782 protein-coding genes, 1 tRNA gene, 2 other RNA genes, 25 pseudogenes and 5 riboswitches (2 of these 815 cut by a window edge) are annotated in these 922,746 nt (G+C 45.8%); of the genes and pseudogenes, 345 read left to right on the top strand and 465 right to left on the bottom strand.

The annotated features are described in order from the left end of the window. A protein-coding gene (gene ribE, locus U2H13_RS11340) for a 6,7-dimethyl-8-ribityllumazine synthase (protein ID WP_003153372.1) crosses the window boundary here: on the top strand, positions 1-414 show its 3' portion. It extends 51 nt beyond the left edge of the window; 414 of the gene's 465 nt are visible here — the last part of the coding sequence; its start codon lies off the left edge, out of view; its stop codon occupies positions 412-414. A 115-nt stretch (positions 415-529) separates the two neighbouring features. Continuing rightward, entirely contained in the window at positions 530-904 is a 375-nt protein-coding gene (gene ribT / locus U2H13_RS11335; RefSeq protein WP_003153373.1) for a GNAT family N-acetyltransferase RibT, read from the top strand. Positions 905-969: 65 nt separating this feature from the next. Here the strand turns inward: ribT and U2H13_RS11330 are convergent, their stop codons facing one another. Beyond that, positions 970-1,491 (bottom strand): DUF309 domain-containing protein, encoded by a 522-nt coding sequence (locus U2H13_RS11330; RefSeq protein WP_003153375.1) that lies wholly within the window; start codon positions 1,489-1,491, stop codon positions 970-972. 86 nt (positions 1,492-1,577) lie between these two features. Then, positions 1,578-1,667, bottom strand: a complete 90-nt coding sequence (locus U2H13_RS11325) for a YjcZ family sporulation protein (protein ID WP_003153376.1) — start codon at positions 1,665-1,667, stop codon at positions 1,578-1,580. A gap of 207 nt (positions 1,668-1,874) precedes the next feature. On the opposite strand from U2H13_RS11325, the gene U2H13_RS11320 reads away from it, so the two are divergent. The 14 genes from U2H13_RS11320 to U2H13_RS11255 all read left to right on the top strand — a co-directional run bounded on the left by U2H13_RS11320 (position 1,875) and on the right by U2H13_RS11255 (position 14,838). Then, on the top strand, positions 1,875-2,630 hold the full coding sequence (locus U2H13_RS11320) for a segregation/condensation protein A (protein ID WP_061862345.1): 756 nt from the start codon (positions 1,875-1,877) through the stop codon (positions 2,628-2,630). Beyond that, positions 2,620-3,213 (top strand): SMC-Scp complex subunit ScpB, encoded by a 594-nt coding sequence (gene scpB, locus U2H13_RS11315; RefSeq protein WP_007409428.1) that lies wholly within the window; start codon positions 2,620-2,622, stop codon positions 3,211-3,213. Before U2H13_RS11320 ends, scpB begins: the two co-directional genes overlap by 11 nt. A gap of 89 nt (positions 3,214-3,302) precedes the next feature. Next, on the top strand, positions 3,303-3,788 hold the full coding sequence (locus U2H13_RS11310; RefSeq protein ID WP_121984467.1) for a DUF3907 family protein: 486 nt from the start codon (positions 3,303-3,305) through the stop codon (positions 3,786-3,788). 112 nt (positions 3,789-3,900) lie between these two features. Beyond that, entirely contained in the window at positions 3,901-5,052 is a 1,152-nt protein-coding gene (locus tag U2H13_RS11305) for a D-alanyl-D-alanine carboxypeptidase family protein (RefSeq protein WP_021494253.1), read from the top strand. Continuing rightward, on the top strand, positions 5,040-5,630 hold the full coding sequence (locus U2H13_RS11300; RefSeq protein WP_061862344.1) for a nucleoside recognition domain-containing protein: 591 nt from the start codon (positions 5,040-5,042) through the stop codon (positions 5,628-5,630). Before U2H13_RS11305 ends, U2H13_RS11300 begins: the two co-directional genes overlap by 13 nt. Positions 5,631-5,634: 4 nt before the next feature. Continuing rightward, positions 5,635-6,171, top strand: coding sequence for a spore maturation protein SpmB (spmB, locus tag U2H13_RS11295; protein ID WP_061862343.1), 537 nt, complete (start codon positions 5,635-5,637; stop codon positions 6,169-6,171). A 93-nt stretch (positions 6,172-6,264) separates the two neighbouring features. Beyond that, entirely contained in the window at positions 6,265-6,999 is a 735-nt protein-coding gene (rluB, locus tag U2H13_RS11290; RefSeq protein WP_007612296.1) for a 23S rRNA pseudouridine(2605) synthase RluB, read from the top strand. An 84-nt stretch (positions 7,000-7,083) separates the two neighbouring features. After that, entirely contained in the window at positions 7,084-7,623 is a 540-nt protein-coding gene (resA, locus tag U2H13_RS11285) for a thiol-disulfide oxidoreductase ResA (protein WP_017418058.1), read from the top strand. Further along, positions 7,620-9,248 carry a cytochrome c biogenesis protein ResB gene (locus tag U2H13_RS11280; RefSeq protein WP_065180561.1) on the top strand — a complete coding sequence of 543 codons (1,629 nt, stop codon included), beginning with the start codon at positions 7,620-7,622 and terminating at the stop codon, positions 9,246-9,248. The genes resA and U2H13_RS11280 overlap by 4 nt, the downstream gene beginning before the upstream one ends. An 18-nt stretch (positions 9,249-9,266) precedes the next feature. Beyond that, positions 9,267-10,442: a c-type cytochrome biogenesis protein CcsB gene (gene ccsB, locus U2H13_RS11275; protein ID WP_003153395.1), complete on the top strand. Its 1,176-nt coding sequence runs from the start codon at positions 9,267-9,269 to the stop codon at positions 10,440-10,442. An 81-nt stretch (positions 10,443-10,523) separates the two neighbouring features. After that, entirely contained in the window at positions 10,524-11,246 is a 723-nt protein-coding gene (resD, locus tag U2H13_RS11270) for a DNA-binding response regulator ResD (RefSeq protein WP_003153397.1), read from the top strand. Further along, complete coding sequence (locus U2H13_RS11265) at positions 11,243-13,024, top strand: ATP-binding protein (protein WP_007409435.1); 1,782 nt, start codon at positions 11,243-11,245, stop codon at positions 13,022-13,024. The genes resD and U2H13_RS11265 overlap by 4 nt, the downstream gene beginning before the upstream one ends. Positions 13,025-13,214: 190 nt before the next feature. After that, entirely contained in the window at positions 13,215-13,799 is a 585-nt protein-coding gene (gene sigX, locus U2H13_RS11260; RefSeq protein WP_014418276.1) for an RNA polymerase sigma factor SigX, read from the top strand. After that, a complete protein-coding gene (locus tag U2H13_RS11255; RefSeq protein ID WP_017418055.1) occupies positions 13,774-14,838 on the top strand; it encodes a hypothetical protein in 1,065 nt (354 codons plus the stop codon). The genes sigX and U2H13_RS11255 overlap by 26 nt, the downstream gene beginning before the upstream one ends. A 46-nt stretch (positions 14,839-14,884) precedes the next feature. On the opposite strand, the gene serA is transcribed toward U2H13_RS11255, so the two are convergent. Further along, a complete protein-coding gene (serA, locus tag U2H13_RS11250) occupies positions 14,885-16,462 on the bottom strand; it encodes a phosphoglycerate dehydrogenase (RefSeq protein WP_003153401.1) in 1,578 nt (525 codons plus the stop codon). A 207-nt stretch (positions 16,463-16,669) separates the two neighbouring features. Continuing rightward, positions 16,670-16,804: riboswitch (FMN riboswitch) on the top strand. Between the two features lie 147 nt (positions 16,805-16,951). On the opposite strand from serA, the gene U2H13_RS11245 reads away from it, so the two are divergent. After that, entirely contained in the window at positions 16,952-17,524 is a 573-nt protein-coding gene (locus U2H13_RS11245; protein ID WP_003153402.1) for an ECF transporter S component, read from the top strand. Positions 17,525-17,659: 135 nt separating this feature from the next. Here the strand turns inward: U2H13_RS11245 and U2H13_RS11240 are convergent, their stop codons facing one another. Beyond that, positions 17,660-17,908 (bottom strand): ferredoxin, encoded by a 249-nt coding sequence (locus tag U2H13_RS11240; protein WP_003153403.1) that lies wholly within the window; start codon positions 17,906-17,908, stop codon positions 17,660-17,662. 268 nt (positions 17,909-18,176) lie between these two features. On the opposite strand from U2H13_RS11240, the gene U2H13_RS11235 reads away from it, so the two are divergent. The 17 genes from U2H13_RS11235 (at position 18,177) to fni (ending at position 34,017) form a co-directional block, all read left to right on the top strand. Beyond that, the gene (locus tag U2H13_RS11235; protein ID WP_017418053.1) at positions 18,177-19,235 is read left to right on the top strand and encodes a helix-turn-helix domain-containing protein; all 1,059 of its coding nucleotides are present in this window, start codon (positions 18,177-18,179) and stop codon (positions 19,233-19,235) included. Continuing rightward, complete coding sequence (locus U2H13_RS11230; RefSeq protein WP_376700460.1) at positions 19,228-20,718, top strand: RecQ family ATP-dependent DNA helicase; 1,491 nt, start codon at positions 19,228-19,230, stop codon at positions 20,716-20,718. Before U2H13_RS11235 ends, U2H13_RS11230 begins: the two co-directional genes overlap by 8 nt. Before the next feature lie 14 nt (positions 20,719-20,732). Then, entirely contained in the window at positions 20,733-21,320 is a 588-nt protein-coding gene (locus tag U2H13_RS11225; RefSeq protein WP_007409441.1) for a CPBP family intramembrane glutamic endopeptidase, read from the top strand. Beyond that, complete coding sequence (locus U2H13_RS11220) at positions 21,298-22,068, top strand: LysM peptidoglycan-binding domain-containing protein (RefSeq protein WP_029973638.1); 771 nt, start codon at positions 21,298-21,300, stop codon at positions 22,066-22,068. The genes U2H13_RS11225 and U2H13_RS11220 overlap by 23 nt, the downstream gene beginning before the upstream one ends. A 68-nt stretch (positions 22,069-22,136) precedes the next feature. Further along, positions 22,137-22,595, top strand: a complete 459-nt coding sequence (locus U2H13_RS11215) for a YpbF family protein (RefSeq protein WP_007409443.1) — start codon at positions 22,137-22,139, stop codon at positions 22,593-22,595. Positions 22,596-22,681: 86 nt separating this feature from the next. Next, positions 22,682-23,470 carry a metallophosphoesterase gene (locus tag U2H13_RS11210; RefSeq protein WP_029973639.1) on the top strand — a complete coding sequence of 263 codons (789 nt, stop codon included), beginning with the start codon at positions 22,682-22,684 and terminating at the stop codon, positions 23,468-23,470. A gap of 151 nt (positions 23,471-23,621) precedes the next feature. Next, the gene (locus U2H13_RS11205; protein ID WP_003153412.1) at positions 23,622-24,206 is read left to right on the top strand and encodes a genetic competence negative regulator; all 585 of its coding nucleotides are present in this window, start codon (positions 23,622-23,624) and stop codon (positions 24,204-24,206) included. A 160-nt stretch (positions 24,207-24,366) separates the two neighbouring features. Continuing rightward, complete coding sequence (gene gudB, locus U2H13_RS11200; RefSeq protein WP_003153413.1) at positions 24,367-25,641, top strand: NAD-specific glutamate dehydrogenase; 1,275 nt, start codon at positions 24,367-24,369, stop codon at positions 25,639-25,641. 105 nt (positions 25,642-25,746) lie between these two features. Continuing rightward, entirely contained in the window at positions 25,747-26,730 is a 984-nt protein-coding gene (locus tag U2H13_RS11195) for a YpdA family putative bacillithiol disulfide reductase (protein ID WP_376700459.1), read from the top strand. Between the two features lie 96 nt (positions 26,731-26,826). Continuing rightward, positions 26,827-27,483 (top strand): glutamic-type intramembrane protease PrsW, encoded by a 657-nt coding sequence (gene prsW, locus U2H13_RS11190; protein WP_003153415.1) that lies wholly within the window; start codon positions 26,827-26,829, stop codon positions 27,481-27,483. Positions 27,484-27,613: 130 nt separating this feature from the next. Further along, a complete protein-coding gene (sleB, locus tag U2H13_RS11185) occupies positions 27,614-28,483 on the top strand; it encodes a spore cortex-lytic enzyme (protein WP_007409447.1) in 870 nt (289 codons plus the stop codon). A gap of 24 nt (positions 28,484-28,507) precedes the next feature. Then, on the top strand, positions 28,508-29,857 hold the full coding sequence (ypeB, locus tag U2H13_RS11180) for a germination protein YpeB (protein WP_376700458.1): 1,350 nt from the start codon (positions 28,508-28,510) through the stop codon (positions 29,855-29,857). Between the two features lie 87 nt (positions 29,858-29,944). Next, positions 29,945-30,601 carry a flagellar brake protein gene (locus tag U2H13_RS11175; RefSeq protein WP_022553026.1) on the top strand — a complete coding sequence of 219 codons (657 nt, stop codon included), beginning with the start codon at positions 29,945-29,947 and terminating at the stop codon, positions 30,599-30,601. Between the two features lie 46 nt (positions 30,602-30,647). Next, positions 30,648-30,824, top strand: coding sequence for a YpfB family protein (locus U2H13_RS11170; protein WP_003153420.1), 177 nt, complete (start codon positions 30,648-30,650; stop codon positions 30,822-30,824). A 78-nt stretch (positions 30,825-30,902) separates the two neighbouring features. After that, positions 30,903-31,577 carry a (d)CMP kinase gene (gene cmk / locus U2H13_RS11165; RefSeq protein ID WP_014418267.1) on the top strand — a complete coding sequence of 225 codons (675 nt, stop codon included), beginning with the start codon at positions 30,903-30,905 and terminating at the stop codon, positions 31,575-31,577. Positions 31,578-31,804: 227 nt separating this feature from the next. Next, on the top strand, positions 31,805-32,953 hold the full coding sequence (gene rpsA, locus U2H13_RS11160) for a 30S ribosomal protein S1 (RefSeq protein ID WP_376700457.1): 1,149 nt from the start codon (positions 31,805-31,807) through the stop codon (positions 32,951-32,953). Positions 32,954-32,967: 14 nt separating this feature from the next. After that, positions 32,968-34,017: a type 2 isopentenyl-diphosphate Delta-isomerase gene (fni, locus tag U2H13_RS11155; protein WP_053284899.1), complete on the top strand. Its 1,050-nt coding sequence runs from the start codon at positions 32,968-32,970 to the stop codon at positions 34,015-34,017. Between the two features lie 34 nt (positions 34,018-34,051). On the opposite strand, the gene U2H13_RS11150 is transcribed toward fni, so the two are convergent. After that, entirely contained in the window at positions 34,052-34,183 is a 132-nt protein-coding gene (locus U2H13_RS11150; protein WP_003153429.1) for a YpzI family protein, read from the bottom strand. A 76-nt stretch (positions 34,184-34,259) separates the two neighbouring features. Between U2H13_RS11150 and U2H13_RS11145 the strand changes: the two genes are divergently transcribed. The 35 genes from U2H13_RS11145 (at position 34,260) to U2H13_RS10975 (ending at position 66,137) form a co-directional block, all read left to right on the top strand. Continuing rightward, the gene (locus U2H13_RS11145; protein ID WP_012117870.1) at positions 34,260-34,862 is read left to right on the top strand and encodes a hypothetical protein; all 603 of its coding nucleotides are present in this window, start codon (positions 34,260-34,262) and stop codon (positions 34,860-34,862) included. A 192-nt stretch (positions 34,863-35,054) separates the two neighbouring features. Beyond that, on the top strand, positions 35,055-36,365 hold the full coding sequence (engA, locus tag U2H13_RS11140; RefSeq protein ID WP_003153433.1) for a ribosome-associated GTPase EngA: 1,311 nt from the start codon (positions 35,055-35,057) through the stop codon (positions 36,363-36,365). Positions 36,366-36,382: 17 nt separating this feature from the next. Continuing rightward, positions 36,383-37,420, top strand: a complete 1,038-nt coding sequence (locus tag U2H13_RS11135) for an NAD(P)H-dependent glycerol-3-phosphate dehydrogenase (protein WP_029973642.1) — start codon at positions 36,383-36,385, stop codon at positions 37,418-37,420. A 318-nt stretch (positions 37,421-37,738) separates the two neighbouring features. Then, positions 37,739-37,942, top strand: a complete 204-nt coding sequence (locus U2H13_RS11130; protein ID WP_003153435.1) for a DUF2768 domain-containing protein — start codon at positions 37,739-37,741, stop codon at positions 37,940-37,942. Between the two features lie 19 nt (positions 37,943-37,961). Next, positions 37,962-38,696, top strand: coding sequence for a hypothetical protein (locus U2H13_RS11125; RefSeq protein ID WP_376700456.1), 735 nt, complete (start codon positions 37,962-37,964; stop codon positions 38,694-38,696). 185 nt (positions 38,697-38,881) lie between these two features. Beyond that, positions 38,882-40,360, top strand: a complete 1,479-nt coding sequence (gene spoIVA / locus U2H13_RS11120; RefSeq protein ID WP_003153438.1) for a stage IV sporulation protein A — start codon at positions 38,882-38,884, stop codon at positions 40,358-40,360. A gap of 374 nt (positions 40,361-40,734) precedes the next feature. Beyond that, entirely contained in the window at positions 40,735-41,013 is a 279-nt protein-coding gene (hbs, locus tag U2H13_RS11115) for a non-specific DNA-binding protein Hbs (protein ID WP_003153447.1), read from the top strand. Between the two features lie 186 nt (positions 41,014-41,199). Then, positions 41,200-41,772 carry a GTP cyclohydrolase I FolE gene (gene folE / locus U2H13_RS11110; protein ID WP_003153448.1) on the top strand — a complete coding sequence of 191 codons (573 nt, stop codon included), beginning with the start codon at positions 41,200-41,202 and terminating at the stop codon, positions 41,770-41,772. A 20-nt stretch (positions 41,773-41,792) separates the two neighbouring features. After that, a complete protein-coding gene (mtrB, locus tag U2H13_RS11105; protein ID WP_003153449.1) occupies positions 41,793-42,020 on the top strand; it encodes a trp RNA-binding attenuation protein MtrB in 228 nt (75 codons plus the stop codon). 156 nt (positions 42,021-42,176) lie between these two features. Continuing rightward, positions 42,177-42,932 carry a heptaprenyl diphosphate synthase component 1 gene (hepS, locus tag U2H13_RS11100; protein ID WP_065180556.1) on the top strand — a complete coding sequence of 252 codons (756 nt, stop codon included), beginning with the start codon at positions 42,177-42,179 and terminating at the stop codon, positions 42,930-42,932. A gap of 5 nt (positions 42,933-42,937) precedes the next feature. Then, positions 42,938-43,639: a demethylmenaquinone methyltransferase gene (gene menG, locus U2H13_RS11095; protein ID WP_003153453.1), complete on the top strand. Its 702-nt coding sequence runs from the start codon at positions 42,938-42,940 to the stop codon at positions 43,637-43,639. A 28-nt stretch (positions 43,640-43,667) separates the two neighbouring features. After that, positions 43,668-44,630, top strand: a complete 963-nt coding sequence (hepT, locus tag U2H13_RS11090) for a heptaprenyl diphosphate synthase component II (RefSeq protein WP_003153454.1) — start codon at positions 43,668-43,670, stop codon at positions 44,628-44,630. Positions 44,631-44,750: 120 nt separating this feature from the next. After that, positions 44,751-45,197 carry a nucleoside-diphosphate kinase gene (ndk, locus tag U2H13_RS11085; protein ID WP_007409456.1) on the top strand — a complete coding sequence of 149 codons (447 nt, stop codon included), beginning with the start codon at positions 44,751-44,753 and terminating at the stop codon, positions 45,195-45,197. A 189-nt stretch (positions 45,198-45,386) separates the two neighbouring features. Continuing rightward, positions 45,387-46,157, top strand: coding sequence for a protein-glutamate O-methyltransferase (locus tag U2H13_RS11080; protein WP_021494243.1), 771 nt, complete (start codon positions 45,387-45,389; stop codon positions 46,155-46,157). A gap of 71 nt (positions 46,158-46,228) precedes the next feature. Continuing rightward, positions 46,229-47,401, top strand: coding sequence for a chorismate synthase (gene aroC / locus U2H13_RS11075; protein ID WP_151140296.1), 1,173 nt, complete (start codon positions 46,229-46,231; stop codon positions 47,399-47,401). After that, positions 47,401-48,489: a 3-dehydroquinate synthase gene (gene aroB / locus U2H13_RS11070; protein WP_065180555.1), complete on the top strand. Its 1,089-nt coding sequence runs from the start codon at positions 47,401-47,403 to the stop codon at positions 48,487-48,489. Before aroC ends, aroB begins: the two co-directional genes overlap by 1 nt. Beyond that, positions 48,486-48,869, top strand: a complete 384-nt coding sequence (gene aroH, locus U2H13_RS11065) for a chorismate mutase (protein ID WP_003153463.1) — start codon at positions 48,486-48,488, stop codon at positions 48,867-48,869. The genes aroB and aroH overlap by 4 nt, the downstream gene beginning before the upstream one ends. Positions 48,870-49,092: 223 nt before the next feature. Next, complete coding sequence (gene trpE, locus U2H13_RS11060) at positions 49,093-50,640, top strand: anthranilate synthase component I (RefSeq protein ID WP_014418259.1); 1,548 nt, start codon at positions 49,093-49,095, stop codon at positions 50,638-50,640. Then, positions 50,612-51,628: an anthranilate phosphoribosyltransferase gene (gene trpD / locus U2H13_RS11055; RefSeq protein ID WP_014418258.1), complete on the top strand. Its 1,017-nt coding sequence runs from the start codon at positions 50,612-50,614 to the stop codon at positions 51,626-51,628. The genes trpE and trpD overlap by 29 nt, the downstream gene beginning before the upstream one ends. Further along, a complete protein-coding gene (trpC, locus tag U2H13_RS11050) occupies positions 51,621-52,373 on the top strand; it encodes an indole-3-glycerol phosphate synthase TrpC (RefSeq protein WP_014418257.1) in 753 nt (250 codons plus the stop codon). Before trpD ends, trpC begins: the two co-directional genes overlap by 8 nt. A gap of 4 nt (positions 52,374-52,377) precedes the next feature. Then, positions 52,378-53,031, top strand: coding sequence for a phosphoribosylanthranilate isomerase (locus U2H13_RS11045; RefSeq protein WP_014418256.1), 654 nt, complete (start codon positions 52,378-52,380; stop codon positions 53,029-53,031). Then, the gene (trpB, locus tag U2H13_RS11040; RefSeq protein ID WP_014418255.1) at positions 53,012-54,214 is read left to right on the top strand and encodes a tryptophan synthase subunit beta; all 1,203 of its coding nucleotides are present in this window, start codon (positions 53,012-53,014) and stop codon (positions 54,212-54,214) included. The genes U2H13_RS11045 and trpB overlap by 20 nt, the downstream gene beginning before the upstream one ends. Then, positions 54,207-55,004: a tryptophan synthase subunit alpha gene (gene trpA / locus U2H13_RS11035; protein WP_014418254.1), complete on the top strand. Its 798-nt coding sequence runs from the start codon at positions 54,207-54,209 to the stop codon at positions 55,002-55,004. The genes trpB and trpA overlap by 8 nt, the downstream gene beginning before the upstream one ends. Positions 55,005-55,015: 11 nt before the next feature. Next, complete coding sequence (gene hisC, locus U2H13_RS11030) at positions 55,016-56,098, top strand: histidinol-phosphate transaminase (RefSeq protein ID WP_014418253.1); 1,083 nt, start codon at positions 55,016-55,018, stop codon at positions 56,096-56,098. Positions 56,099-56,149: 51 nt separating this feature from the next. Next, a complete protein-coding gene (locus U2H13_RS11025; protein WP_025649795.1) occupies positions 56,150-57,265 on the top strand; it encodes a prephenate dehydrogenase in 1,116 nt (371 codons plus the stop codon). An 11-nt stretch (positions 57,266-57,276) separates the two neighbouring features. Continuing rightward, positions 57,277-58,563, top strand: a complete 1,287-nt coding sequence (gene aroA / locus U2H13_RS11020) for a 3-phosphoshikimate 1-carboxyvinyltransferase (protein WP_032863584.1) — start codon at positions 57,277-57,279, stop codon at positions 58,561-58,563. Between the two features lie 317 nt (positions 58,564-58,880). Then, entirely contained in the window at positions 58,881-60,152 is a 1,272-nt protein-coding gene (locus tag U2H13_RS11015; protein WP_014418250.1) for a tetratricopeptide repeat protein, read from the top strand. A gap of 73 nt (positions 60,153-60,225) precedes the next feature. Beyond that, the gene (locus tag U2H13_RS11010) at positions 60,226-60,765 is read left to right on the top strand and encodes a ReoY family proteolytic degradation factor (protein ID WP_003153482.1); all 540 of its coding nucleotides are present in this window, start codon (positions 60,226-60,228) and stop codon (positions 60,763-60,765) included. 54 nt (positions 60,766-60,819) lie between these two features. Continuing rightward, the gene (locus tag U2H13_RS11005) at positions 60,820-61,266 is read left to right on the top strand and encodes a YpiF family protein (protein ID WP_003153483.1); all 447 of its coding nucleotides are present in this window, start codon (positions 60,820-60,822) and stop codon (positions 61,264-61,266) included. A 137-nt stretch (positions 61,267-61,403) separates the two neighbouring features. Then, positions 61,404-61,907, top strand: coding sequence for a ubiquinol-cytochrome c reductase iron-sulfur subunit (locus U2H13_RS11000; RefSeq protein ID WP_003153484.1), 504 nt, complete (start codon positions 61,404-61,406; stop codon positions 61,905-61,907). Between the two features lies 1 nt (position 61,908). After that, the gene (gene qcrB, locus U2H13_RS10995) at positions 61,909-62,583 is read left to right on the top strand and encodes a menaquinol-cytochrome c reductase cytochrome b subunit (RefSeq protein WP_003153485.1); all 675 of its coding nucleotides are present in this window, start codon (positions 61,909-61,911) and stop codon (positions 62,581-62,583) included. A gap of 31 nt (positions 62,584-62,614) precedes the next feature. Next, on the top strand, positions 62,615-63,382 hold the full coding sequence (locus tag U2H13_RS10990; protein WP_007409471.1) for a menaquinol-cytochrome c reductase cytochrome b/c subunit: 768 nt from the start codon (positions 62,615-62,617) through the stop codon (positions 63,380-63,382). A 106-nt stretch (positions 63,383-63,488) separates the two neighbouring features. After that, positions 63,489-64,082 carry a DUF1405 domain-containing protein gene (locus U2H13_RS10985; RefSeq protein WP_167860242.1) on the top strand — a complete coding sequence of 198 codons (594 nt, stop codon included), beginning with the start codon at positions 63,489-63,491 and terminating at the stop codon, positions 64,080-64,082. Positions 64,083-64,149: 67 nt separating this feature from the next. Beyond that, positions 64,150-64,932, top strand: coding sequence for a sporulation protein YpjB (gene ypjB / locus U2H13_RS10980; protein ID WP_021494234.1), 783 nt, complete (start codon positions 64,150-64,152; stop codon positions 64,930-64,932). 29 nt (positions 64,933-64,961) lie between these two features. Next, on the top strand, positions 64,962-66,137 hold the full coding sequence (locus tag U2H13_RS10975) for an oxalate decarboxylase family bicupin (RefSeq protein ID WP_022553036.1): 1,176 nt from the start codon (positions 64,962-64,964) through the stop codon (positions 66,135-66,137). Positions 66,138-66,160: 23 nt separating this feature from the next. Here U2H13_RS10975 and U2H13_RS10970 read toward each other — a convergent pair whose 3' ends face one another. Further along, the gene (locus U2H13_RS10970; RefSeq protein WP_003153493.1) at positions 66,161-67,033 is read right to left on the bottom strand and encodes a YitT family protein; all 873 of its coding nucleotides are present in this window, start codon (positions 67,031-67,033) and stop codon (positions 66,161-66,163) included. A 142-nt stretch (positions 67,034-67,175) separates the two neighbouring features. Here U2H13_RS10970 and U2H13_RS10965 point away from each other — a divergent pair, with 142 nt between their 5' ends. The 18 genes from U2H13_RS10965 (at position 67,176) to U2H13_RS10880 (ending at position 83,391) form a co-directional block, all read left to right on the top strand. Continuing rightward, positions 67,176-67,511: a nucleotide pyrophosphohydrolase gene (locus U2H13_RS10965; RefSeq protein ID WP_003153495.1), complete on the top strand. Its 336-nt coding sequence runs from the start codon at positions 67,176-67,178 to the stop codon at positions 67,509-67,511. Between the two features lie 8 nt (positions 67,512-67,519). Then, positions 67,520-68,323, top strand: a complete 804-nt coding sequence (gene dapB, locus U2H13_RS10960; RefSeq protein ID WP_003153497.1) for a 4-hydroxy-tetrahydrodipicolinate reductase — start codon at positions 67,520-67,522, stop codon at positions 68,321-68,323. Positions 68,324-68,346: 23 nt separating this feature from the next. Continuing rightward, positions 68,347-68,760, top strand: coding sequence for a methylglyoxal synthase (mgsA, locus tag U2H13_RS10955; protein WP_003153499.1), 414 nt, complete (start codon positions 68,347-68,349; stop codon positions 68,758-68,760). Beyond that, entirely contained in the window at positions 68,753-69,466 is a 714-nt protein-coding gene (gene bshB1 / locus U2H13_RS10950) for a bacillithiol biosynthesis deacetylase BshB1 (RefSeq protein ID WP_014418244.1), read from the top strand. The genes mgsA and bshB1 overlap by 8 nt, the downstream gene beginning before the upstream one ends. Beyond that, positions 69,463-70,596, top strand: coding sequence for an N-acetyl-alpha-D-glucosaminyl L-malate synthase BshA (gene bshA, locus U2H13_RS10945; protein ID WP_015240093.1), 1,134 nt, complete (start codon positions 69,463-69,465; stop codon positions 70,594-70,596). The genes bshB1 and bshA overlap by 4 nt, the downstream gene beginning before the upstream one ends. A gap of 4 nt (positions 70,597-70,600) precedes the next feature. After that, a complete protein-coding gene (locus U2H13_RS10940) occupies positions 70,601-71,791 on the top strand; it encodes a CCA tRNA nucleotidyltransferase (protein ID WP_053284891.1) in 1,191 nt (396 codons plus the stop codon). Next, positions 71,776-72,753, top strand: a complete 978-nt coding sequence (locus U2H13_RS10935; RefSeq protein WP_376700455.1) for a biotin--[acetyl-CoA-carboxylase] ligase — start codon at positions 71,776-71,778, stop codon at positions 72,751-72,753. Before U2H13_RS10940 ends, U2H13_RS10935 begins: the two co-directional genes overlap by 16 nt. A gap of 244 nt (positions 72,754-72,997) precedes the next feature. Then, on the top strand, positions 72,998-73,831 hold the full coding sequence (panB, locus tag U2H13_RS10930; RefSeq protein ID WP_007409480.1) for a 3-methyl-2-oxobutanoate hydroxymethyltransferase: 834 nt from the start codon (positions 72,998-73,000) through the stop codon (positions 73,829-73,831). Between the two features lie 3 nt (positions 73,832-73,834). After that, positions 73,835-74,695 carry a pantoate--beta-alanine ligase gene (gene panC, locus U2H13_RS10925; protein ID WP_029973653.1) on the top strand — a complete coding sequence of 287 codons (861 nt, stop codon included), beginning with the start codon at positions 73,835-73,837 and terminating at the stop codon, positions 74,693-74,695. A 1-nt stretch (position 74,696) separates the two neighbouring features. Next, positions 74,697-75,080, top strand: a complete 384-nt coding sequence (gene panD / locus U2H13_RS10920; protein WP_003153510.1) for an aspartate 1-decarboxylase — start codon at positions 74,697-74,699, stop codon at positions 75,078-75,080. Positions 75,081-75,201: 121 nt separating this feature from the next. Further along, positions 75,202-77,988, top strand: a complete 2,787-nt coding sequence (gene dinG / locus U2H13_RS10915; RefSeq protein ID WP_053284889.1) for an ATP-dependent DNA helicase DinG — start codon at positions 75,202-75,204, stop codon at positions 77,986-77,988. A 147-nt stretch (positions 77,989-78,135) separates the two neighbouring features. After that, the gene (locus tag U2H13_RS10910; protein ID WP_003153512.1) at positions 78,136-78,306 is read left to right on the top strand and encodes a YpmA family protein; all 171 of its coding nucleotides are present in this window, start codon (positions 78,136-78,138) and stop codon (positions 78,304-78,306) included. A 9-nt stretch (positions 78,307-78,315) separates the two neighbouring features. Then, positions 78,316-78,801 carry a cell wall elongation/penicillin-binding protein regulator TseB gene (gene tseB / locus U2H13_RS10905; protein WP_022553042.1) on the top strand — a complete coding sequence of 162 codons (486 nt, stop codon included), beginning with the start codon at positions 78,316-78,318 and terminating at the stop codon, positions 78,799-78,801. A 22-nt stretch (positions 78,802-78,823) separates the two neighbouring features. Further along, complete coding sequence (locus U2H13_RS10900; RefSeq protein WP_007612190.1) at positions 78,824-80,005, top strand: pyridoxal phosphate-dependent aminotransferase; 1,182 nt, start codon at positions 78,824-78,826, stop codon at positions 80,003-80,005. A gap of 134 nt (positions 80,006-80,139) precedes the next feature. Then, complete coding sequence (gene asnS / locus U2H13_RS10895) at positions 80,140-81,432, top strand: asparagine--tRNA ligase (RefSeq protein ID WP_003153515.1); 1,293 nt, start codon at positions 80,140-80,142, stop codon at positions 81,430-81,432. A gap of 94 nt (positions 81,433-81,526) precedes the next feature. Continuing rightward, positions 81,527-82,225 (top strand): DNA replication protein DnaD, encoded by a 699-nt coding sequence (gene dnaD, locus U2H13_RS10890; RefSeq protein ID WP_003153516.1) that lies wholly within the window; start codon positions 81,527-81,529, stop codon positions 82,223-82,225. An 18-nt stretch (positions 82,226-82,243) separates the two neighbouring features. Continuing rightward, positions 82,244-82,903 carry an endonuclease III gene (gene nth / locus U2H13_RS10885; protein ID WP_007612187.1) on the top strand — a complete coding sequence of 220 codons (660 nt, stop codon included), beginning with the start codon at positions 82,244-82,246 and terminating at the stop codon, positions 82,901-82,903. Beyond that, positions 82,900-83,391, top strand: a complete 492-nt coding sequence (locus tag U2H13_RS10880; RefSeq protein WP_022553044.1) for a YpoC family protein — start codon at positions 82,900-82,902, stop codon at positions 83,389-83,391. Before nth ends, U2H13_RS10880 begins: the two co-directional genes overlap by 4 nt. Before the next feature lie 77 nt (positions 83,392-83,468). On the opposite strand, the gene U2H13_RS10875 is transcribed toward U2H13_RS10880, so the two are convergent. Both U2H13_RS10875 and recU read right to left on the bottom strand, forming a co-directional pair. Then, positions 83,469-86,252, bottom strand: coding sequence for a PBP1A family penicillin-binding protein (locus U2H13_RS10875; protein ID WP_022553045.1), 2,784 nt, complete (start codon positions 86,250-86,252; stop codon positions 83,469-83,471). A 38-nt stretch (positions 86,253-86,290) separates the two neighbouring features. Beyond that, entirely contained in the window at positions 86,291-86,899 is a 609-nt protein-coding gene (gene recU, locus U2H13_RS10870; RefSeq protein WP_014418235.1) for a Holliday junction resolvase RecU, read from the bottom strand. A gap of 41 nt (positions 86,900-86,940) precedes the next feature. On the opposite strand from recU, the gene U2H13_RS10865 reads away from it, so the two are divergent. Continuing rightward, entirely contained in the window at positions 86,941-87,903 is a 963-nt protein-coding gene (locus U2H13_RS10865) for a DUF2515 domain-containing protein (protein ID WP_022553046.1), read from the top strand. Between the two features lie 43 nt (positions 87,904-87,946). Here U2H13_RS10865 and sspM read toward each other — a convergent pair whose 3' ends face one another. Continuing rightward, entirely contained in the window at positions 87,947-88,051 is a 105-nt protein-coding gene (gene sspM / locus U2H13_RS10860) for an acid-soluble spore protein SspM (protein ID WP_003153525.1), read from the bottom strand. A 205-nt stretch (positions 88,052-88,256) separates the two neighbouring features. Between sspM and U2H13_RS10855 the strand changes: the two genes are divergently transcribed. Beyond that, positions 88,257-88,502, top strand: coding sequence for a DUF5446 family protein (locus tag U2H13_RS10855; RefSeq protein WP_014418233.1), 246 nt, complete (start codon positions 88,257-88,259; stop codon positions 88,500-88,502). 45 nt (positions 88,503-88,547) lie between these two features. Beyond that, positions 88,548-88,916 (top strand): YppE family protein, encoded by a 369-nt coding sequence (locus U2H13_RS10850; protein ID WP_017418019.1) that lies wholly within the window; start codon positions 88,548-88,550, stop codon positions 88,914-88,916. 38 nt (positions 88,917-88,954) lie between these two features. Here the strand turns inward: U2H13_RS10850 and U2H13_RS10845 are convergent, their stop codons facing one another. Next, entirely contained in the window at positions 88,955-89,137 is a 183-nt protein-coding gene (locus U2H13_RS10845; protein WP_003153532.1) for a YppF family protein, read from the bottom strand. 186 nt (positions 89,138-89,323) lie between these two features. Between U2H13_RS10845 and U2H13_RS10840 the strand changes: the two genes are divergently transcribed. Next, a complete protein-coding gene (locus U2H13_RS10840) occupies positions 89,324-89,758 on the top strand; it encodes a YppG family protein (RefSeq protein ID WP_021494224.1) in 435 nt (144 codons plus the stop codon). A 29-nt stretch (positions 89,759-89,787) separates the two neighbouring features. Here U2H13_RS10840 and U2H13_RS10835 read toward each other — a convergent pair whose 3' ends face one another. Then, entirely contained in the window at positions 89,788-90,201 is a 414-nt protein-coding gene (locus U2H13_RS10835; RefSeq protein WP_017418017.1) for an Hsp20/alpha crystallin family protein, read from the bottom strand. Between the two features lie 138 nt (positions 90,202-90,339). On the opposite strand from U2H13_RS10835, the gene U2H13_RS10830 reads away from it, so the two are divergent. The 9 genes and pseudogenes from U2H13_RS10830 (at position 90,340) to U2H13_RS10790 (ending at position 97,714) form a co-directional block, all read left to right on the top strand. Continuing rightward, positions 90,340-90,846, top strand: a complete 507-nt coding sequence (locus tag U2H13_RS10830; RefSeq protein ID WP_012117833.1) for a PTS glucose transporter subunit IIA — start codon at positions 90,340-90,342, stop codon at positions 90,844-90,846. A 98-nt stretch (positions 90,847-90,944) separates the two neighbouring features. Then, positions 90,945-93,191, top strand: coding sequence for a DEAD/DEAH box helicase (locus U2H13_RS10825; RefSeq protein WP_025649788.1), 2,247 nt, complete (start codon positions 90,945-90,947; stop codon positions 93,189-93,191). A 19-nt stretch (positions 93,192-93,210) separates the two neighbouring features. Beyond that, a complete protein-coding gene (locus U2H13_RS10820; protein ID WP_025649787.1) occupies positions 93,211-94,449 on the top strand; it encodes a ribonuclease H-like domain-containing protein in 1,239 nt (412 codons plus the stop codon). Positions 94,450-94,570: 121 nt separating this feature from the next. Next, positions 94,571-94,678, top strand: a pseudogene (locus U2H13_RS10815) (hypothetical protein); the annotation flags it as partial. Between the two features lie 83 nt (positions 94,679-94,761). Next, entirely contained in the window at positions 94,762-94,998 is a 237-nt protein-coding gene (gene cotD / locus U2H13_RS10810) for a spore coat protein CotD (protein WP_003153539.1), read from the top strand. Between the two features lie 88 nt (positions 94,999-95,086). Further along, entirely contained in the window at positions 95,087-95,635 is a 549-nt protein-coding gene (locus U2H13_RS10805) for a DUF1273 domain-containing protein (protein ID WP_007409499.1), read from the top strand. A gap of 79 nt (positions 95,636-95,714) precedes the next feature. Further along, positions 95,715-96,014 carry a cell division regulator GpsB gene (gene gpsB / locus U2H13_RS10800; RefSeq protein WP_003153541.1) on the top strand — a complete coding sequence of 100 codons (300 nt, stop codon included), beginning with the start codon at positions 95,715-95,717 and terminating at the stop codon, positions 96,012-96,014. Positions 96,015-96,069: 55 nt separating this feature from the next. Continuing rightward, positions 96,070-96,451, top strand: an RNA gene (gene rnpB, locus U2H13_RS10795) — RNase P RNA component class B. A 96-nt stretch (positions 96,452-96,547) separates the two neighbouring features. Beyond that, positions 96,548-97,714 (top strand): class I SAM-dependent RNA methyltransferase, encoded by a 1,167-nt coding sequence (locus tag U2H13_RS10790; protein ID WP_022553050.1) that lies wholly within the window; start codon positions 96,548-96,550, stop codon positions 97,712-97,714. Between the two features lie 40 nt (positions 97,715-97,754). On the opposite strand, the gene U2H13_RS10785 is transcribed toward U2H13_RS10790, so the two are convergent. Further along, positions 97,755-97,907, bottom strand: coding sequence for a YpzG family protein (locus U2H13_RS10785; protein ID WP_003153548.1), 153 nt, complete (start codon positions 97,905-97,907; stop codon positions 97,755-97,757). A 166-nt stretch (positions 97,908-98,073) separates the two neighbouring features. Between U2H13_RS10785 and U2H13_RS10780 the strand changes: the two genes are divergently transcribed. The 6 genes from U2H13_RS10780 to U2H13_RS10755 all read left to right on the top strand — a co-directional run bounded on the left by U2H13_RS10780 (position 98,074) and on the right by U2H13_RS10755 (position 105,224). Next, a complete protein-coding gene (locus U2H13_RS10780; protein WP_003153550.1) occupies positions 98,074-98,265 on the top strand; it encodes a hypothetical protein in 192 nt (63 codons plus the stop codon). Positions 98,266-98,368: 103 nt separating this feature from the next. Continuing rightward, positions 98,369-100,288: an ATP-dependent DNA helicase gene (locus tag U2H13_RS10775; RefSeq protein ID WP_017418013.1), complete on the top strand. Its 1,920-nt coding sequence runs from the start codon at positions 98,369-98,371 to the stop codon at positions 100,286-100,288. 111 nt (positions 100,289-100,399) lie between these two features. Continuing rightward, the gene (locus U2H13_RS10770; RefSeq protein WP_029973661.1) at positions 100,400-101,902 is read left to right on the top strand and encodes a carboxypeptidase M32; all 1,503 of its coding nucleotides are present in this window, start codon (positions 100,400-100,402) and stop codon (positions 101,900-101,902) included. 133 nt (positions 101,903-102,035) lie between these two features. Further along, positions 102,036-102,135, top strand: a riboswitch (purine riboswitch). A gap of 98 nt (positions 102,136-102,233) precedes the next feature. After that, positions 102,234-102,818, top strand: coding sequence for a xanthine phosphoribosyltransferase (xpt, locus tag U2H13_RS10765; protein WP_021494223.1), 585 nt, complete (start codon positions 102,234-102,236; stop codon positions 102,816-102,818). Further along, positions 102,815-104,119, top strand: coding sequence for a xanthine permease PbuX (gene pbuX, locus U2H13_RS10760; RefSeq protein ID WP_038461512.1), 1,305 nt, complete (start codon positions 102,815-102,817; stop codon positions 104,117-104,119). Before xpt ends, pbuX begins: the two co-directional genes overlap by 4 nt. Positions 104,120-104,660: 541 nt before the next feature. Continuing rightward, positions 104,661-105,224, top strand: coding sequence for a cysteine hydrolase family protein (locus U2H13_RS10755; RefSeq protein ID WP_017418010.1), 564 nt, complete (start codon positions 104,661-104,663; stop codon positions 105,222-105,224). Positions 105,225-105,952: 728 nt separating this feature from the next. Here the strand turns inward: U2H13_RS10755 and U2H13_RS10750 are convergent. Continuing rightward, positions 105,953-106,216, bottom strand: coding sequence for a hypothetical protein (locus tag U2H13_RS10750; protein ID WP_017418009.1), 264 nt, complete (start codon positions 106,214-106,216; stop codon positions 105,953-105,955). 240 nt (positions 106,217-106,456) lie between these two features. Between U2H13_RS10750 and U2H13_RS10745 the strand changes: the two are divergent. Further along, positions 106,457-106,522: pseudogene (locus U2H13_RS10745) on the top strand (DNA methyltransferase); the annotation flags it as partial. Positions 106,523-106,550: 28 nt separating this feature from the next. Here the strand turns inward: U2H13_RS10745 and U2H13_RS10740 are convergent. Then, entirely contained in the window at positions 106,551-107,159 is a 609-nt protein-coding gene (locus tag U2H13_RS10740) for a GNAT family N-acetyltransferase (protein WP_110124216.1), read from the bottom strand. Between the two features lie 165 nt (positions 107,160-107,324). On the opposite strand from U2H13_RS10740, the gene U2H13_RS10735 reads away from it, so the two are divergent. The 7 genes from U2H13_RS10735 (at position 107,325) to U2H13_RS10705 (ending at position 114,390) form a co-directional block, all read left to right on the top strand. After that, positions 107,325-108,425 (top strand): type III polyketide synthase, encoded by a 1,101-nt coding sequence (locus U2H13_RS10735; RefSeq protein ID WP_110124215.1) that lies wholly within the window; start codon positions 107,325-107,327, stop codon positions 108,423-108,425. Further along, positions 108,425-108,931: an isoprenylcysteine carboxyl methyltransferase family protein gene (locus U2H13_RS10730; protein ID WP_003153565.1), complete on the top strand. Its 507-nt coding sequence runs from the start codon at positions 108,425-108,427 to the stop codon at positions 108,929-108,931. Before U2H13_RS10735 ends, U2H13_RS10730 begins: the two co-directional genes overlap by 1 nt. Positions 108,932-109,003: 72 nt before the next feature. After that, positions 109,004-109,099, top strand: a complete 96-nt coding sequence (fbpC, locus tag U2H13_RS10725) for a Fur-regulated basic protein FbpC (RefSeq protein WP_025284905.1) — start codon at positions 109,004-109,006, stop codon at positions 109,097-109,099. 182 nt (positions 109,100-109,281) lie between these two features. Beyond that, positions 109,282-112,863, top strand: coding sequence for a dynamin family protein (locus U2H13_RS10720; RefSeq protein WP_376700454.1), 3,582 nt, complete (start codon positions 109,282-109,284; stop codon positions 112,861-112,863). A 68-nt stretch (positions 112,864-112,931) separates the two neighbouring features. Beyond that, on the top strand, positions 112,932-113,189 hold the full coding sequence (locus U2H13_RS10715; protein ID WP_012117818.1) for a YpbS family protein: 258 nt from the start codon (positions 112,932-112,934) through the stop codon (positions 113,187-113,189). Between the two features lie 76 nt (positions 113,190-113,265). After that, a complete protein-coding gene (locus U2H13_RS10710; RefSeq protein ID WP_014418168.1) occupies positions 113,266-113,409 on the top strand; it encodes a hypothetical protein in 144 nt (47 codons plus the stop codon). 93 nt (positions 113,410-113,502) lie between these two features. Further along, positions 113,503-114,390 (top strand): 5'-3' exonuclease, encoded by an 888-nt coding sequence (locus tag U2H13_RS10705; protein WP_014418167.1) that lies wholly within the window; start codon positions 113,503-113,505, stop codon positions 114,388-114,390. A gap of 5 nt (positions 114,391-114,395) precedes the next feature. Here the strand turns inward: U2H13_RS10705 and sspL are convergent, their stop codons facing one another. The 3 genes from sspL to U2H13_RS10690 are packed head-to-tail and all read right to left on the bottom strand — an operon-like array spanning position 114,396 to position 115,655. Then, on the bottom strand, positions 114,396-114,524 hold the full coding sequence (gene sspL / locus U2H13_RS10700) for a small, acid-soluble spore protein L (protein ID WP_003153575.1): 129 nt from the start codon (positions 114,522-114,524) through the stop codon (positions 114,396-114,398). 51 nt (positions 114,525-114,575) lie between these two features. Further along, positions 114,576-114,968, bottom strand: a complete 393-nt coding sequence (locus tag U2H13_RS10695; RefSeq protein WP_103527232.1) for a reverse transcriptase-like protein — start codon at positions 114,966-114,968, stop codon at positions 114,576-114,578. Between the two features lie 6 nt (positions 114,969-114,974). After that, positions 114,975-115,655 (bottom strand): queuosine precursor transporter, encoded by a 681-nt coding sequence (locus tag U2H13_RS10690; RefSeq protein ID WP_012117815.1) that lies wholly within the window; start codon positions 115,653-115,655, stop codon positions 114,975-114,977. A gap of 81 nt (positions 115,656-115,736) precedes the next feature. On the opposite strand from U2H13_RS10690, the gene U2H13_RS10685 reads away from it, so the two are divergent. Both U2H13_RS10685 and U2H13_RS10680 read left to right on the top strand, forming a co-directional pair. Next, on the top strand, positions 115,737-116,408 hold the full coding sequence (locus U2H13_RS10685; RefSeq protein ID WP_014418166.1) for a ribonuclease H family protein: 672 nt from the start codon (positions 115,737-115,739) through the stop codon (positions 116,406-116,408). Positions 116,409-116,410: 2 nt separating this feature from the next. Further along, the gene (locus U2H13_RS10680; RefSeq protein ID WP_003153581.1) at positions 116,411-116,593 is read left to right on the top strand and encodes a zinc-finger domain-containing protein; all 183 of its coding nucleotides are present in this window, start codon (positions 116,411-116,413) and stop codon (positions 116,591-116,593) included. A gap of 26 nt (positions 116,594-116,619) precedes the next feature. Here the strand turns inward: U2H13_RS10680 and U2H13_RS10675 are convergent, their stop codons facing one another. Then, positions 116,620-116,877: a DUF2564 family protein gene (locus U2H13_RS10675; protein WP_014418165.1), complete on the bottom strand. Its 258-nt coding sequence runs from the start codon at positions 116,875-116,877 to the stop codon at positions 116,620-116,622. 161 nt (positions 116,878-117,038) lie between these two features. Here U2H13_RS10675 and U2H13_RS10670 point away from each other — a divergent pair, with 161 nt between their 5' ends. Then, a complete protein-coding gene (locus U2H13_RS10670) occupies positions 117,039-117,221 on the top strand; it encodes a hypothetical protein (protein WP_012117812.1) in 183 nt (60 codons plus the stop codon). A gap of 51 nt (positions 117,222-117,272) precedes the next feature. Here the strand turns inward: U2H13_RS10670 and cspD are convergent, their stop codons facing one another. From cspD to metA, 4 genes and pseudogenes are all read right to left on the bottom strand, one after another. Further along, positions 117,273-117,473, bottom strand: coding sequence for a cold-shock protein CspD (gene cspD / locus U2H13_RS10665; RefSeq protein ID WP_003153604.1), 201 nt, complete (start codon positions 117,471-117,473; stop codon positions 117,273-117,275). A 15-nt stretch (positions 117,474-117,488) separates the two neighbouring features. Beyond that, a pseudogene (locus tag U2H13_RS10660) lies at positions 117,489-117,600 on the bottom strand (hypothetical protein); the annotation flags it as partial. Positions 117,601-117,693: 93 nt separating this feature from the next. After that, on the bottom strand, positions 117,694-118,836 hold the full coding sequence (locus U2H13_RS10655; protein ID WP_022553174.1) for a diglucosyl diacylglycerol synthase: 1,143 nt from the start codon (positions 118,834-118,836) through the stop codon (positions 117,694-117,696). Positions 118,837-119,060: 224 nt separating this feature from the next. Further along, the gene (metA, locus tag U2H13_RS10650) at positions 119,061-119,966 is read right to left on the bottom strand and encodes a homoserine O-succinyltransferase (protein WP_014418164.1); all 906 of its coding nucleotides are present in this window, start codon (positions 119,964-119,966) and stop codon (positions 119,061-119,063) included. Positions 119,967-120,249: 283 nt separating this feature from the next. On the opposite strand from metA, the gene U2H13_RS10645 reads away from it, so the two are divergent. From U2H13_RS10645 to U2H13_RS10600, 10 genes and pseudogenes are all read left to right on the top strand, one after another. Continuing rightward, positions 120,250-120,732 (top strand): glutathione peroxidase, encoded by a 483-nt coding sequence (locus U2H13_RS10645; protein ID WP_061582158.1) that lies wholly within the window; start codon positions 120,250-120,252, stop codon positions 120,730-120,732. An 11-nt stretch (positions 120,733-120,743) separates the two neighbouring features. After that, positions 120,744-121,351 (top strand): annotated as a pseudogene (locus tag U2H13_RS10640) (HD domain-containing protein). A gap of 68 nt (positions 121,352-121,419) precedes the next feature. Next, positions 121,420-122,553, top strand: coding sequence for a conserved virulence factor C family protein (locus tag U2H13_RS10635; RefSeq protein WP_046559705.1), 1,134 nt, complete (start codon positions 121,420-121,422; stop codon positions 122,551-122,553). 258 nt (positions 122,554-122,811) lie between these two features. After that, positions 122,812-124,488: a dihydroxy-acid dehydratase gene (gene ilvD / locus U2H13_RS10630; protein WP_007409524.1), complete on the top strand. Its 1,677-nt coding sequence runs from the start codon at positions 122,812-122,814 to the stop codon at positions 124,486-124,488. An 81-nt stretch (positions 124,489-124,569) separates the two neighbouring features. Beyond that, entirely contained in the window at positions 124,570-125,004 is a 435-nt protein-coding gene (locus U2H13_RS10625) for a BrxA/BrxB family bacilliredoxin (RefSeq protein WP_376700453.1), read from the top strand. Positions 125,005-125,043: 39 nt separating this feature from the next. Beyond that, on the top strand, positions 125,044-125,814 hold the full coding sequence (locus U2H13_RS10620) for a class I SAM-dependent methyltransferase (protein ID WP_007409525.1): 771 nt from the start codon (positions 125,044-125,046) through the stop codon (positions 125,812-125,814). A 262-nt stretch (positions 125,815-126,076) separates the two neighbouring features. Next, entirely contained in the window at positions 126,077-126,685 is a 609-nt protein-coding gene (locus tag U2H13_RS10615; protein WP_031378998.1) for a YpjP family protein, read from the top strand. 99 nt (positions 126,686-126,784) lie between these two features. Further along, the gene (locus U2H13_RS10610) at positions 126,785-127,579 is read left to right on the top strand and encodes a thymidylate synthase (protein ID WP_003153622.1); all 795 of its coding nucleotides are present in this window, start codon (positions 126,785-126,787) and stop codon (positions 127,577-127,579) included. Further along, on the top strand, positions 127,576-128,061 hold the full coding sequence (locus tag U2H13_RS10605) for a dihydrofolate reductase (RefSeq protein ID WP_095060730.1): 486 nt from the start codon (positions 127,576-127,578) through the stop codon (positions 128,059-128,061). Before U2H13_RS10610 ends, U2H13_RS10605 begins: the two co-directional genes overlap by 4 nt. A gap of 21 nt (positions 128,062-128,082) precedes the next feature. After that, entirely contained in the window at positions 128,083-128,706 is a 624-nt protein-coding gene (locus U2H13_RS10600; protein WP_017418002.1) for a lysophospholipid acyltransferase family protein, read from the top strand. Between the two features lie 41 nt (positions 128,707-128,747). On the opposite strand, the gene U2H13_RS10595 is transcribed toward U2H13_RS10600, so the two are convergent. Further along, on the bottom strand, positions 128,748-129,386 hold the full coding sequence (locus U2H13_RS10595; protein ID WP_003153625.1) for a hemolysin III family protein: 639 nt from the start codon (positions 129,384-129,386) through the stop codon (positions 128,748-128,750). Between the two features lie 16 nt (positions 129,387-129,402). Continuing rightward, the gene (locus U2H13_RS10590; RefSeq protein WP_061862300.1) at positions 129,403-130,395 is read right to left on the bottom strand and encodes a sigma-54 dependent transcriptional regulator; all 993 of its coding nucleotides are present in this window, start codon (positions 130,393-130,395) and stop codon (positions 129,403-129,405) included. Positions 130,396-130,579: 184 nt separating this feature from the next. Between U2H13_RS10590 and ilvA the strand changes: the two genes are divergently transcribed. The 5 genes from ilvA (at position 130,580) to U2H13_RS10565 (ending at position 134,279) form a co-directional block, all read left to right on the top strand. Continuing rightward, a complete protein-coding gene (gene ilvA, locus U2H13_RS10585; protein ID WP_376700452.1) occupies positions 130,580-131,848 on the top strand; it encodes a threonine ammonia-lyase IlvA in 1,269 nt (422 codons plus the stop codon). Between the two features lie 92 nt (positions 131,849-131,940). Further along, the gene (locus tag U2H13_RS10580) at positions 131,941-132,192 is read left to right on the top strand and encodes a DUF2535 family protein (RefSeq protein WP_094247854.1); all 252 of its coding nucleotides are present in this window, start codon (positions 131,941-131,943) and stop codon (positions 132,190-132,192) included. A 98-nt stretch (positions 132,193-132,290) separates the two neighbouring features. Continuing rightward, positions 132,291-132,872 (top strand): SCO family protein, encoded by a 582-nt coding sequence (locus U2H13_RS10575; RefSeq protein WP_025649778.1) that lies wholly within the window; start codon positions 132,291-132,293, stop codon positions 132,870-132,872. Positions 132,873-132,950: 78 nt separating this feature from the next. Continuing rightward, positions 132,951-133,706 (top strand): SGNH/GDSL hydrolase family protein, encoded by a 756-nt coding sequence (locus U2H13_RS10570; RefSeq protein WP_007409534.1) that lies wholly within the window; start codon positions 132,951-132,953, stop codon positions 133,704-133,706. Between the two features lie 9 nt (positions 133,707-133,715). Continuing rightward, positions 133,716-134,279 (top strand): YpmS family protein, encoded by a 564-nt coding sequence (locus U2H13_RS10565; RefSeq protein ID WP_017417998.1) that lies wholly within the window; start codon positions 133,716-133,718, stop codon positions 134,277-134,279. A gap of 50 nt (positions 134,280-134,329) precedes the next feature. Here U2H13_RS10565 and U2H13_RS10560 read toward each other — a convergent pair whose 3' ends face one another. Then, the gene (locus U2H13_RS10560) at positions 134,330-134,755 is read right to left on the bottom strand and encodes a MarR family transcriptional regulator (protein WP_003153639.1); all 426 of its coding nucleotides are present in this window, start codon (positions 134,753-134,755) and stop codon (positions 134,330-134,332) included. Positions 134,756-134,883: 128 nt separating this feature from the next. Between U2H13_RS10560 and msrA the strand changes: the two genes are divergently transcribed. Both msrA and msrB read left to right on the top strand, forming a co-directional pair. Beyond that, positions 134,884-135,417 (top strand): peptide-methionine (S)-S-oxide reductase MsrA, encoded by a 534-nt coding sequence (gene msrA, locus U2H13_RS10555; RefSeq protein ID WP_003153641.1) that lies wholly within the window; start codon positions 134,884-134,886, stop codon positions 135,415-135,417. Position 135,418: 1 nt separating this feature from the next. Further along, entirely contained in the window at positions 135,419-135,853 is a 435-nt protein-coding gene (gene msrB, locus U2H13_RS10550) for a peptide-methionine (R)-S-oxide reductase MsrB (protein ID WP_007409536.1), read from the top strand. A gap of 40 nt (positions 135,854-135,893) precedes the next feature. Here msrB and U2H13_RS10545 read toward each other — a convergent pair. After that, positions 135,894-136,514, bottom strand: a pseudogene (locus tag U2H13_RS10545) (polysaccharide biosynthesis protein); the annotation flags it as partial. Then, positions 136,490-138,174 (bottom strand): annotated as a pseudogene (locus U2H13_RS10540) (recombinase family protein). The pseudogenes U2H13_RS10540 and U2H13_RS10545, both read right to left, overlap by 25 nt. Before the next feature lie 729 nt (positions 138,175-138,903). Between U2H13_RS10540 and U2H13_RS10535 the strand changes: the two are divergent. Then, a complete protein-coding gene (locus tag U2H13_RS10535) occupies positions 138,904-139,536 on the top strand; it encodes a hypothetical protein (protein WP_050569603.1) in 633 nt (210 codons plus the stop codon). Positions 139,537-139,559: 23 nt separating this feature from the next. Further along, positions 139,560-139,880, top strand: coding sequence for a hypothetical protein (locus tag U2H13_RS10530; RefSeq protein WP_021493967.1), 321 nt, complete (start codon positions 139,560-139,562; stop codon positions 139,878-139,880). Positions 139,881-140,014: 134 nt separating this feature from the next. Here U2H13_RS10530 and U2H13_RS10525 read toward each other — a convergent pair whose 3' ends face one another. Next, positions 140,015-140,980, bottom strand: a complete 966-nt coding sequence (locus U2H13_RS10525) for a thermonuclease family protein (RefSeq protein ID WP_109567024.1) — start codon at positions 140,978-140,980, stop codon at positions 140,015-140,017. A 260-nt stretch (positions 140,981-141,240) separates the two neighbouring features. On the opposite strand from U2H13_RS10525, the gene U2H13_RS10520 reads away from it, so the two are divergent. The 5 genes from U2H13_RS10520 (at position 141,241) to U2H13_RS10500 (ending at position 145,154) form a co-directional block, all read left to right on the top strand. Then, a complete protein-coding gene (locus U2H13_RS10520) occupies positions 141,241-141,675 on the top strand; it encodes an SMI1/KNR4 family protein (RefSeq protein ID WP_110124793.1) in 435 nt (144 codons plus the stop codon). 36 nt (positions 141,676-141,711) lie between these two features. Next, positions 141,712-143,475, top strand: a complete 1,764-nt coding sequence (locus tag U2H13_RS10515) for a T7SS effector LXG polymorphic toxin (protein ID WP_110124209.1) — start codon at positions 141,712-141,714, stop codon at positions 143,473-143,475. 15 nt (positions 143,476-143,490) lie between these two features. Next, complete coding sequence (locus U2H13_RS10510; protein ID WP_021493964.1) at positions 143,491-143,952, top strand: SMI1/KNR4 family protein; 462 nt, start codon at positions 143,491-143,493, stop codon at positions 143,950-143,952. A gap of 91 nt (positions 143,953-144,043) precedes the next feature. After that, on the top strand, positions 144,044-144,502 hold the full coding sequence (locus U2H13_RS10505; protein WP_109567022.1) for a YrhA family protein: 459 nt from the start codon (positions 144,044-144,046) through the stop codon (positions 144,500-144,502). Positions 144,503-144,557: 55 nt separating this feature from the next. Continuing rightward, entirely contained in the window at positions 144,558-145,154 is a 597-nt protein-coding gene (locus U2H13_RS10500) for an SMI1/KNR4 family protein (RefSeq protein ID WP_103526828.1), read from the top strand. A 77-nt stretch (positions 145,155-145,231) separates the two neighbouring features. Here the strand turns inward: U2H13_RS10500 and U2H13_RS10495 are convergent, their stop codons facing one another. Together U2H13_RS10495 and U2H13_RS10490 are read right to left on the bottom strand one after the other, a co-directional pair. After that, positions 145,232-145,477 carry a hypothetical protein gene (locus U2H13_RS10495; RefSeq protein WP_021493961.1) on the bottom strand — a complete coding sequence of 82 codons (246 nt, stop codon included), beginning with the start codon at positions 145,475-145,477 and terminating at the stop codon, positions 145,232-145,234. A 91-nt stretch (positions 145,478-145,568) separates the two neighbouring features. Further along, positions 145,569-146,408, bottom strand: a complete 840-nt coding sequence (locus tag U2H13_RS10490; RefSeq protein ID WP_021493960.1) for an SMI1/KNR4 family protein — start codon at positions 146,406-146,408, stop codon at positions 145,569-145,571. Positions 146,409-146,562: 154 nt separating this feature from the next. Between U2H13_RS10490 and U2H13_RS10485 the strand changes: the two genes are divergently transcribed. From U2H13_RS10485 to U2H13_RS10470, 4 genes are all read left to right on the top strand, one after another. Further along, a complete protein-coding gene (locus tag U2H13_RS10485) occupies positions 146,563-147,000 on the top strand; it encodes a hypothetical protein (RefSeq protein WP_021493959.1) in 438 nt (145 codons plus the stop codon). A 93-nt stretch (positions 147,001-147,093) separates the two neighbouring features. Then, the gene (locus U2H13_RS10480; RefSeq protein ID WP_021493958.1) at positions 147,094-147,297 is read left to right on the top strand and encodes a helix-turn-helix transcriptional regulator; all 204 of its coding nucleotides are present in this window, start codon (positions 147,094-147,096) and stop codon (positions 147,295-147,297) included. 115 nt (positions 147,298-147,412) lie between these two features. Continuing rightward, positions 147,413-147,706: a hypothetical protein gene (locus U2H13_RS10475; protein WP_223204381.1), complete on the top strand. Its 294-nt coding sequence runs from the start codon at positions 147,413-147,415 to the stop codon at positions 147,704-147,706. Positions 147,707-148,411: 705 nt separating this feature from the next. Further along, positions 148,412-148,636, top strand: coding sequence for a hypothetical protein (locus U2H13_RS10470; RefSeq protein WP_021493955.1), 225 nt, complete (start codon positions 148,412-148,414; stop codon positions 148,634-148,636). Positions 148,637-148,646: 10 nt separating this feature from the next. On the opposite strand, the pseudogene U2H13_RS10465 reads toward U2H13_RS10470, so the two are convergent. Further along, a pseudogene (locus tag U2H13_RS10465) lies at positions 148,647-148,828 on the bottom strand (hypothetical protein). Positions 148,829-148,897: 69 nt separating this feature from the next. Between U2H13_RS10465 and U2H13_RS10460 the strand changes: the two are divergent. The 7 genes and pseudogenes from U2H13_RS10460 (at position 148,898) to U2H13_RS10430 (ending at position 155,734) form a co-directional block, all read left to right on the top strand. Continuing rightward, a complete protein-coding gene (locus tag U2H13_RS10460) occupies positions 148,898-149,149 on the top strand; it encodes a hypothetical protein (RefSeq protein WP_021493954.1) in 252 nt (83 codons plus the stop codon). 394 nt (positions 149,150-149,543) lie between these two features. After that, positions 149,544-150,323, top strand: a complete 780-nt coding sequence (locus tag U2H13_RS10455; RefSeq protein ID WP_080130238.1) for a DUF4236 domain-containing protein — start codon at positions 149,544-149,546, stop codon at positions 150,321-150,323. A 49-nt stretch (positions 150,324-150,372) separates the two neighbouring features. Beyond that, positions 150,373-151,185, top strand: a complete 813-nt coding sequence (locus U2H13_RS10450; RefSeq protein WP_109567020.1) for a helix-turn-helix domain-containing protein — start codon at positions 150,373-150,375, stop codon at positions 151,183-151,185. 158 nt (positions 151,186-151,343) lie between these two features. Then, a pseudogene (locus tag U2H13_RS10445) lies at positions 151,344-151,545 on the top strand (DUF1093 domain-containing protein); the annotation flags it as partial. 1,161 nt (positions 151,546-152,706) lie between these two features. After that, positions 152,707-154,533: pseudogene (locus U2H13_RS10440) on the top strand (T7SS effector LXG polymorphic toxin). A gap of 2 nt (positions 154,534-154,535) precedes the next feature. Continuing rightward, positions 154,536-154,994, top strand: a complete 459-nt coding sequence (locus U2H13_RS10435; protein ID WP_094295962.1) for an SMI1/KNR4 family protein — start codon at positions 154,536-154,538, stop codon at positions 154,992-154,994. 380 nt (positions 154,995-155,374) lie between these two features. Then, positions 155,375-155,734 carry a hypothetical protein gene (locus U2H13_RS10430; RefSeq protein ID WP_021493945.1) on the top strand — a complete coding sequence of 120 codons (360 nt, stop codon included), beginning with the start codon at positions 155,375-155,377 and terminating at the stop codon, positions 155,732-155,734. Between the two features lie 58 nt (positions 155,735-155,792). On the opposite strand, the pseudogene U2H13_RS10425 reads toward U2H13_RS10430, so the two are convergent. Beyond that, positions 155,793-156,796: pseudogene (locus tag U2H13_RS10425) on the bottom strand (hypothetical protein). Positions 156,797-157,176: 380 nt separating this feature from the next. Between U2H13_RS10425 and U2H13_RS10420 the strand changes: the two are divergent. Continuing rightward, positions 157,177-157,270: pseudogene (locus U2H13_RS10420) on the top strand (DNA polymerase); the annotation flags it as partial. Positions 157,271-157,312: 42 nt separating this feature from the next. Here U2H13_RS10420 and U2H13_RS10415 read toward each other — a convergent pair. Next, a complete protein-coding gene (locus tag U2H13_RS10415) occupies positions 157,313-157,435 on the bottom strand; it encodes a PhrK family phosphatase-inhibitory pheromone (RefSeq protein WP_109567019.1) in 123 nt (40 codons plus the stop codon). Continuing rightward, positions 157,432-158,547: a Rap family tetratricopeptide repeat protein gene (locus U2H13_RS10410; protein WP_121984487.1), complete on the bottom strand. Its 1,116-nt coding sequence runs from the start codon at positions 158,545-158,547 to the stop codon at positions 157,432-157,434. The genes U2H13_RS10415 and U2H13_RS10410 overlap by 4 nt, the downstream gene beginning before the upstream one ends. Before the next feature lie 367 nt (positions 158,548-158,914). On the opposite strand from U2H13_RS10410, the gene U2H13_RS10405 reads away from it, so the two are divergent. Continuing rightward, entirely contained in the window at positions 158,915-159,367 is a 453-nt protein-coding gene (locus U2H13_RS10405) for a hypothetical protein (RefSeq protein WP_021493940.1), read from the top strand. 246 nt (positions 159,368-159,613) lie between these two features. Here U2H13_RS10405 and U2H13_RS10400 read toward each other — a convergent pair whose 3' ends face one another. Together U2H13_RS10400 and U2H13_RS10395 are read right to left on the bottom strand one after the other, a co-directional pair. Then, positions 159,614-159,988 carry a YoqO family protein gene (locus tag U2H13_RS10400; RefSeq protein ID WP_021493939.1) on the bottom strand — a complete coding sequence of 125 codons (375 nt, stop codon included), beginning with the start codon at positions 159,986-159,988 and terminating at the stop codon, positions 159,614-159,616. 89 nt (positions 159,989-160,077) lie between these two features. Next, the gene (locus U2H13_RS10395) at positions 160,078-160,281 is read right to left on the bottom strand and encodes a hypothetical protein (RefSeq protein WP_076983201.1); all 204 of its coding nucleotides are present in this window, start codon (positions 160,279-160,281) and stop codon (positions 160,078-160,080) included. Between the two features lie 516 nt (positions 160,282-160,797). Between U2H13_RS10395 and U2H13_RS10390 the strand changes: the two genes are divergently transcribed. The 3 genes and pseudogenes from U2H13_RS10390 to sprB all read left to right on the top strand — a co-directional run bounded on the left by U2H13_RS10390 (position 160,798) and on the right by sprB (position 161,671). Further along, a complete protein-coding gene (locus U2H13_RS10390; RefSeq protein WP_228842244.1) occupies positions 160,798-161,133 on the top strand; it encodes a DUF3221 domain-containing protein in 336 nt (111 codons plus the stop codon). Positions 161,134-161,319: 186 nt separating this feature from the next. Further along, a pseudogene (locus U2H13_RS10385) lies at positions 161,320-161,492 on the top strand (hypothetical protein); the annotation flags it as partial. 2 nt (positions 161,493-161,494) lie between these two features. Then, complete coding sequence (gene sprB, locus U2H13_RS10380) at positions 161,495-161,671, top strand: recombination directionality factor SprB (RefSeq protein ID WP_022553207.1); 177 nt, start codon at positions 161,495-161,497, stop codon at positions 161,669-161,671. 33 nt (positions 161,672-161,704) lie between these two features. On the opposite strand, the gene U2H13_RS10375 is transcribed toward sprB, so the two are convergent. Then, a complete protein-coding gene (locus tag U2H13_RS10375) occupies positions 161,705-162,130 on the bottom strand; it encodes an SDR family NAD(P)-dependent oxidoreductase (RefSeq protein WP_003153663.1) in 426 nt (141 codons plus the stop codon). 315 nt (positions 162,131-162,445) lie between these two features. On the opposite strand from U2H13_RS10375, the gene phyC reads away from it, so the two are divergent. Further along, complete coding sequence (gene phyC / locus U2H13_RS10370) at positions 162,446-163,597, top strand: 3-phytase (protein ID WP_014418150.1); 1,152 nt, start codon at positions 162,446-162,448, stop codon at positions 163,595-163,597. 51 nt (positions 163,598-163,648) lie between these two features. Here phyC and U2H13_RS10365 read toward each other — a convergent pair whose 3' ends face one another. Together U2H13_RS10365 and U2H13_RS10360 are read right to left on the bottom strand one after the other, a co-directional pair. After that, a complete protein-coding gene (locus U2H13_RS10365; RefSeq protein WP_179156066.1) occupies positions 163,649-164,605 on the bottom strand; it encodes a DUF3880 domain-containing protein in 957 nt (318 codons plus the stop codon). A 6-nt stretch (positions 164,606-164,611) separates the two neighbouring features. Beyond that, positions 164,612-165,043 (bottom strand): hypothetical protein, encoded by a 432-nt coding sequence (locus U2H13_RS10360; protein ID WP_014418148.1) that lies wholly within the window; start codon positions 165,041-165,043, stop codon positions 164,612-164,614. 210 nt (positions 165,044-165,253) lie between these two features. Here U2H13_RS10360 and cgeC point away from each other — a divergent pair, with 210 nt between their 5' ends. The 14 genes from cgeC (at position 165,254) to U2H13_RS10290 (ending at position 176,970) form a co-directional block, all read left to right on the top strand. Then, on the top strand, positions 165,254-165,553 hold the full coding sequence (cgeC, locus tag U2H13_RS10355) for a spore maturation protein CgeC (protein WP_007407929.1): 300 nt from the start codon (positions 165,254-165,256) through the stop codon (positions 165,551-165,553). A 64-nt stretch (positions 165,554-165,617) separates the two neighbouring features. Then, positions 165,618-166,889 (top strand): glycosyltransferase family 2 protein, encoded by a 1,272-nt coding sequence (locus U2H13_RS10350; RefSeq protein ID WP_376700451.1) that lies wholly within the window; start codon positions 165,618-165,620, stop codon positions 166,887-166,889. A 38-nt stretch (positions 166,890-166,927) separates the two neighbouring features. Continuing rightward, positions 166,928-167,707, top strand: coding sequence for a GNAT family N-acetyltransferase (locus tag U2H13_RS10345; protein ID WP_017417993.1), 780 nt, complete (start codon positions 166,928-166,930; stop codon positions 167,705-167,707). 78 nt (positions 167,708-167,785) lie between these two features. Continuing rightward, positions 167,786-167,932 carry a YjcZ family sporulation protein gene (locus U2H13_RS10340; protein ID WP_014418145.1) on the top strand — a complete coding sequence of 49 codons (147 nt, stop codon included), beginning with the start codon at positions 167,786-167,788 and terminating at the stop codon, positions 167,930-167,932. Between the two features lie 137 nt (positions 167,933-168,069). Continuing rightward, positions 168,070-168,516: a GyrI-like domain-containing protein gene (locus U2H13_RS10335; protein ID WP_029974271.1), complete on the top strand. Its 447-nt coding sequence runs from the start codon at positions 168,070-168,072 to the stop codon at positions 168,514-168,516. 246 nt (positions 168,517-168,762) lie between these two features. Next, on the top strand, positions 168,763-170,094 hold the full coding sequence (locus tag U2H13_RS10330) for an aspartate aminotransferase family protein (RefSeq protein WP_376700450.1): 1,332 nt from the start codon (positions 168,763-168,765) through the stop codon (positions 170,092-170,094). A gap of 6 nt (positions 170,095-170,100) precedes the next feature. Then, positions 170,101-170,790, top strand: a complete 690-nt coding sequence (locus U2H13_RS10325; RefSeq protein WP_017417988.1) for a CoA transferase subunit A — start codon at positions 170,101-170,103, stop codon at positions 170,788-170,790. Further along, positions 170,775-171,470, top strand: coding sequence for a 3-oxoacid CoA-transferase subunit B (locus U2H13_RS10320; protein ID WP_021493925.1), 696 nt, complete (start codon positions 170,775-170,777; stop codon positions 171,468-171,470). The genes U2H13_RS10325 and U2H13_RS10320 overlap by 16 nt, the downstream gene beginning before the upstream one ends. After that, entirely contained in the window at positions 171,436-172,743 is a 1,308-nt protein-coding gene (locus tag U2H13_RS10315; protein ID WP_376700809.1) for a peptidase, read from the top strand. The genes U2H13_RS10320 and U2H13_RS10315 overlap by 35 nt, the downstream gene beginning before the upstream one ends. Next, positions 172,706-173,578, top strand: coding sequence for a putative beta-lysine N-acetyltransferase (gene ablB / locus U2H13_RS10310; RefSeq protein WP_014418140.1), 873 nt, complete (start codon positions 172,706-172,708; stop codon positions 173,576-173,578). Before U2H13_RS10315 ends, ablB begins: the two co-directional genes overlap by 38 nt. Beyond that, positions 173,575-174,996: a lysine 2,3-aminomutase gene (ablA, locus tag U2H13_RS10305; protein WP_376700449.1), complete on the top strand. Its 1,422-nt coding sequence runs from the start codon at positions 173,575-173,577 to the stop codon at positions 174,994-174,996. Before ablB ends, ablA begins: the two co-directional genes overlap by 4 nt. Beyond that, positions 174,993-175,271, top strand: a complete 279-nt coding sequence (locus tag U2H13_RS10300) for a YokU family protein (RefSeq protein WP_376700448.1) — start codon at positions 174,993-174,995, stop codon at positions 175,269-175,271. The genes ablA and U2H13_RS10300 overlap by 4 nt, the downstream gene beginning before the upstream one ends. Before the next feature lie 74 nt (positions 175,272-175,345). After that, on the top strand, positions 175,346-175,570 hold the full coding sequence (locus U2H13_RS10295; RefSeq protein ID WP_003153684.1) for a YozE family protein: 225 nt from the start codon (positions 175,346-175,348) through the stop codon (positions 175,568-175,570). Positions 175,571-176,289: 719 nt separating this feature from the next. Next, on the top strand, positions 176,290-176,970 hold the full coding sequence (locus U2H13_RS10290; protein ID WP_014418138.1) for a hypothetical protein: 681 nt from the start codon (positions 176,290-176,292) through the stop codon (positions 176,968-176,970). On the opposite strand, the gene U2H13_RS10285 is transcribed toward U2H13_RS10290, so the two are convergent. Continuing rightward, complete coding sequence (locus tag U2H13_RS10285; protein WP_014418137.1) at positions 176,967-177,110, bottom strand: hypothetical protein; 144 nt, start codon at positions 177,108-177,110, stop codon at positions 176,967-176,969. The two genes, U2H13_RS10290 and U2H13_RS10285, sit on opposite strands and share 4 nt — an antisense overlap. A gap of 117 nt (positions 177,111-177,227) precedes the next feature. Here U2H13_RS10285 and U2H13_RS10280 point away from each other — a divergent pair, with 117 nt between their 5' ends. From U2H13_RS10280 to U2H13_RS10270, 3 genes are all read left to right on the top strand, one after another. Beyond that, the gene (locus U2H13_RS10280; protein WP_003153696.1) at positions 177,228-177,401 is read left to right on the top strand and encodes a YozD family protein; all 174 of its coding nucleotides are present in this window, start codon (positions 177,228-177,230) and stop codon (positions 177,399-177,401) included. Between the two features lie 73 nt (positions 177,402-177,474). Next, positions 177,475-178,086 (top strand): phosphatase PAP2 family protein, encoded by a 612-nt coding sequence (locus tag U2H13_RS10275; RefSeq protein ID WP_014418136.1) that lies wholly within the window; start codon positions 177,475-177,477, stop codon positions 178,084-178,086. 59 nt (positions 178,087-178,145) lie between these two features. Beyond that, the gene (locus U2H13_RS10270; protein WP_003153700.1) at positions 178,146-178,466 is read left to right on the top strand and encodes a YodL domain-containing protein; all 321 of its coding nucleotides are present in this window, start codon (positions 178,146-178,148) and stop codon (positions 178,464-178,466) included. Between the two features lie 54 nt (positions 178,467-178,520). On the opposite strand, the gene U2H13_RS10265 is transcribed toward U2H13_RS10270, so the two are convergent. Next, positions 178,521-178,646, bottom strand: a complete 126-nt coding sequence (locus U2H13_RS10265; RefSeq protein ID WP_003153701.1) for a hypothetical protein — start codon at positions 178,644-178,646, stop codon at positions 178,521-178,523. 136 nt (positions 178,647-178,782) lie between these two features. On the opposite strand from U2H13_RS10265, the gene deoD reads away from it, so the two are divergent. Together deoD and U2H13_RS10255 are read left to right on the top strand one after the other, a co-directional pair. Continuing rightward, positions 178,783-179,481: a purine-nucleoside phosphorylase gene (gene deoD, locus U2H13_RS10260; protein ID WP_003153702.1), complete on the top strand. Its 699-nt coding sequence runs from the start codon at positions 178,783-178,785 to the stop codon at positions 179,479-179,481. Between the two features lie 83 nt (positions 179,482-179,564). After that, complete coding sequence (locus U2H13_RS10255; protein WP_003153703.1) at positions 179,565-180,383, top strand: D-alanyl-D-alanine carboxypeptidase family protein; 819 nt, start codon at positions 179,565-179,567, stop codon at positions 180,381-180,383. A 43-nt stretch (positions 180,384-180,426) separates the two neighbouring features. On the opposite strand, the gene U2H13_RS10250 is transcribed toward U2H13_RS10255, so the two are convergent. Next, a complete protein-coding gene (locus U2H13_RS10250) occupies positions 180,427-180,678 on the bottom strand; it encodes a hypothetical protein (RefSeq protein WP_007612011.1) in 252 nt (83 codons plus the stop codon). Between the two features lie 92 nt (positions 180,679-180,770). After that, positions 180,771-181,472: a class I SAM-dependent methyltransferase gene (locus tag U2H13_RS10245; protein WP_017417982.1), complete on the bottom strand. Its 702-nt coding sequence runs from the start codon at positions 181,470-181,472 to the stop codon at positions 180,771-180,773. Positions 181,473-181,618: 146 nt separating this feature from the next. On the opposite strand from U2H13_RS10245, the gene U2H13_RS10240 reads away from it, so the two are divergent. Beyond that, positions 181,619-183,022, top strand: a complete 1,404-nt coding sequence (locus U2H13_RS10240) for a S41 family peptidase (protein ID WP_017417981.1) — start codon at positions 181,619-181,621, stop codon at positions 183,020-183,022. Positions 183,023-183,082: 60 nt separating this feature from the next. On the opposite strand, the gene U2H13_RS10235 is transcribed toward U2H13_RS10240, so the two are convergent. Beyond that, on the bottom strand, positions 183,083-183,808 hold the full coding sequence (locus U2H13_RS10235; RefSeq protein WP_060562844.1) for a GntR family transcriptional regulator: 726 nt from the start codon (positions 183,806-183,808) through the stop codon (positions 183,083-183,085). Positions 183,809-184,057: 249 nt separating this feature from the next. Here U2H13_RS10235 and bglA point away from each other — a divergent pair, with 249 nt between their 5' ends. Then, a complete protein-coding gene (gene bglA, locus U2H13_RS10230) occupies positions 184,058-185,500 on the top strand; it encodes a 6-phospho-beta-glucosidase BglA (RefSeq protein ID WP_014418132.1) in 1,443 nt (480 codons plus the stop codon). A 147-nt stretch (positions 185,501-185,647) separates the two neighbouring features. Then, positions 185,648-187,126, top strand: coding sequence for a glycoside hydrolase family 30 beta sandwich domain-containing protein (locus U2H13_RS10225; RefSeq protein WP_109567012.1), 1,479 nt, complete (start codon positions 185,648-185,650; stop codon positions 187,124-187,126). Between the two features lie 33 nt (positions 187,127-187,159). Here U2H13_RS10225 and U2H13_RS10220 read toward each other — a convergent pair whose 3' ends face one another. Together U2H13_RS10220 and U2H13_RS10215 are read right to left on the bottom strand one after the other, a co-directional pair. After that, positions 187,160-188,650: a sodium:solute symporter gene (locus U2H13_RS10220; RefSeq protein WP_012117763.1), complete on the bottom strand. Its 1,491-nt coding sequence runs from the start codon at positions 188,648-188,650 to the stop codon at positions 187,160-187,162. Continuing rightward, the gene (locus U2H13_RS10215; RefSeq protein ID WP_021493919.1) at positions 188,650-188,850 is read right to left on the bottom strand and encodes a DUF3311 domain-containing protein; all 201 of its coding nucleotides are present in this window, start codon (positions 188,848-188,850) and stop codon (positions 188,650-188,652) included. Before U2H13_RS10215 ends, U2H13_RS10220 begins: the two co-directional genes overlap by 1 nt. A gap of 185 nt (positions 188,851-189,035) precedes the next feature. Here U2H13_RS10215 and U2H13_RS10210 point away from each other — a divergent pair, with 185 nt between their 5' ends. Further along, positions 189,036-189,959, top strand: a complete 924-nt coding sequence (locus U2H13_RS10210; RefSeq protein WP_021493918.1) for a ring-cleaving dioxygenase — start codon at positions 189,036-189,038, stop codon at positions 189,957-189,959. Between the two features lie 2 nt (positions 189,960-189,961). Beyond that, positions 189,962-190,564 carry an alpha/beta hydrolase gene (locus U2H13_RS10205; RefSeq protein WP_021493917.1) on the top strand — a complete coding sequence of 201 codons (603 nt, stop codon included), beginning with the start codon at positions 189,962-189,964 and terminating at the stop codon, positions 190,562-190,564. Between the two features lie 43 nt (positions 190,565-190,607). On the opposite strand, the gene U2H13_RS10200 is transcribed toward U2H13_RS10205, so the two are convergent. Then, positions 190,608-191,216, bottom strand: coding sequence for a nitroreductase family protein (locus U2H13_RS10200; RefSeq protein ID WP_003153727.1), 609 nt, complete (start codon positions 191,214-191,216; stop codon positions 190,608-190,610). A 129-nt stretch (positions 191,217-191,345) separates the two neighbouring features. Between U2H13_RS10200 and U2H13_RS10195 the strand changes: the two genes are divergently transcribed. Beyond that, entirely contained in the window at positions 191,346-191,687 is a 342-nt protein-coding gene (locus tag U2H13_RS10195) for a winged helix-turn-helix transcriptional regulator (protein ID WP_003153729.1), read from the top strand. A gap of 39 nt (positions 191,688-191,726) precedes the next feature. Here U2H13_RS10195 and U2H13_RS10190 read toward each other — a convergent pair whose 3' ends face one another. Both U2H13_RS10190 and U2H13_RS10185 read right to left on the bottom strand, forming a co-directional pair. Then, complete coding sequence (locus tag U2H13_RS10190) at positions 191,727-192,095, bottom strand: hypothetical protein (protein WP_012117758.1); 369 nt, start codon at positions 192,093-192,095, stop codon at positions 191,727-191,729. A 52-nt stretch (positions 192,096-192,147) separates the two neighbouring features. Beyond that, positions 192,148-192,537, bottom strand: a complete 390-nt coding sequence (locus U2H13_RS10185) for a tautomerase family protein (protein ID WP_003153733.1) — start codon at positions 192,535-192,537, stop codon at positions 192,148-192,150. 202 nt (positions 192,538-192,739) lie between these two features. Here U2H13_RS10185 and U2H13_RS10180 point away from each other — a divergent pair, with 202 nt between their 5' ends. After that, complete coding sequence (locus U2H13_RS10180) at positions 192,740-192,979, top strand: hypothetical protein (RefSeq protein ID WP_003153736.1); 240 nt, start codon at positions 192,740-192,742, stop codon at positions 192,977-192,979. Positions 192,980-193,014: 35 nt separating this feature from the next. On the opposite strand, the gene U2H13_RS10175 is transcribed toward U2H13_RS10180, so the two are convergent. Continuing rightward, on the bottom strand, positions 193,015-193,479 hold the full coding sequence (locus U2H13_RS10175) for a hypothetical protein (protein ID WP_014418128.1): 465 nt from the start codon (positions 193,477-193,479) through the stop codon (positions 193,015-193,017). A gap of 97 nt (positions 193,480-193,576) precedes the next feature. On the opposite strand from U2H13_RS10175, the gene rarD reads away from it, so the two are divergent. From rarD to bshB2, 4 genes are all read left to right on the top strand, one after another. After that, on the top strand, positions 193,577-194,473 hold the full coding sequence (rarD, locus tag U2H13_RS10170; protein WP_021493915.1) for an EamA family transporter RarD: 897 nt from the start codon (positions 193,577-193,579) through the stop codon (positions 194,471-194,473). 67 nt (positions 194,474-194,540) lie between these two features. After that, positions 194,541-194,819, top strand: a complete 279-nt coding sequence (locus U2H13_RS10165; protein ID WP_017417975.1) for a hypothetical protein — start codon at positions 194,541-194,543, stop codon at positions 194,817-194,819. After that, a complete protein-coding gene (locus tag U2H13_RS10160; protein ID WP_007611980.1) occupies positions 194,816-195,166 on the top strand; it encodes a YojF family protein in 351 nt (116 codons plus the stop codon). The genes U2H13_RS10165 and U2H13_RS10160 overlap by 4 nt, the downstream gene beginning before the upstream one ends. A 17-nt stretch (positions 195,167-195,183) precedes the next feature. Further along, entirely contained in the window at positions 195,184-195,849 is a 666-nt protein-coding gene (gene bshB2, locus U2H13_RS10155; RefSeq protein WP_007407961.1) for a bacillithiol biosynthesis deacetylase BshB2, read from the top strand. A 26-nt stretch (positions 195,850-195,875) separates the two neighbouring features. Here bshB2 and U2H13_RS10150 read toward each other — a convergent pair. Further along, a pseudogene (locus tag U2H13_RS10150) lies at positions 195,876-196,724 on the bottom strand (STAS domain-containing protein). A gap of 13 nt (positions 196,725-196,737) precedes the next feature. Beyond that, entirely contained in the window at positions 196,738-198,099 is a 1,362-nt protein-coding gene (locus U2H13_RS10145) for an MATE family efflux transporter (RefSeq protein ID WP_021493914.1), read from the bottom strand. Positions 198,100-198,376: 277 nt separating this feature from the next. Here U2H13_RS10145 and cdaS point away from each other — a divergent pair, with 277 nt between their 5' ends. From cdaS to odhB, 8 genes are all read left to right on the top strand, one after another. Then, complete coding sequence (cdaS, locus tag U2H13_RS10140) at positions 198,377-199,003, top strand: sporulation-specific diadenylate cyclase CdaS (RefSeq protein WP_014418125.1); 627 nt, start codon at positions 198,377-198,379, stop codon at positions 199,001-199,003. A gap of 118 nt (positions 199,004-199,121) precedes the next feature. After that, entirely contained in the window at positions 199,122-200,333 is a 1,212-nt protein-coding gene (locus U2H13_RS10135; RefSeq protein WP_014418124.1) for a macrolide family glycosyltransferase, read from the top strand. 322 nt (positions 200,334-200,655) lie between these two features. Further along, entirely contained in the window at positions 200,656-201,897 is a 1,242-nt protein-coding gene (locus U2H13_RS10130) for a LysM peptidoglycan-binding domain-containing protein (RefSeq protein ID WP_021493913.1), read from the top strand. Between the two features lie 83 nt (positions 201,898-201,980). Continuing rightward, complete coding sequence (locus U2H13_RS10125; RefSeq protein ID WP_029974251.1) at positions 201,981-202,571, top strand: superoxide dismutase family protein; 591 nt, start codon at positions 201,981-201,983, stop codon at positions 202,569-202,571. Between the two features lie 77 nt (positions 202,572-202,648). Further along, a complete protein-coding gene (locus U2H13_RS10120; RefSeq protein WP_003153758.1) occupies positions 202,649-203,539 on the top strand; it encodes a MoxR family ATPase in 891 nt (296 codons plus the stop codon). Positions 203,540-203,549: 10 nt separating this feature from the next. Then, positions 203,550-205,466, top strand: a complete 1,917-nt coding sequence (locus U2H13_RS10115) for a nitric oxide reductase activation protein NorD (protein ID WP_017417967.1) — start codon at positions 203,550-203,552, stop codon at positions 205,464-205,466. 227 nt (positions 205,467-205,693) lie between these two features. After that, complete coding sequence (gene sucA, locus U2H13_RS10110; RefSeq protein WP_276350887.1) at positions 205,694-208,528, top strand: 2-oxoglutarate dehydrogenase E1 component; 2,835 nt, start codon at positions 205,694-205,696, stop codon at positions 208,526-208,528. A gap of 15 nt (positions 208,529-208,543) precedes the next feature. Next, entirely contained in the window at positions 208,544-209,791 is a 1,248-nt protein-coding gene (gene odhB / locus U2H13_RS10105) for a 2-oxoglutarate dehydrogenase complex dihydrolipoyllysine-residue succinyltransferase (protein ID WP_014418119.1), read from the top strand. Positions 209,792-209,862: 71 nt separating this feature from the next. Here the strand turns inward: odhB and U2H13_RS10100 are convergent. Further along, positions 209,863-211,013, bottom strand: a protein-coding gene (locus U2H13_RS10100; RefSeq protein WP_099721935.1) for an IS3 family transposase whose coding sequence is annotated in 2 segments (ribosomal slippage) — positions 209,863-210,740 and positions 210,740-211,013 — 1,152 coding nt in all. Because the reading frame shifts where the segments join, the coding sequence is not laid out codon by codon here. A 141-nt stretch (positions 211,014-211,154) separates the two neighbouring features. On the opposite strand from U2H13_RS10100, the gene U2H13_RS10095 reads away from it, so the two are divergent. Continuing rightward, positions 211,155-211,901: an MBL fold metallo-hydrolase gene (locus U2H13_RS10095; protein ID WP_154817729.1), complete on the top strand. Its 747-nt coding sequence runs from the start codon at positions 211,155-211,157 to the stop codon at positions 211,899-211,901. A gap of 30 nt (positions 211,902-211,931) precedes the next feature. On the opposite strand, the gene U2H13_RS10090 is transcribed toward U2H13_RS10095, so the two are convergent. Then, positions 211,932-212,903 carry a bile acid:sodium symporter family transporter gene (locus tag U2H13_RS10090; RefSeq protein ID WP_376700447.1) on the bottom strand — a complete coding sequence of 324 codons (972 nt, stop codon included), beginning with the start codon at positions 212,901-212,903 and terminating at the stop codon, positions 211,932-211,934. A 203-nt stretch (positions 212,904-213,106) separates the two neighbouring features. Here U2H13_RS10090 and U2H13_RS10085 point away from each other — a divergent pair, with 203 nt between their 5' ends. Further along, positions 213,107-214,444 carry a sodium-dependent transporter gene (locus U2H13_RS10085; protein ID WP_376700446.1) on the top strand — a complete coding sequence of 446 codons (1,338 nt, stop codon included), beginning with the start codon at positions 213,107-213,109 and terminating at the stop codon, positions 214,442-214,444. 40 nt (positions 214,445-214,484) lie between these two features. Here U2H13_RS10085 and U2H13_RS10080 read toward each other — a convergent pair whose 3' ends face one another. The 3 genes from U2H13_RS10080 to U2H13_RS10070 all read right to left on the bottom strand — a co-directional run bounded on the left by U2H13_RS10080 (position 214,485) and on the right by U2H13_RS10070 (position 218,793). Next, positions 214,485-215,330 carry a superoxide dismutase gene (locus U2H13_RS10080; RefSeq protein WP_182068906.1) on the bottom strand — a complete coding sequence of 282 codons (846 nt, stop codon included), beginning with the start codon at positions 215,328-215,330 and terminating at the stop codon, positions 214,485-214,487. Beyond that, positions 215,327-217,210, bottom strand: coding sequence for a prenyltransferase/squalene oxidase repeat-containing protein (locus U2H13_RS10075; RefSeq protein ID WP_376700445.1), 1,884 nt, complete (start codon positions 217,208-217,210; stop codon positions 215,327-215,329). The genes U2H13_RS10080 and U2H13_RS10075 overlap by 4 nt, the downstream gene beginning before the upstream one ends. Before the next feature lie 95 nt (positions 217,211-217,305). After that, positions 217,306-218,793, bottom strand: coding sequence for an aldehyde dehydrogenase family protein (locus tag U2H13_RS10070; protein ID WP_021493907.1), 1,488 nt, complete (start codon positions 218,791-218,793; stop codon positions 217,306-217,308). Between the two features lie 183 nt (positions 218,794-218,976). Here U2H13_RS10070 and U2H13_RS10065 point away from each other — a divergent pair, with 183 nt between their 5' ends. The 3 genes from U2H13_RS10065 to U2H13_RS10055 all read left to right on the top strand — a co-directional run bounded on the left by U2H13_RS10065 (position 218,977) and on the right by U2H13_RS10055 (position 220,024). Beyond that, a complete protein-coding gene (locus U2H13_RS10065; protein WP_029974235.1) occupies positions 218,977-219,180 on the top strand; it encodes a DUF6501 family protein in 204 nt (67 codons plus the stop codon). Positions 219,181-219,245: 65 nt separating this feature from the next. After that, on the top strand, positions 219,246-219,386 hold the full coding sequence (locus U2H13_RS10060; protein WP_003153781.1) for a DUF4025 domain-containing protein: 141 nt from the start codon (positions 219,246-219,248) through the stop codon (positions 219,384-219,386). Between the two features lie 293 nt (positions 219,387-219,679). Continuing rightward, entirely contained in the window at positions 219,680-220,024 is a 345-nt protein-coding gene (locus U2H13_RS10055) for a PH domain-containing protein (protein ID WP_003153783.1), read from the top strand. A gap of 44 nt (positions 220,025-220,068) precedes the next feature. On the opposite strand, the gene U2H13_RS10050 is transcribed toward U2H13_RS10055, so the two are convergent. Together U2H13_RS10050 and U2H13_RS10045 are read right to left on the bottom strand one after the other, a co-directional pair. Further along, entirely contained in the window at positions 220,069-220,302 is a 234-nt protein-coding gene (locus U2H13_RS10050; protein WP_003153785.1) for a hypothetical protein, read from the bottom strand. Continuing rightward, on the bottom strand, positions 220,299-220,571 hold the full coding sequence (locus U2H13_RS10045) for a hypothetical protein (protein WP_014418114.1): 273 nt from the start codon (positions 220,569-220,571) through the stop codon (positions 220,299-220,301). The genes U2H13_RS10050 and U2H13_RS10045 overlap by 4 nt, the downstream gene beginning before the upstream one ends. A gap of 70 nt (positions 220,572-220,641) precedes the next feature. Here U2H13_RS10045 and U2H13_RS10040 point away from each other — a divergent pair, with 70 nt between their 5' ends. Then, a complete protein-coding gene (locus U2H13_RS10040) occupies positions 220,642-221,124 on the top strand; it encodes an Hsp20/alpha crystallin family protein (protein WP_209387340.1) in 483 nt (160 codons plus the stop codon). On the opposite strand, the gene U2H13_RS10035 is transcribed toward U2H13_RS10040, so the two are convergent. Continuing rightward, the gene (locus tag U2H13_RS10035) at positions 221,111-221,344 is read right to left on the bottom strand and encodes a hypothetical protein (protein WP_103526824.1); all 234 of its coding nucleotides are present in this window, start codon (positions 221,342-221,344) and stop codon (positions 221,111-221,113) included. The two genes, U2H13_RS10040 and U2H13_RS10035, sit on opposite strands and share 14 nt — an antisense overlap. Before the next feature lie 92 nt (positions 221,345-221,436). Here U2H13_RS10035 and gerPC point away from each other — a divergent pair, with 92 nt between their 5' ends. From gerPC to U2H13_RS10000, 7 genes are all read left to right on the top strand, one after another. Next, positions 221,437-221,817: a spore germination protein GerPC gene (gene gerPC / locus U2H13_RS10030; protein ID WP_103526825.1), complete on the top strand. Its 381-nt coding sequence runs from the start codon at positions 221,437-221,439 to the stop codon at positions 221,815-221,817. A gap of 82 nt (positions 221,818-221,899) precedes the next feature. Continuing rightward, on the top strand, positions 221,900-222,391 hold the full coding sequence (locus U2H13_RS10025; RefSeq protein ID WP_017417961.1) for a TraR/DksA C4-type zinc finger protein: 492 nt from the start codon (positions 221,900-221,902) through the stop codon (positions 222,389-222,391). 144 nt (positions 222,392-222,535) lie between these two features. Then, positions 222,536-223,162: an FMN-dependent NADH-azoreductase gene (locus U2H13_RS10020; RefSeq protein ID WP_003153791.1), complete on the top strand. Its 627-nt coding sequence runs from the start codon at positions 222,536-222,538 to the stop codon at positions 223,160-223,162. Between the two features lie 215 nt (positions 223,163-223,377). Further along, positions 223,378-223,563, top strand: a non-coding RNA gene (ssrS, locus tag U2H13_RS10015) — 6S RNA. A gap of 107 nt (positions 223,564-223,670) precedes the next feature. After that, positions 223,671-225,449 (top strand): DNA helicase RecQ, encoded by a 1,779-nt coding sequence (recQ, locus tag U2H13_RS10010; RefSeq protein WP_179156061.1) that lies wholly within the window; start codon positions 223,671-223,673, stop codon positions 225,447-225,449. 235 nt (positions 225,450-225,684) lie between these two features. After that, positions 225,685-226,554, top strand: a complete 870-nt coding sequence (locus tag U2H13_RS10005) for a 3D domain-containing protein (protein ID WP_007407985.1) — start codon at positions 225,685-225,687, stop codon at positions 226,552-226,554. A gap of 166 nt (positions 226,555-226,720) precedes the next feature. Beyond that, positions 226,721-227,113, top strand: coding sequence for a hypothetical protein (locus U2H13_RS10000; protein ID WP_017417958.1), 393 nt, complete (start codon positions 226,721-226,723; stop codon positions 227,111-227,113). Positions 227,114-227,144: 31 nt separating this feature from the next. Here U2H13_RS10000 and U2H13_RS09995 read toward each other — a convergent pair whose 3' ends face one another. Both U2H13_RS09995 and U2H13_RS09990 read right to left on the bottom strand, forming a co-directional pair. Further along, positions 227,145-228,122, bottom strand: coding sequence for a S66 peptidase family protein (locus U2H13_RS09995; RefSeq protein WP_376700444.1), 978 nt, complete (start codon positions 228,120-228,122; stop codon positions 227,145-227,147). 64 nt (positions 228,123-228,186) lie between these two features. After that, positions 228,187-228,690, bottom strand: a complete 504-nt coding sequence (locus tag U2H13_RS09990) for a hypothetical protein (RefSeq protein WP_370530963.1) — start codon at positions 228,688-228,690, stop codon at positions 228,187-228,189. Positions 228,691-228,878: 188 nt separating this feature from the next. On the opposite strand from U2H13_RS09990, the gene U2H13_RS09985 reads away from it, so the two are divergent. Beyond that, a complete protein-coding gene (locus tag U2H13_RS09985; protein ID WP_289357375.1) occupies positions 228,879-229,661 on the top strand; it encodes a VLRF1 family aeRF1-type release factor in 783 nt (260 codons plus the stop codon). 144 nt (positions 229,662-229,805) lie between these two features. Next, positions 229,806-230,342 (top strand): DUF420 domain-containing protein, encoded by a 537-nt coding sequence (locus tag U2H13_RS09980; protein WP_007611945.1) that lies wholly within the window; start codon positions 229,806-229,808, stop codon positions 230,340-230,342. A 64-nt stretch (positions 230,343-230,406) separates the two neighbouring features. Here the strand turns inward: U2H13_RS09980 and U2H13_RS09975 are convergent, their stop codons facing one another. Further along, positions 230,407-231,072, bottom strand: coding sequence for a lysozyme family protein (locus U2H13_RS09975; RefSeq protein ID WP_376700443.1), 666 nt, complete (start codon positions 231,070-231,072; stop codon positions 230,407-230,409). A gap of 191 nt (positions 231,073-231,263) precedes the next feature. On the opposite strand from U2H13_RS09975, the gene czrA reads away from it, so the two are divergent. After that, on the top strand, positions 231,264-231,596 hold the full coding sequence (czrA, locus tag U2H13_RS09970; protein WP_007407993.1) for a Zn(II)-responsive metalloregulatory transcriptional repressor CzrA: 333 nt from the start codon (positions 231,264-231,266) through the stop codon (positions 231,594-231,596). A gap of 29 nt (positions 231,597-231,625) precedes the next feature. Here czrA and U2H13_RS09965 read toward each other — a convergent pair whose 3' ends face one another. Beyond that, positions 231,626-232,147: a hypothetical protein gene (locus U2H13_RS09965; RefSeq protein ID WP_061046689.1), complete on the bottom strand. Its 522-nt coding sequence runs from the start codon at positions 232,145-232,147 to the stop codon at positions 231,626-231,628. A gap of 224 nt (positions 232,148-232,371) precedes the next feature. Between U2H13_RS09965 and U2H13_RS09960 the strand changes: the two genes are divergently transcribed. The 6 genes from U2H13_RS09960 to U2H13_RS09935 all read left to right on the top strand — a co-directional run bounded on the left by U2H13_RS09960 (position 232,372) and on the right by U2H13_RS09935 (position 237,425). Then, positions 232,372-233,091, top strand: a complete 720-nt coding sequence (locus tag U2H13_RS09960) for an MBL fold metallo-hydrolase (RefSeq protein ID WP_014418104.1) — start codon at positions 232,372-232,374, stop codon at positions 233,089-233,091. Next, positions 233,091-233,669, top strand: coding sequence for a TetR/AcrR family transcriptional regulator (locus U2H13_RS09955; RefSeq protein WP_154817727.1), 579 nt, complete (start codon positions 233,091-233,093; stop codon positions 233,667-233,669). Before U2H13_RS09960 ends, U2H13_RS09955 begins: the two co-directional genes overlap by 1 nt. Positions 233,670-233,707: 38 nt before the next feature. Next, a complete protein-coding gene (locus tag U2H13_RS09950) occupies positions 233,708-234,418 on the top strand; it encodes a helix-turn-helix domain-containing protein (protein ID WP_025852279.1) in 711 nt (236 codons plus the stop codon). Positions 234,419-234,486: 68 nt separating this feature from the next. Further along, positions 234,487-234,819 carry a chaperone CsaA gene (gene csaA / locus U2H13_RS09945; protein ID WP_007611940.1) on the top strand — a complete coding sequence of 111 codons (333 nt, stop codon included), beginning with the start codon at positions 234,487-234,489 and terminating at the stop codon, positions 234,817-234,819. Positions 234,820-235,149: 330 nt separating this feature from the next. Next, positions 235,150-236,952, top strand: a complete 1,803-nt coding sequence (locus U2H13_RS09940; protein WP_088056478.1) for a T7SS effector LXG polymorphic toxin — start codon at positions 235,150-235,152, stop codon at positions 236,950-236,952. Positions 236,953-236,966: 14 nt separating this feature from the next. Further along, entirely contained in the window at positions 236,967-237,425 is a 459-nt protein-coding gene (locus U2H13_RS09935; RefSeq protein ID WP_014418100.1) for an SMI1/KNR4 family protein, read from the top strand. Positions 237,426-237,464: 39 nt separating this feature from the next. On the opposite strand, the gene U2H13_RS09930 is transcribed toward U2H13_RS09935, so the two are convergent. Both U2H13_RS09930 and U2H13_RS09925 read right to left on the bottom strand, forming a co-directional pair. Next, a complete protein-coding gene (locus U2H13_RS09930) occupies positions 237,465-237,746 on the bottom strand; it encodes a hypothetical protein (protein ID WP_017417952.1) in 282 nt (93 codons plus the stop codon). After that, positions 237,739-238,317, bottom strand: a complete 579-nt coding sequence (locus tag U2H13_RS09925; protein ID WP_017417951.1) for a MarR family winged helix-turn-helix transcriptional regulator — start codon at positions 238,315-238,317, stop codon at positions 237,739-237,741. The genes U2H13_RS09930 and U2H13_RS09925 overlap by 8 nt, the downstream gene beginning before the upstream one ends. A gap of 195 nt (positions 238,318-238,512) precedes the next feature. Here U2H13_RS09925 and U2H13_RS09920 point away from each other — a divergent pair, with 195 nt between their 5' ends. Further along, positions 238,513-238,737: a hypothetical protein gene (locus tag U2H13_RS09920; RefSeq protein WP_026092256.1), complete on the top strand. Its 225-nt coding sequence runs from the start codon at positions 238,513-238,515 to the stop codon at positions 238,735-238,737. A gap of 43 nt (positions 238,738-238,780) precedes the next feature. On the opposite strand, the gene U2H13_RS09915 is transcribed toward U2H13_RS09920, so the two are convergent. Both U2H13_RS09915 and U2H13_RS09910 read right to left on the bottom strand, forming a co-directional pair. Then, positions 238,781-239,065 carry a hypothetical protein gene (locus tag U2H13_RS09915; RefSeq protein WP_014418096.1) on the bottom strand — a complete coding sequence of 95 codons (285 nt, stop codon included), beginning with the start codon at positions 239,063-239,065 and terminating at the stop codon, positions 238,781-238,783. An 85-nt stretch (positions 239,066-239,150) separates the two neighbouring features. After that, positions 239,151-241,214: a molybdopterin oxidoreductase family protein gene (locus U2H13_RS09910; protein ID WP_121984712.1), complete on the bottom strand. Its 2,064-nt coding sequence runs from the start codon at positions 241,212-241,214 to the stop codon at positions 239,151-239,153. 146 nt (positions 241,215-241,360) lie between these two features. Beyond that, positions 241,361-241,453: riboswitch (SAM riboswitch) on the top strand. A 121-nt stretch (positions 241,454-241,574) separates the two neighbouring features. Between U2H13_RS09910 and U2H13_RS09905 the strand changes: the two genes are divergently transcribed. Genes U2H13_RS09905 through U2H13_RS09895 form a run of 3 tightly spaced genes read left to right on the top strand, consistent with a single transcriptional unit; the run spans position 241,575 to position 245,345 of the window. Continuing rightward, complete coding sequence (locus U2H13_RS09905) at positions 241,575-242,591, top strand: 2-hydroxyacid dehydrogenase (RefSeq protein WP_121984711.1); 1,017 nt, start codon at positions 241,575-241,577, stop codon at positions 242,589-242,591. Further along, positions 242,584-244,050: an FGGY-family carbohydrate kinase gene (locus U2H13_RS09900; protein WP_103526829.1), complete on the top strand. Its 1,467-nt coding sequence runs from the start codon at positions 242,584-242,586 to the stop codon at positions 244,048-244,050. The genes U2H13_RS09905 and U2H13_RS09900 overlap by 8 nt, the downstream gene beginning before the upstream one ends. Positions 244,051-244,097: 47 nt before the next feature. After that, the gene (locus U2H13_RS09895) at positions 244,098-245,345 is read left to right on the top strand and encodes an RbtT/DalT/CsbX family MFS transporter (protein ID WP_025650370.1); all 1,248 of its coding nucleotides are present in this window, start codon (positions 244,098-244,100) and stop codon (positions 245,343-245,345) included. Positions 245,346-245,375: 30 nt separating this feature from the next. On the opposite strand, the gene U2H13_RS09890 is transcribed toward U2H13_RS09895, so the two are convergent. Both U2H13_RS09890 and U2H13_RS09885 read right to left on the bottom strand, forming a co-directional pair. Continuing rightward, positions 245,376-246,137, bottom strand: coding sequence for a hypothetical protein (locus tag U2H13_RS09890; RefSeq protein WP_014418091.1), 762 nt, complete (start codon positions 246,135-246,137; stop codon positions 245,376-245,378). A gap of 65 nt (positions 246,138-246,202) precedes the next feature. Further along, complete coding sequence (locus U2H13_RS09885; RefSeq protein WP_014418090.1) at positions 246,203-246,508, bottom strand: hypothetical protein; 306 nt, start codon at positions 246,506-246,508, stop codon at positions 246,203-246,205. Positions 246,509-246,637: 129 nt separating this feature from the next. On the opposite strand from U2H13_RS09885, the gene U2H13_RS09880 reads away from it, so the two are divergent. The 4 genes from U2H13_RS09880 (at position 246,638) to proB (ending at position 250,185) form a co-directional block, all read left to right on the top strand. Beyond that, a complete protein-coding gene (locus U2H13_RS09880; RefSeq protein WP_007407344.1) occupies positions 246,638-247,354 on the top strand; it encodes a 3-ketoacyl-ACP reductase in 717 nt (238 codons plus the stop codon). Positions 247,355-247,639: 285 nt separating this feature from the next. Next, positions 247,640-248,008: a replication termination protein gene (gene rtp, locus U2H13_RS09875; RefSeq protein ID WP_003153833.1), complete on the top strand. Its 369-nt coding sequence runs from the start codon at positions 247,640-247,642 to the stop codon at positions 248,006-248,008. 185 nt (positions 248,009-248,193) lie between these two features. Continuing rightward, the gene (gene proC, locus U2H13_RS09870) at positions 248,194-249,042 is read left to right on the top strand and encodes a pyrroline-5-carboxylate reductase (protein ID WP_076983621.1); all 849 of its coding nucleotides are present in this window, start codon (positions 248,194-248,196) and stop codon (positions 249,040-249,042) included. Between the two features lie 24 nt (positions 249,043-249,066). Beyond that, positions 249,067-250,185, top strand: coding sequence for a glutamate 5-kinase (proB, locus tag U2H13_RS09865; protein ID WP_121984709.1), 1,119 nt, complete (start codon positions 249,067-249,069; stop codon positions 250,183-250,185). A 60-nt stretch (positions 250,186-250,245) separates the two neighbouring features. Here proB and U2H13_RS09860 read toward each other — a convergent pair whose 3' ends face one another. Then, entirely contained in the window at positions 250,246-251,148 is a 903-nt protein-coding gene (locus U2H13_RS09860; RefSeq protein WP_014418086.1) for a LysR family transcriptional regulator, read from the bottom strand. Positions 251,149-251,293: 145 nt separating this feature from the next. Here U2H13_RS09860 and gltB point away from each other — a divergent pair, with 145 nt between their 5' ends. The 3 genes from gltB (at position 251,294) to U2H13_RS09845 (ending at position 258,180) form a co-directional block, all read left to right on the top strand. Continuing rightward, on the top strand, positions 251,294-255,853 hold the full coding sequence (gene gltB / locus U2H13_RS09855; RefSeq protein ID WP_179156056.1) for a glutamate synthase large subunit: 4,560 nt from the start codon (positions 251,294-251,296) through the stop codon (positions 255,851-255,853). Between the two features lie 16 nt (positions 255,854-255,869). Continuing rightward, the gene (gene gltD, locus U2H13_RS09850; RefSeq protein WP_003153838.1) at positions 255,870-257,351 is read left to right on the top strand and encodes a glutamate synthase small subunit; all 1,482 of its coding nucleotides are present in this window, start codon (positions 255,870-255,872) and stop codon (positions 257,349-257,351) included. Between the two features lie 118 nt (positions 257,352-257,469). After that, a complete protein-coding gene (locus U2H13_RS09845; RefSeq protein ID WP_376700442.1) occupies positions 257,470-258,180 on the top strand; it encodes a hypothetical protein in 711 nt (236 codons plus the stop codon). Positions 258,181-258,207: 27 nt separating this feature from the next. Here U2H13_RS09845 and U2H13_RS09840 read toward each other — a convergent pair whose 3' ends face one another. Then, positions 258,208-259,188: a zinc-binding dehydrogenase gene (locus U2H13_RS09840; protein ID WP_110124189.1), complete on the bottom strand. Its 981-nt coding sequence runs from the start codon at positions 259,186-259,188 to the stop codon at positions 258,208-258,210. Positions 259,189-259,306: 118 nt separating this feature from the next. Between U2H13_RS09840 and U2H13_RS09835 the strand changes: the two genes are divergently transcribed. The 4 genes and pseudogenes from U2H13_RS09835 (at position 259,307) to U2H13_RS09820 (ending at position 262,123) form a co-directional block, all read left to right on the top strand. After that, a complete protein-coding gene (locus tag U2H13_RS09835; protein ID WP_376700441.1) occupies positions 259,307-260,173 on the top strand; it encodes a LysR family transcriptional regulator in 867 nt (288 codons plus the stop codon). Between the two features lie 51 nt (positions 260,174-260,224). Further along, positions 260,225-260,470 (top strand): annotated as a pseudogene (locus U2H13_RS09830) (His/Gly/Thr/Pro-type tRNA ligase C-terminal domain-containing protein); the annotation flags it as partial. Positions 260,471-260,501: 31 nt separating this feature from the next. After that, the gene (locus tag U2H13_RS09825; protein WP_007407355.1) at positions 260,502-260,804 is read left to right on the top strand and encodes a helix-turn-helix transcriptional regulator; all 303 of its coding nucleotides are present in this window, start codon (positions 260,502-260,504) and stop codon (positions 260,802-260,804) included. 143 nt (positions 260,805-260,947) lie between these two features. Beyond that, positions 260,948-262,123, top strand: coding sequence for an MFS transporter (locus U2H13_RS09820; protein ID WP_007407356.1), 1,176 nt, complete (start codon positions 260,948-260,950; stop codon positions 262,121-262,123). A 46-nt stretch (positions 262,124-262,169) separates the two neighbouring features. On the opposite strand, the gene ggt is transcribed toward U2H13_RS09820, so the two are convergent. Then, a complete protein-coding gene (ggt, locus tag U2H13_RS09815) occupies positions 262,170-263,945 on the bottom strand; it encodes a gamma-glutamyltransferase (RefSeq protein ID WP_280145150.1) in 1,776 nt (591 codons plus the stop codon). A gap of 242 nt (positions 263,946-264,187) precedes the next feature. Here ggt and U2H13_RS09810 point away from each other — a divergent pair, with 242 nt between their 5' ends. The 3 genes from U2H13_RS09810 to U2H13_RS09800 all read left to right on the top strand — a co-directional run bounded on the left by U2H13_RS09810 (position 264,188) and on the right by U2H13_RS09800 (position 265,393). Continuing rightward, complete coding sequence (locus tag U2H13_RS09810) at positions 264,188-264,418, top strand: excisionase family DNA-binding protein (protein ID WP_003153848.1); 231 nt, start codon at positions 264,188-264,190, stop codon at positions 264,416-264,418. Positions 264,419-264,732: 314 nt separating this feature from the next. Next, complete coding sequence (locus U2H13_RS09805; RefSeq protein ID WP_003153850.1) at positions 264,733-265,278, top strand: site-specific integrase; 546 nt, start codon at positions 264,733-264,735, stop codon at positions 265,276-265,278. Positions 265,279-265,320: 42 nt separating this feature from the next. Further along, positions 265,321-265,393 (top strand) — tRNA-Arg (locus U2H13_RS09800). A gap of 146 nt (positions 265,394-265,539) precedes the next feature. Here U2H13_RS09800 and U2H13_RS09795 read toward each other — a convergent pair. Continuing rightward, a complete protein-coding gene (locus tag U2H13_RS09795) occupies positions 265,540-266,082 on the bottom strand; it encodes an IseA DL-endopeptidase inhibitor family protein (RefSeq protein ID WP_014418077.1) in 543 nt (180 codons plus the stop codon). Between the two features lie 228 nt (positions 266,083-266,310). On the opposite strand from U2H13_RS09795, the gene U2H13_RS09790 reads away from it, so the two are divergent. The 17 genes from U2H13_RS09790 (at position 266,311) to U2H13_RS09710 (ending at position 318,336) form a co-directional block, all read left to right on the top strand. Continuing rightward, positions 266,311-267,699 carry an MATE family efflux transporter gene (locus U2H13_RS09790; RefSeq protein WP_014418076.1) on the top strand — a complete coding sequence of 463 codons (1,389 nt, stop codon included), beginning with the start codon at positions 266,311-266,313 and terminating at the stop codon, positions 267,697-267,699. A gap of 114 nt (positions 267,700-267,813) precedes the next feature. After that, positions 267,814-268,782: an aldose 1-epimerase gene (locus U2H13_RS09785; protein WP_167409315.1), complete on the top strand. Its 969-nt coding sequence runs from the start codon at positions 267,814-267,816 to the stop codon at positions 268,780-268,782. 18 nt (positions 268,783-268,800) lie between these two features. Continuing rightward, positions 268,801-270,276 (top strand): D-alanyl-D-alanine carboxypeptidase/D-alanyl-D-alanine-endopeptidase, encoded by a 1,476-nt coding sequence (gene dacB, locus U2H13_RS09780; protein WP_167409316.1) that lies wholly within the window; start codon positions 268,801-268,803, stop codon positions 270,274-270,276. A gap of 479 nt (positions 270,277-270,755) precedes the next feature. Next, complete coding sequence (locus U2H13_RS09775) at positions 270,756-278,414, top strand: amino acid adenylation domain-containing protein (protein WP_376700799.1); 7,659 nt, start codon at positions 270,756-270,758, stop codon at positions 278,412-278,414. 25 nt (positions 278,415-278,439) lie between these two features. Continuing rightward, entirely contained in the window at positions 278,440-286,131 is a 7,692-nt protein-coding gene (locus U2H13_RS09770) for an amino acid adenylation domain-containing protein (RefSeq protein ID WP_376700797.1), read from the top strand. Positions 286,132-286,146: 15 nt separating this feature from the next. Further along, entirely contained in the window at positions 286,147-293,796 is a 7,650-nt protein-coding gene (locus tag U2H13_RS09765) for an amino acid adenylation domain-containing protein (protein ID WP_376700796.1), read from the top strand. Positions 293,797-293,821: 25 nt separating this feature from the next. Beyond that, positions 293,822-304,597, top strand: coding sequence for an amino acid adenylation domain-containing protein (locus U2H13_RS09760; protein WP_376700795.1), 10,776 nt, complete (start codon positions 293,822-293,824; stop codon positions 304,595-304,597). Positions 304,598-304,615: 18 nt separating this feature from the next. Next, complete coding sequence (locus U2H13_RS09755; protein WP_095060171.1) at positions 304,616-308,419, top strand: non-ribosomal peptide synthetase; 3,804 nt, start codon at positions 304,616-304,618, stop codon at positions 308,417-308,419. A gap of 74 nt (positions 308,420-308,493) precedes the next feature. Beyond that, on the top strand, positions 308,494-308,874 hold the full coding sequence (locus U2H13_RS09750; protein WP_014418069.1) for a DUF1360 domain-containing protein: 381 nt from the start codon (positions 308,494-308,496) through the stop codon (positions 308,872-308,874). A 120-nt stretch (positions 308,875-308,994) separates the two neighbouring features. Beyond that, the gene (locus U2H13_RS09745) at positions 308,995-310,533 is read left to right on the top strand and encodes a glycoside hydrolase family 10 protein (RefSeq protein WP_376700794.1); all 1,539 of its coding nucleotides are present in this window, start codon (positions 308,995-308,997) and stop codon (positions 310,531-310,533) included. Positions 310,534-310,673: 140 nt separating this feature from the next. Further along, complete coding sequence (locus tag U2H13_RS09740) at positions 310,674-311,816, top strand: acyl-CoA dehydrogenase family protein (RefSeq protein ID WP_017417916.1); 1,143 nt, start codon at positions 310,674-310,676, stop codon at positions 311,814-311,816. A gap of 44 nt (positions 311,817-311,860) precedes the next feature. Next, the gene (locus U2H13_RS09735) at positions 311,861-313,501 is read left to right on the top strand and encodes an AMP-binding protein (RefSeq protein ID WP_095060167.1); all 1,641 of its coding nucleotides are present in this window, start codon (positions 311,861-311,863) and stop codon (positions 313,499-313,501) included. Between the two features lie 21 nt (positions 313,502-313,522). Next, positions 313,523-314,872 (top strand): acetyl-CoA carboxylase biotin carboxylase subunit, encoded by a 1,350-nt coding sequence (locus U2H13_RS09730; RefSeq protein WP_095060165.1) that lies wholly within the window; start codon positions 313,523-313,525, stop codon positions 314,870-314,872. Continuing rightward, a complete protein-coding gene (locus U2H13_RS09725; RefSeq protein ID WP_007410121.1) occupies positions 314,869-315,081 on the top strand; it encodes an acetyl-CoA carboxylase biotin carboxyl carrier protein subunit in 213 nt (70 codons plus the stop codon). The genes U2H13_RS09730 and U2H13_RS09725 overlap by 4 nt, the downstream gene beginning before the upstream one ends. Before the next feature lie 15 nt (positions 315,082-315,096). Further along, positions 315,097-315,996, top strand: a complete 900-nt coding sequence (locus tag U2H13_RS09720) for a hydroxymethylglutaryl-CoA lyase (protein WP_061862265.1) — start codon at positions 315,097-315,099, stop codon at positions 315,994-315,996. A 13-nt stretch (positions 315,997-316,009) separates the two neighbouring features. After that, complete coding sequence (locus tag U2H13_RS09715) at positions 316,010-316,789, top strand: enoyl-CoA hydratase (protein WP_121984455.1); 780 nt, start codon at positions 316,010-316,012, stop codon at positions 316,787-316,789. Positions 316,790-316,806: 17 nt separating this feature from the next. Then, positions 316,807-318,336, top strand: coding sequence for an acyl-CoA carboxylase subunit beta (locus U2H13_RS09710; protein ID WP_021493384.1), 1,530 nt, complete (start codon positions 316,807-316,809; stop codon positions 318,334-318,336). Between the two features lie 54 nt (positions 318,337-318,390). On the opposite strand, the gene U2H13_RS09705 is transcribed toward U2H13_RS09710, so the two are convergent. The 3 genes from U2H13_RS09705 to U2H13_RS09695 form a co-directional block, all read right to left on the bottom strand. Continuing rightward, a complete protein-coding gene (locus tag U2H13_RS09705; protein ID WP_007410125.1) occupies positions 318,391-318,981 on the bottom strand; it encodes a DedA family protein in 591 nt (196 codons plus the stop codon). A 74-nt stretch (positions 318,982-319,055) separates the two neighbouring features. Continuing rightward, entirely contained in the window at positions 319,056-319,949 is an 894-nt protein-coding gene (gene galU, locus U2H13_RS09700; protein WP_053285118.1) for a UTP--glucose-1-phosphate uridylyltransferase GalU, read from the bottom strand. Positions 319,950-319,954: 5 nt separating this feature from the next. Then, entirely contained in the window at positions 319,955-320,362 is a 408-nt protein-coding gene (locus U2H13_RS09695; protein WP_017417912.1) for a GtrA family protein, read from the bottom strand. A gap of 277 nt (positions 320,363-320,639) precedes the next feature. On the opposite strand from U2H13_RS09695, the gene U2H13_RS09690 reads away from it, so the two are divergent. From U2H13_RS09690 to U2H13_RS09605, 18 genes are all read left to right on the top strand, one after another. After that, positions 320,640-321,407: a 6-carboxyhexanoate--CoA ligase gene (locus U2H13_RS09690; RefSeq protein ID WP_014418059.1), complete on the top strand. Its 768-nt coding sequence runs from the start codon at positions 320,640-320,642 to the stop codon at positions 321,405-321,407. After that, positions 321,407-322,753 carry an adenosylmethionine--8-amino-7-oxononanoate transaminase gene (gene bioA / locus U2H13_RS09685; RefSeq protein ID WP_021493385.1) on the top strand — a complete coding sequence of 449 codons (1,347 nt, stop codon included), beginning with the start codon at positions 321,407-321,409 and terminating at the stop codon, positions 322,751-322,753. Before U2H13_RS09690 ends, bioA begins: the two co-directional genes overlap by 1 nt. Further along, complete coding sequence (gene bioF / locus U2H13_RS09680; protein WP_061890646.1) at positions 322,743-323,903, top strand: 8-amino-7-oxononanoate synthase; 1,161 nt, start codon at positions 322,743-322,745, stop codon at positions 323,901-323,903. Before bioA ends, bioF begins: the two co-directional genes overlap by 11 nt. Beyond that, the gene (gene bioD, locus U2H13_RS09675) at positions 323,900-324,601 is read left to right on the top strand and encodes a dethiobiotin synthase (protein ID WP_103526839.1); all 702 of its coding nucleotides are present in this window, start codon (positions 323,900-323,902) and stop codon (positions 324,599-324,601) included. The genes bioF and bioD overlap by 4 nt, the downstream gene beginning before the upstream one ends. A gap of 2 nt (positions 324,602-324,603) precedes the next feature. Further along, complete coding sequence (gene bioB / locus U2H13_RS09670; RefSeq protein WP_007410132.1) at positions 324,604-325,623, top strand: biotin synthase BioB; 1,020 nt, start codon at positions 324,604-324,606, stop codon at positions 325,621-325,623. A gap of 1 nt (position 325,624) precedes the next feature. After that, positions 325,625-326,821: a cytochrome P450 gene (locus U2H13_RS09665; protein WP_094295894.1), complete on the top strand. Its 1,197-nt coding sequence runs from the start codon at positions 325,625-325,627 to the stop codon at positions 326,819-326,821. Positions 326,822-327,123: 302 nt separating this feature from the next. Beyond that, entirely contained in the window at positions 327,124-328,569 is a 1,446-nt protein-coding gene (locus U2H13_RS09660; RefSeq protein WP_021493389.1) for a GntP family permease, read from the top strand. A 24-nt stretch (positions 328,570-328,593) separates the two neighbouring features. Further along, positions 328,594-329,295 carry a CoA transferase subunit A gene (locus U2H13_RS09655; RefSeq protein WP_061890643.1) on the top strand — a complete coding sequence of 234 codons (702 nt, stop codon included), beginning with the start codon at positions 328,594-328,596 and terminating at the stop codon, positions 329,293-329,295. A 17-nt stretch (positions 329,296-329,312) separates the two neighbouring features. Further along, positions 329,313-329,975: a CoA transferase subunit B gene (locus U2H13_RS09650; protein WP_061890642.1), complete on the top strand. Its 663-nt coding sequence runs from the start codon at positions 329,313-329,315 to the stop codon at positions 329,973-329,975. Between the two features lie 12 nt (positions 329,976-329,987). Further along, positions 329,988-330,773 (top strand): 3-hydroxybutyrate dehydrogenase, encoded by a 786-nt coding sequence (locus tag U2H13_RS09645; protein WP_121984454.1) that lies wholly within the window; start codon positions 329,988-329,990, stop codon positions 330,771-330,773. Between the two features lie 557 nt (positions 330,774-331,330). Then, entirely contained in the window at positions 331,331-332,533 is a 1,203-nt protein-coding gene (bamD, locus tag U2H13_RS09640) for a bacillomycin D biosynthesis malonyl-CoA transacylase BamD (RefSeq protein WP_015417573.1), read from the top strand. A gap of 19 nt (positions 332,534-332,552) precedes the next feature. Beyond that, a complete protein-coding gene (bamA, locus tag U2H13_RS09635; RefSeq protein ID WP_376700793.1) occupies positions 332,553-344,501 on the top strand; it encodes a bacillomycin D hybrid PKS/NRPS BamA in 11,949 nt (3,982 codons plus the stop codon). 44 nt (positions 344,502-344,545) lie between these two features. Next, entirely contained in the window at positions 344,546-360,670 is a 16,125-nt protein-coding gene (locus U2H13_RS09630) for a non-ribosomal peptide synthase/polyketide synthase (protein WP_376700792.1), read from the top strand. Between the two features lie 83 nt (positions 360,671-360,753). Continuing rightward, positions 360,754-368,613 carry a bacillomycin D non-ribosomal peptide synthetase BamC gene (gene bamC / locus U2H13_RS09625; RefSeq protein ID WP_376700791.1) on the top strand — a complete coding sequence of 2,620 codons (7,860 nt, stop codon included), beginning with the start codon at positions 360,754-360,756 and terminating at the stop codon, positions 368,611-368,613. A gap of 170 nt (positions 368,614-368,783) precedes the next feature. Next, on the top strand, positions 368,784-370,322 hold the full coding sequence (locus tag U2H13_RS09620; protein ID WP_233662561.1) for a glycoside hydrolase family 43 protein: 1,539 nt from the start codon (positions 368,784-368,786) through the stop codon (positions 370,320-370,322). Between the two features lie 61 nt (positions 370,323-370,383). After that, positions 370,384-371,655 carry a glycoside hydrolase family 30 beta sandwich domain-containing protein gene (locus U2H13_RS09615; RefSeq protein WP_121984449.1) on the top strand — a complete coding sequence of 424 codons (1,272 nt, stop codon included), beginning with the start codon at positions 370,384-370,386 and terminating at the stop codon, positions 371,653-371,655. Between the two features lie 143 nt (positions 371,656-371,798). Then, complete coding sequence (locus U2H13_RS09610) at positions 371,799-372,545, top strand: response regulator transcription factor (RefSeq protein WP_376700790.1); 747 nt, start codon at positions 371,799-371,801, stop codon at positions 372,543-372,545. A gap of 2 nt (positions 372,546-372,547) precedes the next feature. Next, a complete protein-coding gene (locus U2H13_RS09605) occupies positions 372,548-373,948 on the top strand; it encodes a sensor histidine kinase KdpD (protein ID WP_021493397.1) in 1,401 nt (466 codons plus the stop codon). Positions 373,949-373,998: 50 nt separating this feature from the next. Here U2H13_RS09605 and U2H13_RS09600 read toward each other — a convergent pair whose 3' ends face one another. Then, the gene (locus tag U2H13_RS09600; RefSeq protein WP_017417895.1) at positions 373,999-374,310 is read right to left on the bottom strand and encodes a DUF4870 domain-containing protein; all 312 of its coding nucleotides are present in this window, start codon (positions 374,308-374,310) and stop codon (positions 373,999-374,001) included. Positions 374,311-374,753: 443 nt separating this feature from the next. On the opposite strand from U2H13_RS09600, the gene U2H13_RS09595 reads away from it, so the two are divergent. The 3 genes from U2H13_RS09595 to thsB all read left to right on the top strand — a co-directional run bounded on the left by U2H13_RS09595 (position 374,754) and on the right by thsB (position 378,005). Continuing rightward, a complete protein-coding gene (locus U2H13_RS09595; RefSeq protein ID WP_376700789.1) occupies positions 374,754-376,253 on the top strand; it encodes a cellulase family glycosylhydrolase in 1,500 nt (499 codons plus the stop codon). Between the two features lie 296 nt (positions 376,254-376,549). Beyond that, positions 376,550-377,443 carry a Thoeris anti-phage system NAD(+) hydrolase ThsA gene (gene thsA / locus U2H13_RS09590; RefSeq protein ID WP_014418039.1) on the top strand — a complete coding sequence of 298 codons (894 nt, stop codon included), beginning with the start codon at positions 376,550-376,552 and terminating at the stop codon, positions 377,441-377,443. Then, positions 377,433-378,005 carry a Thoeris anti-phage system ThsA activator ThsB gene (thsB, locus tag U2H13_RS09585; protein ID WP_014418038.1) on the top strand — a complete coding sequence of 191 codons (573 nt, stop codon included), beginning with the start codon at positions 377,433-377,435 and terminating at the stop codon, positions 378,003-378,005. Before thsA ends, thsB begins: the two co-directional genes overlap by 11 nt. A 296-nt stretch (positions 378,006-378,301) precedes the next feature. Here thsB and U2H13_RS09580 read toward each other — a convergent pair whose 3' ends face one another. The 13 genes from U2H13_RS09580 to U2H13_RS09520 form a co-directional block, all read right to left on the bottom strand. Beyond that, a complete protein-coding gene (locus tag U2H13_RS09580) occupies positions 378,302-378,571 on the bottom strand; it encodes a hypothetical protein (RefSeq protein ID WP_154817697.1) in 270 nt (89 codons plus the stop codon). Positions 378,572-378,715: 144 nt separating this feature from the next. Then, the gene (locus U2H13_RS09575) at positions 378,716-379,261 is read right to left on the bottom strand and encodes a hypothetical protein (protein WP_233662551.1); all 546 of its coding nucleotides are present in this window, start codon (positions 379,259-379,261) and stop codon (positions 378,716-378,718) included. 252 nt (positions 379,262-379,513) lie between these two features. Beyond that, complete coding sequence (locus U2H13_RS09570; protein WP_014418035.1) at positions 379,514-381,142, bottom strand: YndJ family protein; 1,629 nt, start codon at positions 381,140-381,142, stop codon at positions 379,514-379,516. Continuing rightward, positions 381,136-381,744 carry a DUF4166 domain-containing protein gene (locus tag U2H13_RS09565; protein WP_014418034.1) on the bottom strand — a complete coding sequence of 203 codons (609 nt, stop codon included), beginning with the start codon at positions 381,742-381,744 and terminating at the stop codon, positions 381,136-381,138. The genes U2H13_RS09570 and U2H13_RS09565 overlap by 7 nt, the downstream gene beginning before the upstream one ends. After that, a complete protein-coding gene (locus U2H13_RS09560; RefSeq protein WP_121984447.1) occupies positions 381,741-382,556 on the bottom strand; it encodes a hypothetical protein in 816 nt (271 codons plus the stop codon). The genes U2H13_RS09565 and U2H13_RS09560 overlap by 4 nt, the downstream gene beginning before the upstream one ends. Positions 382,557-382,674: 118 nt before the next feature. After that, positions 382,675-383,946, bottom strand: a complete 1,272-nt coding sequence (locus tag U2H13_RS09555) for an MFS transporter (RefSeq protein ID WP_376700788.1) — start codon at positions 383,944-383,946, stop codon at positions 382,675-382,677. Positions 383,947-384,022: 76 nt separating this feature from the next. Continuing rightward, positions 384,023-385,024, bottom strand: a complete 1,002-nt coding sequence (locus U2H13_RS09550) for a substrate-binding domain-containing protein (RefSeq protein ID WP_014418031.1) — start codon at positions 385,022-385,024, stop codon at positions 384,023-384,025. A gap of 83 nt (positions 385,025-385,107) precedes the next feature. After that, positions 385,108-385,944, bottom strand: coding sequence for an SDR family oxidoreductase (locus tag U2H13_RS09545; RefSeq protein ID WP_103526849.1), 837 nt, complete (start codon positions 385,942-385,944; stop codon positions 385,108-385,110). After that, the gene (gene uxuA / locus U2H13_RS09540; protein WP_376700787.1) at positions 385,941-387,017 is read right to left on the bottom strand and encodes a mannonate dehydratase; all 1,077 of its coding nucleotides are present in this window, start codon (positions 387,015-387,017) and stop codon (positions 385,941-385,943) included. The genes U2H13_RS09545 and uxuA overlap by 4 nt, the downstream gene beginning before the upstream one ends. A 1-nt stretch (position 387,018) precedes the next feature. Next, positions 387,019-387,654, bottom strand: a complete 636-nt coding sequence (locus U2H13_RS09535; protein WP_014418028.1) for a bifunctional 2-keto-4-hydroxyglutarate aldolase/2-keto-3-deoxy-6-phosphogluconate aldolase — start codon at positions 387,652-387,654, stop codon at positions 387,019-387,021. 13 nt (positions 387,655-387,667) lie between these two features. Further along, positions 387,668-388,687: a zinc-binding alcohol dehydrogenase family protein gene (locus tag U2H13_RS09530; protein WP_014418027.1), complete on the bottom strand. Its 1,020-nt coding sequence runs from the start codon at positions 388,685-388,687 to the stop codon at positions 387,668-387,670. A 29-nt stretch (positions 388,688-388,716) separates the two neighbouring features. After that, positions 388,717-389,673 (bottom strand): sugar kinase, encoded by a 957-nt coding sequence (locus U2H13_RS09525; protein ID WP_014418026.1) that lies wholly within the window; start codon positions 389,671-389,673, stop codon positions 388,717-388,719. 203 nt (positions 389,674-389,876) lie between these two features. Next, positions 389,877-391,295: a sodium:alanine symporter family protein gene (locus U2H13_RS09520; protein ID WP_021493412.1), complete on the bottom strand. Its 1,419-nt coding sequence runs from the start codon at positions 391,293-391,295 to the stop codon at positions 389,877-389,879. Positions 391,296-391,672: 377 nt separating this feature from the next. Between U2H13_RS09520 and U2H13_RS09515 the strand changes: the two genes are divergently transcribed. Together U2H13_RS09515 and U2H13_RS09510 are read left to right on the top strand one after the other, a co-directional pair. Next, a complete protein-coding gene (locus U2H13_RS09515; RefSeq protein ID WP_003153956.1) occupies positions 391,673-392,026 on the top strand; it encodes a hypothetical protein in 354 nt (117 codons plus the stop codon). A 24-nt stretch (positions 392,027-392,050) separates the two neighbouring features. Next, positions 392,051-392,176 (top strand): hypothetical protein, encoded by a 126-nt coding sequence (locus U2H13_RS09510; RefSeq protein WP_003153957.1) that lies wholly within the window; start codon positions 392,051-392,053, stop codon positions 392,174-392,176. Positions 392,177-392,236: 60 nt separating this feature from the next. On the opposite strand, the gene parC is transcribed toward U2H13_RS09510, so the two are convergent. From parC to U2H13_RS09495, 3 genes are all read right to left on the bottom strand, one after another. Next, positions 392,237-394,660: a DNA topoisomerase IV subunit A gene (gene parC / locus U2H13_RS09505; protein ID WP_376700786.1), complete on the bottom strand. Its 2,424-nt coding sequence runs from the start codon at positions 394,658-394,660 to the stop codon at positions 392,237-392,239. 2 nt (positions 394,661-394,662) lie between these two features. Beyond that, positions 394,663-396,630 carry a DNA topoisomerase IV subunit B gene (gene parE, locus U2H13_RS09500; RefSeq protein WP_014305073.1) on the bottom strand — a complete coding sequence of 656 codons (1,968 nt, stop codon included), beginning with the start codon at positions 396,628-396,630 and terminating at the stop codon, positions 394,663-394,665. A 423-nt stretch (positions 396,631-397,053) separates the two neighbouring features. Next, positions 397,054-397,461: a CoA-binding protein gene (locus U2H13_RS09495; RefSeq protein WP_007410316.1), complete on the bottom strand. Its 408-nt coding sequence runs from the start codon at positions 397,459-397,461 to the stop codon at positions 397,054-397,056. A gap of 151 nt (positions 397,462-397,612) precedes the next feature. Here U2H13_RS09495 and plsY point away from each other — a divergent pair, with 151 nt between their 5' ends. Both plsY and U2H13_RS09485 read left to right on the top strand, forming a co-directional pair. Further along, positions 397,613-398,194 carry a glycerol-3-phosphate 1-O-acyltransferase PlsY gene (gene plsY / locus U2H13_RS09490; RefSeq protein WP_014418024.1) on the top strand — a complete coding sequence of 194 codons (582 nt, stop codon included), beginning with the start codon at positions 397,613-397,615 and terminating at the stop codon, positions 398,192-398,194. 88 nt (positions 398,195-398,282) lie between these two features. Beyond that, positions 398,283-398,570, top strand: coding sequence for a HesB/YadR/YfhF family protein (locus tag U2H13_RS09485; protein WP_007410318.1), 288 nt, complete (start codon positions 398,283-398,285; stop codon positions 398,568-398,570). A gap of 33 nt (positions 398,571-398,603) precedes the next feature. Here the strand turns inward: U2H13_RS09485 and U2H13_RS09480 are convergent, their stop codons facing one another. The 7 genes from U2H13_RS09480 to acnA form a co-directional block, all read right to left on the bottom strand. Beyond that, positions 398,604-398,903, bottom strand: a complete 300-nt coding sequence (locus U2H13_RS09480; protein WP_007410319.1) for a hypothetical protein — start codon at positions 398,901-398,903, stop codon at positions 398,604-398,606. A gap of 15 nt (positions 398,904-398,918) precedes the next feature. Beyond that, the gene (locus tag U2H13_RS09475) at positions 398,919-399,335 is read right to left on the bottom strand and encodes a YbgC/FadM family acyl-CoA thioesterase (RefSeq protein ID WP_003153973.1); all 417 of its coding nucleotides are present in this window, start codon (positions 399,333-399,335) and stop codon (positions 398,919-398,921) included. 86 nt (positions 399,336-399,421) lie between these two features. Continuing rightward, positions 399,422-399,664 (bottom strand): small acid-soluble spore protein Tlp, encoded by a 243-nt coding sequence (gene tlp, locus U2H13_RS09470; RefSeq protein ID WP_021493415.1) that lies wholly within the window; start codon positions 399,662-399,664, stop codon positions 399,422-399,424. Between the two features lie 24 nt (positions 399,665-399,688). After that, on the bottom strand, positions 399,689-399,835 hold the full coding sequence (locus tag U2H13_RS09465; RefSeq protein WP_003153977.1) for an acid-soluble spore protein N: 147 nt from the start codon (positions 399,833-399,835) through the stop codon (positions 399,689-399,691). Positions 399,836-399,898: 63 nt separating this feature from the next. Further along, entirely contained in the window at positions 399,899-400,024 is a 126-nt protein-coding gene (locus U2H13_RS09460) for an FbpB family small basic protein (protein ID WP_012117651.1), read from the bottom strand. A 78-nt stretch (positions 400,025-400,102) separates the two neighbouring features. Further along, positions 400,103-400,612, bottom strand: a complete 510-nt coding sequence (locus U2H13_RS09455) for a redoxin domain-containing protein (RefSeq protein ID WP_014418022.1) — start codon at positions 400,610-400,612, stop codon at positions 400,103-400,105. A 61-nt stretch (positions 400,613-400,673) separates the two neighbouring features. Beyond that, on the bottom strand, positions 400,674-403,400 hold the full coding sequence (acnA, locus tag U2H13_RS09450) for an aconitate hydratase AcnA (protein ID WP_017417878.1): 2,727 nt from the start codon (positions 403,398-403,400) through the stop codon (positions 400,674-400,676). 231 nt (positions 403,401-403,631) lie between these two features. Between acnA and sspO the strand changes: the two genes are divergently transcribed. The 4 genes from sspO (at position 403,632) to U2H13_RS09430 (ending at position 405,082) form a co-directional block, all read left to right on the top strand. After that, positions 403,632-403,778, top strand: a complete 147-nt coding sequence (gene sspO, locus U2H13_RS09445; RefSeq protein ID WP_003153982.1) for an acid-soluble spore protein SspO — start codon at positions 403,632-403,634, stop codon at positions 403,776-403,778. Positions 403,779-403,807: 29 nt separating this feature from the next. Then, positions 403,808-403,954: a small acid-soluble spore protein P gene (locus U2H13_RS09440; RefSeq protein ID WP_003153984.1), complete on the top strand. Its 147-nt coding sequence runs from the start codon at positions 403,808-403,810 to the stop codon at positions 403,952-403,954. 94 nt (positions 403,955-404,048) lie between these two features. Then, entirely contained in the window at positions 404,049-404,420 is a 372-nt protein-coding gene (locus U2H13_RS09435) for an Hsp20/alpha crystallin family protein (protein ID WP_007410324.1), read from the top strand. 233 nt (positions 404,421-404,653) lie between these two features. Next, positions 404,654-405,082: a DUF2621 domain-containing protein gene (locus tag U2H13_RS09430; protein WP_007410325.1), complete on the top strand. Its 429-nt coding sequence runs from the start codon at positions 404,654-404,656 to the stop codon at positions 405,080-405,082. Between the two features lie 27 nt (positions 405,083-405,109). Here U2H13_RS09430 and U2H13_RS09425 read toward each other — a convergent pair whose 3' ends face one another. From U2H13_RS09425 to U2H13_RS09415, 3 genes are all read right to left on the bottom strand, one after another. Then, positions 405,110-405,601, bottom strand: coding sequence for a CcdC family protein (locus tag U2H13_RS09425; protein WP_007611735.1), 492 nt, complete (start codon positions 405,599-405,601; stop codon positions 405,110-405,112). Between the two features lie 79 nt (positions 405,602-405,680). After that, a complete protein-coding gene (locus tag U2H13_RS09420) occupies positions 405,681-406,043 on the bottom strand; it encodes a response regulator (RefSeq protein WP_007410327.1) in 363 nt (120 codons plus the stop codon). A 77-nt stretch (positions 406,044-406,120) separates the two neighbouring features. Then, positions 406,121-406,828 carry a cytochrome c biogenesis protein CcdA gene (locus U2H13_RS09415; protein ID WP_088056486.1) on the bottom strand — a complete coding sequence of 236 codons (708 nt, stop codon included), beginning with the start codon at positions 406,826-406,828 and terminating at the stop codon, positions 406,121-406,123. Between the two features lie 201 nt (positions 406,829-407,029). Between U2H13_RS09415 and U2H13_RS09410 the strand changes: the two genes are divergently transcribed. Beyond that, positions 407,030-407,203 (top strand): aspartyl-phosphate phosphatase Spo0E family protein, encoded by a 174-nt coding sequence (locus U2H13_RS09410; RefSeq protein ID WP_012117647.1) that lies wholly within the window; start codon positions 407,030-407,032, stop codon positions 407,201-407,203. A gap of 73 nt (positions 407,204-407,276) precedes the next feature. Here U2H13_RS09410 and U2H13_RS09405 read toward each other — a convergent pair whose 3' ends face one another. The 6 genes from U2H13_RS09405 to yneA all read right to left on the bottom strand — a co-directional run bounded on the left by U2H13_RS09405 (position 407,277) and on the right by yneA (position 411,628). Further along, positions 407,277-407,495 (bottom strand): YneF family protein, encoded by a 219-nt coding sequence (locus tag U2H13_RS09405; protein ID WP_003153994.1) that lies wholly within the window; start codon positions 407,493-407,495, stop codon positions 407,277-407,279. An 85-nt stretch (positions 407,496-407,580) separates the two neighbouring features. Further along, positions 407,581-408,027 carry a sporulation inhibitor of replication protein SirA gene (gene sirA, locus U2H13_RS09400; protein WP_014418019.1) on the bottom strand — a complete coding sequence of 149 codons (447 nt, stop codon included), beginning with the start codon at positions 408,025-408,027 and terminating at the stop codon, positions 407,581-407,583. A gap of 151 nt (positions 408,028-408,178) precedes the next feature. Further along, positions 408,179-410,182: a transketolase gene (tkt, locus tag U2H13_RS09395; protein ID WP_014418018.1), complete on the bottom strand. Its 2,004-nt coding sequence runs from the start codon at positions 410,180-410,182 to the stop codon at positions 408,179-408,181. A gap of 166 nt (positions 410,183-410,348) precedes the next feature. Further along, positions 410,349-410,582, bottom strand: a complete 234-nt coding sequence (locus tag U2H13_RS09390) for a DUF896 domain-containing protein (protein ID WP_003153997.1) — start codon at positions 410,580-410,582, stop codon at positions 410,349-410,351. Positions 410,583-410,650: 68 nt separating this feature from the next. Continuing rightward, positions 410,651-411,301 carry a recombinase family protein gene (locus U2H13_RS09385; RefSeq protein WP_021493418.1) on the bottom strand — a complete coding sequence of 217 codons (651 nt, stop codon included), beginning with the start codon at positions 411,299-411,301 and terminating at the stop codon, positions 410,651-410,653. A gap of 15 nt (positions 411,302-411,316) precedes the next feature. Further along, positions 411,317-411,628 carry a cell division suppressor protein YneA gene (gene yneA, locus U2H13_RS09380; RefSeq protein ID WP_003154001.1) on the bottom strand — a complete coding sequence of 104 codons (312 nt, stop codon included), beginning with the start codon at positions 411,626-411,628 and terminating at the stop codon, positions 411,317-411,319. Positions 411,629-411,784: 156 nt separating this feature from the next. On the opposite strand from yneA, the gene lexA reads away from it, so the two are divergent. Next, positions 411,785-412,405: a transcriptional repressor LexA gene (gene lexA / locus U2H13_RS09375; protein ID WP_007611720.1), complete on the top strand. Its 621-nt coding sequence runs from the start codon at positions 411,785-411,787 to the stop codon at positions 412,403-412,405. Between the two features lie 338 nt (positions 412,406-412,743). On the opposite strand, the gene U2H13_RS09370 is transcribed toward lexA, so the two are convergent. Then, entirely contained in the window at positions 412,744-413,172 is a 429-nt protein-coding gene (locus tag U2H13_RS09370; protein WP_014418016.1) for a hypothetical protein, read from the bottom strand. Positions 413,173-413,325: 153 nt separating this feature from the next. Between U2H13_RS09370 and U2H13_RS09365 the strand changes: the two genes are divergently transcribed. Further along, positions 413,326-413,775 carry a YndM family protein gene (locus U2H13_RS09365; protein ID WP_017417873.1) on the top strand — a complete coding sequence of 150 codons (450 nt, stop codon included), beginning with the start codon at positions 413,326-413,328 and terminating at the stop codon, positions 413,773-413,775. A 27-nt stretch (positions 413,776-413,802) separates the two neighbouring features. Here the strand turns inward: U2H13_RS09365 and U2H13_RS09360 are convergent, their stop codons facing one another. The 4 genes from U2H13_RS09360 to U2H13_RS09345 all read right to left on the bottom strand — a co-directional run bounded on the left by U2H13_RS09360 (position 413,803) and on the right by U2H13_RS09345 (position 416,442). Next, on the bottom strand, positions 413,803-414,633 hold the full coding sequence (locus tag U2H13_RS09360; protein ID WP_014418014.1) for a prohibitin family protein: 831 nt from the start codon (positions 414,631-414,633) through the stop codon (positions 413,803-413,805). Continuing rightward, a complete protein-coding gene (locus tag U2H13_RS09355) occupies positions 414,620-414,769 on the bottom strand; it encodes a hypothetical protein (protein WP_014418013.1) in 150 nt (49 codons plus the stop codon). The genes U2H13_RS09360 and U2H13_RS09355 overlap by 14 nt, the downstream gene beginning before the upstream one ends. A 105-nt stretch (positions 414,770-414,874) precedes the next feature. Beyond that, entirely contained in the window at positions 414,875-415,699 is an 825-nt protein-coding gene (locus U2H13_RS09350) for a poly-gamma-glutamate hydrolase family protein (protein ID WP_022553288.1), read from the bottom strand. A 308-nt stretch (positions 415,700-416,007) separates the two neighbouring features. Then, complete coding sequence (locus U2H13_RS09345) at positions 416,008-416,442, bottom strand: dUTP diphosphatase (protein ID WP_154817687.1); 435 nt, start codon at positions 416,440-416,442, stop codon at positions 416,008-416,010. Positions 416,443-416,820: 378 nt separating this feature from the next. On the opposite strand from U2H13_RS09345, the gene U2H13_RS09340 reads away from it, so the two are divergent. The 3 genes from U2H13_RS09340 to U2H13_RS09330 all read left to right on the top strand — a co-directional run bounded on the left by U2H13_RS09340 (position 416,821) and on the right by U2H13_RS09330 (position 420,381). Then, on the top strand, positions 416,821-419,238 hold the full coding sequence (locus tag U2H13_RS09340; RefSeq protein ID WP_154817685.1) for a peptidase G2 autoproteolytic cleavage domain-containing protein: 2,418 nt from the start codon (positions 416,821-416,823) through the stop codon (positions 419,236-419,238). A 168-nt stretch (positions 419,239-419,406) separates the two neighbouring features. Beyond that, positions 419,407-419,544, top strand: coding sequence for a hypothetical protein (locus tag U2H13_RS09335; RefSeq protein ID WP_376700782.1), 138 nt, complete (start codon positions 419,407-419,409; stop codon positions 419,542-419,544). A gap of 300 nt (positions 419,545-419,844) precedes the next feature. After that, positions 419,845-420,381, top strand: a complete 537-nt coding sequence (locus U2H13_RS09330; protein WP_007611706.1) for a hypothetical protein — start codon at positions 419,845-419,847, stop codon at positions 420,379-420,381. Positions 420,382-420,737: 356 nt separating this feature from the next. On the opposite strand, the gene U2H13_RS09325 is transcribed toward U2H13_RS09330, so the two are convergent. Next, on the bottom strand, positions 420,738-421,277 hold the full coding sequence (locus U2H13_RS09325; RefSeq protein WP_014418009.1) for a GNAT family N-acetyltransferase: 540 nt from the start codon (positions 421,275-421,277) through the stop codon (positions 420,738-420,740). A 140-nt stretch (positions 421,278-421,417) separates the two neighbouring features. On the opposite strand from U2H13_RS09325, the gene U2H13_RS09320 reads away from it, so the two are divergent. After that, positions 421,418-421,516: a YjcZ family sporulation protein gene (locus tag U2H13_RS09320; protein ID WP_003154022.1), complete on the top strand. Its 99-nt coding sequence runs from the start codon at positions 421,418-421,420 to the stop codon at positions 421,514-421,516. A 164-nt stretch (positions 421,517-421,680) separates the two neighbouring features. On the opposite strand, the gene U2H13_RS09315 is transcribed toward U2H13_RS09320, so the two are convergent. The 3 genes from U2H13_RS09315 to U2H13_RS09305 form a co-directional block, all read right to left on the bottom strand. Next, positions 421,681-422,301: a lytic polysaccharide monooxygenase gene (locus tag U2H13_RS09315; RefSeq protein WP_003154023.1), complete on the bottom strand. Its 621-nt coding sequence runs from the start codon at positions 422,299-422,301 to the stop codon at positions 421,681-421,683. Between the two features lie 213 nt (positions 422,302-422,514). Beyond that, positions 422,515-423,588 (bottom strand): LLM class flavin-dependent oxidoreductase, encoded by a 1,074-nt coding sequence (locus U2H13_RS09310; protein ID WP_276351239.1) that lies wholly within the window; start codon positions 423,586-423,588, stop codon positions 422,515-422,517. A 225-nt stretch (positions 423,589-423,813) separates the two neighbouring features. Beyond that, positions 423,814-424,434 carry a DUF3885 domain-containing protein gene (locus U2H13_RS09305; RefSeq protein WP_017417864.1) on the bottom strand — a complete coding sequence of 207 codons (621 nt, stop codon included), beginning with the start codon at positions 424,432-424,434 and terminating at the stop codon, positions 423,814-423,816. A 284-nt stretch (positions 424,435-424,718) separates the two neighbouring features. Between U2H13_RS09305 and U2H13_RS09300 the strand changes: the two genes are divergently transcribed. Next, positions 424,719-424,946, top strand: coding sequence for a hypothetical protein (locus U2H13_RS09300; RefSeq protein ID WP_021493425.1), 228 nt, complete (start codon positions 424,719-424,721; stop codon positions 424,944-424,946). Between the two features lie 49 nt (positions 424,947-424,995). On the opposite strand, the gene U2H13_RS09295 is transcribed toward U2H13_RS09300, so the two are convergent. From U2H13_RS09295 to U2H13_RS09250, 10 genes and pseudogenes are all read right to left on the bottom strand, one after another. Further along, on the bottom strand, positions 424,996-425,472 hold the full coding sequence (locus U2H13_RS09295) for a DUF4944 domain-containing protein (RefSeq protein ID WP_276351238.1): 477 nt from the start codon (positions 425,470-425,472) through the stop codon (positions 424,996-424,998). 128 nt (positions 425,473-425,600) lie between these two features. Next, positions 425,601-425,936 carry a DUF3902 family protein gene (locus U2H13_RS09290; protein WP_021493426.1) on the bottom strand — a complete coding sequence of 112 codons (336 nt, stop codon included), beginning with the start codon at positions 425,934-425,936 and terminating at the stop codon, positions 425,601-425,603. 229 nt (positions 425,937-426,165) lie between these two features. Then, a complete protein-coding gene (locus tag U2H13_RS09285; protein WP_223204376.1) occupies positions 426,166-426,315 on the bottom strand; it encodes a hypothetical protein in 150 nt (49 codons plus the stop codon). Between the two features lie 302 nt (positions 426,316-426,617). Next, positions 426,618-426,941, bottom strand: a pseudogene (locus tag U2H13_RS09280) (SMI1/KNR4 family protein); the annotation flags it as partial. A 55-nt stretch (positions 426,942-426,996) separates the two neighbouring features. Next, a complete protein-coding gene (locus U2H13_RS09275) occupies positions 426,997-427,455 on the bottom strand; it encodes an SMI1/KNR4 family protein (RefSeq protein WP_021493429.1) in 459 nt (152 codons plus the stop codon). Between the two features lie 14 nt (positions 427,456-427,469). Next, a pseudogene (locus tag U2H13_RS09270) lies at positions 427,470-429,267 on the bottom strand (T7SS effector LXG polymorphic toxin). Between the two features lie 328 nt (positions 429,268-429,595). Continuing rightward, positions 429,596-430,351, bottom strand: a complete 756-nt coding sequence (locus tag U2H13_RS09265; RefSeq protein WP_121984442.1) for an N-acetyltransferase — start codon at positions 430,349-430,351, stop codon at positions 429,596-429,598. A 121-nt stretch (positions 430,352-430,472) separates the two neighbouring features. Further along, positions 430,473-430,871 (bottom strand): UPF0715 family protein, encoded by a 399-nt coding sequence (locus U2H13_RS09260; RefSeq protein ID WP_121984457.1) that lies wholly within the window; start codon positions 430,869-430,871, stop codon positions 430,473-430,475. A gap of 375 nt (positions 430,872-431,246) precedes the next feature. Beyond that, positions 431,247-431,450 (bottom strand): hypothetical protein, encoded by a 204-nt coding sequence (locus tag U2H13_RS09255; RefSeq protein WP_017417852.1) that lies wholly within the window; start codon positions 431,448-431,450, stop codon positions 431,247-431,249. Between the two features lie 436 nt (positions 431,451-431,886). Further along, positions 431,887-432,021 (bottom strand): annotated as a pseudogene (locus U2H13_RS09250) (hypothetical protein); the annotation flags it as partial. A gap of 653 nt (positions 432,022-432,674) precedes the next feature. Between U2H13_RS09250 and adhP the strand changes: the two are divergent. Then, positions 432,675-433,691 (top strand): alcohol dehydrogenase AdhP, encoded by a 1,017-nt coding sequence (gene adhP / locus U2H13_RS09245; RefSeq protein ID WP_326233354.1) that lies wholly within the window; start codon positions 432,675-432,677, stop codon positions 433,689-433,691. A gap of 148 nt (positions 433,692-433,839) precedes the next feature. On the opposite strand, the gene U2H13_RS09240 is transcribed toward adhP, so the two are convergent. The 3 genes from U2H13_RS09240 to U2H13_RS09230 all read right to left on the bottom strand — a co-directional run bounded on the left by U2H13_RS09240 (position 433,840) and on the right by U2H13_RS09230 (position 436,100). Beyond that, a complete protein-coding gene (locus U2H13_RS09240; RefSeq protein ID WP_109566966.1) occupies positions 433,840-434,340 on the bottom strand; it encodes a DinB family protein in 501 nt (166 codons plus the stop codon). A gap of 63 nt (positions 434,341-434,403) precedes the next feature. After that, positions 434,404-435,318: a YafY family protein gene (locus U2H13_RS09235; protein ID WP_109566965.1), complete on the bottom strand. Its 915-nt coding sequence runs from the start codon at positions 435,316-435,318 to the stop codon at positions 434,404-434,406. A gap of 596 nt (positions 435,319-435,914) precedes the next feature. After that, positions 435,915-436,100, bottom strand: coding sequence for a hypothetical protein (locus U2H13_RS09230; RefSeq protein ID WP_003154035.1), 186 nt, complete (start codon positions 436,098-436,100; stop codon positions 435,915-435,917). 498 nt (positions 436,101-436,598) lie between these two features. On the opposite strand from U2H13_RS09230, the gene U2H13_RS09225 reads away from it, so the two are divergent. Next, complete coding sequence (locus U2H13_RS09225; protein ID WP_003154037.1) at positions 436,599-436,697, top strand: YjcZ family sporulation protein; 99 nt, start codon at positions 436,599-436,601, stop codon at positions 436,695-436,697. A gap of 337 nt (positions 436,698-437,034) precedes the next feature. On the opposite strand, the gene U2H13_RS09220 is transcribed toward U2H13_RS09225, so the two are convergent. The 4 genes from U2H13_RS09220 to xylA all read right to left on the bottom strand — a co-directional run bounded on the left by U2H13_RS09220 (position 437,035) and on the right by xylA (position 443,273). Next, entirely contained in the window at positions 437,035-437,301 is a 267-nt protein-coding gene (locus U2H13_RS09220; RefSeq protein ID WP_109566964.1) for a hypothetical protein, read from the bottom strand. Positions 437,302-437,532: 231 nt separating this feature from the next. Then, complete coding sequence (gene ppsA, locus U2H13_RS09215) at positions 437,533-440,130, bottom strand: phosphoenolpyruvate synthase (RefSeq protein ID WP_376700781.1); 2,598 nt, start codon at positions 440,128-440,130, stop codon at positions 437,533-437,535. A gap of 174 nt (positions 440,131-440,304) precedes the next feature. Further along, on the bottom strand, positions 440,305-441,804 hold the full coding sequence (gene xylB / locus U2H13_RS09210; protein ID WP_232489686.1) for a xylulokinase: 1,500 nt from the start codon (positions 441,802-441,804) through the stop codon (positions 440,305-440,307). Between the two features lie 131 nt (positions 441,805-441,935). Next, positions 441,936-443,273 carry a xylose isomerase gene (xylA, locus tag U2H13_RS09205; protein WP_017417840.1) on the bottom strand — a complete coding sequence of 446 codons (1,338 nt, stop codon included), beginning with the start codon at positions 443,271-443,273 and terminating at the stop codon, positions 441,936-441,938. A gap of 262 nt (positions 443,274-443,535) precedes the next feature. Between xylA and U2H13_RS09200 the strand changes: the two genes are divergently transcribed. Further along, entirely contained in the window at positions 443,536-444,690 is a 1,155-nt protein-coding gene (locus U2H13_RS09200) for an ROK family protein (RefSeq protein ID WP_376700780.1), read from the top strand. A gap of 144 nt (positions 444,691-444,834) precedes the next feature. On the opposite strand, the gene xynB is transcribed toward U2H13_RS09200, so the two are convergent. Both xynB and U2H13_RS09190 read right to left on the bottom strand, forming a co-directional pair. Beyond that, the gene (gene xynB / locus U2H13_RS09195; RefSeq protein WP_154817677.1) at positions 444,835-446,436 is read right to left on the bottom strand and encodes a xylan 1,4-beta-xylosidase; all 1,602 of its coding nucleotides are present in this window, start codon (positions 446,434-446,436) and stop codon (positions 444,835-444,837) included. A gap of 42 nt (positions 446,437-446,478) precedes the next feature. Then, positions 446,479-447,870 carry an MFS transporter gene (locus U2H13_RS09190; RefSeq protein WP_021493442.1) on the bottom strand — a complete coding sequence of 464 codons (1,392 nt, stop codon included), beginning with the start codon at positions 447,868-447,870 and terminating at the stop codon, positions 446,479-446,481. Between the two features lie 472 nt (positions 447,871-448,342). Between U2H13_RS09190 and U2H13_RS09185 the strand changes: the two are divergent. From U2H13_RS09185 to U2H13_RS09160, 6 genes and pseudogenes are all read left to right on the top strand, one after another. Next, positions 448,343-448,800 (top strand): annotated as a pseudogene (locus U2H13_RS09185) (site-specific integrase); the annotation flags it as partial. Positions 448,801-448,844: 44 nt separating this feature from the next. After that, on the top strand, positions 448,845-449,060 hold the full coding sequence (locus U2H13_RS09180) for a hypothetical protein (RefSeq protein WP_109567370.1): 216 nt from the start codon (positions 448,845-448,847) through the stop codon (positions 449,058-449,060). A 146-nt stretch (positions 449,061-449,206) separates the two neighbouring features. Then, the gene (locus U2H13_RS09175; protein WP_109566959.1) at positions 449,207-449,665 is read left to right on the top strand and encodes a hypothetical protein; all 459 of its coding nucleotides are present in this window, start codon (positions 449,207-449,209) and stop codon (positions 449,663-449,665) included. A gap of 126 nt (positions 449,666-449,791) precedes the next feature. Beyond that, positions 449,792-450,418, top strand: a complete 627-nt coding sequence (locus U2H13_RS09170) for a hypothetical protein (protein WP_109566958.1) — start codon at positions 449,792-449,794, stop codon at positions 450,416-450,418. Positions 450,419-450,481: 63 nt separating this feature from the next. Next, positions 450,482-450,732, top strand: a pseudogene (locus tag U2H13_RS09165) (hypothetical protein); the annotation flags it as partial. 102 nt (positions 450,733-450,834) lie between these two features. After that, positions 450,835-451,383 (top strand): hypothetical protein, encoded by a 549-nt coding sequence (locus tag U2H13_RS09160; RefSeq protein ID WP_109566957.1) that lies wholly within the window; start codon positions 450,835-450,837, stop codon positions 451,381-451,383. A 148-nt stretch (positions 451,384-451,531) separates the two neighbouring features. Here the strand turns inward: U2H13_RS09160 and U2H13_RS09155 are convergent. The 3 genes and pseudogenes from U2H13_RS09155 to U2H13_RS09145 form a co-directional block, all read right to left on the bottom strand. Continuing rightward, positions 451,532-451,638: pseudogene (locus U2H13_RS09155) on the bottom strand (DNA polymerase); the annotation flags it as partial. Further along, complete coding sequence (locus U2H13_RS09150) at positions 451,616-451,828, bottom strand: EamA family transporter (protein WP_376700779.1); 213 nt, start codon at positions 451,826-451,828, stop codon at positions 451,616-451,618. The pseudogene U2H13_RS09155 and the gene U2H13_RS09150, both read right to left, overlap by 23 nt. A 219-nt stretch (positions 451,829-452,047) precedes the next feature. Then, positions 452,048-453,007, bottom strand: coding sequence for a proline dehydrogenase family protein (locus U2H13_RS09145; RefSeq protein ID WP_109567369.1), 960 nt, complete (start codon positions 453,005-453,007; stop codon positions 452,048-452,050). A gap of 117 nt (positions 453,008-453,124) precedes the next feature. Between U2H13_RS09145 and U2H13_RS09140 the strand changes: the two are divergent. Beyond that, positions 453,125-454,529: pseudogene (locus U2H13_RS09140) on the top strand (PLP-dependent aminotransferase family protein). Positions 454,530-454,933: 404 nt separating this feature from the next. Here U2H13_RS09140 and glnA read toward each other — a convergent pair. The 5 genes from glnA to spoVK all read right to left on the bottom strand — a co-directional run bounded on the left by glnA (position 454,934) and on the right by spoVK (position 460,482). Beyond that, positions 454,934-456,268 carry a type I glutamate--ammonia ligase gene (gene glnA, locus U2H13_RS09135; RefSeq protein ID WP_007410365.1) on the bottom strand — a complete coding sequence of 445 codons (1,335 nt, stop codon included), beginning with the start codon at positions 456,266-456,268 and terminating at the stop codon, positions 454,934-454,936. A gap of 57 nt (positions 456,269-456,325) precedes the next feature. After that, positions 456,326-456,730, bottom strand: coding sequence for a transcriptional repressor GlnR (gene glnR, locus U2H13_RS09130; RefSeq protein WP_007611631.1), 405 nt, complete (start codon positions 456,728-456,730; stop codon positions 456,326-456,328). A gap of 109 nt (positions 456,731-456,839) precedes the next feature. Beyond that, positions 456,840-458,105 (bottom strand): aminotransferase class I/II-fold pyridoxal phosphate-dependent enzyme, encoded by a 1,266-nt coding sequence (locus U2H13_RS09125; RefSeq protein ID WP_014417839.1) that lies wholly within the window; start codon positions 458,103-458,105, stop codon positions 456,840-456,842. A gap of 16 nt (positions 458,106-458,121) precedes the next feature. Beyond that, positions 458,122-459,384, bottom strand: coding sequence for a GTPase HflX (gene hflX / locus U2H13_RS09120; protein ID WP_160216864.1), 1,263 nt, complete (start codon positions 459,382-459,384; stop codon positions 458,122-458,124). Positions 459,385-459,513: 129 nt separating this feature from the next. Further along, positions 459,514-460,482, bottom strand: a complete 969-nt coding sequence (spoVK, locus tag U2H13_RS09115) for a stage V sporulation protein K (RefSeq protein ID WP_015417523.1) — start codon at positions 460,480-460,482, stop codon at positions 459,514-459,516. Between the two features lie 306 nt (positions 460,483-460,788). Here spoVK and U2H13_RS09110 point away from each other — a divergent pair, with 306 nt between their 5' ends. Continuing rightward, positions 460,789-461,547, top strand: a complete 759-nt coding sequence (locus tag U2H13_RS09110) for an N-acetylmuramoyl-L-alanine amidase (RefSeq protein ID WP_022553310.1) — start codon at positions 460,789-460,791, stop codon at positions 461,545-461,547. Between the two features lie 49 nt (positions 461,548-461,596). Here the strand turns inward: U2H13_RS09110 and U2H13_RS09105 are convergent, their stop codons facing one another. The 9 genes from U2H13_RS09105 to U2H13_RS09065 form a co-directional block, all read right to left on the bottom strand. Then, positions 461,597-462,217 carry a hypothetical protein gene (locus U2H13_RS09105; protein WP_014417835.1) on the bottom strand — a complete coding sequence of 207 codons (621 nt, stop codon included), beginning with the start codon at positions 462,215-462,217 and terminating at the stop codon, positions 461,597-461,599. Between the two features lie 48 nt (positions 462,218-462,265). Then, positions 462,266-463,255 (bottom strand): class 1b ribonucleoside-diphosphate reductase subunit beta, encoded by a 990-nt coding sequence (gene nrdF, locus U2H13_RS09100; RefSeq protein WP_012117608.1) that lies wholly within the window; start codon positions 463,253-463,255, stop codon positions 462,266-462,268. Between the two features lie 17 nt (positions 463,256-463,272). Beyond that, on the bottom strand, positions 463,273-465,375 hold the full coding sequence (gene nrdE / locus U2H13_RS09095; RefSeq protein ID WP_007611605.1) for a class 1b ribonucleoside-diphosphate reductase subunit alpha: 2,103 nt from the start codon (positions 465,373-465,375) through the stop codon (positions 463,273-463,275). Continuing rightward, complete coding sequence (gene nrdI, locus U2H13_RS09090) at positions 465,335-465,727, bottom strand: class Ib ribonucleoside-diphosphate reductase assembly flavoprotein NrdI (protein ID WP_071181774.1); 393 nt, start codon at positions 465,725-465,727, stop codon at positions 465,335-465,337. The genes nrdE and nrdI overlap by 41 nt, the downstream gene beginning before the upstream one ends. 259 nt (positions 465,728-465,986) lie before the next feature. Further along, a complete protein-coding gene (locus U2H13_RS09085; protein WP_003154062.1) occupies positions 465,987-466,202 on the bottom strand; it encodes a hypothetical protein in 216 nt (71 codons plus the stop codon). Positions 466,203-466,284: 82 nt separating this feature from the next. Continuing rightward, positions 466,285-466,560, bottom strand: a complete 276-nt coding sequence (locus U2H13_RS09080) for a YmzC family protein (protein WP_017417823.1) — start codon at positions 466,558-466,560, stop codon at positions 466,285-466,287. A gap of 96 nt (positions 466,561-466,656) precedes the next feature. Beyond that, positions 466,657-466,878 (bottom strand): RNA chaperone Hfq, encoded by a 222-nt coding sequence (gene hfq, locus U2H13_RS09075; RefSeq protein ID WP_003154064.1) that lies wholly within the window; start codon positions 466,876-466,878, stop codon positions 466,657-466,659. A gap of 39 nt (positions 466,879-466,917) precedes the next feature. Further along, positions 466,918-467,862, bottom strand: coding sequence for a tRNA (adenosine(37)-N6)-dimethylallyltransferase MiaA (miaA, locus tag U2H13_RS09070; RefSeq protein WP_021493647.1), 945 nt, complete (start codon positions 467,860-467,862; stop codon positions 466,918-466,920). Between the two features lie 98 nt (positions 467,863-467,960). After that, positions 467,961-468,365: a YmaF family protein gene (locus U2H13_RS09065; RefSeq protein ID WP_376700778.1), complete on the bottom strand. Its 405-nt coding sequence runs from the start codon at positions 468,363-468,365 to the stop codon at positions 467,961-467,963. A gap of 101 nt (positions 468,366-468,466) precedes the next feature. Here U2H13_RS09065 and U2H13_RS09060 point away from each other — a divergent pair, with 101 nt between their 5' ends. From U2H13_RS09060 to U2H13_RS09050, 3 genes are all read left to right on the top strand, one after another. Then, positions 468,467-468,736, top strand: a complete 270-nt coding sequence (locus tag U2H13_RS09060; protein WP_232489691.1) for a hypothetical protein — start codon at positions 468,467-468,469, stop codon at positions 468,734-468,736. Positions 468,737-468,873: 137 nt separating this feature from the next. Then, positions 468,874-469,188, top strand: coding sequence for a multidrug efflux SMR transporter (locus tag U2H13_RS09055; RefSeq protein WP_007410378.1), 315 nt, complete (start codon positions 468,874-468,876; stop codon positions 469,186-469,188). A 17-nt stretch (positions 469,189-469,205) separates the two neighbouring features. Next, positions 469,206-469,559, top strand: coding sequence for a multidrug efflux SMR transporter (locus tag U2H13_RS09050; protein WP_007410379.1), 354 nt, complete (start codon positions 469,206-469,208; stop codon positions 469,557-469,559). 13 nt (positions 469,560-469,572) lie between these two features. On the opposite strand, the gene U2H13_RS09045 is transcribed toward U2H13_RS09050, so the two are convergent. From U2H13_RS09045 to U2H13_RS09035, 3 genes are all read right to left on the bottom strand, one after another. After that, a complete protein-coding gene (locus U2H13_RS09045; protein WP_014305039.1) occupies positions 469,573-470,025 on the bottom strand; it encodes an OsmC family protein in 453 nt (150 codons plus the stop codon). Between the two features lie 59 nt (positions 470,026-470,084). Continuing rightward, positions 470,085-470,792 (bottom strand): poly-gamma-glutamate hydrolase family protein, encoded by a 708-nt coding sequence (locus tag U2H13_RS09040; protein ID WP_014417828.1) that lies wholly within the window; start codon positions 470,790-470,792, stop codon positions 470,085-470,087. 255 nt (positions 470,793-471,047) lie between these two features. After that, positions 471,048-471,281 (bottom strand): hypothetical protein, encoded by a 234-nt coding sequence (locus U2H13_RS09035; RefSeq protein ID WP_038461471.1) that lies wholly within the window; start codon positions 471,279-471,281, stop codon positions 471,048-471,050. A gap of 178 nt (positions 471,282-471,459) precedes the next feature. Between U2H13_RS09035 and U2H13_RS09030 the strand changes: the two genes are divergently transcribed. Both U2H13_RS09030 and U2H13_RS09025 read left to right on the top strand, forming a co-directional pair. Then, positions 471,460-472,788: a S8 family peptidase gene (locus tag U2H13_RS09030; protein ID WP_257988732.1), complete on the top strand. Its 1,329-nt coding sequence runs from the start codon at positions 471,460-471,462 to the stop codon at positions 472,786-472,788. 191 nt (positions 472,789-472,979) lie between these two features. Then, positions 472,980-473,342, top strand: a complete 363-nt coding sequence (locus tag U2H13_RS09025) for a hypothetical protein (RefSeq protein WP_007410383.1) — start codon at positions 472,980-472,982, stop codon at positions 473,340-473,342. A 33-nt stretch (positions 473,343-473,375) separates the two neighbouring features. On the opposite strand, the gene U2H13_RS09020 is transcribed toward U2H13_RS09025, so the two are convergent. Beyond that, the gene (locus tag U2H13_RS09020; protein WP_095060096.1) at positions 473,376-474,131 is read right to left on the bottom strand and encodes a YoaK family protein; all 756 of its coding nucleotides are present in this window, start codon (positions 474,129-474,131) and stop codon (positions 473,376-473,378) included. Between the two features lie 59 nt (positions 474,132-474,190). After that, positions 474,191-474,625, bottom strand: a complete 435-nt coding sequence (locus tag U2H13_RS09015) for a NucA/NucB deoxyribonuclease domain-containing protein (RefSeq protein ID WP_021493650.1) — start codon at positions 474,623-474,625, stop codon at positions 474,191-474,193. Between the two features lie 288 nt (positions 474,626-474,913). On the opposite strand from U2H13_RS09015, the gene U2H13_RS09010 reads away from it, so the two are divergent. Further along, complete coding sequence (locus tag U2H13_RS09010) at positions 474,914-476,125, top strand: cytochrome P450 (protein WP_025649439.1); 1,212 nt, start codon at positions 474,914-474,916, stop codon at positions 476,123-476,125. Positions 476,126-476,260: 135 nt separating this feature from the next. Here the strand turns inward: U2H13_RS09010 and U2H13_RS09005 are convergent, their stop codons facing one another. The 13 genes from U2H13_RS09005 to U2H13_RS08945 form a co-directional block, all read right to left on the bottom strand. After that, on the bottom strand, positions 476,261-483,718 hold the full coding sequence (locus U2H13_RS09005; RefSeq protein WP_376700776.1) for a beta-ketoacyl synthase N-terminal-like domain-containing protein: 7,458 nt from the start codon (positions 483,716-483,718) through the stop codon (positions 476,261-476,263). A 13-nt stretch (positions 483,719-483,731) separates the two neighbouring features. Next, positions 483,732-500,036 (bottom strand): amino acid adenylation domain-containing protein, encoded by a 16,305-nt coding sequence (locus U2H13_RS09000; RefSeq protein ID WP_376700775.1) that lies wholly within the window; start codon positions 500,034-500,036, stop codon positions 483,732-483,734. Then, positions 500,026-510,561: an SDR family NAD(P)-dependent oxidoreductase gene (locus tag U2H13_RS08995; RefSeq protein WP_121984435.1), complete on the bottom strand. Its 10,536-nt coding sequence runs from the start codon at positions 510,559-510,561 to the stop codon at positions 500,026-500,028. The genes U2H13_RS09000 and U2H13_RS08995 overlap by 11 nt, the downstream gene beginning before the upstream one ends. 17 nt (positions 510,562-510,578) lie before the next feature. Further along, positions 510,579-523,988 carry an SDR family NAD(P)-dependent oxidoreductase gene (locus U2H13_RS08990; RefSeq protein WP_376700774.1) on the bottom strand — a complete coding sequence of 4,470 codons (13,410 nt, stop codon included), beginning with the start codon at positions 523,986-523,988 and terminating at the stop codon, positions 510,579-510,581. Position 523,989: 1 nt separating this feature from the next. After that, entirely contained in the window at positions 523,990-538,941 is a 14,952-nt protein-coding gene (locus U2H13_RS08985; protein WP_376700773.1) for an amino acid adenylation domain-containing protein, read from the bottom strand. Positions 538,942-538,980: 39 nt separating this feature from the next. Beyond that, positions 538,981-539,730 (bottom strand): polyketide synthase, encoded by a 750-nt coding sequence (locus tag U2H13_RS08980; RefSeq protein ID WP_003154094.1) that lies wholly within the window; start codon positions 539,728-539,730, stop codon positions 538,981-538,983. Positions 539,731-539,739: 9 nt separating this feature from the next. Beyond that, entirely contained in the window at positions 539,740-540,513 is a 774-nt protein-coding gene (locus tag U2H13_RS08975) for an enoyl-CoA hydratase/isomerase (protein WP_014417819.1), read from the bottom strand. Then, positions 540,510-541,772, bottom strand: coding sequence for a hydroxymethylglutaryl-CoA synthase family protein (locus U2H13_RS08970; RefSeq protein WP_014417818.1), 1,263 nt, complete (start codon positions 541,770-541,772; stop codon positions 540,510-540,512). The genes U2H13_RS08975 and U2H13_RS08970 overlap by 4 nt, the downstream gene beginning before the upstream one ends. Before the next feature lie 51 nt (positions 541,773-541,823). Next, positions 541,824-542,072, bottom strand: a complete 249-nt coding sequence (locus tag U2H13_RS08965) for an acyl carrier protein (RefSeq protein WP_014417817.1) — start codon at positions 542,070-542,072, stop codon at positions 541,824-541,826. A gap of 65 nt (positions 542,073-542,137) precedes the next feature. Further along, complete coding sequence (gene fabD, locus U2H13_RS08960; RefSeq protein WP_233662276.1) at positions 542,138-544,378, bottom strand: ACP S-malonyltransferase; 2,241 nt, start codon at positions 544,376-544,378, stop codon at positions 542,138-542,140. 1 nt (position 544,379) lies between these two features. Next, positions 544,380-545,354, bottom strand: a complete 975-nt coding sequence (locus U2H13_RS08955; RefSeq protein WP_233662275.1) for an acyltransferase domain-containing protein — start codon at positions 545,352-545,354, stop codon at positions 544,380-544,382. 136 nt (positions 545,355-545,490) lie between these two features. Then, entirely contained in the window at positions 545,491-546,360 is an 870-nt protein-coding gene (fabD, locus tag U2H13_RS08950; RefSeq protein ID WP_103526894.1) for an ACP S-malonyltransferase, read from the bottom strand. Positions 546,361-546,674: 314 nt separating this feature from the next. Next, entirely contained in the window at positions 546,675-547,352 is a 678-nt protein-coding gene (locus tag U2H13_RS08945) for an MBL fold metallo-hydrolase (protein WP_103526895.1), read from the bottom strand. Between the two features lie 717 nt (positions 547,353-548,069). Between U2H13_RS08945 and U2H13_RS08940 the strand changes: the two genes are divergently transcribed. Together U2H13_RS08940 and U2H13_RS08935 are read left to right on the top strand one after the other, a co-directional pair. Next, positions 548,070-548,279, top strand: coding sequence for a hypothetical protein (locus U2H13_RS08940; protein WP_103526897.1), 210 nt, complete (start codon positions 548,070-548,072; stop codon positions 548,277-548,279). Positions 548,280-549,085: 806 nt separating this feature from the next. Next, positions 549,086-549,370 carry a hypothetical protein gene (locus tag U2H13_RS08935; RefSeq protein ID WP_029973448.1) on the top strand — a complete coding sequence of 95 codons (285 nt, stop codon included), beginning with the start codon at positions 549,086-549,088 and terminating at the stop codon, positions 549,368-549,370. A 187-nt stretch (positions 549,371-549,557) separates the two neighbouring features. Here U2H13_RS08935 and U2H13_RS08930 read toward each other — a convergent pair whose 3' ends face one another. The 126 genes and pseudogenes from U2H13_RS08930 to U2H13_RS08305 form a co-directional block, all read right to left on the bottom strand. Further along, positions 549,558-550,277: a hypothetical protein gene (locus U2H13_RS08930; RefSeq protein ID WP_021493664.1), complete on the bottom strand. Its 720-nt coding sequence runs from the start codon at positions 550,275-550,277 to the stop codon at positions 549,558-549,560. A gap of 205 nt (positions 550,278-550,482) precedes the next feature. Then, a pseudogene (locus tag U2H13_RS08925) lies at positions 550,483-550,755 on the bottom strand (tyrosine-type recombinase/integrase); the annotation flags it as partial. Positions 550,756-550,843: 88 nt separating this feature from the next. Further along, a complete protein-coding gene (gene mutL, locus U2H13_RS08920) occupies positions 550,844-552,718 on the bottom strand; it encodes a DNA mismatch repair endonuclease MutL (RefSeq protein ID WP_103526898.1) in 1,875 nt (624 codons plus the stop codon). Between the two features lie 15 nt (positions 552,719-552,733). Beyond that, positions 552,734-555,319 carry a DNA mismatch repair protein MutS gene (gene mutS / locus U2H13_RS08915; protein WP_031303980.1) on the bottom strand — a complete coding sequence of 862 codons (2,586 nt, stop codon included), beginning with the start codon at positions 555,317-555,319 and terminating at the stop codon, positions 552,734-552,736. Positions 555,320-555,437: 118 nt separating this feature from the next. Further along, positions 555,438-555,983, bottom strand: coding sequence for an outer spore coat protein CotE (gene cotE, locus U2H13_RS08910; protein WP_003154111.1), 546 nt, complete (start codon positions 555,981-555,983; stop codon positions 555,438-555,440). A gap of 252 nt (positions 555,984-556,235) precedes the next feature. After that, the gene (locus U2H13_RS08905; RefSeq protein WP_003154113.1) at positions 556,236-556,667 is read right to left on the bottom strand and encodes a RicAFT regulatory complex protein RicA family protein; all 432 of its coding nucleotides are present in this window, start codon (positions 556,665-556,667) and stop codon (positions 556,236-556,238) included. Between the two features lie 2 nt (positions 556,668-556,669). Continuing rightward, a complete protein-coding gene (gene miaB / locus U2H13_RS08900; protein WP_003154116.1) occupies positions 556,670-558,199 on the bottom strand; it encodes a tRNA (N6-isopentenyl adenosine(37)-C2)-methylthiotransferase MiaB in 1,530 nt (509 codons plus the stop codon). Between the two features lie 142 nt (positions 558,200-558,341). Beyond that, positions 558,342-559,520 carry a glycine C-acetyltransferase gene (locus tag U2H13_RS08895; RefSeq protein ID WP_106067964.1) on the bottom strand — a complete coding sequence of 393 codons (1,179 nt, stop codon included), beginning with the start codon at positions 559,518-559,520 and terminating at the stop codon, positions 558,342-558,344. 12 nt (positions 559,521-559,532) lie between these two features. Next, positions 559,533-560,579 carry an L-threonine 3-dehydrogenase gene (gene tdh / locus U2H13_RS08890; protein ID WP_154817662.1) on the bottom strand — a complete coding sequence of 349 codons (1,047 nt, stop codon included), beginning with the start codon at positions 560,577-560,579 and terminating at the stop codon, positions 559,533-559,535. A 257-nt stretch (positions 560,580-560,836) separates the two neighbouring features. Beyond that, the gene (gene spoVS, locus U2H13_RS08885) at positions 560,837-561,097 is read right to left on the bottom strand and encodes a stage V sporulation protein SpoVS (protein WP_003154135.1); all 261 of its coding nucleotides are present in this window, start codon (positions 561,095-561,097) and stop codon (positions 560,837-560,839) included. A 199-nt stretch (positions 561,098-561,296) separates the two neighbouring features. Then, positions 561,297-562,091, bottom strand: coding sequence for a TIGR00282 family metallophosphoesterase (locus U2H13_RS08880; protein ID WP_003154137.1), 795 nt, complete (start codon positions 562,089-562,091; stop codon positions 561,297-561,299). A 60-nt stretch (positions 562,092-562,151) separates the two neighbouring features. After that, on the bottom strand, positions 562,152-563,711 hold the full coding sequence (rny, locus tag U2H13_RS08875; RefSeq protein WP_003154140.1) for a ribonuclease Y: 1,560 nt from the start codon (positions 563,709-563,711) through the stop codon (positions 562,152-562,154). 292 nt (positions 563,712-564,003) lie between these two features. Further along, positions 564,004-565,185 carry a serine hydrolase gene (locus tag U2H13_RS08870; RefSeq protein ID WP_017417799.1) on the bottom strand — a complete coding sequence of 394 codons (1,182 nt, stop codon included), beginning with the start codon at positions 565,183-565,185 and terminating at the stop codon, positions 564,004-564,006. A 166-nt stretch (positions 565,186-565,351) separates the two neighbouring features. After that, the gene (recA, locus tag U2H13_RS08865; RefSeq protein ID WP_003154145.1) at positions 565,352-566,395 is read right to left on the bottom strand and encodes a recombinase RecA; all 1,044 of its coding nucleotides are present in this window, start codon (positions 566,393-566,395) and stop codon (positions 565,352-565,354) included. 170 nt (positions 566,396-566,565) lie between these two features. Then, entirely contained in the window at positions 566,566-567,816 is a 1,251-nt protein-coding gene (locus U2H13_RS08860) for a competence/damage-inducible protein A (RefSeq protein WP_121984428.1), read from the bottom strand. Positions 567,817-567,833: 17 nt separating this feature from the next. Continuing rightward, positions 567,834-568,415 (bottom strand): CDP-diacylglycerol--glycerol-3-phosphate 3-phosphatidyltransferase, encoded by a 582-nt coding sequence (gene pgsA / locus U2H13_RS08855; protein ID WP_007409821.1) that lies wholly within the window; start codon positions 568,413-568,415, stop codon positions 567,834-567,836. A 73-nt stretch (positions 568,416-568,488) separates the two neighbouring features. Continuing rightward, positions 568,489-569,388 carry a RodZ domain-containing protein gene (locus U2H13_RS08850; RefSeq protein ID WP_014417801.1) on the bottom strand — a complete coding sequence of 300 codons (900 nt, stop codon included), beginning with the start codon at positions 569,386-569,388 and terminating at the stop codon, positions 568,489-568,491. Positions 569,389-569,406: 18 nt separating this feature from the next. Then, entirely contained in the window at positions 569,407-570,198 is a 792-nt protein-coding gene (locus U2H13_RS08845) for a YmfK family protein (RefSeq protein ID WP_003154149.1), read from the bottom strand. 128 nt (positions 570,199-570,326) lie between these two features. After that, the gene (locus tag U2H13_RS08840) at positions 570,327-570,584 is read right to left on the bottom strand and encodes a DUF3243 domain-containing protein (RefSeq protein WP_003154150.1); all 258 of its coding nucleotides are present in this window, start codon (positions 570,582-570,584) and stop codon (positions 570,327-570,329) included. Positions 570,585-570,659: 75 nt separating this feature from the next. Next, entirely contained in the window at positions 570,660-571,388 is a 729-nt protein-coding gene (gene ymfI, locus U2H13_RS08835; protein ID WP_014417800.1) for an elongation factor P 5-aminopentanone reductase, read from the bottom strand. 59 nt (positions 571,389-571,447) lie between these two features. Further along, complete coding sequence (yfmH, locus tag U2H13_RS08830; protein ID WP_072177013.1) at positions 571,448-572,734, bottom strand: EF-P 5-aminopentanol modification-associated protein YfmH; 1,287 nt, start codon at positions 572,732-572,734, stop codon at positions 571,448-571,450. Further along, a complete protein-coding gene (gene yfmF / locus U2H13_RS08825) occupies positions 572,731-574,011 on the bottom strand; it encodes an EF-P 5-aminopentanol modification-associated protein YfmF (protein WP_012117578.1) in 1,281 nt (426 codons plus the stop codon). The genes yfmH and yfmF overlap by 4 nt, the downstream gene beginning before the upstream one ends. Positions 574,012-574,162: 151 nt before the next feature. Next, positions 574,163-577,282 (bottom strand): MMPL family transporter, encoded by a 3,120-nt coding sequence (locus U2H13_RS08820; RefSeq protein ID WP_014417798.1) that lies wholly within the window; start codon positions 577,280-577,282, stop codon positions 574,163-574,165. After that, entirely contained in the window at positions 577,282-577,737 is a 456-nt protein-coding gene (locus U2H13_RS08815; RefSeq protein ID WP_003154157.1) for a MarR family winged helix-turn-helix transcriptional regulator, read from the bottom strand. Before U2H13_RS08815 ends, U2H13_RS08820 begins: the two co-directional genes overlap by 1 nt. Before the next feature lie 106 nt (positions 577,738-577,843). Continuing rightward, entirely contained in the window at positions 577,844-579,073 is a 1,230-nt protein-coding gene (locus U2H13_RS08810; protein WP_017417794.1) for an MFS transporter, read from the bottom strand. Between the two features lie 111 nt (positions 579,074-579,184). Beyond that, entirely contained in the window at positions 579,185-579,910 is a 726-nt protein-coding gene (locus U2H13_RS08805; protein ID WP_007409813.1) for a GntR family transcriptional regulator, read from the bottom strand. Positions 579,911-580,034: 124 nt separating this feature from the next. After that, positions 580,035-582,395, bottom strand: a complete 2,361-nt coding sequence (locus U2H13_RS08800; RefSeq protein WP_376700771.1) for a DNA translocase FtsK — start codon at positions 582,393-582,395, stop codon at positions 580,035-580,037. A gap of 134 nt (positions 582,396-582,529) precedes the next feature. Continuing rightward, positions 582,530-582,739, bottom strand: coding sequence for a YlzJ-like family protein (locus U2H13_RS08795; RefSeq protein ID WP_003154161.1), 210 nt, complete (start codon positions 582,737-582,739; stop codon positions 582,530-582,532). Next, on the bottom strand, positions 582,736-583,473 hold the full coding sequence (locus tag U2H13_RS08790; RefSeq protein WP_003154162.1) for a ClpP family protease: 738 nt from the start codon (positions 583,471-583,473) through the stop codon (positions 582,736-582,738). Before U2H13_RS08790 ends, U2H13_RS08795 begins: the two co-directional genes overlap by 4 nt. A gap of 115 nt (positions 583,474-583,588) precedes the next feature. Further along, entirely contained in the window at positions 583,589-585,256 is a 1,668-nt protein-coding gene (gene rnjB / locus U2H13_RS08785) for a ribonuclease J2 (protein ID WP_021493672.1), read from the bottom strand. Between the two features lie 178 nt (positions 585,257-585,434). Beyond that, positions 585,435-586,304: a 4-hydroxy-tetrahydrodipicolinate synthase gene (gene dapA / locus U2H13_RS08780; protein ID WP_017417791.1), complete on the bottom strand. Its 870-nt coding sequence runs from the start codon at positions 586,302-586,304 to the stop codon at positions 585,435-585,437. Positions 586,305-586,334: 30 nt separating this feature from the next. Next, positions 586,335-587,549 (bottom strand): aspartate kinase, encoded by a 1,215-nt coding sequence (gene dapG, locus U2H13_RS08775; RefSeq protein WP_003154168.1) that lies wholly within the window; start codon positions 587,547-587,549, stop codon positions 586,335-586,337. A gap of 88 nt (positions 587,550-587,637) precedes the next feature. Further along, positions 587,638-588,678: an aspartate-semialdehyde dehydrogenase gene (gene asd, locus U2H13_RS08770; RefSeq protein WP_021493673.1), complete on the bottom strand. Its 1,041-nt coding sequence runs from the start codon at positions 588,676-588,678 to the stop codon at positions 587,638-587,640. A gap of 124 nt (positions 588,679-588,802) precedes the next feature. Beyond that, positions 588,803-589,393 carry a dipicolinate synthase subunit B gene (gene dpaB / locus U2H13_RS08765; RefSeq protein ID WP_003154171.1) on the bottom strand — a complete coding sequence of 197 codons (591 nt, stop codon included), beginning with the start codon at positions 589,391-589,393 and terminating at the stop codon, positions 588,803-588,805. A 2-nt stretch (positions 589,394-589,395) separates the two neighbouring features. Beyond that, complete coding sequence (gene dpaA, locus U2H13_RS08760; RefSeq protein WP_015417487.1) at positions 589,396-590,286, bottom strand: dipicolinic acid synthetase subunit A; 891 nt, start codon at positions 590,284-590,286, stop codon at positions 589,396-589,398. A gap of 156 nt (positions 590,287-590,442) precedes the next feature. Further along, positions 590,443-590,700, bottom strand: a complete 258-nt coding sequence (locus U2H13_RS08755) for a YlmC/YmxH family sporulation protein (protein ID WP_003154176.1) — start codon at positions 590,698-590,700, stop codon at positions 590,443-590,445. 78 nt (positions 590,701-590,778) lie between these two features. Beyond that, a complete protein-coding gene (locus U2H13_RS08750; RefSeq protein ID WP_014417791.1) occupies positions 590,779-592,014 on the bottom strand; it encodes a pitrilysin family protein in 1,236 nt (411 codons plus the stop codon). 40 nt (positions 592,015-592,054) lie between these two features. Then, on the bottom strand, positions 592,055-593,014 hold the full coding sequence (locus U2H13_RS08745; RefSeq protein ID WP_015417486.1) for a polysaccharide deacetylase family protein: 960 nt from the start codon (positions 593,012-593,014) through the stop codon (positions 592,055-592,057). Between the two features lie 113 nt (positions 593,015-593,127). Beyond that, entirely contained in the window at positions 593,128-595,251 is a 2,124-nt protein-coding gene (pnp, locus tag U2H13_RS08740) for a polyribonucleotide nucleotidyltransferase (protein ID WP_007611468.1), read from the bottom strand. Between the two features lie 174 nt (positions 595,252-595,425). Further along, complete coding sequence (gene rpsO, locus U2H13_RS08735) at positions 595,426-595,695, bottom strand: 30S ribosomal protein S15 (RefSeq protein ID WP_003154182.1); 270 nt, start codon at positions 595,693-595,695, stop codon at positions 595,426-595,428. Positions 595,696-595,860: 165 nt separating this feature from the next. Continuing rightward, the gene (ribF, locus tag U2H13_RS08730; RefSeq protein WP_022553333.1) at positions 595,861-596,802 is read right to left on the bottom strand and encodes a bifunctional riboflavin kinase/FAD synthetase; all 942 of its coding nucleotides are present in this window, start codon (positions 596,800-596,802) and stop codon (positions 595,861-595,863) included. A 19-nt stretch (positions 596,803-596,821) separates the two neighbouring features. Then, a complete protein-coding gene (gene truB / locus U2H13_RS08725; RefSeq protein ID WP_022553334.1) occupies positions 596,822-597,751 on the bottom strand; it encodes a tRNA pseudouridine(55) synthase TruB in 930 nt (309 codons plus the stop codon). A gap of 84 nt (positions 597,752-597,835) precedes the next feature. Next, positions 597,836-598,189, bottom strand: a complete 354-nt coding sequence (gene rbfA, locus U2H13_RS08720; protein WP_003154185.1) for a 30S ribosome-binding factor RbfA — start codon at positions 598,187-598,189, stop codon at positions 597,836-597,838. 16 nt (positions 598,190-598,205) lie between these two features. Continuing rightward, positions 598,206-598,484, bottom strand: coding sequence for a DUF503 domain-containing protein (locus U2H13_RS08715; protein WP_003154188.1), 279 nt, complete (start codon positions 598,482-598,484; stop codon positions 598,206-598,208). Beyond that, positions 598,481-600,631, bottom strand: a complete 2,151-nt coding sequence (gene infB, locus U2H13_RS08710) for a translation initiation factor IF-2 (RefSeq protein WP_015417484.1) — start codon at positions 600,629-600,631, stop codon at positions 598,481-598,483. The genes U2H13_RS08715 and infB overlap by 4 nt, the downstream gene beginning before the upstream one ends. A gap of 19 nt (positions 600,632-600,650) precedes the next feature. Next, complete coding sequence (locus U2H13_RS08705; protein WP_003154192.1) at positions 600,651-600,953, bottom strand: YlxQ family RNA-binding protein; 303 nt, start codon at positions 600,951-600,953, stop codon at positions 600,651-600,653. Position 600,954: 1 nt separating this feature from the next. Next, positions 600,955-601,230 (bottom strand): glucose-induced regulator RulR, encoded by a 276-nt coding sequence (rulR, locus tag U2H13_RS08700; RefSeq protein WP_003154193.1) that lies wholly within the window; start codon positions 601,228-601,230, stop codon positions 600,955-600,957. 13 nt (positions 601,231-601,243) lie between these two features. Then, positions 601,244-602,365 carry a transcription termination factor NusA gene (gene nusA / locus U2H13_RS08695; protein ID WP_003154195.1) on the bottom strand — a complete coding sequence of 374 codons (1,122 nt, stop codon included), beginning with the start codon at positions 602,363-602,365 and terminating at the stop codon, positions 601,244-601,246. Positions 602,366-602,404: 39 nt separating this feature from the next. Beyond that, the gene (gene rimP / locus U2H13_RS08690) at positions 602,405-602,875 is read right to left on the bottom strand and encodes a ribosome maturation factor RimP (protein ID WP_014417787.1); all 471 of its coding nucleotides are present in this window, start codon (positions 602,873-602,875) and stop codon (positions 602,405-602,407) included. A 239-nt stretch (positions 602,876-603,114) separates the two neighbouring features. Continuing rightward, positions 603,115-607,428: a PolC-type DNA polymerase III gene (locus tag U2H13_RS08685; protein WP_182077772.1), complete on the bottom strand. Its 4,314-nt coding sequence runs from the start codon at positions 607,426-607,428 to the stop codon at positions 603,115-603,117. Positions 607,429-607,539: 111 nt separating this feature from the next. Next, on the bottom strand, positions 607,540-609,234 hold the full coding sequence (locus U2H13_RS08680) for a proline--tRNA ligase (RefSeq protein ID WP_376700769.1): 1,695 nt from the start codon (positions 609,232-609,234) through the stop codon (positions 607,540-607,542). Positions 609,235-609,265: 31 nt separating this feature from the next. Next, positions 609,266-610,534, bottom strand: coding sequence for an RIP metalloprotease RseP (gene rseP / locus U2H13_RS08675; RefSeq protein WP_095060061.1), 1,269 nt, complete (start codon positions 610,532-610,534; stop codon positions 609,266-609,268). A 6-nt stretch (positions 610,535-610,540) separates the two neighbouring features. Next, positions 610,541-611,692, bottom strand: coding sequence for a 1-deoxy-D-xylulose-5-phosphate reductoisomerase (gene dxr, locus U2H13_RS08670; RefSeq protein WP_182072708.1), 1,152 nt, complete (start codon positions 611,690-611,692; stop codon positions 610,541-610,543). A 55-nt stretch (positions 611,693-611,747) separates the two neighbouring features. Beyond that, positions 611,748-612,545, bottom strand: coding sequence for a phosphatidate cytidylyltransferase (locus U2H13_RS08665; RefSeq protein WP_007409796.1), 798 nt, complete (start codon positions 612,543-612,545; stop codon positions 611,748-611,750). A gap of 3 nt (positions 612,546-612,548) precedes the next feature. Next, positions 612,549-613,331 (bottom strand): isoprenyl transferase, encoded by a 783-nt coding sequence (locus tag U2H13_RS08660; protein ID WP_014417783.1) that lies wholly within the window; start codon positions 613,329-613,331, stop codon positions 612,549-612,551. Between the two features lie 125 nt (positions 613,332-613,456). Beyond that, on the bottom strand, positions 613,457-614,014 hold the full coding sequence (frr, locus tag U2H13_RS08655; protein WP_003154212.1) for a ribosome recycling factor: 558 nt from the start codon (positions 614,012-614,014) through the stop codon (positions 613,457-613,459). 2 nt (positions 614,015-614,016) lie between these two features. Beyond that, positions 614,017-614,739, bottom strand: a complete 723-nt coding sequence (gene pyrH, locus U2H13_RS08650) for a UMP kinase (RefSeq protein ID WP_003154213.1) — start codon at positions 614,737-614,739, stop codon at positions 614,017-614,019. A 145-nt stretch (positions 614,740-614,884) separates the two neighbouring features. Continuing rightward, positions 614,885-615,766: a translation elongation factor Ts gene (tsf, locus tag U2H13_RS08645; RefSeq protein ID WP_007409794.1), complete on the bottom strand. Its 882-nt coding sequence runs from the start codon at positions 615,764-615,766 to the stop codon at positions 614,885-614,887. A gap of 99 nt (positions 615,767-615,865) precedes the next feature. Then, entirely contained in the window at positions 615,866-616,606 is a 741-nt protein-coding gene (gene rpsB / locus U2H13_RS08640; RefSeq protein ID WP_003154215.1) for a 30S ribosomal protein S2, read from the bottom strand. A 143-nt stretch (positions 616,607-616,749) separates the two neighbouring features. After that, complete coding sequence (locus U2H13_RS08635) at positions 616,750-617,217, bottom strand: DUF6115 domain-containing protein (RefSeq protein ID WP_014417782.1); 468 nt, start codon at positions 617,215-617,217, stop codon at positions 616,750-616,752. A gap of 27 nt (positions 617,218-617,244) precedes the next feature. Continuing rightward, complete coding sequence (gene sigD, locus U2H13_RS08630; protein WP_003154217.1) at positions 617,245-618,009, bottom strand: RNA polymerase sigma-28 factor SigD; 765 nt, start codon at positions 618,007-618,009, stop codon at positions 617,245-617,247. A 26-nt stretch (positions 618,010-618,035) separates the two neighbouring features. Continuing rightward, positions 618,036-618,536: a chemoreceptor glutamine deamidase CheD gene (gene cheD, locus U2H13_RS08625; RefSeq protein ID WP_003154219.1), complete on the bottom strand. Its 501-nt coding sequence runs from the start codon at positions 618,534-618,536 to the stop codon at positions 618,036-618,038. Next, positions 618,533-619,162, bottom strand: coding sequence for a CheY-P phosphatase CheC (gene cheC, locus U2H13_RS08620; protein WP_014417781.1), 630 nt, complete (start codon positions 619,160-619,162; stop codon positions 618,533-618,535). The genes cheD and cheC overlap by 4 nt, the downstream gene beginning before the upstream one ends. A gap of 15 nt (positions 619,163-619,177) precedes the next feature. After that, positions 619,178-619,651 carry a chemotaxis protein CheW gene (gene cheW, locus U2H13_RS08615; protein ID WP_003154225.1) on the bottom strand — a complete coding sequence of 158 codons (474 nt, stop codon included), beginning with the start codon at positions 619,649-619,651 and terminating at the stop codon, positions 619,178-619,180. Between the two features lie 21 nt (positions 619,652-619,672). Next, positions 619,673-621,691: a chemotaxis protein CheA gene (cheA, locus tag U2H13_RS08610; RefSeq protein WP_121984423.1), complete on the bottom strand. Its 2,019-nt coding sequence runs from the start codon at positions 621,689-621,691 to the stop codon at positions 619,673-619,675. A 5-nt stretch (positions 621,692-621,696) separates the two neighbouring features. Further along, positions 621,697-622,764 (bottom strand): chemotaxis response regulator protein-glutamate methylesterase, encoded by a 1,068-nt coding sequence (locus U2H13_RS08605; RefSeq protein ID WP_007409791.1) that lies wholly within the window; start codon positions 622,762-622,764, stop codon positions 621,697-621,699. Further along, the gene (locus U2H13_RS08600) at positions 622,761-623,654 is read right to left on the bottom strand and encodes a MinD/ParA family protein (protein WP_072177008.1); all 894 of its coding nucleotides are present in this window, start codon (positions 623,652-623,654) and stop codon (positions 622,761-622,763) included. Before U2H13_RS08600 ends, U2H13_RS08605 begins: the two co-directional genes overlap by 4 nt. Further along, positions 623,651-624,742 carry a flagellar biosynthesis protein FlhF gene (flhF, locus tag U2H13_RS08595; RefSeq protein WP_021493683.1) on the bottom strand — a complete coding sequence of 364 codons (1,092 nt, stop codon included), beginning with the start codon at positions 624,740-624,742 and terminating at the stop codon, positions 623,651-623,653. Before flhF ends, U2H13_RS08600 begins: the two co-directional genes overlap by 4 nt. Further along, positions 624,742-626,775, bottom strand: a complete 2,034-nt coding sequence (gene flhA / locus U2H13_RS08590) for a flagellar biosynthesis protein FlhA (RefSeq protein ID WP_014417777.1) — start codon at positions 626,773-626,775, stop codon at positions 624,742-624,744. Before flhA ends, flhF begins: the two co-directional genes overlap by 1 nt. 33 nt (positions 626,776-626,808) lie before the next feature. Continuing rightward, a complete protein-coding gene (gene flhB / locus U2H13_RS08585; protein ID WP_014417776.1) occupies positions 626,809-627,888 on the bottom strand; it encodes a flagellar biosynthesis protein FlhB in 1,080 nt (359 codons plus the stop codon). Beyond that, positions 627,888-628,667, bottom strand: coding sequence for a flagellar biosynthetic protein FliR (gene fliR / locus U2H13_RS08580; protein ID WP_376700768.1), 780 nt, complete (start codon positions 628,665-628,667; stop codon positions 627,888-627,890). The genes flhB and fliR overlap by 1 nt, the downstream gene beginning before the upstream one ends. 6 nt (positions 628,668-628,673) lie before the next feature. Continuing rightward, entirely contained in the window at positions 628,674-628,943 is a 270-nt protein-coding gene (fliQ, locus tag U2H13_RS08575) for a flagellar biosynthesis protein FliQ (RefSeq protein ID WP_003154234.1), read from the bottom strand. Positions 628,944-628,957: 14 nt separating this feature from the next. Next, positions 628,958-629,623, bottom strand: a complete 666-nt coding sequence (fliP, locus tag U2H13_RS08570; RefSeq protein ID WP_007409786.1) for a flagellar type III secretion system pore protein FliP — start codon at positions 629,621-629,623, stop codon at positions 628,958-628,960. Then, positions 629,616-630,269: a flagella biosynthesis regulatory protein FliZ gene (gene fliZ / locus U2H13_RS08565; RefSeq protein ID WP_022553343.1), complete on the bottom strand. Its 654-nt coding sequence runs from the start codon at positions 630,267-630,269 to the stop codon at positions 629,616-629,618. The genes fliP and fliZ overlap by 8 nt, the downstream gene beginning before the upstream one ends. Positions 630,270-630,283: 14 nt before the next feature. Further along, a complete protein-coding gene (gene cheY / locus U2H13_RS08560) occupies positions 630,284-630,646 on the bottom strand; it encodes a chemotaxis protein CheY (protein ID WP_003154238.1) in 363 nt (120 codons plus the stop codon). Positions 630,647-630,672: 26 nt separating this feature from the next. Further along, positions 630,673-631,809 carry a flagellar motor switch phosphatase FliY gene (gene fliY, locus U2H13_RS08555; protein ID WP_167409059.1) on the bottom strand — a complete coding sequence of 379 codons (1,137 nt, stop codon included), beginning with the start codon at positions 631,807-631,809 and terminating at the stop codon, positions 630,673-630,675. Continuing rightward, complete coding sequence (gene fliM, locus U2H13_RS08550) at positions 631,799-632,797, bottom strand: flagellar motor switch protein FliM (protein WP_003154240.1); 999 nt, start codon at positions 632,795-632,797, stop codon at positions 631,799-631,801. Before fliM ends, fliY begins: the two co-directional genes overlap by 11 nt. Positions 632,798-632,830: 33 nt before the next feature. Continuing rightward, positions 632,831-633,250, bottom strand: a complete 420-nt coding sequence (fliL, locus tag U2H13_RS08545; RefSeq protein ID WP_014417773.1) for a flagellar basal body-associated protein FliL — start codon at positions 633,248-633,250, stop codon at positions 632,831-632,833. Further along, a complete protein-coding gene (locus U2H13_RS08540; protein WP_003154243.1) occupies positions 633,247-633,462 on the bottom strand; it encodes a flagellar FlbD family protein in 216 nt (71 codons plus the stop codon). Before U2H13_RS08540 ends, fliL begins: the two co-directional genes overlap by 4 nt. 39 nt (positions 633,463-633,501) lie before the next feature. Continuing rightward, positions 633,502-634,278 (bottom strand): flagellar basal body rod protein FlgG, encoded by a 777-nt coding sequence (flgG, locus tag U2H13_RS08535; protein WP_007409783.1) that lies wholly within the window; start codon positions 634,276-634,278, stop codon positions 633,502-633,504. A 24-nt stretch (positions 634,279-634,302) separates the two neighbouring features. After that, positions 634,303-634,743, bottom strand: coding sequence for a flagellar hook assembly protein FlgD (flgD, locus tag U2H13_RS08530; RefSeq protein WP_007409782.1), 441 nt, complete (start codon positions 634,741-634,743; stop codon positions 634,303-634,305). Then, the gene (locus U2H13_RS08525) at positions 634,744-636,084 is read right to left on the bottom strand and encodes a flagellar hook-length control protein FliK (protein WP_095060054.1); all 1,341 of its coding nucleotides are present in this window, start codon (positions 636,082-636,084) and stop codon (positions 634,744-634,746) included. A gap of 6 nt (positions 636,085-636,090) precedes the next feature. Then, the gene (locus U2H13_RS08520; protein ID WP_015388236.1) at positions 636,091-636,705 is read right to left on the bottom strand and encodes a MotE family protein; all 615 of its coding nucleotides are present in this window, start codon (positions 636,703-636,705) and stop codon (positions 636,091-636,093) included. An 11-nt stretch (positions 636,706-636,716) separates the two neighbouring features. Continuing rightward, complete coding sequence (gene fliJ / locus U2H13_RS08515; protein ID WP_003154253.1) at positions 636,717-637,160, bottom strand: flagellar export protein FliJ; 444 nt, start codon at positions 637,158-637,160, stop codon at positions 636,717-636,719. A gap of 5 nt (positions 637,161-637,165) precedes the next feature. Then, positions 637,166-638,482 carry a flagellar protein export ATPase FliI gene (gene fliI, locus U2H13_RS08510; RefSeq protein WP_007611430.1) on the bottom strand — a complete coding sequence of 439 codons (1,317 nt, stop codon included), beginning with the start codon at positions 638,480-638,482 and terminating at the stop codon, positions 637,166-637,168. Continuing rightward, positions 638,479-639,234, bottom strand: a complete 756-nt coding sequence (gene fliH / locus U2H13_RS08505) for a flagellar assembly protein FliH (protein WP_017417778.1) — start codon at positions 639,232-639,234, stop codon at positions 638,479-638,481. Before fliH ends, fliI begins: the two co-directional genes overlap by 4 nt. Then, on the bottom strand, positions 639,227-640,243 hold the full coding sequence (gene fliG / locus U2H13_RS08500; protein ID WP_003154256.1) for a flagellar motor switch protein FliG: 1,017 nt from the start codon (positions 640,241-640,243) through the stop codon (positions 639,227-639,229). Before fliG ends, fliH begins: the two co-directional genes overlap by 8 nt. 12 nt (positions 640,244-640,255) lie before the next feature. Next, a complete protein-coding gene (fliF, locus tag U2H13_RS08495) occupies positions 640,256-641,866 on the bottom strand; it encodes a flagellar basal-body MS-ring/collar protein FliF (RefSeq protein WP_376700766.1) in 1,611 nt (536 codons plus the stop codon). Between the two features lie 42 nt (positions 641,867-641,908). Next, complete coding sequence (fliE, locus tag U2H13_RS08490) at positions 641,909-642,229, bottom strand: flagellar hook-basal body complex protein FliE (protein ID WP_121984421.1); 321 nt, start codon at positions 642,227-642,229, stop codon at positions 641,909-641,911. 10 nt (positions 642,230-642,239) lie between these two features. Next, a complete protein-coding gene (flgC, locus tag U2H13_RS08485; protein ID WP_003154259.1) occupies positions 642,240-642,692 on the bottom strand; it encodes a flagellar basal body rod protein FlgC in 453 nt (150 codons plus the stop codon). After that, positions 642,692-643,081 (bottom strand): flagellar basal body rod protein FlgB, encoded by a 390-nt coding sequence (gene flgB, locus U2H13_RS08480; protein ID WP_003154260.1) that lies wholly within the window; start codon positions 643,079-643,081, stop codon positions 642,692-642,694. The genes flgC and flgB overlap by 1 nt, the downstream gene beginning before the upstream one ends. Before the next feature lie 353 nt (positions 643,082-643,434). Further along, a complete protein-coding gene (gene codY / locus U2H13_RS08475) occupies positions 643,435-644,214 on the bottom strand; it encodes a GTP-sensing pleiotropic transcriptional regulator CodY (protein WP_003154263.1) in 780 nt (259 codons plus the stop codon). A gap of 37 nt (positions 644,215-644,251) precedes the next feature. Further along, complete coding sequence (gene hslU, locus U2H13_RS08470) at positions 644,252-645,655, bottom strand: HslU--HslV peptidase ATPase subunit (RefSeq protein WP_061862191.1); 1,404 nt, start codon at positions 645,653-645,655, stop codon at positions 644,252-644,254. Positions 645,656-645,671: 16 nt separating this feature from the next. Further along, positions 645,672-646,217 (bottom strand): ATP-dependent protease subunit HslV, encoded by a 546-nt coding sequence (gene hslV, locus U2H13_RS08465; RefSeq protein ID WP_014417767.1) that lies wholly within the window; start codon positions 646,215-646,217, stop codon positions 645,672-645,674. A gap of 15 nt (positions 646,218-646,232) precedes the next feature. Beyond that, positions 646,233-647,150: a tyrosine recombinase XerC gene (gene xerC / locus U2H13_RS08460; RefSeq protein WP_007409774.1), complete on the bottom strand. Its 918-nt coding sequence runs from the start codon at positions 647,148-647,150 to the stop codon at positions 646,233-646,235. 69 nt (positions 647,151-647,219) lie between these two features. After that, positions 647,220-648,527 carry an FADH(2)-oxidizing methylenetetrahydrofolate--tRNA-(uracil(54)-C(5))-methyltransferase TrmFO gene (gene trmFO, locus U2H13_RS08455; protein ID WP_012117550.1) on the bottom strand — a complete coding sequence of 436 codons (1,308 nt, stop codon included), beginning with the start codon at positions 648,525-648,527 and terminating at the stop codon, positions 647,220-647,222. A 64-nt stretch (positions 648,528-648,591) separates the two neighbouring features. Further along, positions 648,592-650,667: a type I DNA topoisomerase gene (gene topA, locus U2H13_RS08450; RefSeq protein ID WP_014417765.1), complete on the bottom strand. Its 2,076-nt coding sequence runs from the start codon at positions 650,665-650,667 to the stop codon at positions 648,592-648,594. Positions 650,668-650,848: 181 nt separating this feature from the next. Continuing rightward, positions 650,849-651,748: a DNA-processing protein DprA gene (dprA, locus tag U2H13_RS08445; RefSeq protein WP_014417764.1), complete on the bottom strand. Its 900-nt coding sequence runs from the start codon at positions 651,746-651,748 to the stop codon at positions 650,849-650,851. Between the two features lie 64 nt (positions 651,749-651,812). Next, the gene (gene sucD, locus U2H13_RS08440) at positions 651,813-652,715 is read right to left on the bottom strand and encodes a succinate--CoA ligase subunit alpha (RefSeq protein WP_014417763.1); all 903 of its coding nucleotides are present in this window, start codon (positions 652,713-652,715) and stop codon (positions 651,813-651,815) included. Positions 652,716-652,743: 28 nt separating this feature from the next. Continuing rightward, entirely contained in the window at positions 652,744-653,901 is a 1,158-nt protein-coding gene (gene sucC / locus U2H13_RS08435) for an ADP-forming succinate--CoA ligase subunit beta (protein ID WP_003154283.1), read from the bottom strand. A gap of 174 nt (positions 653,902-654,075) precedes the next feature. Beyond that, positions 654,076-654,357, bottom strand: coding sequence for a FlhB-like flagellar biosynthesis protein (locus U2H13_RS08430; protein ID WP_014417762.1), 282 nt, complete (start codon positions 654,355-654,357; stop codon positions 654,076-654,078). Further along, on the bottom strand, positions 654,354-656,057 hold the full coding sequence (locus tag U2H13_RS08425) for a hypothetical protein (RefSeq protein WP_022553351.1): 1,704 nt from the start codon (positions 656,055-656,057) through the stop codon (positions 654,354-654,356). Before U2H13_RS08425 ends, U2H13_RS08430 begins: the two co-directional genes overlap by 4 nt. A gap of 16 nt (positions 656,058-656,073) precedes the next feature. After that, positions 656,074-656,841, bottom strand: coding sequence for a ribonuclease HII (locus U2H13_RS08420; RefSeq protein WP_103526908.1), 768 nt, complete (start codon positions 656,839-656,841; stop codon positions 656,074-656,076). Positions 656,842-656,913: 72 nt separating this feature from the next. Then, positions 656,914-657,762, bottom strand: coding sequence for a ribosome biogenesis GTPase YlqF (gene ylqF, locus U2H13_RS08415; protein ID WP_007611396.1), 849 nt, complete (start codon positions 657,760-657,762; stop codon positions 656,914-656,916). 142 nt (positions 657,763-657,904) lie between these two features. Then, positions 657,905-658,252, bottom strand: a complete 348-nt coding sequence (rplS, locus tag U2H13_RS08410; RefSeq protein ID WP_003154288.1) for a 50S ribosomal protein L19 — start codon at positions 658,250-658,252, stop codon at positions 657,905-657,907. 140 nt (positions 658,253-658,392) lie between these two features. Further along, a complete protein-coding gene (trmD, locus tag U2H13_RS08405; RefSeq protein ID WP_022553353.1) occupies positions 658,393-659,124 on the bottom strand; it encodes a tRNA (guanosine(37)-N1)-methyltransferase TrmD in 732 nt (243 codons plus the stop codon). Further along, a complete protein-coding gene (gene rimM, locus U2H13_RS08400) occupies positions 659,121-659,645 on the bottom strand; it encodes a ribosome maturation factor RimM (protein ID WP_017417769.1) in 525 nt (174 codons plus the stop codon). The genes trmD and rimM overlap by 4 nt, the downstream gene beginning before the upstream one ends. A gap of 4 nt (positions 659,646-659,649) precedes the next feature. Continuing rightward, positions 659,650-660,036, bottom strand: coding sequence for a YlqD family protein (locus U2H13_RS08395; RefSeq protein WP_003154291.1), 387 nt, complete (start codon positions 660,034-660,036; stop codon positions 659,650-659,652). A 90-nt stretch (positions 660,037-660,126) separates the two neighbouring features. Then, positions 660,127-660,372: a KH domain-containing protein gene (locus tag U2H13_RS08390; protein WP_007611392.1), complete on the bottom strand. Its 246-nt coding sequence runs from the start codon at positions 660,370-660,372 to the stop codon at positions 660,127-660,129. Then, positions 660,372-660,644, bottom strand: a complete 273-nt coding sequence (rpsP, locus tag U2H13_RS08385; RefSeq protein ID WP_003154296.1) for a 30S ribosomal protein S16 — start codon at positions 660,642-660,644, stop codon at positions 660,372-660,374. Before rpsP ends, U2H13_RS08390 begins: the two co-directional genes overlap by 1 nt. A 105-nt stretch (positions 660,645-660,749) precedes the next feature. Continuing rightward, positions 660,750-662,090, bottom strand: coding sequence for a signal recognition particle protein (gene ffh / locus U2H13_RS08380; RefSeq protein WP_007409763.1), 1,341 nt, complete (start codon positions 662,088-662,090; stop codon positions 660,750-660,752). Between the two features lie 13 nt (positions 662,091-662,103). After that, on the bottom strand, positions 662,104-662,436 hold the full coding sequence (locus tag U2H13_RS08375) for a putative DNA-binding protein (RefSeq protein ID WP_003154299.1): 333 nt from the start codon (positions 662,434-662,436) through the stop codon (positions 662,104-662,106). 121 nt (positions 662,437-662,557) lie between these two features. Further along, a complete protein-coding gene (locus U2H13_RS08370; protein WP_021493695.1) occupies positions 662,558-663,328 on the bottom strand; it encodes a phosphotransferase family protein in 771 nt (256 codons plus the stop codon). An 84-nt stretch (positions 663,329-663,412) separates the two neighbouring features. Beyond that, positions 663,413-664,402 carry a signal recognition particle-docking protein FtsY gene (gene ftsY, locus U2H13_RS08365; RefSeq protein ID WP_003154301.1) on the bottom strand — a complete coding sequence of 330 codons (990 nt, stop codon included), beginning with the start codon at positions 664,400-664,402 and terminating at the stop codon, positions 663,413-663,415. Positions 664,403-664,421: 19 nt separating this feature from the next. Next, positions 664,422-667,982, bottom strand: coding sequence for a chromosome segregation protein SMC (gene smc, locus U2H13_RS08360; protein WP_376700765.1), 3,561 nt, complete (start codon positions 667,980-667,982; stop codon positions 664,422-664,424). A gap of 101 nt (positions 667,983-668,083) precedes the next feature. Further along, a complete protein-coding gene (gene rncS / locus U2H13_RS08355) occupies positions 668,084-668,833 on the bottom strand; it encodes a ribonuclease III (protein ID WP_012117543.1) in 750 nt (249 codons plus the stop codon). A gap of 138 nt (positions 668,834-668,971) precedes the next feature. Beyond that, positions 668,972-669,205, bottom strand: coding sequence for an acyl carrier protein (gene acpP / locus U2H13_RS08350; protein ID WP_003154310.1), 234 nt, complete (start codon positions 669,203-669,205; stop codon positions 668,972-668,974). Between the two features lie 84 nt (positions 669,206-669,289). Beyond that, on the bottom strand, positions 669,290-670,030 hold the full coding sequence (fabG, locus tag U2H13_RS08345) for a 3-oxoacyl-[acyl-carrier-protein] reductase (RefSeq protein WP_003154312.1): 741 nt from the start codon (positions 670,028-670,030) through the stop codon (positions 669,290-669,292). Next, positions 670,023-670,976 (bottom strand): ACP S-malonyltransferase, encoded by a 954-nt coding sequence (fabD, locus tag U2H13_RS08340; RefSeq protein WP_007409759.1) that lies wholly within the window; start codon positions 670,974-670,976, stop codon positions 670,023-670,025. Before fabD (U2H13_RS08340) ends, fabG begins: the two co-directional genes overlap by 8 nt. Before the next feature lie 18 nt (positions 670,977-670,994). Continuing rightward, positions 670,995-671,993 carry a phosphate acyltransferase PlsX gene (plsX, locus tag U2H13_RS08335; protein WP_007409758.1) on the bottom strand — a complete coding sequence of 333 codons (999 nt, stop codon included), beginning with the start codon at positions 671,991-671,993 and terminating at the stop codon, positions 670,995-670,997. Between the two features lie 13 nt (positions 671,994-672,006). Continuing rightward, complete coding sequence (gene fapR / locus U2H13_RS08330; protein ID WP_003154320.1) at positions 672,007-672,573, bottom strand: transcription factor FapR; 567 nt, start codon at positions 672,571-672,573, stop codon at positions 672,007-672,009. 106 nt (positions 672,574-672,679) lie between these two features. Next, on the bottom strand, positions 672,680-674,728 hold the full coding sequence (gene recG / locus U2H13_RS08325; RefSeq protein WP_014417753.1) for an ATP-dependent DNA helicase RecG: 2,049 nt from the start codon (positions 674,726-674,728) through the stop codon (positions 672,680-672,682). Beyond that, complete coding sequence (gene sdaAA / locus U2H13_RS08320; RefSeq protein ID WP_003154324.1) at positions 674,706-675,608, bottom strand: L-serine ammonia-lyase, iron-sulfur-dependent, subunit alpha; 903 nt, start codon at positions 675,606-675,608, stop codon at positions 674,706-674,708. Before sdaAA ends, recG begins: the two co-directional genes overlap by 23 nt. Before the next feature lie 20 nt (positions 675,609-675,628). Further along, positions 675,629-676,291, bottom strand: coding sequence for an L-serine ammonia-lyase, iron-sulfur-dependent subunit beta (gene sdaAB / locus U2H13_RS08315; protein ID WP_017417764.1), 663 nt, complete (start codon positions 676,289-676,291; stop codon positions 675,629-675,631). 142 nt (positions 676,292-676,433) lie between these two features. Then, positions 676,434-678,101, bottom strand: a complete 1,668-nt coding sequence (locus U2H13_RS08310) for a DAK2 domain-containing protein (RefSeq protein WP_022553356.1) — start codon at positions 678,099-678,101, stop codon at positions 676,434-676,436. Between the two features lie 15 nt (positions 678,102-678,116). Beyond that, positions 678,117-678,479 (bottom strand): Asp23/Gls24 family envelope stress response protein, encoded by a 363-nt coding sequence (locus U2H13_RS08305; protein ID WP_003154327.1) that lies wholly within the window; start codon positions 678,477-678,479, stop codon positions 678,117-678,119. A 258-nt stretch (positions 678,480-678,737) separates the two neighbouring features. Between U2H13_RS08305 and rpmB the strand changes: the two genes are divergently transcribed. Continuing rightward, a complete protein-coding gene (gene rpmB / locus U2H13_RS08300) occupies positions 678,738-678,926 on the top strand; it encodes a 50S ribosomal protein L28 (protein ID WP_003154328.1) in 189 nt (62 codons plus the stop codon). A gap of 77 nt (positions 678,927-679,003) precedes the next feature. On the opposite strand, the gene spoVM is transcribed toward rpmB, so the two are convergent. The 17 genes from spoVM to U2H13_RS08215 form a co-directional block, all read right to left on the bottom strand. Further along, a complete protein-coding gene (spoVM, locus tag U2H13_RS08295) occupies positions 679,004-679,084 on the bottom strand; it encodes a stage V sporulation protein SpoVM (protein WP_003154329.1) in 81 nt (26 codons plus the stop codon). 85 nt (positions 679,085-679,169) lie between these two features. Continuing rightward, entirely contained in the window at positions 679,170-679,814 is a 645-nt protein-coding gene (locus tag U2H13_RS08290) for a thiamine diphosphokinase (RefSeq protein WP_025649469.1), read from the bottom strand. A gap of 68 nt (positions 679,815-679,882) precedes the next feature. Further along, positions 679,883-680,533, bottom strand: a complete 651-nt coding sequence (gene rpe / locus U2H13_RS08285; protein WP_014417749.1) for a ribulose-phosphate 3-epimerase — start codon at positions 680,531-680,533, stop codon at positions 679,883-679,885. A 1-nt stretch (position 680,534) separates the two neighbouring features. Then, complete coding sequence (gene rsgA / locus U2H13_RS08280) at positions 680,535-681,425, bottom strand: ribosome small subunit-dependent GTPase A (protein ID WP_014417748.1); 891 nt, start codon at positions 681,423-681,425, stop codon at positions 680,535-680,537. A gap of 14 nt (positions 681,426-681,439) precedes the next feature. Further along, entirely contained in the window at positions 681,440-683,383 is a 1,944-nt protein-coding gene (gene pknB, locus U2H13_RS08275) for a Stk1 family PASTA domain-containing Ser/Thr kinase (protein WP_021493698.1), read from the bottom strand. After that, on the bottom strand, positions 683,377-684,138 hold the full coding sequence (locus tag U2H13_RS08270) for a Stp1/IreP family PP2C-type Ser/Thr phosphatase (protein WP_017417762.1): 762 nt from the start codon (positions 684,136-684,138) through the stop codon (positions 683,377-683,379). Before U2H13_RS08270 ends, pknB begins: the two co-directional genes overlap by 7 nt. A 5-nt stretch (positions 684,139-684,143) precedes the next feature. Further along, positions 684,144-685,235 carry a 23S rRNA (adenine(2503)-C(2))-methyltransferase RlmN gene (gene rlmN, locus U2H13_RS08265; protein ID WP_014417746.1) on the bottom strand — a complete coding sequence of 364 codons (1,092 nt, stop codon included), beginning with the start codon at positions 685,233-685,235 and terminating at the stop codon, positions 684,144-684,146. 3 nt (positions 685,236-685,238) lie between these two features. After that, a complete protein-coding gene (gene rsmB / locus U2H13_RS08260) occupies positions 685,239-686,582 on the bottom strand; it encodes a 16S rRNA (cytosine(967)-C(5))-methyltransferase RsmB (protein WP_014417745.1) in 1,344 nt (447 codons plus the stop codon). Further along, entirely contained in the window at positions 686,569-687,522 is a 954-nt protein-coding gene (gene fmt, locus U2H13_RS08255; RefSeq protein ID WP_061861448.1) for a methionyl-tRNA formyltransferase, read from the bottom strand. The genes rsmB and fmt overlap by 14 nt, the downstream gene beginning before the upstream one ends. 4 nt (positions 687,523-687,526) lie before the next feature. Next, on the bottom strand, positions 687,527-688,009 hold the full coding sequence (gene def / locus U2H13_RS08250; RefSeq protein WP_014417743.1) for a peptide deformylase: 483 nt from the start codon (positions 688,007-688,009) through the stop codon (positions 687,527-687,529). Between the two features lie 24 nt (positions 688,010-688,033). Further along, a complete protein-coding gene (gene priA, locus U2H13_RS08245) occupies positions 688,034-690,445 on the bottom strand; it encodes a primosomal protein N' (RefSeq protein ID WP_063636632.1) in 2,412 nt (803 codons plus the stop codon). Continuing rightward, on the bottom strand, positions 690,442-691,662 hold the full coding sequence (gene coaBC, locus U2H13_RS08240; RefSeq protein ID WP_021493703.1) for a bifunctional phosphopantothenoylcysteine decarboxylase/phosphopantothenate--cysteine ligase CoaBC: 1,221 nt from the start codon (positions 691,660-691,662) through the stop codon (positions 690,442-690,444). The genes priA and coaBC overlap by 4 nt, the downstream gene beginning before the upstream one ends. A gap of 90 nt (positions 691,663-691,752) precedes the next feature. Then, positions 691,753-691,956, bottom strand: a complete 204-nt coding sequence (rpoZ, locus tag U2H13_RS08235) for a DNA-directed RNA polymerase subunit omega (protein WP_003154346.1) — start codon at positions 691,954-691,956, stop codon at positions 691,753-691,755. Positions 691,957-691,959: 3 nt separating this feature from the next. Beyond that, on the bottom strand, positions 691,960-692,574 hold the full coding sequence (gmk, locus tag U2H13_RS08230) for a guanylate kinase (RefSeq protein WP_003154347.1): 615 nt from the start codon (positions 692,572-692,574) through the stop codon (positions 691,960-691,962). A gap of 7 nt (positions 692,575-692,581) precedes the next feature. After that, positions 692,582-692,851 (bottom strand): extracellular matrix/biofilm regulator RemA, encoded by a 270-nt coding sequence (gene remA, locus U2H13_RS08225; RefSeq protein WP_003154355.1) that lies wholly within the window; start codon positions 692,849-692,851, stop codon positions 692,582-692,584. Positions 692,852-692,927: 76 nt separating this feature from the next. Continuing rightward, positions 692,928-693,803, bottom strand: a complete 876-nt coding sequence (locus U2H13_RS08220; RefSeq protein ID WP_014417740.1) for a YicC/YloC family endoribonuclease — start codon at positions 693,801-693,803, stop codon at positions 692,928-692,930. Positions 693,804-693,884: 81 nt separating this feature from the next. After that, positions 693,885-696,557, bottom strand: a complete 2,673-nt coding sequence (locus U2H13_RS08215; protein ID WP_029973484.1) for a calcium-translocating P-type ATPase, SERCA-type — start codon at positions 696,555-696,557, stop codon at positions 693,885-693,887. Between the two features lie 119 nt (positions 696,558-696,676). Between U2H13_RS08215 and U2H13_RS08210 the strand changes: the two genes are divergently transcribed. Then, on the top strand, positions 696,677-698,383 hold the full coding sequence (locus tag U2H13_RS08210; protein WP_014417738.1) for an NFACT RNA binding domain-containing protein: 1,707 nt from the start codon (positions 696,677-696,679) through the stop codon (positions 698,381-698,383). A 425-nt stretch (positions 698,384-698,808) separates the two neighbouring features. Here U2H13_RS08210 and U2H13_RS08205 read toward each other — a convergent pair whose 3' ends face one another. The 50 genes from U2H13_RS08205 to U2H13_RS07960 all read right to left on the bottom strand — a co-directional run bounded on the left by U2H13_RS08205 (position 698,809) and on the right by U2H13_RS07960 (position 755,886). Further along, a complete protein-coding gene (locus U2H13_RS08205) occupies positions 698,809-699,297 on the bottom strand; it encodes a bifunctional precorrin-2 dehydrogenase/sirohydrochlorin ferrochelatase (protein ID WP_021493707.1) in 489 nt (162 codons plus the stop codon). Further along, entirely contained in the window at positions 699,278-700,063 is a 786-nt protein-coding gene (locus U2H13_RS08200; protein WP_103526911.1) for a sirohydrochlorin chelatase, read from the bottom strand. Before U2H13_RS08200 ends, U2H13_RS08205 begins: the two co-directional genes overlap by 20 nt. Further along, entirely contained in the window at positions 700,064-700,837 is a 774-nt protein-coding gene (cobA, locus tag U2H13_RS08195; RefSeq protein WP_007409740.1) for a uroporphyrinogen-III C-methyltransferase, read from the bottom strand. A gap of 123 nt (positions 700,838-700,960) precedes the next feature. Continuing rightward, on the bottom strand, positions 700,961-701,554 hold the full coding sequence (cysC, locus tag U2H13_RS08190; RefSeq protein WP_007611313.1) for an adenylyl-sulfate kinase: 594 nt from the start codon (positions 701,552-701,554) through the stop codon (positions 700,961-700,963). A gap of 13 nt (positions 701,555-701,567) precedes the next feature. Beyond that, positions 701,568-702,716 carry a sulfate adenylyltransferase gene (gene sat / locus U2H13_RS08185; protein WP_014417734.1) on the bottom strand — a complete coding sequence of 383 codons (1,149 nt, stop codon included), beginning with the start codon at positions 702,714-702,716 and terminating at the stop codon, positions 701,568-701,570. Between the two features lie 48 nt (positions 702,717-702,764). Beyond that, complete coding sequence (locus tag U2H13_RS08180) at positions 702,765-703,829, bottom strand: inorganic phosphate transporter (RefSeq protein ID WP_012117522.1); 1,065 nt, start codon at positions 703,827-703,829, stop codon at positions 702,765-702,767. A 12-nt stretch (positions 703,830-703,841) separates the two neighbouring features. Continuing rightward, complete coding sequence (locus tag U2H13_RS08175; RefSeq protein ID WP_003154369.1) at positions 703,842-704,543, bottom strand: phosphoadenylyl-sulfate reductase; 702 nt, start codon at positions 704,541-704,543, stop codon at positions 703,842-703,844. A gap of 127 nt (positions 704,544-704,670) precedes the next feature. Beyond that, positions 704,671-704,775: riboswitch (SAM riboswitch) on the bottom strand. Between the two features lie 101 nt (positions 704,776-704,876). Then, positions 704,877-705,509 carry an orotate phosphoribosyltransferase gene (pyrE, locus tag U2H13_RS08170; protein WP_072176988.1) on the bottom strand — a complete coding sequence of 211 codons (633 nt, stop codon included), beginning with the start codon at positions 705,507-705,509 and terminating at the stop codon, positions 704,877-704,879. Next, complete coding sequence (gene pyrF / locus U2H13_RS08165) at positions 705,506-706,225, bottom strand: orotidine-5'-phosphate decarboxylase (RefSeq protein ID WP_109566932.1); 720 nt, start codon at positions 706,223-706,225, stop codon at positions 705,506-705,508. The genes pyrE and pyrF overlap by 4 nt, the downstream gene beginning before the upstream one ends. Next, positions 706,194-707,129: a dihydroorotate dehydrogenase gene (locus U2H13_RS08160; RefSeq protein WP_121984415.1), complete on the bottom strand. Its 936-nt coding sequence runs from the start codon at positions 707,127-707,129 to the stop codon at positions 706,194-706,196. The genes pyrF and U2H13_RS08160 overlap by 32 nt, the downstream gene beginning before the upstream one ends. Further along, the gene (locus U2H13_RS08155; RefSeq protein ID WP_121984414.1) at positions 707,129-707,899 is read right to left on the bottom strand and encodes a dihydroorotate dehydrogenase electron transfer subunit; all 771 of its coding nucleotides are present in this window, start codon (positions 707,897-707,899) and stop codon (positions 707,129-707,131) included. Before U2H13_RS08155 ends, U2H13_RS08160 begins: the two co-directional genes overlap by 1 nt. After that, on the bottom strand, positions 707,896-711,111 hold the full coding sequence (gene carB, locus U2H13_RS08150; protein WP_154817649.1) for a carbamoyl-phosphate synthase (glutamine-hydrolyzing) large subunit: 3,216 nt from the start codon (positions 711,109-711,111) through the stop codon (positions 707,896-707,898). The genes U2H13_RS08155 and carB overlap by 4 nt, the downstream gene beginning before the upstream one ends. Beyond that, the gene (locus U2H13_RS08145) at positions 711,096-712,190 is read right to left on the bottom strand and encodes a carbamoyl phosphate synthase small subunit (protein WP_007409730.1); all 1,095 of its coding nucleotides are present in this window, start codon (positions 712,188-712,190) and stop codon (positions 711,096-711,098) included. The genes carB and U2H13_RS08145 overlap by 16 nt, the downstream gene beginning before the upstream one ends. After that, positions 712,187-713,473: a dihydroorotase gene (locus U2H13_RS08140; RefSeq protein WP_029973495.1), complete on the bottom strand. Its 1,287-nt coding sequence runs from the start codon at positions 713,471-713,473 to the stop codon at positions 712,187-712,189. The genes U2H13_RS08145 and U2H13_RS08140 overlap by 4 nt, the downstream gene beginning before the upstream one ends. Then, on the bottom strand, positions 713,457-714,371 hold the full coding sequence (locus tag U2H13_RS08135; protein WP_014417729.1) for an aspartate carbamoyltransferase catalytic subunit: 915 nt from the start codon (positions 714,369-714,371) through the stop codon (positions 713,457-713,459). Before U2H13_RS08135 ends, U2H13_RS08140 begins: the two co-directional genes overlap by 17 nt. A 153-nt stretch (positions 714,372-714,524) precedes the next feature. Beyond that, positions 714,525-715,823, bottom strand: a complete 1,299-nt coding sequence (pyrP, locus tag U2H13_RS08130) for a uracil permease PyrP (RefSeq protein ID WP_103527238.1) — start codon at positions 715,821-715,823, stop codon at positions 714,525-714,527. Positions 715,824-715,977: 154 nt separating this feature from the next. Continuing rightward, the gene (gene pyrR / locus U2H13_RS08125) at positions 715,978-716,523 is read right to left on the bottom strand and encodes a bifunctional pyrimidine operon transcriptional regulator/uracil phosphoribosyltransferase (RefSeq protein ID WP_003154392.1); all 546 of its coding nucleotides are present in this window, start codon (positions 716,521-716,523) and stop codon (positions 715,978-715,980) included. A gap of 188 nt (positions 716,524-716,711) precedes the next feature. After that, positions 716,712-717,626, bottom strand: a complete 915-nt coding sequence (locus tag U2H13_RS08120) for an RluA family pseudouridine synthase (protein WP_029973497.1) — start codon at positions 717,624-717,626, stop codon at positions 716,712-716,714. A gap of 1 nt (position 717,627) precedes the next feature. Then, positions 717,628-718,089 (bottom strand): signal peptidase II, encoded by a 462-nt coding sequence (gene lspA, locus U2H13_RS08115; RefSeq protein WP_014417726.1) that lies wholly within the window; start codon positions 718,087-718,089, stop codon positions 717,628-717,630. Positions 718,090-718,190: 101 nt separating this feature from the next. After that, a complete protein-coding gene (locus tag U2H13_RS08110) occupies positions 718,191-718,562 on the bottom strand; it encodes a TraR/DksA family transcriptional regulator (protein WP_003154399.1) in 372 nt (123 codons plus the stop codon). 149 nt (positions 718,563-718,711) lie between these two features. Beyond that, on the bottom strand, positions 718,712-721,477 hold the full coding sequence (ileS, locus tag U2H13_RS08105; protein ID WP_376700764.1) for an isoleucine--tRNA ligase: 2,766 nt from the start codon (positions 721,475-721,477) through the stop codon (positions 718,712-718,714). A gap of 341 nt (positions 721,478-721,818) precedes the next feature. Beyond that, positions 721,819-722,313, bottom strand: coding sequence for a septum site-determining protein DivIVA (gene divIVA, locus U2H13_RS08100; RefSeq protein WP_003154406.1), 495 nt, complete (start codon positions 722,311-722,313; stop codon positions 721,819-721,821). A gap of 94 nt (positions 722,314-722,407) precedes the next feature. Continuing rightward, complete coding sequence (locus tag U2H13_RS08095) at positions 722,408-723,178, bottom strand: RNA-binding protein (protein WP_015388260.1); 771 nt, start codon at positions 723,176-723,178, stop codon at positions 722,408-722,410. Positions 723,179-723,239: 61 nt separating this feature from the next. Further along, positions 723,240-723,518: a YggT family protein gene (locus tag U2H13_RS08090; protein WP_003154408.1), complete on the bottom strand. Its 279-nt coding sequence runs from the start codon at positions 723,516-723,518 to the stop codon at positions 723,240-723,242. Between the two features lie 6 nt (positions 723,519-723,524). Continuing rightward, positions 723,525-723,983: a cell division protein SepF gene (gene sepF, locus U2H13_RS08085; RefSeq protein WP_007409719.1), complete on the bottom strand. Its 459-nt coding sequence runs from the start codon at positions 723,981-723,983 to the stop codon at positions 723,525-723,527. Beyond that, entirely contained in the window at positions 723,980-724,672 is a 693-nt protein-coding gene (locus tag U2H13_RS08080) for a YggS family pyridoxal phosphate-dependent enzyme (protein ID WP_021493712.1), read from the bottom strand. Before U2H13_RS08080 ends, sepF begins: the two co-directional genes overlap by 4 nt. A 4-nt stretch (positions 724,673-724,676) precedes the next feature. Continuing rightward, complete coding sequence (pgeF, locus tag U2H13_RS08075; RefSeq protein ID WP_014304972.1) at positions 724,677-725,513, bottom strand: peptidoglycan editing factor PgeF; 837 nt, start codon at positions 725,511-725,513, stop codon at positions 724,677-724,679. Between the two features lie 154 nt (positions 725,514-725,667). After that, positions 725,668-725,919 carry a YlmC/YmxH family sporulation protein gene (locus U2H13_RS08070; protein WP_003154415.1) on the bottom strand — a complete coding sequence of 84 codons (252 nt, stop codon included), beginning with the start codon at positions 725,917-725,919 and terminating at the stop codon, positions 725,668-725,670. 60 nt (positions 725,920-725,979) lie between these two features. Beyond that, the gene (locus U2H13_RS08065; protein ID WP_021493713.1) at positions 725,980-727,260 is read right to left on the bottom strand and encodes an acetylornithine deacetylase; all 1,281 of its coding nucleotides are present in this window, start codon (positions 727,258-727,260) and stop codon (positions 725,980-725,982) included. 75 nt (positions 727,261-727,335) lie between these two features. After that, positions 727,336-727,440: riboswitch (TPP riboswitch) on the bottom strand. A 4-nt stretch (positions 727,441-727,444) separates the two neighbouring features. After that, the gene (locus tag U2H13_RS08060; RefSeq protein ID WP_021493715.1) at positions 727,445-728,242 is read right to left on the bottom strand and encodes an ABC transporter ATP-binding protein; all 798 of its coding nucleotides are present in this window, start codon (positions 728,240-728,242) and stop codon (positions 727,445-727,447) included. 127 nt (positions 728,243-728,369) lie between these two features. Further along, entirely contained in the window at positions 728,370-729,152 is a 783-nt protein-coding gene (sigG, locus tag U2H13_RS08055) for an RNA polymerase sporulation sigma factor SigG (RefSeq protein ID WP_003154420.1), read from the bottom strand. Positions 729,153-729,292: 140 nt separating this feature from the next. Next, positions 729,293-730,012, bottom strand: a complete 720-nt coding sequence (sigE, locus tag U2H13_RS08050; RefSeq protein WP_007409714.1) for an RNA polymerase sporulation sigma factor SigE — start codon at positions 730,010-730,012, stop codon at positions 729,293-729,295. 57 nt (positions 730,013-730,069) lie between these two features. Then, complete coding sequence (spoIIGA, locus tag U2H13_RS08045) at positions 730,070-730,999, bottom strand: sigma-E processing peptidase SpoIIGA (protein WP_014417723.1); 930 nt, start codon at positions 730,997-730,999, stop codon at positions 730,070-730,072. A gap of 216 nt (positions 731,000-731,215) precedes the next feature. Then, positions 731,216-735,511, bottom strand: a complete 4,296-nt coding sequence (locus U2H13_RS08040) for a S8 family serine peptidase (protein ID WP_376700762.1) — start codon at positions 735,509-735,511, stop codon at positions 731,216-731,218. A 273-nt stretch (positions 735,512-735,784) separates the two neighbouring features. Then, entirely contained in the window at positions 735,785-736,933 is a 1,149-nt protein-coding gene (ftsZ, locus tag U2H13_RS08035) for a cell division protein FtsZ (protein WP_014417721.1), read from the bottom strand. 35 nt (positions 736,934-736,968) lie between these two features. Beyond that, the gene (ftsA, locus tag U2H13_RS08030; protein WP_003154425.1) at positions 736,969-738,282 is read right to left on the bottom strand and encodes a cell division protein FtsA; all 1,314 of its coding nucleotides are present in this window, start codon (positions 738,280-738,282) and stop codon (positions 736,969-736,971) included. Between the two features lie 549 nt (positions 738,283-738,831). Continuing rightward, positions 738,832-739,620 carry a cell division protein FtsQ/DivIB gene (locus tag U2H13_RS08025; RefSeq protein ID WP_007409710.1) on the bottom strand — a complete coding sequence of 263 codons (789 nt, stop codon included), beginning with the start codon at positions 739,618-739,620 and terminating at the stop codon, positions 738,832-738,834. 128 nt (positions 739,621-739,748) lie between these two features. Further along, entirely contained in the window at positions 739,749-740,660 is a 912-nt protein-coding gene (murB, locus tag U2H13_RS08020; protein ID WP_015388267.1) for a UDP-N-acetylmuramate dehydrogenase, read from the bottom strand. Between the two features lie 25 nt (positions 740,661-740,685). Next, positions 740,686-741,777 carry an undecaprenyldiphospho-muramoylpentapeptide beta-N-acetylglucosaminyltransferase gene (gene murG, locus U2H13_RS08015; RefSeq protein WP_174532570.1) on the bottom strand — a complete coding sequence of 364 codons (1,092 nt, stop codon included), beginning with the start codon at positions 741,775-741,777 and terminating at the stop codon, positions 740,686-740,688. A 117-nt stretch (positions 741,778-741,894) separates the two neighbouring features. Beyond that, entirely contained in the window at positions 741,895-742,995 is a 1,101-nt protein-coding gene (gene spoVE / locus U2H13_RS08010) for a stage V sporulation protein E (protein WP_003154430.1), read from the bottom strand. A 58-nt stretch (positions 742,996-743,053) separates the two neighbouring features. Beyond that, entirely contained in the window at positions 743,054-744,409 is a 1,356-nt protein-coding gene (gene murD, locus U2H13_RS08005) for a UDP-N-acetylmuramoyl-L-alanine--D-glutamate ligase (RefSeq protein ID WP_025649484.1), read from the bottom strand. Beyond that, complete coding sequence (gene mraY, locus U2H13_RS08000) at positions 744,410-745,384, bottom strand: phospho-N-acetylmuramoyl-pentapeptide-transferase (RefSeq protein ID WP_021493718.1); 975 nt, start codon at positions 745,382-745,384, stop codon at positions 744,410-744,412. Positions 745,385-745,491: 107 nt separating this feature from the next. Continuing rightward, positions 745,492-746,964 (bottom strand): UDP-N-acetylmuramoyl-L-alanyl-D-glutamate--2,6-diaminopimelate ligase, encoded by a 1,473-nt coding sequence (locus U2H13_RS07995; protein WP_017417733.1) that lies wholly within the window; start codon positions 746,962-746,964, stop codon positions 745,492-745,494. A 195-nt stretch (positions 746,965-747,159) separates the two neighbouring features. Beyond that, positions 747,160-749,079, bottom strand: coding sequence for a stage V sporulation protein D (locus U2H13_RS07990; protein ID WP_003154438.1), 1,920 nt, complete (start codon positions 749,077-749,079; stop codon positions 747,160-747,162). A 113-nt stretch (positions 749,080-749,192) separates the two neighbouring features. Beyond that, on the bottom strand, positions 749,193-751,337 hold the full coding sequence (pbpB, locus tag U2H13_RS07985; RefSeq protein WP_103526915.1) for a penicillin-binding protein 2B: 2,145 nt from the start codon (positions 751,335-751,337) through the stop codon (positions 749,193-749,195). A 6-nt stretch (positions 751,338-751,343) separates the two neighbouring features. Beyond that, the gene (gene ftsL / locus U2H13_RS07980; protein ID WP_003154442.1) at positions 751,344-751,697 is read right to left on the bottom strand and encodes a cell division protein FtsL; all 354 of its coding nucleotides are present in this window, start codon (positions 751,695-751,697) and stop codon (positions 751,344-751,346) included. Positions 751,698-751,736: 39 nt separating this feature from the next. After that, positions 751,737-752,672 (bottom strand): 16S rRNA (cytosine(1402)-N(4))-methyltransferase RsmH, encoded by a 936-nt coding sequence (gene rsmH / locus U2H13_RS07975; RefSeq protein WP_007409704.1) that lies wholly within the window; start codon positions 752,670-752,672, stop codon positions 751,737-751,739. 69 nt (positions 752,673-752,741) lie between these two features. Further along, positions 752,742-753,173, bottom strand: a complete 432-nt coding sequence (gene mraZ / locus U2H13_RS07970) for a division/cell wall cluster transcriptional repressor MraZ (protein WP_007409703.1) — start codon at positions 753,171-753,173, stop codon at positions 752,742-752,744. 125 nt (positions 753,174-753,298) lie between these two features. Then, positions 753,299-754,918, bottom strand: coding sequence for a bacillithiol biosynthesis cysteine-adding enzyme BshC (gene bshC / locus U2H13_RS07965; protein WP_029973503.1), 1,620 nt, complete (start codon positions 754,916-754,918; stop codon positions 753,299-753,301). Positions 754,919-755,004: 86 nt separating this feature from the next. Continuing rightward, entirely contained in the window at positions 755,005-755,886 is an 882-nt protein-coding gene (locus tag U2H13_RS07960; RefSeq protein ID WP_022553382.1) for a 2-dehydropantoate 2-reductase, read from the bottom strand. A 162-nt stretch (positions 755,887-756,048) separates the two neighbouring features. Here U2H13_RS07960 and U2H13_RS07955 point away from each other — a divergent pair, with 162 nt between their 5' ends. After that, entirely contained in the window at positions 756,049-756,531 is a 483-nt protein-coding gene (locus U2H13_RS07955) for an N-acetyltransferase (protein ID WP_007611262.1), read from the top strand. Positions 756,532-756,571: 40 nt separating this feature from the next. Here the strand turns inward: U2H13_RS07955 and gerR are convergent, their stop codons facing one another. The 3 genes from gerR to U2H13_RS07940 form a co-directional block, all read right to left on the bottom strand. Beyond that, complete coding sequence (gene gerR, locus U2H13_RS07950) at positions 756,572-757,147, bottom strand: sporulation-specific transcriptional regulator GerR (RefSeq protein WP_014417712.1); 576 nt, start codon at positions 757,145-757,147, stop codon at positions 756,572-756,574. A gap of 158 nt (positions 757,148-757,305) precedes the next feature. Next, positions 757,306-757,485 (bottom strand): 50S ribosomal protein L32, encoded by a 180-nt coding sequence (gene rpmF, locus U2H13_RS07945; RefSeq protein WP_003154457.1) that lies wholly within the window; start codon positions 757,483-757,485, stop codon positions 757,306-757,308. A 21-nt stretch (positions 757,486-757,506) separates the two neighbouring features. Continuing rightward, entirely contained in the window at positions 757,507-758,025 is a 519-nt protein-coding gene (locus U2H13_RS07940; protein ID WP_007611260.1) for a DUF177 domain-containing protein, read from the bottom strand. A 208-nt stretch (positions 758,026-758,233) separates the two neighbouring features. Between U2H13_RS07940 and U2H13_RS07935 the strand changes: the two genes are divergently transcribed. Continuing rightward, positions 758,234-759,481 (top strand): nucleotidyltransferase, encoded by a 1,248-nt coding sequence (locus tag U2H13_RS07935; protein ID WP_021493721.1) that lies wholly within the window; start codon positions 758,234-758,236, stop codon positions 759,479-759,481. 18 nt (positions 759,482-759,499) lie between these two features. Here U2H13_RS07935 and U2H13_RS07930 read toward each other — a convergent pair whose 3' ends face one another. Both U2H13_RS07930 and U2H13_RS07925 read right to left on the bottom strand, forming a co-directional pair. Next, positions 759,500-760,522, bottom strand: a complete 1,023-nt coding sequence (locus U2H13_RS07930; protein WP_082997972.1) for a SepM family pheromone-processing serine protease — start codon at positions 760,520-760,522, stop codon at positions 759,500-759,502. 5 nt (positions 760,523-760,527) lie between these two features. Beyond that, complete coding sequence (locus U2H13_RS07925) at positions 760,528-761,307, bottom strand: patatin family protein (protein ID WP_014304961.1); 780 nt, start codon at positions 761,305-761,307, stop codon at positions 760,528-760,530. A 179-nt stretch (positions 761,308-761,486) separates the two neighbouring features. Here U2H13_RS07925 and ylbJ point away from each other — a divergent pair, with 179 nt between their 5' ends. Continuing rightward, complete coding sequence (gene ylbJ, locus U2H13_RS07920) at positions 761,487-762,713, top strand: sporulation integral membrane protein YlbJ (protein ID WP_022553383.1); 1,227 nt, start codon at positions 761,487-761,489, stop codon at positions 762,711-762,713. An 18-nt stretch (positions 762,714-762,731) separates the two neighbouring features. On the opposite strand, the gene coaD is transcribed toward ylbJ, so the two are convergent. The 8 genes from coaD to U2H13_RS07880 all read right to left on the bottom strand — a co-directional run bounded on the left by coaD (position 762,732) and on the right by U2H13_RS07880 (position 767,321). Continuing rightward, on the bottom strand, positions 762,732-763,214 hold the full coding sequence (gene coaD, locus U2H13_RS07915; protein ID WP_014417707.1) for a pantetheine-phosphate adenylyltransferase: 483 nt from the start codon (positions 763,212-763,214) through the stop codon (positions 762,732-762,734). A gap of 4 nt (positions 763,215-763,218) precedes the next feature. Further along, a complete protein-coding gene (gene rsmD, locus U2H13_RS07910; protein ID WP_014417706.1) occupies positions 763,219-763,773 on the bottom strand; it encodes a 16S rRNA (guanine(966)-N(2))-methyltransferase RsmD in 555 nt (184 codons plus the stop codon). Positions 763,774-764,071: 298 nt separating this feature from the next. Next, complete coding sequence (locus U2H13_RS07905) at positions 764,072-764,344, bottom strand: YlbG family protein (protein ID WP_014417705.1); 273 nt, start codon at positions 764,342-764,344, stop codon at positions 764,072-764,074. 58 nt (positions 764,345-764,402) lie between these two features. Then, positions 764,403-764,852, bottom strand: coding sequence for a YlbF family regulator (locus U2H13_RS07900; RefSeq protein ID WP_003154472.1), 450 nt, complete (start codon positions 764,850-764,852; stop codon positions 764,403-764,405). 70 nt (positions 764,853-764,922) lie between these two features. After that, positions 764,923-765,162, bottom strand: coding sequence for a YlbE-like family protein (locus U2H13_RS07895; protein ID WP_003154475.1), 240 nt, complete (start codon positions 765,160-765,162; stop codon positions 764,923-764,925). A 15-nt stretch (positions 765,163-765,177) separates the two neighbouring features. After that, positions 765,178-765,588 (bottom strand): YlbD family protein, encoded by a 411-nt coding sequence (locus U2H13_RS07890; RefSeq protein WP_007409691.1) that lies wholly within the window; start codon positions 765,586-765,588, stop codon positions 765,178-765,180. Between the two features lie 164 nt (positions 765,589-765,752). Further along, positions 765,753-766,793, bottom strand: coding sequence for a CAP domain-containing protein (locus tag U2H13_RS07885; RefSeq protein ID WP_014417703.1), 1,041 nt, complete (start codon positions 766,791-766,793; stop codon positions 765,753-765,755). An 84-nt stretch (positions 766,794-766,877) separates the two neighbouring features. Next, on the bottom strand, positions 766,878-767,321 hold the full coding sequence (locus tag U2H13_RS07880; RefSeq protein WP_014417702.1) for a CBS domain-containing protein: 444 nt from the start codon (positions 767,319-767,321) through the stop codon (positions 766,878-766,880). Between the two features lie 139 nt (positions 767,322-767,460). Between U2H13_RS07880 and U2H13_RS07875 the strand changes: the two genes are divergently transcribed. Then, the gene (locus tag U2H13_RS07875) at positions 767,461-767,820 is read left to right on the top strand and encodes a YugN family protein (RefSeq protein ID WP_007409688.1); all 360 of its coding nucleotides are present in this window, start codon (positions 767,461-767,463) and stop codon (positions 767,818-767,820) included. Positions 767,821-767,853: 33 nt separating this feature from the next. Here the strand turns inward: U2H13_RS07875 and ctaG are convergent, their stop codons facing one another. The 6 genes from ctaG to cyoE all read right to left on the bottom strand — a co-directional run bounded on the left by ctaG (position 767,854) and on the right by cyoE (position 773,826). Then, a complete protein-coding gene (ctaG, locus tag U2H13_RS07870) occupies positions 767,854-768,738 on the bottom strand; it encodes a cytochrome c oxidase assembly factor CtaG (protein WP_376700761.1) in 885 nt (294 codons plus the stop codon). Positions 768,739-768,762: 24 nt separating this feature from the next. Beyond that, complete coding sequence (gene ctaF / locus U2H13_RS07865; RefSeq protein WP_007409686.1) at positions 768,763-769,095, bottom strand: cytochrome c oxidase subunit IVB; 333 nt, start codon at positions 769,093-769,095, stop codon at positions 768,763-768,765. Positions 769,096-769,097: 2 nt separating this feature from the next. Further along, entirely contained in the window at positions 769,098-769,721 is a 624-nt protein-coding gene (gene ctaE / locus U2H13_RS07860; RefSeq protein ID WP_003154482.1) for a cytochrome c oxidase subunit III, read from the bottom strand. Further along, positions 769,721-771,589, bottom strand: a complete 1,869-nt coding sequence (ctaD, locus tag U2H13_RS07855) for a cytochrome c oxidase subunit I (protein WP_014417700.1) — start codon at positions 771,587-771,589, stop codon at positions 769,721-769,723. Before ctaD ends, ctaE begins: the two co-directional genes overlap by 1 nt. 31 nt (positions 771,590-771,620) lie before the next feature. Next, positions 771,621-772,691, bottom strand: coding sequence for a cytochrome c oxidase subunit II (gene coxB, locus U2H13_RS07850; RefSeq protein ID WP_014417699.1), 1,071 nt, complete (start codon positions 772,689-772,691; stop codon positions 771,621-771,623). Between the two features lie 217 nt (positions 772,692-772,908). After that, entirely contained in the window at positions 772,909-773,826 is a 918-nt protein-coding gene (cyoE, locus tag U2H13_RS07845) for a heme o synthase (protein WP_003154486.1), read from the bottom strand. 343 nt (positions 773,827-774,169) lie between these two features. Between cyoE and ctaA the strand changes: the two genes are divergently transcribed. After that, positions 774,170-775,096, top strand: a complete 927-nt coding sequence (gene ctaA, locus U2H13_RS07840) for a heme A synthase CtaA (RefSeq protein WP_017417720.1) — start codon at positions 774,170-774,172, stop codon at positions 775,094-775,096. A 97-nt stretch (positions 775,097-775,193) separates the two neighbouring features. On the opposite strand, the gene pyc is transcribed toward ctaA, so the two are convergent. From pyc to glsA, 4 genes are all read right to left on the bottom strand, one after another. Then, positions 775,194-778,640, bottom strand: coding sequence for a pyruvate carboxylase (gene pyc / locus U2H13_RS07835; RefSeq protein WP_021493726.1), 3,447 nt, complete (start codon positions 778,638-778,640; stop codon positions 775,194-775,196). Between the two features lie 75 nt (positions 778,641-778,715). Further along, on the bottom strand, positions 778,716-779,927 hold the full coding sequence (locus tag U2H13_RS07830) for an FtsW/RodA/SpoVE family cell cycle protein (RefSeq protein ID WP_017417718.1): 1,212 nt from the start codon (positions 779,925-779,927) through the stop codon (positions 778,716-778,718). Positions 779,928-780,131: 204 nt separating this feature from the next. Next, positions 780,132-780,413, bottom strand: coding sequence for a YlaN family protein (locus U2H13_RS07825; RefSeq protein WP_003154494.1), 282 nt, complete (start codon positions 780,411-780,413; stop codon positions 780,132-780,134). Between the two features lie 107 nt (positions 780,414-780,520). Then, entirely contained in the window at positions 780,521-781,450 is a 930-nt protein-coding gene (gene glsA / locus U2H13_RS07820) for a glutaminase A (RefSeq protein ID WP_029973703.1), read from the bottom strand. A gap of 103 nt (positions 781,451-781,553) precedes the next feature. Here glsA and U2H13_RS07815 point away from each other — a divergent pair, with 103 nt between their 5' ends. Beyond that, positions 781,554-782,030, top strand: coding sequence for a hypothetical protein (locus U2H13_RS07815; protein WP_007409680.1), 477 nt, complete (start codon positions 781,554-781,556; stop codon positions 782,028-782,030). Here U2H13_RS07815 and U2H13_RS07810 read toward each other — a convergent pair. Beyond that, positions 782,025-783,353 carry a PhoH family protein gene (locus U2H13_RS07810; RefSeq protein ID WP_014417660.1) on the bottom strand — a complete coding sequence of 443 codons (1,329 nt, stop codon included), beginning with the start codon at positions 783,351-783,353 and terminating at the stop codon, positions 782,025-782,027. The two genes, U2H13_RS07815 and U2H13_RS07810, sit on opposite strands and share 6 nt — an antisense overlap. Positions 783,354-783,507: 154 nt before the next feature. On the opposite strand from U2H13_RS07810, the gene U2H13_RS07805 reads away from it, so the two are divergent. Next, a complete protein-coding gene (locus U2H13_RS07805; RefSeq protein ID WP_121984763.1) occupies positions 783,508-784,131 on the top strand; it encodes a YhcN/YlaJ family sporulation lipoprotein in 624 nt (207 codons plus the stop codon). Positions 784,132-784,233: 102 nt separating this feature from the next. Beyond that, positions 784,234-784,443 carry a YlaI family protein gene (locus tag U2H13_RS07800; RefSeq protein WP_007409677.1) on the top strand — a complete coding sequence of 70 codons (210 nt, stop codon included), beginning with the start codon at positions 784,234-784,236 and terminating at the stop codon, positions 784,441-784,443. Positions 784,444-784,484: 41 nt separating this feature from the next. Here U2H13_RS07800 and U2H13_RS07795 read toward each other — a convergent pair whose 3' ends face one another. Next, positions 784,485-784,805 carry a YlaH-like family protein gene (locus U2H13_RS07795; protein WP_007611192.1) on the bottom strand — a complete coding sequence of 107 codons (321 nt, stop codon included), beginning with the start codon at positions 784,803-784,805 and terminating at the stop codon, positions 784,485-784,487. 56 nt (positions 784,806-784,861) lie between these two features. Further along, positions 784,862-786,700 carry a translational GTPase TypA gene (gene typA, locus U2H13_RS07790; protein WP_014417657.1) on the bottom strand — a complete coding sequence of 613 codons (1,839 nt, stop codon included), beginning with the start codon at positions 786,698-786,700 and terminating at the stop codon, positions 784,862-784,864. A gap of 111 nt (positions 786,701-786,811) precedes the next feature. Between typA and U2H13_RS07785 the strand changes: the two genes are divergently transcribed. The 3 genes and pseudogenes from U2H13_RS07785 to U2H13_RS07775 all read left to right on the top strand — a co-directional run. Continuing rightward, positions 786,812-787,000, top strand: a complete 189-nt coding sequence (locus tag U2H13_RS07785) for a YlaF family protein (protein ID WP_003154504.1) — start codon at positions 786,812-786,814, stop codon at positions 786,998-787,000. A 311-nt stretch (positions 787,001-787,311) separates the two neighbouring features. Then, positions 787,312-787,929, top strand: coding sequence for a hypothetical protein (locus U2H13_RS07780; RefSeq protein ID WP_014417656.1), 618 nt, complete (start codon positions 787,312-787,314; stop codon positions 787,927-787,929). 118 nt (positions 787,930-788,047) lie between these two features. Further along, a pseudogene (locus U2H13_RS07775) lies at positions 788,048-789,159 on the top strand (IS3 family transposase); the annotation flags it as partial. A gap of 30 nt (positions 789,160-789,189) precedes the next feature. Here U2H13_RS07775 and U2H13_RS07770 read toward each other — a convergent pair. From U2H13_RS07770 to U2H13_RS07755, 4 genes are read right to left on the bottom strand one after another with little or no spacing between them, the layout of a single operon-like run. Then, on the bottom strand, positions 789,190-789,483 hold the full coding sequence (locus U2H13_RS07770; RefSeq protein WP_007409673.1) for an anti-sigma factor: 294 nt from the start codon (positions 789,481-789,483) through the stop codon (positions 789,190-789,192). Continuing rightward, positions 789,480-790,001: a sigma-70 family RNA polymerase sigma factor gene (locus U2H13_RS07765; RefSeq protein WP_017417714.1), complete on the bottom strand. Its 522-nt coding sequence runs from the start codon at positions 789,999-790,001 to the stop codon at positions 789,480-789,482. Before U2H13_RS07765 ends, U2H13_RS07770 begins: the two co-directional genes overlap by 4 nt. Continuing rightward, positions 790,002-790,271, bottom strand: a complete 270-nt coding sequence (locus tag U2H13_RS07760) for a hypothetical protein (protein WP_017417713.1) — start codon at positions 790,269-790,271, stop codon at positions 790,002-790,004. Beyond that, positions 790,261-792,198, bottom strand: a complete 1,938-nt coding sequence (locus U2H13_RS07755; RefSeq protein WP_179156023.1) for a hypothetical protein — start codon at positions 792,196-792,198, stop codon at positions 790,261-790,263. Before U2H13_RS07755 ends, U2H13_RS07760 begins: the two co-directional genes overlap by 11 nt. 322 nt (positions 792,199-792,520) lie before the next feature. On the opposite strand from U2H13_RS07755, the gene U2H13_RS07750 reads away from it, so the two are divergent. Further along, complete coding sequence (locus U2H13_RS07750) at positions 792,521-794,086, top strand: M4 family metallopeptidase (RefSeq protein ID WP_025649493.1); 1,566 nt, start codon at positions 792,521-792,523, stop codon at positions 794,084-794,086. Between the two features lie 51 nt (positions 794,087-794,137). On the opposite strand, the gene U2H13_RS07745 is transcribed toward U2H13_RS07750, so the two are convergent. The 3 genes from U2H13_RS07745 to U2H13_RS07735 all read right to left on the bottom strand — a co-directional run bounded on the left by U2H13_RS07745 (position 794,138) and on the right by U2H13_RS07735 (position 795,696). Beyond that, the gene (locus U2H13_RS07745; protein WP_106067843.1) at positions 794,138-794,590 is read right to left on the bottom strand and encodes a GNAT family N-acetyltransferase; all 453 of its coding nucleotides are present in this window, start codon (positions 794,588-794,590) and stop codon (positions 794,138-794,140) included. Then, entirely contained in the window at positions 794,577-795,374 is a 798-nt protein-coding gene (gene suhB, locus U2H13_RS07740) for an inositol-1-monophosphatase (RefSeq protein WP_017417710.1), read from the bottom strand. The genes U2H13_RS07745 and suhB overlap by 14 nt, the downstream gene beginning before the upstream one ends. A 133-nt stretch (positions 795,375-795,507) precedes the next feature. Beyond that, positions 795,508-795,696, bottom strand: coding sequence for a hypothetical protein (locus tag U2H13_RS07735; RefSeq protein WP_003154513.1), 189 nt, complete (start codon positions 795,694-795,696; stop codon positions 795,508-795,510). A gap of 235 nt (positions 795,697-795,931) precedes the next feature. On the opposite strand from U2H13_RS07735, the gene U2H13_RS07730 reads away from it, so the two are divergent. After that, positions 795,932-796,564 (top strand): DUF1054 domain-containing protein, encoded by a 633-nt coding sequence (locus U2H13_RS07730; RefSeq protein WP_007409668.1) that lies wholly within the window; start codon positions 795,932-795,934, stop codon positions 796,562-796,564. Between the two features lie 34 nt (positions 796,565-796,598). Here the strand turns inward: U2H13_RS07730 and U2H13_RS07725 are convergent, their stop codons facing one another. Beyond that, on the bottom strand, positions 796,599-796,865 hold the full coding sequence (locus tag U2H13_RS07725; RefSeq protein ID WP_007409667.1) for a UPF0223 family protein: 267 nt from the start codon (positions 796,863-796,865) through the stop codon (positions 796,599-796,601). 179 nt (positions 796,866-797,044) lie between these two features. On the opposite strand from U2H13_RS07725, the gene U2H13_RS07720 reads away from it, so the two are divergent. Further along, the gene (locus tag U2H13_RS07720; RefSeq protein WP_017417709.1) at positions 797,045-798,517 is read left to right on the top strand and encodes an aminotransferase class I/II-fold pyridoxal phosphate-dependent enzyme; all 1,473 of its coding nucleotides are present in this window, start codon (positions 797,045-797,047) and stop codon (positions 798,515-798,517) included. A 47-nt stretch (positions 798,518-798,564) separates the two neighbouring features. Here the strand turns inward: U2H13_RS07720 and U2H13_RS07715 are convergent, their stop codons facing one another. Then, complete coding sequence (locus U2H13_RS07715) at positions 798,565-798,684, bottom strand: GapA-binding peptide SR1P (RefSeq protein ID WP_003154518.1); 120 nt, start codon at positions 798,682-798,684, stop codon at positions 798,565-798,567. Positions 798,685-798,797: 113 nt separating this feature from the next. Next, complete coding sequence (locus U2H13_RS07710; RefSeq protein ID WP_014417651.1) at positions 798,798-799,598, bottom strand: polysaccharide deacetylase family protein; 801 nt, start codon at positions 799,596-799,598, stop codon at positions 798,798-798,800. 248 nt (positions 799,599-799,846) lie between these two features. Between U2H13_RS07710 and U2H13_RS07705 the strand changes: the two genes are divergently transcribed. Further along, positions 799,847-800,221, top strand: coding sequence for a hypothetical protein (locus U2H13_RS07705; protein WP_017417707.1), 375 nt, complete (start codon positions 799,847-799,849; stop codon positions 800,219-800,221). Between the two features lie 47 nt (positions 800,222-800,268). Here the strand turns inward: U2H13_RS07705 and lpdA are convergent, their stop codons facing one another. The 14 genes from lpdA to U2H13_RS07635 form a co-directional block, all read right to left on the bottom strand. Then, positions 800,269-801,681 (bottom strand): dihydrolipoyl dehydrogenase, encoded by a 1,413-nt coding sequence (lpdA, locus tag U2H13_RS07700; RefSeq protein ID WP_007409663.1) that lies wholly within the window; start codon positions 801,679-801,681, stop codon positions 800,269-800,271. A 4-nt stretch (positions 801,682-801,685) separates the two neighbouring features. Beyond that, positions 801,686-803,014, bottom strand: a complete 1,329-nt coding sequence (gene pdhC / locus U2H13_RS07695; RefSeq protein WP_014417649.1) for a pyruvate dehydrogenase complex dihydrolipoyllysine-residue acetyltransferase — start codon at positions 803,012-803,014, stop codon at positions 801,686-801,688. 122 nt (positions 803,015-803,136) lie between these two features. Next, positions 803,137-804,114, bottom strand: coding sequence for a pyruvate dehydrogenase complex E1 component subunit beta (pdhB, locus tag U2H13_RS07690; protein ID WP_003154528.1), 978 nt, complete (start codon positions 804,112-804,114; stop codon positions 803,137-803,139). A 3-nt stretch (positions 804,115-804,117) separates the two neighbouring features. After that, positions 804,118-805,233: a pyruvate dehydrogenase (acetyl-transferring) E1 component subunit alpha gene (gene pdhA, locus U2H13_RS07685; protein ID WP_007611171.1), complete on the bottom strand. Its 1,116-nt coding sequence runs from the start codon at positions 805,231-805,233 to the stop codon at positions 804,118-804,120. A gap of 470 nt (positions 805,234-805,703) precedes the next feature. Then, positions 805,704-806,795, bottom strand: coding sequence for a serine hydrolase (locus U2H13_RS07680; protein WP_029973694.1), 1,092 nt, complete (start codon positions 806,793-806,795; stop codon positions 805,704-805,706). Positions 806,796-806,827: 32 nt separating this feature from the next. Then, complete coding sequence (locus U2H13_RS07675) at positions 806,828-810,679, bottom strand: alpha/beta fold hydrolase (protein ID WP_233662260.1); 3,852 nt, start codon at positions 810,677-810,679, stop codon at positions 806,828-806,830. Positions 810,680-810,729: 50 nt separating this feature from the next. Next, positions 810,730-818,112, bottom strand: coding sequence for an SDR family NAD(P)-dependent oxidoreductase (locus U2H13_RS07670; RefSeq protein WP_376700808.1), 7,383 nt, complete (start codon positions 818,110-818,112; stop codon positions 810,730-810,732). After that, on the bottom strand, positions 818,112-823,826 hold the full coding sequence (locus U2H13_RS07665) for an SDR family NAD(P)-dependent oxidoreductase (protein ID WP_376700760.1): 5,715 nt from the start codon (positions 823,824-823,826) through the stop codon (positions 818,112-818,114). Before U2H13_RS07665 ends, U2H13_RS07670 begins: the two co-directional genes overlap by 1 nt. A 23-nt stretch (positions 823,827-823,849) precedes the next feature. Then, positions 823,850-830,854, bottom strand: a complete 7,005-nt coding sequence (locus U2H13_RS07660; protein WP_376700759.1) for an SDR family NAD(P)-dependent oxidoreductase — start codon at positions 830,852-830,854, stop codon at positions 823,850-823,852. Beyond that, positions 830,847-839,558, bottom strand: coding sequence for an SDR family NAD(P)-dependent oxidoreductase (locus tag U2H13_RS07655; protein WP_376700758.1), 8,712 nt, complete (start codon positions 839,556-839,558; stop codon positions 830,847-830,849). The genes U2H13_RS07660 and U2H13_RS07655 overlap by 8 nt, the downstream gene beginning before the upstream one ends. A 47-nt stretch (positions 839,559-839,605) precedes the next feature. Then, positions 839,606-844,378, bottom strand: coding sequence for an SDR family NAD(P)-dependent oxidoreductase (locus U2H13_RS07650; RefSeq protein WP_376700757.1), 4,773 nt, complete (start codon positions 844,376-844,378; stop codon positions 839,606-839,608). Then, positions 844,378-856,635: an SDR family NAD(P)-dependent oxidoreductase gene (locus U2H13_RS07645; protein ID WP_121984224.1), complete on the bottom strand. Its 12,258-nt coding sequence runs from the start codon at positions 856,633-856,635 to the stop codon at positions 844,378-844,380. The genes U2H13_RS07650 and U2H13_RS07645 overlap by 1 nt, the downstream gene beginning before the upstream one ends. Before the next feature lie 21 nt (positions 856,636-856,656). Continuing rightward, the gene (gene fabD, locus U2H13_RS07640) at positions 856,657-858,963 is read right to left on the bottom strand and encodes an ACP S-malonyltransferase (RefSeq protein WP_121984223.1); all 2,307 of its coding nucleotides are present in this window, start codon (positions 858,961-858,963) and stop codon (positions 856,657-856,659) included. Between the two features lie 458 nt (positions 858,964-859,421). Then, on the bottom strand, positions 859,422-860,060 hold the full coding sequence (locus U2H13_RS07635) for a YkyA family protein (RefSeq protein ID WP_031304004.1): 639 nt from the start codon (positions 860,058-860,060) through the stop codon (positions 859,422-859,424). Between the two features lie 246 nt (positions 860,061-860,306). Here U2H13_RS07635 and U2H13_RS07630 point away from each other — a divergent pair, with 246 nt between their 5' ends. Next, on the top strand, positions 860,307-860,486 hold the full coding sequence (locus tag U2H13_RS07630) for a YjcZ family sporulation protein (protein ID WP_007409651.1): 180 nt from the start codon (positions 860,307-860,309) through the stop codon (positions 860,484-860,486). Between the two features lie 112 nt (positions 860,487-860,598). Next, positions 860,599-861,153, top strand: a complete 555-nt coding sequence (gene def, locus U2H13_RS07625) for a peptide deformylase (protein WP_003154544.1) — start codon at positions 860,599-860,601, stop codon at positions 861,151-861,153. Between the two features lie 34 nt (positions 861,154-861,187). Here def (U2H13_RS07625) and U2H13_RS07620 read toward each other — a convergent pair whose 3' ends face one another. Further along, a complete protein-coding gene (locus U2H13_RS07620; RefSeq protein WP_015239775.1) occupies positions 861,188-861,961 on the bottom strand; it encodes a Cof-type HAD-IIB family hydrolase in 774 nt (257 codons plus the stop codon). A 354-nt stretch (positions 861,962-862,315) separates the two neighbouring features. Here U2H13_RS07620 and U2H13_RS07615 point away from each other — a divergent pair, with 354 nt between their 5' ends. Then, positions 862,316-862,525 (top strand): DNA-dependent RNA polymerase subunit epsilon, encoded by a 210-nt coding sequence (locus U2H13_RS07615; RefSeq protein WP_003154548.1) that lies wholly within the window; start codon positions 862,316-862,318, stop codon positions 862,523-862,525. Positions 862,526-862,530: 5 nt separating this feature from the next. Then, complete coding sequence (gene rnjA / locus U2H13_RS07610; protein WP_003154550.1) at positions 862,531-864,198, top strand: ribonuclease J1; 1,668 nt, start codon at positions 862,531-862,533, stop codon at positions 864,196-864,198. Positions 864,199-864,230: 32 nt separating this feature from the next. Here the strand turns inward: rnjA and ade are convergent, their stop codons facing one another. The 5 genes from ade to U2H13_RS07585 form a co-directional block, all read right to left on the bottom strand. Further along, positions 864,231-865,964 (bottom strand): adenine deaminase, encoded by a 1,734-nt coding sequence (gene ade, locus U2H13_RS07605; protein WP_053285007.1) that lies wholly within the window; start codon positions 865,962-865,964, stop codon positions 864,231-864,233. 148 nt (positions 865,965-866,112) lie between these two features. Further along, complete coding sequence (gene ktrC / locus U2H13_RS07600; RefSeq protein ID WP_003154554.1) at positions 866,113-866,778, bottom strand: Ktr system potassium transporter KtrC; 666 nt, start codon at positions 866,776-866,778, stop codon at positions 866,113-866,115. Positions 866,779-866,818: 40 nt separating this feature from the next. Continuing rightward, positions 866,819-867,646 (bottom strand): gamma-glutamylcyclotransferase, encoded by an 828-nt coding sequence (locus U2H13_RS07595; RefSeq protein WP_014417635.1) that lies wholly within the window; start codon positions 867,644-867,646, stop codon positions 866,819-866,821. Position 867,647: 1 nt separating this feature from the next. Beyond that, positions 867,648-868,952, bottom strand: coding sequence for an ATP-binding protein (locus U2H13_RS07590; RefSeq protein WP_014417634.1), 1,305 nt, complete (start codon positions 868,950-868,952; stop codon positions 867,648-867,650). A gap of 172 nt (positions 868,953-869,124) precedes the next feature. Then, positions 869,125-869,409, bottom strand: a complete 285-nt coding sequence (locus U2H13_RS07585) for an AbrB/MazE/SpoVT family DNA-binding domain-containing protein (protein WP_024085249.1) — start codon at positions 869,407-869,409, stop codon at positions 869,125-869,127. Between the two features lie 270 nt (positions 869,410-869,679). Here U2H13_RS07585 and mreBH point away from each other — a divergent pair, with 270 nt between their 5' ends. The 3 genes from mreBH to U2H13_RS07570 all read left to right on the top strand — a co-directional run bounded on the left by mreBH (position 869,680) and on the right by U2H13_RS07570 (position 872,226). Next, positions 869,680-870,687 (top strand): cell shape-determining protein MreBH, encoded by a 1,008-nt coding sequence (mreBH, locus tag U2H13_RS07580; protein ID WP_014417632.1) that lies wholly within the window; start codon positions 869,680-869,682, stop codon positions 870,685-870,687. Between the two features lie 71 nt (positions 870,688-870,758). Next, positions 870,759-870,893: a protein YkpC gene (locus U2H13_RS07575; RefSeq protein ID WP_003154559.1), complete on the top strand. Its 135-nt coding sequence runs from the start codon at positions 870,759-870,761 to the stop codon at positions 870,891-870,893. 100 nt (positions 870,894-870,993) lie between these two features. Further along, positions 870,994-872,226, top strand: a complete 1,233-nt coding sequence (locus U2H13_RS07570) for an aminopeptidase (protein ID WP_007409644.1) — start codon at positions 870,994-870,996, stop codon at positions 872,224-872,226. A gap of 30 nt (positions 872,227-872,256) precedes the next feature. Here U2H13_RS07570 and U2H13_RS07565 read toward each other — a convergent pair whose 3' ends face one another. Both U2H13_RS07565 and U2H13_RS07560 read right to left on the bottom strand, forming a co-directional pair. Further along, a complete protein-coding gene (locus tag U2H13_RS07565) occupies positions 872,257-873,165 on the bottom strand; it encodes a ketopantoate reductase family protein (RefSeq protein WP_376700756.1) in 909 nt (302 codons plus the stop codon). A gap of 112 nt (positions 873,166-873,277) precedes the next feature. Further along, positions 873,278-874,897, bottom strand: coding sequence for an ABC-F family ATP-binding cassette domain-containing protein (locus U2H13_RS07560; protein WP_003154562.1), 1,620 nt, complete (start codon positions 874,895-874,897; stop codon positions 873,278-873,280). A 162-nt stretch (positions 874,898-875,059) separates the two neighbouring features. Between U2H13_RS07560 and U2H13_RS07555 the strand changes: the two genes are divergently transcribed. Beyond that, positions 875,060-875,329 carry a hypothetical protein gene (locus tag U2H13_RS07555; protein WP_021493749.1) on the top strand — a complete coding sequence of 90 codons (270 nt, stop codon included), beginning with the start codon at positions 875,060-875,062 and terminating at the stop codon, positions 875,327-875,329. A 37-nt stretch (positions 875,330-875,366) separates the two neighbouring features. On the opposite strand, the gene sipT is transcribed toward U2H13_RS07555, so the two are convergent. The 14 genes from sipT to U2H13_RS07485 all read right to left on the bottom strand — a co-directional run bounded on the left by sipT (position 875,367) and on the right by U2H13_RS07485 (position 888,152). Then, on the bottom strand, positions 875,367-875,984 hold the full coding sequence (gene sipT, locus U2H13_RS07550; protein WP_369719103.1) for a signal peptidase I sipT: 618 nt from the start codon (positions 875,982-875,984) through the stop codon (positions 875,367-875,369). Between the two features lie 94 nt (positions 875,985-876,078). Further along, positions 876,079-877,983: a fructose-specific PTS transporter subunit EIIC gene (locus U2H13_RS07545; protein WP_376700755.1), complete on the bottom strand. Its 1,905-nt coding sequence runs from the start codon at positions 877,981-877,983 to the stop codon at positions 876,079-876,081. A 14-nt stretch (positions 877,984-877,997) separates the two neighbouring features. Next, positions 877,998-878,909: a 1-phosphofructokinase gene (gene pfkB, locus U2H13_RS07540; RefSeq protein WP_003154572.1), complete on the bottom strand. Its 912-nt coding sequence runs from the start codon at positions 878,907-878,909 to the stop codon at positions 877,998-878,000. Next, positions 878,906-879,661, bottom strand: coding sequence for a DeoR/GlpR family DNA-binding transcription regulator (locus U2H13_RS07535; protein ID WP_014417627.1), 756 nt, complete (start codon positions 879,659-879,661; stop codon positions 878,906-878,908). Before U2H13_RS07535 ends, pfkB begins: the two co-directional genes overlap by 4 nt. A gap of 281 nt (positions 879,662-879,942) precedes the next feature. Continuing rightward, the gene (locus U2H13_RS07530; protein ID WP_014417626.1) at positions 879,943-881,136 is read right to left on the bottom strand and encodes an ABC transporter permease; all 1,194 of its coding nucleotides are present in this window, start codon (positions 881,134-881,136) and stop codon (positions 879,943-879,945) included. Continuing rightward, positions 881,133-881,825: an ABC transporter ATP-binding protein gene (locus tag U2H13_RS07525; RefSeq protein ID WP_007409637.1), complete on the bottom strand. Its 693-nt coding sequence runs from the start codon at positions 881,823-881,825 to the stop codon at positions 881,133-881,135. The genes U2H13_RS07530 and U2H13_RS07525 overlap by 4 nt, the downstream gene beginning before the upstream one ends. Continuing rightward, entirely contained in the window at positions 881,826-882,962 is a 1,137-nt protein-coding gene (locus U2H13_RS07520) for an efflux RND transporter periplasmic adaptor subunit (RefSeq protein ID WP_012117453.1), read from the bottom strand. Position 882,963: 1 nt separating this feature from the next. Next, a complete protein-coding gene (locus U2H13_RS07515) occupies positions 882,964-883,662 on the bottom strand; it encodes a Yip1 family protein (RefSeq protein WP_043021215.1) in 699 nt (232 codons plus the stop codon). A 323-nt stretch (positions 883,663-883,985) separates the two neighbouring features. Continuing rightward, positions 883,986-884,219, bottom strand: a complete 234-nt coding sequence (gene moaD / locus U2H13_RS07510; RefSeq protein ID WP_007409633.1) for a molybdopterin converting factor subunit 1 — start codon at positions 884,217-884,219, stop codon at positions 883,986-883,988. Next, positions 884,216-884,686 (bottom strand): molybdenum cofactor biosynthesis protein MoaE, encoded by a 471-nt coding sequence (locus U2H13_RS07505; RefSeq protein WP_021493751.1) that lies wholly within the window; start codon positions 884,684-884,686, stop codon positions 884,216-884,218. The genes moaD and U2H13_RS07505 overlap by 4 nt, the downstream gene beginning before the upstream one ends. After that, positions 884,687-885,208, bottom strand: coding sequence for a molybdopterin-guanine dinucleotide biosynthesis protein B (mobB, locus tag U2H13_RS07500; RefSeq protein ID WP_029973679.1), 522 nt, complete (start codon positions 885,206-885,208; stop codon positions 884,687-884,689). After that, positions 885,169-886,461, bottom strand: coding sequence for a gephyrin-like molybdotransferase Glp (gene glp / locus U2H13_RS07495; RefSeq protein WP_022553413.1), 1,293 nt, complete (start codon positions 886,459-886,461; stop codon positions 885,169-885,171). Before glp ends, mobB begins: the two co-directional genes overlap by 40 nt. Before the next feature lie 17 nt (positions 886,462-886,478). Then, positions 886,479-887,498 carry a molybdopterin-synthase adenylyltransferase MoeB gene (locus U2H13_RS07490; RefSeq protein WP_376700753.1) on the bottom strand — a complete coding sequence of 340 codons (1,020 nt, stop codon included), beginning with the start codon at positions 887,496-887,498 and terminating at the stop codon, positions 886,479-886,481. A gap of 51 nt (positions 887,499-887,549) precedes the next feature. Continuing rightward, positions 887,550-888,152 carry a molybdenum cofactor guanylyltransferase gene (locus tag U2H13_RS07485; RefSeq protein ID WP_014417620.1) on the bottom strand — a complete coding sequence of 201 codons (603 nt, stop codon included), beginning with the start codon at positions 888,150-888,152 and terminating at the stop codon, positions 887,550-887,552. A gap of 145 nt (positions 888,153-888,297) precedes the next feature. Between U2H13_RS07485 and U2H13_RS07480 the strand changes: the two genes are divergently transcribed. Next, positions 888,298-889,290 (top strand): hypothetical protein, encoded by a 993-nt coding sequence (locus tag U2H13_RS07480; protein ID WP_017417683.1) that lies wholly within the window; start codon positions 888,298-888,300, stop codon positions 889,288-889,290. Positions 889,291-889,310: 20 nt separating this feature from the next. Here U2H13_RS07480 and rok read toward each other — a convergent pair whose 3' ends face one another. Further along, a complete protein-coding gene (gene rok / locus U2H13_RS07475; protein ID WP_003154591.1) occupies positions 889,311-889,907 on the bottom strand; it encodes a transcriptional regulator Rok in 597 nt (198 codons plus the stop codon). 451 nt (positions 889,908-890,358) lie between these two features. Continuing rightward, entirely contained in the window at positions 890,359-890,817 is a 459-nt protein-coding gene (locus U2H13_RS07470; protein ID WP_017417682.1) for a TlpA disulfide reductase family protein, read from the bottom strand. A gap of 287 nt (positions 890,818-891,104) precedes the next feature. Between U2H13_RS07470 and U2H13_RS07465 the strand changes: the two genes are divergently transcribed. Then, positions 891,105-891,911, top strand: a complete 807-nt coding sequence (locus U2H13_RS07465; protein ID WP_021493755.1) for a mechanosensitive ion channel family protein — start codon at positions 891,105-891,107, stop codon at positions 891,909-891,911. Positions 891,912-891,944: 33 nt separating this feature from the next. On the opposite strand, the gene U2H13_RS07460 is transcribed toward U2H13_RS07465, so the two are convergent. From U2H13_RS07460 to fadH, 14 genes are all read right to left on the bottom strand, one after another. Further along, positions 891,945-892,190: a YkuS family protein gene (locus U2H13_RS07460; protein WP_003154596.1), complete on the bottom strand. Its 246-nt coding sequence runs from the start codon at positions 892,188-892,190 to the stop codon at positions 891,945-891,947. A 60-nt stretch (positions 892,191-892,250) separates the two neighbouring features. Then, on the bottom strand, positions 892,251-893,375 hold the full coding sequence (locus U2H13_RS07455) for an N-acetyldiaminopimelate deacetylase (RefSeq protein ID WP_109566909.1): 1,125 nt from the start codon (positions 893,373-893,375) through the stop codon (positions 892,251-892,253). A gap of 70 nt (positions 893,376-893,445) precedes the next feature. Beyond that, on the bottom strand, positions 893,446-894,156 hold the full coding sequence (gene dapD / locus U2H13_RS07450) for a 2,3,4,5-tetrahydropyridine-2,6-dicarboxylate N-acetyltransferase (protein ID WP_007409623.1): 711 nt from the start codon (positions 894,154-894,156) through the stop codon (positions 893,446-893,448). A gap of 81 nt (positions 894,157-894,237) precedes the next feature. Further along, positions 894,238-894,693 carry a flavodoxin gene (locus U2H13_RS07445; RefSeq protein WP_007409622.1) on the bottom strand — a complete coding sequence of 152 codons (456 nt, stop codon included), beginning with the start codon at positions 894,691-894,693 and terminating at the stop codon, positions 894,238-894,240. Between the two features lie 25 nt (positions 894,694-894,718). After that, positions 894,719-895,612: a sialidase family protein gene (locus U2H13_RS07440; protein ID WP_029973678.1), complete on the bottom strand. Its 894-nt coding sequence runs from the start codon at positions 895,610-895,612 to the stop codon at positions 894,719-894,721. Beyond that, on the bottom strand, positions 895,602-896,075 hold the full coding sequence (locus U2H13_RS07435) for a flavodoxin (RefSeq protein WP_109566908.1): 474 nt from the start codon (positions 896,073-896,075) through the stop codon (positions 895,602-895,604). The genes U2H13_RS07440 and U2H13_RS07435 overlap by 11 nt, the downstream gene beginning before the upstream one ends. A 112-nt stretch (positions 896,076-896,187) precedes the next feature. Further along, positions 896,188-897,069, bottom strand: a complete 882-nt coding sequence (ccpC, locus tag U2H13_RS07430) for a transcriptional regulator CcpC (RefSeq protein ID WP_007611101.1) — start codon at positions 897,067-897,069, stop codon at positions 896,188-896,190. Positions 897,070-897,209: 140 nt separating this feature from the next. Further along, positions 897,210-897,653, bottom strand: a complete 444-nt coding sequence (cbpB, locus tag U2H13_RS07425; protein WP_003154608.1) for a cyclic-di-AMP-binding protein CbpB — start codon at positions 897,651-897,653, stop codon at positions 897,210-897,212. A gap of 143 nt (positions 897,654-897,796) precedes the next feature. Further along, the gene (gene abbA, locus U2H13_RS07420) at positions 897,797-897,988 is read right to left on the bottom strand and encodes an antirepressor AbbA (protein ID WP_003154609.1); all 192 of its coding nucleotides are present in this window, start codon (positions 897,986-897,988) and stop codon (positions 897,797-897,799) included. Between the two features lie 140 nt (positions 897,989-898,128). After that, positions 898,129-898,647 carry a ribonuclease H-like YkuK family protein gene (locus U2H13_RS07415; protein WP_012117439.1) on the bottom strand — a complete coding sequence of 173 codons (519 nt, stop codon included), beginning with the start codon at positions 898,645-898,647 and terminating at the stop codon, positions 898,129-898,131. A gap of 122 nt (positions 898,648-898,769) precedes the next feature. Then, entirely contained in the window at positions 898,770-899,009 is a 240-nt protein-coding gene (locus U2H13_RS07410) for a YkuJ family protein (protein ID WP_003154613.1), read from the bottom strand. 441 nt (positions 899,010-899,450) lie between these two features. Next, the gene (locus tag U2H13_RS07405) at positions 899,451-900,671 is read right to left on the bottom strand and encodes an EAL-associated domain-containing protein (protein WP_121984220.1); all 1,221 of its coding nucleotides are present in this window, start codon (positions 900,669-900,671) and stop codon (positions 899,451-899,453) included. A gap of 141 nt (positions 900,672-900,812) precedes the next feature. Then, positions 900,813-901,361, bottom strand: coding sequence for a hypothetical protein (locus U2H13_RS07400; protein WP_021493756.1), 549 nt, complete (start codon positions 901,359-901,361; stop codon positions 900,813-900,815). A 113-nt stretch (positions 901,362-901,474) separates the two neighbouring features. Further along, positions 901,475-902,239, bottom strand: a complete 765-nt coding sequence (gene fadH, locus U2H13_RS07395; RefSeq protein WP_003154618.1) for a 2,4-dienoyl-CoA reductase — start codon at positions 902,237-902,239, stop codon at positions 901,475-901,477. Between the two features lie 143 nt (positions 902,240-902,382). Between fadH and U2H13_RS07390 the strand changes: the two genes are divergently transcribed. The 4 genes from U2H13_RS07390 (at position 902,383) to U2H13_RS07375 (ending at position 905,770) form a co-directional block, all read left to right on the top strand. Continuing rightward, positions 902,383-903,246, top strand: a complete 864-nt coding sequence (locus tag U2H13_RS07390) for a metallophosphoesterase (protein ID WP_121984218.1) — start codon at positions 902,383-902,385, stop codon at positions 903,244-903,246. 74 nt (positions 903,247-903,320) lie between these two features. Beyond that, a complete protein-coding gene (locus U2H13_RS07385) occupies positions 903,321-903,815 on the top strand; it encodes a L,D-transpeptidase family protein (protein ID WP_089072484.1) in 495 nt (164 codons plus the stop codon). A 75-nt stretch (positions 903,816-903,890) separates the two neighbouring features. Next, entirely contained in the window at positions 903,891-905,183 is a 1,293-nt protein-coding gene (locus U2H13_RS07380; protein WP_014417606.1) for an MFS transporter, read from the top strand. A gap of 122 nt (positions 905,184-905,305) precedes the next feature. Beyond that, positions 905,306-905,770, top strand: coding sequence for a YkyB family protein (locus U2H13_RS07375; protein ID WP_003154622.1), 465 nt, complete (start codon positions 905,306-905,308; stop codon positions 905,768-905,770). Between the two features lie 42 nt (positions 905,771-905,812). Here the strand turns inward: U2H13_RS07375 and cheV are convergent, their stop codons facing one another. Next, the gene (gene cheV / locus U2H13_RS07370) at positions 905,813-906,724 is read right to left on the bottom strand and encodes a chemotaxis protein CheV (protein ID WP_014417604.1); all 912 of its coding nucleotides are present in this window, start codon (positions 906,722-906,724) and stop codon (positions 905,813-905,815) included. A gap of 188 nt (positions 906,725-906,912) precedes the next feature. Here cheV and U2H13_RS07365 point away from each other — a divergent pair, with 188 nt between their 5' ends. Together U2H13_RS07365 and U2H13_RS07360 are read left to right on the top strand one after the other, a co-directional pair. Next, positions 906,913-907,074, top strand: coding sequence for a hypothetical protein (locus U2H13_RS07365; protein ID WP_007409608.1), 162 nt, complete (start codon positions 906,913-906,915; stop codon positions 907,072-907,074). 200 nt (positions 907,075-907,274) lie between these two features. Next, positions 907,275-908,488, top strand: a pseudogene (locus U2H13_RS07360) (aminotransferase A). Here the strand turns inward: U2H13_RS07360 and U2H13_RS07355 are convergent. After that, positions 908,469-910,289 carry a PAS domain-containing protein gene (locus U2H13_RS07355; protein WP_021493759.1) on the bottom strand — a complete coding sequence of 607 codons (1,821 nt, stop codon included), beginning with the start codon at positions 910,287-910,289 and terminating at the stop codon, positions 908,469-908,471. The pseudogene U2H13_RS07360 and the gene U2H13_RS07355 overlap by 20 nt on opposite strands. A 177-nt stretch (positions 910,290-910,466) precedes the next feature. Then, the gene (locus tag U2H13_RS07350; protein WP_021493760.1) at positions 910,467-912,599 is read right to left on the bottom strand and encodes a penicillin-binding protein 2; all 2,133 of its coding nucleotides are present in this window, start codon (positions 912,597-912,599) and stop codon (positions 910,467-910,469) included. A gap of 340 nt (positions 912,600-912,939) precedes the next feature. On the opposite strand from U2H13_RS07350, the gene U2H13_RS07345 reads away from it, so the two are divergent. The 3 genes and pseudogenes from U2H13_RS07345 to U2H13_RS07335 all read left to right on the top strand — a co-directional run bounded on the left by U2H13_RS07345 (position 912,940) and on the right by U2H13_RS07335 (position 914,491). Beyond that, positions 912,940-913,716 carry a CAP domain-containing protein gene (locus U2H13_RS07345; RefSeq protein WP_021493761.1) on the top strand — a complete coding sequence of 259 codons (777 nt, stop codon included), beginning with the start codon at positions 912,940-912,942 and terminating at the stop codon, positions 913,714-913,716. Positions 913,717-913,752: 36 nt separating this feature from the next. After that, positions 913,753-913,884 (top strand): annotated as a pseudogene (locus U2H13_RS07340) (P-II family nitrogen regulator); the annotation flags it as partial. A 214-nt stretch (positions 913,885-914,098) separates the two neighbouring features. Beyond that, complete coding sequence (locus U2H13_RS07335) at positions 914,099-914,491, top strand: hypothetical protein (RefSeq protein WP_021493763.1); 393 nt, start codon at positions 914,099-914,101, stop codon at positions 914,489-914,491. Positions 914,492-914,973: 482 nt separating this feature from the next. On the opposite strand, the gene U2H13_RS07330 is transcribed toward U2H13_RS07335, so the two are convergent. From U2H13_RS07330 to ptsG, 8 genes are all read right to left on the bottom strand, one after another. After that, positions 914,974-915,045, bottom strand: coding sequence for an ATP-dependent Clp protease proteolytic subunit (locus U2H13_RS07330; RefSeq protein WP_366935390.1), 72 nt, complete (start codon positions 915,043-915,045; stop codon positions 914,974-914,976). Positions 915,046-915,051: 6 nt separating this feature from the next. Then, on the bottom strand, positions 915,052-915,918 hold the full coding sequence (locus U2H13_RS07325) for an NAD(P)-dependent oxidoreductase (RefSeq protein WP_003154640.1): 867 nt from the start codon (positions 915,916-915,918) through the stop codon (positions 915,052-915,054). 81 nt (positions 915,919-915,999) lie between these two features. Further along, positions 916,000-917,967 carry a methyl-accepting chemotaxis protein gene (locus tag U2H13_RS07320; protein ID WP_031304009.1) on the bottom strand — a complete coding sequence of 656 codons (1,968 nt, stop codon included), beginning with the start codon at positions 917,965-917,967 and terminating at the stop codon, positions 916,000-916,002. Between the two features lie 126 nt (positions 917,968-918,093). Continuing rightward, positions 918,094-919,122 carry a spore photoproduct lyase gene (gene splB / locus U2H13_RS07315; protein ID WP_003154644.1) on the bottom strand — a complete coding sequence of 343 codons (1,029 nt, stop codon included), beginning with the start codon at positions 919,120-919,122 and terminating at the stop codon, positions 918,094-918,096. An 84-nt stretch (positions 919,123-919,206) separates the two neighbouring features. After that, a complete protein-coding gene (locus U2H13_RS07310) occupies positions 919,207-919,446 on the bottom strand; it encodes a transcriptional regulator SplA domain-containing protein (protein ID WP_128496604.1) in 240 nt (79 codons plus the stop codon). A gap of 87 nt (positions 919,447-919,533) precedes the next feature. Further along, positions 919,534-921,249 (bottom strand): phosphoenolpyruvate--protein phosphotransferase, encoded by a 1,716-nt coding sequence (gene ptsP, locus U2H13_RS07305; RefSeq protein ID WP_022553423.1) that lies wholly within the window; start codon positions 921,247-921,249, stop codon positions 919,534-919,536. Continuing rightward, entirely contained in the window at positions 921,249-921,515 is a 267-nt protein-coding gene (locus tag U2H13_RS07300; protein ID WP_003154654.1) for a phosphocarrier protein HPr, read from the bottom strand. The genes ptsP and U2H13_RS07300 overlap by 1 nt, the downstream gene beginning before the upstream one ends. Before the next feature lie 96 nt (positions 921,516-921,611). Continuing rightward, positions 921,612-922,746 carry the 3' portion of a glucose-specific PTS transporter subunit IIBC gene (gene ptsG / locus U2H13_RS07295; protein WP_007409599.1) on the bottom strand. It continues 962 nt past the right edge of the window, so the window shows 1,135 of its 2,097 coding nt (coding positions 963-2,097); the start codon falls outside the window, past its right edge; its stop codon occupies positions 921,612-921,614.

The raw sequence follows: 922,746 nt of genomic DNA, 5'->3' as shown, positions 1-922,746 counted from the left end.
GTCGTCGGCAGATTTAATGAATTTATAACGAGCAAGCTGTTAAGCGGAGCGGAAGACACGCTGCTTCGCCACGGTGTAGAATCAAACGACATTGACGTCGCTTGGGTGCCGGGAGCGTTTGAAATCCCGTTTGCGGCAAAGAAAATGGCGGAAACGAAAAAATACGATGCCGTCATTACGCTCGGCACGGTTATCAGAGGAGCGACAACGCATTATGACTATGTCTGCAATGAAGCGGCAAAAGGCATCGCCCAGGCGGGAACGGCGACGGGCGTCCCGGTTATCTTCGGCATCGTGACGACTGAAACCATTGAGCAGGCCATCGAACGAGCCGGAACAAAAGCCGGAAATAAGGGAGCGGATTGCGCAGTATCTGCCATTGAAATGGCAAATTTAAACCGCTCATTTGAATAATTTGTTGAAAAGCGTTTAAAACCGCGGCGAAAATGATATAATGTGAGAAAACGGATCGCCTTATGTATCCGTTTGATAGGACATGAATGGACATTTTGGATATAGAGGGGTTTTTATGTTAATTCGTTATAAAAAATCGTTTGAAAAGATTGCGATGGGTCTTCTGTCATTTATGCCGAATGAAAAAGATCTCAAGCAGCTTCAGCAGACAATAAAGGACTATGAAACGGATACTGGCCGCCAGCTCTTTCTATGGAAAGAGGATGAAGATATCGTCGGAGCGATCGGAGTCGAAAAAAAGGACTCAGAGGTTGAAATCCGGCATATCAGCGTGAATCCTTCTCACCGCCATCAAGGAATCGGAAAGCAAATGATGGACGCCTTAAAACGTCTGTTCAAAACGGAGGCACTCGTTCCGAATGAATTAACGCAAAGCTTTTTTGAACGCTGTCAACATCAAAAAGATCAGGATATCTCTTATAATAACTGACAAATGCTCCCGGAATCTTCACGGTTTCGGGAGCTGTTTTGATATAGAAAAAGCAGGGCTGACCGTCAGCCTCTGCTTTTTTTTCTTCTCTCAATTTCCCGTTCGCGTTCCTTAATGACATCCGTCCTGTCCCGCAGGCGGTGTTTATGGATAAGAAAGGTATCTGATACGCCGTCTTGCCCCCATGTATAGCCCTTTCGGCGGCATTCGGCAAGACATGCTTCTTTCAGGGCTTCATCTGTAATCGGAAGCATAACACTTCTGTAAGGCAGGCCCGCTTCTATATCGTCTGACAGCGTTTCTATCAGCTCAATCAGCTTCGGATGGCTGAGCCCGAGAGAACAGACCGCCTGCTTTTCAGACCGGAGAATACGTAAGCTGTTGGCAATCAGCCGTTTCGCCCCGGCTTCATTTCCCCTGCGCTGGTGATACAGAGCGACGGCAAGCTGAATCAGGCCGACCCAATGAATGCTCCGCTTTTCAGCCGGGCTTTCTTTCCAATATTCCTCTAACAGTTCATGACACTCAAAATAATCTCTTGATGCGTGAAATTCGGCCAAAAAGCCGATATAAGCTTTAGGATACAAGCCGCTTCCTCCTTTTATGCTAAAACCAGTGTACCACAGCGCTATGAAAAGGAAAAAGAGCGGCTTGGTGTCTGAAGCCTGAGGAACTAGCAGATGTAAGATGCTCCTACGACAACGAGCAAAATAAACAGAACGACAATTAATGCAAAACCTCCGCCGAAACAAGCTCCGCTCATGTGAAATCAGCCTCCCTTTGTTTCAAGTTTACACGGCTATCATATGTGCATCCGCCTTTAAAGGTATAGGCGTATATCTTCTTTTTCAGTATTTTCTAAATAACGGAGGACGTGTATAAAAGTATTGGACGAGAGCATTTCGGTGGATTATACTAAAGGGTAGCCAGTTTTTCCGGCAATGAGAGTGATACTGAAAATGGTGAGATAATGGTAGAATATCAAGTGAAAATTGATACGTTTGAAGGCCCATTGGACCTGCTGCTTCATCTGATTAACCGTCTTGAAATCGACATATACGACATACCCGTGGCAACCATTACTGAACAATATTTATTATATGTACATACAATGCAAGAGCTTGAACTTGATGTCGCCAGTGAATATCTGGTCATGGCGGCGACGCTTCTCAGCATTAAAAGCAGAATGCTGCTTCCGAAACAAGAAGAAGAGCTGTTTGAAGACGAAATGCTTGAAGAAGAAGACCCTCGGGACGAGCTGATTGAAAAACTGATTGAGTATAGAAAGTATAAAACCGCTGCGAAGGATTTAAAAGAGCGGGAAGAAGAAAGACAAAAGTCATTTACAAAGCCGCCGAGTGATTTAAGTGAGTATGCAAAAGAAATCAAACAGACCGAGCATAAACTGTCGGTGACCGTTTATGACATGATCGGCGCGTTTCAAAAGGTGCTTCAGCGTAAAAAAATCACGCGGCCGAAAGAAACGACCATTACAAGACAGGAAATACCGATTGAAGACAGAATGAACGAAATCGTAAAAAGCTTAAAAACGGCGGGGAGAAGAATAAACTTCACGGAGCTTTTTCCTTCTCGGCAAAAGGACCATCTCGTCGTGACGTTTTTAGCAGTCCTGGAACTGATGAAAAATCAGCAGATTATCATTGAACAGGAAGAAAACTTTTCAGATATATACATTACGGGGAGTGAATCCATTCATGGCGCTTGATATCGTGAATTGGAAAGCGATTGTGGAAGCCCTGCTGTATGCGGCGGGTGATGAAGGGCTGACCAAAAAGCAATTGGTGACGGTGCTTGAAATAGAAGAAGCGGAACTGGCCGGAATCATGGAAGAAGTGGCCGCTCAGTACAAGGAAGATGACAGGGGCATCGAGCTAACCGAATATGCGGATACGTATATGCTTGGAACGAAAAAAGAATTCGTGCCTTATTTGAAAAAACTAATTGAAGTGCCGTCAAAAGGGCTGTCACAGGCTTCTTTGGAAGTGCTGGCGATCGTTTCGTACAAGCAGCCGATCACACGGGCGGAAATTGAAGATATCCGGGGCGTGAAGTCTGAGCGGATTCTGCACAGCCTCGTGTCAAAAGCGCTGCTGTGTGAGGTGGGCCGCGCCGACGGTCCCGGCCGGGCGATTTTATACGGCACGACACCGGTATTTCTTGAACAATTCGGCTTAAAAACATTGGAGGAGCTCCCGCCGCTTCCTGAAAATGCGGAGGAAGACGTTCTCCAGGAGGAAGCCGATTTATTCTTTGAAAACTTCAACCAAACTTTTGAGGATATTAAATAATAATCGTTTTTCATCATACGATAGTAGGGAAAGGCCATTGATGAATGACGCAAATGACGAAGTAAAAGAGAGGAAGGAAACGGACGGAAATGGGAAATTCGATTGTGAGGGCCCATACTGAAGAAACTGGTGAATTTTTAGCCGAGGTTGTCACGATGGTCAGCAAATATTTAAATCATACAACATTGCCGGAGATGCGGGCTCAAGGAGAGGCGGATGAGGCATACTGCCGCGACGTGCTCAGTGTGCTGAGGAGGATGACCGTCTTTTGCGAAGGCGCCCAGGAAGCCTGCCGCCGGCTCTTAATGCAGGAGCCGTTTCATGAGGTGAGAGCGGAAAAAACGCTGTATAAAGTGTATCATCAGTGCGTGGAAGAATTTTTCATGCCGAAAAAGGATACATGGTACGAAAACAGCCGCGCCGCTTATACAGGCCAAAGCGCGATTGAATTCTACCAGCAAGTGCCGGATTCGCTGCGGAGCCTTCTGCTTTCGCTCAGCAGTGAATTTCTGCGCATGCGGGAAGAATTGGCGCAATATGAAGCATCAGGCTCAAATATGGCATCAGTCAGATAAAAACTCTTCCTTTTGGAAGAGTTTTTTTATGTGAAAGTGATGCAATTGGTATTCATAAGTCATGGACATGCGCATAAACTTGTACAAACCCACAACAAGGACGTGAGCATTCATGCGCTTTCTCAAAAAAGCTGCCGTATTTCTTTTGACTTTTGTTATTCTTTTTTCCATTACAGACGGCAATACGGCACATGCCCAAATACATGTCAGCGCAAAAAGCGCGATTATAATCGACGGAGCATCTGGCCGGGTGTTATTCGCCAAGGATGAACATCATAAGCGGCGGATTGCAAGCATTACGAAAATCATGACGGCGGTGCTGGCGATTGAATCAGGGAAGATGGAAGAGACCGTGACGGTTTCTCCGAATGCCGTAAAAACGGAAGGCTCAGCCATTTATCTTCAGCCGGGACAAAAAGTAAAGCTGAAAGATCTCGTATACGGGCTTATGCTGAGATCAGGAAATGACGCCGCTGCGGCAATAGCGGAATATGTCGGCGGTAGCCTTGACGGTTTTGTATTTATGATGAACAAAAAAGCCGAGCAAATCGGGATGGAAAATACAAAATTTCAAAATCCGCACGGGCTGGACGACCATGAAAATTTATATTCAACGGCGTATGACATGGCGCTTTTGACTAAATACGCGATGAAAATCAAGGAATACCGGACCGTTTCAGGCACAAAAGTGTATAAGGCGGAAACGATGGACCGGGTATGGAAAAATAAAAACAAGCTTCTGACTGGGCTCTACCGTTACAGCACAGGCGGAAAAACGGGTTACACAAAAATCGCGAAACGGACGCTCGTCTCGACGGCCTCAAAAGACGGTACGGATCTCATCGCGGTCACCATAAATGATCCGGATGACTGGGATGACCATATGAATATGTTTAATTATGTCTTTGATCACTATAAAACCTATGTCGTCGCTAAAAAAGGCGGCATTCCGAAGCTGAAAAAGACGTTTTACGGAAAGCGCGCTTTTATTGCCCGGGATGTCAAATATTTGTTAAAAGAGGATGAAATCGACGATGTAAAAATCAGCACAACCTTAATAAAACCGAAAAAAGCCTGGAAAAAGGACGCCTCTCTCATTCCTGATGTCGTCGGCCGGATGACTGTTATGCATGATGGGAAAGTGATCGCCAAGATCCCCGTCTATTATGAAAATGAGCGCCATAAAAAACCGAAAAAGCATTTCATTGAGACGTTTACGAGCCTGTTTATGAGCGCGGCGGGCGGTTCGTCATGGTCAATTTAATCTGGGTATGTCTGACGGTAATCGGACTTGTCTTTGCGATGTTTAACGGTACCTTGCAGGATGTGAATGAAGCCGTTTTTAAAGGAGCGAAAGAAGCGGTTACGATCTCGTTCGGATTAATGAGCGTTCTCGTGTTCTGGCTCGGCCTGATGAAAATAGCCGAGCAGTCCGGCCTTTTGGATATATTCAGCAGAATGTGCCGCCCGTTTATTTCTAAGATGTTTCCCGATATTCCCCCTGATCATCCGGCGATGGGATACATCTTATCAAATCTCATGGCAAACTTTTTCGGACTGGGAAATGCGGCGACACCGCTCGGCATTAAAGCCATGGAGCAGATGAAAAAGCTGAATGGAGGTAAGTCTGAGGCCAGCCGTTCCATGATTACCTTTTTGGCGGTAAATACTTCGAGTATTACATTGATACCGACAACCGTCATTGCCGTGCGCATGGCTTACTCGGCGAAATCACCGACCGATATCGTCGGGCCGACCATCTTAGCGACTTTAATTTCGGGAATCGGCGCGATTTTCATTGACCGCTACTTCTGGTACCGCCGCAAAAGAAAAGGGAGGTAAGCGAATGGAAATGGTGAATTGGCTGTCTTTAGCCATGATTCCGATTATTATCGCCGGTATATTGATATACGGCACGGTCAAAAAAGTGCCGACGTATGAATCATTCGTTGAAGGCGGAAAAGAAGGAATTGAGATTGCGTTTTCCATCATTCCGTATTTGGTCGGGATGCTGGTGGCGATTACCGTATTCCGGGCCTCGGGCGCGCTGGATTTTGTCATGGGGCTGTGCAAGCCTTTCTTTACAGCGATCGGCATTCCCGCAGAAGTCGTGCCGCTTGCTCTGATCCGCCCGATTTCGGGGACGGCGGCGCTCGGCATGACGACAGATCTGATCGCCGTGTACGGGCCTGATTCATTTATCGGCAGGCTGGCCTCGGTCATGCAGGGATCGACTGACACGACGCTGTATGTCCTGACGGTGTATTTCGGGGCGGTCGGCATCAAAAAAATGGGGGATGCTTTAAAGGTTGGTCTTCTTGCTGATTTGATCGGGGTGGTTGCATCAATCATCATAGTTACGTTATTATTTGGAAGCGCCTGAAATCAGGCGCTTTTTATATATCAGAATAACTCTCCCTGAAAAAGCTTGTTTGTTCAAGGGGAAAAAAGTAAGATTATACTTGAGGTGAACGACATGGAAAGACTGCAAAAAGTTATTGCTCATGCCGGCGTGGCATCACGCAGAAAGGCGGAAGAGCTGATAAAAGAAGGAAAAGTAAAGGTGAATGGAAAAGTAATAACAGAGCTCGGCGTAAAAGTGACCGGTTCTGATCAGATTGAAGTAAACGGATTAAAGGTGGAGCGGGAAGAACCCGTGTACTTTCTGCTTTATAAACCGAGAGGAGTGATCTCAGCAGCTGATGACGACAAAGGGCGGAAAGTGGTGACCGACTTTTTCAAAGAAGTGCCGCAGCGCATTTATCCGATCGGCAGGCTTGATTATGATACGAGCGGACTTTTATTGCTGACAAATGACGGCGAGTTTGCCAACAAACTCATGCATCCGAAATACGAAATTGATAAGACATACGTCGCCAAAGTGAAGGGGATTCCTTCCAAGGAACTTCTGAGAAAGCTTGAGCGCGGCATTCAGCTTGAAGAAGGCAAGACGGCGCCGGCCAGAGCGAAAATGCTTTCCCTGGACAAAAGAAAGCAGACGAGCATCATTCAGCTGACGATTCATGAAGGCCGGAACAGACAGGTCCGCCGCATGTTCGAGGCGATCGGTCATGACGTGCTGAAACTAAAACGTGAAGAATACGCATTTTTAGATTTAAGAGGCCTGCGCACAGGAGACGCAAGAGAATTGTCGCCGCATGAGGTGAAAAGGCTGCGGGCTTTAGCTGAACACGGTAAAAACGCTTTCTAATTTTCACATAACCTTCAAAAATTACAAAACGTGTTGATGATATAATTGAATGGATTTGCAGGCAGGGGAGGGGAGCAGTGTACAATGAACAAAAAACGGCGGCGTTTATTCATTCGGACCGGCATCCTTCTCATCTTACTCTGCGCGCTCGGATATACCATCTATAATGCCGTATACACAAACGGTGAGCGTATATCTGAGGGGTCCAAAGCCCCGAATTTCGCGCTGAAAGATACAGAGGGCAGACTCATAGAACTGAGTCAGTTAAAAGGAAAAGGTGTTTTTCTGAATTTCTGGGGAACGTGGTGCGAGCCGTGCAAGAAGGAATTTCCCTACATGGAGAATCAATACAAGCATTTTAAAGACCTCGGTGTCGAGGTGGTTGCGGTAAATGTCGGCGAATCAAAAATTGCAGTACATAATTTTATGAAAACATACGGCGTCAATTTCCCGGTTGCGCTCGATACTGACCGGCAAGTGCTGGACGCGTACGGCGTATCACCTATTCCGACGACATTTTTGATCAATCCCGACGGAAACGTTGTGAAAGTGGTGACCGGCACGATGACAGAACGCATGGTTCATGACTATATGAATTTAATTAAGCCGGAGGCGTCTTCATGAAAAAGGTCAAATGTGAATGCGGGCACGTGAATCCAGCAGGGACGGTTTTGTGCGAGTCGTGCGGGAAGCCGCTTGATGATCAAAAATCGCCGCTTGCGGATATGCGGTACGACGGCAGCGCAAGGCGTTCGCAAACATATAACAAAACAATCGTAGATAAGGTATGGAACTTCTTTTCTTCCGTAAAAGTCGGAATATGGCTGATCGTCATTACTCTGGCGGCGTCTGCTTTCGGCACGGTTTTTCCGCAGGAAGCTTATCTGCCGCCGGGCGCCCAGCCGGATACATATTATGAACAGCAGTACGGCATAATCGGTCAACTGTATTATCTGCTGGGATTTCATCAGCTGTACGGCTCATGGTGGTATATGCTCCTGATCGCATCCATTGGCATATCACTGGTCATCTGCAGCCTGGATCGGGTGATTCCTTTGTACAGGGCACTGAAAAATCAAGGAGTTCGGCGGAATCCGGTCTTTTTGAAGAGGCAGCGTCTATACAGCCGGACAGAAACCGAGCTGAGCGGGGATGCGGCTGATAGCCTCAGAACACGATTGAAAAAAAAGCATTATAGAGTGCGAGAACAAGAGGGAAGCATTCTGGCGGAAAAAGGCCGTTTTTCAAGGTGGGGGCCCTACGTCAATCATATCGGCCTGATCATTTTTCTGATCGGAGCCATGCTGAGATTTGTACCCGGTATGTATGTCGATGAAACGCTCTGGGTCCGTGAAGGCGAAACCGCCCAGATCCCCGGCACTGACGGCAAGTATTACTTAAAAAACAATCGGTTCACGATGCAGACATATAACAAAGACACTGAGAAAAAAGTATTCGCCGACGCCATTGACAGAGCCGGAAACGGCAAAGTCGCCAAATCCTTCACAACGGACGCGGTTTTGTACAAGAGGGAAGGCGACATTGTATTCGGTGAAAAGCCGAAGCTTAAAAGAGTCAAAGAAAACAATATCCGCGTCAATGAACCGCTGCGCTTTGACTCCTATTCTGTGTATCAGGTGGACTATAAAGAAAACCAGCTCGATCAGATGGTATTTCAGCTGATCGACCAAAAAACAAAACAGTCATTCGGCAAACTGAAGATCAATCTTCTTGATCCCGACACGGACTATGATCTTGGTAACGGTTACAAAGTGCAGATCGCCAGTTATCTTCCTGATTTTTATTTTAACAAGGACGGAGAACCGAGCACGAAAACGAAGGTTCCTAACAATCCGGCTTTTGTCTTTAAAATCACGGCTCCTGACAAGCCGAAAGGGGAGAAAAGTTTTGTTGCGATTCAGCAGACTGTTGAAGGTTCCGAAAGTAACAAGTACAAATTAAAATTCGACCATGTGGAAACGAAAAACATTACAGGACTCACCGTCAGAAAAGACTTAACCTTATGGGTGCTTGCCGTCGGCGGCGCGATCTTTATGATCGGCGTCATTCAAGGAATGTACTGGCAGCACAGAAGGATCTGGATCAAAACAGGTGATCATGAAGTGCTTGTGGCGGGACATACGAACAAAAACTGGTTCGGTCTGAAAAAAGATATCGAATTTGTTCTTAGCGGGACCGGGATTCAAGAGCCGGCCGATCAAAAAGAATTGGCCAAAAATCAGGCCTAGTGAAAAAGGAGTGGTGTCATGGCGGAGCTGAGCGCAAATTTTCTTTATGCTGCCTTTTTGATTTATTTAATTGCCGTCCCGGTTTTCGGCGGCGCCATCCGGGGAACAAAAGGTGCTAAGGACGGTAAGGGCCGCTGGTCGGCTATCGGAATCACGTTAACCATTTTCGGATTTCTTTGTCATCTAGGCTACTTCATTGCGAGATGGTCAGCAAGCGGACATGCGCCTGTCAGCAATATGTTTGAATTTACGACGTCATTCGGCATGATGCTTGTTCTCGCTTTTATTATTATTTACTTTATTTACAGACTGCCTTCATTAGGCATGTTCACATTGTCTATCGCGCTTTTGCTTATCGCATATGCAAGCATGTTTCCGACAGACATCACGCCGCTTATTCCGTCACTGCAGAGCAATTGGCTGTACATTCACGTCACAACGGCGGCGCTCGGGCAGGCGATTCTTGCGATCAGTTTTGTAGCCGGCGTCATATTCCTGTTAAAGCATGTCGACCAATCCAGACCGGGCAAAAAAACGTTCTGGCTTGAAGTCATCATGTTTATACTCGTGACGACCGTGGCATTTATCGCCGTCACGTCGGCATTCCGGCTGGCTGACTACAAAGCTGAATTTAATTGGGTGGATAAAAAAGAGGCCAAAAGCGTCATGATATATGATATGCCTGCGCTTGTCGGCCCGCATGACGGAGAACTGCTTACGGAAGGCGCAATGAAGCCGCTTATTGAGCTTCCGGCCATTTTTTCAGGCAGAAAGGTCAATACGGTGATCTGGTCGTTTGGCGCAGGTCTCGTTTTATACGGTGCGCTCAGGCTGATATTCAGAAAGAGAATCAGCGCTCTTATCAGCCCGCTCGTCAAAAATGTGAATCTGGACTTGGTCGATGAAGTCGGCTACCGCGCTGTTTCTATCGGTTTTCCGGTATTCACACTCGGCGCGCTTGTGTTTGCGATGATTTGGGCGCAGCTTGCATGGACGCGTTTTTGGGGCTGGGACCCGAAAGAAGTATGGGCGCTGATCACCTTTTTATTTTACGCAGCGTATTTGCACTTGCGGCTGTCAAGAGGCTGGCATGGCGAAAAGTCCGCGTGGCTTGCCGTCATCGGCTTCGCCATTATTATGTTTAACTTAATTTTTGTGAATCTCGTGCTTGCCGGACTTCATTCGTACGCATAGATGCAAAAAGCCGATACAGTTCTCAAGCTGCCGCACAGTTTGTTAAAATGAAAGTAACAGAAGGAAAGCAGGGGGAAAACGATGGATCAAACAAATGAAACTAAAATATTAGTAGTAGATGATGAAGCCAGAATTCGACGCCTTTTAAGAATGTACCTTGAACGGGAAAACTATGTGATTGAAGAAGCGGAAAACGGCGACGAGGCCATTAAAATGGGGCTGGCATCAGATTATGATCTGGTGCTCTTGGATTTAATGATGCCGGGAACGGACGGAATAGAAGTATGCCGGCAGCTCAGAGAAAAAAAAGCGACGCCGATTATCATGCTGACGGCAAAAGGGGAAGAAGCCAACCGCGTCCAGGGGTTTGAAGCGGGTACGGACGATTATATCGTCAAGCCTTTCAGCCCGAGAGAAGTGGTGCTTCGGGTAAAGGCGCTTTTAAGAAGGGCTTCCCAAACATCTTATCTGACAGCCAATACCCCGACAAAAAATGTGCTCGTCTTTTCGCATCTATCCATTGATCACGATGCTCACAGGGTGACTGCGGACGGCACAGAGGTGAGCCTGACGCCGAAGGAATATGAACTGCTGTACTTTCTGGCGAAAACACCGGACAAAGTGTACGACAGGGAAAAGCTTTTAAAAGAAGTGTGGCAGTATGAATTTTTCGGAGACCTCAGAACGGTGGACACCCATGTCAAACGGCTCCGTGAAAAATTAAATAAAGTGTCCCCGGGAGCGGCGAAAAAAATCGTCACTGTATGGGGAGTCGGATACAAATTTGAGGTAGGCGCTGAATGAAGTTTTGGAAAAGCGTAGTAGGTAAGCTTTGGTTTACCATTCTTTCACTCGTGTTAATTGTTTTATTTATTTTAACGGTGCTGCTTCTGGAATTTATAGAAAATTACCACGTTGAAGAAGCGGAAAAAGATTTAACGCAGCTTGCCGATAAAATTGCGGTCATAATAGAAAATCATGAAGACCAGCCGCTTGCCAGATCCATCACGTGGGAACTGGCGGACAATTTAACGAGCATCGCGATCATTCAGGATGATAAGCATGTCTGGTATTCGCCCAATGACGATAATCATTTATCCTCTATTACATTAGAGCAGATCAAACATGACCGGGATCTGCACAAGGCGCTGACAGACCGCAAAAAAGTAAGCAAACGTGCGGTGCCCAACAATGCCGGTTCGGATAACGAACGGCTGATCGTCGGAGTGCCGTATGAAAAAGACGGCAAAAAAGGCATGGTCTTTTTATCCCAATCGCTGCTTGCCGTCAAAGATACGACGAAACATACAACCCGCTATATTTTTCTTGCGGCGGGCATTGCCATCGTCTTGACAACGTTTTTCGCGTTCTTTTTATCCAGCAGGGTGACATATCCCCTTCGGAAAATGCGGGAAGGCGCCCAAGACTTGGCGAAAGGAAAGTTTGATACAAAAATTCCGATTCTGACCCAAGATGAAATCGGGGAACTGGCCATTGCCTTTAATCAGATGGGACGGCAGCTCAATTTCCATATTAACGCGCTGAATCAGGAAAAAGAACAGCTTTCCAATATTTTAAGCAGTATGGCAGACGGGGTCATTACCATTAATATCGACGGCACCATTTTGGTGACCAACCCGCCGGCCGAACGTTTTCTGCAGGCATGGTATTATGAGCAGAACATGAACATTAAAGAAGGAGACAACCTTCCCCCTGAAGCAAAAGAGCTATTTCAAAATGCAGTGAACACGGAAAAAGAGCAAATGATTGAAATGACGCTTCAAGGAAGGTCATGGGTTTTATTGATGTCACCTCTTTATGCGGAATCACACGTCCGCGGCGCCGTGGCCGTGCTCCGTGATATGACCGAAGAGCGCAGGCTCGATAAATTGCGTGAAGACTTCATTGCCAATGTCAGTCATGAGCTCAGAACCCCGATTTCTATGCTGCAGGGATACAGCGAAGCAATAGTGGACGACATTGCAAGCACTGAAGAGGAGAAAAAAGAAATCGCGCAGATCATTTATGATGAATCTCTTCGCATGGGCCGGCTCGTCAATGATTTGCTGGATTTGGCCAGAATGGAATCCGGACATACGGGCCTGCACTATGAAACGGTAAACCTGCATGAATTTCTGGAGAAGATCTCCCGCAAATTTTCCGGGGTAGCGAAGGAAAAAGGCGTTTCGCTCACAGAAGACATCTCGGTGTCTCAGCCGGAGTGTGTCTTTGACGAAGATAAAATGGAACAGGTGTTTACCAACCTTATAGATAATGCGCTGCGCCACACGGAGTCAGGCGGAAGCGTTCATATCGCGGCTCAGACCGTAAAAGACGGACTGAAAATCGATATCAAAGATTCCGGCTCGGGAATACCGGAAGAGGACCTGCCTTTTATTTTTGAACGTTTTTATAAAGCGGACAAAGCAAGAACAAGAGGCAGGGCGGGAACCGGACTCGGACTCGCCATCGTAAAAAATATCGTGGAAGCCCACGGCGGTTCAATTGCGGTTCACAGCAGCATCGATAAAGGGACGACGTTTACATTTTATATTCCGACAAAAGTGCAGGATGACGTCTGAAATTGACGAACAATCTTGTTCCATACGAAACACCCGCATGTTCTGCGGGTGTTTTTTATTTGTTTCTCCTTTAAAAATTTAAGAATATGTTAATATAAATTCCCTTCCAAATTCCAGTTTCTCGTAATATAGTTGTAATGTAACTTTTCAACGCATTTTTACGACAAAAAAGTGAACGGAGGGGTTTCCCATGGAAGAAACCTTTCAGATATTATATGATGCATACCATCAAGATTTATATCAATTTTTATTTTATATGGTAAAAGATAAGTCGCAGGCTGAAGATTTGGCGCAGGAAGTGTATATCCGCGTCTTGAATTCCTATCATACATTTGAAGGAAGAAGCAGTGAAAAAACATGGCTGTTGTCCATCGCACGCCATGTGGCGATTGACTGGTTCCGCAAGCAGCAGACGATCAGACAGCGTATTATGGGTACGTTTGATTGGGATACACAAGATGTCAGAGATCAGCATTTGCTTCCGGACGAACTCGCCGTACAGCATGAAAACGTCCGGGAAATTTATACCGCGCTTGATCATTGCACCATTGATCAAAGAGCTGTTATTATCTTGAGATTTATTCAGGGATATTCCATTCAGGAAACAGCCGCCGCTCTCCGCTTCTCGGAAAGCAAAGTCAAAACGACCCAACACAGAGGGCTCAAAATACTTCGGAAACAGATGGAGCTTTTGAGGGAGGAGCTAATGGATGATGAAGTCATATTGGAACGAAGAAAGAGTAGAGGAGTTGTTAAGACAACTTCCGGCGGTTAGAGATCATCGTTCACCCGAGGCCATTTACCGGAATATTGAAACGGGTAAACCGTACAGGAAAAAGCCGGCCCGAAGCTGGATCGGCCCCGCCGCAGCCGGCGTCTGCGCATTGTGCATCGCTCTGATTATATCTCCTCACCTGATGACAAACAAATCTTCCGGTGATCTGACCGCTGACAGCCGCCAGACTGAAAAAGCCAGTCAGTCAGCTTCTGTCAAGCCGCCGGATCAGAAGACGTTCGTCGTCTCAAACCAAAACAAAAACAATTACATTACTTTGGCATTTGCCGATTCAGAAACATCCGCCGTCATTCCGGTCAGTTTTGAAAAAAAGAAGCCGGATGAATCGGTATCAGAGGCTTTATCCGAAGCGGAAAACCTAGAAGTGCCCGAATCCTTCCTTTCTGTGCCGAACCTTTTGGACGGTGTGCAGGTAACGGCGGATAAGAAGGATTTGCTTGTGCAGGTAAACGGACGGCTTTCTATCGAATCAGTTGCCGATGCTGACTTATTGAAAAAGATGCTGAAAGAGACTTTGACATGGAGTCCTTACGAGCGGATTAAATTGAAAAAGGTTCAAAACGGAGCCGGACAGGATTTTTATAAATCTTACGGCATTTCCGCTGAGATGTCCGTACATAAACAGACAAACCGGGCGTATTTTTCTTACAGCGACAGTCTGGGACAAGAGTATCTCATCCCGTCTGAACAAACCTATTATTCAGTATATCAGGCTATTGACGGGATGAAGACAACAGACGGAGGCTCACAGACCGCGAGCATTATAGAAGCAGGTGCGATTGCATCGGTATCGGAAAGGGAAGACGGCGAGCAGCTGCGGATTCAATTGTCCGAAAAACATAAGGTTGAAGATTCGCTGGAAGGGATTTTAATGATCGAAGGGCTTCTGTTAACCGCGAAGGAATTCGGTTATTCTGAGGTGCTGTTCACACATGCGCATACAAAGAAAATCGGTAATTATGATGTGACAAAACCTATCGCTGTGCCTGCCGCGCCTAATCCGCTTCCAAGCCATTAAACGTAAAAAAACCCAAAACATATGAATGTTTTGGGTTTTTTGTTGGTTACGGAAGGTCAATCAGTTTAACGGAAACAATATCCTGAACTGAAGTCAGCTCATTGACGACTTTATCATCTAAATGTTTATCAAAAGAAAGCATCATAATGGCTTCTCCGCCTTTTTCTTTACGGCCTACCTGCATGGTAGCGATATTGATATCGTTATCGCCGAGGATGCGTCCGACGCGTCCGATTACACCAGTCGTATCCTGGTGCTGGATATAAACGAGGTGGCCGGCAGGATTTAAGTCAATATTAAAGCCGTTCAGTTCAACGATTCGTTCACCGAAGTGAGGGATATACGTAGCCGTTAACGTAAATGTGCTCCGGTCTCCGGTTACTTTTACGCTGATGCAGTTATCATATCCTGATTCATTGGAGGAAATCTTCTCGCTGAAGCTGATTCCGCGTTCTTTTGCTACACCGCCGGCGTTCACTTCATTGACCGTTGAGTCTACACGCGGTTTTAAGAAACCGGACAGCAGGCTTTTTGTAATAAATGATGTTTCAAGTTTGGCGATGGTGCCTTCATATTGAATCGCAACATCTTTGACGGGTTCCTTCATACATTGTGACACGAGACTTCCGATTTTATCGGCAATTTGGTGATAAGGCTGGATTTTTTTGAATTCATCTTTCGTCATCGCAGGCAGATTGATCGCTGACATGACAGGCAGACCTTTTGCAAACTGCAGCACTTCTTCAGAAACCTGTGCCGCGACATTCAGCTGTGCTTCTTTCGTTGAAGCGCCTAAGTGAGGTGTGGCGATCACCAGCGGATGGTCGGGAAGCTTTGATTCAACTGGCGGTTCCACTTCAAACACGTCAAGGGCAGCGCCTGCGACATGGCCGCTTTCCAGCGCTTCCAAAAGCGCAGCTTCATCAATAATTCCGCCTCTTGCGCAGTTGATAAGGCGGACGCCTTTTTTCGTTTTGGCAATGGTTTCTCTGTTAAGCAGTCCTTTTGTTTCCTTTGTTAAAGGCGTGTGGACGGTAATGATATCCGCGCTTTCAAGCACTTCTTCGAATGTCCGGCTGTTTACGCCGATTTTGCCGGCTCTCTCTTCGGTTAAGAAAGGATCGAATACATGAACCGTCATACCGAACGCTCTGGCGCGCTGGGCAATCTCGCTTCCGATCCGGCCCAGACCGACAATGCCTAAAGTCTTTCCGTAGAGCTCCGCCCCGACAAAAGCCGTCCGGTTCCATTCTCTTGATTTTACTGAGATATTGGCTTGCGGAATGTGTCTCATTAATGAAGAAATCATCGCGAATGTATGCTCTGCCGTTGAAATGGTGTTTCCATTCGGCGCGTTTATCACGATAACTCCATGTTTTGTGGCCTCATCGATGTCGATGTTGTCTACCCCGACACCGGCTCTGCCGACGATTTTTAAAGAGGTCATTTTTTTAAACAATTCTTCGGTTACTTTCGTGGCACTGCGGACTAACAGGGCATCAAAGGTATGTAATTCATCTTCTGCATCCGCGACGTTTTTTTGAACAATTTCTATAAAGTCTGATTCCATCAGCGGCTTTAAGCCGTCATTGCTCATCTTATCTGAGACCAAAACTCGAAACATTGTTAGATTTCCTCCTAGTTTAGCTGACTAAATATCTGATAATTTATCATATTCTCAATAGAGTGTCAATGTGTATTGACGCAGTAAAGGAGAAAAGGAAACCGCGGAATCAGCTGAAAATGGGGCTTCCCCAATATTTTATTTAAATTTGAGCAGTTCTCTATACAATTGCAATTTGATCATATATAATGTGAATAAATTCATAAGATCAATCTTCGGGGCAGGGTGAAATTCCCTACCGGCGGTGATGAGCATCATGCTCTAAGCCCGCGAGCTGCTTCGGCGGCAGGATCCGGTGAGATTCCGGAGCCGACAGTATAGTCTGGATGGGAGAAGATGGAGGTTCAGCAGACGTTTTGATGCTTATATCAAACGTTTCTTTGCCAAGCCTTAGTAAGCTCCCGCTTTTTAACAAAAGCGGTTTTTTTATTGGGGCGCAAAAGAACCTTTCCTCTTTTCGAGAGATTTGATCGAAAAGGAGAGAGCATTGTGAAAGTAAAAAAATTAGTTGTCATCAGTATGCTTAGCAGTATTGCTTTTGTGCTTATGCTGTTAAATTTCCCGTTTCCGGGTCTGCCGGATTACTTGAAAATTGATTTCAGTGACGTTCCTGCAATTATCGCCATTTTGGTTTACGGGCCTGCGGCGGGGATTGCGGTTGAAGCGATTAAAAATATTCTGCAGTATATCATTCAAGGAAGCATGGCCGGCGTGCCTGTCGGGCAGGCAGCCAATTTTATCGCGGGAACGCTGTTTATTCTGCCGACAGCGTTTATGTTTAAAAAGCTCAATTCTGCAAAAGGTCTTGCGGTGAGCCTTCTGGCCGGAACCGCGGCGATGACCGTGCTGATGAGTATTTTGAACTATATTCTTATCCTGCCCGCGTATACTTGGTTTTTACATTCACCGGCACTGTCAAACAGCCAGTTAAAAACGGCGGTTGTCGCAGGAATTCTGCCGTTTAACATTGTAAAAGGCATTATCATCACCATCGTCTTTACGTTCATCTTTACGAAGCTGAAACCTTGGATTGAACAAAAACGCAGCATCCAAACACAATAAAGACTGAAAGCGTCCGCTCTGTGAAAACAGCCGGACGCTTTTTTGTTTATGCTGATCGCAAAAAATAAGACTCCGGCCGATAACAGCCGGAGTCTTATTCAGGACGAAAAAGCTCCTCTCACGGGGAGGGCTTTTTTATTCGTATTTCAGCGGGTCGCCTTCGAACGGTTCATCCGCAACTTTGATTGAATCAGTAGGGCATCCTTCAAATGCGTCAATCATATCTTCTTCCAGAACTTCCGGAACTTCGACGACGCCTTTATTTTCGTCAAGCGTAACGAACGCAATGCCTTCATCATCATAATCATAAATGTCTGGTGCCGCAGCTCCGCAGGCGCCGCATGCAATACACGTATCTTTATCTACAATTGTGTACTTTGCCATGAATAAAACCTCCCAGATTGTTCGTGTTGGAACAAATGGTTTACCTTATATATTTTTAAATATAACACCTATTCCTCTTACTTATTGTAATGATGTTAGTGTCAAATTTCAACAGAAAAATGATTGAGAATGCTTATCACATAAGGGATTCTCTTTAGCACTTCCCCCTAAAAGATGACTTTAAACGTCAAATTTATATGAAAATCTGTTAAAATAAAAAGAACCAAAAAACGAAACTTGTCACAGAAGAAATGTAGGTGTGTTTAGATTGGCGATAAACTACTTTGATACCGTGGTTCTCGACTGTCTGGACAAAATAGACGGCGAACGGACTCCGAGTGCTGTGTTTCATTTATTAAAAGGAAAAAAGTCGTCTCAAACCATTCAGGATGCCGGCTTATTTCAGATCGCTAAATATTTCGGCATGGCTTCACAGTGTGAACGCGGCGATATTACGGCTTCTTTGCATAAACTCACCGAGAACTCATACATTACAGCCGGAAAAGAAGAGGGAACGTGGAAAGTGACTGCGCGCGGCGTTCAAAGGCTTGAACGGGCGTTTGCCGAGCGGCCTTGGCCGAAGGACTGCCACGGCGCGAATTATCAAACGCCTGCTGGCACCCTGTGGAGGCGGCTTTCCCTGCTCATTCAAGTCCTGTCAAACAAAGAGCATCAATGTAGTCAATATATCCCGGTTACCAACGATGTGCAGACGCTGAGATGGATCAAACGGTTCATGCGGAAAAACAGAGATGCTAAAGAGCTTTCCGTCCAAATGCATGACGCGCTGTTTCAGCTTCTGCAAGGCGTAAGTGAACGGCAGGCGCTTATTTTTGTCTATTCTTTAACTTCATTCAACAGAATCGGCAAAACGAATAAGCAGCTCGCTCTCCAGCTGAACGAAGATGAATGGTATGTGTCCGTCCAGTTTTGGGGAGCGGTACATTATGTTATTCAATCGCTTCCGCAATGTGCATATCCCGCTCTGCGCGAGCTGCTGTCCGATCTGCAGGCGGAAAGCGCGCTGACACAGTCTGCCAGAAAAACCTTTGAGCTGTTGGAAAAAGGGTTTCCGATTGAACGGATCGCCGCGGTCAGAAATTTAAAAACCGCCACAATCGAAGATCATATCGTAGAAATATCATTGCACCAACCTGCATTTTTTATAGAACAGTATCTTTCTGAAGAGGAACAGCGTATGATAACGGCATTTGCAAAACAGCATCAAACGAATAAAATTAAACGGATTCGCGAAGGAATGCAGATGCGCTTCAGCTATTTTCAGATCAGGCTGGCGCTGGCAAAGACGGTGAATCAGCATGACTGAGCTGCATAAAGCTTTATCCAGGTATTTTGGTTTGCATTCCTTTAAAAAAGGGCAGGAAGAGATTATGACTAGCGTGCTCCAAAAAAAAGATACGATCGCCATGCTTCCGACCGGCGGGGGAAAATCATTATGCTATCAGCTCCCGGGTTACATGATGGACGGGCTGGTGCTGATTATTTCACCGCTTCTTTCATTAATGGAAGATCAGGTGCAGCAGCTGAAAGCGAAAGGAGAAAAGCGGGTTGTGGCATTAAACAGCATGCTGAATTCCGCAGAGCGGCATTTTATCCTCAGCAACATCAGCCGGTATAAATTTCTCTATATGTCTCCCGAAGCCCTTTCTTCACCTTATGTGCTGAACCGTTTGAAAAATGTCCCGGTCAGTTTATTTGTTATTGATGAGGCTCATTGCATATCAGAATGGGGACATGATTTCAGGCCTGATTATTCGAAGCTCGGGCCTTTCAGGCAGGCACTCGGAAAGCCGCCTGTATTGGCGCTGACCGCAACAGCGACAAAAGAAACGCTCAGAGACGTGACGGATGTACTCGGACTTGAGCATGCGGTGCGTCATCTTTATTCAGTCAACCGGCCGAATATTCTCCTGGCGGCAGAACATTTGGCGGATAATGCCGAGAAAATAAGCAGGCTCACGGAGCTTGCCGAAAAGCTTGAAGGCCCGGGTATCATATATTGTCCGACCAGAAAATGGGCGGAAGAGCTTGCGGCTGAGCTGAATGAAAAAACGGGAAAGCGGACGGATTATTATCACGGCGGAATGGATACAGGGGACAGAATCTTGATCCAGCAGCAATTTATCCATAACCAGCTTGATTGCATCTGCTGTACCAATGCGTTCGGCATGGGTGTGGATAAGTCAGACATCCGCTTTGTCATTCACTTTTATCCTCCCCAAACGGCCGAGGCCTTTATGCAGGAAATCGGCAGAGCGGGACGCGACGGCAGCCCGAGTGTCAGTATTTTGCTGAGGGCGCCCGGCGATACCGAGCTTCAGCAGCAGATTATTCAGACGGAAAGCCTGTCTGATTATGACCTGGGAGCCATTCTGGCCGTCATACGGGATGCCGGTACGGGTGATGAGCGAAAGCTTCGGGACGTTCTGATCAATAAGGGCGTCCAGGAAACACAGGCGCGAACGGCCGTCCATCTGTATCTGCAAGGAAAAACCACAAAAGAGCAGCTGCAGGAAGAACTGACATACCGCGTGGAAAAGAAGCTGCGTAAAATGAATCGTTTTTCGGCGTTATTAGAGCGGAAAGAATGTATAAGAGAAGCGCTACTGTCTTATTTTGATGAACCGTATGAGCCTGAAGGTCAAACCGGACAATGCTGCAGCAGCTGCGGACTTGATCTGGCTCCGTACGAGCAAAAAGGAGAACGTAAAAACATGGAACGGTTTGAAGATTGGAAGCTGGAATTAAGCCGGATTTTCGGTTCAGAGTCTGCGGGTGAGTTCAGCTGAGACGGCAAAGCGAATTGATCCGGCAGCTCTCAGACCGGGAGATTGTGATGCAGCTGTATGCCACCCAATTGCTCATATTGGCGGTTTCAGCTGTTATTGGCTTTTTCTTTTTCACCGACATTCACGATTTTTTAAAGCTGTGGCATATACGTGACGATAATATCATATGGTACGGTGTAACTCTTGCCGTCCTTGTCATTTTTGCCGATCTTGCGGTGATGAAATGGTGTCCTTCGCATTTATATGATGACGGCGGCATTAATGTATTGCTTTTTAAGAACAGGCCGGTTTTGCACATTTTGTTTTTGACGCTTCTCATTTCGTTCAGCGAAGAGATTTTGTTCAGAGGCGTTCTGCAGACACATATCGGCTTATGGGCCGCCAGCTTCATTTTTACCGTGCTTCATTTCAGATACTTGGCGAAGTGGCTTCTGTTTATGATGGTTGCGGGCATCAGTCTTTTGCTGGGGCTTATCTACGAATGGACCGGTAATTTATTCGTTCCGGTTACAGCGCATTTTATTATTGATGCGGTATTTGCCTGTCAGATCCGTTTTCAATATGTTAGGAGGGGTTTGCATGACGGAAATGTCAAGAGTTGAAAGAAGAAAAGCTCAGCTGCGTGCCGAGCAGCAGGTTGCCGCGGCCGCGGATGAACAAATTGAATATCTTGAAGACAGCCTCCCGACAAGACAATCTGTAAAAGAGGAGCGTAAAAAAAAGGAAGAGCAGGTGAAGGAAAAAACCAAAACAAAAACGCCGCTGTTCACTTTTCTGACCGTCCTGTTCATTATCGTAACAATCGGTGTCTTTTTCGGTCTTCTTTATATGACGAACAGCAGCAGATTTGACCCGAAGGACTATGAAGATGTCTTCATAGACCACAGTGAAAGCGCGCCTGCCGTTATTCCGAAAGGCGCTCAGAAAGAAACGTCAGAAACCGCTCTTTTAGAACAACCGAAAAAAAAGTCTGACGACAAAGATAAGAAAGAAGCGGCTGCACCTGAAAAAACAAAAGAAAAACCAAGTGAAAAACCAAGTGAAAAAACGGAAACGCCCTCAGAAAAACAAGTAAAGTCGACAGACACCGATTACGCGGAGACAAAACAGCAGTCTCCGCCGGCTGTCCGTGAAAAAGCGGCTCCGGCTGCCGCGAGTGATCAAGCCGGGACTGTCCCCAAAAAAGTGCGGACCGTACAGCATACTGTACAGCCGAAAGAAACGCTTTACCGCATTTCAATGAAATATTATAAAAGCCGGGCGGGCGAAGAAAAAATCCGCAGCTACAACGGATTAAACGGAAACGACGTGTACACCGGCCAGGTTCTGAACATTCCGCTGTCTGACTAAAATAAATGCATGTTTTCACCGTGTTTTTCATATAGTGTACCAATGAAAACGGACAAGGTGTGAAGCGCATGGATTCTTTATGGAAGCAATTAGACCGATTTGCTGACGGACCGACGAAACAAATGCTTCAGGCGCTGGTGAAACGGAAATTAAAATACGAAAATTATGCCGCACAATGCCGAAGATGGCAGTGGGCGTCCCTCGTTTGTTTTTCCCTGATGTGCATACTGCTGATGTTTAAAAGCTTTAATGCCCCCCAAGCCTCTCCGCAGCTGATTCTGCAGGAAATATTAGGCCATACGGTTTACTTGTGCTGGATTATGGCTTCCGCTTTTGCGTATTGCACTTCTTATTATTTTAAAAAAAAGGAAGAAAAAGCTGAGGGTGAATTTCATAAACTGAGATGTGAAATTATCCAAAAAAGCACGGATTTATGGCCCCAGCCTGAAAAATGGAGGGCGAGAGAATCTGTTTTTCACTTGATGAAACATCGGTATGATATCAATCTTTATTTTGAAAGCAAATAAAATGAGGCGTTTTCCGGAAAGGATAGAAACGTCTTTTTTTGTTTGTCCGTCTAATGTAAGACAATGACAGAATGGAGAGTGCGTTTATGAAGCTTACAGCGGGAATTCTCGGCTCATTGGCGGGAGCGGCTGCGGTTATGGCGGCCGTTATGTACAAAACGGCAAACGGCAGCCATCTGAAAACACATACATTTACGCTTGATAAAATGAAGGGGATGAAGCCGCTCACCATCTTTTTTATATCTGACGTGCACCGCCGTTTAATTGATGAAAAGCTTCTCCGCGAAGCGGCAGGTTATAAGCCGGATGCCGTTTTGCTCGGCGGTGATTTGGCAGAGGGCGGAGTTCCTTACGCCAGAATTGAAGAAAACATCAAACGTCTGACGGCTCTCGCGCCTGTCATGTATGTGTGGGGGAATAACGATTACGAGGTCAGCCAGCAAAAGCTGCTCTCTCTTTTACGGGCATACAAAGTGATCCCGCTGAGAAATGAATCGGTTCAGTTTGCTTATAAAGGGGAAACCGTTACAATATGCGGGGTGGATGATATCAGGATGATGATGGATGATTACGAATCTGCAATCAGATATACGGATGCTGACAAAGTAAACCTCCTGCTTTGCCATAACCCGGACATCCATGAGCAGATGAGGGAGTCAGACGGGATTGACGCTGTGTTCAGCGGCCATACACATGGCGGCCAAATCCGTTTCGGCCGGTTCGGGCCATACGAATTGGGCGGGACGGGAACGGTAAAAAAAGCGCATTACCTGATCAGCAACGGCTACGGGACGACAAAAGTTCCGCTGAGGCTCGGGGCGAAGCCGGAGACGCATATGATTACGCTGTGCGGACCGGATGAGCCGTTTTCATGAAACTAATCCGGCCGCGGTGATAAAAAACGGCGTTCTGCTTGTCTTCCCGCTGTACACGGTGTAAACTGATAACAAATTAAGAACCTATGACTCATTTATTCATATACTGTGTTATATGATTTGTGTGCAAGAAGAGGCAGGAGGGAACATTATGCGGCTTGAGCGTCTGAACTATAATAAGATTAAAATCTTTTTAACCCTCGACGATCTGACTGATCGGGGACTGACAAAAGAAGACCTCTGGAAGGACTCGTTTAAAGTCCACCAGTTATTTAAAGATATGATGAATGAAGCAAATACAGAGCTCGGCTTTGAAGCGAATGGTCCGATCGCGGTGGAAGTATATTCTCTTCAGGCACAAGGCATGGTTGTGATTGTAACGAAAAATCATGACGCGGACGCAGAAGATGACGAATATGACGATGATTATATCGAGATGCAGGTCAAACTTGACGAAAGCCCGGATATTATTTATCAGTTCCATTCGTTTGAAGATATCATTCAGCTTGCCGGAAGCCTTCACCGAATCGGGATTACCGGCGGCACTGTCTACCACTATGAGAACCAATACTATGTAAGCCTTGAAGACCTCGGCTCCCGTTCCGCCGAAGGCGTCATCGCGGTGCTGGCTGAATACGGACACCCGGCGACGATTACGATTTACAGGCTCCATGAGTACGGAAAACTCATCATGGACGGCAATGCTGTGGAGACCATCCAGAAACATTTTTCATAAAAAAGATTTGAAACGGCAGCTGTTTTCAGCGGCCGTCTTTTTTTAAGCGAAATAATGGAAAAATCATTGTCTTTCTTCTATGCACGGAGATATTGAAGGTGTATACTAGTCACTGAAAGGGAGCATGAGAGAAACAGAAGATTTTAGGAGGTTAACTCAAATGGCAGCCGATCGATTCACCGGTCATAATGAAGAAGACAAACATGATGTATTAAAATCAACCCAAACCGTAATACATAAAGCTCTGGAAAAATTGGGGTATCCAGAAGAAGTGTATGAACTGCTGAAAGAGCCGCTCAGATTATTAACGGTTAAAATTCCTGTTCGGATGGATGACGGGTCTGTGAAAATATTTACAGGCTATCGTGCGCAGCACAATGATTCCGTAGGTCCGACAAAAGGCGGCATTCGTTTTCACCCGAATGTAACTGAAAAAGAGGTGAAAGCACTTTCCATCTGGATGAGTTTAAAATGCGGAATTATTGATCTTCCTTATGGCGGTGGTAAAGGCGGAATTGTTTGTGATCCGAGAAATATGTCATTCAGAGAGCTTGAAAGGCTGAGCAGGGGATATGTCAGAGCAATCAGTCAGATTGTCGGACCGACTAAAGACGTCCCGGCACCTGACGTATTTACAAACTCGCAGATTATGGCTTGGATGATGGATGAATATTCAAGAATTGATGAATTTAACTCACCCGGCTTTATTACGGGAAAACCGCTTGTACTCGGCGGGTCCCACGGCAGGGAATCAGCTACGGCAAAAGGCGTCACCATCTGTATAAAAGAAGCGGCCAAGAAAAAAGGTCTCGATATTCAGAACGCGCGCGTCGTCGTACAAGGTTTCGGAAATGCGGGCAGCTATCTGGCCAAGTTTATGCATGACGCCGGCGCGAAAGTTGTCGGAATTTCTGACGCGTACGGAGGCCTTTACGATCCGGACGGTCTTGATATTGATTATCTGCTTGACCGCAGAGACAGCTTCGGAACGGTGACGAAGCTTTTCAATGACACCATTACGAATCAGGAGCTGCTTGAGCTGGACTGTGATATACTTGTCCCGGCGGCGATCGAAAACCAAATTACAGAAGAAAACGCTGACCGCATCAAAGCGAAAATCGTTGTAGAAGCGGCAAACGGACCGACGACACTGGAAGGAACGAAAATCCTGACAGACAAAGGAACGCTGCTGGTTCCCGATGTTCTGGCGAGCGCCGGCGGTGTAACGGTTTCTTATTTCGAATGGGTTCAAAACAACCAAGGCTTCTACTGGAGTGAAGAAGAAGTCGAGGAAAAACTGGAAAATATGATGATAAAATCGTTTAATAATATTTATGAAATGTCCCAAAACCGCCGGATTGACATGAGGCTTGCGGCTTACATGGTCGGCGTGCGGAAAATGGCTGAGGCTTCGCGTTTCAGAGGCTGGATATAAACCAATCGTTTGCATAAACAAAAAAAATCTCCTATGATAATATAGGAGATTTTTTATATGAGTGGAAACTTATGATGGAAATGCCAATCGCAGGAGTTGAAGGACATGACAGAAGAAAAAGCAATTATAATAGGCGGAGGTCCTTGCGGATTATCGGCGGCTATACATCTGAAGCAAATTGGCGTGAACGCGCTTGTGATCGAAAAAGGGAATGTCGTAAACAGCATTTATAACTATCCGACCCACCAAACTTTTTTCAGTTCAAGTGAAAAATTGGAGATCGGCGATGTTGCCTTTATTACGGAAAACAGAAAACCGGTCCGAATACAGGCTCTCTCTTACTACAGAGAGGTCGTCAGAAGAAAAGAGCTGCGCGTAAACGCCTTTGAAACAGTGGAGCGCGTAACGAAACAGGAAGACGGCCGTTTTCTTGTAGAAACATCAAAAGACCGCTACCTCACTCCGTTTTGTATCATTGCGACAGGATATTATGATCATCCGAATTATATGAACATCCCGGGTGAAGGGCTTCCTAAGGTATTTCATTACTTTAAAGAAGGCCATCCTTATTTTGATAAAGATGTTGCTGTGATCGGCGGGAAAAACTCAAGTGTTGACGCGGCTTTGGAACTGGTGAAGTCCGGTGCGCGCGTCACTGTGCTCTACAGAGGACATGAGTACTCCCCGGGCATCAAGCCGTGGATTCTGCCTGAGTTTGAGGCCCTTGTCAGAAACGGCACAATCCGGATGGAATTCGGCGCTTGTCTTGAAGAAGTGACGGAAGATGAAATCATTTTCCGCTCCGGCCGAAATGAGACGGTCCGGCTGAAAAACGATTTCGTATTTGCCATGACGGGATACCATCCCGATCACGGTTTCCTCGAAAAAATCGGTGTGCGGATTGATGCTGAATCAGGCCGGCCGTTTTTCCGGGAAGAAACGATGGAAACAAATGTTGACGGTGTTTTTATCGCCGGAGTCATTGCGGCTGGAAATAACGCCAATGAAATTTTTATCGAGAACGGCCGTTTTCACGGCGGCTTGATCGCAAACGAAATATCAAAACGGCTGGGTAGAGAGAGCATATGATCATTCATATGCTCTTTTTTAAAAAAATTGAAAGATGTAAAAATATGAACAACATGGTACCATAGATATAGGAATATAAAGGAAAGAGGTTGCCTGATGTTTGCAATCATCTCTGCAGGAATTGCTCCCGGCATTGCGCTGTTAAGCTATTTTTATTTAAAAGATCAGTATGACAATGAACCCGTACATATGGTGCTGAGGTCTTTTTTTCTCGGGGTTGTCCTTGTGTTTCCGACCATGTTTATCCAATATGTTCTTGAAAAAGAGCATGTGGGGGGAGGAAGCTTTTTCGTTTCGTTTTTGTCTTCGGGATTTCTGGAAGAATCGGTGAAATGGTTCGTTCTGATGATCAGTGTGTATCCGCATGCTCATTTTGATGAGCATTATGACGGAATCGTTTACGGGGCCAGTGTGTCTTTAGGATTTGCCACGCTTGAAAATATTCTGTATCTATTCGGCCACGGCGTTGAGCATGCTTTCATCAGGGCGCTTCTGCCGGTCTCCTGCCATGCGCTGATCGGAGTGATTATGGGATTTTATCTCGGAAAAGCCCGCTTTTCGCAGAAAAAAGCCCGTGTCAAATGGCTTGTGATTTCGCTGGCCGTGCCTTCATGTCTGCACGGTTCTTACGATTTTATTCTTACCGCCCTCAATCATTGGGTATATTATATGCTGCCGTTTATGCTGTTTTTATGGTGGTTCGGGCTGCGAAAGGCAAAAAAAGCACGCTCCGTCAATATGATCCAAGTGTGAAGAAACCGCGCGTCGCGTGCGGTTTCTTTTTTATGCCTTGACAGGGGATAAGAAGGAAACGTGCATAAAAATAACCTCGTGACAGACAATACGGGTACACTTTAAATTTTGCAGTAGGAGGCTTGAAGAGATGAAGTGCAAAGGAGCCTTTATGGCATGTCTCATTCTATTTTCTTTCGCCGCCGCTTTCTTCGATCATCATGAAACGGTTCATGCGTTTTCAAATCAAGTGATTCAAAGAGGCGCGACGGGTGATGATGTTATAGAATTGCAGGCCCGTCTTCAATATAACGGATTTTATAACGGGAAAATCGATGGTGTTTACGGCTGGACCACATACTGGGCCGTGAGAAATTTTCAGGAGAAATTCGGCATGAAGCCGGTTGACGGCCTCGTCGGCGCGAAAACCAAACAGGTGCTGATTTCAAAATCAAAATATTACCGTGAATATGTAATGGAGCAGATCCAAAAAGGGAATACGTTCACTCATTATGGCAACGTCCCATTGGAAAACCAAACAAAACCGAGAGCCGGAACGCAGAAGCCGGCGGGAACGAATAAGCCTGCTCAAAAGCCGCAAAACAATACAGGCGGTCAGTCAAATCAAAAGCAAAATACGACAGCGGCCAATATGCCTGGCGGTTTCTCAAACAACGACATCAATCTTCTGGCACAGGCTGTGTACGGGGAAGCGCGCGGTGAGCCGTTTGAAGGGCAGGTTGCCATCGCCGCGGTTATTTTAAACCGTATTAAAAGCCCGTTATTTCCGAATACGGTGGCCGGCGTCATTTTCGAACCGCTCGCGTTTACCGCTGTTGCCGACGGCCAAATATATATGCAGCCGAATGAAAGAGCAAAAGAAGCGGTTCTTGATGCGATCAACGGCTGGGACCCTTCTGAAAACGCGATTTATTATTTTAATCCTGATACGGCGACAAGCAAATGGATTTGGGGACGTCCGCAGATAAAAAGAATCGGAAAACACATTTTCTGTGAGTAAAAGTACGCAAAATGAGGTGTTAACATGATTAGAGGAATCATTATCGCTGTTCTCGGTGTCGCGATCGCCGCAACCGGATATTGGGGATATAAAGAGCATCAGGAAAAAGATGCGGTCCTTCTGCATGCGGAAAATAATTATCAGAGGGCTTTTCATGAATTGACGTACCATGTAGATCAGCTTCACGACAAAATCGGGACGACGCTTGCGATGAACAGTAAAAAATCTCTGTCTCCGGCGCTCATTGATGTATGGAGAATAACATCTGAAGCTCATAACAATGTGAGCCAGCTGCCGCTGACTCTCATGCCTTTTAATAAGACGGAGGAGTTTTTATCCAACATAGGAGATTTCAGCTATAAAACATCCGTCCGGGATTTAGACCAAAAACCGCTTGATAAGAAAGAATATACAACGCTGAACAGCCTGTACAAACAGGCGGAGAACATTCAAAACCAGCTCCGCAGCGTTCAGCATCTCGTCATGAGCAAAAATTTACGGTGGATGGATGTTGAGATGGCGCTCGCTTCTGACAAAAAACAAAGCGATAATACGATCGTCGACAGCTTTAAAACAGTCGAAAAAAATGTAGGCGCTTTTTCTGAAGACAGCATCAGCCCCACATTTACGGGAGCAAATACAGAACGAAAAGGTTTTACGCATCTGAAAGGAAAACAAATTACGGAAAAAGAAGCGGTCAAAATCGCACAACGGTTTGCGCCTGATCATAATTATTCAATTAAAGTGGTCAAAAGCGGCAGGAAGACGAATCGGGACGTATACAGCATCCGCATGAAAGACGCCGACAACAAGTCTTTTATCTATATGGATATTACCCAAAAAGGCGGACATCCGGTCTATTTGATTCAAAAACGGGCCGTGAAGAAACAAAAGATCAGCCTCAATGAAGCATCTAACCGGGCCGTCGCGTTTTTAAAGAAAAATGGATATGAAACAAAAGGCCTCGAAATTGATGAAAGCGCGCAATATAATAACATCGGCGTCTTTTCTTTTATCGCCGTGGAGAAAAATGTCCGCATTTATCCGGAAGCCATCCGAATGAAAGTGGCGCTGGATGATGGTGAAGTCGTCGGTTTTTCCGCGCGTGATTACCTGGCGGCGCACCGCACGAGAACGATTCCGGCTCCCGCTTTGTCAGCTGATGAAGCGAAAGCGAAGCTGAATAAAAATGTTGAAGTGCGGGAGACCCGGCAGGCGCTGATCACAAATGAACTCGGTCAGGAAGTGCTTTGCTACGAAATGCTCGGGACGATCGGAAAAGACACGTATCAAATGTTCATCAATGCGGACGATGGAAAAGAGGAAAAAATAGAAAAGTTAAAAAGTGCAGAACCTATATATAAAGACCTATAAAAATAAAGGAGGAAAGGACTAAAAGTCTTTTCCTTTTTTTCGTTACATGCTTTAATAAAAGCATAAATAATGAAAGAGTGAAGGCCCATGATAGCTGTCGGAGATTATATTTGGATTGAATACATAGAGAACAATGAGCCCAAAAAAGCGAGGAGCAAAGCAGTAAGCGTTGAAAACGGCGAACTGCACATCTCATATCCCGTCGATCTGGATTCGGGACGGACGGTCTTTTTGCATAAAGGATTGGAAATAACAGCGGAATTTATGGGGAATGGCCAAGTGCCGTATCAATTTAAAAGCATAATCAAAGGAAAGAAAAAAGACCCCATCCCGATGATCGGATTGGACATCCCCCCTCAGGAGGAAATGAAGCGGATTCAAAGACGCCGATACGTCCGTGCAGACGCAGTATTGGATGTATCCGTCAAAATGGAAGCGAAAAAAACCGCTTTCCAAACGGTTTCCTCTAATATCAGCGCCGGCGGAATCGCTGTTGTGATGCCTGAGCATATTTCCGCGGAACCAGGTGAAAAGCTGTATGTCTCATTTTCTCTTCCCGGCAAGGGAAATACGGCGGATATTACGGCCGAGGCTGTTATCCAGCGGATTTTTTATGATGAAAAGGCGGATAAACAAAAAATGACGCTTGAATTTGCAGAAATCGCTCCCGCTTCACAGCAGCTTTTACTCCAATATTGTATGCGCGCACAGCTGCAGCAGAGAAGAAACAGTCTGTCGGAATAAACAGCAGCGCACTTTTCCATACTAATCCTAATGGAGGTGCGCGTGTATGAAAACGTTTGAACGTCTGCTGGTCAAATTGGTCTGCATTCAGCTTATCATTTTGGGCGCGGTGCAGTTTTTGCTTCATTATCAGCCTATTGAACCTTATATTTCGAAAGCTGTGAAATATGAGGGAGTTGATAAAATGGAGAAAAAAGAATGGATTGAAACGGTAAAGCGGTAAATCAGCTCAATTTTTTCGCCCCTTTTCCGGCAGTTCATGATACAATCCATAGAGGAGTAAAGAGCAAGGAGAGAGATTATGGACAAGAAATTATCAATTGCGATCGACGGGCCGGCCGCTGCCGGAAAAAGCACCGTTGCTAAAATAGTGGCTGAGAAAAAATCATATGTGTACATTGATACAGGAGCGATGTATCGTGCCATTACATATACGGCGCTCAAGCAGAATGCCGATTTAACCGATGAAGCCGCGCTTACAGAGCTGCTGAAGCATACGGAAATTGAGCTTGTATCCGCTCCGGAAGGACAAATCGTTCTGGTAAACGGAGAAGATGTGACAGAAGAAATCCGAAAAGACGAAGTCAGCAACCAAGTATCAATCGCCGCCAAGCATAAAGGCGTCAGAGAAGAAATGGTCAAAAGACAGCAGCAGCTCGGAGAAAAAGGCGGTGTCGTCATGGACGGCCGTGATATCGGTACTCACGTGTTGCCTGATGCCGAAGTGAAAATTTTTCTGCTCGCGTCCGTAGAGGAAAGAGCGAAGCGCCGATATGAAGAGAATAAGAAAAAAGGCTATGACGTGAATTACGAGACGCTCATTGAAGAAATTGCCAGACGCGACAAACTCGATTCAGAGAGGGAAGTTTCCCCGCTGCGCAAAGCGGAAGACGCGATTGAAATCGATACGACGTCACTAAGCATTGCCGAAGTCGCAGGAAAAATTCTGGAGATCGTCGATCAGAAATCACGTTAAGCCCGGGCGGAGCGCTTTATAATTTTTTTCGAAAGACAAGATGTTATTGCTTGACAAACCAGTCCATTTATTAGAAGTTAATACTAATAAAACTTTTTATTGATCATTCAAAATCTTTTTTGGATGATTCTTTAATACATATTCGGCTGAAAAGCGGACATTCACATGTTCAGCTTTCAAACCGTATTAATTAAGCTGTGTAGGTTTGGACCAAGGAGGTTATTCAAATGACAGAGGAAATGAATCAAATTGATGTTCAAGTGCCAGAGGTTGGAGATGTAGTAAAAGGGATTGTGACAAAGGTAGAGGACAAGCATGTAGTTGTCGAAATTGTCAATGTCAAACAGTCCGGAATCATTCCAATCAGTGAATTATCAAGTCTTCATGTAGAGAAAGCATCGGATGTCGTAAAAGTTGACGATGAGCTTGACCTGAAAGTAACAAAAGTGGAAGACGATGCTTTGATTTTATCTAAACGTGCCGTTGATGCTGACCGCGCTTGGGAAGACCTTGAAAAAAAATTCGACACAAAAGAAGTGTTTGAAGCTGAAGTGAAAGATGTGGTGAAAGGCGGTCTCGTCGTTGATATCGGCGTTCGCGGCTTCATTCCCGCATCACTTGTCGAAGCTCATTTCGTCGAGGATTTCACTGACTATAAAGGGAAAACCCTCTCTCTTATCGTCGTTGAACTCGACCGTGATAAAAACCGGGTGATTCTGTCACACCGGGCTGTAGTGGAAAAAGAACAGACAGCCAAAAAGCATGATTTTCTCCAAACGCTTGAGGTTGGAAGCGTGCTTGAAGGAAAAGTGCAGCGTCTGACTGATTTCGGCGCATTTGTCGACATCGGCGGAATTGACGGGCTTGTTCATATTTCGCAGCTGTCTCATTCACACGTCGAAAAACCGTCTGACGTGGTGGAAGAAGGTCAGGACGTAAAAGTGAAAGTACTGTCCGTAGACCGCGATAACGAGCGTATTTCTTTATCTATTAAAGAAACGCTGCCGGGACCTTGGAGCCAGATCGGCGAAAAGGTAAAACAGGGAGATGTGCTTGAAGGAAAAGTGCAGCGCCTTGTAAGCTTCGGCGCCTTCGTTGAAATTCTTCCGGGCGTGGAAGGACTTGTGCACATTTCGCAAATTTCCAATAAACATATCGGAACGCCGCATGAAGTGCTTGAAGAAGGACAGACTGTTAAAGTGAAAGTGCTTGACGTGAACGAAAGCGAAGAGCGCATTTCCTTAAGCATGCGTGAGCTTGAAGAAGCGCCGAAAGCCGATCAGGAGGACTTCCGCCAATACCAGGCGAAAGAAGAGCCGAGCACCGGCTTCCAGCTTGGCGATTTAATCGGAGACAAGCTTAATAAATTAAAATAAATTGGTGATAAAACGTGACACGAGCAGAACGAAAAAGAGAACATATAAATCATGCGCTGTCTACCGGCCAAAACCGGGAAACAGGGCTTGATGATATTGCGTTTGTTCATGTCAGCCTACCGAACCTAGCATTGGAAAAAGTGGATATCTCAACGAAAATCGGCGGACTCACAAGCAGTTCGCCGATTTTTATCAATGCGATGACAGGCGGCGGCGGACAGCTTACATACGAAATTAACAGATCGCTGGCAAGAGCCGCGCGCAAAGCCGGCATGCCGCTGGCTGTCGGTTCGCAAATGTCAGCTTTAAAAGATCCCTCCGAACGGTATTCTTACGAGATCGTCAGAAAAGAGAATCCGGACGGGCTGATATTTGCCAATTTAGGCAGCGAGGCGGATGCCGAGCAGGCGAAAAGGGCAGTTGATATGATTCAAGCAGATGCCCTGCAGATTCATTTAAATGTGATTCAGGAGATCGTCATGCCAGAGGGTGACAGAAGCTTTACTGGCGCTCTCGGCCGTATTGAGCGGATTGCGGCGGAAGCGGGAGTGCCCGTTTTTGTCAAAGAAGTCGGCTTCGGAATGAGCAGGGAATCGGCACGGCAGTTATTTGATGCCGGCGCAGCAGCAGTTGATGCCGGCGGATACGGCGGTACAAATTTCTCTAAGATCGAAAATATGCGCAGAGAGAAGGCGCTTCAATTTTTTAATACGTGGGGAATTTCCACTGCCGCAAGCTTAGCGGAAATCCACTCGCTCTCCGCTGATCAATCAATTATCGCATCCGGCGGGCTGCAAAGCGCCCTGGATGTCGCCAAATCGATTGCCCTCGGCGCTTCCAGCGCGGGAATGGCGGGCACTTTCCTGAAAGCTCTCACTTCTAAAGGAGAAGAGGGCCTGTTTGACGAGATGACGGCGCTTTTGCAAGAGCTGAAAATGATTATGACCGCCCTCGGATGCCAATCGGTTGCCCAATTGCAAAAGGCGCCTTTGGTCATAAAAGGTGACACACATCACTGGCTTTCTGAACGGGGAATTGACACATCCCGTTTCAGCAGACGTTAAAAGGCATGCGGACCCGCATGCCTTTTTCTGTTTTTTACGATTTTCTTTTTCGGAATTCCCCGTTTTGCTCAAGGCTTGTCGCTCCTTTATGGTGAATCGAATCATCGCGATCAGATTCCACTCGTCGGGAGGCTTTCAGTTTTTTCTCCTGTCTGTCTTTTCCCATCCTTATCCGCTCCTTTCAGGCATAATTGGTTTAAAAAATGCGTTCCCGCTCCATACTGATCAGAGGAGGAGCGATTATGGAACCGTTTTATTATTACTGGTCAATGTGGTTTTTATGGATACTTGCGACTTTTATTTTTGCCAAAACGAAAAGCCGTTTTTACGTATCAGTCTTTATTTTGACTAATATGATGGCAAGCATACATCAGATTACGGCTTATTTTACGCTGAATGCGGCATATGTCATGTTTTTTGCTGCGGCATTTGTTTATGCGGGAAGCCTCGGCATGCATAAACGGCTCCGTAATATTGTGATTCATCTGACGGCGGCTGCGGCGTACGGCTTTATTTTTCTTTTTGCATTATATGATCCTGTTTGGTTTATCATAAAACCTGAATGGGCGGCGGTTATACTGCTTACCGTTATTACGCTTTCCGTTGAGGGGCGGTTCCCTGAGAGGCTTTGTCTTTTTGTTCTCGGCATGTGCCAGGGGGAGCTATTGTATGCTGCGGTCATCCGCAATATTGCGGGTGCGGCAGCCGTCGGTGATTATAAATGGCTTTCAGGCTGTTCGGCGGGAGTGATTCTGCTCGTCGGGCTGACTACATATGAACAGCTTGCGGCGCGCATCAGCCAAAAAAGCAAAAAGCAGGGCAAAGGAGCGACAAAAATGTCTTGAAAACAGACGAAGACTGTTACATGAATGCGAAACATTTTGAAGAATACATTGTGATCTCAGTGAAAACTGATATAATAAATGAGTTAAGCCCTTCTGTTTGAAGGGTTCTTTTCATAGCGAAGATGATTTTTAATAACCGGTTGAACAATTTTTTGTGAAAATGTAAGCGGCTGGATTGAAAGGAAGGGTACTATGGGTAAACCTGTCGTAGCCATTGTCGGAAGACCGAATGTGGGAAAATCCACAATCTTTAACCGGATTGCGGGTGAAAGAATTTCAATAGTAGAAGATACCCCCGGAGTGACGCGGGACCGGATATACAGTTCGGCGGAATGGCTGAATTATGATTTTAACCTGATTGATACGGGCGGAATTGATATCGGAGACGAACCGTTTCTGACACAGATCCGCCAGCAGGCTGAAATCGCCATGGACGAGGCTGATGTGATCATCTTTATGGTGAACGGCCGCGAAGGTGTGACGTCTGCTGATGAAGAAGTGGCAAAAATACTGTACCGGACAAAAAAACCGGTCGTATTAGCCGTTAATAAATTAGATAATACCGAAATGAGAGCGAACATCTATGACTTTTATGCGCTCGGCTTTGGAGAACCGTATCCGATTTCGGGCACACACGGTTTAGGATTGGGAGATTTGCTCGATGCTTGTGCCGAGCATTTTAAAAACATTCCGGAGACGAAGTACAGTGATGATGTCGTTCAATTCTGCCTGATCGGCCGCCCGAATGTCGGAAAATCATCCCTTGTCAATGCGATGCTCGGCGAAGAGCGGGTTATCGTGAGCAACGTAGCCGGAACGACTAGAGACGCTGTGGATACGGCGTTCACCTACAATCAGCAGGAATTTGTAATCGTTGACACGGCGGGAATGAGAAAAAAGGGTAAAGTATATGAAACAACAGAAAAATACAGTGTGCTTCGGGCGTTAAAAGCCATTGACCGCTCAGACGTCGTCGGGGTTGTGCTGAATGCAGAAGAAGGCATCCTTGAGCAGGACAAGCGGATCGCCGGATACGCCCATGAAGCCGGGAAAGCCGTCGTCATTATCGTAAACAAATGGGATGCCGTTGATAAAGACGAGCGCACGATGAAAGAATTTGAACAGAATATTCGGGAACATTTCCAATTTCTTGATTATGCGCCGGTGCTGTTTATGTCGGCACTGACGACAAAGCGGATTCATACACTCATGCCTGCGATTATTAAAGCGAGTGAAAACCACTCTCTCCGCGTGCAGACAAATGTCTTAAATGATGTCATCATGGATGCGGTCGCCATGAATCCGACTCCGACGCACAACGGCTCCCGTCTGAAAATTTATTATGCGACTCAAGTCGCTGTTAAGCCGCCGAGCTTCGTTGTTTTTGTCAACGATCCGGAACTGATGCATTTTTCTTATGAACGCTTTTTAGAAAACCGAATCCGGGACGCTTTCGGATTTGAAGGTACGCCAATTAAAATATTTGCAAGAGCAAGAAAATAAAAAGGTGTGATACAGAGATGAAAAAAGTGGCAATGCTTGGAGCGGGAAGCTGGGGCACTGCACTTTCTTTAGTGCTGGCTGATAACGGACATCAAGTTATGATGTGGGGACACCGTGCCGAATTGATCGATCAAATCAACGACCTGCATGAAAACAAAGATTACCTGCCGGGGGTGGAGCTATCAAGTTCTATCATCGGTACAGCTGATTTAAACGAGGCTTTAAAAGGAGCGGACTTCATCATTGTGGCAGTTCCGACAAAAGCCATTCGGGAAGTGCTGAAAAAGGCTCTGCCGTACATCCCGAAACAATCGATTTTTGTTCATGTCAGCAAGGGAATTGAGCCGGATTCGCTTCTCCGTATTTCAGAATTAATGGAAGAGGAGCTGCCTGAGGAGTACAGAAAAGACATCGTCGTGCTTTCAGGGCCGAGCCACGCTGAGGAAGTCGGATTAAGACACCCGACGACTGTTACATCATCTTCAAAAAATATCAAGGCTGCAGAAGCGGTTCAGGATTTATTCATGAACCAGCATTTCCGCGTCTATACCAATCCGGATATGATCGGTGTTGAAATAGGGGGAGCGTTAAAGAATATCATCGCTCTTGCAGCGGGGATTACAGACGGATTGGGATACGGAGATAATGCAAAAGCGGCCTTAATCACCCGAGGTCTTGCTGAAATCGCCAGACTCGGCACAAAGATGGGCGGAAATCCGCTCACCTTTTCCGGCCTGACCGGCGTAGGCGATTTGATCGTGACGTGTACAAGCGTTCATTCCCGAAACTGGCGCGCCGGCAACCTGCTCGGCAAAGGATATAAGCTGGAAGCTGTCCTGGATAAGATGGGGATGGTTGTTGAAGGCGTGCGGACGACGAAAGCTGCGTATCAGCTGTCTCAAAAATACCAAGTGAAAATGCCGATCACAGAGGCGCTTCACCAAGTATTATTTAACGGGCAGAAGGTAGAAACGGCCGTAGAATCCTTAATGGCCAGAGTGAAAACCCATGAGATGGAAGACTTGGTCAACACATTCGAAAACCGGGTGAAGTGACAATAACATGCCGTCAGCATATTCTGAAGTGACGAAAGTCCAAAACGCAGAACTCTCCGGCTGAAATCGCTTAAAACATTTGCTGATTTAGGCAGAAGAGGATGCAGACGTACGCATCTACGCATACTATAGCATCGAAGTCCAAGAGAGTGTATCTCAGACGTACAGGTGAATATAGTCAACTTGACTGAAGCAAAGTCCCCCTCTTTGCTTCAGTTTTTTTGTTTTTTCAATAGATGGAAAACCTGTTGATCTTTTCAACATTTGTATATTAAAATGAAATATAACGCTTACAATGATGGGACGGGGGGCACGAACGTGAGTGTGGCATTGATGAAAATGTGGTTTGCGCTTGGTGCTATGGGATTAATGTTTGTTGCGGTGGCCTCTATTTATGTCAGCAGGTACAAAGTGAAAAACAAACTGATAAAAGCAGCGGTTTCTTCACTCGCTTATGCCTGCATGGTCATCTCGGGATTGATCGTGTTAATGGTCGTTTTCAGCGGGCCTGTCAATGAATAAAGCAAAAAGGGGGCGCGGAATGCATAAGTTTAAAATGGCCGTCATAACGGCAATGGCGGTGCTTCTGCTGTCCGGCTGTCTGTACCCTGAAGCGGAAAAAACTGAAAATAAAGTATCTTACAAACATCAGCTTCAGCAGGTGCAAGCGGCAGTGGATGAATTTAAAAAGGCGAACGGCGGACTTCTGCCGATTCAGACAAAAGATATGAAAACACCGCTCTATCAAAAATATCCGATAGATTTTAAGCGGCTCGCGCCCAGATACATAGAGGAGCCGCCGGCCTCAGCTTATGAAAGCGGAGGAATGTACCAATACGTGCTTGTCGACGTGGAAAATAAGCCGACCGTCAAGCTGGTCGATCTCCAAATGGCGGAAGCAATCCGCGACATGAAGCTGCGTGTCAAAATGTATCAGGAAAAGCATACATATCCTCCCTATGAGGACGCCGTTTCAAAAGGGCTGTTCACTTTAAATAAAAAAAAGCTCGGCATGAAAGACTCTCCTTCAGTCAAAAGTCCGGTTTCAGGCACGTCTCTGCCGCTTTTAATCGGCGCTGACGGAGAAATCTATGCCGACTATCGCGTCGATCTAGCCCGCTGCCTGAAGGAAACCAAAAAGAAAATCAAACCGGGCGCGGAAATTCAGGATATTTTATGGAAAGAGACTCCTTTCGTCCCGGCCTTTTCAGTCACATACACCGTAAATGAAAAACAGGAACCCGTTTTTTTAGAAAGTCAAACGAAACAGGAATGAACCTTTTTCCCGCGCATACAAATAGGGAGAAAGGTTTTTTTGATTTTGATAGAAAAGACTGCCTGAAAATTTTCTAAAGATGTCATATTGAAATAGGACAACGTCATACACATATAGTGTCCTGTATTTGATTGGAGAATGGTGAATGAAAAATGATAAGGATAGGAAGTCCGGGAGGGGATCACTTGGAAAAGGTCGATATTTTCAAGGATATCGCTGAACGAACAGGGGGCGATATATACTTAGGAGTCGTTGGCGCTGTCCGTACAGGGAAATCTACATTCATTAAAAAATTTATGGAGCTCGTGGTGCTCCCGAATATCAGCAATGAGGCCGATCGAGCGCGGGCGCAGGATGAGCTTCCGCAAAGCGCAGCAGGAAAAACGATAATGACCACAGAACCAAAATTTGTCCCGAATCAAGCCATGTCCGTTCATGTCGCGGAAGGACTTGATGTCAACATCCGGCTTGTGGATTGTGTGGGATATACGGTTCCCGGGGCGAAGGGATATGAGGATGAAAACGGCCCGAGAATGATCAATACACCTTGGTACGAAGAACCGATTCCCTTTCATGAGGCAGCGGAAATCGGTACGAGAAAAGTCATCCAGGAACACTCCACAATCGGGGTCGTCATTACGACAGACGGCTCAATCGGCGATATTGCGCGGGGCGATTACGTGGAAGCGGAAGAAAGAGTCATCGACGAGCTGAAGGAAGTCGGCAAACCGTTTATTATGGTCATCAACTCGGTAAAACCGTACCACCCGGAAACAGAAGCGCTCAGAGCTGAATTAAGCGCGAAATATGATATTCCCGTCCTCGCCATGAGTGTTGAAAGCATGCGGGAAACAGATGTGTTAAGCGTCCTCAGAGAAGCGCTTTACGAGTTCCCTGTGCTGGAAGTCAATGTCAACCTTCCGAGCTGGGTCATGGTGCTGAAGGAAAATCACTGGCTCAGAGAGAGCTACCAGGAATCAGTGAAAGAAACCGTAAAAGATATTAAACGCCTGCGTGATGTCGACCGGGTTGTCGGCCACTTCAGTGAATTTGAGTTTATTGAAAGCGCCGGTCTGGCCGGAATCGAACTTGGCCAGGGTGTCGCAGAAATTGATTTGTATGCGCCGGATCATTTATATGACCAGATTTTAAAAGAAGTGGTCGGTGTTGAAATCCGGGGGAAAGACCACCTGCTTGAATTAATGCAGGACTTCGCCCACGCGAAAAAAGAATATGATCAGGTATCAGATGCGCTGAAAATGGTGAAACAGACCGGCTACGGCATTGCCGCCCCGGCCTTAACCGATATGAGCCTTGATGAACCGGAAATCATCAGACAGGGATCAAGGTTCGGAGTAAGGCTCAAAGCGGTCGCTCCGTCCATTCATATGATCAAAGTGGATGTGGAAAGTGAATTCGCGCCGATCATCGGGACGGAAAAACAAAGTGAAGAGCTTGTCCGCTACTTAATGCAGGACTTTGAAGATGATCCGCTTTCTATCTGGAACTCCGATATTTTCGGCAGATCATTGAGCTCTATCGTAAGAGAAGGAATCTCCGCAAAACTGTCACTCATGCCGGAAAATGCGAGATATAAACTGAAAGAAACGCTGGAGAGAATTATTAACGAAGGCTCAGGCGGCCTGATCGCCATTATTTTGTAAGCTGAAGGACCTCTTCCTGAAACGGGGGGTCTTTTTTTATTCTTTTTAGATACTGGAAATCAATCAAGGATTAGGAGGAAAAAAGCAAAAAAAGGAATATTTGTTCGGTAAAACACGTGAAAACCTTGACGAGCAAGGGATTGAGGCTTTAAAATGCTTGATATGGCTTTTTATATGTGTTACTCTACATACAGAAAATCTTCACTTTGTTGGACAAACATTCCTCAAAGTGTCTGTTTTCTTATGAAAAGCCGTTTACTTGTCTGTTCTTCCCTGCTTTGATTTTTTATCAGACAGGTTTAGAATCAGGCTGAACTGTGAAGAAATGATAATAAACTGCTGATTTGATACCCTTTTGGGAGGAGGTGAAAGGCATGAACAAGACAGAACTAATCAATGCGGTTGCTGAAGCAAGCGAATTGTCTAAAAAAGACGCTACAAAAGCAGTTGATTCTGTTTTTGATACGATTTTAGATGCACTTAAAAACGGTGATAAAATCCAACTGATCGGTTTCGGTAACTTTGAGGTGCGCGAGCGCTCTGCACGTAAAGGACGTAACCCGCAAACAGGTGAAGAAATCGAAATCCCTGCAAGCAAGGTACCTGCTTTCAAACCAGGTAAAGCTCTTAAAGACGCTGTTGCAGGAAAATAATTGTGAATATAGATCGTGTATGCATCTGATACATACACTTTGTTTCTTCACAGAAAAGCCCCTTGATAAAGGGGCTTTTCATATTTAAGCAGCCTCGGTCACCGGGCAGGACTTTCGTTTTGCTTTTGGCGCGGCAAATGTGCTAGAATCGAAATTAAATGTATTCAATGGTGGAGGACACAGACAATGAAAGAAGTTAATAAAGAACAGATTGAACAGGCGGTTCGCCAGATTTTAGAGGCGATTGGAGAAGACCCGGACCGGGAAGGGCTTTTAGATACGCCGAAACGCGTGGCAAAAATGTACGCGGAAGTATTCTCGGGATTAAATGAAGACCCGAAAGAACACTTTAAAACCGTTTTCGGAGAAGACCATGAGGAGCTTGTTCTTGTAAAAGATATCGCGTTTCATTCCATGTGTGAACATCACCTTGTTCCTTTTTACGGAAAAGCGCATATTGCCTACATTCCGCGCGGCGGCAAAGTGACGGGCCTGAGTAAATTGGCGCGGGCGGTGGAAGCCGTCTCAAAACGCCCGCAGCTGCAGGAGCGCATCACTTCAACGATTGCCGAAAGCATCGTAGAGACCTTAGATCCCCACGGCGTCATGGTTGTCGTCGAAGCTGAGCATATGTGCATGACGATGAGGGGCGTAAGAAAGCCGGGTGCAAAAACAGTGACTTCCGCTGTAAGAGGTATTTTTAAAGATGATGCAGCGGCGCGTTCCGAAGTGTTAGAACATATTAAACGTGCGGATTAATAATGATAGAGGGTGCAGATATGAATTCAAAGCATTCAAGTGATTTTGTCGTCATTAAAGCGGTCGAGGACGGCGTGAACGTCATCGGTTTAACGAGAGGAACGGATACGAAATTTCACCATTCCGAAAAACTGGACAAAGGCGAAGTAATTATCGCTCAGTTTACTGAGCATACCTCTGCCATCAAAGTGAGAGGCAACGCCCTCATCCAGACCGCTTACGGAGAAATGAACAGCGAAAAAAAATAAGCCGGCTGTTTCCCGCTTTTGCCAAATGCCCGCAAACGGCGGGAGAATACAGCCAATTTCTTTTTTTTATGCTATAATGATACCTGCGTATAATAATGACGAGTAAATCTCATACATATTAGAATAAATGTGAATTTGGGGACAAGGGTGATATTTTTGCAAGACATCTACGGAACTTTAGCGAATCTAAATACGAAATTAAAACAAAAGCTGTCTCATCCTTATTTAGCGAAACATATTTCTGCGCCTAAAATCGATGAGGATAAGCTTCTTCTTTTTCACGCTTTGTTTGAAGAGGCGGACATTAAGAACAACGACAGAGAAAATTACATAGTAACTGCGATGCTTGTCCAAAGCGCCCTTGATACCCACGATGAAGTGACAACAGCCAGAGCGTTAAAGCGAGACGAAAATAAAAACCGGCAGCTCACCGTGCTTGCCGGCGACTATTTCAGCGGACTGTATTATTCGCTTTTATCTGAAATGAAGGATATCTATATGATTCGGACGCTCGCTACGGCAATTAAAGAAATCAATGAGCATAAAATCCGTCTGTACGATCGGTCTGTCAATGACTTGAATCAATTGATCGAAAGCATGGCGATTGTGGAAGCGGCCTTGTTTCACAGAGTGTCAGACCACTTTAATCTTCCGCGCTGGAAAGAGCTGGCGAGTGATTTTTTTGTATATAAGCGGCTGATGAACGGCAATGCTATATTTCTCGATGTCATCGGCAATATTGTAAAGTCAGGGAAATCAAAGGCTGACATAATGGAAGATAGCTTCCGAAAGGCAAAGCAAAGCATTGAAACGCTGCTGCCGCTTAATTCACCAATCCAAAACCTAATGCTGAACCGGCTTAAGGCGATCAGCCGGGACAAAACATATCATCAGAAAGTGGAAGAAGGGTAATCAACATGCAGGAGTCAAAAGAACAGCGCGTACACGGCGTGTTTGAAAAAATCTATAAAAATTATGACCAAATGAACTCTGTTATCAGTTTTCAGCAGCATAAAAAATGGCGCGATAAAACGATGCAGATCATGAATGTTAAAGAAGGCGCAAAAGCGCTTGATGTCTGCTGCGGAACGGCTGACTGGACGATTGCCCTCGCAGAAGCGGCCGGAAAAAGCGGCGAAATCAAAGGACTGGATTTCAGCAAAAATATGCTGAGCATCGGTGAGAAAAAAGTGAAAGAGGGCGGTTACAGCCAAATTGAGCTTTTGCACGGAAATGCGATGGAGCTTCCTTTCGCTGATGATTCTTTTGATTTTGTCACCATCGGCTTCGGGCTGCGAAACGTTCCCGACTATCTGACCGTGCTGAAAGAAATGCGGCGGGTCGTCAAACCGGGCGGGCAGGTCGTATGTCTGGAAACATCCCAGCCGGAAATGTTCGGATTCAGACAGGCATATTTTCTTTATTTTAAATACATCATGCCTTTCTTCGGAAAAATGTTTGCGAAGAGCTATAAAGAATATTCTTGGCTTCAAGAATCGGCAAGAGAATTTCCCGGTATGAAAGAACTTGCGCGTCTGTTTGAAGAAGCGGGCCTGACGAATGTTAAATACCATTCGTTTACCGGCGGAGTGGCCGCTACGCATATCGGTTGGAAATGATGAATATACAGATGTTTGGGTGAATGATATGAAATTTAAAATGGCCTATTCTTTTTTAAATGACGATATTGATGTGATCGAAAGGGAGCTTGAGCAAACGGTGCGGTCAGACTATCCCTTGCTGAGTGAAGCCGGGCTTCATCTGCTCCAGGCGGGAGGCAAGCGGATCCGCCCTGTTTTCGTATTGCTTTCCGGCATGTTCGGCGACTATGACATTAATAAAATAAAATATGTTGCGGTGACGCTGGAAATGATTCATATGGCGTCCCTCGTGCATGACGACGTCATTGATGACGCCGAGCTGCGGAGGGGAAAACCGACCATCAAAGCCAAGTGGGACAACCGCATCGCCATGTATACCGGTGATTATATGCTTGCGGGCTCACTTGAGATGATGACGAGATTGGATGAGCCGAAAGCCCACCGGATCCTGTCCAAAACCATCGTAGAAGTATGCCTCGGAGAAATTGAACAGATCAGAGATAAATACAATATGGAGCAAAACCTCAGAACCTATTTGCGCCGCATCAAACGGAAAACGGCTCTTCTCATTGCCGTCAGCTGCCAGCTCGGCGCCATCGCTTCGGGAGCTGATGAGAAGATTCATAAAGCATTATATTGGTTCGGTTATTACGTGGGCATGTCCTATCAGATTATTGACGACATTCTTGATTTCACTTCAACGGAAGAGGAACTGGGAAAACCGGTCGGAGGGGATCTGCTGCAAGGAAATGTCACTCTGCCCGTTTTGTACGCGCTCCGTCAGCCTGAATTGAAAAATCAGCTGAAATTAATTAACAGTGAAACAACACAGGAGCAGCTCGCCCCCATTATTGAAAATATTAAACGCACAGACGCGATTGAAAAATCAATGGCCGTCAGTGACAGGTACTTAAAAAAAGCGTTTGAAAAACTGAATACACTGCCGAGAGGACGTGCGCGCTCATCATTGGCCGCCATCGCCAAATATATCGGCAAACGGAAATTTTAAATTCCTTTTACGAACAAGATGTGAACATTCTCCGCCCTGGATTGATTAATTGTCAGAAAGATGTTACGATTTCGGTGTGCAACTTGAAAGCCTATACATAATGATGGGGTGGAGAATCTTATGGAAAAAACTTTTATCATGGTAAAACCGGACGGCGTACAGCGCCAGCTGATCGGAGAGATTTTATCCAGATTTGAGCGTAAGGGCTTACAATTGGCAGGAGCCAAGCTAATGCAAGTTTCAGAACAGATGGCTGAAAACCATTATGCTGAACATAAAGGGAAGCCGTTTTTCGGCGAGCTTGTGGAATTCATTACATCAGGACCCGTATTTGCAATGGTATGGGAAGGGGAAAATGTAGTAGAGATCACAAGACAGCTGATCGGAAAAACGAACCCGAAAGATGCACTGCCGGGCACGATCCGCGGTGACTACGGCATGTTTGTCGGCAAAAATATCATTCACGGTTCAGACTCCTTAGAAAGCGCTGAGCGGGAAATTCACATTTTCTTTAAACAGGAAGAGCTTGTACCGTATCAAAAATTAATGGCCGACTGGGTGTACTAAACCGTCAGCCTTTCTTTTTCTCGTATTATGAAAAGGTTTACATCATTTATGAAAGACAGAGGCTGTGTTGCCCTGTCTTTTCGTTTCTCACAAATCAGCCCGCGGGCTGATTTTTTTATTGAAATCGTACAATTTCGACAGAAAACAGGCTATACTAGGACAAAAGACAGCGAGATTGGGAGAGAAGCAATGGAGCCTTACGACATTTTTATCACCAAGTGGAAACAAATAACCGGTGTTGATTTATCTCTATACAAAGAAGCACAGATGAAAAGGCGGCTGACGTCCCTTTATGAAAAGAAGGGGTTCAGAGATTTTCAGGAATTTGCCGCCGCTTTGGAAAAGGACAAGCTTTTATTAAACGAAACATTGGACAGAATGACGATCAATGTTTCTGAATTTTACCGAAATTATAAACGGTGGGAAGTTCTTGAAACCTCAATTCTTCCGTTAATAAAGCATAACAAACCGTTAAAAATATGGAGTGCGGCCTGTTCAACGGGAGAGGAACCCTATACTTTGGCTATGATTCTCAATCAGCAGACGGGACTGGCCGGATTTGATATATTGGCGACAGATATTGATGAAAAGGCGCTAAGCAAAGCCAAGCGGGGCATCTATCAGGAACGCTCGCTGCAAGAGGTGCCGGCTTCCGTGAAAAGCCGTTATTTCACCAAGCAGGCTGACAGCAGCTATCAAGTAAAACAAGAGATTCAGAAAAACATCCGGTTTAAGCGGCACAACCTGCTTGCCGACAGCTATGAACAGGATTTTGACCTGATCGTCTGCCGCAACGTCTTTATTTATTTTACTGAAAAAGCAAAAGAAGAGCTGTATGTGAAAATGGCGGGCAGTCTGAAAAAGAACGGAATTCTGTTTGTCGGCAGTACAGAACAAATTTTCAGCCCGGAAAAATTCGGCCTTGAGAGCACTGATACATTTTTTTATCAAAAAAGATAGAAGACATTTAATGAAAACTTGTGTTATAGTTTTACTTAAAAGCGTTAATGCGATGAAGGGAGAAAAAAGAAATGAGATACTTAACAGCCGGAGAATCACACGGTCCGCAGCTGACGACAATTATAGAAGGTGTGCCTGCGGGGCTTTATATAACTGAAGAAGACATTAATTTTGAGCTTGCCAGACGTCAAAAAGGGCACGGCCGCGGACGCCGCATGCAGATTGAAACGGACAGAGCGAAGATCACAAGCGGCGTGCGGCATGCCCGGACACTCGGTTCACCCATCGCGCTCGTTGTAGAAAATAAAGATTGGACCCACTGGACAAAAATCATGGGCGCCGCACCGATTACAGAAGAAGAAGAAAGTGAAATGAAACGCCAGATTTCAAGACCGAGACCGGGACACGCAGATTTGAACGGTGCTATTAAGTATAATCACCGCGATATGAGAAATGTGTTAGAACGATCTTCCGCGCGTGAGACAACGGTTCGCGTGGCTGCCGGAGCCGTCGCTAAAAAGATTTTAGCGGAGCTTGGCATTAAAGTCGCCGGGCATGTCCTGCAAATCGGCAGCGTAAAAGCAGAGAAAACCGATTACACATCCATTGAGGATCTCAAACGGGTAACGGAAGAATCACCGGTCAGATGCTACGATGAAGAAGCTGGCCGTCAAATGATGGCAGCCATTGATGAAGCGAAGGCAAACGGCGACTCGATCGGCGGAATCGTTGAAGTGATCGTCGAAGGTATGCCGGTCGGTGTCGGAAGCTATGTCCACTATGACCGTAAGCTGGACAGCAAGCTCGCTGCTGCCGTTCTGTCGATTAACGCGTTTAAAGGCGTAGAGTTCGGCATCGGTTTTGAAGCGGCCGGTAAAAACGGCAGTGAAGTTCATGATGAAATCGTATGGGATGAAGAGAAAGGCTATACACGCGCCACAAACAGGCTCGGAGGATTAGAAGGCGGTATGACGACGGGAATGCCGATTGTCGTCCGCGGCGTTATGAAACCGATCCCTACTTTGTACAAGCCGCTGAAAAGCGTCGACATTGAAACGAAAGAACCGTTTACAGCGAGCATTGAACGTTCAGACAGCTGCGCGGTTCCGGCAGCAAGTGTAGTGGCTGAAGCAGTAGTGGCCTGGGAAATCGCAAATGCCGTCGTAGAACAATTCGGGCTTGACCAGATCGACCGCATTAAAGAAAATGTTGAAAACATGAAAAAACTATCGAGGGAATTCTGATGAAAGAGCTTGAGGTTCGGACAGCTTCCTCCGCATATCCCGTGTATATCGGTGAAGGCATAAGGAAACAGGCCGCTGCCCTTTTGTCTTCACTGAACAGGCCGCTGACAAAGATCCTTCTCGTCATCGATGCGGAAGTTGACCGGCTATACGGTGATGAGATGTTCCGGCTTTTAAACGAAACATGGCCCGTGAAAAAAGTGATCGTTCCAAGCGGAGAAGAAGCGAAGTCTCTGAAAGAGTATGAACGGATTCAAACGGAAGCGATCGCTTTCCATATGGACCGCTCCTCATGTATGATCGCCTTCGGAGGCGGCGTGACGGGTGATTTGGCCGGCTTTTGCGCAGCAACTTTTATGCGCGGAATTGATTTCATTCAAATGCCGACGACACTGCTTGCCCATGACAGCGCGGTCGGCGGCAAGGTGGCCGTCAACCATAAACTCGGAAAGAACTTAATCGGCGCGTTTTATCAGCCGAAAGCGGTGATTTACGATACGGAGCTTCTGAAAACCCTGCCGGAACAAGAGCTGAGATCGGGCATGGCTGAAGTGATCAAACACGCGTTTATCGCCGATCATGCTTTTTTAGAAAAACTTCTCACGTTTGACACGTTGCAAGGACTGACAAGCGCTGAGCTGAATGAAATGATTTATAAAGGAATTTCAATCAAATCGGCCGTCGTGCGTGAGGACGAAAAGGAAGAGGGGATAAGAGCTTTTCTGAATTTCGGCCATACGCTCGGCCATGCCGTTGAGGCGGAATACGGCTACGGCCGGATTACACATGGAGATGCGGTCGCCCTCGGCATGCAGTTTGCCCTTTACGTGAGTGAACAGGTTGCGGGATGCAAGATGAACAGAAAAGAACTCACGCAATGGCTGATTGGGCTCGGCTACCCGGGAAGCATCAGACAAGATATTGAAACGCCGGTTCTCTCCGCCCGGATGATGAATGATAAAAAAACGCGCGGAGGCATGACACAGTTCATCGTGTTAAAGGAATTAGGCGAAGCGCAGGACTGCATGCTTTCAAAAGATGAGCTTGAAAATTTGCTGAACAAATGGCGAATGGAGGAAACAGCATGATGATACGCGGCATTCGCGGAGCAACAACGGTGGAACAAGACACTGAACAAGAAATTTTAGAAAAAACACAGCAGCTGCTTGAAAAAATCATTGAACAAAATGGATGCAAGCCGGAAGACGTTGTGCAGATCCTGTTATCCGCCACGCCTGATATCCATTCCGTATTTCCGGCAAAAGCGGTCCGCCGCCTTTCCGGGTGGCAGTACGTCCCGGTGACGTGCATGCAGGAAATGGATGTCACCGGCGCTCTGCAAAAGTGTATCCGTGTCCTGATGACGGTTCAGACGGATACGCCTCAGGATGAAATCAAGCATGTCTATTTAGAAAAAGCCGTTGTGTTAAGGCCGGATTTATCATTGACAAAAAATACTGACATGTAATACGATAAACAAAGCTTAGAAATACACAAGAGTGTGTATAGAGCTGGTAAGTAAGATATTGAACAGTTGAGTTTAGAATAGGGTAGCAGAGAATGAGTTTAGCTGAGCTGAGATAAACACGTTTTTATTCTGCCCAAAAGAAGCCTTTCTTTTGGGTTTATTTCTTATACGCAAGACTCCTCTCACTCTTCATCTCATTCTCCTTACCGTAAGGAGGAGAATCATGAATTTACAATCGGATGTTTCTTTATTTTTAAAGGACAGTCTGACACACCGCACCATTCCAATCGCAGAGACTTTTACGGTCGACACGATCACACCCATTCAGATGGTTGAAAAACTGGACAGAAACATTACGTATCTTTTAGAAAGCAAGGATGAGTCGTCAAGCTGGTCGAGATACTCTTTTATCGGCCTCGATCCTTTTATCACCATTAAAGAGAGTCATAACACATTCACTGCCGCTGATCCAAATGGGCATACGCTGTTTGAAGCGGGAGAATTAAAAGCCGTGCTTGACTGGATGAATGAGAGCTTCCGCATTAAAACACCCGAGCTTGATATCCCATTTTCGGGAGGGGCTGTCGGTTATCTGAGCTATGACATGATTCCTTTGATTGAGCCTTCCGTGCCAAGCCACGCGAAAGAAACAGATTTCGAAAAATGCATGCTGTTTGTCTGCCGGAAAATCATCGCGTACGACCACGAAACGAAACAAGTGCATTTCATTCAATATGCGGAGCTTAACGGTCGGGAGACGGAGGAAGAAAAGCGGGCCGTTTTTAAAGAAAATTGCGCGGAGCTTCGTAAGCTTATCGGTATTTTGACAGAATCGAAAGATATGAAAGAGCCGTTTTTTTCTAAAGAAACGTTTGACACGCCAAGTTTTGCCGATGTGACATCCAATTATACGAAAGAAGAGTTTATGGCCGGTGTTAATAAACTGAAAGAATATATAAAAGCGGGAGACATTTTTCAAGGGGTGCTTTCGCAAAAGTTTGACATTCCGGTATCCAGACATTCATTTGAGCTGTACAGGGTGCTCCGCATCATCAATCCTTCACCCTATATGTACTATATCAAACTGCCTGACAGAGACATTGTCGGGAGTTCGCCTGAACGTCTGATCCGCGTGCATGACAGGCACCTGGAAATTCATCCGATTGCCGGAACGAGAAGAAGGGGCGCCGGAAAAGAAGAGGACGAACGCCTGAAAAAAGAGCTGATGAATGACGAAAAAGAAAAAGCTGAACATTACATGCTCGTCGATCTGGCGCGCAATGACATCGGCAGAGTTGCGGAGTACGGTTCCGTAGCCGTTCCGGAATTCACAAAGGTCGTTTCTTTTTCACATGTGATGCACATCATCTCTGTTGTAACCGGCCGTTTAAAACAGGGCGTCCATCCCGTTGACGCGCTGATGTCAGCATTCCCGGCAGGAACACTCACGGGCGCTCCGAAAATCCGCGCGATGCAGCTTTTAAATGAATTAGAACCGACTTCCAGAGAAACCTACGGCGGATGTATCGCTTATATCGGATTTGACGGGTCAATTGATTCGTGTATTACCATCCGCACCATGAGTGTCAAAAACGGTACGGCATCGGTGCAGGCGGGCGCGGGAATAGTCGCCGATTCCGTCCCGGAAGCCGAATATGAAGAAAGCTGTAACAAAGCGGGGGCGCTTTTAAAAACGATTCAAATCGCAGAAGACATCTTTTCTGGCGGGGAGGAGAAGACGGATGAACAAATTTCTGCAATCGTGCGTTAATGGCCGTACGCTGAAAACCGGAGAAGCTGAAAAGCTGATGGAAATGATGATGAACGGGGACATGTCGCAGTCTGAGATCGGCGGGATTTTATCGGTGTTAGCCCACCGAGGTGAAACGGCGGAGGAGCTTGCCGGATTTGTAAAAGTGATGCGGGCGCGGGCACAGACATCAGGTGGCTTGGCGGATGTCGTTGATACGTGCGGAACAGGCGGAGACGGGATTTCTACGTTTAACATATCCACGGCAGCGGCAATTACAGCTTCTGCCGCCGGAGCTAAAGTTGCCAAGCACGGAAATCGCTCCGTTTCGTCTAAAAGCGGCAGCGCGGATGTGCTGGAAAAGCTGGGGGTTTCCATTCAAGCCACTCCAGACAGCGTCAAACGCAGCATTGAAATGAAACAAATGGGGTTTTTGTTTGCGCCGCTGTTTCATTCGTCAATGAAGCACGTCGCCGCCGCAAGAAAAGAGCTTGGCTTCCGAACCGTATTTAATCTGCTGGGCCCGCTCAGCAACCCGCTGCAGGTGAAGCGGCAGGTGATCGGCGTCTATTCATTTGATAAAGCGCGCCTGATGGCAAGCGCTTTGGAACAATTTGATGTCAGACACGTCATGCTTGTCTCTGCCCGTGACGGATTAGATGAATTGTCCATCTCAGCACCGACCGATATCATTGAACTGAAAAACGGTGAACGTCTGGAATATTCCGTTTCACCTGAACAATTCGGTTTTACAGAAGGTTCACTAAAGGATATTCAAGTGAGTTCATCGGAAGAAAGCGCGCTCCTCATTCAGAATATTTTTGCAAATAAAGCTCCGTCATCCGCTCTGCATATTACCGCCTTAAATGCGGGCGCGGCCATTTATACGGCAGGTCTTGCAAACGATCTGGAAGAAGGAACGAAAACCGCCTTAGAAGCGATTCAAAACGGAGATGCTAAAAGGCAGCTCGAACGTCTGAAACAGAAAGAGGAAGAAATGTATGCTTGATCAAATCATTCAGCAGAAAAAAGAAGAAATAAAATCCATCGTGCTGCCGGAAACCTGTCAAATTGAACGGAGATCCTTTAAAAAAGCGCTCCTGAACCCGAACCGTTTTATCGGGCTGATTGCCGAAGTGAAAAAAGCTTCGCCGTCTAAAGGATTGATTAAAGAGCATTTTGTTCCGGAAACGATTGCGGCGGATTATGAAGCGGCTAAAGCCGACGCCCTTTCAGTTCTCACGGATACCCGTTTTTTTCAGGGGAGAAATCAATTTCTGACAGATGTTAAACAAACCGTGTCTCTTCCCGTGCTGAGAAAAGATTTTATTATTGATTCCCTTCAGGTGGAGGAATCGTTCAGGATCGGCGCCGATGCCATTTTGCTGATCGGGGAAGCGCTGGAACCTTCAGAGCTTCATGAGCTTTATCTAGAGGCCCGCGAGAAGGGCATGGACGTTCTCGTTGAAATCCATGATGAAACTGTGCTTGAACGGATTTTACAAGTGTTTCAGCCGGACATTCTCGGCATAAACAACCGGGACTTAAAAACGTTCCGTACTTCTGTTTCGCAAACGGAAAAAATAGCGCAGCTTGTACCGGACGGCTGCCTGCTGGTCAGCGAAAGCGGCATCGGTTCTTTGGCTGACCTGCAATTTGTCAACAAGCACGGGGCGCAGGCTGTATTGGTCGGAGAATCCTTAATGAGAGAGGATTCGCAGCAAAAGGCGATCCGCGGACTGTTCGGGGAGTGACGATATGAAAAAGCCTGAGTTAAAGTACTGCGGAATACGATCGAAGCGTGATTATGAACTTGCGGCAGCTTCAGAAGCGGATTATCTGGGATTTATTTTTGCCGCAAGCAAACGGAGAGTAACGCCGGATGAGATCCGGAAATGGAAAGAGCAGGTCCGGACAGACAAGAAACATGTCGGAGTATTTGTAAATGAAACGATAGAAAACATCGCGCAAATCGCCTCTGATCTGGCACTTGACGTCATCCAGCTTCACGGTGATGAATCGCCTGAGGATGCCCTCCGCCTCCGCCCGCTAGTGCGCTCGGAGATATGGAAAGCGCTCCATCACGGGGAAGGGACGCTCCGTCAGATGGCTCAATTCGCACCTGCTGTCGACGGTTATGTCATTGATTCTTCAGTGAAAGGAATGAGAGGCGGCACGGGAATCGCGTTTTCATGGGTCCGTGTCCCCTTGTACCGAAAGCAGGCTCAAAATGCGAGCAAGCGCTGTTTTATCGCGGGCGGCGTTAATCCTGAAACGATTACCGGCTTACTGAGATCGCGTCCGTGCGGTATAGATCTTGCCAGCGGAATTGAAAAAAACGGACACAAGGATCAAACACTGATCCGGCTTTTAGAAGAAAGGATGAACCACTATGTATCCATATCCAAATGAAATCGGAAGATACGGCGAATTCGGCGGCAAATTTGTTCCTGAAACATTGATGCGGCCCCTTGAGGAAATCGAAACGGCTTTCACAGAATTAAAGAATGATCCCGTTTTTCATGCCGAATATAAAAAACTATTGTTTGATTACTCCGGAAGACCGACCGCATTAACGTTCGCAGACAGGGTGTCGGAGTATTTGGGAGGGGCGAAAATCTATCTGAAAAGAGAAGATTTAAACCATACCGGCTCTCATAAAATTAACAACGCGCTAGGCCAGATTCTGCTTGCCAAAAAGATGGGCAAAACGAAAATCATCGCCGAAACCGGTGCGGGACAGCACGGTGTGGCTGCCGCGACAGCCGCCGCAAAATTCGGCTTTAAGTGTACGGTTTTTATGGGTGAAGAAGACGTTGCGCGCCAGTCGCTGAACGTATTCCGGATGAAACTGCTCGGCGCGGAAGTGGTGCCGGTCACAAGCGGCAACGGCACGCTGAAAGATGCGACGAATGAGGCAATCAGGTATTGGGTCCAGCATTGTGAAGATCATTTCTACCTTATCGGTTCTGTAGTGGGGCCGCACCCGTATCCGTATATCGTTCGCGAATTTCAGAAAATCATCGGCGAGGAAGCGAAAGAACAGCTCCGCCGGGTTGAAGGAACGCTCCCGGATAAGGTTGTTGCATGTGTCGGCGGCGGAAGCAATGCGATGGGCATTTTTCAGGCCTTTTTAGACGAAGATACTGAGCTGATCGGCGCCGAGGCGGCCGGAAAAGGAATTGATACGCCGCTGCATGCGGCAACGATCGCAAAAGGGACGCTCGGGGTGATTCACGGTTCAATGACCTATTTAATACAAGATGAATACGGGCAGATTATCGAACCGTACTCCATTTCAGCAGGCCTTGATTACCCGGGGATCGGCCCTGAGCACGCCTATCTGCATAAAAGCGGCCGTGTAACGTACGAAAGCGTGACAGACGATGAAGCGATTGCCGCGTTACGTCTGCTTTCTGAAACAGAAGGTATTCTTCCGGCTATTGAATCTGCCCACGCCCTGGCAAAAGCGTTTGAAATGGCAAAAGACATGGATAAAGATAAAATCATTCTCGTCAGTTTGTCGGGAAGAGGAGATAAAGATGTTCATACGCTGATGAATGTTTTGGAAAACGGGGTGGAGACACATGTTTAATCTGCGAGATTCTGAAAAATTATTTATCCCTTTTATTACAGCTGGCGATCCGCTTCCTGACATTTCTGTTGAGCTGGCAATATCATTGCAGAATGCAGGCGCTTCTGCCCTTGAGATCGGCGTTCCTTACACAGATCCGCTCGCGGACGGACCCGTCATACAACGGGCTTCAAAACGGGCTCTGGAAAACGGAATGAATATCGTAAAAGCAATTGAACTTGGCGGCAAAATGAAAAAAAACGGCGTTCATATTCCAATTATCCTCTTTACGTATTATAATCCTGTGTTACAATTAGAAAAAGAATACTTTTTCGCTTTACTGCGGGAAAACGACATAGACGGTCTGCTTGTACCCGACCTTCCATTAGAGGAAAGCGCCCTTTTGCAAATGACATGCAAAAAGGAGAACATCGCTTATATCTCACTGGTTGCGCCGACAAGTGAAGACCGTTTGAAAATAATTACTGAACAGGCCAGCGGCTTTGTGTATTGTGTATCCTCTTTAGGAGTGACGGGCGTACGCAGCGAATTCGATCCGTCTGTATACTCTTTCATTCGTAAGGTGAAAGAATTCAGCTCTGTTCCGGTGGCGGTCGGTTTTGGCATTTCAAACCGCAAACAGGTTGACGGGATGAATGAAATATCTGACGGTGTCGTTGTCGGCAGCGCGCTTGTCAAAAAAGTTGAAGAGCTTAAAACAAAGCTTGTGAATCCCGGAACAAGAGCTGATGCGCTTCTTGAATTTGAAGAATACGCAAAGACGTTCGGACGACTGTACAGTGTAAAATGAGGTGACTGGATTTGCAGATTAAAGAACAGCTGCGGCAGCTGAAACCGTATCAGCCGGGCAAACCAATAGAAGAAGTGAAAATGGAATACGGGCTTGAGAAAGTAGTAAAACTCGCTTCTAACGAAAATCCGTTCGGCTGTTCACAGGCCGCTAAAGATGCGCTGCATCAGGAGATTGAGCAGCTTGCGCTGTATCCCGACGGTTACAGTGCCGCTTTGAGAACGCGGCTCAGTGAGCATCTGCAGGTCAGTGAATCTTCTATTATTTTCGGCAACGGCTCTGATGAGCTTGTGCAGATTATCTGCCGTTCTTTATTAAATGATCAGGCAAACACGATTACCGCCGCCCCGACTTTCCCGCAATACAGACACAATGCGGTGATTGAAGGCGCTGAGGTGCGCGAGGTGCCGCTCCGCAGCGACGGCGCTCATGATTTGGACCGGATGCTGGAAGCAATTGACGGCAAGACGAAAGTCATATGGGTATGCAACCCCAATAATCCGACGGGGACATATACTTCTGAGCAAGAGCTAATCGCCTTTTTAAACAGAGTTCCCGAGCATATACTCGTTGTACTTGATGAAGCGTACTACGAGTATGTTACGGCGGAAGATTACCCAGAAAGCATTCCGCTTTTAAAGCAATATGCGAATGTCATGATCCTCCGCACCTTCTCTAAAGCGTACGGACTTGCCGCGCTGCGCGTCGGATACGGCATTGCGGACGAAGCGCTGATCCGCCAGATTGAACCGGCGAGAGAGCCGTTCAATACGAGCAGAATCGGTCAGGCTTCGGCACTGGCAGCGCTTGATGACCAGACATTTATTCAGGAATGCGTCGAGAAAAATAAAGCAGGCCTTAAGCAGTATTATGATTTTGCAGAAACTCACGGATTAACTTGTTATCCTTCACAAACCAACTTTGTGCTCATTGATTTTAACCGCCCGGCGGATGAACTGTTCCAAGCCCTGTTGGAAAAAGGATATATCGTCCGCTCAGGACAGGCGCTCGGATTTCCGACAGCGTTAAGGATTACGGTCGGTACGAAAGAGCAGAATGAGGAAATTCTCACAATTTTAGCTGCAATATTATAAGAGGTGATCAGGCATCACCTCTTTGCTCTATTAAAATAGTTGAAAAAGGAAATGAGTGAAATGAAGGATACTATATTGCTTGCGGGGATCGGGCTGATCGGCGGATCGATCGCATTGGCCATCAAAAAGGAGCATCCGCATAAACGGATTATCGGTGTGGATATTTCGGAAGAACAGCTCACTGCCGCGCTGAAGCTCGGAATTATTGACGAGCGGGCCGGCTCATTTACGGAAGGGGCGCAGCAAGCGTCTGTTGTCATTATCGCCACGCCTGTCGCCCAAACGCTGAAAATGCTCGATGTGCTGGCCGAATCAGACATCACCCATGAACTCCTGATTACGGATGTCGGCAGCACGAAACAGAAAGTCGTCAGCTACGCCGACAAAGTGCTTCCGGCTCACTATCAATTTGTCGGCGGCCATCCGATGGCGGGATCTCATAAATCCGGGGCCGCTGCCGCGAAAGAATTTTTATTCGAAAATGCGTTTTACATTTTAACACCCGGAAAATCAACTTCTAAAGAGTCAGTAACGCATCTGAAGGAACTCTTGAAAGCGGCAAACGCCCACTTTGTGGAGATGACTCCCGAGGAGCATGACGGCGTAACGAGCGTCATCAGCCATTTCCCTCATATCGTTGCTGCAAGCCTCGTACATCAGGCTCATCATGCTGAAGAAGATTATCCGTTTTTGAAACGTTTCGCAGCCGGCGGTTTTCGGGACATCACCAGGATCGCCTCAAGCAGTCCGGCGATGTGGAGGGACATACTTCTTCATAACAAAGATAAACTGCTTGACCGCTTCAAAGAATGGAAACGGGAGATTGACACGATCGAATCTTATGTAGAAAATGAAGATGCGGACAGCCTGTTCGGATATTTTAAAAAAGCGAAAGATTATCGCGACGGTCTGCCGCTCCGTCAAAAAGGAGCGATCCCGTCCTTTTATGACCTTTATGTCGATGTTCCCGATCATCCGGGGGTCATTTCGGAAATTACGGCGATATTGGCAGAAGAAAAAATCAGTATCACCAACATCCGCATTATCGAAACAAGAGAAGATATTAACGGAATTCTCAGAATCAGTTTCCAGACTGATGATGACAGGAAGCGGGCGGAAACCTGCATTCAATCCCGCGCTAAATATGACACATTTTACGCTGACTGAGGTGGAAAACATTGAAAAGAGAAAAAGTGATGTCTTTAAACGGTGAAATTCATATTCCGGGGGATAAATCCATCTCCCACCGTTCTGTTATGTTCGGAGCGCTTGCGGAAGGAACGACAACGGTAAAAAACTTTTTGCCCGGAGCCGATTGTCTGAGCACCATTGCCTGCTTCAGAAAAATGGGTGTCTCCATTGAACAAAACGGAAGTGATGTAACGATATACGGGAAGGGCATTGACGCACTTTGTGAGCCTGACAGCCTTCTTGATGTCGGAAATTCCGGCACGACCATCCGCCTGATGCTCGGCATTTTAGCCGGACGCCCATTTCACAGTACGGTAGCGGGCGACGAAAGTATTGCAAAGCGCCCGATGAAGAGGGTGACGGAGCCTTTAAAACAGATGGGAGCCGCGATTGACGGAAGAGCGGACGGAGGATTTACGCCTTTATCCGTAAGAGGCGGACAATTGAAAGGCATTGATTACGTCTCCCCTGTTGCAAGCGCGCAGATCAAATCCGCCGTGCTGCTTGCCGGATTGCAGGCTGAAGGGACGACGACCGTCACTGAGCCTCATAAATCAAGAGACCATACGGAACGGATGCTGAACGCTTTTGGCGCCGAGCTTGCGGAAACGGAGACGAGCGCTTCCGTAACGGGCGGTCAGAAGCTTCGGGGAGCTGATATTTTCGTGCCCGGCGATATTTCTTCAGCGGCCTTTTTCCTCGCCGCAGGCGCTGTCGTTCCCGGAAGCCGGATTGTGCTGAAAAATGTCGGCCTGAATCCGACACGCACGGGAATGATTGATGTCTTAAAGCAAATGGGGGCTTCACTTGAAGTGATTCGTTCAGAAGCGGACAGCGCGGAGCCTTACGGAGACCTGGTTATTGAGTCTTCAGATCTGAAAGCGGCAGAAATCGGCGGAGAAATCATTCCCCGTTTAATTGACGAGATCCCGATTATCGCCCTTTTGGCAACGCAGGCTGAAGGCACAACTGTCATTAAAGACGCTGCGGAGCTGAAGGTGAAGGAAACGAACCGGATCGACACCGTCGTATCAGAGCTCCGGAAAATCGGCGCAGACATTGAACCGACTGAAGACGGCATGAAAATACACGGCAAAAAAATGCTTGCGGGCGGAGCCGATGTGTCAAGCCACGGCGACCACCGCATCGGCATGATGCTCGGTATCGCTTCATGCCTGACAGAAGAGCCGATTGACATCCGTGATACTGAGGCGATCCATGTCTCATATCCGTCATTTTTTGAGCATTTAGATCAATTAGCCAAAAAAGCCTGAAGACGATTCTTCGGGCTTTTTTCTTCATGAGTCATAAAATCTTGGGCTTTGACATAGCTTGTCTTAAACAGAAAAATAAAAGAAAGGGGGAATGCGTTTTCGTTACAGAAACAGCCGGAACAAATTGCGCTGTTTGCGTATAAAGATGCCGTCCCCTTTTTTGCCGTTTTCCTCTTAACCATTTTCTGATAAACTATAATGCCGGGTGAAGCATCTTATTTGCGGGCAGGCCCTGTCTGAATTATGATAAGAATAACCCGAATAAAAACCCTTTTCATTGGTTGATGAGGTATAGGAAAAGAAAGGACCGGTCTGATTTGAATACATTGATTCAAGAAGCCATAAAATTAGTTGAAGCAGGTGAAACCGAAAAGGGACTCAAAGCGCTTTCAAAAGCTGAAACGCAGCTTCATGACGAAGACAAAGCCATTGCAGCCCAGCTCTACTATGAATGGGGAAACGCCGAAAAAGCGTTAGCGCTGATCAGTGATCTGCATGACCTTTATCCGGATGAGTCTGAGCTGACGAATTTTTACGCCGAATTGTTAATAGATATTGATGAAGAAGAAAAAGCTCTTGAGGTGCTGGAGACGATTTCTCCGGAAGACCCGTCTTACGCGGAAAGCCTTCTTTTAATGGCTGATCTGTATCAGATGCAGGGCTTATTTGAAGTAAGTGAGCAAAAGCTGTTACAGGCGAAAGCGATGTTACAAGATGAACCTGTTATTGATTTCGCTCTGGGGGAATTATACTTCACTCAGGGGTCATACGCAAAAGCCGTTCCGTACTATGAAGAGACGGCAAAAGAACGGCACGAAATCGGCGGCGTAAATGTTCATCAGAGGCTGGCTGAGTCATTGAGCGCGGCGGGCGAATTTGAGGAAGCGATTTCATGGTATGAAAAAGCGGCGGCAGAACATACAGAACCGAATACGATTTTCGGATACGGGTTCACAGCCTATCAGGCGGGAATGGTCAAAACAGCCATCAAGCAGCTGTCTGATTTAAAAGGGCTTGACCCTTCCTATTCATCGCTTTATATGCCGCTTGCAAAAAGCTATGAGGCAGAAGGCATGTATGAAGATGCATTAAAAACCGCTAAAGAAGGTATTACTTACGATGAATACAATAAAGAGCTTTTTCTCTATGCGGCGAAAATGGCGTTAAAGCTCGGCAACGAAGAGGAAGGCAAAAAGCTTCTTCAGGAAGCGCTGGCGCTCGATCCGGGTTACGTGGAAGCGCTCCATACGCTTTTAGCCGTCTATCATAAAGAAGAAAGCTTTGAAGAGATTATTGATCTGATTCAGGAAGTCCGCGGCTACGGAGAAGAAGATCCGAAATACAATTGGTATTTGGCGGGTGCCTATACAGGCCTTGAGCAATACGCTGAAGCGAAAAAAAGCTTCGAAGCTGCGTATCTCCATTATCAGGATGATCGGGATTTCTTATATGAATACGCTCACTTCTTATTGGAAGAGGGCCTCCAGAAAGAAGCGCTGCCGCTTTTAAAACAAGTGCTTTCAATGGATGGAACAAACGAAGAGCTTGAAGAAACAATCTTACGGATAGAGGATGAATTTTTAAGATAAGCAGGATTTTGGACCATGCTTGCTGAATGTATAAGTGATGTCAGATTATACGATCGATAGAGGAGGGAATTACATGCAGACCCCTGTTTCTGTCAATGAAAAAAAGGATTTTATCCGTTGGTTTTTAAATCATTATCAGCTTAAACGCCGGGAGTGCGTCTGGATTTTAAATTATTTAATGAGTCATGATTCATTAATGGAAAAAGTCCATTTTGTAGAACAAGCCGAATTTTGCCCGCGAGGCATTATCATGTCTACTCATTGCGTTGATGAGGTGCCGTTTAGGTTTTACAAAGAAAATGTCATGACTACGGACGCGGAAAAATCTTTTCACGACATCCGGTTAAATAAACAGCAGGATTTATTTATCCAGCTGAATTTCCGTTCGGCCTACAGCTCACCGGAATATGCCGCTGTTCTTGAATCAAATCCGCATCTGCCGAAAGACCTGTTTGAAAATAAACAGGATCAGGGGATGGCTGAAAAAATATTAGAACATGCCATTTCCACTTTCCAGCGGGAAAAGCTGCTTAAAGATATCGACGAGGCGCTGGACCGCCACGACAAAGAAACATTTGAAAAGCTTTCCCGCCAATTGAATCAGCTCACATAAATGACAGCCTTGCAGAGTATGCAAGGCTTGTTGCGTAAAGAGGAGGAACGAGACATGAGATGGAGGGCCGCTGATGCCGATGCCTATTTACAATCTGCGGATTACATTGATACCGCTGTCATTCCGTTAATTTCCATAACATCTTCAGGAGGCTTAAAAGAGGCCGTTGAACAGGGGGAAAGCACCCAATTGCTTTCTGAAGAGCTTGAGCGCCAATTGAAGGGACGGGTATATTTATTCCCCTCTTATACATATGTTGATATAGACCAATCACAAATCGCCCTGCTTCAAAAACTTAAAGAAGAGGTGATGACCAACTTCCGGCACGCCTTGTTCCTGACGGCAGACGAAAAATGGAAGGATTCTGAAATAGGGTCTGATGTCATATACATACCTGCCGTTCCGTTTGAACATATGAAAGACTCTTTAAAGAGAAAAATAGCGGATGACAAGTGCGGAGAAATTTTGAACGTTTTGTTACAGAAGTGGAACAATTCTTAAAAACTCCATACATCCCGCAAAACACCCGTTTTGCCTCTGTTGACCTTGCTGAAAGATTCATATATTATGAGGGTGTCAAATCTCTGAATTATTTTCTATTTTAGTTAATTTTTGGTCAATCTTTAGGGGGGGAAGAGATGGGCGGAAAACAAGATATATCAAGAAGACAATTTTTAAACTATGCGCTCACCGGCGTGGGGGGATTTATGGCCGCCAGTGCGCTTATGCCCATGGTCCGTTTTGCGCTGGACCCGGTATTAAAACCGACGGGAGATCAAAAAATGGTGCAGGTTGTCAGTGTGGATGAGCTGACGAAGGAGCCAAAGCGGTTTGACTTTAAAATTCATCAAGTCGACGCCTGGTACGAATCGGAAGAATCCAGGTCAGCCTGGGTTTACAAGCACGGGGATGAAATTATAGCGCTTTCTCCGATCTGTAAGCATTTGGGCTGCACCGTAAACTGGAACAATGATCCTAAAAATCCGAACAAGTTCTTTTGTCCCTGCCATTACGGGCTGTATGAAAAAGACGGCACGAACGTTCCGGGCACGCCGCCGCTCGCGCCTCTTGACCGTTATGAGCAAAAAGTAAAGGACGGCTTTTTGTATCTTGGAAAAGCAAAGCCTAGGGGGGAAGGGTGACATGCTGAATAAAATTTATGACTGGGTGGATGAACGTCTCGATATTACGCCGATGTGGCGGGATATCGCCGACCATGAAGTGCCGGAACATGTAAATCCCGCTCACCATTTCTCGGCTTTTGTCTATTGTTTCGGCGGTTTGACGTTTTTTGTAACCGTTATCCAAGTGCTGTCCGGGATGTTTTTAACGATGTATTATGTGCCGGATATAAAAAACGCGTGGGAATCCGTGTATTATTTGCAGAATGAAGTCGCTTTCGGGCAGATTGTAAGGGGTATGCACCATTGGGGCGCAAGTTTAGTCATTGTGATGATGTTTTTACATACGCTGCGGGTTTTCTTTCAGGGAGCTTATAAAAAGCCTCGGGAATTGAACTGGATCGTCGGTGTTCTGATCTTTTTTGTGATGCTCGGTCTCGGTTTTACAGGGTATCTGCTTCCGTGGGATATGAAGGCGCTGTTTGCGACAAAGGTAGGTCTTCAGATTGCGGAGGCGACGCCATTGATCGGAGCGCAGGTGAAAACTCTTCTTGCCGGCCACCACGATATTGTCGGCGCCCAAACGCTGACGAGATTTTTTGCGATTCACGTATTTTTTCTCCCTGCCGCTTTGTTTGCGCTCATGGGCGCCCACTTTGTCATGATCCGCAAGCAGGGAATTTCAGGACCGCTTTAATACAAATCTGATATAAAAGGGAGGGGATGACATGCACCGGGGGAAAGGAATGAAGTTTGTAGGAGATTCAAGGATACCGGCTGAAAAAAAACCGAATATACCGAAAGACTATTCAGAGTATCCTGGAAAGACAGAGGCGTTTTGGCCGAACTTCCTGCTGAAAGAATGGATGGTCGGGGCCGTTTTCCTCGTCGGATTTCTCGTTTTAACGATTGTGCACGAGCCGCCTTTAGAACGGGTGGCGGACCCGACGGATACAGGGTATATTCCGCTGCCGGATTGGTATTTTCTATTTTTATACCAGCTATTAAAATATGAATATGCCGCAGGGAGCTACACCGTTATCGGCGCGATGATTATACCGGGTCTTGCCTTCGGGTCGCTGCTTTTGGCTCCGTTTCTCGACAGGGGGTCTGAAAGAAGGCCGTGGAAGCGTCCGGTTGCGGTCGGGATGATGCTTTTGGCGCTTTGTGCTACGGTCTTTTTAACGTGGCAGTCAGTCGCGACGCATGACTGGGCGAAGGCGGAGGAGCAAGGGAAAATCAAAAAAGAAGCCGCCATTGATACTGAATCAGACGGTTATAAGGTATTTAAAGAACAAGGCTGTATTTCCTGTCACGGGGATAATCTTCAAGGCGGAAGCGCCGGTCCGTCCCTGGTCGATAACGGGCTGAGCCCGGAAGAAATTAAAAAAATCGCCGTCAAAGGGAAAGGACAGATGCCAGCCGGTATTTTTAAAGGGAATGACAAACAGCTTGATCAGCTGGCGAAGTTCATTTCTGAAACGACAGCGAAATAACGTATTGTGAAGCAGACAATAGCAGGATATACTTTTATGAAAAGAGCTGACCGGATGTCAGCTTTTTTTGCATGATACATACTTTTACGGACTGAGAGTTGATGGTATGAGGTGGATTTCTTATCTTTTAGGGTTGCGCGGCATGCTTCTGCTTGTTCTTGCCGTTAATTTTATCGGTACGGTGTACGGCTATTATTGGTATGTGCCTCAGCTTGCGGACACGCCGTTCCGATTTCTGATATTTGTGCCTGACAGCCCGACGGCGACGTTTTTCTTCCTGTTCGTGCTTCTGGCATTTCTCATGGGAAGAAACGCGCCGCTGTTTGAAGCGCTGGCTCTTGTAACCCTTGTAAAATACGGGCTGTGGGCGGTCGGAATGAATGTCTTTGTGTTGGTCAAAATGGGGCAGATGCCTTGGGAAGGGTACATGCTGATTGCTTCACATTTTGCCATGGCCGTTCAAGGCGTTTTATACAGCCCGTATTTTCGGTTCCGGTTATGGCATCTTGCCGCTGCCGCTGTTTGGACGCTTCATAATGATGTCATTGATTATCTTTTCGGCATGATGCCCCGCTACTCAATGCTCAATGACTATATGCAAGAGATCGGCTATGCTACATTCTGGCTGAGCATATTTTCACTCGGCCTTGCATACTATTTGGTGATTTCCAAAAGACGGATAAAGCTTGACTTACACTGATAGAATCTTGGTCTAACCTTGTCCCGCTCCTCATATTCTGTAAAGAGAAGGAGTGGGAGGGACCTCTATGAAACGAAAGCTGACGATCTGTCTTTTACTTGCTCTTATGTGTTTCATCACAACTGCCAAAGCTGAAGATGAGGGCGGTCTCAAGGAACTGAACGACCTTTCGGATACCGTTTTCCAAATGACGCGGCATTCGCAGTATGATGAGGCTCTGCAAGTGCTTGGCTACTTTAAGAAAAAAATGACACACGTAAACTCACTGAGCGGCGCCGAAGTCAGGCAGGTGACTCTGGGTTTCAATGATTTAGTGCGCGTTCTGAAACAGGCAGACGCCTCAGATAACGAAAAAATCCGGGCAGCCGCCCAGTTCAGGTTGGTAATGGATGCGATGGAAGACCACTCCGATCCGCTGTGGGGTTCGCTTGAAAGACCGATTATGGCGACATTCAGCGCCTTAAAAGAAGATGTCAGCGGAAACGGAAGTGAAAATTTCAATGAAAAGTGGAATGAATTTATATCATTATATGATTTAATTTATCCCAGCCTGACAATGGATGTGTCTGCCGGCCAGCTTGATACGGTGGCGAAACATATCGAGGTGATTGAGCAGGAAGGGTTTCAGCAGATGACAAAAGGAACAAAGCTTGAGCGTCTGACGCTCCTGCAGCAGGATTTAAAGCGGGTTTTTGACAAGGTGGAGCGGGATGACGCTGATCCTTCGCTGCTCTGGGTCATTCTGACAACAGGCGGTATCATTATTACTGCGCTGACATATGTCGGCTACCGAAAATACAGAGCGGAAAAAAAGAAAGAGAAAAAGCGTGAGTATCCTAAGTCTAAATAAACACAAATTGCTGTAAAGGAGCTAAGCCAGTGAAAAAACTCATCCAGCAATTGGCTTCAAAACACCTCCCGCAGCCGATCAGAGGCAGAAAAGGGGCGACTGACGAAGGACCGCGAAACCTCGCGCGTGACTTCCAGAATCCTGACATGCTCGTTCCGCCTTCAACGGATGCAGGAACGGTTCAAAATTTGAAATTCTCATTTTCTGATACGCATATGAGGCTTGAAGACGGAGGATGGTCCAGAGAGGTGACGGTCAGGGAACTGCCGGTATCCAAAAACATCGCGGCGGTGAACATGAGACTGAAGCCGGGAGCTGTGCGGGAGCTTCATTGGCATAAAGAAGCCGAATGGGGATATGTGATTAACGGAGGAGTCCGTTTAACTGCGGTCGATCAAAATGGGCGGAATTTTATTGATAATGTCAGTGAAGGGGATCTGTGGTATTTTCCTTCCGGCATTCCTCATTCCATTCAAGGATTAGAGCAGGGAAGTGAGTTTTTGCTCGTCTTTGATGACGGCTCTTTTTCAGAAAACAGCACCTTTTCAGTAACGGACTGGTTTGCCCATACCCCGCGCAGCGTGCTGGAGGCGAACTTCGGTGTTCCCGGATATGAGTTGGCTTATATTCACAAGAAAGAGCGTTACATGTTCCAGTTGGAACCTCCTCCACCTATCGAGCAGGCAGCAGTTTCTTCCCCGGAAGGCACCGTTTTGGAGCCGTTCAGCTACAAGCTTTCCCGGCAGGAGCCCCTTGTTACCAGCGGGGGAAGAGTAAAGATTGTCGATTCAAAAACGTTTAAGGTGTCAAAAACGATTGCCGCAGCTCTTGTGGAGGTCGAACCCGGGGGCATGAGAGAATTGCATTGGCATCCGAATACGGACGAGTGGCAGTATTATCTTTCAGGAGAAGCGAAAATGACGGTGTTTGCGGCGGAAGGAAGAGCGCGGACATTTAACTATCAAGCGGGTGACGTAGGATATGTTCCTTTTGCAATGGGACATTATGTTCAGAATACCGGTGACACCGTGCTTCGCTTTCTGGAAATCTTCAAAAGCGACCGTTTCGAAGACGTCTCTTTAAACCAATGGCTGGCACTGACGCCGCAGCGCTTCGTCGAGCAGACGCTCAATGTCAGTCCGGCATTCGCCCGCCGATTGAAAAAGAAAAAATCACCGGTTGTCAAATGGAAACACGAACAGTAAAGGCGGCAAAAGCCGCCTTTTTATTATCGTCTGATCGGATTTTTATTTTCATCAAGCGTAAATCCTTCGCCGAGCACATCATGGACGTCGCTTACTGCAACAAAGGCGTGCGGGTCAACGGAAGTGATGACGCTTTTCAAAAGCACAATTTCGTTTTTCGGAACGACGCAGTAAAGAACGTCCCTGTCTTCTTTTGTATATGATCCCTGTCCTTTCAAAACGGTGACGCCGCGCTCCATCTCTTCAATGATTTTTTGCTGGATCAAATCGTTTTTCGAAGAAATAATCGTTGCCCCTTTTGCGGCATAGCCGCCTTCCTGTATAAAATCAATCAATCTCGCAGCGACAAAAACGGCTACAAGCGTGTACATCGCTTCCTTGTAAGAAAGATACGTAAACAAAGAAAGAAGAATGACACAGGCGTCAAAGGCAAACATCGTCCGGCCCATCGGGATTCCGAAAAATTTGTTGATCAGCCTGGCGATGATATCGACCCCGCCCGTCGTGCCGCCGTATTTAAAAATAATGCCGAGACCCGCGCCGATAAATACACCGGCGAACAAGGCGGCCAGCGCTAAATCATGGGACAGCGGCATATGAATTTCGTAGCGCTGAAAAACACTCAGAAAAACAGAAAGAGAGACGGTGCCGATCAGGGTATAGACAAACATCGTCCGGCCGAGCATACGCCAGCCGATGAAAAAGATAGGAATGTTCAATACCAGGTTGGAAATAGAAGGGCTGATGTGGAATAACGCATATAAAAGCAGCGTAATGCCGGTAAATCCGCCTTCCGCCAAATTGTTCTGCATATTAAAGTGAACCAGTCCGAATGAAAAAACAGCGGCGCCGATTAAAATAAAGCAAATGTTTTTGATTCTGATTTCTCCAAGCATTGCATCAAACCCCTTTTCCTTCCATAAGATTGCGTAAATATTATAGTGGATACAAAAGAAAACAGCAAACTGCCGTTTTTAACATTTGTCAAATGTACTTGAATTAGCTAACATGGAAGAGATGACAGGAGGTATTCGCACAGTGAGTGACAAAACGATGAAAGACTTACAAGCTGAGGTCGATGAATATATCGGCCAATTCAAAGAAGGCTATTTCAGCCCGCTTGCCATGATGGCCCGTCTCACGGAAGAACTGGGCGAACTTGCAAGAGAAGTCAACCATTATTATGGTGAAAAGCCGAAGAAAACGACGGAAAATGAGAAAAGCATGGAAGAGGAAATGGGTGATGTGCTGTTCGTCCTGATCTGCCTCGCCAACTCCCTTGATATTTCATTGGAGGAAGCTCATAACCGCGTCATGCATAAATTTAATACACGTGATAAAGACCGCTGGACTAGAAAAGAAGAAGGAAAGTAGGAGAAACCATGTCAAATGAAACCATTAAAGTCGTCATTGCCGGACCGAGAGGCAGAATGGGCCAGGAGGCCGTAAAACTTGCCGTCCGCACGCCTCATTTTGAGCTTGTCGGCGCCATTGACCATACATACGATCAGCAAACATTGCGGGAAGTGATGTCAGCTGATTCAGACGCTCTTATTTATACGGATATCCGCGCATGTTTCCAAGAAACAAAACCGGATGTGCTGATCGATTTGACAACGCCTGAAATCGGCAAAAAACATACGAAAGCCGCTCTTGAACACGGCGTCCGCCCCGTTGTGGGAACGACCGGATTTTCTGAAGCGGATTTAGAGGAGCTTCAAGCCTTGACTGAAGAAAAAGGAATCGGCGCCATCATCGCTCCGAACTTTGCATTAGGCGCGGTGCTGATGATGAAGTTCTCACAAATGGCCGCCAACTATTTTGAAGATGTAGAAATCATTGAGCTTCATCATGATCAAAAGCTGGATGCCCCGAGCGGAACGGCGCTGAAAACAGCGGAAATGATCTCAAGCGTCCGTACAGAAAAGCAGCAGGGCCATCCTGATGAAAAAGAAATTCTGCCGGGCGCCCGCGGTGCTGAATTAAACGGCATCCGCCTTCACAGCGTGCGTCTGCCGGGCCTTATCGCCCACCAGGAAGTCATGTTCGGCATGGACGGCCAGACGCTGAAACTGCGCCATGACTCCTATAACCGGGCTTCCTTTATGTCAGGAGTGAAGCTGTCAGTGGAGCAAGTGATGAAAATCGACCAGCTTGTATACGGACTCGAAAATATTATCGACTGAATCGGCAAGGGGGAGAACATCAAATGAAAATTGCTTTGATTGCTCACGATAAAAAAAAGCAGGATATGGTTCAGTTTACGACCGCATATAAAGATATACTGAGCCATCATGAGTTATACGCGACAGGTACGACGGGCCTGAAAATCCAGGAAGCGACCGGATTGTCTGTTGAACGTTTTCAATCCGGCCCGCTCGGCGGAGATCAGCAAATCGGCGCATTGATTGCAGCAAATGCCCTGGATCTCGTCATTTTTCTGCGCGATCCGTTAACTGCGCAGCCTCACGAACCGGATGTCTCGGCGCTGATCCGGTTGTGTGACGTATACGCGATCCCGCTCGCCACAAATATGGGAACAGCGGAAATCCTCGTCCGGACGCTGGATGGCGGGGCATTTGATTTCCGCAATCTTGTGCGCGGAGGAGAACCGAATGTCTGAACACGTTGATATTCTGGCGTTCGGCGCCCATAGTGATGATGTCGAGATCGGTATGGGCGGCACGATCGCAAAATTTACGGCTCAAGGAAAAACCGCGGTGATATGCGATTTGACCGAGGCCGAACTATCATCTAACGGAACGGTAGGGATAAGAAAAGAAGAAGCGGCAAAGGCGGCCCGAATTCTCGGCGTAAAAGAGAGAATCCAGCTTACGCTTCCCGACCGCGGGCTTTTGAAAAGTGAGGACGGCATCCGCCGGATTGTCAGTGTCATCAGAGCCTGCCGGCCGAAAACCGTTTTCATGCCTTATCCGAAAGACCGCCATCCTGACCACGGCAATGCGGCGGCTTTGGTCGAAGAAGCGGTGTTCTCGGCGGGAATTCATAAATACAGAGATCACCAGGAACTGCCGGCTCATAAGGCTCAGCGCGTATACTATTATATGATCAACGGGTTTCACCGTCCGGACTTTGTAATCGACATAACGGAAACCATCGATCTGAAAAAAGAAAGCCTGCACGCCTATCAAAGCCAGTTTATTCCTACGGCGCAGTCAGTGAACACACCGCTGACCAACGGTTATATCGAAATGGTGGAAGCGAGGGAAAGACTGTATGGCAAAGAAGCCGGGACGGGGTATGCCGAAGGCTTCTTTTCAAAACAGCTTCCCGTTTTGAATGATGATGTTTTTGGGGGCGGACAATGAGACCATTAAAAATAGGGATTACATGCTACCCGAGTGTCGGAGGCTCGGGTATTATTGCGACGGAACTCGGCAAGCTGCTTGCGGAAAAAGGGCACCAGGTTCATTTCATCACATCAAGCATCCCGTTCAGATTAAATACATATCATCCGAATATTCATTTTCATGAGGTGGAAGTCAACCAATACGCGGTATTTAAATATCCGCCTTATGACCTTACGCTGGCGAGCAAAATCGCCGAGGTTGCCGCGAGGGAAAATCTTGATATCATTCACGCGCATTATGCGCTGCCGCATGCGGTATGCGCTTATCTCGCCAAGCAGATGCTCAAGCGCGACATCGGCATCGTGACGACGCTTCACGGTACGGACATCACCGTTTTAGGATATGATCCGTCATTAAAGGATTTAATCCGTTTTGCCATCGAAGCGTCCGACAGAGTGACGGCGGTATCAACCGCGCTTGCCGGAGAAACATATGACTTAATCAAGCCGGATAAAAAAATTGAGACCATCTACAACTTTATTGATGAACGTGTTTATCTTAAGAAAAATACAGAGAGTATAAAAGAGAAACATGGCATTTTGCCGGATGAAAAGGTCGTCATCCATGTTTCGAACTTCAGAAAAGTAAAACGTGTTAAAGACGTCATCCGCGTTTTCCGTAATATCGCAGCCAAAACAAAGGCGAAGCTCCTGCTTGTCGGCGACGGGCCGGAAAAGTGCGTCGCTTGGCAGCTTGTCGAAAAATACGGACTGCAGGATCAAGTGCTGCTCCTCGGAAATCAGGACAGAGTGGAAGAGCTGTATTCCATCAGCGATCTTAAGCTTCTTCTGTCTGAAAAAGAAAGTTTCGGACTCGTCCTCCTTGAAGCGATGGCCTGCGGCGTGCCGTGCATCGGAACAAATATCGGCGGAATCCCGGAAGTGATTAAAGATCAAGTAAGCGGTTTTCTGGTGGAAGTCGGAGATATTCAGGCGGCATCTGAAAAAGCGCTTGCCGTTTTAGAAGATAAACAGCTCAGCAAACGATTGACTGATCATGCGCTGAAAATGGTGGAGACCGCCTTTTCTTCGCAAAGAATCGTCAGTCAGTATGAACGGATTTATGACGAATTGGCAGGACCGGAGTGATCTTATGGAACAGGAATTTGTCAAAGCCCTCCCCATCCTTCATCATCTGATGAAGGCGGGCCATCAGGCGTACTTTGTCGGGGGAGCCGTCAGAGACAGCTATATGAAACGGAAAATAGGTGATGTGGATATCGCAACCAGCGCTTCGCCGAATGAGGTGGAGCGCCTCTTTAAGCGGACTGTCGATGTAGGAAAAGAGCACGGCACCGTAATCGTCTTGTGGGAAGATGAAACCTATGAAGTCACCACTTTTCGCGCCGAATCAGAATATAAGGACTACCGGCGCCCTGAAGCTGTGCGGTTCATTACTTCTTTATCAGAAGACTTAAAGCGGAGAGACTTAACGATAAATGCGATGGCGATGTCTGCCGAGGGAGAGCTGCTTGATTATTTCGGAGGCGCGCATGATATCGGTCAAAAGCTGATCCGTACGGTGGGTAATCCTGAAGACCGTTTTCGGGAAGACGCTCTGCGGATGATGAGAGCCGTCCGCTTTATGAGTCAGCTCGGCTTTCTGTTAGAAAAAGAAACAAGAGAGGCCGTCATAAAAGACAGGGAGCTTTTGGCACATGTATCAGTAGAACGAAAGACCGTCGAATTTGAAAAGCTGATGCAGGGCGCTTCCTCACAAGAAGCGATCCAAACGATGGTGCAAACAGGTCTGATACAAGAGCTGCCCGGCCTTTCCGGTTATGAGCAGCAAATGCTTGAAGCGAGCGGATTTCCGTTTTCTTCTTTAGATGCACGCGAAGAACGCTGGGCAGCGCTGTTATTGTTTCTCGGTCTTTGTCCGAAAAGCGCCGAGGCGTTTTTAAAACAATGGAAACTGCCGGGAAAAGTCATAAAAAAAGCGGTGCAGATCATAAGCGTTTATCCGGCGCAGCTGGAAGCGGAAGCGATGTACCGGGCGGGAGAGGCGCTGTTTTCAGCCGTTAAAATCGGGATGCTGAAAAAGCATAAGACGATTGATGAACAAAAGCTGAAAGAGGTTCAGAGCCTGTATGATCAGCTGCCGATCAAAAGCCTTCGAGACCTCGACATTTCAGGCGCTGATCTGATGAAGCTCAGAAACCGCCGCGCGGGTAAATGGGTGGCCGAGGAACTTCGCCGGATCGAAGAAGCGGTATTGGCAGGGAAGCTCCCTAACCGAAAACATGACATAAAGGAGTGGCTCGCATCATGGGATCAACATTAAGAATCCGATTAATTGATTTATTTTCTGAGGCGGGTGACGGCTTTATCTCCGGGCAGAAAATAAGTGACGCGCTCGGCTGCTCGAGAACCGCCGTTTGGAAACATATAGAGGAGCTCCGCAAAGAGGGCTATGAGGTTGAGGCGGTCAGACGAAAAGGGTACAGGCTCATTAAAAAACCGGGGAAACTCAGTGAATCCGAAATCCGTTTCGGGCTGAAAACAGAGGTTTTGGGCAAACAGCTTCATTACCGGGACGTCCTGCCGTCCACCCAAAAAACCGCTCATGAACTTGCCAATGACGGTGCGCCGGAAGGGACGCTCGTAGTCGCCGATAAACAAACGGCAGGCAGAGGAAGAATGGCCAGAGTGTGGCATTCACAGGAGGGAAACGGGATTTGGATGAGCCTCATTCTGAGACCCGACGTTCCTTTGCAAAAAACGCCTCAGCTCACCCTGTTATCCGCCGTTGCGGTCGTACAGGCCATCGAGGCTTTTACAGGTGTACAGCCCGCCATTAAATGGCCGAATGATTTAATGATTCACGGCAAAAAAGCCGTCGGGATTTTAACTGAGCTGCAGGCAGAAGAAGACCGTGTCCGTTCGGTTATTCTTGGGATCGGCATCAACGTGAACCAGCAGGAAACCGATTTTCCCGGCGAGCTTCAGGACATTGCGACAAGCCTCAGCATGGAAGCCGGCGAAAAAATTGACAGAGCGGGTCTGATACAAGAGATTTTGCTGACTTTTGAAAAACGCTATCAGGATTATTTGAAGCACGGCTTTACACCGATCAAGCTGTTATGGGAAAGCTATGCGGTCGGACTGGGGAACGAGCTCAGAGCGAGAACGCTGCAAGGAACGTTTTACGGGAAATCGCTCGGCATTGATGATGAGGGAGTTCTTCTCCTGGAAACGAGAGCCGGTATAAAGAAGATCTATTCTGCCGATATTGAGCTCAATTAATCTTAGTTGGTACAAGCCTCGTGAATTTGGTATACTTCCTATGGGCAGTATCATAATGAACTGCACCTGATCAGCAGAACAGAGATTACGAAAAGTCTGCCTTGATCCAAAAAAGGACTGGGACAGAGGGATGACATTCGCCGAACGTTAAACAAGTGGGAATCCTTCTTATTTTACAGAAGGCTTTTTTGCTTGCGAAGAATTGGCGGCTCATCTCCTCACCGTTTAGAGGAGGAGAAACAGAATGAAAACAAAACTGGATTTCATGAAAATGAAGGAAAACGGAGAGCCGATCGTGATGCTGACCGCTTACGATTATCCGCAGGCAAAGCTTGCGGAACAGGCGGGAGTCGACATGATTTTAGTCGGGGATTCGCTCGGAATGGTCGTGCTCGGACTCGATTCAACAGTCGGCGTAACGGTCAGTGACATGATTCACCATACAAAAGCGGTAAAACGCGGTGCGAAAAATACGTTTATCGTAACTGACATGCCGTTTATGTCTTACCACCTTTCAAAAGAAGATACATTGAAAAACGCCGCGGCCATTATTCAGGAAAGCGGCGCGGACGCGTTAAAGCTGGAAGGCGGAGACGGCGTTTTCGAATCCATCCGTGCGCTGACTCTCGGCGGAATTCCCGTCGTCAGCCATTTAGGCCTCACACCGCAGTCTGTCGGCGTATTAGGCGGATATAAAGTGCAGGGAAAAGATGAGCAAAGCGCGAAAAAGCTCATTGAAGACAGCATCAAATGCGAGCAGGCAGGAGCGATGATGCTCGTGCTTGAATGCGTGCCTGCTGAACTGACTGCTAAAATAAAAGAAGAAGTATCCATTCCCGTCATCGGAATCGGAGCCGGTTCAAAAGCGGACGGCCAAGTCCTTGTTTATCATGACGTCGTCGGCCACGGCGTGGACAGAACACCCAAGTTCGTGAAGCAATACGCCAAAATCGACGGCACGATTGAGTCGGCCCTCAGTGATTATGTCCGTGATGTGAAAGAACGGGTTTTCCCGGAAGAAAAGCATTCCTTTCAGATAAACCAAACTGTGCTGCAAGGCTTGTACGGAGGAAAGTAAGCGATGAAACAACTGACAGAAACTCAACAGCTGAAAGAATTAATTGCACAATACCGCTCAGAAGGCCGGACGATCGGATTCGTCCCGACAATGGGTTTTCTTCATGAAGGACATCTGACGCTGGTTGAAAAAGCAAGCAAAGAAAACGATATTGTCGTGATGAGCATCTTTGTCAATCCGACTCAATTCGGACCGGGCGAGGATTACGAAGCATATCCGCGGGATTTAAAGCGCGATGCCCGGCTTGCAGAACAGGCGGGGGCAGATGTTTTGTTTACGCCGTCTCCAAGTGACATGTATAAAGGCGAGCAAAATGTTGCCGTGCAAGTGAAAAGGAGAACTGACGTGTTGTGCGGCGCCTCCCGCGTCGGCCATTTTGACGGAGTGGCCACTGTGCTGACGAAGTTTTTCAATCTCGTTAAACCGACCCGCGCCTACTTCGGCCTGAAAGATGCCCAGCAGGCAGCGGTTGTGGACGGATTGATTGAGGATTTCTTTATGGATATCGAATTGGTTGCAGTGGACACGGTCAGAGAAGAAGACGGACTTGCCAAAAGCTCTCGCAACGTCTATCTGACTGAGCAGGAACGCAAAGAAGCGCCGATGATCTATAAAGCATTGCAGCAAGGTGCCGAACTGATCAAAGACGGTGAAAGAAATCCGGAAACCGTCATAAAAACCGTCACCGATATCATCGAAAACACAAGCGGCGTCATTGATTATGCCGAACTGTACGCTTATCCGGAGCTGACTCCGCTTAAAACATTAAACGGCAAGGTCATTCTGGCCTGCGCCGTCCAATTTTCTAAAGCCAGACTGATTGATAATATCATTATTGATATTGATGAATGGGAGAGATCATAATATGTACCGCACTATGATGGCCGGAAAACTGCACCGCGCTACCGTGACGGAAGCCAATTTAAACTATGTCGGCAGTATTACGATTGATGAAGATCTTTTAGATGCCGTCGGAATGCTCGCTAATGAAAAAGTTCAGATTGTGAATAATAACAACGGAGCGAGACTTGAAACGTATATTATTCCCGGTAAGCGGGGGAGCGGCGTCATCTGTTTAAACGGAGCTGCCGCCCGTCTCGTCCAAGAAGGAGATAAAGTCATTATTATTTCTTATCAAATGATGTCTGATCAGGAAGCAAAAAGCCATCAGCCGAAGGTGGCCGTACTGGATGATCAGAATAAAATCGAGCAGATGCTGGGCCAGGAGCCGGCACACACGATTTTGTAAAAGAGCCCCCTTCATGGGGGTTTTCTTTTAAGATTTAGGGGCAAAAGCTGTTTTTCCGCTCCATTTCTCAACAAAACGTGTTACACTTTTCTCGTATGCAAGAATTGAGGTGTCCATTTTAATGAACAAACAACGGTTCGTTGTCATAGATGTCGAAACAACAGGAAATTCGCCGAAAAAGGGCGATAAAATCATTCAAATCGCAGCGGTTGTCATTGAAAATGGACAAATAACTGAGCGGTTTTCAAAATATATCAATCCGAATCAGGTCATCCCGCCGTTTATTGAACAGCTGACGGGAATTTCGTCCGGAATGGTTGAAAATGAACTGCCGTTTGAAGCGGTCGCAGAGGAGATTTTTCATCTGCTTGACGGCGCGTATTTTGTTGCCCACAATATTCATTTCGACCTCGGATTTGTCCGGCATGAACTGAGCGAAGCGGGCTATGAGCTGCCGGATTGTGAAGTGCTTGATACGGTTGAGCTTTCGCGTATTGTTTTCCCGGGGTTTGAAGGATATAAGCTCGGTGAGTTGTGCGCGGAGCTGAATATTGTTCATGACCGCCCTCACCGCGCAGACAGCGATGCGGAGGTTACGGGACTGGTCTTTTTAGACATTTTACATAAACTGAAACATTTGCCTTTACCGACGTTAAAGCAGCTTAGAAGGCTTTCACAGCATTTTATCAGCGATTTGACGCTGCTTTTGGATTCTTTTATACATGAAAGCAGGCCGGCGGAAGAAAAGAGCTGCATTCCATACGCCTCTTTTTCAATCAAAGAGCCCGATCACATTCCGGTTTCCCGTCCGGTGAATGCGGCCATTGACCTTGAAAAGTGGAACGAAGAAAAAGAACAGATCTTATCCGATATCATCCCCCGCTATGAAAAGCGGAAAGGGCAGCTTTCGATGATGGATGAAGTGCTTGGCGCCTTCCGCAATCGGGAGCATGCGCTGATTGAAGCGGCGCCCGGCATCGGAAAAACGATCGGTTATCTCGTTCCGGCTGTTTTATTTGCCAAAGCGGAACAAACTCCCGTGATTATCAGCACGTACTCTACTCTTTTGCAGCAGCAGATCATGTCTAAAGATCTTCCGCTTTTGGAGCGTATGTTTCCTTGGCCGGTCAAAGCCGCTATTTTAAAAGGGAAATCACATTATCTGTGCCTGCCTAAGTTTGAACATATTCTGCATGAGGAAGATGACAACTATGATGCGGTTTTGACGAAAGCACAGCTTCTCGTCTGGCTGACGGAGACTGAAACGGGCGACGCCGCTGAGCTGAATCTTCCATCAGGCGGCAGATTGCTGTGGGAGCGCATGGCTTACGATGAGAATTCTTTTTTGAAAAAAGGGAAGGACTCGGCTGCCGGGTTTTATGAACGGGCTAAAGAAAAAGCGCAGGCCGCAGATCTGATTATCACAAACCATGCTTTGCTGTTTTCAGATCAAAGCAGTGAAACGAAAAAACTGCCTGCAAGCGGAACGGTCATCATTGATGAAGCGCATCATTTCGAACGCGCTGCCAGCGAGCACCTCGGGAAGAGAGCTTCATACATCGGACTGCACACAAAGCTCAGCCGAATCGGAACCTTAAAGGAACACGGACTGTTAAAGCGGATGAGGAAACTGTTTTATACGTATGAACTGCCGGCGGAAAGTTTTTTTGACGCCGATGAGTGGATGAAGCATATTCAATCGGAAAGCGACGCATTTTTCAGTTCAGTGCATTCTTTTGTCAAACGAAGAAAACCTAAAGACGATCTGAACCGTCTCGTCTATAGTCTCAATCATAAAAGCCAGGATAAAGGGTTTCACATGATAACGGACGGAGCGGAGCGGCTTTGTGCGATGCTGGATCAGCTGCTTGACATGTTTTCAGTACAGGAGAAACTGTTACATCAAAAGCTTGATCAGATGAAAAGCGGAGCGGCTTTTTTAGCGGCCGAATATGTAAAGTGTATCAGGGGGCTGAAAGAATATCGCGATACGTTCAGCAGGCTGCTGTTTGAAAATGATGAGAAAGAAGCCGTTTGGGTTGAAATTGACGCGAAAGGCGCAAAAAACGCCGTCAGCATCTATGCGCAGCCTTTGGAGCCCGGTGAAATGCTGGCAGACCAGTTTTTCGCCCGCAAAAAAAGCGTTGTGCTCACATCAGCGACCTTAATGGTGGAGCAGTCTTTTCAATTTATGATTGAAAGGCTCGGACTTGCGGATTTTTATCCGCGCACCAAAAGCATCCCGTCTCCTTTTTCTTACGATGATCAGATGAACGTCATCATTCCGAAAGAGATGAAATCCGTTAAATATGACGGGGAGCGGGAAGTCATTGAGCATATTGCCAAGTATGCGGAAATCATGTCAAAGGGAAAACAGCCGAAGATCCTTGTCCTGTTTACGTCTCATGATATGCTGAAAAAAGTGTATCAGGAACTGAAACTCAGTATGGAGATCTCAGGCATTCAGCTTCTCGCCCAAGGTATTTCGGGCGGGAGTCCCGGTAAATTAATGAAAACCTTTAAAACGGCAAGCCGGGCGATTTTGCTCGGGACGAATCATTTCTGGGAAGGCGTTGATTTTCCGGGGGATGAATTGTCAACTGTCATGATCGCAAGACTTCCTTTCAGGGCGCCTGACAATCCGCTTCACGCCGCAAAATGCGAATTTGCCAAGAAGCAGGGGAAAAATCCGTTTCAGACGATTTCCCTGCCTGAGGCTGTGTTAACGTTCAGACAGGGGATCGGGCGCCTGCTCCGTACGGCGGGAGACAAGGGAACAATCGTTCTTTTAGATCAGCGTGTAAAGACGGCGGGTTACGGACGGCTGTTTCTTGAAGCGCTCCCGACTTCATCTCTTTTGGAGCTGACGGATGCCGAACTCGGGGCTTATGTCAGCCAAACGGAATAAAAGCCGCATAAACGCGGCTTTCGTGGTGTGGGATGAGGAATTGTTTTTATAGTAAAAGCGGGTTCATGCCGCCTTGTGATTTTATTATGCCGCGGGCGCATCCCGTTATGACTAACAAAATTTGTTCGACCGATGGAGGGTATAAAAATGGAAAGCAAAATTGAAATTCTGTCAACGATTAATGTGGAGCATTCAGATGATTTATATAAAATCGTCGATACATTAAACCGGACTTTGAAACGGGACAATCTGATGTTCGGCCTTGCGCTCGACGAAGAAAATCAAAATGAAGCGGTCTTCACCATTTATCGTACATAGGTGAAAAAGATGAGAAAAAAAGCATTAATATTTACAGCCGTATTTGGTATTATTTTTTTAGCAGTTCTTTTATTTTCGGCCGGCATTTTTAAATCTGCAATGGCTCAAAAAGAAGAAGGCCACGAAACAGCTGCCGCAGCCGCTAAAGAAAAAACGGATCTGACAGATGCTGAGAAAGTGGAGACCTTTGTCGGCAAACAGAAATATTATGTTGTTACCGGAACGGATAAACATGGAAAAGATATGTATGTATGGGTTCCGGCCGACAAAAAAGCAAAAATCCTCTCAAAAAAAGCCAGTGACGGCATTTCAAGCGGCAAGGCTGCCAAGATCGTTCGGGACGAAGGGCTTGTTTCCAAGCTGAATGGCGTTCACCCGGCGAGAGAAAACAATGTTCCGTTATGGGAAGTGACCTATATCAACAAAAGCGGGCAGTATAGCTTTAGCTATGTGGACTTTACAAGCGGCAAGATTCTCAAAAACATCACACCGTGAGACGTATTAGGGGGAGTTCAAGTTGAAATTGGCAAAAAGAGTATCCGCATTAACACCGTCTGCAACACTTGCAATTACTGCAAAAGCGAAAGAGCTGAAAGCAGAAGGCCATGATGTCATCGGCCTCGGAGCAGGAGAACCGGATTTTAATACGCCTCAGCACATTATAGATGCCGCGGTGCGTTCCATGAATGAAGGCCACACAAAATATACGCCTTCAGGCGGTCTGCCGGCGCTGAAAGACAGTATCGCAAAAAAATTCAAAAACGATCAGGGGATTGAATATAAGCCGTCAGAAATCATTGTCTGCACCGGAGCGAAACACGCTCTGTATACATTATTTCAGGTCATTCTTGATGAAGGGGACGAAGTGATTATACCGACTCCTTACTGGGTCAGCTACCCTGAGCAGGTGAAACTGGCAGGGGGGCGTCCCGTCTATGCAGAAGGGCTGGAATCCAATCAGTTTAAAATTTCACCGGAGCAGCTGAAGCAGGCTATCACCGAGAAAACAAAAGCGCTCATTATCAATTCACCGAGCAACCCGACAGGTGTTATGTATACGAAAGAAGAGCTTGCGGAACTTGGAAAAGTGTGTCTGGAGCATGGCATTCTGATCGTTTCCGACGAGATTTATGAGAAGCTTACATACGGAGGAAAAAAACACGTCTCAATCGCACAGCTTTCAGATGAATTGAAAGAGCAGACGATCATCATTAACGGCGTTTCGAAATCTCACAGCATGACGGGCTGGAGGATCGGCTATGCGGCGGGTTCGGAGACGATTATTAAAGCGATGACGAGCCTTGCGAGCCACAGCACATCAAATCCGACGTCCATCGCTCAATACGGCGCTATTGCGGCCTATAACGGTCCGGCTGAGCCGCTGGAAGAGATGAGACAGGCATTTGAGCACAGACTGAACACCATTTACGCTCAGCTCAGTGAAATTCCCGGATTCACCTGTGTCAAGCCTGAAGGGGCGTTTTACTTGTTCCCTAACGCCAAAGCGGCCGCAGAAAACTGCGGATTCAAAGATGTCGATGAATACGTCAAGGCGCTTCTGGAAGAAGAAAAAGTCGCCATCGTGCCGGGCTCGGGCTTCGGCTCACCGGACAACGTCCGTTTATCTTACGCAACGTCACTTGATCTTTTAGAAGAAGCGGTCGAAAGAATCCGCCGCTTCACGGAAAAACACAGCTGATTCTGAAAAAGCGGCTTTTAAAGCCGCTTTTCACTTGCATTGACCCCGTTAGAGTAGAACGGGTATAATAAAGTGATGAAAAAAGAGATTCAGGCAGATTCCTGAATGTCTTTCTTGTTCTGGAGGGAAAGAGTTTGAAAACAACAATCAACCAAGTGTATAAACACACAGGCGAGGAAGTAACGATTGGAGCTTGGGTCGCTAATAAACGCTCAAGCGGTAAAATCGCATTTTTACAGCTGAGAGACGGTACCGGCTTCATTCAGGGAGTTGTCGTCAAAGCTGAAGTAGAAGAAGACATCTTCCAAATCGCGAAATCAGTGACGCAGGAAACGTCACTTTATGTAAAAGGAATTGTGAAAGAGGACGAGCGTTCACCGCTTGGCTATGAGCTTGCTGTTACATCCATTGAAGTCATTCACGAAGCGACTGATTATCCGATTACGCCTAAAGAGCACGGTACGGAATTCTTAATGGATCACAGACATTTATGGCTCCGTTCGAAACGCCAGCACGCAATTATGAAAATCCGCAACGAAATCATCCGTGCGACTTATGAATTTTTCAACAAAGAAGGCTTCGTGAAAGTTGATCCGCCGATTTTGACGGGAAGCGCTCCGGAAGGCACGACTGAGCTGTTCGCGACGAAATATTTTGATGAAGATGCCTTCCTGTCTCAAAGCGGCCAGCTGTATATGGAAGCAGCTGCAATGGCGCTCGGAAAAGTATTCTCTTTCGGACCGACGTTCAGAGCGGAAAAATCGAAAACGAAACGCCATCTCATCGAATTCTGGATGATTGAGCCTGAAATGGCATTTGTTGAATTTGAAGAAAACCTTGAAGTTCAGGAGAATTATGTTGCATACATCGTGCAAAGCGTGCTGGAACATTGTAAGATCGAGCTGAACACATTAGGAAGAGACACATCGAAGCTTGAACAAATCAAAGCGCCATTCCCGCGCATTACGTACGATAAAGCGATCGAATTCCTGAAAGAAAAAGGCTTTGACGATATTGAGTGGGGAGATGACTTCGGTGCGCCGCATGAAACAGCGATCGCAGAAAGCTATGACAAACCGGTGTTTATCACTCATTATCCGACGTCATTAAAACCGTTTTATATGCAGCCTGCCAAAGATCGTGACGATGTCGTGTTATGTGCCGACTTAATCGCTCCGGAAGGCTACGGGGAAATCATCGGCGGTTCAGAACGCGTTCATGATATGGATTTATTGGAAGAAAGATTAAAAGAACACGGTCTGGATTCAGATGCTTACAAATGGTATGCTGAACTCAGACAATACGGTTCTGTTCCGCACTCCGGCTTCGGCCTTGGACTTGAGCGGACAGTGGCTTGGATCAGCGGAGCGCCTCACGTGCGTGAAACGATTCCGTTCCCGAGACTTCTGAACCGTCTGTATCCGTAATAGTTATGAAAAACGAAGTCTCCTGCAAGGGAGACTTTTTCTAAGTAAAGGGGAAAGCTCCCGGAGATAACCTTTTACAGTAAGAGGTGTAAGGATGAAAAAACAGCAATTTATAGATATGCAGGAACTCGGCATTTCAAGCATTCCCAACCTGCTGCTGACACATTACCGGCAGCTTGGGCTGAATGAAACCGAATTGATCCTGCTTTTGAAGATTAAAATGCATTTGGAAAAAGGCTCTTATTTTCCGACGCCGTTTGAACTTCAATCAGGCATGTCCATCTCTGCTGAAGAATGTACAAGCTGCCTGAGAATGTTTATTCAAAAAGGTTTTCTGTTTATTGAAGAATGTGAAGACCATAACGGTATAAAGTTTGAAAAATATTCTCTGCAGCCGTTATGGGCGAAGCTGTATGATTACATGCAGCATTCACAAAACGAAACGCAGGAAAGAACGTCAGAAAGAGAACAAAAAAGCCTGTATACCATCTTTGAAGAAGAGTTCGGAAGACCGCTGTCGCCGCTTGAATGCGAGACGCTGGCCATATGGCAGGATCAGGATCAGCATGATGCGATTCTGATTAAACACGCCTTAAAAGAAGCCGTTTTATCGGGGAAACTCAGTTTTCGCTATATTGACCGGATTTTATTTGAATGGAAAAAGAACGGCTTCAAAACGGTTGAGCAGGCGAAGGCGCACAGCCAAAAATTCCGGCGTGTTCAAACGAAACAAAATGATCCGCAAAAAGAGTATACGAGGCAGGTGCCTTTTTACAATTGGCTGGAACAATAACATGAGAAGGGGAGAAACGTGTTAAATTTAAAGCAGATTGAATATTGTCTTGAAAAAATCGGCGATATGTTTCCGCACGCAGAATGTGAACTTGTCCATTCAAATCCTTTCGAATTGGTTGTGGCAGTCGCATTATCCGCGCAATGTACGGATGCTCTCGTCAACAGAGTGACAAAAACGCTATTTCAAAAATATAAACGGCCCGAAGATTATCTTGCCGTATCGCTGGAAGAACTCCAGCAGGATATTAAATCAATCGGCCTGTACCGTAATAAAGCCAAAAATATTCAAAAGCTGAGCAAAATGATCATCGAAGAGTACGGCGGAGAAGTGCCGAAAGACCGGGATGAGCTTGTGAATCTGCCGGGTGTCGGACGGAAAACGGCAAATGTGGTCGTGTCTGTTGCTTTCGGCGTACCTGCGATTGCAGTAGACACTCATGTGGAGCGGGTCTCTAAACGGCTCGGTATCTGCCGCTGGAAGGACTCTGTTTTGGAAGTAGAGAAAACATTAATGAAAAAAGTGCCGAAAGAGGATTGGTCTGTTACGCACCACAGATTAATATTTTTCGGCAGGTATCATTGTAAAGCGCAATCTCCCCGCTGTGCGGAATGTCCTTTGCTTCCGCTATGCAGAGAAGGGCAGAAGCGTGACAAAAAAGGGCTGGTGAAACGGTGACGGCGATTGACATTCTGGCAGGCTATGAAACATACCTGCGCAGCCTTACGGACTTGGAAAGCCACGAGATCAAAACGGCGCTGCGCCGCCATCCGCTGTATATGGATTTCAGCGGTCAGCCAACAGTGCAGCCATGGAGGGAAAGGGGCGAATATGTCCCGTTTCTGTTTCAGATTTGGAACGAAACGAAAGAAACGCTGCTTCCCGTTTTTCAAACAAGAAAATCGAGATGTGATCAAAATGACATGCTGAAGGGAATTGCCTGTCTGATTGCCGCTTTTCACTGGACGGCAGGGGAGCGGGTTACATCACTCGACTGGACTGTGCTTGAAACAAAACATTTTCCCGCCGAACCGATCAATTGGGCGGAGCGAATGGCGTTTATTTTAACGAAACCGACTCAATTTCACTCGTTTATTCAGCTTGATGAATTGATGACGGAGATGAAGAAGCAATATCATAAACATGAAGCCATGAACAAATGTTAAAAACCTCCTTTTCTCATAAGGAGGTTTTTTTGTATGAAAAAAATCCTTCACCTGTTTGAGGTGAAGGATTTCGTCCGCTAATGAGCGGAATTTGACTGGATGGTTGACGAATTGGACTGCCCGTTGATATTTGAAGATGAGTCTTGGTTTTTGTCCGTTTGACCGCTGTCAGGTTTATTTGTGCCGTCTGAACCGGAATCGGAATCATTATCAGAGCCGTTATCTTGCTGTCCGTTGTTATCCGTCCCGTTACCGGGCTGATTCTGATTGTTGTCATCCGTTTGATCCTTATCGGATTGATCCTGATTTTTATCTGAGTCATCAGTGGGTGTTTGATCCGATCCGTCAGACGTATCTGTCTGATTGTCATCTGTGTTTGAATCATCGGTTTGCGTCTTGTCTTTATCTTTATCTTCATCAGACTTCTGTTCATCGTCAGTCGCTTTATCTTTATCTGCATCGTCTTCTTCATCTTTCGGGACTTTGAAAGATGCTGATGCCGTATCGCTTTTTCCGTCATCGTTTTCCGCTGTCACCTGGAAGCTGTATGTGGAGCCTGGCGTGACATCTGAGACGACGGCTTCTTTTGCCGAACTGTTTTGAATGTCACTATAGCTTCCGCCGTCAACGGATTGTTTGACATTGAATGTTGCATCACCGTCATAATCCCAGCTTAAGGTTAATGATTTTTTATCTTTGTCGTATTTCACTTGCAATCCTGTCGGTTTATCGGCTTTTTCTTTCGTGTACGTTTTAGAAACGGCAGTTGGCTGCGTTCCTTTCACGAAGTACTCCGTCACTTTTTTATCATCCGGTGTATTCGGTCCGGCTAAAGCGGCAGGATTCGAGCCTTTCTCAACCGTTTCTTTGACGACGCTGTCAGGCTGCTTGAAGCTTCCTTTACCGTCATCAACGTATGAGATCAGCTTTTGGAAAATCCGTTTTGCGACTTGCTGGTCAGCAGAAGACAGTGATTTCTTACCTGCTTTGTTGCCAGACTCAACTCCGGTCCAAACCGCTGCTGTATATTGAGGGGTGTATCCGACAAACCATGAGTCTGGGACTCCGCCTTGTGCGATATTATATTTTTGAATGTCCTCTTTAGTAAAGTTAGTGGTACCCGTTTTACCGGCGACTTCCACGTTCGGTACTTGAGCTAGTCTGCCTGTTCCTGACTGCACGACTGTTTTGAGCATATCGGTAATCATGAATGCCGTGTAATCGCTCATAGCACTTTTCGGTTTCGGTGTTAAATCAAGCTTAGTGCCGTCATTAAATTCAATCGATGTGACCGCATGCGGTTCATTGTACGTTCCGTTATTTCCGAAAGCGCTGTAGGCGCCCGCCATTGTCATAGTAGATACACCGCGGTTATCCTGACCAAATCCTCCGATCGAATAAGATTCGGTTACACTCTCTTTGTTTAATCCTAGTCCTAAGTCATTTGCGAAGTCGACGGCATTATCTTTACCGGCTGCTTGATATGCTTTCAGAGCCGGAATATTACGCGAGTCTGAGAGGGCCTCTCGCATTGATATCATATTTCTGTATTTATTGTCGTAGTCGTGAATCGGTGTGCCGTCAGAGTACGTATAAGCCGAATCATCAATCTGCTCATACGTCGACCATTTTTTATTTTCAATGACCGGGCCGTAATCCAGAATCGGTTTTATCGTTGAACCGGGCTGGGTTTTACCTTGTGTTGCATAATTGAATCCCCCGGTAGTTCTGTTCCGTCCTGCTCCGATGGCGCGGATTTCTCCGTTTGTCGTATCAAGGAGCGTGACGCCGCCCTGCATGCCTTCGGTAAATCCGGCTGTGTCGCCGTTCATCAATTGATCAAGATAATCTTGTGCTTTCGTATCAAGAGTCGTATAAATTTTCAGTCCGTCAGTTGAAATATCGACGTCTTTCTTTTCTTTTGTCTCAATTTCTTTCATAACTTCTTCAACAAAAGCGCTGTATTTATTTGTGTCCTTTTTATCGTATTCCTTTTGGCTGACGACGCCTTCATCTTTCATGGACACTTTCTTCGCTTTTTGGTATTCAGAATTTGAAATGAATCCTTGCTTTTCCATTAAGCTGAGAACAATGTTTCGGCGTTTTTCGGAAGCCTTCGGATTTTTAACCGGGTTATATCCGGTCGGGCTTTGCGGCATTCCGGCAAGCGTCGCCGCCTGTTCAACCGTAAGCTTGCTCAAATCTTTTACGCCGAAGAATTCTTCAGCCGCTTTACCGACGCCATAGGCGCGCGGTGAGAAATAAATTCTGTTTAAATACATTTCTAAGATTTCATCTTTAGAATAATGGCGCTCCAGCTGCAGTGAAAGCCACACTTCCTGTGCTTTCCGTTTAATCGTTTTCTGATGGGTCAAAAGCGAGTTTTTCACAACCTGCTGGGTGATTGTGCTTCCTCCCTCTGAACCGAATCCATCCGTAAAGTTGGCGACCAAGGCGCCTCCGATCCGGATCGGGTCTATACCGTGGTGCTTATAAAAACGGGCGTCTTCAGTTGCGATAAATGCTTCTTTCACAACATCGGGTATATCCTTAATCGGGACGTAGGTTCGTTTTTCGCCGCCCACTTCCGCGATTTCTTTGCCGTTTTTATCGTAAATCGTTGAAGAGTAAGGCGTTTTCAGCTTTGCTTCGTCCAAAGAGGGCGCGCCGGAAACCAAAACGGCAAATGCCGCCGCTCCGCCGACTATGCCAAGGACAAACAGAATAACCAAGGACAGCACAATCTTTTTGAATAAACCGCCTTTACGCTGTTTCTTGCCTTTTTTCGGTGAAGAGGGCTTAGTGCTTTTCGTCTGCCTTGCCTTACGGCGTTCTTCACGGCTCATAAATTGATCTGACATAACATCTCAACCTTTCGTTTATCAACCTTTCGCTCAGTCTACTGTTCCTGCGAAAAATAAAGCTGTTCAATAATACTAATATAATCAATTCTCGGTGAGTATCCAAGGGAAATCGGAAAGGAAGCATCTTCTAATTCGTCTTTGCGAATCGATTTTCTGCCGTTCTTCTCCTTTCTGTCCCAAAAGACAAACAGCTTGTCGGCTTCGAGGAAATAAACCTTTCCGAAAGCGGATATAATAACAAAACAAATGCCGTCTTGCCTGACCACCTGCTTCATATGCTCAATCTGATGATCATGAAAATTCTGCAGGGGAAATGCCGTTTTGTTTTTTGTTTCTTTTGCCTCAAAATCAATGTAGCGTCCTTTATAAATGCCGTTGTAGTCAGTTGTTGAAGACTGTTTAAAATAAGCTTCCTTAATGACTGCGGCGCTTCTTTTCGGATAGTGGACGTTTACAATCTGGACGGGTGTCGGCTTTTTGTGAATGACAGCAATTTGGTTAGCCAGATAATACTTATTCGTTTCATTCAGGTCGTCTTCGAGGGTCATGCCGCGATTACTGTATGAATGGGTCCGTTTCTGGCTGTTTTGGGATGAAACCGTTTTGTTCGGCTGAAAAGTTTTTCCATTCGGGTACCGAATCACTTTTTCCATCCTCCTTATCAAACTAATAGTGACGGAAGTGAATGAACGTGCATAAACGACAGACCGTAACCGCCATTCTTCGCCTGATCGAAAAAGAGACAAAAATAAAAAATGCCGATAATATTTCCCGGACGAATGCCTATAAAGCATATTATGACCGCCATCCTGAGATCAAGTGGCCGCTTTTGGCATCCTTTGTGTCCCGCAATGCGGGCTGGTCGATGACTGATTTAAGAGGCGTTCTTTATCAGGAGGGTCTTGACAGCAGTCAGAAAAACTGGTTTTTCCTTTCGTATGAAAGGGCGAATTGGCTGATTTTTTCTGATGCCTATCCTCAGCTTCTGGTCTACCAGTGGTCAAAACAAATCGGCGAACCTCTTTTCCGTCATCTTCCTCATTTCCGCGTCTCGGCTTTTATGCAGGAAGAATGGTTTCGCTTTTGGCGTGACGGAGATACGGAACGGCTCATGTATGCTCTTATTATAAATGAACAAAACACTATCCAAGCACCTATTATACAAAATCCTTCGTTTAAAAAGAATGTTTTTGGCACGATTCCTTTTTATTTAAGTGATTGGTTTCACTTTAATACGGTGATATTCCCTTCATTTGACGGACATTTATACGGAATTTCCGTCAAACGGTTTTCGAAAATCGAAGAAAGAATTACGCTCGGAAAACAGCTGGCCCGCCTTCTGTTCAGTCCTGATCTGCACGCTTCTTTTTACCGTTTTCTTGATACCGTTCCTCATACCGGTTCGCGCTTTGATATGGAGAAAATGATCGGCATCAAAAAAAGAACATCACCGATGCTGAGGACAACCTATCCCATTGTTGCCCACCCATTAGACGGCGAAAGGGCGGATTGGTTTCAAAAAAGGTTAAGAAAAGGGGCTTTCTTACAGGAGAAAATGCCGAAACAGCTTGAACTGACGGACTGGTACTTCCAAAAAAGACGGGAGCTCCATGCGCTCTTCGCGGTGAAAGAGTGGCTGAAGAAATGAAAAAGCCCGAAACCGTTCGCTGGGGTTTCGGGCTGCTGATGTGTTACGTGGAAGGGCGGTTTGGGCCGCCTAATTTTTTATCAAGCGTATCAGTCGTTTTTGCTTCGGTTTTTTGCTGTTTACCTGCATTTTTCGGTCTCGTTTTCATACGGCACCTCCTCAACTGTATCGTTTGCATTAACGTGCCGGTTCATACAAAGTTTGCGGCACTTTTTTGTCGAAAGGCACGCCTTTTAGGATAATCTCTGTTTGTTTGCCGAACTGCTTCTAGTTTTGTCATGTGCAGAGGAGAGCGGTATGAAAACGAGAATTATATTCTAAAGAGACGCAAGTGATAAAAGGGAGGAACATGAATGTCTGTTTACACGAGCAAGGCTGATATTCTCCGTCTGCTTTCTGATATTGAAATCCGGATTTCTGCTGCTGAAAAAACGCTTACCCAGGCAGTCAGATCCTGTCAGGCGGAAGCTGAAGAAATCAGACAGGAGAAACTTTCCCGCCTTGAGGAAGAGGCGCGGGAGCTTCATGTTTGTATTGATGACCTGTTTTTGGCTGACCGGCGTAAAAAGGATTTGCCGAGAGCCTGCCGGATCAGCTGATTTTATGCAAAAACTTTGGTACCATATGTACTGAGGTGAGTCCGTTTGCAGACACAGTCGTTATTGGAGCTGACAGAACAAATGATAAAGGCGGTTCTTGAAGCCGAAAAAAGGTATCAGGATGGAAAAGAGTCAGGCCGTTCATATGATTTTTTTGAGACTATTAAACCCGATGTTGAAAAAAGAGACCGGCTTTGCGCGCTTTGGACTAAAGCAGCGCTTGCGTTTATTCAGGAAAACCGTCCGAAATACGTTCATCACGCACAGATTCAGGCCGTTACAGAAAATTTCGGAGAGCTGATGCTCCAATCATATGTTCATCATATTCATAAAAAAAGATACAGAGATTTAACTGAATCTGTTTTATATACGCTTCGTATATTAAGGGATGAAATTGAAAAAGAAGGCAGCTGAAAACGGCTGCCTTCTTTTATATAAAGGGGTCGGGTATGTTATTCATACGCCGGGTTTTCTGCTCCACTTGCTTCGAGAACCTTCATACTGTTTCGAAATTCGGTTGCGGTGAGATGGCCTTGAATATAGAGGAATTTTGCAAAGTCCATCAGTTTATCTGCACAATCTGTTTCATATTTTTTCACTTCAGCAAAACGCTTTCTTAAGTATGATACGTTCATAATGGTGCATCCCCTCTCATGTATGTTGAGATTATGGTAACATAACGATTCGACTTTTTTCTGTTTTTAAAAAATTAAGACTTTCGACAGCATTTGACAAAGATCAGAATCTCCGAAAGCACATAACCAAGGCGGAATTCATACATATATAGCAGAAACTTAGTGAGAGACAAGGGGGAATGTCATATGCAATGGAGAGCGCAGCCCTATCAAAATATGTACCAGCAGCCGGCGGGATATTTCTACCCGCAGCAGATACAGCCGCTGCAGCAGCCGAGTCCGCAGCAGATACAGCCATTGCAGCCGCCGCCATATCATCAGCAAGGGCAGTACCCGCAGCAATTTTATCCGAATCAGGAATACGGTCATGTGCAGCAGCCGTTTGCTCCCCCTCCTCCTCAGGCAGCCATGCCCGGGGGGCAGCCGGGGTTTGTGAATCCTTACCCCGTTCCCAGACCGAATCAGCAGCAGTCTTCCCAATTCTCAGGCATACTCTCCCAGTTTAAAAAAACGAACGGACAGTTTGACTTTAATAAAATGATAGATACAACGGGGCAGATGGTAAGCGCCGTAAATCAGGTCGGATCGCTGGTGAAAGGCCTCACCAATATCTTCAAATAAAAAGCATGAATGATATCCATCATTCATGCTTATTTTTTAGGGAAAAAGAGGGTAAGCGTCTGTTCATTCCAGGATGTTTCCATATCTTCTTCACTCACCTTATACGGGAGGACAACGGTTCTTGTCATGCTTGAAGACACGTGGGATGAATGAGCCTGTTTATGATCGTAGCGGATTGTAACGTGAAGGTAGCACCCTTTCGTTTCCACCAGCATATCCCCGTCACGGAATGTCTCGGGAACGCTGATATCAACCGCGAGGCCCGTCGGCTCTTCTCTGACGTCAATCGTCACTTGCGCTTCAGTAAAAGCCGAATTGACAAGGTGCTGAAAACCCTGCATCAATTCTGCGAAGGGACCTGAGTGAAAAAATTGGTCCATCGCATGGCTGATGATGTCCTCATTTCTTTGCGGATCAAGTTTATCGTTTTGTGATTGATCCATATGACCACCGCCTTTTTACAAACAGACTATGCGATGTTATGCTGTATGGTTAAGAATTGAAGGAAAAAAGAAAGTATGGTTAAATAGTGGAGAATAAACTGGTAACGGATTCACATTTAGGAAGGGGAGCACAACACATTGCTGAAAAAATTATTCGGATTGGGAGACAGCCGGAAAAAGCCGGCCGAAGAAGTGATTTTTTCTCCGGCTGACGGAGCGGTGATGGATTTGGCTTCAGTGCCGGATCCTGTATTTTCACAAAAAATGATGGGGGACGGGATCGCCGTCGAGCCTGCAAACGGAGACATTGTTTCACCGGTTGAGGGAGAAGTGATTCAGCTGTTTCATACAAAACATGCTGTCGGCATCCGCACCCTTTCCGGAGCGGAACTTTTGATACATGTCGGTTTGGACACCGTCAATATGAACGGCGAAGGCTTTGAAGCGCATGTAAAAGAAGGAGACAAAGTGAAAACAGGCGATCTGCTTTTAACGTGCCGGCTGGATTTAATAAAAGAAAAAGCAAGCAGCACCGTCATCCCTATGGTGATTATGAATGGCGATGCCGCAGAACCTTTGCAATTTGCAGGCGCAAATGAAGCGAAAAAAGGACAAACAGAGCTTTTTACGATAAAAATGAAGTAGGCAGGGGCTGATTCCCTGCTTTTTTTCTTGTGCAGGATTTTCATCTAGCCAGGCAAACAAATATTCGGTAAACTGTACCTCATAAAGAGGTGTGAACGATGAAGAAAAAATCACTGAGCGAACTGATACAGGAATTAAAAAATCATGAAAATATTGTGCATTGGCATGAAGAGGAACCGCGGGAGGCGAAAACCATGCCGATGCCGGAGCAAGTAGATCCGAACATTCGGGCGGCTCTCGAAAAGAGGGGGATCGAGCGGCTCTTTACACATCAATACTCCGCTTTTCAGACGGTTCAAAACGGAGAAAGCATTGTGGCTGTCACACCGACGGCCTCCGGAAAAACACTGTGCTATAATCTTCCGGTTCTTCAGTCTATCGCGGAAGATGCTTCAAGCCGCGCGCTTTATTTATTTCCGACAAAGGCGCTCGCGCAGGATCAAAAAAGCGAGCTGAACGAAATCATAGACGAGATGGGCATGGACATTAAAAGCTTCACCTATGACGGAGATACGTCTCCGGCCATCAGGCAGAAAGTCAGAAAAGCCGGGCATATTGTGATCACAAATCCCGATATGCTTCATTCAGCCATTCTTCCCCATCATACAAAATGGGTGAGTCTGTTTGAAAACCTGAAATATATCGTCATTGATGAATTACATACGTACCGCGGCGTATTCGGCAGCCATGTGGCGAACGTCATCCGCCGTTTAATGAGAATCTGCGCTTTTTACGGAAGCAAGCCGTCATTTATCTGTACATCCGCCACAATCGCCAATCCGAGGGAGTTGGCGGAGCAGCTGACGGGAAAATCAGTGCGCCTGATTGACGACAACGGTGCCCCGGCCGGAAGAAAGCACTTTGCTTTTTACAACCCTCCGATTATAAATAAACCGCTGCATATTCGAAAAAGCGCCACCGTGGAAGTGAACGAACTTGCCAAAACTTTTTTTAAAAATAAGATCCAGACGATTGTTTTTGCAAGAAGCCGTGTCCGGGTTGAAATTATTTTAAGCCACATTCAGGAGATCGTAAAAAAGGAAATCGGCGCGAAGTCTGTCAGAGGTTATCGCGGCGGATATCTTCCGAAAGAAAGAAGAGAAATAGAGCGGGGGTTAAGAGACGGCAGCATTCTCGGGGTTGTCAGCACAAACGCGCTGGAGCTTGGCGTTGATATCGGCCAGCTTCAGGTCTGCGTGATGACGGGGTACCCGGGCAGTGTCGCGAGCGCATGGCAGCAGGCGGGCCGGGCCGGACGGCGGCAGGGAGAGGCGCTTATCGTGATGGTGGCGAACTCTGATCCGATTGACCAATATATTGTGCGCCATCCTGATTATTTCTTTAAACGCTCGCCTGAATCTGCAAGGATTAATCCCGATAATCTCATTATACTGGTCGATCACCTGAAATGCGCCGCGTATGAGCTGCCTTTCAGAGCCGATGAAACATTCGGAGAAAATGATGCAAGAGACATTCTCGAGTATTTAGAGGAAGAAGGGGTGCTTCACGAAAACCGCGAACGCTATCACTGGGCGAGCGAATCTTTTCCCGCCTCCAACATCAGTCTCCGTTCGGCGTCACAGGAAAACGTGGTCATCGTTGACCGGTCAGAGACGGCTGATGTAAAAATCATCGGAGAAATGGACCGTTTCAGCGCGATGACGCTTCTTCATGATGAAGCGATTTATCTTCATGAAGGGGTGCAGTACCAGGTTGAAAAGCTTGATTGGGACCATAAAAAAGCGTACGTACGAAAGGTCGATGTCGAATATTATACAGATGCCAATTTAGCGGTGCAGCTGAAAGTGCTGGACATTGACAGAACGGACAGCAGAAAGAAAACGGCCTTACATTTCGGCGATGTAACCGTGAACGCACTTCCGACAATATTTAAAAAAATTAAAATGACGACATTTGAAAATATAGGATCAGGGCCGATTCATCTTCCAGAAGAAGAACTGCATACCAGTGCTGCCTGGCTTGAATTGAAAGAGACGGATTCGGAGATCGGCGAAAAAACGCTTGAACAGCTGCTTTTAGGCATTGCCCACGTCCTGCAGCATATCGTGCCTGTATACGTCATGTGCGACCGAAATGACGTGCATGTCGTGCCGCAAATCAAAGCCGCACATACCGGACTTCCGACAATCTTTCTGTATGATCATTATCCGGGCGGAATCGGACTTGCTGATGAAGTATATAAGCGATTTGATGAAATCAATGAAGGGGCTGAGCGCCTGATCAGACAATGTCCATGTCAAGACGGATGTCCTTCCTGCATCGGCTCCGAAATAGAAGGAATAGATGCAAAGAAAGCGATACTCCGGCTCTTGAATTACGTGTAAAAGAAAAGGGGGACGAAAGATGTCCTTGAAAAATAAATTAAAGCGGATGAAAAACCACCTGAATGTGCCGGAAGCTGAAAAAAAGCCGGCAGCTTCACAACTTTCGGTCCCGGATATTCAAGTCCCATTTAGAGAAGAATGGGAGGCATTCGGAGTGAAGCCTTTCTTTTTTGAGGATGAATACTGTCTTATCCGCGAAACCGTCTATCCGCTTTCGCACCGTCACGGACGGTACAGCTTCAGTGAACTTGATGACGTCATGGCATTATGGAATAAAGGCGGTTTGACACATACTTTATCAGCAGAAGGATACGAAAAAAGCCAGCTGTTCTTCTTTGATACTGAAACGACCGGCCTCGGCGGCGGGGCCGGCAATATGATCTTTTTGCTCGGTCATGCAAGAGTGTATGAAGACCGTGTCGCGGTTAAACAGCATCTGCTTCCTAAACCGGGAAACGAGACGGCTCTTTACAAAAGCTTTTTAAGTGAGGTTGACATTACGTCTCTTGTTACGTATAACGGAAAAGCCTTTGACTGGCCGCAGGTAAAAACTAGGCATACATTGCTGCGGGACAGGCTTCCGAAACTTCCTGACTTCGGACACTTTGATCTTCTGCACGGAGCGAGACGGCTTTGGAAACATAAATTAGAGCGTGTATCGCTTTCGGCGGTTGAAAATGAAGAGCTTGCTTTTAAAAGGGACGAAGACACCCCTGGTTATTTGGCGCCGATGCTGTATTTTCAATTTTTAAAGGCGGAGGACCCGGCTCTTTTAAAGGGAGTGCTCTCGCATAATGAACAAGATGTGCTTTCCCTCATCGCTCTTTACATCCATATGTCAAAAAAGATTTTTGCATCTTCTGATCAGACGTCAGAACGTCAGGAAGCATACGCCATGGCGAAATGGTTTATCGCTCATAAAGAAACCGATCGGGCTGTTTCACAGCTGGAAGCGCTGCAAGGCAAAGCCTTTGAAGATTCAGATCGGGCCCTTTTTGACTTAGCAATGCTTTATAAAAAACAAAACCGCAGGCAAGACGCCGTGCCCCTTTGGGAGAAACTGACGGGCTCTGAACTTCACATATGCAGACACCAATCAGCGGTAGAGCTGGCGATCTATTTTGAGCATCACGCAAAAGATTACAAAAAAGCTCTGCAGGCCGCGCAGCAGGCGGAAGAAGACGGGGAAATATCGGAAAAAGAAGCCGAGAAGCTCCATGTGAGAATTGCCCGGCTCAAGAGGAAATATTCCTCTTGAAATATTGCCCGGGAAAGCGCAAAAGCCGAGCCGTTTCGCCAAAAATATTTTTTTCTGAATCCGCATCGATTTTGTTGTAGAATGGTGCCGCATCTTGTAAAATAGCGTTAGTTATTTATAGGGGAGAGTTGGTATGTATAAAGGTGTTTTTTACTTGTTCTTTGTCGTGGTTTTTTTGATTGCGTTTGTATTTTCGAATTTTAAAGACAGCTTGCTGACGCACTTTTAAATTGGGTGATTGAATTAGAACATGCACCCTCTTTTCTTCATAACCTAACAGTGTAATAAAAGTTAATGGAGAGGGGATTTAGCATGTTTCATCATCATTGTTGCAGACCAAACGTGATGCCGCCGATTGTCCATCCGACTCATTGCTGTGAACACCATTGTTTTTCTAACACAGTTGTGCCGCATATTCATCCGCAACATACAACTAACGTAAATCACCACAACTTTGAGCACGTTCATTACTATCCGCACACTTTTTCAAATGTTGACCCGACAACTCACCAGCATTTTCAGTGCGGAAGCCCTTGCTGCGATCATTAGTATTGAACGCTTAAGCAAGATCGGTTAGGATATCAGCAAATCAAAATGGGGCCCGATGGGGAGCCCCATTTTTTAAGCAGGTGATCAATTGAAAGTATTAGCCGTAACAGGATACAAGCCGTTTGAACTCGGGATTTTTAAACAGGATGACCGGGCGCTTGTTTATATAAAAAAGGCGATAGAAACCAGACTCAGAAGCTTTATTGACGAAGGCTTGGAATGGATTCTCATATCCGGACAGCTGGGGACTGAGCTTTGGGCGGCAGAAACGGCGTACGATCTCAGAGAAGAGTATCCGGAATTAAAGGTTGCCGTTATCACGCCTTTCTACGGCCAGGAGGAAAAGTGGAAGGAGCCGAATAAAGAAATGTATGAAGCGGTGCTTGCTCAGGCAGATTATGAGGAGAGCCTGACGCATCGGCCGTACGAAAGTCCGCTCCAATTCCGGCAGAAAAACGCGTTCTTTATTGAAAAGTCAGATGCGCTTTTGCTTTTATATGATCCTGAAATGGAAGGATCGCCGAAATATATGCTGCAGCAGGCAGAAAAACGCCGTGAAACAGACGGATATCCGATTTATTCGATTACAATGGATGATCTCCGTGCCGCCGTTGAAGAAGAAGATTTCTTTACATAACACGTCAGAGAATATTTGACAACGGGACGTGTTTCTGAATAAAATATAACATGATGATTCACGATATGAGGTGAAAAAGATGCTTGCTGATAAAGTAAAGCTTTCTGCGAAAGACATTTTGGAAAAAGAATTTAAAACAGGCGTTAGAGGTTACAGACAAGAAGACGTTGACAAATTTTTAGATATGATTATTAAGGATTATGAAACCTTTCATCAAGAAATTGAAGAACTGCAGCAGGAAAATCTGCAGCTGAAAAAACAGCTTGAAGAAGCAAGTAAAAAACAGCCGGTGCAGTCCAATACGACCAACTTTGACATTCTGAAAAGGCTGTCCAACCTTGAGAAACATGTATTCGGCAGCAAACTTTATGACGAATAAGGCAGATGCACTTGTCAAATGAGACAAGTTGCTTTATAATGAACAAGTGTTCTTAACGTTCGGGTAATCGCTGCAGATCTTTGAATCTGTAGAGGAAAGTCCATGCTCGCACGGTGCTGAGATGCCCGTAGTGTTCGTGCCTAGCGAAGAAATAAGCTAGGGCAGCCTTGATAGGCTGACGGCAGGAAAAAAGCCTACGTCTCCGGATATGGCTGAGTATCCTTGAAAGTGCCACAGTGACGAAGTCTCATCAGAAATGGTGAGAGTGGAACGCGGTAAACCCCTCGAGCGAGAAACCCAAATTTTGGTAGGGGAACCTTCTTGAAGGAACTGAACAGATAGAAGGACAGAATACTTTCTGTAGATAGATGATTGCCGCCTGAGTACGAGGTGATGAGCCGATTGCAGTACGACGGAACAAAACATGGCTTACAGAACGTTAAACATTATTGATATGACAAATTAGAGCTCTCCTTTAAAGGGGAGCTTTTATCTTGAATGAAACGAAAGCTTAAAAGAGACAGGGTGATACGATGAAGAAGTACACACTAATAGCGACGGCGCCGATGGGAATCGAAGCGATCGTCGCCAAAGAAGTGCGTGATTTAGGTTATGAATGCAAAGTAGACAACGGAAAAGTCATCTTTGAAGGAGATGCGCTTGCGATCTGCCGCGCTAACTTATGGCTGCGGACGGCTGACCGCATCAAGGTACAGGTCGCCGAGTTTCAGGCGAAAACGTTTGATGAGCTGTTTGAAAAAACAAAAGCGATTGACTGGCGCGCGTACATTCCGGAAAACGCAAAGTTCCCCGTTATCGGAAAGTCCGTGAAATCAGTGCTTGCCAGTGTGCCTGACTGCCAGCGGATCGTCAAAAAGGCGATAGCGGAAAAGCTGAAACTTCAATCAGGAAAACAAAATGAATGGATTGAAGAAACGGGCCCTGAGTATAAGGTGGAGATTTCCCTTTTAAAAGATAAAGCCGTACTTACACTGGATTCATCAGGAACAGGCCTTCACAAAAGAGGATACAGGGTTGATCAGGGAGGAGCTCCGATTAAAGAGACGCTCGCTGCCGCGTTAATTCAGTTAACCAACTGGACGCCTGACCGTCCGTTCGTTGATCCGTTCTGCGGTTCCGGCACGATTGCCATCGAAGCCGCTTTAATCGGGCAAAACATTGCTCCCGGTTTTAACCGTGATTTTGTTTCAGAAGACTGGGAATGGATCGGAAAAGAACTGTGGGACAAGGCGCGTCTTGAAGTGGAGGAAAAGGCGAACTATGATCAGCCGCTGCAGATTTTTGCCAGTGACGTGGATCACCGGATGGTAAATATCGCCAAAGAAAACGCAGAAGAAGCGGGACTTGGGGACCTGATTGAATGCAAACAAATGCGGGTGCAGGATTTTACGACAAAACTCGAATTCGGCGTAATCGTCGGAAACCCTCCGTACGGCGAACGGCTCGGCGAAAAAAGGGAAGTCGAGCAGATGTATAAAGAAATGGGCCGGGCATTTGAATCTCTTGATACATGGTCTGTCTACATGTTAACGTCAAATGAACAATTTGAAGAGGCCTACGGAAGAAAAGCAACCAAAAAACGGAAGCTCTTTAACGGTTTTATCAAAACGGATTATTATCAGTACTGGGCTAAAGTGCGGCCGCAGCGGAAAAAGCCGCAACAAAGAGAAGACGCCTGAAACAGCGTCTTCTCCGGCATCTTTACGTTTTATTCTGCCATTACCAGCGGTGCGCTTTTGCGTTGCTCCGTAAAATAATGTTGGTCTGGGACATTTCGGTGTGGCCGTTCACTTGCGATTTAGAGCGTTTCGGCCGCGTCCAATTGTGATGAAACAATTCAGAATGCTGATCTAATCGATCTTTATAACTCATGTAACCATCACTCCCGGGTAGAATAAATTTGTGAAGATGGATATTCGATCGAATATCTGTTGTAGTTTGTGCAGGTCAGGTGAGGATCATTCAGAATGGCATGTATAGAAAGTGAAACATCGGCATAGAATGATGATTATTTCTATTTGAGAGGTGATCTTATTTTATGCTGAACAGCGAGCACTTCAGTAAAATACAAAAGGCGTTAGACGCAACTGCTTTCCGGCTGGAGGAAGCCGGAGCGGAGTTCGGTCCTTCCGCCATGACACACGCACAGGAAGAACTTGAAAATGCGGTAAAACATACACATTCAACAGACCATCCGTTCCTATGTACACATATCATTAACCGGAAATGATCATGACAAAAACTTGGCGAGGCCAAGTTTTTTTGTTGTATTGAAAAGGGTTAAATGATATTATAGATGGTCTGAATGCCGAATAGTTAGGGGTTGGAGTTGGGTGACAACATCACGTTTGCCTTTTGCTTTAACAAAAGAAAAGAATTTTTACGAAGAATTGAACAATTGGATTGGTGACGTGTTTTACGATATCCTTCCCGAGAAAGGCTTTGACCTTCGGGATGAGCAGGTATTTATGGCGTTTCAGCTTGAACGGGCATTTAAAGAGAAAAAGGTCATGTTCGCTGAGGCAGGAGTCGGTACGGGGAAAACGCTGGTGTATCTGCTGTTTGCCATCAGCTATGCCAGATATACGGGTAAACCGGCCATTATCGCATGCGCCGATGAAACGTTAATTGAACAGCTTGTCAAAAAAGAAGGCGACATTTCCAAGCTGACAGAACATTTGGATCTCCAGATTGATACACGGCTGTCCAAATCCCATGAGCAGTATCTGTGTCTGAAAAAGCTTGAGAAAACAATGCAGCGTTCTGATGATGAAAAGTGGCTGGATCTTTATGAGTCGCTGCCTTCATTCGTACACGAATCACAAGCGATGCAGCGCTTTTATCCGTACGGCGACCGCAAACAGTACGCTGATTTGACGAATGAAGAGTGGGCAGGCGTCAGCTATGATTCCTTCCAAGATTGTTTAACTTGTGATATGAGACATAGATGCGGTTTAACACTTTCAAGAGATCATTACAGAAAATCAACGGATCTGATTGTTTGCTCCCATGATTTCTACATGGAGCATGTATGGACGGAAGAATCACGTAAAAGGGAAGGACAGCTGCCGCTTTTGCCGGATCACAGCGCCGTCGTGTTTGATGAAGGACATCTGCTGGAATTCGCCGCGCAAAAAGCGTTAACCTATCGCGTGAAGCAGTCGACGCTCGAGCTGTTTTTAGAGCGTCTGCTTCAAAATGACATCAGAGAGGAATTCGCCGAACTGATTGAAGATGCCCTTGCCGCAAACGATGAGTTTTTCTATGTGCTGTCAGAGGAATCGAAGGAAATCGCCGGCTCTCACCGATTGGACATCCAAAACGACCAGCGCGTTAAGCGTGCGGCTGACGAACTGTGCCGTCTGCTCGATAAAATCGGCGAGGCGCTCGTATTTGAATCGGAAATGTATACGATTGATAAGTACGAGCTGTCAGTTGTAGAAGAATACGTCGAACAAATGGCATATTCGCTGTCGCTGTATCAGAAGGATGCCATCAGCTGGCTTGAAACGCGGGATACAGACTCAACGTTTGTCGTTATGCCGAGAACTGTAGCCGAAGTGCTGGGAGAAAAGGTCTTTTCTAAAAAGATTCCTTATATCTTCTCATCGGCCACTCTTTCTGAGGGCGGTTCATTTGATTATATCGCTGACAGCCTCGGAATCCGTGATCCTTTATCATTCACCGTTGAATCTCCGTACGATTACGAGGAGCAAATGTCTGTTGCGCTTCACGGTGACATGACGTCTGAGCAGAAAACAGCCGAAACGATTGAAACCATTAAGGAGAATGAAGGACGCACCCTCGTTCTTTTCCCTTCCTTTGAAGACATGAAAGAATTTAAAGAACAGGCTGCCGCGTGGGAGCTGCCGTATCCGATATACTACGAAGGTGACGAAGAGATCAGCAGTCTGGTCGAAAAGTTCCAGCGGGATGAAGAATCCGTGCTTTGTTCCGTCCACTTATGGGAAGGTCTTGACATTCCCGGTGACTCGCTCCGGAATGTGACCATTTGGGCATTGCCGTATCCGCCTCATGATCCGGTGTTTACCGCAAAGCGGAACGGAGCGAAAAAAGATCCGTTTGAGGAAGTTGATCTGCCATACATGCTCTTGAGAGTCAGGCAGGGAATCGGCCGCCTTATCCGTTCTAATCAGGACAGCGGAACCATATCCATTTATGCGGGCGGAGAAAGTGAACGGGTCCTGGCCGAAGTCAAAAAGGTTTTGCCTGTTACACCGAAAATTGTATAAAAACAAAAGCTGCAGGATTCTTATCCTGCGGCTTTTTTAAATCCGGGAAGTTGACTTTATCACGGCATTCCATTAGCCTGTAATTGATAGTGAAAAGGGAGGGGAACGGATATGGATTTACATACATATGAAAAAGAGTTTTTTGATCTGTTAAAAAGAGTATCCCACTATGTCGAAGCCATTGCACTTATGCATTGGGACTTAAGAACGGGAGCCCCGAAAAAAGGCTCTGATGACCGGGCGGAAAGCATCGGACAGCTGTCGGCTGACGTTTTTCAAATCCAGACATCCGACCGGATGAAAGAGCTGATCGACATCCTTCTCGCGCATGCAGAAGAGCTCTCTGAAGATACAGTGAAAGCGGCGGAACTTGCGAAAAAAGATTATGATCATAATAAAAAGATTCCTGAAGATGAGTATAAAGAATATGTCATTTTAACATCGAAAGCTGAAACGGCTTGGGAGGATGCAAAGGCTGCCTCTGATTTCTCTATGTTTGCTCCGTACCTTGAGAAGCTGATTGATTTTAATAAGCGGTTTATTTCGTATTGGGGCTATGAAGATCATCCGTACAACGCATTGCTCGATATTTTCGAACCGGGTGTTACGGTAAAGGTGCTGGATCAGCTGTTTTCTGAATTGAAGGAAGCGATCATTCCGCTTATCAAAAAAGTGACGGAATCCGGCAATAAACCGGACACTTCCTTTATAACGAAAACGTTTCCGAAAGAACAACAAAGAGACCTCTCCTTGTATTTCTTAAAAGAGTTCGGGTATGATTTTGACGGCGGCCGCCTGGACGAGACGGTGCATCCGTTTGCGACGACAATCAACCGGGGCGATGTGCGGGTGACGACCAGATATGACGAAAACGATTTCCGCACGGCAATTTTCGGAACGATTCATGAATGCGGGCATGCGATCTACGAGCAGAATATTGACGAAGCGCTGAGCGGAACGAACTTATCTGACGGTGCATCCATGGGAATTCATGAATCCCAATCGTTATTTTATGAAAACTTTATCGCCAGAAATCAACATTTCTGGACCGCCTATTATGAAAAAATGGTTGAGGCTTCGCCTGATCAATTTCAAGATGTGAAAAGAGAAGATTTTGTACGCGCTGTCAATGAGGCGAAACCGACCTTTATCCGAATTGAAGCCGATGAGCTGACGTATCCGCTTCATATTATTATCCGTTATGAAATTGAAAAAGCGATCTTCAGTAATGAAGTGACAGTGGAAGAACTGCCTGCATTGTGGAATCAAAAATATCATGATTATTTAGGCATTACGCCGCCATCTGACGCAAAAGGCATTTTGCAGGACGTACATTGGGCGGGCGGCGATTTCGGCTATTTCCCTTCCTATGCGCTCGGATATATGTATGCGGCACAGCTGAAGCACACCATGCTTGAGGATCTGCCTGAATTTGAACAATTAATAGAACGGGGCGACTTTGAGCCGATCAAACAATGGCTGACAGAAAAGGTTCATCAGCACGGAAGACGCAAAATGCCGCTTGACATCATAAAAGATGCAACGGGAGAAGAGCTGAACGTTCAATATCTCATTGAGTATCTCGTCGGTAAATATTCAAATTTATATTTATAAACGAAACGCCCGGTATACACCGGGCGTTTTTCTAAAAATTCTAAAAAGACGAATAATCGAAAACCAATTCTTTGTAAAAGTTCGGAAATATTCAAATTTCACTATGCAAAAGAAGTGTATCTTGTTATAATTTGATTAATATCATAAGAACACTCATATAATCGCGTGGATATGGCACGCAAGTTTCTACCGGTCACCGTAAATGTCCGACTATGAGTGAGCAATGGAACGGCTTTATTCGGCCGTTGCGTGTAGATCATTCGGCATTGCTTGCTCTTTTTTGGAGAGCGGGCAATGCTTTTTTTATTTTTTATAAGCGGGGGTAATCATTGTGGAAGCATTAAAACGAAAAATAGCAGAAGACGGAATTGTTCTTTCTGATCAAGTGCTGAAAGTGGATTCTTTTTTAAACCATCAAATTGATCCGGTTCTCATGCAGCAGATCGGCCGGGAATTTGCGCGCCGTTTTGAAAAAGACGAGATAACCAAAATCGTCACAATTGAATCTTCGGGCATTGCCCCTGCGGTGATGGCCGGCCTTGAACTCGGCGTTCCCGTCATCTTTGCGAGAAAAAGGAAGTCTCTCACATTAACGGATGATCTGCTGACGGCATCCGTCTATTCTTTCACGAAAAAAACAGAAAGTCAGATTGCAATCTCCGGAAATCATCTGTCGAAAGAAGACCGCGTGTTAATCATTGACGACTTTTTAGCGAACGGACAGGCGGCAGAAGGGCTTTTATCCATCGTAAAACAAGCAGGCGCAGAGGTTTGCGGGATCGGAATCGTCATTGAAAAGTCATTTCAGCCGGGAAGAGATGAGCTGGTGAAAAAAGGATGCCGGGTCGAATCGCTGGCGAGAATTCAATCGCTTGAAGACGGAAAAGCGACATTTGTACAGGAGGTCCGTTCATGAAAAACGGCTATGCCAAAACACTTTCCCTCGGTATCCAACATGTGCTTGCCATGTATGCCGGCGCCGTCGTCGTTCCTTTAATTGTAGGAGCGGCATTGGGACTGAACGCAGAACAGCTGACATATCTCGTATCAATTGATATTTTTATGTGCGGGGCGGCTACGCTGCTTCAAGTATGGAGAAATAAATTTTTCGGTATCGGCTTGCCCGTTGTGCTCGGCTGTACGTTCACCGCGGTAGCGCCGATTATTTCCATCGGTAAAGAGTACGGGATTTCAGCCATTTATGGAAGCATTTTGGCATCGGGTCTACTTGTCATTCTGCTGTCGTTTTTCTTCGGTAAGCTCGTATCGTTTTTCCCGCCTGTCGTAACCGGATCTGTCGTGACGATTATCGGGATGACCTTAATGCCGGTCGCGATGAATCATATTGCCGGCGGGGAAGGCAGCGAGGATTTCGGTGATCCGGCTAACCTTGCCCTCGGATTTACGGTGCTCGTCATCATCGTGCTGCTTTATCGGTTTACAAAAGGATTTTTGAAATCCATTTCGATTTTAATCGGCATTGTCATCGGGACGGCCATCGCATATTTTATGGGAAAAGTGCAATTTGACAATGTGGCGAATGCTGACGCAATTCAGATGATTAAACCGTTTTATTTCGGGACGCCGACATTTCATGCGGCACCGATTATTACGATGTCCATCGTTGCCATTGTCAGCCTTGTTGAGTCAACCGGCGTCTATTTCGCTCTCGGTGACCTGACAAACCGGCGCCTGTCTGAACGTGATTTAGCAAAAGGCTACCGCGCGGAAGGCCTGGCGGTATTCATCAGCGGCATTTTTAATGCTTTTCCGTACACGGCTTATTCCCAAAACGTCGGCCTCGTGCAGCTGACGGGAATTAAGAAAAACGCGGTCATCGGTGTCACGGGCGCACTTTTAATGCTCTTCGGCCTTTTTCCGAAAATCGCAGCCTTCACGACCATCATCCCGTCTTCGGTGCTGGGAGGCGCGATGGTGGCCATGTTCGGCATGGTCATTTCCTACGGCATTAAAATGCTCAGTCAAATTGACTTTAAAAAGCAGGAAAACCTTCTGATCGTCGCGTGTTCGGTCGGATTGGGACTCGGTGTAACCGTCGTTCCCGATATGTTTAAGCACCTGCCGTCTTACTTAAATCTGCTGACCACAAACGGAATCGTCGCCGGAAGCTTTACCGCCGTGATTTTGAATATTGTTTATAACATGATTCCTAAAACGAAAAAAACCCTTGATGTGACAAGGGTTCAAGAGGGTTAGTTACCCGTTTTTCTTAAAAAAATAACATTTTAATAACATTTCTTTATGAAATCCCGAGATCGAGGATGCTTCCGAAAGTTTGCTGAACTTTTTGTGAGGCATTCTCTTTCATTTTTTGAAAAAGAAACTAAATTGAGTGATGAGGCATCCGCCTTATTTCGCCGAAAAACCGTCCCGCACTATATGTACGTGAACGAGTATTTTGTGCACAGATCCTTACAAAAGAGAGTGAAAAGAAGGGAATGCCCCTTCTTTTAATTAATCCATCCTTCAAAAGTTGCTCGATAGAACCCTTCGATTATCTCTACTTTCTTAAGGTAATAAGTAACACCATTCTTAACAGTTGTATTTGGGATATCCCTGTTGAATATTGCCGGCCTCTGGAGATCTGCAGCTTTTGAGTGAGTGCTTGCTTTAGATATTTCAATGCTTTTCCAACGGGGAAGGTGCGATATGAAATTTAACACTGAAACAATTGTACAAAAGTAAAATCTTTATTTAAAATGTTATAAATAAGAATTTTCATATAGGAGGTTATCTGATGGCAGAAAAGAAAAAAGCTTTAATCATTGTGGATGTACAAAAAGCCTTTGATGATAAAAAGTGGGGAGACCGAAATAACGTAAAGGCGGAAGAAAATATCAGCAAAATACTGAAATTATGGAGAGAAAAAGGATGGACAGTCATATACATACAACATATTTCTGATAAACCTGGTTCTTTATTTTATCCAAAAAATGTGGGGGTTGCTATAAAGGAAATCGTTAAACCTATGGATAAAGAAGTCATTATAACCAAGAAAGTAAACAGCAGCTTTATTGGTACTAATCTAGAAGAGCTTTTAAAAGCAAATGATATAACAACTGTCGTAATCACTGGCTTGACTACGCCGCACTGTGTTTCAACAACCACAAGGATGAGCGGTAATTTAGGATTTGATACATACCTGATTTCAGATGCAACAGCAGCCTTTGGAATGAGAGACCAAAATGATACATATTATGATGCAGAGACTATTCACAATATATCTCTGGCAACATTGCATGATGAATTCGCCACAATATTAACGACTGATCAATTAATCAATGATTTTATAGCCGGCTGAAAAGCATATTCAGGCGCATACAAGGACCTCGTCGGAAAATACGGGGATTACCGACTCTTTTCATCATCGCAATATCGATTGAAAAAAGGCATCTGCTTCAGATGCTTTTTTTGTTTCTTGTAAACCGGTTTGGTAAAAAATGATCGGCGGTTAACGGTCTGATTCGGCTTCGGTTTTGAATAACAAAAGGCTTACTAATCAGCGAATTATTCAAGATTTTTTGGCTTGTGCTGAGTCTGGTGTTTTTTGATTTCCTCGAATATATTGGCTTGATCATCTTTTTGAGGCCGAGGCTCTTTGTTAAGACATTTTGGATCGATCACATTTTTAAGATCTTTGATGGTTTACAGTCATCTTTTAATTCGTAGCCTAATTGTCCATTAGTTTCTAAAGTGGCATATATATCGGATCAATTATTAAGGTCAGTGAAACTAGAAAAAGGGGACAGAGCCCCCTTCATATTCGTAACAGCGCTCATCATTCCCATACCAGATTCCGTTCCAGAAAGAAACTCCTTTTAGATACCAATTGTTGATACCGTCCAGCAGTTGCAAAAGCAGGAGATGCTGATACAAGTAGAGCAAGAGATAATACAGAATCTGTCATAATTTTCAATTTTGACACTTCTTAGATACATGTTAGCAATCATTTATTCTCTCATCTGCACGGTAACATACGGATTATTTTTAATTATTACTTAAGACAAACTTTCCGCCCGTCATGAAAAATCAGCTTTTGTAGACGGCTGTCCAAGTGCCATCAGCACCATGGAAGGTGATGTTGTCTAAATAATAGGTGATTCCATTCCGATAAATTGAAGTAGGATAATCAGGGCCAGAACCATTAAGTATGAACGTCGCCAAAGCAGATACTTCCTTCGTTTTACTTTCTGCAGAAGGTGTATCAGCAGGACCTGCGGCAAAAGCAGGGGCGGCAGAACAGAGTAAAGCGAGTGATAGGGCTGAGCCGGCTAAAGTTTTTTTCATTTTCATTGTAAACACTCCTTTTCTTTTTTAATACAATTGTATTATTACATATTATGTTAAATAAGTACATGCTTATCTTTGTTAATTTTTTGTGAACAAACAGATAATCTATTTAAACGCAGAGTTGAAATAAGTATGATGATGAAGCAATTATCATCTATAAAAATAAGATCAGGAAGTAGCTGATTTTCTCAAAAATCATCTGCTCCTTGCGAAATGAGGAGTTGCATGACATTTACGGAACGGGCGGTAGCGGTCACGTCAGACGGACGGATCGATCTCAATTTATACGTCCATGATCCGAATATGTAAAAAAACCTGCCGTATATCGGCAGGTTTTTCAGTTATATGCTGCGAGCCGGCCAGAAAGGTTTTGCCGGATATAAGGCCATTCCTCCCGAAGGATGGAGTAGTAGGCAGTATCTCTGAGGCCGACGTCGACAGCCGGAATGTGTGCGCGGCGGATCCCTTCAAATTGGGCTCCGATCCGCAAAATCGCAGTCCGTGAGCGCTGATTGCGAACATCGGTTTTCAGTGTCACCCTGACAGCTTGCCACACGTCAAACGCATGAGTCAGCATCAGAAGTTTACATTCCGTATTGACACCGGTCCGCTGCACGGCAGAGCCATACCATGTGCTGCCGATCTCACACACTTCCGGAGCTGCATCCGCCGGCCGCGTAAACACTTCCACATCCATAAACCTCGTGCTTCCGACGATTCGGTCTGTTTCAAGACTCCGTACTGCAAAAGGCAATGCAAGTCCTTTTTCATAATTCGAAAGCGCCCGCTCAATATAACGCTTTGTTTCTTCGATTCCGTCAGGGACATGGGTATAAGCGTAAGTCGTCCTATTTTCTGAAGCAGCGTCACAAAGTGCCTGAGTGTGATCAATCGCCAGCGGCTCTAACTGTACGAGTGACCCTCTAAGAATGACAGGCTTCAGCATTCTTATCACAACCTTTTTTTATGAGTGGATCAAGTATAGTCGAACGGTTTCTTATTCAAAAGGGCCAATTTCCTATTAAAATGGCATGTCAGTGAAATCCTCGATTCAAACTTATGCATACATTCAGGAAAAAAGCGGAAACCTTTATGTAAAGAGGTGATGGGCATGGCATATGTGTTATCTGTCGGAACGAGCATTCCGAAGTATCATGTCTCGCAAGAAACGGCGGCGGATTTTGCGAGAGGGATGTTTGCCGATTCATTTAAGGATATTGACCGGCTGTTAAAAGCCTTTCAAAACGGCGAAATTGAATCAAGGCAGTTTGTCCGGCCGATTGAATGGTATAAAACGGCACGGGGTTTTTCAGAAAAAAACCGGCTGTATACGGAAGAAACCGTCAAGCACAGTGCGGATGCGGCACTTGATTGTTTAACAAACCCGGATTGTTTAACAAATCCCTTTCCGTATGAAAAAGTGGATGCGATCTTTTTTATTTCCAGCACCGGGCTTTCGACACCCAGCATTGAAGCGAAAGTGATGAATCAGCTTCCGTTTTCTGCGAAAACAAAACGGATACCGATCTGGGGTTTAGGATGCGCGGGCGGAGCGGCCGGCCTGTCCAGGGCATACGAATACTGCCGCGCGTATCCTGAAGCATACGTGCTTGTCATCGCGGCTGAACTCTGTAGCTTAACGTTTCAGCCGAACGACAAGTCAAAAAGCAACTTAATCGGAACTTCCCTGTTTGCGGACGGAATTGCCGCAGTACTAATCGGAGGAGAAAAGACGAACCGAAACGACGTCAAACAGCCGCTTCTTCCGCGGATATTCGCCACTCAATCGGTGATGATGCCGGATGCGGAAGATGTGATGGGCTGGGAATTCACGGACAGCGGTTTTCAAGTCATTTTTTCAAGAGACATTCCCACCCTGGTTTCACAGTGGCTGAAGGACAATGTTGATGAATTTTTATTTGAATATGGTGTCAGTCCTCACGACATTAAAACCTTTCTTGCCCATCCCGGCGGGAAAAAGGTCATTGATGCCTATTTAACGAGTCTTTCAATGGACACCGGGCAGCTTGCGGCATCTCGGAAGGTGCTGCAAAAACACGGGAACATGTCTTCCGCAACTATTTTTCATGTGATAAAAGAACAGTTGCTCCACGGACGGCAGAAAGAAAACGAAAAAGGGCTGATCGGCGCTCTCGGGCCGGGATTTTCGTCTGAGCTTTTGCTGTTCGGCTGGGAAAAGGGGGCTTCTTAATGTTTTGGCTGTTTATCATGCTGCTTGCGGCCCAGCGGATTGCGGAGATGATCGTGGCCCGGCGCAATGAGCAAAAGGTGAAAAAGCAAGGCGCAGTCGAATACGGAGAAGGACATTATCCCTTTCTCGTCCTGATGCACGTGCTCTTTTTTGTCTCTCTTACAGCTGAGGTGGCGGCGTTTCAAAAAACGCTTTCTCCAAGGTGGGCCGCCATTATATGTATCATTTTATTTGTACAGGGGATCAGGTATTGGGCGCTATTATCATTAGGACGGTATTGGAATACGAAAATCCTTGTCGTGCCGGATGCGGAGCTTGTCAGAAAGGGGCCGTACAGGTGGATGAAACACCCGAACTACGCGGTCGTCATCTTAGAATTTATTTTTCTGCCGCTGTTATACGGAGCGTATTGGACACTGTTTCTCTTTTCGATTCTCAATGCCTGCATGCTCACTGTGAGGATTCGCGCCGAAGAGAAAGCGCTAGAAGAAAACACCGCAAAATAGAGATTGAAAATCATTCTCACTCATGATAAGATGTAAATATGAAAATGATTCTCATTCAAGGTGGTGCCGAAAATGACAATGTTATTTTTATTTGCAGCCGTTTGTACATACAGTGTTTTAATTGGTTTCGTATTGAAAAAAGTTTCGAATAAATCGATGTCTTCTTAAACATCTGCGGTTTTTCCTGCCGCGGGTGTTTTTTCTTTATCAGCTGCCGATATCGGCGGCTTTTTTGCGTTTCCTGAAGAAAAGTGTGCCATTCTTGTGTAAAATGGGGGAGAGGTTTTTTTCAGAGCTTTCTAAAAATGAAAACGTCATTTGATGCGACAGACACAAAGGGGTAAAGACACATGACAGAAGAAGAACGCCATAACAGGGAGATTTTCAGCAGAACGGGTGCCTTATACGCACAATTTTTGGATCATCAGGATAAAAAACGGGCCGATCAGCTCGCGGCCATTATGAAAAAAGCGGCTGATGAAGAGGTTTATATCGCGTTTACCGGGCATTATTCGGCCGGAAAGTCCTCTTTATTAAACACATTGCTCGGTGAAGACATACTGCCGACAAGCCCGATTCCTACAAGCGCCAACCTCGTTGTCATCCGGCACGGTGAAGATAAAGTCGTGCTTCATACGACGGACGGGGCTTATGCAGAGATCAAAGGAAGTTACGATAAAGAACAAGTGCAGCAATTCTGTAAAGATGGTGAGCAAATTGAGACGGTGGAAGTCTATGCCGGCTTTAAGGAGTCAGAGCCTTACGCGGCCTACATTGACACACCGGGAATTGATTCGACGGACGAAGCGCATTTTTTATCTGCGGCTTCGGTTCTGCATCAGGCTGACGCTTTATTTTACGTCGTTCATTATAATCACGTTCATTCAGAAGAAAATATGCTGTTTCTCAGCTCCATCAAAGACCGTATTCCGAATTTGTTTCTGATCGTCAACCAAATTGACAGACATGATGAAACTGAAACGAAGTTTGAAGTGTACCGCAGGCAGGTGGAAGATATGCTTGAAGGCGCGGGAATACCGAAAGAATCGCTTTTCTTTACGTCTGTCACTGAGCCTGACCATCCTTTAAACGGCATGGAACAGCTGAAAAAACATCTGCAGAAGCTGAAACAGCAGGCAAAAACAAATTTATGGTCCTTAACGGAGAGAAAAGTCGCGCACTTAGTCAAAGAGCATGAAGAGATGCTCGTAAAAGATGATAAAAACGGCAGCGGAGAGCAGTTTGACAAACAAGAAGCACTTGTCCGTTCTGTTGAAGATGAGCTTAAAAAAGCCGTTCAACAGGCTGAAACAGCAGAGAAAGACATCAGAAAAGACGTGCAGAACATATTGCAAAACGCTAATCTGACACCCTTTGAGATGAGGGAGCTTGCATCTGCTTATATTGAATCACAGCAGCCCTCATTTAAAACTGGGTTATTCTTTTCAAAAGCGAAAACGGCTTCGGAAAAAGAAAGAAGGCATGCTGAATTTTTTGCCGATATTAAAAAAAGAACGGAAGGGGAAGCGGATTGGCATATTATCGACACATTTACGAAAGCGGCCAAGCGGTATGAAGCGGATTCGGACGAACTGATCAGGAAAATCCAGGCGTACCGTACACCGCTTTCTGATGATATCACCGCTCAGGCCCTTAAGCAGGGAGCGGCCTTTTCATCTGAATACGTATTAACTTATACGAAAGACCTCGCTGAAATGATCAGAAGGGAAGCCAAAAGACAGACAGCGGAACTCATTGAGGAGCTGACCGCTTATGTTCAGACAAAAAACGGACCGCTCATTGAGAACTTGAAAAACCGGCTCGAAAAAGAAAAGAAAATAAGGGATGAGCTCGCGCAATCGGCAAAAGAAGAACGCAATGCCTTGGAAAAAGCAGCCCGAGTCCGCGCTTTGTGGGAAGAAGAATTGACCTGTGATACGGGAAACGGCGACTGGTATACGCGAAAAAAACGCCTTGCAAAAGCGCCCGTCCAAAAAGAGAAACCAAAAGAGGCTGTACGGCATGAAGTAAACAAGCCCGAAAAAAATGCGATGAAGGAACTTCCTATAAAAGAGCAGACTGATCGGTTCTATGAGCTTGCCGGGATTCTTGAATCCTCAAGCATATTAGGAAAACAGGCAGAAGCCTTTCGAAGCAGGATTGAGCGGCTTGAAAACCGCCAGTTTACCTTGGCGTTATTCGGCGGATTCAGTTCCGGTAAATCATCATTTGCAAATGCGCTTGTCGGTGAATACGTGCTTCCGTCATCACCGACGCCCACAACGGCTACGATCAACAAAATAACGAAACCGCAAGACGGCAAACCGCATAAATCTGTTGAGATCGTTTTTAAAACGGAGGAGGAGCTGGACGCTGAAATGCTTCAGCTGACTGAGCTGAAAGACGCTGACGTAAAGGGGCGTTCACTGAAAGAGAGATGGAATTATGCTATTAAAAAGGGAAAAGTTCCCGATGAACTCATCCCGGTGATTCAGACGATGCTGCAGGCGTTTGATACGTATGAAGAACAGATCCGTCAAAGGCTGACACTGACGGTGCCGGTTGAAGATGTAAAACCGTACGCAGCCGAAGAAAAAACGGCCTGCTGCGTAAAAGAAGTCACCGTGTATTATGATTCGCCTCTCACGCAAAAAGGCATCACCATTGTTGATACGCCGGGAGCAAGCAGTATCAACAAGCGCCATACGGAACTTGCCTTTCAATATATAAAAGATGCTGACGCGTTCTTTTATATGACGTACTATCAGCATTCTTTTTCAAAAGGAGACAGGTCTTTTCTGAAGAAACTCGGCCTCGTCAAAGAATCATTCGGCATGGATAAAATGTTTTTTGTCATTAACGCCGCCGATCTGGCCAAAACCGAAAGCGAGCTGGAAATCGTCAAAGACTATGTCCGCTCAGAACTCTCAAAAGAGGGAATTAACCGGCCGAAATTATATCATGTCTCAAGTAAAGAAGAGCTTGCGGGTAAAAAAGAAGCTTTTTATAACAGGTTCTCTGATGTAAGAACCGGGCTTGAGCACTTTATTGAGGAAGATGTAATGAGAGCAAGCTGCGCCCAGCTGAAAACAGAGGCGGACAAATTGTGCGAGATGGTGGAACAGCTTCACGAATCTCTTTACCAGTCGGCGGAAGAAAAAGAGAAAAAGAAACAGCGTCTGGAGTCTTCATATGAAAAAGCTCTCGCTGACATTTCAAAGCGCCGTACGTCTGAGGTCATCATTCGAAAAATGATGAAAGATACGGAAGAACAGCTCTATCACATTAAACATCGCTTGACGTTTTATGCGAATGATATGCTGAAAACCGCCTTCCATCCGGGCCTTCAAAACGGCGATTGGAAACAAAATATATCAGCGGCGCTGAATGAAGCGCTCAAGGAATTCCGTTTTGAATATATTCAAGAGCTGAAAACGCTCGATATCCGGATGACCGGTTTTATTGAGCGCCATATGACTGAGGAATGGATGGAAAACTGTCAGAAGAAGCTTATGGAAGACGGAGATTTCTCCATTTATGTGAGCGGTGAAAACGAATTTGCCGTTCAGCTGAAAGAGGTCGCTCCGGTCATTGACGTCTCGGCATTCTCACATCACGTAAAGGAAGTTAAATCGCCGAAGCAGTTTTTTGAACAGAACGGAAAAACAGCGTTTGTAGAAGGGCTCAGGCTCAGCCTGCAAAAAGTGACAGAAAAGTGGCTTGAGCAGGAGAAAGAAAGCCTTTCAGAGCGATATACTGAGCAGGTGCGACGTCTGCAAGAAGACATGGCGGATAAAAGCCTGTCCCAGATCCGCGAGCAGCGGGACACTTATTTACAAGGTCTTGCGGAAAATACGAGTGCGAGGGAGATTGAACACCTTTACGAAGCCGAAAAAGCATGGAAAAAGAAAGATGAAATGCTGAAAATTTAAAAATCCGGTTGGCGGGCAGATAACAGTCGTGGTAGACTAAAATGAAAAAAAGCGAGATGAAACCTTTTATGTCAGAAGTCCATAAAGCAATTTCAGCACATTCCGCAAAACAGCATCAGCACGTCAAAACATTTGTACAGCTTGATTATGAGCGTGAACAGGCCATTGAAGAAGCCATTGTAAAATGCAGACAGAATAAACCGTTCACGACAGATGCCATCAATGGCATCACCGCAAAAATGAACCAGCTGGCGAAAAAGGGCATCGTGCCGCAAAGACGATTCGTAAGTGAAGAGATGGTGAAAGAATTCGTCAGCAGACAGTAATGGATGAACCTGCCGCGTGTGTCATCAGCGCTTGCTGTACATACTATCCGTATCTTCTCTAAAGGGGGATATGACCATGGGCAGAACAAAACTGGGAAACAGAAATGCTCAGCAGAATAACAATGCCAAAAAGAAAAACGGCTTCGGACAGAAATTTGATTCTTATGCCGGCCGTGAAGCTGAAAAGCTGATAGCAAGCAATAAAAGACACGGTGAATAACGTGACGGCAGCATCTTCCAAATGGGGGGATGCTGTTTTTTTACCGCCTTCTTTGGTAAAATAGGAACATTGAATAAAAAGGAGTTTCGATATATGAATAACAAATTACTGCTCGTTGACGGCATGGCGCTTTTATTCCGCTCGTTTTTCGCGACGGCCGTTCATCGCAATTTTATGATAAATGAAAACGGAATTCCCACAAACGGCGTCAACGGTTTTTTAAAGCATCTTATTACGGCGGTTGATACGTTTCAGCCCACACATGTCGTCTGCTGCTGGGATATGGGAAGCAAAACGTACCGCAATGATTTGTTTCAAGATTATAAGGCCAACAGAAGCGAACCGCCGCTAGAGCTGATTCCGCAATTTGATCTGGCGAAAGAAGCAGCGCGAGAGCTCGGTTTTTTAAACATCGGCATAAAAGGCTATGAAGCGGATGACTGTATCGGTACGCTTTCTGCCCTATTTTCCGGGGAAGCGGAAATTACGATTGTAACGGGTGATAAAGATCTGCTTCAACTGCTGAATCATCAAGTTCAAGTAGCGCTGCTGCAAAAGGGTATCGGCAATTATAAGGTATATACAGATGAGATATTCAGAGAAGAAACGGGAGTTCCGCCAAAAGCGCTGATTGACATTAAGGCGCTGATGGGAGACACGAGCGATAACTATCCAGGCGTTAAAGGGATCGGGGAAAAAACGGCGTACAAGCTGATCCGTGAATATCAAAACATAGACCGGTTATTAGAAAGCCTCGCTCTCTTGCCGAAGGGCCAGCAAACGAAAATTCAGCAAAGCCTGAAAGAATTGGAGCTGTCAAGGCAGCTTGCTGAAATACATTGCGAGGTGCCGTTAGTCTGTACGCTTGAAGAAGCACTTTTTTCATTGAAGATGGAAGAAGCGGCATTAATGCTCAGACGCCATCAGATAAAAGGAATTGAAAGAATGCTCGAAAAGCTGAACGCCAGAGAGATCAGCTGATCCCTCTAGCGTTTTGTATTGCTTTTTTTTGCGTTGTTTTCAAGGGCTGATTTCGGGTCTTTATGCGCGTTTCCTTCCATATTTCCCTGAGGATTCACGCCCCCGGTCAGCCGGCCTTTATTTTCTTTTCTCATAGCTGTTCACCTCATTTGTAGGATGAACAGTGAGACGCAATTTCATTCCGGTTATTTATTCAGCCGAATCGCTTTTTTTGCGAGCTGATCGGCTGTTTGGTTTTGTCTGCCGGGAATCCACTTAATGAAAAACAATGGAAATCCGGCCTTTAAGCGGATGATTTCGTCCACAAACGGTTGAAAGGCCTTGTTTTTAACCACTTCAAGATCTGCGGCCCGCTCCACGATATCCGAATCCGTCCGGAATGACACGGACTCAAATCCGCGGGCGGCACACAGCTTCATTCCTTCAATTAAAGCGAGAAATTCAGCTTCCTGATTTGAATGGTCGCCGATCGGAATTGAGAAAGATTCTGTTTTCCCGTCATGTTTAATAAAAATACCGATACCGGACGGGCCCGGGTTTCCGGCGCTTGCACCGTCTACATAAATTTCAGCGGGCATCATCCGTCACTCTCCATTCGGCGTCATTCGTTTTGCCGCATACGCATAAGGGACAGAAATGAGTGACACCGCAAATTTAATCAGGTAAGTTGAAATGAAGATGCTGAACCATACTCCCGCGGAATAAACGCCGATAAAGGCCACGGCAGTGAAGATAAATGTATCCAGCAGCTGGCTGAGCGCCGTGCTTCCGCTGTTTCTGAGCCAGAGAAGCCTGTCTGAAGGAAAGATTCTCCGAATGGCTGAATATACATAAACATCTATCGTTTGGCTGAAAATAAAAGCCAAGAGGCTTCCGAGCGCAACACGCGGCAGAAAACCGAAAATCGTCTCAAGGGCCGGCTGTGCGATATCTGACGCAGCCGGTTTATATAAAAGAGCCCCCTGCATGGCGCATGTCAAAGCGAGCAGAGTGGAAAACCCGAGCCAGACGGCTTTGCGCGCTTCCCTGGGACCGTATTTTTCATTCAGCACATCCGTTGCGAAGAAAACGGTGCCGTACATGATATTTCCCAGTGTCGCCGTAAGCCCGAACAGCTCGACTGTTTTGACAACCTGCAAGTTGGCGCACACCGTGGCGAAACCGATCCATACGAATAGGCCCGTTTTGCCAAATCCTTTATAAAACAGAAGAACAATGATAAAATGAATGACCGCAAATAAGATCCATAACACATCGTTAAACAAAACCTGCTGACTTCCTTTCAATTTGAGAATGGTTTGATTATAGCACACGCCCGTCAACTAATGAATGGTAAGGTGATTTCAATGAATCTTAAGCCGTATATCGAAATAGAAGCAAAAGGAACAGGCCCCGTCGCGTTTTTTTCCGAAGATTGGCTGACCGTTCCGAAAGCGCGCATGCTTGCAAGAGAAGTCAGCCGCTTTCCTTATATAAAAGACATTTATTTTGAGGATGAAAAAGGCGCGAGCTGGACGCTTAAAGAATTAGAAAAGCTTACTGAAGAGCTTGCGCACGAACCTGACGACATTACAGTGTATTTCGACGGCGGCTTTGACAAAACAAGCGGACGCGCCGGACTCGGAATTGTCGTGTATTATTCTCTCGGCGGCAAGCGGCACCGCATACGGAAAAACAAAAGCTTAACGCTTCAGACGAACAATGAGGCGGAATATGCCGCTTTGTACGAAGCGCTTAAGGAAGTGCAGGAACTTGGCGCAAGCAGAAATTCAATCACGATAAGAGGGGATTCCCTCGTCGTTTTACATCAGCTTGACGGCAGCTGGCCGTGTTATGATGAAACGCAAAACGAATGGCTGGATAAAATTGAAGCGCTGCTCGAATCCTTAAAGCTGACACCGACATATGAAGCCGTAAACAGAAAGGAAAATCAAGAAGCGGATGACCTTGCCAGAAAAATTCTCTCGGACCGGCAGATTGAAAGCCGCATAACATTAGAAGGTAACGGAGATGACTGATATTGGATAAAAAAAGCATTTATAAAGAATTGACAGAGCTTCAGGATGAATATTGCAAAGACTGTTTCGTAAAAAAGCATTTCCGCAAAGAGTTTGGAAAAACGCACGCTCATTCTTTCTGCATCAACCAATGCACGGTGGGGGAGAAGCTGAAAGCCTACGGCAAGGTGCTGACAAATCAATAAAAAATAAAACCGCAGCTTCTGCGGTTTTATTTTTCGAATTCATCGAGCTGATGCTGGCAATCGTCGAGAAGCATTCGCTGCTTTTGCAGAAAATCCTGGTCGAGAGCCTGCAGTTCACTGGATTGTGACATCGTTCTGGCATCCTGAATCGCCTGGTGCGCAGATTCCACCAAAGTTGAATTTTGGCCCCGGGTAGCCGCTCCCGTTGTTTTCTGGGCCGTTTCCACCGCTAATTCAAGCTGGCGTTTATCCGTCAGTCCGTTTGGAAAAAATTCAGAGTCCATTAAAAAACACCTCCGCAAATAGTTTGGAGATTTTTTTTTGAAATATGTACGGAAAATAGAAAAAAATATAGAAAATAAGCCGATATAACTATTGAACCTGATTAATTAGGGCTAATTTACTATTATTCGGGGTATCTTGGGAGAGAAGGGAAAAACCAGCCGTGAATGATAAAGATTTAAAAACAATCCTTCAGCAGACATTTAAAGAAATATACGGTGATTTGGGAAGTTTAGCGGAAATGGCAAAAAAAGGAATGCCATCAATGGAGAAACAAATTGAAGAAATCGAGCAGCGCTGCAAGCAGAATCTTGTCGCCATCGAGATTCAGACGGCAATCAAATAGGAGAGGCATACGCCTCTCCTCTATTTGTCATCTGATCAACATGTATTGAGTTTAGAGTTTTACAACATTAGAAGCTTGAGGTCCACGATTACCTTCGACAATTTCAAAAGAAACTTCTTGTCCTTCTTCTAATGATTTGTATCCTTCTCCTTCGATAGCAGTGAAGTGAACAAATACGTCGTCTCCGCCTTCAACTTCGATGAAGCCGAATCCTTTTTCGTTGTTGAACCATTTTACTTTACCGTTTTGCATATTGCTTAATTCCTCCTAGTACTGTAGCACCTTCGTGCTAAAAAAAATTTTGTCATCATCCAACCGTACGTATGTAAACGTTGTTAAATGATGGTTCAACTATACACCATATGGGAGCGGGCGTCAAGCGGCAGCTCCCTATTTTTTATCTTTATTTTTCCAGTAACAAAGCTTAACCGGAAAAAACAAAAAGCACACGAACCGTTCGTGTGCTTTTCTTTTACGATAATGCCATATCCGCCTTCCCGGCCATCATTTCAGATTCTTTTATAATGTCCTGCAAAATGACTTCAGAAGAGTTGGGGAGGTGAAGGCTTTTAATATTGTCCTTCATCCGGTTCAGCTTCTCCTCATCCGCAAGAAGGGAGGTGACAGACTCTAAAATTTCTTCGTGGCGGTTGACCACGACAGCCGCACCGCGATCTTCAAAGAAAATGGCATTTTCTTTTTCCTGTCCGGGAACCGGTTTGTACAAAATAACGGGTACTCCGATCGCCGTCGCTTCCGTCAGTGTGATGCCGCCCGGTTTCGTGATCATGCAGTCCGTAATACGGAACAGCTCGTCAATTCTTTCTACATAGCCCAGCACTTTCAGCCGGTCGGCATTGTCACCTTCCAAGCTGCTGAGGGATTCTTTCAGCGAGCTGTTTTTGCCGCATACCACCACAACCTGCACCTGATCGTCATGAACGAGATTTTCGCACAGTTCTTTTACGTTTTTCAGCACACCATGCGCTCCCGCCATAATAAGAAGAACTTTTTTGTCGGGAGAGAGATTGTATTTTTTGTAAATCGCCTCTTTCGGCATCGATTCCTCGAATTGAGGCCTGATGGGAATGCCCGTAATCTTTACGTTGTTCGGGTGAGTGCCGATTTCAATCAGTTTTTCCTTCACGTAATCTGTGGCGACATAATATTTATCAACATTTTCATGAACCCAGATTTTGTGAAGGCAGAAATCGGTCATAACGTTGAACGTCGGGATCACTTTTCCGGTTCTCCGTCTGTATTCCGGTACGACAATCATCGGAAATGTATTGATAATAATGTCCGGCTTATGCTCTTCGACGAGCTGGCCTAAACGTTTATTTCCCATTTTAAAATAAATATTGAATTTGCGTTTATTATAGATTTTGTCAACTCCGTAATAAAACAAACGATAAAACTGTTTTCCGATTGAGAAGCTTTTTAAATAAAGGTATTGAGTAACCTCTGAAACAATCGGATTTGACTCTTGATACAAATTGGAAACCGTCACATCTAAGCCGAGACGCAGACATTGTTCGTAGAGCGTTTTGGCCACTTGAACATGCCCGTTTCCGTAATTTGCAGTCAAAATTAATACTTTTTTATTGGTATTCAAGTAAATTCACCTCAATGTAATCAACAACAAGCAAGCTTCATGCATCGTAAGGAGTTATTGTCTATAGATAAACATAACACAAGTGCATCATTTTATAATAAGCGCGGCAACATATTTAAACTAAATTTAATTGATATGTTCCATTATTTTAAAGTTTTGTTATACGCATACTGAATCAAGAGTATTTTATCATATTTTTGTCACCGTATCACTCAAAACAAAAATTAATCCCATTCATACGGGGTTTCCTGATATACGTAATAATTCAGCCAATTCATAAACAATAACGTTGCATGAGCTTTCCAGCGGTTAACAGGTTCTTTCCCGCCGGGCGCAAAATAGTGCTTAGGAGCTTCTACGTTTGAAAGATTTCTCTCTATGTCTCTCTCATACTCCTGAAGTAGCGTATCGGTATCATATTCCGGATGACCGGTTAAGAAAATCTGTTTTTCGTCTTTTGAAACGATTAAACAGACCCCCGCTTCCTCTGAAACGCTGAGCACATCCAGATCCGAAGCCGATTGCAGCTGCTCCGTATTAATATCTGTATGCCGTGAGTGGGGCACATAGTATAGCTCGTCAAATCCTCTTACCAATCTCTCATGTTTTTTAAGAACGGTATGCTCAAACACACCGAAGATTTTTTTCGGCAGCTCCACTTTCTCAATGCCGTAATGATAGTATAAACCGGCTTGAGCGCCCCAGCAGATATGGAGTGTTGAAGTGACGTTCGTTTTGCTCCATTCCATGATTTCCTTCAATTCTTCCCAGTAAGAAACATCTTCAAACGGCAGGTGCTCAATCGGAGCCCCGGTAATAATCATTCCGTCAAACCGTTTGTGGCGGATGTTGGAAAAATCCGTATAAAATTCATCCAGATGCTGCCTTGCCGTATTTTTTGGAGTATGTGTGCTCGGAATTAAGAACGTAAAGTGAACTTGTAAAGGTGAATTCCCAAGCATCCTGAGGAGCTGGGTTTCCGTTTGGATTTTTTTCGGCATCAGATTTAAAATCACGATCTTCTGCGGCCGGATATCCTGATGAAAAGCCCGGCTTTCATCCATTACAAAGATGTGTTCACTTTCAAGCACCTGCTTAGCGGGCAGGTGATTTGGTATATTAATAGGCAACATGCCACCTCCGTTATTCCCCGTTAATTTTCTTCATTATAGAAATTTTTAAGCCATTTTTCAATCCATCCCGGCGTAATAAACCGTATTTAACGCATAATGACAGGGATAAAAGCGGCAAATGGGCATAAATTCGGAGCGGCTCTTTATTATGACGGGTAAAGAGCCGTTTGGTTCCTCGAAAAAAACGTTTTCCGTTAAGTGGAAGGAAAAAGCGGTTACCGTTTGTTTTGCAGTGTAAAACAGGTAAAATAAATGAAGAATGTAAAAAGGAGGGCCGCAGATGACAATTTACGATATAAACGTACGGACCATAACAGGCGAAGACATGACGCTATCGGCTTACAGAGGCAAGGTGATGATCATTGTGAATACAGCAAGCAAATGCGGGTTTACATCCCAGCTCAAGCAGCTTCAGGAGCTCTATGATACATATCGGGAGGAAGGTCTTGAAATATTGGGATTTCCCTGCAACCAATTCATGAACCAAGAACCTGGAAACGAAGCGGAAATTCAAGAGTTCTGTGTGAAAAACTACGGAGTCACATTCCCGATGTTTGCGAAAGTTGATGTCAATGGGGCAGACGCTCATCCTCTCTTCACATATCTGACGGAACAGGCGAAGGGGATGCTCGGCACAAAAGCGGTCAAATGGAATTTCACTAAGTTTATCGTGGACCGAAACGGTGAAGTCACCGGGCGTTTTTCACCGAACGTCAATCCAAAAGAGCTTGAAGATACGGTGCAGAGGCTTTTGGCCCAATAAGAGGTGATACAGTGAACGAAAAAGAGCAGCTGGAAAGCGTCAGGAATTGGGTCAGAGAAAAGCTTATCAATGAACGTACGGGCCATGACTGGCTTCATATTTCCCGGGTCGCAGCACTTTCTGTTTATATGGCAAAAGAAGAAGGCGCCGACTTATTTATCACTGAGACGGCCGCGCTGGTTCATGATCTGATTGACGCCAAGCTCGAAAAAAGCGAAAGGCTGACGGCAGGCGAAGTGACAGAACGGCTGGCTGCTTTCAACATTGCGGCTGGCTCCATTGAGGAGATCGCGGATATCATCACAAGAATGTCATTCAGACACAGGGAACTGCTGATAAAGCGGCCGCTTTCATTGGAGGGGAAAGTTGTTCAGGATGCAGATATGCTTGATGCGATCGGCGCAGCGGGCATCGGCAGGGCTTTTATGTTTGCCGGCGCGAAGGGTCACCCGATGTACGGAACTCAAACAAGTGTGCTGGCCATATAGAGGATAAATTAATCAAGCTTAAAGGCTTAATGAATACAAAAGCGGGGGCCGGTTTAGCAGAGGAGCGGCATCAATTTCTTTTGCAGTTCGCCGCCCATATACAAAAAGAGGCCGGCATCGGCAAAAGCTAAGCGGCGCAATAGAACGCTTGTGCCGACTATGTTAGAATAAGTGTCAGATTGCGCATAGGAGGACCAATATGAAGATTAAATCAATAGAACCGACGCCGAGTCCGAACACGATGAAAGTGATTTTGACTGAAGAGCTTCCGGCGGGGAAAAGCAACAATTACAAGCCCGATCAGGCAGATGATGCTCCGGCCGTCGTACGTGATATTTTAAACATTGAAGGAGTAAAGGGCGTTTATCACGTTGCCGATTTCCTGGCTGTGGAGAGAAACGCCCGTTTTGACTGGAAGGACATTCTGCCTCAGGTCCGTTCCGCTTTCGGAATGGAGCATACGGAGCAGTCTGAGAGCCGTTCTGAACAGGAATCGTTCGGTGAAGTGAAGGTTTTCGTACAAATGTTCAGCGGAATCCCGATGCAGGTCAAATTGACGGACGGCGAACGTGAAGAGCGCTTCGGCCTTCCGGAACGTTTCCAAGAAGCCATCTTAAAGCTGCGTTCTGAAGCTTCAAATGTTGTATTTGAGCGGGCTTGGAAAGAACAAGGCGTGCGCTTCGGGGATTTTACCGAAATCGGACACGATGTCACAGAAGAGCTTCAGGCCGCCTACAGTGATGAGCGGCTCAAACGCCTGACAGAAGCAGCCGTACAGCAAAAGGGTGAGGCCAAACCGGCAGTGCAGCGGAAAGCTTATAAAGTGACTTTGGAAATGCTCGATGATGAAGACTGGAAACAGCGCTATGCCCATCTTGAGCAAATGGATCCGGATGAAGACGATTTACCAGTATTGGAAAAGGCGCTGCATGATCCGAAGACTTCGATCAGAAGACAAGCCGTCGTTTATTTGGGAATGATCGAAAAGCCGTCTGTGCTTCCGCTGTTATACAAAGCGCTTGAAGACAAAACGGTGACGGTCAGAAGGACGGCGGGTGACTGTCTGTCGGATCTCGGCGATGCGAGCGCCATCCCGGCTATGATGAAATCGCTCAGTGACTCAAGCAAGCTCGTGCGCTGGCGCGCGGCCATGTTTTTATATGAAGTCGGCGATGAAAGCGCGCTGGAAGCATTAAAAGCGGCGGAAGACGATCCGGAATTCGAAGTCAGCCTGCAAGTCAAAATGGCGATTGAACGGATTGAGCACGGAGAAGAGGCGAAAGGTTCAGTCTGGAAACAGATGACTGAAAGCAGAAAAAAAGAACAGTTATAACAAAAAGGTGCGCCATGCACCTTTTTTATTTGAATTCACTTTTTATAAAAATTATTTAGAATATTGTTGAAAAATGATTCAAAACTCTATATAGTAAGTACAATATTAATTGTTGGAGGGTTTTTATCGAAATACAGAAAGAATAGAAAAGCGAGGCAGGGCAAAGACACTGTAAACAGGTAATTTGCAGATCGCGCCCTAGAATAAACTGAAAATTTTAAAAATAGTGCACAGTCTAAAAACAGTAGGGGGATCACCATGGCAGAATTACGCAGCAACATGATCACACAGGGAATTGACAGAGCGCCGCACCGCAGCCTTCTTCGCGCTGCCGGCGTAAAAGAAGAAGACTTCGGCAAGCCGTTTATCGCGGTCTGTAATTCATACATCGATATCGTTCCCGGGCATGTTCACCTGCAGGAATTTGGAAAAATCGTAAAAGAAGCAATCAGGGAAGCGGGCGGTGTGCCTTTTGAATTTAATACGATCGGAGTAGATGACGGAATCGCGATGGGACATATCGGCATGAGATATTCGCTGCCGAGCCGTGAAATCATTGCCGATTCAGTTGAAACGGTCGTCTCGGCGCACTGGTTTGACGGAATGGTCTGCATTCCGAACTGCGACAAAATTACGCCGGGAATGCTGATGGCGGCTATGCGGATTAATATTCCGACCATTTTTGTCAGCGGGGGGCCGATGGCAGCCGGCCGTACAAGCGACGGCCGCAAAATTTCGCTTTCTTCAGTATTTGAAGGCGTCGGCGCATATCAAGCCGGGAAAATCGGTGAAAGCGACCTGCAGGAGCTGGAACAGTTCGGCTGTCCGACGTGCGGATCTTGTTCAGGCATGTTTACGGCAAACTCCATGAACTGTCTGTCTGAAGCGCTCGGTCTGGCGCTTCCGGGAAACGGAACAATTCTGGCAACTTCACCGGAGAGAAGAGAGTTTGTGAGAAAATCAGCGGCCCAATTGATGGAGACCATCAAAAAAGACATTAAGCCGCGTGATATTGTCACCGAAAAAGCGATTGACAACGCGTTTGCGTTAGACATGGCTCTCGGCGGCTCAACCAACACAGTGCTGCATACGCTTGCGCTTGCCAATGAAGCTGGGGTTGAGTACTCTTTAGAACGCATTAACGAAGTGGCTGAACGAGTGCCTCACTTATCGAAATTGGCGCCGGCCTCGGACGTCTTCATTGAAGATCTGCACGAAGCGGGCGGAGTCTCGGCGGCCCTTAATGAATTGGCGAAAAAAGAAGGGGCGCTTCATCTTGACGCGCTGACTGTAACAGGCCGCACACTCGGAGAAACAATTGCGGGTCATGAAGTAAAGGATTATGACGTGATTCATCCGCTTGACAATCCGTTTACCGAAAAAGGCGGTTTGGCCGTCCTGTTTGGGAATCTGGCTCCGGACGGCGCCATTATCAAAACAGGCGGCGTACAGGACGGGATTACAAGACATGAAGGTCCCGCTGTCGTCTTTGATTCCCAGGATGCCGCGCTTGAAGGCATTATAAACCGCAAAGTAAAAGAAGGAGATGTTGTCATTATCCGTTATGAAGGGCCAAAGGGCGGACCGGGCATGCCGGAGATGCTTGCTCCGACGTCTCAAATTGTCGGAATGGGGCTTGGCCCGAAAGTGGCGCTTATTACAGACGGCCGTTTTTCAGGAGCGTCCCGGGGTCTTTCAATCGGGCACGTATCACCTGAAGCGGCTGAAGGCGGCCCGCTCGCATTCGTAGAAAACGGCGACCATGTCATCGTTGACATAGAAAAACGGATTTTGGACGTACAAGTGCCTGAAGAAGAATGGGAAAAACGCAAGGCCGAATGGAAAGGCTTCGAGCCGAAAGTAAAAACAGGATATCTAGCCCGGTATTCCAAACTCGTAACAAGCGCCAATACAGGCGGAATCATGAAAATATAAAACAGAGGCCTGAACAATTGAATTCCCGCCCCCTCTATAGTATCCTTGACTTCATATAAGGATTTTAGAGGGGGCTTTTTTATGTCAATGGTTTATGAAGAATATATGCGCCAGCTGGTCGTGCCGATGCGCCGTGAGCTGACGGGTGCGGGTTTTCAGGAATTAACGACTGCTGAAGAAGTAGAAAGCTTTATGGAACAGGCAGAGGGCACGACATTGGTCGTTGTCAACTCCGTGTGCGGCTGTGCTGCCGGCCTCGCCCGTCCGGCTGCGACTCAGGCTGTTTTACAGCATGAAAAAGCGCCTGATCATACGGTTACCGTATTTGCCGGTCAAGATAAAGACGCAACTGCAAAAATGCGTGAATATTTTACGGGGCAGGAACCTTCCTCGCCATCAATGGCGCTGTTAAAAGGGAAAGAGGTCGTTCATTTTATTCCCCGCCACGAAATCGAAGGGCATGACATGGAGGAAATTATGAAAAATCTGACGGATGCCTTCGATGCGCACTGCTGAAATGCCCGAATTCCGGGCATTTTCTTTTTGGAGAAAAAGATGATCACAACGAGTTACAGACCAAGCGAATATACGATACACACAGCGCAGTCACTCAGTGTCAGGCTGGGTGACACTTACTGCAGCCGCAATAAACAGCCCATTGAAAAAATGCTGGAACGAGCCGCTAGCGATCTTTTAGTCATCGGAAAGGAACGGTTCGAACTTTACACGAAGCAAGGGGAGAAGTTCTTTTTTCACCCGAATACAGCGATGTTCCGCGCAAAGCGGTTTTTGAGAGGGGAAGCCGAGCCGTTGTTAAAAGCAGCCGGATTACGCGAGGGGGATTCCTTTTTAGATTGTACGCTCGGCCTGGCATCCGATGCGATTTTGGCAAGTCTGGCAGTCGGAAAAAGCGGACAAGTCATCGGCCTGGAGAAAAACAAGCTTGTCTCATTGCTTGTAGAAACAGGACTTCAAACGTGGGAAACCGGAATGGAGCAGCTCCAAACCGCCATGAAACGCATTCAGGTTAAACATGCCGACTGCGCCGATTATTTGCGGGAGCTTCCTGATTCATCGGTAGATGTCATTTATTTTGACCCGATGTTTCACGAACCTGTTGAAACGTCAGACGGCATTGCACCGCTCCGCGCGCTGGCAGAAGAGGGTTTTAACGAAGAGTGCATCACGCAAGCCGTCCGGGCGGCGAAAAAATGCGTAGTGCTTAAAGACCATTGGAAAAGCCCGCGGTTTGAACGATACGGCTTCAAGGTGCTGAAAAGAAAGACGGCGCTTTTCCACTTCGGTGTCATCCATGTAAGCTCATGATATCATGGGCTTCTTTTTCGTTAATCAGTGATTTCCATAACGACAAAATAAAGCAGCGTGAGAAGTGATACAGTCGCAAATAAAGCGTTAATCATCTCATCCCCTCCTTTTTCTCCTTCTTATTGTAAGCGGTTTATCCGCTCGGTCACAGTTACCAATTTCCCATATTGCATGATAATACGCTGCCGGGCATGACGCCGCGCTTTAATCTATGCTAAAATAAAGGAAAAGAGGACAATAAAACAGAGGGGAACAATCTATCATGAAATTGTGGATGAAAAAGACCCTTGTGGTTCTGTTTACCATTGTAACGTTCGGACTCGTGTCTCCTCCGGCTGCTTTGATGACAGACAAGCCTTCAGGACAGTCGAGCAGTCTTGAGCAGAATGATTACACCGCTTTTTATGATGAACACGCCCTGCCGGGAGAAGCGAAGGCAGGGCGGGAGCCTGAGTTACTGTTTCAATCGTATCAGCAGCAGCTTCTCGGTGATGCTGAAAATCAATCATTTTTAAAATTCGGCAGCAAAATCTCTCCGGTCATTGAAGATGATTACAGAAGTGAAATTCTGCCTAAAATCGAAGATGTGATCACAGGACATTTAGCCAAGTTTCAAGATGATGAAGCGTATCAGGATGTGGTTATTTCCAGTAAACCGTCGGCCGGAAAAACCGAAAAAATTTTTCATGTGTATAACAGGCTGACAGGTGAAGATCTTTTAAGGTTCCACGTCCGCCGGGATCATCCTCCGCAAGACGGCTACTGGTTTAATTTTCATTACCATACCGCTGAAGACGGATTTCAATCACATCATGAGCTCGGCAGCATTTACTGGGACCGCAATACGCCGCCTGACTGGATGAGCGTGTAATAGCGAGAAGAAATAAAAAAATCATTTCTGAGAAATTTTGCAGAAATGATTTTTTATTGTGTTACACTACTAAAAGACTACTTTAAAAGGATGAAAAAAATGAAACAATATAAAGATTTGTGCCGTCATGTGTTAGAAAACGGAGAAAAAAAAGGAGACCGTACGGGAACGGGTACGATCAGCACGTTCGGCTACCAAATGCGGTTTAATCTTCAGGAAGGTTTCCCGATGCTTACGACGAAAAAGCTCCATTTTAAATCCATCGCGCATGAGCTGCTTTGGTTTTTAAAAGGAGATACGAATGTCCGCTACCTTCAGGAAAACGGAGTCCGCATCTGGAACGAATGGGCGGATGAAAACGGAGAACTCGGACCGGTTTACGGTTCTCAATGGCGTTCATGGCGCGGAGCGGACGGCGAGACCATTGATCAAATCTCCCGGCTGATTCACGACATCAAGACAAACCCGAATTCCAGACGTTTAATCGTCAGCGCTTGGAATGTCGGCGAAATTGATCATATGGCGCTTCCGCCTTGCCACTGCCTGTTTCAGTTTTATGTCGCGGACGGAAAACTGTCGTGTCAGCTTTATCAGCGCTCAGCGGATGTCTTTCTCGGTGTGCCGTTTAATATTGCGTCTTATGCGCTTTTAACAATGATGATCGCGCATGTGACGGGACTTGAACCGGGTGAGTTTGTTCATACATTCGGAGACGTCCACATTTACCAAAACCATGTGGAGCAGGTGAATTTGCAGCTGACAAGGGATGTCCGTCCGCTGCCGAAACTGCGGTTTGCGCGAAATGTTGATTCTATTTTTGATTTTACGTTTGAAGACTTTATCATTGAGGATTATGACCCGCATCCGCACATCAAAGGAGCTGTCAGCGTATGATTTCGTTTATTTTTGCGATGGATGAAAACCGGCTGATCGGAAATGATAACGATCTGCCTTGGCACCTTCCCGATGATCTCGCATATTTCAAAAAAGTGACGACGGGTCACACCATTGTAATGGGGCGGAAAACGTTTGAATCAATCGGACGCCCGCTTCCGAACCGGCGTAACATCGTTGTAACCTCACGGGACGAATCTTTATTCCCGGGCTGTATTACCGCCGACTCGGCTGAGGAAGTGCTCAAGCTGATCCCGGCCGATGAAGAATGCTTTGTGATCGGCGGCGCCCAGCTGTACAGTGCGCTCTTTCCTTATGCGGACAGACTCTACATGACAAAAATTCACCATGTCTTTGAAGGAGACCGTTTTTTTCCGGAATTTAATGAAGCTGAATGGGAATTGACATCCCGCAAACAGGGAGTAAAAGATGAAAAAAACCCTTACGATTATGAGTACCTTGTATACGAGAAAAAGAATTGAGTTTAAGCAGGGGGACAAGAATTGATTCGTTACGGCTGCCTTGTGATGTACGTTGTATTTATGTTCATGAAAAATATTCAAGAATATATCAATCAAAAAGAGCTTGACCCGCGACTTTCTTTTCAAAAACAGATGAGGCTGGTGTATGAGCGGCCGAAAGCCTTTATGAGAGGCTGCATTGACGTGTCGGGATCGGCAATCGGCATTCATCATGATCAGCCGATACCGGACGGCCCCGTATTGTATGTGCATCCCAGATTGCGCCCGGCTGATCTTCTTCTGCTTGCGGGACATCTTGAAGAGCCGGCTGGTTTTATCGCTGGCGAGAAAGCTTTCCGGATGCCGTTTCTCGGAAATTGGCTGCGGCTGATGGGTGTCATTTGTGACGGAGACAGCCAGGATGCCGTGTTTCAGGAGGCGGAAGTCCGTCTGCAAAAAGGGCAAAGTCTGATTCTGTCCGAAGACGGCAAAATCAATCCGGAGGAACTGGCCCTTCGTTTCGATCTCCCGATTGTGCCTGTCAGCACTTCGGGAACAGACCAGCTGCTGCGGGGCAGATTACTGAAACGGCTGAAACCGGCTGACATTGAATTACATATAAAGCCTGCTTATTATCCGGCCGGTCAGAAACGGCTCCGTGCATAAAAAAAGCACAGTCTCTATACGAGAGGCTGTGCTTTTTTATTTCAGATAAAGGGAACTTTGACGCAATAAAATAAAATACAGAAAAACATCGAGGCGCTGCCGCCTAAAACAAAACTGTGCCAAATGGCGTGATGATACGGAACCTTTCTCCAAATATAAAATATTGTGCCGGCGGAATATAATAAGCCGCCGAATAGAAGAAGGCCGAAACCGGGGCCTGACAGCGAAGCGTACAGCGGTTTAATGGCGATGATGATCAGCCAGCCCATCATTAAATAGACAAGCGTTGAAAAAATGATAAACCGCTTTACGAAAAAGATTTTAAACACGATGCCTCCGATGGCAAGCGACCAAACAATAATTAAAAGGGTCAGGCCGAGCGCCCCTTTAAGGGGTCCTAATAAAAATGGCGTATATGTTCCGGCTATTAATACGTATATCGCGGAATGATCCACAATCTCAAGAATGTCTTTCGTTTTTTTATGCTGAATGCTGTGCAAAAGAGTCGAGCTGAGATACAGCAGCAGCATTGAAGCACCGAAGATTGAAAAGCTGACGATGTCTGTCGGCGAGCCGTATTTCACCGCGAAGATAATGAGAAAAATAAGCGCCGGAATCGACAGCAATACACCGATTCCGTGTGTGACGGCATTTGCGATTTCTTCTTTTATTGTGAACAATCAAATGTCCTCCTTTTTAAAGGATTTGTTTTTGCAGTGACTGCAAAAAGCTCAACCCTTCTAATGTAATTTTTGTTCCTGCGCGTCCTCGGCCTTTTGTCACATAGTTCATCTTTTCTAAGTAATCAAGCCTGTTTCTGACCTGCTGGGGCGATAATGTCATTGTGCTGTTTTCGCTTAATTCGGATATGCTCCGTCTGCTGGCGGGTTCGCCCTTTGTATTTAAGTCTTTAATTGATTCCAAAATAAACAAAAACTCTTCTTTCTCCATCAATGTCAGCCGTTTTTCTTTTTTCTTAGCTGTTTTCGCTTTCTGGCTGTTTTTGATATACGGCGGGACATCATCGGGATAAATCGTGCTGCCGGATGCTGCCGCGGCCATATAGTACGCCGCATTTTGAAGTTCTCTGATGTTGCCGTTAAAGGTGTGCCGCTCAAACAGCGGATAAACGGACGGATCGATATGAACATGCTGCCCCGTGGCTGTCAGCATATGCTGCAGAAGAAGCGGTATATCGCTTTTTCGTTCAGATAAAGCAGGGAGCGGAAGGCATAACACGTGAAGCCTGTAAAATAAATCTTGGCTGAACGTATTTTCCGCGCCGGTATCGCCAAGATCCGCCGTGCTGCTTGCAATGATGCGGGCGGAAAGCCCGGCGTCCAGCTCGGAAAGAAGGCGGGCCTGTACCGAGAGCGGCATGTCTCCGATTTCATATAAGAATAATGTTCCGCGGCGGGCCCTGTTTAATGCGCCTTCAGCGCCGAACAGTTCATACTCGAGCCGCTCTTCGCTTTGGCTGCAGTGAACGGTAATAAATAGTTCGCTGTTTCTGCGGGATTTATGGTGGATCGCTCTGGCCATTTGTTTTTTTCCGGTTCCGACTTCACCTGTTATGAAGACCGGCAAATCAGATAAGGCAAATTGCGAGGCCAATCGTTTCGCTTGTGAAAAGGTGTGATGTTCGCCGGCTAGTTGATAAAAAGGATCAGTTTGTTCAATTACACTCATGAATTGGCTCCTTTTGGTTCTAATTGGTTTAAGTATAACACGTTTGTGCGATCGAAAATATCTTTTTCTCTTGTATCGGTTTATTTATTTTTATTTACGAAATTAAAATAATTATCTTATTGTTTGAATATTCATGTTATAATGGCATATTAAATAGGGATTTAAATAAGAAAGGACTCTGTAAATGAAACCGTTGCTTAAAGAAGACTCTCTCATCCAGGTAAAAGACATTTTAAAAGCGCACCAAAACGTAAAGGACGTTGTGATCCATACGCCTTTGCAGAGGAATGACAGACTTTCTGAGAGGTATGGCTGCAATATCTATTTGAAAAGAGAAGACCTGCAGGTGGTCAGATCATTTAAGCTCAGAGGGGCTTATAATAAAATGAGGCAGCTCTCAAAAGAGCAGACTGAAAACGGAATTGTATGCGCAAGTGCGGGAAACCATGCGCAGGGGGTTGCGTTTTCATGCAAACACCTCGGCATTCACGGCAAGATTTTTATGCCGTCAACCACACCGAGACAGAAAGTATCCCAAGTGGAACTGTTCGGAAAAGAATTTGTTGAAATCATATTGACGGGTGACACTTTCGATGATGCGTATAAGAGTTCTGCGGAATGCTGTGAAAAAGAAAACCGCACGTTTATCCATCCGTTTGACGATCCCGATGTCATGGCCGGACAGGGAACGGCTGCCATCGAAATTTTAAATGACATTGACGTTGAACCGCATTTTCTTTTTGCAAGCGTAGGGGGAGGAGGACTCCTGTCCGGGCTCGGCACGTACATGAAAAACATCTCGCCGGATACAAAAATCATAGCGGTAGAGCCGAAGGGCGCAGCCTCCTATTTTGAATCGAAAAAAGCCGGACAAGTGGTTGAACTTGAGAAAATTGATAAATTTGTCGATGGGGCGGCCGTAAAAAAAATCGGCGCCGAAACCTTTCAAACGCTCGAAACCGTTGTCGATGACGTTGTGCTTGTCCAGGAAGGAAAAGTGTGCAGCACGATTCTCGAATTATATAATCAATGCGCCATCGTAGCGGAGCCGGCGGGTGCATTGTCCGTATCAGCACTTGATCTGTACAAGGAAGAGATTAAAGGAAAAAACGTCATCTGCATGGTCAGCGGAGGGAATAACGACATCGGCAGAATGCAGGAGATGAAGGAGCGCTCGATGATTTATGAGGGGCTGCAGCATTATTTTATCGTTAATTTCCCGCAAAGGGCGGGAGCGCTTCGCGAATACCTTGATGAAGTGCTCGGGCCTGATGATGACATCACCCGGTTTGAATACACGAAAAAAAATAACAAAAGCAGCGGCCCCGCATTGGTCGGCATTGAGCTTAAGCATCGGGAAGATTACGGCGCGCTCATTGCCCGGATGAATCAAAAAGGATTTCATTACGTAGAGGTGAATAAAGATCAGGATCTGTTCCACCTGTTAATCTGACTTTTTTTAGAACGGCCGCGCAAAATGACAGACACGCTTTCTCAGATTGTATATAATAAAAAGAAAACAATCGAAAAAGAAGGATTGATATCTTGTTACTCAAAAGCCTAGAGTTCAAACGACAGGACGGGATTCAGGTAAAAGTGACAGAAATACCGGTTGTCACGGAAGGTGAACATTATTTTTTTCAAATTCATCAGCACCTTGAGCTTTATTTGAGAGAAGTTTTTGCTTCACAAAGTGTGAGAACAGTGTATTCATTCCGACAATATGTCAAGCGCCGTATGAAGTGGAAAGATTATGAGGCCGTTTTCATCCAAGAGATTTTAAAACATAACGCATAACGGTGCACATTCCTTAGCGCCTTCCTTTTGATAAGGGAGGGTGCGGGAATTTTTTTATGATGAATGCTGTAAGCGTTTTATCCATGGGAGGAATGGAAATGAAAAAAATGAAAATCTTCGCTGCCGTCTTTTGTTTGCTGCTCTTGTGCGCCTGCGGGGGAAAAACGATAAAAGACCCGCTGAACTATCAGATTGAACCGTTTTCATATCAAAACCAAGACGGAAAAACAGTGTCACTGAAAAGCCTGAAGGGGCATGTCTGGATTGCCGATTTTATGTTTACAAACTGTAATTCAGTCTGTCCGCCGATGACGGCTCACATGACCGAACTGCAAAAAAAACTGAAGGCTGAGAACCTGGACGTGCGGATTGTGTCGTTCAGTGTAGATCCTGAAAATGATACGCCGAAACAGCTGAAAGCATTTGCTTCCAAATATCCGCTTTCGCTTCGTAACTGGGATTTTCTGACCGGTTACAGCCAAAAGGACATTGAAGATTTTGCGCTGAACAGCTTTAAATCAATCGTCAAAAAGCCGGAGGGAGAGGACCAGGTCATACATAAAACCTCTTTTTATTTAGTCGGACCTGACGGGAAGGTGCTTAAAGATTATGACGGCGTGCAGAAAGTTCCGTATGATGATATCCTGTCAGATGTCAAAGCTGCTGAGGAGCTCAAGTAAACTGGCAGATTAGACATTTTCAAATCTGAAAAAACATGTTACACTTTCCACTAGTAAGACGGGGAAGGAGCAACCAGATTGAAGCTGCGAATGTTCTCATTGATCGCCGGACTGGCTTTGCTTTTATCAGCATGTTCTGTCCAGCGCACCGGTTCTGACACTGAAGAACCGAAAACGAAAGATCATATTGTCATAGCTGCGGTCGGTGATTCATTGACTGAAGGAGTAGGAGATCCTGACGGTTCAGGATACGTCGGCAGGGCAGCGGAGTCTCTTAAGAAAAAGGGACATGTGAAAACGGTAGATATTAAAAATTATGCGGTGCAGGGGGACAAAACGTCGGACCTGCTGGAAAAGCTTGATAATAAAAAAGTTCAGAAATCATTAAAGAGCGCCGACTATATCTTTTTTACCATCGGCGGCAATGACTTAATGAAGGTGCTCCGCCAGAATATGATGCAGCTGACGGTTCAGCCGTTCCAAAAGGAAGAGAAACCTTTTGAAAAACGATTCAAGGCGATCGTTTCAAAAATCCGCAAATATAATGAAAACGCAGAGCTGGTGTATGTCAGCATGTATAACCCATTCACGTTTACGCTGCCTGAATTAAAAGAAATTAATGGGGTTGTAACGGATTGGAACAAGATCGCCGCAAAAGAGCTGGAAAAAGATCCCCACGCCGCCGCGGTGAATGTTGAAGACTTGTTCAGTCAAAAAAGCGGCAGCAGACGGATTTCAAAGGATGATGATTTTCATCCGAACGCAAAAGGGTATGCACTTATCGCCGATCGATTGTACGGCATCATTGAAAAACAAGGGTTACCAGCAGAATAGGGTGAAATGATGAAAAAGTGGAAATCGCTGTTTTTTGTTCTTCTCGCACTCAATGTGATTGCCGCCGCGGTAATTGTGACATTATTGGTTATGCCGGGAGAGCAGGCGAAAATACAAGATCAGACAAAAAGTGAGTACGGCTTTCATATCACGAGCTCGAAAGAATCTCTTGCCAGGTTTGTGAATGCGTACTTAAAAGAGAAGGCATCGAATCAGCTTGACTACAAAGTGGACATCAATAACGATGTGCACGTGGCAGGTAAAATCAAAGCATTCTCAACCTCCATTAATGCGGTCGTCACTTTTGAACCGTCCGTACAGGAGAACGGAGATGTGATTTTGAAAGTGACGAAATTTTCATTAGGCGAATTAAGCCTGCCGATCAGCTTTGTGCTGAATTATATGGACAGCTTTTATGAACTCCCGTCATTTGTGCACGTTCATTCCGGGGATAAAAGCATCGAGATCCGTCTGTCAGAAATGCCTTTAGACAACGGCATGTATGTAAAAGCGGATAAAATCAATCTCGACACGGATGAAATTGAATTTTCCTATTATCACCCGAAACAATAAGTTTTCATAAAAAAACACAGATCCTTTCAGGGATTTGTGTTTTTTTCGTGTCAGCGTTTTTTGTCTAGCTTGCTGAACAGTTTGATTAACGTTGCAAGCTCTTCATCAGAGTAGCAGTCAAACCGTTTAAAAAAGTATTCTGTTTTTTTCTGGTTGAAATGATCGACAATTTTCTCCCCGGCTTCCGTAATATGGATTCTGATAATTCGCCTGTCCTCTTTAGAACGGATGCGGGTGATCCATTCCTTTTCTACTAAAGCATCGGTCACTGCGGTAATGTGGCTTGCGGAGACCTCAAGAATGGGGGCGAATTCCGTTACTTTTTTAGGCCCTTGTTCACTGAGAATCCGCAAAATGGTGAATTCGTTCCTGGACAGCTCTTTATCTAGAATTTCATTAACTTCATTTCTGATTTGTTTAAACACTTTTCGAAGCAAAGCTTCCATATCATACATCATTTGTGTCCTTACTTTCAAATCATGAACCTCCAATATGTAGTCAGCGTGGCATTCGTTCAGCTTCCCCTGAAAGCAGAATTATTTTTATTCTGTTTATACATGCTATAATATAATAATACCACGTATGAACAAAGGAGGGCACCCGTATGTCAGAAAAAAAAGAAATCGCCACATTTGCAGGCGGCTGTTTTTGGTGCATGGTGAAGCCGTTTGACGAACAGCCCGGAATTGAAAAGGTGGTGTCCGGCTATACAGGAGGCCATACTGAGAATCCGACTTACGAAGAAGTGTGCAGTGAAACGACCGGACACAGAGAAGCCGTTCAAATCACATTCCAACCTGACATTTATCCGTATGAAAAGCTTGTCGAGCTGTTTTGGCAGCAGATCGACCCGACTGATGCAGGCGGCCAGTTTGCAGACCGCGGAAGTTCATATCGGGCGGCGATATATTACCATAATGATGAACAAAAACAAATCGCTGAAGCCTCAAAAAAACAGCTTGAAGAAAGCGGCATATTTAAAAAGCCGATCGTGACAGACATTTTAAAGGCTGAGCCTTTTTATGAAGCGGAAGGCTATCATCAGCACTTTTATAAGAAAAATCCTGATCATTACGGGCGCTACCGTGTAGGTTCCGGACGTCAAGGCTTTCTGGATGAGCATTGGAGGGACAGATAAGATGGCTTTTAATAAAGAAGAAAAAATCAAATCATTAAACCGCATGCAATATGAAGTCACGCAAAATAACGGAACGGAGCCGCCGTTTCAAAATGAATTCTGGGATCACAAAGAAGAGGGGCTGTATGTTGATATCGTATCGGGAAAGCCCTTGTTTACTTCTCTGGATAAATTCGATTCTCATTGCGGCTGGCCCAGTTTTACAAAACCGATTGAAGAAGAAGAGGTTGACGAAAAACTGGACACAAGCCACGGGATGATCCGGACGGAAGTGAGAAGCAAAACAGCTGATTCCCACTTAGGCCACGTATTTAATGACGGTCCGGGGCCAAGCGGTCTCCGTTATTGCATTAACTCTGCGGCACTCCGGTTTATTCCGAAAGACAAGCTGAAGGAAGAGGGCTATGAAGCCTGTCTGCATTTATTTGAAAAATAGAGCTCAGCAATGAGGCCTGCCTATCAGACAGGCCTTTTTTCTATGTTTTTTTTTCTTCATGTAATCGTTCAATAATCTTTACGATTGTGTCTTTTGTGATGAGCGGCGCCTGATCGGATTGATATCTGGGGAGATTGACCTTCCGAAATTCCGGATGTTTGGCGGGTTCCGGCAATATTGCGTACAGATTGCCCCATTCATATAAAGATTCCGTCTCATGAGGAGAGGTCAGTTCTTCATGAAGCTTCTCACCGGGGCGTTTTCCCACTTCAACAGCGGCGGGGCGCGGCAGTCCGTGCCGGAACGCATATTCTTCAAACCCGTGAAGCAGTTCTTCGAGCCTCAGGGACTCCATTTTAAAAATAAACGTTTCTCCGCCCTTTGTGATCGCCGCAGATTGCAGGGTGAGCGTTGCGGCGTCATCAATCGACATAAAAAACCTCGTCATGTTTTTATCCGTAATGGTGAGCGGGCCGCCTGCCATCAACTGCTCAAATAAAATAGGAATAACGGAACCGCGTGAACCGAGCACATTGCCGAAGCGGACCGAACAAAACACCGTACCGCGGTTTTGAACATGATGATTTGCCTGATGAAACAGCTTCTCGGACAACAATTTCGTAGCTCCCATTGTGTTTACCGGGGAAACGGCTTTATCGGTTTTTTAAGATATTTACTGCATTTTGAGGGACTATCAGTGACGGTGAGGTCGAAAACGAAAAATTAAACCTCAGGATAGGGGTAATTTCAAACTGAGCCGGGATTGGCCCTCTTCTTTTTTGTGTCATCGTAACGATAACATCTTTAAAGACCATTCTTAATAGCGCGTTCTTTTTCTCTGTGCTTGTTTCAATGTGATATTGATCAATTATCTTATTTATGTTGTTTCTGACTGTATTACTGTCTATTTCTGATTTCGCTTCTTGGGTTCCATTGAGCTCATGCTTGGCAATCTGGAGTTCTTTAAATTCTTCATCTAAAACAGCTTTTCTTTTCAAAAAAAGTTCATCAGTGTAAATGCCGCTCTCATATTTTTCAAAGATAAAATTCTCTTTGTTTTTTAACTCTTGTTCTTTTTGTGAGAGATGTTCAGACATTTGCTTCTTTGTTTTCACATTACTATTTACGTCTTCGTATTTAGAAATCATTGAAATGATATGTTTTGTTAAAGTCTTATTATCTAAGTTGCTTAAAGAAGAGAGGTAATCCAGAATGGCATTTTCAACATCGTTATATCTCACATAAGTGCATTTATTCTTTTTGCAAGTGAGTGATTTAACGTGATACACACTTTTCGTGCCGTTTTTGTTTTCTCGCGTTCTCCTAGTTTCGTATTTAGATAATGGTTCACCGCACTTAGAACAAGTGCATACGCCTGCCAATTCACTTAATTCCAATGCATTTTTATTAGGCAGCAGGGGGACTTTGTTTGCAATTTTCTCTTGTGATTGTTGAAATTGTTCTTGATCTATTATAGGGACATGTGCATACGATACTACAATTTGTTCCTTTTCAGGTCTAATTGTTCGTTTACCGTCTTTTGTTTTTTCTCTAACCTTATATTTAACAGTTCCGATATACGCTTCGTTTTGCAGAATTGCTTTAATTGTGTATTGATTCCAGCGCTTTTTTCCTGATGGAGTCGGTATTTGTAATTTTGTTAAGTGAGAAGCAATCGCTGTATAACTATAATCTTTTCCATTCAACCCATTTAAAAAGATGTTAAAGATGAGTTGAACGACTTTTGCTTTTTCTTCGACTGGGACTAGTTTGGATGTTTTTTTGTTTAACCGGTATCCATAAGGCGCTAGTCCGGAAATCCATTTCCCTTGTGCCGCATATGTGTATTTAGCGCCTGTCATACGCTCTCTGGTCATTTCAAATTCTTCTCTGGCCATAAACAATTCAAAACGAATTTGACGCATGTCTGCAGGATTTCGAGGGTCATAAACTTTATATGGTGTAATGATAATCAATCGCTTGCTTTGAAGAAGGTTAACAATTTGTCCCGCATCGCTGTAGCTCCCGCGGCTGAGTCTTGTTATTTCTTTAACAGCAATTGCCTGGTACTTGCCTTCCTCGAGGTCTTTAAGACATTCTTTAAAAACAGGGCGGCCCTCAATGCTTTCTCCTGACCCGATTTCCATTTTTAATTCATAGGGGATTTCAATCGACTTCAGTATTTTATTCATGAGTTCATTTTGTTCTGTTAGCGTATCTTCGCCTGTTCTTTTTTCCCGCTCCATATCCTGACGAGAGCGTCTGAGATAACCCAAAATATTTGTAATGTTGTAAGAATGAACGATGTTTTTTAACTCCAAAAAAACAGCACCTCCTCTTTATTGTATTTACTGTAAAAACAGAAGTATTCATACAGTATTCTGTCTGACATTGAATACGAAAATAACGTAATATATTGTAAGGATTGTATTGTTTGAATATTTATTCTAATCGTATTCATTTTTTAATTAAACGCCGTCTGTAATTAATAGGGTTTTTATTTTGTTCATGTAATCCTCATATGGCAGCGCTTATGAGCAACTATAACTTGAACACTAAATAAAATAATGGTTTTATCCATAAACAAAGAACTTAAAACGGTGGGGGAAATATCAAAGGAACTTAATATCCCAGACTGGGGTATTCTGAATCTATTTAAGGCAAAAAAAGTGGACAAGCTTTCTTACTCTGAATTGTCAAAGAGGAGGAGAGCAAAAGACTTTGATCTGCTATACGATCTGATTTCAACAAAAAAATGAGCCTAAAGAAATTGGCCGGAAATATAATTATTCGCCTCCCTATATCCGTCAAGTTTTTAAGGATCAAAGAATTGAGCACTTGGCGTTTAAAAATCAGAATAAGAATTAAAGAAATTAACGGATACGTTAATTCTAAAAACATCTAAGACTGTTTTTGAGAACAGTCTTTTTTGTGTAGTAAAAATATCTTAAATTGTGAATGAATATTTGATCACCGTAGTGATTTCTGAACAGTTTCAAATGTAGGGCTGCCTTACCTTTTTTAAACGAATATAATAAAAACAGGAAAAAATGTTAGTATTTTATGGTATTGTGGTCAATGTGTTGAACAATAAAATTAGGGATAAAGGAGAGTTCAAATTGAAAAGTCTATTTGCTAAAATTCTTTTGATGTTGCTTGCAGCCGTTATAGCCATCCCTACTGTTGGAGCTTCGGCCTCAGAAGTGCAAAAAGCGAGTGTTTCTAAACAGGACGTGCAATTTACTTATAATCCTACCGAGCTTCAAAAACTAGCTAAAGAATACTCAGTCCCGTCAGTAAAAGAAAAAGGCATTTTAGATGCTGCTGAAGAATTAAAAGGTCTCGAAAATGGTAACTCACAAGATCAAATGAGTACTATGGGAGCTAAAAGCGCCGCAGCTAAAGAAGCGATTAAGGTTATTAGAGGACTAGCGAATAATGCTTGGGCAAAAGACATTTTAGGTACAATGTTTGGAAAGTCCACGGTAAACAAGATTATTAAAAACACAAACAAAATTTGTAAGGTTCTCGAAGATATAACCGGGGCTCCTAAAGAGGTTGCTGCTATGGCAAGAAAACAAATTCCACCAGCTATTAAAGGTGCAGTTGGCGCAGGAGTTGCTGAAACAATTGGCATGGCAGTAGAATATATCATCCTTGCTGCAGATTATCTTGTTCTTTAAATACTAAAATTAAAGGTGATAACATGACTGGAAATCGTTTTGTAGACTGGTGTAACGAAAATAACCTAAATTCTGAAGACGAAACTTTTCTCGTCCAGTTGTCAGGTGCATTTTGTAATTATGAAAATGATAAAGCGAAAGAAATGAATAAACAACTATTCATTAACCGATACGGTGAAGAGCTTGGAATTAGCTCCATTAAAGGAGATAATCGATCAGAATATGAAGAAATTATTCGTACTTATGAAAAGAATAATTACAAACAGAACGAAATTAATATAGATGAACTGCTGCAGGCATTATTTGAGACAGAGATGATGTTATCTTTAAAAGAAAAGTTTTGATAAAATCCTAATTGATGTATCATAGGGGTTTAATCAGCCACTATAGGCCACAGAGTCCCTCACACGCTCTGTGGTTTTTTGTTTAGATGAATGTATTCGAATAAAAAAAGAAGCCTCAGAGGGCTTCAAAATAATTAATTCTTCTCACATGCAAAGTTGTCATTATCCCGATCCATTTTAGATGTATAAGCAGGGTGAGTGCTTGGTACGCCATGCGGATATTTCTTTCTCAGCTCTGTGCAGTTTGCAAAGTGTTCTATTCCTCCGGCAGAAGGGGAGGCTTGTGCAGAGTTAGAAGAGCTGCTTGATGCTGAACTGCTTGAGTTCGATTTATGTGTCTCGGATTGGTGTGTTGCAACTGACTTTTGAGCCGGCTTAGATACACTTACTGATTTCTTCGGTTTCGTTACGCAGCCATTAAATCCTTTATCAGTCGCATATCCATGCTTACTCCAAATCTTCAAGTCTTTATCTTTCGCAGCTTGCTCATCTTTCTTATACGTGTCTAAATACTTCGTGTTTGGCTCATATACATAAGCTACTCGTGCTAATCCTTCTTTAAGCAGTGTTTCTTGTACTGATTTGCCGTCTGCATAAACGTAAGCCAGCATTCTGCCATACTTGTCTGTGCGATCTCCTTTATCAAACTCCAGTTGAAGTTTTCCCTTGTTAACCAGCTGTTTGTTTCTTGCTGAAGCATCCTCACCATATGGATGTACGCAAGAGTTTGGGCTCTTAGTTTTAGGCGTGTCAACAAGTAAATAACGAACAGTTTTGACTTCGCCTTTATAGTTAACTTTAATTGTATTCCCATCAACTGTTCTGTTAAGTGTTACATCGACCAGCTTTTTCTTTTTGTCAGACGCCTTTTTATCCGACGAATCCTTCTTTGAAGCATTTTCGGCTTTTTCATTGTTGTCATTATTGCTTTTGTCGTTTGATTGAGTGTCTGCCTTTGTCTCTTTTGCATCCTTTTCTTCTTGCTGCGTTGTTTTAGATTTATCTGAATCTGTTTTATCTGTAGAAGCAGAATCAGATCCACACGCAGCCAAAGAAAAGCTTAGAGATAATGCGCCAATACCTAACAGCCATTTCTTCAATGTAATTCCCCCAATTTGTTTGTTCTGTCTCTATATCGGACAAACCTTCCTAATTATAAATATAAAACCAAAGATTGTAAATTAGGTTTCTCATTTTAAGACACTCAAATACAGTTTTGTGGTAGAATTTAGCGGTCTAAACATTAGAGGAGGGTTTTTATATGGCAGAAGGGAAGTTAATTCACATGACTCTTAATGGAATAAAGGATGCTGTTTCTAAATACGGAACTTTTCCTATGTTCCAACATGGGGGACATGTCATGGAAGATGCTGCTTTTCAATTCAGAGATCCGGCCAGTCCTCAAGAAATTAACAGTTTAGAAAAAAAGCTAGGGGTAACTTTGCCTAATGATTATAAAGAGTTCCTATTCAGTCACAATGGAATGGAAATGTTTAATGGTGTTGAACTTCTCAGCACTGAAGGGATAATTGAATTTAATGAAGTTCAAGACTTCCCTAAGGGATATGTCCTAATTGGGTATCATTATGATGGCAGGTATGTTGTTGACACAAACAAATCAAATAAGGGATTAGGATATATGATGTATCTAGATTCAATTGATGACATTGAAGATGCGGTATATTTAGACTCTAACTTTGAGATATGGTTTGACATGTTGGTAGCATCAAATGGAACTAAATACTGGGAAGTGAAGCCGGAAATTCAAGGGTATTATAAATATGTCTCAGAATAGAAAGTTTAGATAAGATCAAGTGGAAAGGAGACGTAAATGAAAGTATTTGAAGCAGCCTCGTTCATTTCAGCCGCAGAAAAGCGGGCAAAAGAATATGATCAGATTAGAGAACAATTTATCAATCTCAGAAAAGCGTTTCAGGGAATGGCTGACTTAGACGACAGTGAGTTTTCAGGCAAAGGCGCAGAAAATATTAAAGCATTCTTTCAAGATCACGCCGGTGTCACAGACAGCTGGCTTGATCTGATCGATATGAAAATTGCTTTTCTTAACAGTATTTCTGGAAAAGTAGCTGTTGCCGGATTGGCCGATTCGTTTGTGGAAGAGTCTTTTTTAGAACACGAGCTGATTCATGCGAAGAATAAATCAAAAGCCATCATGCAGGAGCAACGGAATGAACTGAGGGATATTCTTAATGAGATAAGCGATATCATTCATCTTGATGTTTTCTCGACAGAGGACGTCGATCAAAAGCTGGACTCAGCAGACAAGAAACGAGACAATACCATACACAAGCTCGGAAAGCTCGATTACGATCTAACGAAAGAATACGCAGAAACCGAAGCGAATGAGCATTTCATCCAAGCTGACTTTCAACAGCTTCAAAATGCTACAGGCAAAGGGAAAAATGCAACACCACTCCACTATAACGCTAAGGCGTACAGAGAAAGCGACATACATAAGAAAAAAGGCGATATTGAAAAACGTACTGAAGCTTATTTGACGATTAAGAAGAAGGAAGAAAAAGAGCGAGAGATTGAAAAACTGAAAGAAAGACTAAAGAATTATGATTATGCAGATGCCGATGAATTCTATTCAATGGCCAAAACAATTGGGTATGAAAATCTGACAGCAGAACAACAAAGATATTTCACACAGATTGAAAACACACGTGAGCTAATGGCTGGAGCCAAAGGTACTGTTACAGCTCTTTATGATATGACAGCTGAAACATTAGACTATATGGCACACAATCATCCTGTCGACATGCTTATTAATTCTGCAGTTGCAGTTTATCACTATGATTCCACGCTTAATTCAATTAAAGATGCAATAATAACCTCCTATATTAGAGACGTAAAGAACGGAGACGCAGAATCAACGGCTCATTGGATTACATGTGCAGCAGTCAACATCTTCGCTTTAAAAGGTGCTGGTTCAGTTGCTAAAATAGGAGTGAAAACAGCTGGAAAAGCTGCAGTCAAAAAAGTGTCTAAAAAACTTGATGAAACTCCTGATCCACTAACAGCAATTAAACCGTTTGTCATGCGAGAAGATGTTGTTGTAGCAGGTGGTGTGCCGTATAATGTCATCAATGGTGTGAGCGCAAAAGACAGGCTGCTTCAGCTTGCTAAAAAATTAGATGAAACAAGAAAGCCATTTACTGGTCAGAAAGTAAATGTCCCTTGGTTAAATAAAGAAAAGTATGGTGCTTATGAGGTTAAGGGCAAGGTGAGAGTAAAAGGAAATATCAAAGATGTAAGCCGAAGAGTTTATACAATGAAAGATATCGATATTAATCAAAAAGATCGTAAAGGTCGAACAAATCTTGAATTAATGAAAGACGGTAAGGCACCTCAAGCCAAAGACGGCACAAAAATCAATTTGCACCATTTAATTCAGGAGGAACCTGGAAATATGGTTGAAATTCCAAACAGTTTACACACAAAATATAGTGAGGTCATACATAAACTTAAAACTGATGGAGAGGGTTTTAGAAATAATCCAGAATTGAAAGTTCAATATGAATATTTTAGAGCGAGATATTGGAAATGGAGAGCCACTCAATATACAGAGTAAAAGAGGTTGGGAAAAATGGAACTATACACGCAAGTGGAACAGTTTTTAAATGATAATGCAAAAGAAAGAGATTTCACAGGAGGAATTGGAGAAGACAAAATATCTAAAATAGAACAAGATCTTAAAGTGAAACTTCCGGAGAGCTATAAATGGTTTCTGCGGAACTATGGTTCTGGGGGAGTTTATGGAATTGATATTCTAGGTTATGATTTTGGAGGCCCATCAGTTGTTGAATATACCAACGAGTATCAAGAACACTATAACTTAACCGAAGGTCTTGTTGTAATAGAGGATGTTGATTACTTTGCATATTGTCTAGATACCAACAAGATGAAAAATAAAGAATGTCCTGTATTTACGTGGGATAGAGTAATTGGTTACCAAGAAGTCGTTTCGGATAATTTCATTGAATTTTTCTTTGATAAGCTCCAAAGAATGAAAGAAAACTGGGAAGAAGATGAAGACTGGGACGATTAAGCAAAAGTAATGCAATTGATGATAATTTCTTGCTAAGGGACTTTTCTTCGATTACGAGTTTGGCGTAGTAATAAAAATTAGGAGCAGTTTTATGTGGGTAAATTTATTAGAGAAAACTCGAAAAACTGAAGCGAAGTATGGAGATGAATTAAATTCTCCTGTTACAGACAAAGAATTAAGCAATTTTAATGAAGTAGTATTAGGCAAGTTCCCTATAAATGAAATTCCTTCAGGATATAAAAAATTTCTTCAAACCGTTAACGGATTAGATTTTAATGGCTTGGTAATCTATGGGCTGGATAAAGTATTTTTAGAAGAAGAAAATGATGAAGAAGTTTATGGTTTTATTGAAACAAATGAACAATGGCACGAAAATGACGAACCGAAAAAATACCTGTTTTTTGGTGATTCAGATACAGCTTGGTATTGCTTGGATGTGATTGAGAATGAATATTTGGAGCTTGATAAACCCTCTGGAACGTTGATGAACAAATTTGATGATTTTAACACCATGCTAGCTGATGCATTGAAAGTTAGCTTAGACAACTAAACAAAAGTATTGCAATTGTTCATTGCTAAAGATGTGCAATGCGGAGGGGGTTAATATGAGCTTCACTAAGATCAAACAAAAGTTGAAAGAGTTTTCAATTGATGCAAAAACAGATCCCAGCATTAATACAAATGAACAACTCAAAGAGATTGAAATGAACATAGGCGATCAATTACCTTTAGATTATAAGGACTTTTTGAAGAAATATGGAGGCTGTTATTTAGAAAGTAAAAAAACAACAGATGAAGTTGAGTACGACGTTTGCTACAAACCTATAGAGAAAGATCCTTGGATGGGTAAGGACGATGATACACAATTGTTAGAGAATTTTTATGGTTTAGCAAACGATCATAACAGTCTTCAGAAAGCAATCGATACATATTCTGATCGTTTTCCTAGAAATATTATTCCTATCGCAAGCTCCGCAGGCGGGAATGAAATCTGCATGGATATCGATAATGAAAAGATATTGTTTTGGGATCATGAATTAAGTCACCCCGATAAAGACTTTTTCCTTATTGCCAACTCTTTTGAAGAGTTTATCCTAAGATTAGTAGATGAACCAATTGAAACTGATGATAATGACAGTGATGTGGAAATTGAGATTTTAGACAATGACTTTGGAAAATTGCTCTTTGGTAAGGACAACTAAATCTTATTTTTTTTAAAAGCCCCTTAAAGTAATGCAAAGGTGTGGATATGAGTATTGATATGTTAATCAAAAAAATTTCAAACGGGGGCATTAGCTAAATCCGAATAATAAGGATCTTCTATTACATCTGAATAGTCTTCATAGTTTTTTTCTTCATAGCCAGCTTCATCATCTGAAATATCAGCAGTGGGGGTATGTACCATGTCTGGACTATGATTTTCTTTGCTGTTTGTTGTGTGTGCTTCTGCAAAGTTAGGAAGAACGAATGAGGTAAATAGAAGCAGTGGCAGAACAAGACTCATAATTCTTGTTAAATTTTTCATATCTCTCCTCTTTCTGTTAGTATTTTCTTCAATTAACATCTAAATATATTTTTAGGAAGAAACAAACAGAAAGGGGGTAAAAAGTAAAAAATTAAAGAAAATCTTTGATTTGTGTCAAAATATTGTCCACATCTTCATTCTTTTGTTCGCTTAAGTTGGCTATAATTTCTTCAATACGGTTTTTAAAAATTGTTGTTTTAATATGGTTATCATACGTTGTAGCTATTGTCATTAGCAAATCTGCTAGCTCAAAAGCTTGTTCTTCGTTTAAGATATATGATGACTCTTTAATCTGATTTATGACCCATTCTAGGTCATTTGTGTCTTTTATGGGGTAGTATGCCACCTTATAAATATCCAAAGGGTTCTTTTCTTTTAATATTGTTGCAACCTCTTTACTTGTTATTGACTCAGAATTACTCAATGAGGCATTTTGAATTTCTGAGCCTTCATTGTTAGCTATTTCAGTGTCCATATCGTAATGATGCGTATACAGTTTTGACAAAAATTCATCAAACGATTTTGCTAATTTGAAATCCTGATCAATCTCCACATCGAAGTAGTGAATTGAAGGGTTTGAGTTTGTTTCTCGATAATCCATTGCTACCCAAGTATGTCCGTCTCCATGGATAAGGAGCACATTTTCAGGTAAATCCCATTCCTTTATTAGGTATGAACTGTCTAGTATCCCTGGGTCTTCACCTAGCCCTAGTAGGTAATCAAACTCAATGTGATCTTCTGCCCATGAATTTTGAACAGTTGTGGGGAATGCATTATAATTTATCATCCCTCCATTTTGTTCAAGTATAAGCATCTTGTACGACTCAGGTAGAATGATATTTAACCTGTTCTCGGTATGTTTGATCATCTCTTCAGTTACACTATCAAGTTTATAAGGATCTTCCTCAGTTGCTTCCCAAAAATTACGCACTGTTTTTCCTCCTTAAAAGCAATACCGCAGTATAGTTCGCATAGCTATATATGTTTTTCGACATTAAAGTAGATATACCTGTAATATTGCGAAAAAATTATAATGGGAAACCACCTCCCGATGTAGTATTATTTGGAATAAGGGGGAGAGGAAAATGAAAAAGTTAATCGTTCTGACCTTAATTTGTATTGGTTTTATATTGAGTTTTAACACACCAAGTGCTGAGGCGAAGCTTACATTAGACTACAAAAACGTGAATTTTCACATGAGTGAGGATTCAGAGAGTTTTTCAATGGCAGATTATTTTGATCGGACTTATGATCGCACTTGGCTCTTCTACAAATTCACAATTAGCAATGCTGAGGGGTGTACTCTAAATATGAAAATCAGTAGGATAACTCTTGCTGGCTGGGTATTCCCACGTAGTGAAAAGCAGTTTGTAGGGAACTATGCCGACTATACTGCTGCAGATCGAGTAGAGGGAGATGCAAATCGTAATCATGTGTTAGAGATTACAAAGAATCCAGGCTGCGGAGATGTGTGGATTAAAGGTATTTATGGATTTGAACATGAAGATTCATTTGATTGGTAAGCTTAATACATAGTCAAGGTATATCCTTGACCTTTTTTATGCATATGGTGATAATTTAAAGTGATCATACATAATGAATGTGGGGTAGTTAAATTGATTAAATCAAATTTAAAGCCGATATTAGACGAAAAGAATATCAGTATTCGAAAGCTGTCCAATGATATTGATCATGGTTTTAACACAGTCAGGAAGCTGTATCATGACGAAATGGAGCGGTACCCAAGGGATCTGTTGGACAAAGTCTGTACATATTTAGACATTGAGCTGCATGAGCTGTTGATTTACAAAAAAGATTAAAAAGATATTGATCACTTAAAATGATCATGGTATACTAAAGTTACAACAAAAGTAAATACTTACAAATTTTCTAGGTCTACATAAAATCATTTTTTTAACGACTACGAGGGATAAGATGAACAATAAAGCGCTTATTAAAAAAAATATTGTTGAAAGTATATTTTTTGCTTTTGATGAATCTGGGACAAGAATGGGAGACGCATGCGTTTACACCTCTTATCTAACAAAGGATTTATTAAAAGACAAATATAATATTAATGCAAAATTAAAAGCAGGATCAGTTAGAATTCCATCATTACAAGTTCATTACAAGTGGAATCCTCCATTTGAATTCCATATGTGGGCATTTCTATACGGCGAGATAATAGACATCGCAGCCTCTAAGATAACAGAAAGAGAAAAATTTTAAAAAATTAAAAAATCTAAAAAACTTTCAAACTTTAAACAAATTCCGGTTATTTGGCAAGCGTATCCCAGCGATGGAAAAACCTATACTGCTGTAAAGAACGGTGTAGAATTAATAGAGTCTCCAGTTAATGAAACGGCATATAAAGAGTTATACCGATATGCAAGTGAGTTTATTGATCAACGACATAGTTAATGGAGATAAATTATGACCTGGGACTTGCTTTATTGTTTTTTCAAGCACTATAACAATTAACTCAGCTTTTTTGTATAGCGATGTATGCGGTGTTTTTCCATTATTGTTTTCCCTCTAGAATAGCTTTTGCATATGTGTCCACGAAAAGAAAAACATGGATCGAGTAGTGTATTTTATTTAAATCATGAATTTGATAATGTTCACGGTAAGTATTAAGACAGATGTTCCAAAGAAGATATATCCATAGCTCTTTTGCTTCTTTGAAAGTAATTCCAACCCGACTATGATAAAAAGAACTGCAACTAATACCTGAAGAGAAAATAACAGGATTCCACTTTGATTAAACAGGGAATACACGGCTAGTAGTAATGCCATAAATGAAATGAAAATTTTTGAAGCCTTTAACATGAAAACACATCCTTAGGTAATTTGATTAACCTTAACACCTTACGGACTTTTTTTGGAGAGGCGTATGTATCAAGAACAAAGAAGTATTTTTGGAGGGGAGTGTACATGATTAAGGTTTACACAATAGGTCATGAGATACCAGAAAAGATTAAGTCCTACATCACTGAATGGAATTATTGGTCTTGGATTTCTGCATCAAATAGTGAAAAGGGCAATAAAAGTGCAAAGCGGCTTATTGAAAAGATTGAATCGGATCCAGACAAAATTGCGGAATATAAAACTGAAGACGGAATTGAAGTATATGTAAGCTACATGAATCCAGTGAAATAAAAAAGAGCATTTAGATACTCTTCTTCATACCACACCTACGACACTCGTGTAAAAATACACCACTCTTCACTGAACTCTTGAATAAAGTATAATCACAGTTGTCACAGCGTCTTATTTAACATCGGGATACTCCTTATAATCATACACAACTGTTACATCGTAGCCATTAGTCTCAAAATCTTTCTCTTTCATTTATTTCACCTACACAAAGTATTTAACACTACTATAATACCAGACGATGTATATAAGGAGGGCTTTAATTTGATTGGAATAGCATATTTCTTAATACTCTGGCTTGGTGTTGGCTTTCTAACGGGATTTAAGGCCTTATTTGTTGATCAGGTTTATGATGAAGAGTTTAAGCAGGAACTGATTGATTCATTTCCACCAGGTATGGAGCAAAATATGATTGAACTGTTCTTTAAGAATAAAATAAATATCATGGTGTTTTACATATTGATTGGATTGCTGCCACTGGCCATAAAAATTGCTGGTCTTTTGAAGAGGAGTTAGCTATGCCGGTTATAGATAACTTTTTTGTTATTCAATTTGAAAATGATGATTACTTCAAGTCATTTAAATTAGAAGGCAGTGGTTATATAGTATCTAAGGGGATCATGTCGCTTCTAAGTTTACTACAATGTCAGAAGCTTTAGTGATATCAAACGAGCTACATACAGAGATTAAAGCCACTTCCGCCATAAGACAAATTGAAGTTATTACTAGGTGAGGAGTGTCCCGGTGTAATGGGCCGCAATCCTGAAAGACCTTTATCAGCAGCGATTTGAGTATGTTGAATGGAAGAGACTTTAACCAGATATAAGGAGATGACAGATGGAAAAAATATTAAAATGATGATAGAGTAAGGCATAGGAAAAATTAACTAACCAAAAGTGAGGGGTATACAATGGGGTTTAAATTTAGAAAAAGTGTTAAAATTGCTCCAGGAGTTAAACTGAACATTAACTCAAAAAGTGTCGGCATCAGTGCCGGTGTTAAAGGGGCACGTATATCAACAAACACTAAAGGTAGAACCACAACCACTGTAGGAATTCCAGGTACGGGTATTTCTTATAGTAATACCGTGAATTCTAAAAGGTCTAAAAATAAAACAATATCTTCAGATCAGGCAAGAGTTCAAGCTACTTCATTCCAAAACCCTATTCAGGAAGTCTATAGTTCCTTGAGTAAAAAATATAAAAAACCATCTAAAGATCTTCAAAAAATATTTAGTCATGCAGCCAATCGAATAAATCAAGATCAAATAGTGACTTTCGTTAGAGGGAATCTAAATGGTTTCATGGGAAATGCCGGCGTTCTTTTTGCAATGCCAGATAGGTTATTGCATTATGGTGATAAATATGCAAAGTACGAGATTGTGGAATTTGATTATAATCTGATTGATCATGTAAAAGTTAAAAGTGGGCTAACGGGTTATAAACTAATCTTTGATTATGCCGGGAAAGAAATTTCAGTTTCAACAATTGATGAAGGAAGCATTGACGAAATTTTCGCATATATCCAAGAAAAGATAGCAGAGCAATCAAATCAAAATATGAATGATGTGTCTTTTTCAAGCTCGAATGTCCCTGAACAAATTAGACAATTTGCTGAGCTTAGGGATCAAGGAATAATAACCGAAGAAGAGTTCGCGAAGAAAAAAGAGCAACTGCTTGATATTAACTAATGAATTTTTAAGTGAACTTAGACTTTAAAGTAAAGTAGGTATATATTCAATGGATGAAATAAAGCAAATAGGCTACCAAGATTTTTTTGATGTAATAAAAAACGAAAAATTTGATGTGGGTTCATTTAAAGAGTTTGTCAATTCCTTATACGGGGAGACAAATTTTCTTGATTATAAGGAGAAGATAATTGAAGAATTTAAATTAGCAAAGCTTCTCCTTGCAATGGCGAATTCAGGTGGAGGAATGATTGTTTTTGGTATTGAAGATAAAGAATATAAGCCAGTTGGGCTACAATTAGATGACAACTTTGATAAAACAGTTTTTGAGAAGAAATTGAGGAATTATGTACCTGATGAGCTTAAGTTTTTTTCTCAACTTTTAAAATACTCCGACGAAGATGTTTACGGTGATTTGAAAGGAAAAGCTTTTTTGGTTGTATACATTCCAAAGCAATTGAGATACATTCCATTCTTAGCAAAGAAAGAAACAACAGGAATCAAAGTAAACAGAATTTATGTAAGAAGAAACACGTCTGTTGAAGAGGCAAACAGCCATGAAATAGAGGAAATGGTCAAAAAACGAGTTCATAGTACGTATCACGATCTTTCATCGTTAACTTTGAATGAGCATATAGAACAATTGAGATGTTTATATGGGAATATTAATAAATATAACAACAAAAGTTATGCTTTTACATCTCTCGCACAAACATTTGCAGCACAGCTTTACACTAATAGAAAAAATCCACATTATCCGGCTGAATCTTTTGATAAGTTTATAGCAACAATGATTGATAAAAAGAAAAGAAGAATTGAAGGTATTTTGGAAGTAGCAGAGCAATTAAATATTTGGAGAAATTAGTACAAAAAATTGAGGGGACAAGAGAGTGCCGTAGTCTTGTCTCCTTAAAATACGAATTTAATTAGAGGGATCTGAATTTTTCTTAGGGGAGAAGACTTATGGATTTACTTAATTTACATTATATCTACAATTATAGGAGCTGCTGGGTTCATAAGTTTAGCAACTACGTTTACAATTTAGAAGGGTATAACGAGAAAGGATAGAAAAAGATGGTCTCTTTCTTTGTTGAAAAGCCTTATCAAGAAGGGGATATTGTACGTGTGCCGAGGAGCCATGACGGATATACTGGAGAACCTGAAGCTATTAAATCCGATAAAACTGCCAGAAAAGATCAAAGACCGATTTAATCTAGAGAAATAACAACGACCTGTATTAAAGGAATGATGAAATTGAACAAAGAGAATATCAATCGGAACTTTATTCCGATCAGGTCAAAGGTCGGAACACTCTTCCGAATCTAGTGCGCTGCTGTCCACTCTATATATTGTATATAGTGTATCTCCTTAGAGCAAACGAACAAATTGCCTTTTGGATCAAAACAGACATTTCCTTTTGCTGGGTGAAGAATCGTTCAGTCTACAAAAATGCAGAGTGAGACCAAGGTGAGCGATACCTAAATTTTCGAAATCGCGTTTTTCGAACTAACTCAATTTGATTTTAGTCAATGAAACGGTTCTTTTGCATACCCTCAGGTGAAGGTATGTTGATTTGTAACACTACTTTAATTATGTCGGCAATGATGGAGTCTTGTTTTGTTACTCCATAACTAATTGTTCAGCGGGTCTTTTCGTGTACCATGGAGTCACACAAACATTTTAAACTACTTAGAAACAACAAATATCAATCAGAAAACTAAATCCCATGAAGTTTGATATGACAAGGGTTTGGGCAATTATTTAGGATTGTTAAAGATTAGTCAGAATACGTGTCTCGTCCTTAACAGGGTAGAGGTCTCTGGTTCGAGCCCAGTCGGAATCATCCATGGCGATTAGAGGCGTTATATCAACGTTTCTAGCCGTTTTTTATTGCGTTGACTTAGTCGATGACTTAGGCGTATTAAGGCACAGGGTAGCGGTGGGCCGTTACCGTGTTTGAACGTTTCTTATTCTATTAAACTGGAATAGGAGGCGTTCTTTTTTTATGGATGATGTTCGGAAGGGGAAACCGATTAAACGAATATGCAGGCGTAAACTTCGTGATTTCGGTGAATTAGACATAAAAGATAAATTACTGAATAAGTCCTTCGCTCTCCAAGGTGTTATACATTACTCGCAGTGTTTTTAAGGCGTATTTATCGTGCTATCTGATAGACCTCGCTTCTTTTCCTCATCCGATATATAAACGTTCCCCTTAAATTGCACCCAATCATCGCGCATATAGTTTTTTTGTAGTGCCGTAATCTCGATCAATAGCCGTAGGAGTCGGACTATGGGTTGAGTAAAAATAACTATAGGAATAGCATTAACTCTCCTATACTATGGTAAAATTTAGAGTGTTGAGCGTCGGAAAAAGGAGAATGATATGAAGGTGTTTGAAGCGAAGTCATTACTTTCTGAAGTGGATAAAAGAACCAAAGAGTACAAGGAACTAAGAACGCAATTTATCACTCTCAGGAAAGCCTATCAGTGAATGGCTGACTTAGACGATAGTGAGTTTTCAGGCAAAGGCGCTGATAACATTAAAGCTTTTTTCAAGGACCACGCCGGCGTCACAGACAGCTGGCTTGACCTGATCGATATGAAAATCGCATTTCTCACAAGCCTTCCCGGCAAGGTCGAAGACGCCGGACTTTCCGGTTCGCATGTGGAGGAATCTTTTCTGGAGCATGAACTCACCCACGCCCTCAGTAAATCAAAGGCAATTATGGAAGGGCAAAAAAAGGACATGGGGTCCATCCTCAGAGAGATCGAAGACATCATCTCGCTTGATCTGTTTTCAACCGAAAGCATAGATCAGAAGCTTTCTTCAGCTGACAAAAAAAGAAGTGAAACCATACATAAGCTCGGGAAGCTTGATCACGATCTAACGAAAGAATACACAGAAACCGAAGCGAACGAACAGTTCATCCAAGCCGACTTTCAGCAGCTTCAAAATGCCACAGGCAAAGGAAAAAACGCCACTCCGCTTCACTATAACGCCACTCCGCTTCACTATAACGCCAAGGCATACAGGGAAAGTGACATACATCAGAAAAAAGGCGAGATTGCAAGACATTCGGATGATTATTTGACGATTAAAAAGGAAGAAGCGAAGGAGCGGGAAATCAAGGATCTGAAGAAAAAGCTGGCCGCTGGTGTCACCGATCCGGATGAATATTTGGAAATTGCGAAGAAGATCGGCTATGAAAACCTTGAATCTTCCCAGCGGCAGTATGTGACGCAGCTTGAACAAGCAAAACAGATGGAAGAAGCCGGAGAAGTGACTTGGGATATTTTAAAAGGAGCCGGCGTTGGTTTATATGATGTCGGGAAAGACACGGTAACCGGTCTATGGGACTTCATAACCGATCCGGGGGAAACGCTGTCAGCACTGGGGAATGCAGTACTTCATCCTGTTAAAACATATGATGCTGTTAAAGCGGCAATTGAAGAGTCGTATCAAAAGGATATGGTGAACGGAGATGCTTACTCCAGATCAAGATGGGTGACATATGCGGTCGGTTCAGTGGCTGTGGCTGTCGTCGGAACGAAAGGCGCAGGAGCCGTTAACAAAGCTGATGCGGCGGGGAAGGTCATAAACAAGGCAGGACAGGCAGGGAAGAAAATTAAAGACGTTAAACTTCCAGATCTGCTTCCTTATAACTCTAAGTATGATCTTGCTCTGGCCGATAACGTACCATACAATGTGGTTGACAGCCAAAACCTTAAAAATGAACTATTAACTAATGCGAAGAAATTAGATGAGAGCAGAAAGCCATTTACAGGTAAGGAATTAACTCTCCCTTGGCTAAATAAAGAGAAGTATGGCGCCTTTGAAGTTAAAGGGAAGGTAAAAGCTTCGGGTAAAACTAAAGATGTAAGTCGAAGAGTGTACACGTTGAAAGATATTGATATAAACAAAGTTGATGCTGAAAGCGGAAAAACAAATTTACAACTTATGAAAAAAGGTGACGCTCCTTTTGCTAATGATGGCACAAAAATCAACTTACATCATTTAATTCAAGAAGAGCCAGGAACGATGGTGGAAATTCCAGCTTCTGTTCATCAAAATAATAAAAAAGTTCTTCATGGATTGAAAAAAGGTGGGGAAAGTTTTAGAAATGACAGGGAGTTGCGGAATCAGTATAAAAGCTTCCAACGAAGATATTGGAAATGGAGAGCGAGCCAATTTGAGAAAGGAGAAATGTAACAATGACTTATCATGAAATTGAAGAATTTATTAAAGAAAACGCTGAAGATGATGATTTTACAGGCGGAATAAGTGAAGAAAAAATCAAAGAGATACAAAATCGTTTAAATGTAAAACTTCCCGAGAGTTATAAGTGGTTTTTAAATAAATATGGCTCCGGTGGAATTTACGGGGTAAATATACTTGGCCATGGGAAAGTTTCTGCAAGGGTTGTTACAGTTACTGAGGAATATAGAACTCATTATAATTTAAGTGACGGTATTGTCGTTATAGAAGATGTAGATGAATTCTCTTATTGCCTCGATACAAACAAAATGGAAAACGATGAATGTCCAGTAATAGTTTGGGCAAATGAAGCCGGTTATGGTGACAAGGTTGCAGATAACTTTCTGCAATTTTTCTTGGAAGAGCTTGAAGAAGCAAAAGAAAATTGGGAAGAGGACGAAGATTGGGACGATTAAGTAGAAGTATTGCAAAGTTAAGCTCTCTTTTTGAGAGCTTTTTTTGTATGAAATAATGAAATAAGATACTGTTGGTTGAAAAGAAACTGTTTTTCCATCTATTATATTTGGTGGAATTTAAGTTGAATATCTCGCTGGAATTACCGATAAATAACATGTGAAATAATACCAAACGGAAGGAGTTTGTTATACAAAGGTGAAGCGAACATATACAAATATGACCCTATACTTGGACAAAACAAAGTTGTGATAGGATGGGACAAATACATTGAAATTCCAATGAACGAACTTGCTTCAAATGAGATTCAAGTTGAAGGGCTTGGGAAAAACATGAAAATCATTTACAGCAACGTTGTAAAATTCGAGAGAGGGTGAATGCTATGGAAGGTCTAAATAACTCTTACAATATCACGAAAGATCCGAAATTTTTAGCGTTTTGCAGTTTAGCGACAGAAGGTGCAGGAATTAGTTCGAATCAGCAATGTTCAATTGGTTTTAATGAATTCAAAGAAGCGCTGGAGAATGGCAAAGTAGTTGATAATAAAAACCTTAAAAGCAGTTCAGAGTTAAATCACCAGTTTGATTACTGGAAGTCCAGAATAACTGGGGGACGAGCTGTAACTGAAACTGATAATCAAGTGTTAGATATAATCAAACAAGCATACAATCTTGGAATGGTTACGAAAGATAATATGCTTTTGAGAAATCAAGCCATTAACGCGTATAAAACATCTATTTAATTTAAAATTAGCCCCTTATTCAGGAAGGGGCTTTTGCTTTGCAACTTATTCTTTATGTTTAATCTAAAACCATAAAGTCCTGCACTTTTGTTTCTTGTTCAGGCAAATCAAATTCATTAAGTTTCTTTTTAGTACGGATATCAAAAATCCCCATATAGCCACCAATGCCTTTTTTGTTTTCCTCTTGTGAAATCACATAAAGTTTTTGATCTTTAAACTTTGCATTCATATACGGAAATTGTAAATCGAATTTTTCAAAAGAAAAATCTTGATCGTACTCAAGTAAGCAGGCGTATCCGGATTTATTAATATATGTAACGTAAAATTTACCGCTTTTTTTGTCGTAATACACAGCGTCCGCTTGTTCGAGATCATCAGGATATTTTATGAATTTTGATTTCCATGATCCTTTTTCGATTACAGTTAGTTCATGTTCTGAGCTAGCCACAACATATTTTTCAGAGTGATCAAATACATCTCCATAGGAAGCTAATCCAATCGTTTTAATCTCTTCTGTTTTTCTATCAATGACGTACAAAGACATTCCTTGAATGACGTAAATATACTTATCATCGCTTTCTCCCATGGTTACGAGGGAGGGCAAAGTCAGGCTGTATTTTTTATTGAACTTTTTATCATTTACTTTCAGTTCATTTCCATTGGTGTCGACATTATAGGCTTTTACAGAAATATCTTCTCCTTGATACCAAAAAGCAAATGGATTGGATAATTTATGTTCTTTAATGGTGTTGTTTTTTAATGTGTAATAATATGGTTCATGTTCAGCTAACAAGACGATATCGTCTGAAGAGGGGGTTTTTTTCTGGATATATGGTATATCCGGTCGTTTATTGAATTTTTCTCCTTGTGATGTGGATATGAGTACGCTTTTTTGATGAGTGGATTTGAATAGATAAAAAAGATTTTATCCTCGGTTGGATTAATTTTAGAAGTACTTACAGAGTGTTCACCTTTATTTATAAAGAATGCATTGATCAACAATATAACTATTGCACCAACTAGAACTCCTGAAATCCCATATAAAACATAAGACTTTTTCATATAACGCTCCTTATCTTTTATATAAAATAAAAAGACACTTGCAGAATAAATCTGCAAGTAAAATGATTAGTAGCTAACAGTTTTTGATGAACGATCAATATCTGCAGGTGTGACAAGTGCGCCTTCATTACTGTCTAGGTCGGTTCCTTTTGTGTTTTTGTATGATTGCCACACAAGTTTAGAGCAATAGTATTTATTTGTGCTTTTTTGGTTGCAGCCACTGAATAAGGCTTACCTGTTTTACTACTAGCATATCTCTGAGCCTTTACCTTATCATAGATATCTGCGCCCTTAACATACTGTTTCTTTTTGCTTTTGAATCGCTTACCCCAGTTGTTCTGATAATTCCTTACCCCTTTTCCAGCCCATGCTTCCATAATTTTGTTATGGACGGGATAAGAAACAAATACGGATCTAAAGCGATCTTACGAGCTGTTTCTTATAGCAGGTTTGACGGGGGAACACAAATCATAAAATAAAAAGCCACTCATATGAGTGGGCTAAGTTAATTAATTTTTAACCTCCGACTGGCCTTTCAGCTACCTGGATGTTAGATGGTGAATCAGTACTCAATTGCGTTAAAGCTACTCCACTTAAAATTACAGTTAAAATAGATACGCAAAGCATAATTTTTTTCATAAGATTCCCTCCACCTGATTCATTTTCTGTTCAGCCCAAATTTTTTCATTGAAAAAGCTTGTTGCTTCTTCAAAAGCACCTATTGATTCAAACCTTTTTGCAGCTATGTAGGACAATTCATCTACACTTTCAAGGTCATTTTGTTGTTTTAAAAACTCAATGTAACGGATGCAATTATTGAAGTTGTTTTTTAATTCACCACAATATAGGTTGTATAGGATGCTAATTTTGGCTTCGTATACCTTATTCTCCATTAATATGAGTCTTTCCTGTGCTTTATTGTAAAAATTAATGGCTTTCATTTTTTCGTCAATTTTAAATAGCTCCTTAATCATCATGAATAAAGAATTTATATAATAATTTGAATTCATCCAAGATTCATTTCCAATAGCTTTTTCGAGAGATTTAATGCACTTATCAGGTTTGTCCCAATCAGAATACACGATACTAAGGTTGTGATATAACTGAGCTTCCAAATATTCATCCTTTGTTTCTTGTGCAATGTCTATTGCTTCTAAATAATATGTTTCTGACTCTTCAAACCGTTTCATATCGGAATAGTTTGCAGCCGCAATCATTGTTGAAGTTGCCAGTTTGCATTTATAGTCAGGGTGTCGCTTATATATTGCAATTGCATTCTTGATATAGTGTTGTGCCACAATGCTTTGTTTAACAAGAGTGTATAAGTAGGAGACCTTGGAGTAGAATTCAGCTGCTTCAATTTCATCCGGAATTTCTGCAAGCTTTTTCTCAGCTAATCCATATAAGTTAATTGCTCGATCATAATTTTTGTTGTATGCCTCGTACATTGCTTCAAATAAATAAAAGTTATATTCCAATTTATCGTTCGTTCTTTTTATGAAATTTTCATTCTCTTCAGTGAAATAAGTGTGCTTTTGTAATGGCTCTCCGCGTGAAGAATGTAGCAACATTTTGTGTCTTTCTTCTAATAAACTGTAATATGCAAGAACTTCTTGATCTTCTTCCATGTCATCGAACAGGCTTTTTATCTCTGAGTAATATTTTATTGACTCATTTACCTTTTGTTTCTTTATAGCAATGTACCAATCATTCAGTGTAGTAGCGACAACTTCTGAAGCGATCTTGCTCATCCAAACCCCTCTTTCTGAAAATTTCCAAAATCCCTTGAAAATAATCATAACATGTCATTGAAAAAAATGTAAAAGGATGTAGAGTTTTTGTGGTTTCTAATTTGAAAAAACGGAAAAAATACACTCCTCGTTAGAGAAGGGTACGTGATCAGTTTGCTGTTGCTTTCAGAGAAGCAAGCCACTCATCTAATGTTCCGGAGAAACCTTGTTGAACAGCTAATTCATATGCTGATTTTCCATCTTTACCGGCAGCACCAGTAGCTCCAGTAATGCCTTTTTCACTTTTTAATGAAGATAACCATTCAAAAGTGATGAATATTCAAGGCGGGAGTAAGGGAAATTAACAAAAAAATGTGAGGGAATGTAGATGAAACGATTTACCTTGGTTATACCTTTATTGGCTGCTGTTATCGCCTCTCCAACTCAAATGAAAGCAAGTCCAATGCCTTGTACTGCAGTACTCGAACCGGTGAATCAAAAACTGAAAAATGCGAAGGGCGCGGCACTAATCTATAAAGTGCAGTTATACCCGCCAAGTGCTGCAAGAACGAATATGAGTATTCTTGCTGTCCACCTTCCTCAACCATCTTATTATGGAAGCTACGACGGTTATGAAGGATTTGCCGCCAAAACAGGGGAAATCAGTTGGCGATTTAAACTATATCCGACTCCCGAGGAAGAGAGCCCTAATTGGGCTGGAAGGATTGATTCCATATCAGCTGAAATGACAAATGTTAAAGTGCAAGTACGCCTTTCAAATTCTAAGACACAAAAGTTGGGGCCGAGTGTATTAACAAACAATATTCAATCTTGCTATTAGAAATGTAGAGCTCTTATCAAAGAGAGCGATGCGACTGGATCTTTTGAAAAAATTCTGGTGAAAAATGAAAAAGATTCCATAAAGGTGGAGTGCAAGAGGCAACGGTATGAATGATGAGGAATTAAGAATCGTTCTGAAATCAATTCATCATTGACAGAACAGAGCCGGTAAAAGTCGATATTGCGTTTGATTTTGTACAAGAAAGACGGCATAAAAAGAAATGGTTAGCTAAAAAAAGGCAAAGAGTCAACGCTCTTTACCATCAGGTGTTTTCCTTAAGCGGTCTGCAATATGCTTAATTAAACTCAGTGCAGCAGTCACTAATCCAATAACTAAAACAATTTCAAGTAAGAGGATAAATCCAAAATTTAAACCGCGACTTTCAAAGTAATCACCAGTAAAAGAGAGCAATTGATAAATACCAAGCATTAGCACAATAAAGGAAGCGCCTATAATCGCCAGAGACTTTTTAGAGAACTCCTTAGTATGGTTAAAATTATAAACCAATAAGAACAAAAATAGACAAGCCATGGCGATCTTATGAGTCAATGAATCACTTGCTGAAAACCCTTGCACAAGTAAGGAGATAATTAATCCGGTCATTCCGATTATTTTGTTCAATATATCCACCTGCTTTGTATAAGTATGACTTAGATGTCAGCTTACCAATTAAAGGTGGTATTCTCAACATAATGCAGTTTAAAGTTAACTTAAAATCGTAATTTAAATTTTAAAAAATTGAGGCCAAGGAAAAGAGCAGCATGAAAAGAAAGAATCTTGATATGGCAAGCACTAGCAATTAGTTTTGAAGATTTGCTCTTTTTTTCAAATGTGTATATTAGTGCAAATCCTAAAAAGAATATTGTGACAAACCAAGAAGAATAGGACGGGTACAATGCAATATGTAAGACAATAAGAGTGGATAACGCAAAAGAAGAGTTTAGTTCTGATCGTTTTTCAAATAAACCGCCTCCTTACACATATTCTCCCCATATAAAAACACTTAAACATTATATTAAGTCAGCATATGATTAAATGATAAACATTTTAAGTAAAGAACAAGATAAAGTAATCCGGCATTTCAAGGACAAGCTGAACATGTCTGAAAAACTGTACAAATCCTTAGTACATTTAAACTGCTTATAGATAAGCAAAATGATTAAGCGGAAAGGCTGTATAGACTTATAGGACCTTATATAAACATTAGATCGCTTAAAGAAGGTGATGTGGTTGATCAGCCAATTGAATATTTCATGATGCAATTGTGCGGTTCTATAATGGTGAAGACCTCGCCGTGTTCCATTTGTCTAGGGGGAATATTTTAAATTCATAAACATGAGGCGTTTTAGTCTGTCATTTCCTAAAACAGTGTTTTATTCTTGTTACAAATATGCAAGAAGGGCGGTTTGAACTTGTATAGAGTGTTTATAATGCTGTTAGTTTTGTTATGTATAACATTAGGGTGTCAAAACCAACATAACAAACATTTTATGGAGGCTGAGCAAACCATGGTCGGCTATGTCATTTTAAAAGGAGAGAATCAAGCAATTCTCATACCTAATGAAAAAGCTGATGTTAAAGACTATGAAAATCTTAGTGAAAAAGAGATTATTGAAAAGTATAGATCGGATATAGTTTTACTGGGACTTAGTGAACTTAACAATAAAGATGACTTGAGCAAAGGACAAAAAATTCGTATTTGGTATAAAAAATTAAATGAATCTTCACCTCCAAAAACAAACATCTCAAAGTTTGAAAGTATTTAGTACATATTCTTGCATTCCTAGGAATGCCGCTGCAAAACTGAAGCGGCATATTGAACAGAAATTAATGTCTTCAAACCTCACCTCATTCGCGGTGGCTTAATCCTGCGCCAAGATTTATTTGGCGATTGTTGACTCAGGTGCAGAGAAGGCACATGTCAAGAATTCATTTTTGAATTACTGGGCACCTTGAATAAAACCAGCATTCCCGTATTCATATGCGAAGAGATCGGTACTGAACGCTGGATAAAGAAAAAAGTTAACGATACATTGAACAAGCTTGTGAGGCTTTGATATAGAAAGAACAGTCAAGAGACGAACCATTACATACATATAATACTCCTGTGAAAGCGGGGGTGTAGTTTTGGAACCTTACCAACGTTATGAGGAATTAAAGAAGAAAACAATAAAGGTTGTCTATAAAGATAATTACAGTATCCGCTATATAGATCAGGATGAAGCGAGTAATGACTTAGATGAATTTTATAAACAATTTGCTCAGCATTTATTGGAGGCTGCTTTGGAAAGGAGTGCAGAGTAAGCTTCTTTTTTTGATTTGTTTGTAGTAAGTATCTTAATAAACGGCTTTATCGGTACTGATATTAATCACATGCGTCACCTCTTGCAGCAAAGCGGCTTCTGCGACATTTTGTCCGCCGATAAGGTTGGTTTGAATGGCTTCAAAGGGATTATCCTCACATGTCGGAACCTGCTTCAGCGCAGCTGTGTGAAAGACAATATCAACACCTTTCATCACTTGGTTGACTCTTCTGTAGTCACGAACATCGCCGAGCACAAACGACAGTCTTTGTTCATCCGCGTATTTTTGTTTCATCACATATTGTTTGCTGTCATCTTTACTGAACACAATGACTTCTTTAGGGGTTAAGAGCAAAAGGCGTTTTACAATTTGGCTTCCGATTGACCCTGTCCCGCCGGTGACGAGAACAGTTTTATCGTGAAAAAACGGTTGTAGCTCTACTGCTTGCTGTTTAGGCATGGCTTATCCTCCAACTCTCGTTTCTCTACCATGCATCATATGTTGAACAATTTCAGCGAGTTAATGAAAGAAACCAATAAATCAAAAATTAGAGAAAAACATTAATCTGATGCGCTTTCATATCGCTTTATCCGATTAATAGAATAGAAATACAAATAAAACATTGTACTAAATATTCATTTTAAATATTTGCTCATGTCAATTTTTTCTCTCCATAAATTCTCACATGCGGACAATCTTCACAAAAACTTAACACTGAACTTCCTGTATGTATTTTACAATTAAAGTGAACGTTCATTAAAAGGAGGAAGGAAAATGAATCATTCAAAAACACTTTTGTTAACCGCGGCAGCCGGATTGATGCTCACATGCGGTGCGGTTTCTTCCCAGGCCAAGCATAAGCTGTCTGATCCTTATCACTTTACCGTGAATGCGGCGGCGGAAACGGAGCCGGTTGATACAGCCGGTGATGCAGCTGATGATCCTGCGATTTGGCTGGACCCCAAGAATCCTCAGAACAGCAAATTGATCACAACCAATAAAAAATCAGGCTTAGTCGTGTACAGCCTAGAGGGAAAGACGCTTCATTCCTATCATACCGGGAAGCTGAACAATGTTGATATCCGCTATGATTTTCCGTTGAACGGAAAAAAAGTCGATATTGCGGCGGCATCCAATCGGTCTGAAGGAAAGAATACCATTGAGATTTACGCCATTGACGGGAAAAACGGCACATTACAAAGCATTACAGATCCAGACCGCCCGATTGCATCAGCAATTGATGAAGTATACGGTTTCAGCTTGTACCACAGTCAAAAAACAGGAAAATATTACGCGATGGTGACAGGGAAAGAAGGCGAATTTGAACAATACGAATTAAATGCGGATAAAAATGGATACATATCCGGCAAAAAGGTAAGGGCGTTTAAAATGAATTCTCAGACAGAAGGGATGGCAGCAGACGATGAATACGGCAGTCTTTATATCGCAGAAGAAGATGAGGCCATCTGGAAGTTCAGCGCTGAGCCGGACGGCGGCAGTAACGGAACGGTTATCGATCGTGCCGACGGCAGGCATTTAACCCCTGATATTGAAGGACTGACGATTTACTACGCTGCTGACGGGAAAGGTTATCTGCTTGCATCAAGCCAGGGTAACAGCAGCTACGCGATTTATGAAAGACAGGGACAGAACAAATATGTTGCGGACTTTCAGATAACAGACGGGCCTGAAACAGACGGCACAAGCGATACAGACGGAATTGACGTTCTGGGTTTCGGGCTGGGGCCTGAATATCCGTTCGGCCTTTTTGTCGCACAGGATGGAGAAAATATAGATCACGGCCAAAAAGTGAATCAAAATTTTAAAATGGTGCCTTGGGAAAGAATCGCTGATAAAATCGGCTTTCACCCGCAGGTCAATAAACAGGTTGACCCGAGAAAACTGACTGACAGAAGCGGAAAATAAACATGAAAAAAGCAGCTTATCAAAGCTGCTTTTTTTGATGTGAAGAGCGTTTCATGAGAAAGTCCTGGAACGGATAGCCGCAAGCACAGCCGGCAGCCGGTCATACGTGTACGCCGGTACTGTCTCTTGGTAATTAAGCGCCGCGATTTGTTTACGTTCACCCGGGTTTGTCATATAAAAATGGATCTTATCCGCAAAATCCGCAAGCCCGCTGTAAGAAACAAAGGATGAAAACGGGGGCGCGGGAGAAAGGTCTGTCAGCTGAAAGGCCTGACAAGCCGCAATGTCTAAGCTTCTCGTATTTAAACTGATATTTTCGATGCCGCGTCCGTTCTGATTGAGCGCAAACCGATAAGAACGGTGAGGGTTTAAGACCACGTCTGCGCTGTTGTAATATAATGCGGCATGTTCGGGTGCAATCCATTCATCCATTACGAGCACATTTTGCTGCCTGGCGATTTTTTTAGGCAGATGTCTGCGCCATCCCTTCCCGATAATACGAAGCGTATACGGAAGCTTCGCCGCTGCTTTCACCAGTTCAACGCGGTTCGGGTAAGGGTATCCGATCAGAAGCAGATTTGTGTGAAGAGAGGCTTCAGCAGGTTGTTTCTTAAAAAGCCGCTGATTAACGGGGATCGGGACATAATATACGTGCTGTAAGCCCATTTGCCGGTAAGCATCAAGCGCGTTTTGTTCTATCGTCAAAACGGCATCGGCGAAAGGGGCGATTGTCATGCTCACATCGAAATAAAAAGGATCCTCCGTCATCCATAGATAAACGGGAATCTGTTCTGTCTTCAGCCATTGAAGCCATTCAGACGGAATACGGTCTCCCGTCATCATCAGACTGATGTCTGGTTTGAATGCCCGTATACTGCGGATGGTATCTTCCTCAAACTCAGAAACAGAAAAAAAGCGGACGGAAGACTGTAAAAAGCCTTCCTCGATCCAGCGGTCAAAATACGTGTATATGCCTTTATATCCTGAACGGATATATAAAACGTTCATATGCTGTTACGAAGTGAACGTGACACTTTCAACTTTGTCGACGTCAAGCAATGTTGTAGCAGAGCCTGCCGGTGTAACGGAATTTTCCTGCGTAACAAAAACGATTCCGTGAATTTCGTCAAAGGCAACAAATTGAACCGGGCCGATCATGTCTCCTGAATCCATCACAATGCTGATGACAGTGCCGGGCTGAATTCTTGCAAAAATCCATCTCGCCGCTAATGAAATACCGCTTCCCAATACAGATTGTGCGCTGAGACTGTCTTTCGCCGCTGCTTCATCTACTTTTGCATCAATTGCCGATTCCAATAAATCTTTTACTTTGTTTTCCACATTATCTCCTCCATCTGTGCCGCCAGATAAAGCGCTGTTGTCAAATACAGGGGCTAAAAGAGTTTTCAATAACTCCTTTTTAAGCTCCAAACGATCCTCGCTCATGCGAACATACACCTCCTTTAACAATTTCAACCTCACGTTTATTCATATTCCTGATTGAAGAGATTGGTATAAGTCGAATGCCGTTTTGCTTGTGTTTTTTTCAATATTTAATCAAACAGCTGAATTTTCGAATCAGGCTTTGTTTGCCTATGCGGATTGTAAGAGTATGACATACGTTGTATAGATTAAAAAATGAAGGAGAGGAATACTTTGGATTCAGAAGAAACTGTAAAACACGGGGGTTTTGAGGAGGAATTTCAGCTCGTACTGCTTCTTCTTCTTTTGTTATCCCGTCAGCCGTCCGGAGATCATTCAGATTTGCGGCGTCAGCTTGTAATGGCAAAAGAGCTTGGGGTTCCTGTATCACGCGTCAATCTGATTAACGGCAGCACACTGCAAAACGTAATTGTCAAAGAAGTGCTGTCAGATTTGGCCGTTTTTCAAAATCCGCTCAATAATACGAGATCAAACGTCGCGATTTCAAGCATCGTCAGCTGGGGTGCTTTTTAATAACGGATATCAGGCTCTGTCTCTTTCGGAGCCGTTTTTTACGTTTTACAGAAGGGGTGATGGGATGGAAAAGAAGATCTCAATTATCTTAACGAGTTACAACAAACCGGATCTTGTGAAACAGGCGATTGAAAGTGTTTTGCATCAGACCTACAGCAATTGGGAGCTGTTTGTGATGGATGATCATTCAAATGAAGAAACTTCGGCTGCCATCAGTACGTATATAAAAGATCCTCGCATATATTATGACAACAGTTTTATCAATCCTGCCGAACGGCTGAAGTCGACCCGGTATGCCGTTTTGATTAATGATGCGCTTTCACGGGCTAAAGGCGAATACATCACTTATTTGACAGACGACACCGTATTTCATCCGGATAGGCTCAGCCGCATGGCGGAAGTTCTTAATCAATGCAGCGGGTTTGATGCCGTCTATTCCAGCCAGAAGGTGATACATGTAAACGGGCGCGGAACAGAACAATTCCACTTCTATCGTTTTGCTGAAGAGGTGCTTGATCAGGCCGCTTTTCTCGTTGATCACTGTTCGGTGATGCACCGGAGATCATTGCTTGAGCGTGTGAAAGAGAAGTTCGGCAGCTTTTGGGACGAAGATGTTATGCATTGGAATCACGGAGACTCTGTTTTTTGGAGCAGGCTCAACACATTTACATCATTTCTGCCGATAAAAGAAGTGTTGGATACGACCTATAAAACACCCCACTCATTTCAGAACACGTATCAATCGCTTCCGTCTGTCCTGATCGACGGGTCCTTTGTAAAGGGGACGGATCAGAAAGTATATCAGCTTGACCGAAATAAAAGGAAGCCTGTAAACGAGCGCTGGCATACGTTATATGAAGGGCGAACCGTCGTCATTCCGGATCCGTTTTTATTTCAATATGAGGAAGAGAACTCCGTCAGTATTCCGAATTTTCAGCTCGTCAGGGATCAGTTTCATGTTTATTTTATAGAAGACGGGGAGAAAAGGCTGGTTGATCATAGCGCATTTCGCTTTTACCGATTTAAACGGCATGACATCCCGGCTTTAGAACGGGACGAAATACAAGCGCTTCCGGACGGTCCGCCGATCAGCCGGGGGACATCGGGCTGTATTCAACATCTGCCCGGGAGAATGCTGTTTCGCATTGAACGGGAATTTTATGTTTATTTGAGAGGGGTTCTCCATCCGATCAGTCATGACGTAGCGAAACGCTTTTTTGCGAATCAGAAGGCGATACCCATTTCCTTTCAGAAAATTAAACAATTACCAATTGGAATGCCGTTCTATCCGGTGTACGATGAAATTATGAGAAATCTCAATATAACAAAAGGTTGAGAGATGCAGTTGGATGTGTAAGGAAAAGGAGAGCTTTTATGACCGATCAATTTGATAAAACCGAGAAGCAGTATATAGAGCTTACTTCCGGCATTCAGAGGTTCGAGCATTTCAGTGTATATACGGACCCTTTTTTGCCGCAGATTTTTTCGCATAACTTTATTCAGCTGCACCATACATTTCCGTTAGACAAACTCCTGCCGTTTTTTTCGTCCGTTCCGGGCATGCTTCAAGCCAATTATATTCATGTGAAAGCGGCTCCGGAGCACACGTTTCCGCTTCTTCTGAAACAAACTCTGGTAAAGCAGGGCTGCGTAGTGGAAGATGAGCTGTTTTTTGCAAGGAAACTGGAAAATGGGGACCTGCAGGCCGGACACCCGCTCACTGCTTGGGGAACGGAAAAAAGCCTCGCCGACGGGTCGTCTATTATGAACATCTATGATGCCCTTTACATTGGCGAGGCGGCGGCCGAACAAAAGCTTGAGCGGAAATATCCTTTGTATAAGGACGGAACGGTTATGCTTGTCGTGTGCTACAGCGATGCCTCACAAACGATTCCGATCGGCTGCGGAGAGCTTTTCATCAACAAAGCAGATAAAACCGCAAAAATAGAAGAAGTCGCAATTCTGGATCAATTCCAACGAAAAGGCTACGGATCGATATTGATGAATGAGCTGATGGCGGCGGCAAAGCTGAACGGCATGGAAACCGTATACCTTGTGACGTCCGGGATGGACGGTGTAAACCGCTTTTATGAAAAACTCGGCTTCAAAAGATTTCGGCGCGTGCATACAATTTTTCATTATTTTCTTACATAGTTGGGCATTCGCATAAACCAATTGGGAGTTGGCCCGCATACAATGCCGTATATCGTAAGAAGAAAGGATGATTTGCGTATGTACGGATACGGATATGGCTACGGCTGCGGCAGTTTTGGCTATGGTTACGGGCACGGCGGCTGCGGAGGCGGAACCAGCACTTTTGTGCTGATTGTGGTATTGTTTATTTTATTAATCATCGTCGGTGCGGCTTTTATTTGTTAGACTGAAAAAAATCCTATAATGAAAATCAGCCTGCAGAGAACATCACTTTCTGCAGGCTTTTTGTTATTTCCATGCTGAAAAATCAGCTTGAAAAACATTTTAATACATATTACCTTTCTGGAGAAGGGGGCGAAAATGTGGACATAACGATTGAAGAATTACCTGAATCAAGAATTGCTTATTTCCGAAACGTCGGAGAGTATGGCGGAAAGCAAAACAAAGAACTGATGGAGTCATTTAAAAACTGGGCGCAATTGAATGGTCTGCTTGATCATTATGTCATTTTAGGAATTCCGCAAGATCATCCGAATCGTACTCCTAAAGAGAAATGCCGCTATGATGTTTGTCTTGTTATCAATCAAGACCATGTGCCTGAACCAGCCCGGATCGGTACATTTTCCGGAGGGAAGTACGCTGTTTTCTTGCTTGATCATACAAAAGAGGCAGTCAGTGGATTTTGGAACACTGTTTTTTCTGAGATCGAAAAAAATAATTTATCAATCAGAGAACAGCCTATTATCGAAAGGTATACTTTACAAAAGGTGAATCATCATTTGTGTGAAATATTGATTCCCATACAGTAAAGAAGACGGGAATTTTCCGCTTTCTGCTTATACTGATTCAGATCAAAAATGATGTGATGATGAGCTGAGCAAAGAATAAAATCAACAATAGGAATAGAATTTCCAGAACGCTCTTCAGGCTGTCGGACATCTCCGGCAGCCTGTTTTACAGAAAGGTATTTTCTGCAAAAAACTTTCTGAAGGATAAGAATGCGGTTATTCATCTGTTCATACAATGAAGCAAATGGGTTTTCGAGGTGGAAAGATATGGGGAGCTATTTAATCAAACCGGAGCTTGACGGGAATTATCCGTCAGTCAGTCATGGAAAGGGATCATATGTGTATGATCAGGAGGGGAACAAGTATCTTGACGGAGCATCGGGGGCGGTCACTTGCAATATCGGCCACGGCACGGAGGATATTATACAAGCTTTAAAAGAGCAGCTTGACTCCGTTTCGTTTGTGTATCGCTCGCAATTCACCAGTACTCCGGCAGAAGAACTGGCTTTATTCCTGGCCGATCATCTGCCGGGCGGGCTGAATTGGTCATTTTTTGTAAACAGCGGCTCAGAGGCAGTCGAAACAGCGATGAAAATAGCCGTTCAATATTGGCAGGAAAAAGGGCAATACCAAAAATCCGTCTTTCTATCAAGATGGGGCAGTTATCACGGTATTACTTTGGGAGCGCTTTCATTATCAGGATTCTACGAACGGAGATACCGCTTCACCCAACTGCTTGAACGGTTTCCGGCCGTTTCAGCGCCTAATATGTATCGTTCTGAGCTGCAGGGAGAGGAATTTGTGAAGGCTGCGGCGGCTGAACTGGAAACGGCTGTTCAGCGGGTCGGTTCCTCATTTATCGCGGGATTTGTCGCAGAACCGATGGTCGGAGCAGCCGGGGCGGCCATCACTCCGCCGGCAGATTATTATGAAGCGCTTGAGGATGTCTGCCGCAGGCACGGTATTTTGTTTATCGCGGATGAAGTCATGACGGGGCTCGGGAGAACAGGGCGGATGCTTGCTTCTGAGCATTGGAGGATCGCACCTGATATCGCGGTGCTCGGAAAAGGGTTAGGCGCCGGTTACGCTCCGATAGCGGCAGCTGTTGCGTCTGATGACATCGTTGAAACGATCAAGCGGGGCTCCGGGGTCATTATGAGCGGACATACGTACAGTGCCAACCCATACTGTGCAAGAGCGGCGCTTGAAGTGCTTCGCTATGTTAAGAAACACGAGCTGCTTCGGCAGTCAGAGGAAAAAGGCGTAATGCTGAAACGGAAATTAGAAGAAATCAAAGAGCGCAGCGGGGTGATTGGGGATGTCCGCGGTAAAGGCCTCCTGATCGGGGTTGAATTCGTTAAGGATAAAACGACGAAGGACGTTTTTTCGAAAAAACAGGCCTTCACCGAAAAAATCATTAAAGCGGCAAAAAAACGGGGCCTGCTTATTTACCCTGCAAAGCCCGGTATTGACAGCGGGGAAGGAGACGCCGTCATCATCGCCCCGCCGTTCACGATTTCATATGCTGAGCTGGATGAGCTGTCAGATCTATTTTCCCAGGCCGCAGAAGAAGTTGAAAAAATGATGAAGAAGGATTGAGCTGATATGTCTATTTTTCATAAAAAAACCGATATTCATGAAGCAATTGCCGATGTCAAGGACGAATCTGTCATCATGTTCGGCGGTTTTGGGGGAGTGGGTTCACCTCCGTCATTAATCGAAGCGATTTTGGAAAGCGGCGTTAAAGAGCTGACCGTCATCTGCAATGATGCCGGATTTCCGGAAATCGGCATCGGCCCGCTTATCGTTCATAAACGGGTAAAAAGGCTGATCGCTTCCCATATCGGCTCAAATCCTGTCGCGGGCAGGCAAATGACTGACGGAGCGCTTGAGGTGGAATTTTCGCCGCAAGGGACGCTTGCTGAACGGATTCGCGCAGGCGGAGCGGGGCTAGGCGGTATTTTAACTGATATCGGCATTGATAACGCAACCGTTTGTGAAAACAAAGAAACCGTAACGATTGACGGAAAGTCCTATTTAGTTGAAAAAGCGCTGACGGCTGATTTCGCTTTTGTGTCCGCACATACTGCTGATGAATTTGGGAATCTGACGTTTGACAAAACGGCGCGCAACATGAACCCTCTGATGGCTGCGGCGGCCGAAAGAACATTTGCTGAGGCTGCAGAGATTGTGCCTGCCGGCGAACTTGACAGCGAGCATATTGTAACGCCGGGCGTTTTCGTGGAGGGTGTCGTGCAAAGTGAAGGAGTGAAGTGGAGATGGGCTTGGGAATAGCGGAAAGAGAGAGTATTGCGAGGCGGGCCGCCAGTGAAGTTACCTCAGGAATGATCGTCAACTTGGGGATCGGCATTCCTTCTTTAGTGCCGAATTTTCTGCCGGACGGCATGGAGGTAATGCTGCAGGCGGAAAACGGCGTCCTGGGGATCGGCGGAAGTCCGGAGCGCGGAGAAGAGGATGAGCTTTTATGCAATGCGGCCGGATTTCCTGTCAGTACAGTTAAGGGTGCTTCCTATTTTGATTCAGCTCTGTCTTTTGCCATGATCAGAAAAGGGCTGATAGATATTACCATTTTAGGCGCGCTCCAAGTCAGCAGGACAGGTGATCTCGCCAATTGGCTCGTGCCGGGGAAAAAAGTGCCCGGAATGGGCGGGGCGATGGAGCTTGCCCAAGGCGCGAAAAAAGTGGTTGTCGTCATGAGCCACACCGATCAGAAAGGCCGGCCGAAGCTGGTCGAAAGCTGTTCGTTGCCGCTTACAGCAGCGAGCTGTGCAGATCTCATCATTACAGAGAAAGCCGTCATCAGCATAGATGATGGGGCTTTTGTTCTTGAGGAACTGCTGAATGGCACGACCATAGACGATGTCATTCAAACAACGGATGCCGAAATCAGATTGGGAGAATGTTTTCTTAAAAGGGGGTCTGTCCATGGATCAATTAGAAAAGAAAGTCACTGAGTGGGCGGAAGAAAACACAGCAAAAGCGGTAAGCTTGCTGAAACGGCTGATCGGGGAAAAAAGCACGTTCGGCCATGAATTTAACGCACAGGCAGTCGTTTTAGAAAAACTGAGACAGTTTGACATGGATATTGATGTATGGGAGCCGAGTGTCAAACATTTGAAAGAGCATCCTTATTTTGTATCGGAACGCGAAAATTTCCATGAAAGCCCGAATATCACAGCCGTAAAAAAAGGGGCCGGGGGCGGAAGATCACTGATACTGAACGGACATATTGATGTTGTCCCGGAAGGAAATCCCGCCGCATGGACGTATGAACCGTTTACCGCTGTTGAAAAGGACGGCAAAGTTTACGGCCGCGGTTCAACGGATATGAAGGGCGGCAATACAGCCCTCTTGTTTGCGTTAGAAGCGCTTGAAGCCTGCGGGATTACGTTAAAAGGAGATGTTCTGTTTCAAAGTGTCGTAGATGAAGAGTGCGGCGGCGCGGGAACGCTGTCGGCTGTTATGAGGGGCTACAAGGCTGACGGGGCGCTTATTCCGGAACCGACTAATTTAAAGCTGTTTGTTAAGCAGCAAGGATCTATGTGGTTCCGCATTACGGTAAGAGGATTGTCCGCACACGGCGGCACCCGCTATGAAGGGGTGAGCGCCATTGAAAAAAGCCTGCATGTCATCACAGCCCTTAAAGCGCTTGAACACGTCCGCAACGCCCGTATCACAGACCCGCTTTATCGGGACGTTCCGATTCCGGTTCCCATTAATATCGGCACCGTCCAAGGGGGAACGTGGCCATCATCGGTAGCTGACCGTGTGGTGATAGAAGGCAGGTGCGGAATAGCGCCGAATGAAACGCCGGAAGCAGTAAAAGAAGAACTGGCAAGCTGGCTGAAAGATTTGGAGTACCGGGATGAATGGTTTAAACACCACCCCGCGGAAATAGAATGGTTTGGGGCTCAGTGGCTTCCGAATGATCTCCCGGATGAGCATCCGCTGATTTCCGCTCTGGAATCTTCTTTTGAGAAAATGAAAGGGGCAAAACCGGTTCGTGAAGCGTCCCCGTGGGGAACGGACGGAGGGCTTTTGCAGCACGCGGGACAGACGCCGGTCATCGTCTTCGGTCCGGGAGAAGTCAAGGCGGCGCATCAGGCGAATGAATACATTGAAATCCGGGCGTTAATCGATGCCGTCAAAATCATTTCTCTTTTTATGATGGAATGGTGCGGGGTGGCAGATGGGGGTGACGGAGCTGATAAAGGAACTGAGGGCTGAAAAGGGGGCGGCTGAGATTGATGCAGACCGTTTCAATGAGCGGCTCAGAGTCATTCGTTATGACGGGCAGATTACGGCGCTTATTCCGGCCGTTTTGGCAGAAGCAAAGCAAGAAGGAGCCCAAAAGGTAATTTTCTTTGCTAAGCGCGGCGATGAGCCGGAATTTGTCAAGCATCTTTTTATTGTTGAGGGTGTCATAGACGGGTATTACAACGGGCATGAGGCTGTTGTGATGGTGCGCTATTTATCAGAGGAACGGAGACGGTCAGATTCATATGTATCAGAAGATTCGACTGTTGACCGTTTATATGAGACACCGCAGCGGGGACTGACTCAGACTGAAAGCGCGCTGATGTTCAGAAAAGCGGACGAAGATGATGCAGACCGCTTATCGCACTTATATAAACATGTTTTTCTTACCTATCCGACTCCTGTCTTTAATCCCCTTTATATTAAAAAAACAATGAGAGAAAACACCATCTATTATGCCGCATTTGATCAGGATCGTCTCATTGGGGCGGCAAGCGCAGATATCAATCCGGTATTGGGGCACGCTGAAATGACCGATTGCGCGGTTCTGTCAGATTACAGGGGGAACTCCGTAACGGCACACTTGTTTAAAGCGTTGGAGCAGGAACTCGCGGGCCGGGGAATCATCCATCTTTTTTCCTTGGCCCGTGCAGCGTCTTACGGGATGAATGCCGTTTTGTACCATGCGGGATACGGCTACAGAGGCAGGCTTGTGAACAACTGCCGCATTTCAGAAGGGCTCGAAAATATGAATATATGGTGCAAGACTTTACGTTTGGCCATTCATAAGGAGGAATTCGTTTGACAAACAAATGGTTTCAGCCAAAGCGTCATTGGAAGGAGATTGAATTGTGGAAAGATGTGCCGGAAGACAAGTGGAATGATTGGCTGTGGCAGCTCACCCATACTGTAAGAACCGTCGATGACCTGAAAAAAGTCATTCATTTGACCGAAGAGGAAGAAGAAGGCGTCAGGATGTCTGTAAAAACCATTCCCCTGAACATTACGCCTTATTATGCTTCTTTAATGGATCCCGATAACCCGAGATGTCCGATCCGCATGCAGTCCGTGCCGCTGTCAGAAGAAATGCACAAAACGAAATATGACCTTGAAGATCCGCTGTTTGAAGATGAAGATTCACCGGTTCCCGGTCTTACGCACCGCTATCCCGACCGCGTTCTTTTTCTGGTGACAAATCAATGCTCGATGTATTGCCGATACTGCACCAGAAGGCGTTTTTCCGGACAGATCGGAATGGGGGTGCCGAAAAAACAGCTCGATGCGGCAATCGCTTACATCCGGGAAACGCCGGAAATCCGTGACTGCCTGATTTCCGGCGGAGACGGGCTTTTAATCAATGATCAGATTCTGGAATATATTTTGAAAAACCTGCGTGACATTCCCCACCTTGAAATTATCCGGATCGGAACGAGAGCGCCCGTCGTATTTCCGCAGCGGATAACGGATAACCTTTGTCAGATTTTGAAAAAATATCATCCGGTCTGGCTGAACACTCATTTTAATACGAGCATCGAACTGACGGAAGAATCGGTTGCGGCGTGTGAAAAGCTCGTTAACGCAGGTGTTCCGGTCGGTAACCAGGCCGTTATTTTAGCAGGCATTAACGATTCGGTGCCGATTATGAAAAAACTCATGCATGATTTAGTGAAAATCCGCGTGCGTCCGTATTATATTTACCAATGTGATTTGTCAGAGGGAATCGGCCATTTCAGAGCGCCTGTGTCGAAAGGGCTGGAAATCATTGAAGGACTGAGGGGCCACACAACGGGCTTTGCCGTGCCGACCTTTGTCGTCGACGCCCCGGGCGGAGGCGGTAAAATCGCCCTGCAGCCGAACTACTTGCTCTCCCAAAGTCCGGAGAAAGTTGTGATCAGAAACTTCGAAGGGGTGATTACATCTTATCCCGAGCCGGAAAACTATATCCCGAATCAAGCCGACGACTATTTTGAATCTGTTTTTCCGGGAACGATGGCCAAACAAGAGCCGGTCGCACTGAGCGCCATTTTCGCGGACAAAGAGGTTTCGTTCACACCGGAAAATGTATCGAGGATCGACAGGAGGAAAACGTTTACATCAAACCCTGATCATGAAACGCTGAAAGACCGCAGGGAAAAGAGAGATGAATTGAAAGAAAAGAAATTTATTGCACAGCAAAAGAAAGAGCAAAAAGCAGGATCGGAAGTCGGAGGTGAATCGCCGTGAAGCCATGCGAGTGGTGCGGCAATCAGAAGGCGTCAGCTTGTCAGGCGGCTGTGTACTGGGAGCTTCCTGACGGTACGAGGGCCATAGAAATTACAGAAACACCTGCATTCGCCTGTTCCTCCTGCGGTATGACTTATCAGGAGGAAGCGGTCATAGCAGAAATCGAAAATCAGCTCTTTTTAGCCAATGCAAAAAAATTACCGGAAACACTCACATATCAAGAGCTGATGGAGACAGAACGGATCTTGAAACGGAATTATTTTGACTTCTCCTAGTCTTCTTTTGTTGTAATTTCACACTTGAATTGTATAATAGTACAACAAAAGACAGTCATCAGGAGGGGAAACCCATGAAATCCTTTTATCACTATTTGATGAAATACAGGCATCCCAAACCGCAGGACGCAATCAGCCGGTTTGCGAATCAGGCATACGAAGATCACGGCTTTCCGAAAACGTCAAGCGATTATCACGAGCTCAGTTCTTATTTAGAACTGAGCGCCGACTATTTAGAAACGATGGCGACCTTTGATGAAGCTTGGGAAAAATATGAGACCGAGGTCCATCACGCCTGACGAAAAACCGCACATTGTGCGGTTTTTTTCTGTTGAAATCACTCGCTTATGAGGTGCCGTATGATCAAATCCCGCAACGCCGTCCGTTTTGATCAGCACGTAAACAAATCTTCCTGACGGCACGTATCTTAAGGCAGTAGAATGTATAGCTGCAGAGTTCAACGGATCAGGCCTGCTGCCGGCGGGGTCCCGTGTAAGGAGCATCTTCACTGAGAAATGTTTTTAATGAAGTGAGGGGAATCGAATGATCCATTAGGTAAGGCTGATGAGGCACTGACGTTTGGACGGAAAAGGGGATTTTATGTGACAAGGTTGAAGCGGATTGAAGTTGTGCCTTCATTGAAAGCCGAAATGAGTTTGGTTCTTCATGATACACAAGCCATTGCAAATATGCAGCCGGAATGGGAGTTCCATACTCCTACGAATCTTGAACATCACGGCGGTGTGTCAACATGCCTTCGGGCCGGGTATTTTCCTTTGCGTCATAGAGAAAAAATAGAAGCTTTTTGTCTCAGTATTGTTACTGCTCATTCGATCGAGAGCGGAATGTCATCGGACGCTTCAGTTACGGTAAGTGAAAAAACGCACAAGCATGTTGCGGTTTTTGACATTTTGAACAGGTGCAGAAATAGATATTTCCTGTGGTTTTCATGCCCATGCGAAATTATGGCGGCCGGCATACGATAGCGTATGACAGTCCGCGGCAAGGGGGAGACAGCATGAAGCCAGATAAACCGAAATTTCAAGTGGGAGACATCGTGGTCGTCGTGATGTACGGAACCGTCGGCACCATTACGAAGGTTCATCAAATTGATAAACATTATCTTTACGAAGTCAATCATAATGAAGTGCTTTATTTTGAATCGTCCATCCAGCTTTATAAAGATTATGAGGGCGTGATCGTCGATATGGAGAAATTGGATATTGAATATGAATTTCTGATCGGCGACGTCGTATATGTAAAGGACTACGGAAAGGAATTATTCCGTGTCATCGGCCACAGAACTGAAATATGGAGATATTTAGAGGATGGCTGGGAGGATATTATTTATGAGCTGACTCGGCTGAAAGACGGAGAGTGGCTTGAAACGGAGGAAGAGGATCTCACGCTGGTTCTGAGAAAATATGAAATGGATCAGTTTGTGCATCAGCTGCTGTTTGTCCACTATGTTGGGGAAGCATCTCATGAGATCGGCGAGGATACCGTCGCGTCTGCTCTTCTTCAGTTTGAAGGCGATGCTGATGATCCCGATACCCTGCATGTGCTGGCGGTATCGATTGTAGATGAGCTGCTTGATATTTATAACGATTATAAGATTCTTTATCATTTGTTCGGTGACGAAGAATATAAAGATATGATGAATTTTGTGCTGGAAAGCCTGCGGGAGCATTTCAGCTAGCCGGCAAAAAAACGGACGGTGACATATAAAAACCAGGGCAGACAGCCGGCAAAGATTACAAACGACATTCCTTTCAGCACTTTTTCCAATACGATATCAAATCCATCTCCGTCCAAAAAAGCCATCATTTTCGTCATCATCTTTTCTCCCTCCGGGGCTTGTTTTTTAAAAGTATATGAGCGGACAAAACGTTTAGAACTTTCGGGTATAATTTGAACGGTTTTTTCATAAAACATAAAAAAGGAGGCGGTGTTTGCATGAAAGAAATAGATCTTGTGATTGACACAGAAGAAATAGCTGATTATTTTTACAGTCAGCTTGCTATGCGCGGGTACATACCGAGTGAAGAGGAAATCTTCGAAATAGCCGACATCACCTTTGATTATTTATTAGAAAAATGTATGATAGACGAAGAGCTTGATGAAGACTGAAACTGCGGAACCGAAGTGAAAAAGCTTCGGTTTTTTCAATCGGCTCGGGAGAATGAAACATGGGGGGAAAACGTTGTACAAGCCAGCAAGTCTTTTCGCATTGTTTATTCTGCTCGCAGCAGCGATCCGGATAGAAGCCGTCCGGGCTTTTGATGAGCGCGTGATAGAAGCGGCCGTCAGGATCAGGTCTGCCTGGCTGAATGAATTGATGTTATGGATAACGGAGCTCGGCACGACCGCGGTGCTTTTGCCGCTTCTTCTTTTGACAGGCGCGGCTCTGTATATGTACAAAAAAACGCCGGATGTTGTTTTTTTGCCGCTTCTCTTTCTCATTGAACGGATTGTAAACATAAAAATAAAAGAATTGATTGAAAGAGCCAGACCCGCTTTTGAACCGCTCGTCCATGAAACCTCATACAGTTTTCCGAGCGGCCACTCCATGAATTCGGCAGTGATGTATCCCGTCATCGCTTACTTTTTGATTAAGCATGTTCCGTTTTTTACGAAAAGAAAACGGGCCGTCACCGTCTTTACCGGAGTTCTCGTCATTCTGATCGGACTCAGCAGAATTTATTTAGGCGCGCATTTTCCGACGGATGTCCTTGCCGGATTCAGTCTCGGACTTTGCCTCGTTTCGCTTTTTGCGCTCTTTGACGAAAAGTATCATCCGTTTCGACAAAAATAGAGACAGGAAAAATGAGAAAAAACGCTAATACTATTAAGAAATAAGAGGGAGGGATCTTGATGCTGTTATCGCTGCCCGTGTTTAAAAAAAAGACTTGCGCCTATGATGTGACGATTTTTCAAACACCCCGCTACGGCGAGAAAAAGGGATACAGGGTCGTCTATCGGACAGAGCTGGCCGCTGACAATCATCAAGACGCACTGGAAAGGGCATTTTCTGTTTTTAATGTGCCTGATACGGTCCCAAACGACTATCAAGCCAGATTCATAGCGACCGGAGATGTCATACTCATAGACGAAGGAAGAAAAGGAAAGACCTATTACAGGCTTAACCCTGCGGGATGGAGCAAAATTAACCGGCTGCTCGTCCAGCCGAGGTAAGACGGGGCCGGCTGAATCTTCAGCCGGCTTCCGTATTGTCTGGGAAAGACAGTGTTAAGGCTTCCGTTTAGCGGCGGAATGCTCTTTTCCATGCGCTTCATCAGCTGCAATGACGTCTGAAACGGGCACATGATTGTTTTTTTTCTGGCCGGTCACCCGGTTGCGCTGTTTTTTGCCCATTATGTTCACTCCTTTTTCTTTAGGCTTGTCATCCCGCATATTCTGCCCAAGATCGCCCTGATCATGCTGATGATTGTCTCTTACCGTTATTCAGTGTACAATGGGTGGGAGTTTGAATAGGCAGGAGGAAAAGGAAATGAGTGTACATATAAACGCAGAAAAAGGCCAAATTGCGGATACAGTGCTTTTGCCGGGAGATCCGCTCCGAGCGAAATTTATTGCGGAAACTTATCTTGAAAATGTGGAATGCTATAATGAAGTCAGAGGAATGTACGGATTTACGGGTACATATAACGGCAAAAAAGTATCAGTCCAAGGCACAGGCATGGGTGTTCCGTCTATCTCTATTTATGTGAATGAACTGATTCAAAGCTATGATGTTCAAAACTTAATCAGAGTCGGCTCATGCGGAGCCATCCGTAATGACGTGAAGGTGCGTGATGTGATTTTGGCTATGACGTCTTCAACGGATTCACAGATGAACCGTGTCGCCTTCGGCAGTGTAGATTATGCTCCTTGCGCAGACTTCGAACTGCTCCATAAAGCGTACCAGGAAGCGCAAAAAAACAATCTTCCTGTAGCGGTCGGAAGCGTATTCACCGCCGATCAGTTTTATAATGAAGACTCCCAAATCGAAAAGCTTGCCAGATACGGCGTCCTCGGCGTAGAGATGGAAACGACTGCTTTATATACGCTTGCCGCTAAATACGGCAAAAAAGCGCTGTCTATCCTGACTGTAAGCGATCACGTATTAACGGGAGAAGAAACAACGGCAGAAGAGCGTCAAACGACTTTTCATGATATGATTAAACTGGCGCTGCATACTGTATCGTAAACTTGAGATGAGGGTTATGCTGATTAAAGCAGCCCTCTTCTTTATGCATCGCCCTGATTCAAAAAAAGAAAGGTAAGGGTAAAATGAAGAAATCCACTAAATGGTTCTCGCTCGCTGCCGCTCTCAGCGTAACCGCAATCGTGGGCACCGGCTGCAGCATTTCAGGCGGCGACAGCCACAAGGACACAAAAACAGCAGCTGAAACAAAACAATCAGATGACACATCAAGCAAAAAAACAACGAAGACAGAAAACAGCGATTTTGTATTGGAGAGCAAATATTTTAATGATATTAAAGAAGTGAACGGGCTTGAGACCATTCAAAACCCGACAAATACACTTGCGCTCGTGAATAAGACATACACGCTGCCGGGAGATTATAAACCGAATGATCTCGTGATCCCGAAAGTCGAATTTTCTTTTACTGAGAAAATCGAGAAACGATATATCCGCAAACCTGCCGCCGATGCTTTGGCGGAACTGTTCAGCGCCGGGAAAAAAGAAGGTTATGACCTGGTTGCCGTTTCAGGATACCGCTCTTATGACAGACAGAAAGTTATTTTCGATAATGAAGTCAGTCTGAAAGGTGAAAAAAAGGCGAAAGAAGCCGTCGCATATCCGGGGCAAAGCGAACACCAGACGGGGCTTGCCATGGACATTTCCAGCAAAAGCAACGGATATGAGCTGAATGAAGCGTTCGGAAACACGGCGGACGGCAAATGGGTGAAAGACCATGCGTATGAATACGGCTTTATCATCCGCTATCCTAAAGGCAAAGAAAATGTCACAAAGTATGAGTATGAACCATGGCATTTACGCTATGTAGGCAAAAAAGCGGCAAAAGCCATCCATGACCATCAATTAACGCTTGAAGAATATTTTAATGAAGTAAAGAAAGTGTAATGAGAAGAAGCCCGCTTGAAAAATAGAAAGCGGGCTTTCTTTATTACCAGAAGAGTAAACCTCCAAGCGCAAATCCGGTAATTAAACCAAGGCCGATACCGTAGGCTGCTCCCCAGCCTCCCCAGCCTCCCCAATAGCCGAACCCGTATCCTCTGTGACGGCCGCCGACAGGGGCGATATACACTTTGCTGTTAGTCACCCGTACGATTCTTCCGACGTGGACTCTGCCGTTTCGTTCTGTAATTCTTGCTACTTTTCCCTGGTGCTGCCGGCAAAGATGATAATAGTTTTGCATCTTTTCTCCTCCTATCCAACCTATCTTTCTATGTCAGCTTATGATAGAGTGCGGTAAAAAGGTTGGACGAAAACAGGAGGACAATCGCCGTTTTACTTGTAAGCGACAAAAGCGCAGTGTCCCATATATTCACGGTACGTCTGCATAAGCTCGTAATGAGCCGTTAGCGTATCGTAGTGAACCGGCTGAATAACGGGCGATAAATCCATTTCTGTAGTCGGCTCCTGCGCATTGTTTTCATAGACAGCGGGAATGAAATCCGCTTTCTGAAAGCCTTGCTGAAGCAATCTCTGTTTCCATGCCGTTTCATCCTGCAATACGGTAAAACCGTAGAAGTCTTTTATCTGCGTGATGGCGTTTTCCGGCATGGGCTTTTGTAAAGCAGCTTCAATGCCGATCAGCATACCCCCGGGTTTAAGGACCCGCAGGATTTCAGACAGCGATGAATCAAGATTTGAAAAGGTGAGAACTGATTCGGAAAGAACGGCGGAAAATTGATTTTCAGCAAACGGAAGCCGCTCAAGCTCCGCCAAATAGCCCGGAATGGTTAAGCCTTCAGCGGCAAATCGTTTTGCTGCTTTTTCAAGCATAAGGGGGTCCTTATCAACACAGGTGACGGGATACAGCAGGTGGCCGAGATAAGCGGCCGTCTGTCCCGTTCCGCAGCCGGCGTCAAGAATCGGTTCGCCAGGAGGAGGAGCCGCTTTTGTGAGAACGGCTTTGGAAAAAGCGAGTCCGCCGGGGTGAGCCCCTCCGACTCCGAATAAGGACAGCATATCTAAATATTTGCTCAAAGGCCGAATCCTCCTTTTTTCCTCAGCATATGTTGAGAGAAAAGCATAGGTTTGGGTAAACGGGAAAGAAGGGCGCCTCACGTTTGAAGTTGACGAATGAGCGTTCGTCTATGATAATAATGTAAGAATAAAAAGGTGGTGTTTTCTTGAAGCGGCAATTTAAACTGTTTTTTATTATATTGATCACCGCGGTCGCAGCCTCGGCGCTTACGCTGTTTATCACGGGCAATACGACCATTTTCGGACAAGGCTCGGCTGCTTTGACGAACAGCAAATTTGAGAAATTCAATAAAGCCTACGAGCAGATTAAAAGTGATTACTATCAAAAAACAGATGACAGCAAATTAGTAGACGGAGCGATAAAAGGCATGATCAGTTCCCTGGATGATCCATATTCTTCTTATATGGACCCGCAGGAAGGAAAGTCTTTTGAAGAAACAATTTCCGCTTCGTTTGAAGGCATCGGCGCACAAGTGGAAGAAAAGGACGGCAGCATCCTGATCGTATCGCCGATTAAAGGGTCACCCGCGGAAAAAGCGGGGGTTAAACCGAATGACCAGATCTTGAAGGTCAACGGCAAAAGCGTTAAAGGCCTTAATGTAAACGAAGCCGTCGCATTAATCCGCGGCAAAAAGGGAACAAACGTCAAGCTCGTGCTGCACAGAGCGGGTGTCGGCGATCTGAACCTGTCGATCAAACGTGACACCATCCCGGTTGAAACGGTGTACTCTGAAATGAAAAAAGGAGACATCGGCGAAATCCAAATCACATCCTTCTCCGAATCGACGGCAAAAGAGCTGAATTCAGCCATTGACAGCCTCGAAAAACAAGGAGCGAAAGGATACATTCTCGATTTAAGGGGCAACCCGGGCGGACTGATGGATGAAGCCATCAAAATGAGCAACATGTTTATCGATAAAGGGAAAAATATCATGCAGGTCGAATACAAAGACGGCACGAAAGAGGTCATGAAAGCGACGAAAGAGCGCAAAGTGACAAAACCGACAGTCGTCCTCGTCAATGACGGCACCGCGAGCGCCGCGGAAATCATGTCGGCTGCGCTGCATGAATCATCGGGCATTCCGCTGATCGGCGAGAAAACGTTCGGAAAAGGAACCGTGCAGACGGCAAAAGATTACAGCGACGGTTCTACCGTTAAACTGACAATCGCTAAATGGCTGACAGCGGACGGAGAGTGGATTCATAAAAAAGGCATCAAACCGCAATATCAGGTTAAGCTTCCTGAATATGCGAACCTGCCGTATTTAGATGCGAAAAAAACATACAAATACGGGGATTCCGGAGCCACCGTCACCAATGCGCAAAAAATGATGAAAGCGCTGGGGTACAGCGTGAAAGTAAACGGCACGTATGATAAAGCATTTGAACAAGCCGTTAAACAATTCCAAGCAAAAGAGAAACTGAAACAAACAGGCATTGTAACGGGAGACACAACGGCAAAATTGATGACGGATCTGCAAAAACAGCTTGCGGACAACGATACACAAATGAAAAAAGCCGTTGAAACATTAAATAAGAATATGAAATAGTAAAAAACACCCGATGCGTCGCTCGCGCATTGGGTGTTTTTTGTTTGCGAAAAGCCCGTCTTATGTCGTTTCCTGTTCAAAAAGGTGGCTGTTCGCCTGAATGAAAAACTGTGATTGCTCATAGTGATAGGTGACTTTTGAGTAGTCAAACGGCTGGCCGTTGGTTAAATGAAAAATCGTTTCAACGCAAAGCTTAGGCGCTCCTGTAAACAGACCTAAGTACTCCGCTTCTTCCTCATTTAACATCCCCGCGTACAGATATAAATCTGAAAAACCGCGCTTTAACCCGAGACCTTCTCGAATATAATCAAATATTGATTCTGCCACGATCTCTTTATTCAAATACGTAATAATCGATTTGTTGTAAAATGACTCTTCGATACACAATGTCAGCCCGTCAATATATCGGATTCGCTTGACATAATACACGTCGCCGTCAGGGGGCATATTCAGATTTTGGGCAGCCTCAGGCGTGGGTTTTCTCACTTCCAGCGCTAATAATTTGGAAGTGACATTAAAATCTTCAAGTGATTCTTTAAATCCCTGATTAGAAAGCAGACTGATATACCCTTTTCTTTTATTCCGTCTGACAAAAATGCCGCTTCCCCTCACTTGAAACACAATCCCCTTTTTTTCTAATAAATCCAAGGACTTGGTGATCGTGCTTTTGCTCACGTTAAACCGGCTCATTAAGGTTTGCAGCACAGGCAGTTTATCCCCTTGCTGCAGCTGATGTTCTTCTATGTATTTTTCAATATCTATCGCGATTTGCTGGTATTTTAACATATACATTCCTCATTCATTTATTGTCCCGCTTCTTTCAGAATTATAGCATAATCGTTTTTAAAAGCCATTTCGTAAAGTAACTATAATTGTTTATGTATTGATAAATTATACCGGTACAATTATAATGTAAACGTATAATATGAAAATAAAGGCAGGAATTCTTCTACACTATCGAAGCGGATGCTTGAAGCGGCTGCAGTGCATTTATTCGGCATGCAAGCGGCAGTCAAATAAAGGAGGATATAAACGATGGGAACATTGCCAAAAGATTTTTTATGGGGAGGCGCTCTCGCCGCACACCAATTTGAAGGGGGATGGAATAAAGGCGGCAAGGGGCCGAGTGTAGTGGACGTCATGACGGCAGGCGCGCATGGTGTGCCCCGGAAAATAACAGATACAATTGAAGAGCGGGAATTTTATCCGAATCATGAAGCGATCGATTTTTATCATCGTTATAAAGAGGACATCGCATTATTCAGCGAGCTGGGTCTGAAATGTTTAAGAACGTCCATCGGCTGGAGCAGAATTTTTCCTAAAGGTGATGAAGCGGAGCCCAATGAGGAAGGATTGGCTTTTTACGACCGGGTGTTTGATGAATTGCTGAAACATGGGATTGAACCGGTAATCACGCTGTCACATTTTGAGATGCCGCTGCATTTGGCGAGGGAATACGGCGGTTTCAGAAACAGAAAAACAGTCGGATTTTTTGTGAAATTCGCTGAAGTGTGTTTTGAACGCTATAAACATAAGGTGAAGTATTGGATGACGTTTAACGAAATCAATAATAAGATGGATGTGAATAATCCGATCTTTTTATGGACGAACTCGGGCGTCGCCGTCAAAGAAAACGAAAACGCAAAAGAAGTCATGTATCAGGCCGGCCATCACGAACTGCTGGCAAGCGCATTGGCTGTTTCGAAGGGAAGAGACATCAATCCCGAGTTCAGGATCGGCGCGATGGTATCACATGTTCCGATTTACCCGTACTCATCTCACCCCGATGATGTGATGCTGGCTGAAGAAACGATGAGACAGCGTTTTTTCTTCCCGGACGTGCAGGTTCGCGGATATTATCCAAGCTATGCGTTAAAAGAATTTGAAAGAGAAGGCTATCAGATACACTTTGAAGACGGTGATGAAGAGATTTTGAAAAACGGCCGGGTGGACTATCTCGGATTCAGCTATTACATGTCTACAACCGTAAAAAGTGATGTATCAAACGATAATACCGGGGATGTCGTAAACGGAGGATTGCCAAACGGCGTGGACAATCCTTATATTACAGCGAGTGATTGGGGCTGGGCGATTGACCCGACCGGTTTACGGTACACATTAAACCGCTTATACGACCGCTACCAGATTCCATTATTTATCGTGGAAAACGGATTCGGCGCCATCGACACATTAGAAGAGGACGGTTCAATTCATGACGCAGCAAGAATTGAATATTTATCGTCACATATAAAAGCTTTGAAAAAAGCAATCACATATGATGGTGTGGATGTAATGGGCTATACACCATGGGGAATTATTGATATCGTGTCATTTACAACCGGAGAAATGAAAAAACGCTACGGCATGATTTATGTTGATCGGGATAATGAAGGCAACGGTTCAATGAGGCGGCTTAAGAAAGACTCATTTGAATGGTATAAAAAAGTGATTGAAACAAACGGCTCATATGTATCCTAAAGGTGTAAAAAGGGAAGGCTTCACCGTTGTGTGAAGCCGGCTTTTTATCAGTATTTTTGAAAGCGCATTCATTCAAGCGGGAAGGAGGTGACTGTCCGGCTTTTCATTTAGGATCGCTTATAAAAATAAGGAAAGGGATGGTGGCTCATGTTTTTTAAAAAAGGTCTGCACATGACGCTGGTTTTTCTTGTGTTTTTCTTTTTCATATCAAGCAGCACGGAAACCGAAGTGTATGCGGCTGATCGGAAGGCTTCAGACAAAAACAAAGTAAGGGTGTGGGTCAGTTCTGAAAAAGATCCGGCTTCCCGTACGTGGTATGACGGGCCGCTGGAAGTGAAATACGCCTTAGACGAACAAACACCGCTTACATTGACAAAAAAGAAGGCTTCTGACTCCGCCGCTGTGTATATTGATCCGTCGCGCCGCTATCAAAGTGTGTTAGGCGTAGGATCGTCCCTGGAAGAATCCACAATCCATAATTTATCAAAAATGACACCCGCAAAAAGAAAAGAAGTGCTGAAAAAACTGGTTGATCCAAAAGATGGTATCGGAATGGACGTTATGCGCATAACGATTGGGACATCTGATTTTACGGCACAGGAATTTTATACGTATGATGATATGCCTGAAGGCCAAACAGATCCTAAGCTCCGTCATTTCTCGATCCAAAAGGATATTGATTTACACATTACAGCAACCATCAAGGAAGCGCTGGCGATAAATCCGGAACTGAAAATCGTTGCCTCGCCGTGGAGCCCGCCGGCTTGGATGAAAACGAATGAAAACCTCAAGCGGGGAAAGCTGAAAGATAAATATATCGGCGCACTGGCTGTTTACTTCCGCAAATTTATTGAGGCGTACGAAAAGCAGGGAATTCCGATTTATGCGATGACCCTTCAAAATGAACCTTTGCTGGAAATCGACTATCCGAGCATGTATATGCCGCCGTCTCAGCAGCGTAAACTGGCACTGGCCTTAAAAAAAGAAATGAAAAAACACGTAATTGACACGAAAATTTGGATTTATGATCACAATGCGAGCGGGGCGTGGAACTATATTCCGCCGATTTTAGATGATAAAAAAGGAAACCGGGCGGCAGACGGCATCGCTTTTCACGATTATGACGGTGACCTTTCCGTCATGTCGGAAATCGGAAAGAGATATCCTGATCAATCTATTCACTTAACGGAGCGGTCTGTCTGGGGGACGGCAGGGGCGGACCGGATCGCGCAGTATTTCCGCAACGGCGCGTCGAGCTACAATGCGTGGGTGACGATGCTCAACAGTCAAATCAAGACGCATCATTGGATAGGCACCCCGGACCCGACGCTGTTTATTCAGGATGCCAAAAACCCTGACCGCTATTGGAATATCCCGATCTTTCATATGACAGGCAACTTTTCAAAATTTATCGACCGGGGAGCAAAGCGGATAGAAAGTAATTACGGCTCCAAAAACACAGTCTCGAATGTATCGTTCCTTAATCCTGATCAATCCATTGTGACAGTCGTAATCAACCAGACATCCGCCGATCAAAAATTCCATGTCGTTTCAGAAAATCGGCAGTTTGAAGCTGTCATCCCGGCTAAAACTGTGGCTACCTACAAATGGAAGCAAAAAAAGTAAAAACCGGCACATTTACGTGCCGGCTTCTTTCTGTTAAGCGCCTTTTTGGTTCAGTTGATCAGAAGGCGCTTTATTGAATAAACCGTCTTTGACGGCGTTTGAAGCCGCTTTTTTTACAAAAAACGGGTTAAGGATAATAACGGCTGCCATGTTAGCGGTCAAACCCCAAAAGCCTTCATATATACCGTGGGCGGATTGGGTGATATTTACCGTGAATGTCACGATAAGACCGACGAGAAGACCGATAATTGTCGCTTCTTTCGTTTGATTCTTCCAAAACAGACTGACGGCGATAGCCGGAAAGATCTGAACCATGCCGGAAACACCGAGAAGCTGAAGGGTAACGAGCGCAGTCGGGAACAGCATGCCGAATAAAAGCGCGAGCCCGATGACGACAAATACCATTGAACGGGTGATCATCGTCAGCTTGCTTGGTGACACATTCGGGTGAATCAAATCCCGATATAAGTTATTCGCAAATAAGTTTGATGCTCCGATGGCCATGATAGAGCAGGGAATCAATGACGCAAGGGCAATCGTGGAGTAAGCAAAGCCCTGCGCGACCCCGCCGTAAGACGTTTGAATCAGCTTCAATAAAGCGAGCCGCGGATTGGTATCTTCCGGCAGGACAAGAAACGCGATAAAGCCGAGAAAAATAACAAGAATCAAAACAATATTATAAAGCGGCAGAAACATGCTGTTTTTGCGGACGGCATCTGCGCTTTTTGCCGTAAATACGCCGGTTGCCGCATGCGCCCACATAAAGAGCGCCAGCGCAGATACGATGGAAGCTGTGATAAACCAAGGAATTCCTTTCGGCCCCGAGTCCGGGATCGTCAGCATTTGCGGCGCTTTTTCAGCCAAAGTGTGAATCATCGGCGTCCAGCCGTGAAAATGGATCAGCGGGAGTGAGACGACCATAAACAGCATAATCACCCACACGAGAATGTCTTTAATAATCGCCGTAAACGTCGGCCCTTTAATTCCGCTGAAAAAAGTATACAGCGCTACAAGAATAAAAGAGATGATGACGACCATATTGACATTAATGACACCCGTTCCGGCCACCTGAAGCGTATCTTGAATTCCGCTCAACTGGAGACAAATATAAGGAATGAGCATAAGAACGCCGACAATCGCGACAAGACTGGCCAAAAGTTTACTGTCAAAACGCTCACGGGCATAATCGGCAAGTGTCGTTAATTTGTGTATTTTTGCCACTTTCCACAGCTTCGGCAGAAAGAAATAAGCGATAAAATACGCCAAAACAGAATACGGGATTGCAAAAAAAGCAACGCTTCCCCCTGTGTAGGCTGTGCTTGTTAAGCCTAAAAACGTATAAGCCGTATAAAGATCCGCGCCGACTAAAAACCAGACGAGGAGCCCCCCGAACCGTCTGCCGCCGACAGACCATTCCTCAACAGAAGTGCGTGATGATTTGTCTCTCCCGGCTATAAAGCCGATGCAGACAACGGTTAAAACGATGACGGCTGTAATGATCAATGCTGTTATATTTGCGGGCATCAGTCCAGTCCTCCTTGTTTCTTCTGCAGCCTATAAATAAGAAACGAACATAATGGAGTGACTGCGATCCATAAAAGCAGCCAGAAATGAAAAAAAGGCAGCCCGATAATGATCGGATGAACCCGATTAGAGACTGACAGCAGGGCCAGCTGGCTGAAAGGGATTAAGATGAGAACGAAAATTAGTGCTTTTCTGACCATTTACTTTCCTCCTGAAACTTGATAATGCTCCTTATCATAGCAGGTGTCAGAAAAGATCACAAGATATTTTTCAGAAAAAAAAGAATTCTATTACTTTTTTAACTGAAACACTTTAGTTGCATCTTCATTCATATTAAATTAGAATAGTTAATATCTCGAAATCAAGATATTTAGGAGTGAATACATTGAATACACAAGGATTGCACCATGTTACCGCATTTGCAAAAGATCCTGCTGAAAATCTTCGGTTTTATACTGAAGTGCTGGGTTTGCGGCTCGTTAAAAAAACCGTTAATTTTGACGACCCGGCCACTTACCACTTTTATTTCGGCAACCAAAACGGAGAGCCAGGCACGATCATTACATTTTTTCCTTTTCAGGGAAGCCGCCCGGGAACCGTGGGAAAAGGGCAGGCCGGAAGAATTTATTTCTCCGTGCCGAAAGGAGCACTCGCATTTTGGAAGCGCCGGCTTGAAGAAAACGGCTTGAATGTAAAAGAACAGATCATGCTGTCTGAACAAGTGCTTCTCTTTAATGATACAGAAGACCTGCCGCTTGCCATAATGGAAGATGAAAGAAGCGGACAGAGTGAATGGACGCCTTCGGGCATTACTGAAAAAGAAGCGATCACAGGCATGAGAGGTGTTCTTTTGTACTCGTACCGTCCTGAAGCAACCATTCAATTTCTCATAGAACGCTTCGGTTATTCAAAGACAGGAGAAGAAAATCAGATTGTCAGGCTGCAATCGGAGGCCCGGATCGGACATATTATAGATGTTGATCTCGCGCCGAAAGAAGCAGGTATCGGCGGTTACGGGACAGTCCATCATGTCGCTTTCCGCACTACCGAAAAAGAGCAGGCGGAGTGGAAGGACATTCTTGCTGCTTCTCATCTTGCTTCATCTGACATTCTTGACAGGTCTTACTTTACTTCAATCTATTTCAGAGAAAGCGGCGGCATTTTATTTGAAATGGCAACCGATGAACCGGGCTTTATGACGGATGAATCCTTTGAAAATCTCGGAACAGAGCTGAAGCTTCCGGAATGGCTGGAAGAGCATCGCAGCCAGATTACAGCTGTTCTGCCCAAAATGGAGAAAGGAGAATGATAATGAAACATGTGTTTGAACAGGGAACGTCAGAGAATGTTCTGCTGCTTTTGCACGGAACGGGGGGAAATGAACATGATCTTCTGTCGCTCGGACGTTTTATCGATCCGAAAGCAAGTTTGCTCGGGGTCAGAGGATCAGTGTCGGAAAACGGCATGCCCCGTTTTTTTAAGCGGCTGAAAGAAGGCGTATTTGACGAGAAAGATTTAATTGAACGGACGGAAGAATTAAAGAATTTTATTGATGAAGCGGCGCAAATGTACGGATTCAGCAGAGAAAACGTGATTGCTGCCGGCTATTCAAACGGCGCCAATATTGCAGCAAGTCTTTTGTTTCATTATAAAGATGTACTGAAAGGAGCGGTTCTGCATCATCCGATGGTGCCGATACGCGGAGTGAAGCTGCCTGATATGGAAGGGCTGCCTGTGTTTATCGGTGCGGGAAAACGCGATCCCCTATGTACAAAAGAAGAATCGGAGGAGCTTTATCAGTATCTGACAGATGCTCATGCATCCGTTTCTCTTGTTTGGCAGGAGGGCGGTCATCAGCTCACACAGCAGGAAGCAGAGCAGGCGAGAACCTGGTACAGTGAGCGATTCCTATAAAAAACCCTTAGTCTGCTTAAGCGGACTAAGGGTTTCTTTCATCTTACAGCCAAGTTGACACTTTAGATACAGGCAGCCGGTTGCTTTTATGCGCCGGCTTAACGGCTTTGCCGATTGAAATCAGCATGACGGGCACGAAACGCTCGCTCACGTCGAATTCCTTAACGAATTGCTCTTTATTGAATCCGCCGATCGCGCAAGTGTCGTAGCCTTTTGCTTTAGCGGCAAGCATCAGCTGCATCGCTGCTAAAGAAGCGTTTAAAAATGCTGAATCACGGGCAAACTGATCATTTTGGTATGCGCCGTTAATCTGGCCTAAAAGCGTTTGTTTAATCTCTTCTGTGATATTGCCTTGCTCAGCCAGTTCAGCATAAACGTCTTCACCATTTTCATTTGCTTTTAAATCGCCTAATACGGCAATAACTGCTGATGAATCAATAATCTGTTTTTGATTAAAAGCAACCGGAAGCAGGGCAGCTTTTGCTTCATCACTGTGAAAGACTTGAAAATGCCAATGCTGAAGGTTCCAGGCGGAAGGCGCTTGCGTTGTGATTTCAAGGAGTTCTGTTAATTCCTCTTTTGTAATGACCGCGTCTTTATCGTATTCTTTAACAGATGCGCGTTCCTTTAAAACGTCTAATACGGATGTCATCATGTTTCCTCCTTCGGATAAACGTGTTATCATAATAGAAAAGTTAGAAGCTTACTAAATGTAACTCGAAAACTAATTTTAATGGATCACAAAAAACTTGTCAATTCATAGATGAAGGGATGAACTCACGTGGGATATACAATGTGTCCTAAAATGGAATCCGCTTTTTCTCTTTTGGGAAAGCGCTGGAACGGCCTCATTATCCATGTACTGATGGACGGGCCGAAACGATTTAAAGATATGACCGAAACGATACCGACAATCAGCCAAAAAATGCTCGCGGAGCGGCTCAAAGAGCTGGAACAAAATGAAATCGTCGAGCGTCAGGTGCTGCCTGAAACACCTGTCAAAGTCATTTATAAACTGACTGATAAAGGCATGGCCCTGCAAGCCGTTTTTCAGGAAATGCAAAAATGGGCAGACAGTTTTTGCGAGCCCGGGGGATCTGCCAACGACACATGTGATGAATAACAAAGGCTGCCCAAGGCAGCCTTTTCTTAATAATAATGTTTACTCGTCATAAAAACCATTAATATCAAAATTGTTCAGATTGAGGTTCAAGCCTTTTAATTGCTTTAATAAAGCATCGAATGTAAGGAAATGATCATTTTTACATTCCGCCGGAACATCATTTGGAGAAAATAGTTTCATTCCTCCCTCAATCCACTGTTTCCGGTATAACTGAAATGCCGCTTCAATTAAATGATCAGGCGTTACAATAAACCCTAAGCTTACGTCATGGTCCTCACTGTAGCCGAATTCAAACCCGCAGCAGGGGCAAATATCAAATGTTTTTTGATATTCGCCGTTATAAACGGGACTTGTCTCTAATCCTTTAAATCCGCATATCAAACAAGGGTACAACTCACTAACCAACATACATCCCTCTTTTATTCAGTTTGCAATCATTCAGAACAAGCGGGGAGGCCTTTTACAGTTTGCCGGTTAAAAACTGAGCCTCACCAAGCCCGAAGCTCCAATCGGCGTTCCCGTTTTCTGTAATGGAAATCATGACGTCCTCGGGTGATATGCCGCATTCTGTTTTAAGCTGATCAGCCATCAGTTGATATAATGTTTCTTTTTGATGTTCGGTGCGCGCTTTGCTGACAATGCTGATGATGACAAGATCTTTGCTTCTTTTGAAACCGAGCCCGGTATCTTCAATGATAAGCTCATGAGGCCGATGCTGGTGAACGATCTGATAACGGTCCGTTACAGGGACGTCAAAAGCTTTAACCATGGCGTAATGGGCGGTATCCAGTAGTTTTTTTAATGCTGCGTCATCCCGGCCTTCAATAACGTCAAAACGAAGTAATGGCATATTTTATTCCCCCTGATGGTTTTTTATAATGTCGCAACTTGTAAAAAAGTATAACAGTTAATCAAAATGTAATCAAATTATAACCAAAATATTTATACGTTAATGCAATATCAGAGAGAGGCACATGTTGTTACAATCGCCCAATCAATTTCCTCATTTTATGAATACGCTTAAGAATAGGCAGACATAAAGGAGGAAAAACATGTACCCTCGTCATGCATTGTATCGCGGGAATTTCGGTCCTGCCGGATTTCCGGCGAGAAGTCCTTTTTTGTTCGGCGCTCCTTTATTCGGCGGATTTTTAGGCGGTCTTCTCGGAGGCGTAATTGCCACAGGTTTTACAAGACCCCGCTATCCGTACGGGTTCGCCGGTTACGGATACGGAGGCGTCCCATACGGCGGTTTCGGTCCGGGAGCCGGCGGTTATCCGCCATTTTATTAAAGAAAAAACGGCCTGCATCGCGCGGGCCGTTTTTTTTATCTTAAAATCTCCACTTCCGATAAATTGTAGTCTTCCTGTTTTGAAAACATAACTTCAATCATCCCGTCTTTATAGACTGCTTTTGTTCCTTTCCGTTTGACGAGGCTCGGAAGGATGATTTCTTTTTTTCCTTCTCCCAGACTGCTGTTCTCTACAACGAGGCTGTGTGACGTATGCTTAATCCTGATACGGTCGAGTTCCTCTTGTTCTGCGGGAATTTTCGCAAAAACATGATCGGATGTTTCAAACAGGTCAATTTCCGGCTTGGGCGGTTCCGCTTCGACCGGATCGGCCTTTTTGGACATTGGGTCGCGAAAAGGGAACTGTCCGGCATAACCGGCGCCGAATACGCTTTCCATCACTCGGTTGACATATGTCTCGACATCTTTCGGATCAGCATTTTTAAACGTTTCTTTAGAGAACTGATTTTGGAAGGGAAAATATCTGTTCCAATCAAACACGGCATCTCACCCTTTCTTAACGGACAACATAGTATATGCCCGCCGGAAGCTTCCCGTGATATAATATAATCTGTTTACAGAAAGGAAGGGGAAGGCCGTGCAAGGGAATAACGCAAGAAAAGGAATCATTTATACCGCTTGTTCTTTCGCCATGTGGGGGCTGTTTCCGGTCTATTGGAAACTTCTTGAACAAATACCCGCATTGGACATTTTAGCTCACCGGATTTTATGGTCATTTGTTTTCATGTGTGTGCTTTTAACTGTGCTTAAGAAGTGGAAAACCGGATGGCGTGAACTGCGTCTTTTGAAATCGGAAGGGGGCCTGCTGGCGCTTTTTTTCGCTTCCGTTTTAATTTCCGTTAATTGGTTTGTGTACATATGGGCCGTCAATCACGGCTTTTTGCTTGAAGCAAGTCTCGGGTACTACATTAATCCGCTCGTTTCCGTTCTTTTGGGCATCCTATTCTTAAAAGAAAAGCTTAACAAGATGCAAACAGCAGCCGTTTCTATTGCCGGGGCGGCCGTGATCATATCTGCGTTTCAATATGGCGCGGTTCCTTATATCGCATTGCTGCTTGCATTCAGCTTCGGCCTGTACGGCTTATGTAAAAAAAGAACCCGCATGTCCAGCACGATCGGACTGACGCTGGAGACGCTTTTGATTACCCCGGCTGCACTTATTTATTTAGGATATACAGCTGACGGGAGCACTTCCGGGTCCTTGGGGGCAGGAACATGGGCGCTCCTATTTTTCGCAGGCGTATTTACGGCCTTACCGCTGTTACTGTTTGCAGAGGGGGCAAAGCGTCTGCTGCTGTATCAAGTCGGCATTTTGCAATATATAGCGCCGACCATTACCCTTATGCTCGGCGTATTTGTGTATCATGAACCATTTTCCGGGCAAAAAGCGTTTACCTTCATTTGTATATGGGCAGCATTGCTTTTGTTTACCTTTTCACAGATCAAATGGAAGCGGCCGATAAAAAGCCGCTAAGCCTTTCGCTTTCCAGCGATAGCTTAAATTATGTATAATCATTACGAGTATGTAAAGGAGCTGTACAATGGGCACTGATAAAGACATAGCAAAAGCCTATCAGACACTGTGGAATAACCGCACTCTCCCGGCTTCAACTCTTGAAGAAGCGGAGAAGGCAATTGATCTTGAACTGCTTGATCAAAGAACACATCCGAGGCTCCGGAAGTCACCCGAGGAAAAGTTTGCTCTGGCGGTGCAGCGAATTGTAGATTCCCGGCTGCGGCCGATTGAGAAATATGAATTGGTTGAACTACATACGAAGCGTTTGCAATTTTTAAAAGAAGAAAGAGGGGAGCAGCTATGAAAGCGATCATAAAAGAAGATGTGCAAACTTCTTTAGAGCGATATGCCGATCGTCCTGTATATATCCATTTGGAAACAACGACCGGTTCTTATTCAGCGCATCTGAATGAGAAAAACATGACGGTTGTAGCCTATATACGCAATGCAAAAGTGACGTACCATCAGGCGAAAATCAAAGGAAACGGCCCGTACCGCGTCGGTTTGAAAACAGAAGAGGGCTGGATTTACGCAGAAGGTCTGACTGAGTATACAGTAGATGACGAAGACCGTCTGTTAATGGCAGGGCATCTGCCGGGCGGAAAATTGGCGATTTCGCTTCAAATCAGCGAAAAGCCGTTTACAGTTTAAAGAAAAGGGTGAAAATCATGAAAGAACATGTACTCGTCATCCTGCCTCACCCTGATGATGAATCATACGGAGTGGCAGGGCTGATTGCTTTACACAGACAAAAAGATATTCCCGTTACGTATGCATGCGCAACGCTTGGCGAAATGGGCCGAAACATGGGAGACCCTTTTTTCGCGAACCGTGAAACACTGCCGCTGTTAAGAAAGCAAGAGCTGATTGACGCATGCAAAGCAATGGACGTTACTGACCTGAGAATGCTCGGGCTTCGTGATAAAACACTTGAATTTGAAGATGACGAGTGGCTCGCGGATATGATGGAAGAGATTATCGACGATGTAAAACCGAGTCTGATTGTCACATTCTATCCGGAGCACGGCGTCCATCCGGATCATGATGCATGCGGCGAAGCGGTCATCAGAGCGCTTTACAGAAAGAAAAAAGAGGACCGCCCGCGCACACTTTGCATGGCAATCACCCGCAACAGGGAGGAAGCCGTCGGCAAGCCTGATGTCATTCTTGATATTAAAGAGGTTGCCGATATAAAAATGAATGCCTTAAAAGCGCACCGCACCCAAACGGAAGGCATGCTGAGAGAGCTGGAAGAAAAAATAAAAAATAACGAGCCGGTTCTTCAGACATGGTTTGAAGAAGAAGTGTATTGGACATATCCGTGGAAAGACTGATAAAAAAGGGATAAGGCTGAAATGCCTTATCCCTTTTTTTGTGCCAGATCGGAAGCGATCGCTTCCGCAAGCGAAGACCGTATTGATAAATTTGAAAAACTCAGTCCGAGCTGCACCGCGGTTTGGGCGATTTCAGGACGGATTCCGGATAATGTCGCTTTCACGCCGAGCATTCCGAGTGATTCAATTAAGGTGAAAAGCTGTTGGGCAACCATCGTAACAATCATGGCTACGCCCGATAAATCAATGTACAGCTGAGTGATGCGCTTCTCTGAACACTAGTGCAGCGTATTCTCCAAAATCATTTTGGCTCTTGCCGTGTCAATATCCCCGATCAGCGGCAGCAGTCCGACATTGTCAAAAAGCACAATGACCGGCGAGCTCAGCTCGGTGATCAATTCTTTTTGCGCTTCAAGCTGAATGTTTGTGTTTTTATACATTTCCTCTATGAAAATATGAATGACCACATCAAACGATTTGATCAGCGTATGGAATATATCTTCGGCATCTTCTTCTGTCACGGTGTCCGTATGAAGTCTGGTAAACTGCTTGACATGGCCGACATACAAATCACGAACTCTGATAAACTCGCGAATAATATAATGGATGGGAGTTTTTAAATGTTCTTTATCCCGTGCGGCTTTAAACGCCCACTTTTCCAAGGCCGCTGTATATACTTCCTTCTCTTCAGAAAAAATCCGATTGAGTTGATAATTAAACGCCAGATTTTGTTTTTTCAGATTTGTGAGTACAGCCGGGTCAGTAGAAGCATAAACAGAATCAGGATCCGTTTCATGAAGCGTATCAAACCATGTCTGACTGATGTCCTCCGCCCGTTCAGTTAAATAATCGTACAGCAGTTTATGTTTTGGCATTGCTGCTCCTCCTTTATAAAATCATCATTTTTTTCACATAACGCTTTTGCAGTTTCATCAGTCTGAAGAATAAACCGACAGCTCCTGCGGCAAGTCCTGCAATTAACCCGATCCAGTAGCCGTATGCCCCGAGGCCCGTATAAGTGCCGACTGCGTAACCGAGCGGAAGCCCGATAATCCAATACGACACAAAAGCCGCGCCGAGTGTATAGTTGACATCCTTATATCCTCTCAGAGCGCCTTGTATCGGAGCTGCTACGGCATCAGAAAGCTGGAAAAACAGCGCATAGATTAAAAAGTGCTGCGTCAACATGAGCACCGCCGGATCTGATGTATACATTCCGGCGATTTGCGGTCTGAACAGTAAAATGAAAGCCGCCGTGCATAAAGAAAAACTAAGCGCCATCACGATCCCGATATAGCTGTATGAGCGGGCATCTCTATAGCGCTTTGCGCCTGCTTCAAAGCCGACCAAAATGGTCATGGCCATGGATACGCTGAGCGGCAGCATATACAAGAGGGAGGCAAAATTCATTGCCGCCTGGTGGGCTGCAATCGTCACCGTCTGAAAATGGCTCATAAGCAGTGTGACAGCCGCAAAAATGCTCGTTTCAAAAAATACCGCAAAACCGATAGGCAAACCGATTTTCAAAAGTTTTCTGCATTCAGACGGAGAAAAACGGTACAGTTTCCGAAATACAGAGTACCCGGCAAACGGCTCAAATCTGCAGACGATAAAAAAACTGATGGCGCAAATACACCAGTAAGTCAGGGCGGAAGCGAACCCCGCACCGACTCCGCCCAATGCCGGCATGTTGAATTTCCCGAAAATAAATACATAATTTAAAACAAAATTAATAGGCAATGAGCAAAGCGTAATAAGCATTGTGACTCGCGTTTTGCCGAGTGCATCAATAAACGAGCGCAAAACGGTGTACACAAACAAAGGAAAAATACCGAGGGATAAAAAGCCTAAAAAGTGTTTTGCGATCGTCCGGACACGAGGTTCCAGGCCCAAATGTCCCAAGATCATATCAACGGTGAAAAAGCCGATCAGGATAACCGCCGCACTGAGAACGGCCGCTACATAAACGGCCTGGATGACGGAAAACGGCACTTCCTTTTGTCTGCCGGCTCCAAACAGCTGCGAAACAACGGGCGTAACGGCCATTAATATTCCTGCAAGGCCCGTATAAACCGGCGTCCACAGGCTTGAACCGATTGCAACCCCGGCTAAATCGGCAGCGCTCACTTTCCCTGACATCACCGTATCCAAAAAGGTGATCAGGGAAAGGCCCGCCTGTGTGATTAAAATCGGAATGAAGATATGTAACAGCTGTCTGACCTTTTGGCCGATCGTGTTCGTTTCTCTCAAGTTAGGTTCCCCGTTTCTTTATTTTAACGAGAGAAATTATAACATTTTATGTATAAAAAGCAATGAAAGCCGGCCTACTCTTTTTTGTCCGATTTCGGCTTTTTAAACATCTTGGCATAAATGAATGAAAGTGAAATGACCCCTAAAAAGGTGCAGATATATTGCATCAGCCGTGCGAATTCCATATGATGTGCGCCTCCTTTCATGATTATGGTGCACACAGCGGCGCATATCCATGCGCGCGATGCAGAAAATAAGGGAAAGGAGCTGATGTGACATGCGCCACACTCAAATGACGGAAAGCGCGTTTACCGCTGCCGTTCAAACGTATTTGAAACAAATTACGGAGGATGCCGGAATGATACTGCGGACATTGGATGAAAAAGACCAATGCCTTCTTTGCGAATTAGATGAACTGGGACATACGTTTCAGGAAATGCAGGCTGTCGCTTCGTCGTTTTACCTGCAGACATATATCGAACATTTTACGCCTTCCTATACAGAGCTGGCGAGGGCCGTGCAGCATCTGGCGGAAGAAAAACACGGAGCGCTGATTGTGATTGAACGTGCAGATCCGCTGGACGGAATAATACAAAAAGGGACCAGCCTGCATGCCGAGATCAGTGCGGCTTTAATTGAGAGTATTTTTTATCCCGGCAATCCGCTTCACGACGGAGCCGTATTGGTCAGAGAAAACCGGGTTGTATCAGCAGCCAATGTGCTTCCGCTCACAACAAAACATGTCGATCTCAAATACGGGACGCGCCACAGGGCCGCGATGGGTCTTTCGGCCGTGACTGATGCACTCGTGCTCGTTGTTTCAGAAGAAACGGGAAAAATGTCCTTTGCTAAAGACGGCGGACTGTATCCGCTTGTTTCGCCGCGGGCGCTTCATACGAAATAATAAGAAAATGGGAATATTGTACCCATTTAATATTAATAAGGTGAACATCTTTACCTTTTTCTGTATTGATGTTATCGTTTAAATATACATAAAATTTAAAAGAATAGGGAGTGGAAAGATGGCAAATGTATTGATGATCGGCTTTCCGGGAGAAGGCCATATCAATCCGTCTTTAGGCGTCGTAAAAGAACTGAAGGCAAAAGGGGAACATGTCGTATATTACGGCGTGAAGGAATATGAGAACAAAATCGCGTCAAGCGGAGCGGAATTCCGTGAATATGAAGATTTCCGAAAAGATGAATTCGGAAAAAACGCAACGGGTGATGAACAGCGGGACGCTACCGAGTTTTTACTATTAATGATTGAGACTTCCAAAAAAGCCGCTCTCCGTATTCTTGAAGAAGTAAAGGATGAATCCTACGACTACATCCTGTATGATCATCATTTTCTGGCAGGAAGGCTCGTGAGAAACCAGCTGAAACTGCCGGCATATTCACTTTGTACGACATTTGCAATGAATGAAGCATTTATTAAAGAAGTGTTTTCAAATACAAACCTTGTATCAGAGGAATCATCTCATTATCCGGCTTATACCGAAGCGGTCAGCCGGCTCAATGAAGAATTCAGCGCAGACATTAAAACGCCGTATGATATTTTCTCAAATGACGGCAGAAAAACCATCGTGTTTACTTCAAGAGCGTTTCAGCCGAAAGAAGAAGAGTTTGGCGATTCTTATCTCTTTGTCGGCCCGTCCATAACCAAAAGGGCGGCGGCTCAAGATTTCCCGTTTGAACAGCTTGAAGGAGAAAAAGTCCTGTTTATTTCCATGGGCACGATTTTTAACAATCAGAAGGAATTGTTTAATAAATGCTTAAAAGCGGCCAGAAACTTTAACGGAAAAGCCGTCATGTCAATCGGCAAACATCTTGACCCGGCGGAGCTTGATGAAATTCCTGAGAATGTCATTGTAAAGCCTTATGTTCCGCAGCTTGAGATCCTGAAGAGAGCGGACTTATTTATCACTCACGGCGGAATGAACAGTACGAGCGAAGGGCTTTACTACAAAACCCCGATGATCGTCATTCCGATGGGCGCAGATCAGTTCGCCGTCGGAAGCCAAGTGGAAAACACGGGCGCGGGCAAGATGTTTAAAAAAGAAGATGTAACAGCCGAACTGCTCACTGAAGCAATAAAAGAATTGAGCGAAAATCCTGAATATCAGACAAAAGCTTCTGAAATCGGAGAATCCCTGAAAGCGGCCGGCGGAGCACAGCGTGCAGCGGAATTGATAGCAGAAGACGTGAAAACTGCCGAGACCCGGGTTCTGTAATCACAGCCGTCACCCGCTTCCTTTAAAGGAAGCGGGCTTTTTTTGATTGTTTTTCGGGAGGATTTTTCACGCCGTAAAGAGAATTGTATGAAAAACAGACAAGAAAGGTGGAATGTCGCGGAAAAAAGCCATGTTATGAAAATGATTCTAAAGTCTTTTGTGAAATGTTCTCAATTTATGTAAAATGTGTGGCATTGGTGATGATCTAAGGCCAAATGAATCGGAATTAATGTCGACTTCTGAATGAATCCTGCATAACAGGCGGCGTCCAAAGAAAAGGAACGTCCCTTTCAGCAATGATAAATAGGAGGTTTTTCGTTATATGAAGAAAAAAATCGCAGCCGGTCTGGCTGTATCTGCAGTAATGACTTCAACCTTCGCCGTGCATCCAGCTGAAGCAAAAACCATTCAAGTAAAAAGCGGCGACTCTCTTTGGAAGCTTTCCCGGCAATATCATACAAGTATTTCAGCCCTGCAGGCGGAAAATAAACTGAAATCAACGATACTCCACCCAGGACAGCGGCTGCACATTCCTGACGGCAGCGGCACACATAAAACGGGTCAAAAAGGAAAACGAAGTACGGGTGCTTACACAGTTACATACGGAGACTCATTATGGGTGATCGCAAAAAAATACAAAATGAGCGTTTCTGAGCTGAGAAGCCTGAACCGTTTGAGTTCAGATGTCATCTATCCCGGCCAGAAACTGAAAATTAAAGGGTCTGCCGGCGGCACGGACGGAGGCGGCAGACAGACAAAGCCTGATAAAGGCGCATCAGGGGCTTACACTGTGAAGCCGGGTGACTCGCTGTGGAAAATCGCCAATCAAACCGGCGTCACCATCGCCGAACTGAAAAAGCTGAATCAATTAACATCAGACATGCTTTATCCGAATCAAGTGTTAAAGATCAAAGGTTCTTCACATAACGGAAACAGCGGCACAACACCGCCATCTCATTCAAACCCTTCTGAGAAGCCATCCACTTACAAAGTAAAAGCAGGCGATTCCCTCTGGAAAATTGCTAATCGGTTCGGCATCACAGCTCAGCTCATCAGAGAAAAAAATAAATTGACAACTGATGTGCTTCAAATCGGACAAGTTCTGGTGATTAACGGAACGGGAAAAACAGAAGATCCTGTGCGGCAGCCGGATAACAAACCGGCAAAGCCAAACAAGCCGAATACTCCCGAACCTCCGGTGACAGGGTCAAAGATTGACAGAATGATAGGCGAGGCGAAAAAACATGTCGGCGTGCCTTACCGCTGGGGAGGCAATACGCCTGCGGGCTTCGATTGCAGCGGTTACATCTATTACCTTTTAAATAAGGTAAGCTCTGTTTCCCGTCTGAGCACGGCCGGATATTGGAATACGATGAAACATATCAGCCAGCCGTCAGCTGGCGACTTCGTCTTCTTTACGACATATAAAGCGGGCCCTTCTCATATGGGAATGTATTTGGGCGGAGGAGATTTTATTCACGCAAGCTCCTCCGGGGTTGAAGTTTCAAACTTAAGCAATCCGTATTGGAAAAAAGCGTATTTAGGAGCGCGCAGTTATTTTTAAAAAAAGCCTTTCGGGGCTTTTTTTTGTTTACCATTTTCACGTTTTGACAAGACTGATGGGTAAAAAAACAAGGGGGAGGAAGCATGCATCGTCTCTTGCTTTTTCTCATGCTCGCATCAATTACGCTTTGCGGCTGCGGGGGGAGACCCGCTCCCGTTCCGCCCAAAAAACATGAGGAAAGCCGCGCATTGGAAGCATCTGCATACCGTGAGCATGCCGGACTCATCAATCAAAACGGAAAAACGATCGGATATATCGAAGTGAGGGAATCTGATGATGAAGGGTCAGACATTCATATATCAGCGGGGCATCTGCCGCCCGGCACTTCTCTCGGATTTCATATTTATGAAAAAGGGACTTGTCAGGCACCTGATTTCGAATCAGCCGGGGGACCGTTCAACCCTTTGAACAAAGAACACGGCTTCAACAATCCGATGGGTCATCACGCCGGGGATCTCCCCAATCTTGAAGTGGGGGCTGACGGTAAAGTGGATGTCATTATGAACGCGCCGCAAACTTCATTAAAAGAAGGGAGCAGACTCAGCCTGCTCGACCGGGACGGAAGTGCGTTCGTCATTCATGAACATACGGACGATTATTTAACAAACCCAAGCGGAAATTCCGGAGCCAGAATCGCCTGCGCTCCCCTGACAAAAAGCGCCCGCAGGGAATGAGCCCTTTTGTATTGAGTATACAAGGGCTTTTTTAGTATACTCGGTTATGGAATACAAATGGAAAGGAAACATCACCTATGACTTCAGAATTACAGCACCTATCACTTCCGGAAGATATACAAAACAAACTGCAGGCTTATCAAAATCATCCCGTTTCCCAAGAATTCCGGGATTTAATCGGATCATCAGGCTATGAGGCCGAAGATAAAGCGATTGTATTCGATGCCGTCATCGCTTTGACAATGGGAAAAAATATCTTATTAAAAGGACCGACGGGCTCAGGGAAAACAAAATTGGCGGAAACGCTTTCGAACTATTTTCATAAACCGATGCACAGCGTCAACTGCTCCGTAGACCTTGATGCAGAAGCGCTTGTCGGCTATAAAACGATTGAAAATGAACAGGGACAGGCGACAATTGAATTCGTTCCCGGACCTGTAACAACCGCAATGAACGAGGGACATTTTTTATACATTGACGAAATCAATATGGCAAAGCCTGAAACCCTTCCGATTCTAAACGGCGTGCTTGATTACAGAAAAATGATGACAAATCCCTTTACAGGAGAAGTGATTAAGGCAAGCGAAGGATTCGGTGTTATCGCCGCGATTAATGAAGGCTACGTCGGCACCGTTCCGCTGAACGAAGCCCTTAAAAACCGTTTTGTCATCATTGATGTTCCGTATATTAAAGGAAGCCTCCTGAAACAGGTGCTGACCTCTCAGTCTGTCTTAAAAGATGAGAAATTAATTGAACGCTTTATGACGCTGTCTTCTGATTTAATCGCACAAGCGCATAACGGACAAGTGTCAGAAGAAGCGGCGTCCATCAGGGCTCTCATTGATACGTGCGACTTGGCTGCGTACATCCCGCCGAAACGGGCGATTGAAAGAGGCATCGTAGAAAAACTTGACGACGACAGGGAAAAAGCCGCTGTCAGAAATATTGCAGAAACGCTGTTCGAATGAGGGACATACAATGAAGTTTATCAAATTTAACGACAGCACGATTGATTCGTTTTTGTTCATGATGCTGACTGATCTGGCCAAAACACTGACCAGAAGCAGTGAAGTTGAAGTGGAATACGGCGTGCAGTCTTACTACAATCCCTTTGAAAAGAAAATTTACATGAGCCACTTTTGGAAAGACCGCTCAGCCGGGGATATGGAAGCCGGCCTGAAAAGCGATGTCTATTTGCGCGCTGTCGGAACACGCAGCAGCTCATTTCGGGAATTTGCGGGGTTTTTAAATGACGTTCACCGGCACTTTACCCGCCAAAGCTTTGCCAAGCAGCTGTTTATGCTGCTTGAGGATATCAGAATTGAAGAGCTGATCAAAAAAGAACGGCCGGGAACGAAACGTGTTTTTCAGAAGCGGAGGGAGATGTACAGGAAATATTTCACGACGCAGCTGACATTGAATTTAGAACGGAGCATTTTCACCGACGCTTTGTATTGCGCGATGTTTGTCAAGCTGACGGCTGAGTCTCCGCTTGAAGGCATTCCTTCCATGCATGAACATATTGATATGATGATACCGTATATTGAACGTCAGCTCATCCGGGTGTATGAGGCGGATTCTACGGAACAAATCGCAAGAATAACGGAAGACCTCATGGAAGGCCTTGATGAAGTGCTTGAGAAAGATATGCTGAACACGTACTTTTTTCTGCCGGAACTTGATTACGAAAAAGCGGCTGAAGAGCCTTTATTCGAAAGCGTAAAAAAAGCGCCTTCGTTAAGTGACGATCTCACGCTCCCTGAGTCTTCCGACGGAGATGAAGAAATCCTTGAAGAGAAAATGAATACGTGGCACCGGGAAACCGAAGCGCCGTCAAAAAGTTTCCTTCAATTTGATATTGAGCACGGCGCGAAATCAGATCTTGGGAAAGACGCGGCCAGAGAAGGCGATGACGGTGACCAGGCGCTCGGCTCCGTTCAAGGCTCCGCACGTCAGACGAAAAGAGAGGATTACTCCAAACTGGAAGCGCTTGAATCCATTCAGGATGAACATAAGGGCGCGGGGCTGGCTGACGGAAAAGAAAACAAATTTGCCTTCCCGGTTTATCAAACGCCTCATAAAGCGTCTCCTGAAGAGGAGCAGTCTTATAAAGAACAGGCAAAAACGATAGAATCATATCAAAAACGCCTGAAGCAGATGATACAAAAAACACTTGAGCACAAAAAAACGCTCCCGCGGACCGACCTTCACGCAGGCCGGCTGAATCGCAAACTGATCCGTTATTTTACGGAGCGGAACCCGCGCCTTTTCTATAAAAAGCAGGACCCATCTTCAGACATTGACGCCGTTTTTACATTGCTTGTCGATTGTTCGGCCAGCATGTTCGACAAAATGGATGAAACAAAAAGAGGGATCGTTCTTTTTCATGAAGCCTTGAAATCAGTGTCCGTACCGCACCAGATCGTCGGATTTTGGGAGGATACGAACGAAGCGACCGAAACGAGCCAGCCGAATTTCTTCAATACCGTCATTCCGTTTGAAGAGTCGCTGCTGCAGGCGGCGGGTCCGCTGATCATGCAGCTTGCGCCTGAAGAAGATAACAGAGACGGGTACGCCATCAGACAAATGACGAAACAGCTGATGCGGCGGAGTGAGGCGCAAAAATTTTTAATCGTGTTTTCAGACGGAGAGCCGGCAGCATTCGGATACGAACAAAACGGCATCGTCGATACGAGCGAGGCTGTCATCGAAGCGAGAAAAAAAGGGATAGAAGTCATAAATGTTTTTCTGTCCAATACTGCAATAGAAGAATCACAGATGAAAACCATTCAGGATATGTACGGAAAGTACAGTATTTTTGTTCCGGATGTCGATCAGCTGCCCGATGTGCTGTATCCGCTCTTGAAAAAACTGCTTCATAAAAGCATAGGATAGGCTTTTTCCTATGCTTTTTCGCTTTTTATTTTAAAATGATTTAATTTTTTCGGTATTGATCTGTTTTTTTTACTATTTTGTGAACAATCAAGGTAGAATCCAAACGCAATCAGTGGTAAAATATCCTTGGAAGCGTTTTTATTACATAATTTTGGGCACAGCGTTCAAAAGTTATTTCAAGATAGTGAATTGATCACTTGATTATCTAGGTTGGGGGTAATATTCAAATGTTTCAAAATAATATGAAACAAAGAATGAATTGGGAAGATTTTTACGGACCGAACCTCGGCTACGCACTGGAGCTGTACGACCAATATGCTGAAGATCCAGACAGCATTGATCCGGATCTGAAAGACATGTTTGACGAACTCGGCGCTCCGCCAAGCCAAATAAAAGAGGCATCGGGAACAAAGGAACAGGGACGCGTCACCGCAGATCTGATTCAAAAGATCGCAGCAGCAGTTAAACTTGCAGAAGATATTCGAACCTATGGCCATCTGAACGCTTCCGTCAATCCGCTCAGAAAGGATCCGAAAAAGAGCGAGCTCTTTCCGTTATCCGAGTACGGGCTTACAGAAGAAGAAATGAAAGCAATACCCGTGTCTGTCATCTGTAAAGACGCACCTGCCAATATAACAAACGGCTTAGAAGCCATCCAGCATTTACGCAATACCTATAAAAGAACCATCTCCTTCGAGTTTGACCATGTGCATGATTTCGAAGAGCGCGCATGGATTACAAAAATGGTCGAATCCGGAGAACTGTTCCGGAAAAATTCACCGGAAAAACTGTCAGCCGTTTTAGAAAGACTGACGGAAGTAGAAGGATTTGAACAATTTTTACACCGGACATTCGTCGGTCAGAAGCGTTTCTCAATTGAGGGATTAGACGCGCTTGTGCCGGTTCTTGACGACATTATCGCCCAGTCTGTGAAAGCGGGCACAACCAATGTCAATATCGGGATGGCGCACAGAGGCCGTTTAAATGTGCTTGCGCATGTGCTCGGCAAACCGTATGAGATTATTTTCTCAGAATTCCAGCACGCGCCGAATAAAGACCTTGTGCCGTCTGAAGGATCGACCGGCATCAGCTACGGCTGGACGGGCGATGTAAAATATCACCTCGGTGCAGACAGACAGCTTCAGGATGCTGAAACCAAAAGCGCGCGGATTACGCTTGCAAATAACCCGAGCCACTTGGAATTCATCAATCCGATTGTGGAAGGAAGCACGCGGGCGGCACAGGAAACAAGAACGCAAAAGGGGTATCCGGTTCAAGACGAAACAAAATCGCTCGCCATTTTAATTCACGGTGACGCAGCGTTTCCGGGAGAAGGCATTGTCGCCGAGACGCTGAACTTAAGCTCTCTGAAAGGCTATCAGGTCGGCGGGGCCATTCATATCATCGCCAATAATATGATCGGCTTTACAACAGAAAGCGATGAATCACGGTCCACGAAATATGCCAGTGATTTGGCGAAGGGCTACGAAATCCCGATCGTTCACGTCAACGCGGATGATCCGGAAGCATGCCTGTCAGCCGTTAAATTTGCGGTTGAATACCGGAAGCGGTTCAATAAAGATTTCTTAATCGATTTAATCGGGTACAGACGGTACGGCCACAATGAAATGGATGAGCCGTCAACGACACAGCCGATGCTGTATGACGCCGTCAGAAAACACCCGACTGTCAAGCGGATCTTTGCGGAAAAACTCGTAAGTGAAGGACTGATCAGCGAGGAACAAGCGCAAAACATCGAAACGGCAGTGACAAAACGTATTGAAGACGCCTATAAAAAGGTGCCCGCCAAAAAAGAAGACGCCGTACGGGAAATTGAATTGCCGGAACCGGTGTCCAACGGTTTTCCAGACGTTGACACAGCCATTGATTTTGATGTTCTCCGCAAGCTGAACGGCGAACTTATCAACTGGCCGGAATCTTTTAACGTGTTCGGCAAGCTGAAAAGAATCCTGGAAAGACGTGCAAAAGCGTTTGATGATGACCGTAAAGTTGAATGGTCATTGGCTGAATCGCTTGCGTTTGCTTCCATTTTGAAAGACGGCACGCCGATCCGGCTGACCGGACAGGATTCAGAGCGCGGAACGTTCGCTCAAAGAAACCTTGTGCTGCATGACAGCGAAACAGGAGAAGAATTTGTTGCCCTCCATCACTTAGACGACTGCGCTGCTTCATTTACGGTGCATAACAGCCCGCTCTCTGAAGGATCGGTTCTCGGCTTTGAATATGGATACAACGTGTATTCGCCTGAAACGCTTGTGATGTGGGAGGCGCAGTACGGGGACTTTGCCAATGCGGCTCAAGTCTATTTTGATCAATTCATATCTGCAGGACGGGCAAAATGGGGACAAAAATCAGGCCTGGTCATGCTGCTGCCTCACGGTTACGAAGGGCAGGGCCCTGAACACTCCAGCGGCCGCGTCGAGCGGTTCCTGCAGCTGGCGGCGGAAAACAACTGGACGGTGGCCAACCTGACAAGTGCGGCTCAGTATTTCCACATTTTAAGAAGACAAGCGAAAATGCTGCTTCGTGAGGAAATCCGCCCGCTTGTGATCATGACGCCAAAGAGCCTGCTGCGTAACCCGAATACGGTATCTGAAGTGCAGGAACTGAGCGAAAGCCGATTCAAGCCTGTCTATGAGCAGTCCGGACTTTCCCATGCTTACGAAAAAGTGACTCGCGTCGTATTATCAAGCGGAAAAGTGTCAATTGATATCAGCGATCACTTCAACAAAATGGAAGGCGATAAGGATTGGCTTCATATTGCCAGAATCGAACAGCTGTATCCGTTCCCGGCAAAAGATACGAAGGAGCTTTTCGCCAAACTGCCGAACCTGCAAGAGATCGTTTGGGTTCAGGAAGAGCCGCAGAACATGGGGGCATGGAGTTATATCAGCCCGTATCTGACGGAAATCGCGCCAAAAGGAGTAAATGTCCAATACATCGGCCGAAGAAGACGATCCAGTCCCGCAGAAGGAGATCCGACAGTCCACAAAAAAGAACAGGAACGCATTGTATCTGATAGCTTGACTCGCAAAAACTAAGGGGGAAATGAAAAAATGGCGGAAATTAAGGTACCTGAATTAGCAGAATCAATCTCAGAAGGAACGATAGCCCAATGGTTAAAGCAGCCCGGTGATTATGTAGAACAGGGTGAGTACTTGCTTGAACTGGAGACGGACAAAGTAAATGTTGAATTGACAGCAGAAGAATCGGGTGTTCTAAAAGAGGTATTGAAAGATTCGGGTGATACCGTCCAAGTAGGAGAAATTATCGGTACCATTACAGAAGGCGCTGGCGAAAGTTCTGCACCCGCCCCTTCAGAAAGTGCTCCAGCCAATGAACAAACGAAAGAGGAAGCAAAAGCTGAACCTGCTGCACAAGAAGTCAGCCAGGAAGCACAATCAGAAGCGAAATCCAGAACGATAGCGTCTCCGGCTGCACGCAAGCTGGCAAGGGAAAAAGGGATTGATCTATCACAAATTCCGACGGGGGACCCGCTCGGCCGCGTGCGCAAACAAGATGTGGAAGCTTATGAAAAACCGGCTTCAAAACCTGCGGCACAGCCGAAACAGCAGGCTCAAAAAACACAGCAAAGCTTTGACAAACCTGTCGAAGTGCAAAAAATGTCCCGCCGCAGACAGACGATCGCGAAACGATTGGTTGAAGTGCAGCAGACTTCTGCGATGCTGACTACATTTAACGAAGTTGACATGACGGCCGTTATGAATCTAAGAAAACGCCGTAAAGACCAATTCCTTGAGCAAAACGATGTAAAACTCGGTTTCATGTCGTTCTTTACAAAAGCCGTCGTGGCTGCATTGAAAAAATTCCCGCTCCTTAACGCTGAAATTCAAGGCGATGAGCTGATCGTGAAAAAATTCTATGACATCGGTATCGCTGTCGCGGCTGAAGAAGGGCTTGTCGTCCCAGTCGTGCGTGACGCTGACCGCCTGACGTTTGCCGGCATTGAAAGAGAGATCGGCGAACTTGCGAAAAAAGCGCGAAACAATAAATTAACATTAGGTGAGCTGCAAGGAGGCTCCTTCACGATCACAAACGGAGGTACATTCGGATCGCTTATGTCAACACCGATCCTAAACAGCCCTCAGGTTGGGATCTTAGGTATGCACAAAATTCAGCTGCGCCCAGTAGCGATTGATGCGGAGCGCTCTGAAAACCGTCCGATGATGTACATCGCTTTATCATATGATCACAGAATTGTAGATGGTAAAGAAGCGGTCGGATTCCTTGTCACCATTAAAAACCTGCTTGAAGATCCGGAACAGCTGTTGCTGGAAGGATAATTTGAGACAGACAAAAAGTACACTGCCCTTAGGGACTGACCCCTGTTTTTGAGACAGGGATCAAAACACCTTCATACAGCCAATTGCCGATATTGTATCGGCGATTGGCTGTTTAGTTTCGTTTGAATACGAATATTGTTATAATAATGAATGTATTCTATGGCAGTGCGTTCTACGATGGTCGTCGTAGTTCGATCAATGCTGTTAAGATAGAACGTTTCAGACTTTAGTGAGGAATGAAACGATTCGATGGAGGCATTATCAGCGGGCGTCCCTTTGCGGGACATGCTCATGGTAATGCCTTTTGTTTTAACAGCTTTCTGATACTCATAAGATGTATAAACAGAACCTTGGTCACTATGTAACACGCAGTTCTCTGGCAGTGCGGGCAGCTGATCAAGTGTGTGTAAGACAAAGTCTGTGTCCTGTCTATCGCCAATTGTAAAAGCAATCACTTCTCCATTGTATAAATCCAATATACTGGAAAGATACAATTGTTTCTGCCCATAAGGCAAATATGTGATATCCGTTACTAGCTTTTCCAGAGGGCGTTCAGACTGAAAGTTTCGATCCAATATATTCTCGGCCACGGCATATGGCTGCCCATCTTTCTTGCGCTTTTTCACCTTAACCCGGCATTGCCACTGATTCTTCTGCATAATGCGCTGAACCGTTTTATGATTCACACGCATTCCCTTTTTTAATATGGCTGTGATTTTCCGATAGCCATATCGAAACTTGTGTTCTCGGCACAACGTGCCGATTTGTTTTTCTAAATGGTATTTAGGGTTATCTTTCATCAGATTCTTCTTCCAACGATAATAAGATGCTCGTGAGATACCTAAATGAATACAGATATCCTGTATGGTCATTGTGCCGCGCAATGCTTCTACAAGCTCGACTGGCGTTTCGCTATCAGCTTCCTTTCCAATTCGTTGCACTTTTTTAAAACTTCATTCTGTTGTCTCAGATAACGATTTTCTGCCTGCAGTTTCTCTAATTCGGAAGAATACTCCGGGCCTTTTCCGTAAGTGTATTGCTTTCCGACAGGCTGTTCGAATCGATGTGTATCCCCAGTCTTATGCCATCTAACCCATGTCTGAACCTGTGTCTTATTCTTAATATTCAATTCCTGCATGATCTCTTTCATAGGCACGCCTGCCAATCTCATTTCTACAGCCTTCTGTTTCACTTCAACCGGATAACTCACTCTTGTCCCCATAGAAAAAACACCTCCAAGTCTAATTTCGGCTAACAATCATCCGTTTTCAAACTTGAAGGTGTTTTTTGTTTGTCTCATCTTATGGGGTCAGTCCCCTTACAAGCAGTGTGCTTTTTTTATTGAGAGAAGGGGAGAATTTATATGAAAAGCTGTTATCCGCTTGAGATCGAATTTGAATATAATGAAGAGTTGCATTCTATCACTCCGGTTCTTCTGCAAGACGAACATGACACGATATTAATAGACTGCGGATATCCCGGTTTTACAAACCATCTTCAACATGCTGCTGCCCGGCATGGAATGTCGCTTCATTCATTGACAAAAATTATTGTAACTCATCACGACATAGACCATATCGGCTCACTCGCTGCATTATACCGTTTGCATCCGGATGTCAGCGTGACAGCACATGAGCGTGAAGCGCCGTATATTGACGGCTCTAAAAAATCTTTACGGCTTGAGCAGGCTGAATCAACGTTTTGTTCATTGCCAGAGGATGCAAAGCCTTATGCAAAACAGTTCATCCGCTCGCTTCAATCAGTCGAATCGGCTCCAGTTCACCGGACAGTTACTGACGGCGAGCTGCTGCCTTGGTGCGGAGGCATTCGCGTTGTAGCCACGCCGGGTCATACACCCGGCCATATCAGTCTTTATCTGCCTGCCGAAAAAACTATGGTCACAGGTGATGCGGTCGTCATTGAAGGCGGAAAGCTGAACCTTGCTAATCCTAGCTATACGTTACATATGGATGATGCGGTCCGTTCTGTGCGGCGGCTGCTCGATTACGATATCCGCCAATTGATTTGTTATCATGGAGGTCTATTTCAGGGGGATGTGAAAAAAGCGCTTTTGCGTCTGGTTCGTGATCTGCAGAATAAAAAAGGATAGGAGCGGCCAGCCTATCCTATCCTTGTTCAGTTATGAAAACGGAATCTTTGCCGTTTCTTCTTCTTCGGTGCTGTTTTTCTCTTTTTTCTTAGACCAGTAGGTGGCAAGAACAGACCCCGACAGATTGTGCCATATGCTGAAAATTGCGCTCGGCACGGCTGACAAAGGGGAGAAATGCGCTGTCGCAAGCGCTGCACCCAGTCCGGAGTTTTGCATTCCGACTTCGATCGCAATCGCTTTTTGTGAAGTATAATCCATTTTGAACAGCTTTGCAGTCAGGAATCCTAACAAATATCCGATTCCGTTATGTAAGATGACCACAGACACAATCAGCAGTCCTGATTGAAGCAGATGCTCACGATTTACGCTGACGACAGAGGATACAATCGCTACGATGCCGATTACCGATACGAGAGGAAGCGCGTGCACGGCTTGTCCGACCTGTTTTTTGAAGAACAGCTTCACAATCACCCCGAGGACGATCGGCAAAAGCACGGCTTGCATAATGGAAACAAACAGTGAACCGAAAGAAACGGGAAGCCACTCTTTCGCAAACAGCATAATAAGTGCCGGCGTTACAATAGGAGCAAGCAATGTTGAGATCGTGGTGACCGCAACAGAAAGTGCCGTATTGCCTTTCGCCAAAAACGTCATGACATTTGATGCCGTACCGCCCGGACAGCATCCGACCAGAATGACGCCCGCGGCGATTTCTGCGGGGAGGCGGAGCCCGATTGATAAACAGAAAGCCGTAAGCGGCATAATCGTAAACTGGGCAGCGACCCCGATCACGACATGCCAAGGCTTTCTGATTAATTCTTTAAAATCGTCTGCTTGAAGAGTAAGCCCCATCCCAAACATAATAATACCAAGGAAAATCGTCATATAAGAACTGATCCAAGAAAACAAATCAGGGCAGGCGAATCCCAAACCGGCAAAGACGATAACCCACAAGCCAAAGGTTTGGCCCGCAAACTCGCTTATTTTTTTCAGCCAATCCATAAACACAGCTCCTTTTATATCCAATCAATCAGTCAGAAAATATGACTGACTTTTCTGTACTCCATTATAAATAATATTCTGAATAATTCAATATTAAATATAAGTTTTCGATAAAATTATTATGTAAACTAATATCTTCTTGACTATTCAGACATATATTCTTACAATTGATTTTTATACTGAAATGAATTGGGAGTGCTGAAGTGAAAGAAGCTAATCAATGGTCATCTAAGCTGGGATTTATTTTAGCTACGGCCGGCTCTGCAATCGGGCTCGGCGCAATATGGAAGTTCCCTTACGTAGCGGGAACCAGCGGAGGCGGCGCTTTTCTGCTTGTTTTTATTTTATTTACTGTTTTAATCGGACTGCCGCTTTTGATTGCTGAATTTATTATCGGCAGAAAAACACAAAGAAACGCCGTTGAATCCTATAAGGCGCTGGCGCCGGGGAAAAAGTGGCACTGGATCGGATATCTCGGAATCATTACGTGTTTTATTCTATTATCCTTCTACAGCGTAGTGGGGGGATGGATATTAATCTACATTATAAAAGGCTTTACAGGCGGTTTATCGCTTTCTTCGGGATTTGATACGTTATTTATCGATACCATTTCCAACCCTTATGCAGCGGTTTTCGGTCAGCTGCTGTTTATCGTGCTGACGATTTTAGTTGTGGCAAAAGGGGTGAGCAGCGGCATCGAAAAGGTAAGCCAGGTGCTGATGCCGGCTCTGTTTATTCTGTTTATTCTTTTAATGATCCGTTCCGTTACGCTGCATGATGCAGCGAAGGGATTAAAATTCTTCTTCATGCCTGATTTTGGCGCGATGGATGCCAATACCATTTTATATGCGATGGGTCAATCATTTTTCTCGTTAAGCGTCGGAGTGTCCGTAATGGTTACATACAGCGCATATTTAGAAAAAGAAGAAAATATTGTTCAATCCGCCGTATCGGTGACGGTATTAAATGTCCTTGTTGCCGTGATGGCAGGAGTGGCGATTTTTCCGGCGGTATTTGCATTCGGCCTCAAGCCGGATCAAGGTCCGCAGCTTTTATTTAACGTGCTGCCGACAGTCTTTAACCAAATGCCGTTGGGCATCGTGTTTTTACTCGCCTTTTTGCTGCTGTTTTTATTTGCGACGCTGACATCGGCTTTTTCAATGCTTGAAATTTTAGTTGCTGTTTTGTCAAAAGGCGATTCGGCAAAACGGAAGCGGTATGCATGGATCGGGGGACTTGCTATATTTATTGTCGGGGTTCCTTCGGCGCTGTCGTACGGAATTTTGAGTGATGTTTCTATTTTTCACCGCAGTATTTTTGACGCTGCGGATTTTCTGGTCAGCAATGTCTTAATGCCGCTGGGCGCGCTTTTAATTGCCGTTTTCGTACCGCTGAAAATTCCGAAACAGATGCTGTTTGACGAACTGAAAAGCGGTTCCGGTATAAAACGAAAGTGGTTTGCAGTCTGGCTCCTATTAATCCGTTATGTGGCTCCTGTAGCCATTATTATCGTTTTTCTGCACGTGCTTGGTATTTTTTAGACCAAAAGAAGCAGGCCCCCGTTCAAGACGGGGGCCTTTTTTAATAAAGCGGCCATATCACGCGGTGCGCTTGTTCGAACCGTTTCTCCGCCTCCCGCCAATCAACGACATTCCACCATTGATCCACGTAAGCCGCGCGGTCGTTTTTATATTGTAAATAATAAGCGTGTTCCCACACATCCAGCGGAAGCAAAGGAATGATGTCCCACTGGCTGTAGAGCTGATGCTTCTCAGCGGCCAAAATCTCCAGCCGCCCGGCGCGCGGCGCCCAGACTAGGATAGCCCAGCCGACTCCTTCGACTTTTTTCGCCGCTTGAGAAAATTGCTCTTTAAAAGCAGAATAGCTTCCGAATGACACATCAATCATTTGAAAGAGCGCACCCGTCGGCCGTCTTTTTCCATTTGGATTCATGGAAAACCAGAAAATACTGTGCAAATAATGGCCCGCCCCGTGAAATGCCAATTGCCGCTCCCAATGCGCCACTAAGTCGTACTGTTTCGTTTGTCTCGCTTTTTTGAGCTCGAGTTCTGCTTTATTCAGACCGTCAACATAGCTCTGATGGTGTTTTGTATGATGGAGTTTCATAATCTCTCTTGAAATATACGGTTCCAGTGCGGAATAACTGTATGGCAGTTTAGGGAGGACATGCTTGCCGATCGGCACATAGGCTCTGCGCTCATCCGGCTCATCCGGTTCGGTAATGTCCCGGTAAAGTGCTGATGCCTGTTCGTACCATTCCGCCTCCGTTAATCCATCATCCTGAAGGGTGTGAAAAATCCGGTCGATTTGTGCCGCGAAGCGATCGAACCGACCTTGCTGAATGACTTGTTCCTTCAAAGTTTCACACCAATTCAGCATTTCGGTTTGATAAGCGTGCCGTTTCATTTTTCTACCTCCTTTTCACTCACTTTCATAAAAGTGCTGAGCGCAAACAAAGAAAACACATACGGGTAGCTGTGATACCTGATGTAAAACTGTTTCGGCAGGCCGATTCCGGTCGGATAGCTGAAAGCGGCTCCTTCGTAATGCCGGTTTTCAATAAGAAAAGATATGCCTTTTGTGACGGCTTGATGATGAGGTTTTTCGTATTGCAGCAAAGCTTCGGCCGCCCAAGCCGTCTGTATAAGCGTCCCGTAAGAAAGCGGAACATAGGTTTTCTCTTCTGCACTTTTACAGGATTCCCCCCAGCTTCCGTCCTCGTTTTGAATGGACTTCAGCCAGCGGATCGCTTTTTTCACGGCCGGGTGGTTTTGGCTCACGCCGCAAGCATTCATCCCTGTCAGCGCCGCCCATGTGCCGTAAATATAGCAGACACCCCATCTGCCGTACCACGATCCGTTCTCTTCTTGATGGCGGATCAGCCATTGGACGGCTTTTTCAATCTGAGGGTGATCAGAAGAAAGCCCCGCTTCTCCTAAACAGTGCAGCACCCGTCCGGTTAAGTCGCTTGTTGAAGGATCGATGGCAGCTTCCTCAGCCGATTCCAGCGGCAGCAGGCGGACCAGCGGATGATTGACATTTTTCTCAAAAGCAGAGAAGCCGCCGTCACTGTTTTGCATGGACAAAAGCCAGCTCAGTCCGCGTTCCCATGAGGCGGGATAAAGTTTTCGCGGAATGGCTTTGAGCACTGCGGCTGTGTCATCACAATCAGGATTATTTGTATTGATGTTTGAAAAACCCCATCCTCCCGGTTCAGCATGCGGGTTGTGAACGGCCCAATCAGCGACTTTAGTCTGCTGCCGTTCACGCAGAAACCGGGCGGCGCTGGTTATCATCTGATCGTTATCTGGGATGCCGCTTTTCATAAGCGCATAGCTGAGAAGCGCCGTATCCCAAACGGTCGACGTTGAATTTTCCAGGTACGGTATATTGCCGCAAGACGTGAGCAAAGCTTTCGTGCCGGCAAGCGCTTTTTTAATAACGGGGGAGTGGCGCGATACACCGAGAGCGAGCAGGCCGTACACCATAAAAATAGTGGCGCTCGCATAGCTGTATAATGTGCCGTCTTCTTCAATCCGGTCAAGCATATACGTTTTGGCCGTACGCAGACCGAGCTGGTGAAAAGCGGCAGGAATCTGCAAAAGCCGCTTCCAGTGCGCGAAAAGAGAAGAGAGGTCTCTGTTCTCATCCTGATCGGAACGAAGCCATGTAAACGGATTTTTAGTCATATGCCGATCTAAATGCGCGAGAGACGGAACGTTGGGATTTTTCAGCGAAAATCTTTTGTTAAGTGTCACGGCCATCGGTACAAAATGAATACGGGCGTATGTACTGAACTGGTAAAAATGCAGCGGGAAGGATGGGGGAATGACTAAGAAAGATAATGGCAGATGCAGCGCGGGCCATGGATAAAGGCCGTTTGCCGCAAGCATCCACTTTGTCATGAAGTGTACGTTGCGCAAGCCGCCATTTGAGATGATAAAGCGTTCGGCCTGAATCATATGCGCCTCAGAACGGCTATATAAACCGGAAGCCAGCAAGCCGGCATAGCCCTGTACAGTGGCGGTCACATTTCCTTTCCGGTCATCAGGATAGTTGGCAAAAGTTCCGTCCGGGCGCTGTTTAGCGCGAATGCCTTCTGCAAGCTCAGCGATCAGTTCTTTATCATTGTCTCCAAGAGAAGTGAGGAGGAGGATCAGAAAGGCGTTTGTCAAAATCGGTCCTTCAAAACAAAATGACCATGAGCCGTCCGCATTTTGCGTTTCTCTTAATAGGGAGATGGTTTTCTTTTGGCGGCTTCTGACGTTTTCATGAATTGTGCTCACACTCGCTCAACTCCTTCAGAAGCATATATATTCATATGTAAAAGGCGGCATGACAAAAGAAAGAAACTGCTGACAGGCAGCAGTTTCTTGTTTGATTAATCTTCCAGATTGATCCAGACGCTTTTCACTTCTGTATAATTATCCAGAGCGTAAGAGCCCATTTCCCGCCCGAGGCCGGATTGCTTATAGCCGCCGAAAGGAGATGCCGCATCGAAAACATTGTAGCAGTTGACCCAAACGGTGCCGGCTTGGAGACGGTCAGCAATGTAATGGGCGTTTTTCACATTCTCAGTCCAAAGTCCGGCTGCAAGGCCGTATTCCGAGCGGTTCGCCCGCTCAATCACTTCATCTACCGTATCATACGGAATGGCGGCTAAAACCGGGCCGAAAATTTCTTCTTTTGCGATGGTCATGCTGTCATCCACATCCGCAAATACAGTCGGGGAGACAAAATACCCTTCTTCAAACGGGCAGCTGCCGCCCGCGACAGCTTTGGCTCCTTCCGCTTTTCCTTTTTCAATATATGAAAGCACGCGCTCATGCTGTTCCTGACTGACGAGCGGGCCGATTTGTGTATCCTGGTGAAGGCCGGCGCCTTGCTGAAGCGATTTCGCATATGAAACCATTTCGCTGACGACCTCATCATATTTGTCTTTGTGAATGAAGACACGGGAGCCTGCGCAGCATACCTGCCCCTGATTAAACATGACCCCGTTTAAAGCGCCGGGAATGGCTTTCTTCAAATTGGCGTCAGGCAAAATGATGTTAGGTGACTTTCCGCCAAGCTCCAGTGTCACGCGTTTAATTTTTTTTGCGGCTTTTTCCATGATTTTTTTGCCGATTTGTGTAGAACCGGTAAAAGCGAGTTTATCGACATCGTCATGGTTGGTCAGCGCTTCCCCGGCCGTTTCGCCGAACCCTGGGACAATATTGATGACGCCGTCAGGGAAGCCCGCCTGATCTATTAATTCCGCTAAATAGAGGGCAGTCAGCGGTGTCTGCTCCGCCGGTTTCAAAACGATTGTGCAGCCTGTGGCAAGGGCGGCGCCCATTTTCCACATCGCCATAAGGAGCGGGAAGTTCCAAGGGATGATCTGCCCCACGACGCCGACAGGCTCATGGCGGGTGTAATTAAAATATGAGCCGGCGACCGGAATCGTTTGTCCGGTTATCTTTGTAGACCACCCGGCATAATAACGCATATGCTCAATTGCGAGCGGGATATCCCCATTCGTCGTTTCATTAATCGGTTTTCCATTATCAAGTGTTTCAAGCTGCGCGAGTTCCGTTTTGTGCTCTTCCATTAAATCGGCAAGCTTATACATCAGCCTGCTTCTGGAAGCGGCCGGCATAGTGCGCCATTCGCCGTGATCAAAGGCTTTGCGTGCCGCTTTCACTGCACTGTCAATGTCTTCTGACTGTGCCTCGTAAAGCGTCATCAGCGTTTCCCCGGTTGCCGGATTCGGTGTGACAAATGTTGATCCTGAAGCGCTCGGAACAAATTTTCCGTCAATATAAAGCTTCTTCGTGCCCTGTAAAAATGTTTCCAGCCTTTTTGTGATCTGCATCGTTAAAGAACTCATTCGTAACAAACCTCCCGAAATTTTTTTATGGTCTGTTTTGAGCATCTTGATGTCCGCGCAAAGTAAGCGCATACAGTCATTCTATAATAACACCTCCGGTAAAATCAATCGATAACCGTTATTGCAATTCACAAGAAAAAACGGCTACAATAAGCTTATCGATTAAGAAAAGGAGTTTTATAAATGATTCATAATAATTGGCAGACAAAAGAAAGCGTCAAAAAGGTCAAATGCGTACATACAGATGCGAAAAAATACATTGTCAAAAATGTGCTGACGCCGGGTAAAGAGTATAAAGTCAAAAATGAAACAGAAGAATTCATTTTTGTTGTAGACAATACAAACAAAGTCGGAGGCTTCTACAAAGAGTATTTTGAAGAAGTTTAAAGCTGAATGAATTTATTTTGCCTGAGCCATACTAAAAAAGACTACATATAAAGGGTGGTTGCAAAATGAAAAAAACAGAGCAAGACAAACAAAATAAAACATCAGATCAGCTTCAGCAAGTGCAACCTGAAGAAGGCACCGACACGACGATGGAACAAATTTCAGATACCTATAAAGAAGGAACAATTGAAGATACGGATCGTTGATGTTTTGTTGAAACCGCGGCATTGAAGAAGCCGCGGTTTTTTATGGCGAAAATAAAAAACTGACTTTTCGAAAAAAATATCGTTTTCTTGAAACCTTTTCTTCCGCTGAACCGTATTACTTCATAACAGCGGCACCTTTCGCGAAGGGCTTTTTTGATGAACGTTCTAAAAATGTAATCTGTTCGTAATGGTTTAAATGCCGTCTATGTCGTATTCTTATATAGGGATAAAGAACTTATTTTTTTATGATTGTAATAAAACAATAGTATAGAAGCAGAAAGTGGGGTTCTTCATTGGGAATTTTTTCTGTCAGCAGATCAACCGACACAAAAAAGCTGGAGGCTTTGCTCGTTGAGGGAGAACGGATCGAAACGATTTATAAACTGCGGGTTGACCAAATATGCTTTACGAATAAACGAGTGATTTTCTTTGATAATAAAATGTTCTCCAAAAAGAAAGTGCGCGTATTTCTTCCATATAAAACAATTGAAAGCTTCGCCATTCAAGAAGCAGGGATGTTTGATCCCGATACCGGGCTTGTATTAATGACAAGGGGAAAAACTTTCGAATTGGAATTTGCAAAAGAAACGGACTTGACTGAGGTTCAAGCCATCTTAACAAAATACTTATGCAGTTAAATATCACATAAAAGCCATCCGAATGCATGCGGATGGCCTTTTTATTATATAATGCTTGTTTTTCCGGAGTTCGAATCAATGAGATCCGGATCAGCAATAGAACTGATGGGGATATAAATCGGCGCCAAATCACCATTTTCTTCACCGAATCCGTAGTTGATCTTATTGGATAAAAAATAATCGATTTGCTGATACGGGCCGATCGTAATGGAAGAACCGCGGTCGACTGCATTTACTTTAAAGCCTCCTACATTTACCAAAACCGGCGAAAACATCATAATGGGCCTCCTTTTCCGGCAGGGATTTTATCGCATGCAGACTCAAAGGCAGATGGAGAATCAATTTGATCCCGGTCATCCACTTTGCCGTTCGTGCCGATGAAGCCGCTTGCATCTCCGAAGTTCTGTCCGTATCCCTGATTCTTTTTATCAGAATTCTGCCATTCCGCCAGTAAATTTTGTCCGACATTCACCGCTGAAGCATTTTCAAAGGAATTAATTTTCAACATGAAAATATTAATATTGATATATGGAGTTGGTTGAACCACAGGCAAACCTCCTTTAATACAGGTGTATGCCGGCTGTTATGACCGTATGCTTAGACAGGGGGCGATAAAAATGGATTTCGATAAGATGAAGCAGTGGATGGAAATGGCGCAAAACATGTCCGGCGGCGACTTTTGGAAAAACGTTTTTGATGATGAACAACTGAAATCATTTCAAAACGGCCATTCTCATTTTCCCTTTCAACAGGGAGATGGGCAAATGAGAAGAAATGAGAATGCTTTTCCTCTTATAGATATTGTGGAAACCCATGATGAGCTCCAATTTTTACTGTATCTGCCCGGCTACCGGAAACAAGATGTTCAGCTGCTGTCCTACGGAGAATATATCGTCGTAAAAGGCACGAGAAAATCCTTTTTTAATGAACAGGATTTTAAACAGAAGACCGGAAAATACGGCGATTTTGAAAAAAAACTCGACCTTCCGCATTCCGCTCAAGGAACGAAGGGAATGCAGGCGGTATTCAAAGACGGGATTTTATATATATCGATTGCTAAACATCTGGGAGATGCAAGCCAGATCATTATCGAAGGCTGATCTTGTTCGCGGTGCCGTCTATCAGATCTGAATCATTGATACTCATGATAGGGATGACGACAACGGTGCAATCACCGTTTTGTTCACCGTACCCTTCATTTCTTTTATTGGCTGCTGTGTTTCTCACCATAACGGAAGAGCCGGTGTTAAAAGCTGCTCCGCTGCTGATTCCGTTCATTTTTATATACTCAAAGTTGATAACGGACGGAAAAAACATCATGATTCGCCTCCTTTTTGTATATCATGTTTATATATTCGCAATGCGGGACGCATAGAACTTTCCAAGAGTGACGGGGAAAGAAGTGATTTTTTTTGAAAAAAATAATGAAAGAGATTTTCAAAAAAGTGTGTGAAGAAGAATTAGACCGGCTTAAGAAAGTGGAACAACAGCTTGATGAGCTTCAGGATAAGTGTCATTTTGAGCCGCAAACGGTTGAAGGGGAAAAAACATATGTCCATATTGAGCATGTCAAAGTGGACAAGGTTGAATACAATATTGATTTTGAAAAGCTGAGTATAGAAGAGCTGAGCGGTATGCTGAATATCGGCGCCACTTACCATACACCGGTGCACAGGCTTAAACAAGCCTGCGCTGAAGAATGTCGGGACAACCCGCAAAATGATGCTGCGAAAGAAAAAAGACAGACAAAGCAGCAGACACCCAATGTCACCATCAGGGGGAGAAAGCATTGACCCCGTTGTTTCATCCTCCTTTTTCGAGGGTATGTATTAACAGATGCAGCGAAGAATACAGACGAAAAAGGAGATGATGAATATGTCATTATCAAAAGAACAGCAGGACAGCCTTTATCATAAATTAATCGATTTAAAGGAAAGTCTTCAGGGAGAATCAAAAGAAAATCATTCAATGAGCGAAGACACAGGAGAACTGTCGAACGGAGTAGATAATCACTTAGCTGATCACGGAAGCATTTATTTGGACAGGGTCACGAATCAGACGCTGGACGGTGTCGATCAGAATCTTTTAGATGAGGTGCACGCCGCGCTTGAACGAATGGATAAAGGAACATACGGGATTTGCGAGAAAACGGGAAAAGAAATTCCTTATGAAAGACTTGAAGCTGTGCCGTACGCCAGAATGACCGTCGAAGCGCAGCGAGAAACAGAAGGGGATGTGAAAACAGACGCTCCGTCATATGAAAGGGAATTTCACGAGCAGGTGAAAGACCTCTCAAATAAAGAAACCGTTGATCAAAAAAGCTCACAAACTTACGAAATCCTGGATCGCGAGCAGGATTCACAATAATAGCAGCAGGTACATTCATATGTACCTGTTTTTTTATTCCATAAAAAATCTCAGAATCGAAATAAAATCATTGACTTTATATAAAAAAGAAAGTAACATACTATTTGTAAGTAAATATTAAAAGATTACCGGGAGGAATTTAGAATGTCTCAAGTATTATTTGTAAAATCAAGTGATCGTACGGCTGAAGAAGGCGTATCCGTAAAATTATACGAAGCGTTTCTGGCTGCTTATAAAGAAAACAATCCGAATGATGAAGTGATCGAACTTGATCTTCATAAAGAAAACCTTCCTTACCTCGGAAGAGATATGATTAACGGAACATTCAAAGCTTCAAAAGGAATTGAAATGACAGACGAAGAGAAAAAACAAGCGTCAACTGCTGACATTTACTTAAATCAATTCGTCAAAGCTGACAAAGTCGTGTTTGCATTCCCACTTTGGAACTTCACAGTGCCTGCTGTGCTTCATACTTATGTTGATTACCTGTCTCGCGCAGGAGTTACTTTCACATACACGCCTGAAGGCCCTAAAGGTCTGATGGGAGATAAAAAAGTAGCGCTCTTAAACGCACGCGGCGGCGTATATTCTGAAGGACCGATGGCATCTCTTGAAATGTCATTAAACTTCATGAAAACCGTTCTCGGTTTCTGGGGTGTCCAAGATCTTCATACTGTTGTCGTTGAAGGCCATAATGCTGCACCGGATAACGCTCAAGCGATCATTGAAAAAGGACTGCAAGAAGCGAAAGATCTGGCTGCAAAATTCTAATTTCCATTAACTCTTGCGCCCATACAGGGTGTGAGAGTTTTTTATATTATAGAAGAAACTGGCGGCAGCTTTCGATCTGATCTTATATTGATATATTGATATTTTGTCGAAAAAACAATTTTTATGTAGAATAAAGCATTTTTCACAAAGAAAAAAGGTTTTCTGTAAAAGAATTAACCCTCTTGCCAAAATACGACTGATGGTGTAGGATATAAGAGAAGCTACATTGTTCGTATTGTTAATTAAGTTTTAACCTTTAAGCTGTAATAGGGAGTTTTATATCGAAGCCGGAATGTCATGCCTCCATTGCAGAGGACGACAGGAACGCTTCTGCAAACACCCACTTTGAGGAGTGGTGGTTTAAAACTTTCTTACTTGCGTACGGCATACGTAGCGAAAGCCATTTCCCTTGCGGAGATGGCTTTTTATTTTGAATTGCCCTTGAGCAGCGTACTTTATCTGTATGATAAAATGAAAGAATCAAAGACAAAGTGAGGTTTTACAACTTATGCTGGATAAAGCCCAATCCCTTCTGGCGCATTATTTTGGTTACGACAGTCTACGCGCGGGCCAAAAGCAGGCGATACAATCAGTTGCAGAGGAGAGAAAAAACACGGTCTGCATTATGCCGACGGGGGGCGGAAAATCAATCTGCTATCAGATTCCCGCACTGCTGTTTGAAGGAACCACAATCGTTATTTCCCCTCTTATTTCCTTAATGAAAGATCAAGTCGACGCGCTTGAAGAAGCGGGTATCGCGGCAGCTTATATTAACAGCACCCAGACAAGCCGTGACATTCATGAGCGCCTGACCGGTTTGAAACAAGGGGCTTACCGGCTCTTTTACATTACACCGGAGCGTTTGACTTCTTCTGAATTCATTCACATCCTGCAGAATATTACGGTTCCTCTTGTCGCCATTGACGAAGCTCACTGTATATCGCAATGGGGACATGATTTCAGGCCGAGTTACCGGAATATCGAAATCCTTTTTAATGAATTAAAAGAACCGCCCGTCATCATCGCATTAACGGCGACGGCTACGCCTGAGGTTCATGATGATATCTGCAAGCAGCTTCATATTAAGAAAGAACAAACTGTATATACCGGTTTTGCCAGAGAGAATTTAACGTTTAAAGTAGTAAAGGGCGAAAACAAAGACCGGTTTATCGAGCGGTATCTGGAAAAAAATAAACACGAAGCCGGCATTATATATACAGCGACAAGAAAAGAAACCGACCGTTTATATGAGAAATTAAAGCGCAGCGGCATCAATGCCGGCCGTTATCACGGCGGATTGGCGGATGATGACAGAAAAGACCAGCAGGAGCGGTTTCTTAACGATCAGATACAAGTGATGGTAGCTACGTCCGCTTTCGGAATGGGAATCGATAAGAGCAACATCAGGTTCGTTTTGCACGCGCAGATTCCGAAAGATATGGAGAGCTATTACCAGGAAGCCGGACGGGCCGGGCGCGATGGTCTTAACAGCGAGTGTGTGCTCTTATTTTCGCCGCAGGATATTATGGTGCAGCGTTTTTTAATAGACCAATCGGCCGCCGGAGAAGAAAAACAAAAGCAGGATCTCAAAAAACTGAGACAGATGGTGGATTACTGTCATACGGAAGATTGCCTGCAGCGGTTTATTCTGAAGTATTTCGGCGAGAATGAGGCGGAAGCTTGCGAAGCATGCGGCAATTGCACTGATACAAGGACCGCCCATGACGTCACAAAAGAAGCGCAGATGGTATTGTCATGCATCATCAGAATGAATGAGCGCTTCGGAAAAACGATGGTGGCGCAGGTGCTTAGCGGCTCAAAAAATAAAAAAGTGCTGGAAAACGGCTTCAGCAGCCTGTCCACTTACGGCATTATGAAGCATCAATCCGCAGCGGAAATCAGTGATTTTATCGAATTCCTTATTTCAGATGAATATATCAGAATGGCAGACGGCACATTTCCGACGCTTATGGTTACCCAAAAAGGCAGGGACGTTCTGCTCGGAAAAAGCGCAATCTCGAGAAAAGAAGCCTTACAGGCCGCTGCCGTTACTGAAAATGATGAATTATTTGAGCTTCTCCGGCGTCTCCGCAAAGGGATTGCAGCTGAACAGGGTGTGCCTCCATTTGTCGTGTTCTCGGATCAGACGTTAAAAGAAATGTCAGCGAAACTTCCGAAAACGGATCAGGATCTTCTTTCCGTAAAAGGGGTCGGGGAACAAAAAAGATTGAAATACGGAGCGGTTTTTTTAGAAGAAATCCGAAATTATGTAAGAGAAACAGAGTGAAAAAAAGTTTTTTTAGAAATTTGCACATTGTGTTTTTCATTGGAGCCGGAAAAATCATAAGCTTGAAAACCCTTGCTGTATCAAGGTTTCAGCAAGACTTACCAAGCGAGAGAAATGTTTCATGTAAAGGAACTGTAATCTAATTCAAATCGTTTTGTTATTGAACTGACATTTTCATATGTTACGATATCACCTGTTAGCCGCCAATAAAAAGCTAACAAGGGAGGATTTACTTATGAAGAAGACGATTATGTCCTTTGTCGCAGTTGCAGCAATTTCAACAACTGCATTTGGAGCTCACGCTTCTGCTAAAGAAATCACGGTGCAAAAGGGTGACACGCTCTGGGGGATCTCGCAAAAAAACGGAGTGAACCTAAAGGACTTAAAAGAATGGAATCAGTTATCTTCTGATTTAATCATTGAAGGAGAGAAACTGACTATTTCTTCAGTAGAAACAACCACATCTGGGCAGTACACAGTGAAGCAGGGCGACAGCCTCTGGAAAATTGCTCAGAAATTCGGAACATCAGTCGGCAATCTGAAAAGCTTGAATAACTTGCAATCAGATATAATTTACGCAGGCACAACGTTAAATGTGAAAGGTCAGGCTCAGGCTGCACAGCCGGCTCAAGAAGCCAGCCAGCCGCAAACTGAACAAAAACCAGCTGCTGAGACAGAACAGCCGAAACAAGAAGCTGTCAAAAACGAGCAGCCTAAACAAGAACCTGTTCAAGAACAACAACCTAAACAAGAAGCGAAGGCTGTCGAAGCAAAACAGCAGCCTGTTCAATCAAATACAAACCAACAAGAGCCTAAAAAGCAGCTGACAATGACTGCAACTGCTTACTCTGCTAACGACGGCGGCATTTCCGGTGTAACGGCAACCGGTGTTGACTTAAACAAAAACCCTGATGCAAAAGTCATCGCGGTAGACCCTAGTGTCATTCCGCTTGGCTCTAAGGTTTATGTTGAAGGTTACGGAGTGGCAACAGCAGCAGATACAGGCGGCGCAATTAAAGGAAATAAAATTGACGTATTTGTTGCAAAGAAAAGTGACGCTAACAACTGGGGCGTCAGAACAGTAAATGTTAAAGTATTAGACTAGTTTCATATAGAGATGAAGAACACAAGGCGAAATGCTTTGTGTTCTTTTTTTCTTCCCTTTTTTGACTGTATATAATCGTTATATGCGGAAAAAGAAAAAGCGTTTCTCTAATATTATATAGAAGGAATGGATGTGAAAACGGAATCAGAAGGGGTGTATGAATCTGATGGAGCCGGAATTTATATGTTTATGGAATGCCTTCACAGAATCACCGGTGTTTCAAGCATGTATCTGTACCGCTTTGGCCATTGTGATCGTTATCGGACTGTCTATGCCGGCTGTCAGGCTGTTTCAGGCGCTTGACAGAGGGAGAGGAAGGCCAGCCGTTATTGAAAAGGTGAGACGTACTGGTGTGATGAAGAATGGCAGGCACGAGCTTGTGCTTATTTTAAACGTAAAAAACCAAGACGGAACGCATGATAAACGTGAACTGACACATGCCGTATATAATGAAGAGATCAGCCGTTTTTATGAAGGAGCTTCCGTATGGGTGACGGCAGCGGCTGGCGGACGAATTATGATCGCTCCGCGCACGCCGCGGCATAAGGCGTCAAAATAAAAAGACGGGGCGGTTTTCCCGTCTTTATGTATTAATGCCGATCGATCCATATCCTTACGCCTTCTGAGCCGGCTTCTATTCTGCATGTTCCTCCGATCGGGAATGTCATCAAAGGGGAGGTATGGCCGAAATCAGCATTTGCGATAACAGGCATGGATGACAGTTCTTCTTTTGTACGGATGACGGCACGCAGAGCCTCCTCAGACACATTTGAAGCATTCTGGAAACGTCCGATGACAATTCCCTTCACAGCTGAAAAAGCGGGAAGGTGGATGAGTGACTGCAAATCCCGGTCAAACATATGAACGTCCGACATATGATCATCTTCTATAAACAGAATCACTTGTTCCATCTCCGGAAAGTATTCCGTGCCCTGCAGAAGATTCAGCGTGCATAGATTTCCTCCGATCAGTGTTCCTTCCGCATATCCGGGGTGAATAACGAGCGGTCCCGGATTCCGATAAAAACGTCTGTCCTCCTGGTTCAAATACCATTTATCATCACTCCACTCGGATGAAGGCTTTATCTCATACGGGTTGTCAGAAGCACAGCAGGCCAAGAAAGAGTTAATCGTATAGTCCAGCCCTTTTTTCATGGCAAATGAAGAAAAATGGGGACCGGAATATGTAATAAGGCCGGTTTTTTGATATATGGCATGGCCGAGAGCGGTAATATCTGAATAGCCGCAAAGGATTTTCGGATGCCGCTTGATGTTTTCATAATCAAGATAGCGAAGCAGCTGATTTGATTGGAACCCGCCGAGTGTCGTCAAAATCGCTTTGATGTCAGGATCAGCGAAAGCTTCGTGCAGATCCTGTACACGCGATTCAATGGATGATGAATCAAATTCATTTATTTCTTTCGCATGCTCTGAAAAAGAGACACGAAAGCCGAGCTCCTCCAATTTTGACTTTGCGGCATTTATATTTTCATCTGACATAACGGACATGCTTGTGGCCGGAGACACAATACGAATGCCGTCACCTTTTTTCAATTTTTCCGGATACAAAAAAACCCTCCTTATATGGTTTAATCTATTACACCATATAAAAGAGGGTTTCTCTATTATTTTTTTACAAGTCGACCCATTTAATGCCGCCTGATTGCGTCTCATTGTCAATCCAGACATCAAATTGATGCTTTTCATAAAAATGAACGAGTCTGTCGACATGATCCCAATCACGCTTAGCGATGTCGCCCGTCACTTTCGGGATATTCTGCTCTCTGGCGATATGTTTTAAAAATTTCATGCAGATCGAGCCGTAGCCGTGGTTCGGCGGACCTTTAATGTCCCCGATATGAATGGCATTGTCATAATAAGAGGCGATCAGTGAAAAACAGCCTCTTCCCCGGTAGGCTGACTCACAATCAGTCAGCATAATCTTACATGTTTGGCCATCATCAATCGAGGAAACAATGATCCAATCGTCATTGTTCGATTGATCAATACCAAGCACTCGCGCGTCTTTTGATACATCTATCAGATTTTCCCGCATTCTGAAAATCTGAAATTCAAGTTTATGAAGCTCTTTTTCCAGCTCTTTCTGATCTCTTTCTTCTGCAGTAAACAAAATCATACTCCTTTCACAGCGTAAAAGTCTTAGTTAAACACAAGTATCCATTGTAGTAAATGATGTCTTGGTTTGTAAATGGGTTTTGCAAAAACTTTTTTAGAAAAGTCTGCCGTTTATATGTGGATTGACGTTTTTAAGGCGGTGCGGATAGGGAAAGGAACAGTGAGCAGCGGAAAAAGGAGGAATCTATAATGGCAATTGACTCACTCATCGGCAAATTGAAGTACGTAATGACGGAATCTCCTGATAAAATGCTTTCCTTATATGTAAATACGGATATGAGAAATCCGGATCAGCAGGGGGGAGAGTGGAAAATCGCCTTGAAAACCGGTTTTCGGAGATTAAAAGAGTATCTGTCTGCCAGTGATCCGGAAGAAGAAAAATCTCTCGTCCGCATCATGGAACGTGTCTATCAATATATCGATGGGCTTGGTAAAGAGATGCCGCGAAGTCTCGTATTTTTTGCATCGGGAGAAGGCGGTATTTGGGAGACGATTGAATTGCAGGTGCCTGTCGAAACACGATTTTATTGGGAAGAAACGGCTGTCCTTGATCAATTAGAACTTCTCCGTGAACAATTTCCGAGCACGGCTTTTATTCTCACCCAGCAGAATGAAGTGAAGATTATAGAAACCGTACTCGGAAAAATTGAAGGGGTGGAGCATTATCAATACGACGTCATCAATGAATCGTGGAAACCGCAGGATGTAAGCGAAAGCTCCGCCTCAATGGACGAAGACGCCGCCAAAGCCCACGTCGAAGAAAACCAAAACAGGCTGTATAAACGATTGGCTTCAAACCTTGATCAAAAGGCCGCTTCACACCAATGGGAGCGTCTCGTAATCGCAGGGGACAAAGAAACAGCCGATATTCTTGATCAGCATATGAATAAACCGATAGATCGGATCATTCCAAAAAATCTGTTGAATGAAAACGAGCATAAGGTGATAGAAGAACTGTTGAAGGAAGCATAATATGACGAAAGGCCGGGTCTCAAACACCCGGTCTTTTTAGGGCTTAAGTTTGTCTAATTTCTGACGAAGCGGACGAAACCGTTGACATCAAAGCTGAATTCTCATACCATTTGGATAGTCAGTAAAATTGAGAGAGGTCATAAGATGAATCAGACAGAAAACAAACCTAAAAGTTATACCGGTATCGTGCTGACATTGACCGTTCTGATCAACGGGTTAATTGCGGTGCTGTTTTTTATGCCGAAATCGGGACAGGTCAGCATTGCCAATATTCATATTCTGCCGATGTTAAATGCCATTTTTAACAGCTTTACTTTTATCTTTTTGCTGGCAGCGCTCTTTATGATTAAGCAAAAAAACATTCAAGCGCATAAACGTTTTATTTTAGCGGCGTTTACGACGACTTTGCTGTTTTTGATCTGCTATGTCGTGTACCACTCGATAGCTGAGAATACTTTATTCGGCGGCCACGGCATCATGCGCGGGATTTACTTCTTTATTTTAATTACGCATATTTGCCTTTCCTTCATCATCGTGCCGCTTGCGCTGTTTACGCTGATCAGAGGATTCAGTATGCAGGTGGAGCGCCACAAAAAAATCGCCAGATGGACGATGCCGCTCTGGCTGTATGTCAGTCTGACGGGTGTCATTGTATACTTAATGATATCGCCGTATTATTAAAAAAAGCCGTGCTCTGCGCGGCTTTTTTCTATTGATTGAAAAAGGCGCCTCATCAGGGCGCCTTTTACTCTTCAAGCGTTTCAAGTGTTGTTACATTTAAGGATTGTTCAACGGTTTTTGTTTTTGCTTTTACTTTTTCTGCGTACGTGTAATCACCATAGCAGTAGGGATAACGGAAATTGTCTTTGTTCCCTCCGCAAGTGTAAAGTTTCGGATTCTTTTTGACCTGCTGCTCGGAGTATTGTTTTGCCAGTTCCTCAGTATGTGATCCTCCATGTTCAGCCACAAAATCAATATAGCCGGCTCCCATGTTGTAGCTTTGTATAATCGTATCCAAGTCTACGCCCTTTTTCTTGCCTGTTTGGTACATGAGAGTGAATTGTTTGATTCCCTGTTTGATACTGGTATGAGGGTTTTTAATCTCATTTCGTTTTAAACCCAGAGATTCTGAAGACTGCATGGGATCATTTCCTCTTCCTTTTGACTCCTGATATATCATGCCGAGTACAAGCGATGTATATTTGGTGAGTCCTTTTTCATCCAGCTCGTCTTCAACAAGCGGTTTGTAATCTGTCAGCCGTTCAAGGACGATCGGTTTGACATCAAACGGAAGACTTTTGAGCCATTCATTATTTGAAAATAACAGAATGAGGAAGAAGGAAACCATGACAAAAACACATATCATCATAAGACCCGCGGCAGCGAAACAGCCTTTTTTCTTTTTCTCCACTGTGTTTCACCCTCAATTTCAGGAGCATTATGACTTTTTCATTATGACACAGATGAATGCGCGAAACCAAGCGGAAACCCGTATTTGAAACATAAATTTAAAATAACGGTTCTTTTGTCAGGCGCAGGATGTATCTGCATCAATTGACATTTGGTATAATTGGGCTACTTGAGAAAAGAAGGGTGAGGTATATGACTGAATTTCACGAATCCGGAAACACGAATGACCCCGCTGTCGATTTAGATGAGGAAACTTTATTTTTGGTTGCCCAGACTTTTAAGGCGCTGTCTGATCCGACCAGAATCAGAATTCTCCATTTGCTGTCACAGGGTGAGCACGCGGTAAATGATATCGCAGAAAAGCTGAATTTGCTGCAGTCTACCGTTTCTCATCAGCTGCGTTTTCTTAAAAATCTGCGCCTCGTCAAATCACGCAGAGAAGGAACATCCATCTATTATTCTCCTGAGGATGAACATGTGTTAGATGTGCTTCAGCAAATGATTCACCATACGCGGCACGATTAAAAAACATCCCTGCTTTTTAGACAGGGATGTCAGCCGTACTGACTGTTATTGGTTTGGTCTCTGCTCGTTTTTAAAACATAAAAAGAGAAGCCGCTGTAATACACTGCGATGAAATAAAAGATACTGATGGTCAGCGGATCGGCGCCGACCGTTTGGCTGTATGCCTCCGGATGGGTAAAGTCCGCTGTGACCCGGTAAATTTCAATAACGCGATAAATAAATCTCGATAGGAATAACGTTAATAGAATAAGTTCAATCCACAGGTGAGTGCGAAAATACATTTTTCCGCGGCGTTCTTCAAAAGAAATGTTCCGTTTAGCAAACAGGACCAGAAGCCAGCCGCAAAAAGTGCCGAATATAAGATGGCCGTATAAAGCCGGGTGTGTGATGCTGAAAAACGCCAGAGCTGCGGCCAGCAATGAAAACAAAATCATTCTTGTATAAAGCCAGCGGGGTTTCAAAGGCTGAAAGCCGACGGATCGTTTCACCTTTTTATACAGGAAAAAGGCAATCATTAAGACAGGGCAGATGCTTTGAAGTGTGATATGCATGGTGTAGAACTCCCCCTCCGTTGAGTAGTGTATGCTTATCCGGCTGGTTTTAGTAGTGTGATTTATTCGCAGGCTGAAAGCATCTTTTATCACAGTATGCGCGTTTCTTTTTTTTGCATAAGAGAAGCGCCCGCGCCTTTTTCAGGATTTAGTCAGAAAACTCTTGATAAACTAACGGTATTAGTTATAATAAAACTAATGATATTAGTTTTAGGGGGATGTTGATGAGAATCTTACAATACGGAACCGTTTGGCAGCTGACTTTTTTTCCAGCGCTTTTCCCGGTGAATTGTTATTTGGTTGAAGAAGAAGAAGGAGTAACCCTGATTGACGCCGGACTGCCTAACAGTCATAAAGGAATCAAACAAGCATTGCGGCAGCTTGGGAAGCCGCTGAATGACATATTACTCACCCACGCGCACGGGGATCACATCGGTTCGCTTGACTCATTAGCTGCGGAATTTCCGGATGCTTCCGTCTGTATTTCTGAGCGGGATTCTTTCTTGCTGAAAGGTGACACTTCATTATTTGAGCATGAAGCACAAACGCCGATAAAGGGGGGAGTGCCGAAAAATGTTCAGACCGAACCTGATCGCCTGCTGAAAGGCGGCGAGCGGATCGGATCTTTACTTGTCATTCCCGCTCCCGGTCATACGCCGGGAAGCCTCGCTTTTAAAGATATGAGAAATGATATGCTGATCGTCGGAGATGCCTTTCAAGTACGGGGCGGCCTTGCTGTTTCAGGGAAGCTGAAATGGAAATTTCCGTTTCCGGCTTTTGCTACGTGGAATAAAGAAGAAGCTGTAAAAACAGCAAGAACGCTTATCGCTCATCAACCAAGTAGTCTGGCCGCCGGACATGGAAATGTTCTCTGCAATCCCGTTGAAATGATGGCTGAGGCTGCTGAGGAAGCCGAACGAAGCCTGCCAGGAGGCCGATCATAATGTCACCGAGAGTCGGAATGAGCCTTGACATGATATTGAGAGCCGCAGCAGGCATCGCTGACGAAAAAGGGCTGAACGAAGTGACGCTTGCGGCTGTTGCAAAGTCTTTAAACGTAAAACCGCCTTCCCTTTACAATTTTGTCAATGGCCTTCAAGGAATTAAAACAGAGCTGGCTGTCTCCGGTTTAACTATGTTATATGAAAAAATGGCGGCCTCTGCAGAACGACTGACGGGCGAAACGGCATTGCTTGCTCTTGCCGATGCCTATATCAATTTCGCCGAAGCCAATCCCGGATTATATGACGCAACATTTCAAAAGATAAAAGACGGCCGGATTGAGAATCTGTCAAACCTGCTTGTAGAGCTTGTTGTCAGGCAGCTGACAGCGAACGGTTATGCACAGTCTGACACTGCGATTCATGCTGCGAGAGGACTGAGGAGCCTTCTTCACGGATTTGCCGTGTTGAGAAAACAGAGTGCTTTTGAATTAACTGAATCAATTAAGGAAAGCCGGAAGTTTGCAGTTGTTGCTTTCCTAAGAGGTTTGCAGATGGGGGACAATAATATTATTATGTAAACTAAATAAAAGACACATCATGTAAAAAGGAGGGACAAATGGATTCATTACAACATATCATTTGTGAGCGGCGCACCTATTCACATATTTTTGATTCTCATGCACACACATACTGCCAAATGCTCTTTCCGCTCGAAGGACAGCTGGACCTGGAGACAGAAAGACGTGAAATCAGATTAAAACCTGATCAAATGCTGTATATTCCGCCCGGGCATGAACATCGGTTCCGTTCTTTGGAGCGAAATGAATGTCTCGTTCTCGACATACCGGCATATTTTTTCAAAGGTTCCTTTGACCCCGGCGTTCTGAATAAGCTTGATCCTTTTTGGACATCGATTCGGTTTCTGCTGACAGAAGAGACAAAGCAGCAGTCGGCTCATTCATTGAGTCTGCTTGCAGAATATATTGCTGAAAAGATACAAGAAAACCGTACGAATGATTCAATTGCGTATATCCGCCGAAATCTCTCAAAGACTTTTACAATTAAAGAGCTCGCCGCAATGGAACATTACCACCCGGCGTATTATTCCGACTGGTTTAAAAAGCAGACGGGAAAAAGCCCGCAAGCTTATATTGCTGAGCTCCGTATGAAGAAAGCGGAACAAATGCTTATTGAAACAAAATGCCGGCTGACAGACATCAGTCAGGAGGTCGGCTTTCAAAATTTGTCTTCCTTTACCAGATGGTTTGTCAGACATAAGGGAATAACGCCGCGCGTCTTCCGAAACACCTTTCAATCTGATAAATAATCCTGAAAATCGGTTAAATAAACTGCTTCTTTTTTTGGTATCATGATTGTAAAAAAGGAGTTTTTGATATGGCAGTCATCGAAGATTTTATCAAGCTTGATCTTAGAATAGGAACGGTCGTAAAAGCGGAAGTATTCCCGGAAGCAAAGGTGCCGGCCATTAAGATGACAATAGATTTCGGCGAAGAGATCGGCATGAAACAATCAAGCGCCCAGATTACAAAACGGTACGAACCGGGTGATCTGACGGGCAGACAGGTTACCGCTATTGTCAACTTTCCGCCGCGGCGGATCGCCGGATTTAAGTCAGAAGTTCTCGTTCTCGGCGGCATCCCGGAAAAAGGAGATGTTGTCCTGCTTACGCCAGAGCAGACAGTACCGAACGGAACGAAAATCGGATAATAAAAAAAGACGTTTGCAGAAGCAAACGTCTTTTGCGTATTGAGGCGATACACCACACGCCACATTCGTGTGTGCCGCAAGGGCATGTGCATCGGCTTACACAATTCAGCTCATCGCTATATCAATATAGCATGGCGGGTGTGGAAATGCAAGAGATTTTTCAACATATGTTATATTTGGCTTTGTTTTGCCGATCCCAGATTCTTTCGTGTAAGGTTTTGTTTGAAATTTTATGATCTTAAATAAAGCAGTTCGACAAATGCAAGAGATTCATCTAATCTTATATCCTATGGTAAAATTTAGACAGAAAGAAGCGGAAAGGAGACGTAAATGAAGGTATTTGAAGCATCCTCGTTCATTTCAGCAGCGGAGAAACGAGCAAAAGAATACGATCAGATTAGAGAACAATTTATCAATCTCAGGAAAGCTTTTCAGGGAATGGCTGACTTGGATGACAGTGAGTTTTCAGGTAAAGGCGCTGACAACATTAAAGCTTTTTTTCAAGATCACGCCGGTGTCACAGACAGCTGGCTTAATCTGATCGATATGAAGATTGCGTTTCTTAACAGTATTTCAGGAAAAGTAGCTGATGCCGGATTGGCCGATTCGTTTGTGGAAGAGTCATTTTTAGAACATGAGTTGATACATGCGAAGAATACATCACAAGCTATCATGCAGGAGCAGCGCAATGAAATGAAAGGTATCCTTGATGAAATCAGTGATATCATTCATCTTGATGTTTTCTCTACAGAAGATGTCGATCAAAAGCTGGATTCAGCAGACAAAAAACGGGATAAGACCATACATAAACTCGGAAAGCTTGATCACGATCTAACGAAAGAATACGCAGAAACCGAGGCAAATGAACATTTCATTCAGGCAGATTTTCAGCAGCTCCAAAATGCTACAGGCAAAGGGAAAAATGTAACACCACTTCACTATAACGCCAAGGCGTACAGAGAAAGTGACATACATAAGAAAAAAGGCGAGATTGCAAGACACTCAGACACATATTTAACGTTTAAGAAGGAAGAAGCGAAAGAGCGGGAAATCAAGGATCTAAAGAAAAAGCTGGCTGACGGTGTGACCGATCCGGATGAATACTTGGAAATTGCGAAGAAGATCGGTTACGAGAATCTTGAACCTTCCCAGCAGCAATATGTGATCCAGCTTGAACAAGCAAAACAGATGGAAGAAGCCGGAGAAGTGACTTGGGATATTTTAAAAGGAGCCGGCGTTGGTTTATATGATGTCGGGAAAGACACGGTGACCGGTCTATGGGACTTCATAACCGATCCGGGGGAAACGCTGTCAGCACTGGGGAATGCAGTACTTCATCCTGTTAAAACATATGATGCTGTTAAAGCGGCAATTGAAGAGTCGTATCAAAAGGATATGGTGAACGGAGATGCTTACTCCAGATCAAGATGGGTGACATATGCGGTCGGTTCAGTGGCTGTGGCTGTCGTCGGAACGAAAGGCGCAGGAGCCGTTAACAAAGCTGATGCGGCGGGGAAGGTCATAAACAAGGCAGGACAGGCAGGGAAGAAAATTAAAGACGTTAAACTTCCAGATCTGCTTCCTTATAACTCTAAGTATGATCTTGCTCTGGCCGATAACGTACCATACAATGTGGTTGACAGCCAAAACCTTAAAAATGAACTTTTGACCAATGCAAAGAAAATCCCGGATGGAACGAGAAAGCCGTTTACTGGTCAAGAAATAAACCTTCCTTGGTTAAATAAAGAAAAGTATGGTGCCTTTGAGGTTAAGGGCAAGGTAAAAGCAAAGGGAAAAGTTAAAGACATAAGCCGCAGAGTGTATACTATGAAAGATATTGATATGAACCAAAAAACAGAATTTGGCGTAACAAATCTTCAGCTTATGAAAAACGGTAATGCTCCTTATGCAAAAGATGGCACACAGATTAATTTACATCACTTGATTCAAGAAGAACCTGGCCCAATGCTTGAAATCCCAAACAGTTTACATACAAAATATAGTGATGTTATTCATAAGCTTAAGACTGATGGTGAAAGTTTTAGAAATGATAAGGTTTTAAAAGCACAATATGAAAGCTTTCGAAAGAGATATTGGAAGTGGAGAGCGAAACAATTTGAGAATGAGAATTGAGGTGTTTAAATTAAATGATTTATTCAAAGGTTGAAAACTTTATTAATGAAAACAAGCAAAATGCTATATTCACAGAGGGTGCAAGCCATGAAAACATAACTCGCATTGAAGAAATCCTCCAATGCGAACTTCCTATTAGCTATAAATGGTTCTTAGAAAAATACGGTGCTGGTGGTTTATTCGGGGTTTTAGTTTTAGGCTATAACTTCGATCATGCGTCAGTTGCAGATAAAACTAAAGAATATAAACAACATTATGGACTTGCTGATGGTCTTGTTGTCATAGAAGATGTTGATTTTTTTGCTTACTGTCTAGATACGAATAAAATGAAAGACGGAGAATGCCCTGTAGTGGAATGGGATAGGATAATTGGCTATCAAGATATCGCTGCAGAAAGCTTTATCGAATTTTTTTATAATAAGATTCAGGAAGCGAAAGATGACTGGGAAGAAGATGAAGACTGGGACGATTAATAAAAGAAAGCTCTCTTTTAGAGAGCTTTTTTCAGATTTTCAATTTTTAACAGGCTTTATAATGAGCAAACAGGCATTACTCAAAATACTCGCCGCGCCTATCCAAAGCAGCCATTGCGTTGCGGTCAGCCATGAGGCAGTTAGGATAAAGAGTCCGATGGCAATTGATATATAATTGCCGGCTCGGTCCAGTTTACGTTTGCAATGAATTTTATATTTAGCATGAGAAATAAATTGATCAATTTTATCTTTCAGCTCATAGCATTTTTCCTTCATCTTATCCTCTGTTTCTTTTACTTTTCGATAAAGCATATTATTCATCGTCTGCACCCCCATATCGCCGTTTTGAAAATTCAGCCATGATTTTTTCTTCATAGTCATCTGAGATGAATTGTGCCTGATCTTCAACTTTTAAATGTGCTTTTTCTTCAAAACCATCCTGTTCTTCACCATCAAAACGATAAAGTTTTTGCAATAGCCTCCAGAATGTTTCAATTTCATCAGTTGTGAAGTCTTGAAACATATCCGCTAAAAAATAGGTGGATTTTTCTGAACAGGAAATTAACGCTTTTTTTCCTTCAGCGGTAATCTCAATATTGATTGCACGTTTATCCAGTTTGCTTGGCACAGTGTGAACATATCCTTTTTTCGCGAGGCTTGAAATTAATTTGTTAGCGGTTTGTTTTGTTGTGCCCAGCTTTTTAGCGATATTCATAAGTGTGGTATCTTCCGTCGGTAAATGGGCAATAGCAATAAGAGTCATGTGCTGTCGGGAAGTCAACAGTTCTAAGTATTCGTCCCCCCGAGCCTGCACTTTATTGACAACCGAAAATAATGATGCGTAACTTTGTTGCATAACATGCAGTTCCTTCATTAGTAAATTAATATCCATAAGGTATCTCCTATCTGAATTGTCACCATGTTGACAATTACAATATACATCGAAATGGAAAATAAGTCAACATGGTGACTAATAGTAGTGGGTGCGGATGCAAAAATGTCACAGGCAGTCGGAGTGTTTACAAAAGGGGAAATAAGTATAATAAATGCGAAAAGGGCATTAATCCAAAGTGAGAAGGTGTTTGACATGCAGAAAGTGAACTGGTCAGAACAGTATGAATGGTTCAATAAACAGGATAAAAAAGACGGGCGTTTAATGGCGCTCCTTCGTCATGAGCTTACATATGAGGAAGTCATACGGTTATATAAGAAAGGGTTTTATTTGAAATCTAAAGAAGGGGATGTTTCGTTAAGTAAGAACGATATCTGTCGTATGTTTGGGGTTGAAGAGAGGCAGGGCGGCGTATCTTGATGAACGGGAAGAGAAAAACTCTTCCCGCTTTTCATGGCAGCTGTTATTCTTTTTCCAGCATAGAAGTCAGCCATTCTCTTAATGTATTCTTCTGCACATACCGCTTTCCGTTTCTCGTGATATGCGGAATGTCAGAGGTGTCGGGCACGATTTGTTTTGCTTCTTCCTTCGTAACTCCTAAATAATAACCAATATAGAAGTGCAGATCTTTTTCTTTAATGAGAATGTGGTCAGTGTGTTCATGAGGATCAGGTGATTTAAAGTTTTTCAATCCGTCTCCGATGAAATATCCGGCTAAAGCGATTCCGATGCCGGTAATGATATCCATACAGCAAACCTCCAATAAACGTTATCACTTTTTATACGGTGAAGCCGGCTGAAAGGATTCAGCCTTCATCAAAACCGCCCGGCGTTTATTGCGGGCGGTTTTGATTGCTGAGCTTTTCCACCTGCACCTTTCCGGAGAAGAAAACAGCGCCTCCGCCCATATCCGCCAGCCGATCGGGCGTGAGCGAGTTGACAAGCTGTTTTTTATCATCCATATCGGCCCAAAGACCTTGGCTGACTGCAACGCCGGGAAGCACCTGTTCGCCGACCGAAGCTGTTAATTCACACTCGCCGCGGTGATTCCAAACTCTAACGGTTTCCCCGTCTTCTATGTTCTGGCGTACAGCATCTTCTGTATGAATAAAAAGCTTTGGCGCTTTTTCTAATTTTACGTGTTTTTCATTATTCGAAAATGTTGAATTTAAAAAATTATGATTCGGTCCCGGGACAAATAAAAGCGGAAAATCGTCATCGCTCTCAAGAGGGATGTGTGTCGGCAGCGCCGGATAACCGTCCTGTTTCATCTTTTCCGAATATAATTCAATTCTTCCGCTCGGTGTCTTGAGCTTTCCCGGAAAAAGCGGTTTTTTCCGTTTGGCTTTCATGAAGGAATGGCGTGAGAGCGCTTCGTAATCAATATCCTCGATATACGGATTGTCGGGAAAGTCCAGCGCCTGTCTGATCAACTCTTCATCGGAATCCTGAAGCTCCTGCTCGGTAAATCCCATTGCTCCGGCAAGCAAACGGAACACTTCCGTATTCGATTTGCTGTCCCCGTAGGGTTCGATCACCGGTTTTTGCAGCTGAATAAAATGATGCCAGTAAGACGTGTAAAAATCTGTGTTTTCAAATGCGGATGAAGCAGGGAGCACGATATCCGCATATTTGGCGGTTTCCGTTAAAAATAGATCGTGAACGACTGTAAATAAATCCTCCCGCAGCAGGCCTTTTCTGACTTTATTCGCTTCCGGCGCAACCACTGCAGGATTCGTACCGTAAATAAACAGGGAGCGTACGGGCGGTTTTGTTTCTAAAAGAACGCTTCCGAGCCTGTTCATATTAAATGATCGCGGCTTCCTGCCGTAAAGCAGATCAGGCCGCTGGAGCGCTTGTCTGTTATAGTTTAATACCGCGCTGTTGTGCTTGATTGCGCCTCCTCCGGTGTTGAGCCACTGTCCTGTAACAGCCGGAAGGCAGGCGACGGTGCGGACGATCATTCCGCCGTTGTCATGGTGCTGAATGCCGTTTCCGATCCTGATAAGGGAAGGGGAGGTTTCCCCGTACATTCTCGCAAGACGTCTGATATCGCCGGCTTTAACGCCTGTAATAGCAGAAACCGTTTCCGGATCATAGTGTTTAACATGCGCTTTTAATTCGTCACTGCCTTCGGTGTATTCTGTGAGAAATGCTTCATCGTGAAGGTTTTCGTCGAATAAGACATGCATGATACCGAGGGCGAGTGCGGCATCTGTGCCGGGGCGAATGGAAATAAACCAATCGGCAAGCCGGCCGGTTTGGTTCTTATGTACATCGATAACGACAATTTTAGCTCCTTTTTTCCGGGCTTTTTGAGCAATCATGACTTGATGCATATTCGTGCTGACGGCATTGATCCCCCAAAAAATAAAGAGCTTTGCATGTATGGTCTCCTCCGGATCAGTACCCGCTCCTTCACCCATTGTATAGTTATAGCCTTCAGAACCGGCTTTGCTGCAGATCGTCCGTTCGAGATGACTCGCTCCCAGACGATGGAAAAAACGGCGGTCCATTCCCTCTGCCGCCAGTTTTCCCATATTGCCGTAAAAGCTGTACGGAAGAATGCTTTCCTCTCCTTCTTCGGCAATAAGCTCTTTCCAGCGCGCACTGATCGTATTGATCGCTTCCTCCCAGGAAATAGGCGCAAACGCGGCTTCACCTTTTTTACCGATCCGTTTTAACGGAACGGTTACGCGCTTCTCATCATAAATACGCTCAGCCATGTGTCTGACTTTGTTGCAAATATTCCCTGATGTGACCGGGTGATCGGGGTCTCCCTGAATGTTAACGATTTTTCCGTCTTTTTTTGTCACAAGCAAGCCGCATTGATCGGGACAGTCTAGTGAGCATACCGACTTAAATACCCCGTTCGGCTGTGTTGCAGCAGAATTCATAGCCCATTTCTCCTCTTTGTTTATATTGTAAGCATTATAACATTTCAAAATCGAACGTCAATTCAGAAAAAAGTGTTGACATCACGGAAAGACTTTTCTATGATGAGTTTATTCTTTTAAACAGCCTGACAATTTCATCATTTTATTTTCTATCCAGAGAGGTGGAGGGACTGGCCCTACGAAACCTCGGCAACATTTATTGTGCCAATTCCAGCAAGCGTATGCTTGAAAGATAGGAAAGGATGATCTATACATATTTGTGCGCTTCAAGCGCATAAAGACGGTATATGAATCTCTTTCCTTCTTTGGGGAAAGAGATTTTTTTATGAAAAAATTTATGTGAAAAGGATGTTTTGCACCATGACGGTTTTAATTACCGCACCATATCACGACGAGGGGCTGAAGGAGCTGACTGAGCTGTTCGGCCGGACTGTGCACCGGCCGTGGAAGAAGCACGGCCGGGCCTATCGGGAAGATGAATTGATCCGAATGATTCAAGAGACAAACGCGTCGGGGCTTATTACTGAACTTGATGAGGTGTCTGAGCGTGTTATTGACATATTGCCCGATACCGCTTTTATCGGTGTCTGCCGAGGAATGCCGTCTAATGTGAATATTGCGGCGGCGACTAAAAGAAAAATCCCCGTTTTCTTTACACCGGCCCGCAATGCCCAGGCTGTTGCTGAAATGTTTATCGGAAATGTGATTTCATTTTTGCGTCATACGTATTCTTCACATCAGTGGCTGAAGGACGGGAAGTGGAATGGTGATTATTTGCAGGCTTACGTCAAATTCAGAGGAAATGAGCTGACGGGGAAAACAGTCGGTATTATCGGTTTCGGAGCTGTCGGACAGAGAATCGCCCGGCTATTGGCCGCTTTTGACTGCAAGGTGCTTTACTATGACCCATTTGTCCGTCATGAAAACCGGGAGTATGAAAAAACGACGATTGAACGGGTATTTTCTGAAAGTGATATTGTTTCCGTTCACTTGCCGCGCACAGAAGAAACCATCGGCCTTATCGGCGCCCGGCACTTTCAATTGATGAAACAGGAAGCTGTTTTTGTCAATACGTCAAGAGCGGCGGTTACAGACAGGGAAGAGCTGCTGCGGGTGCTGAAAGAACGGCGGATTAAGGGAGCGATCCTTGACGTGTTTTATCACGAACCGCCTGAATCTTCTGATTATGAATTGATCTCTTTGCCGAATGTGTTAGCGACTCCCCATTTAGCGGGCGCAACGTTTGAAGTGGAGGATCATCATGTGAAGGTTTTAAATGGAGCGCTTTTCAAATGGAAACAAGATCAAACCTGTTCAATACGTGAACTTTATAACAAAAGAGAACTTGAAACGGAAGGAGGAGGCTGTAATGGCTGAACAAAAAGGCTACCTTGTATTTGACATCGGAACGGGGAATGCGCGAGTCGCGGTCGTGACAGCCGGCGGTGAAGTGACCGCGCTTGAAAGGGAAGACATTGAATATGTGACGGATCCGCTTTATCCGGACGGACGATATTTCTCACCGGAAGGGCTATGGACGCAAATCAGCGCTATGGCAAGGAAGGTTATTGCCAAAAGCCCTCATATTACATTAATCGGAATCACCTCAACAAGCCAGAGGCAGGGAATTGTTCTGATCAATAAAGATAAAAAGGCATTTCTCGGTCTGCCCAACATTGATAACAGAGGCCGTGAATGGAAAGACGGGATTGAGGCAAAAGAAGAAGTGCATCAGCAAACCGGACGTCTTCCGAGCGCTTTATTTTCCGCCATGAAACTTGTCGGATTAAAAGCTAGACAGCCGTCTTTATGGAAAGAAGTGAAGTACATCACAAGCATCAGTGACTGGGTGACATTTGAGCTGAGCGGTATTTTAAGCTATGAACCGTCACAGGCTGCTGAAACACTGCTGTTTGACGTAAGGAAAAAGGCGTGGTCAGAGACATTATGCAACATCTTCAGTGTGCCTTCTGCCATTCTTCCTTCACTCGTCCGATCTGGGACGGTTGTCGGAATGTTAACGTTTAAGAAAGCGGCGGTTCTCGGTCTATCTGAAAGAGTGCCTGTGATTGCAGGCGGGGGAGACACACAGCTTGCCATCAAAAGTGCAGATGCAAAGCCGGGAGATATCGTCATCGTATCCGGCACGACGACGCCGATTACAAAGATAACAGCGGAGACCGGAACCGAAAGTATAAAGAATGCATGGCTGAATTGCCATACAGAAGAAGGTCAATGGCTTCTTGAAACGAATCCGGGTGTAACAGGACTCAATTATCAAAAATTAAAATCCATTTTTTATCCGAATGAATCCTACGGCGTCATGGAACGGGAAATCGCAAGTCTGCCGAAACACGATCATGCTTGTATTTCTGCGTTAGGCTCCTATTTATCGCCTGAGAAAAACGCACTGGCAAAAGGCGGATTTATTTTTGACGCTCCGCTGTCCCAAAACTTAAGCAGAGCCCATTTTGTCAAAGCCGCACTGCTGGAAATCGCTTTTTCAATCAAATGGAACTATGAGGCGTTAACAGAGGTGGCTTCCTTTTCACAAGATTATGTGAAGGTGTGCGGCGGCGGTTTCCAAAGTGATGCTTTGACGCAGTTTCTTGCTAACCTTCTGCAAAAGAAAATCTATAAGAGAGAGGGGTTCAGCCAGGCATCCGCAATGGGAGCGGCGATGATTTGCAACGAAGCTCTCGGTGTGAAAGCAGAGCTTTCGAGCAGCACAAAGGTAATTGAGCCGGAAGCGGATCAGACGGATCTCTTCCTATATGAAGAATGGAAACATACGCAAGAATTATTTACTCATTTTCAGCCGGCGGTGAAAGCCTGACTTGGGGATGAGATGACAACATGAAAGATTGCTGAGGAGGAACAAAAATGCTTAATAAAATAGGAATTCCGAAACAGCTCGCCTGGGGATTTTTGGGGGTCGTGCTGTTTATGATGGGGGACGGCCTTGAACAAGGCTGGCTCAGCCCGTTTTTAGTTGAAAACGGCTTGACGGTACAGCAATCAGCATCCCTGTTTACGGTTTACGGTATTTCTCTCGCTGTGGCGTCTTGGTTTTCAGGGGTCTGCCTCGAAGCCTTCGGCGCAAAGCGGACGATGTTTATGGGGCTGTTGTTTTACGTGATCGGAACAGCCGCGTTTATCGCATACGGATTTGAAAATCTTAATTTGCCGGTGATGTATGTCACGTATTTTATTAAAGGGCTGGGTTATCCGCTGTTTGCCTATTCATTTTTGACATGGGTGATTTACCGGTCGCCGAAAAACAGGCTCAGTACGGCGGTCGGCTGGTTCTGGATTGCATATTGCTGCGGGATGTTTGTATTCGGTGCTTGGTATTCAAGCTGGGCCATCAAATCCTTCGGCTATTTGAATACACTGTGGAGTTCAATTTTCTGGGTCTGCCTCGGCGCGTTTTTTGCTTTGATTTTAAATAGGGACCGCTTTGAAAAGAAAAAGGCAGATAAGCGGGAAAAGGCGCAGGAATTAATGAAGGGAATCACCATCCTTGCTGTAAATCCGCGCGTGCTCTCTGGGGGGATCATTCGGATCATTAACAGCATCGGAACATACGGATTTCCGGTATTCCTCCCGATGCATATGGCGCAGCACGGCATTTCTACAAATGTATGGCTTCAAATTTGGGGAACGATCTTTCTCGGAAATATCGTCTTTAACTTAATCTTCGGCGCAGTCGGCGATGCCTTCGGCTGGAAAAAGACTGTCATGTGGTTCGGGGGAGTGGGCTGCGGCATTTTTACTCTTTTATTATATTATGCACCTGTTGTATCACATGGGAACTTGCTTTTCGTCAGCATTGTCGGTTTTATATGGGGAGGGCTCCTCGCCGGGTTCGTTCCGGTCGGGGCTATCGTGCCGACGGCGGCCGGCAGCGATAAAGGTGCTGCCATGTCTGTGTTAAATCTGGCTGCGGGACTGTCGGCATTTGTCGGCCCCGCGCTTGCCTGGGCGTTCATCGGACTTGTCGGCGCACAAGGCGTTGTATGGATTTTCGCAGCGCTCTATTTCGTAAGTGCAATCTTGACAAATCAAATCAAAATACCTGAAGAGAAAACGGCAAAACACAATAAAGCATTGCCTGAATACGCTTCTTAACAGCAGCGCCCCGAAAATTCGGGGCGTTTTTTACAGCTGCTGAAGAAACCCGGCAAAGCGCTGAATTTGTTCACGTAACGATTGTTTGTTTTCGTGAAATTGTTTGAAACGATGTCCGTTTGCTCCGGACGGATGCGGGAAGCCTTCCAGAATGACCGCATGACCCATTCTGCCGTTCTTCTTCAGCATGCGGCAGGCTGATTCTGCTGCTTTACCGAGAGGGATAAGCAGAATGTCCTTTTCTATCATTTCTATTTCATCCGGAAAACATGTCAGCGCGTAACGGCTGAGAAGAGCTGATCTGCTGATTGCCGGCCGATGTCCCGTATAGTTTTTCTGTTTATAAAAAACAGGGTGTTTGATAACGGACGTTGTATGAAGAAGCTCCCGTTTTGAATCAAATAATCGGGATGAATCCTCAACGTGAAGCGCGGCCGGCAGACCGCATTCATTAAGCATTTCGATGATGTTCTGTCTCATTGAACCGGAAAGTCCGGCCGCTTTTTTTGTTTCATACGCTATCGTTTCAAGAGTTTCGCCATTTTTTAAAAGCTGTGCCGCTTTTTTGTAAGCCAGCTGCATTTGAAAAAAACCGGGTGTGATTCCGGAAATGGCAACGACTGCATGAGGGTTAATATATTCATTATGAGGCGAATAATACAAATCCAGATCTCCGTCCTTGGCTAAATGGAAAGCCGGAGTCAGCAAATCCGATTTTGTAAACCCTCCCGAAGAAGATGGTGATTTAAGCTGCTGCAAAAAACGCGCAAGCCGCTCACGATCGCAAATCATGTTATGCCTCCTTGAATCCGCCGGTTTCTCTTAGTGTCATCAAAAACGTCGGATGACATGCAGGCTCATACATCACTTTTACCGGCGTTCCAGAGCATTTTTAAGACGTGAGGCGTTCCTTTAACTTCGGCCGCCGTCGTTTGCACGGCTGTTTTTTTAGTGAGAAAATCTTCCTGCAGTTCTTTTTGCTTTTGCGATAACAGATCGGTTTCTGTTTTGATTTCATCAACGGCCGTCTGCATGGACGCTGTCGCGGCGTTAATTTTCTTTATATCAGGCGCTGTGTTTCTTTTAAAATGCACGGCGGATACGGCTGCATAAATTAATGCGGCAGCCGCAACGGCAGCACTGATATACAAAATGATGATCATCTTCTTTTCACTCCTTTTTTTCAGTTGATACCCTTTACGGATCGTGTTGAATCATTTTATTTGCTAATTGTTTTTTTTCTGCTTATAATGTGAAATCGTACATAAGGACATTCAGAAAGGGTGAAAGACGTGGAAAGCTTACAAAACAAAACGGCTCTTATCACGGGTGCGGGCAGAGGAATCGGCCGCGCCGCCGCTATCGCTTTAGCCAAAGAAGGAGTCAATATCGGTTTAATCGGCCGCACAGAAGCAAATGTCGAAAAGGTTGCGGAAGAAGTGAAAGCCCTTGGTGTAAAGGCATCATTCGCTGCTGCCGATGTAAAAAACCAAAAAGAGGTTGAGCAAGCCGTCTCCTCTATTAAAGAAGAACTCGGTGAGATTGACATCTTGATTAACAATGCCGGAATCAGCAAATTCGGCGGATTTTTGGATCTTACGCCTGAAGAGTGGGAAGACATCATTCAAGTTAATGTAATGGGTGTATACCACGTGACACGCGCCGTTCTTCCTGAAATGATTGAGAGAAAATCAGGAGATATCATTAATATTTCTTCTACGGCGGGCCAAAGAGGCGCCGCGGCGACAAGTGCGTACAGCGCTTCTAAATTTGCCGTTCTCGGTCTGACCGAATCTCTCATGCAGGAAGTCAGAAAACACAATATCCGTGTCAGCGCAATGACGCCGAGCACGGTTGCCAGCGACATGTCTATTGAATTAAATCTGACAGACGGCAATCCGGAAAAAGTCATGCAGCCTGAGGATCTTGCAGAATATATGGTTGCTCAATTGAAATTACATCCGCGCATTTTCATCAAAACTGCCGGTTTGTGGTCAACTAATCCTTAAACAAAAGGGGACCTGTCTTCGTGACGGGTCTTTTTTTGTTTCCGCAACCCGAATAAATAGGCATAAAGATCCGTTTTTGCAGAAAAAAGAGTGAAAAAGAAACCGATATCAGTTATAATTAAACTAAATAAACTATGTACCAAATGTTCATTAAAATTATTTTTCCCCGCCTCCAAAAAACAAATCAATACAAACCAAACTGTCCGAACGATAAAAGGGGAAACGGAAAATAAAGAGAATATTTAGTACATGGAATAATTTGTTAGAAGGAAGGGTGTGCACATATTGAAAGAAGAAAAAAGAAGTTCAACCGGTTTTTTAGTGAAACAAAGAGCTTTTTTAAAGCTTTACATGATTACAATGACAGAGCAGGAACGGCTTTACGGACTGAAGCTTCTCGAGGTGCTGCGTTCGGAATTTAAACCCATCGGTTTTAAGCCGAATCATACCGAGGTGTACCGTTCACTTCACGAACTTTTGGATGACGGGATTTTAAAGCAAGTGAAAGTGAAAAAAGAGGGAGCCAAACTCCAGGAAGTCGTTCTCTATCAATTTAAAGACTATGAAGCTGCGAAGCTTTACAAAAAACAGCTGAAGACAGAGCTTGACCGCTGCAAAAAGCTGATAGAAAAAGCCATTTCAGATAATTTTTAAATCCGGCCGGAACGCACCCGGCCTCCCGGGCTCAAAAGATTTGTAAGGTTTGTTCTGTGATTCATTATACATAATAACAGGCTCGGAACAATACACATCAATAAAACCTTCAAACTTGACATCGACTCCTGAAGTGGTAACATAAAAAACGTGTGAAAAATACGAACAAAATACGAACAAGGGAGATGTTACCGATCTTAGATCAAAAGAAAGTTGCTTTTATCGGAGCAGGATCAATGGCTGAAGGAATGATATCAGGCATGGTCCGCGCAAAAAAAATTCCCAACCAAAACATCTGCGTGACAAACCGCCGCAATACAGAGCGACTCGCTGAATTGGAACATCAATACGGAATTCAAGGCATTGCTTTTGACAGCATGAAAACCGAAGACATTGATGTCTTTATTTTAGCCATGAAACCGAAGGATGCTGAAATCGCTCTTGCTACGCTGAAACGGCGTATTCAACCTCATCAAATCATCCTGTCTGTTCTGGCAGGCATAACAACCTCATTTATACAACAATCATTACATGACCGTCAGCCGGTTGTAAGAGTGATGCCGAACACATCCAGCATGATCGGCGAATCGGCAACAGCTGCGGCTTTCGGAGACCATGTTTCTTACGGTTCAGCAAAAACCGCTCTATCCCTTTTGGAATGCCTCGGGGAAGTGTACGTGATCAAAGAAGATCAGATGGACATTTTCACCGGCATCGCAGGCAGCGGACCGGCGTACTTTTATTATTTAATGGAGTTTATTGAAAAAGCAGGTGAAGAAGCCGGCTTAGACAAACGGCTGTCCCGCAAAATCGGCGCGCAAACGTTATTGGGCGCCGCTAAAATGCTGATGGAAACGGGTGAAAAACCGGATGTGCTTCGGGAAAACATCACCTCTCCAAACGGCACGACGGAAGCCGGCCTCGATGCGCTCAGGTCAGAAGGCGGCGGAGAAGCCATTGCCAAAGCCATTAAACACGCGACCGAACGTTCTATTGAGATCAGCAAAACAATTGAAAAAACGGCAGCACTATAATCGTTAAAAAACAGGAGTGATACAGTGACGTCTCGGACGAAGATCAAAAGAGTCGCGGTGAAAATCGGCAGCAGCTCACTGACGAGCCTGCACGGGGAAATCAGCAGAAGAAAGCTGGAAGCATTGGTGGATCAAATCGCACAGCTGAAAGACAGCGGCTATGAAGTGATTTTAGTATCTTCCGGCGCAGTGGCGGCAGGTTATCGGAAGCTCGGATTTATTCAGAAACCGGAAAGCCTCCCTGAAAAACAGGCTTCTGCTTCCATCGGGCAGGGATTATTAATGGAGGCTTATTCAAAGCTGTTTTTAGCGCACGGTTATGTCGCATCACAAATTTTAATTACAAGAAGCGACTTTTCCGATGAATACCGCTACCATAATGTGCGCAATACGATGAACGTCCTTTTGGAACGGGGCATTATTCCGATTATTAATGAAAATGACACGGTCACAGTCAACCGGCTGAAATTCGGAGATAACGATACACTCGCAGCGAAGGTGGCAGGTTTAATTGATGCCGACATGCTTGTGATTTTATCAGACATTGACGGTTTATATGATGATAATCCGCGCAGCAACCCGAAGGCGAAAAGAATCAGACATGTAAGTGACATTACCCCGGAAATAGAAGCGAGCGCGGGAGATGCCGGGAGTGAGATGGGAACAGGCGGAATGCGTTCGAAACTGGATGCTTTTAAAATTGTGATGGCCTCGGGTATTAAAGGCTTTCTCGGGCAGGCTAACATTCCGGACATTCTGCTTCAAGCGGTAGATGAGGCTGCTGAAGGAACTTATTTTGAAGCGGAAGGAACCCTGCCGTTAAACCACAAAGAACAATGGCTTGCGTTTAATTCCGGTCCAGAAGGTGAAATTGTGATGGAAAAAGAAAGCAGCCGTGATGTCGCGAACGGAAATATGGAGCTGTCACCGCAGGACATCGAGCAGATTAAGGGCAGATTCAGCTGCGGAGCGGTTGTCAGGCTGCTTGATCAGCAGGGAGAAGAGCTCGGACTCGGCATCGTCAACTATTCCTCAGCCCAGCTGAAGACATTTAAAGAAACGCCGCATAAACAGGCCGATCAATCAGTCATTGATCCGGAAGCATTTGTCTGTCACGTTGAACTATCCATTCCGATCGGCTGAGAAAGATCTATAAAAATATGAAAAAGCCCGAGGCTTCGTTTTGAAGCTCGGGTTTGTTTTTTATTGATATTGTTCAAGTTTGGAGAAAAATTGAATGACAAAATGATAGAAATCATTTGCAGACGGAGCCAGTTCCCTTCCTTTTGGTTTAATAATGCCTACGGTGCGCTTCACTTGAGGAAATTCAATCGGAATTTTGACCGTGAACCGGGGTGTGGTTTCTGCAAAGGTGCTTTCAGGTAATAAAGTCACTCCCATCCCCGCGGAGACTAATCCTTTAATGGCATCTAAATCCTCGCCCTCCGTCGATACAAGCGGCGCAAAGCCGGCCTGTCTGCAAGCGTCAATCGCCATGTTTCGGAGAATAAACCCTTCAGGAAATAAAACGAATTGGTCGCCGCGCAGATCAATTAAATGAATATTTTTCTGTTTGGCAAGCGGATGATGCAGCGGAACAAGCGCGTAAATCTTTTCCGTGAATAAGATATGGCCTGTTATGTCGGGGAATTCCGTCGGAACGGGGCCGAGCAGCGCCGCATCTATATCCCTGTTTCTTACGGCTTCAATTAAAAACTTATAAGACCCCTGACGGAGCAAAAACTCAACGTTCGGGTATTCCTCTTTAAATGCCGAAATCACCGTCGGCAAAAGCTGGCTTGCAAGGCTCGTCGGAAATCCTATTTTGACGGTTCCGCGATTCGGATCAAGATATTCATCAATTTGTTCCTTCGCGTAATCAATTGCTTTCATCGCCGTTTTAACATGTTCTAAAAATTGCTTGCCGATCGGCGTTAATTTAATATTTCTGCCTTCCCGTTCAAATAAAGTGACTTTCAGCTCTTCTTCAAGATTTGCAATCTGCCTGCTGATGGCGGATTGTGCGACATGCAGATGATCAGCCGCTTCTGACACATGTTCCCGTTCTGCTACCTCCATAAAATACCGAAGCTGGCGTAATTCCATTGCGTTCACACCCATCTATCTCATATTGAGATGTATTTGATCTAAATTATATATTGTTTATATTGTTTTGAAAACTTACAATTAATTTAAAGTTGTCAGATTTTATGACCGATAATTAACGGAAACTGATCGGGGGAGAGGAATTATGACTTACAATCAAATGCCGAAAGCACAAGGTCTCTACCGTCCGGAATTTGAGCACGATGCATGCGGAATCGGCTTGTATGCCCATTTAAAAGGGAAACCTTCACATGACATTGTCAAAAAAGGACTGAAGATGCTTTGCCAGCTGGATCACAGAGGAGGACAGGGCAGTGATCCGAATACGGGTGACGGCGCCGGCCTGATGGTTCAGATCCCTGATGCTTTTTTTAAGAAAGAGTGCGGAGAAATGAGACTGCCGGAAAAAGGCCGTTACGGGGTAGGAATGGTCTTTTTCTCGCAAAATGAAGAGGAAAGAAAAAAGATCGAAAAACAGGTGAATGCATTCATTGAGCAGGAAGGACAGATCGTTCTCGGCTGGAGAACCGTCCCTGTAAATGTCGGAAAAATCGGAACAGTGGCACAAAGTACTTGCCCGTATGTGCGTCAAGTATTCATCGGCGCCGCAAACGATTTGAAAGACAGCCTTGCTTTTGAACGCAAACTGTATGTCATCCGGAAGCAGGCGGAAAATTGGGGCGTTCAAGAACAGCTTGATTTTTACTTCGCAAGCTTGTCAAGCCAGACTATTGTTTATAAAGGATTGTTAACGCCTGAGCAGGTTGACGCTTTTTATTTGGATTTGCAGGATGAAACCTTCGTATCTGCATTTTCACTCGTGCATTCAAGATTCAGCACAAATACCTTTCCTACTTGGGAACGTGCCCATCCGAACCGCTATCTGATTCATAACGGAGAAATCAATACGCTCCGGGGCAACATCAATTGGATGAGAGCGAGGGAGCAGCAGTTCGTTTCAGAAAGCTTCGGAGACGATCTTCACAAAGTACTGCCGATTTTAAATGCTGAGGGAAGTGACTCATCCATTCTTGATAATGCGTTTGAATTTTTCGTGATGGCGGGGCGGAAACCGGCACATACGGCAATGATGCTGATTCCGGAACCATGGACGGAAAACACTCACATGTCTAAAGCGAAACGGGCTTTTTATGAATATCACAGCTCTTTAATGGAGCCGTGGGACGGGCCGACCGCCATTTCGTTTACGGACGGAAAACAAATCGGCGCCATCCTTGACCGTAACGGCCTGCGTCCGGCACGTTACTATGTGACAAAAGATGACCATATTATTTTCTCATCTGAGGTCGGCGTTATTGAAGTAGAGCAGGAGAACATTCTTCATAAAAAACGTCTGGAGCCCGGAAAAATGCTGCTCATTGACTTAGAGGAAGGCCGGATTATTTCAGATGAAGAAGTGAAAACAGAAATTGCCAATGAATTCCCTTATCAAAAATGGCTTGAAGAAGAATTGGTTCAAGTGAATCCTGACCCGGAAATCCGGGAAGAGGAACAATTCGATGATCTTCTCGTCCGTCAAAAAGCGTTTGGCTATACGTATGAAGATATTCAGAAGTATTTAATTCCTGTTATTAAAGAAGGCAAGGACCCGCTCGGCTCTATGGGAAATGATTCGCCGCTCGCCGTTTTATCCGATCGCGCCCAATCACTGTTTCATTACTTTAAACAGCTGTTTGCGCAAGTCACAAACCCGCCGATTGACGCGATCCGCGAGCAGCTTGTGACCTCCACGGTGACATGGCTCGGAGCTGAAGGCGATCTGCTGCATCCGAGTGAAAGAAATGCACGCCGCATAAAATTGTATACTCCTGTATTATCAAACGAACAGTTTTATGCGCTGAAAACACTTGTGCACCCTGACATTAAGAGCCAGAACATCCGCACGCTGTTTTCCGATGACCTAGAAAAAGGCCTGAAGGATTTGTTTCAGCAGGCGGAAAAAGCGATCAAGGAAGGCGTATCTCTGTTAATTTTATCTGACAGGGCAATGAGTAAAGAGTTGACGCCGATTCCGCCGCTTTTGGCCGTCAGTGCGCTGCATCAGCATTTGATCCGCCAAGGTCTGCGAACAAAAGCAAGCATTATCGTTGAATCCGGGGAAGCGCGTGAAGTTCATCACTTTGCGGCTCTCATCGGATATGGTGCCGATGCTGTCAATCCGTATTTGACTTACGCTACGTATAAGCAGGAAATCGATGAAGGCCGGCTTGATATTCCGTATGAAGAAGCTGTCAGCAAATACGGAAAGAGCGTAACAGAAGGCGTCGTGAAAGTGATGTCAAAAATGGGAATTTCAACTGTGCAAAGTTACAGGGGCGCCCAAATTTTTGAAGCGGTCGGCATCGGTGAAGACGTTATCGCCAAATACTTTACCGGTACTGCATCTCAGCTTGGCGGAATCGATATCGAAACGATTGCGCAAGAAGCGAAGAAGCGCCACCAAGCGGCGTACAAGGATGATTACAGCCAAACCCTTGAGCCGGGTAGTGAATTCCAATGGCGAAACGGGGGAGAGCACCACGCTTTCAATCCGAAAACCATCCATACTCTGCAATGGGCGTGCCGCAAAAATGATTACGGCCTGTTTAAGCAGTATTCTCATGCAGCGGATGAAGAACGAATCGGATTTTTACGCAATCTGTTCGCCTTCAAAGAAGACCGCAAGCCTTTAAAATTAGAGGAAGTTGAATCAGCTGCGTCCATTGTGAAACGTTTTAAAACAGGAGCGATGTCATTCGGTTCATTAAGCAAGGAAGCCCATGAGGCTTTAGCGATAGCGATGAACAGGCTTGGCGGAAAAAGCAACAGCGGAGAAGGCGGCGAGGACCCGAAACGTTTCGTTCCGGATGAAAATGGCGACGACAGAAGAAGTGCGATTAAACAGATCGCTTCCGGCCGTTTCGGCGTAAAGAGCCATTATCTCGTCAATGCGGATGAATTGCAGATCAAAATGGCGCAAGGGGCGAAGCCGGGAGAAGGCGGTCAGCTTCCGGGCAACAAAGTATATCCTTGGGTCGCGGATGTCCGCGGTTCTACACCAGGTGTAGGGCTGATCTCACCGCCTCCTCACCATGATATTTATTCAATTGAAGATTTGGCGCAGCTGATCCATGATTTGAAAAATGCAAATCGAAGCGCGCGAATCAGCGTCAAGCTCGTGTCAAAAGCCGGTGTCGGCACGATTGCGGCCGGTGTGGCAAAAGGCACTGCGGATGTCATCGTCATCAGCGGCTACGATGGCGGAACGGGCGCGTCGCCGAAAACGAGTATTAAACATACGGGTCTTCCGTGGGAGCTTGGTCTTGCAGAAGCTCACCAAACGCTGATGCTGAACGGTTTACGGGATCGCGTGGTATTGGAAACGGACGGTAAGCTGATGACAGGCCGAGATGTCGTGATGGCCGCCTTGCTCGGTGCGGAGGAATTCGGCTTTGCTACAGCGCCGCTTGTCGTTCTCGGCTGTGTCATGATGCGCGCCTGCCATTTAGATACATGTCCTGTAGGTGTCGCGACGCAAAATCCGGAGCTCCGCAAGAAATTCATGGGCGATCCTGACCATATCGTAAATTACATGCTGTTTGTCGCAGAAGAAGTGCGTGAATATATGGCAGAGTTAGGCTTTAAGACGCTTGATGAAATGATCGGACGGACAGACGTTCTTCATGTCAGTGAACGTGCAAAAGCGCATTGGAAAGCGGGCCAGCTTGATTTATCCACACTGCTGTACCAGCCTGAAGGCGTACGTACTTTCCGTACGGCGCAAAACCATAAAATCGACGAGTCGCTTGATATGACGGTTATTCTTCCGGCGGTTCAGGCTGCAATTGAAGCCGGTCAGGAAGCGGAAGCTGAAATCAAGATCAATAATACAAATCGTGTAGCCGGAACCGTGACGGGAAGTGAAATTTCTAAACGCTACGGAGCTGAAGGCCTGCCGGATGATACAATCAGACTTCATTTTACCGGATCAGCCGGACAGAGTTTCGGAGCATTTGTCCCTAAAGGGATGACGCTTCATTTGAACGGCGATTCAAATGACTACGTAGGCAAAGGGCTTTCAGGCGGAAAAATCATCGTGAAAGCGCCTGATGCCTTCAATTGTGAAACACACGATAACGTTATTATCGGGAACGTCGCATTTTACGGAGCAACAAGCGGGGAAGCGTACATTAACGGGCGCGCCGGTGAACGTTTTGCAGTCCGTAACAGCGGAGTCAATGTCGTTGTAGAAGGTATCGGAGACCACGGCTGTGAATACATGACAGGCGGCCGGGTTGTCGTCCTCGGCGAAGTCGGCAAAAACTTCGGGGCGGGAATGTCAGGCGGTATCGCATACGTCCTGAGTGATGATGCCAAAGCATTTAAACGCAAATGCAACATGGAAATGATTTCATTTGAAAAGCTGACGGATGAGGCTGAGATCAAAGAAGTGCAAGAAATGGTCAAACGGCACGCGGCGCTGACAAACAGCAAAAAAGCCGCAGATCTCCTGGACAATTGGGAAAAAGCCGCAGAAACCTTTATCAAAGTCATTCCGAAAAACTATAAACAAATGCTCCTCAGCATCGAAGAACAAAAAGCGGCGGGTTTATCAGAAGAAGACGCAATTATGTATGCTTTTGAAGCCAATACAAAGGTTCACCAAACGCCTGCCAAAGACCATAAACAAGCGGTAGTACAGTAAGAAAGGGGAGAGGAACATGGGGAAACCAACTGGATTCATGGAAGAAAAACGAGAAAAACCGGCTGAGCGGGACCCTCTCACTCGCTTAAAGGATTGGAAAGAGTATTCGGCTCCATTTTCAGATGAAGCGTCAAAGCGGCAGGGGGCGCGGTGTATGGATTGCGGCACACCGTTTTGCCAAATCGGCGCTGATATCAACGGTTTTACCTCCGGCTGCCCGATTTATAATCTGATACCGGAGTGGAATGACCTCGTCTATCGGGGGCGCTGGAAAGAAGCCTTGGAGCGCCTTCTGAAAACGAATAACTTTCCTGAATTCACAGGGCGGGTCTGTCCCGCTCCTTGTGAAGGATCTTGTACGCTGGCCATTTCAGATCCGGCTGTTTCAATTAAAAACATCGAGCGGACGATCATTGACAAAGGGTTTGAAAACGGATGGATTCAGCCGAGAATTCCAGCGAAACGCACAGGTAAAAAAGTCGCTGTCGTCGGTTCAGGCCCGGCAGGTTTGGCAAGCGCTGATCAGCTGAATCAAGCCGGTCATTCCGTAACAGTCTATGAGCGTGCCGACAGAGCCGGCGGCCTGCTGATGTACGGCATTCCGAGCATGAAGCTTGAGAAAAATGTCGTCGAACGCCGTATAAAGCTTTTGACGCAGGAAGGTATAGATTTTGTGACAAATACCGAAATCGGCGTTGACATAACAGCAGATGAGCTGAAAGAACAATTTGATGCCGTCATTTTGTGCACAGGCGCCCAAAAGCAGCGCAATCTGCTGATTGAAGGCCGGGAAGCAAAAGGCGTCCATTATGCGATGGACTATTTAACACTGGCGACGAAAAGCTATTTAGATTCCAACTTCAAAGACAAACAATTTATAGACGCTAAAGGGAAAGACGTCATCGTAATCGGCGGAGGAGACACAGGAGCTGATTGCGTGGCAACCGCGCTGCGTCAAAAAGCGCGCAGCGTGCATCAGTTCGGGAAACATCCTAAACTTCCTCAAACGCGCACGAACGACAATATGTGGCCTGAACAGCCGCACGTCTTTACCCTTGAATACGCCTATGAAGAAGCGCAGGCAAAGTTCGGCAAAGACCCGAGAGAATATTCAATTCAGACAACAAAAATGGTGGCCGATAAGCAGGGCCGCTTACAAGAGATTCACACCATTCAAATGGAAAAAGTCAGAAACGAATTCGGAAAGTATGAATTTCATGAACTGCCCGGTACAGAAAAAGTATGGCCTGCTCAGCTGGTGTTCATCGCCATCGGTTTTGAAGGGACGGAACAGCCATTATTGAAACAGTTCGGTGTCGATTCGGCAAATCATAAAATTCAGGCGGCATATGGGGATTATAAAACGAATGTTGACGGTGTTTTCGCCGCAGGGGATGCGAGAAGGGGCCAAAGCCTGATTGTATGGGCGATTAATGAAGGCCGGGAAGCAGCGCGCGAAGTCGACAGTTATTTAATGGGGAGCACTGTTTTACCGTAAATAAAGGGGTTTATTTATAAAACCGGCTGGGATCAGCCGGTTTTTCGTATTGAAATGAAACCTCCTTCTTCCTGTATTGGTCATATAAGGGTAACGTGATGCGAATGGAGGATAACAAATGGAATTTTGTTTTACAGGGTGGAGAGATTATTTTCGTAGAAATCAATCAGCAGTCAAGGAACTGAACTGTAAATATGATCAGCTTTCTGAAACTGAGCGCCGCGTTATTTGTTCTTCAGTTCAGCAGTTTCAAATCGGCGAAAGTTCAGAAGGTCTGTTTTTGATAGCTGCTGCAAAACGTTTCTTAAAGGATTGTGCTGACAAAAGTTATCTGGAAGCGCTGATTTTATTTATTCAGGAAGAACAAAGGCATGCGGGTGAATTGGAAATATTCATGAACCGGCACAATATCCCAAAGCTGAAAAAGCATTGGGTTGATCAAGTCTTCCGCAGACTGAGACGATTTGCAAGCCTTGAGCAATCGATCACGGTGCTGCTGACGGCGGAAATCATCGCCGCCGTTTATTATGACGCCTTAAAAAACGTGACGGGCTCTGTGTGTCTGCGATCAATTTGCGGGCAGATTTTAATTGATGAAGAAAAACATATTGAATTTCAAGCGGAAGCACTGCACAAGTTCGGCCGGCGCCGCTTAAAGATCACCAATACGTGTGCTGTGTTTTCCCGCTTTATTTTATTGACGGGCACTTTACCCGTCGTGTGGCTCTATCATCGAAAAGTTTTAAAAGCCGGGGGTAAACACTTTTTTGTTTATTTGAAAGAAGCCTATCAAGAGTATGTCAGAGCGGAAAAACTCATAAACAAATAAGGAAACGGACGGGTCCGCTCCTCTTTTTTAGACATCTATACGAAAGCCGATATTGCCGAACTGCCGTCCTTCCCGCATTCTGTTAAAAGCGGCAGCTGCTTCACTGAGAGGGTACATGCGGTCGATAATGGGACGGATGCCGCAGCGGTTTACCAATTCCAGCATATCCGCGAATTCCTCATTGCTTCCCATTGATGTACCGAGAATATGAATCTGCGGAAAAAACAGCGAGCGAATAGGAAATCCGAGCTGATCGCCTGAACTGGCGCCAAATGTTACGATCCGGCCATTCGGTTTCATAATGTCAAGATAGTGTTGAAACAAGGCGGGGCCTACACCGTCAAGTATGATATCTGCTTTTTCGCCATTCAGCGCCTCATTCCAGTCACCGTAGCTGTCAATCGCCCGGTCTGCACCGTATGACAGTGCGGTTTGTTTTTTGTTTTCGCTGCGGGAAGTGACGCTGACTGTCGCTCCGATAGCTTTTGCCATTAATAAGGCGTAAGTTGCCACGCCGCTTCCGATGCCCGGAAGGATAAGGTGTTCGCCTTTTTTTAATTGTCCTTTTGTAAATAAGGCGCGATAAGCGGTTAATGCTGATAACGGCAGCACGCCCGCTTCCTCCCAAGTCAGGTGTTCCGGTTTTAAAACGGCATTTTCCGCAGGAACAATGACATAAGGTGAAAATGTTCCGTCGCTCGGACCTCCTAAAATATCAGGGACGGCTGGTACGTCCTCAACAGTCTTCCAATTCAGCACCGGGTTGATGATGACTTCTGCATGCAGTAAATGAGACCGGACGCCATGTCCTATTTCGGTTACGATTCCCGCGCCGTCTGAACCGAGAGTAAATTCATGGTTTCCGGTTTCGTGGTCTTTCATTAAAAACAAATCGCGATGGTTTAATCCCGCTGTTTTCAGCTTTATTTTTACTTCGCCGTTTCCCGGCCGTTTGTCAGGTGCCTGCCTGAAATCAAAGCCATTTTCGTGTATGATAAGAGCATTCATCATTCTTCTCTCCTTTATAATTGATGAGAAAGATTTTACAGGCTGTATCAGCTGCAGTAAATAAATGAAAATTGATAGCCGGCTATCAATAAAAATCATAGCAAGAAGGTGTCCTTACATGGAAAGCGGAGACTTAAAGATTTTTCAGGCTGTCGCCCGCAAAGGAAGTATTTCAAAGGCGGCAGAAAGCCTGCATTATGTTCAATCAAATGTGACAAACCGGATTCAGCAGCTGGAACGGCTATTACAAACACAGCTTTTTTACCGCACAAATCGGGGGATGACGCTGACGCCCGCAGGTGAAAACTTATTGAAAGACGCAGACAGAATCCTTCAATTGCTGCATGAGGCGCAAAAAACGGCGCAAGAGGCAGGCGATCCGAACGGCCCGCTTCGAATCGGTTCTCTTGAAACGGCGGCAGCCGTCCATCTCCCTCAATTTTTCACGGAGTATTGCAGCCGTTACGCGAAAGTACAGCTGTCTCTGTCAACCGGTGATACACATACCTTAGTGCAGCGCGTCTTACACTATGAGCTGGACGGCGCTTTTGTTTATGGACCGGTCGAATACGAAGATCTTGAGCAAGTCGCTGTATTTCAAGAAGAATTGGTCTTGGTCTCAAATAAGCGGGAAGGCAGTTTGCAAGACTTGTTGCGAGATCCGATTCTGTATTTTGCCGCGGGCTGTTCGCACCGCCGCAAAATAAAAAACATACTGAAAGAAGAGGCAGTGCCCGCACATAAAATCATTGAATTCGGTACGTTGGAAGCCATTATTGGGGCGGTGCAGGCGGGGATGGGGGTTTCCTTTCTGCCTGCATCAGCCGTCCGTTATTTTCAAAACAGGAAAAATCTTTTTCTTCATGAGCTCCCTGAACATTTTCGGGATATGAATATATCATTCATCTACCGGAGTGATTTATTTTTGACATCGGCGTTTGAAGAACTGCTGAATGGATTAAAAGCATTACCGAACGGAAGATGAGAAAACAGGACAGCTGTGTACGCCAATTTTTTTCGTTCTGGTTTTTCTCAGAAGAAAGCGGGTATCCGGGCTGAGCTCGATCAGCGCGATGAAAAACTCGGCTATAAAATCAGAGAAGCACAAATGAAAAAAATACCGTATATTGCGGTTGTGGGGGATCAAGAGTGCCGCCATCAATCTGTACATGTACGGCAATACGGGCGGGAAGACACATTTGAAGAGAATGTGAGTGATTTTATGTCCCGGATCATAAGAGAGGCAAAACAAAAAATAGAGATTGAAGAAAAACAACATTGACATATCGTAAAATCACGATATAATAAAGCGTATGAAACCTATTGATGTTTTTAAAGCGTTGTCTAATGAGTCACGGCTTGAGATTTTACAATGGCTGAAAGAGCCGGACCGTCACTTCGCCCCGCATGATGGCATTGATATGAATGAGATCGGAGTATGTGTCAGCCAGATCACCGATAAGCTTCAGATGACACAGTCAACGGCGTCTCAATATCTTTCCATTCTTCAGCGGGCGGGCCTTATCCAAACAAAACGGATTGGCAAATACACCTATTATAAAAGAGATGAAGAAGCGATAAAGGCGATGGCCGATTATTTTCAGCGCGAAATGTAGGGCTGAATCCTTTAGAAGAGGGATTCAGTTTCTTTTTCCGACTACACATCGACATATTGCGATTTGTTTCTGTTTGTTCAACTCTTTATATCGATATATCACAATATATCTTTATATAAATCATCAATGAAGGAGTGTGTCAGGTGCAAAATACCTGGAAGATTTACATTTTGGCAATTATCAGTTTTTTAGTGGGGACGTCTGAATATGTGATATCTGGGATGCTTGATAAAATTGCAGGTTCCTTGGGAGTTACTGTGGCAGCGGCAGGGCAGCTGATTACGATTTTTTCACTTGTTTATGCAATCGGAACGCCTGTCATGATGGCCCTTACAGCAAAACTGGACAGAAGGAAGCTCATGATCTATGCTCTGGGGCTGTTTGTTATCGGGAATATCATTTCTTTCCTTGTGCAGGGATTCGGCTTATTTGCGGGAGCACGGGTGATCATGGCGCTTGGAGCAGGAACTGTGGTGGTCACCGCGCTTACGATCGCAGCAAAAATCGCTCCCCCGGGAAAACAGGCAAGTTCTCTCGCAACCGTCATTATGGGGTTTACGGCGGCGCTCATTATCGGTGTTCCGATCGGAAGAACCGTGTCTGAAGCTTTCGGCTGGAAGGTGGTTTTCGCCGGAATTGCGGCAATCGGAATCATTGCCATGCTTATTATACGTTTCGCGCTGCCTGAGATAAAAGGAGATAAACCGGTGCCGCTCATTCAGCAATTTTCTCTTTTGAAGAAACGAAAGGTGGCTGTCGGGCTGGCCATTACGTTTTTTTGGCTCGGAGGCTATTCGGTTGCGTATACGTACCTTTCTCCGTATTTACTGAACGTCACTCATATCGGCAGCGGAATACTGAGTACATTGCTGCTTATTTTCGGTGTTGCAAGTCTTGCCGGTTCTAAAGCAGGCGGTTTCAGCGCAGACAAATGGGGGGCGCGTATGACATTAACCGGCGGAATGGCGCTTCATGCTATCATGCTCATGTTATTGCCGTTTGTCACACATTCTGCTTTCGGAGCGGCGGCAGTGCTTATTTTTTGGTCCTTCGCCGCCTGGTCATCTGGGCCTGCTCAGCAGTATCATTTGGCAACGATGGAGCCTGAATCATCGGGTGTATTACTTGGCCTCAACCAGTCTGTGATGCAGCTGGCTATGGCAGCCGGGGCGGGCATCGGGGGCATTGTTGTCACTCATCTGTCTCTTGCGTCAGTGACATGGATCGGATCAGCGGGTGTTGTCATCGCGATGTGCGGCGTGCTTTCGCTTGCATCATTAACGTCTGAAAAAACCTCATCTGAATACAGTGCAGAATAAACAAAAGCCTCATTTCTCAGCTTGAGAAACGAGGCTTTTTGTCTTGTTATTTTTTATAATTTTTCAAGTTTACGCCGATTGCGGCTCCGTTTCGGCTTGAGTCGGCAACTCCGGTGAAGGTGCCGTTTTCACGGTCGATCAGGATGCTTTGCACATTACCGATATCAACCGGGCTGCTGCCGAATTTATGCCCCATTTCGTTCAGTTTTGTGCGGGCTTCTTCCGGCACTCCTTTTTCATATCGATAGGATGTCATGCTGTTTGTGTAAATTCTCGGCTCTTCGACTGCCGCTTTCAGATCCATGCCGTACTCAACTTTGTTCAGGATCGTTTGCAGGACGGAAGAAATAATCGTTGCTCCGCCGGGGGAGCCGACAGTCAGGACAGGTTCGTTATTTTTGAATAAAATAGTCGGAGTCATGCTGCTGAGCGGACGTTTATTCGGCTGCACTTCATTTGCGCCGCCAGGCACCGCATCGAAGTCTGTTAACTCATTATTCAGCACAACGCCGTATCCGGGAACCATAATGCCGGAACCGAACAGCTGTTCAATTGTTGTCGTATAAGATACGACATTGCCGAAGCGGTCGGTTACCGTGAAGTGAGTCGTTTGACCTTCCTGTTTGTCAGTCGGCTGCTCCACTTGTTTATAGTTTGCAGAACCTTCCTGATAGGCCCAAGGATCGCCGGCTTTCGGTTTTTTATTGACTTTATCAATATCTATCAGCTGTCTGCGGGCATTGATATAATCTGGATTCAAGAGACCTTTGAGAGGGACGTTGACGAATTCTGGGTCCCCGGCAAATGCGGCGCGGTCAGCATAAGCCAAATGCATCGTTTCTGCGAGAAGCTGATATTTTTGCCAAGAACGGATATCATATTGAGAAAGCTTAAAATCATCCAGGAGGTTCAGCATTTGCAACAGGAAAACACCGCCCGAGCTTGGAGGAGGAGCAGTTGCGATATGATAGCCCTGGTAATCTCCCCAGATCGGTTCGTCAATCGTCACATTGAAGTTTTTAATGTCTTTTTCTGTCATTGAGCCGCCGAATTCCTGCACTGTTTCTGCAAGCTTTTTGGAGAATGCACCGTCATAGAATGCTTTTGTGCCTTTGTACTTAATAGCTGTAAATGTTTTGGCTAAGTCTTTTTGGATGAGTGTGTCTCCTTCTTTCAGAGGTTCTCCGTTCGGAAGAAACACGTCTTTTGCAGCAGTGTGTGATAATTTGTCTTTATAATCTGAGATGGCATCAGCTAAAACCGAATCGATCGGAAAGCCTTTTGAGGCAAGTTTAATGGAAGGGGTGATGAGTTGTTTCATGGAGCGTGTGCCCCATTTGTCTAGCGCTTTTTCAAGTCCTTTTAATGTTCCCGGAACACCGACTGCAGTCCCTTTCGTAACGCGTTCGGAGAAAGGAATGGCTTTGCCGTTTTCGTCAAGGAACATATCCGGTGTTGCGCCTGCCGGTGCGCGTTCCCTGCTGTCGATAATGGTGGTGTCTTTCGTCTTCGCATCATAAACCATCATAAATCCGCCGCCGCCGATTCCTGACATCATAGGTTCAGTTACGTTTAATGCGAATTGAATGGCAACCGCGGCGTCAATTGCATTGCCGCCTTTTTTCAGCACGTCGGCACCGATTTGTGAAGCGAGAGGATGGGCGGTGGCAACCATGCCGTCTTTGCCGACATCTACCTGTTTGTAGTCGTCATAGGAAAACGGGTGTTTCTTAGCCTGAGCGTGATAAGGGATGCTTCCGGCCGCGAGCAAAGTACTGAGCAGAACGATAAAACAGAGATTCATAAACTTTTTCTTTTTCATAGTCTGCCTCCTTTGTTTTCCGCTTACAATTATAGAGTAAGTAAAATGTGCTGTTTTCACAAGTGACAAACGGAATAGTCCGGTGTCAAAAAGTTGGGGTTTCTGTGTGAATGTAATCAGTCGCAAATAGGCTAAATGGGAAACCGGACTGAAAAAGCTGTGAAACAAGCATAAAGACAAAAAATAAGCTACAATAAACAAAACAGAATTCACTCACATGACATATGAAAGGAACGTGAGCCATGTATTTAACGATCAAAGAGACAGCTGAGTTTACCAGTCTTCCTGAAGAATATGTGCACAATCTTGTTTTGACGAATAAAATAAGAGCCGTCCATGACGGACAGCAATATTTAATCAACAAGGAACAATTTCAAACACATCTCGAGCAGCTGGAAAAATATAAGGAAATGATTCAAGAGTTTTTAAATGAGCCGCTTCCTGAGGACATTGATGTAAAAGATGAAGATTAGGACACAATTTCATATTGTGTCTTTTTTTGCATTTTTTTCGGTTGCTCACAAAAAAACGGATGCTCAGATTTCGTTTTAAGGCCGCCGTTTTCATTTTTTAATACCTTGAGTATCTATTTGTTTAAAAGCTTGTCAACGGGCTGAAAATGATGTTTTTGAGGAATTCGTTGAAACTGCTTATCTGATTCACCTTATGTAACACTATGTATATTATGTTACATAAGACCCTTTATCCTTTATCATTCAACGGGTTTCGGTTATAATAGTAACATAATGCTCAATATGTTACTTTACCAATTATAAGGGGTTTTTTGATGCATATCGTACAGCCGATCCGAAGTTTGGAGAAGATCCAGGAAGTCAAACAGTATTTAATGAAAAAAAGTGATCGTGATTATTTTTTATTTATTTTCGGCATGAACAGCGCACTGCGGATTTCAGATGTTCTGCCGCTTCGCGTGAGGGATGTAAGGAACAAAGACCATGTGTGGGCAACCGAAAGCAAAACGAGAAAGAAAAGAAAAATTCTGATACTGGAGTCTTTAAAGGCCGACATATACGCTTATACAAAAGACATGAAAGAGGATGACTATTTGTTTAAATCAAAACGGACGAATAAGCCCATATCCCGGATTCAGGCATACAGAATATTAAAGGAAGCGGCTGCCGCTTGCGGGTTGGAGGAAATCGGGACGCATACGCTTAGAAAGACGTTCGGGTATCATTTTTATCAGAGGACAAAAGACATTGCTGAACTGCAGAGGATTTTGAATCATTCTTCTCCGTCTATTACAATGCGTTATATCGGAATAGATGAAGATACAACGAGAGCCGCCTATAAGGTGTTCGGAGGGCTGTAGACTTGAAAAAAACGGCCGCCAGCGTTACTATAATAGAAGCAGGCTCTAGTAGCACAGCGGATAGTGCAGCAGTTTCCTAAACTGCAGGTCGGGAGTTCGAATCTCTCCTAGAGCGTTTTTTGTATAAGATAGACACGGATTAATAATGTCGGCAAAACAGAAACCCCCTTGTTATACAAGGGGGTTTCTGTTTTGAATATTTTGTGAGAACCTGGTGGAAATGATGTGAAAAAAGCCCGCTGTAAGTAAGCGGGCTTTTTCTTATATGACAGCATCAAATTGATTGACTTTCCAAACGTTGTTTTCTTTTACGAATGTTACATCGCGTTTTGCTGACGGAGAACCGTCAAGAGTCGGTACAGTGAAGCGGTATGTTTGGACGCTTCCTTTTTTAGAAAGAAGAGTCATTTTTGCTTTTTTCCAATTCAGGAGGTTATCTCCGTCGCCGACCGGAACAGCCAATTTGCCGTCTTTTACAGTGAAGTGGTAATCTTTGAGCCCTTTGTCAATCGCTTGCTTTGTAAAAGCGGGTGTCAGATATTTTACGGCTTTTGCTTTTGTTCCGAGGTCTTTGCACATAAATACATATTGCAGATTTTGATATTCAAACGGTTCAGAAGTGCAATTTGCGTTTGATTTAAGCGCACCGCCGCTCATCGTGTTCCAGAAATGTTCTCTCGCTGACAGGGCCAGCTGAAGCGCTTGTTTTTGTGTAAGGTCATTAGGTGCATTTTTTGCGGTCGCCGCAGTGCCCAATGACAGAATCAATGTAATAGTAGTGAGGAATAATAGCCATTTTTTCATGATATAATCTCTCCTTCAATCAATCTCTTTCTCTTATGTTACAAATGTTACAATAATTACGGTAAGATTACAATACCTTTTCAGAAATATTTTCCGGACTTTTTATTTTTATGGTTTATTTCCATGTAAGACGTGAGAAAAAGATAAAGAGTTTCATTGAACAAAAGGTTTTTACAAGCTGTCTGCTGAATAATAAAATGGAAGAAAATCAAAAAAGGAGTCCTACATATGGAAGTACAAGATCATTTAGAAACAGCGGAAGGCCGCGGCCAGTCTGTCTGGCGATCGATGTCACTGTTTTTAGTGCCGCTGCTTTTAAGCAATGTATTGCAATCTGTCGGCCAATTGGTCGGAATGGTATTTGTCGGAAGGTGGCTCGGAGTTGATGCGCTTGCCGCTGTATCGTCTTTTTTTCCGCTGTTTTTTCTGCTGATCTCCTTTACGATCGGAATCGGTTCGGGAAGTTCCATTCTGATCGGGCAGGCTTACGGCGCGAAAAACGAAGAGAGGATGAAGGCGATTGTCGGCACTACACTGACTTTTACCTTTATGCTCGGTGTTGTTCTGGCAGTTGTCGGCAGTGTGTTTACGCTTGATATTCTGCGGCTGATGGGAACGCCGGAAAACGTAATAGATGTCAGTGTCCGATATGCGCGCATTTTGTTTTGCGCAATGCCGCTGATGTTTTTATATTTTGCGTATACGACATTTTTACGCGGAACGGGAGATTCAAAGACCCCGTTTTATACGTTAATCGTCAGTACAGTCATAAACATCGGGCTCTTGCCCTTATTGATTCTCGGGCTTTTCGGACTTCCGAAGTTCGGCATTTACGGTTCGGCGTATGCAACCGTGATTTCAAACATCGTGACATTTATCGTACTCATGGTTTATTTACGGAAAAGAAAACATCCATTGGCATTTGACCGGACTGCGCTCCGTTCTCTTAAAATGGACAAAAAGCTGCTCGCGCTTTTACTCCGTCTCGGTATTCCGTCGAGCATCAATATGATTCTCGTGTCACTTTCTGAAATTGCGGTCATTTCATTTGTCAATCATTACGGATCAAACGCGACGGCTGCTTACGGGGTCGTCAACCAAGTGGCGAGTTATGTGCAGATGCCGGCGGTAAGCCTCGGTATCGCCGTTTCAATTTTTGCCGCCCAATCCATTGGCGCCAATCAATTCGGCCGGCTGAAACAGGTCATCAAAGTCGGCATCGGCCTGAATTATTTGATCGGCGGGGTGTTGATCCTGCTGATTTACACCTTCTCCCGGCAGATACTGGCTTTGTTTTTAACAGATCAGGATACACTCCACATTGCCCGCAATCTGATTATGATTACCCTTTGGAGCTATTTGATTTTCGGTCACGCTCAGATCGTTTCAGCAACAATGCGGGCGAGCGGTACGGTGTTATGGCCGACGATTATCAGCATTTTTGCGATTTGGGGAATTGAAGTGCCTGTGGCCTTTATTCTTTCTCATTATACGAATCTCGGCATTCTCGGCATTTGGGTCGGTTATCCGGCGGCTTTTGTCGTCAGCCTGCTGCTGCAATACGGATATTACCGGTTTGTATGGAAGAAAAAACAGATTACCCGGCTGATTCAATAAGGTTTTACCGCACATCGCTCAGTTCATACGGGCGATGTTTTTTTAGAGCAGGAAAATGAGTTTAGAAAATGGAATTCCTATACATGCTAGAAAACAAGGAAAGGGCAGGTGCTTATGACGATTGAACATACGACTTATTTAGGGGTTTCAGCCATAAAAGCGGAGACTGATCAGGCTGAATGCATCATTGTGCCGGAGTGGGGATCAAATGTCATATCGCTTCGGGATAAAAGAACCGGTATGCGGCTTCTCAGAGAACCGGAAACTGCGGAGCAATTCCGCGCAAAACCGATGCTGTACGGCATTCCCGTTTTATTCCCGCCGAACCGGATTACGGACGGGACGTTTCGTTTTGACGGCCGCGCGTATCAATTCGAGATAAACGAAGAGGATAAACATAATCATATTCACGGCTTTCTTCACAATCAGCATTGGAAAGCGGCGGCAGCGAAAGAAGAGGGGGATGGAATGACAGTCGAAACAGAAATTGATCTTTCAAAGATTCCCCGTGTTCATAAACAATTTCCGCACGATGTCATTGTCCGGATGACCTATACATTAAAAGACAATGTGTTTACGCAGCGGGCGCTGATTACCAACAAGGGAACGGAGGCTTTTCCTTGGGGGCTCGGCTATCATTCCACATTTGTTTTCAATGAAGAGCGATCCCGTCTTTTTCTGACGGCTGACCGCATGTGGGAATTAAATGAACGTTTCGTGCCGACGGGCCGTTTATTGGATGTGCCTGATAAAGAAGCGTTCCGTCATGGGATGTCTTTGAAAAATAAACAGTTTGACGATGTTTTTCTTTCTTCCGGACGGAACGGCGGCAATAACGAAGCTGTTATTTCTCATCCGGATGAGAAATTATCCGTTTTGTATCAGGCAGACACGTCTTTCAAGCATTGGGTGGTATATAACGGTGACGGAAAGCAGGGGTTTGTCAGTCTTGAGCCTTATACTTCCGTTACAGATGCATTTAATCTGAATCAGCCTGCATCACTGACAGGGCTTCAGATTCTGAAACCGGGCGAAGAAGCGGCTGCGTCATCCAGGATCACCATTTTGCATGACGAAGAATAGGAAAGAGGCGGGATAACATTGAAAATATATGTGAAACGCTTGAGCGCGGTGATTCTGCTTTTGATCATTGCCGCAGTTCCTTATATTGATGATGCGGCTAAGGCGGCTGAACAAAAAAATACTTTGCAAAAAGAGCTGGAACACATTCTGGATGAAGAACCTGCTTTAAAGGGGGCTTCAGCGGGAGTCAGTGTCCGGTCAGCAAAAACAGGGGAGGTGCTGTTCGGCAGCCGGGAAGATATGCGGCTGAGGCCTGCATCACTGATGAAGCTGCTGACGGCATCTGCGGCGCTTTCCGTTCTCGGAGAAGATTACACCTTTAAGACAGAAGTACGGGCAGACGGCGCCGTGAAAGGAAAACAGCTGCGCGGAAACCTTTATCTCAGGGGAAAAGGCGATCCGACCCTATTGGGTTCTGATTTTGAGAAGATGGCTAAACAGGTCAAAGCCAGAGGCATCCATGTCATTAAAGGAGATCTGGTCGGGGATGACTCGTGGTATGACGATACCAGGCATTCAGTTGATCTTCCGTGGAGCGATGAAGGCCAATATTATGGTGCGCAAGTATCAGCTCTTACCGCTTCCCCAAATGAGGATTATGATACCGGAACGGTGATTGCGGAAATCAGCCCGGCAAAACAGCCCGGTAAAAAGCCGCGCATTTCGATTTCTCCCCATACGGACGTCGTTCGTGTGAAAAATGAAGTGAAAACCGTCGCTTCTGATGAAAAGAAAGAATTGACGGTTGAACGGGAGCACGGTGGCAATGTGATTACGATAAAGGGAACCATACCTGTCGGCTCGGCACAGGCAAGAGAATGGGCGGCGGTGTGGGATCCGTCGTCCTATGCTTTAGATTTATGGAAACAAGCGCTTACTAAACAGGGTATAACTGTAAAAGGGAAAATCAGAACAGGGCGAATGCCGCACCGCACCCAACTTGTCACATCACGGACATCCATGCCTCTTTCAGAATTATTGATCCCGTTTATGAAACTGAGCAACAACGGGCACGCCGAAATTCTGATCAAGGAAATGGGAAAAGTGAAAAAAGGAGAGGGCAGCTGGGAAAAGGGCTTGGACGTGATGAAATCGGAGCTCAAATCGTTCGGGCTGAATCCGGATGAATTGATTGCAAGAGACGGATCCGGCGTTTCTCATATTAACGGCATATCCGCCGGCCAAATCGGAGAGCTTTTGTATGCGGTTCAGAAAGAAAAGTGGTACCCGGCTTTCCTTCGGTCGCTCCCTGTCGCCGGTGCAAGCGACAGAATGACGGGAGGAACCCTTCGGAACCGGCTGAAGGGCACCCCGGCGGAGGGCAAAATTAAAGCGAAAACCGGGTCACTAACATCAGTCAGTTCGATTGCCGGCTATGCAGACACAAAAACAGGAGATACGCTTATTTTTTCCGTGCTTCAAAACGGGCTGCTTGACGAAGATGACGGAAAAGACATTGAAGACAAAATTGCAGTCGTGCTGGCAAATCAATAAGAAGGGCCGAATCCTTAGAGGATTCGGCTTTTTTGATGTCTGTAAAACATTATATTGCGATTATGAATCAATCTTTTCAAAAAGTAATATCGGCAATATCCTTCCTTTTTTTTACATGATACTTTCTTACTTGTTCACCGATTTTTCATTTTTTAACGTAAAACTTCTTTTAAGGAGGCAAAACCTTTTTAAAAGCGCAATTAATTATACATTTTATTCCTTATTATAGTGTTTAAGAACCAGTTTGTAGTGTGCATACATACCGTTTTACATGGTATAAAGATTATAGAAATGAAGAAATGAAGTGAGGAATATATACTATATTCTAAAAAATGTTAGAGAAAATTTAATTTTTTATTGTGATTTCTAAAATATGTTTTAAAATAATGCTTATATGGATGATTTAGTCATATGCTGTCGAAATTTAATTGTAATTATTTCACTTTCTTATCCTCTTAAATTGAAATGGAGGGATTCCATTGAAGAACACTGTTTATTCTTTAACTCACGCCCAAAGAAGAGTCTGGTTTACAGAGCTGCTCGAGCCGGGCACAAGTATCTGCAATCTCGCGGCGTGCGTCAAATTCAGGGGGGACATCGATTTTGACGTACTGCGCCATGCTTTAGATTTTTCTATCTCGCAAAATGATTCACTCAGGTTTCAACTGACAGAAGGGGACGGATCAGAACCCCAGCTGTATCTGGCGGGGCATCGGCCGATTTCTCTAGAGACTGTTGATTTTACTCATACTGATCAGGCAGAGCGGGACGCATGGATTGACACGCAGACCCGTGTTCCGTTCAAGCTGTTTCATTCACCTCTGTATCAATTTACTCTGCTTGTCATGTCAGACGAAGAAGTTTGGCTTTATTCAAAATTTCACCATATTATCATGGACGGCATCTCGCTCAACCTGCTCGGCAACCAGCTCATTGATATCTACCAAAAGATCATGCGGGGCGAGGATTTAGCTGAACATCACAGACCTTCCTATCTCAGCTACATGGAAAAAGAACAGCAATACTTACAGTCTTCCCGTTTTCAAAAAGACCGTTCATTTTGGACTGAAACATACCGAACCGTTCCGGAACACCTTTCACTGGCGGAACGAACCTCTCATCTTAGACAAAGCACTGCGGCTTCCAGAGATACAATCACTCTTTCTCACTCCTTAGAACAATCTATCCGGCGTTTTTGCAAAGAAAATAATATCAGCATCATCTCTCTGTTTATGGCTTCGTTATACATATGCATCAGCCGTCTGACGGCTAAAAAGGATATTGCCATCGGCACTTATTACGGAAACCGGGGCTCCAGGCTCGAAAAGGATATGCTCGGCATGTTCGTCAGCACACTGCCGATCAGAATGACGGCAGATCCTGATGCGGAGTTCCTGTCCTTTGTCCGCAGCGTAGGAAAAGAGCAGCTGTCTGTTATGCGGCACCAGAAATATCCTTACAATCTTTTTGTGAATGAATTAAGGCAGACTCATCACGACCTGCAAAATATCATCGGGATTTCGATGCAATACCAGCCTCTCGCGTGGCGTCAGGCAGAAGGTTTCGATTATGAAACGGCGATGTTTTTCAGCGGACATACGGCAAATGAGCTGTCCATTTTAATTAAGGAGCGGACAGATACGGGATTGATTGAGCTGAATTTTGATTATCAATCCGCTTTATTTACTAAAACATCGATTAAACGAATTCAAACTCATTTGCTGACGATCGTTGAAAATGCCGTTAGAAATCCAAACCAGCTGATTCGGCATATTGATATGGCGGATGAAAATGAAAAGAAACGGGTGTTAACTGCGTTTAACCGTACAGAAGCGGTTGAACCGCCGGCTCCGACGCTTCACGGGCTGTTCACCCGCCGCGCCGCGCTTTCGCCGCATCGTCCGGCGCTCCGTTTTCCGGGCGGTATGCTGACGTACGCTGAGCTCGATCAGTACACAGACAGGCTCGCCGTTTGGCTCCGCCAAAAAGGCGTCCGCAAAGAAAGCATGGTCGGCGTACTCGCTGAACGCTCGCCGGAGATGGTGGTTTCTGTGCTTGCCGTGTTAAAAGCGGGCGGCGCCTATGTGCCGCTTGACCCGGAGTATCCTGAGGACAGGCTGCGCTATATGCTCAATGACTGTGCCGCTTGTCTTCTGCTTGCACAGCCGGGATTATCCGTTCCCGATTTTTCCGGAGAAACGCTAGAAGTGTCTCTTTCTGCTCTGACAAGTGAGACGGAGACAGGGGATGTCTCTGAAGAAGCGGATGCTGATTCGCTCGCTTATATCATTTATACGTCCGGTTCGACGGGAACACCGAAGGGAGTGGCTGTTGAACACCGTCAAGCCGCCGCCTTTTTATCAGGGATGCAAGGGCAGTTCCCGTTAACGGAAGAGGACATCATCGTGCTGAAATCATCCTTTTCATTCGATGCTTCCATCTGGCAATTGTTTTGGTGGACGATGTCCGGCGCTTCCGTGTATCTGCTTCCTGCCGGATGGGAGAAAGATCCTGTGCGGATGATTGAAGCGTTTGCCTCAGAAAAGGTGACGACCGCGCATTTTATTCCGGCGATGGTCAACAGCTTTTTAGACGCGCTGGAAACAGAGCCTGCAGAAACAAGAACACGCCTCGGCAGAACACTGACACGCGTGTTTGCCGGAGGGGAAGCTCTTTCCCCGCTTACGGCTGCCCGGTTTGCCGATCTGTTGCCGGAGACCATGCTTATTCACGGCTATGGACCGACAGAAGCGACGGTTGATGCGGCGTTTTACGTCTGTGACCGAAAACGGGACAGCGGACGGACAAGGCTTCCGATCGGAAAACCCGTTCCTGGTGCCCGTCTGTATGTATTAGATAGCGGAGGAACCATCCAGCCTGCGGGTGTGGCAGGAGAGCTTTACATCGCAGGGACAGGGGTGGCCCGGGGCTATCTGAACCGGCCTGAGCTGACGGAGGAGCGTTTTCTCGATGATCCGTTTTATCCGGGCGAGCGCATGTATCAGACGGGCGATATCGCACGCTGGACAGAAGATGGCCTTGTCGAATGGCTCGGCCGTTCAGACGGACAAGTGAAAGTCCGAGGCTACCGGATTGAACCGGGGGAAATCGAAGCGGCGATCCGGCGCATCGACGGCATTCGTGAGGCGGCAGTCACCGCCCGGACCGAACACGGCGAAACCGCGCTTTATGCCTATATCGAAGGACGGGAAAGCGATGACGTGCGGGCGGAGCTTGCGGCACGCCTTCCTGCCTACATGATGCCGGCTCAGTTTATAGAGATGAGCGAATGGCCGGTCACGCCGAGCGGAAAGCTTGACCGCCGCGCGCTGCCGGCTCCCGACGGAGCGGCAGACAGACAGGCGTACACCGCCCCGCGGAACGTCACGGAAATGAAGCTTTGCGCCCTCTGGGAAGAGGTGCTGAAAAACGGCCCCGTCGGCATCCGGGATCACTTTTTTGAGCGGGGCGGCCATTCGTTAAAAGCGACGGCTCTCGTCTCCCGCATCGCCAAAGAGTTCGGTGTTCAGGTGCCGTTACAGGACATCTTCGCCCGGCCGACGGTGGAAGAGCTCGCTTCGGTCATTCAGGACTTGGAAGAGAGCCCGTATGAAGCGATTCAGCCTGCGCAAAAACAGGACACCTACCCGGTGTCTTCAGCGCAGAAACGGATGTATGTGCTCCAACAGCTTGAAGACGGCGGTGTCGGCTACAATATGCCGGCTGTGCTGGAACTGACGGGCCCGCTTGACCGCGGCCGGCTGGAGGAGACGTTCCGGCAGCTTGTGGAGCGGCATGAGTCGCTCAGAACGTCCTTTGAAACGGGGCCTGACGGCGAACCGGTGCAGCGCATCCATGACAGCGTGCCGTTTCAGCTCGATGAGGCCGAGTCACCTGACGCATTCGTCCGGCCGTTTTGTCTGGAGGAAGCGCCGCTCTTCCGTGCGGCCCTCGTGAAAGAATCGGATGAACGTCATCTTTTATTAACGGATATGCATCATATTATTTCTGACGGTGTGTCCGTCAACACCTTGATTAAAGAATTCGGCGAGCTGTACGCAGGCCGTTCGCTTGCGCCGATGCGCCTTCAATATAAAGACTATGCCGTCTGGCAGCGGTCGTTTCAGGAGAAAGAAGGATATCAGAAGCAGGAAGCGTATTGGCTGAAGCGGCTAGAAGGAGAGCTTCCGGTGCTTGAGCTTCCGGCTGACAAGCCCCGTCCGGCTGTCAGAAGCTTTGCGGGCGGCAGCGTATCGTGCACGCTTGACGCTGAAACGGCATCCGGCCTTCACCGCATCGCCCGGGATCACGGCTCCACTTTGTATATGGTGCTTCTCGCCGCGTACAATACGTTACTCGCGAGATTGAGCGGGCAGGAAGACATCATCGTCGGCTCGCCGATTGCCGGGCGTCCGCACAAAGACCTTGAACCGATTCTCGGCATGTTCGTCAACACGCTGGCCATCAGAACGGAGCCGAAAGGAGACAAACGGTTTACCGATTATTTGGCGGAAGTCCGCCAGGCGGCGCTTGAGGCGTATGAGCATCAGGACTACCCGTTTGAAGAGCTTGTGGAGCGGCTCGGCGTGCAGCGGGACATGAGCCGCAATCCGCTGTTTGATGCGATGTTTATTCTTCAGAATATGGAGCGAGAGGAGATAAATCTGGCCGGTCTGAAGGCGTCACGATCAGAGCATACCGAACATGATGTATCAAGTTTTGACCTGACCTTATCAGCGGCTGAATCCGATGGAAACATCCGCTTTGAAATGGAATTCAGCACCGAGCTTTTTATGAAAGAAACGATTGAACGATGGATGGGCCACTTACTGAATCTCTTGCGCCATGTTGCCGCCGAACCGGAAGTCATACTATCGAAAGCTGACATTTTGGATGAAGAAGAAAAACAAAAGTTACTGATTGAGTTTAATAACACACAAACCGAATTCATGGAAAAACACAAACTGTTTCACCAGTTGTTTGAAGAGAAAGCAGAAGAAACGCCTCATCAGACCGCTGTTATTGAAGGAGCACAGCAGATCAGCTATTCGCTGCTTAATGAGCGGGCAAATCGGCTTGCGCGAACATTACACAAAAATGGATTCGGTCCGGGAAAAAGAGCCGCCATATTGGCAAACCGTTCGATTGAAGCGATCGTCAGTGTTCTCGCCGTCATGAAATCGGGAGGGGCGTATATACCGGTTGACTCCCATTATCCCGAGGAACGGATTCGCTATTTATTAAAAGACAGCGCGGCATCCGTCTTGATGGTGCAGTCAGAATACAAAGAACTTGCTTCACAGCTGACGGATAACAATTTATTTCTCATTCAGCTTGATCATGAAGATCAATACGATATTTGTGCAAAGAATATTCAGCCGGCAGCGTCACCGGATGATACTGCATATATCATATATACTTCGGGAACAACGGGAACGCCGAAGGGAGTCGAAGTCAGAAATCGCAGCTTTACGCATGCAGCACTTGCATGGCGCAGGATTTATGAGCTTGATCTTATACCGGTCAGAGTGCTGCAGATGGCGAGTTTCTCATTTGATGTATTTTCAGGGGATCTTGCACGCGCCCTGCTAAACGGGGGAACGCTTGTCATTTGTCCGGATGACGTCCGGCTTGAGCCACAACAGCTTTATCGGCTCATTGATCAGCACCGTATCACGTTTATGGAGTCGACACCCGCGCTGATTGTTCCGTTTATGGAATATATATATCGCCGGAAGCTCGCGCTGCAAAGTGTAAAAATACTTGTACTGGGTTCAGATATGATCAAGTCGCAGGATTTTTATACGCTTCAAGAACGCTTCGGAAAAGAAATGCGGATCATTAACAGCTACGGTGTAACAGAAGCGACAATTGATTCTTCGTATTATGAAGCTAAAATGAGCGAAGAGCCGCGGGAAGATGATGTGCCGATCGGTGTTCCGCTTCCGAATGTACAAATGTACGTCTTAAACAAAGACAAACAGGTCCAGCCGATCGGCGTTTTCGGAGAGCTGTATATCGGGGGCGCCGGCGTCGCCAAAGGATATTGGGGACAGCCTGAGCTGACAGAGGGCGCATTCAGTGACCCGTTACAAACGGGAGAAACGCTTTACAGAACCGGAGATCAGGCTTGCTGGCTGCCGGATGGAACTCTTCGCTTTCAAGGGCGGATTGATAAGCAGGTGAAGATCAGAGGCTACAGAATTGAGACGGGAGAAATAGAAAGTGTGCTTTTGAAACACGATCAAGTCAAAGAAGCGGCTGTTACCGTGATGAAAGATGCCGAAGGACAAGCCCGATTAGCGGCATACATCGTTCCTAAAGAGGCCGATATCTCATCACTCCGCCAGTCTCTTATGCAGGAGCTTCCGGCTTATATGATGCCGTCTCATATTATCGGTTTAGACAGCATGCCCCTGACACTGAACGGCAAACTTGATAAATCGGCATTACCGGCAGAACAGATACATTCATCACAGGCATTTGTCGCGCCCGGCGATGAAAAACAGGCGATGTTATGCCGGATTTGGGAAGATGTGCTTCATATTCAGAAAGCGGGAATTCATCACTCTTTTTTTGAGCTTGGGGGAGATTCCATTAAGGCGCTTCAAGTGTCAGCCCGACTCGCCGGAGAAGGCTGGAACATGTCGATCCGCGATTTGTTTCAGTTCCCGACGATTGCAGAACTCGCGAAGCACCTCACGCCGGCTGTTGCAACGGCTGATCAGGGGCCGATAGAAGGAAGCGCTCCGCTGACACCGATCCAGCAGAGATTTTTTGAGGAGCCGGGTGCGTTTGAGCTTCATTATAACCAATCAGTCATGCTGTGCACTGAAGACAGCCTCGAAATAGATGCGCTGTACCAGGCGGTTTGCGCGCTGACAGAACATCATGATGCGCTGCGAATGACTTTCACTGAAAATGAGCATGGGGAAGCCGTTCAATATAATCGCGGAATCACAAAGCAGCATGAAGAAATATTTACGCTTAACGTCATAGATATTTCAGAAGAAACGCAGCCCGAAAAACGGATAGCCGCTGAGGAAGAAGAAATACAGCAGGCTATGCGCCTTGATCAAGGCCCTCTGCTTCATCTCGGAGTGTTCCGGCAGAAGGAAGCCGACCATCTTCTTATAACGATTCATCATCTTATCGTGGACGGCGTGTCATGGAGGATATTGCTTGAAGATCTGCAGACAGCTTATCAGCAGGCATTAGAAGGCAAACAAATCGAACTGCCGCCGAAAAGCGATTCTTATATAAAGTATGCCGAAGAGCTTTTTGACATTTCCAAGAGCAAAGTATTGCTGGAGGAAGCCGCATACTGGGACAGCGTGATGTCTAGTGAAACAGCGCCGCTGCCGAAAATAACTGATGAAAACGCCGGACGATTGCAGGAAAACGCCCGCACTGCATCGTGGATATTAAGCAGCGAAGTCACGAAACAGCTGCTGTTGGAAACACAGCAGGCATACGGAACGGATGTTCATGAATTGCTTTTAACGGCGCTTGGAATGGCGCTTCATGAGTGGACGGGTTCTGAACAGATCCTTATCAGCACTGAGGGGCACGGTCGCCAGGGGCATATTCCTGACATTGATATGTCAAGAACGGCAGGATGGTTTACATCTGTTTACCCGGTGCTTTTGGATATGAGAGTGCCGGGCGGCTCAGGTGAAAAGACCGCTCACCGCATAAAGACGGTAAAAGACATGATGCGACGGGTTCCTCATCACGGAACCGGCTACGGGCTGCTGAGATATTCGCGGAACATTCTTTATAAAGACCCAGAAATAAGCTTTAACTATCTCGGTGCGTTTGACGGTCTTGAGGGAACGCTGAAGATGTCACCGTTCAAGCCGCAGCATGATATAGCGGCCGGGCGCATCCGCGAGTTTGATCTGGATATTAACGCGATGGTGGCGGCCGGGCAACTGGAGGTAAAAGCCGTTTATACAAATGTATTTGCACCGGGGGCAATCGAGTTCTTCATGAATCGTTTCCATACTCACCTCGAGGACATCATCGCCCACTGTTCCGGCAAGAAAGAGCGGGAAAAAACATTAACGGATTACAGCCATACAGAATTGACCGCTCAAGCACTATCAAGCATTGAAGATCTCGTAAAAGGACTTTAATTTCATAAAAAGGTGTGTGGCATTCGTGACACAAGCGACAGAAATTCAAGATATTTACCCTTTATCATATATGCAGGAAGGCATGCTGTTTCATTCGCTTCTGGATTCCGGATCAAACGCATATGTCGAGCAGATTTCATTTACAGTCAGCGGGGATTTATGCATTGATACATTCCAAAAAAGTCTGGATATGCTTGTCAGCCGCTATGATATTTTCAGAACGATTTTCATAAAAGAAGTGCCTGACCTTGAAGGTCCGCAGCAGGTTGTCCTTTCACGCCGTGACACAGCCGTACAGACTGAGAACATTTCAGACTATTCGGAAAAACGGCAGCAAAGCATCATTGACAAATTCAAGGAAACCGACCGGCATAAGGGGTTCGATCTGCAAAAAGGCCCCTTAATGCGCCTGACTCTTTTTCAAACAGGAGAAAACCGCCATACATGCGTTTGGACTCATCATCACATTATGATGGACGGCTGGAGCTTGGGCATTGTGCTGAAAGATTTCTTCAGCATGTATTATGCGATCCGAAACGGGCGGCCTGTAAACCTCGGCAGTCCGGCTCCTTACAGCTCTTATATCAAATGGCTCCGAAGCCGGAATAAAGAAGAAACGTCAGCGTTCTGGTCGCGTTGCTTGGAAGATTACGGAGATGTCGTTTCCGTCCCGCAAACGAAGAATAAGCCGGCGCAAAACGGTTATGCATCTGAGCATTTTCAATTTTTCCTTGAGTCTGAAACCGTGCAAAAGCTGACAGACATTGCCCGAAGCACCGGGGTCACGCTGAATACTTTGTTTACGAGCATTTGGGGACTGCTTCTCCATCGTTACAACGGCACTGAAGATGCGGTATTCGGTTCAGTTGTTTCCGGCAGGCCGTCAGCTATCGCCGGCATCGAATCCATGGCCGGACTGTTTATCAATACCGTGCCGGTAAGGGTGCGCGCGGCTGGTGATATGACTTTTTCTTCTCTTCTCAAAAAGGTGCAAAAAGAGTCACTTGCTGCGGAAGAGCACAGCTATTATCCGCTTTATGACATTCAAAACGAGAGCGGTCTGCAAAAAGATCTCTTGAACCATATCCTTGTCTTTGAAAATTATCCGGTTCAAATGCAGGCTGCGGTAAACGGCTGGCAGCAAACGGAAAGCAGTGCGCTCTCACTTGAAAACTTTTCGATGGCGGAAGAAACCAATTACGATCTTAACGTCGTCATCGTTCCGGGAGAAGAGTTTTATGTGAAATTCAGCTACAATGCGGGCATCTACGATCGGGAAGACATGAAACGGATCAAAGGGCACATTCTGGAGGTCATCTCCTGTGTAACGGAAGATCCGGACAGGCTTTTATCAAGCATCAGTCTCGTGCCTCCGGAGGAAGAAGCCCTGATTCATTCGTTTAACGAAACGAACCGTCCGTACCCTGAGACAACCGTTCATGGGCTGTTTGAAGAACAGGCGGCAAAAACGCCTGATCAAGAGGCGTTGAGATATAACGGGGTAAGCTGGAGCTACAAGAAATTAAATCAGCGGGCGAATCAGATTGCGCATGCGTTAAGGGAAAAAGGCGCACGCCCCGACCAGATCACCGCTGTTATGCTGCGCCGATCAATTAGTACGGTTGCCGCTCTGCTCGGAATTTGGAAGTCGGGCAGCGCCTATATGCCGATTGATGCGGAATTTCCGCCTGAACGGATTTCATTTTTACTGAGAGACAGTGAAGCCTCACTGCTCGTGACTGAAAAAGACCTGCTCCCCCTCATTCCGCCGCATTTCAAGGGCAGCGTCGTCATCATGGAGGAAACGGTTTCCCAGCAGACCGCACCGCTTCCGCCGGTATCTGACAGCGGAAATTGGGCGTATGTCATTTACACCTCCGGAACGACAGGCCGGCCGAAAGGGGTGCTTGTACAACACAAAGCGATCAGCAATACATTGCAATGGCGGCGTGAAGAATACGGGATGACAGAAGGGGACGTAGCGCTTCATCTTTTTTCATACGTATTTGACGGGTCATTAACGAGTCTTTTCACTCCGCTTCTGTCGGGCGCCTGTGTATTGTTAACTGATGAAGATGATGCGAAAGACGTCCTTTCAATAAAACAGAAAATCACCCGCCACGGGGTGAGCCATCTTCTGATCGTTCCGTCTCTTTATCGCGTTCTGCTTGATTCGCTGACGAAAAAGGATGCGCAGACGCTTCGGGCGGTGACATTTGCCGGGGAAGCGGCCACTCCTGATATCGTGGAAGCGAGCCGCGGCATATGCCCGAATGCCGAGCTGCTGAATGAATACGGTCCGACGGAAAACAGTGTGGCCACGACGATTCTGCGCAACCTTCAAAAAAGCAGCCGGATTACGATCGGGCGCCCGATTGCCAACACTTCTGTCTATATGATGCACGGAGATCGGATGCAGCCGGTCGGAGCCGTCGGTGAACTGTGTATTTCCGGAAAAGGTCTGGCGGACGGATATTTTCAGCAAAAAGAGCTGACGGACAAAGTCTTTACCCCTCATCCGTTTCGTGAAGGTGAACGGCTGTACAGAACGGGAGATGCAGCCCGATTTTTACCGGATGGAACGATTGAATATATGGGACGCTTTGACGATCAGGTGAAGATAAGAGGTTACAGAATTGAATTAGGAGAAATCGAAACGGCACTCAGAAGTCTGTCCGGGGTAAAAGAGGCGGCAGTCACCGTGCGCAAAGCGGCGGACGGGGAACAGGAGCTTGCAGCTTATGTCGTACTGGAAAACGCGGGTGTGACATTTGACCCTCATGCCGAATTGGCCGGGAGATTACCTGCTTATATGATACCGGGAAGCTTTACCAAATTAACGGAGATGCCGCTTTCTGTGAGCGGAAAACTTGATCGGGCCGCACTTCCTGAGCCGAAAGAAGCCGAGAGAACCGGTGATTATCAAGCTCCGCGCACAATGCTTGAGACTGAGCTGCTGTCTATTTGGCAAGAAGTGCTGAAACGGGAACACATCAGTACGAGAGATGATTTCTTCCAAATCGGCGGACAGTCGCTGAAAGCCGCGTCGCTTGTTTCAAACATACATAAACGGCTGCAAATTGAGCTTGCCGTCCGCCATGTTTTTGAACATCCGACAATCGAGAGCATGGCCCGCTTCCTTGAACAGAGGAAAAGAGGAGAATATGCAGAAATCACGCCTGCTGTGGCAAAGGACATGTACCCGCTATCTTTTGCGCAAAAAAGGCTCTATGCCCTTCACCAGCTTGCGGCGGACAGCACGGGCTATCATATGCCCGCTTGTCTGGAACTGAGCGGCAGACTCAACCGGGATCGTCTGCACGAAGCCTTTTCAGCGCTGTTACAAAGGCATGAAGCGTTACGCACATCATTTGTTTTACGAAACGGGGAGCCGATGCAGCACATACATTCACATGTCGATCTTGACCTCACAGAGATTCACATGCCATCCGGGAACCTTCTTCAAGAGGTGATGGAAACTTTCGTCAAACCGTTTGACGTGGAAAAAGCGCCGCTTTTGAGAGTGACTTTAGCCAAAGTCACTGAAGAACGTCATTTTCTGCTGCTTGATATGCATCATCTTATCGCAGACGGTGTGTCAATGAGCGTTCTGATTCAAGAATTGACGGATTTATACAGAGGAAAAGAGTTGCGGCCGTTAAAACTCCAATACAAAGATTTTTCCGTCTGGCAGCATGAGCGGTTTGCCGCTGAAGAATTCAAAAGACATGAGCGTTATTGGCTGGAGACGATCGGGGAAAACATTCCCGTACTTGATCTGCCGCTCGATAAAAAGCGCCCGCAGCTTCCTGATTTCAGCGGGTCCGTTGTTCGAACGCGCCTTCAAAAGGAAACGGCGGAGAATTTACGCCGGCTCATGGATGAGACGGGTTCGACGCTGTATATGATTCTTTTGGCAAGCTACTCCTTGTTCCTTTCTAAATTGAGCGGGCAGGAAGACATTGTCGTCGGTTCACCTGCGGCCGGCAGAAGCCGCGCTGAGCTTGACGGGGTCATCGGCATGTTTATAAATACCGTGGCAATGAGAAGCAGGCCGAAAGGGGATAAGACATTCCGCGCTTATTTAGAAGAGGTGAAAATGCTCGCCCTCGGCGCGGCCGAACATCAGGACTTCCCGTTTGAAGAACTTGCCCAAAAGCTTGATACACACCGGGAAGTCAATCGCAATCCGCTGTTTGATGCCATGCTCGTTTTGCAAAACAGTGATGATTTCGAAGTGAACCTTCCGGGCTTAGCCGTTTCTTCACATGCAGTGAAACATGACATTTCAAAATTCGACTTGACGCTTCATGCCGAGGAACGGCCGGATGGCTCACTGGATTTTCATTTTGAATACAGTACCGCGTTGTTTGAAAAAGATACGATCGAACGGTGGGCCGGTCATTTTAAAGAGCTTTTAGGACAAATCGCAGCGGATTACGAACGGAAGCTGTCTGACATTCATTTGCTGGGCATAAACGAGCGGCAGATGCTTCTTCAAGCGGAAAATCAAACGGCGGAGTATCCGAGGCATGAAACGATTGTCAGTTTATTTGAAGCACAGGCGGAAAAAATGCCGGATCAAATTGCAGCCGTCATGTCTCATGAGCGTCTCACCTACCGCGAGCTCAATGAAAAGGCGGATCGAATCGCCGATATGCTGTCGGAAAACGGCATCCGCTCCGGACAGATTGTCGGAATTATGACCGAACGATCTCCGGATATGCTGATTGGGATTCTCGGTATTTTAAAAGCGGGAGGAGCTTATCTGCCGATTGATCCTGACTATCCGGACGAGCGGATTTCATTTATGCTGACTGACAGCGGCGCGCGTGCTCTGTTGACGCAATCGGATCTTGGGATATCCGGAATGGACGGGCTGCCGGTATTATACATCGATAAGCCTGAATCCGTTTCAGCAGACAGAACGAAAGAAATGATAACGCCTGAACAGCCGGCTTACGTGATTTACACATCGGGTACAACCGGAAAACCGAAAGGCGTTATGACGGAACACCGCAATGTCATCAGCCTTATCACACATAAAGGACTGCCGTTTGATTTCGGCTCTGAAGACGTCTGGACGCTGTTCCATTCCTATTGCTTTGATTTTTCTGTCTGGGAAATATTCGGCGCGCTCTTATACGGCGGAAAGGTAGTTATCGTGCCGAAAGACACAGCCCGTGATCCGCATTTGTACCGGCAGCTGCTGCAAAGTGAAGGCGTAACGGTGCTGAACCAAACGCCGACGGCTTTTTCCGGACTCATTCATGAAGAAGCCGGGCATACGGACAAGCTGAAGCTTCGATATGTCATTTTCGGCGGAGAGGCGCTTCAGCCCGGCATGCTGAAAAGCTGGAAAGAGAAGTACCCGGAGACGGAGCTTGTTAATATGTACGGTATTACGGAAACCACGGTTCACGTCACATGCAAAAAACTGAATATGGATGATATTGAGAGAAACAAAAGCAATATCGGCAGACCGTTGGAAACCCTTCATGCTTTTGTCATGGACGCTTATATGAATCCGCAGCCGATCGGAATTCCCGGTGAGCTTTATATCGGCGGGGAAGGCGTCGCGAGGGGGTATGTAAACAGGGATGATTTAACCGCCTCCCGTTTCATCACGAATCCGCACGGCATGCGGCTCTACCGGACGGGCGATATCGCCAAAAGGCTCTCAAATGGCGAGCTGGAATATGTCGGGCGGAAAGATGCGCAAGTAAAAGTCAGAGGCCACAGAATTGAGCTGGGAGAAATTAAATCAGCGCTGCAGGAGCTTTCCTTCGTGAAAGAGGCCGCCGTGATCACACGTGCTGATCAGCACGGTCAGCACTCCATTTACGCATACGCGGTCTTACACGGAAACGAAAAGATAAAAGAAGCAGAGATTCAGGCCTCTCTCAGAGCTTTTCTGCCGGAATATATGATTCCCGCCCGCTTGATAGAGCTTGATGAACTGCCTTTGACGGCGAATGGGAAGCTGGACGAGAAGGCGCTCCCGCAGCCTGAATTAAATGATAGCCTTGGAGATGATATCAGCCTGAGAAATGAAACTGAAGAAATGATGGCTGACATTTGGGAAGAACTCTTAGGTGTTGAAGGCCTCGGTCCCAATGCTCATTTCTTCCATCTCGGCGGGGATTCGATTAAAGCGCTGCAAGTATGTGCGAGGCTGAAACAGCAGGGCTATGAAACGACCGTCCGCGAGCTGTTCGAGCATCAGACACTGGGAGAAGTATCGATGCGGCTTCGGAAAGTCCGCCGCGTGATTGATCAGGCTCCCGTCACGGGAGACGTGCCGCTGATGCCGATCCAGCACTGGTTCTTGTCGCAATCATTGCCGCACGATCATTTTAATCAGTCCGTTATGCTCCGCAGTGCGGACAGAATCAATGAAATCGCCATGAGAAAGGCGCTGGCACAGCTCGCGGTTCATCATGACGCATTACGGATGATATGCGGCACGCAAAACGGATCGGTGATTCAATACAACAGGGCGGCAGACCTTTCTGAAGAAGAACTCTTTACGTTTGAAACGCATGACGTGAGAGAGAAAGGTTCATTACAAGAGGAGCACGCCGCAATTGAACAGGCGGCCGCCCGTATTCAAACTTCCATTCGGCTGGAGACGGGGCCGCTCGTAGCTGTCGGATTATTTCACGCTAATGATGGCGATCATCTGCTGCTTTCCATTCATCACCTTGTCATTGACGGTGTATCATGGCGGATTTTATTTGAGGATCTCACCGCGTGCTACAGGCAGGCGCTCGAAGGAAAAGAAACCGCGCTTCCGGCAAAAACCGATTCCTATCAGACTTACGCGAAGCAAATCTCTGATTATGCAAAAAGCCGCCGGCTGTTACAGGAAGCAGACTACTGGTCCGAAAGAGAAAAAGCGGCGGTCAAACCGCTTCCGAAAGATGCCCGCACCTCTTCCAATCTTCTGAAAGATACAGATGTGATGACCGTTACATTGACAAAACAGGAGACTGAGCAGCTGTTAACGGAAGCAAACAGAGCATACACAACAGAGACGGGCGAATTATTGCTTGCCGCGTTAAGCCTTGCGCTGAACAGATGGACCGGAAACGAGACATTCAAAATCAGCTTGGAAGGCCACGGAAGGGAAGAGCACTTGGAACATCTTGATATCAGCAGAACCATCGGCTGGTTTACGTCAATTTATCCGGTATTGGTTGACGCAAGTTTTCAAGATCAGGCTGATGACGGCGAGCGGCTCGGCTATCACATTAAACGGACAAAAGACATGATGCGCCGCATTCCGCATAAAGGAGCGGGATACGGGGTGCTGAAGTATATAAGCAAACTCTGGGAAGAGACTGAATCTGATTCTCCTGAAATCAGTTTTAACTATCTGGGGCAGTTTGACAGGGAGATCCGTTCCAGCGGCTTTGGTGTTTCTCCCGTAAAAGCGGGAAATGAAATCAGCCCGGACTGGGAACGTCCGTACACACTTGATATCAGCGGCTCCGTATCGTCGGAATGTCTCAGCATGCATGTTGTGTACAACCGTTTTCAGTATCAAAAAGAAACGATTGAAGTTTTGACGGGACATTTTCATGCCTTTCTCAAGCAGATCATCACGCATTGCACAGGCAAAGAGGAGCGTGAATGGAGCGCCGCTGATTTCAGTGACGAGGAGTTAACGCTGGAAGATCTGAGTGACATTATGGGAGCCGTCAACAAACTATAGAAAAGGAGTGGCGCAATGGGGCAGCAACCGGAAATACAAGATATATATCCTTTATCTTTTATGCAGGAGGGCATGCTTTTTCATTCTCTGTTGGATCATGACTCAAGAGCCTACTTCGAACAAGCGGTGTTTACGATCAACGGACAGCTTGACCGGGAACGATTCCAAAAAAGTTTAGATGCTGTTTTTGAACGATACGATATTTTCCGTACGACATTTATTCATAAGAATGTGGCGAAGCCCCGCCAAGTCGTGTTGAAAAACAGGCCGAGCCGCGTTCAGTTTCATGATATTTCTCATTTGGACGAGAAGGCACAAGACAAATATGCCGACCGGTTCAGAAAAGAAGATAAAGATAAAGGCTTTGATTTGCAATCAGACCCTCTCATGAGAGTCTCCATTTTGAAAAAAGCGCCCGAACGCTATGTTTGTATATGGAGCCATCATCATATCGTCATGGACGGCTGGTGCTTCGGAATTGTCATGAAGGAATTTCTGATGATCTATCAATCTCTCGGAGACGGACGGCTTCCGTCTCTCGAGCCTGTTCAGCCATATGGAAAGTATATTAAATGGCTCATGAAGCAGGATCGTAAAGAAGCCGAGATTTTTTGGAAAACGAGACTTGCCGATCTTGAGCAATCGGCGTCTCTTCCGAAAAAATCCGCGGAACCAAATGGCGAACTTGAGCAGGCGGTTTTCACCATTTCTGAAGAGCAGACAAATGAGCTGAAGAACATTGCGGCAAGGGCGGGAGCAACGCTGAATACAGTGTTCCAGGCACTGTGGGGCATTTTGCTGCAGCGTGTCAGCCGCTGTGATGACGCCGTTTTCGGTTCAGTCGTTTCCGGCCGGCCGTCGGATCTCGCAGGCGTGGAAAAAATGGTGGGACTGTTTATTAATACGATTCCCGTGCGGGTGAAAAGCGGTTCATTTTCTTTTCTGGAGCTCGTCAGGCATTTGCAGCAGGAGACGCTGCAAGCAGAAGCGTACAGCTATTATCCGCTGTATGACATTCAGGCGCAAAGCCCTTTGAAGCAAGCGCTGTTTGACCACATTATCGTGTTTGAAAATGTGCCGGCCCAGCGTGAAATTGAAAATGTGAGTCAGGCCGGTTCATTTGATTTTGCGGTAGAAGATTTCACGATGGAGGAAGTCACAAACTACGGATGCAGCATAAAGGTGATTCCGGGAAGTTCTCTTTATATCCGCTTAAACTTTGATACCGGTATATACGATCGTGTTTTTATGAAGAATATTGAAACATTTTTACGGCATATGATGAAGTCAGTCATTTCCGACCCTGAAATGAGCGCCTCCGAGATCGCATTGCTGGATGCGTGTGAAGCCAGAAATATGCTGGATGCGTTTAACCGTACAGAAGCGGTTGAACCGCCGGCTCCGACGCTTCACGGGCTGTTTGCCCGCCGTGCCGCGCTTTCGCCGCATCGTCCGGCGCTCCGTTTTCCGGGCGGCATGCTGACGTACGCCGAGCTTGACCAGTACACAGACAGGCTGGCCGTTTGGCTCCGACAAAAAGGCGTCCGCAAAGAAAGCATGGTCGGCGTACTCGCCGAACGCTCGCCGGAGATGGTGGTTTCAGTGCTTGCCGTGTTAAAAGCGGGCGGCGCCTACGTGCCGCTTGACCCTGAGTATCCTGAGGACAGGCTGCGCTATATGCTCGATGACTGCGGCGCTTGTCTCCTGCTTGCACAGCCGGGGTTATCCCTTTCCGGTTTTTCCGGCGAGACGCTAGAAGTGTCTCTTTCTGCTCTGACAGGCGAGACGGAGACAGGGGCTGTCTCTGAAGAAGCGGATGCTGATTCGCTCGCTTATATCATTTATACGTCCGGTTCGACGGGAACACCGAAGGGAGTGGCTGTTGAACACCGTCAAGCTGCCGCCTTTTTATCAGGGATGCAAGGGCAGTTCCCGTTAACGGAAGAGGACATCATCGTGCTGAAATCATCCTTTTCATTCGACGCCTCCATCTGGCAATTGTTTTGGTGGACGATGTCCGGCGCTTCCGTGTATCTGCTTCCTGCCGGATGGGAGAAAGATCCTGTGCGGATGATTGAAGCGTTTGCCTCAGAAAAGGTGACGACCGCGCATTTTATTCCGGCGATGGTCAACAGCTTTTTAGACGCGCTGGAAACAGAGCCTGCGGAAACAAGAACACGCCTCGGCAGAACACTGACACGCATGTTTGCCGGAGGGGAAGCTCTTTCCCCGCTTACAGCTGCCCGGTTTGCCGATCTGTTGCCGGAAACCGTGCTCATTCACGGCTACGGGCCGACGGAAGCGACGGTTGATGCGGCGTTTTACGTCTGTGACCGAAAACGGGACAGCGGACGGACAAGGCTTCCGATCGGAAAACCCGTTCCTGGTGCCCGTCTGTATGTATTAGATAGCGGAGGAACCATCCAGCCTGCGGGTGTGGCAGGAGAGCTGTACATCGCAGGGACAGGGGTGGCCCGGGGCTATCTGAACCGGCCTGAGCTGACGGAGGAGCGTTTTCTCGATGATCCGTTTTATCCGGGCGAGCGCATGTATCAGACAGGCGATATCGCACGCTGGACAGAAGACGGCCTTGTCGAATGGCTCGGGCGTTCAGACGGACAGGTGAAAGTCCGCGGCTACCGGATTGAACCGGGAGAAATCGAAGCGGCGATCCGGCGCATCGACGGCATTCGTGAGGCGGCGGTCACCGCCCGGACCGAACACGGCGAAACCGCGCTTTATGCCTATATCGAAGGACGGGAAAGCGATGACGTGCGGGCGGAGCTTGCGGCACGCCTTCCTGCCTACATGATGCCGGCTCAGTTTATAGAGATGAGCGAATGGCCGGTCACGCCGAGCGGAAAGCTTGACCGCCGCGCGCTGCCGGCTCCCGACGGAGCGGCAGACAGACAGGCGTACACCGCCCCGCGGAACGTCACGGAAATGAAGCTTTGCGCCCTCTGGGAAGAGGTGCTGAAAAACGGCCCCGTCGGCATCCGGGATCACTTTTTTGAGCGGGGCGGCCATTCGTTAAAAGCGACGGCTCTCGTCTCCCGCATCGCCAAAGAGTTCGGTGTTCAGGTGCCGTTACAGGACATCTTCGCCCGGCCGACGGTGGAAGAGCTCGCTTCGGTCATTCAGGACTTGGAAGAGAGCCCGTATGAAGCGATTCAGCCTGCGCAAAAACAGGACACCTACCCGGTGTCTTCAGCGCAGAAACGGATGTATGTGCTCCAGCAGCTTGAAGACGGCGGTGTCGGCTACAATATGCCGGCTGTGCTGGAACTGACGGGCCCGCTTGACCGCGGCCGGCTGGAGGAGACATTCCGGCAGCTTGTGGAGCGGCACGAGTCGCTCAGAACGTCCTTTGAAACGGGGCCTGACGGCGAACCGGTGCAGCGCATCCATGACAGCGTGCCGTTTCAGCTGGATGAGGCCGAGTCAGCTGACGCATTCGTCCGGCCGTTTTGTCTGGAGGAAGGGCCGCTCTTCCGTGCGGCCCTCGTGAAAGAATCGGATGAACGTCATCTTTTATTAACGGATATGCATCATATTATTTCTGACGGTGTGTCCGTCAACACCTTGATTAAAGAATTCGGCGAGCTGTACGCAGGCCGTTCGCTTGCGCCGATGCGCCTTCAATATAAAGACTATGCCGTCTGGCAGCGGTCGTTTCAGGAGAAAGAAGGATACCAGAAGCAGGAAGCCTATTGGCTGAAGCGGCTAGAAGGAGAGCTGCCGGTGCTTGAGCTTCCGGCTGACAAGCCCCGTCCGGCTGTCAGAAGCTTTGCGGGCGGCAGCGTATCATGCACGCTTGACGCTGAAACCGCATCCGGCCTTCACCGCATCGCCCGGGATCACGGCTCCACTTTGTATATGGTGCTTCTCGCCGCGTACAATACGTTACTCGCGCGATTGAGCGGGCAGGAAGACATCATCGTCGGCTCGCCGATTGCCGGGCGCCCGCACAAAGACCTTGAACCGATTCTCGGCATGTTCGTCAACACGCTGGCCATCAGAACGGAGCCGAAAGGAGACAAACGGTTTACCGATTATTTGGCGGAAGTCCGCCAGGCGGCGCTTGAGGCGTATGAGCATCAGGACTATCCGTTTGAGGAGCTTGTGGAACGGCTCGGCGTGCAGCGGGACATGAGCCGCAATCCGCTGTTTGACGTTATGTTTGTGCTCCAAAACATGGAGCGTGAATCCCTGGTGTTAAATAAGCTGCATTTGACTCAAGCTGCGGATACAAGTCATAAAACCGCAAAGTTTGATGCCACGCTTTACGCGTCAGAAGGGTCTGACGGTTCCATCAGCTTTGATTTTGAATTCAATACAGATATCTATCAAAAACAGACAATTGAAAAATGGCTTTCTTATTTTACCCGTATTCTTACAAAAGTAATTGAAAACCAAGCGATACCGCTTGGTGACATTCACGTACTGGATGATGCTGAAACAAATCGCGTCATTTATCAGTTTAATCAGACGAAAAGCGATTACCCAAGACACGAAACCATCAGCCGTTTATTTGAGCGGCAGGCAAAAGAAACCCCCGATGCCCGGGCAGTTGTATATGATGGACAAATCTTGACATACCGTGAGCTGAACGAACGGGCTAACAGAATAGCGGCGGCTCTCCGATCAAATGGCGTCGGTCCGGAAAGCGTTGTCGCCTTATTAACCGGCCGCACAACAGAGCTTGCTTCCGGAATCCTCGGAATATTAAAAGCGGGGGGCGCCTACTTGCCTATCGGTGACGATGTGCCGCGGGAACGGGCTGAATGGATGCTTAAAGACTGTAAAGCTGATATTCTTCTCCAATCTGATAAACTTGACGGTCTGCCGCTTTCAGGAAAACGTTTATTCATAGAGGATATTCAAACAAAGGCCGGCTTGAGTTCGGAAAATCCCGAACCGCTCGGCGGACCTGAATCGTTGGCCTACATGATTTATACGTCCGGGTCAACAGGTGCGCCAAAAGGCGTCATGATTGAACAGCGAAGCGTGATCCGCCTTGTGAAAAACAGCAATTATATTGATTTTACGCCGGAAGACAGACTGTTGTTTACTTCATCATTAGGATTTGACGTTACGACATTTGAAATATTCGGTCCGCTTTTAAACGGCGCTTCTTTATATGTAAGTGACCAGGAAACCTATCTCGACTCTGATGTTCTGGAAACATTTATACAGCAAAACGGCATTACGACACTGTGGCTGACATCGTCTCTGTTCAACCATTTATCAGAACAAAATAAAGACGTGTTTTCCGGATTATCCCGATTGATTATCGGCGGGGAAGCACTGTCCCCGAGCCATGTAAACCGGGTTCGGAATGCGCTGCCGCATCTCTCAGTATGGAATGGATACGGACCGACTGAAAACACGACGTTCTCGACTTGCTTTTTGATTGAACAATCATACGATCATTCAATACCGATCGGGCGCCCTGTCGGAAATTCAACCGCATATATCATAAACAGCAGGGGAACACCGCAGCCGATCGGCGTCATCGGCGAATTGTGCACAGGCGGAGACGGTATGGCAAGAGGATATTTCGGCCGCCCTGAGCTGACGGAAGAAAAATTTGTCCCTAATCCTTTTGTTCCCGGAGAACGGATGTACCGCACCGGAGATTTAGCCCGCTGGCTGCCGGACGGAGCGATCGAATATGCCGGGCGGATGGATGATCAAGTGAAAATCCGCGGTTATCGGGTCGAGCTGGGAGAGATTGAAGCCGCACTGAGGAGCCTGGACGGTGTGAAAGAAGCTGCCGTGTCAGTCAGAACCGGGCAGTCCGGCAATAAAGAACTGATCGCATATATGAGTCTGCAGGCGGACATGGATACAGAAAAAGTGCGTTCTTCACTTTCTCAGCAACTGCCGAATTACATGATTCCGGCCTATATGATGGAACTTGAGAAGCTGCCGCTTACGCCGAACGGTAAATTGGATCGGAAAAATCTGCCCGAACCGGAGCTCGCGCTTCAAACCGCGTACACAGCTCCCCGCAATGAGCTTGAAGAACAGCTTTCCGTGATTTGGCAGGAAGTGCTCGGCACAAAACAAGTCGGGATTGAAGACTCATTTTTTGAGTTGGGCGGCGATTCAATCAAAGCGCTGCAAGTTTCCGCACGGCTCGGACGCTATGGGCGGAAAATGACGGCAAGTGACTTATTCCGGCATCCGTCCATTAAGGAACTCGCGCCTCTTATCCGGAAAGCGGAAAGAGTCATCGATCAGCGGCCGGTGGAAGGAGACATACCTTGGACACCCGTTCAGCACTGGTTTTTATCACAGCGGATGGAAAACAGAAATCATTTCAATCAGTCCGTCATGATGTTCAGCTCTGACGCATTGCAAAAACAGCCGCTCAAAGAAGCCTTGGAGCACCTTGTCATTCATCATGATGCACTCCGGATCACCGTCAGTGAAGAAAACGAAAGTATCAGACAAATCAATCACGGTATTCAAAAAGCTGAACTGTACACCTTGGACATTTGGGATATGTCTGAGACAGATACTTGGGAAAGAGAAATAGAAACTGAAGTGGCTGCGCTCCAACAGCGGATGGATATTGAAAAAGGGCCGTTATTAAAAGCCGGCTGGTTCAAAACCCGGTCCGGGGATTATTTATTCATCACCGTACATCACCTGGCGGTTGACGGAGTGTCATGGCGTATTCTGCTGGAGGATTTATCTGCCGCTTACACTCAAGCCGTAAAAGGTCAGCCGGTCCAGCTTCCGCCAAAGACCGATTCGTTTAAGCAATACGCTGAAAGGCTTTCGGAATACGCAAAAAGCAGCAAGCTGATGCGTGAAGAAGAATATTGGCGTTTTATTGAAGAAGAAACAGCCGCCGAACTTCCTTATGAAAAACCGCAGCATCAGACGGGAGCCGACAGCATTCGGCAAACGGTAAGCTTTACGCTTACAGAAGAAGAAACGTCCGTTTTGCTTCAGCAGGTCAACCGGGCCTACCATACCGATACGCAAGATATTCTTCTGACTGCCGCAGCTTTGGCTTTACGGGACTGGACAGGGGGCGGCAGACTGCGCATCGCGATGGAAGGGCACGGGAGAGAGCACATCGTGCCGGAGCTTGACATCAGCCGCACCGTAGGCTGGTTTACCTCCATGTATCCGGTGCTCATTGACTTGAATACAGCAGGCTCAGAACTTGGGACGGCGGTAAAAACGGTCAAAGACACACTCGGAAGAATACCGGATAAAGGAATAGGCTACGGCATTTTAAAATACATGACACCGCCTGAACAAAAAACAATCCGCTTCAGACAAGCGCCTGAAATCAGCTTTAACTATTTAGGGCAATTCAATGATACAGAAGATCAGCACACGTTCAGTCTGTCCGGTCTCGCGAGCGGGCACGACATCACGCCGACATGGCAGCGGGAACAAGCGGTGGAAATGAGCGCGATGGCCGCACAAAACAAACTTCACTTCAGTTTGAGCTATCCGCCGAGCCGCTTCTCCAAAGAAACGATGGAACAGCTGCTGCAAACCTTACAGCAATATTTGCGTGATATTATGGCGCACTGCACCGGCAAAGAGGAATCAGAAAAAACCGTTAGTGATTTTAGCAGCAAAACGTTAACATCTGATGATTTGGACAGCATAGCGAGTTTTGTCGAGGAACTGTAGAAAAAGGCGACGGGGAGATTATAACATGACAAAAAAGAATGCAATTCAGGATATTTATCCGCTGTCTTATATGCAGGAAGGAATGCTTTTTCATTCCCTCCTGCAAAAGGAATCACAGGCTTACGCCGAGCAGGCCTCCTTTTCAATAACGGGGAAGGTTGACACCCGCGTGTTTGAAGAGAGCGTTCATGCCCTTTTCGAAAGACATGATATTTTCAGAACGATCTTTATCAGCCAGAACGTGTCCGTGCCGCAGCAGGTCGTATTAAAAGAGCGGAACGTCAGCATTATTGAGGAAAATCTCACTAATTTAAATAAGGCTGATCAAATCAAGTATATCGAAGAAGCCAAACGAAGAGACCGTGAGAAAGGGTTTCATCTGCAAAAAGACATGCTGATGCGGGTGACGCTGCTTCAAACCGGTGAATGTGAATATACGTGCATATGGAGTTTCCATCACATTATTATGGATGGCTGGTGTCTCGGAATCGTGCTGAAAGAGTTCTTCCAGATATACGCCTCGCGGCTCCGCCGGACACCGTTAACGCTTGAGCCCGCTGTACCGTACAGGACCTACATCAAGTGGCTGATGGAGCAAGATAAAGAAAAAGCCGCTTCGTACTGGGAGCGGTATCTTGAAGGCTTTGAACAGCAGACTGTTCTGCCGAAGCAGAAAAAAGCCGGCGAAAGCAGACAAGAGGAAGTGACGTTTTCCTTTTCAAAAGAGGACACGGCTAACCTGAAAGAGCTGGCCGTAAAAGAAGAGGTCACGCTGAGCACCATTTTCCACACGCTCTGGGGCATTTTGCTTCAGGCGTATAACCAGACAGAAGATGCGGTTTTTGGTTCTGTCATTTCCGGAAGGCCGTCTGAAATCGAAGGCATCGAGCGAATGATCGGCCTGTTCATTAATACCGTGCCTGTCCGGATCAGCGGGGCGGACATCCCGTTTCAAAAGCTGATCAAAAACGTGCAAAAGGACGCTTTGAAAGGACAGGCTTACAGCTATCATCCGCTTTATGACATACAGGCGAATTCACAGGTAAAACAAGGCTTAATTGACCACATTCTTGTCTTTGAGAATTATCCGGTTGAACAGGAGCTTGATGTGCTGAACAGCAAGGGGGACACGAAAGACCTTTTTCACATCCATGATTTCAGCATGGAAGACGAAACCAACTACAGTTTTTACCTGATGGTGGCGCCGGGTGACGAGATTCACTTGAAAATGAGATACGATTCAAGCGTGTATGACCGCCAATTTATTGAAAATATCAAAGGCCATTTGGCACACATCGTCTCCCAGGTTCTCGACAAACCGGACACCACGTCGGACAAGCTTGAAATCATCACTCCAGAGGAAAAAGCGCAGCTGCTTGCGCCGATTTCTGAAGAGGCCGAAAAGCCTGAATATGACACGGTTCATGCAATGTTTGAACGGCAGGCCGCAAAAACGCCGGATCAAATCGCGATTCGGTATGAAGGTGAGTCAGTGACGTACAAAGAGCTGAACGAATCGGCTAATAAGCTGGCACGCCTGCTGAAAAAACGCGGTTTAAAGCGGGAGGAGCCGGTAGGCGTCATGCTCGGCCGTTCCCCTTCTTTAGCGGCGGCTGTTCTCGGTATTTTAAAAGCGGGCGGCGCCTTTGTCCCGATAGATCCGGGCAGTCCAAAGGAGCGTATCCGATATGTCATTGAAAACAGCGGCTGCGTCCATGTTGTAACAGAGCGGCATCAGTCAGTCCCCGCGGAACAAACGCTGCAAGTTACATACATAGAAGAGGCCGGGACGGAAGCGGACGGAAGCAATGTGCAATCCATTAATACGGCGGACGACCTCCTTTATATGATTTATACATCCGGTACGACAGGGAAACCGAAGGGCGTGCTGCTCGAACATAAAAATATGGCCAACCTGCTTTCTCACCAATTGACGAACACAGACATTGATTTTTGCACAAATGTGCTGCAGTACGCATCTTTGGCGTTTGACGTCTGCTATCAGGAGTTATTTTCAGTACTCTTGAGCGGCGGCACCCTCTGTATCGTGCCCGAATCAATCAAACGGGATGTTTCTCAGCTGTTTTCGTTTATTGATCAGCACAACACGGAAGTGGTGTTTTTCCCGACTGCGTTTGTCAAGATGCTTTTCAATGAAGAAGGTTATGCACAGTCTTTTCCCCGCTGTGTGAAGCATGTCATTACGGCCGGGGAGCAGCTGACCGTTTCGCGTTTGTTCAGGCAGACGCTCCGTTCACACGGTATGCATCTGCATAATCATTACGGCCCGTCAGAAACTCATGTGGTTTCAACGTATACGATTTCTGCGGGAGATGACATACCTGAACATCCGCCGATCGGGAAACCGATCCATCATAACAAGATGTATATTCTCAGCAAAAATAGGCAGCTTCAGCCTCTCGGAATTGCGGGAGAATTGTATATTTCCGGAGCGAATACAGGAAGAGGCTATGTGAACAATCCGGCGCTGACCGAAGAGAAATTTTTGCCCGATCCGTTCAGAACGGACGCCGTCATGTACCGGACCGGAGATTTGGCAAGACTGCGTGCGGACGGCCAAATTGAATACATCGGCCGGACAGATGATCAAGTGAAGATCAGAGGGTACCGGATTGAACCGAAGGAAATTGAAACTGTCCTGGCAAATCATCATGCCGTGAAAGAAGCTGCCGTTCTGATTCAAACGAATGAGTCGGGCGAAAATGAATTATGCGCTTACTGCAGCGTCTCACAAGCGACTGATCCTTCTCAGCTGCGGAGAGATTTGGCTAAAGAGCTGCCTGAGTATATGATTCCGGTCAAATGGGCTTTCGTTGACTCGATTCCGCTCACTACGAACGGAAAAGTCGATCAGCGGGCCCTTCCAGAAGCTTCGGCGTACGCAGCGGGCCGTCGATATACAGCTCCCCGGAATGTGACGGAGCTGAAGCTTACCCGCATATGGGAAGAAGTGCTTCAAACCGGCCCGATCGGCGTTCACGATCACTTTTTCGAGCTTGGCGGCCATTCATTAAAGGCGACGGCACTCGTTGCAAAAATAGCTAAAGAGTGCAGTGTGCAAATCCCGCTGAGCGATGTCTTCAGCCATCCGACTGTAGAAGAACTCGCTAAAATCATCAGTGAAGCAGAAGAGAACCCGTTCGCATCCATAGAAAAGACAGAAACGAAAGAAACATATCCTGTCTCATCCGCCCAAAAACGGATGTACGTCCTTCACCAGCTTGAAAATGGCGGTGTCAGCTATAACATTCCAGCCGTTTTAGAGGTGAGGGGGCCGTTTGACCGAGATAGGATGGAAGCCGTGTTCAAGGAATTGATCGGGCGGCATGAACCGCTCAGAACGTCCTTTGAAGAAAAAAACGGCCTGCCCGTGCAGAGGATTCATGACGACGTGCCGTTTGCATTTACAAAAGAACAATCAGCCGAAGCGTTTATCCGGCCGTTCGATCTCGGCAAAGCGCCCCTTTTCCGGGCGGGATTTGTCCAAATAGAAAAAGACCGGCATCTGCTTTTAGCTGACATGCATCATATTATTTCAGACGGCGTATCCGTCAATCTTTTGATACGTGAATTCAGTGAGCTGTATGCTGAGAGAAGTCTGCCGCCGTTACGGATTCAATACAAAGATTATGCCGTCTGGCAGCAATCATTTATGGCGGGCGCCGCATATCGGAAACAAGAGGAGTACTGGCTGAACCGGCTTGCCGGTGAGATTCCCGTGCTTGAATTGCCGGCTGATAAGCCGCGTCCCCCCGTGCGGAGCTTTTCCGGTGACCGGGTGTCATTTGTCATCAGCGAAAAACATACAGCACAGTTGAAAAAGCTGGCGAAAGAAAACAAATGCACACTGTATATGACGCTGCTTGGTGTGTACACGGTTCTGTTAGCCCGTTTAAGCGGACAGGAAGATATGATTGTCGGGTCTCCGATTGCAGGAAGGCCTCATGCCGACCTTGACGCCGTTCTGGGCATGTTTGTCAATACGCTTGCTTTCAGGACGCGTCCCGACGGAAGCATGACATTCAAAGAATATTTAAAGGAAATTCGCCAAACAGCGCTTGAGGCTTACGAACATCAGGATTACCCGTTAGAAGAGCTCGTCGATAAGCTCGGTGTGCCGCGGGACATGTCCCGAAATCCGCTGTTTGACACAACATTTGCGCTGCAAAATATGGAACAGCAGAAGCTTAGGGCAGCCGGACTTGAACTGCAGCCGGCAGACGTCAGCCTGCCGATTTCTAAATTTGACTTATCGCTGTACATCTCTGAAAACGCCGGTGAATTGTACTGCCAGTTTGAATACAGCACCGATTTGTTTAAGAGAAAAACGATTCAAAAATGGGCCGAATTTTTTACGACACTTGCCGAAAACGCCGCGGCTGATCCGGGCTTGGAATTAGACGATATTTCTGTTTTGACAGAAAAAGAAGAAGTGTCTCTGCTTCAAGATTTCAGCCCCTTGCAGAAAACAGCGTTTCCGCTTCATCAGTCTCTTCATGATCTGCTGGAACAGCAGGCGGAAAAAACGCCGGACCGTCCGGCGATTTTAACTGATGACATTTCGATTACGTATCAGGAACTGAACGAAAGGGCAAACGAGCTTGCGCATCAGCTGATCAAGCGGGGGATAAGGCTGGAGGATAAAACTGCCATTATGGGCCGGCGTTCTCCTGACATGCTGATCGGCATTTACGCTGTCTTAAAAGCAGGCGGTGCATATCTGCCGATTGATCCGGATTACCCCAAAGAGCGGATTCGTTTTTTACTGAAAGACAGCGGCGTGAGATTCTTACTGGCAGAACCAGAACTTTTGGCCGCAGATCTTTTTGAGGGAGAAATGATCTCTCTGAAAAGCGGACAAACAGGAAACCCGGAAGCTGCGGCCAACCCTAACGTTCCGGTAAAACCTGATTCATTGGCTTATATCATCTATACATCCGGTTCTACGGGACGCCCAAAAGGCGTGCAGGTTGAACATCGGTCAGCCGTAAACTTTTTATACTCACTGCAAACGCGTTATGGATTAAGTGATTCTGACATCATTTTGCATAAAACATCATATTCTTTCGACGCTTCGATTTGGGAGCTGTTTTGGTGGCCGATCGCGGGAGCTTCTGTTTTCCTCCTTCCGCAAGGCGGCGAGAAAGACCCTGAAATGATACTGAACGCATTGGAGAATAACCGCATAACGGCGGCCCATTTTGTGCCATCCATGCTTCATGCTTTCTTGGAATATATAAATTCCAGAAAACAGCCGATCAAAAAGACCTGCTTAAAAAGGGTTTTTGCCGGCGGCGAACAATTGGGCCCGCACCTGGCTTCCCGTTTTTATGACCTTCTGCCGGGAACGGAATTGACAAATTCCTACGGTCCGACGGAAGCGACAGTAGAAGCGGCGTACTTTGATTTGCCGCAAGGAAAAGAATTTCACAATGTTCCGATCGGCATTTCCGGACATAACATGCGGCTGTATATTTTAAATCAAAAGAAACAGCTTCTGCCGCCGGGCTGTATCGGAGAGCTGTACATCGCGGGGACAGGGGTGGCCCGCGGCTATCTGAACCGGCCTGAGCTGACGGAGGAGCGTTTTCTCGATGATCCGTTTTATCCGGGAGAACGCATGTATCAGACGGGAGATATCGCACGCTGGACAGAAGACGGCCTTGTCGAATGGCTCGGCCGTTCAGACGGACAGGTGAAAGTCCGCGGCTACCGGATTGAACCGGGAGAAATCGAAGCGGCGATCCGGCGCATCGACGGCATTCGTGAGGCGGCGGTCACCGCCCGGACCGAGCACGGCGAAACCGCGCTTTACGCCTATATCGAAGGACGGGAAAGCGATGACGTGCGGGCGGAGCTTGCGACACGCCTTCCGGCCTACATGATGCCGGCTCAGTTCATAGAGATGAGCGAATGGCCGGTCACGCCGAGCGGAAAACTTGACCGCCGCGCGCTGCCGGCTCCCGGCGGAGCGGCAGACAGACGGGTGTACACCGCCCCGCGGAACGTCACGGAAATGAAGCTTTGCGCCCTTTGGGAAGAGGTGCTGAAAAACGGCCCCGTCGGCATCCGGGATCACTTTTTTGAGCGGGGCGGCCATTCGTTAAAAGCGACGGCTCTCGTCTCCCGCATCGCCAAAGAGTTCGGTGTTCAGGTGCCGTTACAGGACATCTTCGCCCGGCCGACGGTGGAAGAGCTCGCTTCGGTCATTCAGGACTTGGAAGAGAGCCCGTATGAAGCGATTCAGCCTGCGCAAACACAGGACACCTACCCGGTGTCTTCGGCGCAGAAACGGATGTATGTGCTCCAGCAGCTTGAAGACGGCGGTGTCGGCTACAATATGCCGGCTGTGCTGGAACTGACGGGCCCGCTTGACCGCGGCCGGCTGGAGGAGACGTTCCGGCAGCTTGTGGAGCGGCATGAGTCGCTCAGAACGTCCTTTGAAACGGGGCCTGACGGCGAACCGGTGCAGCGCATCCATGACAGCGTACCGTTTCAGCTGGATGAGGCCGAGTCAGCTGACGCATTCGTCCGGCCGTTTTGTCTGGAGGAAGCGCCGCTCTTCCGTGCGGCCCTCGTGAAAGAATCAGACGAACGTCATCTTTTATTAACGGATATGCATCATATTATTTCTGACGGTGTGTCCGTCAACACCTTGATTAAAGAATTCGGCGAGCTGTACGCAGGCCGTTCGCTTGCGCCGATGCGCCTTCAATATAAAGACTATGCCGTCTGGCAGCGGTCGTTTCAGGAGAAAGAAGGATATCAGAAGCAGGAAGCGTATTGGCTGAAGCGGCTAGAAGGAGAGCTTCCGGTGCTTGAGCTTCCGGCTGACAAGCCCCGTCCGGCTGTCAGAAGCTTTGCGGGCGGCAGCGTATCGTGCACGCTTGACGCTGAAACCGCATCCGGCCTTCACCGCATCGCCCGGGATCACGGCTCCACTTTGTATATGGTGCTTCTCGCCGCGTACAATGCGTTACTCGCGAGATTGAGCGGTCAGGAAGACATCATCGTCGGCTCGCCAATTGCCGGGCGTCCGCACAAAGACCTTGAACCGATTCTCGGCATGTTCGTCAACACGCTGGCCATCAGAACGGAGCCGAAAGGAGACAAACGGTTTACCGATTATTTGGCGGAAGTCCGCCAGGCCGCGCTTGAAGCGTATGAGCATCAGGACTACCCGTTTGAAGAGCTTGTGGAACGGCTCGGCGTGCAGCGGGACACAAGCCGCAATCCGCTGTTTGACGCCATGCTTGTCGTTCAGAATATGGAGCATGAGGAACTGCTGTTGGACGGTTTGCATATTCAGCCTGCGGACGTGTCCCGTCCGGTTTCCAAATTTGATGTCACTTTGCAGGCTTCTGAAGGCGGGGGACAGATTCATTTTCTGTTTGAATATGCGGCGTCTTTATTCCGGAAAGAAACGATGCAGCGCTGGGCTTCCCACTTTATGACGATGCTTGAACACATTGTCCGTGAACCGGAAACTTCTTTACAAGCGATCAGCATGCTGACTGCTCCGGAACGGGACCGGATTCTTTCGGACTTTAACGGCATGGCGGATCAACAGCTGCCTGAAAAAACAGTTCATGAACTGTTCATCACCCAGGCGCGAAAAACACCGGATGCGGCAGCCCTTATCAGCAGGGAAACTTTAATCACATATAAAGAATTAGATGAATGGTCGAATAAAATCGCCAGAGCTCTGCAAAAACGGCAGATCGGACCGGATGCCGCCGTCGGCATTGTGATACCAAGATCACCGGAACAAGTCGCGGCAGTCTTCGGGGTTTGGAAAGCCGGGGGCGCCTACGTCCCGATAGATCCTGAATATCCGGAGGAACGCAAGCAATATATCATCTCAGACAGCGGCACAGCGCTTCTCCTTACCGTACACGGCGCAATAGATCAAGTGCCTGATCATTTTAAAGGTGAAGTGCTCGCACTGGAGGATATCCAAGAACAAGACGCATCACCGGTTCAGTCATTATCAGCACCGGAAGATTTGGCTTACATCATTTACACGTCCGGGACGACAGGCAGGCCGAAAGGGGTTATGGTCGAACATCGTTCCGTCAGCCAAACCCTTCAATGGCGGAGCGGATTTTATGATCTGAATGAGAAAGATACGATTCTTCAGCTCTTTTCATTTTCATTTGACGGTTTTGTAACAAGTATGTTCACACCGCTGATTTCCGGTGCGAAAGCGGCCGTTTTAGCCGAAGATGAAGCAAGAGATATTCTTGCTATTAAACACTATCTTGCATCTTACCGCATCACTCACATGATCATTGTACCCGTGCTGTATCGCACACTGCTTGACGTACTGGAGCCGGGTGATGCCGAGTCTCTCCGGATTGTCACATTAGCGGGAGAAGCCGTCGACCAAAACGTTATCAGCCGCAGTTTATCAGTTTGTCCACACACTGAGCTTGCCAATGAGTACGGCCCGACGGAAAACAGCGTCGCCACTACAGCGGCAAGACATATAGAACAAAGTGAGAACATCACGATCGGCCGTCCGATTGAGCATTCACACGTTTATATTTTAAACGGAGATCACCCGCAGCCGATCGGCGTAACGGGAGAACTTTGCATCTCGGGTTCCGCCCTTGCAAGAGGGTACCGCAATCTTCCTCAGCAAACGACCCAAGCCTTTGTCCAAGACCCGTTCCGGAAGAACCGGCGCATGTACCGCACGGGCGACCTGGCAAAATGGCTGCCGGACGGCACGCTGCAATATATCGGCCGAATGGACGAGCAAGTCAAAATCAGAGGCTACCGGGTGGAACTGAAAGAAATTGAATCCGCCTTAACAGGCATAAAAGGTGTCAAAGAAGCAGCCGTCACCGCTCTGCCCGCATCAGCAGGCCAAACGGAACTATGCGCTTATATCGTGACAGAAGAAGGAACAGAAAGTGAAACCGTGCAGCAGGCGCTCAGAAATGAAATGCCCGCTTATATGGTGCCGGCGTTCTTTGAAACACTTGAAGCCCTGCCTGTCACACCGAACGGGAAGCTTGACCGCCGCGCGCTTCCTGAGCCGCAGAAAAAAGCGCACACCGGACGGGCATTTACCGAGCCTGAAAGCGACATGGAAAAAGAGCTTTCCGCGATTTGGAGCGAAGTGCTCGGGACTGAAAATATTGCCGCGGATCAATCATTTTTTGAACTGGGCGGCGATTCCATCAAAGCCCTGCAAGTATCAGCCCGATTACATCAGGCAGGAAAACAGATCGCCGTAAAAGATATTTTCAGCCGGCCGACAATTAGAGAGCTGGCGCCTTATGTCCGTACAGAGCGGCAGCCGGTCAGCCAAGCTCCTGCAGAAGGAGAAGTGAAGTGGTCGCCGGTTCACAAATGGTTCTTCACACAAGACATGAAGGAAGCAAACCATTTTAACCAGTCCGTCATGCTGACGAGAACAAATTCAATAGATGAAGAGGCCCTGAGGAAAACGTTAAAAGCCATTACCGTTCATCATGATGCCTTGCGCCTTGTCTGCAAAAAAGACGAAGAGAAAGGTCTTCTCCTCTTCAACAGACCGGCTGACCTCGCAGATGAGCAGCTTTACAGCCTGACCATTTTAGAAACGGAAGGCGATGAGCATGAGAAGGACCGTTTTGTAAAACGCCGCGTCGCAGAGCTTCAGAGAAACATGGATTTGGAGAACGGCCCGCTTGTACAGGCGGGGCTGTTCCGCTCCGAAGCAGAAGATTACTTGTTTCTGACGGTCCATCATCTCGCTGTCGACGGGATATCATGGCGGATTTTATTGGAAGACTTGGCTTCTGCTTATGAGCAGGCCGTCTCTGGACAGGAAATCAAACTCCCTCCGAAAACCATGTCATTCAAAACATATACGGAGCAGCTGGCCGATTATGCCGAAAGCAGACAGCTTCTTCAGCAGGCGGAGTATTGGCGGGAGATTGAACACTATGAAACAGAAAGTCTTCCTTACGAGCAGGCAGATTTATCTCAAACTCCTGCAAAAAAACGGAACACGGTATCCTTCACTCTGACAGAAAGTGAAACGGACGCCCTGTTGAAAGATGTGCACAGCGCCTACAATACGGATACGCAAGATGTGCTTTTGGCTTCCGCCGTGCTTGCCGTTCAAAAGTGGTCGCCGCGGCACGCTTTGAAAATCGCCCTTGAAGGACACGGACGCCAATCGGAGCAGGCAGGTACGGACATCAGCAGGACGGTGGGGTGGTTCACTTCCATTTACCCGGTGCTTTTCCGGAGCGGAGTTTATGAACCTCATGAAGAATATGAAATTCGCACATTGAAAACCGTCAAAGACACATTGCGGCGCATTCCGGATAAAGGGAACGGATACGGCGTCCTCAAATATTTAACACCGCCGAAGCTTGCCGGGATGACTTTCGGGAAAGCACCGGAGATCAGCTTTAATTATCTCGGACAATTCGATGCGCCCGGCGGGAATCCGGCAGAAACGGAACAGCCTGACGCGTTTCAGTTTTCTCCTTTGGGAGGCGGAGATGATGTGACAGATACATGGAAACGGGAGCAGTCACTTGAAATCAGCGCGATTGCGGCAAAAGGCCGGATGACCGTCAGCATTTCCTATGAAACGGAGCGCTTCCGGCAAGATACGATCGAACGGCTGTCCGAAAGCTGCCGGTATTATCTCCTGAAACTGTCGGAACACTGCCTCAGCAAAACCGATACGGAGAAGACCGTCAGTGACTTTGATGATCGGGAGCTGACTGAGGAAGCATTGCAGGATATTGCCGACTTACTCAGCTTCCACTAAACCGAGCGGGAGGAACACATGGACAAAACGAAAAATATCCAAAACATTTATCCCCTCAGCCGAATGCAGGAAGGAATGCTTTTTCATTCCTTTCTGCAAAAGGAGGGGGCTGCATATATCGAGCAATCCGTCTTCACCATAAAAGGCCGGCTTCGTCCGGAATTGTTTGAGCAAAGCGTACAGTCTGTCATCAGCCGCCACGATATTTTCAGAACGGTTTTTTTACCTCATGTCGCTCAGCTGAACGGCCCCCGCCAAGTTGTGCTGCGTGAGCGGGAATTCCGGCTGCACCGCGAAGATCTTACACATTTGGACGAAGCGGGACAGAGCGCCTATTTACAGCGATTTAAGGAACGTGACCGCTTAAAAGGCTTTGACTTGCAAAAGGATATGCTGATGCGTGTTTCTTTGTTTAAAACGGCAGACGAGGAATATGTATGCGTCTGGAGCCACCATCACATCCTTATGGACGGCTGGTGCCTCGGCATCGTCCTTCAGGAATTCATGTATATGTACCGGGCGATTGAATCAGGCTCACCCGTCACACTGGCGCCCGCAAAGCCTTACAGCACTTATATTACATGGCTGACTGATCAGGACAAAGACGCGGCTTCTGAGTATTGGAAAGGATATTTAGCAGGCTGCGAGACACCCTCAGGACTTCCGAAAATATCGGCCCGTCCTCAGGAAAAAGGCTACCGTAAGAAAGAGCTGCTGTTTTCTTTAGATCAAAATCTGACAGACAGGCTGAAAACCATCGCCAAAGAAGAGGGCGCTACGCTCGCGGTTCTTATGCAGACTGTATGGGGCCTGATGCTGCAGAGCTACAACCGGACGGACGATGCCGTATTCGGCGCCGTCGTATCAGGGCGGCCTTCCGTCATTGACGGCGTGGAAAGCATGATCGGGCTGTTTATCAATACCGTGCCGGTACGCATTAAAACGGGTGATGAAAGCTTTAGAGAACTGCTGGGCCGCTGCCAGAAAGAAATGCTTGATTCAGAGGCGTTCAGCTATCATCCGCTTGCTGACATCCAATCTCAGACTGAGCTGAAACAGGATTTAATCGACCATATCATCGTGTTTGAAAATTATCCGATCCAGCAGCAGATGAAAGACGCGGAAAAGGAATCGGATGCACCGTTCCGGATCGGGAATGTCAACGTGTCGGAACAATCGGGCTACGATTTTAACCTCATCATAGCGCCCGGCGATGAGCTGCTCATCAAATTCAGCTACAATGCGAACGTTTATGACGAAGTATGGATAGAGAGCGTAAAAGGACACTTGGAAGAAGCTCTGCGCGGCGCCGCCTTCAATCCCGATGTCCCCGCTGATCGGCTTCCGATGCTCGGACAAAAGGAAAAATCAAGAATAATCGGCGAATTTAATGACACGAAAACAACTTATGAAAGAGACGAAAGCATCATCAGCCTGTTCAGCCGACAGGTGAAGAAAACCCCGGACCATCAAGCGCTTCACGCCGGCGGGCTGACGATGACATACCGGGAGCTCGATGAACGGTCAACTGCATTCGCCCGCACCCTGCTGGAAAACGGTTTGGCGCCAAAGGGAATTGCCGGGATTCTGGCCGAACGCTCACCGGAATTTATCATCGCTGTTCTCGCTGTATTGAAAGCGGGAGGGACGTACCTTCCTCTTGATGCAGAACTGCCAACCGACAGGATCGCCGATATGCTCACTGAGAGCGGAGCACAGCTGTTAACGGTGCAAAAAGGGATTGAGACTGACTTTGACTTTTCTCACATCATCTCTATCCCGGCTGCAGCTGAAAAACAAACCGCTGATGCGGGAAAACTGAATACCGATACAGCACCTGATGACCTTGCCTATATTATGTATACATCCGGTTCAACAGGAAAACCGAAGGGCGTGATGATTTCCAACCGAAACGTCGTATCGCTCGTGTCAAACAGCAATTATACGTCGGCCGGCATGTCGGACCGTCTCATTCTGACAGGGTCCATCGGTTTCGACGCAGTGACGTTTGAAATCTTCGGTGCGCTTTTGAACGGAGCATGCCTTCATGTGGTTGACCGCTCGACAATGCTTGCGCCTGAGAGGTTCGGCAATTATCTTTCATCCAACCGGATTACGATTTTGTTTTTGACGACAGCGCTCTTTAACCAGTTTGCCCAGGCAGATCCGGAGATGTTTTCTGGATTGCACACCTTATATGTCGGCGGAGAAGCATTGTCCCCGGCGCTCATCAATAAGGTCAGACACCGCTGTCCGAATCTCAGCCTTTATAACATATACGGACCGACGGAAAATACGACATTTTCTACCTTTTACGAAATCAGGCACGATTTTTCTCAGCCGATCCCAATCGGAAAACCGATCAGCAATTCAACCGCGTATATCATTGATAAAAACGGCGGACTTGCGCCGATCGGCGTGCCCGGTGAGCTTTGTGTCGGCGGTGACGGGGTTGCCAAAGGCTATTTAAACAGGCCTGACTTAACAAGTGAAGCATTTGTCAGCCACCCGATTCATCCTGAAGAAAAGATCTACAAAACAGGCGACTTGGCACACTGGCTGCCTGATGGAAGCATCGGATACATCAGCCGTATTGACCGTCAATTCAAGATTCGCGGGAAGCGGATTGAGCCGGCCGAAATTGAAGCACGCTTGACTGAAATAGATGGAATCAGGGAATCGGCAGTCATCGTAGCAAAAGAAGGACAAGAAGCAATCCTTTGTGCGTATTATACGGGCGCGCATGTTGAAGAAAAAACCATTCGATCTCTATTGGCCAGGTCGCTTCCCGACTATATGATTCCTCAGTATGTGATTAAGCTTGACCGTATGCCGCTTACCGCAAACGGCAAAGTGGACCGCCGCGGGCTGCCTGCGCCAGAACGGAAAAAAACGTCATCAAAAGCCGTTCCGCCACGAAACTGGGTGGAGCGTGAGCTGATCGACATTTGGACGCCGATCCTCGGCTGCGGGGAGCTGGGCATACAGGATGACTTCTTTGAGCTGGGCGGCCATTCTTTGAAAGCATTGCAAGTGATTCATCAGCTGAAGACCAGGCAGCAGATGGATGTGCCGATTGAAATGATATTTGAATATCCGACAATTGAACAATTGGCTGAAAAGCTATATTCCAGCACACTGTCAGAAGCTGCAGAGCAGCATATCAGCAGACTGAACCAGCCGAAAGGCCGCAATCTTTTCTGTTTTCCGCCTATCTCAGGTTTCGGCATTTTCTTTAAAGATCTTGCGGCGGCATTAAATGGACGGGCTGCTGTGTACGGTTTTAACTTTATTGAAGAAGACAGCAGAATGGAACAATACATTGATAAAATGCTGGAAATCCAGCCGGAAGGCCCTTATATCCTCTTCGGATATTCGGCAGGCGGCAATACGGCATTCGAGGCGGCAAAAGCGATGGAAAAGCGCGGCTTAGAAATCAGTGACGTCATTATCGCAGACGCGTACAGAAAGCTTGACGCACTGCCGCCGCAGCCAACAAACGCAACAGCCGACAACGTCCCGGAAGCCGTCAGAGAAGCAGTCATCAAAAAGACAGAGCGCTATCAAACGTACTGGGCGGAACTGATAAATGACGGCCAAATCGCTGCAAACCTCCATTTTATCGAGGCCGGCATAAAGGAAGAGCACAGTGATAAGACCGAGCCGATGAAATGGGAAGGCGCCACAACGGGACTCTATCAGGAATATCAAGGCGGGGGCGCCCATAAAGATATGTTTGAACCCGCCTTTGCACAGCAAAATGCTGAGGTCATACTGGACATCATTGCAAACAGCGGAAGACGCTTGGAGCGGAATCTGTAACATCCGGCAGAATGGCTGAAGAAGACAAAGGGCAAGATAGGGGAATCAAACTCAGTTTTTTTGGAGGCTTTGACATGACGAACCTATCTTGGCTTACGTATGTAATGATTATTCTTGCCAGCTACCGGCTGACCCATTTGATCGTATTTGATAAGATTACGGAATTCATAAGAAAACCCTTTATAAAGCAAGAAAAAACCGTCGATCAAAACGGGCGCGCCGTCCAAAAAAAAGTCCCTTCCTCCGCATTCGGTTATATGCTGCAATGTTATTGGTGTGCGGGTGTCTGGTGCGCCATATTGATCGGCATCTGCTATTTGGTCTGGCCCCGCTATGCACATCCGGTTATTTTCATTTTGTCCATCGCCGGAGCGCAGGCCATTCTTGAAACTTGTGTCGGCGTCGGAACGAAGATCATTGACGTGCTCGCCGCCATGAAACATAAAAAGTCCTGAAGCGTTTTATTCGCTTTAGGACTTTTTTCTTTCCCTTTTAGGCTGAGAGGAGCAAAGCAGGCTTTCTGATTCACCGCCCGGAATGCTTCGGAATACCGTAAAGCAGAGAGGGGGAAAAACATGAAAAGCTGCCGTTTTAGCATGATATGGTTTTTGGCCGTTGTACTGACAGCCGGCATCTTTACATTCTCAGCATCCGCACAAGCAAGCGGCACTCAGCCGGAGAGAGAAATGAGAGCCGTCTGGATCGCGTCTGTCACCAATATCGACTGGCCCTCTAAAAAAGGGCTGTCACCGGAAGAGCAAAAAAGAGAATACAGCAAGCTGCTGGATGACGTTCAGGAGATGGGGATGAACGCCGTTATCGTCCAAATTAAGCCTGCGGCTGATGCTTTTTATCCATCAGATTACGGGCCTTGGTCAGAGTATCTGACAGGAACACAAGGCAAAAATCCCGGCTACGATCCGCTTGCTTTTTTAGTTGAAGAGACACATAAACGGAATCTTGAATTTCACGCTTGGTTCAATCCTTACCGGATCACGATGAACCACACAAATTTGAATGCGCTTTCAGACGATCATCCCGCGCGTTCCCATCCGGACTGGGTCGCTGCATACGGAAAACAGCTGTACTATAATCCGGGCATTCCGGAAGTAAGACAATTTATAACGGATGGAATCAAAGAGGTGGTCAGCCGTTATGACATTGATGCGGTTCATATGGATGATTATTTTTATCCTTATAAAATTGCCGGACAGGAATTCCCCGATCAGGCGGAATACGAACGGTACGGAAAAGCTCACTTTGCATCAGTTGATGACTGGCGCAGGGATAACGTCAACCGGCTTGTAAAAGAAATCAACCAAACCATCAAACGAGAAAAACCTTATGTCAAATTCGGAATCAGCCCGTTCGGCGTATGGAGAAATGCCGCAGATGACCCGACAGGCTCCGAAACGGCCGCCGGGGTGCGGAACTACGATGATTTATATGCTGATACGAGAGAATGGATCCAAAAAGGATACATTGATTACATCGCACCGCAAATTTACTGGAGCATCGGATTTAAAGCGGCGGCATATGACGTCTTAGCGGATTGGTGGGGAAAAGAAGTGAACAATCGGCCGGTGCATTTATATATCGGGCAGGCAGCTTATAAAATCAACAACAATGCTGATCCGGCCTGGGCCGACCCGGGGGAATACGGAAGACAGATTGCTCTTAACAGGGGATCAGCATGGATAAAAGGCAGCATGCATTTCAGTTTAAAGGATTTAAACCGTAATCCGCTCGATGTGAAAAACCGTTTGATCAAAGACATGTACAGCCGGCCCGCATTAATTCCCGAGATGCCTTGGCTCGGACATTCCGCTTTAAAAAAACCGGCTGTCAAACGGGCGGAGAAGAACGATTCAGGCCATACACTCTATATTGAAGATGCGAAATTCAACGGTAAAAAAACGGCTTATTACGCCATTTACCGCGCAGAAAAGGGAAAGCAGCCTTATTTAGTGGATACAGTCAGAAAAACATCGTCACGGACGCAGACATTTTCAGATACTGATATTCGGGCGGAAGAAGCCTGCACCTATATCGTTACTTCCGTTGACAGGCTACACCATGAGAGCCGTCCCTCCGCAAAACGGACGATTAAATAGCCATTATTAATAAAACTGACAGTTGCGGCGCTGTCAGTTTTTTTGCGGCGGATGAGTCCGAATGTTCAGACTTCATTTGGATGGAATGAATAAAGACCCCCATTAATAAAATGTAGAAAGCAGCAGAAGGAGGAAGGTTAATGAATTTTCAACTGACAAAAGAACAGCAGATGGTGCGCGAAATGGTCAGAGATTTCGCCAAAAATGAAATTGCCCCGAAAGCCCATGAGGTTGATCAATCAGCCGTCTTCCCGATCGACACATTTAAAAAAATAGGCGAACTCGGGCTGCTCGGAATTCCGTTTCCGGAAGAATACGGCGGGGCGGGCGGTGATACCATTTCATATGCAGCAGCGGTCGAAGAAATCGGAAAAGCCTGCGGCAGCACGGGGCTGAGCTACGCGGCAGCCGTGTCACTCGGCGCAAGCCCATTATACTATTTCGGTACTGAACAGCAAAAGCAAGAACATCTTATTCCGCTTGCTTCGGGAAAAGCGCTCGGATCATTCGGGCTGACAGAGCCGAATGCCGGTTCAGATGCCGGCGGCACCCAGACAAGAGCCGAGAAAAAGGGCGATGACTATGTGATAAACGGAGAGAAATGCTGGATCACAAACGCAAATTACGCCCGCACGGTCATTGTCACCGCCGTTACGGGAAAAAACTCCGCCGGAAAACCGATCATTTCAGCTCTCATCGTCCCCACAGACACACCGGGATTTACGATCACAAATCCGTACGACAAGATGGGTGTGAGAGGGTCGGATACGGCCGAGCTTGTGCTTGAGGATGTCAGGGTGCCTGCCGATAACCTGCTCGGTGATCCTGAAAAAGGTTTTAAACAATTTTTATATACATTAGACGGCGGGCGGATCTCGATTGCGGCACTGGCTGTCGGTATCGCTCAAGGCGCGCTGGAGGCGTCGCTGTCATATGCGAAGGAACGCAAGCAGTTCGGCAGTCCGATATCGTCATTTCAAGCCATTCAATTTAAGCTGGCCGATATGGCGATGGAAATTGACCTTGCCAGACAGATGGTGCTTAAAGCGGCATGGCTGAAGGATCAAAACCTGCCATTTACGAAAGAAGCGGCATTCGCCAAGCTTTATGCTTCAGAAATGGCCGTCAGAACGTGCCTTCAGGCCATCCAAATTCATGGCGGTTCCGGTTATATGAAGGAATGCGGTGTCGAACGTATGCTTCGTGACGCAAAGCTGATGGAGATTGGCGAAGGAACGTCAGAAATTCAAAGAATGGTCATCGCAAGACAGCTTTTGAAGTGAAATGAAAACGTTTACCAAGACAGGGATGGAAGGGGGCAGGTCATATGGCTGAACTTATCCATTTAACAGCCGGAAAGCTGCTTGAGCGGACCGCGAAGCTTTTTCCGGATCATGAAGCGGTTGTTTACCCTGAGCGCAGCCTTCGTTATACGTATGCCGAGTTTGACCGGTTATGCCGGCAAACCGCAAAAGGGCTGATGAAGCTGGGAGTTGAAAAAGGAGATCATGTGGCCATATGGGCATCCAACATTCCGGAATGGCTCGCGGCGCAATTTGCAACGGCGAAAATCGGCGCCGTTCTGGTCACCATTAATACCAATTTTCAAATCGCAGAGCTCGATTACCTGCTGGCACATTCAGATGTCTCGTCCCTGATAATCATGGATTCCTACCGGCAGACATCTTATGTTGAGATGGTGAATAAGCTGATTCCGGAGCTGAAAACGTGTGAGCGCGGCAGGCTGCGTTCGAAACGTTATCCATTTTTACGGACGGTGTTATATATCGGTGATAAAAGCCCGCCCGGGATGCACCGTTGGGATTCTTTGCTGAAGGATGCCGAGTCTGTAACGGATGCAGAGCTTGACGGAAGGATGGACAGCCTGGAAAAGGGTGATTGCATTCATATGCAATATACATCAGGTACGACCGGATTTCCGAAAGGCGTCATGCTCTCACATTTTAATATCGTAAATAACGCGGCCAATATCGCAGAATGCATGAAGCTTACTTCATGTGACCGTTTATGTATTCCCGTTCCGTTTTTCCACTGCTTTGGGTGTGTGCTCGGCGTGCTGGCATGTGTTTCCGCGGGTACGGCGATGATTCCGATCGAACAGTTTTCTCCGCCGGCCGTTCTGAAAACGGTGGAGAAAGAAGCCTGCACGGCTCTGCACGGTGTACCGACGATGTTTATCGCCCTCCTAAATGACAGCCGTTTTTCTGAATATGATCTTTCCCACGTCCGAACCGGGATTATGGCAGGCTCGCCATGCCCGGCGGAAGTCATGAGAGAAGTGATCGGCAAAATGGGGATGACCGACATTACAATTGCCTACGGACAGACCGAAGCATCACCTGTTATTACGCAGACAAGAACGGATGATTCATTTGAAAGAAGAGTGGAAACAGCGGGGCGCGCGCTTCCCCATATCGAAGTCAGAATCGTTCGGCCCGGAACATCCCAAGAAGCCGCCCGGGGCGAACAAGGAGAGCTCTGCACCCGCGGATATCATGTCATGAAAGGCTATTATAAAAATCAAGAAGCGACCGAAGAAGCGATAGACAAAGACGGCTGGCTGCATACCGGTGATTTAGCGGTCATGGACGAGGACGGATACTGCAAAATCACGGGCCGTCTGAAAGACATGCTGATCAGGGGCGGCGAAAATATCTATCCGCGCGAGATTGAGGAAATGTTATATCGGCATCCCGCGGTAGCAGACGTTCAGGTCGTCGGCGTGCCTGATCCGAAATACGGAGAAGAGGCCGCGGCGTGGATCAGGCTCAAAGACGGACAAACCGCTTCCGCAGAAGACATCAGAGCCTTTTGCAAAGAACATATCGCCCGCTATAAAGTCCCCAGGTATGTTTTGTTTACAGATGAATATCCAATGACAGCCTCCGGAAAAATTCAGAAATTCAAGCTGCGGGAAAAAACGATTGAAGAGCTCAAGTTAACTTAATGAAAAAGGAGTGCTTCACATTTGTTTAAAAAAGTCCTGATTGCCAACAGAGGAGAAATCGCCTTAAGAATTATCCGCACCTGCAAACGTCTCGGCATCCCCTCGGCAGCTGTGTATTCAGAAGCCGACCGGGACGCGCTGCATGTAAAAGCTGCTGATGAGGCCTATCCGATCGGTAAATCGAGAGTAAATGAAAGCTATTTACATATCGACAGAATCATAGAAGCCGCTAAATCCGCCGGAGCGGACGCCATTCATCCGGGCTACGGGCTGCTGTCAGAAAACAGCCTGTTCGCCGAACGCTGCCGGAAGGAACAAATCACATTTATCGGTCCGCCCGGTGATATCATCGCCAAGATGGGCAGCAAGATAGAAGCCCGAAAAACGATGCAAAAAGCAAAGGTCCCGATCGTTCCCGGTGTTTCAGAGCCATTGCCCGATGTTCACTCCGCCTTAGCCGAAGCCCGTGCCATCGGTTTTCCGGTCATGCTGAAAGCGTCCGCAGGTGGCGGCGGAATCGGCATGCAGATCGTACATTCAGAAGAAGAGCTGGCCAAAGCGTTCGAAGGCAATCAAAAGCGGGCCGCGTCCTTTTTCGGAGACGGCGCAATGTACATGGAAAAGGTCATTGAAAATGCCCGTCATATTGAAATTCAGATACTCGCAGATTCTTTCGGCAACACCGTTCATCTGTTTGAACGTGACTGTTCAGTCCAAAGGCGCCACCAAAAAGTGATAGAAGAAGCGCCGTCACCGTTTGTTGACGATGAATTAAGACAAAGACTCGGTGAAACCGCCGTTAAAGCCGCAAAATCGATCGGCTACCAAAATGCAGGCACAATAGAATTTCTCGTCGACCAAAAGAAACAAATCTATTTTTTAGAGATGAACACAAGACTGCAGGTGGAGCATCCGGTGACAGAAGAAATTACAGAACTGGATCTTGTGGAAGAACAGCTGAAAATTGCCGCTGGGCAGGCGCTGACTTTCTCGCAGAAAGATATCAACCACCGCGGTCATGCGATAGAAGTGCGGATCTATGCGGAAGATCCGGTCACCTTTTACCCGTCACCCGGTACCATCTCGTCTTTTTCCGTTTTAAGACACCCGTCAGTGCGACACGAATGCGCCGTCGAAAAGGGAAGCGTCATTTCTCCGTTTTACGATCCGATGATTGCCAAAATGATCGTCACGGCGAATACGAGAAAACAAGCCATTGAACAACTGAAAACCGCCCTTGGCGAATATCATGTAGAAGGGATTAAAACCAACATTCCGCTGCTGACAAAAATTGCCCATTCAGAAGTGTTTGAAAAGGGTGAGGCGACAACCGGCTTTTTACAAACAATGAACGAGGGGGCGTCAAAATGAGCGTCATAAAAATTCAGATGGCGGGAAACCTGTGGAAAATTCATGTGAAGCCGGGTGATGTCATTGAAGAAGGACAGGAAGTGGCCATCTTGGAATCTATGAAAATGGAAATTCCGATTATCGCTGATGCAGCGGGTACGGTGAAAGAAGTGAAAAAATCAGAAGGTGATTTCACTGATGAAGGAGAGGTCCTGATTGAACTTCAATAAAACGGGAGGTGCAGCATGAACTGTCCGAAACATGTCCGCATCAATGAAGTAGGACCGCGTGACGGCTTGCAGAATGAATCGGCGTGGGTGGATACAGAAGATAAGATTGAGTGGATCAATATGCTGTCAAAAACAGGCCTTTCCTATATCGAAGTGACATCATTCGTGCATCCGAGATGGATTCCGGCTCTTCGTGACAGCCTGGACGTCGCAAAAGGCATTGCCAGATCTGAACATACGGTCTACGCGGCTCTCGTTCCGAACCTCATCGGACTGGAGCATGCGGCAGAAGGCGGAATCGATCAGGCATGTGTATTTTTATCTGCAAGCGAAACCCATAACCAAAAAAACGTAAACAAACCGATTGACCGGACCGTTCAAGAGCTCAGGCGGGTTATTACTGAAGCAAAAGCTGAAAAAATGGCGACGAGAGCTTATCTGTCCACTGTGTTCGGCTGTCCGTACGAACAGAACGTGCCGGTCGAACAAGTCATCCGCCTGTCAGACACCCTGCTCGAAATGGGTGTTGATGAAATATCGCTCGGCGACACGATCGGCGCGGCAAACCCCTTGCAGGTCATAGCCGTGCTTGAAGCCCTTTTGCCGAGAATTCCCGCCTCAAAAATCGCACTCCATTTTCATGATACAAGAGGAACGGCTCTAGCGAATATCATTCCCGCTCTTGATATGGGCATCACATCCTTTGATACTTCCTCAGGCGGGCTTGGCGGCTGCCCGTACGCCCCTGGATCAGCAGGCAACGCTGCCACAGAAGACGTCATTTATATGCTCGAACAAATGGGGATTGATACCGGGACGGACATGAATAAACTTCTTTATGCCGCCGGCTGGATCGCGGATAAAATAGGCAAAGACCTGCCAAGCAGAAACCTGCAGGCATTCAGAACGAAATGAGAAAGGAGAAGCCATGGGAGATTGCGTCTTGTATTCCGTCTGTCAAGAAACAATCGGTCTGATCACGCTGAACCGCCCGCATGCGGCCAACTCGCTGTCTTCAGAAATGATTGATCATTTACAGCGTGTGATTGAAGACATCAAAAACTCGCCATCCATTCGTTGTGTCATTCTCACCGGCACCGGGAACACATTTTGCGCCGGTGCTGATTTAAAAGAAAGAGCGGGGATGGACCATGAACAAGTCAAACAAAGCGTCAGGCGTATCGGTGAAACGGCCGCATCCATTGAAGCTCTCCCGCAGCCGGTCATTGCAGCGCTGAACGGAACCGCTGTCGGAGGAGGCCTTGAACTCGCTCTCGCCTGTGATATCAGAACAGCCGTCAGCCGGGCGGGCCTCGGCCTTCCTGAAACAGGGCTTGCGATCATTCCCGGAGCGGGCGGAACGCAGAGACTGCCCCGGCTTATCGGCCCCGGCGCGGCAAAAGAATTGATCTATACCGGCCGAAGGCTTTCTGCCGAAGAGGGAAAAGACATGAAGCTGATCGAGCATGTTTGTGAAGCCGATGAACTTATGGAAAAAGCAAAAGCACTGGCCGGCCGCATCGCCGCTAATGGGCCGATCGCCGTCAGACAAGCAAAATCCGCGATAAACAAGGGTCTGGAGACAGATCTCAATACAGGGCTCGAAATCGAACGAAAAGCATATGAACAAGTCATCCCCACACTTGACAGAGAAGAGGGCCTGCGCGCTTTTAAAGAAAAAAGACCCCCTGAATACAAAGGAAAATAAAACATGGAGGGACTCGGATGGATTACGAAAAAGAACGGCAGACACGCAGCAAAACGATTGAAAAGGGAGGAGCCGCGAAATATCACGCAAGCAACGAAAAGAAGGGAAAACTTTTTGTAAGAGACAGGCTGAAGCTTTTATTCGATGACGGCATATCCGTTGAAGACGCTTTTTTCGCCGAGTGCATGTCAGACGGACTGCCGGCTGACGGGGTCGTTACCGGGATCGGAACCATCGGCGGCAGAACCGTTTGTGTGATGGCAAACGACTCAACCGTAAAGGCGGGCTCGTGGGGCGCGAAAACGGTGGAAAAAATCATCCGCATTCAGGAGACGGCGGAAAAGCTTCAGTGTCCGCTCTTGTACTTAGTCGATTCCGCAGGTGCGAGAATTACGGATCAGGTCGACATGTTCCCGGGCAGAAGGGGAGCCGGCCGCATCTTTTATAATCAAGTAAAGCTGTCGGGCCGCATTCCGCAAATCTGTTTATTGTTCGGCCCTTCCGCTGCGGGCGGCGCTTATATTCCGGCCTTTTGCGACATTGTCATTATGGTCGAAGGCAATGCATCCATGTACTTAGGTTCCCCGCGCATGGCGGAAATGGTGATCGGCGAGAAAGTATCGCTTGAAGAAATGGGCGGCGCCCGTATGCATTGTTCCGTATCAGGCTGCGGTGATCTCCTCGCCCCGACGGAACAGGAAGCAATCATGATGGCGCAGACATATCTCAGCTACTTTCCGGCAAATTATACTGAAAAAGCGCCCGTCAACAAATCTAAGAACCCGAAAGCTTTTGAAAAACCGCTCTCAGATGTCATCCCGGCACATCAAAACGCACCGTTCAACATGATGGATTTAATTGAACGTGTCATTGATGAAGACTCATTTTTTGAGATTAAACCGTTATTTGCGCAGGAATTAATAACGGGGCTTGCGCGGATTCACGGACAGCCGGTCGGCATTATCGCCAATCAGCCGCGTGTCAAAGGCGGGGTTTTATTTCTCGATTCGGCGGATAAAGCCGCAAAATTTATCGCTTTGTGCGACGCATTCCATATTCCGCTTCTGTTTTTAGCAGACATTCCCGGATTCATGATCGGAACGAAGGTTGAGCAGGCGGGCATCATCAGGCATGGCGCAAAAATGATCTCCGCAATGGCGGAAGCGACTGTTCCGAAGCTTTCCGTTATCGTCAGAAAAGCCTACGGTGCCGGATTATACGCGATGGCGGGGCCTGCTTTTGAACCGGACTGCTGTTTAGCGCTTCCGACTGCGCAAATTGCCGTAATGGGTCCTGAAGCAGCGGTGAATGCGGTCTACGCAAAGAAAATCAGCGAGCTAGCCCCTGAAGAAAGGCCGGCTTTTATTCAAGAAAAGCGTGATGAATATAAGGAAGACATTAACCTTTACCGGCTTGCCTCTGAAATGGTGATTGACGGCATTGTTCCTGCTGATTCCTTGCGGGAAGAACTCAATAAACGTCTCACTGCTTACATGTCCAAACAACTGACATTCACACACCGGAAACACCCCGTATACCCGGTATAAATAAAAAAAAGACTGCATAGATCCGGCTCACAGCCGTTCTTATGCAGTCTTTTTTCACAGTCTTGATCTCATTTTCTTCACAACAAAATAAACAACAATAAATACGAGAGCCAAGATAATGATCGGAGTTGTATACATTCCGGCATAGCTGTCTACGTCTTTCCACTGTCCCCCGAGCTGATACCCGAGATAAACGAAAATGACAGACCACGGAATAATGGCAAGCGTCGTCAATATGACAAACTTGGAAAGAGGCATTTTCGCAAGGCCGGCCGGGATGGAAATCGCATGTCTGACGACCGGGATAAACCGCGCCGAAAACACAACGCCGGCGCCGTAACGGCGAAACCAGTTTTCCGCAACATCAACATGATGCTTTTTCAGAAGTAAGTACTTGCCGTACTTGTCCAAAAACGGCCGGCCCCCATAACGGGCGATCCAGTAAATAAAGCACTGCGCGATCGTTCCCCCGATCACACCGGCGACAATGGCGCCGATAAAGCTGATCGTGCCTTCTGACACCATATAGCCTCCGTAAGCCAGAACGATTTCACTCGGAATGATTTCGATCATTAATCCGAGCGCAATCCCTAAATAGCCCATACTTGTCAGCCAGGATAATATTTCACTAATAAAATTGCCCACACTGTTCACAACCTCTTTATCTTTTTACCCAATTATATGACTGATTGACAAGCAAAATGGTTACAAATTATTTTTTAGCGCACGATTTCTTCAGATTCTCTTTTTAACACCTCTTCTAAATAAGCTAAAAGTTTCGGTCTCATTTCTTCCCGCAGAAGCCCGATCTCCGTGCCGGCCTTAAAACAGCCGAACTTATCTCCTATATCAAACCGGCTTCCTTCAAGCTCCCGCGCATAAATGCTTCGGGTGCGGCACACTTCGCGCAGCGCGTCTGTCAATTGGATTTCGTTGCCCGCGCCTCTTCCGATCGTCTTCAGCGTTTTAAAAATGGCAGGGGTTAATATGTAGCGGCCCATCACGGCAATATGAGAGGGCGCCTTTTCAACAGCCGGTTTCTCAATCAGATCCTCAACCTGGTACACATGACCGCTCTGCCGCCCCGTCTGTATAATACCATATTTGCTGACATCAGCAGGATCGACGGGCTGTACGCCGATCGTTTCTGTGCCGTGTTGGTTATAGACGTCTATGAGCTGTGAAAGAGCGGGAGTGTCAGATACCATAATATCATCACCTAATAGAACGGCAAAAGGCTCATCTCCGATAAAATGCTCCGCACACAGCACGGCATGGCCTAGTCCGAGCGGTTCTTTCTGACGGATGTAATGAATATTGGCCAAATCGGCGATCTGCTGCATCTCCTTCAGCGTCTCCGTCTTGCCTTTTTCCCGCAGATTGAATTCCAATTCCGCCGACCGGTCAAAATGATCTTCAATCGAGCGTTTGTTTCTCCCTGTAATAATCAGTATATCTTCAATTCCTGACGCTGCGGCCTCTTCGACAATATATTGGATGGCCGGTTTGTCGACAATCGGCAGCATTTCTTTCGGCTGCGCCTTTGTCGCCGGCAGAAATCTCGTTCCTAAACCTGCTGCGGGAATGACCGCTTTTCTCACTTTTTTTCTCATTATCCTCACTCCTGATCCTGTATGTTTTTCAGCGAATCTCCAAATACCCAGATTCGGTTTCCGATAAAATTCATCATCATTCCGCCGATAGTGGCGGCTAACTTACTCACCAATAGCGAACAGCCGCCTTTTTGAAACGCGTAAAGCAGCAAAAAGGTGATTCCCGACGCGGCAAGATTAATCATGAGAAATCGCATGATCTCTTTCCCGTCAGCCTTGCGTTTTACACGAAACGTCCACTTCCGGTTCCATACATAGCTGTTGATGATCCCTGCCGAATAGGAGCAGATCTGCGCCGGAAGATAGGGGACATGACAAGCGGCGAGAAGAAAGAAGACACCAAAATCAATCAGCGTATTGCCGACGCCTACAGTGCAAAAACGGCCTGCTGTCTTTACTTTTTCTTTCAGCATAACGGCATCCGGCTTTGACCTCCCTTCATAAGTAAGATGCGGATCGCTGTCCTATTTGTTGATATGGATTACTTTAACGGACAGTGTTGAATAAACAATTACTAAAATATGAACAAAACATGAAAACGTAATGAGGCTTTGCAAAACTCATTAAGTTAACAGTTTGATAGTTTAGGTTGACATATTCCGTGAGGGGCACTAATATTCTGTATAAGTGTTAACCTTTAATTATTTTGGTTAACATTAATTTTCAAAGTAAGAGAAAGGAGGGGAATATATGCGGGAAGAAACCTATTACAGCGTCAGAATGAGAGCTTCCCGAAACGCCCCCCATGAGCAGGGCGGAAAACACATTTCCGGCGGAGAACGGCTCATCACTTACGGCGGTTTACAGGAAGCGGTAGATGGCTTATTACATAAAGGCTTCTCGCACTCAAGAGGGATACCTGATTTTATGCAAATTCAGCTTGAAAGCGTTAATGAACCGATCGAAACGATCCGCCCTTTGCCGGTTGCTTTCCATCAAACAGACACGCCGGAAAAAGGACAAGCGATCGCCCGCAAGCTTCTGCAAAAGGCGGGGATTCCCCCGCACATGATAGAGAAAGCGTACGAAAACATTGCGGAATATGCAGACGCAAGAGGAGCGGTCCTGTTTGATATCCGGGCAGGAAAACGCATTGACGGCAGAGGAAATAGAGGTGTGCGGGTATCCCGAGTGGATTGGCCGTCACATGATTTTCAAAAATGGGCTTTTACTCACAACATGCCGGAAAATTCACGAATAAAAGAAGCACATGCCATCGCGGCAAAAGTTTGCGCATATCCGGGGATTATTGCTGAATTGTGCTGGTCGGATGACCCTGATTACATAACAGGCTACGTTGCCGCAAAGAAGCTGGGATATCAGCGGATTGCCAAGATGAAAAATGCCGGAGATGAAAGCGGCTGCCGGATTTTCTTTACAGATGGCTCCATAGATACAGAGAGCTGTATCCATTTTTTAGAGAAGCAGCCTGTATTCATTCAGCGGGAGGAGAAATGATGAAACAATCAATGATTGAAAAAAGCAAACAGCATCTTTGGCTGCCTTTCACACAAATGAAAGATTACGATGAAGATCCGTTAATCATTGAAAGCGGAAACGGGATCATGCTGAAAGACATCAGCGGCAAAGAATATTATGACGGCTTTTCTTCAGTATGGCTCAATGTACACGGCCACCGCAAAAAAGAAATGGATGAAGCGATTCAAAAACAGCTTGAAAAAATCGCTCATTCGACCTTGCTGGGTATGACAAACGTTCCCGCAACAGAACTTGCCGAGATGCTGACAGGCATCACACCGGAAAAGCTGACACGCGTTTTTTACTCCGACAGCGGAGCGGAAGCAATGGAAATCGCTCTGAAAATGGCCTTTCAATACTGGAAAAACATAGGGAGACCCGAGAAACAGACGTTTATTTCTATGCAGAACGGCTATCACGGCGATACGATCGGAGCCGTCAGCGTCGGCTCCATTGAACTCTTCCACCATGTGTACGGCCCGCTGATGTTTGAAAGCTACAAAGCCCCGATTCCGTATGTATACAGATCTGAAAGCGGCGACCCCGTACAGTGCCGGGATGAATGCCTTCACGCGCTCGAACAGCTGCTTGCAAAGCACCACGAAGAGATTGCCGCACTTACGATTGAATCGATGGTGCAAGGCGCATCCGGGATGATCGTCATGCCTGAAGGCTTTCTGGCAGGCGTACGAAAGCTGTGTACGGCATATGATGTGTTAATGATCGTTGACGAAGTGGCGACGGGATTCGGCCGCACCGGAAAAATGTTTGCCTGTGAGCATGAAAATGTCCAGCCGGACTTGATGGCGGCAGGGAAAGGCATTACGGGAGGCTATTTGCCGATCGCTGTGACGTTTGCCACAGAAGCCATTTATGAAGCCTTCTACGATGACTACGACAAAATGAAAACATTTTTCCACGGCCATTCCTATACAGGAAATCAGCTTGGCTGTGCCGCGGCAATTGAAAATCTGCGTTTATTCGAATCAGAGCGCATCGTTGAACAAGTCGCCGAAAAATCAAAAACGGCAGCGAAATTTCTTCATGATCTGAAGCAGCTTCCTCATGTCGGCGATGTCCGCCAGCTCGGTTTCATGTGCGGCATAGAGCTTGTGCAGGATAAGGGGACAAAACAGCCTTATACGCCTGAAAAGCGGATGGGATACAAGGTGTCCTTGAAAATGAGAGAGCTTGGTATGCTGACACGGCCGCTCGGAGACGTCATCGCCTTTCTGCCGCCGCTTGCCAGCACAACCGATCAGTTACAAGCCATGATCTCCATTATGAAAGAAGCGATAGCCGAGGTGACCGGCCGTGGATTTTGACGGATGGCTCCTCAAAAGGCTCGATGCGGTGAAAAGAGACGGGCTGTATCGAACGCTGCGAACACAGGAATCCGCTCTCAAAACCAAGGGGCAAAAGCGGCAGACCTGGGCGTCCAATGACTATTTAGGCCTGTCAAAAGATGAGCGGCTGATCACAGCCGCGCAAACGGCGCTGAGCCGGTTCGGAGCGGGAAGCGGGGGCTCACGGTTAACGACAGGAAATACTGTGTGGCACGAAAAACTTGAACAAACAATCGCGGACTTTAAACAGACGGAAGCGGCTTTATTGTTTTCAAGCGGTTACTTGGCGAATATCGGCGTGCTTGCCTCACTGCCTCAAAAAGGCGATGTCATTTTAAGCGATCAACTGAACCATGCGAGCATTGTTGACGGCTGCCGTTTATCAAAAGCGGAAACCATCGTGTACCGCCATATTGATATGGCTGATCTTGAGAAAAAACTTGCCTCCGTCCAGGCTCGGAACCGCCGCTTTATCGTCACAGACGGCGTCTTCAGCATGGACGGCACAATTGCGCCTCTTGACCGCATAATGGCGCTTGCAAAGCAGTACCAGGCATTTGTGATAGCAGATGACGCGCATGCAACCGGTGTACTCGGGGAAAACGGCGGAGGAACCAGTGACTATTTCGGTGTTTGTCCTGATGTTGTCATCGGCACATTAAGCAAAGCTGTAGGAACGGAAGGCGGTTTTGCCGCGGGATCAAACATTTTCATTGATTTTTTGCTGAATCAGGCGCGGACGTTTATTTTTCAGACGGCCCTCCCGCCGTCAATTTGTGCAGCTTCGCATACGGCACTTGACATCATATCAGATATGCACGATACGCGCCGTGAGCTGCAGTCGTCTGTCAAAACGATAAAAACGCGTCTGGCCGATATGGGCTTTACCGTAAGAGGCGGAGATACACCGATTATCCCCGTTATCATCGGTGATGCAAAAACAGCGGTTTCAGCCGCTGCGCTGCTGGAGAAAAAGGGAATCTGCGCCCCGGCCATCCGCCCGCCCGCCGTTCCGGAAGGCGAAAGCAGAATCAGGCTGACCGTTACGGCGGATCGCAGCTTACAGGACATAGACGAGCTGACAGAAGCATTTGATTCCATTAGAAAAGAGCTGAATATAAACAAATGAGAAGTTTTTTTGTCACAGGAACAGATACCGGCGTCGGAAAAACCATCGTTTCTTGCGGACTTGCCGCGGCATTCCGGCAGAAACAGGCGGATATCGGAGTGTTTAAGCCGTTTTTAAGCGGCGTGCCGCGGACTCATCCGGAAAGTGACACCTCGCTGTTGAAAGACATGTCACAAACCGCACTGTCTCATGAAGAAATTACGCCATTTGAATGGAAAGAGCCGCTTGCGCCGTACACGGCCGCCATGCTTGAGGGGAAATCCGTGAGTATGGATGAAGTCATGGCCCACTGGAGTAAGATCAAAAATCGTCATGAGTGTTTCATCATCGAGGGGGCAGGCGGCATTTCCGTCCCGCTTGGTGAAAATTACTTAGTCAGTGATCTGATAAAAGCCTTGGAATTGCCGGCAGTGATTGTCACCAGGCCTGATCTCGGAACCATCAACCACACATATTTAACCGTTGAATATGCGAAAAACATGGGGATAGAGGTTCTCGGCATTATTATCAACGGCGTAAGGAGCAGGCCGGGGCTGGACGAAAAGACGAACCCGAGCATGATTGAAACATTATGCAAAGTTCCGATTTTGGGAATCACACCGAAGCTGGATCACGTTTCACCGGAAAACATTCAACACATGATTGAGAAACATATAGATGTTTCCTCTTTCATGAATCTGACACAAATGGGGAGATAAACATGAATCAATGGATGGATCTTGCAGAGAGAGTGCTGGACGGGGCGGAAGTAACGAATCAAGAAGCGCTGGCCATTTTAAATTGTCCTGATGAGGATCTTTTATTGCTGATGCATGCCGCTTTTCATATCAGAAAACGATTTTACGGAAAAAAAGTAAAGCTGAATATGATTATGAATGCAAAATCAGGCCTGTGTCCGGAAAATTGCGGGTACTGTTCACAATCTTCAATATCAAAAGCGCCGATCGAGTCTTATCGGATGGTGGATAAGCATATATTGCTGAAGGGGGCAAAACGCGCCCACGACCTGAATATAGGGACATACTGTATCGTCGCCAGCGGGCGGGGACCGTCAAACAGAGAAGTAGATCAAGTTGTTGATGCTGTCAAAGAAATTAAAGAAACGTACGGTTTAAAAATCTGCGCATGCCTCGGTCTGCTGAAGCCGGAACAGGCAGAGCGGCTGAAACAGGCAGGAGTAGACCGGTACAATCATAACATCAATACATCACAAAGGAATCACTCAAACATTACGACCTCCCACACGTATGACGACAGGGTCAACACAGTGGAAACGGCGAAACAATCGGGGATGTCACCTTGTTCTGGTGTCATCGTCGGCATGAAAGAGACGAAACAGGACGTCATTGATATGGCGAACAGCTTAAAAGCGCTTGACGCCGACAGCATCCCGGTTAATTTTCTGCATGCGATTGACGGAACTCCGTTAGAAGGGGTAAGCGAATTACATCCGGTGTATTGCCTGAAAGTGCTCGCCTTGTTCCGTTTTATCAATCCGTCAAAAGAAATCCGTATCTCAGGAGGCCGGGAAGTCAACCTTCGTTCGCTGCAGCCGCTGGGACTTTATGCCGCAAATTCGATTTTCGTCGGAGATTACTTAACGACAGCAGGGCAGCAAGAAACAGAGGATCATCAAATGCTCCATGATTTAGGTTTTGAAGTCGAATCCGTTGAAGAAATGAAAGCCGGCCTGCAATCCGCCTGCAATACGGAGGTATAAGATGACGGCGGGCCTATCGATTGCACATCCGTCTCTCCATGCGGATTCGGATTTTTGGAATGACCCTTACCCGTTTTATGAAAAACTGCGATCCATTGATCCTGTTTATAAAGGGACCGTATTAAAATATCCGGGCTGGTATGTCACCGGGTACAAAGAGGCGGCAGCGATTCTGAAAGACACCCGATTTAAAAACCGCATTCCTCTTCCGGAAGCTTCAACGAAATATCAAAATCTATCGCATATCCAGCACGATATGCTGTTATTTAAAAATCAATCAGACCATAAGCGGATGCGGATGCTTATCGGTAAAGAATTTACCGCAAAGACGGCGGAATCACTTCGCCCTTGTATAAAAGAAACGGTTCATGACTTGTTGGATCAAGTCCAAATCAAAAAAAACGCTGACCTTGTTTCAGAGTTTGCCTTTCCATTGGCAAGCCTTATCATTGCGGAGATACTCGGAGTGCCGAAAGAGGAGAGATATCAATTCAGACAATGGACGGCAGACGTCATTCAGGCCATTGATCTTACCCGATCAAGAAAGACGTTAGTCAGAGCCAGCGACACCGCAGGCAGGCTGACGTCATACTTCAGAGATTTGATTCACAAGCGGAAAGCTCACCCTCAGCAAGACTTGATCAGCAGGTTTATTATGGAGGAACAGCTTTCAAAAGAGGAAGTGCTCGCGACATGTATCTTACTTGTCATAGCCGGACACGAGACGACGGTAAACCTCATGTGCAACGGTGTGTTTACTTTATTGAAACACCCTGAACAGCTTAGCGCACTGAGAGAAAACCCCTCGCTTATTGAAACTGCAGTTGAGGAATGTTTGCGCTACGACAGCCCCGCGCAGCTGACGGCACGCACCGCTTCAGAAGACTGTGAAATAAATGGGAAGACCATAAAAAAAGGAGAGCAGGTATATATCCTTTTAGGAGCAGCCAATCGCGATCCAAGCATATTCGATCAACCTCACAAAATGGATATCCAAAGAAGGCCGAATCCGCATCTTGCATTCGGAAAGAACGCCCATTTTTGTATAGGCTCCTCATTAGCGCGTATCGAAGCACAAATTGCAATTCTCACACTGTTTGAGCGGATGCCTAAGCTTCGGCTGGCCGCACACCGCCTTGAATACCGCAAGCTCATTGGTTTTAGGTCGCTCAAAGAGCTTCCGGTTGTCATTGGCTGAATGACCATGCAGGAGGGCCGGATTTTATCGGTTCCTCTTGCAGGAAATAAATGAAAGAAAAAAGAATACATATTTATAAAGCAAAAATCCTCTCTGATCCATCTCACTATCCCTAAAAAACTCACTGCTCAGCCAATCAATATAATGCAGCAAGGGTCTCCTTTTCTTTTGCCCTAACGGAGAATTCACCATGATGCACATTTTTTCAGCCTCAGAAACTGTGCAAAACCGGCATGTTTATTGCTTTATTTTCTCGATTTTTTGTAAGCGCTTACTAATATGAGCAGAAAAGAGGGGGATTTGTGGACATTGTTATTATTTTATTGGCATTAGGCATGCTGATGTTTGCGGCTTACCGGGGCTTTTCAGTCATTTTATTCGCCCCGATTTGCGCGCTGTTTGCTGTGCTCCTGACAGATCCAAGCTTCGTACTTCCTTTCTTCTCGAATATATTTATGGAGAAGATGGTAGGATTTATTAAGCTGTATTTTCCCGTATTTCTTTTAGGGGCCGTTTTTGGCAAGGTTGTTGAAATATCCGGCCTCGCCGAGTCGATTGCAAAAACAATCGTCAAGCTTGTGGGAGCAAAAAGAGCCATTCTCGCCATCGTCTTAATGGGTGCGATTTTAACGTACAGCGGCGTCAGTCTCTTCGTAGCGGTGTTTGCCATTTATCCGTTTGCTAAAAACCTATTTATGAAAGCTGATATTCCCAAGCGTCTGATACCCGGTACGATTGCATTGGGCGCCTTTACATTTACAATGGATGCGCTTCCCGGCACACCGCAAATTCAAAATGTCATTCCGACAGCATTTTTTAAAACAAACATTTATGCCGCTCCCTGGCTCGGACTGATTGGTGCAGCATTTGTGCTTACGGCCGGAATGATTTATTTAGAATCCCGGCGCAAAAAAGCGGCCAATGCCGGAGAAGGCTATGCTGGATTTCAATCTGAAGTTTCCGCTGCAGAGGAATCCTCAGGTCTGGCTAATGAAAAACATACGCCTGTTTTACCTCGGGAGGCAGAATCCAGCCCCGCGCGGCAAGTGCTCGCCTTTGTTCCGCTTATCCTTGTGGGAGTCATGAACAAATGCTTCACGATGTGGCTCCCGCATTGGTACCCTGACGGATTTGATTTTGCGCCGCTCGGTTTAGAAGCGTTCGGGAAGATTGACCTTTCCTCTGTCACTGCGATCTGGTCAGTAGAACTCGCACTGTTCATCGGAATCATGACAACGATTTTGTTCGATTGGAAAAAAGTCCTCTTCAATTTGAAAGAAGGACTGAATGAGGGCATCGGGGGCGCCTTGCTGGCGTCGATGAATACAGGAGCCGAATACGGATTTGGCGGCATCATTGCGGCGCTTCCCGGCTTTAAAATGGTCAGCAGCGGCATATCGCAGACGTTTACTGATCCGCTCGTCAACGGAGCGGTGACGACCACTGCGCTTGCCGGGATTACAGGATCGGCATCAGGAGGAATGGGCATCGCTTTAAGCACGATGTCAGCAGCGTATACAGAAGCAATCAATACATTCCACATCCCGCCGGAGGTCATGCACCGGGTAATTTCGATGGCCTCCGGCGGGATGGACACTCTTCCGCATAATGGCGCCGTCATTACGCTGCTCGCGGTCACCGGGTTGACCCACCGCCAATCTTACAGGGATATCTTTGCCATTACCGTCATTAAAACAGCCGCTGTGTTTGTCATCATCGCCATTTACAGTCTGACGGGCCTTGTGTAGCCAAAACAGAAAGGGGAAACGAATATGGGAAAAGGAAAAGTGATGGACTCTTATCAAGATGCTGCTGCACTGATCAAGGACGGAGACACCCTCATCGCAGGAGGCTTCGGCCTGTGCGGCATTCCGGAACAATTAATTCTCGCGATCAGGGACAGCGGCGTAAAAAACTTGACCGTTGTCAGTAATAACTGCGGTGTTGATGATTGGGGGTTAGGCCTCTTGCTTGCAAACCGGCAGATCAAAAAAATGGTCGCATCCTATGTGGGAGAAAACAAAACCTTTGAACGGCAGTTTTTAAGCGGAGAGCTGGAAGTCGAATTGGTGCCCCAAGGAACGCTCGCAGAAAGAATTCGCGCGGGAGGGGCGGGCATTCCGGCGTTTTACACACCTGCGGGCGTCGGAACATCAGTAGCCGAGGGAAAAGAACATAAGACATTTGACGGACGCACCTATCTTCTGGAGAAGGGAATTACAGGGAACACCGCCATCGTAAAGGCCTGGAAAGCCGATCCTCTGGGCAACCTGATGTTCAGAAAGACGGCGAGAAATTTCAATCCGCTCGCTGCAATGGCAGGCAAAGTGACGATTGCAGAGGCTGAAGAAATCGTCGATGCCGGAGAGCTTGATCCGGATCAAATTCATACGCCGGGTATTTTTGTGCAGCACGTGCTGCTCGGCGGGATTCATGAAAAACGGATTGAGCGCCGCACCGTCCGGCAAGCATGATAAAGGAGGCTGACAGAATGAGAGATAGCAGAAAACGAATGATCAAACGGGCTGTAAAAGAAATTAAGGACGGAATGAATGTGAACTTGGGGATAGGGATGCCGACGCTTGTAGCCAATGAGATACCGAATGATTATAACGTCCTGCTTCAGTCTGAAAACGGCTTGCTCGGGATCGGGCCTTATCCGGCGGAAGGAACGGAGGACCCCGATCTGATCAACGCGGGAAAAGAAACCATCACCGAAGTAAAGGGAGCCTCGTATTTTGACAGTGCCGAATCCTTTGCCATGATTCGCGGCGGCCACATTGATGTAGCGATCCTCGGCGGGATGGAAGTGTCCGAACGGGGAGATTTGGCGAACTGGATGATCCCAGGAAAAATGATCAAAGGAATGGGCGGCGCCATGGACTTGGTCCACGGAGCAAAACGGATTATTGTCATTATGGAGCACGTTAATAAATATGGGGAATCTAAAGTGAGAACGGAATGTACGCTGCCTTTAACCGGCAGGCAGGTGGTCGATCGGCTGATCACAGATTTGGCTGTATTCGATTTTCATGATGGCCGTATGACGCTCACCGAACTGCAGGAAGGTGTAACAATGGAGGAGGTCTTTGAGAAAACAGAAGGTCATTTTACTGTCAGCCAGTCGTTAAAAGACGGGGTCAGACCAAAATAAGGAGGTGCCGTCATGCATTCATTGCTTATTGAAAAAACAGCCGTTGTAACAGGAGCAGCCGGAGGAATCGGGCTTGAAATCGCAAAAGAATTCGCCCGTGAAGGAGCAGCCGTCATCATCTCTGATATAAACGAACAAGCGGGGAAAGAAGCGGCGGCAAGACTGAAAGAAGAAGGCTGTGAAGCAGTCAGCATCACATGCGATGTAACAAATGAAAGACAAGTGGCCGATATGCTGCAGACGGTTGAGAAACAATTCGGACGTCTCGATATCCTTGTGAATAATGCGGGCATTCAGCATGTTGCGCCCATCGAGGAATTTCCCACCGAACAGTTTGAACGGCTCATTCGTCTCATGCTGACTGCGCCATTTATTGCAATGAAGCATGCATTTCCCATTATGAAAAAACAGCAATTCGGTCGAATCATTAATATGGCGTCTGTCAACGGACTGATCGGTTTTCACGGGAAAGCGGCATATAACAGCGCCAAGCACGGCGTCATCGGTTTAACGAAAGTCGGCGCACTTGAAGGCGCGGCTGACGGCATTACCGTCAATGCGCTTTGTCCGGGATATGTGGACACTCAGCTTGTCCGCAATCAGTTAAAGGACATTTCCGCAACAAGGAATGGACCGTACGAACGGGTGCTTGAGGACGTCATCTTTCCGCTCGTTCCCCAACAACGGCTGCTGTCAGTGAAAGAAATCGCTGATTACGCCGTATTTTTGGCCAGCGACAAAGCAAAAGGGGTCACAGGTCAGGCCGTAGTCATGGATGGCGGGTATACCGCTCAATAGTTCTTATATTTTTTTAAAAACAGCCGCTCTGAACGGCTGTTTTTTTATGCCTGAAAACCTTGTTCAGTCAAAAGGCCAATTTACTGCGTCAATCGGTATCCGGGCAGGGTCATTCGCATGTTCTGCGGCGTATTTCGTCCTTGCGGATTTTCCCCATCCAGATCCATCTCTTGCACCGCATTTATAATCAAGCGCAATCAGTTTACAATCCTTCACAGATATACAAATGGATTTTTACAATAAACAGAAAATATGTAATTTCTGACACAATAATGCCAATAGCCCTAAAACATATGAAACATGAAGAGCGCGACCTAAGTGAAGAAGAGCCGGTAACAGGCTCCACCCCGGCTTTCATCATCTCTCTTTAAGACTGATTTTCGGTGAAATCCCCATGTTTTATTTTATGAATAAATATATCTAATTCGTTTGTGAAAACGAACAATAACTCCTCCGAAAGTATTCTATACACATTTGTTATAATCATGCTAGGATGTTAGATAAAGGGATAATTTGTAGGATATTGTATTTTTGCTCAATATGATCGGAGGAATCTCATGAACAATCTTGCCTTTTTATTTCCTGGACAAGGGTCTCAATTTGTAGGAATGGGCAAACAATTTTGGAATGATTTTGTGCTCGCAAAGAGATTGTTTGAAGAAGCGAGCGATGCGATCTCCTTGGATGTAAAAAAACTGTGTTTTAACGGAGATATGAATGAATTGACAAAGACAATGAACGCGCAGCCCGCTATTTTAACGGTCAGTGTGATTGCTTTTCAAGTGTATATGCAGGAAATAGGGGTGGAGCCCCGCTTCCTGGCAGGCCATAGCTTAGGCGAATATTCAGCGCTTGTCTGTGCCGGCGCCCTTTCTTTTCAGGATGCCGTTACACTTGTAAGGGAGCGGGGAATTCTTATGCAAAATGCGGATCCCCATCAGCAGGGGACGATGGCCGCCGTGACACAGCTCTCTCTCCAAACGTTGCAGGAAATATGTTCGAAAGTATCGACGGAAGACTTTCCGGCAGGTGTAGCCTGCATGAATTCAGAACAGCAGCATGTGATTTCCGGACACCGGCAAGCTGTGGAACGTGTCATCAAGATGGCGGAGGAAAAGGGTGCGGCATACACTTATTTGAATGTCAGTGCGCCTTTTCACAGTTCGATGATACGATCAGCCTCCGAACAATTCCAGACTGTTTTACACCGGTATTCTTTCCGGGATGCCGCATGGCCGATCATTTCAAATGTCACCGCGCGCCCTTACAGCAGCGGAAATTCGATCAGCGAACATCTCAAGCAGCACATGACGATGCCGGTTAGATGGACAGAATCGATGCATTATTTGCTTTTACATGGAGTCACAGAAGTTATCGAAATGGGTCCGAACAATGTCTTAGCCGGTCTGCTGAGAAAAACAACGAATCACATTGTACCTTATCCCTTAGGACAGACATCTGATGTTCACTTGCTTTCCAATTCAGCGGAAAGAAAGAAACATATTGTCCGTTTACGCAAAAAACAACTGAATAAATTGATGATTCAATCCGTCATTGCGCGAAATTACAACAAGGATTCAGCGGCTTATTCCAATATGACGACGCCATTATTTACGCAAATCCAAGAGCTGAAAGAGAGAATGAAAAGGCATGAAGACGTGCTTTCAGAACAAGAACTCGAACATTCGATCCATTTATGCAAATTAATTTGCGAGGCTAAACAGCTTCCGGATTGGGAAGAATTGCGGATTTTAAAATAAAGCGCCCAGGAGGGGACCTATGTATACCAGTCAATTCCAAACCTTAGTAGATGTCATTCGGGAAAGAAGCAATATCTCTGATCGCGGGATCCGTTTTATCGAATCCGATAAAAACGAGACGGTTGTCTCTTATCGCCAATTGTTTGAAGAGGCGCAAGGGTATCTTGGCTATTTACAGCATCTCGGCATTAAGCCGAAGCAGGAAATTGTATTTCAAATCCAAGAAAACAAATCATTTGTCGTTGCTTTTTGGGCTTGTATATTAGGAGGAATGATCCCGGTTCCGGTCAGTATCGGAGAAGATGATGACCATAAACTGAAGGTCTGGCGCATTTGGAATATATTAAATCATCCCTTTCTGATTGCCTCTGAAAAAGTATTGGACAAAATAAAGAAATACGCTGCAGAACACGATTTACAGGATTTCCATCATCAATTAAACGAAAAATCTGACGTCATTCAAGATCAAACCTACGATTACCCCGCTTCATTTTATGAACCTGATGCGGATGAACTCGCCTTTATCCAATTTTCTTCCGGATCGACAGGAGATCCAAAAGGAGTCATGTTAACGCATCACAACTTAATACATAACACGTGTGCCATTGGGACTGCCCTACACGTTCATTCGAAAGACTCTTTCTTATCATGGATGCCCTTAACGCATGATATGGGGCTCATCGCCTGCCACCTTGTTCCCTTCATAACCGGAATCAATCAAAATCTGATGCCTACAGAGTTATTTATTCGCAGACCTATTCTTTGGATGAAAAAAGCTCATGAACATAAAGCCAGTATTCTATCCTCTCCTAATTTCGGATACAACTACTTCCTTAAATTTCTGAAAAACGAACCAGACTGGGATTTATCCCACATCAAGGTCATCGCAAACGGTGCAGAACCGATATTGCCGGAGCTCTGTGACGAATTTTTGAAAAGATGCGCAGCATTCAATCTGAAAAGATCCGCCATTTTGAATGTTTACGGTTTAGCGGAAGCGTCGGTCGGCGCAGCATTCTCTAAATTAGGTGAAGAATTCGTTCCCGTTTATTTGCATCGTGACTATTTAAATCTTGGTGAAAGAGCTGTAAAAGTCAGCAAAGAGGACCAAAATTGCGCTTCATTCGTCGAGGTGGGACAACCTATTGACTATTGTCAGCTTCGGATCTCCGATGAAACAAATGAAAGAGTAGAAGACGGAATCATCGGCCATATCCACATCAAAGGAGACAATGTGACGCAAGGGTATTATAACAACCCAGAGAGTACGGAAAAAGCGCTGACTTCTGACGGCTGGGTAAAAACGGGAGACCTCGGATTCATTAGTGAAAGGGGTAACTTAGTCGTAACCGGAAGAGAAAAGGACATTATTTTCGTGAACGGAAAAAATATCTACCCGCACGATATTGAACGGGTCGCGATTGAAATGGAAGAGGTTGACTTAGGAAGGGTTGCCGCCTGCGGTGTATATGATCAAAAGACGCAAAGCGGAGAAATCGTGCTCTTTGTTGTTTACAAAAAATCACCTGAAAAATTCGCACCGCTTGTCAAAGAGATAAAAAAGCATTTGTACAAGCGGGGCGGCTGGAGCATAAAAGAAGTCCTTCCGATCCGAAAACTCCCTAAAACAACCAGCGGAAAGGTTAAACGCTACGAACTTGCCAGACAGTATGAGGCAGGGAATTTTTCAACAGAGTCTGCCGCCATCAATGAATGTTTGGAGAGCAGCCCGGAAACATCCGGACAGACACCCATTCATGAGATAGAAACGGAATTGCTGTCTATCTTTTCCGATGTGCTCAACGGGAAAAAGGTTCACCTCGCTGACAGTTATTTTGATATGGGAGCAAATTCATTACAGTTATCGCAGATTGCCGAGCGCATAGAACAGAAATTCGGACGCGAGCTTGCCGTTTCAGATCTCTTTACGTATCCTTCTATCACTGATTTAGCGGCATATCTGTCTGAAAGCCGGGCTGAAATCAAGCAGGACGCGGCCGCGAAACCAAGCCATGTGACACCGAAAGATATCGCCATTATCGGGATGTCGCTCAATGTCCCGGGAGCGTCAACGAAAAGTGATTTTTGGAATCTGCTTGAAAAAGGTGAGCACAGCATTCGAGAATACCCCGAATCCCGGCTGAAAGATGCGGCGGATTATTTAAAATCCATCCAAAGCGAGTTCAATGAGAGTCAGTTTGTGAAGGGCGGCTATTTAGATGAAATCGACCGCTTTGATTATTCGTTCTTCGGTTTAGCCCCTAAAGCGGCTCAGTTTATGGACCCTAACCAAAGACTGTTTTTGCAGTCTGCATGGCATGCGATTGAAGATGCGGGCTATGCCGGCGGCAGCATGAACGGGAGCCGTGTCGGGGTATATGCGGGGTACTCGAAGGTGGGCTACGATTATGAACGTCTCCTTTCTGCGAATTATCCGGAGGAACTTCATCAATATATCGTGGGCAATCTCCCTTCCGTGCTAGCCAGCCGAATCGCTTATTTCTTAAATTTAAAAGGGCCGGCGGTCACAGTGGATACGGCATGCTCCTCATCGCTTGCCGCCGTTCATATGGCATGTAAATCTTTAATATCCGGCGATTGTGAAATGGCCCTTGCCGGAGGTATCCGAACATCGCTCTTGCCGATCTGTATCGGACTTGATATGGAATCTTCGGACGGGTACACGAAAACGTTCAGCAAAGATTCAGACGGCACGGGCACAGGTGAAGGCGCGGCCGCAGTCTTGCTAAAACCTTTGCAGGATGCTGTTCGCGACGGAGACCATATTTACGGCGTAATCAAGGGAAGCGCGCTGAATCAAGACGGAACAACCGCCGGGATTACAGCACCGAATCCGGCAGCTCAGACTGAGGTCATTGAAACGGCTTGGAAAGACGCGGGCATTGCCCCTGAAACACTGTCTTTCATCGAAGCGCATGGCACCGGAACGAAGCTCGGCGATCCGGTTGAATTTAACGGGCTTTGTAAAGCGTTTGAAAAGTATACGGCAAAAAAACAATTTTGTGCGATTGGTTCTGTTAAATCAAACATCGGTCATTTGTTTGAAGCGGCAGGCATCGTCGGGCTGATCAAATCTGTCCTCATGCTGAATCACAAGAAAAATCCGCCGTTAGCGCACTTTAATGAACCTAATCCGCTCATTCATTTTCACTCTTCACCATTTTACGTAAACCAGGAAGCTGCAGCGTTCACATCCGGTGATGAGCCGCTGCGAGGAGGAGTCAGCTCATTTGGTTTTAGCGGAACAAACGCTCATGTGGTATTGGAAGAATATATTTCTCAAAGTGAGTATGCACCCGAGGATGAACATGGGCCGCACCTGTTTGTTTTATCCGCTCATACTGAAAAATCACTCTATGAACTCGCACAGCAGTACTTGCAATATGTATCGGGTGACAGCCAAGCTTCATTAAAGTCCATTTGCTATACAGCAAGTACGGGCAGGGCTCATTTGGATCATGGCATTGCCATGATTGTATCCGGTAAGCAAGAATTATCGGATAAGCTGACCCGCCTGATTCAGGGAGACAGAAACCTTCCCGGTGTATACATCGGTTACAAGAATATGAAGGAAATGCTGCCTGCCCATAAAGAAGAGCTGAATCAACAAGCAGCCGCTCTGATTAAGCAGCGTTTACGTACGCAAGATGAACGGATCACATGGCTGCATCGCGCAGCCGAATTATTTGTGCAAGGAGCCGTTATCGATTGGCGCGCGCTTTATTCCGGTGAAACTGTACAAAAGACGCCATTGCCCCTGTATCCGTTTGAACGGAGCCGATGCTGGGCTGAAGCTGACCAATTGCGCTTAAACGAGGGCGAAAAGAAAGGAGGAGCAGCATTGAATATCAATCAATCGAAAGCGCACATTGAATCCTTCCTGAAAACTGTAATCAGCAACGCTTCAGGGATCAGGGGAGAGGAACTCGATCTGAATGCTCATTTTATCGGGCTCGGAATGGATTCTATCATGCTGTCACAGGTCAAAAAAGCCATCGCGGACGAATTTGGGGTAGATATCCCGATGGATCGTTTTTTTGATACGTTGACCAACCTTCAAAGTGTCATAGATTACTTGGCTGATACCGTTCCATCGTCCTTTGCATCCGCTCCGCCTCAAGAGAATGTTCCGGCGCAGGAAAAACAGGTCATTTCAGAAGCGCAGCCTGAATCGGATCGCAGAGATGGTCATCAAGAGTATACGCTCGAAAAAATAATCGCATCTCAGAATCAATTAATTCAGGATGCCTTGCAAGCTCAATTAAATAGCTTTAATTTGCTGAGAAACAGCGGACATCATTCCGACGAGAAAGAATACGCTAAAGCGCAAGAGAAATCAATTCCTTCTGTCAAGCAGGGGCCTCCGACCGTCAATGCAGAACAGAAAGCGGCTCAAGAAGCGAAACCCTATGTTCCTTTCCAGCCTCAGAACCTGAATGATCAGGGACACTATACCGCACGGCAAAAACAATACTTAGAAGATTTCATCAAGAAATACGCAGATAAAACGAAAGGTTCCAAACAATATACGGACAACACCCGATTTGCTCATGCAAACAACCGCAATTTGTCCAGCTTCCGTTCGTATTGGAAAGAAATCGTATACCCGATTATCGCCGAACGTTCTGACGGTTCTAAAATGTGGGATATTGACGGAAATGAATATATCGATATCACCATGGGATTCGGGGTTAACCTTTTCGGGCATCATCCTTCCTTTATTACACAGGTTATCGATGATTCAACCCGTTCATCATTGCCTCCGCTGGGCCCGATGTCAGATGTCGCCGGTGAAGTTGCCGACCGGATCCGCACATGTACCGGAGTGGAAAGGGTCGCTTTCTATAATTCCGGAACAGAGGCCGTCATGGTTGCCCTGCGTTTGGCGCGGGCGGCAACAGGAAGAAAGAAAGTCGTGGCGTTCTCAGGATCTTATCACGGGACGTTTGACGGCGTATTAGGGGTTGCTGGCACAAAAGGCGGGGCTGCGTCTGCGAATCCGCTGGCTCCGGGCATATTGCAGAGCTTTATGGATGATTTGATTATTTTACATTACAACAATCCCGATTCGCTGGATGTGATCCGCAGTCTTGGTGATGAATTGGCAGCCGTACTGGTGGAACCGGTACAAAGCCGCAGACCGGATTTGCAGCCGCAGGCATTTTTGAAAGAATTGCGGGCGATCACGCGGCAATCCGGAACAGCTCTGATTATGGATGAAATTATTACCGGATTTCGGATCGGTCTCGGCGGCGCACAGGAATGGTTCGGCATTCAGGCTGATTTAGTGACCTACGGAAAAATCATCGGCGGCGGACAGCCGTTAGGGGTAGTTGCCGGAAAAGCTGAGTTCATGAATGCGATCGACGGGGGTACCTGGCAGTATGGGGACGATTCCTACCCGCAAGACGAGGCGAAACGCACGTTTGTGGCCGGCACCTTCAATACTCACCCGCTTACCATGAGGATGTCATTAGCCGTCCTTCGCCATTTACAAACCGAAGGAGAACATCTGTATGAGCAGCTTAATCAAAAAACAGCCTACCTGGTCGATGAGCTGAATCGCTGCTTCGAACAAGCGCAAGTGCCTATCCGCATGGTTCGATTCGGTTCTTTATTCCGGTTTGTCTCATCGCTTGATAATGACTTGTTCTTTTACCATCTCAACTATAAAGGGGTCTATGTATGGGAGGGACGCAACTGCTTCTTGTCTGCGGCGCATACCACGGATGATATCGAAAATATTATTCAAGCGGTGAAAGACACGGTGGAGGATCTTCGCCGAGGCGGATTTATTCCGGAAGGTCCGGATTCCCCTGATGGCGGAGGCCGTAAAAAGTCCGGGACGCGCGAGCTTTCACCTGAACAAAAGCAGTTGGTTATGGCATCCCATTACGGGAATGAAGCTTCCGCCGCTTTAAACCAGTCCATTATGCTGAAAGTGAAGGGCGAACTGCAGCATACACCATTAAAACAAGCCGTCCGGCATATCGTTGACCGTCATGAAGCTTTACGTACGGTGATTCATCCCGATGACGAGGTACAGCAAGTGCAGGAACGGATGAATATAGATATACCTGTCATTGATTTTACCGGCCTCCCGCATGAACATCGGGGGCCGGAAATCCAAAAATGGCTGACAGAAGATGCCAAGCGGCCGTTTCATTTCCATGAACAAAAGCCTTTGTTTAGAATCCATGTGCTTACATCGGCTCACAATGAACATCTGATTGTGCTCACGTTCCATCATATCATTGCCGATGGATGGTCAATCGCCGTTTTTGTTCAAGAACTGGAGAGCAACTACGCGGCAATAGTACAAGGAAAACCGATTTCGCCGAAAGAGGCAGATGTTTCGTTTCGCCAATACTTAGACTGGCAGCAGGCACAGATTGACAGCGGCCATTATGAAGAAGGGGTCCGTTATTGGCGGCGTCATTTCTCTGAACCGATACAGCAGCCAATTCTGCCAAGCACAGCTTCTGTCCGTTATCCGAACGGGTATGAGGGAGACCGGTGTACCGTCAGGCTTGGACGGCCATTGAGCGAGGCTTTAAGGTCATTAAGCATTCAGATGAAAAATAGCGTATTTGTGACGATGCTGGGCGCATTTCATCTTTTTCTGCACCGGCTTACCAAACAGTCAGGCCTTGTGATCGGGATCCCCGCAGCAGGTCAATCGCATATGAAACAGCATGCTCTGATTGGAAATTGCGTCAATATGATTCCGGTGAAGAACACGTCTTCTTCAGAAAGCACTTTATCCGGTTATCTTGGCAATATGAAAGAAAGCGTGAATCTTGCAATGCGGCACCAAGCCGTCCCGATGACATTGGTGGCCAGAGAGCTTCCGCACGATCAAGTGCCGGATATGCGTATTATCTTTAATTTAGACAGGCCTTTTCGAAAGCTGCATTTCGGAAAGGCGGAGGCGGAGCCCGTTGCATACCCGGTAAAATGCACCCTGTACGATTTATTTCTTAACATAACTGACGCGCATCAAGAATATGTTCTTGATTTCGACTTTAATACGAACGTCATCAGTCCGGAAATCATGAAAAAGTGGGGAGCGGGTTTTACAAAATTGCTGCAAAAAATGGTTGAGGGAGATTCAATCCCTCTTGGCGCCATGATGATGTTTTCCGATGAAGAACAGCATGATTTACAAGCACTTTACGCCGAACACCAGAAGCGGGTCTCTTCAATAGGAAGCAATACGGCAAATTTTACTGAAGTCTATGAGGCGCCGGTAAATGAAACGGAGCGGCAGCTGGCGCGGATTTGGGAGGAACTTTTCGGCCTTGAACGGGTCGGCAGATCAGATCGCTTCCTGGCTCTGGGAGGAAACTCACTCCAGGCGACGCTTATGCTTTCCAAAGTTCAGAAGACATTTCATCAAAAGGTTTCCATCGGACAATTTTTTAATCACCAGACTGTTAAGGAATTAGCACGTTTCATTCAGAACGAAACGAAAGTCGTGCACCTCCCGATGAAGGCTGCCGAGAAAAAAGCGTATTACCCGACATCGCCGGCGCAGCAAAGAGTATATTTCCTGCACCAACTGGAACCGGATCAGCTGGCGCAAAATATGTTCGGCCACATCTCAATAACAGGGAAGTACGATGAGCAAGCCCTGATCTCATCTCTTCAACAAGTGATGCAGCGGCACGAAGCGTTTCGCACGTATTTCGACATTATAGATGGCGATATCGTTCAGAAACTTGAAAACGAAGTTGATTTTAACGTTCATGTCCGGACAATGAGCCGGGACGAATTTGATGCCTATTCAGAAGGGTTTGTAAAACCGTTCCGCCTGGACCAAGCTCCGTTAGTTCGTGCGGAGCTGATCAAGATTGAAAACGAGCAGGCAGAACTGCTCATCGATATGCATCATATCATTTCGGACGGTTATTCCGTCAACATCCTTACAAATGAATTGCTGGCTTTATATCATCAGAAACCATTACCGGACATTGAATTTGAATATAAAGATTTCGCAGAATGGCAAAACCAACGGCTGAATGACGATGCCATGAAGCGGCAGGAGACATATTGGCTGGAACAATTTCAAGACGAAATTCCCATCCTTGACCTGCCGACAGACGGTTCAAAAGCGGCAGAACGGTCTTCTGAGGGACAGCGTGTGACATGCTCCTTACAGCCGGATGTCATCCGTTCGCTTCAAGACTTGGCACAAAAGGCGGAAACGACTCTCTATACGGTGCTTCTGGCCGCCTATAATGTGCTGCTTCATAAATATACAGGACAAGAAGACATTGTCGTTGGCACGCCTGCATCAGGAAGAAATCATCCGGATATCGAAAAGATCATCGGTATTTTCATACAAACCATTGGAATCCGGACGAAGCCGCACGCCAATAGAACGTTTACGGATTATCTGGAAGAAGTAAAGCGGCAGACGCTTGACGCTTTCGAAAACCAAGACTATCCATTCGACCGGCTTGTGGAAAAATTAAATGTACAGCGGGAAACAACCGGAAAGTCTCTGTTTAACACGATGTTTGTGTTTCAAAACATTGAATTTCATGAAATCCGGCACAATGAATGTACATTTAAAGTGAAAGAACGAAATCCAGGGGTCTCTTTATATGATTTGATGCTCACGATCGAAGATGCCGGTCAACAGATAGAGATGCATTTTGATTATAAACCGGGACGATTCACAAAAGACACCATTGAACAGATCACCAGACACTATACCGGCATTTTAAACAGCCTTGTTGAGCAGCCGGAGATGACATTGTCTTCCGTTCCTATGCTGTCTGAAACCGAACGGCATCAACTGCTGACGGAGTGTAATGGCACAAAGACGCCGTATCCGCATAAGGAAACGGTATATCGGTGGTTTGAAATGCAGGCGGAACAGAGTCCCGATCATGAAGCCGTTATTTTTGGCAATGAGCGGTATACGTACAGACAGCTCAATGAACGGGCGAACCGATTGGCGCGGACGTTACGGACAAAAGGCGTACAAGCGGATCAATTCGTTGCCATCATCTGCCCGCATCGGATCGAGCTGATTGTCGGAATTTTGGCTGTTCTGAAAGCAGGCGGCGCATACGTGCCCATTGATCCTGAATATCCGGAAGATCGGATTCAATATATGCTGAGAGATTCAAGAGCGGAGGTTGTGTTGACACAGCGCAGCCTGCTGGATCAATTACCGTATGATGGCGACATTGTGCTTTTGGATGAGGAAAACTCATACCATGAGGATCACTCGAATCTTGAATCGGGCAGCGATGCGCATGATTTGGCCTACATGATCTATACGTCAGGTTCCACGGGAAATCCAAAAGGTGTACTCATTGAGCATCAGGGGCTGGCTAATTATATTTGGTGGGCGAAAGAGGTTTATGTAAGAGGTGAGAAAACCAACTTCCCATTATACTCTTCCATCTCTTTCGATCTGACTGTGACCTCGATATTTACACCGCTGGTTACGGGAAATACCATCATTGTCTTTGCCGGCGAAGATAAAAGCGCTGTGCTTTCAGAGATTATGCGGGACTCAAGAATAGACATGATCAAATTGACTCCGGCACATCTGCACGTTATCAAGGAGATGAACATCGCTGGCGGCACCGCAATACGGAAAATGATTGTCGGCGGAGAAAATTTAAGCACCCGTCTGGCCAAAAGTGTCAGCGAGCAGTTTAAAGGCCGGCTGGACATTTTCAATGAATACGGACCGACGGAAGCTGTCGTCGGATGTATGATTTATCACTTCGACGCAGAACGGGACAAGCGGGAATTTGTCCCGATCGGCACTCCGGCTGCCAACACGGATATTTATGTGGCCGATGCAAGCAGAAACCTGGTTCCGTTCGGGGTAATCGGCGAAATATATATCAGCGGACCGGGTGTTGCCAGAGGGTATTGGAACCGCCCGGATTTAACGGCAGAGAAATTTGTTGAAAACCCGTATGTCCCGGGAGCGAAGATGTACAAATCAGGGGATTTGGCTAAGCGATTGAAGGACGGAAATCTTGTATATATTGGGCGCGTTGATGAACAGGTCAAAATCAGGGGACACCGAATCGAGCTTGGTGAAATTGAAGCGGCAATGCATAACGCGGAAGCGGTGCAAAAAGCCGCGGTTACAGTGAAAGAAGAAGAAGACGGCTTAAAACAATTATGCGCGTATTACGTAAGCGACAAGCCTATAGCGGCTGCGCAGCTTAGGGAACAATTGTCATCGCAGCTTCCGGACTACATGGTTCCGTCCTATTTTGTCCATCTGGAGCATATGCCGTTAACATCCAACGGGAAAATAAACCGTAAGGCACTGCCTGCACCAGAAGCGAGTCTGCAGCAGACAGCTGAATATGTTCCGCCGGGTAATGAGACGGAGTCCAAACTGACAGATTTATGGAAGGAAGTGCTCGGAATAAGCCATGCGGGGATCAAACATAATTTCTTTGATCTCGGAGGCAACTCCATCCGAGCTGCTGCCTTAGCCGCCAGAATTCACAAAGAGCTGGATGTGAATCTGTCTCTCAAAGACATATTCAAGTTTCCTACCATTGAACAATTGGCTGACAAGGCGTTACACATGGACAAAAATCGATATGTACCGATTCCGGCTGCAAAGGAAATGCCATATTATCCGGTTTCTTCAGCTCAGAGGCGGATGTATTTGTTAAGTCACACAGAAGGCGGCGAGCTGACTTACAATATGACGGGTGCCATGAATGTGGAAGGGACGATCGATCCCGAACGGTTAAACGCCGCTTTCCGAAAATTAATCGCGCGTCATGAAGCGTTGCGGACCAGCTTTGATTTATATGAAGGCGAGCCGGCACAGCGTATTCATCAGAACGTCGACTTTACGATAGAACGAATTCAAGCAAGCGAAGAAGAAGCGGAAGACCGTGTGCTTGATTTCATCAAAGCGTTTGACTTAGCCAAACCGCCCCTGATGCGGGCCGGACTGATTGAAATTGAACCTGCGCGGCACGTGCTTGTGGTTGATATGCATCATATCATTTCTGACGGCGTGTCCGTCAATATTCTGATGAAAGATTTAAGCCGAATCTACGAGGGGAACGAACCGGACCCGCTCTCTATTCAATATAAAGACTTTGCAGTTTGGCAGCAATCGGACATTCAGAAACGGAACATCAAGAGCCAGGAAGCGTATTGGCTGGATCAGTTTCACGGTGATATTCCTGTACTGGATATGCCTGCGGATTATGAGCGGCCTGCCATACGCGATTACGAAGGCGAATCATTTGAATTTCTTATACCCGAACACTTGAAACAGCGTTTAAGCCAAATGGAAGAAGACACAGGAGCAACACTGTATATGATTTTATTGGCAGCCTATACGATTCTTTTATCCAAATACAGCGGACAAGAAGATATTATCGTAGGAACGCCATCTGCCGGGCGGACTCATTTGGATGTAGAGCCGGTCGTGGGAATGTTCGTCAATACGTTAGTCATTCGCAATCACCCGGCGGGCCGTAAAACATTTGATGCCTACTTAAACGAAGTAAAAGAAAACATGCTGAACGCCTATAAAAATCAAGACTATCCATTGGAAGAATTAATTCAGCATCTGCATCTTCCAAAAGATTCAAGCCGTAATCCTTTATTCGATACGATGTTTGTGCTGCAAAATCTTGATCATGCTGAATTGACTTTCGATTCCCTTCAACTCAAGCCGTATCCATTTCATCATCCGGTTGCCAAATTCGATTTGACCTTGTCGATTCAGGCGGACCGCGACAACTATCACGGACTGTTTGAATATTCGAAAAAACTGTTTAAGAAAAGCAGAATCGAGGTTTTATCAAACGACTACTTACACATCCTATCGGCGATTTTGGAACAGCCTAGCATTCTAATCGAACATATCGGATTGAGCGGCAGCAATGAGGAAGAAGAGAACGCGCTTGATTCTATTCAATTGAACTTTTAGGGAAAAGCATTATTTCTTTAAATTATATAAAATGAGGTGCTCCAATGTCGGTATTTAAAAACCAAGAAACGTACTGGGAAAACCTGTTTGATGAAGAAGACGGCCTAAGCGCATTCCCTTACTTTAAAGCAGCGGATAAAGCATCGTTGGCCCGTACCGGCTACCAGGAAAAATGCATCTGCCGTTCCTTATCTCCGGAAGTATCTCAAAGAATCATGACAATGGCGAATCATTCCGATATGGCCGCCTATCTGATTTTATTGGCGGGTATTGAATGCTTGTTGTATAAATATACGGATCAAACGAGCCTGATTCTTGGCATTCCGACGGTATCGAAGCAAAAAGCCGACCAGTCAGCCGTTAACAACATTGTCCTCTTAAAAAATACGCTTTCAAACGAGAGCACATTTAAAACCGTATTCGGGCAGCTGAAAGAAGCCGTTAATGATTCTCTGAAAAATCAAAACCTGCCGTTTAGAAAAATGGTCCGGCATCTGAGCGTGCAATACAATGACGAGCATATGCCTTTGATTCATACCGTCGTTTCGCTTAACGAAATTCATTCCTTGCAATTTAAAGAAGATACTGCAGCCGATACGCTGTTTCACTTTGATTTGGAGAACAACGGGATTCATTTGAAGCTTTTTTATAACGGCAATCTGTACGATGAGCACTATATCAATCAAATTGTATCCCATTTGGATCAGCTGCTGTCTGTGATCCTGTTTCAGCCTCAAGCCGCGATCCATACGGCAGAGATCTTACCGGAAGCGGAAAAACAGAAGCTATTGTTTGATTTTAACGACACCGTCAGAGATTTCTCCGGGAGCAGAACAGTCTATCAATTATTTGAAGAGCAGGCAGAAAGAACGCCTGAGCATACGGCCGTCAAGTTTAAAAACGACCATTTGACGTACAGGGAACTGAATGAGAAGGCGAACCGTTTGGCAAGAACATTGCGTAATTGCGGGGTTCAACCCGATACGTTAGTCGCCATTCTCGCTGATCGTTCATTAGAGATGATCGTATCCATTATAGCCGTTTGGAAGGCAGGGGGCGCTTATGTGCCCCTGGATCCTGACTATCCAAAAGAGCGGCTTCAATATTTGCTTCATGATGCGGATGCAGACGTTCTCCTTGTTCAGCATCATTTAAAAAACAGTCTCGCCTTTGACGGACCGGTGATCGATTTGAATGATGAAACATCATACCATGCCGATTGCTCATTGTTATCACCAGTAGCGGAACACAGCCATTTAGCCTATGTCATTTATACGTCGGGTACTACAGGAAAGCCGAAAGGGGTCATGGTTGAACACGGCGGCATTGTAAACTCGCTCCAATGGAAGAAGGCGTTTTTTAAGCATTCTCCGGCGGATCGCGTGCTTGTCTTGTACCCGTATGTTTTTGATGCGTTCATTTTAAATTTCTTCGGCCCGCTCATCTCGGGAGCAACTTTGCACCTTTTGCCTAATGAAGAGAATAAAGAAACTTTCGCCATTCAAAATGCCATAAAACAAGAGAGAATTACTCATTTCTCAACTTCTCCCCGTCTTCTGAAAACGATGATCGAACAGATGAACAGAGAGGATTTCATCCATGTTCAGCATGTTGTTGTAGGCGGTGAGCAGCTGGAAACAGATACAGTTGAGAAGCTGCATTCTCTGCAGCCTCGCATTCGGATCAATAATGAATACGGACCGACAGAAAACAGCGTGGTATCTACATTTCACCCTGTTCAGTCCGCTGATGAACAGATCACAATCGGCAGCCCGGTGGCCAACCATCAAGCTTATATTTTAGGAGCGCACCATCAAATCCAGCCGATCGGCGTACCGGGAGAGCTGTATGTCGGAGGAGCGGGAGTGGCCCGCGGCTACCTCAATCGGCCTGAATTGACGGAGGAAAAATTTGTGGAGCATCTGCATGTCCCTGGTCAAAAGATGTATAAAACGGGGGATCTCGCCAGATGGATGCCAGATGGACGGATTGAATATTTAGGGCGGATTGATCATCAAGTGAAAATTCGCGGCTACCGGATTGAGACCGGCGAGGTAGAGGCAGCTATGTTCAACCTGGAAAACGTTCGTGAAGCCGCAGTCGTCGCGCGGGAAGGCGCAGACGGGGCCAAACAATTGTATGCCTATTATGTCGGCGAGTCTTCTCTGACCGCTGCGCAGTTCAGAGAAGACTTATCCCGGGAACTGCCGAATTATATGATTCCCTCCCGTTTTATCCCTTTGGAACGCATTCCGCTCACTTCCAATGGAAAGATTGATCTGAAAGCTTTGCCTGCTGCTGACGAAAATACGCGGACGGAAAACGAATACATACCCCCGCGGAACACAATAGAAGAACTGCTGGCGTCCATCTGGCAAGAAGTATTAGGGGCAGAACGTATAGGAATTCTGGATAATTTCTTTGATTTTGGCGGAGATTCGATTAAATCAATTCAGGTGTCATCCAGATTGTATCAAGCCGGATACAAGGTTGATATGAAGCATTTGTTTAAACACCCCTCGATTGCTGAACTTAGTCAGTTTGTAGCGCCGGTCAGCAGGGTGGCTGATCAAGGAGAAGTGAATGGCGGAACCAAGCTGACCCCGATACAGCATTGGTTTTTTGAGCAAAAAATGCCGCATGCACACCATTACAATCAGGCCGTCATGTTATATTCGGCGGAAGGCTTTCAAGAGGCTCCGCTTCGCCGGACGATGGAACGGATCGCGTCGCATCACGATGCCTTGAGGATGATTTTTGAAAAAACGCCGGATGGATACGCTCCGCGAATTACAGGAACAGATGAAAGTGAACTATACCATCTGGAAGTGATGAATTATAAAGGGGAAACCGAACCGGCTCAAGCGATTGCCGATAAAGCGAATGAGATTCAAAGCAGCATGGTATTAGACAAAGGGCCATTGATGAAGCTCGGTTTGTTCCAATGTCCGGACGGAGATCATTTGCTGATTGCAATTCATCATTTGCTGATTGACGGAGTATCCTGGCGTATTTTACTCGAAGATTTTGCAAGCGGTTATGAACAGGCAGAACGCGGACAAACGATCCAGCTCCCGCAAAAAACAGATTCGTTTCCATTCTGGGCCGATCAATTGTCCAAATATGCGGCGGAAACCGATATGGAAGAGGAGATTGCGTATTGGACTGAGCTTTCAAGTATAAAGCCTCAGCCATTGCCTAAGGACACTATCAGCGAAAGATCGTTATTAAGAGACAGCGAAGAAGTGACGATTCAATGGACAAAAGAGGAAACGGAGCAATTATTAAAACATGCGAACCGCGCCTACAACACGGATATCAACGATCTGCTGCTGACTTCGTTAGGGCTGGCTGTTCACAAGTGGACAGGCACGGAAGACATTGTCGTGAATTTGGAAGGCCACGGGAGAGAACCGATTATTCCGGATGCTGACATTTCCCGCACGATAGGATGGTTCACAAGCCAGTACCCTGTCGTCCTGAGGATGGAAGCCGGAAAAAACCTGTCGCAGCGGATCAAGATCGTAAAAGAAGGGCTGCGCCGTATCCCTGACAAAGGAATGAATTACAGCATCATCAAATATATATCCGGGCATCCGGAAGCCGACAGCCTGCGGCTGAATCCGGAGATATCGTTTAACTATTTGGGACAATTTGACCAAGACCTGAAGCATCAGGCTTTGCGCATCTCGCCTTTTTCCACAGGGTTATCAATGAACGAAAACCAAGAGAGAACGGCCGTGCTTGATTTGAACGGCATGATTGCCGAAGGGACATTATCACTGACACTGAGCTACAGCAGCAAACAATACGAAAGATCTACTATGGCGCAATTTGCCCGGGGGTTGAAAGAAAGTCTGCAAGAAGTCATTGCGCATTGCGTAAGCCGGCAGCAGACTTCTCTCACACCAAGTGACATCCTGTTAAAAGATATCTCAATCGACGAACTGGAACAGCTTTTGGAGCAGACGCGTGAATTAGGCGAAGCGGAAAATATTTATCCATTAACGCCGATGCAGAAGGGCATGCTGTTTCACAGCTTATTTGATCCGAATTCAGGTGCTTATTTTCAGCAAACGATGTTTGATCTGCATGGAGATCTGGAGATTGATTCATTTTCAAAAAGCTTGGACGGCTTATCGCAAAAATATGACATTTTCCGCACGAATTTTTACAGAGGCTGGAAGGATCAGCCGCTCCAAATCATATTCAAAACGAAAAAAATCGGTTTTCAATTCAATGACTTACGAGAGATGAAGGAATCACAAAAAGAAGCGATGATTCAGCAGTATGCCAGAGAAGATAAGATGCGGGGGTTCGACTTAGAAAAAGGCGCGTTAATGCGGTTATTCATCCTTCGTACGGATGAAAAAACATACCGTTTTATCTGGAGTTTCCACCATATTTTGATGGACGGCTGGTGCCTGCCGCTGATTACAAAAGAAATATTCGAGAATTACTTTGCCTTGCTTCAGCAAAAGCAGCCTGAACAATCATCAATTACTCCGTACAGTCAATATATTGAATGGCTCGGCCGGCAAGATGCGAAAGAGGCCACGGCTTATTGGGATCAGTACTTGGAGGGATATGAGGAGCAAACTGGCCTTCCTAAGGATCACCATGCAGCGGAAGACGGACGATACGTTCCTGAAAAAGTGGCGTGTGACATAAGCTCCGATCTCACTTCGAAAATGAAGCGGACGGCAGGCAAGCATCATGTCACGCTGAACACGCTGCTGCAGACAGCATGGGCGGTTTTGCTGCAGAAATATAACCGAAGCCGGGACGTTGTGTTTGGAAGTGTTGTATCCGGAAGACCTGCTGGAATTCCAAACGTGGAAACCATGATCGGCTTATTCATTAACACCATTCCCGTCCGGTTCCGGTGTGAAGCAGGGACAACGTTTGCCGGGCTTATGAAAGAGGCGCAGGAAAGGGCTGTAGCGTCTCAACAATTTGAGACGCACCCGCTGTACGATATTCAAGCGCGTACAACGCAAAAGCAAGATTTAATTACACATTTAATGATATTCGAAAATTATCCGGTTGATCAGTATATGGAAAGTATAGGCCGCCAGAACGGAACATCCATCAAAATTTCCAACGTACAAATGGAAGAACAGACCAACTACGATTTTAATTTGACCGTTATACCGGGCGACGAGATGAACATCTCTTTTGAATACAATGCAAATGTGTATGAGCGGGCAAGCATAGAGCGGGTTCGGGAACATTTCATGCAAATCCTGCATCAAGTCGTGACAGATGCGGATATCCGGGTGGATCAAGTGGAATTGTTAACGGAAGGCGAAAGAAAAACCCTTCTGCAGACGCTTAACGACACGGCCGCGCCGTTTCCGCAGACGCCGGTTCATCAATTATTTGAAGAGCAATCGCAGCGTACGCCCGATCAAGCAGCCGTCATTGATAAGGATAGGCAGCTCACGTACGGAGAGCTCAATAAGCGGGCCAACCGCCTGGCGCGAACGTTAAGAGCGAAAGGAGTGCAGACGGATCAGCCTGTAGCCATCATCACAAGAAACAGCATCGAATCGGTGGTCGGAATCCTTGCCGTTTTAAAATCAGGCGGAGCCTATGTCCCTATAGATCCGGAATATCCGCAAGACCGCATCCGGTATATGCTGGATGACTCCCAAGCCGGAATCGTTTTAATGCAGCGGGATGTCAGGAAACAGCTTGCCTATGAAGGCGTCACGGTTTTACTTGATGATGAAAGTTCTTATCACCAAGATGGCTCTGACCTTGCTCCGATAAATGATGCGAGCCATTTGGCATATGTCATTTATACGTCAGGTTCCACAGGCCGGCCCAAAGGCGTACTAATCGAGCACCGAGGCTTGTCCAATTATATTTGGTGGGCGAAAGAGGTTTATGTAAAAGGCGAGAAAGCCAACTTCCCATTGTATTCGTCAATTTCTTTTGATCTGACGGTGACTTCTATTTTCATGCCGCTTGTCACAGGCAATGCAATCATCGTCTATGACGGAGAGGATAAAACAGCTCTGCTTGAATCGATTGTGCGGGACCCGAGGGTGGATATCATTAAATTGACCCCGGCCCATTTGCAGGTTTTGAAAGAAATGAACATTGCCGATCAAACGGCTGTCCGTAGAATGATTGTGGGCGGGGAAAACTTAAGCACCCGGTTAGCCCGCAGCATTCATGAACAGTTCGAGGGCCGGATTGAAATATGCAATGAGTACGGACCGACGGAAACCGTTGTCGGCTGCATGATTTACCGTTACGATGCCGCAAAGGACAGGCGGGAATCGGTACCGATCGGAACCGCTGCGGCAAACACGAGCATTTACGTTCTTGATGAAAATATGAAACCCGCACCGATCGGTGTCCCGGGAGAAATCTATATCAGCGGCGCCGGTGTGGCAAGAGGATATTTGAACCGTCCCGAATTAACGGCAGAGAAATTTGTCGATGACCCGTTTGAGCCCGGAGCGAAGATGTATAAGACCGGAGATTTGGCGAAGTGGCTGGCGGACGGAAACATTGAATATGCGGGCAGAATAGATGAACAAGTGAAAATCAGAGGCTATCGTATCGAATTAGGCGAGATCGAGGCGGCACTGCTTCAAGAAGAAGCGATCAAGGAAGCTGTCGTTACAGCCAGAGAGGACGTCCACGGATTTAAACAATTGTGTGCATATTACGTGAGCGGCGGACAAACAACGGCAGCCCGGCTCCGGAAACAATTGTCTCAAACCCTTGCAAGTTATATGGTTCCGGCTTATTTTATCGAGCTTGATGAAATGCCTTTAACTTCTAACGGAAAAATAAACAAAAAAGGGCTGCCTGCTCCGGATTTCGAGCTGCAGGACAGAGCAGAGTATAAAGCTCCCCGAACAAAAGCGGAAGAAATATTAGTTTCTGCCTGGGAATCGGTATTAGGCGCTGAAAACGTCAGTATTCTTGATAATTTCTTTGACCTTGGCGGAGATTCCATTAAATCCATTCAAGTATCCTCCAGATTAAATCAGCAAGGATACAAAATGGAAATCAAAGACTTGTTTCAATATGCAACAATTGCAGAATTGAGTCCGCATATCAAGCAGAATCTGCGTATAGCCGATCAAGGTGAAGTCAAAGGAAAAGTCAGCCTGACTCCTATTCAGCATTGGTTCTTTGATCACATAACGACAGATCAGCATTATTACAATCAAGCCGTCATGCTGCATGCGCCGGAAGGTTTTCAGGAAACGCAGCTTCGTCAAACCCTGCAAAAGCTTGCTGAACATCACGATGCGCTCCGCATGACGTTCCGGACTACAGAAAATGGCTGTGAGGCACAGAATGAAGAAATCGCCCAAAGCGGACTGTACCGCTTAGAAGTCCTGAATCTGAAAGAAGATTCCGATCCGGGACGGACAATTGAAGCCAAGGCTGATGAGATACAAAGCAGTATGCGTTTAAGTGATGGGCCGTTAATGAAAGCCGGGTTGTTTCAATGCGCAAATGGAGATCATCTGCTCATTGCCATCCATCATTTGATTATAGACGGGATTTCATGGCGCATCTTACTGGAAGATATCGTTAGCGGCTACAAGCAAGCCGAGAACGGGCGAGTGATTCAACTGCCGCAAAAAACAGACTCTTTCCAATTATGGGCTAAGAGACTGTCAGAATACGCGCAAAGTGAAACCATAAAACAAGAACAGGAATATTGGACAAAGATCGAACAAACCGAAGTCAAACCGCTGCCTAAAGATTTTCATGAAACCCATACAACTGCAAAAGACAGTGAAACAGCAGCTGTGGAATGGACGAAAGAGGAAACGGAGCTCTTATTAAAACAAGCGAATCGCGCTTATAACACGGAAATAAACGATTTGCTCTTAACTTCTCTGGGTCTTTCCATATCGCATTGGTCAGGACTGGAACAAATTCCGATTCATTTAGAGGGACACGGCCGAGAACAGATTATACAGGATATAGATATCTCCCGCACGGCCGGGTGGTTTACAAGTCTGTATCCGGTTGTGCTGCACGCGCAGCCGGGCAAAGAAATCTCTGATTATATCAAGACGACCAAAGAAGGATTGCGTCAAATTCCGCATAAAGGGATCGGATATGGAATAGCAAGGTACTTAAGCGGCGGAATGCCATCGAAACTCAATCCTGAGATCAGCTTTAACTACCTGGGACAGTTTGACCAAGATTTACAGCAGCATGGGGTTCAATTATCTTCTTATTCTTGCGGTTCAGACTCAAGCGGAAATCAAGAAAGACCGTATGTATTGAATATAAACGGAATGATCACCGAGGGCCGGCTGAAGCTTACGATCAGCTACAGCAGCAAACAGTACGCAAAAGAAACGATCATGCGGTTATCGGAAACGATTCAAAGCCGCCTGCGGACCATCATTACGCATTGCGTTCATAAAGAACAATCGGAACTGACGCCAAGCGATATTTTGTTAAAAGGCATGTCCATTGACGAATTGGATCAGCTCCTCATTCAACTGCCGCATGCAGGTGAGGTTGAAAACGTGTATCCGCTCACTCCGATGCAGAAAGGAATGCTCTTCCACAGCCTGCTGGACGAGGCCTCAAGTTCTTATTTTGAACAAGCATCGTTCGATTTGCAGGGAGAGTTAAAGATTGATTGGTTTAAAGCAAGCCTTGAACGATTATTTGAAACATACGCCGTGCTCAGAACCCGTTTTTACAGCGGCTGGAACGATACTCCTTTACAAATTGTCTATAAAACGCAAACACCGCAAATTCATTTTGCAGATTTGCGTGATAGAGAGGAGCACCTGAGAGAGGATGCAATCGCAGCCTATCAAAGAGAAGATAAGGCAAAAGGATTTGACTTGGCTCAGGATCGGCTGATGCGCATAGCGATTTTCCGTATGGAAGACCGCAAATATCATTTGATTTGGAGCTTCCATCATATTGTGATGGATGGCTGGTGCCTGTCTCTTATCACGAAGGAAGTGTTTGATCATTATAGCGCCTTACAGGAAGGCAGGGAACCAGAACCGTCATCGGCAGCTCCTTACAGCGACTATATCGAGTGGCTTGACCGCCAAGATCAGGGAGCGGCAAAGCGGTACTGGAGCGGGTATCTTGAAGGATATAAAGGTGAAACCACGCTTCTTCATAAAATAGAGCAGCATGAACAAAAAGAATACGCCTATGCCAATGTGATCTGCCGATTTAATCACGAACAGACAAAACAATTACAGCAGATCGCAAATCAGCATCAGGTTACATTAAATACGTTGATCCAAACGTTATGGGCAGTTTTATTACAGAAATACAGCGGGTCCGCAGACGTTGTCTTCGGCAGTGTTGTGTCGGGAAGGCCGGCGGAAATTCCTGATGTGGAACAGATGATCGGCCTGTTCATCAATACCATTCCGGTTCGCATCCGCTGCGATGAAGACAGCACTTTTGCTGATACGATGCAAATGGTTCAACAAAACGCGCTGGCTTCCCAATCGTACGATACCTATCCTTTATACGAAATTCAGGCCCAAACGGAACAAAAGCAAAACTTAATTGATCATATCATGATCTTTGAAAATTATCCGATAGGGCAGCAAGTCGAAGAGGGTCATGATGCTGCGGATTTAAATATCGTGAATTTCCATATAGAAGAACATACTCATTACGATTTTAATGTAGTTGTCATCCCTGGCGAACAACTCACCATTCATTTTGATTTCAACCAAAATGAATATGGACAATCAGAGGCAGAGCGGATTCGCGGACATTTTGAACAGCTCATTCACCAAATTTTGCAGCAGCCGTCTGTCAAAATAGAAGAAATGGAACTTCTGACGCAGCAAGAAAAAGAACAGCTGCACAGCCGTTTTCAGTCTAACGAAATGCATTACCCACGTGAACAAACGATTCATCAGCTGTTCGAGGAACAAGCACTCCGGACGCCGGACCATGAGGCGGTTATATTCGAGGAGCAGCGTATGACTTACCTTGAGTTAAATGAACGGGCCAATCAACTAGCACGCACTTTACGAGCTGAAGGCCTACAGGCCGACCAGCTTGTTGCGATCATGGCTGAGCGTTCTCTAGAAATGATGGTCGGGATTTATGCAATCCTGAAAGCGGGAGGCGCTTATGTGCCAATCGACCCGGATTACCCGGAGGAACGCATCCGCTACATCCTTGAAGATTCAGGAGCGACCCTGCTGCTGTCACAGCGTCACGTGAAAGAACGGGTTGCTTTTGCAGGAACGGTCATCGATCTCGATGATACTTCCGTTTATGATGATGACGTTTCTAACTTGGAGCCGCTGTCCGGTGCGGGCGATAGGGCATATGTAATTTACACGTCCGGATCGACCGGCAAGCCCAAGGGGGTTATGGTTGAACATCGTCCGGTTATAAACCGGTTGATGTGGATGCAAAAGGCTTATCCGATCGGCTGCGGCGATACGATTTTACAAAAGACAGCGATCACCTTCGACGTCTCGGTATGGGAGCTGTTCTGGTGGGCTTTGACCGGTGCGAAGGTGTGCCTGCTTCCGCTCGGCGGAGAGAAAGACCCTGAGGTGATTTGGAACACAATAGAAGAGCAAAGTATCACGACAATGCATTTCGTCCCGGCGATGCTGCACGCCTTCCTGAAGTTTGCGGAAACACAGACGGCGAGCGGACAGACAAGCAAGCTGCGTACGTTGCGGCAAGTGTTTGCAAGCGGCGAGGCATTAATGCCGGCACATACGGCAAGATTTCATCGCCTTATTACGCCTGTGAACGGTGCCCGACTGATCAACCTGTACGGCCCGACGGAAGCAACGGTCGATGTCTCGTACTTTAACTGCGAAGCGAACCAAGCGTATGCATCAGTACCGATCGGCAAGCCGATCTCGAATATACAGCTGTATATGATGGCACCGGGATCAATGCGTCTACAGCCAGTCGGAGTACCGGGAGAGCTTTGCATCGCAGGCGACGGACTGGCGAGGGGGTACCTGAACCGTCCGGAGCTGACTGCGGAGAAGTTCGTGGATCATCCGTTCGAACCCGGCAAACGGATGTACCGGACGGGCGATCTGGCGAGATGGCTGCCGGACGGTAACATCGAATATTTGGGACGGATCGATCATCAGGTGAAAATTCGAGGATACAGGATCGAACTCGGCGAGGTGGAAGCTCAGCTCTTAAAGATAGGGTCGGTACAGGAAGCAGTAGTCACCGCTCTTGAAGACGGAGACGGAGAAAAGCAGCTATGCGCATACTTTTCAGCGAACACCGAGCTGATGGTGAGCGAGCTGCGAATAGCGCTGTCGCAGGAACTGCCGGGGTATATGATCCCGTCGTACTTTATCCAACTGGAGCGTTTGCCGTTAACGGCAAACGGAAAAGTCGACCGCAAAGCATTGCCGGCACCAGAAGGAGGCGTGCAAACAGGGATCGAATACGTTGCTCCCCGTACAGCGGCGGAAGCGCAGCTGGCGCATATCTGGAAAGAGGTGCTTGGACTTCCGCGTATCGGCGTGAAAGACAACTTCTTCGACATCGGCGGTCACTCGCTGCGGGCAACGACGCTGACGGCGAAGCTGCACAAAGAGATGGGGGTCAGCCTGCCGCTGCGGGAAGTGTTTCGATCGCCAACAATTGAAGAAATGGCAGAAACGATTACCGGAATGAAACACACAGCATATACATCTATCCCGACCGTTGACGCAAAAGAATACTATGCCGTCTCCTCGGCGCAAAAACGGCTGTATATTTTGAATCAGCTGAAAGGCGGAGAGCTGAGCTACAACATGCCGAGTGTCATGAGAGCCGATGGAGCTCTGGATCGGGAACTTGTCGAGAAGGCGATCCGCAAGCTGATTCAGCGCCATGAAACGCTGCGTACCGGCTTTGAACTGATAGATGGAGAACCGGTGCAGCGGATTTATGACGACGTCCCATTTGCAGTGGAATTCACTCAGGCGAAAGAAGAACAGGCGGAAGCCCTCGTTCATGGGTTTGTGCGGGCATTTGACTTGGAGAAAGCGCCGCTGCTGCGGGTAGGACTGATCGAGCTTGCAAAAGACCGCCATTTGCTGCTGTTTGACATGCATCATATCATTTCCGACGGCGTATCTATCAAGAATTTGATTGAAGAGTTCGTTTCATTATATGAAGGAAAAGAATTGCCGCCATTAAGGGTTCAGTATAAAGATTATGCGGCGTGGCAGCTGTCGGATATGCAAAGCGAACGGATGAAGAAACAGGAAGCGTACTGGCTGGATGTGTTCAGCGGAGAGGTTCCGGTGCTGGATATGCCAACCGACTACGGAAGACCGGCTGCGCGGAGCTTTGAAGGAGGACAAATCGAGTTTGTCATCGGACCGGAGTTGACGGAACAGCTGAAAGGCTTGGCGGTGAAGAGCGAAAGCACGCTGTACATGGTGCTGCTGGCTGCTTATACGACCATGCTGGCCAAATACAGCGGGCAAGAAGACATCGTAGTAGGCAGCCCGATTGCCGGAAGAACCCATTCGGATTTGGAAAGCTTAATCGGCATGTTCGTGGGCACACTGGCGATACGAACGAATCCGGTCGGGGAAAAAACATTCCGGGAGTACGTGCAGGAAGTCAAAGAACATACATTAAAAGCATACGAAAACCAGGAGTATCCATTCGACGAACTGGTGGACAAGCTGAATGTGTCCCGGGATTTCAGCCGCCATCCGCTGTTTGACACGATGTTCATATGGCAAAACACAGAACGGGGAGAATTGAGCCTCGATGATGTGCGTTTTACCCCTTATCCGGACAACCATGCGATGGCGAAGTTCGACCTGACGTTCCAAGCGGCAGAAAATGAAGACGGAATTACAGGTATGATCAGTTACGCGGCAGCGCTGTACAAGCAGGAAACTGCGGAACGCATGGCAAAGCACTTTATCCAATTGATCGAGGCGATTGCGAATGATCCGCAGGCGCCGCTTTCATCGCTGGAGATGATCATCGCGAAGGAGAAAGAACAGATTGTGGAGAGATGGGGCCAACCGGCGATAGACTGCCCAAGGGACAAAACAATTCACCAATTGTTCGAGGAGCAGGCGGAGCGCACGCCGGAACATACGGCCGCAGTTTACGAGAAAAGCCGATTCACATACCGTGAGCTGAATGAGCGGGCCAACCGCCTGGCGCGGATTTTAAGAAGCGAAGGCGTGCAGCCTGACCAGCCTGTGGGTATTCTGGCAGAACGTTCTCTGGAAATGATCGTGGGGATTATGGCGATCCTGAAAGCCGGGGGCGCGTATGTGCCGATGGATCCGGACAGTCCGCAGGAACGCATCCGCTATATTCTGGAGGATTCAGGAGCAAAGGTTCTGCTGGCACAGCCCCATTTACAAGATCGTGTATCCTTTGCCGGAGAGATTTTACTGCTGAATGACGAACGAATGAACAGCGGGGACGGCTCGAATCTGGTGACGGCAGCCGGACCGGATCACTTGGCGTATGTGATCTACACATCAGGCACAACCGGCAAGCCAAAAGGCACGCTGATTGAGCATCGCCAGGTCCTTCATTTGATGGAGGGGCTCCGCGGACAAGTGTACGGTGCTTATGATTCGGGATTGCGTGTGTCTCTGTTGGCACCGTACTATTTCGACGCATCGGTCAAGCAAATTTTCGCGGCACTGTTAGGGGGACATGCACTGTATATCGTCCCTAAAGCATCAGTATCAGACGGTTATACCTTGTCAAACTATTATCGCACCCACCGCATTGACGTAACAGACGGAACACCGTCACATTTGCAATTGCTTATCGCTGCAGACAGCCTTCATGGGATAACGATCCGGCACATGCTTATTGGAGGAGAGGCGCTCCCGCAGGCGACGGCGGCGCAATTGCTTGAATTGTTCGCTTCGAACGGGTCATCAATGCCGCTCATAACCAATGTATACGGTCCGACGGAAACCTGTGTGGATGCATCGGTCTTTCATATCGTACCGGGGACATTGGCATCCGCTGACGACGGCGGTTACGTGCCGATCGGCAAACCGCTGGGCAACAACCGTGTGTATATTGTTGATTCCCATGATCAAATGCTGCCTATAGGTGTAAAGGGTGAGCTGTGCATCGCCGGAGACGGAGTAGGACGAGGGTATCTGAACTTGCCTGAATTAACGGGTGAAAAGTTTGTGGCCGATCCGTTTGTAATCGGAGAGCGGATGTATAAAACAGGCGATCTTGCCCGTTACCTGCCGGATGGAAACATTGAATATGCCGGAAGAAAGGATCATCAGGTTAAAATTCGCGGTTACCGGATCGAACTTGGCGAGGTGGAAGCCGCTCTTCTCAACATCGAGCATGTACAAGAAGCGGTGATCCTGGCCAGAGAAAATGCAGAGGGGCAAAGCGATTTGTATGCCTATTATACAGGGGAGAAGTCACTGCCGATCAATCAGCTTAAAGAAAAACTCTCCGATCAAATACCAGGCTACATGGTTCCTTCATACTTGATGCAGCTGGAGCAAATGCCGTTAACCTCCAATGGAAAAGTGAATCGCAGCGCGTTACCGCTGCCTGAAGCAGGCTTGCAGACCGGGATTGACTATGTTGCTCCAAGGACAAAACCGGAAGAGCAGCTGGTTCACATCTGGAAAGAAGTATTGAAGGTAGAACAAGTCGGCGTAAAAGATAACTTTTTCGATCTCGGCGGGCATTCGTTACGGGGGATGACGCTCGTTACCAAGATCCATAAGCAATTCGACAAAAGTATTTCATTGAGAGAAGTGTTTCAATACCCGACGATTGAAGAAATGGCGAGGGTCATTGCAGGCGCGGAAACCAGCGGACCGGATGAAATCCCTGTTGCAGAAGCCAAAGATGTTTATCCTGTATCTTCTGTACAAAAGATGGTTTACCTGTCTACACAAATTGAAGGCGGAGAACTAAGTTACAACATGCCGGGGATTTTGACATTGGAAGGCAGGATCGACATGAATCGTTTACAATCTGCGTTCCAAAGTCTGATCCAGCGCCATGAATCGCTACAAACCGGATTTGAAATGGTCCGCGGAGAGCTGGTGCAGGTGATCAAGCCGCAGGCGGATTTCTCTATAGAAAGGTACAAAGCAGCTGATGAGCAGGTCGAGGAGCTGTTCCGCAATTTCGTGCGGCCTTTCGATCTCAGTCAGGCTCCGTTGCTTCGGGCCGGACTCATCGAATTAGAACAGGACAGACATGTTTTCATGTTTGACATGCATCATATCGTTTCAGACGGCGCTTCTATGAATATTTTTGTTGAAGAACTGATTCAATTGTATGACGGCAAAGAATTAACCCCGCTCCGGATTCAATACAAAGATTACACTGTATGGCAGCAGCAGGCGGAGCAGAGGGAACGCATCAAGAGGCAGGAGAACTATTGGCTGAACGTATTTCATGAGGAACTCCCGCCATTTGAGCTGCCGAAAGATTTTGCCAGACCGAGAATTCGAAGCTTTGAAGGCAAGCGATACAATTTCGCTCTCGATGAGACCGTGGTCCAGGGGATAAAACAGATGGAAGAATTGACCGGATCGACCGCTTACATGATCTTGCTGTCAGCCTATAACATACTGCTGGCCAAATACAGCGGTCAGGAAGATATCGTCGTCGGTACGCCTATTGCGGGAAGAATGCATGAAGATTTACAGCATATTATCGGGATGTTTGTGAATACGCTGGCCATCCGTACGGCCCCGGCTGGAGAAAAGACCTTTATGGACTATGTAACGGAAACAAAAGAAACGATGCTGAAAGCTTATGAAAATCAAGAATATCCTTTTGAAGAATTAGTTGAGAAACTGGGAGTGAAACGGGACTTAAGCCGTAGTCCGTTATTCGATACGATGTTTGTTCTGCAAAATACGGAACAAACGGATATCGAATTGGACTCTCTCGCGGTCAGACCATATGAACAAACAAATACGGCGGCCAAATTTGATTTACAGCTGACCTTCGTGATGAATCCGCACGAGATACAAGGAAGCTTTGAGTACTGCACGAAGCTGTTCAAACAGAAAACCATCGCTACGCTGAGCAAGGATTACGCCATGATTCTGTCGGCGATCATAAAAGACCCATCGATTCCTTTAAAAGAAATTCAATTAAGTGAGAAAGTAAACAAAAGTGAACACTTTGCAAGCGAAATCGAATTGAATTTCTAAAAACGGCCGGTACCGGCTGTCCCCGGCATGGTGTTTTTACGAGGACAGCCATCAGCCGGCTAAAACTTACTGGAGGGATATTAATGTCAGAATTTAAGCAACAGGAGTTGTTCTGGAGCAGCATGTTCGATGCGGAAGATCGTCCCAGTGCAATCCCTTCGTTTCAAATGTCGGACTCAACAATAGAGCACGATGCGCCGAGTGCACCCAACCGTATTCACAGTTCATTGAGCTCCGATGTATCCCTGCGCATCATGAAGATGACGAATAAATCGCCAATGGCCGTTTATATGGTTCTCCTGGTCGGAATCGAGTGTCTTTTGTACAAATATACGGGGGAAGAGGGCGTTATTGTAGGTGTTCCGACCTTTGAAGACGAAACCGATGAAGACCTTCGTTTAGATCAAGTCATGTTAATCAAACAAAACATAAATGCGGATGGCACGTTTAAATCCATATTTAATGAATTTAAACATACGCTGAACGGAGCCATCTTACATCAGCACGTTCCTTTCGATAAAATGGCCGGTCCATTAAATCTGAACTACGATTCAAATCATTTGCCAATGATCCACACGATCGTATCACTAGATCAGCTTCACCCCATTCGTTTTATAGAAACGGCCGCTGCTGATACGTTATTTCAGTTTTCCATAGAAAATGATTTGATTCATTTAAAGTTAACTTATAATGAACAAGCTTATGATCTCCAGTATATGATGCAAGTGATCGAACATGTAAACCGGATTTTTTCGATCTTGTTATTCCAACCCGACCTTATGATCCGCCAGCTTAATATTCTGTCAGACTCAGAGACAAATCAACTCATCGCCTATAATCAAACGGCTGCAGAGTATCCAAGAGAAAAAACGATTCATCAATTTTTGGAGGAACAAGCGGGACGTACCCCTGATCAAACGGCTGTTGTCTACGAGGATAGCCGTCTGACGTACCGTGAATTGAATGAAAGGGCGAATCAACTCGCTCGGACACTGCAATCTGAAGGCGTGCATCCGGATCAGCCGGTCGGGATTATGGCCGAACGCTCCCTGGATATGATTGTAGGGATCTTCGGGATCTTGAAAGCCGGCGGGGCGTATGTACCGATTGACCCGGGCTATCCCGAGGAACGGGTTCGATACATATTGGAGGATTCGGATACGAAGTTGTTACTCGTGCAGAATCAATCGCAAGAGAGAGTACCTTTTACGGGAAAAGTGCTGGATATGAAAGATCCGCAAAACTTTTGTGAAGACAGGTCGGATGTAGAGCCGGCTGCTGGTCCGGATCATCTGGCCTATGTTATTTATACATCGGGTTCAACGGGGAAGCCGAAAGGGGTTATGGTTGAGCACCGGTCGGTCATCAATCGGCTGGTGTGGATGCAGGAAAAATACCCTCTCGATGAGCGGGATGCGATTCTGCAAAAAACTGCGATCACCTTTGATGTATCAGTGTGGGAACTGTTCTGGTGGACGATGGCAGGTTCTAAACTGGTGCTGCTGCCAAGCGGAGGAGAAAAGAATCCCGAGCTGATTTTAGATACAATTGCACAAAAAGGTGTCAGCACAATGCATTTTGTACCGGCGATGCTGCATGCCTTCTTGGAATCCATGGATCAGAAGCCAACCGGGATGTTGAAACAAAAATTAGCGTCATTAAGACATGTGTTTGCAAGCGGTGAGGCTTTGAAGCCTGTACATGTCGCAGGCTTCAAACGCATCATCACGTCGGTGAGCCAGGCTCAAATCATCAACTTGTACGGACCGACTGAGGCAACAATTGATGTATCATACTTTGATTGCCAGACGGAAGAAACGTATGCATCGATTCCGATAGGCAAACCGATTTCCAACATTCAATTGTATATATTACATGCTGATTTGGAACATATGCAGCCGACCGGTGTGGCGGGAGAACTGTGTATAGCGGGCGATGGGCTTGCAAGGGGCTACTTGAATCGTCCCGAACTGACGGCCGAGAAGTTTGTAAACCATCCGATTGCAGCAGGAGAACGGATATACCGGACGGGAGACTTGGCAAGATGGCTGCCGGACGGCAATATCGAGTATTTGGGCCGGATTGATCACCAGGTGAAAATCCGAGGTTACCGCATTGAAATCGGCGAAGTCGAAGGCGCTTTTTTTCAGCTGCCGGCGATCAAAGAAGCCATCGTTATCGCCCGGGAAATCGATGGGGAAACATCCTTGTGCGCCTATTATACCGCACAACATGCTTTAACTGCAGGCGAACTCCGTGAAGAGCTGTCCCGGCAGCTTCCATCCTATATGATACCTGCGTATTTCGTTCAGCTGGAAGAGATGCCGCTTACTTTCAACGGGAAAATAGACCGTAAATCCCTTCCTTCTCCAAGAGAGAATCTTACAGGCATGAACTATGAAGCTCCTCGAACAGAACTGGAAAAAATACTGGCCGCGGTGTGGGAGTCGGTCTTAGGCTTAGAACGGGTCGGAATCTCAGATCATTTCTTCGAATTGGGGGGCGATTCCATTAAGTCGATTCAAGTGTCCTCAAGATTATACCAAGCCGGGTATAAGTTTGAAATCAAACACTTGTTTAAATACCCAACGATCTCCGAGCTTGTTCCATACGTAGAGCCGGTAACCCGAATCGCAGAACAAGGAGAAATTAAAGGCCGGGCGCTGCTGACACCGATTCAGCATTGGTTTTTTGACCTGAAATACCCGGAATTACACCATTATAATCAAGCGGTTATGCTTTATTGGAAAGAGGGACTGAATGAATCAAAGCTTCGGGACGTCATGAAGAAGATCACAGAGCATCACGATGCTTTGCGCATGGTCTATGTTCCGACAGAAGATGGATATGAAGCCCGAAATCGGGGGATCGAAGAAGGTGATCTGTTCAGCCTTGAAGTGATCTCATTACGCGAAGAAAAAAATGTGTCCCAGACGATAGAAACCATTTCCAATGAGATTCAGCAATCCATTCAATTAGCCGAAGGACCGCTCATGAAACTAGGATTGTTCCGGTGTCAAGAGGGAGATCATTTGCTGATTGCGGTTCATCATCTGGTCATCGACGGCGTATCGTGGAGGATTTTACTTGAGGATATAGCGGCAGCTTATGAGCAGCTCCAAAACGGCGAAGCGATCCGGCTTCCGAAGAAAACGGACTCTTACCTGTTATGGGCTGAACAGTTGAATCGTTATGCAGAAAGTCAGGAATTCGAAGCGGAAAATCAATACTGGTTCAGACAGAAACATAATCCGCAGCATACATTGCCAAAGGACAATGAACAGGAGATCGGTCTGGCCAAAGACCGGGAAACGGTCATCGTTCAATGGACCGTTGAGGAAACCGAACGTTTATTAAAAAACGCTCACCGGGCTTATTCGACCGATATGAATGATTTATTACTGACCGGTCTGGGAATTGCTATTCATCGTTGGACCGGACATGAAGACATTCTCATTGATCTTGAAGGACACGGCAGAGAGTCTATCATCCCGGATCTCGATATTTCGCGTACGGTGGGATGGTTCACAAGCCTATATCCGGTTTCGCTTCAAATCAAAGCTGATCAGGATATCCCTGGGCGGATTAAAACAGTGAAAGAAAATTTGCGTCAGATCCCCCAAAAAGGAATAGGTTACGGCCTGATCAAATATTTATCCGATCACCCGAAGGCACATGAATGGACCGGACATCCGGAAATACGTTTCAATTATTTGGGTCAATTTGATCAAGATGTCCGGAACGGCAAGATGGAGGTATCCCCTTACTCAAGCGGGAAAACAGCCAGTGACAACCGTCCCTTGACCTATACACTTGATATCAACGGCATGATTTCAGACGGCCGATTGTCGCTGGCCATCAGCTATTGCGGCAAACAATATCAGAGAGAAACAATGGAAGCCTGTGCCGATCTCTTAAAAAACAGCCTGCAGCAAGTCATCGCACATTGTGATGCTCAAGATCAAATTCACCTGACGCCAAGCGATATTTCGTTAAAAGGTATAACGATCGGTGAATTGGATCAATTTGTGCAGCAAACGAGTCATCTCGGTGACATTGAAAATATATACCCATTAACCCCGATGCAGAAAGGAATGTTGTTCCACAGCTTGATCGATTCGGCTTCCGAAGCTTACTTTGAACAAGCCGCTTTTGATCTGAAAGGATTCTTGGATATCGATGCATTCAGGATGAGTTTGGCGCATCTTGCCGAAAAATATGACATTCTTCGGACTCTTTTTTATACAGAATGGAAAGATCAGCCTTTACAGATTGTATTCCGGCAAAAGCCGATTGAAACGGCCGTTGAAGATATTCGCAGCATGAACAGTCACCAGCGCAGCGAGTTTATTGCCGATTTTGCAAGAAGAGATAAGGCGCGGGGATTCAATCTCACCCGGGATGCTTTAATGCGCGTATCGATCCTGCGGACAGAGGAAGACCAAGCGCGATTGATATGGAGCTTTCATCATATTTTAATGGACGGCTGGTGTTTGCCTCTTGTTACGAAAGAAGTGTTTGAAACCTATTATGCGATACTCGAGCAAAGGCAGCCGAAGCGGGGAACCGTCACTCCATACAGCCGATATATCGAATGGCTGGATCAACAAGACCACAAGCAGGCGTCAGCCTATTGGCGTAACTATTTAGAAGGTTATGAAGGGCAAACTGTTTTGTTACAAGAACAATCTTCCGGCCAAGCGAAAGGATACGAAAAAGGTGAGCATGAGTTTCGTTTAGGAAAGCGGCTCACAGACGAAATCAAACAGGCCGCAAGCCGCCAGCAAGTCACCGTCAATACATGGATACAAACCGCATGGGGCTTATTGCTGCAAAGATACAACGGGAGTCAGGATGTCGTCTTCGGCACGGTCGTATCCGGCAGACCGGCAGAAATTCCGGGAATTGAAACCATGGTCGGTTTATTTATCAATACTATTCCCGTACGTATTCATACGCAGCCTGAAATGACAGCTGCACAAGTATTGAAAATGAATCAGGAGCGGGCACTGGCTTCTCAAAAATATGATACATTTCCGCTGTATGACATTCAGGCTCAAACTGAGCAAAAGCAGCAGTTGATCAATCATATTATGGTATTTGAGAATTACCCGGTTGAGAAACAAATAGAACATATGAAGCAGGATGACAACGCATTAGACATTCTCGATTTTCATATGGAAGAACATACACATTACGATTTTACTTTTATCGTGATGCCGGATGGAGAAATTGACATTCGTTTTGTATACAATCGCGATGTTTATGATCAAGCAAGTGTCGAACGGATGCAGACGCATTTCATGCAAATTATGAAGCAAATGGCGGACGATCAGGAAATTCGCGTACAAGACCTTGATATCGTAACAGCGGATGAACGTTCGCTCCTGATAGACAAGTTCAACGATACGGCGGCGGAGTATCCAAAGGAAAAGACGATTCATCAATTGTTTGAAGAACAAGCGGAGCGAACGCCGGAGCACGTGGCGATTGTTTTTGAAGATAAGAAGCTGACGTATCGGGTAGTAAATGAACGCGCCAATCAGCTGGCCCGAACCTTGGTTGCCAAAGGACTTCAGGCCGAGGATCTTGTCGGCATTATGGCGGAACGTTCACCGGAGATGGTGATAGGCATCCTTGCTATTTTGAAAGCCGGGGGCGTTTACGTACCGATCGATCCGGATTATCCGAAAGAACGCATCCATTATATGCTTGAGGATTCTAACGTCTCTATCTTATTATTGCAGCATCATCTTCTGGAAGATACCGATTATCAAAGTCATACTGTCTTCCTTGACGATCCGTCATCATACGGCGCCGAAGCATCTAATCTCAATCTGAACGTGATGCCAAATCAATTAGCCTACGTTATTTATACATCAGGAACAACGGGGAATCCGAAAGGCACGCTCATTGAACATAAAAACGTGGTTCGTCTGTTATTTAACAACAAAAATGTTTTTGATTTTAACGCATCGGACACTTGGACTTTGTTTCATTCCTTCTGCTTTGATTTTTCAGTATGGGAAATGTACGGAGCGCTGCTGTATGGGGGCAAATTAGTGATTGTTCCAAAACAAATAGCAAAAAACCCGGAAAGGTATTTGCAATTGTTAAAATCGGAAGCTGTGACCATTTTAAATCAAACGCCGAGTTATTTCTATCAACTGATGCAGGAGGAGAGAGAAGATCCCGAATCCAATTTAAACATCCGAAAAATCATATTTGGCGGAGAGGCGTTAAATCCATCCTTCTTGAAAGACTGGAAGCTTAAATATCCTTTAACCCAATTAATCAATATGTACGGCATCACCGAAACCACCGTTCATGTCACATATAAAGAAATCACGGAACGGGAAATCGACGAGGGCAGAAGCAACATCGGACAACCTATTCCTACTCTGCAAGCGTATATTTTGGACGAATATCAGCGCATTCAGGTAATGGGCATACCGGGCGAGCTCTATGTGGCAGGAGAGGGACTGGCCAGAGGATATTTGAACCGCCCGGAATTAACGGCTGAGAAATTTGTTGAACACCCGTTTGCCGCAGGCGAAAAAATGTACAAAACGGGAGATGTCGCCCGGTGGCTGCCTGACGGCAATATCGAGTATTTGGGAAGAATTGATCATCAGGTGAAAATCCGGGGCTACCGGATTGAAATTGGCGAGGTCGAAGCGGCTTTATTGCAACTGGAATCTGTCAAAGAATCGGTCGTCATCGCGATTGAAGAAGAGGGCTCAAAGCAGCTGTGCGCCTACTTGTCAGGAGACGATTCATTAAATACGGCGCAGCTGAAGCGTCATTTACTGAACAAACTGCCCGCTTATATGATACCGGCTTACTTTGTACAAATGGAGAAGATGCCGATAACCGCAAATGGAAAAATCGATCGAAAAGCTTTGCCGGCTCCTGAGGGAAATAGGCTCACCGGAACCGAATACGAAGCGCCCGGAACGTTAATTGAAAAGCAGCTGGCCGAGATATGGAAGAACATTTTAGCACTCAGCGACCCGGGAATTAAAGATAACTTCTTTGACGTTGGCGGCCATTCGCTCAAAGTATTGCAAGTTATTCATCAAATCAACGACCGTATGGGAATCAAAATGCATTATCAAGCCGTATACGATTTTCCTACCATCGAAACAATGGCACGCGCCATTCAAGCGGCAGTTTTCGAGTCCAAGACGGATAACGTATTCGTCAAGATGAATCAGAACGGTTCAATCCCTGTGTTCTGTTTCCCGCCTTTAATCGGGTACGGGCTGGTCTATAATGAAATGGCGAAAAGACTTGACGGCCGCTGCACCGTCTATGCCGCTGATTTCCTAGAAGAGCCGTCTTACGAGCAAGAGATCGTTGACCGGTATGCAGAAAGCATGATAGGCATTCAGGAACAAGGGCCCTTTGTTTTACTCGGTTACTCCTCGGGATCGAATTTGGCTTTTGAGGTTGCCAAAGCCTTGGAGAAGCGCGGACGCATCGTATCGGACATTATGATGCTTGATTCTAAAAGAGCCGTTTCGGTGAATTATTTTTCGGAAGAGGAAACCGAAGAGATCATTCATCGGAATCTGGATATCATTCCGGATTATTATAGAGAATTATTAACCATTCCTTCCATTAAGGATAAAATCAGAAGCTATCTCACATATCACAATAAACTGATCAATTCCGGCGCGGTGAACGCCAACATTCATCATTTTCAATGCGGCGAGTTGACCGATAGAGGATGGACGCAATCAACCGCACAGCATTACCTTGAGTACAAATTAAAAGGAGACCATGTGACGATCTTTGACCCTCACAATATCGAAGAAAATACCGATGCAATTCGATCTATTATCAAAAGAATTGAAGAACGGCATCATCACGGACTTGTTCTTGAAGAACAACTGTCAATAGGATCGTTTGCCGGCGACACGAAGTTTGACAAAATGTAAATGATCCAGGGAAAAATGCCGCTGACTGCAATCGGCGGCATTTTTCATAAAAGAGGGTCAGATATTTGCAGCGTTTTCACTCTAAAAATCATTCATTTTACGCATTCTTCATGACCTGTTGTTATCATATTTTTTAAAAACCTAATATGCGGAAACAGGAGGATGTTAAGCTGATGAAAAAGTGCAGCGTATGTTTATTGATTCTTGCTTTATTATTGAGCTGTTTACCTGGGGAATATGCGAATGCGGTAAGCACTCCAATTGCAAAACATGCCGGGAATTCAAATCCGCTTATCGACCATCATCTGGGCGCAGATCCGTTTGCGCTGACCTATAACGGAAGAGTCTATATCTATATGTCAAGCGATGACTATGAATATAATAGCGACGGCACGATTAAGGATAATTCATTTGCCAATTTGAATAAAATATCCGTCATATCTTCAGCGGATATGGTGAACTGGACAGATCACGGAGCGATTCCCGCAGCGGGTGCCAATGGGGCGAATGGCGGCCGGGGGATTGCCAAATGGGCAGGAGCATCATGGGCCCCGTCAGCCGCGGTGAAAAAGATCAATGGTAAGGATAAATTTTTCCTTTATTTCGCAAACGGCGGCGGAGGTATCGGGGTTCTCACCGCAGACAGCCCGACCGGCCCATGGACAGATCCGATCGGAAAAGCGCTGGTAACGCCAAATACGCCAGGAATGTCCGGTGTTGTATGGCTTTTTGATCCGGCAGTATTCGTAGATGATGACGGTACCGGTTACCTATATGCCGGCGGAGGCGTTCCGGGCGGTTCAAATCCCGCACAGGGGCAATGGGCCAATCCTAAAACAGCAAGAGTCATGAAATTAGGGCCTGATATGACGAGTGTTGCCGGAAGTGCATCGACCATTGATGCGCCTTTTATGTTTGAAGATTCGGGAATGCATAAGTATAACGGAAAATATTACTATTCCTATTGTATCAATTTCGGGGGCGCTCACCCGGCCGATAAACCTCCAGGTGAGATCGGCTATATGACCAGCTCAAGTCCTATGGATTCTTTTTCGTATAGAGGGCACTTTCTGAAAAATCCGAGAGCATTTTTCGGAGGCGGCGGGAACAATCACCATGCTGTTTTCAATTTTAAAAACGAGTGGTATGTGGTGTATCATACTCAAACTGTCAGCTCCGCTCTTTACGGGGCCGGCAAAGGATACCGTTCTCCCCATATTAATAAGCTTGTGCATAATCCAGATGGCTCCCTGCAAGAGGTAGCGGCAAATTTTGCAGGTGTCAAACAGCTATCCAACTTGAATCCGTATCACCGGGTAGAAGCGGAAACGTTTGCCTGGAACGGACGGATTTTGACAGAGGCATCCTCAGCACCCGGCGGGCCGGTCAATAATCAACATGTCACAAACATTCATAACGGAGACTGGATTGCTGTTGGAAATGCAGACTTCGGGTCAGGCGGTGCCAAGACGTTCAAAGCAAATGTAGCGTCCGCTCTTGGCGGAAAAATAGAAGTGCGGCTAGACAGTGCAAACGGTAAGCTTGTCGGAACCTTGAATGTCCCTTCGACAGGCGGAACGCAATCCTGGAGAGAAATAGAAACTGCGGTAAGCGGCGCATCCGGTGTTCACAACGTATTCTTTGTATTTACCGGAACTGGTACAGGAAACTTGTTTAATGTTGATTACTGGCAGTTTACACAAAGATAAGCAAAGGGAGACAAAGGTACGTTTTCTTTGTCCATAAACGACATATGAAGGAGAGGGAAAAATGATGTCGAGCGTAAAAAAATCAATTTGTGTATTATTGGTATGTTTCACAATGCTGTCCGTCATGCTCTTAGGACCGGGAGTTACTGAAGTTTCAGCAGCAAGTGATGCAACAGTTAATATATCTGCAGATAGACAAGTGATTCGCGGTTTTGGAGGAATGAACCACCCGGCTTGGATTGGAGATTTGACTGCGCCTCAACGGGAGACCGCTTTTGGCAATGGACAGAATCAGTTAGGTTTTTCGGTCTTAAGAATTCATGTAGATGAAAATAGAAATAATTGGTACAAGGAAGTGGAGACTGCAAAGAGTGCGATCAAACATGGAGCAATCGTTTTTGCTTCCCCTTGGAATCCGCCAAACGATATGGTTGAGACTTTCAATCATAATGGTGACACATCAGCTAAGCGGCTGAGGAACGATAAGTACGCCGCATACGCGCAGCATCTTAACGATTTCGTTAATTTCATGAAGAGTAATGGTGTGAATCTGTATGCGATTTCTATGCAAAACGAACCTGATTACGCTCACGAATGGACATGGTGGACGCCCCAAGAAATCCTGCGTTTCATGAGAGAGAATGCCGGTTCGATTAATGCCCGTGTGATTGCGCCAGAATCATTTCAATACCTGAAAAATATATCGGACCCCATTTTGAACGATCCGCAGGCGCTTAGGAATATGGATATCCTCGGAACCCACCTGTACGGCACTCAGGTCAGCCAATTCCCTTATCCTCTTTTCAAACAAAAAGGAGGAGGGAAAGAGCTATGGATGACGGAGGTATACTATCCGAATAGTGACAACAATTCAGCGGATCGCTGGCCTGAAGCTTTAGGTGTTTCAGAGCATATTCATCATTCAATGGTAGAGGGAGATTTTCAAGCTTATGTGTGGTGGTACATCCGCAGATCATACGGCCCTATGAAAGAAGATGGGATGATCAGCAAACGCGGATACAATATGGCTCATTTCTCAAAATTTGTGCGCCCTGGCTATGTAAGGATTGATGCAACGAAAAATCCTGAACCGAATGTTTACGTGTCAGCCTATAAAGGAGACAATAAAGTCGTGATTGTTGCCATTAATAAAAATAACACAGGGGTCAACCAAAACTTTGTACTGCAGAATGGAACTGCTTCGCAAGTATCCAGATGGATCACGAGCAGCAGCAGCAATCTTCAATCTGGAACGGATCTCAAAGTAACGGACAATCATTTTTGGGCCCATCTTCCGGCTCAAAGCGTGACAACATTTGTTGTAAAGCGTTAAAGGCATCAGCATTGCAATAAGCCAATTTTCTTACTCGAAAAAGAAAATTGGCTTATTTTCTGTGGGAGAGAAGTGTTGATTTTTTTAACGATACACGGACATTGGGTATAATAATGACAATGACTTCAAGGAGTGATCAATATATGTCACGGCTTCACAGCAAAGTATTAATCATAGACGATGAAAAAGAAATTTTGGAACTGATCAAAACCGTATTAATAAGAGAAGGCATTGATCGCGTAGTGACCGCTTCGACTGCCCGTGACGGATTGGCTCAATTTCATCAAGAAAATCCCGATCTGGTGATATTGGATATCATGCTGCCAGACGGTGAAGGCTATGATATCTGCAAGCAAATAAGAGACATTTCACACGTTCCTATTATCTTTTTGTCTGCAAAGGGGGAGGAAACGGATAAAATTGTAGGACTTGCCATCGGCGGGGAGGAAACGGATAAAATTGTAGGACTTGCCATCGGCGGGGACGACTACATTACAAAACCCTTCAGCCCTAAGGAAGTTGCATATCGAGTCAAAGCGCAGCTGAGACGGGTCTCTTACTTACAGCCTTCTCAAACCGGAACCGTAATAAAAAAAGGGCCGTTTGAATTAAACCAACAACAAGCCGAGCTCACCAAAAATGGAGCGGCTATTGAGTTAACACCTAAAGAACTTATGCTTATGACCTATTTTCTGCAGCATCCCAATCGGGTGATCAGTAAAGAAACACTCTATCAAGCGGTATGGGGAGAAGATTTCTTCGGTTCTGACAACACGGTGATGGTTCATATACGCAGGCTCCGTGAGAAAATAGAAAACACCCCATCAAAACCAGACTTTCTCGTCACTGTGAAAGGGTTAGGCTACAAATTTGTTGTAAAGGATGCGTAAGGATGAATTGGCGATTAACAGGCAGATACATGGTATCTGTCATCATAGTGACCATCATTACAGTCTTCATTAATTTATTTATTTTTATGTTTTGGCTCGTTTTCCAGGCGAACACCCAACATGACGAAGAAAGTACACCGGAAACTTTCACAAGATCATTCCGACAATATGTCACGTTATCGAACAATGGTATCACAGTAAACAAAGAGGGCCAAAAAGCTTTAAAAGAGCAGAATGCATGGATTCAAATATTAGATGAAAACGGACAGGATGTTTATCATGATAGAGAACCTAAAGGACTGAAGAAAAAATATACGCCTATTGAAATTGTAAATTTACATAAATATAAGGATGAACAATTATTATCAACCATTTACGCCGGCGGAAAAAAAGTGAACGGCAAGGAGTACAGTTATTTTATAGGGTTTAAAAATCCCTCTCTCGGAAAGTATGTCCTCTCATATGATACCAAGGAATTTGTGACGAAGTTCAATGCAGGGACCATCATATTATTATCAATAGATGCATTGATCGCGTTACTCATTGGCTATCTATTCAGCCGGCAGCTCACAAAACCGCTCGGCCGTGTCATTCAAGGAATCCAGCGGTTAGCTAATGGAGATTATACGATCAAAATGAAAACCAAAGGCATTTATAAAGATGTCTTCTATAATGTCAATCATTTATCGGAACAACTATCTTCAAGCAAAAAAGAAAAAGATAAATTAGAGCAAATGCGTGAAGAGTGGATCAGTCATATTTCTCATGACATTAAAACACCATTAGCATCTATTCAAGGCTATGCAGAAATCATCCAAGATCCAAATTATCATCTAACAGTCGAACAGATCAGAGAGTACGCCCAGATCATTGAGAGTAAATCCCTCTATATGAAAGATGTGATGGAAGATTTAAATTTAACGACAAGGCTGAAAAACAACGATGTGATGTTACATACAGAGCGGGTAAACCTTGTATCGCTGCTGCGGGAAACGTTAATTGATATGTTAAACGATTCTAGATATGCGGATAAGTCCATTGAGCTTCAAACGAACCTGGAAAAGCTGATGCTGAATCTTGATGCGATATTGATTCGGAGAGCGGTCACGAATCTCATTTTAAATGCCCTCGTTCACAATGATCCTGATGTGAAGATCGTTGTACGGCTTGAACAAAAAGAACGGACTCATGTGACAATTAAGGACAATGGCAAAGGGATAGAAGAAGAGGAGCTGGAAAAAGTGTTTGATCGCTATTACAGGGGGACAAATACAGGAACGACGCATGCAGGCTCTGGTCTTGGAATGGCCATAGCAAAGGATATTATCCAAAAGCACGGAGGGGACATCACCATTCACAGCACCGCGGGAGAAGGGACAACGATAGATATACAATTATCATAATGACTATACAAAAAAACGGTTCTGCTGATTAATAACAGAACCGTTTTTTCCTATTGCTCCGAAAATACTTTGATTCCTTTGACAATGTTCCAAATGAAAAAATAGATCGCCACAAGGAATGTAACAGCATACGTCGCAAGCAGGAAAGGCCCGGCGTGCCTGATGTCATTCATACCAAGTAAACCTGAAGCGATGATGCCAATTCCAAAAATCAAATAAGGAATCAGATGCGTCCACAAAGATTTTTTCGCATGATATTTCACATCGTCCTGTCCTAAGAAATAGACGATAATCGGAAACAGAAACGGCGCAAAAAATATACTGAAGTAACATAATGAAGACAAAATTTTATTTTCTCTCAAACCTTTTCACCTCTATGATTTATTGAAGGGGAATTCTTCTGGCTGAATCCCTCACTGAAGTACAATCTTATTGTACAACTCCAACCTTAACCCGTATTAATCCAAACCTTACATCAACCTTACATTAACAAGGACGGGCAAGGGCTCGTCTTCTTACAGCAATCATAAGATTCAATGCCATATTGAGACTCATCACATTCAGCGTGTCTACGTTGGATTCGATTGAAAAATGACGTGTAAAGTCCCGTTTCAGTCCGGTTTTCTTTGTTCTATATGTGTCAGGTATGTCTTATTCAATAGAGATAGAGCAAATTGACAGGCTTTTACACCTCTCAAAAACAAGAAATTAGGTTGATAGACAATCATGAGAAAGATTTTTACAATGAGTTCGAGCTCATAAGAAGTGAAGAGCCAAAATGATGCGAAGGAGGAAAAGATCAGATATGAAACGGTCAATTTCTATTTTTATTACGTGTTTATTGATTGCGGTATTGACAATGGGCGGCTTGCTGCCTTCGCCGGCATCTGCAGCAGGGACAAAAACGCCAGTAGCCAAGAATGGTCAGCTTAGCATAAAAGGTACACAACTCGTAAACCGCGACGGCAAAACGGTACAACTGAAAGGGATCAGTTCACATGGATTGCAATGGTATGGCGATTTCGTCAATAAAGACAGCTTAAAATGGCTGAGAGACGATTGGGGCATCACCGTTTTCCGCGCGGCGATGTATACGGCAGATGGCGGTTATATTGACAACCCGTCCGTGAAAAATAAAGTAAAAGAAGCGGTTGAAGCGGCAAAAGAACTTGGGATATATGTCATCATTGACTGGCATATCTTAAATGACGGCAACCCAAACCAAAATAAAGAGAAGGCAAAAGAATTTTTCAAGGAGATGTCAAGTCTTTACGGAAACACACCAAACGTCATTTATGAAATTGCAAACGAACCAAACGGTGACGTGAACTGGAAGCGTGATATTAAACCGTATGCGGAAGAAGTGATTTCCGTTATCCGCAAAAATGATCCAGACAACATCATCATTTTCGGAACCGGTACGTGGAGCCAGGATGTGAATGATGCTGCAGATGATCAGCTAAAAGATGCAAACGTCATGTACGCGCTTCATTTTTATGCCGGCACACACGGCCAATCTTTACGGGATAAAGCAAACTACGCACTCAGCAAAGGAGCGCCTATTTTCGTGACGGAATGGGGAACAAGCGATGCGTCTGGAAATGGCGGTGTATTCCTTGGCCAGTCGCGGGAATGGCTGAATTATCTCGACAGCAAGAACATCAGCTGGGTGAACTGGAATCTTTCTGATAAGCAGGAATCATCCTCGGCTTTAAAGCCGGGAGCATCTAAAACAGGCGGCTGGCCGCTTACAGATTTAACTGCTTCAGGAACATTCGTAAGAGAAAACATTTGCAGCTACAAAGATTCAACGAAAGAACGCCCTGAAACGCCAGCACAAGATAACCCCACACAGGAAAAAGGCATTTCTGTACAATACAAAGCAGGGGATGGGCGTGTGAACAGCAATCAAATCCGCCCGCAGCTTCACATAAAAAATAACGGCAATGCGACGGTGGATTTAAAAGGTGTCACTGCCCGTTACTGGTATAACGCGAAAAACAAAGGCCAAAACTTTGACTGTGACTACGCGCAGATTGGATGCGGCAATCTGACCCACAAATTTGTGACGCTGCATAAACCTAAGCAAGGTGCAGATACCTATCTGGAACTGGGGTTTAAAACAGGAACACTGTCACCGGGAGCAAGCACAGGGAATATTCAGCTTCGTCTTCACAACGATGACTGGAGCAATTATGCACAAAGCGGCGATTATTCCTTTTTCCAATCAAATACGTTTAAAACAACGAAAAAAATCACATTATATCATCAAGGAAAACTGATTTGGGGAACAGAACCCAATTAGTTAAGCTTTAGGCGGACATCAGCAACGATGTCCGCTTTTATCATCTTAACAGCAATACAAGGAGGTTTACGTGGCGGATGAAACTCTGAAACAGTATATGGGCCTGTACAAATGTTGTTAGCAATCTCAAGAAAGCCCAGGAGTAGATATGATTCACTGAACAAATGTTCAATTTAAATCTAATAATGAAGAGGGCCTAGTCAAAGGCGCTCTTCATTATTAGATAAGACATAATCATTACACAAGATTTATGTCATGGTTCTATATTCATATTTTCATTGTAATAAATTGAAAATATGAATATAATAGGTAGTGATCGCAATACTAACATTGGAGGTTTTATGTGGAAGTTTAAAGAATTAATAAGAGATAAGACATTTAGAAGGTGGGCTCTGAGTATAATTCTGACTATTCCAACTAGTGTGAGTACATTCATTTCATTTCTAGACTTGGATGCTCGTTGTAGATTAATTATTTTACTTATATTAGTAGGGTTGTCGCTAGTCATAATAATTGTTCAATTCATTAGACTACTTTTTATGAATAATATCACTCTTAATCTCAATGGTTCCGAAGTTGAAATTAAAAAAGGTGATATTTTTGAAGTGCCAAGAAATAATTATAAAGTCATTGCATTTAATGAGTATTTTGACACTCAAGTAGATGACGTAATAATCGCCCGCGAAACATTAAATGGTCAATATATAAAGCGTTATTATTCACATCAAGATATCACTGAGTTGGATCAGAAAATTAAAGATGACGTAAAACTTAAAATTGAAGAAAAAAATGTTGAAAGACCTTTTGGAGGAAAAACAACACGTTACAGCTTGGGATCAGTCTTTAAAGATATGGATTTTTTTCTAGTTGCTTTTTCGAAGTTTGATAGGGAAAATCGTGCCCAATTAAAACTAAATGAATATGCAAGCTGCATGCTTAATGTATGGAATGAAATCAATACATTACATGCAAGCAAAGAAGTGTTTATCCCCTTATTAGGTTCTGGAATAACAAGACATGTGGATTCTGATGTTGGAGTCAATGAACTATTACATATAATGTTGTGGACATTTCAGATCAGTAAAGTAAAGTTTAGAGAACCAGCCAAAGTTACAATTCTTTTGTACAAAAATGATCACAAGAAGATCAATTTTTATAAGTTAAAGGAGTTTGAGAAGAATGGGTTATAGGAATGGAAATTATGCTGCTTTCTATGTCAGTGAACCGTTTAGTGAAAGTAGTTTAGGGGCTAATGCAACCAAGGATTTTGTGTCGTATAACATGTTAAGAGCATGGAAAGGAAAAGATAATAACTACCCATTTAATGACTCCCACGATAAAACATACAATGTACGGGACGGTAGTGATTGGGAGAAAACATTAAAGCCAAGATTAAGAAAAAGATTAGATCAATCAAAAAATATAATCTTTTTTTTAAGTAAGCATACTGAAAACAGCAAAGCTTTGCGAGAAGAAATTGATTACGGTATTAATGTGAAGGGGCTACCAGTTATCGTTGTATACCCTGAACTTTCCGAAAAGAGTGACATCATCGACTGCACTACAAAGGTTTTCAGATCAGAAGTGGTGAATTTATGGAGTCGAGTCCCTGTTTTTAAAGACTCTATGCTAAAGGTACCAACTATTCATATTCCTTATAAAAAAGACCAAATTAAAAAAGCTTTAGAGAACAAAGATTTTATGATTAATTCAAAGATTTCTGCAGGTTCGGTTTATTTTTATCCATGTTAATCTATTATGGGTGAATATAATTTAAAGAGAAAGAATAGATTTTCAGTTTCGTCCTCATGGTAGCTCATTAATTCAAAAACCTCTATGACCAATTTAATTTATTGAGGAGGTAGAGGTTTTGGTATTAAAATGATGAAGATAGATTATTGGATATGAATTTCATTTTATCTAGTTTACATAATATATATTCTAGGAAGTTAAATCTTTAATGAAAATTCTGTCTCGTTATCTTAAGTATACTTAGTTGGTGAGACAGAATTAAAAAAATAGGATGTATTACGATTTGTATTTATTTCTTACTGCTTTACATAGCATCGATCTTTATAAATTGTTTCACACTTTACTTCTTCCACATCAACTTTGCCATCGGATAATCTTGTGTAAACATAAACCCATTTTTCATTTCCGTTTTTAATAAACATGTCGAATTTAAAAGCGTCAGTATATTTGTCCATGACCCAGATCAATCCCGGAAGAGTTTCTGCTTTTGCTGGCGACACAGAAACTAATAATGCTCCAGCAATTACAGCCACACCGGCTATTTTTTTAATTTTACTTTTTAACATTAATATTGCCCCCTTATGATTTATTGCCTGCTGCTTTCTCACTTAGCAGGTAATCTGATTTTACCATCTTGTACAAAGGGAATTTGTCATATTTTGCAGATCGGATACTTACTTTCACTAAAAATACATATATTGGAATGAATTTTATCCGAATAAGATCTCTTCTTTTTTGAAAGCGTACACAAAAATAAAATCATGTCTGGTAATACTCCGACGATTTTTTCGCATCGGCTCCCCACATATAAGCAAGTATGACAGCCGCCAGCCCGAGCACCCCTGCAAAATAAAATCCGGCTCTGAGCCCCAGCCAATCATTAAAAAATCCCTCGGCCAAAGGTCCTCCGAAAATACCGAGTTCATAAAGCGCCTGGTATGCCCCGTCGATGTTGCTCTCATGTCTGCCGAAACAGACTCAATCGACATTCCAAGCAGCAAAGGAAAAATAATGCCGAGTGAAAAACCTATTAAAACCTGAACCAGATAAAGCGCCAGCGGGCTGACGGTAAAAGGAATGATAAAAATAAAAACGGCTGTGAGTAAATAAAACAGCTTTAATGTTACCTGTTTCCGCACCTGCGAACTAAAGTTCTTATCACTAGCAAAGCCAGTGCGTGCATAGTCATAAACGAAAAGACAACAAGCTGATTTCTTTCTCGCCGTTGTGAAGCCAAACATTGCGGTCGTTTTCATTTCGCGAATCATGAAAGACAGGCAAAGACCGAGGCCGCTCCCGATCCAAAAATGCCGCGTCCCATCCTCATTCACTGACAACATAACCGCTCATACCCATTCCTGACAGCTGAGCTAACACGAGAATAAATGAGATCCAGCGGATGACTCCTTTCGTGTCATCCGCCGCAAAATAGCTCGCAAATAAAATGGTGAATATACCCCATGTAGATGAGAAAAAGCCGCCTGATGAACAGACGGCTCTGCAGCTTGTTATTTGCTTCGGTTACCTGCGGAAGCATGAGTGATCCGATAATGCACAGTTAAAAATTTCAGTCCGAACAGCCACATATGATGAACGGCCTTCAGGCTTGTTTCGCTCTGGGCTGAAATAAGAAATGTCTCTGCCAGCGGAAGATGACACGCCCCCCATTTCGTCTGCAGATAAATCCCTTCATCACCCGCTCCGCTTTTTCGCCGTCTGCTTGTCAAAACAAGATTCTGCTTACGCGCATAAGGTTTTAAAATGCCCGTCATTTGGCCGTACGGCAGCGGAAGAGAGATATTCATGTATCCTTCCCCTTTTGACCTGTACGCTGAATACAGCGCAGTAAAAACGGTTTCCTGCTTTTCATTTGTTCTGATCCACGCACGGACATTTTTTCTGCCGTCTTTGTCAGAGTCAACTCCTATAATATCACTGTGCATAATATACCAATCCGGATTCATGGATAGGTGAATCTGCCCCGCTCTTCTGCTGAACGGCTCGTACACGCGCGCGAACGGACGAAACCATCTGCTCCACGTCACTTTTGCCATGATGTCATAATCAATTGTCTCTTCATAAAAGGAAATAACGGCCGGCGCCAGTTTTTCAGTTGAAAAGTCTTCAGAATGCAGTTCTCTCAGCTGATCCAGAAGGCCGTTATAATGGATGTCATTTGCTGCATGAATATCTGTCAAAAATTCTTTGCCTATCGTTCTCTTCCCGTAAATACGGCTGAATGTTCTTTCACTGTCCTCATCAAACGGTCTCGGATTTTCCAACTTCCACCCCGCCAAAGCCGGCAGGATAACGCCGAATGCATTGACGGCCCCGTGAATCCAAATCATCTGGCTGATCGTGAGCGTTGCCTCCTCGCGGTAGACACCGTACGAATATATCAAAGAAAAAGCAATTGTGATCATTAACACAGCCGATGAACTCCTGATCAAGACCCTGCCTGTTTTCGTAACAAACGGCGCCTTAAAGACGAGATATGCATTTACATACAGACCCGCCAGATACAGAGCGACAGCAATCACATCAAGTGTCTTTGAAAATGTAATCCCCAAGGCAATAAGGATCGGCGAAATCAAAATAATGACCGTACTCCACTGGTAAAGTTCGCGTTTCTCCCGTATGATCCTGCCGAGCAATCCGTTAAAGATCGGAATGAGGAAAGCGGAATAGTGAAAGTGCACCGCCGTCAGCAGAACGATAAGCGGGCCGAAATTCATGACGGGAATCTCAAGGACATATGCGAAGAACCAGAATCCGCCCCCGGCCAAATAAATGAAACCCGCCATAACAGATATCTCTTCTGTTCTGTGAATATTTGTTTTCATCAGCCGCCGGACAGCATACAGTGCCAGCCCAAGCGTATAAATGAGCCACACAAAGGCAAAAAAACTGAAGTCTGTGACAAGCGCAAGCACCGCACATATAGCGGCAACAGGATAACTCCGTAACAACACATTCTCTAAGGTCTTTGACGGCCGAAAAGCAAAATCGAATACAGCAGGAACGAAAAAAAGTACGGAAAATAAAACAAACGTCTCAGCAGCTGATATATGCGGAGCTTCAGCCGCCGCAAATCCCAAAAAGCAAATCACGCTTATCATAAGATGACGCTTCAGCATGTTTCTCCCTCTGTTTCCCGGAAAGTCCCCCGGTAAGAGAAAAGCGTGCCGAGTATCCGATTGTTCACATGAACCTTTATGCTGAAGCAATTCATTTCCTCATCATAAGCCTCATAAACGGTTGAACTGCCGCACATCCATGCCGGAATCGGGATTTTCTTTCCGCCTATCAGGAGCCACTGCCTTCCGGATGTAATAACAAGCCCTCCGTCTGAAGACGCTTCTAAATGCAGTTCAGACAGTAGGATGTGAGGTTTGCCGAAGTAATCAAGAATTCTGTTTTCCCGCTCATCATATTCCATGACCGCATCAAAAAAACGCGTTTTGCCTTTAAAGAAAAAGGTACGATTCCATTCCACGCCATTTTGCCTGTTTTTGTTTTCGATAGTGAAAGGGATATCGTTTCCCCTCTCTGAGAAAAAACATCTGAAAAAAACACCTGTCTTTAAAAGCATTCTGACAAGAAAAGAACCTCCCTTTATTTCTGTCATAACGCCTTCTCCGCAAAACGTGCGTGATCCGTCAAATCTGTACCGTTTCTGCAGCATCGGGTGCAGTGATTGATAATGAGTAATCGCTTTTTCATACATTGAATCCGTCATTTCACTTCTCTCTTTCGTTTTGTATGCCAGGCGCTCGGCAGCTTGAGCTTAAGAATCATGCCGGCTATCGTAAGGACTCCTAATGAGATCAAGAATCCGTCACCGGAATATAACAGTGCCGTTACACAAAAGAAGGCTGACTGCCCGGCGTGAATCAGCCACTTTCTCCGCATGGGAAGCAGCCATAATACCCCTAACCCTGTCTCCAGGGCTCCCCTCACGATCTCTGCATCGGCACAGCCATCATGAAAGCCTTGAAAAAACCAATACAGACTGAATATGAGACACATACAGACATAGACAAATCCGAAACGGACTGATATCTTCGGATGTCTGTTTTGTTCTATCCAAAGCCGCAACGCATCAAAGCTCCATGCGGTAGCCCAGCTTAGCAGAGGACGAAATAAAAAACGGTCTATCCAACTTCCCGGCAGACCGCGGGCCGTTTCATATTGATATTGAGTCAAAAATGAGGCTTGTCCGTTATCCCGCTCTATATACTTCCAGTAGCCCCTGCCTTCTTTTATAAGTGACAGCGGATGATCAGAGACAAAAGCGAGCGAAGACACTCTTTCTGACGAGCGAGGCCTTATGTCACCTATTGATTCGCCTGTGCCGGATACCTTCAGCCCAAAACCGATTCGTGTTTCATATAGAAATCTCTGCGGTTCATATGGCAGCCTATGAAGATATGTAATGTCAGAAAAACGCAGATCCCATTCCTTATGAAGATGCGGGTTTTGCGTATATTCCCAAAGCGTTTCTATATCAGATGCAATATTGATTTCGACATATATCGGCTTCTGTTTCATGCCCCCTCCTCTTCCCTTCTTTTGTAAACAATTCCTATATTATCATAGGAACAGATCAAGCAGGAGAACGAAAAGGCCATCCCGTTATCGGCAGGACAGCCTCAGTGGCTTTGATGACTTATGAATAAGGTATCGTGTCTTTTTTATCTTCAGAAACTGTTTGAATGATTATCGGACGCACGAAACGGATTACCGCAGCCGAGGCCAAAACAGCTAATCCGCCTGCAAGCAAAAACGCCCCCGAGAATGATCCGCTTTTATCCGCGATAAAGCCGGTTAAAGCAGGCCCGATAATACCGGCCGTGTTTGCAAGAAAATGCATAAAGCCGCCGACTGACCCGACATTCCTTTGATCAATCACATCATGAATGACCGCCCAATAGATAGAGCCCGTTATATATAAAAAGAAGACTGATAAAGCAACGAGAATAACGGCACTTACGGCAGTGGTAACAAGTCCGGCAAATCCGATCAGTACAGCGGAAGCGAACAGGCAAGTGACAAGAATGACTTTCCGTGAGAACAAAACCCCTTTTCCGGCGGTTTTTTTGTATACATAATCAGAAATCATTCCGCCTGCCGCCAAACCGATAAATCCAAGAATCCAGGGGATAACAGTCACCACGCTCATAAATTCAACACTTAAACCGCGTTCTTTCACCAGATAGCTCGGAAACCATGTTAAGAAGAAAAATAAAATGTAGTTGTAGGCGAAAAAGGCAAAAGCCGTGAAGAGAACCGTTTTTTGTTTCAAATAAAAGGTCATCGGGATATGCTGCTCATGCGATTGAATCGCTGCTTTCATTGCCGGGACGTCTTCCGTCGGCGCCGGCCGTTCTTTGACAAATTTAAACCAGATGAGCGCCCAGACTAAACCGATGATCATGATCAGGACAAAGGAAACCTTCCAGCTGAACGCCACAGCAATCATCCCGACAATCGGGCCGGAGATCGCTCCGCCGAGCGGCGTTCCGCTGTTTGTCAGGCCGATGACCGTGGCGCGCTGAGACGGAGGAAACCAATTGTTGACCATTTTGCTTATGGCAGCCGACAGCGGCCCCTCCCCCATACCGAATAAAACACGGATAATCAAAAGACTTACAAATCCGAAAGCAAGCGCAACCGCTCCGCTGAAAAGAGACCAAACGATCATCGCCGTACACAATGTCAATTTAGCCCCGTACCGGTCAGATGCAACACCGCCGAGAAAGTTAAACACAGCGTATCCGACAGAGAAACTGCTGAAAATTAGCCCCATTTGGGTTGCTGACAATGTGAGATCCTGCTGTATGAACGGCGCTGCAATAGACAGCGCTGAGCGGTCTAAATAGTTAATCACCCCGGCTGAAAATAAAAGAAGAATAATAGGGAATCTATCCTTTGAGAACATAAAATCCCTCCCTCTTATTTCATAATATTCAGATATTAAAATTGCCGGAGTAAACCGGTTTATGCAATGAAACCGGTTATCCGGATTGCCTTACGAGCAGCGCCGGTTTATAGCGGTGAATCCGTTTTTCACCGCCATCTTTTTCTTGTATCTGGCGAAGAAGAAGGCTTCCCGCTTTTCGCGCCATTTCTGCCGCAGGCTGAACGATCGTCGTAATCGGAGGAGTAAAAAAACCCGCAAAAGGAACTTCATCAATTCCGATGACGGCTGCCTTATCCGGAATTGTCATATCATGCTCCTTCATATACTTCAGCACCTCAACAAGAACGATATCGTTTGCCGCCAATATCGCTTTCGGAGGCTCCTGAAGTGAGAACAGCTCTGACAAAACATTGGAAATATCAGCCGCATCGGCTGTTTTGATATATTCGTTCCGCACCAACATTCCGTGGCGGTCAAGCGCCTTCTTATACCCTTCAATCCTTTCTACCCTCGGACTGATTTCCCGAATAATGGACGTCGTAATAATCGCGATTCTCTTTATGCCGCTTTCGATAAACCGGTCAACGGCAAGACCGGCTGCATGATGATTATCAAGCATCACTGTCGGAATCCCGAGTTCTTCAATGGTTCTGTCCATAAACACGACCGGAAACGTATCGCGTTTCATCTTTTCATATAAAGAGAGATTTTCGCCCGTCGGAAAAATAATAATTCCGTCCACCTGCTTGGCCCGCAGCATTTCAATATATTTCTTTTCTTTTTCCGGTTCATCATCCGCATTGCAGACAATAATATGAAATCCTTGTTCATGAAAATAGTCTTCCACCGCCCTGATGACCTGAGTGGAAAAGGTGTGAAGAATATTAGCCACCACCACACCTACTGTAAATGTTGATTTCTGTTTTAAGCTGCGGGCGACGAAATTCGGCTGATAGTTCAGCTCTTGAATGGCCGCTTCTATTTTTTGTTTCGTTTTCTCGCTCATATAGTCATAGCGCTGATTTAAAAATTGAGATACGGTGCTTTTAGATACGTTTGCATATTTCGCCACATCAGAAATTGTAATGGTTTTCATAGACTCATCCCCGTCTGTCTTCATTTTTCACTAGTATAAGTCAGAAGTAAATAGTTTACAATCTGACAGGGACATGGGTTCTGTCACACTCCGGAATAAGCCATAAAACCTCCGTCGACGGGAACGGTGACCCCTGTGACAAAGCCTGAGCATGAATCATCCGAAAGCCACAGGAGCGTTCCCAGAAGGTCTTCCGGTTTCCCGAAACGTTTCATCGGTGTATGTGCCATAATCTTATTGGATCGGTCTGTCAGACTTCCATCTTCCTGTAATAACAACTCACGGTTTTGCGCTGTCAAAAAGAAACCCGGAGCGATGGCATTCACCCGCAGCCCTTTTTTTGCGAAATGAACAGCCATCCACATCGTAAAATTCTGAATCGCCGCCTTGGCCGCGCTGTAGGCAGGCACCTTTGTCATCGGTGTATACGCACTCATAGAAGAAATATTAATAATCGCGGGACATTCCGCCTTCAAAAGGTCTTTTCCAAACACTTGCGATGCCAGAAATGCACCGGTAAAGTTGGTTGAAAAAACGCTGGAAAACCCCGTTTCGTCCATATCAAAAAATGATGTGCCCTGCTCATCCTCTTCATACGTCTCACTGGCAGTGATCGCATCAGGGTGATTTCCCCCGGCTCCGTTAATTAAAAGATTGACAGAACCGAACCGGCTGATAATCTCGTCTTTTGCCTTTTCAAGCGAATCACGGGCTGAAACATCAGCCGGTACAGAAACCGCGGTTCCTCCAGCGTCAGCAATCTCGCCCGCCGCACGCTCTGCTTTATCAGCATTCCGGCTGACGATCGCAATTTTCATCCCCTGCCGTGAAAGCTCCTTTGCCATTGCTGAACAGAGAACACCGCTCCCGCCTGTTATGACAGCGGTTCTTCCTGATAAACATTCATGAATCGGTCTCATCTCTTCACCCCTTTCTCATGAGACGAGAACGCATCCCACAGTCCGTTCAAGTACATAATTCCTAAGGCGCGATCATATAAACCATAACCCGGCCGGCATTGTTCGCCCCAGATATGACGGCCGTGATCAGGCCGTACATATCCTTTATAGTCTTGGCCGTGCAATTCTTTTACCACACCGGTAATATCAATGGACCCATCACTGGTAAGATGCGAAGTTTCCGTAAAATCACCGTTATCGCAGATTTTCACATTTCGTATATGGGCAAACGGCGCAGCTCCCGCATAGTGTTTGGCGATCTTCACCATATCATTGGCGGGATCCGCTCCCATCGAACCCGTGCATAACGTAATACAGTTGGCGGGTGAATGTGAAATCTCTCGCAGCTTTTCATAACTTTTCTCACCGGTGATAATACGGGGCAGGCCAAAAATTGACCAGGGCGGATCATCCGGATGAATGGCCATTTGAATGCCGTGTTCCTCCGCTACAGGAAGAATTTCATGTAAAAAGAACTCAAGATTGGCCCAAAGCTGTTTTTCATCAACCGTTTGATAGGCCTCAAACAGTTCCTTGATCCGGGCCATTTTCTCCGGCTCCCACCCGGGAAGCGTCAATTCAGAAGATTCTTCAACCGTGCGGATCAGTTCCTCCGGAGGGAGACTTTCCACTTTCGCTTTTTCAAAAAACAAAGCGGTTGACCCATCCTCCAGCGCGCGGAACATATCGGTACGCGTCCAGTCAAATATCGGCATGAAATTGTAACAGATGACTTTCACACCGAATTCGGACAGATTGCGAATGGTCTGTTTATAGTGCTCAATATATTGTCCGCGTTCTTCATGACCGAGTTTAATGGCTTCATGAACATTCACGCTTTCCACGACCTCTGCATGAAACCCATAGGATTGAATGACTCTGACTTCCGCTTCAATGTCCTCCTTTTCCCATACTTCGCCCGCGGGCTTCTGGTGAAGAGCCCAGACGATGCCTTTGACCCCGGGAATTTGTCTGACATGTTCAAGAGTCACCGTATCATTACCTTGGCCATACCAGCGAAACGTGATATTCATGTTACACCCCCGTATATTCGTTTTTTCGGCAGACGTATTCTTTGCTGAGGGATACGGCAGCTTCATAGCCGCCCTTTTGATATGCTTTTGTCAAGTCGCTTCCCACACCCACCGCGACCGCTCCGGCAGAGAGCCAGTCATTCATGCTGTTTAATGAGATACCCCCGGTCGGCATAATGCGGACATTCGGCAGAGGACCGTTGACCGACTTGATAAATGAAGGGTCAAACGAATTAGCGGGGAACAGCTTTACCACATCACATCCGGCTTCGAGCGCCAAAGCCATATCAGACACGCTCATGCATCCCGGAAGATACGGTACGCTGTACTGGTTGCATAGAGATGCTATCTCTTTTACAAAATGAGAGCTGACGATAAATGAGGCGCCTGATAAAATGGCGTGTCTCGCCGTTTCTGTATCCATTACAGAGCCGGCTCCAAGAAGAATATCTTGATGCCGGAGTTCCTTAAAGACATCTTCCACTTCAGGAGTTGTGTATGTAAGCTCAATGGCGCTGATACCTCCTGAAATGGCCGCTCTTGAAACTTCAAGCGCCTCTTGGCTGTTTTGTCCCCTTATGACAGCCACCACTTGTGCATGCAGAAGTTTTTCGTAAATAGCGTACTTAGGCAGCATTCTCGCTCCTCCTTTAATCAAACGTAATGATTGCTTTTCCCACCTTGCCCGGGTGCTGTTCGATCAACTGAAATGCTTGATGGACGTCATCTGCTGAAAATGTATGTGTAATAAGACCGCCGTGCGTTAACAGGCCTTTATTCAGTAAGTCTGTAATGTACGGAAACTGATTCGTCTGCAATCTTGAACCGGTTATCGTGACTTCCTTTTTTGTGATCGGAAGCTGAGAAATGCCGGCAGTCCTCTCATCAAAACCAAGCACAACCACATGACCGGCCGGAGACACCGCGTCAATGGACGTTTCAAACGTTGAGGGGAGACAGACGGCATCAATGACGGCATTGGCGCCTTCATTTTTGGTCCATTCGTTCACCCGCAAAACGGGATCTTCTTTTTGCGCGTTGACGGTAACGTCCGCACCGTTTTTTTCAGCGAATGCCAAGCGTTCATCATTCAAGTCGGTTATCATGACGGAAGCGCCTTTGAGCTTTGCCATTTTTAATATGCAGATTCCGATCGGCCCCGCCCCCTGAATCAAAACGGTATCTTCCTTCTCGACTCTGCCTCTCCAAACGGCCTGGGCGCCAATCGTATATGGTTCTGCCATGACCGCTTCCTCCCAGGGCAGATCGGGCGAAACGGCATGCAGCTGCTTTTCCGGAAGCACGATATATTCCCGCATCCCGCCATCTTCATGAACGCCGAACACCGAAAGCGCTTTGCAGACGTTCGGACGTCCTTTCCGGCAGGCATAGCATGTTCCGCAATAAGATATCGGTTCAATCACTACCCGGTCACCCGGCTTGAAACGCCGGACAAGAGAACCGGTCTTTGCGACTTCCCCTGTGACTTCATGACCGATTACTCTCGGCAGGGACGCTAACGGATTTGTCCCATGATAAATATGCAAATCTGATCCGCAAATTCCGACCCGCTTCACCTTGACAAGAACATCATCCGCATGGACAACAGACGGTTTCTCACATTCCGTCACCACCAGATCAAAAGCTTTCCGTACTAGAACCGCTTTCATTTTCTCACCCGCTTTTTAAGTTGTGCTTGCTAACGTTCAATCACAGTCTCTTTGTTTACAAATGACAGAACCTCTTCTAGATAGGGAAGCCCTTCATTGTCACCGGAAACTGTGGTGACGAGCGCACCGACCGCATTGGCAAGCTCCAGACGTTTTTCCGGTTCAAAACCATGCAGATAACCGTACAGGTAACCGGCATTAAAGCCGTCACCCGCTCCTACCGTGTCAACAGGCGCAACCGGGAAAGCCTCTTTGTGAACCCACTTATGATCATGATACAGCGCAGAACCTGCTTCACCGTCTTTTATGACAAGCTGACTGATTGAATAGGTCTCTGCAAACCGGGCTAATGCTTCATTTTCCCCTAGACCTGTCAGCTGTTTCATTTCGTCCCGGCCCGCCAGAAGAATATCAGTATGCGGAAAGATTTGATGAAATGCCGCACGCGCCTCCTCAATCGTCCACAGCTTCAGCCTGATATTCGGATCAAAAGATACGGGAATCCCCCTTGCTTTGGCGATGGAAAGCACCCTTTCAGCAATTTCAAGGTTTTTCTTATCAAGCGCGAGGAACACACCGGTAAGATGAACGATGTGAATGCCGGCAAACATATTCTCTGTTATATCTTCCGGTGCAAGAGTCAGAATTGGTGAATTGAAACGGTAATAAAACGTCTTACCTGAACCGTCATTTCTGATCTCTTTGACATTTAAAGATGTAGGAAAGCCTTCAACATAGGAGACGTCAGTCACATCAATTCCTTCTCCTTTGGCAAACTGATAAATCACTCTGCCGAACTCATCCTTCCCCAGTCTGCTGACCCACTTTGAGTGCAGATTCAATCTGGCGCATGCAATCGCAAAATTCAGTTCAGCTCCTCCTGCTTTTCGTTCAAAATGGGTAACAAAACGCAAAGGCCCTGTGCTTGCGGGATTTAAGGTGATCATCGCATCACCGATCGTAAAAATGCCATAATCAGAAGCCACATCAATACTCCTTTCCTTTAAGACTAAATCGGTTTGGTAAACCGGTTTAGTTAAACTTTATATGAAAGCCCTTACACACACAAGAGAAAAATACAACAAATTCAAAAAAAACTGTTTTCAGTAAAAATAACCCGATTTTTCGCATAAAAAAACCCCTCACAACAAAATGTAAGGGGTTTTTTGAAAATTGTATGCATGTTTCCTCAGTTAGCAGTCTTACGTTCGGGGTTTGTACCTTCTTCTTCCGCCCATGTTTCAATATGCCTGAGCTCCGGAGTATTCTCGGCTTTGAATACGGGATCAAGACCTTTTTTGCGCTGAGCGGCATAATCCTTATAGATCTTGTAGGCTACATTACTCAGCAATAAGATTGCCACTAAGTTAATGAGAGCCAAGAGTCCCATAAACAAGTTTGCCATGTCCCAGACGATCTGGAAGTCAGCCAAACATCCGTATACCACCATCACTACGACGAATACGCGGTAAATATTAAGCCATGTTTTGCTTGTTTTAATAAATTCAATATTCGTTTCACCATAGTAATAGTTGCCGACGACAGAACTGAATGCGAATAAAAACATCGCAATCGCAATAAATGTCGGCGCCCATCCGCCGAGGTGGTGCTGCAGTGCGGCTTGCGTCACTTGGATGCCGTCGCCTTTAGGCGTAAAGCTGTACAATAAAATGATAAAGGCAGTCGATGTACAAACGATAAATGTATCAAAAAACACACCGAGGGTCTGAATTAATCCCTGCTTAGCCGGATGCGACACATGTGCAGCCGCTGCGGCATTCGGCGCGCTTCCCATACCCGCTTCGTTTGAAAACAGGCCGCGCTGCGCACCGATAATAATGATGCTTCCTAAGCTTCCGCCGACGATCTGTTCAAGACCGAACGCATTTTTCACAATCGTAACAAACAGCTCAGGTACCGCTGTAATATTTACAATCACGACATACAGTGCGATCAGAATGTACATACCCGCCATGACCGGAACGATTAATTGCGAAACGGAAACAACACGTTTCAGACCGCCGAATATAATGAAAGCCGTTAATACAGCTAAAATGATTGCGATAACTGTTTTATTCACATGGAATGCTTCGTCAAACGCGACAGAAATCGTATTTGACTGCACGGCGTTAAAGATAAGTCCGAAAGAAACGGTAATCAATACGGCGAATAAAATACCGAGCCAGCGGGCGCCCAGTCCCTTTGCCATGTAATATGCCGGACCGCCGCGGAATTCGTCACCGGAACGCACTTTATACAGCTGCGCCAAGGTGCTTTCCACAAAGCTGGAAGCCATACCGACAATCGCTACGATCCACATCCAAAATACTGCGCCGGGACCGCCTGTTGCAATCGCCAGCGCGACGCCGGTCAAGTTTCCGGTTCCGACACGAGAAGCGGCTGAGATAAAGAATGCCTGCATTGAAGACACTCCTTTATTTCCTTGCGGCTTCTCCCCGACGATTCTGAACATTTCAATAAAGTATTGGAATTGAATAAAGCGAAAACGGAACGTAAAGTACAATCCGATCCCGACTAAAATATAAACAAGATACTTCCAAATAAAATCATTTGGAACATTTATGATTTCACTGATGAAAGCCTCCATGTTTAACCTCCCTTTTACGTATCTTTTACTGTCATTTTTGCTGCATATGTTAGATCTTTTAACACAACGAGTATTATTATATCACAACGACCGTGGTTGAGAAGTTTTTTTAAGAAAATGTTTCGGTTTCTTCATCACGTCTTTTGCTGTCATGCCCCGTTTTTTATCTTACAGCCCGAAAAATGTTGTCACGTCATAAGGAATGCGTGCATATCATAACAAATAGGTCTTTAAGAAAAAAGAGATGAAAAGATGGATGAAATGGTATATACTTAACCAGGATAATAATTTTTTAAATTTAATAAATGTGTTTACTTTACATTTAAATTAGGGTATTATAATAAAAATATTCAGAATTATGAAGGGGGGGAGAACATTTGAAAAAAATCTTGTTTTTAAAAGCTTCTATTTTATTTTTAGCGATTGCAAGCTTTCATTTGCTCTCCATTCCCCATGCGTTTGATACTGCTCATCATTTTAAAGCGGTAGCCGACCAGCAGGAAATGCACGAAATGAAGGCCGGCCAAAATGCTGATGATGAGAAAAAATCGCTGACGGGCTCATATATCTTGACGGCGCTTTTTGCCGCTTCTGTCTCACTGATCGTGATATCAGACAGAAGACGCCCCGCTTCCCGGAGAAGACAGCGAAAGAAAAGCTTTTTAATCGCTAAATTTTATCAGTCCTCGTATTTCGATGAGCTTCATGTTCAACATCGCCTATCTATGTAACATAAAATGAGGAGGTTGTTAAACATGTTGTTTATCTTACGAATGGTGATTTTAGGGTTGTTTTCATTCACTGCATTGAATTTATTTGTATGGCAGGGAATCGAAGTCATTCACGCTATCACTGACTTATTCGGCAGCCACGAAAGCTAAATAGTAAAACCTCCGCTCAATGAGCGGAGGTTTTTTTTTATTTTATTTTTACTCTTAAACTTAAACATCAGACGCGGGGATACGCCATACATCTGTTACCGGCCCTGTCTCAGCTTCATCGGTAAAGAAGGAACCGTTGCTGTATCGGTCATTCGCCCGCAAGGACTTCACGGCGATTTCGATTCTCTCGCCTTTTTCTGTTTCCGCAGCGATCATGTCGGCCAAAGCGCATGCGAATACGCCGACTGTGCGATGCGGGTTCTTTTTAAGCTCACGCAGCATGATGACGCCGCGCTTCGCTCTGGATGTTTTTTCGAATTCAGATAGGTTCATCCGCTTGATTGCTCCCCGCTGTGTGACAAGGATAAGCGAATCTGTCTCATGCAGGATTTGTCCTGATACGACGGTATCACCGTCTTTTAAATTTATACCCTTTACGCCGGCCGCACGGGCACCGACTACATTTACTTCATCTTCACCGAACCATAAACCGTACCCGAGGCGGGTGGCGATAAACAGCTGGCTGCCGCCGTCTGTGACATGAACATCAATCAGCTCGTCGTCCCCTTTCAGATTAAGGGCAACAAGCGCTTTCGAGTAACGCTGCGCTTTGTAATGCGTCATTTCAGTTCTTTTCACCATGCCGTTTTTCGTCATAAACAATAAATATGAAGATGGATCAAACTCTTTTACCGGTATAGCTTTCACGATGGTTTCATCACGGTCAATCGTGATGATGTTCGTTACGTGCTGCCCCATGTCTTTCCACCTGATATCAGGAAGCTGGTGAACCGGACAATAAACATAGCTTCCCTTATTGGTAAAGAGCAGGAGAACATCCGTTGTATTCATTTCAAATTGGTGAATCAGCCTGTCAGTATCCTTCATACCGAAATCCTGACCGTTAGAAGCGGCAAATGACCGCTGGCTTGTTCGTTTTACATAGCCGTCTTTTGTGACTGTCACATATACGTCCTCAGAGGCTACCATGACTTCAAGATTGATTTTAATTTCCTCAATCTTTTCTTCAATGACAGACCGTCTGCTGTCAGCATAGGTCTTTTTCATTTTTTTCAGGCTGCTTGTAATGACTTTTAACAGCTTTTTATCATGACTTAAAATGGCTTCGAGCTCCTGAATTTTCTTGCTGAGCTCTTCCGCTTCCTCTTTTAGCGCCGTAATATCCGTGTTTGTCAGACGATACAGCTGCAAGGATACGATCGCTTCAGCCTGCGGCTCCGTAAATGCGAATTTAGACATTAAGTTTTGTTTCGCATCTTTCTTGTCGCTGCTTGCCCGGATGACCGCTATGACCTCATCTAACACAGACAGTGCCTTCATCAGTCCTTCAACGATGTGATGCCGCTCTTTTGCTTTTTGCAATTCAAAGACGGAGCGGTTTGTCACTACTTCCTTCTGGTGGGAAATATACGCATCCAGGATGGCTGTAAGACTCATCAGCATCGGCCGGCGGTTATGTATGGCGACCATATTAAAGTTATATGTTGTCTGCAGATCAGTGTTTTTATATAAGAAATTCAAGATGCCTTTTGCATCGGCTTCTTTCTTTAACTCAACGACCACCCGAAGCCCCGTGCGGTCAGTTTCATCCCGGACTTCAGAAATGCCTTCGACTTTTTTGTCTATGCGGTATTCGTCCATTTTCTTTACGAGATTGGCTTTGTTTACTTCAAACGGAATTTCTGTAATGACGATCTGCTCCCGTCCGCCTCTTACGGATTCCACTTCAGCCTTGCCGCGGATAATAATTTTGCCTTTCCCGGTTTCATAAGCCTTCCGAATGCCGTCGACTCCTTGAATAATGCCTCCTGTCGGAAAGTCAGGCCCTTTAATCACCTGCATCAAGTCATCGACGGTGCAATCCGGAGATTCAATCCGTTTAATGACGGCATCAATGACCTCACCCAGATGATGAGGGGGAATATCAGTCGCATAGCCCGCCGAAATCCCGGTTGATCCGTTGACAAGCAAGTTAGGGAACATGGCGGGCAAAACAACCGGTTCTTTACTAGTGTCATCAAAGTTCGGAACGAATTCAACCGTATTTTTATCAATATCACGCAAAAGCTCTGACGCGATAGAAGATAATCTCGCTTCCGTATAACGCATGGCAGCCGGCGGATCACCGTCAATGCTTCCATTGTTGCCGTGCATCTCAATCAGCACATTCCGCACTTTCCAATCCTGGCTCATCCGCACCATCGCTTCATAAACGGAGCTGTCACCGTGCGGATGATAATTACCGATAACGTTTCCGACCGTTTTCGCCGCTTTACGGAAATTTTTATCGAATGTATTTCCGTCTGCGTGCATGGCGTATAAAATTCTCCGCTGCACCGGCTTTAAACCGTCACGAGCGTCGGGCAGCGCCCTGTCTTGAATAATGTATTTACTGTAGCGTCCGAAACGGTCGCCGATTACTTCTTCTAACGGTAAATCATGAAATAATTCTGGCTGTGCCACTATTAAACCTCCTCAGCGACCGACAAGTTTTCATTTTCTAAAATATTGCTTTCCTCATCTAATCCGAAGGCAACATTCTTTTCAATCCATTTTCTTCTCGGTTCTACTTTGTCTCCCATTAATGTCGTTACGCGGCGCTCTACCCGTGCCGCATCGTCGATCTTGACTCTGACGAGCGTTCGCGATTCGGGATTCATCGTCGTTTCCCAGAGCTGGTCTGCGTTCATTTCTCCCAGACCTTTATAGCGCTGGATGGTATACCCTTTGCCGACTTTCTTTAAAACGCCGTCCATTTCTTCGTCGGACCAGGCATATTCAATAATCTCTTTCTTACCGCTCCCTTTGCTCACTTTGTAAAGAGGCGGAAGGGCGATGAAGACTTTTCCGTGCTCGATTAAAGGTTTCATATAGCGGTAGAAAAACGTTAACAGCAAGACTTGAATGTGCGCGCCGTCGGTATCCGCGTCCGTCATGATGATGATCTTGTCATAGTTGATGTCGTCTATATCAAAATCTGCGCCGACACCGCCTCCGATCGCATGAATAATCGTATTGATTTCTTCATTTTTGAAGATGTCTGCAAGCTTTGCTTTCTCTGTGTTGATGACCTTTCCGCGAAGGGGCAGCACGGCTTGGAATTTCCGGTCTCTTCCCTGTTTTGCAGAACCTCCCGCAGAGTCTCCCTCCACCAGATACAATTCATTCTTCGCCGGATTTCTGGAACCGGCCGGTGTGAGTTTTCCGCTCAGCGTCGCTTCTGATTTTTTTCGCTTTTTGCCGCTTCTCGCTTCTTCTCTCGCTTTACGGGCCGCTTCACGGGCCTGGCTTGCTTTAATCGCTTTTTTGACAAGCAGGGTCGCCGTATCGCGGTTTTCTTCCAAGAAATAAGCAAGATTCTCGGAAATGACGGCATCCGCGGCGGATCTCGCCTCACTTGTGCCAAGCTTCCCTTTCGTCTGGCCTTCAAATTGCAGCAGTTCCTCCGGGATACGCACGGAAATGATTGCGGACAAACCTTCCCTGATATCGGCGCCTTCAAGGTTCTTGTCTTTCTCTTTTAAAAGGGCGACCTTTCGCGCATACTCGTTAAACGCTCTTGTCATTGCCGTTTTGGCTCCTGATTCGTGGGTGCCGCCGTCCTTTGTTCTGACGTTATTAACGAATGACAGCATATTTTCTGAATACCCGTCATTAAACTGAAACGCGAAATCGACTTCAATGTCATGATGCTCGCCTTCAAAGGAAACCACTTCGCATAAAGCGTCTTTTTCCTCGTTTAAATAAGCGACAAATGCTTCAATTCCGTTCTCATAATAAAATACTTCTTTTACGCCGTTCCGTTCATCAATTAATTCTATTTTCAAACCTTTTAACAAGAAAGCCGATTCGCGCAGACGTTCTGACAGCGTGTCAAAATTATAAACCGTTGCGCTGAACATTGACGGATCAGGTTTAAAATGGGTAAGCGTTCCCGTTTTTTTGGTGGTTCCGATTTTTTCAAGTGAAGTCACGGGCTTGCCGCCGTTTTCAAACCGCTGTTTATAAACATATCCGTCACGCTCAATAGTAACTGTCAGCCACTCCGATAACGCGTTTACGACAGATGCGCCGACACCATGCAGACCGCCGCTTGTTTTATAGCCGCCCTGTCCGAATTTCCCCCCGGCATGCAGCACGGTGAAAATAACTTCCGGCGTCGGCTTTCCGAGCTTATGCATCCCGGTCGGCATTCCGCGTCCTCTGTCCTGTACGGAGATGCTGTTGTCCTTATGTATCGTTACGATAATATGATCTCCGTAGCCGGCAAGAACTTCATCGACGGAATTGTCGACGATCTCATATACCAGATGGTGCAGGCCTCGTGCGTCCGTCGAACCGATGTACATTCCCGGTCGTTTTCTGACGGCTTCCAGGCCTTCAAGCACCTGTATGGCATCTTCGTTGTAATCAAATTGCTGTTTTCTAGCCAAACGTACAAACCCCTTTCAAAAAACCTGCTCTTAATCATTCTCTTTTTTAAATGTTTTCATGTCTTTGTTTTTCAGTATGCGCAAGCTTCGGTCCAATTCTCCTCGGACTCACAATTATAACCAATATGCTTGATTTCGCAACATATTTAAGCGAATGGCTCGTTTTTTAGGCCGCAAGACATACATTCGAACGGCTTTTCATCTTTTTGGTGCCCTTTTCGGCGGATAAGAACATGAGTTCGCTTTCTATTATATAGCTTTATGCCGGCCATCGCAAACAGACTGTAAACCCCCGTATAAAGGGGTTTCTAAAAAAGCTGTTCATGCTTTATTGTATCTGTTTCATCATCATACGCAAAGAGTATTCTTTCAATAAAAAAGCAAAAACCCCTGATTTGCCAAGGATTTTTGCCTTTTTTGTTCCTATTTTATAACAGCGCGGGCGACTTTTATACATAAATCCATAACAGCCGTCCGTCCTTTGTCTGTAATCATGCGATACGCTTCTTCATTTGCAAGACCCTGCTGCGCCCAAAAAACGGGAGCGTCCGTCTGTAAAAATTCTTCAGCGACGCCGGGAAGCTGCTCAGAGCGTCTGAACACATTCACGATATCAATCGGTCCTTCCACGTCTTTTAATGAAGCGACGGCTTTAACGCCAAGCGCCTCATCAATCGTTGGATTGACGGGAATAATTTCATACCCTTCATCCTGCATCGCTTTGGAAACCATGTAAGAAGTCCGGTCGGGACGGTCTGACAGCCCGACGACTGCGATCCGTTTGCTCCGGTCCAGAATTTCTTTAATCTCTGATTTTGAAGGATTTTGCATCTTTACCATCTCCTTTTGATATATTGTACATGACCGCTTCGCCGGAATCAAAAAAAGCGCTTTGTCAGCTTAATTCTCAAAAAACTTGTCATCAGACGGTAACAACTCGTGTTAAAATAGAGTGAAGGGACATTGAAAAGGAGAAATGTAGATGTTGATTGCTTTATTGATTATTTTGGCCTATGTAATAGGCAGCATCCCGTCAGGTTTAATCGTAGGCAAACTTGCGAAAGGGATCGATATTAGAGAACACGGAAGCGGCAATTTGGGCGCCACAAATGCTTTTCGCACGCTTGGCGTTAAAGCGGGATCTGTTGTCATCGCAGCCGATATTTTAAAAGGCACCTTGGCCGCGGCGCTCCCATATTTGCTGCACGTCCCCATTCATCCTCTTCTCGCAGGGGTGGCAGCAGTGATCGGCCATGTATTCCCCGTGTTCGCAAAGTTTAAGGGAGGCAAAGCCGTAGCCACATCAGGGGGCGTCCTGCTGTTTTATGCTCCGCTGTTATTCGTTACGATGGTTGCAGTATTTTTCGTATTTTTATTCCTTACGAAATTTGTTTCTCTGTCTTCAATGTTAACAGGGATTTATACGATTATTTACTGTCTGTTTGTAAAAGACCCTTATTTATTAATCGTAGTGACGCTCTTGACCGCGTTTGTTATCTACAGACACAGGGCAAACATCAAACGGATTATAAACAAAACAGAACCGAAGATCAAATGGTTTTGATGAAACTTCAATTTTGACATCAAAATGCCATATGCGTTTATAATAGAGATAATTTCTTTATATGAGAAACAAAAAGGGAGTGTTCCGGATGAACATGAAAGTAACGAAAGGCGCGCTGGATTGGTACAAAGAAGAGCTCGATCTGGAAACAGGCGACCATGTCCGCTTCTTTGTCCGTTACGGGGGATGCAGCAACGTTCAGAAAGGCTTTTCTCTCGGCATTTTAAAAGACCGGCCGATGAACATCGGCACCAGCACGGAAGTTGAAGGCATTACCTTTTTTATTGAAGAAAGCGACTTATGGTACTTTGATAATCACGATTTGTCAGTCACATATTCAGATCAGGCAGAAGAGCCGGTATTTGATTATGTGTAAAAAAAAAGAACGCAGCGGATGCGTTCTTTTTTTTTACAGCCTGAACCTTTTGAGATGATCAGTCAGATGTTCTTTTTCTAATATGCTTCTTTGCGTATCACCGAGCAGGTCAAAGTGGGGAAATTCATTTTTATGGTGAATCCACTCCGGCTTCAGCCCGTACTCCGCTCCCCATCTGATCAGTTTATTGAGATCGCTTGAACCGGCCTTCGTCACGGTCTTAGCCTCCGGAAAGCGGTCGTCCAGCCAGTAATGCGTTAAAAAAGCGATTTTCCCTTCCGATACATCCCGCTTCCATCTTTCCAGTTCCTTACGCGTAATTCCAAATGCCATAACTGCAGCCGCTCCTTATTTTTTTGCCTTTTCGTAAGCGGCATGCCAATCAGGAAAAGCCTTGCGAAACTGAATCGGTTTGAAGCTCTCTTTATCAACGCATATATGAGAGGATGTCGCTTTGATGGCAAGTTCTTGATCCGGATTATAGATGTGGTAGCCGTAAACGGTTTTAAATCCGTTATATTCTTCAATCCAAGTATGTACGACAGCCGTTTCTCCGTAGCGGAGCGGCTTTTTATAAGAAATGCTGATATCCAATACAGGGGACAGCACACCTCTATCTTCCATATCCTTGTAAAGGAATCCGAGTTCCTTAATCAGCGCCGTTCTGCCGACCTCCATCCAGACTAAGTAATTGGCATGATAGACGATGCCCATTTGATCTGTTTCCGCATAACGCACTTCTATTTCTTTTTTTGACACATGCAACGTTCTCTGCTCCCTTATTATCAGATTAGCCCCATTTTATCACAACGAGCCGGAAAGAGAAAAAAACCAGGTTTCCCTGGTTTTTATTATGATTGATAGCCGTTTTCTCTTGCAGCCGATTCATCCTGGATTTCACTGCGGAACGATTCAATGCTTTCATTGCGTCTGGCATTCTTCTCTTGAATGCGCTGTCTTTCCTCATCTGTCGCAAATTCCATTGATTCTTTGGCTTCTTCTATATTTTCAATTGTATTCTGCACCATATCCTGCAGCTTTTCAACGTTATCGGAACGGTCATCCGGATTCGGTTTTTGATAATTGTTTGTCATAATGTCTGCTCTCCTTTGATGATGTTATTCGCCTTTCGTCTGCATGACAATCGGATGTCCGTTTGACTTGTCATGAAACTTTTCCCCTTTGTTGCGTTTATATTTAACGGGTTTTGTCCCTAAGTGGCTCGGAGCGTATTGCGGCTGGCCGTCTTTCTTGTTTATGCCCATGTTCATCCCTCCTTAAGAGTATATTTTGCAAAAGGAGGTGCAAACATGACTGCAAATTAAAGGTTATTTTTGTTTGAACCGCTGCTCCAGCTTTTCTTCAAGCTGATTCAAATATTCCGTATTGGTCATCAGCTCACGTTTATTTTCCATAACCAATTCATGAAAAGAACGTTTTCGCATTTTTTTCAATCTTCTCACCTCCGTGTTTTCATTCATTTTTTCCAATTTTTCAAAACCTAAGCCCTTCACAATAAAAAAACTGAACCTCTATTTGAGATCCAGTTTTTCTTTCATTTCTTTTTTTGTCATCGTGCCTACGCGAATGTGCTGAATGGTTCCTTTTTCGTCTAATATGTATGTTGTCGGATAAGAAAGCACGTTGAAATCTCCGTTAATTCCGCTTTTGTCAATCAGAATAGGAAATGTCAGCTGATAATGATCAGCAAATGATTTCACAGCCTGTATATTTTTTTCAGAGGACGTAAAATTAACGGCTGCTACCGCAATATCAGGATATTCTTTCTGCAGCTCCTGCATATCGGGCATTTCCATTCGGCACGGCTTGCACCACGTCGCCCAGAAATTGAGGAGCACTTTTTTTCCTTTATAATCAGAAAGGGAGATGCTTTTTCCTGACAATGTATCAAGTGTAAAGTCAGGGGCTTTCATCCCTTCTTCTGTCCCTTCTTTCGGACTTTTTTGTACAGAATAAATGTTCCAGCCCGCATACACTAACAACCCGATAAGTAATATTCCGCCCAGCCATTTCGCAAGCATCTCAAGGCCTCCCGCATAAAAAGAGAGAAAGCAGACTGCTTTCTCTCCTTTGTTCATTCTGCTACTGTTTCATTTTATCGCGAAGCACCATTTGTAAAATGCCGCCGTGGCGATAGTAATCAATTTCCACTTCACTGTCAAAACGGACAACAACTTCAAATGTTTTTACCGTACCGTCTTCACTGATTGCTCTGACAGTCAGCAAGTCGCGCGGACGTACAGATTCATCAACATCCACCTCGATGACTTCCTTACCGGTTAAGCCGAGTGTATCCGCGTTTTCACCCTGTTTGAACTGAAGCGGCAGCACACCCATGAAGACGAGGTTGCTTCTGTGAATTCTTTCAAAGCTTTCGGCAATGACTGTTCTGATGCCGAGCAGGTTTGTTCCTTTTGCAGCCCAGTCACGTGAAGAGCCCATTCCGTAATCTTTTCCGGCCAGGACGACAAGACCCGTTTTATCTTCTTTATACCGCATGCAGGCATCATAAATAGATGTCACTTTCCCGGTAGGCCAATGTGTTGTGTATCCGCCTTCTGTACCCGGTGCGATTTGGTTTTTAATGCGGATATTGGCGAATGTTCCTCTCATCATGACTTCATGGTTTCCGCGGCGTGAGCCGTAAGAGTTAAAGTCACGAGGAGAAACGCCTTTTTCCTGCAGGTATTTGCCCGCCGGTGTGTCTTTTCCGATCGCTCCGGCCGGAGAAATGTGGTCAGTCGTCACGGAATCGCCGAATTTGCCGACAACGCGAAGTCCTCTTAAAGGCTCAACTTTTCCCGGCTCTACAGACATTTCCTCAAAGAACGGCGGGTTTTGAATGTAAGTGGAATCCTGATCCCACTTATACAGCGCTTCATCCGTCGTTTCGATTTCGTTCCAGCGCTGGTTGTCGTCAAATACCGTTTCATACTCTTTGCGGAATAATTCCGGCGTAACAGTCTGTTTGACGAGAGAATTGATTTCATCCATGGACGGCCAGATGTCATCGAAATAAACATTTTGTCCGTCATTTCCGACACCGATCGGATCCGTTTTCAGGTTGATATTCACAGTGCCTGCTAATGCGTATGCGACAACAAGCGGAGGTGACGCAAGGTAGTTTCCTTTGACAAGCGGATGGATCCGGCCTTCAAAGTTTCTGTTACCCGACAAGACAGAAGTGATCAAGAGATCATTTTTAGCAACCGCTTCTTCAATCTCTGGAGAAAGCGGGCCGGAGTTCCCGATACATGTCGTACAGCCATACCCTACGAGGTTAAAGCCGAGCTCCTTCATGTAAGGAAGCAGGCCTGAGTTGACTAAGTATCCAGTAACAACCTTAGACCCCGGTGCAAGTGACGTTTTAACATAATTCGGCACTTTCAAGCCTAATTCTACCGCTTTTTTGGCTACCAATCCGGCACCGATTAATACATAAGGGTTTGATGTATTCGTACAGCTTGTAATAGCAGCGATTGCAATCGCCCCTGTTTTCATAACCGCATCTTCGCCGCTGTTAAGTTTAAATGAAATTTCTTTGTTCTCTTCAGCAGCATCCGCTCCGAATCCTTGGTTGCCGGCCGGGCTGACAAGATGTTTTTTAAACGTTTCCTGCATAACGGAAAGCGGGATTAAATCCTGCGGACGTTTCGGTCCTGAAAGGTTCGCTTCGATTTTTGACAGATCAATTTCCACAACGTCTGTAAAAATCGGCTCTTCCGCGTCAGGCGTATAGAATAAACCATTGTTGCGGCAGTATGCTTCCACAATATCGATCTGCTCTTCTTCACGGCCGGTCAGACGCAGGTAAGAAAGTGCTTCCTCGTCAACCGGGAAGAATCCGCAAGTCGCTCCGTATTCCGGCGCCATATTGGCAATAGTCGCACGATCCGCAAGCGGAAGCTCAGCAACACCAGGACCGAAGAATTCAACAAATTTATTGACTACGCCTTTTTCGCGCAGCACTTGAGTGACTTTCAGCGCCAAGTCAGTCGCCGTCGTTCCGTTAGGCAATTTTCCGACAAGTTTCGCGCCGATGACCTCAGGAACAGGGAAATATGAAGGCTGGCCGAGCATTCCCGCTTCCGCCTCAATACCGCCGACACCCCAGCCGAGGACGCCGATTCCGTTAATCATTGTTGTATGGGAATCTGTTCCCACCAATGTATCAGGATATGTCACAAGTTCTCCGTCTTCCTCTTTCGTATGAACGACACTTGCCAAAAACTCAAGGTTTACCTGGTGAACGATACCTGTTGCAGGCGGAACAGCCTGATAATTGTTAAACGCTTTCTTTGCCCAGCTTAAAAATTTATAACGTTCTGCATTTCTTTCGAATTCTAAGTCCATATTAATGGCTAACGCGTCTTCCGTACCGGCTTTGTCGACTTGTACGGAGTGGTCAATGACCAAGTCAACCGGAATTTCAGGATTGATTTTATCAGGGTCTCCGCCGACAGAGGCCATGGCTTTTCTTAAAGATGCCAGGTCAACTACGGCCGGAACGCCGGTAAAGTCCTGTAGAATAACCCGTGACGGTTTAAACGGCACATCGATATCTTTTAATTCAGCAGTACCCCATCTTGCTAAATTTTCAACATGTTCTTTTGTAATGACACGTCCGTCTACCTGACGCAAAACAGATTCCAAAAGAACCTTAATAGAATAAGGAAGTTTTGAAACATTGCCGACCCCTGCGTCTTCCAATGCTTTTAATGAATAGTAGTTGTATGTTTTCCCATTTGAAGAAAATGTTTTTCTTGCTTGGAAAACGTCTTGTGTTGCGACTTTTTGCTGATTTGTCATTCTCCAAAATCCCCCTTCAATGATCAAGATCGTTCTTTAGATGAATGTTCACATTCCATCACAATTTTCTCACAATTTCATCTTAGTATAAAATCATACATAAGTAAATATCAATGTTTTTATTAAATACAATAAGATCGTCTTATCAGTATGATTTTCGGTAAATTTTGTCCGATTTTCCGCCTCATACAACGGGCTGTAAAGAGCCATATTAATGTTGAGGTGATGATCATGGTAAAACGGAAAGCCAATCATGTGATTAACGGCATGAATGATGCGAAAAGCCAAGGCAAAGGCGCGGGTTATATAGAAAATGACCAGCTCGTCCTGACGGAAGAAGAACGGCAGAACAATAAAAAAAGAAAAACAAACCAATAGCCGGAACACCTTAAAAAGGAGGCTTTAACATGACAAATAAAAATACGAGTAAAGATATGCATAAAAATGCTCCGAAGGGCCATAACCCCGGCCAGCCGGAACCGCTGAGCGGAAGCAAAAAAGTGAAAAACCGCAACCATACAAGACAAAAACATAATACAAGCCACGATATGTAAAACAGACCCCGGTGTCTGTTTTTTTGTGCCATTCACCCATTCAAAGCTTCTGCATACGTTATAGCAAGGCTTTTTAATATGGAGGGATGCTTCCATGAATCACTCAAAAAACGCTGAAGAATTTGATGATACGGAAGAATGGCTGCGGCAGTTTTACGAGGACCCGTATGCTTGGTATGACGAGACGCTGCCGATCGATCTATATGAAACAAGCCGTCAATATATCATTGAAGCCGACCTGACGGCGCTGAAGCAGGTGCAAGCGATAACCGTCACTCTTTCGGGAAATGAGTTTATGCTCTCTGTTAAAACGCTTGAACGGACGTTAAACAAACAAATGATGCTTCCTTTTTATCTGAACGACAAACATATTTTCACTGATTTCACCAACCATATTCTGACCGTCTCCATGAACAAGGAGCCAAATGAGACTCCTGCCTCTTTTTCCTTTCAATTTCCTCTATAACATAAAAAAGCCGCTTTCATCCCTCAATGGAAGCGGCTTTTTTGTCCGGTCATATCAGTCATATACCCTCAAAGTGAATCTCCCATGGCCAAATAGCAGAATCACTATACGATAGAATATGTTCTAGCAACCGGAATGACTGGACATCTATCATTTTTTCTATTCTTTTTTTCATGTGTTCTTCTATTCTGTCTTCGTTTACAATATGGTTAAAGTAAGGAGGAGATAGAACAATGCTGGAAGGCTGGTTTATGTGGTTTATTTTATTTTGGGTCATCGTGATGATCGGATTGCTGTCTATCGGCGGGTTTTTTATGTTTCGAAAATTTTTAAAACGCTTACCGAAAGAAGACGGCCGGTCAGAACTGGATTGGCAGGACTATTATATTGAAAAAAGCAGGCACTTATGGAATGAGGGTGACAAGGCGTTTTTGGATGAACTGGTCGCCCCCGTGCCGGAGCTCTTCCGGGATGTAGCCAAAGCGAAAATCGCCGGAAAAATCGGTGAACTTTCCTTAGCGGAGGAAGCTGAACAAATAAACCGTGATTTAATCATCAGAGGTTACATACTGGCCACTCCTAAGCGTGATCATCAATTTTTAAAAAAGCATCTCCGTGAAAAACAGATTGATCTTACTCCTTATCAAGCCCTGCTCAAATAAAAAACCTTTCCGGCGGACGGAAAGGTTTTAATTCATCTGAATATCAGCGGTCTTCAGTTCATTCGAAAGTTTGCGGTAAGACAAAAACATCGCGATGCGCCACGGGACAATCATTCCGAAAGCAAGAATCCAAAACATCCCGCTTAAAGCTCCGTAATCAATCGTCGTGCTCAAAATGGATTTCATAGCGATTCTGATAACCAGCAAACCAATCAGGATAAACACAAACGCTTTTGACCGTTTTAAATAGATCTCATTATTTTTAATCTCAAATTTAGATGTTTTAATCAGAAAAATAGAGAAGATTACGCCCAGCGTAATGGCCTCCAAAAATTCTTCGCCCGTCACTCTGAAAATCGGAAAAAGGAACATAAGCGCTCCCGTACTCATGAAAATCGGCGGGAGAATTATTTTTTTAGGTGAAGCGGGCTTGTCGGAGGATTTAATCCTGACGATCATCACGGAAATTGCCATGGCCGCTGCAATAACGGATGAAATTATAATCATCATCTTTATCATTCCTTTGCTTGCACGGAGTTTGATACTATATACTATACTCCAAAAACATAAAAAAAACCAATTTGAAAAGAGAACACGTTTACGTTCCCGTTACCCGCCCTACGGCTTCCAGCACTTTAGATGCTTCAAACGGTTTAACGATAAAGTCTTTAGCGCCTAATTCAATCGCTTCCAGAACGATCCGCTGCTGCCGCATGGCGGTGCACATGATGATCCGGGCTTTCGGGTCAAAAGCTAAAATATCCTGCAGCGCCTGTATACCGTTTTTGACCGGCATGGTAATATCCATTGTCACCAGGTCGGGACGGATTTTTTGATATACTGCCAGAGCTTCCTCACCGTCAGCCGCTTCCCCGGCCACTGTGTAATTCGCCGATTCCAGAATCTCTCTGATTTTCACCCTCATGAACTTGGCGTCATCTACAACTAAAACTCGTGTCATATTCCCCTCCACATATTAACTAGTCTTATTGTACCAAAAACGAAAGGGTATATAATAGTTCAAAAGTTATTAATCCGTTACAGACCCGTAAATCCTCCGAAAAGATTTGACAGAACGATCAGAATGTAGCTCATCCAGTTAAAAAACAGCATAACCCCGATCAGAATCATAAGAATGCCGCCGATTTTCATGATAAGCAGCTGATGCTTGCGAATCCAATTCATTCTGGTAATAAAAAATGAAAGAACAAGAAAAGGAATCGCAAATCCGAGAACATATAAAAACATATACGGCACTGCTGAAGAAGGATTTGTATTGGCCAGCGAAAATACCGCTCCTAAAATGGGCCCGCTGCACGGCGACCAGCCGGCTGCAAACGCAAGACCGATCAGAACCGAACCGATAAACCCCTCCGGACGGCGCTTAAAGTGAATGCGCCGCTCTTTCATCATGAATTTCGGCTGAAACACACCGGCAGTAATCAGCCCGAAAAGGATCAGCATGATAGCGCCAAACTGGCGGATCGCTTCATGATATTGGGTGAAAAAACTGCCGATAAATGAAGTTCCATATCCCAATGCGATAAAAATCACGGAGAAACCAAGCAAAAAACAAAGTGTATGCACGAGGCCGCGCTTTTGCAGCATCACCTTTTCTGTTTTCACCTCGTCCATACTGACACCAGTTATGTAAGATAAAAAGGCGGGGTACAACGGCAGACAGCATGGAGAAATGAAAGACAGAAATCCGGCCCCAAACGTCAGAAAGTAATTAAAACTCACGATGACACACTCCCTTCGAGTTATGACAAAATCATTTCATTTTTTTAACACTTTCCCGAGAAGGATTACTTTTTATAGAAAAAGCTTATATAATTTAATTTGACATCGAGATATTATACTCCTTCTTATTTGAAAAACAGTATAAATGTGGATATAATAATAGCGACTCAGGTGAAAGATTTATGTATGAAAGGATATATCCCTGTGATTAGAGAGCATCTATTAAATGAAATTGAAAAAAAACGGGCAGAGCTGCTTAAAATCGTCATGACAAACGGAATGACATCAAACATTACGATAGAACTCAGCCAGGAGCTTGACCACCTTCTCATACAATATCAAAAAGAACTGCACACCGGCAGTTGGGGTGAAACATGACGCCAAAATAAAAAACCCTCTCCGGGTTTTTTATTTTTATAACCATGTATCTCTATATCATAATCTGTACGTATTATTTCGCTTGATTATTCATGGCTTTCATCATTTGATTAATTTTCTTTTGAGAAGGTTTCATTCCCATTTGCATCATCATCATGCGTAACATTTGTTCATTAATAGGCGGATTCTTTTTCAAATAGCTCATCATATATTTACGAGCAATAAAAAACCCGAGTGCAACACCTATGAGCAATGCGACAACGCCCACTAGGATGCCAACCCATAAAGTCATTTTATTTCCTCCTTCATGTTGTCTAGTTTAAAGTGTACTAAACCAAAGGCTATTATACAACATTTACATCTCTTTTTCCTCGTTTTTAGACAAAATTTCTTTCTCTGACCGGATTTAACCACCCGTAGCGCCGTGTCTTGAAATCCATTGCAAGAAAACAGGGGCTGATTTTACGCAGAATCTCAAAGAAAATCGTTTCCGCCTCATAATCTCCCGAAGCTGCAATCTCAATTAAACTGTCTTTCATCATGAAGGTGGCGCAACCCTTTTCTCCGGGCAGTGTAAGCCGGTAAATGGAATCCAAACGGCTGTAACTCATTCGGTTTAAATGCAGCTGGAGACGCTGATGCATATGTATCACCGGAATCGGTTCCGTTATATATTGAACTTGCTTTTCTGTCATTTGATATTCCTGGGGTGTCAGATCTGTCCAATGATAGTCTCGAAACAACTCAAACATAGCCGTTTCCCGCCCGAAGTAGTGGTTCGCAAACTCATCCTTTATCAGGTGCGTATAGTAATGACGTTCCATTTCCTCATCCCCTTTTACAGCGCTTCGTTATTGCTTTCTATTATACAAAAGGAGAAAAGAAAGAATTGTCTATTACTGTTGCGCCGCCCCTTCTATTTTTGTCGCATAAACAGGAAAAAGAGGATGATTTGACTCATCCTCTTTTGTCTCGTTATTTGTTTAAAAGTTTTTTCACGCGGTCAACCACGTTTTCTGCAGTAAACCCGTATTCTTTCATAATTGTTTCTCCCGGAGCTGAAGCACCGAAACGGTCAATTGCGAGAACGTCTCCTTCAAGACCGGTAAATTTGCCCCATCCGAAGCTTGAACCCATTTCGATCGCAAGACGTTTCGTCACATTCGGAGGAAGCACGCTGTTTTTGTACTCGGCCGATTGTTTTTCAAAGCGGTCCCAGCTCGGCATGCTGACTACAGATACGTGAATGTTTTCTTCAGCCAGTTTCGCTTGAGCTTCGATCGCAAGTCCGACTTCAGAACCTGTCGCTAAAAGAAGAGCGGCCGGTGATTCTGTTTGGGCTTTGGAAACGATATAAGCCCCTTTATCCACGCCCGCATACGCTTCTTCAGCCTGCTGATCAATCGTCGGCAGGTTTTGGCGTGTCAATACAAGAGCTGTCGGATGATCTTGGCTTTGAACGGCAACCTTCCATGCAGCTGCGGTTTCATTTCCGTCAGCAGGTCTGATCACAGAAAGGTTAGGAAGTGCGCGTAAAGAAGCAAGCTGCTCAATCGGTTCGTGAGTCGGCCCGTCCTCTCCTACGGCAATACTGTCATGTGTGAATACATAAGTGACGGGAAGACCCATCAATGACGCCAGACGAATGGCAGGTCTTAAATAATCAGAGAACACAAAGAATGTGCCGCCGAATACGCGGAGGCCGCCGTGAAGCGCCATTCCGTTTAATGCAGCGCCCATCGCAAATTCACGGACACCGAACCAGAAGTTTTTCCCGGCGTAGTCTTTTGCCGTGAAGTCTCCTCCATTTTTGATTGTCGTTTTATTTGAACCCGCAAGGTCAGCAGATCCCCCGACAAAGAAAGGAATTTTCTTGGCGATCCCGTTCAGCACCTCACCTGAAGATGCACGGGAAGCAAGGCTGCTGCCTTTTTCATAAACGGGAACTTCCTGATCCCAGTCTTTAGGAAGCTCGCCTTTCATGCCGAGTGACAGCTGTTCAGCAAGCTCAGGATATTTTTCTTTATAAGCCGCGAACAGTTCATTCCATTCCTGTTCTTTTTTCGAGCCGGCTTCTTTTACAGCTTGATTGAAATGCCCGTATACTTCTTCCGGAACATAAAAATCTTCTTCAAACGTCCAAGCATACGCTTCTTTTGTCAGCTTGCTCTCTTCTTGTCCTAACGGAGCGCCGTGAACGCCGGATGTGCCCGCGCGGTTTGGAGAACCGAAACCGATTGTCGTTTTCACTTCGATCAATGTCGGTTTTTTATCATTCTGGCGCGCTTTTTCAATTGCAGCCGTCAATTCAGCGATGTTGTTTCCGTCCTCAACATAAAGAACTTCCCAGTTCATTGCTTCAAAACGCTGCTTTACATTTTCAGAGAAAGAACGGTCTAAATCGCCGTCTAAGGAAATGTCATTAGAATCGTATAATACGATCAGACGGCCTAATTCAAGATGGCCTGCAAGAGAAGCTGCTTCGGAAGAAATGCCTTCCATTAAATCGCCGTCTCCGCAAATACTGTATGTATAATGATCAACTACGTTGAATGAATCACGGTTATATGTCTCAGCCAGATGGCGTTCTGCAATTGCCATTCCCACTGCCATTGCAATACCCTGTCCAAGCGGTCCGGTCGTAGCGTCTACTCCGGCTGTGTGCCCGAACTCCGGATGTCCCGGTGTTTTGCTTCCCCATTGACGGAACTGTTTCAAGTCTTCAATGCTGAGGTCATATCCGCTTAAATGCAGCATGCTGTATAAAAGCATTGAACCGTGGCCTGCTGATAAAACAAAGCGGTCGCGGTTAAACCAGCCCGGATTCTGCGGATTTACATTCATAAATTTCGTCCACAATGTATATGCCATCGGAGCGGCTCCCATCGGCATGCCCGGATGTCCGGAATTCGCTTTTTCAATTGCGTCTATAGATAGTGTACGAATGGTGGCAACTGATTTCTTTTCAATTGTATCCATTATAATCCCCTTCCTTATTGTTGTACCTTTTCATCATAAAGCGATGCTGACTTTTTCTCAACTCTTTCAGCTTAAATTTGAGATAAACTTGTTGAAAATTGTCGTAAAGCACATCCTGATATTAGTATATACGAAAAAAGAATACGTATTGCCGTATTCTTTCTGTTTAATGAAGATTATTTTTCTGTTGTTCTCTTTTTAATTTTTCAGGGGTGACATCGTTGCCTTCCGGATCAATCACTTTTACGCTCTTTAACGTATTTTTCATTGAGGAGCGGAATCCTTTCAAATATTCCTGGCGAAGCTTTTGCTGTTCAGCTTTTTCCTCATCCGTTATTGTGTTTGATTTAGCTTTTTGAGCCAATTCGTTAATTCTTGCGATTTTTTCTTTAGAAATCATAATAAGCTCCTTTGGTGCGTGTTGATTATATACTACTAAAACGCAGTCTTTTTTACAACTGATGCGCGTCAGCTGCCTTCTGTGTCTGCGGTATATTCCTGAAACCGCCGGTGAACCGTGGCTTTGGACACATCATAGCCGAATCCTCTTAAGGTCGCTGCGATTTCTGCAAAGGTAAGCTTGTTGGCTCTCAGCCTGATAATTTCCGAAACCGGAACCTCTTTTTTTTCTTTTCCGCTGTTTTCATGCCTGTTTTTCAGATTCCGTTCAGGTTTGTAACCGTTTTTCACGGCTCTTTTCATTCCCCGCCGGATTTTCATATTGTGAATTTTCCTTTGATATTCCTCAACAATACTGACGATTTCAAGTACCATCGTATCAGCTTCGGAAAGCTCCAGTTCACCTTTATGAGCCGTCGTATATATCTTTACGTTCTCCCTGTAAATGCAATGCAAAAGCGCAATCTTGGCGTTTCCTCTTCCCAATCTCGTTTCGTCCTGCACCAATATCGCGTCAATATGTGATTTTTTAATTTCATCAAGCATTTCAAATACTCCGTCGCGGTCCATTTCGTAACCGCTGGCTTTCTCAGAAATGACTTTCACGACTTCCATGCCGTTTGCAGCAGCGATCTCACTGAGCTCCTCTTCCTGTCTTTTTAATGACGTTTGCTGCTGTTCTTTGTTTGTGCTTACGCGGGCATAAATGAGCGCCTTCATTTCTCTCTTTCCTCTCTAATTGACAATGGCCAGCTGATATACGGCCGGATGCTTCTTCTTAACCGGAAGAATAAGTTCGTCTCCGGGCTTTATATCAGCAGTTTGGAGATGGTTATTCTCCGTCACCCACTCAATGAAATCTTCTTTATTAATGTGTTTCTTTTCTGCTACATGATCCGCAAGTGACCAGAGTGTATCGCCGTCCTGAACCTTTATTTTAACATATTGGCTGAGGGACTGATCATTTCCCGCACATGAGACAAGTAAAATAGCGGCACTTAAAATCGCAGTAAACAGTCCGACAAATATGATAGATTCTTTCGCCATGTAAACAACCTCCAATAAGAATGTTTGTTCGCTTTTTATACCTTTCAGTATATACGAACAAACGTTTCTGTCAATCGTTTTTTTCGAACCTATGTTTGTACTGTCAGGAAAATCATGCTATAATCTACTTAAAATCGACGTTTTGAGGTGCGAAATATGACGAAGCTATCAAAAAGGCAGCTTGATATCCTGCGTTTTATTAAAGAAGAGGTAAAAACGAAAGGATATCCGCCTTCTGTAAGAGAGATAGGAGAAGCAGTAGGACTGGCTTCCAGTTCAACCGTGCACGGCCATTTGGCGCGGCTGGAGACAAAAGGCCTGATCAGACGGGACCCTACTAAACCGAGAGCGATTGAGGTATTGGATGAAGAAGAAGTCCAAATTCCGAAAAGCCAGGTCGTAAACGTTCCGGTCATCGGGAAAGTGACGGCGGGTATTCCGATTACGGCTGTTGAAAATATCGACGAGTATTTTCCGCTTCCTGACCGGATGGTTCCTCCGGGCGAACATGTCTTTATGTTAGAAATCATGGGAGAAAGTATGATTGACGCCGGCATTTTTGACAAAGATTACGTCATCGTCAAACAGCAGAACACGGCCAATAACGGAGAAATCGTCGTAGCTATGACCGAAGATGATGAAGCGACGGTTAAGCGCTTCTATAAAGAAGACAATTATGTGCGGCTGCAGCCGGAAAATCCGACGATGGAGCCGATTATCCTGCAAAACGTAAGCATTTTGGGGAAAGTTATCGGCGTATTCAGAGCCGTACATTAATTCTATTAAACTTCATTTATCGTAAAAAACCCCTTACAGAGGGGTTTTTTTGCATAAAAAAAGCAGATTCGCCCTGGCTTAAGAAACGAATCTGCTAAGGAGGAAAAACTTACATTCTTATTATCCGACATCACACTTTTGAAGTCAACTAATAATGTTTCCCTAAAGAAACTTTTCATCCATTTTTCAACTTTGTATATTTGTGCGTGATGAATTTGTTTTTGTCTATCTTTTCTTTTGGGCGGGCGATCAAAATTTATATATGAATATTTAGTACATAGTACAATAGGTTATATTTAAATATAAAAAAACCCGCTGCCTTTAGCGAGTATCTATTTTCAATCAAAATGATAATATTCTACACCGTATAACCCTTTAATATAGGCGGGGCCACAGACGTTTGAAGAACTTTCAACCAGAATTCTGTATTTGTGATACGGATCAATTGATTTTTTATCCTGGGCACTGAGGTTTAACCAGCTGCCGCTGTAGTTTTTAGAACTTAATGTATAAAAATTTCCGTTCAGCGCCATCCGCTGGAGTTTCATGCTTAAACCGCACGAAGAGTTGTTCATGATGGTGAACTTATATCCTAAAAAGTAATCGTCGGCAGCTACAGCCCCAGGATTTTCAATATGAAACTCTTTTGCATTTCCCTCCAAAGTGAAGCTTGTTTTTGATCCGAATTCAGTGGTAGCCGCTTTAGCTGAGTGTATTCCGCTAAAACATAATAAAAAAACAGCAATACAAATCCAGTATTTTTTCATTTGCATCCCCCTTTTTACATATTTTAACTTGTGAATCCTGTGATGTCTATTCACATTTTATTAAAACGTATACTTTATAACCACTATATACCAGTTTAAAAATTTGCGGATTGCTTACAATGAAGACTAAACGAAATAACGAAGGTGGTTCAAATGAAACACGTAATTGCTTTCGCTTCTAAAACGGCGCTCACACTTGCTTTACTGTACATTGTTCTGGATCTTATGTACCAAGTAACCTTTTTAAACGTTCTGTTTATTACAGTGATCTTAAGTTTAATTACTTATTTTGCGGGTGATTGCATGATTCTGCCGAGAACAAGCAATTTCACAGCCGTTGCAGCTGATTTCGGAATTTCATTCATTGTATTATGGATATTCCTTATGAACATTGGCGGATTTAATGTCTCGCCTGCCGCGGCATCGGTTATCTCTGCACTTTGCATTTCTGTTTTCGAGGCATTTTTTCACCGGTATTTGCAGCAATATGTACTTCCCGAAGATTATCAGGACACAACAGAGACGGATAGCACGCTATGGAGCTATCAAACCGAGGCGTCTGAAGAATTAGTGCCGGAAAAAGACCCTCAGGAAAAAACATAAAAAGGAGGCAATCGCCTCCTTCTCTTTTTATTTTTGCTTCTGATCGTCCAGCGGCAGCTGCAGCAGCGAGTCTGTGCCTGTCGCTTTCGGCGTTTTTCCGTCCCATTTTTCAATCCATTTATATTTGATCATTTCATCGGACATTGATTTCTTTATGATTTGGTTGTAATCAGCGATCCCTTCCGCTTCAATTTTTTTCTTTTTCGCTTCGGCTTCGGCTATTTTAATTTCAGTTTGTGTCCGTTCAAGTTCCTGTGAAGACTTCACCCTTGCATCGATAGCTTCCTGTGTGGCTTTATCCGGCTTCGGTACGCCAAGCGTGAGATCATCAATTAAAAATCCAAGACTCTTCATATCATCAGCAAATCTCTTTTGAACATCGGCAGCGGCTTCTGCAGATTTTTGCCCGTATGTGTCAATAACCGAGTATTTGCTGATTGATTTTCGCGCCGCATCCCACAGCCTTGTTTTTAAATATGTATTTTCAATCGTTTCAACGTTTACCGCGCCGAATTTGTTAAACAGATCGACTACTTTATCAGGCTGCACGACATAGTTGTAAGCGATATCCATTTCTATATTTTTACCGTCTGAGGTTGCCACTTTTATATTTTCATTATTCACTGTCTGCATACGCACCGGATATTCCGTTACTTTATTAAATAAACCGACTAAGTGCCAGCCTTGGTCCAATGTGTCGGATTTTACCCCGCCATTCGGTGAGTATACAACCCCGACATAACCGTTCGGTATTTTTTCAATGAATAGTGACGCTGTAACGCCCGCAATTAAAAGGGCTGCACCTATAATCACACCGCCGAGAATTTTTTTTGTGTTTCCGCGCTTATTTTCGCTCATGCTGATCTTCTTCCTCCCATGACTTTTTGAATTTTTTGGCTCTGCTTCCCACTTGTTTAAAGATTGGACTAAGCATCAGCCATAAACCGAATCCGATGATGACAAGAAGAATGATAGACCCGATCATCACTTTCATTTGCCCACCTCTTTTCTTTCATCCTGTCAATTATGTATACGATCTTAAGAACTTAAAGTTTCATAAATTTCAAAAGAAAAAGCCCCGCCGACAAAATAGGCGTGCTTATTCATAATTGTCACTGATAAAATCAGAAATCGTTTTTGTGAATTGATAAAAGGTCCCGTTTTGTGTGGATGCTCTGCTTTTCAGCGTAAAAGTGTCAAATAGTGATTTTCTGAAGCCGGTGCTCATTTCGATTTGAATACTCAATCCGGATGAAGATTGATTGGCAAGGTTGTTCGGACTGACGCCTGCATATTTATCATTTATGCCAAGAAGAACGGCAGGATACCCGTGCCGTTTCAGCACATCGGTCAAAAGTTCGGCCCGTTCTCTGTCTGTACCGCCGATTTTTATCTTTTTATCATCACTGCCGTAACCGTGCAATGAAATGACATTTGAGTGCTCTTTCACCATTTGCACGGCCTTAGGTTCATCGAAATGCGAACTTGTCAAATGCAGAGCCGCATTACCGGCTGATTTTAACCCTTCAAATAAATATAAACTCCGGTTTTCGGCAATTTCTCTGGCTAACTCACTGGTCCCCGGCTCTATGCCTCCGCCGTGTATAGCTAATATGAGGACAGAAGGGTTATGCTCTCGCGTTGAAATGGAAAAATCGGAAGGATTTTCATTCAGCTTTAATTCCTCGAAACTGCCGTAAATATCTGAAGCGGCATTAGCCCGAAAGAACGGCAGAAGCAAAAACGGTAAAATCAAAACTAAAATTCCTTTTTTGGTTATTGATGGCATTTGTATGTTTATGTTACAATACAAATGCTTCAGCCTTTGAAGCGAACGGCAGAACAGGGTGACTTTGGACGGTTTCTTCTGCTCTGCCTCTTTGCCAGCTGCTTTACGGTCTACTCTTCTAACCCTTTTTGCCATAACATCTTCCTTTCTTTTGTTTACACTTTTGTCACAATATTATATACGTTGGACAAAACCTCCGTTCATCTTGAAGAATAAAAACATCAAAACAACTTCTATCCTTTAACCTAAAAAAGTCTTTCTGTTCAAAGAGACGGAAGGCTTAAATATGTGCTCCCGGCATAGACGGTTACGGAGCGGCCGCTTATTTCGAAGTCAAATTCGAACGTGACGTATGATTTCCCAATTCAAGAATCCCGAAACAAATTGAATGTAACTGCTGTTTCCATAAAAAAAAGACTGCTGTTAAGCAGTCTTTTTTCGTTTTATTTCGTGCCTGTTGATCCCAGTCCGCCGCGGTCATTGTTCCCGAGCTTGTCTACTTCGATCAGCTCCACTTCAGGCATTTTCTTCATGATTCTGAATTGGCAGATCCGCTCCCCCTTGGAAATGTCGGTATCCCGAAGCGCGAGTGCAGGAAAAAACCAGAAGTCATTGTCGCCTTTATAAGATTCATCAATGACTCCCATTGAATTTGTCTGAATGATACCGAAATGCTTATATGTACTTGAACGCGGAACGACATGGGCCTCATATCCTTCCGGCAGTTCCATCGCAACTCCAAGCGGGATAAGTTTGAATTCACCTTTTTTGATTGTTATATCTTCAGCTGCCCGCAGATCAATCCAATCGCCCTGTTCAATTTTACTGATTCTCGTTTGCATATCATCTGAATATTTAATTTTGATTTGTAAAGTCATGTTCGCTGCTCCTTTTGCTTCCCTATTTCAGTCGTATTGATGACCAATCCGTGCCCCATTATACCATTTAACTGATAAGAATGTTGATTTTGGTGTATATGCAGCCGAAGAGGAAGCACTGCGAAGTCAATGAGAATAAACATAAAATGAGGGCCCCTCCTATCAGTTTTTTCCTCCATTTCACATGACAGCTTCAATTACAATAATGCAAAGCTTTATATCCGTTCTTTCAACAGAGCTTTTTTAAAATTTCACCTTGGTTTCAAAAGGAATTTCGTTCTGAATAAAGAATTTGAAGAATAAGCGCTTTAAGGGTGCGCGACTCTTTTCTGTCCCCTGCCTCAGGCGCTTATATCAAAAGAAAGAGGTGTCTTTAGAATGGTTCAATTTAAAAACTTTCCTGATCCGTCTTTAAACGCCCCATTGCAGTCTCGCCCTGCACAGCCCTCTGAATTGGAGCATCTCAAAGCAAGGATGCAGAATTTTATTAAGCATTCCGCAACGGATGATAATCTTGAGATCGCAGATGCCCGGGTGACGGCGGAAGGAATGGTCACCTCACTTTTAAAAGAACGGCTTGATACAGAATACGAAATGCTTAAGAATAAAATCACCCGGGAAGTGAATGTGGAGGACTACGGAGCGGTCCCTGACGGCCGGGACAATACGGAAGCCTTTCGGAGAGCGATCGGGAACGGCCGGGTCAAAGTAAATGTTCCCGCAGGAGAATTTTTGGTTCAAGGGATAAAACTCCCCTCATGGACTACCATTTCCGGTGAGGGACAAGGGATTACCGTGCTTAAGCTTCATGAGGACACTCCCGCATACGAATGGGTCATTACTAACGATGATTACGATAATGGAAACCGTAATATTTTTGTCCAGAACATGACTTTAGACTGGAATCCTGATCGTCAATGCGGGGTCAGGAACCCCGGAGGACAGTTTTCCAGCTGTTTAACGTTTGCTAATGTGCAATACGGCTGGATTAAGAATGTTGAAACGGTTAACGCGGGTCTCCATGGTATTGATATTACATCTCCGACTTACGATCATTTGCCTGAAACAGAATGGACGAAAGACGGCTGCCGATATATATGGATTGATAACTGTGTGGCATACGGCGCCGGAGACGACGGCATTACCACCCATTACAGCGAGTATATTTTCATTTCCAACTGCCATTCCGGAAACCCCCGCGGCACAGAGCATGCTGAGGGCAGCGCAAACTCGAACGGCATTGAAATTGACGACGGCTCTAAACATGTATGGCTTTTAAATAACTATACGAGCGGAAATATCCGCGGGATTGAGGTAAAGGCGCACAGCCTGTGGCCGGCTTCTCAAAATGTTCATATTATCGGTCATGTTTCGTATCGTGATGTACGTTCATTTGATATTCGTCATATCGGCCATCATCAGGCCTCAGACCCCGAAAGCACGACGGCTTATGATGTTACTTTAACCGATTGCACCGCGATTGAACCGGTATTCAATGCTCTCTATGACGGTGTGACCCCGAGGGCGCTGGTCATCTCTGCCTATAAAAACGTTAATGTAAACGGATTCACAGCTATTGGTGATCCCTCATACGACTATGGCGGGAATCCAGTCGTGGCTCTTCAATACCGCAGTCAAAATATTACGATTAACGGCATTAAAATACGCGGCTTTACACAAGCCGGTGTTGACATCAATATATCCGGCGGATCAAATAAAACCGATTATGTTAAAATTTCAAATTTTGATATATACAAGTCTTCTCCTAAAGGCATCTCAATCGGCGGAGGCCAATATAACGTAAATATTATGAACGGTACGATGATCGGAGACGGCGGTTCCGTCGGAATTACGTCCCCTAACAGTCAGGCCGTCATTCTCGGGGTGCAAGCGGAAGGTTACAGCGCGGCCGCATCTATAAAAGGACAGACTTATGAGCAGATCCCCGTCAATTTAAAGGGAGGCGCACAGCTCGCGACCAGCTCCGGTTTTGCATTCAACCCGACAAGCGCCGTTATTGCGGGAACAGGCGATATTACGGCCAGAGGTGACAGAAATGCGATCATCAGCTCTTCCGGAGGTTCAAGTTCTGAAGGTTCAAGGGCATTTATCGCCGCTTCAAACAATGTCCATATTACGGGCAGCAAAGTCTCCAGAACGATTCTGTCATCAGAAAGCATTACATTGGAAGAACCATACACGGTTGCCGGAGGGCATCAGTCCATCAAATGGAAACTGGATTCAGCGGGCGGCCACGGTACGTTCGCCGGAGCTGTCACCTCTTCCCTGTCAGGGTACGGAGAATATTTTGAAAGTGTAACCGGCCAGACAATTCCCGCCGGGACGATCGTCACAGTGAAAGGCGAAAAAATTGAATCGGCTCACGTCGGAGATTACATGCTCGGCGTCATTTCAGAAACAGCCGCTTTTATCTCAGGAGCGGCAAGCTTCGGATGGCAAAGCCGCTTTTTGACAAACGAGTTCGGCGGTTTCATATACGAAAATGTGACTGACGAAGAAACAGGAGAAACGGTACGCGTGCCGAAACAAAACCCAGACTGCAGTCCGGCTCTTGAAGCTGACTATGAAGCACGCGCGGCCAGAGACGAATGGCACATTGTCGGACTCAACGGCCGGCATTACGTACGGGTCGACGGTACGGTCAGCCCGGGAGATTATATCACGGCCCATAACGGAATCGGGACTAAAGCCGCGGAAGGCTGGAAGGTATTGAAACTGACGGCCTTGTACAGTTCTGAAAAAGGGTACGGCATTGCAATTGCGGTTATCAAATAGGGACTCAATATCAGGATCATCTCCTCTCTTTTCTATCGGGCGGGTATGATCCTGTTTTTTATACCGAATGAGATGCCTCTTTTTCAGCATACCGTTTCATTTGTCCAAGCCACCCATGCTTTCTGTCATAGAATACTACCGTCAGATGAAAAAAGGAGGAATATGAGTATGGATATGGGTATGGATATGAACGGACATTATGATCACCACCCAAAGCAGCCTAAACAAAAAAAGAAGAAACAAGATAAAAAGCATCTTGATTATGATTACATCGTTGTTTATAAAAGAAAATGCAAAAAAATGTAAAAAATGCTGCTAACTTGACATATCAACACTTTTTACACCCGGTAAACTCCGGGTGTTTTTCTTATTATATGGCGTTTCTCCGGGCTATTTTCACCCAAAATCCGGTCATCCTAACACAATACATAAAAAGACTCTATTATTTTCTTCCCTTTTCGCCTAATTAAAAGGTTTTCATTTACAGAAAACAACACAAATAGAATGACATGACTTTTGAGAAAATCTACTCTTTGCTTGGTCAATTTTTCTGCGATACCATGAATTTGCAGCAATTTTTAAAAATTTCCTCAGGAGGTCATAGCCATGAAAATCGCCAGAACGGTAGTCGGATCATGCTTAGCTTTATCTCTAACAATTCCTTTCACAGCCAGTGCCTCAGCAGCCAGTCAGTCTGAACACGCAAACGCGCCTCACGTTTCACCTGTTGCAAATCCGTTAGAAAGTAAATTATCCCAAACAGCAGACCAAAACGTAAAAGCAGCAGGTGTTGATGCCGGGCTGAACGTAAACGTAGATGTTCTCGGAATCTCAGATCGCATTGCTGAAGCGGTTAAGTCAGATCAAAACCGAACCGGCTGGGTAAAAAATGTTATGGAAACAACATTTTACGCATCAGGACAGAAGTACAACGTCATGGTGTTCAATTTAAATCAAGAATATGAAGACCGCTTTAACGGCGTTCAGTTTTACGGATCAGCCGTTTATGACGGCATTACTTACGGAATCTGGGTCTTCGAAGACGGGTCCTTCGATAACAAAGGGGACGGGGGCTGGATCAATTGGGCATTCAGAGGGTGGTTCGATCGTGATAATCAGCATATTGAATTCCACAGACCTTAATACGGAGAAAACTTGCGGCAGCGCCCGCAAGTTTTTATTTTGATAACGGGATACTGCACATTTTTCACCGTTATAACGACTATACTTGAAGTGCGGGCTCCGATCGCAGCCCCGGTAAAGTCTTTCAAAGTGAGGGTATGCCATGTCAAAGTCTTTAAAAATAATGTTGTGGAGCATATTGGTGTTCATCATCTTGTTAGTGATTATCGGAATCGTTTCTTTCAATCAAACTCCGTCTGCAGAAAGCGCAGCGGAAAGAATGCTTTATGGCTTCTAATCAATTTTAAAGTTCTGCAATAAGCCTTCACCGGCTTTTTTAAACCACAGAACACCTGACAAAACGACGAATTTTCAATTTATTCGTTAACGATCTCATTCAGTATAGAATATACACGTGTATCATGGAGCAGTCCGTTTTGATACATATATCTTCTCAAAATTCCTTCAGATTGAAACCCCGCCTTTATCAGTAATTGATGAGACGCTGCATTCTCAATGAAAACAACAGCGCCTATACGATGCAGCCCAAGCTTTTCAAACCCAAAAGAAAGAACATTCTCCAACGCTTCAAAAGCATAGCCATTCCTCCAATAATTCGGATGAATCTCATAACCGATCTCCGCCCGCTTATGCTTGGGCACCCAAGAGTTAAAACCAATAGTTCCGATTATTCCCTTCGCATCTTTCCTCTCGATTCCCCATCGCATTCCCTTTTTATCATGATATTGATCTTTAAACCAGCCAATCATTTTTTCAGCCTGTTCCATTGAATCAAAAGGTTCCAAACCATAATAGCGTGTTACATTTGTATTTGAAAAACAAGCAAATATTTGCTTTGTATCTTTCTTTTCAACTTCTCTAAGAATAAGTCTGTCCGTTTCTATTACAGGAAGCATTTACGGTCCCCCTTTAAAAGAAATGCGAGAAGAAAATATATGCAGACTAAAACCCTTTTTTCAAAAAGTAAACTAGCATCCCTATCAAACTTTACATTTCGGCATAATATGTATTAATCCTCTTTAGGAGGTGAGATTATATGGGATTCTCAGGTGGTTATGGTAGCTCCTTTGCGTTAATCGTGGTGCTATTCATTTTATTAATCATCGTTGGGGCTTCTTTCCTCGGCGGTTATTAAGAATCCTCTTACCTCCGCATCCATGTCAGCAGCACCTCCATGATCGTACGGCGCCATAAATGAAATGTTTATGGCGCTCTGCTGTTTTTCCCCTTTTCATTCACACATAAAAACTAAAAAGATCGGCCGATGTATCAACATGCAGCCGATCAGTAATTCATAGATTATTGTGTAAGGTTTACATCGATGACGTTATAGAAGGCATTGGAAGTATCCGCAACGTCCCATACCCCTAAAATGACATGATACCCGCTTCGATCAGTCGGCACAAAAATCTTATGAGTCAGATTCGTATCTGCCTTGGAACCGTCGTGGTTTACCGTTCCGATTAATTCGAATTCATCTCTTGACAAAGGTTTATTCGGATTCCAGTTTTTCTTGGTGATATAATAGTGCCACTTTGATGTCGCATGAGGGGCCGTGTAGTACCAAGTAAAGGTGTTAAAACCGCCGCGGATGTTTTGTTTTACCCAATAATCTGCAGTCTGCTTGTCTAAACCGAAGTCAATTTGTCCCGATCCCCCATTTGCAGACGCAATTCTTCCATCCGGCGGACCTGCAGCCGGAAACCCTTTCGGCCCTTCTACAGACTGAGGATTATCAATGACGGAGCCATATTTCTGCGCAGCGGCCGTCCAGCCCAATGTTTGTTTCTCTAATGCCCCCATGTACGCTCTGCTGACGGGCTCTTTTATATACCCGTGCGCAGATGCATCACTTGAATAGAAAGCGCCTCCAATACCAAGAGTAACAGTTAAAACTGCAGCTTTGACTAAACCCTTCATTACTGCATCATCCTCCCTCTTTTGTTAATAAAAACCTTTCGGTATATACACTTCACGATGGAGGATGAAATGACCTTCCTTTTCTTGATAGGAAAAAGCAATGAGGTTCGCGCTTTTCCCTTTGTTTTTTATAATCATAAAGAAAAAGCCGGGCCGATTCTGTTGTCGAATCCGCGATTGCCAAAAACCGGCCCGCCCCTTTTGCTCAGAACTTCATTCGCTGGATTTGCCGGTTTCTTTTCGGATAACCGGTGCTACTTCCGCTGCTAATCGTTCGATGTTTTCCGCGGCTTTTTTAAACGGCATACCTCCTATATCGATTTGCGCGAGAAATCGCTGATGTCCGAATAACTCGTATTGATGCATGATTTTTTCAATGATCTGCTGTGAGCTTCCCACAAATAAAGCAGTTTCTTTTCCGGACGCCCGTTCAAAATCTTCCTTCGTTAAAGGCTCATCGATCCCGTGATATGAATGAACATGAGACCAGTAATTTGAATGATACGGGTAAAATTCTTGTATTGCCTGTTCATTCGTTTTTGAAATGAACATATGTCCGGTTACGGCAACCTTCACATTTTCCGGAGGATGACCGGCTTTAGAAGCCGCTTCCCGGTATTTGTCAACAAGCGGCTTAGATGACACCGGATCACCGCTCAGTACAGCTAATGCCAAACCCGAACCTGCACGCCCGGCCCGTTCTGCGCTTTCCGGAGTCCCCGAAACACCTAACCATAGCGGAATGCTTCCGCGAAAAGGCCGAGGAGAAATTTCTGCCTCTCGCAGCGGCGGCCGGTAACGTCCTTTCCAGGTAACCGATTCTTCCCCGGAATTTAATTTTAAAAAAAGGTCAATGTGTTCTTCAAACAGTTCTTTATAATGGCCTACGTCATAACCGAAAAGAGGAAACGAGTCTAAAAATGCGCCCCGTCCCGCAATGATTTCCGCCCGGCCGTCTGAAATCAGATCAAGCGTTGCAAAATCCTCAAATAAACGGACGGGATCTGCAGTGGATAATACAGTCGTGGCACTGGTCAGCTTAATATTTTCAGTGATCTGTGAAATCGCTGATAAGATGGCCGGCGGCGAAGATACCGCATAATCAAGACGATGATGCTCGCCTACACCGAATACATCAAGCCCTGCGTCGTCAGCCAGTTTCGCCAGCTTCATCAATTCATCTATCCGCTGCTTTGCGCTGACTGTTTTCCCTGTCAGAGGATCAGGATATAATTCTGCAAATGAATAAATTCCAATTTCCATACAATCACGGTGTTCAGCCCTCACATTTCTCTCCTCCTGCACTGTGTAAAATAGCTTTTATGTTATTCTATTCAGCCGTTTTACAAATAGGAATTCGTTCAAAATAAATACAGTAGCTTAACATGCAGAAGGTCGGTATGAGAGGAAAAAAAGTTTCTGGCGCCCTTCAATTCTGCCCATTACACTCATGCAGCCCGACTAAGCAAGAACAAAGCCGGCACAAGCGGATTCGAATTCATGTGTTCATTTTCAGTCCAATTCAATCCAATCGTGATATTGATCATAAAGCTTTCGTATTCTTCCGGCATCAAGAGCAATGACTTCACACCCTCTGTCATCATACAGAAAGAAAATAATATCTTTTGTCATATTCACAAAGAAAACATCAGGATACCCAACAGAACAGCCCCCGAACCTTGGCTTCAGCGGAAAATCTTCGTGGACGGCTGCCTTAAGTAATTGGGGGATACGCAGATCTTTCCGTTTACATAATAAAGAAAACTGCTGCATTTCATATTCTTCTTCGACCGGGCATTGACAGGTCTTCACTTGAATCCGATATAAATCATCCTTACACTTCAGAAACGGCTGATAAACCTTTAATTTTCTCGCGTGATTACCTTGAGATTTGTGCTTATACACGTTGGCAACAAGGAACATGTCATCGCTATGTTCAAACAGCTCATTGAAAAGTGCGGCGGTTTGATGATGAACAAGCTGAAAATACTCAAGATTCAAAGCACCGCTTTCATTAAATTGATACATATTGCCGCCGAGAGAAAAATGAATTCCAACGTCCCATTGATGATAAATGCCGGGCACTAATTTTAAAGTCGGAAACCTTTCCTTCAGATAATCATTTATTTTCATACAAACATCTCACTTTCCGTTTCCGCTCCAGAAGCAGAAGGAGCCGAGAACATTCCGCTTTTTTCTTTTTCACCCTTGTAATATTATTCCGATTGGAATACAATGAAATAGAACACTGTGAACCCCATTGATCAGGGTGGATGCTGGTCACATTCATCCTGATCCTTTCTTTTACACAAGATCGCCCCAACTTTGAACCCCTCCGTTTCCAACCTTATTCATTGATATTACATATATTTCAATGGTATTATTTTCTTATACATAAGCATCAAGAGGTGTCCGCTTTGAACAACATCAGAAGATTAAGAGAATATTTCCGGTCTCACCGTAAAATAAGTCTGGCTGCAGACTTGCTTACGGCTGTATTGCTTATCTCATTATCCATTCTTTTTAACGGACGCCGGCAGGGAGCTTTTAATGGTTTCTTTATGTATGTCTTAGTAAGTAATTTTATCGGCTCCAATGCCTCTTTTATCGACTTCAGCAAATCGAGGAAAAACAAACAAAAATAAAGGCTCTGGTCAAAAAGAGGGTTATACCGCCCTCTTTTTATTCTTTCAGTCATACCAATGCGTTCTTTTCAGGTTGTAATTTTTCTGAATAGGACTCATGATCGGTTTTCCATACTGCTTCAACAGTGATTTCATGACCGATCACTTCATTTTCCGGCATATATTCAAACGTCTGAATATGGTCTTCTCCCGTTCCGCCGCCTTCTAATTTCTCTCCGGTGTATTCTGAAAGATGATAGTCTTTATCTTCACCATATTTCCGGCCGTCAACAAATAATGTTAATCTCTTAATCACCGTGTTCTTTTCATTCACTTTATTACCTCTGTAATACAAATTCAAGAAATAGTTAGGGCCGATAGAGGTCTTGCCTGATTTTTCGATTGACGCTTCCCACGTCTTGCTTTGGCTATAGCCGATATATTTAACTTTTTCTCCTGAAATTAAAGAAAACAGTGCACATCCGGCTGCTATTATGAGAACAGTGATAATAACCAGCAATGTTTTAATGACTTTACGTTTTTTCATGACATCCCGCCTTTATCATTTAGAACGTATGAATATTAGAATTGTTACATTTAATTTGAAAGAATAATAAAAAGGGATTCTAATCCCAGGAATAAAAAAATACTAAGAAGATCATATTCCCCTTAGCCTCACATCCCAGATTGCCATGCAATAATGATAAAAGTCGTCCAAAAAGTTGTGACTAAAATAAGCATAACGGTTACAATCATTAAAAAGAGACAACTTATTGTTAGAATTGAGTCTTTGTTTTTGTTAAGAATCAGAGTAACCACTGATCCTGCAGCAAATAGATACGACAAAACCGCACCGACCCAATACCACAACATAGAGTCATTGCTCCAGTAAGCCATTGACTGCATATAAATACTGAATATAAATCCTGACAATGCTAATAGAAACGAAACTAAATTTGATTTCAAGTTAGAGTTCCTTTCTTCATAAGTTTTATTTTTAGGCACGGTCATACATCTGATAACACCTTTATGCGATATGCTTCGCCGCTTTGTCTGCATATTTTAATTCTTATTTCGTTTTTAAATATGTTTACTAAAACAGAAATGATATAAAGTTCACCTGAAACGCCGATTTAAAATTAAATAGATGTTTTATAAGCGTGAATTGCTTGATTTCTCAATTGTAAGAGTTATTTAGACCTTCCATAGCATTCACCCTCTCTCAAATTTTACAACGTTACTATAAATGATTTTCATTTTTTCCAAGTCCTTCAACTTGAATCTCATTTGAAGGAAGTTCGTTCATTGTAACTTCAATGTCTATCACTACCCTGTTTTGCCCAAGTATAGCATCATATTTGTATATGTTTGCTTCACCTTTGTATAACAAATTCCTTCCGCCTTTGGCTTTAATGACGGTTGAATTTGAGCCCATAAAGGGGCCTTTAAGATGTAACGGAAGAATCTGAAGACTGAAGCTTCAGCAGCTTCTGTATCAAAGTGACAGCTAGTGCAAGTATTACACACCTAAGCATTTTTCAATTCTGTAACTACCTGGTATTATTTCTCACGTTATTTATCGGTAATTCTATTGATAAATTCAACTCAAATACAAAAAGAACCTGTCTCTAACAAGGTTCTTTTCGTTTTGGTAACTGTATATTGTTTTTAACGACATATAAATGGAACTTAAGTATTGATTGCTTCTTGGAGACTGTTATGATCGTTAGCTAAACCATAGAAGTTCTCTAATAATTGTGTATCATCTTCCTTGCCCATCCAAGGATCTTTCTCTAATGGTTTGTAGCAAACGTCATACTCAACTTCATCTGTTGTTTTTTTACTATCTAAATAACAGCCTCCATATCCCTTCAAAAAATCCTTATAGTCGGAAGGTAATTGATTTCCTATGTTCATTTCAAGCTCTTTGAGTTGTTCATTTGTATTAATGCTAGGATCTGTGCTAGCATCAATCGTAAACTCTTTCAACTTTTGTTCGATCTTTGTGAAGCTCATTTTAATACTCCTTGATATGCTATGGAAAAACAAGTTATAGACCTTCTTTTTAGTTTTAATCGTCCCAGTCCTCATCATCGATCCAGTCGTCTTTCGCTTCTTCAAGTTCTTCTATTAAAAACTCAAGGAATGTACTACCAACTTGTTTACCATATCCCTCTTGGTTATCCCAAAGAATGACTGGGCATTCTCCATCTATCATCTTGTTAGTGTCAAGACAATAAGAAAATTCATCTACATATTCGATCACTACAAGACCATCGGAAAGGTTATAATATTTTTTATATTCATTGGTCTGCTCGACAACTTCAGCGCCGTGAGAGTCATATCCGAGAATCATTGTTCCATATGCTCCCCCTGAACCATACTCAGTTAAAAACCATTTATAGCTGTCTGGAAGAGTTACATTGAGATCCTCTTCTATTTCTCTAATCTGATCTTCAGTGACTCCCCCCGTGAGAATTGAATTTTCTTTATTTTCATCAAAGAAAGTTTTTATTTTCGAATAATCCATTAAACTTTCACCTCTTATTCTTGATTCTCAAATTGCTGAGCTCTCCATCTCCAATACCTTCTTCTGAAACTTTTATATTGTTTATCAAGCACAGGAGCATTTCTAAAACTCTGTCCATTCCCTTTTAATCCATGCAAAACATCACTGTACTTATTATGCCAGCTTTCAGGTATCTCCAGCATAGTACCAGGCTCTTCTTGAATTAAGTGATGTAAATTTATTTGCGTGCCATCTTTAGCAAAAGGAGCATTACCATTTTTCATCAGTTGAAGATTCGTAAAGCCTTTACGATTTTTTTGATTAAGCTCAATATCTTTCATTGTGTATACTCTACGGCTTACATCTCTAGGCTCTCCTTTAACTTTTACCTTGCCGTCTATTTCATAGGCCTCATACTTCTCTTTATTTAACCAAGGGACATTTACTTTCTGACCAGTAAATGGCTTTCTGCTTTCATCCAATTTCTTTGCATTGGACAAAAGTCCATTTTTAAGGTTTTGGCTGTTAACCACATTGTATGGTACGTTATCAGCCAGAGCAAGATCATACTTAGAGTTATAAGGAAGCAAATCTGAAATCTTAATGTCCTTAATTTTCTGACCTGCCTGTCCTGCCTTGTTTATGACCTTCCCCGCCGCATCAGCTTTGTTAACGGCTCCTGCGCCTTTTGTTCCGACGACAGCCACAGCCACTGAACCGACCGCATATGTCACCCATCTTGATCTGGAGTAAGCATCTCCGTTCACCATATCCTTTTGATACGACTCTTCAATTGCCGCTTTAACAGCATCATATGTTTTAACAGGATGAAGTACTGCATTCCCCAGTGCTGACAGCGTTTCCCCCGGATCGGTTATGAAGTCCCATAGACCGGTTACCGTGTCTTTCCCGACATCATAAAGGCCGACACCGGCTCCTTTTAATATATCCCAAGTCACTTCTCCGGCTTCTTTCAGCTGTTGTGCTTGTTCAAGCTGAATGACATATTGCTGTTGAGAAGGGTCAAGGTTCTCGTACCCGATCTTCTTCGCCATTTCCAAATATTCATCCGGATCGGTCACACCGTCGGCGAGCTTTTTCTTGAGATCCTTGATTTCCCGCTCTTTCGCTTCTTCCTTCTTAATCGTCAGATAAGCGTCTGAGTGTCTTGTAATCTCGCCTTTTTTCTTATGTATGTCACTTTCCCTGTAAGCTTTAGCGTTATAGTGAAGTGGTGTTGCATTTTTCCCTTGGCCTGTTGCGTTTTGGAGCTGTTGAAAATCTGCCTGAATGAAATGTTCATTTGCCTCGGTTTCTGCATATTCCTTCGTTAGATCATGATCGAGCTTTCCGAGCTTGTGTATGGTATTGTCCCGTTTCTTGTCTGCTGAATCCAGCTTTTGATCGACATCCTCTGTAGAGAAAACATCAAGATGAACAATATCACTTATCTCATTAAGAATATCCCATTTCATTCCGCTGCTCTTGCATGATAGCTTGTGATGTATTCTTCGCATGAATCAACTCATGTTCTAAAAATGACTCTTCCACAAACGAATCGGCTAATCCGGCATCAGCTACTTTTCCTGAAATACTGTTAAGAAAAGCAATCTTCATATCGATCAGATCAAGCCAGCTGTCCGTGACGCTGGCGTGGTCCTGGAAAAAGGCTTTGATATTGTCGGCGCCTTTGCCTGAAAACTCACTGTCGTCTAAGTCAGCCATTTCCTGAAACGCTTTTCTGAGATTGATAAATTGTTCTCTAACCTGATCATATTCTTTTGCCCGCTTTTCCGCTGCTGAAATGAACGAAGATGCTTCAAATACTTTCATTTACGTCTCCTTTCTGCTTCTTTCTGTCTAAATTTTACCATAGGATATAATACCTGAAGAACTTCTTTTTTGTTGCGTTGAACTTTCTCCGTTCATAAAAATAACCATCAAACTGATGTTTTCTCCCGCAAGTCAAATCGGGGAAAATGCATCGGCTGATGGTTATAAAGAGTATGGATCCCAGTCTTAAATGCAGGGAAGTGAGATAACGAGTACACCTAGATGCCTTCATATGTGACAACCCAATATTATTTATGCCATAAACAGCTAACAGCGCAGTAAAGGTCATTACAGAATTCATTTCCCTCGAAGTTATTCTTAAGATAGTTTAAATTAAGCTATTGAGTATTTTTTCAAACTTATTCACGCTCATCATCTCATGAGTGAGAAATGTCCCATTATAAAACACGCTGAAAGTCGTCCAAACTGCCGGGGATTTTTGCGCCATATCTTTTGACGTTATTCGCCGGGCCTGAAAATGAAGTCCTTTCTTTTCAGTCAGTTCCTTTACATCCTTTAACAATCCGACTGCAAATGGGCATTGAGATGTATAAAATATTGTGATTCCCTCATCATTAACGGAATTACTTTTCACCTGTTTTTTAAATACAGGAGGATGTGCATGTTCATTCCACGTCAGTGACACCAACTGAAAATAGGGTTCTGCTTCATCTTGCACAGCAAATCCCATATGCTCGAAGAAATGCTTATCACTTAAATAAGGGAGTTTTTTCTTCCCCACTATATGAACTATCCCATCCATACCGCGGGATTTTGCATCTGACACACATCTTTCTAACAAGTGTTTCGCATGCCCGTTATTCTTATATTTACCTGAGACCCAAAGACAATTAATAAACATAAAATTAGGTGCGCTTACCGGAACCCATGCTTCTTCTGCAGGTAAATATTCAATAAAAACTTTTGCCCGCTCGTTTAGGCGATAGAACACCAAACCATCACTCATTCGATCTTTGAGCCAGCTCTTCTTTTCATTTACCGCATCCTCATATTGTTTCGTACCTAATGCACAGCAAATATGATTGTCATCAATATTGTCCCTAGTCAACTCAATGTATTCCATTTTTTCCTCACCCGCTTTCTGGGTTCAACACATGAATTTCAATTTGAACAATGCAGACTGGACATGGCGCTAGTCGGTCTTTTTTAGAACATCAGCTTTACTTCTGGTGAGTATTGTAATTTTAATTTCTCAGAAATATAGAGTCCCAGAACCAATATATGAACGCAGCAACAATGCTCATTATGTAATAAATGAAAGTTCTAAAAACTGAGAAATCAATTGGCGGATTATCTATGTACCAGAACAAGAACACAGCTAAAAAAGCGACTGCTGTATAAATGAAAAGATGAACCAAACTAAACTTTTTAGGCTTCTTTCTTAGCCATAGTTGCACAGGAACAGCAAACAAAAGGTAAGTAATGAATGCGTAAAAAGCAATGATAACCACAGTAACCAATGCAAATGGCACAAAACCCGAGTATACAAACATATATAGCCCGAAGATCAAACCATACGACAAACTTGAAAAAGCCAATGTGTAGGTACAGCTTTGACTTTTGCTCCAAGACGCTGCTTCCATATAGTTCACCTGCTTTTTATCAAAATACATTTCTCATTTTTTCCTACTGTTTAAAATCAATATATATCCATCACTTTAAAAAGATCTATGTTTTTTGGCAAATCATCAATTCACTATCTTAATATCCAGAAATTTTATTGCCATTAAAAAAGGTCAAGGAAATACCTTGACTGTATCGCTCACCAATCTGCATCCGGTTCATCGTGTTCGAATCCGTAAAAGCCTTTAATCCACACATCTCCGCAGCCGGCTCCTTCACCTTATCAGCCGCGCTCAAGTTCAAATGATTACCCGTGAAATTCTTTTCACTAAGGGTAAAATCACCTCCTGCCAGTGTAATTCTCTGCAGTTTAAGCTCAAATATCGGCAGAAAGATTATGACCACAAATTCAAAGCAAGAAACGACAGCCCCCATGCAGATAGACCAAACATTACAAAGAACCTAAGCAAAGCTTCGAATTTTGTAAGTCTTCGCTCCCTTTTCGTTTTACCCAATTTCCAATAAACGGCGTAGCAGGAAAACACCAAAATGAGTTGTCCAAGTCGCGACACAGATTCTAAGAATTCTATACCATTCATTGATTTTCACCTCGTTTATTTAAACAGAAAGTCTTTCTTACAGCGTTTATCCAAAGCACTGATTTCTTCGGTTATAAAAACCGCTTGAGGAATTTGTTTGTAAAATGGTTTGCCTGCCGCTTGATAAAAACAGCCCATCCTTACTCCCCATGTATCAATCAATATAAATTTTATTATCTCAGATGGAAAGACGATTTCCAACAGTTATGTAAAAATAAGTAACTGTAATATGCTAATTGTATAAGAAAAGTTGTCTGTTCCAGCAGAACCACGAGTGTTGCATTTCTCCATTAAAGCGCTAAAGGAAAATTATAAAAGAGCCGATTTTAGGCTCATTCGCGAAGCTTTATCATTTTATTTTTATGATTGTATCCTCCTGTCAGTCCTGCTGGGATAAATTTGCGGGAAGATTAGTTTTAATCCGCCGCCCTGCTCACCTTCGAACCTTCTTGCAGCTTCCCCACAAATAAATATCCAGATGAACAGCTTTCACCTCTTCCCTTTGTGAATCCCTGTGTGAAATCTGACTCTTCCCAAAACTTATCTGGCCTTTGCATCGTGGAGCGCCAATTCTCATGCATCAATTTAATTAATCCAGGATATTCGTATTTTGCTTTTCCGTTAGCTGAATAGCGCTTTATAAGAAGCGGGGAATTCTTGATTTACGCGCTGCACTTCCAATGTAAATTCACGTTCCTCTTCTGTCACTCGTCTGAGTCTGTCAGATTTTTTTGTGTATCTATGTCGGCACCTGGAGGAACGAACCGATTCGGTGCAATTCGTACACCATTTGTGATAACAGCATTGTATGAAATAAATGATCCTTTTCCTATAATTGCATTGTATACGATTGCCTTAAAACCGATGAACGTGTGATTTCCAAGAGGGCCATGAATGAGAGCATCATGTCCGACACTTACATTGTTTCCGATATAAGCTGATAAAGGGCGCAAACTTAGTGAGCCGGTGATTGTCAAATTTATCTCCCGTCAGCTTTTTATCGCTCAAAAAAGGCCTCCTTTGAAACGTATCTATTTATGTATACTATGTAAATTCTGTGCATTTGGAGATAACAAATGATCTATAGAATTCTCCCTGCATACTGCCTCAACTTTTGTAGAGACACTTGTCCGCAAAAATGTAAGGGTTTTCAAAAGAAGAGCAGTGTGCTAAATTGTAAGATAAGTGAAAATTTTCTGCTAATATTTGAAAGGGGTGTATGATTTGAAAGCAGTAGTAGCAACAAAAGACAAAAGTATAGCGATCGTACAAAAAGAATTACGTCCTTTGCGACATGGTGAAGCCAAAGTTAAGATGGAATACTGCGGTGTATGTCATACTGACTTACATGTTAAAAATGCTGATTTCGGGGATGTTACAGGCGTCACTTTAGGTCATGAGGGAATCGGCATTGTAACTGAGATTGGTGAAGGTGTAACAAGCCTGAAAAAGGGCGACCGCGTCTCTATTGCCTGGATGTTTGAAAGCTGCGGCTGCTGTGAATATTGCCTAACTGGCCGTGAAACCTTGTGCCGCGATGTAAAAAATGCCGGCTATACAGTTGACGGCGCAATGGCTGAAGAAGCAATCGTAGCGGTTGATTATGCAATAAAGGTGCCGGAAAACTTAGACCCTGCAGCAGCAAGCAGCATTACTTGTGCAGGTGTAACAACTTATAAAGCCGTTAAAGTCAGTGAAATTAAGCCAGGTCAATGGATCGGTGTATTTGGAGTCGGCGGTTTAGGCAACTTGGCTGTTCAATATGCAAAAAATGTCTTTAACGCTAAAGTGATTGCTTTCGACATTAGCGATGAAAAATTGAATTTTGCTAAGAGCTTAGGCGCTGATGCGGTTGTAAACAGTTTAAACGCAGACCCCGTCGCTAAGGCAAAAGAAGTGACTAACGATTCAGGGCTTGATGCTGTGGTCATCACGGCTGTCTCTAAAACCCCTTTCAATCAAGCGATTGATGTTGTAAAAGCAGGAGCCCGTGTAGTCGCTGTCGGTTTACCGGTGGACAAAATGGATTTAGATATTCCCCGTCTCGTGTTAGATGGGATTCAGGTAGTAGGTTCATTAGTAGGTACCAGAGAAGATTTGAAGGAAGCTTTTCAATTTGCCGCAGACGGTAAAGTTGTACCTAAAGTGACAAAGCGCCCGATTGAAGATGTGAATGATATTTTTGAAGAAATGGAGCAAGGTAAAGTGACCGGCCGCATGGTTATCGATTTTACTTCCTAATCTTAAGGCTGCCGGGAATGATACGGCAGCCTTTGATCTCGATTCTTGCTCAGCGCCCCACCCAGACTGAATGAGACTTTGTCATTTAGTTCAGAAAGAAATTTTACAGACTATTCGGCGGTTATTCATTTTGCAAGTATTCTCTGAACTAATCCTGATACCAATATAATACAAAGTCATTCATTGCCGAAGCGTAGCCCTGCTGTCTTAACATAGTTGTTATGCTGCCCCGATGATAAGTTCCGTGATTGGCAACATGGAATAAAATTTCTGAGTAAGCAGTTTCTCTGTAACCTAACCAAGGATTATTTAAGTTCATTTTTTGTTCTAAATCTGTTTGGCTATTCATCCATTCTTCAAACTGTGAAGCCAGTTCTTCATAAGACGCCGCAAATTCATCTGCAGAATATAAATGAGCCTTTTCTGCATAAGCCATAGAACCTTCCAATGCTTCCTGCATGTCTATTCCTTTAAGTACTTGCAGCCACATAACATCCACCGCGCAAATGTGACTGAACGTTTGAGCAATTGTAGGATATGAACTATGAACCTCTTCATAAAGGACATTACTTGGTAATTCCTTTATTCTTTCTAATAACGCTTTATTCGCCCAAACATGGTACTGATACATGTTTTTCACATGGTTCATTTCACATCTCTCCTTTAAAGTTGATACTTGTGATTATAAAAAAAGATATATGACAGCAGATTGTCATACATCTTTATAAATTTTCATTATTTTTTCAGCTTCATCTATTAAAATTGATTGCAGTTCCACCGGTTTTATAATTTTAGCGCCACTGCCAAAGCTCAAAAGAATTGATTTAAGCCATCCGGCATGCTGAGGCCGATACACAGAGATTGTAAACGTCATACTTCCATCGCTGTTCATGACTTTTGAAGCGTTCTGAAATTGATCTAATACTTTAGCTATGGAATTAGGATTAACCCAAATGACTACATCCGCAAACCCTCCCAGGTCGGATTCTGAATAAGATGGTTCATCTTTCACTTTGTGACTGCGCAAAAACTCTTCTTGAGTAAGCGTTATATTCATCATACGTGATACTCTAAATTCTCTATCATCTTGACGTTCTCTGCAGAAGCCATATACATACCAATTACGAAACTTATAATGAAGGTGGATAGGTTCTACTTCACGTGATGTAAATTCATTTTTATTACTGACATAATCAAAGCGTACTGCCTTTTTTTCCTGTATAGCTTTTCGCAGCCGGATTAATGAATTCGGTTCTGTTGTAAGGCTTTCCAAGTTAACATACAAAGTCCTGCTGCTTTCGCTTGTTTCCAGAGATTTTAATCTATCTATCGTGTGTTCAACTTCCTTATCTTCAAAAACACTCGACAAACTGCTTAATACTGTAATTAAATTCAATACATCATGAGAACCGATTAAACTTTTATCAAATTTGTATCCTCTCATTATCCCAAAACCGCCGTTAGCCCCTTGGTATGAAACGACTGGTATTCCAGCTGCACAAATCGCTTCGATGTCTCTATAAATTGTCCGCGTTGATACTTGAAATTCATCAGCTAAACTGGAGGCAGATAAAATTTCATTATGTAAGAGCTTGAATATGATTGATAACAAACGTTCTAATTTCAATTCTCAATTCCTTCCTTATTAGGGTTGGAAGTGCTCTTTTGGCTTTGACACATTTATGCCGCTCACCTCCTGTCACTTCAAGAAACCATGCAGAAAGCTTAATTTTTCCACCTAACCGCATAATACGCGAATACCATATGCTTTATACTTTGCAACCCCGATAAACCCTTCTATCGCTTCATCTGATATTCAATAAAACGCCTGTTAAACCTTTGCTTATGTATACAGCTTCATCTTCACTGAGTAATTTGAGGCCCAATTAATCTACATAATAGTTCACTGAATCTCTCAACAATTTTAGAAGAGATGTTCGTTCAATCGACATCCTTGTGATATATATGGTAAAATTTATAAAAACAAACAAAGGAGTGTTGTTACATATGAGTCTTATCATTTTAGCATCCATGCTTTTATGGGGTGCAGTGATCCACGAGCTAAACAAACCTTCAAAAAAACAAAGTAAACGAAAAATGATCCCTTTAGTATCCCTCAGTTCTTTATCTACTTTAATCATCACAATTTCGCTTTTTTCTAATTTAATTGGTTGATATTTGTTATGAGGAAACCCGCCAGAGGTTCCTCATAACACTAAAAACCTACTCACTGCACTTTTTACAGCAGACCTTATCAGAGTGTTTGCTTAACACTTTGTCCATTCTCCCCACAGGCATCTTCTTCTCACTCGGAAGTGTAAGATAAGCTGTTATCTCATCCCCAGATTTTAATGTTTTTCCGCAGATAGAGCATTTTAACTCAGTATTAAAGAAATTTTTTAATCCCATCCAGAAGCCTCCTTACTTACCTTTATAAAGTAATACGTTAATGCTTTATAAAAGTTTCAGGTTAAAGAAATACTCCTTGCCTGGGAATATACTTCGTTTCAGTTGATCCGCAGCCGCCCCGGTCATCGTTGCCTATAACTTTATCTGCACCACAAACCCGCAAGCAGCCTCCTTGTATCGTACCTTCCGTCCTTTTGTGATTTGTTTTGATTTGTCGTATACTGCGCTTGCCCGGGAAATGATGAATATTTTCGTTAACTATAATTTCCCTGTATCTCTTCGTATGTGGCTCTGCATGATGAAGTAACTTCATAGCTCACCACTTTCATACACAGTTTTATTGCATGTTTAGCCATATCCCTCCTCTATTATTTATTGTCTTAGAAGCTCTTCATTTTAGACATAACATCCATTTTTTCTTATTTAGACTTAAATCTATGTCGAAATTTATCGTCCGGCATATTATGTACTATCCTAACAACAGGAGGTGGCAATAATATGGGGAACTACGGTGGAAATTACGGTGGAAGCTCTTTCGTATTGATCGTTGTGCTGTTCATTTTGTTAATCATTGTAGGTGCTGCATTCCTTTTCTAGCACATTGACGATTTATATTCGTCTCCCAATCATTGCATCCCTTAGTTCGGACAGACGCCATAAGAAGTTTTATGGCGTTTTTACTTTTGAAAAACAAATCCATTTAAAATAAACATTTTATTTTTACTCTGAAGTTTTTTCATAAGCAGGAGAGTTTCTTCCCCTGCCTACGGCTGCTAATCCTTTTCAGATCTTTTATGAAATACTCGGACTAATATTGCTGCTATGAAGATTAAGGCGAACAATCCAAAAGCCATTGATCCATTCTTTAAAATGATCCCAAAGATCAACAATGCGCAACCAGACAAAATAAATAGTATCTTACTTAAAATATTAATCATTTACATTTCTCCCAATCAAAGCTTGCATTGACACCAATAATACCTGCAGTATTTATACAAGCATAGCAAGCAGTTCCACATAAAATAGTTAAACCAGTGATTGCCCATTGGCTAATATTCTTATCGCATAAACAATCTAATACACATCCAGTCCAACCCTTAGCACTCATCATGTTTGATGATGAGCCCGTTTTATCTTCTGCAGACTTTTCTGTCTCAAAGACACCAGACTTGTCTTCATCTTTAACACAAGACTTGTTCATGAAAATAACCCCTTTGTAAAAAAATAATTGTCATCCGGCACCAATACTACATATCAAACAGACCATCTCATAAATCACCTTCTCTCTTTAATAAAACGCTACCATTCATATAAATAATTGTTAAGCAAAATGGCTTTCACATAAAAAAAGCCGGATTCCTCCTTTAAGAGGTTCCGGCTTTTCTTAGTAAAATGCAGGAAATATCTGGTGACGTGCTGCACACCCCCGCTATTATAATATTTCAATAGAGCCTTCTGTTCCATGAACGCGGATTCGCTGCCCATCTTTTATCAATTGGGTTGCATTTTCAACTCCAACAACTGCAGGTAAGCCGTATTCACGCGCGATAACCGCTCCATGGGTCATCAGTCCGCCAACTTCAGTGACCAGGCCTTTTATGGATACAAACAATGGCGTCCAGCTGGGATCAGTATAGGAGGTAACTAATATATCTCCATCTTCCAAATCGGCATCTTCCATGTTTAAAATAACCCGTGCCCGCCCTTCTATGACTCCCGAGGAAACGGGCAGCCCTGCAATCGCACCGGCCGGGAGATTTTCTCGTTTGTACTCGCCTGTAACGATTTCACCGTCAGATGTGATAACACGCGGCGGAGATAGTTTTTCATATACTTTGTACTCGCCTTTTCGTGTGCTGATGATTTGGTAATCCAATTTATGTGTGCGTACGACTTCCTGAAGTTCTTCAAAAGTGAGATAGTATATGTCTTCTTTTTCATGAATAACGCCCGCTTCTGCGAGTTGTTCGGCTTCTTTCAGTAAAGCCTGCTTATAAACGAAGTAGCGGCTGATCATGCCGTATTTTGGATATTCTCTGAACCCGCTGAAGTTCCGGATGATGCGGATCATTCGTTTGGTTTCTTTGGCTTTTTGTTCACCATCCGGTAATTGCTTCAATCGGTCTAATAACTCTTGTTCTTTCTTCAACGCCTCCTGCCGCCCTTGCTCAAATTTCCGCTGGCTGGCATTTGGCTCAAAGTTTTTGAGATTATTAAGAATCATAGGGACAAGTGCAGTTGGTTTTTCGCTCCATCGAGTTCTTGTCATATCAATTTCTCCGGCACATCGCATTCCGTACTTGCTGAGATAAGCATAGATAGCGTCACGGGTTTCCCGCCCGCCTTCAAACGTCACCAGCCCATCCAAAAAGTGATCATCTTTTACATTCTCTAAATAGGCAATTACTTCTGGATAAGGGCGGATCACATCGGCGACGTCCAATAGCGCAAGCCCCATTTCTGAGGTAATATTATGGGGTACAGATTGAGAAAGCGTATCTGCTGCGTTTTTTTCACCTAACCACTCGTTCATTTTTTCGTTAATCCATGATGAAGCATCCATTGCAGTTCGAATCAACACCGAACTTTTCGGGTTAAATAGAATCTTCTTTAATTCCTGGATATCTTCCAAAATAAAACGAAATAAATCAGATCCTGATTTCGTCTGGATGTTTTGTTTTAACTCTTCTATCGATGCCTGACTGCTCTTAATCAAATCAGAAACAATTGCCGGATCGTTTTCAGCTTGTTCCGGCATATCTGCATTGCCTTTGCCGGGAATCGGTGCCGTTTTATCAGGTACCGGCTTAATGAAATCATCTCGCTCTATTATGGTCATAAGTGCGTCTTTTAAGAGCGGATCGTGCTGCCCCATGCCTTTTAAGAAAACTTCTCTGACATTAGGAGATGCCAGTTGATGTGTGACATCAACGAATAGCCTTCCGCCGGCTTTACGCATGGGTGCAGCAGTCGTCAACAGAAAAAAAGACAATCCAAGGGGTTTTATGGGATCCGTCATCATTTGCTGATGACCAACAGAGATATAGACGTGATTTTCTTGATCGTTCGCTTCAGGAACGGGGTATAACGTTGTGATCGGACGACTTTGGACAATATAAAAAGTATCGCGGTCCAAACACCATTCGATATCTTGCGACTGGCCGAAATGAGCTTCGATCTGTCTCCCGATACGTGCCAGCTGTAAAATTTGTTCATCAGTCAGTGTTTGAATCTTTTGCTGATCAAGAGCGATCTCCTGTGTTTCTGTTCCGCCTTCTTTTCGTCCATAGATAGCCAATTTTTTAGTTTCTATTCTCTTATCGACGATTTGCCCGTCCTGTACTTTATAACAATCGGCAGAGACTAAGCCGGAGACAAGTGTTTCACCAAGTCCAAAACCGGCATCGATGGACAGCAGCTTTCGGTTTCCGGTTATCGGATCAGCGGTAAATAAAATTCCCGAAGCCTGAGGGAACACCATCCTTTGGATGATAACGGATAAATAAACTTGGCTGTGATCAAATCCATTTTGCATACGGTAAATGACCGCGCGATCCGTAAATAGGGACGCCCAACATTTACTGATATGCTGCAAGATCGCATCGACGCCGGTAATATTTAAATAGGTGTCTTGTTGACCGGCAAAAGAGGCATGCGGTAAATCCTCAGCTGTCGCACTGGAACGTACGGCATAGGCATGTTCTTCGCCGAACCGGGAGAGATGGCAAGCAACTGCTTTGACTACATCTGAAGGAATTTCTGTTTCCATAATGGTTTGCCGGATTTTTTTGCTGACTTCACCAATTTGATCCCGATTCTCCACTTTCAGCATGGTCAGTTGATCCAACAGCGCTTGTAATGTTTCATTTTGTTCAATGGCTTTTTGATATCCTGCGGTTGTGACACAAAATCCTTCCGGTACTTGTATTCCTTGAATTTTTGATAATTCCCCTAAATGTAACCCTTTTCCTCCAACGAGCAAAGGCTGTGTTTTTTCAATTTCGTGAATGCCGAGAACCAAAGAACTCATTCTATATCTCCCCTTCAAAAAAATTTGACAAGAGCTTTTCAGCATGATATAATCATAATATAAGATGGATATCTATGACTTTTCACACAGAAAGCGCACGTGTTTTGATTATATCACCGTGTCTGTTTTTGTGCAATATAAAAAGAACCTGGCCAATTTGGCGAGGTTCTTTCTTCATTTTTGTCTAAAGCTCTTTAAAGCTGTATTGAGATCTTTTGTGTGAACGTAAATGTTCTTATACAACTCGAATAGTGTTTTATATTTTCGAACATTTTGTTCTTTTGGATAAAATGCAGCTGCTTCATGAATGAACTGCTCTGCACATTCTTCAAGAGAGTCATACCACCCGCTTCCGAAGGCAGCTAACATCGCAGCCCCCATGGCGGGACCTTGTTCATTCTCTAACTTAACCACCCTCGTATTGAAAATATCAGCTTGCATTTGAAGCCACGTTTCATTTTTAGCTCCCCCGCCAATAGAGACAACCGTATCAACTGATTTTCCCGCTTCGCGGAATAGCTCAATTGATTCATATAAAGAGAATGTGATGCCTTCCATTATCGCCCTCAAAAAGTGCTCTCTTTTATGGGCTCCGTCCATTCCGATCAAGCTTCCCCGAATAGATGAATCAGCATGCGGCGTTCTTTCACCGACTAAGTAAGGAGTGTACAGCAGTCCATTTGCTCCTATCGGAACAGATTCCACTCCCCGCAATAATTGTTCAAACGATTCGTTTGGCGCAAACGTTTTTTTAAACCAGTCCAAGCTGTACCCTGCAGCGAGCGTGACCCCCATCGTATAAAAAGAATCCTTCTTTCCATGATTAAAAAAGTGCACTTTCCCTTTAAAATCTCTTTCTTTGTCTTCCTCACAGGAAAGTATGACTCCTGACGTCCCAATGCTGCATAACGTTTTTCCGGAAGAAAGAATACCGGCTCCGACAGCACCGCAAGCATTATCTGCTCCCCCGGCGTACACTTTTGTTTTTTCCAACAGCCCTGTCTTCGCCGCAACGCTCGGAAGCAGCGATCCTACACAGTCATGGGATTCAACAAGCGGAGGACAAATTTCCGCTGAAATACCAAATTGATTGCAAATCTCATCGCTCCACTCTTTGCGGGTCATATGTAAAAGTAACGTTCCCGCCGCATCGGAGTATTCGGTGTGAATGGCGCCAGTCATGCGGAATCTCACATAGTCTTTCGGAAGCAAAAAAACAGCGGTTTTGTTAAAAAGTTCAGGCTCATGTTCCTTCACCCATAACATTTTAGGTAATGTAAACCCTTCAAGAACACGGTTTTTTGTGATATCAAGCAGATGATCGCCAAATGTCTCGGTTATCCTGCTACATTGAGGCGTCGTTCTGGTATCATTCCAAAGAATCGCATGACGCAGCACCCGCCGATCTTGGTCAAGCAGTACTAACCCATGCATTTGTCCTGAATAGCTAATCCCGTCAATATCCCCGGCTTGAACGTTGGATATCGAAATCAATTCAGCCAATGCTTCAATTGTATGCTGCACCCAGTCTTCAGGATTTTGCTCACTATATCCCGCCTTCTCTTGGATGAGCGGGTAACTTTTGGACGTTTCTGCACAAACCTTGCCGTTTTGATTGACTAAAATGGTTTTAACGGCACTCGTTCCAAGATCTATTCCAATGACATACTTCATTTTTTCACTCCTTCCTCTCTAAATAGATCCCCATTGAAATGACCCGCCATAACAGTAACTTCATGACGGGCAATTCCGGGAACTTGGCTGCCTGCATCTTTTTACAGCGGGATCTGGAGCTTCTTTTTTCATTATACCTGTAAAATGTATTGGTTTAATATCGCTTTTAACCGCTCCTGTCTCCCTGATTCGTTTTTAATTGGCTGATTGTTCAGCGCATATTGCTCAAGTGTCTTAAAATCAGCTCTTCCTTCTGCAATTTCAAGACCAATCCCTTCAGTAAAACTGCGGTAACGGTGTTGAATCACATCTTCAAACACACGATCTTCGATTAATTTGTGGGCGGCTTTCAACCCTCTTGCAAATGTATCCATCCCTGCAACATGGGCATATAGTAAATCATCAGGCTCAAAAGAAGATCTTCTGACCTTTGCGTCAAAGTTTAATCCGCCGCTTCCAAGACCGCCATTTTGCAGGATTTCGTACATTGCTAATGTCGCAGAATATAAATCTGTCGGAAATTCATCTGTGTCCCAGCCTAAAAGGGGATCACCCTGATTCGCGTCAACAGAGCCAAGCAGACCATGCACTCTCGCCATGCGTAATTCATGTTCGAATGTATGCCCGGCTAATGTGGCATGGTTGGCTTCGAGATTTAATTTAAAATGATTGTCTAAGCCATATTGCTTTAAAAAGGCAATGGTTGTTGCTGCGTCCGTATCATATTGATGGGTGGTCGGCTCTTTTGGTTTTGGTTCAATCAAAAACTGCCCTGTATACCCGATTTCCTTCGCATAATCCACTGCCATATGCATAAATCTGGCCATATTATCAAGCTCAAATTTTAAATCGGTATTTAACAAAGTTTCGTACCCTTCACGTCCGCCCCAAAATACATAGTTCTCGGCGCCAAGCTCTTTTGCTGTTTCTAATCCTTTTTTTACTTGGGCTGCGGCATACGCAAATACATCTGCGTTACAAGAAGTCGCCGCACCATGGACGAAACGGGGATTCGTAAACATGTTTGCAGTATTCCATAATAACTTAACGCCGCTGGTTCTCATGTAGTCTTTTATCATGTCCACGATTATATCCAGATTTTGATTTGTCTCTTTTAACGTACTTCCTTCAGGTGCGATATCCCGGTCATGAAAAGCAAAAAATGGCGCATCCAGTTTTTCAAACAGCTCAAACGCTGCATCTACCCTCGCTCTCGCCAGATCCATGCCTTTATAGTGATCCCACGGTCTCTGCATCGTAGCTGCGCCAAAAATGTCTGTGCCGTCAGCGGTAAATGTATGCCAATAGGCAATAGAAAATCGCAAATGCTCTTTCATCGTTTTTCCGCCAATTACTTCTTGAGAATTATAGTATTTAAATGCTAAAGGATTCGTGGATTCTTTCCCTTCGTAAATCACTTTGTTTACGCTTTCAAAATAGTTGACTGAACCGGAATGAGAGTGAGCCATGTGTGATTTCCCCCTTAAAAATAAATTCTAAACATGATCATTCAAATACAAATGCTTTTATGACATGTATATATTAGTTTGTTGCCTAAACAAACTAACTTATTTTCATCTTATATAACCTCATCAGTATTTTCAATATTTTTTTTAGTTTTTTACGAACACATTAGATATAATAAAGGTTGGATTCGCTATGTACTGCGTTTCGCACGATAACACAGAACGTTCAACTTAATTTAAAGATTATACAAATGGAGTGGATGAAGTGGATATCGCTGATCAAGCCTTTGTCAAAAAAGTTAACCAAAAGTTATTACTAAACGAAATACTTAAGAATTCTCCTATTTCAAGAGCAAAATTATCTGAAATGACCGGATTAAATAAATCAACTGTTTCGTCACAGGTAAACACATTAATGAAAGAAAACCTCGTATTTGAAATAGGTCAGGGACAATCCAGCGGCGGCAGAAGACCTGTCATGCTTGTTTTTAATAAAAAAGCAGGATACTCCGTAGGAATAGATGTTGGCGTGGATTATGTTAATGGCATTTTAACAGATCTTGAAGGGACGATCGTCCTTGATCAACACCATCGTTTGGAATGCAATTCTCCAGAAATCACTAAAGATATTTTAATTGAGATGATTCATCACTTTATTACGCATATGCCCCAATCTCCGTACGGGCTTATTGGTATAGGTATTTGCGTGCCCGGGCTGATTGACAAAAATCAAAAAATTGTTTTCACTCCGAACTCCAACTGGAGAGATATTGACTTAAAATCTTTCATCCGAGAGAAGTTCAATGTGCCCGTTTTTATTGAAAATGAGGCAAATGCCGGCGCATATGGAGAGAAAGTATTTGGAGCTGCAAAAAATCACGATAACATGATTTATGCAAGTATCGGTACAGGAATAGGGATCGGCGTTATAATCAACAATCATTTATATAGAGGGGTTGGCGGATTTTCTGGAGAAATGGGACATATGACAATAGACTTTAAGGGTCCTAAATGCAGCTGCGGAAACCGAGGCTGCTGGGAATTGTATGCTTCAGAGAAGGCTTTAGTAACATCTCTTCAGACGAAAGAGAAAAAAGTGTCCAGCCAAGATATCATAGACCTCGCCCATCTGAATGATGTTGGAACTTTACAGGCATTACAAAATTTTGGTTTCTATTTAGGAATAGGCCTGACCAATATTCTAAATACATTTAATCCGCAAGCCATCATTTTAAGAAACAGCATCATTGAATCGCATCCTATGGTTTTACATTCAATTAAAAGTGAAGTGTCATCCAGGGTTTATTCCCATTTAGACAATAGCTATGAATTATTACCATCTATCCTAGGAAAAAATGCACCCGCTTTAGGAATGTCCTCTATTGTGATTGATCATTTTCTCGACATGGTTCATAACTGAAATGTACATACTTCTATGTTTTACGCTCATCTTTAAAGATGGGTTTTTTTATTCTAGGAGTATTTCTGAATCAATACTGACATAGGACACTTTCTTATATGAAAAAGGAGTTCTAAAATAGAAATCTCCTTTTTCATGTGCTAATTATTTTTCTTTATAACGAAAATATCTGAAGTCGGCCGGAATATGATGACCGCTCGTATCTTGGCATTGCATCCCCACAAAAGCTCCTGTAAAGAATCCCCCACCGCGGATGTAATCATCTGATAATTTTTTCGATTCCAATGCAATGTCAATTTTGTGCCAATCTTCGTTGTTAAATGAATAGAAATAATAATATTTTTCGTTTTCAATATTCACTTTTAAATAGACATACTTGACTTCACGAGGAATCACAATTTTATTTTTTAACGGTTTTGAAAAAGAGAAGTTATCACATATCGTTAATTCAAGAATACGGCCAAGTTCTTCATCATACGTGACTTGAAGAGCCGTCCAGTTCTCTGTATTGTAATAGTTCACCAATCCAGCGGCTTGCTGAAAATGTTCCGGATAAAACGCAACAGCCGTTTCGGCTTCAAAATGGAGACTTTGCCAGCGTCTGGCTACAAATGCCTGAGTAAATGTCGAAGTTAAGGATTCACGGCCGTATAATCGTAAATGATTTGGCACTTGAGTTAATGATCCTAATTTCTCCGTAAACGGAATTCTTAACGTTTGAAAATTAATATTTAATGTTGCATCCTCAAATTCATCAACTTCCGGGTACGTTGCTTCAAACATGGTTTCGGGTATAGAAGGCGCATCCACCTCCAAGCTCCCTTCTTTTCCGCCTGCTACATAAGGCCATTCATCTTTCCAATAGAGCTTTTGAATAGCTGTTTCTCTGCCTAGAGGACAATATCCTCTCTGCTGAAAAATTGAATCATTGTCCGGATGAATGGGACGTCCCGTTAAATGAGCTAAATACCACTCACCTGTATGTGTTTGTACAATGGATGCATGTCCGCATTTTTGCAGCGGATTTTCCGGCGTATGCCATGACGTTAAGATAGGATTATCAGGATGAACTTCATATGGACCCTCAATATTTGCAGAACGGGCAATTGTAGCAGCATGTTCGAACCGCGTTCCTCCTTCTGCGGTTAATAAATAATAATAGTTCCCGATACGGTAAAGGTGCGGCGCTTCTGTCAGCTTTCTTTCAGTTCCTTTAAATATCACTTTCGGTTTACCGATTAGTTTTTGCTCCTTATCAGAATATTCCTGCATGACAATGCCTCCAAAGGAGTGCCGATCAATACGCTGATCCCATAACATATTTAATAAATATTTTTTTCCATCCGTATCATGGAACAAAGAAGCATCAAAACCCGAGCTGTTTAATGGTATCGGCTCCCCCCACTCACCATTAATCGTGTCACAAGTCACTAAATAATTGTGACAATCTTTCCAGGCGCCATCTACGACCTTAACATCCGTATAGATCAGCCAAAACTTTCCGTCACTGTAACTTAAACATGGCGCCCAGACCCCGCCTGAATTAGGATTTCCTTTCATGTCTAATTGCGATACTCTCTGTAATGGATGTGCAACTAAGTGCCAATTGACTAAATCTTTTGAGTGGTGTATCTGGACTCCCGGAAACCACTCAAATGTAGATACAGCGATATAATAATCCTCTCCAACCCTGCAAATACTCGGATCGGGGTTGAATCCTTTAAGTACTGGATTGATAATCTTCATTTTGAACTCCTCCTCAGCTATTTTCTGTTGACTCATCATGTTTTAAGCTTTGAAATCGTCAATATGATCCAAATAAACTTTGTCTCTATTCTCTAATTCTCGAACCATGCTTTTATATTTTTTCTCATCTAAGTTATAGAAATTAATATCAATCATGGCCAGAACCAGTAAGAACACGGGAATAATGGTTGTTGTAATTAAAATTCCCGTCAATGCCTCCGGCGTTTGCACCTGATTTGCCACATATCCAAACTGATCTAGAACCAAACCCGGTACAACCCCTCCCAAAGCCATACCGAATTTAAAGAAAAATCCGATAATAGCGTATATGAGACCGCCCATTCTTTTCCCGGTCTTATACTCTCCATATTCTATTGTTTCAGGAATAAGCGCCCACATATATCCCCCGGCAGTGAGACTTCCGGCAGCGGCCAGTAATCGAAAGGAAAGTATGAGGAATACATTACTTGACGGAACGAAAAGTAAAGCTAAGAGGCCGATCATATTCAGTAATAATGCATAGTTTAGTAATTTCTTCTTCCCTAATAATTGATGAAGCTTTGGAATAAACGGTAAAATGACCAAAGCAGGCAAACTTCCCAACAAACCGTACCACTTCACTAAATCCGCTCTTTCTAAATTATATGTTACGTAATAGATGCCAACCGAATTACTGATTGAATTCACTCCAAAAATAATAATAAAGAAAATACTTAATACAACTAGAGGCCGATTCACACGAAATTGCTCAAATATATCCGAAAATTTAATTTTTTCTTCGGATTTTTGAAGCGTGACACGCTCTTTTGTGCTTTTAAAACAAAAGATTAAAAGGCACCCGCCTATAACTCCCATAATACCCATGGTTAGCTGCCAGCCAAGAGATTCGCTGCCGGAAGTATCGCTTAAATAAGCAGCCAGTAAGGGAACAAAAAATGCAACGACAAGTCCCCCAAGATTCGCAAATAACATACGGACAGACGTTATACTAACAACTTCTTGATTATTTCTGGTCATTGCAGATGTTAACGCGCCATATGGCACGTTTATCATGGTGTATGTAAGCGACAAGCCGACATAGGTGATATAGGCATATATTAATTTCCCCATATCCGAAAAATCCGGGGTTGTAAAACAGAGTATTGCCAATATGACAAAGGGAAAAGCTCCGAATAAAAGATACGGTCTAAAGCGGCCAAACCTGCTATTTGTTCTGTCAACTATTGTTCCGATAAAAGGATCAGCGAGAGCGTCGATGATTCTAACCACTAAAAACATCGTACCGGCTGCTGCTGCCGATAAACCAAAAACATCTGTATAAAAGAACAAAAGATACGTAGACACTGTTGCATAAATTAAATTACAAGCAAAATCTCCAGACGCATATCCAACTTTTTCAACCATGCTGATCTTCTTTACATTTTCACTGAGCATGATTTCTCCCCTTTTCGATCCTTTACATAAGGAACATGATGAAATGGTATAACATTTCTTTAAAATTATCAGCCGGTGAGCGGCGTATAAAAGCGCTTTCAAAAATGACAGCGGTTTACTTTCACAGAGCATTTTCAACATCCAAATGGTGATCAGATAGCAGTGAACAGGATAAAAGCTTGGCTTTCGCTTTTTATATACCTCCAATTAAATCGAGCCTCTTATCCCCCTCCCATTTAAGATCTTTACATGATGGATAATTAAAGCGGGTTTTATTAGTTTGTTGACCAAACAAACTAACTTGATTTCATATTATAAAATCTTTTCTGCTTTTTCAACTCTTTTTTCAGAGAATTTGAATCGGTCTGAAATAATATGATTGACTCTCTGCAGCAACACCTCCATTGTATGTCCTTTTGATTCAAGCTGTTGTGCTATTTCACTTGTCATACGCGGTTTTCTGTGTCCAAAAACGGTTTATAATGTAGGTGCCAGAAGAGCTGAAATCATTCAATTTAAAAGAGACAATCTTATGTCATGGCTCACAAAGTTCTTGGAAAAGGAAAAGGCGAAGGAAAACCCCTCGACTACATGATTAACACAGAAGCTCTGGAATATTTGAAGCTTTGGCATGAACAACGGGGATATGACCATGAATATCTATTTACTACACAGTACGGTGGTCAACCAAGACAAATGTCAGAGGGTTGGGCTGACTATTTTTGTTCTGATGTTCTTTCTGATATCCTCGGCCGCCGCATTAACCCTCACCTCTTTTAAGCCTCCTGTATTACCTACCTTCTTGAAGTCAAGAAAATTAAGATTGAGCTCGTGAGTAAATATGTTGCACAGCATAATAACGTGTCTACAACAATTAAGCATTACGACCTTCGTGATTTTAAAGAAGAAAAGAATCAAATCTTCTCGTAAACATTATGAGTCTCTTCAATCCTCACCAAAGTTCAATTGAGAAAATGCAACAGCAAATTGATGAATTGGCCGAAGCTGTTGCTGAATTAACTAGGCTGCTTGATACTAAAGCAGATAAGAATCAATTCGGGTCTAAACAGATTGATGAATCCAAAATCAGTGATGGTAAAGTTCTTGTTTACAACGCAAGCACCGGTAAACTTGAATACGGAAAGATTAAGAAAAGCCTGTTGGGAGACATATCAATTGATTTGCTTTAGGCAGCACTCTTTATGAAATCCCTCTTTTATGCAGAATCAAGATCCTTCAATTGAGGGGTTTTGCTTATGTATGAAATAAGCTTTGTAGTCACCTTTCTTCTTTAAAATTTCCATTTGTGTCCGATAATCACCTTGAGGTGAACATTTTGGACAATGAAGCATATTACAAAAAATATTTGGAAGAGAGCTTAATTAAATTAAGAAGTTCAGAACTTATAGAATTTATTAAAAGAGAATTTCCAGAAGAAGTGGAATATGATCATGATCTTCACCGAAAAAAAATTGAAGTGCTGAAAACATTATCTAAAACAGACTTATCGGCTGCGATAGCCCGACTGGCTAGAATTCAACGGAAATTTGACCATACCAAATTATGGACTGTTGCCGCTGTACTTATTGGTACAATGCTTGTTGTTTTACAAATCTTATTTAAAGTAAACCTTGCAAAAATTACAGACGAAAACTATATAAATTTTTTATTGTACGGTATTGTTGCTATGATAATAAGTAAGATTATATATAATTCTGCCAGAAAGGATATTAAAATTTCAAATACAGCAGCTTATTTTAAAGATTTGCTCGAAGAGCTTAAGTCAGATAAATAAATTTTCTTTAATGTAGAGTTATTACCTAAGAGATGGTAAGTAATCACTCGCTTTATTTCATATTGTTAGTTCTACACTTTTGGAAATCATGCTATAATGTAGGAAAATAATACTGGCGGTGATTGGATGATATGGGCTATCATTCTAATTTTAATTGTCGGCTCTTTCATTATTATTGGGGTTTTAGCATCGGATAAGCAAAAAGAAATAGATAAAAAAAGGGCAAACGAGATTGAGATGGTTGGGAACTTCCCTTCTAATTGCAAGTCGATTATTAATCCAGATAAAAATGCAAAGCTTACATTGATTGAACCGGAAGATAAATTTATGATTCACAAATTCAATCAATATGGAACACTTGAAGAAACAATTATCCCCTTTGAAAAAATCATTGAAGCCGAGGTTTCAATTGATGATAGTACAATTACAAAAGTGTCCAAAGGAAGTCAAATAACAGGCGCTGTTGTAGGTGGATTAGCCGCAGGCAGTATTGGAGCTTTAGTTGGCGGGCTGACTTCCAATAAGACAGAAACAAAGTATTTCAAAAAAATTGATTTGAAATTAAAGCTCGATGATTTCTCCTCCCCTATTTACAGATTTAATTTCCTGCCGAGTAAAGATGAATTTGGACTAGAGAATGTTAAAGGGTTTAAACAGGATGATCCAAAAGTTAAGGATGCTTTATCAAATGCTGAAATATGGCAAGGGATTATGGAGATAGCAATACGGAAAGCAAACAAAGTCGCTCAATAATGAGTGGCTTTTTTATATGCCCTAAAAATCACTCTCCCCTATTCGAAAGGATGTGACCTATATTTGAGTCAAGATTTAAAGATCATACTCACACCCAAAGCTGATACATCTTCAAAAGCTGTCGAACAGTTAAATCAGCAAATTAAATCTTTAGAGAAAAAGCTTAATTCCCTTAATTTAAAGACCAATATTGATGCTTCTGCTTTATTGACACTTACCAAAAACATCTCAAATGCTTCAATCAAACAGTTAAAGAAAGCACAACGGTTACCAGAAATGCTGATGGCACTGTTAATAAGCAACAAATTAAATACCTATCCCCTTTCTTTCTTTTATTTTGAAGGGGGACTCTATCTTATTATTGGTTTACAAAAATCAAAACAAGAATATGTTACAATTCTTAAGAGGTGAATAGAGTGAAAAAGCTCTTCAAGGTTTTTTTATTTATTTTTATAGGTACTGCTTTTTTAGTTTTTAATGGTTGGCATCTCTTTAATTCCTTTGGCGCTCCGGAATATTATCAAAAAAACAACATTTCTTCTTCTGATATTGCAAAATTTCAAAGAAATTTCAATATACATTTTCCAGAAAAAACCCGCTTTATAAAAGCAGAAGAATATCTAACGAGTCTAGGAGGCGATGATTCGATAAAACTTTATATTTCTGTGCCTTCTAATCTAATAAAACAATTATTTGCTGATTATTCTTCCCTACCCATTCATTATAATGATACAAACTTCATTGATTACGGGGTGAATATTACAAAATCCAAGGGCAGCGATACATATATCACACTTCAAACAGCAGATGACAAAGGATATATATTTGATATAAAAAAAGACCCTGAGTGGAGTTATAAGGGTGTCACAGGAACTCAATATCTCACCACTACTATTTTGTATAATGCTCTGTTTATTTTAATCATATATGTCTGTAACAAAATGTATAGAAAACATAAATCTTAACCAATATCCGTATATCAATAACTCTTTAAGTCGAATAAGAAAAAGACCTCTGAATGTTGGAGGTCTTTTTTAAATACTTGATTTTCATTTTTTAATTCTTATGTTCACCTATCAAACCTGGTCCAATGCAATACGGTGCCTCAGGTGTTTAAGAAACAGCTTGTAAGATCGCTTTTGATCTGTATTATTTCTTATTCCGTCCATCACAAATTCAAGTTTTCTCCTTTTTTCATTATCTTTTTGAAACAGACTTAACGGATGAAACAGGTAATGAAAATTTAATTATTAATGTCCCTAAAACTGCTAGCAAAATTCCCAACATTATATTTTTTGTTAATTCCTCCTTAAGGAAAAGGACGGCAAGCCCCCCTGTGACTTCTGAAATTGTACTTGTAATAATTCCACCTTCAATTGCTGTGGTTGTTATTGTAAGTCCATATAACATAAAAATACACCAGATAGTGCTTATAAAAACAGGATCAATAAATCTCCCTTACTAATAGTAAGGATACCCTTCAAATTTTATCAATAATGGAACTAGAATAATACTGCAGCACGAAATCTTAGTGATAAGAACACTGAAAAACTTTGAACGATTAGTTTACCTACTACAACTGAACTTCCCACAATAATCATGGCCAAACTGATTTTCAAACCTGTTCGTTCAATACAGTTTACTTCTCTCTGATAAAGATGGATTGATCATATCCGTTACTACACCAAATAAATTTTCCGGATATTCAGCTATTCGATGGCATAAATACAAGTACCACTCTTTTCCGTAAGTCAAATATGCTTTACAGTTGTACCCTTTACTTTTTAAATTCCTTAACAAATCGGGACGGATTCCGTAGAGCATTTCCATTTCTACGCGGGGATGATTAAAATATTGTCGGTGTTCCATTTCTTGAATAAGCATCTCATCATGTGTAGCTATGGATACTGAGTGATTAGCTTGTATTACATGTTGTACAAGTTTAAGATAACGGTTATTTAATTCCTTTGATCTGGGCATAGAAATATCGACAGATTCTTGATAAGCTCCTTTGACAACTCGTACCTTCCCAGGATAATGAACGAGTTCCTGAATATCATTGTTAGATCGGTATAAGTGAGCCTGTATCGTTATCCCAACATTAGGGTACTTCTCCGTTGTTTTTTTATAGATATCAAGAATGTCATTTGTTTTCGATGATTCTTCCATGCTTATCATAAGTGTAATCCCGTACAAATTTGCTTTCTCGGCTACCTCCAGCAAATGAATATAAGCTGTTTCTGAATCCACAGATAACCCGATATGTGATAAATCAAGCGAGACAGTTTGCTTCATAGACAGAGAACCCATTTCTTCAATAAGATTCAAAAACTCATTTTTTGCTTTTCGGCATTCTTCTAAATCAGTTGTATTTTCCCCTATGTATTCCATTGAAATAGAATAACCTCTTAGGATTAGTTCTTTTGCAGTTACAATCCCATCCTGCCTATGTTCCCCGGTGACAAATCGTTGTGCAGCTTGTAATAATAAGGGATAGAGTTCATTGGATTGTTGAATGTAGGATTTAATATGTTTATTTCGTGCAATCGATTTAAGTTCTTGGGCGAATTGGACTTCTGGACTAATCATCATCATACATCTCCTTTTTACTATTTGAATTAACTTTATCATGATAAAATGGTTTATATTAGTACCATTCATTATAATTTTTGATGGTACCAATTTTATTTAAGGGGAAAATGTAATATGCTTTGGATACCCATTGATCGATCGTTGGATATACCTTTAATAAGACAAGTTTATCAGCAAATACGGGAACGAATTTTAAATGGCGGCTTACAATCAGGAGAGAAACTACCATCTACACGTGAACTATCTTCTGAGTTAAAAGTGTCTAGGAATGTGATTTTAGAAGCTTATGATCAATTATCGTCTGAAGGGTTTTTAGTTTCACGGATGGGTGCAGGGACATTTGTTGCAAAAGGGACTTTTTTAGAACAAAATAAAAAGATGCCTTTATTTTATTCTTTAAATTGGGATGAGGATAAAAACAAAAATAAGCACATCATCAACTTTCGTTCGGGGATACCCGCATTGGATTTATTTCCGCGTAAGACATGGGCAAAATTGTCTCACGCCGTATGGAATGATACATCAACTTCTGCGTTTGGGTATGATATTCCTGAAGGACGTCCTTGAATTAAGGCAAGTTTTATCACGTTATTTAGCGAAAACACGAGGTGTGGATTGTCATCCAGAACAAATTGTGATTACTTCTGGTGCAACTCAAGCTTTAACGCTTGTTTCTAAATTACTCTTATCTCCGAATGACATGGTGATAATTGAAGACCCAATAACGAATGATATTCAAACCATTTTTAAAACTCCAGGTTCTTCCCTTTACCCTATACCCGTTGATGAATATGGTATGAAGTCATCTTTGCTGCCATTAAATAAAAGTCCGAAGTTTGTCTTTATCACCCCTTCACATCAGTTCCCGTTAGGAGGAACGTTACCGATTCAAAGACGAATTCAATTGATTAACTATTCGAGAAAAACAAATTGTTATCTTGTTGAAGATGATTATGACAGTGAGTTTCGATATGAAGGTCCACCTGTAAGTTCATTACAAGGATTGGATCCAGAACGAGTGTTATACATTGGTTCGTTTAGTAAAATCTTATCACCAGCCCTTAGAATGGGATATTTAATACTTCCTTCACATCTTATTGAAAAATGCCGCAGGCTTAAATGGTTTTCGGATCTGCATACCCCTTCCTTAGATCAGATTATCCTTGCACGTTTTATTGATGAAGGTTATTTGGAACGACATATTACCAAGATGAAAAAGATTTATAAAAAACGGAGAGATTTTCTTATTCACTGTATTAAAACAACATTTTCGAATGAGGTTAATATTTTTGGTTATTCGACAGGATTGCACCTAATTGTTGAATTGAAAGACTTCGATTTTTCAAAAGAATCACTTAAACAAATCGAACAATCAGGAGTTAAAGTATACCCGGTAGAAGGTCATACAATTGAAAAAGGAAAACATCATAATCAAATTATTTTGGGTTATGGGCATCTGAATAATGAAGAAATAAAAGAAGGCGTCACCAGACTGTATGAAGCAATATACAAATGTTAAATTCAAAAGGAAAAGCTGATTAACTCCTTGGCGTAAGGAAAATCGGCTTTTTGTATCCAGTAGTTTTCCAGGACCCCAATAGTGCTAAAACGTGTTAATATCAATAAAATGCCGATCCATGTATTACACCATACACATACAGTTTTACTTTTAGAGTCAGGCGCTTATATGAAATACATCAAGAACGTTTAGGCATAAAAGCATAATGGTAACTGCCGATGTTTATTCACATATTAGTAAGAAGCTTGACCAAAACCGAATAAAGGATTACGAGAAATACGTGTCCTCAATTGTGGAGTTAGATTCATAACTTCAAATTTTTTTGGTCATATTTTGGTCAAGGACCAAAATATGACCAAAATCAAAAAATCCCCTGACACCAATAGTGCCAAGGGATTGAGAGATTAATACTGAGACATATACTGTTCGCGCTCCCACGGATGAACCTGTGTGCGGAACATATCCCATTCGATTTCTTTTGCTTCGATGAAGTGTTCGAACAGGTGCTCGCCGAGCGCTGCAACCATGACTTCGTTTGATTTGAATTCGTCGAGAGCTTCCGCCAGTGTCGCCGGAAGATCTACGATGCCGTTTTCCATGCGCTCTTCTTTGCTCATGACGTAGATGTTACGGTCAATCGGAGCCGGTGCTTCAAGTTTGTTTTTGATTCCGTCAAGGCCTGCTGCAAGCAATACGCTTAACGCCAGGTACGGGTTTGCCGCCGGGTCTACGCTGCGGACTTCAACACGCGTGCTGATGCCGCGGGAAGCCGGGATACGGATCAGCGGGCTTCTGTTTTGCGCGCTCCATGCCACGTAGCAAGGTGCTTCATAGCCCGGAACAAGGCGTTTGTAAGAGTTCACTGTCGGGTTTGTAACAGCCGTAAAGCTTGTCGCGTGTTTTACGATACCGGCAATGAAATGTTTTGCTGTTTCACTCAGCTGAAGATCAGCGTCTTTATCAAAGAATGCGTTAACGCTATCTTTAAAGAGTGATAGGTTGCAGTGCATACCGGAACCGTTTACGCCGAACAGCGGTTTTGGCATGAATGTCGCATGCAGACCGTGTTTGCGGGCGATCGTTTTGACAACCAGTTTGAAAGTTTGGATGTCGTCACAAGAACGGATGGCACCGGCATATTTAAAATCGATTTCGTGCTGACCCGGAGCAACTTCATGGTGAGATGCTTCGATTTCAAAGCCCATTTCTTCAAGCTCAAGCACGATATCGCGGCGGCAGTTTTCTCCCAAGTCAGTCGGAGCCAGGTCGAAGTATCCGCCTTTATCGTTCAATTCAAGCGTCGGTTCGCCTTTTTCATCTAATTTAAACAGGAAGAATTCAGGCTCAGGTCCAAGATTGAAATCGCTGAAACCGAGTTCTTTCATTTCTTTCAGAATCCGTTTGAGGTTGTTACGCGGGTCACCTTCGAACGGCGTGCCGTCCGGATTGTAAATGTCACAGATGAAGCGTGCTACTTTACCTTTTTCAGCAGTCCATGGGAAGATTACAAATGTGTTCAGATCAGGATATAAGTACATATCAGACTCTTCGATACGGACAAAACCTTCGATGGAAGAACCGTCGAACATGCATTTATTATCAAGTGCTTTTTCAAGCTGGCTCACAGGAATTTCCACGTTTTTAATCGTTCCGAGAATGTCTGTGAACTGAAGGCGGATATACTTTACGTTTTCCTCATTTACTAATTTTACGATGTCTTCTCTTGTGTACTTTGCCATTTCGTAAAACTCCTCCTCTAAAAGGTAAATGTATATAGCAAAACAGTTGCTAACGGATTAATGAAAGAATCGGGACATGTCACCTTGGCGGAAAGTATTTCCCCGCTGGAAACGGCCTGCCTGCATCAGTTCGTTTTTCAGAAGCTTTCTGAGTTCGTCATCAGACAGATCGTGCTTCATCGGTTTGGCGGTTTTTTCGGATTTTTCTTCCGGTTCGGCAGATGCCTTATCCAGAATTTGTTTGATCCCCGCCATATTGACGCCTTGTTCAATCAGATTTTTAATTTCTAACAGTTTATCTACATCATGGAATGAAAATAATCGTCTATTTCCTTCGCTTCTCGCTGGAAATATCAATCCATTTTCCTCATAATATCGAATTTGCCGGGCAGAAAGTTCTGTTAACTGCATGACAATCCCAATTGGAAATAAAGGCATTGAGCGGCGAATGTTATCACTCATCTCAATTTCCTCCTTTTCTTATCTTAGTCTCATTATAGGTGATGTTATATTTTGTGTCAACACAATGTGAGGAATCTTAACATCAAATTCTTTGAAAATTGCAAACGGCCTAGATCAGTTCTTTTTCCATTAAAGCATTTACGGCGCTGCAAATCGCATTTTTCACGTGCGCGTAGGTTAATCCTCCTTGGACATACGCAACATAAGGCGGTCTGATAGGTCCATCTGCTGATAATTCAATGCTTGCTCCCTGTACGAAAGTGCCCGCTGCCATAATGACATCGTCTTCATATCCCGGCATATAGCTCGGATAAGGCGTCACATGCGCATTAATCGGTGAAGCATATTGTATCGCCTGGCAAAAAGCGATCATCTTTTCAGGGTCCTGAAACTCAACTGATTGAATCAGATCCGTTCTCGGCGCATTCCATGCAGGGTTTGACGTAAAGCCGAGCTTTTCAAGAAAACGGGCGGTAAATACCGCTCCCTTCAAGCTTTGCGCCACTACATGCGGAGCGAGAAAGAAACCTTGATACATTTCCTGCAGTGAATAAAGCGAAGCCCCGGCTTCACTTCCGATTCCCGGGGAGGTCATCCGGTAAGAGCAGGCCTCAATCCACTTGGCTTTCCCTACAAGATAGCCGCCCGTTTTAGCAAGGCCGCCGCCCGGGTTTTTAATCAGGGAGCCGGCCATAAGATCCGCTCCGACGTGGCAGGGTTCCCGCTCTTCTGCAAATTCTCCGTAGCAATTGTCCACAAAAACAATGACATCTTCTTTGATTTCCTTTACGAAACGAATCATCTCTTCAATTTCATTTATTCTGAAAGACGGACGATTCGCATATCCTTTTGAACGCTGGATGCCGATCACTTTTGTATTCGGCCGGATTGCAGCCCGGACCGCTTCAAAGTCCACTCTGCCTTCTGATGTTAAATCGACTGCATTGTATCCGATTTGAAATTCCTTAAGCGAGCCTGAATACTCCCCGCCTCTTACTCCGACGATTTCCTCAAGTGTATCGTAAGGCTTGCCTGTAATATAAAGCAATTCGTCCCCGGGTCTCAGCACACCGAAAAGCGCGATTGAAATCGCATGCGTTCCGGAAATGATTTGAGGCCGCACGAGTCCCGCCTCTCCTCCGAACACATCAGCATAGATCTTCTCCAGTGTATCTCGTCCGATATCGTCATAACCGTATCCGGTTGAAGGCGTAAAATGCGTATCGCTTACTTTATGTTTTCTGTAGCTTTGCAGGACTCTCCATTCATTCCGTTCACTGATTTCTTCTATTCTTTTATGAACGGCGGAGATTTCCGCTTCTGTTTCTTCGGCGGTTTTTTGTAAAAGAGCGCCGTGGGTCAGTGTGTCAAACATGTTGTGTATACCTTCCTTACATGAATTTCATCAGTTCTCCGAGTATGCTTTGTTCTTCCTGTACATAACCTGAGACTTCGTAGCGTTCATTTTCTTCATTAAAATAAAGGCTGTCGATCATGGTCTCTGATTTGATGCGTGACATCAATTTGCCTTCGGCGGCAGGCACATGAACTTCATACGGCGTCATCAGCTCCCGGCGCAAATAAGATTCGATTTCCGCTTTTAGTTTTGCTTCATCCCCGGCGATTCTGGCGCTGATCATGATGTGGCCTTCTCCCGCTGTCGGGATGAAGTCAGGAAGTGTCTCATCACGTTTGTTATAAGCGGTCAGCACCGGAATATCATCTGCCTCAAGCTCTTTTAACAGACCGAGGACCGTCTGTTCATGTCCGGCATAATCTTCATTGGATGAATCAATGACATGAATGATCAAGTCTGCTTCCTTCACTTCCTCAAGCGTTGAGCGGAAAGCGGCAATCAGCGTCGTCGGCAGATCCTGAATGAAGCCGACCGTATCAGACAAAAGGACGCTGTAGCCGCTTGGGAGCGCCATCTTTCTCGTCATCGGATCAAGTGTTGCAAACAGCAGATCTTCTTCATAGCTGTCTGAGCTCGTTAATTGATTGAACCATGTTGATTTTCCGGCATTGGTATACCCGACGAGTGCAGCCTGAAGCACGCCGTTCTTTTTTCGTCTCTCCCGATAACGGCTTCTGTGGCGGATAACCGTTGAAAGCTGCACGTTAATTTCGTGTATGCGGTTTCTAATGTGGCGCCGGTCTGTTTCAAGCTTTGTCTCACCGGGCCCTCTCGTCCCGATTCCGCCGCCTTGTCTTGAGAGATTGATTCCTTGTCCGCTCAGACGCGGCAGCGCGTATTGAAGCTGGGCCAATTCGATCTGAAGCTTTCCTTCTCTCGTCTTCGCCCTTTTTGCGAAAATATCCAAAATAAGCTGCGTGCGGTCGATGATCTTCGCTTCAATTGCAGTGGCGAGTGATTTAAGCTGGCTCGGTGACAGTTCATCATTAAAAATGACCAGATCCGCTTCAAGCTCTTCACACAGCGCCTTCAGCTCGTCTACTTTCCCCTTGCCTATATATGTAGCGGCATCCGCTCTGTTCCGTTTTTGCGTAATCCGGGTCAGCACCGTTCCGTCAGCCGTTTTTGTCAATGAAGCAAGCTCTTCCATGGAATGTTCAAAGTGCTCATCTGTCATGTGCGGAAGCTGGCAGCCGACCAAAATGACCGTTTCTTTTTTTCCTTCCTGTTCGTTCAAATGGATGTTCCTTTCTGTGTCGTATTGGGCAGTAGTACTATCATACCAAACCCGCAGGGCGTATACCACACATCCGGCGGGTTTTAAAGAGAGAAATAAAAAAGAGACCCCTCAGACCGGCTGAGAGGTCTATTCGTGAGCTGCCGCCTCATCTTTTATAAGTAAATCCTGGCTCTTGATCGTCATTAAATCGTTTTTTAAATATTGGTCTCCCATTAAAAGTCTCATAGCCTGAGCGCGGATCGATTTTTCAATCACGTTTCTGACAAAGCGCCCGTTGCTGAATTTAATGGGGCTTGTCGTGCTTTTCACTGTCATTAAGTAATCTTTTAACTTCCACTCGGCTTCCTGGCTTAATTGATACTCCCGCTCTGCTATCATGCGCTTTGCGATGTCCATCAGCTGAGTGACAGAGTAATCCGGAAAATCGATGCTGATAGGGAAACGCGATTGCAGGCCGGGATTTAATGACAGGAAATGTGTCATTTCTCTCGAGTACCCTGCCAGGATCAGAATAAATTCATGCTGTTTGTCTTCCATATGCTTGACAAGCGTATCAATCGCCTCTTTACCGAAATCCTTTTCTCCGCCCCTTGCAAGTGAGTATGCTTCATCAATGAATAAAATGCCGCCGAGCGATTTTTTAATCAGATCTCTCGTTTTTTGCGCCGTGTGTCCGATGTATTCACCGACCAGATCGGCACGTTCCGCTTCGATCAGATGTCCTTTGGAAAGCACGTTCATTTCGAAGAAAAGCTTGCCGATCAGTCTCGCGACGGTGGTTTTCCCGGTGCCGGGGTTCCCTTTGAACATCATATGAAGAGCTTGTTTTCCGACTTTCAGCCCTTGTTCGGCCCGTTTTTGGTTGACGAATATCCACGCGTAAATTTCTTTAATGTTGCGTTTCATTTCTTCCATACCCACTAATGTGTTCATTTCTTTTTCAATTTCTTTCAGAATGCTGTGCTTGGCTTCATTTTTTTGCAGGGCGGCCTGATATTCCGCCTCAGCTTCCGCATTTGTCAGCACTTGCTTTTGGCCATTAAGAATAATGTTAATTTGTCCGTTATTTTTATAGGTTACAGCGCGCTCCAACATGCTCACCTCTCTGTTCTCTCTTTATCTTACTCATGATGAAGCGGTTCCGTGACATCCGCCTATCATCATGAGACCCGTTTTCCTCTTTATCTGTCACTTTTTCCGTTCTCTTCGGGAATGATGTTGAATCCTGCGCTTTCCCGAGAAATATTTTTCATTTCTTATTGTATTCAGCAGAAACGGGAGGACAAACCATTTATTTTTATTTTCCGGGAAATGTTGGGTATATTTCTCATTTTTTTCATGAATGACAGCCGTACAAGCACCTTTTGAATATCATCATATGCTGTAATGAGGTGATGGAGAATGGTTAAAATTTTTATAGACCCCGGTCATGGCGGAACTGATTCAGGTGCAACCGGAAACGGACTTCAAGAAAAAGCGGTCACGCTGGAGATCGCGCTGGCTTTGCGCACGATTCTGACGAATGAGTATGAAGGAGTTTCTGTCACGATGAGCAGGACAAGCGATAAGACGGTCAGCCTGACGGAAAGAACGGATGCCGCCAACAGCTGGGGCGCAGATTATTTTTTATCCATTCATATTAACTCAGGAGGCGGAACCGGATTCGAAAGCTATATTTACCCCGGTGTCGGAGCGCCGACCTCGACTTACCAATCAGCCGTCCACACGCAAGTGATTCAAGCATCAGGTTTTAATGACCGAGGAAAAAAAACAGCTAACTTCCATGTACTGCGGGAGACAAGTATGCCGGCGATTTTGACGGAGAATGGTTTTGTTGATACGTCAGCTGATGCAAACAAACTGAAAACAGCCAGTTTTATTGAAAGCCTTGCAAGAGGACATGCCAAGGGCTTGGAGCAAGCTTTCGGTCTAAAAAAAAAGGCTGACTTATATAAAGTGCAAATCGGTGTATTCAAAGTGAAAGCAAATGCTGATGCGCTTGCCGCCGATGCGGTGTCTAAAGGTTTTGACGCGATTGTGCTTCCAAAAGGCGGCTTATTTAAAGTGCAGATCGGCGCATTCTCTTCCAAAGATAATGCTGAAGCGTTGGCAGCACGGGCCGAAAAAGCCGGATTTGATGCCTTCATTGTGCAAGACTAAATGAAAAAACCCCTGCTCTCCCTTTTTTGGGACGAACGGGGGTTTTTTGTTATTGAAGTATATCGGCGACAAACTGAGACCAAGCTTCAAGACGCTGATACACATTTTCCTCTTTCAGTTCGCTCAGTTTCATCCAGCGCCCGGCGATTTGATCTTTTTCTTTCACTTCGACTTGTGCCGCAGACGCTAACTGGAGCGCAGAAAGGATGCCGATATGCACCTTCCCTACATCGTTTTCATCATCATTGATCAGGCCGAGTGTGACAATGTTTTGTTTGTCCTCCTCGCGAATGTACAGTTCTTCCGCCAGCTCCCGGTTGGTATTCTGTTTCAGCACTTCCGAAAATGAAGCCGCCCCTTCCATAGGGTTCATGTGTCCGCCGAAACCGAGAGAAAGCTTATTATGGAGGCGCGATTCCCCTCCGCCCGCGAGCCGTTCATACACAAACACCTCATCATCGCGGCGGATGACGACATACGGAATCGGCTGTTTAAATCGCGGGTCCTCTTCCGCGTCGCCTCTTCTGATTTCAAAAAAATGCGCCTCAATTTGAGCCATAATGTTTACGATACGTTCATCCTCGCTGTTGACTCCCTGAAATGTCAGCATTTCGTTTTGAAAGACGTCACTCCGCGGTGCAGCCAAGATGATTTCATCCATTTTATTCATGCCCGTTCCTCCTGTCTTACCTCTCCATTCAAGCCAAAAGAGCAGATATTATATCTGCTCTTCATCTTGGCCAAAATAAAAATCTTCGTCCTTAATCGGTTCTACCGTCGCTTTTTTGTAGCCGTTCCCTTTCATGGAGAAGAAATCATGTGATTTTGTTTTGGTGTTTAATCCGTTTAATACGATCGGATTAATATCCTCTTCTTCAAAGTAAGGATCGAACCCTAAGTTCATCAAAGCTTTATTGGCGTTATAGCGGATGAATTTCTTTACATCGTGTGAGAGTCCGACTTGATCGTACAAGTCCTCTGTATATTCAAGCTCATTTTCATATAACTGATTCAGAAGGTCAATCGCAAATTCACGAAGCTCTGCTTTTTTCTCTTCTGTCTGTTTATTATAAATTTCCTGAGCAAGGAGACCGACATACACGCCGTGAATCGCTTCGTCACGAAGGATCAGGTTAATGATCTCACCGCTTTGCATCAGTTTTCCTTGCCCGTAGAAATATAACGGATAATAGAAACCGCTGTAGAAAAGGAAGCTTTCCAGATAGACGGAAGCAACCATCGCTTTGAACAGTGAAATTTCATCATCTTTTTGAATGGCTTTGTAAAGCCCGACAATCATTTGCGCTTTTTTCTGCAAATATTTATTTTGTTTAACCCATTCAAATACTTCATTAATCGTTTCAGTCGGAGCAAGCGTCATAAAAATATTTGAATATGATTTTGCGTGCACCGCGTTTTCCATCATCGCCATGAAATTAAGAACCGCTTTTCGCTGATGGCCTTCGACGTGCTCGGCCACAATCGGCATGCCCGTGTTCCCCTGCTCTGTATCAAGCAGTGTCAGGCCGGCGAGCACCTTCATGTACGTATCCTGCTCATTTTTACCCAAATACTTCCAAGTGAGAAGATCGCCGTTTAATGCGATCTCTTCCGGAAGCCAAAACTGCTTTACGTTTTGGTTGTAAAACATTTGGGTGAAATCATCTTCATGCTTTGACCAGTTTGCTGCGTCATAAATTTTTGTCACTGTAAACTCTCCTTTAATCAAACGACACAAGAAAGACAGCTGTCCTGCCCGGTATCTTTCGTTCTTGCATAGTAAATGGTTTTGATGCCTCTATGGTGGGCATACAGATCAATACGGTTCAGATCACGAGTTGTCATCGTATCTTTCAAAAACAGGGTAAAGCTGATTCCCTGATCGATATGCTGCTGGATTGTCGCGATCATATCCACCACTTTGAACATGTCCATATCATAAGCTTCTTTGTAGAAGAACCAGTTATTAGACGCTAACCCCGGCATCGGGTAATACGTTTTTGAATTTCCGTATGTTCTTTCTTCGATCCGTTCCATGATCGGCATAACGGACGCCGTGCTGGATTGGACGTAGGAAATGGAGCCTGTCGGCGCGATGCACAGTCTGTAGCTGTGGTACATGCCGTTTTCAGCGACAAACGCCTTCAGCTCTTTCCAGTCTTCGATTGTCGGAATGTGCATGCCTTCAAAGAGCGCAGCGATTTTTTCGTATGCCGGTGAGAACTCTTTTTCGATGTATTTATTGAAATATTCTCCCGTTGCATAAGTGGAGCCTTCATAATGCTCAAACGTTTCGCCTTTTTCTTTCGCAAGCTCAGCTGAACGCTGGATGGAATAAAAGTTCACCATCATAAAGAACGTATTCGCGAAATCTCTTGCTTCCGGGCTTTCATACGCGATGCCGTTTTGGGCCAGGTAGCCGTGAAGGTTCATGGCGCCTAAACCGATTGACTTCATCGCTTTGTTCGCGCGTCTGACTGCCGGCGCGTTGCGGATATCCGTCGTCTCAGATACATGAGTCAGGGAATCCGTCGCGAGTTTCACCGTGCGCTCAATCGATTTATGTTTCATGACATTCAAAATATTTAATGAACCAAGGTTGCAGGAAATGTCCAAGCCGATTTCGTCTTCCTCGTCATAATCTGTGTAAGCCGAAACCTGTGACGCCTGAAGCACTTCAGAGCAAAGGTTCGAGAATTTCACTTTTGATACGTGGTTATTCGCGTGCTCTTTGTTTACGTTATCCTGGAACATAATGTACGGATAACCTGACTCAGAACGGAGAACGGCAAGCTTTTCAAGCAGTTTGCGCGCATTCACTTTTTCTTTTTTGACACGCGGGTTGTCGACAAGCTCTTCATACATCGCCGTCATGTCCATTTCGTCCATATGCTGGCCGTATTCTTTATAAATCGTATGCGGATAGAATACATAAGCCGCTTTATCCTCACGTGCAAGCTCAACGAACTTATCCGGAATGACGACACCGATAGAAAGCGTTTTGACGCGCACATCTTCATCCGCAGAAATCTTTTTCGTATCAAGAAAATCATTGATATCGCGGTGGAAAATATTTAAATACGCCGCGCCTGAGCCTTGTCTTTGGCCCATTTGGTCAGCGTAACGGAACGCATTATCAAGAAGCTTCATGACGCCTACAACACCTTTTGTGGCGTTTTCAACATCTTTAATCGCTTCGCCTTTCGCGCGAAGCTTGGACAGATTAAGAGAAACCCCGCCGCCCAATTTAGACAGCTGCATGGAAATATCGATCGCCCGTGAAATATCGTTTAAGGAATCATTGACTTCGAGCAAGAAGCAGCTCACCAGTTCTCCGCGGCGTTTTCTGCCGGCATTCAAAAATGTCGGTGTACTCGGCTGATATTCCTGGTTGATCATCAGGTTTACATATTCTTTTGCTTTCTCAGTGTCGCCGTTTGCGAAGAACAGCGCGACGATTGAGATTCGGTCCTCATAACGCTCGAGAATTCTTTTCTTGTCATTCGTTTTCAAAGCATAGTCATTATAAAATTTAAACGCACTCATGAAGGAAGGAAAACGAAACTTCTTTGCGTAAGCGGTCTTAAACACTTCTTTAATGTCTTCAAAAGAGTAAAGGCTTAAGAATTCCTCTTCGTAGTATTGGTTTTCAATCAAATAATCCAGCTTCTCTTTTAAATCGTGAAAGTAAACTGTGTTTTGATTGATATAGTCAACAAAATAGCTATGTACAGCCTCTTTATCTTTATCAAACTGGAATTTTCCATCTTGTTGGATCATGATTTCGTTATTTAACTGGATCCATTTTGGCACTTGATTTTGTGACAAGTCTTTCTACCTCCTGAGTAAACAATTCAACGTCTTTAGATGTGCCGCTGAGTTCAAATTTGTGCAAGATCGGCACCTGATATTGTCTTGAAATGGTATCGGCGCTTTTTGCAAAGTTATCGCCCCATACTTTGTTGCCGCTCGCAGCGACTCCTAATAAGAGATGGGCGTATTTTTCGAGAAATGATTGTGTTGATGCCGGTACCTGGCCGAAGTTTGTCGTGTAGGTGACCAAAACAAACGGAGTGTCCACGTGGTCCGTTTCGCCCACCTTGCGGATCAGCTGAAAGTCTGTTTTATTCACAAAACGCTGAACATTCCCTGTCTTTGAATCAAATATGATTTGAACCATCCTTATCACGACCTATCAAAAATAATGAATCTCTTAACACTATATATAGTATACTAACCTCTCAGAAAAACACAACATATTGAGATCGATTTATAAAAAATTCATATTTTTGAAAGAGCGGACTTTGGCTCTGGCCCGATTAACGCCCAAAAAAGAGAGCAGAACGAGAATCATCTCTCATCCTACTCAAGGTGTCATGTGTAAGCCGATGTCTATCATAACATGAAAAAAAACTGCTTAGTAGTCTAGACTTTTATTCTTATTTTTTGTAAGAATCACATTTTTTTTCGCTTTCAACGGTTTCTTCAATCTCCACATCAGCACCGATTTCTTTCAGCACGGCTTTCAGAGCGCTTGTGATGGAAGCCTCTCTGATCAGTTCTTTGCCGTCAACGATGATGCTGGTTCCATATTCATAGCAGGAATCATCTTCACAAGTTTCTTCCCAATGGTTGATTATCACCTTGTGTTTCAATCGTCTCACCCTCTGCATGATCAATGTCAGTACTTAGTGTAGCTTGTGCGGCCCGCTTTGTAAATTCGAACGCTTGTGAAATTTATTCAAGCTCATCCAGCGCCGTTTCTTTTTTCAGTTCGATTTTATTCGTTTTTTCATCATAGCGGTATATTTTTAAGTAACCGTCCTCAACGATGCCGAAACGATTATGTTCCAGCTGCACCATGCCTTCTGTCTGCGGTTCAGTATCCGCCAAGCCGCCGTCATCATCCGTCACCACCGTCTCATGATTGCTGCAAGCTCCAAACAGCAAAAAAACAGCGATCCAAACGAGCGTAATCCTGATTCTTCTCAGTTCATTTTCACTTTCGAACACGATTTTCCGAACCCCCTTTTATGTTTCCGATATACAGCCTGCAATATACAGATGCGCATAGAAAAAGACCATTGTTCATGGTCTTTTTCAAAAAGTCTATTCAAGCTCAAGCTGGACGTTTTTTTGCGGGGCGAACGTGGAGATGGCATGTTTATAAATAAGCTGCTGCTTCCCCTCCGTTTCGAGCAAAACGGTAAAGTTGTCAAAGCCTTTTACCTGGCCGCGAAGCTGGAAGCCGTTGAGTAAAAACACCGTGACGAACGTATTGTCTTTTCGGATTTGATTCAAAAACTGATCTTGAATATTAATCGGTTTCATGTTTCGTCCTCCTTGGTTCTCAATACAATACTGTTTCGATTAAATTTCCAGTTTTCCTGCTATGCACTCGAAAATTTCCTTTTTTTTCTGCTCAATATCAACAGGCGGCGTCATATCTGTCCATGAAACGGGCATTTTATTGCGAAACCAGGTCAGCTGGCGTTTCGCATATCGCCTAGAATTTTGTTTTAATTGCTCCACAGCCTGAGGGAGCGGCACTTTTCCATCAAGATATTCATACAGCTCTTTATAGCCGATCGCCTGAATCGATTGGCTGTCCCGGATATTCATATCATACAGCCGCTTTACTTCGTCAAGAAGGCCGGTTTCCAGCATCAGGTCAACGCGCTCGTTAATCCGGCCGTATAGCACTTCTCTGTCCATTGTAAGACCGATAAGAACCGCATTGTAAAGCAGCTCCCGTTTTTGGGTTTTAAGATGCTCTGACATTGTTTTTCCCGATACATGCAGGATTTCGAGCGCGCGGATGACTCTTCGCGTATTGTTTTGATGAATGGCTGCCGCCGCTTCCGGGTCGGCTGCCGCAAGATTGGCATGAAGCGCTTCCGCCCCTTCTTCAGCTGCCAGTTTCTCCATGTGCTCCCGGAATACAGGGTCGCCGGAGTTTTCCGTGAACGTATAGTCATACAGCACGGACTGAATGTACAGACCCGTCCCCCCGACAATCATCGGCAGCTTTCCTCTATCGGCAATCTCGGTGATTTTTCTTCTCACCATTTTTTGATAATCCGCCGTTGAAAAAGTGTCGGACGGCTCCAAAATATCAATCAGGTGATGCGGCACGCCTTCTGTCTCTTCTTCGGTGACTTTGGCCGTTCCGATGTCCATCCCTTTATATACCTGCATGGAATCTCCGCTGATGATTTCCGCATTCAGCATTTTCGCGAGTCCGATGCTTAGTTTTGTTTTTCCGACTGCCGTCGGTCCGACGAGTATGACGACAGGCTGTTTTTTATTTTTCAATATGTATCACTCTCTTTTATAAATCTCCCCCTAATTATAGCATTCATTTCTTCAGGCACCTATCCATTTTGCCCTTTTTCCTGAGCGCTAAACGTCCACTACCACCCGATCGGCTCGTTTCCGACAACCTCTCTCGTTTTTCCTTCGAGTGTATGGCGGTGCGTTTTCCGTCCTTCCTCCCGCGGATCGTAAACGACGCCGCCGTGCTGGATCTGAATCGGCTCATTGTAGGCGGCAAAGGTGGTCTCTGAAAGCTCATGGTAATGTGTTCCGTCAACCCTCGGGATGGCAGGGCCGGAAATGCCGTAATACCTATGAAAATGGCCGTTTTCAAACGAGGTGATGCCCGTATAGAAATGTGTATGCTCATCTGTATTGCTGCCGTTCTCCGGCTGCGAAAAGCCTTCGATCAAATGGTAATGCCCCTGCACTACATCCGTAACCGCCCGGTATGCGTGTGTGTGCGGAGGTTTTTTTGACCAATCGGACTGATACAGACCCACAAAAGCTCACTCCTTTATTTTTTTGATAAACGCCCAATCAAAAATTGGTGGGCTGAATACTCTGTTATCATCTCAAATTTATTCTTGGAGGTACCTTAATTATGAATGAAGAATACACATACGCAGTAGATAGTGATATGAGACCGTTTGGGCGGCCTGGATTTGGGTTCGGACGGCCGGGTTTTGGATTTGGATTCGGACGGCCGGGTTTTGGATTTGGCCGGCCTTGGTTTGGTTATGGATTCGGACGGCCGTTTGGTTTTTACGGCGGACCGTTTTTCGGAGGGCTTGTCGGGGGGCTTGTCGGAAGCGCTTTATTCAATCCGTACTTGTACGGGGGTTACGGCTACGGCTATCCGTATTTCTATTGACGAATCAAAAAGGCTCCTCCCCGGGGGCCTTTTTGTATAGGCCTAATGTCTTGACTTGGCGGGCAAAGTTCGGATATTATTTTATTTTACTGCCTTAAACAAAAGGCATAAGGATTATGATGAGAGGGGGATTTGATATGATTCTGGGTTATATCTTCCTCACAATTGCTATTTTATCAGAGTCAATCGGCGCGGCCATGCTGAAAGTCTCCCGCGGATTTACGCGGTTTTTGCCGAGCGCGCTTGTAGTGGCAGGCTATTCATTGGCCTTTTATATGCTTTCACTGACACTGAATCTCATTCCGCTCAGCTTATCCTATGCAACATGGAGCGGAGCCGGAACGGTGCTCGCATCCATTATCGGAGCGAAATGGTTTCATGAAAAACTGGACAAGCAGGCCGTCATCGGACTCTTTTTCTTATTGGCCGGTGTCATTTTGATGAATTGGTAGAAAGGAGAGGCATGCTGATGAAAGGATTACTCTGCCTGGCATTAGCCATTGTATCAGAAGTGTTCGGGAGTACGATGCTGAAGCTGTCGGACGGTTTTACGCACCTGTGGCCCGCTCTCGGCGTCATTGCCGGAATCGGAGCCTCTTTTATGTTTTTGAGCTTCTCATTGAAAAGCCTTGATTTATCCGCCGCATACGCGACATGGTCAGGTGTCGGCACAGCTTTAACGGCAATTGTCGGCTTTTTTGTTTTTAAGGAGGCCATGACAGTCAAAATGATGATCGGGCTTGTTTTGGTCATCACGGGCGTCATCCTGCTGAACCGTTCCAAGTCCCAAAAAGCTAAAAAAAATCAAACGGCCCGGAGCTGACCGTTTGAACTCGTCAAGCGCGGGCAGCTTTTACTTCAACCTCAAGCTCCATCTCCACGTTTCCTTGGACCGCTCGTGAAATCATACATGAGGACTCCGCTTTTTGCGCTAACTTCCTGGCGAGCGTAAAATCCGTTTCGGCTGCATCCGGCTTTAATAATATAAACGGGCGGTGAATGATTTTCTGGTACGTGAACACACCGTTCGTGACGTCTACAATTCCTTCAGATTCCATATGTAGATCTTCTTTATCCAGGCCGCTTCTTTCCATCATCGCCGCAAGCGTTATAATATAACAGGTCGCGGCCGCTCCAAGCAGCATTTCATCAGGATTTGTGCCTTCTCCGGGTCCGTCCATTTCCTTAGGAATGGACACAGCCGTCTCCAGCCGGCCGCTTTTAATATCGCCGACGTCGTTGCGATTTCCGGGCCAATTTGCTTTTAAATAAAAGTGATGTTTTGCCAAGGGACAAACCTCCTTTTTTTCAGTTTACTCATCTTTCACTGGTTTGTCTTTTTTTAAGCTCACGAATACTCTTGATTGATCACTCTTTTTATCGTACGGACAAACCGGTAAAATTCCTCCGTTTTTGTGAATTCCCTTTCGCGGTAATCAAAATTATCAAAAAACGCTTCCCGCTGTTTTCTGCTGATCTCAAGCTGTATGCTCAGCCCGGTTTGCGCCTGGTTATTGATATTTTCGGTGTCAACCCCGGCCAGACCGGTTTTTGAGGTTGCCAATTCTGCAGAAAATCCGTTTCGTTCGAGAGCTCTCACCAATTTTTTCGCCCGCTTCCGGTCGCTTCCTCCGACAAGAGTATTTTTCTCGTCGCCTTTATAACCGTGAACTGCGATAACATAATGGTGCTGCTTAATACTTTCGACTGCTGAAGGCTCATCGAACTTGGTGCTCGTAATATGAAGAGTCTGGTTATCATGCGCTTTTAATCCCTCAAACAGGTAGGTTGAATAATCATCCCTGAAAGAGCGGACGATCTCGCTCACCCCGCCCTCAATTCTCCCTCCGTGCGGCGACATGATCAATACGGGGCTCCCCTTTCGCTTATTGTACGATATATGATAATCATCGGGGTCTTCGTGTTCAGCCAGATCTTTAAAATCTGTGTATGTATCAGAAGAATTCGAGGGATCAGGGTCTGACGCATAATGAGCACATCTTATTAGTAAGACCATTGCTACGATAATGATGACATTAAGTAAAATTCTTTTCATCAGCTCTCCTTCTTTGCTCCTTTCTGAAAAATGACATGTTCATTATATGGATTTTTGTCAATAGGTCTTATCTTAACATTCTATTAACATTATCATCAGTGAAAAACTTCCCGGTTTCGAAAAATCAATGGATTGTCACGGTTCAAGCGCTCAAATGCCGGGCATCAGTGAAAAAAGGTTGAGAGAGGGCAAAAAAAAAGGGAGGAACGCCCGAATTTTCAGGGGCGGGAGATTCACGGCCGGAAACGGACGGCATCAAGAATACGCTTTTAAAAATGAATATCCGCCTCCCGAAGCAAATGCGCAGGACAGAATGGAGCCCGTCAAAAAAGTTCTCATCTGCCTTTTTGTACAGCAAAATGCCGTTTCAGCCCGCTCATCCCCTTTTTTTATAATAATGGTCCGTTTTGAAATGGAGCCGTCTTTTTTCATATATATAATATCAATCGGAAGCTGTTTTTCCAAGGAATGTCTCAATATTATGTTCATGTATATACCTCCTTCCGCCGGCTTCATTATAAACGAACAAACGTTCCGTTTCAAATCGATTTCTTCTCCTGAAAAAGCCGCAAGTAACCAGCTCTCCTGAAGGACAAACAAACTGACCGAACATACGGCCTGTTCATATGGTATAGAGAGAATCGCCAGAATGGGAGGAAAAGTATATATGTTTGGTTACTCAATGGTACAAATGGTGCGGTCAAATGCTCATAAGCTGGACTGGCCGCTCAGAGAAAACGTCTTACAGTTATATAAACCTTTCAAATGGACACCTTGCTTTTTGCACAAGTTTTTCGAAAAAAAGGTGAAAAACAGAAAGAAAATGTCAGTCATCATTGAATTTGAAGAGGGCTGCCATGAATCCGGTTTTCACAGCACAGGACAGGTCTTATTAAAAGAAAAACGCTGCACCATAAAAAAGCAGTTTCAAACAATCAATTGCTGCAGCGCCGAAGTCACTCCGTCCGCCCTTCACATGCTTCTTTCGCAATGCCGGGATATCCGTAAAATCTATTTAAACCGTGAAGTAAAAGCGCTCCTTGATACGGCAGCTGAATCGTCTCATGCAAAAGAAGTGACCCGTAACGGCACCGTATTAACAGGAAAAGGCGTAACCGTCGCCGTTATTGATACCGGAATCTATCAGCATCCCGATTTAGAAGGCAGAGTTATCGGATTTGCGGACTTCGTCAACCAAAAGACAGAACCGTATGACGACAACGGGCACGGCACCCATTGCGCCGGTGATATTGCAAGCAGCGGCGCTTCATCTTCCGGTAAATATCAGGGGCCGGCGCCGGAAGCCGATCTGATCGGAGTCAAGGTTTTAAACAAATCAGGATCAGGAACCTTGGCTGATATCATTGAAGGTGTGGAATGGTGCATACAATATAATAAAGAACACACGAAGAATCCGATCAGAATCATCAGCATGTCACTGGGCGGAGATGCGCTCAGATATGATAAAGAAACGGACGATCCGCTCGTCAAGGCCGTTGAAGAGGCATGGAATGAAGGAATCGTCGTCTGCGTCGCCGCGGGCAACTCCGGTCCGGAAGCTCAAACGATTTCAAGCCCCGGTGTCAGCGAGAAGGTCATCACGGTAGGCGCCTATGATGACAATAATACGGCCGGCAATGAGGACGATACGGTCGCTTCATTCTCAAGCCGCGGCCCGACGGTGTACGGAAAAGAGAAGCCTGACATTCTTGCGCCCGGGGTCGATATCGTATCTCTCCGTTCTCCGCGTTCATATCTTGACAAATTACAGAAATCAAACCGGGTAGGCTCCTTGTATTTCAGTCTGTCGGGCACGTCCATGGCCACTCCGATCTGTGCTGGCATTGCCGCCTTAATCCTTCAGCAGAACCCGCAGCTTTCGCCTGACGAAGTGAAAACATTGATCAAACAAAGTCCGGATCAATGGACAAATGAAGATCCGAACATTTACGGAGCGGGCGCAGTAAACGCTGAAAACGCCGTGCCGAAAGAGTAACCTTTTTATCATGAGAACGGGGTCGTCTAAACCTGCAGATGACTCCGTTTTTCAGGTGAACAGATGAAACATTTATAATGAAGGAACTCGGAATGCTTCAGAACCGGCTGTCAGAAAAAAAGATCAATCAAGGCAGTGTATTTCTATAAAAATAGGGAATAAGTATGGTGTAGATAAAAGGAGGAATCACAATGGCACTTACAAACACCGAATTGTCTGAATGGCTGCAAAAACAGATCGGACAAACGCTTGATATCAGAAAAGGAGAGCTGACAGACAGCCGAAACGAGATTTCTGATATGGACCAGATCATGCTTCACCTTGATGATGTTCTCGTCCGCCGGACAAACCATCCCGATGACTATGTAGCGGACGAAGAGCTCGTCTTAAAAGGGCACGGCACAACCTATACGGAGGAAGGAAATGTCCCGCTTCCTCAAGATGCGTATGAAATCCCTCTGCTCGGCGATATTACCATCCAAAAGGAGCAAGACGGATTAAAGGTACATACAGATCGGGCCGTGTATACAATCGGGACCCGGAAAGAGCAATAAAAAGAAAAAACGCCCTGAACCAGCGGCGTTTTTTTATTGGTTTTTTTCTTCAGAATATCCGTGGAACATCGTGAATGCGCAAAGCATAATGCCTAAAATAATGATAATCGGAAGCCAGATCACGGCAAACTTATAATCCGGTTCGGCAAAAGCGCCGATGACCGCCCCAAAGCAATACAGAACCAAGGCAAGCGCGCGCAAAACAACATCTCTCGTAAACTGCTTCCGCTTGTCCGCTTTGTAAAACCTTGCGGTGAGATCTTCAAAAAAATTAGCGAGCGTTCCCGTTAATACGGTCGTGGAAATCCCCGCTACACCAAGTTTTCTCGCGGCTGTCGTCTGCATTCCCATTGCGAAGCTGAGCAGCATAATCAGCACATAAACAGAAATTGCGTCTGCAAAAAAGCAAGAGAACAAAGCAAACAGCAGCAAAACAGCTCCTTCAATAGCTAAAGCTGCAGTTACCGCAGGGGGCCAGAATGATTTCTTTTTATTGCCCACAAGCAGGGCCGCGGCAATAACGCCGGCAATAAATCCGATTAACGAGGTTAACGATTTGAGTACGGCAAGGTGCCATGAGTTGCCGATCGCCAGGCCGAACAGAACGATGTTCCCCGTCATATTGGCGGTAAAGATATGTCCCAGGCTTAAATAACCGATCACATCCACAATTCCCGCTGTTAAACAAAGAAGTAAAAGTGCAATATTTCGGTATGTAGTCACTGTCAATGTGATCCAATCCTTTCTCATGCTGATTCCAACATATAAGTTTACTCTTTGCCATTTCATATGTCCAGCCGGCGTGCCGCTTTTTCAGAGCATAAAAAAACTCCGGCGAACCGGAGAAGCTACTGAACGATAAATAGTACTCTCGTGCCGTCGGAGTATCCGCTCATTTGATTTCCAACCCATGAACCGGCCCCGCGGTTATCCGACGGGGTTACATATCTGATATCAGCCCCCGCCCCGCCTTCTGTGCAGACTGCCATGGGCCATTCATCACGGTCAAACCCGGGCTTTGTCGGAATTCCTTTCAATGATTCTTTCCTTCTATTCTCCGCTCCGCCCCGATCAATTGTACAAATCTCAGAATGACCTGCCGAAATGGCGTCTTTTATATGATTTCCCGTCTCCGGATATTTTGACAGCGGGAAATACAGCACCTGATCGTATCGGGATGCGGCACGAGCAGCACTGTCCGAATGGATGCCGGCGCCCGTAAGGCCGACCTGAAGAGAGATCACCAAAAGCAGACTTGCCGCCCATTTCATAAACGCATTCATTCACATCCTCCTTAAGAAGTTGATATGAAGCGTAAATATGTATATTAGCCGGATTTAACACACATGATGAAATGGAAAAAAAAGTTTGCTGTTTTGTTGATAATCAACGAAAATGGCGGCTTTACGATTTGTCTATTGAACCGGCTTCTGTTTCCTTATATATTTTAGTCATACTTATGAGCCGTTGTGATCAGTGTCTTCGGCAGATAAAAGGAGGAATGCCGTCCGGTCGGCAGGCACCGGCTGTTTGTTATGTCTTTTCAAAAACATGAAGGCGGGGAAATCCAGATGGAAAAAACAATGTTTCACCCACACTCACCCGAGTTTCACGAAAACCCTTTTGCGGTTTTAAGCAGATTCAGAGAGCAGGACCCCATACATAAATTCGAACTGCAGCGTTTCGGAGGCACCTTTCCGGCTTGGCTCATCACGCGTTATGATGATTGTATGGCGTTTTTAAAAGACGGCAGAATTACGAGAGATGTAAAACGGGTCATGCCGAAGGAGCTGATCGCGAAGCTGAATGTCAGTGAAGATATCGATTTTGTCTCAGAGCATATGCTGGCAAAAGACCCTCCGGATCATTCACGTCTTCGATCTTTGGTGCATCAGGGGTTCACTCCCCGGATGATTGAGCAGCTTCGCACCGGGATAGAGCAGATCACAGAAGAGCTGCTGGATGAAATGGAAACAAAAGCAGACCCTGATATCATGAGAGATTTCGCCGCACCGCTTCCGTTTATCGTCATTTCCGAACTGCTCGGGATTCCGAAAGAGGACCGCGCCAAATTTCAAGTGTGGACAAACGCAATGGTCGACACGTCAGAAAGCGGACAAGATGCGACCAACCAGGCTCTCAAAGAATTTAAACAATATATGAAAACACTGATCGAAGAAAAAAGAAAACATCCGGCTGAAGATCTGACAAGCAAGCTTATTTACGCTGAAGAGGACGGCCAAAAGCTGAGTGAATCAGAGCTGTATTCCATGCTGTTTTTGTTAGTCGTTGCCGGGCTTGAAACAACGGTTAACCTTCTCGGCTCCGGCACCCTGGCGCTTCTTCTGCACAAAGACCAGATGGAGAAGATAAAGCGGCAGCCCGAAGATATCCAGACGGCAGTCGAAGAGCTTTTGCGTTATACCTCTCCCGTCATCATGATGGCGAATCGATGGGCGATTGAAGATTTCACTTATAAAGATGTTTCTATTAAAAAAGGTGATATGATATTTATCGGCATCGGTTCAGCCAATCGGGACCCGGAATATTTTGATGATCCTGATACATTAAATATAGCGAGAACACCGAACCGTCATATTTCTTTTGGATTCGGCATTCATTTTTGTCTCGGGGCTCCGCTCGCCCGGATGGAAGCATCCATTGCCTTTACCGCGCTTTTAAAACGGTTTCCGAATATAGAGCTGAAAGGCGCGCCCGAGAATGTAACATGGAGAAAAAATGTGTTTTTGAGAGGGCTTGAAACATTGCCTGTCAGATTTTAATATCGTCCCCCTGTTATTGGGGGTTTTTTTAATGTCTTATAAACTGAAATCAATATGACAATGAAAATTTAGTACATAGTGAATTTAGTTCTATATAGATAAAAAAAGCGGCCGGATTGCTCCGGCCGTTCTCTATTACCGTTTTACCAGCTCATTTGTTTCGTCCAGCTTTTTTCTGAAAGATTTAAGGAAATTTGCGCTGATCGTTCCTTTGTTTGCGTACAGTTTTTCGCAGAATGCCTTAATGGCGTTTTGCGGCTTTGGTTCCGACAGCATTGTGACATGATTGGAAGAGTGAACGTCCAGCAGGTGAAACTGTTTCATCTGGCGTTCCCATTCTTTCCAATACGCATCATGGTCTAACGGGATTTGTTCTTCCTCTGCTGTCAGATAACGTTCAAGATCTCCGAGGAACAAACCGCTTTTATTACGGAAGTAGTAGCATTGCAGCGCTTCCGGATGAGGCAGCGGCTTCATGTCATACTCTTCCATTCCGTAAGCGAGCTGCGTCTTCATCATTTGCTCCAGCTGCATCCGGATCGCTTCTTCGGATTTTGGCAGACCGCGCTTTTTGGCAAGGCCGGTCAATTCTTTCAATACTTCTTCTTCCTCAGCCTGGACGGTAATGTCTTCTCTGCTGATTAATGCCTCTTCAAGGTTTTCAGGCTTAAGATATGCTGTAAGCATCGTATTGATCGTTTGCAGCATGACCGACTTAACAGATGGTTTTCTTTCTTTCCATTTTTCACTGTACGGGGTGTCGATCATGACGGCGCTTTTTACCGTATGACCTTCCTCCTGCAAGAGGCGCGCGGTTTCATATGCAAGCATTCCGCCCAAGGAATATCCGCCGAGGTCATAAGGCCCTTTCGGCTGTACCGCTTGGATGATTCTCATATAAGAAGCGGCCGTCTCTTCGATTCCTTGCAGCGGCTCTTTCCCTGTCAAACCTCTTGCCTGGATGCCGTAAAAAGGTCGCTGACTCTTTTTGGCGAATGGCTGGTATGCTTCAACGCCTCCCGTTCCGCCGTGAAACCAAAAAACAGGACGGCCTTTTTCTCTATCATTCAGCTTGACGAGTTCTGGAAAATTTCGGCCCGCCTCCTGCGATTGGTTCGTTTTTAACAGCATGCTAATCTCCTGAACAGTGCTGCATTTCTGAAGAGCCTCCAGACTGATGCGGCTGTCTCCGTCCTCAAGTTTCTTCAACAGCTGAATAGAGGAGATTGAATCGAAGCCGTATTCAGTCAGCGGCTTATTTTGATCCATTTCCGCTGGCTCCATCCCCAAGATGTCTGCCACAATGTCAGCCGCGCTCTCGCAGCGGATCTGAGGATTCTGTGATACCGGTGCAAGGCTGATGTCTTCTGACTGACCGCCGTTCCAATACTTATGGTTTTCAAAAGGATATGTCGGAAGCGGCACTCTTTGAACAGATTTGCCTTGGTGGAGTCTGTCCCACGGTATATCCGCACCTTTCACCCAGCAAAATGCAAGTTTTTCCAGATTGTTTTCAGCCAACAGCGTCTCCGTGACGACTGTACCGAGAGTCCCTTCCAGTAAAACGCCGATATCTCCTGATCCAGTCTGCTGACTGCCTGTAAAGAAGCTTTTCATTCCATTGCTTTCTTCGGAAAATGCTCTGTACTCTTTCAGTTTTTCCAGCAATTCATCTTGATTGCGGGCAACGAGTGCCAGGCGGCAGTTCATCGCCTCACGGCCGGTCTGAAGCGTATAAGCAATATCCCGCAATGACGGAGTATCTCCAGTTTGCACAAAATCAGCCAGCTGACCTGCGGCCGCCTTAAGACGTCCTTCGCTCTTAGCAGAAAGCACGATAAGCTGCGGTTCACACGCAGATTCTTTGTCTTTATGGCTCGGGCTGTACTGTTCCAAGACGACATGCGCATTCATGCCGCCGAAGCCATAGCTGTTAATTGCGGCCCGGCGCGGAATCGGTCTGCCCGTATGGTCGGTGAGCTGTGTCCATTCCTGATTGTCTTCGGTGAAACGGAAGCGGCTTTTCTGAATGGCCATTTGCTCATTTGCAGCTGTAAATCCGGGAATGCCCGGGATGGTATGATGCTTCATGGCCATCACTACTTTTATAAGGGCGGCCAGTCCGGAAGCGAGTTCGCCGTGCCCGATGCAAGGTTTCACGGTGCTGATATAACAAGGCGCGCTTTCCTCTTGATTTGCAGACTCGCCGTAACCCGCTTTGATTGCATTAAACTCCAGCGCATCTGCCATTTCGGAGGCAATGCCGTGCGCTTCAATATAAGTGACGGTTTGCGGATCAATATCGGTGTCTTCGTACGCTTTTTTCATCGCGGCCTTCATTCCCGCCGGATTCGGTGCGTGAAGCGACATGCCTTTACCGCCGTGAGACACTCCTGTTCCTTTAATGACCATGTGAATATGATCGCCGTCTTCAATTGCCGCCTCAAGCGGTTTGATGATGATCACGCCCGCCCCTTCGCTTCTGACAAAGCCATCGGCATCTTTTTGGAACGATTTCGCCCGGCCGTTTTTGCTTAAATATCCCATTGAGTCAAAACCGATAAAGCCCTTCGGCGATTGCAGAATATTGGCGGCCCCCACGACAGCCTGCTCACATTCGTTATGACGGATTGATTGAACCGCCCTGTGCAATGCCACCAGCGTTGACGTGCAGGCAGCCTCGTAATATTCACTCGGTCCTTGTAAATTCAAGGCATATGATATTCTGTTCGGAATGATGGACGGGATGGCTGTTCCATTGTTCGGATCGCTGTTGCCCGCGGCAACGAAAACGCCTGTCGGTCTGCTTGATAACGCCTTATTTGTCAGGCCCGCATCCTCCATTGCCTTCCATGTATGCATCAAAAGCAGAAATTGCTCCGGCCCCATTTGTGATGCCTCTTTAGGGGAAATTCCGAAAAAGAGCGGGTCAAATTCGCCGACACCGTCAATAAAACCGCCCCATCTGAGACTCGTGTCATTCTCATCACCGGCGTAACGGCGCCAGTCCCAGCGGTCCGCCGGAATTTCGGTAATACAGTGATCCCCGTTTACGATGTGCTCCCAAAAAGACTGGATATCCGGGGATTGCGGAAACTGAGCTGACATACCGATAATCGCGATTCCTTGCTTGATATCGGCGTTATCACAAGGCGGATGCTGTTTCTTCGGTAAAGTGCGCTCTTCTGTTTCCGTGACCCTGGCCTCTTCTGAATGCTTATGATCGGCAAGCAGTTGAGAAAACTTGCTCTTATATGCTGACGCGAAGTGGCGGGTCAGCTCCTCCGCGGTCGGATACTCGAAAAACAATGTTGGATTCACATCGATGTCCGCCTCTTGGCCGATCTCTTTTGTCAGCCCGATCAGGCTCGCTGAATCAAGTCCCAATTCCATGATATTCGCGTCAGACGGGAGAGATGGCGCGGGTTCATCCATCATCTTGGCGAGCTTGCCAAGGACGTAGCTGCGGATATCATCTGTCAGACTGCCGGAAGAAATCGGTGCTCCCGCATTCTTAACAGCCGTTCGGGCCGGCTGATTCATCTGTTCGGTTTTCGGGCGGAACCGTTTCAGGGCATAGCCTTCAAAACGCATCACCACTTCCGATCGGCTGCTGATGACATCTGCGTTAATCAGAATCATTTCCCCCGTTTGTTTGGCCAGCTTGATGTGCAGCCAGCAATCGGTAAGATCTTCCGGGCTGCTGAAGGTGACGGAATTAATGCCGAACGGCAGATAGCTTTCCGCCTCCGTTTGGTCCAATAAAGAAAGCGAGGCCAAGTAAGCACTGTTGGCGATTAACGGATTTACGGCATAATGATGTGCTTGTTGTGAGTCGCTATTGTTCAGGTTCACTTTCGCTAAAACGGCATCAGAGCCTTTGTACAGGCGGGTGATCGTTTTAAATTCTTCTCCCCACACGACAGTTCCCGTTCCGTCTCCGTATAACTCATCTATCCGGCCCACTTCCCGGTAAGAGCGCTGAATGGCCGCCAGATCCGCGTGCTGCTTTTGAAACGGATACGGGCTGCACTCGGCATACGCCGCTATGCTCCAACCGGGAGACGTGAGGCTGCGGTGCATTATGCTCAGTTCAAATCCATCCCCGTTTTGTTTCGATTCTGTTTTCAGCTCGATGCGATCGCCTTTTTTTACGGTAATGGGGCTGACGTAATTCAGTTTTTTAATTTGTCCTCCTTCCGCTTCAGGAAAAAGATCACAAAAACGATCGACTGCCAGACTGTTATATGTAGCGCCGACGAGTACCGGTTCTCCGCTGAATTGATGCCCTTTCACGTATGGATCGTCATCACTGTATACCGCCTGAACGCCGGCAGCGTTTTCTGATTCACCGAATTGAAAAGAAGTCCCGTGGTCAAAAGCGTAGGCCGGCAGATGAACGGCGTGCTCCTGCTGCAACTGATCAAACGCGATATTCTCTCCTTTTTCCCATTGCCGCGCACGCCGGCCAATATCAGAATCGGAGAAATTGAGATTCCGCTGATCCATGCGGTAAGCGGCCAGCTTTTCCAGCAGTTCCAGAACGGAGGAAGCCGTAAATGCCGCACGATACTCCGAATGATGCGTTCTTTTTTGCAGCGCGGATGCGATGGCGGCCGGATGAAGAGATGGCGTCTTTTCTAAGAAGGCCGCCAGTCTCTCAAGATAGGCTTCAAAACTCCATTTTGTTTTCGCTGACACAGGGAAAATGTATTCCTCATCGCCGTGACGGGCCTGATCGGAATTCGGGCTGATATATTCTTCTACGATGAGATTTGCATATGCCCCGCCTGCCCCGAAGGAATTGATCATGCTTCTCCGCGGTATGATGTCTCCCGTCTCGGCATCCCTTATACGCTCCCAATACTCGGTTTTCTCCTGCAGGTAAAAAGCCGTTTGTTCAAGCGCGATATTCGGATTTTGCGGTTTTGCATTAATGGTCGGAACTAATGTTTCCCGCTCCATTTGCAGCAGCACTTTCGCGAGCTGGGACATGCCGGAGGCCGCCTCTAAATGCCCGAGATTTGACTTGACGGATCCAAGCGCGCAAAAACGTTTTTTATCAGTATATTGCGCGAACGCATTTGTCAGGGCAATGACCTCAATCGGATCTCCCAATACAGAGCCGTTTGCCGCTGATTCAACATAACTGATTGTTTCCGGATTGATTCCGGCCTTGTCGATGGAAGCCGCCATGAGCTTCGCCTGCTGTTTCGGATCCGGAGCCGTGTACATCTGCCTTCCGCCGCTATGACACAACGCGCTGCTTTTAATGACCCCGTAAATATGGTCTTTGTCGGCAACCGCTTTGGAGAGCGGCTTCAAGAGCACCGCCCCGACTCCTTCTCCCGGCATCAGGCCCGTGCCGGTTCCGAAGCTTTTGCTTTCACTTCCCTGTTCAAGCAAATTCGCCCGTTCGAGCGCATCATATTTAGACGGTTCAAGCGTGAGATTGACCCCTCCGGCAATCGCCATGGAACAACTGTTAAGCTTCAGGCTTTCACAGGCGAGATGAATGGCGCTCAGTGAGCTGGAGCATGCGGTCGTAACGCCCATGCTCGGGCCCGTTAAATTGAAAAAGTGGGAAATGCGGTTGGCGATATGCCAATCCCCTCCGTTAGAGCTGAGCGCAGCTTTTTCCAACGACGGGATATTCCAGAAATATTGATTGTACATACTTCCCATAAATACACCGATGCCGCTGTCTGATTCCTGCCATTCGTTTACTCTTTCTAACGAGTAACCGCCGGTTTCAAATGTTTCCCATACGGTTTCTAAGCTTAGACGGAGCTCAGGCGTCATCTCCATCACATGGTCTTCCCGGATGTCAAACAAGTGATGGTCAAAAGCGTCAATATGCTGCAGAAATCCGCCGTACCGTGTTTTGCGTTCTTCTTTTCGTGTTTCTTTTGCCATTGTTTTCAGAAGACCGGATTTCCATCTGTTTTCCGGAGCTTCCGTAATACAGCTGTCTCCGGCTTTTAAATGCTCCCACAGCTCATCGAGGGTTTCAGACTCGGGATAGCGGCCGCTGATGCCGATAATGGCAATGTCGTCACGATCAGAACGATTAACGGTGACGGTTTCTGTTTCCGGCTTTGGCGCTTTTGGCTCTTTTTGTTCAGTGATAAATCGCCGCGTTTCCGTGACAAGCGGCACCGGTTCATTCATTGCAGGTTCCGGATGCTCCGTTTCAGGAGGCGCTTGTTCGGCTCCGAATGCCTGTTGCAGCTTATCCGGGTAAGTTTCCAGCAAATACTCGGCAAGTTCTTTCGTATTCGTGTGTTCAAATAAGACCGTTTTCGGCAGCTCGCCCGTCAATGTTTCCAGTTCACGGATAAAATTCACCTGCAAAATGGAGTCGATGCCGTATTTTTCAAAGCTGGTTTCCGGCTGAATGCGCTCGGGAGCAAGCTTTATGGACTTGGCTAACGTTTCTTTTATGAAATGCACAGTCCGGTCTGTGACTGAGAAAGACGGTTCTGTGAAATCAGCCGGCTCTTTGGAAGCCGCAATTTCTTCAACCGCCGTCGCGTCCGGCTGCTTTTGCCTGATGACGCCGTCGCTTTCTGCCGCCACGATCTGCTGGCCGAGGTGATGTGACGATTCCGCCATAAATGTAACGTACCGATATCCCTCGCTTTCCAGCGCAGACTGCCACGCTTCAGGATACAGCCCAGGGCATCCGGGAATACGCAGTTTGGCGTCTTCATACAGCCACCAGCCTTCCAAAAGACCGAATGTCAGATGAGAATAAACCGAATGGCTGCTGATCTCATTTAATAGCAAAATCCCATTCTTTTTAAGCACCGCTTTGGCATTGCGAAGTGTCCGCCGAATATTTTTTGTCGCGTGAAGCACATTTGCCGCAATTACCGCGTCATATGCACCCGCCTCTATACCCTGCAAAGCCGGGGGCTCTTCCACATTAAACCGCTTATAAGTCAAATACGGATTGTCGGGACCGTATTCTTTTTCAGCATGCATGAAAAAGGCCTTTGACAGATCGGTGTAGCAATATTCTTTCACATGAGGTTTGACCTCTTTTAATCTTTTGAAAACGGCCGCGCTCGTCCCGCCCGTCCCCGCTCCGATCTCTAATATCCGGATTTCCGCGTTCGGGTCTTCTTTCAGGCGTTCTTCAATGAAAGCCGTCAATGTGTCAGCGAGCACCTCATTAAAGTAGTCTGCCGTTTCATTGTTTTTATAGATTCCTTCAACCAATTCCATTGAGGAATCAGGAAACAGAACATCAGTGGCAGAAACTCTGCCGGATAAAATATCCGGCAAAGCTCTGAGAGCGGTCTCCACTAAGGTGATCATCGCCTGTTTGCTGCTGTCCTTGAGTAAAGGAGCTTTCTTTTCATCCCATTCTTGCCACAGAACGTCCGCACGCTCTATCGGACCCGTTAACACATACGTACTGCCAGACTGTTTCAAAAAGCCTTTTTGCACCAAGATGGAGATGCTTTCTTCCAGCCACCTGCCGTAAAACCCCTGCATGACAGGCTGCGTTTCGTTTTCCGTAAAAAATCCGACAGATTTCAGCTGGCCTGCCAATAGTTTGTAAAGAAGATCTTCAGTGTTTTGCAAAGCCGTCCCCTCCTTAACTCAATTGTTGTACATGTCTTGTTACTTTAGGCTGATAGCTTCGCAGTTTTTGCATCGCCGAGCCGTGATGTTCAGGGTATACTTCTATCATTTCTTCCGGTTTTTCCTCCGGCTCTTCCGCCTGTTTCATCATGACGAACTGATTCAATGGGCCGCCGAGCAATCGTTCAAGCGCCGCCATTGCTTCGGGCGCTTCAATTGATCCGACTCCCGCCTGTTTCATCCGTTCTTGATATTCGGCAGATGATACGATTCCGACACTGCCCCAATAGCTCCAATTCATCACTGCCGCCGAATACGGCCGGACTTGAGCCAAATGAGCGGCAAAGGCATCTTTGAAACTGCACCCGGCAGCATAATTGCTTTGTCCGGCCGCTCGTGCAAATGATTGAACAGATGAGAAGAACAAAGCAAAGTCCAGCGGCTCATTTTGGAACACGCGGGCCATATTCACGCTGACATTGACTTTTGCAGCGAGCACGCTTTTCAAACGGCTTTCCGGCATATTCGCCAGGCTCTGATCCTCTAAAACAATTGCGGAATGGATGATTCCGTTAATTTGCGGGTGCGTGCGTTTAATCGTTTCATACGCCCGTGTGAGCTCATCCGGGTTTGCCGCGTCAGCTTCAATATAAATCGGCGCCGGCCCGAATTGGCTGAGTCTGTCGATTTTTTCCTGGATGGCGCTGTTATGTTTTCGTCTGCCGATCCAAACGACTCGCGCCTGATACGTTTTCACGGCATATTCGCTCCATGCCTCGCCGATGCCCCCCGCGCCGCCGATGACGACATAAACGCCGCCTTTTTGGTAAGCGGTCCGGCTTGACACCGGCTGCTGTACAGGAATAAGGCGCTGTTTGTACCAGTGATTGTTGCGGTACGCCCATGTATTTCCTTGCTCATCAAACGGCGCTGAGAACAGCTCCGCCTTTGAAACATCTTCCGGACATCCGGCATCAATCAGCCGTGTTTGCCAGTTCGGATACTCTTTTGCGAGCGAACCGATCAAACCGTGAATGCCTGCATGAGCCGGATCAATGATGTCCGCCGGCTGTACGGACTGTGTTTTTATTGTGACTGCAGTCAAGCTGATTCGCTTGCCTCCGTATCCTAAAGCAAGCATCGCCTTAATCACTCTGTACATCTGGATGACGCCCGCATCTTGAGCTTTCACCATGTCATCAGCGCTGTGAAAAGGAGCGATCCATACGATATGCCCGAAAGACCCTCTTGCTTTCAGCTCAGCCGCAACAGCCTCTATTTCATCCTCCGGGTTGATATGAAGCCGTTTCGCAGAAGGATGATGCAATTGAAAAGCCGCGCTTTCCTCATCCCCTGCGATAAAGACAACCTCTTCCGTCTTAGATGCCGGGCTTTGGGCACGGAATTCCGCAAGATCCCATACCGGAGCCAGAAGGTTTGCTCCATTTAATGATGTTTCCGGCGCCGGGCCTTCCATCATTCTGGAAGAAATCCCTTTAATCCTGATACAGACCCGGCCTGTCTCATCGCATAAGTCAATGTCCAGCCGCTGTATTTTTTCATCCGTTCCCCGGGAGCTGACATACGCCCACATACTTGTCGTGCACGGGCTGAAAATGTCCAGTTTCTCAAGGGCGAACGGCAGTGACAGCTGGTTATCATCTGCATGCAGCTTCAGTCCGATTGTCGCTTGCAGAGCTGAATCAAGCATACACGGGTGAAGAACGTATTGATCTGCCGTTTCTTCGAGGAAGGAAGGCAGACGGAGCTCAGCTAATGCTTGATTGCTTCCGATATGAATGTGCTGAATTCCTTGTTGTCCGGGACCGTAGTCAATGCCGATTTTGCTGAATAAACCGTAACACTGCTCAGAAGTCAGCATGCTGCGGCCGCATTGAGCTTTCAGTGCGCCTATATCACGGTGCGGAGCCTCACCGGCGCTGAGAATGCCGGCAGCCCCCTGACAGTGTATCTGCCTGCCGCTTGCTTCTGTTTGTGAATCGGTGTAAATGTCATACACGATTTCACCGTTTTCCCTCGGGTTCAGGCTGATTTGCGCTTCAATCGGGCGGTTTCCCGCTTCGATCGGCCGAACCCAAACGATGTTTTTCAGGCGGGTGACAGAAGGACGTTCCTTTTGCCCTTTGACTGCCTGAGCAACCGCCGCCCTGGCCATTTCCAAGTAGGCAACGCCCGGCATGACCGGCTTGCCTTTAATAAGATGATCGGTGAAAATCGTCTCTTGTCCCGTAAATTCGGATCGGTACCGCTGCTCTGTTAAATCCGATACATTCTCGTGAAGCAGCGGGTGCAGCACCCGCGCCGTCGGCACAGCTTGCGGTTTTTCTGCTTTCGGCCGGTTGTCCGTGATCCAGTACCGCTCTTTCGCAAACGGGTAAGCAGGAAGACTCATCCGTTGGGGCTTGATATCAGAATATAAGCCGTCCCATTTGATATCCGCGCCCTGCACCCATAATTCCGCAAGCTTGTCATTCTCCCGGCGGCTTATCAGCTCTTCGATATCCGCTTCGCCGTTTGCGCCTGCCAGAATGGATTTCAGGGAGGTTTTACCCGCTTTTCCTTTATAAATGCCCGCTATATCATAACGTCCTTTCGCACAGCTCTTTAGCTTGTCCCGCAGTTCTTCGGCCGAGGAAGCGATAATGGCCGCTCTTTCTTCCATCGCATCACGTCCCTGCTGAAGCGTGTAAGCAACATCCGCAAGATCCGCATCCGTAAAAGAAGCTTGCGCCAGCTGCTGCGCCTGTTCCTGCAGACGCTCTTCCTCTTTAGCCGACAGCACAAAGATTTGAGGGTGTGCGAAAACAGCTGTTTTTCTTTCTTCCTTCGGGATATATTCTTCAATGACGACATGGGCGTTTACGCCGCCGATGCCGAAAGAACTGATTCCCGCACGGCGCGGCAGATGATTGCCGTTTTCGTCTTTCAATGCCGTCCATTCTCTTTTTTCCTGTACGATGTAAAACGGACTGTCTTTCAGCTTGATATACGGGTTGATGACCTCGCTGTGGAGGCTTTTTGCAAGTGTTTTATGCTTCATCTGCATCAGCACTTTGATCACACCCGCGACACCGGCTGCCAGTGACAGGTGGCCGATATTGGTTTTAGCCGATCCCAGACCGCAGTGACTCGCGTAAACGGCGGAATCGCCTGTTTTTTCGTACAGCTTTTGAAAGGCGGATTTCAGGCCGTTGATTTCGACCGGATCACCAAGCTCCGTTCCGGTTCCGTGCGCTTCTATATAAGTGACTGTTCTCGGATCAATGCCTGCTTTGTCATAAGCCGTTCTGACGACTTCCGCCTGGGCTTTCGGGTTCGGTGTCGTCAAGGAGTTCGCGCGTCCGCCGTGGTTGACCGCGCTGCCTTTAATGACACCGTAGATATGATCTCCCGCTTTTTCCGCTTCTGACAGCTTTTTCAAAAACAGAATTCCGGCACCTTCACTGACGGCAAATCCGTCCGCCCTGTCGGAGAACGTTTTACATTTCCCTTCTTTGCTCAGAGCGCCGGCTTTGTCATAAGCGATGTGGCCTTGCGGTGTGACGACAGTATTCACGCCGCCGGCGATCGCCATATCGCAGTTCCCGTTTTCAATGGCGCATACGGCGTGATGAATCGCGACCAGCGAGCTGGAACAAGCCGTGTCGATCGGTTCACTCGGCCCGTGCAGATTAAGCATATAGCTGACGCGGTTCGGCCCCGCTGACGGACTCATATTTGCGGCTGACGCACCGCCGATATCCAGGTCGGAAAACAGTGAGCCGTATCCGGTATTCCCCGTGCCGATATACAGGCCTGTTTTCGTGCCGGAAAGGCTTTTAGCGGAATATCCCGCATCTTCTATCGCTTTCCACGCATACATCATTAACAAGCGCTGCTGGGGATCCATCTGTTCGGCTTCCAGCGGTGAAATTCCGAAGAACAGCGGATCAAAATCCGCAACTCCGTCAATAAATCCGCCCCACTTTACATTTGTTTTGTTGGCTTCATTAAGCGGGTCACCGTAATACTCACGCCAGTCCCAGCGATCCGCCGGAACCTCTGTTATACAATCTTTTCCCTCTTCTAAGTTGCGCCAATACTCATCAATATTTGCGGCCTTCGGAAACACTCCGCTCATGCCGACAATAGCGATCGGTTCCGGTTTATGTTCAGCCGCAGTCTGAACAGGCTGTACGGCAGTTTTTGCAAATCGTTTGTTCCCTGCCAGTCTGATGCCGCCATCATCAGTTACGCCGCTTTGTTTTTCTTCTTTCGGCTGTGTGCTGCCGGCAAATTGTGTTTGATAGTCTTCTGCTAAATGATGCGCCAGGGCTTGAATCGTCGCATATTCAAAAAATACGGTCGGTGTCAGATCAAGCTGATAAGTGTCATTCAGCTTGTTGGCGAATTCCGTCAGCGTAATGGAATCAAATCCGTATTGATTAAACTCCAATTCGATATCGATTTCTTCAATGTTTATTTTCAGAAGCCCAGAAACCTCTTTTGCCAGCAATTCCTGAAGTTTTGCCGTCAGGTCTTTCGGCGCAGGCGTTTCATCCGTTTTCTTAACCGGTGCAAAAGCGGCTGCAGGAGTCTTTTGAAGCAGCTTTTCCCGCATTACGGCGCGGTTTCCTTCCATGACGAGCACGCTTGTTTTCCCCGTGCTCCATGCTTTGTAAAGAGCTTCTATTCCGGTTTCAGTGCGCATCGGCGTTACACCGGTTCTTTTTTCGGTGAGCTTCGCCATTTCTTCATTGACTTGCATTCCGCCGTCTTTCCAAAGCGGCCAATTGACCGACAATGTGTGACCGTGGCGGTACATTGCGGTAACCAGTGCGTTGCGGTATGCCGCATAGCTGTCCATAAATGCGTTTGCCGCCGCATAATCCGCCTGTCCCGCATTCCCGGTGACGCCGGAAATGGATGAGAAAACAATGAAAAAGTCCAGCGCTAAATGCTCGGTTGCTTCATCAAGGTTGACAAATCCGTCCGTTTTAGGAGCCAATACACTGTAAAACTCTTCGGTTGTTTTCTTTGCGATATACTGATCTTTCATCACACCCGCGCTATGAATGATGCCGTGAAGGCCGCCATATTCCGTCTCAATTGTTTTGACCAGGTCTGCCGCAGTTTGAGCGTTTGTTACGTCAGCCTGCTTGTATTCCGCTTTTGCTCCGGTTGATTCAAGCGATTGCAGCTGCATCCGCTGTTTCTCGCTTAAAGCGGAACGGCCTGTCAAAATCAGTGTCGGCTCTTTGACTTTGCGGGCGATTTCTTTCGCGAAAATAAAGCCTAAGCCCCCGGCTCCTCCGGTAATGAGATAAATGCCTCCGTCGTTCCACGGAATGCGTATTTTGCCGCCGGACACGGCCGTTTCTTTGACATCTGCGCTGTATCGGATGCCGTTTTCATATTTAATATGGCTGTCATCAGCAGCCCGTATTTTATTCTCTCTGATGATGTCTGTGATTCTTCCGTTTTCCGCCGGTTCTATTTCAATCAGCTGGGTTTTCAGTTTTTTATGTTCCAGGCCGGCTGTTTTTAACAGAGCTGAAATCCCTGAGAGCAGCTGATGCTTATCTGTTTTAGAGAGAACCGTCTGGATGAGGACGTCTCCATCCGTCTCTTCCTTCAGCAGTTTTTGCAGCGTCTCCGATATCCGTCCTGTATAATCACGGAAGCGCGCCGCCGCTTTCCCGTGCGGGGAGGTCATTTCAATACATTCAGCTCCCGCGGCTTCAACGGCTTGTTTCAATCCGGCGTCTGTGTCACAAAGCAACACGATATGCCGGGCAAAAACCGGTTCCGTTTGAACGGCGGTTTCATCGCTTCGGGTCCATACCGGCTCAAGCATGAGCGTTTCCGGAGCTTTTTCTTTTTTCTCAGGTTCTTTTTCAGCCGTTCTGAATGACAAACCTTTCAGCCTTACGCAAACCTTGCCGTTTTCATCACAAATATCAAGATCGCGCTTTTCAATCTGGCCGGCTCTGTGGTCTTCAGAAAGTCTGGCGTAAACCCACATCTCAGCAGCGCATGCGCTGAATACTTCAAGCTCCTGAACCGCAAACGGAAGCATCAGTTTTTCATCATTTGTTCCGGTTAATATGCTTGATGCCTGCAATGCAGAGTCCATTAAGCCCGGATGCATGACATACTCCTGTACCGTGTCCGCACAAGCCGCATCAAGTGACAGTCTGCCCAATACGAAATCATCACCTGTATAAATCGCTTTGACACCCCGGAAAGCCGGGCCGTAATCAAAACCGATTTTGCGGTACATATCGTATACTTCATCTGCAGAAAACGGTGTCTCGGCGGATTGTGATCTCAGCTTTTGGAGATCAATGACCGGTGCCTTTGCGTCAGGGCGGACTGATACTGCCCCTTGGCTGTAAACGGACGGCTGATCTGTGTCCCGGCCGCTGTAAATGTCGAATTGAACGTCATTTGCCGTTTCAGGAATGAGACGGATGTTGACATGAACCGGCTCGTCTTCAATGGTGATCGGCCGCACCCAAACCGTATTCTTAAGCTTGACGCTTCCTAGTCCGGCCGGAACTTCAGATGCCTGTTCCATTGCTGCGCGCGCCATTTCAAGATGTGCCACTCCCGGTAAAATCGGCACGCCTTTTACAACATGGTCCGCAAGGTAAAATTCTTCTCCTGTATAGATTGAACTGAACCGCTGTTCTGCAAGGTTTGAAGTATTTCTGTGCAGAAGCGGATGAAGCGCGTCTTGTTTTCCGGCAGATACAGTGCTTGTTTTTTCGTGTTTTCCGGTGCTTTTCGCCGCCCAATAGCGGTCTTTTGCAAAAGGATACGACGGCAGGCTCATGCGTTTAGGCGGCCGGTCTCCATACAGCTTCGCCCAATCGACGTTCAGCCCTTTGACCCACAATTCAAGCAGCTTCGCGTATTTGCCGCGGGCCATCCATTTTTCAACGGCTTCTTGAATTTCTTCATCTTCCGTCAGCATTTGCAGCGTGCCTTTGTCTATTCTTCCTCTGTACAAGTCCGCGTGCTTATCTCCAGTGATAAACTGTGACAGTTTTTCCTGCAGTTCTTCTGCGGATCCGGCAATAACCGCCAGGCGTTCTTCCATGGCGTCCCTTCCGATTTGGAGGGTATATGCCATAGAAACGAGGGAGGATTGATCGTACCGTTTTTCAGTAAGCGCACGTTTCAGCTGTTTTGCCTGTTCTTTCAGGCGTTTTTCATTTTTGGCGGACAGAACGAAAAGACATGGATCGATATGAAAATCATCTGCTTCCTCTCTGTCTTCTGGAATGTATTCTTCGATGACGACGTGGGCATTTACGCCTCCGATGCCGAATGAGCTGATGCCCGCGCGGCGCGGCTGTTCGTTTCCGCGTTCGTCCGTCTGCGTCTTCCATTCCATCGTCTCCCGCACCAGATAAAACGGGCTGTCTTCAAGCTGAATGTACGGATTTACAGTCTCACAGTGGAGACTTTTTACTAGTGTCCGATGCTTCATCTGCAGCAAAATTTTAATAATGCCCGCTGCTCCCGCGGCAAGGGATAAATGGCCGATATTCGTTTTGACCGACCCTAAGCCGCAATAGCCGGCCGCTTTCTCTTTTCCGTCTGCAAACGAGCTGAACGCTTGTTTCAGGCCGTTAATTTCAACGGGATCTCCCAGTTCTGTTCCGGTGCCGTGCGCTTCGATATAAGAGACTGTTTTCGGATCAATGCCCGCTTTTTTGTATGCGGCTTTAATGACTTCCGCCTGTTGTTTAGGGTTAGGCGTTGTTAAAGATGCCGCGCGGCCGCCGTGATTCACCGCGCTTCCTTTAATGACGCCGTAAATGTGGTCCCCATCCGCCTCAGCGGCTTTCAGCTTTTTGAGGAAAAAGAGACCGGCTCCTTCACCATGGGCAAAACCGTCAGCCTGATCAGAGAACGTTTTGCATCTTCCTTCTTTACTCAGCGCGCCCGCTTTGTCAAAACTGATATACACATCCGGAAGAACAATCGTATTGATTCCTCCCGCCAAAGCCATGTCGCACGTTCCTTCTTCAATTGAAGAAACGGCATGGTGTATGGCAACGAGCGAGCTTGAGCAGGCGGTATCAATCGGTTCGCTCGGCCCGTGCAGATTGAGCGTATAGCTGACACGGTTCGGTCCGACAGACGGACTTGTATTCGCCGCGGATGACCCTTCAATCTCCGCATCGGCATTGGCTAAAAGAGAACCGTAGCCGGTATTTCCGGTCCCGATAAACACACCTGTTTTTGTGCCTGAGAGACTCTTTGACGCATATCCGGCATCTTCAATCGCTTTCCACGCGTGCGTCAGCAAGAGTCGCTGCTGAGGGTCCATTTGCTCCGCTTCCCGCGGTGAAATCCCGAAAAACAATGGATCAAATTCAGCAATTCCGTCAATAAACCCGCCTTGGTTGACGTTTGTTTTATTGGCTTCTTTTGCGGGATCCCCGTAATAGTCCCGCCAGTCCCAGCGGTCTTTCGGAATCTCGGTCATGCAGTCTTTGCCTTCTTTCAGGTTCTGCCAGTAAGCTTCAATGTCTTCTGCCATCGGGAAAATCCCGCTGATGCCTACGATTGCGATCGGTTCCGGCCCTTGGTCCCGCTGCACTGTCTGCGGAAGTGTCTCAGGCAGAGTGCGGCGTCGCTTAACGGCCGGGCGCGTGATTTGAGTCTCTTTTACCGGTCTTGCCGATTGAACCGTTTTTGTATTTACCGCAAACCGTCCGGCAAATTCCTCTTCGTATTCACTGATTAAATGAACGGCAAATTCATGGATTGTCGGATGATCAAAGAAAATCGTCGGCGTTAACGTAAGCCGGTACGTTTTGTTTAACTGGTTCGTAAACTCAGTCATCGAGATAGAATCCAGCCCGTATTTTGTCATTTCTTCATGAGGATCAATTTTGTCAATGTTTACTTTTAACAATGAGGCCGTCTGCTGTTTTAACAGATGCTTCACTTTTTCAAGCAGGCTGTCAGCATCAATGTCATGACGTACGCCGGTCTCTGTTTCCGGATGATCATTCTCTTTGCGGAACAGTTTTGCTTTCATGTGTTTCACATCTCCTTCAAGAACCGTCATCCGGGCTGTCCCGCTCATCAAGCCTTGATATAAAGCCTTGATGCCGGCATCTGTGCCGAGCGGTGCGATTCCCGCCTCCTGCATCAGCATATCTTCCGTCTGCTTTCCTGCCTGCATTCCGCCTTCTTTCCATAACGGCCAGCTGACAGAAAGCGTCTTTCCGTATCTTTGTCCTGCGGCTTGTAAAGAACGGCGGTACTCGGCATACATCTCCATAAAGACATTTGCAGACGCATAATCAGCCTGGCCGACGCTTCCAAGCACACCTGATAAGGATGAGAAGACAATAAAGACATCTAATTTCTCATGTTGTGACGCTTCATCAAGATACACAAGGCCCTTCACTTTCGGAGCGAGAACATCTTGGTATTCCTCTGCCGTCTTCTTCACCATGTAGTTGTCTTTTATAATGCCGGCACTGTGAACAATCCCGTCCAGCCTGCCGTGCCGTTTGCGGATATTGCGGATCAATCGGTATACTTCTGCTTCGTCCGTGACATCGGTCTGCTCGTAGAAAACAGAAGCGCCGGCAGCACGTACTGTTTCCAGCATGTCTTTCTGCTTTTCTCTGAGAGCGGACCGGCCGGTTAGTATGATGACGGCATCTTTTGTACGGTTTGCGATCTCTTTTGCAAAGATCAGACCTAAACCTCCCGCACCTCCTGTAATGAGATAAACGCCTTCGTCTTTCCACGGAATGTCCGGCTCCGCTCGAGGTATATCCATTTCTCCCCAACCAGCGGCAAAGCGCTTGCCGTTTTCATATTTCACATGGACGCTTTCGGCATGCATACGGTTTTCGGACGCTTTTTCCGCTATGCCTTCAGCACTTTCTTCCTCCTCGGCTTCGATCATTTGACAGATCAGCTTGGAATGTTCAAGGCATGCGGTTTTGAAGAGTCCGGTAATGCCTGAGAACACCTGCTGTAAGCCTGCTGACCGCGTAACAGCCTGAAGAAGAATGCGGCCCATCGGCTTGCTTTTCATTATGGTTTTGATATGGTCAAACATCTGACCCGCATAAGAATGATACCGCTCTGCAATAGATGCGGGACGATCGTCCAAGATAATGACGCTTGCATGTTCAAGCTTTGCTTCCACGGCCTGTTTTACAGCTTCATCGTACTCACAAAGGAAAATGATATGCTCTTCATACGAAGGCTCGTGGGCCGCCGGTTCCGGCTGCTCTTTCCAGACCGGTTCAGCGAGCAATGTGTCCGTACGGCTGACCGAAATGCCGGCACCCGTGTTTTCTTCCATGATCCGCGTTGAGAAACCTCTCATCCGCACACAAAGCCCGCCGTTATTGTCATATAGATCAATATCGGCTTTTTGGATAGGATCGCCGGCTTTATTGTTCGCACTGAATGTGACGTGCACCCACATATCATCAGCGCACGGATTCAGAACGTCCAGCTCCTCTAAAGCAAACGGCAATGCGGCTTTGAATGGTTCCCCGCTTTCTGTAAGCAGCGCTCTCGTCACGTTTTGCAAATATTCGGCGGCCTGAAGCGCACCGTCCATCATACTCGGATGAAGGATATAATCAGCTTTTGTATGAGAGACGGATTCAGGAAGCTTCAATTTAGCAAGCAGCCGGTCTTCGCCTTTGTATACAAGCTGCACCCCTTTGTATCCGGGCCCGTAATCAGCACCGATCATTCCTTTGTAAAACGCTTGAGATTCGATTGTTCCCTGTGTGCACCGGCGCTTCAGCTGCTCAATATCCGCCGCTTCCTCCGGTTCCTTCCGGATGATTTCAGCGATGCCCTGATTATAAAGAGGAGCTTCTTCACCGATAGAATCGTTACCCCCGTACATTCTGTAATGAATCTGTCCGTCCTCTTCTTCATAAAGTCGGATATGGACACGGACAGCCTCCTGATCGGCTATCACCGGGCGGACCCATACGATATTCTTTAAGCGCAGGCCCAGAGATTCCTCTGTTGCCCCGCCGATGCTTTTCTCCGCCGCGGCCCGTGCCATCTCAAGAGTAACGGCAGCCGGCACGATCGCCATTCCTTTAATGATATGCTCGGCAATAAAATACTCTTTTCCCGTGAATTCCGAACTGAACCGCTGCTCCTGCAAGACGGATGTATTCTGATGTACCAGCGGATGCAAAAGTTTGGTATCCGTTTGCTTCACAGTTTCCTCCGGCCAGAAGCGCTCCTCTGCGAACGGGTAGGTCGGCGCACTGATTCTTCGCGGCGCGGAATCCTGATACAATAAGCCCCAATCGACACGCGCTCCTTCAACCCAGAGCGCCGCGAGTGCTTTCAGCTTTTCATCCCGTGTCTGACATGACGCAAGCTCTTCCATCTCCTGAGCTGACACTTCTCTGCTTCTCACTTTTTCGCCCCGTAAGATGTTTTGGTCATTGCCGTTGATAAAATCCTGCAGCTGACGCTTCAAATCGTGACGATCATGACTGATAAAAACGGCTCTCTCTTCCATCGCTTCACGTCCGGTCTGATACGTAAATGCCAGATCATGCAAGGAAACATCGTTTTCGGCTTCATCCAGAAAGCCGGATAAACAAGATGCATAGGCAGTAAGACGCTGCTTATTTCTCGCTGACAGCGGAACGATAAAAGGCGGCTGTCCGTCCTTTGATCCGCTGATCGTTTTGTTTTCGTACTGTTCAAAAATGGCGTGTGCGTTTGTTCCTCCGAGTCCGAATGAGCTTAACGCTGCGCGGTGCGGCGTCTCTCTCTCCGGAAGCGGTTTTCGCTTATCCGCCACATAAAACGGCGAACCGCTGAATTTGATATTCGGATTCGGTGAGGTGTAATTAATGGTAGGCGCCAACTCCCGGTGATATAAACTCATGGCGACTTTGATGCACCCGGCCAGACCTGCTGCTGTATCCAAATGTCCGATATTCGTTTTTACGGAGCCGATCCCGCAATACTGCTCCCGGTCCGTGTAACGTTTATACACTTGCTGCAGCGCGGACATTTCAATCGGATCACCCAATGTCGTTCCTGTGCCGTGCGCTTCGATATAGGAAATCGTCTCCGGGTGAATATTCGTGCTGTCTAAAACATGCTGGATGACGTCAGTCTGGCCTTTTACACTCGGTGCGTAAAAACCGACTTTATCCGCTCCGTCATTGTTCAGACCGATGCCTCTGAGCATGGCGTATATGTGATCTCCGTCCTGAACGGCTTGTGACGCCTTTTTCAGCAGAATGACGGCCGCTCCTTCTCCGCCCGCCATACCGTCGGCTGAAGCGTCAAATGCCTTGACATGCCCGTCGCTTGAAAAATTCAATCCGTTTTGGTGCACATAGCCGATGCCGGTCGCTGCATGCAGAGTTGCTCCGCCGACGAGCGCGTATTCCGATTCTCCGCTCGTTATGCTTTTGTAGGCTGAATAAAGACCGACTAATGATGATGAGCAATTGGAATGAACGAAATAGCTTGGCCCTTTTAATCCGAGCTTATGGGAAACCATCGTCGGAATCGTGCCGCTCTGCGCTAACACCCATGACACATAGCCGTCGGGAGATTCATGGCCTTCTGTCGTTTTTTCCGGCAAAAGCGACCGATACGAATTATTGCTTGCCGACATATATACGCTTGTCTTCGGAATCTCTTTCGATACATATCCCGCGTCCTCGACGGCTTTCCAAGAATGAAGCAGCAGAAGCCGCAGCTGAGGATCCATAAATTCTGCGTCTTTCGGAGAAATGTGAAAGAACTCAGGGTCAAAGAGATCTTTTCCTTCTATCGTCGATAATGCCGGCACATAGTCGGGATTTTCGATCAAATCCTCAGGCACACCGGCTTCCCGAAGTTCTTCTTTCGAGTAGAAACGGACGCTTTCTTTTCCTTCTCTTAACTGCTTCCAAAACTCATGATGATTTTTCGCGCCGGGGAACTGGCAGGAAATCCCCACTATCGCCACACTGTCTTCAAAGTAAGACGGCATCCCGTTTTGCGGTGTATGTTCTTTTTCTCTTTCATCTCGGCCGGACACCTCTGATTCAGCCGCCTGTTTTGTTTCAACAATAAATCGGCTGATCGCCTGAATAGTAGAGTGTTCGAATAAATCCGTGACGGTAAAATCGCATTCCAGCTCCTGTTTAATGCGTTCTGCCGCCGCAACAGCCAGAAGCGAGTCGCCTCCCACATCGAAAAAGCCGTCTTCGATTTTGATGCCCGCCGTATTCAGCAGGTCTTCCCATATTGCGGTCACTTTCGCTTCCGCTTCTGATAACGGCAGTCTGCCCGTCTTTTCAGACCGGTGAACGATTACCTTGCGCTGTTTTAGGTCTTTGCGGTTCACTTTTCCGCTCGGTGTTAACGGCAGCGCATCCAGACGGATAAAATGGGCAGGCGCCATATAATCCGGCAGACTCGATAAAAGATGGTTGCGGAGCGCTTTTTCATCTGCCGTATGACCGGCGCGGGCCGTATAATAAGCAATCAGCTTTTTATGTCCGTTCTTTTCCTGAACAACTACCGCCTGATCAAGGATATCCGGATGTTCGCTCAATTTCGTTTCAATCGCTCCCAATTCGATGCGGAAGCCGCGGATTTTCACCTGACTGTCAATCCGGCCGGCATATTCTATATTTCCGTCAGGCAGCCATCTGGCCAAATCACCTGTTTTGTAAAGTTTTTCTCCTTCACTAAACGGATTATCAATAAATGATGCCGCCGTCAGCTCAGGCTGATTGTAATAACCTCTGGCCAGACCGGCGCCGGCCACGCAAAGCTCCCCGGCCACACCGTCAGGGACGGGGCTGAGCTTTTCATCGACGATATAAAGCCGCGTATTGTGAATCGGTTTCCCGATCGGCGTATTCCTGCTTGTGATTTCCTTTTGGCCGCAGCTGTAGTAAGCGGCATAAATGGATGTTTCCGTCGGGCCGTATATGTTTTCAATTCTGGCATGTTTGAAGATGGAAACTGACTTTTTAACTAAATCTTTCGGAAACGCCTCACCGGCCACCATCACATATTTCACAGGGCCGTCTTCTGTAAATGCCGTATGCCGCTTTACCGTTTCCAGAAATACATTAAACACGGCGGGCGCAAAATTCAGATGCGTGACCTGGTGGGTTTGGATGTATTCCATGCAAAGCTGCGGATTTTTTTCTGCACCAGGCGGCAAAATGACAAGCCGTCCGTTTCCGATAAACCAGCCGAATAATTCAGAAATCGAAACGTCAAATACGTAATTCGTTTTTAACAAATAGGCATCCTCTTGTGCGACCGGATACTCAGCTTCCAAAAACTGCAGCGTATTCATGATGGCTCTGTGCTCAACCATGACGCCTTTCGGTTTTCCCGTGCTTCCGGACGTATATAGAATATAAGCGAGATGATGCGGTTTTGAACGCGGCGTCAGTTTTGCCCCGCTGACAGAACGTCCGCTGTTTTCAATTTCCACCGTGCTCACACCGCCGATGGCCAACTGTTCAATCATGCCGCGCGTCTTTGCTTGCGTTAATACGATCGAAACGCCGCTGTCAGTCAACACGTGCGCCATCCGTTCGTTTGGAAAAGCCGGGTCCAGCGTCACATACGCGCCTCCCGCTTTTAAAATGGCGAGGATGCCGATGACCATCTCAAAAGAACGCTCCGTACAAATGCCGACCGGGCATTCCGGTGTGACGCCCTTTTCTTGCAGGTACACAGCGAGCGCCGTGCTTCGTTCATCTAATTCGCGATATGTAAGACTGTTTTCACCGAATGTGACGGCTTCTCTGTCAGGGTGGCGTCCGGCTTTTTCTGCAAACACTTCATGAATGCAGCGCTCATTCGGCTGATGGGATGAACGGCTTGCTTCACGTTTTTGATTAAGCAGGCCGGAACATGCTTCAAAAGCGATCTCCGGATCAGAAAGCACCTTTTCTGCCAGTTTCATATAATGCTCCGCCATTCGTTCGATGAAAGAAGGGCTGTAGACATCCGGGTTGTACAGAAATTGCAGGACGGTTCCCGTTTCTTTTTTATAGACTTCAAGCGCAAGCTCAAATTCGCCTTCCTGATGAATGTCTTCTATCATTTCAATGCCGAGTGATTGATATAGTTCCGCCAGCTTTTCCGCTCCTTCTGTGCGGAAGAAGTTTTGATAGAAAAACGCGGTTTGAAAAACAGGCGACACCGCAGGCGAGCGTTCCGTCTTCAATTCTTTGACAAGCGCGGGAAACGGATACGCGGCATGGTCCAGCCCTTCTGCCAGTGTCAGCTGCAGCTCCTTCAAAAACGACGTAAAAGATTTGGCGCCCGTCTCCCTGCTTCTGACCGCGATCATATTAATAAAGTATCCGATGACAGATTCAAATTGAGCCTCAGAACGCCCCATCGTCGGCATGCCGACGATGACATCTTCCTGATTCGTATATTGATAGAGCAGTCCTTTGAAAATAGCGAGATACACAACGGATTCATTGACATTATTTTTTTGGGCGCAAACTTTAATCTGCCGGTTCAGTTCATCAGGAAGCAAGCGCTGATACGCCTGCCCCCTGCAAGTTTGAACCGATGATCTCGGATAATCCGACGGAAGCTCAAGCACCGGCAGCGGTCCTTTTAGCTGCTTTTTCCAATAAGACAGATGCGTTTTTCCCGCTTCGCTTTCCAGCAGCTCTTTTTCCCATTTCACAAAGTCATGATAATCTGCGGCCTGCTGAAGCATGACAGGTTCTTTGCCTTCACTTGCTTTTACATAAGCGTCCAGCAGCGCCGACATAAACGTCATAAGAGAGACGCCGTCAAAAATGATATGGTGAATGGTAATTAACACAATCGGCTCCCGCTTCGCCCGCCGGAATACTTGAACACGCAGGAGCGGCCCGGTTTCAAGCGAGAACGGTTCTTTTGCTTTTTCTTTAATAAACGAAAGAGCGTCACGCCCGCTTAATTCGGAAAGATCCATTTCTTCAATCGGAAAATGCCGATCCGTATCTTCTATCTGATACGGAAGGCCGTTTTCCTCTTTTATCACACTGGTCAAAATAGGGTGCTGGCGCTGCACGGACAAAAGGGCGTTTTTGAATGTCTCGACATCCAGCTTTTGAAAACGAAAGCATAACGGAATGTTATATGCGCTCATCTCCGGAAACATTTTCTGAAGCATCCACAAACCTTTCTGGCCTTCAGAAAGCGGACGTTTTGCAGTTGTCCGCTTGAAAGCCTGAAGCTTTTGTTCTACTTCAGCGATGGTGAGCGTTCCTGATCTGTAGGCATCGAGAAGTTCTTTATGATTCATAGGTCTTACTCCCTTCTATGATGTCTTGCACTCTTTTAAAATCTAATGTCCCCTCAGAGACCTGTTTCATCATGGCGATGATCTCCTGATCCGTATACTCCTTGTTATCCGGAGCGGCGATTTCTGTTTCGGTTTCTTCCGTTCGGTAAAACGTTTCGATCGCTTCTTTATGTTCTGTCAGGTAATAGCTGATGACGTCTCCGAGCGTGGCATAGCTGTAAAATAACGCCGGAGTGACTTCAATGCCGTAATGACTCGACAAAAGAGCGGCAAATTTGGCTAAGTAGATGGAATCAAATCCGAATTCCGCCCAGTTTTTATGCAGGACGAGTTTATCTTTGGATATTTTCAGCAGACTGTGTATCAGCTCTTTCAAATCCGCTTCGAGCCGTTTTTCCGCGCTTTCTTCCGGGATGCGGCGGCTCACGGTTTCCAAAAGCGCATCCGGTTTTGATGAATCGTCCCGCCGTATGCCTAAAAATCGTTCGGCACGGCTTCTCTCGCCGGCAATGACAAGGCACTGGGTGTTGTCTTGAGAAATGATGCGCTCAAAAAGCTCAATGCCTTCATCTGTTTCTAAAAGGCGCTGGCCGCTTGATTTCAAGTACATGCCCGTCGTCTCTTCACCGCCGACGGCCATTCCGCCGTTTTTCCAGACCGGCCAGTTTATGACAAAAGCGTTTCCGCTTTCGGATTGTTCGTTTTTATAGCGGGCATACGCCATTTGGAACCTGTTCGCGACCGCGTAATCACAGCAGCCGAAATCCCCTAAAACAGCCGATGTGGATGAAAAGTAGCAGATGAAATCAGGCGTTTCGTTTTTCAGCCACTCGTCAAGAAGCAGGCTTCCGTTTATTTTCGGTTCAAGCGTACTGCGGAAATTCCCGATTTCATTTTCAAAGACGGATGTTCTGCTTTCGATGCCCGCCGCATGAATGACGCCGTGAATGGCTCCGAATCGTTCTTTCGCGCGCTTGATGCAGTCGCCCATTCCGATCGGATCACAAACATCGGCTTCGGCGTAAAGAACACCCGCACCGAGATTTTCCAGGTCTTTCATTTTTTCTTTCTTTTCTTCATTGATCGGCGACCGCCCCGTGAGAATGACATTTGCCTGGTAGTTCCGGGCGAGATGGCGGGCAAATAAGTAGCCGAGCCCTCCTAATCCGCCTGTAATGAGATATGTTCCGCCGGTTCTGATCCTGCTGTTTTCTTTCGTTAGTCCGGTTGGTTCGGTGTGATAGACATATCGTTTTCCCTCTTCCAAGAAAACAGTATGGTCTGTTTCAGCTTTCAGCTCGTCCCAAATGGTTCTCATCCAGTCCGTTATGGCCGCACCGGCTTTTCTGAAGTGGCCGGTAACACTTGTTTTCGGGAGAACAATGCCGAGCGAACGCTCAAAGCCGATCCATGATTCCAAGTAGCACCTTTCCAGACCGGATGCATATTCCCCCGCCAATAACAGCCTTTCCGGCTGCAGACCGGTCTCAGCCATTGCTTTGAGAATATGGACGATACATGAATAATCTTCGATGCAGCTTTTATCTTCAAGCGCCCATAAATACAAAATGGCAGAAGCCTCACCGTACTCTTTTTGAATATCCGCAAAAGCGTTCACATATGATTGTGGATCTTCCCGCACCACTTGGCAGCGGCCGGCGGACAGAGCCTCATACCGGTCTCCCTGAGCGATAAAAATAACGTCAATGTCACTGTCATACGATTTGACCACAGAGACGGCTTCCTGCTGCTTCTTCTGATCAGATAAGAAAGAAATCACCGTTTTGACTTGCTTTTCTCCGGCTGCCGGCAGAGCCTGTTCTTTAAGAACTTCTCTAAAAGTCATTACTTCAAATTGTTCCGCCGGATCATTTTCGTCAGCCGGCGCGTTAACGGGCGCGGCCTTGCTTTGTACAGGCTGCTGATGCCAGAAGCGTTCTTTCGCAAACGGATAAGCAGGCAGGCTGATGCGGGCCGGAGGACGGTCTCCGTATAATTTCGCCCAATCGATGTCCAATCCTTTTACCCAAAGCTCAAGCAGCTTAGAATATTTCCGTTTGCTGATCCAAGCGTCTATGATTGTTTCCATATCATCATCCGCCGAAAATACGGCAAGCATCCGTTTGTTTTCTTCCGTGCCGTCACGGTGCAGTCCGGCGCTGTTTTGTCCGGCGATAAATCCATTCAGTTTTTCCTCAAGTTCATGAAGTGAATGAACGATAAAGCCGAGACGCTCTTCCATCGGCACCCGGCCAGTCTGGAGAGTAAAGGCTATGCTCATAAGGTCGCTGCCGCTGTATCTTTTTTCACGGATGGCGTCTCTGAGCTGTTTTGCTTTTTCAGTGAGCCGTTCGCTGTTTTTCGCGGACAGGACGATGATGGCGGACTGATCTGCCGGCGTTTCATCAGGCTCTTTGTCTGCCGTATATTCTTCTATGACGAGGTGGGCGTTTGCTCCTCCCGCGCCGAAGCTGCTTAACCCCGCCCTTCTCGGAAGCTCTCTGCCGCCGATGACGGGACGTTTCCACTCACCGAGCTCCTGCTGAACGGCAAACGGCGTATACGCGAAATCAATATTCGGATTCAGCTGTTCCGCGTGCAGGGACGGCGCAATTTGGCGGTCTTTGAGCTGGAATAGTATTTTTGTCAGACCCGCAATGCCCGCGGCGCTTTCACAATGACCGATATTTGATTTTGCGGAGCCGATGGCGCAAAACTGTTTGTCTGTTGTATCCTCTTCAAATGCTTTCGTTAATCCGGCGATTTCAATCGGATCTCCTAATGCGGTGCCCGTACCGTGGGCTTCAATATAACTGACGGTGCGCGCCGGAACGTTTGCCCTTTCGAAAGCTTCTTTTATTAAGGCGGCCTGCGCATTCGGATTCGGAACCGTGTATCCGTTCGTTTTGCCTCCGCTGTTAATGGTGCTTCCTTTAATCACACCGTAAATGTGATCGTTGTCGGCAATCGCTCGGTCTAACGGCTTTAACACGACCGCGCCCACCCCTTCTCCGTCGACAAAACCATCCGCGCGGTCTCCGAACGATTTGCACGTGTCACCTGCGGAAAGCATGTTCATGACTGACAGATTCATATAATGGATCGGATCGGTCACTATGTTTACGCCCCCGGCAATCGCGCATTCGCTTGAACCGCTGTATATGCTCTCAAGCGCCAGGTGAATGGCCGTCAAAGAAGAAGAGCAGGCTGTATCAACGGCAATGCTCGGCCCTTGGAAATCAAAAAGGTAAGATACCCTGTTGGCAATGGACCAATAGCCGTAGCCTGTCGGGTAGTTTTTGTTCATCGCGCCGGCAAAAACACCGATTTTTCTGCTTTGGCACAGGTTGTCAGGCGTATAGCCGGCATCCTCGATACTCGCATACGCCGTTTCTAAAAATAATCGCTCCTGCGGGTCCATTCGCTCTGCTTCCAAAGGAGAAATCTGAAAGAACAGCGGATCAAACTTGTCCATATCCTCAATGAAGCCGCCCCATTTCGTATAAATAGAGCCTTCTTTACCTTTCTCTTCATCATAGTAATCCTGCCAGTTCCAGCGTTCCCGCGGGATTTCTTCTATGCAGTTTTTTCCTTTTTTAATATTAGCCCAAAGCTCAGCCGCTGTTTTTGCCTGCGGGTAGCGTCCTGAAACACCGATGATGGCCACGTCGCGAACCGAACTTTGCCGGACGGTCTCTTTGGCTGCCCGTTTTTCCCTCCGCCGCCAGTCAGTGCGAAGCGGCTTAGCCGGCTGTACAGCCTGCGGTTCTGGTGATGCCTTCCGTTCTTCCTGAACAGGCGTTTGTCCCGTCAGTTTGATCATCGCGTCTTTTTTCGTTTTGATTAAGTGAGCGACGAGCGCCTCAATCGTCTGATATTCAAAAAATAAAGTGCTGCTGACTTGGTCCAATACATTTCGTAACGCGTTTGTCAGCTGTACGACGACGATAGAATCAATTCCGTATTTTTCAAGCGGCGCTTTCGGATCAATTTGAGCCGGCGGAATTTTTAATGTTTCTCCGATTAACGTTTTCAAGTACTCGGTGCTTTTTTCTGTTAAAGACGTGTCGCCTTTTTGCACCGTTGTTTGCGCCTGAAGTTCCGGCGCTTGCGCTGCTTTTGGCGGTGCGGTCCGTTTTTCGGCCCCTGATTTAAGCGTTTTTTGGCGAACAATGCCGTTGCTTGTTGCCGCTATAATCTGATGGCTTAATTCATGTGCCGCTTCTGCCGGGAAGAAGACAGAATGCCAGCCCTCACTTTCTAACACGCGCTTCCAGCTTTCCGGATACAAGCCCGGGCACCCCGGAATACGAAGGGCGGAATCTTCATGCAGCCACCAGCCTTCAAGCAGTCCGAAAGTAATATGCGGGAACAGGCTGTTTCCCGCCATTTCATTTAAGAGCAGCAAACCGTTGTCTTTTAAAACGGCTTTGGCGTTTCTCAGCGTCTGGCGGATGTCTTTCGTCGCGTGGAGCACATTGGCCGCAACGACGATGTCGTATGCGCCCGGCTCTATGTCCTGGCCGGCAAGCGGCGCTTCTGCGTTGAAAAGCTGATACGTCAGATAAGGATTCCGTTTGCCGTATTCCGTCTCCGCATGCACGAGAAAAGCTTTTGATACATCGGTGTAACAGTATTCCTTTATATGGTTTTGATACGGCCTAAGCTTTTCAAATATGCCTGCGCTTGTGCCGCCTGTGCCCGCTCCGATTTCCAGTATGCGGATCTCGGCTTTTGAATGTTTGCTGATGTTTTCTTTCACATAAGCCGTTAATGTATCTGACAGGGCGCTGTTAAAGTAATCCGCGACTTGATTGTGCTTATAAATTCCTTCAACAAGTTCCATTGAAGAGTGCGGGAACATGATGTCTGTCGCCGGCACTTCTTCCCGCAGAATGTCCGGCAGTGCTTTAAGCATCGTCTCGGCTAAAACAGTCATCGCTTTTGTATCGGCGTTATTGAGCCATTCCTCTTTTTCCCGCTCCCATTTTTGCCATAGCGAGGCGGTTGTGTTTTCGGCTTGCGCCGACAGTTTATATGAATCCGCATTCCCTTCCAGATAGCCATGTTCCAGAAGGAAAGCGATCGTTTGATTGAGCCATTTTTTAAAGTATTCGTGTTCGGGCTCATACGCTTTAAGGCTTTGCGGCGTCAGCAAGTCCGCTTCTTTAAGCTGGGCGATCAAAAGCTGATACAGCAAATCATCGAGCTCCTGATGGTCAGCCTCTCTAACAAGAAGTGCGCCGGGCGGAGCGACCTTCGGCTGTTGTGAAAAGACAAGCGGCTGAGGCGGATAAACGGAAATCTTTTCTCTTTCATTCATCCCTTCGACTGCGACCGGTTTGGTCGTATGAATGAAGGCCGCCTGATCAATCGGCAGCGTCATAAGGGTTTCAAGCGCCTCCATTGCAGCGTCCGGTTCGATCAATCCCAATCCGATCTGATCCATCAGCTGAATAAAATCACCGTCTTCAGCCGCTTCGCTGTTGCCCCAATAGCCCCAGTTCATCACTTTGACCGGACAATTCCATGTCTGATCAAGTTCCTTCGCAAATGCGTCACTGAAAGCGCATCCTGCGGCATAATGGCTTTGTTTCACGTTATGGATAAATGCCACAAGCGAGGAGAAGAAGAGCGCAAAGTCAAGCGGCTCCCGTCCAAATACCTCCGCCATGGACACACTTACATCGGCTTTTGCCCGCAGCACCGATTTGAACTCTTCTGTCTTCATATTATTTAAGCTTTGCTCAGACAGATCCATTGCCGAGTGGATGATTCCGTTCATTTTTGTGTGGCGCTCTTTTATGAACTGATAAGCCCGCTCTAAGGAAGAACTGTCGGCGGCATCGGCGGAAACATATTCAGGCGCCGGGCCGAATGCGCTGAGCCGGTCGAGTTTCGCCTGTATGGAATCATTCAGTGTGCTTCTTCCGATCCAAATGATGCGTGCTTTGTAGCGGCGGATCATGTATTCACTCCATGCCTCGCCAAGATATCCGGCGCCTCCGATCACGGCATAAACCCCGCCTGTTTGGTAGAGCGTGCCGTTTTTCGGCATATTGTCAAGCGGTATCAGCTGCCGCTCAAACAGCTGCTGATTGCGGTACGCCCAAATTTGACCGTTTTTTCCGGCAGAAAGACTGAGCGCCTCTTCGATCGGCCAGCTGCCGTCCGTTTCTGTGTCAATCATGCGGATATGCCAATGCGGATATTCTTTCGCCATTGTTCCGGCAAGTCCGCTGACTGCGGCTTGTGACGGGTCGGCGCTGTCTTGATCCGAAAACGGCTGGGCATTTGCTGTGACGATGCACCAGTCCAAACGTTTTTCTCCGTACCCTAAGGCAAGTAATGCTTTCATCAGCTTGAACACATGAAGAACGTTCCTTTCCTGTTCCTTGAGGGTGTCCGCACTCTCAGCCTGCGGAGCAAGCCAAATGATTTGCTCCAGTTCTTTTTGTCCTTCAAGCATGTGCGTAAGAGATGCGATATCATCCGTGCTTCTGATCGGATAATAGGAAGCGTTCGGCAGATGTTCTTTTATGCGCGTATGTCTCGAATCCGTTCCGCCGAATACTGCCGTCTGCTTATCCACCGCTGCTTCCCCGGCTTTTTCAAGCGCAACAGGCTCCCAAGCCGGAATCAGCATCGTATGGCCGACAGGCGCCTCCGAGGTTTCTCCGCCCGCTGTTTGGCCTGTGTCAAGCGCCCGGACGGACGCGCCTTTCATCCGGACATAAACCGTACCGGCATCATCACACATATCAATGTCAAATTTTCTTACGCTGTCATCTGCTTTGCTTCCTTCTGTGTACCGGATATATGACCAGATATGTTCAGGACACGGTCCGAACACTTCCACTTCCTGCATCGCAAACGGCAAAGAAAGCTCGTGGCTGTCTGCATCGTCATGTATCGACCGGACAAGCAGACCGACGGAGGCGTGAAAAGCGGCGTCCATCATACTCGGGTGAAGCGTATACTGTTCTTTTTTGTCATGTACGGCAGCCGGGAGTGAAATACGGGCTGTTAATCGGTCTTCTCCGATCAGCAATTGCTGTACGCCCCTGTATGCCTCTCCGTAATCCAGACCGATCTTCTCAAAAGCACCGTAACATTCTTCCGCAGTCACGGTCCCTGAATTGCAGGAAGCTTTGACAGACTCGATATCTATCTGGGCGCTGCCCGGTTCGGTAATGACCGCTTCACCCTGGCTGTGAATAACCGGATCTTCGCCGTTTTCTGCCTCACTGTATATTTCATAGGTAATCTCACCATTATCTTCTGGGTAAAGGGCAATATGTATTTCTTTCGGTTTGTCTTCAATCATGACCGGACGGACCCAAACAACCTGTCTGAGTGTGACGCTATGGCCTTTTTCCGTCACGGCAGCGGCCTTTTTGACCGCCTCTGCGGCCATTTCCAAATAGGCGACGCCCGGCAGTATTTTTTGTCCGTTGACGACATGGTCAGATAGGAAAAATTCATCTCCCGTAAAAAGAGACGTGAAGCGCTGCTGCGAAAAATCTGACGTATTTTCTTGTAAAAGCGGATGCAGCACTGTGCCTGACGGGCTTTTCTCCGGTTTTTTCTGCTGCGGAATCCAATAGCGTTCTTTTGCAAACGGATACGTCGGAACGCTTGTTTTACGCGGTTTATATGAACCGTACAGCTTATTCCAATCTATTATTTTCCCTTCTGCCCATAACTCGGCAAGCCGTTTCGGATCGTCCGTCTCAGGAGCGGCTTCGCTCAGTTCCGGCAGCTCAGCTTGTCCGCGCCAAAGACCGGAGATGTTTTCGTTTCCTTTTACAAAATCATTCAGCTTTTCTTTCAAGTCGCGGGTGTCATTTACAAGGAAGACAGCTCTCTCCTCCATTGCTTCACGTCCTGTCTGAAGTGTATAAGCCAGTTCAGACAGCACCGTCTTTTCTGAAAGCGACCGGGCTAGTTTTTCCGCATAGGCGAGAAGCCTGTCTTTATTTCTTGCTGACAGCGGGATGAGTTTTGCTGCATCGCTCTCAGGTGCAGTCGCTTTTTGTTCAGGCTGAATGTATTCTTCTAAAATGATATGGGCATTCGAACCTGATGCACCGAAGGAACTGAGTCCGGCCCGGCGCGGATAATGTGTGACTTTACCGTTTTCTTCGGCTGCCGGCTGCTTCCACGGAGAAGTCTGCTGCTGTACGTAAAAAGGAGATCCCTCAAATTTCAGGTAAGGATTTAATTCCGCAGAATGCAGTGATTTGACAAGCGTTTTGTGATGAAGCTGCAGCGCCGCTTTGGTTAACCCGCTGATCCCCGCCGCTGATTCTGCGTGGCCGATATTTGATTTGACCGAACCGATGGAACAAAATTGCTGATCCTGCGTCCCTTGGCTGAACGCTTTTGACAGACCTTCAATTTCAATCGGGTCTCCTAACGAGGTACCCGTGCCATGGGCTTCCACATAACTGACGGTCCGCGGGCTGATACCTGCTTTTTTCAGACAGGCCTTAATGACTTCTGCCTGTGCAGCAGGACTCGGGACGGTAATTCCGCTTACTTTCCCTACGTGGTTAACGGCGCTTCCTTTAATGACCGCGTAAATGCGGTCGCCGTCTTGTTCGGCTTTTTCCAGCGGCTTGAGCAATACCGCACCGACTCCTTCTCCGGAAACGTAGCCGTCCCCGCCCTCGCCGAATGTACGGCAGCGGCCGTCACTTGAGTGCATGCCCACGCTTCCGTAGCTGAGATATTTCGCCGGGTGCAGCGACAAGTTCACCCCTCCCGCAAGCGCGGCTTCACATTCGCCGCGGCGGATGCTTTCAATGGCCAGATGAACGGCGGTCAATGATGAGGAACAAACGGTATCCACCGCGATGCTCGGCCCGTGGAAATCACAATAATAGGACACTCTGTTGGCGATCTGCGCATAATTCAGTGAAACCGGAAAAGGATCAGTTTCAGATAATTGTTCTGCGCCGATTAAGGAATAATCTTTATGCATCACCCCTGCAAATACGCCGATCGGATGCTGTTTCTCCCCTTTATTTCCCAGCGTTTCAGGCGTATACCCCGCATCTTCAATCGTTTCCCAGCATGTTTCTAAAAACAGGCGCTCCTGCGGGTCCATCGTTTCCGCCTCACGCGGTGAGATTCTGAAAAACTGCGGATCAAAGCAGTCGGCATCGTCAATGAAACCGCCCCATTTTGATACTGTTTTTCCTGACGGGGACGTTACGTTTTTATATGTTTGCCAATCCCATCGGGACTTCGGAACTTCAGTGATACAATCCGTGCCTGCCTTCAGGTTTTCCCAAAACTCCTCCACACTTTTCGCTTTCGGATAGCGGCCGGCCATTCCGATAATCGCGATGTCTCCGGTGTTTTTATGATGTTCTGGCGCGTCCGGTGCTTCAGCTTCAGACCGTGATGGTTCGGCTGCACGTTCCGCACATTCAAATGAAACGGTCTTTTTCAAAAAGGCTGCGAGTTCTTTTATATTTGTATATTCAAAGAGAAGAGTGGGCGCGAGGTCCGCACCCGTCTTTTTACTGATATCCTGTACAATCTCAAGCAAAGAAGATGAATCCAGCCCAAGCTCATAGTAGCCTGCAAGAACGTCCAGCGTCTCCCAAGGCTGACCAAGCTTATCAGCCAAAAGCTTCTTTAAAAACAGAATGATGTCTTTTTCATCTGCGCTTTCCGTCTCAGCTGCAGCCTGTTGATTCTGTTCGGCTGTATTCGCGTCTTCTTCGAGCCGAACCGCTTTTCCCGTAATGTTTTTAAGCTCCGCCACCTTTTGTCCGGATCGGCTGAAGTACTCGATCGTCATCGTTGTGAGTTCTTTTTCCTGACGGACGCCGGAAGCGGCGATACGCGCCGTGCACTCTGATTGCAGCCTGTCGGCGGCCGTGAACGATTCATAATATAAAGGCAGGTGAAGCCGGTTTGTTTCAGAAAGCAAACCGCTCGCCCCGATTCCGCTCGCATCCAAAAGGGCCGGATGGAATAAAAAGAAATCTTTTCCTTCTTCGCAAGAAAGCTCAGCCAGCATGCCGCCTTCTGTTTCGTACAATCGTCCGTTCGATTTCATCATCCCGGAATGAACCAAGTCATGATCCAGACAGCGGTTATACATGTCATCAAGATTCAGAGACCTGGCTGACTGCTTCACATCGCCGAAATCAATGGTTTCGTCAAATGTGACAGCGTCTCTTTTCACCATTTCAGCCGTCGCATATTGTATATTGTCTGACAGCTCATCACCTTGCTGTTTCTGCCCCGAAAGGGAGATGAGCCACTTTCCATCTCCGCTATCAGAACATTGAATGGTCAGAATGATTGCAGCCGTTTCACTGACGGTTAAAGGCTGATAAATCGTAACGTGCTTCAATTCGAGCTCATTGTATACATAACCGTGTTCCTGAAAAACCTGATAAATCAAATCGATATAAGCAAGACCGGGCAATACCGCTTCACCAAAGACCATATGGCCCTTCATGATGGGATGATCCAGTGAGATATTGATTTTTTCCGATATCATTCCTTCCCACTCCTCTCTCATTTAAATGCTTTCCAAAACATTTTTTTCGCAGGAAGCTCTTGTTTCTCCGCTCGTACGTCAGGTTCTTTTACCAGAGCCTTACGTCTTAATGACGGTACCGGCAGCGGCTTTCTTTTCATTCGGGTATCTTTTTCTTCCCAAGCTTCCAGAATGACGTGGGCGTTCGTTCCGCCGTCGGCAAAGCAGTTGATGGATGCTGACGGTCTGGCTGCATCCCATTCGCCAGCTGTTTTATGAAAGTGAAAATCTGTCTTTGTTATATCAAAATGCGGCATCGGTTCGTCTCCTGAGAGAAACGGAACCGTTTGTTTATGCTTCAGCATTAATACGACTTTAATGAAGCTAGCGATGCCTTCTGCGCAAAGCGGATGCCCGATGTTCGGCTTAATTGACCCGATGCCGAGCGGAACATGCTGACCTGAGCGGTATACGGATTGAATCGCCTTCAGCTCAAGCAAATCAGTCACCGCGGAACCCGATCCGTTTGCTTCGATATAAGTGATGTCTTCCGGCTTTTTGCCGCTTTTGAAAAGCGCGCTTTGCATAACGTCTTTTTGCGCCTGCATATTAGGGGCTGACGGGCCTGCCGTTCTGCCGTCATTGTTCATGGCGGCGGCCTTAATGACTGCGTGTATCGTGTCGCCGTCTTTTTGCGCCTGGCTTACTGTTTTTAACAGCACCATGCCGACGCCTTCACCGAGGACAACTCCGCCTGAACGCTTGTCAAATACGTGAAATGCCGGTTTTTCGTTTAACAGTCCGCGCTCTTGGAACATCCGGTGCGCCGCATCCGTGTTCAGCAGGCTGACGCCGCCAACTACCGCCGCTTTGATATCGCCGCTTCTCAGTGCCTGAACGGCCATGTTCATTCCTGTCAAAGCCGATGAACAAGCCGTATCAAGCACGATGCTCGGCCCGCGCAGATCAAAAAATTGCGAAACGTTTGCCGCTAAATAATTCTGCCCGCCAACAACGATCGGGTTGCGGGTATTCGCAAGACTTTCAGGATCAGGCTGATGCTGGCTGCGGCCTCCGATATACACACCGGCTTCTATGCCCTTGATTTCTTCACGGGTATAGCCGGCATGGCACCAAAGTTTCAAGCTCTCTTCCAACACCGCCAACGCCTGAGGGTCCATCGCTTTCGCGTCGTTTTCCGGAATGAAAAAGAATTCGGAATCAAAGTGATCCATATTGTCAATCAATCCCGCAACGTATTGATTTGCATATCCGAAACGTTCCGCCGGGACGGAGCCGATTGCGGACCTGCCGCTTCTCAGCAAGTCCCAATATTGGTCTAACGATTCCGCTCCCGGAAAACGGCAGCTCATTCCGACGACGGCAATGTCTTCAGTTACGGCATCACGCTTTTGTTCAGTGTGAACCGTTTGTACGGCAGCCGGAACCAAGATTTCTGTATCAGGTTCCTCTCTTTCTGCAAGCAGCGGCTGCCCATTGGATACAAGCCATTCGGCAAACGCGTCAATCGTCGGATGTTCATATAAAACAGATGGGTCTAAGTCCTCTTTGAGCGCTTGATTCATTTGCTGTAAAAGCTGCGCTAAAATGATCGAATCAACCCCGTAATCCTGAAACGGTTCGTCTGTTTCCAGTTCTTCCGGAGCGATTTTCAGCTCATCGGAAAACAATTTCACAAGCCACGCCTTCGTATCAAGAAGCAGTTCTCTGTCTGAATGTTTTTCCGCGGCTTTGCCGGTTATTACGGCTTTTTGTGTTTTCTCTAGACAGAGCAGCCTGTCAGGATGCCATTCGCTCCGATCAATGATAGCCGGCAGAACGGACGGGCGGATGTTTTCAGATAAAATGCGGTCCAGCAAGTCAAGGCCTTCCGCGTTGGACAGTCCCAGCAGCCCGGTCTGCTTCAGGCTTTCTGTGCGGACTTCACCCAATCCGGTTTCCTTCCAGTTCGGCCATTGAATGCTGACTAACGGATATTGATGCTGATGAGCCGCCGCGAAATAATCCATGTACGCATTTGCCATCGCATAATCCGACTGTCCCGCCGCGAGCGCCGGAACGACTGCAGATACTGAAGAAAATAAGACAAAAAATTGCAAAGGATCATTTGTGAAAAGGCTGCTTAATGTTTGAAGCCCTGCGACTTTCGGTTCCAGCACTTCTTGTATATCGTCGGCAGTCTTTCTGATAAACGCCGGATTTACTGAATTAACCGATCCCGCACAGTGAATGACGCCGCCGATCGGTCCCATCGTGCGCCGGATCGTTTCAATTTCCGCTGCCGCCGCATCATGATCAGACAATTTCAGACTGATCACCGCCACTTGCACTCCTTTTGCTTCAATCTCTTCAATCGCCCGTATCTTCTCTTTCAGCCTCGTATTAACGGCTGACCGTTCATGGCGGGGAGGAATCGGCTCCCTGCCTGTCAGCACTACTTTTTTCACGCCGTGTTTTTCTGTGAAATGGCGGGCGCATAAGAGACCCAGTCCCCTCGTGCCTCCGGTAATGAAAAGCACATGGTCTTCAGGAAACGGTGCGGGCTTATGTTCTGCCCGCTTCCCGCTTGGAATCTCCCTGAATAAAGCACGGTATCTCTGTCCGTTTCGGCGGCAGATTTCCGGTTCTGTGCTGTCCGCCGAAAATTCATCTGCAATCTGTTTGGCAAGCGTCTGCTGATCCGTATCTGTATCGGCATCCATGTGTCTTGACGTCACGTTTTGATACTCATTTTGAAGCATTCTGTACAGGCCGCTTTTTGCCGCTCCTGCAAGATGAATCGTTTTCTGCTGAAATGGCTCCAATCCTTTTGTTACATATAGCAGCGTCAGCGGCCGCGCTTGCCGGCGGCTTGTATCAATCAGAGTCTGGAGCCGGCTGATCCCTTTCAGTGAAGGGTCTTCGTCTCCGCATCCCGTCAGATCGATTGCGCCATCTATGTGATTCCAATCGCTAGCTGCAGTATCAGCAGAATCGACCGGGAGAATGAACGAGTCAGTGAAATGCTTCGCAGTCTCTTCGGCTAGCTCCGCTGTTCTTTCATCAGCCAGAATCATGACCGTCCTGCCGCTTTTCTCACCGGCCGAATCGATCTCACACGGAACCCATTGCTTTTCTAAAAGCACAGCCTCGCGCCGGTCTTCTGTTTCCTGCGATGCGGCTTTCGGCTCAGGCAGCCAGTACGGCTCCTTCGCAAATGGGTAAGCCGGAAGACTGATTCTGCGGGGTTTTTCGCCTTGATAGAGTCTTTCCCAGTCCATCTGAAGGCCTTTGGCCCACAATTCCGCTATTTTGGCGTATTTTTTCTTATCGAACCATGACCTGACAAGCTGCTTCAGATCATCGTCCGTTTCAAATGCTTTGAGTTCTTTTTTAGCCGTTTTGATATGGGCTTCATATATCCCTTCACCCGTATTTCCGTTTACAAAATCGGTTAAACGGCTGATCAGTTCTTCTCTCGAACCGGCTGTAACCGCAAGACGGTAATCCATCGCATCACGCCCGGTTTGAAGCGTGTACGCCATATCTGAAAGATTGATATTCTGATTGGCTTTTGCAAATTCGATCACAGACTCGGCATAGGTTTTTACCTGCGGCGCTTTTTTCGCCGACAGCACAAAAATGTTTGTCTCATCAGACTTACGGCTTCCCCTGTCTTTCGGCTGATACTCTTCGATAACGAGATGAGCGTTTGTGCCGCTGTAGCCGAATGAGCTGACACAGGCCCGCCGCGGTGCTCCGCCTGTTTCCCAAGGTTTGAGTTCGGTATTGACAAATAAAGGCGAGTCATCGAAATCAAAATGTTCATTCGGCGTGCTGAAATGAAGGGTCGGCACAAGCTGCTGATGCTTCATCGACAGCAGAACCTTCTGGACGCTTGCTACACCTGCCGCCGCCGACGTATGCCCAATATTCGATTTAACCGAACCGATGGCGCAAAATTGTTTGCGGTCCGTTTTTTCCTTAAATACAGAAGACAGGGCTTCTAATTCAACCGGATCCCCCTGCTTTGTGCCGGTGCCGTGCATTTCCGCATAGGTGATGCTCTCAGGGTGGATGTTGTGCGCTTCATACACTTGGCGCTCTAAATCCATTTGGCTTTTCGCGCTTGGTGCGGTAATGCCGTTGGTTTTTCCGTCCTGGTTAATTCCAGATCCGATAATGACTCCGTAAATATGGTCTTGATCGGCTTCCGCATCTTTCAGCCTCTTCAAAACGAGCGCCCCCGCGCCTTCGCCGGGCACAAATCCGTTCGCACTGTTATCAAATGCTTTACATTGGCCGTCAGGAGACAGCATTCCGGCTTCACACATGCTGATGTATGATTCAGGCGTTAAATACAAGGTCACGCCGCCGACAAGCGCCATGTCAATTTCATGATTCAACAGCGCCTGACGCGCCAAATGAGTCCCGACGAGAGATGAAGAGCATGCCGTATCAACCGGAATGGCCGGCCCTTTCAAATTGAGATAATAAGGCAGGCGGGCCGCCGCGATGCTGAAACTGTTGCCCGTCGCGCTTCCTCCTGTCTGATGTTTGTTTAACATCATGCCGTATTCATTGTTCATAATCCCCAAATAAACGCCGCAATTTTTCCCGTTTAATTCTTTTGAGCTGTAACCCGCATCTTCAAAGGCTTTAAAACCTTCCTGTAAAAATATCCGGTGCTGCGGGTCCATAAGTTCCGCTTCAGACGGAGAAATATTAAAGAACAGCGGATCAAATTCTTCAATGCCGTCAAGCATACCGATTGATCTGCAGTATACTTTGCCCTTCTTGTTTAAGGCCGGATCATAGTATTTGTCTACATCCCAGCGGGAAAGCGGGATGTCGCGAATGGCATTTTTCGCACGGGCTAAGTTGTCCCAATACGTCTTTAGGTCCGGCGCATCCGGGTACTTGCCCGACATGCCGACGATGGCTATCGCGTCCGCTATCTCGTCTTTAGGCTCCCGTTTGGCCTGCACCGGTTCAGGTTCCTTTTGAACCGTTAATCTCTCAGGCTCGGCAGGTGTTTTCTTCTGCAGGGCGTGTTGCTGCGTAAGCGGCTTTGGACGTACGGGAACCGCCTGTTTTTTTCTTCCGCGGACGGACGGCTGCGTACGCAGAAAATCGGCAAATTGGCGGATTGTCGGATAATCATACACTTTCGTTACGTTACAGTCCGTGCCGTACCGTTTATTGACGGCCTTTATCCATTCAAGACCGGTAATCGAATCCATACCCAAGTCAATAAAGGCCTCATCAATATCTACTTCATGCCGCTCCATGTACAATACATCAGCCAGTGCTTTTGATAACTCGTCATGCACCGCTTCAATCGGTTCTTCCGGTTCGGCGGAAGCTGCCGTTTCAGACATCGCCTCCAGAATATCCGCTTCTGCTTGTATCACATGCTGCTTATGAGCGTTTAAAGGCTGCAGCAGTATGTTTGACGGTTTTTTCACGGCCTCTGTTTTCTGCGGTTCGGTTGCTTCCTCAAGGATCGGTTCTGTCCCGAGCTTTTTTTGCAAGAAAGCCGCAAACTGGCGAATTGTCGGATAATCATATACTTTCGTCACCGTAAGGGACGTGCCGTACGTTTTATTAACAGCCTTTATCCATTCAAGACCGGTAATTGAATCCATGCCGATATCAATAAATGTGTCGTCTGCGTCGATATCGTCGGCATCCATATATAAAATGTCTGCCAAACTTTCGGTCAATACGGCACTTACTTTCTCAGCGGAAACCGCCGGACGGGAAACAGACTGGGTTATTTTCGGTTTCGCGCCGCTCAAAGGCTGCAATGAAATGTTTGACGGTTTTTCTTTGGCAGTCTCCTCATGAAGAGTTGTTACTTCAATGACCGGTTCGGGTGCGGCCGCCGGTGCGATCGGCGCAGACTGTGTTTCGGCCGGTTTTTTGACAGCTGCATCTGCTGATATGTCGATCCAATAACGGTCTTTTGCAAACGGGTAGGCCGGGAGACTGATTTTTTGCGGTCTGCCCATTTGATACAACTTATCCCAATTCAGCGGAAGGCCCTTCACCCAAAGCTCTAATACCTTTGCGGCTTTGCCTTTTTCAAGCCATGCCTCAATGGTTTTTTCCATGTCCTCATCAGCCGCAAACAGCGCCATCGTGTCTTTATTCTGTTTGACTTGTCCGCGGTAGAGCTGGTCAATTGACTCCTTGCCGCCCGTAAATTCGTCAAGCTTCTCTTCAAGCTCGCGCAAATTGCTGACAATCATTCCGAGACGCTCTTCCATCGGTTCACGGCCGATTTGAAGCGTGTATGCGATCCGGCTCAGATCCGCTTCCCGGTAACGCCCGCTCCGCAGTGCATCAAGAAGACGTTCCGCCCGTTTTTGAAGCCGTTTCTCATTTTTCGCGGAAAGGACGATCATCGACGGATGAGGCGCGGCAAAAGCCGTCTCCTTATCCTCATCAGCGGAATATTCTTCGATGACGATATGAGCGTTGACGCCGCCGGCTCCGAATGAGGAAAGCCCCGCGGTTCTCGGCAATTCTTTATTTATTCCGTTTTCATTTATGACCGGTCTTTTCCACTCTTCAAGCGTCTGCTGCACTTTAAACGGCGTAGCGAGAAAATCAATATTCGGGTTAAGCGTCCGGGAATGCAGTGACGGTGCAAGCTGCTTATGTTTCATTTGCAGGAGCACCTTCGTCAGACCCGCGATGCCCGCCGCGCTTTCACAGTGCCCGATATTGGATTTCGCTGAGCCGATGGCACAAAATTGTTTATCTTGTGTTTGTTCTGAAAAGGCTTTTGTCAGACCCGTGATTTCAATCGGATCGCCGAGTGAAGTTCCGGTGCCGTGGGCTTCGATGTAGCTGACCGCCCTCGGATCGGTTCCCGCGTCTTTTAACGCCTGTTTGATCACCGCGGCTTGGGCGTTCGGATTCGGTACGGAATACCCGTTTGTTTTTCCATCATGGTTCACGGCCGTTCCTTTGATCAGGCCGTAAATATGATCACCGTCCGCTTTTGCTTTAGAAAGCGGCTTAAGGAGTACGGCTCCCACTCCTTCACCGGGCACATAACCGTCCCCGCCTTCTCCGAAACTTTCACATCTGCCTTTGCTTGATAAAAATCTGTTCTGGCCGAGCATCAAATATTTATTCGGATGAACGGATACATTGACGCCCCCGGCAAATGCTGCTTCGCATTCCCCGTTCCGCAAGCTTTGGCATGCCAGATGAATGGCTGTTAAAGAAGAAGAGCACATCGTATCCAGAGCCATGCTCGGGCCGTTAAAACCGAATACATAGGAAGCCCTGTTCGCAATTGATGACGGATTTCCGGTCAGCGCAAGCGATTTTCCGCGCGCCTGTTCTTCTGCTCCGTAAAGCTGATATTCCTCATACATGACGCCGACGTAAACACCGACATTGGCGCCAAGCAAATCACCCGATTTTTCCGTGAGCTTTTTGCGCGTGTAACCGGCATCTTCCATCGTTTCGTAGACACACTGCAGGAATAACCGCTCCTGCGGGTCCATCAATTTTGCATCCCGGGGCGAAATAGAGAAGAATTGCGGATCAAATTTGTCCACGTCTTTCAAAAATCCTCCCCATTTTCCGTACGTCTTGCCTTCTTTATCTTTATCAGCGTCGTAATAAAGACTGTGATCCCAGCGATCGTTTGGAATTTCGGTTATGCAGTCAGTGCCTTCACTCAAGTTCTTCCAAAATTCCTGAAGATTTTCGGCCTGCGGATATCGTCCTGACATACCGATAATCGCGATATCTTCACGCTCCGTCACTGGATTTTCCCGCGTGTCTAGACGGACTTGCGCAAAGCCTTTTTTGCCTTCATTCCGTTTGAAAACGGGCTTTACTTTCGCTTTCTCAGACAGCGCCGGTTTGGCTGCAGGGGTTTCTTCTGTTTTCATCTCGGTCACTTCCAGCAGCGTGTCCCGGTGTGCTTTCATAAAATACTGCGCCAGCGATTCGATATTCTGATACTCGAAAAACAATGTTTTTGACAATGAACCGAAGCTCTTTTCCAGCCGGCCCGTCAAATGCATAATCATAATCGAATCAATACCGTAATCTTCCATAGGCGCCTTGGTGTCAATTTTGCCGACAGGAAGTTTGGTCACTTCCGAAAGCACTTGTTTCAAGAAATGCTCCGTTTTTTCTGCAAGCATGTTCTCTCCGCCCGCTGTAAGACCTGCCGTTTCTTCGGTTTCGCTGCCCTTATCCGGCTGATCCGCTGATTTTTTCAGAAACGCCCGGATTTTTGCGGCGTAGCCTTCCGTCACCATGACTTGGGATGTGTTTGCCGCCCACCCGCGGTACAAAGCCTGAATGCCGTTTTCTGTTTGCATAGGGACCATGCCGCTTTCTTTTGTCAGCATGGCTTCCGTTTCAGCATCAACCGTCATGCCGCCGTCTTTCCAAAGCGGCCAGCAGATTGAAAGGGTGTGTCCATAGCGTTCATTTCGGGCTTTTTTACGGTTTCTTTTTTCACTGAAGGCGTTCATAAACGCATTGGCCATCGCATAATCAGCCTGACCCGCGCTTCCGGCGCTTCCGGCTCCGGAAGAGAAAAGAATCAGAAAATCCAGCTCAATGTCCTTTGCCGCTTCATCCAGATGAACCAGTCCGGAGACTTTCGGCGCCAGTACATCACGGATCTCATCTTTGTGCTTTTTCAGAATATAGTTGTCTTTTATCGTTCCGGCGCTGTGTATGATACCGTTTAATCCGCCGTACTGCCGACAGATGTCCGCTGTGAGCGATTGAACTTCTTGTTTTTCCGTCATGTCCGTTTGTTTGTACACAGCTTGCGCGCCGAGATCGGACAGTTCTTGAAGCTGGGTTTTTTTACGGTTATCCAACAGAGAACGCCCCGTTAAAATAAGAACGGCGTCTTTTGCATGCCGGGCGATTTCTTTGGCGAATAAAAATCCGAGTCCGCCAGCACCGCCTGTGATCAGATAAACACCTTTATCCTTCCACGGCTTTTCGGCGCCGAACTGTTCCAGCCCTATTTCCTGCCATTGTGCCGTATAGCGCTTGCCGTTTTCATAGCGAATATGCTTGTCATCAGGATGAGCGCTGCATTCTTTTACATATCGGGACAGCGTGTCTGCCTTGACGTCCGGTTCCGCTTCAATCAGCTGGCCGGTCAGGTTCGGGTTTTCAAGCGCCGCTGTTTTCAAAAGCCCCGTTAAGCCGCAAAGGAGCTGCGTATCCGCTTCTTGAGGCACGACAATCTGAATGAGCTCGCGCCCGCCGGAATTTGAAGCGAGGATTTTCTTCACTTCTTCGAACGCCTGAAGCGCACAAGCTTCAAACCGTTCGTCTTCACTCTTATGCTGATCACGGAGCACATGACAGCTGAAGTCTGTCTGTATGCTGTTCATTTGGTCCGTAAACCGGTCAGATATCATCACGTGACGGGCTTTGAAATGGATCGGCGCTTTTTCATGTACAGCGGCCTTCTCTTCCCATACGTGTTCAAAAAATAGTGTATCTGTTTTATCCGTTTCAATTTCCCGTGCGGAATAACCAGTCATTTTCACACATACATTGCCTTGTTCGTCACACAAATCAATATCCAGCTTCTGCACAGCATCTTCAGGCTTGCTTTCGCCGCTGTACGCAATGGATACCCACATATCACTTTTACAGCTTTTCAACACATCGATCTGTTCGAGAGCAAACGGCAGCATCGGCCGTATGTCAGTCCCGTCTCTGTCAAGCATTAACCCGATTGTCGCGTGGAAGGCCGCATCCAAAAGGCTCGGATGGAGGACAAACTGATCTTTTGTATGAGAAATAGATGACGGGAGTGAGAGCTTTGCGAGCACTTTGCTGTCGTTTGCATAGATTTCCGTGACCGCTTTGTGAGCATCCCCGTATTCAATCCCCATCTGTTTGTATGCCTGATAGCAAGCGTCAGGTGTGATCAGACGGCGTGACTCTCTTAATTTGTCAATCTCGATTTTGGCCGGTTCGCCCGCTCGGACAAATGCCGCGCTTCCTTGCGCATAGAGAACGGGCTCTTCTTCCGAGGAAGCCGATTCACTGTAAACCGTAAATCCCATCTCCCCATTTTCTTCGTCATAAAGGCGGAGATACAGTTCTGCGGACTCATCCGCCGCTGTAAACGGACGTATCCATACGACATGTTTCAGCCGGACTGTTCCTTCTTCCTTCGTTTCTGCCGCGTGTTCCACGGCCGCCCGAACCATTTCCAGATAAGCCGCGCCCGGTAACGTCCGCTCGTTTTTGACGACGTGATCTTTCAGGAAAAATTCTCCGCCGCTAAAAGAGGACCGAAAACGGACGCCTGACATGTTTGATACATTTTCACGAAGGAGCGGATGCAGCATGCCTGCCCTTTTTTGCGGCAGCGATTCTCTTTTCTCCGCCTTCGGCACCCAATACCGGATTTTTTCAAACGGATATGTCGGCAGGCTGATCCGATTCGGTTTGTTTTCACCGTACAAGAGATTCCAATCCATCGTTCCTCCGCCGGCCCACTTTTCGGCAATCATCCCCAGACTCCCGGAAGAAAGCCATTTATGTATCAAGTCCGGAGCAAGCTCTGCCTGTTTGCTTTTATCGGCTCGGTTCCGCCAGCACCCGCTGACCGTTTTACCCGCCAGAAAGCCCTTCAGCCGCTCTTTGAGCTGTGTCATATTCTGAGCGGTAAACGCAACCCGCTCCTCCATCTGTTCACGGCCGATCTGAAGTGTATACGCCGCATCCTCAAGCGGCAGGCCGGGATGAATAAATGCAGACAGCTTCGCAACATACTCTTTTAGCCGTTCTTCATTCCGGGCTGAAACCGGAAAAATGAATGTCTGTTCTTCTGCCGGTTCAGCCACTGTTCCGTGTGATTCTTCAGGGATAAATTCCTCCAGAATGAGATGCACGTTTGAACCTGTCGCCCCGAAAGAACTGATGCCTGCACGCCGGGGATATACGGTCTCATTTCCGTTTTCCGTCACTGAGGGCTGATGCCATTCTTCGGTATGATGCTGGACGTAAAACGGTGATTGTTCAAAATCTAAATACGGATTCAGCTCCTCGGAATGAAGAGACGGCACCAAAGTTTTATGGTGAAGCTGCAGGGCAACCTTGCTTAAGCCGCTGATGCCCGCCGCCGATTCCGCATGGCCGATATTGGACTTCACTGATCCGATCGAACAGAACTGTTTGTCCTGTGTGTACTGCCGGAACGCCTTGACAAGGCCTTGAACCTCAATCGGATCGCCGAGAGAAGTTCCCGTCCCGTGCGCCTCAATATAACTGACCGTGCGCGGATCGATGCCCGCTTTGTCCAGGCATTCTTCAATCAAATCGGCCTGCGCGACAGGGCTCGGCACGGAAATTCCGCTCACTGTCCCCACGTGATTGACGGCACTGCCCTTTATCACCGCATAAATCCGGTCTCCGTCTTTTACCGCCTCTCGCAGCGGTTTTAATAAAACGGCACCGATTCCTTCAGCCGGTACATAGCCGTCTCCGTCTTTCCCGAATGTATGACAAACCCCGTCTGTTGAAAACATGTCCCATAAACCGTATGTCAGATATTTATTCGGATGCAGCGACAAGTTGACGCCTCCGGCAACTGCCGATTCACATTCCCCGCGCCGAATGCTTTCCGCAGCAAGGTGAACCGCAGTCAGCGAAGATGAACAGACCGTATCGACCGCCATGCTCGGCCCGTGAAAATTGCAAAAATATGAAACTCTGTTTGCGATTTGCGCATAATTAAGAGAAAGCGGGAATACATGATCTTCAGAAGAAGCTTCAGCCCCGACCAACGTATAATCCTTATGCATCACCCCTGCGAAGACGCCAACGCGCTGTCTCTTATTCCGTCCGCGCGCCTCTGCGAGCGACTTCGGCGTATATCCGGCATCCTCAATCGTTTCCCAGCATGTTTGTAAAAACAGCCGTTCCTGAGGGTCCATTGTTTCAGCTTCCCGCGGCGTAATCCGGAAAAATTGGGGATCAAAGCAATCCGGATCATCAATAAATCCGCCCCATTTTGAAATGCTCTTTCCGGAAGGCGACTTTACATTTTCAAACCGGCGCCAGTCCCAGCGAGACTCCGGAATTTCGGTGACACAGTTTTTTCCTTCTTTCAGGTTTTCCCAGAATTCATGAATATTTTCGGCCTGCGGATAGCGGCCGGCCATGCCGATAATGGCGATATCTTCATCTTGCGGAACACTGCTTTTCCGTCTTCTCTCTGTTTGCGGCTCAACCGGCTTCTCCATTTTTGCCGGAGGCGCGCTGAAATGGCTCTCGTACTGCTCAGTCAGGAAAGCTGCCAGCTCTGCTGCTGTCGTATATTCAAACAGCAAAGTCGGAGAAAGGGTTTCGCCGATTTTTTCGCTGATCGTTTCGACGACATCAAGCAATCCGGACGATGTCAGCCCCATTTCATAGTAGCCGACTTGAGAATCAATCTGTTCAAGCGGCTTGCCGATTTTTTCCGCCATCAGATTCATGACATACCGCTCTGCTTCCTCATGCGGGTGTCCGCCTTCAAGCGATGCCGCAACTTCCGGTAAACCGGCTTTTTCAGGAGACTTCTCAGCAGGCTTACGGTCTGTATTGATCAGCTCGGCATCCCGCACGAGCTTGCTTGTGAAATCTTTCAGCTCGGCTACTTTCCGGCCGGAAGCGTTAAAAAACTCCATTGTAATGTAAATGAGCTCCTTTTCCTGCCGAAGCGACGAACGTTTGATTCTCGTGATGCAGCCGGCCTGCAAAGGTTCGGAAGCTGTAAAAGATTCGTAGAAAAGAGGCAGAAACAGCCTCTTTTCCCCATTTAACAGCGATGAGATCAATAGGTTTGCGCCGACGCCGCTTCCGTCAAGAAGAGTCGGATGGAACAAAAACCCCCCGGCCTGTCCCATCGCGTCTTTTCCGAGCGATACATCAAAGGTGACGCCGTCCCGCTCCTCAAACACTTCTCCTTCTGCTTTCATATATCCGCTGTGAACCAATTCCTGGCTTCTGCATTGTGCATACAGCTCATTTAAATCGATGGTGCGTTCCGCCTCGCGTTTGACAGAGTCAAGATCAATCGTGTCACTGAAAACTGCGGGTCCCGTCTCGTGCATTTCCGCTTTGACGTAAATGCGTTCTTCCGGCTGGACTCGTCCGCCGCTGACCTCAGCCCCTTTTACGGTAAGTTTCCAGCGCCCTTCTTTTACCTTTGTACATTCAACCGTAAGCTTGACGGCGCTGTCTTCTTTCGCAATAAGCGGCTGATATATGGATAAATGGCGCAGCTGAAGCCCGTCGTATGAATAGCCGCGCTCTTTGAAAATCTGATAAAACATATCAATATAAGCCAATCCCGGAAGGACTTTTTGTCCGTAAACGTCATGATGTAAAATAAACGGATTTTTCAGCGATAAAGTGATTTGCTTATTGAAGTTCTTCACGTTAAACCTCCACTTCATAGGTATCCCAGATGTTTGCCGCAGCTTTTTCGTTCGTTTCTTCTTTGCTGTCCGGCGAAATCAGCCGCTTATTTAATGCAGGCGGTGTTAAAGGATGGCGCTTGATTGGGCGCCCTTCGTCTTCCTGCCACGCTTCCACAATGACGTGGGCGTTTGTTCCGCCGTCGGCAAAACAGTTAATTCCTGCCGCCGGTATTGGTGACGGCCAGTCTGCCAGAGTGCGGCTGAACTGAATATTGGCCTTTTCTCTATCAAAATGTGTATTTTCATGCTCGCCTGATAAAAACGGGATAAAGCTCTTTTCTTTCAGCATGAGAACAACTTTTATGAAACTTGCAATTCCTTCCGCGCAAAGCGGGTGCCCGATGTTCGGTTTCACAGATCCGATTCCGAGCGGGCCGGCGTCTTTTGAACGGTAGACGGATTGAATGGCCTTCAGTTCTAACAGATCCGTCACGACCGTGCCTGAACCGTTCGCTTCAATATGAGTAATGTCTTCCGGCTGTTTTCCGCTTTTTTCAAGAGCCTTCTTCATGACGGATTTTTGCGCTTCCAGACTCGGCGTAGCCGGGCCTGCCGTTCTTCCGTCATTATTGACGGATGCCGCCTTCACTACGGCATAAATAGAATCTCCGTCTTCAATGGCCTGAGACACGGTTTTTAATAGAACCATTCCGACACCCTCGCCCAGCACGACTCCATCGGCGCGTTCGTCAAATACATGGAACGACTGCGCTTTACTTAATATGCCGCGCTGTTCAAATAATTTATGGGTTTCTTCTGATTCAAATAGGCTCACGCCGCCGACGACGGCCGCTTTTATTTCTCCTGTTACAAGAGCCTGCACGGCCATATTCATGCCGACTAAAGCAGAAGAACAAGCCGTATCGAGGACAACACTCGGGCCGCGCATATCAAAATATTGAGAGAGATTTGCGGCCAAATAATTCTGGCCCAGCGCGACGATCGGGTTTTTCGCATCCAGCAGTTTCTCTTCACCCGGTTTGTGACGGCTGCGTCCGCCGAGATACACACCTATTGCTTCTCCCTTTATCTCATCCGGCGTATAGCCAGCGTGATACCACAGGTTAAGGCATTCTTCCAGAGCGGCCAAAGCTTGAGGGTCCATTGCCTTTACATCTTCTTCTGCCAGTAAAAAGAAGTCCGGATCAAATTGATGAATTCCATCAAGCATTCCCGCGTAATAAGGCGTCTTCAACCCCCATCGCTCAGCCGGAACAGGACCGATAGCCGAACGGCCTTCAGCCAAAAGCGACCAGTACGCCTCTAAGGAAGCCGCCCCCGGAAACCGGCAGGACATGCCGACGACCGCGATATCTTCCCGGTGAATCTGTTTTCCGGCCGCCTCTTCTTGCACCTTAACGGCTTGTGTTTCAATCACCGGCTCAGCCGGCTTCTTCATAACAGGCTCCGCCGCCAAATCAAACCGTTCTGACAAAACTTCTGTATATCCTTCGAGAAGCCAATTTGCGAAAGATTGAATCGTCGGATATTCATACAGAATGGACGGGTCAAGCGATGCCGAGAGATTCCGGTTGATCCGCTGCAGAAGCTGAGCAAGGATAATGGAGTCCACTCCGTAATCTTGGAATAATACGTCTGTCTCAAGCTGATCCTGGTCAATCCGCAGCTCTTCAGAAAATAATTCTATCAGCCATTCTTCTGTTTTCCTTGTTAATTGAGCGTTGTCTGCGGCAGTGTCAGCGTTTTTTTCCGCCGGTTTTACCATAGCCGGACTTATTGGCTGATCCTGCCTGCTCCGCCGCAGGAATCGCTCCGGCTTCCACAGCTCAGGATTCAGAACGGCCGGCAGCACCGGGCCCCTTGCTGATTCAAGAAGTATGCCGTCAAGGAGCTGTAATCCTTCTGCATTCGTGATGCTGTATAGCCCGCTCTCTTTATAAGCTTTGTTTGTTACTTCGCCCATTCCGGTTTCTTTCCAGTTCGGCCACTGAATGCTTACGATCGGCAGCTGCTCTTTGTATGAGTTTGCAAAATAGTCCATATACGCATTGGCCATGGCATAGTCGGCCTGTCCTGCCGAAAGCGCCGGTATCGCAGCTGACACGGAAGAGAACAAGACGAAAAACTTCAGCGGCTCTTCGCTGAGCACACTGTATAACGCCTGAAGCCCGTCTACTTTCGGCTCGAGCACGCGCTGTATGTCTTCATCGGTTTTTCTGATGAATGCGAGCGTCTCTTTATCGGTCACACCCGCGCAGTGAATCACGCCGCCGATAGGTCCGAGCGTCTGTTTTATCTGACTCAGTTCCTGTCTCAGCCCGGCTTCATCAGCTAACGGGACTGACAAAACCTTCACTTGTACACCTTTGGATTCCAAGTCGAGAACAGCTTCAATTTTCGCTTTTACAGAAGCCGTCACCCCATTCAGTCCGCCCGTCCACTCACTTCGCGGCGGAAGGGTCTCACGGCCTGTAAGCACCAGTTTTTTCACTCCGTAATGTTCGGCAAAATGGCGTGCGCATAAAAGGCCGATCCCCCTCGTCCCCCCGGTGATCAGAAGCACATGGTTGTCCGGAAAATCAATTCTCTCGCCTTTCATATCCATGTTTTCTGAGCCGCTTAATACAGCGCGGTAACGCAAGCCGTTCCTCCGGCAAACTTCCGCGTCATCAGTGCGGGCATGAAACTCATCGGCAATCTGCTTCGCCAGTTTGTCATCAGAAAGCCCTCCTTCAAGGTCGAGATGCCTTGAAGACAGATGACCGTACTCGCACGCCAGCATTCTGTACAGACCGGCCCGTTTTGCTCCTGTTGTTTGATTGGCCTCTTTATTTAATGACTCAAGGTCTTTCGTGACACAAAGCAGTGTCATCCCTTCTTTATGCCCATGCTCAATCAATTGCTGAAGCCATTTGATACCGGTCATATCTTCAGAAGCTTCTTCTTTCGCTGCGCCGAGAAGGTCGATGACGCCGCCAAACGCCTGCCAGTCATATTCACCGGCAAGGTCTGATCCTGTGATGATACGGTGATTCGGCATATGCGCTGCGATCTCTTCTGCGAGATTGATCGTGTCCCCGCCTGTCAAAATCGCAACGGAACGTGCGCACGGTTCACCCAGTTCGAGCGGGCTCGGTTCCCATTGTTTCGTCAGAATACGTTTCATCCGTTCCTCTGTATGGACCTTCTTTTTGTCAGGATTCTCAGGCACCCAATACGTGTCTTTTGCGAACGGATAAGACGGAAGACTGAGTAAACGCGGCGTACCCTTTTCATACAGCCGGTTCCAATTCAATACGCCGCCTTTCACCCATACCTCTGCCAGCTTGGCGAATTTTCCTTTTTTAATCCAGGCGTCAATGACGATGTCCATATCTTCATCTGCGGTGAACAAGGCAAACGTATCTTTATTGCGGTGAGACTGGCCGGTATACAGCCCGGCGATGTTTTTCTCATTTTTCGTAAATGCTTCCAGCTTTGTTTCCAATTCCGCCATCGTCGCTGCAAGAATGGCCAAGCGCTCTTCCATTTCGTCCCTTCCGGTTTGCAGCGTATAAGCGACGCCCGCCAAGTCTTGATCTGTATACGGCGTTTGACGGATCGCTTTTTGCAGCTGCCGCGCCTGTTCAAACAGTTTTTCTTTTGATTTGGCGGACAAAACGATGATTGCCGGATTTTCCGGGCTGTGCTCAGGCTGAGCGGCTGCTTTCGGGACATACTCTTCAATGACGATATGGGCGTTGACCCCGCCGATGCCAAATGAGCTGACCCCGGCCCGGCGCGGAATGGCATTTCCGTTTCTATCTTTTGCTGCCGTCCATTCCTGATTTTCCCGCACGATGTAGAAAGGACTGTCATCGAGCTGAATGTACGGATTGATCGTCTCGCAATGCAGGCTTTTCACCAGCGTTTTGTGCTTCATTTGCAAAAGCACTTTCATGACGCCTGATACTCCCGCGGCAAGCTCTAAATGGCCGATATTGCTTTTGACCGAACCGATGCCGCAGCGGTGACCGAAGACTTCAGGCTCTTGATTTGTTTTCGCCAGCTCGTGAAACGCCGCTTTCAAACCGTTTATTTCAATCGGGTCGCCCAATTCCGTTCCTGTACCGTGCGCTTCAATATAAGTGACGGTGCTCGGGTCCACTCCCGCTTTCCGGTATGCTTTCACCAATAAATCAGCCTGCAGTTTCGGATTCGGCGAGGTTAACGTATTCGCCCGGCCGCCGTGGTTTTCAGCCGTACCGCGGATCACGCCGTAAATCGGATTGCCGTCACGTTCTGCATCTGTCAGTTTCTTCAGCATCAGAATTCCCGCGCCTTCTCCTCTGACATACCCGTTGGCATCTTTGGAGAAGGTTTTGCATTTTCCGTCTTTGCTGAGCATGCCTGCTTTGCTGTAGCTGATATGCGCTTCTTCCGTCAGAATCGTGTTGATTCCCCCGGCAATCGCCATGTCGCATTCTCCGTTTTCTATAGCGGATACCGCCCGGTGAATCGCCACAAGCGAGCTTGAACATGCCGTTTCAATCGGCTCACTTGGCCCGTGAAGATTTAACAAATAGCTCAAACGGTTCGGACCTATGGAAGGAATCATGCTGCCTGTCGCCGCATGTCCTTCCGGCGCAAGACCTGCCCTTGTGAACAAATCTTTATAACCGGTATTTCCGGTGCCGATAAAGACGCCCGTATTTGTGCCGGAAAGGCTTTCCGGCTTACAGCCCGCATCTTCTATCGCCCGCCATGCATAAGTCAATAACAGCCGCTGCTGCGGATCTAAATATTGGGCTTCCCGCGGTGAAATCCCAAAGAACAGCGGATCAAATTCAGCTATTCCGTCGATAAAGCCGCCCCACTTGATATTCGTTTTGTTCCCTTCAAGATTCGGGTCGCCATCAAACGCTTGCCAATCCCAGCGTTCTTTCGGAATGGTTGTGATCGAATCCTTTCCTTCTTTCAAATTGCGCCAAAATTCCTCTATATCCTTCGCGCCCGGGAATCGGCCGCTGATTCCGACAATGGCAACCGTATCCAAGCGGCGCGGCTCTTGTGTCGCTGCCGCAGCGTTCATTACCGTTGCGAAGCGCTTTTTCCGCTGCATTTTCGATTTTTGGGCTTTTGGCTGCTCTTTTTTCGGAGACTCTTTCTTCTTTTCGCCGAAACGGCCCGGATGCTCTTTTGCCAAATATCCGGCGAGACCGCTGATCGTTCCGTACTCAAAGAAAATCGTCGGCGCCAGCTCCAGCTGATACGCTTCATTTAATTGATTCGTAAAGACGGTAAACGATACGGAATCAAAACCGTATTCACTCAATTCCGTATCTGTCTCAATGTCCTCACGGTCTACTTTTAAAATGCCGCTTACCATGTCTGTCAAAGCGGTCTGAAGCGTTTGAAGAGATTCTTCTGCATCGTGTTTTTCTTCCGGCTGAGAAGGAAGGCCGGCTTCTGCCTCATCCGTCAAATACTCTGCTAAACTGCGGATCGTCCCGTGTTCGAAGAAGATCGTCGGCGCCAGTTCCAGCTGATACGCTTCATTTAATTGATTCGTAAAGACGGTAAAGGATACCGAATCAAAACCGTATTCACTCAGTTCCGTATCAATATCAATCTCGTCTTGGCCGACTTTTAAAATTGAACTGACCAATCGGATAAGCGCACCGTGCCATTTGTCTCCCGAAACGGCGGATACAGGCTCTATTTTCTCCACCTGCGGCTTTTCAGTTTCAGAAACGGACAGGAACGACTGTTTTAATTTTGCTGCGTCTCCTTCAGCTGCTAAAAGCTGCGGCCTTTCCTGAGCCATTCCTTCATAAAATGCAGCCAGGCCTGACGCCTTTTGAAGCGGAACCATACCGAAAGCTTTTTTCATCATTCTTTCCGTCTCGTCTCCCGCCTGCATACCGCCATCTTTCCACAGCGTCCAGTTAAAGGCGATCGTTTTTCCGTGCCGCAGGCCATTCTCCGTAAGGGATTGCCTGTAAGCGGCGTATGCATCCATAAACGCGTTGCCGGCGGCATAATCAGCCTGCCCGACATTGCCGAGAACGCCGGAAACACTGGAGAACAATACGAAAAAGTCAAGATTGCAGTCTTTGCTGGCTTCATCTAAATAAGCGGTGCCGATCACTTTCGGATCAAGCACTTCCCTGAACTCTTCCTTCGTTTTTTGCAGCAGGAAACGGTCTTGTATCACTCCCGCTGCGTGAATAATTCCGTTAAGCTCCCCGAATTCCGCCGTAATCTCTTTTATCAGCGCTTCATTTTCCCGTCGGTCTGCCGCATTCAGCTTTTTGTAGACGACATTTGCGCCTGAGTCCTGAAGCATAGCAAGCTCACGCTGTTTGGCTTCTGTCAGATTTGAACGGCCGGTCAGAATGATTTTCGGGTGTTTAACGCGACCTGCGATTTCTTTTGCGAACATCAACCCCAGGCTTCCTGCGCCTCCGGTAATCAGATATACGCCTTCGTCCTTCCAGACGGCGCCGCCACCTGCAGGATGCATTTCTTCCCAAGCCTTCACATACCGTTTTTCTCCTGTATAACGGATATGTTTATCATGCGGCCGATGACTGTCGTTTTTCAGTTTTTGAGCGACAGCCGGCATTTCGCCGATTGATTCCATCTCGATGAGCTGACAGTCAAGTTTTCCGTATTCCAGCTCTGCTGTTTTTAACAAACCTGTTAACCCCGCAAACAATTGCTGGCTGCCGTCTGCTGAAATAACGGTCTGAATCAGAATGCGGCCCTGCCTTTTTTCGCTGATGATCCGCCGGATGTGTTCGGCGATTGTCTGCGCGTAGCTTTGGAAGCGTTCAGCGGCTGTTTCACCCTCACCTTCTGCAATCAGCAGTTCGGCGTCTTTCAGGCCGGATGCCGCTTCATCTTTTATACGGCAGGCATCTTCACAAAGTATGATCAAATGCTCATCAGCATGGACAGAAGCTTTCTCGGATGCGGCAGCTTCTTTCCAGACCGGTGCAAACAAGACCTTTTCCGAGCCTGATAGCCGCTGAGCCGATTCTGCATCGCCTTCAAGCACTCTCGTAGAGAATCCTCTCACCTTCACGCAAAGCGCTCCTGTTTCGTCGAACAGGTCAATGTCGGCTTTCTGCACGGAATCACCGGTTTGATATCCTTCATTGAAGCGTGCATGCGCCCGCATAATCGGCGTGCATGCTTTGACGACTTCAAGATATTCCAGCGCAAACGGCAGAATCAGTTTTTGTCCGGAAAACTCCTGCATAATGCAGATCGTCGCCGTCTGAATAGCCGAATCAATGATGCTCGGATGAAGCGTAAATTGTCCGTTCGTATGAGAAACAGAATCCGGAAGCTGTATGTCCGAAAGCACTTCTTTCTCGCCGATAAAGGCGGACTTAATGCCTTGGAAGGCTTTTCCGTGGAACATCCCCCTGCTCCGGCCTTCCCGATAAAAGACCGCCGGATCAAGAATGTCCGCTGTGCATCTGTTTTGTATGGCAGAAAGGCCTCTCTCAGGCTCTCGTTCAGCCTTTATGATTTCGGCACGCCCTTGGCTGTGCAGCACTTCTTCATCGTCAGCGTTTATGCTGTAAATGTCATATGAGATGATGCCGTCCTCTTCAGGGAACAGCGCAATATGGACCTGGCGCTCTTGTTCGTGAACGACGATCGGCTTCATCCAGACGGTATGATGGAGCGTTATTCTGTCTTGGTCTTTTAATAAGCCGCCAAGCGCCCGTTTTACCGCTTCATAAGACATTTCCAAATATGCCGCTCCCGGCAGCACAGCTTTTTCCCTGACCACATGATCCTTCAGGAAAAATTCTGAGCCTGTAAACCGTGAGCTGAACCGCTGAAGGGTTAAATCTGACGTATTTTGCTGCACGAGCGGGTGTAAAACTGAGACTCCGGTGTGTGCGGCAGATGTTTTCTTTTCTGCTTTTTTCGGCCAGTACGGCTCCTTTGCAAACGGGTAGACCGGCACGCTGATTCGTTTCGGATGCTTGTCTTTGTAAAGCTTGTGCCAATTGATGGCGACACCTTTACTCCACATTTCACAGAGCTTCGGTCCTTTTCCTTTCGCAAGCCATTTCTCAATGAGTTCAGCGCTGTCATCATCATCAGAAAGCCAGGCAATATCTTTCGCCTGCTGTTTTTCTCCTCTGAAGCAGCCTGTTACAGCCGGCTTATCATTGATAAAATCGGCAAGCTGCCGCTTCAGCTCCGCAGTGCCGCTTGTGATAAAGGCCGCGCGCTCTTCCATCGCTTCCCTTCCGACTTGGAACGTGTAGGCAAGATCAGCGAGGTCGGCGTCCGTTTTTCTTTCCAGAAAAGCCAGCAGCTGTTTTGCGTACTCCTTCAGGCGATCTTTTTTTCTGGCAGACAACGGAATGATGAACGGACCTGCAGCGTCTGCTGCTTCGGATGCATCCGGATATTGTTCAAAAATCGCGTGTGTGTTTGTTCCGCCAAGACCGAAAGAGCTTAAAGCCATGCGGTGCGCTCTGTTCTCACGGGTTAACTCTTTCTTTTCTTCCGCTACGTAAAACGGAGAGTCTTCTAAATGAAGATTCGGGTTCGGCTCTTTGTAATTGATGCTCGGCGCGATTTCCTGATGATATAAGCTCATGACAACCTTGATGCAGCCCGCCATTCCGGCCGCTGTATCCAAATGCCCGAGATTTGTTTTGACTGAACCGATGCCGCAGTATTGTTTTTTATCTGTATATCGGCCGTACACCGATTGAAGTGCGGACAGTTCGATCGGATCGCCGAGTTTTGTTCCTGTGCCGTGAGCTTCGACGTACGCGATCGTTTCGGGATGGATGCCCGTCTGATCAATGACCTTCTGAATGACCTCAGCCTGTCCTTTGACGCTCGGCGCATAAAATCCGACCTTATCCGCTCCGTCGTTATTGACGCCGATTCCGCGCAGCAGCGCATAAATATGGTCGCCGTCCTTAACGGCATCAGACGCTTTTTTCAAGAGCACGGCGCCGGCCCCTTCACCGCCGATCATTCCGTCAGCAGCCGCGTCAAACGCTTTAATATGCCCGTCGCTCGAAAAATTCAGCCCCGGCTGATGAACATATCCGGCGCTTGATTCCGTATGATGGGTCGCACCGCCGACAAGGGCGTACTTGGCTTCGCCGGACTGCAGGCTTTGAAAAGCCGAATGCAGGCCGATTAACGAAGATGAGCAGTTGGCATGGACAAAATAGCTCGGCCCTTTCAACCCGAGTTTATGAGAAATCATCGTCGGAATCGTACCGCTTTGGGCAAGCACCCATGACACGTAGCCATCCGGCGTTTCCAGCTGTGCTGTCGTCTCCTCCGGCAGCAGGCTGCGGTAAGAGTTCGTGCTGGCAGACATATACACGCTTGTTTCCGGAATTTCTTTGGAGATATATCCCGCATCCTCGATTGCCTTCCATGAATGGAGCAAAAGCATTCTCAGCTGAGGGTCCATATATTCCGCATCTTTCGGTGAAAAGCCGAAGAAACCGGGATCAAACATTTCTTTCCCCTCTAAAACTGATTTAGCCGGAACGAAGCCGGGATGATCAGCCAGTTCTTCAGAAATACCGAATCGGCGGAGCTCCTCTTTTGAAAAGAAGGTGATGCTTTCTTTGCCTTCTTTGATGTTATTCCAAAATTCATAATGATCTTTCGCTCCCGGAAACTCACAGGATATACCGATAACCGCAAGGCTGTCCTCATAATAATCGGGAAATTCTCCCGCCGGGTGTTCCCGGTCTTCTGTATTCACTTTCTTTTGCGGCACAGGAGCCAAAACGGCTTCTTTCGGTTTTTGTTCTATGATGTACCGGCTGATGTCTTTTACCGTCGCGTATTCAAACAGCTCCGTTACACTGAATTCACAATCCAGTTCCTGCGTCATCCGCTCAGTGACAGTCACGGCAAGAAGCGAATCTCCCCCCGCATCAAAAAAGCGGTCATCAAGCTCTATATCTTTGCTATTCAATACATCCTGCCAAATCGCCAGCACCGCCTGCTGGATATGAGATGATGAAAATGTTTGTGTGTCCGGCTGCTTTTCCGTCAGGTCGCGGGCAGCAAGAAGCTTGCGGTCCACTTTTCCGTTCGGTGTGAGCGGCAGCTCTTCAAGACGGATAAACGAAGCTGGCGTCATATAGGACGGCAGCGCTTGTTTCAAATGATTGCGCAATTCCTTTGCAGATGGAAGCGGCTCTCCGTTTTTCAGGATATAAAACGCGCAAAGCTTCTCATTTCCGGAGTGATTGTTCACAACCACTACGCTTTCCTGTACGGCCGGATGGGCATTCAGCCGGCTCTCAATATCTCCGGGTTCAATCCGGTAGCCGCGGATTTTGACTTGGGTGTCCATCCGTCCCATGTATTCAATGCGGCCGCCGGGAAGAAAACGCGCCATATCACCTGTTTTATAAAGCTTTGATCCCAGTTCGAGCCGGTGGCTGACGAAAACTTTATCTGTCAGCTCAGGCTTGTTGAAATACCCTCTTGCCAATCCGTCTCCCGCAATACAAAGTTCTCCCGGCACCCCTTCTAAAACAGGGTTGAGACCGGAATCCATAATATACACACGGGTATTGGCGACCGGGCGCCCGATCGTAAGCGCGCTCTCATTTTCCGTTATACGCTGCACCGCGGACCAGATTGTCGTCTCTGTCGGCCCGAACATATTCCAAGCCTCACTTTTCGTATCGAGAAACTGCTGCTTCAATTGTTCGCTAAGCGCCTCTCCGCCGCAAAGGATTTTCACTTTTTCTTCATTTGACCATCCGGAATGAAAGAGCATTTTCCACGTAAACGGCGTCGCCTGCATGATCGTCGGTTTGTACTCTTGAATCAGCTCTTTCAGCTTCCGTGCGTCTTTTGTGACTTCTGTCTTACAGATGTTGCACTCTGCTCCTTTGATTAAAGGAAGGTAAAGCTCCAGTGCCGCGATATCAAAGCAATATGTCGTGACGGCAAGCAGTTTGTCTTCGGACGAAAGCCCCGGTTCATATGCCATCGAGATTAAGAAATTGGTCAGGGCCCGGTGCGGAATCATCACGCCTTTCGGTTTGCCCGTGCTGCCCGACGTGTAAATGACATACGCCAGATCGTCAGGTGTCACTAACCGCTTCAGCGACGTTCTTTCCGCGGCTGTGCTTTCAATACGAGACCAATCGCGGTCAATGGCAGTTGTCTGCACGCCTCCCCAGTTCAAGGAGTGCTCTAAATCAGCTGTCGTCAGGCACATTGAAATCCTGCTGTCGGCGATCATATATTCCAATCTGTCAGCGGGATAAGAAGGATCAAGCGGCACATACGCTCCCCCGGCTTTTAAAATGCCGAGAAGGCCGACAGCCATATGCAATGAACGGTCTGTATAAATGCCGATGAGATCATCAGGGCCTGCACCGTGCGCCTGCAAATAGAGCGCCAGCTTCGTGCTTTTTTCATCAAGCTCACGGTACGTCAGCTTTTGCTGTTCATACACGACCGCACAAGCGTCCGGCGTTTCTGCCGCCTGACGTTCAAATAATTCATGGAAGCAGGCATCCGGATATTCACGGCTTGTCTCATTCCAAGTCTTAAGAATCATGTGCTCCTCTCTTTTTGTCATGAGAGAAACGTTCTCAAGCGGCATATCCGGATTCGCCGTCAAAGCTTCAGCGGCCTGTACAAATTGGCTGAAAAGTCTGGCCGCCCCTGCTTCGTCGAATAATTCGGTGCTGTATTTAATCGTAAGATCCATGCCTGATGCTTCTTCCCACATTTCAAATACAAGATCATATTCCCCCTCCTGATGAATGTCTTTTACAAACTCACAGGAGAATTCCTTGTATTCATCCAGCATCGATTGATAGCTTGAATGCTGCAGAAAGTTCTGATAGAAAAAGGCATTGCTGAAAACAGGCGAACCGTTCTGCAGGGGTTTCGCACGCACATCACGCACCATTTTCGGAAACGGATAAAAGGAGTGATCCAGTCCGTCCAGAACGGCATCCTGCACCTTTTGAACAAAGTCAGCAAATGTTTCTTTTCGTCCGGCTCTGCTCCGTATAGGAAGCATGTTGAGGAAATGGCCGACCACTCCGTCAAAGCGTTCTTCAGGTCTGACCATTGCAGGCATGCCTGTCACAATATCTTCCTTATCCGTATATTTGCTTAAAAGCACCATATAGCAGCTCAGCATAACGGTAGACAAATGAATCGAACGGGATGCGGCAAACGCCGTTAGATTATTCAGCAGCCGTTCGGAAAGACGGCGTGTCAGCGTATCTTCTGTAAACTCCGGAACGCTGCTGTCCGTGCGCATCGACGGAAGCTGAAGGTCAGGCAGATCGCCCCCGAGCTGTTTCATCCAGTAAGCGCGGGCAGCTTTGCTTTCTTCACCCGCTAAATACCGCTTTTCCCAAGCCGCGAAATCGGGATGAATGCCGGGAACGGCGGCCGCAAACTCTTCTTTTCCCTCCAGCAGCGCCTGATAATGATCCAGCAGACTGTGAATAAATGTAATGGATGAAATACCGTCAAACACGATGTGGTGAATCACCGTCAAAAGATAATGTTCCGCGGCGGATTTTGAAAGCAGCTGCACGCGCAGCAAAGGCCCGCCTTCTTTGACAAACGGCTCTTTCACTTTTTTCCGTATCAGAGCGGAGATTTGTGATTCATTGACGTCAGAAATATCTTCCTCCGAGAATACAAAAGGATCTGCCGATTCTCTGAAATAAAACCCGCCGTCTGTTTCATTCACGGCGCTTTTGAGCATCGGATGCTGCTTTAATACGAGCTGAAACGCCTGTTTCAGTTTCTCTTTGTCGATTCCGGTTGTGAATCGGAAACAGAGCGGGACATGGTATGCAGTCGTTTCAGGCGACATTTTCTGCAATGTCCACAGCCCTTTTTGGACTTCTGAAAGCGCTGGCGCCATTTGCCGTCTCTCCCGTTCTGCCGGCGGTTCGGCTTTTTGGGGATGATGCTCCGCTGACATGTTTGCCGCTTTTTCTGCAGTATAAGCCGCTAAAGCGCCAATCGTCGGGTTTTTGTGCAGCTCTCTTGCCGTCAGCCGGATGTGATACGTTTTTTCAATTGATCTGGCGAGTTTCATCATCTTGATGGAATTGACGCCAAGACTTTGAAACGGCGTATTTGGATCAACGAGCTCATCTGCGATGGAAAGTTCCTCTTTCAGAAAACGGATAAAATCCCGTTCAATATCTTTCTCTGCAGAAGCCGTGTCTGAATTGCCGCCTTCTTGCCTGCTATTATGTAATGAATCAAATTGCCCTTGTTCGAATGAATGTTTCAGCTGAGTGCGCTGGATTTTCCCGATCGCCGTCTTAGGAATGTCTTCTTTTGCGACCGGAAGCAGATAATCAGGGGTAACGCCGATTCTCTGTGTCACGTGCTGGTGAATGTGATGAAGAAGCTTCGTCATGCGGTTCTCATCCAACGGAACAGATGTCACAAAGAAAATCGCCAGCTCATCTGTCGTGCTTTGATTCGGCCGGACGGCGCATGCCGCTGTATAAGACGTTTCAATTTCTGGCAATTCCTCAACGGCTGATTCAATGGCATGGCTGTAATAATTCACACCGTTGATAATGATGGCATCTTTCGTGCGCCCCGTTATCGTCAGGCGGCCTTCACGCAGAAATCCGAGATCTCCCGTTTCAAACCAGCCGTCTTCTGTAAAGACACTCTCATTTAAGTCCGGGCGCTCATAATATCCGCTCGTTACAGTCAGACCGGACACTTGGAAGCGGCCGATTTCTCCTTCTTCCACCACTTGATTGCGGTCATCCGTAATTCTCATATTAAATCCCGGGATCGGCAGACCGATCTCGACGAAACGATCGTCGTCACTCGTGTTTTCCAGTGTAAACTCATCTGAGAAAATAACGCCCGAAGACGTTTCGGACATTCCCCATGCGGGACGGATGGCATTAGCCGGCAGACCGTGCGGCTCTAAAAGCTCCATAATTCTGCGTCCGACTTTCGCAACCGCGGCCTCCCCGCCGTTCAGCATGTAACGCATGGAAGATAAGTCCCATTTCCGCGTTTGAATCTCTTCTGCAAAATCGGCAAGCAGTCCAAAGGCAAAGTTGGGGGCCCACGTGACCGAAGCGCGGTAATGATCAATCAGGTCGAGCCATTTTAAAGGGTCCATCAAAATGGATTCGCTCGGTATGTTGATTTCCTCACATCCGAGATAAACATCACGCAGATGAAGCATTCCGATGCCGCCGACATGGTCAAAAGGCATCCAGTTAAACGTGACATCCTCACTTGTATAGCCCTGCATCTGAATATTTCCTTTGACCATGCAGACGATGTTTTCATGGCTGAGCATCACGGCTTTCGGCGTGCCCGTGCTTCCCGAGGTCAAAAGCAGCATCGCCAAATCTTCCGGACGGGGATGATGACAGTCCGTATCCATTTCGTGCGCACTGAGATCTTCTGCCGCCAAAGCGCAAAACCCGGAAAGCTCCTGCTCCTCCGCCCATTCAGTCATCTCCGGCAGCACGTCACGGCTTGTGATGACATACGGCTGATTCAACAGCATCCAGGCATCTTTCAGTTTTTGCGTCCCGCTGTTCATTTCTGTATAAGCCGGAGCGGCCGCAAGCGGAACCGGGATCGCTCCTAAAAAAACACAGCCCCAAAAAGCAGGAATCAGCTGGGAATTGTCACTGAGCTGTAATATGACTTCATCCTGAGCCTTCACTCCTGATTGGCGGAGCCCTTTCACAATCGAAAGAGCGATCTTTTTCAGGCCGCTGTAAGTCTGGTACACTTTGGTGCCGTCAGGCTGAATATATGTGATGCCCTTTCGATCTCCCGCTGCCGCGGCGGTTTTGTGCAGGATTTCAGGAATCGTCATCGGCTGATCCGCTGAAAGCCGCAATGATTTTCCATAGCTGACAGATGGCTTGAGTAACCCGCTTGCCTTCATATCACTTTTCATAGAGCTGCCTCCATTTCATCTGTATGTAAGATGTATGTCTTATACTCCGTACATCGTCGTGATTCGTTTTTTCACTTCATCATCATGAAACGTCTCATCGTGCATGATTAACTCCTTCTCAATGACGGCCGGAAGCTGCTCGCGAAACGGCGTCACCAAGTGCCTTTTCAATGTAATTAAAGAGTTTCTCGGTTTTTCCGCAAGCTCACGGGCCAATTCCTGCGCATAGTCTAGTACTTCCTGCCGCGGAAGCACCGGAAAAGGCACCCCTCTTTTCTCCAGGTCACCGCCGCGGTAGTGGCCGCCGTTTAACAGCATTTCATGGCCGAGGCTTGCCCCAAGCTTCTCCGGAACGATAAAGGTAGCGCCCATTCCGGGGGTGAAACCGTATTTCATAAAGTTTGCGGTATACACGCTTTCTTTGCTTAAAATGACAAAATCACTGAAAAGCCCCATGACAAACCCGCCTCCGATTCCGTGGCCCTGCATGGCGGAAATGACGGGAATATCACATTCCAGCGCCAAAGAGTACATGCGGTCTTCCGTAAACTTCGTGATGCCCTGCTGAATCCTGAGCAGGCCTTCCTGTGTGCCTCCGGAAGCAAAGTAATGGCCGTATCCTGTTAAAATCACAGCTTTATAGACTGACGATTTTTTTATACGGGTGAATGCTTCCATCAATCCATCCGTCAGTTCTTTGGAGAAGGCGTTTTTATGGGCTTTATCCTGCATTGTCACTTGGATAATATCCGGTTCAATTTCGAGCAGTTCAACTGCGGCGTTCGGCATGATATCCTCCTAACTGTTCTCCGTTTCCCAAGGAAGCCGCCCCGTTTCTGCATAACGGAAGATGGCTGATTGGTTATCCGGATCTGAAAACATCGCTTGATTTTCGGCTAGAGCAATGGATTTCGAACGATGAACAAGGTCGTTTAAGGAATCTATGTATTTTTTATAGCGGATGACTGCTTTTTTCGACAGCGGACGAAGGCGCAGCAAATGCTTTCTCAGCTCTGTTGCTGAGTCCGGGACGCATACGTCACAAAGTCCCCATTCAAGCGCCTGGCGTGCCGGCACGGGCTTTGTCATAATCGTCATATAATGCGCCTTTTGAAATCCGATTCTTTGAATTAAAAACGGCAGAACGCAGGCCGGATAAAGTCCGAATAACAGTTCAGATAAACTGAACGAAGCACTCTCCTCTGCAATGACGATATCGCACGCGGCGGCAAAACCGACACCTCCCGCATTTACTTTTCCGCGGACGCGGGCGATTGTGATGTACGGCCCGGATTTTAATGCCAGCCACAAACGGTAAAGCGGCTCCTGCGATTCAGCATGCTGCATTCCCTGCCTCATTTTCCGGTACATCTCATCAAAATCCGCCCCGAAACAAAATACCTCCGGCTGCCCTTCAAGCACTACGGAGGTCACGGAGTCTTCACATTCAGAAAGAACGTGCAGGCATTCCTCCACTAAACGCTCATTAATCGTATTGTTGGCTTCAGGCCGATCAAAGGTGATGAAGCAGACATTTTGCTGAAAACGGACGTTTATCGTTTCATAGGTCACGATATCCACCTGTATTTCCGATGAAATTCCGTGATTTCTTCCAAATACAAACGAGGGCTTCCGGCATGATGGTCTAAAATGTTCGGAATCATATTCATATCCAATTTGACATTCCGGGTTCCGAACTTCACCAGACCGCTGCCTTTAAACAATTCTTCATACTCCTCCATGGACAGCCTGTACCTGTTGTTCAGGTGCTCTTCTATTTTGAAAGAATGCTGCCGCGTTTGTCCTTCAGGCGTCACAACGCCGCTGTAAAATTCTGAACAGCACCCGGAGCCGTACGAAAAACAGCCGATCCGCTTAGAAGTGTCGAATGCCCCTTGGTCAATCGTGCTTGCAAGAGCCAGTAAAGAGGCTGCTCCCATAATGTTTCCGACTCTTTGGCAGTAGCGGAGCCCCGGCTCTACTCTGGTTTGAAAATCCTGTTCAATTTCAGCGTTTTTCGCTTTTGCAAGCTTGCGCATCATCGTCCGGTGGGCCCCTTTGACCATGCCGCCAAACGGTGTATGGAAGGCAAGATAGTGAAACGTCTCTTTGTAGTCAGCGCCCGGCACACGGTTTTTGTACTCGCGAAAAGTCTGTTCACAGCAATCGAGATAAGACATCAATGACAAGTCGGCGTCACCGGCTTCACTGTCCGGGATCGGACGGCATGTATCCATCACCTCATAGCCGTAATAGCCGTTGGCGCCCGCATCCGCCTGAAATACGATTGGATTTTCACCGATCAATAAGGCGACGGCACCCGCTCCGGCGCTCGGTTCTGCGTAAGACCAATCCTCGCTTAACGCATCGCCGCCTTCGGCAATTAAAAACCGGGAAATATCCGTCGCGACGACAAGCGCCTTCGCTCCGGGAGATGTCTGCGACAAAATAAAGTTAAGCGCCATCTGCAAACCCGCCGTTCCTGAATAACAGGCTTGCTTCAGTTCAAATAAACGGCAGTTCCGGTTGAGGCCTAAGTAATCATGAATATATGTACTGAGTGATTTTCCGAAGTCGATGCCGGACTCCGAGCAGGTAATCAGCAGCTCGATTCTGTCTTTTTCAGCCTCTGTCAATCGGTCGATAATCGGCTTTGCCGCGTTAACGCCGAATGTGACGGGGTCTTCGTACGGAAGCGCCACCGCTTTTTCTTTCATCAGTAAATTCTCAAATCTGGCAGGGTCTAAGTTTCTGTACTCCGCCAGCTGCATGACATCAAGGTATGCTGTCCCGCCAAACACATTTATCGCTTCTATTCCGGCAGCCGCCATGAACTTCGCCTCCAATATGAATTTTGAGTTTCCGATTATTTCACCGTTTTATCAGACAGCCTGTACCTTTTCATAAAGCTTTGCTGCCAATTCGCCGATGTTTGACACTCCCGTCAGCTCAACACGCGGGATCTGCAGTGATAATTCTTCAAGCATCATCGTGATAATTTCGGCGCGGTCCACTGAATCCGCCCCCAGATCAACTAACCGGTCTTCCTGTGAAAGCTGTTCGCCTTCTAAATCAGGCAAAACCTCGTAGATTGTGTTCTGCAGCAATTCAAAGATTTTTTCTTTACTCATTGTCAGTTCCTCCCTGTTTCATCTTTTATGAATATTCCATGTTTTCAATCTATCATTTCGTCTTGTCAACACGTTTGCAAAAATGAACCTAACTTCTGATTCAAAAGCGAGGCCGTCTCTTCCATAAGCCGCATGCCGATATCATCGGCATGGCGGTTTTTCCAGGACTCAAGCTCCGTACCTTTCACCCATTGATTAAAGGCGCCTAATGCCGGGCCGCAATGAATCTGGAAGTCTACCTTGGCATCCGGGTCTCCTTTAATCGCCGAAGCAGAACTTTGCCTGAAATACCATTTGAATATGAGCGCCATTTTCTGTTTCGGATTCCGTTCGGCTTTTGAAATGTCTTCATTCGAATAATGAGCCTTCACTTTGTCATAAATACTGCTTACACTTGCCTTAAAATACTTCTCTTCTATTTGTCTGAGTGTCTTTTCATCAATTTCTTCAATTGAGCGGTGACGCTGATACAGTTCATGCAGCTTAGAGGCGCGGGTCGGAAAGAACAGCCCTTTCTTTAATACCTGCACCTTGCTGCCTGATTCAAACATATCGCCGGCCGGCGCGTAGGCCGTATCCTGTACATTCATCTGCTGCAGGAGGTCCTTTACGAGGCCGCTCGTCGCTGCCTCAACGGTGCATTGGTTAATAGATCCGGTCACAATAAAATCAGCGCCAAGCATAAATGCGGCCATGGCAGCCTCGGGCGTTCCGATTCCCCCTGCGGCTCCGACGCGGACGGTTTTGCCGTATCGGTATTTTTTCATCATGTCATCTCGTAAACGGATGATCGCCGGCATGAGACTGTAAGCAACTCCGCCGTCAGTGTGGCCGCCTGAATCAGCCTCTACGCAGATGTCATGCGCAACGGGTATTTCTCTCATCAGACTTGCTTCTTCAGGGGTAATTTTGTTTTCGGCTGCAAGTTTCTGCAGAATGTGATCAGGCGCCGGGCTGAGAAACGCTTCCGCTACTTCCGGACGGGACAGCTTGGCGATAATCCGCTGACGCGCTATTATTTGTCCGCCGGCACCGCGTTTTAACCCCTTAGCGCGAAACCTTACTAAAGCGGGAGTAACCGTTAAAAACGCTGATGCTTCCAAGTTCTGAACCCCATGCTTCAATAAAAGATCAATCATTTTTTCTTCTGAATCTGTATGCTTCATGTTATGTACAATATTTATGCCGAAGGAACCGCCGTCACGAAGCTCATGCTGAATTGACAAAATGGCGTCCTCGACGTGCGCGATGTTCAAACCGCCCGTTCCGAAAAAGCCCATCATTCCTTTTTCGGCCAGTTTGACGACCATTTCCTTCGAAGAAATTCCGCGGTACATGCCGCCGGCCAAGTAGGCGTATTTCAATTGATAATCGCGCTTAAACTCTTCATTTCCTAAAGACACCGCCGTAATTGAGCTTTTTCCAGTCTCAGCCGGGACTTTGATTTCATCTGTTATCGGATCCGCTTCAGCCGTAATTCTTTGAATCAGCCCCGTCAGCACTTTTCCGGGACCGATTTCCTCAAAGCTCATGTTCTTTCTTCCCATTAAGAAACGGATACTGTCAGTCCAGTTCACCGATCCCGTTATTTGTCCGGTGAGTGTCTCTTTCAACTCTCTCTGCTCATAGGGTCTTGCCGTCACATTTGAAATGACCGGAATGGACAGCGGCTTAAAATGGAAAGACTCGATAAACCGTGAAAATTCCTCCTTCGCTTCCAGCATGTATCTGGAATGAAAGGCGCCGCTGACATTTAAGCGGTGAACCATTTTTACGCCGTTTACGGCTTCAAAAACGGATGCGGCTTTTTCAATATCTTCTTTATAGCCGGAAATGACAATTTGCTGCGGTGTGTTCATGTTGGCGATATCAATCATATCCAAGTGATTTTCTCTTAAAACATCCGTCACCTGCTCATGAGTCAGGCCGATCACCGCTGCCATGCCGCCTCCTTTTGCGCGGCTCATCAGTTCGCCCCTTTTTTTGACCAGCTGTAAGCCTTCTTCAAAATCAAAGGCTCCCGAAGCGTATAACGCGTTATATTCGCCCAAACTGTGTCCGGCGGTAAAATCCGGTTTCAAGCCGGTTTCTTCTGTTTTTTTCAAATAACTGAGGGCATTGACGACATAGAGCGCCGGCTGAGTGAACTGAGTCTGATTGAGACGTTCTCCGTCCCGGCACAGCTCCTGAATGGAATATCCGAGAATGTGATCGGCCTTTGCGGTTAATTCAGGATAGCGGCCGAACAGGTCCTCTCCCATCCCGATTTTTTGCGAGCCTTGGCCTGGAAAAACAAAGCTGATCATCTTACAGTCTCCTTCCGGGCGGTGATAAAATGCTGTCTTCTATTTGCTGCAAATGTGTTTGTTCTTTATGAAACGGCGTCATAATGGCATGGATGCGTTCAGCCGATCCCGCAGGAAGAATCTGTTTGGCAAATGCGGCCAATGTTCCGGAAGGCCCGGCATCGATATACAATCCTTTTTGGCGGCTGTCTGCGAATTGAAGCGCTTCACGGAATCGAATCGGCTTTCTTACGATATCCCAGAAAAAGTCCGCTTGTATATCGGTCTCAGCCTCTCCGGTCGCACTGGAGATGTACGGTATAAATGGAGTCCGGATTGATTTCTGAGCTAAAAAGCGCTTGTACGGCTGTTCCGCCTGATCAACCAGCGCTGAGTGAAACCCGTAAGATACCGGCAATAGCTGATGAGGAATCTGCTTTTCTCTCAGATCGTCCATGATCCTTTTGATATGTTCCCGCTCTCCCGAGATGACAAAGTGAGAATGATAGTTTACAGATGCCAATTCACTATGTTCGCCGAGCAGCGGATCATCTTGATATAAAGCCGGATCACCCAGTATCGCAAGCATGCTGCCGTTACGGCAAGTTTCCGTAACGATTCGGGCCTGTTCCAGCACGCAATCTAAAGCATCCTCGGCGCTCAGCACGCCCGACACAGCGGCCGCTGCATACTCTCCGAGGCTTGCTCCGATCACATAATCGGGACGTATGCCTCTTTTCTCCAAAGCATATGCAAGTGCGTACTCAGCCATAAAAATGGCAGGATGGCTGAAAAGAAGGCGGTCAAATGGATCAGACAGACGATTGCCTGTATGATACATCTCTTTAAGGACAGAGTAACCGAAACGGCTGACTGCAAAATCGTCCAAGTCAAGCATTTTCTGCCGAAAAGCGGCGTTATGTGCAAACAGCTCTTTCCCCATTTGATAGTATTGGGAACCCTGTCCAGAAAACATGAAAACAATTGGCTGGTTCATTTGTTCTCCTTTTTGCTGCTTATTTTTTTAAAATATTGATTTGTGAGTTTTTCGTGATGTCGTGTGCAGGTGAAGTGGTCGTGATGTTGTATGGCTGGCACTATTGTGTGAGATAAGAATTTTGACTTGCGTTCCGCTACATGGCGGGTGAAGCTTCAGTTTCTTTTTTGATGCGGTGAATAAGCCCTGTCAGCACATGGCCCGGGCCGATTTCTTCAAATTCCATCCGCCCTTTGTCCAGCAGATAGCGGATGCTGTCGTTCCATCGCACTGAATGGTCGATCTGATCGGCCAGAACGGAGTGGATTCCGTCTTGCTCATAAGGTCTGGCATGCACATTAGAAATGACGGGAATTGATATAGCAGAAAAATGAAATGACTGTAAAAATTTTTCGAACTCTTGTTTTGCTTCACTCATATACCTCGAGTGAAAAGCGCCGCTTACGTTTAACGGATGAAACATCGTAACGTCTTTTAATCCTTCGAATACGGTTTTGGCTCTTTCAATGTCTTCTTTGCGTCCGGATATGACAACTTGGTGAGGAGAATTCATATTGGCAATATCAATCGTATGTAATCCGTGCGTTTGAAGGGCGTCTGACACTTGAGCTGCAGTTAACCCCATAACGGCGGCCATTTTTCCGTCAGTGGCCATACTCATTAATTCGCCTCTTTTACGGACAAGCTGCAGGCCGGTAATAAAATCAAAAGCACCTGCTGCAAACAGCGCATTATATTCTCCCAAACTGTGGCCGGCCACATAATCCGGCTTTATGTCATTGTCTTGGATTTTTTTCAAATAGCTTAACGCGTTTACAACATATAAAGCAGGCTGAGTGAACTGCGTCTTGTGAAGATTGGAATACGGATTCTCAAGACAAAGCCGTTTCATGGAATATCCGAGTGTTTCATCAGCCTGCTCCGTTAAGTCTTTAAATTCATCAAACAATGAGCTCCCCATTCCCTGCTTTTGAGAACCTTGTCCGGGGAATAAGTATGTGATCATTTTCTCAGCCATCCTTTCTCGGATTCAGATAAGAAGCATGTTCAAGTTGATAGTAACTTCACAAAAATACCATGTCAAGTTAATTTATCCTATGCGAACTCCTGAATAATGCCTATTTTTCCCTGCCGGAAGTCGGGCTCAGGGCTTTCGGAACAGGCGTAAGCAGAATGTCCCATCCGGCCTGCCCGGCGTTCTCTTCCGCAAACTCCCGTTACTCAGCTATTCATCACCAGAAATCTAGTAATAACTACCATTCCATTTCAGAAGTTCCTTGCCTCAAAAGGAAAGCTAGTTAGATAGAACTAAATTACTCATTACTTAAAATGAAACAGCCCTTTTTGATTTTTTCTGTTGCGAAAATTCACGAAATGTTCTTTTTTTTCAATCTGAAAGTAAATATTGTTTTTCAAAAGACTCTCCATTTTTTGACCCGGCTTCTCCCCGAAGGAGTGCCCCGGATACACACGCACATGCGGCGGAATGGAGGCTTTGATCCTCTGTATACTGTGAAACATATCTTCAGCTGAGCTGCCCCTGTCCTCACATATACCGCACCCTTCTGTAAACACGGTGTCACCGGTAAAAAGATGATCAGATAGCAAATAGCACATTCCCCCGGCCGTATGTCCCGGGGTCAGTATACTTCTGATGATAAACCCTCCGGCCGCAAAGGTTTGGCCGTCTTCAAGCGCTATTAAGTTTCTGCACCGGAATTGATAGAAATCGATTTCCGCCGACGACATGTATATATCAGAATGATAGATTTGCTGAAGCGGCTCCGCCAAGTTTACATGGTCATAATGCGAATGTGTTAATAAAATAGCTGATAAATCAACATCCAATTCATGCAGTTTATCGGTTATTTTATCGATTTCCCAGGACGGGTCCACCGCTATCGCAGATTTTTTTGAGCGGTTTGCGATAATATAACAATAGTTGGACCACATCTGGTGATAAGTTTTGATTTGATGCACTTCATATGTATGAACCATTGTCACCATTCCCATTTAAAAGATCCGGGCAGACTGCTGCCGCCGCCCAGCCGACTGTAACCACTTTACCAGATGACACCACGTTTTTCCATGGATTTTCCGGTAAAGATAAAAAACTGCTCAAATCAACCAAAAGAACGAGCCTCCGGTTTTTAAAATTTGTTATCGTAATATATAAGGAAATAAGATTATTCATTTACATGAATACTTTAGGAGATTTTATTCAGAAAATGAAGGATGAATATGGGTTTCGGATAAAAAGAAAACAAATTGAGCTTTTGTTTTGAAAAGCAATTGTCGAAGTAGCCTGAGAGGATAATCAGTCTTTAAATGACATTCAATCTAGATTCTTATTTCAATCCTTTTCTTCAAGATAACCTAAACCGATACGGCTTCCCCAAAATATATCAGAATACCTTAGCTCCTTACCCGAATTTAAATGTTATGCTTATGAGTTGGCATTAACGCACAATTCCGAATTAGAAAAATACGACGTAATTCACACACAAGATGTTGTTTCCTCACTTCACTTTCTTGGAACAGCCGGAGCATTCTCCCCTGAGTAATCTTTTATGCTAGAGATAAAGCATCTTCTGGACCAAACGGCACGTACGCCGCTTGATGGATTACTTAAACTCTTATGTTTCCTCTTTAAACGGGACTATTGTTGGTGATTATCAAATTTAACCTGTGTTAAGCTTTAGACGGGAGGTAATTATGGAAAATAAAAGAAACGCTGAACCGAGCCCAAAAGCTATAAAAATTCTAACTTGCATCATTCCTATAGTTTTAATAGGACTTATCCTTGTTCTTAAGAATATTAATACCGCAGCAGCAGAAATTTCATTTTATATCGTTGCTGTCGGTGTGGTTCTCTTAGTGGTTTTCAGTTTGATCAAAAACAGAAAAAACCGCAGGAAGAACTAAATGTAAGGGGGGCTAATTACTAGTCCCCTTTGACTTGCACATTGTCATCTCACTAAATTCCAATTTGATTTAAATTCTTCCCCCATCTCCCTGTGAATTTGTAAGAGGAGGTACTCGTATAACCCATGATAATCATGTAGCTTTCCGATTAATCATTTGACCCTTTAAACATTGGAGGAAACATTAAAACAAGTTTAAATCTTGGTTCCCCCTGATCTTGCTCATATATTTTAGACGGGAAAACGGATTCCATCAAGCATTGGCTGCAATCAGCCCTATAGGTATGATTGGGACGGGAAAAGTCTTAAAGGAAAACGCTGGAACAGGAAAACCTTCTAACCTGTTCAGAGGAGAAAATTTCCCCTATGCTGCAAAAAGGGAAATGGCATCAGCAAATCTTATATATCACCTGAAACCGGAAACTTAATACCTGCTAACAAAAGTGGACTGTATAAAGGTCGTCAGGTAACTGTAACAGAACATATTTTAGGAGGATGTAGAAGAGGCAGAAAATCAAATAGCCCATATACCAGCTTTACAGTCAACAAAAAGATTGCAAAAGGTTACGGGGAACATACTATTGAATTGGACATATCCTCTCTTCGAAAAGCAATACGCTCTGGTAAGCTAAAAGGAGTTGCCATCCTTAACCCTAAACAAATTGAGAGACTTATAAAAAACGATACGAGACAAACAGACAATTGGAAAAATAAAGCCCTCAAATGGACAAATAGAGATACTGAGTATTTTGTTAAAGGTGAGATACCAAAAGAATGCTTCAAAATGTTTTCTAAGGAGTGACGCTTATGTTTCTTTACTATCAAAATGAGTGTTTAGGTAAAATTGAAGGGGTTGCAGTAGAAGGGCCTTGGGCTTATGGCAAGATTATCCCTAATGACAAGATGGAAAACTTCAAGGACTTCTTTAGAGCTGTAGTAGATGAAGATGACCCCTCTGCAATTGAGAAGTTTGACGATAATCTATTAGACGATGATAATTGGTTTATTGTTGACGATGAGCAAAAAAGAGTAGGAATTTCCCTGCCCGGAATCTATGAAGAAGATAACGAAATAAATTGGAGATGGAGATAAATCGGATTAGGGTCCTCATAAAGAGAGGGCCCTTTTTGATTTCAACTCCGCAACTTTCGTCGTCGGACCAACAGGAAAATGCAGCACATACACCTCATCTAAAACAAAATGGTGTGCCGTTATCGTGCCATAATCGTGCCATTTTTCTCATTCTAAATACTATTCTTAAATTCTTAACTCTAATTAGCTAACAACAACTATTATCTTCCTTAACGCTATTCAGAATAGTATCGCGATCCTCTTTCTTAATCCCTATCTTTTTAAGAGTACTACCCATAACCTCGTCCCAACCAATATTGTGAGGAGTTTCTGAGTAAAACCTATAGGCTTTTTTATACCTTTTAGGTTTAATCTCCATATTTTCTAATACAAAAGTTAATCTTAATCTATCCATTATTTCCGTACTTGGACCATAGCAAGTTGCCAAAATGCGCCATATAAAATAAAATGCTCTATATCTTTCTAGTACTCTTTTACTTTCATTATCATCTATTATCTTAAGTTTTAAAACTGAATTTAACAGTTCTTCAACTAATTCAAGCAATCTTTCTTCTTTCAATGATCCTTTTCCGTCCTCTATAAATTTCACGCTTTCTATTGACTCACAGATTGAAAGTATTTTAGGCGTCGCATATTTCAAATTATTTCTTGTATGGAAGTATATATCTTCTAACCAATGTTTATAAATTTGTTCTGCTGAAATATCACGTCTAAATAAAGAATTGTATTCATAAAAACTAAAGATCTTATAAAGAATAGGCGAATATAGTTTTTCATATGTATTCCTTTTAGAAGCAGAGCTCTCTCTCCTATTAAAAAAGAAGTGTGCTAAAAACCCGCCCAAGCCTGCAGAAAGTAAAGTTCCTACAGAAGTTATAAATGGTTGCCAAAAACTTATATCATCCACATGTTTACCCCCCTATAAAAATCAATTATAACATTTTTCCAATTAATCATAACTTATAGACTGTGCAACTGCCCGAGTTCCGTCAGCCCTTGCCACCCTTGTTTTCAAGCAATATCCCTAAAATGAATTCCACGTATGCTTTTTGAAGAGAATTAATAAAAATATGCAGAAAAAAAGACTCATCTTGTTTATGAGATGAGCCTGCTTATATTTTAAATTTCTTCATGGCGTTGTTCATGGCATCCTGGTTAATTCCAATGTATCGAAGGGTTGTCCGCTGGTCAGAGTGGTTGAAAATCTCCTGCAGCATGGCAACGTCTTTTGTTTGCCTGTAAAAATGGTATCCGAATGTTTTCCTCAGCGTGTGTGTGCCTATATCATCCAAACCGACATACTCAGCGGCAGCCCTTAAAATTTTATAGGCCATCGACCGGGAAATAGGCTTGTTGATCCCTTCGCGGCTTTTGAAAAGATATTCAGCATTAATCGGTTTGATAAATACCTAAACAGCTAAAAATCAGTGGGCAAAATGTGGGCACGAGGGGTACATCCCACACAGAACCCTTCTACATCACACGCTTAAACATCTTCTCCATCTCATACGTGCTGTGGTGGATAATGATCGGCCGGCCGTGCGGGCATGTGAACGGGTCTGTCGTTCGGCGCAGGTCGTCCAAGAGCGCTTTGATTTCATCGTTTCGCAAATGGCGGTTCGCTTTGATTGAGCCTTTGCAGCTCATCATAATGGCCGCTTCCTCCCGCAGTTTTTTAATATCGATCTGTTTGGCGTCAAGCACCTGCTGAATGATTTCTTCAATCAGTTCAGCTTCTTCCCCTTTTGGAAACCAGGCCGGATGGCAGCGGACGATGTAGCTGTTCGTGCCGAATGCTTCTAAAAACACTCCGACGCTTTCAAGCTCATGCTGATGCTGGTCAATGATCAGCGCTTCATTTGCCGCGTAATGAAAGGTGAGCGGCACGATCATGTCCTGTACTTCAGGCTCGACCTGCCCGACTTTCTCCCGGAAATATTCGTATTTAATCCGTTCTTGTGCCGCATGCTGGTCAATGATATACAAGCCGTTTTCGTTTTGGGCTAAAATATATGTCCCGTGCATTTGGCCGATCGGATACATCACCGGAACTCTTTCTTCACGTATTTCTTCAGAGACAGCTTCCGGTTCCGGAGTATCGGAAACAGGCGCTGCCGTTTCCGGCATGCCGAGCTCCGGCGGCACTTCGTGATCCGCTTCATTCGGGAGAATCTCTTCTTCTATTATTACCGGCTCAGGCTCTTTTACGACCGAACTCAGCTTCATTGGTGAGTAAGACGGCTCCGGCGTTTTTTCAGGAAGTTTCCGCTCAGGCGCGCTTTCCTCGAATGTCATAAATTGCTGTTCGTTTTTGGCCGGTGCCGGCGCTGATTTTTTCGGGAGCTGGGCGCTCGGAATAAGCCGCTGCTTTTGAAACACTTCCTTTATCCCGTCACGGATCAGCTCATGCAGCTCCGTCTCTTTGCTGAGGCGGACTTCAAGCTTTGAGGGATGTACATTGACATCGACCAAAATCGGGTCCATCGTAATTTCGATAAACGTAATCGGATGGCGGCCGATCGGCAGAAGTGTGTGATAGCCCTCATGCACCGCTTTTACAAGCGGGAAATTCTTAATGTATCTTCCGTTAATGACAGATGACATGTAGTTTCTGGATGCACGCGTGATTTCCGGAAGCGCAATGTAGCCCTTGACTTCAAAATCAAGCGAGCTGACATGGAGCGGTATCATTTTTTTCGCAACCGCCGTCCCGTAAATTGCGGCCAGCACATGGCGCACGTCCCCGTTACCGTTTGTCTGCAGCAGATTTTTCCCCTGATGACGGAGACGGATCGATACTTCCGGATGCGCAAGAGCGATCCGGTTAACAACATCCGTAATATTGCCGAGCTCCGTATGCACGGTTTTCATATATTTCAATCTGGCGGGTGTATTGAAAAACAGGTTGGTAACGATAATCTCCGTTCCTTTTCTGCTGGAGGATTTCTGTTCAGAAATGATATTCCCGCCCTGAAGAATGAGATGGGTGCCCGCTCCCTCGCCGATGCTCGTTTTGATTTCCAGATGAGAAACAGACGCGATACTTGGCAAAGCTTCTCCGCGGAAACCGAGTGTTCTCACCCGGAACAGGTCGTTTTCATCTTTGATTTTACTGGTCGCGTGGCGGCGGAAAGCCCGCTTGCAATCATCGGTTTCCATCCCTTCGCCGTTATCGAGCACCCGAATCGACGAAAGCCCCGCTTCCTCTATGTCGATTTCAATGACTGTACTGTTTGCGTCGATGGCGTTTTCCACCAATTCTTTAACGACTGAGGCAGGCCGTTCGACTACCTCGCCGGCCGCTATTTTATTTGAAAGTTCATCTGAGAGCTGGATGACTTTTGCCAAGTCCGTCACCTCTTTCTATTTTAATTTTTTTTGCAGCTTGTACATTTCGTTCATCGCTTCAAGCGGCGTCATATCGAGAATATTGATTGACTTAAAGGCTTCAAGCACTTGTTTTTCTTTATTAGAAACAGCCGGTGCCTTCTGTTCTTTTTCACCGTCAGCAAAAAAGGACAGCTGTGCCGGTTCTTCTCTGACGGCGGACTTTTTCTCAGATACCGCCGGAAGCTCCGGTTTATCTCCTGACTGCTCAAGCTGTTTTAAGATCTCCTGCGCGCGGCTGATCAGATCATCCGGGAGCTCGGCAAGCTGGGCGACATGAATGCCGTAACTTTTATCTGCGGCTCCTTCTTTGATTTGATGGAGAAACACGACCGTTCCGTTATATTCCTCTGCGCGCACATGAACGTTTTTCAGCTGAGGAAGCTTATCTTCAAGCACCGTCAGCTCATGATAATGCGTGCTGAACAGTGTTTTAGCGCCGATATGATCGTGAACATATTCAATAATCGCCTGTGCCAGCGCCATTCCGTCGTACGTTGATGTCCCGCGGCCGATTTCATCAAACAGGATCAGGCTGTCTTTTGTGGCGTTCACAATCGCGTTTTTCGCTTCCAGCATTTCCACCATAAAGGTGCTTTGTCCGGAAATCAAATCATCCGCTGCCCCGATTCTCGTGAAGATTTGATCAAAAATCGGCAGAACCGCTTCTTTTGCGGGCACAAAACAGCCGATCTGGGCCATGATCGATAGAAGTGCGATCTGTCTCATGTACGTGCTTTTACCTGACATATTCGGACCCGTAATCAGGAGCATTTCCCGCGAATCGCCCATCAGGCAGTTGTTCGGGACGTATTCTTGACTGTCCATCACCTTTTCAACGACGGGGTGTCTCCCTTCAATGACTTTTACTTCATTATCAGAAAAGACGGGCTTTGTGTAATGCCTGTTTTCACTGATCGTAGCAAAGCATTGCAGTGCGTCCAGCTCACTCATTTGTTTGGCAAGACGCTGCAGACGCGGAATAAATTGTTTCACCTTTTCACGCAGTCCGGCAAAAAGCTCATATTCCAGCTCGCAGATGTTATTTTCCGCTTCTAAAATAAGCGCTTCTTTTTCCTTCAATTCCGGCGTAATGTACCGTTCGGCGTTTGTGAGGGTCTGCTTCCGCTCATACCGTCCGTCTTCAAGCAGATGAAGGTTTGCTTTTGTGACTTCAATATAATAGCCGAACACTTTATTGAAACCGACTTTTAATGAACGGATGCCCGTATAAGCGCGTTCCTGCTGCTCCAGTCTGGCAATCCAGTCTTTACCGTTTTTGCTGGCGTCACGGTACTCATCGAGCTTCTGATGATAGCCGTCTTTAATTAAATTGCCTTCTTTTAACGATAACGGCGGGTTTTCATGAAGGGCTTCTTCTAACAGGTCAAGCAAATCTCCGCACGGATCAATCAAGCCGGCGCGTTCTTTTGCTTTTTTATGGTTAAGAGACCCTACAAGCTCTTTGATGCTCGGCACTTGTTTTAAAGATTCTTTCAGCTGGATTAAATCCCTTGCGTTGACGTTTCCGAATGCGACCCGGCCCGCCAGACGTTCTAAATCGTATACTTCCTTCAGGCGCTCGCGCAGATCTTCACGCTCAAACAGATGATTGATCAGCGTCTCGACCATTTCCTGGCGTTCTTCGATTTGGGATGCCCTAATCAGCGGGCGGTCAATCCATTGTTTGAGAAGCCGGCCGCCCATTGCTGTTTTCGTCTCGTCTAAAAGCCAAAGCAATGACCCTTTTTTGCTTTTCGAACGGATCGTTTCCGTCAGCTCAAGATTCCGTTTTGAATACAGGTCAATTTTCATCGCTTCTTCCAATTCATATACTTGAACCGGCTGCAGATGATCCAGGCTCCGTTTTTGCGTTTTCTGCAAATACGTATATAAACGCATAAACGTCTCTGTCAGCTCTTCGCCCGGCAAGTGCTTTGCGATTTCAATGCGTTCTGTTATTTCCCCGTCTTCGATGGAAATCGTGGCGCCGCACCGTTCTTTCAGCTGAGCAGCTGTATGTTCGTTAAACTTGCTCGATACGACAATTTCCCTTGCGCCGACTGAGTAAATTTCTGACATGACATCCTCAATCCGCTCAATAAATACGGCCAGGTTTTCTCCGGTCGTTAAGTCCGATAAAGCGAGACCGTATCCGTCACGGAATTCGGAAACGGAAGCGATAAAGTTGTTTTCCGACTCGTGGATGCCTTTTCCATCCATCACGGTTCCCGGTGTGATCAGCTGGACGACTTCTCTTTTCACAACGCCTTTAGCCGCCTTCGGATCTTCCGTCTGCTCACAGATCGCCACTTTATAGCCCTTTTTAATCAGCTGTTCAATATAAGCCGCCGCGGAATGATACGGCACGCCGCACATCGGAATTTTATCAGCCGAACCTCCGTCTCTGCTTGTCAGTGTAATTTCAAGCTCTTGTGACGCTTTTTTTGCATCTTCAAAAAACATTTCATAAAAGTCACCAAGCCGAAAAAATAAAAAGGCATCTTGGTGCTCTGCCTTTATCTTCAAGTATTGCTGTATCATAGGCGTGTAACTAGCCATCATTTAATCCCTCACTATGTATCTTCTCTTATCCGAATCCCATTATAACATAAACAAAAGAGTGATATCTTTATATATAAAAAAGAGACTTGGGGTGTTAAACTCCCCTAGCCTCAACTTATTCTTCAGGATCTCCGACTAAAAATTCAGGGTTAATGTCCTCTAATTCTTCATCAAGATCGTCTTCCCAATCATCATCATCGTCTTCTTCCCAGTCAGGATTGACTTCGACGACGACTTTCGTTTCACCGACCACTTCTGCTAAAAATTCTCTCTCTGCCTGAACCACGATTTTATTTCCGTTAGGAGAAATGGTGACTTCAAGACAATTCGGCTGCTGCAGCACTTTGGCAATGACTTCGTGTTCGTCATCTAAGTAATTTGTGTCTCTGTATCTGAGTTTAATCACATCGACATACTTTACTCTCTCGGTTACAACTTCCGTTTTTGTATTATCGGCGTAAGAGTACCAGACGTTTATATCATAATACCCTTCAATTTCTACAGTCTTCCCGATCTTTTCGGCATCGTACTTGTGGTTGATAATCCAGCCGCCCAATATACTTGACGGTTTTTCTCCAGGTGAGATCGTGTTGGTGCATTGGGTGAATTTTCTTCCTTTCGCAACTACCGCTTTCGTAATAATTTCCCTGTATTCAGACATTCCGGCAGGCCTCCTTGTTCTTCTTCGTGTTATCTTATGCTGGGCATTTGTCTCATGTGCATTTTTATAATAAAAATATAAAAATACAAAGTTTCTGTTTCATTGTATGCAGCCCTGCCCAGAAACTTTACTTTTAAGTATGATAAAACTTCCCAGTAAAATGGGACAAAACGGTGAGCCGATGAAAATTTAGTACATATTACAATTAGTTCTAAAACAGCAAAAAAACACGGGCCGATGAAGGCCCCGTGTTTAAATAGAACAGCTGTTATTCGAATGTTTTACTTTTGAACCGGTTTCTCCCGTCAGCAGGTTGCCTCCGGTAGATGTAATGATTTCGTTTGTCACCTGATTTGAGATCGTATGTGCGACAAGCTGAAGAAGGTCATTGACCTCAATCTGGGAATCTCTGAATTCCTGAATGATCGGAATCCCTTCAAGCTCTTCCTGCAGGGCGTCAATTTTACTTTCCACTTGTTTCAGCGCTTCAAGCTTTTCGTAGTGCTTCAGGTTAACGGCTTGCTTTTGCAGGGTTTTAATCTGATTAATAATCGCAGAGACTTTTTCATTTTCGTTAATCTGCGCCTCAGCGCGTTTGAAAAAATCAACTTCTTCTGTTTCAGAAATCATTTTCGCAAGGTTCCTAGCCTGCTGTACAATGTCTTTCTTAGAGTAAAGCGTCATTATTATTTCACCTCGATTGCTTCTCCTGCCATCACACCGTCAAGCGACCATGTTTTCGCCTGTTCGATTTTGACGCGTACAATCTTGCCGATGGCGTCTTTCGGCCCTTTGAAGTTGACGAGCTTGCTTTTTTCCGTATAGCCGGCAAGAATGTCAGGGTTATTTTTGCTTTCTCCCTCAACTAATACTTCGACAGTCCTGCCTTCATATTCCTTCATTTTTTTGGCTGAAATTTCTTTCACCAAATCATTGAGGCGCTGAAGACGTTCTTTCTTGACCCTCATCGGAACATTGTCTTTCATCTTCGCTGCCGGCGTGCCTTCACGAGGAGAGTAAATAAACGTATATGCGCTGTCAAATTCCACTTCTCGATATAACGAAAGCGTTTCTTCAAACTGTTCATCGGTTTCATTCGGGAAACCGACAATAATATCGGTCGTCAGTGAAGCGTTCGGCATCGCCGCTTTAATTTTTCCGACAAGCTCCAGATAGCGTTCTCTGTCATATTTGCGTGCCATCATTTTTAACATCGCTGAGCTTCCTGATTGAACCGGAAGATGAATATGGTCAAGAAGGTTGCCGCCTTTGGCGAGCACTTCGATCAGATGATCATCAAAGTCACGCGGATGACTCGTCGTGAATCGGATTCTCGGAATATCAATTTTACGCAGTTCGTCCATTAAATCACCGAGACCGTACGTCATATCCTCAAAATCTTTTCCGTACGCATTCACGTTTTGACCGAGCAGCGTGATTTCTTTATAGCCTTCGCTTGCAAGTCTTCTGACTTCCTGGATAATTTCCTCAGGACGGCGGCTTCGTTCTTTTCCGCGGGTATACGGTACGATGCAGTATGTGCAGAACTTGTCACAGCCGTACATAATGTTGACCCAGCCTTTAATTTTTCCGTTGCGGACTTTCGGAAGGTTCTCAATGACATCCCCTTCCTTCGACCACACTTCAATGACCATCTCTTTTGATAAATATGCCTCTGATAAAAGTTCCGGCAGACGGTGGATGTTGTGCGTGCCGAAAATCATATCGACAAACGGGTGCTTCTTAAGGATGCGGTTTACGACTGATTCTTCCTGTGACATACAGCCGCAGACACCCAGAATCAGGTCCGGATTATTTTTTTTGAGCGCCTTTAAATGGCCGAGCTCGCCGAACACTTTGTTTTCAGCGTTTTCCCGGATAGCGCAAGTGTTTAATAAAATAACGTTCGCGTCATCAACCGAATTTGTCGCTTCATAACCGAGCGCCATAAAAATACCCGCCATGACTTCCGTATCATGCTCGTTCATTTGGCATCCGTACGTGCGGATATAAAATTTCCTGCCTTCACCGAGGCCTTTAAATTCTTCTGAGATTTTAAAATCGTTATGATATTGAACGGATTCTTTGCCCCGTTTTTTCGCATCTTTTAAAGAAGGCGGAATATATACGGCTTCAAAATACTTGCTGTAATCCTTTTCGGATTTTTTGTCCGCCGGATTCACTTGTCCGCTTTCCTGCTTTTGCTTTTCATTCATGTTCGAATGTCTCCTTTCAACCGAAACTTCCACCCTCAAGTATACTGGTTAAAAGCGTTTGGCACAACCGCCAGCCTATTATTGTACACCTTATTGAGAATAAGAATCAATAAGAAATAAAAAAGAGGGAATCATTTCCCCCTTACACAAGCTGAAGCTCTTTTGCGGCTGAACGGATAACTTCCAAGGCCCGGTCAAGCTCCTCTTTTGTATGCTCCGCCGTAATAATGGTGCGGATTCTCGCTTTTCCTTGGGCGACCGTCGGATACACGATGCTTTGTGCAAACACGCCGCGGGTCAATAAAAGGTCTGATAATGCCTGGGCTTTTTCTTCCTCCCCTATTAATATCGGCACGATCGGTGTTTCGCTTTTTGTGAGGGTCAGCCCCATTTGAACCAGTTTGTCTTTGAAATACGCCGTGTTCTCCCATAGCTTTTCCATATGCTCCGGCTCTTCCAGCAGGACGTCAATGGCTTCTATGCATGCGGCCGTTACCGCAGGCGGATGAGAAGTGCTGAATAAGAAAGGACGCCCTTTATGGCGCAGGTAATCGATCAGAACCTGCGACCCTGCGGCGTAACCGCCAAGCACTCCGATGGCTTTGCTTAATGTGCCCACCTGTATGTGGACTCTTCCGTCAAGCCCGAAGTGATTAACCGTTCCCCTTCCGTTTTTTCCGAGTACGCCGGAAGCATGCGCGTCGTCGACCATCACAAAGGCATCGTACGACTCTGCAAGTTTGACGATGTCAGGCAAAGGAGCGATGTTGCCGTCCATTGAGAATACGCCGTCGGTGACGATCAGGCGCATGCGGTAATTCATTGATTTTTTCAGCACCCTTTCCAAATCGTCCATATCAACATGGCGGTACACCTTTTTATCTGCTTTTGTGAGCCTGATTCCGTCAATAATGGAAGCATGGTTCAGTTCGTCAGAGATCACGATATCCTCTTTTGTAAGAATGCTTGATAGGACGCCCTGATTCGTTGTGAACCCCGATTGAAAAACAAGTGCCGCTTCTGTTTTTTTAAAGTTTGCCAATTTTTTCTCCAGCTCATTGTGCATTGTGAATGTTCCGGCGATTGTCCGGACGGACCCCGTACCCGCTCCGAATTCTTCCGCGGCGCGTTTGGCCGCTTCGACAAGCCTTGGATGCGACGTCAAACCGAGATAATTGTTCGATGAAAGCTGTATCACGTTTTCCCCTTTGACTTCCACCGACGGACCCTGCTTCGTTTCAATTTGTTTCATTTGCTGCCACGTTTTATTTTCTTTCATTTTATCAAGCTCGGCTTTTAGAAATTCAAATTCTTTCATTATAGAACCCTCCCCTTATGGAATCAAAATGACTTTGCCGCACTGGCCCTTTCTCATCAGGTCAAACCCTTTTTCAAAGTCTTCAAGCGGAAACTGATGCGTGATCACCGGCGTCAGATCAATAAGGCCGGATTCAAGCAGGTGCGATACCTGCCGCCATGTTTCAAACATTTTTCTGCCTGTGATGCCTTGGACGGTAAGTCCTTTAAACACCACGTCATTTGTCAGGTCAACCGTCACCGGACGTTCCGGCAGACTCAGCATATGGAACCTTCCCCCGTTGGCCGCCATCTTTAATCCTTGTGCGATAGCTGCCGGGTGGCCTGACATTTCGCAGACAAGGTCGATCCCTTCTCCGCCTGTTAAGGTGTCGATCACCTCAAGCGGATCTTCCTTATCAGCTGAAATGGTGATCGTGGCTCCCAATTTCTTCGCAAGAGCCAGCCTGTAATCATTTTTATCAATGGCCGCAATACGGGACGCACCGGCCGCTTTAGCCACCGCCACCGCCATCAGTCCGATCGGTCCGCAACCGATAATTGCAGCAGAACCGCCCGCAAGCTGGCTGTTTTCCAGCACCGTATGCACCGCGTTGCCAAGCGGCTCTTGAACAGAAGCGACGGCGGGGTCCATATCAGCGGGATTTTTCCAAACATTTCGAGCCGGCACTTTGACATATTCAGCGAAGGAACCGGCTGTATCTACGCCGAGGATCTTTGTATGGGTGCACACATGATGTTTTCCTGTTAAACAAGGGACACAAGTACCGCAGACGAAGTGGGTTTCAGCCGAAACGTAGTCACCTATTTTGACATTTGTGACGTGCTTGCCCGTTTCCGCTACGATACCGCTGAATTCATGTCCGAATACTTGAGGTGTTTTGATTCGTTTCTGCGCCCATTGATCCCAATTATAAATATGCACATCTGTACCGCATATAGATGCGGCCTGTACTTTAATGAGAACTTCATTCTCATTAATGGAAGGTATGGGAATTTCTTTCAGAGTTGCTCCGAAAGCGTTTTCATTTTTGACGATAGCTTTCATCTTTCCTCCCAACATGTACACTCCTCCTCGAAAAAACACTGTAATAACTGGATTGTAACACGAGATAAAAAGGAGGTAAATACCAGTGTCCACTCCATGAAAACAACTGCTTCCGTCCGGAAAAATGGGCGGGATTTTTTTTGAATATTATATGAATAAAGCCATTTATCATCTCTTCGTACTATCAATATAATATTGTGAGAAAATATGACAACAATAAAAACAACCCGCTCGCCTTACGCAAGCAGGTTGAGAATGTCGTGTTTTTGTTTTTAACGGGGTTCGACGATTAACTTAATCGCCGTTCTTTCTTCTCCGTCAATCTGTATATCTGTAAAAGCCGGAATACAAATCAAATCTACGCCGCTTGGCGCGACAAAGCCTCTGGCAATCGCAACCGCTTTAACAGCCTGGTTTAAGGCACCCGCCCCAATTGCTTGAATTTCGGCGGCTCCGCGTTCCCTCAATACACCGGCAAGCGCGCCTGCTACTGAATTTGGACTTGATTTTGCTGAAACTTTTAAGATTTCCATTTCTGCTCCCCCTTAGTTTTACAATGGATAAGTGAGTGTTCATTAGAACAATCATTATTAGATGTTGCTATCCAAAAAGCCATCCCCACAATGCTTTTCAAAAATAGCGGGCTACCTTCCATTTCTACTATATTCACTAAGAAGTTGCTATATTCCTGCTTTTCCTTTTAATATTTTTATAAAATAAACACATGATCACCTATTCAAAGAACATATGGTCATCATTGATTAATATCCGTTCGATATTTACGGCCTTTTTCGTTTGATCGTCGATGTCAATGAGCACTCCGCTCAGCGTAGTTTTACCTTCCGCCACCGTAAACCGGACGGGAAGATTGGTTTTAAACCGCTTGATGACCGTTTCTCTGTCCATACCGAGAATTCCGTCGTACGGACCCGTCATGCCTACATCAGTAATATATGCCGTTCCTTTCGGTAAAATGCGGTTATCTGCCGTTTGCACGTGTGTATGGGTGCCTACCACGGCAGAGGCTCTTCCGTCTGTGTACCAGCCGATCGCAATTTTTTCGCTTGTCGCTTCGGCGTGAAAATCAATAAAAATGTACGGCGTGCGCTTTTTCGCTTCTTCTATTAATTCATCCGCTTTAGCAAACGGATCATCAAGCGGCGGAAGAAACGTCCGCCCCTGTAAATTAATGACGGCAAGCTCTTTTCCGTTCGATTTAATATAGGTAATGCCTTTGCCCGGTGTACCTTCCGGGAAGTTCGCCGGGCGGACAAGATGCGGCACATCATCAATAAAGTCGAAGATCTCTCTTTTATCCCACGTATGGTTTCCCATTGTAATGGCATCGGCTCCCGCTTCCATCAGGCTGTGGTAGATCTTTTCTGTCAGTCCTTTTCCGTGTGCTGCATTTTCTCCGTTAATAATTGTAAAATGCGGTTTATGTTTCGCTTTCAGTTTCGGGACATATTCTTTTACCATGTCGCGGCCCGGGGAACCGACAACATCTCCGATAAATAAAATTCTCATACATTCCATTCCTTCCTTTTCAGGGACTCAAAAAAATAAAGTGATGCGCTAAGCATCACTTTATTTTGCATACTCTACGGCTCGAGTTTCTCTGATTACGGTCACTTTAATGTGGCCCGGATAATCAAGCTCGTCCTCAATTCGTTTACGGATATCACGTGCCAAACGATGGGCTTCTAAATCATTAATGGAGTCCGGCTTCACCATGATGCGAACTTCACGGCCGGCCTGAATCGCAAATGATTTTTCAACACCTTCGTAAGACTCGGAGATTTCTTCAAGCTTTTCAAGTCTGCGGATATAGTTTTCGAGCGTTTCACTTCTCGCGCCCGGTCTTGCGGCTGACAGTGCATCAGCGGCAGCGACCAGAACGGCGATAATGGAAGTCGGCTCTTCGTCTCCGTGGTGTGACGCAATACTGTTAATGACGACTGGATGCTCTTTATATTTGGTCGCAAGCTCCACTCCGATTTCCACGTGGCTTCCTTCCACTTCATGGTCAATTGCTTTTCCGATGTCATGCAGAAGACCGGCCCGCTTGGCAAGCTTTGCATCTTCTCCAAGCTCGGAAGCCATTAAACCGGCTAAAAACGCAACTTCCATAGAATGTTTCAGTACGTTCTGCCCGTAGCTTGTACGGAATTTCAACCGGCCGAGGATCTTGATCAGATCCGGGTGGAGTCCGTGAACGCCGACTTCAAACGTCGTCTGCTCACCCATTTCCCGGATATAGTCATCAACCTCACGGCGGGATTTTTCAACCATTTCTTCAATGCGCGCCGGGTGAATACGGCCATCCTGAACGAGTTTATCAAGAGCGATTCTTGCCGTCTCCCGTCTGATCGGATCAAATCCGGAAAGAATGACTGCTTCAGGTGTGTCATCAATAATCAGGTCAATACCTGTAAGCGTTTCAAGCGTACGAATGTTACGCCCTTCACGGCCGATGATACGTCCTTTCATCTCATCATTCGGAAGATTGACGACCGATACCGTCGTTTCGGCAACATGATCTGCTGCACAGCGCTGCAAAGCAAGCGACAGAATGTTTTTCGCCTTTTTATCTGCCTCTTCTTTCGCACGGTTTTCGGTTTCTTTTGTCATGATGGCGATGTCATGTGAAAGCTCATTTTCAACCCGGTCAAGAATGATTTGTTTCGCTTCATCCCGTGTCAGGCTCGAAATGCGTTCGAGTTCTGACTGCTGCATACGAATCATCTCATCCACTTTGCTTTCCATCTCTTCAATATGTTGTTGTCGTTCATTCAGAGAATGATCTTTCTTCTCCAACATCGCTTCCCGTTTATCAATTCCTTCATGTTTACGGTCAAGATTTTCTTCTTTTTGAAGTAAACGGTTTTCTTGTTTTTGAAGCTCATTTCGTCTTTCACGAACTTCCTGTTCAGCATCTATTCGAAGTGTATGGATTTCGTCCTTTGCTTCAAGCAGAGCTTCTTTTTTCAGTGCTTCAGCATCACGCTTTGCATCTTCAAGGATTTGCTCGGCAGCACCGCGTGCGCCCGCAATCTTTGCTTCGGCAATGGTTTTACGAACATAGTAGCCAACAACTAAACCGAGCAGAGTCAGCAAAATGGAGATGAGAACCGTCATTGGGGTCATACTTTCACCTCCTCTTGCTATGAACTTGGTTTTTGCTTAAATAAGTGCCGGCATGTACATTGTTTGATTTTCTCAACATACAGAACCTTCACAGGGAATGAGTCTCTCATGCCCTTGTCAAGTTTAAATGGTTTAACAATCATGTTAAAAAAACAAATGTTACAACTTCATTGTAATTGTGTCGGAAATACTTGTCAAGCTTGCCAGCTTAACGATTCGCCTTCAGCTCGGAATCTTCGCCATGTATATATCATACCATACCTAGATCTGCTTTTCGTGAATGACGGCTCTGTCAGTCCGCCTGGTTAAGCAATTGATAAATTCTATTGTTTACCTGTCCCAATTTGGCGTTATTCTGAATGTTTGACAGTAATATGACATATTTGCTTGCCGAATGGCTGAAGCTGTTCAAAATGTTGTAACCGGGCATAACACCGTGATTGGAATAGCTTCCCGGATCAATGTAAAACCCCATGCCGTAAGCGGCACTGCTTCCTGCTGTAAACATTTTTGTGAAGCTTGCTTTTGAAAGGAGCGTGTTGTTTACGATCGCTTTATCAAATTTATAGAGATCTTCAGCGCTCATATACATGTCGCCTGCCCCGTACAGCTGCGATAAGTCCAAAAGGTGCGGCGTTACAAGACTGCCGCTCTCATCGACTTTGTAGCCGACGGCAGGATATTTGGCTTTGGCAAATGTTTTGTAAAATCCGGCATGCTTCATTCCGGCCGGTTTGAACACGTGTTCTTTTATATATTGTTCATAAGGCTCCCCGCTGACCTGAGATACGATATAAGCAAGCACTGAATAGTTGGAATCCCTGTAATCCCAAACCCCGGGCTGCCGTTTAATTCCGCGGTTTTCTATATCCTTGATTAAATCAATTGGAGAAATCGGTCCCTGACCCTCAATATGCCCGTTTATGCCGGACGTATGATTGAGCAGGTTTTTCAATGTAATGCGCGTGCCGTTAGGAAAATTCGGCAAGTATGTACTGACGGGGTCACTCGTCTGCAGCAGCCCTTTTTCTTCAAGCTGCAGGACAGCCGTCGCGATTAACGCTTTTTGTGAAGAACCGATATAATATGATGTCTCCGGATTGTTTTTAATTTTTTGTTTTCGGTCCGCATAGCCAAAGCCTTTTTTCAGCACAACTTTTCCATCTTTTACGATCATTGCTGTGCCGCTGAACCCGATCTGTTGCAAGTAATTGCTGATCTGTTTATTGTGATCGATTGATTTAGGTGTTTTCTCTTTTTGCGTCTTTTCTTTTTTCTGTTGAGTCTGGTCTTTTGAAGTATCAGATTGAGCGGCGGGAGCGCTTTTAACGGATTCCTTCTCCCGGTGATGCGCTGTGACGGTCCAGATCATAATAAAAACAGTGACAAGCAGCAGAAAAAGAAACAGCCCTCCCGTTTTCATCAGCTTCTTCTTTCTTTTTTTATTTATTCTTGTGCGGCGGGGGCTCGTCATCTTTTTTCCTCCTCAGATATAATTTCAACTTTCGCCATGATGTTAGACGAGTGAAGGGTGAAAAAAGTTGTAACATTCCAGATAAAATTTTCCGAAACAGCCAGTGTTTTTTGAAACACACAAAAAAAGAGCGGAAATTGCTTATTCCGCTCTTTTGATCGTGTTTTTATTCTTCTAATTCCATCTCTTCCTGAACTTCTTCCGCTTTGTCCGTTACACCGTTATTGTCCAAACCGTAATATTCACGGATTTGCTCCTGAATCATCAGCATGATGTCTTTATTTTCTTTTAAGAACTGCTTGGCGTTTTCACGGCCCTGGCCGAGGCGTTCTTCTTCATAAGAATACCATGAACCGCTTTTTTGGACGATATCCAGTTCAGTTCCAAGGTCGATGATTTCCCCTTCTTTGGAGATTCCTTCACCGTACATAATGTCCACTTCAGCCGTACGGAACGGAGGAGCGACTTTGTTTTTTACGACTTTAATTCTCGTTTTATTCCCCATGACGTCGTTGCCCTGCTTTAATTGCTCGGCACGGCGCACTTCAAGGCGCACGGAAGAATAGAATTTCAGCGCGCGGCCCCCCGGTGTCGTCTCCGGATTTCCGAACATAACGCCGACTTTTTCACGAATCTGGTTAATAAAGATTGCGATTGTTTTAGATTTATTGATGGCGCCGGAAAGCTTACGGAGCGCCTGAGACATGAGACGCGCCTGTAAACCGACGTGTGAATCACCCATGTCACCTTCAATTTCAGCTTTTGGAACAAGCGCCGCAACAGAGTCAACGACTACGATATCAACAGCTCCGCTTCGCACCAGCGCTTCAGCAATCTCTAGCGCCTGCTCTCCCGTATCCGGCTGAGAAAGCAGAAGCTCTTCGATATTGACACCGAGCTTTTGCGCGTAAACAGGATCAAGAGCATGCTCAGCATCAATAAATGCTGCCTGTCCGCCTTTTTCCTGAACCTCAGCGATTGCGTGAAGCGCTACAGTCGTTTTACCTGAGCTTTCAGGTCCGTATACTTCAATAATCCGTCCGCGCGGGTATCCGCCTATTCCGAGAGCGGTATCAAGTGCAAGGGAACCGCTTGGCACCGTTGAAATTCTTGTATCTGTTTTTTCTCCGAGCTTCATGATGGAACCTTTGCCGAATTGTTTTTCTATTTGCTTAAGAGCCATATCTAAGGCTGCCTGACGATCACTCATTTATTTTTTCCTCCTTTATCTTGCCACTACATATACTATACCTTGTTTACTGGCATTTGCCAAGAAAAAAGCGAACGCATATTCGGATTTTTTCCGCGTTCGCTTTTCTGCAAAAGAGCATAATTTCCCTTGTGAAACTTAAAAATCAGAGAAAATGCCTCTTTAAAACTTTATTTTTGATCCAGCATTTTTAAAATGAGATGGCAGCCGTATTTAGCGGCGCGCTTTCTGATTCCGGTTCTTGAGCCGGCAAAGTTAAATTCGTGCACCTCTTCTTTTCCTTCCGCTGAAATGCCGATAAAGACGCGGCCCGGAGCATGCCCTTCCTGCGGGTCGGGACCCGCAACCCCGGTAAAGCTGATGCCGATATCGCTTCCGGTCAGCTTTCTCACACCGGCTGCAAGCTCTTTCGCACACTCTTTGCTGACCGCTCCGCTTTCTGCGAGCGTCTCAGCTTTCACGCCGAGCACATGCTGTTTCACGCTGTCGGAATAACAGACAACGCCCCCTGCAAATAGTTGAGACGCACCTCTTAAATCAGTCACCCACTCTGAAAACAGGCCGCCTGTAAAGCTTTCGGCAGAAGAAATCGTGATTTTGTTTTGTCTGCATGCTTTTGAAAGCTCCTTCACCAGAGACGTATCATCATATCCGTAGAAAAATTCACCGACACGTTCTAAAATGGCGGCTTCCGTTTCTTTTAAAAGCCGTTCTGTTTCTTTTTCGTCGGCATGTTTCGCCGTTAAACGCAGCGTGACCTCACCGTCAGCAGCGAGCGGCGCAATCGTCGGGTTCGTCTGCGCGTCAATGATATCTTCTAAATCAGCTTCAAGCTGGGATTCACCGATTCCGAAAAACCGCAGCACGGTTGAAACGATTTTCTCATTAGAACCGAGCTTTTTAAGAAGCAGCGGCTTCGCTTCATTTTCAAACATCGGACGCAGCTCGCTCGGCGGCCCGGGAAGCAGCATATAAAGCCTTGAGCCGTGCTCTGCAAGCATTCCCGGCGCCATGCCGAAATGATTCGCCAAAACGTCTGAGCCCTCAATGACGAGCGCCTGTTTGCGGTTATTCGGCGACATGGTCCGTTTTGTTTTCACGAAATATTCTTCGATCGACCGGAATGCTTCGTCATTCAGAACGAGCGGGCGCCCCAGTGTGTTTGCAATGGTTTCTTTCGTTAAATCGTCCTTGGTCGGCCCGAGGCCGCCTGAAAAAATAATCAGGTCTGAGCGCTCTTCGGCAATGCGGATGACTTGCTTAAGCCGCTCCGGATTGTCACCGACAGCGGTATGATAAAACACGTTTACACCGATTTCCGCCAGCTCTTTACTGATAAACTGCGCGTTCGTATTGGCGATCTGGCCGAGCAGAAGCTCCGAGCCGACTGCAATGATCTCTGCTTTTTTTGCTATTTCCATCTTTAAGTCCTTCTTTCTTAGTTAGATGTTTTTAACGCATCCCAGTTCTTCGCAAAATAATCCCAGCCGGAAATGACTGTGAAGAGCACAGCCACCCATAAAGCGATATCGCCGAACGGGAAAGAAACGAGCTCAAACGGAAGATTATGCAGCAAAAGCGCGGCAACAGCGATGATCTGAGCCCATGTTTTAATTTTCCCCAGCATATTGGCGGCTACAACTTCCCCCGTTCCCGCCAGCACAAGTCTTAATCCCGTTACGGCAAATTCGCGGCTGATGATGATGATGACCATCCACGCCGGCGCAAGGTCAAACTGCACAAGCGTAATTAATGCCGCGGATACCAGCAGTTTGTCAGCCAGCGGATCTAAAAATTTCCCGAAGTTTGTCACGAGGTTCAGTTTTCTGGCGTAGTAGCCATCCACCCAGTCAGTCGTTGATGCGATAATGAATAAAACAGCTCCCGTAAGATGCGCGACCGGAATCGATTCATCCCCTATATGAACGCTGCCCCACTGAAAAGGAACAAGCATGATAATCATAAATACAGGAATTAAAGCGATTCTTGCCAGTGTGATTTTATTCGGTAAGTTAAACATAAAGCCCCTCCAATAATATGTACTCGGACGTGAAGAAAAAGTCATCTTAATCGTTCAGATGACTTTTCCCCTTTTATTTTTTCATCTTGATTGTGATGGTCTGCGCCATCACATCATGCGGATTGAGTTCATAGGACAGAACCTCTCCGTTGATTTTAATTTTCAGGTTAGGGGCATAGCCCGTGCGGATTTCAATCTGCTTTTGATCCGTGACGTCTTTTTTAAAAGTTTCGCCCTTTTGCAGCGTTCCTTCTTTTAAAGAACCGCCGCTGTCATCACGGACGCGGATCCATGCGCTGTCAGAAGCAATCAGTTCAAGCTTATACTTATCTGCCCCGGAGACGTTGTATGAAGAAGCTGAGCCTTCCGTTCCGGCCGCTTTGATCTCCGTCTTTTCACTGCTTTTTTCTTTCTTTTTCTGCTCTGACGCTTTTGTGTCCTTTTTGTCTTTTTTGCTGTCAGATTGCGCTTCGTCATTTGTATTGCCGTCGTTTTTCAGCGCAGAATCCTTAGGAATCTCATACTTGCTCTCACTTTGGGTGACGGCTTTATCTCCGTCTGTCTGCCCGGATTTGCTCATTCCGAGCTGAATAATCGCATAAATGATCGCGATGACGATAATGACACCGATGACGACAAGGACGGTCGGAAGCCATTCCGCCGCCTTTGAAGCGGACTTAGGAAGCTCCCTTTGCATGGCGAGACCGGAGATTTTTTCCGACACATCGTCATGGTACGTGTTAGGGATGTCTTTTTTATATTCTTCAAATAACTGATCTGAATCAAGCCCGACAGCTTCAGCGTATTGCTTGATAAACGCCCGCACATAAAAATTGCCGGGAATGACGTCATAATTGCCTTCTTCCAGAGCGGTTAAGTATCTTTTCTGAATTTTCGTCGCCGCCTGGAGTTCATCCAATGACATCCCTTTTTCCTCTCTGGCTTCTTTAAGCCGGATTGCTAATTCTGTCACAACAAACACCTTCCAATATTAAAAATCAAAGCTTGAAAAACCGGTCTGATCAAACATTTGCGGTTCTTCTGCATGTTCATATGTAATGACTTCGTCAGGATCATTTCTGAGTTCGATAATATAATCGAAATCATCGAGCGTATACTCCGAATTTTGAACAAAAATATCGGGGTGCTCCACGACCTTTGTCGCCGGAAGCCGCATAATTTCACTGACGAGCTGAAGATGGCGCTCAGATCCCCGTCTTGTCGAAACGATGCCGTCGAGGATAAACACGTTTTCCGTGCTGTATTCATCGGCAACCAGCTGGCTCCGGATCGTTTGTTTTAGCAGCGTTGATGATACGAAAAGCCATCTTTTGCTGGCACAAACGCTTGACGCAACGATGGACTCCGTTTTTCCGACCCTCGGCATTCCTCGGATTCCGATCAGTTTGTGCCCTTCTTTTTTAAACAGCTCGGCCATAAAGTCAACCAGAAGACCGAGCTCGTCCCTTTCAAAACGGAAGGTTTTTTTGTCATCGGCATCACGCTGAATGTATCTTCCGTGACGGACTGCGAGACGGTCGCGAAGCCTCGGTTCTCTCAGCTTCGTTACTTTAATGGTCTCCATTGTTTTTAAAATTGATTCCAATCGTTTAATTTGATCTATATGCCGGCATCTGAGCAGCATTCCCCTTCTGGAAAGGTCGACACCGTTAATTGTGACAATATTAATTGACAGCATCCCGAGAAGAGATGAAATATCCCCGAGCAGGCCGGGGCGGTTCACTTGAATTTCATATTCAAAATACCATTCGAGCTTTGCCAAATGATATACCCCCTCCATTGTGGCAAATTTTTACCTTCCTTTATCATAAAACATTTTTCTCTAATTAGAAAGAAGAATGTTGCTCTATAGAGGAAAACATAAAAAAAGAGAGGAGAAATCCCCCCCTCTTAATGAGTGCTGTTATTTTCAACAAGCTTCACCATCATATTTGCGATGGCGCGCTGTTCATCTTCAGAAGCAACGCTCCAAAGATCAGCAAGCACTTTTTCCTGATGGTTTTTCGAGTCGACTTCGTTCGCAAGGTAACCGCCGATTTCTGTAGCGAGGTCAGTGATCGTTTCATCACTCATCCCTTTTTCCTGCGCATAGTTCAATCTGTCGCCAAGGAAATTCTTCCAATTATCCCAGTTTTCTAATACTGACATGTTGGGTTCCTCCATTTCATCTGTTGTTACAAAATTATTTTGTCCGTGCAGATGCAAACTATACACACATTTTTTTCAGCAGTGCCAGCCGCCGTTTACGGATAATATATGCCCCGTAATATAGGAAGCCTTGTCCGATAATAAAAAGGCCGCCGCTTCGGCGATTTCCTCCGGCTTTGCCAGCCGGCCCGCGGGAATTTCCTCTGCCAACGCTTCTTTTTCATCAGACGTGAACTGATCAAGCATATTTGTATCAACGGCACCCGGCGAGACTGCATTCACGCGGACGCCGCTCGGAGCAAGCTCTTTGGCAAGCGCTTTGACGAACGAATGCTGCGCTCCCTTGACCATGCTGTATAATACCTCGCACGATGCGCCTGTTTCTCCCCAGACGGAACCGATCGCGACGATGCCCCCGCTTTTTTCCCGGATCATGCCGGGCACCAGATTACGCGCCAAAAGAAACGGACTCGTCACATGCAGCTGCACCATCTCCCGCGCCATGTCATCCGTAACGTCCGTAATCAGGCCGAAATGACTTTTGCCGCTGTTTAGTATCAGGGCGTCCACAGGCTGCTTAACGGAACGGCTGAGTGTCTCCGCGCCATCCGGTGAGGACAGATCCGCCTGAATAACGGAGGCTTTTACGCCGAATGATGCGCTCAGCCTTTCCGCAAGCCTGTGTGCGGCTTCCTTATTAGAATGATAATGCAAAAGGACGTCATATCCGTTTTTTGCGAGGACTTCACTTATACTTTGTCCGATTCCGCCGCTTGCTCCGGTTACGAGCGCTGTCTGTTTCATCAATCAATACTCCTTCTTTCCCCAGAAAAACATCCCTCAGGGCGTGAGGGATGTTTTTGTTATGATTTTGGCACGACTTTGCAGACTGTCAGCCTGTCTTCTGATATTTCTTCTTTAATGACCCGCTTTACGTCTTCTAGCGTAATCTGCTCCAGTACGGTTACGACATCAAACAGACTCATATCTAAAAAGGCGTAGCGTGTAAATTGGTTGGCGATATATTCAGGCGAATTGAGCGCTTTTAAAAATGACCCGATCTTCTTTTTTCTCGCAAGATCAAGTTTTTCCGCAGTCACGGCTGATTCCGCATCAAGCAGCATGTGTTTTAATTCGTCAGCGAGCTTATCCGGCTCCGGTGTATCTCCTCCGACAGAGGCAAAACCGAATCCGTATTCAGCCGTGTAATCAAAGCTGAAGGTTTCATCAATGTAGCCTTTGTCGTACAAGTCACCGTAATGCGGTGAGCTTTTTCCGAAGAGACATTCAAGCATGAGGTTCATGCTGAGCTCGTGCTTCAACAGCTCCTGCCCCGTTTTATAAGGGTCTTTCGCCTTTAAGCCGACAAGACATTTTGAGCCTTGCACGTTCATTTTTAACTCCTGCTCCCGGCGGAAAACCGCTTCCTGCTCCTGAACTTCTTCACGTTTGATTTCGGGCTGGTCTGTAAAAGGCTTTTTCTCCTGGTTTTTCCGCACCTGGCTGATGACCGCTTCAGGATCTGCGGGACCGACGATAAAGAGCAGCATATTGCTCGGGTGATAAAACGTTTCGTAGCACTCATACAGCAGATCTTTCGTAATATGTGAGATGCTCTCCACCGTTCCGGCAATGTCAATTTTCACGGGGTGGTCTTTATACATATTTTCGATAAGGCCGAAAAACAGCCGCCAATCCGGATTATCATCATACATATTAATTTCCTGGCCGATGATGCCTTTTTCTTTTTCAACTGATTTTTCCGTGAAATACGGGTCCTGAACAAAATCCACGAGTGTTTCCAGGTTTTTCTCCACATTAGAAGTGCTGGAGAACAGATAAGCGGTTCGTGTAAATGATGTAAAGGCATTTGCCGACGCCCCCTGCTTACTGAAGTCCTGAAACACGTCGCCGTCCGCTTTTTCAAACAGTTTATGCTCCAGAAAATGCGCGATTCCGTCAGGGACGTGTACCATTTCTTCCTTATTTAAAGGAACGAATTGATTGTCAATGGAACCGTACTTTGTCGTAAACACGGCGTATGTTTTATTAAAGCCCTGTTTCGGCAGCACATAGACATCAAGGCCGTTTGCCATTTTTTCATGAAACAGCGTTTCCTGAAGCTGTTCGAAGTTTATCGGTTTAGTCAAGATGCTCCCCCCGTCCCTTTTAAGAAATAAGTCGTATCCAGCTTAATGTTCTTTCCGACATTGATAATGTCCTCTTTTGTCACTTTCTCGATATTGTCAAGGAATCTTTCGATCGGTATCTCTACTTGGGCCGAGGCCTGCTGATACAGAAATTCCGCTAAACCGTATGCCGTATCAATCGTTTCTAATACTTGATTTTTAATAACGGCTTTCGTTTGGGCGATATCATCTTCTGAAAAGTCACCGTTTTGCATAGCCTGAAACTGTTCTTCAATGATGGTGACGGCCTGCTTGTAATTTTTCACCTCAATGCCCGACATGACCATCAAAAGCCCTTTGAAGCTTTCCACCCTTGAGGCTGCATAATAGGCGAGGCTCGCTTTTTCACGGACATTTATAAACAGCTTTGAATGAGAGAAACCTCCAAACAGCCCGTTAAACACCTGCAATGCCGGATAATCCGGATCTGTATATGTCGTATTGGTCCGGAATCCGATATTCAGCTTGCCCTGCTTGACGTCCTCTTCATCAATGACTTCCTTCGGATCGGGCTGTTCATTCGCCGCGCTTCTTTCAAAAGGCTGCAGCTCCCGTTCTTCCGTTTTAAAATACGTATCAACGGCCGTTTTCACTTGATCTGTATCAACATCGCCGATGACGTACAGGTCCAGCTGGTCTTCGCGTATGGCTTTTTGATAGGCTTCATACAAATCTTGCGGTGTAATGTGTTCAACATCATCGAACTCGCCGTTGACGTGAAGCGCATACGGTTCGCTTTTGCACATTTCCTGAACGAGACGCAGATTAGAATATCTCATCTTATCATCATATACGGCTTGAATCCGCTGTTTCAGCGTCCGTTTTTCCTGCGTGACATAAAGGGGCAGGAAGGCGCCGTTTTCCAAAGCGGGCGAAAAGACAAGCTCTGATAAAAGCTGAAGACCTTTTTCCAATAACGGTGTGCGGTCCTTCAGATACTTTTCATTAGGAATCTCAAGTCTGAACGTAATGACATGACGTTCTCCCTTTTTTGTCAGATCAGCTGAAACGGATGTGCCGTACAGCTCATCAAAATAAGACCGCAGATCAGCGGTTTTCGGGCGGCTTTCTGTTCCGCGCAGAAGCACATGCGGAAACAGCGCCCTTTTTGTTACGAGCTCTTTCGTTAAAGGAGCCAGCATTTTAAACGTCAGCGAAACGGTTTTAAATTTCTCGGTCTTTACGATGTGGGCGGTGATCCCGCCGTGCTTTGACTTCATTTCATTTACGTAAGTCATGTGAAACCTCCTTCGTTCATTCTTTCATAGTATGTATTATGACCAAATTTCAGCATTCGCAAAAAAGAGTACGCAGATGTAATTATATCAACTGGAGGATTTATAAGGAAACAAAAAACCTCTGCCCGAAAACAGGCAGAGGCATCGAACGTTATTTTTTCAAATTGAAAGGCCACCAGTTGGCTCTTCCGAATATTTTCACCATGACCGGTACAAAAAACGGAAGGACGACAATTGCGTACATGAGAAGGCCTGTTAATACCACGGTTGCAATCTGTAATAAGGAAAGAACGCCTGACGGCAGCATGGCCGCAAAGGTTCCCGCTAAAATAATGGCCGCAGAAATGATGACGGAACCCATATTTTTCATACTGCTGATCATTGCGGGTTCCGTTCCTTCTTTTTTCAGCTCATTAAAGCGGTCCATTAAAAAGATGGAATAATCCACGCCAAGAGCCATCAAAATGACAAAGCCGAAGAACGGCACGGCCCAGTTTACGCCCGGATACCCGAAGAAGTGTGTAAAGATGTATTCCGTCACGCCGATGGATGCGAAATACGTCAGTACGAGCGACGCCACTAAATAAACAGGCATAATGAGGGAGCGCAGCATCACGATGAGAATCAGAAAAATTCCCGCCAGCATAAACATTGCCGTCCGTTTGAAGTCTGAATCCGATACTTCCTTCAGATCGGCATTCATGCTGGAGACTCCCGAAACGCCGAAGGAAGCATTCTTCAGATCCGTGTTCGGAATGGCCCTTTTTACGCTCGCTTTGATCGCTTGAATATCTTGAATGGCCGTATTTGAGTAAGGATTGTTATCAAGAACGACGGTCAATTCTGTCGTTTTTCTGTCATCTGACATGTACGTATTAAACACGCTTGTGAAATCACTGTTTGTCAACGCGTCTTTCGGCACAAACCAGCCTGTCATTTCTTTGTCTGACGCCTTGTGAAGCTCACCCAGGTAATCATTAGCCCCCATCATGCCGCTTGATACTTTCTTAAGCCCTTTTACACTGTCGTTAAGGCCGGAAGAAAGATCGCTGAGCCGGGAAGAAAAATCACCGAGACCGCTCTTCATTTTTTTCTGGCCCTCCGCGAGCTGTCCTGCCGCCGATTCAAGGCGCGGCATTTGTCCTGCGAGAGCCCCCTGTCCGTCTGACACTTGCTGCAGACCGTTTTCAATACTGGTCAAACCGTTGATCATTGCGTTAATTTGAGTGTCAATCTTCTTCTGAGCGGCTGCCAGCCGGGCAAATTGTTTTTCCGCTTGCTGCAGATGATCCTTTTGACTGTCGACCTGTTTAGAAAAAGCTTCTGCATCCGCGTTTGCCTTGGAAACGGCTGACTGTACACCCGTAAAGGCCGATTTGATTTCTTGGTAAGAGGGATCGGTTTTGACTGACGGTATTGACGCTTCCAATTTTGCAAACGGCAGCCGGGCAAGCTGCTTGTTCAAATCGGCAAGCTGTCTGCTGGCTTCATCTTTCATCGGCAGGACGGTTTTTACCAATTTTAAAGCGTTTTGCGTTTCTGAAGCAAGACCGCTGTTTTGGCTGAGCTGTGAAGTCAGCATTTGTTTTTGCTCTTCAATCTGCTTTCTCATCTGGGCGACGCCGGCTTTATTCTCGTTCACGCCAGCCTGCAGTTTATTCAGGTTTTCTCCTATATCAGAAAGCCCGGATTTCAGAGACAATGTTCCGTCAATAAGCTGATTGACGCTTTTCCCCGACTCTTCGATCTGCGGCTGTGAATCAGCTAACGACTTTGCGGCATGCCCTAATCCGTCCGTAATTTTTTCAAGTCCTGTATTGCCTTTATCAAGCCCTTCTTGAAGCTGCTTTGCCTGATTTGTGACAAATAATTGATTCAATCCGTTTCCAGCAGGGCGCGTGGCGCTTCTGACCGTTTTTACACCCTCTGTTTTTTCAAGTTCTCTGCTGATTTTTTCGATATCAATCAGGTGTTTTTCGGTATTTAGAGTCTCATCATTTTTGATGACGACTGTGGCCGGAAGAAGTTCTCCCGGGCCAAATGCGTCTGAAATCGTATTAAACGCGCGGACGGATTCATATTTATCCCCGATTTCGTCAAGACTGTTGTAAGATAGCGACCCTTTGTAAAGAAGGATAGGCGGGACGGTGAATACCGCAACGATTGCAAGACTGATGAGCGGCCTTTTAAATGAAAACCGCCCTGACGTTTCCCATGCTTTGCTTTGAGGATGGGAAATATCGCCCTTAACAGGCCAAAACAGTCTTTTTCCTAAAACAGCCATAAAAAACGGCACGATCGTCATGAGCGCAAGCAGCAGCACCGCGACACCGACCGCAACGGCGGCTGCCGACTGATACAGCTTAAATGTCGCAAATCCGATGCAGGCAAATCCGATCAGCACCGCACCGCCGCTGTACAAAACCGTCTTTCCGGCCGTTTTGTAAGTCACGACGATCGCTTCTCTTATATCAGCGCCATGCGACAGTTCTTCTTTAAACCGGCTGAGAAGCAGAATGCAGTAGTCTGTGCCGATTCCGAACATAATCGCAACCATAAAAATCTGAGTAAAAGTTGAGAGCGGAAAATTCAGCTGATCGACTAAAAATGCGACAATCGACTGGCTGACTAAATAAGATATCAATACTGATAAAAGCGGCACGAACGGAGCGACCACTGACCGAAATACAAGAATCAGCACGATCAGGATAAAAGCGACCGTTATATATTCAGTCTTTTTCAAGCCGTCCTGTGAGCTTTTTAACACATCTTCGTCGATCAGCGATTGGCCTGTAATGCCGTATGATACGCCGTACGGTTTCAGCTCTTTATCAATTTTATTTTTTATTTCGATGATATCGTTTTTGGATGTATCAAGCTGCAGCTGAACGAGCATCGTTTGTCTGTCTTTTGACAGCAGCTGTTTTTTGATGTCGTCATTTTTCTCCCCGAAGTATGAAGTCACCGTTTTAATCTGAAGCGCTTTTTTATGTTCAGACAAAGTGCTGACGGCTTCTTCCAGACGATCTTTTTTGTCTGTCATTAAGCCTTTTTCGTGAAATACGATGACGGCAGAAGAAGACGGTGCATCTGAATCAGACATTTCATCAAGCAATTCATGGGCGTAAGAAGAGGAATATCCGTCCGGTACGGAGATCTGCCCTTTCTCCCGTGTCAATTCAGCCATATCAGGCGCTGTAAGCATAAATATCACCGTTGCGGCGACCCATACCGCGGCGATGATCCAGCGGGCTCGGATAATGTTTTTCATTATGTCTGCTGATCCTCCTCTGTCATCATCAATCGATATAATTTTTCATATGTATTCACGAACATCTCCGCCTCGTCTTCATCAAAATACATAATATATGAACGGACGAGTTCCTCAATCCGCCGCTCCACACGGTGAAATACTTCCGTCCCCTTTTCCGTGACATTTAAAAGTATGCTCCGGCGGTCGCTTTGGCTGCGTTCTCTATTGATGTAGCCTTTTTCATACAGGCGGTTCGTCATAGATGTAATGGCGCTTTTATTGACGTGGCACACCGCGGCCAGTTCAATTGATTTGCAATCGGGATTGAGCATAATATAGCGGAGGATATAATATTGATCCAATGTCAGTTCTTTGTTCACTTTTTCAGCGATAATACTGTCAATTTTTTTTAAGACGTGCAGGTATACATCGGAATAACGCTGAATCAGCTGCTTTACTTTTTCTTCATGCACCTTTTCCCCCTCCTTCCGATAGTTAATATGTTTAACTATTAAAAAGAATAACGACTTGACGGTATCATGTCAATCTTCAAAATAAAATAAAAAAAGACAGTGCAGATTACACCGTCTTTAATGATTCCTTCTTTTCTTTTGCTTGTGATGAGATATTTAACAGCGCTAAAAATACAGATACAATGCCGCAAAAAGCGGATAAAATAAAAATCAGCCAGCCTGCATTTGACATCAGGGCAGCAAAGATCGGCGGTCCCGCCGCTACTCCGATAAACCGCATGCTGTTATAAAATGAGGTGATGGTTCCCGATTCCTCGTTGTCTACGCCTTCTGTGATGACAGCGTCTAAAGCCGGCAATGCCATTCCGATACCGATACCGCTGACACACAAAAAGATAAATAATAAATAAAAACTGTGATTCCACCATAGGCCGATAAACGACAGTGTCACGGCACTCATTCCGAAAACGATGCAAAACTTCATTTTGCCTTGGTCTTTTCCGATTTTTCGGCCTGATATATATGAACTGACGGATAGAAATAAAAGCGGGATTGCCAAAAGCGCTCCTTTAGCCACACCGTCAATTCCGTATTTCTTCTCCAGTGAGTCTGATAAATAAAAAAGAACCCCGAACAGCAAAAACATAATCACGCAGCCGATGATAAAAACCGTAAAGAGCCAGCGTCCGTCACGCTTAAATATGCGGCCGACATTTTTCACAAATTCGGAAATAGAAGGCGCTTCTTTTTGTTCCTCCGGCTTTGCCACCAAAAACAATACGAGAAAAAAACTGATGAGCGAAAAAAACGGAATGAACCAAAACGGCATAAACCAAAACCATGCAGCCAAGAGCGACCCGAGAATCGGGCTTATTACTTTCCCGGCTGTGTTTGACGTCTCAATGTCGCCGAGCCCCGCGGTAATCCGCTCATCATCCCCTTTGAATAAATCACCGATAAACGGCATCACTACAGGAGCCGCCCCTGCCGAACCGATTCCCTGCAGCACCCGCCCCGCCAAGATAATGGGATAAGGATGCTTGAACGCGGTGGAAGCTATCGCGGCAAGCGCTCCGCCCGCACCGGCTATGAGAAGACAAGGCAGAAGAACCTTTTTTCTTCCGAATTTATCGGACAGATATCCGGCAATCGGAATACAAATAATCGCCACAATCGAATAGACCGTTATAATTAACGATACTTGAAAAGACGATATGGACAGCTTCTTTTCAATCATCGGAAGCACAGGAATCAGCATGGAATTCCCGAGTGTCATCACGAGCGGTACAGAAGCCAGAGCAATGATATTTTTCGTTCCATTTTTCTTCTTACTCAACTTATTCACCCATTCACTATACTTGGTTGTTTCCTGTTTTATTGTGCCTTGCAGAAAACAAAGTATGTACTGAAACGGCAAATAAAAAAACAGACACATGACGCGTCTGTCTTAAAAACGTTTTCTTACAACATGAAAACTGAACTTATCAGCCCGGAAATAATTTAATGAATACAGCACAGGTTCATCATTCTGATTATAGTGGGTTTGCTTCAGCAATAAAAGCGCCGTCTCCGGCTCGCATTCCAAAACCGGTGAAATCGTATCGTGATATCCGATCGGTTCGATATCAGCAACGGCATAGCTGATCACAGACCCGGAGTTTTTTTCCAAAAGATCAAAAATAGACTCCTGTTCATGACAGAAAGAATTCGGCAGAATGTGCATCGGAATCGTATCTAAACAGTAAACGACCGGAGTGCCGCTTGCCGTTCTCACGCGTTCCAAATAAAAAAGCTCCTGCTCAGGCTCAAGCCGGAATCTAGCGATATCTTCATCAGACGGCGTGATGACCTGAGACGACAAAAAAATCGTACCCGGCACCATGTTCGCCTGCTGAATCGTTTTCGTCACGCTGTTGAGCTGTTCAATACCTGAAAGAAACAGCGGTTTTGTATGGACGAAAGTGCCCACACCGTGCCTTCTGATAATCACATGCTCCTCTTCAAGGATACGCAAAGCTTCACGCAGAGTTGCCCGGCTGACACCCATTGATTTTGAAAGCTCAAATTCAGAAGGAAGCTTTTCCTTTTCGGTGTAAATTCCGTTTTGTATATCCTCTTTGATTCGCTCAATCACTTTTAGATACAAGTGACGATTGTCAGCTTTTGTAGACATGTTTCCCCTCCGTAAACCACTTTCATAAATTATTGAACAATTGGGACAACTATATCATGTTTTGATAAAAAAATAAATAGGAATGATTTTGGTGATATCATTTTCAGTGAAAACTCTCTCCTTTTTAAGAAGAGAGCTCATCATATTGTTCCTTAGATAATAGTACTTCCCTCGGTTTGCTTCCTTCATACGGCCCGACGACGCCCCGTTCCTCCATTGCGTCAATCAGACGGGCAGCTCTCGTATATCCGATTCTGAACCGCCTTTGAAGCATGGAGACTGATGCCGTCTGCATGCCGATAATCAAATCGACCGCTTCGTCATAGAGGTCATCCGTTACTTCACTGTGTGTTTCCGAAACTTCTTCCGGAATCATCTCTTCTTGATACTGCGCTTTTTGCTGCGTAATGACATGATCGACGACATGCTCAACCTCTTCATCGGATAAGAATGCCCCTTGCACACGCACCGGCTTATTTGCGCCCACAGGCAGAAACAGCATGTCTCCGCGCCCCAGAAGCTTTTCAGCGCCGCCCATGTCTAAAATCGTCCGTGAATCGGTCTGAGATGAGACACTGAAAGCGATTCTTGACGGGATGTTGGCTTTAATAACACCGGTAATAACGTCGACTGAAGGCCTCTGTGTCGCGATAATCAAATGAATTCCCGCCGCTCGCGCCATCTGTGAAAGTCTCGTAATTGAATCTTCCACGTCGGAAGAAGCGACCATCATCAGATCGGCAAGCTCGTCAACGATGACGACGATGTATGGCAGCTCAGGCTGCTTGACTTCTTCTTCGGCATTTGACCGCTTAATATGGTCGTTATAGCCTTCTATATTTCTCGTACCCGTATGGGAGAACAGCTCATAGCGGCGCTCCATCTCATTGACGACCTTTTTCAAAGCCTGCGAGGCCTTTTTCGGATCTGTCACGACCGGCGCAAGCAGATGAGGAATGCCGTTATACACATTCAGTTCAACCATTTTCGGGTCAATCATCATCATCTTCACTTCATGCGGTTTAGCCCTCATCAGAATGCTCGTAATAATACCGTTGACACAGACGCTTTTTCCGCTTCCCGTTGCCCCCGCTACGAGCAGGTGGGGCATTTTGTTCAGTTCGGCAAGCACGGCTTCCCCGGAAATATTTCGTCCCAAGCCGATCAGAAGCTTCGCGTCCGGCTTGTCATTGAGCTTGGATTCAAGCACTTCTTTTAACGAAACCATCGCCACTTCAGCATTGGGCACCTCGATGCCGATTGCCGATTTGCCCGGAATCGGCGCTTCGATCCGGATATCCTTCGCGGCAAGCGCGAGCGCGAGGTCATCGCTCAGATTCACGATTTTACTGACTTTGACCCCGACGTCCGGATACACCTCATATTTTGTGACCGCCGGACCGAGATGAACCTGCGTCACTTTCGCCTTTACGCCGAAGCTTTGAAAAGTCCGTTCGAGTTTTCTTGCATTCTCGTAAATGTTTTTCTTATCGGTCTGCTGGCCTGTATGTTTCGGGTCAGCCAGTATGTCCAATGAAGGCATTTGATAATCTTTATTTTCAAGCTCTGTAAACGTCATCGGCGGAGCCGCAGCCGTTTCGCCACTGTCTTGAGCGCCGCCGGAAGGCTCAACTTTTGCCGCTTGTGCAGCCTCCTGCGTTTTTTCCGGAATCAGCGGTTCGGCGGGCTCTTCCTGACGGTCTGAAAAGCTTGAAATAATCGGCTCTGAATGGATGATCGGCGAAATGATTTCCTCATCCTCTTCCTCCGGTTCAGGCTCTTCTTTTTTCTTTTGAACCCGTTTTAGTTTTTTGCCCGATTTTGTTTTTGTTTTCGGCGAAGACATATTCGTTCTGACCGTCTTCATATCCTCAAGAAATGCCTGCCACTGGCCGCGGATAAACCGGCCGACGGGGCTCGTCCACTTTTTGAGCGTTTCCTGCAGTGAACGGCCCGTTACAAGAATCAGCCCCATTAAGATCAGCACGATCGCCATGATTTGTGAACCCGTTGATGCAAATAGAAAGTGGGAAGCTGCAAACAGTACCGCGCCGATCATGCCGCCGCCCAAATCAGGGGAAGCAGCCTGCTGTTTCATGTCAATCATAAACAGCTCCCACGTGTTGCCGATGACACTTGCCGAACGAATCGACCCGTGATGAGACAGATTTTTAAAGAGCTGCACGTGAGACAGCAGCAATATACTGGCGATAATACAGTACAACCCTGCCTTTCTTCTCGTTAAAAGGCTTGGACTCTTCTTTTTCCAAAACAGCGAAATTCCGAGAAGGAAGAGCGCAATTAAGCATAAAGTAAACCACTCTCCGGCAAAAAAACGGAACAAGTACACAAATGTCTGTCCCACAACGCCGAGCTGCAAAACAGCAATAATTGAGATTGCAACACAGAGCAGTCCGCTTAGTTCGTATTTTAGATTGAGCTTACTCTCTTGTTTCTTTTTAGATTTCCGTTTTTTCTTTGCCACACTCATCACCTTACTGCGTTAAAAAATGTAAAATCATACATCATGAAGAAAAGCAGCCTTTTGCCGGCTGCATTTTTCTGTAGGATTCCCCTATTATAGCATATTTTGCCCCCGAGAAACGGACTGAATGCCGGTTAGATTTTCAGCTTGATTTTTTGTCCCGGAGCGATGTCCGGATTCAGAAAATCCATCGGGTTCGTACTTAAAATCTGTACGACTTCAGCTTCATTTCCCTTCATCTCAACTAGCAGCGGCACGCCGGCGTAATCTACCTGTTCATGCACGCTTTGCTCTATATCCTGACCATAAACGACTTCTTGGGGCATGACGGTATAAAGGATCATTGAATCATCCTTCCTTCCTCGCCCTTTCGTTCCTCAATCAGCTGATTCAGCTTTTTTATCGCCTGTCCGACGCCGCCCACGGCATCAATTAATCCGTAATCAGCCGCATCTTTCCCGACTACGTTCGTCCCGATGTCCCTGGTTAAGTTTCCTTTTGAAAACATCAGCTCTTTGAATTTTTCTTCAGAAATATTTGAATGATGGGTCACAAAGTTGACGACCCGCTCCTGCATTTTATCCAAGTATTCAAACGTTTGCGGAACCCCGATAACCAGACCTGTAAGCCGAACGGGGTGAATGGTCATTGTCGCTGTCTCCGCGATAAAACTATGATCACATGACACGGCGATCGGCACACCTATCGAGTGGCCCCCGCCGAGTACGATTGAGACGGTCGGTTTTGATAAGGATGCGAGCATTTCCGCAATCGCAAGCCCCGCTTCCACATCGCCTCCGACGGTGTTTAAGATGATCAGAAGTCCTTCGATTTTCGGATTTTGCTCAATCGCGACGATTTGCGGAATGACGTGTTCATATTTGGTTGTTTTATTTTGCGGCGGGAGCTGGACGTGCCCCTCAATTTGGCCGATGATCGTCAGGCAGTGAATATTGGTATCTTGGGACATTTGCGGCAGAGATGTCTCTCCCAGCTGCTGAATTTTGCTCATAATGCTGTCTTTCGCATCTGATTTTTCGGGCTGCTGTTCTTCGGTGTTTTCCATACGATGATCCATTTTATCTTTCACCCTTTCCGAATGTCTCTTTGTATTATGAACAAAGATGATGATTTCCATCCGGGACATGAACAAAAACAAAGCCGGAGCATCATGCGCTCCGGCTTTGTATACATTATACTTCCATAATGATCGGAATGATCATCGGCTTGCGTTTTGTTTTTTCATAAAGGAATTGATTCAGCGCATCACGCATTGCTTGTTTCAGCGTGGACCATTCTACGGCAGATGTTTCCGTCGCTTCAGTCACGATAGAGCGGACGAGCTCAGTAGCTTGTACAATTAAACCTTCTGATTCTCTGACATACACGAAACCGCGCGTAATGATCTCAGGACCTGATACGAGGTTCTTTTTCTGCTTATCGAGTGAGATCACGACGATGAGAATGCCGTCTTGTGATAATAAGCGGCGGTCTCTCAGCACGATGTTGCCGATGTCGCCGACTCCGAGGCCGTCAATCAGAACGTTTCCGTACGTGACTTTATCCCCGATTTTCACATTCTGACCGCGGAATTCAACGACGTCACCTTTTTCAATCAAGAAAATGTCGCTGCGTTTCATGCCGATCTCTTCTGCGATTTTGGAATGCGCTTTTTGCATTCTGAATTCACCGTTAACCGGAATTAAATATTTCGGTTTCAGCAAATTAAGCATGAGTTTCAATTCTTCCTGCGAACCGTGACCGGACACATGCACGCGTTTTTGGGCGAAAATGACTTGAGCGCCGGCGCGGGCAAGCAGGTTGACGGTTTTGGAATATATCAATTCATGCCCCGGAATCGGTGTTGATGCAATGACAACGGTGTCTCCTTCTTCAATGTTAAGCTGCTTGTGCGCCTGCTTGGCCATCCGCGTAAGAGCGGCCAGCGGCTCACCATGGCTTCCGGCTGTAACAATTGCAACTTCCCGCTTCGGATATTTTTTCACATCCTGCACAGGAATAAACATTTCATCTTCGGCTTCAATATAGCCGAGCTTGCGCCCAAGCTGAAGCACGTTTTGCAGATTTTTTCCGGCGATTGCAAGTTTGCGGCCGTTCTGGACGGCAGCCTGTATCACTTGCTGGATCCGGTTGATATTAGACGCGAATACAGCAATGATGACACGGTTTTCTGAACTGTTCATCGCATCGGAAATTTCACCGCTTACATATGCTTCTGACGGAGTATACCCCGGGCGCTCCGCATTGGCGCTGTCAGAAAGCAGGGCGAGCACGCCGCTGTTTCCGATTTTGGCAATTTCGCCAATATCACATGATTGGTGATAAGCAGGCGTCTGGTCAAATTTAAAGTCTCCCGTGCATACAATAGAGCCAAGTGATGTTTTGAAGCTGACTCCCACTGAATCCGGAATACTGTGAATTGTTTTAAAGAACGATACTTTCGTTGATTCAAATGTAATGACTGATTTAGAGTGAACTTCACGCAAATCAGCTTTTCGATTATGCCCGTACTGCTTGAGTTTTTCTCTCAGTAATGCAAGAGTAAGCTTCGTTCCGTATACCGGCACCGACAGCTTGTTCAATAAATAAAAGACGCCTCCGATGTTTTCATCGTGCCCGTGTGTCAGAAAGATGGCCTTCACGCGGTCAGCCCGTTCTACTAAGTAGGAAATATCCGGAATGACGACATCAATACCGAGCATTTCATTTTCAGGGTGCATCAGCCCTGCATCCACTACAAATATGTCTGAGTCAATTTCAATGACATATAGGTTCTTCCCAATTTCTCCGACGCCGCCAAGGGCGATAATTCTGACGTTTTCTGTATTTTTCTTTTTCAAAATCTGTATCCTCCTAGTCTCATACCCGTCCATCATCACTTGTTCCTATTATAACTGATATCAATTTTAGAAAACAAGAAGAAGCGGAAGGTTTAGGGAAAACCAATATGTATACAAAACGGTCAAACTCACGATAAAAATGAGAATGACCGCGTATTTTAACTGTATAAATTTTTTCTTACAGTTCGCTGATGACGCTGCTCAGGCTCAGACGTTCATCTTCATTCAGCGGGATAAGAGGAAGACGCACAGATCCGACATCAAGGCCTTTCAGCTGTAGCGCCGTTTTGACCGGAGCCGGATTAGGCGCTTTAAAGAGCTCCTTCATGATCGGCTGAAGCTTCTGATGAATCAGTGCCGCGGTTGCCGTCTGCCCGTTCGTATAGTTTTTAATCATCTGCTGCATGTCAGAACCTACGATATGGCTGGCCACTGACACGACTCCTCTTCCGCCGACTGCGAGAATAGGAAGCGTTAACCCGTCATCACCTGAATAGACGTAAAAATCTTCCGGTGTTTCGGCAATGATTTTCGTAATGGCATCAAGATCGCCGCTCGCTTCTTTAATTGCAGAGATATTCGGAATCTCCGCAAGTCTGATGGCCGTTTCCGGCGCAAGCGAAGCGACCGTTCTGCCCGGCACGTTGTAAAGCATCACAGGAAGAGACGTTTCTTCCGCAATGGCTTTAAAATGACGGTACATGCCCTCTTGGGAAGGCTTATTATAATACGGCGTGACAAGCATAACGCAATCGACGCCGGCTTCTTCAGCTTTTTTTGTCAGTTTAATGGAGTCTTTCGTATTGTTGCTTCCCGTACCCGCAATGACAGGCACGCGTCCGTTCACTTCTTTGACTGTAAATTCAAAGAGTGCAATTTTTTCTTCCGTTGAAAGTGTCGGAGATTCGCCGGTCGTGCCTGCGACGACTAAAGAATCCGTGCCGTTTTTCAACAAATAGTCGATTAATGTAGACAGTTTTTGAAAGTCTACATTCCCTTTACTGTCAAAGGGGGTAATCATCGCTGTAGATATATTTCCGACATTCATTTTTTTCACCTCATCATGATTCAATCACATTTACTTTGAAAGTTCAAACACTTCATGCAGCGCATTTACGGCCGTTACCATATCTTTTTCATGAACGAGCACCCAGATCGTCGTATGGCTGTCGGCAGATTGCAGAATCGGAATGCCTTTATCAGAAAGTGCGGAGACGATTTTTGACGTGACACCCGGAACACCCATTATCCCGGCGCCGACCGCTGACACTTTCGCACAGCTCTCCGTCACTGTCGGCTCATACCCTAATTCAGCCAAGATGCTGCGCGCGGCTTCCGTTTTACTGCCGGCTACGGTATATACGATTTCACTCGGCGTAATGTTAAAGAAATCTACGCTGATTCCGGCATTTGCCATTGCTTTAAAGACTTCAGTCTGAACGTTGTATTGCCCCATTTTGGCGGGAACCTTAAATTGCGTCACATCTTTCACATGGGCGATCCCCGTAATCAGCCGTTCGAATACATCGCTGCCGATGTTAGACGAATGATGGGACGTCACCAAAGTGCCTTTGTCTTTTGAATAAGTGGAGCGCACGCGGATCGGCACCTTTGCCTGCATGGCGATTTCCACCGCGCGCGGATGAATGACTTTCGCGCCTTGATAGGCAAGGTTGCAGATTTCCGTATATGTGACGTTCGGAAGCGGCTTAGCATTTTCCACGATTCTCGGATCGGCTGTCATAACGCCTTCCACGTCCGTAAAAATGTCGATAAACTCAGCATCTACCGCCGCGCCGAGCGCCGCTGCTGAAGTATCGCTTCCTCCTCTGCCGATCGTCGTCGTGTCGCCTTTTTCAGTCGCTCCCTGAAATCCTGCGACAACGACAGCGTCATGGCTGGCGAGTGCAGCGAAAAGCCGCTCTGTTTTCATTTCTATAATTTTGGCGTCAGTATGCTGGGCATTGGTTAAAAAGCCGGCTTGGGCTCCTGTTAAAGCTGCGGCTTTTATGCCGTTTTCCTTCAGCATGCTGGAAAAAACAACGGACGAAATCGTTTCTCCGCAAGACAGAAGCATATCCTGCTCTCTCGGAGAAATGTCGGACTGGCTGCCGTAAAGGAGCCCGATTAAAGAATCTGTCGCGTACGGGTCTCCTTTTCTTCCCATCGCTGATACGACAACGACAACTTTATAACCTTCACTGATGGCATCTTTAATGTGTGCTAGCGCAAGCTTGCGGCCTTTGTCATCTTTTACGGATGTTCCGCCGAATTTTTGAACAATGATCTTCACTATTTTCACTCCAAATTAGTCTGACGTAACAGAAGAGAGCAGGCAGAGCCTTACTCTCTTCTATTCGCCTATAGAAAATACGTTTGTTTTATACGAGGTTCAGTTTTTGCAGGCTTTCCGCGATTTGGACTGAGTTCCAAGCGGCGCCTTTTAACAGGTTATCAGAAACAACCCACAAATGAAAACCGTTTGCTCTGTCCAAATCTTTCCGGATTCTTCCTACAAATACATCGCGTTTGCCGACGCAATCAGCAGGCATCGGGTAAAGCTGCTCCGCCGGATCATCCTGAAGCGTAACACCCGGAGCTTCTTTCAAAAGCTGTTTCATATCTTCAACGGTTGCGTCATCACGGTCAAGCTCAATGTAAACAGATTCTGAGTGCCCTGTTTCAATCGGCAGTCTGACACATGTCGCAGCCACTTCCAGCTTCGGCATATGCATGATTTTTTTCGTTTCATTAATCATTTTCATTTCCTCAAACGTATAGCCGTTGTCTTGGAATTTATCAATTTGCGGAATGGCGTTAAATGCGATTTGATAATGCTTTTTGTCACCTTTAACCGGCATAATAGACGGTTCTGCGGGTTCATTGTTTAAAATCGCCTTTGTCTGGCTGTACAATTCTTTCGCCGCTTCATTGCCGGCCCCGGACACAGCTTGGTAAGTAGATACAATGACTTTTTTCAAACCGTACGCTTTGCGGATCGGTTCAAGCGCAGCCACCATCTGAATCGTTGAACAGTTAGGGTTGGCGATAATGCCGTTATGTTTGTGCAGATCACCTTCGTTCACCTCAGGCACCACGAGCGGTGTATTTTCGTCCATCCGGAATGCGCTGGTATTGTCAATCACGATGGCTCCCCGTTTTACAGCCTCAGGCGCCAAGCTTTGTGATACGCTTCCGCCGGCGCTGAATAACGCGATATGAACGCCTTCGAAGCTTTCAGGAACAGCTTCCTGCACTGTATATTCTTCGCCTTTAAACATTACTTTCGTACCAGCAGAACGCTTTGAGGATAGTAGTGTGAGTGTTTCGATTTCAAAGTTTCTGTCTTCCAGTGTTTTCAGCATTTGCTGTCCTACGGCTCCCGTCGCTCCGACAACTGCTACGTGTAATCCTCTTCCCATCTGTAAAACTCCTTCCGCCAATTAAGCATCATTTATTGAATTGACTTTGCATTTTACGTTTTATTTTACCATAGAATAGTCACGGATTGACCGAATTTTTTTATTCCGGAATGATTTTCTGTCATCATTCATGATGGTGTACGAGCACCGGCTGAACCTGCTGGTGCAAAAGAGCTTTTTCTACCGTAATCGGAAGAAGATCCATTCTTGCGACGAGCGATGTCGGTTTTTTCACGTGGTCATCCTGGCCGAACGGGATGAAATATATGTTTTTTGCGGACATCAGCCTCATTAAATTCGTTCCGTTTAAACCGAGTCCGTCGTTTGTCGAAATTCCGAGCACGACCGGGCGGCCGTTGCGGATCGTGGCTTTCGCAGCCATAAGGACGGGGCTGTCAGTCATCGCATTTGCGAGTTTGCTCATTGAATTTCCGGTTAAAGGGGCGATGACCATGCAGTCGAGCGGAAGTTTCGGCCCGAGAGGCTCCGCTTTTACGATGGAATCAATCGCCTCAAAGCCTGTTGTTTCTTCAATTTTTCTGACCCAATCTCCCCCCTCCCCAAAGCGGGTATCGGTCGATTGAACGGTTGACGTCACGACCGGCCGGACTTCAGCTCCTTGACTGATAAGCGCCTCTATTTGCGGAAAAACTTCCTCATATGTGCAGTGCGAGCCGGTTAATCCGAATCCGATTCTTTTCCCTTTCAGAGACATGGTTATTCCCCCTCTTTCTTTAAGTCTGCCAAAAGCTTGCTCAATACGTTCGCAATAATCTGTCCGGCTGTTTTCGGGGCCACAATTCCCGGAAGACCCGGGGCAAGCAGCGCTTTAATGCCTTGTTTTTCAGCATATTTGAAATCCGTTCCGCCCGGGCGGGATGCTAAATCCAAAATCAAGGTCTTCGGCGTCATGCGCGATAAAACGCTTTGATTCAGAATCAAGCTCGGTACGGTGTTAATGCAGATATCAATATCATTTACATGTTCAGTAAGCTCTTCAAGTTGAAAAGGAGAAAGCCCCATTTCCGTTATACGGGCCAAATGAGCCGAACTCCGCGCGCCCACTTTTACCTTCGCCCCTAACGCCGCAAACGTCCGGGCGATCGTCATACCGGTGCGCCCCATGCCGAGAACGGCGACATTTGATCCGTGAATGGTATAATCCGTATGCTGAATCGCCATCATGATTGTTCCTTCAACAGTGGGAATCGAGTTGAATATCGCGATATCGTCCCGTTCAAATAATTTCACAAGTTTGCGGCCCGCTTCGCTGGCGATCCCCTCAAGATACGCGTTGGAGATGCCTGAATAAATGACGCAATGCTCCGGTGTCCGCTCAAGATAGCTCTGCTTTAATACCACTTCTTCATTTGAAAAAACCGTGGAAACAACGCCTTCTCCGGTCGTTGCCGATACGGGCAGGATGATACTGTCTATTTTTTGAAAGGGAATCTCATCGATTTTGCATTTGACGGTTCCTGTAAAACCGTCATCCAATTGGTCAAACCCTGCAAGATAAATATCGGCATGCTGTTCTGTCAGCTTTCTTATAATCTCAAGCTGTCTTGCGTCACCGCCAATGATCGCAATTGTCAATCCGGTTAACATCTGAAACGTTCACCTTCTTTACAGTTACTGGATCTTTTAAGTGTCATCCTCCTCTTCATCGTATGTGCGAAGAGAAAGGGCGGTGAATGTACAGCGTCTTTTTCATAAAAAAAGCACCGGCTGTATGAGCCGGTGCTTGCAACAATTGAATAAGATCTACTCTTCGGGAGGCGTGATCTCCCCCGGAACGTCTAAAATGATCATGTCTGACCCGATTTTTTGGATATGGTTCCAGGGGACGCGGATGTCGTGGCCTTGTTTTCGCAATCCGAACCATTTTACCGTCGGTATCAACAGCGCGGTAATTTGTCCGTCCTGTTCATTAATTTCCAAATCGGTCTGGCCGAGCACGCCGAGCCGCTCTGCACGTTTAATGTCCACAATTTCTTTACCTGACAGTTCACTGAGCCTCATGATAGCCACCCCCTTGTACTATATGACCCGGAGCAAAAAAAAATGCCTGCCCCGTATAGAGGCAGACTGCTTTTCTGCTTAAGATGAAGCCGGCATATTGCCGGTCGGGCTGATGAGCGATAGTGCGTAATCATCCGTAAATAAGCGGCGGCTGAGGCCGTTGACGCTTTCCAGGCTGACCGCATTTAATTCAGTGATAATTTCATCCATGGTCTTATGCTTTCCGAGCAGGAGTTCGTTTTTCCCGTTCCGGCTCATTTTGCTGTTTGTGCTCTCTAAGCTGAGCATTAAGCTCCCCTTCATTTGCTCTTTGCTGTTTTCCAGCTCTTTCGGGGTGATACCGTCACGTTTTAGAACCGATAACGTTTCCTGAATGGTTTCAGACAGAAGTCCGAGCTGATTCGCGCCGGTGCCTCCGTAAATCGTCAGCATACCGCTGTCTTCATAGGAACTGTGATAGCTGTATACAGAATAGGCCAGTCCTTTATCTTCGCGCACATCCTGGAAAAGACGGCTGCTCATGCTTCCGCCCAGCACGTTGTTTAAGACGATCAAATCGTAAATGTCCGCATCTCCGACTTTCAGGCCTTTGAAACCGAGACAGAGATGCGCCTGTTCGGTGTCTTTTTTTCTGGTCAGCTTTTCATAATGAAACTCAGGCTCGCTGATGCCGCTTGCTTTGCCCTTCGCTTCGTATGTACCGAACCATTTCTCCACGTCTTTAATGAATTGTTCTGTTACATTTCCGGCGACAGAAATGACGACGCGGTCCGGCGTGTAAAAGTCATCCATATGCTGTCTGAGAGAATCGCCGTTAAATGACGAAAGCGTTTCCTCCGTCCCGAGAATCGGGTAGCCGAGCGAATGATTGCCGTATGTCGCTTTGCTCAGCAGATCGTGGACAATGTCATCCGGCGCGTCTTCATACATTTTGATTTCTTCATATACGACGTTCTTTTCTTTTTTGAGCTCATCTTCGTCAAAAGCAGAATGAAAGAACATATCAGCCAGCACATCAAGTGCGTAGTTTGCATGCTCATCCAGAACTTTGGCGTAATAGCACGTATATTCTTTTGAAGTGAAGGCATTCACTTGGCCGCCTATCCGATCGAAGGATTCTGCGATTTCCCGTGCGGACCTGGTATTTGTTCCTTTAAAAAACATATGCTCAAGAAAGTGCGAAATACCGTTTGTCTCCGGCGTTTCATGACGTGACCCCGTCCCGATCCAGACGCCGATTGCCACAGACCGCACCGTTGGATTATTTTCAAGCACAACTCTTACACCGTTTTGGCATGTATAGCGTTTTATCAAGTCTGTTCCTCCTATTCAAAGACAGGCAAACTGCCGCCTGCTACTTCATCAGCCTGTTTTCATCCATTAAGTCAGACACTGAGCCGAGCGCGTAGCCTTTTTCTTTGATTTTTGCAATCAGTGTATCCAGGCTTTTCGCAGTCGGATCAGTCGGATGCATTAAAATCATGGCTCCGTTATGTATTTTGCTCAACACCCTTGTTTGTAAAACAGCCGGAGACGGTTTTTGCCAGTCAATGGTGTCAACGGTCCACATGATGGTGCCCATTCCTTTTTCCGCCGCAAGGTCGACCACCGCTTTTCTGAAGCTGCCGCTTGGCGGCGCAAACCATTTCGGCTTCATGCCGAGCGTCTCGCTGATTTGTGCATTGGTTTTGTCAAGCTGTTCGGAAATGCTTCCTGAAGTCAGTTTGCTCATATCAGGGTGATTGTATGAATGATTTCCGATTTCATGTCCGTCTGCCGCTATTTTTTTCCCAAGTTCCTGATTGTTTTTCAGCCATTTCCCTTCAAGAAAGAAAGTTGCTTTGACCTGGTGCTGCTTCAGAATAGGCAGCATTTGCTCCACGTATTCGTTTCCCCAGGCGACATTTATCAGGAAAGCGACCATCGGTTTGTCGGGATTTCCTTTATAAATGGGTTCGGGCGCGAGAGAATCAAGATGGACTTTCGGTTTCACCTGCTCATAGACAAGGCCGTCTTCGTGAAATTCTCCGTCCTTTTTCATTTGCTTATAGGATTTTTCCACATTGACTTTTAAACCGTTATATCCCGGTATACTCTTCCATATTTTATCAATCCGCGCGTCTTGCGGCTTCACTTCATACTCTGACGCTTTTTGCAGTAATTCTTCATAGAGCGGATCTTTTGATGCTGACACAGTTACAGCGTCTTTTTTCATTGCGTCTATGTAATCAACTGTATACGGATTTTTTAACATTTCAAACGAAACAAAAAAAAGAAATAAAAAAACGGCAAACGGCACGAATTTTTTCAACATGTCCTTCCCCCCCTCATCACACATTATGTATGAGGAGGACAAGGTAGAACCCGTCTGTTGTCTTTCTCAAAATAAAGAAGCCGGGTCTCCCAGGCTCCTTGTTAGGTTTTCATTTAAGATTGTTGTTGTTCCTGTTCTTTTTCTTTCTCTTCGCGCAGCACTGCTTTACGCGACAGATTCACTCGTCCCTGTTTGTCAATTTCGGTTACCTTCACAAGGATTTCGTCACCGATTTTCACAACATCCTCAACCTTGCCGACCCGTTCGAGCGCTAGTTCAGAGATGTGAACGAGACCGTCTTTTCCGCTGAAGATTTCAACGAAAGCGCCGAATTTCTCAATCCGTTTGACTTTACCGAGGTAAAGCTGGCCGACTTCGACTTCTCTGACAAGATCTTCGATGATTTTTTTCGCTTTTTGGTTGCTGCTTTCATCAGTAGAAGAAATAAAGATGGTGCCGTCTTGTTCAATGTCAATTTTAACACCGGTATCTTCAATGATTTTGTTGATTTGTTTACCGCTCGGTCCGATAACGTCACGGATTTTATCCGGATTAATGTTCATCGTTAAAATTTTCGGCGCATATTGAGAAAGTTCTTTTCTTGATTCACCAAGCGTGCTGAGCATGCTGTTCAAGATTTCCATTCTTCCTTTTTTCGCCTGCTGAAGCGCTTCTTCAAGAATTTCTCTTGAAAGGCCTTCAATTTTAATGTCCATTTGCAGCGCTGTCACGCCTTTTTCCGTGCCGGCTACTTTAAAGTCCATGTCACCGAGGGCGTCTTCCATCCCTTGAATATCCGTTAATACCGTATAGTACTCGCCTGATTTCACAAGTCCCATCGCGATACCTGCAACAGGGGCTTTAATCGGAACACCTGCGTCCATCATGGCAAGCGTGCTCGCGCAAATGCTGGCCTGTGAAGTGGAACCGTTTGATTCAAGCACTTCGGATACGAGGCGGACCGTATACGGGAAGTCTTTTTCATTCGGAATGACCGGCTCAAGCGCACGCTCTCCAAGAGCGCCGTGACCGATCTCACGGCGTCCCGGTCCGCGCATCGGGCCTGTCTCCCCTACGCTGAACTGCGGGAAGTTATAATGATGCATAAAACGTTTTGATTCTTCCACGCCTAAACCGTCAAGAATCTGAACGTCCCCAAGGGCGCCTAATGTACAAACGCTGAGCGCCTGCGTCTGTCCTCTCGTAAACAGCCCGGAGCCATGCGTTCTCGGCAGAAGGCCGACTTCTGAAGAAAGCGGGCGGATTTGATCAACGCCGCGGCCGTCCGGACGGACTTTTTCTTCTGTGATCAAACGGCGCACTTCGTTTTTCACGAGTTTAGACAGTGTCTGTTTCACTTTTTTAATCGTATCTTCATCATGCTCTTCTTCTTCGAATTTCGCGACAACTGCATTTTTCACTTCATTGATCGCGTCTTCGCGAGCATGTTTTTCGTGAACCTGAATGGCGCTGAGAAGATCCGGCTCCGCAAGGCTTTTTACTTTTTCGCTGAGCTCTTCGTCAATTTCATACAGTTCGATTTCTGTTTTTTCTTTGCCGACTGCTGCGACGATTTCTTCTTGGAATGCGATCAGGCGCTTAATTTCTTCGTGACCGAACATAATCGCCTCAAGCATGATTTCTTCAGGAACTTCATCTGCTCCGGCTTCCACCATGTTGATGGCGTCTTTTGTGCCTGCAACGATGAGGTTGATATCACTTTTTTCAAGCTGGTCAACCGTCGGATTGATAACGAATTTCCCGTCAATGCGGCCTACCGTCACACCCGCGATCGGGCCTTCAAACGGGATATCGGAAACGCAAAGAGCGAGTGATGAACCGAACATTGCAGCCATTTCAGATGAGCAGTCCTGATCAACACTCATGACAATGCTGATGACCTGTACTTCGTTACGGAATCCGTCTGCGAAAAGCGGGCGGATCGGACGGTCGATCAGACGGCTGGCTAAAACGGCCTTTTCACTTGGACGGCCTTCTCTTTTAATAAAACCGCCCGGAATTTTACCTACTGCGTATAATCTTTCTTCATAGTTAACGGTAAGCGGGAAAAAATCTAGCGGTTTCGGTTCTTTTGATGCGGTTGCTGTGCTGAGCACTGCAGTATCGCCGTAGCGGACCATGACAGCGCCGTTTGCCTGTTTGGCAAGCTGGCCGGCTTCTACTGTAAGCTGTCTGCCGGCCCAATCTATGGTAAAGACATGTTTCTCTTGTCCCATTCGATTACGAGCTCCTCTCTTAATGTGTGAAATAATCAATTACTCCTATTATGAACGAAATGAATTGAACATATCAATGTCAAAGTAGTATGTAAAAGGATTTCATTGTTTTTTTATCATTATTTTTTTCGCTTTAATACGATAAAAAAGCGGGAATCCTCCCGCTTTTTACGATTATCGACGTAAGCCTAGTTTGTTAATTAACTCACGGTAACGAGTTACGTCTTTATTACGCAGATACGTAAGAAGATTACGACGTTTACCTACCATTTTAAGAAGACCGCGACGTGAGTGGTGATCTTTCTTGTGAGTACGCAAATGCTCGTTCAAGTTGTTAATTGAGTCTGTTAGGATAGCGATCTGAACTTCTGGAGATCCAGTATCAGATTCGTGTGTTTTGAACTCACTGATGAGTTGATTTTTACGCTCTTGAGTAATTGCCATCCTGTTTCACCTCCATATCATAATTAGCCCCAGTTACCTAGCAACCGTCGGTGACTTCGGATTGCCAAGCAATGGTTTTAAGACTACGAAACATATGATACTAAAAATCGCGCCCATATGCAAATCTTTTAGAAGAAAATTTGTGTACTTTTGATGTTTTTTCCGTTATTTGCTGAAAAAACGGATCGCTTCTTGTTTGTCTTTCCCGATCTGAGCCGTCAGTTCATCGATGCCGTTAAACTTCCGTTCGCTTCGAATTCGTTTGTACCACTCGATTTTAACGTCTTCTCCGTATACATCCTGCTGAAAATTAAACAAATGCACTTCAATTGACGGCTGATCGGGACGCTTTTCATAAAAGGTCGGTTTGTAGCCGATGTTGCAGACGCCTTCATACACCTCGCCTTTTATTTCGGCTTTCACTGCATACACGCCTGTCGGCGGCACGATATAGCTGTTGTGCAGGCCGACATTCGCGGTCGGAAAACCGATGGTGCGGCCTCTTTTGTCTCCGTGAATCACAGTGCCCCGGATAAAATACGGCTGGCCGAGAAGAGTGTGCGCAAGTTCAACGTCACCATCCTGCAACGCTGACCGGATATAAGTAGAGCTGATCTTTCTGTCCTGCTCGGTCAGTTTCTCGACAGTCGTGCATCCGGCCTTGCCGTTTAAATCGTCCGGCAGCGTCTCCATCGTGCCTTTTCCGTATTTTCCGTACGTAAAATCGAAGCCTCCCACAGCGTGCCGCGCGTTTAACCCTAAAATATACTCCTCGGCAAACTGTTTTGGAGACAGAGCCGCAAACGCTTCATCAAACTTTACGACATACAGCACATCAGCGCCTAAACGTCCGATCTGGCTGATTTTATCTTCAAGCGGCGTAATCAGATCCTTTGGCTCTTTGTCCCTGCCCAACACATGGGAAGGGTGAGGATGAAACGTCATAACGGCCAGCGACAGGCCTTTTTCTTCGGCAATTTGTCTGGCTGTTCCGATTACTTTCCGGTGTCCCAAATGAACGCCGTCAAAGTAGCCGAGCGCCATGACAGACGCCGGCTGCTCTTCTTTTTGTAAATGATGCGGATGAGAAATATGTATCGTCTTCACAGAACGGTCACCTTTTTTCTTATTGTTCGCTTTTTTGCATGAGCACTTTAGCCGGTTTCAGCAGTCCTTTTTTTGAAGGATGCGGCATATAAATGGCCACACATTCTCCGTCTTCAGTACAGACCGCTATACGGGCGTCAGCTGTCATTGCAGAAAATTCCGCCGGGATGTCAAACACTGACCCGTTTTCAGCTTTCTTAGCTAATGTATCACTTATGACCCATTTCGGCAAATGATTGAGCGCTCTTTCAATCGGCACGGTATGCTCTGCAACCGTTCCGTCTGAAACCTGCTGTTCAAGTTCCTCAAACGTGAAACACTCATCAAGGCTGAAATCGCCGGAAGCGGTGCGGATGAGATGAGACATATGCGCGGGATAGCCGAGTTTTTCACCGATTGTCACCGCCAATGTTCTGACGTAAGTGCCCTTTGAGCACGTGACTGTAAAGCGGAATGATGCTGTGTCTTCGTTATAAGTGACAGGGGAAGTGAGCGCGATATCTTCAATCGTGATATTCCGCTTCGGCCGCTCCACTTCAATACCCGCCCTGGCGTATTCATAGAGCTTTTTTCCGTTGACCTTTACAGCGGAATACATCGGCGGCACTTGCTCCTGCGGTCCCTTCAGTTCGTCTAAAACGGCTTTGATATCCGCTTCTTTCAGCGGCTCCTTGACAGGTTTTACGCTGACCGTTTCTCCAGTCTGGTCTTCGGTCGATGTGGAGAAGCCGAGAGTAATCTCAGCATCGTACGTTTTTGACTTGTCGGTGACGTACTCAACGATCTTTGTGGCCCGTCCGACACAGATCGGCAGTACGCCTGACACTTCCGGATCAAGCGTTCCCGTATGTCCGACTTTCTTTGTTTTTAACAGTTTTCTTATTTTCATTACACAGTCGTGAGAAGTCATGCCGACCGGTTTATGTAAAAGGAGAACTCCGTTAACCATCTGTCTTTCGCTCCTTTGTTATCAATTGTATCCCGTAAAACGCAGAAAAGAGGACAGACGACACTCGCCCATCCTCTTTCCTTGTTATTCAGACGGTTTATCTGAATGCAGTTCGTGAATCAATGTTTCGATACGGTTGCCGTACTCAATTGATTCATCAAATTCAAATTCAAGCTCAGGCGTTTTGCGGAGTCTGATTCGGCTGCCGATTTCGGAACGGATAAATCCTTTCGCTTTCTCAAGCCCTTTCAGCGCCTCCTCTTTCTTTTTCTCTCCGCCGAGAACGGAGATATACACCTTCGCTATTTGTAAATCACCTGAAACACGTACGTCTGTTACAGTGAGAAATCCGATTCTCGGGTCTTTCAGCTTTCGGCTGATAATATCCCCGAGCTCTTTTTTCATCTGCTCGCCGACACGGTTTGCTCTCATACTCAATTCAATCACCTCTAAGTTAAAACCACTCTGTTCTAGTGATCGTCCGTTCTATTTCGGGAAAGGAGTCAATAAACGCGAGTACGCGCTGGATCTCCTTTTCCGCCTGAACGTGAGAGGAGGAGACGACGGCGATTCCGAAGCTGGTCCGCTGCCAAGTGTCCTGATAGCCGATTTCTGCGGCCGACACGTTGAACTTATTCTGAACCCTCGTTATAATCCGCTTCAGAACGGCTCGTTTCTCCTTTAATGATCCCGCATCATAAATGATGCATTCACATTCCGCAAATCCGATCACTTTCTTTCGATTTCCTGCATGACATACGCTTCAAGGATGTCGCCTTCGCGAATGTCATTGTATTTCTTAATTGTAATACCACATTCATATCCTTGTGAAACTTCTTTCACATCATCTTTGAAGCGTTTCAGAACGTCTACTTCCCCTTCGAAGATGACCACGCCGTCACGGATCAGGCGGAGTCCGCTGTCACGTGTAATGTGGCCGTCTGTTACATATCCGCCGGCAATCGTGCCGATTTTCGACACTTTGAATGTTTGGCGCACTTCAACCTGGCCGATGACTTTTTCTTCGTATTCAGGATCAAGCATTCCTTTCATCGCCGCTTCAATTTCTTCGATGACTTTGTAAATGATACGGTGAAGACGGATATCTACATTTTCAGCTTCAGCCGTGCTCTTAGCATTTCCGTCTGGGCGCACATTAAACCCGATAACGATTGCATTTGAAGCAGATGCGAGAATGATGTCTGATTCCGTAATCGCACCGACGCCTGTGTGAATGATTTTCACTTTTACGCCTTCTACTTCAATTTTTTGAAGAGCGGCTGTTAACGCTTCGGCTGAACCTTGAACGTCAGCTTTTACGATTAAATTGATGTCTTTGACATCGCCTTGTTTAATTTGTTCAAACAGATCATCGAGGCTCAGCTTCGCTTTGTCGCTGCGCTGTTCTTCCAGTTGCTTGGAAGCGCGTGCTTCACCGACAGAACGGGCTGTTTTTTCGTCTTTAAAGACGAGGAATTGATCGCCAGCCTGCGGTACGTCGTTTAAGCCCGTGATTTCTACAGGTGTGGACGGTCCGGCTGTTTTCACGCGGCGGCCGAGATCATTAACCATGGCCCGCACGCGGCCGAATGTATTTCCGACAACGATCGGATCTCCGACATTCAATGTTCCCGTTTGAACGAGAAGTGTCGCGACAGATCCTCTTCCTTTATCGAGCTCAGCTTCAATAACCGTTCCTTTTGCCTGACGGTTCGGATTGGCTTTCAGCTCTTCCACTTCACTGACAAGCAGAATCATTTCGACAAGCTCGTCAATTCCCTTGCCTGTAAGAGCGGACAGAGGAACGAAAATCGTTTCTCCTCCCCATGCTTCAGGAACGAGTCCGTATTCAGTCAGCTCCTGCATGACACGGTCAGGGTTCGCGCTTTCTTTATCCACTTTATTCACGGCAACGATAATCGGAACCTCAGCCGCTTTCGCATGGTTGATGGCTTCGACTGTCTGCGGCATAACGCCGTCATCGGCCGCTACGACTAAAATGGTAATATCAGTTACTTCCGCACCGCGCGCCCGCATTGTTGTAAACGCCGCGTGTCCCGGAGTATCTAAGAACGTGATTTTTTTGCCGTTTTCTTCGATCTGGTAAGCCCCGATATGCTGGGTGATTCCGCCGGCTTCTCCTTCAACAACTTTTGTTTTTCTGATGCTGTCAAGGAGGGTCGTTTTCCCGTGGTCAACGTGGCCCATGATCGTCACGACAGGCGGACGGATTTGAAGATCTTCTTCTTTGTCAGCCTCTTCATATTTTTCAAGCTCAGTTTCTTCAAGCACAATCACTTCTTCTGTTTCTACACCGTATTCAGATGCGATCAGTTCGATTGTGTCTTTGTCAAGCTCCTGGTTAATTGTAGCCATTACGCCCAGAAGCATCAGTTTTTTAATGAGTTCAGACGGCTCTTTGCCCAGTTCCTCGGCTAAAGCTCCGACTGTTAAAGAGCCGGAAAACGTAATTTTCTCAGGAAGCTCTTTTTTCGGCTTCAGCGGTTTTTGCTGATACTGATTTTTGTTGTTATGATTGCGTTTGTTTTTGTTTTTGTTGTTGTTGTTATTCTTCTTGTTTTTGTTAAATTGATTATTCTGCACGTCATTCTTCTTTCCGTCTCGAATTTTGTTTGGTTGATTCCCAGCAGGCTGCTGATTAATCCCTTGCGGCTTGTTTTTGTTCGTTTCCGCAGGCTTCTGAGATGTAACGCCGGCGCCGCCTTTTTTAAATTTCGCATCAAGCTGCTTAATGGTCTTTTCTTCAAGCATTGCCATATGGTTATTTACTACTATATCCATGTTTTTCAGCGCAGTCAAAATTTCCTTGCTTGAAACATTGATGGCTTTTGCATATTCGTAAACTCTCATTTTAGCCATTCGTTCACCCCCAAAAATATTAATCGAGCAAGCTGATCAGCTTATTCGCAAAACCTTGGTCAGTGACGGCGACAACGACACGTGATTCCTTGCCGATAGAGCGGCCGAGATCCGCGCGGCTTTCGACTTTTTTATAAGGCACTTTATAATAATTGCATTTATCGGATACTTTTTTTGCAGTATTCGCAGATGCATCTTCTGTCAGCAGAACAAGTTTTGCACGCGCATTTCTAATTTCTTTTATAACCAAGTCCTCGCCCGACACGACCTTACGAGCTCGATTGGCCAGACCCAGCAAGGGAAACCATTCCATTCCAGACATGTTATTTTTTCACCTTTTCCGCCAGTTCCAGCAATTCTTCGAAAATCTGGTCATCGATTTGTGATTGAAATTGATTTTGCAATGTGTTTTTCTTTTTCGCAGCTAAGATGCATTCTTTCTCAAGGGTGATATAGGCACCCCGCCCGTTCTTCTTTCCGGTCGGATCGACTGAAATCTCTCCTTCTTTAGAACGGACAATTCGGATCAGTTCCTTTTTAGGCTTCATTTCCCCCGTTACCACGCATTTGCGCAGAGGAATTTTTTTTCGCTTATTCACCTAAAGTCACCTCTTATTCATCCGATTCGGCTGTTTCAGGCTCCATAAAGAGCGGCTCTAAATCGTCATCTTCTTCATGCTCTCTCGGATAGATGCCAAGGTCTCTTGCATCCGTTTCACTTTTGATATCGATTTTCCAGCCTGTCAGTTTCGCAGCTAAGCGGGCGTTTTGCCCTCTTTTTCCGATTGCCAGAGAAAGCTGGTAATCAGGAACGATGACAGTCGTGGCTTTTTCTTCTTCGCTGACGATGACATCCAGCACTTTAGACGGGCTGAGCGCATTGGCAACAAATTCAACCGGATCATCAGACCAGTTAACGATATCAATTTTTTCGCCTTTCAGTTCATTGACGATCGCCTGCACGCGCTGGCCTTTGGGACCCACGCATGAGCCGACCGGATCAACGTCAGGATCATCAGTGCGGACGGAAATTTTAGAGCGGTCGCCCGCTTCTCTGGCAACGGATTTCAGTTCGACCGTTCCGTCATAAATTTCCGGCACTTCGATTTCAAAAAGACGCTTCAACAGACCAGGATGCGTTCTTGATACATAGATCTGCGGCCCTTTTGTCGTTTTTTCGACTTTTGTGATAAATACTTTAATCCGATCGTGCGGTTTATAGCTCTCATTCGGCATTTGTTCATTGACGGGCAGCAGCGCTTCAATCTTGCCGAGAGACACGTAAATAAACTTGCTGTCTAAGCGCTGTACAATTCCCGTCATAATGTCTTCTTCACGATCGATAAATTCTGAGTAAATCACGCCGCGCTCAGCTTCACGGACACGCTGCGTCACCACTTGTTTCGCCGTCTGCGCAGCAATGCGGCCGAAGTCTTTCGGCGTTACTTCTATTTCAACGACATCTCCGACAAGGTAGTTCGGATGGATGTGCTGGGCGTCGTCAAGCGAGATTTCAAGTCTTGAATCGTATACCTCGTCTACGACATCCTTTCTTGCGAACACGCGGATCGTGCCCGTCTCACGGTTCAGATCGACCCGTACGTTTTGCGCCTGGTTAAAATTTCGCTTATACGCGGAAATTAAGGCAGCTTCAATTGCTTCGATGATAATGTCTTTACTGATGCCTTTTTCTTTTTCAAGAATAGTGAGAGCATCTAATAGTTCACTGCTCATGTTAGCGGTCTCCCCCCTTAAACACTAATACTTCATTCATTAAAATGTTACAGCTAATCTTGCGTTAGCTATTTTTTCATACGGAATATTGACCCGTTTCTTTCTTGTTTTGACCGTCATCTCTATTGTAACAGTTTGTCCATCAAATTCAGCCAATTTGCCTTCAAACACTTTTAAACCGTCAATCGGTTCGTACGTTTTCATGTACACATTTTTGCCCAGTGATTTTTCGAAGTCGGCTTTTTTCTTTAATGGACGCTCGGCTCCAGGAGAAGATACTTCAAGAAAGTAGTTCTGGGTGATCGGATCGGCCTCATCCAGCTTTTCGCTTAACGCTTCACTGACTTTGGCGCACTCCTCAATATCAACACCGTTCTCGGAATCAATAAACACGCGAAGGAACCAGTTTTGACCCTCTTTGACAAATTCAATGTCTACGAGTTCAAGGTGAAGGTCATCCAGTATGGGCTGAGCCATTTCTTGAACGGTATCAGTCACTTTTTTGCTCATGTTTTTCCTCCTTGTGCTGTCGATATCATATCAGCCGTTCCTCTGCATAAAAACCCTGCTTCAAAAGAGCAGGGGCATTGAGAAAACGATGGACATGTCGAGGCAAAATTGCCTGTTCAATACAAAAGAGCGGGTTTCCCCACTCTTTGCCTCGGTAATCGTTAGCATTTCCAATAAAACTATACCATAACCATATATTTAATGCAAATCAAACTCCGCTCGGCGGCTGTGCACAAAGCTTAAAACAGAGACAGCTGATTTTGGTCCGGAAGGGACTCAAGACAGCCGTGACGGTCTAAATACTCTAAAATGGTTTTTGACACTTTTCCGCGTTTTTGAAGATCTTCTTTTGAAAGGAACTCCCCTTCTTCCCGCGCTTTCACAATATTGAGAGCGGCGTTGGTTCCGAGTCCCGGAATTGAGTTGAACGGCGGGATGAGACTGTTGCCGTCAATGATAAATTCCGAAGCGCTCGAACGGTATAGATCGACCTTCTGGAAGGAATAGCCGCGCTCACACATTTCAAGCGCAAGCTCTAACACGGTAAGGAGGTTTTTCTCCTTCGGCGAAGCATCAAGCCCTTTAGAGCTGATATCATCCATCACCGCTCTGATAGCGGTCGAGCCTTTAATCATTGTATCAATGTCAAAGTCATCTGCGCGGACGGTAAAATACGCAGCATAATATAAAAGCGCGTGATGCACTTTAAAGTATGCAATCCGCACCGCCATCAGCACGTATGCGGCGGCGTGGGCTTTCGGGAACATGTATTTGATTTTTTTGCATGAATCAATATACCAGTTCGGCACATTGTTCTTTTTCATTTCTTCTTCCCATTCCGGCGTCAGGCCTTTGCCTTTACGGACGAATTCCATGATTTTAAAGGCCAGTGAAGGCTCAAGGCCCTGATAGATCAAGTAAACCATAATGTCATCACGGCAGCCGATCACTTCGCTCAGTTCACACGTATTGTTGTGTATCAGTTCCTGCGCATTGCCGAGCCATACGTCCGTTCCGTGGGAAAGCCCGGAAATCTGGACAAGCTCGGAGAACGTCGTCGGCTTCGTATCCTCAAGCATCTGCCGCACAAATCGCGTCCCGAATTCAGGAATGCCGAGCGTCCCCGTTTTACAACCGATCTGCTCTTCAGTGACGCCGAGCGATTCTGTACCTTGGAAAATCTTCATAACTTCCGGATCATCTGTCGGAATCGTCTTCGGATCAATTCCGCTTAAATCCTGAAGCATCCGGATGACTGTCGGATCATCGTGCCCCAATATATCAAGCTTCAGCAGGTTGTCATGAATGGAGTGGAAGTCAAAATGAGTCGTTTTCCATTCAGACCCCGTCGCATCTGCCGGGAATTGTATCGGTGAAAAATCGTAAATATCCATGTAATCCGGGACAACGATAATCCCCCCCGGGTGCTGGCCGGTCGTTCTCTTAACGCCGGTGCAGCCTTGCACCAGACGGTCGATCTCCGCGCCGCGCATGTGTAGGTTGTGATCGCCCGCATAGCCTTTCACATATCCGTAAGCCGTCTTTTCCGCGACGGTGCCGATCGTTCCCGCGCGATACACGTTATCTTCACCGAACAATACTTTCGTGTAGTTATGGGCATGCGGCTGATACTCACCTGAGAAGTTCAAGTCGATATCGGGTACTTTGTCACCTTTAAAGCCTAAGAACGTTTCAAACGGGATATCATGCCCGTCCTTTTTCAAAGGCGTACCGCAAGACGGGCAGGTTTTATCCGGAAGGTCAAAACCGGAACCGACTGATCCGTCATTAAAGAATTCGGAATATCGGCAGCTCGGGCACACATAGTGCGGAGCGAGCGGGTTCACTTCAGTGATTTCCGTTAAGGTCGCCACAAGCGATGAACCGACGGACCCCCGGGAGCCGACGAGATAACCGTCATCCAGAGACCGTTTTACAAGCTTATGAGAGATGAGATAAATAACGGCGAATCCATGGCCGATGATGCTTTTTAATTCTTTTTCTATTCTCGCTTCCACAATTTCAGGAAGCTCTTCACCGTAAATGCTTTTGGCGCGCTGATAGCTCATTTCACGGATTTCTTCATCAGCCCCGTCAATTTTCGGCGTGTACAGATCGTCTTTGATCGGTTTGATCTCATCGATCATCGAAGCGACTTTCTGCGTATTGTCAACCACGATTTCTTTCGCTTTTTCCGCACCGAGGAAGGAGAAAGCCTCCAGCATTTCATCTGTCGTTCTGAAGTGCACTTTAGGCAGTTCGTGTCTGTTTAACGGGTTGGCGCCGCCTTGGGAAGATATTAAGATCTTCCGGTAAATTTTATCCTCATCGTTTAAATAGTGGACATTTCCCGTAGCCACGACCGGCTTATTCAATTTTTCTCCGAGCTTCGTAATGTTGGCGATGATTTCTTTCAGCGCTTTTTCATCCCGGACGAGCTCAAGCTGCAGAAGGTGTCTGTATACTTCCGGCGGCTGCACTTCAAGATAATCATAGAAGGATGCGATATCTTCAACCTCTTCAGGAGATTTTTGCATCATGCCTTCAAAGACCTCTCCCCTGTCACAGGCAGAACCGATTAACAGACCTTCTCTGTATTTATTAAGCTGCGACCTCGGAATGCGCGGCACTCTGTAGAAATATTGAATATGAGAAATGGACACGAGCTTAAACAGATTTTTAAGGCCGGTCTCATTTACGGCAAGCAATGTAGCGTGATAAGGCCTTGATCTTTGATAAGCATTGGATTGTCCCATATTCTCATTCAGCTGATCATGATAAAAAATGTCTTTTTCAGCGGCATCTTTGAGCATTTTCAACAGCAGGTAGCCCGTTGCTTCAGCGTCAAAGACCGCTCGGTGATGCTGGGTTAATTCGATATCAAACTTCTTACATAACGTATTTAAGCGGTGATTTTTAAACTCAGGATACAGGAAACGCGCGAGTTCCAGCGTATCAATGACCGGATTTTTCGCTTTTTCCGTTTTCAAAAGACGCTTGTACGCCACATTTAAAAATCCCATATCAAAGCTGGCGTTATGAGCCACAAGCACGTCATCGCCGATCCATTCTTTAAAATCCCGGACGACGTCAACGACATCGGGAGCGTCGCGGACCATGTCATCCGTAATCCCGGTAAGCTCTATCGTCGTTGCTGACAGCGGATGGTGCGGATTGGCGAACGCTTCGAATTTATCGATGATTTCTCCGCCTCTTATTTTGACTGCGGCAAGCTCAATGATGGTGTCATACACTGCGGACAGACCTGTCGTTTCAACGTCAAAGACGACGTATGTGTCTTCTTCCAGGAGACGGTGAGCTGGATTGTATGCGATCGGAACGCCGTCATCTACGATATTGGCTTCCATTCCGTAAATCATTTTAATGCCGTGTTTTTTCGCGGCGGAATAGGCATCCGGGAAAGACTGCACAACGGCATGATCAGTTAACGCAATCGCTTCATGTCCCCATTTTTTCGCCTGTTCGACAAGCTTTCCGATGCCCGTTACAGCATCCATTTGGCTCATCGGAGAATGCAGATGAAGCTCAACCCGTTTTTCGCCTTCAGGAGCGGTGTCTTCACGGGTTTTGGCTTTTATTTCATTCACGTCATTTGCAATCATGACGAGGTCTCTGACGAATGTATCGTTTTGAATGCTTCCCCGCGCCTTCACCCACATGCCTTTTTTCAGCGTTTTCATCAAAGCGGCGTCTTCTTTTTCTCGGGCGAACATTTTTACTAAAATGCTGTTTGTATAGTCCGTGATTTTGAAAATGCAGAGCGTGCGTCCGCTTTTCAGCTCGCGTGTTTCAGCATCAAACACAAACCCCTGCACTGTAATTCTTCTTTCTTCATCCATGATGCTGTCAAGCGTCCGGATTTCTTCGTTCTCTTTAATTTGATAGCCGATGACAAGCGGTCCGGACGGTGCCTGATCCTCATCGCCCTCTTTTTCCTTCTTCTCCATCTCGATAAGCGCCTGCATCGCCCGCTCCTGATCTTCAGCAAGCTTTTGCTCGCGGAATTTCTGGACTTCTTGGTCAGATACGAAAATTTCGGTATCCAGCTGCAGTTCCGGAAAGCCGAATTGGCGATAGCTGTGCTGAATCAGTGCGCTGTATTTATTTTTGAGCGCAGACGCTTCTGTATCTGTTTTTGTTTTCACGATCAGCTTGTTTCCCTTGAGCTTCGGCTTCTGCTGATTCAAAAGAGCCACCATCGGCGGCGAGGTTCCTTCAAGCTCTTCAATACAGCGTGTCCAATAATCCTGTACAAGCTCCTCTGTCACTGTAGGGTCAATGACCTGAACAGACGATGTGACACGTGCGATGTGAGCAAACGATTGTGTTAACCTCATCATGAATGAATCATATATTTGATACGGCAAAAGAGCCTTAAAGCGAAATTGGAAATGCCAGGCTTTTTCTGCTTTATGGATTGTCAGTTTATCAATCTCTCCGTCTTCAAAGTATGTCATGAAGGTATCATCTGTCATATTAAGCTGCTGCAGAAGAATCTGAAACTGTCTTCTGTTTACTGATAACTGTTCCATTCAGACAGTATCCCTCCCTTAAAACATCATAAGTGAAGGTACCTCCGCAGGTGATGAGGTACCTTCTTTTTTCTCTATTTTAACATGATTTTGTATGATTCGTTATGGTGATTACTTCGTCTTGATAAATTCAGAAAGCTCATCCACTGAAACTTCGGCAGATTCACCGGTTTTGCGGATTTTCACTTCTACGATGCCCTCGTCGGCACGTTTTCCGACAGTGATGCGGATCGGAAGGCCGATCAGATCAGAATCAGCAAACTTCACGCCTGCGCGTTCAGCGCGGTCATCGTATAATACCTCATAACCTTCCGCCTGGAATTTGCCGTAAAGCTGTTCAGCAAGCTCTTTTTGCGCTTCGTTTTTCATATTCAGCGCCAAAATATGAAGATCATACGGAGCAACGCTTTTCGGCCAGATCAAGCCTTTTTCGTCGTGATGCTGTTCAGCGATGGCTGAAAGCGTTCTGGACACGCCGATTCCGTAACATCCCATCAGCATCGGCTGCGCACGCCCGTTTTCATCAAGGTATGTCGCATTCATCGCTTCAGAGTAACGCGTGCCGAGTTTAAAGACTTGTCCGACCTCAATCCCTTCAGCGAAACGGATCGTGCCTTTTCCGTCAGGTGACGGATCGCCTTCCTGAATGATTCGAAGATCGGCATATGCTTTTACTGACGCGTCACGTTCGATGTTTACGTTTCGGTAATAACGGTCTTTTTCATTCGCGCCGCTAACAGCGTTTACCATGACTTTCACGGCTTGGTCGGCATAAATCTCAATGTCGCCGGCAGCGCCGATCGGCCCCGCAAATCCCGGCTCCGTGCCAAGTTTCTCCGCTACTTCTTCATGAGACGCAAGCTCAACCACTTCCGCGTTCAGAAGGTTTTTCACTTTCACGTCATTGACCTCATGATCGCCTCTTACTAACACGAGAACAAATCGGTCATCAGCTTTAAACAGCATTGATTTGATGCAGGCGCTCGGCTCGATCTGCAAGAACGAAGCGAGTTCTTCAATGCTTTTGACATTCGGCGTATCAATTTTCTCCAATGCCTCGGGTGTTTCATCTGACGGCTCGCTGTTCATGACAACTTCCGCCATTTCCGTATTGGCTGCGTAAGAGGATCCATCGGAATAAGCGATGGTATCTTCCCCTATTTCAGAAAGAGCCATAAATTCATGCGTATCTTTTCCGCCCATCGCGCCCGAGTCGGCAATAACGGGACGGACGTTTAATTCACAGCGTGCGAAAATGCTGCTGTATGCGCCGTACATGTTTTGGTATGTTTCCTCCAGACTTTCTTCAGAAGCATGGAAAGAATACGCATCTTTCATGATGAATTCGCGTCCGCGCAATAACCCGAAACGCGGGCGTTTTTCATCTCTGAATTTAGACTGGATCTGGTAAAGAGTGAGCGGCAGACGCTTATAAGATTTCACCTCATCGCGCACGAGAGAAGTAATGACTTCTTCATGTGTCGCGCCTAAAGCAAATTCGCGGCCGTGGCGGTCTTTCAGACGCATTAATTCAGGCCCGTACGTATACCATCTGCCTGATTCCTGCCATGTTTCAGCCTGCTGAAGGGCCGGCATCAGCATTTCCACCGCGTTGATTTTTTCCATTTCTTCACGCACGATCTTCTGAATGTTTTGAATGACCCTGTAAGCCAGGGGCATGTAGCTGTAAACCCCGCTCGTATTTTGTCTGATAAATCCCGCTCTCAGCAGAAGCTTATGGCTTTTTGCTTCAGCATCAGCCGGCACTTCTCTCAGGGTCGGAATAAGCGTCAAACTTTGTCTCATGTCTTCGCACCTCTGATTTTTTACTAGTCAATTATAAGAATAAACGCTGGATATCGTTCCAAGTGACAACCAGCATAAGAAGCATTAAGAAAGCTACGCCGATAAATACGACAAATGCTTCCTTGTCACGGTTTATCGGCTTGCCGCGGATTGCTTCAATGAATAAAAACAGCAGCCGCCCGCCGTCAAGCGCCGGTATCGGCAGCAGGTTGACGATTCCCAGGTTGATGCTTAAAAACGCCGCAAACTGGAATAGGTTGATAATACCGGTTTTTGCAACTTGATCCGTCATATCATAAATGCCGACAGGACCCGAAAGCATATCAAGCTTAAACTGGCCTGTCACAATTTTGCCCAGATTGGTCAGAATCGCTTTTGTGACATCAACGGTAGATGTCGCGCCGTAGGCGATCGCTGCAAGCGCGCCTTTTTCAGTCGGCGCATAAGAGCCGAAGCGGCCGATTGTTTTTTTATTTTCATCTTTTACAGCTTCAGGTGTAACCGAGATATGAAACGATTTGCCGTCCCGTTTGACGGCGACATCGATTTTTTTTCCGGGATTTTCTTTTACCGCTGTCACGATGTCGGTCCATGACCTCATTTTTTCACCGTTAATGCTCTGGATATAGTCGCCTTCTTTTAGACCGGCAGCCGCTGCGCGTCCATTGTCTGTCAGCTTCCCGAGCTCAGGCTGATTTGAAGGCACGCCTTGAATGAATCCAAGCATGACGAGAATGACATACGCTAAGATGAAGTTCATTATCGGACCGGCAGCAATCGCCTTAATCCGCTTCCATACGGGTTTAGACCCGAATTGTCGATTGTAAGGCGCAATCTGCACTTCTTCTCCGTCTACGATAAAAAAAGAGGTCTGACTGACAGTAAAGCCCGCCAGTTCATCTTCTTTCCCCTGCTCGTACCCGGTAATCTTCATTTCGTGCTCAAGATCAGCCGTCTCCACCTCGATAATTAAAGCGTCAGGATATTTTTCCTTTTGATTAATGATGACTTTTTCCACTTCGTCATCTTTATTAAAAAGAAGCCCGACGGTATAACCGGGTTTGACTTCGATCATCTCCGGGTCTTCACCGGCCATACGGACGAACCCGCCGACCGGAAGGAGTCTGATCGTATACACGGTTTCATTCTTTTTAAATGAAAAGATTTTAGGGCCGAAGCCGATCGCAAATTCACGGCAAAGGATTCCCGCTCTTTGGGCGAGCAATAAATGCCCGAGCTCATGGAAAAAAACGAGCGTTCCGAAAATAATAATAAACGCGATAACTGTATTCACGAACATACCACCTTATGTGAGTATTGAATTAACGTATCCCCGGGTGTCTTTGTCCACTTCTTGGATATCCGCAAGACTCGGATCCTGAATTACGCTGTGGCGGTCCAATGCTTTTTCAATCAGGTCCTCAATCGATAAGAATGAAATCCGTCCGGCAAGAAAAGCGGCAACGGCTTCTTCGTTGGCCGCATTTAAAACCGTCGGCATCGTTCCCCCTATTTTACCTGATTCAAAGGCAAATTGTAAGCAGCGGAACCTTTCAAAGTCAGCTTTCGCAAAATGAAGGCTTCCGATCTCCCATAATTCAAGCCTTTTTGTTTCAGGCAGAGGCAGCCGGTCCGGATATGTCAGCGCATATTGAATCGGCACCCTCATGTCCGGATTTCCGAGCTGGGCGATGACGCTTCTGTCGTGAAATTCAACCATCGAATGAATGATGCTCTCCTTATGTAATACAACGTCAATCTGTTCATACGGAATGTCAAATAGCCAATGCGCCTCAATAACTTCAAGTCCTTTATTCATCATTGTAGCCGAGTCAATCGTAATTTTTGCGCCCATCGACCAGTTCGGGTGGTTAAGGGCGTCGGCAATCGTTACAGACTCAAGCTCCTGCCGCGATTTATCTCTGAAACTGCCGCCGGATGCCGTAATGATCAGGCGCTCGATATTTTTGCTCTGTTCGCCTTGCAGCGCCTGAAAAATAGCGGAATGTTCGCTGTCGACCGGAAGAAGAGGAACACCGTATCGTTTTGCGTGTCCTTTCACTATATGCCCGGCAGTGACAAGAGTTTCCTTATTTGCAAGCGCAATTGTTTTTTTCTGTTCAATCGCTTTCAAAGTCGGGATTAAACCGACGCTTCCAAGCAGCGCATTGACCACGATATCCACTTCGTCCATGACTGCCGCTTCAATCAGGCCTTCTTCTCCGATGCCGATTTGACATTCATGAGAAAAAGACGCTTCTTTCACTTTTTGGTATGTATCCATGTCGCCGACTGCTACATATTTCGGCTGAAACGTTCTGATCAACGGGATCGCTTTCTCGGCGTTTTTACCGAAAGTCATCGAGACGAGACGGAACTGATCTTGATGCATGCGCAATACGTCTAACGTCTGCTCCCCTATTGATCCTGTTGCTCCTAAAAGACAAATATTCTTCAAAATGCCACTCCCATTCTATGCGTCCAGATCGGTCTTATTTTCATATTAGCCTTTCTCATGAAAAAAGCGCAAGCAGAAAGTATAAGAACGGCATGACAAACAAAAAGCTGTCAAATCGATCTAAAATGCCGCCGTGCCCGGGAAGGATTTTTCCCGAATCCTTCACATCATAGTGCCGCTTAAGCGCTGATTCAACCAAATCCCCGATCTGTCCGAACACAGACAGAACAAGCGTGATGACCAAAAGAACCGGGTATGAAATCGGAAGGTGCGCAAACAGCTGAAAAACAGCCGTAAAAATAAGGGCGATGACAATACCGCCGAGAAACCCTTCCACTGTTTTGTTGGGACTGATTTCGGGCCACAGCTTCCGCTTCCCGAGCGACTTTCCGACGAAATATGCGCCTGAGTCCGTTGACCATATGACAACGCAGGCATAAAAGATATACAAAAGCCCGTTTGTTTCAATGTTTCTGATTTCAATAAAATAATGAAAACACAGTCCGATATATACCGTCGCGAGAACGATAAACCCGACTTCGTCAAACGTAAAGGTGTTTTTCACGAGCACCGTGTAGCTGAGCAGAATCAATACGGCGAAAATCGTTACTTCCATTTTCGCATCGAAAAAATGATACTTGTCCGGCATCATATACAGCCATAACAACAAGAGGCTGATCAGACCCGGAAAAGAAAAAAATCTGAGCTTTTTCATCCGCAAAAGCTCAAAAAGCGCTATACTTCCCATCACGTAAACAAATACGGTGAACGGCAATCCTCCGAAAATAACCAAAAATAAAAATAGTGCCGCTGCCAGAACACCTGTTAACAATCTTTGTTTCATTTCCACCATCCTCTAAATTCCGCCAAACCTCCGGCCCCGCTGCTGAAATTCTCCCACTGCCTGCAGAAAGTGATCTTCTTTAAAATCGGGCCACAGGACATCTGTAAAAACAAATTCACTGTAAGCCACCTGCCAAAGCATAAAGTTGCTCAATCTGATTTCTCCGCTCGTTCTGATGAGCAGCTCCGGGTCCTGGATTGATTCTGTCATTAAATGCCCGGAAAAGAGCGCTTCATCAATGTCTTCGATATTCAGCGTGCCGCTTTTCACCTGTTCGGCCAGTGCTTTTGCCGCATTGACGATTTCCGTGCGTCCGCCGTAGTTCAAAGCGAAATTGAGAATCATCCCGTCATTTTGTTCTGTATCTTTTACGGCTTTCTCAATCGCCCTGTACGTATGAGAAGGGAGCGCGGATTCATCTCCGATAATTTTCACCTGTACATTTTCCTCTATCAATTCAGGAAGATACGTATTCAGGAACTCTTCCGGAAGCTTCATCAAAAAGTCGACTTCCATCTTCGGGCGCTTCCAGTTCTCCGTTGAAAACGCATAAAGAGTCAGAACTTTAACGCCGAGCTGACTTGCGAGCTTTGTCACCCTTTTTACCACTTTCATTCCTTCATGATGTCCGGCAATCCGAGGGAGTGAGCGCTTCTTCGCCCAGCGTCCGTTTCCGTCCATAATAATGGCAATGTGTGCGGGAATTTCACCCTTCAGTATGTCTTCTTTTGTATACCGTTCTAAGTTGGAAGCCGCATTCTGCTGATTCTTCCAATTTTTGAGTATGTTGAGCATGAGATTCCTCCGTCACCCAAAAAGGTTGCGTTGCTGATGATCAATGTAATCAACAGTATTAACAAAAAAACCCCCTGTAAACATGAGAGGGTCTTTTCACATTATCTATTGTACATAGTTTTTCATTAAACTTCCATGATTTCTTTTTCTTTGTCCTTTGTGACACTGTCAATTTTTGACACATATTCGTCTGTCAGCTTTTGAACGTCTTCACTGGAAGCACGAAGCTCGTCTTCTGTAATGTCTCCGTTTTTCTCAAGTTTTTTGAGGTCATCGTTGCTGTCACGGCGGACATTACGGACTGCTACTTTCGCTTCTTCCGCGTATTTTTTCACGACTTTGACAAGTTCTTTACGTCTTTCTTCCGTCAAAGCCGGGATCGCGATACGGATAATGGTGCCGTCACTTGTCGGCGTTACGCCAAGATCAGCTTTCAGGATCGCTTTTTCAATATCGCCGATTGCCGTTTTGTCATACGGTGTGACAACAAGCATACGCGCTTCAGGCACATTGATGGAAGACAGCTGGTTTAAAGGTGTTTGGGCACCGTAGTATTCTACTGTCACTTTATCCAATAGAGATGGGTTGGCACGTCCTGCGCGGACTGACGCCAATTCGCGTGAATAAGCGGCAACCGCTTTTTCCATGCGTTCTTTTGTTTGTGTTAATACTTCGTTTGACAACGTTATTTCCCCCTTACGATCGTTCCGATTGATTCGCCGATTACGGCACGCTTAATATTTCCTTCTTCCATAATAGAAAAGACGATCAGCGGAATATCATTATCCATACATAGTGAAGAAGCCGTAGAATCCATGACTTCCAGCCCGTCTTTTAACACATCGAGATAAGATAATTTTTCGTATTTAACGGCTGACTCATCTTTTCTCGGATCAGCATTATACACACCGTCGACATTATTTTTCGCCATTAAAATCACATCCGCTTCGATTTCAGCGGCACGCAGCGCTGCGGTTGTGTCCGTAGAGAAATAAGGGTTTCCTGTTCCCGCGGCAAAAATAACAACGCGTTTTTTCTCCAGGTGGCGGATGGCTTTTCTTCTGATGTAAGGCTCAGCGACCTGACGCATTTCAATTGATGTCTGCACTCTGGACTGAATTCCGAGCGTTTCCAGGCTGTCCTGCAGGGCAAGTGAGTTCATGACAGTAGCAAGCATGCCCATATAATCGGCCGTCGCACGGTCCATTCCTAAGTCACTGCCTGTTTTTCCGCGCCATAAGTTGCCGCCGCCTACGACTACGGCCACTTCGACGTCAAGCTCAGCGATTTCTTTTACCTGTTTAGCGATGGATTGGATGACAGTCGGATTAATGCCATTTCCCTGCTCTCCTGCCAATGCTTCTCCGCTAAGCTTTAAAACGATACGATTGTATTTTGGTTTTTCCATAATAACCTCCAAGTGTAAACATTGCCGTTTCCTATTATGCAAGAGAAAAAAAGGTTTGTAAATATAGTTTTAAAAATAGGGAACACAAGTAGTGTCCCCTATACTGCCTGAAAAGCCGCGAAAGATTCGCCAAGGCTTTCCGCCATTATTTTTTCACTTGGTTCATAACTTCTTCAGCAAAGTTTTCTTGGCGTTTTTCAATACCTTCTCCAACTTCGTAGCGGACGTAAGTTTTAACAGATGCGTTTTTCGCAGCCACAACTTGTTTCACTTTTTCGTCTGGGTTTTTAACGAAAGCTTGGTCTAATAAGCAAATTTCTTCGAAGAATTTGTTCAGACGGCCTTCAACCATTTTAGCTACGATGTTTTCCGGTTTGCCTTCTTGAAGAGCTTGCTGAGTCAGGATCTGACGCTCATGGTTTGCTTCTTCTTCAGACACTTGGTCGCGGGAAATGTAACGAGGATTTACCGCTGCAACATGCATCGCGATGTCTTTTGCAAGATCTTCGTCAGTTGTTCCGCTAAGAACGGATAATACGCCGATGCGGCCTCCCATGTGAAGGTAAGCACCGAACGCTTCGCTGTCTTCTTTTGTAATAACAGCAAAACGGCGAAGAGTGATTTTCTCTCCGATTTTAGCAACGTTGCTTGTGATGTATTCTTCAACAGTAGAACCGTTTTCCATCTTTTGACCCATTGCTTCTTCAAGATCAGCAGGAGCGTTTGCAAGAAGGTGGTCAGCAAGCGTGTTCAGAAGCTCTTTGAAGCCTTCGTTTTTCGCAACGAAATCAGTTTCAGAGTTTACTTCTAAGATAACGCCTTTGTTGCCGTCAGTTTTAATAAGAGTAGAACCTTCAGCAGCGATACGGTCAGCTTTTTTAGCCGCTTTCGCAATTCCTTTTTCTCTCAGAAGGTCGATTGCTTTGTCCATATCTCCGTCAGTTTCAGTCAATGCTTTTTTACAGTCCATCATACCAGCGCCTGTTTTTTGACGCAGTTCTTTTACCTGCTGTGCAGTAATAGCCATTTGAATTCCTCCTTATATGTGTAAACAAGATATGTATAGATACATTTTTCTTGAAAAAAGGTGATAAAAGGCAGTCCCTTCTATCACCTTTTGATTAGGTTACGCAGTTGTCGTTTCTGTTTCAGGTGCAGTCTCTTCAGCAGCTTCCGCTTCTTCTTCGCCTTGCTTCGCTTCAAGAATAGCATCTGCCATTTTAGAAGTAAGAAGTTTAACAGCGCGGATTGCGTCATCGTTTGCAGGGATTACGACATCAATTTCATCAGGATCACAGTTTGTATCTACGATTCCGATGATAGGAATGTTCAATTTGCGAGCTTCCGCAACAGCGATGCGCTCTTTGCGAGGATCGATAATGAATAATGCATCAGGAAGATCCTTCATGTCTTTAATTCCGCCGAGGAATTTTTCAAGACGCTCTAATTCTTTTTTCAATTGAACAACTTCTTTTTTCGGAAGTACTTCAAATGTACCGTTTTCTTGCATTTTCTCGATGTCTTTCAGACGCTTAATGCGTTTTTGGATTGTTTCGAAGTTTGTCAGTGTACCGCCCAACCAGCGTTGGTTGACATAGTACATGCCAGAGCGTACAGCTTCTTCTTTAACAGAATCCTGAGCTTGTTTTTTTGTGCCGACGAAAAGGATTTTTCCGCCTTCAGCAGCAAGGTTTTTCGTGAAGTTGTAAGCTTCCTCTACTTTTTTCACTGTTTTTTGAAGGTCAATGATGTAGATTCCGTTACGCTCCGTGAAAATGTAACGCTTCATTTTTGGGTTCCAGCGGCGTGTTTGGTGGCCGAAGTGAACACCAGCTTCAAGCAATTGTTTCATAGAAATAACTGACATGTGATTTCCTCCTAATAAAATGGTTTTTTTCCTCCGCTTAGGTCATTTTTGTGCAGAACTGCCGTTTGCAGCACCCTCTGCATAAATCGTTAAGCGTGTGTATTTAACACCAAGAAATAATATAACACAGCTTTATGCGACAATCAAGAATCCTTTACAGCTTTGCCGCGAAATTTTAAAAACAGCTCGATTTCTGTCTTTCCGCTCTGCATCCGTTTGGCAATTTCCGCGGGGGTGAGCCCTTGTTCATATAATTCTGAAACACGTTCTTCAAACGAATGCGCGCCGCTGTTTTCGTCACTTTCAGCCCGTTCCGTTGCACTGATGAGCTTTTCCATGTGGTCCGGAATATCAGGCTCTTCTTTCGGTTCCGGCCGGGGTTCGGCGTCTTCTGCGTCCGGCGCTTGACGGCTTTTTGCGTCTTCGAGTCTTTCATTTTCTTCTTTCAGCTCAAGCAGAAACGCTGCAAGGGTGTTTTCCGTCTCTTCAAGAATCTTCTTCTGCTGGCGCTCCGTCTCCTTGAGGGCTGAAAACCTCGTGTACAGAATAATGACGGCATAAAGCAGTACGCCGTGAAGCACAAAGCTTAAAAGCCATAATAGTGTTGACATGTTTTTCACTCGCTAACCATGAGTTCATTATTGAATTACTTTTTCAAGCAGGTGCTTTAATTTGAACAGCGCCTTTGAATGAATCTGTGAAATCCGCGACGTCGAAAGGTTCAGGACTTGTCCGATTTCGGTCAAAGTCAGTTCTTCTTTATAGAATAAACTGACGACAAGCTGCTCTTTTTCAGAGAGCTCATGAATTTTGCCCGCAAGCTGAGCGATCAGCTCGTCCTTCATGATTTTTTCTTCCGGCGGCACATTTTTGTCATCTCTGATCATCACTTGAATATTCTCACCGTCATCCTGGTCGTGAAGCTTTTCATCAATTGATAAGAGATTGGCAAAAAACCCTTCATTCATCGTTGATACTACGTCCTGCTCCGTCATCCCCAGCTCTTCTGCGATCTCTGAAGGCGTCACATTCCGAAGGTAGCGCTGTTCAAGTTTTTCGATCGCCGCTTCGACTTTTTTTGTCTTCTCCCGTGAAGTTCTGGGCAGCCAATCTTCTTTACGCAGCCCGTCGATGATTGCACCGCGAATTCTAAACGAGGCATAGGTATCAAATTTTAAATCCCGGCCGGGGTCAAATTTTTCTAGGGCATCATATAAACCAAGCATACCAAGGCTCATTAGATCGTCTTTATGCACCGATTTCGGCAGTCCGACGGAAATTCTGCCGACATGATATGTGACCAGCGGCATGTAACGGCGCATTAAATCATCACCGGCTTTAGGATCTTTCCACTCTTTCCAGCGCGACCAAAGCACCTGATCTTCATAATTCAAGGATTGCATTGTTATCCCCCTACCTCATACCTTTATTAAATCGTTGTTTCACCTTGTTTAACAGTTCGAATGTGCAGCATGCAGGACTTTGGCTCAAATTCAATCGTCCGGCCGCTTGAGCCGCCCGTATCTTCACTGATGACCGGAATGTTATACAATGAAAGCTGCTCTTTGATGGCCGCTACATTCCTCGGACCGATTTTCATCAGGTCGTTTGTCATTTTAAACTTAAACATCTCCGCTCCCCCGGCGAGTTTTGCCTTCAGGGCAAACTTGCGGCAGCCGGCTTTCAAAAGCATATCAATCGTCATCTTAACGGCGGTGTCCGCGTATTTTGCACGGTTGAGCTCCGCCGTTTTTGATAAACCGGAGTCCGGCAGCATGACATGAACGAGTCCTGCCGTTTGTTTGTCTTTATCGTATAAAACCAGCCCCACGCATGAACCGAGTCCCGAGGTCCGGATTTTATCCGGGTAACGCGCGACTTGAACATCCGCAATCCCCACTTTAACGACTGCGGCTTCCGCACGGCTCATAAAGCCGCACCCAATGAGACGAAGAGCTTTTCAAAAGAATCATAGTCCGGGAGCATAAACATGTGGGCTTTGAGCTCCTGCCGGCTGCCCTGGTCAAAAATAGAAGTATCCACGACAATGGCATGCTCTCCGACTTGACTGAGCTCCATCAGCCCTTCACTGATAACTGCGCCGAACATATCAAGTGAGATTTCCGGCACGCTCGGGTAAATCTCAAGCTTTGTCAAATCAGCCAATGCCGTTAAATAGGAACCAGCTAAAATATTGCCGAACTCATGTAAAGCAGAAGAACTCAAATGATCTTCGCCCAGCTGGTCAATATCAAAATCCGGATTTCCGATCAGCTCTCTGATAAACTGTTCCGCCTGATCAAAAGGCATGATGAGAAAGATAGAGCCGGTCATGTCGCCTTCCATTCTTAAAAAGATACTGGCGACCGGCGTTTCAGCCCCGCCGAAAAAATCAGCGAGCTCATCAAATGTCAATAAAGTCGCAAACGGCACTTCCATGTCTATCTTTCTGTTCAGCAGCTGAGCCATTGCAGAAGCCGAGTGACCCGCCCCGATATTTCCGACTTCCCGCAAAATATCCATCTGCTCTTCTTTGATCGCTTCAAACTTACTCATGTTGTCTTTTCCCCTTTAAGCATTAGGCTCTCCGGACGCAGATGCCGAAGCACCTTTATCCAGCACCGCATGCGCATCGATAATATTGAGGAGCCTGTTATCTTGCTTAACGATCTGTTTAATCCACACATCCGTTTCCTTTGTCTGGCTTTCAGGCGCGGATTCGATTTCATTTTCATGCACGGTGATGACGTCATTGGCCTCATCCACGACCCATCCGACATCAGCGTCACGATAAGAAATGATGATAATCCGAGTCTCTTCTGTGATGTCCTGTTCAGGCTGGTTCAGACGTTTTCTTAAATCAAGAACCGGGGTAATCACTCCGCGCAGATTAATAACGCCGCGGATATAAGATTCCACACCCGGGACCCTCGTCGGTTTTTGCCACTTTTCAATTGATTTCACCTGGGAAACTGAGATAGCGTATTCTTTCCCGTTTATCATAAACACAATCATTTTTTCACCTGTTTTGATTTCAGCAGTCATTCGGGCACCTCCTCGTGTCGTTTAGTAGATCAGCGCATTACAATCAATAATCAGCGCCACTTCTCCGTTTCCGAGAATCGTAGCGCCGGAAATCGCAAAGACGTTCGTCAAATAGTCGCCGAGTGATTTCAGTACGACTTCCTGCTGTCCGATAAAAGAGTCCACGACAAAAGCAGTGGATTTATCGCCCTTTTTCACGACGATTACATGGAACTGATCGGCATCCTGATTTGAATCCGTAATGCCGAATTCTTTTTTCAGATAGACGATCGGAACGATTTGGCCTCTGAAATCAATCACTTCTCTGTCATGCGTCTGCAGGATATCTTTCTTATCAATAACAGCCGTCTCTATAATAGAAGAAATCGGTATCGCAAACGTCTCTTCTTCCAGTTTAATGAGAAGAACAGATATAATTGAAAGTGTCAGCGGAAGCTGGATACTGAAAAGAGAACCTTGGCCTTCCGCAGATTTGACACTGACAGAGCCGCCGAGTGATTCGAGTTTATTTTTTACAACATCCAGACCGACGCCCCGCCCTGAAATGTCAGAAATTTGATCGGCAGTCGAGAAGCCCGGAGCAAAAATAAGCTCGTAAATCTCATTATCTTCAAGCGTTTCAGCATCACGTTCGGTGATTACACTCCGTTCGAGCGCTTTTTCAAGAATTTTCTTTCTGTTCAAGCCGGCCCCGTCATCTTCAACCTCAATAAAGACGTGATTGCCGCTGTGATATGCCTTAAGCACGACATGACCTGATTCCGATTTTCCTTTATTCACCCGCACTTCAGGCGATTCAATGCCGTGATCGATGCTGTTTCTGATTAAATGGACAAGCGGATCGCCGATTTCATCAATCACCGTACGGTCCAGCTCCGTTTCAGCTCCGATGATGGACAATTCGATTTTCTTGTTTAATTCCTTTTGAAGCTGGCGGATCATTCTCGGGAAACGGTTAAAGACGGTTTCTACCGGCACCATCCGCATATTAAGAATAATAGACTGAAGGTCGCCCGAGATTCTGGTCAGGCGTTCAACGGTTTCAGTCAGCTCATTGTGGTCAAGCTCCTTGGCGATCTGCTCAAGACGTCCGCGGTCAATGACAAGTTCTTCAAAAAGGTTCATTGAAGAATCCAGTCTTTCAATGTTGACGCGAATCGTTTTCGAGCCGCTGTGATGCTTCGGCTGTTCTTCCGTTTTCGCTTGCGGCTTTGGCTGTTTCTCAGCCTTTTTAACCGGAGCTTCCTTCACCGGTTCAGCCGCTTGCGGTTTTTCGGCCGTTTTTAACGGCGCACCGGCAGAAATTTCGACATTCTCCACTTCTGAAATGCGGCTGATGAGTTCTTTAATTTCTTCAGCAGGCTGCTTTGTCAAGAAACACACCTGAAAATCCGTTCCGAAATCTTCCGTCTCAAGCACTTCCGCGGCAGGTATCGTTTTTGCGACTTCTCCGGCTTCATTCAGCTTTTCAAAAATCATGTACACGCGCACGGCTTTGAGCATGCAGCTTTCATTCAGGGAAACCGTTATTTCATAGCGGCTGAATCCTTGCTCTTCCGCCTCTTCAATAACAGTTCGTTCGAACTCATCATAATTCCATTCAGTTGAAGCCTGTTGTTTTGAAGCCGGCGGTTCTGCTGTTTCGGCTGAAGCCGCAGTCTCATGCACCGCATTTACGTCGAGCTTCGCACTCACTTCAGAAATATCACGTTTGCCGTCTCCTCCGTCAATAATGGACTGCACCATCTCTTCAAGATGATCAAGCGCTTCAAACAGCACATCCAGCCAATCTGATGTAACGGGCATTTCTCCGTTGCGGATGGCGTCCAGCACATTTTCCATCAGGTGGGTTAAATGCGCCAGATCTGTATATCCCATCGTTGCGCTCATGCCTTTCAGCGTATGGGCAGCTCTGAAGATGTCATGCACAAGCTGAAGGTCTGCCGGATCTTTTTCCAACAGCAGCAGCTTTTCGTTACATGTCTGTAAGTGCTCTTTACTTTCATCAATAAAGACATCTAAATATTGATTCATATCCAATTGATTCACACCCTCTCTTTTTTCACACATCCGGTGATGGATGCCGCGATATCTTCCACATGTTTAATCTCATGAATGAGGCCCGCCTTTATCGCTGACTTCGGCATTCCGAACACAACACAGGATTCGTCCGATTCCGCAATCGTTTTAACGCCGCCTGTTCTGAGCATTTCTTTTACGCCTTCGGTTCCGTCGCTGCCCATGCCGGTCATAATGACGGCTACCTTTTCGTAATCGGATAAGCGGCTTGCCGACCGAAACAAATAATCGGCTGACGGTTTATGCCGGCTTTCCGTATCATGAACGTCAAGAATGATGCGGAGCCTTCCGCCTTCCTCTGCAACCGTCATATTTTTTCCGCCGGGCGCGATGTACACCCATCCGTCTTTCGCTTCTTCACCGTTTTCCGCTTCTTTGACCTGAATATCTGACAAATGGTTGAGTCTGTCTGCAAGTGAAGCGGTGAAGCCTTCAGGCATGTGCTGAACGACAAATACAGGCGCCTTTAAATCCTTCGGCAGTTTCGGAATCACCTTTTGCAGAGCCCGCGGTCCGCCTGTAGAGGTCGCGATGAATACGGCCTGCTTGGCGGATTTTGCTTTCGGTCTTTCAAATCCCGCTAAAGCCGGACGTTCCGGGATAGAAGACTCTTTCACTGCCGCCTCAGGTTTTTGTGCGCGGGACAGCCCGGCTGCAATCACCCTCTCAATCAGCTGCTCTTTAATTTTATAAAGATCAAGTGAAATCGCTCCGGAAGGCTTGGTGATAAAATCAAAAGCGCCCATTTCCAGGCAGTTGATCGTTCGGTCCTTCCCTTGTTGTGTCTGGCTCGATACCATGATTACGGGAAGTTTATATATGCTGATGATCTTCCGCAATGTATCCGTTCCGTTCATGACCGGCATTTCAATATCAAGCGTGACAACATCCGGTTTGAGAAGCTCTATTTTCTTCAGCGCCTCTTCCCCGTTTCTGGCTGTCCCGATGACTTCTATCTGCACTTCCGCAGCCAGAAAATCGGTAATCATCTTTCTCATAAAAGCTGAGTCATCAACGACAAGCACACGAATCACTGTAAAGTCCTCCTCAATAAAAAAGAAGATAATCTCTCAATAAATGCCGGTTTCTCTTCTCTTGGTTTGTTTTCTTCCGTTTGAAACAAGACATCCGTCAGAAGACGGACGGACCTGCTGGCTTTTGCTTGAGGACTTTTTATTAAAAAAGGCACCTGGTCAATGACGGCTTGACTTACTAGCGGGTCATCGGGTATGGAGCCGGCGAAACGCACTTCCGCGCCTAAAAACGTGTGAATCGCATGAGAAAGGCGGTTGTACGTGTCCAGCGCCTGTTTTTGGGAGCGGGCGCGATTGACGGCAATGTTTACGGTCAGCCGTTCATCCGCGAGCAAAAGATGTTTGATCGCGCTGTAGGCATCCATAATGGCCGTCGGCTCAGGCGTTGTCACGGCGAGAATGTCTTCCGCCGATAAAATAAACGGCAGCTGTTCTTTTGAAAGTCCCGCTCCCATATCAAACAGAACGTAATCAAAATCGCTTAATACAGCGGAAAGACCATTCATAAAAGCCGCCCACTTCTCTCCGTCAGCTTGATAGATCGCCTCAAGCCCCGTTCCTCCGGATATGTACCGAAGGCCTTTCGGACCGGAGGACAGTGATTGCGCCAATGCGTGCCGATTCTCCATCACATCAATAATGGTGCGGGAAGAAGCAGCGCCGATCAGCACATCAATGTTGCCCATTCCGATGTCAAGATCAATGATGAGTGCTTTTTTTCCTTTTTCCTGCAGGGCAACTGCCATGTTTAATGTTAAATTAGATTTTCCGACGCCGCCTTTACCGCTGATGACAGCTAATGTCTTCGCTTTTTTCTCATAAAGCTCCGGCTTGATCATTTGCCGCTCTCTCATTTTCCTTCTTAATGACTCTGCCTGATCGGGTTTCATGTCAAAAGCATCCTTACAAACTCTTTTGGTGAAGCCGATAGGATGTCCTCAGGCACATCCTGTCCATTTGTCAAATAGGCGGCGCCGATTCTTGATTCCGACAGCACTTGAAACACGGAGCCGAGTGAGGCGGTTTCATCCGTTTTCGTGAAAATGAATTGATTGACCGGCACACCGGAAAAACGTTTCAGCACCTGTTTCATATCTTCATATTTTGCAGATGCTGATAATACGAGAAAGGATTGTAAGCCTGATTCAAACGGAATCATCTCTTGTAATTCCGTAATATACTGCTCTTCTTTAAAGTTTCTACCGGCTGTATCAATGAAAACATGGTCATATTCAGCGAATTTTTCCAGTGCCTTCAGACATTCTTCCTTTGAATAGCATACTTCAAGAGGAGCCTGAAGCAGCTCCGCATATGTCTTCAGCTGCTCGACCGCGGCAATCCGGTAAGTATCCGTCGTCATAAAGGCAATTTTTTTATGCTCTGTCAGCATTGATGAGGCCGCGAGTTTCGCAAGTGTAGTCGTTTTGCCGGCCCCGGTTGAACCGAAAAGCACGACGTATTTTGATTGAATCCCTTCCTGCCACTTGTCTTCCGAAGGGAGTTTTTTCACTAACAAATCCTGCAGTTTTGAGCTGACATTATCTTCAGTTAAATCTCCGGAAACAATTGAAGAACGGAGCAATTCACTGAGTACGGCGTTTTGCGTATGATCAGGAAGCCCAGCTTGCTTCAATAGTCTCTCGGCTTTTTTTAATGGTTCAGGGAGCACTTCTTTATAATGCGCCAGTTCGCCGGAAATACTTTGATCCGGAAGACGCGGCGGCTGAACAGGCTCAGCTTTCTCCGCCGTTTCCGTCTTTTTCATTTCTTCAGCGGCAGCCGGCGGCGTTTTTCTCGCTTCCCTGACGTCACGATCTAAAACCGCTATCACTTCAACGGCCTGCTGCGACCGCAGCCCCAGCCATTTTCGTTTCTTTACTTGTTTGGAATGTAAAATAACGGCATCATTGCCGAGTTCCTTTTTGATTTGCTTCGCGGCATCCTGCATTGAAGCGGCTGTAAATTTTTTTATTTTCATTAAATATCCACCACTCCAATGCTCTGTACTTCAACATTTGCTTCCAGCTCATTATAAGAAAGAACCGGAAGATCAGGGAAATACCGTTCTAACAGCTGTTTAACATACATTCTGACAGCAGGCGAGCAAAGAAGAATCGCTGACTCCTGACGGATGGAAAGCTGCTCGGCCTCTTTAGCGACAGAACGGATGATGCTGTCTGAAACCTCAGGGTCGAGTGACAGGTAATTGCCCTGTTCAGTCTGCTGTACCCCGTCTGCAATCGCTTTTTCCACCCGGCCTGAGCATGTGATGACCTTCAGCGTTTCATGCTCTCTCGCATATTGTGCCGTGATTTGTTTGGCAAGCGACTGTCTCGCGTATTCTGTCAAAAGATCTGAATCTGTCGTTAATCTTCCGTAATCGGCAAGAGTTTCAAAAATGGTCACCAAGTTTCTGATTGACACTTTTTCTCTCAGCAATTTGGCAAGCACCTTTTGAATATCGCCGACAGAAAGAGGGTTTGGCGTGACTTCCTCAACAAGCACAGGATAATTTTCCTTCAGATGATCGATCAGCTGCTTTGTTTCCTGTCTGCCGACCAGTTCATGGGCATGCTGCTTAATTTTTTCTGTAATATGCGTAGATACGACTGACGCCGGATCAACAACTGTATACCCCAGCATGTCTGCTTCATCTTTCGCAGCTTCGCTGATCCATTTTGCGGGAAGTCCGAACGACGGTTCAATCGTTTCAATTCCTTCAATGACGTCATCTTCAGGCGTCGGTGACATCGCTAAGTAATGATCCAGCAGGAGCTCTCCTTTAGCGACTTCATTGCCTTTAATTTTCAATCTGTATTCATTCGGCTGGAGCGCGATGTTATCCCTGATGCGCACAACCGGAATGACAAGTCCCAATTCAAGCGCAAGCTGACGTCTGATCATGACGATGCGGTCAAGAAGATCACCGCCCTGCCCCGCGTCTGCAAGCGGCACGAGTCCGTATCCGAACTCAAATTCAATCGGATCAATATGTAAAAGCTGCACAACGCTTTCCGGGCTTTTCAGTTCATCCGCCTGAGCCTCTTCTTCAAGAATTTCTTCCTCTTCTTCGCTCGGCTTATCCGTTTTGGACAGCATGTAAGCGCCGAATGCAAGCAGACCGGCGATCGGCCCCGTCAGCAGAATGCCGATCGGTGTAAGAAGACCGAGCAAAAGTACAGTTCCCGCGGCTACATACAAGAGCTTCGGATAAGCAAACAGCTGGCCTGTAATATCATGACCGAGGTTTCCTTCAGATGCCGCTCTCGTCACGACAATCCCTGTAGCCGTTGAAATAAGCAAGGCCGGCATTTGAGAAACGATACCGTCACCGACCGTCAGCATTGTAAAGTGAGACGCAGCTTCTTGTATGCTCATCCCCTGCTGCAGCATGCCGATTACGATTCCGAAAATAATATTGATCATCACGATGATGATACCCGCGATGGCATCCCCTTTGACGAATTTGCTCGCACCGTCCATGGCGCCGTAAAAATCGGCTTCCCGGGCGACTTTTTCACGTCTGTGCTTTGCATCCTGCTCCGTAATCATGCCGGCATTTAAATCCGCGTCAATACTCATTTGCTTTCCGGGCATCGCATCGAGCGTAAATCTCGCCGCCACTTCCGATACCCGCTCGGCGCCTTTTGTAATGACAATAAACTGAATAATAATCAAGATAATGAAGACAACAAGCCCTACCAGCACATTTCCGCCGACAACGAAATTCCCGAATGTCTCAACAACCTTTCCCCCTTCTCCGTGAGAAAGAATCGAACGTGTCGTCGACACATTGAGCGAAAGCCGAAACAGCGTCAATAACAGCAGCAATGACGGGAATATCGAGAATTGCAGCGGTTCTTGCATATTCATTGTGGTGAGAAGCACGATCAACGCAAGAGAGATATTAATGATGATCAAAATACTTAACAACCATGGAGGGAATGGAATCACCAGCATTGCCACAATGAGGACAACACTTATTAAAACCGATAAATCTCTTGTTGACATGCTGTTTTTCTCTCCTTTTGAATCTGAAATTCACTATACTTTTTGTTTCGTTTTATATACATAAGCCAAAATTTCCGCAATGACTTTGAAAAACTCTTCCGGCACAGCCTGGTCAATGTCAACCTGATCATATAACGCACGCGCGAGCGGCCTGTTTTCAATCGTCATGACATCATGTTCTTTGGCGATCTGCCTGATTTTTAATGCGAGATGGTCGACCCCTTTGGCAACAATGTAAGGGGCGTCCATTTTCTTTTCATCATATTTTAAAGCTATCGCATAATGGGTCGGGTTGGTAATGATGACATCCGCTTTCGGCACTTCCTGCATCATCCGCCTCATCGCCATTTCCCGCTGCTTCTGCTTAATTTTGGACTTGATTATCGGATCACCCTCCGATTTTTTGTATTCATCTTTTATATCCTGCTTTGACATTCTGATATTTTTCTCATAGTCAAAACGCTGATATAAATAATCAAGCCCGGCCAGCAGCATTAAAGCCCCTGATCCCGCAAGCCCCATCCAAAGCGTGAGCTTAGAAACGAAAGTGAGCACTTCCGCAGGCGTTAAAAGCGGAAGGCGAAGAATATCGCCATAATGAAGCCAGAGCACCATAAAGGCGGCAAAACCGACCACAGTAATCTTCAAAATAGATTTGACCAGTTCAACAATCGCCCTCATGCTGTAAATCCGCTTAAAACCTTTCAGCGGGCTGAGCTTATTCAAGTCAGGCTTGAGGACTTCCGCAGAAAACAGAAAACCCACCTGCATGTAATTGCTCACGACACCTGCCACAAGCGCGACCAGCATAATCGGCGCGAGGATGAGGCTGATATCTTTCACCGTATCCACGAACAGTTCATGCACGGCAGATGCTGACAGGTGTAATGTTATCGATTTCGTATAAAACGTTTTAATAAAGGACAGCAGCCTGTCCCGCATATAAGGACCGAGCGCGATCAGCGAAAGAAAGATAATCAGTAAAGAAACGGCTGTATTCACATCCGTACTTTTCGCGACCTGTCCTTTCTTTCTTGTATCCTTCCGTTTTTTCGGAGTGGCTTTCTCCGTTTTTTCACCGGCAAAGAATTGCAGATTCAGTCTGAGTCTCATCATGTCACACCGACCAATGCCAATAGATTCCGCATGGTTTCAACGGTAAGGCTGAAGATGTTGCGGACGACGACAAACATCACCGACATACAAACGATCAGCATAATAAAGCTCACGGCTATTTTCAGAGGAAGCCCGACAACGAAAACATTCAGCTGCGGCACCGTTCTTGCCACAATACCGAGCGCCAAATCAACTAAAAACAGACTGGCCACAACCGGCGCAGACATTTGAAAAGCGATAATGAACATGGCATTGAAGCTTTTTGTGATAAAAAGTCCAAAGTGATCATTTCCAAACGACGGAAATGCCTGATCAAGCGGGATATACTGAAAGCTGTAATAAATCCCGTCCAATAAAAGATAATGGGCGTTTACGCTGAGCATAAATAACAGCGCCAGCGTATAAACGAATTGTCCGATCAGCGGGCTTTGCGTTCCTGATTGCGGATCAATGACATTGGCGATGGAAAAGCCCATCTGAAAATCAATAAAGGAACCCGCTATCTGAATGGCTGTCATCATCATGAAAGCAATCAGCCCGAGGCTCAAGCCCACAACGGCCTCTTTTATGACAAGCAGCATATACTGTTCCCCTATTTCTATTTCCGGCGCATGTTTCAGCGTGCTGAAGCAGATCACCGAAAGAAAAAAAGCAAAGCCGATCCGGTGAACCGCCGGCAGATTCCGATGTCCGAACACCGGCACCGTTACAAAAAAAGCAGAGATTCTGATAAAGACCAATAAAAAAGCGGGAAATAAATCAATGATGGAATTCATTTGATTCTACCCTGCAAATCGGTTCAGATGAGAGAACAGATCAGTTGTGAACGAAAGAATCGTCGACAGCATCCAAGGACCGAAAAAGATCAGTCCAAGCATCACCGCCACGATTTTCGGAATGAACGCTAGCGTCTGTTCCTGGATTTGAGTTGTCGCTTGAAAGATACTGACGAGCAAACCGACGATCAGCGCGATCGCAAGCAGCGGCCCGCTGATCATTAGTGTTACATATACGGCTTTTTCCGCCATGGAAATTACAAATTCTGAACTCACAATTAGCACCTACCCTAAAAGCTGTCAAGCAAAGATTTCACGATTAAATACCATCCATCGACCAAAACGAAAAGCAATATTTTAAAGGGCAGAGAGATCATAACCGGCGGAAGCATCATCATTCCCATTGACATTAAGACGCTCGCCACGACCATATCGATAATTAAAAACGGAATAAAAATCATAAAGCCCATTTGAAAAGCGGTTTTGAGTTCTGATATCGCATAAGCGGGGACCATCGTCGTCAAAGGAATATCCTGAATCGATTCAGGTTTTTTCATTTTGGCATAGTTCATAAACAGCGCCAGATCCTTCTGTCTTGTATGCTTGCTCATATACTCTTTAATCGGCTTCTCGGCTTTTGTATATGCTTCATCGAGACTGATTTTGTTGTCCATCAGCGGCGTTAAGGCTTCCTTATTAATCTCTGAAAAAGTCGGCGCCATAATAAAAAACGTCAAGAACAGCGCAAGGCCGATTAAAACCTGGTTGGGAGGCATGTTCTGCGTCGCCAGTGAGGTTCTCACAAAAGACAGAACGATGACGATTCTCGTAAAGCAGGTCATCAAAATCAGAATCCCCGGCGCTACTGAAAAGACAGTCAAAAGCAGCAGTAATTTAACAGTGGAGCTGACTTCGGTCGGACTGCTTGAATTAAAAAGATTAATGAATTCATTCATGATGATAAGGGCCTTTCTTCTTTCCTTCAGAACGGCTTTGTTTCAGCTCGTTCAGCTGTTCTTTCAGCGCTTTTGAAAACGACGGAAGCATCGTTTGCGGCTTTTTTTCTCCATCCTTACGCGGATTTACGAGCTTGATCCATTCCACTTTTGAAGACATCGACTCTTCGTATTGGCTCAGAATCGCCTCGCGCTCTTTTTCATCTTCAATTTCTTTTAAAAGCTGTATCGTTTCGCCCACACCGACTACGAGAACGCTGTTTCCCACTTTAATCAGCTGCACGGAACGGTTTTGGCCGACTGACGTTCCGCCGATATTTTCTACATATTGAAACGGCTTCAGCAGACGGTTTCTTCTATTCATCAGTTTGACAAATCCATAGATCAGCAGAATGACGAATAATAACGCCCCAATCATCTTTACAAAATCAAAAGCGGAGACAGAAGATGCAGAAGCATCCCCTATCTCTTGATCAGCCGTTTGTTTCGATGTATCGCTTTTTTTCTCTGTTTTGTTTGTTGATTGTTTGTCAAACCATTCGTTGACGGTGGAATTGTCAGACTCCGCCGCAAAAGCAGGGAACGGATGTACATTGAGTAAAACGAAACAACAAATCAAAGCTAGTAAACCATGACTCTTTTTCAACAGTCGTACACCCTTTAGCTTAATGTTTTATTAATGGCTTCAAGCACGCGGTCCGCTTGGAACGGTTTCACGATAAAGTCTTTTGCGCCGGCTTGAATCGCGTCAATAACCATTGACTGCTGGCCCATAGCCGAACACATGATGATTTTCGCCTGCGGATCGATTTGTTTAATTTCCTTTAAAGCTGTAATCCCGTCCATTTCAGGCATTGTAATATCCATTGTCACAAGGTCGGGGGAATGCTCTTTGAATTTTTCGACCGCCTGCGCTCCGTCTGAAGCTTCAGCTACAACGTCAAAACCGTTCTTCACTAAAATATCTTTGATCATCATTCTCATAAATGCTGCATCGTCTACAATTAAAATTCTGTGTGCCATAATCTGTTTCTCTCCTCTATGTTCGCTTATTTTAAATTGTTAAGGCGGTCTGCCTGACTTAAAATATCAGTGACTCTCACGCCGAAGTTTTCTTCTATGACGACGACCTCGCCTTTTGCCACGATCCGCTGGTTGACCAGGATGTCAACAGGTTCACCAGCCAGCTTGTCAAGCTCAATAATGCTTCCCGCAGAAAATTCAAGGATTTCTTTGACGCTTCTCTTCGTTCTGCCGAGCTCAACCGTAACGGAAAGCGGAATATCCATCAGCATATCAAGGTTATTCCTTGATCCTTGCGCCGCTTCGTTATGATCAAACGCCTGGAATTCCACCGGAGCGACTTGAACAGGAGCAGCTTTTTTGGCGGTTCCCTGTCTCTTCGGAAGCTCGGGTTTTGCCTGCGGCTCCGGCTGCATGGCAGGTTCCGGCTGCGGCGTTTCGTATGTTTCCTGTGGTTCTGATACGGTTTCTGCGGCCTCTGACTCATGCTGGTCTGCAGTCATCAGTTCTGCGATCAGATCTTTCGCAAACGTAATCGGATAAAGCTGCATGATGCTCGAATCGATTAATTCGCCGACTTTCAGACGGAATGACACTTTTACGAGCAGGTCATCCTCAGGTATTCTGTCGGTCCCTTTTTCTTCCGTCACATCCAGAAGTTCAACCCTTGGCGGAGAAATGTCAATCTTTTTACTGAACACGGTCGACATTGACGTCGCAGCCGAGCCCATCATTTGATTCATTGCTTCCTGAACGGCGCTCAGGTGGATTTCACCGAGTGACGGATCGGCGCCCAGGCCGTCCCCGCCGATCATCAAATCCGCGATGATGGCCGCGTCGCTTTGTTCGACGACGAGCAAATTGCTGCCGTCAAAGCCTTCTGTGTAGTTCACTTCAATGGCAACATACGGATGAGGAAATTCATCACTGATTTTGCTTTTTGAAATGACGGTCACACTCGGCGTCGTAATGTCCACTTTTTGATTTAAAAGAGTGGACAGCGCCGTAGCCGAGCTGCCGAACGAAATATTCCCGATTTCTCCGATCGCATCGCGCTCAAGTTCAGACAAGTTCGCCTCTTGAGGCTGTTCTGTATCCTCTGATTGACTGCTTGTGCCGTTAAGAAGAGCATCGATTTCATCTTGAGATAATCTATTGTTCATCTTGTTCACCTCTTATGTCGTGATCTAAAATTTGCACTGCCTGTCTTCGATTCACCCGGCCGGCCTGCCCTAAAAACTTCGGTTTGTTTCCGACCAATACAGTAAGAGGATCAGTCACTGATTTGTCCAGAGTTATACAGTCCCCGACTTCCAAACTTAAAAATTCTTCTATTGTCAGTTCAGAAGCGCCCAAGAGAGCCACAACGGGAATTTGAGCCGTCATGATGCGCTTTTCAAGCAACTTCGTTTCTTCGGGCTTCGCTTCATTCCGGTCTGATTGCATCCAATAATGTACGGAAAGCTTAGGGATAATCGGCTCAAGTACGACATGGGGAATACAAAGATTAATGACACCGCTGATTTCACCTATCTGCGTATTGAGAGAAATGACAACGACTGTTTCATTTGGGGAAACCATCTGTACAAACTGAGGATTCACTTCAAATTCAGTCATTTCAGGGTCAATATCAGCAATCGATTGCCACGCTTCTTTGTAGTTGCCCAGTGCATTTTCAAATAAGTTAGAAATAATATTCGTTTCAATTTCCGTAAGGCTGTCAGCTTTGTTATGAGTGATGCCGATGCCTCCCATGACGCGGTCAAGCATTGCGTATGCGATGGTGGGATTAACCTCCATCATGATTCTGCCTTCCATCGGATGGACATCGAATAAATTTAAAATCGTCATGTTCGGTATGGAACGGATAAATTCTTCATACGGCACCTGATCAACTGAGCTGACGGATATATGAATATACGTTCTGAGCTTGGCGGAAAAGTGTGTTGTGAGAAGCCTCGCAAAGTTATCATGTATCCGGGTTAAACTGCGTATCTGATCTTTCGAGAATCTGAGAGCCCGTTTAAAATCATATACCTTTACTTTTTTCTCTTTTACTTCCTTTTTCAGCTCTTCCGCATCCGCCTCACCCGTGGAAATGGCGGAAAGCAGTGCGTCTATTTCATTTTGGGAGAGAACTTCTCCTGACATTTTCTTCACCTCCGTATTCTGTCAAATTTGTTTTTATTGCAGATTAAAGGAGGTAATGTACACTTTCTGAACTTTTCCTTCTTGGAGATAGCTGTTTACTTTCTCTTTTAATGATTGTTTAAACGCTTCTCTTCCTTTATCTCCCTCAATCTCTCCGGCGCTTGTGTCGGCTAAAATGGAAATGATGTTGTCTTTCACCTGAAAATCGCGTTTTTCAAGTTCTTCCTTCGCTTTAGCCGAGTCGGTTTCAAGCTTGATGCCGATACGGATGATGCTGTCAGACTTTAAGTTTGTCGTAATATCGTCGACAGACACAGTGGCTGCAACGACTTCGTCAATTGTCGGCTTTTTATCTTTGCCGGAATTTCCGCTGACGACAAAATATGCTGCCGTTCCGAGGCCGGCGATGACAATTAAAATAATCAGCAAAATGATGACTAATTTTTTCTTCATTCTTCTTCCTCTATTCCCTGATCCAGTGAAAATATTTGTATGCTATGGTAAAACGATATGACTTTTTTGAGAACTGCTTCTTCCGGTTCTTTCACTACGAACTTTTTGCCGTTGGACAGTGTAATCGTCGTGTCGGGGAAGCACTCAATCTGTTCGATAAACAGCGCGTTCAGCGTAAAAGGCTGGCCGTTTAAACGGGTGACTTGAATCATGCAATCCGGAGAAGCGGCTTAACCGCCTCTCCTCCCTCCTTACCGTTTCAGATTAACCAGCTCCTGAAGGATTTCATCTGAAGTCGTAATGATTTTTGAGTTTGATTGGAAACCCCGCTGAGCAACGATCATTTCGGTAAATTCATCTGTCAGATCTACGTTTGACATTTCAAGATAGCCTGCCAAAAGCTTACCCGTTCCGTTTTCGCCCGGCGTGGTGACTGCGCTCGCAGCTCCTGAACTTAATGATTCTCTGTAAAGGTTGCCTCCGATTTTTTCCAGACCGGCGCTGTTAGGGAACGTGACCAGACCGATTTGTCCGGCATCATGAACCTCATCCCCTGCATCAGTGTATGTAACGGTTCCGTCTGCACCGATGCTGTAATCTTTCGCATCAGTCGGAATATTGATTTTGCCGCCGCCGATTTTTTCAAGGTAGTACCCGTCAGTCGTAACAAGGTTCCCTTGATTGTCCTTTCCGAAATTCCCCGCACGTGTGTAAACAATTCCCGCACCTGTATTAATCTGAAAGTAGCCGTCTCCGTCAATGGCTAGGTCGGTTTTATTCTGTGTAGCCTGCGGGGCGCCGGTTGAATGAACGACATCAATGGAAGAAGTCGCGGCACCCAAGCCGATTTGTTTTGAATTGGTCACGTTTGAACCGCCGGCGACTGTCTGGCTGATCATATCTTTAAATGTAACGCGGCTTTTCTTAAATCCCACTGTGTTGACGTTGGCGATGTTATTGCCGATTACATCTAGTTTTGTCTGAAAGTTTTTCATGCCGCTGATACCGGAATATAATGAACGTAACATGTTAAATTCCCCCTGGGTTTCTTTTTATTTAGATGTTTCGCTGACGGCCGTGACATTCCACGGACTGACCTCTTTGCCATTTTCAAGCACGAGCACGTAATTGCCGTTTGAATGCTTGACTGAATTGACCGGGCTTGTCTGATCCTTCCCGTCGCTGTCGCTGAATGTAACATTTTTGCCGATCCAGTTCACATACATCGTAAACGGATCTTGATTTTCTACAAATTTAGTCATCGTCGTATTCATATTCATCATTTGCTCCAATGAAGAAAATGTCGCCATCTGGCTGATGAATTCTTTGTCATCAACCGGATTGAGCGGGTCCTGGTTTTGAACCTGTGTCATTAAGATCTTCAGGAATTCGTCTTTCCCTAAATTCGTGCTGCTGTTTACTGCGGAGGTGCTCTTCGCGCTTGATGTGGTTGAAGCGCCCGCCGCGGCATAATCCGAGTTTACTGATGTCAACTATTCTTCCTCCATTTCATTGAGAGAAAGCTCCTCCAGCATATCTCCGAAATCGCCTGACTGCTGCTGGTTCTTCTGCTCTCTCTGTCCCTGATGCTGCTGTTTATTGTGATCGGCCGTCTGTCCGTAAACAGGCTGCTGATCCCCGCTTTGAAGCGGGACTGTAAAACGGTCGACTTGGACCGCCATATTCGGAAGCGACTGTTTCAGCTGAGGAAGATGCTGTTCCAGCAGCTCTTTCGCAGACTGGCTGGATGCGATTATTTTGCTTTGAAACATCCCGTTTTCGTTTGTCACCTTAATTGTGACAAATCCGAGGTTCTCGGGATTAAGACGAATCGTAAAGCTTCCGGTTGTTTTCCCGAAAGGCGTGTATTTCATCTGTTTCCAGCCGCTGATGACCTGATCCGTTAACGGTTTATTTTCTGCCGGCTGCTGTTCCCCTGCGGACGTTTGCTGAATGCCGGCAAGGCTTCTCGTTCCCGAAAACAGTATATGTGCAGACAATTTGCTGTCAGGCTCCTTTGCGTGAGAAACCGTGCCGCCGTTTTGCTGTTCTGTTTTCCCGGCTGACTCTTGGAATGATTCAGATGATTGAGATAACACAAAAGCTTTCAGCTCAGTTTCAGCCATATCCCAATCCTTTGTTCCCTTTTGAGAAAGGCCCGCAAGCTGCTCCGTGACGCTTTGAAAGCTCTTCAGCTCAGCGGCTGTCATGGAGTAAAGTTTAGATGCAGATTCGTTTTTCGGAAAAAATGTCTGCCGCAGGTCTTGAATCACGCGGTCCGGGACACCTTGTTTTTTCAATGCCTCTAATAAACGGGCGCCTTCCTGGTAAACCGCCTTTGCCTGCGCGCTGTCAGGCAGTTCCTGCTGAGATGTGAAGAGCTGGGATACGGCTTCTTGAATGAACAGCAGCCCCTTCTCAAGCGCATCCTTGACGGAATCCCCGTCTTTTGCGGAAGAATCCGGCTCATCCGTTTCAGGCTTCCCCCCATGCTGTTTTCCCGCTAACATGTCTTCAACAGATTCGGCAAGCTGTTTCAATAAAGGAAGAGCTGTTTCAGCCGTCTGCTTTCCTTCAAGAGCTTTTACCGCCTCAAGCAGCTGTTTTAGCTGCAATTCTTTATCTTCCGGGCCGGCTTTCAGCCAATCACCGATTTTCGATAGGGCATCATTCAGCTCAGCGTCACTTGTTTTTGTTTCATCTCCGGGCTGCCGGGGAGAAGTGATTTCCGATAGGAGCCAGTTCTGAAATAGACCTAAGCTGTTTACATTCATCTTCACATTGCTGTTTTGCGCAGTCTGCGTACGATTACCCGTTAATTCAAGCAGCTTCAACTTACATCACTCCTTATTTCCGTCAGCGGATAGTTTTTCTGTATATTTAGCCGCTTGTTCAGGAGTCATTTTCGTCAAGATTTCAGCAAGCTGCTTTTTACTTAATCCGTTTAAAATATCGAGGGCTTCTTTTTCTTTCAGCTTTACGATAATGCTTGCCGCTTTACCGCTGTCCATACTTTTATAGATGTTGATCATTTTATCTTTTCCGGCTGAATCCGAAGCGTCTTTTTTCGTTTCATCCGTCTTCGTTTTCTGCTGCTGTTCAGCTTCCTGTTTCAGTGAACGGATTTTCTGATTCAGATTATCGATTTCGGACTTGCTTGTGTCTAAATCTTTATTCAAAATGTTAATTTCACTTTTTTGTTCCTTTATGGTCTTTTCAAGAGAAGCCGTTCTGTCTTCCTTCTGCTTTTCCGCCGCACTTTTCATTTCTTTCGTTTCGGGAACCAATTCTTTTAAAACAGGCGTTTTAGCGGCTGTTTCCTGAATCGGCTTCATCACATCAACGCCGGCAGCCCAAAGGATGATGCTTGCGACGATGATCAGAAAAATCAGCGGGATCATGATAAAAAGCAGGATTGAACCGAACTTTCCAGATCTCTTTTCTTTATCGGCCATTTCATTCGCTCCTAATGCCCCTGAATCATAAACTGCTTGATTGAAATGTCGTCCATTTCCCTCATCTCTGCAGCTTTGTCTTCAAGTGCGAACATATTAAATTGTTTTTCCCGCATTTTTTCAAATTTCTTTACTTCAATGTTTTTTTCGGTGAGCTGTTCCTGCTTCTCATTCATTTCATTTCGTTTCATGATGACAAGCTTTTGATAATGATAGATGGTGTTCTCAAGATTGGAAACGAATTGCTGATAATGTCTCATTTCCTGAACGCTCATCCCGCATTTCAGCTTTGATTCTTTGTCTTTTTCGAGCAATTCTTTTTTGCTCATATTTTCATATAGTTTTTCAGCCACTGTCTCAAATTCAGAAACCGATTGTCTGTATTCAGTCAATGTTTGGTCTTTTTCATTTTCTTTTAATTCCAGCAGCTTTTGAAATCTGAATTGGTATGCCACGATGTTTATTCCTCTTTTCCTGTCAGACTCGTCAATGCCGCAATGCTGTCTTCCAATTGAGCAGGTTCTTCCGTTCCTTGTTTTAAAAATTGAATAAGCTGCGGATAAAACTGAATCGCTTCATCAATTTCTCTTGATGACCCTCTTTTGTAAGCTCCGATATTAATGAGATCTTCAGAGTTTTGATAAGTTGACAGAAGATCGCGGAATTTGTTGGCCGCCTCTATATGCGATGTGTCTGAAATATTAGACATGACCCTGCTGATGCTTTTCAGGATATTCACGGCCGGGAACTGCCCTTTGTTGGCAAGCGCCCGATCGAGAACGATATGCCCGTCTAATATTCCGCGCACCGTATCGGCAATCGGTTCGTTCATATCATCTCCGTCAACGAGAACCGTATAAAAAGCGGTTATCGTTCCTTGTTCATTCGCGCCCGTTCTTTCCAGCAAACGGGGCAAAATAGCGAACACGGAAGGTGTATATCCTTTTGTTGTCGGCGGTTCTCCCGCTGCCAGGCCGATTTCCCGCTGAGCCATCGCGACCCTCGTGACGGAGTCCATCATGAACATCACATTCCGGCCTTTATCGCGGAAATACTCTGCAATGGCGGTGGCCGTATACGCCGCTTTCAAACGCATTAAGGCGGGCTGATCAGAGGTCGCGACTACGACGATCGAGCGTTTCAGGCCTTCTTCGCCTAAATCCTTCTCGATGAATTCACGCACCTCGCGCCCCCGTTCACCGACGAGTGCGATAATGTTTAAATCAGCTTCAGTCTGCTTCGCGATCATTCCCATCAGGGTGCTTTTTCCGACCCCGCTTCCGGCAAAAATCCCGATTCTCTGCCCTTTTCCTACCGTCAGCAGACTGTCAATCGATCTGACGCCGACACCCATCTTTTCCCGTATCGGCGGGCGTTTCATCGGGTTTGGAGGCGGCTGTTCCGTCGAAACGGGGGACAAACCTTTCGGAAGCGCCCGGCCGTCAAGAGGTTCGCCGAACGCGTCGACAACTTGTCCGATTAAACCCGCGCCTACTTTGATGCGGAGCGACTCGCCAGTGGCCTCCACAATGCTGCCCGGCGCGATGCTGGCCGCTTCCAGATAAGGCATTAACAGAATGTTTTCATCCTGGAAGCCTACAACCTCAGCTTTAATCGCTTTTTTCGCATGGCCTTTCGGATAAATGAGACAAACATCTCCGATTGAGCTTTCGGGCCCTTTTGATTCAATCATCAGCCCGATGACCCGTTTAACCTTGCCGTAGCGCTTGTACGGATCCGCTGTTTCAATTGAGTCTATTAAATACTGTGTCTTCATTGCTCCGCTCCCGCCTCAAGCGCCGTTAAAAGTTTTTGCTTTAATTGCATCAGCTGGGTATCTATGCCTGCATCGACACGTCCGAACGGAGTTTCTATCGAGCACGTTCCCTTCGCGGCTTTTTCATCGGCATATAAGCTTAATCTGCATTCTTTGTATAACAGCTGCTGAATTTCGTCCATATGCTGATGAACCGTCTCATAATATTCAGGGTCCACATAGATGGAGATGTCATCATAATCTTTTACTTCGGCTACTACCTGTTTGACCAGCAGAAGGAAAGCCTCTTTATCATCACTTTTTTGCCGCCATACTTTTTTAGCGAGCGCAACGGAAAGCTCAATGATTTCTTCCTCAGCGCTTTCCAGTTTTTCCTCGACTGACTGTCTCGCCATTTCCATAACGGCATTGGCCCGGCTGATGAGATTGGCGTATTCAGCTTGAGCCTCGGCTTTTCCCAATGCCATGCCTTCTTCATATCCTTCTGCCTTTGCTTCTTCTATCAATCTTTGTTTTTCTTCCGCCCAGCGGTGTTTCTCTTCTTCAATCTGACGAAGAGTGTGCTCAAATTGATTTTTCGCTTCTTCAGACACCCTGTCGGCTTCTGCTTTGGCAAAAGCCATGAGAGCCTCTGGATTTTCGGGTTCCTCCCGGTCTGGCTGGGAATGTGTTTTCCTGACTTCCTGCAAGGAAAGCTTGCGCCGTTTTTGTTCAGGAGAAAATGATGATTGCTGTTTAATGATATTAGACAATAATATCGTCTCCTCCGCCTCGCGCGATTACAATTTCTCCGGCTTCTTCCAGCTTGCGGACGACGCCCACGATTCTTGATTGCGCCTCTTCCACATCACGCAAACGCACAGGCCCCATAATTTCCATTTCCTCTTTAAACGTTTCAACCATGCGCTGTGACATATTGCTGAAGACGATTTCTTTGACTTCCTCGCTTGCAACCTTCAACGAAAGCAGGAGGTCGTCGTTTTCAACGTCTCTGATCACGCGCTGAATCGCACGGTTATCAAGGGTGACAATATCTTCAAAGACAAACATCCGTTTTTTGATTTCATCCGCCAACTCAGGATCTTGGATTTCTAATGAATCAAGAATCGTTTTTTCCGTTCCTCTGTCTACGCCGTTTAACACTTCAACAACGGCTTCTATGCCGCCGGTCTGCGTATAGTCCTGCGTAAAGGAGGAGGACAGCTTTTGTTCAAGGACCCGCTCCACTTCATTTATGATTTCAGGAGACGTTCTGTCCATAACCGCAATCCTTCTTGCCACCTCAGCCTGAACGTCCGGGTTCAGCTCAGACAAAATCTGTCCGGCCTGCACCGGGTCAAGGTAGGATAAAATCAGCGCCATCGTTTGCGGATGTTCCTGCTGAATGAAATTTAAAATCTGTTCGGGCTCCGCTTTTCTCGCGAAATCAAACGGCTTTACCTGCAAAGAAGAGGTGAGCCTGTTTAAAATGCTTACCGCTTTGTCTTCTCCGAGCGCTTTTTCAAGCACTTGGCGGGCGTAATTTAAACCGCCTTGTGAAATATAGTCCTGAGCGATTGCGATATTATGAAATTCTTCAATGATTTCATCTTTTCTTTGATGATCGACGCTTCTGACTCCCGAAATCTCGAGTGTCAATCTTTCAATTTCTTCTTCAGACAAATGCTTGTACACAGAAGCTGATACATCAAGGCCTAAGGAAATCATGAGGATGGCTGCTTTTTGTTTTCCTGTAAGCTTGTTCTGATCACGTTTCGCCATTTTCCATTCCCCCTAATCCTCGTCCAGCCAGCTTCGAAGCAATTTAGCAAAGTCTTCCGGTTTTTCTTTAGCCATTTTTTCAAGCTGTTTTCGTCTGACTGTTTCTTCCGTTTCAATTTTCTCTTCGTTGATATCAGGCAATCGAACCGGCTCCGGCGGTGTTTCATATTCATATTCTTCGTATTCATCCTCTTGTGAGCGTTTCTTTCTGATAAGGAGAATAATAAGCAGAATAATGGCCGCAAGCAGTACGCCGCCTGTAATGTATACCCAGATCGGAAGACCTGAAGATTGTGCCGAATCTGTGTTCAGGCTTGTTTTTCCGTCAAACGGCTGAACGGATACAACGATTTTATTGTTGATATCATTGTCTGTCAGGTTTTGATTTTGCGTTTCGTTTTTATCAAGAGACGTTCTGACGACCGTTCCTAAAATCTTCTGTATATCAGCCTGTCTCTGCGCTGATAAGGAAGCGGCATTTTTCGGATTAGGCGGCTCCACCATGACCTGAATGCCTAAATCACGCACTTTATACGGGCTTTCAGCGATTTCTTTATGAATGCGGTTGACTTCATAGTTGATTTTATTGCTGCTTTTTTCGTAGTCGCCGCTGTTTGAACCGCCGTTTGTCTCGGCATAGTTCGCGGTGTCATTGCTTCCCGTTCCGGCCGTGCCGCCGTTGGCCGCGCCGTCGCCTTTATACGTTTCCGCAACTTTTTCGGCGCTTACCGCTATGCCTTCCATGTTATCTTTATCGACAGGTTTGACAGTGTCTTCAGTGCGTTTTTCCTTCGTGAAGTCAATATCCGCCGTCACGGAAACAACGACCTTATCCTGCCCCATCATTGTGCCGAGCAGTGACTGAACATGTTTTTGAACGTCCTTTTCGACCTGCGACTTAATACCTTGCTGAGAAGCATAACTGTCAGAAACGGACCCTGCACCGCTGTCACTTTTGTCATAATATGTAGAATTTTGATCCATTATGACGATATTATCTTCTTTTAAGTTCGGAACACTTTTAGAAACGAGATGGTACAGCCCGTTGATCTGGTTTTGATCAAGCGAGTAGCCCGGTTTCATCTGCAAAACGATTGATGCGGACGCTGCCGGCTGATCTTCACCGACGAACACGGCTTCTTTCGGCATATTGATCATGACCTTCGAGCTTTTAATACCGTCCATTTCATTTATCAGGTTTGACAATTCGGTCTGAGTCGCCTCAACCTTTAAAACGTCAAACTCATTATCCGTCAGGCCGAAGCCCGCATTTTGTCCGAAAAACGAATAATCAATTGATCCCGTTTTCGGCAGGCCTTCTGCGGCAAGCTGGACTTTAAGCGAATCCACTTGGCTCTCAGGAACCTTAATGACCGTGCCGCCGTCAGCAAGTTCAGAAGACACCTTTTTCGTATCGAGCTCTTCTTTAATCTTCCCCGCTTCTTCCGCGGACAAATCTTTATAAAGAGGCACCATCTTTTCAGACGAAGTAAAAATAATAACGACGATGAGTAAAATAATGAATGCGGCCAAGCCGCTTACCATGAGTATCTTCTGTGTTTTTGATCTGTTGTTCCAAAACGCTGCCGTTTTGGTTTTCATTTGCATTAGAGTACGATTCATGTTAACCCCCGGTCATTCCAGTCATTCTCTTCAATCTGACCACTACATCTGCATTCTCATGATCTCCTGATAGGCTTCCACGGCTTTATTGCGGAATTCGGTAGCGGCCGTCAGAGAAATATTTGCTTTTTGGGCAGCGATCATGACCTCGTCAAGGTTTACATCCTTTCCTGCAGCCAGTTCGTTCGATATTTGGTCAGATTTCACTTGTGACTCATTTAACGAATCAATAGAGTTTTTTAAAAGCTCCGAAAAGCTTGTTTGGTTTGAAGAATCAGTTTTTTGAGTTTGGTTTAATTGATTCGTTACGTTTTGAGTGTTTTGGGTTTGTTGAAGCTGAAAAGGAGTAATAGCGTTAACCACTTACATCACCTTACTTTCCGATTTCTAAAGCCTTCAAAAGCATGCCTTTGGAGGCGTTTAATGCAGTTACGTTTGCTTCATATGATCTCGTGCTGCTGACAAGATCCACCATTTCCTTTAATGGATCTACATTTGGTTTTTGTACATATCCGTCTTTATTCGCATCAGGATTCTCCGGATCATAAACGAGATTAAAAGCGGACGGGTCTTCCGTAACACCAGATACCTTTACGCCATTTCCCGCGCTCCCTGTTCCGTTCATCTTGGAATGTAAAAGGGACGAAAATGATTCGCCTCCGGATTGGAGAGATACCAGCTTTCTTCTATAAGGCACCCATTCGCCATTTACCTGCTTCGCTCTCGTTGTATCCATATTGGCCAGATTGGACGATACGACGTCCATCCGGACACGCTGTGCAGTTAAAGCGGAACCCGAAATATTTAAGCTTTGAAAGCCACTCATTATTTTCCTCCTGTCAAGACGGTTTTCAGAGAATTGAATTTGCCGCTCATTCTTTCAACCAAAGCCTGATAATTAATTTGGTTTTCGGCTAAATCTGTCATTTCTTTGTCGATATCGACATTGTTTCCGTTTTGCTGGTACGATGTATCACTGCTGGACACGATAGAATAATCGTCCCCCGAACCCGTAAAGTCAACGTGCCGATAGTCGGTTTTTACAGCCTCAAGATTGGATGTTTCCTGATCTAACAAATTTCGGAAAGAGACTTTTTTTGCCTTATAGTTCGGTGTATCTATATTGGCGATATTATTAGTTAAGACTTTTTGCTTAATGTCCGCTCTCCCCAAGGCATTCTCAAGATTTTGTATAGTTCCAGAAAATAAGTCCAAATCCACTTACCTCCATTTCAGATATTTTTCTCCTAAAAATCCTTGTCGAGAATTGTAAAACCATATGCTTATTGTAAGAAATAACAGGCTTAAAGTCTATGAAGTTAGGCTAAAAAAAAGTGCTCAATTATATCTATTTTACATGTAGGTATTAAGTCCTAGAATATTTGTACTACAAGGATTTGTTTAATATAAGACTGAAAATAGCAGAATTTCTGTATCTTCCTCCTTTTTTCACACAGCAAGATGGATTATCTCAGATCAGATTCCAATAAGCAACTTTAAACTGCAACTTTTCACCTATTGTCCATAAAAAAAGCAGGACCCCCATTTTCAGGGATCCTGCTTTTTTCTTAATGAGATTTAAGGTTTTCCAATTCAATAAGGAATTTGTTGTTCAGAACTTTAATGTACGTCCCCTTCATTCCCAGTGATCTGGATTCAATGACGCCTGCGCTTTCCAGTTTTCTCAGCGCGTTAACGATGACTGAACGCGTAATGCCGACACGGTCCGCAATCTTACTTGCCACAAGCAAGCCTTCGTTTCCGTCAAGCTCTTCAAAGATATGCTCAATCGCTTCAAGTTCACTGTAAGACAGAGAACTGATCGCCATTTGAACAACTGCTTTGCTTCGCGCCTCTTCTTCGATTTCTTCCGCTTTTTCTCTTAAAATCTCCATTCCTACAACGGTTGCTCCGTATTCAGCAAGAATGAGATCATCATCTTCAAATTGATCCTGCAGACGGGACAGAATCAGCGTGCCCAGTCTCTCTCCTCCGCCGATGATCGGCACGATCGTTGTTAAGCCCGCTTGGAACAGGTCTCTGTTTTCCACAGGAAACGCCGTGTATTCGCTGTTGATATCAAGGTTTGAAGACGTCTCCGGAACATTGAACAGATTTCTCGTGTACTCTTCCGGGAACTGGCGGTCTTCAAGCATTTTTTTCATGCGGTCATTTTCAATCTGCTGATTAATAGAGTAGCCCAAAAGCTTTCCTCTGCGGCTGACGACGAAAATATTAGAATCAATGACGTCACGAAGCGTTTCAGCCATTTCTTTAAAGTTTACGGGTTTGCCTGCCGCAGCCTGCAGCATGCTGTTAATAATTCGTGTTTTTTGTAGTAAAGCCATGATAAATAATCCTCCTAGAATTCCTCTTATTAAATTTTCACAATATAAATTGACTTAGATCTTTGTTGTTTGCAATCGTTCCGAGCTTTTCTTCAACGTATTGCGGCGTGATGGCTACTTTTTCCATCGTTACGTCCGGCGCTTCAAACGACAGGTCTTCCAAGAGACGTTCCAATATCGTGTGAAGCCTTCTCGCTCCGATGTTATCCGTATCCTGATTCACATGATAAGCCACTTCGGCGATCTTACGAATAGCTTCGTCAGAAAATTCAAGAGATATACCTTCTGTCTGCAATAAAGCCTGATATTGTTTTAACAGCGCGTTATCGGGTTCGACGAGAATCTTCACAAAATCATCTACCGTCAGTTTGCTCAATTCTACACGAATCGGAAAGCGGCCCTGCAGCTCCGGAATCAGATCAGACGGTTTGGCCATATGGAATGCCCCGGCTGCGATAAACAGCACGTGATCTGTTTTGACGGAGCCGTATTTCGTGACGACGGTAGATCCTTCGACAATCGGAAGGATATCTCTTTGAACGCCTTCTCTCGATACATCTGCTGAGGAAGAAGCCCCTCCATTTTTTGCGATTTTATCTATTTCGTCAATAAAGATAATGCCGCCCTCTTCAGCTCTTAACACGGCCTCTTGGCCGACTTCATCCATATCGATTAATTTGCCTGCCTCTTCATTGGTCAGAACCTTCCTTGCTTCTCTGACCGTCATTTTGCGGCGTTTTTTCTTTTTTGGCACCAGATTGCTCAGCGCATCCTGCATATTCATGCCCATCTGCTCCATCCCGGAGCCTTGCAGCATGTCAAACATCGACGGCTGCTGCTCTTCCACCTCTACGGAGACGTAATGGTCTTCGAGCTCTCCCAATGCGAGCTGATGCGCCATGCGTTTTCTTTTTTCTTCAAGGCTTGCTTCTTCCTGCTGGTCGGCTTCATCATCATTTGCTACCTGGCTTCCTCCGAAAAGCATTTCAAACGGATTTTTCACACCCGCTTGTTTTTTCTTTCCCGGAACGAGAAGCCGCACTATACGTTTGTTTGCATTTTCTTCAGCCTGTTCTTTCACTTCGCTGATTTTTTCTTCTTTAATGAGCCGCACGGATGTCTCAACGAGGTCTCTGACCATTGATTCAACATCTCTGCCTACATAGCCGACTTCTGTAAATTTTGTCGCTTCAATTTTTATAAATGGCGCACCGGTAAGCTTGGCGATCCGTCTGGCGATCTCTGTTTTCCCCACCCCGGTCGGGCCCATCATCAGGATGTTTTTGGGAACGATCTCGTCTCTCAGTTTTTCATCAAGAAGACTTCTGCGATAGCGGTTTCTTAATGCCACGGCGACAGCTTTTTTCGCATCCTGCTGTCCTACAATGTATTGATCCAACCGATCTACGATTTGTCTCGGTGTTAACGGTTTGTTTTCCATGCGCCTCAAGTCCTTTCTATTCAAGTTCTTCCAAAATGATCTGATCGTTTGTGTACACACAAATCTCGCCCGCGATTTTCAAAGCGGCTTTTGCAATATCTTTGGCGGACAGATTCTCTCCGGCATAGGTTTTCAGCGCTCTTCCTGCTGACAGGGCGTAGTTTCCGCCGGAGCCGATTGCCAAAATGCCGTCATCCGGCTCAATCACTTCACCTGTTCCCGATACGAGAAGCAAGGTATCCTGGTTCATGACAATCAGCATGGCTTCCAGCTTACGCAGCACTTTATCGCTGCGCCATTCTTTCGCAAGCTCAACCGACGCACGTTTTAAATTGCCGTTGTATTCTTCAAGCTTCGCCTCAAACATTTCAAAAAGTGTGAAAGCGTCTGCAACAGATCCCGCAAATCCGGCCAGAACCTTTCCGTTAAACAGCTTTCTCACTTTTCTCGCGGTATGTTTCATGACTACAGCCTGACCGAATGTGACCTGGCCGTCTCCTGACATAGCGCTTTTCCCGTTATGCCGGACGGCAAAAATCGTTGTCGCATGAAAAGATGACATGAGAAGGGCCTCCTTTTAATTTTCTTTAAAAGCTCTCGGGTGGTGGGACATATATGTGTTTCTCAGCATTTCCTTCGATACATGCGTGTATATCTGCGTAGAAGACAGATTGGAATGGCCCAAAAGCTCCTGGACGCTTCTTAAATCAGCCCCTTCATTCAGCAGATGAGTCGCAAACGTGTGCCGAAGCATATGCGGGTGTATATGTAAAGTGCCGGATGCTTTTTTTACAAGCCCGCTTAAAATATACCGGATTCCTCTGGCGGTCAGCGGGCCGCCTCTTTGATTGACAAACAGCACATCATGAGGCTCTTTTGCTTTTTCAAGCAGGCACTGCCTTCCGCTGTTGATATACAGCTCCAGCGCATCACGGGCATATGAGCCGAACGGGATATAGCGCTGCTTCTTGCCTTTCCCGTGAACGAGCACCGTATCCATGAACAGGTCAAGATCGCCGACAGTAAGCGTACAGCACTCACTGACCCTCATTCCGGTCGCATAAAGAAGCTCAAGCAGGGCCTGATCGCGCATCCCTGACGGCTGACTTCTGTCTGAAACAGCGAATAGTTCCTCAAGTTCTTTTTCATAAAGAAACTTCGGAATCCGTTTCTCTTGTTTCGGCAGATGAACAAGCTGAAACGGATTCTCTTCAACAAGCTTTTCCCTCATTAAAAATTTATAGAAGCTTCTCAAAGCTGAAATTTTCTTGCTGATTGTTTTTCTTGACAGGCCTTTTTCATAAGCCTCTGTCAAAAATATTCTCACATCATGATATGCAGCTTCTTTCATTCCATTTATATTTTGAGCATGCAGAAACATCCCAAATTCTTCAATCGAATTAACATAATTCACAATAGTATATTGTGAATAATTTTTTTCAATTTGTAAATATTCAACGAATAACTTTAAAAAAAAGTTAACATTCTCAGTCATTATGAAGACCTCCCTCTCCGAAGGGCTTTTAAATGGTATCATATAATGCATCGAAGTTGCAATGAAAAGCTATATCGTTTTCGAAATAGTTTGAATAGTCTCAATTGCGCGTTTAGCGTATTCTTCATTTCGTTCTTTTTTGTTTTTAATTTTTACAGGCAATTCTTTTAAGAGGCCGAAGTTTGCATTCATCGGCTGGAAGTTCTTCTGATTTGTCGTCGTAATGTAGTGAGCCATACTTCCGATCGCCGTCTCCTGCGGGAATGTCACAAGATCCTGACCGAGCACAAGTTTGGCGGCATTGATTCCCGCTACAAGACCTGAAGCGGCAGATTCAACATAACCCTCTACGCCGGTCATTTGGCCCGCGAAAAACAGATCGTTACGCTGTTTAAATTGATATGTCGGGTTCAAAAGGCTCGGCGAGTTGATAAATGTGTTTCTGTGCATGACGCCGTATCTGACGATATCAACATTTTCAAGGCCGGGGATCAGTTTAAGCACTTCTTTTTGGTCTCCCCATTTTAAATGTGTCTGAAAACCTACAATATTATAAAGCGTTCCCGCCGCATCATCCTGTCTGAGCTGAACGACTGCATAAGGGCGCTTGCCTGTTTTCGGATCTTCCAGTCCGACCGGTTTCATCGGTCCGAACAGCATCGTTTTCTTGCCTCTTTTCGCCATGACTTCAATCGGCATGCAGCCTTCAAAGAAGATTTCTTTCTCGAATTCTTTTAAAGGTACCGTCTCAGCCGTCGTCAATGCTTCATAGAAACGGTCGAACTCTTCCTCTGTCATCGGGCAGTTTAAGTACGCCGCTTCTCCCTTGTCATAACGGGATTTTAAGTACACTTTCTCCATATCAAGGCTGTCTTTTTCGACAATCGGCGCCGCCGCGTCATAAAAATACAGATACTCTTCTCCCGTGAGCTCTTTCAGCTGCTGTGAAAGCGATTCTGACGTAAGCGGTCCGGTCGCGATAACAGTCGGGCCTTCCGGAATCTCTGTTACTTCCTCAGTAAGAACCGTTACGTTCGGATGGTTTTTCACGAGATCCGTCACGCTTTGCGCAAATTCATGACGGTCAACGGCAAGCGCTCCCCCTGCCGGAACCGAGCATTTATCAGCAGATTGAATGATTGCCGAGTCAAGGGCCCGCATTTCTTCTTTTAATACGCCTACCGCATTGGCGAGTGTATTTGAACGGAGGGAGTTGCTGCATACCAGTTCGGCGAATTTATCAGTATGATGGGCTGCCGTCTGCCTGACGGGCCGCATTTCATATAGTTTCACTTGAATTCCTCGTTTTGCAAGCTGCCATGCCGCTTCACTTCCGGCAAGGCCTGCTCCGATTACATTAACTGTTTGCTGGTTCATTTCTTTTCATCTCCTGTTGTTTGTCCCTTCCACACAAAGAAGGTGAGCAAGGCTCTGCTCACCGCTACTTCTGTGGTTCTTCCTTATAATCGCATTCGACGCATTGGACTTGTATGCCTTTTTTAAGCTTTTTCTCTACGAGCATATTTTCACATTTCGGGCATTTTCGTTCAATCGGTTTGTCCCAAGATACGAAGTCGCATTCAGGATAACGGTCACAGCCGTAAAAGACGCGTTTCTTTTTTGATTTTCGTTCGACAATGTTTCCTTCATGGCACTTAGGACATTTTACGCCGATTTGTTTGACAATCGGTTTTGTGTTCCGGCAGTCAGGGAAGTTGGAGCACGCCATAAATTTGCCGTATCGGCCCATTTTATAAACCATCCGGGAGCCGCATAACTCACAATCTTCATCTGCGTATTCAGGTTCAATTTCCACTTCTTTCATTTCGGCTTCCGCTTTTTTCACGCGTTTTTCGAAGTCGGTGTAGAAGCTGTCAATGATTTGAACCCATTCTGTCTGGCCATCTTCAACATGGTCAAGGTCTCTTTCCATTTTAGCCGTGAATTCAACGTTGATGATTTCCGGGAAAAACTCCATGATAAGATCCAGCACGATCTGCCCAAGCTCAGTCGGCACAAACCGTTTATTGTCTAATCCCACGTAACCGCGGCGCTGGATGGTGTCAAGAGTCGGCGCATATGTCGAAGGACGGCCGATCCCCAGTTCTTCAAGTGTTTTAACCAGGCGCGCCTCTGTATAACGCGGAGGCGGCTGAGTAAAGTGCTGCTCAGGCTCAATATCTTTCGATAAAACCGTGTCTCCCTCTTTAAGGTCCGGAAGCATGCGGTCTTTTTCTTCCAGCTGATCGTCTTTACCCTCTACATAGACTTTCATGAAGCCGGCGAATTTGACTTTACTTCCGTTTGCCCGGAATGTCAATCCGTTATTGCTGAGATCGACGCTCATCGTATCTAGGACTGCAGGCGCCATCTGGCTTGCAACAAAGCGCTCCCAAATCAGCTTGTATAATCTGAGCTGGTCTCTTCCAAGCACCGCTTTTAAGTCGGCAGGTTTTCTGAGCACCGAAGTCGGGCGGATCGCTTCGTGGGCATCTTGAGCGTTTTCATTTTTCTTTGCCGGTTTCCGTTTTCCCGCTAAGTACTCTTTTCCGTACGCCTGATCAATAAAAGCTGACGCTTCTTCAACGGCTGTATTGGAAATCCGCGTTGAGTCCGTTCTCATATACGTGATGAGCCCGACTGTCCCTTCTTTGCCGAGATCAATTCCTTCATATAATTGCTGAGCGATCATCATCGTTTTCTTCGCTCTGAAATTCAGCTTCCTGGCAGCCTCCTGCTGCAGAGTGGACGTTGTAAACGGCAGAGCGGGATTTCGTTTGCGCTCTTTTTTCGTAACCTTGTCAACTGTATACTTATTGCCTTTCAGCTGAGCAAGAACGGCTTTTACGTCTTCTTCGCTTTTTAAAGGAAGCTTTTTGCCGCTTTTCCCGAAAAATCCGGCTTCAAACGTCTCTTTTCCCTTTAAAAATGAGCCGGTAATCGTCCAGTACTCTTCAGGTTTAAAGTCGTTGATTTCCTTTTCCCGGTCGATGATCAGCCGGAGCGCAACGGATTGCACACGGCCCGCACTGAGGCCTTTTTTTACTTTTTTCCAAAGAATCGGGCTGATTTTGTATCCGACGAGTCTGTCTAGTATGCGGCGCGCCTGCTGCGCATCGACAAGATCCATATTAATCATGCGCGGATGTTTAAATGATTCTTTAATGGCGTCTTTCGTTATTTCATTAAAGACGACCCGGCAGTCCGAGCTGAGATCCAGATCAAGGCTGTGTGCGAGATGCCATGCAATCGCTTCCCCTTCTCTGTCGGGGTCAGCCGCGAGATAGACTTTTTTTGCTTTCTTTGCCGCTGTTTTTAATTCTTTTAAAACAGGGCCTTTTCCGCGGATCGTAATATATTTCGGTTCAAAGTTCTGTTCGATGTCAACTCCCATTTGACTTTTCGGAAGATCCCGGACATGTCCCATTGAAGCTTTGACTTTATATTTCTTCCCTAAATAACGTTCAATCGTTTTCGCCTTTGCCGGCGATTCCACGATGACTAGATAATCAGACATTTTCATCCCCCTCAAGAGGTGTTCTCTCTCTTTTCAAGTATCAATTCATTTTAGAGCTGCCTTTTTATGGCTTTCAACATTTCATTCTTTATGATGAACGTCATTTTATACATGAAAATAATGTGCAACTTTAAATCCTCACTATTATTAAATATTACAATACCGTTTGTCAAACGATATTTCAAAAGGGTTCCGTATACTGAACGCATCGGGCGGTCAGCTCTCCGTCAATATCCTCTGCGCATAATACAGCTTTCGCCCCTTCTTGAATGAGTTTTATAGGTCCTCCGGAATATGGATTAAATATGGAACCCGGAACGGCAAATACCTCTCTGCCTTGATCGAGAGCCTGGTAAGCTGTGATTAATGAACCGCTTTTTTCTTTTCCCTGCACGACCACAATTCCTTCACTTAGTCCGCTGATTATGCGGTTTCTCATCGGAAAGTGCCATTTTTTCGGCTTTGTTTCAGGAGGATGTTCTGAGAGTAGGAGATGGTGTTCAGCCATGTATTCTGCTAACAGGAGATTTTCCCGGGGATAGATATGATGGAATCCTCCGGCTATCACGCCGATCGTAAGCCCTTTTGCCCTGATGCTCGCCTTATGAGACAATCCGTCTATACCGGATGCAAGCCCGCTTACAATGACCCAGCCTTTTTTTGAGAGTTCGGCGGAAAGATGCCCAGCCGCTTTTATTCCGTCTTCCGTCGGTTTCCGCGTTCCTACAATCCCGATTTTTCTGCCTTTTTCAAGAAGCAGCGTGTTCCCTTTTGCATACAAGACAGCCGGCGGATCATAAATCGCTTTAAGCCATGTTGGATAGCGGCTTGATGAAATCGGAATGACAGTAATGCCTTTGCGGCGGTAATCGGACAGAACTTCATCAAGTTCCGGTTCCTTGCGCTCTATTTCCCGAAAAATTGCTTCCGGGGCTGTTTTCCCTTCTGATAAAACAGTTAATGGATGCGGATCCGGTAAAAAAGACAGAGAGTGGTCAGCTTTCCACCATTTTAATAGAAGAGACGGGGAAATGATTTGATTAATACTGCAGACCATTAAACAGCGCGATGCTTGATCCAAATCTGGCAACCTCCTCTTTTTTCAGCAAAAACAGGAACAGCCGTTACGGCTGCCCCTGCTTCGATCAGTGCGTTTTGCACGTTTCAAATAAGCCTTTTTCTTTTAACACCTTAATCAACGTTTCACCCATTACAGAAGGGGTTTCCGCGACTTCAATTCCGCAGGCGTTCATCGTTTTGACTTTTTCTTCTGCCGTGCCTTTTCCTCCGGAGATGATGGCGCCCGCGTGGCCCATGCGTTTTCCCGGAGGCGCGGTTTTACCGCCGATAAAGCCGACAACAGGCTTCGTCATGTTCGCTTTCACCCACTCAGCCGCTTCTTCTTCAGCTGTGCCGCCGATTTCTCCGATCATGATGACGGCATGTGTTTCAGGATCTTCATTGAACGCTTTTAACACGTCAATAAAGTTCGTGCCGTTGACCGGATCGCCGCCGATCCCTACAGCGGTAGATTGGCCTACGCCGGCTTCTGAAAGCTGATGGACGGCCTCGTATGTCAATGTTCCTGAACGGGATACAACGCCTACATGGCCCCTTTTATGAATGTATCCCGGCATAATGCCGATCTTGCATTCTTCAGGTGTAATAACACCCGGGCAGTTCGGCCCTATTAATCTCGTTTTCTTGCCTTCCATAAAGCGCTTCACCTTCACCATGTCCAAAACCGGAATGTGCTCAGTGATACAAATGACAAGATCAATTTCCGCGTCAACCGCTTCCATAATTGCGTCCGCCGCAAACGGAGCCGGCACGTAAATAACTGACGCATCAGCGCCCGTTGTATGAACCGCTTCTGCGACCGTATTGAATACCGGTACGCCTTCCGCTTCCGTTCCGCCTTTTCCAGGTGTTACACCGCCAACGATATTCGTGCCGTATTCCAGCATCTGCTTTGTATGAAATAAAGCGGTAGAACCTGTAATCCCCTGTACAATAACTCTTGTATCTTTATTGATAAAAACACTCATTATCTGGTCCCCTGCCTTTCATTCTTTCCTAAACTAAGGATACGATTTTCTGTGCGCCGTCTGCCATTGATTCCGCAGATGTGATGTTTAAGCCTGATTCATTCAGGATTTTCTTTCCTAAATCTACGTTTGTCCCTTCAAGGCGCACGACCAGCGGCAATGTCAATCCGACTTGTCTCGTCGCTTCAACAACGCCCTCGGCGATGACATCACACTTCATGATGCCTCCGAAAATATTAACGAAAATTCCTTTTACGTTTTGATCGGAAAGAATGATTTTAAAAGCTTCCGTAACTTTTTCTGCGGTTGCGCCGCCCCCGACATCAAGGAAGTTTGCAGGTTCTCCGCCGTAGTGTTTAATGATATCCATTGTAGACATTGCAAGACCCGCGCCGTTTACCATACAGCCGATATTTCCATCAAGGGAAATGTAGCTTAAATCGTATTTTGACGCTTCGATTTCTTTCGGATCTTCTTCATCTAAATCTCTGTATTCCATAATGTCTTTTTGTCTGTATAACGCATTGCTGTCGAAGTTCAGCTTAGCATCCAGCGCCATGACGTTTCCGTCCCCCGTAACGACGAGAGGGTTGATCTCGGCGATGGAGCAGTCCTTCTCAACAAATGCTTTGTATAAACCGAGCATAAATTTAGCGGCTTTGCCGACAAGCTCTTTCGGGATGTTAATTGCGAATGCAATTTCCCTTGCCTGATAGCCCTGAAGGCCGACAGCCGGATCAATTACCGCTTTTTTAATTTTTTCAGGTGTTTTTTCCGCTACTTCTTCAATCTCCGTTCCGCCTTCTTCAGACGCCATTAAAACGATTCTTGAAGTAGCGCGGTCAAGTACAAGCCCGACATAGTATTCCTTTTTAATATCGCAGCCTTCTTCAATAAGTAAGCGTTTTATTACTTGTCCGTCCGGACCCGTTTGATGTGTGACGAGCGTCTTGCCTAACAGTTCTTCGGCATACTCTTTCACTTCATCTTTTGTTTTTGCAATCTTTACCCCACCAGCTTTGCCGCGGCCGCCAGCATGGATTTGCGCCTTTACGACATAAACCGAGCTTGACAGGCTCTCTGCTTTTTCAACTGCTTCCTCTGCTGTAAAAGCCACTTTACCTTCAGGAACAGACACCCCGTATTTTCTGAGGACTTCTTTTCCCTGGTACTCATGGATATTCATTTCCCATCCTCCTAACTTATGTAGCAAAACTAAAAATAGACTGCGCTTTCATTCTATATAATACTGGAAGAATTGTCTAGGGTTCAAAACAAAATCTTTATATCCTTCCAAACATTCTAACTTTTATTTTATTGAAAATATAAATTTAAACGGAGTCCGGGAAATGAATGGTCCTTATTTTTCGTTTTTCAGGGTTTCGTCCAGTCTGTAAACAAATGAAAAAATTTCGGCAACGGTTTCATAAAGCGCCTCCGGTATCTGATCGTCAACCGTCAAATGGCGCATTAATTCGACAAGGGTTCTGTCTTCCTGAATGGGGACCCCAGCCTTCTCAGCTTCTTTTATAATATTTTCCGCCACGTGCCCCCTGCCTGTTGCGACAACCTTCGGGACTTGGTCTTTCTGCCGGTCGTAATGCAGGGCGACAGCTCTTCTTAACGGCGTTTGCTCTTTCATATTTTCACATCCACTTTTCTTCCGCCGTCTTTTTCTATAAACTCTTCCACAAGAGCGCTCTGGTCTTTCGGGCGCCGTTTTTTAGCCGTGACGCCTGACAGACTGAAGCCCGTTTCTTTTACGGCTTCTTTTAAAGCCGGTACGAGAGGGTCGATGGCCGCCTGAAGCTCAAAATCAGTCTCAACCGTAATAGTCATTACATTTTGCTGAATGATGCAGTCCACAACGGTTTCTTGCAGTGTTTCAAGATGCAGCAAAAACAGGAGCCTGCAATGTGACGGATCGAGTTTTCCGTCCGGCTTCTTCCGTCCTTTAAAGAGAACTGTGATGTCATTCTCATACGCGGACGCTCCCAGCGGAAATGACAGCACCATCTGCGTAAAAGAAGGGTTATGCTGCTCAATAAACAGCTGGCCGTTTAATTTATGAATAAGCGGTTCCGCCTCTTGTTTAACGGATTGGGGCGCTTCTTGAAGCGTCCGGACGGCTTGGAGGGCTGTTTTCAGCGCTTGTTTCTCCGGCTGCGGAGACACGCCTTTTTCAAGCGCTCTAATGAATGATAATTCATCACGCGTGCCCAGTCCTTTTTTGATTTTCTGCAAAAGGCTTAATACATCATGTTTTTCCGCATATTTCAATTCGGTGAGCTGAACGGCTTTTTCGAAAACAGCCGCCTCCTGTTCTGTCAAATGTGCTTTTTGAAGAACAGGTGCTGTTTTAAATGTTTTTTCTTGAGAAATGAAAGCCTTAATGATCTCCGCCGTTACTTTTACGGGACGGTTTTCAGTTTTTTCTGCCGAGGTCATTAATTTCTCTATAATCTGTTTTGCCGTTTTTTCAGGCAGTTCCGGATCTGTCCGTGCACTCGGAGGAGAAGGTTGGCTTGAGACTGCCTTTCTGTTTTCACGAGTCTCTCGGACAAATGGTGACTGTTTTGATTCCGTCCGTTCTCCTTCATCCATCAGCCCGGTTTCTGGGGTCGGCATGCGTGCAGCCTCGGCAAGCTTCTTCAAGAGACGTTCTGCATGAAGATCCGTTTCCGCGTTTAACACGTCAGAAACCGCCTCTTTGAGCACAGACAGCTCTTTTGCCGATTGCGGAGCCTGATTGATTGCCTGAAGCAGTCCTGAGAGGAGGCGCCGGGTCGGAACCGGATATTTAACGGCATGAATGGCTGACAAGACTTCCGGATGTGCGGGCAGTTCCCGTTTCAGCGCAAATACGATTGTTTCCGCCGCTTTTTTCAATTCGGCGGCCGGAAGCGATTCAGCCCAACGGATGCAGGCTTTGAGGCTGTTTTCCGTCATCGGCAGCTTCTGCTGCATAAACGTTTCGGCAATCTGCAGAGACACAGGGCCCGGTTTGACAGAAAGAGCGTTTAACAGTCTTCCCGCCGCTTCCTGAACGGTTTTCGGGCTTCCTTCGAATTGGTCAATGACATGAAGCCGGCCCGTTTTTTCCGCCGGCTGTTTGTCATAAGAAAACCAGTAATACGCCTGCGGACGAAGGGCGGTTTCAAGTTTTCCCTGCATCGTCCGGCCGCCGATTTGGATAAGGGCGCTTTGATCGTCCAGCAAACGGAGAACCTTCCCTAACAGCAGCCTTTGAGCGCCGCTGTCTTTACCGCCGTCTTGCCGGTCCGGAGGGATTTCCGCCGTCAGCTGTCTGAAAGCCGCTTGGATTTCGCCGCTTATGTTCATGTCTTAAGCCTCTTTTCTAACAATAAGATTGAACGGGAGCGAACGTTTTTCGGTGAATAGTTGTCGGTCCGTATGCCTGAAGAGCTTCAAGATGTTCTTTCGTTCCGTAGCCTTTATTTTTTTCAAAGCCGTACATGGGGTAGGTTTTGGCGTACTCAGCCATGAGCCGGTCCCGCGTTACTTTTGCGATGCAGGCTCCGGCGGCAATTGACACGCTTTTGGCATCCCCTTTTATAACTGATGACTGCGGAATGTCAAGCGGAAGGGTCATGGCATCAACAAGCAGATAATCAGGTGTTTCCGTTAAAGCATTGACGGCTTTTACCATCGCCAGTCTCGCGGCCTCATAAATGTTGATCCGGTCAATGACGTCCGCATGGACAATGCCGACTCCTACAGCCGCCGCTTCTTCCGTGATCCGGCTGTAATACTCCTCGAGCTTCTTTTCCGACAATTTCTTCGAGTCCGTGAGACCGAGAATCTCGCATTCTGCCGGCAAAATGACGGCGCCGGCGACAACCGGTCCGGCAAGCGGCCCTCTTCCGGCTTCGTCAACACCCGCAATCAGGCGGAAGCCCTTTTTGGATGACAGTCTTTCGTATGCCGTCATGTTCAGCCATTGCTCTTTAAGAGCTTTTTCCTTCGCGTGCTTTTTCAGCCATTGCTCTAAAAGCGTCTGTACGCTTTTTCTCGGGTCTTTCTCACATTGGGCAAGGAAGGGGTCGCTTTCGTCCCTGACCTCTTGCAGGCGTTCTTTTACGCTTTTTACGGTTAATGAATTCACGTTCTCTTCTCCCTTACATTATGTATATCGGTGTTCTGCGGAAAAAATAAAGACCCGCATCGCTGCGCGTCTTTATTCTGATGGTGTTTCAAATGAAAGCCTGCCGAATTTTTCCGTCCGGATGTCCCGAATGATGACTTCCGTTGTTTTATCATAGTCAACCATTCCGCCGCCCATCAAACAGCCGCGTTTTTCACCGATCGCGTCGAAAAGAGCGGCGATATCCTCAGGGATTTCCTGAAGTCCGTAGCGCTCCTTCAAGCGGTCGGGATAATGCTCTTCCAGAAAGCGCAGCCCGAAGACGGCCACATCCTGCAGGTTGATAATCGTATCTTTAATCGCCCCGGTGATCGCCAGGCGCAAGCCGACAAGCTCATCTTCAAATTTAGGCCATAAAATTCCCGGTGTATCGAGCAGCTCTAATTCCTTGCCTACCTTTACCCACTGCTGTGAAGTGGTAATGCCGGGCCTGTCTCCCGTCTTGGCAATGTTTTTCTTGGCCAGCCGGTTAATGAGCGTAGATTTGCCGACATTCGGAATGCCGATGATTAATGCGCGGATTGCTCTTGGCCTAATGCCTTTTGCTTTCATTTTATCGAACTTATCTTTCAGCAGCTCTTTCGAGGACGGCACGATTTGATGCAGTCCCTGCCCGTTAACGGAGTTTATTGAAAGAGAGGGAATGCCCTGTTCCTGAAAGTGGTCCTTCCACTGGGCAGTCACAGCCGCATCCGCCTTATCGGCTTTATTTAAAAGCATAATGCGCGGCTTATTTTTTAAAATCTCCTCAATCATCGGATTTCTCGATGACATCGGGATTCTCGCATCTACCAATTCGTATACGATATCAATTAATTTCAGTTTTTCTGTTACTTCCCGTCTCGCTTTAGCCATATGGCCCGGGAACCATTGAATGGTCATGTGACTTCGACACCTGCCTTATTTACCGGAACCGGATGTTCCGATGATCTCTTATGTATTTTACGTTGCTTGTTCCGCTTTTACAAATTTCATATAAAAAAAGAGCCTGTTACGGGTAACAAGCTCTTTTCGTTCGTTATCATTATCGTCTGATTTCTTTAATACGAGCCGCTTTTCCGCGAAGTTCACGCAGGTAGTAAAGCTTAGCGCGACGTACTTTACCGTAACGTACAACTTCGATTTTCGCGATTTTTGGTGTGTGTACAGGGAATGTACGTTCAACGCCAACACCGTAAGAAATCTTACGAACTGTGAACGTTTCGCTGATTCCACCACCACGACGCTTGATCACAACACCTTCGAAGATCTGGATACGCTCACGGTTACCCTCAACAACTTTTACGTGTACACGTAAAGTGTCACCAGGACGGAACGCAGGAAGATCAGTGCGAAGCTGTTCTTTTGTGATATCTTGAATTAGTTTTTGCATCGTTTTCAACTCCTTCCAACAGATGCTCTTGGCCACAACTGCAAGGCACAGCGGAACATCGTTTTCAAGCTTCTGAAGGATAAGCCTCCTTAAGCCACAAGTAGTATCTTATCATATCTTCATCGCCTGCGCAATAGAATCTATTCGTTTTCCCACTCGGAAATCCATTTTCTTTGCTCATCAGTGAGAGGATAGTTTTCAAGAAGATCCGGACGTCTTAAAAAGGTTCTTCTGATTGATTCTTTATTGCGCCATTCTTGTATTTTGGCATGGTTGCCGGACAGAAGGGTCTCAGGCACTTTTAAGCCTCTATAATCTGCAGGCCTCGTATAGTGCGGATGCTCTAAAAGCCCCGTGCTGAAGGAATCCTCCACGTGGGATGCTTCTTTTCCGAGGACGCCCGGCAAAAGCCTGACAACGCTGTCGGCGATCATCATGGCAGGGAGCTCTCCCCCGGTCAGCACAAAATCCCCGATGGAGATTTCATCAGTGACAAGATGTTCCCGGATCCGTTCATCATACCCTTCATAATGTCCGCAAATAAACATGAGATGTTCCTCTTCCGCCAGCTCCTCGGCTTTCTTCTGCGTATAACGCTCACCTTGCGGGCAGACGAGAATAATGCGCGGCTTGGCGTCCGTACCGGCTGTCAGCTTTTCAACCGCATCAAATACGGGCTGCGGCTTTAACACCATCCCGGCTCCCCCGCCGTACGGGTAATCATCAACCGTTTGGTGTTTATTATCCGAAAAAGCCCGGAAATTGATGACGTCAAAACGGACAGCCTCTTTTTCCTGTGCTTTTTGCAGAATGGATGAGCCGAGCACCCCTTGAAACATTTCGGGAAACAGTGTTAAAAAGTCGATTTTCATTCGTCTATTAACCCTTCCATTACATGAATCTTAATTTTTTTCTCATTTATATTAATATCCTTTACCACAGAAGCAATATACGGAATGAGCGCATCTTTTTTGCCTTTTCTTTGAACCACCCATACGTCATTAGCCCCGGGCGTCAAAATTTCCTTCACTGTGCCGATCAGTTCTCCGTCTTCTGACACAACCTCGCAACCGATGATTTCATGAAAATAAAATTCATCTTCTTCAAGCTCTCCCAAGTCTTCTTCAGGGACTTTGATCACCATGTTTCTCAGGTGCTCGACTTCATTGAGACTCGGCATTTCTTTGAATTGCAGCAGGTGAAACTGCTTGTGAAGCCTGTGGGCGCTGACCGTTACTTTGATTGGCTCCGCAGCCCCTTCCGCAAACAAATAGAGCGTATTGCCGGGCTTGTACCGTTCTTCGGCAAAGTCCGTTTTAGAAATGACCCGCACTTCGCCTTTAATGCCGTGGGTATTTACAATTTTGCCTACATTAAACCATCTGTTTGTCATATTATCACCTCGGGCGGATTTCAATTACTACCCCGTCTTTTATGACGATGGTATTTGCCGCTGTTTTTTCATGCCAGTTATCACCGACGTTGATTGAAAGCAGCGCATCGATCTCCTTTTCCTTCACTTCGCTTCCAAGCGGGAGCGACTCTGTCTGGCTTATTTGGAAATCGATCATTTTGATTTTGTCTTGTCTTTTTTCAATGGCTTTTTTAAAAGATTCCGCTACATCGGGATTCTGCTGATCTTTTTCATGTTTTCTAAGCTGAAAATAGAGCTGGCTGCATTCTCGTTCAAGCGTTTGCTTTTTTTCTGCAAAAGAGGCCAAAAGCTTTTCCTTGCTTTGCTCGGTCAGAACCTGCATAACGGTTACCCTGTGAATAATCTGCATAGGACCAGACTCCCCACTCTTCCAACATATTTCTGTTCATTTGCCTTTTTTACGTGTAAAAAAAGGGGAGGTGCCGGCCCTCTCCCTTTTTCAGTCAAATATTTCAAATTGAACTTTCTTAGAAGACTGTGCGCCAGCTGCAAAAACGACGGTTCGAATCGCTCTTGCAGTCCGGCCTTGCTTTCCGATAATTTTACCGGTATCTGACTTATTGACAGATAAGCGCAGCGCAATCTTTTGATCAGTCTCTTCCTTTGTGACCGTTATGTCTTCCGGATGGTCGACAAGCGGAGCCACAATGCTGACAATCAAATCTTCCAAGTTCTGATCAGTCATTACTTGCCTTGTTTAGCGTTGTGGAATTTTTCCATAATTCCTTGGCTTGAGAACAAGTTGCGGACTGTATCAGAAGGTTTAGCTCCTGTTTGAAGCCATTTAAGAGCAAGCTCTTCGTTGATTTTCACTTCAGCCGGCTTTGCAACCGGGTTGTATGTGCCGACTGTTTCGATGAAACGGCCGTCACGCGGTGAACGAGAATCTGCTACAACAATACGATAGAAAGGAGATTTTTTTGCTCCCATACGTTTTAAACGAATTTTTACTGCCATTTTACTAGCACCTCCGAAAATATTTCAACAAGATAGTATATTAACAATGATAAAAGTGTTTGTAAAGTGTTTTTTCTTAACAACGGTTTTATCATGTATAACCGATTACATAAAAGGTAATTTAAAGCCTTTTTTCTTCCCTTTTGTCATGTTGGTCATCTGCTTCATCATTTTTTTCATTTCCTCAAACTGCTTTAAAAGACGGTTGACTTCCTGAACGGATGTTCCGCTTCCTTTGGCAATCCGCTTCCGCCGGCTGGCGTTAATGATATCCGGCTGTTCTTTTTCAAGAACAGTCATTGATTTAATGATCGCTTCCACATGATTCAGCTGTTTTTCATCGACTTGGATGTTTTTTAAGCCTTTCATTTTGCCTGCGCCGGGCATCATTTGCAGCAGTTCGTCAAGAGGCCCCATGTTTCGGACCTGGCCGAGCTGCTCCAGAAAATCATCCAATGTGAAGCTCATCGTTCTCATTTTCTGCTCAAGCTCTTTGGCTTTGTCTTCATCAACGGTCGCCTGAGCTTTTTCAATCAGCGTCAGCACGTCACCCATTCCGAGAATCCGGGATGCCATCCGTTCAGGATGGAACGCTTCAAGAGCATCGAGCTTTTCTCCCATTCCGGCGAATTTAATCGGCGTTTCGGTGACCGCGCGGATAGAAAGCGCCGCACCTCCGCGGGTATCCCCGTCAAGCTTTGTTAAAATGACACCCGTTAAACCGAGCTGGTCATTAAAGCTTTTGGCGACGTTTACCGCATCCTGACCGGTCATTGAGTCGACGACAAGGAAAATTTCCTCAGGATTTGCGACTTCCTTTACGCCGGAGAGCTCATCCATCAGTTCATGATCGATATGCAGTCGTCCGGCGGTATCTAAAATCACATAATCATGATGCTCTTCCTTCGCTTTTTCAATCGCCTGTCTGGCAATTTCCACCGGGCTGACCTGATCGCCAAGCGAAAAGACCGGCATATCAAGCTGTTTCCCCAGGGTTTCCAGCTGTTTAATCGCGGCGGGGCGATAAATATCCGCAGCCACGAGCAGCGGTTTGCGATTATGTTTTTTGCGCAGCAGGTTGGCAAGCTTCCCCGTGGTTGTCGTTTTACCGGCACCTTGGAGCCCGACCATCATAATAACGGTCGGCGGGCGTTTGGCGACGGCAATTTTGCTTTCTTCGCCGCCCATCAGCTCGGTAAGCTCTTCTTTTACGACTTTAATAACCTGCTGACCGGGTGTCAGACTCTGCATAACGTCCTGTCCGACAGCCCGTTCACTTACTTTTTTCACAAAATCCTTTACGACTTTAAAGTTAACGTCAGCCTCAAGAAGCGCAAGACGAACTTCACGCATCATCTCTTTTACGTCTTGTTCGCTGACTTTTCCTTTTCCGCGGATTTTTGAAATCGTCTTTTGCAGTCGGTCGGCTAATCCTTCAAATGCCATTGTTTGCCGCCTCCTAATCTAATTTCTCAAGCGCTTCAATCAGAGCCGTCATTTTTTCCTCTTCCTGCAACCCGGAAGCAAGCTCTTTCAGCTTTGTAAACATTTCTTTACGCTCCTGAAACTTTTTAAAAAGGAGCAGTTTTTCTTCATATTGTTCAAGCATCGCTTCAGTCCGTTTGATGTTATCGTAAACGGCTTGCCTTGAAACGTCATACTCTTCGGCTATTTCACCAAGGGAGAAATCGTCCAGATAATAAAGCGACATATAGCTCTTTTGTTTTGACGTCAGCAACGACTGATAGAAGTCAAATAAATAGTTCATTCTCGTCGTTTTTTCGAGCGACATTTGAGCTCTCCCCTTTGTTAAGTCAAATCCCTTTACAAAAACTTAGTTTACATGGTTTCAGAGCGTGTGTCAAGTTTTTATCTTGTCAAAGCATGATGCTCTTTTTACATCATAAGTTTTTTCAAAAAAATTCATATAGACCGTCGTTAAAATACTCGAATTCTTGTTTTGATACACGGTAGCGGCAATAGCCTTCGTAAAAAGCATTGAGGCATGCTTCATTTGTGACAAAATGACTGATCGCTAATGATTCATCATATCGCGGATCTCCCGCCGATATTCCCGCAGTATCGATAAACAGATAGACCTCTCCGTCTTTCACCAGCACATTATCAGTCGTGCAGTCACCGTGAATCATTGTCTGCTGAACAGGAACAGGCCTGTACCTGTCCAATTCCTTCAAAAGCTCTGCACTTCCTTCAGCCTGTCCTTTTTTGACATATTCTCCGGCTCGTTTGATTTGCAAATCGAGCCAGTCTGTTTCCGGCTGTAAACCAGAGACCATGTCGGTTTCATGCAGCCGTTGCAGAAACCGGCCGAAACTTTTGATCAGCTTTTTCTTTTCAGTATTCCCTTTTGCTTTTCTTAAAGCCGAAGTCAGGGTGATTCCATCCTCAAATGACATGATGATATGGCTGGCATGCTGTTCCTGTATCATCCCATAATAAACAGGAACAGGCAGACGACGAGTTTCCGTCAGTTTTTGTAAAACGAAGGCTTCTCTCATTAACCATTCCCGATACTTCTGTTGAAAAGAACTTTTCAGCAGAAATGCGTCTTGACCGGTCACTATTTTTCGAACGGTTGAAGTGCCTCCCTGTTCACCCAACAGCGACATATGGTTTATCGCGCCGATCTTACTTTCCAATTCAGCTTTCAGCCATTTGTCCAACAATTGCCCCCCTCCATTCCGATCTATCAATGCGTATAAAAAAACGAGTATAAAACCGTCCATTTTATACTCGTTTTTTATTCATTAATCCTCGGCTTTTTCAACTAAATCAGAAAAGAGACCGTATACGTAAGATTCTGCATCAAATCGCTGGAGATCGTCAACCTTTTCTCCGAGGCCGACCAGTTTCACGGGGATGTGAAGCTCATTGCGGATCGCCAGGACGATACCGCCTTTTGCGGTGCCGTCAAGCTTCGTTAACGCGATACCCGTCACATTCGTCGCTTTGGAGAATTCTTTCGCCTGCGCCATCGCATTCTGGCCTGTCGTCGCGTCCAGCGCAAGGAGAACCTCATGCGGAGCCTCAGGCACTTCGCGTTCGATGACGCGTTTGACTTTTTCAAGCTCTTTCATTAAGTTTACTTTATTCTGAAGGCGGCCGGCCGTATCACAAATCAGCACATCCGCTCCTCTTGCTTTAGCCGCGTGTACGGCATCATAAATAACCGCCGCAGGGTCGCTTCCGGCAGCCTGCTTAATGACAGGCACGCCTGTACGCTCCCCCCACACTTCAAGCTGTTCAATCGCCCCGGCTCTGAAGGTGTCTCCGGCAGCGAGCACAACGGATTTGCCTTCATTCTTCAGCTTATGGGCAAGTTTTCCGATCGTTGTCGTTTTTCCGACGCCGTTTACCCCGACAAGCAGAATAACGTTCAGGCGCCCGTCCTGAATATTTAATTCAGAAATCTGTTCGTCGCCGCTGTTATAAATGTCGACAAGCTTTTCAGAAATGACGGACTGCACTTCCTGAGGATCCTGGATGTTTTTCAGCTTCACTTCTTTTTTGAGCTCATCAATCAGCTCCATGACGGTTGTAAAACCGACGTCAGCGCCAATCAGCACTTCCTCAAGCTCCTCGAAGAAATCCTCGTCGACTTTCCGGTAGCGGGAGACGAGTTCGTTCACTTTATTCGAGAAGGAATTTCTTGTTTTTTCAAGACCATCTTTAAATTTTTCAGAGACGGAGTCTGTCTGTTTCGTGATTTTCTCTTTTAATTTTTTAAAAAAGCTCATCTTTCAACCTCTTTCCTCGTTACTGAACGAATTCTTTTGTTTCTTCTAGTTTGACCGAAACCATTCGGGAAACGCCGGATTCCTGCATCGTAACACCGTAGAGGACATCCGCTTCTTCCATGGTGCCTTTTCTGTGGGTGATGACGATAAACTGGCTGTCGCTGCTGTATTTTTTTAAATATTGCGCAAACCTGAATACATTGGCTTCATCAAGCGCAGCTTCCACTTCATCAAGGACGCAGAACGGCACGGGCCTTACTTTCAGAATGGAGAATAAAAGGGCAATGGCAGTCAGCGCCCGTTCTCCCCCTGACAAAAGATTTAAGTTTTGCAGTTTTTTGCCCGGAGGCTGCGCGATAATGTCCACCCCGGAGTTAAGAAGATCATTCGGATCAGTCAGCTTCAGTTCAGCCCGCCCTCCTCCGAATAAAGAACGGAACACGTCGTTGAATTGAGAACGGATCTGGATAAACGTTTCATGGAATCGCTTCGTCATTTCAGAATCCATTTCTTCAATGACTTGAAACAGTGTGTTTTTCGCTTCCGTCAGGTCATTTTTCTGCTCTGTTAAAAACTGATACCGTTCGTTTACTCTTTCAAATTCATCGATGCTGCCGAGATTGACCGTTCCGAGCTCTTCAATTGAAAGCTTGATCAGTTTGACCCGTTTTCTCGCCTCTTCAGGCTCGAGTTCGAGCTGATATTGTTCTTTTGCCCCTTCAAAGGATAAGCTGTATTCCTCGCGTAAATACTGCAAGAGATTATCAAGCTCAACTTCCATCCGGCCGAGTTTTACCTCTTCATCTTTCAGAATTTCTGTTTTTTGCTTGTAGAGACGCTTCATCTCTTTCAGCTCAAGTTCGTTCGTATCAAGAGCCCGTTGGAGCTTCACACGCTGGTCGCGCCGGCTGGCGATCAATTCAATCGTTCTCGTTTTATCGTGAAGCTTGTGATGGGCTGCTTCTTCAAGCTGCTCCTCACCGCTTGTGCTGGACGTCATCTCTGAGGTCAGGAGGCTTAAATCTTCCCGTGTTTCTTTCAGAGCGAGCTGCGTTTCCTCAAGCTCTTTTTTCAGCCTTTTGAGGTTGTCTTCTTCACTCGAGCACGCCTGTTCTTTTTTCGCAGCGGCCACTTTACATTCCGTCAGTTCATGAGAGAGCGTTTCTTTTGTTGAGGATAGGGTCTGCTTTTGTTTTGTCAGCCTTTCCATCTCTTCCTCAAGCTCTTTCAGCTGGCCGGATGCCTCACTCAGTTGTTCTTCCAGAGCTGATTTGCGCGTCTCTTTTTCCCGGCTGCTTTCCGTCAGTGATGCTTTCTCCTGATCGTAAAGCTCCAGATGGGTATTGATGTTCTTTTCAGCGACTTCGAGTTCATACAGCCTGCCTTTTACATCCTGCTGCTTTGTTCTGAAAGCTTCACCGTCTTCACGGAGACCGCTCAGCGTATGTTCAAGCTCTTGAATGGCCTGCTTCATCGTTTTGACCTCTTTTTCGAGCAGAGCTGTTTTTTCTTCCATTTCGGCAAGCCGCGCAGTCACCGTCTCAAGCTCACGGCTTCTGCCGAGCAGAGAATTGTTTTTCTTTTTGACCGCGCCGCCTGTCATTGATCCGCCTGGATTGACGACATCGCCCTCAAGCGTCACGATGCGGTAGCGGTGCCCGAGAAGCTTGGCCAGTTCATTCGCGCCTTTTAAATCTTCAGTGATCAGCACGGTGCCGAGAAGGTTTTGAATAACATTCCGATATGCCGCATCATATGTGACAAGCCCGCTCGCTGTGCCGAGGAAAGACGGATGCTTCTGAGCCGTCTGTTCATCACGGGTTTGGAGCTGGCGCGGTTTCATAACCGTAAGCGGCAGGAACGTCGCGCGGCCGAAGGAATTCTGTTTTAAATATTGAATCGCTTTCCGCGCCGCCTGCTCATCGTCTGTGACAACGTGCTGCGCCGCTGCGCCGAGTGCAATCTCGATCGCCGTTTCATATTTTTGTTCGGTGGCAATCAGTTCGAGAACGGCGCCGCGGATGCCGCCAAGCTGCTCTTTCTGTTTCAGCACTTCTTTTACGCCTTGGTAAAATCCTGAAAAATCGCCTTGCATCGTTTCAAGCATATCTTTTTTGGATCTGGCCTGCTGGACGAATTGATATGCCTGATACAGCGCAGATTCTTTCTTATCATATTGGCGTTTTTTCTGTTCATATGCTGTCTGGACTTCACGAAAGCGGACGACCTGATTGTGAATATCCTCTTCAACGGCGGCCAATTCTTCTTCGCACGCCGCTTTGCGGACTGCAATATCGTTACGTTCTTCAAGATATTTTTCATTGTTTGCGGTCAGTCTCGCCTGCTGGACCGCAGATTGGGACATCTGGTCATCTAAAAGCTGCAGCTCGTTGCGAATCGACGCCTGGCTGTTTAACAATTCAAAGTAATCGCTTTTTAATTGTTCGATTTTGTCTTCTACATTTTCATTATGCAGACTGAGAGCCTGCTGCTTTTCTTTCACCTGGGCGTTTAACCGCTTCACTTCCGCACGCAGCTTATCATAGACGGCAGACTGTTTTTCAATGTCCGCTTTCAGTTCGGCTTCTTTGTTCGTGTAATGTGTAACGGATTCCTCAAGCTGTTCCCGGTTTTGCGCGGCGTTTTTTTTGCGCTCTTTCAGCACTTCTTTCCGGCCTTCCAGCTTTTCCAGCTCTTCACTTGTCACGAGCAGAACCTGCTGCAGTTCGTTGACGGATTCATCAAGCGCGTGGATTTTATCTCTCGTCTCTTCTATCACCGCTTCTTTTGCGGACAGAGCCGATGATTCCGCCAATTCTTCTTCTTTTGCCGCCTGCACCTTATCTTTTAAACCCGACCATCTGCCGTGCAGTTGTTCGATGTCAAAGGCGGTAAGGGCGATTTCGACATGCTCAAGCTCTTTCTTTTTTTCTAAGTAGTCTTTGGCGATTGAAGCCTGGATTTTCAGCGGTTCGACCTGATCTTCAAGCTCGTGGAGAATATCTTCCACCCTGTTTAAGTTATCCTGCGTCTCAAACAGTTTGTTTTCCGCTTTTTTCTTTCTTGTTTTATATTTCAGCACGCCGGCCGCTTCTTCAAAAATACTGCGGCGGTCTTCCGCTTTGCTGCTGAGAATCTCTTCGACTTTCCCCTGGCTGATAATAGAGAATGCTTCTTTCCCGAGCCCGGAGTCCATAAATAAGTCAATGATATCTTTCAGGCGGCACTGCTGATTGTTGATGAGAAATTCACTTTCTCCGGAACGGTACACCCGTCTCGTCACGCTGACTTCGTGGTAATCGATCGGGAGAAAATGATCTTCATTATCAAGCGTTAACGTGACTTCGGCAAGGTTCAGCCGCTTGCGCGAATCACTTCCCGCAAAAATGATATCTTCCATTTTTCCGCCCCGAAGCGAGCGGGCTGATTGTTCGCCGAGCACCCAGCGGATGGCTTCGGTAATGTTGCTCTTTCCGCTGCCGTTCGGACCGACAACGGCCGTGACGCCTTTTACAAAGTCAACGGATATCCGTTCTGCAAATGATTTAAATCCTATAACGTCTAAACGTTTGAGGAACATCCCAGATCCTCCTTATCGTATAAGTATCTCAATATTATCATAATCACCCGCTTATATCAGGCGCAGACATACTGAAATCCCCCTAGGGAAACAGGGGGATTTTATTGTTTCGTATGATGTTTTTGCATTTTTGCAAGAGCTTCCTGTGCCGCATGCTGCTCGGCTTCTTTTTTGGAACGTCCGTTCCCGATACCGAGCGCCTCACCTTTAAGAGAGACAAGCGCCTCGAATTCCCGGTTGTGGGCAGGCCCTTTTTCATTGAGAATTTTGTACTCAAGCGATCCTTTTCCGTCCCGCTGTACAAATTCTTGAAGCTGGCTTTTGAAATCCATCACATGAGAAAAAGCACCATCGTTTATTTTAGGGAACACGTACACTTTCAGGAATTGCTGAACCGGGTCAAGGCCCTGATCCAGATACAGTGCGCCGATAAACGCTTCAAACACATCCGCTAAAAGCGCAGGACGCTTTCTGCCGCCCGTCATTTCTTCTCCTTTTCCCAAGAGAACAAGATCGCCGAATGACAATTCATGGGCAAGTGAGACGAGTGACGGCTCGCATACGATAGCGGCTCTCAGCTTCGTCAAATCTCCTTCACTCATGGCCGGATATTTGGCAAATAAGAATTGGGAGATCGTCAGTTCCAAAACAGCGTCACCTAAAAATTCAAGCCTTTCATTGTCTTCATACGGCTTTTTCCGATGCTCATTCACATAAGATGAATGTGTAAATGCTTGATACAAAAGTTTCTCGTTTTGAAAATGAACCGAAATCCGTTCTTGGAACTCTTTAAATTGCTCTATTTTTTTATAGAACTTTTTTTTATCTTTAAAATGTGAGTGTTTTGACATAGTAACCTCCATAGGCACATCAGGTTCACCGCGCTCCCCGCCGTAAACGGAATCGGCAGCGCGTACAGCGTCAGACGCCGGTAACCGAACGATTAAAGGGCTAAAGCCCCGCTGTCAGGCGGGACTTTTAGCATCAGCTTATTGCTGGTTTTGTATGTAGTTCACAGCGTCGCCGACTGTTGCAATCTTTTCAGCATCTTCGTCAGAAATCTCCATATCAAACTCGTCTTCAAGTTCCATAACAAGCTCAACTACATCTAGGGAATCAGCACCTAAGTCTTCCTTGAAAGAAGCTTCAAGTTTGACGTCAGCTTCATCAACGCCAAGGCGGTCTACGATGATTTTCGTTACACGCTCTAATGTATCTGCCATAGCAATTCACCTCCCCTCAAGTATTATAGTGGATTCGTTTTTAAAAAACTAGAGAAACTAGGATGAAATTTTAAAAACAAATCTTTACATCACCATTCCGCCGTCAATATGAAGGGTTTGGCCCGTCATATAACGCGATCCTTCAGAAGCAAGGAACGTAACAACGCTGCTGATATCGGAAGGATCACCGAAACGCGCGAGCGGAATCTGCTTCAGCATTTCATCTTGGACTTCTTTAGAAAGCTTGTCCGTCATATCCGTGGAAATAAAGCCCGGAGCAATGGCATTAACCGTAATATTGCGGCTCGCAAGCTCTTTGGCTGATGACTTCGTTAAGCCGATTACACCGGCTTTTGCCGCCACGTAGTTCGCCTGGCCGGGGTTTCCGCTGACGCCGACGATTGATGATACGTTGATAATCCGGCCGGAGCGCTGTTTCATCATCTGTCTTGTAACGGCTTTCGTGCAGTTGAATACACCTTTTAGGTTAATGTTAATGACATCATCCCATTCATTTTCTTTCATTCTCATCAGAAGATTGTCTTTTGTGATCCCCGCATTGTTCACGAGAATGTCGATTGAAGAAAATGCAGCGACAGCCTCTTTCATCATGTTTTGTACTTCTTCGGAATTTGATACATCGGCTTTTACCGCGATCGCGTTTCGGCCCAAAGATTTGATTTCATCTACGACTTCGTTCGCTTTCGCTTCATTCCCGGAGTAGTTGACTACTACGTTACAGCCGTTTTTCGCAAGATCAAGCGCGATCGCCCGCCCGATTCCGCGGGACGCTCCCGTTACCACTGCTGTTTTTTCATTAAGCATCCTGATTCTCCTCCTTCAGCGTTTGAATCGCCAGTTCGATGGTTTCATGGTCAGAAACCGCGATTGTTTTAAGGCGGCGGTTCACTTTTTTCACAAGGCCTGAAAGCACTTTTCCGGGCCCGATTTCAACAAACGTCGTGACACCTTCGTCAATCAGTTTGTTAATGGTTTCTTCAAAGCGAACAGGTGAATACAGCTGTTCGATCAGTTTTTTCTTGATATCGTCTTTTTCTGTCATAACGTCAGCCGAAACGTTTGAAATCACGGGAACAGCCGCATTTTTCAACTCACAGGCGCTGAGCACCTCCTCGAGTTTTTGCGCTGCCGGCTTCATTAATTCAGAATGGAACGGTCCGCTTACTTCTAATGGGATTGCCCGTTTTGCTCCGTTGTTTTTCGCTTCTTCTGAAGCCAGCTCCACGCCTTTTGCCGTTCCGGAAATTACGATCTGGCCGGGGCAGTTCAGGTTTGCAAGCTGTACGAGATGACCGTTTTCCGTCACTTGATCCGTTACCTTTTTCAAGGACTCTGCATCCATTCCGAGAATAGCTGCCATGGCGCCTTCTCCGGCCGGCACGGCTTCATTCATGAATTCTCCCCGTTTTCTTACCGTGTAAACGGCATCTTTAAATGTCATCGCTCCCGCCGCAACAAGCGCCGAATATTCTCCGAGGCTGTGGCCGGCGGTGAAATCAGGGGTGATGCCGGATTCTTTAAACTTTTCCAATACGGCGATGCTCGTTGTCAACAGCGCGGGCTGCGCATTGTATGTAAGGGTCAATTCTTCGGCGTCACCTTCAAAAATGAGCGAGCTCAGCTTTGTTTCAAGCGTTTCATCCGCTTCATCAAAAATACGTTTTGACGCTTCTTCGCGTTCGTACAGGTCTTTTCCCATACCGATATATTGTGATCCCTGTCCGGGAAATAAAAATGCAATCTTACTCATGATGCGGTAACCTCCAGACTACTCATCTGTTTTTTCTTCTTTTACTTCTTCTTCTATAAATGCGGCCACGTTTTGGCTGACCATTTCTCTCGCCTGGCGCAGCGCATGGTAAACAGCGCGTGCGTCAGAAGAGCCGTGCGCTTTAACGACGGGCGCTTTCAAACCGAAAAGACTCGCCCCGCCGTACTCAGAATAGTCCATTTTCAGTTTCATTTCCATCAGCTTCGGCTTCAGCACTCCCGCTGCGAGCTTAGAAACAAAACTTGAAGTCAGTGTATCTTTCAACATTTTGAAAATCGATAACGCTGAACCTTCCAATGTTTTCAACGTGACGTTGCCCGTAAAGCCGTCTGTGACGATGACGTCAGCAGCGCCTTCGAGCAAGTCTCTCGCCTCAACGTTTCCGACAAAATTCACGTTTGTTTCTTTTAATAATTCAAACGTCTTTTTTGTCAGGTCGTTTCCTTTCTTTTCTTCCGTGCCGACATTTAACAATCCTACGCGGGGCGAGCTGATTCCGAGAACCTGCCGGGCATATACAGATCCCATAATTCCGTACTGGACGAGATGCTCCGGTTTGGCATCGACATTGGCTCCCACGTCCAAAAGAAGGAAACCGTCGCCTGAAACGGTCGGAAGCGTCGGCGCAAGCGCAGGCCGGTCGATTCCTTTAATTCTGCCGACGATAAACAGTCCCGCTGTCATGAGTGCGCCTGTATTCCCCGCTGAGATGCAGGCGTCCGCTCTGTTTTCAGCCACTTCCTGCGCCATCAGCACCATAGAAGAGTTTTTCTTTCTGCGTACGGCGCGGACCGGTTCATCCGTCGGTTCAATCACTTCATCGGCGTGCAACACAGTGATGCGGTCTGATGTTGTTGGCAAGTGTGATTCTATCGTTGTCTTGTCACCGACCAGCGTAATATGAAGATCGTCAAATGCCTCAATACTCTTCATTACTCCGTCAATAACAGCTTTGGGTGCGTTGTCGCCTCCCATTGCATCTACAGCTATTCTCATGCATGCTCCACCTTTATGATTGTTTTGAACGGTACATGTCAAAGCTGCCGGAGAACACGACTTCTTCTCCCACATAGCTGTTGACTTCAACTACCGTTCTGCCTTTTTCTTTTTCGACTGCCGTCACTTTGGCTTTCGCAACGACGCGCTCGCCTTCTTTCACCTGTCTTGTAAAGCGGATATTTGCGCTTGCGGTCAGCGCCAGCTCATCATCAATGACGGCTACGGCGAGTGAGTTCGCCTGCGCAAACAAATGATGCCCCCGCGCAATTTGATTGCGGCTGAAGACATGTTCGCGTCTTACTTCTAATATGGAAATGGCCTGGCCGTCAAGCTCCAGATCAATAATTTCACCGATCACTTCGTCTAAAGACAGTGATTTCACTTCATCATCAAGCGTTTGTTCTGCCACGTTTTTAATTCTTTCCCTCAGCTCCGGTATTGAGAGCTCTAAGCGGTCTAAACGGATCGTCTGAATGCTGACGCCGAATTTCCCCGCTAATTCTTCATCTGTGATGAAGGGTGTCGATTTGATCGTCTGCTGCAATAATTTTTGGCGTTCTTTCTTGCTTCTTCTCATCTGTAAACACCATCCGGACAATTAAGACTAGGTACTAATAGTAGTATATAATCTCATAGATTGGAATGCAATGATTGTTTTTTGAAAGCCGCCGAATTTTACAGAATCAGCTTAATTTCTCCCCTTCTAGGACGCCGCTTGAAAGTAATTGGCCGCGCAGCATGCGGTATTCGTCATCTTTCCAAAAAGCCTCTGAAGACACCAGATTGGCCGCATCCTGGCGGGCCGTCTCCAAAGCTCTGTAGTCATGAACCATATCCGCCACCTTGAACTCGGGCATACCGCTCTGTTTTTTTCCGAAGAAATCCCCGGGGCCGCGCAGTTCAAGGTCCTTTTCAGACAGCTCGAAGCCGTCGTTTGTCTCTGACATGATTCTCATCCGTTCCTTCCCGGTTTCGGATTTCGGATCGGCCATCAAGATACAGAAAGATTGGTGGTCTCCCCGCCCGACCCGGCCGCGGAGCTGATGAAGCTGAGATAATCCGAAACGGTCGGCGTCATAGATGACCATAATCGTCGCATTCGGCACGTTCACCCCGACTTCTACGACGGTTGTTGACACAAGTACCTGACATTGATTGGCGCTGAATTCTCTCATCACCTGATCTTTTTCATCAGAATGGAGCTTCCCGTGCATCAGGCCGACATTCCATTTACCGCGGTAAACGTCAGACAGCATGTTATATACGTCAATCGCATTCTGTACATCCAGTTTATCCGACTCTTCAATGAGCGGGCAGATAATATAGGCTTGCCTTCCCTGTTTCAGCTCTTTTTCTATAAAAGCCAAAATCCGCTCCAGCATGTCGTGTTTCACCCAATACGTTTCGATTTGTTTTCGCCCCGCGGGCATTTCATCTATCACGGAAACATCCATTTCTCCGAAGACGGTAATGGCCAACGTTCTCGGAATCGGGGTGGCTGTCATAAACAGCACATCCGGATCCTGACCTTTATTCTTGAGTTTTTTGCGCTGTTCGACTCCGAACCTGTGCTGCTCGTCCGTAATGACAAGGCTCAGCGCTTTAAATTCCACTTCGTCCTGGATTAAAGCATGGGTCCCTACTAAAATATCAATCTCTCCGAGAGCAAGCCGCTCCAAAAGCTCCCTGCGCCGCTTTCCTTTTACAGAACTCGTCAAAAGCGCGATATTTACATCTTCATTTGCAAACAACGATACGAGAGAATCCGCATGCTGTTCGGCCAGAATTTCAGTCGGCACCATTAATGCCCCCTGATACCCCGACAGAATCGCAGCGTACAAAGCGATGGCGGCGACGGCTGTTTTCCCTGAACCGACATCACCTTGCAGCAGACGGTTCATTCGGTAAGGGGATGTCATATCAGCGGTAATTTCCCGAAGCACGCGCGTCTGTGCGGTTGTGAGCGAAAACGGCAGACTGTCTGTGAAAGCGGCGAGCTTTTCAGCAGGAAACACATGGCTGATGCCTTTTGACTGTTCCCTTTCCGCTTTACGGAACGCCTGCATTTTCAGCTGAAATAATAAGAATTCCTCGTAAACAAACCGACGCCTGGCCTGCTGTAACGATTCCCTCGTTTCAGGCTGATGCATCGTCTGCAGGGCATGTTTGTAATCAGGCAGCTTGTAGCGGATTCTCAATTTTTCAGGAAGCGGATCGGCCGCACTGTCCAAATGATGCTGCAGCGCTTCCTTAATAAACCGTCTCATCATTTTTACGGTGACGTTTTCTTTAACGGAATAAACAGGCTCAATGCTTTTATCTTCTTGATGAGGACCGTTTTTTAATTCCTGCACGGAAACGGTCTGTCTGTGTTTATCCCATTTCCCGGATATCGTGACGACTGAACCTAACGTCAGTTTCTTTTTTAAGTAGGGACGGTTAAAGCAGACCGCAGTAATTAAATAATTGCCGACAAGCACCCTGAATGTCAGCCTGTTTCGTTTTTTGCCGTAATAGGTAAGAGAAGGTTCTGAATGAACCTTCCCTTCTACCGTCACTCTTTCTTCATGTTTTACTTCTTCTAAATCCCTCAGCTCATAGTCGTCATAACGGTAAGGGAAATAATTCAGAAGATCAGAAATGTCATAGATACCAAGTTCGTGCAATGTTTTTTCTGTTTCCGGCCCAATGCCCTTAATTTCCGCTATACTAGTTTGCTGATGGTGTGTCACTTGATTTCAGCGCTCCTCCGAAAATTTTTTTCTCTAATTCTCTTCCCGTCGGTGTCGCGGCTAAACCGCCTTGTCCCGTTTCACGCAGTGCTGTCGGCATTGTCTGGCCGATTTTGTACATCGCGTCAATCACCTCATCGCAAGGAATGCGGCTTGTAATCCCGGCCAGCGCCATATCCGCCGCGATCATTGCGTTGGATGCTCCCATTGCGTTTCGTTTGACACACGGCACTTCTACCAATCCGGCGACCGGGTCACATACGAGACCGAGCATATTTTTCAGTGTAATCGCCATTGCTTCCGCTGATTGCTGAGGCGTTCCGCCCGCCATTTCCACAATCGCAGCCGCTGCCATGCCTGATGCTGACCCGACTTCCGCCTGACAGCCTCCTGCCGCTCCTGAAATACTCGCATTGTTTGCTACGACAAAACCGAACGCGCCGGCTGTAAACAGAAAACGGATCATTTGTTCTGTCGTAGGGTTCAGCTTATGCTTTACGGCGAATAACGTTCCCGGCACAACCCCCGCAGAACCGGCGGTCGGTGTAGCGCAGATCGTTCCCATGGCCGCATTGACTTCATTTGTCGCGACAGCTTTAGAAACGGCGTCTAAAATCAGATTGCCCGACAGGCTTCTTCCCGATTGGATGTATGCCTGAAGTTTCACGGCATCCCCTCCTGTTAAACCGGTCTGACTCGTGACGCCCTTCAGCCCTTTTTCAACAGCTGCTTCCATGACGGAGAGATTGCGCTCCATTCCTTGAAAGATTTCTTCCCGCGTTTTTTGCGTCACTTCCATCTCTTGGGTGATCATCACTTCCGAAATCGGAATTTGTTTTTCTTGAGTGATTTCTATTAATTCTTTTACATTACGAAACATGTCATTTTCCTCCTGACTTTTTAGTCAGCTATCTTAGTAACCTGTATAATATTAGGAAGTGTTGAAAGCTCGTCAAGCACTTCTTCTTCAATATTCTGATCGACCTCAATCGTCATCAGCGCTAGCTGGCCGACGTCCTTACGCGCCACTTCCATATGTCCGACGTTGATGGAGAATTTCGCCAGCACATTGGCGACGCCTGCAATCGTGCCGAATTTATCATTGTGAACGACTAAAATAGCCGGATGGTTTCCGGAAAGACGCAGCTCAAAGCCGTTGAGCTCCGTGATTTCTATTTTTCCGCCGCCGATGGAAATACCGGTAAGGGCAAGCTCTCCCTCATCATCAGAAATGACGATACGCGCCGTATTCGGATGAACGGGCACGGCATCCTCTGTACGGAACTCTACATATATGCCCTTCTCTTCCGCAATTTGAATCGCTGTTTTAATCCGTTCATCAAATGTATCAAAATCAAGCAGGCCGCCGATAATCGCGACATCAGTGCCGTGACCCTTATACGTCTCCGCAAATGATCCGTAAAAAGACACAATGATCCGGCGGGGCTCCCGCCTGAATAGGCTTCTGGCCACTCTGCCGATCCGGGCGGCGCCTGCGGTATGTGAACTGGACGGACCGATCATTACCGGGCCGATAATATCAAAAACGCTTCTATACTTCATGCTGGTTTGTTCCTCCTTAACATCACTTCATTCAGCGCTTTTCTTTAGACTAATTGAACATTTCTCAATTGGCAAGCAGGCACACTGCCGCACTGCCGCAGGTAAATAAAGACATAAGAATAGAAGGGCCTGATAAGCCCTTCTATTCTGCCGCAAATATATATGGATACAGAGGCTGTCTGCCGTTATGGATTTCAACCTCGATATCTTCACAGACGCTAGCAATATACTCAGCGAGTTTCTCAGCTTCTTCTTCCGGCGCGTCCTCTCCGTACAAGATGGTGACAATTTCATCTTCTTCCCCGATCATTTCATCCAGCAGCAATTTCGCCGCACTTATCCGATCTTCGGCGCTGCCGATAATTGAACTGTTTAAAATGCCGATAAAATCACCTTTTTTAATATCTTTGCCGTCAATATGGGTGTCTCTGACTGAATATGTCACCTGTCCGCTTTTCACATTCCGGATGGCCTCAAGCATATTGGCTTCATTTACGTCAGCCGGCTGGTCAGGGTTAAACGCAAGCAGGGCGGTCATGCCTTGAGGGACCGTTTTTGCCGGAATGACAATGACATTTTCTTCAGCCACGCTCGCCGCCTGATTGGCAGCCATCACAATATTGGAATTGTTCGGAAGAATGAAAACCGTCTCCGCATTGACAGACTGAACGGCTTCAACAATATCTTCCGTGCTCGGATTCATTGTCTGACCGCCTTCGATTACGTGTGAAGCGCCGATGCTCGTAAACAATTCAGAAATGCCCTCTCCCATTGCCACAGTCACGATGCCAAAAGGCTTGCGGGCTTCTTTCATAACGCCGGCCGGCTTTTTTTCATCATGTTCTTGGCTGATGATTGAAGTATGCTGTTCCCTCATGTTTTCAATTTTAATTTTAATCAAATCGCCGTAACGCTGTGCGAGATTGAGCACGTTCCCTGGTTCTTCGGCATGAATATGGACTTTCGCCAGCGTATCATCAGCCACGACCAGCAGTGAATCGCCGAAACGGCTCAGTTCGTTTCTGAACGTCTCTTCCTTGAACGTCCGTTTATCTTGATCCAGCCTCACCATCACTTCCGTACAAAATCCGAATTCAATGTCTTCTGTACTCAGCATGCTCTGCGCGCTTTTATGATGCTCGGCATTCACCATATCATCGAGTGCCGGAAGAACCGCTTTTTTCGGTACGGCCTCTCCTTTTAAAGCAGCCAAAAAGCCTTCATATACACAAAGCAGACCTTTTCCGCCGCTGTCAACGACACCGACGTCCTTTAAAACAGGAAGCAGATCCGGCGTGCGGTTGAGCGACGCTTCCGCTTCTTCAATAACGGCCTCCATGACCGAAATAATATCGGTTTCTTCTTTGGCCGAGGCGACCGCTTTTTTAGCCGCATCCTTAGCCACGGTTAAAATCGTTCCTTCAACCGGTTTCATGACCGCCTTATATGCCATATCCACTCCCGCTTGGAGTGCTGCGGCAAATTCTTGGGCGTCTATTTGGTTTTTGTTTTCAATGCTCTTTGTGAAACCTCTGAACAATTGGGACAAGATCACCCCTGAGTTTCCTCTCGCTCCCATAAGCAGGCCTTTTGACAGGGCGATGCCGACTTTGCCGATGTCGGGTGAGTCAATGTGCTCTACCTCTCTTGCACCGGATGACATCGATAAATTCATATTTGTTCCGGTATCGCCGTCAGGCACGGGAAACACGTTCAGCGCATCCACCGCGGATGCGTTTTGAGACAATGTCTCAGCCCCCGCCAGAATCATTGCCGCAAAAGCTCTCCCATCTAAGTTTCGTCTAGACAATACTCATCCTCCTCACTACGGGTTCGTTACTCGTACGCCTTGGACATAAATATTTACAGAATCAACTGCAAGTCCGATTGTTTGATTTACTGTGTATTTTACCTTCGTCTGAACATTGTGGGCTACTTCGGATATTTTAGTGCCGTAGCTGACAATAATGTACATGTCGATATGTATTTGTTCGGCTTCCTGACGGACATGTACGCCTTTTGCGAAGTTCTCTCTCCGGAGGATTTCAGACAAACCGTCTTTAATCTGGTTTTTTGAGGCCATCCCCACTATTCCGTAACAGTCAATGGCAGCGCCTCCGGCAACCATTGCGATGACTTCGTTGGATATATCAATCTGTCCGTATTTTGTCTTCATTTCAATGGACACACAGGTTCCTCCTTCAGGTGCATAGAGTTATCATTATTCTACTATATGTATCCCATTATGAAAAGAAAAGATACAGACAGCGGCCTTCAGCGCGGAAATGTGATTGGTTTTACATGTCAAGTGATTTTTCTTGAAAGTAAGGGAAACAATAGTTGCAAACGGTTTTTAGCTGTGGTAAATTATTTAAAGTATTGTATAACGAAAGCATCTGAGAAACTATGTTTGAAAAGATGTTTCGCGCAGTTAGGAGGGAAACAAATGGCACGTAAATGTTTTATTACAGGTAAAAAAACAAAAGCCGGAAACAACCGTTCTCACGCAATGAACGCTTCTAAGCGTACTTGGGGCGCCAACCTTCAAAAGGTCCGCATCCTCGTTGACGGCAAACCTAAAAAAGTGTATGTATCTGCCCGGGCTTTAAAATCCGGTAAAGTTGAGCGTGTATAAGCAAAAATGAACGCCTGCCCTTTTATGCGGCAGGCGTTTTTTATGCGTTCAAAGAGGGCAATTTCAGCTTCTTGGGCTTACTCTTTTCTAAATGAGCCCAGCATCGCCCGGACAATTCCTCCTAAAAACTTCGGCAATTTAATGGTATAAAATTTCATTTTGTCCCCTCCTATAAGTCCCGTATCCGCTGCGTTCATCACTTTAGGATTCATGGTTTTTTCCGCATATGGCAGAAGCCGCTTTTTAATCCGCGCTCCTTACCATTATTAATATGCCTTTTGCAAACGAAAAAGTACCTCGTGAATGAATGAGTTCGTTACTAATACATAGTGTGGAACCCAGAGGAATATGACAATTATCAAGGGGATATTTAAAACCGTCGAGTGTCAGGCCGTCTGCCGCTTCCGTAAACGGAATGAAAGAAATATAGCGTCTGCGCGCTTTTTCTTCAATTGTATAACGGCCGGGCCCGAACATCTGAATGTCATTCTGCCGGTCGATCAGCTCGACATCGGTATTCTTGTGTAAGGCTTTATACAGCAGCTGGATGTTCCCTAAAAAGTGATCGGCTCTTCCGCCCGTCACACCGAACATCCGAATGGTTTCCGGTTCTTTTTGTAAAGCCCAGTCAAGGGCGATTTCAAGATCGGTATAATCTTTTTCCGCCTGATACACATGGAGGGCCGGCGCCGCTTTTTGAATCTGCATGAGCTCCTCTTCCGTAATGCTGTCAAAATCACCGAAAGCTTCCTGCGGAATGATTCCGGCCTCCAAAAGAGCAACCGTCCCTTTATCGACTCCGACCCACGTCGTATCTCCGTCTGTGTATTCGGATAGATCGGGAATAAGCTCCCGCGGGCCGCCCGCAACGATATTGATTGTCTTCATATGTTTTCCTCTCTCTTAGACGCGAAAAGAGCCGGCGGCTTTCACCGGGCTCTTTTTCAGCATGTTTATTACGCGTTTCGGATGTCAGCGATGGCTTTTTTCCGATCCGGCTGATTATATACGGCAGACCCGGCAACAAGCAGATTGGCGCCCGCTTCAGCGCATAAAGGGGCTGTTTCTTTATTAACGCCTCCGTCCACTTCGATTAAAAGCTCAGACAGGCCTTTCTCCTCAGCCAGCTGTTTGACCTGACGGATTTTCGGCAGAACCGAATGAATGAAGCGCTGGCCGCCAAAACCGGGGTTAACCGTCATTAACAGCACAAGGTCAAGTTCCTCGATCACATGTTCAATCATTTGGACGGGCGTATGCGGATTGAGCACAACTCCCGCTTTTACCCCCTGCTCTTTTATCAATTGAATGGTCCGGTGAAGATGCGGACACGCTTCAGCATGAACGGAAAGGATGTCCGCGCCGGCTTTTGCGAATGCCGGTATGTAGCGGTCCGGGTTTTCAATCATAAGATGGACATCCAGCGGCAGATCAGTCACCGGACGGACGGCTTCAACGATAAGCGGCCCGATTGTAATGTTAGGGACGAAATGGCCATCCATGACATCAATATGGATATAGTCCGCCCCTCCTTTTTCCACGTCTTTAATTTCCTCGCCCAGTGAAGCAAAATCGGCGGAAAGAATTGATGGCGCAACCTTAATCATATTAATACCTCGGCTTTCTCTCTTTTATTTCCTGCATAAATTCTTTGTAATGCTCATAGCGGTACGGCTGAATCTCTCCTTCTTCCACCGCTTGCTTTACCGCGCATTTCGGCTCCTTAAGATGCAGACAGCCTCTGAATTTGCAAGAGGCGCTTATTTCTCTGATCTCAGGGAACGTGCTGCCCAGCTCATCTTCCTCAATGCCGGTAAATTCAAGCGAACTGAACCCCGGAGTATCCGCCACCAGACCGCCTGATGTATGAATGAGCTCCACATGGCGCGTCGTATGTTTTCCGCGTCCCAAATGCGCGGAAATCTCGTTTGTTTTCAGCTCAAGCTCCGGGCTGATCGCATTTAAAAGCGAAGATTTTCCGACTCCCGACTGACCGGCAAACACCGTCGTTTTGTTCTCGAAGTGTTTCACAATGCCTGTTAAACCGCTGTTTTCTTTTGATGACGTCACATATACGTCATAACCGATCCCCTGATAGTCTTTCACGTAAGAAAGTATCGCCTCTTTCGATTCCCCGTCTGCAGCTAAGTCCATTTTGGTTATGCAGATGATCGGGTGAATGCCGTTGGCTTCCACAAGGACGAGAAAACGGTCCAATAAAGACGTGCTGAACGCCGGCTGAACGGCAGAAAAGACGAGAACGGCCTGATCGACATTTGAAATCGGCGGCCTGATCAGCTCGTTTGTTCGTTCTTTGATTTCCAGCAAGTAGCCTTCTTTATCATTTTCAGCCTGATAAACGGCATAATCGCCGACCAGAGGCGTTATTTTATTTTTTCTGAAAATGCCCCGGCCCCTGCATTGAATGATCTTGTCCTGTGATTCATCCAAGACATAATAGAATCCGCTTAACGCTTTTATAATTTTGCCCTCAGGCATAGGGTCCCTCCTTGTCAGTCATTATCTTTCGGGTATTCAATCGTTTTGTAGCTGACGACTTTATGATCGACCATCACTTGGTAATACCCCTTCTGTCCCTGATCAATCTTCAGTTCAATTGTTTTTTCAGTCGGCTCTTTTATTTTAAATGAGTCATACGTATCAGAGATGCTGTGGTCCTTATCATCGATGGCGATTTGCACTTCAAGCTCGTCCCCTTCATGTTCGGGTTCGTAAGGAATGCTGATTTTTTCTTTTACCGTTTTCGCCGGTTTTTCTTCAGGTCCGAGCGAGAACGTCACTTCAACATTACTTCCCGGCTTAACCGCAGTGCCGGCTGCCGGCTCTTGCTTCATGACTTGTCCTTTTGGCACGTCATCTGAATGGGCTTGTTTTTCAACAAGCTGCAGGCCGTTATCTTCAAGATACCCTGAAGCCGCTTCTTTGCTGTAAGTCTTTAAGTCCCTCAGCGTAACGTCCGCCGGGCCGAGGCTGACCGTTAGATTGACTTCATCGTCGCTTCCGACCATGTCGGTGCCGGCTGACGGGTCCTGATCAATTACGGTGCCGGCCTCGCTGTCATCGTTCTCTTCTTTGACATTGACATGTTTGAAGCCTTTGTCCTTCAGCGCTTTTTTTGCGTCGCCGATCTGCCGCCCTTTCACGTCGATCAGCTGGGTTTTCGGTTTTCCGATGCTTTTGTACAGTTTTACAGAAGAGCCTTCTTTAACGGTAGACCCCGCTTTTGGGTCCGTTTTGACCATTAATTCCTCTTCTATTTTGTCATCTTCAATGTCCGTTATATCAGGATCCGCCCGGAGCCCGTTCTTTTCAAGCAGTGCTTCCGCTTTTTCGTACTTCATGCCCCGTACGTCGGGGACGCTTACATCTTTAGGCATAAATAAAGACGGGAACACAGTGACAGCAAGAACAGCCGCCATAATGAAAATGAAACAAACGGACAGCAAAACCCACGGCCATTTCCGTTTTTTCTTTTTGGCGGGCTGCTGTTCCTTATCGTCCGTCTCCCCCGGCGTTTCCGCCTGAGGTGCGGCTTTTGCGCCGTCAGTAATAACGGGAATGGCTTTTGTCATTTCCTCATCATCCTGAACGGAAAATTTTTGTTCATTCAGCCTGCCGGCGTCAAAAGCCGTTCTGATGTCCGCTTCCATGTCCTCGGCGCTTTCATAGCGGTGAAACGGGTCTTTAGCGGTTGCCTTTAAAATAATGTTTTCGACGCTCTGCGGAATGGAAGGGTTCCACTTTCTGGCGGAAGGCGTTTCTGTTTGCAGATGCTTTAGCGCTATGCTTACGGCTGATTCTCCGTCAAAAGGGATCTTACCTGTTAAAAGCTCAAACAGCACGATGCCGAGCGCGTAAATATCTGATTTTTTCGTTGCCAGACCGCCTCTCGCCTGCTCCGGAGACAAATAATGAACCGAGCCCAGCACAGAATTCGTATGTGTGATTGTCGTAGACGTAAGTGCTGTGGCGATGCCGAAATCCGTCACCTTGATATGCCCTAAATGATCTATCAATATATTGTGCGGTTTAATATCCCGGTGCACGATATGGTTTTGATGGGCATGGGCGATGGCCGAGACGATCTGCTCCATAACGGACAGCGCTTCTTTCGGATGAAGCGGTCCGTGTGCGGTTATGTATTCCTTTAATGTCATGCCTTCCACATATTCCATGACAATGTAATAAATATCGCCTTCCTCCCCGATATCGTAAATACTGACGATATTCGGATGATCGAGGCTTGATGCCGACTGTGCTTCTCTTCTGAAACGCCTGATAAAATCAATGTCATTCACAAAGTCAAACCGCAGAATTTTAATTGCGACTTCACGTTCGAGAATGATGTCCTCAGCTAAAAAAACGTTTGCCATTCCGCCGCCGCCAATGGGCCGGAGGATATGATAACGCCCGCTGATCCGCTTGCCGGTTAGCACTTGTCTTCACCCTCTTTTGCATCTGCGGAAAACTCAATCAACACAGCCGTGATGTTATCTTCGCCGCCGTTTTGATTCGCTTTGCTGATGAGAAGGTCTACTTTTTCCTGAGGATCAGATTCGGCTTGAAGCATTTGTTTGATCTCGTGATCTTCTATTTTATTTGACAGTCCGTCAGAGCATAAAAGCAGCTGATCGCCGTCAGACAGTTCAAAAGAACGGGCGTCGGAACTGATGGTTTCATCTGTCCCCAGCGCTCTCGTCAATACATTTTTCCGCGGATGGTGCTCGGCGTCCTCTTTCGAAATTTCCCCCGTCTTGACCAGCTCATTCACAAGCGAATGGTCTTCAGTCAGCTGAGTGAATTCCCCATCTTGAAGCAGGTAGCATCGGCTGTCACCGATATGAGCCACAGTGACAAACTTCCCGGTGAATAAGGCGCAAACAACGGTGGTGCCCATTCCCCGGCATTCTTCATTCGCTTTAGCGTGGTCATGTACTTTGACATTCGCCTCATGAATCCGGTCTTTCAGCCAATCCTCGCAAGCAGACGGCAGAGAAGGAACCGTTTCGGTCCGGTTCCACTGCTCCTCCATCGCCGCAACCGCCATCCTGCTCGCTACATCTCCGGCAAGATGACCGCCCATGCCGTCGGCGACAACCGCAAGCACCGCGTCTTCTTTTGTGAAAATGCCCGCCGCATCTTCATTATGCCGGCGGACTTTACCTGTATCTGTTTTCAAGGCTGTAATCAACCTCTTCACCTCGTCTCGTCTTGACGCTCCTTCGCGCGAAGCTGACCGCAGGCCGCGTCAATGTCATGGCCTTGCTCTCTTCTGATCGTGACATTTACACCGCGGGATTTTAACGTTTTTTCGAATGCGAAAATCTGATCTCTCGGTGTGCGGACGTAATCCCGTTCAGGCACATAGTTTACCGGAATTAAATTGACATGGCATTTCACGTCTTTTAACAGTTCTGCAAGCTCTTCTGCATGTTCGACCTGATCATTTACGCCGCCGAACAACCCGTATTCAAAGCTGATCCGTCTGCCTGTTTTCTCGATGTAATATTTGACGGCCTCCATAAGGTCAGGAAGCTTATAGGCTTTGTTAATCGGCATCAGACGGCTTCTGATTTCCGTATTCGGAGCATGCAGAGAAATCGCGAAATTGATCTGCATTTTTTGATCGGCGAAATCGTAAATCTTCGGAATGATTCCGCTGGTGGAAACTGTGATATGACGCGCTCCGATGTTCAGCCCTTTATCGTGGTTAATGATTTTCAAGAAAGCGAGCATTTCATTGAAATTATCAAACGGCTCTCCGATTCCCATGATGACGACTGAGCTGACGCGTTCATCCGTTTCATCAAGCGCCTTTTGCACTTTCACGACTTGAGCGACGATTTCTCCCGCTTCAAGATTCCGTTTCAGTCCGCCGAGCGTTGACGCGCAAAATGTGCAGCCGATCCGGCAGCCGACCTGTGTCGTTACACATACAGAATTACCATACTCGTGTCTCATTAAAACCGTTTCGATCGTATAACCGTCATGAAGCTCAAATAAAAATTTCATCGTGCCGTCTTGAGATGTCTGTTTTACAGCCGTTTTCAGCGTTGTCAGCACAAAATGGCTCTCGAGTTTTTCACGCAGGCTTTTTGAGAGGTTTGTCATTTCATCAAATGAAGAAACCCGCTTTTCATAGAGCCATTCAAAAATCTGTGCCGCGCGGAACGGCTTTTCGCCATTCTCAGTCAGCCATTGTTTGATTTCATCTAATTCAAAAGAGTAAATGGACGGCTGCTCAGTCCGCAGCTCTTTCCGTACGCTTGTCTTTTTTAATTGTGTCATTTTTTATCCCTTCTTTCTCATGCTGCTAATAAAGAAACCGTCTGTTCCGAAATAATGCGGAAGAATTTGAAGGCTTCCATCCTGAACAAAGGGTCTCGCCTTTTCAGGCAGCCGCTTTTCAAGAGACAAATCGGGTTCAAACTCAGGGTGTTCTTGTATAAACGCATGCATAACTTCTTCATTTTCTGTCCGGTCCATTGTACACGTACTGTATACGAGTGTGCCACCTTTTTTTACTAATGGGGCGATTTCCCTTAAAATGCCGAGCTGGATTTCTGACAGCCGTCTGCTGTCCTCCGGCGTCTTCGTATATTTCATATCGGGTTTTCTTCTGATGACGCCGAAACCTGAGCAAGGGGCATCAACGAGAATACGGTCAAACCGTTCTGCGCCAAAGGCCTCTCCCGCTTTTCGCGCATCCATCGTTTGTGCGTCGATGATCGTAAGTCCGAGCCGTTCTGCGCCCTCTTTAATCAGCTTCACTTTATGGCGGTGAAGATCAAGCGATGTGAGGCTCCCCTCGTTCTCCATCAGTTCCGCAATGTGAGCCGACTTTCCGCCCGGTGCGGCGCATGCGTCTAAAACGGTTTCGCCCGGCTTCGGGTCCAGCGCCCGCGCGACAAGCATTGAGCTTTCATCCTGTATGGATACCCGGCCGTTTTGGAAAAATGCCGTGTTCGCGATGCTTCCTTTTAAAAGCTTAATCGCATCAGGAGAAAGGTCTCCGGCTTCTGCTTCCAGACCGGCATTCTCCATCTCATTCAGCACCGTTTCCCTGTCGCTCTTTATGTGATTGACACGGAGCGTCTGCTTCGGCGGAATGAGATGAATCCGGCAGATCTTTTCAGCCGCCTCAAAGCCGTACGCCTCGACCCACTCTTTTACGAGCCATTCGGGATGGCTTGTCTCTGTAGAAAGACGGAGAACCGGGTCTTCAATTTCAGCGAATGACGGCGCCCCCTCACGCTGCAGGGAGCGGAGGATGCCGTTGACAAAGGACGCAATGCCCTTATGCCCGCGTTTTTTGGCGATTTCAACCGCTTCATGGATGGCGGCGCGATCCGGAATTTTTTCTAAATACTCCATTTGATACGCGGACAGACGAAGCAGCTGAATCACCCACGGCTTCACCTTATTCGGCTTGCGGATAAAAGGCTTCAGCATAAAGTCTAAGGCGATTTTATTTTGCAGCGTTCCGTAGACAAGCTCTGTCAGCAGCCCTCTGTCCTGATCGCTGAGCGTGTTCGTTTTGATAACCGATGTAAGAAGCAGGTTGCTGTATGCCTGATTTTGCTCAAGCTTCTCAAGCGCTTCGAGGGCGAGCTCCCGGACATTAATTTTCTTCATTTGCTTCTCCTAACACGTCACCGAGCTGCACATTTTTGCCTCTTACAAAATCTTCGCCCTTCATCCGTTTTTTTCCCGCCGGCTGCAGCTCAGTGATTAAAAGGGCTGTGCTGTTTCCTGATGCGACGACAATGCCGTTTTGCTCCGTGCGGATGACTGTTCCGGGCGCAGCTTCAGTTTTTGCCGCAACTTTTTCAGAAGCCCATACTTTAATATTTTGACCGTTCAAAGTTGTATAGGCGACAGGCCAAGGGTTTAAACCTCTGATCTGGTTGTAAATCTCTTCTCCGGGCTTTGCCCAATCAATCAGCTCCTGCTCACGCTTAATGTTAGGCGCGTAAGTCGCTTTTGATTCGTCCTGTTTGATCGGTTTAATATTCCCGGAAATGACGTTCGGAACGGTCTCTGACAAAAGCTTTGCCCCCGCTATGCTTAATTTGTCGTGAAGCGTGCCGACGTTATCCGTTTCATCAATTTCCACTTCGATTTTAGAAATCATATCGCCCGCATCAAGCTTTTCAACCATATACATGATCGTCACGCCCGTTTTCTTCTTGCCTTGGAGAATCGAATAATGTATCGGCGCTCCGCCTCTTAATTCAGGCAATAGTGACGCGTGTACGTTGATACAGCCGTATTTCGGGCCGTCCAGCAGCTGCTTGGGGAGGATCTGTCCGAATGCCGCCGTAACAATCAGGTCCGGCTTCAGGCTGAGCACTTTTTCTATTTCTTCTTCGAGCCTTACTTTTTCGGGCTGAAGCACGGGAATGCCGTGACGTTCAGCTTCAGCCTTTACAGGAGGGGGCGTCATGATTTTTTTTCTGCCTTTCGGGCGGTCAGGCTGCGTAACGACACCAACCACTTCATATCCGTCTTCAATAAGCGTGCGCAGGACGGGAACTGAAAAGTCGGGCGTTCCCATAAAAACGATCCTTGTCATCCAATCATCCTTCCATTTCTGCCAGTTCTTCTTCAGTGTAGTAAGCCGTAATTTTTGATGTGAATAAAATGCCGTCTAAATGATCCATTTCATGCTGAACGGCTCTGGCCAAAAAACCCTCCGCTTCTAAAATAAACGGTTTTCCTTTACGGTCATAGGCTTTTACCTTTACGTAATCCGGGCGGGTGACATCGCCGTAAACCCCGGGAAAGCTTAAGCAGCCCTCGACTCCGGTCTGTTCACCGCTCTTTTCAAGAATAACCGGATTTACAAGGTCGATCCGGCCGCTTTCTTCACCGATGTCCACGACGGCCGCTCTTTTTAAAATGCCGATTTGCGGCGCGGCGAGGCCGACGCCATCCATTTCGAGCATCGTATCGTACATATCATCAAGCAGTTTTTTTAATTTTTTATCAAACACTGTCACTTCTTCGGCAGGTGTTTCCAGAACCTCCGCCGGGTGTGTGACGATTTTTTTCACAGCCAAAATTTTGCCCTCCAAAAACTAATGTTACATCAGCATGTACGGATTCATATCGATTGAAATCATTACATGCTTTTGCGCAATGTCGCGTTTATAGTGCTCCAGTATCTTTTTCAACTGAATCTGCAACTCGTTTTCCTGTCTGTATTTTATCACGCATTGATAGCGATATCTATCTTTGATCCTGGCGATCGGGGAAGCCGCCGGCCCGAGAATTTTCGTATCAGGCCCGCATCCCGCTCTTAAATAGTTTGTAATCTTTTCTGCGGTGACCGCGGCTTTTGCCGCTTCTTCATGAGAAACGGTCACCAGCGCCACGTAATAATAAGGCGGGTATGACTGGGCCCGTCTGTGCGCCATTTCCTGCTGAAAAAAAGTTTCATAGTCGTGCGTTTTCGTCAGCTGAATGCTGTAATGAGACGGTGTATACGTTTGAATGACCACCGTTCCCGGCTTTTCATGCCGCCCGGCCCGTCCGCTTACCTGCGTCAGCAGCTGGAATGTCTTCTCCGCAGCCCTGAAATCAGGGATGTGAAGCGTCGTATCTGCGCTTAATACTCCGACGAGCGTCACGTTCGGAAAATCAAGCCCTTTTGCGATCATTTGCGTACCGAGCAGGATATCCGCCTTCCCTTCACCGAACGCTGACAACAGTTTTTCATGGGCGCCTTTTCTTGAAGTGGTGTCCACATCCATCCTGATCACGCGCGCCTGAGGCAGCACTTTGGTAAGCTCCTCCTCCACACGCTGCGTGCCCGTGCCGAAAAAGCGGATATGTTCGCTGCCGCATTCCGGGCATGTTCCCGGGACAGGTTCCTCATGGCCGCAGTAATGGCATTTCAGCCTTTGTCCGTAGCGGTGATAAGTCATTGAAATGTCGCAATGCGGACATTGCGGCACATAACCGCAGTCCCGGCACATCACAAACGAGGAATACCCCCGTTTATTCAGGAAAAGGACGGCCTGCTCTTTTTTTGCAAGCTTCTCTTCCAGCTGTTCCATCAGCTCTCTTGAAAACATTGATCTGTTGCCGTTTCTCAGTTCTTCTCTCATATCAACGAGAGAAACGTCAGGCATGAGCTGGCGATTTACGCGATGTTTTAACGGAAGCAGCTCATAAACGCCTTTTTTCGCCCGCGCAAATGATTCCAATGTCGGCGTGGCGCTCCCGAGGACGACCGGACAGCTGTGATGCTCGGCCCGGTGGATGGCTACGTCCTTTGCATGATACCGCGGCATTTCCTCCTGCTTATAGGAAGATTCGTGCTCTTCATCAATAATGATCATGCCGAGATTTTCAAACGGGGCAAAGATGGCCGATCTGGCTCCGACGACAAGCCGGACTTCCTTGCGCTGAATCTTCCGCCATTCATCGTATTTTTCACCTGTGGATAATCCGCTGTGCATGACCGCAACCTGCGAGCCGAAGCGGCCTTTAAAACGGTTGACCATTTGCGGTGTCAACGAGATTTCCGGAACGAGCACGATAGCTTCTTGTCCTTTTGCCAGCACTTTTTCAATGGATTGCAGGTAAATTTCCGTCTTGCCGCTTCCCGTGACGCCGTGAAGCAGAAAGACGTGATGGACATGATCGGCTACGGCTTGTTTAATCGGCTCAAAAGCGGCCTGCTGCTCTTCTGTAAGAGAGAGCGGCTCTGTTTTTTTGAACATTCTGTCCTGATAAGGATCGCGGTAAACCTCCTCAAAGCTTTCCGTAAGAAGCCCCTTTTTAAGAAGCGTTTTCAGCGTCGCGGAACTGGAATCGGTCTTTTTGCAAAGCTCGGCCGCGGAAATCTTTGCTCCCCCGCCGATAAAATAAGTAAGCACGGCGAGCTGTTTAGAAGCCTGCTTTGTCAATGAATCTGCGTGCCGGGCGAGTTCTTCTTTGTCTGCCCCCGCTTCGATCATGCGGATCATTTTTTTATTCGTTTTTTGGGCGACTTTATATGTGACATCAATGCTTCCTTTGCGCACGAATTTCTGAAGTGACGAAAGAATGCTTTCATCGGTAATATCCGAGTACAGAAGACTTTTTTGATTCCTGAAAAGCTGTTTGATGTCCGGTGTCAGCGCTTCTTCGTCAACGACTTTCAGCTCTTTCTCGTACTTCGCCTTCAGTGCGGCGGGCAGCATTGCCTGAAGCGCCGTGATTTTAAACGACAGCGTTTTGTCAGAAAGCCATGAAGACAGCTGCATCAGTTCCTCAGTCAGAACGGGCGTCAAATCAAGAAGCTTCTCGACTTCCTTCATTGAGCCGCCGTTTAATTCAGACGAATCTTTCAAACCGGTCACAAATCCTTGAAGCTTGCGCGGGCCAAACGGGACAATCACCCGCATGCCGACTTCGATCATCCCTTTTAAATGATCGGGAATTTTGTAATCAAAGGGTCTGTCAATGTTTTTGGAGCTGACATCGACAATGACTTCTGCTACATTCATACCGGTTTTCGGTCCTCGGCTTTCAAAGCGGTCATTTCCTTCAGCATTTCAAAGGAAACGTCAAGTTTAGACATAAGCGCAAGCTCCCGTTTTCTTCCGTCCCGGAAATAGAAGGTGACGACATTCGTATCCGTGCCAAATCCGGCCCCTTCCGCTTTCACATCATTCGCAACGATCATATCAAGGTTTTTCTGTTCGAGTTTTCTGCGCGCATAGCGTTCGACGTCTTGCGTTTCAGCCGCAAATCCGACCAGCAGCTGGTGTGTTTTCCGTTCGCCGAGTTCTTTCAGTATGTCTGCCGTACGGTTGAATTCGATCACGAGCGAACCGTCGTTCTTCTTCATTTTGTGATCAGAAACAGCCGCCGGCGTAAAATCGGCCACGGCCGCCGTCTTAATCACCATGTCGCATGAATCAAACACAGAAAGCACGGCTTCTCTCATATCGGCTGCCGATTGCACAGGAAGAAACTGATACAGTCCGACTGGCGGCTCTATTGACACCGGGCCTGAAATCAGCGTCACCCGCGCCCCGAGACGGACGGCGGCTTCAGCAGCGGCGTAGCCCATTTTGCCGGTGGATTTATTTGTGAAGAAGCGGACAGGGTCCACGGCTTCGCGCGTCGGACCGGCCGTAATGACAATATGTTTTCCTTTCAGCGGCGCATCGTCTTCAGGCTCCTTAAAATGCTCTCTGACACGCTCAACAATAAGCTCCGGCTCCTCCAGCCTTCCTTTGCCGACATATCCGCATGCCAAATAGCCTTCACTCGGCTCGATAAAGCGGACCCCGTCGTGATAAAGCACAGAGATGTTCCGTTTCACCGCCGGATGATCATACATATGGACATTCATCGCAGGCGCCACCCAGACCGGGGCCTCAGCCGCCAGCACCGTCGTTGTGAGCATATCGTCAGCAATTCCGTTGGCAAGCTTGCCGATGATATTTGCCGTAGCGGGCGCGACAATAATTAAATCCGCCCAGTCAGCGGCATCAATATGAGAAATCACCTTCGGATTTTGTTCATTAAATGTATCTGTATACACTTCATTCCGGCTCAGCGCCTGAAATGTCAGCGGAGAAACAAACTCACGCGCGGACTCAGTCATAATCACTTTGACGTTTGCGCCGGCCTGAACCAGCTTGCTCGTGAGTGCGGAAGCTTTATAAACGGCAATTCCTCCGCTTACGCATAGCAAAATGTTTCGGTTTTTCATGAAGTCTTCTCCCCTTTATGAAAGCATTGGACAAATCCCAAACGGAAAAAAATAACAACCTATGTAGAGATAGGTTGCTACGTGTGCTTGTTATTCGCTGTCTTCTCTTTCAAACGAAAGCAGGCCCGCGTCAATTTCTTCTAAAGCTTTGCCTACATATTTGTGAGAAATGGTATGTTCAATCTGCTGGTCTTTTTTGATCTGCATTTCACGCGCGCGTCTTGCAGACACGGTCACCAGCGTATATTTAGAATCTAATTTATTCATTAAAGAGTCAATTGACGGATCTAACATAAGTTATTCTACCTCCAGCATTTTCTTATATCTCGGAGCGACGCGTTCACGTTTTAAGTGCTCGGCGAGAACGATTGCGTTAATCTTATCGCAAGCCGTTTGGATATCGTCGTTTTCAACGACATAATCATACGCGTCCATCATTTCGATTTCAGCTTTTGCGGCATTCATTCTGTTTTCGATTAAATCGTCGGTTTCAGTCCCTCTTGTCACGATTCTGTTTTTCAGTTCAGAAAGACTCGGCGGCGCTAAGAAGATAAACAGGCCTTCCGGAAATGCATTCCGCACTTGGAGCGCGCCCTGCACTTCAATCTCTAAGAAGACGTCTTTTCCTTCTTGAAGCGTCTGTTCGACATAATCAACGGGCGTTCCGTAATAGTTGCCGACATATTCCGCCCACTCAAGCAGTTTGTTGTTTTCAATCATGCGTTCGAATTCATCTCTGGATTTAAAGAAATAATCGACGCCGTCGACCTCGCCCTCTCTCGGGTTTCTCGTCGTGACTGAAATTGAGTATTCAAATTTTGTGTCCTGTTGTGAAAATATTGCTTGCCGAACCGTTCCTTTTCCAACTCCGGAGGGACCTGAGAGAACGATTAATAACCCTCTTTCTTTCATGCGGCAATTACCCCTGCCCTTCATCCATAATTTCTTCTTTCACAGAAAGTCTGTGTGCAACTGTCTCAGGCTGGACGGCAGATAAGATAATGTGATCACTATCCATGACGACAACTGCACGGGTTCTTCGTCCGTATGTAGCGTCTATTAGCATTCCGCGGTCTCTTGCATCCTGGATCATTCGCTTTATTGGCGCAGACTCCGGGCTGACAATCGAAATCATCCGATTGGCGGAGATGATATTGCCAAATCCGATATTAATCAGTTTAATCGTCATCTTCTACGTTCCCCCTGTAAAATAGACGTCTCTAGTGTAACCTGAAGAGACCGTCTGTAAACAATACGCACAGTCGCTATTCTATATTTTGCACTTGTTCCTTCAATTTTTCAATAGAACTTTTCATTTCAACGACAAGCTTTGTGATTTGATGATCATTGGCTTTTGAGCCGATCGTGTTCGCTTCCCGGTTAAGCTCCTGAACAAGGAAATCAAGTTTGCGGCCGACTGCCCCGCCTTCTTTTAATATATCACGGAATTGAACAAAATGGCTCTTCAATCTGGTAATTTCTTCCGTGATATCAGAACGGTCGGCGAAAATGGCGCATTCCGTGATCAGCCTGCTTTCGTCGAGTGCGTCCTCCGTCCATTCCTTCATTCGGGCGTAAAGACGCTCGCGGTATTGAATAACAACGGCCGAAGCGCGCTCTTTCACCTGTTCGGACAGCGTCTCAAGCCGCTCAATGTGCAGAAAGCAGTCTTCCGCCAAAAGCCGTCCTTCTTTTTCCCTCATGTCACAAAGTTCCTTTACAGCCAGCTCAGCGGCTTCCCTGATGACTTCTTCAAGCTTGTCATCACGCATCTGTTCTTCGTGTATCTGCGCAATATGTTCAAATTTAAAGAAATCCATTGCATCGGGTTCTGCGGCCAGGCTGTAGCGCTCTTTCATGACGCGTGCGGCGCTCACATATTCATCAAGGAGCTCCCAATCGATGTTCAGGCTTCTTTTTATGAGCGCGTCACTGTTTACAGTGAGAAACAGCTCTACTCTTCCGCGCTGTATATGCTGCAATATCGTTTGTTTCAGCTTATCCTCTACATATAGCAAAGGCCGTGGCAGGCGGGCGTTCACTTCTTTGAACCGGTAATTGACGGATTTCAATTCAACGGTTGCCGAGAGATCGCCTTTTGTGCTGCTTGCGCTGCCGAAGCCTGTCATACTCCGTATCATATGAAACACCCAATTCTTTCCCGTTATCAAAATAAAAGGGCAATAGACATGCTATTACCCCTAAGATTATATCATATGGAATTATTTTTTTCTTGTCAAAAGTGAACCCGCCAGCAAAAAAGTAGGTATGCCCGACATACCGATAATCAGCATCCAATCGCCCGGCGTAATCGGCACTGTTTTGAAAATCGGCTGCAGCGGCGGATAATAGATGACGATGACCATCAGGAAGATAGAAGAAATGATGGCGCCGAGCAGATAGATATTTTCAAACGGATTCCGGGAGAAAACAGACGTTTCGCTCCGGCAGTCAAACACGTGTATAAGCTGAGCCAGGACAAGAGTCGCGAATGCAACGGTCTGTGCGTAGGGCAGATTTTCAGGATTGCGGTGATAGACGATGATAAACGCTAAAATGGTTGCGGCTCCGATTAAAAACCCTCTTGATACGACTTTCCAGCCCAGTTTTCTCGCAAACACTCCTTCTTTCGGATGCCGCGGCTTCCGCCTCATCAGATCTCCTTCCGGCTGATCCATACCGAGGGCCATCGCCGGCAGCCCGTCAGTGACTAAGTTCACCCACAATATCTGAATCGGAACGAGCGGCAGCGGCAGAGCGAGAAGCATCGCAAACAGCATCACTAAAATTTCACCGACGTTGGAGGCGAGCAAATACCGGACGAATTTTCTTATATTTTCATAGATATTCCGTCCCTCTTTTATGGCTGATTTAATCGTAGCAAAGTTATCATCTACCAGAATGAGAGAAGAGGCTTCCTTTGCCACATCCGTTCCCGTCACCCCCATGGCAACACCGATATCTGCCTGCTTTATGGCCGGAGCGTCATTAACCCCGTCTCCCGTCATGGCGACGACGTGTCCGTTTTCCTGGAACGCTTTGACGATTTTCAATTTATGTTCAGGCGACACGCGTGCGAAGACGTAGACATCATCGACCGTTTCGATAAGTTCTTTCTCCGTAAGCTCATTCAGCGTCTTGCCGTCCATCACACGCCCCTTTTTCGGAAGAAGACGCAAATCTTTTGCAATGGCCTTTGCCGTTTCGACGTGATCCCCTGTGATCATAACCGTTTTAATGCCGGCTTCACGGCATTCTTTAATCGCCTGTCTGACCTCCGGACGGGGCGGATCAATCATGCCTGACAAGCCGAGCATCGTCAGATTTTTTTCCGCCTGCTCCATTGTCGGCTTTTCTCCGGGCTTAAGCGGTTTATAAGCAATCGCGATCGTACGCAAAGCTTGCGACGCCAGCTCTTTCAGAACCGCTTCCGTTTCTGCTTTCTTTTCTCCTGAAAATGGCGCGCTTCTTGCGTCGTACATCAGATGTGACGAGCGGTCAATCAGCACATCGGGCGCTCCTTTAGTGATGACGAACTGCTTTTTTTCCTTATCCTCTACAATGACGGTCATCATTTTGCGGACGGAGTCAAACGGAAACTCGGCAACCACGCGGTATTGCCCGCTGAGCCAATCGTTTGAATAGCCGCCCTTTCTTGCAGCCGTCAGCAGCGCTCCTTCTGTCGGATCGCCGTCGAGTACATAATGGCCGTCTTTCAGTGCGATTTCGGATGTGTTGCACAACGCGCCGAAAACCAGCATCTGTTCAAGAATCTTCTCATCTTTCAGCTTGATTTCCCGCTCATCGCGGGTGAAAACGCCCTCCGGCTCATAGCCGATGCCTGACACTTTAAATGTTTTTCCCCCTGACCACATATGGGTGACGGTCATTTTGTTTTGTGTCAGCGTGCCGGTTTTATCAGAACAAATGACAGAGGCGCAGCCCAATGTTTCAACCGCCGGGAGCTTTCTGACAATTGATTTTTGTTTGATCATGCGCTGGACGCCGATTGATAATGCCACCGTAACAATGGCGGGAAGCCCTTCCGGAATCGCGGCGACGGCCAATGACACCCCGGCCAAAAACATGCTGTAAAGCTCATGTCCCTGTAAGACGCCGACTGCAACGACCAATACCGTTAAAAGGAGCGCGACTATAATTAAAATTTTGCCGAGCTCTTCAAGCCTTCGCTGCAGCGGTGTTGAAAGGCTGCCGGCGGATTCCAGCATATCGGCGATTTTCCCCATTGCCGTATTCATTCCTGTACCGACGACGACGCCGATACCGCTGCCGCGCGTTACGATCGTACCCATAAACGCCATATTGCTGATGTCGCCTAACGAAACATCCGGCTTTCTCAGTTTATCAGCTTGTTTAACCACCGGAATTGATTCCCCGGTCAGCGCCGATTCCTCAATTTCAAGGCTTTTCGCTTCAACGATCCGCACATCCGCGCCAATCCGGTCGCCGCTTGAAAATTTCATGATATCGCCGGGAACGAGCTCCTTGGACTGAATTTTCTTCCAGCTCCCGTCCCGCAACGCTGACACATACGGCGTTGACAGCTCTTTTAATGCGTGTAAAGACTTTTCCGCCCGCCGCTCTTGAAAAAAACCGAGAACCCCATTGACAAATACAATCGCCATAATCGCTACGGCATCTACATATTCGCCTAAAAACCCGGATATTAAGGTTGCCGCCAGCAGCACGAGCACCATAAAATCTTTAAATTGGGCGAAAAACACGGCGATCGCCGGTGTCCTCTTGCCCTCCTGAAGCTCGTTCGGTCCGTGCTTTTCAAGGCGTTTTTTCACCTCTTTTTCGGTCAACCCCTGTTTAATGGACGTATTTGTTGCTTTCAGCAAATCGGTTTGTCCCATTTCATGAAACTTCATTCTTCTCGTCCACTCCCCTGCCTCGCTTTAGAGATGTCACTCTGTAAACAAGCTTATTCTGACTCGTCCCTTTTCATGCTATAATTATCGAATGCAGGAAGAAGGAAAGGGTGTTTTATATGTCTTTTGATGGCATGTTTACATACGGAATGACACATGAATTAAACAGCCGGATTGCCGGAGGCCGGATCACGAGAGTCCATCAGCCTTTTAAGCACGATGTGATATTCCATATCCGCGCTAACGGAAAAAACCATAAATTATTATTATCGGCGCATCCGAGCTATTCACGGGTGCACATGACGAATCAGGCCTATGAAAATCCGAGCGAGCCGCCGATGTTTTGTACGCTGCTCAGAAAGCATATAGAAGGCGGATTTATTGAGAAAATAGAACAGGCCGGATTAGACCGGATTATGATATTCCGCATAAAAAGCAGAAATGAAATCGGCGACGAAACCGTAAGAACGCTGTATGTTGAAATTATGGGGCGGCACAGCAATATTATCCTGACTGACGGAGAAGGAGCCATCATCGACGGGCTGAAACATTTATCTCCGTCGATGAACAGCTACCGGACCGTTCTGCCGGGCTATGATTACAAGCTTCCTCCCGCTCAGGAAAAAATTTCGCCGCTCGCCGCGGACGAAGAAGACGTTTTGCGTTATCTCAGTTTTCAGGAAGGACGGCTTGACCAGCAGATCGTCAGACATTTCTCCGGTGTTTCTCCGCTGTTTGCAAAAGAAGCCGTTCACAGAGCGGGTCTCGCTAACAAAATAACGCTGCCGAAGACGCTGATTGAAATGTTCCATGCCGTGAAAGATTGCAGGTTTACACCAAACATTACAACAGCCGGCGGAAAGGAATACTTTTATCTCCTGTCTCTCACACATGTAAACGGAGAGGAGCGCACCTTTCACTCACTGAGTGAGCTGTTGGACCGGTTTTATTTCGGCAAGGCGGAACGCGACCGCGTCAAACAGCAGGCTCAGGATCTCGAGCGGTTTGTCGCAAATGAACGGAAAAAGAACGCCAATAAGATAAAAAAGCTGGAAAAGACGCTCGACTACTCAGAGAACGCGAAGGAATTCCAGCTATACGGCGAACTGCTGACGGCGAATTTGTATATGCTGAAAAAAGGTGACAAAGAAGCGGAAGTCATCAATTATTATGATGAAGAAAGTAAAACAGTGACCATCCCTTTAAATCCGAATAAAACACCGTCAGAAAACGCGCAGATGTATTTTACAAAGTATCAAAAGGCGAAGAATTCCGTCGAGGTGGTAAAAGAACAGATCCGTCTGGCCGAGGAGGAAATCGCTTATTTCGATCAGCTGATCCAGCAGCTCTCCTCCGCCTCCACAAAGGATATTCACGAAATAAGGGAAGAGCTTGTGGAAGGCAAATATCTGCGACCGAAACAGCAGCGAGGACAGAAAAAGCAGAAGCAGCACGTTCCTGTTTTGGAGCAATATGAATCTTCACGGGGATTGACGATTCTTGTCGGCAAAAACAATAAACAAAATGAGTACTTAACGACAAAAGCTGCCGCAAGGGATGATTTATGGTTCCACACGAAAGACATTCCCGGTTCCCACGTTGTGATTAAAAGCAGCGATCCGGATGAACAATCCATACTGGAGGCGGCTGCGATCGCCGCTTATTTTTCCAAGGCGAAAGATTCCGGCTCCGTTCCCGTTGATTATACAAAAATCAGACACGTGAAAAAGCCAAACGGCGCAAAGCCCGGATTTGTCACCTATGACAGCCAGCATACCGTATTTGTCACACCTGATGCCGACCTTGTCATACGGCTGAAAAAATAAACGCACCTCCACCTCCAAGCTGAAACCCGCACTCAGCTTGGAGGTGTTTTTTATTACTTATAAACGGAGACGAAACTCTCCCAGCCGTCAGAACCGATCTTTACAGTATCTGATCAGTTTCCCGTCATGTCTGATCCGCCGGGGCCGTCTCTGATTAAAACGGTCACACCTGATTTGGCGGCGGATACTGTCACCTTCCCTCGCCGAGCCTGAACACATCCGGGCGGGTCTCTGACCTTTCCTTTGTATGCGGGCGGAATCCAGGCGGCATCGGGATCAGATACATATTCCGCATCACTTCGCAATCCTGACCGCTTGTCGGCATATACCGTTCAAACTGCCCGCTTTCGTTTTGAATTGTTCACATTCGGGGACTGTCAGGACAGTATAAAAAATACCCTGCCTGATGACAGACAAGGTGTTTTTTATGGTCTTCTTCTTTTCTCAAATAATCGATCCACTTCTTCAGCCAAATCAGCAGTAATGAGAGGCTCTATGTCCTCAGCCAGTCTTTTCGTATGTGCCGGGCTTGCGCCGCTAGTTGATACGGATACTTGAATGCGCCCTTTGCGGATGATCTTCGGCATATACACGCTGCCCTGTTCAGCATCGCTTACACAATTGACCAGCTGCGTTTCAGAAGCGCTCGCGGCTATCTCCTGATTCACGCTGCGGTCATTTGTCGCGGCAATGATGAAAAAAGCGGGCGCGAGATCCTTCATTTCAATTTTACGGGAAACCCAGCGGATACGTCCTTCATCCGCCAGCTGTTTCATTTCAGGCAGGGCATCGGGACTGATTACAGTAATATCCGCGCCTTCCGGAAGCACCGTTTTGAGCCTTCTTAAGGCAACATTGCCTCCGCCCGCGATGATAATTCTTTTTCCGCTTAAATTAATGTGCAGAGGCAGCATACTGTCCCCCCTTAAAATCAAACTGACCGCCGGGGTTTCGAACAGCTTCTGACACACGGTTCAAAAACGCCTGCTTAATATGCGGGTGAAAACCTAAGTATGAAGCGAGATGAACATTTTGATTGATCGTTTGAAGCTTTTGAACTTCCCGTTCAATCTCAGTCATTAAAAGCCCGGTAAACAGAAGATATGGAACGATAAAAACGGGTGCTCCGTCATCCTCTTCAAGGCCGGCAAACACTTCTTTATAGTGCGGGTCACATGCTGTTAAAAAACAAGGGATGACTTCTTTAACAGGTGTAATCGCCTCAAGTTTTCCGGCAATCTCACTGACTGCGTTTTTAACTGCCGGATCTGTGCTTCCTCTTCCGATCAGCACCACTTTCGCCTGCTCAATGGGCACTCCGGTATCTTCAATGCGATGATGCACCGCTTTTACGACTTCATCGTCCACTCCGATCGGAACACCATATGTCACTTTTATATCGGGATGCAGGGCCGCCGCACAGGCGATTTCAGCCGGAATGTCTTGTTTTGCGTGGGCAGCGGTCAACAGCAGCAAAGGCACGGCCGCAATATGAGTGGCGCCTTGTCTGACACATGCTTCAAATCCCGCTTCAATAGACGGTTCCTGCAGTTCTAAAAAACAGATTTCCTGAATGGGAGCGTCAGCGTGCGGCATGCACCCTTTTAAAAACGCCGCCGACTCTGTCTGCGCTTTTTTCAGCCTGCTTCCGTGCCCGATGTATAAAATCGCCTGCTTCATTTACAACGCCTCGCTCAAATCCAGATTTTTCTGTTCAGATGCATACCAGTCCAGTTTGCAGTGATAATTGACGACATCACCGATAACAATTAAGCTCGGGTTTTTGATTTCTTCTTTTATCACTGTGTCTGAAAGCGTGCCGACGGTGCAGACGACAGTTTTTTGCCTGTCCGTCGTTCCCCAATGAATAAAGGCTGCCGGGGTGCCGGCGTCTCTGCCGTTTTCCAGCAGCATTCTTTCTATCTGCCGGATATTTTTAATTCCCATATAAATCACCAGCGTATCAATGCCCGTCGCCAGCGCTTTCCATTTTTCTTCAAAGTCGTCTTCTTGTTTATAATGCCCCGTAACGAATGCGACATTGGAGCTCGCCTCTCTGTGCGTCACGGGAATGCCGGCATAAGCAGCAGCAGCGATTCCTGATGTAATGCCGGGAACGATCTCAAACGGAATGGCGTTTTGCGCGAGAGCCTCCGCTTCTTCGCCTCCGCGGCCGAAAACAAACGGGTCGCCCCCCTTTAGCCTTACAACGGTTTTTCCTTTTTTCGCATACTTCACAAGGAAACGGTTGATCGTATCCTGTTTCATAATGTGAAAATCCGGGAGCTTGCCGCAGTAAATCAGATCCGCTTCTTCTCCGGCATACTGTAAAATCTCTTTGCTTACCAATCTGTCATATAATATAACATCCGCTTTCTGTATGGCTTTCATTGCCTTCACCGTTAATAAGTCCGGATCTCCCGGACCGGCTCCAACGATAAATACTTTCCCCATAGCATGTCTCCCCGATCCGTTTTGAAATCTTCCCAGAACAGCCGCGAGGCCGCACTTCAGCTATTTTACCATATCCCGCCATTAGGGGGATATCCGGCTGATTGCGCGGCCTTTTTGGACCTATTATGCTAAGCTGTTTTTCACAAAGTCAACCAGTCTTCCGGTGCATTCTTCGCGTTCACATTTGCCTGAATCAAGTACGAGCTCAGGCGCTTTCGGCTCTTCATACGGTGAGTCGATCCCCGTAAAGAACGGAATTTCACCATTTCTTGCTTTTTTATATAAACCTTTCGGATCGCGTTTTTCACATATATCGAGGTCGCATTTCACATAGATTTCATTAAATTCGCCCTCTGCCACAAGCTCTCTCACCTGATCTCTGTCCTCACGGAACGGAGAAATAAAAGCCGTGATGACGATGGTTCCCTGCTGAACGAAAAGCTTCGCCACTTCCCCGATTCGGCGTATATTTTCCTTGCGGTCATCATCGGAAAAACCTAAGTCCTTGTTTAAGCCGTGGCGGATGTTATCACCATCAAGCACGATGACTTGATAGCCTTGTTCAAACAGCTCGCGCGCTGCGGCGTTTGCAATCGTGGATTTCCCTGAACCGCTTAAGCCCGTCAGCCAGAGGATAGAGCTTTTATGCTTGTTTTTCTGCTGGTATTCTTCTTTCGTTATTGAGGCTTCATGCCACACGATATCACGATTTGTCACTCTATTTTCCTCCTTAAGAAACGCCTGCTTCTTCTTTCGTTTTCAGCCCTTTAATCAACACCTCGACAACTTCAGGACGGCTGAATTCCGCCGGCGGCATGACGCCGCTTCGCAGCATTTCTCTAACCTTTGTTCCTGACAGAATGACGTGGTCTTCTCTGTCATGCGGGCATGTTTTGGCCGTTCCCATGTTGCCGCATTTCCGGCAGAAGAAGCTGTGCTCGAATTTCATCGGTGTAATCCCGAGTTCATCCGCTGTAAATTGATCAAACAGCTCTTGCGCTTCATATGTGCCGTAGTAATCACCGACGCCGGCATGATCGCGGCCGACGATAAAATGCGTGCAGCCGTAGTTTTTGCGGACAAGCGCGTGGAAAATGGCTTCTCTCGGCCCCGCATACCGCATTGCCGCCAAAAATACGCCGAGGAAAACACGGTCTTTCGGATAATAATGATCGAGCAGCACCTGGTAGCTTTCCATTCTGACATCCGCCGGAATGTCATCTGATTTTGTTTCACCGACGAGCGGGTTCAAAAACAGGCCGTCAACCGTCTCAAGCGCGGTTTTTTGGATATATTCGTGGGCGCGGTGAACCGGATTTCTCGTTTGGAAACCGACGATGGTTTTCCAGCCCTTTTCTTCGAAGCTTCGTCTTGTATCGGCAGGTTCAAATGTAAACTCGGGAAACTGCTTTGACGCTTTTTTAACTAATGTGATCGGCCCGCCGATATACGTATCGCCGCGTGAAAATAATTTTTTCACGCCCGGATGCGCGGCATCATCGGTTTTATATACGTGAACAGCTTCTTTTTGTTTATCCGGCGTATAAATATCTTCGATGTCGACGACGCCATATGTTTCTCCGCCGTAAGTCAGTTTCACCGTGTCGCCGACGGCAAGCTCAGCCGCTTTTTCTGAATCGACCGGAAGCGTGATCGGCAAGGACCAGACAACCCCGGATGCCAGACGCATATTTTCAACGACTGACACGTAATCTTTTTCTGTGAAAAATCCTTCAATCGGGCTGTACCCCCCGATGCCGATCAGCTCTAAATCAGCGAACGAAATCAAATCAAGCTCAATTTCTTTTTGGACGGATGTAAGATCATACTGCTCATTCACCCGGTTAATTAATGTTCCTCCGTGCGGTGCTAAACTCATAATACATGATTCCTCCCAGTTAACAGATAAATAAACTCAGATTAATAGTTAAATGCCCCCGCCTTGTTCATGGACAGAGCGTTTCTCTTTTCGGATGGCTTTCATCAGACTGGCGGCTCCGCCAGCTGCCAAAAGCACGCTGGCCATCATAAAGATGGAATAGTAATCTCCTTTTAACAGCAGGGAGACAAGCAGATACGAAATCGATAGTGACAAAAACGGCGAAACGACCCATACTTTGAGCATCGTTTTCACGACTTCTTTATGAAAAACGTTCGGCCCGTTTTTGGCCATTCCGATACCGATAATTGATGATGATGTGACTTGCGCCAATGGGACCGGCAGACCGAAGACGGAACTGATAATGACAAGCCCCGCGCCGGTTCCTGAAAGCAGTATGCCTTCTCCGGCTGAAAATCTCGTAATCTTTTTCCCGTTGGTTTCAAGCACTTTACGTCCTAAAAGCAGAGCGCCGAGAGCGACAAAGATGCCTCCGTACAGCGTTCCTTTGGACACGCTGAGCACGCCCGCAGCAACCAGAGGGCCCACTGCATTTGCGACATTATTCATTCCGGCTGAAAAAGCTTCCCAAAACCCCGCAATCAGCAGCACAATCCCTAAAATCTTCTGTTTCCGATTCGAAATGACTCGAATATTCAGAGAACTGAATACCTTCGAGACGAGAAACGTGAAACAGAACGCGACAAACGGTACAAGCACCCAAAAACTCACGATGACCAAAAGATGCTGTAAAAACAATACTTTGTACGCGACGCCGACACCGACAATCGCCCCGACAGTGACCTCACTCGTCGACAGCGGAATGCCGAGCACATTCGCCGTGAATAACGATAGCGCCGCCGATCCGATAATAATGCAGACAATGGTGAGCGTAATGGTTTGTTCGGGAATGATTCCGCCGCTGATCGTCTTAACAACTTCACCGCCGCCGATAACCGCCCCTGACAGGACTCCGGCCGCGCAGATGATCAGCGCATACGTTTTCTTTTTAACGGCGCCGGACCCGTAAGCGACTCCCATTGAAGCCGCGGCTCCGCTGGCTCCGATATTCATGGCAAAAAACAGGCAGAATAAAATAGCGGCTAATTCCATCGTGCAGCTCCTTTATTCATGCAGTCCGCATTCTGTTTTCGCCATGCCGTTCCATCTGCCGCTCCGCAAATCTTCCGCGGTAAACGCAGGTGAAGTGCACGGTTCACAGCCGATGCTCGGATACCCCTGATCGTGGAGGATATTGTAATCCAGCTCATGCTTGGAAGTATATCTCCAGATGTCTTTCCATGTCCAATGGATCAGCGGGCATACTTTAATCGATTGAAACTTGTCGTCTTTATTCAGGAAATTCGTATTCGCCCGGCTCGGCCCTTGATCCCGGCGAAGACCGGACAGCCATGCCGGATGCCCCGCGAGCGCTTCTCTTAACGGCAGAATTTTTCTGATGTAGCAGCACTGGTTCGGTTCTCTTTCCCACAGTTTATCTCCGTGAGCCTCGGCCTGTTCCTCAAGAGTAAGGCTTGGCTTTTTCAGGATAATGTTCAGCCCCGGGTAACGCTCTTTCACTTTTTCGATCGTTTCATATGTTTCTTTAAAGTGAAGACCCGTATCAAGAAACACGATTTCCGCGTCTTTCTTTACTTTAGAAATTAAATCGATCAGGACGATGCCCTCAATCCCGAAGCTGCACGCGTAAACAAGCTGGTCTCCGTAGTGGCCGTATGCCCATTTTAAAACGGACAGCGCGCCTTTATAGGAATCGTCTTCCGGAAATGTAATCGCCGGCTCTTCCCATGTGTCATACGTTAGCATTTTTTCTTTCCTCCTCCCGGAGACAATCAAACAGCTGTTGTTTTCTGCCGGTTGTCTTATCCCTCAATCTTTTTTTCATATAAAAAACTTTCAATCCAGCGGAATGAAAGACAGTGACCCGGTATAGCCCTTATCTTCAAAATGCTGTGCATTTTTCTGGATGCGGCACCTTGCAATACACGCAGGTTGCCGGGCGTCATCGGTCCAGTCCCTCAGCCGCTCTTGATAAGCTTTTTAGATTTGTACTAAATTTTAGCACAATTCTAACAGAAGTCAACCCGAGTTTTTTGATAGGAATAATAAAACAGGCCCTGAGGCCTGTTTTTATTGTCATTATTTTTTAAACCAATCTTTTGACTCGGGATTCAATTTCCATGATTTCAGTTTTTCAATGTCATCTGAATGTATCGTTCCGTTTGCAAGCGCGACTTCAATCAGCGTGTCATAATCCGTTAACGAGTAATAAGGAAGACCCGCTTTTTTAAAGGCTTCTTTTGCTTTCGGCAGTCCGTATGTAAAAATGGAAATGACGCCGAGGACTTCCGCGCCCTCTCTTTGAAGGGCCGCCGCAGCTTCAAGCACGCTGCCCCCGGTAGAAATCAAGTCTTCAATCACGACTGTTTTTTGTCCTTTCTTAATGGCGCCTTCTATTTGATTTCCTTTGCCGTGCGCTTTCGGTTTGCTTCTGACGTAGCACATCGGCGCGCCTGTACGGTCTGCGAGAAGCGCAGCATGCGGAATGCCCGCCGTTGCAGTGCCCGCGATCATCTCCGCCTCGGGGAAATGCTCTTTCAGCAGTTTGCCGAGCCCGTCCGCCACATCATTTCTCACTTTTGGATACGACAATGTCAGACGGTTGTCACAATAGATCGGTGATAAAATGCCGCTCGCCCACGCAAACGGCTCATTCGGGCGTAAAAAGACAGCTTCAATGTGTAATAGATGTTTTGCGATAGCCTGTTTCATCGGCGAACGCCCTCCCATTCCAGTTTAATTGCTTCATATGCTTTAACGGGGTTTTCCGCTTTTGTAATTGAGCGGCCCACGACGATGGCTGACGACCCGTTTTCTTTCGCAAATGACGGAGTCGCCGTCCGGACTTGATCGTCAGCTGCGTCACTGGCCATGCGGATGCCCGGTGTGACTGTCAGAAATGAAGGCCGGACCGCTTCATAAATGGCTTTTGTTTCATGTACCGAACATACCACTCCGTCCAGCCCGCACTCTTCCGCCATTTTGCCGTAATGCACAACCGTTTCTAACAGCGGCTTATGCAGCAGAAGCTCTTCCTTCGCCACCTGCTCTGAAGTGCTGGTCAGCTGAGTCACCGCGATTAAAGACGGGCGTTTTCTGCCTGCCGGCGTGCCTTCTTCAAGCCCCTCAAGGGCCGCGCGCATCATGCGTGCGCCCCCTGCCGCATGCACATTGACGAGATCAACGCCGAGGCCGGCAAGCCGCCTCATCGCTTTATTGACCGTAGTCGGGATATCATGAAGCTTTAAATCTAAAAATATATCACAGTTCCGTTCTTTTAATTGGTGAATGATGGCGGGGCCTTCCTGATAAAAAAGTTCCATCCCCGTTTTGACAAAAAGCCTTTCCTTTTCAAACAAGTCTAAAAACGTTAAAGTCTCTTCCCCTGATGCAAAATCAAGCGCGATGATGGGCAGGTTGTTTTTCATGTTTCCAGCTCCTTCCGATGCATTCACTTACAGATTGAAAGCCGTGTTGGCGCAGCACACGGGGGAGCTGTTCTATGATTTCCGGGCAGACGAACGGATTGACGAAGTTCGCCGTGCCGACGGCAACCGCACTCGCTCCCGCAAGAAGAAATTCTAATGCATCCTCTGCGGTCTGAACGCCGCCCATCCCGATAATCGGGATTTGAACGGCCTGGCTGACTTCGTATACCATCCGGATGGCGACCGGTTTGATCGCCGGGCCTGACAGTCCGCCCGTTTTATTTGCTAAGATCGGCCGTCCCGTCTTGAGATCGAGCCTCATCCCGATGAGTGTATTAATCATCGTCAGACCGTCAGCACCGGCCGCTTCAATCGCTTTGGCAATTTCGGTTATGTTTGCGACATTAGGCGAAAGCTTCACATACACAGGCACTACGGAAACTTCTTTCACCGCTTTTGTCAGTTCGGCCGCCATGACGGGATCAGTACCAAAAGCAATCCCCCCCGTTTTGACATTCGGACATGAAATGTTAAGCTCAAGCGCATGCACATTCGGCGCTTGGCTGATGTGCTCGGCCACTTCTTTATAGTCGTCCACCTGAGAACCGGCGACATTTGCGATAATCGGCGTGTCAAATTGTTCGAGCCAAGGCAGCTCGTGATTGAGCACATGCTCAAGGCCGGGATTTTGCAGTCCGATGGCATTCAGCATTCCCGCGCTTGTCTCCGACACTCTCGGTGTCGGATTTCCGAAGCGGGCTTCGTTCGTCGTGGCTTTAATCATAATGCCTCCGAGGCATGATAAATCGTAAAATCCGGCATATTCTTTCCCGAAACCGAAACATCCGGAAGCGGGGATGATCGGATTTTTCAATTGGAGACCCGGCAGATTCACTTCTAACATTACAGCGCCACCTCCTCAGCTTTAAATACCGGCCCGTCAAGGCAGACCTTTACATAGGATGTATCGCTTTCACCCGTGCGGCACACGCAGGCGAAGCAGGCCCCGATGCCGCAGCCCATCCGCTCTTCCATCGAAAGATAAACCTCTTTATGGCTGTACTGCTGCTTCAGAGCTTTCAGCATCGGTGTCGGTCCGCAGCTTAGCAGGACATCGAATTCGAGCTGCTTTTCACGGATGACATCGGTGACAAATCCTTTCTCTCCATATGTTCCGTCAGCCGTCGCCACATAGGTGTCTCCGTACGCACGACATTCCTGTTCGTAAAAAACATCCTTTGCTGATTGAAATCCAAGCACATGAATGACGTTTACGCCTTTTTCCGTCAGGCGCTTTGACAGTTCCTGCAAAGGCGGAACCCCGACTCCGCCTCCGACTAACAGCGCGGTTTTGCCGGGTTCAATCCGCCGGACGGGGAATCCGTTGCCGAGAGGGCCGAGAACGTCTATCCTGCCGCCCTCTTTTTTCCCGGACAAAAGACGCGTTCCCTCACCGTCAGCTCTGTAGATAACGGATACTTCATTCGCGGCGAAATTGACGTCCGCAATGCTGAGCGGTCTTCTTAATAGCGGCGTGACCGCGTCACTGACCTTCAGATGAAGAAATTGACCCGGCTCGGTAAGGTGCCGGACAAGCTCTCCTTTCAGCACCATCTTATAAATCCGGTCGGCAATCTCTAAGTTGGATTGAACAGTCAAATGCGCTTTTTTCATATCGTGACTGCCGCCTTTTGATTGGTTTCGGATGCAGGCATATGATCCGCCCGGAATGTCATGCTTTCCAGTACCCGCAAAATGGCTTCGGCCGTATCTAAAGATGTCAGGCAGGCGACTCCGTTCTCAACGGATTCGCGGCGGATTCTGAAGCCGTCTCTGGCCGGCTGTTTGCCCTTTGTCAGCGTATTGATGACAAATTGCGCTTCGCCGTTTCTGATGACATCGAGCAGATTTTTCCCTTCTTCGCCGATTTTTCCGACGACCTGAGCCGGAATCTGAGCGTCTTTCAAATAAGCCGCCGTTCCTTCCGTTGCCAAGATTTTATAGCCGATGGCGTGGAACCGCTTGGCGATCAGCAGTCCTTCTTCTTTATCTTTATCGGCAACAGTCAACAGCACTGAGCCGTAGTTCGGGATTTGAATGCCAGAAGCAATCAGCGCTTTATAGAGCGCTTTTTCCAGGGTTGAATCTTTGCCCATGACCTCTCCCGTCGACTTCATTTCAGGGCCTAACGTAATATCCACTCTTCTCAGCTTCGCGAATGAGAAGACAGGCGCTTTCACGAATACCCCCTGCTGTTCAGGCTGCAGCCCCTCTTGATAGCCGAAATCAGCAAGCTTTTGACCGAGGATGACCTTTGTCGCCAGGTTCGCCATTGGGATTTTTGTGATTTTGCTTAAGAACGGCACGGTTCTGCTTGACCGCGGATTTACCTCAAGCACATACACCTCACCTTTCGAAAGTACGAACTGGATGTTCAGCAACCCGATGATGTTAAGGCCTTTTGCCAAGGCTACAGTGTATTGTTCGATTTTTTTCTTTATGTCTTCGCTTAAAGACTGAGGCGGATAGACGGCGATTGAATCCCCTGAATGGACGCCGGCCCGCTCGATATGCTCCATAATTCCCGGAATAACGACTGTTTCGCCGTCAGATACGGCATCGACTTCGATTTCTTTCCCCGTCAGATAACGGTCGATTAACACCGGATGCTGCGGGTTGATTTTGACCGCATTTTTCATATAGTGAAGCAGCTCTTCTTCGTGATAGACGATTTCCATCGCCCGGCCGCCGAGCACATACGAAGGGCGGACAAGTACCGGATAGCCGATGGATGCGGCGATTTTGACAGCTTCGTTCACCGACACGGCGGTTTTTCCAAGAGGCTGCGGCACATTCAGCGCCTCAAGCGCCTGCTCGAACTTATCCCGGTCTTCCGCACGGTCTAAATCTTCAAGTGATGTGCCGAGAATTTTGACGCCGCGGGCGCTCAATTCTTCCGCAAGATTGATCGCCGTCTGCCCGCCGAATTGGACAACAACGCCTTCCGGCTGTTCCAAATCAATGATGTGCATGACATCTTCAACCGTCAGCGGTTCAAAATACAGTTTGTCTGATATGCTGAAATCAGTGGACACCGTCTCAGGATTGTTGTTGATAATAATCGCTTCATAGCCTGCCTGCTTGATCGCCCAGACAGAATGAACGGTCGCATAGTCAAATTCGACGCCCTGTCCGATACGGATCGGCCCAGAACCGAGGACGACGACGCTTTTTCTTGAAGTAACCTCAGACTCGTTCTCTTCCTCATATGTGCTGTAGAAGTACGGGGTTTCTGATTCGAATTCCGCCGCGCATGTATCCACCATTTTATATACAGGCTTGATGTCTGCTTCTTTTCGCATTTGATACAGCTCTTGTTCCGGCATATTCCATTCCCGGCTGATATATTTGTCGGAGAAACCGAGTTCCTTCGCTGTTTGAAGGACGGCGAGGCTGCCTTTTTCCGCTTTCAGCTCTGTTTCAAAAGCGACCAGCTTCCAGAGCTTGTGCAAAAAGAATACGTCAATTGCGGAAAACTCATGAAGCTGCTCCACTGTATAGCCTCTTCTGAACGCTTCAGCAAGATAAAACAGGCGTTCATCCCCGGCTTTTCTGATCCGTTTTTCCAAAAGTCCGTCAGAAATCTCTCCCGCATCCTTCAGTTCCAGGTGATAGACATCGGCTTCCAGTGAGCGGACCGCCTTTAACAGCGATTCTTCAAGGGTGCGTCCGATGGCCATGACCTCTCCGGTGGCTTTCATTTGCGTCCCGAGCCTGCGGTTTGCCGACTCAAATTTGTCGAACGGCCAGCGCGGGATTTTAGAAACGATATAGTCAAGCGCGGGCTCAAAAGCCGCATATGTTTTTCCTGTTACGGGATTCATCATTTCATCAAGAGAAAGCCCGACTGCGATTTTCGCCGCAAGCTTTGCGATCGGGTAACCCGTCGCTTTTGAAGCGAGGGCAGATGAGCGGCTCACCCGCGGATTCACTTCGATAATGTAATATTGGAAGCTGTCGGGATCGAGCGCGAGCTGAACATTACAGCCGCCTTCAATGCCGAGCGCGCGGATCAGCTTTAATGAAACATTGCGCAAAAGCTGATATTCCCGGTCGCTCAAAGTCTGGCTCGGGGCAACGACGATGCTGTCGCCCGTATGGATGCCGACCGGATCGATATTTTCCATGTTGCAAACGACGATCGCGTGATCTCTGCTGTCTCTCATGACTTCATATTCGATCTCTTTGTAACCGGCAATGCTTTTTTCCAGAAGGCACTGATGGACGGGGCTGAGTTTTAATCCGTTTTCGACGATCTCTTTCAGTTCTGCTTCATTCGAGCAGATGCCGCCGCCCGTTCCGCCTAATGTGTAAGCGGGGCGCACGATAACCGGAAACCCGATCCGGCCGACAAATTCCTCGGCTTCCTGTAAAGTGCGGATGATCTCACTTTCCGGCACCGGTTCATTCAGCTCATTCATCAGCGTACGGAATAAGTCGCGGTCTTCCGCCTGCTGGATGGCGGACAGCTTTGTGCCGAGCACTTCCACCCCGCATTCCTCAAGAACCCCGAGTTCAGACAGCTCGACGGCAAGATTCAGTCCGGTCTGTCCTCCCAGAGTCGGCAGGATGGCGTCCGGCCGTTCTTTTCTGATAATACGCGTGAGAAACTCCGGCGTCAGCGGCTCTATGTATACCCGATCAGCCATTTCCGTATCCGTCATAATCGTTGCCGGATTCGAGTTGACGAGAATGACTTCATAGCCTTCTTCCTTTAAAGCGAGACACGCCTGTGTGCCCGCATAATCAAATTCCGCCGCCTGTCCGATAATAATCGGGCCTGATCCGATCACTAAAATCTTTTTAATATCTACGCGTTTTGGCATACCGCTTCCCCTTCTTTCTCAGTTGTTTCGATCAAGTCAATGAATCTGTCAAATAAATGATTGGCGTCTTCCGGCCCCGGTGAAGCTTCAGGGTGGTACTGAACCGTAAATGCCGGCAATGTTTTATGCTTGAGTCCTTCGATCGTTTGGTCATTGATCGCAATGTGCGTCACTTCAAGCTCTGTCTCATCTATTGAAGAAACTGTATATCCGTGGTTTTGGGCGGTTAAAGCGACTTTCCCTGTCGCAAGCTCTTTAACCGGATGATTGGAACCCCTGTGTCCGAATTTCATTTTTTCCGTTTCCGCTCCGGATGCCAGCGCAAATAATTGATGGCCGAGGCAGATTCCGAATAACGGCACCTTCCCGAGTATGCCTTTTATCATTTCAATGGCTTCCGGCACATCTTTCGGATCTCCGGGTCCGTTAGAAAGCATGATGCCGTCCGGCTTGAGCTGAAGCACTTCTTCCGCCGTTACATTGTACGGCACAACGATGACATCGCATTTTCTTTTGTTTAACTCTCTTAAAATGCCGTGCTTCATACCGAAATCGACGAGTACGATGCGTTTGCCGCGGCCCGGACTCGGATATGCCGTTTTCGCAGATACTTGAGCGACTTGATTTCTCGGCAGTTCCGTTTCTTTCAGCCTTGCAAGAACCTCTCCGACATTCTCCTCGCTTGAAGCAAACGTTCCTTTTAATGCGCCGGCCGTGCGGATCATTCTTGTGAGCTTTCTCGTGTCAATCCCTTGTAAGCCGGGGATATTTTTCATTTTCAAATACTCGTCAAGCGTGTAAGCCGAACGCCAGTTGGAAGGCAGCTCGCACAGTTCTTTTACGATCAGCCCTTTTACAAAAGGAGTGATGGATTCAAAGTCATCTCTGTTAATTCCGTAGTTGCCGATCAGAGGATACGTCAGCGTCACGATCTGCCCGCAGTAAGAAGGGTCTGATAAAATTTCCTGATAACCGGTCATTCCCGTGTTGAATACGACTTCACCCGCGGTATGTTCCAGGCTCCCGAATGCTTCACCCTCAAATACCGCTCCATTTTCCAGCACTAGTCTTCTTTTCATTTGACGAGTCTCCCTTCTTCGTATGCAAGCTTACCGGCAGCCATCGTTGCAACAGGCCAGCCGAAGCACTTCATCTTGTTGAATGGCGTATTTTTTCCTTTAGATAAAAATGTATCTTTGTCAATGGCTGCTTCTTTTTCCAGATCAATCAGGGTAATGTCAGCCGGCGCCCCCGGTGCAAGCGTTCCGTACGGAAGACCGAATGCCTCGCAAGGTTTTACCGTCATGAAATCAACCAGCTGCTTCAGCGTCCACGTCCCGTTTTTCACAAAATGTGTGTACAGAAGCGGAAAGGCTGTTTCTAAACCGACGATACCGAAAGGCGCAAGCTTCATATCCGTGTTTTTCTCTTCTTCTGTATGCGGCGCATGGTCAGTGGCGATGAAATCAATCGTACCGTCTAACAGCCCTTCAATCAGCGCCTCTCTGTCCTCTTTGCTGCGAAGCGGCGGATTCATTTTAAAATTGGTATCAAGTCCCGGGATATCTTCGTCACAAAGCAGCAGGTGGTGCGGCGACACTTCCGCCGTCACGCGGATTCCCGCTTTTTTTGCGTCTCTTACGGCTCTGACGGATTCTTTCGTGCTGATATGACACACATGGTAATGGCAGTCCGCCGCTTCCGCTAGCAGGACGTCACGGGCGATATGTACCGCTTCACAAATGGAAGGTATGCCGTTCAGGCCGTTCGCTTTTGAAAAAGATCCTTCATGCACGCTTCCTCCGTAAATAAGCGAGTTATCCTCACAATGAGCGACAATCGCTTTATTCATTGAAGCCGCCCGTTTCATGGCTTCATACATCATTCCGGCCGTCTGAACGCCGACGCCGTCATCGGTGAAGGCGAATGCGCCCGCTTCATGAAGCGCCTCAAAATCTGTCATTTCTTCGCCGGTTTGTCTGATCGTAATGGATGCGTAAGGAAGGACCCTGACAGATGAGGTTTCTTTGATCCGGTTTTGCAGCCATTCCATCTGCTCTTTCGTATCCGGCACCGGCCTTGTATTCGGCATGGCTGCGACTGTGGTAAAGCCGCCCCGCGCCGCGGCTTTAGAGCCCGTCTCAATGGTTTCTTTTTTCTCGCCGCCCGGTTCTCTGAAGTGGACATGAAGGTCTACGAGCCCCGGTGAAACGAACAGTCCCTCAGCGTCGATCACCGTTTCTCCGTCTTTCGCTGTCAGAAGCCCGGTTTCCGTAATGAATTCACCCGTTACCCGGATGTCCTGTGCCACTTTTTCTCCCTGTTCATTTAACATCCAGCCGTTTTTAATGAGATAAGACATAAGCCGCTTCTCCCCTTTTCACATTGGTTTGCAGTGCTCTTTTTAAGACTGCCATTCTGATATACACACCATTTTCCATTTGTTTAAAGATTCTTGATTTTCCGCATTCCACTAATGTTGTGTCAATTTCGACTCCTCTGTTCACCGGTGCGGGATGCATGATGATGGCATGCCGCTTCATGCTCTCCGCCCGCTTTGCGGTCAGCCCGTATGCTTCCAGGTAGCCTTTTTGGTCGGCTTCTGTCTGATGCCTTTCATTTTGGATGCGGAGCAGCATGACGACATCTGAAGCTTGTATGGCTTCATCCGTCTGAACACAGGTGCCGAAGGCGTTTTTCTCATCCTGCCATTGCGGCGGACCAGAAAACAGCACACGTGCGCCGAGCCTTGTCAGCACCTCGGCATTCGACCTTGCCACCCTGCTGTGTTTGATATCGCCATGAATGGAAACCGTCAGGCCCTGAAAGGTCTCAAATTCCTCTTGAATCGTCATTAAATCGAGCAATGACTGAGTCGGGTGCTGGCCGCAGCCGTCGCCGGCGTTTAAGATCGGAATATTGACTCTGCCGGTCAGATCTTTGTAATATTCATCCGTGCTGTGCCGGATGACGCAGGCGTCCGCTCCGATTGATTCCAGTGTTTTGACCGTGTCATATAAGGACTCGCCTTTTTGGACGCTTGTGCTCGTATCGTCTAAGCTGAGCACGTTCATACCGAGTTTCTTTTCCGCCACTTCAAAGCTGAACCGCGTTCTCGTGCTCGGTTCAAAAAACAGATTCGCAACAAATTTTCCCGCGAGATCGGGGCGGACTGTTCCCTCTTTTATCGCTTTTGCCTCACGCAGCAGTTCTGTAATTTCAGCCGTGCTCAGTTCAGACATCGCCGTTAAATGATTCATGTTTTTCTCCTCCGTTTCCGCTTGAAGGCCGTAAAAAACACCCCGGTCTATAGACTCGGGGTGCGGTTAAAGAGAGAAGCAGCGTACAGCTTCTTCCCGTTATAACCCTTCCAAGCCTCTCTGGACTTTCTTTAAAAGGTTTTACATATGATTTTATTTTTCTGATGCAATCGCGTCTTCTTCATTTGCATGCGGCAGGATAAGGTTCAGGATGACTCCGACGATTGCCGCAAGCGCCATGCCGGATATTTGGAACCCGCCTTTTGATACTTGAATAAAAGCCCCTCCGACGCCGATCACGAGGATGACGGATGTGATAATTAAATTTCTCTTGTTTTCATAATCAATGTTGTTGTCAATCAGCATTCTTAAACCGCTGGAGGCGATAATTCCGAAGAGCAGGAAGGAAACGCCTCCCATAACCGCGGACGGAACAGAGCTGATCAGCGCTGATACTTTTCCGATAAATCCGAAGCATAGCGCAATCACACCCGCGCCGCCGATGACAAAGACGCTGAAAACTCTCGTAATTGCCAGTACACCGATGTTTTCGCCGTATGTTGTCGTCGGCGGGCCGCCGATTAACGAAGCGATAATCGTCGCTACGCTGTCCCCCATTATGGAGCGGTGCAGTCCCGGCTTTTTAATGAAATCCTGTCCGACGACTTTACTCAGCACCATTTGGTGGCCGATATGTTCTGACATCGTCACGAAAGCGACCGGCACCATCGCAGCCGCAATGCCCAATGTCACTGACGGCGTATAGTCTTTGAAAGGGATGATAAATTCAGGAGCGGCGAACCATTTTGCATCAATGACCGGCTGAAAATTGACGATACCCTGTGTCAGCGCAAACAGATATCCGCCTATAATGCCGATCAATACCGGAATCAGGCTTAAAAATCCTCGTAAAAAGATGGCGCAGATAATGGTGATTGCCAAAGTGACGCCGGCTACACTGAAATGTTTCAGGCTGTAGACGAGTTCCTTCGCATTCGGATCAGCATACATTGCCATATTGACGGCTGTGCTTGCCAGTCCGAGGCCGATGACGATGATGACCGGCCCGACGACCACCGGGGGCAGCAGCTTCATCAGCCACCCCGTTCCAAGCTGCCTGATGAGAAGTGCGATCAGGCCGTACACAATTCCCGCCAGGAAAGCGCCGACCATGGCAGCCCCCGGCCCTCCCGTCGCCTTCACCAAGATAATCGGTGATATAAAGGCGAATGATGAGCCGAGATAAGCGGGAATCTGGCCTTTTGTCACCAAGAGATAGGCGAGTGTCCCGATTCCGCTTGTGACAAGCGCCACTGCCGGGCTCATTCCGACCAGTTTCGGCACGAGTATGGTTGAGCCGAACATGGCGAATAAATGCTGCAGGCTGAATGACAGCCAGGACAATGGATTGGGGACGTCCCTGACTCCCAGGTTTACTTTTTTCTTACTCATGGCGTTTTCCTCCCGGTTGACTTTCAAATGGTATAAAAAAACCTCTTTGCTTTTTGCGCAAAGAGGCATACAAAACCCGGCCGCGTCGATCCGCCCGGCTTTGTGTTTTAAAATCCTCTTTGCAAACTCTCTGGAATGCATTTAAAAAGGGTGATTATTCATTTTCATAAATGGCGACCATATCAGTCTGATCAACTTCGCTCAGCTGAACCATCACTTTTTCAGCTTTTGAGGTCGGAATGTTTTTCCCGATATAGTCCGCTCTGATCGGCAGTTCCCGGTGCCCTCTGTCGACAAGCACGGCAAGCTGTATCGATGACGGCCGCCCGACATCAACGAGGGCATCCATCGCAGCTCTCACCGTCCGGCCGGTATAAAGCACATCATCAACCACAATGACCTTTTGGTCTGTGATATCGGCCGGAATGTCCGCGCCTTTTACAAGCGGCTCTTCATTGCTCGTTTTTTTCGTGAGATCGTCACGGTAAAGGGTGATATCGATTTCCCCGACGGTGACCGGATTCCCTTCAATCTGTTCGATTCGCTCGGCCAGCCGCTTCGCTAAATAAATGCCTCTTGTTTTAATTCCTACAAGAATGCAGTCATTCATTCCTTTATTCCGTTCGATCATTTCATGGGCTATCCTTGTCAGCGCCCGCCTGATCGCCTGTTCGTCGAGAATAACAGCTTTTTGATTCACTCGTGACACCTCTCCATTCGTATATAAGAAGAAAAAACCCCTCCTGCCAGAGCATAGAGGGGTTCCTTTCCAGGACGAAGACACACGTGTATCTCTTCTGTCCTATCCGTTATCCTTCTCAGCCTCTCTGGACTGTGTTAAAGAATCTATTCAGCTTGTTTTTATTATTTCAGAAAAGAAACTCGCTGTCAACGGCTATTTCTTAAATCTTCAATGAGTTTTTTCATATCTTCAGGAAGGGGCGCTTCAAACTCAATGTATTCGCCCGTCCGCGGATGGTCAAAACCTAATATTCCGGCATGAAGCGCCTGACCGTTAAAATCAACGGTTTTTCTCGGTCCGTATTTCGGATCGCCTGCCAAAGGAAACCCGATATATTTCATATGAACACGGATCTGATGCGTTCTTCCGGTCTCAAGACGGCACTCTACGAGCGTGAAATCTTGAAAACGCTCAAGCACGTGAAAATGCGTGACGGCGTTTTTGCTGCTTTCTCTTGTTACGGTCATGCTTTGACGGTCTTTTTTATCTCTTCCGATCGGAGCGTCAATCGTTCCGTCATCATGTGAAATCAACCCGTGGACAACCGCTGTGTACTTTCTGGTCACGGTTTTATTGACAAGCTGATTAACGAGTGATTCATGCGCCATATCGTTTTTAGCGACCATTAACAGACCGGAAGTATCTTTATCAATACGGTGGACGATTCCCGGACGCATGACGCCGTTAATGCCGGAAAGGTCGTTGCAGTGAGCCATCAATCCGTTTACAAGCGTCCCTGTCACATGGCCGGGCGCCGGGTGTACAACCATGCCCCGCGGTTTGTTCACAACCAAGACATCCTGGTCTTCATAGTAAATGTCCAAATCCATCGGTTCTGCAAGCACGTCCAATTCTTCCGGTTCAGGAATGGTGACGTTTACCTGATCGCCGGGCTGCATTTTATAATTCGCTTTTACGGATTTGCCGTTAACGGATACCAGTCCCTCTTTTACCCATTGCTGCACTTGAGTGCGTGACCAGTTTTCTCCCGTTGAAGCCAAAAATTTATCAATCCGTTCGCTCTTTTGTTCAGGCTGAACGGTTATCTCAAATTGATTCATGTTATTGCTCCTTCTTTTTCCCGCTGTCAAACAGCATATGAATAAATAAAAGTATTACACCGACGCACAGTGAGGAGTCCGCGATATTAAAAATCGGATAGTGATAATCCACGATGATGACATGAATAAAATCCACCACTTCCTGGCGCGCCGCCCGGTCAATAAAGTTTCCGGCCGCACCGCCCAGCATTAAGCCGAGAGAAATTCCGAGTAACATCTGCCCTTTTGCATAACGCTGTATGTAATAAACGATTCCGATAATCACGGCGATGGTAATGACGTAGAAAAACCACATTTGGCCGGCTAAAATCCCCCACGCCGCTCCCGTGTTGCGATGAGATGTGATATAAAGCACCTGATTGATGACAGGTATGCTTTGTCCCAATTCCATATGGCTGACGACAAGCCATTTGGTCAATTGGTCGGCAATAATAATAAAAAGAGCGATAAGATAATAAAGCACACACGTTCCTCCAGTATACAGTTACTTTTATCCTTTATGAATTTTATCAGTAAAAGATGCCAGAGTAAAGGCAGATCATAAGCGCATGCAAACAGACGCTGTCACTCATACAGCGCCTGATCATATGCATAATCTCCGGGTTCCCAATATGGAAGGGTTTTCTTTTCAAATTGAGCGGGATAATAAAAATCATCAGCGGTTCTGGCCGTCGGCAACACCGCAAGTTTTTCAATCGGAATGGGGGCGCCTGTTTTTTCACAATAACCGTACGTATTGTTTTCAAACTTAGACAGGGCAAGAAGAACGTCCTGAAGTTCTTCTTTTATATGATAGATCAGAGTTGCTTCTTGGTCGTTCATTGAAGGTTCAACAGATGCTGACATTTGAAAGCAAGAATATTCGAATAATCTTGATTGAAGTTCTTCTTTCATCATGAGAAGCTCCGTGTGGATTGCGGTCAGTTGATCATTCATTCATCACAACTCCTGCTCTTGATGTTATGGCTTTATTGTTGCCCCCAGAGCGCCATTTGAAGCCCATAAGATTTTTCCTGTCGTTCTAATCGATGACATTGCTGGCATGTAAAAAAGCGCCCGGCTGACACCGGGCGCTTTCCCATTTATTATTTTTGATAATATTTTTCAACGATTTCCGCATTGCGCAGTGATAATGTCGGATATTTCGGATTGGCTCCGACATCTTTAGAAATGACGCGGGAACGTTCACACATCTGGCCTTCCGCTTTTTCTACGGTCATTTTTCCTGTTGTGAAACTTTGCGCGTTTTCAGGCGCTTCACTTTCGTCTTTTACTGTCAGTTCTGAGACGATAAACAGCTGCGCGATGTTTTCTTTAATGGATGACAAGAGGTCGCGGTTTTCTTTGTTCGGATACAAAGTCAGGCTCGCTTCCAATGATCTTCCGATAATTTTTTCGTTACGGGCTGTTTCCAAAGCTTTCAGCACGTCGTTTCGAAGCTCCATGAAGCGGTCGAACTTTTCTTTTGTCGCTTGACTGTCCGGAACAGCAATGGTTTCCGGCATATCTGTCAGCTGCACGCTTGCTTCTTCAACAAATGATAAGTGAGACCACATTTCATCCGCCGTATGCGGGAGAATCGGCGCCGTCAGCTTCACTAACGCCAGCAGCGTTTCATAAAAGACGGTCTGCATGCTGCGGCGGTCCGGATGATCCGCATGCTCGATGTACACAACATCTTTTGCAAAATCAAGATAGAAGGAGCTGAGCTCGATCGTACAGAAATTGTGAATGCTGTGATAAACCACCGCAAATTCATATTCATCGTACGCTTTTTTCACCTTATCAATCAGCTTATTCAGCTTGATCAGCATATATTGATCCACTTCGCGGAGATCTTTTACATCAACGGCATTGACACTTGGATTGAAATCGAACAGGTTGCCGTGAAGGAAGCGGAACGTGTTGCGGACTTTCCGGTATACTTCCGCAACCTGCTTCAGAATGGCGTCAGACACGCGAACGTCCGCCTGATAATCCACTGACGATACCCATAATCTTAAGATGTCGGCACCAAGCTGTTTCATGACTTTAGCCGGAACAACAACGTTACCGATTGATTTACTCATCTTGCGTCCTTCTCCATCCAGTGCGAACCCATGGCTGAGCACACCTTTATACGGCGCTTTTCCTGTTACGGCTACTGCTGTAGAAAGAGAAGAGTTAAACCAGCCGCGATATTGGTCAGATCCCTCTAGGTATAAATCAGCCGGGCGAACGAGGTCATCACGTTCTTCAAGCACTGCTTGATGTGAAGAGCCTGAATCAAACCAAACATCCATGATATCCTGTTCTTTTGTAAATGTGCCGTTCGGGCTGCCAGGATGCGTAAAGCCTTCCGGAAGAAGATCCTTTGCTTCTTTTTCAAACCAAATGTTTGATCCGTGCTGTCTGAACAACTCAGAAACATGTTCAATGGTTTCATCTGTAATAATCGGTTCTCCGTTTTCAGCGTAAAATACCGGAATCGGCACACCCCACGCACGCTGTCTGGAAATACACCAGTCTCCGCGGTCCCGAACCATGTTGTGCAAACGCTGCTCGCCCCATTCAGGAACCCATTTGGTTTCTTTAATGGCATCCAGCAGGTCTGATCTGAAATCTTTAATAGACGCAAACCATTGCGCTGTCGCTCTGAAAATGGTTGGTTTTTTTGTTCTCCAATCATGCGGATAAGAATGAGTAATGAATTCAAGCTTCACAAGTGCGCCTTTTTCATCGAGCTGCTGTGTGATCGCTTTGTTTGCATCATCATAGAACATGCCTTCAAACCCAGGGGCTTCGCTTGTCATTACACCTTTTTCATCGACTGGGCAAAGCACATCTAAACCGTATTTTTGGCCAATGATAAAGTCATCTTCCCCATGTCCTGGCGCTGTATGAACACAGCCTGTTCCGGCATCAGTTGTTACGTGTTCACCAAGCATAACGAGAGAGTCTCTGCCATATAGCGGGTGTTCAGCGATAATGTTCTCAAGGTCTTTTCCTTTGACCGTTCTTGTCACTTCATACTGATCAAATCCGCATGCTGATGCAACACTTTCGACTAAGGCACTTGCTACGACAAAGCGGTCTTCACCTACTGCAATCACGCTGTACTCAAGATCAGGGTGCACTGAGATTCCGAGGTTCGCCGGAATTGTCCAAGGCGTTGTTGTCCAAATGATGATGCGCTCGCCGTTTTCAAGAACGCCTTTTCCGTCTTTTACACCAAAAGCGACGTAAATAGATGCTGAACGTTTGTCTTGATATTCGATCTCGGCTTCAGCCAGAGCAGACTCACTTGAAGGTGACCAGTTAACCGGTTTAAGGCCTTTGTAAATGTAGCCTCGTTTTGCCATTTCACCAAATACGCGGATTTGCTGCGCTTCGTATTCCGGTTTTAATGTCACGTATGGGTTTTCCCAGTCACCGCGGACACCAAGACGTTTGAATTGCTCACGCTGTCCCTCGATTTGCTTCCAAGCGTACTCTTCGCATAGTTTGCGGAATTCCGCTACTGACATTTCTTTCCGGTTTACTTTTTTGTTTTTCGTCAGAGCTGTTTCAATCGGCAGTCCGTGCGTATCCCAGCCCGGCACGTACGGTGCGTTGTAGCCGCTCATTGATTTATAGCGGACGATGAAGTCTTTCAGGATTTTGTTCAGGGCATGGCCCATGTGGATGTCTCCGTTTGCATAAGGAGGTCCGTCATGCAGCACGAATTTCGGGCGGTCTTTCGTCCGTTCTTGAACAAGACGGTAAATGTCCTGCTCCTCCCAGTCTTTTTGCATGTCCGGCTCACGATTCGGCAGATTTCCGCGCATCGGAAAATCTGTTTTCGGCATTAACAGCGTATCTTTGTAATCCATTTCCATTCCTCCACAACATTTTTCAGAAAATAAAAAAAGCCCTCTCATCCCATAAGGGACGAGAAAGCTTATCTCGCGGTACCACCCTTTTAGAAAAAACGGATCATCCGTCTTTTCCTCTCGAACATCGTAACGTGATGGAACGTCCTATCCTACTCTCGGTTCAGAAAGGAAACTAAAGGGCTGATCTGCATGATTCCGGCCATCCCGGGCTTTCACCTTCCCCGGGTCGCTTTATAGCCTGTTTTGAGTCATGCCGGTCCCTTTCAATCGTCTTTTCATCTGAATTTATGAACGTATTATATTCGAACGGGCCGGAGAATGTCAAGAAAATCAGAAAATTATTCTTTTTCCTCAAAAACCGCGTCGACTTCGTATTCCAGCAGATGATCCCAATCATCGTTCTTCAGCAGGTCGAGCTGCGCCTCAATCAGCATTTGGAAACGCGTTCTGAAGACTTTAGACTGTTTTTTCAGCTCTTCAATTTCCATTGCGATTTTTCTTGATTTGGAAAGCGACTCATTGATGATGCGATCAGCATTTTTTTCTGCTTCACGGACGATCAGCTTCGCTTCTTTCTGCGAGTTGCGCTTTACGTCTTCTGCGGCTTCCTGAGCTACGAGAATTGATTTATTCAGCGTTTCTTCGATATTGGCAAAGTGGCCGATTTTTTCGTCCAGCTCGTTCACTTTCGCCTCAAGCTCCGTTTTTTTACGGAGTGCGATTTCGTAATCTTTTCTGACCTGCATTAAAAATTCATTTACTTCATCTTCATCATATCCGCGAAAACCTTTTGTAAACGTTTTGTTATGGATATCATTCGGCGTTAATGGCATATTGCCACCTCCATTTTTACATTTCAGTACGGTTATCTAGTTCACATTATAAAACAAATACGGCGCAGATGGAGAAAAAAACTGAAAAAACGACTCATTTTTGCCGTTCAAATGTAACTTTCCATTTGTCTTTTTTCGTTTTTCCGTCAACTTTTGCCAAACTGCATCGTCCGAAGCCGCGAATCGAGAGCATGTCCCCTTCAGCAACCTGATAAGACGGATCTTCAATGGCTTTCCAATTCACCTTAACGAGCCCGTTTTTCACAAGCGCCTGCGCTTTCTGACGGGATTGCCTGCTCATTGAAGCGCAGACGGCGTCGAGACGCAATGAAGAAACCGTGTCATCCCTTATTTCGACATCTGAAGCGGGAATGTGAAGAGCGGAAAGCTCGATTTTCTCAAGCTTTACCGGCGCTTTGCCCGCTTTGGTCAGCTGAGTGCTGACAAAATCGGCGATTTCACCAGAGACGATGAGCTGCACGGCTTCCTCTGAGAAAATCAGATCGCCGTATTTCTGCCGCTTTAAGCCGATCCCCATTAATGATCCGAGAAGAGAGCGGTGGTCAATGCTGACGAATTTTTCAGCGTATTGAACGTCAAAAGCCCGAAGCTCAAAATCATCCTGTTCAGGTTCCATATATTCAGGGTATAAAATCGCGCGTTTGCGCTCAGCTCTGTCATATCCTCCGAAAAACGCAAGACCGCAGGCGTCGCCGATAACGGCTTTTACAATCACCTGTTCTCTGGGATCTAAGAAATCAGTCAGCTTCATCCGATACTGGTCCAGGACAATCTGTTTCCATTCAAGCACCTGATCAATAAAAGGCCGCTCGTCTTGTCTGAAGTGCTGGTAAATATCGCTCATGTTCTTTCCTTTCTATGTAAAGAGGCTTGGCTGGTGCCAAGCCCGTATCAAACTGTCGCATTCAAGTATACATTGCGATCATGCGGTATAGGCCCCAAAGTCCCGTCGTGGCAAACCGAAGCACGATAATCGCTACAATCGGGGATATATCCAGCATGGCAATGGGCGGAATGATCCTTCTGAACGGCTCTAAATACGGTTCGCAAATCGCTGCGAGAAACCGTCCGACCGCCGTTTCTCTCGTACTCGGCACCCATGACATAAAGATATAGATGATCAGGGCAAACGAGTAGATGTAAATTAAATAACTCAGAACGGAAAAAATTTGATAAAGAATCATCCTGCTTTACCACCTCTGATGTTCGTCTTCATTTATAAGCTCCGAAATCGTGCCGGAAACGTCGACATTATCAGGCGTGCACAGAAAAATATCTGAACCGATTCTCTGAATGTCGCCGCCGATGGCGTAGACGGTACCGCTTAAAAAGTCGACGATTCTTTTCGCCTGATCATGCTGGATGCGCTGCAGATTGACGACAACCGCCCGCCTGTTCTTTAAATGATCGGCGATTTCCTGCGCTTCCGCATATACACGCGGTTCACTCAACACCACTTTAGAGGATTTCTGAACACTTTGCAAGCTTACTACGTTCTGCTTGCCCTGCGGCTTCTGAGCGTAAGCAGGCTGTTTATCTTTCTGCTGTTCATGCTCTTCCGGATGATCCTGCTCCGTTTCAATGTATTCGTACTCGTACTCCTCCTCATCCATTGAGAAAAAGTTTTTCAGTTTATTTTTCATGCTCATTTGTTTACACCCCCCGGTTCATTTCCGACTAATGAAGAGCCGATTCTGATAAAAGTTGCGCCCTCTTCAACAGCGATTTCATAGTCATTTGACATGCCCATTGACAGTTCCCGGCACGGTGCGTTTGTCTGATTCAGTTTTTGCACCTGATCCCTCAGATCACGCAATTGCCGGAAGCAGGCTCTGATCGTTTCTGTATCGTCTGTCAGGGGAGCCATCGTCATCAGGCCCTCTACAGAAATGTTTCTAAACTCAGAAAGCTCTCTGATAAAGGGGATGACCTCCTCTGTTTTCAAACCGTGCTTAGACGGCTCAAGCGAAGTATTCACCTGCACAAAACAGCGAACCGTATGCTGCGCCCGTTTTTCAATCTCTTTTGCCAATGACAGTCTGTCTAAGGAATGAATATAAGATACACGGTCAACGACGGCCTTCACCTTTCTGGACTGAAGACTGCCGATAAAGTGCCACTCCGGGCTGCCTTTGATGACTTCCTGCTTACGGATAAGCTCGGCATCCCGGTTTTCTCCCAGACTTGTAATACCGGCATCAACGGCCTCTTGAGCCCTTTCGGCTGATACGTATTTTGTAACCGCGATGACGGTAACATCTTCGGGGCTTCGGCCCGATCTGTTACATGCTTCGTTTATTCTTTCGTTTATATGTCGTAATTGATCAGCAACACGCAAGATCTTACGCCTCCTTCATTCCGATAAAGGACATCATGCGTCCCGTTTTCCCTTTGTCGCGGCGGTGTGAAAAGAATAGTTCACGCTCTCGTTCGGTGCATAAACCGCTGACTGAAATGTTTTCTTCCGGAATGCCGCAATGTATCAGAAGAAGACGGTTGACCTCTTTTAAATCAAGCTGATACTGGCCTTTTTCCGTTTCGCATATGGCGGATTCAGCCGTAAAAGGCAGCGCCCGCACTTCATTGATGACGCGGTCGTCGACTGTATAGCTTCCCGCGCTGATGGACGGACCGATGACAGCCTGAATATCTGTTAAACGGGAGCCTTCTTCGTTTACCCAGCGTTCCGTCATGATGCGTCCGATTTGTTTGACCGTCCCCTTCCATCCGGCATGGGCAGCGCCGATAATGGATTTCACCGGGTCATAAAAATACAAGGGCACACAGTCCGCAAAACAAAGGGCCAAAAAAAGATTCGCATCTTTCGTGTAGAGCCCGTCCGTCCCGCGGAATGCGGAAGAATAGTCTCTCGCTCCTTTTCCTTTATCCCCGGCTGTCACGCGCCGGACGCGGTTTTCATGTGTCTGGTCGGCGAACACCCAGGAATCCAGATCAGTACCGCATAAGGACGCTATGACTTCACGGTTTGTCACAACATCATGAGCTTCGTCCCGGACGTGCAATCCGGTATTTAATGACTCATACGGAGGATTGCTGACCCCGCCGTTTTTCGTCGTGAATCCGGCGATGACCTTTGTGTTAAGCTGATTCACACAGTTCCAGTCTTCTATCATGAGTGCCGAGGGGGTGGTAAGACTAAACGGGTGATATGTATTCATGGAGATCCAACCTTTCGACAAACATTAAAAAAGCGTAATTTCCCACTCATTTTAACACAATTTTAAGCATACGTTTAGCGGCTGATTGAAAAATGAGATAAATAAATGTGCCGGAAACATTGAGATTTCCGGCTTTTTACAAGTGAAGGGAGGATTACGCTCCCCCTTTTGGTTCATTTACACGCACTAAGATGACATCTTCCCCAATTTTAACTATATTTCGCCAAGGAATGATCATTTCCTCTTCTTTTCCGAAAAAACCGAGAACTTTTCCGCTGCCGCCTAAAATAATCGCCTGAATTTTCCCCGTTGTCACGTTAATATCAATATCACCGATGCTTCCGAGTTTTTTTCCGTTCGACACGTTTACCACATCTTTTATTTGAAATTCAGATATGCTGATCATCCGTATCACGCCCTTTGCCCGTTCTTTTTCCTATTATATGAACGGCCGGGCTGAACCTTGTCACATCGGGCAATCTTTTTTGCGGCTGCACCAGCCGAGGATAAATCTCAGCATGATTTTCGTATAGTCCATAAGCTCATCAACGGACACTTCCTCGTTTACGGAGTGGGCGTTTTTTAAATCGCCGGGGCCGTATATGACGCTCGGAATCCCGGCATGATAAAGCCACCCTCCGTCTGTTACGGTTTGGGAAACATCAATGACGGGCTCCTGTTTTTTGACGGCTGAGTGTGATGCAGCCAAGACAGAAACTGCCGGATGGTCCGGGTCGATTTTCAGCGCCGGGAACACCTCTCCTCTGTCTTCAATCATCGAAGATCCGCCCCATTTGAACACCGGCCTGTTTTCTTTGAGCCACAGATCACTGTCAGCGACACGATTAATATAGTCTTCGATTTCTGCGGCTGCTTGTTCGTGCGTTTCGTTCGGATAAAAGTGGACGGTGATCCATAAACGGCATTCATCGGCGACAAACGCTGCGTGTCTTCCGCCTTCAATGACGGCGGGGTTGATCGTATTGGTGCCGGGCGCAAAGCCGGGATAGCTTTTCGTTACCGCCCAGTGGCGCTCCAGCTCTCCCAAGGCAGCAATGATTTTCGCCATTTTTTCGATGGCGCTCGCTCCGAATGTGCCTCCGCCTGCATGAATCATATTGCGCCTCATGCCGTCATGAAATGTTTGTTTGCTTTTCAATTCTATCCAGCCGGTGATGACACCGCCCTGCCCTTGAATATGCAGGCTGCTCGTATCCGCGACAACCGCAAAATCCGCGTGATAGCCGCGTTTGCAGCATTCCAGCGTCCCCGCCTCACCGACTTCTTCTCCGATTACAGACTGTACAATGAGGTCGCCCGGAAGCTTAATGCCGGCATCATGGATCAGCTTCAGAGAGAAAAGAACACACGCCAATCCCCCTTTCATATCAGCGGCGCCCCTTCCGATCAGCATGCCGTCTTTTACGAGCGGCTGAAACGGGTCAGAGTGCCAGTCTTCGCCCCCGGCTTCTGCCACATCAATGTGTCCGTTTAAAATCAGGCTTTGATGCCTGCTTGAATCTGTCCCTTCTAAAACACCGACTACATTCGGGTCTTCCGGATACACATCCCACATATCGACCGAGCAGCCCGTTTCTTTTAAAAAGCCGGCCACCCACTTTTGGGCTTCTGCCGTATTTCTTGCTGGCGGGGCCGGAGTGGGAAAGGCTATCAGTCTTTCAGCAATATGTATGAAGTCGTGCCGCCGTTTCTCCGCCTGGTGTAACAGCATATCAATCTGATGCATTGGAAACCTCCCCTTTGGCTGTATCAAAAAACCCGTTCATTCATGAAATGAAACGGGTAAAAAACGGATCTTCCTCCGCTTTTTTCACCGCTTCCCTCCGCCGGCATGATCCGGATCAGGTCCGTTAAGGGTTGAGACAACGTCTCTCTCAGCCGCGTGGCAGCACCCCCAGGGTGAATTTATGTTATTTTACGGATGATGCCTCTTTTGCACGTGTTAAAAACGGGCGGCCATTGTTCCATAAGACATTGACAGGCATATCGAAAAACGCTGTAAGCCGCTCGTCAGAAAGCATGTCCCTGATTTTCCCGGAGGCGAACACCTCGCCCTGTTTTAAAAGAAGCGCCTGATCAAATACCGGCAGAATTTCTTCAGCGTGATGGGTGACATAAAGGATGGACGGCGCATTTTCTTTTTCGGCGATCGACGTAATCGTGTCCAGCAGCTGCTCCCTTGCCATAAAATCAAGACCCGTCACGGGTTCGTCCAAAATCAGCAGTTCCGGATCAGCCATAAGCGCCCGCGCAATCAGCGCTCTTTGTCTTTCCCCTTGTGATAATGTTTCATACCGTCTGTCGGCGTAACTGATGGCGCCCAAATCCTTCAGAAGACCGATCGCTTTTTCCCTTACTTGCTCACTCGGAGTTTCGTACAGCCCGATTGAGGCGTACGCGCCGCTGAGGGCGATTTCAAAAGCGGAGTCCGCGGCATATAATTTGTGCTGAAGACCTGCCGAAACAAGGCCGATTTTCCTTCTGAGCCTGTCACCGAGCTCTGTTTTGCCGAATTGATGGCCGAGCACCTGCATCTCTCCTGAAGTGGGGAAGTAATAAGAGCATAACATATTCAGCAAAGCCGTTTTCCCGGCTCCGTTTAATCCGTACAGCACCCAATTTTCGTTTTTCTCGACGCGCCAGTTGATATCTTTCAAAATCCATTTCCCGTTTCTTTTTAATGACACACTGTCCAGCTGTAAAATCATTGCAGTTTCCCCCGTTTACTTTATTAAATTTTCTAAAAACTTTTACACATTAGAATACATCACTTCTTTGCAAACGTAAACCATCGCATGAAAAAAGCCTTTAAACAAGGTTTAAAGGCTTTTTCCGTTATTGATGGATATTCTTATTCATTTGTTTAATGGCTGCCTTTTCAAGCCTTGAGACCTGAGCTTGGGATATGCCGATTTCTTCAGCGACTTCCATTTGGGTTTTCCCTTGGAAAAAGCGCTTTCGCAAAATCATTTTTTCCCGTTCGTTCAGTCTTCTCATGCCTTCTTTCAGAGCCAGCTCCTCAATCCATTGTGTATCCTTGTTGCGCTCATCGCTGATCTGGTCCATCACGTAAATCGGATCGCCGCCGTCATTATAAATCGGCTCAAACAGTGAAACCGGATCCTGGATGGCGTCAAGGGCAAACACAATTTCTTCATGGGGCACTTCAAGAACTTTGGCGATTTCCTCTGCTGTCGGCTCCCTGCTTGTCTCACTGATTAACCGCTCTCTTACTTGAAGCGCTTTATATGCGATATCGCGAAGCGACCTCGAGACGCGGATCGGATTATTATCCCGCAAATATCTGCGGATTTCTCCGATGATCATCGGTACAGCGTATGTTGAAAACTTAACATTATGGCTTAGGTCAAAATTATCAATGGATTTCATTAGTCCGATGCAGCCGACCTGAAATAAGTCATCAACATACTCTCCTCTGTTGTTAAACCTCTGAATGACGCTTAAGACAAGGCGCAGATTGCCGTTTACAAGCTTTTCCCTCGCTGAATCATCGCCCTCATCCTGTAATTGCCTAAACAGCTTTCTCATCTCTTCATTCTTGAGCACCGGTAATTTGGAGGTATCCACCCCGCAAATTTCGACTTTATTTCTTGACACGTTTTTCCCTCCCACTAGGAGCTGCTGTACAACGTTAAGTATCTCCTCGGGTGGGAAAAATATGCACCGCCATTTTACAGAAATAAACATCCGGCTGCGGCAATCCTTGCAGCAGTAAGGGCTGTCAGATGGAAAAAATTTTACACCATTTTGTTAAACTCTTTTCTCAGTCTTTTGATAATCCGCTTTTCGAGCCGGGAGATATAAGATTGTGAAATCCCCATCATGTCGGCTACATCTTTTTGTGTTTTTTCTTCTTCTCCGACAAGCCCGAAACGCAGTTCCATAATCTGCTTTTCTCTTTCGTTTAATTGCTCAAGCGCTTTTTTCAGAAGTTTTTTATCCACATTGGCTTCAATGTCTTTTGTAATAATATCATCATCTGTGCCGAGCACATCCGAAAGCAGCAGTTCGTTTCCGTCCCAATCAATATTCAGCGGTTCATCAAAGGACACCTCTGAACGGATTTTGTTGTTACGGCGCAAGTACATTAAAATTTCGTTTTCGATACATCGCGACGCATAGGTGGCGAGTTTGATTTTCTTTTCCGGATTAAAAGTGTTTACCGCTTTGATCAAACCGATGGTGCCGATGCTGATTAAGTCCTCGATATTGATGCCGGTGTTTTCGAATTTGCGGGCAATGTAAACGACAAGACGTAAGTTTCTCTCAATCAGGATGGCCCGCGCCGCCTGATCCCCGCTCGGCAGCTTTAATAAGAGCACCTGCTCCTCTTCTTTAGACAAAGGCGGCGGCAGCGCCTCGCTTCCTCCTATGTAATATACTTCATCGCTTTTCAGTCCGAGTTTCATCAGCCATTTATACCACAAATATGTCAGACGCAGCTTAAGTTTTTTCATCTTCCTCCCCCTTCTAAATACAATGCATTTTGAGTATGATGAATAACAGACTTTTCGTCAGGAAACATGTTTTACAGCCTTCCCTGTCAGCATCTTCGGATGAACGATTCCGTCAAATTCACCGTCCGCGGATAATGGTTTCGTGCTGATGCCGATCAGGCATTTTTCACAAGCGATCATTTCGTCTTTTGTTAAAATCGTGACGTAATCCGGCTTTAAACAGAGTAAAAATTGATTGTCCTGGCCGACGCCCCTGTACGGAATCAGCCTCAGCTTATCCGCATGGCGGAACGAATCATCAAGCTGCTCTATCACTTCAAGCGGACTGGCGGATTTGATGAGGTCCGTTTCCTTTTCGCTGAGAATCGGAGCGAATTTGTCAATGCAAAGGATCATGACCGGCGTTTTCGTCAGCGGATCATACAGCTGATTCCCGGAATCCACCAATCCTTTCGCGCGGATTGTCTGTCCGCTGAATTCCGCCTGCACCATGACAAGTTCATCGTACTGAATGGACTTCGTCTCGATGTCTTCAATTCTCTTTTTCGAAAAAAACCATATGGCCGGAAATCCGATAACTACAAACATCCAGCTGATCGGGTCGCCGAATCCGGTCTGGCTTGTGACCATTACGCCTTGCTGCACAATTGATTCTGTCTGCAGCAGGGAATGTACGCCGATCATTCCCCCGCCGACGAGAAAAGTCGCGAAATAAAAGGCGAACAAATTTTGAAAAAAGTATCGGAACCGTTTAAAGCCAAAAGCCGTAAGCACGATGACTACTGAAAACGCCATTTTTCCCGCCGGATGCTCCACAAAGGGAGAAACAGGCGTAAACATCAGAAGCACAATGGCTGACCCGATGAAACCGCCGGCGGCCACTCTTCTTTTTTTCACCTGGCGTTTTAAAATAAAGGCGGTCAATAAAAGCAAAAGAGAATCAAAACAAAAGTTCAACAGCCAAATGACATCCAGATAGATTTTCACATCTGACCCCTTTCCTCTTTTGTCTTACTTATCTGTTTCTCTCTCTTGTTTCATAAGTATAAAGCAAGCTCTGTGGGAAAGTCTGTCAATTAATGTTGAGGGTAAAGTACAATTTTTAAGGGATAACCGTTTTATTTGTCGAGGGCCGAAAGGGTTGATTTCCTATTGTCCCCTTCAACTAAAAAAGCGCTGCCGTGATTTGGCAGCGCTCTGTTTTTACTCATTGATATAAAGTTTTCCTTTAGCCGTCTGTCTCGTTTCATTTCCGTAGTCATCTCTTGCGATAACGTCAATTTTTGCTCCGCTTGCTTTGATGGAAGAAGTCGCCGTCCAGTAACCCTCATATCGTCCCGGAGAAATTTCTCTCAGCGGAAGCTCTGTTGCGTTTTGGCTCCCTGCCCAGGCGTTTGTCAGAGGCAGACGGATCACGAAGGAAGCGTCTAATTTCTTTCCGCTTGAAAAAGCGATTTTCACTGATTCTCCGGCTTTTAATTCCTTATCAGCTCCGGGAACCAATCCGGAAATGACGGGAGCATTGTAATTGACATCGATTACCGTCTTTTTCGTTGTTTTGTTACCCGCTTCATCTGAGGCCGTGACCTTGATCTCATTGCTGCCGTTTTCCAGAAGGGTTCTCGCTTGATAAGAACCGTTATTTACTTCAGCTTTTTTTCCGTTCACCTTTACCCATTTTAAATGGGCGTCGTGCACTTTTCCTTTTACAGTCACTGCTTCTTTATTTGTTTTATCACCGTTTGCCGGACTGTCAATCGTCACATCCGGCTTATCCTCATCCAGTATGACCGTGACAGGGCGTGACTCATCGGTTGACCCGCTGTCTGTCACAGATGCCGCCGTCAGCCGATTGGCACCTTTAGTGAGTGTGACATCAGCCTGGAAATTGCCGTCTGCATCTGCTTTCGTTTCAGCGGCGGTTTTACCGTTATTGGTAAGACGGACAGCGGTTTTTGGTGAAGCCGTTCCTTTCACCGTGATTGACTTTTTGTTTGTAAATGATCGGTCTTCAGGCGACGTTATCTCAGGCACAGAAGCTTCGTAGTCGACCAAAGCTCTGATCATAAAGTTTCCGTCTGATTTATCGGTTTTAGACCAGCGGCCGTCGAGGTATTGCCAGTTTCTGTTCGAGTACGGACTGCCGTCATCAGATGACAGGGCAGATGTATAAGGGTCAGGTTTCGTCTGGCGGAACACAAGATAAAAATCCTTTCCGACCTCGATTCCTTTTGAGCTGAGATCCACTTTGGTCCATTCTCCGTTTCGAAGCGCTTCAGCTTGGAACGGGCCGGCAATTTTGCTGCCCGGAGCTCCATCAGGGCCGGATGCATCATATACTTCTGCTTGAAATTCGGTACCTCCCGGATCAGGCCAGTCTGCGCCCCAAAATTTAAAAAGGCCTCCCGTCAGCATACCGTGTTCTTTTCCGTCTTTAAGCGTCATCTTAACGGCAGATTTGCTGCCGGCTTTAAAATATGACAGCGCGGCTTCTTCTGTCCCGTTATCATAGGCAATTTCCCCTTCATAACCGATATACGGCTTAAGCTTGACGTTTTTTTCAGCATCCCCTTTGATGTCAACAGAAAATTCGCTATTGTAAAAGCCTTTTGCCGCTACTTTGATTGTGTAGGAGCCTTCGTACGCCTTAAGCGAATATTCCCCTTTATCGTTTGTCACCGCCGGTTTAATTGCGGCATCCTCAGCCACATAAAGCGCAGCCCCTTTTACCGGTTTACCTGTTGACTGATTGGTGATGGTTCCTTTTAGCGTGCCGGACGGCATTTGCTCCAGTGTAAAGTCTGCCTGTGCGGTTTTGTCTGATTGAATAGAAACTTGTTTCGAAGCGGACTTAAATCCGTAAGCCTCGGCTTTCAGCGTATAGCTTCCCGCCTTATGTGACAGGCTGTAGCTTCCGCTTGCAGGGTCGGAATATACGGATTTCCCCGTCTCGGAGACACTGATTTGCGCTCTGAGCGGCAGGAGGTTTGTTTCACGTTTCACTCTTTTTCCGGGTGATTTCACTGCCGGTTTGGCCTGTTTCGGACTGACGGCTTTTTTCTTCAGGTGGCCGGGAGGTGTTTGTCTATTGTGTTTACTTTTTTTAGCCGCCTTGCCGAGAGGGCTGCTTGAAAGCCGGACATCATCGATATACCATCCGTCTTCATTGAGTACTTCGTCTGACTGCATATTAAACATGAGCTTTATGTTTTGGCCTTTATACACAGATAAATCTGCCTCTTCATCATTCCATCCTGCTGAATCACCATTGTAAACGGCCGCCTGCTCCCAATTTGATTTTCCTTCCGGCAGAACGAACACATACCCGTAATCAAAAAATTCTTCGAGCTTGTGCCAGCTTTTAAATTGTAAAAACAGCCGTCCTGTTTCCGGAACTTGAATCGGAGGCATCACCAAATTCATGTTGGCTGAATCGGCATAAGGGCCGGACAGATTCGTCGCATACACTTTATCTCCGGAAAATGCGGTGCCGGGCCCTGAACCCGGGGTACCCCATTCCCATTGGTCATGTGTCCCGTAACTGGACCAGCCCGCCGGCTGTGATTCAAAATCCTCTTTGTATCCCGCCGTAATGCTCGGTTTCACGTCAGCCCGGTACGTATCAGATTCTACAGAATGACCTCCGAAATCTTTTATGGTCCATTTATAACTTATCTTGCTTCCCGTTACATCCGGAATTTCCGCCTGGTATGTTCCCTTTTTTTCATCACCGCTTTTTTGAACGGCGGCTGTCGTTTTCCACTCTCCTTCATCAAACTGATAGGAAAGGATGACTTCAGTTACGCTTACATCGTCTTCTGCTGTAACCGTTAACGGAAGGTTTGCCCCTTTGTAAGCCACTGAGACCGATTCATGATGAAAGCTGGGCGGATTGTGATCTTCGCCCGCAGAAGAGACCTTGCCTGCTACGCTTCCGATTCCGTCCGTTACGGCAGAAACGGCATCAAAAGCGTTAACGAGACCGTGGCCGTAACCGTTATTCGGTGATTCCGGAAAAACGGAATCTGTCAGCTTTTCCGCGGTGCGCGTCAAAACGTCTTCCATTTCATCGACCGTAATAGAGGCGTTTGCCTGCCTTAACAAAGCCGCCGTCGCCGCCACATGCGGCCCGGCCATTGAAGTTCCGTCCCAGCCGCCTTCGTATGTTCCTCCAGGAATCGAAGAACGGATATTCACTCCCGGAGCCGAAATGTCCGGTTTTGTTTCATGATACGGTGAGGGGCCTTGAAGTGAGAAATCAGCGAGTTTCTTGTCGATGTCAGTCGCACCTGTCGCAAATGCTTCAGGATAATTGGCCGGATTCGCGATTGAACCCGGTCCTCCCGGTGTAAATAAGTCTTCATTTCCCGCAGAGAATTCCGGAAAAATCCCTGCCGCTCTCCACGCATTCACCATATCGCGGTACCACTCGTCCATTCCCGAACCGCCTGCCCAGGAATTATTAACAACATCCGGCGCCATCTCGGGATGCGGCGTGCCGTTTTTATCTTTAGGCGCGAGCACCCATTCACCGGCATCCAAAATATCGGCATCGGTTCCTCCGTCATCTGAAAATGCTTTTACTGCGATCCATTTCGCCCCCGGAGCCACACCGATTTGATTTGAGCCGTCAGGTTCTGAACCCGTCATGGTCCCTGTTACATGAGTGCCGTGTTCAAGATCATCGTAGGGAGCGTCTTTATGGGACACGGCATCATACCAGTTCATTTCATGATTCGGCGCTGCGGGATTTTCAGGATCGTAACCCCGGTATTTTTCCTTAAGCGCCGGATGATCCCACTGAACTCCCGTATCAATGGAGGCGACAACCGTGCCGGTTCCGTCGTATCCTGAGGCCCAGGCCTGCGGCGCATCAATTTGGCTGATATTCCATTCGATGCCTTCCTTTGCTTTGATCTCTTTTTGTTTTTTCTTCATTTGAAAAGGAGCTTTTGATTGTCGTTGAGTAAGCTGACGTTTTTCATTCGGAAGAACTTTTTCTACTTCAGGAAATGAGGCGGCTTTTTCCATTACCTCTTTCGAAGCAGTGACTGCCATTCCGTTGACAATATAATAGGAATGGATGTGATCAGCCTTGCCTTTCTTTTTTTGTTTTTCCAAATATGTTTTCAGATTCTGCTGCGCATCATGAGCCGCCAGTTTTAAAGAAGAAACGACGGCTGATCGCTTTTGATATTCGGTTTTTGCTGCGGAAAGCGATTGAGACTTGGCGTTTTTTTCTGCTTCTTTGACCGCTTTTTTCGTATTGGCTTTCTCTTTAAATTTGATAAGAAACGTGACTTTATCATTTTTTTCAAAACGCTTCTTGACTGAATCGGAAATCTTATGCTGAATGCTCTTAGAGGAAGAAAGATCTTTGGTGAAAGAAACTGCCCCCGGTGTGCTGTTCGCTCCGGCTGCACCCGGAAACAACAGTGAACTGACGACAATCGCGCTTAAAACGGAGCCTGTCCATCTGTTTCTCGTTTTTTTCTTCAATCGTATCCCCCCTTATTTGGTAACGCCCTATAAAATGTGTATCCCTCCTTCATAATTGGAATCGTTTGTCATTTTCGATGCTGTACGTTAAATGTAGACAATCTTCCATCCAGATATTGTCACATTCTGTAGAAAGCCGTATAAAACTAAAAAACAATCAATTCGTCATAGGTATAAAGTTTCTTTTTTCACTGTATAGATCATGGGGATAGGAAGGAAGACTGGCACAAAAAAGAAAAAGGACAAAACCATGTGGTCTTGTCCTTTTTTACATCAGCCGCGTTTGTTGCGGTTTCTTAAAAATGTAGGAATGTCGAGGGCATCATCCGCCGGCTGTGATGTATGGCGGTTCGCCGTGTTTTGATGCTGTGTTTCTTCTCGTTTCGGCTCACGTTTCGCAGCGTTTTGGCTTTGAGACTTCAATCCTTGGTTTAAAGTCGGGCGCTGCGGTTTTGAGTCATCTTTTTCCTGTTCGATAAAACCGGTCGCAATAACGGTGACGACGATTTCATCTTTCAGATTTTCATTGATAACTGAACCGAAAATCATGTTGACATCAGGGTCAGATGCAGAAGCGACGATGTCGGCTGCTTCCTGCACTTCGTAGAGGCTCAGGTTTGTACCTCCCGTAATGTTCATCAAAACACCTTGCGCTCCGTCGATTGCCGCTTCCAGTAACGGACTGGAGATCGCCTTTTTGGCGGCTTCAGCAGCACGGCTTTCGCCCGTAGCGATCCCGATACCCATCAATGCTGAACCTTTGTTGGACATGATGGTTTTGACATCGGCAAAGTCCAAGTTGATTAAACCAGGCGTTGCGATGAGGTCAGAGATACCTTGCACCCCTTGGCGAAGCACGTTATCAGCTTCACGGAATGCTTCAAGCATCGGTGTGTTTTTATCGACAATTTCAAGAATGCGGTCATTCGGAATAACGATCAGTGTGTCAACGGCTTCTTTCATTGCCGTGATACCGCCTGCAGCCTGCAGCTGGCGTTTTCTTCCTTCAAATGTAAACGGTCTTGTTACGACACCGACAGTCAAAGCGCCTAAGTCCTTTGCGATTTGCGCGATAACCGGTGCGGCTCCCGTTCCGGTACCGCCTCCCATTCCGGCTGTAACGAACACCATGTCAGCGCCTTTTAGCGCTTCTTCGATTTGTTCCTTACTTTCTTCAGCGGCTTTTTTGCCGACTTCCGGATTCGCACCCGCTCCGAGACCGCGGGTCAGCTTTTCCCCGATCTGCATTTTCACTTCCGCTTTTGACAGGTTAAGAGCTTGCGCGTCCGTGTTTACCGCAATGTACTCTACACCCTGTACTTCATTTTCAATCATTCGGTTGACCGCGTTATTACCGCCGCCTCCTACTCCGATTACTTTAATTGATGCTAAGCCGTCTATGTTTGTTTCGAAATCCAACATGCTAAATCCTCCTAATCTGCCGAATGACTATCAATCTATTCCCAAAACATGCTTAATAGTTTTTTCATTTTGCTCGGTTTGTTGTGTTCGGCTTGTGTTTTTTGTTTTGCTTTTGGACGCTGCTGCGCCTCTGGCCGCTGATGATGTTCTTCTTCGTGAGAGACCGCGATTTCCTGCACGGCTTCTTCCGGCATATGAAAGCCTATTTTTCTTCCCTGAATTCTGGCATTTCGGCAGGCAAATTGTATCAAGCCGACACCCGTCATATACTGAGGGTCTCTTACACCGATATAATTCGGGCTTGCAACCCTTACATTGTGCCTCAGCACTTCCTGTGCCAATGAAAGCACTCCGGGCATTGCGGCCTGTCCGCCGGTCAGCACAAAGCCGCCGGGCAGATCTGTAATTCCCATATGCTCAATTTCGGCTGCGGCAATCTCAAGAATCTCTTCCACTCTTGCTTCAATAATATTGGCAATTTCCTGCTGTGTAAAAGATTGCTTTTGATTCGTTCCTATGACGGTGACTTCAAATACTTCATCTTCTGAAGCCTCATCATAGAATGCATGTCCGAATTGTTTTTTTACTCTTTCAGCCTCTTCGGTGGAAGTGCGCAATCCGATCGATACATCTTTCGTGATGTTTTCGCCTCCGAGCGGAATGACGGCTGTCTCCTTCAGGTGCCCCTGTTCAAATACCGCCACCGTCGTCGAGCCGCCTCCGATATCAATCATGGCGACTCCGAGGTTTTTTTCGTCTTTTGACAAAGCCGCCGAACCGGCCGCAAGCGGCTGCAGGCAGATATCAGTAATTTCAACGCCCGCTCTCTCCACACAGCGAAGTAAATTATGTAAGATCGTTTTGGAGCCGGTAATCAGCGTGCCTTCTACTTCCAGGCGCACGCCGAGCATTTTTTTCGGATCGGTAATTTCGTCTCTTCCGTCAACGATAAACTGTTTAGGAACGACGTCAACGATCAGCTGCTCATGCGGAACTGACACGACCTGTGCCGCTTCCATTACCCTGCGGACGTCTTCAACGTGAATTTCTTTGTTTTCACTGGAAACAGCGACAACGCCGTTCGTATCTTGAATATGAATATAATTTCCATTAACGCCGACAATGGCTTTTTTCAGCGGAAAACCTACCATTCTTTCAGCTTGGTCAAACGCTTTTCTTATAGAATGAACGGTTTCATCTATATCAACGATTGAGCCTTTTTTCAACCCTTCAGACGGTACATTTCCCACTCCGATAATGTTAAGGGAATCATCTGTCATTTCTCCGACGATCACTTTTGTATTGGACGTACCGATGTCAAGACTGACGTAAAGTTCATTGTTGTTCATTCTATGGCACCTCCTCACATTTCGATCAAATTCTATTCTATTATTTGCGGAACAACAATACAATGAATGTGGCTTTACAAGTGTGTAACAAAAACAACAGCATCAACAAATTCTTATCTGATTTCTCACAATTTATGTTTAATGAAACTATTCGTTATATTCTATGTATATCCTCTTTTATATCGCATTTTTTTTATTTTTTTTAGAGACGGCCCACCTTACCGTAAGATTTCCTGTCACGGTGCCATAATGTGCAAACCAGATGCAAATATACCCGCTTTCCATTAGTCTACACTAAGATGAACCTCCAGAAAAGCTATAGATATTGCCAGAAACATCCAAAAAAAGAAGAAACAGGAGGAAAATTCCAAATGCAATGCTCATTGCAGAAGACACGCCCATTGCATTGAGAATTTTCCGCTTGTCCGGCAGCCATATCCCGGGCAAAAACAAACATAGTCATAATGATTCCGCTATCGGTTATATCGGCTGCCCCGCTGATTGTAATAGATTCTTTTGAATCACCTTTAAATTAGTTCTTTAGAACTATTAATCATTTTCTTTTTTCTTGCCGGATTTACCTTTGTTAAATTCTTCAAAATACGTAGCGACTTCTAAGTGGATAATCCCCTTTTTCCCGCCGTCCAGCTGGGAAACGATAGAAGGATAGGTCTTCATCCGGCCGGCAAACGTTTTAATAGAAGCGGTAACTACATACCCGTCGTTCATATACAGCTTGATCCGGTCCTGATCCATTTTTACCGGTGTATAATAGATTTCAGAAATCGACTGCTTTAGCGAACCGGAAAGCTTATCAAGCTGCTCCGCCATTTTGACCCGCTTTTTCGCGTTTGTCCAGTCAACCAAAATCGGGCCCGCGTCATCCGGTGTGACTTCGTTCGGCAGCACAGTGCCGTTTTCGAGCACTTCATAATACACATCATGTCGCTGCAGATACGCGATCGTCTTGTATTCTTCAATGTGAATGCTGACTTTGTTAGGAAATACTTTTGAAAGTTCCGCCTTTTTCACCAGCTTATTCTGCTCAATCTTTTCTTCTGTTTGTTTCTTGTTCAGACTCCAGAACTCGGTTTGTCCGTTATGTATATCAGAAAGCGCGTTGATCTCTTTTACAGAAACGTTTTCGTTTCCGGAAACGGTGACAGAAGACACTTTGCTGATCGGCATCTGCAAGTACACGATGATCAGCACCATCATAAAAAAGAGCACAATGAATGAAATCAGCCGGCGGTTTGCTTTTTGTTTCCGCTGCTCTTTGATTTTCGGAATCCGCTCTTCAATATTTACGATTTTTTCTCTTTCATGATTTGGGTTCACTGCCTGTCCACCTCACTAAGAATGAAACAGCTTGACATTCGTCTGATTGAAAAACAAACGGCATGCTGTGATGCCGTTTGACATTTGTTAAAAGTATATCACATGAGCTCATGTAATCAGAGAACCTTTTAACGATTCCCTCCGATGATTTCAACTTCTGTATGCATGTCAACATCATACTGCTCACGGATTGTCTTTTTCACATACTCAATCAGGTCTAGAACGTCCTTGGCAGTCGCTCCGCCGGCATTGACGATAAAATTCCCGTGCATTTCGGATACTTTCGCTCCGCCGATCTGATGTCCTTTTAATCCCGCTTTTTCAACGAGGTTTCCGGCATGATTCGGCAGCGGATTTCTGAATATGCTTCCGGCGCAGGGGCTTGAATACGGCTGAGTATTTTTTCTGTAATCTTTGTTCTGTTGCATTTGCGCCGTAATGGCTTCCCGTTCCTTCTGCTCAAGCTGAAGAACTGCCTCGAGACAGACGCCGGGGCGTTTTTTCTGCAAAACAGACGTTCTGTAGCTGAAATCCATCTCTTCGTTTGTCAGCCATTCGATTGTGCCGTCTTCAAATAAGATACGGGCTTTCACAAGAATCTCACTCATATCAGATCCGTGCGCCCCGGCATTCATATAGACGGCTCCGCCGATTGATCCGGGAATGCCCGCTGCAAATTCGAGACCGGACATTCCTTTTTTACTCATGGAAGTCGCAAGCCGGACGACCGAATAGCCGCCTCCGACCGTCACTTGATCACCGTCAATCTCCAAATGATCCAGACCCGCGCCCAGTTTGATGACAACTCCTCTTATGCCTTCATCAAGCACGAGCAGATTTGAACCGCGGCCGATAACCGTCCATGGCAGATCATGTTTCTTCACAATATCCATAATATCTTTGACCGCTTCCACACGGTTGGGGATGATCAAAATGTCCGCCGGACCGCCGATTTTCATCGTTGTATGGTTCGCGAGCGGTTCTTGTTCCAGCACTTTGCCGACTTCGCGGTCTCTTAATTCCTGAATTACGTTCTCCATCATAAACCTCCGCATTCCATTTGCTCTATTTTTTTATGTCTTCCATGATACTGTACAGTCTGGCTGCCGCATCCGGAACACCGAGTGATTTTGTCCGCTCACTCATGTCTTTTAAGGTTTCTTCATTCATGACGATTTTGTCCAGCGCAGCGATCAGTTTTTCTCCGCTGAGCTCGGTTTCCTTCAGTACGATTGCAGCTTCATGCTGGCTGAGCGCCTTCGCATTGACCTCCTGGTGATTGGCTGTCACATACGGGCTCGGAATAAGCACGCTCGGAATGCCGAGAGCGGTGATCTCCGCAATCGTCGTCGCTCCGGCTCTTGCCACAATGACATCAATTGATTGTAAGTACTCCGGCATTTGGTGCAAAAACGGTTTTGTCACCATATTATCAGCGGCTTTTCCGCCTTTCAGCTCAGCCGTTACCTTCTCGTAATGCACTTCCCCGGTAATATAAAGGACTTGGTAAGGTCTCGTTTTCAATTCTTCCTGCATCTCTATAACGGCACGGTTAATGGGAGCCGCGCCTCTGCTTCCGCCGAAAATGAGCACCGTTTTTTGATTGTCTTTCAGCCCGAACTCAGTTAATGAGCGGCCTGTCTTAATTGAGACGACTTCAGAGGCTCTCGGGTTTCCCGTAAACACAACTTTTTCAGCAGGAAAATGCGATTTTGCCTCTTCAAAGCAAATTGCCACCTTATTAACATATTTCGAGAGAAACTTATTTGTGATGCCGGGCAGGCTGTTTTGCTCATGAATGATCGTCGGAATCCCCATTTTTGCCGCCGCGTATACAACCGGACCGCATACATAGCCGCCTGTACCGATAACGGCATCCGGTTTAAACTCTTTTAAATATGATTTGCTTTTCGTCACGCCTTTTAAGAAACGCATGACGGTTTTTACATTTTCAAAAGAAAGTTTTCGTTTGAAACCTGTAATTTCAATGGCGCGAAACGGAATATTTTCCCGTTCAACAATTTTTTTCTCAAGACCGTTCTCTGTTCCGATATACAAAAATTCCACATCCGGATGCCGGCGCTGAACTTCTTTAATAAAGGCCAGGGCCGGATAAATATGTCCTCCGGTTCCGCCTCCGCTTACTGCAATACGCATTCGTATGTCCCCCTTAATCACATAGCGATAACCCTGTTTTTTTAGGACAGGGTTATTGATGTTGTCTGTTTTTTTATAGATAACGAATAAATCATGAGTGATGAGGCAAGATACAGGTCAATACCTCGAGTACCGGCTGACATTTAAAAGCACGCCGACCGCTGCGAGCATCAGCGTCAGTGATGAGCCTCCGTAGCTTAAAAACGGCAGCGTAATTCCTGTTACCGGGATCAGCCCCGTCACAACGCCGATATTAATCATGACTTGAATAGCTATCATAGAAATAATACCGATGGCGACAAAGCTTCCGTATAAATCCGGCGCGCCGAGGGCAATCCTGACGCCCCGCCATAATAAAATACTGAACAGCAGCAATATGAGCGAACCGCCGATAAAGCCGAGTTCCTCAGATAAAATAGCAAAAATGAAATCGGTTTGCGGCTCCGGCAGGTAAAAAAACTTTTGCCGGCTTTGACCCAGCCCCATCCCGAACAGTCCGCCCGGACCTACGGCATAGAGCGACTGAATGATCTGAAATCCGCTTCCAAGCGGATCCTCCCACGGGTTTAAGTAAGAGGTAATCCGTTTAATCCGATAAGGAGCGGACAGAACTAGTGCCGCAAATCCGCTTAAACCGATGAGTCCGAGAAACGCAAAATGAGCGATTCGCGCACCGGAAACAAAAATCATCACGATGCACGTGCCCACCATTACCGTCCCCGTTCCCAGATCTGGCTGGCACATAATAATAATAAATGCAGAAAACACGATTCCGAGCGCGGGAACGAATCCGCGTCTGAATGACGTAATATTCTTCTGTTTTTCAGAAAGAAATTTAGCCAGAAACGCGATCATCGCGAGTTTCATAAACTCCGAAGGCTGAATGCTGAACGCTCCCACTCCGATCCAGCTTCTTGAACCGTTCCGCACCATTCCGACTCCCGGAATCAGCACAAGCACAAGCAGAAAAAAACAAATGATCAGAAGCAGCTTCGACCATGTGCGCCATGTCCAATAATCCACATTCATAATGAAAAACATGGCAATGACGCCGATCCCCGCAAACAGCAGCTGCCGTTTCGCGAAGAAAAACGAGTCGTCAAATTTATAATCCGCCCATACCGCACTTGCACTGTAGACCATAATTAATCCTATTGTTAAAAGCAATAACGTAATGATAACTAATAACAAATCAGGCGCTGTTTTTTTAGTAGTCAAAGCAATCGACACCCCAAGCATAAGTCATTTAGGGCTGCCGATGAACAGAGACAAGCCCTTACTTAAGCATATGCACGGCATCTATAAACATGTCACCGCGTTCTTCAAATGTTTTGAACTGATCCCAGCTTGCACACGCGGGTGACAAGAGGATGACGTCTCCTTCATTTGAGAGCGCAAACGCCGCAGATACTGCTTGTTCAACATTATCGACACGTTTGACATGTTGTATTCCCAGCTCATTGCCCAGTTTTTCTATCTTCGGCGCTGTCTGTCCGAACGTCAGGACCGCTTTGACATTGTCCATATACGGTTTCAGGTCGTCAAAACCGTTGCCGCGGTCCAGTCCGCCTGCAAGCAGAATAACCGGTGCTTTGAATGCGGAGAGCGCTTTGCTTGTGGCCAAAATATTCGTCGCTTTGCTGTCATTATAAAATTTACGATTCTGGATCGCAGTTACATACTGCAGACGGTGTTTGACACCGGTAAAGCTTGTCAGCACCTTCTGAATCGCTTTATTAGACGCGCCCGCCGTTTTTGCCGCGGCTACAGCGGCCAATATATTTTCTAAATTGTGCGCGCCCGGCAGTACGATGTCATCAACAGGCAGAATCGCTTCATCGCCGAACATCAGCATTCCGTCTTTAATGAATGCGCCGCTTGACAGTTCCTGGTGAACTGAAAACGGAACGGTGCCGGCTTTTCCGCTTTCGGCAAGCCGCACGACTGTTTCATCGCTTTGATTCACGATGGCCGTATCACTCTCAAGCTGATGAAGATACACGTTCTGCTTGGCTTTTTCATAGTTTTCACGGCTGTGATGGTAATCCAAATGAGCGTCGAACACATTTAAAATCAGGCCGATTTCAGGTCTGAACGCATGAGTCCCCATAAGCTGGAACGAAGAAAGCTCTGTGACGATCCATTCATCACCGTCAGCATGATAAGCCACTTCACTGGCGACAGTGCCGATATTCCCTGCGATCAGCGCCTTTATCGAGTCAGCTTTCAGCATTTCATAAATCAGGGTCGTCGTTGTTGTTTTCCCGTTTGAACCTGTAATGCCGATGAATTTTGCATTGGTGATATAATACGCAAGCTCGATTTCCGTCCAGACCGGGATGCCTCTTCTTTGCGCTTCCTCCACCATGATATTTTCATACGGGATTCCGGGATTTTTGATCAGAATGGTAATGTGATGCTGATCAAAAAGTGACGTCGGATGCTCACCGCAGATGACCTCAATTCCTCTTTCTGCAAGCCTTTGGGCAGGTTCGTTCTCTTCAAAGGCTTTTTGATCATTCACGACGACGTTAACGCCTTTTTCATGAAGAATCGACGCAGCCGCATATCCGCTTTTCGCCAGTCCGAGGACCAGAAAGTTTTGTTTTTGCAAAAAAAGTTCGTTTTCCACTTATAACCACACCTCGATGTAAATTCCTAAAACGGCAAGCAGCAGTCCCGCAGTCCAGAATGTGACGACAACTCTCCATTCAGACCATCCGACCAATTCGTAATGGTGGTGAAGCGGACTCATCTTAAAGATTCGTTTTCCTGTCGTTTTAAAGCTGATGACTTGTAAGATAACAGATAAGGTCTCAATAACAAATACTCCGCCGATAATGACGAGCAGAATTTCAAGCTTCGTCAGAATGGCCACGGTCACGATCGCTCCTCCGAGCGCAAGCGAACCGGTATCCCCCATAAATACCTTGGCGGGATGGGCGTTGAATACAAGAAAACCGAGAACGGCGCCGACAACGGCAACCGAGAAAATCGCAACGTCATATTGTGACTGGTTCCACGCAAGGATGGCGAAAGCGCCGAATGCGATAGCCGCGGTACCGGACAAGAGACCGTCCAGACCGTCTGTCAGGTTGACGGCATTTGAACCTCCGACAAGCATAAAGAGAACGAGGATAAAGTATCCCCAGCCGAGATCGATTGACAGATGTGTGCCCGGCACCCTGATGCCGGTTGAAAAATGGCAATAATGATATACTCCGTAAAATACAATGGCAATAATGATCTGGCCGATCAATTTCTGCTTCGACGTCAATCCGAGATTCCGTTTCATTACTACTTTAATATAGTCATCCAGAAAGCCGAGCAGGCCGTATCCGATCGTGACAAACAGCAGAAGAAACATTTCCGCGCTCAGATGCGAAAATTTCTGCGTCATGACAATCGCCGTAATGGCGATGGATAAGATAATCATGACTCCGCCCATCGTCGGCGTCCCTGATTTTTTCATATGTGATTTCGGCCCCTCTTCCCTGATACTTTGGCCGAATTTTAAACGTCTTAAAAACGGGATAAGAATCGGAGATATCAGAACACTGATTAAAAATCCCATTATTATTGTAAATAAAATCACTTGCTCAAGCATTGCTCTTTTCTCCTCCCGTTTCGTTCAAACGACATACGTATTTATCATATTCACATTGTGTCCCCGTAATTCTTTTCATTTCCCTCATTCTAACACTCTTTCCTGTTTTACTTTTTATTCAGCTCAACAATAGCTCTACCCGCTACTTCGGCGTCATCAAAGTCGAATGTTTCATTGCCGATCTGCTGATAGGTTTCATGCCCTTTCCCGGCAATCAGAACCACATCTCCCTTTTTCGCGTTGGCAATGGCAAAAAAGATAGCCTGCTCGCGGTTTGCGATACTGTGATAGTAAGTGCCTTCTACCCCTCTTTCCATATCTCTTAATATGGCCAGCGGGTCCTCGCTTCTCGGGTTATCTGAAGTGAAAATCGGTTCGTCGGCAATCCGCACCGCAATTTCGGCCATTTTCGGGCGTTTCGTTTTGTCCCGGTCTCCGCCGCAGCCGACGACGACGAAAAGCTTGCCCTCTGTCATGTCTTTACATGTATTCAGAACGTTTTCCAGACTGTCAGGCGTGTGCGCGTAATCGACGACCACAGGAAACGGCTGATTATGATTCACCAGTTCAAACCGGCCTCTGACACCTTGAAGCTCTTCAAGAGCGCTTGCGATCGTATCAAACGGCAGTCCCGCTGCGATCGCTGTCGCCGCTGCAGCCAGTACGTTATACACGTTGAAGCGGCCGACGAGTGAAACCGTGATCTGCTTTGTTCCTTTTGGCGTAACGAGTTCAAAGCTTGTGCCTTGCGCAGAGATCTCGATTTGTTTCGCCATGACATCGGCATCGTTCTCGATTCCGTATGTAAGGATGTGCGCCGCCGTCACTTTTTCAAAATAAGCACTGGCTTTGTCATCTGCGTTTAAAACGGCCCGCTTCGGCTTTTCGTGGTTAAAGGAGCCGCCCAGCTGGGAAAACAGGAGGCTTTTAGCCTGTCTGTAGTCTTCCATCGTCTTGTGATAGTCTAAATGGTCCTGCGTCAGGTTCGTGAATACGGCGATATCATAATCGCAGCCGTGAACCCTGCCGAGTGACAGAGCGTGAGAAGACACTTCCATAATAGCTGTGTCAACATGCTCATCATTCATTTTCTTGAACGTTTTTTGCAGTGTGACGCTTTCGGGCGTTGTATTTTTGACCGGGAATGTCTCATCCCCGATTTTAATGTACATCGTTCCGATTAAACCGGTCTGCCTTCCCGCTTTTTTGAAAATCTCATCAACCATGTGCGTCGTTGATGTTTTGCCGTTTGTGCCGGTGATGCCGATAAGCTGAAGCTGCTTTGTCGGCTGCCCGTAAAACGCGTCAGAAAGAACGCTGAGCGCCCGCTGTGACCGGCGGACGATAATGACAGGAACATCGACGTCAAGCTCTTTCTCGGCAACGATGGCCGCTGCGCCGTTTTCTGCGGCTTTTTGGGCGAAATCATGTCCGTCTACCGTATACCCTTTTATACATACAAAAAGACTCCCTTTTCTCACTTCCCTGGAGTCCATCTCAATTGAAGTTATGTCAGGGTCATGAAAGTCATTTTGAACAGGTTCGGCCATTAAATATGTAAGCAGCTTTGTAAGTTTCATTGTATCAAACCTCTCAGAAATTCTATTCATTCTTTTATCATGATAACCGTTTATAAAAGTCAGAATGGCTTTTAAACATACAGTTCATATTTTAGCGTAAATAAAAGGATACATCCAGTTAATCTTAAAAGTTATCTTCTTTTTTTCTCTTTATGATAAGAGGCAGCCGAAAACAATCGGCTGCCTCAAAAAGACTCATTCTTCACTCAAGTAAACACGGATCTTTGAGCCTTCTTTTACTTTCGTTCCGGCTGCAGGTGATTGTTTCACAATTTTGCTTCCTTTTCCTGAGGAGTCTATATTCAAATTGACAAGCAGCGACTCAAGATCAGAGACAGACATCCCTACAACATTCGGAACCTCTATTGTTTTTGTGTCGTTCCATTGATATTTTTTCTCGATTTGATTTTTTCGCGGTTTGACGCCGAGCTCGGGCAGACTGTCTCTCATCATATTTCCGACAATCGGCGCGGCGACGGTTCCCCCGAATTGAATCGTGCCTTTCGGATTATCAACCGCGACATACACGACAAGGCTCGGGTCATCAGCCGGTGCAAAACCGATAAAGGAGACAATATGGTTGTTTTCGAGATATTTGCCGTCTTTAACCTTTTGTGCGGTACCTGTTTTTCCGCCGACGCGATATCCTTCCACGAAGGCATTCCGCCCCGTTCCCTGAGCGACGACGCTTTCTAAAGCATATCTGATCTGCTTTGACGTTTCCTGGGAAATAACTTGCCTTTTCGCAATCGGCGATTGTTTCTTAACGGTTTTTTTCGTAACGGGATCAACCCACTCTTTGGCGATAAACGGAGTATAAAGCGTTCCGCCGTTTATTGCCGCGGAAACGGCTGCCACCTGCTGAATCGGCGTGACGGAAACCCCTTGTCCGAAAGCGGTTGTCGCCTGTTCGACCGGTCCGACTCTGTCAAGCGGGAATAAGATCCCCGTTCCTTCCCCTTGCAGATCAATGCCTGTTTTCTTTCCAAAGCCGAAGTCCTTAATATATTGAAACAGCTTTTGTTTTCCGAGCCGTTCCCCCAGCTGTACAAACCCGGGGTTGCAGGAATTTTGAACGACTTCAAGATAAGATTGCGAACCGTGGCCGCCCTTTTTCCAGCATCGGAGGCGGGCGCCGTCGACCTCGGCAAATCCTTTGTCATAAAAGTGGTCTCTTTGCAAGTTTACTTTTTGCTCTTGGAGAGCCGCCGCAAGCGTAATAATCTTAAAGGTCGAACCCGGTTCATATGTGCTCCATACCGGCAGGTTCCGGTTGTAAACGGACGGATCCACCGATTGATAGTCAGCCGGATCAAAATCAGGACGGCTTGACATGCCAAGCACTTCCCCGTTTTTCGGATTCATTGCGACCGCAATCATTCCGTCCGGGTTATATTTCGCCGCTGCATTGTCGAGCTCCCTTTCTATAATCGTCTGAACCTTGGCGTCAATCGTCAATTTCATATCAAGTCCGTCTTTCGGAGGGGTGTAATCATCCGCTTCATCAGGCATTTTCTTTCCCTTGGCATCCGTATAAAATTTCACAGATCCCTTGACACCTTTTAAGTCATCATCATAATAAGCCTCCAATCCGAGAAGGCCCTGGTTATCAATACCGGCAAAACCGAGAACATGGGACAAAAAGCTTCCGTACGGATAATGGCGGATGCTGTCTTCAGCCACATAAACCCCTTTTAAGTCGAGCGCTTTGATTTCTTTCGCTTTTTTATTGGAAATTTTCCGCCCCTCGGGTGAGATTTTTTCTATGGAGGTTTTCTTAGTAATGTGTTTGTAGACCTTCTCTTCCGACATATTTAAAACTGACGCGAGAAGCTTGCCCGTTTTTATGGGATTTTGGATCTGGCGCGGTACGACAAAGACGGTCGGCGCGCTTTTATTAGTAGCCAGCTTCACGCCGTTTCGGTCAAGAATCTCTCCCCGCTCAGGCTCAAACGGCAAATTCCGGCTCCAGGAATCCTTAGCCAGTGAAGTCAGCTTTTCTCCCATCACAAATTGGACATAGCCTAATCTGCTGTCAATGATCAAAAAAATGATTACGCCAAAAAGCAAAACCAGTAATAAACGTTTTCGAACCGTTACATTTGAAACGCGCAAGGGACCGTCCACTCCTTATTTAGGCTTGTTTCAATTTATGCCTCAGCTTGGCCACATAGAACGGCGGCGCATAAAAAAGAAGCCCGCGGGCATCCGCGGACTTCTCTGTCCCGTTAATCAGGATTTTTAAATTTCACCTTGATCACGGTATTTTCTTTCAGTTCTTTGCCTTTTTTCACACTTTGGCTTGAAGCGTAACCTTCACCGCTCACATCAATGTGAATGCCTGATACTTTGCTGAATTGAAGCACTTCCCGTCTCGACCATCCGGACATATCCGGCATCGTCATCTTTCCGTCTGTTTTTAAGAAGATTTTCTGATTGGTGATCACATCTTCTCCAGCTGTCGGATACTGCTCTTTTACGGCAACATCGCTGCCGATGACAATCGGTGTGAGATGTTCATTTTTCGCTTCCTTCTCAGCGCTCTTGACCGTCTTATCTGTCAGGTCAGGCATCTTTTGGCTTTTCGTTTCTTCCTGACCGGAATCTGTTTTTTCCGTCGGTTCGATATTCAGGTAGTGGAGGCTGTTTTTCATCGTCGGGTTAAAGATTTCCGCGACAGGATCAGAGCTGCTTTGACCCGCTTTTAATTGCGGCTGCTGCACGGCTACATAGATGACGAGCTTAGGATCATTTTTCGGCGCCATGCCCATGAATGAAAACACATAGTTGCTCGTTCCCTTTAAATATCCGCCCGTCCCGGCGATTTGCGCGGTTCCCGTTTTACCCGCGACGTCAAATCCTTCAATTTTATAAGGTTTTCCCGTTCCGATGTCTGACGTCACGACTTCTCCGAGCAGGTTCCGGACTTTTTTCGCCGTATCGGCTGAAATCGGCGTGCCTACTTGCTCTGGTTTTGTCTGCTTGACGACTTTTTTCGTATCGGGGTCGACAATATGATCAATGACGTAAGGTTTCATCATTTTGCCGTTATTGGCAATCGCCGTGACGGCCTGAAGCTGCTGGATCGGCGTTATCGCCGATGCTTGGCCGTAAGCCGTAGACGCTTTGTCAAAATCATATTTGTAGTTAATTTTACTTGATACTTCACCGGGCAGATCAATCCCTGTTTTTTGATAGAGCCCGAATTTGTGCAGGTACTCATTAAACCGGTCAAACCCCAGTTTTTCGTTGGCCAGTTTGGCGAAAGCAACATTGGATGACCTCATGAGGCCGTCACGGAAGCTTGTCATACCCCAACCGGCGCCTTCGTTCCAATCTTTAACAGGTTTGCCTCCCACTTTATATGTTCCTGATTTATATTTCTCGTTTGCAGAAAACACATTTTCCTGAATCGCCGCGGCAAGCGTAAAGATCTTCATCGTTGAACCCGGTTCATACGCGTACGACACTAAGTCGTTGTAATAATTGGTGACGTTTCTGATATTCGGGTCGAAACTCGGACGCTGCCCCATCGCAAGCACTTTGCCTGTTTTCGGTTCTACGACAGCCGCCATAATTTTTTTCGGTTTATATTTTTCCGCTACTTTCGTCATGCTGTCTTCTAAAAAGGTTTGAATTTTCTGATCAATGGTTAAATATACATTGTCACCGTTTTTAGGTGCGGTGATTTTTTCTTTGCTGTTCGGAAGTTTCCAGCCGGATTTATCACTTTCGTAAGTGACGGATCCGTCGCGTTCCGTCAGATAGTTATTCAGTATTTTTTCAAGCCCTAAAGAGCCTTGTATCTCGTTTGTTTTTTCATTCACATCGGCATAGCCGAGAACATTTGACAAAAATATGCCGTTCGGATAGTAGCGCTTCGTATCTCTTAAGAAAGAAATACCCGGAAGATTCATTTTTTCGATCTTTTGTTTTTTCGCATAAGAGATATCGCGGCCGGCTGAACCGAATTCCACCTGCTTCGCGCCATCCCTGTTTAAGATGTCCAGAATCTTGCTTTTATCAAGATTGATAACGGTCGCCAGTTTTTCCGCCGTTTTCTCTTTGTCTTTGACATGCTGAGGATGCTTCTTGTCGGTCGTCATCTTTTTATCAAGCACTGCAATGAGCTTATATGTCGCCGTGTCCTCTGCAAGCACTTTGCCGTTCCGGTCAAGAATAGAGCCGCGGCTCGCTTCTATCGTCCGCTTTTTTTCGTGCTGCTCGGTCGCTTTTGTTGCAAGTTCTACACCGTTTGCTTTACCGGTTAATTGAATGTACGCCATTCTCCCGAGAATGACAAAGAAAAAGAGAGCGAAACAAATACTGAGTATCGCTGCTCCTCTGTTCATAAACTTATTTTTTTTCGGCATGGGTTATCATTCCTGTATGTTTTTCACTTTTTTATCTTTCAGATTCAAACCGTGCTTTTTGGCGATATCCATCAGGCGCTGCGGCTGGCTTAAGTCAGCAGCCGTCTTTTCGAGATCACCGATCTGTTTATTCTTCTCAGATACTTTCTCCTCCAGTTTTTGCACCTCAATATTGGATTGGTACGCCGCGTATGCCTTTGATACGATAAACATTGATGTGGAGAGAACGGCAATGGCAAACAGGACGAGCAGCACCTTTTCCCCGAGTGTAATGGAAGCCCTCTTTTTGACAATCACCTTTTTTTCGGGACTTATCACTGGCCGTTGTTGTTTTTCCTGCTGGTAAGCTAAGTTGCTCATAGGCTGATGACCTCCTTTAATGTTGTCATTTGCTGCCCGTTATTTTCGTTTCTCCGCAATGCGGAGCTTCGCTGACCGGGCGCGGTTATTTTCTTCAAGCTCCTCTTTTGATGCCGTAATGGGCTTTCTCGTAATCAGTTTTAATTCCGGTTCAAATTCTTCCGGTATCACGGGAAGACCCGGAGGCAGTTCGGGAAGTGATGATTTTTCCTTGAATGTCGTCTTGCACATTCTGTCTTCCAGCGAGTGAAAAGTGATCACAGACACCCTTCCGCCCGGCTTCAGCACCTCTATCGCTTGCAAGAGGGCCTCTTCAAATACTTGAAGCTCGTCGTTTACGGCGATTCGAATGGCTTGGAATACACGTTTGGCCGGATGACCTCCGCTTCTTCTCGCCGGAGCCGGTATCGCGTCCTTTATTAGATCGACCAGTTGGCCGGTTGTTTGAATAGGCGATTTTTCTCTAGCCTCTTCAATTTTTCGGGCGATCTGCTTGCTGAATTTTTCTTCTCCGTATTTAAAGAAAATCCTCACAAGGTCCTCATACCGCCATTCATTTACGACTTCTTTCGCCGTAAGGGCGGCCGACTGGTCCATCCTCATGTCCAGCGGTGCGTCATGATGATAGCTGAATCCCCGTTCCGGTGTATCAAGCTGCGGAGAGGATACTCCTAAATCAAATAAAATTCCGTCAACACTCGTAATGCCGTGTTCATGTAAACACTCTTTTAAATAACGAAAGTTGCTTTTCACCAGAATAAGCTGTCCTTTGTATTCGGACAATGTTTTCTTTGCGTTTTCAAGTGCTGTGTCATCTTGGTCAAAGGCGATCAAGCGTCCTTTTTCCGATAATTGCTGCAATAAATATGTACTGTGCCCGGCGCCGCCAAGGGTGCAGTCCACATAGGTTCCGTCCGGTTTGATATTTAAACCGTCGACGGTTTCACGAAGAAGTACTGTCTTATGCTGAAACATTTGTGTCGGTCCCACCTTTATCAGGAATGAATTGAATTGTCAGTTGTTGTTGTGATGCACGAAGATCCATTATATATCAAATCCAATCATGTTTTCAGCAATTTCAGCGAATGAATCTTCTTGCTCTTCTGTGTATTGTTCCCATATTACCTTACTCCACAATTCAATTCGATTGGAAACCCCGATGACAACACATTCTTTTTCCAGTTTTGCGTAATTCAGAAGAGATGACGCAATATTAACCCTTCCCTGCTTGTCCAGTTCGCATTCGGTCGCACCGGAAAAAAAGAATCGGGTAAATGCGCGGGCGTCTTTTTTGGTGAGCGGCAGAGCCTTCAGCTTTTCTTCAATCAGCTTCCATTCATTCATCGGATAGCCGAAAAGGCATTGGTCCAGTCCTCTGGTCAGCACAAACTGCTCACCGAGGCCTTCTCTGAATTTTGCGGGTACGATCATGCGGCCCTTTGCATCAACAGTATGCCGGTATTCACCCATAAACATGATAAGGACCCCCACTTTCTCCCCTAAACTCACCACTATCCGCCACTTCTCTCCACAACCTCATTTTACACTGTTTACACATAAAAAAAAACCCTGAACTATTCAGGGTTCTTTAAAACTTTATTTCAAAGTTTGACAATCTGATGTTGGTTTTGAAAAGAAAATGGCAGATGTTTGAAGGTTGTGAAGAATTTTGGACCGTAGCGGTTCAGATAATACATCACATTCCAAATCCGTTCCTGCGGAGCGCCGAGCGGTCTGATGCTGTTTTGGATTCTTTCATAGTCACGCAGCACAAAGCCTTCTTTTTCTTCAATTCTTTTCGTTACCGTCCGTTCTAAAAACAAGAGCTGATCTTGAATGAAAGCGGCATTCTTCTGTAAGAGCGGCTCAAGGCTTGAATCGACCTTCAGCGCTTCGTCCCTTGCGCTTTTATGGACAGCTTCAATCTGCGACTTCGCCTGCTCCATTACAGAAGAAAACTCTTCCGGAATCTGCTCTTCAAAATAATTGTCTTTCAGGTGTCCGGTGCCGTGTTCGATCGCTTCCTGAAGCGGGATATTCCGTTCTGAAAGCTTCTTTTCAATATGGCGCTCAAGAATCGTAATGTTCAGTCTCGGCACTACCGGCGTCATGCGAAAGCCCATTAATGAGAAAGCCTGCTTCAGCTCCCCCCAATAATTGATCTCCCCCGGTCCCGCGATAAACGCCAGAGTCGGGATGAGAAACTCCTGCATAAGCGGCCTTGTCACAACGTTATTGCTGAAACATTCCGGTTTTTCTTCCATATGGGTATGAAGCTCGTCGTTCGTCCACTTCAGGTCAAGCTCTTTAATCATAAAAACGCCGTTTTCTTTTTCAATTAAGAAACGCTCTCCCTCATGTTCGTAAAACAGATTGGCCTGATCTTTGTCCGATTCAATAATCGGGTGATAACCGGCTTCCCGCATAAAACGCTGCTGGTCTGAAACGGCTTTGGCAAGCTCATGATTGTGTTTTAAAATCTGCTGAAACATACCCGTTTCCAGCTTTTTAATCCCCGGATCTCCCGAATTCAACAGAATAAGGCCTTCTTCTTGAAACAAGTCGGCGATCAACAGCTCAAAAAAGTCCGTGAATGTCTCTGATGAGCGTAAACATCGCTTCACGTTTTGAAGGAGTGTGTTTGTGTGATCCGTTTCCTCAAAAGCAGCGAACACTTCATCAATCCAAGCCGCGCATTTTTCCTGATCAAGCTCGGTTTTAGCCGCCGATGTTTTTTTCCAGTACGACTGCGGCAGTTTCTGTTTCACCGGACCTTTATTCTCTGTTGACGTATGCACAAAATTGATTTCTTCCAGATCGTGATCTTCACCCGCCACCCAGAAAATCGGAACGACAGGAATCTGTAACGCCTCTTCCTGCTGTCTGGCAAGTACGATAATGGAGATAATTTTATGTATGGTGTAAAGAGGCCCCGTTAAAAGACCGGCCTGCTGGCCGCCTACAACCGCTGCGCTTTTTGGATCTCTCAGTTTTTCGATGGAGGCCTGCATGGCGGCGGAGTGAAATTTTTCGTGATAGGAGGATAAATAATCCGCTAATTCCTCTCTGGCAAACGGCCGCGAAGACAAGTCATGGAGCCGCTTTTGCCATACGTCCTCTGAATGAATATCATAATCAAAAAATGAAGACATGTTTTCTCCATCTATATAGTGCTGCACAAACTTATTTTGACTTTTGATGGAAAGTTCAGTTAGCTGCATCTGTCTGGAACTTCCTTTCTCCAATAAATAGTTAGGTTTCCGAAATGAGTATAGCATGTTACCGGAAAACCTCAAAAGACTTTGTTTCAGTTTCTTTCTAACGCTTTTATGCTGCGGTGTAAAAACGTGAGATGAACGGCCGGCAATCCGCGGCTTTCCGCTTCTTTTACAAGGTAGCCGATAATCGCATCAACCTCTGTCCGCCTGCCTGCCATGATATCGACGAGCATGGAAGAATGATTTTTTTCCGTCAGTCTGCAAACTTCGCAAACCTTGTTCCACGCTTTTTCTCTATCGGCGAGGCCAAGTATTGTCTCCGCTTCTTCAAATACGTTTCTCATATACTTTTTGTAAGCGTCATTTCTTAACAGCTCTCCGTTTTTCACGCGCAGCAATGCAGTTAACGGGTTGATGCATACATTTATGATCAGTTTTCCCGTTAACAGCCGATACCAGTCGTTTTCATCATATACGGGAAAATCGCGGTGCATGCCGGAAAAGATGCTTTTGAGCGTTTCCGGCCGGGATGCGCTGAATTCACTCCATCTTACGGCTCCCGCTCCCGTATGTTCAACGGCATGATCTGATATCTTTTTTGCTCCGTGCTCAACAGTGCCGGCATAAAGCGAATGATCCGTATGCCAATCTTTCATGTCGTGTATGTGTCCCATGCCGTTTTGCAAAAACAGCACATTCGTCCCTTTTATCGTCTCAAGGTCCCGCAGCACAGCACTGAGCTGGTGCTGTTTAACGGCTGCGATTAAGAGGTCGAATCCGGAAGTGATGCCCGTTTGCGCTCTGCATGCCGCCGTACATTCTATTCCGTCTTTCACAAGTCGTATACCGCCTGAGTTAATCGCATCAGCCTGCTCCGTCCGCCGCGTAATGACCGTTACCTGATGGCGGGACGATAAGTAGTAAGCACATAAAAGGCCTACCGCTCCGCCGCCGATAATTCCGATTTTCACACTGTCACACCCTATATCTGCATTTTTCCATATTATCATAGCAGAAGCCGCCGCAAATTACTTCAATTTCGTTTTGAGCAAAAAGACTGGCAAGCATATTATAGTTGGAATTTTCAATTAAAGCGTTTACAATAATGGTAGAACACAACAAAGGGGGAGTTTGTGTTGAAAATAGAGCGACTGCTCATCAACTTTAAGACACTCGAAGAATTTAAAAGGTTTAAGGAATACGGGATGCAGGAGCTGTCGATGCTTGAAGATCTTCAGGATAATATCATTGAAAATGACAGCACCTCGCCTTTTTACGGGATTTACTTCGGGGATAAACTAGTGGCGAGAATGAGTTTATATCAGGTAAACGGAGGTGCGAATCCGTATTTTGATCAGCGTCAGGACTTTTTGGAACTTTGGAAGCTTGAGGTTCTTCCGGGCTATCAAAATAACGGATACGGAAAAGCGCTTGTTGATTTTGCAAAATCCTTCAGAATGCCGATCAGGACAAATTCACGCATGAAATCAGCAGATTTCTGGGATAAGATGAATTTTGAGCCCGTTAAATATGATATGGCGCGTGATAAAGGAGAAAATCCTTATATCTGGCATCCCGATATGGACGGTGAAATGACATCCGGAGAAACGGCATAATAAAAAACCGGCGGGGCCGCCGCCCCCAGGCCGGTTCATTTTACAGGCTCTGCGCCGATTTTCTGTCGTCTTCTTTTGAATTGACCATCCTTCTCGCTCTGTCCATAATGTCAATTAGCGCTTTATAATCTTCTTCCGTCATCTCCAGCTTGTTTCTCAAGCTTTCATTTTCCTCACGCAGATCCTCGACTTCTTTTTGCAGCGCGGTCAGCTGTTCTGTGAGTTTTTCTTTTTCATGACGCACATCCGCTGCGGCCGGCGACTCTTTAAATTGCTGCAGAAACAAAATGACATCATCAATGGACAGCTCTTTTTCTCCTTCCGCCCTGCGGATCGGAGGCTGTTTGACGGTTCCCGGCATATTGGCGGAATGCACCCCGATCTGCTTTCTTAATTCCTTCCGCTGTTTTTTCGCCAGTTCTATCCCTGACTGATATTGTTTTCTGACATAAGAATTCCATCTGAACCCGCAGGCGGCAGCCGTTCTCGTCAGCGCTCTGCCGACTTCTTCAAAAGCGGAAAGCTGGGTCCCGCCTTCCCGAATATGCCTGAGCACCACTTCGGCCAGCAGCAAATCTTCATCTTGCGTCCACGCGTCTTGTCTCGTTATCGTCAATCGTATCTCCCTCCATATTTGCTCATTTACCTCATACATATGCCGCTGATAGATTAGATAGACTACTGGGGCTCACAATTTTTTCGGCGGAAGCAGGCCGGAGGGGCAAAAAAAAAGAAAAGCGCAGGAACCGAGATTCCCGCGCTTTTCTTCATACATTAATTGCTTTTAACATTTATGTCTTTGCCGTTGTATGATCCGCATGCTTTACATACACGGTGAGACAATTTCATCTCTCCGCATGACGGGCATTCTGTCATACCAGGTACATTTAGTTTGAAATGTGTACGGCGCAATCTTTTTTTCATTTTAGAAGTTCTTCTAAAAGGTACAGCCATTATTCCCACCTCCTTAAAGAGTTAAGATTCATCATCTTGTGTTAAGAGCTTTTTCAGATCCGCAAGTCTGGGGTCGATTTGATTTTTCTTGTCTTCCTCAGAAATCACTTGCCAATCCTTCCCCACTTGGGGAGCGGCTCCTTCTTTTTGTTCAGTTTCACAAAAGACTTGCATAGGAATTTCTAAAAGAATCTCTTCTTTTATGATCGGAGTTAAGTCGACGATATCGTCTTCAGCAATATGAACGTCCTCATCTTCTATATCATCCGACTTATGAAATCTAAACAGTTCTTTTGTCGCGATTGTAAATGGATACGGCACATCAACTAAAGTTCTTGAGCACGGCAAAACCATTTCGCCTGAAATCGTAAAGTCAAACGAAACTTGCTTGGATTCAATCTCCGCGCGGCCCTTCACCCGGACAGGAGAAATGCGGCGGATGTCAGAATTCAATTTTGTCAGCTCATTTAACTCAACTGTTTCATCAAATTCAAAGCTCTTTTTCGCCATTTGATGAAGCTGATAAATCGTCCATTTCATTTGTATCACCTCAGGAAAGCAACAAACATGATTATAGCTTTTCAGAATGTTTTTGTCAATATTTTTTCTTTACAGCATAATGCCGCCGTCATGCAATCGTTGACAGCCGGATAGGCTATGCATACACTAAACGAAACGGACTAAAATATGCACTTCATTTGCAAATGTACCACACGAAGCAAAACATAGCAAGAAAGGCGGGACAAATATGAAAGCAGTCGGCCTGGTTGTTGAATATAATCCCTTTCATAACGGACACCGCTATCATGCGGAACAAGCAAAAATCAAAACGGACAGCAGCGTCGCGGCGGCGGTGATGAGCGGCCCTTTTTTGCAGCGCGGGGAACCGGCCGCCGTCTCAAAGTGGGCCCGGACAAAAATGGCGCTGGAAAACGGCGTGGATATCGTCATTGAGCTCCCTTATATATATGCCGTACAAAAAGCGGAATTATTCGCGCGCGGCAGCGTTTCGCTTCTTCATCATTTAGGATGCAGCAGCTTGTTTTTCGGCAGCGAAAACGGGCGGATCGAACCCTTTATTGAAGCGTCTGAAGCGTTCAGCCGAAAGGAAGATGACTGCAGCCTGATTCTGAAAGAGGAGCTGAAAAAGGGTCTCAGCTATCCTGCCGCCGCCTCAAAAGCTTTTTCACACATATTCAAAGGGCGGGACATGCTCGATTTGTCCAAGCCGAACAATATTCTCGGTTTTCACTACGTTAGAGCGATACACACCTCCGGTTCCGCTATGAAGCCTTATACAACAGCCAGAATCGCTTCCCAATATCATGACGCCGAGCTTCCCGGAGATAACAGCCGGATAGCCAGCGCAACAAGCATCCGGAGAGCGCTGATAGAAAAAGGAACGGCGGCCGCAAAGAGCTTTCTCCCGGAAGCATCTGCGCGTCAGCTGGAGGCATACAGAAATTCATACGGAATATGGCACAGCACGGAAGACTATTTTTCATATGTAAAATACAGCCTCAGCACTCTTTCCGCTGAAGAATTGAGCCGAATCTATGAAGTGGAAGAAGGCCTTGAGCACAGAATTCTGCGCACCATCAGACAAGCCCGATCCTATCGCGAAATGATGGAACGATTGAAAACAAAACGATACACGTGGACGAGGCTGCAGCGGATGAACACGCACATTCTGACACGGACGAAAAAAGAAGACATGCATCGGCTCTTGCAGCCTTCAAGCGCTCCTTATATCCGTCTTCTCGGAATGACGAAAAAAGGACAGGCGTACCTGTCGGCAAAGAAAAAAGAGCTTACCGCACCTCTCGTCAGCAAGCTCTCTTCTTTCTCTCATCCCGCTCTGGATCTGGACATACTGGCGGGACGGGTTTACAGCCTGCCGATAAAAGAACCTGAACGCACATTGTTTGAGAAGCAGGAATTTTCACAAGCCCCGATCCGCTATGATGAAGACGAAAAGCGTTTTTTGAATGCGTAAAAAAAGCACCTGACTGTATCAGGTGCTTTTTACTTTCAGCTGATCCAAATAGTCAAGTGCGTCCTGCATGGTGTCGACAGGGACGATCTTCATATCGGACTTGATTGCTTTCGCCGTTTTTACCGCATTTTTGTAATCAGAATTTTCAGCTCCGTTTTGATTCGGCGCAAAGAAAATATCTTTTCCCGCTTTGTCTGCGGCGACGACTTTCTGATCGATTCCGCCGATCGGTCCGACTTTGCCGTCCACGTCGATTGTCCCCGTTCCGGCTATATTATAGCCTTTTGTTTCGTCAGGTTTTGTCAGCTGGTTGTAAATTTCTAAAGACATCATGAGACCCGCAGAAGGCCCGCCGATGTTTTCAATGCTGAAATGAAGATCCGGCTTCACTTTCACGTTCCGGTCCGTATATAATGCGACGCCGATTCCCGCTCTTTTCGGGTCGTCCGGGAAGGATTTCAGCACAATGTCAACGGTCTTTTCTTTCGTGTCCCGTTCAATGTGAAACGTTACTTTTTCCCCCGCTTTTTTGCTGCTGATATAATCAATCAGCTTTTCAGCGGAATCATATGTTTTCCCGTCCGCGCTGATGATTTTATCACCGACCTCTATTTTTCCTTTTGCCGGCATGTCAGAGACGACTGAGCTGGCATAAATGCCGTTAAATGAGTATTTCACCTGTTTCCCGGCTTTTTGATAAGCGGCAATGACCGCGTTTTCTTGGGAGCTTTTCATCATTTGCAGCTGGCGCTTCATATAATCCGAGTCCGATTCGCCCTCTTCTTTTATGCTTTCGTCAGGGACGATTTCATCGTAAGGATGCACTTTCGCCCAAAGATATGTATACGGATTGGCGGGGCCTACTTTGACAGTCATCAAGGAAAGGCTTCCTTTTTCAGGATAGCCTCCGTCCACCTTAATCAGCGGTCTCAGCTCTGATGCTTCTCCCGGCTGTGTGATGTAATACGGAAGCTTAATAAATGTAACAGCGATTAATAAGATCAGGATGATAAACACCCAGCGAAAATGTTTTGCTTTCATATGAGTTAGCCCTCCCAGTTCTCTATTTCTTGTTTAATCCGGCCGATCATCCGGTCTGCGGCTTCTTCGCCCGCTGTGATCATATGATCAATGTTGGCAAAAGAACTTGAGCTGAATGATTCAAGAGAAGGGCGGATCATGACGTCTGCGGCAATGGTCTGGTGACGGACCAATTCATTTTGCAGTATATCCATACTTTGCATGATTACATCAAAAATATGTGCCGCCTTTTCCGTTTTTTTCACCCGGGATACGTCAGAGGCGATGACGATATCAGCACCCATATCTTTTACGGCGGAAACCGGGATTCTGTCGACCACCGCGCCGTCGACTAACATACGTCCGTTCATTTTTTGCGGGACGAAAACGCCCGGTATGCTGATGCTCGCACGGACGGCTTCGGACACTGAACCTTTCGTAAAAACGAGTTTTTCGCCGGTCTGAAGGTCGCAGGCCACGATGCCGAGCGGGATCCGCAGTTCTTCTATCGGCTTGCCGTACGTATAGGCATGAACGAGCTGCCTGATGCGGTCTCCTTTTAAAAAACCAAGCCTCGGCATCGTATAATCCGCGTACAGCCGCCGCTTAAATGCTTTAGCGACTTTTTTCATCGTGGCCACGTCATGCCCGGCCGCATAAAAGCTCCCGACTAATGCTCCCATGCTGCTGCCGGCAATCATATCAATTGGAATCTGATGCTTATGTAAACTGGATAACACTCCGAGATGAGCGATGCCTCTTGCCCCTCCCGAACCTAACGCTAACCCGATTGTAGGTTTGGCCAACGCGACGAACCCCCTAATAGACATCCTATACATGAATTCTATGGTCTAAATTGAACCCCTATGCTCGTATATTAGTACAGGATGACAAATAGGTACTTGCCCGGCCGCCTTTAAGGTCTGTTCTATATTTTATCATGATATAAATGTCAGTGTGCAATTTTAGCATCGGGGAGGTAAGAATGAATTTGTCTAAGTTTCATACATTTTTGATTTCATTGTTTTTCATTTTTTTAACGGCGACGGTTATTTCACACCCTCAGGCCTCATTCGAAGCCTCCAAAACCGGTCTTTCCATGTGGTGGGAGGTAGTTTTTCCTTCATTGCTTCCGTTTTTTATTCTATCTGAGCTTTTAATCGGATTCGGCATTGTCAAGTTTGTCGGCCTTTTACTCGAACCCTTTATGCGTCCCATTTTCAGAGTGCCCGGGGTCGGCGGATTTGTACTGGCTATGGGCATGGCTTCAGGCAATCCGGCCGGCGCGAAGCTGACTGCACGGCTGCGCCAGGATAAACAAATCTCCAGAGTAGAGGCTGAACGCCTCGTCTCTTTTACCAATTCATCCAATCCGTTATTTATATTCGCTGCTGTGGCAGTCGGCTTTTTTCATAACGCGTCTCTCGGCATTCTGCTGGCATCGGCTCACTATCTCGGAAACATCGCCGTCGGCCTGACGATGCGTTCATACGGACGGAAAGAAGAAGCGGCGTATACTGGTAAAAAGACGATCGCTCTCCCTTCTCTGAAGGAAGCATTTCTGGCCCTCCACAAGGCGCGGCTTTCGGAAAAGCGGCCGCTCGGAAAAATTTTGGGCGACGCCGTCACCTCTTCTGTACAAACCTTGCTGATGGTGGGCGGTTTTATTATATTGTTTTCGGTTTTCAGCCGGTTATTATCAATCGTACAAGTCATGGATGTGCTTTCTGTATTTACAAACGCGCTGCTTTCGCTTTTTCATCTTCCGGCAAATCTGGACATCCCTCTTATCAGCGGGATGTTTGAAATTACACTTGGGAGCAAACTGGTCAGTGAAGCTGATGCCGACTTGCTGCCGAAAGCCATGATTGTGAGTTTTATTCTCGGGTTCAGCGGCCTTTCCGTACAGGCCCAGGTAGCCGGCATTTTATCGGAAACAGATATCCGCTTTAAACCATTTTTCGCGGCGCGTATCCTTCAGGGCATTTATGCCGCACTCTTTATTCTCTTACTGTGGAAGCCGCTTTACCTTGCATTGGACGAACCTTACCAGTCCGTATTCCTCCCTTTCCGCGATCAGGAAGCGGTATCTGCTGCCGTCAGCGGATGGAATACACTTGTTGAAACCGGACCCGCCATCACGCTGACAGCTCTCGCCGTATACGCATTGATTTATTGTTACAGGCTGTCAGCACGGACAAAAAAAGGATGAGACGCCAATCAGCGCTTCTCATCCTTTAAATTTCTGCTTCAGCGCCTGTTCAACTTCCGGAGGAACAAACTCTGAAACAGGCCCGTTATATTTTGCGACTTCTTTTACGATGCTTGAACTTAAAAAAGAATACTGATTGTTCGTCATCATAAAAAAAGTTTCTATTGATTCGTCGAGCACGCGGTTGACGGAAGTCCCCTGCATCTCATATTCGAAGTCAGAAACGGCTCTGAGCCCCCTGATAATCGCCTTCGCCCGCTTTTTTTTCGCATAGTCGATTAACAGTCCCTGTGACGTCTCGACCGTAACATTCGGTATGTCTTTTGTCACTTCTCTTAACAGCTCACATCGTTCCTCAACTGTAAACAGCGGCTGCTTAGAAGAATTATTGAGCACGCATACGTACACCTGCTCAAACACGTTTGCCCCCCGTCTGATAATGTCCAGATGTCCGTAGGTAACGGGATCAAAACTTCCGGGACATACAGCTATACTTGCCACATCATTACCCCCTATTTCGGTATATCGTCACTCCTGTAAGCCCGTAAATTTCCCTTCTTGTTACGGAAAGCGCGCCGACGGCTTCAGGAAGCGCAACGGCTTTATCATGCTCGGCTACGACAAAACCGCCTTCATTCAGCATGTTCTGCTCATCAATCATTTCGATAAGCGCTTTCAGCTTTTGTTCCTTATACGGAGGATCTAAGAAAATTCCGTCAAAACCTTTTTCCCGTTTCGCCGCGGCATAGAGGGCCCGCTCTGCATCATTGCGGTATACTTCCGCTGAAGACAGCAGATCAAGCGCTTTGATATTCGCTTTTACCGTTTGGATGGCTTTGAAATCACGATCCACAAAGATACAGCGGTCAAATCCGCGCGACAGCGCTTCAATCCCGAGACCGCCGCTCCCCGCAAACAAATCCAGCCCCGTTCCTCCGTCAAAATACGGGCCGATCATATTAAAAATAGACTCTTTTACTTTATCCGTCGTCGGCCTTGTTGATGTGCCCGGCACAGCCTTTAAGGCTCGTCCTTTTCTTGAACCGGAAATTACTCTCATTATTCACACCACTTTTTCTGAAAACTTTGATGTTTCTCATCGGCTGAGCCGTTATGTATCAAAACAATCCCTATCTTATCATAAAGCATTCTTTCAAACAATGAACGTGAAACCGTGTATACATATTCACATTCCTGTCAAGACTAAGTGTAACAGCATCAATGAATGATGTTGTTGCCAACCGCGGAGAAGACTTACGTTTCCCCATAAGTTCTTCCTCCGGTTTCTCCTCTCCCTTTTCCTTCTCCTTAACTTGTTAAGGAATAGAAGGACCCCGCAGGTATCTGCGGGGATTTTTTTATATGCCGATTTTATAATCGTACTCTTTCGCTTTATCAAGCTTTGATTCAAATTCCAGCTTTAAAAAAGGTTTATAAGAAGGCTCTACCTTCTTCACATATGAATAAGAAGAAATCTTTTCCATTGTTTTTTCGATTAGGTCCATATCGCAATACAGCACAACGTATTTCAGCCGCTTGGAAACATAATGAACGTTGCCGAATTTTCTCAGCATTTTGCTGTGTTTTAAAGAATGCAGATATACGATTATGCCTTGGCGCTTATTTTCCATCATGATCACCCGCCTGACTTTCTGTTCATTTTATGTAAAAGACGAGACGGCCGTCTCGTCAGGAAACTTTGCATCCGCAGCCGCCGCCGGAACCGCACCCGCCGCCGCAGGATGACAGGCCGTCAAAATAAGGATTCCCCGTCGGAACTTTTACATGCTCCGAGACGGCCGTTCCGAGTTCAATGCTGATCTCGTCAAGCAGCGACTGAAGCTCAGTCTCCGCTTTTTTAAATTCGGCCACCTTATCGTTTAAATCCAGTTCCCGCTTCATTTCTCTCATTTTGCGGGAAATCTCTCTATAATCAGGATGGTATTTGCCAAAGCGCTGCACATCCTCATACTGCTCTTTAACGCTCATAAAAGAACGAATGATCCGCCCTGCCTCTTCATCTTCACGGAGACGCTTGTAACAATCGCGGTAATTTTCAGCCGTCTCAGACTGCAGAATCATGCCGGCAAGCTGCTCCGCTTCACTTTGAAGCTTGACGGACTCAATTGTTGCATACATAAATACGCACCTCCAGTTGCTAGTTTACCATGAAACCACCCAATTGGAAAATGCGGCGTTTAAACGCTTTTTAATCCTGTGAACGCATGGCGTGAACCATCTGCATCATCATCTGCGCCATTTGAATCCCGTTTGAGAATTGGCTTACCCGATGCGGTATCGTCTTTTCATAAAAATTCATCATGTCAAGCTGAAAGGAATTGAGATCGTCCGGTTTTCTCGCAAGTCTGCGGTACCAGACGGGACGCTGCCGTATAAACCGTTTCCGTTCCTCATCTGCGGATATGAATTCCTGAACCTCTTTTCGCATACATGATCCCCTTCTTTAATCCTTTCTGAACGAAAAAGGATGTTGTCCGGAGCCTTGCCGGGGCTGCTTCGTGCTGCTCCCCGAAAATTGGCTTAAAAGGCTTTGCAATGATGAAATGGACTGGCTCATTTTATTGATCTGCTCATTCATTTGGTTGATATCCATCTTTTTGACGGCAGTGACCATTTTTGAAACGAAATCGTTTTTTTCAGCTGGTTCCTGTTTGGTTTCCGCGTCGGAAGAAGGCTGAACGGCCTCGTCTTTAAAAGGGTCCCATATCGGATCATCCTCGCCCAGAAGAACCCAATTTTCATAGACTTCCTGCCAGCTCCTTTGTTCCTTGCGAACATTTTGGATCAGTTTGGGATGCTTTTTTACGAATTGTTTAAAATCATCGATTGATTGCCGTGATTGCTGATTCGCCACAATTCTCACCCCCTCCGAAAAGTTTTGCCTGCTATAATGTATCGGTTCATTCGCCTTAATGTTCGCCTAAATTGCGAAAAAAAGCAGGTATATATTTTTCAGCAGGAGCGCCGCTCGCGAAAAAACATAAAAAAACCGCGGGGGACGCGCCCCTCTGCGGTTTTTTACTGCCAAGGCTTAATGAAGTTTTGCGTATAATACTTCCGGTCCACGCCGACACCGAGGTGCGTATAATCCGGGCTTAACAGCGCCTTTCTGTGGCCTTCGCTGTTCAGCCAGCCCTCCACGGCGGCAGGACCGTCCACATAGTTGTAGGCAATATTTTCACCGGCCTCCCGGTATTTCACATCGCCTTTTTCTAAGCGGTCCTTCAGAGTCCCGTATTTCTTTGAGACGTGAGAGAAATACTTGTTATCCTTCATGTCCTTGCTGTGGCCGAATGCCACTTTTGCGGCGCCTTCGTCCCATTTCAGCCTTGCCAGTCCGTGTTTCACGCGGATGACATTTGTAATGTCGAGAATCTGCTGCTCACTCGCTCGTTCAATGTCGTTCCATTTTTCATCAGAAACTGGCTCGGGTTCTGTCAGCTTTCCTCTGTACATGACTTCATACGGCCTTTGTTTCACAAGTGTTTCCGCATCAAATGCCCTGATGCTTGACAGATTCCCGTCAAATTTGTCCATGTACAGCTGAACATACATTCCGCCTATCTTGACGGTGGGACGGGTATTGATATCTTCTTCAGAAAACTCGAACCGATACGTGTTTCCCTTGTCAGTCACATTGACAAAAGGAGAAACCTGCGTCGTTTTAAAAACTTCGCCCGTCGATTCGCCGATCTTAAACGGTTTTGCGTTGATGCCGCTTCCCGAAGCGTACAAAGTCACGGCTTTATCATTCAAAATACCGACTTGTACGTATTGGTCTTTCCCCTGGTTGTACACCCACCACTCGTAATCGTAGGCAGAAGGATCTTTCCGGGACGGTTCCCCAAGTTTCTTTTTCACATCGGCGGCAGATTTCCCCATGAGAGAAAGCAGTCCGGATGACGGCATTTTCAGCCGTTTTCCGCTCTCTTCTTCATTGGAAACCTGAGGCTCCTCCTGATCCGTCTTTTTCTGAGGAGCCGATCCATATTGTATAAACAGAACATACGCTCCGTAAATAAGCAAAAGGATAACGAGAGCCCTTGCGATATTTTTCAACCTCTCACCCCCATATGTTCAAACCGTTCTGTTTTTGTTTACTCTTATACAGTACAGCCTATTTGCATCGTCCGTGATTTATGTTTAATGGATAAACCCCTCCGGACCGCCGTCTTCAGAAATGTCAGACAGCGCCCGGCCTGCTTGCTCATTTGATTGCTCGGCCAACGAAAGATCGCCGAGCGTAACAATGCCGACCAGTTTTTTATCCTTTGTGACGGGAATTCTTCTGAGCTGATGTTCAGCCATCAAATGGAGCACCTCCTCCACAGAGGCGTCTTCTTCTGCACTGATAACCCGCTCTGTCATTGCGTCGGTTATTTTTTGAGAGTTCGGCTTTTTTGAAGCAATTCCCCGTAATACGAGATCTCTGTCTGTCACGATCCCGACAAGGGTCGCGCCGTCTTCATCCACTATCGGAATGGCGCCGACATCCGCGTCTTTCATCTTCACCGCAGCTTCATATACATTATCTAATACTGTACAATATTGCAAGTCTGACGTCATGAGCTTATTGATCTTTGTCATTGCGGAATTCCTCCTTTTTCTGCTACTATTGTCGTCAAATTTTTCTTTTTGCATACTTTCACCGTATGAATCATTGAAAGTGTAACGCTTTCATACTATGATTGTCAGGAAAGGGCATTTTTAAAAGGAGGGGGAAGGTTTGAAGTTTGAAAACAGCGGTCTTGAAGGGGTAACAGCGGAGCTCAGCCGCTTGAATGATCTGATGGAAGGTAAAGGGCTCATTCTGGCTGGACAATGGGATTATGAAAGAGTGACTTACGACAAAAAGTTTTCAGTACCTGAGGGGACATTTTATCTGCGGATTCAAGGAACGGCAAAAGAGGGCGATGTCGGCGGCAGCCGGGCCGTGATTCAGCTGAAGGCCCCTCTTTTAGGAAAGCATTATTATCCGCACGGCGTAGAATACGGCAGTGCTGAAGAATTTCCGGAACATGTCGTCGCTGAAAGCAAAGCTTTACTGCTTGAATTGGAAGAGTCATTAAAAACAGTGCAAATGTAATAAAAAAGTACAGCATATTCTGCTGTACTTTTTTTATGAGACGGTATGCTCGATATACGGCGGCTCTGACAGCGTATCTTTTTCCCGTTCCGTTCTGACCCACTGAAAAAAGATGACAGCCAAATATGTTCCGTAGACCGCCTCTTGAATGATTTTCATCAGCACTGCCCCAAGCTGCTGATCTTCCAGAGGAGGCAGCGTGTTAAACATCTCCGGTCCGGATAAAGGAATCTCCTCCAGCAAATCTAAAGGAACGCAAAGCTTCATTGCTTCGGCCCAAGCCGCCGGATCTGTATACGTGGCATACATGGGCGCCCCGCTGAACATAATGAGCGCGCAGGCCGGCGTTAACAGAATCCCGTCTGCCATAATATACCCCAGCTTCATTAAACCGCTGAGACGGGGCAGACCGTCCACCTTATGCACAAGCGGCCACCACATAAAAAACGCCGTTACAAAGATGAGTCCGTTCATCAGCGTGTGATACAGCGAATCCGTTTTGACGAAATCAAATATAAACGGGATGTGATACAGTGAAAAAATACCGTTAAACAGCACTAATGCGATAAGCGGCATTGAAAAGAACGAAAACAGCGGCTTTACGACAGGACGGAAGATCAGTTTTTTCCATGCCCAGCCGGGAATTCCGGAAATCAACAGCGGCGGTACGACTAAAAACAGAACCGCCATCTGCGTCATATGGGCACTGAACATCACATGGCCCAATAAATCAACCGGACTTCCCGCAGCCGTGTAAAAAAATAGCGCGGAAAGCACAAACAGCACCTTCTCCTTAGCGGCCACACGTCCTTTATGCCGGCTGCACCAGTAAAAGTAAATACCTGTTATCACGGCAGTTATACAAAACAGATACGGGCTCCACATTGCGCGAAACCCTAACATTTCCAAATTAATCAAATCTCTCACTCCCCGCCGTCCCGATTACCACCAAATAATCGTGACAAATGCAAGCACGGTGATAAACGCGACAAATATTCCCGAATACAGAAATAATGACGGCGCTTCATGCCCCTTCTGGCTCATATGCATAAAGTAAAACAGCTGAAAGATGACCTGGATGACCGCAAGCAGGATCAGAAACGGCATCGTAAACCATCCGGCAATGCCGTCAGCAGCCACCGTCAAAAACGCGACAAGCGTAAGGCCGATCATCAAACCGAAGGATATGACCTGATATTTCATCTCCTCGGCATTTTTCTTTTTCCGATATTCGAGATCCGTACTGACAGTCCCTCTGTTTTTGTTATCGTCCATCGTTATCCCACCATCCCCATCAAATATACAACGGTAAAGATAAAGACCCACACGACATCGATAAAATGCCAATATAAGCTGGCCACATAATATTTCGGCGCATTATAAAGGCTGAGCCCTCTTTTCGCATTCCGGATCATAAGCGCGCTGATCCACAACAGCCCGAACGCCACGTGTGCTCCGTGTGTGCCGACCAGCGTGTAAAACGCTGAGCCGAGCGCAGAGCTTGTAATGGTAAAGCCGAATTCGTGAGTGTAATGCATAAATTCATAGATTTCTACCCCTAAAAATCCTGCTCCCAATAAAACGGTAACCAAAAGCCACACCTGCATTTTTTTAAAGGAGAAATTTTTCATATGATACATCGCATACACACTCGTTAAGCTGCTCGTTAAAAGAAGCATCGTCGCGATAAACACGATCGGCAGCTCAAACATCTCAGCCGTTGACGGCCCTCCGGCTTTAGATTCCCGTAAAGCAAGAAATGTCGCAAATAGCGAGGCGAACAGAACCGTTTCGCCGCCGAGAAACAGCCAAAATCCCAAAAACTTATTTTTCCCCTCCAGCGTTGCTTTTTCAGGAGAAGCCGGAAAGGTTTCAGCCGTCATTTTTTCCTGCAGCTGCATTACGCCTTCACCCCTTTATCATCATTCGGCAGATCTTCTTTGTGAATATGATAGCCGTAATCATCGACCACAGAGCGAAGCAGCATGGTAAAGAATGTGATGCCGAGCCCTATGAAGATAACCGGAAGCCCCCATGAATAATCGGAGTGGTATAAAAACCCAAACGCTGCGACAAACAGCCCGAAAGATATGATAAACGGCATGATGGAGCCGTTCGGCATATGAATGTCCTCTACAGGCTCTGCAGGCGCCATCCCTTCATTTCCGGCCTGCTTTTCAATCCACAGCGGGTCAAGTCCCCGGACAAACGGAAGCTGTTTAAAATTATATTCCGGCGGCGGCGAAGAGACCGCCCATTCAAGCGTACGACCGTCCAGCCACGGGTCGTTCCCGACGTATTTCCCCTTTATTGAGGTATAAATAATATTGACGACGAGTAAAACTGCCGCGCCCGCCATGAAAAACGCGCCGATTGAACTGATCAGGTTGCCGGTATCAAGCCCCTGGCCGGGCAGATATGTGTAAACGCGCCGCGGCATTCCCATCAAGCCGAGGAAATGCTGAATGAAGAAGGTAAGATGAAACCCGATAAAAAATAAGACGAACGAAATTTTTCCCATCGTTTCATGAAGCACCTTCCCGAACATTTTCGGCCACCAGAAATGCACGCCCGCCAGGATGCCGAACACAACGCCGCCGATAATGACGTAGTGGAAATGCGCTACGACAAAATACGTATCATGGAACTGATAATCTGCCGCTGCGGCCGCCAGCATGACACCCGTGACTCCTCCGAGTACGAAAGAAGGAATAAAGGCGACGGCATACAGCATAGGCGTCGTGAATTTGACATTTCCTCCCCAGATGGTCAAAAGCCAGTTGAAAATTTTAATGCCCGTAGGCACCGCGATCGCCATCGTCGCAACCGCAAATATCGCATTAGCGATCGGTCCGAGTCCCGTCGTAAACATATGGTGAACCCAAACCATGAACCCGAGAAAGCCGATCAGCACGATCGCAAAGACCATAGACGAATAACCGAACAGACGTTTCCTCGCAAATACGGGAATGATTTCTGAAAAAATCCCAAAGGCGGGAAGAATTAAAATGTACACTTCCGGATGCCCGAAAATCCAAAACAGATGCTCCCAGATTATCGTATTGCCGCCCAATTCAGGATTAAAGAAATTCGTTCCGAACAAACGATCCAGCATCATCAGCGCCAAACCGACGGTGAGCGGAGGAAATGCGAATAAAATGAGTGCCGACGCCACAAATGTCGTCCACGTAAACAGCGGCAATCTCATATACGTCAAACCCGGCGCCCTCATATTAATAATCGTGGCGAGAAAATTGATCCCCGCAATCAGCGTACCTAAGCCTGATATTTGCAGGCCGAGCACGAAAAAGTCTATGCCGTGCCCTTTCGAATTCAGCGCAAGTGACGCGTACGACGTCCATCCTGCATCAGGAGCGCCCCCTAAAAACCAGCTCAGATTCAAAAAGATGCCTCCGAAGAAAAACAGCCAAAATCCGAGCGCATTCAAAAATGGGAATGATACGTCACGCGCCCCGATCTGCAGCGGCACAACCGCGTTCATCAGCCCGAATAACAGCGGCATCGCCGCCAGGAAGATCATTGTCGTGCCGTGCATCGTCATAATTTCATTAAACTGCTGCGCACCCATAAAATCGTTCCCCGGCCTCAAGAGCTGAATCCTGATAAGCATGGCCTCAAGTCCGCCGACGACGAAGAAAAATCCCCCGGCGATCATATATAAAATCGCGATTTTCTTATGGTCAACCGTCGTCAAATAATCCCAAAGCAAAGAGCTTTTTCTTTGCTGTCCTGTAAGCGTATTCATCATTTGCGACCTCCCCCATGATATCTCCCTGTCCTCACTTGTTCTCCGCTTTCAGCCCTTTTAAATATTCATACAGCGCATCCGTTTCAGCGTCCGAGAGCTTCGGATAAGTGCCTGTCATTTTATTGCCCGGTTTAATGCTGTCCGGATTTTTCAGCCAGGCTTTTATATTCTCTTTATTCGCATCCTTAATGCCGGCCACTTTGACCCGTTCACCGAAGGTAGCGAGGTTCGGAGCCGTTCTTGCCGCTTCAGCCCGTTTATCATTGGGCTCAACCGCATGACAGCTCAGGCAGTTTTTTTCCTTAAAGAGCTCTTCTCCTTGCGCGGCTAAACCGGAATCTGTTGTATGCTTATAATTTTTCATCGCTTTCGTCCATTGTTTAAATTCTTTTGACGGCAGCGGTTTCACTTTGAAATCCATCAGCGCATGTGAAGGTCCGCACAGCTCTGCGCATTTCCCGAAGAAATATTCTCCCGCTTCTTTGCTGCGTTTAGAATCGAAGGTCAGAAAGAAAGTATTGTCATTATCCGTATTCGTATCGATTTTTCCCCCGGCTGACGGAATCCAGAAAGAGTGTTTCACATCTGAGGACTTCAGCTTGAAATAGACGCGTTCATCTGTGGGAACGATCAGCTCCTGACTTGTCACAAACCCGTAATCAGGATACTCGAATTCCCACCAGTATAAATTCGCCCTTACATTAATCACGAGCGCATCCTCTGCTTTACGGTTTTTCTTATCCATCGGCGACGTATCCGCCAGCGCCAATGTGTCGATGACAACCGGAATGACAAGAATAATCAGAAGCAAGATCGGAATAACGGTCCAGGTGATTTCTAAAAAACGGTTCCCCTCCACCTGTTTCGGTATCGTGTCTTCCCCTACACGCGACCGTCTGAACCTCACAATGACGTAAAAGAAAATAACTGCTACGACCGCAACGACGACAACCATGATAAGTGTGCTGAGCACCGTCAGATCATATTGTTTATCAGCCACTTCGCCGGCAGGCTTGAGTGTGGACAGAAACGGTTTTCCACAGCCGCTCAATAAAAGCGGCACTAAGGCTAATAATGATAAAAGACGCCAACGCTTTAACATTTCACCCAACCCCTTTTTTGAATCAGTACGAGATGCACAAGCAGTAAATCTGCTTCCAGCCGAAATACTTCATTTCCTCATTTCTTAAAATATGAGATTTTTTACTTAAAATTCCATCTATGTATAAAAGCAAAGCCGCCTGATTAAACAAAAGGTCAAGGCGGCGTTTACTAGTTGTCATTGTTTGTTTTGGCGATCAAACAAGCTCATTATTCAATTAAAACAGCGTGAAGACCACCATCGCTACAAAATAAATGGTCATGTAATTAAGCGAATAGACAAACATAAGAGTTGCCCACTTCATGATGTTTTTCATGCGGAATCCCATCAGTCCGAGAACAAGCCATCCGACATTCAGCAAAGTGCCGAGAATGACGATCGGAAGACCGAGACTGCCGAGGAAAAACGGAAGCGGCAGCAGGCATGCTACCCAGACGATAATCTGTCTTTTCGTCACTTCAAAGCCGTGCACTACCGGAAGCATCGGAATATTCGCTGCTCTGTAATCTTCCGTCTTTTTAATCGCAAGCGCTAAAAAGTGCGGAATCTGCCAGATGAATAAAATCATGAATAAAACCCACGCGACAACACCGATGTGCCCTTCAACCGCTGTCCAGCCGATTAACGGCGGCACGGCGCCTGATACACTTCCGACAACCGTATTAATCGTATAACGGCGTTTCGTCCACATTGTATAAAGAACAACGTACGTAAACACGCCGATAAAACCGATGACTGCTGCCATCACGGTGGTCATCAAAAGCATGATAAGTCCTAAAGCAATGAGTAAAATTCCTGACCACAGCGCTTGATTCGGCTGAATCTTTCCGGTTACCGTCGGCCTTACTTTCGTGCGTTCCATTAAATGATCAATATCACGATCGTAATAGTTGTTAACCGCACAAGAACCGGCGATGATCAAAGAAGATCCTATTAATGTAAGAAGCACGGTGTTTAAATTGCCTAAAAAACTCAGACCGGATATATGTAACGCAAGCCACATGCCGGTAAAAGTCGTAATTAAATTCGAATTGACGATTCCTATTTTGATAAGCGAAAGGAAATCCTTCCATGCCGTCGTCTCTTCAATCTGTCCGTCTATAGCTGTATCGTTTAAAATTCTGGAATTAGCCATAACGTAAACCTCCCTTACAAACCTAAAGCAGGTTTTTTAAGACCTGCAACTCTATCATACAAGATAATGACCTGTAAAAAAACATTCTCTTAAATATTAAACGAGAAACAGGAATTTATTTGTGAACTTTTTATGAATTTTACCAAATCCGCCGGTTTCTTAATAAAGCGGTTACTTTATTTCTATCAGACCCATCTGGAATAATCAACCCCATTATCTAAGAAGTCCTGATTCTATTATATTTTTGTGAACAAACAGAATTGAGAATTGCCACAAAACACATATTCGCTTACACTTGGTACGTATATCATTTTGTCCAGTTTGTTAAGAAGGTGAATGTAAAATGAATAAAGCTTTGAAAGCGCTCGGCGTACTGACGACATTCGTTATGCTCGTCGTGCTGATCGGCGGCGCTCTTGTCACAAAGACAGGATCGGGTCTCGGTTGCGGAAGGCAGTGGCCGCTTTGCCACGGCCGGTTTTTCCCGGAGCTTAACGCCGCTTCTATCATTGAATGGAGCCACAGACTCGCAAGCGGTGTCTCAATCGTTCTCGTGCTGAGTCTCGCTTTTTGGGCATGGAGAAAAGTCACGCCTGTTTTCCGTGAAACAACCTTTCTCGCCATTATGTCCATTATCTTTTTATTTTTACAGGCGCTTCTCGGCGCATTAGCGGTTGTTTTCGGATCAAATGCGCTCGTTATGGCGCTTCATTTCGGCATATCGCTGATTTCTTTCGCTTCTGTTCTGATTTTGACGCTGCTCATATTCGAAGCTGATAAATCAGACAAAAAGCTCGTCAAGCCGCTCAGAATCGGCAGAAAAATGCAGTTTCATATGATCGGTCTTTCGATTTACACGTATATCGTCGTTTATACGGGGGCTTATGTACGCCATACGAAATCAAGCCTTGCCTGCCCTGACGTTCCGCTTTGCAGCAGGCTGAATCACGGGCTTCCGTCCCATTTTCAGGAATATGTGCAGATGGGTCACAGAACGGCAGCACTGCTTCTGTTCGTATGGATTCTTGTCGCTTTTGCGCATGCGGTGCGCTCCTACAAAGATCAAAAACAGATTCTTGGGGGCTGGATAGCGGCTCTTGTCTTTGTTTTATTACAGGCGCTGTCCGGAATCATGGTTGTTTATTCAGAAATGGCCACCGGTTTTGCACTTGCCCATTCGCTCTTTATTGCCGGCCTGTTCGGCGTCTTATGCTATTTCTTATTATTAATCGCCCGCTTCCGCTATGAATCAAAACAGCGGAACATCTGAGGCACATGAAAAGGCCGAAGCATTAGAGCTTCGGTCTTTCTACATATAAAAAACCTGATCGCACACGGGGGCGGATCAGGTTTTTTATATTCATTTTTTACGCTTTTTCAATTTCGATCAGTAAATCACCTGTCTGAATCGGTTCACCGTTTTTCACATGAATCTGCTGTATCGTCCCGGAGAACGGCGCCTGTACCGTCGTCTCCATTTTCATCGCTTCATTAATCATCAGATGATCGCCTTTATTTACCTTTGCCCCGGTTTCCGTTAACAATTTAATGACGGTTCCCGGCATGGATGCCGCAATGTGGCTTGGGTTTGTCCGATCTGCTTTTAATTTTTCCTGTACGGACGATTTTATGCTTTCATCTTTAATGACCACCTCGCGCGGCTGGCCGTTCAATTCGAAATAAACGACACGTGTCGCATCTGGCTGCGGTTCACCGATAGATACAAGCTTCACGATCAGCGTTTTTCCGCGCTCGATTTCCACTTCGATTTCTTCACCGAGTGTCATGCCGTAGAAGAAAGTCGGTGTGTCCAATACGGAAATATCACCGAAGCGTTCAGCCGTTTTAACATATTCTGTAAACACCTTCGGATAAAGAGCATACGCGATTGCGTCCTGATCACTCAATTCCATCTGATGTGTTTCTTTCCATTCTTCTTTAATGCCTTCAAAAGATACCGGTTCAAGCAGCTCACCCGGTCTTACCGTGATCGGCGTCTGTCCTTTCAGAACGAGCTTTTGCAGTTTTTCCGGAAATCCGCCGTGCGGCTGGCCGATCTGCCCTTTAAAGAGCTCAACGACTGAATCCGGAAAATCAAGCGTTTCGCCTTTATCATAAACATCTTGTTCTGTTAAATTGTTTTGCACCATGTAAAGCGCCATATCTCCGACGACTTTGGAAGAAGGTGTTACTTTCACGACGTCGCCGAACATGCGGTTGACGACGCTGTACATGTCTTTCACCTCATTCCAGCGATCACCGAGGCCGACTCCTTTTGCCTGCTGCTGCAGATTGCTGTACTGGCCGCCCGGCATTTCATGATTATAAATCTCAGTATGCGGAGACTTCATCCCGCTTTCAAATTCACTGTAATACTGACGGACTGATTCCCAATATTGTGACAGTCTTTCCACCTGGCGGACATCCATTTCAGGACGGCGGCTGTTTCCTTCAAGGGCATGATAAAATCCGCTTGCGCTCGGCTGTGAAGTCAGACCCGCCATTGAGCTGACGGCGACATCCACGATGTCCACACCCGCTTCAACAGCTTTGGCATAGAGAAAGACGCCATTGCCGCTCGTATCATGCGTGTGAAGATGAACGGGAATATCAATCGTTTCCTTCAGCGCTGAGATAAGTTCGTATGCGGCTTGAGGTTTCAAAAGACCGGCCATGTCTTTAATGCCGAGAATGTGCGCACCAGACGCCTCAAGCTCTTTCGCCATAGAAAGATAATACTTCAAATCATATTTCGTCCGGGTCTTATCAAGAATATCTCCCGTGTAACAAATCGCAGCCTCCGCCACTTTTCCGGTTTCACGAACGGCATCGATGGCCAGCGTCATCCCTTTTACCCAGTTCAGGCTGTCAAAGATCCGGAATACGTCAATACCTGACTCCGCTGACTGCCGGACAAATTTTTGGATGACATTGTCCGGATAGTTTGTATAACCGACGGCATTTGATGAACGAAGCAGCATCTGGAACAATGTGTTCGGCACTTCCTTGCGAAGATCTTCAAGGCGTTTCCAAGGGTCTTCTTTTAAGAAACGGTACGCTACATCAAATGTCGCGCCTCCCCACATTTCAAGGCTGAACAGTTCAGGCCACAGGGCAGCCGTAGGATTCGCGATTTTTTTCAAATCATTGGATCTGATCCGTGTTGCGAGCAGGGACTGATGGGCATCCCTGAACGTTGTATCGGTCAGGAGCACGGATTTTTGCTCTTTCACCCAGTCTGCAAGCCCCTCGGCGCCTCTTTCATCAAGGATCTGTTTCGTACCGCTTGCCGGCTTTTCCCCGATATCTAACGTAACGGTCTGAGGCTTATCAAATGCAGGTTTTTCTTTTTTCCCGATTCCCGGAAAACCGTTCACTGTGACATTGCCGATATAGGAAAGCATTTTTGTTCCGCGGTCCTTCTGTTTTGGGAAAACGAACAGCTCAGGCGTTGTGTCGATAAACGATGTGTCGTATTGGCCCGTCAGGAATTTTTCATGCTTTGCCACGTTTTCAAGAAACGGAATATTGGTCTTAATGCCTCTGATCCTGAATTCCTGCAGGTTGCGGACCATTTTCGCTGATGCCTGTTCAAACGTCAGCGCCCATGTCGACAGCTTGACGAGCAGTGAATCATAATAAGGCGTGATGACGGCGCCCTGGAAGCTGTTTCCCGTATCAAGGCGGACGCCGAAGCCGCCGCCTGAGCGGTAAGCCATAATTTTACCCGTGTCAGGCATAAAGTCATTCAGCGGATCTTCAGTGGTCACACGTGATTGGATCGCATACCCGTTTGTAAAAATGTCTTTCTGCTCAGGAATATTGACGGCACGGCTGTGCAGTCCGTGGCCCTGCGCGACGAGGATTTGCGTCTGAACGATATCAACCCCCGTTATCATTTCCGTAATCGTATGCTCCACTTGTACGCGCGGGTTCACTTCAATAAAGTAAAATTCACCGCCCGCTACGAGAAATTCCACGGTCCCCGCGTTGATATAGCCGACATTTTTCGCAAGCGCCACAGCCGCTTCACAGATTTCGTCCCTTAATTCAGGCTGCAAAGATACACTCGGCGCCACCTCAATGACCTTTTGATGGCGTCTCTGAACGGAACAGTCCCGCTCATACAGATGGACGACATTGCCTTCTTTATCTCCGATCACCTGAACTTCAATATGCTTAGGATTTTCGATCAGTTTTTCAACATACACTTCATCGTTTCCGAATGCGGCTTTCGCTTCTGATTTGGCCCGCTCAAACGATTCTTTCAATTCGCTTTCGCTTCGGACGATTCTCATTCCGCGGCCTCCGCCTCCGAGCGATGCTTTAATAATAAACGGAAATCCGTGGACTTTTGCGAATTGTTCGACATCTTTTAATGTTTCAGCCGGTCCGTCACTCCCCGGAATAACGGGGATGCCGGCTTTTTCTGCCTGCTCCCTCGCCTTTACCTTATCTCCGAACATATCCAAATGCGCTGACGTCGGTCCGATAAATACGATGCCCTCTTCTTCACAGCGTCTCGCAAATTGGATATTTTCAGAGAGAAATCCGTAGCCCGGATGAATGGCATCGACGCCGTTTCTTTTTGCGATCTCAATAATCCCTTCAATATCAAGATACGCGTCAATCGGTTTTTTGCCTTCTCCCACAAGATAAGCTTCATCCGCTTTATAGCGATGATAGGAGCCCGAATCTTCTTTTGAATAAACGGCTACCGTTCTGATGTTCAATTCTGTGCACGCCCGGAAAATCCGGATCGCAATTTCTCCCCTGTTTGCTACTAACACTTTTTGGATGGATTGTTGTGACAAACTTTTCTCCCCCTTGGCCTAATAAATATGTAGTTTATAATAAAGGAATATCCGTGCTGTGTATACACTTGTTTTTTAGAGATACACAGATTTTTCCGTCTGCCGTCTTTTTACCCCCTTAGACGGAACGGGCTCCCTCTTTTTCTTCTTTTCTGAGTACTTGACATGCATGCTGACATTCACCAATATACCGGCGCTCGTTAATAACAAAAACATTGATGAGCCTCCGTAGCTGATAAACGGCAGCGGAACACCTGTGATCGGAATTAAACCGCTGACACCGCCGAGATTGATAAAGGTCTGAATCGCAATCATGCTGGATATCCCGATTGCCAAAAGGCTTCCGAACGGATCTTCACATTTTCTCGCAATATAAAAACCTTTTAACACGACAAAAGCCAGCAGTACAATGACAAACAGGACGCCGAAAATGCCGAGCTCCTCTGAAATAACCGCCATAATAAAGTCTGTATGCGATTCAGGCAGATAACCGTATTTTTGAATGCTTTCTCCAAGACCGAGACCGAAAAAACCGCCTGAGCCGATCGCATAATACGAATTTATAATCTGCAGGCCTGATGTGCTGGCGTATTTAAAGGGATTTTCAAGACTTTCAAACCGGCTCATACGCCCGGGTGTCAAAATATCGTCCCATTTCAGATAGATGATCGGGCTGACAAGGAGCAATACGATTCCCGCCATGAGAACCAGCTTGAGCAGGGTCCTTCCGCTGAATCCCGAACACATAATGACGCAAAGCGCGATCAGACCGATAATCATCGCCGTTCCGAAATCAGGCTGAATGGCGATAAGCGCACAAATGACTACGGTGACGATCACCGGCGGCGCAACCCCCGTCAAAAGCTGATCGATATAGCTTTGTTTCTTTGCGTATACCGCGGCAAGGTACAGTATCAGGGTCAGCTTGACAAATTCCCCCGGCTGAATGGCCATTCCGCCGATTTTAAACCAGCTTTGCGCGTTTCCGGCAACATGTCCGAAAACAAACAGCGCGCAAAGCGCAGCCACTGACGCAAGCAGTACGAATTTCTGAATCTTTTGATGAGCGAACACTTTGTACGGAAAAACGGCCGCGATAATAAACAGCACAAACCCCGCGATGACGGCGAACAGCTGCCGTTTAAAGAAATAGTCGCTGCTCACGCCGTAACGCATAACGGCGGTAATCATGCTTGAGCTGTATACCATGACCAATCCGAAACTGCACAGCAGAATGATAGCGCATATCAATGAATAATCGTAAGATTTTAACATTCTTTTAAACATAACATCCTCTTTCCTGCTTAAAGCTTACGTTTAATACCTATTGCGTATTATATTTTACTATAATTCATAAACAATTTACGCAGTTTCTTTATAGTTTTTCGGATGAAATGCAGATTAAGAGACCGTCTTACGAAAAGAAGATGCAAAAAAACGGTTTACGGTTATAAAAAAACCCAAACCGTTGAATAGTTTGAGTTTGATCATTTATTTTCCTGTAAACGCGTCATGCAAAGCAGACAGTTCTCTTTCAAGTCTGTCCAGCAGCTCTTTGCCGTCGTTTTCGTCAACTAATCCCAGGCGGACAGCAAAATCGATTTCCCTCGACAGTCCGAACATCTGAGTATCCAAGACCTCTTCATACAGAGGACATTGAGGCATCGTTAAGTTATCCATTTGTACTCGGATCAGCTTCAAAATCTTCTCAGCATCTAACTTCAACAGCTCGAATGCTTTCTGCTGATGGTCAACTATAATCTCTGAAGCCAAAAGTATCCCTCCGTTCCCCAGGCGAGTACCTAATTCTTCTATTTATCATAAAGGGTATCAGGTGAAATTGCAAGAGGATTTAAGCAGATGTTATGATAAAAAATGTTTCAAAAAATACTCAGCCTGTATTTCTCAGACATGATTTCCAAAAGCTTCACACCCGCGATGCTGTTGCCTTTTTCATCAAGCGCCGGGCCGAATATACCGATTCCGAAGTTGTACGGCGAAATGCCCATGATTCCTCCCGAAACGCCGCTTTTAGCGGGAATGCCGACCTTAATCGCGAATTCCCCACTCGCATTGTACATGCCGCAGGTCACCATAAACGTCTTGCAGATTCTCGCCACATCTTTTTTAATGACCTGCTCCCCGGTTTCCGGATGCTTGCCGTCAAGGGCGAATACACAGCCGATTTTGGCTAAATCCAGACTGCTCATCTTAATCGCGCACTGTTTTGTATACAAATCCATGACCCCTTCAACATCGCCTTTAAAAATGTCATACTGCTTCATGTAATAACACATGGCCCGATTAATCATGGAAGATTTGAATTCCGATTCCGCGACATGGCTGCAATATGTAATGTCCTGATTATTCGCAAGTCTTCTGATGAATCCGAGCAGGTAATCCAGGCGGTCTTTCGGCGAATGCCCTTTAATTAAACCCGTAACGACGAGGGCTCCCGCATTAATCATCGGATTTAAAGGCTTGCCCGGATTCATTGTTTCAAGCTTAATCATGGAATTAAACGGGTCGCCGGTCGGCTCCTGACCCACGCAGCTGAACACCTTTTCCTTTCCGTAATCCATCAGTACGAGCGCCAGAGAAAGCACTTTCGAAATGCTCTGCAGCGTAAATGTCCGGTCGGCGTCTCCTGCCGACAGACATGTATTTTCCGCATGATAAATCGTGACCGAAAGGCTGTCTTGTTCAGATTCAGCCAGAGCTGGAATATAGTCTGCCACTTTGCCTTCTTCGGTTCTTTTTTTCGCTTCCTGAACTAATGCGTCCAGCTCTTGGTAATGCCGGCATACCATGTCGATCATCCTCACTTCGCTGCCGTTGTATACATCTAATTTGCGACGCAAAGTGACAATTCATGCGAAAACTTTTATACTTTAAGTAAAGGGGGGCTTCACCATGAGCGTTATTCAAGTAAAAGGCAATGTTACATACCCGATTACAATTGATCCGAGTGTCTGGATTTTCGATGACCGCAAGTTTCCGTTTGAAAAAAATCAGCCCGTTCATCCGGACGGCTCTGCAGAAACCCAGGAGCATACGCTTGATCCGGAACGGGTGATCAGAGAAGGGCGCATTTCGCCGCCGACTTTAAAAAGCGAAAAACGTTATGAAAAAGAAAGACTGATGAACGGCAGCTTCGCCATGAAGCTCGGCGCTGTTTTAGCAAATGCCGAGCCGAAAGAAAGCGCTGTCCTGTGCGCATTTATTTCAAAATCAGAAAGAACCGAAGTGCCGCTCGAAAAGGCGATGGACGCAATCGCGCATTTCAGCGATGCGGGGAAACCCCTTCAAGACGGCGGCCCGGTCCATTTTTACGTGGACGGAGACTTTGAAAAACCAATAACGGGCGTCACAGAAATCGAAGTTTTATAACAAATCGGCGGCAAGCTGTGCAAGGCCGGATCTCTCACCTTTCACAAGCTTCACGCTGCCGGAGACGGTTTGTTCTTTAAACCGTTCTACAACATAAGCAAGTCCGTTGTTTAAACTGTCTAAGTATGGGTGATCTATTTGCTCCGGATCGCCCATCAGGACAATTTTGCTGCCCTCTCCCACCCGAGTCAAAAGCGTTTTGACCTCGTGCCTCGTCAGATTCTGAGCCTCATCAATAATAATAAATTGATCCGGAATGCTTCTTCCCCGAATGTATGTCAGCGCCTCCACCTGAATCGATCCGATTCCTGCCAAAATCGCTTCAAGTTCACCCGGCTTTTTCGCATTGAATAAAAATTCAAGATTATCAAAGATCGGCTGCATCCACGGCTTGAGCTTTTCCTCTTTTTCGCCCGGCAAATATCCGATATCCTTTCCCACCGGGACGATGGGACGCGCGACGATCAGTTTTTTATAAATACCGAGATCCTCCGTCTGCAGAAGCCCTGCCGCGAGAGCAAGCAAGGTTTTTCCCGTTCCCGCTTTTCCGATCAGGGTGACAAGCGGGATATCTTCCCTCAGCAGGAGTTCAAGCGCCATTGTCTGCTGGACGTTCTTCGGCCTGATACCCCATACGTGCTCATCATCGAAAACGAGTCTTTTTACGGTCTCGCCTTTCTTATCTGCCATGCCGACCGCAGACGAAGATCCTCCTAATTCATCTTTCATCAGCACAAATTGATTCGGATAAACCTGATGCTGCTGAAGCTCCTTGACTGAAATTTGTTTGTTTTTATAAAACGAGGCAAACCGCTCTTTATTCATAAATATATCTTTGTACCCGCTATATATTTCATCATGGTCAACGACTCTGTCGTTTAAAAAGTCCTCCGCCAAAAGCCCGATGGCATCCGCCTTTACCCTGACAAGCACATCTTTGCTGACCAGGATGACGAGGCGGCCGTTTTCTTTCGTTTCCTCCTCAAGGCTTAAATTTTTTGCCACCGCCAAAATGCGGTTATCATTCGTTTTTTCGATAAAAATTTCTTGGAGCTGGTGAAATGACCGGTGGTTCAGTTCAATTCTGAGCGTTCCTCCGCTTTCAAGCGGAACTTTCTCGTGCAGCCTTCCTTTCTCCCTGAGCCCGTCTATCAGCTTAGATACGTGCCTCGCATTTCTCCCGACCTCGTCCATATACCGCTTTTTTGAATCGACCTCTTCCAGCACGACGGCGGGGATGACAACTTCGTTTTCTTCAAAGGAAAAAATGGCGTTAGGATCCTGCAAAAGTACATTCGTATCTAACACATAAATTTTACTCAAGTCTCAGCCTCCTGAAATAAGGATCAAAGCCCATCGTGTGCTTCTCTTTCCGCGAAAAACGGGGATGCCTGCTAAAATATATGATTTGGTGAATAAAGATAGAAGGTTAATTCAACAATAAAATAAATGAAAGCATTCAAGGAGGAAATCTGACGTGCGAATTCTTTTCATTATCATACAAGCCTTGTTTATCCTTACCGGCTGCACTGCTGTACAGGACGGCCGCGGCCGCAATATTCAGAACGAATCAGCCGATCAGCGCGATGCAAAACCGATCCATGTGAAAAATACGGCTCCTGAGACAGCTGAAAATCCCGGCCGGACAGACATCGCTGAGCATCTCGTCGAGGTAACCGAAAAAATCCCCGGCATTTCAGATGCCACCGCGGTTGTACTCGGAAGATACTCCGTTGTCGGTATCGATGTGGATGACAATTTAGAAAGAAGCAAAGTGGAGAGCATTAAATACACGGTTGCCCAGGCGTTAAAAAACGATCCTTACGGCGCCAATGCCGTTGTCGTGGCTGATCCTGATACGGTTTCCCGTCTGAGAGGCATGGGCAGCGACATTAAGGCCGGCCGCCCCGTTTCAGGCATTTTGGACGAACTTGCCGCCATCGTCGGCCGCGTCATGCCGGAAGTCCCGAATGATGTGACCGACAATGAAAAAGAATCACCGACTCAATCGAATGATGATCAGCTGAACCAAAGAGACCAGAACAAGCTGCAGAACGAACAGAACGATCAATCGGATCATCATATGAAAAACCGCCGGTAAAAAGCAGCGCCCGCTCCAAAGGAAGGGCGCTGCTTTCTTTCCCTTTGGCAGGAGGGGCATCCATGATATAATGCTTGTCATAGTGAAAGAGGTGAAAAATCAATGAGAGTAAAATGTTCCATTTGCGACAAAATCGAACAAATTGATGATGAAACACTGACAGCCAAACGCCTCCGCAATCGTCCGATTCATACATATATGTGCCGGGAATGCCATGACCGAATCAAAGTCAAAACGGAGGCGCGGCTGAATACCGGACACTTTTCCTTTCATCCCGGACAAAAAGCGAAAAAAGATAAACTGAAAAAATAAACCGAATAAAAAATGACCCGCCGGAAGGCAAGGTCATTTTTTTATTGCGGTTTAGCTGACTGGCTTTTTTTGGACTGGTGCAGACGGATTTTGTAAACGATCAAAATCAAGGCGGCGACAACAAGCCCTTCTCCGACCGGCAGAAACACACCGAAAAAAGTCAGCACGGTGCAGCCGAGCACGAGAAAGAGATAAACTGCCGCAGCCTTCAACACCGGCAGCCGTTTGGCAAAGCCGAGTTTAAATACAATCACCGAAAGCACGACGATCGTTCCGTATAACAGCCACATTCCCGTCAGCGGATGCTCATCCACTTGGTAAAGAGCCGCAAAGAACGACAGCCGTTCACTTACTTCATTCAAAAAGATCCCCCTCCCCTTTTCCGTTCGGGTTCTACCTTTTCAAATTCTGCAAGTGATTAAGACATTCCTGCTGTTTTTTTCTTTTTCGCCGCTTTTTCACGTTCGTTTTTATTCAGGATTTTCTTTCTTAAACGGATGGATTCCGGCGTTACTTCACAGTATTCATCTTCGTTTAAGTACTCGAGTGATTCTTCAAGCGACATAATGCGCGCTTTCTTAATCGTAGTCGTTTGATCCTTCGTAGCGGAACGGACGTTTGTCTGCTGTTTCATTTTGCTGACATTGACGACAAGGTCATTGTCACGGTTATGTTCACCGACAATCATGCCTTCATATACTTCTGTTCCAGGCTCAACGAAGATGACGCCGCGGTCTTCAATACCTTGAATACCGTAAGATGTCGCTTTTCCGTTTTCCATGGAAACGAGCACACCCTGACGGCGGCCTCCGACTTGGCCTTTTTGCATCGGCTGATAGCTGTCAAACGTGTGGTTCAGGATACCGAAACCGCGTGTCAGTGACAGAAACTCAGTAGAATAGCCGATGAGTCCGCGTGAAGGTACGGTAAAGATCAGGCGGACCTGGCCGTTTCCGTTATTAATCATATCAAGCATTTCGCCTTTTCTCGCACCCATTGATTCCATAACAGAACCGGTATGCTCTTCAGGCACGTCAATCTGCACGCGCTCAACAGGCTCGCAGCTTACGCCGTCGATTTCCTTAATGATAACTTCAGGCTTAGACACTTGAAGCTCATAGCCTTCACGGCGCATGTTTTCAATTAAAATGGACAGGTGAAGCTCACCGCGTCCTGAAACAACCCATGCGTCAGGTGAGGCCGTCGGTTCGACACGGAGACTGACATCTGTTTGAAGCTGCGCGTTCAGACGCTCTTCAATTTTACGGGATGTGACATATTTGCCTTCACGACCTGCAAACGGGCTGTTGTTTACGACAAATGTCATTTGGAGCGTAGGCTCATCAATGCGCAGAACCGGCAGCGGCTCATGGTGTTCAGCCGGACAAACCGTTTCACCGACGTTGATGTCTTCCATGCCCGAAACGGCAACGAGGTCTCCCGCTCTCGCTTCTTCAATTTCCACGCGTTTCAATCCTTGGAAACCGAAGATTTTCGTTACGCGGAATGATTTTACCGTTCCGTCAAGTTTCATCAATGAAACCTGCTGACCCACTTTCATCGTGCCGCGGAAAACGCGTCCGATACCGATACGGCCGACATAATCATTGTAATCAAGCAGCGCCACTTGGAATTGAAGAGGCTCTTCGGCGTTATCAACCGGGGCAGGGACATGTTCAAGAATCGTTTCATACAGTGATTCCATATTTTCGTCCTGCTTTTTCGGATCCAGACTTGCCGTTCCGTTAATCGCAGAAGCATAGACGACAGGGAACTCAAGCTGTTCTTCGTTTGCGTCAAGCTCGATGAACAAATCAAGCACTTCATCAATGACTTCTTCCGGACGGGCGAAATCACGGTCGATTTTGTTTACGACGACAACCGGATTTAAGTTCTGCTCAAGGGCTTTTTTCAGTACGAAACGGGTTTGCGGCATGCAGCCTTCATATGCGTCAACGACTAACAGAACGCCGTCAACCATTTTCATAATCCGTTCTACCTCTCCGCCGAAGTCGGCGTGTCCCGGAGTGTCCAAAATATTAATGCGTGTATCTTTATAGTTAATCGCAGTATTTTTCGCAAGAATTGTAATACCGCGTTCACGTTCAAGATCGTTTGAATCCATTGCGCGTTCGGCAATATTTTCGTTGGCACGGAATGTTCCGGCTTGGTGAAGCAATTGGTCTACCAAAGTCGTTTTCCCATGGTCAACGTGGGCAATAATCGCGATGTTGCGAAGATCGTTTCGAAGTTTCACATTTTCATCTCCTAAAAAAATTAGATAACTTTCATATTATACCACACATCCTCTTTAAAAGCGTTACGTTTTTCTGTAAACTGAAAGTATGACGTTAAAGGGGATGGAAATATGAAAAAATTGAATTGGCTCTTATTATTATTTGCATTCGCAGCAGTCTTCAGCATGATGCTGATCGGCGTATCAATCGCTGAGAAAAGCGCATGGGGCATCATCGGAAGCATTGTTCTCGTTATCGCCATGATGGGAAGCGGTTTCACCGTAAAGAAAAAAATGCGCGAACAGGGACTGCTTGATTAAAAGCATGACCCTTTGCAAAATTCCGTAAACATGAAAAGCACAATATCTAATAAAGCCTGAATCAAAGATTCAGGCTTTTTTACATCCTCAAAACAGGCTTTAGATGTAAGGCTTATCTCCCCCGCCGCCTAGTCAGGAAGCCGGAAATGACAGCTCCCATTCTAGTTACATCAGCAGATTCCCTCAGAATATGCAGTCTGAAATAGTCCGGCATCGTTATGCAGAAAATACCATACCTCCTATTTCAATTCCATCATTGTCTTTTTATACTTGTGGCTGTAAGCAAATACACATGACAAGGAGAGAACGAAATGAAAACATCTTTTTTGAAGAAAACCGCTGTAACTGCCGCCGCAACCGCCTCAGCCGCCTTGCTTGCATTCAGTCCGCTTGATTCTGCCGGCGCAAAAACGATCCAGGCAAATGAACCGCATATCCTGCAGGCTTCCGCAGAGAAAACACCGGAAGACGCGGCAAAACTCATTGACATCATCAGCCAATCGATTTACGAAAAAGACGGTGTCTATTATTTTGACAGCGAAAAAGCGGTGGAATTGGGATTAGATCAAGAACAAGCCCAGATCATTCAAAAGCTGTGGGACAGTTCAACCGAATTTTTAACCGTTCTTTCCCAATGTATTGAGAAAACGGACGGCGAATATACATTTAATAAAGAAAAAGCGGTGGAGCTCGGCTTTACGGAAAAAGAGGCCCTTATCGTTGATCAGCTGTTCACCGCTTTTTCCCAAAGTCTTCATATTCTTCAATCTGCGCTGATTGAAGAAGACGGTGAGTATACGTTTGATCAGGACCTTGCTGAAAAAGCAGGAGCAGGAAAAAAAGAAGCAAAGCTGTGTGCCGGATTCTTTAATTCACTGCCCCAGGAATTGCTTGAAGGCATTTATACAGCCTTTCATCCGGCTGAGTAAACGGATAAAACGCCCGGTCATTCGGGACTGACCCCATAAGATGAGACAAACAAAAAACACCTTCAAGTTTGAAAACGGATGATTGTTAGCCGAAATTAGACTTGGAGGTGTTTTTTCTATGGGGACAAGAGTGAGTTATCCGGTTGAAGTGAAACAGAAGGCTGTAGAAATGAGATTGGCAGGCGTGCCTATGAAAGAGATCATGCAGGAATTGAATATTAAGAATAAGACACAGGTTCAGACATGGGTTAGATGGCATAAGACTGGGGATACACATCGATTCGAACAGCCTGTCGGAAAGCAATACACTTACGGAAAAGGCCCGGAGTATTCTTCCGAATTAGAGAAACTGCAGGCAGAAAATCGTTATCTGAGACAACAGAATGAAGTTTTAAAAAAGTGCAACGAATTGGAAAGGAAGCTGATAGCGAAACGCCAGTCGAGCTTGTAGAAGCATTGCGCGGCACAATGACCATACAGGATATCTGTATTCATTTAGGTATCTCACGAGCATCTTATTATCGTTGGAAGAAGAATCTGATGAAAGATAACCCTAAATACCATTTAGAAAAACAAATCGGCACGTTGTGCCGAGAACACAAGTTTCGATATGGCTATCGGAAAATCACAGCCATATTAAAAAAGGGAATGCGTGTGAATCATAAAACGGTTCAGCGCATTATGCAGAAGAATCAGTGGCAATGCCGGGTTAAGGTGAAAAAGCGCAAGAAAGATGGGCAGCCATATGCCGTGGCCGAGAATATATTGGATCGAAACTTTCAGTCTGAACGCCCTCTGGAAAAGCTAGTAACGGATATCACATATTTGCCTTATGGGCAGAAACAATTGTATCTTTCCAGTATATTGGATTTATACAATGGAGAAGTGATTGCTTTTACAATTGGCGATAGACAGGACACAGACTTTGTCTTACACACACTTGATCAGCTGCCCGCACTGCCAGAGAACTGCGTGTTACATAGTGACCAAGGTTCTGTTTATACATCTTATGAGTATCAGAAAGCTGTTAAAACAAAAGGCATTACCATGAGCATGTCCCGCAAAGGGACGCCCGCTGATAATGCCTCCATCGAATCGTTTCATTCCTCACTAAAGTCTGAAACGTTCTATCTTAACAGCATTGATCGAACTACGACGACCATCGTAGAACGCACTGCCATAGAATACATTCATTATTATAACAATATTCGTATTCAAACGAAACTAAACAGGGGTCAGTCCCTTCAGCCGGGCGTTTTTTTAAATCAGCAGTTTAAGGATCAGCATGATAAAGAAAACAGCGCCGAACAAACAGGCTGCTTTTATCAGCAGCTTCCCGTAATACCGTTCCTTAAACCGCCTTTCTTCTTCTGCATAACAGGCTGGCGCCTTCATCTCAGGGCTGCCGAGGTCAAGCGGCTCCTTCATCATATGATATAAACTCCCGCACTTACCGCATGATTCAAGATGGCGGGAAATAAACCGCTCCGTTTCTGTTTCACAATCGCCTTCAATATATAAAGGGAGTAAATCTCTCACTAAACAGCAAGTCATATCTGTCCGTCCTTCCTTTTTTCCGCCAAGTGCTGTTTCAGCTGCATTCTTGCCCTGTACAGGGTGCTCTTCACCTTCGAAAGACTCCAGTCCAAAACATCAGCAATCTCTTCGTAAGACAGCTCTTGAAATTCCCTTAAAATTAAAACGGTCTGCTGATCGCTTTTCAGACGCTGAATCTGCCCGGTCAGCGCATTCTGAGTGTCTGTCCGGGCGACGTAATGCTCCGGCAGTTCATATGTTGTTTGCTGAAGCCCTTCATTCAGGGTGATATCTGAAAATTGATATTTTCTATCACGTCTGTACCAATTGATGAAGGTATGATGGGCAATTGCATAGAGCCACGTTCTGATAGACGAATGGCCCTTAAACGACTCAAGCCCGTTAAATGCTTTCATAAATGTATCCTGAGCGAGGTCTTTAGCGGTCTCAGCATGTTGTGTGCGTCTGTAAAGGTAATACATAATATCTTGATAATGTTCACGGTACAGCTGTTCAATTGACATCTTGTTTTTCATTTAAAAGTAAAACCACACTGTCATCCAGATTGAGAGCACAATGAAGAATCCGTACAATCCATACGTCAGGCATTTCATATATTTAATCTGGCGGATATCGCCGGATGGCGCATTCAAACCATGTTCATTCTGCCCTTTTCTGTTTTCCGCCTCAGCTCCGAATAAAGGCTCATGTTCTTTCATCCACTGGAGCGTGCCGCCTTCGAGTTCTCCTTCCTTATAAAGGTCGTATAAATCGAAGAAGACAGCCTTTTTTTCTTTATTGTTCATAAAGGTTCACCGCCTCGTAAGTATCCGCGTTCACTACATATGCGTCATGACGGTTTGAACCGAACGGCTGAATAATGACGAGCCATGCGTTATATGTTACGCCGTCTTTCACCGCTATGACAGGCTTCACCCGCTTTTTGTAAATGATGCCGTTATAAGCTGCCGCCACTTTTTTGAATGCTGTTTGCCCGTCTCTGTATGTATGCGGGAATGTTTTGGCACTTACCTGTCCGTAGAATGAGGCCTCTTTCATGCCTTCTTCATTCCGGAGCGTATAAACGAATGTGCCTTCAGAGTTTTCAAAAACGAGATTGCCTTCCGATTTGTCAATCTGTCTAAGCTTTGAAGTATCCGCACCCAGCAATGAAAAAAGCTTCTTCTGAAGTTCTGTTTTTGTTAAAACGGTGCTGTCAGGTGAGACTCTGATTTTCATAAGACGTCCGGATACTGCATCAAATATCAGCTCCGTTCCGTTATTCGCAGTTACGGTCAAACTGCTGCCGATCAGGCTGTTTATATCTGTATTTGTGATTTCAAATGTCTGATCAGGCATTTGCAGCGTACGAAAGGCGGCTTTTGATGCTTTCACTATGTCTTTTTCCTTCATATGCACCTGCGGCAGTGACTCAAGCAGATAAATAGACGGATCTTCTGAAAAACCCATAATGGTGTCTTTTTCCCAGTATAATACTGTGCCCGAATCTTCGTGTTTCGCCCCTTGTCTTTTCGGCGCAATCTCCACGACAAACTGTCCGTCTTCTTTTCTCACTGTTGTCTGAATCCCTTGTGTTTTTATTTTTCGGCCGTGCGCCGACAAGAAATCCAGCGACTTTTTCCGGTATTCCTCTTCTGTTAAAGTGCGGCCTTCCGGTTTTTTAAGATATTGATAATTTGTAATCAATCGGGAAACCTCGTCCACTTCCGCTTCGTAATCTTCCGTTTTAAAACGGTAAAAGTAATGGAGGTCCTGATTGGTTTCTGTTAAATAAATCGGATTCTCAGCCGGAAAAAATGAAGTAAGGATCCGTTCCGCTTGGTCTGAAGTGATATGTTCACCCACATTATCAACAGAATCTTCAGCTATCGGCTTTGAAACCGCAAAAGCTGCATCGCCCGCATTGTATACCGGATTCAAAAAGACAATAAAACCAGCGGCCGTTGCCGCCGCAAGAAAGCTTTTCGTCCGCTGTCTGATCCTGTCTGACCGATGAAATAAATGATGGGTCATCAGAAAACCGGCCATCGTTAAATACACCGTAAATGGGAGAAGTCTGCCGTAATCTTTTGTTACACCGGCCGAGGGCGCAGCGAGCACCCATACCAACAGCCCGATGACCCCGGCATAAAACACGCCGATAAAAACGGGTCTCGGTTTCCAATACATTTTAAAGAATAAAACATTCATAGAAATCAGCAGAAGTAAAACAACCGTAATAAAACATAGCATCGAAACTATATCCTCCCCCGCCATCGCATCGGGACTGATATTCCAGAAAGCGAAAAAGCTGAAGATCAGCTGAATGACGGGCAGTGTCACCACAGTGAGATCAAACGTATAAAACATGCCCTTTCCCCTCTGCTCCTGCGGCATGAGGATATAGTGAAACGCGGTGAGCAGCACATACCCATACATTAAGAGATGAACGATCGGCAGAAGCTCGCTTTCTTCCGATATCAAATAGTGCGCGCTAAAGTGAGTACTCTGCACCTGATGAACCAATTCAACTGTTATGCCCGCTAATAATACGGCCCTGAGCAGAATTCCTGAATAAAACCAAACTCTCTCACGGCTGATTTTCGGATGAAAAGTCAGCGCGTATAAAACAGCAAGGCAGACGGCTGACCACTGAATGATCAACACGCTCTGTCTGCTTAAAATGAAATATCTGTCGAAATGCTGAATAAAATGACTGAAAATCTCTGACATCTGAAACAATCCTTTTCGTTTATTAAGGCCTCACCCGTTTAGACAAACGGCTATAAAAAAAGTTTTACAAATCGGAACATTTTTCCCCTATCATTTTTCCCGACTTCATTTGTCATTTTTTTCAGAATAAATCGCATCATTCGACTCATGTCTGATTCAACACGTGCCTCTCGGCTTATCCCCCGATGCTGGCCGCCGGAAGCCTTTCCGGGACGATTCTATCAATTCATCAGCGGAGTCTAGTTTTATATTGCAGAATGAGAGAATGCTGGTTTATTATAACAATATAAGTTTTCATTATTTTCAAAAAGGGGGATTTATTGTGGGTTTAGGTAAGAAATTGTCTGTTGCTGTCGCCGCTTCCTTTATGAGTTTAACCATCAGTCTTCCGGGTGTTCAGGCCGCTGAGAATCCTCAGCTTAAAGAAAACCTGACGAACTTTGTGCCGAAGCATTCTTTGGTGCAATCTGAATTGCCTTCAGTCAGTGACAAAGCAATCAAGCAATACTTGAAACAAAACGGCAAAGTCTTCAAAGGCAACCCTTCTGAGAGACTGAAGCTGATTGACCACACGACCGATGATCTCGGCTACAAGCACTTCCGTTATGTGCCTGTCGTTAACGGTGTGCCTGTGAAAGACTCGCAAGTCATTATTCACGTCGATAAATCCAACAATGTCTATGCGATTAACGGTGAATTAAACAACGATGCTTCTGCCAAAACGGCAAACAGCAAAAAATTATCTGCAAATCAGGCGCTGGATCATGCTTTTAAAGCAATCGGCAAATCACCTGAAGCCGTCTCTAGCGGCAACGTTGCAAACAAAAACAAAGCCGAGCTGAAAGCAGCGGCCACAAAAGACGGTAAATACCGCCTCGCCTATGATGTAACCATCCGCTACATCGAACCGGAACCAGCTAACTGGGAAGTAACCGTTGATGCGGAAACAGGGAAAGTCCTGAAAAAGCAAAACAAAGTGGAGCATGCCGCTGCAACCGGAACAGGTACGACTCTTAAAGGAAAAACGGTCTCATTAAATATTTCTTCTGAAAGCGGCAAATATGTAATGCGTGATCTTTCTAAACCTACCGGAACGCAAATTATTACGTACGATCTGCAAAACCGACAATATAACCTGCCGGGCACGCTCGTATCAAGCACTACAAACCAGTTCACAACTTCTTCTCAGCGCGCTGCCGTTGATGCGCATTACAATCTCGGCAAAGTGTACGATTATTTCTATCAGACGTTTAAACGCAATAGCTACGACAATAAAGGCGGCAAAATCGTATCTTCCGTTCATTACGGCAGCAAATACAATAACGCGGCCTGGATCGGCGACCAAATGATTTACGGTGACGGTGACGGCTCATTCTTCTCGCCTCTTTCCGGTTCAATGGACGTAACGGCCCATGAAATGACACACGGTGTTACACAGGAAACAGCCAACCTGAACTATGAAAATCAGCCGGGCGCTTTAAACGAATCCTTCTCTGATGTATTCGGATACTTCAATGATACTGAGGACTGGGATATCGGTGAAGATATTACGGTCAGCCAGCCGGCTCTCCGCAGTTTATCCAATCCGACAAAATACGGACAGCCCGACCATTACAAAAATTATCGAAACCTTCCGAACACTGATGCCGGCGACTACGGCGGCGTGCATACAAACAGCGGAATTCCGAACAAAGCCGCTTACAACACGATTACAAAAATCGGTGTGAAAAAAGCGGAGCAGATTTACTACCGTGCACTGACGGTATATCTCACTCCGTCATCAAGCTTTAAAGATGCAAAAGCAGCTTTGATTCAATCAGCGCGGGACCTTTACGGCTCTCAAGACGCTGCAAGCGTAGAAGCGGCCTGGAATGCGGTCGGCTTGTAAACAAGAAAAGAGACCGGAGAAATCCGGTCTCTTTTTTATATCTGAAACATTTCACAATGGCTTCACCATGATCATATATGTTTTTTCCCGATCGTCTTTTTCAAGCTTAAGCTGTTCAAAGCCGCATTGGCTTAAAAACAAAACCCATTCCTGCCTGTCCAGGGGAACGGCTGAAAACATCGCTTTATGCTCCCCTCTCAGCCGGCCCGCAATCTCTTCAATGACCGCGCGTCCGATTCCTTTCTCTTTTGCCTCCGGAGCGACGGCCACGGTTCCGAGCCACGGTTTTCCGTTTGAAGGCGCCCATTCCAAATGAAAACTGACGACGGCAGGAGCGCCGTCAATCTCCCATACGAGCCACGTTCCATTGTACATGGAGTATGCAAGCATAAACTCCGCCGCATTTTTTGTTCCGAACTCTTCGTTTTTCCACACCGGGTGTGATGCCGCCAGCTGCTCCAGAAACCCGAGATCTTCTTCTTCAAAATCTCTACCTGTCAGCATGTAAATAATCGTCAAAGATAATTTTATGTATTGCCGGATTGCCCGCAAGCACGCTGTGGTTGTCTAAAAACGTAAACGGTTCGCCGTCTGTGGTCGTGTAAATGCCCCCGACTTCGTTCAGCAGCACGCAGCCGGCAGCGTAATCCCACGGCGCGAGCCTCATCGTAATGTATGCGTCAATGCGGCCGGCCGCAACACTGGCCAGCTCAAGTGCCGCCGAACCGTAGGAACGCGTTCCTCTGACCCGTTTTACGAGCGGCGCCAAAATACTCGGGTCAATCCTTCTGTTTTCCGTCACCCATGTGGCATTGATTGCAATAATGGCTTCTTCAATGGAAGCTTCTTTTAAAGGAGCAAGCGGCGTATTGTTCAGATAAGCCCCTTTTCCGCTGAATGCGTGATACAGTTCGTCCTGCATCACATCATAAATTAAGCCGATTTTGCCTTTTCCGTCTTCAAAGATGCCGATGGAGATCGCGAAATGCCGCTTTTGATGGACAAAATTCATCGTTCCGTCAATCGGATCAATGATCCAGACAATTCCGTCAAGGGAGCGGAGTTTATCCCCCTGCCCTTCTTCTCCGAGAATCCGGTGTCCGGGAAAAGTTCCTTGTATACGGTCAATGAAAAAGCGTTCCGTCTCTTTATCAATATTTGTGACTAAATCATTCGGATTTGATTTTGTTTCAATCGTCAAGCTTTCCTGCATGGATTGTCTGATTCTCGTTCCGGCTTCTTTTACCCATTTTTTTGCGATATCATCAATTTCCGTCCAATTTGTCATACCGTGTACCTCTTTTCTATGTATAGCTTATTCTATAGCATACTGATAAAGGCGATGAAAAAGCAAGGAAAATGAAAAAAATGCCTTCTCACGTAAAAACGAACCATTTCCTGCGGTTCGTTTTTACTATTCTTTATCCGTTAAGCCGAATCCATTCTTTTCTGAGACGTTCCAGTTTTCTTTTGCTGAGATCGATTTGATCTTCATTCTCTTTTTGCATGGCCTCATACAGGGTTGCCAATTCATAATCAACCTCTAGTCTCCAGACAGCTACACGGTTATTTTTTTCCTCCCTGAATCCTTCCTTCACCACTTGCCTCATTGTCTTTCGCCCCTTCCAGAGATCATTTGTTAAAAAAGCATCCCATTTTTCCAATTTATTAATGATACTTCTTATATCGTATGGAAACTTATATTCGGCTGTAACAACATTCTTAAAATTGTGTGTTTACCTATTCGTTTTTTACCCCAATCCTCTCGGCTCAAACGTTCTCAATGTTTTTGCGGCCGGCGGCGGCTGTGGTAAAATATGAATACTTACGATAAGGAGGAAAAAGATGACTCAGATGCGTTTTACAAAAGAAGACTTCGATACATTTACAATAGAAGGTTTAGATCCGCGCATGGAGGTGTTAAAAGAACAAGTCCGTCCGAAGCTGACCTTGTTAGGAGAGCATTTCGCACCGACATTGTCAGCATTGACAGGAGATGAAATGTTCCCGCATGTCGCCAAGCACGCGAGAAGATCTGTCAACCCGCCGGCTGACAGCTGGGTTGCCTTTGCCAACAGCAAACGCGGGTATAAGAAACTCCCTCACTTTCAGATCGGTTTATGGGACACCCATATGTTTGTATGGTTTGCCATCATTTATGAATCTCCGATAAAAGAGGAATACGGCAGATTGCTGGAAGCGAAGCAGGAGGACATCACAAAACAGATTCCCGGTCATTTTGTATGGTCGCCGGATCATACGAAGCCAGGTGCGTACAAGCAGTCCGACATGGATCAGGAGCAGCTGAAAACATTATTTGAACGCCTGCAGACAGTGAAAAAAGCAGAGCTTTTGTGCGGCATTCAGCTGCAAAAAGAAGACGTGATCAACATGAACAACAATGAATTCCTGCAAACCATTGAAGACGCTTTTAGGAAGCTTTCCTTTTTATACACACTGACTCAGAAAGTCTCATAACATAAAAAGCGGGCCGATTGCCGGCTCGCTTTGTCTACATTTTGATAATCGCTTGATCTGATTGTTTCGCCTGTTTCACAGTCCGATACGGGGAATAGGTGCTGTCAGCTTCAAATTGGCTGCAGATTTTCTTTTCTTCCGCTTTCCCGGGAACGATTTCTTTAAAGCGGCGGTACGCATTCAGAAGTCTGTCTCGGTCAGCTCCTTTTTCATAGGCGTTTTCCACCTGCTGAAAAAAAGCAATGACATCCACGGCCTCCTCTGTCGTCCAGTCCTCATTCATCGGATATTGATATTCCAAATGTCTTCACTCCTTTATAATCATGCTCAAAATAAGCATCTTCCATAGATCATAAATTGTTCTTTACTTTCTTTCAAGTTCATAATATAATTCATTTGTTTTACGTTTAAAAAACGGGTAATAAAACTGAATGTAATACAAACTAATCCGTAGGTATTATGATAAAGGTGGGAAAACAATTGCCGCAACATGAAACACCCCTGTACAGCGGACTGAAAAAGCACGCGGACAGACAGCCTGTCCAATTCCACATTCCGGGCCATAAAAAAGGCGCGGGAATGGACCCGGAATTCAGACAATTTATCGGAGAAAACGCGTTAAGCATAGATTTAATTAATATCGAACCTCTGGATGATTTACATGCGCCAAAGGGCATAATTAAAGAAGCCCAGGATCTGGCCGCTCGAGCATTCGGCGCAGACCATACCTTCTTTTCCGTACAAGGGACGAGCGGCGCCATTATGACGATGGTCATGGCCGTATGCGGACCCGGAGATAAAATCATCATCCCGAGAAACGTTCATAAATCCATTATGTCGGCCATTGTATTTTCCGGAGCGGTGCCGATTTTTATACACCCGGAAATTGACGATGAGCTCGGAATTTCTCACGGCATTACGCTTGAGTCCGCCGAGCGGGCTTTGACGGAGCACCCTGATGCAAAAGGCCTGCTTGTCATAAATCCGACGTACTTCGGTGTGGCAGCTGACTTGAGCAGCATTGTAAAGCTCGCGCATTCTTTCAATGTGCCTGTGCTTGTCGATGAAGCGCACGGCGTGCATATTCATTTTCATGATAAGCTTCCTCTGTCCGCCATGCAGGCGGGCGCTGATATGGCAGCCACAAGCGTGCACAAATTGGGAGGCTCCCTGACGCAGAGTTCCATTTTAAATGTGAGAGAAGGCCTTGTTTCCAAAGAAAGAGTACAGTCGATTTTAAGCATGCTGACGACAACGTCAACATCCTATCTGCTTCTCGCTTCACTGGATGTCGCAAGAAAACGCCTCGCTACAGAAGGCCGCGATCTTCTTGAAGATACGATTCTGCTGGCGGATCAGACACGGGAACGCCTCAATCAAATTGAAGGCATCCGCTGTGTCGGCGAAGAAATCACAGGGTCTAAAGCTGCCTTCAGTTATGATCCGACTAAATTAATCATTTCGGTCAAAAACCTCGGCCTGACGGGTCATGACGTTGAAAAATGGCTCCGCGAATCATATAATATCGAAGTCGAGCTGTCCGATTTGTATAATATTTTATGTATTTTCACCCCCGGAGACAGAGCAGGAGATGCCGACCGTCTTGTAAGCGCGCTTACAGACATTTCAAAGCAGGCTTCCGCCAATGACTATGCTCATCAGCAAACCGAAGTTCTGCTTCCTGAAATTCCTCTGTTAGCGATGACGCCAAGAGACGCGTTTTACGCAAATACGGAAGTCATTCCGTTAAAAGAATCCGCGGGACGGATCATCGCAGAGTTTGTCATGGTGTACCCGCCGGGAATTCCGATCTTTATTCCGGGTGAGATTATTACTGAAGAAAATATCAGCTACATTTTTAAAAACTTGGACGCCGGCCTTCCTGTGCAGGGTCCCGAAGATGCAACGCTTGAAATGATCAGAGTCATCAAAGAGCAAAAAGCCATCCAATAAATATAAAGAAGCCCGAAACGAAATTGTTTCGGGCCTTTTTACGCTTTTTATTCTTCTTCAAGATGACACTGGCATTGTCCGCAGCATGTTCCGTATAACGTCGTGACCTTCTCATCCTCAAAGTAATGAATCGCTTCGTTACAGTCTTGGCAAACAATTGTACCCATCTGTCATTCCCCATTTCTCAGAATTTGAAAACGCTTAATTTTCACTTGTTGTTATTATATTATTATGTCACATTTAATATGTCAACTGATAAATTGTATAACACATTTATTTTTTACGGTCTTTTTATAGCTCGAGGGTCAATCACAGTATATCCTTTATTACGCAATCCTTTTACAATGTCCGGCATGGCTTCTGCCGTCCATTTCCGGTCATGCATCAATATGTTGGCCCCGTCCCGCAGATAAGGACTGCTCAGTGTGATATCGGTAAGCGCTTTTTTGGATTGATATTTCTGATCCCAATCATACCCGAAGGTCCAGTTCATTTTCACCATGCCTTCTTTTTTTATAAGTCTGTCACTGTAGTCCGTATTGCTTCCGAAAGGCGCCCTGAAAAATGCGGGTTTCTCTCCTATTACCTTTTCAACCGCTTTATTGACGCCAATGATTTCTTCCCGTTGTTTTTGTTCGGAAAGATCTTTTAAGTTTTGATGAGTCATTGTATGATTTCCGATCATAAAACCTAACTCATGAATATGCTTAAGCGCTTTCTTATTTTCATCTTTTTTCAAAAAATGTCCGTTTACAAAAAAGATCGCTGACGCATTGAGATCATGCAGTTTGTCCGCAATCTCAGCGGCATGCTGATCAGGCGCGTCATCGATCGTTACCAATGCGATCGGTTTTTTCTCTTTCTGTTCATCCATTTTTTCCACAGAAAAGGTTTTAGGATTGATATAGTAACGAGGCTCCGCCTTCTGTTTTTTCTGTTTTTCCTCTTTTGTATGGTGGTTTTCCCGTTTGGCATGATTGGCCGCGGCTTGAGAATGGGGTTTGTTTGTTTGCATTTTTTCATTTGATTGGCAGCCGGCGAGTAAGCACATACATACGACGGCTGCAGCGGCTTTATACATGACAATCCCTCCTGATATGGTTTTGCCCCCAGTATAACGAAAAAACAGCGCTCTCACGAAAAACAATGTGCCTTTTTTACACATCGGCTGCGCAAGTTGTCACACGTATTATTTCTTCATTAAAAACGGTTTCAATTATATAACAATTCAGTAACAAGCCTTAGGTTTTTCACCTCTCGTGATACACTTGATATAGTCCTTATAAATGGATGAACCAATATATTATATAAAACAGAGGAGTAAGATAGATGCGCTACCGTACGGTGATTCCCTTTTTTTTGATGCTGTTCGTTCTGTCAAGCTGTTCGGTTTCTACTGTCAGTCCATTCAAAAAAAACCGGATCGACAGCATTCATCACACTCAAATCTTGTTTTTTTCCGATGAAAATCATATAGATAAAGAAGTGCCTTATTATGATGCGATCCTTGATTTAGAAAAGAAATATCCCCATCATGTCGATCAAATGAAGGTTTATGACAACAGAAAGGGATGGGAAGAGGAAATCAACACGTTCCCTGCGCTGATGGTTGTCAATCATCGGCATGTGGTCATGAAGATTGAGGGATCCGTAAAGAAAAAAGAGGATATCATCAAACCTATGCAGCATGTGCTTGCACAATAAAAACAGCCCCCGCTTTTACAAACGGGGGCTGTTTCTTTGTTACATTATTATTTTACGATATGGATCGGGCTTCCGATTGCTACTTCGGCAGCTTCCATAGTGATTTCGCCCAATGTCGGGTGAGCGTGAATTGTCATTGCGATATCTTCAGCAGTCATTCCGCCTTCGATCGCCAGGCTCAATTCAGAAATCATGTCAGAAGCGCTTGCGCCGGCAATTTGCGCACCGATTACAAGACCGTCTTCTTTACGAGTGATCAGCTTCATGAAGCCGTCAGTTTCGTTAAGAGACAGCGCACGTCCGTTTGCTGCAAACGGGAACTTAGCTGCAACGACTTCAATGCCTTCTTCTTTCGCCTGTGCTTCAGTGTAACCGACAGAAGCCAGTTCAGGCTCAGAGAATACAACCGCCGGAATACCGAGGTAATCGATTTCAGCCGGCTCTCCTGAAATAGCTTCCGCAGCGATTTTACCTTCGTAAGACGCTTTGTGAGCCAATGGAGGTCCGTCAATGATGTCACCGATTGCGTAAATGTTCGGTACGTTTGTGCGGCACTGCTTGTCTGTTTTAATGACACCGCGGTCAGTCATTTCGATACCGACTTGCTCAAGGCCGAGCTCGTCAGTGTTCGGACGGCGTCCGACAGTGATTAATACGTAATCAGCATCAACCGTTTTTTCTTCGCCTTTTACTTCGAATGTAACTGTTACGCCGTCAGGTCTTTCTTCAACGCCTTTAGCCATAGCGCTTGTATGGATTTCAACGTTGCCTTTTTTCTTCAGTCTGCGGGTAACGAGAGAACTCATTTGTTTTTCGAAGCCAGGAAGAATTTCATCTCCGCCTTCTAAAATAACCAATTCAGTTCCGAAGTTCGCATACGCTGTTCCAAGCTCAGTACCGATATATCCGCCGCCGATAACAACGAGCTTTTTCGGAATTTCTTTAAGCGCAAGTGCGCCTGTAGAGTTCAGAACGCGTTCGCTATATTTGAAGTTTGGCAATTCGATAGGGCGAGAACCGGTAGCAATGATTGCGTTTTTAAATGTGTATGTTTGCGCAGAGTTCTCATCCATTACGCGGACAGAGTTGCTGTCTACGAAATAAGCTTCCCCTTTTATAACGTCCACTTTATTTCCTTTTAAAAGACCTGCAACACCGCCGGTAAGCTTATTTACAACAGAAGCTTTCCATTCTTGGACTTTTGTAAAGTCAACCGTTACGTTCTCAGCAGTGATTCCCATGTCATCTGAATGTTTTGCATTCTCGTAACGATGGCCTGCATTGATGAGCGCTTTTGAAGGAATACAGCCGACGTTCAGACAAACGCCTCCAAGAGTTGCTTTTTCAACGACTGTTACTTTTTGTCCAAGCTGAGCAGCGCGGATGGCAGCTACATAGCCGCCAGGTCCCGCACCAATCACAAGAGTATCTGTTTCAATAGGGAAATCTCCTACTACCATAACATTACGCCTCCATTAAAATAAGTTGTGGATCGTTCAGTAAACGCTTGATGTGGTTTAACGCATTTTGTGCAGTTGCTCCGTCAATCATACGGTGGTCAAAGCTGAGAGAAAGAGCTAAGACAGGAGCAGCTACAATTTCACCGTCACGGACGATCGCTTTTTCAGCAATACGGCCGATACCGAGAATCGCAACCTCTGGGTGGTTGATAACCGGTGTGAACCATTGGCCTCCGGCAGAACCGATATTTGTGATCGTGCAAGAAGCGCCTTTCATTTCCGCAGGTGCAAGCTTGCCTTCACGCGCTTTTGTAGCAAGGCTGTTGATTTCATCAGAGATTTCGAAAACGGCTTTACGGTCGGCATTTTTCACTACCGGCACAAGCAGGCCTTTTTCGGTATCCGCTGCAATTCCGATGTTGAAGTAATGTTTTTGGATCACTTCATCTGTTTTATCATCAATAGATGTGTTTAAAACAGGGAATTTTTTCAAAGCGGATGTTAATGCTTTGACGACGTAAGGCAGATAAGTCAGCTTGATGCCTTGATCAGCAGCAACTTGTTTGAACTGTTTGCGGTGAGCAACAAGATTTGTTACGTCAACTTCATCCATAAGAGTTACGTGCGGTGCAGTATGCTTAGAGTTCACCATTGCTTTCGCGATCGCTTTACGGATACCGCTCATTTTTTCGCGTGTTTCAGGGAATTCGCCTTCAGGGGCCTGAGCCGCTGCAGGTTTAGCTGTTTCCTGAGGTGCAGCTGTTTCTTGCGGTGCCGCTTCTTGAGCCGCTCCTCCATTTGCAAAGCTGTCGATATCTTCTTTTACAACACGTCCGTTATTGCCTGAACCTGTTACTTTACGGATATCCACGCCTTTTTCACGGGCATATTTGCGTACGGAAGGCATCGCGATCACGCGTTTGTTCGGATCAGCTTCCGCTTGGTCCTGCTGTCCTGCGCCAGTTTCTTTTGCAGGCTCTTTAGGAGTCTCTTCTTTAGCGATATCCTGCCCTGCTTCAGCAGACGACTGAACTTGAGCTTCAGTTTTCGCATCTCCTGAATCATGGCTTCCTTTAAATTGAAGATCTTCGTAACCAGGTGCGTCAAACGTAATAATCGTTTGTCCAACAGTTGCAACTGTTCCCTCTTCAACTTTTAATTCTAATACTTTTCCTTTAACAGGTGAAGGAATTTCTACCACTGCTTTATCATTTTGCACTTCAGCCAGAACATCGTCTTCTTCTACCTCGTCGTTCGGCTTAACAAACCATTTTACGATTTCGCCTTCGTGGATACCTTCCCCGATATCCGGAAGTTTAAATTCAAATGCCACAGTTTTCGACCTCCTAGTTGATTAAGCAAATTTTAGTTATGCATTCGCAAGCATTGAACCTAGTAAACAGACTCCTTCATATAGAGAAAAGGACTCTCTTTACCGTCTTTTATGATGCCTGATTAAAATTCAAGAACTTTTTTCGCAGTTTCAAGAACGTCTTTATGGTTTGGAAGCCATACGCTCTCAGCAAGCGAGAAAGGAAATACTGTATCAGGCGCCGCAACACGCAGAACCGGAGCTTCCAGGCTCAGAATCGCGCGGTCATTGATTTCAGCTACAACGTTGGCAGCGATGCCGGCTTGTTTTTGAGCTTCTTGCACGACAATTGCGCGGCCTGTTTTTTCAACAGAAGCAATAATCGTATCAATATCAAGCGGACTTACAGTGCGAAGGTCGATAACTTCAGCAGAAACGCCTTCTTTTTCAAGCTCTTCAGCAGCCTTAAGCGACTCATGAACCATCGCGCCGTATGTGATGATAGAAAGGTCAGTACCTTCGCGTTTCACATCAGCTTTGCCAAGTTCGATTGTGTATTCCTCCTCAGGAACTTCCTGACGGAAAGAACGGTAAAGTTTCATATGCTCTAAGAAAACAACCGGATCATTGTCTCTGATAGAGGCAATCAGCAGTCCTTTTGCATCGTAAGGAGTGGAAGGGATAACAACTTTAATACCCGGCTGCTGAGCGATAAGGCCTTCCAAGCTGTCAGCGTGAAGTTCAGGTGTATGAACCCCTCCGCCGAATGGAGAACGGATTGTCACCGGAGAAGTCCAGCGTCCGCCGGAACGGTAGCGGAGACGAGCCATTTGTCCTGAGATTGAATCCATTACTTCATATACGAATCCGAAGAATTGGATTTCCATAACAGGACGGTAATCTTGCAGGCCTAAACCGAGAGCGAGACCACCGATACCGGATTCAGCAAGCGGCGTGTCAAATACGCGGTCCTCACCGAATTCTTTTTGAAGGCCTTCAGTTGCACGGAATACGCCTCCGGCAACGCCTACATCTTCCCCGAAAAGCAGAACGTTTTCATTGTTTTTCAGTTCTGTGCGTAACGCATCAGTGATCGCTTGAATCATTGTCATTTGCGCCATGGCTTACTTCGACTCCTTCGCTTTGTAAATTTCAAGTTGTTCTTTTAAGTTGAACGTCGGCTCTTCAAACATATTCTCAATCAGCTCTGTTACTTTCGGTTTTGATTCGCCGTCAGCCTTTTTGATAGCTTGTTTGATTTCTTCTTTGGCCTGTTCAATCACTTTGTTCTCTTCTTCTTCAGACCATAGTCCTTTGTTTTCCAAGAACTTGCGGAAACGTACGAGCGGGTCTTTTTGCTCCCATTCATTTTCTATTTCTTTCGTACGGTATTTAGTCGGATCGTCACCGGACATTGTATGAGGTCCGTAACGGAATGTAAGAGTTTCGATCAGAGTCGGACCTTCACCGTTAATTGCGCGCTGGCGTGCTTCTGCGGTTGCAGCGTAAACGGCAAGTGCATCCATTCCGTCTACTTGAACACCTGTAATACCGACGGCAACTGCTTTTTGGGCAATTGTCTGTGCGGATGATTGCTTTTCTACAGGAGTTGAAATCGCATAGCGGTTATTCTGAACAACGAAGATCGCTGGCGCTTTAAATGCTCCGGCAAAGTTCATTCCTTCATAGAAGTCACCTTGAGAAGCTCCGCCGTCACCAGTGTAAGTAATAGCTACCGCTTTTTTACCGCGCTTTTTAAGACCTAAAGCTACACCTGCGGTTTGAATAATTTGAGCACCGATAATAATTTGAGGTGATAAAGCATTTACTCCCTCAGGCATCTGATTACCTTTAAAATGGCCTCTTGAGAACAGGAATGCCTGATGTAAAGGAAGCCCGTGCCAAATCAGCTGAGGAACGTCACGATAACCCGGAAGGATAAAGTCGTCCTGTTCAAGCGCGAAGTGTGATGCAATTTGAGAAGCTTCCTGGCCCGCTGTCGGTGCATAGAAACCTAAACGTCCTTGACGGGAAAGAGAAATTGAACGCTGGTCTAAAATGCGGATATACACCATTCTTCTCATTAATTCCTTTAACTGATCATCTGAAAGATCAGGCATTGCGTCTTTATTTACGACTTCTCCTTCAGCATTTAAAATTTGGAACGTTTCAAACTGCTTATGAATAGCATCAAATTGTTTTTTGCTATCAACAATTGAAGTTTTTGTCTTTGCAGCCATTTTTTAAACCACCTCTTCTTTTGATTTAACAGGGTTAGGATACCGTTTAGCCATCCGTATTAAAAACAGTCTTATCATGCTCTGCAATTCTAAAATTAATCATTCAGAAATTCACATAGCGCTTAAGCAAAGATAATGACGTTTAAACTGTACTAATAAAAAAAGATTTTTTATTAGTACAATATGATCAACAACCATAGTTTACAGTAATTAAACAAAGCCGTCAATCATTTATAACCTCATTTTGAAACCGCTTATAAAACTTAAGATCATATTGCGCCAAACTGTACTATAAAAGACTTTAAACTGTATTATAAAAATGCTCTACTGTACTATAATTAAAAAAAATTACAAAGAGTAAATTAAGTTATTTAACTTAGGGGCGGGCTTTGAAAAGATGCCGCGGGATAAAAACGGGCAGTTAGCAATCGTCCCGCCTGCCGAACAGACGAGACGATGCTTTTGTCTAATTATTCAATACCCGCCCACACGATATTCAGCGGCGTCAGCACGGCATGAGGATGAAACTCGGAAATCGGAGTGAAAAATACATACGTAAAATCTTCGGCTGGATCAGAAAACATGCCGCACCAACCCATTCCAAGATGTGAGAAGGTGCCTTCTGTCATGAAATAATGGTCACCGGCCGGCCACAAATTAACGCCTAAACCAAAGCCGCCTTCCTCTCTGGGCGCTCCGAAGAAGTAAAAAGGAAGACCGGGCTTTATTTGATTTCTCAGCATGGCCTCGACTGTTTTTCTTCCAAGCAGCTTCTTATCTTTCAATCTGCCTTTATTTCTAAACATTTCAGCCAACTTCCAAATATCCCGCAACGAAGAGTACAGACCGCTTGTCGCTTTATTCGGAAAATACGGGTGATGACTTTTTTCCAGCTGTACGCACTCGTGTTCATTGATCACACAAACTTCTTCTTTTAAAGCATCAGGCACATAAAAATACGTTCTTTCTAATCCGAGCGCTTCAATAATATGCTTTGTTACATACTGTTCGTAGGATACGCCTGTTACTTTTGAAATAATGATGCCAAGTATAACAAAACCGGTTCTGGAATAGTTCCATGCTTCATCCACTCCGTACTCCAAAGGCGTACTGACCAGATAGTTTATCCATTCTTCCTCATTCGTTAAGTCAATGCCTTCAGCCTTTTGAATATCCAGCTCAAAACTTAATCCCGCCGTATGAGTCAAAAGGTGCAAAATTTTAATTTCTCCGAAACCCGGTTTATCAAACGCAGGCAAAATGAGCTTGACCGGCATTTTCAGATCGAGCAAACCTTTTTCGACGAGCTGCATGACGGCTACAGCGGTAAACACTTTTGTCAAAGAACCGATTTCTCTGATTGTATCAAGCTGAAATGTTTGCTTTTCGTTTTGTCCGCCGGTAAATTCCCCTAACGACTCAGCTGCAAGAACCTCACCTCCTCTTGACATCATATAACTCGCACATTGCAGATCTCCATTGTCTATCATCGTCTGATAATGGCTGTTAAGAGCGTTAATTTGTTTCATATCAAATGCCGGATTGCTTATTGTTTGTTTCATTGTTTTCTCCCCCTGTACTGTATGTATCGTTTTCATCCTTTACTTACTGATTTCTTGATGAATTCTGACACCGCTTTATTAAATTCTTCCGGATGTGTGATGTTCGGAAGATGCCCCGCTCCCTTAATTTTCTTTAATTCTGCATTGCTCAGCAGTTTCTGCAGCCTTTTTGTTTCTTTCTGATCAACTACGCTTTCCTTCTCACCCGTAAGGATAAGCGTTCTTGTATGAATGTCTTTTAAAAAGCCGATCGTAGAATAGCCTTCTTGTTGATGTATCTTCATAAAACGTTCAATAGAAGCATTTAAAAATTGATTACTGTATAAACTTTCATATTCATGCGATTTTCCTATAGCTATAAAATCATTTTTCAGTTTTTCCTCGACACTGCTTTCAGGGTCTTCTTCGTATTCGGTGTAACTTCCGGAAAGAATGAGTGTTTTTACTTTTTCAGGGTATTCATAGGCTATCCTCTGCCCTATCATGCCTCCCCAAGAAGCTGCCGCAATGTGGATCGGCCACGCAACCCCTATCTCGTTCAGCACTTCGATAAAAGTCTGAGCCAGCCCGCTCAGTGTAAAATCGGCGCTCCCCTCACTCAGCCCGTAACCCGGTGTGTGTATGACAATTACATTAAATTGATCTGCCCACTCTTTCATTTGTTCTTTCCACATGTAAGCAGTGGTAGCAAAACCGCAAATCAGTAAAATTGTTTCGCCCTTACCGCTCATCAATATCTCCATATGCCGGGCATTTTCTGTGTTTGCCAGAAAATGAACGGTTTCCGTTTCTTCTGTCTGGTAAAAAGCGATGAGTTTTTTTGCGGCATCGCTTTGATCGTGCTGAAGGGCTCCTTTCTTCAGTCTGCTCCAATAATGCAAATAATCGTCGAGATGACGATTGGAAGCTGTGCCGAGTATCCGGAAAGGACTTTCAGCTCCTTCCGTAACGACTGACGAAGCATCAAAATCGGCTGCAATCGCTGAATCTCTTACCAGAGGCGGTGCTGAACGGGCGGATAACGGCTTGAAATCGTTTTGTATTTTTTCTTTTTCTCCGTATAACACGATCAGCTGGTGGCCTTGGCCGAGAAGCGAGTGTTCAAAAGCTTTGATTCCGGCAGTATTTTCTAATGGGTGAAGTCCGTACTCCCTTTTCATAATATCTTGAATGCCGGGATCAACTGTCATGCCTCCGTCTTTCCAGAAAGGCCAATTTACAGCGATGGTTTTTCCTGATCTTCCCCCCGCCTTTCTCATACATTCCCTCCACTCGGCAAAATGCTCCAGAAAACGATTGGCGTAGGCATAATCGGCTTGACCCAGACTTCCGATTTCTGAGGAGATGGAAGAAAACAAAACAAAAAAGTCTAAAGGCATATCTCTGAGCGCTTCATCCAAATGAATCACACCATTGACCTTTGATTGCAGCACCGCTTGAGCTTCCGCGTCTGTTTTATTCATAATGAGAGAGTCTTTTAACACGCCTGCACTGTAAATGACCCCGTTGATTTCGGAATAATCAGCACGAATTTTTTCCGCTAACTTGATGACCTGCTGCTTATCTGACATGTCAGCCTGGATATAAGAAATGCTTGCCCCGTCATATCGGATGCTGTCTAATTTTTCTTCCATGTCTGCTGTCATTTTCGATCGCCCGGCAATGATAACGCTGGCTCCGTGATTTGCATAAAGAAACGCTGAAATAATCCAGCCGATGCCGCTTAACCCTCCGATGATGAGATACACCCCGTTTTTTGCAAACTTTGCGGCCTTTTGTCCTGTTTGCAGCGAAGCGTCTCTATATGCTGTCACCCACCTTTTTTGATCGCCGTCATATTTCACAGCCTGATGATGTCCGGCACTTAATTCATTGAGAAGCAAAGGTGCTTTTTCAATGGTTTGTCTTGAAGAAATCTCAACCGTTTTACACTTTATATTCGGCTGCTCCGCATTCAGCGTTTTAAAAAAGCCTGCAATCGCGGCGTAAACCGGATTTGTATATTGATCCTTGTCATGTACGTACAGAATGTTGATGTTTTCTTTTGTTTTTTGACGGATCAAAGCTTTACTTAAATAAAGGATTGAATAAAAGCTGTGAGTCAGGTCTAACGCCGCTTCAGTATAAGCTTTTTTTGACAGGTAATGAATGATTGACGACGGAAACGCTCCGGACTTTTTAAGATCATCTAACAGTCTGGTGTAATGAGCAGACTGCTCCGGGTTAAATTTATAATGCTTTTCATTTACCATTTCATATTCAGCGGCGGCTTCCGCATAAATAACATTTTCACTGCCAGTGTAGTTGCGGATTTCATCACTCAATGAACTGTCGAAATCGAAAATCAAAGTATTTTCCTTAGACACTTCTCCGGACTTTAATGGCGACTCAATCCATTCTTTTTGTAAATACAAAGATTCAAGCATCGGCTTTTCAGACGGCTCTTTCGTTTGCGTTTTTTCTTTAAAAGCTGCAGCCGGTGTATTACGCACATCATATTTTTCTTCTAAATAAGCCGCTAAATCATGAATATTGTTATAATCAAAAAGCAATGTCGGATACAATTGTGTATCCAATCTTTCCTCGAGCATTTTCGATATATGCAGCAGCTGTTTTGAGTCAAGACCCAGTTCGTAAAAAGATTGGTGTTTGTCCGCTTTATTTGGCGGTGTGTTTGTAACCTCTCCAATAATGGATGACAGCTCATCTGTTAATGTTTTTTGACTGTCTTGGTGCAAAACTGTATCAGAGATAGAGTCTGTAATGTCAGCTCCGTATTTCTCCTGCAGATATTCCGTCAATTCACCGATTGTGGAGTAATCAAATAATAAAGTCGGGTACAGCTTTGTATCTAACATCAGTTCTAATTTTTTGGATAAGTCTAATAATTGTTTAGAATCCAAGCCCATCTCGTAAAAGGAAATATCATTCTTCACTGTTTCAGCAGGTTTTTCAATCATGCCGGCTATCTCTTGGATCAAATTATTTCTGATCATTTCTTTATTGTTCGTTGCGCTGCCAACCTCTTTAGCTTTTTGGGAATGCTCCAGCCTTTGTATTGATTTTTCATTTCTGACTCTTTTCACACCGAATCGCTCATAATAAAAAGCAAGCTCTCCATCAGGCCTGTATACTTCTATGTCCGCATATAAAATGTCTTTAGAAGGCGGCTGCGTTATACTGTTTTTATCAATATACACAAAACAAGACCCAGTTGTTTTATGCAGTGCCCGGAATGTCTCAATATATATAGGGATAAACGCATTTTTTCCTTCATCCGGCAAGTCTGATGTAAGGATTCCCAACAAGCTGAGAGACCCATCCAAAAATGCGGGATGCATGTAAAAGTCATCTGTATATTCTTTTGAAAGTCCGCTTAAACTGACCTCTCCCAGAATATAATTTTCACCTTCATATACTGTACCTTCCAATTTCATAAAATCTTTATGAATCAGGCCGCCCCTGCGCAAATTACGATAGGCGGATTCAGCATCCGAAGTCCGGACGGCTCCTTTCTTTAATTCTTCGATTGAAATTGTCTTTTCGTTTATCGCATTTTTTCTTATGATTTCCGCCTGCAAGTTGACTGACGCTTCACCTTCCGCCTTTTCAGCGACCCATTTCCTGCTTGTTGTTTCAACAAGCCAGCCGTTTTCTTGTTCCGTAAACTGGAAGCTGACTTTTTTATCAAAATGGACTGACGTCGCAACAGGTTCACGGAATAAAACATGTTTGATTTCAAAACTTCGGGGGGATATCCCTTTCTCAGCTAAAAATCGTGTTATTAAATCCAGATACGTTACGCCGGGTATCGTACGCACTTGATGAAGGACATGGTCTGAAACAATATAATCGTCATGTTTGACTAATACGCTGAACCTCATGCAACTCGACAACCTTTCTTCTTTTACAAAGTAAAGAAACAGAGCAGGTGCTACTCTGTTTCATCAATAATTTCAAGAAGCCGTTTTTTATTCTGTTTGATTTGTTTTTTTCGATTTGAATCCGGCCAGTACTCTTTTCTGACAAACTCGGCAGGCGGCAGCGGAGTTCTGACGGAATGATATGAATCATCCAGGCCGCTTACCAAAAGGTGGGCGTTTGTTCCGCCAAAACCGAAAGCGCTGATGCCCGCCCTCCGTTTTCCATCCTTCCAGCTTCTCAGCTCTGTATTCGGATAAAAAGGCGACTTTTCAAATTCAAAGCGGGGATTTGGCGTTTCACAATTCAATGTAGGCGGAATTTCCTTATGCCATATTGATAAAATCACTTTAATGAAACTTGCCGCTCCGGCAGCGCTTAATAAGTGTCCGATATTGGTTTTTACACTTCCTACTCCGCAAAATTGCGTTTTGTTTGTGTCTCTTCGGAATACTTTTGTCAGAGCCTGAAGCTCAATCGGATCTCCAATCATCGTGCCTGTGCCGTGAGTTTCGACGTAGCTGACTGATCCGGGAGTGATATCGGCTTTTTCAAATGCATCTTGAATAACCTGCTCTTGAAGCTTAGGATTCGGGGTCGTAATTCCCATTGTCGCACCGTCGTTATTAATAGCTGATGCTTCAATGATACCGTATATCCGATCTCCGTCCGCTTTCGCTTTCTCGAGCGGTTTTAACAGAACAGCGCCAAAACCCTCTCCGGGTACAAAGCCGTTTGCCCTTTCATCAAAAGTAAAACACTGACCGTCCGGCGAAAGAGCTCCTCCTTCTGTTAACATCAGGTAAGGAATTTCATCCAAAAGCAGATCCGCCCCTCCTGCCAGCGCCATCTCTGAATCACCGTTTTTTATGCTTTGGCAGGCTAAATGAATGCTGACTAATGAAGAAGAACAAGCGGTATCAGAAACCATGCTTGGGCCGTGAAAATTAAAGAAATGCGACACGTGTGAAGCAATAAAGTTTTGACTAAGCCCGACGATGTGGCTGTTGCTTTCTTTCGGCAGTTTGTGACCGTAGCCGCCCATTCTGGAACCGACAAATACGCCGACTTTTTTTCCCGATAATTCTGTTTCTTCATAACCGGCATCCCGTACAGTCTGTACACTCGTTTCTAAGAAATGTCTTATCAGCGGGTCCGTTTGGATGGCTTTCTCCTCTTCCATGCGGAAATACTCCGGATCGAAGCTGCCGATTCCATTGATAAATCCTCCCCATTTGCTGATGCTTTTTCCCTTTTGCTGCACCGGAGAGTAATTTTCTTCTATATTCCACCGGGAATCAGGTACTTCTTTAATATGATTCTTCCCTTTTCTCAGATTGTCCCAAAATTCCTCTTTATCAGCCGCTCCAGGGAACTTACATCCGATTCCGATAACAGCTATCTTTGCAGAGGAAGCCGTCTGCGGTTCTGTATTTCGGCTCGTCACAGACTGCATATCATGCTGATTGCTGCTTTGAGAATCAGTCTGTTCGATTTGTTTTTTCAACGGCGGCGCCGTCTTACCGATATATTCCGCAAGACCATGAATCGTGTTGTGTTCAAGAAGCACAGTAGGGTCAATTTTTTTCTGAATCATTGCTTCTATACGATGTATAATGCTGACAAGTAGTATAGAATCCACACCGTATTCCTGAAAATCCGTATTTGGGTTAAGCTTTTCAAGGGGAATGCTCAATTCCTCGGCAAATACGGCAGAAAGTTCACTGACAAGCCCTTCTGAATGATCAAAAGTGTCGGGAGTCTCCTGTCTTCGCACTGGAAATGAAGCCTTGCCGGTTTTATTGATATTCAGGAGACTGTCTGCATGAAACACTGTTCCTTTTTTCACGATAGGAATGATATTGGCCGATTTTTTCTCCAGTGCATGATACAAAACCGCCAGTCCTTCCCGTGTGGAAAGAGAGTCCAATCCCAATTCATCATATAAAGGACTCGTCACAGTACCCATTCCGACTTCTTTCCAGCTCGGCCAATTGATGGACGTGAAATACGTTCTCCCCTTTTGAAAATGATAAGCCGCGAAATAGTCCATATATGCGTTTGCAGACGCATAATCAGTCATTCCTTTCGACAGTTTGGGTGACTGTGCAGCAATTGATGAAAATAGAATAAAGAAATCCAGCGGCCTATTATTAAAAATCCGCTCCAAATTCTGAAGTCCAGTGACTTTCGGGCCGTACACCGTCTTAAATTCACTCATTCTTTTATGAATAAAGGCCGGATTTCCGCCGCTGTGCAGTCCGGCACAGTGTATGACACCGCTTATATCTTTAAATTCAATGCTTACTTGGTGAAAGAATGAACGCAGCCTCTCTTCATTTGTGAGAGAACCGCTGTAATACAGATAGTTGACACCTTTCTCTTCAAAACTTTGAAACAGTTTGATATTGCTGACTGTCTTTTCGTCCTGTCTGCCCTCTTTCAGCAAATGATCCCATTCACTTCGCAAAGGTAATGGACGCGTCCCCGTCAGCACGAGTTTTTTCACTCCCCGTTTCACCAAATCTTCAGCTATTGCTCTGCCAATACCCCCTGTCCCGCCGGTAATCACGATGGCTTTATCCGCAGGAAATGAAACAGGCCCGCCGGTATGGATTCTTTCTTCTTCAAAATACGGAACATATCTGACGCCGCTGCGGTAGCATACTTCATTCTCTCCGGTACATTGCGCCCTTTCATTCTCAAAGATTTGTTTCAGCTCATGCGTTTCTTTCATGCTGTCTATATCTATTGTTTTCACATGAGCAAAGCCGTATTCCGCAGAAAGGGCTTTCAGAAAAGCCGCTGATTCTGCCCCCGTCAGCTTTGGTTTTTCCGCTTTAAATACCTGCAAGCCATTGGTGATTTGTAAAATGGATAATGGTGTTTCCTTTTTACTCCGCTTAATTATTTCTTGTATAAATAAGAATTTACCATATGGGATGCCGTTCTGATTTTCACTCTGGTTTCCGACATCTGAGAAATCAAATATATTTTCGACCTGCCGCTCACCGCCCGAGAAGATCTCACGGATAACGTCGTATGCGTGGTTTTCATCTAATAAAGAACACTCAAACATTTGATCAGAGTGTTTTATAAATGAAGAGTGATGTTTTATGACAATCAGATTCTCCTGATCTATATCCGAACAAATGGTGCGGGCAATTGATTCTGTGTCTTGATTTACAAATGCTACTGTCAGTCCGTACTCTTTTGTTTCGGATGGATTTACAAACGGATTCTCCCTCCATTTTTTTTGCAAATGATGTTGAAAAGAATGCTGAGGGATCTCTGCCTTCTCAGTCCTGGACGGAACCCAATAACGTTCTTTTGCAAACGGATAAGTCGGAATTGAGATCCGTTTACCCGGCTGCTGTAAATGTTGATGAACGGATTTCCAGTCGATATCCGCCCCCCAAACCCATAATTGAGCCAGCTTTTCCGCTTCACCGTTCTCAATAATGGTCTTTACAAACAATTCACCTGCTCTGCCTTCCGTTAACGCCTTCATTTTTTCAGCGAATGCATCTGCTGATTGCTGATTAACATATACGCCTGGAACTTGCTTGTCACCGCGGCAAAACTCAAATAATTTATCTTTCATTTCTTTAAGAGAGGTACCGGTAATCGCCGCTCTGGCCTCCATCGCTTCTCTGCCCGATTGTGTAGTGTATGCCAGATCCCGTAAAACGACGCTTTCCGATTGGCCGGCTTCCATCACTTCATTCGGGAACATGTTTCTTATCGCTCCGGCATATTCCTTCAATAAGTATTCAGTAACCGCTTGAATGGAGGCGCAATCAGTTAATTCATACATCGTGAGTTCAATATGAAACATTTCGTTAATAAAATCCGCCATCCGGCTTAATTCCAAAGGCCCTACGCCAAATTCACTCAGGTGATCAGCAATATTAATTTCTTCCGGATGGATATGAAGCAATTCCGAAACAAACGGTTTGAGTACTTCATACACCTTTTCTTTCATATCAGGCTGTTTATCCTTTACTTCAGGACTTAGTGAACGTTGAATAAAATCTTTCATGTTTTCGGCATACTCAAGAAGACGTTCATTGTCTTTGGCAGATAACAGGACAATATGCGGTTCGTTCTCAACATGTTCTGTTGAGACGTTTGTTTCTTCATATTCTTCTATAATGATATGAACATTCGTTCCTCCCGCTCCGAATGAGCTGATCCCCGCTCTTCTCGGAACAGTTACTGTTTTTCCGTTTTCCTGCAGTTTCGGTTTCTTCCAGTCTTGCAATGACCGCTGTACATAAAAGGGAGATGCTTTAAAATCAATATTTGGATTCAACGTCTCCGCATGTATGGAGGGAAACAGTTTTTTCAGTTTCATTTGCAAAAGAACCTTTGTCAAACCGGCAATTCCCGCTGCGGCCTCAAGATGGCCGATATTTGATTTGACAGAACCGATTGAACAATATTGAGTGTGCTCCGTAAATTCCCGAAACGCTTTTGTTAATCCGGTGATCTCAATCGGGTCTCCCAGAGAAGTTCCCGTTCCGTGAGCTTCAATATAACTAATTGTACGAGGGTCAATACAAGCTTTCTGAAGCGCGTCCTGTATCAGTTCAGACTGACCATTCGGATTAGGAACCGTAAAACCGTTTGTTCTCCCTCCGTGATTGACCGCTGTCGCTTTAATCAGCGCATAAATATGATCTCCGTCCCTTACCGCTTCCGCCGCCGGCTTTAAAAGTACGGATCCCACTCCTTCTCCCGGTACATAACCGTCACCGCCCTCGCCGAATGTACGGCACCGGCCATCACTTGCAAAGAAGCGGCTTTGATTTAATAATGTATATTTATTCGGATGAAGCGTAAGATTGACCCCGCCCGCAACAGCAAGGGTGCTTTCTCCTCTTCGTATACTTTCACAGGCTAAGTGAATGGCGTTAAGAGAGGATGAACACATTGTATCAACCGCCATACTCGGCCCCTTAAAGTTAAAGAAATATGATATTCTGTTTGCTATTGCAGAAAATGGAGACCCGACGGCCAGTTCATTTCCTTTAAGTGATTCTTCAACGCCGAAAAATTGATAGCTTCCATATGTGACGCCTGCAAATACTCCGACCTTTTTGCGGGTCAGATCTGAAGGTTTATAACCAGCATCCTCTATGGTATTGTACACTGTCTCTAAAAAGAGGCGTTCCTGAGGATCAAGAAAAGCCGCTTCTTTCGGTGATATCCGGAAAAATAAAGGATCAAACCGGTCTGGATTTTCCAGAAAACCTCCCCACTTATAGCAGCTTCCCTCCAGCATTTCCTTCCGGTCATCAGGAATTTCGCTTACGCAATCCCGTCCATTCATCAGCACATTCTGGAACTCCCTGATGTTTTCCGCACCCGGGTATCTGCCGCTGACACCGATAATGGCTATATCAGCAGAAAAGGGATCGGCCGCAATGTGCTCTTTTGAATCTTCTCCTTCAGAGCGTACCGGCGCTTTTGTTTCCACTGATTTTCTTTTTGGCTTTTTTTGATATGAAACAAGTTCAGATCTGCCGGCCGGGTTCAGCAGTTTCATCATTCGTTCGCTGTGATGACTCAGGAAATATTCGGCTAACTGCGATATTGAATGATATTCAAAAAATAATGTTTTCGACAATCTGCCGATACTTTGCTCCAGCTTTTTGGTCAGACGCATGATCATCACTGAATCAATGCCGTATTTCTCCAGATATTGTTTTTCATCTATGAGTGAGAACGGTAATTTCAATTCCTCTGACATTATATTTTTCAGATAACTGATTATATTTTGTCTTAATTCATCGTTTTGCAAATCAGCATCTTCCTGCTGCTCTGAATGAAAGCTGATTGTGCCGGCACGCTTCAGCACATCCTCAATCTTTTCTTTACGGCCTTTCAGGGCAATCAGCTGTTCAGATGATTGACACAAGCTGTTCTCCAGAGCCTGTATTCCGTCACTGTCATCTAACGGGTCAAGACCGAGTTCCTGTTTCATGTAGGATACTCCTTCATCGTCAATATTCATCCCGCCGGAAGTCCATAGCGGCCAATTGACTGACACTACCCTTTCGGCAGACTCTTTTGCGGTCATAACTGCTGCATACTGATCCAGAAAGGCATTGGCGAAAGCATAGTCACATTGGCCGGCTGAGCCGAAGACTGCCGATGTGGATGAAAACAAGACAAGTAATTCAACTTTCATTTTTTTAATTTCTTCCGCCAGCCACAGCGTGCCATAAACTTTCGAACCTGTGACTTGATCAATTTCTTCTTTTGTCTTTCTTAAGATAAAAGAGTCACGGAGTACGCCGGCACTGTGAAATACTCCATGTAAGGTGCCGAACTGCTCTTTTGCAAAAGCAAATATCCATTCAGCATCACTTTGTTTTGAAACATCAGATCGGATATATTCAACTGTTGAACCTGAACTTCTTAAATATTCGATCTTTTTCTCCTGCTCTTCAGTTAAATCAGAACGCCCCGTTAATATGAGATTCGCTTTCCATTTTTCCGACAGATGTTTTGCCAGAATATAACCGAGACCGCCCAGGCCTCCTGTAATCAGATAATTCCCATGATGTTTCAGCGGCTGAGTTAAATCGAATGAGCCGGCTTTATTATAGCTTTTCGTAAAACGTCTGCCGTTTTCATAGCGCACTTCAAAATGGATATCCCGTTTTTCGTCACACTCTCTCTGATATATGTCCGCTATTGCTGGAAGAGCGGCTCCCGCACCCTCTGATTGCGTGATATTGATAATCTGATAGTGAAAATTGGGGTGTTCCTGGTGAACGGTTTTCACCAATCCGCCGAGCGCATGATGCAGCGGCAGTTGTTCTTTATTCTCTGTTTGAAAAATATGCGTCAGCTTTATTATCTTTTTCCATTTTAGTTCAATCAGCGCCTGTGTAATATACAGAAGAGAAAACAATCCGTTTTCCAATTGTTTCTGTATACCTCCTTTACTCATGTCAGCCTGAGAATCAGACCACAAGTGAAGAATCTTTTCGGGCAGCTGATAATGATCATGAATGTATCGGAACAGCTTTAGATAATCGTGTTTTTTCACGTGGTTCATACAAATCGTATCATCATGTAAAACAGCAAATTCTTTTCCGCGGATGACAAACAAGAGAGTACAGCCCTTAAACAAACCGCTCAATTCTTGTATTTGCCGTTCATTTTCTGCAAAAATCAGGAGCAATCCCGTCAAGGGTACGCTCTTCTTACTCGGAATGAACGATTCTGTCCATTCCGGCTTGTAATATAAAAGCGGATGGTTCGATGCCCGTGATTTTTGATTCTGAATGGATGTCACACGGGCATAGCCTTCGTCAGCCGACATTTGTCCTGTTTGAATCAGATCAAGAATATCGCTGATTTGTTCACGTTTTCCGTTCATCATTCTTCCCCCATTAATTGTTTCAATACAGCCTTCTGATCAATATCATTGGTTTCCAATTGACGCAGGAGACGAATGAGTTCATCGTCCGTCTGAACAGTGTCTTTTTCATGACCATATCTGAATCTCACATCTCTGCACTCTGCCAGAATGTTTCCGTTTCCATCTGTAAATGTCATATGACACGTTACATCACGGCTGTTCTGCCGGTTCTCTTTTTGAGTATAGACATAAAAATTTTGAGCGAGAGGCTGATAGACATCCGCCGCTCCCAGTCCGATCAATTCCGGGAAGGTTTCTCCGCTGACAAAAAACGCACTGGCTTGAATCGCGGACTCAAGCGCTTCAGGAGAGATCGTAAAATTCTCTCTTTTTGCATAAAGCTCATCCGGCAATGAATGAAACGACAGCATTCCGTCACTGTTTTTCGCTGATTCAATGACAAAAGGCGATTCAGCAGGATGTTCAGTCATTTCTGATTTGACTTCAGCAATATCAAGCGCTTCAGGAAGCATACCGCTTTCAGGCTTAACAATATGCGCATTTCCCCTGGCAAGACGTACTTTATTCTCATTTTTTGTGTTTGCATATATGTCAAATCGCGCAAAGTCGCGCTCAGGCGTCAGCGTAATCATCAGTTCCCGTATATCAGTCATTCCGTTCATGCTTTCGGTCCACAATAAATCAGTTAATGTATGAACTGGTTGTCCAAATGCCTCCGCTGCATTGACGATAGCCATTTCAGCCAAAGATGCATAAGGGAAAAAGGACACGTTTCCTTCAGACAGACTTAGTGCAAACGGATGATTACGGCTGATTTTTTTCGTGAAACTGAACTGATTAAAATCGGACGTGTTACTCCCCAAGAAAGGGTGACCCGGCTTACTCACATCCGCTGAAACAAGTGCGTCCCCTTTTTCCGCTATCCAATACCGCTGTTTGATCAGCGGTTGTCCCGGAATAGAAATCCTGCGAGCATTCCGATTCACCTCAAAAGTCTCCCAATCTATCTTTCTTCCATTTACCCATTTGGATGCTGCTTCGGCGTAATCTGAACAAACGTGAGGCATTTCATTGTGAACTTCTGATTCGAATGTATGACCGGTATGGCTCAAGCTGCTTTTTTCACCCCTGATATAAGCTGAAAGCTCTTCAGCAATGACCTGCCCGGAATCTGCCACTATCGCCAGCCGTTCTTCCATATGATCGCGTCCCGTCTGAAGTGTATAGGCAATATCCTGAAGACGCAGTTTATGATTGTTATCCTTCGATTCATTTTCTGATAGAAAATTAGCCATAACCTTTGCATATTTTATCAGCCGTTGTTTGTCTTGAGCCGATAAAACAAAGATCACTCGGCCGCTTTGATGATCAAAAGCTTTTGGCGGCTCATACGCTTCCAATATAAGATGCGCGTTTGTCCCTCCTGCCCCAAAAGCGCTTACCCCGGCTCTCAAAGGATGAACAGCATTGCTGTTTTGCGGAATATTCCATTCAGCCGCTTTCCGCTGCACTTGAAAAGGAACCTGATCAAAATCTATAAACGGATTAACAATATCGGAGTGCAGAGAAGGAACAAGCTGCTTATTCTTCATTTGGAGAAGCACTTTCGTTACCGCAGCGATTCCTGCCGCAGATTCTAAATGTCCGATATTTGATTTCACCGAACCGATGGCGCAAGGATGGTTCAATTGATAGGAATCTTTCAGTCCTTGAATTTCAATCGGATCGCCTAATGACGTCCCTGTTCCATGCGCTTCAATATAATTGACGGTGTTCGGATCAATGTCAGCTTTACGAAGCGCTTCTGAAATGACCTCCGCCTGCGCATCCGGATTCGGTATGGAATATCCGCTCGTCTTTCCTCCGTGGTTAACGGCGCTTCCCTTAATCACACCGTATATTTGATCTTGATCTTCTATTGCTTTTTTCAATGGTTTTAACAATACGGCTCCGACTCCCTCACCGGGAACATAACCGCTTCCGTCTTTTCCAAAACTCCGGCATCTGCCGTCACTTGATAGAAACTGTCCCATGCTGAGGAACTTATATTTATTCGGATGTATTGACAAATTCACTCCGCCGGCTAATGCCATATCGCTCTCTCCGCAATGTATGCTTTGGCATGCGTAATGAATAGAGGTCAGTGATGAAGAGCACATTGTATCCAGAGCCAAACTCGGACCTTTTAAATGAAAATAATAAGACACCCGATTGGCAATTGAAGAATAGACGGACGCCGGCGAGAAAGCCGCTCCATTTTCTTCCCCTTCAAATAGTTGATATTGGCCCCACATTGCACCGACAAATACACCGACTTTCATCTTTTCCAGCATGTTTCTCGGGTACCCTGAGTCTTCAAAACAATTTTTGGCCGTTTCTAAAAAGAGCCTTTCCTGGGGATCCATAAGTTCTGCTTCCCTTGGGGAAATATGAAAGAAAAGCGGATCAAATTGATCGGCTCCGCTGATAAAACCTCCCCACTTGCTGTAAGACTTCCCTTTCATATCTCTGTCTTCGCTGAAGAAATCATCCATATTCCAACGGTCAGGCGGGATTTCTGTAATACAATCTTTTCCGCTCTTTAAATTATCCCAAAATTGAGATAAGTCTTCGGCCATCGGATACTTCCCGCTTAATCCGATAATGGCAATGTCCTCATGCCTTGTATCAGCTTTCTCATTTATTTGGATCTTGCAGTTTTCATCCTCTATGAAGGTATCTTGAAGTGCAGATTCTAATTTTTCTTTGTCACCTTCAAACACGATCAGCTGTGATGCGTTCAGAGAGAGTGAATCTTGAAAAGCTTTGATCCCATTGGTTTTACTAAGGGGAACCATACCGATTTTTTGTTTCATCCATTTTTCAGTTTGTTTATCCACTTTCATGCCGCCGTCTTCCCATAGCGGCCAGCCGATGGCTACTGAGACGCCGGAGCGTTCTTTTTTCCGCCTCATTCCTTCACGCCACTCAGCGAAAAGATCAATGAACCGGTTGGCCAATGCGTAATCCGTCTGTCCGATATTCCCGTACATCGAGCTGCTTGATGAAAACATCACAAAGAAGTCCAAAGGTTCGGTTTGCAGCAAGCTGTCCAATAAGACCGTCCCATTTATTTTCGGAGCGATCACTTCCTGAATTTCATCTTTTGATTTTTGAATCAATAAAGCGTCGTGCGTCACACCGGCACTGTGTATCACACCGTTGATTTCTCCGAATTGCCTTTTTATGGTTTTTATGATTCGCTCTGCATCGCGGCTATCTGAAAAATCACCTCTTATATATTGAACCGAAGAACCGCCTGCTTTCATTCGGCTGATTTTGTTCTTTTTGTCTTCCGTAAGTTCAGAACGGCCCGCTAAAATAATATTGGCTTTCGTTTGGGCTGCGATATGTTCTGCAAATATAAGGCCTAAGCCGCCGGCCCCTCCTGTAATCATGTATACTCCGTTTTCTTTAAAGGAGAAACCTGAGTTTTGAGACGGTTCCGCTTCCCGTAAGGCTCGGACCCAGCGCACATTTCCTTCATAATAAAGATCGGTTTCTCCCGGATGTGCTTCCGTAGATTCGACTCTGATGATTTCAGCTGTAAGTTCCGGCAACGATGACTTGTCTGAAACTGATATCCCGATTGTCTTAAGGGCCAGTTTCGGGTTCTCAAGCAAAATAGACTGCCCTGCGCCATGGACTGAAGCATAAAGCGGCTGATCATTTTTATGATCCGCCGGATAAAGGAAAAGCGATACAACCTTTTTTTCCGCCTTGCTGCGCATCAATGCCCGGCTGAAAAAGAATAGCGGGTAAGCCCCCTTAGAAAGCTGTTCACTTATTTTTTCCGGGCCGGCAAATGACCCTTCCGGCCACCCGTAAACCACGGTGTCGGGCATTTGCCCCCTTTTTTTCAGATCAGCTGCAAGCCTGTCAAAGTGAGCTTCCTCCCTGTGATCTATCTCATAAACACCGTCTCCGTGATAGGAGAAACGATTCCCTGATAAAACGAGAATGATCTGTGTATTTTCGAATCCATTTTCAGCATTTTCCCGCATAAAATGAAAAAGCTCTCTGTCATATTGAAACAGCAGGCATGTTCTTTTCTTTTTATTTCCGCAATTCGGGTCCCAAGCGGCAGCCTTTTGTCTCCAATGCGGCGTTAAATAGGTCAGAGCCGTATGATTCTCTCCATGATGAAGAGGGCGGTCTTTGTCAACGGAAGTCTTTTCGCCGCTCTCTGCAAAATAATTTGCAAGTTTTTGAATCGTCGGATACTCAAACAATAAAGTAGGGTACAGTTCCCTGCCTGTTTTCTCTTCCAATGCCTTTACGGCTTGCATAAGTGTTACGGAATCGAGGCCTTGTTCATAAAAACCTTTTACCACAGAGAGTGTTTCAGGGGCAGCAGTCCCTTTGATATCTGCGATCAGCTGCTGAATGTCTCCTTCTGTTATAAGAGCGGAAAGATTTTCGTTCTTACTTTCTTTCAAGTCAGGCTTTTCAGCCGATAGATTTCGCGTTAAGAAATAACTGGACATTTTTTGATTTTCTTTAATATACGCGGCGAGTTCCCGGATCGTTTTCTGCTCAAACAGGAGTGTAGGATACAGCTGTTCCCCTGTTTTGTTTTCAAGTTCTTTGACAATGGCAAGCAAAGAAGCTGAATCCAGGCCCTGTTCATAAAAACCAATGTCTGTCCTTATGTCACGCAGATCTATATTTGAAACCCCGGATATTAATTCTTTAAGGTGTGTCTCGATGCTTTCGCTTCGATTTATGATTGAATCTTTTCTGATCAGGCTGTCTTTTGGCTGAGAAGCCGCTTCAGTTTCCAAACGAGTCTGCTTCAGGTTTTCAATTAAATCTTTTGAGCGGATATGTTTCACAGACAGCCGCGTAAAATAAGCGATCATCTCCCCGTGTGCATCGTACAAACCGTAACTTACTTGGATGACATCCCCTGAATCATGATTTTGGTCTTGCTTCTCTATGTACACATAACACCTGTCTTCCAGGCGCTTCGTCATACGGAAAGATTCAATATGAATGGGAATATACGTTTTCATCCGGCTTGCCGAAGATCCTTGTGTAAAATATTCGGGACATGCCTGATAAAGGATCGATATGATGGTAGACGCATCAAGAAAAGTGGGATGCAATTGAAAATAGCCGGTATATTGATTGGCAATTTGGCTGAGCGTCAACTCTGCAAGTACAGAATGGTCAGACGCATAAACCTTCCCCAGACTCTTCATAAATTCAAAATGCTCTATATCAACCTTTTTTAAATAGTCATAACATATCTCCATATCGGCTTCACGGACGGAGGCATGTTTGATTTCATCAATATTGATTGAACTCATGCTTTCCGGGATTTTCGGCATGAGCCTGCAGTTCATATTCTCATCCCAGCTTTCATCCAGAATGCAGTCATCTTTTACTTTTCTGCTCTTCGCCTGAATTTCCCATCCCTGTTCCAATCCCTGAAAACGGATGCGGATTTCTCTGTCAAAGGTATCCGATGTTGCTACAGGTTCCAAATACAAAATATTCTGACACTCGAGTTCTTCAATAGGCAAACCTTTGCTCAGCGCCATACGGTATATCATATCTAAAAATGTGACACCGGGTATAATCCGGGTGCCATGCACCCGGTGATCCCTGACAATATAGTCCGTATGTTTAATTGTTAATGTGAACTGATAGTTTTGATTACTGGCCACCTGTCTCATTCCTTTTCTTTTCTTTATAATTCTTTGAAATCAAGTAAAGGAATCAGCAATTCTGACTCTTCCTTTTCTGGAGTTTCTCCATTGTCGATCCAGCATTGTTCCTTATTGAATATAACCGGAGAAAGCGGGTGTCTTTTTGTCTCTCCATATCCTAATGTGAGATGGCTGTCGCTCAATATCATATGTGCGTTCGTGCCCCCGAATCCAAAAGAACTGATTCCGGCTCTCAAAACCCCTTTTCTGGGACGCCATTCTTTTAAGGACGTGTTCGGAAAGAATGGCGACTGATCAAATTTAAAACGCGGATTTGGCGTTTTACAATGTAATGTCGGCGGGAGCATCTGATTTTTTATGGATAAGGCAACCTTTATAATACTCGCTATCCCCGCTGCGCTCATTAAATGTCCGAAATTCGTTTTTACGCTGCCTACTCCGCAAAATTGCGTTTCTTCCGTAACCTCCCGGAACACTTCAGTCAGCGCTTTTAATTCAATCGGATCTCCTATCATCGTACCGGTGCCATGCGTCTCGACATAACTGAGAGTATCTGCATCAATTCCGCCTTTTTTCAGGGCTTTTTTTATCACTGCGCTTTGCGCTTTCGGATTAGGTGTTGTCATTCCCATTGTCTGTCCGTCATTATTAACCGCGGATGAGTCAATTACCGCGTAAATTCTGTCACCTTCGGCAAGAGCGTCATCAAGTCTTTTCAAAAGGACTGCGCCGCATCCCTCTCCCGGTACAAATCCATCTGCCTTCTCATCAAATGTATGACATTTTCCTTCAAGTGAAAGCGCCCGAGCCTCACTCAGCATGACGTAAGGCTTTTGATCCAGCAAAATGTCAACCCCGCCCGCAATCGCCATATCTGACTCTTTTGACATCAGGCTTTGACAAGCGAGATGGACGCTGACCAATGAAGAAGAACAAGCCGTGTCTACAACCAGATTCGGTCCTTTCAGATTAAAAAAGTGTGAGATATGCGCGCCTATGAAATTTTGTCCTATACCCACGATCGTATTTTTTGAAGGGGAACCTATTTTGGACATAAACGTCCCGGTCCGCGAACCGATGAAGACGCCGACTTCTTTGTTCGATACTTCTTCTTTTGTATAGCCGCCGTCTCTCAATGTCTGGACGCTGACCTCAAGGCATTTTTTGATTAACGGATCAAGCTCTGATGCCTCACTTTTGTTCATATTAAAAAACGCGGGATCGAAAGACTCAATATCTTGAAGAAATCCGCCCCACTTACTGATACTTTTTCCCTTTTCATAGGTGTCAGAGTAGTATGAAGAAATATCCCATCGCGACGCCGGGACTTCGCGGACACTATTTTGTCCTTTCTTCAAATTTGTCCAAAACGTTTCTGTATCCGGAGCATCCGGAAACTCACAGCCCATTCCGATAATAGCGATTTGATTCAGACTGGTTTGTTGTATTTGTGATCCGTTGTCCCGTATTTCGGAAGCATTTTGATTTATATGTTGCTCTTTATTCCGAACCTCAATGTTTTCTGAATCAATTTGAGGACTGATCCCCTCACTTGCAAATAATTCGTTTAAATAAACGGCCAGTTGTGAAAAACTCGGATACTCCAGAAAAGCTGATGGTTCAATTTTTATTTGAAATGCATCTTCCGCTTTTTTAACAAGCTGAACCAGTAAGATTGAATCAACTCCGTAATCCGCAAAAGACGTATCCTGATCTAAATTCCCGTAAGGTATTTTCAGCTCCGCGGAAAAAATCTCCATTAACTTCCCGATAATGGATTCATTGTCTCCCTGACCAGAAATCACTTTTTCCTCAGCATCCGGGTTATTTTTAGCAGCTTGAATTCTTGTCTGAAGCAGCTGCTGCAGCATGAATTTCTCCGGATGTGTCTTTGCCGGTATAAGGCAGGGGTATCCGTTTATCGTCATCATTTCATCCAGCATGGCAATACCTGTTTCTGTTGAGTGAGATAGTAAACCAAGTGCCTGATATGATGGACTTGTCACCTCGCCCATCCCAATGTCCTTCCAGCTCGGCCAGTTAATTGATTGATAATATGTTCTGCCGGCTGCATGCTGATACGCCGCAAAGTAATCCATAAAAGCGTTCGCCGCGGCATAGTCACTTGTTCCGGCGCCTAATAAAGGAAAAGCGCTCGCAACAGATGAAAACAAAATGAAGAAATCAAGTTCGTCATCAATAAAAATGTCATGAAGTACCTGCATCCCCTGCACCTTTGGCTCAAATACTTCTCTTATTTCTTTATCAGATTTATGAATAAAAGCCGGATTCGAATGATTGGCTGCACCAGCGCAATGAATCACCCCGCCGATTTTGCCGAACTTCAGTCTCACCTCTGAAAAGAAGCGATGTAATGTTTCTTTTTCCGTGAGCGGCCCGGAATACACTTCCACCTGAACTCCCTTTTGATCCAACTCATGCAGCAGTTGTAATTTCGAATAAAGAGGTGACTTTTCATCGGTGTCTTTTAACATGCCGGCTATTTTATCAGATTCCGGAAGGTCGGTTACTCCCATCAACACAAGTTTTTTGACTCCCTTGCCGGCATAATGTCTGGCAAGTTCTGCTCCGATCCCTCTTGTTCCCCCTGTAATAACCAGGGTTTGATCCGTACGGCATACTGGCAGACCGGATAGTTTCCGGTTTATTTCCGCTGCATGTAATTTCTCGACGTATGGAATATAACGTTCACCGTTCCGGTAGCAGATTTCACTATACAGCCCGTCAGCGCAAGCTTCATCTGTGATTATCTGTCTCAGTTCCGCCGCAGTCCCGACATACCCGTCTACATCTATTGTTTTTGATTTTATCTTTTGATACTCCGCACTCAGCATTTTATATAGTCCGGCTGTTTCGGCTCCGGCTAACGACGGCTTGGCATTCAGAAATGTCTGCAGCCCTCTGGTCACATGTAAAACGAAAAGCTGTTTACGTGTCTTTATGATTTCCTGCAGTAGTGTCAGCTTCCCGATTGTGCCAGTGCGTGCCCCGTTTTGATCACTCCGCAAATCTGACAGGTCAATCATGCCGATGATTTCCGGATTTTCTTCTATGACCGCTAGAGCCGTTTTTTTGGCTTCCCCATCCGAATGATCCCAGTTATCTGCGCAAATGACAGCGGCTTCAATCAGAGGATCTGAATCAAACAATTCGAATGCAAGCCGCTCACTTTCACTATTAGCCAGGATCATCACCTGTCCTTTCGTAAAAGCGGAAGGCGCAGCCTTTTGTTTTTTCCACGATTTTTTTAATACATCAAATGATAAGTCAGTCGGTGCGTGTGGCAAACTCTGCGATACGCCTGTTTTTTTCTGTTTCTGTGCAGCTTTTGCGGCAGGCACCCAATATCTGTTCCGTTCAAAAGGATATGCAGGAAGAGAGATAAGCTTCGGTAATTCTGAAGTGTACATCTCTTCCCATTGAACGTCTCCTCCGTTCACCCAGTGAATGGCCATTTCTCTTGCACTTTTAAAGTGAGCGGCTGACATGGCATCCTTTTGACCAGCGCCTCGGCGGGCCTTTCCCCTATATAAACCGTTTAACTTATGATCTGACCGCAAATACATCGTCAGCTTATTGCGAAGATCGTCAATGCTGCTAACCTCAACAGCGAGCCGCTCTTCCATAGCGTTTCTCCCGGTCTGCGAGGTGTACGCAGCATCAGCTAGTGACGTTTTTGGCTCCAGTTCTTTTATATATGCATCAATCAAGAGTCTGAGCCGTTCTTCATTTTTGGCAGAAAGCAGAATAATTTGCGTCTTGTTGCTCTGTACCGTTTCCATCTTTTCTTCATTCTTATACTCTTCGATGATAATGTGGGCATTAGATCCTCCAGCGCCGAAAGAACTGATGCCTGACCTTCTGGCTTGATTTTGCGGCGTCTCCCAATCGGTCAGTTCAGACTGCACGTAAAACGGTGTTTCCTCAAAATCAATATTAGGATTTAAGTGATCGGAATGAAGGGAAGGAGCAAGCTGTTTATACTTCATTTGCATCAGCACTTTTGTAATAGAAGCAATTCCCGCCGCAGCCTCTAGGTGTCCGATATTTGACTTAACCGAACCAATTGCACAACGATAATCGCTTTTCGAGCTGTGCAAAGCTTTGGTTAATCCTGAAATTTCAATCGGGTCTCCCAAAGATGTCCCGGTGCCATGCGCTTCAATATAACTTATGCTGTCTGCATCAATCCCCGCCTTATCAAGAGTTTCACTGATGACGTTTGCCTGCTCGCCCGGATTTGGCACAGTGTATCCGTTTGTTTTTCCGCCGTGATTTACAGATGTTCCCTTAATCACACCGTAAATCCTGTCCCCGTCAGCCTTCGCGGCAGAAAGCGATTTCAAAAGAACGGCCCCGACTCCTTCTCCCGGCACATAACCGTCTCCTCCCGCTCCAAAGCTTCTGCAGCGCCCATCACTTGAAACAAAATGATTTTGTGAAAGTAAAGTATATTTATCCGGGTGTAACGATAAATTCACTCCTCCGGCAATAGCGAGGGTGGATTCTCCCCTTTTTAAACTTTCACATGCAAAATGAACAGCAGAAAGTGAAGAAGAACACATTGTATCAATTGCAAGGCTGGGTCCGTGCAGGTCAAAGAAATATGATACCCGGTTTGCGATAGACGAATAAGAAGACAGGAGCGCCTGACGTTCCTCATCATCTGAAGCACCGGCTGCAAATAACTGATAGTGGCTGTAGGTGACGCCGACAAATACACCTGTCTTATGCCGTTTCAACTTTTTCTTTGTGTAACCCGCATCTTCAAACGTGTGCCACGCTGTCTCTAAAAATAACCGTTCCTGAGGATCAATTAACTCGGCATCACGGGGCGAAATTGAGAAGAACAGCGGATCGAATTTATCAGCGTCTTTTATAAAACCTCCCCATTTGCTGTCATGACGGGCATTGTCACCTGTGTGATAATATTTCCGAAAATCCCAGCGCTCTTTCGGTATTTCCGTTATACAATCTTTTCCGGAAGAAATATTTTCCCAAAACTGTTCCACATCCTTCGCCATCGGGTAGCGGCCGGCTATACCGATAATTGCAATATCTTCCTCGGAAGGTGCGGATGGTATGCGGGAAACGGAAAGCTTCTCCCGTTTCGCCGGCGCCGAATGATCAATTCGCTGTTCGGCTGCCGGTAAAAACGCCTTCTTCAACTCATGATGATAGTGTTCAAGAAAATACTCTGACAGCTCTTCAACACTGCTGTATTCAAAGAAAAGAGTCTTAGACACTCTTCCAAAATATTTTTCCAGACGGGAGTTAAGACCTAAAATCGTGAGAGAATCAATTCCGTAACGGTCAAACGTATCCTCGGGTAAAATACTGTCCGCCGGTCTTCCCGTTTCCGCACCGACGATCTCTGTCAAAAGACGGACCGTTTGCTTTTTCAGATCTTTTTCATTTAATTGCGGCAGATTACTGTTGTTTTCAGGCACAGTCTCTATTTCTTTATGATCAGTTGAGAGTAATTCACTTATTCTATCTTTGTCTCCGCTGATAACAGCCAGCTGAGAAGCAGAGCGGCTCATACTGTCCTGAAAAGCGGCAAGCCCTGCTTGGGCGGATAAAAGTTCCAGCCCTGCATGTCTTAAAGCTTGCAGCTCTCCCGGCCCGACTGTCATATTGCCCGCATCCCATAACGGCCAATTAATAGAAAGTGTTTTCCCGGGACGTCCTTTAATGCTTCGATACTGAGTGAATCCATCCATACATCCGTTAGCGAAGGCGTAGTCGCTTTGACCCGCATTAGGCAGAACGGCCGAAAGGGATGAAAACATAACGAAGAAATCAAGAGGCTCTTCTTCAGCTGCTTTATCCAGCCAAACGGTTCCGAATACTTTAGGCGCTATAACTTCTTCTATGCTTTCTTTCGTTTTTTTTATGATAAATGCATCCTTAACAAGTCCGGCACTGTGCAAAATTCCGTTTAATTCTCCGAATGTCTGCTTAATGTGCTTAATCAAAGCGTCCGTCTCTTTTTCCTTTGAAATATCTGCCGGGACATATAAGGCTTCAGCGCCAAGATTTTCAAGAGCGCTCAATTTTTGCGCCGTTTCACTGGAGGCCGGGGAACGCCCGGTTAATACCAGCTTGACTTCTGCCTGTTTCGCCAGATATTCAGCAAACAGATACCCAAGACCGCCGGCTCCTCCCGTAATTAAATACACACCGTTCTTTTTTACACTGAAACTATGTTTCTCCCCATCTTCTTTTTTTACTCTTTGAAGCTGCCTTTTATAATAATGCCTCGGCTCATAGCAGGTAAAGTGGTCCGTTTTACATTGATTGTTCCATTCAAAAGAGATGACATCTGCAATATGCTGCTTTGTAAACGGCTCGTCAAACATTGATTTCAGCTCTGCAGCCTTACATGTGAAATTCGGATTTTCGGCCCGTACGGTCTTAAGAAAACTTTCAACCGCGTTATAAATCGGCTGAACCTCGCCCTCGGTATTTTCATACAGGTACAAAATTTCTGCTTTCGGACAAAGTTTGTTCGCCATGAAGGCCTGAAACATGTGAAACAAGGAAAACAGACTTTTATTGAGCTGCTTTCTCATTGCATCTTCTGTATTTTTGAAGAGCCCGGCAGCCAAAAAATGAATAATATGACGGGGTCTTATATTTTGAGAACGCAGAACCCCGCATAACGCATCATAATCCTCACCTTTTGCAAAGTTCATTGTAAAACGACCGTTCCGGCAATCTTCGAAACGCTCGCCGGAAGTCACGTAAATGAAAGGTGCCTCATAGCCTTCAAGCTGCCTCTTCATTACGGTATACATGCTGTCGTCTTCGCAAAAAAATAAAATTGGCTCTTTCGTATGCGGGAATTTTTCACTGCCTTTAAATTCATGTCTATCCCATACCATTTCATATAGATGGGTTTTCCCCAAGCTCTTAATGAATTCCAGCCCTTCTTCAGGCGTCAGGCTGCGTTCTTTCACCTTTTTCACGATTTGCTCAATTTGCATCGTTTTTTCATTCATGGAAAAGCAACTCCTCTATCAGCTCTGACGTCTCTTTCGTATTCATCTCACCTGTTTGTGCTTTTTCAAGAAGCGACATGATTTCTCCATCTGCTGTATCTTTATTTGAGTTGTGAAGCTCAGTGTTCGAGAAAGCCTCAGCCTTCTGCGCTTCATCTTTATTTAAATGAATCCAATGTCTGTTCTTGCTGAAAGGATAAAGAGGAAGAGACAGTTTAACCGGTTTGAGTTCCTCCTCATACAAGTCTTCCCAGCTGATTTCACAACCGATCGTCCACAACTGAGCCAGTTTGGCCGGCTTGTTTTGCTGAATTAGTGATTGAACATATGCATGACCTTCGGGGCCGCCGAATAAAGGAGCGTACAGACTATCAAAATCCGTTACATTTCCTTCATAAACACCTTGCAGCCTGCTCCCCTGGATGTAACCGTTTAATTTTTCAAGAAGATCTCCGGTATTCGAGCAAGTGATCGCAAGGCGGCATTCAAATGGTTCCCTTCCGGTTTGCAGCGTATATGCTATTTCTTCAAGACCGAATCCGGACTTTTCTCTAAAATTGCCGTTATGCGGTTTATCAGCTGATCGATTCCGGATGCGGCTGATATAGCGGCACAGCTCGCTCAGTGTCTTTAATTCCTGAAATATGTCAAGTGATATTTCTGTGCCGTACATTTGGTTTATAAAAGAGATTAATTCGGAATAAGCCAACGGATCAAATCCGAATTCCGAAAGAGGTGTCTTTGCATCTATATCTGCGGTATCTAAACGCAGGATACCCGCTGCCGCTTCCCGAACCGCCTCTTGTAAATCACGTTCCTGCACCTCTTGCTGACTGAATTGAACTGATCGTTCTTCATGTAAAAATGTTGTTAACTCTTTGGCTTTAACCATCAGCCTTTCCTTTGTTTTGGCCGATAGAACAATGATTTGTTCCCGCTCGGCAGTTACTGCTTTATCTTGGCCGTATTCAAATTCTTCCACGATGACATGAGCATTTGCCCCGCCGAATCCGAAGGAACTGACTCCGGCACGGCGCGGAATTTCATTTCCTTTTCGATCTTTTAATCTGGCCCACTTCATCGTTTTATTGACAATATGAAACGGTGTTCCGCTTAATTGAATGTAAGGGTTCAGCTCCTTGACATGAAGTGTGGCAGGCAATGTTTTATACTTCATGGATAGTAATACTTTAATCAGCCCCGGCATTCCAGAGGCGGGCTCTAAATGACCGATATTCGTTTTTACTGAACCGATGCCGCAATATTGGTCATGATTCTTTCCTGGATGCGGCTCAAAAGATCCAAACGCTTTTTTCAAGCCTTCAATCTCAATCGGATCTCCCAGTTCTGTCCCGGTTCCGTGTGCTTCAATATAAGATATCGTATCAACAGGAATACCGGCATTTTTGTAAACAGACGTTAACAGTTCAGCCTGAGCTTCCGGGTTCGGAGCGGTCAATGAAGCAGATCTTCCTCCGTGATTTTCTCCGGTTCCTCTCAGGACTCCGTAAATATTGTCTCTGTCATTCATTGCCGCTTGCAATGGTTTCAATAACAGAACAGCTGCACCTTCACCGCGGACATAACCGTCGGCAAGTTTATCAAACGTCTTACACCGGCCGTCCCTAGACAAAATACCGAGTTTATCAGTATACATATGCGTGACTGGATCTAAGAGCAGCGAAACCCCGCCTGCTACCGCCAGCTCACTTTCGCCATTTTGAATCGAGCGCACAGCTCTGTGGATTGCTGCAAGACTGCTTGAGCAGGCTGTATCAATGGACTCACTCGGACCTCTGAAATTAAAATAGTGGGATACACGATTGCTGATGAGCGCCTGGCTGTTTCCGGTTCCCGCAAACGCATGCGCCCCGTCCGAATGCCTCATCAGCAGCTGGCGGTAATCATTAAATTGAATGCCCGTAAACACCCCGATATTTTTTCCAGACAGCTTTGAAGCTTTGTAACCCGCATCTTCTATCGCTTTCCAGGTTTCCTGCAAATAAATTCTGTGCTGAGGATCCATGAGTTCTGCTTCCCGCGGATTAATATTGAAAAACGCCTCATCGAATTTATCGGCATCTGTGATAAAGCCGCCCCATTTCGAATGTACTTCGCTGCTTCCTTTGCCTTCGGCGTATTTTTTCCAATCCCAGCGATCCGGGGGAATTTCCTGAATCAAATCTTTTTCATTGATTAAATTGATCCAAAACTCATCTGCATTTTTTGATCCCGGAAAAACACAACTCATCCCGATAATGGCAACTGGCTGCTTCTCTGGATGATGGTCAGCCTGTCTTGTTGTCTTTTTTTCAAACGGAAAACTTCGCGGCGGCTTCACGGTTTTCCCGGCGGTTTTCCCAGCGTGCACTACTTTCCTTTTTTCAGAAATGTTTTTTTCTGCATCTGTATTCCCTTTTGCAACAGTACGCAGTTCACTGTTTAGAAATTCTGAAAGAGACTTAATATGGCTGTAAGTAAAGAAAACGGCAGGTGTCAGCTTAAGCTTGTATTTTTTATTCAGTCGGACAGCTAATGTTTTCAAACTGATAGAATCAAAGCCGAGATTGCCGAAATTCTCTGCCGTATCCAGCTGTTCAATGTTAATTTTCAATAATTCCGATACCATTTGCTTCAGTTCTTTCAGGACATTGTCTGTATAAGCCGGTGCTGTATAAGAAATTTCCTCTTGACGAACCGGAAGCGTATTTACTTTTTGATGCGGCAGGTCTTTTTTTGCTGGTGTCGTTTCGGCATCCCCGGTAACAACCGAAATTTGCGGACAGTCACTTGCCAAAATCGTCTCAAAAGCCGCTATCCCTTCTTCCGTTTCCAAATAATCAAACCCGGATGCGGAAAGATATGCTTCTTCAGCTTCTTTGTTTAAATGCATTCCGCCTTTACGCCACAACGGCCAGTTAATCGAAATGCTCTTGCCTTGTCTCTCTTGCCGGCGGCTCTGTTCGGATCTCCAATTTATATATTGATCTTGAAAATAATTGCCCAACGCATAGTTAACCTGTCCAAAATCTCCGAAGACCGCAGAAATAGAAGAAAATACGATAAAGAAATCAAGCGGCTCATCTTTCGTTAATTCATCTAAGCATACCGTTCCTTCAATTTTAGCAGTCATGCCTTCTGAAAAATCAGTCAGATTCATCTCTGTAAATAACCGATCATCGGCATGACCAGCTGAATGAATAACACCTTGAATGGAGCCCCAAGTCCGTTTCGTTTCTTCTATGACCCGTCCCATCGTCTTTTGATCTGCGGCATCAGCTTGATAATATACCGCATCTCCTCCAAGCGCCTGCAGCCGGTCAATGTTATGTCGTTTATCAGCTGTTAACGGTGACCTTCCCGTCAATACTAATTTTGCTTGATACTGAGAGGCTAAATATTTTGCGAAAATCAGGCCCAGACCGCCCAAACCGCCCGTTATGAGGTAAATCCCTTCCTGTTTCAGCTGATGAGAGTGCTCTGTATGATTGAATACATACTCCTTTAATGTCTTAACATACCTCTTGTCATTTATATATTTAACTTCTTCCGCCTGCCGTTCCACGCCTGAAACCATTTCGTTAAGACAAAATTCAGCCATTTTTTCAATTGATATACGTTCTGAAAAACCGATTGACTTCACATTCTCTGCGGATGGCACCAACATATTTGCCGTTTTTAAACAGCCTGCAAGAGCGCCCGTATACGGATCATTCACGCCTTCTTTAAAAGAGTGAACAAGAAGCAGAGAATGAAGATAAAGAGAGGCGTCACTGCGGGCGTTCAGCGCTTTTAATAAATAAAAAATTGATTCCAGGCCGCTGAGAAGGCGGTCACCCGCGTAAAATGTTTCTCCCGTGTGCAAGATGACATCAGGAGAAAACCCCTTTTTCTCCAATTCTTCGAATAAACGAATGTAATCTGACGTCACTTCCGGGTTTACACGGAATGTCAGCAGATTTTGATCGGTCTGCCGCTGATCCGGCGTGACGAGAATGACACGGCTGTCTGATTGATTTTTCAGAGCTCCAGCCAATGCTTCATCTTTTGCAAAGACCAGAATTGTTTTTGGCTCCCTATCTTTCATTTTAATCAGAGGTTTTTTTTGATCCCACTTATGCTCATAAAAACGTACATTTTTATTAGGCTTTCCGCCAAAAACCAGCCCGCTCAGTTCCATCAAAATCCCGCCGGCATTGTCTAATACATACACATCATAAGCCGAATCGCTTTCTTCAGTTTGTTCTGCATATACATAAACGGGTTCAGTCTCATGATCAAAAATCTTACATTCTTTAATGTTTTCCGGGAGCTCGCCGGCATTTTCCCCCGCAAGGTATATGACGGCTTGATATACGCTCTCAATAACTTCCGGTTTGATTATGCACCCTTTCGGCCCGGCCTTTGCTTTTATCTTTAAAAGTACCTGTCCGTTCCTGCTGACGCAGTGCTCTGCGGCTTTCAGACTGTCACTGCAGCTGTATCCGAATTCGGCAAGCCGCTGATAAAACGCTTCATACGGTATGCGGTCTGCGCGCTGAGACAGGAACGGCTCAAGATGAATATTTCCGTTCTCGTACGCCCCGCCTTCTAATTCGAGCCGCCCTGAGGAATAAATGGATGAGTCGCTCTGTTTTTCTATAGAATACGATGCACCCTGATTATCCGGGGTTAATACAATCCGGATCTGCTCATTGCTTCCGCTTTGTAACATCGGTTCTCTAAAGGAGAGCTCTGTTAATTTAATAATCGGATTCCCTGAAGCCATTGCTCCGGCAGCTCTCGCCATTTCAATCTGGCTGAGAAACGGAAACATTTCCTTGTCTTGATACTTTGTTTTTATATACAAATCGGTATCGCTTACATTGATAAGAAACTTCTGTGCTTTAAAATCAGATATATTGCATGAAATGTAAGGATGCAGATCGTTATTACCGTTCATCCGGCGGCTTCCCGTATTTTGCGCATCTATTCTGCATAGCTCTTTGGCAAATGGATATCCGGGTGCTGATACCCGTCTCAGAGTGGCACCTTTATAAAGTGACGGCCAATCTACCCCGTTTCCGGCAACCCAGTATTCAGCAATCTTCACAAGATCCCTGTTTGCGGCTGCTTCTTCAATCTCAGCTTTGTTCATCCTTTTTGCTTCTGTTGTGTCTTTGCCGCTTGTAAAAATATGATCCATCGCGTTTCCGAGGGTATAGTCTGTCAGTCCTTTAAGCAATTCATCTCTTGTGGAGGCGATAACAGCCAATCTGTGCGGCATTTCTTCTCTGCCGGTTTGTAAAGTAAATGCTGTATTTCTAAGTGTTTCTAATGGATAATCTCTGGCTGCTATATGTTCTTTTGCGCGTTTTGCATATTCTGCCAGCCTGTCGGCATTTTTTGCAGAAAAAACAAATAAAAGCTGTTCAGGTTCTTCAGCCGCGAGAGGAGAGATAGCTTCATCCGCAAATTCTTCTAAAATAACATGGGCATTAGCTCCTCCTGCCCCGAAAGAACTGATTCCGGCACGCCTGGGAACGGATGACTCCCATTTTTCGGCACTGTCCGGTACATAAAAAGGTGTTTTTTGAAACGGTATATTTTCATTCAATTCAGCAGAATGAGTCAGTGACGGAACAATTGTTTTATGTTTCATTTGAAGAATAACTTTCGTAATGCCCGCTATGCCTGCAGCAGCCTCAAGATGTCCGATATTTGATTTAATCGACCCGATCGCGCATGTCTTCTTATCGCGTTCGGCACCTGAAAATGCTTTGGTCAGACCGGTGATTTCAATCGGATCTCCTAACGCGGTGCCTGTTCCGTGAGCCTCTATATAGCTGATGCTGTTTGGATCAATAAATCCTTTTTTTAAGGCTCTCGTAATGACCTCACTTTGAGCTTTGGGATTCGGCACGGTATATCCATTCGTCTTAGCACCGTGGTTGATGGCTGTTGCCTTAATCACTGAATAAATCTGATCACCGTCGGCAATAGCCTTTTTTACGGGTTTCAGCAGCACGGCACCTGTCCCTTCTCCCGGCACATAGCCGTCTCCTCCTGAACCGAAGCTTCTGCACCGGCCATCACTGGATAAAAATCCGCCTTGAGTCAGGAGTTCATATTTATGAGGATGAATGGATAAATTGACGCCTCCTGCAATTGCAATTTCACATTCATTCCTGATTAAACTTTCACAGGCAAAATGAACAGCCGTTAATGATGAGGAACACATCGTGTCCAAAGCAATACTTGGCCCGCTGAAATTAAAGAAGTAGGATACCCGGTTGGCGATTGATGCATATGAGGAAGAAACGGCCGCTTCGTGACCAACGCTGTACAGCTGATATTGGCCGTACATAACCCCTGCAAAAACACCGACGTTTTTTCTTTCAAGCGTTTTCTTTGCGTACCCCGCATCTTCTATGGTGTGCCAAACCGTCTCTAAAAACAGTCTCTCCTGCGGATCAATTAATTCAGCTTCGGCAGGAGAAATATTAAAGAACAACGGATCAAAATGATACACATCGTCAATAAATCCCCCCCATTTGCTTTGGTTTTTTACTTCATCGCCCGCTGCGGGCTGATAGTGCAGCCCCGAATCCCACCGATCCTTAGGTATCTCAGTTATACAGTCTTTACCGTTCAATAAGTTTTCCCACAGAGTATCAAGATCATTTGCCATCGGGTAACGTCCGCTGATACCGATAATCGCGATATCATTGTCATGATACTTCTCCTGCTGCTGCACCTGATTTTTCATCTGGATTTTCTGTTTCCCGTTAACTTCGGCTGTCTGTTTATTGTCTTTTTTCTTCTGAGATGGGGTGCTGCTCCTGTTTTCTCCTAACCGGAGTTTATGAAGAAGAGTATCCCTGTGCTCCTCAACGAAATACTGTGACAATTCTGCCGCAGTCTGATATTCGAATAACAGCGTTTTTGAGAGCGCGCCGAAATGTTTTTCAAGCTCATTCGTCATATTGATAATCATAACGGAATCAAGTCCGTATTTTTCCAATGCCTCTTCTGCATCTATTTTGTCCGCAGGCATCCTGAATTCTGCAGCAATCATTTTTATAATAAAATCAGATGTTTCAGCTGTCAGTTTCTCTGAATCAAATGATTCGATATTTCTCCCTGTTCCTTCATCTGCCTGAATATTGTCTTTTCGTTCATATAATTGATGAACATGATTGTCAATTTGCTCATCTCCGTAAAATACAGTAAATTGCGAAAAACCGGAGGACAATGCGACTGCAAACGCTTCTTTACCTTCTTCTTTTTCTAAAGGATAAAAACCCGCCTTTTTCATTGTCTCTACCGTGCGCTCATCCACTTGCATGCCGACTTCTTTCCACAGCGGCCAGTTCAGAGAGAGAGAAATCGTATCAGAATCCTGGGCAGAACGCATATTCATGAAATGATCCATATAACTGTTTCCGAACGCGTAATCAGATTGCCCGACATTTCCCAACACTGCGGAAGTAGAGGAGAAGCAAATGAAAAAGTCAGGATTTTCTTTCTCAACAGCATCATTCAGCCACATCGTACCCAATACTTTCGGTCTGATTACCTGATCGAATTCCTCTCGTGACTTGTTAAGAAGGAAAGAATCACGGATGATTCCCGCGCCCTGAATGACCCCGTTTACTTTTCCATAAGAAGTTTTGGCTTTTTTGACTACATATTCGGCTTCTTCCTTATTGGTAATATCAGCCTGAACATAAACAGCTGAAGAACCGGCATCCTCTAATCGTCTCAGCTGTTTTCTTATATGATCTGAAAGCGGAGATCTCCCCGTTAAAACAAGGCAGCATTTTGTTTGAAAAGCCAAATATTCTGCAAAGGTAAATCCTAATCCGCCCGCGCCTCCTGCGATAATATATACTCCATTTTCTCTCAGCGGCACATCTCCGCTTCCGGAATTTTTTTCGGGTTCATACGTTTTGAGCTGTTTAACATAACGCTGCATGTCTTTATAACGGATCTCTACATCTGAAGGCTGGAAATCACTCAGCTCATTGCGTATGATATCAGCCGCGTGAACGGCTGCTATTGACTGCTCCAATTCAATGCTTTTTGCTGAGATTAACGGATTTTCCAGCTGCAATGTCCGCAAAAATCCGCTTGCCGCCGCGTAAAGAGGCTGTTCTCCAGAAAGATGCGAAAAATATCCGTATAACAGCTTGATCGGTTTGCGGCAGTTATTTTTGAAGAGCGCCTGTTGCAGTAAAAACAAAGAATAGACTCCGCTGTCGCATTGTTCACGAATCGCTCTCTCAGTCTTTTCAAACGGCATGTCTGACCATAAATGCACCGCTTCCCGTATATCTGACTTCTCTTCTTCTATAAGCCATCCTAACAGGTTTATGTAATCTCTTTCAGAGCGGGGGTCGATTTCAAATACACCGTCCCCGGTTTTTCGAAACTCTTTCCCCGGCTTAACCAAAATAACCCTTGTATCATGCAATGCAGCAAGTTCATTTCTCACAATTTCATTTTTATCAAATAATAAAAGGCTGCCCTCACGTCGGCCGCCTTTTACATGAATGCTGAGATCTGTCCGCTGCCAGACCGTCTGATAATATATCGCCTGTCCGTTACCCCCTGCGGAATGAGAACCAAGCTGCTGTATCCGCTTTACTCCTTCTTCCAAAGAAATGATGCCGCTTTCTATGTCAGAAAGTACTTTTTTTCTAATATGACGGGCTTCTTTCATAAAAATCTTCATCCCCTTTACAAATGGCACTGCCGCAAAATGATAAACTAATCCTGCATACGCTCCAGCGCATAATCTGCTTCCTCCGCAGTCAGTTCGCCCGCTTTTAATTGTCTGAGGAGCTCTTTTACTCTCTCGTTCTTTCCATTGGAATCCGCTGTTGCACGAGTCTGTGTCTCCGCGGAAAACGTTTCTTTTTTACGAATGGTTACATCCTTCAAACCTGCAAGTCTCTCTCCGTGTTCATTAAGCAGCTGAATATCGTAAATAAGCTCGGATTGACCTTTTTGGCCTGTTTTACGCGCATAAGCCCAGCATTCTGCTGAAACTTTTTTCCGAATCGTAATCTCTCCTATTGAAAAAGGAACATAAACAGATGCCTCTTCTCTTCCGTCGGTAATTCCGAACAAAGATTGCAGAGCCCCATCAATTAAAGACGGATGCAATGTATAATTTTCAAGAGCATATGCGGCTTCTTTTGGCAGCAATAAGTGTGCAACCGCTTCCGTTCCGCCGCCCCATAAACGTTGAATCGGCTGAAAAGCGCGCCCATACAGGAACCCGTTTTCCCGAAAATACTCGTAACATTCATCTTGTTCACGGACAAAAGCACTTCTGTTTATCATCTCTTGTCTGTCGATGTTCTCTATATCATCATCATTGTAATGATGATCATAATCTAATTCCCCCGTCACAAATCCAGTCCTTACAGCAGCATCCTCGTCAGGTGACATGTTAAATAATATGCTGCCGTCTTTTACGGAAATGTGAGTGTAAATGGTCAGGCTCTCTTGCAAAAGCATGGCCGGTCTGGCAAATATCACGTTTTTTAAACGAGTGACCTTTTTCTTTCGATATGACCGCGTTCCCGCTGCGCATGCCATTTCAAGAAAAGCAGCTGCCGGGAGAATGCTCTTGTTTTTTACAATGTGGTCTTTTAACCAAATCTCTTTTTCTCTTAATGTCGTTTTAAAAAACTGCTGTTCCAGAGTAGATTCATTCGAATCCAGAAGCGGGTGCAGTGAAGACTGCTGCGGCAATGTTTCCGGAAATACTGCACTTTGGCTTCCAGGCACCCAGTAAGACTCCTCAGCAAATGGATATAAAGGAAGCTTGACCTTTTGCGGGGTATATTCTTCATATAACTCTCGCCATTGAATATCAGCCCCGAAAGACCATAATTTTGCAAGAAGATTCAAGTCCTTTGTCTCCATCATCGCCTCGAGGAATTTATCTTTCATCTTTTGATCATGAAAGATAAAGACTTTATCAAAATCTTTCGTAACATTGCCTTTGTATACGCCCTCTCCAATTGTTCCTTCGGTACAGAAAGTTCTCAGCTTCTCCTTAAGCTCCGGCAAATCGGAAGCTACAACAGCAAGTCTGTCTTCCATCGGTTCCCTGCATGTCTGCAATGTAAAAGCGATATCAGCTGCCGAGGCCTTTGTCTCCCGCTCTGTGAATTGCAGAAGGCGCCGAGCGTATTCTTTCAGTCTGTCTTCATTTTTGGCAGAGAGAACTGCGGCAAACGGCCCGCTTATTGTTTGTGTGTCCGCATGGTTTTGATATTCTTCCACAATGACATGGGCATTTGCTCCTCCCGCTCCGAACGAACTGATTGCTGCTCTCCTGTTGGAGGCGCCTGATTCTTTCCGCCACTCTTCTTCTTTCCGCTGAACGTAAAAAGGCGTCTTTTCAAATCGGATATTTTGGTTCAGCTGTTCCGAGTGAATGGATGGCGCCAATTTCTGATGCTTAAATTGTAAAAGAACTTTTGTAAGAGCTGCTATACCTGCAGCAGACTCCAAATGTCCGATATTAGACTTCACTGAACCTATAGCACAAAATTGTTTATCATCCGTAAATTTCTCAAACGCTTTTGTCAATCCTGCGATCTCAATCGGATCTCCGAGCGAGGTACCCGTTCCGTGTGCTTCCAAGTAGCTGACGGATCGCGGACTGATGCCCGATTTCTTAAAATTTTCAGCAATCAGCTCAGCTTGTGCATTCGGATTCGGAACCGTAAATCCATTGGTTTTTCCGCCATGATTTACAGATGTTCCTTTAATCACTCCGTATATATGATCCTGATCGGCAATTGCTTTTTCCAGAGGTTTCAACAGGACGGCTCCCGAACCTTCTCCCGGCACATAGCCGTCTCCGCCCTCTCCGAAACTTCTGCACAATCCTTCGGTGGAAACAAAATTACCTTGACTCAGCCAAAGGTATTTGCTGGGGTGTATGGATACATTAACGCCGCCCGCAAGCGCAATTTCACTTTCCCCTCTTTTAATGCTCTCACATGCCAAGTGAATGGCCGTCAGCGATGATGAACACATCGTATCCAGTGCAATGCTCGGGCCGGAGAGATTAAAAAAGTATGAAACCCTGTTCGCAATAGATGAAAAGAAGGAACTGAGCGCGATCGGATTGCCCCGCGCAGTTTCTTCTGCGCCGAATAATTGGTATTGTCCGTACATGGCTCCGACAAACACACCGGCTTTCATACCGTCAAGCTTCTCTTTTGTATATCCTGAATCTTCAAACGTATGCCAGGAGGTTTCGAGAAAAATTCGCTCCTGAGGGTCCATCAGCTCAGCTTCTTTATGAGAAATATGGAAAAACAGCGGATCGAATTGATCAACACCGCTGATAAAACCGCCCCACTTACTGTTGATTTTCCCCTTCTCCATTCTGTCGGGACTGTAAGTCGATCTGAAATCCCAACGTTCCTCGGGGATTTCAATAATACAGTTTTTCCCTCCGGCAATGTTTTCCCAGAACTCCTCAAGAGTATCGGATTTCGGATATCTTCCGCTCACACCGATAATGGCAATATCCTCACCCGGCGGAACCATGCTCGGTGCAGATGCAACCTTCTGCTGCCGGTGCTGTTTTTTACTCAGATTTTCTCTTTTCTTCGGCACTCTTGTTACCGGAGCTGCCCCTGCGGCCTTAAGCACTTTTTCTTTAAAAGATGTTAGGAAGAAGTTTGAAAGCTCTTCAATGTTCTGATATTCAAAAAAGATTGTTTTTGGAAGATCCCCGAAAGTATCTTCAAGCTTTGAAATAAGTGACATGATCATAAGTGAGTTGATTCCGAATTTCTCAAAAGAGTCTTTCGCATTTATTTTATGAGATTGGATTTTCAAGACACCGCTGATGATCTTGATTAAATAGTCATTGACTTTTTCTTTCGCAGCATATTCCTCTTCTTCATCGTGTTCCGCCGTGAGTGTATCTTGATCTGCTGCAGCTGTATTTCTTTGAATCGAAAGCGCTTTTATCATTTTATCCCGCTCTCCTTCTGCAGGCATTAAGCTGGTAAATGAAGACCGCAGCATTTTCAGAAACGCTTCCAAAACAGAGGAAGTTCGCATCGGAGTCATTCCGTATTTTTCTTTTATTTGAATGATTCCATTGCTGTCGAGACTCATCCCGCCATCTTTCAATAACGGCCAATTGATTGAAAGGGTTTTTCCGTTTCGGGAGAGCTGAGATCGAAGCACTGCAAAACTGTCCATAAAATGATTTGCGTACGCATAGTCACTTTGGCCGGCATTTCCGTAAGCGGAAAAAGAAGAAAAGAGAACAAAAAAATCAAGATCTTCGTCTTTTGTCAGCTCATCCAGCCAGATTGTCCCGTAAACTTTCGGGTTCAGTACGTCCGTAAAATCACTGAGACTTTTATTTACAAGAAATGAGTCACGAAGGATGCCGGCAGCATGAATGATCCCGTTTATGCTGCCGTACCGCTGTTTAACGCCGAAAATGAATCGCTCTGTCTCGGTTCGATTTGTTATGTCCGTCCGCTGATATTCAACAATAGAGCCGCTCTCATTAAGCTTACTGATCCGTTCTTTTTGATCAGCTGTTAAAAAAGAACGGCCTGTAAGTATAATCACGGCTTGGTTTTCTTTAGCGATGTGTTCCGCAAACAGCAGCCCGAGTTTTCCCGCTCCTCCGGTAATGATATATATGCCGCCTTTTTGATACGTTACAGATCCGTTATCGTGTTCCGGATTATCAATATGCTGCAGCCCTTTCACATAACGGGTATGTGAGTCTATTAAAACCTCACATTCATCGGATTGAAAGTGCTGTATTTCACTGATTGCAGCATCCCACACCTTGGAAACCGGAGGATTTATCTCAGAATGCTCATGGCGAATCTGTATGGTTTTCGCTTTAAGCTTGGAGCTTTCCATGTTTACCGTTTTCATGAACCCTCCGACAGCTTCATGAAACGGCTGATTCAGACCGCTTGTCCAATAAATATGCAATAACGTAACAGGTTCGTTTCTTCGCATTAAAGCTTTTGATAATAAAAAGAGCGAGTTTATCCCTCTGCGAAGAGTTTCGTTAACGGATTCTTCAGTGAATTCTCTGATTTCTCCGTTCCATAAATAAAGCACGACATCAGGTGTAAATCCGTTTTCAGCCAAATCAGACAGCAGCATTTCGACATGATTTTCATCAGAAGGATTGATTGTGCATCTATTCCGCTCAATTCTATAATCAGAATCGGGCGTTACGAGAATGACACGGTTATGTTCTCCATTCATCATCTCGGCATGCTGAAAAAGACGGTTATCCTGATCAAAAATCAGCATATTTCCCGGTGCCTGCTGATTCGGCCTATCAATGTTATTTGTCCTTACCCATTCGTTCTTAAAAAAAATGGTTGGGGACGGAGCTTGTGATTCCGGCTCCGCCTTTTTTTCCATTTGTTCTTTTCTGTAAGTGCGAATTAGCTCCAGTCCTGCATCAGGAGACATTTGCTGTTCTTTAATTAAGGAAAGTATTTGTTTGATCTGCACTATTTTCCCTCCAGCAGCTGATAAACTTGGTCAGCAGAAAGTTCACCGTTTTTCAATCGTTCTAATAAGAAGAGAATTTCCTGATCTTCATTTTTACGTCCTGCGGTTAATTCTCCCCCGGTCACTTTTCTGACAGAAAAGTCTTTCATGCTCACGGCTATTTCGCCGCTCTCGTTAATAAAATCAATGTTATACGTATAAAAACCGGTTTCTTTCACCGAGACATGGCATCGGGCAGTAAGCGCCCTCTTAATGTGAAGCTCTCTAAGTGAATATGGAACAAATAAGCCCTCTTTCTCATTATCTCTTAACAAAAATGCCGCCGCTTGAAAACCGCCGTCAATTAATGAAGGATGAAGTGTAAAATGTGAAAACCCGTTCGCTAAATGAGCAGGAAGCTCCAATTCTGCCATTAACTCCATATCACCGCGATATACGGCTTTCAATGTTTGAAAACTGCTATGATATGTCAGGCCCATACGGCTGAAGCGGTGATAACACTCTTCCCGGCTTATGACCGGCTCACTGCTGCGTATGAACTGATCAATATCGACATACTCAGGATTGCTGTTTATGTCTCCGAATACTGTTTCACTTTGTGTGCAGATTTGCTGCACGCCATCCGGACCCTCTTTACATATCATTACGTTCAACTTATCTTGTTTCATTTCCAAGTCGGTATAAATGTGCAGCGTTTTTCCTTTATATAATATAGGTCTGTTCCACATCACGTCTTTTATTTTATATACTTTACTTTCTCCGCTTATTTCCGCACAAACAAGAGCCATTTCAAGCGAAGCGGCTCCTGGCAGCACATAGTCTCCTGAAACAAGATGATCAGTGACGAAAAATTCAGTTCCGGAAATAACAGTTTTAAATGCTTGTTTCTTTAATGTTGAGACATTCTCGCTGATTAATGGGTGAAGACTTTTACTATTAACCTCGCTTTTGTTCTTTTTCGGAGTAAACCAATAACTCTCTTTTGCAAACGGATAAGTTGGCATCGGCACTCTATTCAATTTCTTATTGCCGATTGTCTTCCATTCAAACTCGGCTCCATTGGCCCACCATTGTGCGAGCAGCTCCTCTTTTCCGCTTTGAAGAGCCTCCTGAATCATATATTCAGAAACAGCTGTGCGCTCTTCAGTGTTTTCGCTTATAAATACGCCTTTTTGCACCTTGCTGTCATCAAGAAAGCTGACGTATTTATCTCTCAGCTCAGTCAGACTCGCTGCACATACGGCAATTCTTTCGTTCATTGCTTCCCGGCCGTTTTGCAATGTAAATTCCATGTCACTGGCATTAACGGTCATGTCACCGGCAATCACGCGATCCAAGTACTGAACCATAAGCCGGATATACTCAAGTAATTGATCTTTGCTTTTCGCAGATAAAACAAAAATATGTGTGTTACCGTTGTTTTCCGGCACTTCTTTTTGAGGTTCCCTATATTCCTCTAAAACAATATGCGCGTTCACACCGCCGAATCCGAATGAGCTGACACCTGCTCTCCTCGGCAGATCGTTGTTCTCTTCATCTTTTATCGGATTCCACTTTTGAGCGGTTTCTGTGATATAAAATGGCGTATTTTCCAGTTTGATGTATGGATTGAGTTCTGAAAAATGGGCGAGTCCCGGAAGTTTGCGATATTTAAAAGCCAGTAACACTTTCAGCACTCCGGCTATTCCGGCAGCGGTTTCGAGATGGCCGATGTTTGTTTTCACAGACCCGATTCCGCAGCATTTCTGTTTCGCAAAAGGAATGTCCCATTCTTGATATAACGTTTTAAATGCCTTTATGATGCTGTTCACTTCAATCGGATCGCCAAGACTTGTCCCTGTGCCATGCGCTTCTATATATCCCGCAGTGGCAGGGCTGACCCCCGCCTTCCGCCAAGCTTCGGTTAATAAGTCCGCCTGTGCGTTCGGATTCGGAGCTGTCAAAGAATTGGCGCGGCCGCCGTGATTTACAGCTGACCCTTTAATCAAACCATATATATGATCACCGTCTGCCTGTGCTTTGCTGAGCGGCTTGAGCAATACTGCAGCCGCCCCTTCACTCCTTACATAGCCGTCAGCGCTTTTATCAAACGTTTTGCACTTTCCGTCTTTGGAAAGCATACCTGCTTTATCAAAAGCTATAAACAGAGTAGGGCTTGTCATAATATGCACTCCGCCTGCAATCGCCATTTCAAAATCGCCTCTTTGAATCCCCTCAGCCGCACGATGAAGCGCAACTAACGAACTTGAACAGGCAGTGTCAATCGGTTCGCTCGGACCCGTCAGGTTCAGCTGGTAAGAAATACGATTTGCCAATATACAATGATTTAAACCGGTTGCGGTCTGCGCCTGAACAGAGACGCCATTTTCATTCAGACGTTCAGCATAATCCGTTGTGGCGACCCCTGCAAACACCGCGGTTTTCGTCCCTGCCAAATCAGACGGCTTATAGCCCGCATCTTCTATTGTTTTCCATACAGTCTCCATAAAAATTCTTTGCTGGGGATCCATTAATTCTGCTTCGGCGGGAGAAATCCCGAAAAACAACGGATCAAAACTGTCCGCGCCTTTGATAAATCCGCCTTTTTTTATTTTTGTTCTATTGACGTCCCTGATCGGATCGCCGTCAAACTCTTTCCAGTTCCAACGGTCTTCAGGAATGTCTGTAATCATATCCCGGCCTTTTTCAATTCCTTCCCAAAAGTCTTCCAGCGTATCTGTTTGGGGGAAACGGCCGCTTATTCCCACTATTGCCACCGGCTCATTTATATGTCTTTCCTCTTGCCTAGTTTTATTTTCAGGCTCAGGGGAATGTTCATAAGATTCCGGCGGAGGCGTGCTGTACAATGTTTTTTCGTCAGCTGCAGAAAAAGATTCTGTCTCAGCAAAAAGGATTTCTCCGTATTGCTCGATTACATAATCAGTCATTTCAGCCAGTGAATTGCATTCAAAGAAAATGGACGGCAATAATTCCGTACCATATTGTTGATTGATTTCATTTCCGAGTCTGGTAAACGTAATAGAATCAAATCCGTACTCGCCGAATGAAGTCTCTTCTTCTATTTCCTTTCTGTCAATCTTCAAAATACTTGACATCATCTTTGCGATGCCCTCAATCAGATTTTCTCTCCGGTCTTTCGCCGCAGATTCATCTGAAGAAAAAGAACCGCAGAGATGAAGCTCCTCGGAATACTCACTCTTTAAAAACTCAAGAAGTTCATTAAAATCAGTAAGACCGAAAAAATCTGACGGCATCATTGATATTCCTAATGACTCGTTTAATTCGCTGCCCAGCATTGTAAACATAATTGAATCAAATCCGTATTCACTTATCGGCAGTTCAAAATCAAATTCCCGTTCTTCAATTTTTAATACGCCGGTGATGATGCGCGTCAAAGTGCTTTTTAAAGATTCAGTTATTGACAGCTCTTTCAGTTCGTGATTTTCGTCGGCGATTGCCGGATCACTTTTTCCGCTGTCAATCGTTATCATTCGTTCCAGCTTTAATTCATTACCGCTAAATACCATTATTTGATGTTCACACCCTGTCATTGCTTGATCAAATGCTGCAAGGCCTTCCCGTTTTCCCAGAGGCAGCATTCCGAAACGGTCATAAAGGAACTTCTCTGAATGAATATCAATTTGCATACCGCCTTCTTTCCATAAAGGCCAATTAATCGAGACTGTTTTTCCAGGTTTATTTTCCGCCGCTCTCATTTCCGCAAAATAATCCATAAACCGGTTTGCATAAGCATAATCGGTTTGTCCCGCGTTCCCGATTATTGCGCTGATAGATGAAAACATTACAAAAAAGTCCAGAGGTTCTCTGTCTGTATACCGGTCAAGCCATATCGTTCCGTAAACCTTGCTGGCCAAGACTGAATCGAGATCCTCTTCACGCTTATTGATGAGTAATGAATCTTTTATCACACCGGCGCTGTGAATAATTCCTTTAACAGGACCTAATTTGTTTTTGACGAGGTTTATCAGGTTATTGACATTTTCCTTATCAGAAATATCGGTTCTTACATAAAAAACCTCTGATCCGTTTTTTTCCAGCTCTTTTACATTGCTTACGGCTTCCTCAGAAAGCTCTGACCTGCCGATAAGGACAAGTTTTATTCTCCCTTTTCGCACAAGATGTCTGGCGAAAATCAGTCCCAGACCGCCCGTTCCTCCTGTAATGAGGTAAACTCCCCCTTCTTTTACTTCCATCTTTTCGGGGGGCTCGGCACTTTCAATTTCTGCAGAGTGTTTCACCTGCCTGATTCCATCTCTGTATCTGATTTCTGAAGTATCATCGCTGATGATTGTTTCTTTCACAAGGTTTTTTAATTCAGGCAGACCGGTGTTCAGCTGTAACTGAATTTCGTCGCTGTGTATTTCAATATTTTTACCGGACAACATTGGATGTTCTAAATGAAGCGACCTAAAAAAGCCGCTGATTGCCATTTGATAAGGTAAGATTTGATTTTCCCTTGTGAAAAACACATGTGATATCAGGATTTTATGTCTCGGGATTGTTGCTAGCAGAGCTTTCGTTACATTGAAAACCGGCAAAACAGCCTCTTCCAGCTTTTCATGAATGTTCTGCTCAATTCCCGTTTCAGGGCTCATCCCGATTAAAATGACGCGGTCAATTGTCACTTGTCTTTCTTTAAGAATCGCCAGCAATTTCTGATAGCCTTCAAGTTTGACGCTGTTCAATTCAAAGGAATCAGCTTCTTTTTCTTGAAAATTGCCGCCATGGCGGACAAAGATCATGTTCAAGCCGATATCTTTATATGCCTGGCGGATCAGCGGTTCTGATATATCCCGACGGAGTGAAATCACAAGGCAGCTGTTTAAACCGCTGGCTTCAGGCTGATGAAGCAGAGGGGCCCGCTTCCACATATCAGTGTAATACTTAACTGAATGCCGCTCCTCCTGAGTCTGCGGTGCAGCCCTTAACGCCTTCAACGCTAAGTTTTTTATTTTAAGACTTACAGATCCGTTTTCATCCATAAATAATATATGAAACCTTTTGACATCATCATGTTGTCTTTCATCGGCAGCTGTAATGTAAGCATAGCCGTTTGCCGAAGGTGCATGAAGAATCTCCAGCTCACCTAATTCAAAAGGCAAATATGCGGTGAGATCTCCTTCTTGACCGGACGTAAACCCGGTTGTGGATTGAAAAATGCCATCCAATAAACACGGTTCCAGCAGCGTGCCGGATTTTTTATGAATGCTCTCAGGAAGTGATATTCGTGCAAGAACAGCATTTTCATGGATAAACAGCTGTTTTATTACCTGAAAACTGGTTCCATAGTCCAAACCGCTCTGCCGGAAATCCCTGTAACACTCAGCGCCGCTGATTAATCTTTTCTGTCCGGTTAACCAGCTGTCCAATTGAAAACGCTCTGTATGAGAGGCATCTTTATCTCCGCATGTGATAATGTTTCCTTGGCAATGAACCGCCGCTTCAGGTTGCATATCGGTTTTCACCACAAATCTGCCGTCTTTTTGATTCGGCAGCAGATCTATCATTACCGTCTTTTCTTTCTCAACGGTTATTGGAACCGCCCATACAACCTGACTCAGTTTTATGACTGATTTTCCGTACAGCCTCTCTCCCGCTTCTCTGGCCGCTTCGATGATTGCCGCTCCTGGCAGAACCATATTCCCATGCACAACATGATCTTTTACATAATATTCAGAATCTGAAAGCGTTTTATAAAATCGGCACTCACCTGCAGAAAAATCAAATAAAGGAGCTTTATCAGCTGTTGATTTTGATTGCGCCTTATTTGACACCCACAGTCTGTTTTTTAAGAAAGGGTAAGTCGGCAGGGTAATTTTCGCCGGTTTTCTGCCAGTGCGGAAATCTTCCCAGCTTAAATTGCCTCCTGATACCCAGAATTCAGCCATTTCGGCTAATGTGGTTCTGCCGGATTTGAGCGGAAGATCCGATTGCTGCTGTCTGCGTTTATGATTCGGTTTTTTCCCTCTAAATATTTCGTGATCGTCAATTCCATTATAAAAGTGATTTAATTTCAACATCAGATCGTCGATATTATTTGAAATGACAGCAAGCCTTTCCGCCATGGCTTCACGCCCTTCAAGAAGGGTATACGCAATATCAGAAAGGTGAAGCGGCTTGTTTGTTCCCGCTTGCTGCAAAAACTCGCCCTGTTGTTGACGGACCTTTTGAAGATATTCCACCAGCTGTTTTGCCGATTCCCGTAAACTCAGTGAATGCTTGGCTGAGAGTACGATAAGTTCCTCACTTTCCTCACAATCCGTATAACAGTCAGCAGCAGACTCATACTCTTCCACAAGAATATGAGCATTCGCCCCGCCCGCTCCGAAAGAACTTAATCCCGCACGCCGCGGATATTTGCTGTCAGAATGTTTTTCATTCGCGGGTTTTATCCAGTCGGCGGTTTCCTGCTGAAGACAAAAAGGTGTCTCTTCCAGATAAAGATCCGGATGCACCCGTTCAGCATGCAGTGTTGCGGCTATTTTTTTATACTTCATTTGTAAGATAATCTTTGTCAGGCCGGCAATACCCGCAGCCGCTTCGAGATGACCGATGTTAGATTTAATCGATCCGAGAGAGCAATATGAAACATCTTCGGTATAAGCTCTAAACGCCTTGGTCAGGCCGCGGACTTCAATCGGGTCACCCAGCGGCGTTCCCGTGCCGTGGGCTTCAATAAAGCTGACACTTCTGGCGCTCCAACCGGCCGCTTTAAGAGCTCCTTGGATTAAATCCGCCTGTGCGGCAGGATTAGGCACCGTATAGCCATTCGTCTTTCCGCCGTGATTAATTGCCGTTCCTTTAATGACGGCGTACACAGTATCATTATCACGTATGGCATCTTTAAGCGGTTTAAGAATTACGGCCCCGACACCTTCCCCGGGTACGAAACCGTCGCCGCCTTCTCCAAAACTTCTGCATTTTCCCGATTTTGAAAGCATTCCCATCTGACATCGGTATAAATAGTCAGAAGGATGAAGATACAAATTTACTCCTCCCGCAACCGCAACCGAGCACTCACCTTTTTTTAAACTTTGGCAAGCCATGTGAATTGCCGTTAAGGATGAAGAGCAAGCCGTATCTACAGGGACACTGGGACCTGTAAAGTCAAATGTGTAAGACACTCTGTTCGCGAGAGACCATGGGAACGAATTTGGAAGTACATCGTTTTTGTCCGTCGGTATTCTTTCACCGAGCAGCTTGTAAGAATTGGTCGTCACTCCCGCAAATACACCGACATGTTTTTCGGTCTGCTTTCTCAACCCTTCAATGGTATATCCCGAATCTTCAAATGCTTTCCATACGGTTTCGAGAAATATTCGTTCCTGAGGATCCATCGCTTCCGCTTCTCTTGGCGATATTTGAAAAAACAAAGAATCAAATGATTCAGCATTCTTTAAAAATCCGCCCCATTTGCAATAAATTTTCCCCTCATGCGCTTTAGCGGGGTCTGGATCATAGTAGGTCTCATAATTCCAACGTTCTTTCGGAATTTCTGTGATTGCGGTTCTCTCTTTTGATAGAAGTTCCCACAATTCTTCGATATTTTCAGCCCCGGGATAACGGCCGCTGATACCGATTACCGCTATCCCGTCAAGATGTTCTTTTTCCTCCGCCGCAGGTGCAGTGATGTTTTGTTCCGGCCTGGCGGGGGTAATGCTCTGAATCTGTTTTCCTTTTTCCTCCCGTGAAAATAAACGCCCCAGCCGATCCGGATATTCCTTTACAAGATGATCTGCTAAATCTCTGATTGTATGAAATTCAAATAAAAGCGTTTTCGAAATTGCTCCCAGTGACTGCTCCAGCTTTGTGTTGCATTGATGAATCATAACCGAATCCATTCCATATTCAGCCAGATGCACATCTTGATCGATCTCTTCCCGTTCTGCACCGACCTCAGAGGAGATGATATTGGTTAAAAACAAAACTGTCTGATCCAAAATATCGCCTTGGGCCAAAGGAATGGCACTGCCTGTCTCTGTTTCGTCCGTCAAAAATCTCTGCCGCATAAATTGTTCAAAGCGCTCATGATCACCGCAGACTGCAATATTATGCAGCTGACCCGAAGTTACAATCCGCGAAAACCATTGCGTTCCGTCTTCAGCAGGAAGTTCTTCGAGCCCGGAACCATGAAAAAGAGACGTCCGCCCTTGACCTGACAGGTTCGCCCCCATTCCGATGTCTTTCCATAAAGGCCAATTGATTGTCAGCGTACGGCCGCTGCGCAGAGAATTTTGCCGTTTCCATTCCCGATATTCTGCAAAATGATCTAAAAAGCCGTTTGCATATGCATAATCACACTGGCCTTCGTTCCCTGCAATAGAGACGACTGAAGAAAAAACGGCGAAAAAATCCAATTCCAGCGACTTCGTTGCATGATCAAGATTCAACGCACCATGAACTTTCGGAGCAATCACCTCTGAAAGTTCCTGCTTTGTTTTTTGAAAAAGCAGCGAGTCTCTGATAACTCCTGCGCAATGAATGACGCCATGAAGACCTGCATGCTGATCGGTAATACCGTCAATCATTTTTTTTACCGCTTCTTTATCGGATATATTCGCCTGTATATAATAAACCTTGGCTTTAAAGCTGTTCAGGTATTCTAAATGTTTCTGCTTATCTCCGGTTAAAGCAGATCGCCCCGATAGAATAATGGTGGATCTTTCAGTTTTCGCGCAATATTCAGCGACTTTACTGCCAATCCCCCCAAATCCCCCTGTAATTAAATATACTTTATCTTTTTCAGGGTATTGAATGGTCTTTGTGTATGTTTCTCTCTGCTTCTCTAACATCCGTGCATATCTTACGCAGCCTCTGTAAGTGATATGAATATGCCGATCAGGTGCTGTGTTTATTTCTTTATAAAGAATGGCAGCCTTCTCTGAAAATGAAACGGCTGCAGAATCATGTTCAAAGCAAACCGTCTTACAATGCAGCTGCGGATATTCTTGTTTTACCGATTTTAAAAAACCGTTCACACCTTCAAAATACGGCAATTTTTCTTTTTGATCTGCGCTGAATGTATAAATGAACGTTACTTTGTTTATAAGGTTCTCGCTGATTAAAGCCTTAGTCAGATAAAACACGGAATAAATTCCTGATTCGAGTGTTTCTTCCAGTTCAGGCTGTTTTTCAGACCACGTATGCAAAATTGCATCAGGCGCTGCGCCTTTTTCTTTTAACAGACGAATGACACTTTGATAATCATCGGGACGCTGCCTGTTGATCGTGAAAACACTGTCGCTTATCTGCTCTAAACGGTCACCGGGCATAATAAGATATGCGGACGTATTCTCTCTTTTTTTCATCTCTTCAAAATAGTCTTTATTCTCGGAGAACAACAAAATAGTACAGGCTTGTCCGCTGTCCGCTTCATTCTCAAGTGCGGTTTCTTTCCATATCGGCGCATAAAGTGCCTGATTCTTCTTTGCTGAAAAAGCCGCGTCTGATTTTACCTGCTGAGGGTTTAAAGAAAATTGACAGCGCTCAAACGGATAAGGCGGAAGCGGGGCTTTTCTTTTATGATAGTCACCTAGTTTCGCCCATTCAATCTCTTCTCCTGAAAGCCACAGTTGCATAAATGAATGATAAAGAGCTTCATCAGCTGCTTTGTCCGCTTCAAAAGCAGCCGCTTTGTTTAGTTTTGCTGATGGAGGGAGCGATCCGAATTGGAAAACTGAAAAATCAGAAATAACCACATCCGGCTCCGTTCCCTTTTCTTCCGTGTGAAGCGGCATATGATCAGCTATCTCCTGAGACACGGCATCCATTTGATTGTATTCTGTCATCAACGGAAAACGATCCTTATCATAAAAATCTGCCGGCTGCTCATTCATACAAGCAACAGCCTGTTTAATTCCGTCTTGCTTTTTCAATAACATGCTCAGAAAAAGTTCTTTAGACAAAATCCCTTCATCAAGTAAATTTAATATTTCCAGAACATAATCATTATTAAAGAATCCATCATAATCTGTTAAATCCCATCTCTTATACAGTCTTCTCATAGAGGCAAGGATAGCCATGATCGCCGCTTCCTCATCAGCCGGCAGTGCGTTTCTTTTATCCGCCGTGCGATTCACAATATAAGATAAAATCTCGATTTCCTGAGTCTTTCCCGCTTTATCCCACTCTTCTAAAAACCCTTTAAACGTATATTGGTGCTCAAGAAGCAGCCGTGTTTTCCCGTACAGGCGGTCTGCAAAATCAGCCGGGAAGCTCAGACCGTTCAGCAGCATCCTTACATATTCTTCGTTTAATCGAACCGGCGGGTACATTTTTGAAGTGTACGGATTGACAAATGGAATGGACGGCGGCTCACAGGATAAGTGCGAAGGTTTTTCAGCGCCTGTGATGACAGAAATGGCCTTTTCAATTTTGATGATATCCGCTGCTGCAAGAGCGACGTAATATCCGTCTCCGGCGCCTGTTATGAGGCTTGGCTTAAAACCGGATGCCAGGATACTTTTTATGATTTCCGTATTGATAACTAAAGAATACAAGCGGATTTTCTCAGGCGTCCATTTTCTTTTAAATGAACTGTGCAATGTTGGTATACCCTTCAGCACCGGCCTTACGTTCTTTTCCAGATCAGGGAACACGCGTTTCAAAACAGCAAATTGTTTATAACTTTCCCATTTGAAGTCACCGATGGCAAGCGCCCATTCAGAATCTTGTTTCCTCCGAAAACTTAATCCCTCTTTAAGCTGATTTTTAAATTCCTCCTTGCTGCCTGCCAATAAACCAGCCCTGTAATCAAACGATGTCCTCCCTGTTAAAAGGGTGCTGCTGATCACTTCATTTGATATTTTGCAAAATTCCTCTGAATCGTCAGAAAAGGTTCTCCAATGATGTATCATTTGTTTCATGCTTTCTTCACTTTTAGCGGAAAAAAGGAAGGGTACCCTTCCTTTTCTGTCAGATTCGTCTTTTGTATGTATAAATTCTTCGATGATGACGTGAGAGTTGACACCCCCAAAACCGAAGGAGCTGATTCCCGCCCTGAGCGGAGCCCCGTCTGCCGCCTTCCAATCACTTGAATCAAGCGCCGGCCTGAACGGTGTTTTTTCAAACTGTATAATTGGATTTACCGTATGTACATTCAGGCTTTTCGGCACCCTCCGGTGTTTCATCATCATTAGAACTTTTATCAATCCGGCCATTCCCGCCGCTGCTTCTGTATGACCGATATTTGTTTTCACACTTCCGATCCTGCAATATTGAGTATCCTCAGTATATTGCCGATACGCTTTTGTCAATGCTTCTATTTCTATCGGATCGCCCAGAGATGTACCTGTGCCATGTGCTTCTACATAAGAAACCGTCGCAGCATCGACAGCAGCGTTGTGTAAAGCTTCTGAGATGACCCGGCTCTGCGCTTCTGCTCTGGGAGCGGTTATGGAACGGGATTTACCGCCATGATTAACAGCTGTCCCTTTTATGATCCCGTATATATGGTGACCGGCTTTTACTGCATCACCAAGGCGCTGCAGCAATACAACGCCTGCCCCTTCTCCGGGAACGTACCCGTTCGCTGCTGCGTCAAAGGTTTTACATTTGCCGTCAGGACTCAGCATTCTGGCTTTGGAAAAAGAAATATATTTTCCGGGTTGGAAATTCAAGTTTACTCCCGATGCGATTGCATACTCGCTTTCTTTTGTCCGCAATGACTTAACCGCTTCATGTAAAGCAACAAGCGATGATGCACAAGCGGCATTTACAGACATGCTTTTTCCGGTCAAACCGAATGTGTATGAAAGCCGGTTGGAAAGCATAGCTTCGAAACTTCCTAAACAGGCGTAACTGTCGATTTCCGATTCAGCATGACCTGTCTGCCGGTAGTCAGAATTCATAATACCCGCAAAAACAGAAGTGGTTTTACGCTGGAGATCCTGCAAAGAGACCCCGGAATCTTCGATACACCGCCAAGTTTCTTCTAAAAGGATTCTTTGCTCAGGATCCATGTTTTTCGCTTCCCGGGGAGAGATATTAAAAAACTTATGGTCGAAATGGTCAGCTTTATGAATAAAACCTCCCCACTTGCTGATTGTTTTGTTCGGTATACTGATATCGGCTGAATAATAAAGATCGGGATCCCACCGTTCAATCGGCACTTCCCGGATGGAATCTTTGCCGCTATTTATGTTTTCCCAGAATTCATGATAATGATCTGCATCGGGGAATCTGCAAGCAACCCCGATTATCGCGATATCCGCACTCTGTTTATTCAAATGAACCATTGGCCTCCACCCGCCCCTTCTTTAGTGTAGAAATAACGTATCCAATCTGCGCCTCAGCAGACTTTCGGTCTCATTCATCAATTTTTCACCAATGTCATCGACATGTCTGTTTCTCCATGATTCCAAATCCGTGCCCTTTACCCAATGATTAAAAGCGCCTAAAGACGGGCCGCAATGAACTTGGAAATTCACCTTTTGTTCTTCCTGCCCTTCCAAAGCAAGCAGACATCCTCTCTGCAAATACCACTTAAATAGTAACAGCATCTTATATTTTTGATTGCGCTCAGCTTTTTGGGCCAGGTTCGGCTGTTTTTCTATTATGCTTTCGTAGATTTCATCAAAAGTCTTGTTAAAATAATCATTTTCGAGCTGAATCTTTGTCTTTTCATCTATCTCACTCAAAGACTCGTATTGTTGGTAGATTTGAAATAATTTATTTGCCCTGACCGGAAACAGCGTGCCCTTTTTCAGCACCTGAACCTTTGTTCCGAACTCAAACAGAGTCTCCGAAGGCGCATAAGCAGTATCGCATATTCCTGTCTCACTCAGCATTTCTTTAACAAAACCGCTTGTTTCGGCTTCAACTGTACATTGATTAATGGATCCCGTCATAATAAAATCAGCGCCCATTAAAAAAGCAGACGCGGCAGACTCGGGAGTCCCGATTCCTCCCGCAGCCCCGATCCTTATCTTCCTTGCGTATTTGTGTGTTTCCATCATTTCATCCCGCAGGTTAACAAAAAACGGCAGCATCGCCGTCAATGAGCCCTGTTCGGTATTACTTCCGCAATCTGCTTCAATAATGATATCGTCTGCTGCCGGAATACGGCTGAGCCACTCCGCCTGCTCTTCCGTCAGCATACCGTTCTGACACATTCTCTTTACGATACTTTGAGGAGGCGGACTCAGAAATGCGGCCGCAACTTCCGGCCGTGAAACTTTGGCAATGATCCGATTATGAGGTATGACGCTGCCGCTTTTGTCTATCTTCAACTGATGCGCTTTGTAATAAATTAATGGTGCGCTGACGGAAAGATACGAAGACGCTTCTATTACTCGTACGTCATGCTTGATATATAAATCTATCAATTCCTTTTCTCTATCTTGATGATCCGGCTCAAATCGCAGATTCATTCCGTAGGGCTGGCCATTTTTGAGTGTCTTCTTAATAGAAATAAGAGCCTGTTCAATTTCCTTTATCGTTAAACCCGCTGTGCCAAAGAACCCCAGCATTCCTTTCTTCCCGAGGCGGATCAGCATTTCAGCGGAAGAGATCCCTCTATGCATCGCACCTGCCAAATACGCGTATGTCAAACCGTAATCTTCTTTGAAAGATTGATCACCCAATCGGGACACCGGTGAAGCTGCACCGCTCTCTATATTTTCGGCCAAGAGGCTATGCTCTTTCCCGCTTTCCGAATTGTCCTTATTCCCTTCAGAAAAGAAGAGACTGTCTTCCGGCGCACTGATAGTAAGCGGTTCCTCATCTCTTTGTATGGTTTGAATTAATTTAGTCAGAATGTTGCCGGGACCGATCTCTTCAAACATAGTGACGCCTTGTCCCATTAGATACCTGATGCTTTCAGTCCATTTTACCGAGTTTGTTATTTGTTCAATTAAATTCCGTTTGATATCTTCTTGTTTATAAGGTCTTGCCGTATAGTTAGAAATGACCGGGAAATTCAATTCAGAAAAATGAAACCCCCCGATAAATTCCGCAAATTCACGCTGTGCACTTTCCATGAAACGAGAATGAAAAGCCCCGCCGACCTGCAATACGATATAAGCTTTCGCCCCTTCTTTTTCAAAAAAAGAGGCTGCCCGCTTTATCTCTTCTGCAGCCCCTGCTATCACAATTTGTGAAGATGTATTGTAATTGGCGATATCTATTTGGCCGAATTCATACTTTTGAAGTATTTTTTTTATGTGGTGCTCATCCAGTCCGATCACGGCAGCCATTCCGCCCTCGGAAGCCTCACTCATTAACTCGCCTCTTTTAGCAACCAGCCGGAGACCTGTTTCAAAATTAAAAACACCGGCCGCAAAAAGCGCAGTATATTCACCCAGACTATGTCCTGCAACAGCATCAGGACGTGTATGACCTTCTTTTAAACCCTTTAAATATTGCAGTGCGCTCACTGTATAAATTGCAGGTTGTGTATACTTCGTATCAGTCAGCCTCTCTTTTTCGTCTGAAAGGCATAAATCCTTTATGGAGTATCCTAAAATATGATCTGCCTTTTTAATGAGCTCACTGAATTCATCGAATAAGTCTCTGCCCATTCCTTTAAACTGCGCTCCCTGTCCGGGAAAGACGTAAGCAAGCATTTGTTTTCCTCCTGTTCCGTATTTCTGCCGTTTCTTTTCGTTCCGATTTTGATAAACGTTTTTCACTTCAATTTTAAAATTGTCGTTTACTTTCAGCACCCTTACTTAATAAGCATTACTAAGCAAAATAAAAAAACCTTTATGCCGGATAAAGGTTTAAAAGCAAAAAGCATGTACAAATATCATATTGCCGTAAATATAAATAGATAGAATTTTCTGATAATTAAAATCGCATTTTCATTCTGTTTTATATATATATCAATATAATAAAAACATTCCAACGTGCCGAAACAACGATTGGTTTTATGTGAATATTTCCCTAAATAAATACTATACTATGATTTACTTGTTGTCAATGGGAAACACACGTATTTACCAATTCTTCAGCCGCCTTTTTACAGGCGGCTGAACTCGGTTGTTATCAGTTCATCAGCCCATGCCGATATGCCTTCACTATACTATTTGCGGAATAATAGTTCTTTCTCTTTGTTGTAGTCTTTAGTAAATTGATTGAACTCATCTGCTTGTTTATGCACCTTTTCGTAAACTGAGTTTACTTTGCTGATTTGCTCTTCCAGCTGCGCTAATGTGAGCTTTTTATCTTTAATCAGTTTATAAAGGTCCTTATCAAGTGAAATGGCTTTTTCGTACTTTTTGTACAAAAGGTCATAAGATGCATACCTTTTCTCCATTAAAGCGACCGCATGCCCGGCTTTTTCTTTTACTTTCTTATCCTTTATTTCTTGAGAAGTTTTTTTTGCGGATTCAAACGCTTGTTTTGAATCATCAATACTGTCTTTTTCTGCTTTCAGATGTTTTTTTCGCTGATTTGCATTGCTCAGAGCCTGATCAGACAGTGTGACAATTTTCTGGTAATCATCCATATTCAGTTTAACCGCGCTGTCGTATAGCTTATGCTCTTTTTTCTCCAATTTTTCTAATGTTTTCTGCTCTTTTTGAAACGGTTTTTCCGCTTGAACGGCTTTTTCCATCGAGTCATGAAGCGATTCAACCGGATCTTTTCCCCCGCAGCCGGCAAGCAGCATACTTGCGGCGCCGAGCGCTCCGATTCCTGCTAATACCTTTTTTTGAATCATATTCACTTAAAATCCCCCAATCTTGACAATTTCCACTATAGAAGCCCGAACGCTTTTTGACAATAGCTGAGCTGTAATTGGCATGACCGGGTAAAAAGACGCTTACGGTGCTGTCAAAGAATACTTGCGTAAAAAATTGAGAAAACAGGGCGGATGACCATACATCTTTTTGGCTTTTACATAGTTTATAGTAGACGCCGGCCCTGCTGACAGAGGGTCAGCGTAATTAAAAGAGGAGGTTTTTTTATGTACGGATATGGATTTGGCGGCGGATTTGGCGGCGGTTGCTGCGGCGGCGGATATGGTTATGGCGGCGGTTACGGTTACGGCTGCGGCGGGGGATACGGCCGCACATTCGCATTAATCGTCGTATTGTTTATCTTATTAATCATCGTCGGTGCCGCTTATTTAGGCTGCGGCTGCTGACCTTATACACCATGAACATCGGCCGGCCTGCTATGGCCGGCCAATTGTTTCGTTGCGCCGCGATAAAGAAATTCGCTATAATTTACATATTAAGCTTTAGGAGTGAAGTTTCTTGATTACTATGGAAAATATTGTACGCGATGGACATCCCGCGCTCAGAGAGATCGCTGAAGAGGTTCAGCTTCCCGCTTCTGACGAAGAAAAACAGCATCTTGCTGATATGATTGAGTTTGTGAAAAACAGCCAAAATCCTGAATTAGCCGAGAAATACAAGCTTCGTCCGGGCGTCGGTCTTGCCGCTCCGCAAACAGACGTAAAAAAACGGATGATCGCCGTCCATGCAGAAGATGCGAAAGGCACTTTATACAGCTATGCTCTTTTTAACCCTAAGATCGTCAGCCACTCAGTGGAAAAAAGCTACTTGACGAGCGGAGAAGGCTGCCTGTCGGTAGACGAACCCATTCCCGGCTATGTGCCGCGCTACGCCCGCATCCGCGTAAAGGCGGTGACGCTTGAAGGAGAACAGATTGACATCCGCCTCAAAGGTTTTCCGGCCATCGTGTTTCAGCACGAAATCGATCATCTGAACGGCGTGATGTTTTACGACCATATCGATAAAGAAAATCCGTTCAAAGAACCTGAAAACGCCATTGCCATTGACCGTTAAAAATAACCGGCACTTCCCAAAGTGCCGGTTTTCTCTATTTCAAAAGGCCCAGTTCTTTGACGGCCCAGCTGATTCCTTCCTCATCCACCGGCTTTGTGACGAAATCAGCGGCAGCTTTTAATTCCGGAACCGCATTTCCCATCGCCACCCCGGTGCCGACAAAACGGATCATCTCAAGGTCATTTAATCCGTCGCCGAATGCATAAGTGTCACTTACCCCGTACGGAAGCCGCTCAAGCACTCTTTTAATGCCTTCCGCTTTTGAACCGCCTTTCGGAAGCACATCAGTTGACAATTCGTGCCAGCGGACGTAATCAAACTCCGGAAAAGCGGCATATGCTTTTTCTTCATGTCCGCGGCAGAATAAAAGCAGCTGATAAATTTCTTTTCCTTTATAAAATGTTTCATCAACTTCGGGATAAGGCGCTTTCAGACTGCCGATACCTTCCGAGACGTGCGGATGTCCGGGGACGGTCGTTTTCATCGTGTCTTCCGCCATAAATACGACGGGGTGCTCCCCTTCTGCCGCCTGCTTTAATAAACGCGCAACCGCATCTTCAGGAAGCGGATTTTTATAAATGACCTCACCTTCAAATACGACATACTGGCCGTTGTATGAAATAAATGATTCAATCTCAAGCTCTTCCAGAATCGGTTTTACCATAAACGGGGACCTTCCGCTGGCGATAAAAACGTGATGACCAGCCTCTTTAAGCGCCTTCACGGCGTTTCTTGCGCTATCGGGAATATGTTTATCATGGTCATAGATCGTGCCGTCAATATCAAAAAAAATCAATTTTGGTTTCATGTCAATTTCTCCTTTTTCCCGTTTATCAGTCGTGTCTTTTTCAATATCATCATACATAAAGTTTTTCTTCCGGAAAACCGCATTGATGAAATTCCAGTTTTACCCACGAAAACAAATTCATTTTTTCCGCATACTACTGCTATAAAGGGCTTTAAAGGAGGTATACGATGCTGCGCCGATTACGGAAGAAACTCAGAAGACAGTGGGGCGGAATGCTCCGGAAAAAAGTCATCGCGTAGAAGGGATCTTTCGGTTTTTGAAAGTCCCTTTTTTGCTCGAGACTTTCCTTATAATCCGTTTTCGAATATAATAGAATAAGCGAGTCTAACATACGGCATTTAAGGAGAGATTTGGATGATTTATAAGGTATTTTATCAAGAGAAGGCTGACGAAGTACCTGTTCGGGAAAAAACAGATTCACTTTACATTGAGGGCGTTTCAGAACGGGACGTCAGAACGAAACTGAAAGATCAGAAATACAACATTGAATTTGTTCAGCCTGTGGACGGTGCTTTTTTAGAATATGAGAAGCAGAGCGAAAATTTTAAAGTATTGGAGTTATGAGCGGAATGAAATTTGTAAAAAATGACCAGACTGCCGTTTTCGCCCTCGGCGGATTGGGCGAGATCGGGAAAAATACGTACGGGGTGCAGTTTCAGGATGAAATTGTACTGATTGATGCGGGAATCAAGTTCCCGGAAGATGAACTTCTCGGCATTGATTACGTAATCCCCGATTACACGTATTTAGTAAAAAATGAAGATAAAATTAAAGGTCTGTTTATCACCCACGGTCACGAAGACCATATCGGCGGTATTCCGTACCTGCTCAGACAAGTAAATATTCCCGTTTACGGCGGTAAACTCGCGATCGGCTTACTTCGGAATAAACTTGAAGAGCACGGGCTGTTAAGACAGACCAAATTAAACATCATCGGTGAAGACGACATCGTGAAGTTCCGCAAGACGTCTGTATCCTTCTTCAGAACGACACACAGCATTCCGGATTCATACGGAATCGTCGTCAAAACACCGCCGGGCAATATCGTACATACCGGGGACTTTAAGTTCGATTTCACACCGGTAGGCGAACCGGCAAACTTGACTAAGATGGCTGAAATCGGGAAAGAAGGCGTTCTGTGCCTGCTTTCTGACAGTACAAACAGTGAGGTTCCTGATTTCACCATGTCAGAACGCCGCGTAGGCGAAAGCATTCACGATATTTTCCGAAAAGTGGACGGCAGAATTATATTTGCGACATTCGCTTCAAATATACACCGTCTTCAGCAGGTGATTGAAGCAGCCGTTTTAAACGGCAGAAAAGTTGCCGTATTCGGACGCAGTATGGAATCGGCTATTGAAATCGGACAAAATCTCGGTTACATTACCTGTCCTAAAAATACGTTTATTGAGCATAACGAAATCAATCGTATGCCTGCCAATAAGGTAACAATTTTATGTACGGGAAGCCAAGGTGAACCGATGGCGGCGTTATCACGCATCGCTAACGGGACGCACCGGCAGATTTCCATTAATCCCGGAGATACGGTCGTCTTTTCTTCCTCTCCGATTCCCGGAAACACAATCAGCGTAAGCCGCACCATCAACCAGCTGTACCGTGCGGGCGCAGAAGTCATTCACGGTTCATTGAATGACATTCATACATCCGGACACGGCGGACAGGAAGAGCAGAAATTAATGCTCCGCCTGATCAAACCGAAGTTCTTTATGCCGATTCACGGTGAGTACAGAATGCAGAAAATGCACGTCAAACTCGCGACTGATTGCGGCATACCTGAAGAAAACTGCTTTATCATGGATAATGGCGAAGTGCTGGCCCTCAAAGGCGAAGAAGCCGCTGTGGCAGGCAAAATTCCGTCCGGCTCCGTTTACATTGACGGAAGCGGAATCGGTGATATCGGCAATATCGTGCTCCGCGACCGCCGCATTCTTTCAGAAGAAGGCCTTGTTATCGTTGTTGTCAGCATCAATATGGACGACTTTAAGGTTTCGGCGGGACCTGATTTAATCTCAAGAGGTTTTGTTTACATGAGAGAATCCGGTGATTTGATCAATGACGCGCAGCAGCTCATTTCGAACCATCTGGAGAAAGTAATGGATCGGAAAACAACGCAGTGGTCCGAAATTAAAAACGAAATTACCGATACACTAGCTCCGTTCCTATACGAAAAAACAAAACGCCGCCCGATGATCCTTCCGATCATTATGGAGGTCTAAAAAAAACTGCACTCATTACGAGTGCAGTTTTTTTATTGCAGCGGAATATGCTGAAAGGCTTTGACATCAAACAGACCGGCCGCCGTCATTTTAATATCCGGAATCACCGGAAGCGCTAAAAACGATAATGTGAGAAACGGATTGAAATCACCGGTGAATCCGAGCAGAGAAAGCTTTTCATGAAGCACGCCCAAGCTGTCATTGACCCATTCCGCCGACTTATCAGACAAAAGCCCGGCGATCGGAAGCGGAACGGAATGAAGCAATTCTCCGTTTTTCACGGCTGTTAATCCTCCTCCGGTGTCACGGAGCCTGTTGATTGCTTTTGCCAAATCGGCATCGTTTGTACCGACGGCGATGATATTATGGGAATCGTGAGAAATGGTTGTGGCGATGGCGCCTTCTTTTAACCCGAACCCTTGTACAATCCCGAGTCCTATCATTTTTTCGCCGCTGTGCCGCTCTGCGACGGCGATTTTTAATAAATCATTTTCTGTATCAGGACGAAACGCGTCAGCAGACGGTGCAGGCACTTCTTTTTTTCTCGTCTCCAAATGATTCGGTATCATTTCGATTACGTTCATTTTCTTGCCCTCTTGAATCGGTATATGAAAATCCGATTCAGTCAGCGGCGCTTTCAGCCGCACTGTATCCAACAGCGCCTGGTCCGGCGAATAGGAACCGGCAGACTGTTCATAAACCGTGCGTCCGTTCTCGGCAACGGTCCGGCCGGCGACCATGGTCTTCGTGACGGCAGCCTCCCGTACATCTGAAATGAACAGCAGATCTGCGTCAAAACCCGGCGCTACCGCCCCTTTTGTTTCAAGACCGTAGCACTCAGCCGCATTTAAGCTGGCGAGCTGATACGCAAGGAATGGATCAAGTCCCGCCTTTATCGCCATTTTGACTTGGTGGTTCACACTTCCTTCTGAAAGCAGATCATCTACATGCTTATCATCCGTGCAAAAGAAAAAGCGCCGCGCGTTTTTTTCATTCACCGCCGGCAGCACATTGAGCGTATTTTTTGCCACCGATCCTTCGCGCAGCATGACATACATCCCCCGTCTGATTCTGTCCAGCGCTTCTTCTTTTGTCGTCACTTCATGATCATTTGACACCATTGCGGTTCTATATATATTGATGATATCTGAAGAGAGTCCGGCTAAATGCCCGTCGATCCGTTTTCCGTGACGCTTGGCATCAAGCAGTTTCTGAAGCATATCCTCTTGACCTTCCGCAACAGACACATAATCCATTACTTCCGCAAGTCCGAGCACCTCTTTCTCCTGATAAAAAGGCTTTAAATCCTCGGCTTTTAATACGGCTCCTGAGCGTTCAAAGCTAGCGGCGGGAACACAGGAAGGAAGCATGAAACGGATGTTCAGCGGCGCCTTTTTCGCCTGCTCTATCATAAATGAAATGCCTTTTGCTCCGGAAACGTTCGCAATTTCGTGAGGATCAGTAATGACCGTAGTCACTCCGTGTGGGAGGACGGCTTTAGCAAATTCAATCGGAGTAACCATAGAGGACTCGATATGAACATGTCCGTCAATAAAGCCCGGAACGATCATTTGGCCTTCTGCATCAATGACTTCTTCCCCTTCATATTCGCCCAGCCCGACGATCACTCCGTCCGTAATGGCGATATCTGCAGAAATCCATTCCTGGTTAAATACATCCATGATTTTTCCGTTTTTAATGACGGTATCGGCTTTTTGTCTGCCGGCTGATGCATTCAGCCGTTCAGCCAGTGTTTCTTTGTTCAAAATGAGGCCTCCTCTTTTTCTTTATATGGTACAATATGCTATCGGATCGCTTGATCATAGTCAATAAAAATCGCAGAAAATACCGCTTACACGATAAATGTCTTACTATTCTGACATAATAAAAGACCGCCCTTTTACGGACGGCTTTTCACTTTGTATGAAGCACTCTTTTTTCAAATCGGGAAATGTCCGTAAGAGAGCCGATAACGATGAGAATATCTTCTTTTTGGATCATTTCAGTCGCCAGCGGAGATACGATCACTTCTTTTTCTCTCTTGATGGCCACGATATTAATGCCGTACTTCGCCCGGATGTCCAGGTCAAGCAGTGTGTTGCCCGCAAGCCTGCTGTTGGCCACGATCTCCACAATGCTGTGTTCGTCGGACAGCTCCAAATAATCAAGCACATTATTTGATACGATGTTGTGGGCGATGCGTTTTGCCATGTCACGTTCAGGGTGGACGATGTGGTCGGCCCCGATTTTCGCAAGCACTTTCTCATGATAATCGTTCTGCGCTTTAACCGTGATCGTGTTCACGCCGAGTTCCTTTAAGATCAGCGTCGTTAAAATGCTCGCCTGTATATTTTCGCCGATTGCCACAATGACGTGGTCAAAGTTGCGCAGCCCTAAGTTTTTCAGCACCGATTCATCGGTTGAATCGCCGATGACCGCGTGTGATGCGATTTTGGCGTATTCATTTACTTTATCTTCATCAATATCCATCGCCATGACCTCAAGGCCTTCTTCACTTAATGCTTTGCAAATACTTCCGCCGAAGCGTCCGAGACCGATAACGGCAAACTCTTTTCTCATAACAGTACTCCTTTAAACAATATCTCTAATAGGAATAGTATCACATTTTCGGCAATGAGTTCATATAGCGTTTAAGCTTTTCTGAAAAGGCGGGCGATAAATACAGGTCCGCTCCGCGTTCGATTTCTTCCTGATAGTGACCCGGAGGCGCAATTTCCTCAGCTTTATCAAGAACGAGAAACGTCAGGACGCCTCTGTATACACGGCCGCCGGCACACACTTCTATGAATGCTGGACGGTATGTGTGGTTATCAACACCTTCTCTTTTGTACAGATAGGTTGCCGCTTCAAACGGGAGCTTGTACAGCACGCCTTCAGTTCGTCCCCCGTCTTCAACAAGATCGGCTCTGGAACCGTCAGGACGCCTTAACGTGAATCTCGTCGAATACCCTTCAACAACCGCCCCTCCGACCGGCTCGGCAAAAAAGTGGTCGACCCCCGCCTGTTTAAACCGGGCATTGTCCATACAGGAGCCGTAAGCGAAATAATAAACCGGACTGTCATCCTCCCGTTTCATAAAACGGTATTCTTTCCAGTCTCCGCTTTTGATACGGCTGAATGAGGCACACTGGCCGGGCTTTACGACATATGCGAAGGCGGTTTTATTCCCGGCATCCGTCGTCACGGCAACCTCTTTCCGATCAAAATCAGCATAATACGCATCCAGCTTACGGATCATCTGATGATCTGTTTCATACAATTCCCCGTACACAAAAGCTGTTTCTGCTAAAGACGCCGCAGGCTGACCTTTATCCGTTTCGTACAGCACACCGTTTATCGCGGCCTGCTCGCACACACACGGAGCGCCTTTCAGCAGTTCATGGTTTTCTTCACGCTTCCGTAACAAACCGTATACAAAAAGAAGCAAGTTATTTTTCCTCCTTTTGGACAGCAGCCGCTTCTAACGGCAGAATCACCTGAAACGTACTGCCTTCTCCATTTTTGCTCTTAATGTTAAGTTTACCATTATGCTCCTTCAGAATTCGTAAACAAATCGGAAGACCGAGACCCGTTCCCTGATCTTTTGTTGAGAAAAACGGTTTCCCGATGTTTTCAAGCTTTTCTTTCGACATGCCGTTTCCTTCATCCTGTATGCTGATCACCGCGTATTCTTCATCCCGTTTTGTATAAATATGAATATTCCCGCCGTCAGGCATCGCTTCAATCGCATTTTTAATAATATTGATAAATACCTGTTTCAACTGGTTTTCGTCACCGTTGACCATACAGGACTCAGTCTGCCTGAAATCCTTCTCAATCACAGTGTTCGACAGCACCGCGTTCGTGTCAAGAAGCGTCGCCACCTGCCTTAAAATATGGTTGAGATGATGAGCGGTAAACGTCACGGTCTGCGGCTTGGCGAGCAGAAGCAGCTCCCCCAGCACGAGATCAATCCTTTTAATCTCCGAAAAAATAATATCAAAATAATCCGTTCTTTCCGGATACTGGGCTTTCATCAGCTGGAGAAAGCCGCTGACTGACGTTAAAGGATTTCTTACTTCATGGGCGATTCCTGCCGCAAGCTCCCCGGCAATGGCCAGCTTTTGAGATTGCATGGCAAGGCGTTCGTTCGTTTCCAGAAGCTCGTCGACCGCTTTTTTCCGTTCACTGATATCAGACATCGTCCCCAGACTTCCGACAAATTTCTGTCTGCGGTCATAATACAGCTTATAATGGACTTCTCCCCAAAAGATCGAGCCGTCTCTTTTAATATATTTGGCCGTAAACATTCCTGACGGGGACTGCTGCTTGATTTGGGAGATAATATAATCAATGATATGTTTTTCTTTTATAAAATAATCATTATACATCGTGCCCATACATTCGCTGATGGAGTGGCCCGTAATCGCCGTCCAGGCCTGATTCAAATATGTAATATTCCCTTGTGCATCCGTCTGAAAAACGATTTCCTGCAGATTGTCCATGATCCGGTTTTTCTCATCTGAAAGCGCCTTTGCTTTCTGCTCGCTGTCCTTCAGCTCCGCCAGCAGCTGCTTTTTATTGTCCACATAATAAGCCAGCAGCCAGACGCCGATTAATGTGACGGCGGTAAAGGTGATGTCAACTGGCCAGTTAATCGGATTCCGTTCAATCATATAAAATAAATAATCCCAAAACATAATAAAAATCATTGCCAAGATTAAGGAAATGATACGCGCTTGATATTTTCCCATAGTCCCACCTGCCGCTAGCATTTCTACATATATTGTAACATTGTTGACTGCATTATTGACTAAAAAATGATAACTATTCCCAATTAATTGAGCAGGTTCGCTTACTTTTCCCGTGAGTTTTTGCACAAGTTCATAATAAAAGGACGGAATGTTGCTCCGCCCTTTTTGCTGATTATGATCTATCTTTTAACGCTTCCTCGATTTCCTCAAGCAGCATTTTCGCTCCTTCAGGACTTAAAATAATTTTGCCGTTGCCGTACTCCTGATTTTCGGAGGTAATTTCCCCCGTCATTAAGCAAATGCCGTGCGGCTTGTATTTTTTTAAGACAATTTTGTCTCCGTCAACGAAAAATTCAATACTATCTTTAATAGCGATATCCAATGCTCTTCTCAATTCAATCGGCATGACAATACGCCCGAGTTCGTCTACTTTTCTTACTACACCAATTGATTTCATAGAAATCCCCTACTTCCTTTAATGTCTCTTCTTTATGTCCAAGGAAAATCCTTCATAAACGTAGACGAAAGGAACGGAGCAAAAGTTTCTCAGCATCCGGAACTGAATGTTTTTTTACAGAAGAAAATCCTTTTGAAATATGGGATACAGACTTTCCCTCCTTTTTTACAAAAACATTTCATTCCCGGCGGAAACCCCCAAAAATCGTGGTTTTTCTCAGAAACTTTAAATGTAGAATCAATTAAATCAGGATAGGGATTGGGTGAAAACATGTTTCAATCAACTGAGATCGGAATCGACTTAGGAACCGCTAATATACTTGTTTACAGTAAAAATAAAGGAATTATTTTAAACGAACCTTCCGTTGTCGCTGTAGATACAACAACGAAAGCGGTGCTTGCCATCGGAACGGATGCCAAAAGCATGATCGGAAAGACGCCGGGGAAAATCGTCGCCGTACGGCCGATGAAAGACGGTGTCATTGCTGATTATGATATGACAACTGACTTATTAAAACACATTATGAAAAAAGCCGGAAAAAAAATCGGAATGACTTTCCGCAAACCGAATGTCGTCGTCTGCACGCCTTCAGGCTCAACAGCCGTTGAACGCCGCGCCATCAGTGACGCTGTCAAAAACTGCGGAGCGAAAAACGTTCACTTGATTGAAGAACCCGTAGCCGCTGCAATCGGGGCCGACCTCCCTGTTGACGAGCCGGTCGCAAACGTCGTCGTAGATATCGGCGGCGGTACGACTGAAGTCGCCATCATCTCATTCGGAGGCGTCGTATCCTGCCATTCAATCAGAATCGGCGGCGACCAGCTTGATGAAGATATCGCCTCGTTCGTCAGAAAAAAATACAACCTGCTGATCGGGGAACGTACGGCAGAACAAGTGAAAATGGAAATCGGTTTTGCATTGATTGAACATGTGCCGGAAACGATGGAAATCCGCGGCCGTGACCTTGTAACCGGTCTGCCGAAGACAATCAGACTGCAGTCTAATGAAATTCAGCACGCGATGCGTGAGTCGCTCTTACATATTCTTGAAGCGATCAGAGCGACACTTGAAGATTGTCCGCCGGAGCTCAGCGGTGATATCGTTGACCGCGGCGTCGTGTTAACCGGCGGAGGCTCCCTTTTAAACGGGATGAAAGAATGGCTGACAGAAGAAATCGTCGTTCCCGTTCATTTGGCGGCAAATCCGCTTGAATCAGTGGCTATCGGCACTGGGCGTTCATTAGACGTCATCGACAAGCTGCAAAAAGCGATTAAATAATAAGATTGTGCTTCTTTTTTCTCCGGCCGGCTCATATTGTGAGAACTGGAGAAACATTAAGGAGGAAGCATATGCTTAGAGATGTGGGAAGACGCGTAGCAGTAGCCGTCATTTTAAGCGGAATTATTTTGGGGGGTATGAGCATTTCACTGGCCAATATGCCCCATTCTCCGGCCGGCGGCGCCGTAAAACTGAATCACCCGTAAAGACGCAGCAAAAGCTGTGTCTTTTTCGTTTGTGCTCCTTTCTTTCCTTTATGAGGCGATATTTGATATGATGAGAAAAACCGATGAGGAGGAATGAACGATGAGTTCGTTTACTGAAAAGTTACATACATATGCTCAGCTGGCGGTAGAAGTCGGCGTCAATGTCCAAAAAGGACAGCATGTCGTAATCAATGCCTCAACTGATGTTAGGGAACTTGTCAGACTGCTTGCCAAACATTCTTATGAAAAAGGCGCAAAAAACGTCACCGTAAATTGGCAGGACGATGAACTGTCCAGATTAAAATACGAGATGGCACCGTTTGAAGCGTTTGAAGAGTATCCTGAATGGGAAGCAAAAGGAAAAGAAGAGCTCGCGAAAAAAGGGGCTGCGTTTATTTCTGTCGTCTCATCCGACCCCGACCTGTTAAAAGGCACTGACGGCAAACGGATTGCAGCGTTCCAAAAAGCCGCCGGAAAAGCATTGCATACATACAGACAATATATTCAATCAGATAAGGTCAGCTGGACGGTGATCGGAGCGGCTTCAACAGGCTGGGCGAAAAAAGTGTTCCCGGATCAGCCGGAAGAAACAGCCGTTCAGCTTTTATGGGAAGAAATTTTCAAAACGACCCGCGTAAATGAAGAAAACCCTGTGGAAGCATGGAAAAAACATGATCAAAATCTTCATGAAAAAGTGGAACACCTGAACAAAAAACATTACAGCGCCCTGCATTATCAGGCTGAAGGAACAGACTTAACCATTGAACTGCCGAAAAAACATGTATGGGCAGGCGCGGGAAGCGTGAATGAGAGCGGGCACGAATTCATGGCCAACATGCCGACAGAAGAGGTTTTCACCCTTCCGCAGCGTGACGGGGTGAACGGCACGGTTTCCAGCACGAAACCGCTGAGCTACGGCGGCAACATTATTGATAACTTCACTCTTACCTTTGAAAACGGCCGCATTGTCGATGTGAAAGCTGAAAAAGGCGAGGAGATTTTAAAAGGCATCGTCGAAACCGATGAAGGCTCACACTATCTCGGAGAAGTGGCCTTAGTGCCGTACGATTCACCGATTTCACAATCAAATATTTTATTTTACAACACACTGTACGATGAAAACGCCTCTAACCACTTGGCGATCGGCAGTGCGTATGCCTTTAATATTGAGGGCGGTAAACAAATGACACGGGAAGAGCTTGTCAAAGAGGGCTTAAATGAAAGCATTACACACGTAGATTTTATGGTCGGTTCCAAAGATATGAATATCGACGGCATTACGGCGGACGGCAAAAGAGAACCGATCTTCAGAAACGGAAACTGGGCATTTTAATAAAAAAGGAGGCGATCAGGCCTCCTTTTTTTATTTCGCTTCATACATTTGCAAGTTGGCGCAGACGGTTTCCAAAACAGGTGTATCAACTGACAAGCCTTTCGCTTTCTCAAGCAAAAATCCGTGTAAATGATCACCTTCCGTCACCCTGCCCTTTTCCATATCTCTCAGCATCGACGATTTCATATGGTAAGACATGCTTGTCAATGTGCGATAACTCTCTTCTTCAAGGTCAGCGTCCTTCGGAATGCCTGCAGCCTTGAAAATGGCTCCGATTTCAGCAAAGAGGCGCTTTGCGGTGTTACGGCCGCCTTCTGTTTCTAAAATCGGTCCGACCGGCTGTTGAAACAGAGTGGTCACTCCCGCCTGCGCGGCAATAAACATATATTTTTTCCAAATGTCCTTTTCAATATCCCGGCTGATGATGACATCCGCTTTCACACCTGCAAATGCGTTTTCCAGCTCGTTCATACGTTCTGTGCGTTCCCCGTTCCATTCACCGAAAACAAAGCGGTGGGCAGCGCTCGTATGAAGAATTTCCCCTTTGTCGTTAAGGGCGCTCTCAATAAAGCAGAGGCCGCCCAGCACCTGCCGTTTTGAAAAAGCTTCAAACAGCTGGTTATAGTGCCTGTATCCGTTTAAAAAAGGAATAATGACCGACGAAGGTTTGACAAACGGTTTGACATCCCGAATGACGTCCTGCAAAGAATACGCTTTTGAAGCGATAATAACGGCGTCAAATGCTCCTTCTTCGCCCGCCATCATTAATTTCGGCTTGATTGAAACATCACCATTTGCACTTTTGACGGTCAATCCCATCTCTTTTAATTGTTCCACCCGCTTCTGACGGACGAGAAATGTAACGTCATTTCCCTTTTCTGCAAGACGCGCGCCAATATATCCCCCCACTCCCCCAGCTCCGACAACTAAAAACTTCATGATGCATTCCTCCGTCTCTTTTCAATTTATGTATTCCTTTATTGTAACGGGAAGTCAGAAGATTGAAAACTTTTTTCATAAATAAAAAAGCAGAGTCTCCCCTGCTTCTTTATTACGCGTATAGCTCTTCAAGCTTTTTCTGCACATCCGCGTTTTCAAGAAATTCGTCATAAGACATTTGTTTGTCAACAATGCCTTTAGGCGTTAATTCAATGATACGGTTGGCAATTGTCTGTACAAATTGATGGTCATGAGATGAAAACAGCATAGCGCCTTTAAAGCTGATTAAGCCGTTGTTAAGCGCCGTAATGGATTCCAAATCTAAGTGGTTTGTCGGTTCATCCAGAATTAAGATATTCGCGCCGGAAAGCATCGCTTTTGAAAGCATGCAGCGCACTTTTTCTCCTCCGGAAAGGACGTTTGATTTTTTGTTGACTTCTTCTCCTGAGAACAGCATGCGTCCTAAGAAACCGCGCAGAAAGCTTTCGCTTTGGTCATGCGGCGAGTATTGGCGGAGCCAGTCGACAAGGTTCGCATCGCTGCCGTCAAAATATTCGCTGTTGTCTTTAGGGAAGTACGCCTGAGAAGTGGTCACGCCCCATTTAAATGTGCCGCTGTCTGCTTCCATTTCCCCGGAAATGATTTTAAACAATGTCGTAACGGCAAGTTCGTTGCGGCCCGTAAATGCGATTTTGTCTTCTCTGTTCATAATAAAGCTGACGTTATCAAGCACCTTAACCCCGTCAATCGTTTTTGTTAAGCCTTCAACCCGCAGCACGTCATTTCCGATCTCGCGTTCCGGCGTGAAATTGACATAAGGATAACGGCGTGATGACGGTTTGATATCATCAAGCGTGATTTTATCAAGGAGTTTCTTTCTTGATGTCGCCTGCTTTGATTTAGAGGCGTTGGCGCTGAATCTGGCCACGAACTCCTGAAGCTGTTTAATCTGCTCTTCTTTTTTCTTGTTGGCTTCCTGAGAAAGCTTTAAAGCAAGCTGGCTTGATTCATACCAGAAATCATAGTTGCCGACGTACACTTGAATTTTATTAAAATCAAGATCGGCGATGTGCGTGCACACTTTATTTAAAAAGTGACGGTCATGGGATACGACGATGACTGTGTTCTCAAAGTTGATTAAAAACTCTTCCAGCCACTGAATCGCTTTCAGATCCAAGTGGTTGGTCGGTTCATCAAGCAGCAGAACGTCCGGCTTGCCGAACAGCGCCTGTGCCAAAAGCACTTTCACCTTTTCTGAACCGCCTAAGTCGGCCATTTTCTTCGTATGCAGGTCTTCAGAGATGCCCAGCCCCTTTAACAAAATAGCGGCTTCACTTTCAGCTTCCCATCCGTTTAATTCCGCAAACTCTCCTTCAAGTTCAGCGGCGCGGATGCCGTCTTCATCTGAAAAATCAGGCTTCATATAAATCGCGTCTTTTTCCTGCATGACTTCGTATAAACGTTTATGCCCCATGATGACGACTTTCAGCACTTCACAGTCTTCATATTCAAAGTGGTTCTGCTTCAGAATGGCAAGACGTTCGCCCGGGCTCATATGGACATCGCCGGTCTGCGGCTCCAGCTCACCGGATAAAATTTTCAAAAATGTTGATTTTCCGGCACCGTTTGCGCCTATTAATCCGTAGCAGTTGCCCGGCGTAAATTTAATATTGACATCTTCAAATAACTTGCGATCCGCAAAACGCAAGCTCACATTATTTACAGCAATCATTTAGAATCCTCCATCGTGTCTATCATCATTAAAAGTATACCATGAATAAAGGGGAAGAGAAATGTTTCCCTGCGAATATACGGGTTTGAAAAGATGCAGGCGTCAAACCCGGAGCGCTGTGATACAATAGATATATATACATATTCATCACGGAGGAACAAGTTGAAGCTTTTAACACTCACAGAATACTGTCTTATGATTTTCTTCACCGGGGTTTTTCTGGCCGTCACAGGCTTTACGGCACGTGACATCGGCTTGTACGTCGGAATCGCCCTCATTTATACGTTTTCGCATCTCTTTTCAAAACGGATGCTTGAAAAACGCGGCAAAGAGAAGAAGCAGGTGAATCTTTTTTTCAGCGTTCTGGCCATTGTCGGATCAGTGCTGGCCACAGTATTGTTCATCGCCGTCGCCGCCTCGTTTGCCAAATAAAAAACGCCTGCTGTCCGAATCGGGCAGCGCGGCGTTTTTATTTTGTCTGACGCATATCATGAAACGGGAAGAACACAAACTTCGAGGTGCCGACGATCCGGTTTTCGGCAATTAAACCGAGTCCGTTCCGGCTGTCCATTGAATTCAGCCGATTGTCGCCCATGACGAAGTATTTGCCTTTCGGAACCTTTACGGGGCCGAAATCTCCCGTCAGGTTGACTCCCAGTTTTTTCGCTTCTTTTTTATTGCTCGCGAGGTACGGTTCTGCGATTTTTTTGCCGTTTATATAAAGCGTGTCATTTTTCATTTCCACCGTTTCTCCAGGTTTTCCGATGAGCCGCTTTACATAATGGACTTTCGACGTATCGCCGTTAATAATGACGATGTCCCCCCGCTCGATTTCTCCGATATAATTGACGCTTTTGTTGACAAACAGTCTTTCACCGTCATGTAATGTCGGGTACATTGATGATCCTTCCACTAAGTACGGTTCAAACAGGAAATGGCGGATTAACAGCGCAAGTGCAACCGCTATAATGATGGCCTTTCCCCATTCCCAATACGTGTTGGATTTTCTTTTTACCGATTTTTCAGAAGTAGGTTTTTGTTCTTCAGTCAACGTGGTTCCTCCTAGACGATCACTGTTTCGGTTCATGTACCATCTTTACTTTATCACAACTCATCACAAAATACATAACGCTTCTATGCGCATATGATTGAAAAAAGCGCCCGTAAAGGACGCTTTTCGCTTATTTCTCTAGTACCGGTTTTTTGATGATTCCCAAGATAACCGCCGTTACAATCGCTCCGATCACGATGCTCATTAAGTAAAGCAGCGGATGGTTCGTAATGAATGCAACGAATATTCCTCCGTGCGGTGCAGGAAGCGTTACCCGGAAAAACTCTGTCAGTCCGCCCGCTACCGCAGAACCGACAACGGCTGCAGGGATGACGCGAAGCGGATCAGCCGCTGCAAACGGGATGGCGCCTTCTGTAACGAAAGCTGCTCCCATGAAGTAGCACGTAATACCGGCTTCACGATCACGTTTAGAGAATTTGTGTTTAAAGAATGTTGTCGCCAGTGCGATTCCAAGCGGCGGAGCCATTCCGCCCGCCATGATGGCCGCATGCGGCGCATAGTTTCCGGCATCGATCATCGCGATACCGAAAGTGAACGCCGCTTTATTGAGCGGGCCGCCCATGTCGATAGCCATCATACCGCCTAAAATAATACCCATTAAGACAAGGTTTCCAGTTCCAAGGCTTTCAAGCCAATTTGTTAAGAAATTCATAAACGCTGCTACAGGTGTGTTAATGACAAACTGCATCAGGACACCGGTGATAAAAATACCGAGCAGCGGATAAATCAATACAGGTTTTAATCCGTCAAGAGTCTGAGGGATAAAGACAAACAGCTTTTTCAAAAGGACTACGACATAACCGGCTAAGAATCCGGCAATCAGTCCGCCCAAGAATCCGGCATTCGCCTGCGTAGCCATAAATCCGCCGACCATACCCGGCGCAAATCCCGGACGGTCCGCAATACTCATTGCGATGAATCCGGCAAGAACTGCAACGATCAGTTTTAACGCATTATCGCTGCCGATAAAGTTCAGTGCTGCGGCAAACGTGTTGTATGTCGGGTCTTTCGGATCAGCTGAATGAATTCCCCAGAAGAATGAAATCGCAACGAGAATTCCGCCGCCGACGACAAATGGCAGCATGTTGCTGACACCGCTCATTAAGTGTTTATAGAAAGTGCTTCCGATGCTTGTGCCTGATTTCTCTTTCGGGCCGTCTTCATTTGAAGCGGAAGATCCTCCGCCGCTGCCCTCGTAAATCGGCGCATCTTGGTTAACGGCTTTTTCAATCAGCTCCTGAGGACGTCTGATACCGGCCGTTACAGGCACTTGAAGAACATGTTTGCCTTTAAAGCGCTCCATTTCAACCTGTTTATCAGCCGCCACGATAATCGCAGGGGCGTCTTCAATTTCTTGAGCCGTCAGCTTATGTTTGATACCGCTTGAGCCGTTTGTCTCGACTTTAATGTCAACGCCGAGCTCTTTCGCTTTTTCCTTCAGTGCGTCAGCTGCCATGAACGTATGGGCGATACCTGTCGGACATGCCGTAACGGCTAGGATTTTGCCTTTTCCTGACGGCGCTGCCTGTTCTTCCTGCTCTTCTTCTTCCTCATCGTCATCTTTGTCATGCTGATTGATGATGTCAATGATCGCATCTTCTGATTCAGCTTCAAGAAGCTGTTTGCGGATTTCCTCACGCATAAGAAGCGTTGAAAGTCTTGATAATGCCTCAAGGTGCGTATTATTCGCTCCTTCGGTTGCCGCAATCATAAAGACCAGGTGTGCCGGCTGACCGTCTAATGATTCATAATCCACACCATCTTTTGAACGGCCGAATGCGATGGCCGGGTTAATGACGCTCGCCGTCTTCGCATGAGGAATGGCAATGCCTTCGCCGATTCCCGTCGAGCTTTGGCTTTCACGATTTAAAATGGCTGCTTTGTAAGCCTCTCTGTCATTTAATCTGCCGGCTTTGTCAAGCACTGTCACCATTTCATCGATAACGTTTTCTTTCTCTTTGCTTTCTATATTGAGATGAATTGTATCTCTTGTTAACAGCTCAGTTATCTTCACTTTTCTTTCCTCCTCTATAGACGTGTGACTTTAACTTCAGGAAGAAGCTGCTGTACAAACTCTTCAGTTCCGAGTTCTTCAGAAAATGCCGTCGCGCTTCCGGAAGCAACTCCTAAACGGAACGCATCTTCCAAAGGCAGCTGTTTTGAAATTCCCGCAAGGAATCCCGCGACGACGGAATCACCCGCGCCTACCGAATTGACAAGCTTTCCTTTAGGAACATTGGCGAGGAAAACCGCCTCTTTCGTAAATAAAAGCGCACCGTCGCCAGCCATCGAAACAATCGCGTGTTCAGCGCCTTGTTCAATTAATTTTTTACCGTAAGGAACGGCAGCTTCGGCTGAATCAATGACCGTATTAAACATTTCCCCAAGCTCATGATGATTCGGCTTCATCAAAAACGGTTTCATTTCTGTCGCTTTCATCAGCGCTTCACCGGAGATGTCCACCACTACCCGGGCATTCTGCTTTCTGCATGCCTCAGCAATTTTTTCATACGTGTTATGCGGCAGGGAAGAAGGAATGCTTCCCGCTAAAACGACGATGTCTCCCTCTTCCAGAGCGGAGAACTGTTCTAAAAAGGCATTGAACACTTCGTCTGAAATCGTCGGGCCCTGTCCGTTAATTTCCGTTTCATCGCCCGTTTTCAGTTTTACATTTATACGCGTGTCTTCATCTACCTCAGAAAAAGCCGTTTCCAGACCTTCCTGCTGCAAAAATGACGTGATATAATTTCCGGTAAATCCGCCGACAAACCCCAATGCTTTTGACGGCACATGGTGTCTTTTCAGTAATCTCGAAACGTTGATGCCTTTTCCGCCGGGATACTTCGTGTCATAGCTGGAACGGTTTAAACCGCCTACGGCAAAATCTTCAACGTGAACGATATAGTCAACAGAAGGATTGAGGGTTACAGTGTAAATCATGGTTTCACTACCTTTACGACAGTTTTTTCTTGGTAATTATCGAATGCAAGTTCTTCAGCTTCAGTGGTAATGATAGCTGCATCGCCCAAGGCGGCGAACGCTGCGAAAGAAATCTCGCCGAATTTAGAAGGATCGGCTAAAACATACGCATTTTTCGCCTGTCTCACAGCCTTTGTCTTCAGAAGAGCCTCATCCGGATCGGGTGTTGTAAAGCCGGCTTCAATGTGCACGCCGTTCACCCCGAGAAAGCTTTTGTCAAAACGGTACTGGCTGACCGCCGTTAATGAGGCGCCGCCGATCATCGCACCTGTTCTATGCTTCACATATCCTCCGAGAAGATAAAAAGGAATCCCTTTCCTTATTAAAGCGTCGATATGCATAACTCCGTTTGTGACAACCACAATGTCCTTTGTATGATCTATAAAATCAATCATGTGCAATGTAGTTGTTCCCGCATCGAGGTAAATACAGTCACCTTCTTCTAATAAAGATGCCGCTTCTTCAGCGATCTTCAGTTTATCTTGAAGGTTTTTGGAGGATTTTTCAAGCATATCGGGTTCTTGCCTGCTGTTGGAAAGTTTAGACGCCCCGCCGTGAACGCGCTTTAAAAACCCGCGCTCTTCAAGTGTTGATAAATCTCTTCTGATCGTTGATTCAGAAGCGTTTGTCATGCTTATCAGCTCTTGAATCTTCACCACATCTCGCTTTTCAATCTGATCCATAATCAGCTGATACCTTTCAGGAGTAAGCATATTCCGCCTCCTTTGAAAACGTATTCATTTCGGCTGCAAGATAATTGTAAACGCTTTTTTTACTTCAAGCAACTAAAATCACTCAAATTCATTCAATAACTATCAAAATCTTTCACATTTGTTCATATTAACGTATGTACATAGGGTTTGTAAACTGTAAATTCGACAAAAAGGGGGACAATTGTATGACATTTTCTTTTTATCATAAATGAAAAAAGTCTATTATATTCATTCAATCATTAAAACACAAAAAACCCCATGCAGACTGCATGGGGTGCCGGTTATTCATACCTTAATGCTTCAATCGGATCTAAGCGTGATGCTTTGTTGGCGGGCAGCATGCCGAAAATGACACCGATCAGCATACTGAACAGCACGCCGATACAAACCACCTGCCAGGAAACGAGCGACGGCCAGCCTGCGATAAGGGAAACGAGTGATGCTCCCCCGTAGCCGAGACCGATTCCGATTAAGCCGCCGATTAATGTAAGCACAACAGATTCAATTAAGAATTGTGTCAGAATCTGTCCTCTCGTGGCACCGAGCGATTTGCGGATGCCGATTTCTCTTGTCCGTTCCGTCACTGATACGAGCATAATATTCATGACCCCGATCCCGCCGACAATGAGAGAAATACCGGCGATCGAACCGATGATCGTCGTCATGACGGTCGTGACCTGACCGATTCCCGCCGCGATTTCTTCCATATTCATGACTTGATAGGCCTCTTTTGTACCGTGATTGTCATTTAAGAGACGGGCCGCTTCTTTTCCTGTTGTTTTGATTTGATCAGCGGACTCCGTCTGAACGGAAACGTTGCTGTAGTCGTTAGTACCGAAAGACGTTTTCAGCATGTTGAACGGCACATACATTTCACTGAGTCCTAACGATAAAAAACCGCTCTCTTCTTTCAGTACGCCGATTACTTCAACGGGCTGTCCTCCGGCCCAGACGATTTTTCCGAGCGGAGACGTTTTCCCGAACAGCTTTTCAGCCATTTTTTTCGAGATGATTCCTGCTCTTTTCCCGGAAAGAAAATCATTGTCCGTAAATGTCCGTCCATCTTGAACGTCCAGCTTTTTTACGTCCATGTAGCCGCTGTTAATGCCGTTCAACGTAATATCCGTGTCTTCTTCATGGTAACGGGCCGTCATGGATTTTACCGCGGAAGCGACAACCTGCTTTACGCCGTCCACTCCTTTTAATCCATTAATATCTTCTTCTGTAAAACTCGCTTCCTGTAAGGCGTTCGGATTGGCTGTTAATTCTTCATCACTCGGAAGGTAAAACAATTCAATCGTATTGCCCGGCCCGCTGATGGATTGCTTCAGCATTTGCTCTCCGCCCTGGCCGACAGCCACAACAACAATTACTGAACCGACGCCGATAATGATTCCGAGCATCGTCAGAATCGATCTCAGCTTGTGAGCTCTTACGGAACTGAGGGCCATCCGGAGATTTTCTAACAGGCTCATTCTCCCACTCTCCTCTGCTCAGCATCGCGGGAAACGATCATGCCGTCACGGACGAAAATCACTCTGTTTGTACAGTCCGCCACTTCAGGCTCATGAGTGACAAGCACCACGGTCACGCCCTCTGCATTAAGCTCTGTGAACTGCTCCATAATAGAAATGCTTGTTTTCGTATCCAGCGCGCCGGTCGGTTCATCAGCTAAAATGAGCTTCGGTTCGTTCACGATGGCTCTTGCAATCGCGACACGCTGCTTCTGGCCGCCTGACAGCTCATTCGGCATGTGACGCATCCGATCCGCCAAACCGACTTTTTCCAGCGCATGCTCAGCCCGTTCCTCACGCTCTTTTTTGCCGATACCGGCGTAGATCATGGGGAGTTCGACATTTTTTCTTGCATTCAATCGCGGCAGCAGCTGAAATTGCTGAAAGACAAATCCGATTGATTTGTTCCGGACCGCCGCAAGCTCTTTTTCGGTACATGAAGAAACATCTTCGCCCGCAAGCCTGTAACTGCCGGACGTCGGTCTGTCCAGACAGCCGATGATATTCATGATCGTAGATTTTCCCGATCCCGACGGTCCCATAATTGACACATATTCTCCTTCTTCAATCGTCAGGTCGATTGAACGAAGAACATCAAACGTCTCCTTGCCGATCTGATAGCTTTTTTTCACCTTTGAAAGCTGAATCATCTATGCTTTCACATCCGTTCCGTCAGTCAAACCGTCAGCCGGATTCAGAATGACTTTATCATCCTTTGAAAGCCCCTCTTTTATCTCCGTAAGCTGATTTGCGGTATCGCCGACTTTAACTTTCACGCGTTTGGCCTTCCCGTCTTTTACCGTAAAGACCCAGTGCTCATCTCCGTCTTTTTTGACCGCGGAGGACGGCAGCGTATCGGCTTTCCGTTTGTCGGTTTCAATGTTCATAATTAATTTAAACCCCGGCTTGCCCTCCGGAAGGTTTCCGATCAGCTTAACCTGGAACGGATACTGCACGGCCTGTTCCGTGCTTTCCCCCGAAGCAGCGCTTGACTTTTGATCAGGAACGAGGCCGACAGCCGCCACTCTCCCTTTCCACGTTTTACCGGGAATGGCGTCTGAGGTAATCGTAACGCTTTGGCCCTTTTTCACTTTCAGCGTGTCGTATTCGGACAAATTGCCGGCAACGATCAGGTGTTCCGGGTCTCCTATATGTATAACCGGTTCTTGAATATCCGATTTTTTAGAAGCCGCTTCTTGATTTACCGAGATTACCGTCCCGTCCATCTCACTCTTAACATTGAGATTCGCCACTTGATTTTCAAGAGACTGCTTTTGCAAATCAGATTGCTTTAATTCGATTTCCGCCGTTTTTTGCTGAAGCTGCAGATCAGTCCGTTCGGATTCAATTTGTTTTTTGGCTTCAGCTTCTCCAACTTGTTTTGCCAGATCTTGTTCCTTGCTGTTTAATGCTCTGAGTTTTTCTTCAACTTGTTCGATTTGCATCCGTTTTGATTGTTCTGTCAACTCATTTTGTTCTTTATCAAGATTGAGCTGCTCATTTGTATACGTGACTAACGACGACCCTTTTTTTACTTTGTCGCCTTCTTTTACTTTCACTTTATCAAGAGTTCCTTTATCCGCTTCATAAAAAACATACTGTTCTTTAGAGAATTTAAGTGTTCCCGGAACCATAACCGTAGAGGAGATTTCTCTGTTTTCCATGGTTCCGGTTTCGATTTTTTTCCCGGCGCTGCCGCCCGCGGGAGCGGCAGACTTATAAATATTGATACCGATGAATACTGCAACAATTACGGCGATGCCGATTCCGATCCAAATTTTTTTCATGTTATACACCTGCTGTCACTGAACTTAACAGTCCTCCGACTGCCGAAACCAAAAGCATAATAACAAACAGGACAATCGCGGAAGTCCAGGCCGCTTTTTTCGAAATGCCGCCTGTATAGCGAAGACCCAAAGCGAGCAGAATATAGCTCCAGATGCTGAAAATGTCGAACGCGCTTAAAAAGACCGCGACGCCGTCTCCGGCCGGTATGACACTCGCCAAAGATGTAACGGCGTACAGTGAGCCCGCACCGGTAAAATAAGTGACAAGACCGTTAATAACTAAGCCGATATTGGTAATGAATGCCGTAAACAGGCTGAGTGAGAGCATTTTTTTGTAAGTTGTCACGCCGCCTGAAATTTTGACGCACAGCCAGTAAATGAGCGGAACGATAAACAGAGCGATAATGCCCCCGAAGATTCCTCCGAACATCGTGCCGAATTTAGCGAAGGTTTTGGTCATTTCAATCTGATCATCCGTCAAACCGTCAAGAGATGGGCTGTTCAGCACTTCTTCATAATTCATCCCCAGTCCGCGCAAAATACTGCCGGCCGCGATGAGAATGATGACAATCAGGAGAGGAATGCCGATGACCGGCTTTTCTTTTAATCTTTTAAACTGCACAACAGGACTTGTAATGACGCCGAAAATTGACGGCTTTTCCGTTACTGCCGTATTGCCTTTTTCCAGGTTTGGTTCCATATTGCTGATGCCTCCTATGTATTATTCTGTTTATACGTACGCTTTAGGCTGAGAGAAGTTTCAATTTTTTTGCCGTTTGCGTATTTATGCTAAATTGTAACACAAATTCTCAGCTTTACGTTCCATAATTATGTAAAAAAAAGTATTGTCAGACCGGTATGACGGGAGGCTCAAAGCCTTGTGAAGGCACTGTCTTCAGCCTATTCATCTAATCAAAACCGTCTCAATCACAAATCCCTTTAAATCCCATTTAGATATTCTCTGTAATTCAGCTCCTATATACAAAAAAGCCGGATGGCAATGATTCTCATCCGGCTCTTTTTTCACCCTCCGCTTACAGGAGGGATAAAGGCAATGGTATCACCTTCTGTTACAATGCTGTTGTCTTTTACATATGTTTCATTGATTGCGATCATGGCATTGTCAATCGTCTGAAGTCCGTACCGTTCCTTTAACAGTGTTTTTACAGCAGACGCCGCCGTCTCTTTTTCGTCAAGTTCAATGACCGGTGTTCCCGCCTGCTCCGCAAGCCCGGCAAACAATAGTACTTTAATCATCGCGATTCCCCTTTATCCAAATCCGGTTCTCCGTTCGGATAGGGCGTTGTTTCCAGCTGATCGCCTATCCATTCTTCTCCGTCTTCCCAGATTTCTTTTTTCCATATCGGCACAATCTGTTTTATCCGTTCAATTGCATATTCATTCGCCTCATATGCCGCCTTTCTGTGCGGTGAAGACACGGCGATTACGACCGCTGCTTCTCCGATATCAAGGACGCCGACACGGTGTGTGATTGCAGCTTCGGCTCCTTCCCATTTCGCACTGATTTCATCGCCGATTTGAGAAAGCATTTGAACAGCCATCGGTTCATACGCTTCATATTCGAGCCGTACCGTCCGCCGTCCTGCAGTCCACTCTCTGACCGTGCCGATAAACGTTGTGATGGCGCCGGCTTCACGCTTTTCAACTTTTTTTACGATATTTTCCGCAATGATAGGTTCCCTTGTAATTTGAAAACGTTCCATTTATGCAGATTCCCCTTTCAGCTGCGAAAGCACAAACATAATGGCAGCCGGATCATCCGCATGGAATACGGGCATGCCTGCATCTGCCGGCATATGCTCCATATTTCTGCTGATAACCGCGATCACGCGCTCCAAATGTTTGAGCTTTTGCCAATCTTCGCTGTCTTTGATCATAATGATTTTCGGATGCGGCGCATGTTTAAATCCCTCTATGAGAAGACCGTCAATTCCCAGACATTCATACAGACTGATCAAACCCGCCAGATCCCATTTTTTTCGCGCCGTAAGCTGCAGGACGCCGTCCCCTTCTACTGCCGTAACCGCGGCTCCGGCTTTTGAAAAACGCTCCGAGTCTTTTCCGTCAGAAAAAGGTTCCGGTTCTCCGCCATGTCCGTGATGTTTTAAACATCCAATATCGCACTCTTTCGGCGCCGCTTTCAGCACACGTTCAATAAACGTTGTTTTACCGCTGTTTTGAAAACCTACGATCTGGACGATCGGGAAAGAATTGACCACGGCCATTCACTTCCATTCTCATCACGGATGAGGAGCACGTGAACCGTCCGGCCCGCTTCATACCCCCTCGTTCCTCCCGGCAGAAGGATAAACGCGTTTGCTTCGGCTAGAGATGTGACTGAGCTTGATTTGTCGAGACCGACCGGTGACGCCATCATCTTTCCGTCCTTATGATAAACAAATGCTCTCACAAATCTCGTGAACGGATTCGGCTTCGGAAAGTCGTTTGTTAACACGGCTTCCGCCCATCCGGAATGAGGTTTTTCATTCAGAAGCCACGTCTGAATCATCGGTTTGACAAACAGGGTGAATCCGACATAACATGCGGACGGATTGCCTGAAAGGCCGAACAGCAGCATGTCATCGGCCCGGGCGACAGTTGTCACGCTCCCCGGGCGCATTGCCACTTTGTTAAAAAGAACTTCCGCTCCGAGCTTATTATAAATGTCTGGAAGAAAATCAAAATCGCCGACTGACACGCCGCCGGTCGTGATCAGAAAATCAACTTTTTTCATAGCTTCCTTCACCGCAGCATAGCTGTCATCAAAATCATCGGAAATTTTCCCTAAGTTCATCGGTACCGCGCCCGCTTCAATGACCTGGGCATACACCATGGCAGCGTTGCTGTTGCGGATTTTCCCCGGCTCAAGCGGATCGCTGACATGAAGAAGCTCGGTTCCCGTTGCGATAATGCCGACAACCGGCTTTCTGACCACGGGAACGGAAGCATAGCCGAAGGTTGCTAAAAGAGCGGTTACGCCCGGCGTGATTTTCGTCCCTTTTTTTAATAGCGAGCTGCCCTTTTTCGCATCTTCTCCTTGATATGAAATATTATCACCCGCATGAAAAGGGCGTTTCACTGACATGTAATTCGTCCCGTTTTCAGAAAACGTTTTTGTCAGTTCAAGCATCACTACGGCATCCGCGCCTTTTGGAATCTGCGCACCCGTCATAATGCGGACCGCTTCATAAGGCCCGAGTTCTTTTTCTGACACGGCGCCGGCTCCGATATGGTCAATGACTTCAAAGGTGACGGCATTGTCACGGGAAGCCGTTTTTGAATCGCTCGCCCTGATGGCAAACCCGTCATACGGGGAACGGTTAAAGGCCGGCACATCATGATCCGCCTTAACATCCTCCGCCAAATAGCGGTGGAGACTGTCCTCAAGCGCCACCCATTCGGTATCCCCCTGTTTTTTATACCGGCTCACCCGGCGGACTGCTTCGTCCACCTGAATCGGCGTTCTTTTTTCAAGCATAGCAATATCTCCCCTTCCTACAGTCCGATCACTCTGGCCAGAACTGAATTTGCTTCTTTTATATCGTTTGTACCGTGAATCAAAGCCCGTCCGTCCTGAAAAATAACGATTTTGAAGCGCTCATACGCCATGTGCAGCAGAAATTCATTTGCTTCCACTTTACCGATCTGCTTCAGACGTTTGACAAGCTCTTCTTTATCCAGCCTCTTTAAGGCTTCCGATCTGATTTGAACGGTGTCTCTTCCGCACAGCACGCTTGCTTTCGGCCTGTTTTCAGGCTGCAGATACGGATATACGGGCTCCGCGCCGCAGGAAGGGCAATGATCCCGTTTGATCTGATCCACATTTATGCTCATATTGGTGTTATTCCACACGTCAAACGTGAAAAAGCGCCGATTTACCGCCGCATGATTTCCTGTCAGCAATTTCAGCGCCTCAGCCTGCTGATAAGCGGAAACGATATGAACCGCCGGAGGTATGATGCCTGCTGTATCACATGTCGCTCCGCCCACGGGCATTTGCTCAAACAGGCAGGATAAACACGGCGTAACCCCCGGAATAATCGTCATGCACATTCCCTGACTGCTGACACAGGCACCATAAATCCAAGGTGTTTTCGTTTTCAGCGCCAGATCATTGATGACCATTCTCGTTTCAAAATTATCTGTCGCATCCACGATGCAATCCGCTTGTTCGATCAGCGGTTCGAGCGTTTCCGCCGTACCTTCCGCCGCGTAAGCATCGATATGTATATCACTGTTTACCGCCAAAAGACGCGCCTTGGCCGCCATTGCTTTCGGCAGGCGCTGTCTCGCGTCTTCTTCTGTATACAGCTGCTGTCTTTGTAAATTGCTCCATTCCACATAATCCCGGTCAATAATCGCCATACGGCCCGCTCCGGCTCTTGCCAAACCCTCTGCCGCGGCTGTTCCGAGGGCTCCGGCTCCGACAATCAGGACACTGCTGTCAGCCAGCGCCTGCTGCCCTTTTTCCCCTATCGGCTTAAATCTTGTCTGCCGCGAATAGCGCTCTTCCATCTGTGTTGTCCCCTTGCATTTTTATTTCCATCATACCATGTTTCTTCCCGATCAGTCCTGATTTGAAGACTCGACATGCGCCAAAAGTCTGGTGTAATCGTCCCGTGTGTTGATATTAGCGAACTCCTCCGGCCCGGCGCCGATGTCTTCAGCCTGCACATAACAGACAGACAGCCGTTTCAGCGTGTCTGTCATTTTCAGTTTGTTTTGTGTCAGCTGATCAAAAAGCACATCCTGCACCCGTTTATGGTAAACCGCCAAGAGGGGATGCTCTCTGTTTTCACAAACCGGTATGACAGCGTCCAGATTTCCGGTCAGCTTCATTTCTAGTGCAGCCATCGTCTTTCTTGTCACGAGCGGCGTGTCACAGGATATGACCGTGTATGTTTCGCCTTCCGTTTGTTTCATTGCCGTATATATGCCGGCCAGCGGGCCCATTCCCCGAAACCGCGGCTCATCGGCAAAAACATGCCGCTCCCTGTTTGATAAGAACTTTTTTATATGCTCAGGGCGGCTGATAATTACCGTTTCTCCGCCGCCGAAGGCTTTTTTCGCCTGTTCATAAAACATGCCGCCCTTCCACTTTGCAAAAGCTTTCGGTTCTCCGAATCTTCGGGAAGCTCCCCCCGCTAATATTACATTCACCCGTTTCATGTCATCTCTCTCCCATTCTATATAAAAGCATAGCAAACGCCTCAGCCGAAATACAATATTACGGTGCTTGTCTGTTTAATTAAGAGGAATAGCCGTTGATCCTTTCCCATATTGTAGTGTTAACATCATGAGGGAGATGGTTCTTATGAAAATATCCGGTCCGTTTTTCCACGACACTTCTCAAGAGAACCTTTACTTGAAATCCGAACTTTCCAGATGCAGAAAATTAATTTCAGAATTTGAAGCAAGCTACTTCCATCAGAAAAATAATAAGCTTCAGGAGGAAAACGCCAATATTAAAGAGCGGCTTCACAAGCTTTCTGACGAATTGGAAGCCATGGCTCAAAAACACAAACAGACAAGTGACACGGAACGTTCTTTGCATGAAATCAGAGCCGGGCTGCTCGATAAAATCGTCATTCTGCAAGAACTGCTTCAGCAGGAAACGTTTCGGCGGAAAAATGAGATGGAAGAAAAGCACCGTCTGCATCTTACAAATGTAAAATTTGAAGAAGAAAATAAAAACTTACATACCCGCATCCGCTCACTTGAGACCGCCATTCAAACTGAACGGACTTCTCACGAAGATATGAAACAGCGTTATCATGCCGCTGCAGACGAAAATACCCGGCTCCAAACACAAATGATAGAAAAAGAATACCAGCTCAAACATATTAAAATAGAAATTAATCATATGAGAGATCGAATACTAGAAACAAAAGAACGGCTTGTAGAAATAGAAAAAACGAAAGAAAAGTTATTTCAAGAAACCATTCTTTCGTATAAACGGCAGCTGGACGAAAGTGATGCTTGGATTGCCGGCCATTTTGCTGATATTGACAGCCGCACGGCGGAACCGGCGGAACAAGCTCTGGAAATCCCTTCTGTTTCCAAAGAGACTGTTCAGGCAGAAGACTTGCTTAAAGCCGTTACCGAACAAGTCATCTCCCTGCAAAAACAATTTGTACAATCAGAGTCCCGCGATCAGTCGCTTGATGAAAAACTGGATGCGTTGAAAGAACGTGCTGACGGCGAAAAGCCTTTCCAAAAATATGTCGTCAAGCTTGAAAAAAAGCCTGGAAAAGATGCGTCACTTCCGCAGAATAAGCGGGAAAACGCAAAAAAACTGCTTGAGTAACGCAAGCAGTTTTTACTGTTTTATTCAGCAGCCGTATCATTTGCCGTTTCTGCTGTTTCCTGAGAAATTTCTCCCTCAAGAATATATTGGCCGCGGTATGGTTTTTTCACTTCCGGATACATTTTAATTAAGCTTTGCATAAATGTTGTCATATTAGGAATTTCAAGGCCGCTTTCCTTTTCAATTTCCTTTTGCAGTTCGGAACTTTTGATCGCTGCATTGTGGCGTTTCAACGTTTTAATCGCTGCTTCGCGCAGTTTTGCCGCTTTTGATCCCGGTCTCGCCGTCCCTCTTCTTCTTCTTGTAGAACCGTCCGGAATGCCGGCGGGAAGAGACGTAATAGACTGCATCTGCGGCTGGGAGGATTGAGGCTGTGTCTGCGGCTTTTGATAGCTTCTCATTTCCTGTGCTGCAAGCTCTGCAAGCACCGGGAGAGAGTCACTTTTTTTCTCCGGACGAAACTCTTTTTTTGTATCGGACAGGCTGCCTGTATTGTCTAATTCTCTCAGTTTTGCATATATTTTATCACGTTCTATTTGATATTCACGAATGACTTTTACCTCTGCTTCGTTTAATTGTTCTAAACGTAAGCGCAGCGCTTCTCTTTCATTAAACATGTGTAAAACCCCCTGTCAAAAATTTAAACGCTTTTATTAAGATATTAGATTACAAAAGTAATTTTATCAACTATTATTTTATCATTTTACTATTTTATTTACTCTATGAAAAATTGCTTATTTTCTGAAAATAGTACTTTATATACAAAAATCCTTATCATATAGGGGATTCTGGACAAAGTTCCAATTTATTCAACCATTTCAAAATATAACTTGAAATGACTTGTTTAATGAAAATTAGCGTGATATCTACAATTTTCGACTATAATATGTAAAAGATAATGATATGGATAAAACAAGCGGTACAGCGTGTTTACGGCTGTTTCTCTTATTTTTTAAGCCACACATGTCATATTGGAATTTTTTATCCGATAGGCACAAAAAAACCCTGTTACCTAAACGGCAAAGGGTTTGCGGAACCGAGACAATAGTCCGACGGAGATTGTCCCGATTACTCAGAAGCCTGCTCCGTTTCTGAAAGTACTCGGCTGACGCGTTTTTCAAGCATTTTCATCCCGCTTCCTCCCGCTTGAAAATGGCGGAGCTGTCCGCTTTTATCAAAAACGTAATAAGCCGGCACATACTCATTTTCAAATGCTTCAGTCAGCGTATGATCGCTGTCGACGTAAATCGGCTGAGAGATATCGTGTTCAGCCGCTGTTTTCTTGATTTTCTCAAGATCAAGATCGTCTTCGGAACGGGGCATGTGAACGGCCACCACATTCAGCTGATCTTTATATTTATCACGAAACCCGTTCACCTCAGGCATCGCTTCTTTACACATGCGGCAGCTGGCGGACCAGAAGTGAATCAGTGCCGGCTTTCCGCCGACCAGCTGTTCCTTCGTGACTTCTCTGTTAATCCATGCTTTAGCGCCTGTCAATTCAGGCATTTGCTGACGTAATTTCATCTTATTTCCCTCCTTACGAAAAAGGTTTTTTGCCGGGGCTTTCAGTCCGCCGGGCAACGTTCTCCTGTTTTCCCTCCAAAGGATATGATTTGGCTGAATCACCATGTTAAAATGAGTGTGGCGATTCCTTAGTTCATATCTTCACAAAAATGATGATATTGAAACCGGGCAATATGAACAAATCATAAATGAAATAACTGATTTCTATTAAAAGGTTTATTTTATTTTAAAAACGGGTATATCACTTTTAGCTTTTTCCGCAATAGACTTGAAAGGAAGACATCACTATGATTGATCTAAAACACTTTGATTGGGCCGGGCTTCTCACATCTGCCGGGATTTTCATCATAAAGCTGGCTCTCATTATTTTAGCGTATTTTATTTTCCGGACGGCAGGAAAAAAGCTGATCAAGCATCTGTTTCAGAAATTCGAGCAACAAAACAACCTCTCTACAGGCCGCGCTTATACTTTGCGAAGCCTCGCGCTTAATGTATATGGATACATCCTGATTTTCGTTTTTATCGTAATGATTTTGGATTTATTTCACTACAATCCGAGCGCTCTCATTGCCGGCGCCGGCGTGGTCGGTCTCGCAGTCGGCTTCGGGGCTCAGGGGCTTGTCAGTGACATCGTCACCGGATTTTTTATCCTTTTGGAAAAACAGATCGACGTCGGTGATTATATTACGGTTGCCGGCTACAGCGGCATTGTCGAGCAGGTCGGTCTCCGTACGACGCAAATCCGGAGCTTTGACGGCACGCTTCACTATCTTCCCAACCGGGGCATTACGAATGTGAGCAACCATTCCCGCGGAACGATGCAGGCGCTTGTCGATATTAAAGTGCCGCTTGAAAAAAATCTTGATGAAACCATTCAAATCCTGCAAACCGCGTGTGACAAAGCAGCCGCTGAGCTCCCGCAGATTAAGGAAGGGCCGGACGTCATCGGGGTTCAGGATTTAAGCTCGTCAGAAATGGTGCTCAGAATCATTGCCAAAACAGAAAATATGGAGCAATGGCGGGTTGAACGCGTACTGCGGAGAGAAATGAAAATCGCGCTCGACCGTTTTAAAAACGCCGCTTCCGCCGAATAGAAAAACCGAAGCGTAAGCTTCGGTTTTTTCTTTTTAATGAAATTTTTTTTCCACTTCGCTGCAGATTTCGTCGGCGGTCATTCCGGAAGCCGTAATGACGGGAGCCTGAGTTGACGTATCGGCAATTCCTTGGACATTGCTGTCAAGTCCGGTTACGACACAGCAGTCACAATTCTTCGCATCCTCAGGAGTCTTCATCATCACTACGTCATATCCTTTTTGTTTTAACGCCTGTTCTACATCCGATAAAGATTGTTCAATTCCAATTTTTTTCGTCATATTGAACACCTCCGTTATGTAGAATGCTCAATTTTTGTTAGATTATTCTTCATTTCGGATTTAATTGGCATACTTCGAAAAATATCCGACCATGACATTTACCGCGGTTTCCATCGCATCTTCATCCGGGTTCAGCTTTGCGTGATGAAGCCCGTGGGATGAATCGGCCCCCAGCCAGAACATAAAGCCGGGATATTTTTTCAGCATATATCCGAAATCTTCTCCGGTCATCGCTTCTTTCGCCGTTTTCACGTCAGCAAGCTGATGATCGCTGACAAATTGCATAAATTCTTCGGTCAGGCCGCTTGTATTATAAACTTGATGATAAACGGACGGATACGTGACTTTTCCTTTGCATCGGAAGCCGATTTCAATTCCTTTGACAAGCTCTTCAATCCGCTTTTTCACCATACGCATTGATTCCTCGGAAAGCGTCCGGATGGTTCCCTCCAGATGAGCATGCTCTGCGATGATATTTTGCGCCGTGCCCCCGGTAATCATTCCGACAGTTATCACAGCGCTGTCAAGCGGGTCCGTATTTCTGGATATGACCGTTTGCAGCTGCGTGACAAGCGTGCTCGCGGCAACGACCATGTCGTCTGCTGTATGCGGATATGCCGCATGTCCGCCTTTCCCCTCAAGATCGATGACGAGCTCGCTCGTATTGGCAAACAGCAATCCGCTTTTGGTGGAGATTGTGCCTACAGGAAGCTCAGGTGCTATATGGAGAGCGGTAATCAAATCCGGCGTCCATTTTTTTAGCACATCGCTTTCAAGCATCGGTTCCGCTCCGCCCGGTCCTTCTTCAGCCGGCTGGAATAAAAAGAGCAGATCATGTTTGACGGGATGATGGACAAAATGATCAATAATGCCGAGCGCGATGGTCATGTGCATATCGTGGCCGCATGCGTGCATAAAACCGGGGTGTTCAGATGCAAACGGAAGTCCCGTCTGCTCTTCAATCGACAGAGCGTCTATATCCGCTCTGTAGGCGAGCATTTTTTCCGGAGCCGTGCCGTTGACTTTGACAAAGATGCCGGTTCTCCAAGTTTCAATTTCAATTCTTTCCTCCGGATATTGGTTCAATAGATTCAGCAGGTACTGCTGGGTTTTATATTCCTGAAAGCCGATCTCCGGAATGCGGTGCAGATCTCTTCGGATGGCAATGAGCCGCTCTTTTTCCATATGTATTCCTCCTTGAGATAAGAATAAGGCGTGGATTTTATCATCCACGCCCATTCTATCAAACCATTCCTTACAGCTGGCGTAATTCCTGTTTGATTTCTGTTTTGCCTTTTGTTTTTTCATCGATATCTTTGATTTTTTTCGCAGGTGTTCCCGCTACAACGGTATATGGTTCGACATCGTTCACAACGATGGCTCCCGCAGCGACAACCGCGCCTTTACCGATTGTTACGCCTTCAAGCACAACCGCATTTGCGCCGATCACAACGTCGTCTTCCACGACAACAGGCTTAGCGCTAGGCGGCTCAATAACGCCCGCTAATACAGAACCCGCTCCGATGTGGCAGTTTTTGCCGACAGTCGCGCGCCCACCGAGAACAACGTTCATATCAATCATCGTACCTTCGCCGATGACTGAACCGATATTAATAGACGCACCCATCATGATAACGGCATTGTCGCCGATTTCGACTTGGTCGCGGATAATAGCGCCGGGCTCGATTCTCGCTTTAACATCTTTTAAATCAAGCATCGGGATCGCAGAGTTGCGGCGGTCATTCTCAATGACGTAATCCTCAATTTTGTCTTTGTTTTCTTCGATTGCGCTTTTAATTTCAGCCCACTCGCCAAAAACGACGCCGGATTGGCCGTTCAGGAATGTTTTAGCGGAATCGCCAAAGCTGATTCCTTCGAGATCGCCTTTTACATACACTTTTACAGGCGTTGATTTTGTACTATTTTGAATAAATGAAATAATTTCATTTGCATCCATCATTTTCATATGTATTGTCCTCCTCTGATTTTCTACCTCATTACTGTAACAAAGGAAGGATACAAAGACAAGAAAAAAAGGAACAAGCCTTTATTCTGCCGGCTGGCTGCACAGCGCGGCAAACTGTCTTCCGAATTCCCGGAGCTCTTCTTCCTCACTGCCCTCAGGGTTGTTTTCAATTTTGACCGACGGCAGCACCACCCGCCCGCCGCGGGCTGTGATTACTTTTTCCAATTCGTCAACTGCTCCGCAAAAAAACTCATAGGACGTATCTCCGGAACCGAACAAAGCAAATGTTTTTCCCGTGAACTCCAGGTTTTCCATATCTTCAGCAATATCGAGCATTTCATCAGGAAGATCCCCGTCTCCCCACGTATATGTGCCTAATAAAATATACTCGTAATCATTAAAAAGTTCGGCATGAATATCCATCGCTTCATATCTGTCTACGGATGCTTGTGCTTCGATCAGCCCTTTTTCAATTAAATCCGCCATCGCCTCGGTGTTTCCTGACATTGTAGCGTAAACAAGCAATACATTCCCCATCTTCGTCTCTCCTTTTGCATAAAAACTAATGTGCGAGCTGTACCGCCTCATACGGTCTGACAAACTTACTTTCGTAAAGGCCCGCGCAAAAAAAGTTTTCTTCCCGGTTTGCCACCCGCCATCCGTGACCGCGGATCGTATCAAACCACTTTAATTCACCGGCGGCGAGATCAGCTTGATAAATACGCGAAAATCCGTTTTCGTCCTGTGATGATGTAACATAAATAATCCCGTTATCCTCAGAAACGTCGAGAAATGATTTTTCCCGTACGGCGGGCCCGGCTGTAATGGCAAACTCCTCTTGCGTCCGCACGTTTCGGACGGCAACCTCCCCCCGTTCTCCCTTTGCCGCGCCCTTTGCTGCAATGAGCCAGTCATTCTGATACATCATCATTGAAGCCGTCATGCGCTGCCTTTCGCGGCTTATACGCCGGATGCGGTCTTCCGTCAGATCATACGCCCAAATGCCGCCATGATTCATATGAATCCGGGTGCCGATATAAATCGTCTGACCGTGTAAACAAAGCGAACGGATGACAGGCGGCTCCTTTAATTGTGAAAAGGGCTTAGCCACATGCCAAGTGACGCCGAAATCATCAGATAAGTAGAGGCAATATGTGCCGTGCGCACAGACAAACCCGTCATTCCGCCCGGCAACGGCCCATACGGAGGCGCTGGTCGGAAATCGGGAGGCCGTCCAAGTCTTTCCCTGATCGGCTGATCTGAGGACGGCGCCTTTTTCTCCAGCCGCGAATATGTAGGGCCCTATGTAAGTCAGCACATGAATCCTGCTTTTCACTCGGAACAGTCTTTTCCAACCTTCTTCCGCCGAAAAATGAAAAATACCTTCGTCTTTCACCGCGACAAAATATCCTGAGGTCACTGATGCCATGACAGCCGTCGCGCCTTTATGAAACATGGCACCGGTCTCCGTGGTGAGCGGCCCATGCAAGAAAACCGCGGACAAATTCTTTGCAGCATTCCTGATCCTCAGCCGTCTCGGGCGCCAGCTCGATTTTCAGCGTTTCCGGATATAAATTGGCTCCGGCCTGTTCAAACGCATCGCAAAACAGCGTGACCGCTTCGCAAAACTTCGGGTAGGCGTGATCGCCTGAACCGAAACAGGCCGTTTTCAGTCCGTTGAGCTGGCTGTGCAGAATATCTTCGTAAAAATCTTCCGCTTCGTAAGGAAGATCACCATCCCCCCATGTGTACGTGCCGACAAAAACATAATCATATGCTTCGAGAGAATCCGCATTTGCCTCATCCATGTCGAGACAGTCAACTGCTATCTGATGCCCGCTCAGTGTTTCTTTTATAATGCCGGCAATATCCTCTGTATTCCCCGACATGCTTGCGTATATCATTAATGCTTTCCGCATAAGATCACCTCGTAATTGATAATGATTTTCATTAACATATATAACACTTTAAATGATAATGATTTTCATTGTCAATAAAAAATAAAAAAAAGACAGCATGATTGCTGTCTTTCTAAAATGGGCGTTCCTGCTTCAGCATATCTTTAATGACAGAAACAAAAGCCTGCACCTGTTTTAATTCAAATGCCGGCTCATAACCGAGCAGCCATGTGTCACGGCCGATCGGATGATCTTTTGTATCAAGCAGGGGCATTTTATTTACTTTGTCTTCCTCTTCTAAAGTGACTGACGGCAGAATGGCATAACCGATTCCGTGCAGCGCCATCTGCTTGCACGTTTCAATCTGATCGACGAGGATGGTCTGTTTCGGCGAGGTTTTGAATTTTTGATGCCACCAATGCTGAATTTCCTGAAAATATGTACTGTCACTTTTGAATTGGATAAACGGCCGATCGGTATGGGCAATATCATCAATACAGGAAATTTCCGTATCAACCAAATATAAATGATCGGTCATTAAATAATCTTTCCGGCCTTTCCATTCCGGATTTCCCCGGATAATGCCGATATGTACCTGATCTTCATACAGACTTTTCAGCATTTCGCTGCTCCACCCTGTAATGAGAGAGACCTTTGCATTCGGATATCGTTCCACATATGTTTTTAACACTTTCGGAAGCCAGTGCTGCCCGATAATGGAGGCGACGGCAAGCTTTAATGTGCCGTGAATCTCACCCTCAAGTTCATCAATGTTTTCTCTGATTCTTTCTTGCCGATCCGTGACGTCATTTGCAAATTGTATGATTTTTTCTCCTGCCGGCGTTACCGTAAGTCCTTTTTGAGATCTTAGAAAGATCTTTGTTCCCCAGGCTTTTTCAATGGTCTGCAATCGCTGGGACAGAGCCGGCTGTGACACGAATAACCGTTCGGCAGCCTTCCTCATGTTTAATTCCTCAGCCAAAACTACGAGCATATGAAGCTCTTGAAGCTGCATGTCGTCCTCCTTTTCAATGCCTTTTCGTATTTCTTATCTACCATTCTAATAAAATAAAGGCTGCCGAGGCAAGCGCCACTCATATGTATGCGTTTTCTTTTTCCGGCATGCAAAAGAACAAATAGGCTGATCGTGCGAGCCTACTTATTCAATGATCTGATATGGCTGCTCAACTGTTTTAACACGACTCTTCTCGTGAAAATGCCTTCAAAGACGCCTTCATCATTTTCAACGCAGACAAAGCCGTTGTTAATGACCATGCTGAACCCTTTGATAATCGGATCATTGATGTGGAGACGGGGAATGTCTTTCAGCATGACTTCCTCAACCGTAATTTGATCCAGTTTCTCAAACTCGATCCGTTCAAGTCCGAAAATGCTGTTCATAATCATATTTGTCCCGATCAAACCGTGCAGACGGTACGAAGCGTCGAGGACGGGAATGGCGGTATAGCCGGTTTTGGTCAGCACTAAAAGAGCATGCTCAAGGTTGTTACCGACTTGAACGTGCGCCACTTTATCCGCCTCGATCATAAATTGTCCGACTGTTGCATCAAGAAGCTGATCTGATTGTAAGCTAATCATGTCACTTCGACCCCTTTACATTTTTCATCAAAGCATGTATTCCCTATATTGCAATAATATAAACATTATCATTTTTTGTCGAAAAGTTTCCGTCAATAAAAAAGATACTCTTTGCAATCGAGTATCAATTTATAGGCCGCTGATTAATTTTCATTCCGAAAACGGTCATAGAGCGTTACGAGTTTTTTATAAGTGGTTCCATCAACGCTTTTTGACCCTGCTTCTATATCGTTGATTTCGCTGGTCAAAAGCTCAATGGCATATTCTTGATTGATCAGGATATTCAGCAGAAGTTTCTGTTCTTCTTCCGTAAATCGTTCACTGATAAGACTCATACGTAATCAGGCCCCCTATTTTTAACTGAATACCTCTGAAAGCAAGGTGAAATTTGCTTTCAGCTCTACCGCTAGAATAAGTAAACAGAAAAAAATCGTCAACCGCATAATTCGACATTTTGCGGATTCTGTATGAAATATTATTTTGTGTAACGATTGGCATAACTGAATGCTGTGCAGGAATCGGGCTTGATTTTCGCTTCAATGCCCATCGAGGTAATGCGGCCGGTCATTTCTTGTATCAATTCTTTTGTCAGCCCTTTTTGACCGATATCCAGATGCACTTCAAATGAAAGATCCGCCCCTTCATCCGCAAAAGGCAAGAGTAAATCTGTCATTTCCATAAGACGGCCGTCGAGGATATGCGCAGCCATCTCCTGGCTGAACGCGGTTTCCAGCGAAATTTTTTCGCGAAGGCTATGTATCGGTCTTGCAAGATCGTGATTTTTCAAACAGCCCCAAGCTCCCTTGCCTGTACGGTGCAAGTGTATAGCCGTAATAAACTTTGTGAAGTCGCGGTAAACTTGTGAATCAGTCCCTACAGACAGCACGTATGCTGAACGGGGGTCTTTATTGACAAAGCGTTTCAGCCGCTCCGTCACGTCTTGAAAGGTCATCTGTGCCTCAGAAAGATTATAAAACAGAAAAGAATCAGCCATGTACGGACACTCCTCTTTCCAGAGTCTACAACCAAACGAACAAGCACGTTCCTTTGCATCATTTAATAAAGCTCCGCTTGCGGAAGACCGGAAGCTTGGTCAGCCTGAAAAATCAAATCAAATTACTGAAGGAGCTCAAAAATTTCAATAGAAATCATGTCAATGTTATCAAACGGATATGTGTTAGGTTTTTCACCTTTTTGGAAAACCGTCAGTTCAAACGTTTGATTTTTTTCGAAATATTTAACACTGCAAATTTTTTCGCCGTTAACTTCAAAATAACGCTGCATCGGCTCGTTCGCCGCTTCCGCTGTTTCTTGCAGACTTTGCAGCCGCGTGATGATACCCATTAATTGTGACATTCTAAAAAAAGACTCCTTTCAAAAAACAACTTCAAATCAACAAGTATTTATTATAATACAAGTTCTACAGAGCATCATACCATAAAGTAGACCGGGATGGCATTTTCCCGCTGGATTTTCAAAAAGAAATAAACGGGAAAACCGTGTTTTCGAATAGTTTGAAGCTTTTTTCGGAATGTCATACACCTTTCAAAAAAATTTTTCGCTTTTTGAGCCGCCATTGTCAGATGTATGTGAGAAGAAGCCTTTTTATGCGCAGACGGCATAAAAAAACTTGGCGGGGGTAGCGCCAAGTTTTTTCGGATCTTGATCTGATAGAGGGGTTGGGGAACAGAGAGTAACTTCTCTCTATAACTAAATGATAATGATTATCAATATCATTGTCAATCGTTTTTTAAAACTTTTTCACACTTATAAAAAAAGCGGCATACAGCAGCCGCTTTAAAGTAATCCGTCCTGTTCATATAAATAAGAGTAAGGCAGATCGATAAATAAATACATATTGTCATCCATCGGGTATGAAAAGGTTCTGATCATCTCACCCGTCTCAATATCACTGTACAGGTCACTGAAAAAGCCTTTTCTTGAATTCCGCATCTTCATGATGTTTTCTAAAAAGTACGGACGCCAGCTCCAGTTTTTCTCCATGTATTCAGGCTGATAAAGCCATTCGCCGGACTGCTTGTACACATTTCCCGTCAGCTGATAGCCTTCTTCATCACACATATAAATTCTGAAGCAGCAGTCGGTCAGGTTTTCCGCCAGTTTTTTAATAAACTCATCGTCCGCCTGATGGGTTTTCTTCAGCTCGGAAACTGCCTGATTGACCCGCTTATAAAAATTCTCAGAGTGTTCATATACCGTTTCCAGCTTCTTTTTTTCTCTCGTAATAAATTGCTGAAACTCCGTTTTCAAGCGTGCTTTTAACAGGCTCCGGTCTATAAAATCGCCGCTCGGCGCCTGCAGATAATAGCCTTGAAAAAATCGGCCTCCGTTTCTCCATGCGTACTGGAGCTGGAAATCAGCTTCTATATCTTCATACAGCAGCACGGCGCCGATTTTTCTCGCCAGCAATGAAATGCTGTACAGCACATGCTCATATGATGGTGACGGCTGAGATACCTTCAGCGCCTGCAAATCTATTTTCAGAAGGTCCGGTGAAAGGAGCGCGATTCTGTCCAGGTTGCTGCTCTCCTTACCTATATTGTCCACCGCGATTTTAATGCCGTATGTACGATAATAGGCAAGCATATGGTACAGCTGTTCAATGTCGCCTTCGAAATTGTGCTCGGTGATCTCAAGCACAATACGGTTCAATTCAATGCCCTGCTCTTCGTATTCTTTCAAAAGCTCAAGAAAGCTTTCGCCGTGGTCAAGCATCAATACATTCGCATCCTGATTGATAAAAATCAACAGATCACGGTCAGCTTCTTTAAACCGCTCCAGCGCCTGCCTGATGACTCTGTCATCGACCTCAAGCTTATATTCTTCCGGAATGCCGGAATCTAAGAAAAACGACCCGAGGCTCTCAATCTCCGCATCTGCCAAAATACGCCCAAGCACCTCATAGCCTACGACTCTTTGTTCTTCAGCGTTAAAAATCGCTTGGTAATACGGAATGACATCATCAATATTCGTCAGTATATCAAGTGGGTCCAACATGTTATCACCTGCTTCTCTATCTTTGTCTGATTATACACAATTATATCAGCACCACAAATGTTTAGATTAGGGGAAAAGGAGGCAGTATGGCAGCAGCTTAAAATAAAAGGGGGATATTTTTAAGATCACTCTTCAGACCGGTTAATTAAGGACGTTATTCATTTGTTTCACAATCACAAATAAAAGGATAAATATAAGAGCATTATAACCGGCAGCTGTCCAAAAATAATGGCTCCAATCAGTGCTGTTAAATATCCAATCATCATCATGTTTCAACTGAAAGAAAGTTCCTTTTTTATCTAAAGTGCCAAATGTAAGAGTTGTTAACCCGCCAACACTCTCGGAAACGTCAACTCCATACATTGAACCGGCATGATCAGTATGATTTATTGGCATATACGTATAATCAGATAAAATTGTTTCCGCCAGCTTGGTTGGCAGAGACACATATAATACAGCCGATGTATCGCCTCCGAGCCCACTCAAATACTCCCTGGCTTTAATACATTTCGTTTCATCAGGAAAATCTATGTGATATAGCTTTTCAAATCTGATTATTTCATCAGATGTAAGATTGGTATTTTGATAATACTCCGGAGTAAAAGCACAAATAATAAAGTACCAAATATTAAAGATGATAGCTAAACTGCTTACAAATAGTACAACGAACCATTTTAATAATTTCTTCAATTAACCGCCCCTTAATCTTTCAAAATTATATCATAATTTCGAATAGAAAATAAAACAAGCGAACGGCGGCTTTAACGTTCGCTTGTTTTGCAAAATAATCGATATATGAAAAATTAAAACGGATAAGGATTCAGCCATTGCCCCCCGTCCATTGTGATACAATCCCCGTTTATATAGGACGCTTCATCAGATAGCAAAAACGCTGCCAACGCGGCGATTTCTTCCGGTGTGCCCAGCCGGCCGAGCGGCACACTGTTCATAGTGCGGGACACCGCTTTTTCCGATTCAAACAGCTTCTCCGCACCGCCTGTCCGTTCAATCGGGCCGGGGGCTATCGCGTTTGTGCGGATGCCGTATTTGCTCCCCCATTCAACGGCCAGCGTTCTTGTCAGTGACAATACCCCCGCTTTGGCTGCAGCGGAATGAACGACACCCGCTCCCGCTCCCCATGCGTATGTAGCGGCCATATTTAAGATGACGCCCTTCTGCTCCTGCTCGATCCAATGCCTTGCCGCGGCTTGGCTGCAGAAAAATGTGCCGTTTAAAACAATCTCAATAACAGCTTTCCATCCATTGGGCGTCAGCTTCTCTGCCGGGCAAATAAAGTTGCCGGCCGCATTGTTAATCAGCGCATCGAGCCGGCCAAAGACTTTTTTCGCTTCTGTAATCATGTCTGAAGCGGCGGAATCAGAACGGACATCCATTTGAAAACAGGCGACCTGCCCCTCAAAGGTCTCAATTTCTTTTTTTGTTTCCTCAAGTGCTTCATGGTTCCTCCCTGTCACCATGACGTGCCATCCTAATTCAGCCTGTTTTTTCGCCATTGCTTTTCCCATGCCGCTTGAACCGCCTGTAATGATTACCGCTTTCTTATCCATAACAAACCCACCCCTTTTATTGAATGAATAATCATTCATAATTTTATCACAGATGTCTTTCCGCGTCATTACATGCTGAGAAGGGATTTTTCAGCCAAGCTGATGATATAATAGAACAACTCTGACAAAGGTTGGTTTTACATATGGAGAAAATGACCAGAAGAACATTTTTAAAAAGAGGATTCGGTGTTTTGGGTGCAGCTCTTGCAACGGCTTGCGGAGGCTACGGCTATGCCCGGTATATTGAACCGCGCATGATTGAAATCACCCGGCATACAATCACCAACCGCCTGATCCCCCGCGGCTTTGACAATTTTAAAATCGTTCAATTCAGCGATACGCATCTCAGTGATGGGTTTACATCCGGTGACTTGAATAAAGCAGCGGAAAAGATCAATCAGCTGAAACCCGATCTGCTCATCTTTACGGGAGATTTAATTGATAAGCCGCATTTATTTAATGATCACCAGCATGCACTCGCCGTGCTGCAAAATCTTGAAGCTCCCTTCGGCAAACTTTGTGTTTACGGAAACCATGACCACGGAGGCTACGGTACGAACACGTACAAGGCTCTGATGGAAGCTGCTGATTTTCAAGTGTTTCGAAACGGCTATCGTCAGGTGCAGCTGACAGACGGAAGCCGGATTGAACTCGCGTTTTTGGATGATGTAATGCTCGGAAAACCCGATTATGAAGGCACCCTGTCCCGCCTTTCCGAAGATGCGTTTTCCATTTTAATCGTCCACGAGCCTGATGCCGCTCTCGAGATAGGCGGATATCCCGTAAACCTCCAGCTGTCGGGACACACCCACGGCGGCCAGGTCCAGCTCCCGTTTTTCGGCCCTCTCATTACGCCTCCTTACGGAAAAACGTATACCGACGGCATGTATACGCTTCATGACACAGCCGTTTACGTCAATCGCGGGCTCGGTACGACAAGACTGCCGTATCGATTTTTAGCCAGACCGGAAATCACGCTGTTCACATTGAAAACCGAGCAAAAATAAGACTTTTATCCTGATACACAGACACCCCCTCCGTAATATGTATATGGAAAAGAGCAAAAAGGAGGGTGATGAAACTGCTGACATATCAAGTGAAACAAGGAGAAACCATCTCCAGCATTGCGCAAGACTTCAGAATAAGCGCTGCTGCTCTCCTTCAGGCAAATCCCTCAATCCAATCGGTCATATACGCGGGACAGCACATTATCATACCGAATCTTCCTGACCCATCCACCATTCCCTACTCCATCATCGTGTATATCGGAGCGAAGAAACTGGAGTTATACCGCCTTGGCAGGCTCATCCGTACGTACCCCATCGCAGTCGGAAAAATATTGACGACCACGCCGACCGGAGAATTTTACATCGTGAACCGCCAGCCTAAGCCCGGAGGCCCGTTCGGCGCTTATTGGCTCAGCCTCTCTAAAATTCATTACGGCATTCACGGAACAAATAATCCTTCCTCCATCGGCAAAGCGGTATCAAAAGGATGCATCCGGATGTATAATCAGGACGTCACTAAACTTGCCGCTGCCGTTCCTAATGGAACAAGGGTGACTATTATAAGATAGAAAGATCTTATTTGTTAATGGAACGAGCTGATGATAATATATTACAGTGGGACCTTTAGGGTAAGGAGCGTGTTTATGGATATATTTAAAAATCGCAATTTTGTCCGTCTCTTTTTCGCAGCACTCGCTTCTCAAATGGGAACGACTGTAGGTAATATGGCTTTCGCTTTTTACTTGCTGGACCATTTTTCAAATCAGCCGGCATACACGACTTTGGCTGAGCTGATGTATTCACTGCCGACAGTTTTCGTATTTCTGATTGTCGGTGTCGCAGCTGACCGGCTTGACAGGAAAAAGGTCGCAGAGAATTGTGACTGGATCAGAGCCGGACTGACGATCGTATTGTTTGCCGCACTATACACCGGGAGCATCCCTCTCGTGTTCTGTATTTTGTTCATCAGAAGCGCCGTGACCAAGTTCTTTTTCCCGGCGGAAGCCAGCCTTGTACAAGCTATTCTGCCTAAGGAGCATTACGCGAAAGCGGCGGGACTTAACCAGATCCTGTTCAGCATCTTCATGGTATTCGGCGTCGGTATAGGCGCGTTTATGTATAAAACGATCGGTATTCACGGAGCCATTATCCTTGATTTTGTCAGCTTTATTGTATCAGGATTTCTGATCCGCGCCTGCCGCATTCCGAAAGAAGCCCGTCAGCCGAACGGCCCTTTTAAATGGGGAGATTCGTTTCTGAAAGACTCGGTCGCTGATTTTAAGGAAGGGATCGTATATATTGTTAAAAACAAATTGCTTGCTTCCCTTATTTTCGGCTTTTTTATCTTCGGTTTTGTCAACGGCGGCTTTGCCGTACTGCCGATGTTTACGATGAAATACGGACTTGCGCCTGATCATTACGAATCACATACTTCCATCTTCACCGTCGCACTCGGCTTCGGCCTGCTTGCAGGAAGTGTGATCGGAACGATGATCGCGAAAAAAGTCAAACCGCATCATTTGATGTCGATTCCTATTTTGGCAGCCGGACTGCTCATTTTTGTCCTCGGCTATACGGATAAGCTGTGGATTTATTATGCGGCGGCTTTCGTCCTCGGCATGTGCATCGGCCCTGTCAATATCGCCATCGGCGGCTGGATGCCGAAAATTGTTCATCCGAAAATAATGGGCCGGGTCAGCGGCTGGCAGGATCCTTTTATGATGTTTGCCCAATCGATTACACTCGGACTGGTTGCCCTGTTATTTCCGAAATTCGTTTCCAATATTGATTACCTTTATTACGGCATGGGAATCGTGATTTTAGCGGTATTTGTGTTCTATTTTATCGCTCTTCCGAAATACAGCGCCGAGGCAGCAGAGGTCGATGTGCAGCAATCATTAAAGGCTGATTCCGAAAAACATGCGAATCCTGTCTAATAAAGGAAAAAGATGCGCCCTTTTCATCAGAAAAAGGCGTATTTTTATAATCAATATTTGCATTTCAACGCTAAAAAAGTATAATCTATATATGAACTTGATCAATGCAAAGGAGAGAAATAATGGACGACCACGCTTATTCGAAAGAGCTGCAGCCAACCATCGAGAATCTTTCAAAAGCTGTTTATACTGTGAACCGCCATGCAAAAACCGCCCCCAACCCTAAATACCTTTATCTGCTGAAAAAACGGGCATTACAAAAGCTTGTGAAAGAAGGCAAAGGGAAAAAAATAGGGCTTCACTTTTCAAATAATCCCAGGTTTAGCCAACAGCAGTCAGACGTACTTATCTCTATCGGAGACTACTATTTTCACATGCCTCCAACAAAAGAAGACTTCCAGCATCTTCCGCATTTAGGTACGTTAAATCAATCGTACCGCAATCCTAAAGCACAAATGTCTTTGACAAAAGCGAAAAACGTATTGCAAAAATATGTGGGCTTAAAGGAAAAACCGCTTGCCGCCAACAGGCAGCAGCCTGCTTATCATAAACCCGTATTTAAAAAACTTGGTGAGAGTTATTTTTAATTCCGCCGCAAAAAAGCCGATGCGTCATGCATCGGCTTTTTTCTATTCAATCACGTACGTATCCACTTTTTTAATGAGCTCGCTGATTTCAGGCTTGCTGATCTGTTCATCCGCTCCGACTACTTCGCCCCGGTGGCGCAGGTCGTCCGTAATCAGGGACGAGAAAATCATAATCGGCACATCAGAGCTTTGCGGGTTATCCTTAAGGAGCTTCGTCAAACGATGCCCGTCCATTTTCGGCATCTCAATGTCACTGATAATCATGTCAATATGGTCTGACAGGTTTTCTCCGTTATCCGTCAGTTCCACGACGTAATCATACGCTTCTTTTCCGTTTTCAAACGTAACGATTTCACTGTACCCCGCCTCAGTCAGCTCATCCGTCAAAAGACGCATCAGAAGCGGCGAATCTTCAACGATGATCAGTTTTTTACCCGCCCGTCTTTCATCAAATCCTTCCTGATGGACATGGTAAGTCTCAACACCGGATGCCGATTCAATATCGTAAATGATCTTTTCATAATCAGGCAGAAAGATCATCGTGTCTTCCAGTTTGATGATTCCCGTTAAATGCCGCTCCATGCCCTGGTTCAGGGAAGTCGGCTTTTCAATCGCCTCCCAGGACACCCTGTGGATTTGTGAAACGGAACCGACGTGAAAGACGATTTTCCGTTTGTTGAATTCCGTTACGATATATTTATCGTCTTTTGCTCCTTCGGCATCAACGCCGAAAAAGGAATACAGACTGATGACGGGAAGAATTTCGCCTCTCAGCTTAATCATCCCTTCTACGTCTTTATGAGACTGAGGCACAGATGTGACATCTACCGGCTGAATGATTTCCCGGACTTTCATCACATTTATGCCAAATGTATTGACGCCTACTTCAAATTTGACGATTTCTAATTCGTTTGTGCCTGAATCCAATAAAATATCGTATTGTTGTAAAGACAATTCAATCCCTCGCTATCCGCATTCAGTATTGTACTGTATATATCGGCTGGAAACGGAAAAAGTGAATGTATTCGGTCCAACTGGCCATGAACTCTTTATAAAAAAATGCTTTTTTCTGATATCCCATTGACTTTTTGACATCGAGTGGTAAAATAGTCAAGGATTTTTCAGGAAGAAGGGTGTAATAAATGGGTACAGTAGTCATATTCGACCAAGATCAAATGACAGTGTTAGAAGATATCAGCAAAACGGCTTACCTGCAAATGAAAAAAGAGGCGAAAGAGCGTCCCGACAAGCCCGCTCCATACATCTTATGGCGGGAAGACGTCAGCTTTGAATACGGGTATTAATGACATTCGCCACATATCACAATAGATAGATCATGATACAATGAAGACAATCATTTCAGCTGGTTGTCTTATTTTTTTCTGAAAGAAGGTATGTTTTCACATATCGGACATATACTCGGGATAGTTCAATAAAAAGATGACAAATGCTCAGCTAGTGGTAAAATAGGATAAACTCAATATATAGTATAAGGTGATGAATTATGGAACATTTGCTTAATCCGAATGTAAAAGAAATTGAAATTTCAGGAATTCGCAAATTCTCAAATCTTGTAGCTCAGCACGACAATGTCATTTCGCTTACGATCGGTCAGCCGGATTTCTTCACGCCGCACCATGTCAAAGCGGCTGCCAAAAAGGCAATCGACGAGAACGCAACGGCGTATACTCCGAACGCGGGCGGACTTGAGCTGAGACAGGCCGTACAGCTTTATATGAAGAAAAAAGCTGACTTGAATTATGAAGCTGAAACTGAAATCATCGTCACAACCGGGGCAAGCCAAGCGATTGACGCGTCTTTGCGGACGATTTTATCTCCGGGCGATGAAGTTATTCTCCCCGGACCGATATATCCGGGCTACGAACCGATCATCCGCATGTCGGGCGCCGTTCCGGTCCATGTGGATACGACGACACACGGATTTAAGCTGACGGCGCGGCTCATTGAAGAATCGCTGACACCAAAAACAAAATGCGTCATTCTTCCTTATCCGTCAAACCCGACCGGAGTGACATTGTCTGAGGAAGAGCTGCAAAACATCGCAGCCGTCCTGAAGGGCAGAAATGTTTTTGTCCTGTCTGATGAGATTTACAGCGAATTAACCTATGACAGACCGCATTATTCGATCGCGTCTTATTTGAGAGACCAGACGATCGTCATCAACGGCCTGTCAAAATCACACAGCATGACGGGCTGGAGAATCGGTTTCATTTTCGCACCGAAAGAAATTGCCAAGCACATCTTAAAAGTTCACCAATACAGTGTGACATGCGCGTCTTCAATCTCTCAGAAAGCGGCTCTTGAAGCGGTGACAAACGGTGTTGATGATGCGCTTATTATGAGAGAACAGTATAAAAAGCGGCTTGACTATGTATATGACCGTCTTGTTTCAATGGGGCTTGACGTCGTAAAGCCGTCAGGCGCATTTTATATCTTCCCTTCCATTAAGTCATTCGGAATGTCATCGTTTGATTTTAGTATGGCTCTTTTAGAGGATGCAGGTGTGGCTCTTGTGCCCGGCAGCTCGTTTTCAAAGTTGGGTGAAGGGTATGTGAGGCTGTCATTCGCATATTCACTGGATACATTGAGAGAAGGCTTGGACCGGCTGGAAGCATTTATTTTAAAAACGAGAGAATCCATGCAGACTATTTAAACAACGGCATAACGCCGTTGTTTTTTATTGTTTCGGGAATGTAATATGAAAGGCCGTGCCTCTATCCGGTTTGCTGTCTACTTGGATAGCTCCCTGGTGGTTTTTAATAAGGTTGAATGTGACCATCAGCCCCAGGCCGGTTCCTTTTTCTTTCGTTGTCAAAAACGGTTCGCCTATTCGTTTCAGCACGTTTTCCGGTATCCCGTCACCCTCGTCTTTCACCGTCACATTAACGGAATACTCATCTTCTGTCATAAGAATGTGAACCGTTCCCCCATCCGGCATCGACTCAACGGCATTTTTAATCAGATTGATAAACACCTGTTTCAGCTGATTTTGATCACCGTTAATATACATGCTGTCATGTTCATAATCCGTTTTGATAAAAATCCCTTTAAGATTTGCCTGCGTCTCTAAAAGAGCGGTCACTTCACTTATAATTTTCTTTAAGTTTACACGCTCTTTCACGGCGTTTTGCTGAGGTTTGGCAAGCATTAAAAGCTCACTTAAAATTAATTCGATTCTGCTCAGTTCAGAAAACACAATTTCAAAGTAATGTTCGTTTTCCTCCATCGTCGGCTTCATGAGCTGTAAAAATCCTTTGATCGCCGTCAGCGGATTGCGGATTTCGTGAGCGATTCCCGCCGCCAGCTGCCCTGCGATAGACAGCTTCTCCGACTTCAGCATTAATTCCTCCGTCTGCTTCCGCTCAGAAATATCACGCAGAATGACCTGCACGGCCGTTTCTCCGAAAAACGTCGTCGGAATGCAGACCATTTCCGTGTAGATCAGCCGGTTTTTAAAGGTAAACCACGATTGCTTAATAATTTCTGACTCGGTCTTTCGGTTGATAATATTTTGGATCCGCTGTTTCACGCCGTCATGATCACAGGGATGAAGCTGATCATAGACGTTTTTCCCGATTAAATCTTCATATGTTTCAGCCTCAAACAGCGAAATGCCCGACTCATTCATGAATACCCATTTATCATTGTGAATCACGGCGATCGTATCAATTGAATTCTGAATGAGGAGCTGATAACGCTCTCTGCTTTTTTGCAGAATCGTTTGGAATTTTTTCCGTGAAGAAATATCAATCAGAAGCAGCAATTCCGCCCGCTGATTTTTATATGTCGTCGGTGCCGCCTTTACTTCTAAATGAACGGGCGTGCCGTCGAGCCTTCTCCACGTCTGTTCGATCATTCCGACTTCCATTCCTTTTTGCATCCGCACAATTCGGTTTTTCACAATGTCGTGATACTCTTCTTCAATAAACTCATAAGAGCGCCTGCCGATTACCTCGTCTTTGCTTTCGGCTCCCAGCATGGCAAGCATCGCGTTGTTGGCGTATGCGATTGTGCCGTTGATGCTGACATATAAAGGATTCGGCAGCATTTCGACAAGACGCTCGAATTCGCCGTTTCCAGCCGCATCTTCCGACTGTTGTTCTGCCTTTTGCTTCTTTTGTTCATACATATAAGGCCGGCGGGGCGTCTTCTCCTCAAGCACCTTGATTTTGAGGATGATTTCCCGATCCGTCCCCTCCATTTGCGGTGTGACAATTTCCACACCCGCTTCAAGCCATACGATGGTATGATCTTTTTTAATAAGACGAAAGGTGCAAGGCATCAAATGATGCTCATTATAGAAGTAACTTTCAACCAAAAATTGATCTTCTTCATGCAGGAACGTTTTGAGAAATGACCCAATCATCTCTTCCTGAGAATAACTGAAGTACGATTTGCAGTTTGCAGAAATATACATAATACGCCCGTTAGACGTCAAAACGGCATGAAGATCGGTTTTCGATTGAAACTGTTTGACATGCTGAGTATCCTGTTCCACAGAATCCCTCCTTTGCATTATACTCGCACTGCAGGCTGGCCACGGACTGATATAAAAAGAAATTCCACTAGATTGATTCGCTAAAAAATGAGCATTCTCCTTCTATTCTTATTGTGAACGTCAATTTTCCTGAATGAAAGAAAGGGCGCACGATATGTTCGGCCGCCCTTTCTTTTGTTATTTTTTATTGTATTTCTTTTCAAGTTCTTTGTAAGCGTCAATTGCTCCCTTAGCAATGTTTTTGCTTACATGATCTTTATCATTTCCAACAGACGGAACGACGACGCTGAATGCCACTCTTGGATGTTCTGACGGATAATAGCCGACAAAGGTCAGGTTATACGTGTACTTCCCCCACCAGTTTTTGTTCGTGCCGTAATAGTGCGTCTCCGCGGTTCCCGTTTTTCCGGAAACATCAGCGCCGGAACCTTGGAATGTTGAATAAGCCGTTCCTTGAGGTGAGCTTGTGACCAATTTCATTCCTTTATGAACTTGGTCAAAATCGCTCGGACTGTTATTTACTTTGTTTAAAATTTTAATATCCCGCTGTTCAATCGCTTTTCCAATCTTATTTTTGCTGTCCGGTTCATGAATGCTTGTGACGATCCGCGGCTGGACGCGATACCCGCCGTTTGCGATGGCTGAAATATATTGAGCCATTTGAAGCGGCGTATACGTATCAAACTGTCCGATCGCAAAGTCAAGCAGCAATCCCCCGACCATTTGCGGATTTGACTGCATGCCCGCTGATTCCTGCGGAAGATCAATCCCGGTCTTCACACCCAAACCGAATTGGGCGTAGTAGTTGCGCATTTTTTTAATATCGTCTAATCCGGCAGGCAGCGTGCCGTACGGCCTGTAGGTAATGCCGGCGATATGCATGGCCACATGAAACATATACACGTTTGAACTTCTTTGCAGCGCGGTCAGCTCAGTAATGGCTCCCATTTGTGTCCACGATTGTTTTCTCGTTTTGCCTTTAAATACAAGCGGTGCATCGACAAACGTTTTATAATGCGGGAGGCCGCTTTGGTAACCCGCGAGAACAGTCGCTCCTTTAACAGAAGAGCCCATCTCATATTGGGTCGTAAATGCTCCGATCGCAAAATCCTGTGTTTTATTTGTTTCGAGATCGATGCGTTTCCCCGCCATTGAGAGAATATCCCCGTTGTTCGGGTCCATCATGACGGCAAATCCTCTGTCAACCATATAGTTGCCTGCGGCGCGGCTTCTTCTCAGCTCTTTTTCAATGACTTTTTCGACTTTCGACTGTAATTCCATATCAAGCGAGAGTTGCAGATCGTAGCCTCTGCTGCCTTCATCGACGGGCTTTTGGCTGACGACCTCACCTTTGCTGTTTTCCACATACTCTACTTTTTCTTTATGCGCGTTTAAATAGTCCTCATACTGATATTCGATGTAGCTTTTTCCCACCCGGTCATTCAGTGAGTAGCCTCTTGTGACATAGTAATCTTTCCGTTCGCCCAACAATCCCTGTTCCGGTGTCGTCACACCGCCGAACAGAGAGTACAGCGTTTTGTCGTACGGATATTTCCGCGTCCAGTCATTGATCACGTCAATGCCGGGGAGCTCTTTCAAGTGCTCGGATACGACGGAAACTTCTTCATATGTCAGATCGCTTTTCGGTTTTTGCTTGTTGTTTTCATGCTCGTCAAGCAATGAACCGCTGTTTCCGTTTCCGTTCAGCTTATTCGGGTCCATTGATTTGACGACTTGCGGCTGATAGGCGTTGCCGCTTGAAAAACGCGTATAAATCGCCGCAATTTGCAGCTCTTTTTTATCTTGTTTGATCGCATCAATCTCCTGCTTCGGAACGCGTTCAATCTGGCGTTTGTACACTTCTTGGGATTTCAGGCTGTTTTCTGAATCCTTCATAAGCTTTTCCGCCTTCTTCGGATGTGCGGCAAGCCAGTAATCAATGATATTTCGATCCTTCATAAATTCAGTATCAATATGAATCAGTGCGGCGAGATTTTTTGCCGTTTTCAATTTGTCCTTTGCCGAGGTTTTTGAGGTAGAAACGTATACAATTTCAGGCACAGCCTGGTTATCAACCGCCACCCTGTTCCGCTTGTCATACATTTTTCCCCGCGGTGTCGGATAATAGGCGGTTTTTGCATTTGCCTTCTCCGCATCCTGGCGGTGTTTATCCCCTTCGACAATCTGGACGATGCCGAGTTTAAAAATCAGTGCCGTAAAGAGAAGAAAAACAATCAAAAAATAGAGATTCATTCTCAGCGCTCTGTAACGTTTCGTTTTTTTCTTTGGTTCGCGCGCGACTTCAGCCACTTTCTGTTACACCTCTCAAATCATTGAATATATTTACATAAACAGATTTTAATTGTAACATTTTTGTAAAAGTTGTTACAGCGAAAACGGGTAAAAAAAACTGTCAAGATCAAATTATCTTAAAATATATCTAACACTTCAAATAATTTGAAGAGATGTAACGGATTTTAAAAAATAAATACAGATCGTTTTTCCTGATATAAAGCCATTTTTCTGTGCTCAATTACAATTATGACAAGAGTTTGTTGTCAAAGGAAATGGCTGCCTGCATTATGACAAAAAAGCTGTGATAAGATTTTTCATGTAGAAAAAAACAACTTCTCTGGGAGGCTATAAACTTATGAAAAAAGCATTTCTCTTATCTGCCGCCGCGGCAGTCAGTTTGATTACATTCGGAGGCATTCAGCAGGCATCTGCCAAAGAGCTGTCATGCCAGCACGTCGTTACCGTGAAAAAAGGAAACACCGTACAGCATCTGACTCTTCAAGAGGCTGTTGAAAAACTACATATGAAAACGAGCGCGAAACAGCTGAACGTTAAAAATGAGAAAGAACTGAAACAGCTGCTGCAAAAACACGCAAAGCATTCTGACATGACAGTTAAGGATGTACAAAAAGAAACACCGGCAAAAACGGCTCCGGCAGCTGCCGAAAAACCGAAAGCCGATCAAAACAAGACGGCTGACAATGCAAAGCAGACAGATAACACAAACAACAGCAGCGAGAAAACTCCTTCATCTGTCAGTGCGTACGAAAAGAAAGTCGTTGAATTGACAAATGCAGAGAGACAAAAGCAAGGCTTAAAACCTCTGCAGATTGATGAAAAATTAAGCAAATCAGCTCACGCAAAATCACAAGATATGAAAGACAAAAACTATTTCGATCACCAAAGTCCGACTTACGGCTCACCTTTCGATATGATGAAGTCTTTCGGAATCACTTATAAAACTGCCGGTGAAAATATCGCCAAAGGACAGCCGACTCCTGAAGCTGTCGTTAAAGCTTGGATGAACAGTGAAGGCCACAGAAAGAACATCATGAATCCTGAGTTCACTCAAATCGGTGTCGGTTACGTAGAATCAGGAAACATCTGGACACAGCAATTCATCGGAAAATAAACAAAAAAGATTGCCCCGCGGGGCAATCTTTTGTCTATCGAAAAAGTGGCTGAGACGGCGCAAAAAGTGCTCAAAACCCGTGAACCCGGTGACGGCAAAATCTTAATTTTCGAAGTTCCCAATACAATCAACATCCGTACGGGCGAAGAAGGGCCTGACACTTTATAAATTTATAAATTTTGAAGCTCCCGGCACATAAGTGCTGGGAGCTTTTTTGTAAAATCTTAAACGTGATGATTAAATTGGTTTTGTTAGCCTTTGCTTCTTTAGTAATACTTTATTTAATAAAAAGTAGAATTTACCTATTTTCCGTTGAATATTTTTTCAAAATTTAGTAATATATTGAATGGGTTTCTAAATAAATGAAGAAAGGAAGTTTCAATTGAAAAAAATTGTAATGACACTATTCACAGTTGCTCTTTTGACATTCGGGATTTTCTCAAACAGTTCAGAAGCGTTAGCCATGACTTCAAAAGGAGCAATTAAATTCCAAACAGATGCTAATACTTACTCAAAACACGCTACTTCTATTGTCGTAACAGGTACTGTGCCTACAAAATATGAGGTGAACGAGGGTGTTAATGTTCTTCTTGTCAATAAAAAAAGAGATGTAGTCAAAGACATATATGTTAATGGCCGTAATATTCGCAGTTTTAAAGTGAGCTTTTTGACAAAAAATATTCCAGCAGGCAAGTATGATGTGGTGGTAGCATTGACTTGGGGAAATCAAACCCATAGAGGAGAACTGAAACACTATATTACTGTACAACATTAAAATTCATATTATTAACAAATGGGTTTAACGTTGATTTCATCTGGAATTCTTAAAAAACAACATGTAATGATGAAGTCTCTGAATCGAGGATGTTTTCGTAAATCTCTTGAATTTTTTACGATACATCCTCTTTTATTTTTCAGTTTTGCTAGAAGGCTAATCTGTAGAGTTTCAATTTCGGATGCCCAATTATTAGGTTTGAATTGCGGGAATACGAACTCGATTTATTGCTATGTACATTTGGGTTACTCGAATTCATAGTTGAATCAAACATGATACATCCTACTGTTGGAAAGTTGTATTAATCCTTATAATTATTCGGAAATCCCCCTTTTGATTTACAATAGACAGTCAGCATCAAACAAACGAGGGGGATTTTCCAAACAGTAGAATATTATAAACGGATACACATTAATACATTATCCTGCCAAGTTCCTGTCTTCATTAAAGGCTCTAAGAATACAAGGTTTGCAGATCATTGTTTACAAAACACCACCAACAATACCGTAAGTATTCGCTTCCTCGGCATCCATAAAATAGTCGCGTTCGGGCAATCTTTTTTATTTCACCCAAAGCTTATAAATGCTTTGAGTTCCGCTGTTTTCTTCACCTTGCGCGGAAAGCTTGTCGTATAATGATTTGGCGAGCGCCAATCCGGGCATCTCTTCTCCCATGAGCTCCGCTTCTTCAAGAGCAATTCCCATGTCTTTAATAAAGTGTTTCACGTAGAATCCTGGTGCAAAATCGCCTTTCAGCATACGGGGGGCAAGATTTGACAATGACCAGCTGCCAGCCGCTCCGGTTGTAATGCTTTTCAGCACTTGTTCCGGGTTCAGACCGGATTTTTCAGCGTAAGCCATCGCTTCAGCCACTCCGACCATTCCCGCTGCAATCGCGATCTGATTGCACATTTTCGTATGCTGGCCGCTGCCAGCCGGCCCTTGATACTGAATGTTTTCCCCCATAACGGAGAAAAGCGGCAGGCATGCTTCAAACGCTTCTTTTTCTCCTCCGGCCATAATGGCAAGCGTTCCGTTCCTCGCGCCGATGTCTCCGCCGGAAACGGGTGCATCCAAGGCGTGAATGGACTTTTCTTTGGCTTTCTCCGCTATTTTCTTCGCCAGAGACGGTTTTGATGTCGTCATGTCAATGACAAACGCCCCTTCTTTTGCGTGCCGGAGAATGCCGTTTTCGCCGAGATAGATTTCCTCGACATCACTCGGATAGCCGACCATGGTAATAATAATGTCAGCTTTCTCTGAAAGGTCTTTGACCGTCTCCTGCCAGACCGCTCCCTTATTCAGAATCTCTTCCGCTTTTTGTTTCGTCCGCGTGTAGACTAAAACCGGATAGCCCGCTTCTAAAATGTGCGATGCCATACTGTTTCCCATGACGCCCAAACCGATAAATCCGACCGTTTTGTTCACTGCGCTTTCCTCCCCTGATGCGATTCATAATATCATTCTCTCATGTCTATATTACCATATTATAGGCTGATAGAGACCGCGTTACAAGGTGAATTTAGAAATGGCGCTGATCAGATCTTTGCTCGCGCTCTTTAACATGTCAGTCGATTGCTTTACTTTTTCAAGCGTAACGAGCTGTTCATCAGTAGAAGCATTCACTTCTTCCGCCGCTGCCGCAGATTCTTGAGAAATGGCGGAGATGCTTTGAATCGCTTCTTGAATCGCGGCTTGTTCTTCACTCATTTTTTGAATGTCATTGTAAATATGATCTATACCTTGAACGAGAGACTGCATTTCCGTCGTAATCAGATTGAGAACCTCACCCGTTTCATGAATGGCGCTGTTTTGTTCATCATTCATTCTGCTTGCCTCAATCATCGCGTGTGACGCTTCTTTTGTCTCAGATTGAATCAGACGGACCGTCTCACTGATATGGCCGGAAGAAAGAGCTGATTGTTCAGCAAGCTTGCGGACTTCTTCAGCGACGACGGCAAAGCCCCGTCCGCTTTCTCCCGCTCTAGCGGCTTCAATACTCGCATTCAGCGCCAAGAGATTCGTCTGGTCTGAAATGGCGGATATTGCCGTCACGACTTCTTCTATGTTTTTCGTTTGTTCTTCCAGGTCATTCAGCATTGCCTCTACTTTTTTCGTTTCTGAATTGGCTTCGTTTGACTTCATCAGCAGCTGCCCGAGCGCGTCCAGTCCTTTGTAGCTGGCATCCTCTGAAGATTTTGAGAGTTGTTTTATGCTGCCCGCGCGATCTGCGATTCCTTTTATTTTGACCGAGAGATTTTCTGATTTTTCGTTAATCGTCTCAACCTCTGACGCTTGCTCTGTCGCTCCGGCGGCGACTTCCTCTATCGCTTTTGCGATTTGTCCGCTCGTTTCATTTGTCTCCTGTGAGATGACGGTTAGCTGGTCAGATGTATCGGACACATTTTCTGAGGAGGCCTTGACCTGTTCGACCATCTCTTTCATATTTTCAACCATTTGGTTAAAGTCTTTTGTTAACTCGCCTACTTCATCTTTTGATTTCGTCTGGGCGCGGACGGTTAAATCTCCGGCTGAGACTGAATTTGTTTTGGCGATCAGCTGCTGAATCGGCCCGGTTATCGTTTTTGCTAGGAAATAGCTGAGTCCGATCGTAATCACAAGGGCGATCAGTGACATAAAAATGCTCACCGCGTTCATTTTGTCGGCTACTCCCATCAGCTGATCTTTTTCAAACTGCGTTCCGACTTTCCACCCTGTTTCTTTTACCGTTTGGTAGACGACCATGTTCCCCTGCAGCTCTTTGATGCCTTCTTTATCCGTAGTGATGTCTTTTAACGTCTGATCTTCCGAAATATTTTTTCCCTGTTTTGCCGGGTGCGCCAGCAGAGAACCGTTTTCATCCGCTAAAAACGCAAATCCTTTATACGGGACCTTTTGCTCGTTGACCATGCTCTGAATGGAGGACAGCTTCAGATCTAAGCTCGCCACTCCGACGACGGTTCCGCTGTTTTGTATGGCTTTTGACGCCGTCACGATCATGTCTCCCGTCACTGCATCTTTATAAGGGTCAGTCCAGACAACCTTATCGGGTTTTTCGGCCGCCATCTTATACCACGTTCTATTTGTCGGATCATAGTCTTTGGCAAAATCGGCCTTTGGATATGTAAACATTTGTTTGTTTGCGGTTCCGACATACGCAAGCGCGACATATTTGTCATTCCGTCCGATCTGTTTTAACTCATCGTTAAAAAGCCGCGCGGTTTCTTTCTTCCCATCTGATAGAAAAGACCGGGACAATTCACCGCCTGCTAATCTCATTAATACGGTCTCATCATTTTTCAGCTGAAGCTCAATGTTCTGACCGAGTGAATTGGTGACATTCTCTGTCGTACGTTTTGCTTCCTCCGTCATCATCGGCTTTAATGTCAAATATGAAGAAACCGTTAAAAAAACAACCGTTACAATAAGCATTGCCGATACAAACACAGCAATTTTGATGTGCATTTTTTTAAACATAACCATCCCCTCCTGAGAGTTATATCGGTCTTTCGGCCAAGAAAATGAATAAACCTTGAAATAAATATCAAAAATTTCCGCCATTTGGCGCAGCAAAAAAAGAGCCGTCATGCCGACAGCTCCGCCTTACGTAAAATATTCGATTTTCGCTTTCGGGAAATAGGTTTCGATATAAGACTCCAGTGTTTCCCTTAAAGCATGCTCTTCGTCTTTTTGGTATATATACTTGCCGATTCCGTAGCGTCCCCATTTGTATCTGCGCTTTTCTTCATCAAGCTCAAGCTTTGTTTTCGGATAGTTCTTCTCAATCACCCGTTTGGCCGGTTTTGTAAAACGGTGCTGGATCAGTTCAAATGTGATGTCATGCCGAACGTCTTCATCAAGCGCCGCGTCAAGTTTCTCAAACAGTTCCTTATAGCCTTCCTCCCAGCCATCGTGAATATAAATCGGCGCCACGATGAAACCGAGCGGATAGCCCGCTTTAGCGACTTTGACGGCGGCTTCTATCCGTTTGTCGAGCGGAGAAGTTCCCGGTTCAAAGTTTTTAATGACATAGTCCGCATTGATGCTGAATCTGAACCTAGTCTTTCCGTTATGTTTTGCATCAAGCAAATGATCGACATGGTGAAATTTAGTCACGAATCTGAGCTGTCCCAATTCGCTTTGTCCGAAATGTTCAATGGCTCTTTTTAATGTATGTGTCAGATGATCGATTCCTACGATATCAGATGTACAAGAGGCTTCAAATCTTGTAAATTCCGGCGCCCGTTCTTTCATATACTCATCAGCCTGATCCAGAATCTCTTCCACATTGACATATGTCCGGATGTAAGGCTTTGATCCCATCGTCGTCTGCAGGTAGCAATAGTGGCAATGCCCCATACAGCCCGTCGCAAATGGAATGGCATATTCGGCGGACGGCTTTGAAGAATCGAATTTCAGTGTTTTCCGGACGCCGATTACCAATGTTGATTTCGCGTTCCGGTATTGCTGCAAGTGATTTTTTCCCGGAATATTCCGGACTTGATTATGCGATGTCGTTTCTCTGATCTCAAGCCCCATGTTTTCAAACTTATTTTTCAGCTCTTGTCCTAACGGGTATTCGAGCGCTCTCGGTTCTATATAAACAAGCTGGGGAACAAACGGCTTCAGCATAGACAGACACTCCCTTTACATATTCTCATGTTGTTACTTTCCGTCCAAAAGAGAGTGAATATGCGTTGTAAACATTTCCTTTGATCAATGATACCGGTCTTCTTCAAAAAGCTCGCTGTAAAGCGCTTCCGCTTCCTCATATGTCGAAAAGACCGCGTCATCTTCGGCCAGCGGATGATAGGTTTCGTATAAAAACAGAGACAGTTCTCCCTCGTGATACGGGTGATGGACGATCTCCGCCTCTTTAATATGGGCAACATTGGCGGCATGCGGATTGCGGTAAATCACATAGACCATATCCCCCGCTGCAAATGATTTTGTCATGATAATCCCTCCTGTTGAAAGTTATTGTTCCCCCCTTTTTTCCGAATATGAAAAAAACCAGACGGCTTACACCGTCTGGCTTTTGTATTACTTATTGAATGTTTCTTTAACGAATGCGACAACCTCTTCTGTCGTGCTCATAGACAAGATTGTTTCTTTGAATGATTCAGCTTCTTTTTTAGAAAGCTTGCTGATCTGCGTTCTTGCCGGAAGGATGGATGTAGCGCTCATTGAGAACTCATCTAAGCCTAAGCCGAGAAGAATCGGAATCGCAATTTCGTCTCCCGCCATTTCTCCGCACATGCCGACCCATTTGCCCTCTTTGTGAGCGGCTTCAATAACAAGGGTGACCAGACGGAGAATCGCCGGATTGTATGGCTGATACAGATAAGCTACGCGCTCGTTCATGCGGTCAGCAGCCATCGTGTATTGGATCAAGTCATTTGTTCCGATACTGAAGAAGTCAACTTCTGTGGCAAACTGATCTGCGATAACGGCTGTAGACGGAATCTCTACCATCATACCGACTTCAATATCGTCAGAAACCGCTACGCCGGCTTCGACGAGTTTTTCTTTTTCTTCGAGAAGAATCGCTTTCGCCTGTTTAAACTCGTTTACTGTCGCAATCATCGGGAACATGATTTTTAAGTTTCCGTATGTACTTGCACGAAGCAGCGCACGAAGCTGAGTTCTGAAGATTTCTTGCTCTTCAAGGCAAAGGCGGATGGCTCTGTAGCCTAAGAACGGGTTCATTTCTTTAGGGAGCTGCAGGTAAGGAAGCTCTTTGTCGCCGCCGATATCCAATGTCCGAACGACAACTGATTTTCCTTCCATACGCTCAAGAACCGTTTTATAAGCGTCAAACTGCTCGTCTTCCGTCGGAAGCTGGTCGCGTCCCATGTAAAGGAATTCCGTACGGTAAAGCCCTACAGCTTCTCCTCCGTTTTCAAGAACGCCTTTTACATCATCCGGGGTGCCGATGTTTGCGGCAAGCTCTACATGATGGCCGTCTTTTGAAACAGTCGGTTCATTGACGAGCTTCGCCCACTCAGCTTTTTGCGCCAGGTAAGCACTGTGCTTTTCTTCATATTTCTTTAACGTTTCACTGGAAGGATCGATGATCACATCACCATCGATGCCGTCTACGATTACCGTAACACCGTTTTCAATTGTCCCTGTAGCCGCTTTTGTGCCGACAACAGCCGGAATTTCAAGCGAACGGGCCATGATCGCGGAGTGTGAAGTGCGTCCGCCGATATCAGTTGTAAAACCTTTTACAAACTGGCGGTTTAATTGCGCCGTATCAGACGGTGTTAAATCTTCAGCCACGATAACAACCTCTTCTGAGATCATGCTCGGGTTCGGAATTTCCACGCCCAGCAGGTGCCCCGTCACACGTTTTGTTACGTCACGGATATCCGCCGCACGCTCTTTCATGTACTCGTTATCCATTGATTCAAACATAGTAACGAACATGGAAGCTGTTTCTTTCAGAGCGAATTCAGCATTGACTGAATCGGTGCTGATTTTCTCCTTTACCGGGTTCAACAGCTCAGGATCACTCAGAACTAAAAGGTGCGCGGAGAAAATGTCAGCTTTGTCTTGTCCCAGTTCTTTTAAAGCATGCTCTTTAATTTTTTCAAGCTCTTCTTTAGAACGTACAATCGCTTCATCAAAACGGCTTACTTCAGCCGCAGCATCAGCAATGTTTTTCTTTTCAACCGTTAAGTCCGGCTCTTCAAGCCGGTATGCTTTCGCAATCGCAATTCCGGCTGAAGCGCCTATTCCTTTTAATTCTTGCATTACTCGCCGAGTCCTTCGCTTTTCATTGTTTCTTCTAAAGCGTTAAGAGCATCGTTTTCGTCAGCGCCTGAAGCGGAAATTGTGATTTCAGCGCCTTTAGCGATACCTAGAGACATAACGCCCATGATTGACTTAAGGTTTACTGTTTTGCCGTTATATTCTAAGTTTACGTCAGCATCGTATTTGCTTGCAGTCTGTACAAGAACTGTCGCAGGACGAGCGTGGATTCCGGAATCTGCTGTTACTTTAAATGTTTTTTGTGCCATGATTATCATTCTCCTTTAAATTAAAGCTATTTTACTACACAATATTATATCATACAGCCGTACTTGTCATCTGACAAGCACGGCGTATTTATATGCTTATTTTCCGATTTTCACAATATCTTTTTGTTCCCGTTTTACGGTACCTTCGGCCGAAAGGGAAATCGCTTCACCCTCGGCAAGATTTGTAAAGACAATCGGTGTCATTAATGAAGGAACATGAGGTTTAACCGCTTCAAGATCAACTTCAAGCAGCTTTTGCCCCGGTTCAACCCGGTCACCCTCAGAAACAAAAGAAGTGAATCCTTCGCCTTTCAGGCTGACTGTGTCGATTCCGAAATGAATGAGGATCTCTCTTCCGCCGTCAGACTGAAGGCCGATTGCATGTTTTGTCGGGAAAACATTCAGCACTTTTCCGCGGACAGGCGATACGACGATTCCTTCTTCAGGAAGAATCGCAAAACCGTCACCCATCATTTTTCCTGAGAACACCTGGTCAGGCACATCAGTAATCGGATGGATTTCGCCGGTGATCGGAGAAGCGAACACTTCTTCACCCTGCTCGTTTCGGAGCGGATCTGCGATAACCTCTTCAACCTGCTGGCTGACTTCTTCTTGCGCGGATACTTTCGGTTCAGGGCGCGGCGTGCGTCCGGCGATAATATCCTGCATCTGTGTTTTTAAACCGTCAGAACGCGGGCCGAAAATGGCCTGAATGTTGTTTCCGACTTCAAGAACGCCTGATGCGCCAAGCTGTTTCAGACGGGCCTTATCCACTTTCTTCTGGTCGTTGACCGTAACACGAAGTCTCGTGATACAAGCGTCAAGGTGCTTAATGTTTTCCTGATCACCCATTGCCTGCAGGATTTCATAAGGAAGGTCGCCGGCTTCGCCTGAGGCGCCCGCACCTTCATCCGCAGCCTCTTCTTCACGGCCCGGCGTTTTCAGATTGAACTTTCTGATCGCAAACCGGAAACCGAAGTAGTAAATGACGGCTAATCCTAAGCCGACCGGAATGACAAGCCACCAAGCCGTCCGGTTAGGCAGAATTCCGAACAGGAAGTAGTCAATCAGACCGCCTGAGAAGGTCATACCGATTTTTACATGCAGCAGCTGCATAACCATAAAGGAAAGCCCCGCGAATACGCAGTGAATCGCAAACAGGATAGGAGCCACAAACAAGAATGAGAATTCAAGCGGCTCGGTAATTCCCGTTAAGAAACTTGTCAGAGCG

The organism is Bacillus sp. A1 (assembly GCF_042296235.1).
GTDB classification, from domain to species: Bacteria; Bacillota; Bacilli; order Bacillales; family Bacillaceae; genus Bacillus; species Bacillus velezensis.
The sequence above is the reverse complement of the archived record's forward strand: the minus strand, read 5'-3'. Positions and strand labels throughout refer to the sequence as shown.

What these genes read in the sequence shown, in the direction of transcription:
- ribT (WP_003153373.1), top strand. Translation starts at nt 530, where the DNA reads ATGTTAATTCGTTATAAAAAATCGTTTGAAAAGATTGCGATGGGTCTT.
- U2H13_RS11325 (WP_003153376.1), bottom strand. Translation starts at nt 1,667, where the DNA reads ATGAGCGGAGCTTGTTTCGGCGGAGGTTTTGCATTAATTGTCGTTCTG.
- U2H13_RS11320 (WP_061862345.1), top strand. Translation starts at nt 1,875, where the DNA reads ATGGTAGAATATCAAGTGAAAATTGATACGTTTGAAGGCCCATTGGAC.
- scpB (WP_007409428.1), top strand. Translation starts at nt 2,620, where the DNA reads ATGGCGCTTGATATCGTGAATTGGAAAGCGATTGTGGAAGCCCTGCTG.
- U2H13_RS11310 (WP_121984467.1), top strand. Translation starts at nt 3,303, where the DNA reads ATGGGAAATTCGATTGTGAGGGCCCATACTGAAGAAACTGGTGAATTT.
- U2H13_RS11305 (WP_021494253.1), top strand. Translation starts at nt 3,901, where the DNA reads ATGCGCTTTCTCAAAAAAGCTGCCGTATTTCTTTTGACTTTTGTTATT.
- U2H13_RS11300 (WP_061862344.1), top strand. Translation starts at nt 5,040, where the DNA reads ATGGTCAATTTAATCTGGGTATGTCTGACGGTAATCGGACTTGTCTTT.
- spmB (WP_061862343.1), top strand. Translation starts at nt 5,635, where the DNA reads ATGGAAATGGTGAATTGGCTGTCTTTAGCCATGATTCCGATTATTATC.
- rluB (WP_007612296.1), top strand. Translation starts at nt 6,265, where the DNA reads ATGGAAAGACTGCAAAAAGTTATTGCTCATGCCGGCGTGGCATCACGC.
- resA (WP_017418058.1), top strand. Translation starts at nt 7,084, where the DNA reads ATGAACAAAAAACGGCGGCGTTTATTCATTCGGACCGGCATCCTTCTC.
- U2H13_RS11280 (WP_065180561.1), top strand. Translation starts at nt 7,620, where the DNA reads ATGAAAAAGGTCAAATGTGAATGCGGGCACGTGAATCCAGCAGGGACG.
- ccsB (WP_003153395.1), top strand. Translation starts at nt 9,267, where the DNA reads ATGGCGGAGCTGAGCGCAAATTTTCTTTATGCTGCCTTTTTGATTTAT.
- resD (WP_003153397.1), top strand. Translation starts at nt 10,524, where the DNA reads ATGGATCAAACAAATGAAACTAAAATATTAGTAGTAGATGATGAAGCC.
- U2H13_RS11265 (WP_007409435.1), top strand. Translation starts at nt 11,243, where the DNA reads ATGAAGTTTTGGAAAAGCGTAGTAGGTAAGCTTTGGTTTACCATTCTT.
- sigX (WP_014418276.1), top strand. Translation starts at nt 13,215, where the DNA reads ATGGAAGAAACCTTTCAGATATTATATGATGCATACCATCAAGATTTA.
- serA (WP_003153401.1), bottom strand. Translation starts at nt 16,462, where the DNA reads ATGTTTCGAGTTTTGGTCTCAGATAAGATGAGCAATGACGGCTTAAAG.
- U2H13_RS11240 (WP_003153403.1), bottom strand. Translation starts at nt 17,908, where the DNA reads ATGGCAAAGTACACAATTGTAGATAAAGATACGTGTATTGCATGCGGC.
- U2H13_RS11230 (WP_376700460.1), top strand. Translation starts at nt 19,228, where the DNA reads ATGACTGAGCTGCATAAAGCTTTATCCAGGTATTTTGGTTTGCATTCC.
- U2H13_RS11220 (WP_029973638.1), top strand. Translation starts at nt 21,298, where the DNA reads ATGACGGAAATGTCAAGAGTTGAAAGAAGAAAAGCTCAGCTGCGTGCC.
- U2H13_RS11215 (WP_007409443.1), top strand. Translation starts at nt 22,137, where the DNA reads ATGGATTCTTTATGGAAGCAATTAGACCGATTTGCTGACGGACCGACG.
- U2H13_RS11210 (WP_029973639.1), top strand. Translation starts at nt 22,682, where the DNA reads ATGAAGCTTACAGCGGGAATTCTCGGCTCATTGGCGGGAGCGGCTGCG.
- U2H13_RS11205 (WP_003153412.1), top strand. Translation starts at nt 23,622, where the DNA reads ATGCGGCTTGAGCGTCTGAACTATAATAAGATTAAAATCTTTTTAACC.
- gudB (WP_003153413.1), top strand. Translation starts at nt 24,367, where the DNA reads ATGGCAGCCGATCGATTCACCGGTCATAATGAAGAAGACAAACATGAT.
- U2H13_RS11195 (WP_376700459.1), top strand. Translation starts at nt 25,747, where the DNA reads ATGACAGAAGAAAAAGCAATTATAATAGGCGGAGGTCCTTGCGGATTA.
- prsW (WP_003153415.1), top strand. Translation starts at nt 26,827, where the DNA reads ATGTTTGCAATCATCTCTGCAGGAATTGCTCCCGGCATTGCGCTGTTA.
- sleB (WP_007409447.1), top strand. Translation starts at nt 27,614, where the DNA reads ATGAAGTGCAAAGGAGCCTTTATGGCATGTCTCATTCTATTTTCTTTC.
- ypeB (WP_376700458.1), top strand. Translation starts at nt 28,508, where the DNA reads ATGATTAGAGGAATCATTATCGCTGTTCTCGGTGTCGCGATCGCCGCA.
- U2H13_RS11175 (WP_022553026.1), top strand. Translation starts at nt 29,945, where the DNA reads ATGATAGCTGTCGGAGATTATATTTGGATTGAATACATAGAGAACAAT.
- U2H13_RS11170 (WP_003153420.1), top strand. Translation starts at nt 30,648, where the DNA reads ATGAAAACGTTTGAACGTCTGCTGGTCAAATTGGTCTGCATTCAGCTT.
- cmk (WP_014418267.1), top strand. Translation starts at nt 30,903, where the DNA reads ATGGACAAGAAATTATCAATTGCGATCGACGGGCCGGCCGCTGCCGGA.
- rpsA (WP_376700457.1), top strand. Translation starts at nt 31,805, where the DNA reads ATGACAGAGGAAATGAATCAAATTGATGTTCAAGTGCCAGAGGTTGGA.
- U2H13_RS11150 (WP_003153429.1), bottom strand. Translation starts at nt 34,183, where the DNA reads ATGGGAAAAGACAGACAGGAGAAAAAACTGAAAGCCTCCCGACGAGTG.
- U2H13_RS11145 (WP_012117870.1), top strand. Translation starts at nt 34,260, where the DNA reads ATGGAACCGTTTTATTATTACTGGTCAATGTGGTTTTTATGGATACTT.
- engA (WP_003153433.1), top strand. Translation starts at nt 35,055, where the DNA reads ATGGGTAAACCTGTCGTAGCCATTGTCGGAAGACCGAATGTGGGAAAA.
- U2H13_RS11135 (WP_029973642.1), top strand. Translation starts at nt 36,383, where the DNA reads ATGAAAAAAGTGGCAATGCTTGGAGCGGGAAGCTGGGGCACTGCACTT.
- U2H13_RS11125 (WP_376700456.1), top strand. Translation starts at nt 37,962, where the DNA reads ATGCATAAGTTTAAAATGGCCGTCATAACGGCAATGGCGGTGCTTCTG.
- hbs (WP_003153447.1), top strand. Translation starts at nt 40,735, where the DNA reads ATGAACAAGACAGAACTAATCAATGCGGTTGCTGAAGCAAGCGAATTG.
- folE (WP_003153448.1), top strand. Translation starts at nt 41,200, where the DNA reads ATGAAAGAAGTTAATAAAGAACAGATTGAACAGGCGGTTCGCCAGATT.
- mtrB (WP_003153449.1), top strand. Translation starts at nt 41,793, where the DNA reads ATGAATTCAAAGCATTCAAGTGATTTTGTCGTCATTAAAGCGGTCGAG.
- menG (WP_003153453.1), top strand. Translation starts at nt 42,938, where the DNA reads ATGCAGGAGTCAAAAGAACAGCGCGTACACGGCGTGTTTGAAAAAATC.
- hepT (WP_003153454.1), top strand. Translation starts at nt 43,668, where the DNA reads ATGAAATTTAAAATGGCCTATTCTTTTTTAAATGACGATATTGATGTG.
- ndk (WP_007409456.1), top strand. Translation starts at nt 44,751, where the DNA reads ATGGAAAAAACTTTTATCATGGTAAAACCGGACGGCGTACAGCGCCAG.
- U2H13_RS11080 (WP_021494243.1), top strand. Translation starts at nt 45,387, where the DNA reads ATGGAGCCTTACGACATTTTTATCACCAAGTGGAAACAAATAACCGGT.
- aroC (WP_151140296.1), top strand. Translation starts at nt 46,229, where the DNA reads ATGAGATACTTAACAGCCGGAGAATCACACGGTCCGCAGCTGACGACA.
- aroB (WP_065180555.1), top strand. Translation starts at nt 47,401, where the DNA reads ATGAAAGAGCTTGAGGTTCGGACAGCTTCCTCCGCATATCCCGTGTAT.
- aroH (WP_003153463.1), top strand. Translation starts at nt 48,486, where the DNA reads ATGATGATACGCGGCATTCGCGGAGCAACAACGGTGGAACAAGACACT.
- trpE (WP_014418259.1), top strand. Translation starts at nt 49,093, where the DNA reads ATGAATTTACAATCGGATGTTTCTTTATTTTTAAAGGACAGTCTGACA.
- trpD (WP_014418258.1), top strand. Translation starts at nt 50,612, where the DNA reads ATGAACAAATTTCTGCAATCGTGCGTTAATGGCCGTACGCTGAAAACC.
- trpC (WP_014418257.1), top strand. Translation starts at nt 51,621, where the DNA reads ATGCTTGATCAAATCATTCAGCAGAAAAAAGAAGAAATAAAATCCATC.
- U2H13_RS11045 (WP_014418256.1), top strand. Translation starts at nt 52,378, where the DNA reads ATGAAAAAGCCTGAGTTAAAGTACTGCGGAATACGATCGAAGCGTGAT.
- trpB (WP_014418255.1), top strand. Translation starts at nt 53,012, where the DNA reads ATGTATCCATATCCAAATGAAATCGGAAGATACGGCGAATTCGGCGGC.
- trpA (WP_014418254.1), top strand. Translation starts at nt 54,207, where the DNA reads ATGTTTAATCTGCGAGATTCTGAAAAATTATTTATCCCTTTTATTACA.
- U2H13_RS11025 (WP_025649795.1), top strand. Translation starts at nt 56,150, where the DNA reads ATGAGTGAAATGAAGGATACTATATTGCTTGCGGGGATCGGGCTGATC.
- U2H13_RS11010 (WP_003153482.1), top strand. Translation starts at nt 60,226, where the DNA reads ATGCAGACCCCTGTTTCTGTCAATGAAAAAAAGGATTTTATCCGTTGG.
- U2H13_RS11005 (WP_003153483.1), top strand. Translation starts at nt 60,820, where the DNA reads ATGAGATGGAGGGCCGCTGATGCCGATGCCTATTTACAATCTGCGGAT.
- U2H13_RS11000 (WP_003153484.1), top strand. Translation starts at nt 61,404, where the DNA reads ATGGGCGGAAAACAAGATATATCAAGAAGACAATTTTTAAACTATGCG.
- qcrB (WP_003153485.1), top strand. Translation starts at nt 61,909, where the DNA reads ATGCTGAATAAAATTTATGACTGGGTGGATGAACGTCTCGATATTACG.
- U2H13_RS10990 (WP_007409471.1), top strand. Translation starts at nt 62,615, where the DNA reads ATGCACCGGGGGAAAGGAATGAAGTTTGTAGGAGATTCAAGGATACCG.
- U2H13_RS10985 (WP_167860242.1), top strand. Translation starts at nt 63,489, where the DNA reads ATGAGGTGGATTTCTTATCTTTTAGGGTTGCGCGGCATGCTTCTGCTT.
- ypjB (WP_021494234.1), top strand. Translation starts at nt 64,150, where the DNA reads ATGAAACGAAAGCTGACGATCTGTCTTTTACTTGCTCTTATGTGTTTC.
- U2H13_RS10970 (WP_003153493.1), bottom strand. Translation starts at nt 67,033, where the DNA reads ATGCTTGGAGAAATCAGAATCAAAAACATTTGCTTTATTTTAATCGGC.
- dapB (WP_003153497.1), top strand. Translation starts at nt 67,520, where the DNA reads ATGTCAAATGAAACCATTAAAGTCGTCATTGCCGGACCGAGAGGCAGA.
- mgsA (WP_003153499.1), top strand. Translation starts at nt 68,347, where the DNA reads ATGAAAATTGCTTTGATTGCTCACGATAAAAAAAAGCAGGATATGGTT.
- bshB1 (WP_014418244.1), top strand. Translation starts at nt 68,753, where the DNA reads ATGTCTGAACACGTTGATATTCTGGCGTTCGGCGCCCATAGTGATGAT.
- bshA (WP_015240093.1), top strand. Translation starts at nt 69,463, where the DNA reads ATGAGACCATTAAAAATAGGGATTACATGCTACCCGAGTGTCGGAGGC.
- U2H13_RS10940 (WP_053284891.1), top strand. Translation starts at nt 70,601, where the DNA reads ATGGAACAGGAATTTGTCAAAGCCCTCCCCATCCTTCATCATCTGATG.
- U2H13_RS10935 (WP_376700455.1), top strand. Translation starts at nt 71,776, where the DNA reads ATGGGATCAACATTAAGAATCCGATTAATTGATTTATTTTCTGAGGCG.
- panB (WP_007409480.1), top strand. Translation starts at nt 72,998, where the DNA reads ATGAAAACAAAACTGGATTTCATGAAAATGAAGGAAAACGGAGAGCCG.
- panC (WP_029973653.1), top strand. Translation starts at nt 73,835, where the DNA reads ATGAAACAACTGACAGAAACTCAACAGCTGAAAGAATTAATTGCACAA.
- panD (WP_003153510.1), top strand. Translation starts at nt 74,697, where the DNA reads ATGTACCGCACTATGATGGCCGGAAAACTGCACCGCGCTACCGTGACG.
- dinG (WP_053284889.1), top strand. Translation starts at nt 75,202, where the DNA reads ATGAACAAACAACGGTTCGTTGTCATAGATGTCGAAACAACAGGAAAT.
- U2H13_RS10910 (WP_003153512.1), top strand. Translation starts at nt 78,136, where the DNA reads ATGGAAAGCAAAATTGAAATTCTGTCAACGATTAATGTGGAGCATTCA.
- tseB (WP_022553042.1), top strand. Translation starts at nt 78,316, where the DNA reads ATGAGAAAAAAAGCATTAATATTTACAGCCGTATTTGGTATTATTTTT.
- dnaD (WP_003153516.1), top strand. Translation starts at nt 81,527, where the DNA reads ATGAAAAAACAGCAATTTATAGATATGCAGGAACTCGGCATTTCAAGC.
- U2H13_RS10875 (WP_022553045.1), bottom strand. Translation starts at nt 86,252, where the DNA reads ATGTCAGATCAATTTATGAGCCGTGAAGAACGCCGTAAGGCAAGGCAG.
- U2H13_RS10865 (WP_022553046.1), top strand. Translation starts at nt 86,941, where the DNA reads ATGAACGTGCATAAACGACAGACCGTAACCGCCATTCTTCGCCTGATC.
- sspM (WP_003153525.1), bottom strand. Translation starts at nt 88,051, where the DNA reads ATGAAAACGAGACCGAAAAATGCAGGTAAACAGCAAAAAACCGAAGCA.
- U2H13_RS10855 (WP_014418233.1), top strand. Translation starts at nt 88,257, where the DNA reads ATGTCTGTTTACACGAGCAAGGCTGATATTCTCCGTCTGCTTTCTGAT.
- U2H13_RS10845 (WP_003153532.1), bottom strand. Translation starts at nt 89,137, where the DNA reads ATGAACGTATCATACTTAAGAAAGCGTTTTGCTGAAGTGAAAAAATAT.
- U2H13_RS10840 (WP_021494224.1), top strand. Translation starts at nt 89,324, where the DNA reads ATGCAATGGAGAGCGCAGCCCTATCAAAATATGTACCAGCAGCCGGCG.
- U2H13_RS10835 (WP_017418017.1), bottom strand. Translation starts at nt 90,201, where the DNA reads ATGGATCAATCACAAAACGATAAACTTGATCCGCAAAGAAATGAGGAC.
- U2H13_RS10825 (WP_025649788.1), top strand. Translation starts at nt 90,945, where the DNA reads ATGAAGAAAAAATCACTGAGCGAACTGATACAGGAATTAAAAAATCAT.
- U2H13_RS10820 (WP_025649787.1), top strand. Translation starts at nt 93,211, where the DNA reads ATGTCCTTGAAAAATAAATTAAAGCGGATGAAAAACCACCTGAATGTG.
- cotD (WP_003153539.1), top strand. Translation starts at nt 94,762, where the DNA reads ATGTTTCATCATCATTGTTGCAGACCAAACGTGATGCCGCCGATTGTC.
- gpsB (WP_003153541.1), top strand. Translation starts at nt 95,715, where the DNA reads ATGCTTGCTGATAAAGTAAAGCTTTCTGCGAAAGACATTTTGGAAAAA.
- U2H13_RS10790 (WP_022553050.1), top strand. Translation starts at nt 96,548, where the DNA reads ATGAAGAAGTACACACTAATAGCGACGGCGCCGATGGGAATCGAAGCG.
- U2H13_RS10785 (WP_003153548.1), bottom strand. Translation starts at nt 97,907, where the DNA reads ATGAGTTATAAAGATCGATTAGATCAGCATTCTGAATTGTTTCATCAC.
- U2H13_RS10780 (WP_003153550.1), top strand. Translation starts at nt 98,074, where the DNA reads ATGCTGAACAGCGAGCACTTCAGTAAAATACAAAAGGCGTTAGACGCA.
- U2H13_RS10770 (WP_029973661.1), top strand. Translation starts at nt 100,400, where the DNA reads ATGGATTTACATACATATGAAAAAGAGTTTTTTGATCTGTTAAAAAGA.
- pbuX (WP_038461512.1), top strand. Translation starts at nt 102,815, where the DNA reads ATGAAAAACGGCTATGCCAAAACACTTTCCCTCGGTATCCAACATGTG.
- U2H13_RS10755 (WP_017418010.1), top strand. Translation starts at nt 104,661, where the DNA reads ATGGCAGAAAAGAAAAAAGCTTTAATCATTGTGGATGTACAAAAAGCC.
- U2H13_RS10750 (WP_017418009.1), bottom strand. Translation starts at nt 106,216, where the DNA reads ATGAAAATGAAAAAAACTTTAGCCGGCTCAGCCCTATCACTCGCTTTA.
- U2H13_RS10740 (WP_110124216.1), bottom strand. Translation starts at nt 107,159, where the DNA reads ATGCTGAAGCCTGTCATTCTTAGAGGGTCACTCGTACAGTTAGAGCCG.
- U2H13_RS10735 (WP_110124215.1), top strand. Translation starts at nt 107,325, where the DNA reads ATGGCATATGTGTTATCTGTCGGAACGAGCATTCCGAAGTATCATGTC.
- U2H13_RS10730 (WP_003153565.1), top strand. Translation starts at nt 108,425, where the DNA reads ATGTTTTGGCTGTTTATCATGCTGCTTGCGGCCCAGCGGATTGCGGAG.
- fbpC (WP_025284905.1), top strand. Translation starts at nt 109,004, where the DNA reads ATGACAATGTTATTTTTATTTGCAGCCGTTTGTACATACAGTGTTTTA.
- U2H13_RS10720 (WP_376700454.1), top strand. Translation starts at nt 109,282, where the DNA reads ATGACAGAAGAAGAACGCCATAACAGGGAGATTTTCAGCAGAACGGGT.
- U2H13_RS10715 (WP_012117818.1), top strand. Translation starts at nt 112,932, where the DNA reads ATGTCAGAAGTCCATAAAGCAATTTCAGCACATTCCGCAAAACAGCAT.
- U2H13_RS10710 (WP_014418168.1), top strand. Translation starts at nt 113,266, where the DNA reads ATGGGCAGAACAAAACTGGGAAACAGAAATGCTCAGCAGAATAACAAT.
- U2H13_RS10705 (WP_014418167.1), top strand. Translation starts at nt 113,503, where the DNA reads ATGAATAACAAATTACTGCTCGTTGACGGCATGGCGCTTTTATTCCGC.
- sspL (WP_003153575.1), bottom strand. Translation starts at nt 114,524, where the DNA reads ATGAGAAAAGAAAATAAAGGCCGGCTGACCGGGGGCGTGAATCCTCAG.
- U2H13_RS10695 (WP_103527232.1), bottom strand. Translation starts at nt 114,968, where the DNA reads ATGCCCGCTGAAATTTATGTAGACGGTGCAAGCGCCGGAAACCCGGGC.
- U2H13_RS10685 (WP_014418166.1), top strand. Translation starts at nt 115,737, where the DNA reads ATGAATCTTAAGCCGTATATCGAAATAGAAGCAAAAGGAACAGGCCCC.
- U2H13_RS10675 (WP_014418165.1), bottom strand. Translation starts at nt 116,877, where the DNA reads ATGGACTCTGAATTTTTTCCAAACGGACTGACGGATAAACGCCAGCTT.
- cspD (WP_003153604.1), bottom strand. Translation starts at nt 117,473, where the DNA reads ATGCAAAACGGTAAAGTAAAATGGTTCAACAACGAAAAAGGATTCGGC.
- U2H13_RS10645 (WP_061582158.1), top strand. Translation starts at nt 120,250, where the DNA reads ATGACAATTTACGATATAAACGTACGGACCATAACAGGCGAAGACATG.
- U2H13_RS10635 (WP_046559705.1), top strand. Translation starts at nt 121,420, where the DNA reads ATGAAGATTAAATCAATAGAACCGACGCCGAGTCCGAACACGATGAAA.
- ilvD (WP_007409524.1), top strand. Translation starts at nt 122,812, where the DNA reads ATGGCAGAATTACGCAGCAACATGATCACACAGGGAATTGACAGAGCG.
- U2H13_RS10625 (WP_376700453.1), top strand. Translation starts at nt 124,570, where the DNA reads ATGTCAATGGTTTATGAAGAATATATGCGCCAGCTGGTCGTGCCGATG.
- U2H13_RS10620 (WP_007409525.1), top strand. Translation starts at nt 125,044, where the DNA reads ATGATCACAACGAGTTACAGACCAAGCGAATATACGATACACACAGCG.
- U2H13_RS10615 (WP_031378998.1), top strand. Translation starts at nt 126,077, where the DNA reads ATGAAATTGTGGATGAAAAAGACCCTTGTGGTTCTGTTTACCATTGTA.
- U2H13_RS10610 (WP_003153622.1), top strand. Translation starts at nt 126,785, where the DNA reads ATGAAACAATATAAAGATTTGTGCCGTCATGTGTTAGAAAACGGAGAA.
- U2H13_RS10605 (WP_095060730.1), top strand. Translation starts at nt 127,576, where the DNA reads ATGATTTCGTTTATTTTTGCGATGGATGAAAACCGGCTGATCGGAAAT.
- U2H13_RS10590 (WP_061862300.1), bottom strand. Translation starts at nt 130,395, where the DNA reads ATGAGTGTAATTGAACAAACTGATCCTTTTTATCAACTAGCCGGCGAA.
- ilvA (WP_376700452.1), top strand. Translation starts at nt 130,580, where the DNA reads ATGAAACCGTTGCTTAAAGAAGACTCTCTCATCCAGGTAAAAGACATT.
- U2H13_RS10575 (WP_025649778.1), top strand. Translation starts at nt 132,291, where the DNA reads ATGAAAAAAATGAAAATCTTCGCTGCCGTCTTTTGTTTGCTGCTCTTG.
- U2H13_RS10565 (WP_017417998.1), top strand. Translation starts at nt 133,716, where the DNA reads ATGAAAAAGTGGAAATCGCTGTTTTTTGTTCTTCTCGCACTCAATGTG.
- msrA (WP_003153641.1), top strand. Translation starts at nt 134,884, where the DNA reads ATGTCAGAAAAAAAAGAAATCGCCACATTTGCAGGCGGCTGTTTTTGG.
- msrB (WP_007409536.1), top strand. Translation starts at nt 135,419, where the DNA reads ATGGCTTTTAATAAAGAAGAAAAAATCAAATCATTAAACCGCATGCAA.
- U2H13_RS10535 (WP_050569603.1), top strand. Translation starts at nt 138,904, where the DNA reads ATGTTAGTATTTTATGGTATTGTGGTCAATGTGTTGAACAATAAAATT.
- U2H13_RS10530 (WP_021493967.1), top strand. Translation starts at nt 139,560, where the DNA reads ATGACTGGAAATCGTTTTGTAGACTGGTGTAACGAAAATAACCTAAAT.
- U2H13_RS10520 (WP_110124793.1), top strand. Translation starts at nt 141,241, where the DNA reads ATGGAAGATGCTGCTTTTCAATTCAGAGATCCGGCCAGTCCTCAAGAA.
- U2H13_RS10515 (WP_110124209.1), top strand. Translation starts at nt 141,712, where the DNA reads ATGAAAGTATTTGAAGCAGCCTCGTTCATTTCAGCCGCAGAAAAGCGG.
- U2H13_RS10510 (WP_021493964.1), top strand. Translation starts at nt 143,491, where the DNA reads ATGGAACTATACACGCAAGTGGAACAGTTTTTAAATGATAATGCAAAA.
- U2H13_RS10505 (WP_109567022.1), top strand. Translation starts at nt 144,044, where the DNA reads ATGTGGGTAAATTTATTAGAGAAAACTCGAAAAACTGAAGCGAAGTAT.
- U2H13_RS10500 (WP_103526828.1), top strand. Translation starts at nt 144,558, where the DNA reads ATGAGCTTCACTAAGATCAAACAAAAGTTGAAAGAGTTTTCAATTGAT.
- U2H13_RS10495 (WP_021493961.1), bottom strand. Translation starts at nt 145,477, where the DNA reads ATGAAAAATTTAACAAGAATTATGAGTCTTGTTCTGCCACTGCTTCTA.
- U2H13_RS10485 (WP_021493959.1), top strand. Translation starts at nt 146,563, where the DNA reads ATGAAAAAGTTAATCGTTCTGACCTTAATTTGTATTGGTTTTATATTG.
- U2H13_RS10475 (WP_223204381.1), top strand. Translation starts at nt 147,413, where the DNA reads ATGAACAATAAAGCGCTTATTAAAAAAAATATTGTTGAAAGTATATTT.
- U2H13_RS10470 (WP_021493955.1), top strand. Translation starts at nt 148,412, where the DNA reads ATGATTAAGGTTTACACAATAGGTCATGAGATACCAGAAAAGATTAAG.
- U2H13_RS10455 (WP_080130238.1), top strand. Translation starts at nt 149,544, where the DNA reads ATGGGGTTTAAATTTAGAAAAAGTGTTAAAATTGCTCCAGGAGTTAAA.
- U2H13_RS10450 (WP_109567020.1), top strand. Translation starts at nt 150,373, where the DNA reads ATGGATGAAATAAAGCAAATAGGCTACCAAGATTTTTTTGATGTAATA.
- U2H13_RS10435 (WP_094295962.1), top strand. Translation starts at nt 154,536, where the DNA reads ATGACTTATCATGAAATTGAAGAATTTATTAAAGAAAACGCTGAAGAT.
- U2H13_RS10430 (WP_021493945.1), top strand. Translation starts at nt 155,375, where the DNA reads ATGGAAGGTCTAAATAACTCTTACAATATCACGAAAGATCCGAAATTT.
- U2H13_RS10415 (WP_109567019.1), bottom strand. Translation starts at nt 157,435, where the DNA reads ATGAAAAAAATTATGCTTTGCGTATCTATTTTAACTGTAATTTTAAGT.
- U2H13_RS10410 (WP_121984487.1), bottom strand. Translation starts at nt 158,547, where the DNA reads ATGAGCAAGATCGCTTCAGAAGTTGTCGCTACTACACTGAATGATTGG.
- U2H13_RS10405 (WP_021493940.1), top strand. Translation starts at nt 158,915, where the DNA reads ATGAAACGATTTACCTTGGTTATACCTTTATTGGCTGCTGTTATCGCC.
- U2H13_RS10390 (WP_228842244.1), top strand. Translation starts at nt 160,798, where the DNA reads ATGCTGTTAGTTTTGTTATGTATAACATTAGGGTGTCAAAACCAACAT.
- U2H13_RS10375 (WP_003153663.1), bottom strand. Translation starts at nt 162,130, where the DNA reads ATGCCTAAACAGCAAGCAGTAGAGCTACAACCGTTTTTTCACGATAAA.
- phyC (WP_014418150.1), top strand. Translation starts at nt 162,446, where the DNA reads ATGAATCATTCAAAAACACTTTTGTTAACCGCGGCAGCCGGATTGATG.
- U2H13_RS10365 (WP_179156066.1), bottom strand. Translation starts at nt 164,605, where the DNA reads ATGAACGTTTTATATATCCGTTCAGGATATAAAGGCATATACACGTAT.
- U2H13_RS10360 (WP_014418148.1), bottom strand. Translation starts at nt 165,043, where the DNA reads ATGAGCGAGGATCGTTTGGAGCTTAAAAAGGAGTTATTGAAAACTCTT.
- U2H13_RS10350 (WP_376700451.1), top strand. Translation starts at nt 165,618, where the DNA reads ATGGAAAAGAAGATCTCAATTATCTTAACGAGTTACAACAAACCGGAT.
- U2H13_RS10345 (WP_017417993.1), top strand. Translation starts at nt 166,928, where the DNA reads ATGACCGATCAATTTGATAAAACCGAGAAGCAGTATATAGAGCTTACT.
- U2H13_RS10340 (WP_014418145.1), top strand. Translation starts at nt 167,786, where the DNA reads ATGTACGGATACGGATATGGCTACGGCTGCGGCAGTTTTGGCTATGGT.
- U2H13_RS10330 (WP_376700450.1), top strand. Translation starts at nt 168,763, where the DNA reads ATGGGGAGCTATTTAATCAAACCGGAGCTTGACGGGAATTATCCGTCA.
- U2H13_RS10325 (WP_017417988.1), top strand. Translation starts at nt 170,101, where the DNA reads ATGTCTATTTTTCATAAAAAAACCGATATTCATGAAGCAATTGCCGAT.
- U2H13_RS10320 (WP_021493925.1), top strand. Translation starts at nt 170,775, where the DNA reads ATGGGCTTGGGAATAGCGGAAAGAGAGAGTATTGCGAGGCGGGCCGCC.
- ablB (WP_014418140.1), top strand. Translation starts at nt 172,706, where the DNA reads ATGGGGGTGACGGAGCTGATAAAGGAACTGAGGGCTGAAAAGGGGGCG.
- U2H13_RS10295 (WP_003153684.1), top strand. Translation starts at nt 175,346, where the DNA reads ATGAAATCCTTTTATCACTATTTGATGAAATACAGGCATCCCAAACCG.
- U2H13_RS10290 (WP_014418138.1), top strand. Translation starts at nt 176,290, where the DNA reads ATGAAGCCAGATAAACCGAAATTTCAAGTGGGAGACATCGTGGTCGTC.
- U2H13_RS10285 (WP_014418137.1), bottom strand. Translation starts at nt 177,110, where the DNA reads ATGATGACGAAAATGATGGCTTTTTTGGACGGAGATGGATTTGATATC.
- U2H13_RS10280 (WP_003153696.1), top strand. Translation starts at nt 177,228, where the DNA reads ATGAAAGAAATAGATCTTGTGATTGACACAGAAGAAATAGCTGATTAT.
- U2H13_RS10270 (WP_003153700.1), top strand. Translation starts at nt 178,146, where the DNA reads ATGCTGTTATCGCTGCCCGTGTTTAAAAAAAAGACTTGCGCCTATGAT.
- U2H13_RS10265 (WP_003153701.1), bottom strand. Translation starts at nt 178,646, where the DNA reads ATGGGCAAAAAACAGCGCAACCGGGTGACCGGCCAGAAAAAAAACAAT.
- deoD (WP_003153702.1), top strand. Translation starts at nt 178,783, where the DNA reads ATGAGTGTACATATAAACGCAGAAAAAGGCCAAATTGCGGATACAGTG.
- U2H13_RS10255 (WP_003153703.1), top strand. Translation starts at nt 179,565, where the DNA reads ATGAAGAAATCCACTAAATGGTTCTCGCTCGCTGCCGCTCTCAGCGTA.
- U2H13_RS10250 (WP_007612011.1), bottom strand. Translation starts at nt 180,678, where the DNA reads ATGCAAAACTATTATCATCTTTGCCGGCAGCACCAGGGAAAAGTAGCA.
- U2H13_RS10235 (WP_060562844.1), bottom strand. Translation starts at nt 183,808, where the DNA reads ATGTTAAAATACCAGCAAATCGCGATAGATATTGAAAAATACATAGAA.
- bglA (WP_014418132.1), top strand. Translation starts at nt 184,058, where the DNA reads ATGGGAACATTGCCAAAAGATTTTTTATGGGGAGGCGCTCTCGCCGCA.
- U2H13_RS10225 (WP_109567012.1), top strand. Translation starts at nt 185,648, where the DNA reads ATGTTTTTTAAAAAAGGTCTGCACATGACGCTGGTTTTTCTTGTGTTT.
- U2H13_RS10220 (WP_012117763.1), bottom strand. Translation starts at nt 188,650, where the DNA reads ATGCCCGCAAATATAACAGCATTGATCATTACAGCCGTCATCGTTTTA.
- U2H13_RS10215 (WP_021493919.1), bottom strand. Translation starts at nt 188,850, where the DNA reads ATGGTCAGAAAAGCACTAATTTTCGTTCTCATCTTAATCCCTTTCAGC.
- U2H13_RS10205 (WP_021493917.1), top strand. Translation starts at nt 189,962, where the DNA reads ATGAAACATGTGTTTGAACAGGGAACGTCAGAGAATGTTCTGCTGCTT.
- U2H13_RS10200 (WP_003153727.1), bottom strand. Translation starts at nt 191,216, where the DNA reads ATGACATCCGTATTAGACGTTTTAAAGGAACGCGCATCTGTTAAAGAA.
- U2H13_RS10190 (WP_012117758.1), bottom strand. Translation starts at nt 192,095, where the DNA reads ATGTTGGTTAGTGAGTTGTACCCTTGTTTGATATGCGGATTTAAAGGA.
- U2H13_RS10185 (WP_003153733.1), bottom strand. Translation starts at nt 192,537, where the DNA reads ATGCCATTACTTCGTTTTGACGTTATTGAAGGCCGGGATGACGCAGCA.
- U2H13_RS10180 (WP_003153736.1), top strand. Translation starts at nt 192,740, where the DNA reads ATGTACCCTCGTCATGCATTGTATCGCGGGAATTTCGGTCCTGCCGGA.
- U2H13_RS10165 (WP_017417975.1), top strand. Translation starts at nt 194,541, where the DNA reads ATGGGCACTGATAAAGACATAGCAAAAGCCTATCAGACACTGTGGAAT.
- U2H13_RS10160 (WP_007611980.1), top strand. Translation starts at nt 194,816, where the DNA reads ATGAAAGCGATCATAAAAGAAGATGTGCAAACTTCTTTAGAGCGATAT.
- bshB2 (WP_007407961.1), top strand. Translation starts at nt 195,184, where the DNA reads ATGAAAGAACATGTACTCGTCATCCTGCCTCACCCTGATGATGAATCA.
- cdaS (WP_014418125.1), top strand. Translation starts at nt 198,377, where the DNA reads ATGCGCCACACTCAAATGACGGAAAGCGCGTTTACCGCTGCCGTTCAA.
- U2H13_RS10135 (WP_014418124.1), top strand. Translation starts at nt 199,122, where the DNA reads ATGGCAAATGTATTGATGATCGGCTTTCCGGGAGAAGGCCATATCAAT.
- U2H13_RS10130 (WP_021493913.1), top strand. Translation starts at nt 200,656, where the DNA reads ATGAAGAAAAAAATCGCAGCCGGTCTGGCTGTATCTGCAGTAATGACT.
- U2H13_RS10125 (WP_029974251.1), top strand. Translation starts at nt 201,981, where the DNA reads ATGCATCGTCTCTTGCTTTTTCTCATGCTCGCATCAATTACGCTTTGC.
- U2H13_RS10120 (WP_003153758.1), top strand. Translation starts at nt 202,649, where the DNA reads ATGACTTCAGAATTACAGCACCTATCACTTCCGGAAGATATACAAAAC.
- U2H13_RS10115 (WP_017417967.1), top strand. Translation starts at nt 203,550, where the DNA reads ATGAAGTTTATCAAATTTAACGACAGCACGATTGATTCGTTTTTGTTC.
- sucA (WP_276350887.1), top strand. Translation starts at nt 205,694, where the DNA reads ATGTTTCAAAATAATATGAAACAAAGAATGAATTGGGAAGATTTTTAC.
- odhB (WP_014418119.1), top strand. Translation starts at nt 208,544, where the DNA reads ATGGCGGAAATTAAGGTACCTGAATTAGCAGAATCAATCTCAGAAGGA.
- U2H13_RS10095 (WP_154817729.1), top strand. Translation starts at nt 211,155, where the DNA reads ATGAAAAGCTGTTATCCGCTTGAGATCGAATTTGAATATAATGAAGAG.
- U2H13_RS10090 (WP_376700447.1), bottom strand. Translation starts at nt 212,903, where the DNA reads ATGGATTGGCTGAAAAAAATAAGCGAGTTTGCGGGCCAAACCTTTGGC.
- U2H13_RS10080 (WP_182068906.1), bottom strand. Translation starts at nt 215,330, where the DNA reads ATGAAACGGCACGCTTATCAAACCGAAATGCTGAATTGGTGTGAAACT.
- U2H13_RS10070 (WP_021493907.1), bottom strand. Translation starts at nt 218,793, where the DNA reads ATGAGTTCTTTAACGATGCAGATCACAAAAAGGCTGGAAACATTTTTA.
- U2H13_RS10065 (WP_029974235.1), top strand. Translation starts at nt 218,977, where the DNA reads ATGATTCATAATAATTGGCAGACAAAAGAAAGCGTCAAAAAGGTCAAA.
- U2H13_RS10060 (WP_003153781.1), top strand. Translation starts at nt 219,246, where the DNA reads ATGAAAAAAACAGAGCAAGACAAACAAAATAAAACATCAGATCAGCTT.
- U2H13_RS10050 (WP_003153785.1), bottom strand. Translation starts at nt 220,302, where the DNA reads ATGATGTTTTCGCCGGTTTTGGTAAATGTAGGAGGCTTTAAAGTAAAT.
- U2H13_RS10040 (WP_209387340.1), top strand. Translation starts at nt 220,642, where the DNA reads ATGGATTTCGATAAGATGAAGCAGTGGATGGAAATGGCGCAAAACATG.
- U2H13_RS10035 (WP_103526824.1), bottom strand. Translation starts at nt 221,344, where the DNA reads ATGATGTTTTTTCCGTCCGTTATCAACTTTGAGTATATAAAAATGAAC.
- U2H13_RS10025 (WP_017417961.1), top strand. Translation starts at nt 221,900, where the DNA reads ATGTCATTATCAAAAGAACAGCAGGACAGCCTTTATCATAAATTAATC.
- U2H13_RS10020 (WP_003153791.1), top strand. Translation starts at nt 222,536, where the DNA reads ATGTCTCAAGTATTATTTGTAAAATCAAGTGATCGTACGGCTGAAGAA.
- recQ (WP_179156061.1), top strand. Translation starts at nt 223,671, where the DNA reads ATGCTGGATAAAGCCCAATCCCTTCTGGCGCATTATTTTGGTTACGAC.
- U2H13_RS10005 (WP_007407985.1), top strand. Translation starts at nt 225,685, where the DNA reads ATGAAGAAGACGATTATGTCCTTTGTCGCAGTTGCAGCAATTTCAACA.
- U2H13_RS10000 (WP_017417958.1), top strand. Translation starts at nt 226,721, where the DNA reads ATGGAGCCGGAATTTATATGTTTATGGAATGCCTTCACAGAATCACCG.
- U2H13_RS09990 (WP_370530963.1), bottom strand. Translation starts at nt 228,690, where the DNA reads ATGATTTTGTTTACTGCAGAAGAAAGAGATCAGAAAGAGCTGGAAAAA.
- U2H13_RS09985 (WP_289357375.1), top strand. Translation starts at nt 228,879, where the DNA reads ATGGCAATTGACTCACTCATCGGCAAATTGAAGTACGTAATGACGGAA.
- U2H13_RS09980 (WP_007611945.1), top strand. Translation starts at nt 229,806, where the DNA reads ATGAATCAGACAGAAAACAAACCTAAAAGTTATACCGGTATCGTGCTG.
- czrA (WP_007407993.1), top strand. Translation starts at nt 231,264, where the DNA reads ATGACTGAATTTCACGAATCCGGAAACACGAATGACCCCGCTGTCGAT.
- U2H13_RS09965 (WP_061046689.1), bottom strand. Translation starts at nt 232,147, where the DNA reads ATGCATATCACACTTCAAAGCATCTGCCCTGTCTTAATGATTGCCTTT.
- U2H13_RS09960 (WP_014418104.1), top strand. Translation starts at nt 232,372, where the DNA reads ATGAGAATCTTACAATACGGAACCGTTTGGCAGCTGACTTTTTTTCCA.
- U2H13_RS09955 (WP_154817727.1), top strand. Translation starts at nt 233,091, where the DNA reads ATGTCACCGAGAGTCGGAATGAGCCTTGACATGATATTGAGAGCCGCA.
- U2H13_RS09950 (WP_025852279.1), top strand. Translation starts at nt 233,708, where the DNA reads ATGGATTCATTACAACATATCATTTGTGAGCGGCGCACCTATTCACAT.
- csaA (WP_007611940.1), top strand. Translation starts at nt 234,487, where the DNA reads ATGGCAGTCATCGAAGATTTTATCAAGCTTGATCTTAGAATAGGAACG.
- U2H13_RS09940 (WP_088056478.1), top strand. Translation starts at nt 235,150, where the DNA reads ATGAAGGTATTTGAAGCATCCTCGTTCATTTCAGCAGCGGAGAAACGA.
- U2H13_RS09935 (WP_014418100.1), top strand. Translation starts at nt 236,967, where the DNA reads ATGATTTATTCAAAGGTTGAAAACTTTATTAATGAAAACAAGCAAAAT.
- U2H13_RS09930 (WP_017417952.1), bottom strand. Translation starts at nt 237,746, where the DNA reads ATGAATAATATGCTTTATCGAAAAGTAAAAGAAACAGAGGATAAGATG.
- U2H13_RS09925 (WP_017417951.1), bottom strand. Translation starts at nt 238,317, where the DNA reads ATGGATATTAATTTACTAATGAAGGAACTGCATGTTATGCAACAAAGT.
- U2H13_RS09920 (WP_026092256.1), top strand. Translation starts at nt 238,513, where the DNA reads ATGCAGAAAGTGAACTGGTCAGAACAGTATGAATGGTTCAATAAACAG.
- U2H13_RS09915 (WP_014418096.1), bottom strand. Translation starts at nt 239,065, where the DNA reads ATGGATATCATTACCGGCATCGGAATCGCTTTAGCCGGATATTTCATC.
- U2H13_RS09910 (WP_121984712.1), bottom strand. Translation starts at nt 241,214, where the DNA reads ATGAATTCTGCTGCAACACAGCCGAACGGGGTATTTAAGTCGGTATGC.
- U2H13_RS09905 (WP_121984711.1), top strand. Translation starts at nt 241,575, where the DNA reads ATGACGGTTTTAATTACCGCACCATATCACGACGAGGGGCTGAAGGAG.
- U2H13_RS09900 (WP_103526829.1), top strand. Translation starts at nt 242,584, where the DNA reads ATGGCTGAACAAAAAGGCTACCTTGTATTTGACATCGGAACGGGGAAT.
- U2H13_RS09895 (WP_025650370.1), top strand. Translation starts at nt 244,098, where the DNA reads ATGCTTAATAAAATAGGAATTCCGAAACAGCTCGCCTGGGGATTTTTG.
- U2H13_RS09890 (WP_014418091.1), bottom strand. Translation starts at nt 246,137, where the DNA reads ATGATTTGCGATCGTGAGCGGCTTGCGCGTTTTTTGCAGCAGCTTAAA.
- U2H13_RS09885 (WP_014418090.1), bottom strand. Translation starts at nt 246,508, where the DNA reads ATGATCATCATTTTGTATATCAGTGCTGCCGTTGCGGCTGCCGCATTA.
- proC (WP_076983621.1), top strand. Translation starts at nt 248,194, where the DNA reads ATGTTACCGATCTTAGATCAAAAGAAAGTTGCTTTTATCGGAGCAGGA.
- U2H13_RS09860 (WP_014418086.1), bottom strand. Translation starts at nt 251,148, where the DNA reads ATGGAATTACGCCAGCTTCGGTATTTTATGGAGGTAGCAGAACGGGAA.
- gltB (WP_179156056.1), top strand. Translation starts at nt 251,294, where the DNA reads ATGACTTACAATCAAATGCCGAAAGCACAAGGTCTCTACCGTCCGGAA.
- gltD (WP_003153838.1), top strand. Translation starts at nt 255,870, where the DNA reads ATGGGGAAACCAACTGGATTCATGGAAGAAAAACGAGAAAAACCGGCT.
- U2H13_RS09845 (WP_376700442.1), top strand. Translation starts at nt 257,470, where the DNA reads ATGGAATTTTGTTTTACAGGGTGGAGAGATTATTTTCGTAGAAATCAA.
- U2H13_RS09840 (WP_110124189.1), bottom strand. Translation starts at nt 259,188, where the DNA reads ATGAATGCTCTTATCATACACGAAAATGGCTTTGATTTCAGGCAGGCA.
- U2H13_RS09835 (WP_376700441.1), top strand. Translation starts at nt 259,307, where the DNA reads ATGGAAAGCGGAGACTTAAAGATTTTTCAGGCTGTCGCCCGCAAAGGA.
- U2H13_RS09825 (WP_007407355.1), top strand. Translation starts at nt 260,502, where the DNA reads ATGAAACCTATTGATGTTTTTAAAGCGTTGTCTAATGAGTCACGGCTT.
- ggt (WP_280145150.1), bottom strand. Translation starts at nt 263,945, where the DNA reads ATGAAAAAGAAAAAGTTTATGAATCTCTGTTTTATCGTTCTGCTCAGT.
- U2H13_RS09810 (WP_003153848.1), top strand. Translation starts at nt 264,188, where the DNA reads ATGTATTTAACGATCAAAGAGACAGCTGAGTTTACCAGTCTTCCTGAA.
- U2H13_RS09805 (WP_003153850.1), top strand. Translation starts at nt 264,733, where the DNA reads ATGCATATCGTACAGCCGATCCGAAGTTTGGAGAAGATCCAGGAAGTC.
- U2H13_RS09795 (WP_014418077.1), bottom strand. Translation starts at nt 266,082, where the DNA reads ATGAAAAAATGGCTATTATTCCTCACTACTATTACATTGATTCTGTCA.
- U2H13_RS09790 (WP_014418076.1), top strand. Translation starts at nt 266,311, where the DNA reads ATGGAAGTACAAGATCATTTAGAAACAGCGGAAGGCCGCGGCCAGTCT.
- U2H13_RS09785 (WP_167409315.1), top strand. Translation starts at nt 267,814, where the DNA reads ATGACGATTGAACATACGACTTATTTAGGGGTTTCAGCCATAAAAGCG.
- U2H13_RS09765 (WP_376700796.1), top strand. Translation starts at nt 286,147, where the DNA reads ATGGGGCAGCAACCGGAAATACAAGATATATATCCTTTATCTTTTATG.
- U2H13_RS09760 (WP_376700795.1), top strand. Translation starts at nt 293,822, where the DNA reads ATGACAAAAAAGAATGCAATTCAGGATATTTATCCGCTGTCTTATATG.
- U2H13_RS09755 (WP_095060171.1), top strand. Translation starts at nt 304,616, where the DNA reads ATGGACAAAACGAAAAATATCCAAAACATTTATCCCCTCAGCCGAATG.
- U2H13_RS09750 (WP_014418069.1), top strand. Translation starts at nt 308,494, where the DNA reads ATGACGAACCTATCTTGGCTTACGTATGTAATGATTATTCTTGCCAGC.
- U2H13_RS09745 (WP_376700794.1), top strand. Translation starts at nt 308,995, where the DNA reads ATGAAAAGCTGCCGTTTTAGCATGATATGGTTTTTGGCCGTTGTACTG.
- U2H13_RS09740 (WP_017417916.1), top strand. Translation starts at nt 310,674, where the DNA reads ATGAATTTTCAACTGACAAAAGAACAGCAGATGGTGCGCGAAATGGTC.
- U2H13_RS09735 (WP_095060167.1), top strand. Translation starts at nt 311,861, where the DNA reads ATGGCTGAACTTATCCATTTAACAGCCGGAAAGCTGCTTGAGCGGACC.
- U2H13_RS09725 (WP_007410121.1), top strand. Translation starts at nt 314,869, where the DNA reads ATGAGCGTCATAAAAATTCAGATGGCGGGAAACCTGTGGAAAATTCAT.
- U2H13_RS09720 (WP_061862265.1), top strand. Translation starts at nt 315,097, where the DNA reads ATGAACTGTCCGAAACATGTCCGCATCAATGAAGTAGGACCGCGTGAC.
- U2H13_RS09715 (WP_121984455.1), top strand. Translation starts at nt 316,010, where the DNA reads ATGGGAGATTGCGTCTTGTATTCCGTCTGTCAAGAAACAATCGGTCTG.
- U2H13_RS09710 (WP_021493384.1), top strand. Translation starts at nt 316,807, where the DNA reads ATGGATTACGAAAAAGAACGGCAGACACGCAGCAAAACGATTGAAAAG.
- galU (WP_053285118.1), bottom strand. Translation starts at nt 319,949, where the DNA reads ATGAGAAAAAAAGTGAGAAAAGCGGTCATTCCCGCAGCAGGTTTAGGA.
- U2H13_RS09695 (WP_017417912.1), bottom strand. Translation starts at nt 320,362, where the DNA reads ATGCTGAAAGAAAAAGTAAAGACAGCAGGCCGTTTTTGCACTGTAGGC.
- U2H13_RS09690 (WP_014418059.1), top strand. Translation starts at nt 320,640, where the DNA reads ATGCGGGAAGAAACCTATTACAGCGTCAGAATGAGAGCTTCCCGAAAC.
- bioA (WP_021493385.1), top strand. Translation starts at nt 321,407, where the DNA reads ATGAAACAATCAATGATTGAAAAAAGCAAACAGCATCTTTGGCTGCCT.
- bioD (WP_103526839.1), top strand. Translation starts at nt 323,900, where the DNA reads ATGAGAAGTTTTTTTGTCACAGGAACAGATACCGGCGTCGGAAAAACC.
- bioB (WP_007410132.1), top strand. Translation starts at nt 324,604, where the DNA reads ATGAATCAATGGATGGATCTTGCAGAGAGAGTGCTGGACGGGGCGGAA.
- U2H13_RS09665 (WP_094295894.1), top strand. Translation starts at nt 325,625, where the DNA reads ATGACGGCGGGCCTATCGATTGCACATCCGTCTCTCCATGCGGATTCG.
- U2H13_RS09655 (WP_061890643.1), top strand. Translation starts at nt 328,594, where the DNA reads ATGGGAAAAGGAAAAGTGATGGACTCTTATCAAGATGCTGCTGCACTG.
- U2H13_RS09650 (WP_061890642.1), top strand. Translation starts at nt 329,313, where the DNA reads ATGAGAGATAGCAGAAAACGAATGATCAAACGGGCTGTAAAAGAAATT.
- U2H13_RS09645 (WP_121984454.1), top strand. Translation starts at nt 329,988, where the DNA reads ATGCATTCATTGCTTATTGAAAAAACAGCCGTTGTAACAGGAGCAGCC.
- bamD (WP_015417573.1), top strand. Translation starts at nt 331,331, where the DNA reads ATGAACAATCTTGCCTTTTTATTTCCTGGACAAGGGTCTCAATTTGTA.
- bamA (WP_376700793.1), top strand. Translation starts at nt 332,553, where the DNA reads ATGTATACCAGTCAATTCCAAACCTTAGTAGATGTCATTCGGGAAAGA.
- U2H13_RS09630 (WP_376700792.1), top strand. Translation starts at nt 344,546, where the DNA reads ATGTCGGTATTTAAAAACCAAGAAACGTACTGGGAAAACCTGTTTGAT.
- bamC (WP_376700791.1), top strand. Translation starts at nt 360,754, where the DNA reads ATGTCAGAATTTAAGCAACAGGAGTTGTTCTGGAGCAGCATGTTCGAT.
- U2H13_RS09615 (WP_121984449.1), top strand. Translation starts at nt 370,384, where the DNA reads ATGATGTCGAGCGTAAAAAAATCAATTTGTGTATTATTGGTATGTTTC.
- U2H13_RS09610 (WP_376700790.1), top strand. Translation starts at nt 371,799, where the DNA reads ATGTCACGGCTTCACAGCAAAGTATTAATCATAGACGATGAAAAAGAA.
- U2H13_RS09605 (WP_021493397.1), top strand. Translation starts at nt 372,548, where the DNA reads ATGAATTGGCGATTAACAGGCAGATACATGGTATCTGTCATCATAGTG.
- U2H13_RS09595 (WP_376700789.1), top strand. Translation starts at nt 374,754, where the DNA reads ATGAAACGGTCAATTTCTATTTTTATTACGTGTTTATTGATTGCGGTA.
- thsA (WP_014418039.1), top strand. Translation starts at nt 376,550, where the DNA reads ATGAATATAATAGGTAGTGATCGCAATACTAACATTGGAGGTTTTATG.
- thsB (WP_014418038.1), top strand. Translation starts at nt 377,433, where the DNA reads ATGGGTTATAGGAATGGAAATTATGCTGCTTTCTATGTCAGTGAACCG.
- U2H13_RS09580 (WP_154817697.1), bottom strand. Translation starts at nt 378,571, where the DNA reads ATGTTAAAAAGTAAAATTAAAAAAATAGCCGGTGTGGCTGTAATTGCT.
- U2H13_RS09575 (WP_233662551.1), bottom strand. Translation starts at nt 379,261, where the DNA reads ATGAAAACGACCGCAATGTTTGGCTTCACAACGGCGAGAAAGAAATCA.
- U2H13_RS09570 (WP_014418035.1), bottom strand. Translation starts at nt 381,142, where the DNA reads ATGCTGAAGCGTCATCTTATGATAAGCGTGATTTGCTTTTTGGGATTT.
- U2H13_RS09565 (WP_014418034.1), bottom strand. Translation starts at nt 381,744, where the DNA reads ATGACGGATTCAATGTATGAAAAAGCGATTACTCATTATCAATCACTG.
- U2H13_RS09560 (WP_121984447.1), bottom strand. Translation starts at nt 382,556, where the DNA reads ATGAAACAGAAGCCGATATATGTCGAAATCAATATTGCATCTGATATA.
- U2H13_RS09555 (WP_376700788.1), bottom strand. Translation starts at nt 383,946, where the DNA reads ATGTTCTCAAAGGATAGATTCCCTATTATTCTTCTTTTATTTTCAGCC.
- U2H13_RS09550 (WP_014418031.1), bottom strand. Translation starts at nt 385,024, where the DNA reads ATGAAAACCATTACAATTTCTGATGTGGCGAAATATGCAAACGTATCT.
- U2H13_RS09545 (WP_103526849.1), bottom strand. Translation starts at nt 385,944, where the DNA reads ATGAGACCGATTCATGAATGTTTATCAGGAAGAACCGCTGTCATAACA.
- uxuA (WP_376700787.1), bottom strand. Translation starts at nt 387,017, where the DNA reads ATGAATATCACGTTTCGCTGGTATGGCCAAGGTAATGATACGGTGACT.
- U2H13_RS09535 (WP_014418028.1), bottom strand. Translation starts at nt 387,654, where the DNA reads ATGCTGCCTAAGTACGCTATTTACGAAAAACTTCTGCATGCACAAGTG.
- U2H13_RS09530 (WP_014418027.1), bottom strand. Translation starts at nt 388,687, where the DNA reads ATGAAAGCGGTTCTAGTACGGAAAGCTTTTGATCTGGTGGTGACGGAA.
- U2H13_RS09520 (WP_021493412.1), bottom strand. Translation starts at nt 391,295, where the DNA reads ATGGAGGCTTTCATCAGTGAAATCATAAATGTTCCAAATGATTTTATT.
- U2H13_RS09510 (WP_003153957.1), top strand. Translation starts at nt 392,051, where the DNA reads ATGTTGTTTATCTTACGAATGGTGATTTTAGGGTTGTTTTCATTCACT.
- U2H13_RS09495 (WP_007410316.1), bottom strand. Translation starts at nt 397,461, where the DNA reads ATGCAAAATCCTTCAAAATCAGAGATTAAAGAAATTCTGGACCGGAGC.
- plsY (WP_014418024.1), top strand. Translation starts at nt 397,613, where the DNA reads ATGTTGATTGCTTTATTGATTATTTTGGCCTATGTAATAGGCAGCATC.
- U2H13_RS09485 (WP_007410318.1), top strand. Translation starts at nt 398,283, where the DNA reads ATGAACATGAAAGTAACGAAAGGCGCGCTGGATTGGTACAAAGAAGAG.
- U2H13_RS09480 (WP_007410319.1), bottom strand. Translation starts at nt 398,903, where the DNA reads ATGGCATTTGGAATTACGCGTAAGGAACTGGAAAGATGGAAGCGGGAT.
- tlp (WP_021493415.1), bottom strand. Translation starts at nt 399,664, where the DNA reads ATGACAAACAATTATCAAAAACCGAATCCGGATGACCGTTCCGATAAC.
- U2H13_RS09465 (WP_003153977.1), bottom strand. Translation starts at nt 399,835, where the DNA reads ATGGGCATAAACAAGAAAGACGGCCAGCCGCAATACGCTCCGAGCCAC.
- U2H13_RS09455 (WP_014418022.1), bottom strand. Translation starts at nt 400,612, where the DNA reads ATGCTTGCGAAATGGCTGGGCGGAATATTACTTATCGGGTTGTTAGTG.
- acnA (WP_017417878.1), bottom strand. Translation starts at nt 403,400, where the DNA reads ATGACAAATCAGCAAAAAGTCGCAACACAAGACGTTTTCCAAGCAAGA.
- sspO (WP_003153982.1), top strand. Translation starts at nt 403,632, where the DNA reads ATGGTAAAACGGAAAGCCAATCATGTGATTAACGGCATGAATGATGCG.
- U2H13_RS09440 (WP_003153984.1), top strand. Translation starts at nt 403,808, where the DNA reads ATGACAAATAAAAATACGAGTAAAGATATGCATAAAAATGCTCCGAAG.
- U2H13_RS09435 (WP_007410324.1), top strand. Translation starts at nt 404,049, where the DNA reads ATGAATCACTCAAAAAACGCTGAAGAATTTGATGATACGGAAGAATGG.
- U2H13_RS09430 (WP_007410325.1), top strand. Translation starts at nt 404,654, where the DNA reads ATGCTGGAAGGCTGGTTTATGTGGTTTATTTTATTTTGGGTCATCGTG.
- U2H13_RS09425 (WP_007611735.1), bottom strand. Translation starts at nt 405,601, where the DNA reads ATGATAAAGATGATGATTATAATTTCATCCGTTATTGCAGCGGCCATG.
- U2H13_RS09420 (WP_007410327.1), bottom strand. Translation starts at nt 406,043, where the DNA reads ATGACACGAGTTTTAGTTGTAGATGACGCCAAGTTCATGAGGGTGAAA.
- U2H13_RS09405 (WP_003153994.1), bottom strand. Translation starts at nt 407,495, where the DNA reads ATGACTTTATGGGTTGGCATCCTAGTGGGCGTTGTCGCATTGCTCATA.
- sirA (WP_014418019.1), bottom strand. Translation starts at nt 408,027, where the DNA reads ATGGAACGTCATTACTATACGCACCTGATAAAGGATGAGTTTGCGAAC.
- tkt (WP_014418018.1), bottom strand. Translation starts at nt 410,182, where the DNA reads ATGGATACAATTGAAAAGAAATCAGTTGCCACCATTCGTACACTATCT.
- U2H13_RS09390 (WP_003153997.1), bottom strand. Translation starts at nt 410,582, where the DNA reads ATGATTTCTAAAGAAAAAATCGCAAGAATTAACGAATTGGCTCAAAAA.
- U2H13_RS09385 (WP_021493418.1), bottom strand. Translation starts at nt 411,301, where the DNA reads ATGAAGGCGCTCATTTATGCCCGCGTAAGCACAAACAAAGAACAGCAG.
- yneA (WP_003154001.1), bottom strand. Translation starts at nt 411,628, where the DNA reads ATGGCGAAAGAATCTATCATATTTGTCGGACTGTTTACTGCGATTTTA.
- lexA (WP_007611720.1), top strand. Translation starts at nt 411,785, where the DNA reads ATGACGAAGCTATCAAAAAGGCAGCTTGATATCCTGCGTTTTATTAAA.
- U2H13_RS09370 (WP_014418016.1), bottom strand. Translation starts at nt 413,172, where the DNA reads ATGAAAAAATACTGGATTTGTATTGCTGTTTTTTTATTATGTTTTAGC.
- U2H13_RS09365 (WP_017417873.1), top strand. Translation starts at nt 413,326, where the DNA reads ATGAAACACGTAATTGCTTTCGCTTCTAAAACGGCGCTCACACTTGCT.
- U2H13_RS09360 (WP_014418014.1), bottom strand. Translation starts at nt 414,633, where the DNA reads ATGAGCGAAAATAAGCGCGGAAACACAAAAAAAATTCTCGGCGGTGTG.
- U2H13_RS09355 (WP_014418013.1), bottom strand. Translation starts at nt 414,769, where the DNA reads ATGAAAGTGATGATCGGGTCTATCATTCTTCTTGTCATCATCGGATTC.
- U2H13_RS09350 (WP_022553288.1), bottom strand. Translation starts at nt 415,699, where the DNA reads ATGGCAAAAAGGGTTAGAAGAGTAGACCGTAAAGCAGCTGGCAAAGAG.
- U2H13_RS09345 (WP_154817687.1), bottom strand. Translation starts at nt 416,442, where the DNA reads ATGACTTTACAAATCAAAATTAAATATTCAGATGATATGCAAACGAGA.
- U2H13_RS09340 (WP_154817685.1), top strand. Translation starts at nt 416,821, where the DNA reads ATGGTTCAATTTAAAAACTTTCCTGATCCGTCTTTAAACGCCCCATTG.
- U2H13_RS09335 (WP_376700782.1), top strand. Translation starts at nt 419,407, where the DNA reads ATGGATATGGGTATGGATATGAACGGACATTATGATCACCACCCAAAG.
- U2H13_RS09330 (WP_007611706.1), top strand. Translation starts at nt 419,845, where the DNA reads ATGAAAATCGCCAGAACGGTAGTCGGATCATGCTTAGCTTTATCTCTA.
- U2H13_RS09325 (WP_014418009.1), bottom strand. Translation starts at nt 421,277, where the DNA reads ATGCTTCCTGTAATAGAAACGGACAGACTTATTCTTAGAGAAGTTGAA.
- U2H13_RS09320 (WP_003154022.1), top strand. Translation starts at nt 421,418, where the DNA reads ATGGGATTCTCAGGTGGTTATGGTAGCTCCTTTGCGTTAATCGTGGTG.
- U2H13_RS09315 (WP_003154023.1), bottom strand. Translation starts at nt 422,301, where the DNA reads ATGAAGGGTTTAGTCAAAGCTGCAGTTTTAACTGTTACTCTTGGTATT.
- U2H13_RS09305 (WP_017417864.1), bottom strand. Translation starts at nt 424,434, where the DNA reads ATGAAAATAAATGATTATCTGAAGGAAAGGTTTCCGACTTTAAAATTA.
- U2H13_RS09295 (WP_276351238.1), bottom strand. Translation starts at nt 425,472, where the DNA reads ATGAAAAAACGTAAAGTCATTAAAACATTGCTGGTTATTATCACTGTT.
- U2H13_RS09290 (WP_021493426.1), bottom strand. Translation starts at nt 425,936, where the DNA reads ATGACCGTGCCTAAAAATAAAACTTATGAAGAAAGGAACTCTAACTTG.
- U2H13_RS09275 (WP_021493429.1), bottom strand. Translation starts at nt 427,455, where the DNA reads ATGGATTATTCGAAAATAAAAACTTTCTTTGATGAAAATAAAGAAAAT.
- U2H13_RS09265 (WP_121984442.1), bottom strand. Translation starts at nt 430,351, where the DNA reads ATGGAATACATTGAGTTGACTAGGGACAATATTGATGACAATCATATT.
- U2H13_RS09260 (WP_121984457.1), bottom strand. Translation starts at nt 430,871, where the DNA reads ATGGAAGCAGCGTCTTGGAGCAAAAGTCAAAGCTGTACCTACACATTG.
- U2H13_RS09255 (WP_017417852.1), bottom strand. Translation starts at nt 431,450, where the DNA reads ATGAATGGTATAGAATTCTTAGAATCTGTGTCGCGACTTGGACAACTC.
- U2H13_RS09240 (WP_109566966.1), bottom strand. Translation starts at nt 434,340, where the DNA reads ATGAACCATGTGAAAAACATGTATCAGTACCATGTTTGGGCGAATAAA.
- U2H13_RS09230 (WP_003154035.1), bottom strand. Translation starts at nt 436,100, where the DNA reads ATGGGATTAAAAAATTTCTTTAATACTGAGTTAAAATGCTCTATCTGC.
- U2H13_RS09225 (WP_003154037.1), top strand. Translation starts at nt 436,599, where the DNA reads ATGGGGAACTACGGTGGAAATTACGGTGGAAGCTCTTTCGTATTGATC.
- U2H13_RS09220 (WP_109566964.1), bottom strand. Translation starts at nt 437,301, where the DNA reads ATGAACAAGTCTTGTGTTAAAGATGAAGACAAGTCTGGTGTCTTTGAG.
- ppsA (WP_376700781.1), bottom strand. Translation starts at nt 440,130, where the DNA reads ATGAGTTCTTTGGTTCTCGGCATTCACGAAATTGAAAAAACACAGCCT.
- xylB (WP_232489686.1), bottom strand. Translation starts at nt 441,804, where the DNA reads ATGAAGTATGTCATTGGAATAGATCTTGGAACGAGTGCCGTTAAAACC.
- xylA (WP_017417840.1), bottom strand. Translation starts at nt 443,273, where the DNA reads ATGGCTCACTCTCATTCCGGTTCAGTCAACTATTTTGAAAGCGTAAAC.
- xynB (WP_154817677.1), bottom strand. Translation starts at nt 446,436, where the DNA reads ATGAAGATTATCAATCCAGTACTTAAAGGATTCAACCCCGATCCGAGT.
- U2H13_RS09190 (WP_021493442.1), bottom strand. Translation starts at nt 447,870, where the DNA reads ATGCTCAGTGAAAATGTAAAGAAGATCAGCATGGTTGAAAAAGTTGGA.
- U2H13_RS09180 (WP_109567370.1), top strand. Translation starts at nt 448,845, where the DNA reads ATGCAACAGCAAATTGATGAATTGGCCGAAGCTGTTGCTGAATTAACT.
- U2H13_RS09170 (WP_109566958.1), top strand. Translation starts at nt 449,792, where the DNA reads ATGATATGGGCTATCATTCTAATTTTAATTGTCGGCTCTTTCATTATT.
- U2H13_RS09150 (WP_376700779.1), bottom strand. Translation starts at nt 451,828, where the DNA reads ATGTTATATGGACTTACAATAACAACCACAGCAATTGAAGGTGGAATT.
- U2H13_RS09145 (WP_109567369.1), bottom strand. Translation starts at nt 453,007, where the DNA reads ATGATTAGTCCAGAAGTCCAATTCGCCCAAGAACTTAAATCGATTGCA.
- glnA (WP_007410365.1), bottom strand. Translation starts at nt 456,268, where the DNA reads ATGGCAAAGTACACAAGAGAAGACATCGTAAAATTAGTAAATGAGGAA.
- glnR (WP_007611631.1), bottom strand. Translation starts at nt 456,730, where the DNA reads ATGAGTGATAACATTCGCCGCTCAATGCCTTTATTTCCAATTGGGATT.
- U2H13_RS09125 (WP_014417839.1), bottom strand. Translation starts at nt 458,105, where the DNA reads ATGTTTGACACACTGACCCACGGCGCTCTTTTACAAAAAACCGCCGAA.
- spoVK (WP_015417523.1), bottom strand. Translation starts at nt 460,482, where the DNA reads ATGTTGGAGCGCGCTGTAACCTATAAAAATAACGGACAAATTAACATT.
- U2H13_RS09110 (WP_022553310.1), top strand. Translation starts at nt 460,789, where the DNA reads ATGGTTAAAATTTTTATAGACCCCGGTCATGGCGGAACTGATTCAGGT.
- U2H13_RS09105 (WP_014417835.1), bottom strand. Translation starts at nt 462,217, where the DNA reads ATGAATAAAATGGATGAAATCATCTTGGCTGCACCGCGGAGTGACGTC.
- nrdI (WP_071181774.1), bottom strand. Translation starts at nt 465,727, where the DNA reads ATGGTTCAAATCATATTTGATTCAAAGACAGGGAATGTTCAGCGTTTT.
- hfq (WP_003154064.1), bottom strand. Translation starts at nt 466,878, where the DNA reads ATGAAACCGATTAATATTCAAGATCAGTTTTTGAATCAAATCCGAAAA.
- U2H13_RS09060 (WP_232489691.1), top strand. Translation starts at nt 468,467, where the DNA reads ATGAATGAAGAATACACATACGCAGTAGATAGTGATATGAGACCGTTT.
- U2H13_RS09055 (WP_007410378.1), top strand. Translation starts at nt 468,874, where the DNA reads ATGATTCTGGGTTATATCTTCCTCACAATTGCTATTTTATCAGAGTCA.
- U2H13_RS09050 (WP_007410379.1), top strand. Translation starts at nt 469,206, where the DNA reads ATGAAAGGATTACTCTGCCTGGCATTAGCCATTGTATCAGAAGTGTTC.
- U2H13_RS09040 (WP_014417828.1), bottom strand. Translation starts at nt 470,792, where the DNA reads ATGAAAAGAATTTTACTTAATGTCATCATTATCGTAGCAATGGTCTTA.
- U2H13_RS09035 (WP_038461471.1), bottom strand. Translation starts at nt 471,281, where the DNA reads ATGAACATAATATTGAGACATTCCTTGGAAAAACAGCTTCCGATTGAT.
- U2H13_RS09030 (WP_257988732.1), top strand. Translation starts at nt 471,460, where the DNA reads ATGTTTGGTTACTCAATGGTACAAATGGTGCGGTCAAATGCTCATAAG.
- U2H13_RS09025 (WP_007410383.1), top strand. Translation starts at nt 472,980, where the DNA reads ATGGCACTTACAAACACCGAATTGTCTGAATGGCTGCAAAAACAGATC.
- U2H13_RS09020 (WP_095060096.1), bottom strand. Translation starts at nt 474,131, where the DNA reads ATGAAATGGCAAAGAGTAAACTTATATGTTGGAATCAGCATGAGAAAG.
- U2H13_RS09015 (WP_021493650.1), bottom strand. Translation starts at nt 474,625, where the DNA reads ATGAATGCGTTTATGAAATGGGCGGCAAGTCTGCTTTTGGTGATCTCT.
- U2H13_RS09010 (WP_025649439.1), top strand. Translation starts at nt 474,914, where the DNA reads ATGGAAAAAACAATGTTTCACCCACACTCACCCGAGTTTCACGAAAAC.
- U2H13_RS09000 (WP_376700775.1), bottom strand. Translation starts at nt 500,036, where the DNA reads ATGAATCATAAAGAACTTCTCGATGCCTACAGATCAGGAACGCTCACC.
- U2H13_RS08995 (WP_121984435.1), bottom strand. Translation starts at nt 510,561, where the DNA reads ATGATATCGGAAAAAATCAATATCTCACTGGATCATCCCATCATGAAG.
- U2H13_RS08985 (WP_376700773.1), bottom strand. Translation starts at nt 538,941, where the DNA reads ATGAAAAGTGATATGAAGGCAAGCGGGTTACTCAAGCCATCTGTCAGC.
- U2H13_RS08980 (WP_003154094.1), bottom strand. Translation starts at nt 539,730, where the DNA reads ATGCCGAACGCCGCAGTTGAACTGCTCGAAATTGAACCGGATATTATC.
- U2H13_RS08970 (WP_014417818.1), bottom strand. Translation starts at nt 541,772, where the DNA reads ATGGCGGCTGCCGGAATAGAAGCGATAAATGTGTTTGGCGGGACAGCA.
- U2H13_RS08965 (WP_014417817.1), bottom strand. Translation starts at nt 542,072, where the DNA reads ATGAGTAAAGAAAAAATCTTTGAATTGCTGCAGAACACAATCTACGAG.
- fabD (WP_233662276.1), bottom strand. Translation starts at nt 544,378, where the DNA reads ATGATCAGCTTTGTTTTTCCAGGCCAAGGCTCGCAAAAAATCGGGATG.
- U2H13_RS08955 (WP_233662275.1), bottom strand. Translation starts at nt 545,354, where the DNA reads ATGAACCAGCCAATTGTTTTCATGTTTTCTGGACAGGGTTCCCAATAC.
- fabD (WP_103526894.1), bottom strand. Translation starts at nt 546,360, where the DNA reads ATGATCACATACTTATTCCCCGGACAAGGTTCTCAAAAGCAGGGAATG.
- U2H13_RS08945 (WP_103526895.1), bottom strand. Translation starts at nt 547,352, where the DNA reads ATGGTTCATACATATGAAGTGCATCAAATCAAAACTTATCACCAGATG.
- U2H13_RS08940 (WP_103526897.1), top strand. Translation starts at nt 548,070, where the DNA reads ATGGAAAATAAAAGAAACGCTGAACCGAGCCCAAAAGCTATAAAAATT.
- U2H13_RS08935 (WP_029973448.1), top strand. Translation starts at nt 549,086, where the DNA reads ATGTTTCTTTACTATCAAAATGAGTGTTTAGGTAAAATTGAAGGGGTT.
- mutS (WP_031303980.1), bottom strand. Translation starts at nt 555,319, where the DNA reads ATGGCTAGTTACACGCCTATGATACAGCAATACTTGAAGATAAAGGCA.
- cotE (WP_003154111.1), bottom strand. Translation starts at nt 555,983, where the DNA reads ATGTCTGAATACAGGGAAATTATTACGAAAGCGGTAGTTGCGAAAGGA.
- U2H13_RS08905 (WP_003154113.1), bottom strand. Translation starts at nt 556,667, where the DNA reads ATGACGCTTTACTCTAAGAAAGACATTGTACAGCAGGCTAGGAACCTT.
- miaB (WP_003154116.1), bottom strand. Translation starts at nt 558,199, where the DNA reads ATGAATGAAAAGCAAAAGCAGGAAAGCGGACAAGTGAATCCGGCGGAC.
- tdh (WP_154817662.1), bottom strand. Translation starts at nt 560,579, where the DNA reads ATGTTGGGAGGAAAGATGAAAGCTATCGTCAAAAATGAAAACGCTTTC.
- spoVS (WP_003154135.1), bottom strand. Translation starts at nt 561,097, where the DNA reads ATGGAAATCTTAAAAGTTTCAGCAAAATCAAGTCCAAATTCAGTAGCA.
- U2H13_RS08880 (WP_003154137.1), bottom strand. Translation starts at nt 562,091, where the DNA reads ATGAGAATTTTATTTATCGGAGATGTTGTCGGTTCCCCGGGCCGCGAC.
- rny (WP_003154140.1), bottom strand. Translation starts at nt 563,711, where the DNA reads ATGACCCCAATGACGGTTCTCATCTCCATTTTGCTGACTCTGCTCGGT.
- U2H13_RS08870 (WP_017417799.1), bottom strand. Translation starts at nt 565,185, where the DNA reads ATGACGAGCCCCCGCCGCACAAGAATAAATAAAAAAAGAAAGAAGAAG.
- recA (WP_003154145.1), bottom strand. Translation starts at nt 566,395, where the DNA reads ATGAGTGATCGTCAGGCAGCCTTAGATATGGCTCTTAAGCAAATAGAA.
- U2H13_RS08860 (WP_121984428.1), bottom strand. Translation starts at nt 567,816, where the DNA reads ATGGAAATAGCAAAAAAAGCAGAGATCATTGCAGTCGGCTCGGAGCTT.
- pgsA (WP_007409821.1), bottom strand. Translation starts at nt 568,415, where the DNA reads ATGTTTAACTTACCGAATAAAATCACACTGGCAAGAATCGCTTTAATT.
- U2H13_RS08840 (WP_003154150.1), bottom strand. Translation starts at nt 570,584, where the DNA reads ATGTCAGTATTAGAAAACTGGGATAATTGGAAGAATTTCCTTGGCGAC.
- ymfI (WP_014417800.1), bottom strand. Translation starts at nt 571,388, where the DNA reads ATGAAACAGACAGCGCTCGTAACCGGAGCAAGCGGCGGAATCGGACAA.
- yfmF (WP_012117578.1), bottom strand. Translation starts at nt 574,011, where the DNA reads ATGACTTACGTAAATGAAATGAAGTCAAAGCACGGCGGGATCACCGCC.
- U2H13_RS08820 (WP_014417798.1), bottom strand. Translation starts at nt 577,282, where the DNA reads ATGAAAAACATTATCCGAGCCCGCTGGATCATCGCCGCGGTATGGGTC.
- U2H13_RS08805 (WP_007409813.1), bottom strand. Translation starts at nt 579,910, where the DNA reads ATGTCTACAAAAGCTGACAATCGTCACTTGTATCTAAAAGTGATTGAG.
- U2H13_RS08795 (WP_003154161.1), bottom strand. Translation starts at nt 582,739, where the DNA reads ATGATCCTTTATACCGTCATGCCCCAAGAAGTCGTTTATGGTCAGGAT.
- U2H13_RS08790 (WP_003154162.1), bottom strand. Translation starts at nt 583,473, where the DNA reads ATGGATCATCGTATGGAAAACACCGAAGAACAGCAGCCCGAAAAATCA.
- dapA (WP_017417791.1), bottom strand. Translation starts at nt 586,304, where the DNA reads ATGAATGTCGGAAATATATCTACAGCGATGATTACCCCCTTTGACAGT.
- asd (WP_021493673.1), bottom strand. Translation starts at nt 588,678, where the DNA reads ATGGGAAGAGGATTACACGTAGCAGTTGTCGGAGCGACGGGAGCCGTA.
- dpaB (WP_003154171.1), bottom strand. Translation starts at nt 589,393, where the DNA reads ATGTCTCTGAAAGGGAAAAGAATCGGATTCGGATTAACCGGCTCGCAC.
- dpaA (WP_015417487.1), bottom strand. Translation starts at nt 590,286, where the DNA reads ATGTTAACCGGATTGACAATTGCGATCATTGGCGGTGACGCAAGACAG.
- U2H13_RS08755 (WP_003154176.1), bottom strand. Translation starts at nt 590,700, where the DNA reads ATGAGGCTCAGTGAACTGTCAGGTAAAGAAATTGTGGACATTAAACGT.
- U2H13_RS08745 (WP_015417486.1), bottom strand. Translation starts at nt 593,014, where the DNA reads ATGTTGAAAAAATTCGTGCCGTTTGCCGTTTTTTTATTTCTTTTTTTT.
- pnp (WP_007611468.1), bottom strand. Translation starts at nt 595,251, where the DNA reads ATGGGACAAGAGAAACATGTCTTTACCATAGATTGGGCCGGCAGACAG.
- rpsO (WP_003154182.1), bottom strand. Translation starts at nt 595,695, where the DNA reads ATGGCAATTACTCAAGAGCGTAAAAATCAACTCATCAGTGAGTTCAAA.
- truB (WP_022553334.1), bottom strand. Translation starts at nt 597,751, where the DNA reads ATGGTTAACGGAGTTCTCCTTTTACATAAACCGGTCGGCATGACTTCT.
- infB (WP_015417484.1), bottom strand. Translation starts at nt 600,631, where the DNA reads ATGGCTAAAATGAGAGTTTACGAATATGCAAAAGCCATCAATGTTTCA.
- U2H13_RS08705 (WP_003154192.1), bottom strand. Translation starts at nt 600,953, where the DNA reads ATGTCTGGAATGGAATGGTTTCCCTTGCTGGGTCTGGCCAATCGAGCT.
- nusA (WP_003154195.1), bottom strand. Translation starts at nt 602,365, where the DNA reads ATGAGCAGTGAACTATTAGATGCTCTCACTATTCTTGAAAAAGAAAAA.
- rimP (WP_014417787.1), bottom strand. Translation starts at nt 602,875, where the DNA reads ATGAGCAAAAAAGTGACTGATACCGTTCAAGAAATGGCTCAGCCCATA.
- U2H13_RS08685 (WP_182077772.1), bottom strand. Translation starts at nt 607,428, where the DNA reads ATGGAACAGTTATCAGTAAACAGAAGACAGTTTCAGATTCTTCTGCAG.
- U2H13_RS08680 (WP_376700769.1), bottom strand. Translation starts at nt 609,234, where the DNA reads ATGAGACAAAGTTTGACGCTTATTCCGACCCTGAGAGAAGTGCCGGCT.
- rseP (WP_095060061.1), bottom strand. Translation starts at nt 610,534, where the DNA reads ATGTTCGTGAATACAGTTATCGCGTTTATTATTATTTTCGGAACGCTC.
- U2H13_RS08665 (WP_007409796.1), bottom strand. Translation starts at nt 612,545, where the DNA reads ATGGTGGAAATGAAACAAAGATTGTTAACAGGTGTTCTGGCAGCGGCA.
- U2H13_RS08660 (WP_014417783.1), bottom strand. Translation starts at nt 613,331, where the DNA reads ATGCTCAACATACTCAAAAATTGGAAGAATCAGCAGAATGCGGCTTCC.
- pyrH (WP_003154213.1), bottom strand. Translation starts at nt 614,739, where the DNA reads ATGGAAAAACCAAAATACAATCGTATCGTTTTAAAGCTTAGCGGAGAA.
- tsf (WP_007409794.1), bottom strand. Translation starts at nt 615,766, where the DNA reads ATGGCTATTACTGCACAGCAGGTAAAAGAACTGCGTCAAAAAACAGGC.
- rpsB (WP_003154215.1), bottom strand. Translation starts at nt 616,606, where the DNA reads ATGTCAGTTATTTCTATGAAACAATTGCTTGAAGCTGGTGTTCACTTC.
- U2H13_RS08635 (WP_014417782.1), bottom strand. Translation starts at nt 617,217, where the DNA reads ATGTCAACACTATTATGGCTTTTAAGCTTTGTGCTTCACGGCGTACTG.
- sigD (WP_003154217.1), bottom strand. Translation starts at nt 618,009, where the DNA reads ATGCAATCCTTGAATTATGAAGATCAGGTGCTTTGGTCGCGCTGGAAA.
- cheD (WP_003154219.1), bottom strand. Translation starts at nt 618,536, where the DNA reads ATGAGCCGTGCGGAAGCCGCAGTCGTTAAAGTGGGGATTGCGGATGTT.
- cheC (WP_014417781.1), bottom strand. Translation starts at nt 619,162, where the DNA reads ATGAGTAAGTTTGAAGCGATCAAAGAAGAGCAGATGGATATTTTGCGG.
- cheW (WP_003154225.1), bottom strand. Translation starts at nt 619,651, where the DNA reads ATGACTGCTGAAATCAAAACAGGTGAAAAAATGATTGTGTTTATGATA.
- U2H13_RS08600 (WP_072177008.1), bottom strand. Translation starts at nt 623,654, where the DNA reads ATGAAACCCGATCAGGCAGAGTCATTAAGAAGGAAAATGAGAGAGCGG.
- flhF (WP_021493683.1), bottom strand. Translation starts at nt 624,742, where the DNA reads ATGAAAATAAAAAAATTTACAGCCGCTTCAATGCAGGATGCCGCGAAG.
- flhA (WP_014417777.1), bottom strand. Translation starts at nt 626,775, where the DNA reads ATGTCAACAAGAGATTTATCGGTTTTAATAAGTGTTGTCCTCATTGTG.
- flhB (WP_014417776.1), bottom strand. Translation starts at nt 627,888, where the DNA reads ATGAGACTCAGACTGAATCTGCAATTCTTTGCCGGTGAAAAAACGGAG.
- fliR (WP_376700768.1), bottom strand. Translation starts at nt 628,667, where the DNA reads ATGAATTCCATCATTGATTTATTTCCCGCTTTTTTATTGGTCTTTATC.
- fliP (WP_007409786.1), bottom strand. Translation starts at nt 629,623, where the DNA reads ATGAATGAATTCATTAATCTTTTTAATTCAAGCAGTCCGACCGAAGTC.
- cheY (WP_003154238.1), bottom strand. Translation starts at nt 630,646, where the DNA reads ATGGCACACAGAATTTTAATTGTAGACGATGCAGCATTTATGAGAATG.
- fliY (WP_167409059.1), bottom strand. Translation starts at nt 631,809, where the DNA reads ATGAACAATAGATTATCTCAAGATGAAATCGATGCTCTTCTTAACGGC.
- fliM (WP_003154240.1), bottom strand. Translation starts at nt 632,797, where the DNA reads ATGTCAGGAGAAGTTCTCTCCCAAAATGAAATAGACGCACTGCTTTCC.
- fliL (WP_014417773.1), bottom strand. Translation starts at nt 633,250, where the DNA reads ATGAAGAAAAAATTAGTCATCATTTTGCTGATTATTTTAATTGTCATC.
- U2H13_RS08540 (WP_003154243.1), bottom strand. Translation starts at nt 633,462, where the DNA reads ATGATTCAAGTCACCCGTTTAAACGGCCAGCCTTTTACGCTGAACGCG.
- flgG (WP_007409783.1), bottom strand. Translation starts at nt 634,278, where the DNA reads ATGTTACGTTCATTATATTCCGGTATCAGCGGCATGAAAAACTTTCAG.
- U2H13_RS08520 (WP_015388236.1), bottom strand. Translation starts at nt 636,705, where the DNA reads ATGGCCGATAAAGAAAAGAGATCTGGAAAGTTCGGTTCAATCCTGCTT.
- fliI (WP_007611430.1), bottom strand. Translation starts at nt 638,482, where the DNA reads ATGAAGACACAGTATTTAATAGACTCAATTGAAACAGCGGATCCGTAC.
- fliG (WP_003154256.1), bottom strand. Translation starts at nt 640,243, where the DNA reads ATGGCGAAACGTGATCAGAACAAGCTTACAGGAAAACAAAAAGCAGCC.
- fliF (WP_376700766.1), bottom strand. Translation starts at nt 641,866, where the DNA reads ATGAATCGTACTCTAATGCAAATGAAAACCAAAACGGCAGCGTTTTGG.
- flgC (WP_003154259.1), bottom strand. Translation starts at nt 642,692, where the DNA reads ATGAGTGGCTTTCAAAGCTTAAATATTTCGGGTTCCGCTTTAACTGCA.
- codY (WP_003154263.1), bottom strand. Translation starts at nt 644,214, where the DNA reads ATGGCTTTACTACAAAAAACACGAATTATTAACAGCATGCTGCAGGCT.
- hslU (WP_061862191.1), bottom strand. Translation starts at nt 645,655, where the DNA reads ATGGAAAACAAACCGTTAACACCGAGACAAATCGTAGATCGGTTGGAT.
- hslV (WP_014417767.1), bottom strand. Translation starts at nt 646,217, where the DNA reads ATGTCATCTTTTCATGCGACAACGATTTTTGCCGTCCGGCATAACGGG.
- xerC (WP_007409774.1), bottom strand. Translation starts at nt 647,150, where the DNA reads ATGACTGAGAATGTTAACTTTTTTTTAAAGTTATTCGTTGAATATTTA.
- trmFO (WP_012117550.1), bottom strand. Translation starts at nt 648,527, where the DNA reads ATGAACCAGCAAACAGTTAATGTAATCGGAGCAGGCCTTGCCGGAAGT.
- topA (WP_014417765.1), bottom strand. Translation starts at nt 650,667, where the DNA reads ATGTCTGATTATCTAGTCATCGTGGAATCGCCGGCAAAGGCGAAAACG.
- sucD (WP_014417763.1), bottom strand. Translation starts at nt 652,715, where the DNA reads ATGAGTGTTTTTATCAATAAAGATACAAGAGTTATTGTACAGGGGATT.
- sucC (WP_003154283.1), bottom strand. Translation starts at nt 653,901, where the DNA reads ATGAATATCCATGAGTACCAGGGAAAAGAAGTCCTCAGAAAATACGGG.
- U2H13_RS08430 (WP_014417762.1), bottom strand. Translation starts at nt 654,357, where the DNA reads ATGAAAGAGCAAACGCCGTTAAGAAGAGCTGTCGCCCTGCATTACGAC.
- U2H13_RS08425 (WP_022553351.1), bottom strand. Translation starts at nt 656,057, where the DNA reads ATGAACATAAGCGGCGAAATCCAAGCGGCTTTCAGACAGCTGACGGCG.
- ylqF (WP_007611396.1), bottom strand. Translation starts at nt 657,762, where the DNA reads ATGACCATTCAATGGTTCCCGGGCCATATGGCTAAAGCGAGACGGGAA.
- rplS (WP_003154288.1), bottom strand. Translation starts at nt 658,252, where the DNA reads ATGCAAAAACTAATTCAAGATATCACAAAAGAACAGCTTCGCACTGAT.
- trmD (WP_022553353.1), bottom strand. Translation starts at nt 659,124, where the DNA reads ATGAAAATCGACTTTTTAACACTGTTTCCCGAAATGTTTCAAGGGGTG.
- rimM (WP_017417769.1), bottom strand. Translation starts at nt 659,645, where the DNA reads ATGACAAACAGATGGTTTAATGTAGGCAAAATTGTAAATACCCACGGC.
- U2H13_RS08395 (WP_003154291.1), bottom strand. Translation starts at nt 660,036, where the DNA reads ATGCAGATTATTCACAGGGTAACCGTTATGCAGGTTCTGACCGAGCAA.
- U2H13_RS08390 (WP_007611392.1), bottom strand. Translation starts at nt 660,372, where the DNA reads ATGACTGATCAGAACTTGGAAGATTTGATTGTCAGCATTGTGGCTCCG.
- rpsP (WP_003154296.1), bottom strand. Translation starts at nt 660,644, where the DNA reads ATGGCAGTAAAAATTCGTTTAAAACGTATGGGAGCAAAAAAATCTCCT.
- ffh (WP_007409763.1), bottom strand. Translation starts at nt 662,090, where the DNA reads ATGGCATTTGAAGGATTAGCCGACCGACTGCAAAAGACGATTTCAAAA.
- U2H13_RS08375 (WP_003154299.1), bottom strand. Translation starts at nt 662,436, where the DNA reads ATGTCGCTCGAAAAAACGACGAGAATGAACTATTTATTTGACTTCTAT.
- ftsY (WP_003154301.1), bottom strand. Translation starts at nt 664,402, where the DNA reads ATGAGCTTTTTTAAAAAATTAAAAGAGAAAATCACGAAACAGACAGAC.
- smc (WP_376700765.1), bottom strand. Translation starts at nt 667,982, where the DNA reads ATGTTCCTCAAACGTTTAGACGTTATAGGATTTAAATCATTTGCAGAA.
- rncS (WP_012117543.1), bottom strand. Translation starts at nt 668,833, where the DNA reads ATGTCAAAACACTCACATTTTAAAGATAAAAAAAAGTTCTATAAAAAA.
- acpP (WP_003154310.1), bottom strand. Translation starts at nt 669,205, where the DNA reads ATGGCAGATACATTAGAGCGTGTAACGAAAATCATCGTAGACCGCCTT.
- fabG (WP_003154312.1), bottom strand. Translation starts at nt 670,030, where the DNA reads ATGCTTAATGAAAAAACAGCAGTGGTAACGGGAGCGTCCCGCGGAATC.
- fabD (WP_007409759.1), bottom strand. Translation starts at nt 670,976, where the DNA reads ATGAGTAAGATTGCATTTTTATTTCCCGGACAGGGATCACAATATATC.
- plsX (WP_007409758.1), bottom strand. Translation starts at nt 671,993, where the DNA reads ATGAGAATAGCTGTAGATGCAATGGGAGGCGACAACGCACCCAAAGCT.
- fapR (WP_003154320.1), bottom strand. Translation starts at nt 672,573, where the DNA reads ATGAGAAGAAGCAAGAAAGAACGCCAAAAATTATTGCAGCAGACGATC.
- sdaAA (WP_003154324.1), bottom strand. Translation starts at nt 675,608, where the DNA reads ATGTTTCGTAATGTAAAAGAATTAATAGAAATCACTCAAGAAAAACAA.
- sdaAB (WP_017417764.1), bottom strand. Translation starts at nt 676,291, where the DNA reads ATGAAGTATAGAAGCGTTTTTGATATTATCGGCCCGGTAATGATCGGT.
- rpmB (WP_003154328.1), top strand. Translation starts at nt 678,738, where the DNA reads ATGGCACGTAAATGTTTTATTACAGGTAAAAAAACAAAAGCCGGAAAC.
- spoVM (WP_003154329.1), bottom strand. Translation starts at nt 679,084, where the DNA reads ATGAAATTTTATACCATTAAATTGCCGAAGTTTTTAGGAGGAATTGTC.
- U2H13_RS08290 (WP_025649469.1), bottom strand. Translation starts at nt 679,814, where the DNA reads ATGAAGACAATCAATATCGTTGCGGGCGGCCCGCGGGAGCTTATTCCC.
- rpe (WP_014417749.1), bottom strand. Translation starts at nt 680,533, where the DNA reads ATGATTAAGGTTGCGCCATCAATTCTTTCCGCCGATTTTGCTTCACTG.
- rsgA (WP_014417748.1), bottom strand. Translation starts at nt 681,425, where the DNA reads ATGCCTGAGGGCAAAATTATAAAAGCGTTAAGCGGATTCTATTATGTC.
- rlmN (WP_014417746.1), bottom strand. Translation starts at nt 685,235, where the DNA reads ATGACACAATTAAAAAAGACAAGCGTACGGAAAGAGCTGCGGACTGAG.
- rsmB (WP_014417745.1), bottom strand. Translation starts at nt 686,582, where the DNA reads ATGAAGAAAATTAATGTCCGGGAGCTCGCCCTCGAAGCGCTTGAGAAG.
- fmt (WP_061861448.1), bottom strand. Translation starts at nt 687,522, where the DNA reads ATGACAAGGATCGTTTTTATGGGAACGCCCGACTTTTCAGTTCCCGTC.
- priA (WP_063636632.1), bottom strand. Translation starts at nt 690,445, where the DNA reads ATGAATGTAGCAGAAGTCATTGTCGATGTCAGCTCCAAAAACATTGAC.
- coaBC (WP_021493703.1), bottom strand. Translation starts at nt 691,662, where the DNA reads ATGAAAAACCGAAACATTTTGCTATGCGTAAGCGGAGGAATTGCCGTT.
- rpoZ (WP_003154346.1), bottom strand. Translation starts at nt 691,956, where the DNA reads ATGTTAGATCCGTCAATTGACTCTTTAATGAATAAATTAGATTCTAAA.
- gmk (WP_003154347.1), bottom strand. Translation starts at nt 692,574, where the DNA reads ATGAAAGAAAGAGGGTTATTAATCGTTCTCTCAGGTCCCTCCGGAGTT.
- remA (WP_003154355.1), bottom strand. Translation starts at nt 692,851, where the DNA reads ATGACGATTAAACTGATTAATATCGGATTTGGCAATATCATCTCCGCC.
- U2H13_RS08220 (WP_014417740.1), bottom strand. Translation starts at nt 693,803, where the DNA reads ATGATACGGAGTATGACAGGCTTCGGCAGCGCAAGCAGCACAAAAGGC.
- U2H13_RS08215 (WP_029973484.1), bottom strand. Translation starts at nt 696,557, where the DNA reads ATGAAGTTTCATGAAATGGGACAAACCGATTTGCTGAAAGCAACAAAT.
- U2H13_RS08210 (WP_014417738.1), top strand. Translation starts at nt 696,677, where the DNA reads ATGTCTTTTGATGGCATGTTTACATACGGAATGACACATGAATTAAAC.
- U2H13_RS08205 (WP_021493707.1), bottom strand. Translation starts at nt 699,297, where the DNA reads ATGCTGCCTCTGCACATTAATTTAAGCGGAAAAAGAATTATCATCGCG.
- U2H13_RS08200 (WP_103526911.1), bottom strand. Translation starts at nt 700,063, where the DNA reads ATGAAGCAGGCGATTTTATACATCGGGCACGGAAGCAGGCTGAAAAAA.
- cobA (WP_007409740.1), bottom strand. Translation starts at nt 700,837, where the DNA reads ATGGGGAAAGTATTTATCGTTGGAGCCGGTCCGGGAGATCCGGACTTA.
- sat (WP_014417734.1), bottom strand. Translation starts at nt 702,716, where the DNA reads ATGAGTTTAGCACCGCACGGAGGAACATTAATTAACCGGGTGAATGAG.
- U2H13_RS08180 (WP_012117522.1), bottom strand. Translation starts at nt 703,829, where the DNA reads ATGGAATTAGCCGCTATTTTATTCTGCCTGTTTTTTGCCATGAATATC.
- U2H13_RS08175 (WP_003154369.1), bottom strand. Translation starts at nt 704,543, where the DNA reads ATGCTAACGTATGACACATGGGAAGAGCCGGCGATTACATTTCCGGAA.
- pyrE (WP_072176988.1), bottom strand. Translation starts at nt 705,509, where the DNA reads ATGAAACAGGCTATCGCAAAACATCTATTACACATTGAAGCTGTCTTT.
- pyrF (WP_109566932.1), bottom strand. Translation starts at nt 706,225, where the DNA reads ATGAAAAACAACCTGCCCATCATCGCGCTTGATTTTGCATCAGGGGAA.
- U2H13_RS08160 (WP_121984415.1), bottom strand. Translation starts at nt 707,129, where the DNA reads ATGTTAGAAGTGAATCTGCCGGGTCTCCAATTGAAAAATCCGATCATC.
- U2H13_RS08155 (WP_121984414.1), bottom strand. Translation starts at nt 707,899, where the DNA reads ATGAAAAAAGCGCATTTGACTGTTCAATCCAACTTAGAGATTGCCGAC.
- carB (WP_154817649.1), bottom strand. Translation starts at nt 711,111, where the DNA reads ATGCCAAAACGCGTAGATATTAAAAAGATTTTAGTGATCGGATCAGGC.
- U2H13_RS08145 (WP_007409730.1), bottom strand. Translation starts at nt 712,190, where the DNA reads ATGAAAAGAAGACTAGTGCTGGAAAATGGAGCGGTATTTGAGGGTGAA.
- U2H13_RS08140 (WP_029973495.1), bottom strand. Translation starts at nt 713,473, where the DNA reads ATGTCTTATCTCATTAAAAACGGCTGGATGTTAAATGAACAGGGAGAA.
- U2H13_RS08135 (WP_014417729.1), bottom strand. Translation starts at nt 714,371, where the DNA reads ATGAATCATTTAACGGCGATGTCTGAACTGAGCACGGCTGAAATTACA.
- pyrP (WP_103527238.1), bottom strand. Translation starts at nt 715,823, where the DNA reads ATGAGTAAGAAAAAAGTAAACCTGGGAGTCAGGGACGTCCCCAATCCA.
- U2H13_RS08120 (WP_029973497.1), bottom strand. Translation starts at nt 717,626, where the DNA reads ATGAATCAATTTGAGATAACCGTTCAGCCTGAACAAAAGAGCGAACGG.
- U2H13_RS08110 (WP_003154399.1), bottom strand. Translation starts at nt 718,562, where the DNA reads ATGAATGATCAACTGACCGCAATCCACACGGAGCTTCTCATGATGAAA.
- ileS (WP_376700764.1), bottom strand. Translation starts at nt 721,477, where the DNA reads ATGGATTACAAAGATACGCTGTTAATGCCGAAAACAGATTTTCCGATG.
- divIVA (WP_003154406.1), bottom strand. Translation starts at nt 722,313, where the DNA reads ATGCCATTAACGCCGAATGATATCCATAACAAAACGTTTACAAAAGGT.
- U2H13_RS08095 (WP_015388260.1), bottom strand. Translation starts at nt 723,178, where the DNA reads ATGAGCGATATTTACCAGCACTTCAGACAAGACGAGCGGCCTTTTATT.
- U2H13_RS08090 (WP_003154408.1), bottom strand. Translation starts at nt 723,518, where the DNA reads ATGATTCTTTATCAAATTTTTTCCGTTCTGAGTTATTTAATTTACATC.
- sepF (WP_007409719.1), bottom strand. Translation starts at nt 723,983, where the DNA reads ATGAGCATGAAAAATAAACTGAAAAACTTTTTCTCAATGGATGAGGAG.
- pgeF (WP_014304972.1), bottom strand. Translation starts at nt 725,513, where the DNA reads ATGAATACATATCACCCGTTTAGTCTTACCACCCCCTCGGCACTCATG.
- U2H13_RS08070 (WP_003154415.1), bottom strand. Translation starts at nt 725,919, where the DNA reads ATGATCAGCATATCTGAATTTCAAATAAAAGATGTGGTAAACGTGTCG.
- U2H13_RS08065 (WP_021493713.1), bottom strand. Translation starts at nt 727,260, where the DNA reads ATGCATCAGATTGATATGCTGTTACACCAGGCGGAGAAACGGCGGCAC.
- U2H13_RS08060 (WP_021493715.1), bottom strand. Translation starts at nt 728,242, where the DNA reads ATGATTTTACAGCTGGACAGTGTGTCATTAAAAAGAAACGGGAAATGG.
- sigE (WP_007409714.1), bottom strand. Translation starts at nt 730,012, where the DNA reads ATGAAAAAACTTAAGCTGCGTCTGACATATTTGTGGTATAAATGGCTG.
- ftsZ (WP_014417721.1), bottom strand. Translation starts at nt 736,933, where the DNA reads ATGTTGGATTTCGAAACAAACATAGACGGCTTAGCATCAATTAAAGTA.
- ftsA (WP_003154425.1), bottom strand. Translation starts at nt 738,282, where the DNA reads ATGAACAACAATGAACTTTACGTCAGTCTTGACATCGGTACGTCCAAT.
- murB (WP_015388267.1), bottom strand. Translation starts at nt 740,660, where the DNA reads ATGGAGAACGTAATTCAGGAATTAAGAGACCGCGAAGTCGGCAAAGTG.
- murG (WP_174532570.1), bottom strand. Translation starts at nt 741,777, where the DNA reads ATGCGTATTGCAGTAAGCGGAGGCGGAACCGGAGGACATATTTATCCG.
- mraY (WP_021493718.1), bottom strand. Translation starts at nt 745,384, where the DNA reads ATGCTTGAGCAAGTGATTTTATTTACAATAATAATGGGATTTTTAATC.
- U2H13_RS07995 (WP_017417733.1), bottom strand. Translation starts at nt 746,964, where the DNA reads ATGAAACTTACAAAGCTGCTTACATATTTAATGGCCGAACCTGTTCAA.
- pbpB (WP_103526915.1), bottom strand. Translation starts at nt 751,337, where the DNA reads ATGCCGAAAAAAAATAAGTTTATGAACAGAGGAGCAGCGATACTCAGT.
- ftsL (WP_003154442.1), bottom strand. Translation starts at nt 751,697, where the DNA reads ATGAGCAACTTAGCTTACCAGCAGGAAAAACAACAACGGCCAGTGATA.
- rsmH (WP_007409704.1), bottom strand. Translation starts at nt 752,672, where the DNA reads ATGTTTCAGCATAAGACAGTACTTCTTCGTGAAACCGTCGACGGTTTA.
- mraZ (WP_007409703.1), bottom strand. Translation starts at nt 753,173, where the DNA reads ATGTTTATGGGTGAATACCGGCATACTGTTGATGCAAAGGGCCGCATG.
- bshC (WP_029973503.1), bottom strand. Translation starts at nt 754,918, where the DNA reads ATGCAGCTAACTGAACTTTCCATCAAAAGTCAAAATAAGTTTGTGCAG.
- rpmF (WP_003154457.1), bottom strand. Translation starts at nt 757,485, where the DNA reads ATGGCTGTACCTTTTAGAAGAACTTCTAAAATGAAAAAAAGATTGCGC.
- U2H13_RS07940 (WP_007611260.1), bottom strand. Translation starts at nt 758,025, where the DNA reads ATGAAATGGACGATTTATCAGCTTCATCAAATGGCGAAAAAGAGCTTT.
- U2H13_RS07935 (WP_021493721.1), top strand. Translation starts at nt 758,234, where the DNA reads ATGAAAGCAGTCGGCCTGGTTGTTGAATATAATCCCTTTCATAACGGA.
- U2H13_RS07930 (WP_082997972.1), bottom strand. Translation starts at nt 760,522, where the DNA reads ATGAAAGCAAAACATTTTCGCTGGGTGTTTATCATCCTGATCTTATTA.
- ylbJ (WP_022553383.1), top strand. Translation starts at nt 761,487, where the DNA reads ATGAATTTGTCTAAGTTTCATACATTTTTGATTTCATTGTTTTTCATT.
- rsmD (WP_014417706.1), bottom strand. Translation starts at nt 763,773, where the DNA reads ATGAGAGTAATTTCCGGTTCAAGAAAAGGACGAGCCTTAAAGGCTGTG.
- U2H13_RS07905 (WP_014417705.1), bottom strand. Translation starts at nt 764,344, where the DNA reads ATGGAAAATAAGCGCCAAGGCATAATCGTATATCTGCATTCTTTAAAA.
- U2H13_RS07900 (WP_003154472.1), bottom strand. Translation starts at nt 764,852, where the DNA reads ATGTATGCAACAATTGAGTCCGTCAAGCTTCAAAGTGAAGCGGAGCAG.
- U2H13_RS07895 (WP_003154475.1), bottom strand. Translation starts at nt 765,162, where the DNA reads ATGCGAAAAGAGGTTCAGGAATTCATATCCGCAGATGAGGAACGGAAA.
- U2H13_RS07880 (WP_014417702.1), bottom strand. Translation starts at nt 767,321, where the DNA reads ATGACAAAGATCAATAAGCTCATGACGTCAGACTTGCAATATTGTACA.
- ctaF (WP_007409686.1), bottom strand. Translation starts at nt 769,095, where the DNA reads ATGGACGATAACAAAAACAGAGGGACTGTCAGTACGGATCTCGAATAT.
- ctaE (WP_003154482.1), bottom strand. Translation starts at nt 769,721, where the DNA reads ATGCAGCTGCAGGAAAAAATGACGGCTGAAACCTTTCCGGCTTCTCCT.
- ctaD (WP_014417700.1), bottom strand. Translation starts at nt 771,589, where the DNA reads ATGATGAATACGCTTACAGGACAGCAAAGAAAAAGCTCTTTGCTTTGG.
- coxB (WP_014417699.1), bottom strand. Translation starts at nt 772,691, where the DNA reads ATGTTAAAGCGTTGGCGTCTTTTATCATTATTAGCCTTAGTGCCGCTT.
- cyoE (WP_003154486.1), bottom strand. Translation starts at nt 773,826, where the DNA reads ATGGCTAATTCCAGAATTTTAAACGATACAGCTATAGACGGACAGATT.
- ctaA (WP_017417720.1), top strand. Translation starts at nt 774,170, where the DNA reads ATGAATAAAGCTTTGAAAGCGCTCGGCGTACTGACGACATTCGTTATG.
- U2H13_RS07830 (WP_017417718.1), bottom strand. Translation starts at nt 779,927, where the DNA reads ATGTTTAAAAGAATGTTAAAATCTTACGATTATTCATTGATATGCGCT.
- glsA (WP_029973703.1), bottom strand. Translation starts at nt 781,450, where the DNA reads ATGGTATGCCGGCATTACCAAGAGCTGGACGCATTAGTTCAGGAAGCG.
- U2H13_RS07815 (WP_007409680.1), top strand. Translation starts at nt 781,554, where the DNA reads ATGAGCGTTATTCAAGTAAAAGGCAATGTTACATACCCGATTACAATT.
- U2H13_RS07800 (WP_007409677.1), top strand. Translation starts at nt 784,234, where the DNA reads ATGAGAGTAAAATGTTCCATTTGCGACAAAATCGAACAAATTGATGAT.
- U2H13_RS07785 (WP_003154504.1), top strand. Translation starts at nt 786,812, where the DNA reads ATGAAAAAATTGAATTGGCTCTTATTATTATTTGCATTCGCAGCAGTC.
- U2H13_RS07780 (WP_014417656.1), top strand. Translation starts at nt 787,312, where the DNA reads ATGAAAACATCTTTTTTGAAGAAAACCGCTGTAACTGCCGCCGCAACC.
- U2H13_RS07770 (WP_007409673.1), bottom strand. Translation starts at nt 789,483, where the DNA reads ATGACTTGCTGTTTAGTGAGAGATTTACTCCCTTTATATATTGAAGGC.
- U2H13_RS07765 (WP_017417714.1), bottom strand. Translation starts at nt 790,001, where the DNA reads ATGAAAAACAAGATGTCAATTGAACAGCTGTACCGTGAACATTATCAA.
- U2H13_RS07760 (WP_017417713.1), bottom strand. Translation starts at nt 790,271, where the DNA reads ATGAACAATAAAGAAAAAAAGGCTGTCTTCTTCGATTTATACGACCTT.
- U2H13_RS07755 (WP_179156023.1), bottom strand. Translation starts at nt 792,198, where the DNA reads ATGTCAGAGATTTTCAGTCATTTTATTCAGCATTTCGACAGATATTTC.
- U2H13_RS07745 (WP_106067843.1), bottom strand. Translation starts at nt 794,590, where the DNA reads ATGCTGACAGGTAGAGATTTTGAAGAAGAAGATCTCGGGTTTCTGGAG.
- suhB (WP_017417710.1), bottom strand. Translation starts at nt 795,374, where the DNA reads ATGACAAATTGGACGGAAATTGATGATATCGCAAAAAAATGGGTAAAA.
- U2H13_RS07735 (WP_003154513.1), bottom strand. Translation starts at nt 795,696, where the DNA reads ATGAGGCAAGTGGTGAAGGAAGGATTCAGGGAGGAAAAAAATAACCGT.
- U2H13_RS07730 (WP_007409668.1), top strand. Translation starts at nt 795,932, where the DNA reads ATGACTCAGATGCGTTTTACAAAAGAAGACTTCGATACATTTACAATA.
- U2H13_RS07715 (WP_003154518.1), bottom strand. Translation starts at nt 798,684, where the DNA reads ATGGGTACAATTGTTTGCCAAGACTGTAACGAAGCGATTCATTACTTT.
- U2H13_RS07710 (WP_014417651.1), bottom strand. Translation starts at nt 799,598, where the DNA reads ATGTATAAAGCCGCTGCAGCCGTCGTATGTATGTGCTTACTCGCCGGC.
- U2H13_RS07705 (WP_017417707.1), top strand. Translation starts at nt 799,847, where the DNA reads ATGCGCTACCGTACGGTGATTCCCTTTTTTTTGATGCTGTTCGTTCTG.
- lpdA (WP_007409663.1), bottom strand. Translation starts at nt 801,681, where the DNA reads ATGGTAGTAGGAGATTTCCCTATTGAAACAGATACTCTTGTGATTGGT.
- pdhB (WP_003154528.1), bottom strand. Translation starts at nt 804,114, where the DNA reads ATGGCGCAAATGACAATGATTCAAGCGATCACTGATGCGTTACGCACA.
- pdhA (WP_007611171.1), bottom strand. Translation starts at nt 805,233, where the DNA reads ATGGCTGCAAAGACAAAAACTTCAATTGTTGATAGCAAAAAACAATTT.
- U2H13_RS07680 (WP_029973694.1), bottom strand. Translation starts at nt 806,795, where the DNA reads ATGAAACAAACAATAAGCAATCCGGCATTTGATATGAAACAAATTAAC.
- U2H13_RS07675 (WP_233662260.1), bottom strand. Translation starts at nt 810,679, where the DNA reads ATGAGGTTCAGCGTATTAGTCAAACATGACGATTATATTGTTTCAGAC.
- U2H13_RS07670 (WP_376700808.1), bottom strand. Translation starts at nt 818,112, where the DNA reads ATGAACGGAAAACGTGAACAAATCAGCGATATTCTTGATCTGATTCAA.
- U2H13_RS07660 (WP_376700759.1), bottom strand. Translation starts at nt 830,854, where the DNA reads ATGAATGAAAAAACGATGCAAATTGAGCAAATCGTGAAAAAGGTGAAA.
- U2H13_RS07655 (WP_376700758.1), bottom strand. Translation starts at nt 839,558, where the DNA reads ATGAAAGAAGCCCGTCATATTAGAAAAAAAGTACTTTCTGACATAGAA.
- U2H13_RS07645 (WP_121984224.1), bottom strand. Translation starts at nt 856,635, where the DNA reads ATGGTTCATTTGAATAAACAGAGTGCGGATATCGCGATAATCGGGGTT.
- fabD (WP_121984223.1), bottom strand. Translation starts at nt 858,963, where the DNA reads ATGCTTGCTTACGTCTTTCCCGGACAGGGAGCGCAGTTTAAAGGAATG.
- U2H13_RS07635 (WP_031304004.1), bottom strand. Translation starts at nt 860,060, where the DNA reads ATGATTCAAAAAAAGGTATTAGCAGGAATCGGAGCGCTCGGCGCCGCA.
- U2H13_RS07630 (WP_007409651.1), top strand. Translation starts at nt 860,307, where the DNA reads ATGTACGGATATGGATTTGGCGGCGGATTTGGCGGCGGTTGCTGCGGC.
- U2H13_RS07620 (WP_015239775.1), bottom strand. Translation starts at nt 861,961, where the DNA reads ATGAAACCAAAATTGATTTTTTTTGATATTGACGGCACGATCTATGAC.
- U2H13_RS07615 (WP_003154548.1), top strand. Translation starts at nt 862,316, where the DNA reads ATGATTTATAAGGTATTTTATCAAGAGAAGGCTGACGAAGTACCTGTT.
- rnjA (WP_003154550.1), top strand. Translation starts at nt 862,531, where the DNA reads ATGAAATTTGTAAAAAATGACCAGACTGCCGTTTTCGCCCTCGGCGGA.
- ktrC (WP_003154554.1), bottom strand. Translation starts at nt 866,778, where the DNA reads ATGAGAAAAGAGTTTGCCGTTATCGGTCTCGGACGCTTCGGCGGAAGT.
- U2H13_RS07590 (WP_014417634.1), bottom strand. Translation starts at nt 868,952, where the DNA reads ATGGGAAAATATCAAGCGCGTATCATTTCCTTAATCTTGGCAATGATT.
- U2H13_RS07585 (WP_024085249.1), bottom strand. Translation starts at nt 869,409, where the DNA reads ATGAAATCAATTGGTGTAGTAAGAAAAGTAGACGAACTCGGGCGTATT.
- mreBH (WP_014417632.1), top strand. Translation starts at nt 869,680, where the DNA reads ATGTTTCAATCAACTGAGATCGGAATCGACTTAGGAACCGCTAATATA.
- U2H13_RS07575 (WP_003154559.1), top strand. Translation starts at nt 870,759, where the DNA reads ATGCTTAGAGATGTGGGAAGACGCGTAGCAGTAGCCGTCATTTTAAGC.
- U2H13_RS07570 (WP_007409644.1), top strand. Translation starts at nt 870,994, where the DNA reads ATGAGTTCGTTTACTGAAAAGTTACATACATATGCTCAGCTGGCGGTA.
- U2H13_RS07565 (WP_376700756.1), bottom strand. Translation starts at nt 873,165, where the DNA reads ATGAAGTTTTTAGTTGTCGGAGCTGGGGGAGTGGGGGGATATATTGGC.
- U2H13_RS07560 (WP_003154562.1), bottom strand. Translation starts at nt 874,897, where the DNA reads ATGATTGCTGTAAATAATGTGAGCTTGCGTTTTGCGGATCGCAAGTTA.
- sipT (WP_369719103.1), bottom strand. Translation starts at nt 875,984, where the DNA reads ATGAACCGAAACAGTGATCGTCTAGGAGGAACCACGTTGACTGAAGAA.
- pfkB (WP_003154572.1), bottom strand. Translation starts at nt 878,909, where the DNA reads ATGATTTACACTGTAACCCTCAATCCTTCTGTTGACTATATCGTTCAC.
- U2H13_RS07535 (WP_014417627.1), bottom strand. Translation starts at nt 879,661, where the DNA reads ATGCTTACTCCTGAAAGGTATCAGCTGATTATGGATCAGATTGAAAAG.
- U2H13_RS07530 (WP_014417626.1), bottom strand. Translation starts at nt 881,136, where the DNA reads ATGAGCCTGTTAGAAAATCTCCGGATGGCCCTCAGTTCCGTAAGAGCT.
- U2H13_RS07525 (WP_007409637.1), bottom strand. Translation starts at nt 881,825, where the DNA reads ATGATTCAGCTTTCAAAGGTGAAAAAAAGCTATCAGATCGGCAAGGAG.
- U2H13_RS07520 (WP_012117453.1), bottom strand. Translation starts at nt 882,962, where the DNA reads ATGAAAAAAATTTGGATCGGAATCGGCATCGCCGTAATTGTTGCAGTA.
- U2H13_RS07515 (WP_043021215.1), bottom strand. Translation starts at nt 883,662, where the DNA reads ATGGAACCAAACCTGGAAAAAGGCAATACGGCAGTAACGGAAAAGCCG.
- moaD (WP_007409633.1), bottom strand. Translation starts at nt 884,219, where the DNA reads ATGATTAAAGTACTATTGTTTGCCGGGCTTGCGGAGCAGGCGGGAACA.
- U2H13_RS07505 (WP_021493751.1), bottom strand. Translation starts at nt 884,686, where the DNA reads ATGGAACGTTTTCAAATTACAAGGGAACCTATCATTGCGGAAAATATC.
- mobB (WP_029973679.1), bottom strand. Translation starts at nt 885,208, where the DNA reads ATGGCCGTGGTCAATTCTTTCCCGATCGTCCAGATCGTAGGTTTTCAA.
- glp (WP_022553413.1), bottom strand. Translation starts at nt 886,461, where the DNA reads ATGCTTGAAAAAAGAACGCCGATTCAGGTGGACGAAGCAGTCCGCCGG.
- U2H13_RS07490 (WP_376700753.1), bottom strand. Translation starts at nt 887,498, where the DNA reads ATGGAAGAGCGCTATTCGCGGCAGACAAGATTTAAGCCGATAGGGGAA.
- U2H13_RS07485 (WP_014417620.1), bottom strand. Translation starts at nt 888,152, where the DNA reads ATGAAACGGGTGAATGTAATATTAGCGGGGGGAGCTTCCCGAAGATTC.
- U2H13_RS07480 (WP_017417683.1), top strand. Translation starts at nt 888,298, where the DNA reads ATGAAAATATCCGGTCCGTTTTTCCACGACACTTCTCAAGAGAACCTT.
- rok (WP_003154591.1), bottom strand. Translation starts at nt 889,907, where the DNA reads ATGTTTAATGAAAGAGAAGCGCTGCGCTTACGTTTAGAACAATTAAAC.
- U2H13_RS07470 (WP_017417682.1), bottom strand. Translation starts at nt 890,817, where the DNA reads ATGAAATTACGTCAGCAAATGCCTGAATTGACAGGCGCTAAAGCATGG.
- U2H13_RS07465 (WP_021493755.1), top strand. Translation starts at nt 891,105, where the DNA reads ATGATTGATCTAAAACACTTTGATTGGGCCGGGCTTCTCACATCTGCC.
- U2H13_RS07460 (WP_003154596.1), bottom strand. Translation starts at nt 892,190, where the DNA reads ATGACGAAAAAAATTGGAATTGAACAATCTTTATCGGATGTAGAACAG.
- U2H13_RS07455 (WP_109566909.1), bottom strand. Translation starts at nt 893,375, where the DNA reads ATGGAAAAAGAGCGGCTCATTGCCATCCGAAGAGATCTGCACCGCATT.
- dapD (WP_007409623.1), bottom strand. Translation starts at nt 894,156, where the DNA reads ATGAAAATGATGGATGCAAATGAAATTATTTCATTTATTCAAAATAGT.
- U2H13_RS07445 (WP_007409622.1), bottom strand. Translation starts at nt 894,693, where the DNA reads ATGGGGAATGTATTGCTTGTTTACGCTACAATGTCAGGAAACACCGAG.
- U2H13_RS07440 (WP_029973678.1), bottom strand. Translation starts at nt 895,612, where the DNA reads ATGTTTCATAAAGGCGCGACGGCTGTCATGGCATCAGTGACCTCAGGA.
- U2H13_RS07435 (WP_109566908.1), bottom strand. Translation starts at nt 896,075, where the DNA reads ATGCGGAAAGCATTAATGATATACGCAAGCATGTCGGGGAATACAGAG.
- ccpC (WP_007611101.1), bottom strand. Translation starts at nt 897,069, where the DNA reads ATGCAGCTTCAAGAGCTTCATATGCTCGTAGTTTTGGCTGAGGAATTA.
- cbpB (WP_003154608.1), bottom strand. Translation starts at nt 897,653, where the DNA reads ATGATTAGCTTACAATCAGATCAGCTTCTTGATGCAACAGTCGGACAA.
- abbA (WP_003154609.1), bottom strand. Translation starts at nt 897,988, where the DNA reads ATGAGTCTTATCAGTGAACGATTTACGGAAGAAGAACAGAAACTTCTG.
- U2H13_RS07415 (WP_012117439.1), bottom strand. Translation starts at nt 898,647, where the DNA reads ATGGCTGATTCTTTTCTGTTTTATAATCTTTCTGAGGCACAGATGACC.
- U2H13_RS07410 (WP_003154613.1), bottom strand. Translation starts at nt 899,009, where the DNA reads ATGTCACAATTAATGGGTATCATCACGCGGCTGCAAAGTCTGCAAGAA.
- U2H13_RS07405 (WP_121984220.1), bottom strand. Translation starts at nt 900,671, where the DNA reads ATGTTGGACCCACTTGATATACTGACGAATATTGATGATGTCATTCCG.
- fadH (WP_003154618.1), bottom strand. Translation starts at nt 902,239, where the DNA reads ATGGATAAGAAAGCGGTAATCATTACAGGCGGTTCAAGCGGCATGGGA.
- U2H13_RS07390 (WP_121984218.1), top strand. Translation starts at nt 902,383, where the DNA reads ATGGAGAAAATGACCAGAAGAACATTTTTAAAAAGAGGATTCGGTGTT.
- U2H13_RS07380 (WP_014417606.1), top strand. Translation starts at nt 903,891, where the DNA reads ATGGATATATTTAAAAATCGCAATTTTGTCCGTCTCTTTTTCGCAGCA.
- U2H13_RS07375 (WP_003154622.1), top strand. Translation starts at nt 905,306, where the DNA reads ATGGACGACCACGCTTATTCGAAAGAGCTGCAGCCAACCATCGAGAAT.
- U2H13_RS07365 (WP_007409608.1), top strand. Translation starts at nt 906,913, where the DNA reads ATGGGTACAGTAGTCATATTCGACCAAGATCAAATGACAGTGTTAGAA.
- U2H13_RS07345 (WP_021493761.1), top strand. Translation starts at nt 912,940, where the DNA reads ATGAAAAAAGCATTTCTCTTATCTGCCGCCGCGGCAGTCAGTTTGATT.
- U2H13_RS07320 (WP_031304009.1), bottom strand. Translation starts at nt 917,967, where the DNA reads ATGTTTAAAAAAATGCACATCAAAATTGCTGTGTTTGTATCGGCAATG.
- splB (WP_003154644.1), bottom strand. Translation starts at nt 919,122, where the DNA reads ATGCTGAAGCCGTTTGTTCCCCAGCTTGTTTATATAGAACCGAGAGCG.
- U2H13_RS07310 (WP_128496604.1), bottom strand. Translation starts at nt 919,446, where the DNA reads ATGACAAAATCATTTGCAGCGGGGGATATGGTCTATGTGATTTACCGC.
- ptsP (WP_022553423.1), bottom strand. Translation starts at nt 921,249, where the DNA reads ATGCAAGAATTAAAAGGAATAGGCGCTTCAGCCGGAATTGCGATTGCG.
- U2H13_RS07300 (WP_003154654.1), bottom strand. Translation starts at nt 921,515, where the DNA reads ATGGCACAAAAAACATTTAAAGTAACAGCAGATTCCGGAATCCACGCT.